Genomic DNA, 913433 nt, shown 5'->3' on the forward strand with positions numbered 1-913433 from the left:
CTGTCCGGCTGGCGTTCGACTCCTGAACAGGGCTCGCGCCACCCGTCCGTGCGGCGCCGCCGCCAACGCCCGCGGATGCGGTCCCGCTCAAGGAAGGCACAGTCAGTCCCGCGCCGCCCGCCGGCTGCGAGCCGTTCGCACCGGCCCGGGCTTGCGCGCCCTGTCCGCCGGCGCCCGCCTGGCCTTGCTTCTGGGCGCCGGCCAGCGCGGCGCTCAAATCCTTGACGTTGCGCTCGAGTTCGTCGACGCGCTTCTGCGCGTCTTCAGTGGCCTTGGCCATGGAGACCTGCGCATCGGCCTGCGCTTGCGCCTGGGCCTCGGCGTCGCCCTGGCCCGGCTGTCCGCTGGACAGCCGCAGGCGGTCCTGCGACGCGGGCGCTGGCGGGGGCGCGGCCGGCGCGGGCTCGAGCTGTCCGGCGTTGGAAGCCCCCGCGCCGGCCGCCGCCGCGCCGCGCGCAGCGGCGCCTGCGAGGCTCGCGCGGTAACGCGCATAGGCTTCGGCATGCTCCAGGAAAATACGGCGCGCTTCGGCCGGATCGATGGCGCGCACCGTGGCTGCGTCCGGCACGACCAGGGTCGTCCCGGCCTTCACCAGGTTCATATTGTTCTGGATGAAAGCGCGGGGATTCGCACGCCACAAGGCGACAAGCATCTGGTAGATGGTCGTACCCGGCACCGGGTGGCTCTGCGCGATGCCGTACAGGGTATCGCCGGGACGCACGCCCACGGCGCCGGCAGCCCCGCTGGAACGTCCCGCGCCACCGACTTGCGCCTGCGACGTCAGGCCCGGGAAGCCCCCTGCGCTTTGCATCACGCTGATCTGTACCTGCCGCTGCCCCGCGCTGGTGGCGACATTGAGCAACAGGTCTACGACGGGCCCTTTTGCCGGTTCCGTCGAAGACAGGCGCAGATTGCGTCGGGTGGGGCCCGTACCGGGCTCCAGGCGCAAGGTCAGGGTCGACAGCGGAACCGGGGGCGTGATGCCGGCGCGTTCCCACGCCGCCGGATCGGCGAGCGTAGCCATCAACGACCGCTGCTCGTCCGGAGACAGGTCGGTCAAACCGACCAGTACCTGCAAGGGCGCGTTGGGAGCGGAAACCACGCGGCTATGGGCCAGCCTCAAAGCATGAGCCGGCGCGACGACCGCGCAGCCTAACGCCAGGGCGACCGCCAGACGCGTTGCATACCGGCTCGAGGTGGACGAAGGGCGCAGCGGGCGTAGGGTCATAAGCCTGTTTTCCGCGAAGCGGACGATGCCGCGTATAAAAAGTGTAACGTACCTGTCGAGGTTGCCGAAACGACAGGGGCACCCTGGGTGCCCCTGTACCGATGGTTCGCGGACAAGGGCGAATCAGGCCTCGGCCAGCGCGATCCTGAGCATGCGGCGCAGCGGTTCGGCCGCGCCCCAGAGCAATTGGTCGCCCACGGTGAAAGCGCTAAGGTATTGCGGGCCCATCGAAAGCTTGCGCAAACGGCCCACCGGAATATCCAGCGTCCCGGTCACCGCGACCGGCGTCAGCGCCTTCATGGTGTCCTCCTTGGTGTTGGGAACCACCTTGGCCCACTGCGTACCGCTGGCGATCATGTCGGTGATTTCGTCAAGCGGCACGTCGCGCTTGAGCTTGATGGTCAGGGCCTGGCTGTGGCACCGCATGGCGCCGATCCGGACGCAAAGGCCATCGACCGGGATGGCGGGGGCGTCGAAGCCGGCGCCGCGGCCCAGGATCTTGTTGGTCTCGGCGCCGCCCTTCCATTCCTCGCGCGACACGCCGTCACCCAGGTCCTTGTCGATCCACGGGATCAGGTTGCCGGCGAGCGGCACGCCGAAATGCTCGCGCGGCAGGCTTTCGTCCTGCTGGCGGGCCAGCACGCCGCGGTCGATTTCCAAAATGGCGGAGGCAGGGTCGTCCAGCAGGGGCTTGACGGCTTGGTTGAGCAGCCCGAACTGCGTCAGCAGCTCGCGCATGTGCTGGGCGCCTCCCCCGGATGCCGCCTGGTACGTCATGGACGTCATCCATTCCACCAGGTCGTTGTTGAACAGGCCGGCCAAACCCATCAGCATGCAGCTGACGGTGCAATTGCCGCCGATGAAGTTCCGCACGCCCCGCTTCAGCGCCGCGTCGATGACCGGCCGGTTCACCGGGTCCAGCACGATGATGGCATCTTCGGCCATGCGGAGCGTGCTGGCCGCGTCGATCCACAGCCCCTGCCAGCCGGCGGCGCGCAGCTTCGGGTATACCGCGCTGGTGTAATCGCCTCCCTGCGCCGTCACGATGATGGGCAGTTTTTTAAGAGCGTCGATGTCGTAGGCGTCCTGCAGCGCGCCGGCGCCTTCGGCCCATTTGGGCGCCGCCGCGCCGGCGTTACTCGTGGAGAAGAAGACCGGTTCGATCAGCGCGAAGTCGTTCTCCTCGCGCATGCGTTGCATAAGAACCGATCCAACCATGCCGCGCCAACCGACGAGGCCCACCGCATTGCTCATTTCGTACGCTCTTGATCAGGGGGAGAAAACGGGATCTTTTTGCTGCGCCGGACCCGGCCGCAAAAAGTAAGGTTTTTCTGGACAAAGTCGGCGTTTTCCGCTCGACAAACCAACAATTTAGCAGAAACCGCCGCGCCGCCCTTTGCGGGAAAGGCGCGGCGCGGCGGCGAAGCCCGGAATGACGCGTCCCGGGACTGCGGCGTTACGACGCCAGCGCCTTCAGGACCGCATCACCCATCTGGGCTGTCCCGACTTTCGTGGTCCCCGGTTCGTAGATGTCCGCAGTGCGCAGCCCGCTGGCCAGCACTGCGCGCACGGCCGCCTCGATGCGGTCGGCCTGGGCCGGCAGGTCCAGCGAATACCGCAGCATCATCGCCGCCGACAAGATGGTCGCCAGCGGATTTGCCACGCCCTTGCCCGCGATATCGGGCGCCGAGCCGTGGCTGGGTTCGTACAGCCCCTGTCCGCTCGCATTCAGCGATGCCGAAGGCAGCATGCCGATGGAGCCGGTGAGCATCGCCGCTTCGTCCGAAAGGATGTCGCCGAACAGATTGCCGGTGACGATAACGTCGAATTCGCGCGGCGCGCGCACCAGTTGCATCGCGGCATTGTCCACGTACATGTGCGACAGCGTCACGTCCGGGAACTCGCGCGACACTTCGATCACGATTTCGCGCCAGAACTGGGAGGTTTCCAGGACGTTGGCCTTGTCCACGCTGCACAGCTTGCGGTTGCGCTTGCGCGCGGCCTCGAAACCGATGCGCGCGATGCGGCGCACCTCCGGTTCGGCGTAGCGCATCGTGTCGTAGCCCTCTCGCTCGCCCGCGAAACCGCCGTCCGGCGCGCTGCGCACGCCGCGCGGCGTACCGAAGTAGATGTCGCCGGTCAGTTCGCGCACGATCAGGATGTCCAGGCCGGACACTACCTCGGGCTTGAGCGAAGATGCGTTCGCGAGCTCGGGATACAGAATGGCCGGCCGTAGATTGGCGAACAGGCCCAGGGACTTGCGCAGGCCCAGAATCGCCTGTTCAGGACGGAACTCGCGCGGCAGGCTGTCGTACTTCCAGTCGCCCACCGCGCCGAACAGCACGGCGCGCGACTTCTGCGCCAATTCCAGCGTGGCCGGCGGCAAGGGATGTTCGAACTGGTCGAAGGCAGCGCCGCCCACCGCGGCTTGCCCGATCTCCAGATCCAGTTTCAGCGCGCCCAACACGCGCAGGGCCTGTTCGACGATTTCCGGGCCGATACCGTCGCCAGGAAGGACCGCAATCTTGTGTGTCATCAATGCATCCAATGAAAAGATTCCGCCGCGCCGGCTCAGCCGAGCGTGCGGGTTTGCAGCCAGGGGTGGCGGGCCAGGCGCTCGGCTTCGAAGGCGCGGATCTTGTCGGCCTGCCGCAGGGTCAGCGCGATATCGTCGTAGCCATTGAGCAGGCAATACTTGCGGAACGGCTCGATATCGAACGGAATGCCGCGCCCTTCCGGCGTCGTCACGACCTGCTGGTCCAGATCGATCTTCAGCTTGTAGCCGGGGAAGGCTTTGACCTCGTCGAAAAGCCGCGCCACGTCCAGCTCCGAAAGAACGATCGGCAGCAAGCCGTTCTTGAAGCTGTTGTTGAAGAAGATGTCCGCGTACGAGGGCGCGATGATGGCGCGGAAGCCATATTGCTGCAGAGCCCAGGGCGCATGCTCACGGCTCGAACCGCACCCGAAATTCTTGCGCGCCAGCAGGATCGAGGCGCCCTGGTAGCGCGGCTGATTCAGCACGAAGTCGGGATTGAGCGGCCGCTTGCTGTTGTCCATGCCGGGCTCGCCGTGATCCAGATAGCGGAGCTCGTCGAACAGGTTGGGACCGAAGCCGGTGCGCTTGATGGACTTCAGGAACTGCTTGGGGATGATGAGGTCCGTGTCGACGTTTTCGCGGTCGAGCGGGGCCACCAGGCCCTCGTGATGGGTGAATGCTTGCATGATCTTTAGCGGAAATTCCTGACGTCAACGAAATGGCCGGCGATGGCCGCGGCGGCCGCCATGGCGGGGCTGACCAGATGCGTGCGACCGCCCTGCCCCTGCCTGCCCTCGAAGTTGCGATTGGATGTGGAGGCGCAGCGCTCGCCCGGCTCGAGCCGGTCCGCGTTCATGGCCAGACACATCGAACAGCCCGGCTCCCGCCACTCGAACCCGGCTTCACGGAAGATTTTGTCCAGCCCCTCGCGTTCGGCCTGCTGCTTCACCAAGCCGGAACCCGGCACCACCATGGCCTGCTTGACGTTGGAAGCAACACGCTTGCCCCGGGCGACCGCGGCGGCCGCGCGCAGATCCTCGATGCGCGAGTTGGTGCACGAGCCGATGAACACGCGGTCGATACGGATGTCGGTGATCGGGGTGTTCGGCTTCAGCCCCATGTATTGCAGGGCCCGCTCCATGCCGCCGCGGCGGACATCGTCCTTCTCGCGGTCCGGATCCGGCACGCGGCTGTCCACGGACAGCACCATCTCGGGCGAGGTGCCCCACGTCACCTGCGGCTTGATTTCACGCGCATCGATTTCCACGATGCGGTCGAACCTGGCGTCCGGATCCGAATGCAGCGTGCGCCAGTACTGCACGGCCTGGTCCCACAACGCGCCGATCGGTGCGAACGGACGGCCGCGGAAATAGTCGATGGTCTTGTCGTCCACGGCCACCATGCCGGAACGCGCACCCGCCTCGATCGCCATATTGCACACCGTCATGCGGCCTTCGATGGACAGCGAGCGAATGGTGGAGCCGCCGAATTCGATCGCATGGCCGGTGCCCCCGGCGGTGCCGATCACGCCGATGACGTGCAGCACCAGGTCCTTGGCCGTACAGCCGAACGGCAGTTCGCCTTCGACCTTGATCAGCATGCTCTTGCTTTTTTTCATGAGCAGCGTCTGGGTGGCCAGTACGTGTTCGACTTCGGACGTGCCGATACCGAAAGCCAGCGCGCCCACGGCGCCGTGCGTGCTGGTGTGCGAATCGCCGCACACCACGGTCATCCCGGGCAGCGTCGCCCCTTGTTCCGGACCGATGACGTGAACGATGCCCTGGCGCAGATCGTTCATCTTGAATTCGGTGATGCCGTGCTTGTCGCAGTTCTGGTCCAGCGTATCGACCTGCAGGCGGGAAATCGGGTCGCTGATGCCCTGTTCGCGATTCAGGGTCGGAACGTTATGGTCGGCGACGGCCAGGTTGGCATCGACACGCCACGGCTTGCGGCCGGCCAGGGCCAAACCTTCGAACGCCTGCGGACTGGTGACTTCATGGAGCAGGTGCCGATCGATATACAGCAGACAGGTGCCGTCGGATTCTTGGTGGACGACGTGCGCGTCCCAGAGTTTGTCGTAGAGGGATTGGGCCATGAACATTCACCGAACAGGGTAACAGCCAGGAAAGGCCGGCCGGGACGCCGGCCGGAGCCGGAATTATGCGCCGCGTGCGAACCTAGTACAACGGCAGCAGGCATACTAGTACTTCCAGTACCATGCTGCCTGCCGCCGCAGGCGCTGCGGCGGGTTCCTGAACGGTTTGGCCGGAAGCGCTATTTGCCGGCCTGGGCCTGCTGATAGAGCGGCATTACCTGCTGAGCGGCCACCTGCAGGTCGGCGATGCGCGATTCCGCGGAAGGATGCGTAGACAGGATTTCCGGGGGCGCATTGCCCGCGGATGCGGCGCCCATCTTGCGCCAGAGCGAAACGGCGGCATTGGGGTCATACCCGGCGCGCGCGGCCAGCTCCACGCCCATGCGGTCGGCTTCCGCCTCATGCGTGCGGCTGTTCGGCAGGGTGAACATGACATCGGACAGCTTTCCGCCCAGGTCGGACACCGCCGTCGAACCTGTGACGACCGATAGCACGCTCAGGCCGACGCTGGTGGCCATCTGCTGGGAAACGCGCTCGCGCGCATGCTCGCGCAGTGCGTGTGAGATCTCATGCCCCAGCACCGCCGCAAGCTCCGCGTCGGTCGGCTTGATCTGATCCAGCAGGCCCGTGTAGACGGCGATTTTTCCGCCCGGCATGCACCACGCGTTGACTTCGCTGCTGGAGATCACGTGCACTTCCCAGTTCCACGACGCCGCGTCCGGCCTGAACGTGCCCACCTGAGCGATGAGCCGCTGCGCGACCGCGCGCACGCGCGCGACCTGCTGCGCATTGACATCGAGCAGGTTCTTTGCCTTGGCCTGCGAGATGATGGTGGCGTACTGCTGGTCGGCCTCTTTCTGCAGATCCTGCGACGACACGAGGCTGGACATATATTGCGTCCGGTCCACGCCGACTGCGCCGCTTTGTGTGGTGTGCACGCCCGCGCAGCCGCCCAGCGCGGCCAGCACGAACAAGGTCGAGGCGAGCGCGGATCTCGCTCCGCGCCGTTTGCCGCCATCAGTCATGATTTCCCTCCATGCTTGCATGTCTCGATTCAGCTGATTATTGGGAAGCGGGAAGCGGGGAACCGGCGCGCCGCCGTTATTGCCCGCACTGCCCTCGTTGCCGCAGCGCGTGATCCATCAGCACGATGGCGAGGAGCGCCTCGGCAATGGGCGTGGCGCGGATGCCGACGCACGGATCGTGGCGTCCCAGCGTCTGAACGGTCGTCGGGGTGCCGGCGCGGTCGATCGAACGACGCGGCACACGGATGCTGGAAGTCGGTTTGATGGCGAGCGAAACCGTGATGGCCTGGCCGGTGGAAATCCCGCCGAGGACGCCCCCGGCATGATTGCTGACGAAACCGTCCGGCGTAATTTCATCGCCATGTTCGGAGCCACGCTGGGCGATGCAGTCGAACCCGGCGCCAATCGACACTCCCTTGACCGCGTTCAGGCCCATCATGGCGTGCGCGATATCGGCATCCAGCCGGTCGTACAGCGGCTCGCCCCAACCCGCCGGGACATTGTCGGCGACGACCTCGATGCGGGCACCGATCGAGTCGCCATCGCGGCGCAGTTCATCCATGAAGGACTCCAGCGTCGGGACGATGGCCGCGTTGGGCGCGAAAAAAGGATTTGCTCCCACCGCGTCCCAGGAGTCGAACGGGATGGCGATCGGACCAAGCTGGCTCATATAACCCCGTACGCGCACGCCATGGGTGGCGGCCAGCCACTTCTTTGCAATGGCGCCAGCCGCCACCGTCGGAGCCGTCAGGCGAGCAGAGGAACGGCCGCCCCCCCGAGGATCCCGCACGCCGTATTTGCGGAAATAGGCATAATCGGCGTGCCCCGGCCGGAAGGTATCCGCCAGATTCGCGTAGTCCTTGCTGCGCGCATCCGTATTGCGTATGAGCAGGCCGATGGGCGTGCCTGTGGTCACGCCCTCGAACAGGCCGGAAAGGATTTCGACCTGGTCCGCTTCCTTGCGCTGGGTCACGTGGCGGGACGTACCCGGGCGCCGGCGGTCCAACTCCGCCTGGATGTCTTCGGCGGACAGCGACAGGCCGGGAGGGCAACCGTCAACGACACAGCCGATGGCGGGGCCGTGCGACTCGCCGAAATTCGTAACACAGAAGAGTTTGCCTAGAGTATTGCCCGACATGTCTGCTCGTGGATGCGCCTGGGGGTGAAAGCTGTAAGCGGATTATGACATTGGCGGCGCTGCGGACATCCTCGGTGCGGGATATGGTTAAACAGCGACAAAGATTGCATAGCAGGAGACACTGAGTAACAAAACCAAGATACTGCGCAATGCAGTGCGATTCTTCGTTGTTGATACCCCCGCCCGCTGGACCCAAAATTCTAACCCGCTGAAAATCCCCGATGCTTTTTGTATCAGACGGCCCCATGCGGCCTCGAGCCGTCCCGCATCCACGCCTTTTCGCACGTATTGCCCCTTTGCCGGGACCTTGCCCAGGCCCCTGGCCCAGCCGTTTCGTTGCGCCGCGCTCACCGTCCTGACAGGAGAGAGACTGCATGTACGATCGTTTGACCGAGCAGCCCGATGCAGCGCCTGGCGCCGGCCCCGGCTTGCGGCCGGAGAGGACGGCGCGCCGCGCCATCCATTACCGCGTCGTGCCGGCCTGAAGATTCGCACCGGCCGCGCGCAACCATGACGCTACCGCCGCCCGCGCATGCCAAAGAGTCAGATCTGCCGCAGGACGACAGCTGGCATCCCGCGCCTCCCGCCCCACGGCGGCGGGGGCTGGCGATCGCCCTCATCATCCTGCTGATCGCGATGGTCACGCTGGCGATCCTCGCCGGCGCGACCTTGTTCTCTCAATCGCGCATGGCTTCGCAGTTGGGCGTGACGGACGCCGGCGTCTACAGCTACCGTCTGGTTTCACAAATGGACCGCCTGATAGACGCCGCGCAGCGCGTGCTCAAGGGCGAGGATAGCCGGGAATTCGTGCAGCGTGTGCAGGCGCTGGCGACCTACGTCAATCCCGGCACCGCGGAAAGCGCCGGCGCCGTAGCCCTTGTGCGCGCCGCCCCGACGGCGCGCGTGGACGTGCAATTGCTGGACGACCGGCTGCGCAGCTGGCGGGAAGCGGTGGAGACCGGCGATGCGGACCGCTTGCGTGCGGCCGCGGCGGACCTTGCCGGGCACGCGGACGAGGCGCGCCTGTTGACCGAGCGCATCGCCGACGTCGCGCAGCAGGCGCAACGCGCGGCGGCCGGCCGCCAAAACGCCGCGCTGGCGGACGGCTTCCGCCGCTTGCAATGGACCTTCGCCGGCCTGCTCGCGTGCAGCGGCATCCTGGCCGTGTGGCTGCTGGTGCTGAATCGGCATGCCCGTCATTTCAACCAGCGCATGGCGCAAGCGAACGCGCGGCTGGAATCGGCCGTGGCGCACAGGACCCGGCAGCTGGTATGGCTGGCGAATACGGACCCCCTGACGGGTCTGAAGAACCGCCGCGCCTTCATGGAAACGGCCGAGGCCCAGATACTGCAATGCCGCCGCTATCCCCATCCCCTTGCCGCGTTGCTGATCGACATCGACCATTTCAAATCCATCAATGACCGCTACGGCCACCACGTCGGCGACCAGGCCATCCGGCGCGTAACGGACACCATCACCAACACGCTGCGCGACAGCGACATCATCGGCCGTTTCGGCGGCGAGGAGTTCGCCGTCCTCATGCCGCATACCGATCTGCCGGCCGCCCTGGTCGCGGCCGAGCGCCTGCGCCAGGCCGTTGCCGGGATGAAGATCGGTCTGCTGGAAGGCGGCCCGCTCAGTATGACCATCTCGCTGGGCCTGGCCATGCACGAGCCCGGCGTATCGCTCGATACGCTTCTGATGCGCGCCGATATGGCGCTGTACCGCGCCAAAAGCGGCAGCCGCAACCGCGTGGAAGTCTACGGGCGGGAACGCGAGGAAGTGGCGCAATAGCGCATCCCAAGGGGCTGGCCCGCGAAGGGACGGGACAGCCGGCGGCCCCGGCCCTAAACTATGCGCGGTTTCTCCCTGTCACGGGCCGCGGCCGGCAACCGGACGCGCCGCTTTCCACGGAACCTGGGGCCTATGTCCATACTGCGCCACCTGTTCATCTTCGCCGCCGCGGCCGCCACGCTGCTGTTGGCCGCCTCGCAGCCTTGGGGACTCAACACCGCGGTCTTGCTCTTTTTGCTCGCGGGAATGTGCGCGTTCTTTTATGCCGGCGAACGGCGCCGGCTGCGGCACAGCCGCTTGCTGCACAGCATCAGCGGCCACATCCGCGCGCTCGCGCACGGCGGTCCCGGGCCCACGCCCCTGCCCCCGGGCGCTGAAACCGCCGAAGTCGCCGATGCGCTGGAAGAAGCGCGCGAACGGTTTCGCATGGCGCAGCAGGAGACGAACGCCCGCCTGGAATCGATGCAGCTGGAACTGCACCTGGACCCGGTAACGCGGCTGCCGAACCGCAAGTATTTTTTCAATGAGCTCAGACGCGCGCTTACCACTGGTGCGCGCGACGGCGAGGAAGGCGGCCACGTGCTGATGTTCCGGCAGCGCGACCTGGCCGCCATCAACCGGCATATGCCACGCGACTTCACGGACCAGTGGCTGCGCTCGGTCGCCCTGCGGCTGGACCAGAAGCTGGGCCGGCGCCATGCGCCGCCTTTTCTGCTGGCCCGTTTGAACGGCTCCGATTTCGCGCTGCTGCTGCCCGGGGTGACGGCCGCCACGGCCGATCAGGTCGCGCACCAGTTGCGCCAGGAACTGCATGCCTTGCGCGTTTCCCTTGGGGAACGCAGCTGGTGCCGGTGGGCGCTTGCGATCGCTGCCTACACGCGCGGCGACCAGGCCAGCAGACTGCTTGCATCGCTGGACCATGGCTTGATGCGGGCGGAAAGCGCCGATACCGATGCCCCCGTCCATGCCGATGTACCGGCAAGAGCGGAGGCAGCCGGAGAGCTCCAGTGGCGCGATACCCTCGTGATGGCGCTGGAGCAGCACCGGTTTTCGCTTAGCACCCAAGCTCTGAACGGACCGGACGGCAAGCTTATCCGCAACGAAGGCAAACTGATGCTGCACGACGCCGAGGCCCGCGCGCCAATAGCGGCCGAGGACTTCATGCCGCCAGCGATACGACTGGGGCTGTCCACCGAATGCGATATCCAGGCCGTCCGCCTTGCGCTGGACTGGCTCGTCTCGCATGCCGGCATGCTGGCTGTCTCCATCGCCGTTCCGTCGCTTGCGCAATCCAATTTCCTTCCGCGCCTGGGCCAGATGCTTCGGGATCGCCCCGGACAGGCCGCTCGCCTGGTACTCGAGGTCGAAGCGCGGGGGCTGGTGCAGAACTTCGCCGATGTGCGCCATCTGTGCGAAGTCGCCAGCGAAGCGGGAGCGCGCGTCGGCATGCGGCGGCTGGCCGAGGACTTCAGCGCCATGACCCGGCTGCACGAACTGCCTATTGCCTATCTCAGGCTCGGCGCGGATTTTCTTGCCGGCATGGCGCGCAGCCCCGGGAGCCGGCAGCTGGCGACGTGTGTGCGCGACACCGCGAAGGCGCTGGGCATCGAGGTCTACGCCGATGGCGACGCGGATGCCCACGCGCAGGCGTTTCTCGACGGGCTGGGTATTGCGACGCTGCGACGTGCGCCCGAACCGCTTGCGGCTTGATCAACACCGTACCGCTATACTTGCGCGCAACGAAACGCCGGCAACCTTCCAAGGTCCCGTCCAATCTGCCGGCGACGGCGCATGCCGCGCCGGCCCTTCTGCTGTCTGAATGAACTCCGACATTTGGTATTCCGCCGCGAGTGGCGCACTTGTGACATCCCCGCGGGGCGCTGCCGCGACGCTGGTCATCGCAATCGCCGTCCCCCTTCTGCTTGCCGTGCGCCGCCGCAGCAGCGGTTTCCCGGCGCTCCCATCGCTGCTTCTGCCGCTTTCCCAGGCGCTGCGCCTGGCGCTGCTTGCGGGCGTGCTGATCGAAGGAATCACGCCTGCCGGAAAAGCGAATCTGTCGGCCGCCTGCCTCGGCGTGGGCGCCGCCGCCCTGCTGTGGATGGCCGGCAGCGTCATGCGCAAGCGCCGCATGCCGCTGGCCGGCGCGGCGATCCCCTGGATCACGGCGTGGCTGCTCGCAGCCGCTTCCGCCGATGTGGCGGCAGCGGGAGGCATCATCGCCTCCTGGCTCGGCCCCGGCGAGGCGGGACCGCCCGCCATCCTGGCCGGCATTGCCGCCATCATGGGTGTGCTGGCGGCAGCCGTCGTGCTGAGTCTGGCTTTCGCTCCCCGGCGCACCTCATATCCCGGCCGGCATTCCGGCGGCCGCCCTGCCGGCGCAGCCGTCCCCATGGAAGCGCCGGTCGATCCCGCGGCGGGCCGCCGGCAAATCGAAACGCGGCTTGCACTGCTGGACGAAGTACTGGAACGGCAGCGTCAAATGAACGCGTTGCTGGCGCATGAAATGCGCTCGCCCGTCTCCACCATCAGCGCGGCGGTGCAGTCGCTGCAGATGGTGCTGGCGGGCAGCGGCGAAGAAATCGATGCCCGGCTGCAACGGATCGATCGCGCCGTGGCACGCATCGGTGAACTGATGGACCAGCTGCTGGTCCAGGACAGCGCCTATGAGGAAGCCGTGGCGCCCCGCCACGAGATGGTCGACCTGGCGCGCCTGGCCACCGATGTGGCGGCCTCGGTCCAGGGCGACGTCGCCCACCGCCTGCGCGTCGAGGCGCCCGCCCCGGCCATGGCCTGGTGCGACGGCCCGCTCACCGGTGTGGTGCTGCGCAACCTGCTTCACAACGCGGTCAAGTACTCGCCCGCCGACCAGCCGATCGTGATCCAGGTGGGCACCTTGACGGCGCCGCGTGAGCGTACCGCGTGGATCGCCGTGGCCGACCGCGGGCCCGGCATCGACAAGGAAGACCAGGCGCGCATCTTCGATCCGCACTTCCGCCGCGCGGCGCATCGCGAGACGAAGGGCATGGGGTTGGGACTGTACCTGGTGCGCAAGATATGCGAACGCCAGGGCGGCACGTTGACCGTCGAAAGCGAACCGGGCAAGGGCGCCCGGTTCACGATCGCGCTGCCTGGCGACAGGGCGCGCTAGCGCGCCGCCCGCCGCAACCGCGTCCGCGCCGGCGTCACGCGGCGAAAACGTAGCCTTGTCCGCGAACCGACAGGACCGGGAGCTTCATGCCGCTGGACTGCGCCTTGGCCCGCAGACGGCTGACCAGCACATCGATGCGGCGCAATTCGAATTCGCTGGGATTGTTGGGACTGAAAAGTTCGGACAGCGCCTGGCGGCTGACGACGTTTCCGCTGGCTTCCATCAGTGCGTTCAGGAAAACCCGTTCCTGAGCGCTGAGATGAAGACTGCCGCCATCCGGCGACACCAGGATCCATCCGCCATCCTGAAGGCTCCAGGTCTGCGGCAGGCGGTCGCCCGGCACCGCCGCCGGCGGCGTGCGCGACAATCGCATGCGACGCGCCAGGCTGCGAATCACGGAACTCAATTCGAGCAGATCGACCGGCTTGGTCATATAGATGTCGGCGCCGCCTTCCAGGCCGCGGACCCGATCCTCCAAGGCGCCCCGGCCGGTCAGCATCACGATGCCCACGGGGTGCAGCGCGCGCAACCGGGTAGCCACGGAAAAGCCGTCTTCGCTGCCTTCGACGTTGGCGTCCAGGATGACGATGTCGCAGGGCTGGCTTTCGACGTGCCGATAGAACTCCGCGGCGCTACCGCAGGCGAAGTTGACGCGAAAACCGTAACCGCCGAGGCCCAATTTGAGCTCCTCGCGGAAGTCCGCATCATCCTCTAACAGACCGATACAGAGTACACCGTCTGCTGCTTGCGTTTGCACGATTTATCCTCGGAATTCGAATGCTCGTCGCCCTGTGCTCCCCGGCAAGCCGCCGGGAAACGCCGATCAGTGCATGAGCAGCGCCACAATTCTAACATCGGTAACAAAGCGAAAGCCGCGGGCAATAGCCGCGACGTACGCCCTTTCCGAGCAGTTCAAGCACGCATTCACAGGGGGTGCACGGTCCGGCCGCATCGTTTCCGCACATCTTGCAACGACGGTTGGACCGTCTTTTGTGTCCATGGAGCCCGGCGCATTGACCCCATTTTCGCACGGTTCCCCACTATATCTGTATAACGGCGGCAATTCGGCGTGCTTAAGATGAGCAGCTGACTTCCAGATCGCTGGCCCAGTCGGGCGGAAGCGCCGCGTACTTGGCATACCCGGGCCGCTCGGTGTAAGGATCGCGCAGCACTTGCAGCAGTTCATCGATCACGCTGGGATCGCCGTCCTTGGCGGCCCGGATGGCAAGCTCCGCAAGATGGTTGCGCAACACATACACGGGATTCACTGCGTCCATGCCGGCGGCGCGATCCTCCGGGTCGCGAGGATCGAGCGCCTGCCGGACTGACAGGCGCTCCAGCCAGGCGCCGGCGGCGTCCCGATCGATGAAAAGGTCCTTGAACGGCTGCGGGTTGCCCCTGACCGCATCGGAAAGACGGCGAAAGGCAAGCGTGAAGTCGGCCCGCTGCTCATGCATGAGCTTGAGCAAATCGTCCAGCAGGGACTCGTCGCCGGTACGCCAGACGCCGATGCCAAGCTTGGCCGCCATGCCGGCATGGAAGGCTTCCGTGAACGTGGCTTCGTAACCATCGAGGACCGCGGTCAAGGCGTCCGCGTTCTGCACAATGGTGTTCAGGCTGCTGCCGAGCCGGTACAGGTTCCACAGCGCGACCGAGGGCTGGCGATTCCAGGCATACCGCCCCTCGGTGTCGGAATGGTTGCACACATGGTCGAGCCGGAAGCCGTCCATGAAGCCATAGGGCCCGTAGTCGAGCGTCAGGCCGAGAATCGACATATTGTCGGTGTTCATGACGCCATGGCAAAAGCCCACGCATTGCCAGTGCGCCATGAGTTTCGCGGTGCGGGCGGTCACGGCCTGGAGCAGACGCACCAGCGGCGCGTGCACGTTGTCCGGCTCTCCCGGTCCGGAATCCCGGCATTCCGGGTAAAAGCGGTCGATGACGTAATCGGCCAGGGTTTGCAGCATGTCGGGTTGCCGGCGCGCCGCCCAGTGTTCGAATGAGCCGAAGCGGACAAAACTGGGCGACATGCGCGTGACGATTGCGGCCGTCTCTACCGTCTCGCGCATGACAGGATCGTCAGAGACCACCAGGGCCAACGCCCGGGTGGTGGGTATGCCCAGGCCGTGCATCGCTTCGCTGGCAAGGTATTCCCGCACCGATGAGCGCAGCACTGCGCGGCCGTCACCCATGCGCGAGTAAGGCGTCATCCCGGCGCCTTTCAATTGGAGCTCCCAGGCGCCGCTCGGGCCATCGACTTCGCCCAGCAGATGCGCGCGTCCGTCGCCGAGCTGGCCGGCCCAGATGCCGAATTGATGGCCGCTGTACACGGCGGCGAGCGTGTCGCCCCCCGGAAGCGGCGCCCGGCCCGAGAAGACCTCCAGGAAGGCAGGCGTGTATAGAACTTCCGGCGCCAGTCCGATCAGCGCGGCCGCGGCTTCATTGGCATGCAGCAGCCGCGGCGCGTTCAGTCCCTGGGGCTGCAAACGCGTATAGAAGGCCGGCGGCAGGCCGGCGAAGGAGTTCACCATTGGCAGCTCCTCGAGGGAGCCCGCCAGGGCGTCGGTCGTTGACGTACCGGAAACTGCTGACATAAGCGTCGCCCCAAACGGTTGGGTTGGATATCGGGGTATGGGGAAGGCGGGCTGGAGGCAGCGGGCCATCAGCCGGCCAGCGTTTTACGGCGCCGCGCCGCCTGCTTCGCTGGCCGCACATACAGGATTGCGCAGCAGAAGAACGCCAGCGAAAGCGCAAGTTCCACACCTGCCAAAACCGCGGACAGGGCGCCGGGGTCCGACATGGCGCGGACCGTCCCTTCCATCGCATAAAGGAGCACGAGCATCGCGGCCCACTGATAGGTGTAAAGATTGCGCCGCAATATGCCGCGCAAGGGAAACGCCAGCGGCAGCGCTTTCAGCAGAAGCCAGGAGCCACCCGGCCTGACGGGCGCCAGTACCGTTTCCCAAAGCACGCAAAGCAGCGTCAAAGCGAGAAGCGTGGTCACGCACGCCCAGCGCAACTTACTGTTGAGTTCAGTTTCCATACTGCTATTATCGTCCCATGAAACCGCCCGTCGATACGGACGCCGCCGAGACGGCGCCGGAATCCTCTTCTGCACGCGCCCCATGGGCCAACAGGGTGGCCAAGGTCTTGCGTTTTGCGGCGCACCGGGCCGGAGAAGAACAGCTTCTGCAAGTGGCCTCCAGCCTGACCTTCACCACCGTCCTGGCGCTGGTGCCCATGCTGGCCGTGGTGCTGTCCCTTTTCACCGCTTTTCCGGTTTTCCAGGAATTCCGGGTGGCGCTGGAAGACTTCCTCAGCCACAGTCTGATGCCGCCCGCGGTGTCGGACAACATCATGAATTACCTGAACCAGTTCGCCCGCCAGGCGAGCCGGCTCACGGCCATCGGCGGCGCCCTGCTGCTGATCACCTCGGTCCTGCTGATCATGACGATCGACAAGACCTTCAACGATATCTGGCACGTCCGGCGCCAGCGGGCGGCATCGCAACGCGCGCTGGTGTACTGGGCGGTCCTCACGCTAGGGCCCGTCGTGGCGGGCGGCAGCCTTTGGGCGACATCGTTCGTGGCGCGGGAGTCGCTTGGCCTGGTGCGCGACGTGCCGGACGTCGTGGGGCTGGCCGTCTCCTTCCTGCCGGTGCTGCTGACCGGACTGGGCTTCGCGGCGCTTTTCGTCGTGGTGCCGAACCGGCGGGTGTATTGGATGGACGCCTTGGCTGGCGGCTTCGGCACGGCGATCGTCCTGGAGATGATGAAGGCCGCTTTTGCCTACTACCTGACGCGCTTTCCCACCTACACCGTCATCTATGGCGCATTCGCCACGGTGCCGATTTTCCTGCTCTGGATCTACCTGTCCTGGCTGGCCGTCCTGTTCGGCGCCACGGTCGCCGCAAGCCTGCCAATGATCCGCGTGGGCCGCTGGGACATCAATCGGGAACCCGGCGCGGCCTTCATCGACGCCATTGCCGTTTTGCGCTGCCTGTACCGCAACATGGGCAGCAATCCGGCGGGCCGCGGCGCCAGCCAGCTCGCCGTCGATTTGCATCTGCATCATGACGAATTGAACGCGGTCCTGGAGACACTTGCCGAGCTCGGCATGGTCGTGCGCACCCAGGAGCAACGCTGGGTGCTCGCTTGCGATCCCCGCCGCGCGTCGCTGGCGCCGCTGTTCGACCGGTTCCTGCTGGATCGCGGTCAGCGACGGCTGCGCGAAGCGCCCGAGGTGCTGCGGGTGGCCCAAGCCGTACTGTCGGGGACCACGCCGCCCACGCTGGAAGATCTCATGCAGGAAGCGCACAATACCGGCAATGGATCGGCCGACATTCTGCAGATCGACGCCGTCAAAAAATAAGGATGGGCGCGCGCGCCCTGGGAGAACCATCATGTTGAAAGTCAGCGAAATCCTCCGGGTCAAGGGGGATACCCTCTATACCGCCTCACCCGATACGCCGGTCGTAAAGGCCGTGGAAACGATGAGCCTGCAGGACATCGGTTCGCTGGTCATCATGGAATCCGGCATGCTGGCCGGCATGCTGACGTTCCGCGAAATCATCCAGCATCTGAACCGCAATGGCGGGACGCTGGGCAATACGACGATCCGCGCCATCATGGATGACGCGCCGGTAAGCGTGACGCCGAACACCAGCGCCGAGGAGGTCCAGCGGCTGATGCTGGAAAAGCACGCGCGCTATATCCCCGTCATGGACGGCAATATGCTGATGGGGGTGATTTCTTTTTACGATATGGCCCAGGCGATCGTCGCGGCGCAGCGCTTCGAAAACAATATGCTCAAGGCCTATATCCGCGATTGGCCCATGGACGAGGAAGGCGCGGCTCCGAAAGCCTGAAGACCACGTTTTTCCCCGGTAGCGCGGCGGGCCCGCGCGCGTTGCCGGGGCGTTGCCGCTTCAATCGAGTTCAGCGGCCTCGGACTGGCGCATGGCGGGGTGGGTGACGTTGCGCCACGCTTCATAGATCAAGCCGGGATCCTCGGCTTTCAATGCAGCCGCATCGGACAACATCCGGCGCCAGCGCCGGGCGCCAGCCTGACCATTCACAAGACCGAGCAGCGGCCGCACAACGACGCGCAGCGGCACGCCGCGGGCCACCGCCTGCGCCGCGTAGCGCGTCATGGCATCGACGACGTGCGCATCGCCCGGCAGCCGGCTGTCCGGCCAGAGACGCATCGTGATTTCCGACAGGACGCGCGGCGTATGCCAGGCGGCGCGTCCCAGCATCACGCCATCGAAGGTCTGCGCCGCCTGCACGGCGGCGTCGGCATCCGCCAGACCGCCGTTGAGAACAATGACGCAATCGGGAAAGTCCCGTTTGAGCATCGCCGCGGCGTCGTAGCGCAGGGGCGGGATTTCGCGGTTGTCCTTGGGAGAAAGCCCCTTGAGCACCGCATTCCGGGCATGCACGATGAAGACCCGGCAGCCGGCGTCGTACAGCTTGCCGACGAAATCCCGCACGAACCCATACGACTCGTCGTAATCGAGACCCAGCCGGTGCTTCACCGTGACCGGCAGGTCCACCGCATCGCGCATCGCCTTGATGCAATCCGCGACCAGGTCGGGCTCTGCCATGAGGCAGGCGCCGAAGGCGCCGCGTTGCACGCGCTCGGAGGGGCAGCCGCAGTTCAGGTTGATCTCGTCGTAACCCCACTGTTGCCCCAGCCGCGCCGCATGCGCAAGCGCGTCAGGTTCGCTGCCACCCAATTGCAGGGCAACGGGATGCTCCGCGTCATCGAAGTCCAGGTGACGGGCGACGTCGCCATGGAGCAGGGCGCCCGTGGTGATCATTTCGGTGTACAGGCGCGCGCGCGGCGCGAGCAGCCGATGAAAGAACCGGCAATGTCGATCGGTGACGTCGATCATTGGCGCGACGCACAGCCGCCAGTCGGATGAAATCACGGGGTAAAAACCTGGGTTGGGAGCTGCCGCCATTTTAGCCGCAGGCGGGAGCGCGTCCCCCTGGTCTAAAATTGCGCCGCCGCGGCGAAGCGGCTCCACCACGCCGATTCGGCATCGTATCTTCAGCAGACCTCTTCCATGGCCGTATTCACTACCGTTACCGACGACGATGCCCGCGCGCTTCTCACCCAGTTCGAGCTGGGGGAACTGGTATCCCTGCGGGGCATAACGGCCGGGATCGAGAACACCAACTATTTCCTGACGACGACCGCCGGCGAATACGTTTTGACGGTCTTCGAGGTACTGACCCGCGAGCAGCTGCCCTTCTATATCGAGCTGATGCACGGTCTGGCGGTGCGCAAGGTTCCTGTCCCGCAGCCGCAGACACGCCGCGATGGCAGCCGTCTGGCGGAAATGCATGGCAAACCGTGCGCCATCGTTACGCGTCTGCCGGGCGGCTACGAGCCAGCGCCGGGCCCACGGCACTGCGAATTGACGGGGCGCACGCTGGCCCAGGCCCACCTGGCGGCCCGCGACCTGCCGCTGCGCCAGCCCAATCTGCGTGGCTTGCCCTGGTGGCGGGAGACGGCGCCCAAGGTCAAGCCCTTCCTGGATTCCGCACAGGCCGCACTGCTGGACAGGACCCTTGAAGAGCAGATCGACTGCGCGCAAAGCGGCGTTTGGGCGGCCCTGCCCAGCGGGCCCGCGCATTGCGACTTGTTCCGGGACAACGTGCTGTTCGCGGGAACGTTCGATGCCCCCCGCATGGGAGGCTTCATCGATTTCTACTTCGCCGGCTGCGATACATGGCTGTTCGACGTCGCGGTCAGCATCAATGATTGGTGCATCGTCCGCGAAACGGGCGACATTGTGCCGGAACTGGCGCAAGCCTGGCTGGCAGCCTATGGGTCGGAGCGTCCTTTTACGGACGAGGAAAGGCAAGCGTGGCCCGCCATGTTGCGCGGCGCTTCCCTGAGATTCTGGCTGTCGCGCCTTTATGACTTCCACCTTCCCCGCCCCGCGCAAACGCTCAAGCCCCACGATCCCCGCCATTTCGAGCGAGTGTTGCTGTCGCGCCACCGCAACGCGCCGCCGCCCTTGCCCTGACGCGCCCTGGCCCCATAATTTCACAATGACTTCACACTGGCAGCACGGATAGCCGACGATCATGCAAGCAGCATCCTTACCTGCAACGGCCGGTTGGCAATGGGCACGCGACGGGTTCCGGCTGTTCATGCGCCAACCGCTGGCCTTGTTCACGTGGGCGCTGGCGATCAGCCTGTTGGTTCTTTTCGCAACCTTCACGCCGCCTGTCGGCCCGCTGTTTTTCGTCGGCATGATGCCCGTCGTCACCCTCATGACGCTGTCCGCCTGCAAACACATCGATGCCGACCGCACCATGCTGCCGTCGATGTGGCTCAAGCCGCTGCAGAAACCCGGCATCCTGAAAAAGCTGCTTATCCTTGGGGCGCTGTACGCGGCGCTTTGCATGATCGCCGGCCTGATCGCCTTCATGCCCTTCTCCGAGGAATTGACCGAAGGCATCCGCGCAGCCTCCGTCACCAGCGACCTGACGCCTTTCCTGGAAGCGTTGCGCACGCCGCTGCTGGTGTTCGGTACGCTGTACGTCATTATCGCGGCGCTGTTCTGGCATGCGCCCGTGCTGATCGCCTGGCACAACGTGCGGCTGGTGCAGGCGCTGTTCTTCTCGGGCATCGCATGCTGGCGCAACAAGTGGGCATTCGCCGTTTACGGGCTGACCTGGGCGGCGGTATTCCTGGGCATCGATTTCTGCGCCAGCACCCTGGTATCGCTTGGTCTTCCGGCCGCCCTGGTCAACACCGTCCAGATCCCCGTGAACATCGCCGCGGGCGGCATTCTGTACAGCAGCTTCTATCCGGCCTACACCTCCGTTTTCGAAGGCAATAACGCCAGCCTCCAGCTCGACGACGGACGCGGCACGCAGGCATAGCGCGGCTCGCCGCGGCGCCAATCCGCGCACGACGGAAACGACGCGTCGCTTGCGGTCCAGGAAGACGATGTCCAACGGATAGCGCATCCCGAAGGTATGCACCGCGCGGCACGGCAGCAGCCACAGGCCCACGCCGGGCCGCGGGCGGCCGCGCCACAATAGCCCGCGCAATCGTCCCTTCCACGTCGCAACGCGCAACAGCCGTACGCGCACGCGCCATGCACCGGCGCTGTCGCCCGCTGCCGAAGCCGGAAGGGCGGCGCGCCCGCCCGTGTTCATTGCACCGCCCGCATGAACTGCGCCGCGATCGGGAAGCCGAGCACGATGAAGGCACAGGGGAAGATGCAGCAGATCAGCGGAAACAGCATTTTCACCGGCGCCTGCAACGCCAGCTTTTCCGCACGATTGAACCGTTCGGCGCGACGGCGATCCGATTGCGCGCGCAGGATGGGACCAAGGCTCATGCCCATGGCGTCAGCCTGGGCGAGGGCCATCGTCAGCGCCCGGACACCTTGCAGATCGACCCGGCTTGACCACGCGTTGAGGGCCTCCACCCGCGGAAGGCCGGCCCGCATATCGGACAGCGCTCGCAGCAACTCATCGCGCAGTGGTCCGGCCGGCCCGTGCCGCGCGGCCTGTTGCAGCGCGCCTTGCAGATTCAGTCCGGACTCGACGCAAAGCGTCGTCATATCGAGTAGAAACGGAAGTTCCCTGGCCATGCGCGCCGCACGCTCGCGTATGGCTGCGCGCAGCCACAACGCCGGCATGATGAAACCGGCGAACGCGCCGCCGGCCGGCGCCGCCAGCGCCATCGCGCCGCTCATGCCGCCGCCCGATGCCAGCAATGCGGCCGAGGCAGACAAGGCTCCCACCATCGCGCCAAAGCCGTGTGCAGCGGCCAGGTGGCCCGCGGAAAAACGCTCCGGCAGGCCGGCTCGCAGCATCTGGGCCGCCCAGCGCTTGCGCCGCTGCCACGAAAGCAATGCGCCTGCCGCCGGCGCGGCGGCATTCAGCCATGGCCACGCAGCCCGCCATAGGGCCGGCAGCTGGCCCGCGACAGGGTGATCCCGGCCCGCTGGACGGAAAAGTGGCCACAGCAGACCGGCCGCTCCGGCGACCGAGAGCGCCGCCATGAAAAGCGCAAGGTATTGCATCGGCAGATTCCTTTGTTCCATTGCATTGGGTTTGGAGCGGCTTCGCCATCGAGCCGCGGATCAGACGTCGATATCGACGATGCGGCGTATCCACACCATGCCGGCCGTTTTCAGCAGCAGGATGACCGCCAGCGCGCACCAGCCGGCGGAGGTGTGCCACAGGACGGACATGGAGGCAGGATCGATCCAGGTCAGCACGCCGGCCAGGACTGGCGTCAGGGCGCCCACCACCCATGCCTGCAGCCGTCCCTGCGCCGTCAGGCTGCGGATGCGCCCCTGCACTTGCAAGCGGGCCGCAAGCACGGCCGCGATGCGTTCGAGGGTCTCGGCCAGATTGCCGCCCGTGGCGGCCGCGATGCGAAGCGCCGCCACCAGCAGGCCTGCGGAGTCTGTCGGCATGCGGGCGTGCAGGTTGCGCAATGCGGACTCGAAGGGCAGGCCCAGGCGCTGCTCACGCAGCATCAAGCCGAACTCCTGCGCCACCGGCGCCTCGCAATGCTCGACCAGCTGGCGCAAAGCGCCCGGCAGGCTCGCGCCTGCCCGCAGCGTGGAAGCGAGAGCCAGCAGCATGTCAGGCAACTGCGCATCGAAGCGATGTTGGCGGCGCCGGCGCAACAAGGCGAGCAGCATATGCGGCGCACGCACCGGCGCCATGCCCGCCAGCACGGCCAGCGCCACGCTATTCGTGGCGCCATATGAGACAGACGCAAACACCGCGCAGCCGCAAAGGTTGACGGCCCACAGCTGCCGCGGGTCGACGAACAGGAAGATTTCGCTCAATTGCGCGCCTGCCTGATCGGCATAGACCTGACGGTAGCGCGACAGCGCGGCCGCAAACCAGCCGTAGGTGTTCCAGCACACGACCATCACGCAACAGGTCGCCCCCAGCGCCGCCAGCCAGATCATGCCGGCACGCCCGCGCAGGCGGGACCGTCGTCGCCCCGCGCATATGCGGCCGGCGCAGCATCGGGCTCCTCTTCGCAGAACCAACGGGGATCCAGCGGATTTCCCGCTTCACGCCACGCGTCGGCGAAGCTCGGCGGCGCTCCGCACCCCAGGAAGCGCCCGCCCGTGCCCGTCTCCTCGTAGCGATACAGCGGCTGGGTCAGGATGCGCCCTCCTTCCATTCCCGTCACCTCCACGATGCCTGTCACGACACGCCGTCCATCGCGCAAGCGCGCCTGTTGAACGAGCAAGTGGATACTCGAGGCGATGTGCTCGCGCACCGCCGTCAGCGGGAGTTCCATGCCGGCCATCAGTATCATTGTTTCGAGACGGGCAAGCGCATCCCGCGGGCTGTTGGCATGCAGCGTGGTGAGAGAGCCTTCGTGACCCGTGTTCATCGCCGCCAGCATATCGAACGCCTCCGCGCCGCGGCATTCCCCCACGACGATGCGATCGGGGCGCATGCGCAGCGCATTGCGAACCAGATCGCGTATGGCGATCCTGCCACGCCCTTCGATGTTCGCCGGCCGCGCTTCCAGTGACACCACGTGCGCATGCCGCAGCCGCAGCTCGGCGGCGTCTTCGATCGTCACGACACGCTCGCCTTGAGGAATCGCATTCGACAGGATGTTCAACAAGGTGGTCTTGCCCGAACCTGTTCCGCCAGACACGACGATATTCAGTTTCTCCGCAACACATCGCTGCAGAAAGGCCGCCATCGTGCGGCTCAGTGTGCCGCGCGCCACCAGGTCCGGCATGGACAAGGCATGCCTGGGGAACTTCCTTATCGTCAGGCTTGTGCCTTTCAGGGCCACCGGCGCCACCACCGCGTTGACGCGCGACCCATCCTGCAGCCTGGCGTCCACCATGGGAGAACTTTCATCGACGCGGCGGCCCACCGCCGCCACGATACGTTCGAGCACCCGCAGCACCGCCTGTTCGCTGCTGAACGCCGTCGCGTGACGCACCAGCCGGCCATCGCGCTCGACATAGACCTCGTCATGGCGATTGACCATGATCTCGGTCACCGACGCATCCTCCAGCAACGGCGACAACGGTCCCAGACCCAGCGCTTCGTCGAGCACCTCGCGCATCAAGGCTTCGCGGTCCAAAGACGAAGGCAAGGCCGGATCGGCCTCGATGATCGCCAGCAGCCGGTCCGCCGCCTCGCTGCGCAGCAGCTTGTCGCTCATCTTCGCGACGTCGCGACGGCGCAGGTCCAGCGCGTCCAGAAGCGCTGCCTGCAATCGCTGCCGATGCGGCAACAGGTCGATGGCCATCCGCAGCGCGGCCGCCTGCCCGTACGCATCCCCGGCCTGCGCGGCGTCGCGCAGCACGCTCGTTCCGCCGGCGGACGCACGTCCTCCAAACGAGCCCTCGACGGACGCTGCCGATGAGTGCGGCGACGGCAATGCCGATGCGCCTTCCGGGACACCGGAAGCCAGCGGCGCAACCTCTTCCCGCCGCACTTTGATCAGACATGGCCCGATCAACACCTCGTCATGAGATCCCAGCGGACCGTAGCGTGCGATGCGCTTGCCGTTGACCAAGGTGCCCGACAGCGTACCCAAGTCTTCGATCACCACGTCGTCGCCAGTCATCGACACCCTTGCATGCTCACGTCCCACCCGCCAATGACGGACCCGTATGGCGCATTGCGGGCCGCGGCCCAACACGATTGGGGGCTCGGCGCGCACGACGCGCTGGCCGCCATCCTCGAACAACAATTCGATCTCCAGCATGTTCAGTCCTTGAAGTCGTATTGATTCGCGCCTTCGCGCGCGACCGGCATCGCCCACTGCGATCCCGCGCCGTAGGGATTCCAGGCGTCCATTGCCGACGGCGCCCGCGCCGGCTCGGACAACAGCATGTCAGGCGCATCGGGAAAGGCCTCGCGCAGCCGGTCGTTGGCGCTCGTGTGCGGCTGCCGCATAGCTGCATGGCGTTCGGTGACGACCACCGGCGTGACGAAGATGGCAAGCTCGGTTTCCTTGACCTGCTCGCGGCGCGATCCGAACAACGCGCCAAGCAGCGGAATGTTCTTCAGCCCCGGCAGCCCGCTCGACGACCGATCGCGCTCGCGCGAGAGAAACCCGGCGATGACCAGCGTCTGCCCCGAATGGACATTGAATTCCGTGGACGCGCGGCGCGTCTTCAGCGCAGGCCCCCCGTTGCCGGAAACCGAGGAATCGACGGCGCTGGCCTCCACTTCGATGCGCGACCGCACCGCGCCGCTGGCCGCGATGGTCGGTGTGATGCGTAGCGACACGCCGTAGGGCTTGAAGAGCGTGGACGCATTGCCATCCTTGTCCACCGTGGCATAGGGCACCTCGCCCCCGGCAAGGAACTCGGCGGTAGACCCGCTGCGGGCGAGCAGTTGCGGCTGGGCTAGCACCACGGCGTCGCCCGATTGCGCGAGCAGGTCCAGTCGCGAGGAAAGCGACATATTCATGCCCGCATAGCCCACGCCGGGCGCCGCTCGGAGCGCAGTGGAAACGGCGGAGGTGCCGGGCCGCTCCGCCAGCCTGCCGGAAGCAGCGGCGTCCAGCGCCCATCCCGCCGTCAAACCGCCCTGGGTGGCACCGTCCCAACGGACGCCCAATTCGGTCAGATGGAAACGCGGCAACTCGACGACGCGCACGTCCAGCAAGACCATGCGGTCCCAGCCCACCTTGCCGGTAAAGTCCAGGACCTGCGGATAGCGCTGCGCCAATGCGGCGATGCGAGCATGGTCTGCGTCGGACAGGTCTCCACCTTCGATCACGATGTGATCCCCCACCGCTTCGGCGCGTGCGCCGGGAATGCGCGCCAGCATCGCATCGACCTCGGCCCGCATGCGGCGCGACCGGGCGGGGGCCACACGCACCGTATAGCCGCTGCGTTTCCTTCCGGCCCATACGTGGAGCGAGGACTCGCCTTCGCTGCGGGCAAAGACGATGACCTCTGCGCCGTCGGCGGGCACGGCCTGCACCACTTCGCCATTGCCCACTGCCACGCGGCTGACGCCCGGATGGGCGAGGACGCGAGTTTCCCCCACCTGCATGTCGAGAAACACGCTCCCTTTTCCCGATGCGTGGCACAGATGGCAATGCAGCATGAGAATGCATGCAAGCACGGGCTTGGGCACGCGCCGGGGCATGCACTGAGGAAGTGTCGAGCAGCCGCGGATCATGGCCGGCGCCGGGCGCCCCGGCTTGCTGTGCTGGTGTCTCGACCGCGAAGCCGCCCGGCGCTCACGACTTCCCCGGGCACTTCGGCAAGGAACAAACCGGCGTCGGGCGGGACGGCGTCCTCCGTGGCCGCGACGCCGGCGCCCGCGTCGGAGCGATCGCCGTAGAGCACCGGAACCGCAGGAGGCGGCGTGTCGGCGGCGCGTGCAATGCCGAGCAGATCCGCCAGATCGCCGCGCGCCGCCGCCGCACTGGTGCCCTGATCTCGATGATGACGCAGGATCGCGGTGATGCGTCCGGCCTGCCGCGCTGCCACGAGCTTCACTGCGTCTTCCGGACCCGCATCGAGCGTGATGGTGGAAAAACCGGTAGACGGGTTTTCGTCGTCCTCCCGGTCCTTTCCGGTCGCCAATACCAGCACGCCTTGCAGCAGGGGAGCGGTGATCTGCCGACGGCCATGTTCGAAGGAGACGTAAAGGTCCAGGTGGTCTCCCGCCTGCAACATGCCGGAAAGCGAATTGATTTCGTCCACCGGAATGGTGATCGCGCGACGGCCTTCCGGCACTCGCGCGGAAAGCGGGGGCGCTTTTTCCTGCGCGAGGTGAGCGGCCAGCACGAGGTCGCCCCGCTTCAGCGGATGCGCCAGCACGCTATAGGCGTGCGCGGCGAAATCCTCCGCGGCCAGGGCATCGCTGTGCGCCCATTCGGCTGGCACCTCTCTAACGGCGACCGACGCTTCGTCCAGCCGCGCACCGGCGGCCAGGTCATAAGCAGCGACCAGTCTCGGTACAGTCGGGACACGGGCTTCCGCTTCGATCTGCGCGATCCTGCCCTGTATGTGCTGTCGAGCCGCCCATGCCGCCAGAAGACCGGCGATCACGGTGACCAAAGCCATGATCCAGCGCTGCGGGACGTTATCAAGCATCGATGCCCCTTATTCGGCCAGCCGCAACACCACGGTCACACCGCTGCCGCCATCCAACGGCACGATATGGGCCGACAGGCGCGCCCGGCCGCGAACCCACTGCTGCACCACGGGCGCATGTGCGTGAACGCCGCGTTTCCACCCCTCGGCGTTCAGCTCTCGCTGCAGGGATTTGTGAAGATCCGGGGGCGCGGATGCGTGCGACCACACTTGTTCCAGCACAATTTCACCCGTATCCCGCGACTGCAGCTCGAACAGCAGCTTGCCGCCACGCAATCGCCACGCGGGTGTTGCGGCGCGATCGCGGGGACCATCGGCCATGGCGTTCGTCCGCAGCGACAGGGCCGACACCGTGCCGCGCGTGCGCCCATTGCCGGCCTCGAACAGCCGCGCCGCCCATTGCACGTCGGCATCCATTCCCGCCAGCACCACGCCGTAAGGGGTCACCCATAGATCGCGCAGCGCGGACTGGCGCCGGCTGAGCCAGTCCGCAAGCTCCGGTACGGAACCGGGCGCATCGAACGCCCATGCCGACACCTGCTGTCCCTGGATGCGCAATGCCTTGCCCAAGGGCTCGTAACGCCCGCCCTCGGGCAACACGGGGGGATCCATCCTGTCATGCAGCGACGCGGCCCCGTTCGATGGCGCGGCGGCGGCCGGCTGTAGCGCGACGCCAGCCATGACAATGACGAGCACGAGCTCGATGGGTCTCGGTCTCATGGCCGCCGTCCCCGGCCCATGCGCCCGTCATGGCGCACACGGTCGGCCGGCGCCAGATCCGTCCACCGCTTCAGCCAATCCGGATCGAGGGGCTCACGCCGCCATCCCGAATCCATATTCCTCAATTGGGAGCGGGCGCGGCGCGCCGCTTGCACACTGAGCCGCGCCGCATCGCCCCATGCCGCACGTGATGCCCCGATGCGCGATTGCGCGTGCACATCATCGCGGGCATGCCCCGCCCCAGTCAGGATGGACGTATGTCGAATCAGGACGTAGCCGCGATCGTGGTTCCGATGCAGGGCGACGGGAACGCGCGCATGCGCGGTCAGCGTGCCGCCGTCCGCTACGCCGAGCTGGCGCCGCAGCGATGCGCCGGCACGCCCGCCCGGCTCCTCGAACGAGGCCGTGGCGCCCATCCGCTCCACCCGGAACATCGAGCCGGCCGGGGCAAGGTCGCCCAAGGCATGCCGAAATGCGATCACGCGGGTCGCATGCCCCGCATGCAGGCCGTGCCATTGCAGGCGGCCGATGCTGGCGACTGCTGTCGCAATAAGCGCGACCAGTCCCAGCACGACGGTGGCTTCCGCCACCGCATGTCCCCTCTGCCGTTCAATCGCCATGATTGCCATCGCCGCCACGCGCGGCGGGCGCAAGCGCCCGATCCGCAAGCCGCCATCCGGTGATACGGGTCTGGCGGATGCGCTTGTCCTCCCGCATGGGCGCCAATCGGGCCTGCCAGTACGGCCTGAAGAGCGTTGCAAGCTCGTCTGCGCCGTCTCCCCGCGGTTCGGGGCGGGCGAAGTAGACTTCGGCGGCGCTGATCACTTCGATGGCATCGCCGTCGTCCAGGTCCGCCGGCGAGAGCCGCCCAGGGGCGGCCGGGATTCCGCTCCGGGCGCCGATGGTCTTGAGCAAAGGCGCGGGATGGCGCAGGCGTAGCGCGAACCGGGCTGGGACGGCGGCCCGGCGCAACGGCACCTCGGCATACGCTGGCAGCCCACCGCTGCTCCATCGAGCCGCGCCTTTCATCGCATAGGCGTAGGCGAGCGGATTGGCAATGCCATGGACGATGTCCCACGAGGTATTGGCCCGGACCCACTTCCAGAACGCTTCCCGCGAAAAGTCCTGCGGCGCGTCAACGCCCGATTCCGCCTTGCCTTGTCCCGTGCTGCGGGCGTCGGCCTTGCCCCAGCCCATTGCGTATTCGCGGTAGTAGCACCCGATATATTTGTTGGATCGCAGTTTGTGGAATGACTGCGTGTCGGTGGAATGCCAGGTCCCGCTGCCGTCCAGGCGGGTGGCGCCGCGACGGCGCAGCTCATGCCGCCATGTCGGGCATCGGAAACTGACCGGCCAGGCGTTGCGGGCGATTCCATTGCGCGGACCCAGGAAACCGTAGCGGTCGGTGGCGCTCAGAGTCATGGCCCGCAGCGCCCCCTGCCCCCTGGCGGGATGCCGTCTCACGAATCCATCCCATTCGTCCGCCAACACCGCCATGGACAGACGGTCGCGCGGCGGCAGGCCGCTTTCCGAGATTTCCGGGATGGGCAGCTCCGGGTAATTCGCCTGGACGACCGCGCGCATCGCTTCTCGGCGTCCGTCCCGCACCTGAGCGAGCGTCGCGCGAGCGGAGGCCGACAACACGCGATGGACCAAAGCGTCGTGCCGGGCATGGGCCCGCTCGAACTGCATCAACAAACCCTGTCCGTCCGCCGCGGCGACCGCGCTGGCGTAGGCGCGTCCATGCGCGGCGCCGAACAGCATGCCGATGAGCGGCCCGGGCGGATTGCCTTGCAGCAGCCGTTGGCGCTCGGCCTGGCCGAACTGCGCCCAGCTGGCGAGCGTGACCAGATGCGCCATGGCGACCTGATGTGCGACCTGCGCACGCTGGACATACGCCAGGAAGTTCATCGCCCTGGCCTGCACCAGCGCACCGCTGTAGGCGGCCGCATCCGCTGTATGCGTCAGCCTGGCGCGGCCGGCGATCACCTGCCCCAGGTTGTAGAACGCCAGAAGCGCCAACGCGCCCACACCCGCCAAACCGAGGGCAAGCGGCAACGCCTGACCGCTCGCATGCCGGTAAGACGTCATTGCGCGGCCCCGGCGTTTCCGGTGAAGGACTTCAGCGATTTGGCCTTGCTCTGCGCCGCTGCCTTGCTTGCCGCGGCCTGCGCGGCGCGCGACTGGTCCGCGCCGCTTTCACCGGCCAGTTCCTTCGCCATCGCGGCGGTCTGTGAACGGACAACCTGGCCGAACAACTGATAGACCGCAATGGCGGCGACGGCGACCAGGGCCACGACGATGATGTACTCGGTCATCCCCTGGCCGCGCTGACGATGGCGGTATTGCTGCATGGAAGCCTCCGTGTAACGTTAGGCCTCCAGTCTGCGCGGCACGGGGCGAGCCGACAATTCGTACATGCCGAGCTGGATCAATCCATCACATCGCGCGGCCAAAAATAAAACGCCGCCCTGTTCACAAAGGCGGCGTTTCCGGCACACGGCAAAAAAGACAGCGGCTATCTTTCCGCTGCGTTGCTGATCGCATTGCCTGCTCGCTGGAGGTCCTTGCCGGCGCCGGCGATGGTATTGCATCCCGCCAGCACCATCGCAAAGACCACCAGCGACGTCAGCATCATCTTCGAGCGCATGTATTGCTCTCCCTTGGACCGAAGGCGTGGCTTGCCTACACGACCTGGACGCGCAGTTCGCCCAGGCCCGCGACACCGCCGACCATCAGGTCGTTCTTCACCACCGGACCGACGCCTTCGGGCGTGCCGGTGAAAATGAGATCGCCGGGCTGCAGCTCGAACAGCCCGGACAGATAGGAGATGCTTTCCGGAATGTTCCAGATCAGTTCGCTGATGTTGCTGCCCTGCTTGCGCACGCCATTCACATCCAGCCAGATGTCGGCCTTTTCGAGGATGCCCGTCGCGCTCACCGGATGAATGGGTCCCAGGGGCGCGGACTTATCGAACGCCTTGCCGACTTCCCACGGACGGCCCAGCTTCTTCGCTTCTCCCTGAAGGTCGCGGCGCGTCATATCGAGACCGAGCGCATAGCCCCAGATGTGCTCGTTCGCCTTCTCCACGGGAATGTCCTTGCCGCCCTTGCCAATGGCGACCACCAGCTCCATTTCGTAATGCAGATTGGACGTTTTGGAGGGATACGGCATCCGGCCCGTCTCGCCCTCGCGCACGGGAATGATGGCGTCGGCAGGCTTGCAGAAGAAGAACGGATCCTCGCGGCCGGTGAAGCCCATTTCCTTGGCATGCTCGGCGTAATTGCGTCCCACGCAATACACGCGGCGAACCGGGAACAAGGCGGCGCTGCCCGCTACCGGCACGGCGGCGACGGGCTGAGGGGGCAAAACATAGTCCATGCTGTTGACCTCGTTGGCTAGGCGACCGGATAACCGGTGCGGATAATCATGCGCGAGTGTAATCGTTTCGCCGCACGCGGACAGCCCGGACTTACTCGCTCAAGCGGGCGCGCAGACGCTTTCAGCATAACGACAGCATGGACCCGCGAAGGACATTCGGCATGTGTCAGGACGATGCCAAAGCAAAAGGGCTGCCGCCCTCTGCGCCGCACTGAGCAGGACGATCCCTGCTTGGTGGCGTGCGCGCTGGCGGCAGCCCTTTGCGGCATGTCCGGAAGCGTCGAGCTTACTTATCGCCCTGCGCATAGCGCTCGGCGCTGCGCACGATTTCCTCGTGCGCGGCATCGATGCCCTTCCAGCCCTTGACCTTCACCCACTTGCCCTTTTCCAGGTCCTTGTAGTGCTCGAAGAAGTGCTGGATGCGGCCCAGGTCTTCTTCCGGCAGGTCCTGATAGGACTTGATGTGGCGGTACGGCGGATAGAGCTTGTCCACCGGCACCGCGAGCAACTTCGCGTCGCCGCCCGATTCGTCTTCCATCTCCAGCACGCCCAGCGCGCGGCAGCGGATGACCGCGCCCACCTGGATCGGAAAAGGCGTCACCACCAGCACATCCGCGGGATCGCCGTCCTCGGACAGCGTTTGCGGAATGTAGCCGTAATTGCACGGATAGTGCATGGCGGTGAGCATGAAGCGGTCCACGAAAACCGCACCGGAATCCTTATCGACCTCGTACTTCACGGGGTCCGCATTCATGGGAATTTCGATGATGACGTGGAACTCGTCCGGCAGCTTCGAGCCGGGGGAAACGCGATCGAGACTCATGGTTCAAACCTTCGTGGGAAAAGAATCAGGACTTGCCCTGATCGGGCGTATCGGGTTTGCCCGGCGCGGCGCCGGACGGGTTTTCCTGCCGGGCAGGCCCGGCCGATGAGGCAGGCGCGCGCGCGTCGTCCTCCATGCCGGCGACAGGAATCGGCGCGCTGTCGAAGTAATCCTCGATATCGACGGGCGCCTCTGCGGGCGCGGGCGCCGATGGCGTCTGGCCGAGCAGCGACTGTTCTGTCTGCCCGCGCGCATCGGGGTCGAGCACGTAATCCGCCGCCGGCGCATCCGTCGGCACAGCTTCATGCACGTGAACGGTTTCCGGCGCCGGCGCTTCGGTCGCATCTGACAGGAACCCGCTTTCGGGGTCTACCCGGGAAGGATCGGCGTGGGTATCGGCGGCTGGCAAGGCGTCGTCCGAGGCCAGAACGGGCAGTGCAACGCCGGTGGCGGTGGCAAGACGCCAGTGCCGCACGGCATCGCCCGGCCGATCCAGACGGTCGTACAGGCTGCCCAGCAACGCATGCGTGCGGGCATCCGCGCGACGTTCCACGGCACGCCGCAGATACCGTTCCGCCTGCCCCCAAAGCTGCCCCGTCAGGCACAGCATTCCCAGCGCGCAGAGCACATCCGGATCGGTGGGACGCTGTTGCAGCCACTTCTCCGCGCGCTCCAGTCGGCGCGGAACCTGCGCGGCATCTCCACGCGAATAGGCGGCGAGCAGACGCGTATCGAAGCGCTGTGCGATGGCGGCTTCCAGAACGCGCGCAGCTTCATCGGCCTCGCCGGCCGCCTCGAACGCCGCCGCGCCGGCCAGCGCAATCTCTGGCAGGAGACGCTCCTCGGCCTTCAGGTCTTTCCAGATCGCCCGCCAGCCGTCGGTTTCCATTCCGCCGCGCAAGCGGGCGGCGCCCGCCGCGTCGATCAGCCGCAGCGCCTCTTCGCGTTCCAGCGCACCGCGCCGCAGCAGCCCGCGCGCCAACGTGAAGACCCGTTCATGATGACCGAGAGCGCGTTCCGCGCGCAGCAGCAGGCGCATGGTGTGCAGATGGCGCACGCCGCCCTCCTGCAAGGGCGCAAGGACCTCCAGCGCGCGTTGCGGCTGCCCCTGTTCCAGCAACAGATCCGCCATGACCGTCGCGACGGCTTCATTCAGCCCCGGGTCCTTGCCGGCGGCCTCCCGCGCGCGGTCCAGCATCACGTCACGCCGCACGAACTCGCCCAGCCCTTGCGCGGCACGCGCGGCCGACAAGGCCGCGAGCACACGGCGATTGCGCGCCTTGGTCTGGTCCAGCAGCTTGGCCAGGTCCTTTTCCGCATGGGCGAAGCGGCCTTCCAAAAGGCCGATCCAGCCGCGCTCAAGCAGCTCGTGATCGCGGGCCTGCGCGCGGCGGCCGCGCCAAGCGCGCATGCGGTCCGGAATGGCGACCAGCCAGGCCAGCAGGCGCAATACGACATAGATGGAGACGAATAGCGCGATCAGCAGCGACACCGCCAGCGTCAGCGACATCTCGACGCGATACGGCCACACCAACAGCAGCACATTGCCGGGATGGGCACGGAGCACCACGGCGATAATGACCGCGATGACCGCCAGCAACAACGTCCAGAACCAGGCGCGCATGGCTCAATCCCGCCCTTGGGCCGGATTGGCCCCTTCGGAACGCAGCGCCGCCACGGCGCTCAGACTGTCCGATACGCTCGGCATGGCGACGGCGATCTGGGTTTCGGCGAGCTCGCGCGCCAGCCCCAGCGCAGCCAGGGTATCGGGCGAACGCCGGTCGTAATACGTATCCAGCGTGCGCACGACGGTGTCCAGCTCGTTTTTCCAGATGGCCGGCTGGCGCATCAGCAAGGCCGACTGCACCGTCAGCAAACGCTGGCGCAGGGCGGCACGCAGCTGTTCGGCCTGATCCGGGGACAGCAGCAGCGCCGCGGGGTCGTCCACGCGCTGCACGCGCACCAGATCGCCCAACTCACGCGTCAAGGCGCTGCCCGCCTTGGCGGGCCAGGAGGCGATCTCCGCACGCCAACGCTGCCACCAGGCCGCATCGGCGGGCAGTTGCGGTGCAGCCGGCTCCGGCGTCACCGCCGCTCGCGGCGCGTCGCCCCCGGTGTCGCGGTGCGCCATGGAAACCGCATCCGGCGTCAGCAGCGGGGCCCGTCCTACCAGACCGACCAGCCGCTCGATGCGGCTGGCCTGCACCGGCACGTCAACCGTCTTCACCGCGCGCAACCGATCCAGATCGCCGTTGATGGTCTGCTGCAGGCTGGCATAGCGCGGCCGCGCGGCGCGCGCCAGGCGCGATTGAGCGGTCTCCATGGCCACGATGGCATTGCTTACGCTGCCGCCCAGCCGCAACTGCTGGTCGGCGATGGTCAGCAGACGCTCGACATCATTCAGGAGGACATCGTCGCTGACGTTGTCGTTGAAGTCCTGCCACGCCTGTTGCAGCGCGGTGTACTGGCTCTGCGTCTCGCGCAGGGTCGACTCCAGGGCCGCAATCTTGTCGCTCTGTGCCTGGGCCAACCCAAGCGCCTGTCGGGTTTCCGCACGGGTCTGCGCCAACGCGCCGCTCAAGGCATCCAGGCGGCTGGCGATTTCGCGGCCCGCGGCGAGAAACTGCTGCCGTTGCAGCCACAAGGCGGCCACCAGCGCAAGCGCCAGCAGAATGACGACCACCAGCGTGGCCATCATCGGCGACGCCCCGGAACGCGCACGTACCGGCCGTGACGGGGATGCATGAGACGAGGCGCCGGAGGTCTGCGCCGCGGCGGAAGCCGGAGAACTGGAAGCGGCCGGCGACGGGGCCGGATCGTTGGCAGGAGTCTTGTCTGTCATGAGGGCGATTGTATTCGGTAGCGATGCGAATCGATGACTCAACCGGAAACAAAAGCATGGAGCAGCGCGTCGTCCGCCGGCGCGCAGACCGTCACATGAGCCGGCGTGCGGCCGATCGCCTGCGCCAGCCGCGGCGCCAGGCGTGGATGCGTGACAACAAAACGACAGTTGGCCCACCATTGCGCCGACGTCGCCGGCAGGACATTTGCCGCGACGGCGTCGATGCTTTCGCCGCTGGTGAGCAGCCAGGTGGGGCGCACGTCCGCGCGCGCCCATTGCCCCAGCCGCAGCCGCACGTCGGCGTCCCATGCGGCGGCCACGCGCCGGTAGACCTCGTGGTGCTGCACCTGGACACCTCGTTCAAGCAATCGCTGGGCGAGCCAGTCCCGTCCGCCCAGCCCACGCACCAGCAGGACGCGCCTGGGAAGCGGCCCGCGCGCAAGCAGGCATTCCCACAACGCCTCGGAATCCTGGCGCGGCGCTTCCCGAGGGGGATGGATCACGTCGCAGTCTTTGCCCAGCCAGCCCGATGCCCGCAGGCGGTCCGCGGTGGCCGGCCCGACCGCCGCGGCCGCGCAGGAAGAAGGCCAATGGTCCACGCCACAGCGCTCCAGCTGCTCCAGATAATGCAGGGCAGCGTTGCCGCTGACGAAAACGGCCAGATCGAATTCCGCAGGCAGGGGAACAGTCCCGGCCTGGGCGGCCGGTTCGATGCGAAGAGCGGGCCAGACGCAGACATCCCAGCCGGCCGCGCGCAAGGCGGCGCTTAGATCATCGTTGCGCCCGGCCGGCCGCGTCAGCACCGCTACGCCGGCGGCGCGCGCCGGCGCCAGGAGCGACGCATCGGGCTTCATACCGGGAATCAAGCGCGCTCCGCGGGTGGTCAGGACGACGCCAGGTCGGCCATGATTTCGGCCGCACCGCCGTCCAGCAATTCGCGCGCTGCGGTCGCGCCGATCTCGGCCGCCTGTGCAACCGGACCGCTGACATCGCTGCGGGCGAAGCGTTGGCCGTCGACAGAGGCGATCAGCGCGCGCAGACGCAAAGTTTCGCCTTCGACAGTGGCATAAGCGCCTATCGGGATCTGGCAGGACCCGCCCACGATCCGGGATACGGCGCGCTCGGCCACCGCGCAAGCCGTGGTCTCGGCGGACGCAAGAGGCGCCAGCCAAGCGCGCAGATCTGCGCGCGCCGCCAGAATCTCGATACCCAGCGCGCCCTGCCCGGCCGCCGGCAAACTGTCGGCGACGTCCAGCCGGGCACGGATGCGAGACGTCAGACCGAGCCGCTCCAAACCCGCCGCAGCCAGAACGATGGCGTCGTAATCACCGCGATCCAGCTTGGCCAGGCGCGTGTCCAGGTTGCCACGCAACGGCCGCACCTGGAGCCCCGGATAGCGCGCCCTGATCTGCGACTCTCGCCGCAGGCTGGACGTCCCGACCACCGCGCCGGCCGGAAGATCGGCGAGCCCGGCATAGCTGTTCGACACGAAGGCATCACGGGGATCGGCACGCGCCAGAATGGAGCATAGGTCGAAGGACGGGTCCAGTTCGATGGGCACGTCCTTCAGGGAATGCACGGCCAGATCGGCCCGTCCGTCAAGCAGGGCGGTTTCCAGTTCCTTGACGAACAGGCCCTTTCCGCCCACCTTGGACAGCGCCCGATCCAGGATCTGATCGCCCTTGGTGGTAAGGGTCAGGAGTTCGACCGAGCAGTCGGGATACAGGGCGAGCAGGCGGCCTCGCACATGCTCGGCCTGCCATAGCGCCAACCGGCTCGCGCGGGTGGCGATCGTCAAACGACGCGGATGCGACACGGCAATGCTCAGGCGAAATGCGCGGCCACGACGGTCACGATGACGCCCAGCACGGCGAGAACGAACAGGCCTTGCAGCAGGCTCAGGCCTGATTCGGATTGCTGGCTTTTGCCGGTTTTACGCAGACTCATTCAGTGATTCCTTGGAGACGACTTTGCGGCTTGCCAGCCACCGTCCCAAGAGAATGACCAGCAGCGCGCCTACGATTTCAGCGCCCAATTTAACCATACCGTGCTGCACGCCGAAGCGTCCCTCGATTACGACGTCGGTCACGATCATGCCGCCGGCAATCCAGCCCAACAGGCCCGCGCCGAACGTGACCACGAGCGGGTAGCGATCGATCAGCTTCAGGACCAGGGTCGAACCCCAAATGATGATGGGCACGCTGACGAGCAGGCCGAAGATGACGAGGCCGATCTGGTGGTCCGCATGGGCATTCTGCGCCGCGCCCGCAATGGCGATGACGTTGTCCAGGCTCATGACGAAGTCTGCCACGATGATCGTCTTGATGGCAGACATGATGGATGAGCCGCCCTGAATCTTGTCGTGGCCGTCGTCCTCCGGCAGCATCAGCTTGACGCCGATCCACAACAGCAGCAGCCCCCCGACGACTTTCAGGAACGGAATGGCGAGCAGGGTGAGCGCGAAAGCGATCAGGACGACGCGCAACAGGATGGCGCCGGCTGTCCCCCAGAGAATGCCCTGCATCCGCTGCTTCGGCGCCAGATTGCGGCAAGCCAAGGCAATGACCACCGCGTTGTCCCCGCCCAGCAGGATATCGATCAGGATGATTTGAAAAACGGCCGCCCAGCTGAGCGTCTGGAAGAATTCGAGCACGACACAACCCCCACAACGTGATTTTGATAAGCCCACGTCGCGCCGGCCGTCCGCGCGATACGGACGGCCGGCGCGACGTCGGCCCTGAAGGGGGATTGTAATTCAGCTTTGCGTCAGATTCCTTCAGGTCGATTAAGATTTTTGTCAGGCGCGCGCCGTGCCAGCAGGATCTTCCCGATGACGAGCACCAGGATTGCCCCGCAGGCCCCTGCCATCATGGCCAGGCTGTGCTGGGTGGTGCCCAGCGCCGTGTCGATGCGCTCAACGGGCTCTTGCAGGGCCGGGTCGCCGACCAGCAGCTCGCCGGCAATGAAGCCCAGCAAGGCGGCGCCGACCCAGACGATGATCGGGAAGCGCTCGATTACCTTGAGCAGCAGCGTGCTGCCGAAAATCACCAGCGGGATGCTGATCGCCAGGCCAACCACCAGCAAGGTCGTATCGCCCATCGCGGCGGCGGCCACCGCCACGACGTTGTCCAGGCTCATCACCAGGTCCGCGATCATGATGGTGCGGATGGCGGAGAGCAGGTTGCCGTGCGACTTGGAGCTGCCGTCGTCCTCGTCTTCCGGCATCAGCAGGGAAACCCCGATATAAACCAGCAGGATGGCGCCGATCAGTTTGAGCCAGGGCAGCAGCAGCAGCTTTGCGGCGACCAGGGTCAGCACGATACGCATGATGATGGCGGCGGCCGAACCGACAACGATCGCTTTTTTCTGCTGAGCGGGGGGCAGCGAACGCGCGGCGAGCGCAATAACCACGGCGTTATCGCCGGAAAGCAGGATATTGACCCAGATGATTTGCAGCAGCGCGAGCCAGAATGCGGCTTGTGTTAATTCCATACTCCTCTTACCTCTATCCCTCAGTGTTTGAAAAGCCGAACCCCGCCCTCACGCGCATTGCCCGCGCCGTTTTTTAGCGTTGGGGAATGTTGAACATTATATAGATGCAAACCCAAAACATTCAGGTTGCTGTCGGATTTCTGTCGGGAGTTTGCGGGTTTTTTGTCAGGTTGGATAGCGGCTGCATGCACCGGCGCTTAATACTTTCGTGACGATTTCAATATCCTGACTGATCGCTGAACATATATGCACATTGATCCAGCCTAAACGGCTCACACAACTGAATAAGCGCTGAATTACAACTGACTGTTATCTGAATATCCGGCGAATTCGATTCTGAATGAATACTGAATTTTTTCTGAATGGAAACTGACTGCTAGCTGGCGGAACGCTGATCGGGCATTCGAAAATACCGCCGGTGAACCTGAGCATTAATCCTGAATATTGACTTGAACCCATAACCGTTACGTCGCGTGAAGCGTCGGGCTTGGGACGGGCTGTGAGTATTCCCGCCACACGTTTCCAACACGGCGCCCCGTCACCGACCTGCCCCGCGCGCGGCCGCGAGCAGGACGCCCAAGCCAACCAGCAGCCCGCCGAACGCGCGGTCTATCAAGTGGCGAAAGGCCAGCAGCCGGTCCCGCAGCGCTCCGGTCGAAAAGCACAGCGCCACCAGACTGAACCAGGCCATATGCGCCATGGAGATGAAAACGCCATAGCCGATCTGCACCGCCAGTGGCGTCTGCGGCCGCACCACCTGCATGAAAAGGCTGACGATGAACACCGTTGTTTTCGGGTTCAGCACATTGGTAAGGAAACCCGTGCGCAGGGCTGCCGCATCGGACAGGGAGGCCGCGGCGCCGTCGGACGCTGAACCCGCGGGCCTGGCCCGCAGCATTTTCACGCCTAGGCAGACCAGGTAGATGGCGCCCGCCACCTTGATGGCGTTGAACAGCCAGAGCGACTGCTGGATCAGCACACCCAGGCCCACGAGGGTGTAGCAGACATGGACGATCACGCCCAGGCCGATACCTAGCGCCGTCAGCACGCCGGCCCTGCGTGACAACCTCAGACTGTTGCGCGTGACCATCGCGAAGTCAGGGCCAGGGCTGATGACAGCCAACAAGGAGATTGTGATGACAGCTATCAGTTCGGTCATGGCGTATCCTGTACAAAAACGGAAACGCCTCATGCTAACGACGCTGGGTCGCGGTGAATAACGATGTTTTCTGACAGGAATGGTGAGTCGGACTCACCGGTATCGGACGTTCGCCTGCCTTCGCTGCTGGCCTTGCGCTGTTTCGAGACCGCCGCCAGGCTGGAAAATTTCAGCCGCGCAGCGGCCGAGCTTCATCTGACCCACGGCGCGGTCAGCCGCGCCGTGCGCCTGCTCGAAGACGAACTTGGCGTGGCGCTGTTCGAGCGGCGCAGCCGGCGCGTGTTCCTCACCGACGCCGGCCGGACCCTGGCGCGGGCGGTCGGCAATGGCATGGACCTCATGCGCCGGGCAGTCGCGGACTTGCGCGCCAGCGCCCGCCAGGGGCGCCGCTGGGTGTTGTCGTGCGAACCGACCCTGCTGATGCGCTGGCTGATTCCGCGCTGGCCGGACTTCCAGGCACGGCATCCGGATATCGACGTGCATCTGGTCGCCGGCGGCGGGCCATTCTCCTTTTCCAGCGGCATCGACCTGGCCATCCGCCGGGACGATTTCGCCTGGCCCGAGCGCTATCACGTCGAACCGTTGTTTGCGGAGAAGGTCGGCCCTGTCTGCCGTCCCGACAAGGCGGCGGTCTGGTTCGCTACGGGGAAGACCGGAACCAAACTGAAAGCGGAGACGCCGCGCCTGCATACCCGTACCCGGCCTGGCGCGTGGCAGGATTGGGCCGCTGCCGCCGGCCAGCCCGCACCCGACACGGCCGGACAGACCTTCGAGCACTTCTATTTGAGCTTGCAAGCGGCAGTAGCCGGCCTGGGCGTGGCCATCGGCCCTTGGCAGCTGGTGCGAGACGATCTCGACAGCGGTGTGCTGACGGCGCCATTGGGCTTCATCGAGGACGGTTCGCGCTACTGCCTCCTGGCCCCGCGCCCCTTGCAGCGAGAGAGTCCGCAGGCGGACTTGCTGGCATGGCTGCGGCAAATGGCATAGCTGGAACCTGGAATACCGGGCGCAGCCATCACCAAAGAAAAACCCGCCACGAGGGCGGGTTCAGGAACCAGGCGGGAGCGGCGTCAGCCGACCCTTCCCGCGGGCACTGGGAAAACTACAGCACCGACTTCAGCAGCTTGCCCATTTCGGACGGGTTGCGGGTCGTCCGGATGCCGCAGGCTTCCATGACTTCCAGCTTGGCGTCCGCCGTGTCCGCGCCGCCCGAGATCAGGGCGCCGGCGTGACCCATGCGCTTCCCGGCAGGCGCCGTGACGCCGGCGATGAAGCCAACCACGGGCTTCTTCATATTGTCCTTGGCCCATTGCGCGGCGTTCACTTCGTCCGGACCGCCGATTTCGCCGATCATGATGACGGCATCGGTGTCGGGATCGTCGTTGAACAGCTTCAGCACGTCGATGTGCTTCAGGCCGTTGATGGGGTCGCCGCCGATACCCACGGCGCTGGACTGACCCAGGCCGAGTTCGGTCACCTGGGCGACCGCTTCATAGGTCAGCGTGCCGGAGCGGCTGACGATGCCGATGCGGCCCTTGCGGTGGATGTGGCCGGGCATGATGCCGATCTTGATTTCATCGGGCGTGATCAGACCGGGGCAGTTCGGGCCCAGCAGCAGCGTCTTGCTGTTCAGGGCCTTCATGCGGCTCTTCACTTCCAGCATGTCGCGCACGGGAATGCCTTCCGTGATGCAGATGGCCAAATCGAGTTCGGCCTCGACCGCTTCCAGGATGGCGGCCGCCGCGCCGGCGGGCGGCACGTAGATCACCGAAACGGTGGCGCCCGTCTGGGCCTTGGCTTCCTTGACGGAAGCGTAGATGGGAATGCCTTCAAAGTCCTCGCCCGCTTTCTTCGGGTTCACGCCCGCCACGAAAGCGGCTTTGCCGTTGGCATAGTCGCGGCACATACGGGTATGGAACTGGCCCGTTTTGCCGGTGATGCCCTGGGTGATGACCTTGGTGTCCTTGTTGATCAGAATCGACATTTATGAATCCTTGGCAAATGCTTACTTGGCGGCGGCAACGACCTGGGTGGCGGCTTCGGCCATCGTGTCGGCGCTGATAATGGGCAAACCGGAATCGGCCAGCATCTTCTTGCCGAGCTCTTCGTTCGTCCCCTTCATGCGGACGACCAGCGGCACGTTCAGGTTGACGGCCTTGCACGCGGTGATCACGCCTTCGGCGATGACGTCGCAGCGCATGATGCCGCCGAAGATGTTGACCAGGATCGCCTTCACGCCCTTGTTCTTGAGCATGATCTTGAAGGCTTCCGTCACTTTCTCGGCGGTGGCGCCGCCGCCGACGTCCAGGAAGTTGGCCGGCTCGCCGCCGAACAGCTTGATGGTGTCCATGGTGGCCATGGCCAGACCGGCGCCGTTCACCAGGCAGCCGATATTGCCGTCAAGCTGGATGTAGGCCAGGTCGAATTTGCTCGCTTCGATTTCCGCCGGATCTTCCTCGTCCAGGTCGCGGTAGGCGACGATTTCCGGATGGCGGAACAGCGCGTTCGAATCGAAGTTGAACTTGGCATCCAGGGCGACGATGTCGCCGGAGCCGGTCAGGATCAGCGGATTGATTTCGGCCAGCGAAGCGTCGGTTTCCCAATAGCACTTGTACAGCTTCTGGAATTCAGCGGCGGCCTTGCCGACGGAGGCTTCCGGAACGCCGATGCCGCGCGCCAGCTGGGCGGCTTCTTCATCGGTCAGGCCCTTGGCGGGATCGACGAAGACCTTCAGGATTTTTTCCGGGTTGTGAGCGGCGACTTCCTCGATCTCCATGCCGCCTTCGCTCGACGCCATGACGCAGACGCGTTGCGTTCCGCGATCGGTCACGATGCCGACATAGTATTCCTTCTTGATGTCGGCGCCTTCCTCGATCAGCAGGCGGCGCACTTTCTGGCCCTGGGGACCGGTCTGGTGCGTGACCAACTGCATGCCCAGGATTTCGCCGGCGAGCTGGCGAACCTCGTCGATGGAGCGGCCCAGCTTGACGCCGCCGCCCTTGCCGCGGCCGCCCGCGTGGATTTGCGCCTTCACGACCCAGACCGGCCCGCCCAGCTTTTCCGCCGCGCTCACGGCTTCGTCGACGGTGAAGGCGGGAATACCGCGGGGCACGGTCACGCCAAATTTCTTCAGCAGTTCCTTGCCTTGATACTCGTGGATTTTCATGTGTTACCTGTCAGGTCGTATGAGAAAAAAGAGAAGAATCGGATGCGGCATCGCCGGCGGAGGCATCGCCGGCATACCACTTGGGGTAGTACTTGAGGACCACGGGCCCCTCGGTACTGAGCGCATGGCAGCCGTCCAGCTGGAACGGCCGCTTGCCGGCATCGGGTGTTTCCCGGCGCCGGCTGGCCATGCTCTGGATGGCGGCCGTGGGCAGCACCTGCGACAGCTCCGTCATGTGGGTACAGCCCGCGACGCGGGCGAAACGGGCCTTGACCTGTTGACGAAAACCTTTCACCAGGTTCATGCCAACCAGGTCCTGGTAGGCGCTTTCGATGCTGGTGCAGTGCTCGCCATAGGGCGCCGCATCATAGACGGCCTGCGCGGCCACGATGGTGTAGTCGCCATCGATGGTGATGCGCAGGTGCATATGATGTATGGGGTCGCCGGCCCGCATGATTTCGCCCGCATGCTTGACGAAGTCATAGGGCTTGACATCGATGAGTTCGGCCTCGATGTCCCACAAACCGTCGTCGCGCGCATAGCCTTGCACGCGAATCGAGCGCGTGTGCAGCGGTTTGCGGGGAACTTGCGGCGGGGGCAAAGGCATTGCTATCCAAGGTTGCTGCAAGGCAACAAAACCTTCAAAGTATAGCGCACGGCGTCCGCCGAAAAAAACGGGGCCGGCCCCCCTCGTGGAGCCGGCCCCGGATTCATGGGCCGTTTCAGACGGCGGTGCGAAGCTGCCGTGCCGCATCCACCATGGCGACGAGCGCGGCCTCCGTCTCCGGCCAGGCCCGCGTCTTCAAGCCGCAGTCGGGATTCACCCACAGGCGCTCCCGCGGCAGCCGGCCTGCTGCCCTGCGCATCAGCTGAACCATCCAATCGACGTCCGGCACGTTTGGCGAATGGATGTCGTAGACCCCCGGCCCGATATCGTTGGGATAACGGAAGTCTTCGAAGGCCTTGAGCAATTCCATATTGGAACGAGATGTCTCGATGGTGATGACGTCCGCATCCATGGCCGCGATCGATTCGATGATGTCGTTGAACTCCGCATAGCACATATGGGTGTGGATCTGCGTGTCCTCGCCCACGCCGCTGGTGCACAACCGGAAGCAGTCGACCGCCCATTCCAGATAGGCGCCCCAATCGGCCCGCCGCAACGGCAGGCCTTCCCGGATGGCGGGCTCGTCGATCTGGATAACCCGGATACCGGCCTTTTCCAGGTCCACGACCTCGTCGCGCAGCGCCAGCGCCAGCTGCCGGCACGTTTGTTCGCGCGGCTGGTCATCGCGCACGAAGGACCATTGCAGAATCGTGACCGGTCCGGTCAGCATGCCTTTTACCGGCTTGTCCGTCAGCGACTGTGCGTAGGAAGACCACCCTACCGTCATGGGAGCGGGCCGGGCGACGTCGCCAAAAATAACGGGCGGCTTCACGCAGCGCGAGCCATAGCTTTGCACCCATCCGTTCCGGGTAAAGGCAAAACCGGCCAGCAGTTCACCGAAATACTCGACCATGTCGTTGCGTTCGGGCTCGCCATGCACCAGCACGTCCAGCCCGATCTTTTCCTGAAATCGGATGACGGCCTCGATTTCTTTCCGGATGGCAGCTTCATACGCGGCATCGCTGATGGCGCCGGCCTTCCAGTCGCGCCGGAGCGCGCGGATTTCCGCGGTTTGTGGGAAGGATCCGATGGTCGTGGTCGGGAAGTGGGGCAAGCGCAGGGCCTGCTGCTGACGTTCGATGCGCTGGGCAAACGGAGCGCGGGAACGCGAAATTTCGGCGCAGGCCGCCATCCGTTTCGCCACCATGGGATTGTGGATACGAGGCGACTGGGCGCGGCTGGCCAGCGCCGCGCGCTGCTCGCGCAAGGCCTCCTGATCCGCGGCGGACGCCGTGCCGTCCAGCGTCCGCGCGAGCACGCGGACTTCGTCCAGCTTCTGCACGGCGAAAGACAGCCAGCTCTTGAGCTCTGCATCCAGCTCGGTCTCGAAGGCCAGATCCACCGGGACATGCAGCAACGAGCACGAGGGCGCAATCCACAAGCGCTCGCCCAGCGCCTGCTTGGCCGGGGCCAGGGCCCGCAGGGCGGCGTCCAGGTCGCCGCGCCAGATATTGCGGCCGTTGACGATGCCGGCCGAAAGCACTTTGTCTGGACCGATCGCCTGCAGGACGGCAGGCAGCTGGTCGGGCGCGCGCACGAGGTCAACATGCAGCCCAGCCACGGGCAGCGAAGCCGCGGTGGACAAATTGTCCTGCAGGCCGTCGAAGTACGTGGCGACCATCACCTTGACGGCGCCGGCGCTCAGCCGATGGTAGGTCTTGGCATAGGCGTCACGCCAAGCCGCGGGCAAATCCAGGGCCAGGATGGGCTCATCGATCTGCACCCACTCGACGCCCAGCGCCGCAATCCGCCGCAGCACCTCCAGATACACGGGCAGCAAACCTTCCAACAGCGTCAGCTTGGCCGGGTCGCCCGCCCCCGTATAGGCGTCGCCCTTGCCAAGCCACAGCCAGGTCAGCGGGCCCGGTATGACCGGCTTGACGCGATGACCGAGTTTCGTCGCTTCCTCGATCTGGTCGAACAGCGCCTCGCGCGAGATACGAAAGCGCTGGGACGGCGTCAGCTCGGGGACGATGTAGTGATAGTTGGTATCGAACCACTTGGTCATCTCGCAAGCGGCAGCCGGGGTGCCGGTCGGGGCCCGGCCCCGCGCCATGCGAAACAGCGTATCCAACCCGACCGCCTGATCGGCCGGCTGGCCGAAGCGGGCGGGAACGGCGCCCAGCAAGGTCGTCCATTCCAGCACGTGGTCGTACCAGGCGAAGTCGCCGACGGGAAGCAGGTCCAACCCGGCGTCGGCCTGGATTTTCCAGTGCCGCGCGCGCAGCTCGCGTCCGACGGTTTCCAGCTCGCCCAGCGAGGACTTGCCGGCCCAATACGCTTCCAGCGCCCGTTTCAGTTCGCGCTGCGCCCCGATCCGCGGGAAACCGAGATTATGAATAGTCGTCATGGAATCCAGGAATTAAACGAAGATTTCTCAAGCTTGGCATTCTGCGCGCGTTTCTTGTTGAGTCAAAATCAATGTTTGCATCGATTTCATGAACAACGCTCATATAATGCGAGCGATATCCAGAGAACCGTGACGCCATGCTCGAAATCCGCCACCTTGAAACCCTCGCCGCCATCCGGGATGGCGGGAGCCTGCAGGAAGCGGCGGAGCGGCTGCATTTGACGCAGTCCGCGCTGTCGCACCAACTGCGCGAGCTGGAGGCCCGATTGGGGACACCGCTGCTCAACCGGCGCACCCGTCCCGCCCGGCTCACCACGGCTGGTTTGCGCGTGCTGGCGCTGGCCGATGAAGTACTGCCCCGGCTGCGGGCGACCGAACGGGAATTGCAGCGCCTGGCTGCGGGTCGAACCGGCCGGCTGCACCTGGCGATCGAATGCCACTCCTGCTTTCAATGGCTGATGCCCGCGTTGGACGCTTTCCGTGCGCAATGGCCGGAGGTGGCGCTGGACCTGTCCGCGGCCTTTTCCTTTGCGCCCTTCCCCGCGCTGCTGCGCGGCGATCTGGATCTGGTGATCACATCGGATCCGCAGAACCTGGAAGCAATAGAGTATGTGCCCCTGTTCGGGTATGAACTCGTGCTGGCCGTCGCGGAATCCCATCCCTTCGCGACGCAGCGCTACATTCGTGCGGAGCAGCTGGAAGACCAGACGCTTATTACCTATCCAGTGGACCGGCAGCGGCTGGATGTGTTCACGGCGTTTCTCGATCCCGCGGACGTCGAACCCGCCGCGGTGCGCAAGGCCGAATTGACGCCGATCATTGCCCAGCTGGTCGCCAGCAATCGTGGCGTGGCCGCTTTGCCCAACTGGGCGCTTACCGAGTATCTGGGACAAGGCTGGCTGAAGGTCTGCCGCCTGGGGCCGCAAGGCGTTTGGCGCACCCTATACGCCGCCATCCGCCAGGAGGATGCCGACGCACCCTTCATCAAGGATTTTTTGAGCATTGCCCGCGATGTGAGCTTCCGCACTTTGTCGGGGATCAAGTCCGCCGCTTCGCAGTCCGCTGCCACATCAAGGACCGAGGCCAGGCAAACCCACTGAGATCCAGCTTCGCGTTGGGTCAGTCTTCCCGTTCGTCGCCCAGGACGCGGCGTATGATGTCGTGGGCAAAGCCACGGCCCGCCAGAAACCGCGCTTGCTTGGCATATGCGGCACGATCGGCGGGGCGTTCCGCAAAGCGCTTCGCCCATACCGCCCAGGCGCGCTCGTATTCGGTCGCTCGCAAGCTTTCACGCAGCTCGCCGATCTGCGCTTCGTCCACGCCATGCTGACGCAACTCCTGAACGATGCGTGCCGCGCCTTGCTTTTCCGCGCGGCGATGGACCAGGCTTTCGGCAAAACGACGAGTGGAGAGCCACCCTTCCCGCTCCAGGTCGTCCAGCATGCGCTCAATAGCGGACGGGTCCTCGGTATAGCGAGCCAGCTTGCGCGCCAACTCGGACCGGGCGTATTCGCGGCGCGATAGAAAACCGACGGCGCGAGCCTTCAAGGAAGGCCCGCGCCGTTCATCGCGGTTCACCGCAGAATCCATGTCCGGATCCGTCGTGGCGCCCATGGCGGATCTGTCGTCCCTGCGGTCGGCCACGTCTTCGCCCCGGCTTGCCGCTTATCGTCAGTCTTCTTCCGCTTCGCTGGCGGCGAAGGTGATGGCGCGGCTGACGATGCCCTGGTTCTCGCGAATACGGTTTTCGATTTCCAGGGCGATTTCCTTGTGTTCCTTCAGGTATTCGCGGACGTTGTCCTTGCCCTGACCGATGCGCTCGCCGTTGTAGCTGTACCAGGCGCCGGCCTTGTCCACGATGCCGGCCTGCACCCCAAGGTCGATGATCTCGCCTTCCCGCGAAATGCCGCTGCCGTACATGATGTCGAACTCGGCCTGCTTGAAGGGCGGCGAAACCTTGTTCTTGACCACCTTGACGCGGGTTTCGTTGCCGATGACTTCCTCGCCCTTCTTGATCGAACCGATGCGGCGGATGTCCAGGCGCACCGACGAATAGAACTTGAGCGCGTTGCCGCCGGTGGTGGTTTCGGGGTTGCCGAACATGACACCGATCTTCATCCGGATCTGGTTGATGAAGATGACCATGCAATTGGTGCGCTTGATGGTGGCCGTGAGCTTGCGCAAGGCCTGGCTCATCAGACGGGCCTGCAGGCCAGGAAGCGAGTCGCCCATTTCGCCTTCGATTTCCGCCTTGGGCACCAGCGCCGCCACGGAGTCGATGACGATCAGGTCCACCGAGCCGGAACGAACCAGCGCGTCGGTGATCTCCAAGGCCTGCTCCCCCGTATCCGGCTGCGAAATGAGCAGGTCGGTCAGGTTCACGCCAAGCTTGGCCGCATACTGGACGTCCAGCGCGTGCTCCGCGTCGACGAAGGCGCAGGTGCCGCCCAGCTTTTGCATTTCGGCGATGACCTGCAGGGTGAGCGTGGTCTTGCCCGAAGATTCCGGCCCGTAGATTTCGATGACGCGGCCGCGCGGCAAGCCCCCTACGCCAAGGGCGATATCCAGCCCGAGCGACCCGGTGGAAACCACCTGGATGTCGTGCTCGACCTCGTTGTCGCCGTACCGCATGATCGAACCCTTGCCGAACTGCTTTTCGATCTGCGATAGCGCCGCGGCGAGCGCCTTGGCTTTTTCCGCGGCGGCTGCCTTGGTGGTTTTGTCGTCCATGAAATGTCCTGTCTAGCGTTTGTCTAGCGATGGGTTCGGCGGATTATGGCACCCAATCATACTGTACGTATAAACAGTATGACAATATCTTCCGCGTTATCCCGTGTGGGCAAGGGATGGCGCCAATGGCAGAATCGAACGGAGGAGGAGGAGACCGCCGGCCGACAAAAACCAGGACCGCCGGAGGGCGGCCGAAAAGGGGCCGCCCGCTGTGCTCCGTGCCATAACGATTCGAGGAGCCTGCCCAATGCGCATCCTGATTGCGGAAGACGACAGCATCCTGGTGGATGGATTGTCCCGGTCCCTGCGGCATAACGGCTATGCCGTCGATGCCGTCCGCGACGGCATGGCCGCGGACCTGGCCCTGACCGCGCAGGCTTTCGACCTGCTGATTCTGGACCTGGGCCTTCCCCAACTGACGGGCCTGGAAGTCCTGCGCCGCCTGCGCGCGCGCAACGCCCGCTTGCCTGTGCTCATTCTAACCGCCGCCGACAGCATCGAGCAGCGCGTCAAGGGACTGGATCTGGGAGCTGACGATTACATGGCCAAGCCTTTCGCGCTGTCCGAACTGGAAGCGCGCGTCCGGGCCTTGACGCGCAGGGGCGCGGCGGGCGGTGCCAGCCTGATCCGGCATGGACGCCTGGTCTTTGACCAGGCCGGGCGGGTGGCGTCGGTGGAGGAGCAGCCGCTGGACCTGTCGGCGCGCGAAATCAGCATCCTGGAGATCCTGCTGATGCGCACCGGGCGCATGGTCAGCAAGACGCAGCTGGTGGATCACCTGTGCGAGTGGGGCGAGGAAGTCAGCACCAACGCGATCGAAGTCTATGTCCACAGGCTGCGCAAGAAGCTGGAGCCGACGGGCGTCAGGATCATGACCGTGCGAGGCCTGGGGTACTGCCTGGAACGGGATCATGGCGCGGGCGAGCTGGCGAACTGAGCGCACGCGGACGTCGCCGCTGAACCAGGAAGCGCTCGAAATCCTCCGCACCGGCGCAACCGGCCCCACCTTCGCGCCGCCGCGGCGATCGCTGCTGGGCGAAATCCTGGACTGGATGCTGGCGCCCCTGTTCCTGCTGTGGCCGATGAGCGTTGCCATCACCTACGTGGTTGCGCAGAACATTGCGGATGTCCCTTACGACCGTGCGCTCGCTTCCCATTTGCGGATCCTTGCCAGCCAGATCCATGTCGTGGACGGCAGGGCCATGCTCGAAATGACCGAACCGGTGCGCCGGGTGCTTCGCACCGGCGAAACGGACAACGTCTTCTGGCTCGTTCTGGATGGTCACGGCAGATACCTGGGCGGAGACCGCGAACTGCCCGTGCCGAAAGGCGTCGACGTCACGGCGCCCGGCGCGACCCGCTACGAGGACGCGATGCTGCGCGGCTTTTCGATCCGGCTGGCCTATACGCGCGTGGCCGCCGGCCCCCCCGGCGCCGCGCCCGCCATCGCCATCGTGGCGGAAACCGCCGAGCGCCGGTCCCAGTTGGCCAACGACATCATCAAGGGCGTCATCATCCCGCAGTTCGTGGTGCTGCCCATCGCGGTTCTGCTGGTCTGGTTCGGCCTCTCGCGCGGCGTGGCGCCCTTGCGCGCCCTGCAGCAGCGTCTGCGCGCGCGGCGCCCCGACGACCTGTCGCCCATCGACGAGCGCGCCGCGCCTGCGGAGATCGCGCCGCTCGTCCTTGCCATCAACGAATTGCTGGAGCGGCTTTCGGCCACCGTGCACACGCAGCGGCGTTTCGTGGCCGACGCGGCGCACCAGTTGAAAACGCCCCTGGCGGGGCTGCGCACGCAAGCCGAGCTGGCGCTGCGCGATGCCAGCCCGGACGAAATGCAGGCCAGCCTGCGCCAACTCGTGGCGGGGTCGGAGCGCGCCACCCGGCTCGTCAATCAGTTGCTGCTTCTGGCGCGCGCGGAAAACCCCGCGACCGTGGGCATGACGCCGCTGGACCTGAACCAGCTCGCCCGGGAACAAACGACCCAATGGGCGCCCCAGGCGCTGTCCATGGGTACGGACCTGGGGTTCGAAGAGGCCCACCGGCCCGTCACCATCGCAGGCAACGCCATCCTTCTGGCGGAACTGCTCAACAACCTGATCGATAACGCCTTGCGCTATACGCCACGCGGGGGCCGTGTCACCGTGCGGGTATCGGGACAGCCCGACGCGGCGCTGCTCGAAGTCGAGGACTCGGGGCCGGGGATTCCCGCCCAGGAAAGGGAAAGGGTATTCGACCGGTTCTATCGGGTCTTGGGGGCCCAGGCCGAGGGCAGCGGCCTGGGCCTGGCCATCGTCCGCGAGATCGCGCAAAAGCACGGCGCCCTGGTCACCCTGGCGGACAACCCTTCGCCGGGCTGCCCGCTGCAAGGCCTGAAAATCACCGTGCGCTTTTCATCGAATTTACCAAAAGATACAAAAGCGTTGGAATAGTTCAGCGGAACGTCAGACCCTCGTCAGTCTTCTTGCCTACCGTTGCGCTCAGCTCGCCCGCATGCTGGGGAGTGGCATACCGAGCACGGCGGATCACCGCCGGCCAGATCGAGGAGACATCATGAGCACAGCATCCATGCCGCGCCCGGGCGCCGTCACGTCGCCCGCACCCATGACCCGCAATGAACGCAAGGTGATATTCGCGTCATCGCTGGGCACCGTTTTCGAATGGTATGACTTTTATCTCTACGGCTCCCTGGCGCCGATCATCGCCCTGCACTTCTTCTCCGGCGTGAATCCCACGGCGGGCTTCATTTTCGCGCTGCTCGCGTTCGCCGCCGGCTTCGCGGTACGGCCCTTCGGCGCGCTGGTCTTCGGCCGCCTCGGCGACCTGGTGGGACGCAAGTACACTTTCCTGGTCACCATCGTCATCATGGGCCTGTCGACCTTTCTGGTCGGTGTCCTTCCCACGTACAGCTCCATCGGCATTGCTGCGCCGGCATTGCTGATCATCCTGCGCCTGCTGCAGGGTCTGGCGCTGGGCGGGGAATATGGCGGCGCGGCCACCTATGTGGCGGAGCACGCCCCCATGGGCCGGCGCGGCTTCTACACGAGCTGGATCCAAACCACAGCCACACTGGGCCTTTTCCTGTCCCTGCTGGTGATCCTGGGCGTTCGCAGCTATTCCGGCGAGGCGGACTTCCGCGATGCCTGGGGCTGGTGGCGCGCGCCCTTCCTGCTTTCCTTCGTTCTGTTGGCCATCTCCGTCTGGATCCGGCTCCAGCTGAGCGAATCGCCGACCTTCCAGCGCATGAAGGAAGAAGGCAAGGGCTCCAAGGCGCCGATCAGCGAATCGTTCGGGCAATGGAAGAACCTGAAAATCGTCATCCTGGCGCTGCTGGGCCTGACGGCGGGACAGGCGGTGGTGTGGTACACCGGCCAGTTCTACGCGCTGTTCTTCCTGACCCAGACGCTGAAGGTCGATGCCAATACCGCCAACATCATGATCGCGTTGGCGCTGCTGATCGGCACACCCTTCTTCGTCATCTTCGGCGCACTGTCGGACCGCATCGGCCGCAAGCCCATCATCATGGCGGGTTGCTTGATTGCGGCGGTCACGTATTTCCCCATCTTTCAAGGCCTGACGCATTTCGCCAATCCGGCACTGGAGCGCGCGCAAGCGACGGCGCCCGTCACGGTCATCGCGGACCCGGCCACCTGCTCGTTCCAGTTCAATCCGGTGGGGACGTCCGCGTTCACCAGCAGTTGCGACGTCATCAAATCGTTCCTGGCGCGCAATTCGGTGAACTATCAGAACGAGGCGGCGCCGGCGGGTTCGGTGGCCAAAGTGCGCATCGGCACGGATGAATTCACGTCCTTCGAAGGCAAGGCCCTGCCGCCGGCGGAATTCAAGACGCGTTCGGCCGAGCTGGACAAGGCGCTGACCAGCGCCATCCGCACCCACGGCTATCCCGCCAAGGCGGATCCGGCGCAATCCAACAACGTTATGGTCGTCGTCCTGCTGACCATCCTGGTCATCTACGTGACCATGGTGTACGGCCCCATCGCCGCCATGCTCGTGGAGATGTTCCCCACCCGTATCCGCTACACCTCCATGAGCCTGCCTTATCACATCGGCAACGGCTGGTTCGGCGGGTTCCTGCCGCCGCTGGCCTTCGCGATCGTCGCGGCAACCGGAAACATCTATGACGGCCTGTGGTATCCCATCATCATCGCGGTCATGACGCTGGTCATCGGCACGCTTTTCATCCGGGAAACCAAGGATGTCGACCTGAACAAGGATTACTGACCGTCCCCTGCCGGCCGGGACGCTGCACCCGGCTGGCCTTTCATAAAGCTCCCTCGCGGGGGCTTTTTTTTCAGGACGCTGTCAGAGCGGGGGGAATAGACTGGGCGCTCAGATCACGACCTTGCGCACGATTGCCGGACGATCGATCCCCCTGTCCGGGAATTGCATGGCCGCATTCTGACACCGGTGCCGCGCTCCCCGCGAGCCTTAAACAGCGCGACATCGTGTGCTCCCGTACCGGCCCGACCTCCACAGTCGGGCCTTTTTTTTCGCCGCGAAGGGCGGGCGCAGTCGCGCGGCCCCGCGCCGGCGGACGGCAGCCGCCGAAGCCTGGAGGACCCGCGCGTCAATCCGCCGGGTACTTCGCGCGCATGGCGGCCGTCAGCGTGCTCCGCGCCGCTTCGTAATCGGCCCAGGGATCGGTACCCTGCTTGGCGCGCTTGGCGATTTCGTCCATCGCGTTGCAGACGTTGAAGGCATCGCCACGCGGGTCCGTCTCCTCATCGAGACACGCCCAGTCGACCGGCATGGACACCGGCGCGCCAGCCCTCGCCCGCGCGGAGAACGCCGCGATGGCGGTCGCCCCATCGCTGTTGCGCAGATAATCGACGAAGATGTGGCCGGCGCGTTTGGCCTTGGACATATTGGCCACGAAAAGATCTGGCTGCATCGCTTCCAGATGCTGGGCAACGCCCTTGCAGAACAGCCGGGCGCGATCCCAATCCACCGCGCCGCGCAGCGGCACGACCACGTGCAGCCCTTTGCCGCCGGTGGTCTTCAGAAAGGGCCGCAGTCCAACATCCATCAGCAGCTCGCGCACCAGGCGGGTGGCATCCGCCACCTGCCGCCACGGGATGTCGGGGTCCGGATCCAGATCCAGCGTGAGCCGGTCAGGCTTGTCCGACCGCGGCGACTTCGCGCCCCAGGTGTGGAACTCGATGACGCCGCGCTGGACCAGCGCGATCACGCCTTCCATGGCGCGGATGACCACCATGCCATCGTCGATATCGATGCCGGCAGGCACGTGTTCGCCCAGGTGCTTCTGAAAAAAACACTCGCCGGTCGCGCCATCCGGACAGCGCAACAGCGCGACGCGGCGATCTTTGAGATGTGGCAGGAGCCAATCGGATACCGACTCGTAATAGCGAGCCAGTTCCAGTTTGGTCAGCGCCGGCTTCTCATACAGCCGGCGGTCGGGGTGTGAAATTTCGATGCCGAGCACCTGCGCTGGCTCGGCTGCGGCGGACTTCGCGGCTGGGGTTGCAGAAGCCCCCGGCTTGCGCCCGGCTCGCGGCGCTGCGGCAGTCGTGGTCGATCCGGTTCGTGGCATCGGCGCCTCCTGTCTTGATTACGGCTGCGCCGCAAGAACCGATCCGCACCCGATCAACGGCGCATGCCGACGCCGATGGCGACAACGCCGACCACGATCGCTGCGATACCGGCCCACTGCGGAATCGGCACCGACTTCGTCGTTTCAGCCGTCGCCTTGACAGAGCCGATCTGAAACAGGGTGTCCTCCGATTTGTAGCTGAAGCCCTGGTAGACCAGCGCGACCACGCCCAGAACGATCAACAGCGCGCCGACGAAAGAGATGGGTTTCATTTCATACGTCTCCGTGGTTCCTACTGTTCATGTGCCAACCGCTTTCCTCTGATGCGGCGGACGATACCTTAGCCGAAGAAAGGCTGTCCGTGACAGAACGTGTCATCGTCGCAGGCCGGCGGGTGGCCGCGGGTCGTATAGAATCCCCGCTTTTGCCCGACGCTCATGTGGTTCAAGAATCTCAAGATTTACCGCCTTTCCCCGTCCTGGTCCATGCAGGCCGAGGCGCTGGAAGAAGCGCTGGCCAAGCATGCCTACCAAGGTGCCAACAACCTGGAAATGCAGACGCTGGGCTGGATCCCGACGCGCGAAAACGGCGGATTGGTCCACACCGTCAACGGCCAGATGCTGCTCACGTTGCGCGCAGAGAAGAAGCTGCTCCCCGCCACCGTCGTGAATCAGGTTGCCAAGGCGCGCGCGCAGGAAGTCGAGGAGCAGCAGGGATATAAGCCCGGCCGCAAGCAGATGAAGGAAATCAAGGAGCGCGTCACCGACGAACTGCTTCCCAAGGCTTTCAGCATCTACCGCGATACGCGGGTGTGGATCGATCCGGAAAACCGCTGGCTGGTGGTCGATGCCGCCGCAGCCGCCAAGGCCGACGAGGTCCTGGGACTGCTCGCAAAATCGGTGGATCCGTTCCCGCTGGAAAGCCTGTACGTCGCGCAGTCGCCGGCCGCCGCGATGACGGGCTGGCTTGCCGCGGACGAAGCGCCGGCGAATTTCAGCATCGACCAGGACACCGAGCTGCGCGCGTCCGGCGAAAGCCGCGCCGCGATCCGCTACGTCAAGCACGCCATCGACGCCGACGACGTGCGGCGCCACATTCAATCCGGCAAGCAGTGCACCCGCCTGGCAATGACCTGGGCCGACCGCATTTCTTTCGTGCTGACAGAATCTCTCGACATCAAGCGTATCGCGCCCCTGGACGTGCTGAAGGAAAACAGCGACAGCATGGCCCAAAACGACGACGAAAAGTTCGACGGCGATATGGCTTTGATGACCGGCGAGCTGGCCAAATTGATGGCCGACATGGTGGATGCGCTGGGCGGCGAAAAGCGGGACTAGCGTCCGCGCGATGTAGCTCCGGGCTCGTTCTGTTCATCGCGAGCATGGAAGGCCAATTCCTACGGCCCCATCATGGATAACTGAAGGCGTAAAGGGGCAGCGGGCGGGCAAGATCGGAACTCCCGCCATCCTGGCGATATGTATTCCCAGGAGCCCTTCGCGGGGGGCCAGGCACCAAATGCATAACGAATCGCTTCCACCGGCTGATTCGTTTTACGTTTGATGAAGGCTTCCCACTGTGACTGTAACTGCCACCAACCCCTCGCTCGTCGCGTCGCTTTACGCATCGGCTGCTTCGGCCGAGACAACAAAAACCTCCGAGCCGCCTGTGCCGTCCCCAGCCCTCCGGAAAACGCTGGAGATCGCAGCGGCGCATTCCTGCGTCTCGCTCCAGTTGCTCACCGAGCTGGCACCGGAGTTCGGCCCGGATGAATTGCGCGACGCCATTGCCGATGGCATTGGAGAAAAATGGCTCGAGGGTGACGCCGGGTCATTCGCCTGCACCGAAGACGGACGCCGGCTCCTGGGCGACGGAGCAATTGAGCAAAGTCGTCATGAGCTTGAGCCCCACGAGCTTGAGCCCCACGAGCCGGACGCCGGCCCCGACGGCGCCCCGCCCGATCCGCCATACCGTCAGCAAAACCACCAAGCGCGGCCCGCTACGGCATCGGCGATCGCGGGGGCGGAAACATTCGCCGGCCGGAACCATGGGACGAAAATCCGCGATTTCGTCCGTGCCGCGCTGTCCCATGACGTGGCTTCCGCGATGAGCTCGACATTCGTATGGAACGTTCGCCGCCTGGACGCCAATCTTGGCAACCTTATCGCAGGCCTCGTCAAGCTCGACCGCGCCCGTTCTCCGGCGGAGAAACGCGCCGGCCGGCCGGGCGCCAAGGTGAGCGGATCAACGAAAAAGCCCGCCTACCTTCTGCAGAAAGCGCTTGCGCGGTTCCGGCGTCATATGGGGTTCAAAGCCGAGGCGTTTGACCGGGCATCGATCGCCAGGTTTCCGATCAGCCAATCGGTCGCGAATGATCGGAAACTGGTGAGCGGCTGCTGGTCCCAATGCGCGCAGCTTGACGCCGGCCCCGACTCCTATTCCGGTTCCCCGCCTCACTTCGAAGTCCTGGGGCCCCCGCGTCCTCTTGCTTTGTACCAGCCTTTGCTCAGCGCCCGATTGGAAAACATGGATGACGCGAAGCTGCGGGCAGTGGTTGCGGGGGCAACGGCGGAACTGGACCGGCTTGCAAAGCACGCGGAAAAACGCGCAGACTTCTACCGCCTTGGCATGCCTCAACAACTGGATGACTACGCCCAATTGCTCAGGATCCTGCGCTACTCGGCAATCGAGCAGATTGGCGACAGGACCATGCTGTCGCGCCTGCAGAGTGATCCTGACAGCGGCAATGCGTCGCCTGAAACCGGCAGACGTGTGACGTTCCAGCCGCAGTAGTCCGCGGTTGTTCCGCGGCTGGCTGGCTCAAACCGGCTGGGTTGCAACCGAATGCGCGTCCGCCTGTTCGAACCAACCGCGCGGCACAAGGGGTACTGTGCGGGCTTCGCCCGCACCCGCCCAACCTCAATCCAGACCGTGGAAGGCCGAATCGTCCGGGCCGATGTGGGACGGATGCCGCCACGTCACATCGCGCATCGAATGCTGGACCAAGCCTTCGACGCCAAGCAGCACGGCAAAAATCGCCATGCGGATCGGAATACCGTTGTCCGTCTGGCGAAAAATCGCCAGCCGCGGGTCGTGGTTCAAATCCACGCTGAGGTCATTGGCGCCAGGGCGGCTGTCGCGAGGCAGCGGGTGCATCACGATGGTATCCGGGCCGCAATAGGTGTCGATAATGGCGCGGTTGATCTGGAAATCGGGCGTATAGCCTTCCTGCGCCTCGTCCGCGAAGCGCTCCTTCTGCACCCGGGTGGCATAAATCACGTCGGCGCCCGCCAGGCCTTCGGCCAGCGACTGCTTCTGCTCGATGACGTTATCGTGCCGCGCGGCCTGCTCGATGATGTAGGACGGCATCTCGAGGCCCGGCGGCGCGATCAGGGTGAACTTGACGCCCCGGTACAGCGACAGCAGTTTGATCAGTGAATGCACCGTTCGGCCGTACTTGAGATCGCCCACCATCGCGATATGCGCGCCATCCAACAGTTTCCCCAAACGCGAGAATTCCGTCAGGATGGTGTACAGGTCCAGCAAGGCCTGGCTCGGGTGCTCGCCCGGGCCGTCGCCGCCATTGACGACCGGGATATTGGTCGCCCGGGCAAATTCCGCCACCGAACCTTGTTCCGGATGCCGGATGACCATGGCGTCGACGTAGCCGCTCATGACGCGGCTCGTGTCGTAAATGGATTCGCCCTTTGCCATGGACGAGAAGGTAAAGCCGGTGGTGTCGCACACCGACCCGCCCAGACGGCAGAACGCGGCGCCGAAACTGACGCGCGTACGCGTGCTTGCCTCGAAAAACAGATTACCGAGCACGGCGCCTTCCAGAACGCGCGAAACCTTCTGCCGCCGGGCGATGGGCTGCATCATGTCGGCAATGCGAAACAGATCTTCCACCGACTCGCGCGAAAACTGGTCCACCGACAGCAGCTGATGCTTGCCCTCCACCGCGATGCGGTCGCGCAACGGCCCGTTCTGCGCGCTTTGCGTGTACTTTTCCCGCAGCACGCCGTTTTGGACGATCTCCGTGACGAACCGCTCCACCACTTCAGGCATGGCCCGGTATTCCTGGGAGCCTTCGGGCAGGAGCCAGGTATCGAGCGCGCGGCGCTTCACCCCGATACGGGCGGCGAAAACATCGCGCGTCAGGTTCAGACGACGCATGGCGTCGCGCAGGAAAGCTTGCTGGGAGATGGACATGGTGGCCTCGAAAATATACGCACTGCGTATATTACGACCACCCAACCCGATGGTCCAATAAAATTTGCGTATAGCGGCCTATCAAAGTACCGGCACTGCGCGCGCGGCTTTCGCCTGCCTGATCTGTAAAGCGATGACCGCGGCGATGATCCCCGTCGCGCCCGAGATGACGAAGGCCGTCAGATAGTTCCCCTGCGCCTGACGCAGCGCGCCCGCCATGAAAGCGGCGCTGGCTGCGCCCAATTGATGCCCGGCGACAATCCAGCCGAACACGATGGGCGCATCGCGCTCACCGAAGCTTTCCACCGCCAGACGCAGGGTGGGCGGCACGGTGGCGATCCAGTCGAGGCCGTAGAACACGGCAAACACACCGAGGCTGTATATCGAAAAATCGGAAAACGGCAGAAAGATCAGCGAGGCGCCGCGCAAGCCGTAGTACATGCACAACAACTTGCGCGGGTCATAGCGGTCCGTCAGCCAGCCCGAAGCCGTGGTGCCGAACAGGTCGAACAAACCCATCATCGCAAGCAGGCTGGCGGCTCGCACCTCCGGAATCCCCTGGTCGCTGCACAGCGCAATGAAATGTGTGCCGATCAGGCCATTGGTGGTGAAACCGCAGATGAAAAACGTCGCAAACAGGAACCAGAAATTCCGGCTGCGGACGGCCATTGCCAAGGCGGAAAAGGCCGCCTTCAAGGGATTGGCGTGCGATTGGGAAGGGGTCGCCTCATGACCCGGCGCGGCGCCGTAAGGAACCAGACCGATATCGGACGGCCTTTCCGGCATCAGCCACCAGGCCAGCGGGAGCAGCGCCAGGCAGACCGCCGACACCGTCAGCACCACAGGCCGCCAACCGCCGGCTTCGGCCAATGCCGCCATGCCCGGGAGAAAAATCAGGGTGCCAGTGGCCGTACTGGCCGTAAGGATTCCCATCATCAGGCCTCGGTGCTTGACGAACCAGCGGTTGATCACCGTCGCGCCAAACACCACTGCGACGCACCCCGTCGCAACGCCGGACAGCACCCCCCAGGACAGCACGAGCTGCCAGGGCTCCGTCATCCATGCGCTGGCGCCGCTGGCCGCCGCCATCAGCGCCAGCGCGCACAGCAGCGTGCGGCGCACGCCGAAGCTTTGCATCAGCGCCGCAGCAAAGGGCCCCACCAGGCCGTAAAGGAAAATTCCGATGGCTGCGGACAGCGACGTCACGTCGCGGCCCCAGCCGAATGCCTGTTCCAAAGGCACGATCAGCACGCCCGGCGCGGCGCGCTGCCCGGCGCCCACCAGCAACGCGACAAATGCAATCGCCACGACGACGAAGGCATACTTCTGTCCAAAGGGGCGGGAACGGGCTATAGTCATGTTACTAACCGGTACGTTGCAGGTCGCGGCATAATACGTACCGCTCGGTAACACTGTCAAGCACCACTGCCATGAATCGCTTTACGCCCTCCCCGGCCCCGGAACAGTCCGGCGAAACGCGCGAACCACGCGCGGCCGATCGCATCCGGCGCACCGCTGGCGAACTGTTCTACAAGGATGGCATCCGCGCCGTCGGCGTTGACGAAATCGTGACGCGCGCGGGCGCCACCAAACCGACGCTGTACCGCAGCTTCGGCTCCAAGGACGAGCTCGCCGCGTCATACCTGCGGGACTACCACGCCGCCTTCTTCCGACGCTTCGACGAGACGATTGCGCCGCATGCGGGCGATCCCCGCGCGCAATTGCTTGCCTACTTCCGCCACATCGCCAAGCGCACGCAAACGCCCGGCTTTCGCGGATGCGCTTTGACCAACGCGGCCGTCGAATACCCGGGTGAAACAGGTACCCATCCCGCGCGCGCCATCGCCGAAGCCAATAAACGCGAACTGCGGACCCGCCTGCGCGAGCTGGCGCGCCAGGCGGGCGCCCGGGAAGCGGACGCGCTGGGCGACGCGCTGATGTTGCTGCTTGAAGGCTGCTTCGTCTCGCCGCAACTGTTCCCGCACCAGGAAGGTCCGGCGCGGATCGTGGCCGACGCCGCGGAAAAACTGATCGATGCCTATCTGACGGCCTGAACCGGCCCCGCAAACACGCCCGACCGGGTGTAATCGGTCCCGGGCCACGGCGTCGGCCGGGTCGCCGCAACGGCGGCAGTCTTCGACCGGTAAGCCACGTCGTCCTGAGGGCTGCCGAGCCCCGCGGCGGCAACGCCCCAGCATCCGATGACGAACGCCGCCACGCTACCGCAGTATGCGATCGCGGCAAGCAGCATGGGAAGCCAGTGCCCTTTTCCCGCCCGACCCGCCGCGATCTGCCGGAATACGCTGAAGTGCGCAAAGTAGGAAAACAGCATCCCTATCGCGCAGGCCGCCAGCCCGATCGCATACGCCGCAATCGGCTGCCTAAGCTCCGGCGCGTCGACATCGCCGCCAACTACGCCGAGGGAAAAAGCCGCCAGCATCAACACGCCCAGGCCGTTGATCCAGCCGAGAAAACGAAAACCTGTCAGGGCGTGTGAAGCCAGAGCCTGATAGGCGTTGGAAGCGCGAGGATGGTCGGTATGGTCCATGGTCCCAGAGACAAACGACGGGAGACGCAAGCATAGCGAGGTTTGCGAAGGACGGGAACGCGCCTTGCACATCAGCAGTCTGGATGACAGGAGCCAAGCATGAACGAGCCAGATTCCCGCCCCGGTGGCGGCAACCGCGCGTCGCGTCCGCGGGAGAACGACGCAAAAGGCAAGGTGTTCCCACCCGATTCCCCGGTGGACGTCCCGAACCTGCCCCGTCCGCCCAAGAATGGTGCACCCGACGAAGCCCGCGACAGCGGCCAACCGCGCGAAGACGCGCAGACCGACTCCAGCTGGGCGGACAACACCAAGCCGGCGCCCAACAAAAAGAACGTCCGCGACCACAATATTTTCTAAGGACCGGCTGCAAATTTTGCCTGCTCTGCGGGGAAAACTTTGCATTGGCCGAACTGCACAGGAGATCATTCATGCCCGAAACCAACCGCCCGGCCTCCCCTGACGCCCCCGAACGCGATCCCAAGTCGCCCACCGAGTCCGCCGAAGAAAAGGCCCGCATGGGCACGCGCATTCTCCCCGAGCCCGATAAGGCCCCCATCGTGGCGGGCATGCCGCGAGAGGGCCGCGTTCTCTCCGATCCCGGACACCCGGGCATTCCGCGTCCCGAAGACGACGTTTATGCGAATGAGCCGTCGGACCTTTCAGAAAGGGACCCGGCCACAGGAAAAAACCGTCCCTGAGGTGTCAATCCGCGCCCGGCCGGCATACCGGCGTGGCGGTCTGAATGGATTGCCGGGCCGCGGCCAGTTCCTGGGCGTCCCAGGGCGCCGCGCCCACCACGGTTACGGTTACCGTGGACGTGACCTTGGTATTGGGCTTGGTTTCGATGATCTCCAGATGCCGCGTGGGCTCCGGAAGCTTGAACACTTCGATCCGGGTCGTGGCGAACTTCTCGTCCACCGAATGGTTGTCGCCATACCGGAGGCCATACCGATATTCGCGTTCGGTATGGCACACGCGGACGAATTCGCTGGCGCGCCGGTAGGCCGCGTCATAGGGCGCGGACACATCGAACGTTACGCTGGGATAATCGCCGCCAGGCTCGATGCCGGCGGCGCAGCCGGCAAGCATCAACAACGAGGCGGCCAACCACGTACGGCGTCGGGGCATATCCACTCCAAAGCTTGAATCCGAAGCGTGGATTATGCATCAGCGGACTGCCCGCCTTGGCCGGTCACCGCGCCGCCATCGGCCCCCGGTAGGAACCCAATGCCGCGGCGCCGGGTGGCGTCATGGTGGCCTTGCCATCGCGATCCTCGATGTAGTTCATCGCTTCCAGCTGGCCCCGGACGGGTTGCGGGATTTCGAAGCCAACCAGCGACGCATGGGACCGCAATTCCTTCAACCAGCGGAACTGGTCCGGGGTCAACGAGGGCTTGGTTCTGAACATTGTTATCGCCTCCTGGGTCTTGATCGGGACGTCGTGCGGACGCTGGCGTGCCGCAGCCCGCCAGCGCGTACCAGATGTCAATTGTGGCGGTCCGCCGCACCCTGGATCTTTTCTCCGCCGCGCTCGATATCCTGGCCGGCGCCATGAATGGTGTTGCAGCCGGACGCCAGAGCGGTAATGGCCAGGAGCACGGCGAGTATCGCTTTGTTTTTCATCGGTCTTTCCTTTTCAGAGAGGGATCGAAGATCGTTGCAAGGGAAAGGCGGGCCTTTCCCACGGCGTCCAGCAGAGCAAGCATCGTGCCCGCTCACCCGGGAACCCGACCTATTCCTTTGCCGAATCAGCGCAAGGGCGCAAAAAGGGCCTTACCCGCGCTTCTCGCACGCCGCGCGCCGGGCGGACCAGCCGTCGGGAATACCGCTTGCCTTATCGTGGTTTCCGTCACTTCGGGGATCACCATGCCGATCGCACCCAACACGCTGAACCCGCGTTCGCCCAGCTCCGCCACGGTGGGCGAAGAAATCCTGGAAAACGCCGAGACGAGCGCGCATCGCGAGCCGGCGCCGGGCGAGCCGCCCCTGCCGACGCCGGCGCCCACACCGGGCGATCCACCGGATACGCCCCCATCCCCGGAGGCGACCCCGTCGGCTCGCTGAACGTCGCCCCGCCGACGGTGGGGGCGCCCTCTAGTACACTGCGGCCTGCGGCGCAACGCCGCGCCGCATCCCACGCGATGCGTCGATTCCCAATGCGCCATAAGCGGCGCCGGACTTGCACCATGCTACGCGTTTCAGAAATCAAGCTTCCCCTGGACCACCCCGAGGAGGCCCTGCCTCGCGCCATTGCCGACCGGCTGGCGATTCCCGCGGACGATCTGCTGTCCTTTCACGTTCACAGGCGCGGCTACGACGCGCGCAAGCGCGACCATATCCAGCTGGTCTACACGATCGATGCCGAGCTACGCAATGAATGCACGGTACTGGCGCGGTTCCACGCCGACCCGCACGTCGTGCCCACGCCCGATATGCGGTACAAGTTCGTCGCCAACGCCGCCGCGGCGCCAGATGCTCCCCGTCCCGTGGTCGTCGGCATGGGACCATGCGGGCTCTTCGCCGGCCTGATCCTGGCCCAAATGGGCTTTCGTCCCATCATCCTGGAGCGCGGCAAAGCCGTGCGCGAGCGGACCAAGGACACGTTCGGGCTTTGGCGCAAGCAGGTGCTGAATCCGGAATCCAATGTGCAGTTCGGGGAAGGCGGCGCCGGCACGTTCTCGGACGGCAAGCTGTACAGTCAGATCAAGGACCCGCGCCATCTGGGACGCAAGGTACTGGAAGAATTCGTACGGGCGGGCGCGCCCGAAGAGATCCTGTACGTCAGCAAGCCCCATATCGGCACCTTCCGGCTGGTCAGCATGGTGGAGAAGATGCGCGCCTCGATGGAGGCTCTGGGCGCCGAGATTCGCTTCGAGCAGCGAGTGGCCGACCTGGACCTGGATCAGGGACGCATCCGAGGCGTCATGCTGGCCAGCGGAGAATACCTTCCCTGTTCGCATCTGGTGCTCGCCGTCGGCCACAGCGCGCGCGACACGTTCCAGATGCTGCATGATCGCGGGGTGTACCTTGAAGCAAAGCCCTTTTCCATCGGATTCCGGATAGAGCATCCCCAAAGCCTGATCGACCGGGACCGTTTCGGCAAGCACATCCGCCATCCGGTGCTGGGCGCGGCCGATTACAAGCTCGTGCACCACTGCCGCAACGGCCGCTCGGTGTACAGCTTTTGCATGTGCCCGGGCGGAACGGTGGTTGCCGCGACCTCCGAACCGAACCGGGTCGTGACCAACGGCATGAGCCAGTATTCGCGCGCCGAGCGCAATGCCAACGCGGGCATCGTCGTGGGCATTACACCCGAGGACTATCCCGGCGGCCCGCTGGCCGGCATCGCTTTCCAGCGCCATTGGGAATCGCGCGCTTTCGAACTGGGGGGCGGCGGGTATCTGGCGCCGGCGCAGCGTGTGGAGGACTTCCTCGCGGGCCGGCCGTCCACAGCGCTGGGGACCGTTCAGCCCTCATACACGCCCGGCGTGACACCCACCGATCTATCGACCGCCCTGCCCGACTACGCAGTACAGGCGATCCGGGAAGCACTGCCCGCGTTCGACCGGAAAATCAAAGGCTACGCGATGGCCGATGCGGTCTTGACCGCCGTTGAAACGCGCACATCGTCACCGCTGCGCATCCGCCGCAAGGACGACGACTACCAGAGCGTGAACGTTGCTGGCCTGTACCCTGCGGGAGAAGGGGCCGGTTATGCGGGCGGCATCTATTCCGCGGCCATCGATGGCATCGAGGTCGCCGAAGCCGTGGCGCGCGACATCGTCACGCGTTTCGCATCCAAGGTTGCCTGAACAACTCACCTTTAGCCCTGCCACTGGCCGGCGACACGGCGGCCGAGCGCGGCGACGGCGCGCTGCAGCGACCGCATCCCCGCACGGCAGCGCCGCCGCCAGGCGGCCAGGACAGGCGTCGGCGGGATCACGCGCACGCTGGCGCCCCGGCTTGCGCGCAGCGTCACCTGCCCGCCATAGGCCAGTTCATGGCTTTCGCCGCCCCGCACCGGTACGCACAGACTGAACCCGGCGTCGCCCAAACCGTCCACGCGCTCGATCACCGTGACCGAGCCCTTCAAACCCAGGATCACCGTGCGCCGGGGCAGATAGACGACTCGCATTTCTCCTTGGCAAAGCGCGAGGTCCTGCCTGGCCTTGTCCGTCTTCATGATTTCGCTCCATTCCGTGAACACAGCGAGCTTAGGCGTCGGCCTGCCTGCCTTTTAGACACACGGCCGATGTTTGTTCGGCGGAGCAGCTGTCACGCGCTATTTCTGTTACTGTCGGATTCATCCTCAACTGTGCCTATTCCCTCCCTTCAGGCATACGCAATGATTGCGGCATGGAACAGCCTCTGTATCAGCGTTTAGCCGATCATTATCGGCAGGCCATTTATTCCGGTGTTCTCGCCCCCACCTCCCGCATGCCGTCCGTCCGGACCATGGTGCGCCTGCACCAGGTCAGCATCAGCACAGCGCTTCAGGCTTGCCGCAGCCTGGAAGACGACGGATTGATCGAGGCCCGGCCACGTTCCGGTTATTTCGTCCTTAAAACGAAGCGGAGCAAGCTTCTTCCGGCTGATGAGCCCGACACCCGCCAGGTGCTGGACGCGGCTTCCTATGTCGGGATCCACGACCGCGTATCCGACTTTATTGCCAAAAGCGCGATACATCCGCCACGTGTGGATCTGGCGAGTTCGGTCGCGCCCGCCGACGCCTACCCCGTCGATGCACTGAAACAGGCGATGCTGCGCTCCGTACGGCGCTATCCCGATCTGCTGACGAGCCCGGCGCCGCATCAGGGGCATCCCGTGCTCCGGGCGACGCTGGCCCGCCGCGCATTGGACGCGGGCATCAATGCGACGCCGGACGACATCATCGTCACGCACGGCTGCATCGAGGCGCTGAACCTTGCATTGCGCGCGGTTGCCGGCCCGGGGGACACCATTGCAGTGGAGTCGCCGGCTTACTTTGGATTGCTGCAGGTTATCGGGAGCCTGGGCATGCGTGCGCTGGAGATTCCGACCAGCCCGCAACGGGGCCTTTCCATCGAGGCACTGGACCTGGCATTCCAGACCCATCCGGACATCAAGGCGGTCGTCGTCGTCCCCAACCTGCACAACCCCTTGGGCAGCATCATGCCGGACGAGGATAAGGCAAGGCTGGTCGCGTTGTGCGAGCGCCAGGCCATACCCTTGATCGAGGACGACACGTATGGGCCGCTGGCCGACGGCGACGAGCCGCTGCGCGCGGCAAAGGCTTGGGATCGCGATGGAAATGTCATTTATTGCGCATCGATGCAGAAGACACTGGCGCCGGGATCCCGCCTGGGATGGATGATCGGCGGGCGCTGGAAAGCGCGGCTGGCGATGCTGAAGTACGTACAGAGCCGGCCGAATGGCGCCACGCCGCAGGTCGCGGTAGCCGAGGTCCTGCAATCGAAGGGGTACGACCGGCACCTGATGCGCCTGCGGCGCCGCCTGCGCACGCAGCGCGAAGGCATGGCCCGCGCCATTGCCGAACACTTTCCACGCGGGACGCGGCTGAGCGTGCCAAGAGGCGGGATGCTTCTGTGGGTGGAGCTGCCCGATGGCCGCGCTTCCAAAGACGTATTCGAGACGGCGCTCGCCTCCGGCATCCGTGTGGCGCCAGGCCGGATGTTTTCAAACACGGATCGCTACGACCACTTCCTGCGCGTCAGCTGCGCGCATCCGATGTCGCCGGAGGTCCATGCCGCTGTGCGCACACTGGGGCGGATCGTGGCGGGAAAACACTAGGGCGGACAACGCCCGATTCAGCGGCTCGATCCCCACTGCCGGGGAAAATCCGCTTGTCCGAGCATCACCGGCAGCGGGTGGCTTTCCAGGAATTTGCGCTGCGCCAGCGCATGCAGCATGCGGCTGTTGCCCCGATAGGCGACAAGCAGGCTTTCCTCTTCCGCGCCCGCGCCGAAGCGCGCCCGCAAGACCTCCCAGGACACTCCGGCCTTGATTTTGCGCGCGCCGGCCGATGTCTCGAACCAGATCACATGCGCGGCTCGATCGTTGATAGCGTCGTTATCGTGAGTCATAGCGATCTCCGTGCAATGTCGGACCTATCGTAGCGAAGAGGCAAGTTGCCGTGTGTAACGCATTTGGCGTAAAGACGTATTAGGACAACATCCCACGAACGAATGATTGGCTTTTTCATCCGGAAGTGCTTGGCAGGCAGCAGCCTGACGTGATTGGGTCCGATTTTTGCTCTTGCCCTTCCGTGGCCTTATGCCCATCCTCAACGGACTCGGTGGGCGCGGCCATCCCAACGGAAAGAAGGAGAACGACATGACCCTTGGAACCATCCTGCTGATCATCCTGATTCTGCTACTGATTGGCGCCTTGCCCACGTGGCCGCACAGCCGCGGCTGGGGCTATTATCCGAGCGGCGGGCTCGGACTGGTGTTGATCATCGTCATCATTCTTTTGCTTACCGGAACGATATAGGGGTCCGGACGGCGGCGTCCGCCACGCGCCGGTCCCCCGCCTGGAGGCCGGCGCGTTATGCGTGCACCCGATGCAGACAACCCGGCTATGGCGCCTGGCCGACGCTGAGACCGCCGCACACGTATAGCACCTGACCGGTGATGAATCCGGCCCGGTCGTCGAGGAACATGGCGACCGCGTGCGCCACTTCTTCCGGCCGTCCCAGACGGCCGACGGGAATCCGATCGCGGACCTCCACCATTGCCTTGCCGTCAGTGGGGTTGGAGCGCTCGAACAGCGCCGTCGCGATGGGGCCGGGCGCCACGGCATTGACGGTAATGCCGGCCGGCGCCAGTTCCAAGGCCCAGGTCCGCGTCATCGCTGCCAGGCCGCCCTTGCTGGCGCCGTAGACGGTACGTCCGGGTTTCCCGAGCGCCGCGCGGCTGCCGATATTGACCACCCTGCCTTCGCCCGCCGCCCGCATGGCCGGCAGCAGGCCCTGCAACAGAACGATCGGCGCCGTCAAATTCAGAGCGACCGTGCGCTGTATCGCTTCGGCGTCGATCGCTTCGATTGCGGCCACTTCGACCATGCCGGCGTTGTTCACCAAGCGCGTGACCGGCCTTTGCGCCGCCAGCTCCGCGACGGCCGTGCGCGCCGCCTCCGTATCGGCGAGGTCGACAGGCACGAAGGTTTCGCGGGGCAACAGCGCGTCCGGCGGACGCCGGCTGAAGTTGAAAACGTCGTAGCCGTCTTCCGCCAAGCGGGCGACGATGGCGCGGCCGATGCCCCTGCTGCCGCCCGTGACAAGCACCGCGTCCACGGTCATTGCGCCGTAATCCCTTGTTGTTTCACCACGGCGCCCCACTTCTGCCGCTCCGTACGTTCGAACGCCGCGAGGTCGTCGCCGAACAACGTTCCGGGCTGGGCTCCCATGGTCGCGAAACTGGCTGCCACCTCCGGCGCCTTCAAGCCTTCGCGCGCCGCGGCGATAAGGCGGTCGACCACCGCAGCCGGCGTCCCGTGCGGCGCATACAAAGCAAACCATGCCGTCACGTCGAATCCGGGCAGACCCGATTCGGCGAAGGTGGGAAGGTCTGGAACCGACGGATTGCGCTGCAGGGACGTGACCGCGATGCCGCGCACGAGGGAGCCATCCTTGATCTGCGCAAGCGCGCCGGGAAGGTTATCGAACAGCAGGTCGACCTGTCCGCCGGCCACGGCCGGCAGCGATGCGGACGTTCCCTTGAAGGGCACGTGCAGCAGATCCAGATGCGCCACGGATGCGAAATACGCGCCCGTCAGATGCACGGATGATCCGATGCCGGGCGACGCGTACGACATTTTCTTCCCTCGCGTGTCGCGCGCCGCCGCAATGACGTCCTGCAAGGTTTTATAAGGAGATTTGGCGCTGACGGCCAGCACATTCGGCGTGACGGAAACCAGGGCGATCGGCACCAGGTCTCGCTCGGGATCGAAAGGCATGTTCGCATACAGGAACTGGTTGATGCTCTGCGTACCGATGGTGCCCAGGCCCAGGGTATAGCCGTCGGGCTTGCTGCGGGCGACGTAGGCCATGCCGATATTGCCCCCGGCGCCCGGCCGGTTCTCCACCACCGCAGTGGATTTCAGGCTGCCTTGGAGCGCATTCGCGATGGCGCGGCCGAAAAGATCGGCGGCGCCGCCCGGGGGATAGGGGACGACGACGGTAATGGGATGATCGGGGAATCCGGCAGCGCCAACGCTGCAACTGACGGCCATGGCCAGCGCGGCCAGCCCACGGCGCCACAGCGCCGCCCGGGAAAATCGGGGCATGCTTGTCTCCTGTCCGCCTGAGCGGGTGTTCTTATGAAACTGCAATCGCCGCGACCCCGACAGGCGCGAAACGTGGCGGGCCGCGGCCTTCGAAAAGTCGGTGAATCCGTACTATAGTTTTTGCGGAAATATAAACATAGAACCTTTCGAGGAGACAACCCGCATGCAACGATGGAAATGCAGGCCCGAAGGTTCAACCTGGGGCGACTACGGGCCGGATGACGAATTGGGCCGCCTCAATCTGCTGACTGAAGAAAAAGTGCTGCAAGGCGTGCGGGAAGTGCGGGCCGGCAAGGTTTTCTGCCTGTCGCTGCCGCTGGACCTGCCCGGCGGCAATGTGCTCAACCCGCGCCGGCGTCCGCCCCTGCTCGGACCCGTGTCCCGGGACGGACGACCGACGGTCAACTTCCCGCTGCGCCGGGAAGACGCCAGCGCCATCGACGTTCTGAACGACGATCAGGTGACCCTGACCTTGCAGTACTCCACGCAATGGGATGCGCTCAGCCATGTAGGCGCACTGTTCGATCTGCATGGCGACGGATCGCCTCGGCTGGCGTACTACAACGGCTTCGAAGGGGGCGTCGATATCCTGGGCGGCGAGGATGCTGCTCCTGGCGGCGGCGCACACGCCGACGCTGCTGCCGCATGTTGTCCGCCGGGCGGCTCGTACGCCCGCAGGCTCGGTATCGATACGTACGCGCGCAAGGGCATGCAAGGCCGCGGCGTTATGGTGGATCTGGCCCATGCACTGGGTACCCGCCGCACCCTGGTGGATGAAACCACGCTGGCGGAAGTCATGCGAGACCAGAACGTCACGGTGGAAGCGGGCGATATGCTGGTCCTGCGCACAGGTTTTGCGGAAGCAATCGTGCGCATGGATGGACGGCCGGATTTGAAAGAGCTCGATCAGACGGGCGCTGTGCTCGACGGCGCCGACACGGCGCTGCTCGATTGGATCACGCGCTCCGGCATCGCGGCCATCTGCACCGACAACTATGCCGTGGAAGCCTACCCGGCCATGACGTCAGGACCGGTGCGTTCGGTACTGCCATTGCATCACCATTGTCTTTTCAAGCTGGGGGTACCGTTGGCGGAGCTGTGGTATCTGAAGGACTTGGCGGAATGGCTGCGCGAACATGGGCGTACCCGATTCTTGTTGACCGCCCCGCCATTGCGCTTGCCCGGCGCAATGGGGTCTCCCGTGACGCCGGTGGCGACGGTGTGAGCCATGGATGAATCGGCGGAGATGAAAGCCCTGCGCGACGATACCTTCGCCGCGCGTATGGACGCATGGGCGGCACGCACGCCAGAGGCGATCGCGCTTATCGACGACGACGTGCCGGTGACGATATCGGCCCTGCGCGACTGCACACTGCGCCTGGCCGGCGCGCTGGCGGCAGCGGGCATGAAGCCTGACGACCGCGTCGCGATCTGGCTGCCCAACGGGATCGAGTGGATCGCCGGCTTCCTGGCTTGCGCGAGAATCGGCGCCCTGACGATTGCGGTCAATACCCGGTTCCGGTCTCGTGAACTGGCCGACATACTGGGGCGAGCCCGCGCCGAGTGGCTGCTGTACTGGCCGGGATTCAGGAACATCGACTTCGACGGCATCCTGGCCGATGTTCCGGACGATATGCTGCGCCGGCTTCGCGGCATCTTCCTGGCGGGGCCGCAGCCTTGCGCGCCGCCCGCGCTGGCCGGCTTACCGGCGCATGCGCTGCGCGCCATGATGCGCGACGGCGCGCCCGCCGATGTCGTCGCCGAGGATGGCCCGGCCATTTGCTTCACGACGTCTGGCACGACCTCGCTGCCAAAATTCGTGGTGCACGATCAGCGCACGCTGCTGCGCCACGGCGATGCGGTAGCCGCCGCGTACGGCCATGACCGCACGGCGCGCGTCCTGGCGGCGGCGCCGTTCTGCGGCGTATTCGGATTCGCTGCCCTGGCCGGGACCTTGGCGCCAGGCGTACCGATGGTATGCCAGCCCGTATTCGAGGCGCGGGACGCCGCGGCGGCGGTCTCGAAACACCGCGTCACGCACGCCTATATGAACAACGAAGCGCTGGCCCGCATGCTGGACGCCGCGCCGGAGAACGACTATTCATCCGTGCGCCTGTTCGGCCTGGCCCACTTTTCCCCTGGCCTTCCGTCCCTGCCGCAGCGCGCAGCGCGGCACGGCATTGCCGTCACCGGCCTGTACGGATCCAGCGAATTGATTGCGCTGGTCGCCGCCCAGCCGTTGGACGACGCGGCGCACCGCCATCTTCCCGGCGGACGCCTCATCTATCCGGAAGCCCGCGTGCGAGCCAGGGACCCGGCAAGCGGCCGGATCCTGGAGCCAGGCGAATCGGGCGAGATCGAAATCTCGAGTCCTAGCCTCATGCTGGGATACCTGGACGATGCGGCGGACACGGCCCGGGCGATGACCGGCGACGGTTATTTCCGCACCGGCGACCTCGGCTACACCGTCGATGCGCGCCAATTCGTGTTCCAGGCGCGCATGGGCGACGCCCTGCGCCTTTCCGGTTATCTGGTGAACCCGGCCGAGATCGAAAGCTTTGTCGCCGCCCTGCCCGGCGTGCGCGCCTGCCAGGTCGTGGGCGCAGAGGCCGACGGCAAAACGGTGGCGTTCGCCTTCGTCCTTTTGGAACCGGGCGCACAGCCGGACGCGGATGGATGGCGGGCGGCATGCCGCCGCGCCATGGCGGCATACAAGGTACCGGCCGGCTTCCACGCCCTGCCAGCTTTCCCGACGGTGGAAAGTGCGAATTCCGTCAAGATCCAGAAAAGCCGCCTGCGCGAACTGGCGGCCGAACTCCTGAAGCGCGGCGCTGCCCGCTGAACACGCCGGCAGGCAGCCGGCGCGTGCGCAGCGCTTCAACCCGCGAGTGCGCGCTGTTGCGCCGCCTTGAAGTTCTCTTCCAAAACGGCGAGGACGTGGTTGCACGTTTTGACCTGCTCGGCCGACAGGCCCTGCAGGGCCTGATCGAAAAAGGCGGCGCGCCTGGGCAAGGCCTCGGCCACGACGCGTTTGCCCTGCGCCGTCAACGTGGCGTTGATGATGCGGTTGTCCTGTTCATCGACCGACCGGCTGACCCACCCCAAGCCTTCCATCGCCTGCAGTTGGCGGGTCAGCGAAGCGGGATCGAGCCGGCACCGCTCGGCCAGGATTTTTTGCGACAACGGCCCGGCCTCGTGCAGTGCGAGCAGAATGCGCCACCGTGGCAGGGCATGGCCAACGTTGGCTTCGAACGCCGACATCATGGCCCGATAAGTCTGGCCTAGCATCTGTACGGTATGCAGCCCCTGTTGCTCCTTGGGCATCGTCTACTCCCCTGCCGGCGCGCTGGCGACCTTGGCGCGGCGCGTCAAGCGCACCGGCGGCACGCGGCGCACCAACCACAAGGACAGAATGCAGACCGCCAATACGATGATCTGCCCATGATGGATGGCGCCGACCAGCGACACCCGGGCCGCTTCCAGGTACGAGGCGCCGTCCGCGCCAGACGCCGCGGCCTGCTGGAGGAAATGCGCCTGGGCGTCGGGATTCACGAGAATCTGCGGGTCATCCAGATCGGCCAGCCAGCGCCCTGCCTGCGTGTTTTCCAGCGAGGCGCGCACGCCGCTCACATAGCTGTGACTGACCATGGTGCCGACCACGGCCGTGCCGATCATGCCGCCCACCATGCGCAGGGATTGCAGCAGCGCGGTGGCGATGCCCAGATGGGCTCGTCCCGCCGTTTCCTGCGCGAACACGGTCAGGTTCGGCATGATGAAGCCCAGCCCGAGGCCCGCCGCAAGCATGTAGGCGGCGATGAGCCACCGCGGCGTGTCGTGGTGCGTCGTAACGATGCCAGCCGTCGCCACACACATCAGAAAGAAGCCCACATAAAGCATATTGTTGGGATTGCGAATGCGCGTCACGATGCGGCCATTGGTAATGCTGCCCACGGTAATGAATACCACCATGGGGGTAATGAGCAGACCCGCATCCTTGGGAGACAGGCCGAATCCGCCCTGCAGCAACAGCGGGGCATAGAACAACAACGAGAACATCGACACCCCGACAAGCAGCGCCAGCTTGAACAGGGGCGCCAGGCTGGCGTGCCGGAACATTTCGAAGGGCAGTAGCGGATGCGGGCAGCGCCGCTCCCAGAAATACAGGACGGCAAAGGCGATCACGCTGCCAGCCGCCAGCATGCCCGTCAGGCTGCTATAACCTTCGCGCGGCAGCAGCTCCACAAGCAACTGCAGCGTACCCAGCGCAAGGGCGATCAGCAGCGCGCCCGGCCAGTCCAGACGCACCTTGCCGGGATCGCCGTGGCGCAGGTGAGGCAGATGGCGCGACACAAACCACAGCCCCAGCAGACCGACCGGCACGTTGACGTAGAAAACGGCGCGCCAGCCGTAGTATTCGGTCAGGAAGCCGCCTAATGATGGGCCGATGGCGTTGGCGATGCCGAACGCCGAGCTGAACATGACCTGCCAGCGTAAACGCACATAGGAATCCGGGAAGAGATCCGGGATGCAGGCGAAGGCGGTGCCTACCAGCATGCCGCCGCCGATGCCCTGCAAGGCCCGGGCGATGACCAGATAGAGCATGCTGTCGGCCGCGCCGCAGAGCGCCGACGCTGCCGTGAAGACGACGATGGCCAGCACCACGAAGGGCTTGCGGCCGTAGTAATCGCCCAGCCGGCCGAAGATCGGCACGGTGATGACGGAAGTGAGCAGATACGACGTGGCAACCCACGCGTACAGGTCGAAGCCCTTGAGCTCGGCAACCACGGTGGGCAATGCAGTACCCACGACAGTCTGATCGATTGCCACGAGCATGACAACGAAGCACATGCCCACCATCGCCATCAGGGATTGGCGGAAGGGCAAGACCTGTCCGGCGGAATGAGGAGCGGCGGGAGCTCGGGGCGCCATTTTATGGACTCATCAATAATTGACCTATCAATGATTCTAGCGCGATCGGGGTGACTGCGCGCACTCCCTATCGGGAAAAGGCCGGATGCCGCGGCGGCGGCCGCCAGCCGGCGGCCATCCAAACCGCGGCAAGGCGCCCGCCCTGATACTCAGGCCGGTGGCTTTTCGTTCATCAGCCCATATACCCACAGACGCATGCTGTCCCATCCCCGGGCAAAAACGCCTCCTGCTTCGACCGGCTGCAAGGTCACGACCGGATAACTTGCAATGGTGTGGCCCTCAACCTGCAAGTCGGCCGTTCCCACCTGCGTATTGAGCGCCAGCGGCGCCACCAGGGGTCCCTGGCGCGCAACCGCCTTCTGCAGCCGTGGGGCCCAGGCCCGCGGCACGGTGGCGTAGACGTCCCTGTCGAAGCCGACCAGCACCTGGGATTGCCGGCCCTTCCATACCGTCGAGGTTCCCACGGACTGGCCCTTGGCATACAGCTTGACCGTCTCGAAGTTCTGGAAACCCCAGTTCAAAAGCGTGCCGGTAGCCGCGGTGCGGACTTTGTCGGACGGCGTACCCATGACCACGGCGATCAGGCGCCGCGGGCCCGCCGCGCCGGTGCGCAGCGCCGACGCGATCATGCAGTAGCCAGCGGCCTCGGTATGGCCGGTCTTGCCGCCATCGACCGACGGGTCGATCCACAAAAGCCGGTTCCGGTTGGGCTGCGTAATGTTGTTGAAACGGAACTGCTTGACGCGGTCATAGCGGACATACATGTCGGGGAAGTCGCGTATGAGGCGCGCGGTCAGCGTCGCCAGGTCCCGGGCCGTGGAATAGGTCTGCGGATCGGGCAGCCCATGCGGACTCGCGAAGTGCGTCGATTTCAAACCCATGCTTGCGGCCATCTCGTTCATGCGCAGCACGAACGCGTTTTCGGAGCCCGCCGCGGCTTCCGCGAGCGCCACCGCCGCATCGTTGCCCGATTGAATCAACAGTCCGGACAACAGATCGTCGATGCTGACGTGCTGCCCAGGCTCGATGAACATTTTGGAGCTGCCCGGCGCAACCTTCCATGCATTGACGGACACCGTCACCTGCTGCTCCAGGCTCAAAGTCCTGTCTCGCAGCGCCTGGAAGATCAGGTACGCCGTCATGATCTTCGTCAGCGACGCGGGTTCCACCCGTTCGTCCGGGTTGCGCGAGGCGATAACCTGGCCGCTCGTGGCGTCGAGCAGCAGCCAGGCGCGGGCATCCAGCGCCGGCGCCTCCGGCGACGGCGGAAGCCCGGCGGCGGACGGGGCGCCGGCCGGCGCGGCCGAGATAGGGTGCGCGGCGGACTCCGTGCCCAGAGGCATGGCCGTGGGCGGAGCGGCGGCAAGAACGAGGCTGGCCGCAAAAGCGCCTGCCAGGGAGAACAACGCGGCAACGGTCTTTCTATGCATGTTTTCCAGGAATTCGATTCTGAGTCTTCACGTGAGTTTTAGGCCGTAGGTATCGGACAAGGTTCACCTCTGCATGATGTCTCGGGTCTCCGCTCAACCAGTTGGCGGATCGCGGCGCGGCCGTCCTGCCTGCGTCTTAGTACATCCATCGGATACCCGTAGGGGTTGAGGCTGCCTAGACTCTCGACGGATGGCGAAATGGCCGGTATGCCTGCCCCAAATGCATGCGGCCGGAATGTTAACCCCTGAACCGCGGGAGGATCCGATGGGGGCGATCTGGGAAATCTCGGTAGCGGAGGACGGCGCGGCCTTTTGGCTGGAAACAGGCTGCCGATATGTCGCATGCCGCTGCAATGCCGATGCCTTGCGGCGCGTGGAGCGCCACACCGGCCTGAAAGGGGCGGCCGCGCTGCGCGCGGCCGAACAGGAACTCGTGGAAGAAGCCCATCGTCGGCTCGCCGATCACGAGGACCTGCCGCTACGGCTGGCGTATCACGATTGAGGCGCGCGCCCGGGATACAGCGCCGCCGGACTGCGCGGCAAACACGTCAGCGTCATCGCGGCGGCGCCGCCGCCAGCACGCGCCGGCCGAACAGCCACGCCACCGCGGCGAACACCGCGAGTCCGAGCCATGATGCCGTCGTCGCAAACCCCGGCCCGGCGATCGCCAACGGCGCCTCTTGGCCGCTCAGGCCGATGATGCCGGCCATGACCACGCCGACCAGGCTTTCGCCGACGATCAGGCCCGAAGCGATCAACACGCCGCGACGGTCGGCTGCATCGATTGCGCCCCTATCGGTGGTCCGCCGCCGCAACATGCGGCCCACCAGCCAGGCCAGCGCCGCACCCACGACGAGCGGCGCGCACACCGTCGGCGGAAGATAGATGCCGATTCCCACCGCGAGCACAGGCATGCGCGCAACCTTGCAATAGCGCTTCAGGATCAGGTCCACCACGATCAACGCCACGCCAACGCCCATGCCTATCAGGATCATCTCCCAATTGAGCTGATGCGTGAATATGCCGCGCACGATTGCCAGCATCAGGGTCGCCTGCGGCGCCGACAAGGCTTGCGAGGGATCCATGCCCCCGCGTGGCATCGCATCGGCGAATCCGTAGGCGTTGTACAGCAGGTCCAGCACCGGCGAGATGACCGCCGCGCCGGCCACGCAACCAATCAACAGCGCGACCTGCTGGCGCCATGGCGTGGCGCCCACCAGCCAGCCGGTCTTCAGATCCTGCAGGTTGTCATTGGAAATCGAGGCGACCGCGATGACCGCCGACGTCGTGAAGATCGCCAAGGCGATCGCCATTTGCCGGCCCGCATCTGTGGCGAGCAAGCCACTGCCGTCGCCAACCGCGAGTATGAGCAGCGACACAAGAACGATGGCAACGATGCCCACGCCGGAGATGGGGCTTGTGGACGAGCCGACCAGTCCCGCCATATAGCCGCATGCCGCGGCGACGAGCAGGCCGAACACGAAGGCGAAAACCACCGCGTAGGCCACCAATTGCCAGATGGCGGCCCCATCTGCCGCATTGCCCGACAGAAAGGCATAGAACGCCAGTGCGAGGATGACGATCATGGCCAGACTGATCGCCGCGATGGCCAGGCCCGGCATGTCGCGCTCGGTGCGCGGCACGGCGCCATTGCCGCGCGGGCCCCGCGCGCCAATGGCGGAGAAAGTCGTCTTCAGACCGCGCGCCAGCGGCGCCGCCAGCGTGGCAAGCGTCCAGATCGCTCCGACGCCGATCACCCCGGCGCCGATGAACCGCACTTGAGACGACCAAAGCGCATTGGCGTAAGCGGAGACCGATGCCCCCTCCGGCATGGGGTGCATGGCGGTCAGAATGGGGACCGATACGCCCCACGCGATCACCAAACCGGTAAGCATGGCCAAGCCGGCGACGATGCCGATCAGATAGCCGGCGCCGAGCAACGCCATGGAAAATCCCATCGGCAGCCGGAAAATCGCTGCACCTAGGGTCGGCCACATGCTGACGCCGTCGCCCAGCACGCGCAAGCCGCTGCTCGCGAAACTCACTGCCGCGGCGACGATGCCGCCAGTGGCGATATCGGCGATGCCGGTGCCGCCGCCCCGGACGCGCCGGTCGGTGGAACGCGGTGAAGAGGCCGCAGTTTTTGTTGCATCCGTAGCCTCCGGCGGCTCCATGGCCTTCGTCCCCACGCGCAGGATCTCCGCCGCCGCAACGCCTTCCGGATAGGGCAGATCGCTCTGCACGACCATCACGCGCCGCAAAGGGATCGAGAACATGACGCCCAGCATCCCGCCGGCCGCGCATACCGCCAAGGTGATCCAGAATGGAAAACCGTGCCAATGCCCCATCATCACAAGTGCCGGCAGGATGAAGATTACCGATGACAGCGTCCCTGCCGCCGATGCCTGCGTCTGGACCATATTGTTTTCCAGGATGTTGGCATCGCGGAACAGACGCAGGACGGACATCGAGATGACGGCCGCCGGAATGGCCGACGAGAACGTCAGACCTACCTTCAAGCCCAGATAGACGTTGGAAGCCGTAAAAACCACCGTGATGAGGGCTCCCAGTATGACGCCTCGCAACGTCAGCTCAGGCAGCGAGGTCTGATCCGGAATACGTATGGTGTCGGCCATGGCGATGTCGGAATGGGATGAGAGAAGTGGGCGATTTTAGATCGCCCGCTTCCCTTTCCCGCCGGGCCGTCGATTATTCAAAAAACGGTCAATGCTCCACCGGGGCCGGCTGCGGCGCCAGGACCGTATGCGCGCCTGCCGTGCGCTGGGCCGCCTTGTGCACCATGGAGTAGGCGTAATCCACGCCCATGCCATACGCGCCCGAATGTTCCCTGACCACGTCCATGACCGCGTCGTAAGTGTCGCGGTGCGCCCAATCGCGTTGCCACTCCAGCATCACCTGCTGCCACGTCACTGGCACGACGCCTGCCTGGATCATGCGCTGCATCGCATAATCGTGCGCCTCTTTCGACGTGCCTCCCGACGCATCCGCCACCATGTAGATTTCGTAGCCGCCTTCCAGCATCGCGCACAGGGCGAACGCGTTATTGCAGACCTCGGTCCAGAGACCCGACACGATGACCTTGTTCCGCTTGTTCGCCGCCAGCGCGTCACGCACCTTCTGATCGTCCCAGGAATTCATCGAGGTTCGTTCCAGCAGTGGCTGGCCGGGGAATACGTCGAGCAGTTCGGGGAAGGTGTGGCCGGAAAAGCTATCCGTCTCGACGGTCGTAATGGTGGCGGGAATGGAGAAAATCTTCGCGGCCTTCGCCAGGCCAACCACATTGTTCTTCAGGAGCTGCCGGTCGATCGACTGAACGCCGAAAGCCATCTGGGGCTGTTGGTCGATGAAGATGATCTGGCTGTTGCGGGGCGTCAGGACTTCGAGTTTGGCGTTGTTCATGGCGTCTTCCATAGAAATTTTTGAATGGGTTCGTTCTTGCAGGGGCTTCGCTCGATTCCCCCGGTTCTCCGAAGCAGGCCGCGCGACCTGGAGAAAGTATAGGAATCTCCAGCCGCCGGGTGAGCGGCGGTTTTCGAACAGAACATTCAAATAAATAGAACGCCTAATGGCGTCGGCCGCGCACGCCTTGGACGCACGGCACATCGTTTGCTCTAGCGGGGTTTTCGGCATTCGAAGGAGAACAGAAATGGCAGACGACCTGAAAGACCGCGGGCCGCGCGACCGTTCGCGTATCAACCTGGAAGAAGATTGGGAAGTCCGGTATTGGAGCGAAACGCTGGGCTGCACCAGGGACGAACTGCGCAAGGCGGTTCAGGACGCCGGAACGAATTCAGTGGACAAGGTCCGCGAATTCCTGAAGAAGTAGCGCCGACCGCAGGCGGCCGCCCCGCAGTATGCTCGCCAATCGCCGCGAGCCCATGCGAGGCGGCCACAATACATTCAGCCCTCCATTCCCGATCAGCGCCCCTTCCCTGCCCGATCATCCCCGGCAGCCGCCGCGCTCCTCGCCATTCCCATCGCCGGGCACGTGAGACGTCATGCGCGCCACTGTTACCCTATAAGGCACTCCGGCGTGCCCGCATGCGCGGGCGCCGCGCCAGCACGGCCATCGGCCGATCCCCCGCTCACCCCGCCTGTCCGGCGCTCAATGAAAGAGGAGGACCTGCATGTCCGATAATGTCTTCGACGCTTTTTTCACTGATACGCAATTCCTTGGCGTACCGCTGTTGAACTGGCTGTTGGCGCTGATTGCCACCTGCGTGGTGTTCGTTGTCGTGCGCATGACGGTGGGCTTCATTCAGCGCAAACTGCAATCGCGCGCGCGGATGCCGGGGGCTCATTTCAGTGCAATCGCGGCCGACGTCATTGCGGGCACCAGCAACCTGCTGCTTGCGCTGGCCGCGGTTCTCGTGGGCATCGGGCTGCTCGATCTCCCGGACCGCTGGGCGAACCGGGTCGGCAGCCTCTGGTTCGTCGTCGCCATCCTGCAGATCGCGCTGTGGGCGCATCGCGGCATCGTGCTGGGCATGCAGCATTATTTCCGCCGGCACGCATCACAGGACGGCGCACAGATTACGGCGCTGGCCGCACTGTCGGTATGGGCCGCGAAGGTCCTGCTTTGGGCCATGGTGTTGCTCGCCATGCTGTCGAACATGGGGGTGAACATCACCGCCTTCATCGCCAGCCTGGGCGTCGGCGGCATTGCGGTCGCGCTGGCCGTCCAGAACATACTGGGCGATCTGTTTGCCTCTATGTCCATCGCCATCGACAAGCCATTCGAGGTGAACGACTTCATCGTCGTCGGTACGCTGGCGGGCACGGTGGAACACGTGGGCTTGAAAACGACGCGGATACGCAGTCTTGGCGGCGAACAGATCGTCATGTCGAACGCCAGCATGCTGACCGCCACCATTCAGAACTACAAGCGCCTGCGCGAGCGGCGCGTGGTGTTCCAATTCGGCCTTACCTACGATTGCACGCCCGACCAGGCGCGCCAGGTGCCCCGCATCGTCGAGGAGATCATTCGCGGCCTGGACAAGACGCGGTTCGATCGCTCCCATTTCAAAGGGTTCGGCGAAAGTTCGCTGGATTTCGAGACCGTCTACTACGTGCTGGATCCTGGGTACAACCAGTACATGGACATCCAGCAGGACATCAACCTCAAGATGATGGAGTCGTTCGACGAACTCGGCGTGCGGTTCGCACACCCCATGCGCACCTTGAACGTCGCCTCGCTGCCGGGAAACGTCCGCCTGCGCGACGCGGCGTCGAAGTTCGATGGCCCCGGCGCAGCCGCGCCCAAGGCACGGCTGGGGACGTGACGCCAAGTCCAGCGCCCGCGCGCATGCGGGGCGCTGGGCAGGTTCAGCAGTTGCCCTTCTTCGCTTGTCCGGGCGGGCAGAAACCGCCCCCGCCTCCCCCATGACCATGGGGGTCGACCACAACTGCGCCATCGGGCGTGTACACCGCACAGGCACTCAGCGTGAAGGCGAGAAACGCAAGGGCGGCAAACAACTTCATCTTCATCTCTCCAGAAATATCGGAGCTGGAGAGTTTAGCCGGCCACTCGCGATGTGATGTATGAGGTCGGAACGGCGAGGCAGGCCCCGCGAAACCGGACGACGAGCGGGCTGTGGGCGGATCGGCTCAGCGATCGCTGTCTTCCTGCCGCGCCTCGGCAAGGAGATCTTCGGTTTTCAGGCGTGCGGTGTTTTCCGCTTCCCACAAAACAATCCATACGGAATAAGCAGTGGGGTCCATGATGTCGTTCCGTTCGTAGAAGTCCATCACTTCCGAATGCGCCTGGTGCCATCGGCGCATCGCCATGCGAAGCTCATCTTCCTTGGACATAAGCGTGCCCGGATCCGACTCGCGGGCCCTCGCCATGGAATCCGTCCACAACCTCGCGGCCGAAAAGAATCGCCGTGTGCACGGCTTCGCCAGGGGTGGCCGCGAAATCGCCGCGCCGGAATTGCGGCACTTCATACAGGCTGCCGGTTTGCGGCGCGGTAGAAGCAAGCCCCACGACAATCGTGGCGGAGAACGTGCGGCCGCTGGCGCTGGCATGGGGCCGCGCAAGCTTGGCGCTGAGCCGATAGCCCTTATAGACAACGTTGTTCGAGTGCATGGGGCACCTCACTTGTCCGGCATGCGCGGCGCACTTCGTTGCCCCGGCGCCGCCAAAAGAAAAAGCCCTCTACTGGAGAGGGCTTGACATCACATCACGCGCACCTTCGTGGCCTGGGGGCCTTTTGCCCCCTGCGCCGACGTGTACGTAACCCGCTGGTTTTCGGCCAGCGAGCCCGCGCCATCGATTTCCGAGATGTGAACGAACAGGTCTTTCCCGCCGTCTTCCGGCATGATGAAACCGAAGCCCTTGTCGGGATTGAACCACTTGACGATGCCAGTTTGCATGTCGCTCTCCTTGAATGGAAGGGACGTCCCCTTCGGACAAGATGATCAAGGAAAGGACTATGAACTATGAACGCGCGTGCGCGAAAAAGGTCGCAAAATCGCGGTACTTGAAGATCTCGCCGACCACTATGGGCGGCATCGTTCCGAATGTCAACCAGGATATCGAAACAAAGTTCCGCGTCGCCATGCATGAGGTCGAAATGGACGGCTACACTGCGCCGTCGGATACTCGCCCTTGGCATCGTTTCCTAAGCGCCATGATCCACATTCGTCTCGCTACACCTCAGGACCTGGACAAGCTGGCCTGCATCGAACGATCCGCGGCATCGGTGTTCCGGGACGCCGGTCTCGCTTGGGTGGCCGACAGCGGCACCATGGACCGGGAGGCGTTGGCGGCCATGTGCGCCGGCAACACGCTCTGGGTGGCCGCTGTACAGGGCAACATCCCAGCGACGAACGGGGATGAACCGGTAGGCTTTCTCGGGGCCCATCCACTGGATGGGCAGTTCTACATCGCCGAAGTGTCGGTCGCGCGGGCGCATCAGCGCAAAGGAATCGGCGCGCGATTGATAAAGGCCGCGATCGATCATGCCGCCAGGGCTGGATTCCCCGCAGCGACGTTGACCACCTACCGGGATCTGCCTTGGAACGGCCCGTACTACGCGAGAATGGGCTTCGCAGAGGTGCCCCCCCTTGCAGTTGGACCGGACCACCGGCACAAGCTGCATGCCGAAGCCGAAGCCGGGCATGATCTGGCCCGGCGCTGCGTAATGACAAAAAGGCTGGCATAGCCTTGCGCCCCAGACGGCAAGGACGGCAACCCGCGGCGCCTCAATTCGGCCACGCCGATCCCAGGATGATGCTGCAGAAATTCACGCGCTGATAGTTACGGGCGTCCTTCAACGCCAGCACATCGGCCTTGACGTTGCCGAACGTGGTCAACGGCTTGTGGCGGATGCCTTCAGCGAAGTGGTCGATGATGCTTTCCTTGAAATTGTGCTCGCGCGGATGATGGCGGCACACATGGTCCCGCTGCGCTGGCGTGAAGTCGTGATAGCAGATGCCCAGCACATCCATTTCGACGCCAGCCGTAACCAGTGCGATGGTCGGGCGCATGTGTTCCGGCACGCCGGGCGTCGTATGCAGCGCGATCGCCGCCCACACGTCCTCGATGTCGCGCTCCGGGATGCCATAGCGTTTCAAAAAATCGCGCGCCGCATTGGCGCCATCGATCTCGAAGCGCAAGTCCTTGCTCGCGTAAGCCGGCGTCAGCCCCATGTCATGGAACATCGCGCCGATATACAAAAGCTCCGGGTCGTACTTCAGCTGGCGGCGCTCGCCCGTCATGGCGCCCCAGAAGAACACCCGGCGACTGTGGTTGTACAGCAGGTCGTCCTCGGTATCGCGGACGAGTTGGGTGGCGGCTTTCGCCATGGCGCTGTCGGGAACACGGATCCCCGCGATGATCTCGCTCATTTGTCTTGCTCCGGTGAATGGCCTGGAAGTCGCCCGGCACTGCCGGGCCCGTACAACCATTCTGCGCATCCCGAGGCTTGACTTCAATTTCGGCAATCCGTCAAATCAGGACATCATCACCTCACTTGAGGACAAGCGGATCGAGGCGACAAACATGGCCGATAAAACCGTTGCCATCTTCATGCCGGAGGGCGTGCAGGCGCTCGACGTGGCGGGTCCGCTGGACGTATTCGCCGAGACCAGCGGCCTCGTCGGCAAGGCGCGCGGCTATCGCACCGTGCTCGTCGCAAAGGGCTGCGAGCCGGTGCGTGCCTCCAATCGGATGCAGATCACGCCGGACCTGGCCCTCGGCGATGCCGCAGGGCCGTTCGATATCCTGCTGGTGGCGGGCGGGCCGGGGTTGCCCGAGGCGCCGGCCGATGCCGAGGTATCGGCGTGGCTGAATGCCGCATCTTTGCGTAGCGGGGTCTACGGTTCCGTCTGCACTGGAGCGTTCGTGCTGGGCCACGCCGGTCTGCTGGACGGCCGCACGGTGACCACGCATTGGCAAAATGCCGGGACATTGGCCAGGCGCTTTCCGCGCGCCAGGGTCGAGCACGACCGCATTCATTTGCGCGACGGCAAGCTGGTGACCTCTGCCGGCGTCACGGCCGGCATCGATCTGGCGCTGGCGATGGTGCGTGAGGATCATGGTGCGTCGGTGGCGCTGGCGGTGGCCAAGCGCCTGGTCGTGGTAGCGCAGCGCCAAGGCGGCCAGTCCCAATTCAGCCCCTATCTGAATGCCACGCCACGCGCCGCCGATTCGGCTGTGGCGCGGGCGCAAGCCTACGTCATGGATCATTTGGGCGACAAACTCACGCTGCAGGCGCTGGCGGCGGAGGTCGGGATGAGCGGCCGCAATCTGGCGCGGCTGTTCGTGGCGGACACCGGGATGACGCCGCACGAGTTCATCGAGCGCGCGCGCATCGACATGGCTCGCAACCTGCTGGAAGGCAACGACCTGCCGTTCAAATCCGTGGCATATCAATGCGGCTTCGTCACGGTGGACCGCATGCGCGCAGTATTCCAGCAACGCCTGGGCGTTTCGCCCGCGCAATATCGCGGCAGCTTCCGGCGCGAATGAAAGGGCGAAGGCACTACTGTTTCATCGCATCGACTCTGGCCGCGAGGTCCTTGCGCCCTTCCTCGCGGGCAAGCTCTTCCGTCGGCATGCCCTGGTCCATGCACTGATAGTGGCGTCCGTCCAGGTAATAGGACCAGAACCACCGGCCGTCCCGCTCGTTGGCCCAAACCTCGATTTCATCGCCGTTGATGTCCATCGCGATCTCCATGTGCTCGGTCGATCGTACCGCCGGCTTGCAAGCAGCGCCAATCAGCGCGCTCGGCTCGTATAGGAGAACGGGGGCCGGAAAAACAAAAACGCCGCTCGTTGGAGCGGCGCAAGTTCTTGCGAAAGGAATATGTGGTAGGCCCCCCGAGAGTCGAACTCGGCACCAACGGATTATGAGTCCGCTGCTCTAACCAGGCATGAGCTAGAGGCCCTTATTGGTCTTTTGATCTTTGGCGATGCCTTCCCTGCTTATTGCCCTTCCAGGAAGCTCTTCAGCTTATCGGCACGGCTGGGATGACGCAGCTTGCGCAGGGCCTTGGCTTCGATCTGGCGGATCCGTTCGCGGGTGACGTCGAACTGCTTGCCGACCTCTTCCAGCGTCTGGTCCGTGCTCATTTCGATGCCGAACCGCATGCGCAAAACCTTGGCCTCGCGCGGCGTCAGGGAGTCTAGCACTTCTTTCACCACATCGCGCATGGAGCCGTGCAGCGCGGCGTCCGAAGGCGCCAGCGTCGCGGTGTCCTCGATGAAATCGCCGAGATGCGAATCGTCGTCATCGCCGATCGGCGTTTCCATGGAGATCGGCTCCTTCGCGATCTTCAGGATCTTGCGGATCTTGTCTTCCGGCATGTCCATCTTCTGCGCCAGCGTCGCGGGATCGGGCTCGGCGCCGGTTTCCTGCAGGATCTGGCGGCTGATCCGGTTCATCTTGTTGATCGTTTCGATCATGTGAACCGGGATACGGATGGTGCGCGCCTGGTCCGCGATGGAACGCGTAATGGCCTGCCGGATCCACCACGTGGCGTACGTGGAGAACTTGTAGCCGCGACGGTATTCGAACTTATCGACCGCCTTCATCAAGCCGATGTTGCCTTCCTGAATCAGGTCCAGGAACTGCAGACCGCGGTTGGTGTATTTCTTCGCGATTGAAATCACCAGACGCAGGTTGGCCTCGGTCATCTCGCGCTTGGCCTTGCGGGCTTTCGCTTCGCCGGTGGCCATGCGCTTGTTGACTTCCTTCAGGTCCTTCAGCGGCAGGACGACGCGCGACTGCAGCTCGATCAGCTTCTGCTGGAGTTCCTGCACGGCGGGGACCTGCCGTTCCAGCGTCTCGGCATAGTCGTGACCCGCCTTGACTTCCTCGACCACCCAGTTCAGGTTGGTCTCGTTGCCCGGGAACACCTTGATGAAGTGCGAGCGCGGCATGCCGGCGCGGTCCACGCACGTGTGCAGGATGGCGCGCTCGAGCTGGCGCACTTCTTCGACCTGGTTGCGCAGCGTATCGGCCAGGCGCTCCACCATCTTGGCGGTGAAGCGGATGCCCATCAGCTCGTTCTGAATGGCCTCCTGCGCTTTCAGGTAGCCCTCGGAACGGTAGCCTTCCTGCTCGTAGGCCGCGCGCATCTTTTCGAACTGCTTGGCGACTTCGTCGAACTTCGCCAGCGCCTTCACGCGCAGATCTTCAAGCTGCTTGCTGCTCATGCCGCCGGCCGGACCGTCGTCGTTCTCGTCCTCTTCGGCCGACACGCCGGCGCCGGCGTATTCCTCGCCGTCTTCCGGATCCACCAGGCCGTCCACGACCTCGTCGATTTGCGCCTGGCCTTCGCGCACGCGGGTAACGTGGGCAAGGATTTCGTTGATGGTCGTCGGGCAGGCCGAGATGGCCATGACCATGTGCTTCAGGCCGTCCTCGATGCGCTTGGCGATTTCGATTTCGCCTTCGCGCGTGAGGAGTTCGACCGAGCCCATTTCACGCATGTACATCCGCACCGGGTCCGTCGTCCGGCCGAAATCCGAATCCACGGTGGTCAGGGCGGCCTCGGCCTCGTCCTCGACGTCGTCGTCGTTGGACGCAACCGGGGCGTTCTCGCTCATGAGCAGCGTTTCGGCATCCGGGGCCTGGTCATAGACCGCGATCCCCATGTCGCTGAAGGTGCTGATGATGCCGTCAATGGCTTCGGCGTCGACCAGATCGTCCGGCAGATGATCGTTGATTTCGCCGTACGTCAGATAGCCGCGGTCCTTGCCCAGCTTGATGAGCTGCTTCAGCCGGTTGCGGCGCGCTTCGTATTCCTCGGGGCTGACCGGCCCGCGGGCGATCAGATCCTTTGGATCGCCCTTGCCGCGCTTGCCGCCGCGCTTTACCGGCTTCAGATCGGGCAGGACTTCGCCGTCGCCGTCGCCGGCGTCATCGAAGTCCGCGCTGTCGTTGTTCTGGTTCTTCGCCGGCCGGCCAGGACGGCGGCCGCTGGGCGCGGGACGTCCGACCAGTTCGGCCAGCTTGTCTTCCGCTTTCTTCGCCTTTGCGGCGGCCTTCGCAGCCTTTTCCGGCGCATCCGCCTTGGCGGATTTCTTGGCGGCGGACTTCACGGCGGCGGACTTGGGCGCAACCTTGACGGCCGCTTTGGCCGATGTTTTTTCCGCCGCCTTGCTTGCGGCGCGCTTGGCCGTTTTGGCTTCTTCGGCCATATCAACTGCAGTGGAGGTTTTGCCGGTGGATTTCGTCATAGTCGCTTCCGTGGTCGTTGCAGGCGGGGAAGCCTGCCGCACCGCTATCGACGGCCCGGAATGCTGCGCGGGGCCGAGTCAAGACGCGTACTTTCAAAACTGATGGGCAGGACCACTGGCCGGTCGGCGCGCCGGGCACACGAGGGGAAAATGCGGAAAACCCTGAATGGGCAGAGCTGCGGGCCGGCATGGGGCGCTGTGCAGCAACGTTCATCTCGCAATCTCCGGCGCGTGCGCCGCGACTTCCTTCCAACCACCGGCGGCGGCATGGGGTCCCGCTTTCTACGCCCCGCGCCTGCCCGCCAATGGACCTGCCTTCACTTACTTCAAACCTGCCTAATGTGGTGACCTTTTCAGTAACCTTGGATAAACCTTGGACAAAACAGGCCGTCCTGGACACCGTTACAATGCGGGCATCCCGCCGCATTGGCAGGACCAAGCCGGAACGCCGGCAAACCAGGCAGCCACGCGGCTTTCGCCACCCAGCGTCCGATATTCGGCGCCCCTATCCCGTGTCCGACCCCCAGTGTCCGGCCCCCGGTGTTCAGCCCGCGGGCTCCAGATCTGCCCTTCCTGTCTTTTCCGTCCTTCCAGTCGTTCCAACATCGGGTTAGACAAGCCTGCGATTCAGGGGTTCTGCTCCAGGGGTTCTGCTTCCGCACGCCGTCCGTCAGGAAAACCCTTGATTTTACCTCATCGCGCTGATTCAGGCATGCTTTATTGCCGCCAGCCGGCGGGAAAGTTCCTGGTACCGGTCTCTTTCCTGCTGATCTCGCAACCCTGACTGGACCAATTCGGCCATCTCGGCCTTGATCGCCTCGAACTCGATCCGATGCAGGGCATCGTCCCATTCAGCCTGTGGGTCCGGCAGCTCTTCTTCGCTAAGCAGATCCGCGCTCATGCTGCGCAGCACCAGTTCGATGTCCGACTCCGGTTCCGCCGCCTCCAGCAGCGCGCCCAGATGGCGGGCTCCGCTGCGCTGAGCAAGTACGATCAGGTCTCTCACCATACCAAGGTGGGGCCCCCGGTCCAATACTTCAAGCTGTTGATCTCCCATGGAATCCACCAGCTCCGGATGCGATAGCAATAGGCGAAGCAGGCGCCGTGCCAATGTGGGAACCGGGCGGCGCGGCTCGACCACGCCGCCCACATTGTCACGGTCCCCGCGACGGGACCACTTCCCGCCCTGCCCTTGCCGGGGCTTGCCTTTGTTGCCGTATCCCTTGCTCCCCCATGCCGGCTGACGTCCGGAACCGGACATGGGCTCGTAGCCGAAATCCGGCGGGGGGACGCCATCATCGATGAAGATGGGCTCGCCACCATCCAGCTCCGCCGGAAAGCCCGGCGGCGGACCGTCGAAAGCCGGACGCGCCAGGGCCGGCCCGCCGGCCTGCTGGGGATCGGGCCCCGCCTGCTGCGCCAGCGCCAAGGCAATTTCCTCGGGTGTCAGCTGCACCAGCTTGGCCAATTCGCGTTCGATCTGGGTCTTCAGTCCGCAAGCCGGAATTGCGGCCAGCAGCGGCCGCGCCTCATGCAGGCAGGCCGCCCGGCCTTCGGCCTCGTCCAGGTTGTGGCGCGAAGCGAGCTCATCCAGCAGGAAGCGCGACAGGGCCGTCGCCTCCGCGAGGCTGGCACGGAACGCCTCGGCGCCGAACTCGCGCACATAGGAATCGGGATCGTGCTCCGGCGGCAGAAAGAGGAAACGCAGATTGATATCGTCGCGCAGCACCGGCAGACAGGCTTGCAGCGCGCGCCAGGCGGCCCGCCGCCCGGCCTTGTCGCCGTCGAAACTGAAGATCACCTTGTCGCTGGCGCGCAGCAGTTTCTTTACATGATCGGGCGTCGTCGACGTGCCGAGCGTGGCCACCGCGTTGCCGACGCCCAATTGCGCCAGCCCCACGACGTCCATATAGCCTTCCACCACGATGACCTGACCTTCGGTCCGGATGGCCTGCCGCGCTTCCCAAAGCCCGTAGAGTTCCTGCCCTTTGGAAAAGATGGGGGTTTCCGGGGAATTCAGGTACTTCGGTTCGCCCTTGCCGATAATGCGCCCGCCGAAACCGACCAGCACGCCACGCGCGTTGCGGATCGGAAACATGACGCGCTCGCGGAAGCGGTCGTATCGGCGGCCATCCTCGGCCTCGATGACCAGCCCCGCCTCGACGAGCGTGGGATCGTCATAACGGCTGAACACCTGCGCCAGGCCCTGGCGGTCCGTGCCGGACCAGCCCAGGCCGAACTCGCGGGCGATCTGCCCGGTGAGCCCGCGCTGCTTCAGATATCGAATGGCCGGCGCCGAGGTCCGCAGCTGTTTCAGGTAGAACGCCTGCGCGGCTTCCAAGACCTGCGTATGCCGCGAGACCTCTTCTTTGCGCCGCGCCGATTCCGCGCGCTGGCGGGGACTGCGGTCCTCTTCCGGCACGGCCATGCCGGCGGACCCGGCCAGCGTGCGGACGGCTTCTGGAAAGCTTGCGCCGGTGTGCTCCATCAGAAAAGTGATGGCGCTGCCATGCGCACCGCAACCGAAGCAGTGGTAGAACTGCTTGGTAGGGCTTACCGTGAAGGAGGGAGTTTTTTCGTTATGGAAGGGGCACAGGCCAAGCAGATTGGCCCCACCCTTGCGCAGCTGCACATAACGCCCGACCACATCGACCACGTCGACTCGGGCGAGGAGTTCCTGTATGAACGATTCCGGAATCAAGCGATTCTAGGATCGGCGCGAGGGATTTTCGAATCAGGCCCAAGGGCCTCGGCACCAGCCGAAGCCCGGCTCGAAAATCGACCCCGGATCAATACAGGCGAGGCGGCAGCTGCTGGCTACGAATCCGTTTGTAGTGGCGCTTCACCGCGGCGGCGTGCTTGCGCTTGCGCTCGGCCGTGGGCTTCTCGTAGAACTCGCGCGAACGCAGTTCGGTCAGAAGACCCGTTTTTTCGATGGTGCGCTTGAAGCGGCGCAGGGCGGCTTCAAACGGTTCGTTTTCCTTCAGGCGAACAATAGGCATAGGCTCTCGGCTTCGATATTCGAGGTGGTAACAGAAGATTCTACCACGCCGTCTTCACGACGTCGACCCCTTGCGCACCCAAGCCTCGAGTTGATGGGGACGCAGGCTGTCGTAGTCCTCGAAAGGCTGGTGAATCCATGGATTGGTCATCAGCTTGTCGACGTAGTAATCGGGGACGGCTTTGGAGTGCCCCTTCCACCACAGCACTGCGCTACGCAGTTCCGTGATGGCGGGAAATTGCTGGCGCAGATGCTCCAGGACGCGATTGAATGTCAGGCCCGTGTCGACCATGTCGTCCACCAGCAGCACGCGACCGGCGAGGCTCCCGCGCGTGATCGTGATGAACTGCGCGATGTCGAGCGAGCCCTGCTTGGTGCCGGCGGCCTCGCGATAGCTGCTGGTCGCGAGAATGCCCAGCGGCACATCGAAGATGCGCGACAGCACGTCGCCGACGCGCACGCCGCCGCGCGCCAGGCAGAGAATCTGATCGAACTGCCAGCCCGAACGATAGACGTTCAGCGCGAGCTGCTCGATCAAGCGGTGGTAATCGTCCCAGCTGACCCAGAGGTCCTTGTCGGTGCTCGGGGGAGAAGTCATGGACGGCCGCTCCTAACCTTTCAGCGGGTGGCGCAAGACGATGGTTTCGTTGCGGTCCGGACCCGTGGAGACGAGATCGATGGGCACCTCGCATACCTGCGCCACGCGTTCCAGGTAGGCACGGGCGGCGGCCGGCAGCTTGTCGTATTCCGTGATGCCGACGGTGGACTCCGACCAGCCCGGCAGTTCCTCGAAAACCGGCTCGGCCTTGGCGACGGCGCACGCGCCGTACGGCAGCACGTCCCGGAACTCGCCATTGACCCGGTAGCCCACGCCCAGCCGGATGGTTTCCAGACCGTCCAGCACGTCCAGCTTGGTGATGCACAGGCCGGTGATGCCGTTCAGGCGCACCGACCGCTTGAGGGCAGCGCCGTCGAACCAGCCGCAGCGGCGCGGACGACCCGTGACAGAACCGAATTCCTTGCCCACGTTCGCCAGGCGGGCGCCAATCTCGTCGACCAGTTCGGTCGGGAAAGGACCGGACCCGACGCGCGTCGTGTAAGCCTTGGTGATACCCAGCACGTAATCCAGCGATTGCGGTCCGACGCCCGCGCCGGCTGCAGCGGCGCCCGCCACGCAGTTGCTGCTGGTGACGAAGGGATAGGTACCGTGATCGACGTCCAGCAAAGCGCCCTGCGCGCCCTCGAACAGCAATCGATGGCCGGCCTTTTGCGCCGCGAAAAGGTTGCTCGACACATCGCGCACCATTGGCGCGATCGCCGGCGCCAGGGCCATGGCCTGATCCCGGACCTGGCTGGCCGACACAGCTTCGGCACCCAGGTATTTCGTAAGGACGAAGTTGTGATACTCGAGCAGCTCACCGAGCTTTTCGTCGAAAACCGCCGGGTCGAACAAGTCCTGCACGCGCAGCGCGCGGCGGGCGATCTTGTCCTCGTAGGCGGGCCCGATCCCACGGCCCGTGGTGCCGATCTTGCCCTCGCCCTTGCGGCTCTCGCGCGCCTGGTCAATGGCAATGTGATACGGCAGGATCAGGGGGCAGATCTCCGAGATCTGCAGCCGCGACCGCACGTCCAGCCCGGCGGCCTCGAGCTCCTCGATTTCCTTGAGCAGCGCTTCGGGCGACAGCACCACGCCGTTGCCGATGTAGCACGTCACGCCGGGGTGCATGATGCCGGAGGGAATCAGCCGCAGAATGGTCTTCTTGCCGTTGATCCACAGCGTATGCCCTGCGTTGTGACCGCCCTGGAAACGCACGACGCCCTGGACGGATTCCGCCAGCCAGTCGACGATCTTTCCCTTGCCTTCGTCACCCCACTGGGTTCCGATGATGACTACGTTCTTGCTCATGATCGAAATTGAATATCGAGTTTCGCGGGAACCAGCCGATTCCCTCGGGGCCCTCTCGCTAGAGGGGATGGATCAAAGGGGGCGCACCCGCCATGCGCCGTCCTGCAGCGCCAATTCACGGTCGCAAACGAATTCGTCCTGATCGTGCTCGTGGCCCGGCAGGACCTGTACGACCACTTCGCCAGCGCGGCGCAGGTCGCGCACCGCTGCCACCAGAGACGGATCCTGCCCCCACGGCGCCCGCACGGCCCGGGCCGGCTCCGCCGGCGGCAGGCCGGCAGCCAGCTTGCGCAGGTCCAGGCTGAAGCCCGTGGCCGGCCGGGCCCGGCCGAATACGCGGCTGACGTCATCGTAACGGCCGCCGCTGACGAGGGCATCGTGCCAGCCTTCGGCGTAGAGGGAGAACGTGACGCCGGAGTGATAACCATAGCCGCGCACGTCCGCCAGGTCGATGCTGGCGCGCAATTCGGGCAGCGCGTGCAGCAACGCCTCCAACGCGTCCAGCGCCTTGGCGATGCCGGGCAGGCGAGGCAGTTCCTGACGGGCGCGCGCCAGCGTGCCGGCGTCTCCGTAGAGTGCCGTCAGTGTGCGCAACGCATCGATCGTATCGGCGCGCGGGCCATCGGGGCGGCGGCCCAGCTCCACCAACCCCGGAACGTCCTTGTCGCGCAGCAAGGTGTGGATCGTGCCGGCGTGGGCCGGCGCGGCCGGGTCGGCATCGATGATCGCCCGCACCACGCCGGGATGACACAAATCCAGCCGCGGCTCGCGCACTCCGGCGACGGTGACCGTGTCGAGCACCAAACGCAGGATTTCGATGTCCGCTTCGACGCCGGCATGGCCGTAGATCTCCGCCCCGATCTGCAGCAGCTCCCGGCTGGACAGGAGGTCGGCCGGGCGGGCGTGCAGGACGGTGCCGCAATAACAGAGCCGGGTGACCCCCGCCCGGTTGAGCAGGTGCGCGTCAATACGGGTGACCTGGGGCGTCATGTCGGCGCGCACGCCAAGGGTGCGGCCGGAAAGTTGATCCACCAGCTTGCAGGTACGCAGGTCCAGGTCCGTGCCGGTGCCGGACAGCAGGGAATCGATGTACTCGACCAGGGGCGGCGCGACCAGTTCGAAACCGTACGTGCGGTACAGATCGAGCAGTTCGCGGCGCAGTTCCTCGATGCGCCGGGCCTCGGCGGGAAGGATGTCCGCCAGGCTCTCGGGCAGCAACCAGTTGCCCATGTTAGTTACCTGATAACGCCAATAAATGCGCGCGATGCGCCAGACGATGCCCAAACGAAAAGCGGCTGAGGGGCGTAAGCCCGCTCAGCCGCTGCGGAATGTTTTAAAGCTTACGGGGTATTGTACATGGTTCCGCTCCCCATGGGGCGCCGGCCCCGGATGGGGCCGGCCCGGCGAGCCACGGCCCGGCCCAGCCCGAGACACGGCTAGGGCCGCGCGTTGGCGGCGCCGCCGCTTCCGGGCGCAGGCGATGCGCCCGACGTGCTGCCGGGGAGACCGCCCAACGTGGCGCTGGGCGAACCGGGCGTGCCGACCGACGATTTGAAGAACTGGAAGAACTCCGAATTCGGGTCCACGACGAGCAGATCGCCCGGCTTGGAGAACGAGGTCCGGTAGGCTTCGAGACTCTTGTAGAAGGAGTAGAAAACCGGGTCCTTGCCGTAGGCCTGGGCGTAAAGACCGCTGGCAGTGGCGTCGCCCTCGCCCATGATGGCCTGCGCCTTGGCATAGGCTTCAGCCATGATTTCTTCGCGGCGGCGATCCGCCTCGGCGCGGATCTTCTCGCCTTCGGCGGCGCCGATGGAGCGAAGTTCGTTTGCCACGCGCTTGCGCTCGGCTTCCATGCGGCGGTAAACCGACTCCGAGATTTCCGGGGCGAACTCGATGCGGCGCAGGCGCACGTCCACGATCTGCACGCCCAGCGGCGTGGCCCGCTTCGCCACGTTCGAAAGAATCTCCGCCATGATCTTGTCGCGCTCGGTGGAGACCACATCCTTCACCGTGCGGATATTGACGGAGGCGTTCAGCGCGTCGCGGATCTGGGCCTGCAGCCGCTCCTGCGCCGCGCGTTCATTGCCGCCGAAGGTGACGTAGTAGAGCCGCGGATCGGCGATGCGCCACTTCACGTAGGAGTCGATCAGCAGGTTCTTTTTTTCCGCCGTCTGGATGCGTTCTGCATCGGTCGATTCGATGGTAAGGATGCGCTTGTCCAGCGTGACCACGTTCTGGAAGGGCGGCGGCGCCTTGAAGTACAGCCCCGGTTCGCTGATGACCTTGCGGACCTCACCCAGGGAGAATACCAGCGCGTAATCGCGCTCGCGGACAATGAAAACGCAGGACGACAGCGCGGCCAGGACAATGAGGAGGCCGACCAGGATGGGCAATAGACGTTGCATATTCATGGACTCCCCCGGTTAGCGCGACAGACGATCGCGGGACAGCGTGTTGCCGCTGCCGGCGCTGCCGGACGAGGACCCGGAGGGGCGTGGAGGCTGAGGAATCGTCGGCTGGCTTGCCCCCGGCAGACTGAGGCTGCCTGAAGGCGGCGGCTTGCCGGCGTCCTGCGCGGCCTGCTGGATAATCCTGTCGATGGGGAGATAGACGACGTTGTTGCCGCCGCGGCTGTCGATCATGACCTTGCTGGAGCGGGAGAACACTTCCTCCATCGTTTCCAGGTACATGCGCTCGCGCATGACCGCCGGCGCCTTGCGGTATTCGCTGACGATGCTGTTGAAGCGCGCTGTGTTGCCCTGCGCGTCCCCGACCACTTTGGCTTTGTAGCCTTCCGCATCCTGGATCATCCGCGATGCCTGGCCGGCAGCCAGCGGCACGACCTGGTTTGCATAGGCCTCGCCTTCATTGATCTGGCGCTCGCGGTCCTGACCAGCCTTGACGGCATCGTCGAAAGCGGCCTGCACCTGCTCGGGCGGCTGCACGTTCTGAATGGCCACCGTGCTGACCTGGATGCCGGTGTGATAGCGGTCCAGAATCTGCTGCATCAGGGACTGCACCTGCGTCGCCACATTGGTACGGCCTTCGTACAGCACGTAGTCCATGGGCTGCTTGCCCACGATCTCGCGCATGGACGTCTCGGCCGCCTGCCGCACCGCCTCGTCCGGATCGCGCGTACGGAAGAGGTAGTCGGGCGCGCCGTCGGCGCGCAGGCGATACTGCACCACGAACTGCATGTCGACGATGTTCTCGTCGGTCGTCAGCATCAATGCTTCGGGCAGCACCTTGTTGCGGGAACTGCCGCGAAAGCCGACTTCGAACGTGCGCAGCTGGGAGATGTTGACGATTTCCTGGTTCTGGAAGGGGTACGGCAGACGCCACTGGAAACCGGCCTGCGTGGTCTTGTGATACTTCCCGAATTGGGTGACGACCGCCACCTGGCCTTCCTGGACGATGTAGAAGCCGCTCGCCAGCCACAATCCGACCAGGATCAGAACGATCAGGCCGGCGCCGATACGCGCATGGCGCGGATTGGCCCCGCCTCCGCCACCGGTGTTGCCGCCATTGCGGCCGCCCTGATTGCCTTTGCGGCCCAGAAGCGCGGCGATGCGATTGTTGAAATCGCGCCAGACCTCGTCCAAGTCGGGCGGCCCGTCGCCGCCACCCTGGGGGCGCCGGGGAGGCTCCGACCCATTCTGGTTGCCGCGACCCCAGCCCGGGTCATTCAGATTGAACAGTTTGGATATTCGTCGCATTATTTCCCGCAATCTGACCAGCCTGTGCAATTGCCCCGCGCAACGCATCAAGACCGGCGCGCTCGGCGGCGCTTACAAACACCCGCGCAATCGTACCATGGGCGTTGTGCTCTACCCTGGGGGGTAGCCCGAGCAGGTCTATCTTGTTGTAGACCATGATTACAGGAATGTCCCCTGCCCCGATCTCGGCAAGGACTTTCTGGACTTCGAGGATCTGTTCATCGCGCTGCGGACTGGCGGCGTCCACGACGTGCAGCAGAAGATCGGCATGCACGGTTTCTTCCAGCGTCGCGCGGAAGGCGGCGATCAGCGTGGGCGGCAAATCGCGGATGAACCCCACCGTGTCGGACAAAACCACCGAACCCGCGCCTTCGATCCAGATGCGCCGCGTCGTCGTGTCGAGCGTGGCGAACAGCTGATTGGCGGCGTACGCGCCCGCGCGCGTCATGGCATTGAAGAGGCTGGACTTGCCGGCGTTGGTGTACCCGACCAGCGAGACGGACAGCGCGCCGCCGCGCGCACGCGAGCGGCGCTGCGTGACGCGTTGGCGTTCGACGCGATCCAGGCGCTCGCGCAACACTTTCACGCGCGAGCCGATCATGCGCCGGTCCATTTCCAACTGTGATTCGCCGGGACCGCGCATGCCGATACCGCCGCGCTGCCGCTCCAGGTGGGTCCACATGCGGGTCAGCCGCGTGGTCAGATGCTGAAGTTGCGCAAGCTCGACCTGCAGCTTGCCTTCATGGCTTTTGGCGCGCAGGGCGAAGATGTCGAGGATCAGGGCCACGCGGTCGACCACGCGCAGGTTGAATGCGCGTTCGAGGTTGCGTTGCTGGGCCGGCGAAAGCGGCTGGTCGAACAGGATGATGTCGGCGTCGTGCGCCTTGGCCACCGCGACGGCTTCTTCGACCTTGCCGGAGCCGATGAAGTATTTGGCGTCCGGCCGGTCGCGCCTGGCCAGCACGGTGTCCACGATTTCGGCGCCCGCGCCTTGCGCGAGCATGGCGAATTCCTGCGCATGCGCGTCGAAATCCGGGTTGCCCAGATCGACGCTAATGATCAGCGCCCGCATACGGCCTCCGGAAAGTGGCGGGAGCCGCAAGCGGCGTGCGCACAGTGAAAATGCCCGCCGACACGCTGGGTGCGACGGGCACAAGGATCGAAGTGGCCAACGAAGCGAGCAGGACCACGGGGATGACCGTTTGCGCCACCCCGCCACACGGGGTCGGAGTCGGCGCGACGGTCGAGCGGACAATTATTCAGAAGGGATTTCCACCTGGAAATTGACGGCGCGCGCGGGCACCACGGTTGAGATGGCATGCTTGTAGACCATTTGGGTCACGGTATTGCGCAGCAGCACGACGTACTGATCGAAAGACTCGATTTGCCCCTGAAGCTTGATCCCGTTGACGAGGTAGATGGACACCGGAACGTGGTCCTTACGCAGCGTATTCAAAAACGGATCTTGCAGAGTTTGCCCTTTATTGCTCATTGGCCAGGCTCCATTGTGTTGTTGTGATAGGTGGCAGACGCCGAAATCTGTACTCTACAGGGTTTTCCCGGGCGCTGCCACTGAATGATGTGACGCAACATGACACCAAAAGTTCACGCCAAAATCGTGCGCAGCGCGTGCACCAGCGTGTCGCATTCTGCGGCCGTGCCGATCGAAATCCGCAGGAATTGAGCGATGCGCGGATGGCTGAAATGACGAACGATGATGCCGCGCTCACGCAGCGCGGCGGCAAGTGCGGCGGCGTCCCGAGCAGGGTGCCGGACGAAGACGAAATTGGCAGCCGAAGGGAGTACTTCGAAGCGCATTTCGCGCAGCGCGGCAGTCAGCGCATCGCGCGTTTGCATGACAGCCGAACGGGTGAACTCGAAGTAAGCCGTATCCTCGATCGCCGCCGCGGCGCCGATGGCGGCAAGCCGGTCGACCGGATAGGAGTTGAAGCTGTTCTTTACGCGCTCCAGCCCTTCGATCAGCGCCGTGCTGCCGATGGCAAAACCCAGTCGCAGCCCCGCCAGCGAACGCGACTTGGACAAGGTCTGGATGACGAGCAGGTTGTCGTAGCGCGCAACCAGGGGAACCGCAGATTCCGCGCCGAAATCGACATAGGCTTCGTCGATGACCACGACCGCATCGGGGTTGCCCGCGACGATGCGTTCGATTTCTGCGCGCGATAGCGCCCGTCCGGTCGGCGCATTGGGATTGGGAAACAGGATCGGACCACCGGCAGTCCCTGCCGCAGGCAGATAGTCTTCGACATCGATACGGAAGTCGCTGGTCAGCGGCACCGTCTCGTAGCGCACGCCGTACAGCCCGCAATAGACGGGATAGAAGCTGTAGGTGATATCCGGGAAGCGCAAGGGGGCGTCGTGGTTCAGCAGGGCCTGGAAGGCAATCGCCAACACCTCGTCCGACCCATTGCCGACGAATACCTGAGGCAGCGATACGCCGAAGTGCCGCGCGATTGTCTGCCGCAATCGGTCGGAGCCCGGATCCGGGTATAGCCTGAGGGCATCGTCGCAGGCGTCGCGCAGGGCCGCGAGCACCTTTGGCGACGGGCCGAAGGGATTCTCGTTGGTATTGAGTTTGACCAGGTTCGCCATCTTGGGCTGCTCGCCCGGGACATAGGGGCTGAGCCCGGCGACGACGGGGCTCCAATAACGACTCATGCTCGTCCTTGCCTGCGGCGTCCGGCCGCGGTTGAGGGCTGTCAACGCTGCTATTTATCCTGCACGTACGGGTTGCGCGACGACTTGAACTCGATGCGCAGCGGCGTGCCCGCCAGATCGAACGCCGTCCGGAAACGCGTTTCCAGATAGCGGCGGTAGGCGTCGGGCACCGCGTCCAGCGCGTTGCCGTGGATGACGACCAGGGGCGGATTCTGGCCGCCCTGGTGCGCATAGCGCATCTTGGGCCGGAAGATGCCCTTGCGCGGTGGCGGCTGCTGTTCCACCGCTGCCTGCAGCTCGCGCGTCAGCTTGGGGGTGGACAGCTTGGCGAAGGCGGCGGCATGCGCGCTGTTGACCGATTTCAGCAGGTTCTTTACCCCACTGCCCTTCAGCGCGGAGATCGTATGCATGCGGGCAAACGACAGGAACCGCAGCTTGCGTTCGAATTCGCGCTGGATGCGCTCGCGCTGTTCGGCGTCCAGGCCGTCCCATTTGTTGATGGCGACCACCACCGCGCGCCCGGTCTCCAGCACGAAGCCGGCGATGTGGGCATCCTGCTCGGAGATCTCGGCCCGCGCGTCCAGCATCAGAAGCACGACGTTGCTGGCCTCGATGGCCTGCAAGGTCTTGATCACCGAAAACTTTTCGATTGCCTCGAACACCTTGCCGCGCTTGCGCAAGCCCGCGGTATCGATGAGCGTATAGCGCTTGCCGTCGCGCTCGAAATCGATCTCGATGGCGTCTCGCGTAGTGCCCGGCAGATCGAACGCGATGACGCGCTCCTCGCCGAGCAGGGTATTGATCAGGGTGGACTTGCCGACGTTGGGCCGCCCCACGATCGCCAATTTGATGCGGTGGTCCGGCGGCGGAGGCTGGAACTTGCCTTCGGAAGCCACGTCGGCGCCTTCCGCCGATTCGGCGTCTTCGTCATCCGCGGCTTGCGCGCCGTCCCCCGCCGCTTGGGGTTCCGGTTGCACCAGGCCTTCCAAGGCACGTTCGATCAGGTCCGCGATGCCATCGCCATGGGCGGCGGAAATCGGCCACGGCTGCCCCAATCCGAGTTCGTGGAAGTCCGTGGCGGCGGCCATGCCCATGCCTTCGGCCTTGTTGACCGCCAGCAGGACGCGTTGCTGGCCGGACCGGCGCAGCAGGTCGGCGATCTCGTGATCGTGGGCATTCACCCCCGCACGTCCGTCCACCAGGAAAATGACGACGTCCGACTCGGCGATGGCCTGCCGGGTCTGGCGCGCCATCTCGCGCAGGATGCCGTCCTTGGCCACCGGCTCGAAGCCGCCGGTGTCAATGACGATGAAGGGATAATCCCCCACCCTCCCCTCGCCGTAATGGCGATCGCGCGTCAGGCCGGAGTAATCGGCGACCAGCGCGGCGCGCGAACGCGTCAGGCGGTTGAAAAGGGTGGACTTCCCCACATTGGGACGTCCGACCAGGGCAACGACAGGCTTGAAAGACACAGGTAGAAGACGCGTAAGGTTCAGTTGGTTCCGATCATGACCAGATTGCCGTTTCCGGTCTGGACCAGCACGCCCTGGGAGGTAACTTGCAGCGGCGACACGATGGCGTCCCCACCCACGGACAGGCGCGCCAGCAGACGGCCGTCCTCGCGCGACAGGAAGTGCACATAGCCATCATAGTCGCCCACGGCCACGGCGGGTCCGATGGGAACGGGCGCGGTCAAATGCCGGTTGCGCAAGGCGTCCTGCTTCCACAGATTGGTGCCGTCGCGCAGACTGAAGGCAAACACGGTGCTGTGCTGGTCCGGGGCGTAGACGGCGGTTTCGTCCGCGCCCAGACCGACGGCGCTGGAGAAGTCCTTGGCCCAGACAGTACGCCCGCCCTGGGAGACGTCAAAGCATACGATGCGGCCCTGGTAGGCGACGGCGCACATCAGGGGGCCGATCAGGTGAGGCGCGCCCACCACGTCGTTCAGGCGCTCCAGGTCGCTCCCCCCTCTGGCGGTGGCGACGGTGCCTTCCCATTGGACATTGCCGCTATCGCCGTTGATCGCCATCATCTTGCCGCCCGGCAGGCCGGCGATGACGAGGCCTTCGGCCATGATCATCCGGGAACTCGTGCGCAGGGCGAGCGCGGGACCGGGGCGCTGCACGCTCCATACTCGGTCGCCGCTGCGCGCGTCGTAAGCGGTGATGCGGTAGTCGCCAGTACGGACGACGACCAGACCATGGCCGACCACGGGCGGCTGGTCGACCTCGCTGGTCGCGCGCACTTTCCAAATGAGCTTGCCGGTATCGTCGAACGCAATCACGTCGCCGCCTGCGCTGGCCACGACGGTGGTGACCCCATCGCTGCCGGCGCCCGCGCTGAGGTCGGTCTTGGCGTCGGTGCGCCAGAGCGCCCGGCCGCTCAGCAGATCGTATTTACCCACCGTGCCGTTGGGCGTGGCGGCGTAGACGGCTTCACCCACGACCGTGGGATAGAAGCCCAGACCGCTGCCGCTGCCGGCCGACACGGACCATACCTGACGCACCGACATGCCCGGTTTGTATTCGGTCAGCGGCGCCGGGTCGTAGCGCGTATCGTCTTTCGAGAAGATGGAGCAGGCGCCCAGAGCCAGCAACGTCGACATGCAGGCGGCCAGGACGACCGAACGGCGGAAAACAGACATGGACATCGGAATCAGGCTCCGCTCAAGGCATCGAGTTTCAAGCGAACAACGGGCGTCAGGGGATTGGCAGCGCCCAGACCATCGATCGCGCTCTGCCAGGCGGCGCGCGCTTCCTGGGTCTTGCCCTGGGCGGCCAGGATGTCGCCACGGCGGTCGGCGTACAGCGCGGCGAACGGCGGCGGCGGATCCTGCAGCTGCGCCAGCGCGGCGTCGTATTGCTTTTGATCCAGCAGCAGTCCGGCGAGCCTGAGTTTTGCGATGGGCTGCAAAGCCGTCTGCTTGCGCTGCCCCGCCAGCCATTCGAGCTGCTCGCGCGCACCTTGAAGGTCGTTCTGCGCTTGCAGCGCCTGCGCCGCGACCAGCACTCCGCGCGCGGCGTAGCCGGTATTGGGATAGTCCTCGCGCAGCGTGCCGGCGGCGGCCTTGATGCGCGCAACGGCGTCGGTCCCGCCGATGCGCGCCGCATCTTCCAGCGCTTCGAAATAGCCCATGGCCTGGCGGCTGACGTGCGACTGCCACGTCTGCCATCCGGCCCAGCCTCCCCAGCCGATGGCCGCCAGCGCGACCACGATGGTCACCAGCATGCCATAGCGCGCCCACCAGGCCTTCAATGCGTCGAGTTTTTCCTGTTCTTCGAGATCGTATGCCATGCTCACATGTCCTGCCGGACCCACAATTTCAAAACGGACGGCGGCCGCGGCATTCAGCCGCGCAGCGCCTCGGCGAGTTCGGCCAGCGGTACCTGCCGCTGGCCGCCATCGGCTTCGCCGCGCAGCGGCTTGACGCCCGCCGTACCGGCGGCCACTTCGTCGGCGCCAAGAATAACCGCAACTCGGGCGCCGCTGGCATCGGCACGCTTGAATTGCGACTTAAAGCTCGCCGCGCCGGCGTGGACGATAACGGAAAGTCCGGCATCGCGCAGTTGCTCGCCGACCCGGGCGGCCAGCCGCTGGGCTTCATCGCCCTGGTGGACGATGTAGACCTCGCATTCGGGCACGGGTTCGGCCGGGACAGTCTGTTCCCAGAGATCCAGCAGACGCTCCATGCCGATGGCGAACCCGACCGCGGGCGCCGGCTTTCCGCCGAGCAATTCGATCAGCCCGTCGTAGCGTCCGCCGCCGCATACCGTGCCCTGCGCGCCGAGACGGTCGGTTACCCACTCGAATACGGTCAGGTTGTAGTAGTCCAGGCCGCGGACCAGACGGGGATTGAGGCGGTAGGCAATGCCTGCGTCGTCCAGCCGGGCCCGCACGCCATCGAAGTGGGCGCGCGATTCCTCGCCCAGGAAATCGAACAGGCGCGGCGCGCTGTCCGCCATTGCCTGCATGGCAGGGTTCTTGGTGTCCAGCACGCGCAGCGGATTGCTGTACATGCGGCGCAGCCCGTCCTCGTCCAGCACGTCGCGATGGCGCTCGAGATGCTCGATCAGCGCGGCGCGGTGGGCGGCGCGTTCGGCAGGCTGTCCCAGCGAGTTCAGCTCCAGCCGCACGTCGGTCAGGCCGAGGCGCTTCCAGAGCCGCGCCAGCATGACGATGAGTTCGGCATCCACGTCCGGCCCGGCGAAACCGAGCGCTTCGACGTCGATCTGGTGAAACTGCCGATATCGGCCGCGCTGCGGCCTTTCATGGCGAAACACCGGCCCCATCGAATACACCCGATGTGGACGGTCGTAGAGCAGATTGTGCTCGATGCTGGCGCGCACGATGCCCGCGGTTATTTCCGGACGCATGGTGAGCGATTCGCCGTTCAGCGCGTCGGTGAAGGTGTACATCTCTTTTTCGACGATGTCCGTAACCTCGCCGATGCCGCGCGCGAACAGGCGCGTGTGTTCGAGCACGGGCGTGCGTACGTTGCGATAGCCGTATGCATGCAGCCAATCGCGCACGATTTCCTCGAATTGTTCCCAGCGGGCGCCGGCGCCGGGCAGGACATCGTTCATGCCGCGGATGGCGGCGACTTTCTGGAAAGCTTGCGTCATGTCGTGATGCGCGCCGCGATGCATGCGCGGCGTACGCCGTACCCTTCTTCTATTGTGAAACCGGCACGCCATAGCGGCGTGCGACGTAGTCTTCGACGATGGACTGGAACTCTTCGGCGATATGGTCGCCCTTGAGCGTCACGGTTCTTTCGCCGTCGATGAACACCGGCGCCGCGGGCACCTCGCCAGTTCCCGGCAGGCTGATGCCGATATCGGCATGCCGGCTTTCGCCGGGGCCGTTGACCACGCAACCCATGACGGCGACGTTCATCGTTTCGACGCCCGGATACCGCGTGCGCCAAACCGGCATCTGGCGGCGCAGATACCCCTGGATGCTATCGGCCAGTTCCTGGAAAACCGTGCTGCTGGTGCGCCCGCATCCCGGGCAGGCGACTACCATGGGCGTGAAGGCGCGCAGCCCCATGCTTTGCAGGATTTCCTGGGCCACGACGACTTCGCGCGTCCGATCGCCGCCGGGTTCCGGCGTGAGCGAGATGCGGATGGTGTCGCCGATGCCTTCCTGCAGCAGGACGGCCAGGGCCGCCGTCGATGCGACGATGCCCTTGCTTCCCATGCCGGCTTCGGTCAGCCCGAGATGCAGCGGATAGTCGCAGCGGGCTGCGAGGTCGCGATAGACGGCAATGAGGTCCTGCACATGGCTGACCTTGCAGGAAAGAATGATCTTGTCGCCTGCCAGACCAAGCTCTTCGGCCCGGCGCGCATTGCTGATGGCGGACACCACCAGGGCGTCGCGCATGACGGCCTGCGCTTCCCAGGGTTCGGCGCGACGGTTGTTTTCGTCCATCTTGCGCGCCATCAGCTCGTGGTCCAGGCTGCCCCAGTTCACGCCGATGCGTACGGGCTTGTCGTAGCGGCAGGCGACTTCGATCATCTGGGCGAAGTTGTCGTCACGCTTCTTGCCGCCGCCCATGTTGCCCGGGTTGATGCGGTACTTCGAAAGCGCCTGCGCGCATTCGGGGAATTGCGTCAACAGCTTGTGGCCGTTGTAGTGAAAGTCGCCCACCAGCGGGACGTCCACGCCCATGCGGTCGAGCTGCTCGCGGATGGCCGGCACTTCGCGCGCGGCCTCGGGCGTATTGACCGTGATGCGGACCATTTCCGAGCCCGCCTGCGCGAGCTCGCGGACCTGGATGGCGGTGGCGATGGCGTCGGCGGTGTCCGTATTGGTCATGGATTGCACGACCACGGGCGCGTCGCCGCCGATGGTGACGACCCGCCCGTTCCACTGCACCCGCACGGCGCGCGTAGGATGACGGGCCGCGGGGCCCACGGGGGGCGGCGCTTGATCCTGGCAGGGCGGTGTCGGTTCTTGCATGGCGAGAGGCGTCGAAGCGCGGTTGGACAAAACGGAAATTCGAGGCGGCGGGGCAGCCGTCAATGCCCGGAATGGGGCAGCAGGCCCGAGATCCAGTGACCGGGCAGCCAGCCTTGCCAGAAGCCGTAAACGGCGGCAGCCACGATGACCAGCAGGATCACGAGCCACCAGCCCCACGAGGAGGAACCGCGCTCTTCTTCCGCGGGCAGGGCGCCGCGCGGCGCGTGCAGGCCGCCCTGCGCCAGCCTTGCGGGCTGCGCCCCGCGCAAATGGGGGTCGAGCGACGCGACGATGGCTTCGGCGTCGGCGCCCAGCAGCCGCGCGTAGCTGCGCACCAGGCCGCGCAGGGAAATACCCGTGGGAAGGTCTTCCCAGCGTTCTTCTTCCAGCGCGGCGATCTGGCGCGGCGCAAACTTGATGCGGCCGGCCACTTCTTCCAGCGACCAGCCCTTGCTGATGCGCAGCGACCGCAGCGCGCCGCCCACCGCCTTTTCACCGGCGGTATCGGAGCCGGTTTGCGTGGCGGCGGGCGTGGCGGGAGTCTCTGTCATGCGTGCACCTGCTTGATCGGAATGGCCTTGCGCTGCTCGGCGATACGTTCGGTGATCCGGGTGCGGTCGCGCACCTCGCCGGCCAGCTGGCCGCAGGCGGCGTCGATATCGTCGCCGCGCGTCTTGCGCACGGTGGTGATGACGCCGGCATCCATCAGCCGCTGCGCGAAGATCCGGACACGGGCCGAGGGCGAGCGCTTCAGGCCGGATTGCGGGAAGGGATTGAACGGGATCAGGTTGATCTTGCACCGCACCTGGCGGGCGATGCCGACCAATTCCCGTGCATGTTCGTCGGAGTCGTTGACGCCGTCGAGCATGACGTATTCGAAAGTAATGAAGTCGCGGGGCGCGTACGCCAGGTAGCGATTGCAGGCCGCCAGCAGCTCGGCCAGCGGATACTTGCGGTTCAGCGGGACCAGGTGATCGCGTAAGGCGTCATTGGGCGCGTGCAGCGACACGGCCAGCGCCACGGGGCAATCCTGCGACAGGCGATCCATCATGGGCACGACGCCCGAGGTGGATACCGTGACGCGCCGGCGGGACAGCCCATAGGCATTGTCGTCCAGCATCAGCCGCAGCGACGTCAGCACCTGGTCGTAATTGAGCAGGGGCTCGCCCATGCCCATCATCACCACGTTGCTGACCACGCGGCTGTCCGGCTGCGCGCCGGCCTTTGCGGACGGCAGGCGGGCGCTGGCGAGATCGCCTTCGAGCACTTTGCGGGCCCACCACAGCTGCCCGATGATTTCGCTGGCGTGCAGATTGCGGTTGAAGCCTTGATGGCCGGTGGAGCAGAAACGGCAGGCCACGGTGCAGCCCGCCTGGCTGGAGATGCAAAGGGTGCCGCGGTCGTCTTCCGGGATGAAGACGGTTTCTATGGCGTTGCCCTGCCCCACGTCGAACAGCCACTTGCGCGTGCCGTCGGCGGATTTCTGCTCGGTGACCACGGGCAGCGCGCGGATTTCGCACTGGCCCGCCAATTGCGCGCGGAAATCCCGCGCGAGGTCCGTCATGGCGTCGAACGTGTCGGCGCCGCGCTGGTGGACCCAGCGCTGCAGTTGCCGGGCGCGGAAAGGCTTGCCGCCCCAGCGCTGCACCAGCGCGGTCAGCTCGGAACCGTCCAGGCCCAGCAGATTGACACGTTCGTCGGAATTCATGAGGCTCGCGCGGCGCTGCGATCAGCGGCTGTGGATGTTGATTTCGGGGAAGAAGAAGGCCACTTCCACCGCGGCGGTTTCAGGAGCGTCCGAACCGTGCACGGCATTGGCGTCGATGCTGTCGGCAAAGTCGGCGCGGATGGTGCCGGGAGCTGCCTTCTTCGGGTCGGTGGCGCCCATCAGGTCGCGGTTCTTCTGGATGGCGTTTTCGCCTTCCAGCACCTGCACGAACACCGGGCCGGAAACCATGAAATCGACCAGATCCTTGAAGAAGGGGCGATCCTTATGGACGGCGTAGAAACGCTCGGCGTCGGCGCGCGACAATTGCAGCATGCGCGCGGCAATCACCTTCAGGCCGGCCTGCTCGAAACGGGCCACGATCTGGCCGATAACATTCTTTGCCACGGCGTCGGGCTTGATGATCGAGAGGGTGCGTTCGATGGGCATGAAAACTCCAATAAAAACAGGGACTTCTACTAGGTTTACAGTAACCGGACATTCTAGCACGCCGCGATTGGCGTCTACATCTTAAAATTGCGGGTTTCCCCGGCGTAACCGCCCGGGGCCGCAGGGCCGCCTCCGGCGCCCGCAATCAGCTGGAATCGCGCAATGAACAAAGCCGCACCCCAAAACGAACCGCAGGAACTATCCAAGAGCTTCGAACCCGCCGAAATCGAGGCGCGCTGGTACGCCGAATGGGACCGGCGCGGCTATTTCAAGGCGGGCCGGCACGTGGAAGGCGGCGCGTCCTCGGGCAACTACACCATCCAGTTTCCCCCGCCCAATGTGACTGGGACATTGCACATGGGCCATGCGTTCAACCAGACCATCATGGATGGGCTGGCCCGCTACCACCGAATGTCGGGGGACGATACGGTGCTGATTCCGGGGACCGATCACGCCGGCATCGCCACGCAGATCGTCGTCCAGCGGCAGCTCGACGCCCAGCAGATTTCGCGCCACGACCTGGGGCGCGAAAAGTTCGTCGAAAAAGTCTGGGAATGGAAGCAGCAGTCGGGCAATACGATTACCGGCCAGGTCCGCCGGCTCGGCTCCTCGGCGGACTGGACGCGCGAGTACTTCACCATGGACGAGCGCATGTCGCGCGGCGTGGTGGAAACCTTCGTGCGGCTGTACCGCGAAGGCCTGATCTATCGCGGCAAGCGGCTGGTCAATTGGGACCCCAAGCTGCTCACCGCCGTGTCGGACCTGGAGGTCCAGTCCGAGGAAACGGACGGCTTCATGTGGCATATCGAGTACCCCTTCGTGGACGGACCGCAGACCATCGTGGACCGGGAAGGCAACACGGTGACGCTGCGCGGCATGACCATCGCCACAACCCGCCCGGAAACCATGCTGGCCGACGGCGCCCTGTGCGTGCACCCGGATGACGCGCGCTACAAGCATCTGGTGGGCAAGTACGTCGAGCTGCCGCTGTGCGACCGGAACATCCCGATCATCGCGGACGACTTCGTGGATCCGGACTTCGGCACGGGTTGCGTCAAGATCACCGGCGCGCACGATTTCAACGACTATGCCTGCGCGTTGCGGCACAACCTGCCGATGATCGTGATCTTCACGCCGGACGCGCACATCAACGAAAACGGCCCCGCCGCCTTCCGCGGCATGGAGCGCTACGAGGCGCGCAAGGCGGTGGTGCAGGCCCTGGAAGACCAGGGATACCTGGTGCGCGTGGAACCGCACAAGATGATGCAGCCCAAGGGCGACCGCACCGGTGTCGTGCTGGAACCCATGCTCACCGACCAGTGGTTCGTCGCGATGAGCAAGCCGGCGCCCGAAGGGACGCTGCATCCCGGCAAGAGCATCACCCAGGTGGCGCTCGAAGTCGTCGCCGACGGCCGCATCACTTTCCATCCCGAGAACTGGACCGCGGTCTACAACCAGTGGCTGGACAACATCCAGGACTGGTGCATTTCGCGCCAGCTGTGGTGGGGCCACCAGATTCCGGCATGGTATGCGCCGGACGGGCAGATCTTCGTGGCGCATGATGAAGCCGAAGCCATTGCACAGGCGCGTGCGGCAGGTGTGGAAGGTCCGCTGACCCGGGACCCGGACGTCCTGGACACCTGGTTCTCGTCGGCGCTCGTGCCGTTCACCACCCTTGGCTGGCCGGAAGAGACGCCGGATTTGTCGCGCTATCTGCCGTCCAGCGTGCTGGTCACCGGTTTCGACATCATTTTCTTCTGGGTCGCGCGCATGGTGATGATGACCACGCACTTGACCGGACAGATTCCGTTCCGGCACGTCTACGTGCACGGCCTGATCCGCGACGCCGACGGCCAGAAGATGAGCAAGTCCAAGGGCAACACCCTGGACCCGGTCGATCTGATCGACGGCGTCGACCTGGAAACGCTGGTGGCCAAGCGTACCTATGGCCTGATGAATCCGAAGCAGGCGGGGGCGATCGAGAAGGCCACGCGCAAACAGTATCCGGACGGCATTCCGGCCTTCGGCGCGGACGCGCTGCGCTTCACGATGGCGGCTTACGCCACGCTGGGGCGCAACATTAACTTCGACCTGAAGCGGTGCGAGGGCTATCGCAACTTCTGCAACAAGCTCTGGAACGCCACGCGTTTCGTGCTGATGAACACCGAGGGCCATGACGTCGGCACCGCGGCGAACCAGCAGCTGAGCTTCGTCGACCGCTGGATCATCAGCCAGCTGCAGGAGCTCGAAGCGGAAGTGGCGCGCGGTTTCGCGGACTACCGCTTCGACAATATCGCCAACGCGCTGTACCGCTTCATCTGGGACGAGTATTGCGACTGGTATGTCGAGCTGGCGAAGGTGCAGCTGCAGACTGGCACGCCCGCGCAGCAGGCCGGCACGCGAGCGACCCTGATCCGGGTGCTCGAAGCCGTGTTGCGCCTGGCGCATCCAATCATCCCGTTCATCACCGAAGAGCTGTGGCAGAAGGTGTCCGTGGTCGCCGGCAAGCGCGAGCCGGGCAAAGCGGACAGCGTCAGCGTGCAGCCCTACCCGCGGCCGAATCCTCAGGTCATCGACCGCGAAGCGGAGGCCGCCGTGGCCGAGCTGAAGGCGCAGGTGGAAGCAGTGCGCGCGCTGCGGGGCGAGATGAATCTATCGCCGGCCCAGAAGGTGCCGCTGATCGCCCAAGGGCCGGCGGCGCTGCTTGAGCGCAATGGCCCCTACCTGGCTGCGCTGGCCCGGCTGACGACCGTCGATGTGGTACAGACGCTGCCCGACATGGGCGCGCCCGTGCAGGTGGTCGGCGACGCGCGTCTGATGCTGCACGTCGAGATCGACGTCGAAGCCGAGCTTGCTCGACTGGACAAGGAGATCGCCCGCCTGGAAGGCGAAATCGCCAAGGCCAACGGCAAATTGTCTAACGCCAGCTTTGTGCAGCGCGCCCCTGCCGCGGTGGTCGAGCAGGAAAAAGCCCGTCTGGCGCAGTTCGGTGAGACGCTGGTCAAGGTTCGCGAGCAGCGGTCCAGATTGGCGGCCCGAGGCTGATCGCTTGGGATGGCCGGCGGCCGCCAGGCTGCCGGCGTCCGCTCAGTGGAGGTCTTGCAAGGACCGCAGGAAACGCTCGTCTTCGGCGGTCAGCCACCCTTGTTCCCGCGCGCGCTCGATAAGGTCCGGACGCCGGGCGGCCGTCAGCCGCAGGGATTGCTCCCGGCGCCAACGCGCAATGCGCGCATGATGGCCCGATAGCAGCGGCGCCGGCACGGCTTCGCCCGCGTAGACTTCCGGCCGGGTGTAGTGCGGGCTGTCCAGCAGGCCGGAAAGGGCGGGATTGAAGGAGTCCTGTATGGCGGACTCGTCATCGTTCAGCACGCCCGGCAACAGGCGGACGACCGCGTCGATGATCGCCATGGCGGCCAGCTCCCCGCCGGAGAGCACGAAGTCCCCCAATGAAATTTCGTCCGTGACATGGCGATCGATGAAGCGCTGGTCCACACCCTCGTAGCGCCCGCAAATCAGAATGGCGCCGGCCCCGCCGGCCATGGATTGGGCCAACGGTTGATCGAAGCGCCGGCCGGTGGGAGACAGCAGCACCACGGGCGCCGGCTCGGCCCGCGCCACCTGAGCCGCCTGCACGGCATCGGCCAATGGGGCAGCCATCATGACCATGCCCGGGCCGCCGCCATACGGGCGATCGTCCACGGTGCGATGCACGTCATGCGTAAAGTCGCGAGGATTCCAGGCATGGAGGGCCCAGCGGCCCTGGGTATGGGCGCGTCCGGTCACGCCAAGGTCCCTGACGATCCCGAACATCTCGGGGAACAGGGTCACGACGTCGAAACGCATCAGAAATCCAGCGGCCAGTCGCTGTCGATGCGGCGGCCGGCCAAATCAACCGCGCGGATGTGCGCCTGCACGAAGGGCACCAGGACCTCTACCGGGCGACCCTTGGCGTCCAGAACCGGCTCGGCTGGCGCGTCCGGGGCTGCCTGGCGTTGACGCAGGACTTTCAACACGGCATGTGCCCCGTTGTCGAGCACCTCGTCCACGACACCCAGCAAAGCCGGCTCGGCAACGTCCTGTCCATAAACGGCGCAGCCGATCAGGTCGACCCAGTAGTATTCGTCCTCTTCGGGCGCGGGGAATACGCTGCGGGACATGCTGACCCCCATGCCGCGCAGCGCGTCTGCCTGGTCGCGGTCGTCGATGCCGGCCAACTGGGCAACGATATGCGCGCCGTGCCGACGCGCGGCCTTGACGGCATAGGACTGCGGCGGATGCGGCTTGGCGATCGCCCCAGGCGCAGCGGCGCGCGTCAGCCACCACGTGCGCGCGGGCGCGGGCACGGAAGCGGAGACGACGGACAACAGCACGTCGGCGTCGGCCGAATGCGGCTGGATCTTGATCCAGCCTTTGACGCCATAGGCGGAGGCGACCCGACCCAGTTCGACCAGGTCATCGGGCGCCAGGGCTGGCGAGGCGGCGTGGCTCATGGCGCGGGACGGATCATGAAAACCCGGCATTAACAATGACGGCCCGCTCCAACTCGGGAACGGCCGCGGCGGGCGCCATCAACCAGTGCGAACACCGAGGCAACCGCCAACGAGACCGGGCGCAGTCTGCCGCGGATCGGCCTTGCGCCGACAGCGGCGGGCAGGATACCGGCTCGGTCAGGCCGAGGCGGACACTTTGGCCGAATAGTCCTTGACCAGGCGCGCCACGGCGGGCGACAGCTGAGCGCCGTTGCTCGTCCAGTACTGCACGCGGTCCAGGGCGATGCGCAGGTTTTCGGTACCTTCGCCGCCGACCGGGTTGTAGAAGCCGACGCGCTCGATGAAGCGGCCGTCACGACGATTGCGCGAATCCGTGGCAACCAGGTTGTAGAACGGACGCTTTTTCGAGCCGCCACGGGCCAGACGAATCACCACCATAGGTAATCCCTTGAATTAGTTGTGAAAAACAGTAGATTCTAGCATCGATACGGCCATAGCGGCAAATCGATGCGGCTTTGAATCCCGGATGTGGCGCGAGCGCCGCGCCGCGGGGTTTGGACCTCAGCGCCGGCGCAGGTAATGGATACCGCGCCCGCCTTCTTCCTTCTGAAGCACCAGGGCGTTGCCGGTCTGGCGGCAAAAGGCCTGGAAATCCCGAATGGCGTTGCGGTCCGTGGTGAGCACCTTCAGGACCTGCCCGCTTTCCAGCTGCGCCAATGCCTTCTTGGCGCGCAGGATCGGCAGTGGACATGCCAGGCCCGTCGCGTCGATTTCCATGTCGGCAGCCGGCGCCCCCTCGGCGCCGGACTGGTTTTCGGGCGTTTGCGTGCCGCCCCGGTCGGTGTCGCTCATCACAGCCGCTCGTCCACCCATTGGCGCACGCTGGCGATCGCCGCCGGCAGCGCGGTCACATTGTTTCCGCCGCCCATGGCCATATCGGGTCGGCCGCCGCCCTTGCCGCCGATCTGGCCCGACACGAAGCCCACCAGATCGCCCGCCTTGATGCGGTCGGTCAGCTCCGCGGTCACGCCCCCGACCACGCTGATCTTGCCATCGGCCGAACCGGCCAGAAGCACGACCGCGGGCTTGAGCTTGTCTTTGAGCTGGTCGACCATGCCGCGCAGCGCCTTGGGATCGGCTCCGTCGATGCCCGCCGCCAAGACCTTCACGCCCTTTACTTCCACCGTTTGGCGGGCCGCCAGGTCGTTGCCGGCGCTGGCCGCCAGCTTGCTGCGCGCCTGGTCCAGATCCTTCTCGAGCGCCTTCATCTGCTCCTGAATCTGGGCAATGCGGTCGGGCAGTTCCGGCGCCGGCGAACGCAAGGCGCTGGCGGCGCGGTTCAGCAGCGCAGTCTGCGCCTGCACCCATGCCAGCGTGTTGTCGCCCGTGATTGCCTCGACGCGACGCACGCCGGCAGCGACGCCGGACTCGGCAACGATTTTGAACATGCCGATGTCGCCGGTCCGCGTGACGTGCGTACCGCCGCAAAGCTCGCGGGAGAAACCGATATCGAGCACACGCACCGTATCGCCGTACTTTTCGCCGAACAGCGCCATCGCGCCGCCCTTGACGGCCTCGTCATACGGCAGCACGCGGGCCTGCGTCGGGTGGTTGGCCAGAATTTCGGCGTTGACAATGGCCTCGACCCGGGCGATCTGCTCCGGGGTCAATGGCGCATCGTGCGCAAAATCGAAGCGGGTCTTGTCGGGATCCACCAGGGAGCCGCGCTGCTGCACGTGCGAACCGAGCACTTCGCGCAGGGCCTTATGCATCAGGTGCGTTGCCGAATGATTGCGGACCGTCCGGGCGCGCCGCACCGCATCGACCCGCGCCAGTACCGTGTCTCCAACCGACAGCGTGCCGGATTCGAGCCGGCCGTGATGACCGAACACGCCGGCCTGGATTTTCTGGGTATCCGCCACGGCGAAACGCATACCGGCGGCCTCCAGCAGCCCGGTATCGCCGACCTGGCCGCCCGACTCCGCATAGAACGGGGTGGCATCCAGGACGACAACCGCGTCCTGCCCCGCCTGGATCCGATCCACCGCAGTGCCGTCCGCATACAGCGCCAGAACCCGGACGTCGTCCATTTCAATGCGCTCGTAGCCTTCGAAACGGGTTTCGGCGCCCTCGTATGAAAGCCCTTCGGCCATTTTGAACTTGCCCGCGGCGCGAGCCTGTTCGCGCTGGCGCGCCATGGCCGCGTCGAACCCGGCCAGGTCCACTTCCACGCCGCGCTCGCGGCAGATGTCCGCGGTCAGGTCAACCGGGAAACCATAGGTGTCGTAAAGCGTGAACAGGGTGGTGCCGTCGAGTTGCCCGCCCTTCGCCACGCCAGCCAGGGCGCCGTCCAGGATTTTCATCCCGTGCTCAAGGGTCTCGCCGAAGCGCTCTTCTTCCTGTTTGAGCACCTGGGCGACGCGGTCGGCGGCCTTGGCGAGTTCCGGATAGGCTTCGCCCATTTCGGCGACCAGATCCGGCACGAGCCGATGGAAGAACGGTTGGGTCTGACCCAACTTGTAGCCGTGACGCAGCGCGCGCCGCACGATGCGGCGCAGGACGTAGCCGCGGCCCTCGTTGCTGGGAATGACGCCGTCGACGATCAGGAATGAACAGGCCCGGATGTGGTCGGCGATGACCTTGAGCGAGTTGTCTCCCAGGTTCTGGCAACCCGTTTCGCGCGCCGCCGCCGCAATCAGCTTCTGGAAAAGGTCGATCTCGTAATTCGAGTGCACGCCCTGCAGGACGGCCGAGATGCGCTCCAGCCCCATGCCCGTATCGACGCAGGGCTTGGGCAGGCGCGACATATTGCCCGCGGCGTCCCGTTCAAACTGCATAAAGACCAGATTCCAGATCTCGATGTAGCGGTCGCCGTCCTCTTCCGGGGACCCCGGAGGGCCACCCCACACTTCGGGGCCATGGTCGTAGAAGATTTCCGAGCACGGGCCGCATGGGCCGGTTTCGGCCATCTGCCAGAAGTTGTCAGAGGCGTACCGGGCGCCCTTGTTATCGCCGATGCGCACGATGCGGTCTGCCGGAACGCCGACTTCCTTGGCCCAGATGTCATAGGCCTCATCATCCTCGTGATAGACCGTCACCCACAGTTTTTCCTGAGGCAGCTTGTACACCGTGGTCAGCAGCTCCCAGGCGTAATGGATGGCATCCCGCTTGAAGTAGTCGCCGAAGCTGAAATTGCCCAGCATCTCGAAGAAGGTGTGATGCCGGGCCGTGTAGCCCACGTTCTCCAGGTCGTTGTGCTTGCCCCCGGCCCGCACGCTGCGCTGGGCGGAAGTGGCGCGCGTATAGGCGCGCGTTTCCTTGCCGGTGAACACGTCCTTGAACTGGACCATTCCCGAGTTCGTGAAAAGCAGCGTCGGGTCGTTGCCTGGAACGAGCGACGACGAAGGGACGATGGTATGCCCCTTGGACTGGAAGAACTGCAGGAACTTCTGGCGGATCTCGGAGGATTTCATCGTGGATGAATCGGTCGGCATAAGGCGAATCTTCGATTATAGAGGGTTGCCGCTGTTTCAAGACGACAGCCGCCGGCCTGCCGGCAGGTCCCGCGCCCGTCAGGTCGGCGCGCTCTGGCGCCCTCAGGGCGGCGTGCTCCGGCGCCCTCAGGGTCCGGGACGTCCGATTCCTGGCGACTGCGTTCGGACGCAGACATAGCCTTCCGTCCAGCCGTGTGCCGTCCAATCGCCGACACCGCCCGACGATACGAGAACCGCGCGAAAGCCTGGCGGGCAATCGCACCGGCCGGTGAGCGGATTGGGCGCCCGGGAGCATCCCCCGCCACTGTTCCATGAGAAGGCGCCGCCGAATCCGCCGGCGCCCGACCATACGCCTGCGACGCAGTTCAGCAGCCGCCCTTCGCCATCGTGGGCCAGCAGGCCGTTTTCGGCACAGGCTTCGCCCGGTATCGCCGTGCCGCCAAGCTTGAGGTGGCCATCGGTTTCGAGCCGGCCCTTGGCCGATATCGCGCCCTGTGCCGACAGGTCGCCAAGAAAATCGGGATTGCGAGCGTCCCGCCGCTGGATGAAGCGGCTGCCGGCGGCGGCTTCCCGGCCCGCGCGCACGGCCACCGTGCCGACGGGGAGCGGCGCCATGCCGGGCGCCGGCGGATTGGGAAGATCGAAGCCGGCCCCGCGCAAACGGTGCGGCGCCAGCTGGGACACCGCCCCGCCGGCGCCGCCGCTGGCCAGCAGGATGCCGCCAATGCGCCCGAGATCCGGCTGTCCTGCCCGCAGCAGCGGCGCCGCGCTATAGGCAATGGCGTCCACGCGGCAGGCCTGCCCCGGACAGCCGCCTGCACGCCAAATGCGAACGATGGGGTGTATGGCCAAGGGGCCGCGCTCCGGAAATGCGCCATCCAGATGACCTTGCGCCTTGAGCTCCGCGACAGTCGGGGAGAAGGGATCCGCATACAGCGGACGTCCATGATCATCCGCCGGCGCGGCACCCTCGCCCAGGACAGCGCCGTGACGCGCCAGCAAGCCTTCCAGGCCCCGCTGCATGTCAATGAGCCATCGCCCGGCCGCCTGCTCGGACGCTTCATCGACCTGGTGGAGCAGCTTGTCCGCCGCCCAGACCACGAGCAGGCAGACCACCGCCATCGCGATCGCCAGCTCGATCAGGGCCACGCCAGCCTGGCGCCCGTTGCATGCGGACCATCCCGCCATTTGGCGCGGATGCGTGATGGCGCCGGAACGGCAATGGGACGCGATGGGCCTTTCACGGCAAGCCATGACAACCGACATGCGCCGCTGCCGTCAGCGTGTGGTGAAAACGAAGGTATTCACGTCTCCGCGCGCGCACTGGGCCTGCGCGAGCATGGCATCGTACGGCCGGGGCGGCGACGCAGTGCCATCCTTGACGAGGGTCGGCCCGCCCTCCCCTTCGACGGTGATGATTTCCGAAACACGCTGCATGACCGACGCCAGCCCGGGGCAGGCGGCATTATTGACATTGGTCAGCGTCAGCGAGAAACCAGACCCCGGGCCCGCCCCTCCGACGGAAGCCGCTGACAGTGAAATCGTGCCATGCCCGGCGGCGCCCTTGCCTCCCAGGCCGTGCGCCACGACGGCGGCCGCGTCGCTGCCGCGCACCGTGAAAACGCTGGAATCGCGCAAGGCGTTGGCCAGCATGCCGTCGTGCAGATGCAGGTACGGTGCGACGCCGCCTCCTTGCGCATTGGCTTTGGCGCGGGCGACGAAACGCTGCAGCTCCTCGCCGACCTTGGGGACCTTGTTTTCGATGACGTAGCTGCCGATCGCCGGAATGCCGATGATCGCGATCAGCAGGACGATGGCGGTGACGATCGAGACTTCGATGAGCGAGAAGCCTTGCTGGGAAAGACGGGTATCGGTCATGGCGGGTACGAATATGGGTAAGCGAGAGGAAGCGGCGAGTCCAGGATCCGCCGCGAAGGTGAGCAAGGATGGCGCAGCACGCATCGGCACGGCCTAGCCTGCGGCATAGATGTTGGTCAGGGCGCGCCGCAGGTCGTCGATGGCGGCGTAGTGCCACAAAGCGATCGCGATCACGGCGCTTACCGCGGCCAGCAGCATGGTCCAGCGCAGTGTGTGGGCGTCACGGCGGACATGGCCCAAGGCACGCTGGGCCACGCGCCCGGCAGCCCGCTCCAGACCGGCGGCCATGCCGTGGGCGGCGACCATGTCGCTCAGATACCACCACGTCCGCCTTTCGATCATGCCGGTATCGAAGCTGTCGGCCCCCACCATCCCGGCATCGATGCGGCGGATCATTTCCCGTATATGCCAGGACAGCCATGGGCCCGCCAGCGCCGCCTGCAAGGACAGCGCCTGCCGCAGCCGCATATCGACGCTGGCGCGCTGGCGCACCAGGACGGACAGCATGGCGAGGAAACGGATGGCGTTCACATCCCGGTATAGGCGCCAGATGAACCACCGGTCCAGACGTTGCCGCAAGGGGCCCGCAAGATTCGGCAGCGACCACAGCGCCAGCCACATCGTTCCGGCGGCAACGGCGGCCACCAGCGGCAAGACATGGTGCACCGCGGTCCCGAACGCGAACAGAGTGCGGGTAGATGACCCGTAATAGACGGGTGGAACGGCCTGAAACACCGTCTGTAAACGCGGAGCGGTGAAGTACGGCACCGCGCAGGCGACCCCGGCCGCGACAGCCAAGGCGATCATGCCCGCGGCCAAGGTTTCGCGGAAGATGCGCGTCGCATCGCCGGCCACCGTTGCGGCTCGGGCAAGGTCGCGCAAGGCCGCGGGCAGGGCCCCCACGCCCCCTGTCTGAGCAGCATGCAACAGCGCCAGCTCTTCGGCGGGCAGACAATCGGCCCATGCCATGGCGAGATCGCCGCCGCAGCCTTCCAGCGCGTCGGCCCACCGGCGGGCCAATCGTCCGCGCGGGGTTGCGCGCCCGAAACGGCGTGCGTCGTCCTCGAACAAATCCCGCAGGGTCTTGCGGCCCTGCAGCCCTTCCACCATGTCGGCCAGGTAGGCGTAGTAGTCGGCCCGGTCGCGGGAAAACACCATGGCGTCCCACCATCGCAGCAGCGCCCGGGTATCGGGAACGGCCGGCATGAAGCGGAGCAATCGGTGGAAGGACGTCCGGGCGCGCCGTTCACGCATGGACGCCCTCCTCCATCGCGCCGTGGCCCGCTCTGCGGGCGCGGGCATCCTCGCCGCGCACGGGATGCCGGCGCCCGCCCGCGTAAACCCGCATCCCGCTGCGCTGGCGCCCCCCTTCGCGCCGACGCTCCCGCTCCTGGTCAATGGCGGCGAACGATTGGAAGCGTGATTCGATTTCGCGGCGGTCGATGATGCCTGCCGCGGCCTTGTAAACCGCACATTCCAGTGCGCTTTTTCCTTCCATGTCCGGGCTATCGAAGGGCGCGCGCCGGCGTCCCCGCAGGTAGCGGCGCAGTCTTATCGTGTCGCGCGACCTGATGCAACGCAGGAGAATGTCGTCATTGCCGGGCTCGATCATCTCCGCGACGACCGTTCTGCCGCTGGTTCCGTTCAAATGGGGCAGGTCGTCATTGACGCAATGCGGGCACCCTGAGGCATTGCGCACGCGCAACACCTTGATCGGCAACGCGTACAAGGCGCTGAAGCGCTGCATCCAGGCGCTCCACCGCTCGCTGTTGTCGCCCTCCAGCAGGCTTTCGATGGGCAGGGCGCAGTGCGGGCACAGACGCGGCAGCAAGGCTTGGTAGACCAGCAGCTTCAGCACGCCGGGCGTGGCGAGAAAGTCGCGGGACACCCCGATGAAGTCCGAAGCGAGGCGTTCCGGAATCATCAAGGCGGATGCCGCGTGCGTGGTCGTATAAAGATTGACGCCGGAACTGGCGAGGTCCATGAAAGCCCTTCCCGTTTCGGCATCACGGATCTCTCCGATCAGCAGGTCGTTCATCGCCGAACGCTTCACCGTGCGGAGCTTGGCGTCGAACACGGTGGCCTGGCTGTCGTCGAGATTGCGCGCGATGGTGTTCTGCAGGGCGTTCCCGATGACGTACTCGACCGGATCTTCCAGCGTAATGACCTTGCGTCCTTCGGGCAGCGAGCGCATCAAGGTGGCGATCGTGGTCGATTTCCCCGAACCGACCACACCGGCGAGCACTATGGCCCCGCCGTCGCCGCAGCGCGCACGATTCAGCATATCGATCTGGTTGTCGAGATAGCCCAACTTTTCCAGCGACGCATCCTGAGGCAGTGCGTCCAAGCGCAATAGGCGCAGGCAGACCGAAGGCCCTTTGTCGGCAGCCAGGGACGCCCAGCGCAACATCACCGGCCGCCCATCGACGTCGATATGCAGTTGCCCCTGCTGCTCGAGCTGCGGATCGAAAACCGCGCCGTTGCCGCCGCGCACGTCCATCCATGCCACCGCAAGCATTTCCATCAAGGTGGCCGTGGGCATGTGGCGAAAACGGGCCGGTGCAACGTAGCGGCCGCAGATCGTATAGCGGATCTCGGACTCTGCCCGCTCGCGATGCACGTTCAAATGGACATCGCTGGCGCCGTTCCGGACGCCCCATGTGACGATCTCGCAGAAACCGGCCGCCAGGGCGGACTTGTGGCGGTCCGCCAGGACGCCGCGCCGGTCGCGCAGTCCTTCCAAGGTGAGTTGGCCGCGCGCCACGCTGAGCAGCAGCGGCGCGGGCAGCACGTAGCGGGATGGCTGGGCAAGACGCCGCCCCCGCCGCAACACCATGCGCTCGACTTCATCGACCGCATCGCCCGCCGCATAGTCGGCCAGGGCGAAGATGGCCACCGCGCCGTCCTGCAGCGCCACGGGACAGACGCGGCCCGCCAGCGCGGCAAGATCGAATTCCTGGCTGAGCGCACGGGCAAAAGCAGGCGCGATGCGCGCAATGTCGTCTTGCGTGGCCAGCACGGGCAGGCCCGCGGGCATCGTGGCCGCTTGCCCCGGTTCGTCCGGCAACGCGAACGGGACGGCCCGCGGTGACGGCGCCAGGCCGGTGGGATTGCGTCGCAACAACATGTCGTTTCCTTATTCCACGCGCGTCAGGCAAACGCGCCGTTGATCACCCGTCCTGTCCAAACGGACGCAAGACCCTTCTATGGCGCGCAAGGCATAGGCGCCCGCGCCATCCGGCGCCTCGTCGGGCCACTTCTTGCCATGCCGATATCGCAGCCGCCGGCCGTTGTGCAGGATCTCGACATGCAAGCGCTTGCCCACGCCGTAGATGGCCGCGAGGTCGATGCGGCTGGCCGGCCCGTCGCCATCCGCGTCGCCCGATGCCGCTTTTCGCTCGCCGGCCGGTTCAGCCACCCCTGCGGTGCGCGCCCCGTTCGGCGCCGAAGCATCCAGCCGGATCTCGTTCATACGCTCACGGCGACGCTGCATGGCCAAGGCCGCACGGGTTTCGCGCCGAAGGAGTTCCTCGACCGCGCCGGCGTCCGGCCAAGCCGGCGGCGCCTCGGCATCCATCGGCTGCGACGTTGCGATCGTTGCGGCGGCGTCCGCAGCAGCCGCCACGGGCCTCTCCGACCCCACGCAAGGCAAAGCGATGGAGAGGAGCCCGAGACCTGCCAGCGCCCGTGCCATGTCGTGTCGGGCAGGCCTATTCCCGTTCATAGAGGACTCCTTGGAGCTGCGCCATCAGTGGACTGTGAGTGACATCCACGGGTCGGTCGGGGTGCACATCCAGCGTGACCTCGGTCCACGATGCCGCGCCGGGAGGATCAGCGATCAGCGCGAAGGATCGCAGCGGCCCGTGAAGGACAATGTCGCGCCGGTTCACGCGGGGCAGATCGGCGGGCGGCGGCAGCATGGCTCCGTGTGGATCGCGGGGCGCAACCACCGGCAGCGGCGCGGGGGCGCCCAGTGCGACACGGGCGAAGGCCGCGCGCACTGTCTGCAACAGGCTCGCGACCACCAGCTCGGTATGCCCGGCCGCCGGCACCGAATCCGGATGAAGCGGCGCCCCGTGGCCGGGCACCCGCCACGTAATTTCAGCTTCGTCCAGGGAGACAAACGCCGCGCGCGCCGGACTCGGCACTTGGTTCGCCAACGTTCGGTTGGTGGCCAGGGGGCCCGTCCTGGCATAGCGGGCGACGCAAGACCAGTCCATGGACTGCGGCCGGCATCGCGCCGAACGCAACGACCAGCCCTGCAGCCGGGTGGGCAAACGCCGCAGGGCGGCGAAGATCCGCGCGAGCTCGCGCGGATCGTGGACGCGTACGGCGCTGGCTGCCCGATCCACGGCATCGCGCCATGCCTGGGCCGCATCCGGGAGCGCGGCAGCAGGCGCCACATCCGCAACGCCGTTCCATGCGCGCCATGCGGGGGGAAGGGCGAGGGCAAGGATAATAAGCAAGGCAGCGCCTTGTATCGGTACGGGAACGTGACGCAACGGAATACCGACCCGCCACAGGGCCGCGGCAGGATCAAGCGCGGCGATAAGGTCTTCCACCGTCAGCGTTATTGCCTGGCGCGCCAGCCCAGGATGTACCGCATCGAGTTCGCCCAGCGCTGCACGGGCGGCCGCTTCATCTGTATGGACGGCATCGCCGCGCGCCATGACGGCGCCGTTGCGGGCGGCGGCCAGCCACATACGGCCGTCCGGCATGGGAAGCAGGCCAGCCACGGCCCCGTGAGAATGCAGGCGCGCGAATACCTGCGCGGCGGCATAGCAGGCGCCTACGCGGCCGCGTAGGCGCGCGCATCCCACCGCCGCGGCGCCCGTGCCCCCGTGGACGTAGTGCGTGGCGCGCGCTTCGCGCGCTTTGCGGCGCGCCAGGCGATCGACACGGCTGCCGATGACTGGCGACCAGTTGAGCGCGAATACCAGCGTCGCACCATCCCGTGCCGGAATGAGGACGTGACCGTCCATGGCTTGCAGATCGGCCATTGCTCAGAACCCCTCTTCCAGCTGCGCGGTGACGACGAGAATGGTGGTGGCTCGGCGCGTCGACGCCACGTCGCTTCCACCCAGCGCCAACGGTGCGCCGGCCGTCAGACGCCGGCGGTCGATTTCGTCTTCGCGCCGGTCGAAGCCGGAAATGATCATCGGCTGCCCGGCCCGCAGTTCGACCTGCTGGACCATTCCGTTGCCGTCGATGGTGATCTGCTGGATTTCGATGCGGTTGTCCGCCCGGCCGAAGGTCATGCTTTTCAAGGGCTGCGCGACCGTGTTGTCGTAGGCGATGGAAAGCAGTATTTGCCCGTCTTCCTGGGCGTCGGGCACCAGCGTGAGGAAGGAGCCGACGGTCTCCTGCTTCTGGTTGACCGAGACCGACGGAAGTATGGTGTCCAGCCGCCCCGAAGAGGCGCCCGCAAGGCCCGATGCGCCTTGCACCTGATCGACGTAGGAAAAGGTGGTGCGTACGGCGTGCGTGACGGGCCGGCGGTTGAGCGTCAGCACCGGCACGCTGGTGTGGCGAACCACCGTGCCGATTTCGCTCAAGGCATCGACGATGGCCTTGGTGCTGCCGAAGGGACCGCCCGTGACGCCCGCGCTCAGCGTGTTGGCCGAGACGCCGCCGCCAGCCGTCAACGCCGCGGACGCCGAGGCCCGGGCGCTTTGATAAAGCAGATTCCAATCGATGCCGGCACGGCTGCGGTCCTTGTTGACGACCGTGATCTCCTCGAAGACCAGGCGCACGCGGCGGGTGAGCGCCTTGTTTTCGCGGTCGAGGAATCGCGCCACGCGGTCGAGCGCGTCCCGCGTATCTGTGACCACGACGGAGCTGCCTGCCCCCGGCGCGATGGTGACCGTGCCAGCCCGCGTCAGGAAGGGCTCGATGCGCGCACGTACGGAAGCCATGGCATCGTGCTCGCCTGTCGACAGGGCCGTGTTGGACGTGTTTTCGAACCCTTCGGTGCCGGACTTGCCGGCGCGCCCCAGGCGCGCGTCGGCCCGGGCGTTCATGGTCAGCGCCCGCACGTCGAACACGCGCGTCTCGGTTCGATAGAACTCGATGGCGCCATCGCTGTAGCGCCAATAGACGCCCAGCCGCCACGCGATCGCATCCAGCACGTTGGGAAGGGGCTGGGCGCCCTCTGGCAGCGATGCGCGTCCCGGCAGTGCGACGCCCGGGCCGGAGACCGCCCCAAGCCGTGGCAGAAAGAGATCCGCAGGAAGCAACGCGTCCGGCCGCACCTTCACGCCAATGCCGGTGGCGCGCGCGATGCGGTCGGCCAATTCGGGGAGATCGGCTTTTCCGCCGGCGAACATCAGCGTCGTGTCGACGTTCCTGCGCAAGGCGGCGGGCAGCACGACTTCCCGGGCCAGCGGCCGCGCGCGTCCGGCAAGCCATGGTCTGCCCACGGTCTGCGCGGCCTGGCGCGTTCCAGGGTCGGACAGCGCGCTTGCGAATCGCGCCTGGGCCGCATCGGTTCGCGCTCTCGTGTGCTCGGTGCGGTCCTGGATGGCGGATATACGTTCGGCACTGATACACGCCGTGCAGAGCACGGCGATGGAAGACATGGCGATAGGCCGGACCGGCCGGATCACACCCTGCAATCGCCCGGCGCGAACGGCGCGCCTTGGGGCGAGGACTGGGCCGCCGCCGTGGCCGCCGGCAAGCCACCGCCGCAACCACGGTGCCCTTCGCTTGCAAACGATGGCGGCAGACGCCGAGGTGCAACGGCTGGCCGGAAACCATCGGCGCCTCACGATGCCGCTCCGGCACGCAGTGCGGTACGGTCGCAGGCTTCCGACAGCGGGACGACGCGCAGCACCTGGTTGGCATAGAAGCACGGCTGCAGCGGACGCTCGCCCAGCTCTGTCGCGGCGAGGAGTTCACGGACGGAGTGCTTGAAATCGTCGGAAAAAGCCGCGCTGCCCGAAAGCGGGATATCTACATCTACGGCCCAATGTTCAGGTTCGAACGTCCAGCCCGCCAAGCCAGCCCAACGCGAAAGCGCGCGCCGCATGTTCTCGTCCCCCGGGCCCGCACGATACGATTGGGTCGTGGCGGCGGGCGCCTGCCCGCGGGGTGTGGCGTTCCCTGCGCGGGGGTTCCGTACCCCTTCGGGCGTGTGCGCTGGCGGGTATGCCGCTGCCGTCGAGGCCGGGCTTCCTGAGTGCGCGGAGGCGGAGGATGCCGGCATGAAGGCGCCTGCGCGATGCTGCGCAAGGGCGGCATCCGCCTGCGAGCCCGCCGCGGAAACAAACCCGCCGTCCCCCCCGGCATCATGCGGACCGCGCCCCACATAATCCGCGCGCGCATGCAAGGCGCCGCCCCGCAGCACCAGCGCGGGCCATTTCCCTTTCACGACGACATAGGGCTGTCGCGACACAGACTCGGCGGGGAATTCCCTGCCCCCGTACTGCACGAATATCGCCGGCACCGGTCGCCCTGGCGGAAATTGCAGCCAGGTCTGCTGACCGTCGTCGAAAACCTGCAAGGGCGCCACGCGCCGGTCGCCGGAAAGCCGCCAATTGAAGTCGTGGCGCGCGCCCGGGGGCGCGCCCGCATGCCAATCGTTGGATAGGCCGCCCGGCAAAAACGACGGCCCGCAAGCCGATAGCCATGGCAGTATCAGTAGCGTCTTGAACAATCGATGCATGCCGGTCCCTGCGATGCGCGCCGCCATTGGCGCGACGACCACATGGTGGCCCAGGCAAAACGTTGCGCCAAGGCGCAAATCTACGCATGGATGTCCGCATCACTCGGCTGCCAGCGCAATCTGCCGGCGGCGGGCGCGACGAGCCGGGCAGGAGCGGCGTGAGACGCCAACGTGCCAGCGCCCCATGCCGCATCCGCCGCGACAGGCATCGAGGGAATAGAGGGGGAGGAAACCGAAGCGATCGCGCGCCGAGGCCACCCCGGCGCGCGATGCAGGATCAGCGCTGCTGCGCGATCGCGCGGGCTTGCGATACGGCGCTGGTCAGCGCCGCGACAGGCGGGGTCTTGCCATCGAGGGCTTGATCGAGTTCGCGGTTGAGAACCGGTTCGATGCGATCATAGTTGGCGACCCGGAAGCCGCGCGCGGTGGCAGGCGGCTGCGCGCGCATATTGGCAACGACCTCCTGGGCGCCCGGAATGTTCTTGTAGAACGAAACCTGGGCCGCACGGAAGGCCGCTTCCGTCAGCGGCAGATAACCGGTGGACTGGTGCCATTCCGCCGCAGTCACAGGCTTGGACAGCCACGCCAGGAATTCGGCGGTGGCCTTGTCCTGGGCTGCGGGATGGCCTTCCATCACCCACAGCGCGCTACCGCTGACGAAGGGTTTGCCCGGTTGCTTGGTCGCCTGCTCGTAGTACGGCAGGGGTGCAATGCCGAAGGAAAGCGACTTGGTGTTCAGCAAGCGTCCCAACACGCCGGAACTGGCCGTCAATACGCCGCATTGGCCCTTGGCGAAGGACTCGACCGGTTTGTCATCATTGCTATGCTGGGTCAGCAGAAGCGAACGCTTCCAGCTCGTCATGAGCGAGATGTGACGCATGTACAGCGTGTCGAATTCCAGCGAAGCGGGCGCCGCTTTGCCGCGCTGCGCCTCGATGCCATTGCCGTTGCTGGTGTAAAGCTGGTTGTTGATCGGCGCCAGGTTTTCCAGGTGGACCTCCACCTGGTCCGCCGAAGCATAGGGACATTCGACGTCGGCGCCGTCGCGCAGCTTAAGCAGTTCGCCCTGCAGATCGGCCCAGGTACGGGCAGGCGCATTCGGATTCAGCCCAGCCTTCTTGTACAACGCGGTGTTGTAGAACATGACGGGGATTTCCGCCATGTACGGGAAGGCCAGCAGCCTGCCGCGGGAATCGCGGGTAAAGCTGGTGGTGGATGGCAGGAACCAGGTGGCATCCTTGATCGGATACTTCGCCAGAAGCTCGTACAGCGGCTTGATGGACTTGTATTCCGCCACGACTTCAGGGGAATGGTTGTCCTGCAACTGGATCAGGTTCGGCGTCTTCTTCGACGCGACAGCAGACCGCGCCGCCTGCTGCAAGGCGACCGGCGAATCGAAATCGCGTAACGAAACTTCGACGTCGTTCTGTTCTTTGTTGTACTGCTTGACCAGCTTCTCGAATTCCGCCTTGTTGACGTCGGTAAGCGCGTGCCATACCTGGATCTGAACAGGCGCCGCATGCGCGACTCCCGCCGCCAGCATGGCGGCGCCGAAGATCCAGACGCGCCCGGAAGCGCGGATTGCGCGGGACAAGCCCGTTTCGTGCAATTTCTTCATAGGTCTACATGCCGAGGAAAGGAAACTCCGGTTCCGGCACGCGTCCGCTGAGCAGATCGGCCAGAGCCCGGCCCGAACCTACCCCCATCGTCCATCCGAGGGTCCCATGGCCTGTATTCAAATACAGGTTGGGAATCCGGGTACGGCCGATCAGGGGCACGTTCGACGGAGTGGACGGGCGCAAGCCCGACCAGTAGGTGACGTGCTCGAAATCGAGCGCGCCGGGGAAAAGGTCGCGCGCCAGGCGGGTCATGGCCTCGCAGCGCTGGGGATTCAATGCGCGGGAATACCCCGCGAGTTCGGCGGTACCCGCCATGCGCAGACGGTTGCCGAGGCGGGAAAACACCACCTTATGACTGCTGTCGGTCAGGCTGACCGTGGGCGCGGCCGCAGGATCCAGCACGGGGAACGTGGCCGAATAGCCCTTGGCGGGATAGACGTTGCACGGCACGCCGAGCGGCCGCACCAGCAGCGGCGTATAGCTGCCCATGGCCACGACATAGGCGTCCGCGGTGACCTGACCGTAGGCGCCGTCGGGGGTCAGCACCTCGACCCCATCGACGCGCCCGCCTGCCGATATCAGGCGGGTGACCTGGGTCGAATATTGGAACTCGACGCCGGCGTCGACGCAGCGCTGGGCGAGCGCGACCGTGAACAGATGCACGTCGCCGCTTTCGTCTTCGGGCGTGAAATCGCCCCCGACGATGCGGTGACGCTGCGGCGCCAAGGCCGGTTCCACCGCCACCACTTCATCCGCAGTCAGAATGCGCCGTTCCACACCGAAATCACGCATGACGCCGGCCGCCTTCTGAGACAGCTCGAACTCGTGCGAATCGCGATAGAAATTCAGAATGCCGCGCTCCAGGTGGTCGTACTGGATGCCAAGCTCGGTCCGCATGCCGCGCAGCGTGGCGCGGCTGTATTCGGCCATGCGGACCATTGCGCGGATGTTGGGCGCCAGCCGGCCGGGCAGGCATTCGCGCAGGAAGGCCAGACCCCAGGCCCATTGCCGCAGGTCCAGCTGCGGCCGGAAAAGCAGGGGCGCGTCCTCCCGGAAGAGCCACTTCAGGAGTTTCAGCGGCGCCTGAGGGTTGGCCCAGGGTTCGGCATACGAGACGGATATCTGTGCGCCATTGGCGAGACTGGTCTCCTGCGCGGGCCCGTTGCGTCGGTCGATGACCACGACGTCATGCCCCGATTGGCGCAACCACCACGCCGTCGAAACACCAATGATTCCAGCTCCCAATACCGCAATTTTCATTCGCGCCAAGCTCCTGGGTGCGTCCGGGCTGCCGTCAGCCGCGACCGCTGTACCCTCCGAAATCCTGGGATCGGAGTTTACCTTGCCGCCCGCCCCGTCACGCGGGGACCGGGTGTTGAAACAGGATCGTTACACCGAGCGCTGTAACCGCCGATGGCACACACGCGGCCGTCATACGGTTCCCCGGCGCCCCCGGTCACGGGGCGGCGCGAAGCCGGCCCCGGAAGCGCTCACTCGTGCGCCTTGACCAGATCCGCTTCCGAAGTAAAGGCGTCGGCGAAGAACGCGTCGGCCGGCAAGCCGCACTGGGCCGTGAATTCCCGGCGCGCGGCCTCCACCATGACGGGCGCACCGCACGCATAGACTTCGTGCCCGGACAGATCCGGCAGATCACGCATCACGGCCTCGTGGACGAAGCCGGTACGGCCGGTCCAGCCGTCCTCGGGCAGCCCATCGGAAATCACGGGAATGTACTGGAAGTCGGGCAGGGACGACGCCCAGGAGGCCGCCAGATCGTGCATGTACAGATCGCGCGGACGGCGGCCGCCCCAATAGAGCGCCACAGGCCGGCGGATCTGCTGGTGCGCCATGTGCTCGACGATGGCCTTGATCGGGGCGAAGCCCGTGCCGCTGGCGAGCAGGACGATGGGCTTGCCGCTGTCCTCGCGCAGGAAGAAAGAGCCGAACGGGCCTTCGATGCGCAGGATCTCCCTTTCCTTCATCTGCGTGGCCCCCGCGCCGAAGACGTGGTCGGTGAAGTAGCCGCCCGGCATGTGCCGGATATGCAATTCGAGCGGACTTCCGGCGTGGGGCGGCGTGGCCATGGAATAGCTGCGCCGGCGGCCTTCCTTCAGAATCAGCTCGATGTATTGCCCGGCGTAGAAGCGGAAAGTCTCGGACGCGGGCAACTGCAGCTTGATCACCGCGACGTCCGGGGCCACGCGTTCGATCGTCTGCACGCGCGCCGGCAGCTTGCGGATCTGGATGTCGCTGGCCAGCCGGACTTCCGCCGACTCGACCACCATGTCAGTCGAGGGGCGGGCCTGGCACAACAGCGTATAACCGGCGGCCATTTCCTCCGGCGCGAGCACCTGCGCGGGATAGGGTCCGGCGTCGTATTCGCCGCTGACCACCTTGCCCTTGCAGGTGGAGCACGCACCGCTGCGACAGCTGTAAGGCAGGACGATGCCGGCGGCGAGCGCCGCATCCAGCACCGTCTGCCCGGCTTCGACATTGAACTGATGTTGACTCGGTGTGATGGTGACCTGAAAACTCATGGCGCGAGGCGAACCGGCGGTAAAGGGATGGAATCGGACATTCTATAATTTTTGCCGGTCCGGGACAGGCGCACCCGGCCGGCCCCATACCTTGCGCCGGAATTGTTTCCATGACGTGGGTCATCCTGTTGCTCGCCGGGCTGTGTGAAGTCGTCTGGGCCGTCGGCCTCAAATATACCGAAGGCTTTACCCGCATCATGCCGTCCGTCATTACCGTCGTCGGCATGATCGCCAGCGTATGGCTGCTCGCCATCGCGATGCGCACGCTCCCCTTGGGGACGGCCTACGCGGTGTGGGTTGGCATCGGGACCATCGGCGCGTTCGTGGCCGGCGTGGTGCTGTTTGGCGAAGGCCTGGGCTGGCTGCGGATAGCCAGCGTGGCCCTCATCGTCACGGGCCTGGTCGGCCTGAAGCTGTCCTCGGCCTAGCCCGCCTTCTTATTCCCGTCAGAACGCCCACTCCAGCGTGACCGGGTCGCCAACGCGCAGGCGCGCACCGGCGCCGGCATGAACGATTGCGTTCTGGCCGAACACGACGCCGATGTCCGCGCTGCGTGTCGCAGTCAGGGTCAGGCCCGGCTCGTCGCCGCGCTCGCCGCTTTCCTGGTCGACGTCCGGAATCCCGCAACGCGTGCATGGCTTGACCAGGGCCAGCCGAACGCCCTCGCCGCAGGTCAGCAGGGCCAGATGGTCTTCCTCGTAGGCGCCCAGGTCATCGCCATCCAGCACGATATTCGGCCGGAAGCGGTCCATCGACACGGGCGCCCGGCCCTTGGCCCCAAGGACGCGGTTCAATTCATTCAGGGATGCCTGGTTCGCGACCAGGATGGGGAAACCGTCCGCGAAACCGAACAGATGGTCGCCCTCGAAGCCCGCAGACAACGTGGGGTTGGCCTCGCGCCAGCGTCCTACCCAGTCGCGGCTCGTGGCGCGGTTCGCCGTCTGGACATCCACCCATAACAAGCGGCAGGGGATGCCCAGGTAGCGGCTGAACCATTGCGCAGCATCCTCGCTTTCGGCCTGCGCGGTGAAGGTATCGCGCCACACGGTGACGGACTCCGGACATTGCGACCGCTGCGAGCCGTCCAGAGGCACCTCGAGCAAGGGCATGCCGGGCGCCCGCAATTGCAGATGCGTGTCTGTCAGCGCGGTGCGGACGAGCGCCATGCGGGGGTGCTGCCGTTGTGTCAGGAACTGGCCGCCGGACACAACCAGCCACTGGCGATCGAAGGCCAGGCCGGCTGTCGTGATGGGCGCGGCGTCGAGCCCGATGCCCGCACAGGATTTGACCGGGTAAATATGCAGACTGCGAATCGAAAGGGGCATGGCGGACTTGGGCAGGATCTGAAACCTGCGCAAGCATAGCAACAATCCGCCATGCGGCGCGCCGGCTGCGCGGCCGCCGCCATGCGCGGCGAACAGACCGCGATCGCCGCCGCGATCAGCCGACCAGCCGCAACGCGTCCAGCGGGGTCAGGGCCTTGAAACTGGAGCGGGTGGCGATATGCTCCGGCCGCGGCGCCAACCCGTACTTCGGCGCGCCGAGCGCGTTCTCCACGCTGTTGTAGACCATGAACACATTGGCCCGCGGCCAGGGGGAGATATTGCTGTTCGAGCCGTGCATCGTGTTGCAGTCGAAGAACACCACCGAACCCGCCTTGGCCGTCATCGCGCGGATTCCGCCCTGCTCCACCAGCATCTGCAGGCTGACCGGATCCGGCACGCCATACTCCTGCTTTTTCAGCGACTGCTTGTAGTGTTCCTGCGGCGTCTGGCCGACGCACGAGACGAACTGGCGATGCGATCCCGGCACAAGCATGAGAGGCCCGTTGCACACATTGTTGTCGGTCAGCAGGACCGAGCAGCTCAAAGCGCGCATGGCGGGCATGCCGTCTTCGACGTGCCAGGTTTCAAAGTCGGAGTGCCAATAGAACTCCTTGCCTTTGAAGCCAGGCTTCATATTCGCGCGGGACTGGTGGATATAGACTTCGGAGCCCAGGATCTGCCGCGCCACATTGATCAGCCGCGGGTCCCGGGCCAGGCGCGACATCATCGGGCTAAACTGGTGCACCATGAAGATCGAGCGCACGGCATTGCTGCCCGGTTCCGTGATCGCTTCCTCGCGGCGGATGATGGCCGGGTCGCGCGCCATGCGCGAGACCTCGGCGATCAGCGCCTGCACCTCATTTTCCGGCAGCAGGTCTTCAAGCAATAGAAATCCGTCACGCTCGTAGGACTGCAACTGTTCGCCCGGCAGTGCCTGCGCATAGCGGCCTTCGCCGTACACGACGGGATCCTGGCGCGTGATGATGGCGGCGCTGCGGTCCGTACGCGAGGCGTACGGATCCTTGGCGGTTGAAATCATGTCGTTCCTCCTCGATCAGGCCGCGTCCTGTTCGGGCAGCGGGTACACGCCATTCTTGTCATGCACTTCCTGCCCCGTCAGCGGCGGATTGAAGACGCAGATGACGCGCAGCGGCTTTTCGCCCCCGCACAGCCAGTGCTCGTCGTGTTCGTTCAGCGCATACACCACGCCCGGGCCCAGCTCGTAGCGCTTGCCGTCGGCGATGGTTTCAAGCGAACCGTCGCCTTCGATGCACCACACGGCTTCCAAGTGATTCTTGTAGTGGATGTGCGTGCGGGTGTGCGGGAAGATCGTGGTTTCGTGAAAGGAAAAGCCCATCCCGTCCTGCTTCAGGAGCACCCGGCGGCTCATCCAGGTATCGGTGCGCACCTCGTCCTTGGTGCCGATTACGTCCTTGACATTGCGTACGATCATTAGCGTTTTCCTCCGAATTTCAGGATGCGGGCGGATTGCCCGGCTTCGGCGAGCACGTCTGCCACGCTCGCTTCGATGGCATCGAGTCCGCGCTTGAGCAGGTCGTCCTCGATGGTCAGGGCGGGCAGGACCTTCAGCACTTCGTCGTGCGCGCCCGACGTTTCGATGACCACGCCCCGTTCGAACGCCTTGCGGGCAATCCGGTTCGCCAGCTCAGGCTGGGCCGCGGTAACGAGGCCCTGAATCAAGCCGCGTCCACGCACTGCCAGGCCGCTGCCCGGATAGCTGTGCGCGAGGTTCTCCAGCCAATCGCGCACCAGCCGTTCCTTGCGCTGGATTTCACGGGAGAACGCGTCGTCCGCCCAATAGGTGTCGAGCGCCGCGGCCGCCGTGACGAACGCGAGGTTGTTGCCGCGGAAGGTGCCGCTGTGCGCGCCGGGCTTCCATACGTCCAGTTCCGGCTTCATGAGCACCAGCGACATCGGCAGGCCGAAGCCCGACAGCGATTTCGACAGCGTGATGATGTCCGGGTGGATGCCCGCGGTCTCGAAGCTGAAGAACGTTCCCGTGCGGCCGCATCCCACCTGGATGTCATCGACGATAAGCAGCATGTCGTGCCGGCGGCAGACCTTTTCCAGTTCCTGCAGCCAGCGCAGCGTCGCGACGTTCACGCCGCCCTCGCCCTGTACCGTCTCGACGATGACCGCGGCGGGCTTGTCCATGCCGCTGCTCGGATCATCCAGCATGCGCTCCAGGTAGGCCATGGTGTCGACGTCCGGGCCGAAGTACCCGTCGTACGGCACGAAGGTCGTATTGCCAAGCGCGTAGCCGGCCGCGTCGCGGAACTTGGCGTTGGCGGTGGCCTGCAGTGATCCGCCGCTGACACCGTGGAAGGCATGCGTAAACGAGATGATGTTGGAGCGTCCCTTGACCTGCCGGGCGATCTTCAGCGCCGCTTCAACCGCGTTGGTGCCGGTGGGTCCCGTGAACTGCAGGGTGTACCGCCACTTGCGCGGCGCCAGCAGCACCTTGTCCACCGTTTCCAGGAACTGCTTCTTCGCGCTGGTGGCCATATCGAGTCCGTGAACCACGCCGTCGGAATCCAGGTATTCCATCAGCCGCGCCTTGAACAGCGGGTTGTTGTGGCCATAGTTCAGCGTGCCGGCGCCGCTGAAGAAATCGATGTATTCCGTGCCTTCCTCATCGATCAGCATCGAGCCGCGGGCCTGATTGAAAATCACGGGAAAGGAGCGGATGTAGCCGCGGACTTCCGACTCCATGCGATCGAAGATTTTCAGGTCCATATCGTGGTCTCCTAAAGCTAGGTGGACACCGGGGCGCCGCGGCGATGAACCGCGCAATGTCCCGGCGCAAAGGGGAGGCTGACGAGGCGTCAGAACGGAATCGAGGCGAATGGCCCGATCCGCAGAAGCATCTCGTCGTCGTGGTCGGCATGCCCGAACAGCTGCTTGCCGAAGAAGGGTTGCTCGGCGATGTGAGCGCCGAGATCGGCGGCCAGGCCGATGAAGGTCTGGCGAGAGGCCCGGTTGTCGGGCCCAACCGTGGTTTCGAGGTTCCGTACGCCCGCCAGCACGGGCCGGCGAAGCAGTTCATGGAGCATGTGACGCGCCAGCCGCTGGCCGCGGGCCCTGCCATGCACAGCCACCTGCCACACGAACACGCAGTCCGGCCGGCCAGGGGGAACGTACGCGGATACGAAGCCGTCGATGCTGCCGCCGGCACTCTCGGCCACCACGCAGGTGTCGCGGAAGTGCTCGCACAGCAATAGATAGGCGTAGGTGGAATTCAGATCCAGCGGCGGGCATTCGCCGACCAGGCGATGGACCGCGGCGCCGTCGGCCAGGCGCGGCGCGCGCAACAGATGACGGGATGGAGAATCGTGCGACGTGGACGTTTGCGCGGCCGGCGCGATGCCGGCGCGGTTGATGGCCCCACCCGTCATACCACCAGGCCCGATTCCGGCGCGGGGCCGCCCGTCGGCACGTCGAGAATGGGGGAAGCCGCGTCATGCGCGTCCACCGGCGCGGCCTGGCCGCCCTGCTCCATCAGGGCCACGATGCGTTCGAGCGACAGCGTGATGGTCGCCTGCTCGAGTTCCGGCAAGGCGTTCAGCGCGTCGGCCAGGTGTTTCTGCAAAGGCGACGGCGCCTGCTGCGCCAGCTCGATGCCGGCTCCGGTGGCGGTGACGAAGACAGTGCGGCGGTCTTCGCGGCCGCGCTCGCGGCGGACCAGGCCTTTGTCTTCCAGGCGATCCAGGATACCCACCACGGTGCTCGGGCTGACATGAATTTCCCGGCTGATGGCGGTGGACGTGATGGGTCCGAGCGCGATCACGGTGCGCAAACACATGAGCTGCGGCGCGGTGATGTGGCTGACGGCCGCCAACTGCCGCGAATGCAGGGCGATCGAACGCGTGATGCGGCGCAGAGCGCGCAGGATCCGCAGGTCGTACTGCTGGGAAGCCGCCGCGGGCGCGCCGGCTTGCGCCTGGTCGCGTGCGTGTTCGGGGGCGGGTGGCATACGTTCCGGCATGGCTGTGGTAGACCGATTCGAGTGAAATGACTTCGAGCGAAGTAAATGCTGCTGAAGTAAAAGCAACACCAATAAATGCTGTTGAAGTCACTTCTAGTGAATTAATTTGAGTACGAATTATATCGGCAGAAGCGGAGCATGGGAACCCCGCAAAAGAAAAACGGCCCGGGAGTCACTCCCGGGCCGCGGCCAGAACGTGGGGTCGGCGCGTCAGGCCGGCGAGCGCTAAAGCACGGGCGACAACACAGGCTGCTTGGGCCGTACATCGAGCTGCCGCCCCTTGCGGGCGCGCTTTCCGACATAGGCGCCGAGGTCGGCGGGCTTGAGAATGTCTTCTACCGTCTTGTTCCGGTAGATACCTGTGGCGCGCAAACCGCCGGCGCCAATGGGCACCACCTGGGACAGGGCATCGTTGCCATCCAGCCCCATCAGGGTGGTGCCCCGGCCGCCGCCGGACAGCACCTTCACCTCGTCCAAGCCGAACACCAGGAATTTCCCTTTGGAAGACAGTAGGGCCAGCTGTTGCGCGCCTTCGAAAACCGGCACGGGCCGCAACAACGCGTCGCCCTCTTCCAGGGTCACGAACTGCTTGCCGCCGCGCTGGCGAGTGGCCATGTCGGCCAGCCGGGCGATGAAGCCGTACCCGCGCTGTGTCGCGAAGAGCCAGCGCGTATCCGCGGACGCCGCGATCATATGCACGATGCGCGTGCCGGACGCCAGGTCGATCATGGTGGTGATGGGCTGGCCATCGCCGCGCGCGGACGGCAGACTCGCCACCGCCACCGAGTAGGCGCGGCCGTTGTCGCCCAGCGCAATCAAGGTGTCCGTGGTGCGACATTCGAAGGCGCCGTACAGATCGTCGCCCTGCTTGAAGCCGAATTGCGTGGCGTCGTGGCCGTGCCCCTGGCGGGCGCGCAACCAGCCCTTTTGCGAAACGATGACCGTGACGGGCTCGTCCACCACCCGGGTTTCGAGCACTGCGCGTTCGGCCTCTTCGATCAGCGTGCGGCGCTCGTCGCCATACTGCTTGGCGTCCGCCTCGATTTCCCGCACGATGAGCCGCTTCAGCGACGAGGGATTGTCCAGCAGTTCCTGCAATTTGGCCTGCTCATCGCGCTTGCTGGAAAGCTCCTGTTCGACCTTGATGCCATCCAGGCGCGCCAGTTGTCGCAGGCGCATCTCCAGGATGTCCTCGGCCTGGCGCTCGGTGAGGTTGAAGCGCTCCATCAGCGCGGCGCGCGGCTCTTCGGACTCCCGTATGGTCTGGATAACCTCGTCGACATGCAGATAGACCACCATGCGCCCTTCCAGCACATGGATGCGGTCGATCACCTTGTCCAGGCGATGGCGGGTGCGCCGCGTGACCGTATCGGTGCGGAAGACCAGCCATTCCAGCAGGATTTCGCGCAGGGGTTTCTGGCGCGGACGGCCGTCCGTGCCGATGCATACCAGATTGACCGGCACGCTGTTTTCCATGCTGGTCTGGGCCAACAAGGTATTCACGAACTCGTTGCGATCCACGCGCGACGTTTTCGGTTCGAAGACCAGGCGTACCGCCGCGTCCTTGCCCGATTCGTCGCGCACCGCGTCCAGCAGCCCCAGCATCTGGGCCTTGGCCTGCTGCTGCTCCGCGGTCAGCGCCTTCTTGCCGGCCTTGACCTTGGGATTGGTGATCTCTTCGATTTCCTCCAGCACGCGTTGGCACGACGTGCCGGGCGGCAGTTCGGTGACGACCAGCTGCCATTGGCCGCGCGCCAGTTCCTCGAACTGCCAGCGCGCACGCGCCTTCAGCGAGCCCCGGCCCGAGTTGTAGATCTGCGCGATGTCCGCGGCCGGCGTGATGATTTGGCCGCCCCCGGCAAAGTCGGGGCCGGGCACGAGGGCATACAGCTCTTCGTCCGGCAGACCGGGACGCTTGAGCAAGGCCACGCAGGCCTGCGCAATTTCACGCAGATTGTGCGACGGGATCTCCGTCGCCATCCCCACGGCGATGCCGGACGCGCCGTTCAGCAGCATCATCGGCAATCGCGCCGGCAACATCTGCGGTTCCTGCTGGCTGCCGTCGTAGTTCGGGATGAAGTCGACCGTGCCTTCTTCCAGTTCGTCCAGCAGCAGCCGGGCGATGGGCGTCAGCCGCGCTTCGGTGTAGCGCATGGCCGCCGCGTTGTCGCCGTCGCGGGAGCCGAAGTTGCCCTGGCCGTCGATCAAGGGATAACGCAGGCTGAAGTCCTGAGCCATGCGGACCATGGCGTCGTAGGCGGCCTGGTCGCCATGCGGGTGGTACTTGCCCAGCACGTCGCCCACGACGCGGGCGGATTTGACGGGCTTGGCCGTCGGTCCCAGGCCCATGGCCTGCATGGCGTAGAGAATGCGGCGCTGGACGGGCTTCTGCCCGTCGCCCACGTCGGGCAGCGCGCGCCCGCGCACCACGGATACGGCGTAGTCCAGATAGGCCTGCTCGGCGTAGCGGCCGAGGGTGATGGCGGCATCGCCCGATTCGGTATCGAAGAGGCCGGGTTGATTGCTGTCGGTCATGTTGTCGGAAGATTGGGAACCGCCCGGTGCGTCTGGCGCCGGGCGGTGTCAGCATCAGATGTCGAGTTCGGCGAGATTGCCCTTTTCTTCGAGCCAGGATCGGCGCTGCGCCGATTCGCCCTTGCCCATCAGCATGTCGAACACGCGCGTCGTTTCCTCGGCGCTGAGATCGCCGTAGCTCACGGGCAGCAGCCGCCGCGTATCGGGATTCATGGTGGTTTCCCAGAGCTGCTCCGGACTCATTTCGCCCAGGCCCTTGAACCGGCTGATGGTCCAGCTGCCCTCACGCAGACCTTCCTTGCGCAGCTTGTCCTGCACCGCCTCGAGTTCGCCGGCATCCAGACAATAGATCTTGCGCGGCGGCCGCTTGCCTTGGGCCGGCACGTCGACACGGAACAAGGGTGGGCGCGCCACATAGACCTTGCCGGCTTCCACCAGCTTGGGGAAGTGCTTGTAGAAAAGCGTCAGCAGCAGCACCTGGATGTGCGAACCGTCCACGTCGGCATCCGACAGGATGCAGATCCGGCCATAGCGCAGACCGGAAAGGTCGGGCGTATCGGCGGGCCCGTGCGGATCCACCCCGATGGCCACGGCGATGTCGTGGATCTCGTTGTTCGCGAACAGGCGGTCGCGTTCCACTTCCCAGGAGTTGAGCACCTTGCCGCGCAAGGGCAGGATGGCCTGGAATTCCTTGTCGCGCCCCATCTTTGCAGAGCCGCCGGCCGAATCGCCTTCCACCAGAAAGACCTCGGTGCGCGATGCGTCGCTGGATTCGCAATCGGTAAGCTTGCCGGGCAGAACCGCGACGCCGGAGCTTTTGCGCTTTTCCACCCGCTGGGCGGAACGCGCTCGCGCCTGCGCCTGGCGGATTGCCAGCTCCGCCAGCTTGCGGCCATATTCGACGTTGCTGTGCAGCCAGAGATCCAGGGCGCCGCGCGTGAAGCCGCCCACCAGGCGCACCGCGTCACGGCTGTTCAGCCTTTCCTTGATCTGGCCCTGGAATTGGGGATCGAGCACCTTGGCCGACAGCACGAAGCTGGCGCGCGCGAAAACGTCTTCCGGCAGCAGCTTCACGCCCTTCGGCAACAAGCCGTGCAGCTCGGCGAACCCCTTTACGGCATTGAAAAGCCCTTCGCGCAAACCGGATTCGTGCGTGCCCCCAGCCGGCGTAGGGATCAGGTTGACGTAGGATTCGCGCACTGCGTTGCCGTCTTCCGTCCAGGCGACCACCCATTGCGCGCCTTCCCCTTCGGCGAAGGTGTCGTGGTCCGCGCCGGCATACTGGCTTCCCTCGAACATCGGAATCATCAGTTCCGCGCCGTCCAGCGCCTCCGTCAGATACCCGCGCAGGCCGTCTTCGTAGAGCCACGATTTGGTGTCGCCGCTCTTTTCCACCGTCAGCGTGACGCGGGTACCGGGCAGCAGGACCGCCTTGCTGCGCAGCAGATGCGTCAATTCGGCCAGCGGGATATTGGGACTGTCGAAGTACTTGGGATCGGGCCAGACGCGCACGCGCGTCCCGGATTTCTTCCTGGGCACGCCGGTATAGGGCGCCAGGGGCTCGGCAACGTCGCCATCGCGGAACACCATGCGATGGACGCCGCCGTCGCGCCACACGATGACCTCCAGCCGGGATGCAAGGGCATTGGTGACGGAAACGCCCACGCCATGCAGGCCGCCGGAAAACGCATAGGCGCCGCCGCCCTGCTTGTCGAATTTGCCGCCAGCGTGCAGGCGCGTGAACACCAGCTCGACCACCGGCGCGTTTTCCTCGGGATGCACCCCAACCGGAATTCCGCGGCCTTCGTCTTCGACCGACACGCTGCCATCGGCGTGCAGGGTGACCTGGATATGCTTGCCATTGCCGGCCAGCGCCTCGTCCGCGGCGTTATCGATGACTTCCTGCACGATATGCAGCGGATTTTCGGTGCGGGTGTACATGCCCGGGCGCTGCCGCACGGGTTCCAGACCTTTCAGGACCCGGATGGACGCCTCTGTATAGCGTGGAGTGGCCAAGTTATCCCCAACCTCTGTGGAAAAAAACCGACATTCTAAGGAAAGAGCCAGCACTGGCGCGGCTCGAAGTAGGATGCGCACGCGCTGAGCAGCGCGGGGCGGCGACAGGACACGCGCCCGGGGACGCGTGCGGCGGAGACAGGGCCGCCGGCGATGAAGCCCCTGCCGCGAGGCTGGTTATCCTACACAAAAACCGGTGACGCCTGTTCGGATGGACAGTGGTATGCTTTAATCCTGCCAAACTCTAAGAACGGCGGGTCGAAGGATGCCTCCCCGCCGCAAAGCAACGAGAAAAGTCATGAGTGACCAAATCAAGCATGTCAGTGACGCCAGCTTCGACGCCGACGTTTTGAAGTCCGATCGCCCCGTGCTCGTGGACTACTGGGCCGAATGGTGCGGTCCCTGTAAGATGATCGCTCCGATTCTTGAGGAAGTGGCCAAGGAATACGCTGGCCGCGTCACTGTCGCCAAGCTCAATGTGGACGACAATGGCGAAACCGCCGCCAAGTACGGCATCCGCGGCATTCCCACCCTGATGCTCTTCAAGAACGGCCAGGCCGCCGCCACGAAAGTGGGTGCGCTTTCGAAATCCCAGCTCACGGCTTTTTTGGACAGCGCTTTGTAAACAAGCGTTGTCCCCCGCCCGCGCGGGCCCGTCCGTGGCCCGCCGCCATCCCTCTTCTCTTTACCTTCCCCCAATAATTTCAACGCAATGCACCTGAATGAACTAAAGGCGCAACACGTCTCCAAGTTGCTGGAACTTGCCGCCTCCCTGGAAATCGAGAACGCCAACCGCCTGCGCAAGCAGGAACTGATGTTCGCGATCATGAAGAAGCGCGCCAAGCAGGGCGAGCAGATCTTCGGCGACGGCGTGCTCGAAGTTCTGCCGGACGGCTTCGGTTTCCTGCGTTCGCCGGAAACCTCGTACCTGGCCAGCACTGACGACATCTATATTTCCCCTTCGCAGATTCGCCGGTTCAATCTGCACACCGGCGACTCGATCGAAGGCGAGGTGCGCACTCCGAAGGATGGCGAGCGTTATTTCGCGCTGGTGAAGGTGGACAAGGTCAACGGACTGCCGCCGGAAGCGATCAAGCATCGCATCATGTTCGAGAACCTGACGCCGCTGCATCCCAATCAGGCGATGCGTCTGGAACGGGACATCAAGAGCGAGGAGAACCTGACCGGCCGCATCCTGGACATCTTCGCGCCTATCGGCAAGGGCCAGCGGGGCCTGATCGTGGCCAGCCCGAAGTCGGGCAAGACCGTGATGATGCAGCACATCGCGCACGCCATCACGACGAACTTCCCCGACGCGGTCATGATCGTGCTGCTCGTGGATGAGCGTCCCGAAGAAGTGACGGAAATGCAGCGCACTGTGCGCGGCGAGGTGGTGGCTTCCACCTTCGACGAGCCGGCCACGCGCCACGTCCAGGTCGCCGAAATGGTGATCGAAAAAGCCAAGCGTCTGGTCGAGCTGAAGAAGGACGTCGTGATCCTGCTGGATTCCATCACCCGCCTGGCGCGCGCCTACAACACCGTGGTGCCCGCATCGGGCAAGGTGCTGACCGGCGGCGTGGACGCCAACGCCCTGCAGCGTCCGAAGCGCTTCTTCGGCGCGGCTCGCAACGTCGAGGAAGGCGGTTCGCTGACCATCATCGGCACGGCGCTGATCGAAACCGGCAGCCGCATGGACGAAGTGATCTACGAAGAATTCAAGGGCACCGGCAACTCCGAAGTCCACCTGGAACGCCGCTTGGCGGAAAAGCGCGTCTACCCGTCCATCAATTTGAACAAATCGGGTACGCGCCGCGAGGAACTGCTGATCAAGCCCGAGCTGCTGCAAAAGGTCTGGGTGCTGCGCAAGTTCATCCACGACATGGACGAAATCCAGGCCATGGAATTCATCCTGGACAAGATGCGCGCCACGAAGACGAATGCCGAATTCTTCGACATGATGAAGAAGTAAAGCCCCCCCCGAAGCGCTTCGCGCTTCCCCCCAGGGGGGCGACGCTGGCGGACCGGCGGAGCCGGATCCGCTGCGTCCCCGGTCGGGCCCTGCTTCTTGCGGTGGGGAAGCTCCCGAAGCGCAAAGCGCTTCGCGCCTCCTTGTGGGCGCGGCGGAGGTCAGTGTTCGATGGGGTCCTTTGGGATTGCTGCCTCGGATTCGCCGCGCAGGGGGGCTTCGATGGGGGTGATTTTGGGGTCGCTCCAGGTTCCCGTCACGGCGTATTGCATTGTCATGGCTTTGGCCAGCGGTTGCTTCAGCAGCCATTGCGTGACAAAGGCGCCCAGGCCCAGCAGGGGGTTGACCGCCAGCGCGGTCAGGACGGCGGCGCCGCTGGCGTCCAGGTTTGGAATCACCACGGCTTTCAGATCCCAGGTTTCGTCGATGATGCTGGTGTTGCCCGACAGCACGATGGCCGCCACCGGGCCGTGGATTTTGTAGTCGTCGGTGCGGATCACGCCCTTCGATATGTCCAGGCGGGCACGCAGCGTATCGAAGGGGAAGCCGTCGCGGAACAGGTTGGCCGGATTTGTCTGCAGCTTGGCGAGCCTTTGCAGCGACTGCAGCGACAGCAGTTCCAGCAGGCGCGCGGTGCGTGAATTGACGTGGATCAGCCGGCCCTTGTCCATCTTGATCGACACGCGGCCGTCCAATCCCGCGACGCTGTGCGACCACGGCAGATCGTTCCACGTCAATTTGCCTTCGGCTGATCCTTCGCCGCCGGCCGCCGTATCCGGCCACCCCAGGCGGGTGAGCAGCTTGCCGAAGTCGTTCCACTGGGCCTTGGCGTCCACTGTCAGGCCGCGCTGCGGCCCGCTCAAGCGCCAGAATCCGGTCGCGTCCAGACTTTCGTCGCCGTTCGCGATGCGCAGCTTGTCCAGCCGCCAGCGCTGCCCGCGCTCCACGTTGGCGCCCAGGATTTGCAAGGATCCCAGCGTCTTGCCGTAGACCTTGAACACGTCGGCCTGAAGGTCGATGGCGGGGATGTCCTTCAGGTCGTCGCCCGAGGAATCATCTTCCGCGGCTTTCTCGCTGCCCTCCTCGCCCAGCGCCAGGTATTTGAAGCGCCCCGTCACCTGGCCCGCGATGGCGCCAGACGCTTCCTGCCACGTGACGGCGCCGGTGGCCTGCCGCGACGCGATATCGACCCGCCATTGCGCGGGCGCGGGGCGTACCGCGTAAAGCTTCAGATCGTTCAGCGTGATGCCCGCCACTCGCATGCGGGGCGTCTGCACGCTGACCTGGTCCGGAGGCGGCAACAGCGGCGTGGCGGCACGGGGAGCCCGCGCCTCGGGACGGCTTTCCGGCGGCGCCGAGGTCTCGAAACCGTCCGCCACATCCTGCCATGCATCCACGTCGATGTCCGGCAGGTTCAGCCTGATGCTCAAGCCCTGCTCCGGCAGGGTCGCCGGCGCATTGGCTCCCAGCGCGCCTCGTGCGAAGGTCCAGCGTTTTTCCGTTGGATCGCGCTCCAGCAACAGGTTGACGTTGTCCCCCAGGCTCGCTGTGAGCCAGCTTCGATCGCGGCTGCCGCGGTTCTGCGCGGGGCTCCACTGCACCTTCAGCGGCAGAACCGCGGCCGCGGGTTTGCCCACGGGCGCGGGCATATCGATGGCCATGCCGGCCAGGTCCGATTCCGCCGTTACGTCGATGCGGCCGCCGCGGAAGTAAAGCAGGCGCGCGCTCACGGCCGCACGGCCGGAGAACCGCGACATGGCCGGGGCTCGGACCAACTGCGCCAGGGCCGCGCCGCTCACCTGGCCTTCGAACCGCAGCCCGTTCCTGGCGTCCAGCAGGCTTCCGGAGATCTTCAGCGGACCGCCCAGAAATTGCGCCTGAACGTCGCGCGCTCGCATGTCCTGCTCCGTGAATTCCAGCATGCCGCGCAGCCGCGTCAGCGGAGGCAGCTGCGGCATCAGCGTGAATTCGTTGTCCTTGAAGGACAGCGATCCCTCCACGCGGGTGTCGTCCGTGTGCAGCAGCGGCACACGCAATGCCAGCGCCAGTTGCCATTCTCCGCTGCCACGCGCCTGGGCCAGGCGGTTTTCCAGCATCGCGCCCAGCGGGGACGTTTCGGCGACGGAAAGGAACGCCTGCACCGGCCCGGCCGTTTCGCCTTCCAGATAAAGCTCGGCGTTGTGCTCCATATCGGGAATCGAGGCTTTGATGGCGCCCAGCCGCAGCGGCGCGTCCTGTACCGATGCGGGGCGCAGTATGCCGCCGGGCTGGCCCTGCAGGCTCAATGCCGCGCCATCGATTGCGAAGCTGCCGTCCAGGCCGAGAATGGCAGGCCATCCCTTGCGGCTGCCGGTGGCAGGCGCGTAGTCGACGGTCGCCCCGACGAACCGCCCGCCAATATGAAAGCGCCCCTGCTGCCCCGGCTGTGAATAGGGAAAGTCGGCCAGGTCGCCCTGCAGGGCCACGGCGGCGTCCCGCACCACGCCGGCCCGCAGGCCGCGCGCCATCCATTCGCGCGCCGCATCGGAAACCTCCATGGGCAGATAGCGGTGTATGGCCTGCATGGTGGCGCGCCGCAGTGTGCCGCGCAGCTCGGCGGTGCCGGCTGCCGTTTTGCCGCGCGCCTGCCAACTGCCTTGCAGCCGGGCGTCCAGATCATCATTGGCAAGCTGCACGTCGCGCAGCTCCAAAGCCAGGGCGCCGTCCACGCCGCGCCGCACCGTGGCGTCCAGCTGGGCCGTATCCAGGCGCAGCCGGGGCTGCTCGAAAACCCCGGGAAGCATCGCGTGAACATCGCTGGCCTGCCCGCGCAGCGTCACCCCGGCATTGGCGCCGGGACTGCGCGCCAGCACCGGCGCGGCGCCGGCCTGCGCCAGGTCGCCGGGCAGCCCTTCCAGGCGCGCCCGCACCTGTCCCAACGATGCGGAAACACCGTCCTGCCAGCGCCAGCCCAGCTGGCGGCCCACAAGGTCTATCGTGACGGTGCCCAGATGGGCGCCGGGGATCTGCAACCAGGCCCTTGCCGCCATCCGCCCCTGCAGGGCGGGCACATCGGCCCACGGCCGCCACGCGGCCGGCTCGCCGTCCGCGAGCTCCGCGTAAAGTTGACCGTGCCAGCCGCTCATGGCCCAGCGATGGCCGCTGAACAGCGAACGGTCCAGTTCGCCGCGCAGCACCAGCCCGGCCGCCAACTCGGCGGGTGGCCGCGCCTGCAGGGAAAAGCGATGCGACAACGCGCCGTTGAGCATCACGAAGTTGGCGTCTTCCAGCTTCAATTCCGGCGCGCCCCGCGCTTCGTCCAGCCAGCGCAGGGTGACGTGGCGCAATACGATTTCGCGCTGACGTGCGAGCCAACGCAGGGCAAGATTTCCTTGCGCATCGTCGTGCTCCCGAGCCTGCAGATCGATGGATCGGCCCGCCACCCACAAGCGGTCTTCCTTGTCGCGGCGCAGGGTCAGGTCCAGGCCTTCCGACTGCAGCAAAACGAAGCGCGGTTCCAGGTTCAGGATGCTGCGCCAGGCCACCACTGCGTGGACGGCCGGCATGCTCAGCACCGGCGCGCCCTGCCCGTCCGCGATCTCCACGCCCTTCAGGGCCAGGCGCGGATTCAGGCCGCTCCAATCGGCCGCGATGTGGGCGATGCGGATGGGCGCGCCGAGCGCCTGGCTGGCATACTGCTCGATCTGGGGCCGCCACTGGTCGATGCGCGGCAGCACGAAATATCGCAGCCCCAGCAAACCGAGCGCCGCGGCAATGTATGCGATCCAGATTGTCCAGAGCAGGCCGCGCAGGAGTTTGAGGGGAAAACGCACGTTTGCTTAACGGGGAATGAGGTCTTGCAGTATCGTCCCCCTTATACCCCAAATGACTCATGGCGTCTGCGTAACTTTTATCCGTCTATGTCGACCCCTCCCGCTTCGCCGTCCACATTCCCGAACCCGTCGCGCCCGGCATCGCCCGCCGCCGCGCCATGCCGTCCCGCCGCATGCGATGCCGCGGCGGCGCCGCCGGCGTTCGACACCGCGCTCGCCTGGTCCGGCCACCTTCGGCGCACCCTGGACGCGCGTCCGGACCTGCACGATTGGCTGCGCCAGGAAGGGACCGCGCAACCGGTGACGGCGGCCGTACTGGCAGGCTGGCGCGATGCGCTGGCCGGCGCCGACGGCGCCACGGCGCTGCCGGTCGCGGACTGCCGCGCGGTGCTGCGACGCCTGCGCGAGCGCGTGTTCTGTGCGCTGATGGTGCGGGACCTTGCCGGCGTCGCCAGCCTCGAAGAAGTGGTAGGAGCCATGACCGCGCTGGCCGACCTGGCCGTGTGCGAAGCCTACCGCAGCGTGGCCACCGAGCTGGCGGCGGTGCATGGCACGCCGATCGATCCCGTGACCGGCGCCCCGCAGGAGATGCTGATCATGGGCATGGGCAAGCTGGGCGGACAGGAATTGAACGTGTCCTCGGACATCGACCTGGTCATGCTTTATGGCGAGGAAGGCGAAACGCCCGGGCCGCGGCGCCTGAGCAACCACGAGTTCTACGGGCGTCTGACGCAGCGCATGATGCCCGTGCTTTCCGAACGCGATGCCAACGGCCACGTATTCCGCACGGATCTGCGCCTGCGGCCCGATGGCGACGGCGGCCCGCTTGCATGGAGCCTGGACGCGTTCGAACACTATCTGGTGGGCCAGGGACGGGAATGGGAGCGCTATGCGTGGCTGAAGGCGCGCCCGCTGCCGGCACGGGCGTTCGCCGGCAGCGATCCCGAGACGCATCTGCGCCAGATGGAAAGCCTGCGCCAGCCATTCGTCTACCGGAAGTACTTCGACTTCGATGCGCTGGCGGCGCTGCGCGCGTTGCGCGAACGCATCCGTCTGGACTGGGAACGCCGCGCACTGGCGCGCAACGGGATGGACAGCACGCTGAACATCAAGCTGGGCGAAGGCGGCATCCGGGAAATCGAGTTCATCGTCCAGCTGTCGCAATTGATCCGGGGCGGCCGCATGCCGGCCCTGCAAGTGCGCGGCCTGCTTCCGGCCCTGCATGCCGAGCGCGACGCCGGGCTCATACCGGCCGGAGACGCCGCCCGCCTCGAAGCCGCCTATCGGTTCCTGCGCCGGGTGGAGCATGCGCTGCAGTACCGCGAAGACGAGCAGACGCATCTGCTGCCGGCCGACCCCGCGCAACGCGCCGCGCTGGCGGCCGCACTCGGCATGCCGCCGGAGGCTTTCGAACGTACGCTCTCGGAGCACCGCGAATTCGTCGAGGCCACCTTTCGCGACGCCTTCCGCCTCGCCGGCATGGGTGACGGCGAATCCGCGGCGCGCGAAGGCGATGCTGCGGCAGGCGGCGACGCCGCCGGTTCGCGCGCGGGACCAGGCGGCGCGCACCCCGCCGGCTCCGCCGGTCACATGACCGGCGCTGGTGGCGGGGCAACGTCCCATGGGGGCGGCGCGGGCGCAGCCAGCGCGGATACCGATCTGGAGACCCTGCTCACCGACGACATCCACGCGCTGTTCGGCGCAGATGCGCCCGAATTGGCGGGCCGCGCCCGTTCGCTTCTGTCGAGTCCGCGCCTGCGTACCCTGCCTCAGGCCAGCCGGCGGCGCGTCGATACGCTTCTGCCCATGGTGGTTCGTACCGCCGCCCGCACCCCGGCGCCAGCGGCGGCGGCCGTCCGCCTGTTCGACCTGATCGAGGCAATCGCGCAGCGCAGCGCCTATCTGGCGCTGCTGGCAGAGTACCCGGACACCCTGGCCCGCATCGCACGCATGATGGCCGCCAGCCCCTGGGCCGCGCAATACCTGACCCAGCACCCGCTGCTGCTGGACAGCCTGATCGACTGGCGCACGCTGTTCGAACCGCTGGACTTCGCCGCGATGGCGCGTCATCTGGCCGCGGACCTGGATGCCTGCAAACTGCCGGACGGCAGTCCCGACGTCGAGCGCCAGATGAACCTGATGCGCGATGTTCAGCGCCAGGCCAGTTTCCAGTTGCTGGCGCAGGACCTGGAAGGCGAGCTGACGGTGGAAAAGCTGGCCGACCAGCTTTCCGCCCTGGCCGACATGCTGCTGGCCGAGACGCTGCGCCGGGTCTGGCCGCTGGTGAACAAGGGCGACGGCACGGCGCCGCGCTTCGCCGTCATCGCGTACGGCAAGCTGGGCGGCAAGGAACTGGGCTACGCGTCGGATCTGGACCTGGTCTTCCTGTACGACGACCCGCGCGAGGATGCGCCGGAGCTTTACGCCAAACTGGGACGCCGCATGGCCTCGTGGCTTTCGACCATGACCTCGTCCGGCCGGCTGTACGAGATCGATCTGCGGCTGCGCCCGGATGGCGAAGCGGGTTTGCTGGCCGCGTCCGTGGACGGGTTCGCGGAATACCAGCGCAAGCACGCCTGGCCTTGGGAACACCAGGCCCTGACGCGGGCCCGCTTCGCCGCCGGCGACCCCGCGGTGGGCGAACGCTTCGAAGCCGTGCGGCGGGAAATACTGCTGCGTCCGCGCGATGCGGCGGAACTGCGCCGGGAAGTGCTGGCGATGCGCGACAAAATCAGCGCCGGCCATCCCAACCGCACCGGCAAGTTCGATTTGAAGCACGACCGCGGCGGCATGGTGGACGTGGAGTTCGTGACGCAATATCTGGTGCTGTCACAGGCGGCGGCGCATCCCGCCCTGCTGGACAACCTGGGCAACATCGCCCTGCTGGGCATCGCCGCGCGCGAGGGTCTGATCGATGCCGGCGCGGCAAGTCGCGCCGCGGATGCCTATCGCACCCTGCGCCGGACGCAGCACAAGCTGCGCCTGCAGGGCCAGGAAAAACCGCGCGTGGACCCGGATGCGCTGGCGCAGGAACGCGAAGCGGTGCGCGCGTTGTGGGACGCGGTGCTGGGCGGTTGACACGGGACCGCCGCCCGGCGGCCGGTTTCGGCGCGCCGCCCGGGAACGGCGCATGCCGACGCGGCAATATAATGTTCGCAACCGGCCGTCCGATCATCCTTATCGGTCAACCGCGCCGCCAGGCCGCGCAAGGCCGGCCGCCGATCCTTCATCCCCGCTTTTGCCGTACCGCCATGTCCGAATTCGTCCGCCCCAAGCTGGAACTGCCCGAAGGCCGCCGCAAAGTGCTGCTGCACTCGTGCTGCGCGCCGTGTTCGGGCGAGGTGATGGAAGCCATGCATGCTTCCGGCATCGATTACTCGATCTATTTCTACAACCCGAACATCCATCCGGTGAAGGAATACGAGATCCGCAAGCAGGAGAACATCCGCTTTGCGGAGAAGCACGGCATCGAATTCATCGATGCCGACTACGACATGGACAACTGGTTCGAGCGGGTCAAGGGCATGGAGAATGAGCCCGAACGCGGCATCCGTTGCACCGCCTGTTTCGACATGCGCTTCGAGCGTACGGCGCTGTACGCGCACGAACACGGTTTCGACACCATCACCAGCTCGCTCGGAATCTCGCGCTGGAAGGACATGAACCAGATCAACGGATGCGGCGTGCGGGCGGCCGCACGGTATCCCGATCTGATCTACTGGACATACAACTGGCGCAAGGGCGGCGGCTCCCAGCGCATGATCGAGATCAGCAAGCGCGAGAACTTCTACCAGCAGGAGTACTGCGGCTGCGTGTATTCCCTGCGCGATACCAATCGCCATCGCCGGGCCCAGGGGCGCGACCGCATCCATATCGGCGTGAAGTTCTACGGCAGGGAAGGCTTGATCAACGACGAATCGCTGAGCGACGCCGACGCCGCCGGCAATCGCTGATTCCCCATTCCGGCCTTGGGACGCCCCCGCCCATACAGCGGGGGCGTCTTTTTTCAAGCCGCGTTTTCCGCAGGACCGCCGCCGGACGCGCGAGCGTACACTTGCTGCTCATTGTTGCCACGCCACCCCGCATCACGAGGAAACCATGAACGGCGCCGAGAGTCTGGTCCATACGCTGTTGAAAAGCGGCATCGACACCTGCTTTGCCAACCCGGGCACGAGCGAAATGCATTTCGTCTCGGCGCTGGACCGGATTCCGGGCATGCGTTGCGTGCTCGCGCTGGCCGAAGGCGTGGTCACGGGCGCCGCCGACGGATACGCGCGCATGGCGGACAAGCCGGCCGCGACGCTGCTGCATTGCGGCCCCGGTCTGGCCAACGGGCTGGCGAACCTGCACAACGCGCGGCGCGCCAATTCTGCCATCGTCAATATCGTGGGCGACCAGGCCACCCATCATCGTCCGCTCGACGCGCCGCTGACGGCCGATACCGAAGGCTGGGCGCGGCCCGTCTCGGCATGGACCCGCACGGCCACCGATGCCGCCACCATCGGCCGCGATGCGGCCGTGGCCGTCCAGGCGGCGCGTACGGCGCCGGGCCAGATCGCCACGCTGATCGCCCCGTCCGATACGTGCTGGAATCCGGGCGGGATCGTGGCCGAACCGCTGGCACCGCCCGCGCCGGGACGGGTCGACGAAAGCGCAGTCGCCGCCATTGCACGCGTGCTGCGCGCCGGTGAACCGGCGGTACTGTTCGTCGGCAACGCGGCCTTGCGCGAAGCGCCGTTGGCGGCGGCCGGACGCATCGCCCACAAGACCGGCGCGCGCGTCTTCGCGCCGACTTCGAACCGGCGCGTGGAGCGCGGCGCCGGCCGTTATCCGGTCACGCGTCTGCCCTATGCGGTGGAGCCGGCGGTCGCCGCGCTGAAAGGCACGAAGCACCTGATTCTGGTCGGTGCGAAAGCGCCAGTCGCCTTTTTCGCCTACCCCGACAAGCCGTCCGTCATGTACCCATCGGACTGCCAGATCCATGTGCTGGCGCGCGAGGAACAGGACCCGCTGGACGCGCTGTCCCGCCTGGCGGAGGCGCTGGGGGCCACCGAGGACGCGCCGGTCGCGCAGCGCGTGGCCACCGAACCGGCCCGTGGCGCCGTTACGTCGGAGGCCGTCGCGCAGACCGTATCGGCGCTGCTGCCGGAGCATGCCGTGATCGTCGATGAAGGCGTGAGCTTCGGACGCGCCTTTTTTCCAGGCACGACCAACACCGTGCCGCACGACTGGCTGCAGATATCGGGCGGCGCCATCGGCAACGGCCTGCCGCTGGCCACCGGCGCGGCGATCGGCGCGCCGGGACGGCGCATCGTTTCCCTGCAGGCCGACGGCTCGGCCATGTACACCTTGCAAGCGCTATGGACGCAGGCCCGCGAAGGACTGGACGTGACCACGGTGATCCTGGCCAATCGCAAATACGCCATCCTGCTGGGCGAACTGCAGGGCGTGGGCGCAGCCGCCGGACAGACCGCCCTGGACATGCTGGACCTGACGCGCCCGACGCTGGACTGGGTGAAGATGGCCAACGGCATGGGCGTCGAGGCCGCACAGGCGGACACCATGGAGAAGTTCGCCGACCTGTTCGCCACCGCGAATCGCCGCAAGGGTCCTTTCCTGATCGAACTGGTCATCTGACCAGCCGCGCCCATTCCGGGACCGTGCGGAAGCATGCGTCCGGAACCATCCCCGCGAATGAAAAAGCGGGGGCTGCCGCCCCAAGACAGCAGCCCCCGCCGTCGCCTCCGCTTCCAACGAAGGCGTCCGCCTTACTGCAGCGTGCGCTCGAACACCAGCTTGCCGTCGCGCAGATCCACCGGCACCACATCGCGCGGCCCGAAGCGGCCTTCGAGTATCAGCTTGGCCACCGGGTTCTCGATCTGCTGCTGGATGGCCCGCTTCAGCGGACGCGCGCCGAACACCGGATCGAAGCCGACGCGCGCGATCTCCGCCAGCGCCGCATCCGAGACTTCCAGACGCATTTCCTGCTTCTCCAGCCGCTCGGCCAGCCGCTTGAGCTGGATGCGCGCGATCGATTCGATGTGCTGCGATTCCAGCCCGTGGAACACCACCACTTCGTCGATACGGTTCAAAAACTCCGGGCGGAAGGCCTGCTTCAACTCGTCCCACACGACTTCCTTCACCACCTCGTACGGCTTGCCCGCCATGGTCTGGATATGCTGGGAGCCCAGGTTGGACGTCATCACGATGACCGTGTTGCGGAAATCCACCGTGCGGCCCTGCCCGTCCGTCAGGCGTCCGTCGTCCAGCACCTGCAGCAGCACGTTGAACACGTCGGGGTGCGCCTTCTCGATTTCATCGAGCAGGACCACGCTGTAGGGCTTGCGCCGCACGGCTTCGGTCAGGTAACCGCCTTCCTCGTAACCCACGTATCCCGGCGGGGCGCCGATCAGGCGGGCCACGGAATGCTTCTCCATGAACTCGCTCATGTCGATGCGGATCATGTGTTCTTCCGAATCGAACAGGAAGTCCGCCAGTGCACGGGTCAGCTCCGTCTTGCCGACGCCCGTGGGCCCCAGGAACAGGAACGAGCCATAGGGCCGCGAGGGATCGGAAAGCCCCGCGCGCGACCGCCGGATGGCGTCGGAAACCAGGCGCACGGCCTCATCCTGCCCCACCACGCGGCGATGCAGGAATTCCTCCATGTGCAGCAGCTTCTCGCGCTCGCCCTGCATCATCTTGGACACGGGAATACCGGTGGCGCGGGAGACGACTTCGGCGATTTCCTCTGCGCCCACCTGGGTGCGCAGCAGCCGCGGACGGTCGCCGCTTTCGGCCTGTTCCGCGCCCTTTTCAGCGGTGCGCAGGCGCGCTTCCAGCTCCGGCAGGCGGCCGTACTGCAACTCGGCCAGCTTGTCGAACTGGCCCTTGCGCTGCAGCTCGGCCATCTCGGCGCGCACCTGGTCGATTTCTTCCTTGATGGCCTGGCTGCCCTGCACGGCGGCCTTTTCCGCCTTCCAGATTTCCTCGTAGTCGTTGTACTCGCGCTGCAGCTTTTCGAGTTCGTCCTCGATCACGCCGAGCCGGCGCTTGGACGCCTCGTCGGATTCCTTCTTCACCGCTTCGCGCTCGATCTTCAACTGGATGATGCGCCGGTCCAGGCGGTCCATCACCTCGGGCTTGGAATCGATTTCCATGCGGATGCGCGCGGCCGCCTCGTCGATGAGGTCGATCGCTTTGTCCGGCAGGAAGCGGTCGGTGATGTAGCGGTGCGACAGCTCGGCGGCGGCCACGATGGCCGGGTCGGTAATCTCCACGCCGTGGTGCAATTCATAGCGCTCCTGCAAGCCGCGCAGGATGGCAATGGTGGACTCCACATCGGGCTCGTCCACCAGCACCTTCTGGAAACGGCGCTCCAGGGCGGCATCCTTCTCGATGTACTTGCGGTACTCGTCCAGCGTGGTGGCGCCGATGCAGTGGAGCTCGCCGCGCGCCAGCGCGGGCTTGAGCATATTGCCCGCGTCGATCGCCCCTTCGGCCTTGCCCGCGCCCACCATGGTGTGCAATTCGTCGATGAAGACGATGTTGCTGCCATCGTCCTGGGCCAGCTCCTTCAGCACGGCTTTGAGCCGTTCCTCGAACTCACCGCGGAACTTGGCGCCAGCCAGCAGCGCGGCCATATCCAGCGACAGGACGCGCTTGCCGCGCAGCGACTCCGGCACTTCGTCGTTGACGATGCGCTGCGCCAGTCCTTCCACGATGGCGGTCTTGCCCACGCCCGGTTCCCCGATCAGGACGGGATTGTTCTTGGTGCGGCGCTGCAGGATCTGGATGGTCCGGCGGATTTCGTCGTCGCGCCCGATGACCGGGTCGAGCTTGCCCTGGCGGGCGCGCTCGGTCAGGTCCAGGGTGTACTTCGACAGCGCCTGGCGGTTCGATTCGTCTTCCGCGCCCTGCACCGCCTCGCCGCCGCGCACGGCGTCGATGGCGGCTTCCAGTGCCTTTTTCTGCAAGCCGGCATCGCGCAGGATGCGGCCGGCATCGCCCTTGTCGTCGGCCAGGGCCAGCAGGAAGAGTTCGCTGGCGATATAGGTGTCGCCCCGGCGCGACGCCTCCTTGTCGGTGCGCGTCAGGACGTTCTGCAGATCGCGGCTGATCTGCACGTTGCTTTCGCCCTGCACCTGCGGCAGGGACTTCAACGCCGTGTCGATGGCCGATGGCAGCCGGTTGACGGCGACGCCGGCGCGCGCCAGAAGGCTGGACGCGCCGCTGTCCGGATCGGAGATCAGCGCGGAAAGAACGTGCAGGGGCTCGATGTACGGATGGTCGTTTCGCGCGGCCAGGCTCTGCGCATCAGCCAAGGCCTGCTGGAACTTGGTGGTGAGCTTGTCGAATCGCATAATGGGTCGGTTTGTAGGGTTGGAGCCTTGGCCACCTGGCCGGCTCGATGTCCCTCAAATGCGGCCGCTCACCGGATTTTCAATACCCCTGCGCATGCAGGGGTATTGGGCATCGCTTCAGACTTCTTCGTACAGGGGCAGCGTCAGGAACTCGGCGAAGGCGTCCTGCGTGCTCATCGTTTCGAAGATTTCGGCGGCACGGTCGTACGCCTTGCTGGGCCCGGCCACCTCGTGCACCTTGGCCAGCTCTTCGGGAATCAGGGCGCGCACCAGGTCCGCCGTCACTTTGCGGCCGTCTTCCAGCACGCCCTTGGGCGAGCGGATCCACTGCCAGACCTGGGACCGGGAAATCTCCGCGGTGGCCGCGTCCTCCATCAGATTGTGAATGGGAACGCAGCCGTTGCCGTCCAGCCATGATCCCAGGTAGTGGATGCCCACGTTGATATTCATGCGCAGACCCGTTTCGGTGATCGGCGCCTCCGGCTGGAAGTTCAACAGGTCCGCCGCGGCGACCTGCACGTCCGGACGCTGCTTGCCGATCTGGTTGGGCGCGTCGCCGAGCACCTTGACGAACTCCTCCATGGCGACGGAAACCAGGCCAGGGTGGGCCACCCAGCCGCCGTCGTAGCCGTCCGTGGCGTCGCGCGCCTTGTCGGCGCGGATGCCCGCCATGGCCTGCTCGTTCTTAACCGGATCGCTCTTGATCGGGATCAGCGCGCTCATGCCGCCGATGGCCGGGGCGTTGCGGCGGTGGCAGGTCTTGAGCAGCAACAGCGCGTACGCCCGCATGAAAGGCGATGTCATCGTGACGCGGGCGCGATCGGCCAGGCAGAAGTCGCGCTCCACCTTGAACTTCTTGATGCAGCTGAAGATGTAGTCCCAGCGGCCGGCATTCAGGCCGGCGCTATGCTCGCGCAGCTCGTACAGGATTTCGTCCATCTCGAAGGCCGCCAGGATGGTTTCGACCAGCACGGTGGCCTTGATGGTGCCCTGCGGGATTCCCAGCGCCTTTTGCGTGTGGACGAAAATGTCGTTCCACAGACGCGCCTCCAGATGGCTTTCCATCTTGGGCAGGTAGAAGTAGGGGCCGCTGCCGCGCGCCAGCAGCTCCTTCGCGTTGTGGAAGAAGTACAGCGCGAAGTCGAAGATGCCGCCGGACACCCGCTTGCCGTCGACCGTGACGTGCTTTTCATCCAGGTGCCAGCCGCGCGGGCGCACCAGCAGCACGGCCGTTTTTTCGTTCAACTGGTAGGTCTTGCCGCCCTGCTCCAGCCGGATCGTTCGCCGCACCGCATCCATCAGGTTGATCTGGCCGGCGATCTGGTTGCGCCAGTTCGGGGTGTTCGAATCCTCGAAGTCCGTCATGTAGCTGTCGGCGCCCGAATTCAGGGCGTTGATGACCATCTTGCGGTCCACCGGGCCAGTGATCTCGACCCGGCGGCACTGCAGGTCCGCCGGCAGCGGTGCGATGGTCCAGTCACCCTCGCGGATATGGCGGGTTTCGGGCAGAAAATCCGGCTTCTCGCCGGTGTCCAGACGCTTGGCGCGCGCAGCCCGGGCCGCCAGCAGCTCTTGCCGACGCGCTTCGAAGGTGCGATGCAGGTCGGCCACCAGGGCCAGGGCGTCGTGCGTCAGCACGGTTTCGAACCCAGGCTCGATGGGTGCGTCGATGGCGACGCCGGCGGGCAGAGTGAGGCTCATGGATGTCTCCGGAAAAAAACCTGTGAGCGCCAGTGTACGGAGAGGAGTTTGAATAAAAAAGGATATAAAAGTAGATTCATCTTTTATTTTTTATAAAAGCTGCAGTCCGCCCCAGGGGTTGGCCAGTTCGCCGGCGGTTGCGCCGGCGCCTGACCGGCGCCGCGGCGGTGCGCCCTGACATGGACCGGTTCAAGCAACTTCAAACCTTCGTCGACGTCGCGAGCCTGGGCAGCCTGTCGGCGGCAGCCCGCGCCGAAGGCGTCGCGCCCGCCATGATCGGCCGGCGGATCGACGCCCTCGAGTCCCGGCTGGGCGTGAAGCTATTGGTGCGGTCGACCCGCCGCATTTCCCTGACGGCCGAGGGCAGCGCCCTGCTCGAGGACGCCCAGCGCATCCTGCGCGACCTGAACGAATCGGAAAGCCTGGTCGCCCAGGGCAGCGCGCGTCCCACCGGCCTGCTCCGCGTCACCGCCCCGGCCGGGTTCGGGCGCCGCCACGTCGCCCCCCTGCTGCCCGGCTACGCCGAGCGCTATCCGGACGTCGGCGTCACCCTGGACCTCAGCGACCGCCTGGCCGACCTGATAGAGGAGCGCTACGACTGCGCCGTGCGCATCGGCGACCTGGGCAATTCCGGCATGGTGGCCGTGCGCCTGGCCGACAATCAGCGCGTCGTGGTGGCCGCTCCTGCCTATTTGCGCCGTCACGGCACGCCGCGCGTACCGGCGGACCTGGCGAACCACCATTGCCTGTCTTTCGGAAGCCAGGGCAACCAGCCGCGCGGATGGCTGTTCCGGGTGAACGGCCAGGTCGCGGCCTATCGCGTGTCGGGCCGGCTGGAATGCAGCGACGGCAGCGTGCTGCATCAGTGGACGCTGGCCGGATGCGGGCTGGCCTGGCGGTCGATGTGGGAGGTCCGGCAGGATCTGGAAAGCGGGCGCCTGGAGACGGTGCTGGACGAGTACCGCGCCCCACCCAATGGCATATACGCGGTCCTGCCCGAACGCAAGCACATCCCGGCGCGCGTGCGGGCCTTCGTGGACATGCTGCGCGAAGCCTACGCCGACCCTGCGTACTGGGCCGCGCCCGCAATCGCGTGACCCTCGTTCAGCGGATTGCCACGCATGCCGCCCTACAATCCCCGGCATATCCGCCGACACTCCCCATCAACCACGCCGTCCGCAGTCATGCGCCTGTTCTTTTGCCTTCTGCTCGCGCTCTGCGCGGCCGCGCCGGTCCGGGCGCAGGACACGAACGGTCCCCCGCGCATCGGCGCGCCGCCGTGGCAAGCCCTGCAATTGGGCCCATCCGCGCGCCCATACCCCTTCCCGGTCTACGCCAGCCGCGCATTGACCGCCGGCAAACTGAAGGACATCCGGCATGTCGTCGTCATCGTGCATGGGACGCAGCGAGATGCCGACCGCTATTACGAAACGGCGGCAGGGCTGCTATGGCTGACCCCCGCTGCGCTGGGCGATACGCTGGTCATGGCGCCCAAGTTTCCCGGCACTCTGGATCGCGGCTTCGAACAGATGCCGGCGTGGTACCGCCAGCGCTGGATTTCCGGCGGCGAAAGCGTGAAGGCGCCGGGACGCGCGGCCCCCATCGGATCGTTCGATGTCCTTACCGACCTGCTGCACTGGCTGACGGACCGCCGCATGATGCCGGAGCTGCGCGATATCGTGCTGGCCGGGCACTCCGCGGGCGGGCAGATGATCCAGCGCTACGCCGTCCTGAACGACATCGACGAAAGCCTGGCCGGGCGGGGCGTGACCCTGCGCTACGTCATCGCCAACCCCTCTTCCTACCTTTACTTCACAAAGGACCGGCCGCGGGCGGGTGGCGGCTTCGGTCCCTACAATCCCGGCCTGTGTCCCGACTTCAATGATTACCGCTACGGGCTGGATCGCTTGCCGCAGGAATGGCGCATAAAGAATCCGGCCCGGCTCGCGTCCCGCTACGCCGGCCGAAACGTCACCTATCTGTTGGGCGATGCGGACACCGACCCCGAAACCCGCTCGCTGGACAAGCACTGCGCGGCGGAGGCGCAGGGCGCCACGCGGCTGGCCCGTGGACGCGCCTACCTGCGTTACGAAGCCTGGCTGCCGGACCTGGCTCACAACCGGCACGACGCGCACGAAGTCGTGGGCATCGGGCATAGCGAGGGCGGCATTTTCGGCTCGGTATGCGGCGCGCGCGCCCTGCTCGGCCCGCGGGCGGTGCCGCCGCCCGGCGCCGCGGCGTGCGTCGCGCCGCGGCTCGATACGGCGCGCTGAGCCGCCCGCCGCCCGCGCCGCCGGCAAGGCGGCCATGATGTTGCGGCCCTGCCGGCGCCAGGGGGAGTGACAGCGCCGGCGCCGCCGTGCAGATAGCCGGGGGCCTGCCGCCGCTGTTATCGTATCGGCTTCGTCAGACCGCCCGGGGCGCCAGCGCCGGACTCCTAAGCAGGTTCATCATCATGTCGCTCGAAGAACACTACACCGCCATCCTGAAACAACTGGGCGAGGACCCGACTCGGGAAGGCTTGCGCGACACGCCCTTGCGGGCCGCCAAGGCCATGCGGTATTTGTGCCGGGGCTACGAACAGAATCTGGAGGAGATCGTCAACGGCGCGCTGTTCACGTCCGACACCAAGGAAATCGTCCTGGTCAAGAATATCGAGCTGTATTCGCTCTGCGAGCACCACATCCTGCCCTTCATCGGCAAGGCGCACGTGGCCTACCTGCCCAATGGCAAAGTGCTCGGATTGTCCAAAGTGGCGCGCATCGTCGATATGTACGCCCGGCGCCTGCAGATCCAGGAGAATCTCAGCCGGCAGATCGCCGAAGCCATTCAGTCCGTCACGGGTGCGGCAGGCGTGGCGGTCGTCATCGAGGCGCAGCACATGTGCATGATGATGCGGGGCGTCGAAAAACAGAACTCGTCCATGGTGACGTCGGTCATGCTGGGCGAGTTCCACGAAAACGCCGCCACACGGGCGGAGTTCATGAACCTGATCCGCTAAGGCATGCCAGGGCGGCGCGGCGGGCGTTGCCGCCCGTCCTCCAGACCCGGCCCCGGGCCGGGCGCACCTGCTACCGCAACGTGAAGCTGGCCTGCTTGACGTCCTGCGAGTCCAGCCCGACGTACACGTTGAACAGGCCCGGCTCGGCGCCGTAGCGCAGTTGCGCATTGAAGAAGCTCAGGTCGTTTTCGTCGATATCGAATACCACCTTGCGCGACTCCCCCGCCTTCAGCGCAATCTTCTGGAAGTGCTTGAGCTCCTTTACGGGGCGGCTGATGGAAGCGACAGGGTCCTGGATGTAAAGCTGCACCACGGTGGCGCCATCGCGGTCCCCGGTGTTGCGCACGGTCACGCTGGCCTGCACCTTGCCGCCGCGCGGCATGGTGGGCGCGGACAGCGTCACGTCCGACACGCTGAAAGTCGTATAGCTGAGGCCGTAGCCGAATGGGAAGAGCGGTCCGTTCGGCGCGTCGAAATAGCGCGACGTGTATTTGTCGGGATGTTCCGGGTCGAAGGGCCGCCCGGTGTTCAGATGGTTGTAGTAAAGCGGGATCTGCCCCACGGAACGCGGAAAGGTCATGGGCAGCTTGCCGGACGGGTTGTAGTCGCCGAAAAGCACGTCGGCGATGGCGTTGCCGCCTTCCGTTCCGGCGAACCAGGTTTCCAGCATGGCGTCCGCATTTTCGTTTTCCCAGACCAGCGAAAGCGGCCGGCCGTTCATCAGCACCACGACCAGCGGTTTGCCCGCGGCCTTCAGGGCCTTCAACAAGCGCGCCTGGCTTTCGGGGATGACGATATCCGTCCGGCTGGACGCCTCGTGCGCCATGCCCTGCGATTCGCCCACCACGGCCACGACCACGTCGGCCTGGCGCGCCGCCTGCACCGCTTCCTCGATCAGCTGCTGCGGGGGCCGGGGATCGACCTCGACGTCCTGCTCGTACAGGTTCAGGTATTTGACGATTTCCGGATCGTCGGTGACGTTCGCCCCCTTGGCATAAAGCAGGCTGGCCTTGCCGGCGACCGCATCGGCGATGCCCTGGTAGACCGACACGGCCTGCTCCGGCCGTCCCGCCGCCGACCAGTTGCCCATGACGTCGCGCTGGCTCTTGGCGAGCGGCCCGACCACCGCGATGGCGCCCTGCTTCTTCAACGGCAGCACCTTCCCCTCGTTCTTCAGCAGGACCAGGCTTTCGCGCGCAACCTCGCGGGCATCGGCGCGATGCAGGCGGCTTTCGGCATTGACGTCCGGCGGATCGTTTTCCGGCGGACCGATATGGCGATACGCATCGCGGAACAGGCCCAGGTCGTACTTGACGCGCAGCACATCCCGCGCGGCGCGATCGATGTCCGCGACAGATATGCGCCCTTCGTCCAGCAGCGGACGCAGGTTTTCGCCGTAGATGCTGTCGCTCATGCTCATGTCGGCGCCCGCCGTGATCGCGAGCCTGGCCGCGTCGCGGCCGTCCGCCGCCACGCCGTGCCTGATCATTTCCAGGATGGCGCCGTGATCGCTGATGGTGATGCCCTTGAAGCCCCACTGCTTGCGCAACACGTCCTGCAGCAGCCACTTGTCCGCTGTCGCCGGCACGCCGTTCAACGCGTTCAGCGCGATCATGACGCCCGCCGCGCCCGCGTCCAGGGCGGCCTTGTAAGGCGGCAGATAATCCTGGTACAGGCGCTGCAGACTCATGTCCACACTGTTGTAGTCGCGGCCGCCTTCGATGGCGCCATAGGCGGCGAAGTGCTTGACCACCGCCAGGATGCTCCCCGGCGCGGTCGGATCATCGCCTTGATAGGCCTTGACCAGTTCGGCGCCCATGCGCGAGGTCAGGTAGGTGTCTTCGCCGAAGCCCTCCGAATTGCGGCCCCAGCGCGGATCGCGCGAGATATCGACCATGGGCGACCAGGTCACGTCCAGGCCGTCGGCGCTGGCTTCGATGGCGGAAATGCGCCCCACTTTGCGGATGGCGTCCAGGTTCCAGGTGGAGGCCAGGCCAAGGCCGATGGGGAAGATCGTACGCTGGCCATGGATCACGTCATAGGCGAAGAACAGGGGTATCTTCAGGCGGCTTTGCATGGCCGCGTCCTGCAGCACGCGGATGTCCTTGGGTGTGACCGTATTGAAGATGGCGCCCACCTTGCCGTCGCGGATCTCGGCGATGAGGCGCGGCTTGTCGGGGTTCGCGCCGGCGGGCACGCTCAGCAAGCGGAGCTGGCCGATTTTTTCGTCGACCGTCATGCGCTTCATCAGGTCGTCGATGAACGCTTCCCTTTCGGCATGTTCGCGCATCAACGTCGGCGGCGCCGCGGGAGCGCCCGTTTGGCCGAATGCCGGGGCGCCGGCCAGCGCGATCAGCAAGGGAAACGTCAAACGGAGCTTTTTCATGCGCATGCGTGGGGCCTCTCGTCGATTGGAGGCGCAAGTTTGCCATAGGGAGAAGCCAGCGCCGCCGCGCGAGGCCGCAATCACCCGGCGCCGGGCCGGCCATGGGCCGGGCCGCCGCTACAGCCGCGACAGCGTCAAAGGATCGGCCTGGCCCTGGAAAAACCGGTCCAGGCATTCGCGGAAAATGGTTTCTTCCGGGGCGGCCCAGGTGAACAGCGTCAGGCAGGATCGGAACTTGACCGCGTCGGTGGGACCGAAGATGTCCGCGGCAGTGCCGGCCGGCGCCCGCGCCACCAGCGAGCAGGCGTGACGCAGGCGCTCGCCCAGGACAGGATGCCTCAAATACGCCCGCGCCTCGTCCAGGCATGAGATCCCGTAGCGGCGCGCCATCTCGCTGCGGCCCAGCCCCTGGATCTGCGGAAAAACGAACCACATCCAGTGGCTGCGTTTCCGGCCCTCGGCGAGCTCGCGGCAGACGGCGTCGAACACGGGATCCTGCGCCTGCACGAAGCGCTGCAGGCCATAAGGGTCGTTCAGCTCGCCGGTTTCCATGTCAGCTCCCATGCGCCGCTCAGCACATTGCGCAACCACAGCGTGCAGGCGAGCGTCTTGGAATCGGTGACTTCTCCATCGCGGCAGGCGGCATACAGGTCTTCGACCGCCATGGGATGCAGGTCGACGAACTCGTCGGCATCCGTGCGCGCCTGCCCGGCAACCAAGCCGCGCGCGAAGAAGATATGAATGATTTCCGTGGAATACGCGATGGCCACGTGCATGGCGCCCGCGTGCGCCCACTCGCCACCGTTGTAGCCGGTTTCCTCCAGCAGTTCACGCTGTCCGCATTCCAGCGGGTCTTCGCCCGGGTCCAGCTTGCCGGCCGGAAATTCCAGCATGACGCGGCCGATTGGATAGCGGTACTGCCGCACCATCAGGACGCGGCCGTCGTCCAGCATCGGCACGACCACAACAGCGCCGGGATGAACGATGTATTCGCGGGTCGAAGTATGCCCGTTGGGCAACAGCACGGTGTCGCGGCGCGCGCGCAGAAAGCTGCCCTCGAACAGGGTTTCCTGCTTGAGCGGTTTTTCAACGAGATGAGCGTCGGGTTGTGTATCCACGGATTCCATCCGGAGCGTAAAGGGTCCTTTAACTGTACCAGTTGCGAAAGATCGCCGGAGCGTATGATCGGAAGGCCCGCCTGCGCGGCGGGCAACGCGTATTGCGTGCCGCCGCACCGGCCCGACGGCCTTGCGGCTTGCGTCAAGCGCAGACGCCATATGACACGACAAGGAGGAGACATGACCACGGCACTCACCACCGCTACGGCAGCGCATGGCAGGCCCGGAAAGCATGACGCCGCGCCCGGCACGCGCCTCGGCAGGGACGACGCAACCCGGCGACCCGGAAACGGCCTCAAACGCACGCTCGCGGCACTGGTGGCGCTTGTCGCCAGCGCCACGATGGCGTCCCCCGCCACCGCGGCGTATCCCGACAAACCTGTCAAGGTCGTGGTGGCATTCACCGCCGGCGGCACCACGGATATCCTGACGCGCGCCATCGCCAACAAGCTGGCGGAGTCGCTCAAGCAGTCCTTCATCGTGGAAAACCGCCCCGGCGCGGGCGGCAACATCGGCACGGAATACGTGGTGCGCGCGCCGGCGGACGGCTATACCCTGCTGGCGGATTCGGTCGGCCCCATCGCCGTGAACAGCAGCCTGAACAAGCTCGACTACGATCCGCTGGCCGATCTGGTGCCCGTGGTGCAATTCGCCGACGTGCCCAACGTGCTGGTGGTGCCGCCGGAAGCGCCCGTGCACAACGTCGCGGAGTTCGTGTCCTACGCGAAGGCGCACTCCGGGAAACTGAATTACAGCTCGACGGGCATCGGCACGTCGTCGCACCTGGCCAGCTACCTGCTGATGCAGAAGATCGGCGTGCAGGCCACGCACATCCCGTACAAGGGTGCCGACGCGCTGAACGACCTGCTCAGCGGCAGGGTGCAGTTCATGTTCGCGACCATTCCCTCGGTGATCGGCCAGATCAAGGCGGGCAAGCTGCGCGCCATCGCGGTCAGCAGCCGCAACCGCTCAGCGTCCATGCCGGAAATCCCGACCATCGCGGAAAGCGGCTTTCCCGGTTTCGAGGCCGGATCCTGGTTCGGCATGTTCGCACCCAAGGGAACCCCGGCCGACATCGTGGCGACGCTGAACCGTGCGGTGAACGAGGCGCTGCCCAGCCTGAAGGACAAGATGACGGCCGAAGGCGCCGACCCTGTCGGCGGCACGCCGCAGGCCTTCGGCGAATTCACGCGCAGGGAGCAGCAGAAGTGGAGCGCGCTGGTCAAGCAAATGGGCGCCAAGGCGGAATAGGCCTTGAGGTGCCGGCCTTGAGGTGCCGGCCGCCGCGATGCGCGCCGCGGCGCCTGCTACGCCGGCCGTACGGCGTTTCGGCCGCTGCGCAGCCGCAGGCGCCATTCCAGCGCTTCGAACAGCACTTCGCTGACCAGCGCCATCGCGGCGGCCGGCAGCGCCCCCGCAAGCAGCATTTGGCGGTCGTTCAGGGCCAGGCCAGTGACAATCCGTTCACCGAAGCCGCCGGCGCCGATGAACGCCGCAATGGTGGCCGTGCCGATGGAGATCGAGGTCGCGGTGCGCACGCCCGCCACGATGGTGGCGCGGGCCAGCGGCAGCTCGATCAGCGTCATGCGCTGGGCCGCCGTCATACCGAGCGCGGTGGCTGCCATGCGCATGCCCGGCGACACTTCGTCCAGGCCCGCGCAGGTATTGCGCATGACGGGCAGCAGCGCATATAGCGTCAGCGCCGCCAGGGCGGGCACGGCGCCGATGCGTCCGGTGAGTGAAATCAACACGGCCAGCATGGCGAGCGACGGCACCGTCTGCAACAGACCGGTCATGCCCAGGACCACGGCACGCAGCCGCCTGCGCCCATAGACGATGACACCCGCCGGCACCGCCACGACCACGGCAATTGCCACAGCGATGGAAACCAGCAGCAGATGCTGCAGCGCCAGCCGCCCCAGGTCCGGCCCTGTCAATTTGCGCCAGAAACCGTAGGTTTCCCCTGTCTGGGCCAAGCCGCCGTTTTCCGGCTTGGCGCCGGGCGGCGCCGCCGCCGCGGCCAAGCGGTCGCGGGCAATGATGTCGAACGGCACGCCCTCCAGTTCCGCCCTGGCGTTCATGGCGATCATGGCCTGCTCGTCGATCGTCCCGGCGAGCTCGCGCATCGCCGCCCAGGCCTGCGGAAAGCGCTGCGGCACATCGAGCCGGTACAGCACCACCGCGTCATACCGGGGAAAGTAAGTGCGGTCGTCGGCCAGGGTGCGCAGCTTCAGCGCGTCGATCTTGGCATCGGTGGTGTAGATATCGATGACATCCACCTGCCCCTTCTGGATGGCGTCGTAGGCCAGGCCGTGGTCCAGGCCGGTGGGCTTCTGGGTCAGCCCATAGCGCGCCGCCAGCCCGCGCCAGCCATCGGCGCGCCCGATGAACTCGCTCGTCAGGCCAAGCCGCAGCTCCGGGTGGCGGGCCAGGTCGCTCAGGTTGCGAATACCCAGCCGCTCCGCATCCGCGGCGCGCATGGCCAGCGCGTACCCGTCGTTGAAGCCGAACGGAATATCCACGCCCAGCCCCAGTTCGCGCAGCGCGGGCCGCATTTCTTCCAGCGGCAGCGAACGGTCGCGCTTCAGGATCTCCAGGGCAATCGTGCCGGCGTACTCGGGATACAGGTCGATGCTGCCGGCCTGCAGCGCCTGATAAACGATGGCGGTATTGCCGAGCCCCTGGGATACCGCGGGCATTCGCCCCGTGCGCCGCTGCACCTGCTGGGCGAGCAGCTGCGCCAGGATGTACGACTCCGTGAACCGCTTGGACCCGATGCGGGGCAACTGTGAGTCGTTGGACGACGGCAAGACCGGCTCGGCGGCAGCGGCCCGCCCTGCCATCAGGAACCAGAACCCGAGCGCGGCAATCAATACCAGCCTGGATAAGCGAACGGCGCCGCGGCGCGCGGGCATCGGCGTACGGGTGGAAATCATCCGGATCGTGTGTCGTATGGCTTGGCGGCGAAGGGAACCGAAAAACGGGCGGGACGACGGGCGAAGCGCAACGCGCAATGGCCAATTGTGCCATCATGCCGCATGGCCGCTTCGTGCACGATCCCCCTCTTCCCGCTCGGCAATGCCCTGTTCCCGGACGGCATCATGCATCTGCGCGTGTTCGAGGTCCGCTACCTGGACATGATCAGGAAATGCATTGCCAACGGCAGTTCCTTCGGCGTCGTCCCCCTGCTGGCGGGCCGGGAGGTCCGCACGCCGCAGGGCCATGAAGTTCTGGCCGATGCGGGCACGCTCGCCCGCATCGTGGAATCCTCCGCGCCAATGCCCGGCCTGCTGCAGGTTGTGTGCCTCGGCACCCGCCGCTTTCGGCTCCTGTCGGCCCGCGAAGGGAAGTACGGCCTGTGGCAGGGCGAAGCGGAAATCCTGGACGATGACGAACCCGTTCCCATCCCAGCCCCGCTGCAAGCCGGCGCTGACGCGCTGGGCGCCCTTATCGCGGATCTGCAGCAGCGCGGCACGCCGCCCGCGCTGATGCCCCTGTCGCCGCCCTTCCGCCTGGACGAATGCGGCTGGGTGGCGGACCGCTGGAGCGAGCTGCTGCCGCTGTCCATGGCGGAAAAGGCGGAACTGCTTCTGATGCCCGACCCCGGTCAACGGCTGGCCCGCATACACGAAGCGCTCGCGCAGCGCGGGCTGTTGCCGGACCCGCCCGACGACGCGCAGGACCCGTAAAGGCCGCACGCCGCCGGCTGCATACGACGGCCCTACTTGATCGCCTGCGCGCCGGCGCGGGCCAGCGCTGCGGCGGCCTCTTCCTGCGCCTGCCGCGATTCTGCGGACTCCAGGGCGGGCACAATGCCGCTGCTTCCCTGCTGGCGTGGCTGCATCAGCAGCGCAACCAGGGCCGTCCATCCTGTCTGGTGTGAAGCCCCCAGGCCGCGGCCCGTGTCGCCATGAAAAAACTCATGGAAGAGCACGTAATCGCGCGACGCCGGGTCCGCCTGCAATTGGGCGTAGCCGGCCATGGACGGTCGTTCGCCATCGGCGTTCCTGAGAAACAGCGTCGTCACGCGTCCCGCCAGCGCTTCGGCGATCTCGCGCAGCGAATAACGGCGCCCGGAGCCCGTGGGGTATTCCACCCGGAAGTCTTCGCCGTAATACCGGTGGAACTCGTAGAGCGATTCGATCAGAAGATAGTTGACCGGCAGCCATACCGGCCCGCGCCAGTTGGAGTTGCCGCCAAAGACCCGCGATTCCGATTCGCCCGGCACATAGCGGATGGAAAAACTGTCTCCGTTGTGCCGCAGCACATAGGGATGCTCCCGATGGTAGCGCGACAGTCCCCGCACCCCATACGGCGACAGGAATTCGCTTTCATCCAGCGCCCGGCGCAGCAGCGCTTTCATGCGATGGCCGCGCAGCAGAGACAGCAGCGCGGCATTGCCCTTGCCCGGTTCGTTCCAGCGCGACACCAGCTTGGCCAGGTCCGGGCGGTGATGCAGGAACCAGCGCAGTCTTTCCTTGAAACCCGGCAGGCGGCCATGGACATGCTCTTCCAGCACGTGCACGGCGAACAGCGGGATCAGGCCGACGATGGAGCGTATGCGCATCGGCACGGCCCGTTGCCCGGGCAGGTGCAGGGCGTCGTAGAAAAATTCGTCTTCTTCGTCCCACAGGCCGGTTTCGCATTCATCCCCGCTGTTGACGGCTTCGGCGATGTACAGGAAGTGTTCGAAGAACTTCACCGCCATATCGACGAAAGCCCCATCCACCGTCGCCAGCTCCAGGGCGATGCGCATCATGTCCAGGGCGTAGGCGGCCATCCATGCCGTGCCGTCGGCCTGATCGATGTGTCCGCCCGTGGGCAAGGGCGCGGAGCGGTCGAAGATGCCGACGTTGTCCAGGCCCAGGAAGCCGCCCTGGAAGATGTTGCGCCCGTCGGCATCGCGCCGGTTGACCCACCAGCCGAAATTCAGCAGCAGCTTGTGGAAAACCAGCTTGAGGAATTCGTGGTCCGGTTCGCCGGTCCAGGCCCGGTCGATTTCGTAGACCCGCCATGCCGCCCAGGCATGCACGGGCGGATTGCCGTCGCCGAAAGCCCATTCATAAGCGGGCAATTGGCCGTTGGGGTGCTGATAGCGGTCCTTGACCAGCAGCAGCAACTGATTCTTGGCGAATGCCGGATCGACCAGGGCCAGCGCGGCAGCCTGGAAGGCCAGATCCCATGAGGCGTACCAGGGATACTCCCATTTGTCGGGCATGGAAACCACGTCCCCATTGCACAGGTGCCGCCAGTCCGCATTGCGGCCGCGGCGCCGCCGCCCAGGCGGCGCGGGCTGGGCCGCATCGCCGTCCAGCCAGCGGGTCACATCGAACTCGTAATACTGTTTGGACCAGAGCAGGCCGGCCAGCGCCTGGCGCTGTACCAGACGGGCGTCCGGATCCTCGATTTCCTGCTGCAGGCAAGCGTAGAAATCATCGGCTTCGGCCCGGCGCCGGGCAATCAGCGCATCGATGTCCAACGCCGCCGGATCGCGGCGCGCCTCGGGCCGGAACCGGAAGCTCATGACCCCACGCCCGCCCGGGCCCAGGTGCATGACGCTGTGCGCCGCCACCCGGGTGCCGGCGTCGCGCCGGATGGCATCGTCCCGCCCGTGCACGAGGTAATCGTTGATGCCGTCCTTGAATGGCCCGGCCCCTGGGTTGCCGAACAGGCGCTCGATGTTCGTTTCGTTCTCGCAGAACAGCCATTGCACCGGCGCGGCGGCAACAGCGCTGGCCACCATGGGCTCGTAGGCGGGATGACGCGCCAGTATCGCCTCGCCTTGCGGCTCGGCGGCCAGCCGCAGCGACGGCTTGGGCGACACGCCGTCCCATGACCAGGTGTTGCGCGCCCACAGCTGCGGCATGACGTGCAGGCTGGCGGCCTCGGCCGCGCGGTTCTCCACGGTAACGCGCATGACGATATCGTCCGGCGCTTGCTTGGCATATTCCACCGTCACGTCGAAATAACGCTGATCGTCGAACACGCCGGTATCGAGGATTTCGTATTCGGGTTGGTCCGTCCCGCGGCGTGCGTTCTCCGCCACCAGATCGTCATAAGGGAAGGCTGCGATCGGATAGCGGTAAAGCATCCGCATATAGGAGTGCGTCGGCGTGGCGTCGAGGTAAAAGTACAGTTCCTTGACGTCTTCGCCATGGTTGCCCTGGGCATTGGTCAGGCCGAACAGGCGTTCCTTGATGATGGGGTCCCGTCCGTTCCAAAGGGCCAGCCCCAGGCACCAGCGCAGCCGGTCGTCCCCGAACCCGGCCAGGCCGTCCTCGCCCCAGCGGTAGGCGCGGCTGCGCGCGTGGTCGTGCGGGAAGTAGTCCCACGCCGTGCCGTATTCGCTGTAGTCTTCGCGCACCGTTCCCCATTGGCGTTCGCTCAGGTACGGGCCCCAGCGCCGCCACGGCACCGAACCGGCTTCAAGCAGGCGCCGGCCTTCGGCGGTGTCGAACAACGGGCGGCTGCGCAGAGGCGGCATGGCACATCCTGGCGATGAAGGAACTTCGAATTTACCCCTTCGGCGCGGCCATCGTCGTGCCGGACTCGAGCATATCGATCATCCGCAGGCATTCGCCCAAGGACCAGGCCTGGAAGGGCGCGCCGCCGCAGCGCTGGGGCAGATCGCCGTCTGCCACTTCGGAAATGTGACCCAGGCCCGCCTCGTCCAGATTCCGCAGCAAAGGATCCAGCCAACGCGCGCGCGCCTCGCGCCGCGCCGCGCCGTCCAGGGCGCCCGCTTGCTGGCGCACCCGCAGCCAGGCTTGCACGAAGGGGCCGAGCAGCCACGGCCACGCCGTGCCCTGATGGTAGGCGCCGTCGCGCTGCGCGGGCGTGCCGCCATAGCGGCCGGCATAACCGGGCTCGCCCGGTGCGAGCGTGCGCAGCCCCAGCGGAGTGGAGAGTTCACGCTCCACTTGATCGACGACCGCCCGCGCCAGCGCGCCGTCGATCACCGGATGGGGCAGCCCGCCCACCGCGAAAATCTGGTTCGGGCGGATACGCCCGTCCACGCGGCCCGGCACGTGATCGACATCCACCACGTCGTACAGGCCGCTGCCGTCCGGCTTCGGGAAGCGGCGTGCAAACGCCGCCTGCGCACGGCCGGCCCTGGCGAGGCAGGCGGCATTCCATTCGCCGGCGATGCGCAATGCATTGATCCATAGCGCCTGCACCTCCACGGGCTTGCCGATACGCGGCGTGACCACCCAGTCGCCCAATTTGGCGTCCATCCAGGTCAGCTGCATGCCCGGACTGCCGGCGCGCAGCAAGCCGTCGTCATCGGCGGCGATGCCGTGCCGCGTGCCGCCCGCATAGCCCGCAACGATCCGGTCGATGGTTTCGCGCAAGGCCGCCACGGTGGCAGGGTCGCCATGACCGGCCGCCAGATAGTCATGGGCCGCGATCACGAACCAGAGAGACGCGTCCACCGCGTTGTAGGCGGGCTCGCCGCCATCGTCGGGAAAGCGGTTCGGCAGCATCCCGTCAGACAGATGGCGCGTCCATTCAAGCAGGATGGCGCGCGCCTCGTCCAGGCGGCCTGTGGTCAACAGCAGGCCCCGCATGGCGATGAAGGTATCGCGGCCCCAATCGGTAAACCAGGGATACCCGGCCACCAGCGTCAGGCCGCGCGCACGCGCCACGACATAGGCGTCGGCCGATCGCCGCAACCGGTCGGGAAAGGCGGCGCGGCGCTGCCGCTCCACTTGCGCCGAGCGCGCCGCGTGTTGCAGCACCGTGTCGGGCGTGGTCATGGCGGGCGAAGCGGACGGCCCTGCGGCGAGCAGCATGATTGCCGGGCTTGCATGCAGCGGAAAGGAAAACACGCCCGGCGTGGCCAGATCCTCGACGGCGTCCAGCCCCCTCTCCCGCTCGCGTATATAGAGGAAATTGCGATACCAGTCGGGCTCGTGCGTATAGCGGCCATTGCTGTGCGCGACAATGGCCGGCACATCCGTGTAAGGCTGCCACCGCACGCATTGGCCTTCTACCCGCGCCGTGAAATCGAACGCGGGATTTTCGTGATGCAGCGCGTGGTAGTCCCGTCCCGACAATAAGGGACGAACGTGCAGGATCACCTGGTCCGCCATGGCAGCGTCGGCGGTGAGCGGCCAGTCTCGCGCCTGCGCTGCCTCCGGCGCCTGCCGACCGTCCGGCGCGCCGGCTTCGTCCAGCGTCCACCGCAGAATCGTCCAGCGATCCGCCTTGGACACAAGGCACTCCATGCGCACGATCCTGCCATCCTTCAACCGCAGCCGCCATGTCGGCCAGGGGTCCGGATTGAACGACAGGCAGGGCGCGGCATCCGCTGGCGCCGTTACGTCGGGCACGTAGCGGTGCCGCGTCAGCGCCTGCCGGAACCCGGCCGTTTCGACCCAGGCCTGCATGCCGTTGGCCAGCACCATGCGACCCGCCGGCGGCCGCACGGCGGCCAGCAGCAGCGCATGGTAGCGGCGCGTAAGCAGACCGCTCGCCGAGCCGCTGGCGAAACCGCCGCAGCCATCGGCTTCCAGCCACTCCCGCTCGTCGGCATCGATATCGCGCGCGTCGCTCATGGGGACGTATTTCCTGTCAGTGGGGCGATGCCGCCTGGCGCCGTGATGGCCGCCAAACGGTGAGCCGCCTTCCGAGGCGTTGCGCGCCAACGACATCACGGCGCACCATAACGGGGTTTTTCGTGGGGCGCTTGCACCACGGGCCAGCGCGACGCCGATCATTTTCCACGCAATGCGCCGCGTGACAAATTCTTTGTTGTATCGGACCGGACACGATGCCTATCATGACTTCGCGCTGTTCACGTTCGCTGGAGTCCATGATGGGTACCCGCCGCCTTCCCTCGCTCCCTTTCCTTTCGGAATCCGACGCCGCCGCGCTCAAGCGCCGCGCCCGTACGGTCGCCCGTTTCGCCCAGCGCCGCATCATTGCGCCGGCCGGCGCGTTTCTTCTCGATTCCGTGCTGGGCCTGTCCGATTTCATCGACGACTTCGTGGACTCGCTGGAGGAGGCGCGCAAGGCGATGGTGAGCGCGCGCGAGCAACGCTATACGATTTCGGCACACCGCCGCTGACGGCCCAGGGCCGTTCAGCGCGGCGGAGGGGTCAGGCCGCCGCGGCAGGCGCGGTGGCGGGCGCCTCGCTAAGATCGTCCAGGAAGCGGTCCCGCCAGCGCGACAGATTGTTCTCAGTCAAACGAGCCAGCATGCCGCGATAGCGGTCGAGCCGCTCGGGCAAAGGCATCGTCAAGGCCCGGTCCAGCGTTTCGGCCATGCCATCGGCGTCATACGGATTCACCAGCAGCGCGCCATCGCCCAGTTCTTCCGCCGCCCCGGCGAATTCCGACAGCACCAGCACGCCGGGGTCTTCGGGGGGCTGGGCCGCCACATATTCCTTGGCTACCAGATTCATGCCGTCGCGCAACGGTGTCACATAGCCGACCTGGGAAGCGCGAAAGAGCGACATCAGCATCGACCGGTCATAGGACTTGTTGATGTATCGCAGGGGCGTCCACGCCAGGTCCGACCATCGGCCATTGATGCGGCCGGCGGCGCTTTCGAGCTGGCGGCGGATCTGCCGGTATTGCTCGACGTCGGAGCGCGACGGCGGTGCGATCTGCACGAAAGTCACCTGGCCCCGATGCGCCGGGGTCATTTCCAGCAGCCGTTCGAACGCGGTGAAGCGTTCGATCATTCCCTTGCTGTAGTCCAGGCGGTCCACGCTGACCATCAGGCGCCGTTGCTGCAAGCCCTGCTTCAGATTCGTGATCTGGCGGGAGCGGCTGTGCTTGAGCGACAACTGCTGGATCTCGTCCGGATAGATCCCGATCGGATACACGCCCACGCGTATGCAATGGCCGCCCACCTCGATGTGGTGGTCGCCGCGGCGTACGCCGCCCAGGCGCCGGCACACGTAGTCCACGAATGCGCGCCGGTCCGCATCCGTCTGGAAACCCACGAGATCGTAGGCGCACATCGCCTCCATCAGTTCGCGATGCGGCGGCACGGTGGTCATGACGGGCTCCACCGGGAAGGGAATGTGCAGGAAAAAACCAATGCGATTGCGGATGCCCGCCTGCCTGCAGGCGCGCGCGAAAGGCAGCAGGTGGTAGTCGTGCACCCACAGGCGGTCGTCGGGCTGGACCATCGGTTTCAGCCGGTCGACCAGCCATTGGTTCACCCTGCAATAGCCGGCATACTCGCGGCGGTCATAGCGGCTCAGGTCTGGCCGGTAGTGAAAAACCGGCCACAGCATCCCGTTGGAAAAACCCCGGTAATACTGGTCGTAGTCGGAGCGCGACAAGGCCACAGTGGCGTAGGTAATGTTGTCGCGCAGTTCACGTTGGACGGTGTCCGGCGACGTCGCCCCTTCGACGATATCGCCGTTCCACCCGAACCATACGCCGCCCGTCTGCTTCAAGGCGTCGAATACGCCTACCGCCAGGCCGCCGGCGGTGGGCTTGCCCTCCACAATGGGGGCGACCCGGTTGGATACAACGATCAGTCTGCTCATGGCGGACCTCCTTGCTCTTCTGGTTTCTTGTATTGTCAACAGGCCCGATCGGGGCGGGCCTCGATTCCAGGCCCCGTTTGCACGGCGCGCGAAGCGCACCCCGTCACAACAGCGCCAGCCAGCCCGCCAGCGCCGCGGGAGTCGGCAGCCGCCAATCGGCGATGCTGTCGCCCTCCCCTATCTTGATGGCGACGCCGCCCATCGCCTTGACGGCTTCGAAGCCGGCCTCGTCGGTCAGGTCGTCGCCAGCAAAAACCGGAATGCGCCCCGCGAAGGGCGGCATCCCCATCAACCGGCCGATCGCCGCGGCCTTGCTCGCCTGGCGCGGCTTGATCTCGACGACCATCTTGCCGGGCTGCAGGACGAAGCGGTCCGCATGCGGCTGCAACGCCATTTGCGCGGCGATCTTCACGTCCTGCTCCCGGTCGGGAGAATTGCGGTAGTGGACGGCAAGCGACAGCCCCTTGTGTTCGAGCTGGATGCCGGCCCAGCGGGCCACCAGCGGCGCCAGCGTCTGCGCCATCGCCTCGACGCCGGCGGTATCCACAGGCAGCGTATGCACGCGGCCGTCGGGTTCGCGCCATTGGGCGCCATGCAGGCCGGCCCCGCACAGAACCAGAGGGTGGATCAGGGTATCTATCTGGGACAGAGGGCGCCCCGATACAATCGCGACGGCGCCCTGCGTCAGGCCGTGCAGCCGTTCCAGGGTTTCGATCGTCGCCGCCGGAACGTGCGCCTGCTCAGGCGTAGCCGCGATCGGCGCCAGCGTTCCGTCCAGGTCAAACAACAAGGCATGCTTGCCGACGTTTTCGCTCGTGACCGGTAGAGATGTCCTTTGCACGTGATAACTCTCGCCTGCTCGTGGCAGGTTATGACCGTAACGTTATACCGCGCGTATGTAACCAAAAGCCGCTTCGGGACGTTACAAATGGAGAACAGAGTGCATCCGAGCGGCGGGAGCGCCGACACTTGAAGCCCGGAACTTAAAGTTTGCCGTCAGGCTCCAAGCGGTGAAGGAGAGACGCATGCGCATTCTTTTGGTGGAAGACGACAGAATGATCGGCGAAAGCGTATTCGACGGCCTGCGCGCCGAAAACTACGCCGTCGATTGGGAAAAGAGCGCCAAGGGCGCCGATCTGGCGCTGCGCACCGGCCCCTATGACCTCGTCCTGCTCGATCTTGGCTTGCCCGATGGCGATGGGCTGGGTCTGCTGCGCGACCTGCGCGCACGCCGCAACCGCACGCCCGTGCTGATCGCCACCGCGCGCGACGCCGTGGCAGACCGCATCGCCGGACTCGACGCAGGCGCCGACGACTATGTCATCAAGCCGTACGACATGGATGAACTGTTGGCGCGCATGCGCGCCTTGATCCGGCGCAGCGCCGGCCGCGCGGAACCGGTTTTCGAGCATGGCGGCGTCAGCATCGACCCGCAAGACCGGTCCGTGCGGGTGAATGGCGAGCCCGTCACGCTGACGGCGCGCGAATGGGCGGTGCTGGAGCCGCTGATCGCGCGGCCCGGGATGATTCTTTCGCGGGCCCAGCTCGAGGAAAAGCTGTACAGCTGGCAGGAAGAGATCAGCAGCAACGCCGTGGAGGTCTATATTCACGGCTTGCGCAAAAAACTCGGCCAACGCTTCATCCAGAATGTGCGCGGCGTCGGCTACGTCATTCCCAAAACATGAGAATCCCGCTTGGATCGTCACTTCGTGCCCGCCTGATTTTCTTCCTTTTTGCCTCCATTCTTCTGGCCGCGCTGGTGCAGGGCATCGTGGCGTACCGCAGCACGCTGCAGCAGACCGACGAAATCTTCGACGCGCAGTTGCAGCGCACGGCGGCATCGCTGACCGCGGGCGACGGTTTGCTGAGCGCCGTGCCGTCGGCGGGCGCGAATACCGCCGCGGCGGACGACTTCATCATCCAGATCTGGACCGCCGACGGATCGCGTCTATTCAAATCCGCCTCCGGCAAGCTTCTGCCCCAGCCGGTCGTGCTGGGTTTTTCCACGGTGAAGGTGGATGCGTCGACGTATCGCGTCTATACGCTGGCCACGCCGTTCCAGGTGACCCAGGTGGCGCAAGACGTGGCCGTGCGCCAGAAAACGGCGCGCGCCCTTGCGCTGCGCAGCGTGGGGCCGATCGCGGCAGCGGCGCCCTTGCTGATGGTCGTCGTATGGTGGGTGGTCAGCGCCTCGCTTCGGCCCGTACGGCGCACCCGCGACGAACTGGCCAAGCGCGAGCCCGAAACGCTTGCGCCCGTGGCTGAAACCGGCCTGCCCGACGAAATCCGCCCCCTCGTGCATGAACTGAATTTGCTGCTCGAACGCACGCGCGACGCCTTCGCGGCGCAAAAGCGCTTCGTCGGCGATGCGGCGCACGAACTGCGCTCGCCCCTGGCGGCGCTGCGCCTGCAATTGCAGGCGCTGCAGCGGCCGGGCGATGAAGCCGCGCGACGCGTGGCGGTGCAACGTCTGGCGGCCGGCATCGACCGCGCCTCGCGCCTGATCGAACAATTGCTGTCCATGGCCCGGCACGACGCGGCCGCGGCGCGCACGGTGCAGGGCCGGGTCGAATTGGTGCAACTGATGCGTCAGTCCATTTCGGACGTACTGCCGGATGCGAACGCCAAAGCCATGGACATCGGCATGGAGGGCGTGTCGCAGGCATGGGTGCGCGGCGATCCCGACGCGTTGTCGCTGCTTGCCCGCAACCTGCTGGACAACGCCATCAAGTACACGCCAGCCGAGGGGCGCATCGACGTGCGCATCGAGACCTATGCCGACTCCGTGACGCTGATCGTCGATGACAGCGGACCAGGCATCCCGCCTTCCGAAAGGCAACGGGTGTTCGACCGCTTTTACCGCGCGCAAAACCATGAAGCCGTGGGCAGCGGCTTGGGCCTGTCCATCGTGGAATCGGTGGCGCGCCGCCACAATGCCGCGGTCTTCCTGGAAGACGCGCCGACGCTGGGCGGCCTGCGGGCGCGCGTGCGCTTCCCGGCCGATGCCTGAGCGCGGCTGCAATTTCGGGGCGTCCTTAAGTTTCGCCTAAGTCTGCAGTTCCAAGATGGCGCCGTGTTCCAACACGCCTATCGAGGACTCGCTATGAAAAACGCCAAATTCACGCCTTCCCGCCTGGCCATGGCGCTGGTCGCCAGTGGCCTGATCGGCGCCACCGCCGCTTCCGCGGTTATCGATACTTCCCACGCCCAAAGCGCGCCGCCGGCCGCCGCCGTCGCGCCCGAACAGCCGATCGTCAGCGCCGCCGGCGTCCCGAATTTTGCGCAGATCGCGCGTCAGTACGGCCCCGCTGTCGTCAACATAAGCGTGAGCGGCACCAAGAAGGTGTCGCTCACCGAGGCAGATCCCTTCAGCCAGTTCTTCGGCTTTCCCGGCTTTCCCGGCATGCCCGGCCCGATGGGTCCCGGCATGACCCGCGAGGTGCCGGTGCGCGGCGAAGGGTCAGGCTTCATCATCAGCCCCGACGGCCTGATTCTGACCAATGCGCATGTCGTACAGGGCGCGAGCGAGGTCACCGTCAAGCTGACCGACCGGCGTGAGTACCAGGCCAAAGTCCTGGGCAGCGATCCCATGACCGACGTCGCCGTGATCAAAATCAGCGCCAATCATCTTCCCGTAGTGCGCATGGGTGACGTGAACGCCTTGCAGGTTGGCGATTGGGTCCTGGCGATCGGTTCGCCATACGGATTGGAGAACACGGCGACGGCGGGCATCGTCAGCGCCAAGGGCCGCTCGCTGCCGGACGACACGTCCGTGCCGTTCATCCAGACCGACGTTGCGGTCAATCCCGGAAACTCCGGCGGCCCCCTGTTCAACGCGCGTGGCGAAGTGGTCGGCATCAACTCGCAGATCTACACCCGCACGGGAGGCTATCAGGGCCTGTCCTTCGCCATCCCCATCAACGTGGCCCTGAAGATCAAGGACCAGATCGTCGAACATGGAAAAGTGCGGCACGCGATGCTGGGCGTAACGGCGCAGGAAGTGAACCAGCAACTGGCGAATTCCTTCAAGCTCGATACGCCGACGGGCGCCTTGATCGCGAGTGTCCAGAAAGGCAGCGCGGCGGACAAGGCGGGCCTGAAGTCGGGCGACATCATCCGCGCGATCGACGGCCGGCCCATCATTTCGTCCGGCGATCTGGCCTCCGCGATCAGCCTGGACAGCCCCGGCCAACGCATCACGCTGGACATCTGGCGCGATGGCAAACCGCAGCAGATCACCGCCACCCTGGGCACTTACAGCAAGGACGAGGTGGCGTCGGCGGACGCTGCGCAGGGCGAGCAGCACGGCAAGCTCGGCCTGGCCGTGCGGCCGCTGACGCCGGAAGAAAGCCGCCAGGCGGGAACGCAAGGCTTGCTGGTGGAGCAGGCGCAGGGCGCCGCTGCCAAGGCGGGCATCCAGCCTGGCGACATCATCCTGTCGGTGAACGGCGTGCCGACCACCACGGTGGACCAGGTGCGCAGCGCGGTGTCGAAAGCCGGCAAGACGGCGGCCCTGCTGGTCCAGCGCGGAAACGACAAGATCTTCGTGCCGGTCCAGATCGGTTGAGGCAGCTGAGCGCGTTTCTTGGTACCCTTCGGCGGGGCGCCATCGTGGCGTCCCCGCACGAGGAAACAGAAACCCGCTTCGCCAGTGCCCTTGCCATCGATCGCCCAACCCCCAGCTTTTTCCCGTGATCCCGCCGCCGGCGCCTTGGCCGCCCCGGCGACGAGCCTGTCCACCGGCGCAACGCGTCTGCGCCGCCTGATATGCCATGCCCTTTTGGTATTGTTGCTGGCAGCTTGCGCATCGTCACGGGTGCAACCGGGCTACTACCGCGTCGAATCGGGCGATACGCTCACACGCATCGCACGCGCGCACAACGAAAGCGTCGCCAACCTGATGCGGTGGAACAAGCTGGACAGCGCCGACCATCTGGAAGTGGGGCAGGTCCTGCGCGTTGAGCCGCCCGGGGGATCCGCCTCCCGGCGCAAGGCGTCATCCAGCGCCGGCGCGCGCAGCGGGACAGGCGGCAGCGCCGCCGCCCGCACCGAAAAACCCGCCCCCGCCGACACCACGCCGCTGAAAGGCATCGACCTGGTGTGGCCGGCGCAAGGCACGGTCGCGCAGCGATTCAACGGCGCTTCTTCACAAGGACTGCGTATCGTCAACGCCGCCGGCACGCCGGTGGTCGCTGCGGCCGCCGGGACGGTGGCCTACGCCAGCAACGGTCTGCGCGGATACGGCAACCTCATCATCGTGCGCCATGCCGGCAACTTCCTGACGATCTACGCGCACAACCGCAAATTGCTGGTCAGCCAGGGGCAGCGCGTGACCCAGGGGCAGAAAATCGCCGAGATGGGCAACAGCGACAGCAAACAAGTGGCGCTGTATTTCGAACTGCGCCAGGGCGGCAAACCGGTGGACCCGGCGCGCGCCCTGCCCCCACGCTGAAGTCCGGCGCCCGCGAGGCGTTCGCTTGCGGCCCTGCCGGCATAGTCGGCTGAGAACCTGAGCGAGGACGCGCCGGCGGCGCTGCCCGGCGCATCGGGATGAAACCCGGCCCGGCCGGCGCGTACGCCGCCCGGGATGTGCTACCTTGCACGCCTTCGCATTACCCGATTGCTTCGCGCCCGCTCGTCTTCATGGCCCTTATCCTGGCTCGCTTCCTTTACGGATTCTCCCTTTCCTGGATCGTTGTCGCGGTACTCATTGCCGCCACCCTGGTGTGCATACGCCTGGTCGGTATTGCCGTCGCGGCCTTCGATGACGAACGGCGGGGCAATATCGCGGGCGCCGTATGCGTTCTGGTCGTCATCATCGCCGCGCTGGGGCTGATGGGCTGGCTCGGACATCGACTGTACGACGCGCTGGGGGCGTCGGCGCTGGTAGGCGGAACGGCGCACTGGCTGGCGGGCGGGAACACGCTGTCGCCCGCCGCGATCTTCGGCGCCCTGGCGGGATTCGGGGCGCTGGCCGGCTTATGGGGATGGATCAACCGGCCGCCTCGCGACCCCGGCCAGGCCAAGGACGGGCCGCAAGCCAAGGGCCGGAAGGCTGCGGCGAAGGCCGAAAAAACGCCCGCGGGCAAGGCCGGCAAAGCCGCCGAAAAAAGCAGCCGCGCTGCATCGGCCGCCGCACCTCGGGGGGCGCGTATTCCGCAATTGGGCTGGCTGGCCTTGTTTCTGCTTCTGCTGGGCGGCGCCGTACTCGCCTTTGCCTACAGCGTCGAACCGCTTTCGCTGCCGCCGGACGCCAGTGCCGCCGCGGCGCGCATGTACCAGGAAATGGCGGCGCGCGCCCGCCCGGTGTATCTGGCGGCGACCGTCCTGCTGGGCACAGGCGCATTCCTGGCGCTCATCTGGTTCTTCTGGCGGCGCAGGACTGAAGACTGAGACGGACGCCGCAGTTTTTGATAACGATTCTTATTATAATGGCGGGCACCAACAATAACGGGACCTCACTTCCATGCCCGGCTCGCAAAAGTTCTGGTTCGTGTGGCGCGCGCCACTGATTCTGCTGGTGTTGACCGTATTCGGCCTGCTTGCCGCCCTGCTCGGCACGGAGATCTGGCATTGGGCTTCCTGGGCGGCGCTGATCATTCCCATCGCCGTCATCGCCTACTACGTCATGCGCCGCCCCGCCGGGGATTGACCTGCTGCGTCATGCAGCGCCCGGCCGCGCACTGATCGTCCTGCCTCTCGGCCTGCCCGCACGGCCGCCCGGCCGCTGATCGGCTGCGCCGCTTCCAGTGGCGGATCGCACCGGTCCGCGTCCGACCGCCTGCCCCCTTCCCGGCTGCCAGCATCCCGCCTGTGCGCGCCGGTCTCGCCGGATTCCGCCCTCTGCCGATCGCCGTTCAGGCGGTACGGGAAATGCTGCGCCCGCCCCGCGCCGCTCGCCGTGCCCGCCCTTGAAACGCCCTCGGGCGCCGCCATCTAGCCGGCATACCTTAGGCAAGAACCATGAGATCACGCGATTTGACGCCCTGGATGTGGAATGACGCCCTGTCCATGCTGGAACAGGCGGAACGTTTGCACCGGCAATTTTTTCGCGCCTGTGCGGCCGATCCGAATTGCTGGGAGCCTCCCATCGATGTGGTGGAAACGGCCGATGCGGTGATCGTGCACGTCGCATTGCCCGGCGTGCCTGCTTCGGCCGTCGCCGTGCGCTACGACCACGACGGCGTCACGGTCTCCGGAATGCGCCGCCTGCCCGCCTCGCGCGCGGCGCGCATCCACCGCGTCGAGATTCCCTACGGGCGATTCGAGCGACGGATCGTTTTGCCCCTGGCCGCGCTCGAGCCCAGTACGCCCGAGATGTCGGATGGTTGCCTCGTTTTGACGCTCAGGAAGCGAAAGGAAACGCCATGAAGCTTTGGCCTACCATGCAAGTGCGGACCGATGACAATCAAGCCCGCGCGGGCGGCAGCGCCGCGTCCGCGGGCGACCAGACCCAACGCCCCGTGAAACCGCTGCCGCAGGACGCGATGATCCTGATCCCTCTGCGCGACGCGGTGCTGTTTCCGGGCGTCCTTTCCCCCGTGACCGTGCGCCGTCCGGGGTCCGTGGCGGCGGCCCAGGAAGCGGTCAAGAGCGAAATGCCGGTCGGCTTCCTGCTCCAACGCGACGCCGCCAAAACCGACGTCGGGCCGGCCGACTTGTACTGGGTCGGCACGCAGGGCCCCATCGTGCGCTACATCACCGGGCAGGACGATTCGCACCACATCGTCGTGCAAGGCCAGTCGCGCTTCCGCGTTTTGGAGTTTCTGGAAGGCTGGCCATATATGGTGGCGCGCGTCGCCAAGGTCGAATCCGTGGAAAGCGACGATCCGCAGATCGAGGCGCGCTTCCTGCAACTGAAGGAACAGGCGGTGACCGCGATCGGCCTGCTGCCGCACGTGCCCGACGAACTGGCCGGCGTGGTTCAGGGCATCTCGTCGCCCGCGATCCTGGCCGACATGGTGGCGAACCTGATCGACGTGAAGGTGGAAGAAAAACAGGACATCCTGGAGACCTTCGACCTGGCGCGGCGGCTGGACAAAGTCATCGAGCTGCTTTCTGCGCGCGTCAACGTGCTCAAACTCAGCCGCGAGATCGGCGAAAAAACGCGCGCCCAATTCGACGAACGGCAGCGCGAGCACGTACTGCGCGAACAGCTGCGCCAGATCCAGAAAGAACTGGGCGAAGGCGACGATACGGCGGCCGAGGTCGAAGAGCTGAAGAACGCCATCGACAACGCCGGCATGCCGGAAGACGTTCTGGCGCACGCGCGCAAGGAATTGAAGCGGCTGCAGCGCATGAGCGAAGGCGGCGGCGAATACGCCATGCTGCGCACCTACCTGGAGTGGCTGACCGAGCTGCCCTGGAAACAGGAGCCGCAACCGCCGATCGATATCGCGCAGGCGCGCCGTATCCTGGACGAAGATCATTTCGGGCTGGAAAAGATCAAGCGCCGCATCCTGGAGTACCTGGCGGTGCGCAAGCTGAATCCGCAGGGCAAGAGTCCCGTCCTGTGCTTCGCCGGCCCGCCGGGCGTGGGCAAGACGTCGCTGGGCCAGTCGATCGCGCGGGCTACCGGGCGCGCATTCCAGCGCGTCGCGCTGGGCGGCGTGCACGACGAAGCCGAGATCCGTGGCCACCGGCGCACCTATTTGGGCGCGCTGCCGGGCAACATCATCCAGGCCATGCGCCGTGCGGGCACGAACAACGTCGTGCTGATGCTCGATGAGATCGACAAGCTGGGCGCCGGCGGTTTCCACGGCGACCCGGGCAGCGCGCTGCTGGAAGTGCTGGATCCGGAGCAGAACCACAAATTCCGCGACAACTATCTGGGCGTGGACTTCGACCTGTCGCATGTGATGTTCATCTGCACCGCGAACGTGCTGGATACGATCCCAGGCCCGCTGCGCGACCGCATGGAGATCATCCAGCTTCCCGGCTACACCGAGGAAGAGAAGATCCAGATCGCGCGGCGCTATCTGCTGCGGCGCCAGCTGGACGCCAACGGCTTGAAGCCCGAGCAGGCGAGCATTACCGAAGCTGCCCTGACCACGATCGTGCGCGATTACACGCGCGAGGCAGGCGTGCGCAATCTGGAACGCGAAATCGGCTCGGTCCTGCGCCACGCTGCCATGCAGATCGCCGAAGGTGAACGGGAAACGGTCACGGTCGACACGGGCGATCTGCAGGAGTCCCTGGGACCGCGCCGGTTCGAAAACGAAGTGGCGCTGCGCACGAGCGTGCCAGGGGTGGCGACCGGGCTGGCCTGGACGCCGGTGGGCGGCGATATCCTTTTCATCGAAGCCACCAAAGTACCCGGGAACGGACGGTTGATCCTGACTGGGCAGCTTGGCGATGTGATGAAAGAGTCGGCGCAGGCTGCCCTGACGCTGGCAAAGACGTGGAGCGGCGATTCGCTGGACAAGCTGGACATCCACGTCCACGTGCCGGCGGGCGCAACGCCCAAGGACGGCCCGAGCGCCGGCGTCGCGATGTTCGTCGCGCTGGCCTCGCTGCTGAAAGGCACGCCGGTGCGGTCGGATGTGGCGATGACAGGCGAGGTAAGCCTGCGCGGCCTGGTGCTGCCCATCGGCGGCGTCAAGGAAAAGACACTGGCCGCGCTTCGCGCCGGCATCACCACCGTAATGGTGCCCCGACGCAACGAGAAGGACCTGGAAGACGTGCCGAAGGAAGCGCGGGACAAGCTCAAGTTCGTTCTGCTCGACCGGGTGGAAGATGCGTTGGAATGCGCGTTGGAGACTGAGGCGATTCCTGCTGCGGTTTGATGGGGCGCGGGGGTTTTTGTTGATGTGGTGGTGGTTGTTGGGCCGTCCGGCGGGGTTGGCGGGTGCCCGGTCCGGCCCGATCGGCCGGTCCGGCGCCCTGCGCGCCGGACACCGCTGCGCTGGCCTCGTCCGGCGGCCGCTTGATGGTGTTGTTCTTGTGAATAGCCGTGCGGCACGCCTTCCTCCGGCGTCCGCTTGCTCGGCCTCAACGTGCCGGACCGGGCACCCGCCAACCCCGCCGGACTCCGGGATGTATTAACGGCCGGCATCTGGGGCGAGTTGGGTTCTTGCGCTTCGTGGGGCCCCGCGTTGGGGGAAGGGAAGAGGTTGCGGTGCCCGCGCATTGCGCCCGCCCTGCGCGGGCGCAATGCGCATACGCGGTGTTGGCTTGCGACGGATGGGATGAGGGGTCGAGTTCGGATTCGTGCTCAGCCCCGCGCACTGCACGAGGCGTAAGACCGAAGCGGCCGCGCAGGGCGGCCGCTTCGGTCGGGCACCATAAACTCTTCCACCCCACCCAGCGCGCGCCCACGAAGCGCAAGAACGCAGCTCGTCCCAGACGCCCGTGGTCAAGACATCCCGGAGTCCGGCGGGGTTGGCGTTTGCCGCGGCCGGCACGTTGAGGCCGAGCAAGCGGACGCCGTAGGAAGGCGTGCCGAGAAGCCGGTCACAAGCAAACCACCACCAAGCGGCCGCCGGACGAGGCCAGCGCAGCGGTGTCCGGCGCGCTGGGCGCCGGACCGGCCGATCGGGCCGGACGCGGCAAATGCCAACCCCGCCGGACGGCCAAAGAAAAACACAAACGCCCCCGCAGCTCAGGTCTTCAACCGATACCCCGTCTTGAAGATCCAATGCACACCCGCCATACAGAGGGCAAGAAACACCACGGTCATCCCCAGGCTCACCCCCACGCTGACATCCGCCACGCCGTAAAAACTCCACCGGAACCCGCTGACCAGATACACCACCGGATTGAACAGCGTCACCGCCCGCCAGAACTCCGGCAGCATATTGATCGAATAAAAACTTCCGCCCAGGAACGTCAACGGCGTCACCACCATCAGCGGAATCACCTGCAGCTTCTCAAAGCCGTCCGCCCAGATACCGATGATGAATCCGAACAGACTGAACGTCACCGACGTCAGCACCAGGAACCCCACCATCCATAGCGGATGCGCAATACCGAAAGGCACGAACAGCCGCGCCGTGGCCAGCATGATGAGCCCAAGGATGATCGACTTCGACGCCGCCGCGCCGACATAGCCAATCACGATTTCGACATAGGAAATCGGCGCCGAATGAATCTCGTAGATAGTGCCCGTGAAGCGCGGCATATAGATACCGAACGACGCATTTGAGATGCTTTGGGTGAGCAGCGCCAGCATGATCATCCCCGGCACGATGAAAGCGCCGTAGCTCACCCCGTCGATGTTCACCATGTGCGACCCTATCGCCGAGCCGAATACAACGAAATACAGGGAAGTCGATATCACGGGCGAAGCCACGCTCTGCATGAGCGTGCGCCACATGCGATGCATCTCGAACAGATAAATGGCGCGGATGGCATAGATGTTCATGGGTTGCGCCTCCTTCAGGACCGTGTGCTGACCAGACTGACGAAGATATCCTCCAGTGAACTTTCGGAGGACCGCAAATCGATGAACTCGATTCCCGCTTCGTCCAGCTTGCGCAGCAGTGTCGCGATATCGAGCGCGCCGGCCTGGTTCTCGTAGGTATAGACCAGCTCGTGGCCCTCCCCGGTCAGCTCGAGCTGATAACCGCTCAGCGCCTGCGGCAACGCGGGCAGCGCGGTTTTCAGCGTCAACGTCAGCTGCCGCTTGCCCAGTTTTTTCATCAGAGCGTCCTTCTCGTCGACCAGAATGATCTCGCCTTTGCGGATCACCCCGACACGGTCGGCCATCTCCTGCGCTTCCTCGATGTAATGGGTCGTCAGGATAATCGTCACGCCCTGGTCGCGCAGGCGGCGCACCATTTCCCACATCCCGCGGCGCAGCTCCACGTCCACGCCCGCCGTCGGTTCGTCCAGGAAAAGGATCGCGGGCTCGTGCGACAACGCCTTCGCGATCATCACACGCCGTTTCATGCCGCCGGACAGCGCCATGATCCGCGTGTCCTTCTTGTCCCACAGGGAAAGATCGCGCAGTACGCGTTCGATATGCGCCGGGTTGGCCGGCTTGCCGAACAGGCCGCGGCTGAACGTCACCGTGCTCCAGACGCTCTCGAAGGCGTCCGTGTTCAGCTCCTGCGGCACCAAGCCGATCCGTGCCCGCGCGGCCCGGTACTCCTTGATGATGTCGTGACCGTCCGCCAGCACCATGCCTTCGGTGGGATTCACGATGCCGCAAATGATGCTGATCAGTGTCGTTTTGCCGGCCCCGTTCGGTCCCAGCAAGGCGAAGATTTCGCCGCGCCGGATGTCGAGATCGATGTTCCTCAAGGCCTGGAATCCGGACTTGTACGTCTTGGACAGGCCTTTGACTGAAATGATGGGATCCACGCCGTCCCTCGCCTTATTGAACTGCGGAGATTCTACCCGCGCCCCGGCGGGCGAATGGACTTGCGCGGTTCGACATATCCCTTCGGGCGCGCCGAACAATTCCCTAAAATACGGTTTTATGCCTTTGCGCTTCACGCCATGAGTCTCGCCGACGCGCCCCTGGGCCACGATGTGCCCTACCCCGATCAATACGACGCCTCGCTGCTGTTTCCCATCGAGCGCGCCGCCAACCGCGCGGCACTCGGCGTCTCGGCGCCCTTGCCCTTCGTGGGCGATGACATCTGGAACGCCTATGAGCTTTCCTGGCTGGACGCGCGCGGCAAACCGCAGGTCGCCATCGGCCGCTTTACCGTGCCCGCCGACACGCCGCGCATCGTGGAATCGAAGTCGTTCAAGCTGTACCTGAACTCGCTGAACCAGACTCGCCTGCCCGATGCCGCGGCCTACGCCGAAAGGGTCGAGCGGGACGTGAGCGCGGCCGCGGGCGGCCCAGTGCGGCTGACGCTGATTCCGCCGGACCGCTTCGGGCAAGCCCGCATCTCAGAGCTCGAAGGCGAATTGCTGGATGGCCAGGACATCGAAATCCGGCACTACACGCCCGCGCCCGAACTCCTGCGCTGCGAGACCGGCGCCCCCATCGTCGAGGAAACGCTGCGTTCGGATCTGCTGAAGTCGAACTGCCCGGTCACGAACCAGCCCGATTGGGGAAGCGTCCAGATACGTTATCGCGGACCCAAGCTGGATCGCGCCGCACTGCTGGCCTACATCGTTTCGTTCCGCCAGCATGCCGAATTCCACGAACACTGCGTGGAGCGGATTTTCATGGATGTGATGGCGGCCTGCCAGCCGCAGGCGCTGTCGGTCTATGCGCGGTACACGCGGCGCGGCGGGCTGGACATCAATCCGTGGCGGGCGACGCCCGGCATGCCGGCTCCCGACCTGACAATGCGCACGGCCCGCCAGTAAGGCCCGTACCACGCCACCAAGTGGGGCCTGATGGGGCTGTCGCATGCGCTGCACGCCGGGGCCCAGGCGCGGCCGGCGCTGCCGCTACAGGCTTTTTTCCCGGATGGCCGGCCAGGCGCGCTGCAGGTAATACAGCATGGACCAAACGGTAAGCACGGCGGCCACCAGGATCAGGATATCGCCCACCACGCGCGTGCTCACGCCGTAAACAGGCTGGTGATATAGCAGGCAGGGGATCGCCACCATCTGCGCAGCGGTCTTGAACTTGCCCAGGCGATGCACCGCCACGCTGGCGCTGGCGCCGATCTTGGCCATCCACTCGCGCAGGGCCGAGATCGTGATCTCGCGGCCAATGATGATCAGGGAAACGAAGGCATCCACCCGGCCCAGGTCCAGCAGCACGAGCAGCGCCGCGCTGACCATCAGTTTGTCCGCCACCGGGTCCAGAAACGCGCCGAACGCCGATGTCTGGTTCCACCTGCGAGCGAGCCAGCCGTCGAACCAGTCCGTCAGCGCGGCGACGATAAAAGCCACGGCAGCCAGCATGTCACGGCTCGATTCGTCCAGCCAGTCAGCCGGCAGATAGAACAGGCCGACCACCAGCGGAATCATGGCGATACGCAGCCACGTCAGGATGATGGGGATGTTTATGGGCATGATGAGCCGTATGCTACATCAAGAGTGTAGTGAACCCACCCCCGAAGCGCTGACGCGCTTCCCCCTTGAGGGGGCGACGCTGGCGGACCGGCGGAGCCGGATCCGCGGCGTCCCCGGTCCGATCGACTTCGAATAATGCGGCGTTGATTGAGGGCCGGTCAGGGACTTCTGTAGATGCGGCGTTGATCGACGGGACCCTTCAATGCAGGGCGTCGTAGATGCGTTCGGCGAGTTCCTGTGAGATGCCTTCCACCGAGGCCAGGTCTTCGATGCTGGCGCGGGAGACGCCGGAGAAGCCGCCGAAACGGGCCAGGAGCCTTTGCCGGCGGCGGGCTCCTACGCCTTCGATTTCTTCCAGGCGCGAGACGTTGCGGGCCTTGGCGCGGCGGGCGCGCATGCCGGTGATGGCGAAACGGTGCGCTTCGTCGCGGATCTGGGCGATCAGCATGAGCGCTGCGGACTCGGGGCCCAGCGCGATCGGCGGACGGCCGTCGGCGAAGATGAGCGTCTCCAGGCCCACCTTGCGGCCCTCGCCCTTCGCCACGCCAACCAGGACATGGACGTCCAGCCCCAGTTCCGCGAACACCTGGCGCGCGATTTCCACTTGGCCCTTGCCGCCGTCGATCAACACCAGTCCCGGCAGCGGTGCTTCCCCATCGGCCACCTTTGCGAAGCGGCGCGTCAGCACCTGCCGCATCGCCGCGTAGTCGTCGCCCGGCGTGATGCCGGCGATGTTGTAGCGCCGGTACAGCGAAGGCTGCATTTCGTGATGCTCGAAAACCACGCAGGATGCCTGCGTCGCCTCGCCAGCGGTATGGCTGATATCGAAGCATTCGATATGCAGGCTGTCCAGGGCTGCCTCGTCGGTTTCCATGTCCAGCGCTTCGGCCAGCGCCAGCGTGCGCGCGGCGCGCGCGCCCGACTCCGTGAGCGCGCGAGCCAGCGCCATCTCGGCGTTCCGAGCGGCCTGCTCGAGCCACGAGCGGCGCACGCCTTGCGGCCGGATCAGGACGCGCGCGCGGGTGCCGCTCTGTTCGGCGAGCAGGCTCATGAGTTCGGCGTCCGGCAAGGCATGCGAGCACACCAGGGTCGGCGGCAGCGGGTTGTCCGTGTAGTGCTGCCCGATGAAGGCTTCCAGTACGTCGGGGGCCGACTCGCCATCCGCATGGGTCGGGAAAAACGCCTTGTCGCCCAGGTGACGGCCGCCGCGCACCATCGCCAGGTTGACGCAAACACGGCCGCCGGCGATGGCTACCGCGATGATGTCGCAGTCCTCTCCGCCAATGTCCTCCATCGTCTGCTGGTGCAGCACGCGGGCGAGCGACCCCATCTGGTCGCGCAGTACCGCTGCCTGTTCGAACTGCAGCGCTTCGGAGGCCCGCAGCATCCGGGTCTCGATATCTTCCATCACTTCCTTGGCCTGGCCGTTCAGGAAGCGCCCGGCGCGCGCCACGTCGGCGGCGTACTCCTCCGCTGAAACCGCTCCCACGCAGGGCGCCGAACAGCGGCCGATCTGGTGCAGCAGACAGGGCCGCGAGCGGTTGGCGAAGACGGTGTCTTCGCAGGTGCGCAGACGGAATACCTTTTGCAGGATCTGGATAGTCTCGCGCACCGCCCAGGCATTGGGAAAGGGGCCGAAGAACTGCCCCGGCTTGTTCGTCGATCCCCGGTAATACGCGATACGCGGCCATTCATGCGCGGTGATCAGCAGATACGGATACGACTTGTCATCCCGGAACAGGATGTTGTAGCGCGGCCGCAGGCTCTTGATCAGGTTGTTTTCCAGGATCAGCGCCTCGGCCTCGGACCGCGTGACGGTGACCTCCACCTGCGCGACCTTGGCGACCATTTGCGCAATGCGCGGACTGGTCAGCGTTTTCTGGAAGTACGAGGAGACGCGCTTTTTCAGGTCGCGCGCCTTGCCCACATACATGACCTCGCCATTCGCATCGATATGCCGGTAGACGCCCGGCAGATGCGGCAGGTCAGCCAGAAACGATTTGAGATTGAAGTCGTCGGGCATGCTGATAACGGCTGTCGGCTTGCAAGGCGTCCCAGTCGGGCGCCGTAAAGCGCGGCATCAAGCGGCGGATACGTTCGATGGATTCCGGCTGCGGCGTGTGGTCGAGACGCGCCAGCAAGTCGTCGGCCAGGTCGGGCCGGTTGCAGACCAGGACCATATCGCACCCCGCCTGCAACGCGGCCTGGGCGCGGGCCAGGATATCGCCCGCCACCGAGGCGCCTTCCATGGTGAGGTCGTCGGAGAACACCACGCCATCGTAGCCCATGCGGCCGCGCAGGATGTCCTGGACCCAGCGGCGCGAAAATCCGGCGGGCCGGTCGTCCACCTTGGGATAGATGACGTGCGCCGGCATCACGGAAGCCAGCACATTATCGCCGAGCCAGCCGTACGGCGCCGCATCCTCGCGCAGGATGCGCTCCAGCGGGCGGGGGTCCACCGGGATCTCGTGGTGCGAGTCCGCTCCCACAAAGCCATGCCCGGGAAAATGCTTGCCGCAGGCCGCCATGCCGGCCAGGGCCAGGCCCTGGATGAGCGCGCGCGACAACATGGCGACGACGCGAGGATCGCGATGGAAGGCGCGATCGCCGATGACCTTGCTGACACCGTAATCCAGATCGAGCACAGGCGTGAAACTCATGTCCACGCCGCAGGCGCGCAGCTCTGCCGCCAGCACATAGCCGGTTTCCGTGGACAGCCGCATGGCGTGCAGCGGATCGCGGTCCCAAGCCTCGCCCAGCCGACGCATGGGCGGCAAGGCCGTGAAACCGTCGCTGCGGAAACGCTGGACGCGGCCTCCTTCGTGATCGACGGCGATCAGCAAGGGCTCTTCACGGACCTTGTGTATACGGGCGGTGAGCTCGCACAAGGCGTCGCGGTCCTGGAAATTGCGGGCAAACAGGATCACGCCGCCCACCAGGGGGTGGCGCAGGCGCTTTTTTTCTTCTTTCGTCAGCGTGGGACCGGCGACGTCGACCATGACGGGACCGGGCGGAAGCAGCTTCTTCTTTTTGCTGGGCATGGGGACCTTTCTTCTGGAAAACGGCGCCGCGCGGGCATGGCCGGGCGCCGGCGGGTTCAGGGCGACTTGCGCTCCACGATCACATAAGCGGCGGCCATATCGGTTTCATCGGTCAAGGATACGTGCGCCGCGCCGAAGCGGGACGCGTACCAGGCCTGCAGGGCCGGCGCGAGCACCAGCACCGGACGGCCGCCGGGTGCATTCAGCGTCTGCACCCGCCGCCACGCCATGGGCATGTGCATGCCCAGGCCGATGGCCTTCGAGAAGGCTTCCTTCGCGGCGAAGCGCGTTGCCAGGAAACGTACGCCGCGGCGGGGATCGCGCGCGCGGCGCGCGTGGAACTTGAGCAGTTCGTCGGCTCCCAGCACTTTTTCGGCGAAGCGATCGCCATGCCGCAACAGGGCTCGCTCGATCCGGTCGATACGGATGAGGTCGACGCCGATACCGGCAATGGCCGATGACGGCCCGGGAACGTTGAAGGCTGACGAGACCGACATGGAATCGATGCGCCGCTAGCCTTTGTTGCTGCCGGCGGGCGTGCGCGCGGCGACCATCAGCGCCTTCATGTCGCGGACCGCCTTTTCCCAGCCATCGAACACGGCGCGCGCCACGATAGCGTGGCCAATGTTCAACTCCGCGATGCCGTCCAGGGCGGCGATGGGTTGCACGTTTTCATAGTGCAGGCCGTGGCCCGCATTGACCTGCAGCCCCTGGCGCAGGCCCTCGGCAACCGCCAGCCGGATTCGCTCCAATTCAGCCTGCGCGGCCGCGCCTTCGGCTTCGGCATAGGCGCCGGTATGCAGCTCGATCACCCGTGCGCCCGTGCGCGCCGCCGCGGCGATCTGCACGGGATCGGGATCGATGAACAGCGACACGCGAATGCCGGCCTCGTGCAGCTGCTTGACCGCATCGGTGACCGCGGCAAGCGCGCCCGCGACTTCCAGCCCCCCTTCCGTGGTCAGCTCCTGGCGCTTCTCCGGGACCAGGCAGACATCGTGCGGGCGGACGTCGCAAGCAATGTCCAGCATTTCCTTGGTGACGGCGCACTCCAGGTTCATGCGGGTACGCAGCAACGGACGCAGGCGGCGCACGTCGGCATCCTGAATGTGCCGGCGATCCTCGCGCAAATGCAGGGTGATCAGATCGGCGCCCGCGTCTTCCGCGCGCAGCGCCGCCTCGATGGGGTCGGGATATTGGGTATGCCGTTGCTGACGCAGCGTGGCTACGTGATCGATGTTTACGCCTAGGTCTATCATGGGCTCGCGGTGTGGTCTGGCGAATCCGGCCCAGGGTCCGCAAGGGGCGGCCGGAAACGTACAGAACGATATTACCGCGCCTGTCTGCCCCCAGGCCGGCGAACCGGCCAGTCCCGTCCCGCATGAGGGCATGAACGGACTGCGTTCCCAGTCTTTGACCGGGCTGCCCTCCTAGTCTTCCGTGGTCAGCTCGCCGACGAACACATAGCCCATGCCATGCACCGTATGCAACGGCAGCCGTTCGCCACTGTCGTGGACCTTCTTGCGCAACCGGCTGATGGCCACGTTGACTGAGCGCAGGTTGGTGGCTGTCATGAATCCGCGCATCGCGGCGCGCGACAGTTCCCGCTTAGGGCTGTCCAGGAGGCAGGCAAAGCACGCGCGTTCGGTGCCCGTCAGGTGGATGCGGCGGCCGCCCGGCGTCACCAGCAGCCATCCCTGGTACATGATGCGCCAGGGCTCCCGTTGCGCCGGCGTCCGATTGATGGCGGCCGGCGCCGGCGTGACGCCGGGCGCCGAAAGGCTGCGCAACGCATAGGCCATGCCGCCCGCCGCCCCCGCGCCCAGTCCCGCACCGATATCGGTGGCGCCCACCAGGCCGACAGCGCCTGCGGCGGGCGGGCAGCCCAACGCGCCGGATGCGGCCGCCGGCGCCGCCACCCGGCCGCCCGGACGGCCGGATTGCGGCGCCGCGCCACGCGCCGCCACGGCGGCAGTGTCAAAACTTTCTTCGGCCCGTCCCGCCGCGCGGCGCCGCACGCGCGCGGCGCGCCGCGCCTGGGCACGCAGCAGCGCGGCCAGTTCGTGGGCTTCGTAGCGGCGGTCCAGACACATGTGCGCGCCAGCGTGCAAGGCGTTCAGCCGTGTCTGCGGCGGCGCCTCCGGAGCCTGGACCAGGATGCCGGCCGCATATTGCTCGCTCAGGCGCGGCAGGACCGCGTCCACCATCTGCGAAACGGGCGCGCTCTCGCCGACCAGGATCAGGTCGGGATCGCGCAGGTCCATCCACTGGAACAGACTGGCTGCGTCACGGCAGCCATGGACCTGGAATCCCAGGCGGACGAGCATGTGCACCGTCCGATTGCGGGTTTCATCGTCCGGTTCCCAAAGGGCCAGCGAGAGGGGGACAGGGTCGGAGGTAACGGAGGGGACGTTGCAATGTTCCATGACGTTCCACGAGGTTGCGAAGGATGATCGAGGTGCAGCGGAAGCTACCATCGTGATTCCGTACGCACGATGGGCGGCACATCAATTCGGACCTTTTCGCAGGTTCTTACTGCTTTCCGTGGTCGCGATGAACGTCGTGGGTGATGAAATGCTGCCCCTCGCCGGGCAGATCGAGCACGCCGGGACGCGCAAGCGTTGCCCGGATGTCCGCCAGGCCGGACGCCCAGTGGTCGCGCATGGCCTCCGTGCCGAACTCGTAGTCCTTGGAATGGCCCTCGTAGTGCTTCGAGGCGTAGATCAGGTTGACCACATTGATCGCCGGGATGACCGCGTGGCGGCGGATGGCTGCCAACTCGGGCGCATCGCGCTTGTCCTTGGGCAGCATGGCAAGCACCCGCTGCAGGTCTTCGCGCAAGGCCACGTTGCGCTTGAGGCTATCCAGCACATAGCGGGTGCGGCTGGAGTACTGGATGTCCTTCTGCCGGGCGACGACTTCTTCGATATTCGTCGGCAACGGCCCGCGCGCGGCCCAAAGGTCGACCTGGAACGCGAGTGTATCGCGCATGGGGCTGGCCGACAGTACCTGGTACAGCGGCGTATTCGAAACCACGCCGCCATCCCAGTAGTATTCGCCGTCGATCTCCACCGCGGGAAAGCCCGGCGGCAAGGCGCCGGACGCCATGATGTGCTGGGGGGTCAACTCGACCTGCGTGCTGTCGAAGTAGGCAAAGTTTCCCGTGCGGACATTGACCGCGCCGACGCTTGCGCGCACGGTCCCGCTATTGAGCAGCTTGAAATCGACGTAGGTGCGCAAGGTTTCCAGCAGTGGCGACGTATCGTAGAAGCTGGTGGCGGCGAGCCCCTGCTGCCAGAACGGGGGCGGCACGCGCGGCTTGAAGAAACCCGGCTGGCCATGCAACAGCGCGGTGGCGGCGGCGACCCTGCCGTTCGTGGCTGGCGTACCGAAACCGAAGGGGATGCCCTGGAACAGCTGCGCCCACCAGTCGCCCCACGGCAGCAGCTCGTATCCGTACGGCCTGCAGATGGCCTCCCAGAAGCCCCGCAGGCGTTCGACGCGCTCATCGGGCGGCGAGCCGGCGATGATGGCGGCATTGATGGCGCCGATCGAGATGCCGGCCACCCAATCCGGACGCAATCCGTGTTCGTGCAGGCCTTCATACACGCCAGCCTGATAGGAACCGAGGGCGCCGCCGCCCTGCAGCACCAGGGCGACGGTTTCATAGGCGCAGCGACGGCCGGCCGCCCGATGCACGGATCAGCCCAGGAGCAGGGCGTCGTCGGCCAGCTTCTCGCCGCGTACGCGTTCGAACATGGCCAGCAGGTCCGGCACCGTCATGCCCTTGCGCTCCTCGCCCGATACATCGAGCACGACCTGCCCCTGGTGCAGCATGACCGTGCGGTCGCCGACGTCCAGGGCCTGACGCATGCTGTGCGTGACCATCAGCGTAGTGAGCTTGCTTTCGGCGACGATGCGGGTCGTGAGCGCCAGCACGAAATCCGCGGTGCGCGGATCCAGCGCGGCGGTATGCTCGTCCAACAGCAGCAGACGGGACGGTTGCAAGGCCGCCATGAGCAGGCTTACGGCCTGACGCTGCCCGCCGGACAGCAGCCCGATCCGGTCGCCAAGCCGGTTTTCCAGACCGAGCCCCAGTGTGGCGAGACGCTCGCGGAAGGTTTCCCGCATCGCCGGTTTGACTGCCCGGCCGACGCCGCGGCGCGCGCCGCGCGCCTGCGCCAGCGCCATGTTTTCTTCGATGGTCAGGTCTTCGCAGGTGCCCGCCATCGGGTCCTGGAACACCCGCGCGACATACTCGGCGCGGCGCCAGGAAGCTTGCCGGGTCATATCCACGCCGTCGATTTCGATACGCCCGCTGTCCACCGGCTGATCGCCCGAGATCGCATTCAGGAATGTCGATTTGCCCGCGCCATTCGACCCGATGACCGTGACGAACTGGCCCGTGGGGATGTGCAGGGACAAGCCGCGCAAAGCCCGGGTTTCGATGGGCGTGCCGGGGTTGAAAGTAATGTGCAGGTCATGTGCGCTCAGCATGTCACCCTCCCTTCAGCACGCGGCGACGGCGCAGGCGCGGGATGACCAGCGCGATGGTCACCAGCACCGCCGTCACCAGGTTCAGATCCTGCGCCTGCAATCCGATGAAGTCGGAGTTCAAGGCGAGCGTGACGAAGAAGCGGTAAACAATGGCGCCGAGAATGACGGCCAGGGTGGCCCACGCCATGCGGCGCGCGGGCAACAGGCTCTCGCCGACGATCACGGCCGCCAGGCCGATGACGATCGTGCCCAGGCCCATGGAAATATCCGCCCCGCCTTGCGCCTGGGCGAACAGCGCCCCGGCCAGCGCCACGAGCGCATTCGACAACGCCATGCCGCCCAGGATCAGGCGGCCGGTGTTCACGCCTTGCGCACGCGCCATGCGGGGATTGGCCCCGGTCGCCCGCAGGGCCAGTCCCTGCTCGGTGGACAGGAACCAATCGAGCAGCAGCTTGCAGACGATCACGACCACCAGCAGGATCGCCGGGCGCGCGACGTAATCGCTCAGCCAGGCGGGCTGAAGCAGGGTGAATACGGTGGGTTCGGTGATCAGCGGCACGTTGGGCCTGCCCATGACGCGCAGGTTCACCGAATACAGCGCGATCATGACCAGGATGCTGGCCAGCAGATCCATGATGCGCAGCTTGACGTTGAGCCAGCCGGTCACCCAGCCCGCCGCCGCGCCGGCGGCGACGGCGCAGGCGGTGGCGGCGAACGGGTTCACGCCCAGGGAAATCATGGTGGCGGCCACCGCCGCCCCAAGGGGAAAACTGCCGTCGACGGTAAGGTCGGGAAAGCGCAGCAGCCGGAAAGAAATCAGGACGCCCAAGGCGACCAGGCTGAAGACCAGCCCGACCTCCAAGGCGCCCAGCAATGAGAAAAGGGACATCTTGGTGTTTTTTGTTTTTTACTTGATGACCTGGGCGGCCGACTTGATGATGTCTTCGGACAAGGTCACGCCCTGAGCCTGGGCCGCGCCGGGGTTCACGAAGAGCTGCACCTTGTTAACGGTGGCCGAGGCAATGGCGCCGGGCTTCTCGCCCTTGAGGATGCGGGCCACGACGTCGCCGACCTGCCGGCCGAGCTGGTAGTAGTCCACGCCCTGGGCGGCGATCGCGCCTCGCTTGACGCTGTCGTTGTCGGCCGCGATCAGCGGGATTTTGGCATCGTTGCCGACTTTCACCAGCGATTCGTAGGCGGCCACGACGTTGTTGTCCGTACTGGTGTAGATGACGTCGGCCTTGCCGATCAGGCTGCGCGCGGCGGCGGCCACGTCAACCGTGCGCGGCGCGGCCGCTTCGACCAGGCTCATGCCGGACTTCGGCAGCAGGTCCTGCATCTGCTTGACCACCACCACCGAATTTGCTTCGCCCGGGTTGTACACGATGCCGACGCGCTTGGCGTTGGGCACGATCTTGCGGATCAGGGCGACCTGGCGATCCAGTTCCAGGGCATCGGAGATACCGGTCACGTTGGAACCGGACGGCTCCATGGAAGGCACCAGCTGCGCGGCCACGGGGTCCGTGACCGCCGCATAGACAACGGGGATATCCTTGGTCGCCGAGACGACCGCCTGCGCCGCCGGCGTGGCGATGGCGACGATGGCGTCGGGCCGGTCGCCCACGAACTTGCGGGCGATCTGCGCCGCCGTGCCGGTGTTGCCCTGCGCGCTCTGGTACTGCCACTTCAGATTCTTCGCGGCATCGAACCCCTTGGCCTTGAGCTCTTCCTTGACCCCGTCACGGACCGCGTCCAGCGCCGGGTGTTCGACGATGGCGATGACGGCCACCGACTTCTGTCCCGCCGGCGCGGCATGCGCGTCGCCGCCCATGTGCAATGCGGCCGCCAGCGCCACGGCGGCGGCCGCGCCTGCGGCGAATATCTTTGTAGACATAAAAAGGCTCCTCGACCTTGGAAAGTGCCGGTACGAACGTGGCAAACGGACGGCGGCCCGCATGGCCGCCGCCGTCCGTCTCACAAAAGTGCATAGTCTAACTTGGCCGCATGGAAGGGCAGGCGCGGGAAATCCCTGAAGGCCGCCGGGCCGGCGAAGCGTGGTATCGCGCCGACTATTGGCCGATATACTTGGTTGAAACAGGCGCGACCGCAAGAAGAAAAATCCGAAAATGCCGTGGCGCCTCGTCAGACAGGGGCTTACAACCTTCCGATGGGAGCGACTGACCATGCAACAACGTCAACTTGGCCGTTCCGGCCTGACCGTGCCTCCCCTGGCCTTCGGCGGCAACGTCTTCGGCTGGACGGTGGGCGAAGCCGATGCCTTTTCCCTGCTCGATGCCATGGTCGATGCCGGCCTCAACTTCATCGATACGGCCGACGTGTATTCGCGCTGGGCGCCGGGCAACCGCGGCGGGGAATCGGAGGTCATCATCGGAAAATGGCTGGCCCGGTCCGGCAAGCGCGACAAGGTCATCATCGCGACCAAGGTCGGCATGGAAATGGGTCCGGGCGCACAGGGGCTGTCGCCAGCGTACATCGCGCGGGCGCTGGACGACTCGCTCACGCGGCTGCAGACAGACTATATCGACCTGTACCAATCGCATCGAGACGACCCGGATACGCCGCTGGCCGACACGCTGTCGGCGTATGGCAAGCTGCGCGACCAGGGGAAGATACGGGCCATTGGGGCGTCCAACTACACCGCCGCCCGGCTGTCCGAAGCGCTGATCGTCAGCGAGCGCAACGGCCTGCCGCGCTACGAGTCCATCCAGCCCGAGTACAACCTGTACGCGCGCGAGCCCTACGAAAGCGGCCTGCAGGGCGTGGTCACCGCCCAGGGCCTGGGCACCATCAATTACTACGCGTTGGCAAGCGGCTTTCTGACGGGCAAATACCGCACGCCGGCCGACGCGGGCAAGAGCGTGCGCGGCAAGAAGATCGTGGAGTCCTATCTGAACCCGCGCGGGCAGCGCATCCTGGCCGCGCTCGACGAGGCGGTGGAGGCCACCGGCGCGACGCACACGCAGGTGGCCCTGGCATGGACCATGGCGCAGCCGGGAATCACGGCGCCGATCGCCAGCGCCACCTCGCTGGCCCAGCTGGACGATCTGGTGAAGGCGGCATACCTGAGCCTGCCGCCCGAGGTCCTGCGCAAGCTGGATGAAGCCAGCGCCTGGCGCTGATGGCCCGGACGCGGGCCGGCATCAATCCAGGCTGACGCCGGAATCCTTCACCACCTTGCCCCAGCGGGCGATTTCGTCATCGACGAATTTGCCGAAGGCGGGGCCGCTCAGGTGGGGAATGGCCGAACCGTTGCTCGCCCACTGCTCCTTGAGCTTCGGCGTATTCAACGCGATTTCGACTTCCCGGATCATGCGGTCTACGGCCGCTTTCGGCGTGCCCGCCGGCGCCCACAGCGCATACCACGTCGACACTTCGTAGTTCATCACCCCGGCCTCCGCCGCCGTGGGGATATCCGGGAAGCTGGGCGAACGCTGGGGCGCCGCCACGGCGAGCGGCTTGATGCTTCCGGCGCGAATATGCCCCGACGACGATCCCAGCCCGTCGAATGCCAGGTCCACCTGCCCGCCGATCAGCGCCGACAACATCGGGCCCGCGCCCTGGTAAGGCACGTCCACCAGCTTGATGCCGGTCTGCATGGCGAACAGTTCGCCAGCCAGGTGGTGCGTGCTGCCCTTGCCCGCCGTGCCGTAGTTGATCTGCCCGGGCCGGGCCTTGGCGTAGGCAATGAACTCCTGCAGCGTCTTGACCGGAAGCTTGGACGCATTGATCACCACCACCTGGGGCGGCTGCGCCAGCAGGGCAACCGGAATGAAGTCCTTCTGGATGTCGTAGCTGAGCTGCTTGTACAAGGCCGGCGCCACGGCGTGATGGGCTCCCCCCATGAAGAAGGTATAGCCGTCGGGCCGCGCCTTGGCGGCCACGCCGGCGCCGACGGTGCCGCCGGCGCCCCCCTTGTTGTCGATGACGACAGTCTGGCCCAACTGCGTGCCAAGCTGCTGGGCCAACGGCCTGGCAAAGGTGTCCGTCCCGCCTCCCGCCGGGAAGGGCACGATGATGGTCACGGGCCGCTCGGGCCACTCGGCCCGGGCGGGCGCGGCCAGGGCAAACAGGAACGATGCGGCGGCCAGGGCCGCCGATATGCCTCGGTAAATCATGGTCTTCTCCTCCTTGGTGCTGCGTAGGATGGGTGATGCCCATCGGTCGGGGCGGCGCGCGGTGCGGCCGCTTTTTTGAATCCTTACGCACTGCGGTGTGGAATCGTGGCGGGTGGCAGACCTCCTTAAACAAGTGAAGCGGCGCGGCGTCAGATGGCCGCGTAGGTATCGCGCAATACGTTTTTCTGCACCTTGCCCATCGTGTTGCGCGGCAGCTGCTCGGCAACGTGGATGCGCTTGGGCACCTTGAAGTTGGCGATGCGCGTTTTCAGTTCGTTCTGCATGGCCGCCGTGTCGAGCACGGCGCCGCCGCGCGGCACGACGATGGCCACCACGGCCTCCCCGAAGTCGGGGTGCGGCACGCCGATCACCGCCGACTCTTCCACGCCGGGCATGTCGTCGATCACCGACTCGATTTCCTTGGGATAGACGTTGTAGCCGCCGGAGATGATCAGGTCCTTGCTGCGGCCGACGATGCTCAGGTAATCCACCGGCACGGGCTGCCCGTTGGCGTCCCCGCCCCAGCGCCCGACATCGCCGGTCTTGAACCAGCCGTCTTCCGTGAATTCTTCACGCGTTTTCTCCGGCATGCGCCAATAGCCCGGGAAAACATTGGGCCCGCGCACCTGGATGTTGCCGATCTCGCCTGGCGGCAAGCGCTTGCCCGTGTCGTCCACGACCCGCACGTCAACGCCGGGCAGCGGCTTGCCGACGGTGCCGCCGACGCGCGGTCCGTCCATGGGATCGTAGGGATTGGACGTCAGCATGACGGTTTCGCTCATCCCGTAGCGTTCCAGGATGGTGTGTCCGGTGCGCTCCTGGAAGGCGGTGAAGGTTTCGGTCAATAGCGGCGCGGAACCAGAAATGAACAGCCGCATGCGTGCGCAGACTTCGCGGCCGAAGCGCGGGTCCGCCAGCAGCCGGACGTAATAGGTGGGAACGCCCATCATCACCGTGCTTTGCGGCAGGTACCGCAATGCCAGCTCCACGTCCAGCTTGGGCAGCCAGATCATGCGTGCGCCCGCCAGCAATGCGCCGTGCGAGGCGACGAACAGCCCGTGCACGTGGAAGATCGGCAGCATGTGCAGCAACACGTCGTCATCGCGCCAGCCCCAGTACGCGTGCAGCACCTTGGCGTTGGAAGCGAGATTGCCATGCGTGAGCATCGCCCCTTTGCTGCGCCCGGTGGTGCCCGAGGTGTACAGGATCGCCGCCAGATCGTCGGCGCGGCGCGTCACCGTTCTGAACGTGCGCGGCAGCTTGCCGGCGGCATCGAGCAGCGAGCCGGTGCGGTCGTCGTCCAGCGTGTAGACGTGGGGCACGCCGGCCTTGTCGGCCAGGCGCTGGACCCACGGCAGGTTCGCGCTGGCGCACACCACCACGGACGGCTCGGCATTGCCCAGGAAGTAATCGATTTCCGCTTCCCGGTACGCCGTGTTCAGCGGCAGGTAGACGAGCCCGGCACGCAGCGTGGCGAGATAGAGAAGCAGCGCCTCCGGGGACTTCTCCACCTGCACCGCCACGCGCGCATCCTTGGGCAGGCGCAGCGATTTGAGCAGGTTCGCCAGGCAGGCGCTGGCCTGATCGATATCCTCCCACGTATAGCGCAGCGTCGGCGTCTCGATGGCGATGCGGCTGCGGTCGCGCGGGAAGCCGGCTTCCAGAACCGAGTACAGATTGGCATTGCTCACGCTGTTCAGTCTCCTGTGAATGTCGGCGCTTCGCCCGCCAGGAAGGCTCGCACGCCCTCCCGGTGGTCGCGGCTCTCGGCGTAAGAAAAGAAAGCTTGGTATTCGTCCTCGCGCAACGGTTCGCCGGTGGACAGGCGGGCTGCGATGCGCTTGTTCAAGCGCGCGGCCAGCGGCGCGCCGGCCATGATGCGCTGCGTGCAGCAACGGACTTCCTCGTCCAGGCCGGCATCATCGACCACCCGGTTCAGCAAACCCTTGTCGCGCGCCTGCGCCGCGTCCAGGATGCGGCCTTCCAGCAGCAACTCCATTGCGGTGGCCCGGCCCGCCAGCCGCAGCAGGCCCGCCATTTCGTCGGGCGCCATGGGAAAGCCCAGCCGATTGATCGGCACGCCCAGGCGCGCGGAACGGCCGGCAATGCGCAGGTCGCAGAGGCTGGCGATTTCGAGGCCGCCGCCCACGCAGACGCCATCGATGCGGGCCACGACGGGGTGCGGGCATCGTTCGATCGCGCGCAGGGCCGGCGCAAGGATCTGGCGGTGGTAATGCATCACCCCGGCCCCATCGGCGCGCCAATGCGGAAACTCCCGGATATCCGCGCCCGCGGCGAAATGGCCGCCCTCGCCGCCGATCACCACGCAACGCACGGTATCGTCGGCCGCCAGTTGCTCGAACACCGCTGTCAGCTCGCGCCACATGGCTACGGTGATGGCGTTCATGCGGCCGGGATGGGACAACACGACGCGCGCAAGCCCGCCGTCGCGGCGGCACCGCACGCGGCCGGCTTCGCTCCGGTCCTGGCCGCTGTCCGGGGAGCAGGTGTCGGCGGATTGCATGCGGCCCTACCCCATCCGCGCAATGGCGCGGCTCACCGCCGGCTTACCGGCATTCAGACGGCCCAGATTGTCGTCCAGGGCGTCCAGCTCGTACAGGTAATTCACCATCAGGCCTGCCGATTGGGCGAGGCCTTTGGCCGAGCGGTCCGCCGCCCAATTGATGCGTTCGATCCGCGCGCCGTTGCCCAGATGGAAGCGCGCCACAGGGTCCAGCGGCGCACCGGATTTCATGATTTGCAGATAAGCCGCCGCCAGCCGCATTCCAGCCCGCTGCACGACCTCGTTCTGCGCGGCGCCCGCCGCGGCGCGCCGCAGGCGCGCCAGCCAGCGCTGGCCGTCCGGCACCCCGCGGCGCGAACGCTCCCGCGTGCGTTCGCGCACGATCGCCTCGACTTCGTCGCTGCTCAACCTGCCCAGCCAGTCGGCCAGACCCGGGATGGGCGACAAGGTGGCGAACGATTTCAGCTTGGGCAATTCCTCCAGCAATTGATCGATGACGCGTTTGAGCAGGAAATTCCCGAAGCTGATGCCGCGCAGTCCCGGTTGCGTATTGGAGATGGAATAGAAAATCGCCCAACGCGCCTTGTCCAGGTTTTGCGGCGGCAGATGGGGGTCCAGCAGCGCCTGCACGTTGTCCGCCATCTGCGGCGCAAATGCAACCTCGACGAAGATCAGGGGAATGTCGGGCATCTGCGGATGGAAGAAGGCATAGCAGCGCCGGTCCTGGGCGACGCGATGCTTCAGATCGTCCCAGGACTGGATCTCGTGCACCGCTTCGTACACGATGAGCTTTTCCAGCAGGGACGCAGGCGAATCCCAGGTCAGCCTGCGCAGATCCAAAAGGCCGACGTCGAACCAGGCGGACAGCAGGCCTTCCAGCGCCCGGTCCAGCGGCTGCAGCCCGGCCACCTGCTTGCGCCAGCGCAGCATGTCGGCGCGCAGCGCCACCAGGAAACGCAGGCCGTCGGGCTGGTTGTTGAAGCGGCGGAACAAACGGCCGTTGGCCTCGTCCGGGGATTCCTGTGCGGCGCTTGCCGCGGCCAGCAGGCCCAGCATGGCGCGGCGCGCTTTGCCTTCCGCGGCGGCATATGCGCCGCACCACGCATGCGCCAGCCGGTTCGCCGCCACGTCGGTCAGGCGCGGCCCGAACAAGGGCCGCAGCGAGGCTTCGTCTGGAAAACGGTCCCTTTCCCACAGCCGGCCCAGCCGCGCCATCAGCCCGGCTTCGGTTTCGGGGCCATCGCCGTCGGCATCGATCGTCGCGGGGTTGGCGAGTTCGCGGCGGGCCATGGACTTCTCAGGCAAGCGCGCGGCGCGCGCGGGGACGAGCGTGTCGGGGACGGTCATGAGCGAGCTCCTTGGCGGTGGTCAAGGAAGGCGCGGACGCCGCGCCCACCATGGAATCTGCCGGCGCATGAAGCGGTGCGGGGACCGGCACGGACGGCGCCGGCGCAGCCACCGTTTCATGCCGCCCGGCTTCCGGGTCCTGCAGGGCGTGCAGCGCATCGAGCTGACGCAGCAGATGCGCGCGGGCCAGCCGATCGGCCGCCTCGGCGTCGCCTTCGCATATCGCGGCGAAGATGGCCATGTGTTCGGCGCAGGACGCCTGCATGCGGCCCGGCAGCGTGAGACTTTTGTGGCGGGACAGGCTCAGGACCTTCCGCAGATTGCCGATGGTTTCGGACAGCCAGCGGTTGTCGGCGAGCGCCTGGATGGCCTCATGGATGACATAGTTGGCCTCGTAGTAGGCATCCACGTCGCCCGCGGCGGCATGCGATTGCAGGGTATCGTGAAGCGCGCGCAAACGGCGGATGTCACTCGCCCCGGCCTTGCGCGCCGCCTCGTAGGCGCAGCGGCCTTCCAGCATGGCCATCAGCGGAAAGATGTCGTCCAGATCCCGCATGGACAGTTCGTTGACGAAGCATCCGCGCCTCGGCTCCAGGCGCACCAGTCCCTCGCTCGCCAGCAATTTCAATGCTTCGCGCAATGGCGTCCTGGATATGCCCAGTTCGGCGGCGATGCGAAGCTCGTCGATCCATTGCCCGCCGGCCAGCGTGCCGGAGCGGATCATCGCGCGCAGCCGTTCCGCGGCTTCCAGGTAGAGCGCCTGGCGGACGATGGGTTGCGGCTTATCGACGGCAGCCTTCATGCGGACGCTCGAGCAGTGGGAGACGCGGGCGGCTCGCCAAATGAGCCGGACGGAATTCAACGGGGTGCCGCTCAGGCCGTAATTCATAATTACGGTAAGACGAATCTTACTCTTCGAGGGACAACCGGCAAGCCCTGCCGGACTCAGGCAAACCCTATCCCGGAGCGCCGGCTTGTTGCGCTTGCAAGGCGCGGCGGGCTGCAAGCGACCGTTTCGCGATCGCCCTCCTTGACCGGCGAGCCGCGGTGCGGTCGGCCCGGCCCCGCCTTCACTTCAATACGTCAGCCGTCCCCCGCGAGCCTGTCCTGCCAGCGACCGCGCCCAGCGGCGCGCCGGCAGACGATACGTCGCCTCCACCACCGCTGCGCGCTCGAGCAGCGCTTCGACCGGGACGTCCATGGGCGGCCCGGAGAACGCGAGCACGATGCGGTTGCCCGCATCGATTTCGGGCAGCAGCGCGAGCCGGCCATCAAAGGCTTCGGCCAGGTTTTCGATGTTGCGGGGGAAGCTTGCGTGTTCGCCAAACAGGTTGACGGCCAGCACGCCGGTATCCCCCAGGACGCGCCGGCAGTCCCGGTAGAAACGCACGGAGTCGCGCACCGGGCCTCGCGCCTGCGCGTCGTACAGGTCCACCATCAGGATCGGACAGCGGCCGGCATTCGCGGGATCGGAGACCCACGCGCCAGCGTCGGCCTCTTCCACCGTCAGCCGGGACGGGCCGGGCAGCCGGAAGAAGGCATGGCATATCGCGGTCACCCGCGGGTTCCATTCCACGGCCACCACGCTGCTGCGCGTGTGCTTCACACAGAATCGCGCCAGTGAACCGGCGCCCAGGCCGAGGAGCCCGATGGCGCCCTCGCGCGGCGGCTCCATGAACAGCAGCCAGGCCATCATCTGGCCGGTGTATTCCAGCACCAGTTCGGCGGGATCCGCGATGCGCATGGCGCCCTGGATCCACGGGCTGTCGAAATGCAGGTAGCGAACGCCGTCCGACTCGGAAAGCGTGGGGATGTCCTGGACGGACGGCGTGGCGCGTGGCGGCATGCTGGCGGTCAGATCCTCTCGAAAATGGCGGCGATGCCCTGGCCGCCGCCGATGCACATCGTCACCAGGGCATAGCGGCCATTGATGCGTTGCAGTTCGTACAGCGCCTTGACCGTAATGATCGCGCCGGTCGCTCCAATCGGATGGCCCAGCGAAATGCCGCTGCCGTTCGGATTGACCTTGGCGGGATCCAGGCCCAATTGCCGGGTCACCGCGCAGGCCTGCGCCGCGAAGGCCTCGTTGGCTTCGACGACGTCGAGCTGATCCACCGTCAATCCGGCCCGCTCCAACGCGGCCTGCGTCGCGGGGACCGGCCCGATGCCCATGTAGGCGGGGTCGACCCCCGCGTGCCCGTACGCGACCAGCCGCGCCAACGGCTTGACGTTGCGCCTGGCGGCGGCATCGGCACTCATCAGCACGACCGCCGCCGCACCGTCGTTGATGCCGCTGGCGTTGCCGGCGGTGACGGTGCCGTTTTCCTTCTGGAACACGGGCTTCAGCTTGCCCAACGCTTCCGGATCGACGTCGCGCCGCACGTGTTCGTCGACCTCGAAGCGGACCTCTCCCTTGCGGGTCTTGATGACCACGGGCACGATCTGCTCCTTGAAGCGTCCCGCGTCGATGGCCGCGGCGGCGCGGCGATGCGATTCCAGCGCCAGCGCATCCTGGTCGGCGCGGCTGATCTCGTAGCGGGCCGCCACGTTTTCCGCCGTGATGCCCATGTGCACGCGGTCGAAGGGGTCCGTCAGCGCGCCCACCATCATGTCGGACATGGTGGTATCGCCCATGCGCGCGCCCCAGCGCTGCGCCGGGGAAATGTACGGGCCGCGGCTCATGTTCTCCGCGCCCGCGCCCACGGCGATTTCGGCGTCGCCCAGCATGACGCTCTGCGCGGCGGAAACGATGGCCTGCAGGCCGGATCCGCACAGGCGGTTGACGTTGAACGCCGGCGTTTCCTCGCCGATGCCGGCGTTCAGGGCGGCCACGCGCGACAGATACATGTCCCGCGTTTCGGTATTGATGACGTGGCCGACCGCGACGTGGCCCACCTCCGCGCCGTCCACCCCGGCGCGCGCCAGCGCCTCGCGAATCGCCGTGCTGCCCAGGTCGATGGGCGGCACGTCCTTGAGGGCGCCGCCAAAGGTGCCCACCGCGGTTCGAGCGCCGGACGCAATGATCACTTCTTTCATGATGGGTCTCCTGTAAAGGCCGGTGCGCTTGGCGGCGCGGGCGCCGCCCTGCAATGCGCGTTGTGGGATGGTCCCGTTGCGGGCGCGACGGCGCGCCGGCCTAACGGCCGGCCGCCTTCGCGCTCACTCCATTGGCCATCCCCATGTCGGTATTGGGTACATCATCCAGCAGTACGCGCACGTCCTCGCCCGACACGCCCAGGGACTCGCGGGCCGCGGCGTTCAGGGCCGCGTACAGCGCGTTCTTCTGGGATTCCGTACGGCCGGCGATCAAATGCACGTGGAACACGACGGAGTGCCGGCCCGCTTCGCCACCGACCATGATGTGCTCGGGCGCGATCTCGTGCAGCATGATCCGCACGCTGCGCAGCGGCGCGTCCAGGCTGCTCACGACGGCCTCGGTCGACGTGCGCAGCAGGGCGGTTTTTCTGTCGGCTGACCAGCCTGCCACGACATGGACGTGAAGTATGGGCATGGGATTTCCGGGAGGATCGGGGAAGAAAGAACGCCGCCCCGAAAGGCGGCGTTCCGCATGATGCCGGATACGCTTTCCGTATGGTAATACGGGTACGGGCGGCGAGTTCAGGCGGGGGTCGCGGCGTAGACGTAATCCCGGCGCCAGGGATAGGAAAGATCGGCCGGATGGTCCAGTTCGTCGGAACGGCCCGTGGCCAGCGTCTGGCCGAGCACCTGGTGCAGCGCGATCCAGCCATGCTCGAAGGCCATGGCGCAGCCCGCCAGGTACAGGCGATACGCGCGCAGCGATTTCGCGCCCTGCTCGCCCTGCAGGATTCTGGCGGCCTCGTCCAGGCGGCTTTCCAACGCATCGCTCCAGGCCCAGAGGGTGCGCGCATAGTGCGGGCGCAAATTTTCCACGTCCACGGCTTCCAGGCCGCCTTCGCCCATGGCTTCCATGACGCGGCTGATGTGGGTCAGCTCGCCGCCCGGGAAGATGTATTTCTCGATGAATTCGCCCATGCCGCTGCCCAGCTGGGCATTGTGCACGCCGCCTGCCGTGATGCCGTGGTTCATGACCAGGCCGCCCGGACGCAGCAGCCGCCGCAGCTTGGCGAAATAGGCCGGCAATTGCGCGCGCCCGACGTGCTCGAACATGCCGACCGAGGCGATCTTGTCATAGGGACGCAGCTCGTCCAGCCTGCGGTAATCCAGCAGCTCCATCCGCACGCGGCCGACCAGCCCTTTTTCCTCGATCAGGCGATTCACGTGTGCATGCTGGTTGCGCGACAGCGTGATGCCCGTCGCATCCACGCCATAGTTTTCGGCCGCCCACAGCAGCAGGCCGCCCCAGCCTGCGCCCACGTCCAGGAAGCGTTCGCCCGGCGCCAGGCGCAGCTTGCGGCAGATGTGGTCGAGCTTGGCTTCCTGCGCCTGGGCCAGCGTCATGTCGGGCGTGCGGTAGTAGGCGCAGGAATACACGCGGCGCGGGTCCAGCCACAGCGCGTAGAAATCGTCCGAAAGGTCGTAGTGGAATTCGATCTGTTTGGCGTCGCGCTCCACCGAATGCCGCTGCACCGACACCATGCGGCGCATCAGCCTGGTGAACCAGCCGTCGGGGGCGCCGTCCACGGGCGACTTGGGCAGCAGGTCCGCGGCGGCGCGCATGACGTCGTGCATGTTGCCTTCGATGTCGACCAGGCCTTCCACATAATCCTGCCCCAGCACGCCCACCTCGCCCGCGGCCAAGTGAGCCAGGGCAGCCTTGCTGCGCACGGTGAATTTCACCTTGGGGTTCGACGCGCCCAGCGTGGCGCCATCCGGCATTTCCAGTTGAACCGGGATCGAAACGGATTGCAGCTTACGTTCCACCGCAGACAACACAGGATTCACGACAGTCAACCTCGGAAGAAATAACCTGCGGACTTTATCGGAATTTGTTTCCGATTTGAACCTTGGCAGCGCATGTTACATTCGCCTTCGCGCATTAACCCTGCGCAACCTCCGCCATTCAGGCAAACGTCATCCAATGTCCCCTTCCCTACCGAAACGCGGTCTGCCAGGCTGGCTCATTCTCATGGGCGCTCTGACCGCGATAGGCCCGTTTTCGATCGATCTCTATCTGCCCGCCTTTCCCGCCATCGCAGCCGGCCTCAATGTCGGTCAGGGCGATGTGGAGCGCACCATGGCCGCGTATCTGATCGGCCTGTCGGCCGCGCAGATCTTCTACGGCCCGCTGGCCGATCGCTACGGACGCAAGCCGCCGCTGCTGGTGGGCCTGTCCCTCTACGTCGTCGCATCGCTGGGATGCGCCCTGGCGGTGGACATCCATAGCCTGACGGTATGGCGCGCGGTGCAGGCCCTGGGCGGCGCCGCCGGCGTCGTCATTCCGCGTGCCGTCATCCGGGACCACTACGAGACGCAGGACGCCGCGCGCGCAATGTCCCTGCTGCTGCTCATCATGGGGCTGGCGCCCATCCTCGCGCCGTTGATCGGCGGGCAGCTGCTCTTGATCACGGGCTGGCGCGGCATTTTCGGCCTGATGCTGGCCGCCGGCGTCGCGCTCATGGCGGCCATGCTTTTCATCATGAAGGAATCGCTGACGCCCGAACGGGTGGTGCGCCTGCACTGGCGCACGATCGCCGGCAATTACCGCGACCTGCTGCGCCACCGCGGCTTCATGGCGCACAGCCTGGCCGGCGGATTCGGGCAGGCGGGCATGTTCGCCTACATCGTCGGTTCGCCGCGCGTCTTCATCGACCTGTACGGCGTGGACCCGCAACACTACGGCCTGCTGTTCGGATTGAATGCCGCCGGGCTGATCGGCGGCTCGCAGGTCAGCGCGCGCCTGCTGCGCCGTCACACGCCCCGGACGCTGCAACGGCGCGCCTTGAATACGCTGGCCGCGGCGAGCCTGGTCGCGGTGCTGCTCACGCTGGCGGGCTGGATGACCCTGCCGCTGCTGATGGTGTGCCTGATCGGCTACATGACGAGCCAGGGCTTCGTGAACCCGAATTCCGCCGCCTTGGCGCTGTCCGAGCAAGGCCGCCGCCTGGGCGTGGCGTCGGCGCTGCTGGGAACCCTGCAGCTGTCGTGCGGCGCATTGGCGGGCTTCTGCGTCAGCCTGTGGCAAAGCGACAGCGCCCTGCCCCTGACCGCCGTGCTGGCGGCCTGTGCCTGTCTGTCCTGGCTATCCGGACGAGCCGCCCGCGCTGCCACTTGACCTGACAGTTGCATTCATAGTAGTATCGCAGGCTTACGTGTTTCCGGCGGAAGGCAATCGCGTCCACGGATCCACGTACACCAACGAAACCCAAACGATTACCCGTGCCAGCTACTATGCTTTGTAGCCGGGCACTTCCACCCCGCCGATGCGTAGTCGAAGGGGCGGCGGGCACAAGCACTGGTTTCCGGCGCAGGCATTGCCAGGCAATGCGTTACGCCCGGAACCACATCCGTGAAATACGGGATGGCCGGCAGGGCGCCGGCGGCTGAGCTCCCGTCTTTCGAACCATACGCGGCGAGCATTGAATCAAAGGTGCAATCATGGCACGCGTATGCCAAGTGACGGGCAAGCGCCCGATGGTGGGCAACAACGTTTCCCACGCCAACAACAAGACCAAGCGTCGTTTCCTGCCCAATCTGCAATCGCGCCGTTTCTGGGTCGAAAGCGAAAACCGCTGGATCACCCTGCGTGTCAGCACGAAGGCGCTGCGCACCATCGACAAGAAGGGCATTGAAGCCGTTCTGGCCGAATTGCGCGCCCGCGGCGAAGCCATCTAAGCCGCCCCCGCCCTCACACTATCCAGGAGTACGACATGGCAGCCAAAGGCAACCGCGAAAAGATCAAGCTGGAGTCCACCGCCGGCACGGGTCACTTCTACACCACGACCAAGAACAAGCGCACGATGCCGGAAAAGATGCTGATCAAGAAGTTTGATCCGGTCGCGCGCAAGCACGTCGAATACAAGGAAACCAAGCTCAAGTGATCGGTTCAGCCGCATCGCTGGCCGAGTGCGCCGACGCCACGCGAACCTGCACGCGAGCGCCCGCATGAATTCGAGCCTGCTTGAAGAAAAACCGACAGCGATGTCGGTTTTTTTTCGTCTCGCAGCCCGGCTGCCTTTCGGGCAGACGTCCATCCGTCGCGATGCCGCCGGCCCTCGTCCATCCGGTCCGCATGGGCTTGGCCTGTTTGCGCCGGCCATCCTGCTGGTTGCGATGCTCGCGTGCGTGGCGCTCCCGGCATATGCCCAAGCCGGGGCCGCCGCGGCGGCCGAGACCCGTCGCACGCAGAAAAGCCTGGACGAAAAACCGCTGACGGTCGGCGAAATCAATACCTACAGGGCGCTGCCGGGATTCGCCGAGCCCTATCGGCGCGGCTGGGCGCTGGCGCTGGCGCAAATCAATGCCGAAGGGGGCGTACTGGGCCGCAAGCTGGCCGTCGTTTCGCGCGACGACCGTGGACAGCCCGATGAGGCGGTGCGCGCCGCCCAGGCGCTGGTGGCACGGCATGGGGCCGTGGCATTGTTCGGCAGCTACTCGTCCGAAGTGGCCATGGCCCTTTCCCGTTATGCGTTGGATGCCAAGGTACTGTACCTGGCCGTCGCGCCGCTGACCCAGCGCCTGACATGGCAGGAGGGCAACCGCTACACGTTCCGCCTGCGTCCCGCTGCTTGGATGCAGGCCGCCGCCGTCGCGCCGAAGGCGCTGGGCCTGCGCAGGCTGCGCTGGGCCGTGATTCGCCAGGACACCGAGTCGGATCGGGCCACGGCGGAGGCCTTCAAAGGCTTGATGCGGACCTTCCAGTCGAAAACGGAATTCGTCGCCGAGCAGGCCGTGGCGCCGCAGACGGCCGATGCGCGCGCCGCGGTGCAGGCGCTGGCCGCCGCCAAGCCGGATGCCCTGTTCACCATGCTCGAAGGCAAGCAGCTGGCGGCATTTCTGCGCGCCGCACAAACGCAGAATCTGTTCGACGGGATGGCGGTCGTGTCGCTCTTCATGGGAGACCCGGAAAACCTGGCGGCCATCGACACGCCGGTGCCGGATGGCTGGATCATCACGGGTTATCCGCGCGACGCCATCGACACCCCCGAACATACCGCCTTCGTGCAGGCCTATCGCGATCGTTATGGCGAACCGCCCGGCGCCGCCTCGGTGCTGGGCTACGTGGCCCTGCGCTCCATCGCCGAGGGCCTCAGACAGGCTGGGACGGCCGACCGCGAGGCCCTGGTTTCGGCGTTCCCGCGCCTGAAAGTGCCCACGCCTTTCGGCGCCATCGAATACCGCAACCTGGATCATCAATCGACGCTGGGGACCTATCTGGGCTACACCGGCCACGGCGGCGGGCAGCTCGGGATGGAGCGTTTCGTCTACGCCAGCGGCACGCGTCTGCAGCCGCTGGACGAACAGATCCGCAGGCTGCGCGACACGGCAACGAAATCGCCGTCCGGAAATCGGGATGCGGCAGCGGAGACGCACGGCCCAAGGCGCAACGGGACGGTTGCAGAATCGAACGGCGCCGCTGGCCGCGCCAGTGAATCTTCTGCGGGCGCGAACGATGCGGGCGGACGTGCGAATGACGCGGCCGGCGGCGCGAATGAGGCGGCACACTCGGCGCCGGCATCTGCAACCGCGGGACACCGCGTTCCCGCCGCGCTGCCGGCGAAGCAGCCGGATACGGCGCTGACCGCACGGTTGCGCGCGGCGCGCCCCGCCGGCGAAGACCGCAAAGGCGATCGGGACGCCGCCCTCCCGGGACAGGGCGTTCCTGCCCGGCCTGCAGCCATCGAGGCCAAGGATGGGAGCCGCGGTCCGGTCGAGCCGCATGGCACAGCGGCCGGCCAGACGGCGGCGCCGGGGCCCCGCATCAATGCTGTCCGGCCGGACGTGGATACGCGGACCGATGCCGTGCCGGTCTGGCCCGACCCGGTCAACCCAGGGCATCCGCCGGCGCCGGATCTTGCCCGCTAAGCGCCGCCCGGCTCGGGCCCATGCGGTCAGATGGCGGCGCCGCGCACGCGCCCGGGGCGCAACGCCGGGCAACGCTCAGGGCAGCAGGCGCTTGCCGTCCTCCAGGCGCGGCAGCCGCGACAGGTTTTCAGCGCGCAGCGATTCCGGCAGCAACGCCGCCGGCAGACTCTGATAGCTGACGGGGCGCAGGAAGCGGCGGATCGCCAGCGTCCCCACCGACGTGAAGCGGCTATCCGACGTTGCGGGGAACGGGCCGCCGTGGACCATGGCGTGCGCGACTTCGACGCCGGTCGGCCAGCCGTTGGCCAGGATGCGCCCGGCCTTGCGCTCCAGCACCGGGACCAGCCCCCGCGCCAGCTCGTAATCCGACTCTTCCAGGTGCAGGGTGACGGTCAGCTGGCCTTCGACGCTTTCCGCGACCTGCCGCATTTCCTCGATGCTCTTGCAACGTACGACCAGGCTGGACGCGCCGAATATCTCATGCTGCAGGGCTTCCTGCGCCAGGAAGTTGCTGACCGAGGTGGAGAAGATCGCCGCCCGTCCCCGGTTCGGCCCCTCTCCCACCGTACCGCGGGCGCACACCTGCACGCCGTCGGCCTTCTCCAGGGCCTGAACCCCTTTTTCGTAGGCGCCGTATATGCCGGGCGTCAACATGGCGCCTGGCACGTAGGCGGACAACGCGCTATCCGCCGCCTTCAGGAAGCGGTCCAGGTCCGGGCTCTCCAGGGCCACGACGATGCCTGGGTTGGTGCAGAACTGGCCCGCGCCCATCGTCAGCGAACCGACAAAGGCCTTGCCCAGCTCTTCCGCGCGAGCGGCCAGGGCGGCCGGGAACAGAAAGACCGGATTGATGCTGCTCATTTCCGCGAAAACCGGAATCGGTTCGCGACGCTTGGACGCAATGTCCACCAGCGCCAGTCCGCCCACCCGCGAGCCGGTAAAACCGACGGCCTTGATGCGCGCGTCCTGCACGAGCGCGGCGCCGGTTTCGACGCCGCCCAGCAACAGGGAAAACACGCCGTCCGGCATGCCGCATTCACGCGCCGCGGACTGGATCGCCCGGCCCACCAGCTCGCCCGTGCCGGGGTGGGCGGGATGCCCCTTCACCACTACCGGGCAGCCTGCCGCCAGCGCGGACGCGGTATCGCCCCCTGCCACCGAGAACGCCAGCGGGAAATTGCTCGCGCCAAATACGGCGACCGGACCCAGCGCGACGTTGCGCAACCGCAGATCGGGCCGCGGCAGGGGCTGGCGATCCGGCATGGCGGGATCGATGCGCACGTCCAGGAATTCGCCGGCACGCACCACCTGCGCGAAGAGCCGCAGCTGGCCGACGGTGCGGGCGCGCTCGCCCTCGATGCGGCCCGCCGGCAACGCGGTTTCGGCGACGGCGCGATCGATCAGCGCCTGACCCAGGTCCATGATGCGATCGCCGATGGTCTCCAGGAATCTGGCCCGCGCTTCCAGCGACGTCTCTCGGTATGCGTCAAAGGCGGCCCAGGCCGCCACGCACGCCTGCTCCACTTCCGCCGGACCGGCGACCGCGAAGTCCGGCGACAGTGTTTCGCCCGTCGCCGGATTCACCGCCTTCAGACTGCGCTGGCCGTTATCGATGGCGCGTTGGCCGATCAGGATCTCTCCGGTAATCGCTGTACTCACACTCTCTCTCCTATGATCCCTGGGACGTTCGCCGCGCCGCTACGGCATGCCGGCGGCTCGCGGCGGCGATGCGTCGCTGAATCGTCGATGATAACGCTACCGTGCTTCGCGTTTGCCACGCTTCGGTCTTGTGGTCCGCTCCGCCACCTGCGATCGGCCAAAGCGCCCTCCATACGGATCGCAGTTTTGTATGCAAAAATATATATAAATTGGACGCCATAACGCTGGCAGGCGCCGCAGCGGGCGAAGATAACCGGACGCCATCGATCGGCGAGCCATCGCGCCGCCGAAGGAGACATACATGAAGCGATTTTCCCGGACTCGCCGCCACTGGCTGGCAGCGGCTTGCTGCGCCGCCGCCCTCGGCCTGCCCCTCGCGGCCGCCGCCTACCCCGATAAAACGGTCCGCATCATCGTGCCCTACGCGCCGGGCGGCTCCGGCGACGTATTCGCGAGACTGATCGCCGAGCGGCTGACCGCACGCCTAGGACAAACCTTCATCGTGGAAAACCGCCCCGGCGCCAGCGGCGCCATCGGCGCCCGCTACGTGGCCGACGCCCCCGCCGATGGCAGTGTGCTGCTGCTCGGGCAGACCGGCGAAATCGTGGTCACACCGCTCTTGTCGCGCACGCTCAACTACAAACCGGAAAACCTGGTCCCCATCGTCCTGGTGGGCGACTCGCCGCTGGTGTTGTCCGCCCATCCCTCGGCCCCCTTCAATACGGTGCAGGAAATGGTCGCCCAGAGCAAACAGCGCAGCCAAGGGTTCAACTACGCGTCTTCCGGCACGGGCACCCCGGGCCATCTCGCCGCCGCCGCGCTGGCCCTGAAGACCGGCGCCAAGCTGACCCACGTGCCTTACAAGGGCGGTGGCGCCGCCTTGAGCGATCTGCTCGGCAACCATGTGGACATGTTCTTTTCCGGCGCCCCGGGCGTGCTGCCGCACTTCAAGAGCGGCACGCTCAAGCCCATCGCCGTTTCCACGCTGGAGCGCTCGCCCGCGCTGCCCCAGGTCCCCACCGTGGCGGAGTCGGGGCTGCCCGGATTCTCTTTCAGCCTGTGGGGCGGCCTGTTCGCGCCGCGCGGCACCCCCGCGGAAGTGATCGACGCGCTGAATCGCGAAGTCAACGCCATCCTGGCGGACGGCGAAACGCGCGGCCGGCTGGAGGCCGAAGGCGCGGTCGTCAAACAGAACAGCGTGGAGCAGTTCACGCAATTCCTGGGCGCCGAGCGCGCCCGCTACCAGGAAATCATCAAGGAAACCGGCGTCCGGCTGGATTGAGCCTGCCAACCTGCCGCGGAGACGATGCGATGACCCCTTCCCGCCTTCCTGCCTGGGACTGCCATACCCACGTTTTCGACGACCCGGGCCGCCGGCCAACGGTCCCGGGCGCGGGGTACGTTCCGCCCGTCCGGACATTCGAAGACCTGGCCCGCACAGGCGCGCCGCACGGCATCGATCGCTTCGTGCTCGTGCAGCCCAGCGTATACGGGCACGACAACGGCCTGCTGCTGGAAGCCCTGCGGCACGCAGCGGGTCGCGCGCGCGGCGTGCTGGTCGTCCCGGACGATGCCACGGAAGCCCAGTTGGCCGCCTGGCGCGAACAAGGCGCGCGCGGCATGCGGTTCAACGCGGTGTCGGGGGGCGGCAATGGCATGAAAGGCTATCGCGCGATTGCGCCCAGGCTGCGCGCCGCGGGCTGGCATGCCCAATTCTTCGTCGCGCCGGAATCGTTGAAGGATCTGCTCGACATCGTCGCGCATGACGGTCCCGACATGGTGGTGGACCATCTTGGAGGCGCCGCCGATGGACCGGCCTTCGAAGCCGCGCGCGATACCCTGTTCCGCCTTCTTGACAGCGGCCGGGTCTGGGTCAAGGCCTCGGGCTTCTACCGCTACGGCTATCCCCAGGCCGATTGGCCCGAGCACTTCGGCGAACTGCTGCGCGAATTGACTCGGCGTTATCCCGACCGGATCGTATGGGCCTCGGATTGGCCGCACACATGGTTCTTCGAGCCCGCCCATGGGCAACCCATGGCTTACGGCGAACTGTTGAAACTGGTTCGCGACGCGGTCGGCGACACCGCTTGCGAACGGATCCTGCGCGAAAACCCGCGCCCCCTGTACGACTGAAGCGCGGCCTGCCGGTGCCAGCGCCTGTCGACGCTAGGCGTCGCGCGACTGCTTGGCGCGCAGGATCTTCAACCGCTCCAGCAAGGCGTTGCGGATGTGTTCGCGCGCCGCTTGTTCCGCGCGGGCGGGATCGCCGTCGCGAATGGCTTCGAAGATGGCCTGATGCTCGCCGTGAGCGGCTTCCGGACGGCCCGGCATTTCCAGCGTGCTGCGCCCGAGCAGATAGGTGGAATCGGTCAGCGACTGCAGGGCCCGGATCAGGAACTTGTTGTGCGCGGCGCCATAGATGGACTGATGGAACGCCAGGTTGGCGGCGACGGGATCGCCGCCCTGCCTCCCTTCCTGGAGGATGTGCGCCATATTGTCGATCTCGGCCTCGCTGGCGTGCTTGGCCGCGAACCGGGCGGCACCGCCCTCGAGCAGTTCGCGCATGGCATAGAGCTCGGTCACGGATTGCTGGTCCAACGACGTTACGACCAGGCCGCGCCGCGGCTCGTGAGTGACCAGCCCCTCGTCCTCCAGGCGCTTGAGGGCCTCGCGCACGGGCGTGCGCCCCAGGTTCAACAATTCGGCGACCTCGATTTCGCGCAGGCGGTCGCTCGCGCCGAAAAACCCCATCAGGATGCGCTTCTTCAACTCCTGATAGGCGAGATTGGCTTGTGTGTTCTGCTTGGCTATCGGCATGTCGGGGGCAGGTCGCCGTGCAAAGTCGGGAGATTTTCCATGGCGCGGATATTAAATCGCGCCAGGGCGGTATGCCAGCGGCCCGCCCTGAGCGCCGTCCCCCATGCCGGGACCCGGCTCCGCCCACGCTCTCCCGCAGGCATACGCGTGGCGCGGGCGCCCCGGGGCCGTGACCGCAACGGATTGCGTCGGCGTGCGTTGTCCGCGCCAGGACGAACGGTGTGCCCGGGTACACGGATTGCCGCCTTGCGGCAGTCATCAACTCGAGCGGGCATGCGCCCGGACAACCACCGTGGAAAACTGGAAGGTCACGCAAATCGAACTGGTCCAGCGCGAAATTGGACAACCGGACCGCCAGGCCGCTCTGGCCTGCGAAAGCGTATCCTGGCAGCCGCCCAGCGACATTCCGCCGTCGCGGGACGACGGCACGGAATCCGGCTACCTGATCGTGCGCGGCATCGACGTGCCGCGCCTGGCGGACATTTCATGGGTTCCGACCCACGTCCGCTTCAATGCCGAAGGCTATATGGAAGCACGCGAATTCGCGGTAACGGGATGGGAGGCCGATCCGGGATCGCGGACGCTGAAGCTTCCCATACCTTGATTGCGCACGGCGCCCTGCCAGCGCCGCGCCATGTGCTTGGGCCGCGCCCTCGGGCGCGCCCTGTTGGAGGTGTCAGCGGTCCTCGCCCTGTTCGGCCGTTGCCGCTGCGCTTTCGCCAGCACGTTGCGCATTGCGCGCCGCATGGCGTTTCGTCGCGGCGGCGCGCGCCTCTTGTGACGTGAAGCGGTGCGCCTTGCCTAGCCTATGTGCGGCCCGGCCTCCCTGCGCCGCGATCTCGCGCTGGAACTCCGGCCCCATCGCGGCGAAACCGCGCGGCTTACGCTTGTCCTTCTGGTCCTGGTTGTCGGTCATGTCGGCCCCCTGTCGGTAATGGGTAATCAATGGTTTGGATCGGGCGCGGCGTCGCAACGCACGTGCCCGTTGCGCGTCCCGCCATCGGCGGGGCATGGCAGCAGGCCTGCACAGCAATGATCAGCACTGCTTACCGCGCGTTGTAGAAGGTGCCGCCAGGGCCCGCGCGCATCCAAGGAAACGCACGGGGCGCCACGTTGGCACGGCGTCGTCGGGCCCGTTTCAGGCCAGGTTTTCGTCGCGCGTGCTGTTATGATCCCGCAGCCATGACACACCCTGCCTCGCATTCACCGCTGACGCCGCGCATCGTGCTTCTGATGTCGGTCGCCACCGGCCTGATCGTTGCCAGCAACTACTACGCCCAGCCGCTGCTTCACATCATCGGGCTCGAATTCGGTCTTTCCACCAGCGCCGCCGGCGCGATCAATACCACCGCGCAATTGAGCTACGCAGCAGGCCTGCTGTTCCTGGTGCCCCTCGGAGACCTGTTCGAGCGGCGCGCGCTGATCGTCGGCATGACGCTATGTTCCGCCGCGGGCGTCGCCCTGGTCGCGCTCGCACCCAATGTGGGCATCGTGCTGGCCGGTACCGCGCTGGCCGGCCTGACCGCGGTGTGCGCGCAGATCATGGTGCCGTTCGCGGCCACGCTGGCCGCGGCCCATGAGCGCGGCCGCGTGGTGGGCACCATCATGAGCGGCCTGCTGCTTGGCATTCTCCTGGCCCGCACCGCCGCGGGCGCGCTGGCCGGCATCGGCGACTGGCGCACTGTCTACTGGGTCGCCGCCGTGCTGCTGGTGGGGCTTGCCGCCGCGCTCTGGCGGGCGCTCCCGCGCCATCCGGGCCATACCGTCATGGGCTATGGCGCGCTGCTTCGTTCGATCGCCACGCTCATGGTCGAAGAACCTTTGTTTCGCGCGCGCAGCCTGATCGGCGCGCTCGTCTTCGCACAGTTCAGCGTACTGTGGACATCGCTGACCTTTCTGCTGGCCAATCCCCCGTACCGCTATTCCGAGGCTGCAATCGGCCTGTTCGGCCTGGCGGGCGCGGCCGGGGCCATCGCGGCCAAGCGTTTCGGCCGGCTGGCCGACCGCGGCTACATCAACCGCTGCACCCGGGCAGGGTTGTGGCTGCTGCTCGGGTCCTGGGCGGTCCTGGCGCTGGGCGGCATGTCGCTGACCGCCCTGCTGGCCGGCATCGTGGTGCTGGACCTGGCCGCGCAGGGCCTGCAGGTCACCAACCAGAGCTGCATCTACCGCCTGCGTCCGGACGCCCGCAGCCGGCTTACCGCCGGCTATATGACCGCCTATTTCCTGGGCGGGGCCTTCGGCTCGTCGGCATCCGCCTTCGCCTACGCCCACGCCGGCTGGCAGGGCGTGATCCTGCTTGGCGCGGGTCTGGGGGTGCTGTCGCTGTCGTACGGCACGCTGGCGCCGGCCGCCCGCGTGGCGGAAAACGGCGCCGCCCCGACGCACGCATAGCAAGAATCTATAATCCCGAGCTTCGACCGTCCGCCGCCAGCGCCGCGGACCGGCCCCCCATTTGTCATCGACCCCATCCAGCCCATGCAGGAACGCTACACCCCCAACGCCGTCGAAGCCGCCGCCCAACAGGCCTGGCGCGAGCGCGACGCCTACCGCGTCAGCGAGCACGCCCTCAACGCCAGCGGGGCCGAAAAGCCCAAGTTCTACGCGTGTTCCATGCTGCCCTACCCCAGCGGCAAGCTGCACATGGGCCATGTCCGCAACTACACCATCAACGACATGATGGCGCGGCAGCTGCGCATGCGCGGCTACAACGTGCTGATGCCCATGGGATGGGACGCCTTCGGCATGCCGGCCGAGAACGCCGCCATCAAGTCCAAGGTGCCGCCGGCCAAATGGACCTACGACAACATCGCCTACATGAAGAAGCAGATGCAGGCGATGGGTCTGGCGATCGACTGGTCCCGCGAAATGAGCGCCTGCGACCCGGCGTACTACAAATGGAACCAGTGGCTGTTCCTGAAGATGCTGGAAAAGGGCATCGCTTACCGTAAAACGCAGGTGGTGAACTGGGACCCGGTGGACCAGACCGTGCTCGCCAACGAACAGGTGATCGACGGCCGCGGCTGGCGGTCCGGCGCCCTGGTCGAAAAACGCGAGATCCCGGGCTACTACCTGCGCATCACCGACTATGCGGAGGAACTGCTGGAGCAGGTCAGGACCGGCCTGCCCGGCTGGCCCGAGCGCGTGCGGCTGATGCAGGAAAACTGGATCGGCAAGAGCGAAGGCGTGCGCTTTGCGTTCCCGCACGATATCCGGGACGAGACCGGCCAGCTGGTGCAGGACGGCAAGCTTTTCGTCTTTACGACGCGCGCCGACACTATCATGGGCGTCACTTTCTGCGCCGTCGCCCCGGAACATCCGCTGGCCACCCTGGCTGCCCGCGGCAACCCCGAGCTGGCCAGCTTCATCGAGCGCTGCAAGCTCGGCGGCACCACCGAGGCGGAACTGGCGACACGCGAAAAAGAAGGCTTGCGCACCGGGCTTAGCGTGACGCACCCGCTGACGGGGCAACCGGTGGAAGTCTGGGTCGGCAACTACGTCCTCATGAGCTACGGCGACGGCGCCGTCATGGGCGTGCCCGCCCATGACGAACGCGATTTCGCGTTCGCTCGCAAGTACGGCCTGGAAATCCGCCAAGTGGTCGATGTCGACGGCAAGACCTATTCCACCGACGCATGGCAGGAATGGTACGCCGACAAGCAGAACGGCCGGCTGATCCGCTCCGGCAAGTACGACGGCCTGTCCAGCAGGGATGCCGTGGACGCCATTGCCGCCGACCTGGCCGGCCTGGGCCTGGGCGAAAAGCAAACCACCTACCGGTTGCGCGACTGGGGCATCTCGCGCCAGCGCTACTGGGGCACGCCCATCCCCATCATCCATTGCGCGGACTGCGGCCCGGTCCCGGTGCCGGAAAAGGACCTGCCGGTGGTGCTGCCCGAGGACCTGATCCCCGATGGCTCCGGCAACCCGCTGGCCAAGCACGAGCCCTTCCTGTCCTGCTCGTGCCCGAAATGCGGCAAGCCCGCGCGGCGCGAGACGGACACCATGGACACGTTCGTGGACTCCGCCTGGTATTTCATGCGCTACACCTCGCCGGGCAACGACAATGCCATGGTGGACGCCCGCAACGATTACTGGATGCCGATGGACCAGTACATCGGCGGCATCGAGCACGCCGTGCTGCACCTGCTGTACGCGCGCTTCTGGACCAAAGTCATGCGCGACCTGGGCCTGGTGAAGTTCGACGAACCCTTCACCCGCCTGCTGTGCCAGGGCATGGTGCTGAACCACATCTACTCGCGCAAGACGGAACACGGCGGCATCGAATACTTCTGGCCCGACGAAGTCGAGAACGTCTACGACGCCAAGGGCGCGATCATCGGCGCACGCCGCAAGTCCGACGGCTCCGAGATCACCTACGGCGGCGTCGGCACCATGTCGAAATCGAAGAACAACGGCGTCGATCCGCAGTCGCTCATCGACACGCTGGGCGCCGACACGGCCCGCCTGTTCGTGATGTTCGCCAGCCCCCCGGAGCAGACCCTGGAGTGGTCCGACTCCGGCGTCGAGGGCGCCAACCGTTTCCTGCGCCGCCTGTGGTCCTATGCCTGGACCCATCGGGATGCCGTGCAGGCGGGGTTGGCCGCCAAGGACATCGACTGGCGCGCGGCGCCGGCGTCCGCCAAGGATTTGCGGCGTGAAATCCACACGCTGCTGAAGCAGGCCGACTACGATTACGAGCGCATCCAGTACAACACGGTGGTGTCGGCCTGCATGAAGATGCTCAATGCCATCGAAGGCGCGGCCCTGCCGGAAGGCGACCCGGCGGCCCTTGCGGCCCGCGCGGAAGCCGTCGGCGTGCTGCTGCGGGTGCTCTATCCGGTGGTGCCGCACATCACATGGCAGCTTTGGAGCGATCTGGGCTACGCCGGCCTTTATGGCGACCTGCTGGACGCGCCGTGGCCGCAGGTCGACGAGGCGGCGCTCATCGCCGACGAGATCGAGCTGATGCTGCAGGTCAACGGCAAGCTGCGCGGCGCGTTGCGCGTGCCGGCGCAGGCGCCGCGCGAAGCGATCGAAGCGCAGGCCGCGGCGCATGAGGCGGTCGCGCGCTTCCTGGAAGGCCGGCCCCCGAAACGCGTTATCGTGGTGCCCGGCAAACTGGTCAACGTCGTAGGCTAATGAGGTTCCGCATGCATTTCGCCAGGCAAGTCATCCGTACCCGGTCGGTGCAGCGACGTATCGGCGGCTGGCCGCTGCGCGCCGCCGGGTTGGCGCTGCTCATGATGCTGGCGGCCTGCGGCTTCCAGATGCGCGGCACCACGCCGCTGCCCTTCGACACGCTTTACGTCGGCATCCCGGAAAACAGCCGCTTCGGCGCCGAAGTGCGACGGGCCATCAAGGCCGCTTCGCCGGACACCAGAATCGTCGAGAACCCGAAGCAGGCTGAAGCGCTGTTGCAGCAGATCGCCAATTCGCGCTCCATGCGCGAGGTATCGCTCAACGCGCAGGGCCGTGTCGAAGAATACGAGCTTGCCCTGATCTTCGGTTTTCGCGTGATCGACGCAAAAGGCCGGCCGCTATTGCCCGACACCACGCTCGAGGCCTACCGCGAAATGCCGTACAACGATCAATTCGTGCAGGCCAACCAGGGCCAGGCGGAAACGCTGTTCCGCAGCATGGAGCAGAGCCTCGTCAGCCGCATCGTGCGCCGCCTGACGGCGCCCGAGGTGCGTGTAGCTGCGGAAAAAGCGGCGCAGCAGAAGCCGGGCGACGAAGAAGGTCCGGTGTACGACGTCAATGCGCCGAAGCCGGCGCAGGTGCCGGAACCCTGGCGCACGCCCAACATCACCAACGGGCCGCCCGGCCTGGAAAACTACTAGGCCGCGGGGGCATACCCGATGGCGCAGTCATTGGACGCCGACCGCTTCGCCGAACACCTGCGGCGCGCGGGCGGCCGTCTGGCGCCGCTGTACGCCATCAGCGGCGACGAACCCTTGCTGGTCACCGAAGCCATGGACGCCCTGCGAGCGGCCGCCCGCGCGGCCGGCTATACCGAGCGCACATCCATGGTGATGGACGCGCGCAGCGATTGGAGCGCCGTCTTCGCGGCCACGCAGACGGTGTCGCTGTTCGGCGACCGCCGGCTGCTGGAACTGAAGATCCCCACGGGCAAACCGGGCAAGACCGGCGCCGATACCCTGATCAAGCTTGCCGAGCAGGCCGATGGCGCCGGCGACCCGGACACCCTCATCGTGGTGGGGCTGCCCCGCCTGGACAAGGCCACCCGGGACAGCAAATGGGCGGCCGCGCTCGCCCGCGGCATCATGGTCGACATCCCGACGATCGAACGCGGGCGCCTGCCGGCATGGATCGGCGAACGTCTGGCGCGCCAGAACCAGCGCGCCGATGCCGCGACGCTGCAATGGATGGCGGACAAGGTCGAGGGCAATCTGCTGGCGGCGCACCAGGAAATCCAGAAGCTGGGCCTGCTTTACCCGGAAGGCCCGCTGGAAGCCGAAGCGGTGGAGCGCGCCGTATTGAACGTGGCCCGCTATGACGTCTTCGGATTGCGCGATGCCATGCTTGCGGGCGACGTCGCCCGCACGGTGCGGATGCTGGACGGCCTGCGGGCGGAAGGCGAAGCCCTGCCCCTGGTCCTGTGGGCGGTCGGCGAGGAAATCCGCATCCTGGCGCGCGTTGCGCAGGCGCGCGCCGGCGGCCAGGATGCCGGCGCGATGATGCGCCGCCTGCGCATCTTCGGCGCGCACGAAAGACTCGCGATGCAGGCCCTGTCGCGGGTACCTCCCCGCGCGTGGCCGGCGGCGGTGCAGCACGCGCATGACGTCGACCGCATCATCAAGGGCTTGCCGGTGCCCGGCCGTCTCGCCGACCCCTGGGAAGAGATGACGCGGCTGGCGCTGCGCGTGGCCGCCGCAGGCCGCCGCGAGGCATGAGCGCAGGGCAACAGATACACTAGCGCTTCGCGTCCCCGCCGGGACCAACCCATACGGGCAGACCGCCACATTGCTACGAAAACACGGATGACGCTTGCCAGGCCGGCGCCGTCCCCTCATCACTGATTGCCATGTCCACGCAGACCGTCGAACAAGCCATGCTCGCGCTGGGCGAGAACGCCCGCCGCGCCGCGCGCGAAATGATGCGCGCCACGGGCGCCGCGAAAGCCCGCGCCCTGACAGCGATGGCAGAAGCGATCGCGGAAAACCGCGACACGCTCAAAGCCGCCAATGAACAGGATCTGGAGGCCGCCCGCGCGAATGGACTGAGCCCGGCGCTGCTCGATCGGCTGACGCTGTCCGAGCGCACGCTGACGCTGATGGCCGAGGGTCTGCGACAGGTCGCCGCCCTGCCCGATCCGGTAGGCAGCATCGGTCCCACCACGGTGCGCCCGAACGGCATGCGCGTGGCGCAAATGCGGGTGCCGCTGGGCGTTATCGGCATCATCTACGAATCCCGTCCCAACGTAACCATCGACGCGGCGGCCCTGTGCCTGAAGTCCGGCAACGCCGCCATCCTGCGCGGCGGCAGCGAAGCGCTGCGCTCCAACCTGGCGCTGGCCCGCATCGTCCGGCAGGGGCTGGAAACGGCCGGCCTGCCGGAGCACGCCGTGCAGGTGGTCGACACCGCCGACCGTGCCGCCGTGGGCAAGCTCATCACCATGACCGAATACATCGACGTCATCGTGCCGCGCGGCGGAAAAAGCTTGATCCAGCGTATGAGCGCCGAGGCTCGCGTTCCGCTGATCAAGCACCTTGACGGCAACTGCCACGTCTACATCGACGCGGACGCGGACCCCGAAAAGGCCCATGCCATTGCATTCAACGCGAAGACGTATCGCTATGGCGTGTGCGGATCGATGGAAACGATGCTGGTGCACGAAGGCATCGCGAACGCCGTGCTGCCCCGCCTTGCAGAGGCGCTGATCGCGCATGGCGTCGAACTGCGCGGCTGCCCGCGCACGCAGGCGCTGGTGCCGGCCGCGCGCCCGGCCACGGACGCGGACTGGGCCGAGGAATACCTGGGGCCCATCCTGGCGGTGCGCATCGTCGATACCCTGGATGACGCCATCGCCCACATCGCGCGCTGGGGCTCGGGCCACACCGATGCCATCGTCACGGAAAACCTGGGTGCGGCCCAGCGATTCCAGCGCGAGGTCGACTCCAGCTCCGTCTATGTCAATCTGCCCACCGTGTTCGCCGACGGTTATGAATATGGACTGGGCTCGGAGATCGGCATCTCCACGAACCGCCTGCATGCCCGCGGCCCCGTGGGGCTCGAAGGCTTGACCACGTACAAGTGGGTACTGACCGGCGAAGGGCAATTGCGCGGTTGAGCGGCAGGGCCGGACGCGGACAAGCACGAGCCGGCGGCGGCCGGCGCGCTGGCGGACATGAAACCGTCCTGGCGCCGCGCGCGCCGGATGCCAGCGGGATGCGGCCGCTACAATGCCCCTTTTTCCGAAGGTGGCGGCCCATGCTCTGGATCAAGACCCTGCACATCGTTTTCATCGCATCCTGGTTCGCCGGACTGTTCTACCTGCCGCGCATCTACGTCAACCTTGCTCAGCACGACGAAGCCGCGGCGCGCACGGTCCTGCTCGGCATGGCGCGGCGGTTGTTCCGTTTCACCACCCTGCTCGCGGTGGTCGCGGTGATATTCGGTCTGTGGCTCTACATCGGTTATGGCATCGGCATGGGCCCGGGCAATGGGTGGATGCACGCCAAGCTGTTCTTCGTGCTCCTGATCATCGGCTACCATCACGCCTGCGGCGTCATGCTGCGCAAGTTCGAGCAGGGCCGCAATACCCGCTCCCATACTTTCTATCGTTGGTTCAACGAAATCCCGGTGCTGCTGCTCTTCATCGTCGTGGCGCTCGTGGTCGTCAAGCCTTTCTAGCCATCCCCCATCCGCCCCATGTCCGCTGACGATTCCGAACGCCCGCGTAAAACGCTCACCCTCGCCCGGCGACCCGACGATGCCGCCCGGCGCCAGGAAGCCGACAAGCGCAAGCGCGCCGGCGGCCGCGCCCGCCACGTTGCGCAGCAGGAAAAGCAGCGCGACAAAGCGGCCCGCCTGGACACGGCACCCGCCCCCCCGGCGGCTGGCCCGGGCGATCCACCAGCGCGCGACAAGCGCGATGAGCGTCGTTCATCCCGATCCGGCCCCGCACGTCCGCATCGAAGCGACACCGCATCTGCGCCGTCTCCTGCGAACAATGAGGACGCCAACGCCCGTTTCGCGCAGCGCCCGGAGCGCGCGCCTCGGCGTGCCCGGGGCAGCGCGTCTCGCGACGGAGAACGCTTCCAGGTGTTCGCGCCCTGCCCCCAGGGGCTGGAAGAAGCCCTGACCGTCGAACTGCGCGCCCTCGGTTATGACGACGCGCGCGCGGGCCGCGCAGGGGCGCACTTCAGCGCCGATTGGGCCGGCGTACAACGGGCCAACCTCTATTCGCGGCTGGCCACCCGTATCCTGGTTCAGGTTGCCCAGGCGCCGGTTCAAACGGAAGACGATCTGCTGGACCTCGCTTACGCTACCCCCTGGGAACGCTGGTTCGGCGCCGAGCGCACGCTGCGGGTGGATACCTCGGCGATCAAAAGCCCCATGCGCAGCCTGCAATACTGCAACCTGCGCGTGAAGGACGGCATCTGCGACCGGCTGATGGACCGCGAAGGCGCGCGCCCCGATATCGACACCGTCCGCCCGGACGCGCGCGTACACGCCTTCCTGACCGTCGACACGGCGACGCTATACCTGGATACCAGCGGGGAGTCGCTGTTCAAGCGCGGCTGGCGGCTGGACAAGGGTGAAGCGCCGCTGCGCGAGAACCTGGCAGCGGGCATGCTGGCCCTGGCCGATTGGGATCCCGGCGCGCCCTTGCTGGACCCCTTCTGCGGCAGCGGCACGATTTTGATCGAGGCCGCATGGATTGCGCTGGGCGTGCCGCCCGGGATCGCGCGTCCCTTTTCTTTCGAGCGCCTGCGCGACCACGACGCGCGCCGGTGGCAGGACATCAAGGAGGACGCGCGCGCACATATTGCGCCGCGCCTGGAAACGCCTTTGTTCGGCTATGACATCGATCCGCAGGCGATCGAGCACGCCCGGCGCAACGCCGAGCGCGCCTGGTTGACCGAAGACGCCATCCGTTTCGAAGTCGGCGATGCGCGCACGCTTGCCGCGCCGGCGGACACCGGATGGATCGTCACCAATCCCCCCTATGGCGAGCGACTGCAGTCCGGGCACGATGAAAGCTTGTGGCGCGACTGGGCCGCGTGCCTGAAACGCAATTTTGCCGGCTGGCAGGTGCACGCGATTTCCAGCGACATGACGCTGCCGCAGCAGATGCGCTTGAAGCCGCTGCGCAGGATCCCCCTGCACAACGGGCCGCTCGATTGCCGGCTGTTCGGATTCGAATTGGTGAGCGCCAGCTATCGGGACAAGCGCAGCCCGGCCTCCTGACCCAGGGCGCCCCCGGCCATGGCTGCCGCGACACGATCGCGCAATGCCGCGAACGCCGCTTCGCGCGCCAGGTACAGCGCCTGCGCCTGCGCCAGCGTGACCGGCGCGAAACGCACCGTGTCGCCCGGCATCGCTTGTGCAAGCAGCGGCAGATCGACGCTGGCCACATACGCGATCTTGGGATAGCCGCCGGCGCTCTGCCGGTCCGCCATCAGTACGATGGGATTGCCATCGGGCGGCACCTGCACCGTCCCGAACGATACCGCCTCCGATATCATCTCCAGCGGCTGGGCCAGCGCCAGGCGCGGCCCTTCCAGCCGATACCCCATCCGGTCCGACTGCGCCGCAATCCGGAAGTCCCCGCCGTAAAACGACGTGCGCGCCTCGGCGGTGAAAGCTTCCCATTGCGGGCCCGGCATCGCACGCAGAACGTCCAGCCCGCCCTCGCGCTCCGGCAGTTCGAGCTGCGCCGCGCTGACAAAAGGCAGCCCGCACTGCACCAGCAGCCGTCTGGCGTTCGGGTAGCCGAAGTCGGCATCCCGCAAAGGGAGGCGATCGCCGGCGGCCAGCGCGCGCCCCTGGAAGCCGCCGTATCCGCCCCGCACGAAGGTGCTGGCGCTGCCCATCACCGGCGGCGCATCGAATCCGCCGCGCACGGCGAGATAAGCGCGGGCGCCACGCCGCCGTTCGCCGAATTGCAGCGTGGCGCCCGCGCGCACCAGCAAGGGCTGATGCAAGGGCGCCGGCAAGCCATCCACCGTCGCCCCCATGTCGGCCCCCGCCAGGGCGATCAGGCGCTCGCCCGTGAATCGGAGCGCCGGTCCCGTCAGCGTGCATTCCAGGGTGGGGGCGCCTTCGGCATTGCCCACCAGGATGTTGGCCACGCGGTGCGCCCACTCGTCCATCACGCCGTTGACCGGGACGCCGTAGCGCTGATGTCCATAGCGGCCAAGATCCTGCAGCAGCGACCAGGCGCCGGGCTTCAGGACGACACAGGCGTGCCGGACGGGTTCGCGTTTTCGCTGCATGGTGCGCCTAGCCCGCCTGCTCAATGCGAGCGAATTCAGCCGGCGACACAGGGACGAAGCGCAGGCGATCGCCCAGCTGCAACCGCACCGGCGGGTCCTGCAGCAGATCGAACAGGCGCCACGGCGTGCGGGCGATCAGGTTCCAGCCACCCGGCATGGCAAGCGGATAGATCATCGACAATCCGTTGGCGATCGCCACCGATCCCGGCGGCACTTCCGTACGAGGGGTGGGCCGGCGCGGCACCGACAGGCCGGGGTCCAGGCCGCCCGCGAAGGGACATCCCGGCGCGAAGAAAAACGTGTACACCACGAGCGGCGACTCGACGTGGCGGCGAATGACCTCCTGCGGCGACAGGCCGCAACGGGCGGCGACCTGTTCCAGGTCCGGCCCGTACTCGCCGCCGTAGCAGGCCGGAACCTCGACCACCCGCCCGCCGATGTCGATGGCCGGGATACCTCGGCGCAAGCGCGCTTCAAGCTGGGCGGCAAGCCGCTCGTAGGGAGAGCTGCCGTCCGGCGCGGGCGTGGGGACATAGTGCAGCGCGACGGTCGTAAAAGCCGGCACGACGTCTATGACGCCTTCCAGCGGATCGCTCAGCAGATTTGCCGCCAGCGCCAGAACCCGCCGGTTCGCCTGCGCGTCCACCGTGTCCGCAAGACGGACCAGCAGGCACCGGTCACCCACCGGCGCAATGCGCCAGGGGGCGGGAAGCGAGGGAGCCGGGGTGTCCATGCGGAAATTGTAGCGGCGAGCGGCCCCATGCGGCCCCGTTTTATGCCCCGCTTGCCGGAGGGCTGCATGGGCCATCCGTAGGATGTGGTTTTTTCACGACTTGCTCACGCTAGGGTTAACCCCTATAATCCGGGTTATCCCCTAGAGCGTGCGCAGCAAGTAGTACCAGACGGATGGAACGCGCCGCTTGCTTTTGGCACTCAGGATATTATCGTGAACGAACGTGAACCGCTGCGCCTGACCGACGAACTGGAACGCGAATTGATGCGTCAGGCCATTGAAGAACAATTCCGCCCGCGCCCGTTCCGCGCGCTGGCAAAGATGATCACCAAACTCGCCCGCTCCCTGCGCGCGTCGGCATCGCGCCCCAACGGCGAAGCCGTCCGCGCCTGATAGAGCAGGCAAGCCGCGCCAGGCATCCTGACGCAAATTTGGTTTAGTTCCCCTTGGGGGCTGCACAAGCCCCTTTTAAAACCCGCCTTCGGGCGGGCTTTTTTTTGCCTGGATTTCCGGCGTCCGGTCCGGCGTCGGACCAGCCCGCCTGCATCGCGTCACGGTAGCGGATAATACGGCGCTATGACCGACCTGTCCGCCCCCCCCGCCCCGCCGCGCTTGCGCCGTTTCGCCTGCATGATGTACGAGGCCGTGCTGCTGTTCGGCGTGGTTTTTCTCGCGGGCTACCTGTTCGACACGCTGACGCAGAGCCGCAACGCGCTGATGCTCCGTCACGCCCGGCAGACATGGCTGTTCCTCGCCGTGGGCGCGTATTTCGTCCTGTGCTGGCGACGCTCGGGCCAGACGCTTCCCATGAAGACCTGGCATATCCGGCTGGTGGACCGCAATGGCGGCGCGCCCGGATTGCCGCGGCTGGTGCTGCGCTACGTGCTGTCCTGGATATTGCCCCTGGCCGCCGCCGGCCTGATCTGGGGGCTTGCGTTCTTGTCGCACTGGCCGGCCACGCTGATGTTCATCGTGGCGGCGCCCTTCGCGATCTTCGCCGGTTCATGGCTGGATCCCCAGGGCCAGTTCCTGCACGATCGCTGGGCCGGTACGCGCTTGATCAGTGTCGCCCGCACAGTGCCTCGCTAGGCGCTGCGTCCGATGTAGCGGCCGCCGCGGGCCCCGGTCGGCGTGCCGTGGGCGACGGTCATCCGCCCGCCCAGCAAGACGTACTCGATACCCAGGGGCGCGCCCTCCGGCGCATCGAAAGTCGCCGTGTCGGCGATGCGCGCGGCGTCGAAAACGACGATATCGGCGATGTTCCCCGCCCTGAGGACACCGCGCCCGCTCAAGCCGAACTTCGCGGCGGTCAGGCCGGTCATCTTGTACACCGCGGCCTCAAGGCTGAACAAGCCGACGTCCCGCGCATAATGGCCCAGCACGCGGGGAAAGGTGCCCCACAGCCGGGGATGCGGCCGGATATCCTTGGGCAGCCCATCCGAGCCCACCATTGTCTCTGGCCAGCTCAGGATGCGCCGGACATCGCCTTCGTCCATGATGAAGTACACCGCGCCTGCCGGCAGCAGACGCTCCGCGGCCTCGCGCGCGCTGCAGCCCCACTCGCGCGCCAGCTCGCGCAGGTCGCGCCCGCTGGCTTCGGGGTGCGGTGCCGACCACGCCACCATGATGCGGTCGCAGATCTCCACGCGTTCCGGCCGGAGCATGGTGCTCGAGGCGGCATAGGGGTAGCAGTCCGCACATAGCGGCTGACGCGCCGCCGCTTGGGCCAGCACCGCCAGCGTCTCTTCCGAACGGCCGTGGTTGCGCGTACCGACAAGCTTGTGGTGTGAAAAGATGATGGGAGCCTGCAGGGCCGCGCCGATGCGCAGCGACTCTTCGATGGCCTCGAGGATCTCGTCGCCTTCGTCGCGCAGATGCGTCGCGTACACCCCGCCCAGCTCGCGCAGCGGCGTGCCGATCTCGATGATTTCCTCGGCGGGCGCGTGGGCGGCCGGCGGATAGAAGGTGCCGGTAGACATCCCGATCGCCCCTGCCCGCAAGCCATCGGCCAGGTCGGCGCGCATGGCGGCGATCTCCGCCCGCGTCGCCGCGCGCTGAAGATCGGCCATGTGGCGCACGCGCAATGTGGAGTGGCCGATCATGGCGGCCACATTGACGGCAGGGTCGGCCGCGTCCACGGCGGCCCGATACGTTGCAAAGTCGCGGTAGTGGTATGCGTCTCCGAGCAGGTCGAGCGGCGCGGGTGGCCGTTCCCGCGTGACCAGGGGCGCCAGGCTCAGGCCGCAGTTGCCGTTGACCACCGTCGTCACGCCTTGCAGCACCTTGAACGCCATGTCCGGCGTTTCGATGACGGCGTAGTCGTCGTGCGCATGGCTGTCGATGAAGCCAGGGGCAACGATCAGGCCCTGCGCGTCGATGGTATGACGGGCGTCGGCGTCGCGCAGGTCTCCCATGGCGGCGATGCGGCCATCCCGCAACGCCAGGTCTTCCTGGCGGCGCGGCGCGCCGGTGCCGTCGACGACGGCGCCGCCGCGAATGAGAACGTCATAGCGATTGGAATCGGGCATGGCGGGAACGGGAAATTCGGATAACCGGGCAATGGAGCGGCCGGCCCCAGGCGCGGCAATCCATCAGTCGACGCGGGCATTGGCCTGGCGGACCAGCTTGCCCCATTTGCCGGTTTCCCGGTTCATCAAGTCGCGGAATGACTGCGGCGTGCCGCCGATGGGCTCGAACGCCAGCTCGGACAGTTTGCGCCGCACGTTCTCGTCGGACAGCATGGCGTTGAATTCGCGATTCAGGCGATCCACGATGGGTTGCGGCGTGCCCGCCGGCGCCACGAAACCGCCCCAGGCCTGCAGTTCATAATCCTTCACTCCTGCCTCCTGCATGGTGGGCACGTCCGGGGCCAGCGGGCTGCGGGCCGGGGCGGTGACGGCCAACGCCCGCACCAGGCCGGCATTCACGCTCGGCAGGATGGAAGGCAGGTTGTCGAACATGAATTGCACGTTTCCGCCAATCAGATCCTGGATCGCCTGGGGACTGCCGCGATACGGCACATGCACCACATTCAGCTGCTCGGTAACCTTGAACAGCTCGCCGCCAAGATGGCTGGTGCTCCCGTTGCCCGCGGACCCCATCGTTATGCTGCCGGGCCGGGATTTGGCGTAGGCCACCAGCTCGCTCACGCTCTTGACCGGCAGATCCTTGTTCACCACCAGAAGGTTCGCCGTCGTGACGGCGGCGACGATGGGGGCCAATTCCCGGTCCGGGTCGTAAGGCAGGCTGGAGAAAAGCGAGCGGTTGATCGCCAGCGTCGCGATGTTGCCGTACCCGATGGTGTACCCGTTCGGCTCGGCGCGCGCTACGGCCTGCATGCCGATGTTGCCGCCGGCGCCAGGCCGGTTTTCGACGACCACCGGCTGCCCGAGGCGCGCGGACAGCTCCGCGCCCAGATACCGGCACAGGATATCGGGCGAACCGCCCGCCGCGGAAGGCACGATCAAACGTATGGGCTGGTTGGGCCAGCTGTCTTTGGCATGCGAATTCGGACTGGCGAGCGCCGTCATCGCAATGACGGCGGAAACCAGGGTGCGCAGTGTGGCGCGCCGGCGCATAATCATGGATCTTCCCCTTTTTTTCGCGCGGTTTCGGTCAACACGGGCGGCCATTTCGTCGCCCTTCGCGCCATTATGGGCGCCCGGACAGGCGTAGCGGGAGCGAATTTTTAGACCGGAAAGTATTCCATTCCTTCATACCTGTACTTCGCATCGCACCGGCGCATGAAGCACCCCAACGGCAAGTCGATCCCATCGGTGACCAATCTGACGGCCTTCGAGGCGGTCGCGGCCGCCGGGACCATCACCGCGGCGGCAACGGCGCTATCGCTCACGCAAAGCGCCGTGAGCAAACAGATCGCCGAGCTGCAATCCTTTCTGGGGATACGGCTGTTCGAGCGCAGCGAAGGGCGTTTGCGCCCGACGCCGGCCGGCGCGCTTTACCTGCAGCGGGTCCGCCCGGCGCTGGCCGAACTGGAGGAAGCGACACTGGAGGCGCAGGCCTCCGCGGCGTCGCGGGGGGTAGGCGGGCACCTGAATCTTTCCGTACCCGCGACCTTCGGCGCCATGTGGCTGCTGCCCCGGCTTTCGAGTTTCGCGCTGGAGCACCCGCAGATCGTGGTCAATTTGTCCACCAAGATCGGCCCTGTGCCGCTCCCTTCCCCCACCTTGGACGCGGCCATCATGTATGTCGCGGGCGCACGCGACGAAGCCTTGTCGTACCAGGCGGCCTGGCCGTTGCGTGTGCACCCGGTCTGCAGTCCCCGGCTGGGCGGCGCGCGGGACGGCGCCGCCACCCTGCTCAAGCGCGAACCCCTGTTGCACCAGACCTCTACCCCGGACGCCTGGCTGCGTTACTGCCGGGAGCGCTGGGCGGGAAAGATCACCCCGCGGGCAGGCCCACGCTATGCGCTGCTCAGCATGGGCCTGCAGGCGGCGTCGGCGGGGTTGGGCATCGCCCTGCTGCCGGATTACGTGATCGCCGACGCCGTCTCGCGCAAGGACCTGCGCGTGCTGGACGACAGCCCCTTCCAACTGGGCGGCGCATACATGTTCGTATGTCCGAAGCAGAACCGCCAATCGCCAGCGATCGCCGCGTTCTCTGCGTGGCTGGCGCGCCAGGCATGATCCGGGCGGCCCGCCGCGCACTGACGAGGGCCGCAAGCCCGATGTCATGAAACCGCCATCCCTTCTTCATATTCGCGTCATCGGGCGGTGATTTCATGCCTGCATGAAAGCGCGAACCGAGGGATACGTGAACGAAATTCGCCCGACGCATTGGCGCACTGTGTGGATTTCCGACCTGCACCTCGGAACGACCGGATGCAAGGCCGAATTCCTGCTCGATTTCCTGGACCATAACGAAGCGGAAACGCTTTACCTCATCGGCGACATCGTGGACGGATGGCAATTGCGCAAGCATTGGCATTGGCCGCGCGCCCACAATGACGTCATCCAGCGCATCCTGCGCAAGGCCCGTGAAGGCACGCGTGTGGTGTTCGTGCCGGGCAACCATGATGAATTCGCGCGCGAGTTTGTGGGGTATGCCTTCGGCGATATCGAGATCGTGGACGAAGACGTCCACCACACCGCCGACGGCCGGCGCCTGCTGGTGCTGCATGGCGACCAGTTCGACGGGGTGATCCAGCACAGCAAATGGCTGGCGCACCTGGGCGACAGCCTGTACCAGTTCGCCCTGTGGCTGAACCACTATTTCAACCGGATGCGCCATCGCATGGGCCTGCACTACTGGTCCCTTTCCCAATACCTGAAGCACAAGGTCAAGAACGCGGTGGCTTTCATCACGGACTTCGAGCACGCCCTGGCCGGCGAAGCGCGCCGGCGCGGCCTGGATGGCGTGGTGTGCGGCCATATCCACAAGGCGGAGATGCGCGACATCGACGGCGTGCTGTACTGCAACGATGGCGATTGGGTCGAAAGCCTGTCCGCCCTGGCGGAAGATCATGCCGGTCGTCTCCAGCTGATCGACTGGGCGGCCGTCCTGGCGGAACGCGCAGCCGAGGCCCCGCCAGCACGGGCGCCCCGCCCCGTGTCGCTGCCCGCGCTGCCGTCGGCCTTGCGGCGCCAAGGAAAGCATTCCTAGGCGCACACGGGCGAAGATGCGGGGAACATCGGTAATAACCCTAGGCCTGGGGAACCGGGTCACGCCAATGTTGCAGTTCGTGGCCCTCTAGGTCATGCTTGCGTCTGGGGCAATCCGGCCCTAAAAGCAATGCCGACGAGTCCCATCGTTGTAACCGCTCACAACAGGGCCATGAACGATCAATACCAGGCGCTTTACGACTCCTTCCGCTGGCTCGTACCTACCCAATTCAATATTGCGGACGTCTGCTGTCACCGCTGGGCGGAAAGCACCGTGGACGCCCGGCGTATTGCTATTTATTACGAAGATGAGGCGGGCAACCGGGAAGTCTGGACCTATGGGCGCCTGGCGGAAGCCGCGAACCAGCTTGCCAACGGTCTGGTGCGGATGGGCGTGGGCAAGGGGGATCGGGTAGCTGTTGTTTTGGGACAACGCCCGGAGACCGTGGTGGTCCACATGGCCACCTATAGCGTTGGCGCCATCATCGTCCCGCTGTCCGGCCTGTTCGGGCCGGAAGCGCTGGAGCAGCGCCTGCGGGACTCCGAGGCCCGCGTGGCCGTCGTGGATGCCGCGTCCAGCGCCAACCTGCTGTCGATCAGCGAGCAATGCCCGGCGCTGCACCAGATCATCGGCATCGGGTTCGCCGACGAGCGCGTCCTGCCCTGGCGCAGCCTGCTGGCGCGCCAGCCCGGCGAGTTCAAACGGGTATCCACGCTTGCCACCGACCCCGCCATCCTGCTCTATACCTCGGGCACCACGGGCGCGCCCAAGGGGGCGCTGCTGCCGCATTCGGTGTTGATCGGCAACCTGCCCGGTTTCGTCGCCTCCCAGGACTGGTTCCCCAAGCCGGGCGATGTGTTCTGGTCGCCGGCCGATTGGGCCTGGACGGGCGGCATGATGGACGCCCTGCTGCCCACGCTGTATTTCGGCCATCCCATCGTCGGGACGCGCGGCAGGTTTTCGCCGGAGCGCGCCTTCGAACTGATGGAACGCTACCAGGTCACGAATACCTTCCTGTTCCCCACCGCGCTGAAGGCGATGATGAAGACCGTGCCGGCGCCGCGCGAACGCTACAAGCTGGCCTTGCGGGCGATCATGAGCGCCGGCGAGAGCGTGGGCGAGACGGTATTCGAATGGTGCAGGTCGGCGCTGGGCATTACGCCCAACGAGATGTTCGGCCAAACGGAAATGAACTACCTGGTCGGCAACAGCCAGGCGCGCTGGCCCGCCAAGCCTGGCAGCATGGGGCGTCCCTACCCGGGTCATCGGGTCGCCGTCATCGACGAAGAGGGCAACCCGGTGAAGCCGGGCGAAATCGGCGAAATCGCGCTGAACCGCTACGACATCCACGGCCACCCCGATCCGATCCTGTTCCTCCAGTACTGGCGCAACCCCATTGCCACGGAAGGGAAGTTCACTGGCGACTGGTGCCGGTCGGGGGACCTGGCCCGGGTCGATGAAGACGGATATCTCTGGTATGCCGGCCGCAGCGACGATGTTTTCAAATCGGCGGGCTACCGCATCGGCCCGGGAGAAATCGAAAGCTGCCTGCTGGCTCATCCCGCGGTCGCCAACGCCGCGGTGGTCCCCAAGCCCGATGCCGAGCGGGGCGCACTGGTCAAGGCCTACGTCGTGCTGACCGCGGAATTCGCGGACCAGCCGCGCGACGCACTGGTTCAGGCCCTGCAGGACCAGGTGCGCGAACGCCTGGCGCCGTACGAGTACCCCAAGGAGATCGAGTTCGTCGACGAGCTCCCCATGACGACGACGGGCAAGGTGCAACGGCGGATCCTGCGGCAACGGGAAGAAGAGAGGTGGGCCCACCCCCGAAGCGCTAGCGCGCTTCCCCCTCGAGGGGGCGACGCTGGCGGACCGGCGGAGCCGGATCCGCGGCGTCCTGGATAGCCCACCCCCGAAGCGCTGAGGCGCTTCCCCCTCGAGGGGGCGACGCTGGCGGACCGGCGGAGCCGGATCCGCGGCGTCCTGGATAACCCACCCCCGAAGCGCTAGCGCGCTTCCCCCTCGAGGGGGCGACGCTGGCGGACCGGCGGAGCCGGATCCGCGGCGTCCTGGATAGCCCACCCCCGAAGCGCTGACGCGCTTCCCCCTCGAGGGGGCGACGCTGGCGGACCGGCGGAGCCGGATCCGCGGCGTCCTGGATCAGGGGAGCCAGTTGTGGGGGTTGGTTTCGGGCGGCGCTGGGAGGGGTGTGGCGTCGTGGTTTGTGACACGGAGGGAGACGGACATGGCCATTTATGAACTGGACGGCGTTGCGCCGCGTATCGACGCCAGCGCCTATATCGCCGACAGCGCCGACATCATCGGCGATGTGACGCTGGAAGCGGAGGTCAGCATTTGGCCGCAGGTGACCATACGGGGCGACAACGCGCCTATCGTGATTCGCGCGGGCAGCAATATCCAGGAATCGTCCGTGCTGCATGTGGATCATGGGCACGGGCTGATCGTGGAGTCGGATGTGACGGTGGGGCACCAGGCCATGCTGCACGGCTGCACGATACGGGAAGGCGCGCTGGTCGGCATCCAGGCCATCGTGCTGAACGATGCCGTGGTGGGCCGCAACTGTCTGATCGGCGCGGGGGCCATCATCCCCGAGGGCCGGGTGATCCCCGACAACAGCCTCGTCATCGGCATTGGCAAGGTGGTGCGCGAGCTCAGCGCCGAAGAGATCGAGCAGATGCACAAGAATACCCATGGCTACGTCATGCGTGGCCAGCAGTACAAACGGGTGCTCAAGCGCATCGGCTGAAGCGGCGGCAGGCGGCGAATCGGCTAACATGGCCGCATGACCGATCTCCTTAAGAAATACCTGTTTGAAGACCGCACGGTGCGGGTGCAGGCGGTGCGTCTGCACGAAACCTGGCGCGAAGCGCAAGTCAACCACGACTACCCGCCCGCGGTGAAACGCCTGCTTGGCGAACTGATCGCAGCCGCCACGCTGCTGGCCGCAAACCTCAAATTCGAAGGTTCCCTCGTGATGCAGGTCCAGGGCGATGGCCCCATCGCCCTGCTCGTGGTCGAATGCCGCGCCGATCTGAGCCTGCGCGCGACGGTGAAGCTGCGGCAGGATCGTGTCGTGCCCGATACCGGCACGATGCAGACGCTTATGAACCCGGGCGGCAACGGCCGCTTCATCGTCGTGCTGGATCCGCAGCGCAAGGCGCCGGGGCAGCAGCCCTATCAAGGCATCGTGCCCATCGTCGGGGAAACGGTGGCGGACGCGCTAAGCCACTATATGCAGCAATCCGAACAGCTCGACACGCGGCTATGGCTGGCCGCGGACGACAGCCATGTGGCAGGCCTGCTGCTGCAGCGGTTGCCCGACCAGGGCGGCGCGGCGGTGCATCCCGGCGACCCGCAGGAAAGCTGGAATCGCGCGGTGCACCTGACCGAAACGCTGCAGGCCGACGAGCTGCGCGAAACGGACATCGACACGCTGATCCATCGGCTGTATTGGGAAGAAACTTTGATCGCTTTCGAGCCCGCGCAGGTGCGCTGGCACTGCCCGTGCAATCGCAACAAGGTGTCGGACATGCTGCGCATGCTGGGGCGGGAGGAAATCGAGGAAATCCTGGCCGAGCGGGGCAAGGTGGAGGTGGCCTGCGATTTCTGCGGCAAGCCTTATGCGTTCGATGCGGTGGACTGCGCCGGGCTTTTTTCCGGACCGCAGACCTTGCCGGAGCAGGATCCGCCAACCGTGCATTGATGGCCGACGGCGCGACGCGGTCTTGCACGGCGGCGCCGTCGGCTTGTTCCTGAACCGCCCGCCCCGCCTGGGATGACGGCTTCGTCACACGTAGTTGTCACAATCGACGGGTGAGCGGGCGGGGCGCACACTGCGGCATGTGCCCATCGTTTCACTGCGGCGCGGGGGGGTCGTCCCGCGCGCCCCAGGCGCCGGAAGCGCCCCCAGCAGGCCAAGCAGGCCAAGCGGCCCAGGCGCCCCAGGCGCCCGGCAAGCCACCGCGGGGGCAGGGCTGCGTGCGCTGTCGCCGCATTCCATGCCGCCAGCGGGGCGCGGCCCTGGCGGAATTCGCGCTGGCTGCCGTACCGCTGTTGTTCCTGGGCTTTCTTTCGGTGGAAGCGGCGCGCTGGCATGCGACGCGGCAGATGCTTTATGTGGCGCTGCTGGATGCGGCGCGAGCCGGCGCCACCTCGCATGCACGCCCCGACGTCATAGAGCGGCGTTTCGAGCACGCCTTGCTGCCGCTGTTCCATCCGGCAGGCGCGCATGGCGGCGCAGCCGCCAGGATGCGCGCCGCCTTCGCGGACATTACGCGGCAGGCCGGTGTGCTGCCTTGGCGCATCGACGTGCTTTCCCCCTCCCCCGCGGCGTTCGCCGATTTTGCCGATAGCGGGTTGCGCGTCCCGGGCGCGTCGGCCCTGCGCGCCATTCGCAATGACTACCAGGCGGAACAGCATGCGCGTCGCCGCGGCCAAGGCTGGACAGACGGGCGCGGGCCGAGATCGCGGCAAACCATCTTCGATGCGAATACGCTGCGGCTTCGGCTTCACTATGTGCATCCGCCCCTGATGCCCGGTATGCGCGCGTTGCTGCGCGCAATAGGAACGCAGCGCCAAACGTCCGGCCAGGGGCCCGAGGCGCATCGAAACGCGGCGGCGGCGCGCGCCGGCATGCTCGTGGTCGCCATGGAGCTTTCCCTCCCCATGCAATCCCATCCCGTGCAATGGCGCGCGACGGCGACGGCCCGCCATCAGCCTCCCCCAAAATCCGGAACCGCACAGCCGAACGGGCGCATCCGCGATGGCGCGCGCCTGCCGCATTGGGCCGACGAAGCGGGCGACGCTGCCGGACCCTTCTGGATCCCTGGGCACGCAGCGAATCGTCCTTTGCGCGAGACGGCGGCGCAAAGCGGACGCCCGAGTCTGGCAAAACGGAACGGCGCGATTGCGACGCTCGCGCCACGCGAGCCCGCGCTTGCCGATGCGCAAGCGGCGGACTCAAGTGGAATGACCGATCAGGACGCCGAAGCCTGTGGCGTCATCCTGTGCTGCCAGGACAAATCCACAGGTTGAATACCCGGATCCGGCGGCGGTTCTTCAGCGCCGCGGGGCGCCGGCCGGCCCAGGCGTGGAAACGGCCGTCGCATTCCTGACCGCCCCAGCGGATTGCGCGTTCGGCGGCGGGTTCTCGCCCTTGGGCACGATCTGCACGAATACCTCGCCGTCCTTCATCATGCCGAGTTCGCTGCGCGCCCGTTCCTCGATGGCGCCGGTGCCGGTCTGCAAATCGCGCACTTCGGCATCCAGCGCGGCATTGCGCGCGCGCATGCCTTCATTCACCGCGCGTTGGGCGGCTACTTGCTTCTGGAGATCCCAAACCTTGAACCACCCGCCCTTGCCGAACCACAAGGGATACTGGATCAGGCAGACCAGAGCGAGCAGAACGAGAAACAGCAGGCGCATGCGGCAGATGTCCCTGGGATAGGCGCGACGGCGCGGAGCGCCGTCGCATGCGCCAGCGCTAGCGCAGGTTGTAGAAGGCTTCCAGGCCGGGGTAGGAAGCCACTTCCGCCAGTTCTTCCTCGATGCGGAGCAACTGGTTGTACTTCGCCATGCGATCGGAACGCGACAGCGAGCCGGTCTTGATCTGCATGGCGTTGGTCGCGACAGCGATATCGGCGATCGTCGAGTCCTCGGTTTCGCCCGAACGGTGCGACACGACCGCGGTGTAGCCCGCGCGCTTGGCCATTTCGATGGCGGCGAAGGTTTCGGTCAGCGTGCCGATCTGGTTGATCTTGATCAGGATCGAGTTGGCGATGCCCTTGGAAATGCCTTCCTTGAGGATGCGCGTGTTGGTGACGAACAGGTCGTCGCCCACCAGCTGCACCTTCTTGCCGAGCTGGTCGGTCAGCAGCTTCCAGCCTTCCCAATCGTTTTCGGCCATGCCGTCTTCGATCGAGATGATGGGGTACTTGTCGCACCACGTGGCCAGCAGGTTCGCGAATTCCTGGGAGCTGAGCGAAATGCCGCCCTCGCCTTCCAGGGTGTACTTGCCGTCGCGGAAGAATTCGGAGCTGGCGCAGTCCAGGCCCAGGGCGATCTGGGTGCCCGGCTCGTAGCCGGCTTCGCCGATGGCCTTCAGGATCAGCTGGATCGCCGCTTCATGGTTTGCGACGTTGGGCGCGAAACCGCCCTCGTCGCCCACTGCCGTGGACATGCCTTGCGCGTTGATCAGTTTCTTCAGCGCATGGAAGACCTCCGCGCCCCAGCGCAGGGCTTCGCGGAAGCTCGATGCGCCCACCGGCAGGATCATGAACTCCTGCAGGTCCAGCGTGTTGTTCGCATGGGCGCCGCCGTTGATGACGTTCATCATCGGCACGGGCATGCTCATGGGACCGCTGCCGCCGAAATAGCGGTACAGCGACAGGCCGGACTCGTCGGCGGCCGCCCGGGCCACGGCCATGCTGGCCGCCAGGATGGCGTTGGCGCCCAGGCGCTCCTTGCTTTCGGTGCCGTCCAATTCGATCAGGGTGCGGTCGACGAAGGTCTGTTCCTGCGCGTCCAGCCCCATCAGGGCTTCGGAGATTTCGGTGTTCAGGTTTTCCACCGCGCGCAGCACGCCCTTGCCCAGGTAGCGGCCCTTGTCGCCGTCGCGCAGTTCGATGGCTTCCCGCGTACCCGTGGACGCGCCGGACGGAACCGCCGCGCGCCCCATGGCGCCGGATTCCAGCAGCACATCGCACTCAACGGTCGGGTTGCCGCGCGAATCGAGGATCTCGCGTCCGATGATGTCGACAATTGCACTCATGGTCGTTGTTTCCTTAGAGAGTTGGTCCACCCCCGAGGCGCTGCGCGCCTTCCCTCAAGGGGCGACGCCGGCGGACCGGCGGAGCCGGATCCGTGGCGTCCCGGATGGGGGAGAGGACAGCGCTGGCGCCTGCGGTCGGGTGCTGGGGGGCATGCTACTAGAGGGCCGTGCTCGGTGGGCGGATTACTGGAAATTTTCTTCGATGAAGCTGCCGGCCTTCACCACGCGGTCCAGGGCGAGCAGGGATTCGAGCAGTTCGGCCATGCGGTCCAGCGGAACGGCGTTGGGGCCGTCCGACATTGCGCAGGCCGGGTTGGGATGGGTTTCCATGAACAGGCCCGCCACGCCCACGGCAACGGCTGCGCGCGCGAGCACCGGTACGAATTCGCGCTGGCCGCCGGACGACGTGCCCTGCCCGCCGGGCAGCTGCACGGAGTGTGTGGCATCGAAGACGACCGGGCAATCGGTCTCACGCATGATCGCCAGCGAACGCATATCCGACACGAGATTGTTGTAGCCGAAGGACGCGCCGCGCTCGCAGACCATGATGGTGTTGCCGTCGCCGCCAGCTTCGATGGCGGCGTCGCGCGCCTTCAGCGCCACCTGCTTCATGTCGTGCGGCGCCAGGAACTGGCCTTTTTTGATATTCACCGGCTTGAGCGTGGCCGCACAGGCCCGGATGAAGTCCGTCTGGCGGCACAGAAAGGCCGGCGTCTGCAGGACGTCCACCACCGCCGCCACTTCATCGACCTGCGGCGTGTCGTGAACGTCGGTCAGCACCGGCACGCCCAGCTGGGCGCGCACGTCGGCAAGTATCTTCAGCCCCTCCTGCATGCCCGGGCCGCGATAGGACTTGCCGGAACTGCGGTTGGCCTTGTCGAAGGAGCTTTTGTAGATGAACGGGATGCCCAGTTTGCCGGTGATCTCTTTCAGCTTGCCGGCGGTTTCGAAGGCCAGCTCGCGGGACTCGATCACGCAGGGACCGGCGATCAGGAAAAAAGGTTGCCGCAATCCGGCTTCGAAACCGCAAAGCTTCATCATGACTCCTTGCCGCGCCGGGCCTGACGCTCGATGGCGGCCTGGATATAGCTGGAGAACAGCGGGTGCCCGTCGCGTGGCGTGGACGTGAATTCCGGGTGGAATTGCACGCCGACGAACCAGGGGTGCGACGGCAGCTCCATCATTTCCGGCAGGTTTTCGGTGGGGGTGCGCGCGCTGATCACCATGCCGGCGTCTTCCAGGCGCGGCACGTAGACGTTGTTCACCTCGTAACGGTGGCGATGGCGCTCGTTGACTTCAGGGCCGTAGATCTGCGCGGCGCGGGTGCCGGGCTTGACCGGGCAGCGCTGCGCGCCCTTGCGCATGGTGCCGCCCAGGTCGGAATTGGCGTCGCGCTTCTCGACGCGGCCTTCGCGGTCCATCCACTCGGTGATCAGGGCCACCACGGGATGCGGCGCGGCGGGATCGAATTCGGTGCTGTTGGCGCCGCCCAGGCCGGCCACATGCCGGGCGAATTCGATGACCGCCAGTTGCATGCCCAGGCAGATGCCCAGATACGGGATGCCGTTTTCGCGCGCATAGCGGATGGCGGCGATCTTGCCTTCGGTGCCGCGCTTGCCGAAGCCGCCGGGCACCAGAATGGCGTCCAGGTGCCTGAGGCCGTCGGTGCCGTTTGCTTCCAGGTCTTCCGAATCGATGTATTCGATGTTGACCCGGGAGCGGGTGTGAATGCCGGCATGCACCAGCGCTTCGGTCAGGGACTTATACGACTCGGTCAGGTCGACGTACTTGCCGACCATACCGATGGTGACCTCGTGTTGCGGATGCTCCAGGGCTTCCACCAGATCGTCCCACATGGACAGGTCGGCGGGCGGCGGCGTCAGGCCCAGGGCGTCGCATACCAGGTTGTCCAGCCCCTGCTTGTGCAGCATGGCCGGGATTTTGTAGATGGAATCGGCGTCCCAGACCGAAATGACCGCGTCCAGGGGAACGTTGGAAAACAGCGAAATCTTGGCGCGTTCGTCGTCCGGAATGGGGCGGTCGGCTCGGCACAGCAGCGCGTGCGGATAGATACCGATTTCGCGCAGCTTCTGCACCGAGTGCTGGGTCGGCTTGGTCTTCAGTTCCCCGGCCGAGGCGATGAAGGGCACCAGGGTCAGGTGGATGAAGACGGCGTTGTTGCGGCCCAGGCGCAAGCTCATCTGCCGCGCGGCCTCCAGGAAAGGCAGCGACTCGATGTCGCCCACCGTACCGCCGATCTCGACGATGGCCACATCCGTGTTGCCATCCCAGCCGGCTTCCGCGCCGCGCGCAATGAAGTCCTGGATTTCGTTGGTGATGTGCGGAATCACCTGCACCGTCTTGCCCAGATAGTCGCCGCGGCGTTCCTTGCGCAGAACCGACTCGTAGATCTGGCCGGTGGTGAAATTGTTCACCTTGCGCATCTTGGTGGAAATGAAACGCTCGTAGTGACCCAGGTCGAGGTCGGTCTCGGCGCCGTCTTCCGTGACGAAAACTTCGCCATGCTGGAAGGGGCTCATCGTGCCGGGGTCGACGTTGATGTAGGGATCGAGCTTGAGCAGGGTGACTTGCAGACCGCGCGATTCGAGGATCGCGCCGAGGGACGCGGCGGCGATGCCTTTCCCCAGGGAGGACACCACGCCACCGGTGACAAAAACGTATTTGGTCATCGTGTAGAGCGCCCGGGGCCGCCGGGCGCGTGCGGGAAATTTGGATTATAGCCAACCGTTCGGCGATTCCCGCCATTTCCCCCGGCGTCGCGAAGTAACAACGCCGCACAACAACGCCGCGCGCGCGCGCGGGCGGGTCCGATGGTTGCTTGCACGACCGGGCCGAGTGCGTGCACCGGCGGAACCGGCCGGCCACACGCGCGCCCTTCCCTCCCCGACCGAAATCTGGAGTTTCGCCATGACGGATTCGCAACGCCCGACCCCGCCCTTCACCGACCAGCAACAGGACCAGACGCCGGGGCAGACCGCGCCCATGTCGCCGCAGCCCGACCACGGCGAGCAGTCCTACCGCGGCTCCGGCCGCCTGTCCGGCAAGGCGGCCATCATTACCGGCGGCGATAGCGGCATCGGCCGCGCCGTGGCCATCGCCTACGCCCGCGAAGGCGCGGATGTGCTCATCGCTTATCTGAACGAACACGACGACGCCAGGGAAACCGCCCGCTGGGTGGAAGAAGCGGGCCGCAAGGCCGTGCTGCTGCCCGGCGACATCACCGACCCCGCGCACTGCGAGCAGATCGTCGAGCGGGCGGTGCAGGAGTTCGGGCGCCTGGACGTGCTGGTGAACAATGCCGCCTACCAGATGACCTATCCCTCACTGGAGGACATCAGCGACGAGGAATGGAACAAGACCTTCGATACGAATATCGGGGCGATGTTCCGGATCACTCGCGCGGCAGTCAGGCATATGAAGCCCGGCGCGTCCATCATCAACACGACGTCGATCAATGCGGACCATCCCAATCCCGGCCTGATCGCGTATGCCGCCACCAAGGGCGCGATCCAGAATTTCACGGGCGGCCTGGCGCAACTGCTCGCCGAAAAAGGCATCCGGGCCAACTGCGTGGCGCCCGGGCCGATCTGGACGCCGCTGATCCCGTCCACCATGCCCCCGGAAAAGGTGGAGCAGTTCGGCAAGCAGGTCCCCATGAAGCGCCCGGGCCAGCCGGCCGAACTGGCGGCTCCCTACGTGATGCTCGCCTCGGACGAGGCCAGCTATATCTCCGGCGCCACCATTGCCGTGACGGGCGGCTCGCCCATTATCTGATCCGGGCCGGCGCGGACCCCAGCGCGGCCGGGATCCGCCGTGCCGCCCGGCACGGCGCCCGCCCGGCAGCGTCAGTACCAGCCTGAGGCGCTATCGCGCGGCCAGCGGTTCCGTGCGAGCCAGGAGCCAGTTGCGCGCGTCGCCCTGGACGTGGGGGAGCAGCCGTTCGCGAACCTCGGCGTGATAGGCGTCCAGCCAAGCAATCTCGTCGGGCCGCAGCAGATCCGGCTGGACGCACGCCGTGTCGATGGGACACAGCGTCAGGGTTTCGAAGGCCAGGAATTCGCCCAGCTCCGTCGTCTGCCAGGGACGGTTGCAGACCAGGTTCTCGATGCGCACGCCCCAGCGCCCGGGCCTGTAGATGCCCGGCTCGTTCGAGGTGATCATGCAGGGCTCCATGGCGGTGTGCGGGGTGGCCTGCGCCCGATAGGCGATGACCTGCGGCCCTTCATGTACGTTCATGAAATACCCGACGCCATGGCCCGTTCCATGGCCGTATTCCGCGCCGCCCTCCCAGATCGGTGCGCGCGCGATGGCGTCCAGCATGGGCGCCGGGATGCCGCGCGGAAAGCGGGCGCGCGACAGCGCGATCATGCCCTTGAGCACCAGCGTGAAGTCGCGCTTCTGCTCGGCCGAAGGCGTACCCACCGCCACCACGCGCGTGATGTCCGTGGTGCCGCCTTCGTATTGGCCGCCGGAGTCGATCAACAGCAGCCCATCGCCTTCGATGACCGCATGCGAAGCGGCCGTGGCGCGATAGTGCGGCATGGCGCCGTTGGCGTTGAAGGCCGCGATGGTGCCGAAGCTCAGCGAGACGAAGCCCGGCCGCCGGGCGCGCGCGGCAGACAGTTTTTCGTCGATGGTCAGTTCGGTGATGCGTTCCCGTCCCAGCGCGGCTTCGAACCAGGCGAAGAACTCGCACAGCGCGGCGCCATCCTGCTCCATGACGGCGCGCACGTGCGCCAGCTCGTCGTCGCGTTTGCGGGATTTCGCCAGTGTGCTGGGATTGATGGCCTCCACCCGCCGAGCCTTTTCCGGCAGCGCGCCTTGCACGCCAACCGTGACGCGTTGCGGGTCCAGCAGGACGACGCTGTCAGCGGGCAGGGCCGACAGGACCGTCGCGCAGCGCGCATACGGCTGGACCACCACGCCGTCGGCCGCCAGCGTGTCGCGCAAGGCGGCGTCGATCTTGCCTTCGGCCACGAAAAGCTCGGCACGGTCCGCGAGCACCAGGGCGTGCGCAACGAAGACGGGGTTGTAGTCGACGTCGGCGCCCCGCAGGTTGAACAGCCAGGCGATATCGTCCAAGGTGCTGATCAGGTGCGCGGTAGCGCCCTTCTCCCGCATCGCCTCGCGCACGCCGGCCAGCTTGTCGGCGCGCGGCACGCAGGCGTAAGGCGCGCGATGCTCGCGCACCGGCGCGGCGGGCAGACCCGGCCGGTCCGGCCAGATGTCGGCGAGCAGATCGTGCGCGGTGTCCAGCGCCGCCTTGGCGGGCTCGAGCGCCGCGGACAGCGCACGATGTCCCGCCAGGGAAAGCACCTGCCCGTCCACGCCGACACGGCCGCCGGCCGGGACATTCGCGCCCAGCCAATCGACATGGGAAGGCACGCCCGGTTCGCCGAGCCTCATCAGGGCGATACAGGTGCCGGCCAGCTGCGCCTGGGCCTGCACCCAGTAGCGGCTGTCCACCCCCAGGCCCGCGAAATCGGCCGTGACCACCAGCGTGCCGACCGACCCCGTGAATCCCGACAGCCATTGGCGGCCCTGCCAGCGCCCCGGCAGGTACTCCGACAGATGAGGGTCGGCGGAAGGGACGATATAGGCGGACATTCCGCGCGCAGCCATGGCCTGGCGCAGCGCGGCGATACGGGCGTCGGTATTCGACATGGAGATCCTTGCGCGTGCAGTGTGATCGGGCGCCGGGACCGTCCGGGAAACAGGCCTAGCGCAGCATGAACGACATGGCGGCCAGGCTGTTCAGCACGCGGACGGCGTCGCGCATGCTGCCCGCCGTGAAGCGGACCGTGACGCCGTCCACGCGCTCCAGCGCGGGCCAGGTGCAGAACAATTCCGCCAGGGCGGGTCCTTGCGTCTGCAGGACGCATTCTATAGGCGGTTCGATGCGCCAGGGTTTGAGCTGTCCGATATGGGCAACCGCTTCGCGCGCGGCTTCCCGGATGGCGGCGCGCGAAGCTGCCGGCGACAGCGAGATGCCGCTGCTGCGCCCGGTTGCCACCTTGGTCTGAACCCAGCGCGCACCGGGAAACAGCTCGCGCGTTTCGCCGATGAAGACGTCGTCGCCGCTGGCCAGCGCCACCGGCACGCCTAGCTCGCCCGCCAGCGCGCCGTAGATTCCGGCTTCCCCCAATTCCATGCCGTTGATGCAAACCTTGGCGAAGGCAAAACTGTTGATTGTGTGGGCGAGCACGCCACGCCCCTGGGAGCGGGAGTGGTAGCCGATCAGGAACACGGCGTCGCAGGCTTCCTCCAGCCCGCCCATCATGCCCAGGTAGCGCGGCTTGCCCATGACCAGGCGCGCGCGCTCGTCGATGCCGTCGGGCAGGAGGTTGCGGTAGCCGCCGTGCGAGTCGTTGACCAGCACGTCGTCGGCGCCGCCATCGAAGGCCCCGGCGACGGCCGCATTCGCCTCGCCGGTCATCCACGCGCGGGCGCGCTCGTATTCCGGATTGCCGGCGGTGACTTGCTGGGAATGGAAGACGCCGGCGACGCCTTCGATATCGGTGGAGACGAGAATGCGCATGGGATCGTACCGTTGAAAAACAATGATCGCGCCGGGCGAACGGACGGCGCGGAAATCAGCGCGGCGCGCTGGCGAAAACCGGTGCCGCCGCCCTCAGGCCCCCTGCTCCAGCCAGCGCCGCCACTGGGGAATCGCTTCGCGGATCGACCGGCGCACGTGTCCGTCGCGCCCGGTCACCGTTTCCGCGCGCCAAAGCGCGTGCACGATGGCCTGCTCGATGGCGTCCGCGGCCGCTTCGAACAGCGGATCCAGTCGGGTTTCATGCAGCATGGGTTGGGTGGGCATCGGGCGGTCGGGCAGATGCGGCACGGTATAGGCGGTGGAGAACGCCAGGGCGATATCGCCGCTGCCGTGGCCGAACACCGAACCGGTACGCGCCAGTCCCGCACCCGCTCGCAAGGACAGGCGCCGCAGCTGGCGCGCGTCCAACGGCGCATCGGTGGCCAGGAGCAGGATGATCGAGCCCTTCTCGGGCGCGTCGTTGGATGCCTGCGCCTGCGCGGCCAGCCATCGGCCGAAGGGCCGGCCCGCGACCGTCAACAGCGGCTGGCGTCCGAAGTTGGCCAGCACCAGCGCGCCCACCGTCCAGCAGCGGCCGTCGAGCGGCCGGGACAGGCGCGAGGCCGAGCCGATACCGCCCTTGAAAGCGAAGCAGGACATGCCGCGCCCCGCCCCGACCGCGCCCTGCTCGAATCCGGCATCCGCGCACGCGCAGGCAGCCAGATAATCCGCGCCGCGCACCGACATCGCCTGGATGTCGTTCAGATAACCATCATTGCACTCGAAAACCAGCGGGTTCACCGTAGGCAGTTCGCGGCCGATCTCCGGATTGGCGGCGACCGCCTGCCGTATCTGGGCCTCGGCCACGGCGCCGACCGAAAAGGTATTGGTCAGCGCGATCGGCGTTTCGAGCACGCCCAGCTCTTCCACCTGCAACAGCCCCACGCTTTTGCCGAAACCGTTGAGCACGGAGACCGCGGCGGGGACCTTGTCGCGATAAACGTCGCCTGGATGCGGGCGCACGACGGTCACGCCGGTCTGGACCGGGCCGCGCGAGAGCGTGACGTGGCCGACCGTCACGCCCGCCACGTCGCTGATCGCGTCGCGCGGGCCGGCGGCCAGGGTCCCAATGCGGGGCGCGTCCGACGCGATTGCGTTCGAGCCGTCCATCATCACCGCCGATCGATCTTTGGATCGAGCGCGTCGCGCAAACCGTCGCCCAGCAGATTGAACGCCAGCACGGTCAGGAAAATCGCCAGCGCCGGGAAGATGGCGATGTGCGGCGACGTCACCATGTCGGCGCGCGCCTCGTTGAGCATCGCACCCCATTCCGGGGTGGGCGGCTGCGCGCCCATGCCCAGGAAGGACAGGCTGGCCGCGGTGATGATCGAAGTGCCGATGCGCATCGTGCCATACACCACGATGGGCGAGATCGTGCCGGGCAGGATATGGCGCATGATGATCGTCCAATCCGATGCGCCGATGCTGCGCACGGCCTCGACATACGTCATGTGCTTGATCGACAGGGTGTTGCCGCGCACCAGGCGCGCGAACGCGGGCACGCTGAACACGGCCACGGCGACGACCACATTGACCATGCTCGAGCCCAGGATGGCGACCACGCCGATGGCCAGCAGCATGCCAGGGAAGGCCAGCAGCACGTCGGAAATCCGCATGCTGATGCGTTCCCACCAGCCTTCGTAGTAGCCGGCCATCAGACCCAGGAAGGTGCCGACGATGGCGCCCAGGGCCACCGAGACGAAGCCGGTGACCAGCGAGATGCGCGCGCCCATGACGATGCGGCTGAAGATATCGCGGCCCAGCGCGTCCACGCCCAGCCAGTGCACCAGCGAGGGGCCGGCGTTCAGGTTGTCGTAGTCGAAATAGTTTTCCGGATCGAAGGGCACGATCCAGGGCGCGAAGACGGCGACCAGCACCAGCAGCAGGACGAAGACGCCGGCGGCGACGCCCAGGTGCTGCTTCTTGAACTTGCGCCAGAACTCGCTGAACGGCGTACGGACGTCGCCCGCGGCGGCGGGCGCGGCAGCCGTGGCGGCGGCCGCGGCGGTGGTGGCGGTGTTATCGAGTTGCGTCATGTCCGCCTCACTTGTACCGGATGCTGGGGTTGATCACGCCATACAGCACGTCCACCACCAGGTTAATCAGAATGAATTCCAGGGAAAACAGCAGCACCAGGCCTTGGATGACCGGGTAGTCGCGCTGCGTCACGGCGTCCACCAGCAGCGCGCCCAGGCCCGGCCAGCTGAACACGGTCTCCACGACGATGGAGCCGCCCAGGAGGAACCCGAACTGCAGGCCCATCATGGTGACCACGGGGATCAGCGCATTGCGCAGCGTGTGCTTGGCCACGACCACGGACTCGGCCAGGCCCTTGGCGCGCGCGGTGCGCACGAAATCTTCCTGGATCACTTCGACGAAAGAGGCGCGCGTGAAGCGGGCCATCACGGCGGCCACGGCGGCGCCCAGGGTGATCGAGGGCAGGATGTAGTGTTTCCAGCTGGACGCGCCGATGGTCGGCAGCCATCCCAGCTCCACCGAAAACACCTGCATCAGCATCATGCCCAGCGCGAAGGCCGGAAAAGAGATACCCGACACGGCCAGCGTCATGCCCAGGCGGTCCGGCCAGCGGTTGCGCCACACGGCCGAGGCGATGCCGATGACCATGCCGAACAGCACGGACCACACCATACTCGTCAGCGTCAGCAGCAATGTCGGCATAAAGCGGTCGGCGATCTCCGTGCTGACGGGACGCTTGCTGCGCAGGGACACGCCCAGGTCTCCGTGCAGCATATGCGTCGCGTACCGGACGAACTGCTGCGGCAGCGGCAGGTCCAGGCCCAGCTCCTGGCGCACCAGTTGGACCGTCTGTTCGTCGGCCTCCGGACCGGCCGCGAGCCGCGCGGGATCGCCCGGCAGCATGTGGACGAACATGAACACCACCGCGATGACCAGCAGCAGCGTGGGAATCATGCCCAGAAGGCGTTTGACGATATAGGTAAACATAAAAATTCCTGCGCGCGGATGCGCGGCGGCACCCGCGCGGACATGCGGTCAGGCCGGGCGGGTGCCGCCCGGCAGTCACGCTTACTGCTTCAGATCGATGTCGCCGAACCAGAAGCTGGTGTCGGGCATCACATACACGCCGCTCAGATTCTTCGACTTGACGTACACGTTGCCCTGGGTCACCAGGAACGCCCAGGGGGCATCGTTCCAGACGGTCAGCTGCGCGTCCTTGTACAGGGAGGCTTTTTCCTCCTTGTCGGTGGTGCTCAGCGCCTTCTTGATGTCCTCGTCAACCTTCGGGTTCGAGTAGTACGCCGTGTTGTTCAGCTGCGGCGGGAAGGCTTCGGTGGCCAGCAAGGGACGCAGGCCCCAGTCGGCTTCGCCGGTGGAAGACGACCAGCCCGTGTAGTACATGCGAACCTTGGCGTCCTCGGGCTTTTGCACCTGCTGCACGCGCTGCACGCGCTGGCCGGATTCCAGCACCTCGACCGACACCTTGATGCCGACCTGCGCCAGCTGCTGCTGCAGGAACTGGACGATCTTCTGCGACGTGCCGTCGTTATAGGCGGACCACAGCGTGCTTTCGAAACCGTTGGGATAGCCGGCTTCCTTCAGCAGTTCGCGCGCCTTCTTGGGATCGTAGGGCCAGCCCTTGTCGTCGATCTTGTAGGCATATTCCACGCCTTGCGGGATCACGCCGGTGGAAACGCTGGCATAGCCGGCGTACGCCACCTTGACCAGCGCCTGCTTGTTGATGGCGTAGTTGACGGCCTGACGCACCTTGGGATTGTCGAACGGCTTCTGCTTCACGTTCATGGACACGTAGCGCGCCATGATCGAGTTCTTGCGATCGACCACGTCGATCTTGTCGTTCTTCGAAAGCCCGGCGGCCTGCTCATACGGGACCGGGAAGGCGAACTGCGCTTCGCCGGTCTGCACCACGGCGGCACGGGTGTTGTTGTCCGTGACGGTGCGGAAGGTCAGCGTGTCGATCTTGGGGTAGCCCTTGCGCCAGTAGCCGTCGAACTTCTTCACCTTCAGGTACTCGGCCGGCTTCCACTCGACGAATTCGAAGGGACCCGTTCCAACGGGGTGGAAGCCGATGTCCTTGTTGCCCCACTTCTTGAGCGCGGCGGGCGAGATCATCATGGCGGCCGGGTGGGCCAGCGCATTGATGAAGGCGGAGAACGGGCGCTTCAGCGTGATGCGGACCGTGTAGGGGTCAACCACCTCGGTCTTCTCGACCTGGCTGAACTGGGTGTAGCGGGTCAGGCGGTTTTCCGGATTGGAAACGCGGTCGAAGTTGACCTTCACGGCCTCGGCGTTGAAGTCGGTGCCGTCCTGGAACTTGACGCCCTGGCGCAGCTTGATGGTGTAGACGAGGCCATCGTCGCTGACTTCGTAGCCGGTCGCCAGCACCGGCTGAATCTTCAGGTCCTTGTCGAACTCGAACAGGCCTTCGTAGTAGGCCTTGCCCGCCGCCTGGTTCAGCGTGCTGTTCGTGTTGTACGGATCGAGCGTTTCGAGCGCGATGGAAACGGCGAAGGTCACGTCCTTGCTGGCCTGGGCCAGCGGCGACGCGGCAATGCCGAACGCCAGCGCGGCGGCGGCCATGAGCCGGGTGGGGCGCAATGTTTTCATGTGATGCACTCCTGGTTCGAGTAGGAGGGTTGGCGGAAGAACAGCAGCAGCGATAAGCGGGTCGCCGGGACGCCTCAATAGGCGCCGCCGACGGGATGACGGGCCACGAAATGCCCGGGCCCCACCTCGACCAGCGGCGCGACGACGGGCTCGTCGCCAGGCTTGCGGATCGGGCTGGGAATTTCTTCGGTCAGCAGCGTGCGCTTCAGATGCCGGCGAGCCGGGTCGGCGATGGGCACCGCCGCCATCAGTTTCTTGGTGTACGGGTGCTGGGGATTCTCGAAAATCGCCCGGCGCGGACCGATCTCCACGATCTGGCCCAGGTACATGACGGCAACCCGGTGGCTGACGCGTTCGACCACGGCCATGTCGTGCGAAATGAACAGGAAGGCCACGCCCAGGTCGCGCTGCAGTTCGATCAGCAGATTCACGATCTGCGCCTGGATCGAGACGTCGAGCGCCGAGACGGATTCGTCGGCGATCACCACCTTGGGGTTCAGCGCCAGGGCGCGCGCGATGCAGATGCGCTGGCGCTGTCCGCCGGAGAACTCGTGCGGATAGCGCTGTGCCATCTCGGGCGGCAGGCCGACACGTTCGAGCAACTCCGCGACGCGGCGCTCGGCGGTCTTGCCCGACGCCACCCCGTGCACCAGCAGCGGCTCCATGATGGAAAAGCCGACGGTGACGCGCGGATCGAGCGAGGCGAACGGATCCTGGAACACGAATTGGATATCGCGCCGCAGCGCTTGCAGTTCGGCGCCTTTCAGCTTGCCGATGTCGCGGCCTTCGAGCAGGATTGTGCCGCCCTGGCTTTCGGTCAGGCGCAGCAGCGAGCGGCCGGTGGTCGATTTGCCGCAGCCCGATTCGCCGACCAGCGCCAGCGTTTCGCCCGGGTGCAGGTCGAAGCTGACCTTTTCCACGGCATGCACGCGGCCGCGCACGCGCCCGAGGATGCCGCCGCGCAGGTCGAAGCGGGTGACCAGGTCGCGCACGCGCAGGATCGGTTCGCTGTTGAGATACGGCGGCTGTTCGCCGTTGCCGGGCGCCGCGCCGTTGAACGCGGGCGAAGCCGCGCCCGCATCCTCGGCGGGCGCCGTGGCGATGGACCCCGGCGCGGCGTCCACGGCCGGCACGGCGGTCGCGGCGCCGGGACCGGCGGCCACGTTGGGAACGCCGCCGCTTGCGGGCGACGGCGCGTCTTCCATGCGGACGAGCTCGAAGCGCGCGGGCAGGTCCGTGCCCCGCATGGACCCCAGGCGCGGCACCGCCGACAGCAGCGCCTTGGTATAGCGGTGGCGCGGCGCCTCGAAGATCTGCGTCGATGCGCCCTCTTCCACCTTGTCGCCGCGATACATCACCAGCACGCGGTCGGCCACCTCGGCCACCACGCCCATGTCGTGCGTGATGAAGATCACGCCCATCTGCATCTCTTCCTGCAGGGCGCGGATCAGGCCCAGGATCTGGGCCTGGATGGTGACGTCCAGCGCGGTCGTCGGCTCATCGGCGATCAGCAGGGCCGGCTTGCAGGCCAGCGCCATCGCGATCATCACGCGCTGCCGCATCCCGCCCGACAACTGGTGGGGATAGCGGTCCATGATGGACCGCGCTTCCGGAATCCGCACCTGCTCCAGCATGCGCAGGGCTTCGGCCCGCGCGGCGGCGCCGTCCATGCCCTGGTGCAGCCGGATCGACTCGGCGATCTGGGCGCCGGCCGTGAAGACCGGATTGAGCGAGGTCATCGGCTCCTGGAAAATCATCGCCATGTCGGCGCCGCGCACGCCCCGCATATCGCGCTGGCTTGCGTTCGCAAGCTCGATGACCTGACCGTTGCGCCGGCGCAGCCGCAGGCTGCCGCTGGCGATGCGCCCGCCGCCATGCTCGACCAGGCGCATCAGCGCGAGCGAGGTCACGGATTTGCCCGAGCCCGACTCGCCTACGATGGCCAGGGTCTCGCCGCGGTCCACGTGAAAAGACAGATTGCGCACCGCTTCCACCGTACGTTCCGCGGTGGCGAAGCGCACGGTCAGGTCGTCGACCTGCGCCACGCGGTTTTCCGGCATCGCCACGCGCGTATCGCGCTGGCGCGTCGTCTGGTCGGCCATCGTGCTATCGGCCATCTCGATCCCCTTGCAAAACAATCACTACGCGCGTTGCCGTGCCGGCCATCATCGGTAGATGGCGGCCACCGGCGTTTCGCCGACGCGCGCATACCCACGGTACATACCTTCCGTGTTGAAGGTCAGGGAAACATTGCCCTTGGCGTCCACCGCGATCAGGCCGCCCTTGCCCCCGATGCGGGGCAGCTTGTCGTGCATAACGGAATGCGCGGCCTCTTCGAGCGACGCCCCCCGGTATTCCATTTGGGCCGCGACGTCGTACGCCGCGACCATGCGGATGAACATCTCGCCCGTGCCGGTGGTCGACACCGCGCACGTCGCATTCGACGCATAGCAGCCCGCGCCGATCAGCGGTGCGTCGCCCACCCGGCCGACCTGCTTGTTGGTGATGCCGCCGGTGGACGTCGCCGCGGCGACATTGCCCTGGGCATCCACCGCCACGGCGCCGACGGTGCCGAACTTGCGGTCGGCGTCGATTGGCTCCGCCGGCGGCTGGGCGCGCGCCACCATGGCCTGCCCGTCGTGATCCAGCACCGCCGCGCCCGGCTGCTCGCGCTGCACACGCAGCAGTTGCTCGTAGCGCGCCGGCGTCGAGAAGTACGACGGATCGACGATTTCCAGCCCTTCCTCGCGCGCAAAGGCCTCCGCGCCCGCGCCGACGAAGAACACGTGCTTGCTGTTTTCCATCACACGGCGCGCGGCCAGGATGGGATTGCGTACGCAATTGACGTTGGCGATGGCGCCCGAGCGCAGCGTGGCGCCGTCCATGATGGAGGCGTCCAGCTCGTGCGTGCCGGCGCTGGTGAACACCGCGCCGTGGCCCGCGTTGAACAAGGGGCAGTCTTCCAGGCGCCGCACCGCTTCGGTCACCGCATCGATCGCGCTGCCGCCGCCGGCCAGCACGGCTTGCGCGGCCGTCAGGATTTCGGTCAGGGCGTCCAGGTACTGGCGCTCCTGCTCCGGCGAAATCGCCGCGCGGGACATGGTCCCTGCGCCGCCATGAATGGCCACTACGGGTTGGATCATCGCTTGCGTTCTCCTGCTCCGTGGATCAGCCACGGCATAATGGATTGGGTCGCCCCCAGCGCGGCGGCGACCGAGTCTTTCGCCCGATACGCGACCGCCGCGGCCAGGCATTCGATCAGCCCCAGCGCGGCGGTTTCGGAATTCGCGAACAACTGCCGTTCTGCATGCGCGTACAGCACCACGGAGGCGGCCGGCGCCAGCGGCGAGGTCGGCTTGTCCGTCAGCACCAGCACGGGCACGCCCTTGTCGCGCGCGCCGTTGACCAGCGTCACGGTGTCGTTCAGGTAGCGCGGAAACCCGATGGCGATCAACAGATCGTCGGGCGTCATGCGCGAAATCTGCCGCGCCGCCTGCGAAACGCCGCCCAGCCCCGCCAGCGATTCGACGGACCGGCAATGCATGCACAGCGTGCGATGCAGCAGCCCCGCCAGGAAGCCGCTGGCCCCGAAACCGACGACGCATACCCGGTCCGCGCCCAGCACGGCGTCCACCGCGCGTTCGCACGCCGCGGCGTCCAGCGCCTGCAGCGTGCGTTCGGCGTTGCGGATGTCTTCCTGCAGGCAGGCGGTGAATATCTCAGCCGCGCTGGCCGGGTGCGCCAGCTGGGTGCGCAGCTTTTCCACGGGCGCCAGGGCGGATTCGAAGCCGCGCGCGAGTTCGGCCCGGAACTGCGCGTACCCGGGGAAACCCAGCGCACGGGCGAACCGGTTCGCCGTGGCCATGGAGACGCCGTTTGCCGAGGCAAACTCGTCGATCGTCATGGTCGCGGCGCGAAACTGGTGCGCCAGGACGTACTCCGCCAACCGATGCTGCGTCGGGCTGAGCGCGGGCTGCGCGCTCGCGATACGCTCGGCGATGGTTGGGCAAGGCTGGTTCATGGAGCGGGATACGGCGATCCGTTACGGCCGGACCACGCGAGGCCGGAAAACCGGCCGCGGCGCGCGGCGGCGGAACACGCGGAGAAGCTGAATGGACGTTGAAAGGCGTGAAATGTAAATTGATTTCCGCCGGTATTGTATAAGTGAAAGAAAATTTTCACACTCGGGATAACCCCGGGCGTGCGCAAGCCCCCTCTCTGGCGGTTCACCGGAGGGGCCGCGTTGGCTTTCCCCAGGGCTTTCCCCGGGGGCTTGCCCCCTCTTTCAGGTGGCGGATTTCGGGGCGGGAGGCAGATTGGCGCCTTTGCGGATGCGCGCCTCGAGGAAGAAATACAGCACCGCCGCGATGGCAAAAGGCCCAAGGTAATACACGGCGCGGTAGGTCAGCAGCGTGCCGAGGATCTCGTAGTGCTGCACCTGGCCGCTGAACATGGCGACGAAAACCGCTTCCACCACGCCCAGGCCTCCGGGAATGTGCGTCACCGCCCCCGCCACGCCGCTCAGCAGCAGCACGCCCAGCACGATGGGATAGGAAACATCGTGCCGCATCAGCACCCACACCACCGCGCCGATGGACATCCAGCAGGCGCTGCCCAGCACGCTTTGCGCGACGGCGACCTTGCCGGTGGGCAGGTAGATATCGTGCCCGCGCACCGTCCATGACCGGCGCCGCGAACACGCGCACAGCAGCACGTACGCCAGCGCCGCCGCCACCATGCCGATGCCGATGAGCCGCAACGCCCCCGCCCCGATGCGCCAGTCGTCAGGAATGGGCAGCACGCCCCAGGCGAACAAGGCCCCGGCCACCCAGAGATAGCCCAGCCAGTTCGTCGTCAGACTCAGGCCGACAATGCGCGTGATTTCCGCCGCGGCCAGGCCCAGCTTCAGGTACAGCCGGAACCGGAAGCCGACGCTGCCCACCAGCGATCCCATGTTCAGGTTGAACGCATAGGCGACGATGCCTACCGCCATCACGCGGAACGGCGGAATCTTGTGCCCCAGGTACGGGATGGCGAGCAGGTCGAAGCAGCTGTAGATCAGGTAGCTCAGGGCCGCCACGCCGCAGGCGCGCAGCAGCACGGGCCAGGTGTTGGCCCGGACCGCCTCGATGACCTTGTCCCATTCGACATTGCGCGCCTGGTCGACGAGCAGGCCGATGACCAGCAGCGCGAAGGCGGCAAAAAGGACCTTCCGCAACAGCGGCCATTTTTCCCGCAGCACGCGCCACGCGCCCCGGCGTCCCGCCGTCACGCCGCTAGGCTGTCCGCTGCTCATGCGTATCCTCCGGTGCGGATTCCAGCGGCGGGGGCGCGACCGTATAAAGCCGCGGTTTGTGTGCAGGCAACCAGCCGGTCCACGCCGGGAAACGGCGCAGGAAGTGGTACACCACCACGCCCCACAGCAGGCGCCGCAGCTTGCGGCTTCCCGGCGGCGCCGGCGCCGGCTCGTGGCAATGGTTGTCGATCAGCCATTGAAGGCGTTCTCGCAAGTTGGAGGCGAAGCCCGGGTCGCGGATCATCACGTTGGCTTCCAGGTTCAGCGCCAGGCTGAGCGGGTCCAGGTTGCTGGAGCCGACCGTGGCCCAGACATTGTCCACGCAGGCCACCTTGCCATGCAGCGGTCGCTCGCAATATTCGTAGATGCGCACGCCGGCCGCCGTCAAATGGTCATACAGCATGCCCGCCGCCACCTTGACGATGGGCATATCGGGCTCGCCCTGCAGGATCAGCCGCACCCGCACCCCGCGCCGCGCCGCGTTGCGCAGGTCGCGCAGCAGCCGGTAGCCCGGGAAGAAATACGCGTTGGCGATGGTGATTTCCTCGCGCGCCAGGCGGATGGCGGCGCGGTAATGCCGCTCGATGTCGGTGCGATGTTCCTGGTTGTCGCGCACCACGAGCATGGCTTCCGCTTCGCCGGCCTGCGGCAGCTCGTCCGGCCGCGCCGGACGCCGAGGCCACCAGCGGCGGCGGCGCCGCACCGGCTCGAGCGTGCGCCGAGCGAAGCGGTGGAGTTCCGCGACGATGGGCCCGCGCACCTCGACGGCGTAGTCCTGCTTGGCCTGCGGTCCGAAATCGCCCAGGTGATCGGCGGAGAAATTGATGCCGCCGATGAAGGCCAGTTGGCCGTCCACCACCACGATCTTGCGGTGCATGCGCCGGAATACGTTGGTGCGCATGCCAAAGACCCGCGCCCGCGGGTCGAACACGTGGATTTCCACGCCGGCCGAGGTCATGCCGCCCAGGAACTCGTCGGAAAGCCCTTCCGATCCGTAGCCGTCGATCAGCAGGCTGACCCGCGCGCCCCGGCGCGCGGCATCGATCAGTACCCGCCGCAGTTCCTGCCCGACCTTGTCGTCGAACAGGATGAAAGTTTCCACCAGCACTTCCGCCTTCGCCTTGGAGATCGCCTCGAATACGCGGGGGAAATAGGCTTCCCCGTTCTCCAGCAGCGTGAAGGCGTTGCCCGAGATCCAGCGGCCGCTCACCGCCCCGCTTTCGCGGCGCTGCAGGACGGCCTCGGGCTGCGACGAAACGGTTCCGTCCGCGGTCTGCGCGCGCGCGCTCATATCACCACCTCCGCGGCCAGCGGCGCGTGGTCCGACAGGTGGGCCCACGGCCGCGTCGCCAGCGCGAGGGGACGGAAGCGCATCATGTTGCGCACGTAGATGCGATCCAGCCGCAGCAAGGGCCAGCGCGCCGGAAAGGTGCGGGCCGCGACGCCCTGGGTCGCCACGAAGATTTCGCGCAGCCCCGCGCAGCGGCTCAGCTTGGCGTGTGCGCGCAGACGCCAATCGTTGAAATCGCCGGCGATCACCACCGGCTCGTCTTTGGGGATGTGGCGCTCGATGCGCTCGCACAGCAGATCCAGCTGCTTGGCGCGATGGCCCTCCTGCAGCCCCAGATGTACGCATATCGCATGCAGGGGCCCCTCGCGCTCCGGCGGCTGGATCACGCAATGGAGCAGGCCCCGCTTTTCATGATTGCCCACGGACACATCCATGTTTTCGTAGTGAACGATGGGAAATTTGGACAGCACCGCGTTGCCATGGTGGCCATGCGGATAGACCGCGTTGCGGCCATAGGCGAAATCGTTCCAGATGCTGTCGGCCAGGAATTCGTACTGGGAAGCTTCCGGCCAGCCTTTCAGCCGGGCGGCGTGCACCTTGTGCGCGCCCAACACTTCCTGCAGGAAGACCAGATCGGGCGCCACTGCCCGCACTGCATCGCGCAGCTCGGGCAGGATGAACTTGCGGTTGAAGAAGGTGAAGCCCTTGTGGGCGTTCACGGTCAGTACTTTCAGGGCAAGCGGCACGTTGGCGACAGGCATACCATCCCACATTCCAAATCAGTCCCCGCCGTAGGCAAAAACCGTGCCCAGCAGTTCCCGCGACCGCGCGGCCCTGCCGCGCCGATGCTGGGAAAAGCGCAAAAAAAAGCGGCCCTGCCGGGCCGCCTTCCGTACCGATGCCTGCCGGCCTCAGGCCGCCTGTTGCTTGACCGCGCTGACGTCCAGCGCGGCGCGCGTCTTGGCCTGGATTTCGTCCACCGTTACCCCCGGGGCCAGTTCGACCAGCTTCAGGCCATTGGGGCCGACTTCCATCACCCCGAGATCGGTGATGATCAGGTCCACCACGCCCACGCCCGTCAGGGGCAGCGTGCACTCGGGCAACAGCTTGATGTCCTCGGTGCCGTCCTTCTTGCGGGCCACGTGCTCCATCAGCACGACGACGCGGCCGACGCCGGCCACCAGGTCCATGGCGCCCCCCATGCCCTTGACCATTTTCCCCGGAATCATCCAGTTGGCCAGGTCGCCCTTTTCGGAGACCTGCATGGCGCCCAGGATGGCCAGGTTGATCTTGCCGCCCCGGATCATGCCGAAGGAATCGGCCGATGAAAAAATCGAGGAGCCGGGCAGCGTCGTCACGGTCTGCTTGCCCGCGTTGATGAGATCCGGATCCACCTCGTCGTCCGTCGGGAAAGGCCCGATACCGAGCAGCCCGTTCTCCGATTGCAGCCAGACCTCGACGCCCTTGGGCACATGGTTGGCGACCAGGGTCGGCAGGCCGATGCCCAGGTTGACGTAGAAGCCGTCCTTGAGTTCGCGCGCGGCGCGCGCGGCCATTTCATCACGAGTCCATGCCATGATCGTTTCTCCTCACGCGGGGCGGGTGGTGCGCTGCTCGATGCGCTTTTCGGGGTTGGCGTTGACGACGATCCGATGCACGAAGATGCCGGGCAGGTGCACCTGGTCCGGATCGATATCCCCGGTGTTCACCAGCTTCTCGACCTCCACGATCGTGACCTTGCCCGCCATGGCCACGTTGGGATTGAAGTTGCGCGCGGTCTTGCGAAAGATCAGGTTGCCCGTGCGGTCGGCGGCATAGGCCTTGACCAGCGAAACGTCCGGCACCAGGGAGCGTTCCATGATGTAGGTCTGACCGTCGAACTCGCGGGTTTCCTTGCCTTCCGCCACCAGCGTACCGACGCCGGTGCGCGTGAAGAAGGCGGGAATGCCGGCGCCGCCGGCGCGCAGCTTCTCGGCGAGCGTGCCCTGGGGCGTGAATTCCAGTTCGAGTTCGCCGGAAAGATATTGGCGCTCGAACTCCTTGTTCTCGCCGACGTACGAGGCGATCATCTTGCGGATCTGCCGGGTGGCGAGAAGCTGTCCCAGCCCGAATCCGTCCACGCCGGCGTTATTGCTGATGCAGGTCAGATTCTTGACGCCGGAATCGCGCAGCGCCGCGATCAACGCTTCCGGAATGCCGCAGAGGCCGAATCCTCCAACGGCGATCATTTGGCCGTCCTTGACGACACCGGCCAGCGCCTGCTCGGCGCTCGCGTAAACCTTGTCCATCGCTCCAGCTCCAGAATGTAGGGATTATTGTGTCCGCCCGCGCCCGGCAGGCGCGCGGGCGGCGCGCTTCGACGTTGTGCGTCGCTTCGACGCGATCGATTTTACGGGCAACGGCTGGATTGCGGCCATGCCTGCAATGGCCGCCCGCTCCCGCCACGCGCCCGCCGAAAATTCACGCTGGCGGCCGCATCACGCCCGCCAGCGCGGCCAGCACGCCGGACGGCCAGGGCGCGGACCGGTTGCCCAGGTAGTCCATCCAGACCAGGACGTTGCGCCCTTGCGCATAGGGTCCGCGCGCGTCGCCCGTTTTCTCCAGCGTCAATTCGAACTCCATGCTGGACCGGCCCACCCGCGTCAGGGTATGGGTCACCCGCACGGCCGCCGGATACGTGAGCGGCCGCAGGAAATCGCAGGAGGCATGGGCCAGGATGGGGCCGGCGTCCGCCGGCAGGCTCACGCCGGCCGCATACAGCAACTGCATGCGGGCTTCTTCCATGAGCCGGAAGTAAAGGGTGTTGTTCAGGTGGTTGAGGGCGTCGGAATCGCCCCAGCGCAGGGGCAGTTCGACAATGTGCGTGCTGCCCAGGGGCGGCGTGGCGGGGTCGGGAGCGGTCATGGAGAGCTGCAATACAATCCAGAGTTGATCCGAATGCTCGATCATACTTCCAGCCTATATCGCATCAGGGGACAAGGCGCATGTCAGAACGAGAATCGATGGAATACGACGTGGTGGTCGTCGGCGGCGGTCCCGCCGGCCTGGCCGCCGCCATCCGCCTGAAACAGCTGGCGGCCGACAAAAATCACGATCTGAGCGTCTGTGTGCTCGAGAAAGGCGCCGAACTGGGCGCCCACATTCTGTCGGGCGCCGTCATGGATCCACGCGCGCTGACCGAACTGATTCCGGACTGGAAGGAAAAGGGCGCCCCCTTGAACGTGCCGGTCACGCAGGACAAGTTTCTGTTTCTCAGCCGCACCGGGGCGCGGGCCACTCCGCATTTCCTGTTGCCGGACTGCTTCCGCAACGAGGGCAACTACATCGTGCGGCTGGGCGACGTGGTGCGCTGGCTAGGCGAACAGGCCGAAGCGATGGGCGTGGACATCTTCCCCGGCTTCGCCGCGGCGGGCATCCTTTACGACGAACAGGGCGCCGTCCGTGGCGTGGTCACCGGCGACATGGGCGTGGCGCGCGATGGCAGCCACACGGCCAATTACCAGCCCGGCATGGAGCTGCTGGCACGGTACACGTTGTTCGCCGAAGGTTCGCGCGGCCACCTGGGACGGCAGCTGATCGAACGCTTCCGCCTGGACGAAGGGCGCGACCCGCAAAGCTACGCCATCGGCATCAAGGAGATGTGGGAAGTCGATCCTTCCCAATCGCATCCGGGTTTGGTGGTCCACACGGCGGGCTGGCCGCTCGACGCCGACACCTATGGCGGCTCCTTCCTCTATCACCTGGACAACAACCTGGTTGCGGTCGGCCTGGTGGTGGGCCTGGACTACGCCAACCCCTGGCTGTCGCCTTTTGAAGAATTCCAGCGGTACAAGACCCACCCGGCCATCCGCGGCACCTTCGAAGGCGGCAAGCGTATCGCCTACGGCGCGCGGGCGCTGACCGCGGGCGGACTGCTGTCGCTGCCCAAACTGGTGTTTCCCGGCGGCGCCCTGATCGGCTGTGAAGCGGGTTTCCTCAACGCCTCGCGCATCAAGGGCAGCCATGCGGCCATCAAATCGGGCGCCATGGCGGCCGACGCGGCGTTCCAGGCGATCCTGGCAGGCCGGCGCCAGGATGCGCTCGACGCCTACCCGACCGCCTTCGAAGCCTCCTGGCTGCACGAGGAGCTGAAGAAGGCGCGCAACTTCAAACAGTGGTTCAAGAAGGGCCGCACGCTGGCCACCATCATGACCGGCATCGAACAGGGTCTGCTGAAGGGCAATGTCCCGTGGACGCTGCACCGGACCAAGCCGGACCATGCCTGTCTGCAGCCGGCCTCGCAATGCGCGCGCATCGACTATCCGAAACCGGACGGCAAGCTGACCTTCGATCGCCTGAGTTCGGTCTTCATCTCCAATACCAATCACGACGAAAACGAGCCGGTCCACCTGACGCTGAAAGACCCCACCGTGCCTGTCGCCGTGAACCTGTCCAGGTACGGCGGGCCCGAGGCGCGCTACTGTCCCGCGGCGGTGTACGAATTCGTCAAGGACGACCACGGCGCCGACAAACTGCAGATCAACGCGCAGAACTGCGTGCACTGCAAAACCTGCGACATCAAGGACCCCACGCAGAACATCGTTTGGGTGACGCCGCAGGGGGGCGAAGGCCCGGTTTACAACGGTATGTAGCATGGCCACCGGCGCGCTGCCCGCGGACGAAGAGCGCATCCTGCTGGTGGGCGGCGGCGACCTGAGCGGGCGCGTGGCGCAGCGGCTGGCCTTCCAGTGCCCGGCCGCGACGCTATGGGCGCTGCGCCGCAACCCGCCCTCCTCCGCCACGCCTGCCGCGCCTGCCACGCCTGCCGCGCCTGCCACGCCCGCCACGCCTGTTCGCTGGCTGGCCGCCGATGTCACAGAGCCCGCATCCCTGCGCGCCCTGCCTGACGGCATCACGCGCGTCGTTGTGGCGCTGACGCCCGGCCCCCGCGACGAAGCGGCCTACCGCGCCGTTTTCATCGATGGCCTGCGCAACGTGGTGCAAGCGCTGGATCGCGGCGCGCTGAGGCGCCTGGTGTTCGTATCGTCGTCCGCCGTCTACGGCGAACACGGCGGCGACTGGGTGGACGAGCGCACGCCGACTGCCCCGCTCGGCATGAACGGCGCAATCCTGCTGCAGGCGGAACAATGGCTGCTTGCACAGGACCTGCCCGGCACCTGTTTGCGGCTCTCTGGCCTGTACGGTCCCGGGCGGCTGCAACTGCTGGGCCGGCTGCGTACCGGCCGCGCGCGCGTGCCGCGCGATATTCCGCATTGGGCCAACCGCATGCATGCCGACGACGCCGCGTCGGCCATTGCCCACCTGCTGATGCTGCCGCACGCCGACCCCGTGTATATCGGCAGCGACGACACGCCCTTGCCCATCGATGTCCTGTATGACGACCTGGCGGCCCGCCTGGGTTGCGCGCCGCCCGCCCACGGACCCGCGCCCGAAGGCGTGGGCAGCAAACGGCTTTGCAACCGCCGGCTGCGCGCCACCGGCCTTGCGCTGGCATGGCCCGACGCCAGGCAGGGGTACGCCGCACTGATGTGAGCGGTGTTGCAAGAACCGCAACAACCTGCCGTCTTTTGTCCCCATCCCTGCGCCATCGGGCGTATCCTCCCAGGCCGGGGACGCGCGACCGCCCGAAGCACCGCAGTATGCCGCCGCACGCTGACATGACCGCTAACGGGGATCTCCATGCATAACCAGAATCAGGGCCCGCCGCCGACGGGGCTGCAAGTCGACCTGGCCCGGCGCATCGCCAACGACATCATCTGCCGCATTCACCAGGCCGGCACGCATCTGTCGGAAGTCTCGCTGGCCAGACGCTATCTGGTATCGCGCACGCCGGTGCGCGCGGCGCTCCGGTTGCTGGCCGCCGAGCGCTTCATCGAAGCGCGGCCCAATAGCGGCTACTTCGTTCCGGAGGTTCCCGGCTGTACCGAGCCGCCGAGTCTGCGCGCCCGCGGCATGACGGCCGACGAAATCTATCTGCGCATGATCGACGACCGTGCCGAGGGGCTGCTGCCGGACAGCTTCACGGACCGCGACCTGCAGCAGCGCTACGGCGTCACCCGCAGCGTATTGGCCAAGACGCTGGTGCGCATGAGCGCCGAAGCCATGATCGAAAAGCGCAAGGGTCACGGATGGCGCTTCACCCATGCCCTGGGCGAATGCGACGCCCGCCATGAAAGCTACCGCTTTCGGGCGACGGTGGAATGCGGCGCGCTCCTGGAGCCCGGATTCAAGGCGGTGAGCGCGGAATTGAAGCGCCTGCGGGCCGCACACGAAGAGCTGCTGCGCAACGGCGAAATCTCCGCGCAGGCGTTTTTCGCGCTGAACTCGGATTTCCACGAAACGCTGGCCCGCTTTTCAGGAAACCGGTTCTTCCTGCAAAGCATCCGTCAGCAGAACCATCTGCGCCGCATGGAGCAGCAAAGCGCCGCAATGCGGGCCGACACCCGGTTTCGCGAATCGGCCGCCGAACACCTGGCCATCATCCAGGCGTTGGAAGACGACGACCGCGAGTGGGCTGCGGCCCTCATGCGGCGGCATCTGCTGGAGGTATCCAAGCTGGGCTGAGCGCTGCGCTGTGCCTCTCAAGCCGCGCGGAAGTAGTCCTGTACGACGCGGATCACCTTGCCGATGTCCGCTTCCGAGACGTCAAGGTGGGTCACCAGGCGGGTCGGGCCGCCATAGACCGCGCTGAACAGGACGCCGTTGCTGGCGGCGTGGCGTGTCAAGGCCTCGCAATGACGCGGCGCGATTTCGACGAACACCATATTCGTGGACTGCCGCAGCACCGTCACGCCGTCGATGCCGCGCAGCCCCTGCGCCAGCCGTTCCGCATTGGCGTGGTCCTGTGCCAGGCGGTCCACATGATGCTCCAGCGCATAACGGCAGGCAGCCGCCAGAACGCCCGCCTGCCGCATGCCGCCGCCCAGCACCTTGCGCCACCTCGTGGCCGTGGCGATCAGCTCGCGGCTGCCGACCAGTACGGAGCCGACAGGCGCGCCCAGCCCCTTCGAAAAACAGATGGAAACCGAATCGAAGGGCGCGCACAGGGCCGCCACATCGCGCATCGAGGCGACGGCCGCGTTGAAAACGCGCGCGCCGTCCAGGTGCACGGACAGGCCGTGCTCGCGGGCGAGCGTCGCGGCCTGCTCGATGTAGTCCTGCGGAATGACCTGGCCATGAAAGGTGTTTTCCAGGGCAAGCAGCCGGGTGCGCGCGAAATGCGGATCCCCCTTCGGTTTGATCGCCGCGCGGATCTTTTCCAGCGGCAGGCTGCCGTCGGCGGCATGCTCGATGGGTTGCGGCTGGACGCTGCCCAATACCGCGGCGCCGCCGCCTTCGTACTTGTAGGTATGGGCGAGCTGGCCGGCCAGATACTCGTCGCCGCGGCCGCAATGCGCCATGATGGCCGCCAGATTGCTTTGGGTGCCGGACGGGAAGAACAGGCCCGCCTCCTTGCCCGCCCGCGCGGCGGCCTCGGCCTGCAGGGCCTGCACGCTGGGATCGTCCCCCATGACATCGTCGCCGACTTCCGCCTGGGCCATCGCGGCGCGCATGGCGGCCGTTGGCCGGGTGACGGTATCGCTGCGTAAATCGATCATGTCGTTTCCTTTTGCTTTCATGTGGTGGCGTGCCGCGGCCGCCCCGTCGCGCGCGCGACGATGGCCAGTCCGCACAGAATCAGGATCATGCCGAACGCCTCGACCGCGCCAGGGCGTTCGCCGAAAAGCAACCAGGCCAGCAATGCGGCAATGACCGGCGTGGCAAGGCTGGACAAGCCGGCGACGGACGCGGGCACCCGCCGCACGACGATGAGCCACAGCAGCCACCCCGCGGCCGACGCGGCCAGCACGATGTAAAGCATGCCCAGGGCGAGCTGCCAGTTCCACACCGTCGGGATTTGCGGCACCGCCAGCGCAACGGGGATCATGGCGGCGCCGCCCAGGAGCATCTGCCAGCCGGTAAAGGCGACGATGTCGGGCGTGTGGCGATTGAATCCCTTTTTCGCCAGGACGGTGCCCAGGCCCCAGCACAGCCCGCTGCCCAGCGCCAGCAACACGCTCCGGCTATCCCCGAGCCTGTGCCAAGGCTCGACCACGCATAGCAAGCCGAGCCCGGCCATTGCAATGCCGGCCCAATGGCGCGGCGACGGCTTTTCACCGAGCAACATCCAGCTGAACAGCACCACCCAGAACGGCATGGTGTAGGCCATGAGGGAAATCTTGGCGACGCCGCCATGCACCAGCGCGGTCTGCACCAGGCCCTGGAAGGCGGCGGTCTGCGTCAAACCCACAAGGATGGTCGTGCGCCAGGAAGGCATGGCCAGCGGCCGCCGCATCGCCAGCGCCACGGCCAGCAAAACGGCGCCTCCCGAGACGTAGCGCAACACGACAAAATCGAAGGGGCCGATGTACGGCACCACCATCTTCATCGCGATCCAGCTGCCCGCCCACATCATCACGGTGACGGCCATCAGGATCCATGCGCCGCCATCGACGGCGCCCCTTCGGCTTTCCATGTCTCCTCGCCAGGCCCTCGGGGCCGCGAAAAGGAGGCATTCTACTGCGCGGCCGGGCGCCGGCTGCGGCGCCGGCACCCGCTGCGCGCCGTGCCGTTCATCCGGCGTTCAACGCTGGACCGATGAACGGCGCAGGCTTGCGCCAGCCCCGCTTACACGGACTTGGCGAGCTGCTCCAGGATCTGCGGATTCTCCAAGGTGGAGACGTCCTGGGTGATTTCCTCGCCCTTGGCCACGACGCGCAGCAGGCGGCGCATGATCTTTCCGGAACGGGTCTTGGGCAGGTTGTCGCCGAACCGGATGTCCTTCGGCTTGGCGATCGGGCCGATTTCCTTGGCCACCCACTCCCGCAATTGCCGCGCGACTTCCGCCGCTTCGTCGCCTTCCGGACGCGTCCGTTTCAGCACGACGAAGGCCACCACCGCTTCGCCTGTCGTGTCGTCGGGACGGCCCACGACGGCGGCTTCCGCCACCATCGGATGCGCCACCAGCGCCGACTCCACTTCCATCGTGCCGAGCCGGTGGCCAGACACGTTCAGCACGTCGTCGATACGGCCCATGATCCAGAAATAGCCGTCCGCATCGCGCTGGGCGCCGTCGCCGGCCAGGTAGTAGCCGCGCAGCTCGGATGGGAAATAGCTTTTCTTGAAGCGTTCCGGATCGCCCCAGATATTGCGGATCATGGCTGGCCAGGGCTTCTTGATGACGAGGAATCCGCCGTTGCCCTGGTCGACATCGGCGCCGGTTTCATCGACGATGGCCGCGGCGATCCCAGGCAAGGGCAGCGTGCAGGAACCGGGCTTCGTCGGCGTGGCGCCAGGCAGCGGCGTAATCATGTGGCCGCCGGTCTCCGTCTGCCACCAGGTGTCCACGATGGGGCAGCGTTCCTGCCCGACATTCTTGTGGTACCACATCCAGGCCTCTGGATTGATCGGTTCGCCGACCGAGCCCAGGATGCGCAGGCTGCTCAGGTCGTAGCGCGTCGGATGGGTATCGGGATTGGCGTCCGCGGCCTTGATCAGCGAGCGGATCGCGGTGGGCGCCGTGTAGAAGGTCGTGACCTTGTGGCGCGCGATCATGTCCCAGAACCGGCCGGCATTGGGATACGTGGGCACGCCTTCGAAAACGATTTGCGTCAAGCCGGCCGACAGCGGCCCATAGACGATATAGGAATGCCCGGTGACCCAGCCCACGTCCGCCGTGCACCAATAGACGTCCTGCGGGCGCGCGTCGAAGGTCCACTTCACCGTCAGCAGCGACCACAGCAGATAACCCGCCGAAGCGTGCTGCACGCCTTTGGGTTTGCCGGTGGAGCCGGACGTGTACAGGATGAACAGCGGATGCTCGGCCTCGACCGGAACGGGCTCGCAGGTATCGGGCTGGTTGTCGGCGACCTCGTGCATCCACAGGTCGCGCTCGGCGTGCCAGTCGACCTTGCCGCCGGTACGTCGATAGACAATGACCTGGCGCACCGCGTCGCAGCCTCCCATGCCGAAGGCTTCCTCGACCGCCGGCTTGAGCGGGATCACCTTGCCGCCGCGCACCTGCTCGTCGGCCGTGATGACCAGCGACGCGCCGACATCGACAATGCGCTCCTGCAGGCTCTTGGCGGAGAACCCGCCGAACACCACCGAATGCGTGACGCCCAGCCGCGCGCAGGCCTGCATCGCCACGACGGCCTCGATGGACATCGGCATGTAGATGATCGCCCGATCGCCTTTCTTGTAGCCCAGCGATTTCAGGCCATTGGCGAACCGGCACACGCGCGTCAGCAATTGCGCATAGGTGATCTTGTCCACCTTGCCGTCGTCGCTTTCGAAAATGATGGCGACCTTCCCGCCATTGCCGTTCTCCACGTGCTTGTCCAGGCAGTTCGCCGACACATTGAGTTCGCCGTCCGCGAACCAGCGGTAGAACGGCGGGTTGCTGTCGTCAAGGACTTGCGTGAACGGCTTGGTCCACACCAGGTTTTCACGCGCATGGCGGCCCCAGAAGCCGTCGGCGTCCTGCTCGGCCTCCAGGCAAAGCTTTTTATAGGCGTCCATGCTCGGGATGGCCGCCCCTTCCGACGCGCTGGGCGGCGGCGGGAAAACGCGGTTTTCAACCAGCACGGATTCGATGGCGTTGGGCATGATGGTCTCCTGAAGACGGTGCTTGTGGCTGTTGTTCTGTGCTGCCTCGTCGGCGATGCCTGAGCGGCATCGGGGCCGCGCGGCTCGCACTTTTTGCATAGGTTCGGCGCGGACGCCGGCACAAGCAGAAAGAATAGCAGCAGCGCAGGCGATGCGCCCGCGGCACGCGGGGCGAGCCGCGTAGCGGCATCCCGGGCTCAGGGGAAACCCTGAAATACACCGCGTCCGCTGCGGCGCGGGCGCACGGCCAAGCGTCCGCTATACCGTGTCCTTCAGCTGGAATCCGTGCTTCAGGGGATCGCGATCATCGATGAAGATGGTGTTCAAGCCCGTCATGCGCGCCCATCCTTCGATCGAAGGGATGATGGCGTCCAGCTCGCCGACCCGGGTGCGGGCCTCGACGCGGCCGCGGAACAGCGTGCCGATAATGCTTTCATGCACGAAGGTATCGCCCACGTCCAGCTTGCCCTGCGCCGCCAATTGCGCCATGCGCGCGGACGTGCCGGTGCCGCAGGGCGATCGGTCGATTGCCTTGTCGCCATAGAACACGGCATTGCGCGCGTGCGCATCGGGATGCCGGGCCGAGCCGGTCCACAGCACGTGCGACAGGCCCTTGATGGCCGGGTTTTCGGGATGGACGAATTCGTACTTCGCGCCGAAGGCCTGCCGCAGCCGCGGGCTCCAGCGCAGCAGATCCGAAGGCTGCACGTGTTCCAGGCCGGCGAAGGCGCGCTGCGGCGACACGATGGCGTAGAAGTTGCCGCCGTAGGCCACGTCGGCCGTCACCAGTCCCAGCCCTTCCACCTCGGCTTCCAGGCCGGACGCGTACAAAAAGGACGGAACATTGGTGATGCGCACGCTGTTGACGTAGCCGCCCTCCTGCTCGTAGCGCGCCTCGACCACGCCCGCCGGCGTATCGATGCGCAGCACCCCGGGCTCGCGCGGCGTCACCAGGCCGCGTTCCAGGGCCATCGTCACCGTGCCGATGGTGCCGTGCCCGCACATCGGCAGGCAGCCCGACGTTTCGATGAAAAGAAACGCGATATCGCAATCGGGGCGCGTCGGCGGGTACAGGATCGCCCCGGACATCATGTCGTGGCCGCGGGGCTCGAACATCAGGCCGGTTCGGATCCAGTCGTACTCGCGCAGGAAGTGCGCCCGCTTTTCCACCATATTGGCGCCTTGGAGCGCGGGCGCGCCGCCAGCCACTACGCGCACGGGATTGCCGCAAGTGTGGCCGTCCACGCAAAAGAAAGTATGCGAAGTCATGGGATTGGGATGCCATGGAAGGAAGGTCGGCGGCGGTGCGGCACCATGCCGCGCCCGGCTTCCCGGGCGCCGTCGCGGCCCATGATAGCGTCAAACCGGCGCTGGCGGCGTCAGGTCCGGATGCCCGCTGGCGCGCCGCCGCCGGGCTCGGAAGCGCCTTCCCCCGCGATGCGCTCGTCCGCGCCGCGCGCCATGTCGACCCGCGTCAGCAGCGCCAGCCCGCCGATGAAGAACAGGCCGGTCACGAGAATGGCCAGGCGGTGGTTGCCATGCGTCAGCCAGGTCACCAGGCCGTATGTCAGCGGCCCCACCACGGCCGCCAGCTGCACGGCGAAGGTCCACAGCGCGAAAAATTCCGCCAGCCGCTTGCGCGGCGCCAGCGCCCCCACCATGGCCCGGCCCGCGCTCTGGCTGGTGCCCATGCACAGGCCCGCCAGTCCGGCAGCGATCCAGAACACGCCGACCGTCACCGCGGCATAGGCGATCAGCACCATGGCGATCCAGCCGCACAGGGTCATGGCCAGCGCCCGCTTGTGCCCGATACGGTCCTGCAGATACCCGAACAGGAAGGCGCCGGCCGCCGCCGCGATGTTCACCACGAACACCAGCAGCATGATCTGCGCCATCTGGAAACCCATGGCCTGCTCGGCGTACACGGCCGCCAGCGTAATCACGACAGCGATGCCGGCTTGATAGCATGCCACGCATATCAGCAAGCGCCGGAACTGGCGATGATGCCGGCCCGTATCGCGCCAGGCGCGCTTCAGCTGCCCCAGCATATCGGGCGTGACGCCGGCCCGCCCGCGGGGCGCCGCGCGTTCGCGCAGCCACAGGAAGGAAGGCAGCGCCGACAGTGCAAAGACGACGCAGGTGGCCACCACGACCCAGGGCACGAACTGCGCGGCCGTTTCGCCGCGCGACTGCGCCTGCGACACGATCAGCAGCGACAGTCCCAGGCTTAGCATGCCGCCGCAGTAACCGAAGCTCCAGCCCCAGCCCGATACGCGGCCCAGCGCCTGCGGGCGGGCGAGTTCCGGCAGGAAGGACGCCACGGACGACTCGCCGATGCAATAGAAGTAGTTGGACACCGCGATGCCGGCAAGCGCCAGCCACACATCGCCGGGCCCGGCCTGCGACAGCGTGAGCGTCGCCAGAATGCACCCGACCGTGCTGGCGAACAGCAGCTTGCGTTTGGCCGCCCGTGCGTCGGCGCGCGCGCCCAGCGCCGGCATGGTCAGCATGGTCGCCAGGTAGGAAACCGAAAGCGCACAGGTCCAGGCCAGTGTCGCCCAATGTGCGCCGCCGCCCACCACGCCCACGAAGTAGGCGCTGAACACCGTGGTCAGAATAACCGTGGTATAGCCCGAGTTGGCAAAGTCGTACATCGCCCAGGACCATACCTCCCGGCGCGTCACGCCGGGGTTCAGACTGCCGGCCAGCGAGGCCGCGGGCGTGGATGCCGCCTGCGCCGCCATGGATGGAGCGGCGCCCCGCGGATCACGCGGCGATGGCGGCCGCCCCGGCGTCATAGGCCCAGTGCCGCGATGCCCGCCCGCGCGGTTTCGGCGTCTTCGGTGGACTTCACGCCGGAAACGCCCACCGCGCCTATCACCTCGCCATCGACGACGATGGGCACGCCGCCTTCCAGCATGCCCGTCAGGGTCGGCGCTGACAGGAACGCATGGCGGCCGTTGTTGATGATTTCCTCGTACACGCGCGATTCGCGCCGGCCCAGAGCGGCGGTCTGCGCCTTGGCCGGGGCGATGTGCGCGCTGACCGGCGCCGCGCCGTCCAGGCGCAGCATGCCGAGCAGATGCCCGCCATCGTCGGCCACGGCGATCGTCACCGCCCACTTGTTTTTCACGGCATGGGCTTCGGCGGCCGCCAGGATCTTCTTGACGTCTTCGGCGGTAAGGACGGACTTCTGCTTCATGTCAGGGATTCCTTGATTTGTTCCAATGCGCTGGGATCTTCGATGGTCGGCAGGTCGCCCGGGTCCCGACCTTCGCATACCGCGACGATGGCCCGCCTGAGGACCTTGCCGGAACGCGTCTTGGGCAAGGCGGCAACGAAGCGGACACGCGCGGGCCGCGCGATCGCGCCCAGCCGGTCTTCGACCACGCGCATCATATCGCCTTCCAGCGCCGCGGCATCCCCGGGCGCGCAGGGCTCCTTCAATACCGCGAATGCCTGCGCCACCTGTCCCTTGACGGGATCGGCCACCCCCACCACCGCGCATTCGGCCACCTTGGGATGAGCGCTGAGCGATTCCTCGATCTCCCGTGTGCCGAGGCGATGCCCGGCCACGTTGATGACGTCGTCGGTGCGGCCCAGGATGGTCCAGTACCCGTCCTCGTCGACCATGCCCCAGTCGAAAGTCGAATACACCTGGCGGCCCGGTATGGATTCGAAATAGGTGCGGACGAAGCGCTCGTCATCGCCCCAGATCGTCGACATGGCGCCGGGCGGCAGCGGCGGGACGATCGCCACGACGCCCTTGTTGCCGGGCGGCAGGTCTTCGCCGGTTGCCTCGCTGACGACGCGCACGTCGAACCCATAGCAGGGAAACGAAGGGCTGCCGAACCGCGTCGGCACCCGTTCCACGCCGGGCTGCGCCGACAGGATGGGCCAGCCGCTTTCGGTCTGCCAGTAGTTGTCGATGATCGGCTTGCACAGGCCCTCGGAGATCCACGAGGCGGTGGGCTCGTCCAGCGGTTCGCCCGCCAGGTACACCGCCCGCAGCGACGACAGATCGTGCCGGCGCAGGAGTTCCGGCGCCTGACGCTTGAGGACGCGTACCGCGGTGGGCGCGGAAAACAGTGTGTTGACCCGGAAGCGCTCGATCAGCTTCCAGAGGATCGCGCCGTCGGGCCGGATCGGCGTGCCCTCGTACAGCACCGTGGTCTGCCCGCCGATGAGCGGCCCATAGACAATATAGGAATGTCCCACGACCCAGCCGATGTCGCTGGTGCAGAAAAAAGTCTCGCCGGGCTTGCCGTCGAAGATGTATTCCATCGACGCGGCCAGCGCCACGGCATAGCCGCCCGTGTCCCGCTGCACGCCCTTGGGTTTCCCCGTCGTCCCGGACGTATAGAGGATGTAGCTGGGATCGCCGGACTCCACCCATGCCACGGGCACCCGCGCACCGAAATGCCGTTGCCGCAGGGCCGCGTAGTCGTGGTCGCGCGGGCCGCGCTCCACGCCCGCAAGGCCGCGATCCAGCAGGATGACCGCGTCGGGCTGGGCCTGGCTCATGGCCAGCGCCTTGTCCAGCAGCGGCTTGTACGGCACCACGCGGCCTGCGCGCGAGCCCGCATCGGCGGAAACGATGACCTTGGGCCGCGCGTCATCGATGCGCTGCGCCAGGTTGTGCGAGGCAAATCCGCCGAATACCACCGAGTGGATCGCGCCCAGCCTCGCGCACGCCAGGATGGCGAAGACCGCCTCCGGAACCATTGGCATGTAGATGAGGACACGGTCGCCCTGGCCGACGCCATGCTCGCGCAGCATGGCGGCCGCCGCATTGACCTCATCGAAAAGCTCCGCGTGCGTATATATCCGCTCCTGATCGACCTCGGTGGATACCCAGATCAGCGCCTGTCTATCGGCCTGTTGGGGGAGCCAGCGGTCCACCGCGTTGAAACACAGGTTGGTTCGCCCGCCGACAAACCAGCGCGCGAAAGGCGGCCGGCTGTAATCGAGGATCTGCTCTGGCGGCGTCTCCCAATGGATCCGCCCGGATTCCCGGCGCCAAAATGTTTCAGGATGTTGAATGGACGAGTCATGGAAAACCCGGGTTTTGTGCATCGCTGTCTCCTGTTATCTTCGTAATGTTGCAGATTCTGACGAAGCTTACGACTTGTCCGAATCTGTCCGGCGGAATGTCGTCACGCAGCGTCCGTGCGGCGCGCGTGCCTCCGTCTCCAAGCTGCATGGCTTCTTTGCTCTTTTCGGCATTTTTTCCGGCCGATTCTATCCATCTTATGCAGTGTGCCGGCATTTGAGCCGGTTGAGATACGGCGTATACGCATGTCCTTGGACGCGTGTACGCAGCGTTGATAGAATCGCCCCCAAAATTTCCAAACGGCGGTCGTCCGTCGTCTTCCAGGCGCGTCCCCGCGCGCCTTCAAGCGAACAATGCACCGATACGACAACCGCGAACATCCCCTCCATCGATTCCTGACGCGCCAAGGGCGCCTTCTCCGTTTCGGCCTTGTCATGGCCGGCCTGGCCATACTCGCCGGCTGCGCCAATACCACCCCTCCCCGCGATACCGCCTACACCGGCTTCGACCAGGAAGGCTACGAATCGGCCTGGGCCATCAATAACGACGATCCCATCGGCATGCTGCTCGCGCAAAAGCTGCGGCGCGGCGGCCGTACGGCAAGCTATCCCAAAGCGCCGGCCGGGGACAATACCCTGCTGGCCGGCGAAGCATTGAACTATCTGGGCATCCGCTACCGTTATGGCGGCGACTCCCCCGATACCGGTTTCGATTGCAGCGGCCTGGTCGGCTATGTCGCGGAACAATCCCTGGGCCTGAAACTGCCCCGCAATGCCGCGGACATGTCGCGGCTGGGGACCCCCATCGCCCGTGACGACCTTCAGGTCGGAGACCTGGTGTTCTTCAACACGATGGGACGCCGCTTCTCGCATGTAGGCATCTACCTCGGCGAAGACCGCTTCGTCCATTCGCCCAGCGCGGGCGGCGTCGTGCGCATCGAACGCATGGACATGGCGTACTGGAGCAAGCGCTACAACGGCGCACGCCGCATCGACACCACGCTGGTGGCCTCGGCCCGGGTGCAGAATTAGGTCCGGAAGTTCCAACGGGCCTTGGCGCCCGCCTCCCAGAAAACAGCGCCGGCGGCGCTGTTTTTTTTCGTCTTGGGGCGGCGGCTCGCCCCTTCGGCTATACCCGCCTGAGCCTCGATAGTGAAATTAAATGAGAATTCATCTCATTTACTTGCCGCGCAAAACAAGAATCATTATCATCAACACCACGATCAACGACGCAATGAGGTATGTCATGGCGACGGCACTGAGCGCAGTGGTAGTTGGAGCGGACCGGCTGGGGAATATTCCGGATCTGCTCAAAGGACACAATATCGCGATCACGCATCACATCAGCGGCCGCGATCCCTCGCACCAGAAGCGGGGTCTGCAGTTGCCGACCGGCACGCAGCTGGTGATTCTTCTGACGGATTTCCTGGGCCACAACGTCATGAAGACGTTCCGCCAGTCGGCGCAGCGATCGGGCATACGCGTGGTCGCCTGCCGGCGTTCCGTTTGCAGCATGCAGCAGGCGCTGGCGCAATGCGGTCTGTGTGGACGCGGGACGGCGTGAAGCCGCCCCGCCTGGGGGCTCTACTCCTGCGTTCCCTGCACCGCTTCCGCCACGACCTGGCGGGTCAACGCCGGCGCCAGCATTTCAATGAAGGTGTAGACGTAGTCGCGCAGGAAGACGCCGGCCTTGATGCCGACGCGCGTCGTATGCGTACCGAACAAGTGCCCCACCGGCAGACCGACGAGACCGCTGTCGCGCCGCGGGTCGTATGCCACCCCGGCGATGATGCCGATGCCCAGCCCCACGTCGACATACGTCTTGATCACGTCCGCGTCGATGGCCTCCAGCACGATGTCCGGATGCACGTTTTGCGAGGCGAACACCTCGTCTATGGTGGTGCGGCCGGTGAACGCGCGGTCATAGGTCACGATGGGGTACGCCGCCAATTGGGCAAGTGTCAGGCGCTTCGCCTCGCTGGAGGTCAGTTCCGCCAGCGGATGGTCCGGCCGCACCACGACGGTGTGCTCCCAGGTGTAGCAAGGCAGCGTCGCCAACCCTGGCGTCAAGGCCAGGGACTCGGTGGCGATGGCCAGATCGGCCTGCTCGTGCAACACCATTTCCGCCAGCTGGGCGGGACTGCCTTCCGCCAGCGACAGGTGCACCTTGGGAAACTGGCGCCGGAATGCCGGGATGACCCTGGGCAACAGGTAACGCGCCTGCGTGTGCGTGCAGGCGATGATCAATCCCCCTTCGTCGCGGCGGGCGAACTCGTCGCTGACCTTCTTCAGGTTGTCGACCTCGCGCATGATGCGGTCGATCACCTGCGATACCGCCAGTCCCGGCTTGGTCAGCCCTTTGATGCGCTTGCCGTGCCGCTCGAAAATCTTCACCCCGAGCTCGTCCTCGAACTCGATGATGGCCTTGGACACCCCGGGCTGCGAGGTGTACAGCATCCGTGCAGCTTCCGTCAGGTTGAAATCCCGGCGTATGGTTTCGCGGACGAAGCGGAACTGTTGAAGATTCATGAAGTGGGTCCTTGGTGCGGGACCCAATTATAAGTAATAAAGAAACATACTTAAATTACTTTTTCGTCTATGCTTCTGCCCGGCCGTGGGGCGGCGTAGCGGAGTGCGGTCTGAAGTTAAGACGCACCTACGACAACCGATTTTTCCCTGACAAAGAATCTTCACCGGGGTTGCCAGTTCGCCAGGGCCGGCTGGCGCGGCAGCCGCATCCGGTCGCAAAGATCCAGCTCGCGGCCTACCGTGGCCGGAAAAACCGGAAGTTTCCCAACTTGGATACAAACGCTACTTCGGAAGATCCGCGCCGGCGTTATGCAGAAGGATCGGAGTTCATCTCCAGCGGAGTTGAACTGCATCATGACCAAATTGGGCTGGACTGGCGACCCCATAGATACGGTTTGGGAAGCGAACCATGTCTTCCAGGTTGCAGCGTCTGCCGCAAGCCTAGAGGAAGAGCGCCCTGGAGCCTAGTGACCGAGGCTGCTCCGCGTATTAAAACCAAAATGCAGGCCGCAGAAGAAGCCCAGGAACGTTTGGCCAAGATGAGGCAGGAGACCCGATATAAGAGTCTTGAATAGCTTGGCCTGCGAGATACGTCGGATAGAAGTCGCTCGCTAGGGGCGGCGCCCTGCCGAAACAAGGCAGGCCAATGGACACGCTAAGGCGGCCACGGGAGACAACGACCGGCAGATTTCGACCCGCAACAGTCATTGTTGGCCTTAGGAAATGGACGCTCAAGGACGTTTGAACTCAACCAAGTCCGGGGCTTTTCGGGCAGGTCCGTTGGGATGACGGGTTGGGCGTCGCCTCACCGGCTCCGTCTGACTCAGACTAGTAGAGAGACGTGCGTGAAGGGCCTCACACTTCTTCGTGTTCTTGAACAAAACAGCAAGATAGCAATCGCTTCCATGAATCTCTTCGACTAGTACTTTAAGGGTCGCATGGATCTTGGCGACACGTGCCGCAGTGAATGGGCCTTTTGTAGTGAGCAGCACATGTTCGATGAACCGATTGCCGTGCACTGCCAGTTGTGCATCGCGCCCTTCGAGGGTTGCTGCAAAGCTTGAAACAGCAGCAGAGGCGGCACGCCACTTCTGCACCAACTCCCAGGCCGCTCTGCCTTCTATGGGTTTGTCAAACAGCTTCTGGTAGTAGGCATTTGGATCAGTTAAGGAGCCTGCATTTCGCTTTGCGATGGTTACGCTCGCCATACTGCCGCTAGAGATGGCCAATGCCATTGCGAGCTCTTGGACTTCTAGGCCACGCGTCGGATCTGCGACTCGCTCACCTCTGCGATAGCAGTACTGGATTCCGAGCTTTTTCAACGACTCGGCTATACCGTCCTGTCTTGAATCGAGTGCCAAGAAGTCTTTGGCCTCGACGCGATTCTGAGTGTTTGTGGCTGTTGTTATGCGGTTCGCGATGTCAATCGGCGCATGTTCGAGCGAGATTACCTTGACTTGAACGTAGGCGTGTCTCACGGCTTTCGGATTTTTTGAGTAGGCCTTAGCGATTGAACCAGTGGTTTGCGCGCCATTCACAATCTTCAGGTTGCCCACTTTCCAGTACGCGCTTTCCTTCTGGTCCCCAAGACTGATTGGCTTGCGAATCACTTCATCTGCAATGGCTGTGATGCCGTTGTTCAAATACCAAAATTCTGCCGGGTTGGTAAGCAATGCCGATTCAATCTGGACATTGATGTCGCTCTCGGACAGGGTGTTACGGATATTCTCGGAGAACAGAAGATCCTCGTGACCCAAATACCACTCAGCAACATCAGCACATGAAACCTTGCCGTAGATGGCATAGTAAGGCTCCTTTTGCTCGCCCCATTGAAGGAGGTTTAGTTCTACATCCGATTTCGCGCCCGATTTGACGGTCTTTATTGTGCGCAAAAGCCGTTTCAAATCGAAAGGTCGAAATGTGACAACTTCCTGTGACTCGGAGTTGTTTTCGTCGAGAAATTCTTTGACGATTGCTTGGCACTCGGTGCTTATAGAGTTGTCGCTGTTATACGCAGCAACCATCACGATTTCTGGGTCGTTCCGAATGGCCTTTGAGATCTCGTCGGCGATGGCTTGGACCCGCTGATTGAATTTTTTCCAGTCCTCATTCAATAGGTCATAGACGCCTGCAATGAATTTGCGAAGGTCACCCGTGTCAATCGTACTGGTACCTTTGGTGGACCACTTGGCTTGAACGATGTAGAGCTTATTGCGAGGGCCGTCGTACAAAACACCATCGATTCCGTTGTCGCGCGTGCCATCTACGATGTACTTCGCTACCTGAGCATATGGAACTCCGGCAAGTCCTGCAAGGCAGATTGCAGCAATGCCTCTAGAGAGCAGCTTTGATTCGTCTGACTTTGCGTCAGCAAGATACAGATGCTCCCTGACAATCGATTCAATGTGGTTTTTTACGCGGTTCGAAAGGATGATGCTCATAGTTGGAAAGGGGTAGGCAAGGTGTGGTGATTGACGCCCAACAGCGTCTGAAATGAACAATCTCGCGCGGCTTTTCGCGGGAGGTCCCCTCGATTGATGCGTTGTACGTCGTGAAGCTAGAGAATGAAAGTTCTCACCAGAATCTCACCGTCTTTTGACTTCCGCTCACCATCCAAGTCGTTTTTCATGCCTGGCGAGTTCGTAATTAGATTGTCTGGGTCATAGACGACGCACCAGAGCGTCTTGCAGTGTGGGTGTATTCGGTAGTGTTCGATGTCGATGATCAACTCATCACCGATTCGTTTCGCGTGGGCGCGGTCGCGAACGATCTTGGTTTCGATCACCAACTCATGCGCTGGCAAGAGGAAGTCCATCCGAGTGCTCGACCCGGCATAACTTGGGGTGAACTCCTCGGGTCTAATGTCGTTGATCCAAGGACGAAGGAGAGCGTGCAAGAGGTCCTGCACGTCGTATTCGTTCCGGAAATACAACGACTGAGAACCTTTGCGACGGTGGGTTAATGGGTGCATTGCCCTACGTAGGCCGCGAACGACCACCTCGAGCAACTGTTCTACTTTTTCAGGCCTACTTGGCTGCGATATACACCTTGCTCGCTCGGGGCTTGGTTCTTCGTCTGGCCGCTCGCCTTGTGGAAGGACTCTTCCGAAGCGAAAGTATCGCAGCCCGTTTTGTTCAAGGATCGCTTCAACTCTTGCACGCTTTGCGCGCCACTCTGGCAATTTTTGGGGATCTGCTGGCGCCAAGTCCATAAACTCCTCCAGCAAATTTCCAAGTACAGCAATGCCGTCTACGTTGGGGTCTTCGCCGCATCTAAACAACCATGTCTTCCATTTCGACCCGTGTGACAGTCCTGGCGGCTCCCCCGGTGCGCCTGCCGAAATAAAAAGTTCGTCAAGCGTGGCGTGCGACCCTGTGCTCGCGAGTACGTCGCCAACTACGGCACACAGGGACTTAGATAGCCGCATCGCGCGATCCTCTCCATGAGGCCAAGCTGTTACTCACGAGCAAAAACGCCCGGGCCATTGCTAATGAAACGGACACCATTGGATCACCGGTAAGATTTTGAATGACATGGAGATTATCCGATACCAGCCTCCTTATCAATCATACGGAGCGACGCGACGCCTGCTCTATGGGGCCTTCTTTAGGCGACGGCTTTTGACCGACAGAAGACGCCGACGGATACGCTCGCAGCTCCAAATTGGTTGTCGCGCTTTTTCTACTTCGTGGATTCGTATGGCCGCGGAACCCCAAGTTAGGTGAACATCGACACCAGAATAGCGGTCCAACGACGTTCGTTGTCCCAAACCCCGACAATGCCTACATAACGGCTTCTCGCAGCGTCGAAGGCGCCACCTGGCAGCATCGCCCCACTGCCGCACCAACTAGCGGCCTGCGGCTCACATTGTGGGCCCTCACACTTGCACATCTCATTAGACCCCAGGGCTCGCTCCCCGTGCTGGAGTCCCGTTCCGGCCCAGTCAGGGCCGCCAAGCAGCAAGACAGGGCAATATCCCTTGCACGCTCTCTAGTGGGCAGCATGCATGCCGGGGCTACCGATCAGTTAGTTTTTTTGCAATACGCCAGGCAAATTCTTTCTGGCAACACAGGAGCCAGTGGGCCCTCTCTCAGTTAAAACTTCTTTGTCACCGTTTGCTGAGGCCCAATCTAGCGCCACTCGTGTCAGGTAACGTTTTGGTTGTCAGACCACAGAAGTGCCGCTTGCCTTCCGCCTGCTGTATGCAGTAACACACCCACATTAAACAGTGCCGGAGGCGCCCATGACTATCACGACCTTATCCAGCCGGGAGTTGAACCAGGACGTGACGCGAGCAAAGAAGGCCGCCAAGAGCGGTCCGGTTTTCATCACGGAGCGCGGCAAGCCTGCGCATGTGCTATTGAGCTTCGAAGACTATCAAAGGCTAACGAAACAGCGGCGCAACATTGCCGACGCGCTGGCGATGCCGGACGTTGCAGAAATCGAGTTCGAGCCGCCGCGCGTGACGGTTGGAACGCGGTCGGCTGATCTCTCATGATGTACGTGCTCGATACGAACGTACTGTCGGAACTGCGCAAGGTACGGTTTGGCAAGGCCGACGCGAATGTGGCGGCATGGACGGAAAGCGTCGATGCCGCCGACCTTTTCGTATCGCCCATCACCATCATGGAGCTGGAGCTTGGCGTTCTGTCGATTGAACGCAAGGATGCTGCCCAGGGGGCCTTGCTGCGCGCGTGGCTGGAGCAGCACGTACTGCCCGAGTTCTCCGGACGGACGTTGCCTATCGATACCGCTGTAGCGCAGCGGTGCGGCCCGCTCAGGCGGCGGCGCCGTGCTGCCCCACGCGGCGCTCGAGGAACTCGATCAGCGCCTGAACCCGGCCGGTGCGGCCATTGCGCGTGGGAACCAGCAGCGTGATGGGCGCGTTGTCGAACTGCCAATCTGCCATCACACGCACCAGCTTTCCTTGTGCGACGGCCTCCGCCGCGTCCCATTCGGAGCGCAGCACCAAGCCCAAGCCTTCCTCGGCCCATTGCCGCGCGACTGCGCCATCGTTCGTGGAGTAAGCGGGCGTGATGCGCACGGTTTCCGGCGGGCCGCTTGCCCTGCCGGACGAGCGGCTGCGCCGGCGGACGCGCCACAAGGTTACGTCTTCGTTGTTCTCGCGGATGCAGATGCAGCTGTGCTTCGCCACGTCGCGCGGCGTGCGGGGAACGCCATGCGCGTGCAGGTACATCGGGCTGGCGCATAGCCAGCGCTCGTTGGATGCCAGGGTGCGCGCGATCCACGAGGAATCGCGCACGGCGCCGATATGGATAATGGCATCCGCGTCATGCCTGTCCGGCCACGGCGTTTCGTAGAGATCCAACTGCACGCGCAGGCCGGGATGGGCGCGCGCGAATTCGGCCACCAGGGGTGAGACGTGGCGCCGGCCATAGCCGAAAGGCGCCGAAATGCGCAGCAGGCCGGTGAGCTGCCGCGCGTCGGCCTGCAGGGACTCGCACAGGCTATCGAGCTGGCCCAGCAGCGCTGTCGCGTCGCGCGCGAAGCGTTCGCCCTCCGCCGTCAGGCTCAGCCGCCGGGCCGTGCGGGTCGCCAGTGACAGGCCCAGGCGGGCTTCGAGTTTACGCAGCCGGATCGAGAGCGCGGACGGCGTCACATCGAGCGCACGCGCCGCCGCGCTGAGCGATTCCTCGCGCAGCAAGGTCGCGGCGAGCTGCAGGTCTTCGATCTGGACCATTAAATTGCGCTTAACGAATGTTGTCAGTCCATTAAAACACGGCATGGTCTTGGGCCGGTAGAGTGCAGGTCATGGAACCGACATCCACTTCTGCCTCCGTCTACCCGCGCGCGGTCTTGTTCGATCTGTTGACCGCATTGCTGGACTCCTGGACCGTGTGGAACGCCGCGGCCGCCTCGGAGGAAAAAGGCCGCGCCTGGCGCGCCCGCTATCTTCAATTGACGTACGGCTGCGGCGCTTACCAGCCTTATGAAGACCTCGTGCGCAAGGCCGCCCGGGATACCGGTCTCCCCGACTCCGCACCGATGGCGCTGGAGGACCACTGGGATCAGTTGCCGCCCTGGGACGGCGCCCGTGAACTGCTGGGGGCGCTGCGTTCGCATTGCAAGCTGGCCGTGGTGACCAACTGCTCCAGGCGGCTGGGGATGCGCGCTGCTGCGCTGATGGGCATACCCTGGGATGTCGTGGTCACGTCCGAGGAAGCCGGCTACTACAAGCCCGATCCTCGGCCCTACCGGATGGCGCTCGAACGCCTGGGGGTCGATGCGCGCGACGCGGCCTTCGTCGCGGGATCGGGCTACGACATGTTCGGCACGGCGGCGGTGGGCTTGCGCACCTTCTGGCACAACCGCGTCGGCTTGGCGCTGCCGGCCGGCGCCGCCGCGCCGGAAGTGCAGGCGGCGACCCTGCAACCCGCCCTGCCCTGGCTGCAATCCTTCAACGCCGGCGCGCCGGCGCCACGATAAACGGGGCTCCACGATGCCTGCCCGCTGTCGCGGCCTGCGCGACGATGTGCCCCGGCTGAAAACCAAGGTCGGAACGCTGGACTGACGCGGGTGGCTACGCAAAGGCAAACGCTGGACGCGCAACGACACTACTTATGCTGCACCAACACACCATGACAACCTCGCTGTACACCATCGATACGCCCGCCGCCGTGATCGACCTGCCCCGCATGATGAGGAACATCGCGCGCATGCAGGGCCGCATGAACGATCTGGGGGTCGCCTTTCGCCCTCATGTGAAAACCAGCAAGTGCGAGCAGGTCGTGCGGGCGCAACTGAACGCGGGCGCCCAGGGCATCACCGTGTCCACTCTGAAAGAAGCGGATCGCTTCTTCGCGAACGGAATCACCGACATCCTTTACGCGGTCGGGATGGCGGCCCATCGGCTGCCGCAAGCGCTGGCGCTGCGCCGTCGCGGATGCGCGCTGACCATCGTCACCGACAGCGTGGCATCGGCACTCGAAATCGCCGAATTCGGGCGCAATCACGACGAGCGCTTTCCGGTGCTTATCGAAGTCGACACCGACGGCCATCGCTCCGGCCTGGATCCGCACGGCGACGAGCTGCTCCAGGTGGCCACGGTGCTGCACGAAGGCGGCATGTCTCTGCGGGGCGTCATGACGCATGCCGGGTCCAGCTATGAATTGAACACGCCGGATGCGCTGCGGGCCCTGGCGGAACAGGAACGCGCGGAATGCGTGAAAGCTGCGGAGCGCCTGCGCGCCGCCGGGTTTCCCTGCCCGGTGGTCAGCGTGGGATCCACGCCGACGGCGCTCAGCGCGGCTGACCTGCGCGGCGTTACCGAAGTGCGCGCCGGCGTCTATGTGTTCTTCGACCTGGTCATGCACAACGTGGGCGTGTGCGGCCTGGACGACATTGCCTTGAGCGTCCTTACCACGGTGATCGGCCATCAGCGCGAGAAAGGCTGGGCCATCGTGGATGCCGGCTGGATGGCCATGAGCCGGGACGTCGGCACTTCCAAGCAGCAACGGGACTACAAGTACGGACAGGTCTGCACGATAGACGGCACGCCCATGGCCGGCTGCCTGCTGGGCAGCGCCAACCAGGAGCACGGCATCATCGTATGCGAAGCAGACATGGGCGGCGATATCGTGGCGCGCTTGCCCATCGGAACGCGCCTTCGCATCCTGCCCAACCACGCCTGCGCCACGGGCGCGCAGTTCGAGCATTACCTGGCGCTGCAGGCCGATGGAACCCTGCAGGAATGGGGCCGCTTCCATGGCTGGTGAACCTGCCGTGCTGCCGGTCCCCGTCGAAGGCCTTGCCGCGCCAGGCGGACACTACAGCCATGCCGTCGTGGCCGCTTCGGCCTGAAGGCAGAGGTTGAAGCGGTCGCGGCGCTTTGACGCCTCGGCGCCGCAGGCGATGGCCGCGCGGTTTATATAGCCGCGCGGCAGCGGGCCGGTGGCCCGCTCAAGCTCATGCGTTCAACGCATCGTGATGGTGGTATTCACCGTTCTGCCGTGCGCCGCCCAGCGCGCGGTAACCGTCTTGGTCTGCGTCCAGAACTGCACCGCCTGCTTGCCGTTCGGCCCCAGATCGCCCAGCTTGGACCCGCGCGAGCCGGTGAAGCTGAACCACGCCACCGGAACCGGGATGGGAATGTTGATGCCCACCTGGCCCACGTCGATGTTGTTCTGGAAATAGCGCGCCGCCCCGCCATCCTGGGTGAACAGCGCCACGCCGTTGCCGTTGGGATTGGCGTTGATGAACGCCACGGCGTCTTCCAGGGTATCCACGCCGACCACGCACAGCACCGGGCCGAAGATCTCTTCCGTGTAGATCTTCATATTGCCCCGCACACCGGCGAATACGGTGGGCCCGACGAAATTGCCGTTCTCGAAGCCGGCCACCCGAATACCCCGGCCGTCAAGCAGCAGTTCGGCGCCCTCTTCCACGCCGTGCTGGATCAAGCTCTCGACCCGCTCCTTCGCGGCGGTCGACACCAAGGGGCCCAGATCCGCTTCGCGATCGGTGCCGGCATTGACCTTGAGTTTCTTGGCACGGGCCACGAACTCAGGCAACCATTCCTGCGCCTTGCCGACCAGGACGGCCACGGACGTCGCCATGCAGCGCTGCCCGGCGGCCCCGAAAGCCGCCCCGAGCAGTTGGTTCAGGGCGACTTCGGGATCCGCGTCGGGCAGGATCACGCAATGGTTCTTCGCGCCCATCATCGCCTGGCAACGCTTGCCCGCTTGCGAGGCGCGGCGATAAATCTCGGTACCGACCCGCGTCGACCCGATGAACGACACCGCCTTGATATCGGGGTGTTCGCACAACGCGTTGGCGGTTTCCGCCCCGCCATGGACGACGTTAAGCACGCCGGGCGGCAAGCCGGCCTGCAGCGCGAGTTCCGCCAGGAAGAAGGCCGAGGACGGGTCCTGCTCGGACGGCTTCAGGATGAAGGTGTTGCCGCACGCCACCGCAATGGGGAACATGAAGCACGGCAGCATGACGGGGAAGTTGAACGCCGTGATGCCGGCGCATACGCCCAAGGGTTGGATCAACGTATAGACATCGATGCCCGAGGCCGCGTTTTCCGCGTATTCCCCCAGCTGCAGACTCGCGATGGCGCAGGCGTGCTCCACGACTTCCAGCCCCCGCCCGACTTCGCCTTCGGCGTCCGGAAGCGTCTTGCCGTGTTCGCGGGTGATCATTTCGGCAAGCTTGCCGGTGTTCTCGCGCATCAACTGCTGCAGCTTCAGCATGACGCGCATGCGAGTGGCCTGCCCGCTGTTGCGCCAGCTCTGAAACGCCTCCTTGGCGTTGGCCACCGCGCGGTCCAGTTCTTCCCGGGTGGCGTAAGGCACCTGGGCCACGACTTCCTGCGTCGCGGGGTTGACGACATCGCGCCATTGAGTCGTTTGCGACGACACGCGTTCGCCGCCGATCAGCAGCGGGATGCGCGGGATCTCTTTCATGGTCTCCTCCTTCCTTGTGGGAATCGCGGCGCGGAGGTCCGGCCGGGGTGCGGCTCGGCTCCGTGCGTCATCGAGCCAGTGTAGAGGTGAGCATGGCGCACGGCAATAGAGCCGGGGAGGGGTTGGTCCACCCCCGAGGCGCTTCGCGCCTCCCCCTCAAGGGGGCGACGCTGGCGGACCGGCGGAGCCGGATCCGCGGCGTCCCCGGTCGTCGGCACACGTTTTCATGGGTAAGCCGGGAGGATAGGCTCACCCCCGAAGCGCTAGCGCGCTTCCCCCTCGCGGGGTCAGGCCGAGGCCTTGGCGGGGGGGTTGCCGGGGTTGTTGCGCGGGGCTTTTACGCGCAGGCGGCGCATGAAGAGGTAGGCGGCGAACGCCAGCACGATGGCGTGGATCAGCCACCAGCCGATGCCGAAGGGCACGCGGCCGTCGCTGATCCAGGCCCTGAACAGGTTGATGAGGTTCATGTAAAGCATGGCGACCAGGCCGGCGATCAACAGGTCTCCCGAGCGCCCCAGGCGAGGATTCACCGCCCCCAACGGGATGGCCATGATGGCCAGGTTCAGCGCCGCCAGCGGCAGCGCGATCCGCCACATCACCTGCGACCAGGCGCTTTGGGTGTTGTCGGCCATCAGCTGAAAGGTGCTGCGCGCCTTGCTGGAACGCTCTGCCGCGGCGCGGGCCTCGGCGGCGGGATCGGCGGTGGACTTGCTTTCCAGGCGCACGCCGTAATGGCCGAAATTGACCATGCGGAATTCGGCAGTGCCGGGTTTCAAGTCGTAGCGGTGACCGGCGTTCAGGACCAGGAAGCGGTCGCCATTGGGCATGGTTTCGGTACGCGCGCTGGCGGCGGTCAGGACGCTCAGCCATTCCGGGTCGATGACGCGCACGAAAACGTGGCCCAGCTCGTCGCCCGGCGAGGTCGGCTCCTCGGCGAAGAAGACGCGTGCGCCATCCTGCGATTCGCCGAATTGGCCCGCGGTGACTTTGGACAGATCGGAGCGCTGCTCGAAGCGCTGGCGGTATTCGCCGATCTGCCGGTACGCCCACGGCGACGCGACCAGCGTCAGCACGGCCACCATAATGGCGACCGGCACGGCCACGCGCAACACCGGCCGGAGCCAATCGGCCAGCGACAGGCCGCTGGCAAACCACACCACCATTTCGGATTCGCGGTAATTGCGCGTGACCGTGGTCAGCACCGCGATGAACAACGCCACGGTGAGAATGGTGGGCAATGCCGTGATAGTGGAGAACGCGGCGAGACCCAGAACCACGTCGGGACCGATCGTGCCGCCGGCCGCTTCGCCAAGCAGCCGCACCAGCAGCACACTGAGCCAGACCACCACCAGCGTGGAAAAGACAACGCCGGCGTGACTCGTGATCTCGCTGACGACGGAGCGTTTGAATAGAGACATGTAAAAATATGCGGGATAATCGGCCACGTTCATCGACGGCAGCCATCGGCCGTGATCACTGTCCGGACGCCGGACATCCTGCCGACGACGGGCCGCGCATCGACAAAAACCCATCGACGCACTTACGACGCATACGGGAACGCCTTCAATGCCAATGGAATTTAGCACACACAGCACCGCCTCCCTGCACCAGGTCAAGACCGCCGCATTGGCGGTCGGCGTATTTTCCGAAGGCGTGCTGACGCCGGCCGCGGACATCATCGACCGGGCCAGCAATGGCGCATTGCGTACCGTCGTCAAAACCGAGTTCCGCGGCCGCCAGGGCGCCACGCTGGTGCTGCGTGCGCTGCCGGGCGTGACCGCGCAGCGTGTGGTGCTGGTCGGCCTTGGCAAACAAGAGGAATACTCGGCGCGCGCCTACGCCGCGGCGGAACAGGCTTTCGCCGCCTACTGCGCCGGCGCCCAATTGACGGAAGGCGCCTCCGCCCTGCTTGCGGTGCCCCTGGAGGGCACGGAAATCCGCACCCGTGCCCGCCTGGCTGCCATCGCCGCCGGCAACGCCGTGTATTACTACGACGAGAGCTTCGGCAAACCGGACCGCGACGCGCGTCCCAAGCTGCGCAAGATCGTGCATTGCATCGACCGCAGCGACGCCACTCAGGCCCAGGCCGGGCTGCGCGAAGGCAATGCCATCGCCAACGGCATGGAACTGGCCAAGACGCTCGGCAACATGCCCGGCAACCTTTGCACGCCCACCTATCTCGGCGAGACCGCGAAGAAACTGGCGCGCACCTTCAAGTCGCTGAAGGTCGAAGTCATGGACCGCAAGCAGATCGAAGCGCTGGGCATGGGCGCTTTCCTGTCCGTCGCCCGCGGCTCGGACGAGCCGCCCCGCTTCATCGTGCTGCGCCACGCCGGCAAGCCGGCGGGAACGCGCAAGTCCGTCAAGGACAGCAGCGGTCCGATCGTGCTGGTGGGCAAGGGCATCACCTTCGATTCGGGGGGCATCTCCATCAAGCCGGCCGCGACCATGGACGAGATGAAGTTCGACATGTGCGGCGCGGCCAGCGTGCTGGGCACCTTCCGGGCCCTGGCGGAACTGGAGCTTCCCATCGACGTGGTCGGCTTGATCCCTACCTGCGAGAACATGCCCAGCGGCAAGGCCAACAAGCCAGGCGACGTCGTGACCAGCATGTCCGGCCAGACCATCGAAATCCTGAACACCGATGCCGAAGGCCGGCTGATCCTGTGCGACGCCCTTACCTACGCGGAACGCTTCAAGCCGTCCGCCGTGGTCGATATCGCCACGCTGACCGGCGCGTGCGTGGTCGCGCTGGGCAACGTCAACACCGGCCTGTTCGCCAAGGACGACGCGCTCGCCGACGCCCTGCTGCGGGCGGGCCGCGAGTCGCTGGACACCGCGTGGCGCATGCCGCTGGACGACGCCTACCAGGAGCAGTTGAAATCCAATTTCGCAGACGTCGCCAACATTGGCGGCCCGCCGGCCGGCGCCGTCACGGCTGCATGCTTCCTGTCGCGCTTTGCCAAGGCGTACCGCTGGGCGCACCTGGACATCGCCGGCACGGCATGGCGCGGCGGCAAGGAAAAGGGGTCTACGGGACGCCCCGTACCGCTGTTGATGCAGTTCCTGCTCAATCAGCTCTGATCCGGCACAACGCAACGGCAGGCAAGATGGCTCGTATCGACTTCGCCTTCGGCGCGCCGGACCGCCTGCGCATGGCCTGCCAGGTGGCGCGCAAGCAATACCTGGCGGGCCAGCCCCTGGTGGTCTATTGCGCCGACGCCGTCCGGCTCAATGCCTTCGACCGGCTGTTGTGGGCCTTCGACGATATCTCCTTCGTGCCTCACGTCCTGGCCACCGATCCGCTGGCGGCCGACACCCCGGTGGTGCTGACGGCTGCCGATCCCGGCCCGCTGGCGACGGCGCCGTCCCCGGATCGGCCCGCGCCCTGGCTGCTGAACCTGGACGATGCCTGCCCGCCCAATTACCGGGCATTCGCGCGCATACTGGAAATCGTCTCCGCCGAGGGCGACGACCGGCCGGCCGCCCGCCAGCGCTGGCGGGCCTATCAGGCCGACGGGGAATCGCCCCACAGCCACGCTGTAGGCGCCAAGGCGGCGGACGCTTGAGCCGCGGCTCAGGAGCAACCATGGACTATCGCGATAACGATCCCGCCATTCCCACGTTGACGCACAAGCTGGATGCGATCAACGAACCGCCAGTCCTGACCGACGTGGTGTCGCGTCCGGCCGCGCCCTTGCCGCCCGATCCGGTGTTGCGGGCCGCGCTGCAGGCAGAACTGGAGCACACTGTCCAACAGGCGCTGGACCAGGCCATGACGCACGTCCGGGCATCGCTGGAAGCCGAGCTTCCAGCCTTGGTGGAACGTGTCGTCAACCGGCTCCGGCCGGGGTGACCCCCGACGTCAAAAACCTGCGAATCTGCTTTGTCCCCCTATGCGCGGCATGGCGTGTGCGTTAATCTTTGCGCACCTGCATTAATTTTCAGGGAACTGTCAGGCCAATGGCGCGTCAAAGCACCATAGCCATTCCCTCATGGCCCCTATCAGGAGCTCGAAACATGAACGACTATCGTCCTTCCCCCTTCAACCGCACGGGCGCGTACGCCGGCGTGCCGGGCGAAGTGGTCCGGAATCGCGTCCTGCGCAATACCTATTGGCTGCTCGCCCTGTCGCTGATCCCGACCGTACTGGGCGCGGCGGTGGGTCTTTATACCGGCTTGAACCGCGTCATGGGCGCGAGCCCCGGCATGTCGGCCATCATTTTCCTGCTGGGCGCCTTCGGCTTGATGTTCGCCATCGAGCGCAACAAGGACTCCAGCCTGGGGGTGGCGCTGCTGCTGGCCTTCACGTTCTTCATGGGCGTCATGCTGTCGCGTCTGCTGGGCTTCGTCATGGGCCTGGGCAACGGCGCGCAGCTGATCATGCTGGCCTTCGGCGGTACCGCGGTGGTGTTCGGCGCCATGGCGACCATGGCGACCACCATCAAGCGCGACCTGTCGAACATGCAGAAGTGGCTGTTCACCGGCGCCATCGTGATCCTGGTGGCGGCCTTGGCCAATATCTTCCTGCAGCTGCCCGCCCTGATGCTGACCATCTCGGTGCTGGCCATCGTCATTTTCTCCGCCTTCATGCTGGTTGACCTGCAGCGCGTGGTCAACGGCGGCGAAACGAACTATGTGTCCGCCACGCTGGCCATCTACCTGGATGTGTACAACGTGTTCTCGAACCTGCTGGTCTTGCTCAGCGCTTTCAGCGGCGGCAATCGCAATTGATCTGCGGCCGGCGCCACCCGCCGGCCATCCGCCACCATGCACTGGGCTCGCGATCGCGGGCCCTTTCTTTTCGCGCAGCACCGCCGGAAGCCGCCGGGCCGATGCTCATGCGGCGCCCGCAAGCGGCAACCGGCTTTTTCTCAAGGGTGACGCCTATGCCGACACGCCGACGCTTCCTGAAGCACACGCCCCTCGCCGCCCTCGCCTCTCTTGCCCCCGCGTGGGCGATCGATGCGGCGTTGTCCGCCCGGGCCGCGCAGCCCGCCTCATCGGCAAACGGCGGTGCGGCGGGCGCCGCCGCGCCGGCCGCAACTGCGGCGATGCACCGGCGCACCATCCCTTCCACCGGGGAAACCTTGCCGGTTATCGGCCTGGGGACGGCCAGCACCTTCGATGTATCGCCGCAGGACTCCCAGGCGCTGGCGCCGCTGGCGGAAGTCGTCCGCCAACTGCTGGCGTCGGCGGGCAAGAACGCCGTCATCGACACGGCGCCCAGCTATGGCGAGTCGGAGGCCGTCACCGGCGCGCTGCTGGCGCGCGAGGGCGCGCGCGATCGGGTCTTTCTCGCAACCAAGATAGGGGCGACCGGCCGCGACGAGGGCATCCGCCAGGTGCGCGAATCGCAGGCCGCGCTTCGCACGCCCAGGCTGGATCTGATACAGGTGCACAACCTTATCGATACCGCCACGCAACTGCAGCTGCTGCGCGAATTGAAGCAGCAGGGCGTGACGCGCTATATCGGCATCACGCACTACACCGCGTCCGCCCACGACGACCTGACCCGGCTGGTGGAACGGGAAAAGCCGGATTTCGTCCAAATCGACCTGTCCGTGACCGCGCGCGGCGCCGAAAAGCGCCTGTTGCCGGCGTGCCAGGCGCATGGCGTGGCGGTGCTGATCAACCGGCCTTTCCAGGACGGCTCCCTCTTCCGCCATGTGCGTGGCAAGCCGCTGCCGGCATGGGCCCAGGAGATCGACTGCACATCCTGGGCACAACTGTTCTTGAAGTTTGTCGCCGGCCATCCCGCAGTGACATCGGTCATTCCCGCCACGTCCAAGCCCGCCAACGCGCGCGACAACCTGCTGGCCGGGTTCGGCCGCCTGCCGGACGGCCCCATGCGCGAGCGCATCGCGGCCCTGTTCTCCTAACCGAACATGGCCGACATGCCGACCCGCAGCGAAGCGCAGGACGGGGCGACCGGGAGCGTGCGCCGCGTCTTCAATGTCCATCCCGGCGAAGGACAAGCGGCGGTCTGCGGCTTCGCTTTTTTCTTCTGCCTGTTCACGGGCTATTTCATGCTCCGCCCGATACGGGAAACCCTGGGCATCGCGGCCGGCGTGGACAAGCTGCAGTGGCTGTTCACGGCGACGTTCATCGTGATGCTGGCCGCGGTGCCCTGCTTCGGCTGGTTGGCGCGGCGGGTGCCGCGCGCGCATTTCGTCACGTGGAGCTATAGCTTTTTTGCCGCTACGCTGGCCGGTTTCTCCGCGTGGCTGTACTTGCAGCCCGGCAATCTGTGGGCCGCCCGCGCGTTCTACGTCTGGCTTTCCGTCTTCAACCTGTTCGTGGTCTCGGTCGCCTGGAGCTTGATGGCGGACGTTTTTCGCACGGACCAGGCGAAACGGCTGTTCGCGTTCATTGCCGCCGGCGCCAGCACGGGCGGCCTGGCGGGCCCGGTCCTGGGCGCCGCCTTGGCAGGCGTTCTGGGCCCGCCCGGCCTGATTCTCCTTTCGGCGGTATTTCTGGGGGTGACGCTGCCCATGAAGTCCTGGCTGATGCGATGGCGGGCCGCCGGCGGCGCCGGCATGCAAGACCCTGCATCCGTTCAGGCACAAGAGCCCCCCGCCGACCCCGCGCGTGCGGCCGATGCCGCCGCATCGCCTTCCCGGCCCATCGGCGGCGGCATTCTCGCCGGCGCCACGCGCACCTTCACGTCGCCTTTGCTGGCCGGCATGGCCGCTTTCGTCATTCTGCTCGCCACCGCCAGCACCTTCCTGTACATGGAGCAGGCCCGGCTGGTGGCTGACGCCTTTTCATCCGCGGCCGAGCGGATCCGCGTCTTCAGCGCATTGGATTTTGCGGTTCAAGCCCTTTCAATGGCGGCGCAGCTTTTTCTGACCGGCCGGCTGGCGCAGAAACTTGGCGTGACGTTTCTCCTGACGATCGTGCCGGTGCTCGTTTGCGCGGGTTTCCTGGTCCTGGCGGTTGCGCCGGTGTTCACGGTGCTCGCCGCGGTGATGGTGCTGCGACGCGTGGGCGAATACGCGCTGGTGCGGCCGGGGCGCGAAATGGTGTTCACCACCGTGGATGCGGAAGCCAAGTACAAGGCCAAGAATTTCATCGATACGGTGGTGTATCGGGCCGGCGATGCAGCCAGCGCATGGGTGAAGACCGCCGTAGACGCCATCGGCCAGGGCGCCACGCTGGTGGCCCTGGTGGGCGCCGGCTGCGCGGCCGTCTGGGCGGCCTGCGGCTACCTGCTCGGCAGGCGCGCGGACAAGCGCCGCGTCTGAAGGTCCAGCAGCACGCGCCGCGTCGCCAGCGGCCGGCCCGCCAGGTTTTCGTCCAGACGCTCGCGCAGATCCGCCCGCAGACGCGGTTCGATCGCAGGGTCGTCGAAGTCCGGCGTGGCCTCATCCACGCCGTAACCGGTCTCGCGCAGCAGCGTCCATTCGAAGCGCCGCAATGCGCCCGCCGCGCGCGTGCCGGCCGCCAGCTGCATCAACGCGGTATCGTACGCGTCGTACAGAACGGGGTGCGCGTCCTCGCGGGGCAGCAACCGCAGCAGCAGTTCGTTCATGTACCACGCGGACATCAGCGCCCCGCCGGCCAGCGGACGGATCCCCGCCACCTCGGCGCGCGTCAGCGTTTTCACTTCGCCCGCTCCGCTCCAGGACAGCGCCAGGGGCTGGAACGCCGAAAGTACGGGACGCAGTGCGGAATACGGCCGCTTGGCGCCCTTGGCCACCAGCGCCACGCAGCCGTGCTCCCGGGAAAAAGCCTGGACGATCAGCGATGTTTCCCGCCAGGGCGTCGCGTGCAGCATGTAGGCGGGGCTGTCCTGTACACGCGTGCCGCGCTTAGTCATAGCCCAGCGTGCCGCGCTTACTCATAGCCCAGATCGCGCAGCGCCTCTTCCCGATCGGACCAGCCCTTGCGGACCTTGATGTAGATCTCCAGGTGCACGGACTTTTCCAGCATCCTGGCGATCTCCAGCCGGGCCTCGGTGGCGATGCGCTTCATGTGCTGCCCGCCGGCGCCCAGAAGGATGGGCTTGTGGCTGTCGCGCTCGACGACGATGCACGCCGCCACCCGGGCGCCCTTTTCGTTTTCCTCCCACTGCTCGATGACGACGGTGCAGCCATACGGCAGCTCGTCGCCGACCAGCCGGAAGATTTTTTCGCGTATCAATTCGGCGGCGATGAAACGCATGGGCCGGTCGGTCAGGGTATCCGGCTCGAACATATGCTCGCCTTCCGGCAGCCGCCGGGCGATTTCGTCCAGCAGCTCGTCCAGCTGGCGGTTGCGGGCGGCGCTGATGGGCACGACCGCGCCATATTCATGCAGCGAGGTCAGCTTGGCGACGTAAGGAAAAAGCGAATTGCGGTCTTTCAGCGCGTCGACCTTGTTGACCGCGAGGATGGCCCGTTCGCCGGACGGCAACAGCGGCAGCAGCTTGGCGTCGCCTTCCGACCACTTTCCGGCTTCAACCACGTGCACGACGACGTCCACATCGGCCAGCGCCTGCGTGACCACCCGATTCATCATGCGGTTCATGGCCCCGCCGTGCCGCGTCTGGAAACCCGGCGTGTCGACGAAGACAAACTGGTCCGGGCCGCGGGTGAGCACGCCGTGGATGCGGTGCCGCGTCGTCTGCGCCTTGCGCGAGACGATGGATACCTTGCCGCCGACGAGCGCGTTGTTAAGCGTCGACTTGCCGACGTTGGGACGCCCCACGATGGCTACGAATCCGCAGCGGGTTTTGGCTTCAGTCATTTGATCTCTTGGGCAACGGCGACCGGCAGGGACAGCTGCGCCGTCTTGCGGGCGCGGGGCGCGCGGCGCGCCGTTTTGGCCGGACTGGCGGCCTGGGCCGCTTCGAGGGCGAGCTTGGCGGCCGATTGTTCCGCCGCCCGGCGGCTGGCGCCGGCAGCGGTCACTTTGATATCCAATGGCGCGATGGCGCACTCCACTTCGAATTGCTGGCTGTGCGCCGCGCCATGCGTCGCAATCACCGTATAGACGGGCAAGGCCATCTTGCGGCCCTGCAGGAACTCCTGGAGGAGCGTCTTCGCATCCTTGCCCAAGGTCTTGGGATCGACGGTGGCCAGCACTGGCTGGTATTGGCGCGCGATCACGCGCCGCGCCGCATCGAAGCCGCCGTCCAGGAACACCGCCCCGAATATGGCCTCCAGCGTATCCGCCAGGATGGAGGGCCGGCGAAAACCGCCGCTCTTGAGTTCGCCTTCGCCAAGGCGCAGGTCCTGCGCGAGGTCCAGCTTCTGTGCAATGTCGGCCAGCGACGCCTGCTTGACGAGGTTCGCCCGCAACCGGGACAAGTCGCCTTCGTCGATCTTGCTGAAACGGTCGAACAGCATGGAGGCCACCACGAAGTTCAAGACCGCATCGCCCAGGAACTCCAGCCGCTCGTTATGCCGCGCCCCATGGCTGCGATGCGTCAGCGCCTGCTCCAGAAGAGCGGCATCGCGGAAACGATGATCCAGGCGATTTTGTAGCGCGTCGAGCGACATGTCAGTTATCCGGGAAGCTGCACACTACCCACGTACGGAGCGCTTCAGGGGTGGGCATTACTCAAACCGTCCGATCCGGCTTAGATCAGAGAAATTCATCCAGATGAAGAACGCCTTGCCCACGATATTACCGTCCGGAACGAAACCCCAGTAGCGGCTGTCCGCGCTGTTGTCGCGGTTATCCCCCATCGCGAAGTACTCACCGGGCGGCACCTTGCAGCGCACCCCGTTGCGGCTGTACTGGCAGTTTTCGATGTGCGGGAACTGCCAGATCGGCCCGTATTCCTGGTATTTTCCTTCATCCAGCAGAATATCGTGGCTAACATCGCCCAATTTCTCTTTATAGCGCGCGATATACTGCACCCGGTCCGGCTCGAAGTAGTTGCCGTCCCGCGTATGAGGCACCTCCTTGCCGTTTACATATAGTTTCTTGTCCAGGTAGGCCACCTCGTCGCCGGGCAACCCGACCACGCGCTTGATGTAATCGACATCCGGGTCGACCGGGTAGCGGAAAACGATGACGTCGCCCCGTTCCAGCTTGCCGGTATCCAGGATCTTCTTGTCCAGGATCGGCAGCCGGATGCCGCGGCTGAACTTGTTCACCAGTATCAGGTCGCCCGATTCCAGCGTGGGAAGCATCGAACCCGACGGAATGCGGAAAGGCTCGACGACGAACGAGCGCAGCACGAACACGAACAGGATGACCGGGAAGAAACTGACCGCATACTCGACCCACCATGGCGCGCGCGAGGCCGACTCCGCCGCTTCGCGCCGCAGGCGCTCGGCCTCGGCCGGGTCGCCGACGACTGCCGGATCGAAGCGCGCAGCCGCCTCCTCGCCCTTGCGCCGCCGCGCCTTGCGAAGCACCGCGACGTCCAGCAACCAGACGACGCCGGTGACAACCAGCAGGATGAACAGAATCAGCGCAAAGTTCCAGCTCATTTGATCCTTCTCAGTTATTCACGGGTCGCGCCACCCGCGTCATTTATTTGTCTTCAACCTGCAGGATCGCCAGGAAGGCTTCCTGTGGAATTTCGACGCTGCCGACTTGCTTCATGCGTTTCTTGCCGGCCTTCTGCTTTTCCAGCAGCTTCTTTTTGCGCGTGATGTCGCCGCCATAGCACTTGGCAAGCACGTTCTTGCGCAAGGCCTTGACGTTTTCCCGGGCGATCACTTCCGCGCCGATCGCGGCCTGGATGGCAACATCGAACATCTGGCGCGGGATCAGCCCGCGCATGCGGCTCACGACCTCGCGCGCCCGATATCGTGCATTGCTGCGATGGACGATCATGGACAAGGCATCGACCTTGTCGCCGTTGATCAACAGATCGACCCGCACCACGTCGGCCGACCGGTATTCCAGGAACTCATAATCCATGGACGCATAACCGCGCGACACGGATTTCAGTTTGTCGAAGAAATCAAGGACGATTTCCGCCAGCGGAATTTCGTACACCAAATGCACCTGCCGGCCGTGATAGCTCATATTGACCTGCACGCCGCGTTTGTTGTTGCACAGCGTCATCACCGGGCCGACATATTCCTGCGGCATGAACAACGTCACTTTGACGATGGGCTCGCGGATATCCGCGATTTTGCCCACTTCCGGCATGCGTGACGGGCTTTCGATGCTAAGGACCTGGCCGTCGCGCTGTTCGACCTCATAAACCACCGAAGGGGCGGTGGTAATGATGTCCATGTCGAATTCGCGCTCCAGGCGTTCCTGCACGATCTCCATGTGCAGCAGCCCCAGGAAACCGCAACGGAATCCAAAACCCAGCGCCTGCGAGACCTCGGGTTCGAACATCAGCGCGGCGTCGTTCAGCTTGAGTTTTTCAAGCGAGTCGCGCAACTGGTCATACTCGCTGCTTTCCACCGGGTACAACCCGGCAAACACCTGCGGCTTGACTTCCTTGAACCCGGGCAGCGGCGCGGCCGCGGGCTGGCCCGCCAGCGTTACGGTATCGCCCACCTTGGCGTGCGCCAGCTCCTTGATGCCGGCGATCACGAAACCCACCTCGCCGGCGCTTAGCATGGTGCGCTGCACGGACTTGGGGGTAAAAACGCCGACCTGCTCGCACAAATGCGTGGCACCGGACGCCATCAGCAGGATCTTGTCCTTGGGCCGCAAGACGCCGTTGACGATGCGCACCAGCATCACCACGCCGACATAGTTATCGAACCACGAGTCGACGATCAGCGCCTGCAGCGGCTGGTCGGGGCTGCCCTTGGGGGGCGGCACCTTGCTGACGATCGATTCCAGGATGTCGTCGATCCCCATCCCGGTCTTGGCGCTGGCCGCGATGGCCTCGGACGCGTCGATGCCGATCACGTCCTCGATTTCCTGGCGCGCGCCCTCGGGATCGGCCTGCGGCAAATCCATCTTGTTCAAGACCGGCACCACTTCGACGCCAAGTTCTATGGCCGTATAGCAGTTCGCGACGGTCTGCGCCTCTACCCCTTGCGAGGCATCGACCACCAGCAGCGCGCCCTCGCAAGCCGACAGCGAGCGGCTGACCTCGTAGGAAAAGTCGACGTGCCCCGGGGTGTCGATGAGGTTCAGGTTGTACACCTGCCCGTCGCGCGCCTGGTATTGCAGCGCCGCCGTCTGCGCCTTGATGGTGATCCCGCGCTCGCGCTCGATGTCCATCGAATCGAGCACCTGCGCCGACATTTCCCGGTCCTGCAACCCTCCGCAGCGCTGGATCAGACGGTCGGCCAGCGTCGATTTGCCGTGATCGATGTGGGCGATGATCGAAAAATTGCGGATATGCTGCATGGATGTCGGGAAGGAAGGAGTCAGGTGCACCAATAAGGAGGGGGCGCCAAGCGCCCCCTCCTTGCGGCAACCAGCGATTTTAGCCGGTCTTGGACCTACTTGCCGGGCTGGATGACCACCCACTGCGTCTGGTCGCCCCGCCGCACCAGCAACGGGATGGGCTTGCTCTTGTCGGCCTTGCCGGCTGCCTGCACGTACTGGTCCGGACCGGTGATATCGGTATCGCCGAGCGCGAGCACGATGTCGCCTTCCTGGATGCCGGCCTGCGCTGCCTGGCCGTCGGCGGAACGGACCATGACGCCGCCCTTGATCTTCAGCTTGGATTGCGTGGCGGTGGGGACGGGGACCACGGTCAGACCCAGTGCGCTGGAGGACGCCGGCTCCTTCTGCGGCGGGGATTTTTCCGTCGCCGGGGCCTTGGGCTGGGGCAGCTCGGCCACCTTCACGCTGAGCGTGACGTTCCTGCCCTTGCGCCAGACCTGCAGCGGGGCCACGGTGCCGGGCTTGGTCTCGCCGACCATGCGGGGCAGGTCCGACCAGCGGGCAATCGGCTTGTTGTTGAAGCGCAGGATGACGTCGCCCGGCTGCACGCCCGCCGCGTCGGCGGGGCTGTCGGCCTCGACGCTGCTCACCAGGGCGCCTTCCGCCCGGCTCAGCCCCAGCGCCGTGGCGACCTCGTTGGTCACCTCGCCAATTTGCACGCCGATACGGCCGCGCGTCACCTTGCCCGTGGCGCGCAATTCCTCGACCACGCGCATCACTTCATCGATCGGGATGGCCAGGGAAATCCCCATGAACCCGCCGCTGCGGGACACGATCTGCGAGTTGATGCCGATGACCTCGCCGGACAGGTTGAGCAGCGGGCCGCCGGAGTTGCCCGGGTTCACCGCCACATCGGTCTGGATGAAGGGCAGGTAGTCGCCGGTGTCGCGATTGATGGCGCTGACGATACCGGCCGTGACGGTGGAATCCAGGCCGAATGGCGAACCGATGGCGAGCACCCACTGGCCTTTCTTGATCTTGCTGTCGTCGCCAATGGGCAGGAACGGCATGTCCTTGGCATCGATTTTCAGAAGCGCGATGTCGGTACGCTCGTCGGTGCCGATGACCTTGGCCTTGAATTCGCGGCCGTCGGTCAGCGTCACGAAGATATCGGTCGCATCGCTGACGACGTGGTTATTGGTCAGGATGTACCCGTCGGCCGAGATGAAGAAGCCGGATCCGACGCCGCGCGGAACGGTGCGTTCCTGCGGCTGCTGGGGCTGGGGCTGGCGGTCGCGCGGGCGGCCGGGCAGCTCGGGCATGCCCGGCGGCTGGAAGTCGGGCCCGAAGAAAAAGCGGAACAGGTCATAAGGATCCTGAGGTCCGCTGCGTACGGGCACGGTGGCCGTCGTGCGGATGTTGACCACGGCAGGATCGGCCTTTTCCACGATGGCGCTGAAATCCGGAACCATCATGGTGGGCGCGGCCGTCCCGGTCGGCGCGGCGTGGGCCGCGCCGCCGAGGGCGACGCCGACGGCCAGGAATACACCGGCGGCGAATTTCGACACGGTAGACAGATTCATTCGATACTCCGCGCAAGCCCCTATGGGGCGTCTGCTGTTTATTTGGGCGCCTGGACCGGCGGAACGTACTCGGTGGCCTTGGCCAGCCGTTCCAGGGTCGGAGCCGGCACCTCCCCGAGCACGGTCACCCAAAAGTCCGCAACCCGCATGCCGTAGACATTGACCGGGCCGCGCCGGTACGCGCCCTGCGCCTGGCGCCGATTGCGCTTTTTATCATACGGTTCGATGAAGACAGAGATCGCGGCCAAGCCGTCGGAGAGCACCAGCTGGCTGACGGGCTCGCCGTGCGTCATGGTGCGCGCCACTTGCGACACCGGCGCGAAACCCGGCGGGAACGGGATGCGCCATCCCTGCGCCGCCAGGTCCACCGGCTGCATGGCGCCCTGCTGCACCTTCCAGTCCTTGGTGCTCCAGCGCGACTCCAGCTGCTGCGGATCGACCGCAGGGCCCAGGCGCAGGGCCGTGAACGCCACCTGTTCCACCACCGTCGCGGCGTTGGACAGCGTCTGCGCCTTCAGCAGCAAGTCGTTTTCGGTGTCCGCGCACAGGCGGTAGCCGTAGCGGTCCTTGTCCAGGGGTTCGATGGTAATGATGCGGCATTCGCGCCCAGCAACCCGGTGCGGCGCCGCCTGCATCAGCACCCGGTAGTGCTTGGTCACCGCCGCCGGGGCGCCCACCAGAAGCCCCGGAAACTGATCGGAGCGCTTGTGCTGAATCAACACGGTCTTGCGCGCCGGCACCAGGCACTGGATGTCGTCGTTGTGGCGCAGATACTCACGGGGCTGGCCGTCCAGCACCTCGATGCGTTCGCGTTCCCCGCTGCCATCCACCACATGGACGATGCGCGAGGACTGGATGGTTTCACCTTGCTGGTAGGTAAAAATGCCCGCATAGTCCAGCTTGCCGGCCGCGTCCTGGATGCGGCCCAGGAGCGCCTGGGCTTCCGGCTCCGGGACGGGCACCGGCACGCTGGCATGAGCGGGACCGGGCTGGGCGTGCGCCAGGCCCGTGCCGACGGCGATCACGAGCGCGGCCGCGGCGGTCAGCGATGCCGCGCCGCGGCCTGCTCTTGCACACGCGGCCGCCACCGGACCGGCAAATGGCAACCACCGCAACGGCTGGACGACGGCCGGCGCAAACGTCATCAGCGGCCCGCTCCGATATCGAAAGACACCTGGCGGATGGCCGAAGGGCCGGCCAGCTGGCGATGGGCTTCCAGATAGTCGCTGAGACTGGGATCGTCGGCCGCCGACGTACTGGCATCGGCGATCACGCGCGTATCGGCCGTGGGTGCGTCGCTGGTGCCGGCCATGAAAGGCTGGGCTACCCAGGCGACCGAAGCCACGGCCGCGGCCACGGCAAAGCCGGACAGGCCGAAGCGCCACGCCGGACGCATCGCGCGGCGCCGGCGCGGAGCGACGATGGGCAACTCATTGGCCAACGCGGCGGACAACCGCGATTGAAAGGCCTGCGACGGCCGGATGGACAGCTCAGAATTGCGCAGCACGTCCCCGATCAGGTGATAGGTATCCCAGGTTTCCTTGCCCTCGGCCACTTCCAGGCCGTCCAGCCATTCCTCGGTTCCCTCGCCGTCCATCCACGCCGACACCGATTCTTCCCAGCTGGTGTCTTCGGCGCGCGCGGTAGCAGACGATGTTTGCATGACTCCAGCTCCTTACCAACGGCGATCGGCATCGTTGCCGAGCAGCGGCCGCAGGCGTGCGGCGACGGCCTCGCGGGCCCGGAAGATGCGCGACCGCACCGTACCGATGGGGCAACCCATGCTCTGCGCGATGTCTTCGTAACTCATACCTTCGATTTCCCGGAGGACGATAGCCGTACGTAATTCCTCGGGCAAGTCCTGAATGGCCGCATTGACGGTTTCCGCGATTTCGCGGCTGGCCACCATGGATTCCGGGGTACTGATATCGCTTAGGTTGTCCGTTTCGTTAAAAGTTTCACCGTCCTCATTTTCGACGGCGTTCGGCGCGCTGGGCCTGCGTCCCGACGACGCCAGCCAGTTGCGGGCCGTATTGATGGCGATACGGTACAGCCAGGTATAGAACGCGCTTTCGCCGCGGAATTGCGGCAGCGCACGATAGGCCTTGATGAAGGCCTCCTGCGCGACGTCTTCGATTTCGGCGGGATCCCGGATCATCCGGGAAAGCAGACGCATGATCTTGCGCTGGTACTTGAGCACCAGCAGATCGAACGCCTTTTTGTCGCCGCGCTGGACGCGCGCGACCAGTTCGGCATCGATGTCGCGCTCCGTCATGACGCCCTCGGAGAGGGCGCCGCCGGCGCGCGGCGCAGGCGGCGCGACGCAAGCAGGCAGACCCGGCGCCAGGCCGGCGCCGGAAGCGCGTCCCGCCAAACGGTCAACGTAACGAAATGGAAGCGTGGCGGCGTCGCCGCTTCGCCGGCCGCCGGGTCATGCTCCGCACCGGCGTGCAGGCGGGCGCGCAGGGTGAGCCAGCGGGGACCGCGCCACAACGCGACCCAGTCCGCCGGCTGCCAGCCTTGCCGCATGCGCAGGTGGACGGCGCCGTCGCGGTCGATGCGGATGGCGCGGACGGCGCGGCGCCGACGCAGCGGGCCGTGCAGACAGCCCGCCAGGGCCGCCAGCGCCAGGGCCACGCCGCAGGCAGCCAGCGGATGCAGACCCTGCCAGGACAGGGCGCCCAGTACGGCAAGCGTCGCGGCTGCCGTGACGGCGCCGTCCAGCCACGCGGCCCCGCGCGGCCGCACTACCGGTACGCGCAACGTCCAGTCAGGGTGCACGCACGCTCCCTTAGACTCGCCGTACCGCCATCGACCCGTTGGTGCCGCCGAATCCGAAGGAATTCGACAACCCGACGTTGATCGTCATCTCGCGAGCCTCGTTGGCGCAGTAATCCAGGTCGCACTCGGGGTCCTGATTGAACAGGTTGATCGTCGGCGGCGAAACCTGGTGATAAACGGCCAGGGTCGTGAAGACGGCCTCGATGCCGCCGGCGGCGCCGAGCAGATGGCCCGTCATGGACTTGGTGGAATTGACCACCAGCTTGCGGGCGTGGTCGCCGAACGCAAGCTTCAGCGCGTCCGACTCGTTCTTGTCGCCCAGCGGCGTGGAGGTGCCGTGCGCGTTCACGTATTGGACGTCTTCCGGGTTCAGGCCGCCGTTGCGCAGGGCGTTGACGATGCCCCGGCGCGGACCGTCCTTGTCCGGCGCGGTAATGTGGTACGCATCGGAACTCATGCCGTAGCCGACGAACTCGCCATAGATACGCGCGCCGCGCTTCTTGGCGTGTTCGTACTCCTCCAGCACGACGACCCCCGCGCCCTCGCCCAGCACGAAGCCGTCGCGGTCGCGGTCCCAGGGACGGGAAGCGGTGGTGGGGTCGTCGTTACGGGTGGACAGCGCGCGCATCGCGGCGAAGCCGCCGATACCCAGGGGCGAAACGGTCGATTCCGCGCCGCCGGCGATCATGACGTCGGCGTCGCCGTATTCGATCATGCGGGCCGAATCGCCGATGCTGTGCAGCCCGGTCGTGCACGCGGAAACCACCGCGTAGCTGGGTCCCTTGAACCCGTACTTGATGGACAGCTGGCCGGAGATCAGATTGATCAGCGCGCCGGGAACGAAGAACGGCGAAATGCGGCGGGGGCCGCGTTCCAACAGATCGGTCTGGGTCTCCTCGATACGGGGCAGGCCGCCGATGCCGGAGCCGATGATCACGCCGATGCGTTCCGCATTGGCCTCGGTCACTTCCAGCCCGCTGTCGCGCCAGGCCTGCACGCCCGCCGCCAGCCCGTAATGGATGAAGGTATCCATCTGGCGGGCTTCCTTGGCGGGCAGATACTGCGTGACGTCGAAGTCGCGCACCTCGCCCGCGATGTGGGTGGTCAGCGCCGAAGGATCGAAACGGGTAATGCGGCCAATGCCGGAACGTCCGTTGACGATATTGTCCCAGGCGGTAGGCACGTCATTGCCCACGGGGGACACGATGCCGAGTCCGGTGATGACGACGCGTCGTTTCACGGATGACTCCTAAACAGACAAAAGAAAGGCGGTTTGGAATATGCCGCATGCGCGGAGGACGGCGCCGCGGGGCTGGCGGTCGCCGCCCCGCGCGGTATCCGCGCGGCATAATCCGAAAACCGCCCTGGTTCCTCGCGGGACGCGGAGGCGCCACTGCGCAAGGAGAAGGCTGATCGCGTTATTGCTTGCCGTGCGAATTGATGTACTCGATCGCTTGTTGCACGGTCGTGATTTTCTCGGCCTCTTCGTCGGGGATCTCGGTCTCGAACTCGTCTTCGAGGGCCATCACCAGCTCAACCATGTCGAGCGAATCGGCACCGAGGTCGTCAAGAAAGGAAGACTCGTTTTTGATCTCGGCGTCGTTGACGCCAAGTTGTTCAGCGACAATCTTCTTGACGCGCTGTTCGATGCTATCCATGCAGATCTCCAATTGGGAAAAATCCCGCGAATTATAGCCAAGCGCAGCGTAATGCCAACGCCAGGCAAGTGACAAAAATGGATTCCCGACCGGAAGCCCGCTCGGGACACTAAGCGGCGCCGAAAGCGACGCCGGTACAGCGAACCGCGCGTGGGTTGCCGTGGCGGGTGCAAGAAGCAGGCCCGATCCCGGCGCGCCGGCGCGGCCGATCACATATACATGCCGCCGTTGACGTGCAGCGTCGTGCCGGTAATGTAACCGGCATGCGGACTCGCGAGGAACGCCACCGCATGAGCAATATCGGCCGGCGCACCCAGGCGGCCGGCCGGAATCTGCTGGAGCAGTGCCGCCGTCTGCGCCTCGCCCAGCACGCGGGTCATATCGGTATCGATGAAGCCGGGCGCCACGCAATTGACGGTAATGTTGCGGCTGCCCAGCTCACGGGCCAGGGCGCGGCTCATGCCTGCCACGCCAGCCTTGGCGGCGGCGTAGTTCGCCTGCCCGGCATTGCCCATGGACCCCACAACGGACGTCACGTTGATGATCCGGCCCCAGCGCGCCTTCATCATGCCGCGCATGACGCCGCGCGAGAGCCGGAACACTGCCGCGAGATTCGTGTCGATGACCGCGTCCCAGTCCTCGTCTTTCATGCGCATGGCCAGGGTGTCGCGTGTGATCCCGGCATTGTTCACCAGGATATGCGGACCGCCTTCCTTGGCAAGGGCCTCGACCAGGGCGTCGCACGCCTGTGCGTCGGTCACGTCCAGTACCACGCCCCGCCCACCGAAGGGGGCGAGCGCTTCACCGATGGCCTCGGCGCCGGCCGCGGAAGTCGCGGTGCCTACGACGGTGGCGCCCCGCGAGGCCAGCTCATGGGCGATGGCCTTGCCGATCCCGCGCGTCGCGCCGGTCACCAGCGCGATCTTTCCTTGCAGTTCCATGGAAACGCTTCCTTGTCAGTTTGCGGCCAGGGCCGTCAGCGCCGCGTCCAGCGACGCCGGGTCGTTGATTGCCAGCGCGGTAAGCTCGCCGTCGATGCGCTTGACCAGCCCCGTCAGCACCTTGCCCGGGCCGCATTCCACCACATGCGTCACGCCTTGCGCCTTCATCGCCTGGATGGTTTCCACCCAGCGCACGGGATGCCAGGCCTGGCGCACCAGCGCATCGCGCACCGCGGCCGGATCGGCCGGTGCGGCGACATCCACGTTGTTGATGACGGGAATGACCGGTGCAGAGAGCGGCGCCTCGGACAGAGCCTTGGCGAGGACCGCCGCAGCCGGTTCCAGCAGGCTGGAATGGAACGGCGCGGAAACCGGCAGCAGCAGCGCGCGCTTGGCGCCGGCCGCCTTGGCGGCCTCGCAGGCCCGCTCCACCGCCCCCTTGTGACCCGCGATGACGACTTGGGCCGGGGCATTGAAATTGACCGCTTCGACGACTTCACCCTGCGCGCCCTGCTTACAGGCGGCGCGCACGGCGTCATCGTCCAGGCCCAGAATCGCAGCCATGGCGCCGGCCCCGACCGGGACGGCGGCCTGCATCGCGTCCGCGCGGATGCGCACCAGCCGCACGGCGTCTTCGAGCCGCAGCGACTGTGCGGCGGTCAGCGCCGCGTACTCGCCCAGGCTGTGGCCCGCCACGACATCGGGCTGGCGGCCGCCCGCGGCACGCCAGGCCTCGAACATGGCGACGCCGGCCACCAGCATCGCGGGCTGCGTGTTGGTCGTGAGATTCAATTGTTCGGCGGGCCCCTGCGCGATAAGGGCCTCCAGATCCTGTTCCAGCGCGGCCGAGGCACGCTCCAGCGTATCGGCGACCGCGGCATTGCCCCTCCAGGCGTCGAGCATGCCGACGGATTGCGAACCCTGGCCGGGAAATACGAAAGCGATTTTCATCGTATGAGAGTGGAATTGTCGTTGGATTGCGAGGGCTGGCCGGCGGCCCCTATGCAGTCAGCCGCGCCAGCACCGAACCCCAGGTAAAGCCGCCGCCCACGCCTTGCATGAGAACGAGCTGGCCGGGGCGCGCGCGGCCTTCGCGGCGGGCGGCATCCAGCGCGAGCGGCACGCTGGCCGCCGACGTATTGGCGTGACGGTCCACCGTCACCATGAGTTTGTCCGCCGGCAGGTCGAGCTTGCGGGCAAGGAAATTCAAGATGCGGACATTGGCCTGGTGCGGAATCAGCAAGTCCACGGCGTCCAGGGGCACATCGGCTTCCGCGCACACCGCGCGGGCGGACCGCTCCAGCACCGTCACGGCCTGCTTGAAGACGGCTTGCCCGTCCATGCGCAGGAAGGGATCGCCGACCACCTCGCCATAGGCGACGTTGCCGGCCGCGCATAGAATCTTGGTCTGGCTGCCGTCGGCGTGCAGTTGCGCGGCAAGCACGCCCGGCGCGTCGGAGGCGGACAACACCACCGCGCCCGCGCCGTCGCCGAACAAAACGCAGGTCGACCGATCGTTCCAATCGAGAATGCGCGAGAAGACCTCGGCGCCGATGACCAGCGCGTGGCGCGAACGGCCCGCACGCACGAAGCTGTCGGCCGTGGTCAACGCGTAGACGAAACCGCTGCAGACCGCCTGTACGTCGAAGGCGGCGCCGCCCTTGATGCCGAGCTTGCTCTGCACCAGGCAGGCGGTGCTGGGAAACACGAAGTCGGGCGTGGACGTCGCGACGACGATGAGGTCGATGTCCTCCGGCCGCAGGCCGGCGTCTTGGATGGCCTGCCTGGCCGCTTCGACGGCGAGGTCGCTGGTGGTGACGCCGCGCTCGGCCAGATGGCGCTGGCGGATGCCCGTACGCTCGACGATCCAGGCGTCGGAGGTTTCGATATTGCGCGTGGCGAGTTCGGCGGCCAGGTCATCGTTGGACACGATGCGCGGAGGCAGGTAGCTGCCCGTGCCGGCGATCGCCGCATAGCGAGTGGTATTCATCAGGCGGAGTCCCCAGCCGCGTGCGGCATCGATACGGCCGCGTCGTTGTTGATTTGCGCACCCTGGCGTCCGGCGAGCTGCGCGCCCTGCTGGGTGATCTGCGCCATGCTTTGATTGGTGCGCTCCAGCAGCTTGCTGACCACGGCTTCCCGCGCGCGCCGCAACGCGAAACCGAAGGCGTAGGCGTCGGCCGACCCATGGCTTTTGATCACGACCCCGCGCAGGCCGAGCAGCGCGGCGCCGTTGTAGCGACGGTTGTCCACCCGCTTGCGCAGGCGGTTCAGAACAGGGGAAGCAATGGCGCCGGCCAGCAGCGTGATCGGATTGCGCTTGAATTCCTCGCGGATGATGCTGGAAAGCATGCGCGCCAGGCCTTCGATGGATTTCAGCACGGCATTGCCGACGAAGCCGTCGCATACGACGACATCGACGGTGCCCTTGAAGATATCGTTGCCTTCCACGTTGCCGTAGAAGTTCAACGGACTGGCCCGCAGCCGCTCGGCGGCCTCCTTGACCACTTCGTTGCCCTTGATGACTTCTTCGCCAATGTTCAGCAGGCCCACGCTGGGCCGCTCGCAGTGATCGAGCGCCTGCGCCAGCGCCGCGCCCATGATGGCGAATTGCAGCAAATGCTCGGCCGTGCAGTCCACGTTGGCGCCGAGATCCAGCACCGTGGTGGAACCGCCCTTCTGATTCGGAATGGAAGTGGCGATCGCCGGCCGGTCGATGCCGTCCAGCGTTTTCAGCACATAGCGCGAAATCGCCATCCAGGCGCCGGTGTTGCCAGCGGATACGCAGGCATCGGCGCGGCCGTCCTTGACCGCCTGCGCCGCCAGCCGCATGGAAGAATCCTTCTTGCGGCGCAAGGCCACCTCGACGGAGTCGTCCATGGTGACGACTTCGGAGGCAGGCACGATCTCTATCCGGTCACGCGGGACGTCCCGCATGCCTTCCAGCGCTTTTTCGATGGCATCCGGCAATCCGACCAGCAGAAGCCGGGCATCGGGAAACCGCCGGGCGAACTCGATGGACGCGGGGATGGTCACGGGCAGACCGACGTCGCCGCCCATGCAGTCAATAGCGATGCGTATCACGGGTGCCTGGTATCAGCGCCAGCGTAGCGATGCGAATCCGGGTCAGCGATCCGGAACTGCTTATTCGTCGCTCTTGGTCTTGATGACTTTGCGGCCGCGATAGAAGCCATTGGGGCTGATGTGGTGACGCAGATGCGTTTCGCCCGTGTTGGGTTCGATCGCCGTGGCGGGCGCGGTCAGGAAATCGTGCGAGCGATGCATGCCGCGCTTGGACGGGGACTTCTTGTTTTGTTGAACAGCCATGATGACTCCTAGAAACGGGGCGCATTGTACGCGATGCGGCCCGGTGTTGACCTCAATGTTTTTGCTTCAATTTTTCCAGCACCGCGAACGGCGATGGACGCTTGTCCGCGTCGGTTCCGTCCGCCGGATCGCCGGCGCTCGTCTTCAGCGGCCCGCCCGGACATACATCATGCCTGGGCACATACGGAATATTCAAAATCAGTTCGTCCTCGACCTGCTCGAGCAGATCGAAATGACGGGAACCGACGACTTTCTCAGGCGCATCGTCGATGACGTCTTCGCCATCATCGTCCCGCGCCGCCTCGCCGGCATCATCGAGATCGGCTTCACTCTGCACCAGCTGCAGACTGACCTGCGCATCGATGGGATGGGCGAACGGCTCCATGCATCGCTGGCAGATCAGCACAGGATTGGCCTGCACGCGCAGATGCAGCAGCGGCTCCCCCTGCCTTCCGGTTTCGCCGCGGACCGACCAGCGGACCTCGCCCGGCTCGCCGGCAGGCTGGGACGGCAGACCGTCCACCGCGCGGGCCAACCGCACCAGCGGCACACTGCCCGACGTTTCCTTGCCCAGCCGCGCGAATTCGAACGCGTCGATAATGCCTGCTCTGTTCGCCATACTGGTTCGCTGCCTCTGCTCGCCACCGTGATTTGCCGCCACGGCCTGCGACCACGAGTTTGCCGCGCCGGACTTTGGCCGCCCCCGGGTTTGCACCACGGGCCACGCACGCCGCACTGCTCATGCGCCAACATTCACACATCGCGAACGGGACAAACGGGCGAACGGGCAAATGGGGGCAGACAGGCAAAAGCGGCAAACACGCAAAAGGGCCGGACCACCGGGCGAACAAAAATCCCGCGAAAACGTTAGATAATACCGTGACTTACGTTTTAACGTCAAACCGCGATGCCTTCTTCGACACCACGCCTGATCCTTGCCTCGACCTCTCCCTACCGGCGCGAATTGCTCAACCGGCTTCGCCTGCCTTTCGAAACCGTCGCCCCCGGTGTGGACGAAACCCCGCGGCCCGGCGAGCGGCCCCAGGATCTGGCGGTACGGCTGGCGATAGCCAAGGCGGCTGCGGTTTCCGCGGCGCGGCCGGGGTCCGTGGTGATCGGCTCCGATCAGGTAGCCACGGTCGACGGCGAAGCGATCGGGAAGCCGGGCGATTTCGAGCGCGCCCGCGCCCAACTGCGCAAGTTGTCTGGCCGCGAAGTCGCCTTTCATAGCGCGCTGGCGGTGACGGACGGCGCCCGCACCTTGCATGGCGACGTCGTGACGCGCTGCCGCTTCCGGCGATTGACGGACGCGGCCATCGACGCCTATCTCCTGGCGGAGACGCCTTACGATACGGCCGGCAGCGCCAAAGCGGAAGGACTGGGCATTGCCCTGATGGAAAGCATCCAGAGCGACGATCCCACCGCGATCATCGGCCTGCCGCTTATCGCCCTGACGGGCATGCTGGCGGAGTTCGGCCTGGACCCGCTGGCGGCGGAGCGCGCGCAATGAGCGCCCCGTCCTCCGACGCGGGGCGCGGCGGCGCAGGCCAGCCCGGGCAATTGCACCTGATACCGGTGGGACTGGGCGAATCGCCGGTGGGCCGCTGGCTGCCTCCGGAGGTACAGGCCCTGGCTGCGCGCTTGAACACCTATATCGCGGAAAACGCCAAGACCGCGCGCGCTTTCCTGAAACAGGTAGGGGCAATCCGCCCCTTGCAGGACATCGTCATCCATACCCTGACGGACAGGACCGACGCCGGCCAAATCCAGGATTGGCTGCAGCCGCTGAAACACGGCGGAGAAATGGGGCTCGTGTCGGAAGCAGGCTGTCCGGCGGTAGCCGACCCCGGCGCCCGCGTCGCGGATATCGCGCACGGCATGGGGTTGACCGTGCGGCCGTGGGTGGGGCCTTCGTCCATCCTGCTCGCCCTGATGGCCAGTGGCCTGGACGGCCAGCGGTTCGCCTTCCACGGGTACGCGCCCGTGGAGCCGAATGAACGCATGCGCCAACTGAGGGCCTGGGAACAGAATTCGGCGCGCGGCAACCAGACCCAGATGCTGATCGAAACGCCCTACCGCAATGCCGCCATGTTCGCCGCCCTGCTCGGCGCGCTGCGCGGCGACACCCGGCTGTGCGTGGCCCGATCGCTGACCACGACCGAAGAATGGATACGCACCCGCACGATCGCCGATTGGAAAAGCCGGCCGGCTCCCGACCTGGACAAAAAGCCCACGCTCTTTCTGTATCTTGCCCGGTGACCGCCCCGGCCGGAGGGACCGCGGGCGGCACAAGCAGCGCAACCGCGCGCGTTCGCCCGTTCGCCATGGCGCGCGGCCTCATCGCCCGATGCGGGTGCGCCGCCCTGGCGCTGTGCGTGGCCGCGGCGCTGGCGGGCTGTGCCCCGACTTACCCGCAGGGGTTGAAGGTGGACCGCTCCGTTAGCGCGAGCGCCCAGGACAGCCGGATACGGTTCATCGTCCTCCACTACACCTCCATGGACGACCATGAGTCGCTGCTGCAACTGTCGCGGGGCGATGTCAGCGCCCACTATCTCGTGACGGAGGCGGATCGCGTCCAGGTTTATCAACTCGTGCCGGAGCGCCGCAACGCCTGGCATGCCGGCCCCAGCAGTTGGTTCGGCCATACGTCGGTCAACAACGCTTCCATAGGCATCGAGATCGTCAACCCGGGCTACGAGAGGGGGCCCGACGGCAGCCTGCGCTGGACGCCGTATACGGAAGCGCAGATCCGCACCGTGATCGCGCTGGTGGCCGATATCGCCCGCCGCCACGGCGTGCGCCCGGAGAACATTGTCGGCCACGCCGACGTCGCGCCGCAGCGCAAGGTGGATCCCGGACCGGCTTTCCCATGGAAACGACTGGCCATGGCGGGGCTGGGCCGCTGGTACGACGAGGCGGCGGCACAAACTCTGCAGGGATTTTTCGAGAAAAACGGCGTACCGGATGCCAGCTGGTTCCAATCGCAGCTGGCGCGCGTCGGTTACGACGCGCCGCGCACCGGTGTGTTCGACGAAGCCACCAGGCGTGTCATCGCGGCCTTCCAGATGCATTACCGCCCGCAAATATGCGATGGCTTGCCGGATGCCGGAACGGCGGCGGCGCTGCTGGCGCTTCCCGCGCATGGATCCGCAATGGGGGCTGGAGCGGCGGCAAGCTGAGACGGCGCCTGGAAGCGGCAAGCCAGCGGCGGATGTACCGCTGAAGGGCCGGGGAACCGGACCAGGTGCGCCAGCACTCACCGGCGTTTGCTTTCCCGGTACGACAGGCCGGCGCCCCATCGGCCCGCCCTCCGACACCCTGACCGAATGAAGCCCGCCGGACTGGCCTGAATCCCTGGTGGATTTCTCGCAACCCGAGCCCATAACGCTCCGGAGCATCCTGGGCAGCTTGGTGAGGGCCATGACCAAAGGCCCCATCGACCCGCTTCGGCCGGGAGGCGAGCGTTGGCCACACGCCATTCCCTACACCCAGTTGGAACCCAGAGCCAACTTCGGCTGGCGCTGAGCCGTGCATCCTATGCGCCTGGCAGGCGGACGGCCAAGACCTGCACACCGTCCGTGACGGCCCGAGCCGTGCCGGCAGCGCGCAATCAGGCAGGCACGACCCGCGCCGCCCGCCTGCGAGCCAGCACCCACGCTACCAGACGCCACAAAAGCAGCAAGCCCAGCACGCTGCCGTAGACGATGGGCTGCGTGAAGTCGTGCTTGCCGGCCTTGTGCCACAGCAGGTGCAGCAGGGCCAGGATGCCGATGGCGTAGATAGCGCGGTGCAGACGCTGCCAGCGTTTGCCCATGCGCCGCATGGCGGATTGCGTGGAAGTCGCGGCCAGGGCCGTCATCAGCACGAACGCCGCGAATCCCACGGTAATGAACGGCCGTTCGCCGATGTCCTGCAACATCGACGCCGGATCGAAGCCCCTGTCCCACGCAACCCAGGACAGGAAATGAAGGAAGCCGTAGAAGAAGGCAAAAAGGCCGCACATCCGGCGCAATCGCACCAGGGCCGGCTGGCCGGTCAGGCGCCGCAACGGCGTAATGGAAAGCGTCACCAGCAGACAGACGAAGGTCCAGGTACCGGCGGAACGCGTCAGGAATTCCACCGGGTTGGCCGTCAAGCCGTTGTGCAGGCCCAGCCATATCCACCGCCCCACGGGGAACAAGCCCAGGGCGAAAAGCAACGGCTTGAACCGGGCCACGGCAGCGGCGGAAAGCTGCCGCACCGGACGGGGCGCGGCCGCGGCGTCCGTCGTCTTTCTGTTTGCCATCGTTCAGTAATTCGCGCGCAGGTCCATCCCCGTATAGAGGGAAGCCACCTGCTCATAGCCGTTGAACATCAGTGTTTTGCGCTTGGGACTGAAAATGCCATCCTCGCCGATACGGCGCTCGGTGGCCTGGCTCCAGCGCGGATGCGGCACGTTGGGGTTCACGTTCGCGTAGAAGCCGTACTCGTTCGGCGCCGCCTTCATCCAGGCGCTGACCGGCATTTTCTCCGTCAAACGGATGGTTACCAACGACTTGGCGGACTTGAACCCGTACTTCCAAGGCACCACGATGCGCAGCGGCGCCCCGTTCTGGTTCGGCAGGACCTTGCCGTACAGCCCAAACGTCAGCAAGGTCAGCGGGTGCATGGCCTCGTCCAGGCGCAGGCCTTCGGTGTACGGCCACTCCACTACGGGATAGCGCAGTCCGGGCATGGTGTCGCGCTGCGCCACGCTGACGAATTCGACGAATCGGGCATTGCCGGTAGGCTCCACCTGCCTGAGCAGCGCCGAGAGCGGATAACCGACCCACGGGATAACCATCGACCAGCCTTCCACGCAGCGCATCCGATAGGTGCGGTCTTCCTGCGGCGCGAGTTTCAGCAGCGCGTCGATGTCGAACGTGCGCGGCTTTTGCACCTCGCCTTCGACGGTGACGGTCCATGGACGCGTCCGCAGCGCCTTGGCGTGGCGCGCGGGATCGTCCTTGTCGACCCCGAACTCATAGAAGTTGTTATAGGACGTGACGTCTTCGTAGGAGGTCGGCTTGTCCATGATGGCGAACTGCCGATCGGGCGTGCCGGGCAGAGGGGCCAGTTCCCCGCCCTGCGGACCGGTCGCCGCGCGGGTGGCCCAGACCGGCATGCTCAGGGCCGCCGCGCCGGCCGCCGCCCTGGCGATCCAATCGCGCCGGGCGCGCCATACCGGTTCTGGCGTGATCTCCGAGGGAAGCACATCGGATGGCTTACGTATCAGCATGGCGATCTCCGGGCACGCAACGGTCCGCACGGACACGATGCAGAATAAGACAGGATTCTGCCGTGGCCGTTCGGGCACGGGATTCAATTTTCCGTGATAGAACGTCCGCGCGCCATGGGCGGCGTGCCGCCCCGAAGATTTTGCAGCTGCGTCCCGGCGGCCACGCGATGCGCCCTGGAACGCCGCTCAGCGCAGCCGGTTCAGCCCACCCGCTCCATCAGCCATTCGTGCAGGCCGGGCACGGACTCGACGACAGCCTGTGGGCCGACCGCCTCCAGCTCCTGCCGCGTATGGGCGCCATAGGTGACCGCCACGCCATGCACACCGGCGTTGGCCGCCATCTGCAGATCGTGCGACGTATCGCCGATCATCACGACGCGGTCGGGCGCGACCTGCAGCTCGTCCATGAGCTCGTACAGCATGGTCGGATTCGGCTTGCTGAACGTTTCGTCCGCGCACCGGGTGGCCGCAAAAGCGTCCACCAGCCCGCTGGCCGCCAGCGCCCGGTTCAGGCCCACGCGGCTTTTGCCCGTGGCGACGGCCAGCCTGACGTCGCGCGCCGCCAGCGCGGCCAGCATTTCCCGGACGCCGTCGAACAGCTTCAGCTCGGGATCCCGCAGCAGGTAGTGCACGCGATAGCGCTCCAGGAAGCGGGGCAGCATGGCGTTGGTCAGGTCCGGAACCGCGCGGCGCAGCGCGCTTTCCAGGGAAAGGCCGATGACCCAGCTGGCCTGCGATGCAGAGGGGACGGGCAACTCGAGGTCGCGGCACGCCGCCTGTATGGCGGCCACAATGCTGTGCGTGGAGTCCATCAACGTGCCGTCCCAGTCGAATACCACCAAGGAATACGGCATGGTCAGGCAGGCTCCAGGGTTTTCAGAATGTCTTGACAGGCTTGCGGCAAAGGAGCCTCCAGAGATAGCGGTTCCCCGGTCAGGGGATGCGCCAGGTCCAGGCGATGGGCGTGCAGGAACATGCGGGCGAAGCCCTTGCGCGCAAAGGAAAGGCGGATGGCATCGTCCCCATATTTGTCGTCTCCCACGATGGGAAAGCCGACGGACGCCAGGTGCACCCGGATCTGGTGCGTGCGCCCCGTGCGCAGCTCGGCTTCGACCAGGCTGAACTTACCGTAGCGGTGTTTCAGCGTGACGATGGTGTGCGCGGCCTGGCCGTCCCGGTCCACGCGCACGCGCCGTTCGCCGGAGGCCGTGGTCCACTTGGTGAGGGGAAGCTTGATGTGCTGGCGGTCGTTGACCCAGTCGCCGCTGACCAGTGCGTAGTATCGCTTGCTCCCCTGCCCCTCGCGCAGCATGCGGTGCAGCGCCAGCAGCGCGCTGCGCTTCTTGGCGATCATCAGCAGCCCGGAGGTTTCGCGGTCCAGGCGATGCGCCAGCTCTAGCATGGGCGCCTGGGGGCGTGCGGCGCGCAGGCGCTCGATCACGCCGAAGGCGACGCCGCTGCCGCCATGCACCGCGATGCCGGCCGGCTTGTCCACGACCAGCAGGGCATCGTCCTCGTACACGATGGGAAACTCGGCCGGGGGGACCGCCCGGGCCTCGCCCGGGTCCGGCAGCCGCAACGGCGGCACGCGCACCACGTCGCCCGTGTGCAGGCGATGATCGACCGGCACGCGGCCCCGGTTGACGCGGACCTGGCCGCCGCGGATCGCTTTATATATATGGCTTTTGGGAACGCCCTTGCATTCGCGGAACAGGAAATTGTCCAGCCGCTGGCCGTCCTGGGCGTCGTTGACTTCGACGAGGCGCGCGACCGGATCCGGCGCGGGCCGGCCGGAACGCGCGCCGGTCGTCGTCAAAGCCTTGGGTTTGCCGCCCTTCGCGGGGACGCCGTTCGGCTGCAAGCGGCCCTTTTGCGTCAGGGATGTAACGTCTTTGCGCATTGCGAAAAGCGGCATATAATCGGGACAGCCTTAAGGGGCTGAATTGTGAGGCTGGATGGCCGCCGGGCGTAGAGATGCAAGTTCAGATGCAATTTCCTGAGCAACTCCGTCGGGGGGCGATTCCGTCCGGTGCGCAGGCCGCTATTGTACCGCCTGCCAAATTCAGCGCCGGGGTCGTCCGGTCGCCGGCGCAATCGCGTCCCGCCGGGTACGCGAGGGCGACATTCCTGACGCGTTCCCAGACGGTGCCATTGCCAGCCGCGCGCGGCTCTGAAGCAAACAAGCAAGACCGTCGTATTAAAGCACCAGGTGCGCGCCGTACCCCTTCGCCGCACCTGTCGTTCACAGCAATTATTCGTCAACCACAATACGTGAACCTGACTCCCCTGCTGACCGAACCGCGTGCCATTAGGCACGACGTGCCCGCCTGACCGGCGCGGACAGGCCCGGGCCGCGCCCAGCCTTTGTCCGCACGCTTGCTCTGCCGCAGTCCGCAGCCCGGGTGACCCGAGGTCACGCGCCGATATCGGCGTGTCATGACAACGGAGAACCCTCTCATGAAGCGAATGTTGTTCAATGCAACGCACCCAGAAGAGTTGCGCGTTGCCATTGTCGATGGGCAAAAGCTCATCGATCTGGACATCGAAACCGCCGGCCGCGAACAGCGCAAAGGCAACATCTACAAAGGCATCATCACCCGCATCGAACCCGGCCTCGAAGCCTGCTTCGTCAACTACGGCGAAGACCGCCATGGCTTCCTGCCGTTCAAGGAAATCGCCCGCAGCTACTTCAAGGAAGGTGTCGACGTCCGCACCGCGCGCATCCAGGACGCCCTGCGCGAAGGGCAGGAGCTGATCGTCCAGGTCGAAAAGGAAGAGCGGGGCAACAAGGGCGCAGCCCTGACGACCTTCATCTCCCTGGCTGGCCGCTATCTGGTCCTGATGCCGAACAATCCGCGCGGAGGCGGCGTGTCCCGCCGCGTGGAAGGCGAGGACCGCCAGGAACTGCGCGACACCATGGAGCAGCTGCAGGTCCCGCCCGGCATGAGCATCATCGCCCGCACCGCCGGCATCGGGCGCAGCGTCGAGGAATTGCAGTGGGACCTGTCGTACCTGCTGCAGCTGTGGTCCGCCATCGATGGCGCCGCCCGCGATAATTCGGCGCCCATCCTCATCTATCTGGAATCGAGCCTGGTCATCCGGGCGATACGCGACTATTTCTCGCCGGAAATCGGCGAGATCCTGATCGATACCGACGAGATCGCCGATCAGGCTACCGCTTTCATGAGCGTGGTGATGCCGGACAACGTGCAGCGCGTGAAGCGCTATCGCGACGATGTTCCGCTGTTTTCGCGCTTCCAGATCGAACACCAGATCGAAACCGCCTATTCCCGCACGGTGACCCTGCCTTCCGGCGGCGCCATCGTGATCGATCACACCGAGGCCCTGGTCGCCATCGACGTGAACTCCGCCCGCTCGACGCGCGGCGCCGACATCGAGGAAACCGCCCTGCGCACCAACCAGGAGGCGGCCGACGAGGTCGCGCGCCAACTGCGCCTGCGCGACCTGGGCGGCCTGATCGTGATCGACTTCATCGATATGGAGGACAGCAAGAACCAGCGCGCAGTCGAACAGCGCCTGCGCGATGCCCTGCATTTCGATCGCGCGCGCGTCCAGATGGGCAAGATCTCGCGCTTCGGCCTGATGGAGCTGTCCCGCCAGCGCCTGCGGCCCGCGCTGAACGAAGGCTCGCACATCACCTGCCCCCGCTGTAACGGCACCGGCGTGATCCGCGACGCCGAATCCAGCGCCCTGCACGTCCTGCGCCTGCTGCAGGAAGAGGCCATGAAGGAAAACACCGCGGCGGTACACGCCCAGGTGCCTGTCGATGTCGCCACCTTCCTGCTGAATGAAAAACGGGCGGATATCGCCAAGATGGAAGCGCGGCTGAAGGTCAACCTGGTGCTGATCCCCAACAAGCACCTGGAAACCCCGCACCACCATATCGAACGCCTGCGCCACGACGACCCGCGCCTGGAAGAGATGAAGACCAGCTTCGAGCTGGCCGACGCGCCTGCCACCGAAGTGGCCTGGTCGCCCCGCGAACAGGAAATCAAAACCCGTCCCGAGGCCCTGGTGAAGGGCATCACGCCCGCGCAGCCCGCGCCTGTGGCTCCGCCCCCCGCCCCCGTGGCGCCCGCCGCACCCGCGCCGGCCGCCAGCGCCGGACTGGGCGGTCTGTTCAAGCGTCTGGTGGGCTGGTTCACTGGCGACAGCGCGGCGCCCGCTGCGCCGGCGCCGGCGCAGCCCGCTGATGCGAAGCGCGCCACCTCGCGCCCGAAAACGCGCACGCATGACGGCCAGGACCGCCGCGGCGAACGCCACGGCTCCGAGCGCAACCGCAACCGGCGCCAGGAAGGCCGCGCCGAAACCACCGAAGCGGAAGGGCTGCGTCATCATGTGCGCGGCGGCCGCCGCAACGAGGCCGAACAGCGTGCCGAACGGCCGAATCGTGCGGAAACCCAGCAGCGCGCCGAACGCGACGCCACCATTCAGGCCCAGGCCCATCCCGAACGCGCGCTGGCGACGGAAGCCGCCGATGAAGCCGCACCCGCGCGAGGCGGACGTGGCCGCCGTGGGCGTGGCGGCCGCGGCCGCCGCGACGAACAGGCGGACGCGCCGATGAGCGAGCAGGAAAGCATGGTCGCGGCGCTGGCCGAAACGGTCGCCGCCGCCCTGCCGCCGGAAAACGAGGAAGTGCGCCCCGCCGCGAGCGAAGCCGCTCCCGTGGAACTGGATGAACTGGGTCAGCCCATCACCGCAGAGAACGGCGCGGAGGCCGGCGCGGATCCGGAGCGCAAGCGCCGGCGCCGGCGCAGCCGTCGCGGCCGCCGCGCGCAGGAAGATGGCGCGACGCTGACGGAAAACGGTCAGGAAACCCTGGCGGAGGGCGAAGACAGCCTTGCCGCCGAGGCGCAAGCCGCGCTGTCGGAAGTAGCGACACCTGTGGAGCAGATCCGTCCGCACGCCGCCGCGCACGCGCCGGCGGCCGAAGTGGCGCAGGCGCGGCCCGTGCAGGCCGAAACGCCGGACTCCAGCACCCCGCAACCCGTGGCGCCCGCGGCGCCTGCAGTGCCCGCGCCGGCTGCGATCGTGCCTCCCGCCGTCCCCGCCGGTCTGGACGAAGAGGATACGCCTGCGGCAGCGACCGTGGCGACGCCTTCCGCAGCGCCTGTGGAAAGTTTCAAGGCCCCGGAAACGCCGGCCCAGCCCGAAGCGCAGCGTGCGCCGGTCGCCGCCCAGCGCGAAGAATCGGCCGCCACGCAGGCAACGACCACGCCATGGCCCATGCCGGCCCAGCCGGCAGCGGCTTCGCAGCCCGCGGCGCCCGCGGCTCCGGCTGCGCCCGCGGCTCCGGCTCCCGCGGCTCCGGCCGCTCCCCTGGCTAATGTCGCAGCGGTCCCGGCGGCGGCGCCTGCCCCCGCGGCGCCGGTCGCCACGGCCGAGGCCGCGCCACCCGAAGCGCCGGTTCAAGCCGAGCCGTCGCGGGCCACGCCTTCCCGGCAAAGCCTGCAGGACGTCGTCAGCGCGGCCGGCCTGACCTGGGTCGAGACCGACCCGGCGCGCCACGCGCAGACGCAGGAGCGCATGGCGGCCAGCTACACCCCCGTGCGCCTGGGGCGCGAGCGCAAGCCCGTCCCGCCTGTGTCGTCCGGCCCGCTGGTGCAGGTGGAAACCCGCCATTGAGTCCGGAGAACGGCTGCCCTTCCAAAGGGCAGCCAGCTTGCTCGTGAAAACGCCGCCGCTTCACTGCGGCGGCGGGTATCAAAGACCGGCTGGCGTGCTTTGCACAAAAAAAGGACTGTTCCGATGGAACAGTCCTTTTTTATTGCCCGCAGCGCCAACCCTGCGGTTGCAACGGCCGGATGCCGGCCCCGGACGCCGCCAGGACGTCTTCCGGCGTACTCAGAACAAGTGGGTGTACGTCAGTTGCGTCACGTCCAACCCCGGGTTCGGGGTCTTGATGCTGGCGTTCGAGAAGTGCGAGTAGCGCAGGCTGAGCCGGCTGGAAGGCGTCAACTGGAAGCCTACCCCGATGTGGTCGCCGAACTGGAAGGCCGTGCTGATGGTCTTGTCCGCAAAGCGCGTCTTGTTGAACACCGTGGGGCCCACGCCGCCTTCGATGAAGAAGCGCTCGCCCAGCCACCAGCGGAACATCGGGATGGCGCTGAGCTGCCATGCGCTGGCGGGATGTCCGCCTTCGTGCGCCCACCAGTACGAAACGCCCACTTCGCCAGTCAGGTCCAGACGGCCCCAGTTGCCGCCGAAGGTGTAGTTCCAGAGGGGCGGAGTTTCGTAGTTCGCCGTGGCGCGATTGTATCGTTCGCCGATACCCATCTGCAGACTCACGCCGCCGTTGGATCCAGGCTGCTCCTGGGCGCTGGCGATAGGCATCGCACATGCCATCGCCAACGCGGTCAGGGCGCCGGCAACGATCTTTTTCTTCCGACCATTTGTCATTGGAGAAACTCCAGCCAATAAGAAACAAGAAACCAAAAGATCAGCTAACTTATCAGAAAATTCCCCGACGGACCACGAAAGCGGCATAAATGCCCCACTCCCGCTCGGGGATACAGAGTTCCGTCAGGCGCCGGGAGCCGCCCTGCCGCCGCAGGGCGGGGCCGGCCGGCGTCTCGATCGAACAAGGTATTACACGCAGGCCGCGGCGCGCGCCATGGAAGCGGGATGTGCCAGGGCCGGCGGGATCAGGCGGTGACGACGTCCGCCGATTGGCGCGTCAGCAGGGCCAGCAAGCGGGCGATTTCCTCGCGCAATTGGCGCCGGTCCACCACCATGTCAACCGCGCCCTTCTGCAGCAGAAACTCCGCCCGCTGGAAGCCTTCGGGCAGCTTCTCCCGCACCGTCTGTTCGATGACGCGGGGACCGGCGAACCCGATCAGCGCCTTGGGCTCGGCGATGACGACATCGCCCATGAACGCGAAGCTGGCCGACACGCCGCCCATGGTGGGATCGGTCAATACGCTGATGAAGGGCAGGCCCGCCTTGGACAACTGCGTCAGCATGGCGTTGGTCTTGGCCATCTGCATCAGCGACAGCAGGCTTTCCTGCATGCGGGCCCCGCCCGAAGCGGCCACGCAGATGAAACCGGTCTTCTGCTCCAGAGCGGCGCGGGCGCCACGCGCGAACCGCTCGCCCACGACCGATCCCATGGAACCACCCATGAATTCGAACTCGAAGCAGGCCAGCACGGCCGGCACGCCGCGAATCGAGCCGCTCATCACAACCAGGGCGTCGGTTTCGCCGGTCTGCTTCACGGCTTCCGCCAGGCGTTCGGGGTACTTGCGGCTGTCCTTGAACTTCAGCGTATCGACGGACCGGATGTTTTGCCCGATCTCCACGCGGCCTTCCATGTCCAGCAGCGAATCGATGCGCGCGCGCGCGCCGATGCGCATGTGGTGATCGCACTTGGGGCACACGTGCAGGTTGGCCGCCAGGTCTTCGTTGTAGAGCACCGATTCGCAGGCCGGGCATTTCACCCAGAGCCCCTCCGGCACGCGGCGGGCACTGGGTTCGGTGGTCTTGTTGATGCGAGGAGGCAGGAGTTTTTCGATCCAGCTCATTCTGAGTTTATTGTCCTAATCAGGGATACGGCGTCAGGCCGCAGCGGTATCGCGTTTGACCTGGTCCATGGCCGCGCGGATGCCGCGCAGCCATTCGCGCGCCGCGGCCACGGCCGCTTCGTTGCTGCGGTCGGGCGTGGAGGCCGCGACCGCTAGTTCCATTGTTTCGATAAGTTTGCTGCCAATGACGACCGCGTCGGCTACCTCGGCCACACGCTGCGCGCTGGCCGCGTCCCGGATGCCGAAGCCGACGCCGACAGGGATGGGGACATGCCGCCGGATTTCCGCCAGCCGCCGCGCCACGTCGTCCGTGTCCAAGTGGCCGGCGCCCGTCACGCCCTTGAGCGAAACGTAATAGGCATAGCCCCGCGCCACCTTGCCCACCGCCTGAATGCGCGCTTCGCTGCTGGTGGGCGCCAGCAGGAAAATCGGCGCAATGCCGCGCGAGCCCAGCAGGTCGGCGAACTCCTGGACTTCTTCTGGCGGGTAATCGACCACAAGTACGCCGTCCACGCCCGCCGCGCCCGCGGCGTCGGCGAAAGCCTGCTGACCCATACGCTCGATGGGGTTGGCATACCCCATCAGAACGACCGGCGTGATGTCGTCCTGGGTGCGGAATTGCCGCACGGCGTCCAACACCCCTTTGAGGCTCATGCCCTGCGCGATCGCGCGCTCGGTGGCGCGCTGGATCACGGGCCCGTCGGCCATCGGGTCGGAAAACGGCACGCCCAGTTCAATGACGTCGGCGCCCGCCTCGACCAGTCCGTGCATCAGCGGCACACAGGCCGCGGGTGTAGGATCGCCGGCGGCGATGTAGGGAATCAGGGCGGCGCGGCCCTGGGCGCGGGCGCGGCCGAAGGCCGCGGCAATACGATCTTGGGAAGTCATGCTGCGAGGGTCCACCGTCGTTAGAGCGCCAGGCCGGCGCGCTCGGCGACGGTGTGCATGTCCTTGTCGCCCCGTCCGGACAGGCTGACGAGGATATGGGTGTCGGCCGGCAGGGTGGGCGCGATACGCACCGCATGGGCGATGGCGTGCGAGGATTCCAGCGCCGGCATGATGCCTTCGATGCGGCAGCAATCGTGGAAGGCCTTGAGCGCCTCTTCGTCCGTCACGCCGACATAGGATGCGCGGCCGCTGTCCTTCAGCCAGGCGTGTTCCGGGCCCACGCCGGGATAGTCCAGGCCGGCGGATACCGAATGCGTTTCCTGGACCTGGCCGTTTTCGTCCTGGATGACATAAGTGCGGTTGCCGTGCAGCACGCCTATCTGCCCGGCGGCGATCGACGCGGCGTGCCGCCCCGTGTCCACCCCTTCGCCGGCGGCTTCGACGCCGACCAGCTGGACATTCTCATACGGAATGTACGGATGGAAGATGCCCATGGCATTGGATCCGCCTCCCACCGCCGCGATGACGATGTCGGGCTGCCGGCCGGCTTCTTCCGGCATCTGCCACAGACATTCCTTCCCGATCACGGTCTGGAAATCGCGCACCATGCGCGGATAGGGGTCCGGCCCCGCCACCGTGCCGATAATGTAGAAGGTGTTCGAGATGTTGGTGACCCAGTCCCGCATGGCTTCGTTCAGCGCGTCCTTGAGGGTGCGGGAACCCGACTCCACCGGCACGACGGAGGCGCCCAGCAGCTTCATGCGGTACACATTGGAGGCCTGGCGGCGGATGTCTTCGCTGCCCATATAGACCACGCACTCCATGCCGTAGCGGGCCGCGACCGTGGCGGTGGCCACGCCGTGCTGCCCGGCGCCCGTTTCGGCGATGACGCGGGGCTTGCACATGCGGCGGGCCAGCAGCGCCTGCCCGATGCAGTTGTTCACCTTGTGAGCGCCGGTGTGGTTCAGGTCTTCGCGCTTGAACCAGATCTGGGCGCCGCCCAGTTCCTGCGACCATCGGCGCGCGTGGTACACGGGGCTGGGCCGGCCGACGAAGTGCTTGAGCTCGTATTCGAACTCTTCGATGAATTGCGGGTCGACGCGATAACGGTCGTACGCCGCGCGCAATTCGTCGAGCGCGTGCATCAGCGTTTCCGCCACGAACACGCCGCCATAGGGGCCGAAATGCCCTTTGGCGTCTGGAAGGTCGTAAGGTTTCACCAGCTTCTCCTCCCGGCATAGCGGGAAAGCGGGTGGCACACCCGCGCCGGACCGGCCCGCCCGCCGATTAGCAACCCGTTATTTTACCTGAGCGCCGCCTCCCGCCCGTCCGGCCGGAAGCGCCGCGCCCGTGCGCGGCCCCCCGGGATCGCCGAGGGTCAGGCCTGGAGCGACTGGCCCACCCGCCGCAAAAAGCGCTCGCAGGCCGCGAGCTGATCCATCGCGACGAACTCGTCCGCCTTGTGCGCCTGGGCGATATGGCCTGGCCCGCACACCACCGTGGGGATGCCCAGCCCCTGGAACAGGCCGGCTTCGGTGGCGTAGGCGACCTTGCGGGTGGCGGTGTCGCGCGTCAGCGCCCGCACCAGCTGCGTGATGGCCGCCTGCTCGGACGCCTCCAGCCCGGGGGCGGCGGCGCCGGACTCGAGCTCGATCCGAGCCTCGGGAAACTCGGCGCGCATGCGCGGCAGCAGCACGTCGTCCACGTAGCGCTGCACTTCGCGCTGGATGCCGTCCGGCGCCAGGCCGGGCAGGTTACGGAACTCGTAGGTGAATTCGCAGGCCTCGGGAATGGTGTTCACCGCGATGCCGCCCCGTATCAAGTTGGTGGTCATCGTGCTGAAGGGCACGTCATAGTGGCCGTCGTAGGGCCCTTTGGCCTTGAAGGCGTCGGCGACGTCGCGGATATGGCAGATCAGGCGGGCGGCATGCTCGATCGCGTTGCAGCCCTGCGGCGTCAGGGATGAATGCGCCGCCTTGCCATGCACCCGGCAGCGGTACACGTTGATGCCCTTGTGCGCCACCACCACTTGCATGCCCGTCGGTTCGCCCACGATGCAGCCCTCCGGCCGGATGCCGCGCTCGCGCAGGTCCGCGAGCATGACCGGCGCGCCGGCGCAGCCGACTTCCTCATCATAGGAGAAAGCCAGGTGCAGCGGCTTGCGCCGCGGCATCGACAGGAATTCCGGCACCAGGGCCAGCGCGGCCGCGATGAAGCCTTTCATGTCGCACGAACCGCGGCCGTACAAAAGCCCCTCGCTTTCGCGCAGCGCGAAAGGGTCGCTCGTCCAGGCCTGGCCGTCCACCGGAACGACGTCGGTGTGTCCTGACAGCACGATGCCGCCCTGCTCGCCGCCGTCCTGTGCCGGCAGGGTGGCGAACAGGTTGGCCTTGCTGCGGTCGGGGTTATGGGCAAGCCAGGCCTGCACGCCCTGCCCTTTGAGCCAATCCCGCACCGTCTCGATGAGGGCCAGGTTCGAATTGCGGCTCGTCGTGTCGAAAGCGATCAGCGTTTCCAGCCAGCGACGGGTGTCCATGGATGTCCTTCGCGGAAAACCGCCAGTGTAGGGGCCGGGGCAGCCGCCGTCCACGCGCACGGCACCGGCGGCGCCGCTGCGCCGGCCTACTTGCGGGTGGCCATCGTCACGCCGGGGACTTCGGCCAAGGCTTGCAGCGCCCGGGACAGCGCGTCGCCGCCATGGACTTCGACGGTAAAGATCATGTGCGCCAGCGAGTTGCGGCTCTGGGTGTTGACGCCGATCACATTCAGCCGCAAGCGGGCGAAGACTTCGGAAAGGTCACGCAGCAAGCCGGACCGGTCGTGCGCCCGCACGCTGATGTCCACGGGATAGACGGTATTGCCCGTGTCGCCCCAGGTGACTTCGATCACGCGTTCCGGCTCGCGCTCGGCCAGCGCCGCATAGCTGCGGCAGTCCGCGCGATGGATGGACACGCCGCGGCCCCGCGTAACGAAGCCGGCGATCGCATCGGGAGGCGCCGGCCGGCAGCAACGCGCGAGCTGGGTCATGAGCGAGCCCACGCCGACCACCAGCACGCCGCTCTTGCCGCCCTTTTCCGTGCTCTCGGCGCGGCTGGCATGCGTGACCACGCCGGGGTCCTCGGCGGGCGCGGCGGGCTGATTGAATACGGCGTCGATCTGGCGCAGGCTGAATTCGTCCTTGGCCGCGGCCACGTACAAATCGTCGGCGCGCGCGAAACCGAGTTGCTGCGCCAGCTGCTCCAGGTTCACCGCGGTTTTGCCCAGGCGCTGCAGCTCCTTTTCGACCAGCGCCTGTCCCTGGGTGATGCGCTGCTGCAGCTCGATTGCATTGAACCAGTTGCGCACCTTCGCTCGCGCCCGCGGACTGGCCAGGAATCCCAGCTGCGGATTCAACCAGTCGCGCGAGGGCCCGCCCGCCTTGGCGGCCACGATTTCCACCGTCTGGCCGGTGGCCAGCCGGGTCTGCAGCGGCACCATTTGCCCATCCACCCGTGCGCCCCGGCAGCGGTGCCCCAGATCGGTATGCAGGTGGTAGGCGAAATCCACCGGCGTCGCGCCGGCGGGAAGCTCGATCACGCGCGCCTGCGGAGTCAGCACATAGATGTGCTCGGCCGCCGCGCGCGGCGGCGCCGACGCTCCGGCCGCGGCGGGAGCGGCGTCCAGATCGGCATTCCAGGCCAGCAACTGCCGCATCCAGGACAATTGCCGGTCGTATTCGCTGGAGGCGGCCACCTGCCCGCCCTTGGCGCCGGCTTCCTTGTAGCGCCAGTGCGCGGCCATCCCGTATTCGGCGAACTGGTGCATTTCGCGCGTGCGGATCTGCACCTCGAAGGGCCTGCCGTCCGCGTCCGCCACAACCGTATGCAGTGACCGGTAGCCGTTGGGCTTGGGCCGCGAAATATAGTCGTCGAACTCCTCGGGCAACGGCGTCCAGAGCTCGTGCACCAGCGCCAGTGCGGCATAGCAGTCGCGCACGTCGTCCACGATGATGCGCAGCGCCCGCAAGTCGAACATCTGGCTGAAGTCGAGCTTCTTGATCCGCATCTTGTTCCAGATGCTGTAGATATGCTTGGGGCGCCCGCTGACTTCGGCTTCGATCCCTGCCCTGCTCAGCGCTTCGCGCATGCGCGTCACCGCATCGGCGATGAAGGCCTCGCGCTCGACGCGCTTTTCTTCCAGCAGCCGGGCGATCTCTTTATAGCGTTCGCCGTCCAGGAAGCGGAAGGCCAGATCCTCCAGTTCCCACTTGAGCTGCCAGATCCCCAGGCGGTTGGCGAGCGGCGCATAAAGGTCCAGCGTTTCCTGTGCGATCACCGGCGGGCAGGCGAGCTTGGAGGCGGCATGCCAGCGCAGGCTTTGCAGGCGCGACGCCAGGCGCATGAGGACGATGCGCAGGTCGGCCGCCATGGCCAGCAGCATCTTGCGCTGCATTTCCTTTTGAGAGCCGGTATCCGCCGCGCTGTCGCTTGCGAGCCTGGCTACGGCGCCCAGGCGCAGCAAGGCCTGGGCGCCCTGGACCAGCCGGCCGATCTCCTGGCCGAATTCCGACACGATGGGATCGTGCTTGCCCGCAACCGGCGGCGCGCCGACATCCGTGGGGAGGGCCGCCAACACCGCCGCGGTGCGCGTGGCGCCGTCGGTGTGCAGGCCCGCCAGGATGCGGACCACGCCCGCGGCATGCCCGGCCAGCGGTTCGCCGGTAAGCGCCAGCGCGTCGCCGAACCGCGGCGCGGCCCAATCGACCGCCTTCTGAAGACGGTCCCGCCATTGCGGATCGAGACCGGCGGCCGCGTGCTCGAACCAGTCGGCATCGAAGGGCGTCGGGGTGTCGGAATCGGAAAGCGCTGGCATGGGCGCGGCAATAAAAACAGTTGGCGGCGGCGTATGCGCGTATGGGAATCCCGACACTCTACACTAGGCACTATGGACGCCAAAGGGTGTGGCGCATCCGCATGGGATCGGCGGCCAGGCGTTGCGGGCCGCGTGCAGCCGCTGTGAGCCGCCGGCACGATGCGGGCCGGGACCGACCCGCGCCCGCGCCATGGATTTTGGAGAATTCGACGATGTTACGGTGGCTGCTTGGCCGCGGCGCGCCTGAGGCGCAGGTGGAAGCGATGGCGGCGCGCATCGCCCCTGCGCTTTGGGCCGAGGTGCTGGGGGCATACCCCTTTTTGCAAGGCCTGGATACGCAGGAACGGGAAGCGCTGCGCGCACGGGCAGCGTGGCTGCTGGCCAGCAAGACGATGAACGGCGCACGCGGTCTCGCGCTCACGGATTTCATGCGGCTGTCCATTGCCGCGCAGGCTGCCCTGCCCATCCTGAACCTGCCCACGTCTTTGTATGAAGGCTGGGACGAAATCATCGTGTACCCCGACGCCTTCATGATCCCCCGGCAACGCGAGGATGACATCGGCGTCGTGCACGAATACGTGGAAGACGCGGCGGGGGAAGCCTGGCATGGCGGCCCGGTCGTACTCTCCTGGGAGGATGCGCGTATCGCCGAGGGGGCCTTCAACGTCGTCATCCACGAGTTCGCCCACAAGCTCGACCTGGCGGGCGGCGATGCCGACGGCATGCCGAACCTGGCCGGCCGGCCCGATCTGCAGGCCCGTCTCTGGCGACGCGTACTGGACGACAGCCTGGCGCGCTACACCGAGGCGCTGGACGCGGTAGAGGCATCCATTCCGGCCGACGTCGACCCCGAAGGACCGGAGGCCGACGCCTGGTACGGTCAGCTGCCCTTGGATCCGTACGCCGCCACGGACGAAAGCGAATTCTTTGCGGTCAGCAGCGAAACGTTTTTCGTGGACCCGGCGCCGCTGGCCGCGGCCCTGCCGGAATGGTACGGGCTGTTGCGCACGTACTACCGGCAGGATCCGCTGGCGCGGCTGTCCGGGGAACCGCCGGAAATCAGTTGACCGCGGCGGTCACGACGATCTCGACCTTGTAGTCGGGATTGGCCAGGCGGGCCTCCACGGTGGCGCGGGGAGGCGAATTGCCGGGCGCGACCCACGCGTCCCAAGCCTTGTTCATGTCGTCGAATTCCTTCATGTTGGCGACGAAAATCTGCGCCATCAGGATTTTGGATTTGTCCGTGCCGGCATCCGCGAGCAGCCTGTCGATGGTCGCCAGCACCTGCTTCGTTTGGGTGGTCATGTCGGCCTTGGGGTCGTCAGGCACCTGACCCGCCAGATAGGCTACGCCGTTGTAGACCGCGACGTCGGACAGCCGCTTCTCGACGTTGATGCGCTTGATGGAGCTCATACCAGTATCCTCGCGATGGAAGCCGGGCGGCGTACCGCCCGGCGGTGAAAATGACGGATTATCGCTGTCTTCTGCGCGTCAGGCCAGCGCCCTTGCCCGGCGTACGTGCGGCCCCGGAAGTCAACCGGCCGAGCGACCCTGGGCCGTGACGCGGCGCGGCACCCGGTGCAGATCGCGCAGGATATTCAGCATCAATTCGGCGCGATGGCTTAGCTGGCGCGAAGCCAGCGTGACGGCGCATCCGATGTGCGAATAGCGCACGCCACGCGCGGCCGGCTGCAGACCGAATCTGCCCTGAAGCAATTCGCCATAGTGGCTGGGCAACAGGCCCTGGTAGTAGCCCGTGGCGACCATCGCCCCAACCGCGTCCAGTCCGCCGACCTCCGGTCCCCGCTCATAGCGGCCCGTCGCGAGCGCCCGCTCCACGTGCGGGTGAGAGCGGTAGACCAGCGGCAGCCTGGCCTGCTCGCGCGCCGCGGATATCCGCCGCGACACGTATACGCGGTGCGTCTCGCGGTACAGCGGCAGGTAATTGAAATCCCTATCCTCGCTGTACTTGCCGCGGATCGCGATGTCGATGCGCTGCGTATGCAGCGCATGATCGAGCTCCTTGAAGGACATCACCAGGATCTCCGGCTGCACGTTCGGGGCCTGGCGGTGCAGTTCGCCCAAGGCTTCCGGAAGATGGCATTCAGGGTGCGTCAGCGTATGTTCGCCCAGCCCGATGGCGAGCGGACCGGACAACACGCCATGGGCCGCATCGACCTCCGGCCGGATCCGGGCCAGTGCGCGCAGCGCGGTGGTCGCCAGCCGAAGCGCGACCACGCCCTCGGCGGTCAGGCGAAAGCCGCCGGGTCCGCGCTCGCACAGCCGCACGCCCAGGTGCGCTTCGACATCCCGGATATGGCGGCTGATCGACGCCTTCGACATGAGAAGGCGCCGCTCCGCGGCCGCGAATCCGCCGGCCTCCGCCACATGACAGAACACGCGCAGCGAACGAAGGTTGCGTTCGTCGAAATCCAGTTTGAGCATGAAGACGCGAGCCCTGAAAGTGGGAGGACGACCCTCGGGTAAACCCGGTGGAAAGTTCCGTTATTCGATACCTACCGCACAAAAATATCATTTTTCAAGCCCATGGCGCGCCCTTAGAGTAGCCGCAACACACATCGGAACCCCACACGCCGGGCCCCCTCGCCCCACATCTCTCACATGGCCAAACTCCCTCTTACCGTTGCCCCGAAGACCGGACACAAGACATTGCTGTATTCGGAACTCGTCACCGAACTGCAAGGCTTGAAGGCGGACATTGCCGTGCTGGGCATGCCTTTCGGCTCGCCCTATACCCCCCAGGCCTTCGGCAACGACCAAACCCGCGCGCCGCAAGCCCTGCGCGAGGTCACCGACCGCATGGTGCGCGCGCCCGAACACTACGACTTCGATATCGACGGCCCCTTGCTGCAAGGCCGATCGGACATCCGTTTCGTGGACTGCGGCGACGTCATGCCCGATACGCAGATCCCGGGCGAGCACTACCGCCGCTGCGAACAAGCCGTGCGCCATATCCTGCGCGGGGGAGGACTGCCGATCGTGCTGGGCGGGGACCACGGCATCACCAATCCCGTGCTGCGCGCCTACGAGGAACTCGGCAAGGAGATCACGCTGGTGCACGTCGACGCCCACCTGGACTGGCGCGACGAGGTCAATGGCGTGCGCGACGGCCTGTCCAGCCCGATCCGCCGCGCATCGGAATTGCCGTATGTGGGCAAGATCATCCAGATCGGCCTGCGCGCCCAGGGCAGCGGCCGGCCCGCCGATTTCGAGGCCGCCAAGGCCTACGGCGCCGAACTGATTACGGCGTATGAGCTGCACGACATCGGCATGGACGCCGTCCTGGCGCGCATTCCGGACGGCGGCAATTACTACCTTTCGATCGACGCCGATGGCATGGATCCCACGGTGATGCCGGCGGTAGATGGCCCGGCGCCCGGCGGCGTGACCTTCCCGCAAGCGCGCAAGCTGATTCACGGACTGGTGCGCAAGGGCCGCGTGGTGGGCATGGACATCGTGGAAATCCAGCCTTCCAAGGACACGGCCACCCGCCTGACCTGCGTGACCGCGGGGCGCCTGATCGTCAACCTGATAGGCAGCACCATCCGCGCCGGCTACTTCGACCGGGCCTGACCGCCTTCCTCAACCCAACCAAAGCGATCCAGATGGCACACACCCGCATCCGCAAATTCAACACGCGCGATACCTACCCCGAACAGAAGATCGACAACGATCTATGCCAGGCGGTCGTGGCGCGCGGCACCACCGTCTTCCTGCGCGGCCAGATCGGCCAGGACCTGGACACGTCGGAATGCGTCTGCATCGGCGACGTCGCCGGCCAGGCCGAGCAGGCAATGAAGAACATCGATATGCTTTTGAAGGAAGCTGGCAGCCAGCTCGACCACATCTGCAAGCTCACCATCTACATCACCGATCCGCGTTACCGCGAAGCGGTCTACAACGTGGTGGGAAAATGGCTGAAGGGCGTCTATCCCGTCTCCACGGGCATCGTCATCAGCGCCTTCGCCCGCACCGAATACCTGGTCGAGATCGACGCGACAGCCGTCATTCCCGACTGATCCGCAAAGAGGAGGCCCCAGCCTCCCGCAGCATGACCCTCAAGGGGAAGCCGAGGAGTCACACAGCCGCGCCGCGACACCCGTATCCGGGGTCGCGGTGCATCGACTTTTGACGGCAGTTTTGAAAGGACTACGCCATGCATATCAAGAAATGGATACTCGGGGCTGTAACCGTATTTTCTTGTGCCATGAGCCTGTCGGCCCGCGCAGCCGACCTGCTCGACGAAATCATCCAGCGCGGCACGATCCGGGTGGCCGTGCCCACCGATTACCCGCCTTTCGGCTTCGTCGGACCGGACATGAAGGCCCAGGGCCTGGACGTCGACATGGCCAACCTGATCGGCCAGAAGCTGGGCGTGAAGGTCGAACTGGTTCCGGTCACCGCCCCCAACCGCGTGCCCTACCTGCAAACCGGCAAGACGGATCTCACCATCTCGTCCTTGGGCAAGACCGCCGAGCGCGCGCAGGTGATCGATTTCAGCATTGCCTACGCGCCCTTCTTCGATGCCATCTTCGGCGCCAAGGGCAACCCCGCGAAGACCCACGCCGATCTGGCCGGCAAGGTGATTGCCGTGACGCGCGGCTCCATGCAGGACCAGGAGCTGCAGGACCTGGCGCCCAAGGCCATCGTGCAGCGGTACGAAGACAACAACAGCACCATTGCGGCCTTCCTCTCCGGCCAGACGGAGTTCTTCGCCAGCGGTACGCCCGTGGCCGCGGCCCTGACGCAGCGCAATCCCAAGCTGGACATGGCCTTGAAAGTCGTGCTGGCCAACTCGCCCTGCTACATCGGCGTGCGCAAGGGGCAGCCGAAACTCCTGGCCAAGGTCAACGACATCATCCGCGATGCCAAGCGCAGCGGCAAGATCGACGAGTTGTCCGTGCGCTGGATGGGCGCGCCGGCCGGCGACCTGCCTGAATAAGAAAGCCCCGGCGCCCCTCCGGGCGCACGGATCGCGGAACACCGCACGGCGCGACCGCGCGCGCCGGCGGACAAGGGGATACGCGTGCACACCGATACCATGACAACGAGCATGGCGTTGGCGCAATGGGTGGACGGTCTGGCGTCCGCGCATATACCGCCCGCCGTGCGGCAGGTTGCCACGACCTGCATTCTGGACACCCTGGCGGTCGCCGTGGCGGGCGCCGCCACGCCGGCGGCGCGCGCGGCGCTGGCCCTCTGCCCCAACGCCGCAACGGGTCCCTGCACCATTCTGGGGCGGACCGACGTCGCGGCGGACGCGCCGCTGGCCGCCTTCGTCAACGCCACGGCCGCGCACGCCCTGGACTTCGATGACAACTGCTACGCCGGGTTCGTCCATGGATCAGCGGTCATCGTGCCCGCCCTCCTGGCCTGCGCCGAATCCATGGATGCCACCGGAGAACAGACGGTGACAGCCCTGGTGGCCGGCGCGGAATGCGAGTACGCGATTGGCGCTGCCACGCAGGGGCGGCTTTACGAACGCGGCTGGTGGACCACCGGCGTGCTGGGCCCTATCGGCGCGGCCATGGCGGCTGCCAAGCTCTTCCGGCTGGATCCCGCGCGGACACGGGAAGCGCTGGCGCTCGCGGTCAGCATGGCGTCGGGAACCAAGTCCTGCTTCGGGTCGGACGCCAAACCGCTGATGGCGGGCAAGGCCGCGCAGGCCGGCGTGCAAAGCGCCTGCCTGGCGCAGGCGGGCGCCACAGGACCGGCCGATCCCTTCGGCGCCCCGAGCGGCTTTGCCGCCCGCTTCAATGAGGGCGTCTTCGATGGGAGCGCGTTGGCTTCGCTGGGCCGGTCCTGGTACTTGCTAGAACCCGGGGTGGACGTCAAGCGCATCCCGGTATGCCTGTCGTCGCACGCAGCGGTCGACGCGCTGCGCGCGCTGATGGCGCGGCACCGCTTCCAGGCGTCCGACGTAAAGCGTGTGACTTGCGACGTCCCTCCCATCGTTGCCGCCAATCTGGTTCACGCCATGCCGGCCACGCCCGGGCAGGCGCGCTTCAGCATGCCGTTTGCCATCGCCATGACGCTGCTCGATCCCGACTGGGGCCTGGCCGCGCTGCATCCCGCGCAACTGGCGCGCGACGACCTGCGCTGCCTGATGCGGGTGGTCCACATGGAAACCGGCCCCGCGTGGAATGACGCGAAGCGCCGCAGCGCCGCGCCCGAAGGCGCGGTCGTGCGCGTAACGCTGACCAATGGCGCGGTCTTGGAGGCCAGCCGCGACAAGGCGGCGGGCAGCGCCGCCGCGCCCCTGCCGGAGGCCGCGGTGTCACGCAAATTCCACGACTGCACCGCCCCCGTTATCGGCGCGCGGCACGCGGCGACGCTGCTGGCGCGCCTGCGTTCGCTCGACGGCCCGGAACCTATCCGGGCGGTTTTCGACATCCTGCGCACCCGCAAGTTGGCCGCGGCGCCGGGAATCGGAGAAGGGGAATCCTGATGCTGCATTTTTCCAGCGTGCTCGCTTCCTGGCCCGTATTCCTGAGCGGGCTCGCGATCACGGTTCTCTTGACGCTTTTGTCCTGCTCCCTCGGTACGCTGCTGGGCATCGGCTGCGCCTGGTGCCGGGTGTACGGTTCGCGCCCCCTGCGCGTTGCCGTGGCGTGCTACGTGGAGTTCTTTCGCAACACGCCTTTCATCGTGCAGATCTTTTTCATTTACTTCGGCCTTCCGGCCATCGGCCTGCGCTTCGCCAGCCTGCCCGCGGCCATCCTGGCGCTCACCATCAATCTGGGCGCCTACGCCTGCGAGATCGTGCGCGCCGGCATCGAAGCCACGCCGCGCGGCCAGATCGAAGCGGCGCAGTGTCTCAGCCTGAACCGCTGGCAGGTCTTCACGCGCGTGGTGCTGCCGCCCGCCATGTCGCGTGTCTGGCCCGCGCTGACGAGCCAGCTGGTCATCATCATGCTCGCGACGGCCGTCTGCAGCCTTGTTTCGACGGCGGAGCTGTCGTACGTCACCAACCGCATCGCCGCGCAGACGTTCCGCCAGTTCGAGTCGTACATCGTGGTCACGGCGCTATACCCGGTGCTATCCATTTGCTTCCGGCGCCTGCTGCAATGGCTGGGCCCGCGATTCCTGTTCGGCTGCGCGCCCCTGGGAGCCAACCGATGATGACCGCTTTCACCACCTGGGACATTCTGCGCAATCTGCTGCTTGCGCTGCCTTGGACCCTGGCCTTGTCGGCCATCGCCTTCGCCGGCGGCGCCGTGGCGGGCCTGCTCCTGCTGGTGCTGCGGCTGGCCCGGCCGAAGATTTTCGAGCTTCCGGTGGCTGCCTATGTGCAGGTCTTCCAGGGGACGCCGCTGCTGATGCAGCTGTTCCTCGTGTATTTCGGCCTGGCCCTGGTCGGCGTCGAAACCTCCCCGATGACGGCGGCCACGCTCTGCTTCACGCTGTACGCCAGCGCCTATCTGACGGAGACGTGGCGGGGGTGCGTGGAGTCCATCCCCAAGGGTCAATGGGAAGCATCGTCCTGCCTGGCGCTGAGCTTCGGCCAGCAGCTGCGGCATGTAATCTTCCCGCAGGCGCTGCGGCTGTCGGTCCCGCCCACCGTGGGGCTGGTCGTGCAGATCGTCAAGAACACCTCGCTCGCCTCCGTGGTCGGATTCGTCGAGCTCACCCGCACCGGCCAGATGATCGCCAACGTCACTTTCGAGCCGTTCCTCGTCTACGGACTGGTCGCCTTGTTTTATTTCGCGCTCTGCTTTCCATGCTCGCTGTTCGGCGCATGGGTGGAGAAGCGCATGCGCGTCGAATACTGAGGACCCGCCATGCAAACACAAAGAGATTCCGCCCCTTTGGTCGATATCCGCGGCGTGCACAAGCGCTTCGGCGAGAACGAAGTTCTGAAAGGCATCGACCTGCAGGTGGCGCGCAGCGAAGTCATCTGCATCATCGGCAAAAGCGGTTCGGGCAAAAGCACCCTGCTACGTTGCATCAACGGCCTGGAATCCTTCGATCAGGGCCAGATCGTGGTCGGTGGACAGCGGGTCCTGAGCTCGGACGCCGGCGCCCTGCGCGAACTGCGTCAGAAGGTCGGCATGATCTTCCAGCAGTTCAATCTGTTCCCATCCATGACGGCGGGCGAAAACGTCATGCTGGCGCCGCGCCTGGTGCTCAAGCGGCCGCGCGACGAATGCCGGGACCGCGCGCGCAGGCTGCTTGCCCGCGTGGGACTGGAGGGCAAGTTCGATGCGTCGCCCCATCAGCTTTCGGGCGGGCAGCAGCAGCGGGTCGCCATTGCGCGCGCGCTGGCCATGGACCCCGAAGTGCTGCTGTGCGACGAAATGACTTCTGCTTTGGACCCGGAACTCGTGGGGGAAGTGTTGCAGGTTATCGAGCAGCTCGCGCGGGACGGCGCAACGCTGATCATCGTGACGCACGAAATGGGCTTCGCCCGCAAGGTCAGCGACCGGGTTATCTTCATGCACCATGGCCGGGTTCACGAAATGGGAACCCCGGAAGAAATTTTCGGATCGCCGCGCAGCCCCGAGCTGCGCAGCTTTCTGTCATTCCCCGCCCAACCTCCTCATAATGACGCACCCTCATCCCGCGAACAGTCTCGCACTGCTGCATGAACTCATCGCCTTCCCCTCTGTCACGCTGACGCCCAACGCCGGCCTGATGGACCGGGTGCAGGCGCTGCTGCGCGACGCCGGCATCAACGCCCTGCGCGTGCCCGATCCGGAAGACGCCACGCGGTGCAATCTGTTCGCCACGGTGGGGCCACGCGACGTTCCGGGGGTCATGCTGTCCGGCCACACCGACGTGGTGCCGGCACAGGGCCAGCCGTGGACCGTGCCTCCATTCGAGCCGACGGTGCGCGAGGGCCGCGTCTACGGGCGCGGCAGTTCGGACATGAAAGGCTTCGTCGCCTGCGCGGTGATGGCGATGATCCATGCCGCCGGCCGGCCGCTGAAGCGGCCGCTGCAGCTGGCCCTTTCCTTCGACGAAGAGATCGGTTGCGTCGGCGTCCGCCACCTGATCCGCGCCCTCGAAGGGCTGCGGCCGGCGCCGGCGCTATGCATCGTCGGCGAGCCCACGCTGATGAAAATCGGCACGGGGCATAAGGGCAAGGCGGCCTATCGCGCGCTGTGCTGCGGCCAGGCCGGCCATTCCGGACTGGCGCCGCGGTTCGTCAACGCCATCCACACCGCCGCCGACCTGGTCGCCGCCCTGCGCGACGTGCAGCAGGAGCTTGCGGACAACGGACGCCGCGAGGACGGCTATCCCATTCCCTACTCCACCATCCATGCCGGCACGATACGCGGCGGCACCGCGCTGAATATCGTTCCGGACCGATGCGAGGTGGATTTCGAGATACGGACGGTGGCGGAGGACGACCCTGCCGACATTTTGTCCCGGGTGCTCGAACTGACCCAGGCTCGCATGCGGCAGGCGGCGGCGCTTCCGGACGCCATGCCGCCGGACGTCAGCCTGGTAAACGCCTATCCCGGGTTGAGCACCGCGGAAGACTCGCCCGCCGTGCGCCTGCTTGCCTCGTGGCTGCCCCCGGGGACCCCGCGCACCAAAGTGGCATTCGGCACCGAAGGAGGCTTGTTCCGCCGGCAATGGCACGAGACCTCGGTGCTGGTCTGCGGTCCCGGCAATATCGAAGTGGCCCACAAAGCCGACGAATACGTCGAGATCTCGCAGATCGAAGCCTGCGATGCCATGCTCGCGCGGTTGACGGATTATCTCTGCGTTTGAGCGGCGCGGCAGAAGGCGGCGGCGCGCCCGGCGAGCCGGCCGTCTTTACTTCGCGCCGCTTTCCTCGGGGATCGGCGGCAGTTGGAAGACCTGGCGCAGATAAGCCAGGTAGGCGGGATCGTCGCACATCGTCTTTTCCGGCGAATCCGAGACCTTGGCGACCGGCTGGCCGTTGCACCGGACCATCTTCATGACGATCTGCAGCGGCTGGTGCCCAAGGTCGTTCGTCAGGTTGGTGCCGATGCCGAAGGACACCTTGCATCGCCCGGCGAAGCGCCGGGCCAGCTCGATGGCGCGGGGAAACGTAAGGGCATCCGAAAACACCAGCGTTTTGGTGCGCGGATCCACCCGGTTCGCCTTGTAGTGTTCGATCATGCGCTCGCCCCAGACGAAGGGATCGCCGGAATCGTGGCGCGCGCCGTCGAACAGTTTGCAGAAATACATATCGAAATCGCGCAGGAAGGCGTCGGTGCCGTAGACATCGGACAGCGCGATGCCCAGGTCTCCCCGGTATTCCTTGGCCCAGACTTCCAGCGCGTATACCTGGGAATCGCGCAGACGCGGGCCGAGCGCCTGGCAGGCCTGCAGATATTCATGCCCCATCGTTCCCAAGGGCAGGACGCCGTACTTGCGCGCCAGCCAGACGTTGCTGGTGCCGGCGAACATTTTGCCCATGGTGGCTTTCATGGTCCCCACGACTTCGTCGTGCCAGACCTTGGAAAAACGCCGCCGGGTGCCGTATTCCGCGACCCGGAAATCCACCATTTCGGGGTCGTCCAGCACCAGCTTCATTTTCGATTTCAGACGCGCCCGGCCCTCCTCCAGGTCGGGGTGCGCCCGGGTATTCCTGAAATAGACCTCGTTGACGATGGCCAGCACCGGAATCTCGAACAGGATCGTGTGGAGCCAGGGCCCCTTGACCTCGATGGAAATTTCGCCCGGATGCTCGCCTTCGCCGATGAAGATGCAGCGCTCGGGCAAATGGAACAGGCCCAGGAAATCGACGAAATCGCTTTTGATGAAACGCAGGCCGCGCAGATAATCCAGCTCGTCTTCCGTAAAGCGCAGCTGGCACAGGGCGTGGATCTCTTCGCGTATTTCATCCAGATAAGGGCGCAGATTCACGCCGGGCGTACGGCATTTGTAGCGGTATTCGACCTGGGCAGCCGGAAAGTGGTGCAGCACCACTTGCATCATGCTGAACTTGTACAGGTCGGTGTCTAGCAGCGAGGTGATTATCATGGTTCGCGTTGTCGCTTCCGTGCGCCGGGGCCGCTTCCGGCCGGCAATTGTCCGGCCCTTGCCGCCCATCCTTGCCGGGGGAAAAGCCGTATTCAACCATAGTACCGCCGGGGATGAGCGAAAAGCGCGCCTCGCGCGACACTACCCCGGCCAGGGTTATCGGGAAGGCTCGCGCGCGATTGGGTAAAATCCGTTTTTTAAGCGGAACAAAAGAGTGCACCCCGGAGCTGCCGCATGACCCACGTCGTCACCGAAAACTGTATCAAGTGCAAGTACACCGATTGCGTGGACGTGTGCCCCGTGGATTGTTTCCGCGAAGGCCCGAATTTCCTGGTCATCGACCCGGACGAATGCATCGACTGTGCTGTTTGCATCCCCGAATGTCCGGCCAATGCCATATATGCCGAGGAAGACGTCCCGCAGGATCAGCTGCAGTTCATCAAGCTGAACGCGGAGCTGGCGACCGAATTCACCAGTATCAGCCGGGCGAAAAAGCCGCTGGACGATGCCGATGAATGGAACGGCAAGCCGGACAAGCTGCAGTACCTGGAAAAATAATTCCGCGGCCGGCCGTTTTGCGTGCGGCGGCCCTCCCCGCCCATGACCGAAAGCAAGTACACCCGCCAGACCGTCACCGAGGTACGAAGCTGGGTGCCGGGCAAGCTGTTTTCCCTGCGAGTGACCCGCGACCCCGGCTTCATTTTCAAGGCCGGACAGTTCGCGCGCGTCGGCCTGCCTGAAAGCGGGCGCCCTGACGCGGAACCCACCCTGTGGCGCGCCTACTCGATGGTGTCCGGCCCCCTGGACAACGAGCTGGAGTTCTACTCCATCGTGGTCCCCGACGGCGCCTTCAGCCCGCGCCTGGCGGCGCTGAAGCCGGGCGACCCTGTCTACATCGAAAAAAATCCATACGGATTCCTGACGATAGACCGCTTCGGCGTGCCCGCCGGAGCCGCGGCCGGCGCGGCGCGCAGTGGCGGCCAGCACAGCGATCTATGGCTGCTCGCGACGGGAACGGGCCTCTCGGCCTATCTGTCGATCCTGCGCGACCCCGACACCTGGACCACCTTCCGCCGGATCATCCTGATCCATGGCGTGCGCCATGCCAGCGAACTGGCTTACCGGCAGGAGATCGAAGGCTGGTCCAGCCTGCCAGAATTCGCCGACATTCGTCGCGCAGATCCGCGCAAACTCATCTATGTGCCCATCGCGACCCGCGAGGCGCTGCCCGGCATGCCCCAGGCGCGGCTGACCACCCTGATCGAGGACGGACGGCTGGAATCGCTGGTGGGCGAGAAGCTGGATCCGGCCACCGCGAAGGTCATGCTTTGCGGCAACCCCGACATGCTGGCGGACGCGCGCAAACTGCTCGGCGCGCGCGGCTTCGCGCCCGGACGGCGCGGCGTGCCCGGCAATCTCGCCGTTGAAAACTATTGGTAATACCAGCGGCACGCCCATTGCGCTGTAACCGCACGGACCGCCAAACATCGGCCCGCCCGCGGAACCTTCCTTCCCTGACCGCCAGAAAACCGGATTTTCCCGTTTTGGCAACAGTACCGGTTTTGGGGACGCGTCGTTCCCCTGCTATCGCTGGCCCAAACTGTAGCAGTGCGTAAAATGGGGTGCATGATTGCCTTCGGTCTCCCGGGCCGACGGTGCGGGGCCGCAAGGCCTCGCGTCTGGAAAGGAACTCTTGATGCTGTATGAACTGCATGAGTTGCAGCGCGCCTTCTTGACGCCCTTGGCCGCCTTCACCGACGTCGGCTCACAACTCTTCTCAAATCCCTATAGCCCCTGGGCCTACACGCCCATGGCCCGCTCCCTTGCCGCCGGCTGCGAGCTGATGCACCGTATCGGCAAGGAATACGAAAAACCCGCCTGGGGCCTGCCGACCACCGAGGTCGATGGCCGCAAGGTTCAGGTGGTCGAAAAGATTGCCGTCGATAAGCCGTTTTGCCGGCTGATCCATTTCGAGCGGCAAGGGCTGAGCAAGCGGGGCGATCCCCAGGTGCTGCTGGTCGCGCCGCTGTCCGGCCATCACGCCACGCTGCTGCGCGACACCGTGCGCGCGCTGCTGCCCAACCACGACGTCTATGTGACGGACTGGATGGACGCACGCATGGTGCCGCTGTCCGAAGGGCCTTTCCACCTGAACGACTATGTCCGGTATGTGCAGGACTTCCTGCGTTTCCTAGGCGCCGACACACATGTGATTTCGGTTTGCCAGCCGACGGTGCCGGTCCTGGCGGCGATTTCGCTGATGGCGTCCAATGACGATCCCTGTCAGCCGCGCAGCATGGTCATGATGGGCGGGCCCATCGATCCCCGCGAAAGCCCCACCCAGGTGAACCGCCTGGCGACGACCAAGCCGTACTCCTGGTTCGAGAATCAATTGATCCATCGGGTGCCGGCACGCTACCCGGGTTCGGGGCGCCTGGTTTATCCGGGATTCCTGCAACACGCAGGCTTCGTCGCGATGAATCCGGACCGTCACCTGAAGTCCCACTACGACTTTTATCTGGATCTGGTGCGCGGCGACGATAGCGATGCCGAGGCGCACCGCCGCTTTTATGACGAGTACAACGCGGTGCTCGACATGGCGGCGGAGTTCTATCTGGACACGATCAAAATGGTGTTCCAGGAATACCGCCTGCCCATGGGAACGTGGGAGGTGGATGGGCAGCACGTGAAACCCGGGGATATCCGCAAGGTCGCCCTGATGACCATCGAAGGCGAACTTGATGATATTTCTGGCCAGGGCCAGACGCGCGCCGCGCTGGACCTGTGCAGCGGCATCCCGGCCAGCCGCAAGACCCACTATACGGCGCAGCGCTGCGGCCACTATGGGATCTTCTCCGGGCGCCGCTGGCGCGAACTGGTCTGTCCTAAAATCACGGCCTTCATCCGCCAGCACGCCTGAACCTGCCGTGGCGGCCCCGCCGCCGCCCGGCGCGATACGGGGCCGTCACGGCCCCGGCTTTTTTATGTCCGTCACGACCCTCGCAGATCGCATCGACGCCCTGCTCCCCCAGACCCAATGCACGAAATGCGGCTATCAGGGCTGCCGGCCCTATGCCGAAGCGATTGCGGCGGGGGAAGCCGATATCAACCGCTGCCCGCCCGGCGGCGAGGACGGCGTGCGCCAGCTCGCGAACCTGATGGGCAGATCCGCGCCGGCGCTGGACCGCTCCCGCGGTGAACCCGGCCCGCTCATGCTGGCGGTCGTGGACGAGACCCACTGCATCGGCTGCACCTTGTGCATCGACGCCTGCCCGGTGGATGCGATCGTGGGCGCACCCAAGCGCATGCATACCGTGCTGGACGCGCTGTGCACGGGCTGCGATCTGTGCGTGGCTCCCTGTCCCGTGGACTGCATCGCGATGGTGCCCGCCGGTCGTGCGTGGACGGCAGAGGACGCGCGGGCGGCCCGGGAACGCCATGATCGGCGTGCACGCCGTCTGCGCGACATCGCGGCCGCCGGCCCCGCCGCTCGGCGGGCGGGGGCGCGGCTGGCGCTGCCTTCGTCGCCCCAGGAAGGTCCGGCGCAGGCCGGCGCACCGGGGCCCGCCGCTGGCCCGGACGGGGATCTGCAGGCCGCCGAACGCCGCCGTGCCGCCATCGAGAACGCGCTGGCGCGCGCACGGGCGCGCCGCGCTTCCCAGAAGTGAGCAACAAAAGGAACGCATTCCGGTGAACGCCGCCAAACGCCGCGAGATTTTCGCCCGCCTGCAAGCCGCCAATCCCACGCCCACGACGGAACTCGAGTACACAACGCCTTTTCAGTTGCTGATCGCGGTGCTGTTGTCCGCCCAAGCCACGGACAAATCGGTAAACATCGCCACGCGCAAGTTCTTTCCGCACTACGGCACCCCGCAAGGACTGGTGGAACTGGGCGAAGCCGGGCTTGCGGAATACATCAAAACCATCGGCCTGTACCGCACCAAGGCGAAGAACGCCGTTGAAACGGCCCGGCTCATCCTGGAGCGGCACGGCGGCGAAGTGCCGCAGACGCGCGAAGCCCTGGAAGCGCTGCCGGGCGTCGGCCGCAAGACGGCCAATGTGGTTTTGAATACGGCGTTCGGGCAGCCCACCATGGCGGTCGATACGCACATCTTCCGCGTGGCCAACCGCACCGGACTGGCGCCCGGCAAGAACGTGCTGGAAGTGGAGCTCAAACTCACCCGTCTGGTGCCGCGCGAATATTTGCAGGACGCGCACCACTGGCTGATCCTGCACGGCCGCTACGTCTGCGTGGCGCGCACGCCGAAATGCCCCCAATGCGGCATCAGCGACTTATGCGAATACCGGCATAAGACCCCTGTGAAAGCGGCATAAGGGGCCGGCAAAGGCCGCCGTAAAGGCGGCATCGCCGCGTGCGTCACAAGCCAGCCACAAGACTGTCAAGACCCTGTCTTCCTTAGGCAAAACCTATGTAAAACCCGCATAGAATTTTGCCTAGGCCGTCCGCATACTCGCCGCAATAATTATGGACGGTGGTGGTACATGGAAGACACCATTCTGGAGACTCAGGGACTGACGAAGGAGTTTCGCGGCTTCGTCGCGGTGAAAGGCGTCGACCTGCGGGTGCGGCGCGGCCACATACACGCGTTGATCGGTCCCAACGGCGCGGGCAAGACCACCTGCTTCAACCTGCTCACCAAGTTCCTCGCGCCCAGCGCGGGCCGGATCGTTTTCAATGGCGTGGACATCACCGGGGAAAAGCCCGCGCAGATCGCGCGCCGCGGCATTATCCGCTCCTTCCAGATTTCCGCGGTTTTTCCGCATCTGACCGTACTGGAAAACGTACGTATCGGCCTGCAGCGCAAGACGGGGCTTTCCTACCGCTTCTGGCGCAGCGAAAGGCCGCTGGCCGCCCTGAACGACAGGGCCCGCGCGCTGCTCGATGAAGTGGACCTGGGCGCTCTCGCGGACGAAATGACGGTCAACCTTCCCTATGGGCGCAAGCGGGCCCTGGAAATCGCCACTACTCTCGCCATGGAACCCGAGCTGATGCTGCTGGACGAGCCGACGCAGGGCATGGGCCACGAAGACGTCGATCGAGTGACGAAACTCATCAAGCGTGTCAGCGCCGGCAGGACCATCCTGATGGTCGAACACAATATGAACGTGGTGTCCTCCATCGCCGACCGCATCACCGTACTGGCGCGCGGCGCCGTGCTGGCCGAAGGCAGCTACGACGAGGTGTCGCGCAATCCGGACGTGATGCAGGCCTATATGGGAACGACGACGGGCGAACTGCAAGGAGCGCATGCATGAACGGCGCACCGGCATTGGAAATCAGCGATCTGCACGCGTGGTACGGCGAATCGCATATTCTGCACGGCGTGAACATGCAGGTTTGCCAGGGTGAAGTCGTCACCCTGCTCGGCCGCAACGGCGCGGGCCGCACCACGACGCTGCGCGCCATCCTGGGCCTGACCGGCAGCCGCCGGGGCTCGGTTCGCATCAACGGCACGGAATCGATCAACCTGCCGACGTACCGCATTGCCCACCTTGGCGTCGGCTATTGCCCCGAGGAGCGCGGCATCTTCGCCAGCCTGTCGTGCGAGGAGAACCTGCTGCTGCCGCCGGTCATCGGCGGCGCGCTGGGCGGCGGCATGTCTCTGGCCGAAATCTATGAGATGTTCCCCAACCTGCACGAACGGCGCCATTCGCCCGGCACGCGGCTGTCCGGCGGCGAACAGCAGATGCTCGCCGTCGCGCGCATCCTGCGCACCGGGGCCAGCCTCCTGCTTCTGGACGAGATCTCCGAAGGGCTGGCGCCGGTTATCGTGCAGGCGCTGGGACGGATGATCACCACCCTGAAACAGCGCGGATACACCATCGTGATGGTGGAGCAGAACTTCCGCTTCGCCGCCCCGCTGGCCGACCGCTTTTACGTGATGGAGCACGGCCAGATCGTCGAGCACTTCGAGGCCTCACAGCTCAACGACAAACAGGAAACGCTCAACGACCTGTTGGGCGTTTGAACTGCCACCCGCCGTCGCATCGGCAACCCCCTACAAGAGGGAGAGGAGAGAAAATGAAGCTGCATACCCTTACCGCTGCCCTGGCGCTCGCCGGTCTCGGCGGCCTGGCCCTGCCTGCCGCCCAGGCGCAGGGCATTTCCGACGATGTGATCCGCATCGGCTTTATCACCGACATGTCCGGCGTGTACTCGGATATCGACGGCAAGGCCGGTGTGGAAGCCATCCGCATGGCGATCGAGGACGCGGGCGGCACGATCAACGGCAAGAAAATCGAGTTGCTGTCCGCCGACCACCAGAACAAGGCCGACGTCGCCTCGTCGCGGGCGCGCGAATGGTTCGACCAGCAGCGCGTCGACGTCCTGATCGGCGGCACCAATTCCGCCACCAGCCTCGCCATGGCCAACGTCGCCGCCGAGAAGAAAAAGCCCTTCATCGCGATCGGCGCCGGCGCATCGGACCTGACCAACTCGCAATGCTCGCCGTATACGGTGCACTATGCCTACGACACGGTTGCGCTGGCCCGCGGCACCGGTTCGGCGGTGGTGAAGGACGGCGGCAAGAGCTGGTTCTTCCTGACCGCGGACTATGCCTTCGGCCACGCGCTGGAGCGCGACACCGCCGCCGTCGTCAAGTCGGCCGGCGGAGAGGTGAAGGGCCAGGTGCGCGCGCCGCTGGGCGCCTCCGACTTCTCGTCCTTCCTGTTGCAGGCCCAGGCCTCCAAGGCGCAGATCCTGGGCCTCGCCAACGCGGGCGGCGATACGATCAACTCGATCAAGGCAGCCAACGAATTCGGCATCACCCAGAGCATGAAACTGGCCGGTCTGCTGGTCTTCATCAATGACGTCGATTCGCTGGGACTGCAGGCCACCCAGAACATGTACCTGACCGACGGCTGGTACTGGGATCAGAACGACGCCTCGCGCGCGTGGAGCAAGAAGTTCGAGGCCAAGGTCGGCCGCAAGCCCTCGATGCTGCAGGCGGGCGATTACTCGTCGGTGAGCTTCTACCTGAACGCGGTGAAGGCAACCGGCACCGATGACGCAGACGCGGTCATGAAGTGGATGAAGTCGAACAAGATCAACGACATGTTCACCCAGGGCGGCTACGTGCGCGAAGATGGCCGCATGGTGCACGACATGTACCTGATGCAGGTGAAAACGCCGAAGGAATCGAAGGGCCGCTGGGACTACTACAAGGTGGTTGCAACGCTGCCCGGAGACCAGGTCTATACCAAGCTGTCGGAATCGACCTGCAAGCTGGTCAAGAAATAAGCCGGCATCGCGCGTCGGCGTCCTGACGGGCGCCGACGCGCGCTTGCCCTCGCTCACGCCAACCGGCGCAGGATTTCCAAAAAGCTATGAATGTTTTCGGCATCCCCATGCAGGCCCTGTTCGGGCAATTGCTGCTGGGCCTGGTGAACGGTTCCTTCTACGCCATGCTCTCGCTGGGCCTGGCGGTCATTTTCGGCCTGCTCAACGTCATCAATTTCGCGCACGGCGCCCTGTACATGATGGGCGCCTTCGTGGCGTGGATGGGGCTGGCCTACGCGGGCCTGAACTACTGGCTCATGCTGATTCTGGCGCCGGTCGTCGTCGGCATTTTTGGCGTCGTGATCGAGCGGCTGCTGTTGCGGCACCTTTACCGGCTGGACCATCTGTACGGACTGCTTCTGACGTTCGGCCTGACCCTGCTGATCGAAGGCCTGTTCCGCAGTTTCTACGGCGTGTCCGGCCAGCCCTTCCCCACCCCGGACCTGCTGCGCGGCGCCACCAACCTGGGGTTCATGATCCTGCCCAACTATCGCGGCTGGGTGGTGGCGGCCTCCCTTGTGGTCTGCCTTGGCACCTGGTTCGTGATCGAACGCACGCGGCTCGGCGCCCTGCTGCGCGCGGCCACCGAAAACCCGAAGCTGGTCGAAGCGTTCGGCGTGAACGTGCCGCGCATGGTCATGCTGACCTACGGATTCGGCGTGGGCCTGGCGGCCTTTGCCGGCGTTCTGGCCGCGCCCGTCCTGCAAGTATCCCCCCTGATGGGATCGAACCTGATCATCGTCGTATTCGCCGTGGTGGTGATCGGCGGCATGGGCTCCATCATGGGCGCCATCCTGACCGGCCTGGGGCTGGGCGTGATCGAGGGCCTGACCAAGGTGTTCTGGCCTGAAGCGTCCAACACCGTGGTGTTCGTCATCATGGCCATCGTGCTGCTGCTGCGCCCCGCCGGCCTGTTCGGAAAGGAAAAATGAATCGACACATCGTTGGCTATGTCGTCCTGGCGATCGTGGCGGCGCTGCTGCCCTTTGCCGGCGTGTATCCCATCTTCGCCATGAAGGTGATGTGCTATGCGCTGTTCGCCTGCGCGTTCAACCTGCTGCTCGGATTCACCGGGCTCCTTTCGTTCGGCCACGCCGCCTTCCTGGGCAGCGCCGCCTATGCCACCGGACACGCGATGAAGGCGTGGGGATTCACGCCCGAAGCCGGGTTGCTCTTCGGCATGGCGGTTGCCGCCCTGCTCGGCCTGGTGATCGGCGGCCTGGCGATCCGCCGCAGCGGCATCTACTTCGCCATGATCACCCTGGCGATGGCGCAGATGGTGTACTTCTTCTTCCTCCAGGCGCCCTTCACCGGCGGCGAGGACGGCCTGCAGCGCGTGCCGCGCGGGCGCCTCTTCGGCCTGATCGACCTGACCAGCGACCTGACGCTGTATTACCTGGTGCTGGCGCTGTTCATCATCGGCTTCGTCATCATCTGGCGTGCCGTCAATTCGCCCTTTGGCCAGGTGCTGAAAGCGATACGCGAGAACGAGCCGCGAGCGATTTCGCTGGGCTACGACGTGGAACGCTTCAAGCTGCTCGCTTTCGTGCTGTCGGCCGCCATCGCGGGCCTGGCGGGATCGGCGAAGACGCTGGTGTTCGTCTCTGCGACGCTGTCGGACGCGACCTGGCAGATGTCGGGCCTGGTCATCCTGATGACGCTGATCGGCGGCATGGGCACCTTCCTGGGCCCCGTGCTGGGCGCCTTCATCGTCGTGCTGCTTGAAAACAAGGTCGGCGACTTCGGCCAGTTCATGGCCGCATCCACCGGCGTGGATTGGTTCCGGCAGCTCGGCGAGTCGGTGACCATCGTCATCGGGCTGATCTTCGTGATCTGCGTCATGGCCTTCCGCCGCGGCATCGTCGGCGAATTCCAGGCCCTGCTGCGGCGGCGCAAGCCGGCCTGAGGCTGGGCCGACCGGACGGCGGCAGGCTGGCCTGCCGCCGTCATGCGCATTATGCTGGAGTGGTTCCTGAGGACCGCTCCATGACCGCATCCCGCTCTCACGCGCCCCGGCGCGGCTTCGTCCCCCCCTATCTGCTGGACCGGCTCGCACGCCAGGGCAGCCCGGAAGTGCGGGCGCGCGCCAGCGCGACGCTGAGCCTGGACGGCAGCCCTGGGATGCTGCGCATGACGGCCCAGGCGCGCGCGTTCGCCGCGGAAGCGCCTGAGCGGGCGCAGGCCGGCGCGGGCCGCCGCATCTACACCGCCGCGGGCGGCACCAGCCTGCCGGGGACGCTGCTGCGGTCCGAGGGGGACGCGGCGACAGGCGACGTGGCGGCGGACGAAGCCTATAGCTACCTGGGCGCCACGTATGCGCTGTATGCCGAGGTGTATGACCGGGACTCCATCGATGGCCGCGGCATGGCACTGGCCGGCACGGTTCATTACGGCCGCGAGTACGACAACGCCTTCTGGAACGGCGCGCAAATGGTGTTCGGCGACGGGGATGGCGAGATATTCAACCGCTTCACGATCGCGCCCGACATCGTGGGGCACGAGCTCACGCACGGGGTGATCGACCACGAGGCTGCCCTCGTCTACCGCGGGCAGGCCGGCGCCCTGAACGAATCGATATCCGACATATTCGGCACGCTGGTCAAGCAGTACCAAGCCGGTCAGACCGCCGATCAGGCCGACTGGCTCATCGGCGCTGGCCTGTTCAGGCCCGGCGTCCAGGCGCAGGCGCTGCGCTCGATGCGCGAACCCGGCACAGCCTACGATGACCCCGTGCTGGGCCGCGACCCTCAGCCCGCGCATATGCGTGATTTCGTGCAGACCGGCGAAGACAACGGCGGCGTCCACCTGAATTCCGGCATTCCGAACCGCGCCTTCTATCTGGCCGCCAGCGCTTTGGGCGGCCACGCCTGGGAGAAAGCCGGACAAGTCTGGTACGACACCGTCTGCGATGCCGCCCTGCCCCGGGACGCGGATTTCCGCGCTTTCGCGATGCTGACGCTCAAGCACGCCCAGGCGGCCGGCGCCCGGCCGGCGGTGCACGACGCCTGGCGCGAAGTCGGGGTGCTTCCATGAAGCCGTTTCCGCCATGGGACGCCGTGATCGCGGTGCATTTGAAGCGCCAGGGCGGCGTGGCGGCAATCCCGGCGCTTTCGCGCCCGCGCACCATTTCGCTGCGCGACTGCTCCGACGACGTCCGCGGACGCCTGTGCACAGCGCTGGCCGACGCGGCGGCGCAGGCTGGGGGAGCTTGCGGAACGGGCGACCAGCGCTATTTCACCGTGGAAATCGACATCGACGGCGAAAGCGAAGCGCTGCGCTTCGACGTGCCCGAGTCGGCCGCGCCCGAACCGCTGGTCCGGTTGTGGCGGGAAGGCAAGACCTGACATCCGATTTGGCTATGCTATGTGCCCAACCGGAAAGCGGCGGCCCGGCACTTGCCGGCAGGCCGCGAACTTTTTCTGGTTGGCAAAGTCTTATATAAGACATAAGATATAAGACCTAGGCACACTCCGTGCTGTCGCGGCTGCATGACAAGCGCGGAGAAACCCATGAAAATGGCAGCTTTTTCGCGGTCCACTACCCTTGGAGTCCATCATGCCGCACAACACGTTCGATACCCTGAAGACATTCAAGATCGGCAACCAAACCTGTCAGTTCTACTCGCTGCCGGCGCTGGGCAAAGCCTTGGGCGTGGACGTGCAGCGGCTGCCCGTCTCGCTGCGCATCGTTCTGGAGTCCGTACTGCGCAACTGCGACGGCCAGAAGGTGACGGAATCGCACATCCGTCAACTGGCGAACTGGCAACCCAACGCCAAGCGGGAAGAAGAAATTCCCTTCGTCGTGGCGCGTGTCGTGCTGCAGGACTTTACCGGCGTCCCTCTGCTGGCCGACATCGGAGCCATGCGCTCCGTGGCCAAGGCCATGGGCGCGGACCCCAAGCGGATCGAGCCGCTGGTTCCCGTCGATCTGGTGGTCGACCACTCCGTGATGGTCGATTACTTCGGGTCGAACAAGGCGCTGGACCTGAACATGAAGCTGGAATTCCAACGCAATAAGGAGCGTTACCAGTTCATGAAGTGGGGCATGGAGGCCTTCGATACCTTCCGCGTCGTCCCGCCCGGCTTCGGCATCGTGCACCAGGTGAACCTGGAGTACCTGGCCCGTGGCGTACACCTCGACAAGGCGAACAACGTCTACTACCCCGACTCCCTGGTGGGGACCGACAGCCACACCACCATGATCAACGGCATCGGCGTGGTGGGCTGGGGCGTGGGCGGCATCGAAGCCGAGGCCGGCATGCTGGGGCAACCTGTCTATTTCCTGACGCCGGATGTCGTCGGTGTCGAACTCAAGGGTCAGTTGCGCGGCGGCGTTACCGCGACTGACCTGGTCCTCACGATCACCGAGATGCTCCGGCGCGAGAAGGTCGTGGGCAAGTTCGTCGAATTCTGCGGCGAAGGCACGGCCAGCCTGTCGGTGACCGACCGCGCCACCATCGGCAACATGGCGCCGGAGTACGGCGCCACCATGGGCTTTTTCCCGGTCGACGAACGGACCATCGAGTACTTCAGGGGCACGGGCCGCACCGAGCAGGAAGTCGCAGCCTTCGAGGCGTATTTCAAGGCGCAGAAGATGTTCGGCGTGCCCAAGGCCAAGGACATCACCTACAGCAAACTGCTGACCCTGGACCTGTCCACGGTCGCGCCCTCCCTGGCGGGTCCCAAGCGCCCGCAGGACCGCATCGAGATCGGCAACGTCAAGAACACCTTCATCGAGCTGTTCTCCAAGCCGGTCTCCGAAAACGGCTTCAATCAGCCGGCGGAAAAGCTGCAGCAGGTTTTCACCACCAGCGCGGGTACCAAGATCCGGAACGGCGATATCCTGATCGCCGCCATCACGTCGTGCACCAACACATCGAACCCCAGCGTCATGCTGGCCGCCGGACTGCTGGCGAAAAAGGCGGTCGAAGCCGGTTTGAAGGTGCCCGGGTACATCAAGACGTCCCTGGCGCCCGGATCGCGCGTGGTCACGGAATACCTGAGCAAGACCGGCCTGCTGCCCTACCTGGAAAAACTCGGCTTCAACGTGGCGGCCTATGGCTGCACCACCTGCATCGGCAACGCCGGCGACCTGGCCCAGGACCTGAACGAAGCCATCATTGACAATGACCTGGTGTGCGCGGCGGTGCTGTCGGGCAACCGCAATTTCGAAGCGCGCATCCATCCCAACATCAAGGCAAACTTCCTCGCGTCCCCGCCGCTGGTGGTCGCCTATGCGCTGGCCGGCACCATCACGCGCGACCTGATGACCGAGCCGGTCGGCAAGGGCCGCAACGGCGACGTCTGGCTCGGCGATATCTGGCCTTCGACCGAGGAAATCGAGGCGCTGCTGAAGTTCGCCCTGGATCCCCAGGCTTTTCAGGAGAACTACAGCGAAGTGCGGACCAACCCCGGCAAGCTGTGGGAAAACATCAAGGGGGTGACCGGCGACGTCTACAACTGGCCGGAATCCACCTACATCGCCGAACCGCCTTTCTTCAAGGACTTCGGCATGGAGCCCAAGCCGATGCCCACGATCACGGGCGCGCGCGCGCTCGGCATCTTCGGGGATTCCGTCACCACGGACCACATTTCGCCGGCCGGATCCATCAAGGAGACCTCGCCCGCGGGCAAATGGCTGAAGGAGCACGGCGTCATGAAAGCCGACTTCAACAGCTACGGCTCGCGCCGGGGCAACCATGAGATCATGATGCGCGGCACCTTCGCCAACGTGCGGATCAAGAACCTGATGATCCCCCCGCGCGAGGACGGCAGCCGCTTCGAAGGCGGCGAAACGCTGTTCCAGCCCACCGGCGAACAGATGCCGATCTACGATGCCGCGATGAAGTACATCGAGGCGGGCGTGCCTACCGTGGTGTTCGGCGGCGAAGAGTACGGTACGGGCTCATCGCGCGACTGGGCCGCCAAGGGCACGCAGCTGCTGGGCGTGAAAGCCGTGGTGGCGCGCAGCTTTGAACGCATCCACCGCAGCAACCTGGTGGGCATGGGCGTGCTGCCGCTGCAGTTCAAGGGCGACGACAGCGTGCAATCGCTGGGCATCACCGGCGAAGAGACCTTCGACGTCTCGGGGCTGGAGAACGGCATCCGGCCGCAGCAGGACGTCACGCTGACGATCCACCGCAAGGACGGTTCCACCCAGGACGTCACGGTGCTGTTGCGCATCGATACGCCCATCGAGGTCGACTACTACCAGCACGGCGGCATCCTGCCCTTCGTGCTGCGTCAGCTGCTCGCAGCCTGATCGCGCGGCGGCCGGCGGGCGCGATCCTGCGGGCCGCCCCGCGTCCAAAGGCGCGGGCGCCCCAATGGCCGGGCGCCGGCGCTCGGCGTCAATCCAGCCGGATATCCGCCTTCTGCACCACCGCCGCCCAGCGCTGGCGCTCGGCGGCAAGCCATTTGTCCATTTCGGCCGGCGTCATCGTCACCACTTCCGCACCCTGCTCGCCAAGCTTGGCCTTCAGGTCCGGAACGTTCATGATCCGCTCCAACGATTTCGCCAGACGGTCCAGGACGTCGGGCGGCATGGCCGCGGGCGCCATCAGGCCTTGCCATGTGCCGGATTCGAAGTTCGCTACGCCCTGCTCCGCGATGGTCGGAATATTGGGCACCTGCGGCATGCGGTTGCGGCTGGACACGGCGATGGCCTTGAGCTTGCCGCTCTGGATGTGCGGCAGGGTCGCCAGCATTCCGTTCATGATGATCTGCGTCTGTCCGCCGATGGTGTCCGTGATCGCCTGCGAGCCGCCCTTGTAGGGCACGTACTGCCACTGCGCGCCGGTGGCCTGCTCGACAGCGACCCCGGCCACATGCGGGGCGCTGCCCATGGCGGTGACCGCGAAGTTCAGCCGTTCCTTTTTGGAAAGGGCGACCAGTTCGGCAAGCGTGTTCACCGGCACGGACGGATGCACCGCCAGGATGTGCGGGGAATACGCCAGCATGGTGACGCCGCGCAGGTCCTTGTTCGGATCGAAGTTGAGCTTGGTGTACACGGACGGGCTGATCATCAGCGCACCGACATCGCACAGCAGCAGCGTATGGCGCTCTTCGCCGGACTGGGCCACGATGCCGGCGCCCAGGTTTCCATTCGCGCCCGGGCGGTTGTCCACAATGACGGTTTGCTTGAGCGCCTCCGACAGCGGCTGGCTGATGGCCCGCGCGATGATGTCCGAGGATCCGCCGGCAGGGTACGGCACCAGGAGCCGCACGTTGCGATCAGGCCAGTTCGCCTGCGCGCGCAGCGGCGTGGCGGCGGCCATGGCGGCCGCCCCCGCGGCGGCCATGAAGTTTCGGCGGGTCAATGGCATGTCTCTCTCCTTATAGGCCGATTTGTAAGATGTCGTATGACTTGCTGTGGATTCTGCCGGGACGCTGTGCCTCCGTCAATTGAGTTTTGCCTTAATGCAGGAAGAGATATGACGAGTTCCCCACGCCGGTGAATGCGCCTGCGGCGTGCGGGCGGCGGCGCGTGGGAATCCGGGCAAGGAAGGGCGTCCCCGCCGCGGCCGCGGCGGTAAACTATACGGTTCCCCATCCCGCCAACGCCTGGAAGTCATGCCTCGTTCCCGCAGCCGTACCTCTACCCGCCTGACACGCGATGCTTCGCGCCTGGTATCGCTGGCGCTCGCGCTGAATAGCTCCGGCAGCCGCGTGGAAGACCTGTTCTGGGAAGAGCAGTTGCGCGCCGTCATCCCGAAGCTGCTGCGCGCCGGCAACGACGCGCCCTTGGAATCGGCGCTGGACCATCTGTCGCAGACCCAGCCGGGCGCGTATGAAGTCCTGATCGAGCAAGCCGAAACGCTGACGGAGTCCACTGTCGTCGAAAAGAACGGCGTCGCCTACGACGTGCTGCTCATCGTCGCGCCAATGGTGGCATGGACTCGGTACACCATTCCGACCGGCCCGATTCCGCCTGGGACGCTGCAGGCGCTTGCCGCCCAGCTGCATGGCCACGTGCTGGCGCAGGACGCGCGCCTGGCGCTGATGCCGTATCTGGTCAGCATCGACCAGATGCCGCGCACCTTTTCCGAAACCTGGCACTGGCTGCAGCGGCTGGGTTCGCAAGCGCTGGGCGCCGAGACGATGAAGCCCTCCATCGCGGAAGACGCCGACACCGCCAACATGCTGGCCGACACGCGTTACCTGGTCGGCGCCGTCGCCGTCCCGCGCGGCGCGCCGATCTTCCGCTGGCAGGAAAGCCCCGGAGATGCCGGCGCGACGCGTGAAGCGTGCCTGGCGCAATGGGTGGCGCAGGCCCAGCCGACGCTTGCGACGCTGCTGCCCGGCTGCGGCTTCGATTGCCTGCTGCCCGATGCCTACTACGTGAGCAACCGCGAAGCCGACCGGCGCGTTCGTCCGCTGGCGTTGCGCGCCGCCGTCACCTGGCTGGAAGGCGCCGTCAACCTGGAACCGGCGCGGCTGCGCGCGGTGGTGGCAGGCTGCGGCGAGGGCCGCATCGACGAGTATCGCGTCGCCTTCACCGCCCGCAACAGCAACGACGTGATCTACGGCTGCGTGTGGCCCTTGTACGGCCGGGAAGACGACCTGAATCCTGACGAGGACCGCCCCGATCCCGTCGAAGAAATCGCGGCGCTGCTGAAGGAGCTCGGCGTGAACGAAGTGCGCCGCATCCCGGGCGTGTTGCCCCCCGAGTACTGCGAGGACTGCGGTACGCCGTACTTCCCGAATCCGCTGGGCGAGATGGTGCACGCGGAATTGCCGGAAGACGCGGAATCGGCGCCCGCCAAATTCCACTAGCGCCGTTGCGGCCGCGCGGTCAGCGCCATGCATGCCGACATTTTCTGCAAGCGCGTCGATAACTACGGCGATATCGGCGTTTGCTGGCGTCTGGCGCGCCGGCTGCGACAGGCCGCCGGCTGGCGGATCCGCCTCTGGATCGACGATCTGGGCGCCTTCGCCCGCATGGCGCCGGACTGCGATCCCGCCCGCGCGATGCAGGAAATCGGCGGTGTCCAGATCATCCACTGGACGCCGGAGCCCGCTCGACTGATGCCGGGGGACGTGGTGATCGAGGCCTTCGCCTGCGATCCCCCCGAGGATTTCCGCGCCGCCATGCGGGCCCGCCGGCCGGTCTGGATCAACCTGGAATATCTGAGCGCAGAGCCCTGGGTGGAGTCCTGCCACAAGCTGCCCTCGCCCCAGCCGGACGGGCTGATGAAATACTTTTTCTTTCCCGGGTTCACGCCCGCCACCGGCGGGCTGCTGCGGGAACCGGATATCGCCGCTCGCCGCGACGGCTTCCAACGCGATAGCGAGACGCGGCGCGCATTCCTGGCGGCGTGCGGCGTGCCGGAAATCGTCCTGGACCGCTGGCAGGCCCCGTCCATCAAGGACACCGACGGCGATGGCCGAGCCTGCCGGGGACGAGCCAGGCTGGCCACGTTGTTCTGCTACCCCACGGCGCCGCTGGACGCACTGCTTGCAGCCTTGCGGACGGACGTCACGCCCACCGTGCTCCTGGTTCCCGAAGGCGTCGCGCCCGGCCTCGCGTCCAGGAGAGCGGGCCTGGCGGGACACGGCGGCATGGCGTGCGAGAACCGCGACGGGGCATTCAGCCACGTGGAAATCATCCGGATTCCCTTCCTGTCCCAGGACGACTATGACCGGCTGCTGTGGTGCGCCGACATCAATTTCGTGCGGGGCGAAGACTCACTGGTGCGCGGGAGCTGGGCCGCGCGCCCGCTGGTCTGGCAGATTTACCCGCAGTCGGAGGACGTGCATCTGGACAAGCTCGACGCCTGGCTGGATCGCTATCTTGCGCCGCGCGAGGCGCAGGACCTGATCCGGCTGTGGAACACCGCAGCGGCCCCGGCCGCGATGGCGCAGGCGTGGCGGCAAGCTACGGCGCCGGGGCCCTTCCAGGCCTGGACCGGCCGCGCCAGGTGCTGGGATGCGGAGCTTGCGGCCATGCCCGAACTGGCGGACGAACTGGCCGAATTCTGCGCCGAAATACGGCGGAAATGCTAGAATAGATGGTTTTTCGAGCTTCCCCCCGGGCGCCTTTCCGGCTCGCCGCTGTATCGCCGTCAGCGCCGGCATTTCGGGCATTCGGATCGCGGGAAGCGCGCGGATGAGCCGCTCGCAGAGCAGGGGAATCCGCTGGACAGCGACTGAAATCGCCTACGAAGCGACCCGTTCCGACGCAGTGGCCGGACCGGGCAGAACCAGGAATATCCCGGAGTTTTAATCGATGAAAACCGCTCAGGAATTGCGAGTCGGCAACGTGGTCATGGTCGGAAAGGACCCGCTGGTGGTCCAGAAGGCCGAATACAACAAATCGGGCCGCAATGCGGCCGTGGTCAAGCTGAAGTTCAAGAACCTGCTGACCGCCGCCGGCAGCGAGTCGGTCTACAAGGCCGACGAAAAATTCGACGTCGTCGTGCTGGACCGCAAGGAATGCACGTACTCGTACTTCGCCGACCCCATGTACGTGTTCATGGACGAAGAGTACAACCAGTACGAGATCGAAGCCGAAAGCATGGGCGACGCCCTGAACTATCTGGAAGAAGGCATGCCCGTGGAAGTCGTTTTCTACGACGGCCGTGCCATCTCCGTCGAACTGCCGACCACGGTGGTGCGCGAGATCACCTATACCGAGCCCGCCGTGCGCGGCGATACCTCCGGCAAGGTGCTCAAGCCCGCCAAGATCAACACCGGCTTCGACATCAACGTGCCGCTGTTCTGCGAAATCGGCGACAAGATCGAAATCGACACGCGCACGGGCGAATACCGCAGCCGCGTGAACGGCTAAGGTTTTTGCGTCTGCGGTCGCCTGCCGCCGCGCCCCGTGCGCGGCCGGCCAACAAAGCCCCTGTACAGGGGCTTTTTCTTTGGAACCGCCCGGGGTGGGGGCGCACTCACGCCCGATGCGACTGTCCCTGAACGCGCCCCCAGCCCACGCCTGCCACACCAGCGGTCATCCGCACCACCCTGTCCCGCCCTTCCGTTCCGGACCCGGGCCGGAGCCCAGGGCGAGCCTGTTCTTCCGCAGAAGGCCGGCTTCAGTGCCGCTTCGTTTTTGCGTGACGTTGCCGAACCGCCCGGCCCCCTACCCGAACATGCGGTCCCGCCTGCCCCCAGCGCGCGCGGCCGCGCCATCCTCCTCGCCCCCGGCCCCTCCTGGCTCGGAAGGTAGCCCATCCGCGGCATCAACCTCTCCCTGCCCCGGGCCGTCGGCACAGGCTCGGCCCGCGGCAAGCGAACCGACGGCGCGGTCCACATCGGGCTCGCCGGTTTCCCTCCTGGATATCCCGCCGCTCCCCGGCTCGGTTCTGGCCTTTGCCGACGCACTTATCGAGCAGGGTCTCGACGAATTCGACTGGAGCGGCCCGGTCACACCGCCCGGCGCGACGTCCCCCTGGGAGCCAGCCCCCAGGGACCCGGTGCCTGCCGCACCATCCGTCCTCGCTACGGACGATATGACGGGCCAGGAAGCGCCGCCACCGTTGCGATTGAAGGATTTCGAGCTTGCGCAAAACACCATCGGCAAGCCGCCCGCGCACCTGAGCCGGGAAGAATTCAGCCGGCGGCATGGCTATCCGGAAGCGCTTATCCGCGACAACTTCACGGAAGCCGGCGACCTGACGGCGGCGGGCAAGGAAGCATTGAGGCGGGCCATCGACCGCGTCGCCTCCAGGGAAGCGGCGCCCATGTCGCCGCCGACCGACATCCACGACCCATCCATCATGGTGGTCAGCCCGCCGCCGGGAGATGCGCACGCGCAGGTGCACGCCCTGGCGCTGCAGCGCGGTGTCAGCGTGGAAGTGCAGACGTGGCGGGAAGCGCGGACACTCGGCACGCGGGGCGGCCCATACATCGGCGACATCGCGCTGTTCCGCAACCACTGGGCCGTCCGATCGACCCGCGGGGGGCGTTATCGCATCACGCCCGGACCCAATGCCGCGCTGCACGCCGTGAACGTCCTGATGTTGAAAAACATCGGGCAGACGATCCTGGCCGACCACTATGCGATGAGCGGGCCAAACCGCCGGGGCGAAATCACATTGACGCCGCAGCCCTGGGCGCTTTCTCCAATGGCGCTCGCCGCGCCTCGTTGATACGCGTCGCCGTGGGGGAACCCTATTGCAGCCGGTCGTCGTCGAAAATGTCCGGCAGCGCCATGAAGTCGATGCCTTCTTCGATCAGCGCCTGCCGCTCCTCGGGCGTGGATGTGCCGCGGATGGGACGCTCCTGAGCCTCGCCGTCATGGATGCGCCGCGCTTCCTCGGCAAAGCGGGGGCCGACATTTTCGGCCTTGCGCACCATATCGCGGACCTGCTTCAGGATCGCGGCCTGCAGCTTCGCCATTTGGGCGGATCCCGAACCGCCGGGCCCCGCCGGGGCGGCCGCCCCGGCCTCGGCCGCCTTCAGATGCGAGACGTTGAGATGCGGCGCCGACAGGCGCTTGGAAACCTTGGTCGAACCGCACATGGGGCAGGAGACCAGCCCACGCGCCTGTTGATCGTCGTAGTCTTCATGCGAGCCGAACCAGCCCTCGAAGAGGTGGCCCTGCTCGTCGCACTGTAGGTCGAATACTTTCATGTCCCCGATATGGCGGCGTCCCGGACAAATACAAGACCTGAGCGGTGTCCAGGCGGCCATGCTGCCGTCGCACTATAGCGGTTGTGCCGGATGACGGCGGCCCTATGGCCGTTGGCATGTCTGGGGCCGCCGGACCCGTTGCGGCGCAACAACAGTTTTGGCGGCCGATCGGGGCGCCGGCGATATGCCTTCCGCATGCCGGCCTCAACCCCGGGCGCCGAAATCCAGCCGCGGCACGGCCGCCAGCAGGCGCCGCGTCACCTCGTGAGACGGCGATTGCAGAACGCTTGCCGTGTCGCCCAGCTCCACGATCCGGCCGCCGCTCATGACGGCGATCCGGTCGGCCAGATACTCCACCACGCCGAAGTTGTGAGTGATGAACAGATAGGCAATGCCCAGTTCACGCTGCAGGTCGCGCAGCAAATCGAGTATCTGCGCCTGTATCGACACGTCCAGCGCGGAGGTCGGTTCATCGCAGATCAGGACCTTGGGCTCCACCGCCAGCGCGCGAGCGATGGCGATACGCTGGCGCTGGCCGCCGGAAAACTCGTGCGGGTAGCGCTCGGCCGTGTCCTCGGGCAGACCTACGCGCCGCAACAGGCTGCCGACCCGGGCCGCACAAGTGTCGCGCGACAGATCGCGCCGCAGGGCGGCAATGCCTTCCAGGAGGATGTCGCCTACCCGCATCCGGGGATTGAGCGAACCGAAAGGGTCCTGGAACACGATCTGGATGTCGCGCCGCAGGCGGGCCAGCGTGCGGCCGCGCGCCCGCATCAGATCCTCGCCCTGCAAGCGGGCGTGCCCGCGCACCCGGGCGCCTTCGATCAGGCGCAGCAGCGCCTTGCCGGTCGTCGTTTTGCCGCAGCCCGATTCGCCCAGCAAAGCCAGCGTCTCGCCGGCATGCAAGGTGAATTCCAGCCCGTCCACCGCCTTCACCCAGGACTTCACCCGGCGCAGCGGCCCTTTGCGCACCGGGTAATGCACGCAAAGGTCGCGAACTTCCAGTACCACCGGGGAAGTTCCCGGCTTGCCGGCGCCGCGGCGCAATGAATCCGTGGAACTCGCCCCAGGGGGCGGCAGGCCGGCGGCTTCGGGGGACAGGCGACGGCCGCGTTTCTCGAAAGCGGGAATGGCATCGAACAGCTGCCTGGCATAAGGATGCCGGGGCGCCGAAAAGAACCGGTCCGCCGGGGCGCATTCCACGACCTCGCCCTCGCGCATCAACGCCACGTGCTGCGCCACGTTGCGGACCACGGCCAGGTCGTGGGTGATCAGGAGCATCGCCATGCCCATATCGCGCTGGATGTCCGCCAGCAGGTCCAGCACCTGCGCCTGGACGGTGACGTCCAGCGCGGTGGTCGGTTCGTCGGCGATCAGCAGCAGCGGCTCGGCCGCCAGCGCGATGGCGATCATCACGCGCTGCTTCTGTCCGCCGGAGAACTGCATGGGGTAGTCATCGACGCGCCGCTCGGGATCCGGAATCCCGACGCGGCGCAGCCATTCGATGGCCCGTGCGCGGGCGGCCGCGCCCCGCAGCCCCGTATGCACGCGCAGCGTCTCGATGATCTGGTCGCCAACGCGCATCACCGGATTCAGGCTGGTGGCGGGCTCCTGGAAGATGATGCCGATACGTCCGCCCCGAACCCCGCGCATGGCGCTTTCGGGCAGGCGGTTCAGGTCTTCGCCCGCCAGGTCCACCTGACCGGCGACGAGGCGGGCCGCGTCCGGCAGCAGGCGCAGCAAGGCCAGCGCGGTCATGCTTTTGCCGCTGCCCGATTCCCCCACCAGCGCGAAGGTCTCGCCGCGCGCGATGGCCAGGCTCAGCCGCTTGACCGCGGCGGCAATGCCCCGCTCGCCCGCGATCTCGACGCGCAGGTCCTGCACGCGCAAGACGGTGTCGCCGCCGTCCGGCGGCATGGAAGGCATCGATGCGGGATCATGGGTCTCGCGGGCGGCGGTCATCGCCCCTCTCCCTGTCCGCGCGAAAGCTCGCGCGACTCCGCGGCAACCGGCGACGCCGCGAACAGCCCGCCGCTGCGAGCCGGCGCCAGCACGGGCGCGCGCCGCGGCCGGAACTTGCGCGAGCGCGGGTCGAAGGCGGCGCGCACGCCGTCGGCGAAGAGATTCGCCGCCAGCACCAGCGCCAACATGAATACGAAGGCGGTACCCAGGTTCCACCAGATCATGGGGTCCATCGACATCTCCAGCCGGGCGGCGTCGATCATCGACCCGAAGGAATTCATGGACGGGTCCACGCCGATGCCAAGGTAGGAAAGAACGGCCTCGTACAGCACCAGCGAAGAGAATTCCAGCACCACGGTGATCAATACGATGTGCATCACATTGGGCACCAGATGCCGCCGCATGATGCCCCACTGCGACACGCCGAAGGCGCGCGCTGCCTGCACGTACTCCAGTTCGCGCAGCTTGAGGACTTCGGCGCGCACCAGCCGGCACAGCCCCGCCCAGCCCGTCAGCCCCAGAATCAGGCACAGCAGGAACAGACGGAGATCGGCGCGTTCCGCCGACGTCGGGAAACGGGATGGATTGTTGTCGATATACACCTGCATCATCAGCACGCAGGCCGCGACCAGCAGCACGCCCGGGATGGATGTGAGCGTCGTGTACAGATAGGTGATGGCGTCGTCCACCTTGCCTTTGAAATAGCCGGCGGCGATACCGAAGCCCATGGCGGGCGGCAGCATGGCCAGCGTCGTCAGGCTGCCGATGACCAGCGCCGTGCGCACGCTCTTGATCGCCTGCCACAGCACATCGTTGCCCGTGCGGTCGGTGCCCAGGGGATGGTAGCCGGTGGCCAGGCCGGCCAGGACCCCGCCCACCGCGCACAGGACCGCCAGGGTGACCCACATGGCGCGCCATCGCACCTCCGTATCGCCGCGCAGCACGTCGCGCATGGCGGCCCGCCAGCCGCCGCGCCGGCGCGCCAGCGCCGCGCCCAGCAGGCACCCGGCGCCCAAGGCCATCGCCACGCCGCCAGCCAGGCCATAAACGGCACGACGGGCGGCATCCGCAGGGCGCTGCGCGTCCGGATCGGACAGATGCGCGGCGCCGGCCCGCAAGCGCGGGAAATCGCGCACGGGGTGACCGTCTACCAGCATGGTTTCCTTGGTGAACTGGCGCGCGGCCAGGGGCGCCGAGTAGGTCTTTTCCGGACGGGTCAGGACGGAGCCGCCCAGAACCGCGTCCAGGAGCGACCGCGCCGATGGCGCGTAGGCGACGGGCGCATCGGCCGGCGCGCCGGGCAGCGGCGGTAGACGGGGCCGGTAATGCACGGAATCGAGCAGGCCAACCGCGGCGAACGCCAGCAGCACCACGGCGGCGCACATCGCGGGCCCGTCCTGGGCCACGCGCAGCCAGTTCGCGCGCAGGGTCGGCGTGCGCCGGACGTGCCAGCCGTAGGCGAGCACGGCCAGCACGATCAGGTACAACGCGACGTCGGTCCACAAGAGAACGATCTTGGGCATGGCGGTCACTCGAAGCGCACGCGGGGATCGGCCAGCGTGTAGGAAATGTCGGCCAGGATCAGCCCGACGATGTACAGGGCGGAGCCCAGGAACACCATCGCGCGCACGATGGAGAAATCCTGGGCGTTGATGGCGTCGATCGTGTAGCTGCCCAGGCCCGGAATGCCGAAAAAGGACTCCGATATCAGGCTGCCCATGAACAGCAGCGGCAGCGTGGCGACGGTGCCGGTCAGGATGGGCAGCATGGCGTTGCGCAGCACGTGGCGGAACAGCACCGTGGCTTCGGTCAGGCCCTTCGCGCGCGCGGTGCGCACGTAATCCTTGCCGATCTCCTCCAGGAACAGGGTGCGGTAGAAGCGCGCCTCCGGCCCGAGGCGCGACACCACGGCAACCGCCACCGGAAGCGCAAGGAACTTGACCGCGTCCAGCCCTCCGGCGAATCCCGAGTACGGCACCAGCCGCAGCAGCTTGGAGAACATCCACTGGCCCGCGATGATGTAGAACAGCCCCGATATGGACAGCAGCACCACGCACAGCACGACGCCCCAGAAGTCCAGGCGCGTGGCGCGGAAAAACACCAGCGCCAGGGAAAACACGATGCTGGCCCACAAGCCGAGCAGGAAGGTGGGCACCGCCAGCGCCAGGCTGGGCCACATCCTTGTGCGGATTTCGCGCCCGATGTCCCGCCCCGCGTCCGACGCGCCGAACTCCAGCCGCAGCAGGGGCACGGAGCGCTGATAGAAGATCGTATCGGTGAAGCGTTGCGGGCCCGGCGCTGACGCATTGAAGAACAGCGGCTTGTCGTACCCGCGCTCGGCCTTCCACTTCTCGATGGCATCCTGGCTGACGCGCTGGCCGCCGATCGACAGGCGCGCCATGTCGTCCGGCGTGTTGACGGCGAAGAAAAGCAGGAAGGTGAACAGGTTCACGCCGATCAGGATCAGCACGCCATAGAGCAGGCGCCGGATGATGTAGGCAGTCATGGCGTCTCCCGCGCGGCCACGGCGCGATCGCCGAACGCCGTCTGTTTTTCGCGCCGGCGCAGCGCCCGGTATGAAGGCCAGACGGCCAGGACGATCAATACCGCCAGCAAAGCCAGCGGCCACCAGATCGGCCGGTTCCATTCGCGGATTTTCGCGGTTCGAAGCGCCGGATCGAGCTTCATGTACTGCAGTGTGTTGCGCACCATCTGCGTCGGCTTGGCATTGCCGACCCATTGCTGATATGCCCCGCCGGACATCGGGAAATAGCCGAACATCCACGGCGCGTCACGCTGGACGATGGCCACCATGCGGTCGATCAGCGCGGCCTTCTCCGGACCGTCGTCCAGGAACTTCATCTGGTCGAACAGCTTGTCGAATTCAGGATTGGCGTAGTTGGCCGCGTTCTCGCCGCCAGTGGCGGCCTTGGCGTTGGGTCCGTACAGCAGGAAAAGGAAATTCTCGGCATCCGGGTAATCGGCGTTCCAGCCCCAGAAGAACATCTGCGCGGTGCCGCGCCGCATCTTGTCCTGGAAGCGGCTGTAGTCGGTGGATCGCACGTCCAGCTGGATGCCCAGCTTGTCCAGTTGGCGCCGCATCCAGTCGAACATCGGGCTGGACCCCATGCCGGTCATGGCGTCGTAGTGCAGCACCAGGGGCTCGCCCGTGACCGCGTCGCGGCCGTTCGGGTACCCGGCCTCGGCCAGCAGCCTGCGGGCCACGTCGATGGACTTGCGCCGGGGCTTGCCGTCCACCAGGTCGTACACCACCGGATTGATGCCCTCCGGCGGCTCTTTGTATCCCAACACGCCCGGCGGCACGGGCCCATAAGCGACGGCCGCCTGGCTGTTTTCGAAAATGGCGATGTATTCCTCCCAGTCGAAGGCGATGCTGATGGCCTGGCGCAGCTTGCGATTGCGCTCCTGCCGTTCCGGGGTGTCGCCCTTGCCCACGACGGGATCATTCCAGTTGAAGCCCATGTACCAGTTCTGGGTCTCCACCGCGGTGGGCAGCTGGATGCCGTGTTCCCGGTAGCGCGCAGCCTTGTCGGGAGAGTCGCCCGCGGCGACCAGCATGGCCACGCCATATTCGCCGCGCTCGACCTGCGGGATGTCGTAATAGCCCTGCAGGAACTTGCCGGTGAGCGGCGTCGATTCCTTTTCGATGCTGAATACCACCTTGTCGATGAAAGGCGTGGGCTTGCCGCAATCCTGCAGCCGGCCCGCTGCACGGTCGGCGGGTTCTCCCTGACAGGGATAAGGCTCGCCGTGGTAGTTGGGATTGCGCGCCAGCACGTGGCGGCGGTTCTGCAGCGATTCCACCATCATGTACGGCCCGGTGCCGACCGGCCAGGTGTTCAACGACAGATTCCGCGTGGACATTCCGGGCTGGCTGTAGAAACGTTCCGCCTCCCAGGGGACCGGGGCGGTGAAGGTCATCGCCAGCCAGTACTTGAACTGCGGGTACTTGCCCTTGACCCGGATACGCAGCGTATGGGGGTCGGGCGCGGTGACCCCTTGGAAACCGGATTGCCGCAGGTCCAGCCACGGCAGGTCGCGCTGGCCCGGGGGCAGCTTGGCCCGCGCCGCCTGATCCAGTTCGCGCAGGCGGTCGCCGTAGGCCTTCATGCCCACGACATAGTCCGCCATCAGCGAATAGATCGGCGAGACCACCCGCGGGCTGGCCAGGCGCCGGAACGCGTAGACGTAATCGTCGGCGGTCAGCTCGCGCGTCCCCGTGCGGGGAAAATCCGGAATCGACGCCTTGTCGTCCAGCTCGCCGGGACGCAGCGGAAAGTAGACATAGCTGCCGTCGGGATTGCGCGCGAAGGCGGGATGGGGCTGGAAGCGGATGCCCGGACGGATGGGGATTTCGTAGACGCTTTCGGCGATCGATGCGCCGGGCGCGTCCTGCGGCAGCACATTGCCCTGGGCGTCCAGGTAGGTTGGCGGGGAGATCGCCGCCGCGGCGCGCGGGATCAGCTTGTACGGCCGCTGCAGGTAATCGTAGCCATACAGCGGCTCATAGATGTTGTACGTGAATGGCGTCTCGTCGACCGAATAGGAACTGGCGGGGTCCAGGTACTTCGGCGAATTGCGCGTAAACGCGGTGTACAGCGTGTTCTGTTTTTCCGCGCCGGCGGGATAAGGACTGTTGATCGGGCTGCCCTGTCCGCAGCCTGCCAGCACCCCGACGCAAAACGCCGCCAGAGCCCAAAGCCGCCTGATGCTCCCCATGTATCGTCCAGTCCTGCCCGCAAGTCGATTTGGGGCAAGAATAGCAAACTGGGCAGATTATCGGACGGATTTACCGGACGAGCGGCGCGGGCGGCGTCCGGTGGCGCGGCCAGCCCCCGGGCCAGAACATGCCAAGGCACTGGGAAGGCGGGAATCCGAAGAACCGCCACGGCGCTTGGGCCGCGGCCGAATCACCGCGCCTGCGCGGCGGCGGCGCACTTGCCTTCGTTCCAGCAATCGTGCCGCCATACCCACGGGGGCACCGCGTGAGGCTGTGCCCACAGGCCGCGACGCGCCTGCTCCGCCTCGCGCTGCAGGCCCGGCAGGGATGGATCTCGCAGATATTCGCCGCGGCGCACGGTATTGGCCCAGGCATATCCGTCCGCCACCTGCCTTCGGTTGGCGGTCTGTCCGTCCTGCAAGGGCAGGTCGCACACGTCGCGGCCGTAGCGGTCCTGCTCATAGCACCGCGCCGTGAGCGTGCGGCCGGCGACCAGGGACTCGAGATTGCGCCGCGCCGCCTGCGCGTAGGGCTGACCGGGTTTTTCGCGTCCATGCCCGGTTTCCGGCGCGTCGATACTGGCCAGGCGGATGCGGCGCTGCCCCTCGCGCGCCAGCAGGGTGACGGTATCGCCGTCCGCAACGTGCACGATGCGCCCTTCCAGGGTATAGCCCTGGCCGTGCGCCGGGGCGCGGCCGGACGGCGAGGCGCAATAGCCCAGCCCCGCCGCCGCCAGGGCGGCGACGAGCGCGATGACGGGACGCGAAACGCCGGCACGCCGAAGCACGGCGCGCAGCGGCGTCAATAGCAGGGAGGTGGAACGGGGCGCGATGACTGTCTCCGGTCGGAAGGGCCGGATGATAGCAAGTCGTGCAGGGCGGGCGCCGCGGGGACCTTGCGCGGATCGGCGCGGCTAGAGCCAGCCGGCGCGCCGAAACCGCCAGTACAAGAGACCACAGGCCGCCGCGATTCCGGCCAACGTGACCGGATACCCGTAGTGCCACTCCAGTTCCGGCATGAACTTGAAATTCATGCCGTAGATGCCTGCCACCGCCGTGGGCACGGCCAGGATGGCCGCCCAGGAAGCCAGCCGGCGCGTCGTGTCGTTCTGCTGCGACTGGCCGATCATCAGGCTGGCCTCGAACGCGAAGGCCAGCGCGTCGCGCAGGGCCGCAATCAGCTCGTCCACACGCACCACCCGATCGGCGACTTCGCCGAAATAGGGACGGGCGTTGGCGTCGATCGCGGTCATTTCCACGCGGGACAGCCGGCGGCAGATCTCCGCCATCGGCGCGATGGCGTTGTGAATGCGCAGCAGATCGCGGCGCTGGCGGTACAGCCGTCGGATATCGGCGTCCTTGGCTCCGCGTATCAGGAGTTTCTGCTCGGCGTTCTCGACGATGCCTTCCAGCCGCGTCGCGGCGTGCACGTAGCGGTCTACCAGGAAATCCAGCAGCTCGGAGGCGATATAGTCGCTGCCGCGGGCCAGCAGGTCCGGGGCCGCTTCCAGGCGCTCGCGCAAGGCGCTGTGCGGCGCGGTGGAACCCCGTCGTATGGTGACCAGGAAGCCGTCGCCGATGACGATCTGAGTTTCGCCGAACAGCGGCCGATCGCCCTCGACTTCCACGGTGATGGCCACCACCAGCACCACGTTGCCATAGTCGATGATCTTCGGCCGCCGGTGCGGTTCGCGCAGTTCTTCCAGCGCCTTGGCGCCAAGATTCAGCGCCTGGCCCACACGCGTGACCAGATCGGGATGCGGATTCTTCAGCCCCAGCCACAACAGGCGCTCGGTCTGGCCCACGTACTCGTGAATCCGATCGATGGCCACCTGCGCGCTGCGCCGACCCTTTTCGTAGGCAATGGAAGCGACGACCTCGCCCGCGTATTCGCCGCCATTGCCGTTCGCGGCCGGCGGCACGATGGCGCGGTTCGACTCGGAGTCCTGCATACCGGTTCCTTGAATGCCCGTATCGCGCAGCGGGCGGCGCGCCGCCCGCTGCGCAGCAAGCCGAGGATCATAGCACCGGGCGCGTCGCAAGACCGTACGCCCCAGGCGGCGCGATATGCCACGGCACAGCACTTGCAAACAGCGCGCAACCTCTTCCCCATGGATTCCTCGCATGGCCGAACGACGCAAGCCTGCCGCCATCCGCATCGGCATTTCGGGTTGGCGCTACGCGCCCTGGCGCGGCAACTTCTATCCCAAGGGCCTGCCGCAATCGCGTGAACTCGCCTATGCCGCCCACCAGGTATGCACGGTGGAAATCAACGGCACCTTCTACTCCCTGCAGCGCCCCGAAGCCTTCGCATCATGGCGGGACGAAACGCCCGGCGGCTTCGTGTTCGCGGTCAAGGGCCCGCGTTTCCTGACGCACACGTTGCGGCTGCGCAATGTGGAAGAAGCGATGGCGAACTTCTTTGCCTCCGGCATTCTTGCCTTGCGCGAAAAGCTCGGGCCCATCCTGTGGCAGTTGCCGCCGACCCTGCAATGGGATCCGGACCGGATCGAACCCTTCCTGGACCTTTTGCCTCGAGACACCGAGGCCGCCGCGCGCCTGGCCCACCGCCATGGCCCCCGCATGCGAGGGCGCAGCGTCGTCGATGCCGACGCCCGGCGGCCGCTGCGCCATGCCATGGAGGTGCGGCATCCGAGCTTCGCCTGCCCGGAGTTCGTTTTATCGCTGCGGCGGCGCGGCATCGCGCTGGTCACCGCGGATACGGCAGGCAAATGGCCCCTGCTGGAGGACGCAACGGCCGACTTCGCCTATGTCCGCCTGCACGGCGACAAGGTCCTGTACAGCAGCGGCTATACCGCGCAAGCCATCGAAGACTGGGCGCGCCGCATCGATGTATGGAGCCGGGGCGCCACGCCGCGGGGCGCCCGGTTGGCGGGGCCGCGGCCGCGCGCATCCGGCCCGCGCGACGTCTATTGTTATTTCGACAACGATATGAAAGTGATGGCTCCGCGCGATGCGCGCGCCTTGATGGCCGCCCTGAAGCTGCCGATGCAACCGGTCTGAACGCGTCCCTGCGCGCCCGCAAGGAAGGCACGCGTTTTGCTGATGGGCAGCCGATGGGCGCATGCAGCGCATCAGCCGACAAACCACCCAAAGCGCGGCGCAAGAAGCGGGAAAGGCGCCGCGCCACAGGAGAACGCCATGACCGAAGACAACCGCAAGCCGGCAACGGACAACCCTACCCAGCGCGGCAAGGAACCGGACGAGAAACGCAGGGACGCGGACCGGGAGTATCAGGAGAATCTGGACGAAGCCGTGGAGGAGACCTTCCCGGCCAGCGATCCGATCTCGCCCGCGGTGGCCGAGAAGGCCGACCGCCACACCCCGCCGCCGCGCGAAGATGCCGGCAGCTCGAGCAGCCAGAGCGATAAGAAGCCGTCGCGCTGAGTAAACAACAATGACCTGCGCGGGCGACCCTGGGCCAGGCCGCCTAGAAAAGCCTGCGCAGGCGCGCCGCCACATCGACCTGCGCGACGGGCGCGGGCGCGCCGCGCCGGGTGGCCGGCAGTTCCGGCGCCTTGGGCAGGAATTCAAACAGATTCGTCATTTCGTCCGGAATGAACCGGGTGCGCGATCCGTAGACATGCCGGTCGCCCAGCCCGGTCTGCTGGTGCACGTAAAAGCGTTGCGGCACGATCAGGTGCAGGTCTTCCTTGGCGCGCGTCATCGCGACGTAAAGCAGGCGCCTTTCCTCTTCGATCTCTTCCGATGCGCCCGTCGCCATATCTGACGGAATGCAGCCGTCCACCACGTTCAGCACGTACACCGACTTCCACTCCTGGCCCTTGGCGGAGTGGATCGTCGATAGGATCATGTAGTCCTCGTCGCGCAGCGGCGGCCCGGCCTCTGCGCTGGTGGCATCGGGCGGATCCAGCGTGAGTTCAGTCAAGAACCGCTCGCGGGACGGATAGCCGGTGGCGATGCGCGCAAGCTGGTCCAGGTCGGCCTTGCGCACGCGCGCATCCTCGTACAGGCGTTCGAGATGCGGCCCGTACCAGCGCAGCGCGATATCGAGGTCCGCCGGCCAGGCCAGGCCGGGCGCGCACAAGGACCTGTACGCCTGCGCAAACGCCTGCCAGCCTTCGCGCGCGGCGCTGCCGGGCTTGAATCCGTCCAGCGCGGCAAGCGGATCGGGGGCGGCGTCCATCGCGTCCATCAGGCGCGCCGCCGTCGCCGGGCCGATGCCGGGCACCAGTTGGGCGGCACGAAAACCGGACATGCGGCTGCGCGGATTCTGCGCCCAGCGCAACATCGCGAGCACATCCTTGATATGCGCGGCTTCCAGAAAACGCAGGCCGCCGAACTTGACGAAGGGAATATTGCGCCGGGTCAGCTCGAGCTCCACGGCAGCGCTGTGCCCGGATGCGCGAAACAGCACCGCCTGCGACTTGAGCGTGGCGCCTGCCTCGCGGCGCGCGAGCACCTGGTCCGCGACCCAGCGGGCCTGCGCCGCTTCGTCGCTCACCGTGACCAGCGCGGGCTTGTTCGACGACTTGCGATCGGTCCACAACGCCTTGGCGTGCCGCTCGCGCGCCAGCGCGATGACCGCGTTGGAAGCGTCCAGGATGGGCTGGGTCGATCGGTAGTTGCGCTCCAGCGTGACGACCTTGGCCGGCGCCGGAAACTGACCTGGGAAATCCAGAATATTGCGCACCGTCGCGGCGCGGAAGGAATAGATGGATTGAGCGTCGTCGCCGACCACCGTCAGGCCGCTCCCATCGGGCTTCATCGCCAGCAGGATCGCGGCCTGCAAACGGTTCGTGTCCTGGTACTCGTCCACCATGACGTGGTCGAAACGGCCGCCCACGTCCTGTGCGATAGCGGGGTGGCTCATCATCTCCGACCAATAGAGCAGCAGGTCGTCGTAGTCGAGCACCTGCTGCGCCTGCTTGGCTTCGACGTAGGCGCGGAACAGGCGCTTCAGCGCTTCTTCCCATTGGGCGCACCAGGGAAACTGCTCCCGCAGCGCCACGTCCAGCGGCGACTGGCTGTTCACGACGCGGGAATAGATGGCCAGGCAGCTGCCCTTCAAGGGGAAGCGCGCCTCGGTGGAAGACAGACCCAGTTCATGGCGCACCATGCCCATGAGGTCTTCCGAGTCGCCGCGGTCGTGAATGGTGAAGGATTCCGACAGCCCGATCTGCGGCGCATATTCGCGCAGCAGGCGGGCGCCGATGCTGTGAAAGGTGCCTGCCCATGGCAGCGCCGGCGGCGTCTGACCGGCACGCTGGCGCAGCACCTTCTGCAACACCGTGCCCGCCCGCCGCTCCATTTCGATGGCGGCCCGGCGCGAGAACGTCAGCAGCAGCATGCGCTGCGGGTCGGCGCCGCGCAGGATGAGATTCGCGACCCGGTGCGCAAGCGTATTGGTCTTGCCGGACCCCGCCCCCGCGATGACCAGCAACGGGCCGCCGGGAGCCGGCCCCACCCCGTACTCCGCGGCCTCGCGCTGCCGGGGATTGAGGTCGGCGAGCGGGTCGGGCGCGTCGGCGCCGGGGGAGAGTTCGGACATGGACAAGGACGGGACGGTATGGGTAACGAGCGAAACGGACGAGCTAAACGCGGCGCGGGGCCATCCGCAATGATACTGGATAAAACCTCAGTTCCGGGCTGCGCGCGGGTACGTGGATTGCTCTGCCTCGCCAGGGCGCGTTGCCGCGGGGGCAGCGTGCAGTTTTTCGTCTTCGAAGGAGAATCGCAATGGCCGACCGTATCGTCAAACTGCTGAACAATCTGATCGAGACCAGCAAGAACGGGGAAAAGGGTTTCCTCGCTGCCGCCGAGGACACCAAGGACCCCGAACTGCGCGGCCTGTTCCAGAACCGCGCCAACGACTGCGCCGCCGGCGCAGCGGAGCTGCAAGCCATCGTCACGCGGCTGGGCGGCAAGCCTGAAACCGGCGGGAGCGTGGCCGGCGCGGTGCACCGCGGCTGGGTACACCTGAAGTCCGCGGTGACCGGGCGCTCGGACGCCAGCATCCTTGAGGAATGCGAACGCGGCGAGGACGTCGCCAAGCACGACTACACCGACGCGCTGCGCGAACCGCTGCCCGAGGACATCCGCGCCGTCATCCAGAAACAGTACGAAGGGGTGCTGCGCAATCACGACCAGATCCGGGCCCTGCGCGACCGCTATCGCGCCAGCGCCTGAGCGCGCCCGCTCGCGCATGCGCGCATGAACCACGCGCGCACCTGATGCCGCCGCCTTATCGCGGCGGTTTTTTCATGCGCTCATATGGCGCGCGGCAACGGCGGCGAAAGTGGCGGCGAATTGGTCGACCAGCGGCGAGGCGGCACTTCCTGCCCTTGTGATGCAGTAGTAGTCCAGCGCCGTCATCGGTTCGACCCTGGCAAAGCGCACGCGCCAGCGCGAGCGGGCAATGGCCGCGAAGGACGGCACGACCGCCTGGCCCAAGCCCGCCTCAACCAGCGCCAAGGCCGTTTCCAAATGGGTCACCGTACGCCCGGACGACGCCAGCCCATCGCCGGGCGCGATGCGCAGACGGCGGTCCACAAGCTGTTGGATGGGATTGTCGCGCGGCAGGGATATCAAGCCGTCCGTGGCGATGTCGCGCCACCCCACGGCCTGTGGCGCGCGGCGGGCGCCCGGCGCCATGGCCAGTACCAGATGCCATTGGAACAGCGCACGGCGGCGCATGCCTGAAACGCGATGGAAGAAGGCGCCAAAGCCGGCGTCCAGTTCTCCACGTTCGACCTGCTGCTGGATCAATCGCCGATCCAGATCCGCGACTTCGATATCCGCCTGCGGCGCGATCTGGCCAAATCGCCGCAGCACCTCCGGTATGACGCTGCAGGCGATCAGGGGCGTCACGCCGATACGGGCCCGGTTGCGGCGCGGACGCTCCAACGATGCGGCATCGGCCACCGCCACGCCCAGTTCGCCGACCGTCCGCATCACGACAGGCAGAAGCTGCGCGCCCGCCGGCGTCAGGCGCACCACGCGGGTCGTGCGCTCGAACAGTTGGCAGTTCAACTGCGTTTCCAGGTCGCGCACCATCGCGCTCAACCCGGCCTGCGTGATGTGGAACTGCTCGGCCGCCTTGGTGAAGCTGGCATGGCGGGCGACGGCGATGAAGGCCTGCAGCTGGCGTAGGGAAAAGTTCATTCACAAATTCTAGTTGTTAACTGACTAGATAACGTGCTTTCACTTTTTCAATCGGCTTTGCTGAAATGTGCCCTGGCGGTCCGATCCGCGACGCCCGCCGCGACAACCACAACGACGACACCGGAGACACCTATGTTCGACTTTCTTTCGCCTCGTCCGCCCCGCGCGCGGATTGCCGCGCGCGCCCTGCGCCACGCGGCCGGCATGCTCCTGATCGGGCTGACCGCGCTATCGGGCACGATGGCGGCGGCTGCTTCCCCCTATCCGGCCAAGCCGATCACCCTTGTAGTCCCCTTCCCGCCCGGCGGGCCGACGGACAGCAGCGCGCGCCTGTTCAGCAAGGCGATGAGCGAAAAACTGGGACAGCCCGTTATCGTGGAAAACCGCGCGGGGGCGGGCGGCAGCGTCGGCACGGCCGCCGTCACGCGCGCGCAAGCCGACGGCTATACCCTGTTATGGGGCGGCACGAGCAGTCTGGTGGTGGCGCCTGCGCTTTATACGAACCTGCAGTACGACCCCATCAAGTCCTTCACGCCGATCGGCATGGCGGTGCGCGGGCCGCTCATCCTGGTTGGCCGCCCCGATTATCCGCCGCACACGCTGAGCGACCTGGTCGGGTATGCGAAGAACCACCGCGTCACGATCGCCTCGGCGGGCACGGGGTCGATCGGCCATCTTGCTGCGGAGCTGTTCAACAACACCGCCGGTATTCATCTGCTGCACGTGCCCTACCGCGGCGGCGCGCCGGCGATGACCGACGTCATCGGCGGCCAGGTCGACCTGCTGTTCGACACCGTGACGCTGCTGTATCCGCAGATTGCCGCCGGCAAGCTGCGCGCCTATGCCACCACCGGGGTGCAGCGCTACGCCAAGCTGCCGGACGTGCCGACGCTGTCGGAGGCGCTGGGCCAGCCTTATGAGGCGTACTCCTGGTTCGGTCTGCTCGCCCCCGCCGGCACGCCGCCTGCCGTGGTGGATACGCTCGCGCGCGCCTTGACCGCGGCCGCAAAGGATCCCGACGTGATCAGGCAGATGCAGGACCTGGGGCTGGAACCGGTGGGCGGTACGCCGCAGGACTACGCCAGGACCATCCAGACCGATCTGGCCAAGTGGACCGGGATCGTCAAGACCGCCAATGTGAAACCCGAATAGCATCGCCAAGGACCTTACATGTCTACCAATGCCTCGAGCCATCCCGACGTTCTCATCGCCGGCGCCGGCCTGGGCGGCCTGACCGCCGCCCTGGCCCTGTTGCGGCGCGGCCTGCGCGTGCGCGTGCTCGAACAGGCGCCGGCCCTGCGTGAGCTGGGCGCCGGCATTCAGCTCAGCGCCAACGCCAACCGGGCGCTGTTCAATCTGGGCCTGGAAGAAGCGCTGCTGCGGGTGGCCAGCCCGGCCGCAGGCAAGCGCATCCGCCTGTGGAATACCGGCCAGACCTGGCCGCTGTTCGATCTGGGCGCGCAATCGGTCGCGCGCTACGGCTATCCCTACCTGACCATCTATCGGGCCGACCTGCATGCGGCGCTGGTCGAGGCAGTGCGTGCGGCGGATCCTGACGCGATCGAACTGAATGCGCGCGTGGAGTCCGTCCGGCAGGAAGGCGGCCAGGCGGTGGCGCTCCTGGCCGACGGCACGACGCGCAAAGCCGCGGTGCTGGTTGGCGCGGACGGGGTCCATTCCCGCATACGCGCCAGCCTCTTCGGGACCGACGAAGCGACATTTTCCGGCGCGCTGGCGTGGCGCGGCGTCATCCCGGCCGACCGCCTGCCCGCTCACCTGCGCGAGCCGTATGCCGTGAACTGGGTGGGGCCGGGCGCGCACGTCATACACTACCCGCTGCGACGGGCGGAACTGGTCAACTTCGTTGGCATCCTGGAACGCGATGACTGGCAAGTGGAATCGTGGACGCAACAGGGTTCCACGGAAGAATGCCTGCGCGACTTCGCGAAGTGGCACGAGGACGTGCATACCCTCATCCGCGCGCTGGACCAGCCGTTCAAGTGGGCGCTGATGCTGCGCGAGCCTTTGCCGGTCTGGTCGCGGGGCCGCGTTACCCTGCTGGGCGACGCTTGCCATCCCACGCTGCCCATGCTGGCGTCGGGCGCCGCGATGGCCATCGAAGACGGCTACATTCTGGCGCGTTGCCTGACCGAGATGGCGGGCGGCGCCGAAAAGGCCCTGGCGCGCTATGAGGCACTGCGCAAGGATCGCACAGCCCGCGTAGTGCGCGGTTCGGCGGAGAACGCGCGCCGGTTTCATAACCCTGCCTTGGCGCACGCTGAAGGCGCCGCGGCCTATGTGGACCGCGAATGGAACGAAGCGCGCGTGCGCGAGCGTTATGAATGGCTGTTCACCTACGACGTGGACGCCGTGGAAATCTAGGGCCTGTCAACGCTAGGGAGATACCGCATGTCCATTCTGGTCGGCACCGCGTCCTGGACCGATCCGACCCTGCTGGCCTGCGGCCGCTTCTATCCGCCGCAGGCGTCCACGGCCGAAGCGCGGCTGCGCCACTACGCCACCCGTTTCCCGATCGCGGAAGTGGACTCCAGCTTCTATGCCTTGCCCTCGGCGCACAATGCCCAGGCATGGGCCGCCCGCACGCCGGCCGGCTTTGTGTTCAACGTAAAGGCCTTCCGGCTCTTCACGGGCCACCAGACGCCGCTGTCGGCGCTGGATGCCGATCTGCGCGCCGAGCTGCCCGCCTCCGGGAGCGATGTGGTCTTTGCCGGCCAGCTGCCCGATGACATCGTCGACGAAACCTGGCGGCGTTTCGTGTTCGCGCTGGAACCGTTGCGCATGTCGGACCGGCTCGGCGCCGTGCATTTCCAGTTTCCGCGCTGGATCCGCCCCGATGCGCGCGGCCGCGCGCGCGTGGCCGATTGCGTGACCCGGCTGGAAGATCATCGCGCCTCGGTGGAGTTCCGCCATCGCGACTGGTTTGCCAACCCGGCCGCCACCGCGTCTACGCTGGACTTCCTGCGCGACCTGAACGCCGTGCATACCGTGGTCGACGCGCCGCAGGGCTTCCAGGACACCGTCCCGGCGGTCTGGGAGACCACCTCCGCCGATCTGGCGGTGGTCAGGATGCACGGGCGCAATGCCGACACCTGGTCGGCGTCCGGCCCGCGTTCGTCCAGCCGCTTCACCTACGAATACAGCGAGGCCGAACTGGAAGAGATCGCGCGCCGCGTACGCGAGCTGGCGAACCGCGTGCGTCAGACCCACGTGATCCTGAATACGAACTTCGAAGACCAGGGCGTGCGCAACGCCCAGGGACTGATGCGAGCGCTCTGACGGCGCTTGCGCTGGGATGAAGCGCAAATGCATGCGCGCACACCGTGCGAGCGCGCCGCCAAAGTGGTGGACATCGGCTCCGGCCGAGCGCCATCTTATCCCCACAAAATGTGGAAAACCCATGGGATAGCACTTGAGCAGCTGGAAAAAGTCCTTGCGTGATAAAGACTTGTGACGCGCGCACAGCAATCGCGCAATGCGGTCTCCCGGCGCTTATCCCCACGTTTTGTGGAAAACCCTTGGGATAGTCTTTGGGCAGATGCAAAAAACCCTTGCGCGACAAGTGCTTGCAAGCGGCGCGCAGAATCCGCGCACGGCCCGCTTCGCCCGCCGCGCGCACCCACGTCCGTCGGACCGTGGTAGATTCGGCTCCCTTTCCTTCATAGTCCTTTCCGCTGCGCCCCGCCCCCCCTGGCCGGCGTGCGGGGCGTCCCGCCGCCTTCCGGCGCGGGGACGGCGGGACGCCAGCCACCATGCTCCGATCATTCAGCCGTGAAGAAATCCGCCGCATCGCCGCGATCCTGGCGGAAGCCGCCGCCACGGAAATCATGCCGCGCTTTCGCAATCTGGCCGCGGACGCCGTGCGCAACAAAACGTCCGCGCTGGACCTGGTGACGGACGCCGACGAATCGGCCGAGCGCTTCATCGGCGATCGCTTGTCGCGCATTTACCCGAACGCCGTCATGGTCGGCGAGGAAGCCTGTTCGCGCAATCCGGCGCTGCTGAATGTCTGGATCGACGCCGAACTGGCGTTTCTGATCGACCCCATCGACGGTACCCGCAATTACGTGGCGGGACTGCCCTTGTTCGGCGTGATGGTGGCGGCCGTCAGCCGCGGCGAAGTGATGGCCGGCATCATCTACGATCCGGTGTGCCGCGATGCGGCGGTCGCGTTGCGCGGAGAAGGCGCGTGGCTCGAGAACGAGCACGGGGCGCAGACCCCGCTGCAGGTGGCGGCGCCGGTCCCGGCGGAGCAAATGGTGGGGCTGATCGCCGCGCAGCAGCTCGACGAGCCGCTGCGGGCCGCGGTGAACGCCAACGCGCTGGGCCTTGCGTCGTCCACGATCCTGAACTGCTCCGCGCATGAGTACCGCATGCTGGCCGGCGGCCACGCGCACGTACTGCTGTACGGCCGGCTGATGCCCTGGGATCATGCCGCGGGCTGGCTGCTGCACCACGAGGCCGGCGGCTACAGCGCACACTTCGACGGCACGCCCTACAAGCCCACGCATCGCGGCGGCGGCCTGCTCTACGCGCCCGACGCCGGCAGCTGGAAGGCCGCCCACCGCCTGCTGATGGGCGAGAACAGTCCCGCATAAACCCTGCGCCGGGCAAGGTTTGCGGCGGCCGGACGGGGATGGCCGGAGTACATTAGTAAATTCGTTTCGCAGTCTGAACGCCATGAATGCACCCCTGAACCACAACGCCGCCTCCTGGAACCTGGATCGCATCGTTTCGGATCTGCGCCAGGTCCGCACGGAATGGCGGCTGCCCCTGGGCCGCCTGCGCGATGCCGGCGGCCGCGAATTCCCGTCCCAGGAAAGCATGCGGCAGATCATCAAGGCCTTGTGCGGGGCCTTGTTCCCGATGCGGCTGGGTCCGATCGACCTGCGCGAAGAAGTGGAAGACTTCTACGTCGGTCACACCATCGGCACGGCGCTGGACGCGCTGCTGCACCAGGTGCGCCTGGAGCTGAACACCATCGACCGCAATCACGGCCCCATCCGGCCCGAAACCGAGCAGCGCGCGGTGGAGATCGTGCGCGCCTTCGGCGCCGAGCTGCCGGCCATCCGCCGCAAGCTGGATGCGGACGTCATCGCCGCCTACCAGGGCGACCCGGCGGCGCGCAGCGTCGATGAAGTGCTGCTGTGCTATCCCGGCGTGCTGGCGATGATCCATCACCGGATGGCGCACGAGCTCTACCGCCTGGGCGTGCCGCTGCTTGCGCGCATCGTCGCCGAAATCGCGCATGCCGACACGGGCATCGACATCCACCCCGGCGCCACGATCGGCCGCAGCTTCTTCATCGATCACGGCACCGGCGTCGTCATCGGCGAAACCGCCGTCATCGGCGACCGCGTGCGCCTGTACCAGATGGTGACGCTGGGCGCAAAGCGCTTCCCGCCGGGAGAAAACGGCGAACTCAAAAAGGGGCTGCCGCGCCATCCCGTGCTGGAAGACGATGTCGTCGTCTATGCGGGCGCGACCATCCTGGGCCGGATCACCATCGGCCGCGGCTCGGTCATCGGCGGCAACGTGTGGTTGACGCACGATGTGCCCCCGGGCTCCAACGTCACGCAGGCGGGCACCCTGAACGCTTCGCCGGACGCCGGCCTTGGCGGCTGACTCCCCCGCGCCCGACGCGCCGCGCGGCGACCTTCACGCGCTGCGCGATTTCGTTCGGGCGCATCCGCGCCTGTTCGTGCTGACCGGCGCGGGCTGCAGCACCGGTTCCGGCATTCCGGACTACCGCGACAGCGAAGGCGCATGGAAGCGCCGTCCGCCCATGCAGTTTCAGGTGTTCATGGGGGACGCGCTGGCGCGGGCGCGCTACTGGGCGCGCGGCATGGTGGGCTGGCGCATGTTCGGCAACGTGGCGCCCAACGCGGCCCATCTTGCCCTGGCCGCCATGGAGCGCAAGGGCCTGTTCTCGCTGCTGGTGACGCAGAACGTCGATGGCTTGCATGAAAAGGCCGGCAGCCGCGATGTCGTGGACCTGCACGGCCGCATGGACCGCGTGCGTTGCATGCGATGCGGACACCTGCTGCCCCGGCAACAGATGCAGGCATGGCTGGAGGAAGCAAACCCCGATTGGCTGCATTTGAATGCCGAGGACGCGCCGGACGGCGATGCCGACCTGGAAGGCGTGGATTTTTCCGCCTTCCATGTTCCGCCCTGCCCCATATGCGGCGGCATATTGAAGCCCGACGTCGTATTCTTCGGCGAAACGGTGCCGCGCGACCGCGTCGAGCGGGCGAACGCCGCCCTGGAGCGATCCGACGCGGTGCTCGTGGTGGGGTCGTCGCTGATGGTGTATTCGGGCTATCGCTTCGTGGCCGCCGCCGCGCGCGGCGGATTGCCGATCGCCGCCGTGAACCTGGGCCGCACCCGGGCCGATGCCGACCTGAGCCTGAAGATCGAGCAGCCCTGCGCGGATGCGCTGGCCGCCCTCAATGCGATGCTTGCAGCGCCCGGGCCGCTCAGGAATTGACGAGCCCGCCCGCGACGAAGCCGCCGTCCACGGACACGACCTGCCCCGTCACATAGCTGGACGCCTGTTCGTTCAACAGCCAGGCGACCGCGCCATACAGCTCGTCGGGCCTGCCGTAGCGCTTCATTGGCACGGCATCGATCCAGCGGCGCCGTGCGGCCTGGGTATGCACCTGCGAAACCAGCGGCGTCTCCACCGGTCCAGGCGCCACCGCGTTCACGCGGATGCCATGCTCGGCCAGCTCCACCGCCATGACCTGTGTCAGCGTCACGATGGCGCCTTTCGACGCGCCGTAGGCGGCCCGCCCAAGATTGCCGCGCAGGCCCGACACCGACGAGATATGGACGATCGAGCCGGCGCGGCGTTCACGCATGCGCAAGGCGGCCTGGCGGGCCACGATGAACGATCCCACCACGTTCACGTCCAGAATCTGGCGCAGCAGGCGCGTCTCGGTTTCCAGAAACGGCACGTCGCGCGCGATTCCCGCGCTGTTCACCAAACCGCCGACCGGGCCGAAATCCCGCTCGCAGGCGTCCAGGGCCTGCGCCACCGCATCTTCATCGGTCACGTTCAGCGCCACGCAGCGCGCACGGTCGGGCCGCAGGCAGTCCGCCGCCGCGTCCAGGCTTTCCTGCGACAGGTCCGCGATCAGCACCTTGCGCCCGTCGCGCACCAGGCCCTGCGCAATGGCCAGCCCAATGCCGGAAGCGCCGCCGGTCACCATGACCACATCGTCCTTGGTTTCCATCTTGTCTCCTCTCTGTATTTTTCAAGCTTGGGACTCGGGCACCCACTCCTCGAGCACGGCCTCGAATGTCATGCAAACCGGATTGCGCCCGGATACGAAGCGCCCGGCATGCACGGCGCCGGCGGGATCCACCACGGTGCCGTTCAGGCGCGCGACCGCGGCGCCCGCGTCGTCCAGGGCCACCTCGCCCGCCAGGGTCAGGATTTCGACGGCCGGCCCCGGCAAGTCGGCGATGGCGGCGCCTGCACGTTCCAGGCTGGCCTGCGTCAGGCTGCCCAGGCTGCCGCGCACCATGGCGCGCGTGAAGCCATGCGCCAGGCATAGCTTCTCGATGCTTTGCACCAGATCTTCGTTCGGCCGCAGGCGCGCATAGACGATGCGGCCGGTGTGGCCCTGTTCAATGGCGGACATGGAAGTCTCCCTTGGGTTCGGGCTGGAACACCGCCAGCCGGATCTGCGGGTCGAAGCGGCGCGTCAGCCGCGTTTCACGCAAGGCATGGACGTAGGCGACGCAGCCGCCGGCCCCGATCACGCATCGTTCCGTGAGCAGGTGGCCGCCGATCAGGACGCCCTGGTCATCGACCAGCAGACCATGGCAGTGCAGCAGCGGCGCACCCCGTTCGTCCTCGCCGAGCGTCGCGCCGGCGCCAACCATGCGCAAGTGCCTGCGCACCATGATCGGCGCGGTGTACGCGATGACCTGTTCGATGTCCGGCATGGGCCGCGCCAGGCAGTACGCCGCGCGCTCGAAGTCACCGTCCATGATGTTGATCGCGCACGCCGCGATGCCGCGCGCCTGCAGGGGAGTGACCAGCGATTCGTACAGGTTGCCGCCCGCCGGCAGCTCCAGCCGCAGGGCCGGCGCGCCGGGGTTTTCCACGCTGGTCCAGCGTGTGGGCGCCACGGGCCCGGGATGCCGCAGCATGCGTATCGTGGGAGAAGCGGTCATGACGACACCTCCATGGCATTGCGCGGTTCCGTCTGCAGGCAGCCGCGCGCCTCCAGCGCCTCGCGCACCAGCTTCTTCGTGATCTTGCCGTAGCCGGACCGCGGAAGAGCCTCCCAGAAAAAGACGCGCCGCGGCATCTTGTACCGCGCCAGCCGGCTCTGCAGCCAGTCCATCATGGCCGGCTCGTCGATCTCGTGGCCGGGGCGCGGCACGCAGACCATGATGCCGACCTCGCCCCATGTCGGGTCCGGCACGCCGACCACGGCCGCCTCGGCGATGGCGGGATGCGTCAGCACCTTCTCCTCGATCTCACGCGGGTAGACGTTGGAGCCGCCCGAAATGTACATATCCGACGCACGTCCCGTGATGTACACGAAGCCCTCTGCGTCCATGTGGCCCAGGTCGCCGGTGCGGAACCATCCATTGCGGAACGCCTTGGCGTTGGCCTCCGGGTTGTTGTAGTAGCCCGCGAACACGGCGGGCCCGCACACGCAGATCTCTCCCTGGACGCCGGGCGGCACCTCATTGCCGTCGTCGTCCTGGATGCTGACCTGCATGCCGGTGCGCGCGAAGCCGCAAGTCCCGATGCGGGCGTCGGCGTCATCGTCGGCGCGATGCAACGCGGGCGGCAGCACCGTGATGTTCCCCGTGACCTCGCCCAGGCCGAAATACTGCACGAGCACGGGCCCCAGCCTGGCCAGCGCCCGCTTCTGGTCCTCGCGATACATGGGCGCGCCGGCGTAGATGACGTAGCGCAGGGACTGGTGATCGTAACGGTCCACGCTGGGATGCTCGACGAGCATCTTCACGATGGTGGGCACGGTAAACATATTGGTCACGCGATGCTCCTGCACCAGCCGCCAGATCTGTTCGGCATCGAAGCGTCCGTCAGGCGGCAGCACCGTGGCGGCCGCGCGCGCCACCTGGGTCAGCAGATGGATGCCTGCCCCGTGCGACAAGGGCGCGACAGCCAGGCTGACGTCCGCTTCCGTGGTGCCGGGCATCAGGTCGCACAGATGGTTGGTGACCACGAAGGTCATCTGGCCATGCGTCAACACCGCTGCCTTCGGCCGCCCGGTCGTGCCGGAGGTAAAGAAGAACCAGCAAGGGTCGTCGTATTCCACCGCCGCGTCCGGTACGGACGCTTCCGGCGCATCATCGAAGCCATGCTCGGTTTCCCCCAGGCCAAAATCCCCCGGCCCTACGCGCAACAGCGCAGCGAGGCCCGGGAGCGCGCCAGCCATGGCTTGGGCGTGGTCGGGAAAGTCGCCGTGGCACACCACGGCCCGCGCACCGGAGGCTTGCGCCAGCCAGGCGGCTTCGTCGGGCGTGATGCGGAAATTCGTCGGCACCCACACCGCGCCCAGGCGGAATGCCGCGAACATCGATTCGACCAGCGCCTCGCAGTTCTTCGCATGCACGAGCACGCGGTCACCCTTGGCGATGCCCTTGTCCGCCAGCCAGCGCGCCATCGCGCTGACGCGGCGGTCCAGCTCCGCCCACGTCACGGTGCGCGCCGGCCCGATCAGCGCCGGCCGCTGGGGAAAACGGCGCGCGGCCTGGGTCAGCCAATGCGCGAGGTTCATGGCCCGGCGCGATACGGGGGCCACGCCGCCGGCCGGCGCCGCGGCGGCTGCGTTCATCTGCGGGCCGCTCATCGCACGCGCTCCAGGATGCTGACGTAGTTGGCCACGGCCGCGCCGCCCATGTTGAAGACGCCGGCAAGCTGGGCATCCGGTATCTGCATGTCTCCTGCGCCATGCGCGAGCTGCATGCAGGCCATCACGTGCATGGAAACCCCCGTTGCGCCGACGGGATGGCCCTTCGCCTTCAGGCCTCCCGACGGATTCACGGGCAGCTTGCCGCCTTTTTCCGTCCAGCCCTCGCGCACCGCCTTGTAGCCTTCGCCCGGGGCGGTCAGGCCCATGGCCTCGTACTCGATCAGTTCGGCGATGGTGAAGCAGTCGTGGGTTTCGACCAGATCCAGGTCGCGCAGGGTCAGGCCGGCATCGGCCAGCGCGCCGCGCCATGCGCGGGCGGCGCCTTCGAACGCGATGGGATCGCGGCGGCTCAGCGGAAGGATATCGTTGACTTGTTTGCGCGCGCGGAAACCGATTGCGCGCGTCAGGCCCGCGGCGGCATCGCTGGACGCCAGCACGAGCGCCGCCGCTCCATCGGACACCAATGAACAATCCGTGCGGCGCAAAGGCGCCGCCACATAGGGGTTCTTTTCAGAGACGGTATTGCAGAACTCGTAGCCCAGGTCCTTGCGGATCTGCGCATACGGGTTTGCGACGCCGTTGCGGTGGTTCTTCGCCGCGATGCGGGCCAGGTCTTCGCTGTGGTCCCCGTAACGGTCGAAATAGCTGCGCGCGATGCCGGCGAACACGCCCGCAAAGCCTCCTTCGGTATCCGCCTCCTCGCGCCGGTAGCTGGCATTGAGCAGGATGTCGCCGATCTCCCGTCCGGGGCGCGAGGTCATTTTCTCCGCGCCCACCACCAGCGCGATGCGGCCGCGCCCCGACTCGATGAAGTCCATGGCGGCGTACAAGGCGGCCGAGCCGGTTGCGCAGGCGTTTTCCAGCCGGGTCGCCGGCACGTATGCCAGGGCGGGATCGGCCAGCGCCACCAGCGCGCCCTGGAAGTCCTGCTTCTGAAAGCCGCTGTTCATGACGCCGACATAAATTCCGTCGACGCCGTCGCTGGTGACGCCCGCATGTTCGAGCGCCTGCAGCGACACGCGGGCCATCAGGCTTTCGGTGTCGGGGTCGTCCAGTTTGCCGAAGGGTATGTGCGACCACCCTACGATCACGGCACGGTCAGGCATGGTTCTCTCCTCTCATGGTGATGTCGCCAGGGGTCCTGCCCTGGCTTTTTCTGCGATGTTCGTCCGGCGCGGCGCGCGCCGCCGCGCTATCCTTGCGAAGAACTCCCGCGCTTTCCGCAAGGGATTCGAGTTTTTTGGCTTCCTTGGAAAGCAGCTTCGCCAACTGAAACTGCCGCTCTTCGTCCAGGCGGCTTTCGATGGCGGCGATGCTCAGGGCGCCCGCGACCTGGCCGTCGGCCCCGCGCACCGGCACGCCGATGCCCCAGGAGCCGGGCACGATCAGGCCGCGATTGGCGGCGTAGCCTTGCGCGCGCGCCTCGCTTACCTGGGCGCGCAGCAAGGCGGGCGAATAGTTGGGATAACGCTGCTCGATCAAGGCGGCGTTGGCATGCAGGCAGGCGTCGACTTCGTCGTCCGGCAAGGCGGCGAGCATGGCCAGGCTGCCCGCGCCGACGCCGAGCGGATGGCGGTCGCCGGGCCGCAAGGCGTGCGTCTTGAGGGGATAATCACCGTCTTCGCGCAGCACGCATACGGCGAAAACATGCCGCCGGATCGAGAAGAACGCGGAGTCGCCGCAGGTGTGCGCCAGGTTGGCAACGGTGTCGGCGGCCAGCCGGGCCAGACCATGGCGCTGCGAGGCGATATGGCCAAGGACATGACATTCGGGTCCCAGGAAGTAGCGGCGGGTAACAGGGTCCTGTTCGACCATGCCTTCGGCCGCGAGCGCAGCCAGCAGGCGGTGCACGGTGGGCTTGTTCATGCCGGTTTCCCGGGTCAGGGCAAGCAGCCCCGCGCCTTCCTGTGCGGTGCGCGCCACGGTGCGCAGGACCCGCAGGGCGCGCGCGATGGATTGCGCGCCGTCTACCCGGGATGGGGAAGTCGCCACATTGTCTCCGTAATGGTCCATTATGTGGACCGTCTGTTTGGAGTTGGAATAATTCGGTGGAGGGATTCTACTACTTCACTCCTGAAATTCAACGTGATTTAATCACTCATCACGCTCATTAGTTGGTCCATAGTATGGACCTCTATAAAATTGGCCGCATTCGACCGAATGGCCGGCCTTCATACCGGCGGCCCAGCCAGCCGGATACCAACGAGGAGACAGCATGAACGTGAATCGACGCAAATTCATGGCGGCCGCCGGCGGCGGCGCCATGCTGGCCGTGGCGCCGCTGCATCGCGCCATCGCGGCGCCCGAGTTCCGCTACAAGTACGCCAACAACCTGCCGGCCACGCACCCAATGAACGTGCGCGCGCGCGAAGCTGCCGCGGCCATCGCCAAGGACACCGGCGGGCGCTTCCAGCTGGACGTGTTCCCGAGCAGCCAGCTGGGGTCGGACACCGACACGCTGAGCCAGCTGCGTTCGGGCGCGGTCGAATTCTTCACGCTGTCCGGGCTGATTCTGTCCACGCTGGTGCCGGCCGCCTCGATCAGCGGCGTGGGCTTCGCCTTTCCGGACTACGACACGGTGTGGAAGGCCATGGACGGCGACCTGGGCGCCCATATCCGCAAGGAGATCCAGGGCAAGGGCCTGCTGGTGATGGACAAGATCTGGGACAACGGTTTTCGCCAGGTCACCACCAGCACGCGGCCGATCCAGGGGCCGGGAGACTTCAAGGACATGAAGATCCGCGTGCCGGTCAGCCCGCTTTGGACGTCGATGTTCCAGGCGCTGGGCGCCTCGCCGGCCAGCATCAATTTCAACGAGACGTATTCGGCGCTGCAGACCAAGGTGGTCGATGGACAGGAGAATCCGCTGGCGATCATCCAGACGGCCAAGCTGTACGAAGTGCAGAAGTACTGCTCGATGACCAACCACATGTGGGACGGCTTCTGGTTCCTGATGAACCGGCGCGCCTGGGAGAAGCTGCCCAAGGACGTACAGGGCATCGTGTCCGCGCGCATCAATGAGGCGGGCATGAACATGCGCGCCGACACCTTCAAGCTGAACAACGAGCTGCAGACGCAGCTGGCCCAGCAGGGGCTGGCGTTCAACACGCCCGATCCGGCGCCCATACGCGAAGCGCTGCGCAAGGCCGGCTTCTACAAGGAGTGGCAGGGCAAGTACGGCGACAAGGCCTGGGCCCTGCTCGAACAGTCCGTCGGGAAGCTGTCATGATGGACGGCATGTCCTCCGAAGCGGCCGCCATGCGGCCGTCCGCCCCGGCCCAGGGCAGGCGGCCCTGGGTCGCGGCGGCCGATGTTTTCATCGGCCGCCTGGTGGAAATCCCCGCGGCCATACTGGTCCTGGCCGAAGTCGCCATCCTGTTTGCCGGCATCGCGGCGCGCTACGTGTTCCACACGCCCCTGGTCTGGTCGGACGAACTGGCTTCCATCCTGTTCCTGTGGCTGGCCATGCTGGGCGCGGTGGTGGCCTTTCGCAGGGGCGAACACATGCGCATGACGGCCTTCGTGAACCGCGCGTCGCCCGCGACCCGCGCGTTCCTGGACATGCTGGCCGTCTCCGCCGCGCTGGCGTTTCTGCTGATGATCCTGATGCCGGGCTGGGAATACGCGACCGAGGAACAATACGTTTCGACGCCCGCCCTGGAAATATCCAACGCATGGCGCGCGGCCGCCCTGCCGGTGGGCACGGCGCTGATGATCGCGCTGGCGCTGCTGCGGCTGATCGAGCGCGCCGGCTGGCGGACGACGCTCAAGGCCGTTGGCCTGGTGGCGGCCGGGGTGGCGATTCTGGCGGCTTTGCAGCCCGTGCTGGCTACGCTCGGCAACGCCAACCTGGCGATCTTCTTCGTCGGCATCGTGGCGCTGTGCGTCTTCGCCGGCGTGCCCATCGCCTTCTCCTTCGGGCTGGCGACCTACGGCTATCTGGCATTGACCACTTCCACGCCCATGATGGTGGTGGTGGGCCGCATGGACGAAGGCATGTCGCATCTGATCCTGCTCGCCGTCCCGCTTTTCGTCTTTTTGGGTCTGTTGATCGAAATGACCGGCATGGCCCAACGCATGGTGGCCTTCCTGGCAAGTCTGCTCGGTCACGTGCGGGGCGGCCTGTCGTATGTGCTGATCGGGGCCATGTACCTGGTTTCCGGCATCTCAGGCGCCAAGGCGGCGGACATGGCGGCGGTGGCGCCGGTCCTGTTTCCGGAGATGCGCAAGCGGGGCGCCGACGAAGGCGACCTGGTCGCCTTGCTGTCGGCCACCGGCGCGCAGACCGAAACGATTCCCCCCAGCCTGGTCCTGATCACCATCGGCTCGGTCACCGGCGTGTCGATCACCGCGCTGTTCACAGGCGGTCTGCTGCCCGGGCTGGTCCTGGCTCTGATGCTTTGCGTGGTCGTCTGGCGCCGCTATCGCGGTGAATCGCTCCACGGCGTGCAGCGCGCGCCCGGCAGGGAGATCCTGCGCACGCTGGTCATCGCACTGCCGGCGCTCGCCCTGCCCTTCGTGATCCGCGCGGCCGTGGTCGAAGGCATTGCCACCGCTACCGAAGTCTCGACCATCGGCATCGTTTATTCGGTCCTGGTGGGGCTGCTGATTTACCGCCGGTTCGACTGGCGCCGGCTGGGGCCGATGCTCGTCGACACCGCCTGCCTGTCCGGCTCGATCCTGCTGATCATCGGCGCTGCCACGGCCATGGCCTGGGCGCTGACGCAATCCGGTTTCTCCACGCAACTGGCCCATTTGATGGCCTCGGTGCCGGGCGGCGCGGTTACCTTCATGGCGGTCTCCATCGTCGTGTTCGTCGTGCTGGGCAGCGTACTGGAAGGTATTCCGGCCATCGTGCTGTTCGGCCCCCTGCTCTTTCCCATCGCGCGGGAAGTCGGCATCCACGAGGTCCACTACGCCATGGTGGTGATCCTGGCCATGGGCATCGGGCTGTTCGCGCCGCCTTTCGGCGTGGGGTACTACGCCGCCTGCGCCATCGGCCGGGTGGCGCCGGACAAGGGCATACGGCCGATCATGGGATATCTGGTATCCATCGCCGTGGGGCTGCTGGTGGTGGCCGCTATCCCGTGGCTATCCACGGGTTTCCTGCGGTAAACCGGGCAGGGAACAGGAGATCCCGCAGGCGGCGCGACGGTTACCGCCGCACGCCGCCGCGGGTTGGGGACCGCACCGCCGTGAACGCCCGCGTCCGTCCCCCGGCGGCGGACGCAATTTGATCTGTGGGCTTAAGTGCTTGTCCCGCCGCGTTTTTTCGCGGCTGTGCCCACCCTATCCATAGGGTTATCCACAAAACCTGGGGATAAAACCCCAGGCCGGTCCCGGAGCCCCTCCTCTCATTCCCCGAGGAATTCCGCGACGCCCTGGAAGCCTTCGACGTGGTCGGCCACCACTTTCACGATCACCGCGATCGGAATGGACAGCAGCGTTCCCCAGAGCCCCCAGGCCCACGTGAAAAGCAGCAGGATGACGAACACCGCCACGGGGTTCATCTTGGCGATGCGGCCCGTCATCCAGGTCTGCACCACGAAGCCGATGAGCGCCGCGATCGACAGCGACACGCCGGCCACCAGCAATGCCGGCGCCAGCTCGCCGAACTGCACGACGGCGGCGACGCCGGTGAACACCGCCACGAGCAGCGGCCCGAAATACGGAATGACGTGCAGGGCGCCCGCCACCACCGCCCAGGTGCCGGCGTTCTCCAGACCGATCAGGCGGAACGCCACCCAGGTCAGCAGGGCCAGCAGCACATTGGTCACCAGCAACATCATCATGTACAGGCGGATGGAGCGGTGGATCTCGTCCAGCATGTGCACGCTGATTTTCTTTTCGGTAAGACTGTGCCCGCAGATCTTGATGAACTTGCGCTTGAAGGTGTCGCCGGAAAGCAGCAGAAAGTACACCAGGAAGATCACCATCAAAGCCTGGCCGAGAAATTCGGCCACACCCATCGAGCCGGCCAGCAGCATCGCTTCGAGCTTGTCGGCGGGCCGCTCGACCACCACGCTGGCGCCGCTGCCGGGCCGCTTCTCCGGTGTACCGACCGCGTTGGCCGCCGAGCGCAGCTTATCGACCACCGACCCCTTTCCCGTCGTAAACCCTTCGATGGTGCGCGACACCTTTTGCGCGGTCTGCGGCAAGCCATCCACGATGGACAAGACCTGACCGCGCAGCGAAATGACACCGACGACCATCACGGCGATCAGCGCCGCCACCACCACACTGGCCGACACGACCAGCGGCAGCCGCAACCGCCGGTGCAAAAAACTTACCGGCGGATCCAGCGCGTACGACAGGATGATGGAGATGACCAGCGGAATGACGAAATCGCGGGCCCAGTGCAGTGCAAATACGACCGCCAGCACCGCGATGATGGACAAGGCCGCGTGCCGGCGATCGAAGGGGCGCGGCGCGGGCGTGGCGGCGGCCGCGCCATCGGCGGAAGCGTGCGCGCCCGTAACGGCGGCATGGCTGGCCGCGGCCCGCACCGCCTGCGCGTAACCGGGTTCATGATGGTCGGGACGGCCGTGCGCGCCGGCGCGCCCCTTTTCCGCACCTCCCTCGGCAGCGGCCGCATGGGCCGCGGACGGGCGCGCGGTGCGCCGCGAAGGCAAACGGGGCTGTGGGCTCATTGATTGTGATGAAGTAGCGGGCGTGAAACGCCCGGGCGCCAAGGCGGCGCGGTTTGACGACGGGCCTGATGAGCAACCGGCGTGCCCGCCGAACCGGCCGGCGCGTGGCCTACGACCGCACCGCCGTCTCGCCGCGGCGCAATCCCGCTTGCGCCGCCGGGGCCGATGCCGCCGGCGGAGCGGCATAACCGTGCGGGTTGCGCGACTGCCAGCGCCAACCGTCCCGGCACATGCTCTCCACGTCGTGGGTGCATTCCCAGCCCAGCAGCCGCCGCGCCAGGGCGGGGTCCGCCCACATGCGTTCCACGTCGCCCGGCCGACGGGGCTCGACCCGGCAGGGAATGCGCGTTCCGTTGACGCGTTCGAAGGTGCGCACCAGCTCCATCACGCTGGTGCCCCTGCCGGTGCCCAGATTGATGGCGATGAAACCCGTATGGTCGCGGGCATAGTCGACCGCGCGCACATGGCCCGCGGCCAGATCCATGACGTGCAGGTAATCGCGCACACCCGTGCCATCCTCGGTATCGTAGTCGTCGCCGAAGACCTTCAAGTAAGGTTGCCGCCCCACCGCCACCTGCGTGATGAACGGAAAGAGATTATTCGGGGTATCGCGCGGGTTCTCGCCGATCAGGCCGCTGGGATGCGCGCCGATGGGATTGAAATAGCGCAGCGTCACGGCGCTGAAAGCGGGATCGGCCGCGCACAGATCCTGCAGCAGCTGTTCGACCATAAGCTTGGTGCGCCCATAGGGATTGGTGGGCTGCAGCGGATGCGATTCGTCGAAGGGGAGAAAACGCGGCACGCCGTACACCGTGGCCGACGAGCTGAACACCAGCCTCCGCACGTCGTTGGCCCGCATGGCGGACAGCAACGCGACCGTGCCGGCGACGTTGTTGTCGTAGTACTTGAGCGGGTCGGCGACGGATTCGCCCACCGCCTTGGCGCCGGCCAGGTGCAGCACGCATTCGATCGGCTTGCCCTGGCGGCGGTGCACCGCGAAAAGCGCGTCCAGCAGCCCCGGCGCCCGGATATCGCCCTGCACCAGCGGGATGTCCGTACCGACGATTCTCTCCACGCGCCGCACCGCGTCGCGGCTGCCGTTGGACAGGTTGTCGACGACGACCGGCTGATAGCCGGCGTTCACCAGTTCCACCAAAGTATGGCTGCCGATATACCCGGCGCCGCCCGTCACCAATAAATATGCCATCGCTACTCCGTCGCAGCAGGAATGAAAGGCCGTGGGATACGACCGTCAGAAAGGCAACCGCAGTCCGGGTGCGACGCTGAGCAACTGGCGCCGGAAATCCTCCTGGATGCGGGACAAGGCAACGCCGGTATCGCCCTCGAAGCGCAACAGCACCGCGGGTTGCGCCCGGGACGGACGCGCCAGGCCGAAGCCGTCCTCGTACTCCACCCGCACGCCGTCAAGGTGGATGACCTGCCGCGCGCCCAGGAAACGGCCCCGGGCCCGCAGCGCTTCTACCAGCCTGAACTGCTCGCCCTCGGCGGTGTCCAGGCGCAGTTCCGGCGTCGCGCAGGACTGCGGCAGGGCGTCCAGCACGTCGGAGGCATCGCGATGACGGGAAAGCAGCTCCAGCAGGCGCGCGGCGGCGTACAAACCGTCGCTGTAGCCATACCAGCGGTCGCGGAAGCGGATGCGGCCGCCGGCCTCCCCAGCAAGAAGCGCGCCGGTCTCGCGCAGTTTCTCGCTCATATGGGCGTCGCCGGCGCGGCACACGATGGGGATGCCGCCCAGTTGGCCGATTTCCCGGGCCAGATTGCGGCTGCTGCGCACGTCGTGCAGCACCGCGCCGCCGCGGTGGCGGCTCAGTACATCGCGTGCGAAGAGAATCAGCAGCCGGTCGGCGCCGATGCACGCTCCCGACTTGCTCACGACGATCAGCCGATCGCCGTCTCCGGCGATCGCAAGCGCCAGCTCGCAGTTCGAATAGCGCAGCTCCGCCGCCAGTTCCGCCACATGGCGGGGCTCGCCGGCGCGCGGACCGCCGTCGCCATGCACGCCGGTAATCTCGCAGTTCAGTTCGGTCACTTCACAGCCGAGCTCGCGCAGCACCGCGGGGGCGATGCTGCCGGCCACGCCGTGACGGCAGTCCAGCGCGACTTTCATTACGCGATCCAGCCGCACGTCGCTGACCAGGCGCGAGGCGTAGCAGTGCCCGGCGTCGATGAGCGCGCGCGCGCCCGGCGAGCCCGAGGCGGCGGCCGGCGAACGCATGCGGCCGTGCAGCGCGCGCAACGCCGCGTCGCCCAGCGTCACGCCGTCCAGCATGATCTTGAATCCGTTGTAGCGGTCGTCGTCCTGGCCGCCGGTGACGGAAACCGCCGCGCCCGTATCGGTCAGACGCGCGGCGAACCAGGCAAGCGGCGTGGTGGCCATGCCGATATCGATGACCGCCATGCCGGACTCGCGCACGCCAGCCTGCAGGGCCGCGGCCAGCTCCACGCTGCTGAGCCGCCCATCCTTGCCGATCACCACGCCGCGGCGATCCAGCTCCATCGCCCAGCCGCCCACGGCGCGGCCCAGGGCATGCGCGAAACGGGCATCGATCTGTTGGCCGACACGGCCGCGGATTTCATCGGCGCGAAAGACTTCCGGCGGGTAAGCAGCCGCCTGCGGCGCACCTGGCGAATCCATGAAGCCTCCGATGCGCTATGGCTGGTTCTCGCCGTAATAGGAGGCGCGGGAATAGCGATAGGGTCCGTACTTGGGCCGGTAACCCAGACCCTCCGATTGCAGCTTCAGGCCGTTGAAGACCACCCCGGCCACCGGCGCGCCGGCCTGCGCCAGCCGCTTGGCGGTTTCGCGGATCTCGCCGACGGTATTCATGCCCGAACGCACCACCACCATGACGGCGGCCGCATGCGCACCCACCACCGCGGCATCGGACGACGACAGCACCGGCGCCGTATCGACAATGACGATGTCGTAGTCGGCCGCCAGCGCGTGCAGGCATTCGCCGAAGGCATCCGACGCCAGCAGCTCGGAGGGATCGAACGTGACCTTGCCTGTGGAAATGAAATCCACGCCGTTCATGATGTTGCGCTTGGTCACGGCCTCCAGCGGCACGGTCCCCGCCAGCACCTCGAACAGCCCGTTCTCGGCCGGCGTGGCGAAATAGCGGTTCAAGGTGCCGCGCCGGAAGTCGGCATCGATCAACAGCACCCGCTTGCCCACCGCCGCCTGGATGAAGGCGAAGTTGGCAGACAGGAAGGACTTGCCCACGCCGGCGACCGGACCCGTGAAGACGACGATGTTGTTTTCGGCGTCGCGCATCGCCACCTGCAGCACCGTGCGGAAGCTGCGCAGGCTTTCGATGGGCGGCGTACTGCCGTTGCTCTGCGCCAGCAATGCAGGGATGCGGGCGTTCTTGCGCCTCGCACGGCGCCACAGCCGGTCCTGCAGGTCGCTGTACGGTACGGTGGCGAGCACCGGCAGCCCGGTGAAGCGCTCGATTTCGTCGGGGTCCGTCAGGCCGCCGAACAAGGCGTTGCGCAAGAACGCGGCCAGCACGCTCAGCACCAGGCCGGCCACCGCCGCGACGCCGAGCACGATGGGCGCTTTCGGGCTCAGCGGTTTCTCGGCTGGCACTGCCGTATCGACCACTCGGACATTGCCGACCTTGCCGGCCCGGATCATCCGCAATTGCTGCGCGTTATTGAGCAGCCCCGTATAGAGATCGGTATTGACCTTCACGTCCCGGGTCAGGCGCACCACGTCCTGCTCCAGGTCGGGCAGTTCGCGGATCTTGGTATTCAGCTTGTTCATGTCGCCGCTCAACGAGGCGATCTGCCGGTCGATGGCCTCGATGCTCGGATGGGTCGGCGCGAAGCGGGTGATGAGCTCCTGCCGCTTGGCCTTCAACTGGAAGATCTGGTTCTGCGTTTCCACGGACTGTCCCAGCACCAGCTTGGCCTCTTCACCGAGGTCGATCGTGCCGCGCGAATTACGCAGGGCGTTGTAGCGGCTTTCCGATTCCTCCAGCTGCTTCTTCAGCACGGGCAGCTGCTGGTCCAGGAAGGCCAGGGACTTTTCCGCCTGCGCCGTCTTGCGGTTGGTGTTCTGGCGCACGTACTCCTGTCCGATCTCGTTGAGCACGGCGGCCGTCAGCACGGGATCCTGGCCCTGCAGCGTGACGCCGATCACACCCGACTGGCGGCCGCGCTCGAAGATGCCCATGCGGGCCTGCAAGGCCTCGATCGCTTCCAGGCGCGAACTGCGGATCAGAGTGAACGACGTTTCCGGACGGGCCTGAAGCGCATCGATCTGGACCTCGATCGCGCCGCCCGGCACCTCGAAACGTTCGAGCTGACCGACGCGGCCTTCGAAACGGCGGTCATGCACGGGATCGATCAGCTCGTAGGCGCCGGCGCCAAGCGCCACCAGGCGCAGCTTCTTGCCGATCAGGTCGTCCGGCACGTCGATGCGGTTGACCTGGATGCGTTCGCCGCCCCACGCCCAGCCGCCCGGAATGGCGTCCCTGACGGCCGGCGGCAGCGCGAAGCTGTCGTGATGCTTCGCGAGCCACCGTCCCACGATGGGGAAGTAGTCGGGCGTGGCATGGACGTAGAGCTGGTAATAGTCCACGGCATGCCCAACCACCAGGCGGGACCGCAGGATTTCCATTTCGCCCGAAGCCGCCTGCTTGACGTCGAAGATCGCCGATACGTCGCCGAGGAGGCTCCTGGCCGTCCCCGATGGCAACTCCTCTTCCACCTGGACCGCAATATCGGATTGATACACGGGCGGCGTGACAAGGTAGAACGCCAGGCCGATCAGTATCGCGATAGCGGTCACGACGATGATCATGAAACGGTTCGCCAGCAATACGTCCACGTACGACATCATCGGCGTATCCGGCGCGCGGGCGGAGGCATATTCCAGCTGGAGAGGGGGCTGCTTCATTGTCGACTCGCTAAGTGGTAGGAACTTCATGCCGGCAACAGCCGGCACACGGCGGCCCGCATCGCAACGCCACGCGGGCCGCGAACGGGATGAATCAATCTCTGCGTACCGCGTCCACCGTCTGGACCGTCTGCGCGCTGGGGAACAGCAACGAGATGAAGCGGTTCCACCGCACCAGATTGCCCGCATCGACAAAGACCACGTCCTTGGACTCGAGCGGGAATTTCTGTGCGACCGCCATGGCCTGCGGCGACGCGCTGTTCAAACGGAATACTTCCGGTGTCGCGTTGGGAAGAGACCTCACGACATAGATGTTCGTCGGATTACTGGTGAGCTGGCTCGGACCAGCCGTTTCGCCCAACGCGTCGCCGAGCGTCAACACGCCATCGCGCATCGTCAGCGCCTGCGGGACAGTCACTTCTCCCATCACAAAGACCTTGTTCTCGTCGCGCGGCACCACGCGGACGATGTCTCCGGACTGCAGCAGGATGGCGTTCGGGTCGATGCCCGCCTGCTGAAGCGCCGGCAGATCCACGCGCGTCGTCTGGCCGCCGCGGGTGACGTAGACGCGGCTGCGATCCGCCGTGGCGAGCACGCCGCCGGAACGGTTGAGCGCTTCGGGCAGCGTCATCGGCACATCGGTGATCGGCATCGCGCCGGGCGTCTTGACCTCGCCTTCCACGTATACGCGTTTGCTGCGATAACCTAGCACGCGCACCGTGATTTGAGGATCCTGAATATAGTTGGCCGATCCGCGCGTAAGCACGTTGCGGACTTGCGCCTCCGTCAGTCCGGCTACCTTCACAAGGCCTACATAGGGGAACTGAATGTAGCCATCCGAGGACACCGGATAGCCCGGAATACCGGCGGCCGTGTCTCCAAGGCTCAGCTCGGTGGGACCCGTTCCGATGCTGTAGGTCTGCGTCGGAAGAACTAGTTCGGGATGGTCCCAGACCACGATCGAAAGAATGTCGCCCGGTCCGATCACGTAGGGCCGCGGCGTGCCGATAAGTTTACGAACGTTATCGCTGAGCGGCTGCGCGCGCGCCTGCGCTTCCTGCATGGCGAGCTGCGGCGTGATTTCCTTGACCTCGACCTTTGAGTTCGGATCGTTGGGATCGACGAGGAAGTCGGATTGGTAGCGCATGCCGGGCGCGAATGCGCAAGCGCCCAACAACGAAACAAGCGCGACCAACAGGCCGCCTCGGCAAAGCGTGCGAAGGATCGTATTCATTGGCGTTCCACGGTTAATCGACCGACTGAGGGCCTACTGTTTCGCGGTACTACGGCCGCGTAACGGGTTGCGACATTCCACGCGATTTCCGGGGTGCCGCACATTGAGCTGATGGCCTAATACCTCGCATCAGTCCTTTGGACGTTTCGACCCGCATGGGCGCTCCCTATGATTTTTCGGTCCACATACCGCGCCGCCGCGATCCGCAGCGACGCCGATCGAATCACTCTGGAGCACGTCATGAATACGTCGTCGGTGAATGTCTCGGGCAGACTTGCCGATACGAGCGTCCTGTACAGGCTGACCGATGCCGCCATCGTCGCGGCGGTGGGGCTGGCAGCAACATCGTGGCTGGATGCGCGCCAGGGGCCGGACATCGCGCCCATCCACGCGATGCTGGTGTATCTGTGCAGCTTCGGCACCATGGCGGTCTTTCCGGCATTCAGGCTGTACACATCGTGGCGCGGCCGCAGCCTTTTCGATCTGTCCATCCGAAGTCTCGCGGCATGGACGGTCGTGTTCGCGATGGCGATTCTCATCAGCTTCCTGAATCACCAGGTGGGCGCGATCTCGCGCTTGTGGGCGCTGGTGTGGTACGGGGGAACGGCGGGCGGACTGATCGGCGTGCGCCTCGTCGTGCACGGCATCCTCCGCGAGGCGCGCGACCGGGGACTGGACCGCAAGCGCGTGGTGATGATCGGCTTCGGCACGCTTGGACACGACCTGTGGCGCCGCGCTGCCGCCGCACGCAGCTCCGGTTATGAGATCGCGGGCATCTACGTCAATACCAAAGAGCATCTTCCCGCCCAGGCCCATCACCTGAACTCGCTGAGCGAACTGTCTCCCTTCATCCGCAAGCATGAGATACGCGAAGTGTGGATCGCGCTTCCGGTCGAATCGAGCCAGCTGGTGCGCGAGGCCATCTATCACCTGCGGCACGATCCCATCGACGTGCGCTGGATTCCGGACGTGATGTCGGTGCGGCTACTCGGCCATCGGGTCGATGAATTCCTGGGCGTGCCGGCGATCGAACTGAACAGTCTGCCGGCCGCGGGCATCCGCGGCATGGCGAAGGAAGTGTTCGACCGGGTATTCGCGTTTTGCGTGCTGGTCGGCCTGTCGCCGCTGCTGCTCGCCATCGCGGCCGCCATCAAGCTGACGTCGCGCGGGCCTGTGCTCTTCAAGCAGGCGCGGCTCGGCGTCGACGGCAAGGTATTCCAGGTCTACAAGTTCCGCAGCATGACCGTCCACAAGGAACGGGACGGCGTGGTGACGCAGGCCACGCGCAACGACTCGCGCGTGACGCGCATCGGCGCTTTCCTGCGCCGCACCAGCCTGGACGAGCTGCCGCAGTTCATCAACGTGCTGCGCGGCGAAATGTCGGTGGTCGGCCCGCGGCCCCACGCGCTCGAACACAACGAGCAATACAAGGACGTGGTCGCGCGCTACATGATGCGCCACCGCGTCAAACCGGGGATCACCGGGTGGGCGCAGGTCAACGGCTTCCGCGGGCAGACCGACACGGTCCACAAGATGCGCGACCGCGTCGAGTTCGACCTGTACTACATCCAGAACTGGACCTTCCTGATGGACCTGCGCATCATCGCCAAGACCGCCCTGTCGGGCTGGACCGGAAAAAATGTCTTCTGACGCGCAGGCTGTTCCCAGCGCCGGCAGGCTGAGCCCCGAACGATTCCGGCAGGCCGTCGACATGCTGCCGCTGGTTTCCATCGACCTTCTGGTGCGCGACCCGCGCGGCCGCTATCTGCTCGGCCTGCGCGGCAACCCGCCCGCGCAACGGCACTGGTTCGTGCCGGGCGGCCGCATCCGCAAAGGCGAGGCGCTGGCCGACGCCCTGCGGCGGCTGTCGCGCGAAGAGCTGGGCGTGGCGCTGCCGCCGTCGCAATGGCGCTTCCAGGGCGTGTACGAACACTTCTACGACGTCAATTTCGCCGGCGAGCCCGGCATGGCCACGCACTACGTCGTTCTGGCCTATGAGACCCGGCTGGGGCAGGAATCGCTCCCCGCCTCGCTGCCCGCGACCCAGCACCTGGGCTATCGCTGGGACACCCCCGAGGAAGCCGCCGCCGCTGCGGACGTGCATCCCTACACCAAGGCATACTTCACGGAGCAACATCAATGACTCGACCCTACCCCGAGTTTCGCCCCGTCATCCTCTGCGGCGGATCCGGATCGCGCCTGTGGCCGCTGTCCCGCGAGCTGCTGCCCAAGCAGTTCATCCGGTTGACCGGCGAACGCAGCCTGCTGCAGAACACCGTGATGCGTCTGGTCAATACCGCCGGCGCCGACCGCCCGCTGCTGGTGTGCAACGACGCGCACCGCTTCATCGCCGCCGAACAAATGCAGGAGCTGGCCAAGGTGCAGGCGGAACTGCTGCTCGAACCCTGCGCGCGCAACACGGCGCCCGCCATCGCGGCCGCCGTATTGCGGGCCACACGGGACGGCGACGACCCGGTCATGCTGGTCGTGCCTTCCGACCACGTCATGGAAGAAGGCGAAGCGCTGCGCGAGGCCTTCCGCCTGGCCCATGAAGCCGCCAGCCAGGGCGCGCTGGTGACCTTCGGCGTGCGCCCGACGGCCCCGCTCACCGGCTACGGCTACCTGCGCACGTCGCCGTCCGACGCGCCCTGGCACCGCGTCGAAGCCTTCGTGGAGAAACCCAACGCCGAACGCGCCGCGGAGTTCCTGCGCGAAGGCGGCTATTACTGGAACAGCGGCATGTTCGCCTTCCGGGCGTCCGTATTCCTGCACGAACTGGAACGCCATGCGCCGGCCATGCTCGACGCCGTACGCACCGCCGTGCGCGACGGCACGGGCGACGACGTCGCCTTCAAGCTGGGCGCGGAGGCTTTCGCCGCCTGCCCCAGCGACTCCATCGACTACGCGGTCATGGAACGGACCGACAGCGCTGTGGCCGTTCCGTTGGACGCCGGCTGGAGCGACGTGGGCGCATGGGATGCCGTATGGGACATCGCCGCCAAATGCCCGGACGGCAACTCGGTTTCGGGCGACGTCCTCATCGAGGACTCGCGCAACTGCCTGGTCCATGCAACGAACCGGCTGGTGGCGACGATCGGGCTCGACAACATCGTCGTGATCGAAACCGCCGATGCCGTTCTGGTCGTGCACAAGGACCATACCCAGGACGTCAAGCGCGTGGTGGAGACCTTCCGCACCCAGCATCGCAGCGAAATGGCGCATCACCGCGAGGTCAAGCGCCCCTGGGGTTCCTATGACTCCATCGGGCAGGGACCGCGCTACCAGATCAAGCGCATCACCGTGAAGCCGGGCGCGCGCCTGTCGTCGCAGATGCATCACCATCGCGCGGAACACTGGGTCGTCGTGTCCGGCACCGCGCGTATCCACAATGGCGACCGCACTTTCCTTTTGACAGAGAACCAATCCACCTACATCCCGCTCGGCGAGGTTCACTGCCTGGAGAACCCCGGCAAGATCCCGCTGGAACTCATCGAGGTGCAATCCGGCGCCTATCTGGGCGAAGACGACATCGTCCGTTTCGAAGATATGTACGGGCGGGTCTGACCGCTGCCGCGCCGCGCCCGTGCGCGGGCGCGACATTCTTTTCCAGCCGGCGCGGAGCCGGCGCCCGCGCGGGCCGACGACGTCCTAGACCTTCCGGCGGATACACCGGCCAGCGCGACCTCAGTACTCTTCTCGAACACTCAGCCATAAGGACACAGCCATGCCAAAACGGGCATTGATTACGGGAATCACCGGCCAGGACGGCGCCTATCTCGCCGAGTTCCTCCTGGACAAAGGCTATGAGGTGCATGGCATCAAGCGCCGCGCCTCGCTGTTCAACACCGCCCGTATCGACCATCTGTATCAGGACCCGCACAAGACGCCGCGCAACTTCGTCCTGCACCACGGCGACATGACGGATTCCTGCAGCCTTATCCGCATCGTGCAGGCGGTGCAGCCGGACGAGATCTACAACCTGGCGGCGCAAAGCCACGTGGGCGTTTCCTTCGAGGAGCCGGAATACACGGCCAATGCCGACGCGCTGGGCACCCTGCGACTGCTGGAAGCCATGCGCATCCTCAAGCTGGAGGATCGTACCCGGCTGTACCAGGCCTCCACATCCGAACTCTACGGCCTGGTGCAGGAAGTGCCGCAGCGCGAGACCACGCCCTTCTACCCGCGCAGCCCCTACGCCGTCGCCAAGCTGTACGCATACTGGATCTGCGTGAACTATCGCGAAGCCTATGGCATGTACGCCTGCAACGGCATCCTGTTCAACCACGAGTCGCCGCGCCGCGGCGAGACCTTCGTCACGCGCAAGATCACCCGCGCGCTGGCGCGCATCGCGCTCGGCCTTGAAGACTGCCTGTACCTGGGGAATCTGTCGGCCAAGCGCGACTGGGGCCATGCGCGCGACTACGTCGAAATGCAGTGGATGATGCTGCAGCAGGAAAAGCCCGAGGACTTCGTCATCGCCACCGGCATGCAGTACAGCGTACGCGACTTCATCAACGTGGCCGCGCGCGAGCTGGGACTGCTGCTCGCATGGGAAGGCGAGGGAGTGAACGAGACGGCGACCGTGCTGCTCAGTCCCGCCTACGACGCCGTCAAACCCGGCCAGGTCATCGTCCGCGTGGACCCGCGCTACTTCCGCCCGACCGAAGTCGAAACCCTGCTCGGCGACCCGACCAAAGCCCGCGAAAAACTGGGCTGGACGCCGCGCACCACCTTCGAAGGGCTGGTCAAGGAAATGATCGCCGCCGACCTGAAGGAAGCGCAGCGCGATGCGCTGGTCGAGCAGAACGGCTACGAAGTCTACGCCTACAAGGAGTAGCGAGATGGCAGACCTCGACCAGCACGTATTCGTGGCCGGCCATCGCGGCATGGTGGGTTCCGCCATCGTGCGCGAATTGGGCCGGCGCGGCTATCGCAACATCGTCACGCGCGCGCATCACGAACTGGATCTAGAGAACCAGAACCAGGTCAACCGCTTCTTCTGCACGCAGCCCGTCGACACGGTGTACCTGGCGGCGGCGAAAGTGGGCGGCATCCTCGCCAACAACACATATCCGGTGGACTTCCTGTACCGCAACCTGATGATGGAATGCAATGTGATCCATGCGGCGTTCGCGGCAGGGGTCAAGCGCCTGATGTTCCTGGGCTCTTCCTGCATCTATCCCAAGATGGCGCCGCAGCCGATGCGCGAGGACGCCCTGTTGACCGGTCCTCTGGAGCCGACCAACGAGCCCTATGCCGTCGCCAAAATCGCAGGGCTGAAGCTGTGCGAGGCCTATAACCGGCAGTACGGCACGCGGTATCTGTGCGCCATGCCGACCAACCTGTACGGGCCCAACGACAACTACGACCTGAACAACAGCCACGTCCTGCCGGCGCTGATCCGCAAGTTCCACGAGGCGCGCGAACAGGGCGCGCCCACCGTGACGATCTGGGGCACCGGACGGCCGCGGCGCGAGTTCCTGCACGTCGATGACCTGGCCCGCGCCTGCGTCATGCTGATGGAATCGGACGCGGCCGAAGGGGTCTACAACATCGGCGTCGGCACGGACGTCTCCATCGCCGAACTGGCCGCGCTGGTGGCGCAGGTGGTGGGGTACCAGGGTGATCTGGTCTACGACACGAGCAAGCCGGATGGCACGCCACGCAAGCTGCTGGACGTCAGCCGCGTCCAGGCGCTGGGATGGCGCGCCGAAATGGGGCTGCGCCAGGGCATAGAGGCCACCTACCACGACTATCTGCGCCATGCCGCCGGGCAGGCGCTGCCGCTGGCCTAGGCAAGGCCGGCGGCGTTTCGAGAGGCGGGTCTTTCGACAGGGCCCAGCGCAAACCGACAGGGGGATTCGCGTTCATGCGTGCGCTCGTCAGGAAATACATCGCCGGCAACGCCTCGTTCTGGGGGTTGATGGAGTACGGGCTGGGTCCGCTCATCGCGCTGGCGGCCACGCCGGTGCTGCTGCGCCAGCTCGGCACCGTCGGCTTCGGACAGTTTGCGATGATCATGGCCCTGGCGGGCTTCGGCAATGTGGCCAATCTGGGCGCCGCGGTGACGGGAACCAAGCTGGTATCGGAACGGCTGCATGAACCGGGCGGCGCCATGCGCGGCGCCGGCGTCAGCTTCGCGCTGGTGGGTTGCGCGCTGATCTTCGTCGTGGCCGTCGCGCTCGCCGTATGGGGCGCGGTATCGTGGCTGTGGCCGGCCGCCACCTTCGGCGGCATCCCGGTGTCCACGCTGGCGCTGCCCGCGATCACCGTCTATCTGAGCCAGCAGTTCGACCAGCTTTTCACGGGCTGCCTGAAGGGGCGCGAAGCCTTCGCCACCACGGCGCTGTGCGAAGTTGGCGGGCGCTTCACCGCCTACACGGTCACGTGCACGGTCGCCATGCTGACGCAATCGCCCACACTGGCCAGCCTGACCCAGGCGGGCGGCCTGCTGGCCACCGGGCTGCTGAAGATGCACCTGTTCGCGCGCCGGGATGGCCATGCCGTCGTTCGGCCCCTGCCCGACCGCAAGGCCATGGGCGACGCGTTCCGGTTCTCGCGCTGGTCATGGCTGAACAGCCTGAGCGCCGTGGCGTTCGGCTCGGTCGACCGCATCCTGGTGGGCTCGCTGCTGGGGCCCGCCACGCTGGCGATCTACACCATCGGCGCTCAGGTGGGTCAGATGATCCATACCGCTTCGGTCGCCGTTTTCCAGAAGACCATGCCCAGGGTCAGCCATCTGGCGTCCCGTCCGGACGGCGATCGCGCCGTCGGACGCGAAGTGCGGCGCCTGATGGCCGTCAATCTGACCCTGTCGGTGCTGGGTTCGGCCGCGGCGCTCACATTGAGCGCGCCGCTGCTGTCGCTGATGCTCGGTCACGCCTACAGTCCCGCGCATCTCGACACGTTCCGGCTGCTGATCCTGGCGGCAGGGCTGCTGTCGCTGAACGTCGTCGCGCACTTTTCTCTGCTCGGCATGGGCAACAGCCGCGCCGTCGCGGTGCTCAACGGCCTGGCCGGCGTCAGCATGGTCTGCGTGCTTTTCATGCTGGTCGCCCCTGTCGGCGAAAGCGCGGCAGGGTGGGCGCGCATCGCGTATTCCGTCACCACGCTGTGGGGGATTTACCTGGCGCTGCGGCAGTCGCGCCCGCCAGCCTACGTACCCGCTCCAACCGCAACACGGTAGTTTCCAAGATGCTGAGGTCCCTGATGCGCAAGCGCCATCTGAAATCCACCCAAACCCTGGTCGACTTCGTCAGCCGCCTGCAAGTGCCGCCACCGCCACCGGACACGAACCTGCCGAAGATCACGGTGGTGACGCCCTCCTACAACCAGGCCCGCTTTCTGGAGCGGACCATCCTGTCGGTGTTGAACCAGGGATATCCCAACCTGGAATACATCATCATGGACGGCGGCTCCACCGACGGCAGCGTGGACATCATCCGCAAGTACGAGCCGTACCTGACCTACTGGGAGAGCAAGCCGGACCGCGGCCAGTCGCACGCGATCAACAAGGGGTTCGCCATGGCCACCGGCGACTATGTGGGCTGGCAGAACTCGGACGACCTTTACTTTCCGGGGGCCCTCATCAAGCTCGGGCGCGTCGCGGCCAAGCGGAGGCCGCCCATCGTGAACGGGCACCTTTATATCGCCGATGGCGACAATCGGATATTCCGGCACGTCTACTACATCCCCCTTACGCGGGCCAAGCTGACGGTGGTGCGGGCCTCCATCCCGAACCAGGTCGCGCTGTTCCGGCGGGATTGCCTGGAACGGCATGGCCTGCTGAAGGAGGAGATGCGCTATTGCATGGACCTGGAACTGTGGAGCCGGCTGCTGCGCGATGGCCCCAACGTCATCGTGCCGGGCGCCATGGGCGTGTATACGGCGCACGAGGAGACCAAGACGGCGCTGCTGCAGGACGTGCTTGAGCGCGAGCGCGAACAGATCATCAGCGACATCCGCGCCACCGAGCCCGGCATGGGGCGGTTCTTCGGACTGTCGTGCCGCGCGGCCAAAGTCGCCGCGCACGCGCGCCAGGGCGACCTGGACTATCTGCTGGACAAACTGGTGCACAAGGTCGCCGGCCGCGACGACTGGCATGCACACTAGGGGCGGGCCATGCAACGCTATCGGCACATATCCACCCTGCCCCTGCTTTGCGCCTTCGTGTTCAGCGCGCTCGCGCTGAGCAACGAATCGCTGGTCATCGCCGTGGGCGGGTTCAAGCTGTCCTCCTTCGACCTGATATTCGTGGCGATCGTATTCGTCAAATTCCTGCGGCTGGCAGACGGTCAGGCCTATACCCTGCCGCCGCCGCGCGTGGCGGTGCTGATGGGGCTGAACCTTCTGGTCACCGCCTACCTGCTGTTCAAGGCGCCGCCGCCGCCCGGTATCGAGACCGGCGACGTCGCGCGCGACCTGCGGATCGTCTTCTACTTCCTGGCCACGCCGTACCTTTGCTACAAGGACATCGACAGCTTGGAGGCCTACCGCAAGCTGCAATGGACCATCGTCTTTTCCGGGATGACGGTGTCTTCCCTGATGCTGATCAAGCAGCTGATCGGTTTCAGCACGGTCGACCCCGTCCGCGACGTGAATCTGGGCATCTGGATCCTGCCCATGTCCATCGTCTCCATCCTCTATTTCCGGGAAGAACTGGGCTTGAAGTCGCGCACAGCCTATCTGTTCATGATGTTCATGTTCCTGGCCCTGGTGTTCTCGCTCAATCGAAGCCAGTACCTGCAGCTGGCGCTGACGGTGACCATCGCCGTGCTGCTGGGTGCGCGCGTGGGCGCGTTGCGCAAGGCCACGCTGCTCTTCGCGCCGGCCATCATCGCCGGACTGCTCGTGTTCTATGCCATCGGCTACCTGGACGTCCTGGCGCAACGCGTGCTCACGGTGGAAACCCTGGACGAGGACTCCAGCTACGGCGCACGCGTGCAGGAATACGAAGGGCAGATGAAGCTGTGGCGGGAAAAGCCGATGTTCGGACACGGGGCCGGCTTCCGCAGCTGGGTGATGGGCGAGGAAGGGTTCGAACTGAGCACCTTCGCGCACAACTCCTGGGCTTTCTACCTGATGAAGTTCGGCATCGTCGGGACGGCGATCATCATGGGTCCGTGCCTGCTGCTGATGCTCATGGCCCTGGGGCGCCGCTACGGCGACCCGGCCCTGGAGATGCACCGCCGCTATCTGATTGCCGGCGCCCCGATCTACATCCTGATCGACTCGATGTCGGGCGGCCTGGCCTATGCGCCCAAGACGGCGCTGACCGGCTTTCTCCTGTGCTACTGCCTTTCCCTGCTACGCAACTATCGACCCATGCCTTCACCATATGCCACGCATGTGGGGCCGATCGCGCCGGTGCAACCTGTCGCACCCGCCTGGCCGCCCCGGCGCGACCCGCGCCCGACCGTTCCCGGGCCGACGCCCGGCAAACCCGCCTTTCCGAGGTTGCCGCACCATGGTTGATATTCTGTTCGTCGTCCCCGATCTCCACCGCGGCGGCGTAGGCCGGTGCGTGTACTTCATGCTCGAGGAGCTGCCGCGGCACGGCCTGACGACGTCGCTGTTCTGCATGCGCGAAATCGAGCACGAGTTCGCGCCCACCAAGGCCCGGGTGACGCGCGGCATTGCCCGCAAGATGGGCAACCGCGCCATGCAGCTCGCCGCGCCCTGGGGGCTGATCCGGCTGCTGGCGACCATCCGCCGCGAAAAACCGGCGGTGGTGTGCTCGCATGGCTTGTTCTGCAACATTCTGGTGGCCGGGGCGCGCCTGCTCAGCCCCGGCAGCTTCCGTTCCGTGGCGTTCGAACACAACAGCCCCTCGGCGCATTACCGCGCCACCAGCCTGGGCGGCCTGAAGCGGCTGATGCTGCGCCTGTGCTACGGCGCCCACGACGACGTCGTGGGCGTCTCGCGGGGCGTCGTCCGGGACCTGGTGGCGATGGTGCCGGCATTGCGCGACAAGTGCCGGCACATCTACAACGGCATCCCGCTGGACGACGTGCGGACGCAAGCCAGCGCAGCCACCCCCATCGTGGCGCGCCCGGGCAAGATCCACGTCGTCTCCGTCGGGCGGCTGGTGCCCAACAAGGGATTCAAAACGCTGATCGAGGCCGCGCACCTGCTGAACGACCCCGACATCGTGTTCACGATCATCGGCGAAGGACCTCAGCGCCAGGAACTGGAAGCCATGATCGCGCAGCGGCAGCCGGCCTCGACGGTGCGGCTGGCCGGCCACGTGGACAACCCGTTTCCGCTGCTGGCCGACGCGGACATCTTCGTATCGGTGTCCGAGCGCGAGAGCTTCGGCATCGTCCTGGTGGAGGCGCTCTGCCTGGGCGTGCCCGTCGTGGCGACCGACTGTCCCTCGGGTCCGGCCGAAATCCTGGAGGACGGCAAGTTCGGCGAGCTGGTGCCCGTGGGCGACGCGGCCGCGGTGGCCGAAGCCATCCGGTCCCTGGTCCGGGACGCCGCGCGGCGCGAGCACCTGTCCGACCTGGGCCCGCAACGCGCCGAGGACTTCTCCCTGGAACGCCACTGCCGCAACGTCGCCGATCTCTTCCAGCCGTTGCTGCGCAAGCATGCGCTGGACCGCGTAGGAGCACGCACATGAACCGCATCCCGGTTTCCGTCATCGTCATGACGAAGAACGAAGAGCGCAACATCGAAAAATGCCTGCGCGCCCTGGCCGACTTCGACGAGGTATTCGTGGTCGACTCCGCCAGCACGGACCGGACCGTCGAAATGGCCTCCCGGCTGGGGGCGCGTGTGGTGCCCTTCCAGTGGAACGGCAGGTACCCCAAGAAAAAACAATGGTGCCTGGAGAACCTGCCCTTCAGTCACGACGTGGTGCTGTACGTGGACGCCGACGAGGTGATGACGCCGGAGCTGGCGCGCGAGATCGGCGACTGCCTGCCGCGCTTCAGCCAGGGCGCCGGGGGGGCCTTCGTCGGCTTCGACTATGTGTTCTGCGGCCGGCGGTTGAATCACGGGCATCGCGTGTACAAGCTGGTGCTGCTGGCCCGCGACCGCGCCCGTTTTCTCGACTACAACGATCTGGACGTCGCCAACATGTGGGAGGTCGAAGGCCACTACCAGCCGCAGGTGGACGGGCAGCTCTTCCTGCTCAGGAACCGCATGGCGCACCACGACCACGACGGGCTTTACCACTATTTCGACAAGCACAACCGCTATTCCGACTGGGAAGCCAGCCTGCGGGTCAAGGGCCTGCTCAACGATCCGCGCGAGGCCAACATCGGCCTGCGCGGCGCCATGAAGCGCATGTTCAATGCCATGCCCTTCAAGGCGCCGGCGGCGTTCCTGCATTGCTACGTGCTGCGCCTGGGCTTCCTGGACGGCAAGGTGGGACTGGACTATGCCGTGGCGCGCGCGATGTACTACTGGCAGATCGGCTTGAAGTCGCGGGAACTGAAAGCCGCGATGGCCGCTGCCACCCCGGGCGGCGGCACTGAGCCCGTGCGCGACGGGACCCATTGAGGACGAGTGCCATGGACACTTTTCAGCGGCTCAACCAGTTCCAGATGCCGGCCGGTTTCCGAGGCCGCAATGCCCTTTACGTGCAGCTGTGGTGGATGGTGCAGAGCACGGCGTTCCGGTACTCGCCACAGTTCGCCTACGGCTTCAGGCGCTTCCTGCTGCGTCTGTTCGGGGCCAAGGTGGGGTGCAAGGTGCTGGTGCGCGCCAGTGCGCGCATCACGTACCCATGGAAGGTCAGCATCGGGGACTACTCCTGGGTGGGCGATGACGTGGTGCTCTACAGCCTTGCGGACATCCGTATCGGCCATCACGCGGTGGTCTCGCAGCGCAGCTACCTGTGCGCCGGCGATCACGACGCCGCCCTGCCGGAGTTCCCGATCCGCGGCCGCCCCATCGTGATCGAGGACGGCGCCTGGATCGCCACCGACGTCTTCATCGCGCCCGGCGTCACCATCCACCAGAACGCCGTCGTCGGCGCACGCAGCTCGGTGTTCAAGGACATGCCGCCGAACATGGTATGCCACGGCACGCCCTGCCGGCCGGTGCGGCCACGCGTGCGGACGGGCGTATGAAGATCGTCGTCTACGGCATCAACTTCGCCCCCGAGCTGACCGGCACCGGCAAGTACACCGGCGAAATGGCGGCCTGGCTGGCCGCGCGCGGACACCAGGTCACCGCCATCGCGGCGCCGCCCTATTACCCCCAATGGCGCGTCCACTCGGGCTATCGGGCCGGCCGTTACGCCAGGGAAACTTGGCAGGGCGTGACGGTGCGCCGGGCGCCGTTGTGGGTGCCGGAGCGGCCGGGCGGAGCCAAACGGCTGTTGCACCTCGCCACCTTCGCGCTATCGAGCTTGCCGCTGCTGATCGCCAGCGCGGCGCGCCGCCCGGACGTCATCATCGTGGTCGAGCCGCCGCTGTTCTGCGCGCCTGCGGCGGTCGCGCTGGCGCGGCTGTGCGGGGCGCGCGCATGGCTGCACATCCAGGACTACGAAGTCGATGCCGCCTTCGAGCTGGGCCTGCTCAAAGGGAAAGGCCTGCGCCGAGCGGTCGGCGCGATGGAGCGCTGGCTGATGCGCCGCTTCGACCGCGTCTCCACGATCTCATCGCGCATGCTGGCCCGCGCGCGGGACAAGGGGGTCGATGAAACGAGGCTCATCCTGCTGCCCAACTGGATCGACGTGGCGGGCGCCCGCGCCGGCCGCACCGCGGCCGACTATCGCGCGGAACTGGGCATACCGCCCGACGCCATCGTGGCCATGTACTCGGGCAATATGAACCGCAAGCAGGGGCTGGAGACGCTTGCGGAGGTGGCGCGGCTGCTTGCCCGCCGCCGGGACATCCATTTCGTGTACTGCGGCGACGGTCCGCAGCGCGCGGAACTCGTGAACCGCTGCGCGGACCTTCACAACGTCCATTTCCTGCCCCTGCAGCCCGCGGAACGGCTGCCGGCGTTGCTGGCCGCGGCCGATATCCATTTGCTTCCTCAGCGCGCGGGCGCGGCCGACCTGGTCATGCCTTCCAAGCTCACCGGGATGCTCGCCAGCGGCAAGCCGGTGATCTGCGGCGCTGCGCCGGGCACCGAGCTGGCCGCCGTGGTTTCCCAGTGCGGGCGCGTCGTTGCGCCGGAAAACGCCCGTGCAATGGCGCGGGCCCTGCTGCGCCTGGCCCAGTCTCCGGCGCTGCGCCGCACGCTGGGCGACGCCGCTTTGCGCTATGCGCAGACCCAGCTCGATACCGAAATGGTCCTGGACCGCTTCGAACGCCAGCTTATCGCGCTGTGCGCCCCCGGCGCCGCGCTGCACGGCACGCCCTGAAGGGCTGCGCCGAAGCGTGAGCTTACCCGCCCCGCGGGCATGATCACGCGCCGCCCCGCGGCGGTGGAAGACCCGCCAGCCCCACCACCGGCGGCCGCGCCATCAACCGGGGGGCTCTTCCCCGCGCTCATCCTTCAGCAAGCCTTCCTGCACGGCGATGTAGGCTGCCTCGGCCTGGTTGCGCGCGTTGAGCTTCCAGTACAGCGTGCGTGCATGGCTTTTCACCGTCGCCACGGATATACCGATCTCACGGCTGATTTCGCGCATGGTGCGGCCCTTGGCCAGCAGCCGCAGGATCTCTTCCTGGCGCGGCGTCAGCATGCGTATGGCCGCGTGGCCGCGTCCCGGCATATGCGGCGCCGACTGCGTCGCTTCCACGATCGTGCGTGGAAAACACTGCCCGCCTGCGAGCACCAGGTGCACGGCCGCGGTAATCGCTTCCGGCGTGGACGATTTCGGCAGCAGGCCGCAGACGCCGCCGCGCGCCGATTCCATCAGGAAGCGGGGATCCAGCGCGTCATGCAGCACCAGGGTATGGCGCGGCTGGAGCAGGGACATGGAAGTGGAGAGCATGTGCAGGTCGTTGTCCGTCATGCCGGTGATGCCGAGGACCAGCAGCTCTACCGGCCGCGCAAGAGACAACGACATCTCGTTCAACTTCTGCGGCGCCATCGCCATGACGCTTTCTGGACTGCGTGCCGTTTCCAGGATGTGCTGGATGGCGATGCGCAGAATGGCGTATTCCTCGATCAGGACGGTAGTCATTCGCCGGGAGCCTCTTCACGATGTGCGGAGCGTCCCGGCAACTCACACGGGATCGGATCGATCACGGCTCGCTCGGGAACGGCCTGTGGCATCGTAGCAGCGGCGCGTCCCTGTGACTCTCCGTCGTGCGGATGACGGCCGACGTATGGTGCCGCGAACGTCGAAAACCCAATGAAAAAAGCAAGCCGCGACGACGTCGACAGGCTTGCTTTTCCATGAACCCGCGTGGGTCCTCGCGTCGCTAGATCCGGTTGCGCTCGTAGTTGGATCCGTTCGCGCCTCCTGCATCCCAATCGAGCGTCGCGCCGCGCTGCAAGGCCGTATATACCGCTTCGCCCTTGTTCTTTACCTGCAGCCGCTGATACAGCGTGCAGGCATGCGTCTTGGCCGTCGCAACCGAGATATTGAGCATGCGGCTGACCCTCTTGATGGGATAGCCGCGCGACAACAGCACGAGCACCTCATACTGCCGCGGAGTGATCTTCAGAAGCTGCGCCCCTGCCGTAATGGGCATCGCAGATTTCGGTGCGGGGGCGGTGCGATGATCGGCATCGCTGGCCGGGGCCATGGCGCTGGCGGCGGGCATGTGGTGCACCGCCGGCGCAGGCGTCTCGGCGGTCGAGGCGGCCTGCGCCATCTGTCCGCTCGGGAAGCACTGGCCGCCGGCCATCACGAGCCTGATCGCGGCCTCCAGCACCTCGATCGAAGCCGTCTTCATGAGGCACCCGTGAATGCTCCCCTCCGGCAGACGGGACAACGCCTGCATCGGCATGTTGTCCACCAGCAGGAGGATGCGTTTGGGCGCGAGAACCCTGCGCACGTCGGCCAGAGCCTGCCAACCGGTTTCGGTTTCGATCGGCAGACCGAAAATCAGCAATTCGGCACCGCGGTTTTGTTCCGCCGCTTCATCCAGATTCGCCAGGTCCAGCCCGACGATTTCCCACACGCCTTCAACCTTGCCCAGAATTTGACGCAAGCCCAGCCTCAAGAGTGGATGAGCTTCGATCAAGACCATTTTCGACATAGCTTTCCCCATAGGACATCATCAGATGCAACGAGAGTGCAGCAGTGAATGGTACGTAGCGCAAACACACGGCGGTTTAGTTTTCTTGTTCGGTGTGCCTGCCGACCGCATGGACGAGATGTTGGCGAAACCGACCGAAACTTGAGTAGTCATCGTTTGGATGACGCACTCATGTTATGGGCAGGCTTTGGCAAAATCAAGCTTCTCCAATCGACATAAACCGACAGGAAGCGAAGTCATCCGTTAGTATCAATCAACGAACCGCCGCCAGGCTTCCTGATTTTTTCCACATCAATAAACAGCCGCGCCGCGCTGGTTTAAAACCGGAACTAAACAGGTTTTGAATGGAGTCTACCTGCAAGCGTTTGCAAGCGATGCAGCACGAGTTGAGACGTCATGTTGAGCTCCTGTGGCTTTATTCATGCGGGTTTACAAGGGGGAGCGGCGGTACGCGGCTACTGCATTGTGCGGACCGCCGCATTAATGCCGCTGGCGCGGAACGGCGTGCGCCAGAGCTACCTGCGGTAACGCTTGTCGGTATTTGTTATTCCATAAATGCAAAGTCGAAGACCGTATGGCCGCCGTGATGATGCCAATGGTGCATCGACGCGAAAGGTTTGCGCAGGAAATTCGGATAGTGCACCGGCCCGTCCGCTTCCCGGTACGTCTGCGGCGTCAATACCTCGATACGGTTGAGCGATACGCCCTTGCCGTAATGGAGAAACCCCTGCGTCTGGGCGCAGCGGATCACGGTGCCTTCGGGCGTCATGATCATGCCGGCGTTGCGCGCCTTCACAGGGCTGTTGACGATGGGATTCAGCGCATGGGGCGTCCAGACCGTGGCGTCGGGGCGGTCCGCATGAAAAGCGAACAGCTCGTCGCAATGGCTCACCCCATCCGTGCGGTCGATATTGGTAAAGAGCCACCAACGCCCGCCGTAAGGGAAAACGATGGTATCGACCGCCGAAATGTTATTCATCAGGGTCGCGTGCAGCTCCCACTTGAGCGGAAATTCGCGGCATTTCCACAATTCTATGGTTCGGTTACCGCAGGTTTCCGGGACCATATAGGTCCCGCCCTCGAACTCGAATATGAAGGGGAAACTGAGGTGGTATGGTAGATCCAGCACCACGCCCAGAAAGCGGAACGCCCCATCGATATAGGTGGCCACCGAAATCTTGCCCTTCCGCTCGCGGAAATAATAATCCTCGAAAAATATGTAGGGCTGGCCGTCGCGGGTGTAGACGAAGGGGTCCGCGAAGAAGCGCCCCTTGGGCGGCACCAGCACCGCGGCGTCGGAGGTGACCACCTCCTGCCGGCCGGTCGGGCACATGCCGATGCGCCAGCGGACATTGCGCTTCATGGCACGGCGCAGCACCATGCTGGAAGCCAGCCACGCCTGCCGGGCCAGGTAGGCGGCGCCGTCCCATTGCGCCGGGCGCGGCCTGGTCATCGCGGTATGAATCTGCAGCGACGATGCGGGCTGGCGACGCCGTTCCGGCTGGGCCAGGGCTGACAGCATGTCGAACATCATCAGGTTGCCAAGGCTCAGCGCCCGCGCCCGGTTCTTCAGCCAGAACACTTCGGTGTTGAAGCTGCGCGAATCGAGCAGCTCGTCGGCCTGCTCGGTTGCCCCAAGGCGCCACAGCTTCACGGTGGTATGGTCCGCGCGCTGGTAGACCTCCCAGAATCCCGCATGCTCGACATCGCGCTGGTCCTTGAGGTCCGAGTGCACCGGCATCCAGACGCCATGGGTGGGCAACGACGCGAACTGGCCGCGTACCGCGGGCGCGCCCAGAACCAGGACGACGTCCAGCCGCAACGCCATGAGCGCCTGCAATTGATCCGGATCGGACGCCACCCGCCCGCCCGGTCCCGCCTGCACGTCCAGCTCGAACAGCGGCGTCTGCTCGGGAAGCGACGCCCGCAGGTCTCGCGGCTCCAGCTGGGCGCGATGCCGCGTTTCGAGCATCCGGCTCTCGAGCCTGGCGACGGTACCCAGCGGATCACGCGTCCACGGGAGCGCGCGGGTGCTGTCTGGCTCGTCGTCCCGGGCGACGATCAGGGCCGCGACGTGAAAGTCATGCTCACGCGACAGCCACTTCGCAACTTCGTGAATCCACCCCGCCTGTTCCGTGGCATTCACGAGCAACGCAACGGTCTTCTTGTCCATGTCCTATCCGTATCGAGCGTTCACGTCATACCTACTGACGGGGAGATAGTGCGCGCAGTAATGCGTGAGCTCCAGAATGCGTTCACCCTAGGACGGACGAGCGATCACCTCGTTGCGGATTTCTAGGTCGAAAGCACGGCCCTACATCTATCGATGTACAGGTCCTGCCTCCAAGGTTGTCGACACGCAGGCCGCCGCCGGCAGGGAGAACTCGAAGACCGCGCCGCGTGCGCGGCCGGGCGCCAGCCGTATCGTGCAGCCATGCAGTGCGAGCATGCGGTGCACCGTCAGAAGGCCGAAGCCGCCAGCCTGCTCCCCACCGGCCCTCCACGGAGAAACGCGCTCGAACAGCCCGGCGCGCAGCGGTTCGGGAATGCCCGGACCGTCATCGCTCACGCTCACCTGAACGGCGCCATCGGCGGGCGTCATGCAAACGTCCACGCAACCGCCCGATGGACTATGCCGGATGGCGTTGTCGAGCAGGTTGGTCAGCACGCGTTCGGTCATGCCGACATCGGCTTCGACCGCTGGGAGGTTTCGTTCGAAACGGGCATTCAGCCGTATGCCGCGGGCTTGCGCCGCAAGCTCGAACTTCTGGAAGACGTCCTGCACGAGATCCGGCAGGACGAAGGTTTCCCTGTCCGGCTGGATCAGGCCCGACTCCAGCCGCGCCAGGTCGAACAGGGACTGCGCCAGCCCGCCAACCTTCCGGCTTTGCGCCAGCGCCACCTCAAGATAGCGGCGGCGCTCCGCGGCGGCCAGTTTATCGGCCTTCATCAGCAAGGTTTCCAGGTAACCGTGCAGGGACGTCAGCGGTGTTCGCAAGTCATGCGAGATATTGGCGAGCAGCTCGCGCCGCTGCTGATCCTGCCGGTTGAGCTCTCGCCATTGCTCGGCGATGCGCGCCGCCATCTGTCGGAAGGCCTGCTCCAGCACGACGATCTCGTCGCCGCCGGCGCCCGCCACGGCATGCGCGGGCGCGGCTTGCAAGGCGGCAGTGGCGGCCGCCTCGTTGCCATCGAAGCCGCGCACGGCGGCGGTCAGCCGGCGCAGGGGCCGCGTAATCAGGCCGAAGGCTACCAAGCCGGCGATCAGACAGCACAGCGCCACGAGCCCGAGCGACAGCAGCGTGGTGCGCATGACGCTGCTTGCCGCCAGCGGCGCGGCCACCGCATCCCGGCGTTCGCCTTGCAGGACGACGTACACATATCCCTGCTCGCGGCCCTCGACCACGAGCGGCGCCGCGCTGAAGACCTTGCGGCCCGTCTCGCTGCGCGGGTCGTCGCCGAAAATGGGCAGCGGCTGGCCGGCAAGCAGCCGGCGGACCGGATGCAGGTCGACGCGATCGCGTTTGACGTGTCCCGGCGGCGCCGCATCGGCCACGATGCGGCCATCGGCCGACAGCAGGTAGACCTCCACGCTGGGATTCACCGCCATCAGTTTGTCGAACAGCTGGCGCACCGCGTCGCGCCGCAGCCCCTCCGCATCCATGAGCGGCGCGCTATCGGCGATATGCTGCGCCAGGCCGCTGGAAAGCCGCTGCACGGCTTCTTCCTCGCGCAGGCGGCTGGCGCCGATCTGCAGCCACGCGGCGGCGGCCGTACACGCCGCCAGCAGCAGAGCGAAGACCAGCGACAGCCGCTGGGACAGGCTCAGGCGGCTCACGAGGGATTCCCTTCCGGTGAAGGCGCAAAGCGGTAGCCCTTGCCCCACACGGTGAGTATGCGGCGCGGGTCCGCCGGATCCGCCTCCACCTTCAGGCGCAAGCGGTTGATATGGGTGTTCACCGTATGTTCGTAGCCGTCGTGCCGGTAGCCCCACACATGATTGAGCAGGTCCATGCGTGAAAATATCCGGCCCGGATGACGCGCGAAGAAATACAGCAGGTCGAACTCGCGAGGCGTCAGGTCCACCGCCCTGCCATCGATCGAGGCCTGACGCGCGATGGGGTCGATGCGCAAGCCCGCCGCCTCCAGGACGCCGCCTTCCAGACGCGCATCGCGCGCCAGCGCCTCCACCCGGCGCAGCAGCGCCTTCACGCGCGCAACCAGTTCCAGCATGGAAAACGGTTTGGCCAGATAGTCGTCGGCGCCCAATTCCAGGCCGGTGATGCGGTGGACCTCGCTGGACCGGGCGCTGGTGACGATGATAGGCGTGTAGCGCGTCATGGCGCGCGCGCGCCGGCAAATCTCGAGGCCATCGACGCCCGGCAGCATCAGGTCGAGCACCAGCACGTCCCAGCCGCCGCCTTCGAGCAGACGCAGCCCTGCGCCGCCATCGGCGGCATGGACCACATCGTAGCCTTCGTCCTTCAGGTGCAGGCGAAGCAGCTCGGCGATATGCGCGTCGTCCTCGACGATGAGGATGCGTTTCGAAGCAGTCATGGCGGATGTCGCAGAAGGGGCGAAGACCGCCCCACGGCGGCTATTTTCGCCCACGCATCCGTCATGGCGGCCATCTGGCCGCCGATTATCACGATTTATTTAGATCCGCCGGTCCGCCGCGATCGCGGCCAGCACGGCCAGGCCGCCGAACAGGCCGATGCCCCACAAGGTCCCGGTCTGCAGGATGCCTGCGCCCGCGGCGCTGCCGGCGGAAAAGCCCAGGTACATCGTGGAGGTATTCAGCGACAGGGCCACGGGGGCCTGGGCCGGCGCGCCGGCGGCAATCAGGCGGGCCATCTGCGCGGGGAAAAACCCCCATACGCTGACGCCCCACACGACGATGGCAACCGGTACCAGCACCGAAGCGGCGGCCCTGGGCAGCCCGGCCCCCGCCAGGGCCAGTGCCCAGAAGGACAGCGCCAACAGAATGAGCGTGACGGCGACCACACGGCGCGCGCCGAAACGGTCGGCGAACGCGCCTCCGCTCATGACCCCTATCGCCGCCGATACGCCCCACAGCGATACCGTCGCGCCGATACCGGCTTCTCCATAGCCCAGCACGCCGGTCAGGTACGGCGCGATAAACGGGTAAACCGCGTAGGCGCCGATGGCCCAGAACAGCGTCACCGCCAGAAGCCGGCGCACGGCGGCCTGGCCGATGACGCCCACGCGCTGCGTCAGACTGGCCACGGGCAGCTCCTTGCCCGCCTGACGGCTCACGCCCAGGACGACGCCGGCACAGGCGACGATGCCCATCGCCGCCACCGCGAGGAAGGTCGACCGCCAGCCGAACGCGTGCCCCACCAGCGCGCCGAACGGCAGGCCCAGCGCGATGGCGATGGTCACGCCGCCGCTGACGATGGCGAGCGCGCGGCCGCGCCGCGCCGGGCCCGCAATCGCGCCCGCCAGCGCAGTGGCGTTGGGCACGTACAGCCCCGCGGCGACGGCCATCATCAGGCGCGCCGCGAGCAGCACGCCGAACCCGCTGGAAAACGCGGCGACGATATTCGCAAGGGTGAACGCCGCCATGGCGGCCGCCAGGGTGTCGCGCCGGTTGAAGCGCCCGCTGAGCAGCGTGGTCAGCGGCGAGCTGATCGCCAGCGCCAGCGTAAAGACGATCACCAGGCTGGCGGCCGCGGGCACGCCCATGCCGAGATCGGCTGCCATTTTCGGCAACAAGGGCGCGATCATGAATCCCTCGGTGCCGATGGCGAATGTGCCAAGCGCGAAGAAAAGCGCGGGAACCAGCGTGCCCGCGGGCGGGGCTGCTTCCACTGCGCCCGGCTCGGCGGCCGCAACGCTATCGCTCATGATGAATCTCCTGTACGTATCTGGGATCGGCTGTGTCCGGATTCGAAGACCGGCTGCGGTCAACGCCCGTCGAGATAGCGCGGCGCGGGCGTATTGCGGGACAGCAGCGGCAACAGCTTCTGCCGCGCGGCCTCGTAGGCATCCCACGCTTCGGCCGCATGGAGCGATGGGATGGTGATGAGCTCGCCGCGATCCAGACCGACCAGCGCCGCGTCCACCATCTGTTCGGCCGGCATAACGATGGAGGGATCCAGTTGCTCCACCGGCAGTCCGCCCGTCGCCCAGAAGTCCGTCGCCGTCGCGCCGGCAAGACGGCCTGGACGCGAACGCCCTTGCCGCCCAGCTCGTGATGCAGCGACAGGCTGAAGGCGTGGACATATGCCTTGCTGCCCCCGTACACCCCATTCAGCAGCTCCGGCGCAATGCTGACGATGGACGAAATATTGATGATCGCGCCCTTGCCGCGCGCCACGAAGCCGGGCGCGGCGGCGTAGGCGAGGCGTGTCGGCGCGGTCACGTTCAGGGCGATCATGCCCGTCATGGCGTCGATGCCGCTTTCAAGCAGCGGCGTGTGCGTTCCAATGCCGGCGTTGTTGACTAGCAGCGTAATGCTGGCATCTTCCCGCAGCTTCGTTTCCACCTGGGCCAGCGACGCCGGGTCGCCCAGATCGGCTTGCAGCACTTCCACCGTGCGGCGGGTTTGCGTGGTGATGCGCTCGGCCAGCCGGTTGAGCCGTTCGCGGCTGCGCGCCACCAGGATCAGGTTGTAGCCGCGCTGGGCGAGACGATCGGCGTAGATCGCGCCGATGCCGGAAGAAGCGCCCGTGATGAGCGCGGTGCCGGGTTGGGTTTGGGCCATGATGCGACTCCTGCGTGCGCGTGGTTGGTTGCGATGCAGGCATCTTAGGCAGGCTTGCCGATTTCTCAAATGACGTTTAGGGTCGTGTTTTCGGACATTCCGGACGGAACGCGAAATGCACAAGGTCGCCTACCTGGTCAAAGACGGTTTTCAGCTGATGTCGCTGGCCACCCAATCGGTATTCGAATTCGCGAACCTGGTGGCGCAAGACCGCTTCTACGAGATCGCGCATTACTCCCTGGGGGGAGGCAATGTGCGCGCGTCGTCCGGCGTGCTGGTCGCCACGCGCGGCGTGGGCCCGTCCACGCGGGCCGATACGTGGATTCTCGGCGGCGTGCTCAATCCGACGGAGCAGCCCTCGCCGCCGCGGGAACGCGCTTTCGTGCAGCGGGCCGCCCGCCATGCCCGGCGCGTCGCAGCCATCTGCACCGGCGCCTTCACGCTTGCCGAGGCGGGCCTGCTGTCCGGGCGGCGCGCCACCACGCACTGGGCGTCGGCCGATGCGTTGCAAAGGCGCTTTCCGGACGTCCAGGTGGAAAGCGACCGCATCTATATCGTCGATGGACCGCTGTGGACGTCAGCCGGCATGACGGCTGGCCTGGATCTGGCGCTGGCGATGGTGGAAAAAGACCTGGGCCCGGATATCGCGCGCAGTGTGGCGCACAAACTCGTCATGCACCAGCACCGGTCTGGCGGCCAGTCGCAGCATTCGGAAATGCTGGATCTGGCGCCCAGGTCCGACCGCATCCAGAACGCGCTCAACTACGCGCGCAAGAATCTCGACAAGCCGCTTACCGTGGAAGTTCTGGCCGCGCAGGCGAATTTGAGTCCACGCCAGTTCAGCCGGGTCTTCACCGCGGAAACGGGACAGTCACCGGCCAAGGCCATCGAGGGGCTGCGGCTGGAGGCGGCGCGCCTGATGATCGAGCGCAGCCGCCATCCGATGGAAGTCATCGCGCGCGAAACCGGGTTTCGCGACCGGCGCCATATGCGAGAAGTGTTTATGCGGGGGTTTGGGGTGCCGCCGCAATCGTTGCGGCGGGATGTGGCGCCGGCGGCCGGCGCCTGAAGAAACGTCCCGCAAAAGCGGCGCAGTTCCAACTAGGTGCGAGGACCCTGCTTGGTCGGCAGCACCGAAGGGGTGTCGTCACGCGGCTTCAGGCCGGATGAGTCGTCATCGCTGGGAACCGGGCTCGGATTGCCGTCCATGCGGGTGGCGCGATGACGCACGGGGCCTTCGTTGGAGGGCGTGGATGACGGCGGCATCGAGCGCTCGTGCCGTTCGCGTTCCGCCTGCGACATGCCGCCGCGCGCGGCGTTGGAATCCGGCTGTTGATCGGGCTTGTTCTGGTCCATGGCATTCTCCGATACGGCAATGGAAATGCGCCGCTGGGCGGCGCGATGCCCGGGTTCAGCAAGGGCCGTGCCCCCCGCCGCGCCCGCAGCGCCGCCTGGACCGGCCGCCACCCTGACCATGCTCGGCCGCCAGCGCTGGCGGCACGATTCCACGCTCTTTCCTTCCTGTATGCCTCGGAAAAAGCCGGCAGCCTGCTCCACCGTCCGAAACTGGTAAAGGCTGCCATCATGCGTCACCGTGCGCCCATCGCGACCTGTATCCATGATGCGTCTCCCGGAGAAAACCGGGAACCGCAGCAAAGCACATGCCTTGCGAACGGCAGATGGGGGAAGCCGGCGCTCGGATTCAGCGCAGAGGCGAGTACGACGTGGGCGCCAGGAACTGGTTCTCGATGCGCTCCACAATGATGCGTTCGGCCTCGGTCGCGTTGCGCTGACGGATCCACTCCGGGTCGGCCTGGAACGCGTTCCACTTCTGCTCGCGCTCGGCCAGACTCTCCCACTTCAGCAGATAGGTCAGGCTTTGATTGCTGGGCCCGGCGACCGTCGTCCAGAAGCCAATGGGCTCGATGCCGTACTTCCTGAAGAAATCCAGGGTGATCCCGGTGAAGCGATCGTGCAGGGCTGGCAGCCGGCCCGGCGCACAATGATAGACACGCATTTCAACGATCATTTCGTCATCTCCCAAGCGCGCAAACAAAAACGGCTTGAAGGATAACCTTCAAGCCGTTTGTTCCGCCTGGCACCCATTCGGATGCCCAGCGGCAAATATTGGCGCGCCCGGCAGGATTCGAACCCACGACCCCTTGGTTCGTAGCCAAGTACTCTATCCAACTGAGCTACGGGCGCATTTCCTAGCGTCTCTCTTGCGATCGACGTTCGGTAAAGAAGAAAGATTATAGCACGAAAATCTTTCCCTTCAAGTCCCCTGCCCTTCGCCGCGCTTCCGTACCGGTTTCCCGGCAACGGGCCGCCGCGTGGCGGGAAAGGCCGCAACTATAGCAGAAAGTTCGGCCGGCGCCACGGCATGGCGGGATCTGCGGCGCCCCGGTTTGCCCTGCCTGGATGCCTGGCTGAAGTATTCCTTGATGGCTTCCGTGAACAGCGTGCGGCTATGCCGCGCGCGTTCGAGCAGGCCCACACGCCGCTGGACGTCGATGGCAGGCAGCTGCACGACGCGCAGTGCGCGGTCCCGTTCCCAATCCACGTTCGCGAGCCGGGGAACGATCGACACGCCGAAGCCATGGCGCACCAGCTCGATGATGGCCTCGACCGAATTCAATTCCATGCTGTCGCGCACCTGCGCCGCCAGCGCGTCCAGCACGTCCTGCACCAGGATGCCTGTCCAGGTGTTGCGGTCGAAGCGCATGAAGGGCGCATCGGCCAGCATGGCGTCCACGTCGTCCGTCAGCGGGAAGTGCGGCTTGCGCGGAACGATCAGAATCATCGGTTCGGTGTAGAGCGGTGTCCACACCAGATTCGACGACAGCGGACGCGGCGACTGCGTCACGATGGCGGCGTCCAGCTCGCCGCGTTCCACCCGCATGGCAAAGTCGCTGGAAAGGCCGGCGAACAGCCGCACGTCCAGACGGGGGTAGCGCTGCCGCACCGTCCACAGCGCATCGGCGAAAGCGCCCATCAGCGCGGAAACCAGCGCGCCCACCACCACCGTGCCCGACATGCCGTCGGCCCCCGCCTGGGCGCCCAGGAGCTCGTAACGGCGGACGATGTCGGCGATCTCCGGCACCAGGGCGCGTCCGGCGGGATTGAGCACGGCAGCGCGCGCGCTGCGGTCGAACAGCTGGCAGTTCAGGCTTTCTTCGAGCGCCCTGATCTGCAATCCCACGGCGGCGGGGGTCAGCCCGATTTCCTTGCCCGCAGCGGCAAAGGTGCCGTGCCGGGCGACGGCGAGAAACGTCTTCAGGGTGCGTATGGAGGACATGGCCGGCCCGGCCCTCCCCGGGTTGCACATCAAGAAGGGCTTTTGCTCAACGGAAGAAGTCTTGGCTTTTACTTTATAGATGAAGCCGCGACAATGGGCGCCTGGCCGCCGGCGCAGCACGGCGGAAATAAAAGCCGCAGGCGGTGCGCCGCCATACGACTATCGGAGGAAGACAGCATCATGACCCGATCACGCAATGGGGCGGATGCGCTGGTGAGGACCCTGGCGAGCGCCGGGGTCAAGCGCATCTTCACGCTTTCGGGCAATCACATCATGCCGGTGTTCGACGCCTGCCTGGATGCCGATATCCAGCTGATTCACGTGCGCCACGAAGCGGCGGCGGTGCATATGGCGGATGCCTGGGCCCGGTTGACGGGTGAGATCGGCGTGGCGATGGTGACGGGAGGCCCCGGGCATGCCAATGCGGTCTCGGCGCTTTACACAGCCCAGATGGCGGAAGCCCCGGTCCTGCTGCTGTCCGGCCACGCGCCGAACAACCAGATCGGCATGGGCGCGTTCCAGGAAATGCAGCAGGCCGACGTCGCCGCGCCCCTGACGAAATGGTCGGCCACCGTCGCCAGCGCCGACGCGATCGCGACGGACGTCGGCAAGGCCATCCGCGTGGCGCGCTCGGGTCGGCCCGGACCGGCAAGCCTGGGCCTGCCGACCGACGTGCTGGAAGCGGCGTGCGAGCCGGTCGAACGGCCGCAATCGTTCGAACCGGTGCCGCAAGCCCTGGCGGACGACACCGCGGCCTCGCTGATCCGCCGCCTGCAACAGGCCAGACGGCCGCTGATTCTGACCGGCCCGGCAGCCATGCGCGGCGCCGCACTGGCGCGAGCGCGCGAATTGGAATCGGCCTGCGGGATCCCGGTCATCGGCATGGAAAGCCCGCGTGGCGTCGGCGACCCCAGCCTAGGCGCTTTCTCGCAAATGCTGGCCCAGGCGGACTGCATTCTCCTGCTTGGGAAGCGGCTGGACTTCACGCTGAAGTTCGGCAAGCCCCCGGCCATTGGAGCGGACTGCGATTTCCTGCAGGTGGACGCCGACCCCGACGAACTGGAACGCACGCGGCGCGCCGTCGGTTCGCGCCTGGTCGAATGGGCGCTGGCCGATGTGCAGTCGGGCCTGGACGCGCTGGTACGTGCCAGCGCCGCGGCAACGGGCTGGCACGATGCCTGGACGCGCGACGTGCGCGCCGCGATCGCCTATCGTCCGGCCGCATGGCGCAGCGCCGCGTCCACCCTGCCGGGGCGCATGCATCCGGTGCAGGCCCTGGCGCCCGTCCAGCAACTGCTGGACAGCCACCCGGACTCGGTGTTCATCTCCGATGGCGGCGAAATCGGCCAATGGGCCCAGGCCTGCCTGTCCGCGCCGGCGCGCATCATCAACGGCGTGGCGGGCGCGATCGGAGCCGCCCTGCCCTTTGCGCTGGCCGCCCGGCTGGCGCGTCCCGGGGCGCCGGTGGTCACGGTGATGGGCGACGGCACCTTCGGCTTTCACAGTGCGGAAATCGACACGGCCGTGCGCTACAAGCTGCCTTTCGTGGCGATTGTCGGCAACGATGCGCGCTGGAACGCGGAATACCAGATCCAATTGCGCGACTATGGTCCGGACCGGCTGATCGGCTGCGAATTGCTGCCGGCGCGCTACGACGCGGTCACGGCGGCCTTCGGCGGTTTCGGCAAGTTGGTGACGGATCCCCGCGAAGTGCCGGCCGCCCTGAACGAGGCGCATGAATCGGGACTGCCCGCCTGCCTGAACGTCATGATCGAAGGGATGCCGGCGCCCGCTATCTCGCGGCCGGACGCGGGGTAAGCGGCGCGAGGACGACATGACGATGTGGGAACTCCTGGGGGCCCATGTGGGACCGGCCGCGACCGGCCTCGACCTCTTTCACCTGCTCATCGCGGGCGCGGCGATCACCGGCGGCTACACGGTGTTCGGGATGACCGGCTTCGGCTCGGCCATCGTTTCCATGCCGCTGCTGACGCAAATCATGCCACTGCACCAGGCGGTGCCGGTCGCGCTCATCTGCGACATGGTCTCCGGCATGCTGCTGGGCGCGACCAGCCGCAGCGCCGTGTACCTGCCGGAACTGCGGCGCATCGTACCGTGGATGCTCGCCGGCATGGGCCTGGGGCTGGCCTTGCTGATGTATGTGCCGGAACGCCCCCTGCTCATCGTGCTGGGTTGCGGCGTACTGGGCTATTCCCTGTGGCGTTTGTGCGGCGGCGATACGTTTCGCCGGCTCAGCCCGCGCTGGGCCATTCCGCTGGGCCTGGGCGGCGGCGGCTTCACGGCGATGTTCGGGACGGGCGGGCCGCTCTATACGATCTATCTGGCCGGGCGTCTGGAGGACCGCAACGCCCTGCGCGCAACGGTCGGCACGCTGATCATGCTGACGGGATTCACGCGGCTGCTCATGTTCACCGTCACGGGTCTATTGCTGCAGCCCGCCGTGCTGGCCCTGGCCGTATGGCTGCTGCCCTGCAGCCTGGCCGGCGTGCGTCTCGGATCCTGGCTGCGCCATTACATCCCCGCGCCGATCATTGCGCGGCTGGTGTGGACGATCCTGATCCTGGGCAGCGTCAGCCTGCTGATACGCGCGATCGGCGGCTGAGCGCACCGGCAATCGGCGCCAGGCCGCGCCCGGGCCCGGCAGGCCGCCCGGGCGCCGGCATCATGCGGCGTCCTTCAGCAGAGTCTGGCCCGGCGCGACGCGGGTGAAACGCACCGGCTCCCGGTCGATGCGCAGCACGCCGTCTTCCTGCCGCACCACCGTATATGCCGAACCGGCCAGATCGCCGGTCTGCGGGAAGTCTTCGCGGAAGTGCGCGCCGCGCGAGTCCTCGCGCGCCAGAGCCGCTTCGGTGATGACCTTGCTGACCGCGATCAGGCTGCGCAGATTCAGCCAATCGTGCCACGTGGGATGGAAGGCGCGCTCGCCGCCCGGCACGCCGCTTCGCGCCAGACGTCCGCTCAGGTCCGCCAGGGTTTCCCGCGCCCGCAGCAAGCCGGCCCGGTCGCGCATGATGCCGACGTCGGTCCACATGCACTCGTACAGCTGTTCCCGGATGGGGTTCAGGCTGCCCGCCGGCAAGCCGAAGGGCGCCAGGGCGTCTCGCAGGGCGGCGCCGATGGCCGATTCATCCGGCGTCTGCCACTCGCCCCGCTCCCGCAACCATTGCGCCATGCTGTCGCCCGCGATGCCGCCGAAAACCGTGGAATTCGCCACACCGTTGCCGCCCAAACGGTTGGCGCCATGCACGCCGCCGGTGTCCTCGCCGGCGGCGAACAGGCCATGCAGAGCCGTGCGGCAATCCGGTTCGAACACCACGCCGCCCATCATGTAGTGCGCCGTGGGCACGACTTCCACCAGACCGCCGGCCAGATCGAATCCGCAGTTGGCACAGCGTTCGACCATGCCCTTGAACTGTTTGCGCACCTGGTCCACGCCCAGGTGGCTCATCTGGATATACACGCCGCCATTGGGTGTGGTGCGGCCGGCTCGCATTTCCGCATAGATGCCGCGCGAGACGATGTCCCGCGTGGCGCGCTCCCCGCGGGGGTCGTAGCGGTGCATGAAGCGGTCGCGGGCGCCATTGAGCAGATGCCCGCCCGCCCCGCGCAGCCCTTCCTCCAGCACCGTGCCCGTCATGCGCGTGGCGGCGCCGGCGAGCAAGCCGGTCGGATGAAACTGCACCATTTCCATGTCGCGCAGCGGCAGGCCCGCAGCCAGCGCCATCGCCAAACCGTCGCAGCTCTTATCCCCCGAAGGCGTGTGGTACTTGTACATGGTAGGACCGCCGCCGGTCGCCAGCAGGACGGCCCGGGCCTGCACGAAGACGAATTCGCCGCTGCGCACGTCGATCATCAGCACCCCGGACAGCGCCTTGCCGTCCGGCGTGCGGATCAGCGCCAGCGCGCGATGCTCCTCCAGCCGGCCAATCCCGCGGCGCCACACCTGCTCCGACAGCCGGTTGATGATTTCGATGCCGGTCAGGTCGCCCTTGTGCACCGTGCGGTCGAACGTCTGCCCGGCAAACGCCTTCTGGTGTACGGTGCCGTCGGGGTTGCGATCGAAAAAGCAGCCCAGCTCGTTTTCCAGTTCGTGGATGCGCTCGATGGCGGTGCTCACCAGGGTCCACGCCAGGTCCTGGTTGGCCAGCCATTTGCTGCCCTCGATGGTGTCCATGAAGTGGCGCTCCACCGAGTCTCCGGGCGCCAGCGCGACGTTGTAGCCGCCCTGGACCATGCGCGTACAGCCGCATTTGCCGAGCAGGCCTTTCACCGCCACGGTAATCGACAGCTCGGGGGCGCGCTGGTGCGCGTGCAAGGCGGCGAACAGACCGGCGCCGCCGGCCCCCAGTATCAGGATGTCGGTCTTCAGACGTTTGATCGACGCGGGCGTTGTCATGACGCGCGAACCCCCAGGCTGGACAGCACGGCGGCGCGCCGGCCGGCCGCATCCTGCCTGACGGCGTCGTAAAGACTGCCGCCATGGCTGTCCATCGCCACGAGCAGCGGCCCGAAGCCCCGTATGCTGAACCGCCATAACGATTCGGGATTCAAATCGTCCAGGTCGACGTCCTCGATGCGCGTGATCCACGTCGTTTCCAACGCGGCCGTGCCGCCGACGATGGCCAGATAGGCGCCCCCGAGCTCGCGGAACGCCTCCTGCGAACCCTGCCGCAACCCGCCCTTGCCGATGATGAGCCGTACGCCATACTGGGTCATCAGCGGCCGCGTGAAGCGCTCCATGCGGTCGGAAGTCGTCGTGCCGATGCATACCGGCTGATAGCCGGCCGGGAACGCGTCGCTGACCGGCACCTTGCGCACGTTGGGCGCGGTGTGGATCACGGCATGGCCATTCAGGTCCATCCGGGTACGCCGGCCCCGGTCGAACATATGGATTTGCGTGGCGTCGCGGATGCCGTAGAGCGTGCGATGCAGAGTCACGGTATCGTTCACGCGCAGTTGCCGCGCCTGCGCTTCCGTGATCGGCATGGTCAGTTCGTGGTGCGCCATGATCAAAATCCGTAGTCGATGCCCTGCGGCGTGAACACGGCGCGCGCGCGCCGGGCGGAATGGCACTGCATATTCACGGCGACAGGGTTCATGGTGATGTGGGTGGATGCCAGCTCGATGTGCACGGCGAAGGCGGTGCCGTCGCCCCCCAGGCCCTGCGGCCCCACCCCGAGCTGATTGACGGCGGCGGAAAGCTCGCGCTCCAGCGCCGCCCCGTCAGGGTCGGCGCAGGCGGTTCCCAGGGGCCGCGTGGCGGCGCGCTTGGCCAAGGCGACGCACAGATCGGAGGTGCCGCCCAGCCCGACGCCCACGATCGTGGGAGGACAGGTTTTCCCGCCAGCCGCGATCACGCAGTCCACCACGAAGGTCTTGATGGCATCCACCCCTTCCGCCGGCACCGCCATTTTCAAAAAGGAATTGTTTTCCGAACCGCTGCCCTTCGGGATCATTTCGATGGACATGCGTTCCGGCGCGTCGTCGAAATCGATGTGGATCACCGGCACCTCGATCCCGCAGGACGTGTGTTCGTTGCGGCGCGTCAGCGGGTGAACCACCGACGACCGCAGCGGGTGCTCCCGCGTCGCGCGGGCGCACCCGCGCCGGATGGCGTCCTTCAACGCGTGTCCGTCCACCGAAACGTTGCGGCCGATCGCCACGTTGTAGATCGGAATCCCCGTGTCCTGGCACAGCAGATTGCGGTTTTCCTCGGCCACGCGGATGTTGGTGCGCATGGTTTCGAGCACGCCGCGCGCGACGTCTGAGGTTTCCCGCGCCGCCAGCGTGTCGATGCCGGCCTTGATATCGGGCGGCAGCACTTTCAGCGCGCGGATATACAGGTCTTTGGCGGCTTCTTCCACCGCCGACAGATCAGGGTTCATGCCAGCTTCTCCCATGCGCCCGCGCCAGCCGCGCGCAACGTGTTCAATCGATGGCCAGATGGCGGTTCGCCACGATGGCTTCCCATTTTCCCGATTCCTCCTGGATGCTTTTGACAAGCTGCGCCGGCGTATTGCCCACGGGCGTCATGCCCTGCCCCGCCAGCTTTTCCCGGATGGCCGGCTGAGCGAGCACCTTGGCGGTATCGCGCTGGATCTTGTCGATAACGGCCTTCGGCGTGCCCGCCGCCGTGACCAGCGCAAACCATCCCGTCGTCTCGTATCCGGGCAGACCCGCCTCCTTCGCCGTCGGCACCTCGGGCATCATGGGCGACCTAGCGGGGCCGGTGACGGCCAGGGCGCGGGCCTTGCCGCTTTTCGCGAACACCGATGCCGCCGCGATATTGCCCACCACCAATTGCACCTGTCCCGCGATCAGGTCGTTGTACGCCAGCGCTTCCCCTTTGTAGGGCACGTGCGTGATGTCGATGCCCGCCGCGTCGGCCAGCGCCTCGCCCGCCATGTGCACCTGGCTGCCGTTGCCGGCCGAACCGAAATTCAGCTTCTTCGGCTGCGATTTCGCCAGCGCGATCAGCTCCTTCAGCGTATGCGCCGGCACCTCGTTGTTGACCAGCACCAGCATGGGGCCGCTGGCCACATTGGTGATGTAGTCGAAGTCCTTCAAGCTGTACGGCAGGTTGCGGTACAGGTACGGATTGACCGTGAACATGCTGCCCGACGCCATCAGCAGGGTGTAGCCGTCCGGCGGCGACTTCGCCGTCAGCGTTGCCCCGATGGCGCCGCCCGCGCCGGGACGGTTATCGATGATCACGGACTGATGCCACAACTGCCCCAATTCCGCGCCGATGACGCGGGCGACCACGTCGGTGGTCCCGCCCGCGGTAAAAGGCACGACGATCCGCACGGGCCGGTCCGGCCATGCGCTTTCGGCGTGGACCAGGCCGGAAATCGTCATCGCCGTGGTGGCGAAGGCCAGGATACAGGTGTGCAGCCAATGCCTGGGACGTCTGGACAGCGCGTACAGATACTCGTGCATGATGGTTGTCTCCGTATGGTTGTACGGCCCCGCATCGGCGGCGGAACTCGTGCCGCGTCGGACGCGGCTTGGCGCAGATTCGCACCCGCCTATCGGGGCGTCAATGCGTCTTGATGAAACCGCCGGGGCCGAGCAGCTAACCGAGCAGCGCCAGCAGGAAAGCCAGCCCGGTGCAGGCGCCGGCCCCGAGTCCGACCGCCAGCCAGTCCTTGCGCAGTCCGGTCCACGGGGCGAACTCGATGACCAGCAGCCGCAGTCCGCCCATCATGTGCAGCGACAGCAGCACGACCAGGCCCCACTCCGCGAACTTGAACAGAGGCCGGTCGGCGAACCGCAGAAAGCCGTCCAGGGCTTCCGCGCCATCCAGGGCCTGGCCCAGCGCCCAGAAGTGCAAGGGCAGGAACACGGCCAGCGCCAGCCCCGACAGCCGATGCACCAGGAACGCCCAGTACGCCGGATGATTGCGCGCGCGCGCGTCATTGCGCCGCATCACGACACCACTCCATAAACGGCCCGCAGGCCCATGACGGCCAGCAGGGCGGCAAAGGCCAGCGCCCCCGCCCACACGGGGCGGCCTCGCCAGCCCAGCCATTCCTCGGCGATGCGCGCCAGGCCGATGGGGACGTGCACGGCGCAAGCGAGCACGAACACGCCATAGAAAGCGGCGAACAGCATGCTGCCGCGCGTGCGCGACAGGATTTCCGGCGCGCTCAGGCCGCCTCGCACCGCATAAACGATGATGCCGATGTGCACGGCGACGCACAGCGCCAGCACCATCGCGCTCAGGCGCTGCAGGTACCAGAGCCGCGCCTGCGTACGGATCCGCAATGCCGCGGCCATCACAGGTCCCCCTTCATGGCTGCCTTGGCCGTCATGCGTTTCAGCCCGGCGATGCCGGCGGTGGGCGACAAAGCCTTGGGGCATCGCTCGGTACAGCTGCCCTGCGTATGGCACGAATGGCAACCCGCGTCCCCTGCCACCGCGCGCAGACGCTCGAGCCCATCGACGTCGCGTTCATCGTTCATCAGGGTCCAGGCGCGATTCAGCGCGGCCGGCCCCAGGTAATCGGGCCGCCACGTCACGACGTCGCAGGATGCGTAACATACGCCGCAGCCGATGCACTCGATGCCGGCATCGACGGCCTGCCGGCGAGGCGAGGCCGGCGGCACGCGCGCGAAGTCGTCATGACGCGTGAGCGCGCCTGAAAAGCTTCCCTTGGCCCGGCTCCACTTCTCGAAGAAAGCGCTCATGTCGGTCACCAGATCCTTGATGACCGGCAGATTCGGCAGGGGCGCCAGTTCCAGCCGGCCGTTTGCCGCCACCTTGGCGACGTGCGTCCGGCACGTCCAGCGGGCCTTGCCGTTCACACTCATTGCACACGATCCGCACATGCCGACCCGGCATGCGTAGCGATAGGCCAGGTCCGGCTGCAGTTCGCGCTGAATGTACGTGACCACGTCCAGCACGGTCTGGCTGGTCTGGCGCGGCACGCGGTAGGTCGCGAAAGCGCCGTCGCCGGCGCTGCGCCATACCCGGACTTCCAACTCCTCCATGGCGATCCCATCCACTGAAGAGGCGCACGGCCTCGAGGCAATGCGTCATTCTGGCCGCCCCGCCACGGAAAGAAAAAGCGAATATTTATCTTGCCCAGATAAAGAGAAACTTTGCGTGCTGCGCTTGGGCCTGGGAACGAAGCGTCGTCACTCCGCCAGCACAGCCAGGATCCTGCGCGTGATCTCGTCGATACCGAAGGGCTTGGTGACCAATTCCATGTCGGTATCGCGCAAACCGTCGCTTTGCGCCAGGCTTTGGGCGTAACCCGTCATCAGGATCACTTTCAGGTCGGGGTGCACCGTACGCGCCTCCTGCACCATGCGCCGCCCGTCCATTCCGGGCAGGCCGATATCGCTGATGACGAGCTGGATGCTGGGGGTGTCCTTGAGAATCCGCAATCCCGACAAACCGTCAGCGGCTTCCACGACGCGGCACTGCTGCTCCTGCAGCACCTCTACCAGAAGATCGCGTACGCGCGGGTCGTCCTCCACCACCAGGACGAGCGGGTGCCGGGCCGCCACGCCCACCGGCGCGGGCGCCTCTTCCTCGACATCCTCGTCCTCGCGCAGCGATCCGCTGTAGCGCGGCAGGTACAGACGCACGGCCGTGCCCTCGCCCGGCCGGCTATCCAGCTCGGTATAGCCGCCGGACTGCCTGACGAAGCCGTACACCATGGAAAGCCCCAGGCCCGTACCCTCCCCCTGCGGCTTCGTACTGAAAAACGGCTCGAAGGCTTTGGCCGCGACGTCCGGCGGCATGCCGACACCGGTGTCCGACACGCACAGGCAGACGTACTCGCCCGCCGTCAGGATGACGGCGTTGGCAACAGAGATATTGTCAAGGTCGGTATTGCGCGTGGTGATGGTCAGCCGGCCGCCGTCGGGCATGGCGTCGCGCGCGTTGATCACCAGGTTCAGGATGGCATTCTCGAGCTGATGCGGATCGCACAGGACGTTCCACAGTCCATCCTGGAGATCCACGGCCAATGCGATTTTCTCGCCCAGGGTCCTCTCGAACAGATCCGTCAGCGACTGGATCAGGACATTCGGCTGTGTCGGCTTGGGCGCCAGCGGCTGGCGCCGCGAAAAAGCCAGCAGGCGGTGAGTGAGCGCGGCGGCCCGCTTGGCGGACTCCATCGCCATGTCGCTATAGCGCGTGATATCGACCAGCATGCCGCGCTCGGCGCGCTTCTGCATCAATTGCAGCGAGCCGATGATGCCGGTCAGCAGGTTATTGAAGTCGTGCGCGATACCGCCGGTGAGCTGTCCCACGGCCTCCATTTTCTGCGCCTGCCGCAAGGCTTCCTGGGCCAATTCCAGTTCCGCCGTCGCTTCGTTCTCGGCGGTAACGTCCTGGGCCACCGCGTGGATCAGCCCATCGCCGGGCACCGCCGTCCAGGACAGAGTTCGGTAGGTGCCGTCGCGGTGACGGCATTCGCACACGAAACGCGAGGTGGCGTGCCCTCGGTGCAGACGGTTCAGCTGGCTTTGCGCAATGGCGAGATAGTCCGGGTGCACGAGCCCCAGGATGTTGTTGCCCAGCAGCTCCTCGTGCTTCCACCCCAGCCGCTCCGTCCAAGCGGGGTTGGCGTCCAGGACATAGCCGTCGAAATCGGTGACGACCATCAGGTCGTTCGCCAGCTGCCAGGTGCGGTCGCGCTCGGCCTTGCCCCGCGCCACCTCGTTCAGCAGCAGCTTCTGGCTGCGCCGCAGGTCGTTGCGCGCGGCCACCACCAGATCGATGTCGAAGGCAAGGATCAGCCAGCCCGTCCTTTGACCCTCTTCCTCGATGGGGGCGGCCCGCGCCATGAACCAGCGCCAGCTATTGTCGGCGGCGCACCGGAAGCGGATCTCCAGCTCGCACCCCACACCGGTGGCCAGGGCAACGCGCCAGGCTTCCTTGACCTGCTCGCGCTCCTCGGGATGGATCGTCTCAGTCCAGTCTCCCTGCGCCGGCCCCGTCCCGTCGCGTCCCGTGTAGCGCGCCCAATAGGGGCTCGCGTAGATGATGCGGCCGGCCGTGTCGGCGAAAAACGTCATCTGGGGAGAGCTTTCCACCAGCGCCCGGAATCGCGCATCGGTCGCGCGGGCCCGGGTCTCGGCAAGATGCTGTTCGGTGCGGTCGCGCACCACTTTCAGGTAGCCGATGTGCTGGCCGGTGCGATCGTCCTCGAAGCGCATGGTGAGACCGGAGCACCACAGCCTCGTACCATCCTTGCGCAGGTGCCAGCGCTCATCCTCGCACCGCCCTTCGCGTTGCGCCTGCTCCGCCTCTTGCACGTGGGCGCCCTGTTCGCGATCCTCTTCGACGAAGATGAGGCTGCTCAACATGCCGATGGCTTCATTCTCGCTCCAGCCGAACAGCGTCTGCGCGCCGGCATTCCAACTGGTGATCCGCAGGTCGAGATCCATGGTCAGAATGGCGAAATCCGTGGCGCTCTTGAGCAGGGCCCGGGCGACACGGTCGGTCGCTTCCACGCGCTTGCGTCGCTCGCTTCTGGCCTGGCTCATGAGTGCCTCCGACGGCGTTCGCTCTTGCGGAAGCAAATATTCTGCCGTCCTGTTGAAGAGAAAGGCAAGCCGGATCGCTCCCTATGGATGGCCCGGCAGTCCATCACGGCGATGAACCGCGCCGCGCTCACCGTTGGTAGCAAGTGCGAAGCGCAAACGGCGGTAACTTCAGCAAACACCGTAGCCCGTGGAGAGGACGACATGGAAGCCGATAAGGAAGTCGTGGTGGATGGGCACCGCGTGTTTTGCAGGATCACCAGGCAGGGCGAACGGAGCTATTCCGTGGTCATCGCGACGTCGCGGCAGGACAGCCTCGATCGGCCCGCACAACTGCTGTGGCGCGCGGCCGCCACGCAGAACTTCGACTCGCGCGAGGACGCCGAACGCCACGCCCGGTACGTGCTCCTTGGAATCTGCGCCGTCAAACAGGACGGCGAACCGGTTCTTTCCGTCACTTGAACATTGCGGGGAACGCATTTCGCGCTGAACCGCGAGCCGCAGCCCGGCCAGTCCCGATCGTCGCATCCCGGTATGCGGGTTGCTGCCGGCCTCGCCTGAATCCGCGTCCTGATTCAGGCGCGCGGCGCATGCAGGCGATCCAGGGAGACGGGAATGAGCAGCTACACACCGGGCCGCGAAGGGGTCTTGCCCGCCCCTGGTCACGAGGAAGAACACGGACACGCCATGCCGCACGGCTGGCGCCGATGGCTACTGGCGACGAACCACAAGGACATCGGCACGATGTACCTGATTTTCTCGTTCGTCATGCTGATCGAGGGCGGCGTGTTGGCCCTGCTGATCCGGACGGAATTGTTCGAGCCGGGCATCCAGTTTTTCCAACCCGAGTTGTTCAACCAGTTCACGACGATGCACGGGCTGGTGATGATCTTCGGCGCCATCATGCCGGCCTTTGTCGGTTTCGCGAACTGGATGGTGCCATTGCAGGTGGGCGCGGCCGACATGGCCTTCGCCCGCATGAACAACTTCAGCTTCTGGCTGCTGCCGGTCGGCGCCATACTGCTTACCGCATCGTTCTTCGTGCCGGGCGGCGCCACCGCCGCCGGATGGACCATATACGCGCCCCTGTCCGAACAGATGGGGCCCGGCATGGATATGGCCATCTTCGCGATCCACGTGATGGGCGCATCGTCCATCATGGGGGCGATCAACGTCATCGTCACCATTCTGAACCTGCGCGCGCCGGGCATGACGCTGATGAAGATGCCCCTTTTCTGCTGGTCCTGGATGATCACGGCCTTCCTGCTGCTGGGCATCATGCCGGTGCTGGCCGCCACCGTCACCATGGTGCTCACCGACAGGCACTTCGGCACCGACTTCTTCAATGCCGCCGCGGGCGGAGATCCCGTACTGTTCCAGCACCTGTTCTGGTTCTTCGGCCATCCCGAGGTGTACGTGATGATCCTGCCGGCATTCGGGATCATTTCTTCGGTGGTGCCGACGTTCTCGCGCAAGCAATTGTTCGGCTATGCCTCCATGGTGTACGCCATGGCGGCCATCGCCGTGCTGTCCTTCATCGTCTGGGCGCACCACATGTTCGCCACCGGCATGCCGGTGACCGGACAGTTGTACTTCATGTACGCCACCATGCTGATCTCCGTGCCGACCGGGGTGAAGGTGTTCAATTGGACCGCCACCATGTGGCGCGGATCGCTCAGTTTGGAAACGCCGATGCTCTTCGCGATCGGCTTCATCTGGGTCTTCACCATCGGGGGATTCACTGGACTGATCCTGTCCATGGCGCCGATCGACATACAGGTGCATGACACGTACTACGTCGTCGCGCACTTTCATTACGTGCTCGTGGCGGGGTCGCTGTTCGCGCTATTCGCGGGCGCCTATTACTGGGTTCCCAAGTGGACCGGCTACATGTACAACGAACGTTTGGGGCAGATTCATTTTTGGTTCACGCTGATTTCCTTCAACGTGGCCTTCTTCCCCATGCATTTCCTCGGTCTGGCCGGCATGCCGCGCCGCTATGTGGACTACGCCGCGCAGTTCACGACGTGGCACCAGGTCGCGACCATCGGCGCCTGGTGGTTCGGGCTGAGCCAGTTCATCTTCCTCGTCGCCATGCTGCGCTGCTACGCCGGCAAGGGCCGCCGGGTCGAGGCCCGTCCCTGGGAAGGCGCGGAAGGGCTCGAATGGACCGTGCCGTCGCCGGCGCCTTTCCATACCTTCGAGACGCCGCCGGAGGTGAAGTAAGGCGGGGCATCATGAGAGACCAGCGCCTGCGCCACGAAGACGGCATTTCGGCCTCGCCGCCGCGCACGGGCGGCTGGGACGGAGTCGGCCGCCCTTCGCGCCGGCCCCGCGTCTGGCGCCTGAAGCGCAACTGCGCCCTGCTGCCGTCGCAGTACCTGGCCAGCATCGCCCTGCTGATGGGCCTGTCCGCTGCGGTGGCGATCTCCTGCTGGATACGCGGGCTTTGGGTCGTACCCATCTTTTCCTGCGTCGAATTGACGGCGATCGGCATGGCCGCGTTCATCTATGCGCGCCACGCCGTCGACGGGGAGATCGTGACCTTGACGGAGGACGGGCGGCTGCGCGTCGAGGTTGACCGCGGCCTCCTGCATAGCGCCTACGTATTCGAACCCGGCCGCGTGCGCCTGATCCGCACGGCGGCGGAGCCGGGCCGCCTATGGCTGTGCCACGGCAGCACGCGCATTGAGCTATGCCGCTACGTGCAGGAATCCGTTGCCCAGGCCTTCGAGGCGGATCTGCGAAGGGCTTTGCTTTCGTAGGTGCATGCGCGGCGCGGCCGGGGTTCCTGGGACCTTTCATGTCGGACGCACGTACGTCCCGACGACCGCTGAAAAACTTGGGGCAACGACGAAATCGCCAGCCTATTCTCGGTTCGAGCGGCCGATGAACGTTCTTCTGGACACCCGCATCGCACTGTGGGCGATCACGGATAGCAAGGCGCTGCCCGCCGGTTCGCGGGAATTGATTTCCGACCGCGATGTCACGATTTGGGGCAACGCCGCCAACATCTGGGAGATCGCGATCAAGCATGCGCTACGCCCCAAAGACATGCCGGTCTCCGGACACGACGCCTGGCGGTTTTTCCACGAAGCCGGCTATCAGATGCTCGCGGTGAACGCGTCACATGCAGCACATGTGGAAAGACTCCCACAGCATCATCAGGATCCTTTCGATCGGATCCTCGTTGCGCAAGCATTGGTGGAGCCCCTGCGTTTGCTTACGCACGACAAAAAGGTGGCGCTCTACGGCGAGTCCATTATTCTCGTCTGACGCCGGCGGGTCCTTGCCACGGATTCATGCCGTGCGCGTAGACGCGAACGCGGCATCCCGCTCGAGGATTGAGACGATCGCGAGAAAACAAAAACCCGCATAGCGTTACGCTGTGCGGGTTTTCTGCGATGCGGACCAAGCCTGTGCGAGCTCTTGGCGGAGACGGTGGGATTCGAACCCACGATGCAGTTTTTGGCCACATACTCCCTTAGCAGGGGAGCCCCTTCAGCCTCTCGGGCACGTCTCCGAAGAATTGGCGATTCTAGCACAAAGATGAGCGGTCTTGCTGTCATCCGGGCCTCGCAGCGGCGGGGCGCCGGGCGGGAACACCGGATGAAAACGCCCGCGCAGCCGCCCTGCTGGCCGGACCGCCTTGTCCCAGGCGGGCCCGCAGCGCGACCGGCGGACCGCGGCGCAGTTACACCTTTTCGCCGGGCACCTGGTCCAGCTCGAAGGCCTTATGCAGCGCGCGCACGGCCAGTTCCATGTACTTGTCCTCGATGATCACCGAGGTCTTGATTTCGCTCGTGCTGATCATCTGGATGTTGATGCCTTCCTTGGACAGGGTCTGGAACATCAGGCTCGCCACGCCGACGTGCGACCGCATGCCGATGCCGACGATGGACACCTTGCATACCTTGTCGTCGGTCACGAGTTCACGCGCGTTCACGGCGGGGATGACGTCGCGCTTCAGGACCTCGATGGTGCGCAGGAATTCGTTGCGGTTGACGGTGAAGGAGAAATCCGTGGTGCCGGCAACCGACTGGTTCTGCACGATCATGTCGACGTCGATGTTGGCGGCGGCGACCGGGCCCAGGATGGAATAGGCGATGCCCGGCTTGTCGGGCACGGCCAGCAGGGTGATCTTGGCTTCGTCGCGGCTGAAGGCGATGCCGGAGACAACGGCGGCTTCCATTTTTTCGTCTTCCTCAAAGGTAATCAGCGTGCCCGAGCGCATTTCCTCGTCGAGCGGAATCAGGGGGTCGGTCAGCGAGGACAGCACGCGCGTCGGCACGCGGTACTTGCCGGCGAACTCGACGGAACGGATCTGCAGGACCTTGGAGCCCAGCGAAGCCATCTCCAGCATTTCTTCGAAGGACACGACCGGCATGCGGCGCGCTTCGGGAACCACCCGCGGGTCGGTGGTGTAGACGCCATCCACGTCGGTGTAGATCAGGCATTCGTCGGCCTTGATGGCCGCGGCCACGGCGACAGCGGAAGTGTCGGATCCGCCACGGCCGAGCGTGGTGATGTTGCCCTCGCCGTCCACGCCCTGGAAGCCGGTGACGATGACCACGCGGCCCGCGTCCAGGTCGGCCCGGATGCGCTTGTCGTCGATGGAGGTGATGCGGGCCTTGGTGTAGGAAGCGTCGGTGCGGACAGGCACCTGCCAGCCGGCGTAGCTGCGCGCGGGCACGCCTTCGGCCTGCAAGGCCACCGCCAGCAGACCGCTGGACGCCTGTTCCCCCGTGGCGGCGATCATGTCCAGTTCGCGGCCGTCCGGCTGCGGCGTGATTTCCCGCGCCAGACCGAGCAGACGGTTGGTCTCGCCCGCCATCGCGGAAGGCACGACCACGACTTTGTGGCCGGCGGCATGCCACTTCGCGACGCGGCGCGCCACGTTCTTGATGCGCTCGACCGAGCCCATCGAGGTACCGCCATACTTATGAACGATCAGGGACATCTCGTACTCTGGCTGGAAATCTGCCGTCACGGCCGGCAGGCAAAGCTGGGTATTTTAACGTGGCGTTGCAAAAACGCGCCCGCGGACCACGCGCACACAGTGCCCGCCGTGGTTCCAGGCCAACTGACGGTCGTGTCCCAGACTGTGCAGCTGCCGCAATTGGCGCAGCAGTTCGGCCAGCCGGGCTTCCGTCGGCATGCGAGCGCCCTGTTGCGCCAGCCAGCAGCGCAGCACCTGCGCCTGGCGCGGTGCCGACAGCTGGCGCCAACGGGCGAGCGAAAAGCTGCCGTCCTGGGCGGACGGGTCGAGCGATGCCAGGTCCTGGCGGGCAACCTCGTCCAGGATGCTGGCCGTTTCCTCGGCCAGGCGCGCGTGACGCGCGAGAATGCCCTGCCACCCGGGCCAGCGGGCGTCCAGGACGGGAACCAGACGTTTGCGGACGGCGGCGCGGGTGTAGCGGTCGTCCGCATTGGAAGGATCGTCCACGGGCGACCAGCCGTGGCGGGCTGCGTAGTCCGCCGCCGCGGCCCGCACGACGGCGCGAGGCACGTCCAGCCAGGGGCGCAGATAGACGAGCCCGTCGCGTTCGGTCCTGGCGGACATGGCCGCCAGGCCGGCCGGACCCGCGCCGCGCAGCAGGCGCAGCAGGACCGTTTCGGCCTGGTCGTCGCGGTGATGGGCCAGCAGGATGTGGCGCAGCGCCAGCGCCTGCGCGGCCTGCGCGAAGGCGGCATAGCGCGCCTGACGGGCGGCGGCTTCGATGCCGACGCCGCCGTCGGCCGGCACCGTGACGCGCAGGACGTGCACCGGCGCGCCCAGGGCGTCGCCCAGCTTTCGTACACGCTGCGCCCAGTCGTCGGCCTGCTCGAACAGGCCATGGTGCACGTGCAGGAGATGCAGCGCCACGCCGCGTTCGCGAGCCGCCGCCGCGGCATGGACGGCCAGCATCGCCGAGTCGGCGCCGCCGCTGACCGCCGCCGCCACGGCGCGCACATCGTCGGGAAGCGCGGCCAGCGCGCGGCGCAACGGTGACGTCAGCGCATCCCGACCCGGGGGCAGGAAAGCGTCCGGGTCGCTGGCGGCCGCCATGATGCGCTCCGGGAGACCCCGGTCAGGCGCGGACTTCCTGGACGCGGCCGTACGAAGCCACGCGCTGGAGCCGCTGTTCCACGAGCTGGTCGGCCGTCATGCCGGACAACTGGCGCAGCGTGTCGCCCAGGGCGCGGCGCAGCAGGCGCGCCATGACGCGCGGGTCGCGATGCGCGCCGCCGACCGGCTCGTTGACGACACGGTCGACCAGGCCCAGGTCTTTCAGCCGCGGGGCCGTGATGCCCAGGGCTTCCGCCGCTTCCGGCGCCTTGTCCGCGCTGCGCCACAGGATGGAGGCGCAGCCTTCGGGCGAGATTACGGAGTAGGTGGCGTACTGCAGCATGAGCACCGCATTGGCGACCGCGATGGCGAGCGCGCCGCCGGATCCGCCTTCGCCGATGACCGTGGCGATGATGGGTACGCGCAATTCGGCCATGGCGTAAAGGTTATGCCCGATTGCCTCGGATTGCCCGCGCTCTTCCGCGCCGATGCCGGGATAGGCGCCGGGAGTATCGACGAAGGTGAAGACCGGGATATCGAATTTTTCCGCCAGCCGCATCAACCGCAACGCCTTCCGATAGCCCTCCGGGCGCGGCATGCCGAAGTTGCGCATGGCGCGCTCCTTCGTATCGCGGCCCTTCTGGTGGCCGATGACCATGCAGGAGGCGCCGTTGAAGCGCGCGAGCCCGCCCACGATGGACTGGTCGTCGGCGTACATGCGGTCGCCGTGCAGCTCGTGGAAGTCCGTGAAAATCTCGCGGACGTAGTCCATGGTGTACGGACGCTGCGGGTGCCGCGCGACGAGCGCGGTCTGCCAGGGCGTCAGGTTGGCGTAGATCTCCTTGGCCAGGGCCTGGCTTTTCTGCTGCAGGCGCGCGATTTCATCGGAGATGTCGACCGCGGAGTCGGCTTGCACGAAGCGCAGCTGTTCGATCTTGTTGTCGAGCTCGGCCAGCGGTTGTTCGAAATCCAGGAAGGTGTTGCGCATGTAGATGTGGTTCCGTTGTTGGGCCATGCGGCATCGGACGCAGGCTAGACCGCGAGCGGTTCCAGACTGTGCCAGAGATACCAGGTTGCCACGGTACGCCAGGGTTGCCAGGCCAGCGAAACTTCGCGCGCTTCGAAGCGCGAGACGGGTTCGCCGCTGAAATAGTGTAGCGAGATCGCCTTGAGCAATCCCAGGTCGTCCAGCGGCAGGACATCGGGCCGCTGGAGGTTGAAAATCAAAAACATTTCCGCCGTCCAGCGGCCGATGCCGCGGATGGCGACCAGCTCTTCGATGACGGCTTCATCGTCCATCGAGGACCAGCGCTCGGGATGGACCTTGCGTTCGCTGAAATGCCGCGCCAGGTCCTGCACGTATTCGGCCTTGCGCTGGGACAGGCCGGCTTCGCGCAGCCCTTGCACGCCGACGCGCAGCACCGATGCGGGGCTGGGCCGGCTGCCGGCGGCCTGAAGAAAACGCTGCCATACGGCTTCGGCCGCGCGCGTGGAGATCTGCTGGCCGATGATGGACCGGGCCAGCGTGACGAAAGGCGTGCCGCGCGGCTTGAGCCAGACCTCGGGATGCTGCGGAATGAGCTTTTTCAGGATGCGGTCGCGGCGCACCAGGTGCGCCACGGCATCTTCCCAATAAGGCGGCTTGCTGACGGCGATATCGCTCGACATGACGGACGGCTCCTGAACGGGGATCAGAGGCGTCGCCAGTTGGTCGTGCCGCCCGGCTTGTCTTCGAGTTCGATACCCGCCTCGCGCAGCGCGGCGCGGATGCGGTCGGCCTCGGCGAAGTCGCGGGCCCGCTTGGCCGCCGCGCGCGATTCGATCATGGCCTCGATGGACGCATCGTCCAGGCTGGCCGACGGCGCGGCCCCGCCCGGCTTGTAGCGCGTCGGCGCGCGCAGATACGCCTGGGGATCCTGCTGCAGCAGGCCGAGAATGCCGGCCAGCGCCTTGAGCTGGCCCGCCGTGCGGGCGCTCCCCGTGCGGTTCGCTTCGGCGGCGAGCTGGAACAGCGCCGCCATGGCGCCGGACGTATTGAAGTCGTCGTCCATGGCGGCCTTGAAGGCCTGGGCCTGCGGCTCGTCCCAATCGAGGCCCTGCTCGTCGGGCGCCACATTGGCCAGTGCCTGGTACAGGCGATCCAGCGCATTCTGCGCATCGATGAGATTGTCGGGCGTGTAGTTCTGCGGACTGCGATAGTGATTGCGCGCGATGAAAAAGCGCAGCATTTCGGCTTCGCGGGGATTGCTGACGTAGTCGGCCTTCGCATCGTCCGGCTCGCCCTGCGCGATCGTCTGGCGGATGGTCCGGAAGTTGTTCAGCGACTTCGACATCTTGTCGGCGTCGACCATCAGCGGCCCGCAGTGCATCCACACGTTGGCCAGCACCCCGCCGTACGCGCCTTCGGTCTGCGCGATCTCGTTTTCGTGGTGCGGGAATTTCAGGTCGGGACCGCCGCCGTGGATGTCCAGCGGCAGGCCCAGCAGGCTTTTGCTCATGGCCGAGCATTCGATATGCCAGCCAGGGCGCCCGAACCCATACGGCGACGGCCACTTGGTGTCCTCGGGCTCCTCCGCCTTGGCTGCCTTCCAGAGCACGAAGTCCAGCGGATCGCGCTTGCCCGCCGCGACCGCAACGCGTTCGCCGGCGCGCAAGTCGTCCAGCGACCGGCCGGAAAGCTTGCCGTAGTCGGGGAAATTGCGCACCGAATAATTGACGTCGCCGTCTTCGGCGCGATAGGCCAGCCCTTTTTCTTCGAGCCGCCCGATGATGTCCAGCATGTCGCCGATATGGGCGGTGGCGCGGGGCTCGTGGTCGGGCGGCTGCACGCCGAGCGCGCGCTCATCCGCGTGCATGGCGTCGATGAAGAACGCGGTGACTTCGCCGATGCGGCGCCCGGTCTGCACCGCGCGGCGGATGATCTTGTCGTCGATGTCCGTGATGTTCCGGACGTAGTCCACTTCCAGGCCGCTGGCGCGCAGCCAGCGCTGCACGATATCGAAACCGACCAGCATCCGGGCGTGGCCCAGGTGGCAATAGTCGTAGACCGTCATCCCGCACACATACATGCGCACGCGGCCGGCTTCGACCGGCTTGAATGGGACCTTCGTGCGCGATAGCGTGTCGTAGATGTGCAGCATAGAAAAGAAAATGGATGGGCCGGTCGGGCGCCGCCCGCCATGCATGGGATGGGCGGCCGCGATTCCGCCGGCAGCCCTGCCGCCATCCAGGCGCCGTCGGCAGGCCGGCGAGCCGGACCCGGAAACTGAACCGAGGCTAAAATGGCGGTCGTCAAGTATAGCAAGCGACCTTTCCGCGCGCGCATGCCGCACGGCAGGACGTTCTTTCACCGGAAAACCCTGTGACCATCCACACAAGAATTCTGACGGGCGCGCTGGCCGCCGTCCTGCTGTGGCTCCCCGTGGGCGGCGCGCACGCCCAGGCCATGCCGGGCGGCGCGGCGGGCCCCGGCCGCAATGCCAATGCGACCAAGCTCGACGAGCCGCCGCCCGAAGGCGGATGGGACGCGCTGGCGCGGCTGCTGGAAGCCGTCAAGCCGGGCGTCGATACGCGTCTGGATCCCACGCCGGCGCAGATCTCAGCCCACATCGAGCGGCTGATATCCGAAGGACGCAACAAAGAGGCGCTGGAGATGATCGAAAAGCGCCTGGCCGACACCCGCAACCCGCCGCCGCCCGGAGGCACCGACGTCCAGCTGGAATTCCAGCACGCCCGCGCGCTGGCCGCGCTGGGCCGCGAGCAGGAAGCCCTGGATATCTACCAGGACATGACCACGCGGTTCCCGGAATTGCCGGAACCCTGGAACAACATGGCGGTCATTTTTGCGTCGCGCGGCGAGATCGACCGGGCCGAAACGGCCCTGCGCAACGCCTTGCGCGCGGACCCCAATTACGCGGTCGCCCGGGCCAACCTGGCCGACGTGCAATTGCTGCAGGCCAAGCGGTCCTATGGCGAAGCTGCGAAACTGGGCGTGACGGGCAGCGGCACCAAGGCCCGCGCCGTCGACAACCTGTTGAAGGAACCGACCCAACGATGATGTTTTCTGCTTCCGTACTGCGCGTGCTGCGTCATGCGGCATGCGGCGTGGCGTTCGCCGCGATCCTGCCGGCGGCCGCCGGCGCCGCGCCGGCCGGCGCGGCCTCCTCTCACACAACCGAGGGCAAACATTCCATGGCTTCGAATCCCCAAGTCAAGATGCACACCAACTACGGCGACTTCGTCATCACGCTGGATGACGACAAGGCGCCCAAGACGGTGGCCAACTTCCTGACGTACGTCAAGGAAGGCTTCTACAACAACACCGTCTTCCATCGCGTGATCGACGGCTTCATGATCCAGGGCGGCGGTTTCGAGCCCGGCATGAAGCAGAAGCAGACGCACGCGCCCATCGAAAACGAGGCCAACAACGGCCTGAAGAACGACAAGTACACGGTCGCCATGGCGCGCACCAGCGACCCGCAATCGGCCACCGCCCAGTTTTTCATCAACGTCGCCGACAACGACTTCCTGAACTTCACCGCCCCCACGGCCAACGGCTGGGGCTACGCGGTGTTCGGCAAGGTTACCGAAGGCACCGACGTGATCGACAAGATCAAGGGCGTGAAGACCGGCAACAGCGGCTTCCACCAGAACGTGCCGACCCAGGACGTCATCATCGAGAAGGCCGAAGTCGTTGAATAAGATCGCGCTGCCGGGAACGATCTGGGTTGCATCGGACGTGCATCTGGGGCCGGCGGTCCCAGCCACGTCCGAAGCGTTTCTGAGCTTCCTGGAAGCGGCGGCCGCCGAAGCATCCGCGCTGCTGCTGCCGGGCGACATTTTCGATGCATGGATCGGCGACGACGTGATCCGCCAGCCGCCGCCATGGTTGGCCACCGTGCTGGACGCATTGAAACGCACGGCGGCGGCGATTCCGGTCTGGCTGGGCCGCGGCAATCGCGACTTTCTGATGGGCGGGGAACTGGCCGAGGCCGTGGGCGCCCGCCTGCTGCCTGAGCCGGCCTTGCTGGAAACCGACTACGGGCAGGTCCTGCTGACGCACGGCGACGAACTGTGCATCGATGACGAGCCCTATCAGGCCTTCCGCGCCATGGTGCGGAATCCGGCATGGCAGCAGGAATTCCTGGGCAAGTCCATACCCGAACGCCTGGCGCTGGCGCAGCAGGCCCGTGGCGAAAGCCAGGCGGCCACCCAGGCCAAGGACGCCGAGATCATGGACGTGAACCCCGGCGCGGTCGAAACCCTGTTCCGCGAAACGGGCGTCGCGACCCTGGTGCACGGGCATACCCACCGTCCGGATAGGCATGTACTGGAGGTGGCGGGCAAGCGCCGCGAACGCTGGGTGCTGCCCGACTGGGATTGCGATCACGCCCGTCCGCCGCGCGGCGGCTGGCTCGCCATCGACCGCGACGGCCTGCAGTTCTACGATCTGGAACTGGCGTAGGCAGCTGGGAGTTCAACGCGTTGACAAAGGTCTGGCGGCGGCCGCCAGGCCGGAACGCGGCGCAGGCATCCGAAGGATCCCCCGCCCGCCGGGAATCAGCGCAGGAACAGCACCAGGCCGACCACGATGCCCAGCGCAATGCGATACCACGCGAACACGCGATAGGTGTGGTTCGCCACGAAGCGCAGAACCGCGCGCACCACCACCAAAGCGCTCAGAAAGGCGGCGACGAACCCCACTGCGATGCCCGCCATGTCGTGCTGGCTCAGCACCGACATGTTCCGGTAGGTGTCATACACCGCCGCGCCCAGCATGGTAGGCATGGCCAGGAAAAATGAGAATTCGGTGGCCGTCTTGCGCTGAATGCCGGCGATCATGCCCCCGATGATGGTGGACCCGGAGCGCGATACGCCGGGAATCATCGCCACGCATTGCGCGACGCCCACGCCCAGCGCCTGCTTCCAGGAAATCTGTTCCAACGTATGCGCGGTGGCATGGCTTTGCGCCGCGCTGTCATCGCCGCCGTGACGCGGGGCCGCGCCCGGCGAACGGTGCGTATGGCGCTCCACGTACAGCATGATCAGGCCGCCCAGCACCAGGGTTACCGCAACGACGCCGGGGTGGTAGAACAGGTTCTTGATCGCATGGATGAAGATCGCCCCGATGACCGCCGCGGGCAGAAAAGCCAGCAGCAGGTTGCGCGTGAAGGTCATTTCGATGCGGTCGCCGGTCAATGTGCCGCGGATCAGCTGCCATAGCCGCACCCGGAAAATCCACATCACCGCCAGAATCGACCCGAACTGGATGACCACCTCGAACACCTTGGCGGAGTTCGACTCGAAACTGATCCAGTCGCCGATCAGAATGAGGTGGCCGGTGCTCGATACGGGGATGAATTCCGTCAGTCCTTCGATGATGCCCAGGAAGCAGGCCTTGATGAGATAAAGCGCGTTGTCGGTCACGGTGCGTCCGCGTGTGGGGTCAGGAAGCCGCGCTTTCGTCGGCGGACGAAAGCTCCAGGGGAAGGCGCTGCACGCCGACGGACGCGATGCGCCGGCCGGCCAGCTGCAGCACCTCGAAACGGTAGCGGGCATGCGGAGAAACGAACTCGCAGCTATCACCCGGCGCCGGCAGGTGGCCGAAGCGCGAAAGCAGATAGCCCGCCAGGGTGGCGTAGTCCTGCGCCTCGTCGATCAGGCCTTCCGTTTCCAGCACCTGTTCGACATGCCGCAGGTCCGCCGCGCCGTCGATCTTCCATCTGCCGTCGCCTTCGTCGACGATGTCCGGCAGCTCGTCCTCGTCCGGGAACTCGCCGGCGATGGCCTCGAAAACGTCCATGGGCGTGACCAGCCCTTCGATCGCGCCGAATTCGTCGGCCACCAGCACCAGTTGTCCGCGCGCGCGCTTGAGCGTGTCCATCAACCGCAGGATGCCGATGGACTCGTGGACGATGATGGGTTCGCGCAGGCGGTTGCGGCGGATGCGCCCTTCCGTGATGAGGTCGGCCACCATTTCCTTGGCGCGGCCGATGCCCAGGACTTCATCGAGACTGCCGCGGCACACCGGGAAAAAACTGTGCGGCGCGGCAGTGAGCTGGCTGCGCATCGTCTCGGGGTCGTCGTCGATGTCGATCCAGGAGATGTCGGTGCGCGGGGTCATGATGGAATGGATGGAGCGTTCGGCCAGGGTCAGCACGCCGCTGACCATGTTGCGCTCTTCGACCCCGAAGGCCGGCGGAGGTTCCGCTTCCTGCTCCTCCGCCGTTTCCGGTTCGTCCATGACCGGCTGCGGCGGACGCTTGCCCAGCATCCGGAGCACGCCTTCCGCGGTGCGCTCGCGCATCGGACGGCGCGCATCCATCTTCAAGAGATTGCGGCGCGCCAGCTGGTTCAAGGCTTCGATCAGAACCGAGAATCCGATCGCGGCGTACAGATAGCCCTTCGGCACCTTGAAGCCGAAAGCCTCCGCAACGAGCGAGAAGCCGATCATCAACAGGAATCCCAAACACAAGACCACCACCGTGGGGTGCGCGTTGACGAAGCGCGTAAGCGGCTTGGAGGCAACCAGCATGACGCCGATGGCGATGACCACGGCGAGCATCATGATCGCCAGGTGGTCGACCATGCCGACGGCCGTGATGACGGAGTCCAGCGAGAACACGGCATCCAGCACGACGATCTGCGTCACGATCACCCAGAAGCTGGCATAGACGCGAGGACCGCCGCTTGCCTGCTGCCGCCCTTCCAGGCGCTCGTGCAGCTCCATGGTCCCCTTGAAGAGCAGGAAGAAACCGCCCGCAAGCAGGATGAGGTCGCGCGCCGAAGGATGCAGCGGCCCGACGAAGAACAGCGGCTGCGTCAGCGTGACCAGCCACGACATGACCGACAGGAGCACCAGGCGCATGAGCAGCGCCAGTGACAGGCCCAGTATGCGGGCCCGGTCCCTTTGAGCGGGAGGAAGCTTGTCCGCCAGAATGGCGATGAAGATCAGGTTGTCGATCCCGAGGACGATTTCGAGGATGACTAGGGTAAGCAGGCCGACCCAGGCAGCGGGGTCCAGCAGCCACTCCATTGGCAACTCCAGCAGTGAAGGACCGGTAATCGTACCCGGAAATGCCGGGATACGCCGGTCATGAAAAGATGGATTCGCCCGGGAGAAAGCCCTAGATCGCGGCGTTGCGGCGCGATCTTCCCTAATCCATGTGGGCGATGGCGCGAAGCGGGGGCCGGGATTGAAATAGGCGCACAGACCCGATCGGCCCCCTGGCCGAGCGCCCGCGGCCCCCTCTCCCCCGGCCTACCCACAGTATGGCCCCGCGCGCGCAAGACCAGGACCGACGGGTCTGACCATTTCCGCCGTCGCACGAAGCCCCAAAGCAAAACGCCCGCCGCATGGCGCCAACGCGTCCCAACTCAGGCACGCCGCGAATCCAGCTCCACCGGTCCGCCAGGAGAAACGCGCAGCGCTTCGGGGGTGAGCTCACCTACTGCAAGTAATTCAGCATCTGCGCGAAGATTTTCGGCGAGGCGGCGAGCACGTTGCCCGACTCCAGCCAGCCCTGCTCTCCGGTGAAGTCGCCAACCAGGCCGCCCGCCTCCAGCACGAGCAGGCTGCCCGCGGCCATGTCCCATGGCTTGAGCGCCACGCCGCAGAATCCGTCCAGGCGGCCGCATGCCACATAGGCCAGGTCCAGGACCGTGGCGCCCATGCGGCGCACGCCGGCGCTGTTCTGCGCCATCTGCCGGAATTTGCCGCCGCCCTGATCGGGGCTGGCCGATCCCGGCCAGTGCGCGCCGAGCAGGGCGTCGTGGTAGCGGGTCTGCCCGGAGACGCGCACGCGCCGGTCGTTCAGGAAGGCGCCGCTGCCACGCGTGGCGGTGAACATCTCGTTCCGCGAAGGGTCGTAGATGACGGCCTGCATGGCGACGCCACGCTGCAGCAGCGCGATCGACACCGCGTAGTTGGGCAGGCCGTGGATGAAGTTGGTGGTGCCGTCCAGCGGATCGATGATCCAGCGGAATTCCGCCTGTTCGCTGCCCTGCAGCCCGTATTCCTCGCCCAGCACCGCGTGGTCGGGATACGCCGCCTGCAGCGTTTCCACGATGGCCGATTCGGCGGCCTGGTCGACTTCCGTGACATAATCCCGCGGCCCCTTGCGAGCCACGTTCAGTCTTTCCAGGTCGAGGCTGGCACGATTGATGATGGTGCCGGCACGCCGGGCCGCCTTGATGGCGATGTTGAGCATCGGGTGCATAAAATTCCGTACTGATTCGGTAATGCGCGGCCTGGGGGTACGGCAAAGGGCCGGTCCCAGCGCGCCAAACATTGCATTTTAAATGACTCTCCCCAAGACGCCATTCCCGCGCGTGCGCTTCGTCATGGTCGAACCCAGCCACCCCGGCAACGTCGGTTCGGCGGCGCGGGCGATCAAGACCATGGGCTTTTCCAATCTGGCGCTGGTGGCGCCGCGCCTGCCCGATATGACGGCGCAGCCGGAAGCTATCGCCCTTGCCAGCGGGGCGGGCGACGTCCTGGCCGCCGCCAGCGTACACGAAACGCTGGAGGACGCCCTGGCGCCGGTGACCCTGGCGTTCGCCATGACGGCGCGGGTGCGCGACCTGGGTCCCCCGCCCTGCGACATCCGCCAGGCCGCCAACCTCGCTCGCGACCACCTGGCGACGCATGAGCAAGGCGTGGTGGCGATCGTCCTGGGCACCGAACGCGCGGGGCTGACCAATGCGCAGATCGCGGCCTGCCACCGCATCTGCCATATTCCCGCCAACCCCGAATACAGCTCGCTCAACGTCGCGCAGGCTTTGCAGTTGGCGGCCTGGGAAGTGCGCTATGCGTTCCTGGCCTCGCAAGGCAGCAGCCTGCTGCCGCCCGCGCCGGGGCACGCGGCCGATCCGGGCGCCGAACCGGCATCGGTGCAGGCCGTGCAGGCGCTGCTCGCGCATTGGGAAGAAGCGCTCGTCGCGGTGAAGTTTCTCGATCCCCAGCATCCGAAAAAGCTGATGCCCCGCATGCGGCATCTGTTCAGCCGCAGCGGGCTCACGCGTGACGAGGTCGACATGCTGCGCGGCGTGTGCACGGCCATGCTGGCGACGGCAAGGCGCGCGGAGGCGGCGACGCCGCGGGACTAGCGGCCGGGTTGTTGGAAAGTCAGAAAAAAAAAGCGCCCCGGCGCCACAGACGCCGGGGCGTTTTGCATTGGATCGTCCGTCAGTCCACGCGCGCGCCGGACGCCTTCACCACCGGCGCCCACTGGTTCACTTCGGCCTGGATGAACTGGCCGAATTGTTCCGGGGTGGTCTTGGACGGCACGGCGCCCAGTTTGTCGAAGGAGTCCTTCACTTCTGGCTTGTCCAGCGCCTTCACCATGGCGGCGTTCAGCGTCTTGATGACATCGGGCGGCGTATTGGCCGGCGCGATCAGGCCAAACCAGGACGAGACGTCAAACTTCGGAAAGCCGCTCTCGGCCATGGTGGGCAGATCGGGCGCACTGGGCGAACGCTCTTTCGTGGTCACCGCCAGGGCGCGCAGCTTGCCCGCCTGCACATGCGGCCACGAAGACGGCATATTGTCGAACATGAACTGCACCTGGCCGCCGATCAGATCGGTGAGCGCCGGCGCGCTGCCTTTGTACGGCACGTGCAGCACGTCCACACCGGCCTGCAGCTTGAAAAGCTCGCCCGCCATATGGATGGACGTACCGCTGCCCGACGAGGCGAAGGCCAGCTTGCCCGGATTGGCCTTGGCGTAATCCACCAGCTCCTTCACCGATTTCACCGGCAGTTGCGGGTTGACCACGAGCACGTTCGGCACTTTCGCCGCCAGGGCCACGGGCGAGAAGTCCTTGACCAAGTCGAAGTTCAGTTTCGGATACAGGGTCTGGTTGATGGCGCTGGTCACCGCCACGAAGTACAGCGTGTAGCCGTCCGGCGTGGCGCGGGCCACGTATTCCGCGCCGATATTGCTGCCGGCCCCCGGCTTGTTCTCCACGACGAAGGACTGGCCGAGGGATTCGGTCAGCTCCTTGGCCATGATGCGGGCGATTACGTCCGTCGTGCCGCCGGCGGAGAAGCCGACCACGATACGCACGGGCTTGTCGGGATACGCGGCCTGGGCGGGAACGCTGGCGGCGCAGAGGGCTACGGCACCGGCGGCCGTAACGGCCGCCTTGCGCAACAGGGCAAGTTTTTGACGCATTTGTCTCACTCCTGGTCTGTCCGGAGACCGGACGTTTTCAAGGAAGCGTCCACACTGCGGACATTCCAGATGGATTGTCCGAATGTTGGACGTTTAGAATAATTAGCCGCCGGATTCTGGGGAATGCGCCGCGCAACCGCAACCAATCGCAGCACATTCGTCCACACAGCGGACGCATCGCCCGTACCCCCGTACCCCAATACCGCCCTGTATCCCTACGCGGCTTTACGCCGCCGCCCCCATGGAAGAGTCCTCTGCCTCCGCCGCCGGCCCCCGCACCCTGCGCCGCGGTCTGCGCGTCCTGGCCGCTCTGCGCGACCACGGTCCGGAGGGTCTGTGCGTGACCGACCTGGCCCGCTATACCGGCATCCAGCGTCCCACCATCTACCGCCTCATGGCGGCGCTGATGGAAGCGGGCCTGGCGCAACCCGTTGCCGGCACCAAGCGCTACCGCGCGCAGCTGACGCAGGAATCGGGGACACCGGAATCGGATCCGCGTTTGCGCCTGACGCTTCCGGCGCTGCGGCGCCTGGCGGAACGCACGGGCGACGCGGTCTTCCTCGTGGTTCGCGACGGCGACGAGTCGGTCAGCCTGCACCGCGAAATCGGCGGCTATCCCGTTCAGATCCTCGCCACCTATGCCGGCAAGCGGCAGCCCTTGGGAGTCGGTTCCGGCGGCATGGCCCTGCTGGCCGCGCTGCCCGATGACGTCGCCCATGCCATCGTCGCGCGCAACGCCGCCTATTTGGACGAGTACGGGGGCATGACGACGCACGAGATGCTGCGCTTGATTGAAAACACGCGGTCGCGAGGCTATTCGGTGGTGGGCAACCATGCCGTGCGCGGCGCGCTCGGCGTGGGCTGCGCCCTGCTCGATGCGCAGGGCGAGCCGCTGTTGGCCATCAGCGTAACGGCGATCATCGACCGCATGCCGGCCCAGCGGCAGCGCGAGATCGCCGGCTGGATCCAGGCCGAACTCGCGCGGCTTCAGACCTAGGGGCGTCAACGCGCCGGCGATCGGCGCTCAGGCGGATTTGACGGTGGCGCCGTCGCCACCCACCGTGATCTCGCGAACGGGCACGGGCGGACGCAATCCCGCCGCATCCAGCGCCACACGCGTCTTGTGCAGCAGGTCCCAGCGGAACTCCCAATAGCGCGCGGATTCCGCCCACACGCGCACATTGACCAGCACCACGTTGTCGCGGTACTCGAATACGCGCACGTCCGGAGCGGGGGTTTGCAGGGCGAGCGGATGGTTATTGACGACCTCGCGCAAGGTCGCCATGGCGCGGTCCAGGTCATCGCCATAGCGGATGCCCACGGCCATATCGAAGCGGCGTGTTGCGTTGCGGCTGTAGTTGGTGATCGTGGCATTCCACACGGTGCTGTTGGGCAGCGTCACATGGATGCCGTCGCCTTGCACCAGCCGGGTCAGGAACAGACCGACCTCCTCCACCGTGCCTTCGGCGCCCGAGCTGAGCGCCACATACTCGCCGGCGCGGATGGGCCGCAGGATAAGCAGCATGATGCCAGCGGCAATGTTCTGCAGGGTGCCCTGCAACGCCAGACCGACGGCCAGCCCCGCCGCGCCGAGCACGGCGATGATGCTCGCCGTCTGCACGCCGAACTGCGCCAGGACCGCGATAAGCGTAAAAACGCGCACCGCCCATACGACGGTGGTGCAGAACATGGGAACGATGGTGCGATCGATGCGGTTGGACCGCTCCGCCACGCGCCGCACCCAGCGTCCGAGCAGGCCGGCGGCCCACCATCCGATGCCGAGTATCAGCACGCCCCACAGCAGATTGAGCGCGATGTCTATCGCGGCGGGAATCATCGCGGCGAAGCCGTTCAGCGTTGCGTCCATGCATACTCCTTGTGAATCATGGCGGACGCAGGCCGCCCGCCGAAATGTCGGCGGGAATGTAGCAGAAACCTAACGCTGAGCCCGCAGCAGCGTGCCCTTGCCGAGCGAGGCGATGCGCCGCGGCGCTCGGCCTTCCCGCCCGGATGTCGTGGGCGCATGCAGCCAGCGGCCCAGTACCCGGCTGATGAAGGGAATCAGCACGAAGGAAAGGATCGGGCTCATCGTCGTCGTGGTGGCTAGCACCCGCCAGAAGAGAGGCAGCGCCGCCAACTGCTCCTGGAACAGGACGTTGAACAGCAGCAGCGACGGACAGTAGACAAGCCAGATGCTGAACGCCTGCTTCCAGCGCGGCGGCGCGCTCTTCTGCGGGCCGAACCAGGCGTCCATGCCGGTGGCCCGGTGAACCTGGCTCGCACGCACCAGCTCGCGGCCGCGCTCCAGCCACATGCGGCGCGGCAAGGACTTCTCCCAGCGCAGCAGGCTGGCCTCGTCATGAAAGCGCAGCACGATCTGATACTGGTCGCCGCCCTCCGGCGGTTGCAGCACGCCCGACCCGAGGAAACCAGGAAACCCTGCGGCCAGGATTTCGCCTTGGCGCAGCCACGCCAGGAAGTCGCTGTAGCGCTCCGGCGCGATCTGGCGGGTGATCAGCATGGTGACGGGGGCCGGGGAGGCGGCGGCGGGGACGGGCATGACGGACTCCTGAAACTTGCCATGGCGTGGCGTCTTCTTCAAAGCAATAGCCATGCCATGTTTGCTGCACCGCAAGAAAAGCCAGTTCTCCCGCGTCTTCTCTCAAGAAGGCGTTTTTTCACTGCACCGCACAAATCACCGGCCTAGTGAAAACCCTCGGTACCCGCACCGTTATGGTGCGCGTTCAACCCGACATCCGACGACGGTAGGATTGAGCCTTTCCCCCACGGAGTGCAACCATGGACTATCAAATCGCGGTGCTGGTGGGCAGCCTGCGCAAGGCATCGTTCAACCTGCAGCTCGCCCGGGCCCTGGAAAAGCTGATGCCGGCCCACTTCAAGCTCACGTACGCCGATCTCGACCTGCCAATCTACAACCAGGACCTGGACGACGCCATGCCCCCGTCCGTGCTGGCCTTGAAGGATCTCGTCCGCAGCTCCCACGCGCTGCTTTTCGTGACCCCGGAACACAATCGCTCCATTCCGGCCGCACTGAAGAACGCCATCGACTGGGCGTCGCGCCCGTACGGGCAAGGGGTGTGGAAAGGCAAGCCGTGCGGCGTCGTGGGCATTACGCCGGGGACCATGGGAACGTCGATGGCACAGCAGCATCTGCGCAACATCCTCTCGGCGCAGGGAGTCGCCGCCATGCCGTTGCCCGAAGTGTTCCTGCAGATGAAGGACGGGCTGTTCCAGGCCGACCACACGATCGCCAATGAAAGCACCCGCACGTTCCTGCAAGGCTGGGTTGACCGCTATGTGGCGTGGGTGGAGAAACTCGCCGTTTGAAGATGGGATTCCAGGCGTCCCGCCGGCGCCTGGGAAGGAAACCGATCCGGAGCGGCTGCGAACGGCACGCCGGCTCCGGATATCGAACCGGGCTTCAGCCGGCTTCCTCGATGCGCATGCCGATTTTCAGGCACACCTGCCAATGCGCGACACGTCCTTGCTCGATATGACCGCGCACGCCGGTCACCTCAAACCATTCGATATTGCGCAGCGTGGTCGACGCGCGTTCGATCGCGCGCGAAATGGCATCGTCGCTGGACGTGGTCGATGAACCGACCAATTCAATCTGCTTGTACACGTGGTTCGCCATGTGGGTTCTCCTGATGAATGGGCCCGGCGGCCCGGGTTCACGATGCCGGGTAATGAACGCGCGGCAGGCGCGGCATACGGCAGCCAGGGCATATGGCGCGGCATGTCGCGCCCGCGCCGCGCGGCACGATGGCCGCAATTGCCGTGCACACGCACGCGGACAGCCATCGGAGACGCCCCGGGCACAAGTGCCGCATCGCCCGGACGGGATGGCGTCGCCGCGATCGCACGGCATGGGGTTTGCTGAGCCATCCCGCGATCAACCGGGCCATTCACGGTCCGTTCTTCGATGGAGGTGATCATGCCCGAACGCAAAACCGTCGCGCGAGCGGAGCGCGACAAGAAGCAAGGGAAATCCGCGTCCACGCAGGCCGGCGAATTCGTCCGCGAGCAGGTCGAACGCGTGCGCGAAGGCAAGCATGGCGTGCGCTCGGCCAAGCAGGCTGTCGCGATCGGCTTGTCCGAAGCGCGCCGCGCCGGCGTGAAGGTGCCGACCAAATCCAGCGCATCGTCCGCCACCAAGAAGAAAGCCAAGCAGGATGAGGCCAAGGCGAAAGAAGGCGGCGCCAGGAAATCGGCCAAGCGTTCCGCCGCCTCTACGCGCGCGCTGAAGCGGGAAAGCACGGCCGGCGCATCGCACCGCGCCATGGCGAGCCAGGGCCGCAGCGCCGCGCGCAAGCGCACCGCCGCCGACCGCTCGGCCGCCGCGAAGAAGGCTGCCCGCACCAAAGGCGCCGAAGGACGCTCGGCCGCCGCGAAAAAAGCCGCGCGCACCCGCGCCGCGAACCGCCAGGCCCACGCCCATCATTGAGACCGCCGGAGATCCCGATGACCACGAACAATGTGAGGCAACTCCTGGACTTTCTGGCGGCGAAGCCCGAACTGGGCCCCGCCAACCTGAATAGCAAGGAACGCTGGGCGTCAGGCGTCGGCGGCGGCGCGCTGGTTTTGCTCGGTCTTCGCCGCGGCGGGTGGATCGGCGCAGCCGCGGCCCTGGCCGGCGGCGCGCTGCTCAGTCGCGGCGTGTCGGGCCGCTGCGGCGTCAAGGCGCGACTGGCGAAGACGCCCCAGGAGCGCCACATTGCGGAAGAACAAGGTTGGCAGACGGCCGCCGCGGCGGCGCATCGCGTCGTCATCCAGCGCCCCATCGACCATGTCTATGCGTTCTGCAGGGACTTGCGCAACCTGCCGCAGTTCATGCAGCACCTGAAGCGCGTGGATATCGTGGACGACCGGCACAGCCACTGGACCATCGAAGCGCCTTTGGGCAGGACGCTGGAATGGGACACCGTGGTGACCGAAGAGATTCCCAATACCCGCATCGCCTGGGAATCTACGCCCGATTCGCCCGTGCGCCACAAGGGGTCGCTGTCCTTCAGCGATGTGGTAGGGCTGGGCACCGAGGTGCAGGCAGTCATTGCCTACGAGCCGCCGGCGGGCGAATTGGGCCGCATCGTCGCCCGGCTGTGGGGCGACAGTCCGGGCGCGCAGGCGCGCGACGACCTGCTGCGCTTGAAGCGCTTCCTGGAGGCGGGCCAGGACTACGCGACCGCCAGCGAAGACGGCGACTGAGCGCACGAAGAAGGCGGCGGCAGTGCGCGCCACGCCGCCGCCGGCGGTAGAGGCGCTACGCCGCCCGCCGGTGTCCGCTGATGGCGGCGCCCGCATCGGCCGGCAAGCGCACGCTGTCGATGATGGCCGCCGCGGCCAGCAAGGCCGTGAACAACAGCGCCAATTTGAATTGCAGCGGACCCGGCGCGGCATGCCCATGCCCGCTGATCCATTCCGCCGCGCGCAGCGCCACCGCGCCGAACGCAATGCCCAACCCTGCATTCATCTGCTGGCATGCGCTGAATAGTGTGGTGGCACCGGTCATGGCCGGTTTGGGGACGTCGGCGAAGCCCAGCGTGTTCAGGGCAGTGAACTGCATGGACCGGCACAGGCCGCAGAAAAACAGCAGCGCGGACGTCCACCAGAAAGGAGTGCCGGCGGTGAACGTGGCGCACAGCGCGAAGCCGGCCGCCACCAGCAGGCCATTGACCACGAGCACGCGGCGAAAGCCGTAGGTGCGCATGACCCAGCCGGTGGCGGGTTTCATGGCGAGATTGCCGGCGAACATCGCGAGCATGAATGAGCCTGCCTGCACCGGCGACATGCCGAAACCCACCTGGAACATGAGCGGCAGCAGGAACGGCGCGCTGCCGATGGCGATGCGAAACAGGGAACCGCCGTACATGGTGACCGCGAATGTGGGATAGCGCATCGGCGACAGATCGATCAGCGGATGCGCCGTCCGACGCAGATGGCGGACCGAAAGCGCCAGCGCCACCGCAGCCAGCGCCAGCAGTCCCAGCACCTCGGCGGCATCCGCATCGGGCTTGGCGCACAGATCGACGGCATACATCAGCACGCTGCACCCCGTGCCGGTCAGAACGAAACCGGCCACATCGAACGGCCGCGGGCCCCCGGGCGTGCCCCGCACCAGCCGCGCGGTGGCGACGATGGCGGCGATGCCAAGCGGAACGTTCAAGAAGAAGATCCAGTGCCAGCCGAGCGTGGACGTGATGATGCCGCCCACCAGCGGTCCGATCACCGGTGCGGCCAGGCCCGGCCACGTGATGATGGCGATGGCGCGCACCAGCTCGTGCTTCGGCGTGACGCGCAGCACGGCAAGACGCCCGACCGGCACCATCATCGCGCCGCCGAGTCCCTGCAACACGCGGGCCGCGGTGAATTGGGGCAGCGACTGCGACAGCCCGCACAGTATGGAAGCCACGGTGAACAGCGCCAATGCGCCGCCGAAGACACGCCTGGGTCCGTAGCGATCGGCCACCCAGCCGCTGACGGGGATGAACACCGCCAGCGCCAGCAGGTACGCGCTCATGCCGATCGACATATCAGCCGGGCGCACCCCGAAGCTGCGCGCCATTTCCGGCAGCGCGGTGGTGATGATGGTCGCATCCAGCATTTCCATGAAGAACGAGCCGGCGACCAGCCACGCAACGCCGCGGCCGCTGCCCGAATCCGGCGGATCGCTCGGGTCCTGAAGGGCCGGTCCTTCCGTGCCGCCCTGTCCTTCCCCGCCGCCCTGCGCCGGCCCCGAAGGCGCCGCTGCCGGGTCGCCGGCCTGACCCGCCGACCCGGCAGCGCGCGCCGCGCCCGGCGTCCCTTCGGATTCCAAATCCACTTCTTCTCCTGTCCCGGCGTTGGCCGCCATGTGCATCGATGCGCCGATACGGCCCTGCAGGGCCGCGCTTGCACGGCGGAAATTGTAAATTCTCCGCCGCGCCAGACGGCCGCGCGAGGGAAAAGCCGAAAATGGCCCCGAACTCGCCCGCTTATCCCCGTATCCCGCCTATATCGTTCGCGCGCGGGCAATGGCAACATGCCTGCGGCCCGTCCGCCCGGTCGCGGCCTTGCAGCTTTCTCCATTGCAGGAACCAATGAATCACCCCGCCGCCGGCCTGCCGGCGCCCGACGGCACGCTCGACCCCGACGACTGGACCGCATTGCGCGCGCAGGGTCATCGCATGCTCGATGACATGTTCGATTATCTGGCGTCGCTGCGCGAGCGCCCGGTCTGGCAGCCTGCGCCCGAAGCGGTCCGGCATGGGTTCCGGGAGCCGCTTCCGCACCAGCCGGCCGGGCTGGAGCAGGCGCACGCGCGTTTCATGCGGGAAATCCTGCCCTACGCCGTCGGCAACGCGCACCCCGGTTTCATGGGCTGGGTGCACGGCGGCGGCACGGCCGTCGGCATGCTGGCCGAAACCCTCGCCGCCGGCCTGAACGCCAATCTGGGCGGACGCAACCAGATTCCCTTGGAAGTGGAGCGGCAAATCGCGCGCTGGATGCGCGAGCTCTTCGGCTTCCCGGAAAGCGCCAGCGGGGTGTTCGTCACAGGCACGTCGATGGCAAACCTGATCGGCGTGCTGGTCGCGCGCACCGCCACGCTCGGGCCCACTGTCCGCCGCGAAGGGGTCGCATCGCGTCAGTCCAGGCTCACCGCGTATACCTCTTCCTGCGCGCATGGCTGCATCGCGCAGGCCATGGACATAGCGGGTCTGGGCGCCGACGCGCTGCGCCGCATACCGGTGGATCGCGATTTCCGCATGGATCCTCGCGCGCTGCGCGCCGCCATCGCGGCAGACCGCCGCGCCGGCTTCACGCCTTTCCTGATCGCCGGCACGGCGGGAACCGTGGACGTGGGCGCCGTCGATCCGCTCGATACGCTGGCCAGCATCGCGGCGGAGGAAGGGCTGTGGTTCCATGTGGACGGCGCCTTCGGCGCGCTGGCGATGCTGTCGCCCGAACTGGCGCCCCTTTTGCACGGCATCGAAAGGGCCGACTCCATCGCCTTCGACTTCCACAAGTGGGGCCAGGTGCCTTATGACGCCGGCTTCATTCTGGTCCGCGATGGCGAACTGCATCGGCAGACCTTCGCCGCCGACGTCGCCTACCTGAGCCGCGAAACGCGCGGCCTGGCCGCCGATTCCCCGTGGCCGTGCGACTTCGGGCCGGACCTGTCGCGCGGTTTCCGGGCGCTGAAGACCTGGTTCACGTTGAAGGTCTACGGCGCCGACCGGCTGGGGGCTGTGATCGCGCGCACCTGCGAGATCGCCCGCCATCTGGCGCGCCGCGTGCAGACGGAGCCGGCGCTGGAGCTGCTCGCGCCCGTGGCGCTGAACATCGTGTGTTTCCGTTTTCGCGCCGCCGACGCGCAGACCTCCGACCGCCTCAATGCCGCCATCGCCATCGCCTTGCAGGAGTCGGGCATCGCCGCGCCTTCGACGACGCGCGTCAATGGCGCGCTCGCCATCCGCGCCGCCATCGTGAACCATCGCAGCGGCGTCGCGGATGTGGATCGCTTATGCGACGCCGTCATCGAGACCGGCGCCCGGCTGGCCGCGACCGGACACGCGCAATGGGCGACGCGTTCGATCTCCGACAATCCGTTGCGCGACGCTCTCGATCCCGCCATCCGACAATCCTGCTTTCCATGACCGATACGACCCCGGCCTCCGCTCCTTCCCCATCCGCCGACGCGCCTGCCCCACCCGGCGGCGCGCGCACCCGGTACCCGGAATTGATCGGCAAGGCGCGTCTGATCACCCTGGCCTTCCAGCAAGGCGATCTGGAGGGGCTGCGCCAGCAGTTGCTGGCCCGCGCGCAACGGGATCCTGGCGACGCCAACGCCGCACTGGACCTGTCCATGACGTTGTTGCTACTGGGGCAGCGCGATACCGCCCTGGCCCTGCAACGGCATGCCGTCCAGGCGCAGCCCCTGTACCACATGCCGGCGATGGCGCAGCCCGCCGGGCTGCGCCTGCTCGCCCTGGTGTCCTGCGGCGACTTCCTGGCCAACACACCGCTGGAATTCCTGATCGCCGACTCGGACGTCGACCTGCATCTTCTTTACGTCGGCGATGGCATCCCCATGCCGGCGTCGCTGCCTGACCACGACGCCATGATTGTCGCCGTGGGGGAGTCGTCGGCGAACCGCCCGCTTCTGCAGGCCCTGGCCGCTCCGTTGGCGCAGTGGCACAGACCCGTGCTGAATCGCCCCGAAGCCGTGCTGAAGACGTCGCGCGATGGATTGCGCGCCGCGCTGGCCGGCGCCGAGGGAGTGGTGTCGCCCGACATCGCGCGCGTGGACCGCGCCACCCTGGAAACGATGGCATCGGGCGGCATCACGCCAGCCGACATCCTTCCCGGCGTGGATTTCCCCGTACTGGTGCGGCCCGTCGATTCGCACGCCGGCAACGGACTGGCCAGAATGGAACGTGCGCGGGACCTTGAAGACTATCTGGCCGCGGCCGAGGGGGACGATTTCTATCTGTCCCGCTTCGTCGAATACCGCGGCGCCGACGGCCGCTATCGGAAATACCGGGTGGTGTTGATCGACGGCAAACCTTTCCTGGGGCATCTCGGCATATCGCCGCGCTGGATGGTGCACTACCTGAACGCCGACATGGCCGCGAACGCCAACAACCGGGCGGAAGAAGCCGAACAAATGCGCACCTTCGATACCGGGTTCGCGGCGCGCCATGCCCAGGCCTTCGCCGAGATCCACCGCCGCGTGGGCCTGGACTACTTCGTCATGGACTGCGCCGAAACGCAGGATGGCCGCCTGCTGGTTTTCGAGGGCGACACCTGCGGCGTCATCCATGCCATGGACCCCGAAGACCTCTACCCCTATAAACCCGCTTACATGCGGCGCATCTTCGCCGCGTTCCAGGCCATGCTGAAACGCAGGGCTGGCCTGGCGCCCGCGCCCTAGGTCCGACCATGTCCGCCATGGGCCAGCTCGCGCCCCGGCCCTTGACAGCGCCATGACGGCCCGGGCCGCTGGCTCGCCCATTGTGTTGCGAATGCTCGAACCTGATTCAAAACGGTTGGACAACAACTAAAAGAGCGCACGCCGATCGAGCCATAGCATGCGTGCGGGGAGAGCGGCATCGGCCGACACGAATGACGTTCGAGCGGAGTGACACTCACTGACGCGCCGTTCGGTTCGCCTATATACCGTTCACCCAGACAGTGACCCGAAGGCTGCTCCGGTTACAGCCACCGCGTGCGATGGGGCAACCGTCAGGGCCGCCTTCCATGCCGGCGGCATGGAAGGCGGCCGCGTTCAACTAAACAGTCAGGACACGGAACATGGCGATCATCAAGTACGGCGATGTATTCCAGCTGCAGAACTGGGAGTCAAAGGGCTATCTGGCTCTGGATTCCTCAGGCGCGGTAGTAACAACCGAGTCTGGTGTCGGAACCTGGAAATTCCAATCCGCCAGCAACAAGACAGGCGAAGTGGACGCGGGTGATACCGTGTACCTCGTCTATGCGGGACCGTCCTCGGTTCATTCATCGCCCAGTTATCTGAAGGGCGGCGCAACGTCACCCTCTGCCCTGGTCGCCTCTATAAGCGCAGAGGCCAATCTCGATACGAATGACCCAGGCTTCAAGTGGGACATTTACGGCTGGAGCAGCGGGAAGCGCGACGAGCTCAATTCGTCTGGGCCCGTTACCGACGACGTTTACATCACGCTCTCATGCAGCGTCACACCGACGAACGGCACTGGAAAATCCTCGAACGGAGCGTTCTTGAACGTCAATACGGATAAGCCGGCCCAAGGCACCATTGACGGCGAGAAAGAGATCCATACCGTTGGCACACGGTACCCGCTGTCCTATGGCACCGGCCCGACCGTATGGTGGAAGCCTGTTCTGGTTACATCCTCGCCCGCTCCCTCGCCGTCACCGGACAACGGCTCCAACTCGCTGTGCGATGAACTCCCGAACATCATGAAGTCGATCTGCAGTCTGACGGTCCTCATGCACAAGGTGGTTGACGCATGCTATCCGCCTTCTTCCTGGCCCACGCAGCCGTATCCGGATGGATGCTCCGCGCACGGCCATAAGCACAAAGGCTGCGGCTGCAACGGCCAAAGCAAGGACTGAGGCCGCACGGCTGCACCCTTCGCAAACCGCCCTGCCACGCAAAGGGGCGGACGCTTCCGCCAACGGAAGCGCCAGACAAGGGAAAACGGGCTTTCCTGCTCGTTCCTCGGTGAGCGACTCTTTGCGGAGCCGCAAGTCGGGAACGTGGGGGAAAGCCCCTTTTTTTTGCGTCGCTTGTCACGGGCGCTCTGCGCGGGCGCCCCAGGACCATGGCGTCCGATATCCCGCTTGCCCATGCCCCGGCTCAGGCGACGGAACCGGCGCGCCCCCCGCCCGATACAATCCCTGCTTTGCGCCGGCAACGGCGCGCGCGAGTTTCGATCGGGTTTGATGGAAAAGAACGACTTGTCCGGGCACACGCCCATGATGCAGCAATACCTGCGGCTGAAAGCCGAAGCGGGCCCATTGCTGCTGTTCTATCGCATGGGCGACTTCTATGAAATGTTCTATGAAGACGCCGAGCGCGGTGCGCGCCTGCTGAATCTGACGCTGACCAAGCGCGGCGCGTCCAATGGCAGTCCCATCCCCATGGCGGGCGTGCCGGTCCATGCGATGGAGCAATACCTGGCCAAGCTGGTGGCGCTGGGCGAATCGGTCGCGATATGCGAACAGATTGGGGATCCGGCGGCGTCGAAGGGGCCGGTCGAGCGCCGCATCGTACGCATCGTCACGCCCGGCACGCTCACCGACGACGCCTTGCTGCCCGCCAAAGCCGACCGCTGCCTGGCCGCGGTGTTTCCTGGCGGCGGGCGTGCGCCGCGCGCCGGCCTGGCGTGGCTGAACCTGGCCAGCGGCGAATTCCATGTGGCCGAATGCGCGCCTGCGCAGATCGAATCCGAACTGCACCGCATCGCCCCCGCTGAAGTGGTGTGCCCCGAAGGCGCGGATCTGCATATCGGGTTCGATGGCGCCTATGCACGCGTTCCGGATTGGCATTTCGAAAGCGATGGCGCCCGCGCGCACCTGCTCGCGCATTTCCGCACCGATTCCCTGGCCGGCTTCGACGTCGAAGACATGCCCGCCGGCATCCGCGCGGCCGGCGCGCTGCTGCGCTATGCCGCGCGCACGCAGTCCCAGGCTTTGTCCCACGTCCAGGGCATCCAGGTGGAACGGCCCGGCCAGTACGTGCTGATGGATCCCGTCACGCGGCGCAACCTGGAGTTGACGCAGACGCTGAGCGGCGAAGAATCGCCCACGCTGTTTTCCGTCATGGACCACTGCCGCACGCCCATGGGCAGCCGGCTGCTGCGCCGCTGGCTGCATCATCCCCTGCGCGACAATGGCGTTGCCATGCAACGGCAGCAGGCCATTTCGGCCTTGCTCGCCGCGCGCCTGGACACGCCCGCCGGACTTGCCGCCGCCTTGCCGCTGGACCGGCTGCGCGAAACCCTGAACCGCTTCCCCGACATCGAACGCATCGCCGCCCGCGTGGCGCTGCGCTCGGCCCGGCCGCGGGAACTGGCCAGCCTGCGCGACGCGCTGGCTGACCTGCCGGCGTTGTGCGAGCAGGTGCGCGCCCTGTCTTCAGAGGGCCGTTTCGCGGCCCTGGCGCAAAGCCTGTCGCTGGACGGCGCGGTGCACGCACTTCTGGCGGGCGCCATCGCGCCGGAGCCGGCGGCGGCTATCCGCGACGGCGGCGTCATTGCAACCGGCTTCGATGCCGAACTTGACGAGCTCCGCGCACTGGCCACCGATGGCGGGGATTTCCTGATCCAACTGGAGGCGCGCGAGCGAGAACGCAGCGGCATTCCGAACCTGCGTGTCGAGTTCAATCGCGTGCACGGGTTCTATATCGAGGTCAGCAAGGGGCAGGCGGACAAGGTTCCCGAGGACTACCGCCGGCGCCAGACCCTGAAGAATGCCGAACGCTACATCACGCCCGAACTGAAAGCCTGGGAGGACCGCGTCCTGTCGGCCCAGGACCGGTCGCTGGCGCGCGAAAAATGGCTGTACGAACAGGTGCTGGAGCAACTTGGGGGCCACGTCCGCGCCTTGTCCGATTGCGCCGCGGCCCTGGCCGAACTCGATACGCTCGCCACGCTGGCCGAACACGCCCGCCGTCACGACTGGGTGGCGCCCGAACTGGCGGATGAGGCCGAAATCGATATCGAAGCCGGGCGCCATCCCGTCGTCGAACGCGCCATCGAACGCTTCACCCCGAATGGCTGCCGGCTCGACGCCACGCGCCGGATGCTGCTGATCACCGGCCCCAACATGGGCGGCAAATCGACCTACATGCGGCAGGTCGCCTTGATCGCGCTGCTGGCCCGCATGGGCAGCTTCGTGCCGGCCGCGAGTGCGCGCATCGGACGGCTGGACCGGATTTTCACGCGGATCGGCGCCGCCGATGATCTGGCGGGGGGCCGCTCCACCTTCATGATGGAAATGACCGAGGCCGCGGCCATCCTGGCCGCCAGCACGCCGTCCAGCCTGGTGCTGATGGATGAAATCGGGCGCGGCACATCGACCTACGACGGGCTTGCCCTGGCCTGGGCCATCGCACTGCGCCTGCTGACCCACAATCGCGCGCTGACGCTGTTCGCCACCCATTATTTCGAGATCACGCGCCTGCCGGCCGAACAGCCGACCGCGGCCAACGTACACCTGGCGGCGGCGGAATCCGCGGGCGGCATCGTTTTCCTCCACGAAGTCCGCGACGGCCCCGCCAGCCGCAGCTACGGTATCCAGGTGGCCCAGCGCGCCGGCATTCCCGCCGCCGTCATCCGCCAGGCATCGCGCGAGCTGGAACGGCTCGAGGCCCAGGGCGCCCCCACGCCGCAACTTGGGCTGTTCAGCGCCGCTGCGCAGGCCGACGCCCAATCCGCGGCACTGGCCGCGGCCGCCGAGGAAAGCGAATCGCTGCTGGCGGTGCGCGACGCGCTGGCCAACGTCGATCCCGACAGCCTTACGCCCCGCGAGGCGCTGGAAACGCTTTATCGCCTGAAGGCTCAGCTGCAATGACCGTCCCGCATCCCGACCAGCCGCTCGCCCTGCTTGGCGGCCTTACACCCGCGCAATTCATGAAGCGCTGGTGGCAACGCAAACCGCTGCTGATCCGGCAGGCCATTCCGGGTTTCAAACCCCCGATAGGGGTCACGGAACTGAAGCGGATGGCACGCCGGGACGACGTGGCATCCCGCCTGATCTGGCGCGAGAACGGTCAATGGCAAATGGAGCATGGGCCGTTCGCGCGCTTGCCCAAGGCGGCCGAACCGGACTGGACGCTGCTCGTGCAAAGCGTCGACCTGCACAGCGATGCGGCGACCGAACTGATGCATCGCTTCCGCTTCGTTCCCGACGCCCGGCTGGACGACGTGATGGTGAGCATCGCGACGGATGGCGGCGGCGTCGGACCGCACTTCGACAGCTACGACGTATTCCTTCTGCAGGCAGTGGGGCGGCGCGAATGGCGCATCGGCCGTCAGCGCGACCTGAGCCTGCAGCCGGACCTGCCGTTGAAAATTCTGCGCCGCTTCGAACCGGAGGAAACCTACATTCTCGAACCGGGCGACATGCTCTACCTGCCGCCCCAGGTCGCGCATGACGGGATCGCGCAGGGCGACTGCATGACGATCTCCATCGGCTTTCGCGCGCCGGACCAGGCCACGCTGGCGCGAGGCATGCTCGAAGCCGCGGCCGAACAGGTGCTTGCGCGCGCGGGCCTGCCCAGCGGCCCATACGGGGAGCCCGCACTGCCCGGCCCGCGCCTGGATGCGCGTTACCGCGACCCCGGTCAGGCGGCCACCACGCATCCCGCCGAACTTCCCGACGGTCTGATCGGCGCCGCGTTGCAGGCGGTCGGCCGCATCAGGTTCGACGAGACGCTGGCGCATCGTTTCCTGGGATGCTGGCTGACCGAACCGGGAGCGCAGGCCGTATTCGATCCCACACCGGCGGACGGCCCGGATCTACAGGCACGATGGCCCGATACCGGCTTGCTGAAGCTGGACCGCCGCACCCGCATGCTTTACCGCGGCCGGCAATTGTTCATCAACGGGGAAACGGCGCCAGTCCCTGCATCGGCCGTGCTCCGCCGGCTGGCCGACGACCGCTATCTGGCCTGCGATGCCAGAACGGGCCTCAGCCTGAACGACGCCGAGCGCGATTGCCTGACGCAATGGCTGGACGATGGGTGGCTGCACTACATCCCCTGAACCCCCCAGTCCGCGGTGGAGCAGGGAAAACCCGGCTTGAAAAGCCTATAAAGTTTCTAGACAGCACAATTCCGGCGGGTTTCTCCCTGATCGACACATTAGGACAAACCCTATACATCCCCGCAATGCATGTTTCGTTTACGACTCTGAAGCTTTAATTTCCATACTCCATCCTTCGGGTATCTCCTGTAGCCTGAATTCGTCATCCCGGCTAAAGCGCCTGCGCGGGCAGGCTTCCGGGCCGCTTCGATGCCATCACAAAGGAGATTTCGAATGATGAGCAAAACGCTGATTCTGGCTTCCGTGCTGGCCGTCGCCCTGACGGCTTGCAACAAGAACGACGACAACGCCGCGCCCGCCGGTTCGAGCGCGCCCTCCTCCACCGCTCCGTCCACCACGGCGCCCAGCACCACCACGCCTCCGGCCGGCGGCGGCACCACCGCCCCGGGCGGCGCGACCGGCGGCAGCACGTCGGGCGGTTCGCAGTAAACTTCGCAAAGCCGGCCCGACCTCAGTTGGCCGGCGCGGGAAACAAGAAGGGAACGCCATGGCGTTCCCTTCTTGTTTTGGCCTGCCGGGGGCATCTCCCCCCTCGGCGCTTACTGCGTTGCCGACATCTTGTCGGCCAGCACGCTCAGCAGACGCTGGGCGGTGGGGCTGTTGTCAGGCTTGCCGTTCGGATCCTGCACGGTGACCTGGGTCGCATCACCCTGGCCGACCACGTGGATCCGGTATTGCGGCGCCTGGCTGGGCCGGGCGGTGCCGAAGAGGCGGCTGAAGAACCCGGGCTCATCGCGCTGCAGGCCGGTGTCCGTATCCAGGTAGCGGACATAGAAGTCGCCGGCCGAGCGGTCGCGGTCGTCTACGGTGAAGCCGCCCGAATCCAGGGCCACGCTGACGCGGCGCCAGGCGCGGTCGAAGGGCTCTTGCACGCGCAGGCGCGCGCCATCGGTTTGAATATCGCGCGTGACGGCGGGGGCCGGCACGGCTTCCGCCTTCGCCACCATGGTCTTGGCCTGATCCACGCTGGTGCCCAGGAACACCATCAGACGCGCCAGCATGGCGGCGTTCAGACCGGGATCCTCGGGGCCAGGCTGCCACTGCAGGTTGCCGGAATCGCGGGGACCGACGTTCTTTTCCACCATGTGCTGGTGATTGATATAGATTTCGGTGTGCCCGTTGACGCGCTCGAGGCGGGTGCGGAATTTTTCGCGCTCGCCGCTATCGTAGGCCTGTTCCAGGATCATCCCGAGAGCCTGGCGCAGCCAGCTTTCGGGGATCTTGGCGCGGTTTTCCGCCCAATCGGTTTCGATCAGACCGGCCGTGGGATTGTTGGTCTGGATCGTGAAGCCGTTGCTGGTCCAGAAGTCCACCACCTTGCCGAAAATCTGCTCCGGCGGCATATCGACCACCAGCCAGCGGATGTTGCCGTCGCGCTCGACGCGCATGTCGGCACGCTGCGGCAGCACGCCACTGTTCGCGGGCTGCGCCGACGCCAGCGCCTGCTGCTGGCCAGCCGCCTGATACTGCGAGAACGTGGTAGTGCCGCCGGGAGGCGCCTTGTAGCGCGGATCGTTGGCGGCCTGGGTCAAATCCGGGGGAATACTGAGCGGCTGGGCCTGCTGGCTGACCGCGCTTTTGTAGTCGATCGGCTCTTCCTTGCCGAGCATTTGATTGATGTCGCTGCAACCGGCCAGCATGACCAGGGTAAGCAATGCCGTGAAAGCGGCATGGCGCTTGTTCATACGAATCCTCATTGAATGCTTTTAGAGCACGCCCGCGTCGCGCAATGCGGCTTCCACCGTGCCGTGGTACTGCGAGCCCAGTTCCACCAGCGGGAGCCGATAGCCGAGCGGCATGCGTCCCATCCGGGCCAGGGCCCACTTGACGGGAATCGGGTTGGCCTCGACGAAAAGGGCCTTGTTGAGACGCGCAACACGCGCGTTGAGTTCACGCACCTTGGCGACGTCCATGGCAAGCGCGGCCGCGCACAGTTCGTGCATGAGACGCGGCGCCACATTGGCCGTGACAGAGATATTGCCGCGGCCGCCCAACAGCATCAGCGCGGCTGCGGTGGGGTCGTCCCCGCTGAATATTTGGAAACCGGCTGGCGCCTCGCGCAGCAGAAGCGCTGCGCGGCCGATGTCGCCCGTCGCTTCCTTGATGCCGATGATCCCCGGCACCTCCGCCAGCCGCAGCACGGTCTCGTTTGACATGTCCGCCACCGTGCGCCCGGGCACGTTGTACAGGAGCGTGGGCAGGTCGACGGCTTCGGCGATGCGCCGGAAATGCCGGTACAGGCCCTCTTGCGACGGCTTGTTGTAGTAAGGGACCACGGACAGGCCGGCCTGGGCGCCCACCTCGCGGGCATGCCGCGCCAGATGAATGGCCTCTTCCGTCGAATTGGCGCCCACACCCGCGATGACCGGTATCCGCCCCGCCGCGTGCTCGACGGCGACCCGTATGAGCTCCGCATGCTCGTCCATGGAAACGGTGGGCGACTCGCCGGTGGTGCCGACCACGACGAGCGCGTCGGTGCCTTCGGCCACATGCCAGTCGATCAGGCTGCGGTAGGACGCGTAGTCCAGCGTCCCGTCCGGATGCATGGGGGTGACCAGGGCCACCATGCTGCCCTGAAAAGTAACGCCAGCGGCGGATGCCGAGGATGCCATATCGGTTGGGCTCCAGCGCCCGCCGGGATGCCGGCGGGAACGCGAATCTGTAAATCCCGCGAGTTTACCGGATAGCGCGGGAAAACCTATAGGAACCAGCCCACAATGGTGCTTCCGAGGGCAAAAATGGGCCGCAGGAAGACCCACAGCGCGCCGCTGAACAGGAGCAGCAGCACGATCAGCATGCCGTAGGGCTCGATGCGCGAGTATTGCGCGGCCATCCGGTAGGGCAGCAGGCTGTACAGCATGCGCCCCCCGTCCAGCGGCAGCAGAGGCAGGAGATTCAGGGCCATCAGCACCAGATTGATCTGCACGCCCGCCGCGGCCATGTCGAACCAGAAGCCGTCCGCCCCGCCGCTCTGGTAAATCAGCTTCAGCACGATGCCCCACAGGATCGCCATGACCAGGTTCGAGCCGGGGCCGGCCGCCGCCACCCACAACATATCCTGCTTGGGCCGCCGCAGCCTGCTGAAATCGACCGGAACCGGCTTGGCCCAGCCGAACAGGATGCCGGGGCTGCCGAGCAGCTTGGATGCCAGCAGAATGACCAGCGGCACCAGCAGCGTACCCACCGGGTCGATATGGCTGACCGGGTTCAGGCTGACCCGCCCCATCTGGTAGGCAGTGGGATCGCCGAACATGCGCGCGACGTAGCCATGCGCGGCCTCGTGCAGCGTGATGGCGAATATGACGGGGATCGCGTAGAGCGCGATCGACTGGATGATGTCGTCCATGAATCAGGCGATTCCAAGCTGGGAAGGATCGCCACGCCCGACCCGGATAACCTGCGCTTCGTCGCCGGTCAGGTCGATGACGGTGGTGGGCTCCTTGGGACAGGCGCCGCTATCGATCACCGCTGCCAGCTCGTGCTCGTAGCGTTCCCGGATTTCCTCGGCGTCGTTCAAGGCATCGCTTTCTCCGGCCGGAATCAGCGTGGTCGAAAGCAGCGGCTCACCGAACTGCTCGAGCAGCCCCAGCGTGACAGGATGGTCCGGCACGCGCAGCCCGATCGTCTTGCGGGAAGGATGGGACACGCGGCGCGGGACCTCTCGGGTCGCTTCCAGGATGAAGGTAAAGGGCCCCGGCGTCGCCGCTTTCAACATGCGGTATTGGCGATTGTCCACCCGCGCAAAGTGGCCGAGCTCGGCCAGATCGCGGCAGATCAGCGTCAGGTGATGCCGGTCGTTCAGCCCGCGCAGGCGGCGCAGCTTGTCGGACGCTGCCTTGTCGTCCAGACGCGCAATGACGGCGTAGCTGGAATCGGTGGGCACCGCAGCCAGACCGCCGTCGCGGAGCAACTGCGCGGCCTGCTTCAGAAGCCGGGGTTGCGGATTTGCGGGATGTACGGTGAAAAATTGCGCCATGCGGCTATCCTAACATCTTGCAAGAATGCATCAGCCGCCCCGCGGCGGGAAGGAGAATCTCATGCGCATGGACGATTCGCGTGAAAGCGAAAATGTGGAAGACCGCCGTGGCGGAGGTGGCTTGCGGGTAGGCGGCGGCGGCCTGAGCATCGGCGCCATCATCCTCGCCCTGGTCGCCATGTATTTCGGGGTCGACCCGCGCGTGGTGCTGCAGTTGATGCAGGAGCCGGCGCAGACCCAGCAGACCGCCGCGCCGCCCCCCGCCAACGATCCGGAGGCGCGGTTCGTCGCCAAGGTGCTGGGCGAGACCGAGGACACCTGGCGGACCATATTCCAGCAGCACGCCAACCGCGCCTACGTTCCGCCCAAACTGGTGCTGTACACCGGCGCGACGCCCACCGCCTGCGGCACCGGGCGCGCAGCGATGGGGCCCTTCTACTGCCCCGCGGACAGCAAGGTCTATCTGGATCTGGGCTTCTTCGAGGAAATGCGGCGCCGTTTCCAGGCCCCCGGAGATTTCGCACAAGCCTATGTCATCGCGCATGAAGTCGGCCACCACGTCCAGCACCTGCTCGGCGTGTCCGATCGCGTGTCCGCCTTGCAGCGCGAAGAACCGCGCCAGGCCAACGCGCTGTCCGTCCGCCTGGAATTGCAGGCGGACTGTTTTGCCGGGCTGTGGGCCAAGCACGCCGATAGCGCCCGCCACATTCTGGAAGCCGGCGACGTGGAAGAAGCGCTGAATGCCGCCAGCGCCATCGGCGACGACCGTTTGCAGAAGCAGAGCCAGGGCTATGTGGTGCCGGACGCCTTCACGCACGGCACGTCGGCGCAGCGCGTGCGGTGGTTCAAGCGCGGCCTTCAGGGCGGCGACCCGCGGCAGTGCGATACCTTCAGCGCGACGAATCTCTGACCCGCGCCGCACCTTCCACGACGGCCCTACAAAAGCTGGAACCCCGACCCGCCGCGATAGGCCAGGAAGGCGCGCACTGTGCCCAGCACGTGCGGCATCATGGGCGGCAGGTCGCCGGCGGGGTCGATCCAGCGCAGCGCCGGCGCCTCGCCCGGATTGCCTTGCGGATGGCCGTCGAAGTCGCGGGTGTGCAGCAGCAGCGCCTGGTAGTGGCAGATGTCGCCGTTGGGCAACGTCACGGTCTCGACGGCAGGGTCCGAGGCATGGCCGAACGGATGCAGCGTATGCACGATCAGCCCCGTCTCCTCCAGGACCTCGCGCCGGGCAGCTTGCAGCGCCGACTCGCCGACCTCGATATGGCCGCCGGGCAACCCCCACATCCCCGTGAAATCGGCCCGGGCATGCATAAGGATCGCGCCATCCGGCCGTTCCACCACCACGCGCACACAAGGACATAGCAAGGGACCTGGGCCGGCCAGCGCGCGCAGGCGTCCCAAAGAGGACCGCGCGAAATCCGTCATTGGGAAGCCGGCCGCGCCCCGCACATCGCGTCGACGATTTCCCGGCCGTGCGCAACGGCCGCGTGCACGGCCTCGGCGGGACTGTAGACAAAGCCGCCATCCATGAATCGGGGAATGGGATATTCATCGCCATCCTCCGGTTGCAGCGAAGCCGGAGCCACCCGAACCACCGCGCGGAAGATCGGCGTCCCCCCTTCCGGGGGCTGGGGCACGTCGCGCGCCACCATGGCAGTCAACCGGTAACCCTTGTAGATGTCGTTGTTTCGATGCACGCGTGCTTCCCCCTTTCCGAGAATGAGCGGTCGATGGCGAGCATAGCCGCCGGTCATGACAAGACGCGGAATATTTTGTAACCAGCGGATGGTGCAAAGTTAACCCGGGTTTTCCCGCTGGGACGCTAGCCAGGTACAGGGTTTGCTCGATCGTGGATCCCATACCACGCTGCCGTATCGCCAGCGGCCGCAGACGGAGACCGATCATGCTGACCCAGGAACAACTTCGATTGCTGAAACAGATTCACGCAGGGGACCAGGGCGTCGATGACACCCAGGCGCAAACCTTATTGGAGCGCGGCTTGATCGCGCGGCAGGGCCAGCGCTTCGGCGTCACGCCGCAGGGCGAGAAGGCGCTGGGGGTGCGCGAAGGCTTCGGCGACGCGATCGTGGACGCCGTGCTGCCCGGAGAAGGCGCCCACCAGGCGGAAGAGAAACATTGAAGGCGGACGCGGAAGGCCGCTGTTCCGGCGGCCTCAGGCAGCGCCAGGACGTTCAGGATTTCAGGGCGGCCGCGATCGCATCGCGCATGGCTTCGAAGCCGGCCACGTATTGCTGGCTTTCCGAACGGGCCAGCAGGCCCGCATAATTCTGCTCGAGACGGGTTTCCACGGCCTCGCGCAAGCCGGGCGTTCCCCGGGCGATGTGCAGCATGCAGGTCAACGCGGCGGTCAGGGCGCTGATCTGACCGCCCTGGTGTGCGATGGTCTGCGCCACCAGTGCGAGCTTTTCGTCGGTATCCATGGCATTTTCCTCCTTGCGGATGGGGTATCGCGTCAACAGGGCGGGGATGCTAGCACGGGCCGGGCGGCACGCCGGCCCACGTGTATGCAACGCGCAGCCGGCCACACCGGCCTGCCATCACACCGAAGTCTATGAGAAAGTCCGTCAAGTATGTCGTGATCCCGGTGGTCGTCGTCGCGATCCTCGCGGCGCTCGCCATGCACGTGGCGGCGCGCGTGGTCGTCGCGCGGATCCAGGATCTGCTCGGCGACCAGGGCCACGCCGCGCGCATCGACGTGGGGTGGTCGCAGATCGTGCTGGAGAACGTGGAGATCGGCGCGCCGCCGGACTGGCCGGCGCGGCAGACCTTGCGGGCCGCGCGCGCCACGCTGGAGCCGGACTGGCGCGCCTTGCTGTCCGACCGTATTTCGATACGCCGCGTCGTCATCAGCGATTACTACTTGTCGGTGCTGCGCGCGCCCGGCGGCCGCCTGGAGATACTGCCCACCCTGCGGGAACGCGCCCGCCAGCGCGCCGACGAGCAGGCGCAGAAGAATGGCGGACAGCGCGGCGAGGACAAACCCAAGCGCGAGACTGACGTCGGCCAGCTGGTGCTGGAAAGCGGACGGCTGGACTTTTTCGACGGCCAGGTCGCCAAGAAACCCTACCGCGTGCCCTTCGAGAACGTCCATGCGGAGATCGGCCCGCTGCACGCGCCGGCGAACAACGCGCAGACGAAGGTAAACATGAAGGGCGAGATCGTGGGCAAGAAGCGGCGCGGCACGGCGCAGGTCACGGGCTGGCTCGCCATGCCGAGCCGCGACGCCGACGTCCGTACGACCCTGGCGGGCGCCGATGTGTCACTGCTCGCCCCTTATCTGCAGCGGCATTCCCCTTCCGTCCTGACAGGCGGCCAGATGGACCTGGACATGACGACGCGCGTGCAGAACCAGCAGTTGGACGCCCACGGCAAGGTAAGGCTGCGCGATACGGAGTTCAGCAACAACCTGGGCTCCATTCCGCGCAAGGCCGTGATCGCCGCCCTGGAAAACCGCAAGGGCGAAGTCACGTTCGATTTCACCCTGCAGGGCAGCCTGAAGGATCCCAAGTTCTCGCTGACGGACGATATGTCGACGCGCATTGTCGGCGGCTTCGCGAAAGCCATTGGCGTCAGTGTCGAAGGCGTGGCCGAGGGCGTCGGTTCCGCCGTCAAAGGCCTGGGGGGCGCCCTCGGAGAACTGATCGGGAAGTGAAGCGGGGCAGCCGTCAACTGGGGCCGTCCATATCGCACGACGCGGCCGGCGCGACCGTCACCGCGCTACGGATGGGCACAGGGTTTGCGGGGGAAAGCGCATCATTGAAGGAATCCGCGCATGACTACCCTACGCAGACACGGCGGCACCTCGACCCGCCCTACTTCGTTCTTCTCCGGCAAACCAGGACGTTCCAAGCCTTCCGGCAAGCCGCCGCGAAACGGCGCCGGTTTCCGCAGCACTTTCGATCACTTCGCCAGCAAAGTGACACAGTGGACCGGCTCCCCGTTCGCGTTCGGCCTCGCGACGGGGGCCGTCCTCGTCTGGCTCATCTGCGGCCCGGTTTTTCATTATTCGGAGACCTGGCAACTGGTCATCAATACCGGCACGACCATCGTCACCTTTTTGATGGTGTTCCTGATCCAGCAGAGCCAGAACAAGGACAGCCACGCCCTGCATCTGAAGCTCGACGAATTGCTGTGCGCGCTGGAAGATGCGGACAGCAGTCTGGTGGATATCGAGGATATGGACGAGGAAGAGATCAAGCAGGTCGCCAAGCGCTACCAGGACCTGGCAGAGCGCGCGCGCTCTGCCAGCCAGGAAAAGGCGCGACGCCGCGGGCCGGAGCGGGCGGCGTCCGGCGAGGACGCGCGCTGATGCGCCGGCGCTGCTGCCCCGGCGCCCCCGCTGCGTTCATGCAACCCAGCCCGCATCCGGGGTGGACGGGCGGGGCGTCGGGATGACATTCTCGCCTTCGGCATCCGGCCGCCCGGGAGGGACCGGCGCGCTAGGCGGCGGCGGCTTGCCCGGACCGGGCGATGAAGGCGGCGGCGGAATATCGGGGTTCTCGGGCAAACCGGGCTGAGTGGGTTCGACAGGTGCCATGCGGGACATCCTCCTGTGCCTCACCATGAGGCATCGCCGCTCGTTCGCAAACGCTATGCCGTACGAGGGCATCCTTGCGCAAAGCCCGGTCTGGACGGATTGCGCGAATCACGCGCCATTTCGTTCGTCGATGTACTTCATGGCTTTCGCGCGTGCCGCCTCGCGCGCGGCCGCGCCATCCAGGTAGACATATTGGGAACGTTTGCAAACGAACGTCGCGGTACCGGGCCGTCCGTCCACGCCCAAGGGCGCCACGGCGATCGTCGTCAGATAAACGCCGGTATCCGACTCCGCCTGCACTTGTGCGATCTCGATGGAGACGGCGTGACCACGGTATTCAAAAGCATCGGTGTCTGGCATGGCCCGGCGATGGATACAAGGTGCGGACAAACGTGGACATGGCGCGGCCGGACAGGCCGGGCCCGAAGATCCGCGCCCCAGCTCGCAAGCCGGCGCCCATCATAAAAGCTGCCCGGATATAGGACAATCTGGTGTCCCATCCGTCCGGAACCGCCATGTCGCCGCGCGACCTTCTCCTTGCATTCGTCGTCATTCTCGTCTGGGGTGTGAATTTCGTCGTCATCAAGATCGGGTTGCATGGCATACCGCCCATGCTGCTCGGTGCGCTGCGCTTTATGCTTGCCGCCGTGCCGGCGGTGTTTTTCGTGAAGCGTCCGGCCATCGCGACGCGCTGGCTTATCGCCTACGGCGCCACCATCTCATTGGGCCAGTTCGCCTTCCTGTTCTACGCGATGGCCGTCGGCATGCCGGCCGGGCTGGCCTCCGTCGTGCTGCAAGCGCAAGCCTTTTTCACGGTGGGACTCAGCGCGCTGTTTTTGCACGAACGCTTTCGCGCTCACAACGCCGCGGGACTGATCGTGGCCGCTTGCGGACTCGCGCTGATCGGCGAACAAGGCGGCGACGCCATGACGCTGGCGGGTTTTTGCCTGACGCTGTGCGCTGCGCTGATGTGGGCCCTGGGCAATATCGTCACCAAAAAGGCGGGCAAGGCCGACATGCTCGGCCTGGTGGTCTGGGGCAGCCTGGTTCCGCCGCTCCCCTTTTTGGCCTTCTCCTGGTTTTTCGAGGGACCGGACCGCATTCATGCGGCCTTCACGTCCATCGGCGCCTCGTCCGTCTTCGCGGTGTTGTACCTGTCGTTCGGCGCAACACTGGTGGGCTATGGCCTGTGGGCCAGGCTGATGTCGCGTTATCCCGCCGCGCAGGTTGCGCCCTTCTCTTTATTGGTTCCCGTTCTTGGCCTGGCATCGGCGGCCCTGCTGCTCGATGAAGTGCTGACGCTGCCGCAGATTACGGGCGCCGCGCTGGTCATGGCGGGGCTGTTGATCAATGCCTTCGGCGCGCGATGGCGCACGAAGGCGGCCTGACTACGAAGCCGGGCGCCGCCCGTTCGCCGGGCGGCGCTTCCTGGCGCTCAGCCTTCTTCGGGGATCGGAGGCGTCGGGTTCGCCGCGAGCGGCGCCGGATTCACGCTGGACGGAGAACGCCGGTGACGACGCGGCTCCGGCGCGGGCCGCAAAAGCGGCGCCTCTTCGCTTTGCGCGGCATCCGGCAGCGCGGGGGCGACGGGTTTCGCATTCGCCCGGGACACGGTCCACGACCTGCCTCGGGGTGCCGGGACCGGCGCCGGCCCATTTTCCTCCTGCGCCTGCAGGGGCGCCGGCACCGCCGTTGGATCGTTGGCGCGATGGGTTGCTTCGCTGCCAGATGCCGGCGTGGCCGTGCTGCCGGGCGATGGTGTCGCCGGGCCGCTTGGCGACGCCACGGGTTTACGGTCGCTCGCGTGCGTGAGACGGCGTGCGGGGGAGAAAATCCGGCCCAATTGGGTCATTCGGCGCCCGATCCAGCGGATGCTGGCCCGCAGACGGTTCGGCCGGCGCGTGCCGGACTCCGCCCTCGGCTCCGTAGTGGCGCCGTACGGATGCTGGGGCGCGAACGCTTCCGGAATCGCGTCTGGCGGCGACCCTTGGTTGGAAAGCGTCCTGCTCAGGCTGCCCGGGATCGCGGCGAACGTGGCGGTCCGATCGCGTCCGGGATGAGACTGTTCGCCGGCAAGGTGTTCCTGCAGCTCGCTGGCGAAGGTGCGTGACAGTTCGGCGGCGTCCAGCGGAGCAAAGCCCCGCCCGTCCGGTCCACCCGCAATCGCGTCGGCGCTACGCGCCACCAGGCAATTGCGCACCGCAACCAGATCGCGAAAGAACGCCGGCGCGTGTTCGACATCCGAAGGTACACCGACCTGGGTGGCTTGCGGCCGCAGCATCTCGGCCTTCAAACGGACAACGGCGCTTTCCTGCATAGGCGGCGTCCCGGCGCCGCCCTGCATATCCGTTTCCAGCGCGACCGCTGGGACCGAGCCGCGCGCCGCAAGATCCCGAAGTTCGGCCAGCAACTGCCGGCCGATCGGCGTTCGTTCGATTCGCTGCAATAGGTGGCCGATTTGTTGGCGGTGCGCCTGCGCGCCCGTCGTGACGAGGGCGGACAGGCGTCCATCGAATTCGTCCAGACCGGGGCGCGGCGGGATCTCGGGCGGGACGGGGGAAAGCGGCGTCAGGGGCCGGGCTTCCTGACTGATGATTGGCATGATTTCTCCTCCTTGTCAGAGGGCAACGAGCCCTCGGACGGATTCGTGGAGCAATCAGGCGCTACGTTCCGATATTGCTGTAGGAGTTGGACGATCCGTTCCGTGTTGGCGTTCGCAATGGTCTCCAGAGGATGGGAACCGGTGCGAGACCGTGTCCCCGCAGGGACGTTGGGAAACGCTTCAATAGCGCCGTCACCGGCAACGCGGGAAATCGTCATGGATGCCTCCTTCAGGCCTGTAGGAAAAATCGCAAGGCTGAGTTCAAGGCGGCAAGCAAAGCGTTCCAGCGCGTGCGGTATCGCGCCCTGGAAATCGTCCTTATCCCGCGGCTCTCTCGTTACGGGATCATTTGGGTGGCGTCGGCCCACGCTATATGGCGATTCGAAATGGATTCCGGAAAGCGGGGCAGCGGGCGGTGAAAACAAAAAAGGCGCTTCGGATTTTCCGCAAGCGCCTGATTCGCAATGAGTTTAATGGGGTGGCTGATGGGACTCGAACCCACGACAACCGGAATCACAATCCGGGACTCTACCAACTGAGCTACAGCCACCGCAGCAAAGAAGCGAGATTCTAACAGGTTCGGCGCCGGAGTTTCAAGCCGGGCCGGCATGGCGGCCGGCTGCCTTGGTATTCTCCCGGCTTGGCGGATCCCGGACGGGGCCGGCCAAGCCTCTGCAACTCGCCCGGCTAATGCATACCTAAAACCATGCGCGAACTGCACCAGCTTTTGCAAGACTATTGGCCTCACATCATCTTCACGGTGAGCCTGGTGGCCGGGGCCGGCGCCGCCGTCCATGCCGCCATGACCAAGCAGGATGTGCGCGCCGCCATCGGCTGGGTCGGCGTGACGCTGTTCTCGCCGCTGTTCGGCGCGGCCGCCTATTTCGTGGCGGGCGTCAACCGCATCCGCATTACGCGGGTGTCGCAGTTGCGTGACGAGGCCATGGTGGCCTACGCGCGCGAGACCTGGGCCCCGCATCCGGACGTCGTCCCGCTGTCCGGGCCGCAGTTCGCGTCGATGAAGGTCCTTGCCGACAAGATCAGCCATTTCCAATTGCTGGGCGGCAACGCGGTGCACCCCCTGGATGGCGGCGACGAAGCCTATCCCGCCATGCTGCAGGCCATCCGGCAGGCGCGCTACACCGTGGCGCTGCAGACCTATATCTTCGACAACGACCCGATCGGGCGCGAGGTGGCGCAGGCGCTGATCGAGGCGCACCAGCGCGGCGTGCAGGTGCGCGTGCTGATCGACGCCGTGGGATCGCACTATTCACGGCCCCCGATCGTGCGGATGCTGAAGAAAGGCGGGGTGCCGACGGCGCGCTTCATGACCAACCCCCTGGGCGTTCTGCGCATGCCATACGCCAACCTGCGCAGCCACCGCAAGATCCTGGTGGTGGATGGCCGGATCGGGTTTTCCGGCGGCATGAACATCCGCGCCGCTTTCGTCAGCGCGCTGGCCCGCGAGGAGACCAATCGGGATACGCACTTCCGCTACGAGGGCCCCGTCGTGACGCAGCTGCTCTCGGTGTTCGCGCACGATTGGGACTTCACCACGGGCGAATCGCTGGCGGGCAGCCTGTGGTTCAACCATGCCAACGGCGTGCCGGCGGGCAATGCCGCGGTCCGCTGCGTACCTTCGGGGCCCGATCGATCCATCGGCAGCACGCACAACATGCTGCTCGGCGCCTTGGCGGTGGCGCAGCACCATGTGCGCATCCAGTCGCCCTACTTCCTGCCGGACCAGACTTTGATCGGCGCGCTGGCGACGGCGGCCCGGCGCGGGGTACGCGTGGACATCGTCATTCCCGGGCGCAACAACCTGCGCCTGGTCGACTACGCGATGACGGCGCAGCTGGACCAGGTGATCCGCTGCGGTTGCCGGGTCTGGCGCACCACAGGCATGTTCGACCATTCGAAACTGATGACGGTGGATGACGCGTGGTCGTACGCCGGCTCGTCCAACCTGGATCCGCGCAGCCTGCGCCTGAATTTCGAGCTGGACACCGAGATCTACGATCGGGCGACGGCCAGGTGGATCGGGGAACGCATCGACGCCGCCATAGCGTCGGCCACGCCGCAGACCCTGGAGACGCTGCACGCCATGCCTTTTCTGAAGCGGCTGCGCAACAAGATCATCTGGCTGGCCACGCCTTACCTGTAGCGCCGTCGGGACCCCGAAGACGACGCGCATTCAGTAAAGACCCGGCGCGCCCCGGTACCGCGATCCGATGCCTGCTCCTTGTTGCACCGCAATGGCGCAACATCGCGCCCGCCTGCACCATCACGCGGCAGCCCGGCAGCCCCCACCCTGCCGGCCGGCCCGGCGAAATGCGCCCCGGCGTCTTCGACCGGGCCTTGAAAACCCGGTAAAACCGCCGCTTCGCCCAAAGTACCGGTAGCGCCCGGGAAATTGGCATACCTATTGCTTTGATGAAAGTGCGGGCCATGGGCGGCTCGCGAGCCGCGCAGGCGGCGATTGGAACAACGACGTTCCGCACGCACGGGAAACCGCCGGGCGCGCGGGACGTTTTTTTTTGCCTGGAGCGACCGAATGAAGCGCAACGCACGTCCGCAGCATCCGATACCCCCCGCGACGGCGGAACCGGCCAACCGCGAGCGGCGCCGCCTGATCGGCATGGCTGCCCGCGGCGCGGCCGGGGCGGCCATGCTGGCCGCGCTGGATCCCGGCGTGCGCGCGGGCGCCTGGGCCGCAGGCTCCGACGCGCCGGAAAAGACCGAAGTGAAGATCGGCTTCATCCCGCTGACCGACTGTTCTTCCATCGTCATGGCGTCGGTACTGGGCCTGGACAAGAAGCACGGCGTGAAGATCGTTCCATCCAAGGAGGCATCCTGGGCCGGCGTGCGCGACAAGCTGGTGAACGGAGAACTGGACCTTGCGCACGTGCTGTACGGCCTGGTCTACGGCGTGCACCTGGGCATAGGCGGGCCGAAGAAGGACATGGCGGTGCTCATGGGCCTGAACCAGAACGGCCAGGCCATATCGCTTTCGCAGCAGTTGAAGGAAGCAGGCGTCACGGACGGCCCTTCGCTGGCGCGGATCATGCGGACGCAGAAGCGCGATTACACCTTTGCACAGACCTTTCCCACCGGCACGCACGCCATGTGGCTGTACTACTGGCTGGCGGCGCATGGCGTACATCCGCTGCGCGATGCGAAAGCGATAACGGTGCCGCCGCCGCAGATGGTCGCCAACATGCGCATCGGCAACATGGACGGCTTCTGCGTCGGCGAGCCCTGGAACGCCCGCACCATCATGGACAAGGTCGGCTTCACCGCGGCAACCACGCAGGATATCTGGGCCGACCATCCGGAGAAAGTGCTGGGCGCCACGGCCGACTTCGTAGCGCGGTATCCCAACACGGCGCGCGCGGTGACCGCGGCCGTGCTGGAAGCCGGCCGGTGGATCGACGCCTCGCCCGAAAACCGCCGCAAGACCGCCGAAACGGTGGCCGCCAAGTCCTACATCAACACCGACGTGAACGTCATCGCCGGCCGGATGCTCGGCACGTATGACAACGGCCTGGGCAAGACCTGGGATGATGCGCACGCCATGCGCTTCTTCAACGACGGGGCAGTGAATTTTCCCTATTTGAGCGACGGCATGTGGTTTCTGACCCAGCACAAGCGATGGGGACTGTTGCCCGATCATCCGGACTACCTGGCCGTGGCAAGACAGGTGAATCGCATCGACGTCTACAAGCAGGCAGCCGCGGCGCTGGGCGTATCGCTGCCGGCTGGCGAGATGCGTTCCGCGACGCTGATGGACGGCAAGGTCTGGGACGGCAGCCATCCCGCCGCCTACGCGGACGGCTTCGACGTGAAGGTTTGAGGAGGCCGCCATGCAAAGACCTATTTCCCCTGCCGCGCCGGCTATCCCTGCTGCGCGTCCAGGGCGCCTCGATGGCGCCGTGCAGTCCGTGTTGCGGCTGCTGGCCGGGCCCGCCGCCGGTCTCGCGGTTCTGGTGCTGGTCTGGCAGACCGTGTCCCTGCTCGCTCCCGCAATCCCGACGCCCGGGCGCACCTGGGAAGCAGCCGTCGCGCTGTTCGCGCACCCTTTCTACGACAACGGTCCCAACGACCAGGGCATAGGCTGGAATGTCCTGGCCTCGCTCGCTCGCGTGGCGTCCGGCTTCGGCCTGGCCGCGCTGGCGGGTATCCCGCTGGGCTTCGCCATTGGACGGTCGCGCGGCCTGAACGCCATGCTGTCGCCGTTGATCAGCCTGTTGCGCCCGGTGTCGCCGCTGGCCTGGCTGCCACTGGGCCTGCTGCTGTTCAAGGCCGCCAACCCGGCGGCGGTGTGGACGATCTTCATCTGCTCGATCTGGCCGATGATCCTGAACACGGCCGCCGGCGTGGCGCGCGTCCCGCAGGACTACCTGAATGTGGCCCGGGTATTGGATCTGTCCGGATGGAAGGTGCTGACCAAGGTCCTGCTGCCGGCGGCGCTTCCGCACGTCCTGACCGGCGTGCGTCTGTCCATCGGCACGGCATGGCTGGTCATCGTCGCTGCCGAAATGCTGACGGGCGGCACGGGTATCGGCTTCTGGCTGTGGGACGAATGGAACAACCTGAAGGTCGAGCACATCGTGATCGCGATCTTCGTCATCGGCGTGGTCGGCCTGCTGCTGGACGTGCTGCTGATGCAGCTGGCGCGGCGCTTTGCCTACGAGGAGTGAGCCATGGACAAATTCGTACGCATCGAAGGCGTGGGGCAGGTGTTCCAGACACGCAAGGGCCCGTACGTCGCGCTGCGCGACATCGACCTGACGGTGGCGCAGGGAGAATTCATCGCACTGATCGGCCATTCCGGCTGCGGCAAATCCACACTGCTCAACCTGGTCGCGGGGCTGACCAGGCCGACGTCCGGCGTGCTGCTTTGCGCGGAAAAGGAGATCGCGGGACCGGGGCCCGAACGGGCGGTCGTCTTCCAGAACCACTCGCTGCTGCCCTGGCTGACCTGCCTGCAGAACGTTCATCTGGCCGTCGAACGCGTCTTCGGCGGCCGCGAAACGCGCGCACAGCTTGCGCGGCGGGCCCACGCCGCGCTGGAGCTGGTCGGGCTGGCGCACGCCGGGTCCCGCCTGCCGCGCGAAATTTCCGGCGGCATGAAGCAGCGCGTCGGCATCGCGCGGGCCCTTGCCATGGAGCCCAAGGTGCTTCTGATGGACGAGCCGTTCGGCGCGCTCGATGCCCTGACGCGCGCCCACCTGCAGGACGAACTGCTGAAGATCGTCGCGCAGACGCGCACCACCGCCATGATGGTCACGCATGATGTCGATGAGGCCGTGCTGCTGTCCGATCGCATCGTCATGCTGACCAACGGGCCTGCCGCGACCATAGGGCAGGTGCTCGACGTGCCTTTGCCGAGGCCCCGCGACCGTCTGTCGCTGGCCAACGACGCCCGCTATCTGGCATGCCGGGCGGCGGTCATCGATTTCCTGCATCGCCGCTACGCCCAGCCGGCGCAGCAGGAATCGCATTCGCAAAAGGCCGCCGTGGCGCCATCTCCGGCGGCGGCAATGCCGCCGGACAAGCCGGCAATGCGAACGCCGCTGCGGCCGCAGACGCCTCACGCCGCCGATCGCGCCTCGGCGCGCGGCGCGGCCTGATTACCGCCGCCGGAGACCGATATGGATAAACCCAGACTGGTGATCGTGGGCAACGGCATGGCCGCCACGCGGACGCTCGAAGAACTGCTGACCCTCGATCCCGATCTGTACGACATCTCCGTGATCGGCGCGGAGCCCTGCCCTGCCTACAACCGCATCCTGCTGTCGCCGGTCCTGAGCGGCGAACAGAGCCTGCGCGACATCGTGCTTTGCGACGAGGACTGGTATGCGCGGCGCGGCATCAGGCTGTTGCTGGGCCGCACCGTCACGCGCATCGACCGCGCGCGCCGGCGTGTGCTTGCCGACGACGGTACGCAGCTGCCCTACGACCGGCTGCTGCTGGCCGTCGGCTCGCGTCCGGTCGTCCTTCCGGTTCCAGGCAAGGATCTCGATGGCGTGGTCACCTTCCGCGACATCCAGGACGTGAACCGCATGATCGCGGCGGCCGCGACGCATCGGCGCGCCGTTGTGATCGGCGGCGGCCTGCTGGGGCTGGAAGCCGCCAACGGCCTGGCGGCGCGGGGAATGGCGGTTTCCGTGGCCCACCTGGCCGAGACGCTGCTGGACCGCCAGCTCGATGCGGGCGCTGCCGGCCTGCTCCGGCGCAACCTTGAATCCCGCGGGCTGACATTCCTGATGGCCCGGCAGACCGCCGCCATCGTGGGCGACGATGCGGGCCGCGTGCGCGCGGTCCGCTTCGCCGACGGCAGCGAGGTCGCGGCCGATCTGGTAGTCATGGCGGTCGGCATCCGGCCCAACGCCGCGCTGGCCGAGGACGCCGGGCTGTACGTGGACCGCGGCATCGTCGTCAGCGACACCATGCAGACCTACGATCCGTGCATTTACGCGGTGGGCGAATGCGTCCGCCACCGGGGCGTGGCCTACGGCCTGGTGGCGCCGATTTTCGAGCAGGCGCGCGTCGCCGCCAATCATCTGGCACGGCACGGCATCGGCCGCTACGCGGGCAGCATCGCGGCGACCCGGCTGAAGGTCACCGGCATCGAACTGTTTTCGGCCGGCGACTTCGCCGGCGCGCCCGGCACGCAGAGCATCACCCTGAGCGACACGCCGGGAAATGTCTACCGGAAGCTGGTGGTCAAGGACGACAAGCTGGTCGGCGCCTGCCTGTACGGCGATACCGCGGACGGCGCCTGGTATCTGCGTCTGATCCAGGAAGCCAGGCCGGTGGCGGACATTCGCGACCGGCTCATCCTGGGCCAGGCCGGCAACGCGGAGGCCTGATCATGCATGCGCCAGACCAAGACGCATCCGCCAGGACAACCCGCGTGGTGGAATCGGTGTGCTGCTATTGCGGCACCGGCTGCGGTGTGCGGGTGCACGCCACAGGCGACCGCGTCATCGCGGTGGAGGGCGACGCCGCGCATCCCGCCAATCGCGGCCGGCTGTGCAGCAAGGGCATGGCCCTGGCCGATACCGTGCGGCGCGATGACGCCCGCGTACTGCACGCGCAATGGCGGCCGTCCCGAAGCGCGCCCAGGCGCGACATCCCGTTGGATCGCGCGCTGGACATCGCCGCCGACCGCCTGGCCGCCATCATTGCCGCCCATGGCCCGGATGCGGTGGGCTTCTATCTGTCCGGCCAGTTGCTGACCGAAGACTACAGCGTCTTCAACAAGCTGGCGCGCGCGCTGGTGGGCACGAACAACATCGACACGAATTCGCGCCTGTGCATGTCCAGCGCCGTGTCGGGCTACAAGCTGACCCTGGGCGCCGACGCGCCGCCTGCCTGCTACGACGATCTGGAGTCCGCCTCGACCGTCTTCATCGCCGGCGCGAACGTCGCCTACGCGCATCCGGTCCTGTTCCGCCGGCTGGAGGCCGCGCGGCAAGCCCGGCCCGATATGCGGATCATTGTGGTGGATCCGCGCCGCACCGACACCGCGGCGGCGGCGGACTTGCACCTGCCCATCCTGCCCGGCACCGACGTCGCGCTGTTTCACGCGATGCTGCACGCAATGATCGCCGAGTCGCTGATCGACCGCGATTACATTGCGCGCCACACCCGCGGCTTCGAGGCGCTGGAGGCGCGCGTCCGGACCTGGACGCCGGCGCGCGCGCAAGACGTATGCGGGGTGCCCGCGGCGGACATCATCCGCGCGGCGCGCTGGTTCGCGCGTTCGCCGGCCACCCTGTCGCTGTACACGATGGGATTGAACCAATCGCACAACGGCACGGCCAAGAACGCCGCGCTGATCCATTTGCACCTGGCGACCGGGCAGATCGGCAAACCCGGCGCGGGGCCGTTTTCGCTGACGGGCCAGCCCAATGCAATGGGCGGACGGGAGGCAGGCGGCCTTGCGACCCTGCTGCCAGGCCATCGCGATCCCGCCAGCGCCGCCGACCGGACGGACGTGGCGGACCTGTGGGGCGTGGCCGGCTTGCCATCGACCCCGGGATTGCCGGCCCTGCAACTGTTCGACGCGGCGCGCCAGGGGCGGGTCAAGGCCCTTTGGATCGTGGCGACGAACCCCGCGCAGTCCCTGCCCGACCAGGCGCGCGTACGGCAAGCGCTGGCAAAGGCCGAATTGGTCATTGTCCAGGAGGCCTATCGAGGCACCGAAACCGTCGGCTATGCCGACCTGGTGCTGCCCGCCGCGACGTGGCCCGAGAAGTCCGGGACGATGACGAACTCGGAACGCCGTGTCAGCCGCGTGCGCGCGGCCATCGCGCCGCCCGGCGACGCCATGGCCGACTGGCGCCTGGCCGCCGGCGTGGCGCAGCGGCTTGCGCGCCGCATTGCGCCGGAAAAGGCCGCGCTGTTCGATTATGCCGACGAAGCCGCGGTGTTCGCCGAGCACGTGCGCTTCACCGCCGGACGCGATCTGGATTACAGCGGTCTCAGCCACGAGGTGCTGGACCGGGAGGGACCGCGCCAATGGCCCTGTCCCGCCGGCGGCGGACCAGGCGCCGCGCGGCTGTACACCGACGGCCGTTACGCCACGCCGGACGGCCGCGCGCGCTTCATCGACGTCGATCACATACCGGTCGCCGAACCGGTATCCCCGACGTTTCCGCTTGCCCTGACCACCGGTCGCTTGCGCGATCACTGGCACACCATGGCGCGCACGTCGCTATCGCCCAGCCTGATCCGCCATGTCGAAGCGCCATGGGTTTCCCTGCATCCCGACGATCTGGCGAAACTGGGCATGCACGACGGCGAGCTGGCCCACGTGGCTTCATCGCGCGGCCAGGTCCACATCGCCGTGCGCGCGGACGACAGCCTCGCCCCGGGACAGGCGTTTCTTCCGATGCACTGGGGCAGCGCCTTCATCGCCGGCGATGGCATCAACGCGCTGACCCAGCCCGCGCGCGATCCCATATCGCACCAGCCCGAACTGAAACACTGCGCCATCGCGGTGCGGCCGGCGAAACTGCCCTGGCAGGCAGCGGGCTGGCGACGTGGCGATCCGGCGCTTTTGCGGCTGGCGCTGGCGCCCTGGCTGCGGCGTTTTCCCCATGCCGTGGTGACGCCGACAACGGCCGGCGGAGGCGGCGTGCGCGTCGCCTTGGCAGCGCCGCAGGCGCCGGACGCCGACACCATCCGGGCGCTGTGCGACGACCTGGGCGTGGCGCATCCGCAGGCGGCATTCGAAGACCCGCATCGCGGCATGCTGCGCCGTCTCGCCCTGGCCGATGGAAAGCCATCGGCTTTCCTCCTGGCGGGCGACGTGCGGCTGCTCGACGCCTTGCTCGCATGGGCGGATGGCGGCGCCAGCCAGATCAGCCTCGCGCGTTTGCTGCTGGGCCAGGGCGCCGTGCGCGCGCGGCCGCGCACCGTCTGCGTCTGCCACGGCGTCACGGAGCGCGCCATCCAGGACGGCATCGACGCCGGCCTCGACATGGACGGCCTGCGCGGCGCCCTGCGCTGCGCGACAGGATGCGGATCCTGCGGTCCGGAAATCGCCCGCATGGTCGCACGGGCCCGTGCCGGGAAGGCGGTGGATCATGCCGGCTGAACGGGGACATCGCACAATGCGCACGGAGCGGCGCGGGCCAATGGGCAGCGACAGCGCCAGCAGGGCCGGCAAGGTATGGCTGGTGGGCGCGGGCCCCGGCGACCCGGATCTGCTCACCGTCAAGGCCGCGCGCGTGCTCGCGCAGGCTGAAGTCTGGCTGGTCGACGATCTGGTCGGTGAAGCCATCCTGGGGCTGGCCGCGCCCGGCGCCCGCATCGTCAAGGTGGGGAAACGCGGCGGCTGCCGCTCCACGCCGCAGGACTTCATTCTGCGGCTGATGGCCCGCTACGCGCGGCAAGGCCGAGTCGTGGCGCGCGTCAAGGGCGGCGATCCCTTCATTTTCGGGCGCGGCGGCGAAGAGCTGGCCTGGCTGGCGGATCGCGGCATCGCCGCGCAGGCCGTCGGCGGCATCACCGCGGGGCTTGCGGTCGGCGCCGCGCTCGGCCTGCCGCTGACCCATCGCGGCGTGAGCCGCGGCGTCGCGCTCGTGACCGCACATACCATGGACGCGACGCGGCCGGATTGGCGCGCGCTGGCCGCCAGCGGCCTGACCGTGGTCTGCTATATGGGCATGCGCGACAGCGACGGCCTCATGCGCGAACTGCTGGACGCTGGCTTCGCCGCCGACACGCCCGTCGCCGTGGTCCATCGCGTTTCCTGCGCGGCGCAGCGGCACGTGGTATCGCGGCTCGACCGCATGGCCGCGGACATCGCCGCGGCGGGCCTGCGCAGCCCCTCGGTCATCGTCATCGGCGCCGCCGTATCGCACATGCGCGCCGCCGAACGGCGCCGCGCCATCACGCAGGCTGCCTGAAAACAAGGGGTTTCGCGATCGGCCGATTCGCAAAACCCCTGTTTTCAGGGGCTCCGAAGCTCAAATATGCGGCGAGACCGTTGTTAGGCAGCCTCTTTCGCCGTTTTTCACGCGCAATACGCGTCAAATCATGTACACGAACGCGCGCCTTAAGTATGATCGCGTTCAGCCGTCGCCAGGCGAACGGCCTTAGCCTTGTGCTATTTCAACCCTACTTTTCTTTCGACCATGGCCACTAAAGCTAAAGCTCCTGCAAAGAAAGCCTCCACGACTGCTGCCAAGAAAGCCCCGGCCAAGAAAGCCGTGGCCAAAAAGGCTGCCGTGACCAAGACCGCGTCGGCCAAGAAAGCCGCCGCTCCCCTGTCCGCCATCAAGAGCGCCCTGAACAAAAGCCAGCTCGTGGCCCACGTGGTCGAACAGAGCGGCGTCGAAGCCAAATCCGTCAAGGCCGTGCTGGCCAGCCTGGAAGGCGCCGTGCTCGCGTCCGTGAACAAGAAGGGCGCCGGCGAATTCACGCTGCCCGGCCTGTTCAAGGTTACCGTGCAGAAGGTTCCCGCCAAGCCCAAGCGCTTCGGCAAGGATCCGTTCTCGGGTGAAGAGCGCTGGTTCCCCGCCAAGCCGGCTTCGGTGAAGGTGAAGGTCCGTCCGCTGAAGAAGCTGAAGGACGCCGCGCAGTAATACCGGCAGCCAGAGGCAAGCTTGACAAGCCCGCTTTGCAAGCGTGCTTTCCAAGCCTGCGTCCACAGGACAGAACCCGCCGCAAGGCGGGTTTTTTCATGCGCCGCTTCCCGGGCTAATAAGCCGCCCGTCTAACTAAATAACCTCAGGTACATAGCGGGGACAGCCTGGGCGCATACACGCTACGATTGCGTTTTCCGCCGTTTTTCCAGCGGCCGTAGCCGTATCCGGCAGCGTAATCGAGGCGCATAGACATGTACGTGTATGACCCCATAGACCAGCAACTGGTCGAAGAACGGGTGGCGCAATTCCGCGATCAGACCCAGCGTTTCCTGGCCGGCGAATTGTCCGAGGATGACTTCCGGACACTGCGGCTGCAGAACGGCCTGTATATCCAACGCCATGCGCCGATGCTGCGCGTGGCCATCCCGTACGGCATGCTCACATCCCGCCAGTTGCGCATGCTGGGCCACATCGCCCGCAAATACGATCGCGGCTATGGGCACTTCAGCACCCGCCAGAACATGCAGTTCAATTGGCCCCGCCTCGAAGACGTGCCCGACATCCTGGCCGAACTGGCCACCGTGCAGATGCACGCCATCCAGACCAGCGGCAACTGCATCCGCAATACGACCACGGACCACTTCGCCGGCGTGGCGCCGGACGAGGTGACCAATCCCCTGGTCTGGTGCGAGATCATCCGCCAATGGTCCATGTTCCATCCGGAGTTCGCCTTTCTGCCGCGCAAGTTCAAGATCGCCGTCAGCGGCGCGCATGAGGACCGCGCCGCCGTGGGCGTGCACGACATCGGCCTGCAGGCGCTGGAGCAGGATGGCCAGGTCGGCTTCCGCGTATGGGTGGGCGGCGGTCTGGGCCGTACCCCCATCGTCGGCAAGCTGATCAAGCCATTCGTCGCCTGGCAGGACCTGCTGACCTATCTGCAGGCCATTCTGCGGGTGTACAACCTGCACGGCCGCCGCGACAACAAGTACAAGGCCCGCATCAAGATCCTGGTCAAGGACCTGACGCCGGAGGTCTTCGCACAACAGGTCGAACAGGAGTGGGGCTATCTGAAGGACGGCCCGAACAAGCTGACGCAGGCGGACCTGGACAAGATCGCCAGCCGCTTCACCTGGCCCGACTACGACCCGGCGGCCGGGCACGAACACGATCCCACCGATACGCTGGCGCAGGCCGACCCGGCCTTCGGCCGCTGGCTGCGCAAGAACGTGCATCCGCATCGCGTCGCGGGATACGCCGCGGTCACCCTGTCGCTGAAGCCCACCGGCACGCCGCCCGGGGACGTGACCGCCGACCAGATGGACGCGATCGCCGACTTGGCCGACGCCTATTCCTTCGGCGAGATGCGCGTCTCCCACGAGCAGAACCTGATCCTGCCCGACGTCCGCCGCAGCAAGCTGTATGAGCTGTGGAACGCGCTCAAGCCGCTGAAGCTCGCCACCCCGAATATCGGTCTGCTGACCAACATCATCTCCTGTCCGGGCGGCGATTTCTGCGCGCTGGCCAACGCCGTTTCGATTCCGGTCGCCGAGGCCATCCAGCGCCGCTTCGACGATCTGGACTATCTGTTCGAAGTCGGCGAACTGGATCTGAACATCTCGGGCTGCATCAACGCCTGCGGCCACCATCACGTCGGCCACATCGGCATCCTTGGCGTGGACAAGGCCGGCGAGGAGTGGTACCAGGTCACCATCGGCGGCCGCCAGAACGGCGCCGGCGACAACCTGGAAGACGTCGACCCCCAGCGCGCCGGCGGCGCGGCCATCGGCCGCATCATCGGCCCGTCGTTCGCGCGCGATGAAGTGCCCGGCGTGGTCGAGACCCTGATCCGCACCTACCTGCGCCTGCGCGACAGCGAGGCGGAACGTTTCGTAGACGTGGTCGCGCGCGTCGGTATCGATCCCTTCAAGATTGACGTGTACGGCGATGCCGAGCGTCAGAAAACCGGAGAGGCCGCCCATGCCTGATACGCAGCCCGTCCACAACCTGATCCGCTACGGCCGGCTCACGGCCGATACGTCGCGCCGCTTCGAACCCGCCCCGGACGGCGGCGCCCTCCTGCCGCCGGACGAACCAGACTGGATCGTCCCCCTGCAGACCTGGCTGGCGTCGCGCGACGACCTGCGCAGGCGGCAACATCCGGTGGCCATCCTGCTCGGTCCGGACGCCGATCCGGACACACTGCTGGAAAACGGCGCGCGCACGATCGACCCGGCGGGCATCGCCTTCATCGCCATCGAGTTTCCGGTCTATACCGACGGCCGGGGCTATTCCATCGCACAGATCCTGCGCACCCACCTTGGCTGGCAAGGCGAGCTGCGGGCGATCGGCGACGTCCTGATCGATACCGTGAACTACCAGGCGCGCTGCGGATTCGACAGCTTCCTGGTCAAGCCGGGACACGATCCGGTCAAGGCGCTGAAGGCGCTGAAAACCTTCAGCCATCCCCACCAGCGCGGCTACGCCACGCCGCCGGAGCCTCAGCTGCACGCAGCCTGACGGCGCGGGCCCGGGCGCAGCGCTTGCTTAACGCGCGTCATGGGCCCTTCTCCCTACTCCCTGATCGCACAAGAGAAATACCTGCTGCTCGCCATCGTCGTGGGCGCGCTGGCGTTCGCGCTGGAAGCCGTCTACATGGACGATACGGTGCGGGCCCTGGTGGTGTCGGCCGTCCTGGTCGTAACCATACTCGGGGCGTCGATGAGCGTGGCGCACCACGCCGAAGTTTTGGCCCGCAAGGTGGGCGACCCCTATGGCACGATGATCCTGACGCTGTCGGCCGTGCTGGTGGAAGTGATTGTGCTGGCGATGGTGATACTGCACACCCGCGCAGACACGCTGGCGCGCGACAGCATCTATTCGGCCGTCATGCTCGACATCAACGGCACGCTGGGGCTGGCCGCGCTGATCGGCGGCTTCAAGCACGGGGAACAGGCCTACAACGACGACTCCGCGCGCACCTACACCGTGATGATCCTGAGCGCCATGAGCATCGCCATGGCGGTGCCGGAATTCGTGCCCGCTCGCTGGTGGCCGGTATACGGCATCTTCACCGTCGTCGTGCTCGTCATGCTGTACGGCGTGTTCCTGCGCATGCAAACGGGCCCTCACAGTTATTTTTTCAGCTATGCCTATCCCGAGAAAAAACGCCGGCGCGAAATCGATCCCGCCACGCAGACCTCGCCGCTTTACTCGGTAGCGATCATGCTGATCGGCGTGGCGGTGGTGGGGGCGCTTGCCGAACCGTTGTCGGGCGCGCTGCGCCGCGGGCTGCGCGATACGCATGCGCCGCCGGCCTTGCTGGCGCTGGTCGTGGCCGTCATCTCGGCCGGACCGGAGATCCTGACCGCGCTGCGGGCGGCGCTGGCCAACCGCATGCAATCCACGGTGAACATCGCGATGGGCGCATCGCTGTCGACCGTGACGCTTACCGTACCGGTCATCACGGTGCTTGCGCTGATGTTCGACCTGCCGCTGCATATGGCGATGACGCCGGTGCAGGTAGTCATGACGGCCATTACGCTGATCGTGGCGGCCATCAATCTGAATGACGGCCAGACCAATGCCATCGAAGGGATGACGCACTTCGCGCTGTTCCTGACCTTTCTGATGTTGACCGGCCTGGGCCTGTAACCGCGGGCACGGCTCTTGCTCAAAGCGCCTCCATTGCTGCGACGCGAGAATCGCGCCTTTACCGCCGGCGCGAAAGGAGTGCAAGATGAATTGGACGGAAGGTGTATCGATCGACGGCTACCGCGTGCAATGCAAGGTCATCGCGCGCGGGGGCGATTACCGTGTTCGCGTCACGACGCGCAAGCGTGGCGCCGGTCTGGGAGAGCGCGTGGTCGTTGCGCCCTCGCCGCTGGTGTTCGAAACCCAGGAAGAGGCGGAGCGCCATGCGCGCTATCTGATGATGGCCGTCAAGGGCGTCGAGCCCTCGGGCAAGCCGCAATACACGGTGCTGTAGGCGTTCGGCCAGCAGCTCGGATAAGGCAGCGCACCGGCTGCCTTGCACAACCGCCCCTACTCTGAAAAATTGGCGTCGATCCATTTGTGCGCCCAGGCTTCCGTCTGTTCGCGCGCGTCGTCCGGCGTCATATAGCTGCCCACCGGCGGAAACTCGTAGCGCGTCTCCTGCCCGGCCTGTTGCCCCGATTCCCCGCCCTGCTGTTCCGGGTTGCCCTGTTTGCGGCGCAGGACGAACGCGGCTTCGTACTGTCCCGCGGCGTCCGGGACGATGGTGGTTTCGATTTCGAAATTGCGGTACTGCGACATGGCTTACCTCCTGGGTTCCGGGATGGCAAGGCACAGCAAACGTCATGCCCCGCCGCACGCATGTAATTCCTTCGAACGCTGCTGGCATCAGCCCTACGGGAAGCTGAACGCCCCGGGCGCATGCATACGGACGCCGGCCCGGGTCCCCTCCCGGACGGCAGGGCATGCGAATTGCACGACGGCGCGATTTCCCGGCCACCGTCCCGCCTGCCTCAAGGCCCCGCGCGCCCATGCCACAGATCTTCGATAAAGCCGCGACCCTGTGCGTCAAGCTGGTACTGCTGGGTATCGTCGTATTGATCGGAGGGACCATTGCGCTCATGGCCTGGCAAATGCAGGCGCCTGTGATGGCGGAGGTCGCCGTGGCGCAGCCTATTCCTTTCAGCCACCGCCATCACGTCGGCGACGACGGGATCGATTGCCGCTATTGCCATACGTCGGTGGAACGATCGGCCTCGGCGGGCATGCCCTCCACGCAGATCTGCCTGAGCTGCCATTCCGTCCTGTTCCGCGATTCGCCGGCCCTGGCGCCCCTGTTCGAAAGCGCGCGCACCGGCGAGCCGATCCACTGGAATCGCGTCTACGACCTGCCGGACTTCGTTTTCTTCAACCACAGCATTCACGTGGCGAAAGGCATGGCCTGCGTGACCTGCCACGGGCGCGTCGACCGCATGCCCGAGTTGGTGCGTCAGCAGCGCCTGGACATGCAGTGGTGCCTGGACTGCCACCGCGCGCCGGACAAGCACGCGGTGCCGCCGGACCAGGTCTTTCAGATGGGCGACCCGCCCAGACTGTCGCACGATGAGATCGAGCGCTTGCGCCAGGTCTTTCGTTTCGAGAGCGAGGCCCGCATGACCAGTTGCACGACCTGTCATCGGTGACGGCATGAACCGCCACGCACCCTTCATCCCCCTCCAGCGCGCCGATGCGCGGCAACCTGACGACAGTCCGGAAAGCCCCGCGCGCCGCGCCTTGCTGGGCCTGATGGCGGCATCGGCGGCGCTGGCAGGCGCGGGCTGCAGCGGGCCCCCGCAGGAGGCGATCGTCCCTTATGTCGACATGCCGGAAGGCGCGCCCCTGGGCAATCCGGTGTTCTATGCCACCGCGGTGGTCCGGGACGGCTACGCACATGGCGTATTGGTGCAGAGCCGCGAAGGCAGGCCCATCAAGGTGGAAGGCAATCCCGGCCATCCCGTCAGCCGCGGGGCCACCGACGCGTACGCCCAGGCCGTGATCCTGCAGCTTTGGGACCCCGACCGCTCCAATGCCATCGTCAACGGGGGAGACATCGCCGCCTGGCAGGCGTTTCGCGAGGCCCTGGCGCAGCGACGCGCCGCCTGGGACAGGAACGGTGGCGCCGGCCTGCGGGTACTGACGGGGACGGTGACGTCACCCACGCTGTTGCGGCAACTCGAAGCCTTGCGGCAACGCTATCCCGCCATGCGCTGGCACCGGCACGACCCGCTGCACGACGCCGCCGCGGACGCCGGCAATCGCCAGGCGTGGGGCGCGCCGATCGCCCCGCTATACCGGCTGGACCGCGCGCGCATCGTCGCCGCCTACGGCGCGGACCTCTTCGGCGCCGGCCCGGGCGCCATCCGCTGCGCCGGGGACTTCATGGCGACGCGCGGCGACAACCCGGCGCGGGGCCGGCTGTATGTGCTCGAGGCCGCCCCGACGCTGACGGGGGCCGTTGCGGACGAACGGCGAGCCCTGCGGCCGGACGAGATCGAAGCAGCGCTGCGCCGGCTCGCCATGGCGCTGCAGATGCCGGGCGCGTCTGCACAGCTCGGCGAGACGCCCACCGCCTGGGACCGCCAGTTGGCAAAGGCGCTGCGCGTACACGTCGGCGCCTCGCTGGTGGTCGCCGGTCCGGGACTCTCCGCGCCGGCGCATGCGCTGGCGTGGGCGATCAATGCGGCGCTGGGCAATATCGGGGAAACGGTGACTGCCCTGCCGACGCCGGACCCTGCACCCATCAACGCGCTGGCCGCCGAGATGCGCGACGGGCGTGTCGATACGCTACTGATCCTCGACGCGAATCCGGTCTACGACACCCCGGGGGCGATGCGTTTCGCAGACGCGATGCGGCACGTGCCCTGCAGCATCCATCTGGGGCTGTACCGCGATGAAACGGGACGCGCCGCCACATGGCATTTGCCGCGCGCGCATGACTTCGAGGACTGGAGCGACGCGCGCGCCGCCGACGGCACGGCCAGCATCGTGCAGCCGCTGATCGCTCCATTGCATGCCGGCCGCTCGCCACACACCCTGCTCGCCCTGCTGACGGACGACAGTGAAATCACGGCATACCAGGCGGTGCGCGACACTTGGCGGGCCGCGTGGACGGGAACCGATTTGGCCGGCGACGTCGAGGCGCGATGGACGGAAAGCCTGCGCACCGGTGTCGTGGCGGGCAGCGCGCTCGCGCCATTGACGCGCGACCGTTTGGCGCCGCCGGAGTCGCTATGGCGAGCTGCCATGGCTTCGCCGGGCGCGATGCAGCCGGACGACGCGCCCGCAGCCAGGCGCCCGGGCGAAACCCACGAAACCGGGATCCAGCCGGAAAGCGCCCCGGCGCTCCTCGCTTTGTTCGCGGCCGATGCCTCGGCCGGCACCGGCGCCTGGGCCAACAATGCCTGGCTGCAGGAGCTGCCTCGGCCGCTCACCCAGATCACTTGGGACAATGCCGCCGTCATGGCGCCGGAGACCGCGCGCGATCTGGGCGTGCAAGAGGGTGACGTGGTGCGGCTGCTCGCCGCGCCGAACGTCCACGGCCCGGAGCCGGCGTCCCTGTCAGCCCCGGCCGGGACGGCCTCGCCAGCCGGCGAACCGCCATCCATCGAGGTCCCCGTCTTCATCCTGCCCGGGCAAGCGCCGGGCGTGGTCAGCCTGGCGCTGGGCTATGGCAGGCGGGCCGCGGGCCGCGTGGGCGACGGCGTCGGCGTCGACGTGTATCCGCTGGCGCCGCTTGACGGCCAGGGCATGCCGCAAGCCGTCGCGCGCGTCCGCGTACGGGCAACCGGCCGCCGCCATGCCTTCGCGCGCGCACAGCGGGAAACCTCCATGCACGACAGAGAGATGGTGCGGGTGGTGCCGCCCGGCGAGCGCGCCGGGGAGGAAAAGACGCAGCCCTCGCTGTATCCGCCCGTGGACTACCCTGACTACGCGTGGGCCATGACCGTGGACCTGGACGCCTGTATCGGCTGCAAGGCCTGCACCGTTGCGTGCCAGGCTGAAAACAATATCCCGACGGTCGGGAAGGAAGAAGTGGCGCGCGGCCGCATCATGCACTGGCTGCGCGTGGACGTGTATCACGACGAGCGGCCCCCACAACAGGCACATCGGGCGCCGCAGGAAGTCCTGCCGCAAGCGCAATCCGAACAACGGCGGCAAGCGCCGCGCACGCTGTTCCAGCCGGTTCCCTGCATGCATTGCGAGAACGCGCCGTGCGAGGAAGTCTGCCCGGTGGGCGCCACTGTGCACGACAGCGAAGGGCTGAACGCCCAGGTCTACAACCGCTGCGTCGGCACGCGCTTCTGTTCCAACAACTGCCCGTACAAGGTGCGCCGCTTCAACTTCTATGCGTACAGCGACGAGTCCGAGTCCAGCGCCGCGCGCGCGAACCCGGAAGTCACCGTGCGGCGGCGCGGCGTCATGGAAAAGTGCACCTACTGCGTGCAGCGCATCAGCCGCGCGCGGATCGAGGCAGAGAAAGCCGGCCGTGCCATCCGCGACGGGGATGTCGTCACCGCTTGCGAAGCCGCCTGCCCGACGCGGGCCATCGTCTTCGGCGATCTCAACGACCCGTCCAGCCGGGTCAATGCCAGCCGGCGCTCGCCGCGCCGCTACGCCTTGCTCGAAGAACTGAACACGCGCCCGCGCACCACCTATCTGGCCCGCGTGGAGGACTTGTCCGCGCGTCTGGAGTCCGGCGATGGCTGAATCCTACGGCAGCATCTCCGACCGCATCGCGCAGATCGTGCTGGCGCCTTCGGGCGCCGGCCGCCCGCCGTGGACGCGAAGCTGGCGCTGGCGGGCGGCGTTCGGCGCCACCTTCGCCGGCACGCTGGTCTTCATGGGCGCCAGCGCGTGGCTGTTCGCCAAGGGCGTGGGGTTGTGGGGCGTCAATATTCCGGTGGCCTGGGGCTTCGCGCTGGCCAACTTCGTCTGGTGGATCGGCATCGGCCACGCGGGCACCTTCATTTCGGCCGTGCTGCTTCTGCTGCGCCAGCGCTGGCGCACGTCGATCAACCGCTTCGCCGAGGCGATGACGCTGTTCGCCGCGGGCATCGCGGGCCTCTTTCCGATCCTGCATCTGGGCCGGCCCTGGTTTTTCTATTGGCTGATCCCGTATCCGAACCGCATGGACCTGTGGCCGCAGTGGCGCAGCCCGCTGGTCTGGGACATCTTTGCCATCAGCACGTATTTGATCGTGTCGCTGCTGTTTTGGTATGTCGGCCTGATCCCCGATCTGGCCACCCTGCGCGATCGCGCCACCACACGGTTCAAGCGGCTCGCCTATGGCCTGTTCGCGCTGGGGTGGCGGGGAGAAGCGCGGCATTGGGCACGCTACGACACCGCCTATCTGCTGCTGGCCGGCCTGGCGACGCCGCTGGTGGTGTCCGTGCACACCGTGGTCTCGCTGGACTTTGCCATCGGCAATACGCCGGGCTACCACTCCACCATTTTTCCGCCCTATTTCGTCGCCGGCGCCTTGTATTCGGGCTTCGCGATGGTGCTGACCCTGGCCATCCCGCTGCGGCATGTGTTCCGGCTGCATGACTACATCACGGGCCGCCACCTGGCGCTGGCCGGCAAAGTGCTGCTGGCCACCGGCGCCCTGGTCGCCTACGGCTACCTGGCGGAGATCTTCACGGCCTTCTACAGCGGCGACGAATTCGAAATCGCCATGACGGTGGACCGCTGGACCGGCGCCTACGCCCCTGTCTATTGGGGTTTGATCCTGTGCAACGTCGTCCTGCCGCAGGCGTTGTGGTGGCAACGCGTCCGGCACAGCGCGGCGGCCCTGTTCGCGATCAGTCTGATCATCAATCTGGGCATGTGGATGGAGCGCTTCCTGATCGTGGTGCAAAGCACGCATCGCGACTTCATGCCTTCGGCATGGGGCCTGTTCGTGCCGACGGCCTGGGATTGGCTGTTCCTGGCCGGCTCCATCGCCACGTTCGCCTGGCTGTTCCTGATGTTCGTGCGCTTCCTGCCGCTTATCTCGATTACGGAGATGCGCGAACTCCAACACGAAACGGGGAGGACGAGCGCCACATGAGCAGCGCCCCGTATGGCCTGATGGCCGAATTCGATGCGCCGGGAAAGCTCCTGGACGCCGCGCGCGCCGCGCGCGCGGCCGGTTATGGCGCGCTGGAAGCCTACAGCCCTTTCAAAATCGAAGGGCTGGCCGAAACGCTGGGCTTTACGCGTAGCGCGGTGCCCCTGGCCACCCTGCTGGGCGGCCTGGCTGGCGGCACGGGCGGGTATGCGTTGCAGTGGTATGCGGCGGCGATCGACCTGCCGCTCAATGTAGGGGGCCGGCCGCTGCACAGCTGGCCTATGTTCATTCCCGCCACCTTCGAACTGACCATTCTGTGCGCCGCGCTGGCCGCCGTCGGCGCCATGCTGTGGGGCAACGGCCTGCCGCGGCTGAACCACCCCGTGTTCGACACGCCGGATTTCGATCTGGCCTCGCGCAACCGCTTTTTCCTCTGCGTGCGCTGCGCCGGCAGCGAAAGCTCGGACGAAACCCGGTCCATGCGGACGTTCCTGGCGACGCTGGACCCCATCGCGATTCGCGAGGTGCCGCGATGAGGACGGCCGTATCGCTGCTCGCGGCCGCATTGCTCGCCTTGGCCGGATGCGAACGCGCCAGGCAGGATATGTACGACCAGCCCCGGGGCAAGCCTGACCGGGAGAGCAGCCTGTTCCCGGATGGCAAGCTGTCGCGCATGCCCCCAGCCGGCGCGGTGCCGCACGCGCACGGCCCCGTGGCGCTGTCCTCCAGCGGCCGCCGGGGCGCCGATGAAACCCGCGAGCAGGCACTGGCCGACGCCGCGCCCGCCATGCCCTATCCCATCACGCCGGCGCTGCTGCGGCGGGGCCAGGACCGCTACGGCATCTATTGCATGCCTTGCCACAGCCCGGTCGGGGACGGCGACGGCCGCGTCGTGGAACGCGGGTTTCCGGCGCCGCCCACATACCACGAGGACCGCCTGCGCCACGCTCCGGACCGGCACATCTACGACGTCATCAGCCAGGGCTTCGGCGCGATGCGTCCGTATGGCGACCGTCTCGCACCGTCGGACCGCTGGGCGATCGTGGCGTTCGTGCGCGCCCTGCAACTGAGCCAGCATGCGCCGGTGGACGACTTGCCCGACGACGTGCGGCAACGCGCGCGCCGTCAACTGGACACAGGAGACCGGCATGGCCCATGACGCGCGCCTGTTTCTGTCGGCCGGCATCGCCCTGCTGCTCGGTTGCGCGCTGGCGGCCATCTGGCTGCCTGGAGCCTTTATGGCGGCCTGGCTTGGCGCCTGGTGGTTCTGGGCCGAACTGGCGCTGGGCGCGCAGATCGTCCTGTGGATGCAGCGTCTGACGGGCGGCGCCTGGATGGCGCCCATCGCCGCGGCGTTGGAGCGGCAGCGGGCCTTCATGCCGCTCCTTGCGCTGCTGGCGCTGCCGCTGCTGGCCTGGCCCGGCGCCCTTTATCCCTGGGCACGGGAAGGATGGATCGACACGGCCAGGGAAACCGGTTTCCGCCACGTGTGGCTGAGCCATGGCGCGCTGGCGGCCGTCATGATCGTGTGCGTCGTGCTGTGGACCCTGGCGATGCGTTGGCGCGGCCCCACCACGGCGGCACGCGCGGCCGCCGGGCTGCTGCTGTTCGGCTACAGCGTCAGCCTGGCGGCCATGCAGACGCTGGCGTCGTTGACGCCGCGCTGGTACTCGTCCGCCTTCGGGCTGGTGGTGCTGGTCGCGATGTGCAAGGCGGCCATGGCGCGCGCCGTGGCCGCCGGCGCCCATGCGGCCGACGCCGGTCAGCGCATCGATCTGGGCAACCTGTTGCTGATGTACGTGATGACGTGGGCCTACCTGTCTTTCACGCAGTTCCAGATCATCTGGGCCGAAAACCTGCCGGCGGAAATTTCCTGGTACGTGCCGCGGCTGCAAACCGGCTGGGTCTGGCTCGCCGTGGCGCTGGTACTGCTGGGCTTCGCCCTGCCTTTGCTCTTGTTGCTGTTCCGGCGCTTCAAACGAGACGCGCGCTGCTTGCAGGCGCTTTCCCTGTCGCTGGTCGGCGTGGCATGGCTGGAAGTCATGTGGTGGATCTATCCGTCTCTGACGCCGGCGCAGACCCATGGCATCTGGCTGCTGCCCCTGGCCACCGCCGGCATGGGGTGCGTGTCGCGGGCAGCCGCCATGCAAGGCGCGGCGCGGGGTGCGCGGGCAGCGGCGGGCACGGCGCCGAAAGGAGAACGGCATGCGTGAAGAACCCGAACGCCGCGCCGATAAGCATGCACCGGATGCCCAGCGAGACGGCGTCGCGGTCCGGCGCATCGCCCGCTTCGGAATCGGCATCCTGATCGCCGTGGCCGCCGTGGTGGCGTCGGTCATTGCCCTGACGCGCCGTCTGGATCCCGCGCCCGCCGGCGGCTTCATGGCGCCGCCGAAGGACTGGGTAAGCGGCCCCATGCTGGAAAGCGCCCCGCAATCGCAGCTATCGCGTTACCTCGCCGGCAAGCAGGCGCAATTGCAAGGCTATGCCTGGATCGACCGGCAAGCAGGGATCGCCCGTATCCCGCTGGACGACGCCATGCAGGCGTTGGCCGAACAGGACGCGGCCCGACGGAGCCGGACGCCATGAAAGCCAGGCGCGCCATGCACGCGATATCGCGGCGCCTGCGAGCATTGTGGGCGGCGTGCCTGCTGCTTTGCTTCGCGCCGTGGGCCCAGGCGGGCCCGCCCGCCCCGCCCCAGCTCGCGTTCACGCAACGCCTCGGACAAGCCCTGCCCCTGGACGCCGCGTTCACCGATAGCGCGGGACATGCCGTGGCGCTGCGCGAGTACTTCGGCACGCGCCCTGTCGTCCTGGTGCTGGGCTATTACCGCTGTCCCATGCTTTGCAGCACGGTGATGGACGGCATCCTGGAAAGCCTGCGCGGCGTCGGCGTGGACTATGAAGCCGTGGCGATCAGCATCGACGCCCGCGAAACGCCGGCCGACGCCGCGCCGAAGTACGCAGCCTATCGGGGCCTGCTGGAGCCGGAACGCGCGGACCGCCTGCATCTGCTGACGGGCGGCGCGCAAGCCATCCGCGACGTGGCCCGCGCCACGGGATTTCCCTATCGCCACGATCCGGAAAGCGGCCAGTTCGGACATCCCGCGGGCTTCATGGTCGTCACACCGGACGGCGTCATCTCGCGCTACTTCCCTGGGGTGCGGTTTCAGGCGCGCGACGTCAGGCTTGCCCTGGTGGAGGCCGCCGGCGGCCGCGTCGGATCCCTGGCCGACAGACTGGTGCTGCTGTGTTCGCATTACGACCCGCAGCTGGGCCGCTACGATGCCGCCGTCATGCAACTGGCCCGCGGCGTGGGCATCGTCACGGCCCTGGTTCTGGCGGCCGTGGTCATGACGGCGCGGCGGCGGAGGCGGCGATGAACGAGAACGTGCTGCTGCCGCCCGCGGCATCCGACATCGCGCGGCGCACCGACGCCCTGTTCTATACGCTGACCGGGGTGGCGGCCGGCATGGCGATCCTGCTGACCTGCATCGCCGTCGTCTTCTGCCTGCGCTACCGGCGCGGGTCGCGTGCCGACCGCAGCGGCGCGCCCACGCACGCCAACGGCCTGGAATGGACATGGACGCTGGCGCCCATGCTTGCGTTCATCGGCCTGTTCGTATGGGCCGCCGTCGACTACGGCAGGATGACCCAGCCGCCCGCCGACGCCGTGCCGGTGTTCGTCGTGGCCAAGCAATGGGTATGGACGCTGCAACACGCCAACGGACGGCGCGAGATCGACGAATTGCACGTGCCCCTGGGCAAGCCGGTTCGCCTGCTGATGACATCGCAGGATGTCATCCACAGCCTGTACGTGCCGGCCTTCCGCATCAAGCAGGACGTTCTGCCGGGGCGCTATACGGCCATGTGGTTCACGCCCACGCAATTGGGCACCTTCCATCTGCTTTGCGCCGAGTATTGCGGCACCGACCACGCCACCATGGGCGGCGGCATCGTCGTCATCCGTCCCGAGGAATACGCGCGCTGGCTGGATCAGGGCGGCACGACGGCCACCATGGCGCAGCGCGGGATGGCGCTGTTCCGCGAGCACGGCTGCGTGGGCTGCCACGATGCCCGTTCGTCGGTGCATGCCCCCGACCTGACGCATCTGTTCGGACGCCGCGTCTACCTGCAAGACGGCCGCATGGTCGTCGCCGACGAAAACTACATCCGCGACGCGATCCTGGAGCCGGCCAAGGACGTCGTGGCCGGGTATGCCCCCATCATGCCGTCTTTCGCGGGACAGCTGTCCGAGCAGGACGTCATGGATCTGGTGCAGTACCTGCGCGATGGCGCCCCGTCCGCGCAGCAGTCCGCGCCGCCGCCAAGGAGGACGCCATGAACCCATCGTCAGCGCGCGCCGAAGGGGCCCTGCCACCGGAGCACAACGCCATGACGGCGCCCGCCCTCAACTACCTGCAGAACGGCTACAGCCTGCGGTCCTGGTTGTGGACGCACGACCACAAGCGCATCGCGGTCCTGTACGCGGTCAGCATCACGTTTTTCTTTGCGCTCGGCGGCCTGGCTGCCGCCACCATGCGCCTGGAACTGGTGACGCCGCAGGGAGATGTGGTCAGCGCGGATACCTACAACAAGCTGTTCACCGCGCACGGGGTGATCATGGTGTGGCTGTTCCTGATTCCGTCGATTCCATCGGTGCTGGGCAATTTCCTGGTGCCCATGATGATCGGCGCCAAGGACATGGCCTTTCCGCGGCTGAACCTGTTGAGCTGGTATCTCTACATGCTGGGCGGGCTGTTCACGCTGGGCGCCCTGGTGCTGGGCGGCGTGGATACGGGCTGGACCTTCTACACGCCCTTCTCCACCATGTTCTCGCGCACGCATGTGATCCTGACACTGTTCGGCGTATTCATCGTCGGCTTCTCGTCGATCCTGACCGGACTGAACATCATCGTCACGGTCCACACGCTGCGCGCGCCGGGCATGGGGTGGTTCCGGCTGCCGCTGTTCATCTGGGCCAACTACGCCACCAGCATCATCCTCGTGCTGGCCACACCGGTGCTGGCAATCACGCTGCTGCTGCTCGCGGCGGAGCGGATCCTGCGCATCGGATTCTTCGACCCCGCCCTGGGCGGCGACCCGCTGCTGTTCCAGCATCTGTTCTGGTTCTACTCCCACCCCGCCGTGTACATCATGGTACTGCCAGCCATGGGCGTGACCAGCGAGATCATTCCTTGCTTTGCGCGCAAGCGCGTCTTCGGCTACCGCACCATGGCTTACGCGATTCTCGGCATCGCCGTGATCGGATTCCTGGTGTGGGGCCACCATATGTTCGTCAGCGGACAATCGGTGTATGCCAACATGGTGTTTTCCATGCTGAGCTTTCTGGTGGCCATTCCGTCGGCCATCAAGGTCTTCAACTGGATCGCCACACTGTACAAGGGCTCGATCACCTTTTCCGCGCCGATGCTGTACGCGCTGGGCTTCGTCGGGCTTTTCATGGTGGGCGGGTTGACGGGCCTGTTCCTGGCGTCGCTGGCGGTGGACGTGCACGTCACCGACACCTACTTCGTCGTGGCGCACTTCCACTACATCATGGTCGGCGGAGCCGTGATGGCGTACCTGGGCGGCCTGCACTTCTGGTGGCCGAAGATCAGCGGGCGCCGCTATCCGGAAACGCTGGGGCGCATCGCGGCCCTGACGATCTTCGGCGGCTTCAACCTGACCTTCTTCCCCCAATACGTGCTGGGATACGACGGCATGCCGCGCCGCTATCACGTGTATCCGCCGGAGTTCCAGCTGCTGAACGCCATGTCCTCGGCCGGCGCGGCCGTGCTCGCCATCGGTTATGTGCTGCCGCTGGCGTATCTGCTGTGGTCCTGGTTCCGCGGCGCGCCCGCCGGGGACAACCCCTGGCAGGCCAGCGGCCTGGAATGGCAAACCCGATCGCCGCCGCCCACGGAAAACTTCGACGCGCAGCCCGACGGCGCGCGCGAGGTCTACGATTACAAGCCGGAGCAGGCATGAAGGACGCGCTGGCCGCCCCGCCTTCCGACGCACTGGAACACCGCGCCCGCGTGGGCATGTGGGTGTTCCTGGCCACCGAGCTGATGTTCCTGGGCCCGGTCTTCTGGGCCTGCCTGGTACTGCGCCACCAGGCGCCGCTGGCGTTCGCGCAGGCGAACCGCCTGACCGACATCGTCATCGGCACCGCCAATACGCTGATCCTGCTGACCAGCAGCCTGACCATGGCGCTCGCCGTCACGCGCGCCCGCCACCGGGCGGCGGCGGGCGCGCGGCGCATGCTGGCCCTGACCATCCTGCTGGGCCTGGCTTTCCTGGTTCTCAAAGGGGTGGAGTACCACGACGACTGGCGCCGCGGCCTGGTCCCGGGGCCGGGCTTTCACGCCCCTGGCGTGGGCGACCAGGCTGCCGCCGAGCGATTCTTCTTCGCGTATTTCTTCGCGACCATGCTGCACGCCATCCACCTGGCGCTCGGCATCGTCCTGAACGGCGTGATGGCGGCGCGCTTGCGCATGCCGCACGACGACCCGGACCGGATGGCCAGGGCGGTGGAAATCAGCGGCCTGTACTGGCACTTCGTCGACATCGTGTGGATTTTTTTGTTTCCGCTGCTGTATCTGGGAGGACGCGCGCTGTGAGCGACGCCAGACCGCACTCGGACGCATGGGACGCCGTACGCCGCGCCACACGGCGCGATGTGCGCGTGTGGGCGTTGCTCATGATCCTGGCGCTGGCCACCGTCGGCAGCGCTTATGTTCCCATGGGGCCCTGGAATGCGGTAGCGAACTTCGCGATCGCCGCGATCAAAGCCGGACTGGTGGCAGCGTACTTCATGCAATTGCGCGCAGGCTCGCCCGTGCCGCGGCTGATTGCCGGCACGGCGATCGCCGTCGGTGCGCTGCTCTTCGCGCTGGGAGGCGTCGACTATGCGACCCGGCGCCCCCCCGCGCCGCCGCCGTCGGCGCCCGACGCGGTATGGGCGGCCCCCGGCGCCGCTATCCCGCCAGCGGCGGAAGACCGCCGTCCCGCCGCGCCATGATCATCGCGGCGTGGCGGAACGGCCTGCCTGCGGCATGCCGGCGCTGGCGGTCGCGCCCATGCTGTCGGGCTCACGGTCCGGCGGCTGGAGCGGATCGAAGTCCACCCAGCGGCCCTCCTGCCAACGCCCTTGTGCGCGTTCGACGTCAACGCCGCCGGCATCGCGCAATACCTTGCAAGCCTGCGCCTCGCGGCTGGGGTCGGTATGCAGCGCGAGCATCACGCCGGCGGACCGCACTTCCGGATGCTCGGGGTGCGCGGCCTTTGACGCGCGATTGACGCCGGGCTGGCGGCGGCCGGTCACCCATAGCGCGCCGATCAGGGACCCGATGTAGGCGCCAACGGCCGCGACGCCGACCAGGGCCAGCGCCGTCAGATGCATGGCGCCGCCGATCAGGCCGCCCACCACCGCGCCGATCAGGGCCAGCCCGGCGCCGCCCAGCAGCGCACCGTAGTGCGCGCCGCCCGCGTCAGGGTCGACCCCGCGGTCCCCGCCGATGGGATATTTGCCGTGGGCGCCCGCCGTGTTGACATAGAACACATGCACGTCGTCCTCCGCGAAGCCCTGCGCAAACAGCGCCCGCGCGGCGCCCTGGGCCTGCTCGAAGGTCTCGAATCGTGCGGCAACGATCAGTGCCATATCAGTCTCCCTGGATAGCCTGGATGCTTTTGGTTCGATACCGCCCCAACGGCGTACCGATGGGCAGCCTGGTTCCGGCACGCAAACGCCATGCCGTCAGCGCCCTTTCCGGCTGGTGTCATGTTCGGCCGCGTCGCGCCGCAGCAGGGCTTCGCGCAGTACGACGGCCTGGTTATGGTGTTCGTCGCGGGCGCCGAACAGCAGCGTGATGTCCCGCCCGCCGGCGGCTTCCAGCAGGCGCCGCATGGCGTCCTCCCGCTCGGGCTCGGAAAGCTGGTCGAGATAGCGCGAACGGAATTCGTCCCAGCGCTCCGGGACGTGGCCGAACCACTTGATGAGCTCTGGCGTGGGCGCGAGTTCGCGCGCCCACAGGTCCACGCCCAGCCCGGCCTTGGTGCGGCCGCGCGGCCAGAACCGGTCCACCAGCACACGATAGTTCCTGTCCGCCGGCTGCTCGCCATACACCCGCTGCAATCGGATGGCGCGACGCGGATGTCGTGTGGCCATACGAAGGTATCGTCCGCTCAACGATCCAGGGTTTCCGTTCCGCCCGGACCGCGCAGCTCGTCGGTGCCGTCGGCCAGCGTGATGAACAGCGGCGGCGATGACATCGAATGTACGTTCGCTTCAGCGGCGCTGTCGGGCAATTGCTGGAACAGTCCGTCCACGTAGATGAACGTGAGCTGGCTGGCCAGATGCCGCAGCGCGGCCCCCAGGTCCGGGAACCCCTGCCCCTGAATCGCGCCCTGGTCCAGGCGATAACCGTATTGGCCGCCTTCCTCGTAAAGGTCGCCTACCTCGATCGCCTTGCCGGCCGCGTTCTGGATGTACAGCCGCCCCGCCGCGGCGGACAACGCAAACTGGTGGGCCGCGGGCGATGAATCGCCCTGCATGTGTTTCGCATCGAGCGGCGACTCGACGCCCAGTTCCATGGCCAGGCCCTGCACGGTGTCTTTCAGCGTGTTCATCGCTTTCCTCTGAATCCGTGAACCGGGCTTGGCGCCGCAAAGCCCATACCCGCCCCGGCATGCCGTTTGCTATTCAGCAGCCCCCCAGCCGCGTGCTCATCCACACGCGGCGCATTCATTCTCCCCTGGAGTTCCGATCATGACCGACCAGCCACGTATCTCCGAGGGCTTGCCGTTTCCCCTGGGCGCCACCTGGGATGGCGACGGCGTCAACTTCGCGCTGTTTTCGGCCAACGCCACCAAAGTGGAGTTGTGCCTGTTCGACAAGACCGGCCGAAAGGAAACCGAGCGCATTGTGCTGCCCGAGTTCACCGACGAGGTATGGCACGTCCGCGTCAGCGGACTGGAGCCCGGCACCGTGTACGGCTACCGCGTGCACGGCCCTTACGACCCTGCCAACGGCCATCGCTTCAACCCCAACAAGCTGCTGCTCGACCCCTACGCCAAGGCCTACGTCGGAGAACTGCGCTGGGATCCCGCCGTGTTCGGCTACACCCTCGGCAGCGAGGAAGGCGACCTCAGCTTCGACGAACGCGACAGCGCCCCCTTTGTCCCCAAATGCCAGGTCGTGGACCAGCGCTTCACCTGGACCCACCCCACCCGCGTACGGGTCCCGTGGGAATCGACCATCTTCTACGAAACGCATGTGCGCGGCTACACCAAGCGGCATCCCGCCGTCCCCGAGCACCTGCGCGGCACCTTCGAAGGTTTGGGCCAACAGGCGGTGATCGACCACATCAAGAACCTGGGCGTCACGTCGGTGGAGCTGCTCCCCATCCACGCCTTTCTCAACGACAGCTATCTGCTGGACAAGGGACTGACCAATTATTGGGGCTACAACACCATCGGCTTCTTCGCCCCCGACCCGCGCTACTTCGCGCAAGGCCCGGGCGCGATCAACGAGCTGAAGCAAATGATCGACCGCTTCCACGAAGCGAACCTGGAGATCGTCCTGGACGTGGTCTACAACCATACGGCGGAAGGCAGCGAGCTGGGACCGACCCTGTCGTTTCGCGGCATCGACAACGCGTCGTACTACCGCCTGATGCCCGATGACAAGCGCTACTACATCAACGACACCGGCACGGGGAACACCCTGAACCTGTCGCATCCGCGCGTGCTGCAGATGGTGATGGACAGCCTGCGCTACTGGGTCATCGAGATGAACGTGGACGGCTTCCGCTTCGACCTGGCGACCATTCTGGGGCGCGAGCCGGGCGGCTTCGACTACGGAAGCGGGTTCCTGAAGGCGTGCCGGCAGGACCCCATCCTGTCCAGCGTAAAGCTGATCGCCGAGCCTTGGGATTGCGGCCCCGGCGGCTATCAAGTGGGCGGCTTCCCCCCAGGCTGGGCCGAATGGAACGACCGCTTCCGCGACACGGTGCGCGCGTACTGGAAAGGCGACGAAGGCATAGCGCCGGACCTGGCAACACGCATAACGGCATCCGGCGACAAATTCAATCACAGCGGGCGGCGGCCTTGGGCCAGCGTCAACTTCCTGACCGCGCACGACGGCTTCACGCTGCATGACCTGGTGTCGTACAACGACAAGCACAACGAAGCGAACGGCGAAGACAATCGCGACGGGCATTCCAACAACCACTCCTGGAATTGCGGCGTCGAGGGTCCCACGGACGACGCCGACATCCGCGCCCTGCGCGAGCGCCAGAAACGCAACATGCTGGCCACGCTGCTGTTCGCACAAGGCACGCCGATGATCCTGGCCGGCGATGAATTCGGCCGCAGCCAGCAGGGCAACAACAACGCCTATTGCCAGGACAACGAGATCAGCTGGGTGGACTGGAACATCGACGACGACGGTCAGGCCCTGATCGAATTCGTGCGCAAGCTGACGACATTGCGGCATACGCTGCCGGTGCTGCGCCGCGGCCGCTTCCTGACGGGGGACCGGGACGAGGATATCGGCGTATCCGACGTGCGCTGGCTCAGTCCGGCGGGAGTGGAACTGACGGACGAACAATGGTCCGATGCCGGCATGCGCTGTTTCGGGCTGGTGATCGACGGCCGCGCGCGAGCGACCGGTATCCGGCGGCCCGCGTCGGACGCCACGCTGCTGCTGGTCTTCAACTCCTACCACGACATGGTGGAGTTCAAGCTGCCCGATATCCCGGGCAGCGACCAATGGACCTGCCTGATCGATACCAATGCGCCGGTGCGCACAGAGCTGCCGAGTTTCGAGTCCGGCGATACCTACCAGGTGACCGGCCGCTCGCTCCTGCTGTTCTCGCTGCAGGCGAAAGGCGAAACGCGGGAGGTGCTGGAAGATCTGGAAGACACGCTGACCGACGAACAGAAGATGGAACAAGCGGCAGCCAAAGCGACGGAGGTCTATACCGCGAACGGCGCAGGCAACGGGACGGGAAACGGCGGGAAGGCGAAGGAAGAGTCCGTGCGCCCCGAAAAAAAGTGAACGCATGCAGCCGGGGGCGCTGCCCGCGACCCCCGGTTTGCCGGGTCACACGGATGGCTTGGAAACTTCTTCATCCATAAAGACCAGGGGCGGCCGATGCCGCACCGGATCTCCATATGCACAGGGGCGGTGAGAGCCGCCCCTGTTGCCTGCGCATGCGCCGCAGTTACGGGCGATTGTTGTTCTTGACGTCTTCCTTGACGTCGCCATGGGCCTTCTGCACCTTGCCGACGCCCTGCTGAACGTCGCCCTTCAGTTCCTGGCTCTTGTTGCCGGTGACCTTGCCCACCGTTTCATTGACCTTGCCCTTCACCTGTTCGCCTACGCCTTTCACCTGGTCTTTGTTCATGAGTGCGCTCCTTCATTGATACGCCACGATGGCGCGTATTCACGGTTCAGCAAAAGCCGTGCCCAGCCGTGCGAGCACGGCTGGGCACGGACCGGGGACCAAGGCGTCAGATCTTGGGCGTGGACCCGCCCGAAGCCATGCCGCCATCCGAACCCAGCTCGGCGCCGGTTTCCGGATTGGACTGCGGATCCGACGCCGTGCGAGCGACCAGGGCCTGCATGGCCTGGGTCTCTTCGGCGTTCAGATTCACCATGGCCATGCCGTCGCCCCCATCCACCGCGCATTGCTCCTCGCGGTCCGACACGTACTCGAAATTCTCGTCGCTGTTCCAGGGTCCGCGGGTATCCCCCTCGCCCTGCGACATATTGAAGTACGTGCGCGCGAAGCGCGGGTCGCCCGGCAGCTTGCCGGGAGGGAAGTTCGGCTGCATGGAATACAAGGCCTTTTCAAAGGACCGCTGGTGCGACACTTCGCGCGTCATCAGGAAGCCCAGGGTTTCCTTGACGCCTGGATCGTCCGTCACATTGATCAGGCGCTCGTAGATGATTTTGGCCCGTGCCTCGGCGGCGATGTTCGAGCGCAGGTCACACGAGGGATCGCCGATCGAGTCGATGTAGCCCGCGTTCCAGAGCTGTCCGCCCGAATTGATCAGCGCCGGGCCGCCTCCATACAGCACTTGCGTCACGTGCGAATCGTTGCCGGCGCCGTTGATCGCGCGATACAGCTCGGCCTCTTCATCGACCGCTTCAGCCAGCCTGCCCTTCGCCCCCTTGTTCAACATCGCCACCAGCGTCCCGATGATCTCGAGGTGGCTGAGCTCCTCGGTCGCGATGTCGATGAGCATGTCCTTGCGGCCCGGATCGTCCTCGGCGATCGCCTGCGTGAAATAACGCATCGCGGCCGCCAACTCGCCTTGCGGACCGCCGAATTGCTCCAGAAGCAGATTCGCCAGGCCGGGATTGGTTTCCTGGACGCGTACCGTGTACTGCAATCGTTTGTTGTGAGCAAACATGTTCCCTCCGTTAGGCGAGTATCCCGGGCCCCATGCCCGCGATCGGCCGTCGTTTTCGCAATCGCTATACCCGCGCGCCTGCCGGCGACCCGGATATGGCGTTTCCGCGCGGCATGCCCGCGCGGCGAACGTCAGATCTTCGACTTCGCGCCCGGCGTTTGCGCCAGTTCAAGAAAGCGCCGCGCCACGGCGCCCATGTTGTGTTCCAGCCAATCCGCCATCGCCTGCTCCTGCGGCAGAATGCGCTCGCACACGGCCAGCGTTTCACGGTCGCCCACCATCCGGGCGGCTTCGATCAGGTTGCGGTAGGACGCGATTTCGAAGTGCTCGAAGGCATAGCTCATCATGCCGCCCTTCACGATCTCGTCGCTGGAGAACATGCTCGACATGCCTTGCATTCCCGCCATCGCTTTGCCGGTCAGGTCCTTGATGGTGGAGGTGTCGCCGCCGCGGCGTTCGATACATTCCGCGATCAGACGCGCCTGCTCGCGCGTTTCCTCGATGTGCTGTTCCACCTTCACTTTCAGGTCCGGATAGCTTTCGATCCGCGAGGCCATGGTGGTCAGCATGGTTTCGGCCTGCTGTTCCATGGCGTGCGCATCGCGCAGCCAATCCATGAAGTGGGACTCCATGACGTCCCGGTCTATCGCCACATTGCTGGTTTCCATCGATATCTCCCACTGCGCTTGGATGGGCCCTGCGGGGTCTCCCGCCGACAGCGATGGGCGCCGTCCGGCCACGGGCGGGGTTTGCAGGTTCCGTGCCGGGTGGGCCGCAATGGACGGCGCGGGCGGCCTCGCGCCGCGCGTTGCCGGCAACCGGGCTTTCCGCCCTGACCTCTGACGCGGAGCCGAACATTAACCGCGCATTAATTGCACCGCTCGCCACTCTTGCTCATCGACGCCGGACGCGCCCATATCCTCGCTCCGGGCATGTGGCTTGCAAGATGGCGGCCGAACGCCGTGCCGGGCCGGATCGCGCGATGGCCCGGCCGTTCATGTCGAACTACGCAACGCAAACCCTTCAACACTCAGTACAGGAGCACGTTCATGGCCGCTAAAACCGTTGAGGACCTCTTCTTGCACGAGCTGTCCGATATCTACAGTGCGGAAAAACAGTTGACCAAGGCCCTGCCCCGCATGGCCCGCGCCGCCACCAGCCCTGAGCTGAAGGCCGCTTTCGAGCAGCACCTGCAGGAAACCCAGGGCCAGGTCGAACGCATCGATCAGGTCGTGGAGAAATGCGAGCTGCGCCTGAAGCGCGTCAAGTGCATGGCGATGGAAGGCCTGGTCGAGGAAGCCAAGGAGATCATGGAGGAAATCGAAAAGGGCCCGGTGCTGGATGCCGCGCTGATTGGCGCCGCCCAGAAGGTGGAACACTATGAAATCGCCAGCTACGGCACCCTGGCCGCCTTCGCCAAGCAAATGGGCGAACAGGAGGCCCTGCAGCTGCTGCTGGAAACGCTGCAGGAAGAAAAGGCGACCGACGAGAAGCTGACGCAGTTGGCCGAACAGGTCAACGCCGGCGCGTTGGAACAAGGCTAAGGCGCCGTTACGGCCGCCGCGGCATAGGCTGCATCAATCGGGCCGATCGGCCGCGGCTATCGCCCGCGCCGCGCCTTCGCAGCAAGCGGCGGCTCGGGCGGGCAGCGCCAGGAAACGCCGGGCTTTATGGTCCGGCGTTTTCTTATGGTCCGGCGTTTTCTTTTGCGGCGCCGGTCTGCGCGAAGCGGCCGATACGGAACGGTGCGATGGGCAGCTCGGTGCGCCCCGACGCGATCAGGTCGGCGGTGATTTTCCCGACGATCGGCCCGAGCTCGAAACCATGCGCGGAGAAGCCGAAGGCATGGTAGGCGTCTTCGCGCGTCGAACTGGGGCCGATGACGGGCAGTTCATCGGGCGTGCATGCCTCGATGCCTGCCCAGCCCCGGCTGACCACGGCGTCCCGCATATGGGGAAAAAGATCCAGCACCGTACGGCCGCCGGCGGCCAGCGAACGGAAATCGAGCTCCGTCCACTCCGCGTCGCGGTCCACCCACGCGCGCCGTCCGCCGCCGATCAAAACCGTGCCATTGGCGCGCTGCTTGAAGGACAGCGGCCGTCCCTGGCACAGGACGACTGGATCCAGGAAATGCGCCATCCGCGTCGTCACCAGCATCATGGGACCGATCGCCTGCAACGGCACCGCTTCGTCCCACTGCTGCGCAATGCGGTCGGCCCACGCGCCCGCGCAGTTGACCACCACGCGCGCGCTAAAGGCGCCGTCCGCCGTATCGACATGCCAGCGCCCTTCCCGCCGCGCCGTGCCCGTCACGCGCACGCCTTCCAGGAAACGGGCGCCCAGCGAGCCCGCCTTGCGCCTGAAGGCCAGCGTGGTGCGATACGGGTCGGCCGCGCCGTCTTCCCGCGCGATTACGCCGCCGCGCACCGTGGGCACGATGCGCGGAATCATGCCGCGCAGCGCGTCGCCGTCGATCCAGGTTTCGTGCGTGTAGCCCAGCTGCGCCATCAGGGCCAGGCGCTGCCGCGCGGCCGCGACATCGGCATCGTTCTCGGCCACCCGCACCTGCCCGTGCTGCTCGAAACCGCAATCGTCATCGACCAGTTCGGCGATCCGCAGCCACAGCGCGCGCGCGGCCAGGGCCAGCGGAATCTCTGCCGGATGGCGCGAGAGCGTGCGCACGCCCCCCGCGTTTACGCCCGAGGCATGCCGGCCGACGTAGTTCTTTTCCAGGACCAGGACGTCGATGCCCGCCCGCGCCAGGTGCAGCGCCGTCGAACTGCCATGCAGTCCGCCGCCGATGACCAGGACCTCGGCGCCGCGCGCGTTCATTTCTTGAACCGGACCACGGCCTGCCGGCCTTCGTCCGTCTGCGGCAGCGAGGCGAGTTCGCCGAGCGTCAGCGGCTTGGTGGGGAAGCGCAGCCGGTAGTAACCGACTTCAGCCGGCGCGACGCCGCGGGCATCGGCGATGAGCTCCGTCACGGTCAGGCCGCAGAAACGGCCCTGGCAGGGGCCCATGCCGCAGCGCAGAAAGGACTTCATCTGGTTTGGCCCCTGCACGCCCAGCTTCACCGTATCGCAGATCTGCGCGGCGGTGACTTCCTCGCAACGGCAAACAATGGTGTCGCCCGTGGGTCGCCGGAAATTGTCAGCCGGCCGGTACAAGGTGTCGAAAAAGGCCCGGCCGCGGGTGGCGCGCGTCAACGCGGCACGCGCATGGCCCGCGGCGCGGTCGCGCTGCGCCGGGTCGATACGGCCCAGCGCCACGGCGGCCTGCAACGCCGCCAGGCGCCCTCTTTCTTCCGCGGCGCGCGCGCCCGCGATGCCTGCGCCGTCGCCGGCGATGCTGATGCCCGGCACATCGGTCGCGCCCCATTCGTCGACCACCGGTTCCCAGCAGGCCAGCGCATCGTTCCAGCGATGCCCCACGCCGGCGGCGTTCGACAGATTGATGTTGGGAACGACGCCCTGGTGCAGCATCAGATGATCGGCGTCCATCGTGCTTTCCGGACCGTCGCCGGAACGGAAGCTCACGGCGGTCAGGTGGCCGTGTTCGCCCAAAGCGCGCAGCGCGCTGACGTGGCGGATCACGGGGACGCGCGCCTTGACCGCGCGCAGCAGCTTCAGCCCTTTGGAGAAGTACGGCGACCGCAGGAAATCGATGGCATGCGGCAATGCGGCCATGGCGCGTCCCGGCGGCGTCGTATCGAGCAGCGCCTGCAGCCGGACGCCCGCGTTCAGGTACTGCCATGCGATCAGGTACAGCAGCGGCCCGCAGCCGGCCAGGACCGCGCGCCGGTCGGGCGCCATGCCGGCCTGCTTCAGCAGTATCTGCGCGGCGCCCGCCGTGACGACGCCCGGCAGGGTCCATCCGGGGATCGGAAAGGGCCGCTCCTGCGCGCCGGTGGCGAGCACGATGTGGCGCGCATGGGCCAGCCTGGCCTCGCCGGCCACCGAATAGGCCACCTCGAAACCTTCGGCCTGGGCGGGCGCGGTGTGCCGCGCCACGGCCCATACGGTGGCGCCGGGCTCATATGCGGCGCCCGACTCATGGAAGGGGGCGATCAGGCTGGCGCCGTGCCAGTAGTCATCGCCCAGGACACGGCGGTCTTTCAGCGGCGTCGTCGTGATGGCGCGGTAGATCTGCCCGCCCGGCGCCGGCTGCTCGTCCACCAGCAGCGCCGACAGCCCCAGATTCGCGGCCTGCGTGGCGGCCGCCAGGCCGGCGGGGCCGGCGCCTATCACCAGCACATCGCATTTGCGCACCGTCGTCATTCGATCACCTTCCGCGCGCCCGACTGGCGCTCCACCGTCATGCCCGCGCGCACGGCCGTCATGCATGCCTGCTGATTGGGCCGGCCGTCTATCGTCACCAGGCAGTCGTAGCAGACGCCCATCATGCAAAAAGGGCCGCGCGGCACGTTGCCCACCACGGTATCGCGACAGGCGTCCCAGCCGTGCGCGAGCAGGGCCGCCGCCACCGTATCGCCGGCGCGGCAGGTTACCTCCGCGCCATCCATCCGGATCGTCACCGACCCCTGGCTCAAGGCCGTTTCGGCCTCATGCAGCCTTTTGAACATGGAACCTCCGAGTCGAAAAACCTGACATGTCGTCGTCCAGGACGCCCTGGGCCACCATCGGCGCATACCGGTAGGCATGCGCGGCGGCCAGCGTCACGCCGCTATGGCAGGTGGCGACGAACGCGCCGGGGTGCGTGGCCGATTGTTCATAGATCGGGAAGCCGTCGCGCGACATCACGCGCAGCGCCGCCCATGCGCGCACCGCGCGCACCTCGCGCAGCGCCGGCAGCGTGCGCACGGCGCGGTCGGCCAGGGTGGCGAGCACGGGCAGCCCCGTGGTGCGGTCCTCGAATCCCATTTCTTCCTGCGAATCGCCGATCAGCCAGCTTCCCTCGTCCATCTGGCGCAGCGTCACCAGCGGCGTCTCCAGGATGCGGCGCGTGCGTTCCAGCACGATGATCTGCCCGCGCTGCGGCCTAACCGGCACGTCCAGCCCCACTTGCGCGCCAAGATCCTTGTTGCCCAAACCGCTGGCAAGCAGCAGCTTGGCTCCCCGGATGACCCCATGCGGCGTGGCCACCTCGAATACGCCGTTGCTGAACGTGATGCGCTTGGCGGGATGATGCGGCAGGTAGTCCACGCCGCGGCGGTCGAAGGCGGTGTGCAGCGCGCGCAGCAATTTCAGCGGGTTGGCGATGCCGTCCACCGGCGTCCATGAGGCGCCGCGCACCTCGGGCCCCAGCCCCGGAACGAGATCCGCGGTTTCGGCGCGGTCCAGCATTTTCCACGGGTACTGCACCATGCCGGGCTGCGACTGCAGCCGCGTCATGAAGGCCTGGCGCGCCTCGAATTCCTCGTCGCTCAGCACGACGTTCAGCCCGCCGCGCTGTTCCAGGTGCACGTCGATGCCGGTTTCGTCCAGCAGCGCGCTTGCCAGCCGGGGCCACAGGCGCTGCGACGCCATGGTCCAGTGGCCGTAGGCCGGCATGCCCATGCCCTTGCTCTGGACCCACACCAGGCCGAAGTTGCCGCGCGACGCGCGATAGGCGATGTCGCCCTCGTCCAGCACGGCGATATGCGCCAGCTGCTGGCACAGCCCGTAGGCGATCGCGGATCCGACCAGGCCGCCGCCGACCACCACGGCGTCATAGACGCCCTGGTGCCGGCGCGCGCGCGATGCGCCCGGCGGAGAAGTTGCGGATGTCTGACTCATCAACGTCCTTTACCGACAAAAAGTTTTTCCAGCCCCACCAGCCTGTCCAGGATGACGACGGCGATAACGGTCATGTAGATAAGAACCGCCGATACCGCCGTGACGAGCGGATCGATGGTGTCCTCGATATGCAGGAAGATCCGGACCGGCAGCGTGGTGGTCGACGGCGAGGCGATGAAGATCGACATCGTCAGCTCGTCGAAGCTCGTGATGAAAGCGATCACCCAGCCGCTCACCACCCCGGGCAGGATCAGCGGCAGCACGATGCGCCGGAAGGTCTGCAACGGCGACGCGCCCAGCGACAGCGCGGCACGTTCCAGCGATGCGTCCATGCCGGTGGCCGAGGCCAGGACGAGGCGAAGCGCGTAGGGCATGACCAGGACGACGTGGGCGATCACCAGGCCGGCATAGGTGCCGACCAGGCCGATGGAGGTGTAGTACTTCAGGAACGCCAGGCCCAGCACCACGTGCGGAATCATCAGCGGAGACAGAAAAAACGCCATCAGCGCTTCGCGGCCGCGGAAGCGATGGCGGGCCAGCGCCAGGGCCCCCGGCACGGCCAGCGCGATGGCGATGGTTGCCGACAGCGCGCCCAGGCCCAGGCTGAAGAAGAAGGCGTCGATGAAGCGCGGATTGTCCAGGATGGCGCGGAACCAGCGCAGCGACAGCCCGGAAGTGGGCAGCGAGATAAAACCCTCCGACGTGAATGCCACGGCGCACACCATCAACAGCGGCGCCAGGATGAACAGCACGAAGATCGTGTGAAACACCAGGCCGACGATGCCGTTTCCCCGAATCATTTTGCGTATCCTCCTTCGTTGGCCGTGTTGCCGCTAGGCATCGAATACCGCGCCGTAACGCCGCTCGATGAGCCGGTTGGCGGCGACCAGCGCGACAACCGTGGCCAGCAGCAGCACCGCCGCCAGCGCCGCGCCCAGCGGCCAGTCCAGCGTATTGAGGAATTCGTCGTAGGCCGCCGTCGCCACCGTTTTCAGGCGGCGCCCGCCGACGATGGCCGGCGTGGCGAAAGCACTGACCGACAAGGCGAACACCATGATTGCGCCGGAAAGAATCCCGGGCATCGCCTGCGGCACGATCACGCGCCGCACCACGGTAAAGGGATGCGCTCCCAGCGAAAGCGCGGCGGTTTCCGTGGCGGGATTGATTCGCTGCAGGGACGCCCACACGGAAATCACCATGAAAGGCACCAGCACGTGGGTCAGGGCGATGCCCACGCCCAGATTGGTGTACATCAGGTTCACCGGCCCGTCGCTGAGCCCCAGCGCCTGCAGGGTCTGGCTGATCAGGCCGGTCGAGCCGAACAGCAGCGCCCATCCCAGCGTACGCACCACCACGGACACCAGCAGCGGCCCCAGCACCACCATCAGGAAAAGGCCCTTCCATGGGTTGCGCATGCGCGACAGCACGTAGGCTTCGGCCGAGCCAAGGATGACGCAGGCCAGGGTAACCAGCAGCGACACGCCGAAAGTGCGGGCGTAGATTTCGTAGTAGTAGCCGTCGGTCAGGATATCGACGTAGTTGCTGGCCGTGAAGGACGCCTGGATGCCGCCGTAGAAATCGAAGTTGTAGAAGCTGATCATGATGACCAGCACGATGGGCGTCACCAGGAACAGTCCGTACAGCGTCAGCGCGGGCGCGCTCAGCAGCCAGGGCGTGGATCGGGTCGTCATGGGCGCATCCTTACTGCACCGGCGGGGGCGCGTCCACGGGCCGCATGTCGGCGGCGCGCCACGTCAGGTGCACCGCCTCGCCCTCGCCCGGCACCGCCACGCCGTCGTTCTGCCGGATCACCAGCACTTCGCCGACCTCGGTCTGCACCTGGCAAAGCCAGTGGTTGCCCTGGAAGATCCGCGTTTTCATCTGGCCCGGCAGCGCGTCCGGACCCGGTTCGCAGAACCGCAGCTTCTCCGGACGCACGATGACCAGCGGCGCGGCGGCCTGGCCGTCCAGCGTGATACAGGCCGCGCCCACGCGGACGGCAGGCACGCCGTCGCGCGTCACCGGACGCGGCCGGAAGACGTTGGCCTTGCCCAGGAAACCGCCGACGAACGAGGTGGCGGGGCGCTCGTACGCCGCGAACGGCGCGGCAACCTGTTCCGCCTTGCCGTGATTCATGACCACGACGCGATCGGACAGGGCCAGGGCCTCCGATTGATCGTGCGTCACCATGATCGTCGTCGTACCGACCGTGCGCTGGATCGCGCGCAGCTCGATCTGCATCTCTTCGCGCAGCTTCGCGTCCAGGTTGGACAAGGGTTCGTCCAGCAACAGCAGATGCGGGCGGATGACCAGCGCGCGCGCCAGGGCGACACGCTGCTGCTGTCCGCCGGACATTCGCGCGGGGTAGCGGTCGGCCAGGTGCGCCAGGCCGACCAGTTCCAGCGCTTCGGCCACGCGGCTTTCGCGTTCGCGCTTGCCCACGCGCTGCATTTCCAGCCCGAAAGCGACGTTCTGCGCCGCGGTCATGTGGGGGAAGAGCGCGTAGTTCTGGAAAACGATGCCCATGCCGCGCTTCTGCGGCGGCGTGCGGCCCAGGTCACGCCCTTCCAGCACCACCCGGCCCGCGGTGGGCGGCACGAAGCCCGCGATCATGTGCAGCGTGGTGGTCTTGCCGCAGCCCGATGGACCGAGCAGCGATACGAATTCGCCGCGCTCGATCGTCAGGCTCAACCCCGCCACCGCCACGCTGTCCCCGTAGTGCCGGGTCAGTCCTTCCAGAACCAGAAAGCTCATCGACATCTCCTCGCGCAGCCGCCGGCCATCAGCGTTCGATCTCGCGCGTCCAACGCTTGTTCCAATCGTCGCGGTTCTGATTCACCGTATCCCAATCGATGACGATCAGATCCTGCGCGCGCTTGCCCACAGGCAGCGGCACGGCGGCATTCGGGTCGTCCGTGTACTTCGCTTTCTTGTTGACCGGCCCGTATCCGTAGGCGTCGCCAAGCCTGGTCTGGATGTCCGGCGAAATCAGGTAGTTGACGAAGGCCTGCGCCAGCGGCGAAGTCTTGGGCTTGGCGACCGGGCAAACCGATGCCAGCAGCGCGTATGCGCCTTCGCGCGGATAGACGAAACCCACCGGGAAACCGGTTTCGGCGAAGGACTTCGCGCGGCCGCTGCCCCACACCGCGATCAGCGCCTGGCCGCTGGAAAACAATTCGGTCATCTTGCCGGGCGACGGTTCGTAGACCAGCACGTTGGGGCCGACCTCGTTCCTGAATACCTTGAAACCCGGATCGATCTTCTTTTCCCCGCCGCCGTTGGCGCGCGCATACTGCACCAGCGCGTGCAGGCCGTACGTATTGTTCAAGGGCGGGATCACCAGCATGCCCTTGTACTTCTTGTCCTTCAGGTCGTCCCAGGACGCGGGCGGCGCCCACTTCTTTTCCTCGAAGGCTTTCTTGTTGTACATGATGCCGGTGGCGACCAGCCCCAAGCCCACCGCCTTGTCGTCCTTGTAGCGCGAGGCCGGATAGAGATCATCCGCCGCCAGTCCCTGGATCGGCGCACAGAAGCCCAGCGCGATGGCCTGGTACATCGGGCCATCGTCCACGATCGCGACGTCGATTTCCTGGTTGCTTCTCTGCGCCTGCAAGCGCGCCAGCGTATTCGTCGAATTGCCGGCGACGTAATCGATCTTGACGTTGTGCTGTTTCTCGAAGGCCGGGAACACGTCCTTGCGCAGGATGTCCTCGAACGAACCGCCGTAGCCGGCAACGACCAGTCGTTCCTCCGCCTGGACGGCGCCGGCGGTCATCGCCGCCGCGGCGGCGAGCGTGGCGAGGGCGAGCATATGCTTTTTCATGGATTACTCCGATTCAAGGTAATCACTGCGTGGACGGCGCCCGCCAGGGCCTGCCGGCACCGGCGCAACGCCACGGAAAAGCATGAAATCTGCGGAGGCCCGCCGCTATCCTGCTGGGCGTGCAAACGCCCGGATGTCCCTTCGGGTATGCGGCGCCGCGGCGCGGCGCGCGGGTAGGATGATGGACATTGCGGTTCCCCTTGCCTGTCATCTGCGCCAGACCGTTATCCGCGCCGCCTGCGGCGCCATCGCGAAAGACCGGCCTGTTGCGACGACCGCCTTGTGTCATGGCGGCCTTTTGCGGACGATTATGCGAACAGGGCTTGCCTACGGTCAAATACCAATATTCCGGCTCGCCATGCGAATTTGATATACCGTCAGACCTCGCGCACCGTCTCCTGCAGGCACTCGAAGAAGGTGCGCGCGTGCGCCGACTCGACATGCTGCTCGGCGAACAGGATGTAGCTCGGAAAGGGAATGGCCGGCTCGAACGGCAGGCTCACGATGCCCGGCGTGCGCAGGCTGCGCACCACCAGCGGGTTGACGACGCTTACGCCCAGGCCCATGCCGACCATGCTGCATATCGTCGCCGCATAAGGCGTTTCGATGGACAGGCGCCGCGCCCCCGGCTCGAAGGCGGCGTCGATGGCGGCCCGTGTTCCATCGCCCTGGGTCAGCGAGATGAAGTCCTCGCCATCCAAGTCCTTCGCCACGATGCGGCGCCGGCGCGCCAGCCGATGGCCGGCGGGGACGATGCAGACACCGTTTTCGTTGCGCCAGCGCGCGCTCCGGATTCCGGGCACGTCCACCAGATACGCAACCAGGCCGAAGTCGCAATAGCGGGTTGCGGTCCAGTTCGCCACGGTCCGCGAGTCGCTGGTGTAAACGGAAATCGGCACCTCCGCGTACACCCGCCGGAACCGCGAGATGGCGGCCGCCATGACGGTCATGGCGATCCCCGGCACGGCGCCGATGCGCATCGCCCCGGCGCCCAGCTGACGGATGGAGCGCGCCGACTCGCTCAGGTGTTCCAGACCGACGAAGGCGCGCGTCACTTCCTTGAACAGCGCCTCGCCCTCGATCGTGGGGATAAGGCGGCTGCCGGCGCGCTGGAACAGCATCAGCCCGGTTTCCCGCTCCAGTTGCGCAATGGCCCGGCTGACGTTGGGTTGAGAGGTATGCAGCTGCGCCGCCGCCAGCGTCATGGAGCGCGTCAGCATGACGGCCCGGAACGTTTCCACCTGCTTGAAGTTCACCGCCGTGTGTCCCCTGAGGGCGGCCGGCTGCGCCGGGCCATCGATTCGTTTCCGCACGGTGGACGCGGCGGAAAATCATGGCCCGCCCTACACGACTCGAACGTGTGACCGCTCGCTTAGAAGGCGAGTGCTCTATCCAGCTGAGCTAAGGGCGGGCGGGAAGAAGACGCGGGATTTTACCCTGTCCCCGGCGCGGGCGGTCCGGGACGCCCGCGGGTGCGCGGCCGTCGTCCGCCGCCGCAACGGCTCAGCCGGCCGGCCGCCAACGTCGAATTACCGTCAAAGCGACGCGACAAAGCTGTAATGCATTTTCTGCGCCGCGTAACCATACGTAGTAGCCTCTCGACCCCAAGCCGCTGCGCGAAGCGCATCCAGGACCGGGCCGTGCGCCCCCCGCGCGCCCGCGTCCACCGCCGCGCTCTGCCGTGACATTACAGACCGTTTCAATCCATCAAAGGGCGAATGCTAGAGTGCGTCGTCCCACCTTCTTCTGGTTACCACCCATGCCTCGCATCCGAAATGCGTACATTCCCTGCCGCCTGGGCGGGGCCGCCGCCCTTCTGGCCGCGGCGGCCGCCATGCCCGCGCAGGCGGGCATCAGCTACAAGCTGGATCGCGCCAGCGCCGCGCCCGGCGCCACCGTTCACATCCAGGCGGTGTATTTCAACGACGGCGAAACCGGCGCCCGCTGGCAACCGCCGCGCGAACTCGTTCTGCAGTGGCGGTCCCCGTCCGGCGCCATCGTGCGCAGCCTGGCCCGGGCGGAAGTGGACGATCCGGACATCAACGTGCCGGTAAACAATTTCGTGCGCATGTCGTGGCGTGCGGTGGTTCCCGCCCATGCCAGCGGCTTGCAGGCGGTGTCCATCGAAGGCGAGCCGGCGTTGATGGCGCTGGACGCGACCGGCACCGCGGCCATCGCGGGCAAGCCCGCCGAGGTGCCGGTCGTCGACCCGCGCACCGGCCAGCCGCTGCCCGCGGCGGAAGTCGCCGCCGCCGGCGCGTCGCCCGACGCGGGGCCGGCCCCGGCGTACGCGGCGGCGGCCGGGCAGGACGGCAGCAGCAACCCGGCATTCGAGCGCGTGCGCATCGGCCTATCCGAATACCAGCCGACGTATTTCGATATCCGCACTCGGGACCGCACGACCGCCAAGTTCCAATTCAGCATCAAGTACCGCTTGTTCAGCCCGGACCGGGGGCAGGAGCCGGGCTTTCTCGATCACCTGTACCTTGGCTACACGCAGGCTTCGGTGTGGGACCTGCAGGGCGACTCGCGGCCCTTCATCGACACCACGTTCAATCCCAGCCTGTTCTGGCAATCCGACAATATCTGGCAGTCGAAGAACCAGAACTGGCGCGTCGGCTTGACCAGCGGCGTGGAACACGCGTCCAACGGCAAGGCAGGCGAAGATTCGCGGTCGGTCAACGATGCGTTTGTGGAGCCCGCGCTGAACTATCGCTTCGACGGCGGCAGCACGCTCACCTTCGCGCCTCGGGTCAAGGGATATTTCGCGCTTGGCGACGAGAACCGCGACTACACGGACTACACGGGATGGGTGGACTGGCAGCTGCGCTGGGCGCAGGACAACGGCTTGGTCGCTTCGCTGCTGTACCGGCAAGGCGACGCGGGCCGCCGCACGGCCCAGCTGGACCTGGCCTGGCCGTTGAAACGCACCTTCCTGAACATGAACGGCTATCTGCACCTGCAGTACTTCAACGGCTATGGCGATACGCTGCTGGGCTACGACCAGCGCGGCCGGTCCCAGATCGGCATCGGTCTGTCGCTGGTGCCGTAATCGCGCTTGCCTTCAGTCGCCGATCGGCAGATCCGATGCGGCGACGTTGCGCAGCTCCAGGTCCGGCATGCGGCGCACAACCAGCAGCGACACCAGGGCGATCACCGCGCCGAAGGCGAAGATGGTGTGGAAGGTGTGCGCCACGCCGTCCATCAGCGCCTGACGCGCCGGTACGGGCAATTGCGACAGCACGTCCGAGCCGTGCCGCAAGGCGCCCAGGTCGATTTGCTGCGTGATTCCGGCCGCCGCCAGCGAACCGGCGAAGCCGAGGCCGAGCAGCGTGCCGGCCAGCGCGCTGCCGAAGGCGCTGCCGATCGAGCGCAGCACCAGCACGGATCCGGTGCCCGCGCCGATGTCCCGGGGATCGAGCGCGTTCTGCACGACCATGATGGTAGCCACCATGCACGACCCCAGGCCGACGCCGGCCAGCAGGGTCGCGGCCAGTACGAAGATCAGGGGCGTGCCGGGTCCCATCAGCGCCAGCAGGCACAATCCCAGGAAACCGCCGATGAAGCCCGCCGACAGAATGCCGCGCATGCGGCCGGTGCGCCGGGCGAGATTGCTGCTCAGCATATTGCCCAGCACGTTGGACAGCAGAAAGGGCGTGACGAAAAGCCCGGACTCGGACGCGCTGGTGCCGCGCACCAGCTGGAAGTACAGCGGCAGGGAGAAGATGCACAGGAAGATGCCCAGCGCACCCAGCGACGAAGCGGCGATCCCGCAGACGAAGGTGCGATTGCGGAACATGCGCGGGGGCAGCAAAGGGTCGGCGGCGCGCCGCTCCTGCCAGACCAGCGCGGCCAGCGCCGCGACGCTCAGCGCGATCAGGCCGAATATTTCGGGCGACAGCCAGCCGTAGCTCGCGCCGCCCCAGCCCAGCGCAAGCAGACAGGGCACGATGGCGGATGCCAGCAGCATCGATCCCAGAATGTCCAGACGCACCTTGCCGCCGCGAGGCTTGAGCATGCGCAGCCCTCGGTTGCATGAATACATGGCGAACAAGCCCAGCGGCAGGTTCATCCAGAACAGCCAGCGCCAGGAAAGGTGCTCGGAAACGTAGCCGCCCACCAGCGGGCCCGCGATGGAGGCGACGCCCCATACCGCGGCCAGATAGCCCTGGTAGCGCCCGCGCTGCCGCGGCGCGACCACGTCGGCGATCGCCGCCTGCGCCAGCGACATCAGGCCGCCCCCGGCCAGTCCCTGCAGCGTGCGGAACAGTATCAGCTGATTCAACGTCTGCGCCATCGCGCACAGGGCGGACGTCACGACGAACAGGCCGATCGACACGGTAAGCAGCTGCCGCCGCCCATAGATGTCCGACAGCTTGCCGTAGATCGGCGTGGTGACCGTGGCGGCGATCAGATACGCGGCGACGATCCAGGACAGATGCCCGAATCCGTTCAGGTCCGCGGCGATGGCGGGGACGGCCGGAATGACCACGGTCTGGTCCAGCGCCGCCAGCAGGATGCACAGGACGATGCCGCCGATCACGCGCATGATTTCGCGGTGGCTGAGACTGGTGGACGAGGGGGAAGAAGCGGAGGCTGCTGCGAGGGTGCCGGTGGGCGGAGGCATGGTGCTGCTGGAACGACGGTGATGCCCGGCAGTGCCGGTGCGAAGCGGTCATAAGTCTTATATAAGTTATATATATTAATATATATTCGACTTGGTTAACGCGCCCTCAACGTTCCGATAGCATCCCGCTTCACGCGCCGGGATGGGGCTGCCCGATACGGCGCCAGGCCAGCGCCGCGCAAATCAGCTGCGCGAGCCCGCCCGCCAGCAAGGCCGCATGCACGCCGGCCGCGCCGCCCCGCATGGCGGCGAACACGGTGCCCAGCACCGCGACGCCGGCCGTCGCGCCCACCATCCGGGCCGTGTTGACCAGCGCCGACGCGGTGCCGGATCGCGCCGCTGGCACGGCCCCCACGGCGATATCCATGAGGGGGCCGGTCGCCATTCCCATGCCCAGCCCGGTCAGGGCCAGCCCCAGTTCGGCCGGCAGCACCGAGGCATGCCCCGCCGTGAACGCGACCAGCAGCAGGCCGCACCCGATCACGGCCACGCCGCCGGACGCCATCGCCCGCCGCCCCAGCTTGCGCACGAGCATCCCGGACAATGGCGAGACCGCCACGAAAACCAGCGCCATGGGCATCAGCGCGATGCCGGCGCGCACGGTATCGAAGCGGCCGCTGCTTTGCCAGAACAGCGGCAGCAAAAAGATCAGGCCATACATGCCGAAGGTCATCCCCGCCGTCGCCGTGATGGCGGAGCGGAACGGACCGATGCGGAATATCTCCAGGGGCACCAGGGCGCGCGGCCCGCGCCGCCTCTCCACGCGCAGGAAAGCTGCGCAGGCGACAAGGGCGACGACCGCCGCCGCGACGGCCTGGCCCGCCGCCTCGTGGGCGCGGATCGCGGCGTACGCCAGACTGCCGAGCGTCAGCGCGCCCAGAATCTGGGCGCCCGCGTCGAAATCGCGCTCGTGCGGATCCGCCGACTCCGGAATCGCGGGCAAGGCCAGCAGCAGCGCCGCAAGCCCGAGGGGCACCACCACATAGAAAACGCTGGGCCAGTCGTAGCGGTGGATCAGCACCCCGCCGAGCGTTGGCCCCACGGCCAGGGCCAGGCCGTTGCACGCGGCCCATATTCCCAGCGCGCGCCCGCGTTCGCCGGGATCGCGCCAGACGACGCGCACGATGGCCAGCGACGCGGGAATGACCAGGGCGGCCCCCAGACCGGCCACGGCGCGTGCGCCCACCAGCACGCTCGCCGACGGCGCCACCGCGCATGCGACCGAGGCGGCGGTGAAGATCCCGGCGCCCCACATGAAAACCCGCCGCCGCCCCAGCAGGTCTGCCAGCAAGCCGCCCGTCAGCAGCAGCGACGCGTAAACGACGTTGTAGCTATCCACCACCCATTGCAGTTGCCCCACGCCGGCGTGGAAGTACTCCCCGATGCGGCGCACCGCCAGATTCACCACCGCGGTGTCCACCTGCGCGACGAGCACAGCGATGCAAAGCGTGGCCAGCGTCAACCACCGGCGCCCGGTGGAGGCGTTTTGTTGCGACGTCGAAGCAGCTTCAGCCATAAGATGCCCTCCCGGAAAAACATCAGGCGGTTCGCCGCACGCAGGCGTGGCAAGCCGCTGCGGAATTCGACGGAGGCGGGAACGCGCCCTTGGAGTTTAGGCACATCGCCGCCGCCATGCTTCGGCGTGCACCGAAGCGAATGGCGTGCCGCACACGGCCGCGCCCGACGCGCTGCGGTCAAAGCATCCGGAAGGCAGGCGCGCCATGAAGGCGGGATGCGGCGCGCCGCCGATAAGGGATCCGATGGCGCTGGCATGCAGCCGCAACGACTTCCAGAAAAAAGCGGGCCCGAAGGCCCGCAACGTCCGCAGGGGTTGTGCGCAAATCCGGCATCGATGCGCGGACTCAGGTTTTCAGCGCCGCCAGCGTTTCGCGAATGATCGCCAGCGTCGCTTCACGCTCCGCGCCGGTCAGCGGCAGCCGCGGCTCGCGCACCGTTTCGGCATAGCCTGCCGTAATGTTTTCCGCCAGCTTGATGTACTGCACCAGCTTCACGTGCGTATCCAGGTGGAACAGGCGGATCAGCTTGCGGTACAGGACACGCGCGTTCTCGAAATCGCCCTTCACCGCCAGATCCAGCAGCTGCACCGATTCCTTCGGCAAGGCGTTCGCCATGCCGGACACCCAGCCCTTCACGCCCAGCGCCACGCTTTCCAGCACCAGGTCGTCCACCCCGCAGAACACCGTATAGCGATCGCCCAGCCGGGCAAAGATGTCCGTGACGCGCGTGGTGTCGTAGGTCTCTTCCTTCACGCAGGCCAGTGTCGGCTCGTCGGCCAGCGCTTCCAGCAGCTGCGGCGTCATGTCCACGCCATAGCCGCGCGGATTGTTGTAGATCATGATGGGAAGACCGCTGGCGCGCGCCACCCCGCGGTAGAACGCCATGGTCTCGTCGGCATCCGACTTGTAGGTCAGCGCCGGAAAGACCATCAAACCATCCACGCCGATGCGCTCGGCTTCCCTGGCGTAGCGCGCGGCCGCAGCGGTGGTGGTCTCCGCCAATCCGGACACGACCGGAACGCGCCCGTTCACGGTCTCCTTTGCGATGCGCAGCACCGTCAGCTTTTCTTCCGGGGCGAGCGAGGCGTTTTCGCCCACCATGCCCATCATGACGACACCGCCCACGCCGCTGGCAATCAGCCTTTCCAGGCCGTTCGCGATGGCGTCGTGATCCAGGGATTGATCCGCCTTCATCTTGGTGGTGACGGCGGGGAATACGCCTGCCCAATCGACTTTCATAATTTCCGTCCGATAAAAGAATGGGTTGAAATGGCCCGCGCCCGTCAACGCAGATGCACCGGCTTGCCGGCCTTCATCACCATGGACAGGTGCTCGCCCTGCCCGCACAGCAGGGAAATGTCCGCGACCGGATCGCCATCGACGATCAGCAGGTCGGCATAAGCATCGGGCGCGACGACGCCCAGCCTGTCCTTCTGCCCGACGATTTCCGCGCCGATCTGGGTGGCTTGGCAGATCACTTCGAAGTTGCTCAGCACCTGGGCGCGGATGCGCAGCTCGTCGCTCTGGAAGGTGTGCATTTCCCCGAGCAGGTCCGTTCCCAGTCCCATGCGCACGCCGTGACGCTTGAAGATCGCCAGCGATTCCAGGCCCTGCAGCCGCACGTCGTCGATCTTCGCCACCGACTCCGGCGGCACGCCGTATTGCGCACCGACCTTGTACAGGGCCTCATAGGTGACCAGCGTGGGCACTGCGTAGGCCTGATGGCGGGCCATGGCCTGGGCGGCCGCATCGTCCACCAGGTTGCCGTGCTCGATCGTGCGCACGCCCAGCTCGACGGCCCGCGAAATGGCCTGCCCCGTATACGCATGCGCCATCACGTAGGTCTGGTGGGAGGCGGCCTCTTCGACGATGGCGCGAATCTCGTCGCGCGAATATTGCAGATTGCCGATGGGGTCGGTGGGCGACGCCACGCCGCCCGAGGCCATGATCTTGATATGCGTGGCGCCCGCGCGCATCTCTTCGCGCACGGCCTTGCGCACCTCGTCCACGCCGTCCACCACGCGGGCGATCGCGCCCATGTTCCGGTGGCACGGGCAGGGATCGGGATCGCTGTAATCGAAACGGTCGCGGAAATCGCCGTGGCCGCCCGTCTGGGACAGCGCCTTGCCGGCGATGAACAGCCGCGGACCGTCGATCAGACCGTCTTCGACGGCGCGGCGCAAGGCATAGTCGGCGCCGCCCGCGTCACGCACGGTGGTGAAGCCGCGCCGCAGCATGGCGGACAGAATGGGCACCGCGCGCAGGGTGGCGAAGGCCGCCGGCATGCGCGCGTTGGTGCCCAGGTTCGCCATCGAGGCCACGACGTGGACGTGGCAATCGATCATGCCCGGCATCAAGGTGCGTCCGGCCACGTCGATAACCTGATCCTCCGCGCGCGCGGCAACCGGCCGCGCCGACACTTCCCGGATGCGATCGCCTTCAACCACGACGTCGTACCGGCCCTCATCGTTTTCGTGGCGCGCGTCCAGGACGCGCGCGTTCTTCAGTATCAGCATAGCGGGTTGGCCTTGTTGAAACGGGTGATGGAGTAAGGGGCGAGGTCGATGCCGGGGTCCTCGCCGGCCAGCAGGCTGCCCAGGATGGCGCCGGTGGTCGCGGCCTGCGTCAGGCCCAGATGGCCGTGGCCGAAGGCGTACAGCAGCCGGCTCGAATGCGGCGACGGGCCGATGACGGGCAGCGAATCCGGCGTGGCGGGGCGGTTGCCCATCCAGCGGCGCGCGCCCCGTTCGTCCATGCCCGGCAGATAGCGCCGCGCCAGCGCGAGCAAGGCGTCGCTGCGCCGGTAGTTTGGCGGCGCGGCCAGACCGGCGAACTCGGCCGCGCCGCCGATGCGCAGTCCCACGGCCAGCGGCGTGGCGACGAACTTGCGCTCGGCGAAGATGACTTCCCGATCCAGCATGCCGGCCGCGGCGGGCAGCGTGGTGTTGTAGCCGCGCTCGCTTTCCAGCAGCACGCGGTCGCCCACGGATTGGGCCAGCGTCCCGGACCAGGCGCCGGCGGCCACGATGACTCGGTCGCCCGCATGGCGGCGGCCGGCGCGGTCCAGCGCGGCGGGCCGCGCCGCATCGTCGAGCGAGATCGCCGTAACGTCGGCGGTGATGAGCCGGCCGCCGTCGTTCTGCACCCGCTCCCGCAAGGCGCGAACGATGTTCATCGGGTCGTCCACGTGGGCCCAGTCTTCGAGCAGGACGGCGTGACGAAAGACCGGGGCGAGGGACGGCTCGAGCGCACGCAGATCGGCGGCCGGCAGATGCGACCAGCGCACGCCCAGTTCGCGCTTCCATTCCCATTCCGCGGCGTCGGCCGCATAGGCGGCATCGCTTTCGTACACCGTGAGCGCGCCGCGCCGGTGCAGCTGGCCGCCCAGTCCCAGGTCGGCCAGCATGGGCAGCAGGTCGTCGAACACGCGTTGGTTCAGGGCGGCCAGGGCGTGCGATATGCGGCGGAAATGCTCGGGCCGGCCGACCTGGTTGAACACGCGCAGCCACGGCAGCAGGCGCGGCGCATGGCGCAGGCGGATCGCCAGCGGGCCCAGCGGATCGAGCAGCCAGCGCGCCGCCTTCAGGCTGAAACCGGACACGGCAATGGGCGTGGACTCGCTCACGGCGATGCCCCCCGCGTTCCCATGCGACGCGCGATCCCCTTCGAAATCCCGGTCCAGCAGCGTGACGCGCCACCCCATGCGCTGGGCGCGGCGGGCGCACGCCAGCCCGATGACGCCCGCGCCGACGACGACCACGTCCGTCATCGCACGCCCTCCCTTGCGCGATCCCGTCCTGGCTGACGCCTCGCTGCGGCGGGCCCATGTACCAGCGATTCACCCATCATTGTTCATGCCTGCCCAGGAAAAGGTCGGCCGCGCGGCTGTCGTTCAGCAGATCGCCGGCAGCGCCCTCCATCGCCACCACGCCCTGGTCGATGATGTAGCCGCGCTGGCTCACCGCCAGGGACTGGCGCGCGCGCTGTTCCACCATCAGCACCGTCGTACCGGCCGCGGGCAGGCTCCGCACGTAGGCGAAGATTTCATCGACGCGCGCCGGCGACAGCGCGGCGGTGGGCTCGTCCAGCAGCAGCATGCCCGGCTCACGCATCAGCGCGCGGGCGAAAGCCAGCTGCTGGCGTTCGCCGCCGGACAGCGTGCCGGCCGCGCGGCGCCGGTGCCGCACCAGCGCGGGAAACATCTGGTACATCGCGTCCGCCCGCTCGCGGGGACGCTTCACGCCCTGCACCACCAGCAGGTTTTCGTGCACGCTCAGCGACGAGAATACGTTGGCCACCTGCGGCACGTAGCCGATGCCGCGGTCCAGGCGCGACTCGACGCTGAGCCCCGCCACATCCTGGCCGCGCAGTACGACGCGGCCCGACGTGCGCGGAAGCAGACCCATCACCGCCTTGATGATGGTCGATTTGCCGGCGCCATTCGTCCCCGCGATGGTCACGATCTCCCCTTGTCCCACCGTGAGCGAGATGCCCTTAAGGATGTCGGCGTCGCCGTAACCGCCACGCAGATCGAATAGTTGCAGAACCGGTTCGGTCATAGCGCCTCCGCATGCGCCGCCGCCGGCGCGCCCATGTAGGCTTCGCGTACGCGCGGTTCCGACAGCACCCGCTGCGGCGCGCCGTGCGCGATCAGACGCCCGCCGTCCAATACGTACAGGTCCCCCACCAGGCGGTTCAGGGCCATCAGGTTGTGCTCGATGATCAGGAACCCGATGCCGCGCCCGGCGTTGATCTCGCGGATGCGTTGGGAGATTTCTTCGATAAGCACGGGATTGACGCCCGCATAGGGCTCGTCCAGCAGGATGAACTTCGGGTCGGACATCAGCGCCCGCCCCAGTTCCAGCAGTTTCTTCTGCCCGCCCGACAGGCCGCCTGCCGGCTTGTCGGCCACCGGTCCCAGTCGCAGAAAGTCGATGATGCGCCCCGCCTTGTCCGCGATCTCCGCTTCGGCGCGGCGTACCCGCCCCGGCGCCAGGAACAGCGACAGCAAGGACTCGCCCGGCTGGTCGCGCGGGCCCACCATCAGGTTCTGCCGCACGGTCAGGTGCGCGAATTCGCGCGGAATCTGGAAAGTCCTGCCCAGCCCCAGCCGGGCCCGCGCAGACGGATTGGCCGTGCGCAGCTCCGCGCCCGCGAACGACACGTGTCCCGCGGACGGCGTAAGAAAACCGCTCAGCACGGCGAACAGGGTGCTCTTGCCCGCGCCGTTGGGCCCGATCATGCCGTGCAGGCCGTCCAGGCTCATCGACAGCGAGACGTCGTCCAGCACCCGGAAGTCGCCGTACGACAGGGAAATCCCGTGGGCTTGCAGCATCGTCATCGCGCGCCCCTGGCGCCGAACAGCCCTTGCGGGCGCCAGCGCATGAACAGGATCAGGACGAGCCCCACGACGCCCAGCTGCACGCTGCCCATGTCCGCATCCGAAATGCCGGGGATGTAGCCGCGCGTGAAGCGCACGCCTTCCAGGAACACGACCAGAAGCACCGCGCCGATGACGCTGCCCGACAGCCGCGCGACGCCGCCCATGATGATCGCCATCCAAACGTAGAACGTCACCAGCGGCACGAATTGCTCGGGCACGATATAGGTCATGTAATGCGCGAAGTACGCCCCGGCCAGACCCGATACCGCGGCGCCCAGCATCAGCACCTGCGTCTTGAAGCGGGCGGGCTCCTTGCCCAGCACGCGCACCGCCGTCTCGTCATCGCGGATCGCCTGGATGGTCCGGCCGTAAGGGCTGTGCGTGACCCGGCGCAGCAGCGCCACGGCCGCGGCGATGGACAGCGCCAGCAGCGCCAGCAGCAGCATGTCGCTGAATCGCGCATCGCCCCAGCCCGCGCCCAGGCGGGGAACGCCCGGGATGCCCTGCACGCCGTTGGTCAGCCACTGCTCCTGCACCAGGATCAGCCGGACGATCTCGGAGAACCCGAGCGTGACGATGGCCAGATAGTCGTCGCGCAGCCGCAGCGCCACGCGGCCGAGCGGCCATGCCAGCAGCGCGGCAAGCAGCATGGCGGCGGGAAAGGACAGCAGCGGCGACCAACCGGCCTTCATCGTCAGCAGCGCCGACGCGTAGGCGCCCACGCCGAAGAACCCCGCCAGGCCGAAATTGATGAGCCCGGTGAAGCCGTACTGAAGATCCAGCGCCAGCGCCAGGAGCATATAGATGCCCATGATCACCAGGATGGAGAGCAGATAGGTCAGCATCAGCGCACTCCCTGCGGCCGGTTGAAGAGCCCGCGCGGTCGCAACAGCAGGACGATCATCATGAACACATAGCCCAGCGCGATCTTGTAGACGAAGCCCACGAACGGCGTGGACAGTTCCTGCAGCAGGCCCAGCAGCAGCGCACCCATGACGGCGCCCAGCGGATTGCCCAGTCCGCCCACCACCGCGGCGGCGAAGGCCGGCAGCAGCATGTTCCAGCCCGCGTCGGGGTACACCACCGTGCGCATGCCCACCACCGTGCCCGCGATGCCGCACACCACGCCGGCGATCGTCCACATCGCGAGCATGCAGCGGCCGCGGCGGATGCCGCTGACACGCGCCAGGTCGGGATCGTCGGCGATGGCGCGCAGCGCCCGGCCCAGCGGCGTCGCATAAAGCATGGCGAACACCAGCAGCAGCGTGGACAGGGTCAGCGCCGCCAGGCTCAGGTCCGCCGGGGCGATGGAGATATCGCCGAAACGCCATGCGCGCTCCAGCGGCAGGTCGAAGGCCTTGGGGTCGTGCCCGAAAGCCACGCCCAGCGCCGCCCGGATCACGAAGCCCACGCCGATGGAGGTGAGCAGCAGCGTGATGACGGAGCGGCGGATGACCGGACGGAACGCCAGCACGAAGGCCAGCAGCGAGGCGGCCGCGCCGCCGGCGGCGCCGGCCACGCCCGCCGCCAGCACCGATCCGCTGAAGTGGTGCGCCGCCAGGCCGGCATAGCCGCCTGCCGCGACGATGTCGCCCGTCGCGGCGTTCGGAAATCGCGCCAGCCCGTAGACCAGGGTCAGCGCCAGCGCCGGCAGGGCGATGATCAGCCCTTCCACCAGCCCGTTGATGGCCAGATTGATGTAGTCGGCGTATGACACGCGGCCGCCCTGTCCTACAGCTTGACCACGTACTTGCGCACCAGCTTGCCGTTTTCCACGAAGGAAGCGGCGAAGTCCGGCGTCACGTCGTTGTATTCGTCGAAATTCAGTGCGCTGGATGCGCCGACGTAGGTGACGCGCTTGCCGGCCTCCAGCAGTTTCTTGCCTTCCGCGAAACTGTAGACCGGCTCGCCGCCGGCATTGCCCAGTTCGTGCATCTTCTTCGCCAGCTCGGGGCCGCTGGCCTTCGGTCCGAGCGCCTGCACCGCCAGGCCCAGCACGATGGCCTGGTCGTACGCCATGGGGGCGTACACGTTGCCCGCCACATCCACGCCTTGTTTGCCGAGCGCATCGCGCACGTGGGCATAGTTGGGCGCGTTCTCGTTGCTGACCGACTCCACCGAAATGACGCCTTCGGTCACCTTCGGCCCCAGCGCCTTGATCAGGTCGTTGTTCGCCGCCCATCCCGGAATGATCCAGTGCGTGTCGGCGCCGGTCTGGTACCACTCGCGCAGCAGAATGGTGGTGTCCGCCAGATACGAGCCAGTGACGATCACGTCGGGCTTGGCGCGCAGCACCGACTGCAGTTCGGACCGGTAGGAAGGCCGGTTCGGTTCGTACACCACGCTGGCCACGACCTTGCCGCCCGCCGTCTTCCACGCCTGCGTAAAGCCTTCGGTATTGCCGATGCCGGAAGCATTGTTGAACGCCATGGTGGCGGGCGCCTTGTAGCCCTGCCGCTCCGCGATCTTGGCGAACGCCTGGCCGAAACGGCCGTTGGTGGCCTGGAAGCGGAAGCCCAGCCGCTTGGTATTGGCGTCCGCGCTCAGGGCCGGCGCACCGGAGGCATGCATCAGCGGGATATTGGCCTCGTTGGTGAGCGGGATGACGGCGAGCGATTCGCCCGAGCTCCAGCAGCCCAGGATGGCGCGCACCTTGTCTACTTCAATCATTTTCTTGGCGCCGGTCACCGCCGACTGCGGCGCGGTCTGCGTGTCTTCGACCACGACGCGGAACCGCGCGCCCTGTGCGCCGCCGGCGGCATTGATTTCCTGCGCGGCCAGTTGGATGGCCTTGACCATGCCCGGGCCGTAAGGCGCCCCGGACCCCGTCAACGGGCTCAGCGCGCCGATGACGAAATCCGACGTCTGCGCCAGGACGGGCAGGCTGGCACTGGCCAGCGCGGCGGCCAGCGATACAGCAACGAAATGACGGCGGTTCATAAAACGTTTGCTCCGAAGCTGGGCGCGGCGACGTGCCACCATGATTGGATCCAATATCCTGGATACGGCAGCCATGCTAAAGTGCGCGCTGGCCCGGGTCAATACGCCGGGCACTAGGGTTTACGAGACACATCCCCATGACCGCTTCCGTTCTTCCGCCCGCCGCCGGCAATCCGAAACTCGTCCGCCGCACCACTGTTGACCTGGTCCTCGATGCGCTGCGCCAGCGGATTCTTTGCGGCCAGTTGCGGCCGGGCGAAGCGTTGCGCCAGGAAGCGCTGGCGGAAGAGCTGGGCGTCAGCCGCATCCCCGTGCGCGAAGCGATACGGCGCCTGGAAGCCGAGGGGCTGGTTTCCGTGCATGCGCACCGCGGCGCCTTCGTTTGCCCGGTGTCATCGACCGAGGTCATCGAGACGTTCGAGCTGCGTCTGCAGGTCGAACCCTGGCTGTTCGGCGAGGCGATCCGCGTTGCCAAGGGCACGACGCTGACGCAGGCGCGGGCCGCCCTGGAGGAAACGCGGCATGCGGACGCGGCGGGCTGGGGCCGCGCGAACTGGCGTTTGCACGAAGCGCTGTACCTGCCGGCGCGGCGCGACCTTGCCATGACCGTGCTGCGGCAGCTGCACGACCGGGGCGACCGCTATCTGCGCTTCCAGGTGGTCAACGTGCCGCTGCGCGAACAGGCATACGCCGAGCATCTGGCCTTGATCGAGTACGCCGAACGCGGGGACGTCCGCGCGGCCACGCGCGCGCTGCGAACCCACATCCAGGTGGCGCTGGAACAGGTGGTGAACGTGGTGGCGGAACTGAGCCAGCCGCCGGCGGATTGAACCGCGCGCGTTTGCAGCGATGCGCCGGCCTGCCGATTGCCGCGCCCTGCCGCGCGCGTGTACGATCAGCGCTTTCCGCGCCGCAGCCGCAGCCGCAGCCGCGTGCCGGCGGCCACACGTGCGACGCCTATCCGTGACCCTGACCATCCGCCCCATCGAACCGCAGGACGAAGCGCGCTGGCGTTGCCTGTGGGACGGCTATACCCGTTTCTACGAACGCGAGCCGGACGAAACGCTGACGCGCCACACATGGGCGCGCATCATGGATCCGCACGCGCCCGTCCATGCCATCGTCGCCGTGGAGGACGCAACGGTGATCGGCATCGCGAATTACATCCTGCATGAGAACACGTCGACGCTGACGCCCGTGTGCTATCTGCAGGACCTGTACGTCGATCCGGACGCGCGGGCGCAAGGGGTCGGCAAGCAGCTGATCGACTGGCTCATCGCCGAGATGAAGACCCGCGGATGGTCGCGGCTGTACTGGAACACCAAGGAAAACAACTATCGGGCGCGCGGACTGTACGACAAGTACACCCCGCACAGCGGCTTTGTCCGCTACGTCGTCCCGAACGAGGATCTTTGAAACATGGGAGAGGACATCGCGCGCCGCCGGGCCGGCACGCCTCGCATCGCCGTCGTGGGCGCCGGCATCGTGGGAGCCTGCATCGCCTACATGCTGCAGCGCGACGGCGCGCAGGTAACGCTGATCGACCGCGACGAACCCGGGCGCGGCTGCAGTTACGGGAATTCCGGCGCCATCAGCCCTGGCTCGGTCGCACCGCTTGCCATGCCGGGAATCCTCAAATCCGTGCCCGGCATGCTGCTGGACCCGGAAAGCCCGCTACGCCTGCCGCTGCCCTATCTGCCGCGCGCCCTGCCCTGGCTTGCGCGCTTCGTCGCGGCGTCGCGGCCCGATGCCGTCGCCGATGCCGCGCGGCGCCTGGCGTCCATCCATGCGGATGCCGTGACGCGCCACGTCGCGCTGGCTCGCGAGATCGGTGTGCCGGAATTGATCCTGCAGCGCGGTCATCTGCATCTGTACCCGGACGAGGCGGCGCTGGGCAAGGACGCCGGCGGCTGGCGGCTGCGGGAGCAGTACGGCTATCGCTTCGAACGATTGGACCGCGATGCCATCCATGATCTTGAGCCCGCCGTGGGTCCGCGCTACCGCATCGGCATGTTCCTGGCCGATCACGCCACGGTGCGCAACCCCTTCCGCTATGTCCAGGCGATGGTCCAGGCCTTTCTGGCCCGCGGCGGACGGCTGTTGCGCGGCCAGGCGGACGCGCCACGCCGATCTGCCGACGGCTGGCGCGTGCCGGTGGACGGCGCGTCGCAGGACGCGGACCACGTCGTCGTGGCCGCCGGCGCCTGGTCGCCCCGGCTGCTGCGGCCGCTCGGCGTGCCGCTGCACCTGGAAAGCCAGCGCGGCTACCACGTGCAGTTCCGCGGCATGTCCGACACCATCTCGCGCACCGTGGTCCTGGCCGACCGCAAAGTGTTCGTGACCCCCATGGAAGACGGGCTGCGCGTGGGCGGCACCGTAGAGATCGGCGGCCTTACGCGCGCGCCCGACATGCGGCGCGCCGACGTGCTGGAGCGCATCGCGCGCGAAACGTTCGACGGACTGGGCGCCGCACCGGCGGACAAGTGGATGGGTCACCGCCCCTGCATGCCGGATTCGGTGCCGGTGATCGGCCAGGCGCCGGGCCAGCCAGGCCTGTGGCTGGCGACCGGCCACGGCCATCTGGGGCTGACCGACTCCGTCAATACGGCGCTGCGCATTGCCGGCGAGATCCTGGACGCTCGCCCGCACGCCCGGACTGGCATCACGCAACCGGCGTAAGCGGCCGGCGCGTCTCGAACCACCCGTCCAGGTTGGCCATGAACAGATCCGCCATGGCCTGCCGGGTTTCCACCGTGCTGCTGCCCACATGCGGCAGCAGCACCACCTGATCCATCCCCTGCAGCGCGGCGGGCACCTCGGGTTCGTTCTCGAAGACATCCAGTCCCGCGCCCGCGAGCCGGCCTTCGCGCAGCGCGCAGACCAGGGCGTCCTCATCGACCACGCTGCCGCGCGACACGTTGATCAGTATCCCGTCGGGCCCGAGCGCCTCGATGACGCGCGCATCCACCAGGCGGCGGGTGCCGGCGCCGCCCGGCAGCGACAGCACGAGCACGTCGCTGGCGCGCGCCAGGGCCGTCACGTCCTCGCAATAGCGGTAGTGCAAGGGCAGATCCTGCCGCGGCCGCCGGTTGTGATAGGCGATGTCCATGCCGAACGCCTCCGCCCTGCGCGCGATCTGCCAGCCGATATTGCCCAGGCCCAGGATGCCGCAACGACGCCCGCCCAGCTTGCGCCCGAGCGCCGGCGACTCGCCGCGCCAGCGCCCGGCGCGCACGAAACGGTCCAGTTCGCAAACGCGCCGGGACACCGCCAGCATCAGCGCCAGGGCCGTGTCCGCCACGCACTCGTCCAGCACGCCCGGCGTATTGGTCACCACCACGCCATGCGCGCGCGCCGCCTCCATGTCGATGGGGTCATAGCCCACGCCAAAGCTGACGATGGCTTCCAGGGCAGGCAGCGACTCGATGACCTCGCGCGTGGCGCCGAAGCGCCCGCTGGTGACGATGCCGCGTATCGCCGCGCCACGATCGGCCAGAAAAGCGGCCTTGTCGGCGACCTCCCACCAATGATGCACCCGATAGCGAGCCTTCATCCGGGCGACCAGGGCCGGCAGCAGCGGCCCCATCATGAGGAGTTCGGCCATGGGCGCGCGGCCGGCAGCGGCCTCTTCAGCAATGTTCGGCATGCGTGCGTGGTCAATCGACCCGAAGGTTGCGTTGCTTGATGATCTGCCCGTACCGGGCGCGCTCCTGCGCGGCGAGCCGGGCCAGTTCGTCGGGCGTCGATCCGTGCGGCACGGCGCCCTGCGATTCCAGCTTTTCCTTCACGTCCGGCAGGTCCGCCACCTGGCGGATCGCCAGCGACAGCTTATCCACCACCGCCTTCGGGGTGCCGGCCGGCGCCATCACCGCCGTCCACGAGCCCGTCTGGGCATTATGGACGCCGGCCTCCTCCAGCGTGGGCACGTCCGGCATCACCGGCGATCGCGCCGGTCCGGTCACCGCGAGCGCGCGCAGCTTGCCGGCGCTGACGTAGGGAATGGTTTCGAGCACGGACGCGAAAAGCATATCCACCCGCCCCGCCATCAGATCCGTCATGGCGGGTCCGCCGCCCTTGTACGGCACGTGCGTCAATTCCACTCCGGTGGCCTGCTGGAAGATTTCCCCCGCAAGATGCGGCGCGCCGCCGGTGCCCGAACTGGCGAAGGTGCGCGTGCCCGGCTGGGATTTGGCCAGCGCCACCAGATCGGCGACCGACTTCGCGGGCAGCGAGGGCGGCACCACCAGTGCGAATGGCAGATCGGTAAACAGCGAAACGGGCGCGAAGGCGGTGGCGGGATCGCTGTGCAGCTTGTACAGCCAGGGGTTGATGGCAAGCATGCCGGAATTGGCGAACAGCAGGGTGTACCCGTCCGGGGTAGCGCGCGCGACGAGATCCGCGGCGATCTGGCCGCCGGCGCCGGGGCGGTTGTCCACCACGACGGATGCGTTCATCTGCTTGCTCAATGCCGCGGCGAGCAGCCGCGCCGAGATATCCGTGCCGCCCCCAGGCGAAAACGGCACGATCAGACTGATGGGCCGGGCCGGGTAATCGTCGGCGGCGCGCGCCGCCGGCAACATGGCGGCCATGGCGAAAACGGCCGCGATCATGCGTACGCGCAGGCGCGCGCCGGACTGTGTCTTCATTGTTCTGTCTCCTCACCGTTTGGCGCCCGGCGCGGCGTCGCCGCACGCACACCGGACGCGATGAGTATATGGACGATTTCCCACCATTGTCCGATCGAGCTATAAATAGCAACGATCCATACAAGGCTTGTATCGATGGAACTACGCCAGCTGGAGTGCTTCGTCGCCGTTGCGGAAGAGCTGCATTTCGGGCGCGCCGCGGCCCGCCTGTGCATGACGCAGCCGCCCCTGAGCCGCCAGATCCGCTTGCTCGAACAGGGCCTGGGCGTAACCTTGCTGGAGCGCAGCAGCCGGGTCGTCGCCCTGACGGCGGCGGGCCGCAGTTTCCTGCGCGATGCGCGCCATCTGCTGGCGTATTCGGCGCGCGCGGCGTCCAGCGCGCGCCGCGCGTCCGGGGGCGAGGCCGGCCACATCGTGCTGGGATTCACCGCCGTGGCGGCCTATCGCTTGATGCCCGATTGGGTGATGAAGGCGCGCCGCGTATTGCCGGACGTCGATATCGAACTGCGCGAACGCGTTTCGACGGATCTGGGGCGATTGCTGGTGGCCGGTGAACTGGATGCGATGCTCGCCCGCCAATTGCCGCGGCACGAAGGTCTGGCCTATCGGCTCATCGCGCGCGAGCCGCTGGTGCTGGCCGTGCCCAGGAAGTCGCCCTTGCTGGCCTATCCGGCCGTGCCGCTGCGGGCGCTGCACCGCGAACCCTTCGTGGCCTATGCGCCCAGCGAGGGCAAGTATTTCCACGAGCGCATCGCCGGCGCGCTGGGCCTGGCGGGCGTAACGCCGGACATCGTGCAGCACGCCAGCCAGACCCATACCTTGCTGGGGCTGGTGCGGGCGGGGCTGGGGGTGGGGATCGTGCCGGACTCGGCGCGCGAGCTGCGCATGGAGGGCGTGTCCTTTCTGCCCTTGGCGCAGAAGAACCTGACGGCCGAGATCTACCTGGCGTGGCGGTCGCGGCACGACAATCCCGCGCTCGATGCGTTCATCGAACGCGTCGTGGAGCCTTCTCTGAAACGCCGCCAGCGTTTGTGAGGCTGGCGGCGCCAACGCGGCGCGGACCGCGCCGCCGCCGGATGGCGTCAGCGGCGCTTGCCGAAGAAGGGAAACTCAGACGCCGTCGCCGTCGCGGAAGCGGCGGAACAGCGTGGCGGCCATGGGGCCCGAGATGTTGTGCCAGACGCTGAAGATGGCGCTGGGCACGGCGGCCAGGGGCGAGAAGTGCGCAGTGGCCAGCGCCACGCCCAGGCCCGAATTCTGCATGCCCACCTCGATCGAGATGGCCTTGCGCTTGGACACGCTCATGCCGCAGGCCTTGGCCAGCAGATAGCCGATCAGCAGTCCCAGCCCGTTGTGCAGCACCACGACGGCGAAGATCAGCAGGCCGCTGGTCGCGATGCGCGCCTGGTTACCGGCGACCACGGCGGCGACGATGGCGACGATGGCCGTCACCGACACCAGCGGCAGCACGGCCACGCCCACGCGCGCCTTGTCCTTCAGCAGATACTGGGCCGCCACGCCGAGCGCGATGGGCAGCACCACCACCTGAATGATGGACCAGAACATCGCCGATGCGCTGACGTCCAGCCATTGGCTGGCGAGCAGATAAATCAGCGCCGGCGTGATGATCGGGGCCAGCAGCGTCGTCACGGAAGTCACCGTGACCGACAGCGCGACGTCGCCGCGCGCCAGGAAGGTCATGACGTTGGACGCCGTGCCGCCGGGGCAGCATCCCACCAGGATCACGCCTACCGCCACTTCCGGCGGCAGGGACAAGCCTTTGGCGAGCACCCAGGCCAGACCCGGCATGATGATGAACTGCCCCAGCACGCCGATGACAACGTCGCGCGGACGGCGCGTCACTTCCTGGAAGTCCGCCTTGGACAAGGTCAGCCCCATGCCAAACATGACGATCCCCAGCAGCGGGACGATGTACGGGCCGATACCCTTGAAGGTATCCGGATAGAAGAACGCGAGCGCCGCGAAAAGCAGCACCCAGATGGCGAAGGTATTGCCGACGAATCGGCTGAAACGGGCAAGGGACTGCACGGCCGGGGCTCCAGGGGTGGGCGAAAAAAGCCGGTAGTTTACGGCACGCCCTGCGCGACGGGCGTCCGCCCGGTATGGCGTGGCCCGGCGCCGGCCCGTATGGCGCGACGGTCGCGTTGCCTTTCGCGGGTGCGCACGCTCAGGCGCCGCCCGCATTGCCGGGCGGATCGGTCAGCATGATGAAGACTTGTCCATACTGCGTAACCCGCAAATAGGGGTCCATTGACGCATATCGCGCAACGGACGGGTGGGTATCACGCGTCGAAACACAGCCGTTGACGGGGCGATGGCCCGGCACGGCGGCGTTAAGATTCCAGCTTTGCGGCTCGCCTGCGCTGCCGCTCCCGCCGAAGGATTTTCATGCCCTACGCAGACCTCGCGTCATCCCGCATCTATTACGTCATCGACGGCCCACGGGAAGCCCCGGTACTGATGCTGTCCAACTCCCTGGGCACCTGCGCCGACATGTGGGCGCCCCAGGTGCCGGTGTTCACCCGGCGTTTCCGGGTGCTGCGCTACGACACGCGCGGCCATGGCCGCTCCGCAACGCCGGCGGGCGAATATCCCTTCAGCGCCCTGATCGACGACGTCGTCGGGCTGCTTGACCATCTGGGCATCGAAAAGGTGCATTTCTGCGGTCTGTCCATGGGCGGTCCCACCGGCATGGGGCTGGCGCTGGCGCAGCCGCAACGGGTGGGCAAACTGGTGCTGTGCAATACCGCGGCGCGCATCGGCAGCGTCGAAAGCTGGCAGACCCGCATGGAGGCGGTGCGCCAGCACGGCATGCATGGCATGGCCGGCGCCATTTTCGAACGCTGGCTGACGCCGGACTTTCGCGCGTCGCAGCCGGCGCTGACGCAGGTGCTGCTGGACATGCTGCGCCGCGCGGATGATGAAGGCTACCGCCTGGCGTGCGCGGCCTTGCGCGACCTGGATCTGCGCAGCCGCGTCGCACGGATTGCCGCCCCTGCCCTCGTCATCGCGGGAACGCACGACGCGGCCGCCACGCCTGAGCAAGGCCGCGAACTGGCCGCCGCCATCCCGGGCGCGCAATACCGCGAGCTGAACGCTTCGCACATTTCCAATTGGGAATGCCCGGACGCATTCGCGGATCTCGTCATGGGGTTTCTTGCGTCATGACCCGCGCCCGTCCCGCTTCGCCAGCCTGCGAGATCCTGCCCATCACGCCCTCGCACATCGAGGGCTACCGCCGCGCGCTGGACGAAGTGGCGCGCGAACGGCGCCATTTGAGCTTCCTGAAGGCGCCGCCGCTGGAACAGACCCGCGCGTTCGTCATGCACAACATCGCCCGGCGCCACCCGCACTTCGTCGCCGTGGCCGATCGTGAAGTGGTCGGCTGGTGCGACATCGTCCCGCTGTCGCAACCGGGCTTCACCCATACGGGCGTGCTCGGCATGGGCGTGCGGCCGGACCAGCGCGGCCGCGGCGTGGGCAAGGCCCTGATGGCCGCCGCGCTTGACGCGGCCGACGCCATCGGGCTGCGCCGCATCGAACTCGAGGTCTACGCCAGCAACCGCCCCGCCCGCGCCCTGTACCGGTCGTTCGGATTCGTGGAAGAAGGCATCAAGCGCAAGGGGCGCTATCTGGACGGCGCATACGAAGACGTCGTCATGATGGCCCTGCTAAGGGATTGAACCAGCCGGCGGGTCGGTTCAGCCCGCGGCTGGGGCAGGCCCCGTCGATTCCCGCACCACCAGCGTGGCGTCCACCTCGTGGTGCAGGGGCGGGGATGCGCCGGCCAGGGTGCGGACCAGGTATTCGCCGGCGCGCGTCCACACTTCGTCGGTGGGCAGGTGCATCGTCGTCAGGCTGGGCCGCAAATGACGGCTCCACTCCAGGTCGTCGAAGCCCATCACCGACAGATCCCGCGGCAATTGCAGGCCCTGCCGCTCCGCCTCCAGCAGCACGCCATACGCCAGCACGTCGTTGCCGCAGATCACCGCGGTCGGATGGGGGCGCCGGCCGAACAGGGCGCGCGCCGCCTGGCGCGCATCGTCCAGCTTGTAGGGCACCTCTATATACCACTGCGGCGGCAATTCCAGCCCGCCCGCCTGCAGCGCCGCGCGTATGCCGCGCACGCGCGCCGATGCGCGGTCGTTGTGCCGTCCGATGGCGGCCACGACGCCGATATGGCGGTGGCCCAGACCAATCAGGAATTCGCAGGCGCGCCGCGCAGCCGTTTCGTTGTCGGCGCCCACAGACGCGTAGGGCTTGTCGGGGTGATACACCCCCACGTTGACGAAGGGAATGCGCTGCGCGGCGAGCAGGCGGCGCAGCCCGGGCGTATGCACGTCGCCGCGCAGGATCAATCCGTCGATGCCGCGGCTGATCATGTTCTGCGCCTGGGTGTATTCGACCTCGGGGTCGTAGCCGCTGGTGGCGAGCAGCAGCAAATATCCCTGCGCCGATAGATAGTGCTGCAGGGCCTCGATGCCCCGCGCGAACATGGCGTTATCGACGGTTGGAATGATGGCGCCGATCGTGCGGGTGCGGCGCGAAGAAAGCGCGCGCGCCGCGGCATCCGGGATATAGCCCAGTTCCTCGATGGCGGCGTCGATGCGAGCGCGCAATTCGGCACTGACGCTCGCCGGGTTGTTCAGCGCGCGGGAAATGGACGCCGTGGACACGCCCGCGAGGCGCGCCACCTCTCTGATCCCCACCGCTCGGCTGGTTCTCATGTAACGGTTTTCATAAAGCGGCACGGCTGGAATCCGCCGCGTTCGAACTTTACCAGAACCGCGCGCCGGTGGAGAGTCGTAAGAGTCAGTAAGAAGCGGCCGCGACAGGTCCAACCCGTATTGACATCTTGGCAGCGCGCCGCCCATACTCCTGAAAACGGTTACATTATAGAGGCGCCAACCGGACCGAGCCGCGCTCGGCCGCCATGGCCCCGAACAAGGAGACAGGCATGCACACCACGATCCGCGCCACGGCCGCCGGCATCGCGCTGGGTACCGCGCTCATTGCCGCCAACGCCGCTGCCCAGGGCTTCGACTGGCGCAAACATCAGGGCGAGCAAATCACCTTCCTGGCGAACAACAATCCCGTCGCCAATGCCCTGATCAAGCACAAGGACGACTTCGAAAAACTCACCGGCATCAAGCTGAAGGTGGACGCATACCAGGAGCAGCAGATGCGCCAGCGCCTGGTCACCAGCATGAACGCCCGCAGCGGCGAAGTGGACGTCTTCATGTCGCTGCCTTCGCGCGAGGGCCTGCAGTTCGCCCGCGCCGGCTGGTATGCGGACCTGACGCCTTACGTGCAGGGCGCCGCGGCGCCGGACTACAACTTCAAGGATTTCAGCCCCGGCCTGGTGAAGGACGCCACGGTGGACGGCAAGGTGCTCGGCGTGCCGCTGAATCTGGAGGGGCCGGTGCTGTACTACCGCACCGACGTGTTCAAGAGGTGCGGCGTGTCGCTGCCTGGCGATCTGAAAAACCTGCCGGACGTGGCGGCGCGCCTGAAGTCCTGCGAACCCGAGCTGACGCCTTTCGTCTCGCGCGGACAGAAGCCCGCCCTGCCCTTCACCTACAGCGTGTTCCTGCACAACATGGGCGCGCAGTACATGAAGGACGGCAAATCGACGCTGTGCTCGCCGCAGGGGCTGGCCGCGATGCGCCTTTACGCCGGACTGCTGAAGGATTACGGGCCGCCGGGCGTCGTGAACTACAGCTTCTACCAGATCTCATCGCTGTACAAGGCGGGGCGCGCCGTGATGGCCTTTGAATCGTCGAACGAGCTCAGCACGCTGATGCAAGGCGGCGCGCGCGAAAGCGACACCGGCGTCGCGGTGCTGCCCGGCGGGGCCGGCGGATCGCATCCGACCATGATCGGCTGGACGATGGCGATTTCCGCCTACAGCAAGAACAAGGACGCGGCCTGGTATTTCCTGCAGTGGGCCAGCAGCCCAGCCATGCAGAAACAACTGGCGCTGCAAGGCATCGCGCCGCCCCGGGTATCCGCCTTCCAGGATGCGGACTTCAAGGCCTGGGCCGCGCAGAAGCCCGTGCGCGAGCAATGGGTCGCCGCGCTGGACCAGATCAGCAGGACGGGAACGGCCGAGGTCGGCTATCCCATCGTCGCCAATCCCGCGTCGCGCGAGTTCGTCGGACAGGCGGTCAACGAGGTCATGCTGGGCAGCAAACCCGCAGAGCAGGCTTGCGCCGAAGCGGAAAAATCGCTCGATGCGCTGATCGCCAAGGAATAGCAATGTTCGAATTCGCAGCGGGGCACCGCGTCCTGATCGTCGGGGGCGCGGGCGATATCGGCTCGGCCATGGCGGCGGCTTTCCTGGCGCAGGGGTGCGAGGTCATCGCCACGGGCGTGGACGAAGCGGCCGTGGCGGCCTGCCGGCTGCCGGCGGCGCCGGCGCTGACCCTGGCGGCGCTGGACGTCACGGACGACGCCGCGGTGGCCGCCTTCGCCGGCGGGCTCGACCGGCTCGACACCCTGGTGAACTGCGCGGGCATTCTGGCGCGCGGCAGGGAGTTCGAACTGGCCACCTTCCAGCGCGTGATCGACGTCAACCTGACCGGCGCCTTCCGCATGTGCGCCGCCTGCCAGCCGCTGCTGGCCGCGAGCACCCGCTGCCCCAGCATCATCAATACCGCATCGATGAACGCCTACATGGCCCTGCCCTTCATCCCCGCCTATTGCGCCAGCAAGGGGGGCGTGGTGATGCTCACGAAGTCGCTGGCGCTGGCCTGGGCCGAGTCCGGCATACGCGTGAACGCCGTGGCGCCCGGCTATGTCGAGACGTCGCTGAACGCGGCCGGCCGCCGCGATCCCGCGCACTACGCGCGCATCCGCGACCGCATCCCGCAGGGCCGCTGGGCGCAGCCCGACGACATCGCCGGCGGCGCGCTGTTCCTGGCTTCGGCCGCGGCGCGGTACATCACCGGCACCGTGCGGCCCATCGACGGCGGCTTCCTGGCGGGCTAGGCCGCCGACGCTGCAAGGAGCTTCACATGAGCCGATCCCTCGGAACCGCCGGCAATGTACCGGGCAAGAAGCCGTGGCGCGCCCGCCATGCAAGCGCCGCGCCGGCTGCCGCGAACCGGTCCATCGGCATCGCCGGCAAGCTGGCGGCCCTGTCCGCGCCGGCGCTGTGCTTCACGATTCTGCTGATCGCATTTCCCTTCGCATACACGCTGTGGCTCAGCCTGAACGAATTCAGCCTGGGCGGGGACATGCGTTTCAACGAAGGGCTCAACTATGTGCACATGGTGCGGGATCCGGAGTTCTGGCACGGGTTGAAGATCACCATCGTCCTGTATCTGCTGTCGCTCGCGCTGCAGCTGGTGCTGGGCACGTATATGGCCATGCTGCTGCATGGGTCGCGCCGCCTCTCCGGCGTGATGCGCACGCTCTTGATCTCGCCGTTCGTCCTGCCGCCGGTCGTCGTGGGGATGATGTTCGTCGTGGTGCTCGATCCCGCCATCGGCGTGGCGAACTGGCTGCTGCGGCATGCCGGCCTGCCGCCATCGGAATGGCTGGCATCGCCGGGCTGGGTCATCCCCACCGTCGCCCTGCTCGATACCTGGCAATGGACGCCCTATGTGGCGCTGATCGTGCTCGGCGGCCTGCAGGCGCTGCCGCCCAACGTCTACGAGGCGGCGCAGATCGACGGCGCCTCGCGTCCGCGCATCTTCTTCCGCATCACGCTGCCGCTGCTGATGCCGACCCTGGTGACGGCGGCCATCCTGCGCAGCGTCGACCTGCTGCGCTTCTTCGACATCATCTACATCACCACGCAAGGCGGGCCGGGCAACGCGTCGAACACCCTGAACATCTACGGTTTCCGCAAGGGCTTCGAGTTCTTCGAGATGGGCTATGCCAGCGCGCTGATGGTCACGCTATCGACCATCGTGCTCATGGCCGTCATCGTCATGGTCCGCGCGCGGCAACGCGTGTCGTGGTAGCGCCCTCAACCGATTGGAGCAAAGGCATGGACAACCGCATGCTGCGCTGGCTGAACAACGCGCAATTGGCGCTGGTCGCGCTGATCATCCTGGCGCCCGTGGCGTGGATGGTCGCCGCGTCGTTCAAGGGGCCGGCCGACGTCATCGCCTACCCGCCGGCGTTCTGGTTCACGCCCACGCTGGACAACTATCGGCAGTTGTTCGAGACCACGCCGTTCGCCCACTACACCTGGAACAGCGTGGTGGTGACGACAGGATCCACGCTGATCGGGATCGTGCTCGGCGTGCCGGCGGCGTTCGCCTCGTCCTGGACCCGCATCACCTGGCCGGCCACCGTCACGCTGATGGCGCGCATGGCGCCCGGCACGCTGTTCCTGCTGCCTTGGTACGTGATGTTCCGCCATTTCGACCTGATCGGCTCCTATACCGCGCTGGTCCTGACCCACGCGGTAATCACCATGCCCATCGTCATCTGGGTGCTGCTGCCTTTCTTCGACGCCATCCCGCGCAGCGTCCTGGAAAGCGCACAGGTGGACGGCTGCGGGGTGCTTCGCATCCTGTGGCGCATCGCGCTGCCGCTGGTCATGCCGGGCCTGATCGTGGCGGCCATCCTGGCTTTCGTGTTTTCCTGGAACTACTTCCTGTTCGCGCTGGTGCTGTCGGATGGCGACACCAAGACGCTGATTGCCGCCTCGTTCAACTTCATCGGGGAAGGCTCGACCAACTGGGGCGGCTTGATGGCCGCCGCCACGCTGATCGCGCTGCCTCCGCTGCTGCTCGCCTTCGCCGTGCAGCGCCGCCTGGTGGGCGGCCTGGCGCTGGGCGCCGTCAAGGGATGACAAAGGAGCCGTTCATGAAAGCTGCCGTATTCCATGGGGACCGGCGGATCACCATCGCCGATGTCGCGCCGCCCGTTGCCAGGCCCGGCGAGGCGCTGCTGCGGGTCAGGCGCACCGCCCTGTGCGGGTCGGACACCAAGCTGTGGATCAAGGGCGCGTCCTTCACGCCGGGTCACGAAATCTTCGGCGTGGTCCAGCAGCCGGGCCACCCCTTGGACGGCCGCCGCTGCCTGGTCTACATCCCCGTGCACTGCGGCCATTGCGACAGCTGCCTGCGCGGCGACACGCAGATGTGCCTGAACGAATCCGTGCTGGTCGGCTGGAACCGGCCTGGCGGCTATGCGGAATACCTGGCCGTGCCGGACCGCTGCCTGCTGCCGGTACCCGACGACATCGAGGACGACCTGGCGCCGCTGCTGCTGGACACCATCGGCACGGCGGCGCACGGCATCCGTTTCGTGCAGCCGCTTGCGCCGCCGGCGGAAGCCGGGCCGGTGCTGGTGACAGGCGCGGGTCCGGTGGGCATGGGCGCGCTCATCGCCCTGCAGAACATGGGCTACCGCCAGGTGTACGTCTCCGACCCCAAGGAAGAACGCCTGCGCCTGGCGGAATCCTTCGGCGCGCTGCGCCGCCCCATGGGCGACGAAAGCATGCGCTTCAAGCTGATCGTTGAATGCAGCGGCGCGCATGCGGCGCGCAGCCGCGGCATGGAAATCGTCCTGCCGCGCGGCGTGCTGATCCTGATCGGCGAAAACGACAACCCCTGGCCGGTGCAGGAAAACAAGGCCATCCGCCGCAAGGACTTCTACATGGTCCGCACCTTCTATTTCCCGGTCTCGGACTTCCCGCTGAACGTCGAGCTGCTGCGCAAGGAAAAAGCGCGCTATCGGCAACTGGTCGATGCGCAATTCGGCATCGAGCGGCTGCCCGACATGTTCGGCCGCTTCGTGGCCGGGGAACTGGTCAAACCTTTGCTTTCCTTCGCGTGAGGCGTCATGGCATCCATCCGACTCCACCGCCTGATGAAAACCTACGGCGGCAACACGGTGATCCCGGCGCTGGACCTGGAAGTCCGCGACCGCGAGTTCATGGTCTTCGTCGGCCCGTCCGGCTGCGGCAAGTCCACGCTGCTGCGGATCATCGCCGGCCTGGAGACCGTCGATGACGGCGATATCTACATCGGCGAACGCCGCGTCAACGATGTGACGCCAGCCCAGCGGGACATCAGCATGGTGTTCCAGGACTATGCCCTTTACCCGCACATGACCGTGCGGCAGAACATGGCGTTCAGCCTGGAAATGCGCGGACTGGGACGCGAGGAAATCGCCCGCCGCGTGCAGCGCGCCGCGGCCATGCTGCGCATCGAGGAATACCTGGACCGCAAACCGCGCGCGCTGTCGGGCGGGCAGCGCCAGCGCGTGGCGATGGGACGCGCCATGGTGCGCGACCCGAAGGTGTTTCTGTTCGACGAGCCGCTGTCCAATCTGGACGCGAAACTGCGCGGCGAAGTCCGCACCGAGATCAAGGCCCTGGCGCAGACGCTGCAGACCACCATGATCTTCGTGACCCACGACCAGGTGGAGGCCATGACCATGGCCGACCGCATCGTGGTCCTGAAAGGCGGGGTCATCCAGCAGGTGGGCGCGCCCGAGCACGTCTACGCCAACCCGGTCAACCAGTTCGTGGCCAGCTTCATCGGCTCGCCCACGATGAACTTCTTCCAGGTGACGGTGGACGCGGACGGCATCGCCCTGCGCGACGGCTCGCGCATCCCCCTGCCCGCGGATCTGCTGGCTGCGCTGCACGCGCAGAACGTGCGGCAGGCGGTGCTAGGCCTGCGGCCGGAGCATCTGCGCATCGCGCCCGAAGGCGGCGGCGCCTTGCGTGCGCAGGCCTGCGTGGTCGAGCCGCTGGGCGCCGATACGCTGGTGCACTTCGACGGCTGCGACGGCCGCCACGTCGTGCGCGTCGATCCGCGCATGCGGGTTCGTCCCGGCGATACGCTGGAACTGGATTTTCCTGCGGACTGCGCGCACTTTTTCCATGGCGAGGACGGGCGCAACGTGCGCCGGGTCGAGGCGGTGCAATGACTGCCATTCCCATGCCTGCCGACTTCCCGGCCACCGAACCGCCGGCGCTCGTGTGCCTGGGCTTGTCCGCCTTCGACATGACCTGGGTGGTGGAAAAGCTGGCCCCCGGCGGGAAGGCCCGTGCCCATTCTCATCACGAGGGCGGCGGCGGCATGGCGGCCACCGCCGCGGTCGCGGCCGCCCGGCTGGGCGCCCGCACACAATTCTGGGGCCGCGCCGGCGACGACATGGCGGGCCGCGCGATGCGTGACGAACTGGCGTCGCAGGGCGTGGACGTCACGCATTTCCGTCTGTTCGGCCAGGCCCGGTCCTCGGTGTCCGGAATCGTGGTCGACGCGCAAGGCGAACGCACCATCGTCAATTTCCGAGGAGAAGGCCTCCCCGACGATCCCTCGTGGCTGCCGCTGGGCGGCGTCCCGGCTTGCGACGCCGTCCTGGCCGACCCGCGCTGGCCGGAAGGCGCCGCGGCCCTCTTCACGCAGGCCCGCGCGCACGGCGTGCCCACGGTGCTGGACGGTGACGTCGCCGATTCCTGGATCTTCGACGTGCTGCTGCCGCTCACCGATTTCGCGGTGTTTTCCGAGCCGGGATTGGCCGGCTATGCGCATAGCCCCGATCCGGCCGGCACCGCCCGCGGCGCCCCGGACGGCGACGCCGCCATCGCGGCCGCGCTCGCGCACGCCCGCGGGCGCGGCTGCCGCGTGGCGGCCGTGACGCTGGGCGATCGGGGCGTGGCCTGGGACGCGGGCGCCGGCATGCGGCGCCTGCCCGCCTTCTCCGTGCGCGCGGTCGACACGACGGGCGCCGGCGACGTATTCCATGGCGCGCTCGCCTTTGCGCTGGGCCTGCGATGGTCCATCGAAGACGCCTTCCGATTTTCCGCGGCGGTCGCCGCATGCAAATGCCTGCACCCCGGAGGCAGGGCCGGCACGCCGGACCTGGCGACGGCCTGGGCTTTCCTACATCGATCCAAGGAGTAACTCATGCCTGCCGAATTGCGCCTGGGCAAGACCTGGGGCCTGCGCCGCATGGCGACGCGCGAAGGCCACTTCGCCATGGTCGCGCTGGACCAGCGTCCGCCCATCATCAACCTGATCGCGGCCAAGCGCGGCATCGCTCCCGGCGACGTGGCCTACGCCGACGTGGTCGCCGTCAAGCGCATGCTCGTCGATGCCCTGGGCCCGCATGCCAGCGCCATGCTGTTCGACCCGAATTATGCGTTCCCGGCGGCGCTTGCCCGTCTGCCCGCGCGGACGGGCCTCGTCGTCACGCTGGAAGACCATCGGTTCGAGGAAACCCCCGGGGGGCGGCTGTCGCATTCGATCCGCGACTGGACGGTGGAAAAGATCAAGCGCGCAGGCGGCGACGGCGTCAAGGTGCTGGCGTGGTATCGCCCCGACGCCGCGCCCGATGTGCGGGCGCACCAGCAACGCTATGTCGAAGCCATCGGCAGGGAATGCAGGAAGTGGGATATCCCGCTGGTGCTGGAGCTGCTGGTCTACCCCTTCCCGAAGTCCGCGGCCCACACCGCCGATTACGTGGAGTCGCCGGAAAAGCTTCCAGAACTGGTGATCGAAAGCGTGCGCGAGTTCGCCGCCCCCCGCTATGGGGTCGATCTGTTCAAGCTGGAAAGCCCTCTGCCGGGGGCCACCCTGCCCGCGCGCGACGGCGGCAGCGCCCATCTGGCCGCGCAGGCATGGTTCGATCGCATGGGCCAGGTCTGCGCGCAGGCCGGCATCCCATGGGTCATGCTGTCCGCCGGCGTCACCGCCACGCAGTTCCTGCGCGTCATGGAATATGCCTATGCAGCGGGGGGCAACGGTTTCCTGGCGGGCCGCGCCATTTGGGGAGAAGCCCTGCAGGCGTTTCCGAACCTGGACCTGTGCGGGCGGCTGCTCAAGGACCAGGGGCAGGCGGTCCTGGCGGGGCTGGGGGCCTTGAGCGCCGAACGCGGACGGCCCTGGATGCCCGACTATGCCGCACTGGGGGAGTTCAACGCCGAAGGAGAATTCTGCGCCGCCTACGCATGACCCCGGACTGGGCCATGCCCACGGCGGCCCGGAAGGGCAACGCGCTGTGAACCGCGGCGCAGCCCGCATCGCCATCCCGCGCCCCAAACAAGTGCAGGCTGCACGCTGCCAGGCACCCGGATGGCGCACGGCCCCGCGCGCTAGCCGGCCCTCTCGGACGTTCAAACATGGCATGCATATTGCATAACCTGTGATGTCGGGCCGCCCCGACACCACCGTGTGCAATTCCGGCAAAGGCGCCCCGACCCCTGCGGTCGCGGGCGCCTTTGCGTTTTCGCAAACTGGAACCGCCAACGTGAGAACCATGAACGCAGCCCCCGCCGCCGGCACTCCGCGGACACTGATCGTGATCGGCAACGGCATGGTCGGCCATCATTTCGTCGAACGGCTCGTTGCCCTGGGCGCGCTCGACCGCTATCGCATCCATGTCTACGGCGACGAGCCCCGCCGCGCCTACGATCGCGTCCACCTGTCCGACTATCTGAACGGGCGTGACGCGGAATCCATGTCGCTTTGCGACGCGGAGTTCTACGATCGTCCCGGCCTGACGCTGCACCTTGGCGTGCGCGTGCAGGAGATCGACCGCCGCAGCCGCCAGATCGTCACCGGACATGGCCGCCTGGACTACGACACGCTGGTGCTGGCCACCGGCTCGTTTCCCTTCGTGCCCCCGGTGGCGGGCGCGGAGGGCGATGCCGGACTGGTCTACCGGACGCTGGAGGACCTGGACCGGATCCGCTCCGCCGCCGCGGGCGCGCGGCGCGGCGTGGTCGTGGGCGGCGGCCTGCTTGGGCTGGAAGCCGCCAACTCGCTGAAGTCGCTGGGACTGGAGGTCCATGTGGTGGAGTTCGCGCCGCGGCTGATGCCGGTGCAGCTGGACGACTTTGGGGGTGCGGCCCTGCGCGCGCGCATCGAGGCGCTGGGCGCCACCGTCCATCTGTCGCGCTCCACCCAGGCCATCAAACCGGGTCTGCGCCACCGCTACAGCATGCGATTCGCCGAAGGCGAGCCGCTGGAAACCGATCTGGTCGTGTTCTCCGCCGGCATCCGTCCACGCGACGGCCTGGCGCGCAGCGCCGGACTGGCGGTGGGCGAACGCGGCGGCGTCGTCATCGACGACCACTGCCGCACCAGCGACGCGCACATCTACGCCATCGGCGAATGCGCGCTGTGGAACGGCGCTGTCTTCGGCCTGGTCGCGCCCGGCTATCAGATGGCGCGCACGGCCGCGTCGGAGATAGCCGGCGCCGGCGATCTGCCTTTCACCGGCGCGGATATGTCGACCAAGCTCAAGCTGCTGGGCGTGGACGTGGGCTCCATCGGCGACGCGCACGGCAAGACGCCCGGCGCCGTGAGCTATCGCTACATCGACGAAGCCTCCGCCAGCTACCGGCGCCTGGTGGTGTCGGGCGACGGCAAGCGCGTGCTCGGCGCGGTCCTGGTGGGCGACAACGCCTATTACGACCCACTGCTGCAATACGTCCAGAACGGCATCGCGCCGCCCGCGGACCCTGCCAGCCTCATCCTGCCCGCCGGCCAGCCGGCGCCGGCGCTGGGGCCGGACGCCCTGCCGGCCGCCGCCACGCTGTGTTCCTGCCACAACGTCACCAAAGGCGCGGTATGCGAAGCCATCGACGGCGGCTGCACCGACCTGGCGGCCATCAAATCGCGCACCAAGGCCAGCACCGGCTGCGGCGGCTGCGCCGCGCTGCTGAAGCAGGTCTTCGAACATGAACTGGCCGCGCGTGGCGTGGCCGTGGACAAGCGCCTGTGCGAACACTTCGCCCACACGCGCCAGGAGCTGTACGGCATCGTGCGCGTGGAAGGCATCGAAACCTTCGAGGATTTGCTGGCGCGCCACGGCAGCGGGAAGGTCGGCTGCGATGTCTGCAAGCCCGTCGCCGCGTCCATCCTTGCCTCGTGCTGGAACCGGCCCATCCAGGACCCCAGCCTGGTCCCGCTGCAGGACACCAACGACACCTTCATGGCGAACATGCAGAAGAACGGCACGTACTCGGTCGTGCCGCGCATTCCAGGCGGCGAGATCACACCGGAAAAGCTCATCGCCATCGGCAACGTCGCGCGGAAATACCAGCTCTACACCAAGATCACCGGCGGTCAGCGCATCGATCTGTTCGGCGCGCAGCTGCACCAGTTGCCGGAGATCTGGGAAGCCCTGATAGCCGCCGGCTTCGAAACCGGCCATGCCTACGGCAAGGCCACGCGCACGGTGAAATCCTGCGTGGGCAGCACATGGTGCCGCTACGGCGTGCAGGACAGCGTCAAGATGGCCCTGGACATCGAGAACCGCTACAAGGGCCTGCGCGCGCCCCATAAGCTGAAGTTCGCCGTATCTGGCTGCACCCGCGAATGCGCCGAGGCGCAAAGCAAGGACGTGGGCGTCATCGCAACCGAGAAAGGCTGGAACCTGTACGTGTGCGGCAACGGCGGCATGCGGCCGCGCCACGCCGAGCTCTTCGCCACCGACCTGGACGACGAATCGCTGATCCGCATCATCGACCGCTTCCTGATGTTCTACATCCGTACGGCCGACAAACTGCAGCGCACCTCGGTCTGGCGCGACTCGCTGGAGGGCGGTTTGGACTACCTGAAGGCGGTCATCATCGACGATAGCCTGGGGCTGGCCGCGGAACTGGAGGCGCAGATGCAGGCCGTGGTCGATCGCTACGAATGCGAATGGGCCAACGCGCTCAAGGATCCCGAGAAGCTCAAGCGCTTCCGCACCTTCGTCAACGATCGCGCCGGCGACCCCGACATCCGCTTCGTCCAGGAACGCGGCCAGCCGCGCCCCGCCCGGCTCGAAGAGATTCCGGTCGTCGCGGCCATGGAGGACACCGTCTGATGGATGCGTCCTTGAACCTCGCCTTGAATGCGGCGGCCATGCCAATCATGGACGTCGATGCGCCTGCCGCCGCGGGCCTGTCGCGCGAAGCGAAGACGCGGGACGGCCGCCCCGGGGCCTGGCGCCATGTATGCCGACGCTGGGATCTGGTCGCCAATTCCGGCGTCGTCGCCCTGGTGGACGGCATGCAGATCGCGCTGTTCTATCTGCCTGACCCGGAGTGCACGGCGATTTACGCCATCGATAACCGCGACCCGCGATCCGGCGCCAATGTCGTCGGCCGCGGCATCGTCGGCCACCTGGGCGGCGAACTGGTCGTGGCCGCCCCGCTGTACAAGCAGCACTTCCGCCTGCGGGATGGCCAGTGCCTGGAAGATCCGGACCAGCGGCTGCGAACGTGGCCCGCCCGCCTGAACGGCGACTCGGTCGAAATTCAAGTCGATGGCGCCGTCGGCGCCGCCCGCCGCGTCGCGATATGACAGCCATCATGCCGCCGCCGCTGCGCTTTCTGCTGGCCGCGCGCCGCAGCGAACTGCACGGGCTGGAGGCCCTGGCCCGAACGTGCGACCTGGTGATCCGCATTGGCCGGCTCGTCCACGCCCTGCAGAAGGAACGCGGCGCCTCCAACCTTTATCTTTCCGGCGGCGACGCCGGTCTGCTCCCCATGCTGGCCGCGCTGCGCGCCGATGCGCAGGACATCGAACACGAAGCCCGCGAATTCCTGGGCCGGCTGGAGCCCGACGCCAGCCGCGCCACCGACAACGCGCGCCTGCTCAACGGCATCGCCTATGCGCTGTACCGCCTGGATGAACTGCCGGGCTTGCGCGCCCGCATCCGCCAGCGCCACATCGACGCCGAGGACGCGAGCCAGCGGTTCACGGCGCTGATCGCCAGCCTGCTCGCCATCGTGTTCGAAGCGGCGGACTCATCGCTCGACCCCGGCATTACCCGCACCCTGGTCGCGCTGCTGAACTTCATGCAGGGCAAGGAACTGAGCGGCCAGGAACGCGCCTACGGCGTCATGGGCTACACGGCCGGGTATTTCAGCGATGCGCGCAAATCCCGCATGCGCGAGTTCGCCGACAGCCAGGCGCGCTGCTTTGCCGTCTTCGAACAATACGCGCCGCCGGCCCTGATGGACGCCTGGCGGGAGCTGCGCCGGACCCATGACGATGAACTCGGCCGCATGCGCGGCATGGTCGCAAGGACCTCGGAAAGCCAGCCGCTGGACCCATCGCTCGCCACGCTCTGGTTCGACCTGTGCACCGCCCGCATCGACGCCATGCACGGCGTGGAGACGCGACTGGCCCAGGCCCTGGCAAGCCAATGCGGAGCCCGCATCGCCGAAATGCGCGATGAACTGCGGCACCACGGCCGGCTGCTGGACGTTTTCGCGGGCCGGGACGCGGATCGGCCCGATACGCCGCCGGCCATGCTGTTCAACGTGCAGGGACGGATTCTTGGCGCCCCGCCGCCGGACGGCGTCGGCAGCGATATGGAGCGTTCCCTGCTGGACATGCTGCAGGAACAGACACTGCGCATGCAGCGCGCCAACGACGCCTTGAGTGAAATGCGCGGCCTGCTCGACGAACGCCGCCGCATCGAGAAGGCCAAATGGGTCCTTGCAGGCCATTACCGCCTGAGCGAACAGGACGCCCATGAGCGCCTGCAGAAAATGGCCATGGACAATCGATTGCCGCTGACCGAGGTGGCGCGGCAGGTGCTGGCCGAGCTTGGCAAAGACGCCCAGGACGCGGCCGCCTGAACCGAGGGGGCGAATCGTACGGCGCGGCCCTCGCGACAGCGCAAGGACCCGAAGAATCCCGTTCCATACGCCGCGCATCCGCGCCAGCGGGTCTGCGAATCGCCGGCGGCGATTTGGCACAGCCGTGCCGGGAACGTCCTTCAACGCGCAGGCGGCGTCTCGTCGCCGACAACGAACAACCGATGCAGCCGGCTCTCATACACCGGCCGGGCGCCGGGCGGCAGCTTCGGCCGGATCTCGTCTTCCCGGCCCTTTGCCACCGCCAGAAAGACCCGGCGGCCATCGTGCGGAATCACCGTCTCGACGTCTTCCACTTCCACTTCGCCCGCAGTCCCGCGTGAATAGAACTGCGCCGAAAATGGCAGACGCCGGACGAAATACAGCCTTTCCCCCGGGCGCATCATGGAATGCGCCTGCGCCACCAGTTCTTTTTCCGTCTTGAAGCGCTGCGGACTCGTCATGCCCGCGATGCCGGCGGCCGCAAAGGCCAGCGGAACCACCGCCAGGCACACCGCCAGCGCCTTACGGATCCGCGGCCCCGGCGTTCCCGGCATTGCCGCGCCCAGCCACACAGCCAGCGGTGGCAGCGCGGGCAAAGGGTAGGTCCAGATGATGTTGCCGGAAAAGGTGAAGAACAGCGGCGTGACCAGCGTCCAGCTCAGCAGAAAACTCCAGCGTGCGTCGTTGCCAATACGGACCAGGTCCGCACGCCATGCGCCGCGCACGCGCCACCGCCATGCCAGAGCGGCCAACGCCGCCACACCCCAGGGCAGCGTCGCCAGCAGCCAGTCCAGCCAGATGCTGCCCCGCGCCCGGCGGTGGGCGTTGCCGTACAGGTCTCCCCCCCACCCGGCATCGATGAACCGGTAGAAATGTTCGCCCAGAATGAAATAACGCAGGAACCCCGGGGTCTTCATTTCCGCCGCGATGTACCAGGGCAGCACCAGCACCGCCACCAGGATCGAGCCCCATACCCATGGCAACCGCGGCATCCGTACGCCGCGCAGCCCAGGCGACACTCGCGCCCACAGCGCCCACGGCACGATCGACCCCGCCACCAGCACCACGGCCAGCGGCCCCTTGGCCAGCAGGCCCACCGCCAGCCCGAGGAAAAAACCGTACCGCCACTTCCATGAGGGCGCCGCCATCGACATGTAGAACGCGGTCATGCTCCAGGCCACGCCAAGCGCCAGATACGGATCGGTCAGCACCGCGCCGGCCGCCGCCGCGGGCAAAAGCATCGTGGCGAACACCAGCACCGCCCACCGGGCCGCCCCGGACGACGCCATCCGGCGCCCCAGGACGAAACACAGCCACAGCATGCCCGCCATGGCCGGCATGGAAGACAGGCGGATCGCCAACTCCGACAGGCCGAACGCCCGGATGAACAAGGCCTGTATCCAGAATGCCAAAGGCGGCTTGCCCCAGAAAGGCAGCTCCGGCGTGAACCAGGGCGTAATCCAGTCGCCGGAGGCCGCCATCATCCGCGCGATCTCGGCATAGCGGGGTTCCGAAGTATCCACGAACGGCATCGTCGCCATGGCGAACAGCCGGGCAGCCGCAATGGCGGCCAGTGCATAGACGAAAAAACGCCGGGCGGAAAGCATCGGAGCAGCGATCCTGCAGGGCCTGAGAGCGCCCTACTATCGCATGGAATCGGACCAATTTACCGGTCGGCGAATCGGACGGACGGCGGCGGAACGGGAAACTTCCCGCCCGCACATAGGGCGGCATCCGTTCTGTACGGATGGGTTTCAACCAGCCATTTATAGGAATTGACGCTATGCAACTGCCTTCATCCACCAATGCGCCGGCCGCAGCTGTATCCACCGCGCTTTACGATGGCGCGGGAGCGGCGGCCGATCCGGCCCGGGAGAGCCGGATCGACGCCAAGATCGCCCAGTACTACAGCGACCTGGTGAACAACGTACCGGCCTACCTGGATCTGCAGATGCGCGCCATCATGGGCACCCCGCTGGAACGGGACGTCCATGCCCAGGTCGAGACGCTCATCCATGCGATGAAGTTCATCCAGCAACGGGAAGAAGCGGAATCGGCGGCCGCGGATGAAGAACGGCTGAACCGATTCCTGGATCAGCTCTCGCGATACGGACAGCCGGGGGCGCTGTCGGAAGCCGAAGCCCACTTCGTCTACACGAAGCCCTTCAAACACTTCCTGGAACGCAGCGTGGCAGCGATCGACATGGCGCGTCCCGAGGACCGCGAGCAGGCTCAGTTGGCGCTGCACCGGATCTGCACCCTGCTCGGATCGCCCTCGGAATTCGTGAAACTGATGTACGCGAAAACGACAATCGACCGGTATTGCGAACTGTTTGAGGCCGCGCTTTCACGGGAGCCGAGCGTGGGGACGGGATACCGCGGTTGATAGTGAAGTGAAGTGAGCGGGGCGATGCGCCCCGCTTGGGGAGCGGCGGCGCGGTGTCCGGTATGTCCCGCGGCCGGCCGCCAGCACGGCAAGCCGGATACGCGGGCATACATCATCTAATCCCATTCCAGGTAATCGGCCTCTTCGGCATCGAGTACGTCGCGGGCCATCAGACGTTTCAAGGCCAGATTGGCTTCAGTCAGTTCCTGCCACGTTGGGCATTGCCGCAGCATGGACAGGAGCACGCCTTCCCTTATTTCGCCCAGGTGGCCGGAGGAAGCTTCCGGGATCGCCAACGCCTCGGCAGCGGCCTTGATCCCTTCGTCCAGCACGGCAACGTAGTGGTAAACGCGCTTGAGCTGACCGGCATCGGCGCGGGGGCGTGTTTCTTCGCCGTCTACGGGAGGAGGCAGCCATTCAGGCTCATGATCGATCATGCCGTCCCATCGTGCCGCGATGGCGCCATCCACGTCCGACATAGCCACCAGCATGGCGCGGCATGCATTGCCCAGCTCATGATCCGGTGTGACGCCGTCAGTGGCGGATCCCGCCTTCATGGCCCACGCTGCACGGGCGTTCGATAAGGACGATTCCAAAGGGCCGCCGTACAACCTCAGAAGCTGATTGATGCGGCTGGCGAACCGTACGACGATCTGGTCTTCCAACGCGGCGCGCCAGCCGCCCAGCGCCGATGGCATCGATTCAAGCTGCCTCATCGCCCGATACAGATTGCCTATCGTGTCGTCGGGGCAGTCCTGCAGCAGGAGGGATATCGCGTCCTGGCTGGGAAGGCCTGTTCCCACGGAGCTTGTGGCCGCATACAGACGGCTCCATTGGCTTTCAGCCAGCCTTATGCGCTGGATGTTCTCCTCGGGCGACACGTATGGGGCCGCGCGCACCTGCCGTCCCAGCGATTCGAGCCGGGCAACGGGCCCGTCTTTCGCGAAAGCCGACGAACTGACGTGTTTGTTGGCACGTCGCGACCGGCCGCTCAAATGCGCCACGACGATATGCGCCAGGTGCTTCAGCTTTTTGAATATCCGTTGCCCGACATGTACGGTGGCCCGCGGCTTGCCCGGGCTGGCGCTGAATACGAGCGTATTGCCTTTGACACATGGAAGCGTTGGGTCGCCAGCGTAGACCGGGCCACAACCGATGGGCGCGAGTGACATGTTTACCTCTGCAGGTCGTAGTTGGAATCAGAGGCGGCATGCTAGGCAACGAGGGCGGTACAGTCTGTCGGTAAAAATGAATCAGCGTAGGGGTGATTTCCGAGGACGAAAATTTCGCGGAAAAGCGGACGTTTCCTCGGCGTGCAGGCTTGTGGTGACAACCGGCAGCGGGACGTCCCCTGGAATCTCCCGCGTCCAGGCAGTCCACCTATCAATGCACCATGAGCAAAGGGCTTACAGATCATCATCTGTAAGCCCTTTATGTTATTGGTCGGGGCGGCGGGATTCGAACTCGCGACCCTCTGCTCCCAAAGCAGATGCGCTACCAGGCTGCGCTACGCCCCGATGGGACCTTCTCAGCCGGCGAGCCGCCGACTGGAAAACCCTACCGTCAAGCCGATGAACGCGGAAACGCCCATCTGAATGGGCCTCCGGAAAGACCCATCCTGACGAAGCCCACGATTGTACCCGATCCGTCCCGCGATACGGCCGGCGAACCGCTGGGCGCGGCCGCGGCGGCCATAACTGCGATATCAGCCAAACCGCCCGGTGATGTAGTCTTCCGTTTCCTTACGCTTCGGCTTCACGAAGATCTGGTCGGTCTCGCCGAATTCCATCAGTTCGCCCAGATACATGTACGCCGTGTAGTCCGAGCAACGCGCCGCCTGCTGCATGTTGTGGGTCACGATGACAACGGTGTACTCGTTCTTCAGCTCGGCGATCAGCTCCTCGATCTTCGCGGTGGAGATCGGATCCAGCGCCGAGCAGGGTTCGTCCAGCAGCAGCACTTCCGGCTTGATCGCCACGCCGCGGGCGATGCACAGGCGCTGCTGCTGACCGCCGGACAGGCTGTTGCCGCTTTGATGGATCTTGTCCTTGACCTCGTTCCACAGGGCGGCTTTGGTCAACGCCCATTCCACGCGCTCGTCCATCTCGCCCTTGCTCAGGCGCTCGAACAGACGCACGCCGAAGGCGATGTTGTCGTAGATGCTCATGGGAAACGGCGTGGGCTTCTGGAACACCATGCCGACCTTGGCGCGGATCAACGAAATATCGGTCTTGGTGGTCAGCAGATTCTCGCCGTCCAGCAGAATTTCGCCTTCGGCGCGCTGGCCGGGATACAGCTCGAACATGCGATTGAAGGTGCGCAGCAAGGTCGACTTGCCGCAACCCGACGGTCCGATGAAGGCGGTGACCTTCTTCTCGCGGATCGACATGTTGACGTTGCGGATCGCGTGGAACTTGCCGTAGTAGAAGTTCAGATTCTTGACCTCGATCTTCGAGGTCGGTGCGGGTTTTTCCATATCGTTTCCCTGGTGCCGCGCCCTCCGGCGCCGACAATCAAATCGTTTCGGTCCTGTCAATCACAAGCAATACCGCCCCCCACCGCAAGTAGCAGCACCAACCAGGGCGCCGCGGATCCGGCTCCGCCGGTCCGCAGGCGCGCCCCCTCGAGGGGGAAGCGCGCCAGCGCTTCGGGGGTGGACCTTTCCCTGGAAGCGCGCCAGCGCTCCGGGGGTGGGCCTTTCCCTGGAAGCGCGCCAGCGCTCCGGGGTGGGCACTACCTCTTGAACATGTTCCGCGCCAGAATATTGATCCCCAACACCACCAGTGTGATCAGCCCCGCCCCCGCCCAGGCCAGGTTGTTCCATTCCTTGAACGGGCTGGCGGCGTATTGATAAATCACCACGGGCAGGTTGGACATCGGCGCGTTCATATTCCACGACATGAACTGGTTGGACAGCGCGGTGAACAGCAGCGGCGCGGTCTCGCCGGAAATACGGGCGATGGCCAGCAGGATGCCCGTCATGATCCCGGAACGCGCCGCGCGGTAGCACACCATGGTGATCATGCGCCATTTGGGGCAACCCAGTGCGGCGGTTGCCTCGCGCAGCCCGTTGGGCACCAGCAGCAGCATGTTGTCGGTGGTGCGCACGACCACGGGAATGACCAGGATGGCAAGGGCGAGCGAGCCGGCCCAGCCGGAATAGTGCCCCACCTGCGCGACGTACACGGCATAGATGAACAGGCCGATGATGATCGACGGCGCGGACAGCAGCACGTCGTTCAGGAAGCGCGTCGCGGGCGCCAGCCATCCCGAGCGGCCGTATTCGGACAGGTACGTACCGGCCAGAATGCCGACCGGCGTGCCGATGAGCGTGCCCACCGCGACCATGAGCAGGCTGCCCATGATGGCGTTGATGAGCCCGCCTGCCTGCCCCGGCGGCGGCGTGATCTCCGTGAACAGTGAGAACGTCAGCGCGCCCCCGCTCTTTATCAGGAGCGTGATGATGATCCAAAACAGCCAGAAAAGTCCGAACACCAGTGCGGCCATGGACAAGGTCAGCATGATCTTGTTGACGGCCCGGCGGCGCCGGTAGATTCCGTTCTGCATATTGATGGCGGATACGGCCATGTCGATTTCCCCGCGTCTCAGCTCTTCGTGCCTTCATGCTGCGCCAGGCGTGCCAGCAGCAGCTTGGACAAGGCGAGTACGATGGTCGTGATGATGAACAGCACCAGGCCCAGTTCGAGCAGCGCCGATTTCTGCAGGCCCCCTGCTTCGTTGAACTCGTTGGCCAGCGCGGAAGCGATCGAGTTGCCCGGCGAGAACAGCGAGCCGCTGAGCGAAAACGAGTTGCCGATGACGAAGGTCACGGCCATGGTCTCGCCCAGCGCGCGGCCCAGGCCCAGCATGATGCCGCCGATCACGCCCGACTTGGTGAAGGGCAGGACGACGCGCCACATGACCTCCCACGTGGTGCTGCCCAGGCCGTAGGCGGACTCCTTCAGCATGGGCGGCACCAGCTCGAACACGTCGCGCATGACGGCCGTGATGAATGGAATGACCATGATCGACAGAATCAGGCCGGCAGTGAAGATGCCGATGCCGAAGGGCGGGCCGGAGAACCAGCCGCCGATCAGCGGAATGCCGCTCAGCACGTCGATCAGCGTGGGCTGGATGTACTGCTGGAAGACCGGCACGAAGACGAACAGCCCCCACATGCCGTAGATGATGGACGGAATCGCCGCCAGCATCTCGATGGCGGTGCCCAGGGGCCGGCGCAGCCAGGTGGGCGACAGCTCGGTCAGGAACATGGCGATACCGAAGGACACGGGCACCGCGATGATCAGGGCGATGATCGAAGTCGCCAGCGTACCGACGATGGGAACGACTGCGCCGAAATTGCGCTTGACCGGGTCCCAGTCGTTGGTCCACAGGAAGGAAAGACCGTACTGGGCCAGGGTTTCGCGGCTGCCGTAGATCAGCGAAACCAGTATGGCGGCCAGCAGGATGAATACCAGGAATGCGAACAGACGCGTCAGGTTCTTGAACAGCGCATCCATCAGCGCGTTGTGATTCTGCTTCATTGGGGAAGGTGTGCCGTAGGCTGCGGAATTCGTCGCTTTGGACGAAAGCGGCACATTATTATCCACTACCGCGCTCATGGATGGGCTTTCCTCGGGAGAAGGGAAAGGCCCGGGCGGACCATCGGCCCGGGCCTTGCAACGGTCGCTTTACTGCCAGACAGCCTTGCCGTCAGCGCCCTTGATGTCCTTCCAGGCGTCGCGGATTTCCTTCGTCACCGCATCGGGCAGCGGCACGTAGTCCAGCGCCTCGGCGGATTTCTGGCCGTTCTTGAACGCCCAGTCGAAGAAGGACAGCACGGCCTTGCCTTGCGCCGGCTTGTCCTGGGTCTTGTGCACCAGGATGAAGGTGGCGGCGGTCACGGGCCACGACTTGTCGCCCGGCTCGTTGGTCAGCACCACGCCCATGCCGGGCGCGCTCTTCCAGTCGGCGTTGGCGGCGGCAGCGGCGAAGGCGGACTGCTCGGGCTGCACGAACTTGCCGGCGGCGTTCTGCAGTTGCGTCCAGGCCAACTTGTTCTGCTTGGCGTAGGCGTATTCGACGTAGCCGATGGAGTTCTTCAGCTGGCCGACGTAGGCGGCGACGCCTTCGTTGCCCTTGCCGCCCTGGCCGGTGGGCCACTTCACGGCCTTGCCTTCACCCACTTGCGACTTCCAGTCGGCGGAGACCTTGGACAGATAGTTGGTCCAGCCGAAGGTCGTGCCCGAACCGTCGGAACGGTGCACCACGATGATGTCCGACGACGGCAGCTTCAGGCCGGCGTTCAGCGCGGCGATCTTGTCGTCGTTCCACTTCTTGATCTTGCCCAGGAAGATGTCGGCCAGGACGGGGCCGGACAGCTTCAGCTCGCCGGCCTTGATGCCGTCGATGTTCACCACGGCGACCGTGCCGCCGACCACCGCCGGGAATTGCAGCAGACCGTTCTTCTCCAGGTCTTCGCCCTTCATCGGATCGTCGGAAGCGCCGAAATCGACCGTCTTGGCGATGATCTGCTGCTGTCCGCCACCCGAGCCGATGGATTGGTAGTTCACGGTGTTGCCGGTGGCGGCCTTGTAGTCCGACGCCCACTTGGCATACACGGGATAGGGGAAGGAGGCGCCGGCGCCGGTAACATCCGCGGCATGGGCGGCAAAAACCGCAGCGCTCAGGGCGATGCCCAGGGAGATCTGCTTGAACACACGCATTGTGACTTCCTTCGTCGTTGGTGAATGGGGACGGGACACCCCGCCTTTCTCGTCATGACGCGCATGGTAAGAGCCCAAAATGACAAGATAGTGACAGTCATGATCCCCCCCGAAGCGCTGGCGCGCTTCCCCCCCAGGGGCGCGCCTGCGGACCGGCGGAGCCGGATCCGCGGCGCCCCGGTCGGGGGGCACCTATGGGTGCGGGGGAGCGGTGCTGTAGGCGGCGGCTGAGTCTAGAGCAACCCGCCGCCTGCCACGGGTGCCACCCTATCGGGGACGCAGCGGATCCGGCTCCGCCGGTCCGCCAGCATCGCCCCCCTGGGGGGAAGCGCGATAGCGCTTCGGGGGGGCCCGCTCTACCCGCCAAGTTTTTGCATCAGGTGCTCGTGCAGATTGAACGGGGCCGCGCGGGTGCGGACGCGGGTGTAGTCGCCGTCGGGTTGCTGCTGCCAGGCGAGTTCGTTGTCGCGCAGGGCGTAAGTGAACGCTTCCTCGATGACGCGTTTCTTCAAGGCCTTGTCCTGGACGGGAAAGGCGATTTCCACGCGGCGGAAGAAGTTGCGGTCCATCCAGTCCGCGGAGGACAGGTACACCGTTTCCCTGCCGTTGGCGTAGAAATAGAACACCCGCGAATGCTCGAGGAAGCGGCCGACGATGGAGCGCACGCGGATGTTGTCGGACAGGCCCTTGACGCCGCTGCGCAGGGCGCACACGCCGCGCACGATCAGGTCGATCTTGACGCCGGCCTGGCTCGCTTCGTACAGCTCCTCGATGACCGCCGTTTCCAGCAGGGAATTCATCTTCGCCATGATGCGGGCCTTCTTGCCCTCGCGGGCGGCCTGCGCCTCGGCGCGGATCAGGGCGACCATGCTCTCGTGCAGGGTGAACGGAGACTGCAGCAAAGCCTTGAGCGGCCGCCGCGCGCCCAGGCCCGTGAGCTGGGCGAAAACCTTGTCCATGTCCTCGCAGATGGCGGGATCGGCGGTAAGCAGGCCGAAATCGGTATAAAGACGCGCGGTGCGCGGGTGATAGTTGCCCGTGCCCAGGTGGGCGTAGCGGCGCAGCCGGCCCTGCTCGCGCCGCAGCACCACCGCCATCTTGGCGTGCGTCTTGTGACCCACCACGCCGTAGACGACGTGGGCGCCCACTTCTTCCAGGCGCGCGGCCCAATTGATGTTGGTCTGCTCGTCGAAACGCGCCATCAGCTCCACGACCACCGTCACTTCCTTGCCGGCGCGCGCCGCGGCCAGCAGAATCTGCATCAGCTCGGAATCCTCGCCGGTACGGTAGATGGTCTGCTTGATCGCCATCACGTCCGGGTCCAGCGCGGCGGCCGTCAGGAAGTCGATGACCGGCTGGAAGGACTGGTAGGGATGATGCAGCAGCCGGTCGCCCGCCGCGATCGCCGTGAACATGGCGGCCGGATTGACCGTCGATTGATTGAACGGCGCCGGCACGGGCGCGCGATATTCGGGAAACAGCAGGCCCGGACGGTCCGGCAGATTGCAGAGCTGCATCAGCCGCGACAGGTTCACCGGGCCGTGCACGCGATAGGTGTCGCTGGCCGTGAGCGAGAACTCGCGTTGCAGAAAGGCCTCCAGCTCCGGCGGCGTCAGCTTGTCGATCTCCAGGCGGACGGCAGACCCGAAGTTGCGCTGCGACAGCTCGCCTTGCAAGGCCTGCCGCAGGTTGGTCACTTCTTCCTCATCGACGAACAGGTCGCTGTTGCGCGTCACGCGCCACTGATAGCAGCCCTGCATCTCCAGCCCCGGAAACAGCTCGCCGACGAACGCGCGCATCAGCGAAGTGAGCAGCACATAGCCGTCGGGATGGCCCGACAGCTCCGTGGGCATGCGGATCAGGCGGGGCAAGGCGCGCGGCGCCTGAACGATGGCGATCGACGCCTTGCGGCCGAAGGCATCGACGCCGCGCAGGGACACGATGAAGTTCAGGCTTTTGTTATAGACGCGCGGAAAGGGATGCGCCGGATCCAGTCCGATCGGCGTGAGCAGCGGCATCACGTCGCGGTGGAAGGTCTCGCGCGCCCAGGCCTGCTGGGCTTCGTCCCATTCGGACGCGTGCAGCAGCACGATGCCGTGCTCCTGCAGGCGCGGGAAAATCTCGTCATTGAGCAGGTCGTATTGGCGGTCCACCAGCTCGTGCACGGCCTCCTGCACCTGCGCATAGGCCTCGCCCGGCGTGAGCCCGTCGCAGCCGACCAGGTTCGGCGTCTGGCGCTGCTGCTCTTTCAGCGTGGAGATGCGGATTTCAAAGAACTCGTCCAGATTGGAACTGACGATACAGACATAGCGCAGTCGTTCCAGCAAGGGGACCGCGGGGTTTTCGGCCATCGCCAGGACGCGCTCGTTGAACTTGAGCAGCGACAGTTCCCGGTTCAGGAATAAAGGCTGCGAAGCCACATTGGATGCCATGCGAGTTCCGTGAACGTTGAAAAGCAAAAACGGTTTTTACGTCAAATTCGTGACAGTTCCTTGACAAAGCCTTGTAAGCGTACGCTGAAATTCAAACGCTTGCGACATGGCGCGCGGCTGCGGCTATTTATAATGGCGGCACATCCGCTTTCTTTCTCGCGCCCCGCATGGATCATCTTCTGGCCGCCGTCGACCTCGGTTCCAACAGTTTCCGCCTCTCCATAGGGCGGGTCGTCCAGCAGGAAGGCGCGGCGCAGATATACCAGATCGATCGTTTGAAAGAGACGGTGCGGCTGGCCGCGGGCCTGGACGCGGACAAACGCCTGTCCGCCGACGCGGTCGGGCGCGCCATCGAGGTCCTGGAGCGCTTCGGCGAACGCCTGCGCAGCTTCCATCCCAGCCGCGTCCGCGCCGTGGCCACCAATACCTTCCGCGTTGCCCGCAACACGGCGGAGTTCCTGCCCCAGGCCGAAGCGGCGCTGGGGTTCCCGATCGAAGTCATCGCCGGCCGGGAAGAAGCCCGGCTGATTTTTTCCGGCGTGGTGCATACGCTGCCGCCCTCGCCCAACAAGCGGCTGGTCATCGACATCGGCGGCGGTTCGACGGAGGTGATCATCGGCAAGGGCTACGAGCCCGGCCTGATGTCATCGCTGTACATGGGCTGCGTGAGCTACAGCCGGCAGTTCTTCGGCGACGGCGTCGTCGACGCGCACCAGATGAAACTGGCCGAACTGGCGGCGCGTCGCGAGGCGGAAGTCATCGCGCGCCAATACCGCAAAATGGGCTGGAAGGAAGCCTACGGCTCGTCCGGCACGGCCAAGGCGCTGTACGCCATCTTGACCGAATGCGGCTTCTCCGATCGAGGCATCACCCGCGCCGGCTTGAACAAGCTGAAGGAGCGCATCATCCGCTCCGGCCGCGTCATCCCGTCGGAGCTGCCCGGTATCAAGCTGGAACGCGCCGACGTGCTGCCGGGCGGCCTGGCGATCATGAGCGCACTGTTCGACGAGCTGAACATCGACGTCATGCATACCGGCGACGGCGCGCTGCGGCTGGGCGTGCTGTACGACCTGCTGGGCCGCGACGATCAGCACGACAAGCGCGACGAGTCGGTGCGTCAGTTCATGAAGCGCTATCACATCGACGTCAACCAGGCGTCGCGCGTCCGGCGCACCGCGCTGGCGCTGTTCCAGGAACTGGACATCGACGAAGACAAGCGTGGCGAACTGGCGCACGCGCTGGGGTGGGCGGCGGACCTGCACGAGGTAGGCCTGTCGATCGCCCACAACGATTATCACAAGCACTCCGCCTATGTGCTGGGCAACGCCGACATGCCGGGGTTCTCGCGCGACGACCAGCAACTGCTCGCCCTGCTGGCGCTGGCGCACCAGGGCAAGCTGGGCAAGGTGGAACCGCTGGTGCGCAAACGCGAGCAATGGCTGGCCATTCTGTGCCTGCGGCTCGCCGTGCTGCTGTACCGCCGGCGTGAAGACCTGGAGACGCTGCCGCTGACCCTGTCGGTGCGCGGCGATTCCTTCGTGGTGCGTGTCCGGCAGGATTGGCTCGCATCCCACCCGCTCAGCGACTTCACGTTGCGCGCCGAGGAATCGGAATGGCGCAAGGTGGGCTTTTCCTTCCAGGTGCTGGAAGTCTGAGCCAGGGCGTTTTTGCCGCCGCCCGGCGCGCCCCGCGGGGCAGGCGCCGCGCCCGCGGCACCGACCGTCAGGCGGCCTTTCTGACCTGGCCCTGTTCGCTTTCCAGGTCCACGTCGGCGCCGTTCAGGGGCGGCAGGCCGAAGTGGCGGCGATAGCGTTCGTCCATCTCGCGCATGTCGAGCAGCACCGGAAAATCCGCGGCATTGAAATCAGGATCCCAAGCCGGCTCGCCGCAGATCTTGGCGCCCAGCTTCAGGTAACCTTTGATGAGGGGCGGCACCCGGGCCGGCAGCGTGGTGCTGTTCAGTTTTTCCAGCGGGTAGCGGTGCAGCGGCTGCACGCGAGGCACGGTCTCGTCGGCCAGATGGCCGCTCACCGCGCGCCACACCTCGGCGGCCGTCACGCCATCGTCGCGCAGGCTGACGCTGGCGCAACCGAGCAGGTAGTCGTAATTGCCACGGCGCATCACCTCGGCCACGCCCGACCACAACAACATGATGACGGCGCCGTTGCGAAAATCCGGATGCGTACAGGAACGTCCGGCTTCGACGATCCGGTCGCGCAGCGTACCGAGGCCGGACAGGTCGAATTCCGACTCGGAGTAATAACCGCCCGCCGCGCGCGCGCTTTCCGGGGTCAGCAAGCGGTAGGTTCCCACCACGCGGCCGGTATGCAGTTCGCGCACCATCACATGCTCGCACCAGGCATCGAAACGATCCTGGTCGATGCCGTCCGCGGCATCGGGAAACACGGCGCCCATGTCCTCCGTGAAGACGCGGTAGCGCAGTCGCTGGATCTCTTCGACTTCATCCGCCGTGCGAGCCAGACCGACAACGAGGCCCGCCGCAGCGGAATCGGCAAACGTGTCGGTCGCCGTCGTGCGGGCGGGATCGATGCGGACAAGTTCAAGCATTCGGCCAACTCCTAGGTGTCCGAGTAGTGTGGGCGAGGCGTGTGTCAGGTTTTTGACCGCCATGTTACGTGACTGTGACGCCACTCGCCTCACTTCCCGGCCACGAGGGCCGAACTTTTACAAGCAAAAACCTGGGACGGGTCAATCGGCGGCCAGACCGGCCGCCAGATTCTGCGCGCATGACATGGCGAGCGCGGATTCCTCGGCTTCGACCATCAGACGCAGCTTTGGTTCAGTGCCCGAGGCACGAATCAGCACGCGGCCACGGCCGGCAAGCTCGGCCTCGACGGCGCGGCGCGCGGCAAGCAGCCCGGGATGGGTCTTCCAATCCTGGCCCGGCTGCAACGGCACATTGATCATCTGCTGCGGGTACATACGCAGGTCCGCCACCCACTCCGATAGCGAGCGGCCGTTGCGGCGGAGGGCGGTCAAGACCTGCAGCGCGGCGATGATGCCGTCGCCCGTGGTGTGGCAATCCAGGCAGATCAGATGGCCGGAGCTTTCGCCGCCATACAGCCACCCGCGCGCCTGCATCTGTTCCATCACGTAGCGGTCGCCCACGTCGGCGCGGTGGAAACCGACGCCCAGCTCCTGCAAGCGGCGCTCGAATCCGTAATTGGTCATCAAGGTGCCGACCACGCCGGCGACCGGCCCGCGCTGCATGCGCTCCCGCAGGATTGCATACAGCAGCTCATCGCCGTTGTAGATGCGCCCGGTGGCGTCCACCATCTGGATGCGGTCGGCGTCGCCATCCAGGGCAATGCCGAGGTGCGCGCCGCGTGCCCGCACCTCGGCCGCCAGCGCCTCGGGATACAGCGCCCCGACGCCCTTGTTGATATTGAATCCGTCCGGCTGCACGCCCACCGCGTGCACGTCGGCGCCCAATTCGCGGAACACGTGCGGGGCGATGTGATACGCCGCGCCATGGGCCGCATCCACGACGAGGCTCAGCCCGTTCAGGTCCAGATCGTTGGGAAAGGTGCTCTTGCAGAACTCGATGTAGCGGCCGGCCGCGTCGTCGAGGCGCCGCGCGCGGCCCAGGGCCTCGGAACTGACGCACCCCAGCGGCTCGTCCAAGGCAGCCTCGATGGCGGCCTCGGTTTCGTCGGGAAGCTTCATGCCCCGGCCGGAGAAGAACTTGATGCCGTTGTCGTGATAGGGGTTGTGCGAGGCGCTGATCACGATGCCTGCCGTCTGGCGCAGTACGCGCGTCAGGTATGCGATGGCGGGGGTGGGCAGCGGCCCGGCCAGCAGTACGTCGATGCCAGCCGCCGAAAACCCGGCTTCCAGCGCCGACTCCAGCATATAGCCCGAAATTCGCGTGTCCTTGCCGATCAGCACCTTCGGCCGCGTACCGCCACGCATATCGCGGGCGAAGACCTTGCCCGCCGCGTAACCCAGACGCAGCGCGAATTCCGCATTGATGACGGGTCCGCCAACCTCACCGCGCACGCCATCCGTGCCGAAGTACTTGCGAGTGCTCATAGATGTCGATTCCCATGCGGCGCACGGCGGCGCCAAGCGTTCAAATCAGTTCGCCGTGGCGCCGGGCACGGCCTCCACCATTTGCCAAACTTTCAGAGCATCCACCGTTGCGGCCACATCATGCACGCGGACGATGGCCGCGCCGCGCGCCACGCAGGCAAGCGCCCCAGCCAGGCTGCCCGCCAGCCGTTGGCTGACGTCGCGGCCTGTCGCATGGCCGATCATCGACTTGCGCGACAGACCCGCCAGCAAGGGGTAGCCGGACGCTTGCAGGCTTTGCAGGCGCCGCAACAGCTCGTAGTTCTGTTCCTGCGTCTTGCCGAAGCCAAACCCCGGATCCAGCACGATACGCCGCGCGTCCACCCCGGCGCCACGCAGCGCCTGCGCGCGCTCATGCAGGAATCCCCCGATCTCGCCAAGCAAGTCGCTGTACTCGGGATTGTCCTGCATGGTGCCGGGTTCGCCTTTCATGTGCATGACGCACAGGCCGCAGCGGGATGCGGCAACCGCCTCGACGGCGCCGGGCTGTCGGAATCCATGGATGTCGTTGATCATATCGGCGCCGGCGTCCAGCACGGCGCGCATGACGCCCGGCTTGAAGGTGTCCACCGAGAGGGGGACGCCGCAATCGCGCAATCCCTCGACCAGCGGCAGTACGCGCGCCAGTTCGTCCTGCTCGGACACGGGCGCCGCGCCGGGCCGGGTGGATTCTCCGCCGATATCGAGGATGTGGGCGCCTTCTTCGACCAGCCGCCGCGCATGCGCGATCGCGGCGTCCGGATCGTTATGCCGCCCGCCGTCAGAAAACGAGTCCGGCGTGACGTTGACGATACCCATGACCAGCGGGCGCTCGAGGTCGAACTCGTAGCGCCCGCACAAAAAAGTATTGGCCATCGCAGGTTGCGGGTGCAGGGGTCCTTAGACCGCCGGGGCGGCGCTGCCGCCAGGCGCAAGCCCGCTGGGATTGTTGTCCGCGGTGTCGGAAGGCCCTTGCGGCGTCTTCGGGGGACGGGGCGGACGTCCTGACATGATGTCGTCGATCTGGTCGGCGTCGATGGTCTCCCATTCCAGCAGCGCGGCGGCCATGGCTTCGACCTTGTCGCGGTTGCCGTCCAGGATCTTGCGCGCGACCTCGTACTGCTCGTCGATGATGCGGCGGATGGAGGCGTCGACCTTCTGCATGGTGGCCTCGGACACGTGCGTCGTCTTGGTGACGCTGCGGCCCAGGAACACCTCGCCTTCGTTCTCGGCGTACACCATGGGACCAAGCTCCTGGTCCATGCCGTAGCGCGTGACGATGTCGCGTGCAATGGCGGTGGCCCGCTCGAAGTCGTTGGAAGCGCCCGTCGTCATCTGGTTCATGAACAGCTCTTCGGCGATACGCCCGCCGAACAGCACCGCGATGGTGCTGAGCAGGCGCTGCTTGTCCATGCTGTAGCGGTCGCTTTCCGGCAATTGCATGGTCACGCCCAGCGCGCGGCCGCGCGGGATGATGGTGACCTTGTGCACCGGGTCCGTCTTGGGCAGCATGCGGGCGACGATGGCGTGGCCGGACTCGTGGTAAGCGGTGTTCTTGCGCTCTTCTTCGGGCATCACGATGGAGCGGCGTTCCGCGCCCATGATGATCTTGTCCTTCGCCTTTTCGAAGTCCGACATGTCCACCGTGCGGCCGTTGCGGCGCGCCGCGAACAGCGCGGCCTCGTTCACCAGGTTGGCCAGGTCCGCGCCGGAGAAGCCCGGCGTGCCGCGCGCCAGCACCGACGCATCCACGTTGGGCGACAGGGGCACCTTGCGCATGTGAACCTTGAGGATCTGCTCGCGGCCGCGGATATCCGGCAGCGGCACCACGACCTGGCGGTCGAAACGTCCGGGACGCAGCAGGGCCGGGTCGAGCACGTCGGGACGGTTGGTCGCCGCGATGACGATAACGCCCTGCCCCGACTCGAAGCCGTCCATTTCCACCAGCATCTGGTTCAGGGTCTGTTCGCGTTCGTCGTTGCCGCCGCCCAGGCCGGCGCCGCGCTGACGGCCCACCGCATCGATTTCGTCGATGAAGATGATGCACGGCGCATGCTTCTTGGCGTTTTCGAACATGTCGCGCACGCGGGCCGCGCCCACGCCGACGAACATTTCGACGAAGTCGGAACCCGAGATGCTGAAGAACGGCACCTTGGCTTCGCCCGCGATGGCCTTGGCCAGCAGGGTCTTACCGGTACCGGGCGAGCCGACCATCAGCACGCCGCGCGGGATGCGCCCGCCCAGCTTCTGGAATTTGCTCGGGTCGCGCAGGAAGTCCACCAGTTCCTGCACGTCTTCCTTCGCTTCGTCGCAGCCCGCGACGTCGGCGAAGGTGACCTGGTTGGTGTTCTCGTCCAGCATGCGCGCGCGCGATTTGCCGAAGCTGAATGCGCCGCCGCGCCCGCCGCCCTGCATCTGTCTCATGAAGAATATCCACACGCCGATCAGGAGCAGCATGGGGAACCAGGAGACGAAGATATTCATCAGCAGCGATTGTTCTTCGCGCGCCTTGCCGGAGACCTGCACGCCGTACTTCAGCAGGTCAGAAACCATCCACAGGTCCCCCGGCGACGTCAGCGTGTAGGGACGTCCCGATTCGGGCGTCACATACAGCACGTCTCCCTGTACATCGACCTTGCGGATGCGCCCTGCCTTGGCGTCGTCCATGAATTGCGTGTAGCTGACGCCGTCCTGCGTTTGGGTGCGTCCGTCGAATTGCTTGAAGACGGTGAACAGCACCAGGGCGATCACCATCCACACCGCAACTTTAGAAAATGAATTGTTCAAGGTCGATCTCCTGCTTTCGATTCCGACCGGTAGTTAAAACGCCCCCGCGCCGCGCCGACACCCGTCGGCCCGCTGCCGCCAGCCCTGGGCGGCGGCACCCGAAGGGCGGCAGCCTCTGCCTTAGGACACAACCACAAGTATGTCAATAGCCATTCTACCCCGTGATGAGGGATTGCGTGGAAACGCGGAAAGCCGGCGGTCAGCCCACCTGTTTCCGGCCTCTGGCGACCAGAAAAGTTTCCGAGGAATTTGACCTGGACGCCTTGGGCTTGCGTTCGACCACCCTTTTGAAATGCTGTTTGAACGATTGGACGATCTGGGAAAACCCGCTTCCATGAAAGGCTTTCACGATCAGCGCCCCCTCGGGCTTGAGGTGCGCCAGGGCGAACTCCAGGGCCAGGTCGCAGACGTGCTGGATACGCGCCGCGTCGGCAACACTGACTCCAGACAGGTTGGGGGCCATGTCCGAAATTACAAGGTCCACGGGCTGGCCGTTGAGCGTTTCCTCCAGCTGGGCCAGGACGGATTCTTCGCGGAAGTCGCCTTGCAGGAATTCCACCCCGGCCACCGGCTCCATCGGCAGAATATCGAGCGCCAGGATGCGCCCGTCGATGGCGCCTCCCGGGCCGGCCAGGCGTTCCCGCGCGACCTGCGACCAGCTGCCCGGCGCGGAGCCAAGGTCGACCACCACGTCGCCGCGCCGCATGAGCTTTTCCGTGTCCAGGATTTCGATCAGCTTGAAGGCGGCCCGCGCGCGGTATCCCTTTTGCTGCGCCAGCTTCACATAGGGGTCGTTGATGTGCTGGTGCAACCAGTCCTTGGAGAATTTATTCTTGGCCATTCCCGTACAATTCCGCCATGCCTATATTAGAAATCACATCCCGAGAGCGTAGCGCGCTGCGGTCCGCCGCCCACGCCCTGCGCCCTGTCGTCCTGATCGGCGACAAAGGCCTGTCGGACGCGGTCCTCAAGGAAATCGACGCGAACCTCGCCTCGCACGGCCTGATCAAGGTGCGTGCGGGGGGAGAAGACCGCGAAACCCGCGAGGAAATGCTGGCAGCGATCTGCGACGCGCTTTCCTGCGCCCCGGTGCACCACCTGGGCAAGATGCTTATTTTGTATCGGCCGCGCCCCGGCATGCCGTCGCCCGCGCAGGCAGACGCTCCGGCAAAGTCCGCCAAGCGCAAGCCGTCCGAGCCGTACACGCCGAAGAAAATCGCCGCCGAGGGCAAGACCTTGGCCAAGCCGGCGCGCGCGCCTCGCAAATCGGCCGAACCGGCGGACGAAACACGCCGCCCCGCCGCGAGCCGCGTGACGCTGAACAAGGCCGGCAAACCGGCACGCCCCAGCACGCGCAAGACCGCGGCGCCCGCTCACGGCATTCCGCGCCGCACCGGCAGCGCGCTGAGCCTGCGGGCCGGCGCCCGAGGCGCGCGCCCCGCGGCCGGAGCGGCAAGGAAAACGGCAAAGCGATAAGCCGGTTTTCCTGGCGCACCGGGCAAGGCGGACAACCGGCAGCCCCGGTTTTCCCATGCCGCCCTGCCCTGCGGCGCCTACACCCTGCAGCGTCTACAGATAGCGAACGCTGATCACCTCGTATTCGCGCACGCCGGAAGGCGCCTGCACTTCCACCACGTCACCCTCTGTTTTCCCGATCAGGGCGCGTGCAACCGGGCTGGAGACGGATATCCGGTTGGCCCGGATATCGGCCTCGACATCGCCGACGATCTGGTACATCAGGCGCTCGCCGGAATCCAGGTCTTCGATTTCCACCGTTGCGCCGAAAACCGCGCGGCCGTCGGCATCCAATTCGACTGGATTGATGATATGGGCGTTCGATAGCGTGGCTTCGAGTTCGGCGATGCGCGCTTCGACGAAGCCCTGGCGCTCGCGCGCGGCGTCGTATTCGGCGTTCTCCGACAGATCGCCCTGGGCGCGCGCCTCGGCGATGGCGCTGATCACCGCGGGGCGTTCAACCGTCTTGAGCCGGTGCAATTCGCTACGCAGGCGTTCGGCGCCGTGAACCGTCAACGGAATGGCTGACATATCGCAATCTCAACTAAAAAAGTGGAAAACGCCCCGATAGGAGCGTTTCGGTAACGGTCGAAGCGCGGGCGGCGCAAAACGCCGCCGAAGGATGAATCGAAACGGGGACGGACAATCCGCATGCGGCGGAAGGCGGTACGCGGCCCGGGCATCACGCCCCATGACCCTCGTCGAGGGTGGCCCACCCGATCGCTCCTCGCCCACGCTTGCTCTTCCCTGCCGGCGTCCCGCCGGCCACGGCAAGCTTCGACCAAAACAAAACCCCGGCTCGGGTGAACCGGGGCGATCAAGTGACATTGTGGGGAAAGTCCGACGGAATTGCAAGCCGCCCGGATGGGCGCCACCTACCCGTCCCCGGATGAGTCCACCGGCTGGCTACCCCCGGGTTGGACGCCCCGATTCGTCGCGCTCAAGCAGGCCGATGCGGCCTCCGGCGCTCAGGCGGACCACGCTGCCCCCGGGCGCTCAGGCGGGCCGCCGCGGCCTTAGCAGGGCGTGCAGAATGATTGCGCCGAACGTCGCCGTGCCGATGCCGCCAAGGGCGAAGTTTCCCAGCTTCACGGTGAAGTCGCCCGCGCCCAGGATCAGGGTCACGGCCGCCACGATCAGGTTGCGGTTGTCGGTGAAGTCCACGGCATTAACGACCCAGATACGGGCGCCGGCCACCGCGATCAGGCCGAAGACCACCACCGACATCCCGCCCAGCACCGGCCCCGGTATGGTCTGGATCAGGGCGCCGAATTTCGGCGAGAAGCCCAACAGGATGGCGATCAGCGCCGCGACCGCGAAAACCACGGTCGAATAGATACGCGTCACCGCCATCACCCCGATGTTTTCGGCGTACGTCGTCACGCCGGTGCCGCCCACGGCGCCGGACACCATCGTCGCCACGCCGTCGCCGACGAAGGCGCGGCCGAGGTAGCGATCCAGATCGCGTCCCGTCATGGCGCTCACCGCCTTGATATGCCCCAGGTTTTCGGCGACCAGGATGATCGCGACGGGCACCAGCAATCCCATCGCGGAGGCCTGGAACACCGGCTTGGCGAACTGCGGCAGGCCGAACCAGGCCGCGGCCGCGACGCCCGAAAAGTCCATGGGCTTGCCCAATCCCAGCCCGTTGGCGCAGACGGCGTAAATCACGCACGCCAGCACCAGTCCGACCAGGATCAGCAACCGCTGCAACATGCCTCGCGTGCGCACGGCGATGGCGCCGACGCACAGCACCGTCACCAGCGCCATGGCGGCATCGAAGCCCGAGCCGCCCATCGCGCCCTTGGCGGCCACCGGCGCCAGGTTCAGGCCGATCACCGCCACCACGGCGCCCGTCACCACCGGCGGCATCAGCATTTCGATCCAGCGTGTGCCGCCGCCGCTGCGAGCGCCCGCTGCCCAGACGAGCAGGCCGATCACCGTGTAGGCGAGCCCGCACATCACGATGCCGCCCAGGGCGACGCCGATATTGGGGTTGGCGCCCGAGCCCGCGTATCCCGTCACGGCGATGACGCCGCCTATGAAGGCAAAGCTGGACCCAAGGTAACTCGGCACCCGGCCGCCGACGAACAGGAAAAAGATCAGGGAGCCGACGCCCGACATCAGGATGGCCACATTTGGGTCGAACCCCATGAGCAGCGGCGCCAGCACCGTGGACCCGAACATCGCCACGACGTGCTGCAGCCCCATGGCGACGGTTTTCATCCATGGCATGCGCTCGTCGGGCGCCATGACCGCGCCGGGCGCCATTTCGCGGACCAGGCGCCAACGCGGGAAATAAGTACCTGACATGCCTCCCCCTCGGCTTCGTATAAAAAGGCGGCGCAAGTTTATCTCGGGCCCGATGTATCAGGCCCGGTTTTTTTGTGGTTCGAGCGCCCCGAAGGGAGTCGGATCCGTCGGTCAAACACAAGTCGAGGGCGCCGCATTCGCACGCGAAAGGGTGCTCACCCGCGGGGTTTGGAACCGCGCGCGATGCTCCGCGGCAACGTCCGTTGTTGTTTTGTGGATACTATCGATGTTTTGCGCGGCGGCGGCGCAGCCCGTTCCGCCGGCCGCGCGCCTTTGCGATATGCCCCGTCATGACTGAAATCTGGCTGATCCGCCACGGCGAAACCGACTGGAACCGCGCCCGCCGCCTGCAGGGCTGGCAAGACACGCCGCTGAATGCGCACGGCGTCAACCAGGCCGAGCGTCTGGCCGAACGGCTGGCGCAGGATGCCGCCACCGGTCCGTTCGACGCGCTGTACAGCAGCGACCTGCAGCGCGCCCACGATACCGCCACTCCGGCGGCGGAGCGCCTGGGGCTGCGGGTGCGCCCCGAACCGGGCCTGCGCGAACGCTGCTATGGCGTGCTGGAAGGCGTCACCATGGACCGGCTGGACATCGAGCAACCGGAAGCCGCCGCGGCATGGAAGAGCCGCGAGCCGGACCGCCTGCTGGACGGCGGCGAAACGCTGCGCCAATTCCACAACCGCGTGGTGGCCACCATCGACGACATCGCGCAACGGCACGATGGCGGCCGCGTGCTGGTGTTCACCCACGGCGGCGTGCTGGACATCGTGTGGCGCCATGCGCAGGGCATCCCGCTGACGCACCCGCGCGACGCGGCGCTGCTGAACGCCGGCGTCAACCGGCTCTCGGTGGACAACCGGCGCTGGCACGTGATGGGATGGGCGGATATCACGCATATCTCCACGCTCGCCAAGGACGACGTCGTATAGGTCCGCCGCCATCCCTGGCGCACGACGCGCCGCGCGCGCCGCACGGGGTGCTCAGGAGACGTCTCGGCCGGCCCCGGTTTGCCGGGGCTTGCGCGGCGCATTGCGGGCCAGCCGGTCGTAGACCAGATCGGGAAGCGCCCGCATCAGCCTGGCGACCATGCCCATCTGCCATGGAATGACGGTATAGGAGCGCCCCCGATCGATGGCGATCGCCGCCCTGGCCGCAAACGCCTCGGCATCCATCAGGAACGGCATGCGGTAGGGATTGTGGGCGGTCATCGGCGTGCGGATATAGCCCGGCGCGATGGTGACCACGCGCACGCCGTCGGCGAAAAGCTCGTTGCGCAGGCTCTCGCAATAAGCCGTGACGGCGGCCTTGGACGCGCTATAGGCGCCGGCGCCCGGCAGTCCGCGCACGCCGGCGACGCTGGAGATTCCGACCAGCCTGCCCTGCCGGGCGGTTCGCATGCTTGCGATGAAAGGCTCGAACGTTGCCACCGTGGCGAGCAGATTGGTCTCGACGATGGCGCGGAAGACGTCGAAGTCTTCCGCCTGTTCGGTCAGCGTGCCGGCGCTGATGCCGGCGCTGGCGATAACGCAGTCCACCGTGCCGCCGCATCGCGCCAAAAAATCCGACGCGGCCTGATGCAAGGCAGGCCGATCGCGCACGTCCACCCCGTACCAGGCATGCGCGCCGGGAAGCGCCGCAGCCAGATCTCGCAGCGCGCCCTCGCGGCGTCCCACCAGCCCGAGCGTGGCGCCGCGCGCTGCATAAAAGCCGGCCAGTGCACGGCCCAGGCCGCTGCTGGCACCGGTGATGAAGACATGACGCATGATGCGGACCGAATGGAGAGCGTGGCCGCCGATTGTATGACGGTCACGCATCGAGCCAGCGCCAGGCGCGCCGGATTACGGCCAGAAAATCCAGGCCAGGATCCCCAGCACGACAGCCCACTTCAGCACGTAGTACAGCGTCTTGTTCTTCTTCTTGATCCGCTTGCCGAAGCGGCGCACGGCGTACACGGCGCCGAAGATCCGGTTGATGCCGCCGGTGCGGTCGCCTTCCTGATTGGGCGACGCCGCGGCACGCAACAGCACGTTGCCGATGAAGTGATTGACCGCCTGGGCCCAGCGATAGCGCATCGGACGCTCGACGTCGGCGAACAGGATGATGCGGTTCACGTCGGTCTTGTTCTCGGCGTAGTGGATGTAGGTCTCGTCGAAGACCACGGCTTCGCCGTCGCGCCAGTAGTACGGCTGACCGTCCACGTCGATATAGCAGTCGGGGTCGTTCGGCGTGATCAGCCCCATGTGGAAGCGCAGGGATCCGGCGTAGGGGTCGCGATGGCGCGGCAGCCGGCTGCCCGGCGGCAAGGCGGCGAACATGGCGCCCTTGATGGACGGAATATCGGCCAGCAGGCCGGTGGTCACCGGGCAGAGCGCCCGCGCGGACGGATGATCGGCGTCATACCACTTCAGGTAAAAGCGCTTCCAACCGCTCTTGAAGAAGGAATTGAAGCCGGCGTCGTTGTACTTGTCCGAAACCTTGATATGCCCGGCAGAGAAAAGCTTTTCCGCTTCGGCGCGGATGTCCTGCCAGCGCTGCTGCAGCACTTTCAGCTCTGGAAATTCCGACAGGGACAAATAGGGCTGGTTCGGCACGCGCGAGAACGCGTACATGAACACGTTGATCGGCGAGGTGAAGGTCGAATGGTCCAGGGCCTGCCGCGAAAAGCGGTGCCTGACCTTACCGCGAAAATGCACCACAACCGCGCAGATAATGAACAGCGCGAGTATCGCCCATTTCATTTCAGTCATCCATAACCGAGCGCCCGCCCGAAATCATAACAAACGGGCATAGCTCGTAGCAGGCACAACCCAACAAGCCAACGCCGACCCCGCCCTTCATAGGCGCCCCTCCCCGCACGAAGCACCCGATCGGGGCGCTGTGGATCCGGCTCCGCCAGTCCACAGAAGTGCCCCGTGCGAAAGCGGCCACGCTTCGGGGGTGAACCTCCCCACGCCTTCCTCCCTCCACAAGAAGCAAAGCCCATCGGGGCGCCGTGGATCCGGCTCCGCCGGTCCACAGGCGCGCCCCCTTTGAGGGGGAAGCGCGCCAGCGCTTCGGGGGTGGACTCTACCCCCCCCTACAGCTCGGCGTGCAGCCCTTGCAAAGGGTACACCTGCAGGCCGTGGCCCTGCCGCATGTACTGCATGCCTTCGACCGCCGCGCGGGCGCCCGCGATGGTCGTGTAGAAGGTGACGCGGGCTGCCAGCGCCTGCGTGCGGATCGCACGCGAGTCGGCGATGGCGTTGCGGCGCTCTTCCACGGTATTGATGACCAGCGACACTTCGCCGTTCTTCAGCATATCGACGATGTGCGGACGCCCTTCGGTGACCTTGTTCACCACCTGCACCGGGATGCCGGCGGCCTCGATCTCCGCCGCGGTGCCGCGCGTGGCGACCAGCTTGAAGCCCAAGGCGTGCAGTCCGCGCGCGACTTCGACCGCACGCGGCTTGTCCTGCGGCTTGACGCTGATGAAGGCCGTGCCGTTCTCGGGCAGGCGCACGCCTGCCGCCATCTGCGATTTCACGAAGGCTTCGCCGAAGCTGGCGCCCACGCCCATGACCTCGCCCGTGGACTTCATTTCCGGTCCCAGGATGGTATCCACCCCCGGGAACTTGACGAAGGGGAACACGGCTTCCTTCACGCAGAAGTAGCTCGGAACGATTTCGCGCGTGACGCCCTGCGACGCCAGGGTCTTGCCGGTCATGACGCGCGCGGCAATCTTGGCCAGCTGCAGACCGGTAGCCTTGGACACATAGGGCACCGTGCGCGAAGCGCGCGGGTTGACCTCGAGCACGTAGACATCGCCACCCTGGATGGCGAATTGCACGTTCATCAGGCCGCTGACGTTCAACGCCTTGGCCATCATGCCCGTCTGGCGCTTGATCTCGGCAATCACCTCGGCCGACAGCGAATAAGGCGGCAAGCTGCAGGCGGAGTCGCCCGAGTGCACGCCGGCCTGCTCGATGTGTTCCATAACGCCGCCAATGAAGACGGTTTCGCCATCGGCCAGGCAGTCCACGTCCACTTCGGTGGCGTTGTTGAGGAAGCGGTCCAGGAGCACCGGCGAGTCGTTGCTGACCTTGACCGCTTCGCGCATATAGCGCTCCAGGTCCTGCTGCTCATGGACGATTTCCATGGCGCGGCCGCCCAGCACATAGCTCGGGCGCACCACCAGCGGATAGCCGATCTCGGCGGCGTGCGCCAGCGCTTCGGCCTCGGTGCGCGCCGTCCGGTTGGGCGGCTGGCGCAGGCCCAGCTTGTTCAGCAGCTTCTGGAAGCGTTCGCGGTCTTCCGCCACGTCGATGGACTCCGGGCTGGTGCCGATGATCGGCACGCCGTTGGCCTCCAGCGCGCGCGCCAGTTTCAGCGGCGTCTGGCCGCCGTACTGCACGATCATGCCCACGGGGTTTTCCTTGTGGACGATCTCCAGCACGTCTTCCAGCGTCAGCGGCTCGAAGTACAGGCGGTCGGACGTGTCATAGTCGGTCGACACCGTTTCCGGGTTGCAGTTGACCATGATGGTCTCGTACCCGTCCTCGCGCAGCGCCAGCGCGGCGTGCACGCAGCAGTAGTCGAACTCGATGCCTTGCCCGATGCGGTTCGGTCCGCCACCCAGCACGATGATCTTCTTGCGGTCCGTCGGCGCCGACTCGCACTCTTCCTCGTACGTCGAATACATGTAGGCGGTGCGGGTGGCGAATTCGGCGGCGCAGGTGTCCACGCGCTTGTAGACCGGCCGCACGTTCAGCTGATGCCGCAGACGACGCACCTCGGATTCGGACGTGTCCAGCAGGAACGCCAGGCGCCGGTCCGAGAAGCCGCGGCGCTTGAGCTGCCACAGGGTGTCGTAATCCAGGTCGGCCAGGGTCTTCTGTTCCAGCGCCAGCTCGATATCGACGATTTCCTTGATCTGCGCCAGGAACCACGGGTCGATGTGGGTCAGCGCGTGGACCTCGTCCAGCGTGAAGCCCTGCGCAAAGGCGTCGCCGACGTACCAGATGCGTTCCGGACCCGGCTCGCCCAGCTCGACCTGCAGCTTCTCGCGATCGGTCGTTTTCTGGTTCAGACCGTCCACCCCCACTTCCAGGCCGCGCAGCGCTTTCTGGAAGGACTCCTGGAAGGTGCGGCCGATGGCCATGACCTCGCCCACCGATTTCATCTGCGTGGTCAGGCGCGCATCGGCGGTGGGGAATTTCTCGAAGGCGAAACGCGGCACCTTGGTGACCACGTAGTCGATGGTCGGCTCGAAGGACGCCGGCGTGGCGCCGCCCGTGATCTCGTTGCGCAATTCGTCGAGCGTATAGCCGACCGCCAGGCGCGCCGCGACCTTGGCGATCGGAAAGCCCGTGGCCTTGGAGGCCAACGCGGAGGAACGCGACACCCGGGGGTTCATCTCGATGACGATCATGCGCCCGTTGGCGGGATTCACCGCGAACTGCACGTTCGAACCGCCCGTGTCCACGCCGATCTCACGCAACACCGCGATGGAGGCGTCGCGCATGATCTGGTATTCCTTGTCCGTCAGCGTCTGCGCCGGCGCGACAGTGATGGAATCGCCCGTGTGCACGCCCATCGGGTCCAGGTTCTCGATGGAGCACACGATGATGCAGTTGTCGGCGCGGTCGCGCACGACTTCCATCTCGAATTCCTTCCAGCCCAGCAGGGATTCCTCGATCAGCAGTTCGCTGGTGGGCGAGGCTTCCAGGCCGCGGCGGCAGATGGTTTCGAATTCCTCGGCGTTGTACGCGATACCGCCGCCGGTCCCGCCCAGGGTGAAGCTGGGCCGGATCACCACCGGGAAACCGGAGTTGCCCAGTTCGGCCGCGATGCGCTTCTGCACTTCCCAGGCTTCGTCCATGGAATGCGCGACGCCTGACTTGGCCGATTCCAGGCCGATGTCGGTCATGGCCTGTTTGAACTTCTGGCGATCCTCGGCCTTTTCGATGGCGCGTTCGTTGGCGCCGATGAGCTCGACGTTATAGCGCTCGAGCACGCCGTTGTGCGCCAGATCGAGCGCGCAGTTCAGCGCGGTCTGGCCGCCCATGGTGGGCAGCAGCGCATCGGGACGCTCGCGTTCGATGATTTTCTCGACCGCCTGCCAGGTAATGGGTTCGATGTAGGTGACGTCCGCCGTTTCCGGGTCCGTCATGATCGTGGCGGGGTTGCTATTGACCAGGATGGTGCGGTAGCCCTCGGCCTTCAAGGCCTTGCAGGCTTGCGCGCCGGAATAGTCGAATTCGCAGGCTTGACCGATGATGATGGGGCCGGCCCCGATGATCAGAATGCTTTTTATGTCTGTACGCTTGGGCATGATGCAATCTTTACGCGATCTTGGACGCGCTCTTGGCGGTCTCGGCTTGGCCGGCCATCTGGCTGATGAACTTGTCGAACAGCACGAGGATGTCGTGCGGGCCCGGGCTGGCTTCAGGGTGGCCCTGGAAGCAGAAGGCGGGCCGGTCCGTCAGTTCGAAGCCCTGCAAAGTGCCGTCGAACAAGGAGATGTGGGTGACCCGCGCGTTTTCCGGCAGGGTCGCCGCGTCCACCTCGAAACCGTGGTTCTGGCTGGTGATGAATACGCGCTTGGTATCGACGTCCTGCACGGGGTGATTGGCCCCGTGGTGGCCGGTCTTCATCTTGCGCGTCTTGCCGCCCACGGCCAGCCCCATGATCTGGTGACCCAGGCAGATGCCGAACACCGGCAGCTTGCGCGCCAGGAAGGCCCGGGTGGCCTCGATCGCGTAATCGCAGGGCTCCGGATCGCCGGGGCCGTTGGCCAGGAACAGGCCGTCTGGATTGAGCTTCAGCGCTTCTTCCGCCGGGGTCTGCGCGGGCACCAGGGTGATGCGGCAGCCGCGATCGGCCATCAGGCGCAGGATGTTGTGCTTGACGCCGAAGTCGTAGGCCACGACGTGGAACTTGCCGGTTTCCGGACGGTTGAAGCCCTCGCCCAGGCGCCAGGTGCCCTCATTCCACTGGCTGTTCGCCTCGATGGAAACCGTCTTGGCCAGGTCCTGCCCGGACATGCCGGGGAACTCGCGCGCCAGCGCGATGGCGCGTTCGGCGTCATCGCCGGCCAGGATGCAGCCGCCCTGCGCACCCTTTTCGCGCAGGATGCGGGTGAGCTTGCGGGTATCGACGCCGGCAATGGCGACGATGCCTTGGGACTTCAGGTACTCGGGCAACGAGCTCGTGGCGCGGAAGTTCGACACGCGCGCCGGGCAGTCGCGCACGACCAGGCCCGATGCGAACACGCGGCGCGCCTCGACGTCTTCGGCGTTGACCCCGGTGTTGCCGATGTGCGGATAGGTCAACGTGACGATCTGGCCCGCGTAGCTGGGATCGGTGAGGATTTCCTGGTAGCCGGTCATCGCCGTGTTGAACACGACTTCCGCCACCGTATGCCCGGGTGCGCCGATGGAGATGCCTCGGAACACGGTACCGTCCGCCAAAGCCAGGATTGCGGGAGATGGCCGATTCGTTCCATCGGACCCCTCGGGAAAAAGTTGCGGCAGCACGATAAACCCCGGATTCAAAATCGATAATCAAACCTTGGGATTATACCTTGAACGGCCATTTCGACCTGGCACACCCCTGGTTCCGGGCCTGGCGTGGTGCAAATGCCCCGGGCTGCGCGGGCGCCGTGCGCGGCCGTAGCGCCCCGCCGGCGCGGCTTTACGGCGGGCTGCGTGCTCATCCGGACCGGGGCATGACACACGGGCTGCCTCCCCGCATCCCCACGGGACACGGGGAGACACACAGGCGGGAGACACACGGGCGGGAGACACACGGGCGGCCTCCCCGCATCCCCACGGGACACGGGGACGAAGGGTCGCCGTGCCGCGGCGGCTGTAGCGATCAGGCCCCGACGCGGGCGTCCGGGCCGCTGCCCTCGTCGTGCGTATGGACCTGCAGCGCTTCCAAAAAGCGCGACACCATGTTGTACGCCGCGATCGTGGCGGTCAGCTCGACCACCTGGCGTTCGCCCATGCGGGCGCGCACGGCGTCGAAGACCTCCTGCGGGACGCGGATGTGCCGCGTCATGGCGTCGGTATAGGCGAGCGCGGCGCGCTGGTCCTCGTCGAAAAGCGGCGACGTTTCCCAGCGGTCCAGCTCGTCCAGCTGCGCTTCGGTGATGCCCTCTTTGCGCGCGATGGGTGCATGCTGGTCCGCTTCATACGGTGCGCCGTTCAGAATGGCGACACGCATGATGACGAGCTCGCGCAAGGCGCCCGGCAGGGTGCTGAGCTGGCGGATCGCGGTCAGGTACGTCAGCCAGCCCGACGCCACTGGCGGACTGTGCAGCAGCATCTGGTAGAGCAGCAGCACGCTGCCGCGCTCGGCGACGATGCGGTCGACCAGCGGCCGCGCTTCATCCGACTCCAGGTTCGCGTAGGGCAGGCGCGCCATATCGTGGCCTTCAGAGCTTTTCGGTTTCGCCGGCCCGCGGCTGCCACTTCATCAAGCGCTTTTCGACGATGGTGACCACGCCGTCCAGCACCAGCGCGAACACGGTCAGCACGACGATGCCGGCGAATACGGTGTTCACGTCCAACGTGCCTTCCGCCTGCAGGATGAGATACCCCACCCCGCTGGCCGACCCCAGGTACTCCCCCACCACCGCGCCGACGAAGGCCAGGCCCACCGACGTGTGCAGACTGGAGAACACCCAGCTGGTGGCCGAGGGCAGATAGACATGGCGCAGCAGCTGGCGGCGGTCCGCCCCCAGCATGCGGGCGTTGTCGAGAATGGTCGTGCTGACTTCCCGCACGCCCTGGTAGACGTTGAAGAAAACGATGAAAAACACCAGCGTGACGGCCAGCGCCACCTTGGACCAGATTCCAAGGCCGAACCACATGCCGAAAATCGGCGCGAGGATGACGCGCGGCATCGAGTTGGCCGCCTTGATATAGGGATCCAGCAGCGCGCTGGCGCCGGGCGACAGACCCAGCCACAGACCCGCGGCCAGGCCGGTGATGGTGCCGATGGCGAAGGCCAGCACGGTTTCGCTCAGCGTGATCCACAGATGGCGATAGATATCGGCATCGGTCACGAACCACGCCCAGATGCGCTGGGCCACCTGCCAGGGCTCGCCGAAGAAAAAGGCGACATTCTGGCTGCGCGACGCGACATGCCAGATCAGGATCAGGATGACCAGCAGCAGCACTTGCCACAGCCGCAGGAAATTGGAACCGGTTTTCATCATGGACTGCACGGGCCTTGTACGTTAGGGCCAGTAAAACTAAACCCGCTTCTGCTGGGCATAGCCCTTGAGGACTTCCTCGCGCAGCACGCTCCAGATGGCGGCGTGCAGTTCGACGAAGCGCGGATGCGTGCGCACTTCCGCCACGTCGCGCGGACGGGGAAGATCGATGGCGAACTCGCCGATGGGATGCGTCGCCGGACCGGCGGACAGCACCACGACGCGGTCGCTCATCGCAATGGCCTCGTCCAGGTCGTGCGTGATGAACAGCACGGCCTTGCGCTTGGCCATCCACAGATCCAGGACCTCGTTTTCCATCAGCTGGCGCGTCTGGATATCCAGGGCCGAGAACGGCTCGTCCATCAGGATGATGTCGGGATCGCGGATCAGCGTCTGCGCGAGCATCACGCGCTTGCGCATGCCGCCTGACATCTGGTGCGGATAGCGGTGCTCGGATCCGCCCAGGCCCACGCGGCGCAGCCATTCGCGGCCCCGCTCGTCGGCTTCGCGCGCCGACACGCGGGCGAATTGCAGGCCCGCCGTGACGTTGTCCAGCGCGCTGCGCCAGGGCATCAGGGCCTCGCCCTGGAACATGTAGCCTGCGCGCCGGTTGATGCCGGAAAGCGGCTCGCCGAATACGCGCACCTGCCCGGACGAGGGCTTGAGCAGCCCCGCCCCGACATTCAGCAGCGTGGACTTGCCGCAGCCCGTCGGGCCCACGACCGATACGAATTCGCCGGGCGCGATGGCCAGGCTGGCCTTTTGCACGGCGGTGTAGCGCTGCCCGCCTTCCCGGGAGACGAAGGTGCAGGTGATGTCTTCGAGTGCAAGTGCCGCGTCAGCCATTCGGATACTTCTGGTTGGCGCGTTTGACGAACTCGTTGGTCCAGATCTTGGACGGGTCGACCTTCTTCGGGTCGAAGTCGGGCAGGAACGCGGCAAGCGCCTTCACCGCCGTTTCCGCGCCGTCTTCCGGAATCATGCCGTCCGGCGAGAAGCCTTCGAGGCTGGCCTTCAGCGACGCCTTGTATACCTCCGGCTCGCCGAGCAGATATTGCTTGGGCACCGCGTTGGCGATGGCGTCCAGGTTGTCGCGCTGCGCCTGGATCCACTTGTCGGCGCGCACGATGGCATTGGTCAGCGCCTGCACCGTGTTCGGATTGGCGTCGATATAGGCTTGCGAGCAGTACAGGCAACCGGCCGGCATATTGCCGCCGAAAATTTCCTTGGTGTCCTTGAGGGTGCGCGTGTCGGCGATGATTTTCAGATCGCCCGAGTGCTCCAGCGCCGTCACGACCGGGTCGGTATTCGAAATGGCGTCGATCTGGCCGCTGCGCAGCGCCGTAATGGCCCCGGCGCCCGCGCCCACCCCGATGATGGAGACGTCCGAAGGCTTCAGGCCATGCTTGGCAAGGAAAAAGTTCACCACCATGTTGGTGGACGATCCGGGCGCCGTGACGCCGATCTTCTTGCCCTTGAGATCCGCCGGCGACTTGTAGTTCGGCATGTTCTTGGCCGACACGCCGAAACCGATCATGGGCGCGCGGCCCTGCAGCACGAAGTCCCGGTAGAACTGGCCCTTGGTCTGCAGATTGAGCGCATGCTCGAACGCGCCGGACACCACATCGGCGCTGCCGCCCACCACGGCCTGCAGCGCCTTGGCGCCGCCGGCGAAGTCAGCGATGCTGACGTCCAGCCCTTCGTCCTTGAAGTAGCCGCGCACTTCCGCGATGGTCAAGGGCAGGTAGTAGACCAGCGCCTTGCCGCCGACGGCGATGGCCACTTCTTTCTTTTCGAGTTTCTGAGCCCGCACGATGGCGGGAGCCAGGCCCAGGGCGCCGGCCGCGCCGGCGAGCTTGAGCCATTCACGTCGAGTCACGGACATGGTTTGTCTCCGCAATGATGGTTTTATATTCCGATGGCGCCGCTGGCGGCCAGCTCGGCAATTGCCGCAGCATCATACCCCAGGGATTTCAACACTTCCTCGGTATGTTCCCCTAAGCGCGGGCCGAGCCATCGCGTGCCGCCCGGGGTTTCGGACAGCTTGGGCGTGACCGCCGGCAGCTTCACCGGGGTGCCGTCGGCGAAGCGGTGCTGCTCGATCATGCCCCGCGCGATGAATTGCGGATCGCGGAACATGTCGGCCACGCTGTAGATCTTGCCCACGGGCACGTCGGCGCGCTGCAGCGTTTCCAGCGCGCTGTCGATGGTCTGGCCATCGCACCATGCCTGGATGGCGCCGTCGATCTCCTCCACGCGTTTCGCGCGCCCGTCGTTGCGCGCCAGCGAGGGATCATGGGCCAGGTCCTCGCGGCCGATGGCGATCATCAGCCGGTGGAAGATCGCATCGCCATTGCCGGCAATGACGATGTTCTGCCCGTCGCCGGTGGTGTACGTGTTGGACGGCACGATGCCCGGCAAGGCGCCGCCCGTGCGCTCCCGCACCACGCCGGCCACGTCGTACTCCGGCACCAGACTTTCCATCATGTTGAAGACGGCTTCGTACAGCGCCACGTCCACCATCTGGCCCTGCCCGCCCGATACGCCGTTCCAGCGCCCGCCGGTGGCGTCGCGGTGCCGCAGCGCCATCATGGCGCCGATCACGCCATGCAGCGCGGCGATGGAATCGCCAATGGAGATGCCCACGCGCACGGGCGGCCGGTCGGGATGGCCCGACACATAGCGCAACCCGCCCATCGATTCCCCGATGGCGCCAAAGCCCGGCCGGTCGCGCAGCGGGCCGGTCTGCCCGTATCCCGACAGGCGCACCATGATGGTGGCGGGATTGCGGGCGCGCAGCTGTTCATAGCCCAGGCCCCACTTCTCCAGGACGCCGGGACGGTAGTTTTCGATGATGACGTCGGCGTCCAGCGCCAGCTGCAACGCGATCTCGCGGGCGCGCGGATCCTTCAGATTGAGCGCGACGGAGCGCTTGTTGCGGGCCTGTACCGTCCACCACAGCGAATTGCCCTCGTGCAGGTGACGCCAGGTGCGGATCGGATCGCCGCCGCCCTTGCCGTCCGGGCCGTTGGGCGTTTCGACCTTGATGACGTCGGCCCCGAATTCGCCGAACAGGCGGGCCGCGAATGGGCCCGCGATCAGCGTGCCGAGCTCAAGCACTTTCAATCCGGCCAAGGCCGACATGGCGATGTCTCCTTATCTGTTTATTCGGGCGAACGGCCATCGCCATGGCCGTTGCCATCGTGCCGCCGCGGCGCGTGGCGGCCGCGGTGCCGGCTTACGCGGACTTGCGCTCCATCAGCGCCCAGGCGATCGTGCCTGCATCCACGTATTCCAGCTCGCTGCCCGCCGGCACGCCGCGCGCCAGTCGGGTAACGGACAAGCCGCGCTCGCGCAGCGACTCGCTGAGGAAGTGCGCCGTGGTTTCGCCTTCGGCCGTGAAGTTCGTCGCCAGAATCACCTCGGTCACCACGCCATCCGTTGCGCGCGCCAGCAACCGCTCGAAATCCAGCTCGCGTGGTCCGATGCCTTCCAGCGGCGCAACCCGTCCCATCAACACGTAGTACAGGCCGCGATACCCGTGACTGGACTCGATCATGTTCTGGTCCGCGGGCGTTTCGACGATGCACAACAGCGTGGGGTCGCGCTTGGGGTTGGCACAAGTCGCGCAGATTTCGTTTTCGGTGAAGCTGTTGCAGCGACTGCAGTGACGCAGGTTGTGCACCGCCGAGGCCAACGCGTCGCCCAACTGCTCGGCGCCGCGCGGATCGTGCTGCAACAGGTGATAGGCCATGCGGCGCGCGGATCGCACGCCCACGCCGGGCAAGCGCCGCAGCGCCTCGATCAGGGCGCGCAGCGGTTCGGGTTCGGGAAGCGAAGGTTCCATGGAGCCAGCGGGAACGGGCGCACGGCGGGACGATGCCCGCGGCGCGCGCCCGCGCGCCGCATCATCAGAAGGGGAACTTCATCCCCGGGGGCAGCGGCATGCCGGCGGTCACGGACGCCATCTTCTCCTGCGTGGTGGCTTCCGCCTTGCGCAGGGCATCGTTGAAAGCGGCAGCGACCAGATCTTCGAGCATGTCCTTGTCGTCGCTCAGCAGCGATGGATCGATGGCGACGCGCTTGACGTCGTGGCGGCACGACATGGTGACCTTCACCAGGCCGCCGCCCGCGGCGCCTTCGACCAGGATGTCGGCCAGCGCCTCCTGCGCCTTCTTCATGTTTTCCTGCATCTGCTGGGCTTGACGCATCAGCCCGGCCAATTGTCCTTTCATCATGATGGGAACACCCTAGGTTCGGATTGGAGAAAAGTATCGGCGTGCCGCTCAGCGGGCCTGCGCCGACGGCGGATCGACGTGACGAATGGAGCCAGGAACCACCCTGCCGCCAAAATCCGTCAGGAGCGCCTGCACGAAAGGATCCGCCTCGACCGCGGCCTCGGCCGCGCGTTGCCGCTCGGCGCGTTCCTGCTGCGCCACGGCGTGGGCCGTGGCATCGCCCGTGGCGCCAACCATCACCTCCAGCCGCAGGCTCTGGCCGAAGTGCTCGCAGAGCACCGTCTGCAGACGCACCCGGCTGGCGCTGTCCGCCAGCGTCTTGACCGCCACGCGCAGCACAATGGTATCGCCCTGCACGCCCTGCCACTCGCTCTGGCGAGCCAGCTCCGCGGCCAGGCCCGTCACGGGCAGGCTCGCGGCCAGTTGCGGCCACGCCGCCGGGGACATATCGGACAGACGCGGCGCCCGCTTGGAACGCCGGGATGACGCGGCGGGGGCAGCGACGCGGCGCACCGCCATGGCCGGCGCCGCGGCAGCGTCCCCCGCCACCGTTTCGAAATCTTCATCGTCGGGGCTGGCGATGAAGCCATCCTCACTGGCCTCGGCAGGCGGCAGGTAACCGCCCTCGGCGTCGTCGGGAATGACTTCGTCGACCCAGGCCGGCGGCCCGTCCGGATCGGGCGATGCGGCGGCTGCAGCGGGCGGCGCCTGCGTGGGCGCCGGTGCGGAAGCGGCTGCGGGCGCGGCTGCAGACGCGGGCGCCGATGCGGGAGCGGCTGCAGACGCGGGCGTCGGTGCGGGTGCGGCTGCGGGTGCGGCTGCAGAAGCGGGCGCCGGTGATCGGTCCGCTGGCGATGCGGCCTGCGTTCCCGACCGGGCTGCGGGCTCGGTCGGGACGGGCGGATCCGGCTGAACCGGCGGGAACGCGTCCTGGACGAACGCATTGGGCTGCGCGTGGGCTTCGGCCCCGCCCGATGTGCCGGCGGCTGAAGGCGCTTCGTCCGTCTTCCGGTGCGCGGCGGCAGGGGCGTCTTCCCAGGGCGCCACACCGGCGCTTGCCGCACGGTTCGCAGCCTGGGTTGAGGCGGGCGCGGTTGGAGCGGACGCGGTTGGAGCGGATGGGCTTGACCCGGCCGCAGCCGGACCCGACGAGCTTGCACCGGACGTGCTCGAGGACGATGTGGCGGATGATTCAGTGCCGGGCCGCTGCGAAGCCGCGGAAATCTGCGCGGAAGCGGGAGAGGCGGCCGGCGAGCCGGAAGTTTCCGGAACATCACGAGCACCGGCCGGCTCGGACGACGCATCAGCCCGCACAGCGGACACCTGAGGCGCAGCGCCAACGGGCGCTGGCGACGAAGGCGCCGCCCCGAACGAAGGCACAGGAACGGCGGCACTCGCCGATTGCGTATCGGCTGGCGCGTCTGCGGCCGCTGCAGCGGCCGCGCCTGCAGCCCCCGCCACTTCGGCCGGCGCCTGAGCCGCGCTGGCCACACTCGTCGGAACAGGCCCCGCCGGCAGGCTTTGCGGTCCCGCATCGCCATGCAGGGACAGCATCCGCAGGCAGGCCATCACGAAACCTGCATATTCGTCGGGTGCCAGCGCCAGTTCGCCGCGGCTGTGCACGGCCACCGAATAGAAAAGCTGCACCGCATCGGGATGCAGCGATCGCGCCAGCCGCGCAATATCTGCCGCCAGCGGATCGTCAGACGGCGTCACGCCCGCCACGCGCTGCTCGATAGCCACGCGCGACAGCAGGCCGGCCAGGTCGGCCAGTGCGCCGCTGTACGACAAACCCCGCGTCGCGAGCTCGTCGGCCACTGCCAATACCGCGCGCGCCTCGCCCGCGGACAATGCGTCCAAAAGGCGCACCAGATGCCGCTGGTCGATGGTGCCCAGCATGCCGCGCACCGCTTCCTCGGTCAGATTCCCCGCGCTGTACGCAATCGCCTGATCCGTCAGAGAAAGCGCGTCGCGCATCGATCCCGCCGCGGCCTGAGCGATCAGGCGCAAAGCGGGCACCTCGAAGTCCAGCTGTTCCTCGCCCAGCACGTGCCGCAGATGCCCCACGATGGCGTCCGGCGGCATCTGCTTCAGGTTGAATTGCAGGCAGCGCGACAGCACGGTGACGGGAATCTTCTGCGGGTCGGTCGTCGCCAGGATGAACTTGACGTGCGGCGGCGGCTCTTCCAGCGTCTTCAACATGGCGTTGAAGGCGTGTCCGGTGAGCATGTGCACTTCGTCGATCATGTAGACCTTGAAGCGGCCCGCCCCCGGCGCGTACACCGCCTGCTCCAGCAGCTGCGTCATCTCGTCGACACCCCGATTCGACGCCGCGTCCAGCTCCAGGTAATCCACGAAGCGGCCGGCATCGATCTCCGTGCAGGCGCGGCACACGCCGCAGGGCCTGGAGGTGATGCCCGTCTCGCAATTGAGCGATTTGGCCAGGATGCGCGACAGCGTGGTCTTGCCCACGCCCCGCGTGCCGGTGAACAGCCACGCATGGTGCAGCCGCTGGGTGTCCAGCGCGTGCGTCAGGGCGCGCACCACGTGATCCTGTCCGACCAGGGTGTCGAACGAGCGGGGCCGCCACTTGCGGGCCAGTACGAGGTAAGTCATGGGCGGATTGTAGAGCCTGCCGGGGCGCAAAAAAGAAAGGACGGAAGGCGCTGGCGCCTGCTCCGTCCTTTCGCGTATCCGGGAGGCGAGCCTTACTCCGGCACTAATCCTAAACGGCTATGGCTGCTTCGTTCCCGACCTGACCAGGTTCACCGCCGGACCATGCGAAGGGGCCCGCCAAACAGCATTCTAGCAGGTCGGAGCGTTCGGCCCCCTGGATGTTGGGATCCCGCTTTTTCGCGGATCTCGGGACGAAGCGTGCTGGTTTGCGCAACATGCAGGCGGCGCGTCCGGCAACCTCGTCCGGACGAGGGCAAGACTGGCCTCGGATCCGCCGTCTCGCCGTAGTTAACGGCGAATGCTACAAGCCGGAAACCCGCATGAATGCTAGCTTTGGCGGGTTTGCTGTAGTAGTTCTGTAGTAGTTCCCTCCGCATCGTCCCCTCTGTTTCCCTTCACGGTCAGCATGGCCAGCCGCGTCGCGCGCGGGGTAAGCGCCAGGCGATCCGGCAGCCCGCTAGCCACCGGCCGCAACCAGTGGCGCCGCGGCATGCCGGCGCCCGCCGCATGTTCCCCTGGTCGCCGATCGGAACCGGCATCCCACCGCCGGTCCGCTGGGCTGGCCAGGTCGGCATACAGTCTGCCGGCACATCTGCGCAGCCAACGCGCGCATGGACGAACGACCACGACAAAAAGGCCTCGAAAACCGCCAAATCCCGCCGTTCAGAAATTTTGGGGAGGGGTCGGGAAAAACCTAACCTCCCTAACCGAGATCAGCGGATCGGCTGGAAAGCCTTTATTCATGCGGGCTTGCGCCTTTCCGCAAAACCTAACCTTGTTCTAACCAATACCTAACCAGGTTAGATTTATGTACCCTGACTTTAAGAAAAATACAATTCCTTAAAAATCAACGGCCTGGAGTCCGGTTAGGTTTTAGGTTAGGGCCGGTTAGGTTTTAACCCTAACCATCTTATTCTTTACACTTCAAGGGCTTACGGAGGTTTTCTGGGGCCGGTTAGGCTGGTTAGATTTTTCCCGACCCATCCCCCAATCTGCGCAAGAGTTGAGCACGAAGGAAGTAAGTTGAATGACAGAGGGTGCTCCGAACTTTCCGCTACACCCTTGGTTTTACTACCCTCACCCGGTTCGAACTCCAAATATAACAACAAATGTAACAGCATCTCTAGCTGTAATGCGCATCCAAGTGGCCCCGTCTCCCCCACGGCCTTGTGTCCGCACAAGTTCTATGTGTAAATTCTGGACACATCTAGCACTACTTTGCCATGGGGATCGAAACATGGTCGGACAAATGCAATTGAGAATTTGGGACGTCGAGCACGGTGCCTGCGCTATGGTGCAGCACCTTATAGGCGCAGATAGAGGCCGTTTGGCAATGATCGACTCGGGGTGCACTCCTGACTGGCGGCCTAGCGACCACATCCGGGACGTACTCCGACGCACTACAGTCGATTATCTGTTTATTACGAATGCGGACCAAGATCACATGAGTGATTTAGCTGGCTTGAGGCGCGCTGGCATATCGGTCGATACCTTGATTAGAAATCCGCATCCGCCCACAGATGCTCTTCGCGAGATCAAGCAAAACAACGGTACCCCGACTGACGACATCGAAGAATTCCTGTCCATGCATGGAAGATACACCGCCCCTCCGCCGCTGCGTTTCAATGAGGGGATGCGCGGCATCACAGCTGCGTGCTACTACAACAGCTATCCGGACTTCGAGAACACGAACGATCTAAGCTTGGCTGCATTTATCAAGTACGGCAATTTTTCTATCCTTTTTCCTGGCGACCTTGAAGTGCCCGGCTGGAAAGCGCTTTTGGAACGACCAGACTTCCGAGCCGAGCTGGCTGGCGTCACCATACTGGTCGCCTCCCACCACGGCCGCGAAAATGGCTACTGTGAAGAAGTCTTTGATTACTGCAAGCCCATGGCGATCGTTATGTCGGATAAAGCAATCCATCATGATACGCAGCGGATGACGCAGACATATCGGCAGCGTGTGATAGACAACTACCCAGACGGGGTCTACGTCGCCAACACTGAAAAGCGCCGCCATGTCCTTACAACGCGGCGGGATGGATGGATCCAGTTTGATGTTAGCGACAGTACTTTCGCGATCACGACCGAGCGCAACTGATGAAAGACAGTTTGAAAAGCGCCAACTTGAAGCTGCTGGTATCTCTGGCTGGCTTAGACACAGCGATAACGTTTTGCCTCGCTTACCCACACATCGTGGAGGCGATATCTCTCTCACGGCTTTTGCGAGCCAGCGTTGTCCCCTTTCTACCTATTGTGGTGCTGCTACTTGTGGAGCTCGCACCGCATAACGTGAAAGCTGTGCTGGTGTTCTGGAAATTTAAGGACCCATTGCCTGGACACGCCGCCTTCACGAAGCACGGACCGTCCGATCCACGCATAGACATGAATGCCCTACAACGACACGTCGGGACTCTGCCCGTCAACCCCAAAGAACAGAATGCCACCTGGTACAAACTTTATAAAAGAGTCGAAGCGGACACCCGAGTAGTCGGGGCACATAAAGCCTACTTACTATGGCGAGACGCCACCGCGTTATCGCTGCTGCTATCAATAGCGGTGCCCTTCGCTTTATGGTGCTTCGACGCCGCGTCGTCGCTAGTAAGAGCAAGTCTTCTGCTCTTTGGCCTGCAGTACATTCTGTCGGCGCTCGCCGCACGCAACAGCGGGAACCGCTTCGTTTGCAACGTACTGGCGCTTCATGCGGCCAAGCGGATAACCGCGGCCTCCAAGGCTTAATTCTCTCCTAGACGGTTGTCTGGGCACACGGGAGATATTCGATTCGGCGGCGCCGCGAGGAGCGCGAACTGCGCGCCACCATGACTGCCAGAATGGGGCCGCGTGCTGCGTCTTTTTGCGTCGGCATCCCCCGCCCCAGAATGGATCGCCTGCCGGCGCCGGCATGGGCTGGCAGGTGACGCCGGGATGAGTCGAAAGCGACCTTTTTAGCGGGCGGGCGAGGTGGAAGGATGACCTCGCGCCAGGGGGTCGAAATGGCCCCTCGGGCACCCTGGCCGCGTGCCGCGCGTCCGCCGGAGCGCCGACTGGTCGAGCACTGGGATTGATCGGTGGATGCAGGCGGAGGCACCACTCGCGCTGCATTCGTCAGGCCATCTTCTACGCTCTATTCGCCAGTGCGATCGGAGGCCACTACACTGCCGGAAGAAAGCCGAACACCCGGAGCGCAGATATGTGCGGCCGCATCGTCCAGAAGGGAAACCTCGATGACTACCTGGAACGCGTAATACGCGCGCCCAGGGCGGACGAGATTTTCCCGCCTGACCCGGTAGGCCCCAAGTACAACGTACCCCCGGGCGTGCGTATCCTCGCCATTCACCGGCTTGGCGGGGACGGTAGCAAACAGGTTGAGCGCATCTTCTGGGGCTACAAGCCGGCTGGTGCGAAAGTCCCTCTCATGAGCAACGCACGCCTGGAAACGATCACGGCCGGCAAGTGGCCGTGGGCAGCGCTGATGAAGGCGGGCGGTCGCGTGCTGGTGCCGGCTGACGGATGGTACGAATGGAAGCGCCTGACCCCCGATCCCAAAGGGCCGAAGCAGCCGCATTTCATCCGGGCGGTGAACGACGATCCGCTCTACTTCCCTGCCCTGACCGCCTGGCGCCCGGGCAAGGAACATGGGCCGGAGCACGGCATCGCCATAGTGACGAACGACGCCAAAGGCGGCTTGATCGACGTTCACGACCGTAGGCCGATTGTCTTGGCGCCCGAATTAGCGCAAGAGTGGATGGACCCGGCAACCACGCCGCTTTGCGCCAGAGATCTGTTGATGGGCGGGCTACCCGAGGCGGCCTTTCGCTGGTATCCGGTGAAGCAGGCGGTGGGTAACTCCCGGTACGAACGGCCAGACGCAACTGACCCAACGGGCGATAACGGACCGTCTCTATTCTGAGCCGGGATGCGTCGCATATTACTGTATATCCATACAGCCCTATATGCTCTGCCATGCTGCGCTGCCTCGTCGTTCGGACTCACCACCTCGGAGAATGTTTACGAGGCAAGGACTTCGGCGCGCCGGTTGAAGGCACCGTGCGCATGTACTCGATCTACCATCAGCCGTTGCGTCGATATGTACAAATCATGACGCTCGATTCATACGACAAATTCGGCGCCACGCAACGATCAGCTATCCCCGACCTACTGGAACCACAGTTGCTGACCTTCGGTTCAGACCCGGGGGATGATGGTCGCGGGTGTCGAAGAGATCGCGGGCCAGCGCTTTTATCAAGGCTGGTGGATTCAGTGGATGGCGGAGTGCTGAGGCCTGCGCTCGGCAACACCGGAAGAGTTTGCGTCCTCGGATTCCTGCCTCAACGCAGGCCCCAGCATCACTGCGTGCGACGCGTCGTCTCGCAGTCCCCTGTTACTTGGCAGCACTATCGCCAGTCTCGACCACGTATGGCTCGAATCGAAAGGCGTCGATGCCGAGCCACGCGTTGATCGTCGTAAACACGGCCTGTAGCGGCTCTATTTCATTGCGGGCGAAGACCTGCGCGGCCGGAAGCACGGCGCCAAAGCCACCCGTATTGCCGGGCACAATACCCATGAGCTGCGGCGGCACGCGGTGCGCGGCCAGAATGTCATCGCGCGTCACATTCTTGATGTTGAAGAAGTCGTCCCGCGCGGCCACCTCGCTGATCGGAATGACCTGCACGCCATCCTTCTTTCCGTTGGGCGAATAGAGAAATAGGTTCCGGAAATTCCCCGGCCCCTTGGCGTTGCGCATGGCCTCGCGCACCTTGTCGATGTCCTCGGCGCTGTTGGCTGCGTCCGACATATACAGGATGAAGCCGGCGTGGCTGCCGTTGTTGTAGTACCGCCGCCGAAAGAGCGTCGCCGATTCGTTCAGCCACGCCGACTGCAGCGTGCTGAGATATTCCGGCAGTCCGTACACCTCCTGATTGATGTCGGGCTCCTTCAGGTGGAACACCGTCCCACGCTCCAATTCATGATCGGCGGCAATGCCCGGCACAAAGAAGAACTGCCCATCTTCCTTGCCGCGGCGCGTGTACTTCGCCGGCGCATTTCGCAGGCCCAGCACCTTACCGGTGACGCTGATGCGCTTTTCCAGATAAGCATTACCGAAGGTCAGATAATTGACCGCCAGTTCCTTGACCAGCATCGGCGTGATCAGCGGATGCGGGATGAGCGTGGAGGCCAGCACGTTGGCCTTGAAGTAGATTGCCGAGCTGTGATGTGTACTCGCTCGAAACGACTTCGCCAGCCCGTGGAAACTGATGGGCGGCTCGTACCAGCGCCCGCTGTCCAGGCACTCCACGTAATCGAGGATGTCGCGCCGGTCCAGCACCGGAATGGGATCGCCGAAGCTGAAGGCTTCGACGCCCGGGTTGTCCGCCGGCGTGGCCGGGCTCGCCACCGGCGGCATCGGCTCGCCCCGTGCGTTCAGAATCAGCGTCATTCGTATAGCTCCACAAGGCCCCGGTTCTCGCTCGTGGCGCCTTCCAGGGGTTCATAGTCCAATGCGTGCATGCAGGCCCAGGCGAAGTCTGCGTGCCCGGTGTCTTGCGCCCGGCCGGCGTCGTACGTCACCTGTCGGCCGCTCGCGGTCAGCGTCTTGCGGATCGCCATGAAGGACTGCGCGAGGTCGGTCCAGCCGGCGTCCCATTCCAGGCGCCGGTTGCGCATCACGTCGCCGGCCTTCAGCACCAGCCGCGTCTTTACTTCCGGGGAGTAGTTGATCTGCCGTGCGGCCGGGAAAAATTGCCGGACGATCTGATAGACGCCCTGCCCCATGCCGGTGGCGTCAATGGCGATGTCCACTACGTTGTAGTGTTGGGTCAATTCCTTGATGCGCTCGGCCTGTTTCGCAAAATCCATCCCCCGCCACTGATGCCGCTCCAGCAGCCGGAACTTGCCGCCCGGCGTGCGCGGCAAGGCGAGCACAGGCGACGTGCTGGAAGCTCACCGCAAAGGTCGATGGCGTCGCGGCCGGAGTAGGTCACCGCCGACCAGTTCAAGGGCCCTGACACTGACAAGCTAGACCCCGCCCGGGCGGAACGTGTGTGACCATCCCGTTACCCACTGCGCCGCGGTTTGGCTTATCGCCTTCCCGCATCATGCCTGCAACGCCTTTCGAGGTGATGCTGGCGTGCCGCAAGAAACACTAAAACGGAAAACGGAGACGAGATGCACCATCTGAAGCGGAACCTCGCAATCCTTGCTTTGGCGAGCACCACCCTGCCATGGGGAGCCATGGCGTCCGACCAAGATGCTGTCTACCCGCAGCGCCCGATTACGCTGGTGATTGGCTTCCCTCCAGGCGGAAGCACCGATGCGCTGGCTCGACTGCTTGCGCGCTATTTGGGAGAAGCACTCGGGCAAAAAATGATCGTCCAGTACAAACCTGGTGCCGGCGGCAATATCGGCGCGCAATATGCCGCGCGTGCGGCGCCAGACGGCTATACATTGTTTCTTGGAGCAAGGCCAAACACGATTCACAAAACGATGTACGGCAGCATGAAGTATGACTTCTCACGCGACTTGGTCCCAGTGGGTTTGGTCGCCACGATGCAATATGTCATGGTGAGCAGTACACACGCCCCGATCGCCACCGTGGACGACGTGGTGCGGCTCGCCCGGGCGTATCCGGGAGCCATGACATGCGCGTCTGCCGGAATGGGGACAACGACTCATCTGCTCTGTGAACTTCTGCAACAGGAACTGGACATCGACATGCAGCATGTTCCGTACAACGGCGGCGCGCAGGCGCTGACGGATGTAATTGGCGGTCGGATAGACATCTACGCCGCCAGTGTCGCCGAAGCGCTGCCGCACGTCCGGGCCGGAGCACTCAAACCCATCGCCGCTATGTCGTCCGTGCGGATACAGACTATGCCCGATGTGCCGACGCTGGAGGAATCCGGCGCGCCACAACTGTCAGGACTCGAACTGGGCAACTGGACCGGCCTTCTGGTGCCGGCTGGCACGCCTTCTCATGTGACCGCGAAACTGAACCGAACAATCAACGCGGCACTGATCGACCCGGGACTGCACGATGCAATGGCGCGGCTATCCTTTGCCCCGCCGCAGCAACCGAACACGCCGACGGCATTCAAGGAGCTGATCGCCGAAGAAACCCATCGGTGGAACCAAATCCTGCGGATGCGGAATATCAAACCGCTTCACTGATGGACCATCGTCGGACTCCGCCGTTCGGTAAATCTCCTCGACGGCTAGGCGCCTTTCGCTGTGACGGGCTTGCGGCCGGCGCAGCTACAAGGCGCGCTCCGTGTGCGCGCGAGCGTGCCGAGTCACCATAGACGGTATGCCTGCGGCGTTTCCCGTCCCGTCCCTTAGTCTTCGGCTAGAGTTGGGGCAAAAGGCGGCGGCTCGAACGACGGAGGCGATTCAGTACTATTCCCGGCGAACCGCGCCTGCCGGCGTCGTGCTCGTTCTGGTGTACGTGATTCGACGCAACACGCTGCGCGCTATTTCGTTGCGGCGCGCATCGAAGGCCGAACGGAGCCTGTATGAAGATGCACAACAAGACTGATTGGGATCGTGTCAAGGCGGAAGCGGCCGCTGAGGCGCCCGTCGCTCACGACCAGGAAACCGACCTCTACGATCCGAACGACGGGGCCGCGGCGCGGGCGTATTGGAGCGCGGCGAAAGTGACCAGGCCGGGCCGGCCGCGTGCCGCCGTCAAGCGGCCCTCGCTGAACATGCGCATCGACGCGGACTTGATGGAACACCCACGCCAGTGCGGAAAAGGCTGGCAGACCCGCGTTAACAACGTGCTGCGCGAGGCGGTGGAAAAAGGCGTTCTTTGAGGACGATGGCCCGCCTGCATGCGCAGACCGGGCCGTCGCGATTGGAGATCAAGCTGTGTCGTTTCCGTGATGGCAGAAAATCCACAACTTCATCAAAGTCGATGCGGACTTCGCCGCACCGGCAACGCCCGCAGTCAGCGCGAGGTCACCTGAAGGTGGCCGCGGCGCTGCGCCGCAGGCAAGCCGCGCGCATCGCCGCTCAGCGTAACCCCGCGGCACTGATGGACCCGGGAGTGCGCGATGCAATGGCGCGGCTACCCTTTGCCCCGCCGCAGCAACCGACCACGCCGATGGGGTTTCAGCAACTGATCGCCGAAGAGACGGTCCTGTGGAACGGAATCCTGCGAATGCGCAATATCAAGCTCCACTCAACCGGCCATCGTCGCACGGTTTTTCGGTGAATGTTCTCAGCGTTCGAATAGAGCCATTTCGCTCTGACCGGACTGTCGCCGAGGCGTGCTGCAAAGCAGCGCTCCGTACACGCGAGGGCGTGGAGTCACCATAGGCGCGCATGATGACACCGGGCTTTTCCGCCTGCTGTCTTTGACCCGTAAACGCTGTTCGATGTAGCTCTGTCCGTCACGCCTCAGCCAGTGCGGCGCCCGAAGGACCGGCCGACGCCCGAAATCCGGACGTGCAGTGCAGCGTGCGCGAGCTGAGCTTCACCGACGACGATATCTACCCGACCAGCGATCGGCGGTCTGCTGGTGCGGTGTCTCGTCGGAATGCGCGTAGCCGTCAGCGGCCCGTCTGACCCGGAACGGCTGCAGATTTCAGGTTACGCACTTCCGCTCTTGCCCGGGGCGAACATCCTCACGAGCCATGGCGGCGACTCCTCCTGGCGCAATGCGGAACGTATCCCGGGCACTACTACAACGTTGGAACGGAGACGAGATGCACCATCTGAAGCGGAACCTCGCACTTCTTGCTTTGGCGAGCACCACCCTGTCATGGGGAGCCATGGCATCCGAGCAAGATGCCGTATACCCGCAGCGCCCGATCACGCTGGTGATTGGCTTCCCTCCAGGCGGAAGCGCCGACGCTCTGGCCCGTCTGCTCGCGGGGTCCATGAGCGAAGCGCTGGGGCAAAAAGTCATCGTTCAGTACAAGCCTGGCGCTGGCAGTAATCTCGGCGCGGAATATGTCGCGCACGCAGCGCCCGACGGCTACACGCTCTTTCTTGGGGGGCGACCGAACATCATTCACAGAACCATGTACGGCAGCATGAAGTATGACTTTTCGCGCGACCTGATTCCTGTGGGTCTGGCGGCAACACAACCATTTGTCATGGTAAGCGGCATCCATAGCCAAATTACTACCCTGGACGATGTGATGAGGATTGCCCGAACGTATCCAGGTGCTCTCACGTGCGCATCTCCTGGAACCGGGACAACCTCGCATCTGCTTTGTGAATTGCTGCAGCAGGAAATGGACATCGACATACAGCATGTACCGTACAGCGGCGGCTCGCCCGTGCTGACGGACGTGATAGGCGGCCGGATAGATTTCTACATCGCGCCACTTGCTGGAGCGCTGCCCCAGATTCAAGCGGGTCAGCTTCGGCCCGTAGTTACGATGTCTTCGCGACGGGTACCGGCACTGCCGGATGTGCCGACGTTGGAGGAAGCCGGCGTGCCACAACTTTCAGGGCTTGAGCTTGGAGGTTGGAGCGGCCTGGTGGCGCCGTCCGGTACGCCGCCCCATGTGGTGGCAAAACTGAACCGGTCGATAAATACAGCGTTACTCGACCCGGCGCTCCGCGATGCGTTGACACGGCACGCCTTTACTACACCGCAGCCGCCAAACACGCCGGCGGCGTTCAAGGAGCTGATCGCCGAAGAAACCGATCGGTGGAACCAGATCCTGCAAATGCGGAATATCAAACCGCTTCACTGACGGACCATCGCCGGGACCACCGTCGGACTGCGCCCTCGCCAAGTCTCCTCGACGGGCAAGCGCCTTTCGTTGTGCCGGGCATTGTTGCCGGCGCAGCCACAAGGCGCGCCCCGGGCAACCGCAGTTCCTAACCCCAGCGCTACACCCCGATTTTGGCGCCCCAACATCCTCCTGATAGACTTGCGTCCTTGCCTTGGGTACCCGCCGCGCCGCATGGCGCCGATCATCGCAACTGCGGCCATGCCCCATTCCCGCTGTAGTGACTCCCGTAGTACTAGGATTCACATCATCAGATGAGAGCGGGTGGTGAATCGTGATATAGTTTCGGGCTACCTTACTCTAAGAAATCAAGGGGTTAGCCGAAAAAAGCAGCGTACTAGCGGGGTGACGCCATCCCGCAAAAGGGGTGACACCATCCCTCAAAACCGCCCATCTCGCCGTAGTTAAATGGATATAACCGGCCCCTCCTAAGGGTCAATTGGTGGTTCGATTCCACCCGGCGAGGCCAGCCCTCCTTTGACGTGTTTCTCCCCGGACGGCGATGCCCATCCGGCGCCGCCCCGCTCTCCCGCGCCCCGGGTCCCTATCCCTGGCCGGAACCAAAAAGCGCCCCTCGGCTCCAATCCCCCTTGCTTTTGTATGCCGGTGCAGGCAAATCTGCGGCGCCTGGTTGGCGCTTTCCACCTGAAGGCCGCCAACCCGGTTATGCTTTTGGCGGCATGACGGCTTAAAACGATTGTTTAAATTCCCAAGCTAACCCTATAATTCGACTCAATTTTCCGGCACGCCGGGCCGTGTCGGACTCACTCGGACCACACAACACGCTTTCCCCTATGGCGCTATTCCTGAAACGTACGGTCGTGACGGCGGTCGCCCCGCTGATGGTCGCGGCATCGCTTCTGCTGTCGCCCGGCGCCCGGGCGGCGTCCGATCCTTGCAAGGTGAACGCCAAATCGGCCGCCTGCAAGGCCGCGCAGAGCAAGACCGCGACGAAGACAACGACCACGGTCAGCAAGACCACCACGGTCTCGCAAACCCGCACCAAGACGACGATTTCCAAAACGTCGGCCAAGACCACCACCGTCGCGAAAAAGACCAGCGACGGCAAGACGAGCGCCGCCACCCGCAAGCAAGTGGTAACCGACACCACGGTGAAGTCGGGCAACACCGCCAAAAAGGTCGTTCACCGCAGCAGCGTCGCGGCCGGCAAGGTGTCCGCCGGCGCGGCGGCCGGCCATCTGGTCACGCCGTCGGCCCAGGCCGCGGCGCTGCGCTCCAGCGTCGCCTATGTGCAGGACCTGGAAACCTCGACGGTGCTTTTCGCTAAGAACGAAGACACCATCCGTCCCATCGCGTCGATTTCCAAGCTGATGACCGCGCTTGTCGTGGTGGATGCCAACCAGCCCATGGATGAGATGCTGGAGATCACCGACGACGATATCGATCGCCTGCGCCACGCCGCCTCCCGCCTTCCCGTGGGCACGCGCCTGAGCCGCGCCGACATGCTGCATCTGGCGCTGATGTCGTCGGAGAACCGGGCGGCGCATGCCCTGGGCCGCTATTACCCCGGCGGCATGCCCGCGTTCGTCAAAGCCATGAACGAAAAGGCGCGCGAACTCGGCATGATGGACACCCACTTCGTCGAGCCCACCGGCCTGTCCAGCGAAAACGTCTCGTCGCCCCGCGACCTGGTGCGCCTGCTGCGCGCGGCCTCACAGCGTCCGCTGATCCACCGCTACACGACGGACACCGAATACGACGTCGACATGGGCAAGGGCCATACGCGCACGTTCCGCAACACCAACGCCCTGGTGCGCAACGCCGACTGGGACATCAAGGTGTCGAAGACCGGCTTCATCAATGAAGCGGGCGAATGCCTGGTCATGCTGGCCCACATCCAGGGACGCGACCTGGCCATCGTGCTGCTGGATTCGCAAGGCAAATATTCCCGCATCGCGGACGCCGTCCGCATCCGCAAGTTCGTGCAGAACGAAGTGGCGATGCTGTAAGGCATGCCGCGCCGGCCGGCGCGGATCCTCACCCCGCCGCGGGGACATCGAAGGGGCGCGAATCGCGCCCCTTCGTCTTTTCTGTCAATGGACGATCTTTGTCCCCAGCACCGCCAGGAACTGCGCCATCCAGGCCGGGTGTGCGGGCCAGGCGGGCGCGGTGACGAGATTGCCGTCGGTATGCGCGCCATCGATGGCGATATCCGCGTACTCGCCGCCGGCCAGCCGCACTTCCGCCGCGCAGGCGGGATAGGCCGAACACACGCGTCCCTTCAATACGCCGGCGGCCGCGAGCAATTGCGCGCCATGGCAGATGGCCGCGATGGGCTTGCGGGCCTCGTCGAAGTGCCGCACGATCTCCAGCACGCGCGGATTCATGCGCAGGTATTCCGGCGCGCGGCCGCCTGGGATCACCAGGCCATCGTACTGCGCGGGATCGACGGCATCGAAGTCCTGGTTCAGGGAAAAGCGATGCCCCGGCTTCTCGCTGTAGGTCTGCGCACCGTCGAAATCGTGAATGGCGGTGGCCACCGTATCACCCGCCTTTTTGTCGGGGCACACGGCATGCACCGTGTGGCCGACCGCCAGCAGCGTCTGGAAGGGCACCATCGTTTCGTAGTCCTCGGCATAATCGCCGACCAGCATGAGCAACTTCTTCGCCATGGTCGTCTCCTTGGATCGGGAACGGGCCGCGGTTGCGGCCGCTGCGGACGATTGTGCCAAAAGGCCCGCGCCGGCGCATCGCCCCGGCGAGGGGCAAAGATCCGGTCAACGCATCAGGCCAGCGCGACGGACACGGGGCGGGCACCGAGCAGGTCGACCAGCACGCCGGGCGCGATGCCCAGCAGATATCCCCGCCGGCCGCCGTTGATGTAGATCACGGGATAATCGAGCACGGTCTGCTCCACCCAAACTGGCATGCGCTTGCGCGTCCCGAAGGGCGACGTTCCCCCGACCTGATATCCCGAATGCCGCTGCGCGACGTCCGGCTGGCAAGGGGCGACCTTTTTCAGGCCAGCCTGGCGTGCGAGATTCTTCGTGGACACCTCGCAATCGCCGTGCATCAGGACGATCAGCGGACGCGCCGCTTCGTCTTCCATGATCAGGGTCTTGACCACGGCATGCGGGTCCAGCTGCAACTGCCGGGCCGCTTCACCGGCGCCGCCATGATCGATGTAGTCATAGGTGTGCTCGGTGTAGGCGACCTTGTGCTGCTTCAGGAACTGGGTCGCCGGTGTCTCGGAAACGTGTCGGGATTTGCTCATGATGTCGGGACATCGAACGGCGCCACGCCAGGCGTCAGCGGCGCCCAAAGGGAAAAACAGTCGTTCCGGACGTCGCGCAAGCGGAGCGGAAAAGCACAAGGGCCGAGGCGCATGAATGCGGCTCCCGGCCCTTCGGTGTCCGTCGGGACGTCGGCCACCGCGCCGAAAGCGCGGCGGGCTGCGGTGATACCGCCTCCCGCGCGCGCCCTTGCGAGGCCGTCGTCCGCGAAGCGCGAACGTCTTACTCCATCTTGATGTTCTGCTTCTTCACGACGTCCTTCGCCCAGTCGTACTGTTGCTGGATTTCCTTGGCGAATTCCTCGGGCGTGTTGCCGGACGGCTCGGATCCCTGTTCGGCCAGGGCCTTGATCACCTTGGGGTCCTTCAGCGCCACCACGGCGGCATCGCGCAGCTTGTTCACGATGTCCATCGGCGTGCCCTTGGGCGCCAGCAGGCCGTACCACACGGGCTGGTTCAGGACCGGGTAACCGACTTCGGCGAACGTCGGGACGTCCTTGATGTCCTCGATGCGCTTGGGCCAGGCGATGGCCATGGCCTTGATCGCGCCAGCCTTGATCTGCGGCATGGACGACGGCAGGTTGTCGAACAGGATTTCGATCTGTCCGCCGACGGCATCCGCCAGCGCGGGACCGGACCCCTTGTACGGCACGTGCACGATATCGGTGCCCGTGGCCATCCTGAACGACTCGCCCATCAGGTGCAGCACGCCGCAGGTGCCCGAGCTGCCGTAGGAATACTTGCCGGGGTTCTTTTTCAGGACTTCCAGGAATTCCTTGAAGTCCTTGACCGGCATCTTCTTGGGATTGACCGAGACCACGTTCGCGGTATTGGCAAAGTTGGTGACCGGCTGGAAATCCTTGATGGGATCGTAGGGCAGATCGTTGGGACGGCAGGCCGGGTTCACCGCCATCGTGGAGACGGTGGCGATGGACAGCGTGTAGCCGTCCGGCTTGGCCTTGGCCGCTTCAGCAGCGCCGATGGCGCCGCCCGCGCCGCCCTTGTTTTCGACGACCATGGGCTGGCCCAGTTCCTGGCTCATGCGCTGCGTCACCAGCCGCGCGATGATGTCGGTGGAACCGCCCGGCGCGAAGGGCACGATCACGCGGATGGGGTTGCTGGGATACTTGTCTGCGGCCTGCGCGGATGCGGCCAGCGTGGCGGCGCCCAACGCGATGGCGGCCGTCAACGTGCGGATTTTCATCATCGAAGTAGTTCCTCCTAGTTCTTCAACCCGCCCTTTGCGGGCTGATTTGACAGCGGATGCGCCCTTGCGTCGCCTTATGGGCAGATGCGCGATCCTGCACAATCGCGCAGAATAGCAGCATTTTTTTACACAGGGTACCGGGGCTAGCCCTCTTTCCATCGGCCGCCGGGCCAGTTTCCCTTTGTACGCCACATTCGCCATTCATGTCCGTCGCCCTGCTTGTTCTGCCCGATTTTTTCCTGGTCGCGTTGGGATGGATGCTTCGGCACAAGCTGCGCTTCGAACGCGAGTTTTTCGCCGGACTCGAGCGCCTGGTGTACTTCGTGCTGTTTCCCGCGCTGCTATTCCAGGCCATCCTGCGCACGCCATTGAGCGCCGGCAGCGCGGCGCTGCTGCTGCAGGCGGTGGCCTTGGTGCTGGCCGCCGGCTACGCCGCGGCGTGGCTGGCCAGGCCGGTGCTGCGTGCGGAACCGCTGGCGCACGCGTCCGTGGCGCAATGTGCGTATCGCTTCAACACGTACATCGGGCTTGCGCTCAGCGCCAGCCTGGACGGCGCGCGCGGCCAAACCGTCATGGCGGTGCTGGTGGGGCTGGCCGTGCCGGTCGCCAACGTCATGGCCGTGCACACGCTGGCCCGCCATAACGGCGGCAATCTGGTGCGCGAGCTGTTGCGCAATCCGCTGGTGCTGTCCACGATGGCGGGCCTGGCTTGCAACTTCGGCGGCGTGCAGCTGCCGGGGCCCGTCGATACCTTCCTGGCGCGCCTGGGCGCGGCCGCCATCGCGCTGGGGATTCTATGCGTGGGCGCCAATCTGTCGTGGCAGGGTGGCCGCCGGCAAGGGGCGCTGATCGCCTGGATGGTTGCGGTGAAGCTCGCCGTGCTGCCGCTGGTGGCGATCGGCGTGGCGCGGCTGCTAGGGCTGCCGCCATTGGACGCACGCATGCTGCTGGTTTTTGCGGCGCTGCCGACGGCCTCGGCCAGCTATGTCCTGGCGATGCGCATGGGGGGCGACGGCCGCCTCGTTGCGGTGGTGATTTCGCTTGGCACGTTGATTTCCGCCGCCAGCATTCCGCTGTGGCTGGCGGCGGCGGGATGAGTGCGGTCCCGCGTCAAGCGTTACGCTTGGCGTTGGTCATTTCCGCAGGCACGACCCATTGCCGGAACTGTTCTTCGGTCACATGGCCCAGCTGCAGCGCCGCTTCTTTCAGCGACAGGTTTTCCTTGTGGGCCTTCTTCGCGATCTGCGCCGCCTTGTCGTAGCCGATGTGCGGGTTCAGCGCGGTCACCAGCATCAGCGAACGGTCGACGAGTTCGGCGATACGCTCGCGGTTGGGCTCGATGCCCTTGGCGCAATGCGCGTTGAAGCTGTTCATGCCATCGGTGAGCAGGCGCACGGACTGCAGGAAATTGTGGATCAACAGCGGCTTGAACACATTGAGTTCGAAGTTGCCGCTGGCCCCGCCGATGTTGATCGCCACGTCGTTGCCCAACACCTGAGCGCCCAGCATGGTGATGGCCTCGCATTGGGTGGGATTCACCTTGCCCGGCATGATGGAGCTTCCCGGCTCATTTTCCGGGATCCGGATTTCACCCAGTCCGGAACGGGGGCCGCTCGCCAGCCATCGCACGTCATTCGCGAGCTTGATCAGCCCGGCCGCCAGCGTCTTGAGCGCGCCATGCATGAAAAGCAGCGCCTCGTGCGAAGCCAGGGCCTGGAATTTGTTGGGCGCGGATACGAAAGCCGCGCCGGTATCGTGGGCCAGCCGCGCCGAAACGCGCGCACTGAATTCCGGATGCGCGTTCAGGCCGGTGCCCACCGCCGTGCCGCCGATGGCCAATTGATGCAAGCCCGGCAGGGCCGCGCGGATCTGCTGTTCCGACAGGTCGAGCTGGGCGACGTGGCCGGACAATTCCTGCCCCAGCGTCAGCGGGGTGGCGTCCTGCAGGTGGGTGCGGCCGATCTTGACGATGTCGTAGAAGGCCGCGCTTTTTTCCGCCAGCGTGGCGCGCAGCGACTTCAGCGCCGGCAACAGATGCTGCTCGACCTGGATGGCGGCCGCCACGTGCATGGCGGTGGGGAAGGTGTCGTTGGAAGACTGGCCGCGATTGACGTGATCGTTGGGATGCACCTTGCGGCCCTCGCCGCGCTCGCCGCCCAGGATTTCCGAGGCGCGGTTGGCCAGCACCTCGTTCATGTTCATGTTGCTCTGCGTGCCGGAGCCCGTCTGCCACACCGATAGCGGAAACTCATTGGGCCACTTGCCGGCGATGACTTCGTCGGCCGCCTGGACGATGGCATCGGCAATGCCGGAATCGAGCTCGCCCAGCTCGGCGTTGACCTGCGCCGCGGCCTTCTTCAGCCGGGCCATCGCGTCGATCAGGGGCACGGGCATTTTTTCCGTGGAGATGGCGAAAAACTGGAGCGACCGCTGGGTTTGCGCCCCCCACAGGTGGTCCGCGGGAACATCGATGGGGCCGAAGGTATCTTTCTCGGTGCGGATATTCATGAGGCTACTGCTCCGTGGTTCGCCCGGCGCGCGGCGTACCGGCGCACCGGAGGGGTCGAGGAAGGACAGGCGGACAAGCGGAATCGCGCCGGGGCCGCGACGGCGGGCCGCGCTTCCGCTTCCTATAATGCCCTGTTTTTACCACTCGACCCGCGACATGTCCGCCCCGCGCAGCCTGACCCTGCACCTGCCCGACGAAGCCGCCACCGACGCGCTGGCGCACCGGCTCGCGCCGCTGCTGAACGGCGCGGCGGGCGCGCCGGCGGGGGGCCGCGTCCACCTGTCCGGCGACCTGGGCGCTGGGAAAACGGCCTTCGTCCGGGCCCTGTTGCGCCAAAGCGGCATCCAGGGGCGGATCAAGAGTCCCAGCTATGCCTTGCTTGAAACCTATAAAGTTTCTAACTTATACTTCTATCACTTTGATTTTTATAGGTTTAGCGATCCGCGCGAGTGGCTGGACGCGGGATTCCGCGATTTATTGCGGGACGATGCGGTCGTATTGATCGAATGGCCTGAGAAGGCGGAGGGCCTGCTGCCCCCGCCGGATCTGCACATTTCCCTGGCCTATGCCGGCCCAGGACGCGATGCCACGTTGACCGCGTACACCGCTCGAGGGCAACTATGGCTGAACGCGATTGTCCCCCCCCAGGCGTCCCCCGCTCCCGCGGCGCCATGTCCCGGCGCCGGCTGATCGGCGCCGCAGCCACGCTGCTCGTCCTCCCCGTCATTCCCCGCCTGGCGCAGGCCGCGACCATTCTGGCCGTGCGTACCTGGCCCGCCGATGAATACACCCGCGTCACGCTGGAACTCGATAGCGAGTTGAAGGCGGAGCAGTTCACCCTGGAGAACCCGGACCGTCTGGTGGTCGACATCGAAGGCCTTTCCATGAGCGCTTCGCTGAACGACCTGGCGGCAAAGATCCGCGACGGCGACCCGTATATCCGCTCGCTGCGCATCGCGCAGAACCGGCCGAACGTCGTCCGTCTGGTCTTCGACCTGAAGCAACCCGTGGCGCCGCAGATCTTCACGTTGAAGCCCGTCGCCGACTATCAATACCGGCTGGTGCTGGATCTGTATCCCAAGATCGCGCAGGACCCCTTGCTGGCGATCCTGAAGAAACCGCCGCCGCCCGATGTCGACGATCCCCTGGCGCGCATTCTCGAGGACATCTCGCGCAACCCGCCGGGGCCCAATACCGCGACGATTCCGTCCTCGCCCACGCCCCTGCCCTCGCCGCAGCCGCCGGCGGTCGCGTTGCCCCGCCCATCGGACACCCCCAAGCTGGGCCGCAAGCGCATGCTGACCATCGCGCTGGACCCGGGACACGGCGGCGAGGATCCCGGCGCGAGCGGGCGCACGGGATTGCGCGAGAAAGACGTGGTGCTGCGCATTGCCCATCGCCTGAAGGCCTTGATCGACGCGCAGCCCAACATGCGGGCCTATCTGACGCGCGACGACGACTATTTCGTCCCTCTGCACGTGCGCGTGCAGAAGGCCCGTCGCGTGCGCGCCGACCTGTTCGTGTCCATACACGCCGATGCCTGGATCAAGCCCACGGCCAGCGGCTCTTCCGTGTTCGCCCTGTCCCAGCGGGGCGCTTCCAGCGCGGCGGCGCGCTGGCTGGCGAACAAGGAGAACGCGGCCGACCTGATCGGCGGCGTCAACCTGGGCGCGCATGACGAACAAGTGGCGAAGGTGCTGCTGGATTTGTCCACGACCGCGCAGATTCACGACTCGCTGAAGCTCGGCACGGTGCTTCTGGAAGAGATCAAGAAGATCAACCGGCTGCACAAGGACAGCGTGGAACAGGCGGGCTTCGCGGTGCTGAAAGCGCCCGATATTCCGTCGATCCTGGTGGAGACGGCGTTCATCAGCAATCCGAACGAAGAGGCGCTGTTGAAATCGAGCTCGCACCAGGACAAGCTGGCGATGGCGATGTTCACGGGCATCCAGCGCTACCTGACGACCAATCCGCCGCTGGCGCGCGTCGGCGACGTCAGTTGATTCCCGTGCCGGGGCGGCGGCCGGCCGGTCCGCCGTTCCGCCGTTCCGCCGTTCGCGCGCCCGCGGGCGTGGCGCTGCCCGGCTCAAGCCCGGCGGCCCGCCGCTTCAGGACTTGCGGGCGCCCGCTACGCCGCCCTGGCGGCGGCGCAAGAACTTCCAGATACCCGCAAGCACCAGGGGCAGAATCGCCGCCGCCAGGCCGACCAGCACGATCAGGTTCAGGTGCTCCTTGATCAGCGGGATGTTGCCGAAGAAATACCCGGCCGTGACCAGGCTGCCGACCCACAGCACGGCGCCGGTGATATTGAACAGCTGGAACCGCGCCACGCTCATTTCCGCCACGCCGGCCACGAAGGGGGCGAAGGTGCGCACGAGCGGGATGAAGCGCGACAGGACGATGGTCTTGCCGCCATGCTTTTCGTAGAACGCGTGGGTGCGCATCAGGGCGGAGCGGTCCAGGAACCGCACATTCATGGAAAACACGCGCGGGCCGATATACCGCCCGACAGCGTAGTTCAGCGTGTTGCCCGTGATCGCCGCCACGATCAGCAGAATCGCGAGCAGCAGGGGGTCGATATGCCCGGACGCGCCGAAGGCGCCTGCGATGAACAACAGGGAATCGCCCGGCAGAAACGGCAGGACGACGAAGCCCGTCTCGCCGAAAACGATCAGAAACAGGACCAGATAGACCCAGGAGCCATACTTGGCGACCCAGAGGCCCAGCGTCTGGTCGATATGCAGCACCATGTTGAGTAAGTCGAGCATGCGGGCGAGGACCGAAGTTGCGAGAAGTTGCGCATCGCCCCGGACTATAGCCGACCCGGCACCCCGGCTAAAATCTTCCGCACATTCTCCGCCGCCCCGCCCATGTCCGAACGCCGACCCATTGCCGCCCTGCCCGACCTGTTGATCAGCCAGATCGCCGCGGGCGAGGTCATCGAACGCCCCGCCTCGGTGCTGAAGGAACTGCTGGAAAACGCCATCGATGCGGGCGCCCGCGCCATTGAAGTGCGGCTGGAGGGCGGCGGCATCCGCCGTATCGCCGTCACCGACGACGGGGGCGGCATTCCCCCGGAAGAGCTGCCCCTGGCGCTGCGCCGCCATGCCACCAGCAAGATCGCCACGCTGGGCGAGCTGGAAGCCGTGGCCTCCATGGGTTTCCGCGGCGAGGCGTTGGCTTCCATCGCCTCGGTCGCGCAGCTGACGCTGATTTCCCGCACGCGCGACGGCGATCATGCCTGGCAGATCGACGCGGGCAGCGGCGAGCTGGCGCCGGCCTCCGGGCCGCCGGGCACGACCGTCGATGTGCGACAGTTGTTCGACGCCGTGCCGGCCCGGCGCAAGTTCCTGCGATCCGAGGCCACCGAATTCGGGCATTGCCTGGACGCGCTGGAGCGCATCGCGCTGGCGCATCCCGGCATCGCGTTTCGCCTGTTTCATCATGATCGCGCGCATCGGCAGTGGCTGCCGGCCGCGCCGGCGCAGCGCATCCGGGACGTGCTGGGGGCTGAATTCGCCGATCACGGCCTTGCCGTCGGCCGTGCCCTGGGGCCGGTCGAACTTTCCGGCATGATCACCCGTCCCACCGCGGCCCGCGCGCGCGCAGACCGGCAATACCTGTACGTGAACGGCCGCTTCGTACGCGACCGCACCGTCAGCCATGCGTTGCGCAGCGCCTATGCGGACGTGCTGCACGGCGACCGCCAGCCGGCTTATGTGCTGTTTCTGAACATCGACCCCGCCGCGGTGGACGTCAACGTTCATCCGGCAAAGCACGAGGTCCGCTTCCGCGATAGCGGCGCGGTGCACCGCTTCGTGTCCCAGGCGGTATCGGACGCGCTCGCGCAGACAGGGGGCCAGCACCTTACAAGCGGGGCTGGCATTCCTCAGGCAGCGCCCGCCACGCCGGGCGTGGCCGCCGGCGGCGCGCCGACATCGGGGGCGCGGGACGCCGTAGAGGCCGGAATCGCAGCGCCGGCCGTCTTCACCGCGGAAAGCGCCGCCCATGCCGCCGCGCCGGGCCCAGGCATGGCGTCAAGCTATCGAGCCGGCGCTTCGTCTCCGTCCTCCCAACGGCCCCATACCCAAATGCCGTTCCGCCTGCACGGCGCCCATGGCGGCGGCGGTTCCGCGGATTGGCAAAGTCTGTACCGGCCGCTCGAGCACGATGGTGCGCATGCCGCGCCATCCGGCCACGGCGGTCCGGGCCTTGCCGACGGCGCGGCGGGTAGCGGTTCGGGCGGATCGATCCCCGACGGCTACGCCATGGCGCCCACCCCGGGCGACGCGCCGTCCTTGCGTGAGCCGGGGCCGGGCAACGCCGCCCTGCCCGCCGACGAAGAATTCCCGCTGGGAATGGCGCTGGGCCAGCTGCATGGCATCTACATCCTTGCGCAGAACGCTCGGGGCCTGGTGCTGGTCGATATGCACGCCGCTCACGAACGCGTGGTGTACGAGCAATTGAAGCGCGCGCTGGACGCGCGCAGCATGCCGCGTCAGGATCTCCTGGTGCCCGTGGTTTTCAATGCCCCGGAAAAGGACGTGGCGCTGGTCGAGGAATGCGAGACGCAGCTGGAGGAACTGGGTTTCCGCATGCGTCCCGCTGGGCCGGCCTCGATCGCGGTGCGCTCCGTGCCCGCGCTGTTGGCCCGCGGCGATGTGGAATCGCTGGCCCGCGCGGTGCTGCGCGACCTGGCGGCAGTGGGGGTGTCGCGCCTGCTGACCGAACAACGCAACGAACTGCTGGCCACGATGGCCTGCCATGGCTCGGTGCGCGCCAACCGCCGGCTCACCATAGAAGAAATGAACGCGCTGCTGCGCCGCATGGAAGCCACCGAACGCGCCGACCAGTGCAATCACGGCCGTCCCACCTGGGTGCAGTGGACGGTCGGCGAACTGGACCGGCTGTTCCTGCGCGGTCAATAGCAAACGCGCCCACGCACCGCATGACACCCCGTCCCATCCTTTGCCTGACCGGCCCCACCGCGGCCGGCAAAAGCGCCGCCACGCTGGCATTGGCGCGCCGCTGGCCGATCGAGATCATCAATGTCGACTCGGCCACCATCTACCGCGGCATGGACATCGGCACCGCCAAGCCCAGCGCCGAAGAGCGCGAGCGCGTGCCACAGCATCTGCTGGACATCCGGGACCCCGCGCAGAACTATTCCGCCGCGGACTTCCGGGCCGACGCGCTGCGCCTGATCGACGCGATTCATGAGCGGGGCCGCATGCCGGTGCTTGCCGGCGGCACCATGCTGTACTTCAAGGCCCTGCGCGAAGGCTTGGACGACCTGCCGTCGGCGGATCCCGCCCTGCGTACGGAACTGGAACGGCGCGCCGCCGACGCCGGATGGCCGGCCATGCACCAAGAGCTGGCCCGCCTGGACCCCGTCACTGCGGCGCGTCTGGCCCCCAACGACAGCCAGCGGATACAGCGGGCGCTGGAAGTCTGCCTGGTCAGCGGGCAACCCATGTCCGCCCTGCTCCAACGCGCGGCCAGGCAGCGGGCGCAATCCGGCGGCGCGCCGCAAACGCAGCGATACGTCACGATCAGCCTGGAGCCATCGGACCGATCGGCTTTGCACGCGCGCATCGCGCAGCGCTTCGACCTCATGCTGGCGCAAGGGTTGATCGATGAAGTGCGCGCCCTGCGGGCCCGTGGGGACTTGCATGCGGGTCTGCCATCCGTACGTTGCGTGGGGTACCGGCAGATGTGGAGCTATCTCGAGGGCGAGATGGATCTGGAGGAGGCGCGCGCCAGCGGCATCGCCGCTACCCGCCAGCTCGCCAAGCGCCAGCTCACGTGGCTGCGCGCACAGCCGGATCGCATGGTGGTGGACTGCCTGGCGCCCGACGCGGCCGACCAGGTGATACGCGCGTGGGCCGAAGTGCTCGGCTGACGCACGCGAAGCGTTCCAGAACGTGGAAAAACGCCGGGCCGCGCAGAGGCGGCCCGTATCGATGGAACGCAGGGCGCCGACTGCCGCCCGCGCTCCGGCCCGAATGCGCGGCTCAACGCACCACAGTCTGCGGCGCGTCGCCGTCGCGGGCGACGATTTCGCCGATGCGCGACACGGTTTCACCATGCTCGCGCAGCGTGCCGGCAACCGCATCGGCCTGGGCGGCGTCCACGACGATCGCCATGCCGATGCCGCAGTTGAACACCCTGTGCATCTCGGCATCGGCCACGCCGCCTTGCTGCTGCAGCCAGCTGAACAGGGGCGGCATGGCCCAGGCGTCGCGATGCAGGACGGCCGCGACGCCGCTCTGCAGGATGCGCGGCACGTTTTCCACCAGTCCGCCGCCGGTGATATGGGCCAGGCCCTTGATGGCGGCGCCGTGCTGCGCCAGCGCGGCCAGCACCGGCTTGACGTAGATGCGGGTGGGCGCCATGACGGCATCGACCAGCGGCTGGCCGTGGAAATCCTGGTCCGGCCGCGCGCCGGCGCGCTCCAGGATCTTGCGCACCAGCGAATAGCCGTTCGAGTGCGCGCCGCTGGACGCCAGGCCCAGAATGGCGTCGCCCGGACGGATCGACTTGCCGTCGATGATCGCGGACTTCTCCACGGCCCCCACGGCGAATCCCGCCAGATCGTATTCGCCGTCGGGATACATGCCGGGCATCTCGGCGGTCTCGCCGCCGATCAGCGCGCAGCCGGCCTGCTCGCAGCCGCGCGCAATGCCGCCGACCACGGCGGCCGCGGTGTCGACGGACAGCTTGCCGCAGGCGAAGTAGTCCAGGAAAAACAGCGGTTCCGCGCCCTGGACCAGGATGTCGTTCACGCTCATCGCCACCAGGTCGATGCCCACGGTGTCGTGCCGGTTCCACTGGAAGGCCAGCTTCAACTTGGTCCCCACGCCATCCGTGCCGGACACCAGCACCGGCTCGCGGTATTTCCCGGGGACTTGGAACAGCGCGCCGAAGCCGCCGATGCCTGCCAGCACGCCGGGCCGCATGGTGCGGGCGGCCAGCGGCTTGATGCGGTCGACCAGGGCATCGCCCGCGTCGATGTCGACGCCGGCATCGCGGTAGGTCAACGGGGCGGAAGGTTGATTTGTCATGAGAAAAACCGTGGGGTGTGTAAAAATTGCGGGATTTTTTCGAGTCAGCTTTCCGGATTTTACGATGAGCCCACCCATTCCACGCCGCACGGGCCGCGGACGGTCGATCCGTCGCGCGATCTCCGCTGCGGGCGGCCGCCACGGCGCCCTTTGCCGCGCCGGCCGGCCGGCGCCGAGGGGTGGAGCCATGCCCGCCCCATGAATCGCCAGCTGCTGCTAGATGTCCTTCCCGAGCCGGCGCCATCGCTGGGCAACTACATCGCGGGCCCCAACGGGCAGGCGCTGGAAGCGGCACGCCAGTTGGCGCCGGGACGGGCGCTGTACCTGTGGGGCCAGGCCGGCTGCGGCCGCACGCATCTGCTGCGCGCCATCGCCGCCACGCCGGAAGGACGCTACGTGAGCGCCGACGAGGCCGGCGCCGAACTGGCCATGCTCGCGCAGCGCGAACCGGACGACCGCATGCCGCCCATCGTGGCGGTGGATGACCTGCACCGGATGAGCGAGACCGGACAGGCGGCCCTGTTTGCCCTGTACAATCGCTGGCGCGAGTCGGCGGCCACGCAACATGCCTTCGCGCTGGCCGTCGCGGGCGACCGCGCGCCCCTGGCGATGCCGCTGCGCGAAGACCTTCGCACCCGGTTGGGCTGGGACCTGGTCTTCCGTCTGGATCCGCTTTCAGACGCCGACAAACTGGCCGCGCTGGCGGCGCAGGCCGCCGAACGCGGACTGCAACTGGCGCCGGAAGTCATCAACTGGATGCTGACGCATTACGAGCGCGACATGCGGCGCCTGGCCGCCCTGCTCGACGCGCTGGACCGCTATTCGCTGGCCACGCGCCGCCCCCTGACCATACCGCTGCTGCGCGCGATGCTGGCGGACCCCGATACCCCTACCTCATGACTGCTGCACGCCTGGCTCTCTTCGATCTCGATCACACGCTGCTGCCCCTGGACAGCGACTACCAATGGGCGGACTTCCTGGCCCGCACCGGCCGGGCGGGCGATCCCGAAGAAGCGCGGGCGCGCAACGAGGACCTGATGGAGCGCTACAACCGCGGCGAGCTGACGGCGCAGCAGTCCGCGGAATTCATGCTGGGGCTCCTGGCGGCGCACACGCCCTTCGACCTGGCCCGCTGGCACGAGGAATACATGGCCGAAGTCATCCGGCCGGCCATCGGGCTGGCCGCCGTGCGTTTGGTGCAGGACCATCTGGCCGCCGGCGACCTGTGCGCCATCGTCACGGCCACCAACCACTTCGTCACGGCGCCCATCGCCCGCGCCTTCGGCGTGCCGAACCTGATCGCGACCATTCCCGAGTATGTGGCGGGACGCTATACGGGCCGCATTGAAGGCACGCCCAGCTTCAAGGAAGGCAAGGTGACCCGCGTGCATGACTGGCTCGCCGCAATGGGGCTGACGCTTGCGGATTTTTCCGAAACGTTTTTTTATAGCGACTCCATCAACGACGTCCCGTTGCTGGAGGCGGTCAGCCAGCCGGTCGCGACCAATCCCAGCCCCGCACTGCGCGACATCGCGCACTCGCGCGGCTGGCGCGTGCTTGAGCTGTTTGCCCATATGGAAGATGAGAAGTCATAGCCCACTCCCGAAGCGCTTGCGCGCTTCCCCCTCGAGGGGGCGCGCCTGCGGACCGGCAAAGCCGGATCCGCGGCGCCCCGATCGGGCGGCACCTGTGCGTTCACGGGGGGACGCTGGCGGACCGGCAGAGCCGGATCCGCGGCGCCCCGATGGGGCGGCACCCGTGCGCTCAAGGGGGCGACGCTGGCGGACCGGCGAAGCCGGATCCGCGGCGTCCCCGGCCGGGTTGCGCCGGATTCGTGCGGCGGGCGGCGTCAGGATGCACAGAATGAGCTTTCACGCCAACAGCAGTGCAGGTTTCGCGTTCAAGCGGGTGACTCGGCAAAGAAGCGGAAAAAGCCGATTTGCTGTGTCGCCAATCGAGCTTTATCCATCTCAAGCGGTGCGGGTGGCGCGCAGCGCCATGGAGCACTGAAGTCCATGATTACGGAAACCATAAAAAAATTCGTCGCCCGGTTGTTCCCAACGCGCGGCCCGCAGCGTATTCCCAGAGAGCGCCACGGCATCGATCGCCGCAACGTTTCGCGGCACGCCATCAAGGTGTGCGAGGTCCTGCGCCAGGCCGGCTATGAAGCCTATATCGTCGGCGGCGCCGTACGCGACCTGATCGTCGGGATCGAACCCAAGGATTTCGACGTCGCCACCAATGCGACGCCGGAAGAAATCCGGCCGCTGTTCCGGCGCGCCCGCATCATCGGCCGGCGCTTCCAGCTCGTGCACGTGGTGTTCGGACAGGAAATCATCGAAACGTCGACCTTCCGCGCGCTGGCGACCGCGGACCAGGAAACCGACGAGCATGGACGCATCCTGCGCGACAACGTGTTCGGCAGCCAGGAAGAAGACGCGGCCCGCCGCGACTTCACCCTGAACGCGCTGTACTACGATCCGCTCACCGAGGAAGTCATCGACTATCACAACGGCGTGGCGGACCTGAAGAAGCGGGTCGTGCGCATGATCGGCGACCCCTTGCAGCGGTACCGCGAAGATCCGGTCCGCATGCTGCGCGCGGTGCGGTTCGCCGCCAAGCTGAACGGCACCATCGATCCCGCCACGCGCGAGCCCATTCGGGGCATGGCAAGCCTGATCGAAAACGTGCCGGCCTCGCGCCTGTTCGACGAAATGCTCAAGCTGCTCACCTGCGGCCATGCGATGGACTGTCTGCGGCAGCTGCGCGCGGAGGGCCTGCACCACGGCGTGCTCCCGCTGCTGGACGTGGTGCTGGAACAACCCCAGGGCGAGCAGTTCGTCGAACTGGCGCTGGAACGCACCGACGCCCGCGTGCGCGCGGGCAAGTCGATCAGCCCGAGCTTCCTGTTCGCCTCGCTGCTGTGGCAGCAGGTGGAGGTGCGCTGGCGCGAGCTGTGCAAACAGGGCGAGCACACCATTCCCGCGCTGATCCAGGCCGCCGATTCGGTGCTGGACGAGCAGACCGAAAAACTGGCCATCCAGCGGCGGTTCTCGGCCGACATGCGCGAGATCTGGTTCATGCAGCCGCGCTTCGAGCGCCGCGCCGGCAAGACGATCTACCGCATGCTGGAACAGCCGCGTTTCCGCGCGGCCTGCGACTTCCTGCAACTGCGCGCGGCCGCCGGCGAGTTCGACAGCGTGCTGGCGCAATGGTGGATGGACCTGGCCAACGCCGACGACATCACCCGCGCGCAGATGATCGACGAAGTCTCGCGCTCGCCGCGCGCCAAGGGCGAAGACGCCCCGGCGCGCCGCCGTCGCTCGCGCCGCCGTCCCAATCCGGCGGCCATGGCGCAAAGCCACACGGAATAGCCGTCAGGCCTGTCGAAACCGTGGCCGCCACCGCATACCTGGGCCTGGGCAGCAACCTGGGCGATAGCGCCGCCCAGCTGCGCGCGGCGGTGCAGGAACTGCGCGCCACCGCAGGCGTGCTCGCCTGCGAGACCTCGCCCTTCTACCGCTCGGATCCGGTGGATGCCGCCGGGCCGGATTTCGTCAATGCAGTCGCCCGCATTGAAACGACACTCGAGCCGCTCGCCCTGCTCGACGCGCTGCAAGCCATCGAGCTCGCGCATGGGCGTATGCGCCCGTACCGCAACGCGCCGCGCACGCTGGACATCGACCTGCTGCTCTACGACGCCCTGCGGCTGTCGTCTCCGCGCCTGACGCTGCCGCATCCGCGCATGCGCGAACGCGCCTTCGTGCTCATGCCGCTGCGCGATCTGGCGCCCGATCTGCGCCTGGACGGCAAGACGCTGGACGAACTGCTCGCGTGCTGCGCCGGGCAATCGATCGAACGCCTGCCGGAATAGCGGGCCCCGGCAAAACGGCATCCCGCAGATGCAAAAAAGCCCGCCGGGCGGACCTGGCGGGCTTTCGGGAAGCGTCCATCGCGGCATGCGCAACACCCGCGACAGGGACGACCGATCAGGCGACGGCGACGGGGATTTTGCCGATCCTGGCCTGCCATTCGCGCGGGCCGGTCATGTGCACGGACGTGCCTTCCGCATCGACCGCAACGGTCACCGGCATGTCCTTGACCTCGAACTCGTAGATGGCTTCCATGCCCAGGTCCTCGAATGCCAGCACCTTGGCGGCGCGGATGGCCTTGGACACCAGGTAGGCCGCGCCGCCCACCGCCATCAGGTACGCCGACTTGTGCTTGCGGATCGCCTCGATGGCGACGGGGCCGCGCTCGGACTTGCCGATCATGGCGATCAGGCCGGTCTTTTCGAGCATCATGTCGGTGAACTTGTCCATGCGGGTGGCCGTGGTGGGGCCGGCCGGGCCGACGACTTCATCGCGCACGGGGTCGACCGGACCCACGTAGTAGATGACGCGGTTGCGGAAGTCCACGGGCAGCGGCTCGCCCTTGGCAAGCATGTCCTGGATGCGCTTGTGCGCGGCGTCGCGGCCGGTCAGCATCTTGCCCGACAGCAGCAGCGTCTGGCCCGGCTTCCAGCTCGCGACTTCTTCCTTCGTCAGCGTATCCAGGTTGACCTGTTTGGACTTGTTGTAGTCCGGCGCCCAGCGCACTTCCGGCCACTCGGAAAGCGAAGGCGGCGTCAGGTGAGCCGGGCCGCTGCCGTCCAGCTCGAAGTGGGCATGGCGGGTGGCCGCGCAGTTCGGGATCATGGCCACCGGCAGCGATGCCGCGTGCGTGGGGTAGGTGGCGATCTTGATATCGAGCACCGTGGTCAGGCCGCCGAGGCCCTGCGCGCCGATGCCCAGCGCATTCACTTTTTCGTAGAGCTCGATGCGCAGTTCCTCGAGCTTGTTCTGCGGGCCACGCTGCAGCAGCTCGTACATGTCGATATCGTCCATCAGCGATTGCTTGGCCATCAGCATGGCCTTTTCCGCCGTGCCGCCCACGCCGATGCCCAGCATGCCGGGCGGGCACCAGCCGGCGCCCATGGTCGGCACGGTCTTCAGCACCCAATCGACCAGCGAGTCGCTGGGGTTGAGCATGGCGAACTTGGACTTGTTCTCCGAACCGCCGCCCTTGGATGCCAGTTGCACGTCGACCTTGTCGCCCGGGACCAGTTCGACGTTGACGATACAGGGCGTGTTGTCCTTGGTGTTGCGGCGGGCGAACAGCGGATCGGCCAGCACCGAGGCGCGCAGCGGGTTGTCGGGATGGGTATAGCCGCGGCGCACGCCTTCGTCACACAGTTCCTGCAGGCTGCGCGAGGTTTCGAACCGCACGTTCATGCCGATCTTCAGGAAGACGTTGACGATGCCGGTATCCTGGCACAGCGGCCGCTTGCCTTCGGCGCACATGCGCGAATTGGTCAGGATCTGCGCAATGGCGTCGCGGGCGGCCGGGCTTTCCTCGCGCTCGTAGGCGCGCGCCAGGTGGCGGATATAGTCCACCGGATGGTAGTAGCTGATGAACTGGATCCCATCCGCGATGGACTGGATGAAGTCTTCTTCCTTGATGATGGTCATGACGTACTTGCGGTAAGGGGCCGGAATCGGCCGAAGCCTGCGCAAAGCGCGGCCGGGATAAAAGGCGGCGGCATGCGGGTAGCGGGATACCCGGGCCGCCGGACGGCAATCATTTTCCTTGCCAGACGGGCTTGCGCTTCTCCGCGAAGGCGGTCGCGCCCTCCTTGGCGTCTGCGGACGTGAATATATGCGCAATCAAGGGGCGCTGGCGATCGAACATGCCCGCCTGCTCCCAATCGACGGCCTGCGAGACGATGCGCTTGGCGGTCTGCACGGCCAGCGGACCGTTCTCCACGATGGTGCGCGCCAGCGCCATGGCGCCTTCCAGCGCCTGGCCTGGCTCGGTCAGCCGGTTCACCAGGCCGTAAGCGTGGGCGCGCTCGGCGCTCAGCATGTCTCCGGTCAGGATCGCTTCCATGGCGATGTGGTAGGGCAGCCGGCGCGGCAGGCGCAGCATCCCGCCGGAACCGGCGACCAGCCCGCGCTTGACTTCGGGCAGGCCGAAATTGGCGTTGCGCGCCGCCACGATCAGGTCGCAGGCCAGCGCCATCTCGAAGCCGCCCGCCAGCGCGTAGCCCTCCACCGCCGCGATCAGCGGTTTTTGCGGGGGCGCCTCGTTCAGGCCGGCGAAGCCACGGCCCGGAATCAGGGGCCGCTCGCCGCTCTGGGCGAAGGCCTTCAGGTCCATGCCGGACGAAAAGGTCTGGTTGCCGCCCGTCAGGATGCCGATGCGCACGGCGGGATTGTTGTCCAGTTCGTCCAACGCGGCCGCCATGGCCTGCGCGGCAGCCAGGTTGATGGCGTTGCGGGCTTCCGGACGGTTGATGGTGATGATCTGGATACCGTCGGTCTGGGTCACCTCGATCAGGTCGGCCATGCCTTGTTCCTCCTTCCAATGGGGCGCGCGCGCCCGGCCGGGCCGCCGCGCGCGCGGAAATCGAATGATACGACCAACGCGCGGCCGCTCCGCGGCCGTCCATCCCCCGGCTCCAGTAAAATGCCGGGTTTCTCATCGCATGCCCAGCGGCGGTTCCCCAGCACTCATGCTTACCTTTCAGCAAATCATCCTAAAACTCCAGGAATACTGGGATAAGCAAGGCTGCACGCTTCTGCAGCCCTACGATATGGAAGTCGGCGCGGGCACCTCGCATACCGCCACCTTCCTGCGCGCCATCGGCCCCGAGCCCTGGCGCGCCGCCTATGTGCAGCCCTCGCGCCGGCCCAAGGACGGCCGCTACGGCGAAAACCCGAACCGTCTGCAGCACTACTACCAGTACCAGGTGGTGCTCAAGCCGGCGCCCCCGGAGATCCTGGACTTGTATATCGGCTCGCTCAAGGCGCTGGGCATCGACCCGGCGCAGCACGATATCCGCTTCGTCGAGGACGACTGGGAAAACCCCACGCTGGGCGCGTGGGGACTGGGCTGGGAAGTCTGGCTCAACGGCATGGAGGTGACGCAGTTCACGTATTTCCAGCAGGTGGGCGGGCTCAATTGCACGCCGACCACGGGGGAAATCACCTACGGGCTGGAACGGCTGGCGATGTACCTGCAGGATGTGCAGAGCGTCTACGACCTGGTCTGGACCGTTGGCCCGGACGGGCGCACCGTCAAGTACGGCGACGTTTTCCACCAGAACGAAGTCGAACAGTCCACCTACAACTTCGAATACTCCTCCGCGGAAATGCTGTTCGCGCACTTCAACGACTACGAATCCGAGGCTAAGCGGCTGATGGACGTCCCGCTGGCCCTGCCGGCGTATGAAGCGGTATTGAAGGCCGCGCATACCTTCAACCTCCTGGATGCGCGCGGCGCGATCAGCGTCACCGAACGGGCTGCCTATATCGGCCGCATCCGCAACCTGTCCCGCGCCATCGCGCAGGCGTATTACGAGTCGCGCGAACGGCTCGGTTTCCCCATGCTTGCCGGCCAGGCCGCCGTGGAGGCCGCGCAATGAGCGACATCCGCCCGCTGCTGGTCGAACTGCTGACCGAAGAACTTCCGCCCAAGGCGCTGCGCCGGCTGGGCGACGCCTTTGCCGAAGGCATCCGCCAGGGATTGGCGTCGCGCAACCTGCTGGCCCAGGATTGCCGCGTACAGCCGTACGCCACGCCGCGCCGGCTGGCCGTCCACCTGTCCGCCGTCCGCGCCCAGGCGCCCGACCAGGAATTCGCCGAGAAGCTGATGCCCGTCAAGGTCGGCCTGGACGCCGACGGCCGCGCCACGCCCGCCCTGCTGAAAAAGCTGGCGGCCAAGGGCCTGGACAACGTGGACGTTGCCGCGCTGGCGCGCGAATCGGACGGCAAGCAGGATTACCTGGTGGCGCGCGGAACCGCGCCGGGCGCCAGCCTGGCCGCCGGCCTCCAGGCAGCGCTGGACGCAGCGCTTGACGGACTGCCCATTCCGAAGGTCATGAGCTATCAGCTGGCCGATGGCGTGACCACCGTCAAGTTCGTGCGCCCCGCGCATGGACTGGTGGCCTTGTTCGGCGCCGATGTGGTCGATGTCTCGGCCCTCGGACTCACGGCGGGACGCCAGACCCTGGGGCACCGCTTCATGAGCAACGCCCCCATCGTGCTGCGCGACGCCGACGCCTATGCAAGCCAACTGGCAGAGGCCGGTCGTGTGATCGCCGGCTTCGACGCGCGCCGCGACGATATCGCCCGGCAGCTCGACACCCACGCGCGCCAGTTGGGCGCCACGCTGGGCGATGATCCCGAAGTGCCCGCGCTGCTGGAAGAAGTCACGGCCCTGGTCGAGCATCCCACCGTCTATGTCGGTGAGTTCGAGCCGCGTTTCCTGGAAGTTCCGCAGGAATGCCTGATCCTGACGATGCGGCTCAACCAGAAGTACTTTCCGCTGTTCAACCCGGAAACCGGCAAGTTGACGCATCGCTTCCTGATCGTCAGCAATATGCAGGTGGCCGATCCGGTCAACATCGTGGAAGGCAACCAGCGCGTGGTGCGGCCCCGTCTGGCCGACGCGCAGTTCTTCTTCGAAACCGACCGCAAGACGCCGCTGGCCGAGCGCGTGCCGCAGTTGGGCAGCATCGTCTATCACAACAAACTCGGCACCCAGCTGGAACGCGTGGAGCGCGTGCGCGCCGTGGCGCGCGGCGTGGCGCAGGCGCTCGGCGCGGACGCGCAGGCCGCGGACCGTGCAGCGCTTCTTGCCAAGGCCGACCTGGGCACGCAGATGGTGGGCGAATTCCCCGAACTGCAAGGGATCATGGGGGCTTACTATGCCCAGGCGGACGGCGAGCCCGCCGACGTGGTCCGCGCCCTGCGCGACCAATACCGAAACCGCCTGGACGCGCCGGTGGACCGCGACGGACTCACGGCGGCGGCGCTTTTCATCGCCGAACGGGCCGAGACCCTGGTGGGCATCTGGAGCATCGGGCTCGCGCCCACGGGTGAACGCGATCCCTTCGGGCTGCGCCGCGCCGCGCTGGGCCTGATCAGCGCCTTCGAGCAGCTCGCTGCGGGCGAATGGCTCAAGCCGAGCGAGAACGGTCCGCTCACGCAGGATGGCCTGCTGCGGCTGGCGGCGGACAGCTTCGGGCCGGGGCGCATCGGCGATGCGGCGCTGGACGAGGTTCGCGCCTTCATCTACGAGCGCTATCGCAATCAGTTGGCATCGGACTACGACCGTAATGCCGTGGACGCGGTCATCGCGCTGGCTCCCCCGCTGCACCAGGTTGCCGCGCGCGTGCGTGCGGTCACCGCTTTCGGCGGCCTGCCGGAAGCCGCCAGCCTTGCGGCTGCCAACAAGCGGGTGGGCAACCTGCTGAAGAAGGCCGAAGGCGACATCGGCACGGTCGACCCGGCCCGGTTGCAGGAGCCGGCCGAACGCGCGCTTGCGCAGGCCATCGAAGCACTGAGCCCGCGCGCCCAGGCGCAATTCGACGCCGGCGACTTCGCGGGCAGCCTGCGCACGCTGGCGCAGGCGCGCGAGCCGGTGGATGCGTTTTTCGCGGACGTCATGGTGATGGCCGACGATCCGGCCGTGCGGGCGAACCGCCTGGCCCTGCTGGGGCAGCTCCATGGCCTGATGAACAAGGTCGCCGACATCTCGCGGCTGGCGTAGCCGGCACCAAGGTCTGTCAACACCGATGAAACTGATCATCCTCGACCGCGACGGCGTCATCAATCACGACAGCGACGCCTTCGTGAAATCCCCCGACGAATGGGTCGCCCTGCCCGGCTCGATCCAGGCCATCGCGCGCCTGCATCAGGCCGGCTGGACGGTGGTCGTCGCGTCGAACCAATCCGGCCTGGGGCGCGGACTTTTCGACATGTCGACGCTCACGGCCATCCACGCCAAAATGCGGCGCGAGGTGGCCCAGGCGGGCGGCGCGATCGACGCCATTTTCATCTGCCCTCACCTGCCGGAAGAGCAGTGCCGCTGCCGCAAGCCGCTGCCGGGCATGTACGAACAGATCGCCGACCGCTACGACGTCGATCTGGCCGGCGTGCCGGCGGTGGGCGATTCGCTGCGCGACCTGCAGGCCTGCGCGGCGATGGGCTGCGCGCCCTGGCTCGTGAAAACCGGCAACGGGCAAAAGACCATGGCCAGCGGACAGCTGCCTGAAGGCACGCGCGTGGCGGACGACCTGGCAGCGGTCGTCGACATCCTGCTGGAAGACGGGCAGGCATGAAGGCGATCCTGTTTTTGCGGTCCCTGCTTTATGCGATTTTCCTGGCCGTCACGGTCATTCCTTACGCCATCGCGTGCCTGCTGTGGGCGCCGCTGCCGCTGCATTGGCGATATCGGCTCACGGTCGGCTGGCCGCGGCTGGCGATCTGGGGCGCCCGTGTCATATGCGGCATACGGTGGCAGGTGCGCGGCTGGGAGAACCTGCCCGATGGCCCGGCCATCCTGCTGTCCAAGCACCAGTCGGCGTGGGAAACGCTGTGCTTTCCGGCCCATATGCCGCGCGAAGTCTGCTTCGTGTACAAGCGCGAATTGCACTGGGTGCCGTTCTTCGGCTGGGGCCTGGCGTTGCTGCGCATGATTCCGATCGATCGCAGCAAGGGGCGGGACGCTTTCGAACAAGTCGTGCGCAATGGTCAGCGCCGGCTGAACGAGGGCCGTTGGCCGCTGCTGTTCCCCGAAGGCACCCGTATCGCGCCAGGCAAGACGGCACGGTTCAAGCTCGGGGGCGCGCTGCTGGCATCGCGTACCGGTGCGATCGTCATTCCCATCGCGCATAACGCTGGCGAATGCTGGCCGCGCAACGCCTTCGTGAAGCGGCCCGGCATGATCACTGTGTCCATCGGGCCCGCGATAGAATCGCAAGGCAAAACCCCTGAGGATCTGAACCGCGAGGTTCAGGACTGGATCGAAGGCGAGATGCGTCGCCTCAACCCGGAAAGGTATGGCTCGGAATCACCAGCTGGAACTGCTGTTCGACGCGCCGCCCGCTGACGCCGGCGGGGGCGCCCCCGGGTTTTCCCCTTCGCATACCCTTCCGTCTTCCGACGACCGCACCTTCGCTCCAGCGGGCGGCGCGCACGATGCCGCCAGCCCCGAACGCCCCGCGACAGATCGCGGACGCGACGCGCCGCAAGACGGCCCGTCACCGGCCAAGGAAAGCGGCCCCGAAACGGACCAAGGCCGGGACGCCGGCGATCGCTTCGACCTGCGTCCATCCGCATCGTCTCGCGCCATCCCCACACCCTGCCCCGCCAGCCTGCCGCCCAACGCCAGATGGCGCATCGTTCAAACGCCGCAGCAGTCCATCGGCTTCGTGCTGCTGCGTTCCCGCCGCCGCACCATCGGCTTCGTCGTCAGCGACGACGGCCTGCGCGTCACGGCGCCGAACTGGGTGACGCTGCGCCAGGTCGATGAAGCCGTCGTCGAAAAAGCGGGCTGGATCCTGGCCAAACTCCGCGACTGGCAACGGCGCCGTGAGCAGCTCGCGATGTCGCAGACGCAATGGCGCCATGGCGGCGAGCTGCCCTATCTGGGCAAGCGCATTGTCTTGGAGCTGGGTTCCGGCGAACGGCACGCGAGTCTGGCGGGCAACGCCGACGCGCCGCGCGACGGGGACATCCTCAGACTGGCCCTGCCGGCCAACGCGGAATCGTCGCGCATCCGGGACGCCGCGCAGGCGTGGCTGCAGCAGCGGGCGGGCGTGTGGTTCGGGGCGCGCCTGGCGCACTTTCTCCAGGCCAGCGGGCTGAAGATACGCCGCTGGCGTTTGTCCTCGGCTGCGACGCGCTGGGGCTCGTGCACCAGCGACGGCAACATCATGCTGAACTGGCGCTTGATCCATTTCGCGCCGTCGATCATCGATTACGTGATCGCCCATGAGCTGGCGCATCTGCGCGAGATGAACCACAGCCCGAATTTCTGGACCGAAGTTGGCCAGATCCTGCCCGATTACGAAAAGGCCCGCGAGGTCCTGCGGCGGCACGACCCGGCCATGCTGCCGCAGTTCTGACGACGGTCAATGCAGGGGCTTGATGTTGCGCTGCTCGAGCAGCGCGGTCCATCGCTTCGTTTCTTCAGCGATCACATTGGCAAACGCGCTGGGCTCGTTTGGCTGAGCTGGCATATAGGCACGCTGCGTAAGGGCCTCTCTTACGTCTGCATTCGCCAATAAGACGTTGACTGCACGGTTGAGGCGATTGACGGCATGTGCCGGCGTACCCGCGGGTGCCGTCAGCCCGTACCACGCGCCGAGCGCCAGATCGGGGAAGCCGACCTCGCCTATCGTCGGCACGTCCTTGAGCGACGGAGATCTCCGGTTCGCCATGACCGCAACGGGACGGACGTTCCCCGCCATGATGTGCGGCAGGGTAGACGCCAGCGAAGCGATATAGATATCGACCCGACCGCCAATCACGTCTGCAAACGCCCCGGGGCTGGCGCGATAGGGAACGTGCACCATATCGATTTCGGCCTCCTGCTGCAGCAGCTCGCACAACAGGTGCTCGGTGGTCCCCGTGCCTGTGGATGCGCATGTCAGCCCGCCTGGATAGGCCTTTGCGAGGGAAACGACATCTTCGACGCTCGTGATCGGCGCATGCTTGTCCACGACCATGACGTACGGCGTGGACGCGACCAGCCCGATCGGTACAAGATCGTGGGAGAAGTCATACTTGACCGCCGGATACATGACCTTATGGATCGTGTTGGGGCGTCCCGCCAGATACATCGTATAGCCGTCGGGCCTGGTTCTGGCCACCGCCTCTGCGCCAAGATTGCCGCCAGCCCCGGGCCGATATTCGATGATCATCTTCTGTCCGAGGTCGTTCTCCATATGTTGCGCGACCAGCCGCGCCAACACGTCGGCGCTGCCGCCCGGAGGATATCCAACCACCAGGGTGATTGGCCGTTGAGGGAACGACGCCTCGATATCGGCCCCGAGGGCGCCTATCGGAATCACGGCGCCCAGCAGGGCAATGGCCGCGAGCTCATGTTTGGAGATGTGCATGTTGCCTCCGTCCGGTCCGAAGTCGATAAAGTTTCGAACAACCTGTTGCGGGCGGATGGGTGTTCCATAGGCGCGTCTAGTTCCGCTTCTCGATCCTTACAGAAGCGAGCCGCACTTGTGGCCGTACTGCTGGATTCAAGCGCACCCCCTTGGCGACTTGCGTCTCCCGCGCGATCTTTGTCGGTCTTGTGCTGGCTTCTACAATAGCGGCTGATCCCCACCTTCTTGCACATCAAAGGAACCACCATGCGACTGCTCCACACTATGCTGCGCGTCGGCAACCTCGACCGTTCGATCGACTTCTATACCAACGTGCTCGGCATGCGCCTGCTGCGCCGCAAGGACTACCCAGAAGGGAAGTTCACGCTGGCATTCGTGGGCTATCAGGACGAGAAGGAAGGCGCCGTGCTGGAACTGACCCACAACTGGGACACGCCCAGCTACGACCTGGGCAACGGCTACGGGCATATCGCCGTCGAAGTGCCCGACGCCTACGAGGCCTGTAACCGCGTGCGCGAGCGCGGCGGCAAGGTGACGCGCGAAGCCGGTCCGATGAAGCACGGCACGACCGTTATCGCGTTCGTCGAGGATCCGGACGGCTACAAGATCGAGTTCATCCAGAAAGGCACCCAGCACGACTAGGCCGCCCCGGGGCCCGGTATAGAATGGCCGGGACCTTCGCACCGAGCTCTGTCATGATTCACGAGATTCTGAAAATGGGCGACCCGCGCCTGTTGCGCGTCGCCGCCCCCGTCCGCGAATTCGATACGCCGGAACTCCATGCCCTGATCCAGGACATGTTCGAAACCATGGCGCATGCCGGCGGCGTGGGCCTTGCCGCGCCGCAGATCGGCGTGGACCTGCAGCTGGTGATCTTCGGCTTCGAGCGCAGCGAACGCTATCCGGACGCCGAACCCGTCCCGCGGACGATTCTATGCAATCCCGTCATCACGCCGCTTTCGGACGAAAAGGAAGACGGGTGGGAAGGCTGCCTGTCCGTCCCGGGTCTGCGCGGCCTCGTGCCGCGCTACCGTCATATCCGGTACACCGGGTTGGATCCCGCCGGACAAGCCATCGACCGCGAAGCCAGCGGGTTTCACGCGCGTGTCGTGCAGCACGAATGCGACCACCTGATCGGGCGCCTGTACCCGACCCGCATGACGGACCTGACCAAGCTGGGCTTCACCGAGGTGCTGTTCCCCGGGCTCGATCCCAAGCGCGACGACTGAATCGTCGCGCCGCACCGGGTCCATGCTGAACCATCTGTGGCTGGGGTTCTTCCTGGCGAGCGGCCTGGCCGGCGCGCTGCGCTGGCTCGCGGGCGGGCACCCGGAAGTGTTTTCGGCGATGGTCGGCGCCCTCTTCGACATGGCGCGCCTGTCCGTATCGGTCATGGTGCTGCTGTTCGGCACCCTCACCCTGTGGCTGGGTTTTCTGCGCATCGCGGAACAGGCCGGCCTGGTCGGCGCGCTCGCACGCATCCTCGGTCCGCTATTCGCCCGTCTGATGCCCGGGGTTCCGCGCGGCCATCCCGCCATCGGCCTGATCACGCTGAATTTCGCCGCGAATGCGCTGGGCCTGGACAATGCCGCCACGCCGATCGGACTGCGTGCGATGCGAGAATTGCAGACACTGAATCCGCAGCCCGAAACGGCGACCAACGCACAGATCCTGTTCCTGGTGCTGAATGCATCGTCGCTGACGCTGCTGCCGGTGACCATCTTCATGTACCGCGCGCAGCAAGGCGCGGCCGATCCCACCCTGGTGTTCCTGCCGATCCTGCTGGCGACCAGCGCCTCGTCGCTGGCCGGCCTGCTCGCGGTCGCGGCATGCCAGCGTTTGAAGCTGTGGGATCCCGTGGTGCTGGCGTGGCTGGCCGGCGCCGCCCTGCTGCTGGGCGGCTTCATCGGCCTGCTGGCCACCCTGTCGGCAGCCGCCATTGCGGCGCTGTCCTCGCTGCTGGGCAACCTGACGCTGTTCGCCATCATCCTGGCCTTCCTGCTGGCGGGCGCATACCGCAAGGTCCCGCTGTACGAATGCTTCATCGACGGCGCCAAGCAGGGCTTCGATATTGCGCGCGACCTGCTGCCCTATCTGGTCGCCATGCTTTGCGCGGTGGGCGTGCTGCGCGCATCCGGCGCCCTGGACGCGGTGCTGGACGGCATACGCTGGCTCGCGCACGCCGCCGGTTGGGATACCCGCTTCGTCGATGCCTTGCCCACGGCATTGGTCAAGCCGTTTTCGGGCAGCGCGGCGCGCGCGATGCTGCTGGAAACCATGTCGCACTTCGGCGTGGACAGCTTCCCCGCGCTGCTCGCCGCCACGGTGCAAGGCAGCACCGAAACCACGTTCTACGTCCTGGCGGTCTACTTCGGCGCGGTCGGCGTGCGGCGCGCACGCCATGCGGTCGGCTGCGCGCTGCTGGCCGACTTGGCCGGCGTCCTGGCCTCCATCGGCGTCTGCTACTGGTTCTTCGGCTAGGCCGGCATCAGGTCCGGCCGACGGTCATTCCACCGGCAGCAGCTTCATTCCGTTGGTCCCGCCGCTGTCGCGGTAGAAGTCGCCCTTCGTCAAAATGACCCAGTCGCCCGGCTCGACGCGCCCGCGCTGCTTGAGCTCGGCGATCGCGGCGTTGCTCAGGTCCGCCGGGTCGTAGGCCGAAGGATCGAAAGGCACCGTATACACGCCGCGAAACAAGGCTGCCCGATTCTGGGTGACCGGGTGGGGGCTGTAGCAATAGATCGGCACGCCAGAACGGATGCGCGACATGATCAGTGGCGTGTGACCGCTTTCGGTCAGCGCGATGATGGCCTTGACGCGCGGGAAATGGTTGGCGGCGTACATCGCCGCGAGCGCGATGGTTTCGTCGCAGCGCGAGAACGTTTCGCCCAGGCGGTGGTGCGAATGCGTGGAGGTCGGATGTTTTTCCGCGCCCAGGCAGACACGGGCCATCGCCTCGACGGCTTCCACGGGGTACTGGCCGGACGCGCTCTCGGCGGACAACATGACTGCGTCGGTGTAATCCAGGACCGCGTTGGCGACATCGGACACCTCCGCTCGCGTCGGCAGGGGATTCGAAATCATCGACTCCATCATCTGCGTCGCGGTGATGACCACCTTGTTCAGCGTGCGCGCGTGCTGAATGATGCGCTTCTGGATCCCCGCCAGTTCCGCGTCGCCGACCTCCACGCCCAGGTCGCCGCGCGCCACCATGACGCCGTCGCTGGCGCGGATCAGCGCATCCAGCGCTTCATCATCCACCACTGCTTCCGCCCGCTCGATCTTGGCGATGATCCATGCCTGGCTGCCGGCCGCGCGCACCAGTTCCCGCGCTTCTTCGATGTCCGAACCGTGACGGGGAAACGATACCGCCACATAGTCGAGCTGCAGTTCCGCGGCAACCTTGATGTCGGCGCGGTCCTTGTCCGTGAGGCTGGGCGCGGACAGGCCGCCCCCGCGACGATTGATGCCCTTGTTGTTCGACAAGGGGCCGCCCACCATCACGGTCGTATGCACCGAATCCAGGTCCACGCTTTCCACGCGCAGCACCACACGGCCATCGTCCAGCAACAGTTCGTCTCCCGGCTTGCAGTCCTGCACGAGCTCCGGGTAATCGATGCCGACGATTTCCTCGGTGCCTTCCTCATAGGGATGGCTGTTCGACAAAGTAAAGGGCGAGCCGGTCTTCAACGTCACCTTGCCATCCACGAAACGGGCGATGCGGATCTTCGGTCCCTGCAGGTCTCCCATCAATGCCACGAAACGCCCCTGCCGGGCGGCGGCTTCGCGAACCAGCTTTGCGCGCTGCCTGTGGTCCTCGGTATCGCCATGCGAGAAATTCAGCCGCGCGACGTCCATGCCCGCGCGCACCAGCGCCTCGATGCGTTCGGGCGACGAGGTGGCGGGACCGAGGGTGGCGACGATTTTGGTGCGACGCAGCACTGCCATGACGAATTCCTCTGTAGTTGACCGAGCGCCTTATGGTACGCCTGCTTGCGGTCAAGGTGACGGCAGTCGCGCTTCCATGCGGTTATCATGGGCGCCTCGCCAGCCCCCCACGGGCGGCATGCCATGGGATCCATCGTGAAGATCGTCATCGCGCCCGACTCCTTCAAGGAAAGCCTGTCAGCGCCGGATGCGGCGTCCGCCATTGCGCGCGGCGTGCGCGCCGCCTGCCCTGGCGCCGAGATCGTCGCCATACCCATGGCCGATGGCGGTGAAGGGACTGTGGCAGCAGTACTTGCGGCCAGGGGCGGCCAGTGGCGCACCGCGCGCGTGACGGATGCGCTGGGCGAACCTATCGACGCTTCCTGGGGATGGCTGGCCGACGGCACGGCTGTCATCGAAATGGCGGCCGCAGCGGGGCTTGAACAGGTTCCCCCTGAACGCCGCGACCCATTGCGCGCCACCAGCCGGGGCGTCGGAGAACTGATCCTGGCGGCCTTGGATGCGGGGGCGCGCCGCATCATTCTGGGGCTGGGCGGCTCGGCGACCAACGACGCCGGCGCCGGCATGCTTTCCGCGCTGGGGCTGCGGATCCTGGACGCCCACGGCGATGAGGTCGCTCCCGGCGGCGCGGCGCTGCGCAATGCCGCTCGCGTCGATACGACCGGCCTCGATCGCCGCCTGGCTGCCGTACGCGTCGATGTTGCATCCGACGTGGACAATCCCCTGTGCGGTCCCCACGGCGCGTCGGCGGTTTTCGGCCCGCAAAAAGGCGCCTCGGCTTCCCAGGTGGCGCAGCTGGACGCCGCGCTGGCCCACTTCGCCGACATCTGCGCGCGTGCGCTAGGCCGCGACGAACGCGACCGGGCGGGCGCCGGCGCTGCCGGCGGACTCGGGTTCGCCGCGCATGCCTTCTTGAATGCCGCTTTCCGGCCGGGGGTAGAAGTCGTTGCGGAACTTGGCGGCCTGGCCCACGCCGTGCTTGGCGCGGATCTGGTTTTCACCGGCGAAGGCCGCATGGACCAACAGACTTTGCATGGGAAAACGCCAGCCGGCGTGGCTCGCATCGCGCATGCCGTCGGTGTGCCCGTGGTGGCGCTGGCCGGCTCGCTTGGCGACGGCTACGACAAGCTCTACCGCGCCGGCATCACGGCGGCCTATAGCCTGGCGGCCGGGCCGATGACACTGGAGCAAGCCTGCGCCCAGGCTGCGGACCTCCTTGCCGATCGCGCGCGCGACGCCACACGGTTGTTCATGGCCGGCCGCGGCCTGAACCATCGCGCAACGGAAACGGCGGATCTGAACCAGCTGGGGTAAGGGCGCGACCGCCGCGCGGGAAGGGACCGCCCCGCGACAATGCCGTTCGGCCGCAACGTCAGGGTCAGTCGGCGCGCGGCTTGTCCAGTTCCGCGCTGTGCGGCAGGGAGGGGCCGGCCAGGCCCGCCTCGAACAGGACGTCGGCCAGGCCGATGAATTTGTCCACCGATACTTCTTCTGCCCGCGACGTGGGCGGGATTTCCAACGCATCCCAAGGCACATGGGGCGTCCAGTCGCCCAGCGCCCGGCGCAGCATCTTGCGCCGCTGCGCGAACGCCCGCGCCACCACCTGTTCCAGCGCCGCTTCGCTGCAGGGCCGGCGTCGATCAGCCGGCAGCGGCACCATGCGAACCACGGCCGACACCACGCGCGGCGGCGGATCGAAGGCCTCGGGCGGCACGTCGAACAGCTTCTCGATGCGATAGCGCGACTGCAGCATGACCGAGAGCCGCCCATAGTCGGACGACGCCGGTTGCGCCACCATGCGGTCGATCACTTCGCGCTGGAGCATGAAATGCTGGTCGCGGACGGTATCGGCGGCCGTCATCAAGTGGAACAGAATGGGGCTGGAGATGTTGTACGGCAGATTGCCGACAACACGCAGGTCCGGACCAAACCCCGAGAAATCGACCGTCAATGCGTCGGCCTCGACGACATCCAGCCGTTCCGGCGGGAATTCCGCACGCAAACGCCCGGCCAGATCACGGTCGATCTCGACCACGGTCAGCCGCCGCAGGCGCTGCAGCAGCGGCCGCGTGAGCGCCGACAGGCCGGGGCCGATTTCGACCATCGCATCGTCCGCGCCGGGACCGATCGCACGCACGATGGCGTCGACCACGCTTTCGTCGACCAGAAAATGCTGTCCGAAGCGCTTACGCGCCTGATGTTGCGCCATGGATGCCGGTTCGCCGAGCCGAGGCGGCTGCGTCAAGGATTACTGTCCTGCCGAGCCTGCTTTTCCAGGCGATTGTCGATGTAGGCCTGGCCGCGCAATTGCTCGAGCCAATCGTCGAAGGCAAGCTGGGCGCGCCGTTCGAACAGCACGCGACGGGCCTGGAGTCGTTCGAGCTCGTCCTTGACGTCTTTCTCGCGGCGCTCAATCACCTGGATCAGGTGCCAGCCAAAGCGCGAATGAACGGGCTGGCTGACTTCCCCGGGTTGCAGCGCGTTCATGGCTTGTTCGAACTCAGGCACGGTCTCGCCCGGGTTGAGCCAGCCGAGATCGCCGCCTTGCGGCGCGCTGGCATCCTGTGAATTCTGGCGCGCCAGCGCGCCGAAGTCTTCCTTGCCTTCCACGATGCGCTGGCGGATCAGCTCCAGCCGCTGCCGGGCCTGATCGTCGCTCATCACCGCGGAGGTCTTGATCAGGATGTGACGCGCATGCGTCTGCGTGACCTGCACGGGGCCCTGAGGCAGGCGCACCGTGCCGTCGGAACCCGGGCCGGCCGCTTCCGCCGGCGGCGCAGGCGGCTGCGCCGGCGTCTGGGCGGGACTGCGCCCCGGGGCCGGCGCGCCCGCGCTGCGGCGATCGACGACCTTCAGGATATGGAAACCGTTGCCGCTCTGGATGACGCCGCTGACGCCGCCCTTGGGCACATTCGCGATGGCGTTGACGAACAGGTCGGGCCAACCTTCCAGCGGGCGCGCGCCCATGACGCCGCCCTGCAGCGCTTCGGGGCCATCGGACGCGGCCGCCGCGACGCTGGCGAAGTCGGCGCCGCCCTTGAGCCGCGCCAGGATGTCTTCGGCCTTCTTGCGCAGCGCCTCGACTTGATCTCGGGTGGCGCTTTCAGGCACGCGCACCAGGATCTGCGCCAGACTGACGATTTGCGGGCCGGACTGCGCGGGCTCAGCCGCGGGGGCGGAGGGCGCCGCGCGGGTCTGCGCCGGTGCGCCGGCCGGGCTGCCGCCCGCCTGGCGGCGCCGCTGCTCCTTCAGGAACGCATCGACTTCCGCGTCGGAGACGAGCAGAGTGGAATCCACCACGCGCTGACGCAGCCGGTCCGAGAGGATTTCGCTGCGGATACTGCGGCGATAGACGGACCACGGCAGCCCCTGCTTCTCGATCTCGCGCCGCATCTGCTCCACCGATATCCGGTTGCGCTCGGCGATGCTCGCGATGGCCTGGTCGACCTGCGCATCATCAACGCGGATATTCAGCCGGGCCGCTTCCTGCCGCTCAAGATTTTCCATGATCAGGCGCTGAAGCACCTGGCGTTGCAGCACCTTGGGGTCGGGCAGCTGGATGTTCTGCCGGGACAACTCCTGCGTCGCTTCCTTGACGCCTTCGTTGACCTCGCGCATGGTGATCACATCCTTGTTCACCACGGCGGCAATGCCGTCGGCGAACTGATCCGACTGAGCCGTTGGGGCCGCGGCGCCAGCAGCGGCAGCGGGCGCCGCCGCGGCTGCGGGTGGCGCGGACCGCGACGCCGCTCCGGGCGTCTTGGCCGGCGAGCTGGTCCGGCCCTGCGGCTGCGCGAGGGCGGCCAGGGGAAACGCGGCGCAGGCGGTCAACACCAGAATGCCGCGGCTGGCGCGAGCCCGCGAAAACACACTACCCATCATTCATACCTTTCGAAAGTCGTTCCAGGCACAGGCGGCGGATTCACCGACTGATATCCGGGGATGCTCCGCGACAGCAGCTTCATCGGGTCGGTACCGAGCGAACCCAGTCCGTTCAGCTCAAGCTGGAAGAACACGGCGGTATTCACTTCGTCCGCCGCGACGGCATAGCGCTGGAACACCACCCTGCCCGTCCAGCAGCAATCGCCTTTGTACTCCAGTCCGGCGATGGCCTGCGTGATACGGCGCGTATCCTGGATGGTTTCATTGTTCGTTCCGACCACCGGTCCGGTGTGCATCGAATAATCGATGCGGCCGACACCGTACCACCGCTCGCTGAACGGCCACTGGAAGGCCAGGCTGACCTGGTTCTGCCCCTGCGGCAGATAGGCCTGGCGTCCGCCAGTGCTGAGGACTGGCGGATCGCGTTGATAGCGGTAGGACAGCGACACGGTGGTCAGCCGCTGCGGCGACCAGCGCATCGAAACCAATCCCTGGTTCCAGTCGCTGTTGTAGGGGTCGTACTGCCCGCCCAGCGAAGCGGTCAACGTATCGGTCAGCGCCGCGCTGGTTTCCACCAGGAAGTTCGACCGGACGTTGGTGCGAGGCGTTTCGCTGGGCAGCGTGACGCGCTGATCGTCGAAATAGATCTGCTGCCCCACGGACAGGGACAGGCGCTCGAAGCCGCTGTTGGCGTCCAGGTAGCGTGTCGTCAGCGCGGCAGTCAGCTGATTGGCGTTGGCGATGCGGTCCCAACCGCCGGTGTAGATGTTTTCTTCGAATGCCTGCGCGAAGCTGAAGTTGGCCAGCGTCGTATCGTAGATCGGCATGCGGGACTGATCGCGATACGGCACGCGCAGGTAATACAGGCGCGGCTCCAGCGTCTGGATAGAGTCCTTGCCGAACAAAGTGGTATCGCGCTCGAACGTCATGCCGGCGTCCACGGACATGATCGGCACGCCGCGCGAAATGCTTGTGGGAAGCCCCGTTTCGGTTCCCATGATGCCCTTCGACCCGCCATACCAATCGGTGTTCTGGTACTGGGTGTAGTGATACCCGACCTTCGGCGTGACGTACCAGCCCGGGCGCACGATCGGGAACGACACGGTGGGATATATCTGCAGCCGGTCGCCGCTTTCGGGGCCGCTGTTGTTGTAGATGGTCGGGATGATGCTGGAGGGCACGCCGCTCAGGTTGCGGCGAAAGCGCGTCGCCGTGCTCGTCAACTCCGCATCGAAGCCATTCCAGTTGTAGCGCTGTCCTCGCAGGGACAACTGGGGTTCCATGTCGTACGGCGGCAGGATGGGAGCGTCCGGATCCTGCAGCGTCTGGTACTTGTACACCTGAACGTAGGTGGTCCAATACTGGTTGCTCCATCCCACCATGCCCTGCTTCGGCAGGTAGGTCGTGGACGCTTCGTTCAGCCCCAGCGTGGAGAAGTCGCGATAGTAATCGTCATCCGACACGCCCGTGATGTTCCAGCTGCCGAAGAAGCCGTTGCCCAGGGCCTGGTAGTGGCGCGTGGTGTACATCCAGCGGCTCTCGCCCGTCTGGTTGTCGCTCGGCAGATAAGTGCCGGCCAGCAAGCCGCTGTACGAGGATCCGAGGTAGCGGAATTCGCCGCCCAATTGCAACCCGCGCTTGGCCAGCAGCCGGGGGTAGATCGTGGCGTCGTAGTTCGGCGCCAGGTTGAAGTAGTACGGCGCCTGGAAATCGAAACCGCTGCGGCTTGTCGTGCCGTAGGTCGGGATAAGGAAACCGGACTTCCGCTCTTTTTTGATGGGGAACGTCAGATAAGGCGCGGCCAGGATGGGCACGTCCTTGAAATACAGCACGCCGTCATGGGCCACGCCTTCGTTTTCCTCGAAGTCCATGTCCACCGACTTGGACTTGATGTACCAGGACGGCTCCGAGCAACTGCACCCGGTGTAGGTGACGTTGGTCAGCCGCATCGCCGAGCGGCTGAAAATGTCGGCCTGATCCGCCTTCGCGAAGCCTCCGGTGGCGCCCAGCCAGAAATCCGGCGATTTCAGATTGCCGCTGCTGGTATCCACGTTGAACCGCATTTGCGGGGCGGTGGCCAGCGAGCCTTCGCGCATCAGCCGGGCGCCGCCCACGGCATCGACGTTCCCCGTGGCACGGTCATAGGTGATGCGGTCCCCCTTGAGCACCATATCGATGCGGCGCACCTCGGCGCTGCCGTCCAGCGTCACGGTAGAGTCCGGATCGCCGTCCATGGTGTTGCCTTCCAGGTACGCCGGAATCTGCTCGTCCGGCAAACGATGCACGCGCAACGACGGCGAAGACCGCAGGCCGAGCACTTCCACGTTATGCGAAGCGGCCGGGGAAGCGGACCGGGCGGCCGGCGCGCTCGAATTCGCTGACGTATCCGTTGCGACTTGGGCCTGGGCGGCCGAGGCGGCGCCAGCAAGGAATAGGATCAACGACCGGACGATGCGCACGTACGTGGGAACCTGGAAAAAATGGGCATGGGGCGCCGGGACGGCGCAACGCGCCGGCCCCGTCGAACCCGCGGGGACCCGGTATTATAGATAAGCTCGGCGTCAGCGCAGCCGCCGCGTTCCGAGCCCGCAAAAACGCATCAAAAACGTCCGCTACCCGTTTTCTCGCACAGGTCCTTTCTTGTCTTCCTCCGCCGATTCCCGCCTGGGCGCGCTGCGCGACTGGTTGCGCACCCTGCCCCACTCCCTGGCCCTGCAACCCGACACCCTGCGTCCGGCGTCCAGCGACGCCAGTTTCCGGCGCTATTTCCGCCTGGACGCCGCTGACGGCGCCGTCATCGTCATGGACGCGCCGCCGCCGCACGAGGACGTCCGCCCGTTCCTGCACGTGGGCGCCCTGCTGCGCGACGCCGGCCTGAACGTCCCCGCCGTGCTGGCGCAGGATCTGGAGCGCGGCTTCCTGCTGCTGTCCGACCTGGGCCCCTACACCTACTATCAGCGTATCCAGGACGGATGGGACGATACCCAGTTGCAAAAGCGCTATCGCGAGGCGCTGGCCGCGCTGGTGCGCATGCAACAGGCCTCGACACGGGGCCTGGCTTCCTATGATGCCGAGCGGTTGACAGCCGAACTGGAACTCTTCCCCGAGTGGTACGTTGCCCGGCACCACGGCGTCAGCCTGGCTCCGGACGAGCGCGAGCACTTGCGGGACGTGTTCGCATTGCTCTCGCGCGCCAATGCCGGCCAGCCCACGGTGCTGGTGCACCGGGACTTCCACTCCCCGAACCTGATGGCCTGCGAAGACCCCCGGCATGGGCCCAACCCCGGCATCATCGATTTCCAGGACGCGCTGGCCGGCCCCATCACCTATGACCTGGCCTCGCTGGTCACCGACGCCCGGACCACCTGGGAAGAGCCGCAGCAGCTGGATTGGGCGATACGCTATTGGGAAATGGCCCGCGCAGCGGGGCTGCCGGTGGATGCGGATTTCGCCGACTTCCACCGCGCCTACGAGTGGATGAGCCTGCAGCGCAATCTGCGCATACTGGGCGTGTTTGCGCGCCTGCATCATCGCGACGGCAAGCCGGGCTATCTGGGGCATATTCCGCGTGTCAACGCCTACGTGCGCCAGGTCGCCGGACGCTACGGCGTCTTCGCGCCGCTGATGCGCCTGCTGGACAAGCTGGACGAGCGCCAGCCCACGGTCGGGTACACCTTCTGATGCGCGCGATGATACTGGCGGCGGGCCGCGGGGAGCGCATGCGCCCCCTGACCGACACCGTGCCCAAGCCTTTGCTTCCCGCGGGCGGCAAGCCGTTGATCCTGTGGCATATCGAACGTCTCGTGGCCGCGGGCATGCGCGAAATCGTCATCAATCATGCCTGGCTGGGCGATCGGTTGGAAGCGGCGCTGGGCGACGGCAGCCGCGTCGGCGCACGGCTGCGCTACTCCCGCGAAGGCACCGCCCTGGAAACCGCGGGCGGTATCGCGCGCGCGCTGCCCATGCTGGGCGACGCCCCCTTCCTGGTGATCAACGGCGATGTGTGGTGCGACTGGAACCCGGCCCAGGCCCTCGAGCTCGCGCCGGATATCGACGCCACCGGCCGTCGAGCCTGGCTGCTGCTGGTGGACAATCCCGAGCACCACCCCGAAGGAGATTTCCACTTGCGGTCCGATGGCGCGATCCACCCGAATGAAGGCCAGCGGCTGACCTTCTCGGGCATTGGCGTCTATCACCCCGCGCTGTTCGCCGCAATCGCGCCGGGTACGGCTGCACGCCTGGGTCCGCTGCTGACGCAAGCGATCGCGGACGATGCCGTGAGAGGCGCGCGCCATACGGGCAAATGGGTCGACGTCGGCACGCCCGAGCGCCTCGCGGCGCTGGACGCCGAGCTGGGCGCGGCGGCAAGCACCTAGACGCCCTCCGCGCGCCGCCGCAAAAACCGGCGGCGCCCGCAGCGCGGATATTTCACAATATCAAGGTGCGCAACCAGGCTTGTCGAAATGGCGAAGCCTCGGCGGCTCGGGTTATTCTTTAACGCTTTGACTACGCTCACGGCGGCAGCGCACTGGATGCGCGGCGCCCAGGCAATCACTGCCCGGCCGCGGCGCCGCAAAGGTCCCGGCGCAAAAGGGCACGGCTTTGTTTTTTGGATGGATGGGATGTTCGGACGGTCGCAGCGCGCGGTTTTCAAACCTTCGGTTTATCAACCTGGAAAGCGCTCGCGCCGCATGCCGCGCTGGCTCGTGTTGCTGTTGGCCGGTGTGGTGATCGGCGCGGGAGGCGTGCTTTTCCTGCAGGCCAATTACGGCCCGCAGCGCCTCACCGTCGAACAATCCGAACAGTTGCACAGCGAGCTGAGCGCCGCCAACCTCGACCGCCAGCGCCTGCAGGGCCAGCTGGAAGAAGTCACGCAACAGCGCGACACCGCGCGCGCCACTCATGAAAAGCTGACCGCCGACCTGACCCAGGCGCGCCAGCAGATCGAAGCCTTGAATAAGGATCTGGCGCTGTTCGAGGCCGCCATTCCGCCCGACCCTCGCGGCGGCCCCATCGGTGTCCGCTCGGCGCAACTTGCGCGCCAGCCCGGCCAGTTGGACTACCAGGTCCTGGTCATGCGGGACAAGAACACCACTGGCGTGCCATTCAAGGGCACCTTGCAGTTCGTTGTGGAAGGCCGCTACCCGAACGGCCGCAGCGGAACCGTTACGCCCGACCCCCTGCCCATGGACCTGGACCGCTACGAGCACATGGACGGCACCCTGACCCTGCCGGACGGCTTCCTCGCCCGCGCCGTGACCATCAAGGTGCTCGATTCCGCGCAGAAACAGCAGGCCATGCGGATCTACTACGTGAAGGGCTGACGCAGGCGGGGCAAACGCCCCGCCCCTGCGTCCTTACAGCATCTTGCGCAGCGTGCCGTCCTTGAGCACAAACTGGTGCCAAAGGGCGGCCAATGCATGCAGGCCGATCAGGTAGTACAGGGCGTTGCCGATGAATTCGTGCACGTCATGCACGGTTTGGCGAGCGGCATCGTCCGCGCCGACAATGGCGAACGATAGCCCGGTGCCCATGAGCGAAACCGGCCGGCCCGCAAAGTTGATCATCAAAATTCCCAACAGCGGCTGGGCGATCAGCAGGACATAAAACAACAAGTGCAGCCCCCGCGCACAGGCGGCGAAAACGCCTTGGCCCGCTTCCGCAGCCGGCACCCCGTGCACCAGCCGCCAGAACAGACGCACCACCGTCAGGACCAGCACCGACAGCCCCGCCCACACGTGGATACCCGTCCACAACGCACGCGAATCGCTTCCACGCGGCCCGCGTACTTCGATGGCGAACAGGGCCAGCGCAACCAGTAGAAAAATCACCCAATGCAGGACGACGGCCGGACGGCTGTAACGGGCCAGGGGAACGGCGGCGGCCGATGACGGTGCGGACATCTTTCACTCCTGTGGCAACGAAAACGATGCGCCAGTTTATCCCGCGCCGTCACCACCTACCGCACAAACCACCAGACTCGAAAGCAAGCCGCACTTCAGGTGTGCCTCCAAAGCCACAGCCAAAGCCAAAGCCAAAGCCACGGCCAACAGCCACAGCACCACACCCCCAAAGCCCCCAGCCGCCACCCGATCCAGGACGCGCGGATCCGGCTCCGCCGGTCCGCTGCGTCGCCCCCCTAGAGGGGGGAAGCGCGTTAGCGCTTCGGGGGGTGGGTCTCTAACTAAAGAATTCCTTCACCCGGTCCGTCCAGGACTTGCTTTGCGGCGAGTGGCGGTCGCCGCCGTCGTTCAGCGAAGCCTCGAACTGGCGCAGGATGTTCTTTTGCTCTTCGCTCAAACGCACGGGCGTTTCCACCACGACGTGGCAATACAGATCGCCGGGATAGGTGCCCCGGACGCCGCGGATGCCCTTGCCGCGCAGACGGAAGGTCTTGCCCGACTGGGTGCCTTCCGGAATCGTGATCTCCGCCTTGCCGCCCAGCGTGGGGACCTGCAGTTCGCCGCCCAGCGCCGCCGTGGTGAAGGGAATCGTCAGCTCGCAATGCAGGTCATCGCCATCGCGCTGGAAGATCTTGTGCGGCTTGATATGGATTTCGACGTACAGGTCTCCCGGAGGCCCGCCGTTCAGGCCCGGCTCGCCATTGCCCGCGGAGCGGATGCGCATGCCGTCGTCGATACCCGCCGGAATCTTCACCTGCAGGGTCTTGTTGCGGCGGATGCGCCCCACCCCGTCGCAGTTCACGCAGGGATCAGTGATTTCCTTGCCGCTGCCGTGGCAGGTCGGGCAGGTCTGCTGCACGCTGAAAAAGCCCTGCTGCATACGCACCACCCCGGAACCGCCGCAGGTGCGGCAGGTCTTGGGCGAGGTGCCCGGCTTGGCGCCGGAACCGTGGCAGACTTCGCAATTTTCCCAGCTGGGCACGCGGATCTCGGTGTCGAAACCATGGGCCGCCTGCTCCAACGTGATTTCCAGGGCGTACTTCAGATCCGCGCCGCGGTAGACCTGCGGCCCGCCGCCGCGGCGCGCCGCGCCGCCGAAGATTTCGCCGAAGATGTCGCCGAAGGCGTCCGCAAATCCGCCGCCCATGCCCGCGCCCATGCCGCCCGCGGCATTGGGGTCGACGCCGGCATGGCCGTAGCGGTCGTAAGCGGCTCGCTTCTGGTCATCGGTCAGGACTTCGTAGGCCTCTTTGGCCTCCTTGAACTTTTCCTCGGCCTCTTTGTTGTCCGGATTGCGGTCCGGATGGTATTTCATGGCCAGCTTGCGATAGGCCTTCTTGATCTCGTCGTCCGAGGCGTTCTTGGCGACGCCCAGAATCTCGTAATAGTCACGTTTTGCCATGATCTTCCAGAGGCTTTTTTCTCTCGGGAGAGCCGCCGCGTTAGCCGGGACGACCCCGCGCCGACAAAAACCCGTCGCTCATACGACCGCGCCCGGGACCGGAAATACATCCGGTCCCGGGCGTTGCACCGTCATGCCGCGTTGCCGCTCATCACTGGTCGCGCTTGACTTCCTTGAAGTCGGCATCGACCACGTTGTCGTCGGCCGGCTTGGCGTTGTCGGCGGCCGTTTGCGACTGAGCCGCCTGTTGCGCCTGCATGTCGGCGTACATCTTCTCGCCCAGCTTCTGCGAGGCGGTGGACAGGGCCTGCACCTTCGCGTCGATGGCCGCCTTGTCGCCGTCCTTCAGCGTCGCTTCCAGGTCCTTGATGGCGTTCTCGATGTTTTCCTTTTCGGATGCATCGAGCTTGTCGCCATACTCGCTCAGCGACTTGCGAGTGGCGTGCACCAGCGCATCGCCCTGGTTGCGGGCCTGCGCCAGTTCGGCCAGACGATGGTCCTCGTCGGCGTTGGCCTCGGCGTCCTTCACCATGCGCTGGATCTCTTCTTCCGACAGACCCGAGTTCGCCTTGATGGTGATCTTGTTTTCCTTGCCCGTGCCCTTGTCCTTCGCGGACACGTGCAGGATGCCGTTGGCGTCGATGTCGAAGGTCACTTCGATCTGCGGCACGCCGCGCGGCGCCGGCGGAATGCCTTCCAGATTGAACTCGCCCAGCGCCTTGTTGCCCGCGGCAATTTCTCGCTCGCCCTGGAAGACCTTGATGGTCACCGCCGGCTGGTTATCGTCTGCCGTGGAGAACGTTTGCGAGAAACGGGTCGGGATGGTCGTGTTCTTCTGGATCATCTTGGTCATGACGCCGCCCAGGGTTTCGATACCCAGCGACAGCGGCGTCACGTCAAGCAGCAGCACGTCCTTGCGATCGCCCGACAGCACGGAACCCTGGATCGCGGCGCCCGCGGCCACGGCTTCGTCCGGGTTCACGTCCTTGCGCGGATCGCGGCCGAAGAATTCCTTGACCTTCTCCTGCACCTTGGGCATGCGGGTCATACCGCCGACCAGGATGACGTCGTCGATTTCCGACACCTTGACGCCCGCATCCTTGATGGCGATGCGGCACGGCTCGATGGTGCGTTCGATCAGGTCTTCCACCAGCGCTTCCAGCTTGGCCCGCGTGATCTTCAGGTTCAGGTGCTTGGGACCCGACGCGTCGGCCGTGATGTACGGCAGGTTGATCTCGGTCTGCTGGCTGGACGAAAGTTCGATCTTGGCCTTTTCGGCGGCTTCCTTCAGGCGCTGCAGGGCCAGCACGTCCTTCGACAGATCGACGCCCTGCTCTTTCTTGAACTCGCCGATGATGTAGTCGATGATGCGCTGGTCGAAGTCTTCGCCGCCCAGGAAGGTATCGCCGTTGGTCGACAGCACTTCGAACTGCTTCTCGCCGTCCACGTCGGCGATTTCGATGATCGAGATATCGAACGTACCGCCGCCCAGGTCGTACACCGCGATCTTGCGGTCACCCTTTTCGGACTTGTCCAGGCCGAACGCCAGCGCGGCCGCGGTCGGCTCGTTGATGATGCGCTTGACTTCCAGGCCGGCGATGCGGCCGGCGTCCTTGGTCGCCTGGCGCTGGCTGTCGTTGAAGTAGGCCGGCACCGTGATCACGGCTTCGGTGACTTCCTCGCCCAGGTAATCCTCGGCGGTCTTCTTCATCTTGCGCAGCACTTCGGCGGACACCTGCGGCGGCGCCAGCTTCTTGCCATGCGCTTCCACCCACGCATCGCCGTTGTCCGCCTTGACGATCTTGTAGGGCATCAGGTTGATGTCCTTCTGCACCTCTTTTTCTTCGTATTTCCGGCCGATCAGGCGCTTGACGGCATACAGGGTGTTCTTGGGGTTGGTCACGGCCTGGCGCTTCGCAGGCGCGCCGACCAGGATCTCGCCGTCATCCATGTAGGCGATGATGGAAGGCGTGGTGCGCGCGCCTTCGGCGTTTTCGATGATCCGGACCTGGCTGCCATCCATCACAGCCACGCAGCTGTTGGTGGTACCCAGGTCGATGCCGATGATCTTGCTCATGATGGATTACCTTGAATGGGTCGGTTTTCGTTGAATTGTGAAAAAAGCTCGGTTATCGAATAAGTGGGGCTGCCGTCAGGGTTTTCAAGCCTTGTCCTCGCGCAGGCGCCGCACCGCATCGGAAAACTGCGGCAGGCCCGGCCAGCCGGTGATCCGCCCCAGCCGCTTGCCATTGCGATACATGACGAAAGTGGGCACGCCGTGCAGCGAGAACCGGCGCCCCAGCGCCACGTCGGCGTAGACGTCGGCCTGGAACCACGTCAAGCCCAGGCCCAGCAGCTTGTCCTGGTGAAGGATTGCCGTCTGCTTGAACAGATTGCAGTTGTAGCAGTCCTTGCCCCACAGGAACACGCAACGCAGATCATCCCCGGGCGCCTGTACGACCTCGCGGTCGAAGCCGTCGCTGTCGACGGGCCGCATGCCGAACAGCTCGAAAACCTGGGAAGGATCAAACGCCTGCGCGCTGGACATGGAAGACTCCGTTCAGCTCTGCGGCCCCGCGGAAACCACCACCAGCGCGGGGCGCAGCACGCGGTCCGCAATGAGATAGCCTTTTTGCAGGGTCTGCACGATGGTATTGGCCGGCTGCTCGGAGGGCGCCGACGAAATCGCCTGGTGCTGGTGCGGATCGAACTTGGCGCCCACTTCGGGAGCGATCTCCATCAGCCGGTTGCGCTCGAACGCGGCGGTCAGCTGCTTGAGCGTGGCTTCCACCCCTTCGCGAAGGGTTTCCAGGCTCTGCTCCTGCTGCGCCAGCGCGGCTTCCAGGCTGTCCTTCACGGGGACCAGGCTCTCGGCGAAGGACTCGATGCCGAACTTGTGCGCCTTGGAAACGTCTTCCTGAGCCCGGCGGCGAATATTTTCCGCATCGGCGCGGGTACGCAGCAACAGATCGTAGTGCTCGTCCGCCTTGGCCTTGGCCGCTTCCAGCTGGGCGCGCAGATCGGCGACGAGATCCGGTTGCGTGTCCGCGCCTTCCGCGGCGGGCGCCGCCGCCGCGGTCTCGGCCTTGTCGGCCGGCTCGGCGGCTGCGTCGATATCGGGCCTATTCTCGGCAGGCTCGTTCTGTGCCGTCATGGATATTCCTCCGGTAAACGAATGACGTTCGCGACCTGTATGGGGTCCAATGCCCCCTTTTCAAGGCGGGTCAATGGAGACGGGCCGGTATTTCTTCAACCCCGGCGTCCGGACTTTTACCGATAGGCGCGGGTCACCGCACCAGCGTCGGGGCCCCTCCCCGGATTTCGCCGGGCCGCATTCTAGCCTGTCCCCGTTTGAAGGGTACGGGGAGGACCGGCGCCGGCCGAGCGGGCGCCCTGGCGCCCGGCGCCACGAATCAGCCCTGAACCGGCCAGCCTTGCAGATTGCGCTGGACCAGTTCGGCCAGCGCGGCGATCCAGGTCTCGTCGTCGTTGACCGCAGGGATATAGCGCAGGCGGCGGCCGCCGGCCGCGATGAAGGCGTCGCGGCACTCGACCTGGATCTCTTCCAGCGTTTCAAGGCAATCCGCGACAAAGCCCGGGCAGACCACGTCAATTTCCGTCACCCCTTCCTGGGCCAGCTGGATAAGCGTCGGCGCGGTATAGGGTTCCAGCCATCTTGCGGTGCCGAAGCGGCTCTGGAAGGTCACCGCCGCCTGCTCGGGCATCAGGCCCAAACGTTCGCGGAGCAGGCGCCCGGTGCGCAGGCAGTCCTGGTAATACGGGTCTCCCAGTTCCACCGAATATCTGGGCAGGCCGTGAAAACTCATGACCAATTTCTGGGGCCGCCCATGCTCCGCCCAATAGCGTTCGATCCGCCCCACCACGGCCGCCAGATAGCCGCCGTCGTCGTGGAAGCGCTTGACGAAGCGCAATTCCGGCTGGTCGCGCAGCCGGGCGGCGTAGGCCGCGACGGCGTCCACGGCGGTAGCTGTGGTGCTGGCCGCGTATTGCGGATACAGCGGCATCACCAGTATCCGTTCGCAGCCGCGCCGCCGCAGGGCGGTCACCGCCTCCGCCACCGAAGGCTGGCCGTAGCGCATGCCCAGCTCAACCTCGACATGGACACCCCGGGCGCTCAGCGCGCGGCTGACACCCTGCGCCTGGCGGCGGCTGTAGACCATCAGCGGCGAGCCCTCGTCCATCCAGATTCCCTGGTATCGCGGCACGAGCTTCTTGGGCCTGAGCGTCAGCACGAGCCCGTGCAGGATCGGCCACCACAGGTAGCGGGGAATCTCGATGACGCGCGGGTCGGACAGGAATTCGGCCAGGTAGCGGCGGATCTCGCGGGCGGTGGGCGCCTGCGGCGTGCCGAGGTTGACCAAGAGCACGCCGGTCTTGCCGGGACCGGTCGTCTGTTCCTCGAAAGGATCCGCCTGCTCGGGTTCGGGCAGGAAACGCTCGGGCCACAAGTACTTGAACGCACGCAGGAACACGCGGATTACCTCGTCAGCCGCCCCCGCGACAGGGCCGTGCCGCTTGATTAATGGTTATGACTCAAGGCGTTCGACAGCAGGCGGGCCGTAATGTCGACGATGGGAATGACGCGTTCGTAGGACATACGCGTCGGGCCGATCACGCCTAGCGTGCCGACCACTTTGCCGTCCACGCCGTAAGGCGCCGTGATGACGGAGACCTCTTCCAGCGGGACCAGCTGCGAATCGCCGCCGATATAGATTTGCACCCCCTGCGCGCGGCTGGAGACGTCAAGCAGCTGCAGCAGGTCGGTTTTCTTTTCGAACAGCGCGAACATCTTGCGCAGCCGGTCCATATCGGACGCGATATCGGTCACGTCCAGGAGCTTGCGCTCGCCGGAGATCACAACCGCGTCGCCGTCTTCCACAGCCTCGGTGCCGGCCTCGACAGCCGCCTGCATCAGGCGGGAAATGTCCTCCCGCAACTGGGCAAGTTCCGTCGCCAGGGTGCGGCGAACCGCGTCGAACGATTTGCCCGCGAAATGCACGTTGAAAAAGTTCGCGGCCTCGATCAGCTCATGCTCGGCATAGTCGCGCTGCACGAACAGGATACGGTTCTGCACGTCGCCGTCCGGCGTGACGATGATCAGCAGAACCCGCTTTTCGGAAAGACGGATGAACTCGATCTGGCGGAACACCTGCGCGCGTTTCGGCGTCAGCACCACGCCGGCGAACTGGGTGAGGTTGGACAGCAGGGCCGCCGCGGCATTGACCGCGCGCGCCGGCTCCGCGGCGGGCAGGCTTTCGCGAAGGTGCTCGGCCTGGATGTCGTAATTCTTGACCGCCAGCAGCGAATCGACGAACAGGCGGTAACCGCGCGGCGTGGGGATGCGGCCGGCCGACGTATGCGGGCTCTGGATGAGCCCCGACTCCTCCAGATCCGCCATCACATTGCGGATGGTGGCCGGCGACAGGTCGAAGACTTTGGAAAGCGTGCGCGAGCCGACCGGCTGGCCGTCGGCGATATAGCGTTCGATCAACGCCTTGAGCAATGCGCGTGCGCGGTCGTCCATGTCGCTATTTTATGGAATCTTTTTTGCAACGGTGGCAATTTTGTCCGGCAAAGCGAAATATGGCCCCATATAATCGTTTAATCCTAGCTCAAACTCTTACCGGACGCCTGTTGCAAGCATGCTTTTTCCCACCGTCGCCCTGATCGGTCGGCACCAGGATACTGGCCTGGACGCCCCGCTACGCGCCTTGGCCCAGATGCTGACCGGGGAAGGCCGCGGCGTGCTGATCGAGACGGACACCTCCCACAATACCGGCCTGACGGAATTCCCCGTCGCCTCGCTGAGCGAAATCGGCCAGCGCGCCAGCCTTGCGGTGGTGATGGGCGGAGACGGCACCATGCTGGGGGCCGCGCGCTACCTGGCGCCGCACGGCGTGCCGCTGATCGGGGTGAACCACGGCCGCCTGGGATTCATCACCGACATTCCGCTGCACGACGCCCAGAACGCCCTGGCCCGCGTGCTGGAAGGCAACTTCAAGGCTGAAGACCGCATGCTGCTGGAAGGCAGCATCTGGCGCGGGGACCAGCAGATGTTTTCCGCGTCCGCGCTGAACGACGTGGTGCTCAACCGCGCCGGACGCGGCGGCATGATCGAGGTTCGCGTCGAGCTGGACGGCAGCTTCATGTACACGCAGCGCGCGGACGGGCTCATCGTCGCCACGCCGACCGGCTCCACGGCCTACGCGCTGTCGGCCAACGGCCCCATCCTGCACCCGGGCCTGACGGCGATGGTGCTGGTGCCGGTGGCGCCGCAAACGCTTTCGAACCGGCCGATCGTCATTCCCGACACCGGCGAACTCACCATGACCTTGACGGGCATGGGCCGCGTCGAACACGGCGCGTCCTGCCACTTCGATATGCAAACGTGGTCCGACCTGCAACCCGGCGATCGCATCGTGGTGCGCCGCGCGCCCCACACCATCCGCTTCCTGCACCCCGAGGGCTACAGCTTCCTGACGACCCTGCGCCGCAAGCTTCATTGGAATCTGATGCCGCAGGCCTCCGACGCCGGAGAATGACGCCGCCATGCTGCGCACGCTTCATATCCGGGATTTCGTGATCGTGGAGAAGGCCGACATTCGCTTCGGCCCGGGATTCACGGTGTTTTCCGGCGAAACCGGCGCCGGCAAATCGATTCTGATCGACGCGCTTGCCCTGACGCTCGGCGAACGCGCCGACGCGGCCGTCCTGCGCGAAGGCGCGTCGCGCGCCGACATCAGCGCGGTATTCGATACTCCGGACGCCTTGCGCGACTGGCTCGCCGAACGCGAGATCGAGGCGGAGGACGAACTGGTGCTTCGCCGCGTGGTCGATCCGCAGGGCCGCAGCCGGGCGTTCATCAACGGCGTCCCCGCGACCGTGGCGCAACTTCGGGAACTGGGCGACAGCCTGGTGGACATCCACGGCCAACACGCGCACCAGAGCCTGATGCGGCCGGATGCCCAGCGGGAGCTGGTGGATGCGCATGGCGGGCACGGCGAACTGCGCCAAGCCGTGGCGCAGGCGTGGAAACGCTGGCGTCAACTGGCCCGCCAGCTTGAAAGCGCGGAGCGCGACAGCGCCTCGCTGGAAGCCGAACGCGAACGCCTGCAGTGGCAGGTCGATGAATTGGACAAGCTGGATCCGCGGCCCGGCGAATGGGAAACACTGCAAACCGAACACACCCGGCTGGCTCACGCGCAATCCCTGCTCGATGGCGCCTCCCGCACCATCCAGGCCCTGGACGGCGACGACGAATCCGCGCATAGCCGGGTGGTGGCGGCCGTCCACGTGCTGGAACAGCTCAAGCGCCACGATCCCAGCCTGCAAGGCGTTTGCGACGAACTGGAATCGGCTCGCATCGCGATCGCCGAAGCGGTGTCCGACCTGAACAACTACGTCAGCCGCGTCGAGCTCGATCCCGCCCGGCTGGCGCAGGCGGAAGAAAGACTGGGCGCCATGTTCGAGCTGGCGCGCAAGTTCAAGACGGAGCCCGAGACGCTGCCGGCAGTGCGCGAGTCTTTACAGGCCCAGCTGGCGGATATGAATGCGGCAGCGGATATCGGCGCCTTGCGTGCCCAGGCGGAAAGCGCCCAGGCCGACTACCAGAAGGCCGCCGCAAAGCTTTCCGCGGCGCGGCGCAAGACGGCCAAGGAACTGGGCAAGGTCGTGACCGAAGCGATGCAAACGCTCGCCATGCAGGGCGGCCGCTTCGAAGTCGCGGTGGAAAAAGCCGCGGCGTCGGCGCATGGCGACGACAGCATCGAGTTTCTGGTGGCTGGCCATGCGGGCACGACGCCCCGCCCCTTGGCCAAAGTGGCTTCCGGCGGCGAGCTGTCGCGTATTTCGCTGGCGCTTTCGGTGATCGCCAGCCGGGCCGCGCGCGTTCCGACCTTGATTTTCGACGAAGTCGATAGCGGTGTGGGCGGCGCCGTGGCCGAAGTCGTGGGACGGTTGCTGGGCGAACTCGGGCAGCGGCACCAGGTGCTGTGCGTTACCCATCTGCCGCAGGTCGCGGCACGGGCAGGCTCGCACTATCAGGTGAGCAAGGCGGAAAGATCCGGGACCACGCATTCGCGCATCGTCGAACTCGACGACGAGGCGCGGGTGGAGGAAATCGCCCGGATGCTGGGTGGAATCAAAATCACCGCCACCACGCGCGAACATGCCCGTGAAATGCTGGGCGCCTGACTGGGCGGCTCCGGCCGACAGGCCGTCCGCTCGGACGGGCGGCTGACGCGCCCGCCGCCGGCCCCGGATCGTTCAGCGCTTTTCGGCGCAATCGCCGCAGGTGCCGTACAGCACCATGGCGTGGCTTTCCAGCATGAAGCCGTTGTCCTTCGCGATCTTGTGCTGGCGCTTTTCGATTTCGTTGTCGTTGAATTCCACGACCTTTCCGCAGTTGGTGCAGATCAGGTGATCGTGGTGGTCGCCATCGTTCAGCTCGAAAACGGCCTTGCCGGTATCGAATTGACTGCGGGCCAGAATGCCCGCCTGTTCGAACTGGGTCAGAACGCGATAGACGGTGGCGAGCCCGATCTCGACGTTCTCGGCGATCAGGGCGCGATAAACGTCTTCGGCGCTAAGGTGGCGCTGCTCCGCTTTGCGGAAAATATCCAGGATCTTCAGGCGCGGAAAGGTGGCCTTCAAACCCATGGTCTTGAGGTCGCTTTGATCGCTCATGGTCTGGGTGGAGGTTCGCATGGCCGATGCAGCGGCCGCTCGTCCGGCATCGGGCGACTCGCGGGCCGTCCGTCAGGCGCCATGCGGAGTGACGGGATAAACCTTTATGATAACGGTTTTGCCAGAATCCATTCACGGGGGCCGCTCGGTGTCCACCATTGCACGTACCACTTCCCGCCGCCTGAAAGCGGTATTCGCCGTCGCGGCGATCGCGACCGCCCTGGCGGGATGCACCTCCGACAAATGGGGATTCCCCTATAAAGCGCCTATCCAGCAGGGCAATTGGATCACCAGCGAGCAGGTCGCGCTGCTTCGCCCCGGAATGACGCGCGAACAAGTGCGTTTCGCCCTGGGCAGCCCGACGCTGACCGACGTTCTCCATAGCAACCGCTGGGATTACCCCTACTACTACAAGCCGGGATACGGCCCCGCGCAGGAACGCAAATTCACGGTCTGGTTCGAGAACGACCAGCTCGTGCGCTGGGAAGGCGACAAGCAGCCCGACGTGCAGCCGTTCCAGATCGCCGATGAGCCGGGCAAGGCGGCGCCCGGTACGTCTACCGGCGGCGGCGCGGCGCGAGGCGCCGCGGCGGCGGGAACGGATGCGGCGAATCCTGGCGGCGCGGGGTTGCCGGCCGGCGTCGCGCCGTCGGACCGTGCCCCGGCCGATGCAGCGCCCGCCGGCGGCGCGCCCGCGCAAGGCGCATCGCCCGGGACGCCCTCAAGCGCCACGCCCACGGGCGCGCCCGGGGCCATCCCGGCCAGCCCCGCACAACCCATGCAGTAAACAAGGACTCGCCCGATGCGTATCGCGATCGCCGGCGCAGGCGGCCGAATGGGCCGCATGCTGATCGAAGCCACCCTGAATCATCCCGGTATGACCCTGGCCGTTGCGCTGAACCGCGCCGGCAGCGACCACATCGGCCAGGACGCCGGCGCGTTCCTGGGAAGGGACACTGGCGTGCTTATCACGGACGACCTCGACGCCCTTGCGAACGCCGACTGCCTGATCGACTTTACGCGCCCGGAAGGGACGCTGCGTCATTTGGACGCGTGCGTGAAACACAAGGTCAGGATGGTGATCGGCACCACAGGCTTCGACGACGCCGGACGCGCCGCCATTGCGCGTGCGGCGGAACAGGTTGCGGTGGTATTCGCGCCGAACATGAGCGTGGGCGTGAACGCCACGCTCAAGCTGCTTGACGTGGCGGCGCGTATTCTGAATTCCGGCTACGACGTGGAAGTATTCGAAGCGCATCACCGCAACAAGGTGGATGCGCCTTCCGGCACCGCCTTGAAAATGGGCGAGACCGTCGCCGAGGCCTGGGGCGTCAAGCTGCCCGATGTCGCCACGTGGACTCGCCACGGCGACACCGGGGTGCGGGAGCCGGGCACGATCGGGTTTTCCGTCGTGCGAGGGGGCGACATCGTCGGAGACCACACGGTCTTCTTCTGCGGCACCGGCGAGCGCATTGAAATCACGCATCGCAGCAGCAGCCGGGCCACCTATGCGCAGGGCAGCCTGCGCGCGGCCGCCTTTCTGCAGGATAAGGCCAACGGTCTTTTCGATATGCAGGACGTTCTGGGGCTGTAGGCCTATAAACCTACAAGCCTATAGGCCATAGGCGGGCATCCTGCCCCAAGGATGCGGACTCTCGAACCCGCCCGAATCCCGGCTCCCGGGCCGGTCCGCAGACCCGGGCCGGCAGCTCGTTTGGGGCTCAAGGCAACACCGGCTCGCGCTCCAGCTCCACGCCGAATCGCGTCCGCACGTCGGATTGGATGGCGTCCGCCAGCGCGAGGATGTCGGCGGCCGTGGCGCCCCCGCGGTTCACCAGCACCAGGGCCTGGCGGTCGTGAACGCCAGCCGGACCCCGGTTCCGTCCTTTCCACCCGCATTGATCGATCAGCCACCCTGCCGCCAGTTTGTAGCGGCCGTCCGGCTGCGCGTACGACACCAGCGCCGGATAGCGTTCTCGCAGCGCGGCGTGCGCCTCCGCCGTCACGATGGGATTCTTGAAGAAGCTGCCCGCGTTGCCGATCACTGCGGGATCGGGCAGCTTTTGCCGGCGGATCTCACATACGGCATCGAAGATCGCACGCGCGGAGGGCGGGGGTCCGCCCTCGCCGCCCAGAGCGGGATGCCGGCGCAGATCCGGATACGCCAGGACGGGGCGCCATGGCCGGGGCAAGGCGAAGCGCACTGACACGATCAGCCAGCGTCCGGGCTCGTCGTGCTTGAAGCGGCTGTCGCGATACGCGAATCGGCAATCGCCTGCGGTCATCTCGACCATCCGGCCGGCGGCCACGTCCCAGGCGCTCAGACCGATCAGCCGCTGGTCCAGTTCCACGCCATAGGCGCCGATGTTCTGAACGGGCGCGGCGCCCACGGTCCCCGGGATCAAAGCCAGGTTTTCCAGCCCGTCCCAGCCATTGGCCAGGCAGCGGCCCACGAAGCCATGCCAGTTCTCGCCGCCGCCCGCTTCGACGATCCACGCATCCGCGCGCGCTTCCACGAGGCGAATGCCGGGGATGGCCATGTGGACGACGAGACCTTCCACTTCGTGCGGCAGCACGACATTGCTGCCGCCGCCCAGGATGAACACACGCGAATGGCGCCTGGCGAGGGATGACAAGACCGGCAACTGCGCAAGGGACGTGATCCGCACATAGGCTCGGGCGGACGAGGCCAGCCCGAAGGTATTGAAAGGCGTAAGATCCGCCGCCATCGGCGTGAGCGAGTCCGTATCGGTCCGGGGCGCCGATGCATTTGACATTACGTTTGGCTACCTGATATAGTTTTGGTCTTCGCTGATTTTACGCGAACGCGGTGCTGCGGTAGTTTTGCAGCCCAGCACAATGCGGGAATAGCTCAGTTGGTAGAGCGCAACCTTGCCAAGGTTGAGGTCGCGAGTTCGAGACTCGTTTCCCGCTCCAATAATTCAAGATCTACAGACCTTCACTGACGTCTGTAAGTCGTCCGTTGAAAAAAGGAGCTTAGGCTCCTTTTTTCGTTCCAGCGATCGCCGAGACCAGCGCGACAATGTGCGCGAAATCGCTGCCCCGTGGCCCATCCCAGAAAAGGTGCGGCGCGTTCGCTGGTGGATGGACAACGCGGCAGTGCGCGAAGAGGCTTAATCGCACGTCCTGTGCAACAGTGACCGGGGTACGTCCTCATCGTACGTCGCTCACGAGTCGCCGCCTCCGCGCGTTCCCTTATCGAATTGATCTCCCTGAGCGCACCACCACTGCGTAAAGATCCGCGATCGTCGCCAATGCCCCTTCGTGCAGCGACGTGGCTTCGACATTGACGACGTCGGTTCGGATAGACCGCGTCGCGCAGGCATCGGCCACCACTGTCGGCTGATTGCCGCGCAGAAATGCGCCTTCGGCGGTGAAGGTCACACACATGTGTGTCATGAACCCGATGACGATGACCTGCTTGTTGCCAGCTGCGTCCACGCGATCGCCCAAATCAGTGCCGACGAACGCATTCGGTGCCGTCTTGACGATGACCGGCTCGTCGGCCAGCGGCGCGACGGCGGGATGAATCTGACCGATCTCGGCGGTGAGGTCGTAGGGCGAACCCTTTCCACCGTCGTGGACGACGTGGATGACCTTGGTCCCGGCGGCGCGCGCCCGGGTCAGCAGTTCAGATGCCGAAGTCAGGGCCGGCTGCCACCCGGCCAGTTCCATAACGCCGCGAGTGTAGGTGTTCTGGTAGTCCACGAGGATCAAGGTGGACTGGGCGAGCGCAGCGGGTGTGGCGTCCAGCCCATTGAGCTGGCGCAAGGTGGTCGAGGGATTCATGCTGAACTTCCTGAGTATGGGAAATGAAGGATTGCGGCCATCGGGAATGGCGGCATCGCCATGCTAGGAGTGCCGCGGAATGTCGGCAATGTCGTCTAACATGCAGATTCCGACATCGGGGCAGTGGACACCCCCAGGGGACCTTCCAGCATGACAAACGTCAAACGCCTCATCGTCATCGTGTTGTTCGACCACGTCGATCTGCTGGACGTGACAGGTCCGGCCGAGGTGTTCTCGCTGCTTCAGCGCGAGATGGATGAGCCGACGGGTTATGAGGTCGTTTTGGCGTCCCAGACGCTTGCACCGGTCACGACCTCGGCCGGTGTGCGCGTGCTGCCCGACGCGACGTTCGCCGATCTGGCCCGCCGCAGGATCGACACCCTGGTGGTGCCCGGCGCGGTCGAGGTCGATGCGCAGCGCCGCGTGCGCGCCGTCGCGGCGCCTTCGGTAGTGGCATCGGTGAAGACGCTCGCGGGCCGCACCCGGCGCATAGCCTCCGTCTGCGTGGGCGCGCACGTGCTGGCCGCTGCGGGCTTGCTGGACGGCCGGCGCGCCACCACGCACTGGTCCACCGCGCAGCAGCTTGCCCAGGAGCACCCGGCGGTCAAGGTGGATGCCGACCCGATCTTCATCCGCGACCGCAACGTCTGGACCGGCGCGGGCCTGACTGCCTGCCTGGACCTGGCGCTGGCCCTGGTCGCCGATGACTTCGGCGAGCGGCTGGCGCTGCGCGTGGCTCGGCAGCTCGTCATGTTCCTCAAGCGCCCGAGCGGACAAAGCCAGTTCAGCGCCTCGCTGGAGCCAGCCTCCAAAACGCGGCGCATCGACGCGCTACGCCACTACATCTTGCATCGCATCGGCGAGCCCATCAGCATTGCGGAGCTCGCCGAGCAGGTGCATGTCAGCGACCGGCAACTGACCCGCATCTTCAAGACCGAGCTCAACATGACGCCGGCCGCCTACATCGAATCGGTACGCGTGGAGATGGCGCGCAACCGGCTGGAGACCACCGATGATCCGCTCGACCGCATTGCCGCGGCCTCTGGCTTTCAGACCACCGACACGCTGAACCGGGCGTTCCGCCGCAGGCTGGACACCACGCCGGCCGAGTACCGCAGCCGGTTCAGGACAGTGTGCTGACCGGCCGGCGGCGCATTGCAATGGGCCGGGATGCTTCTGAGCCCGCACCGACGCCAAGGCCGCAGTGATTTGCTGCGGCCTTGCCGGACAGTCCCATCAGACCGGGTTTCAGCGCTCATCCAGCGCCGGCTCGCGCTCGCCCGATTCATCGGGTGAACCGAATGACTGGCGTGCAAGCAGGGCACGGTAGCGCCCTCCTTCGATCCGCACCAGTTCGTCGTGGCTGCCTTCTTCGACGACGCGGCCCCGGTCCATCACCAGCAGCCTGTCCAGCGCACGCACGGTCGATAGCCTGTGCGCAACGACCAGCGTGGTGCGGCCTTCCATGAGCCGGCCCATGGCTTCCTGGATCAACGCCTCGCTTTCGCTGTCCAGGCTGGACGTGGCTTCGTCCAGGATCAGGATCGGCGCATCGGCCAGGAAGGCGCGGGCGATCGCCACGCGCTGGCGCTCTCCCCCGCTCAGCTTGACGCCACGTTCGCCTACGGGCGTGTCGTACCCCTTCGGCAGCCGCATGATGAACTCGTGCGCGCTCGCCAGCCTGGCGGCGCGTTCGATGTCCGAGCGGCTGGCGCCCGGCCTGGCGTATGCGATGTTCTCCGCAAGCGTGCGGTGAAACAGCAAGGGTTCCTGCTGCACCAGCGCGATCTGCTGGCGCAGCGACGCCTGCGTGACCTTGGCGATGTCCTGCCCGTCGATCGTGATACGGCCCGCGTCCAAGTCGTACAGCCGCTGGATCAGCTTGATGAAGGTGGTCTTGCCGGAACCGGAATGCCCGACCAGGCCCACCCTCTCGCCGGCGGCGATGCGGACATCGAAATTGCGAAACAGCGGCGTCTCGTGCGAGCCATAGCGGAAAGTGACGCTGTCGAAGCGGATTGCCCCAGCGGTGACGCGCAGTGCGGCGGCCCCCGGGCGATCGCTGACACCCAGCGGCTGGCCGTTCAGCATCACCAGCTCCTCCATGTCGTTCACGGCGCGCTGCAAGTCGTGCAGCTCCATGCCAACATCGCGCAGATAGCCCTGCAGCACGAAGAACATCGTCATGGCAAAGGTGACGTCGCCCACAGTGGCTTGCTGGCGCAGCCACAGGTACAGGGAGGCGCCTATCATCGCCATCTGCAGGATCGTCAGCAACGTGCCCTGCGCGCCCAGGTTGACGGTGGACCGGACCCACGTGCGGCGCGTCCGGTGCTGCCATTTGTCAACGACTCGCCGCAGGTGCGTTTCCTCGCGCTCCTCGGCGCCAAAGGCCTTGACGACGGGATTGCAGCCGATCGCATCGGCCAGCACACCTCCCATGCGCGTATCCCAGGTGTTGCTCAAGGCCGCTGCGGGCGCCACGTAGCGCAGGGTGAGCCACACCGTGATGGTCAGGTACGCAACGGAACCCAGGCCGACGATCAAGCCCATGACGGGCCAATAAAGAGCAAGCAGGCCGGTGGCGCCCACGAGCACGGCAAAGGAAGGCAGCAGCGCCAGGAACAGCGTGTCGTTCAGCGCATCGGCGGCCCACATGCCGCGCGTGATCTTGCGTACGGTGGATCCCGCGAAGCTGCTGGCGTGCCATTCGGCTGACAGACGCTGCACGTGTTGGAAGGTCTGGGTGACCATGCCCCGCATCATGGTGAGCGTGAACGGAATGATCAGATGGTAGGCCGCCTGGCGCAACAACACCCCGCCGATGCCGAAGGCCAGCAGCAGGGCGAACGCAAAGAGCGCCGGCTCCCGGTTGTCCTGGGCGCCGGAGAAGTCCTCCGCGACGGCGTCCATCAGTCTGCCGGCGAACAGCGGCGTCAGGGCATCCGCCAGGGCGGAAAAGAGGATCAGGCAAATCAGCGCCAGGGTGCGTCCGGGCTGCTGCCCCCAATAGCGGGAGGCAAACTTCAGAACATCGATAAACGTGCGGCCGCGCCGTACGTCAGGGGATGGAGTCGTAGTCATGTTGTGCGTCGGCGCCATGGGAAAGCGCCGGTCCTTCAAATCCGGAGAAACCGCGAACAGCCGCGCCCGGCCTGCCCGGCGCGGACTGCGAACGGAGGTATGCGCGGCCGCTATGCGGCGGCCCGTCCGGCGTCATGCCGGAAGCCGGCCGCGGGTAACGTCTTGGCGTTACGCGGGGACGCGCGATCGTGTGCGGAAAACGCCGCGCCAGCCTCGCAGGAAAATGGAAGCGAAGACGGGCGATGAAGGGGCGTGGCGGCCCGGTCGCCGGGCAACAGACCGGCGACGGGACCGCGCGAGGGACGACTTAATGCCGTCGGGCAGACACGCGCGGGACGGCGATGTCGAACATGGTGGTCTTCATCATGCGCCTCCCTGAGGTGTGAAGGGGATGAGCGCCGCAGCCCGGATGCGGCCACGGCGGAACGGTCGGATTATGGGGGCCGTCGGCGATCGCGTCAATGGTGGCGCGGCCTTGCACCACGCCGGGCGCGGCCGCGCCCCGGCCGCTGGCCTGCTTCCCGCATTCGAGGATTGCGCGCACCAGCAACAGGCCTTTGCGCACCATCCAGGTGCGCCTGCCAACCCCCCTTGCCTTGCGATGGTGCCTCCGCTCCCGCGGCTTGCCCGCCGCCTGCGCCGGCCCCGTGGACCAAGCGCTCATGCCGCAGAGCCGTTCACGGCGACGGCCCCGGGGCCGCCAACCGGACGAGCGTATGCGCGCCCGGCCTCCATGTCCCGCAGCAATATGGCATAGGTTTTGCTTTTGACTTTGATGCGCGTGTGCCATCTCTCAAATGGACGAACGGTGCCCGCGCAACGCATCGCCGTGCACTCCTTGCCGGCCATCGCCGGCTCACCGTTAAGGATTCCGATAACCATGAACCGCAGACTCGTACTCAAACAACTGACCGCGGCCAGCGTTCTGGCGATGACGGGCGCGCTGCCCACCGCCTTTGCGGCCGAGGACACCATCAAGGTCGGCATCCTGCATTCCTTGTCCGGCACGATGGCGATTTCCGAAACGTCGCTGAAGGACGTTGCGCTGATGACGATCGACGAGATCAATGCGTCGGGCGGCGTCATGGGCAAGAAACTGGAACCGGTCGTCGTCGACCCGGCATCCAACTGGCCGCTGTTCGCGGAAAAGGCGCGCCAATTGCTGTCGCAGGACAAGGTGGCGGTGGTATTCGGATGCTGGACGTCGGTGTCGCGCAAGTCCGTCCTGCCGGTCTTCAAGGAACTGAACGGCCTGTTGTTTTATCCGGTGCAGTACGAAGGCGAAGAGCTGGAGCGCAATGTGTTCTACACCGGCGCGGCGCCCAACCAGCAGGCCATCCCGGCGGTGGAATACCTGATGAGCGAAGACGGCGGCGGCGCGAAGCGCTTCGTCCTGCTCGGCACCGACTACGTGTACCCGCGCACCACCAACAAGATCCTGCGTGCGTTCCTGCACTCCAAGGGCGTCAAGGACGACGACATCCAGGAGGTCTACACGCCTTTCGGACATTCGGACTACCAGACCATCGTCGCGAACATCAAAAAGTTCGCCACGGGCGGCAAGACCGCCGTGATTTCGACGATCAACGGCGATTCGAACGTGCCGTTCTACAAGGAACTCGGCAACGCCGGCCTGAAGGCCACGGACGTGCCGGTGGTGGCGTTCTCGGTGGGAGAAGAAGAACTGCGCGGCGTGGACACCAAGCCGCTGGTCGGGCATCTGGCCGCCTGGAACTACTTCGAGTCCATCAAGAATCCGGTCAACGCCGAGTTCATCAAGAAGTGGAAAGCCTACGCCAAGGCGAAGAACCTGCCCAACGCGGATACGGTCGTCACCAATGACCCGATGGAAGCCACCTATATCGGCATCCATATGTGGAAGCAGGCGGTGGAACAGGCCAAGTCGACGAACGTCGATAAGGTGATCACGGCCATGGGCGGACAGAAGTTCAATGCGCCGGATGGCTACACGGTCGAAATGGACAAGACCAATCACCATCTGCACAAGCCCGTCTACATCGGCGAAATCCGCGCCGACGGCCAGTTCAATGTGGTGTGGAAAAGCAAGGGACCCATCCGCGCGCAACCTTGGAGCCCGTACATCCCCGGCAACGAAGGCAAGCAGGACCTGTAAGGCCGGACGGAGCAGCCATGCGCATCGCGCCAATCGCAACATATTTGCGCCGACTTCTGATCGCGTGGCTGCTGGCCGCGCCCATGGCCGGGGCGCTCGCCGCCGGCCTGGACGCCACGCTGCTGAGGCCCCTGGGGGGCGACGACACCGGCGCCAGGCTGCAGGCGATCGGCGAACTGGGTCAGTCATCCGACCCGCTTGCCGCCGACGTTCTGGCGGCGCTGGCGGAAGAACGTCTCTATGCCACGTCCGACGGCCGCGTACTGGTGGACACCCGCGACGGGGCGCTGGACCCGGCGACCGGCGCAAGGCTGGCCATGCCGCCGGACGCGAGTCCTGTGACGATCAACAATCGCCTGCGCCGCGCCATCGACGCGGCGGTGGCGGAATCCCGCCTGCATGCCGCGGATCCCGCCCTTCGCCTGGCAGCGGCGCAGCGCCTGCAGCAGACCTCGCAGGAAAGCATGCTGCCCGCGATCACGCAGGCGCTCGCCAGGGAGAAAGACGCGAGGGTCCGCGCCGCGCTGGAGATTGCCCAGGCGAACCTGGAATTGAAAAGCCCGGACCCCGTCGTCCGGCGCCATGCGGTGGAAATCCTGGGCCGCAGCGAAAACAGCGCGTTCATCCCCGTGCTGACGGCAATGACCGCGCCCGATGCGCAAGGCCGGCAGGCGGAACCGGACGCGGGCGTACGGGAAGCCGCGCAAGCCGCGCTGCGCGCCATCGAACGGCATCAGACCGCCATCGAGTGGGCGGGCAATCTCTTCTACGGCATCAGCCTGGGCAGTGTCTTGCTGCTGGCGGCGCTGGGGCTGGCCATTACCTTCGGCCTGATGGGCGTGATCAACATGGCGCACGGCGAATTGCTGATGATCGGGGCGTACGCCACGTTCCTCGTGCAATCCGCATTCCGCGCCTGGGCGCCGGCCTGGCTGGACTGGTACGTGATTGCCGCCCTGCCCGTCGCATTCGTACTGGCGGCGCTGGTCGGCATGGCGCTGGAACGCACGGTCATCCGGTGGCTGTACGGACGGCCGCTCGAAACCCTGCTGGCGACCTGGGGCATCAGCCTGATCCTGATGCAACTGGTGCGCTCGCTGTTCGGCGCGCAGAACGTCGAGGTCAGCAACCCGGGCTGGATGACCGGCGGCATCACCGTCATGGGCGGCCTGGTGCTGACCTACAACCGGCTGGTCATCATCGCGTTTTCCCTGGCGGTGCTCTTTTTCGTGTGGCTGCTGCTGAATCACACGCGTTTGGGATTGTTCGTACGCGCCATCACGCAGAACCGGCGCATGGCCGACTGCGTCGGCGTCCCGACGGGCCGCATCGACATGCTGGCGTTCGGCCTGGGTTCCGGCATCGCCGGCCTGGCTGGCGTGGCGCTGTCGCAATTGGGCAATGTGGGTCCAGATCTGGGACGCGGCTACATCGTCGACTCCTTCATGGTCGTCGTGCTGGGCGGGGTGGGCCAACTGGCGGGCACGGTCATCGCCGCCCTCGGCCTGGGCGGTCTGAACAAACTTTTGGAACCCTATGCCGGCGCCGTGCTGGCGAAGATCGCCATCCTGGTGTTGATCGTGCTGTTCGTGCAAAAGCGCCCGCAGGGCCTGTTCGCCCCGCGCGGCCGGAGCGTCGAATGAAGATGTCTGCTTCCATGGACCCGGCCGCAATGGCGCGGCCGCGCCTGTACTCCGCCCGCGCCTGGGCCGGGCTGGCTGTAGCCGCGGCGGTGCTGGCGGTGCCGCCGCTGCTGAATCTGCTCTTTCCTCCGGAAAGCAGCCTGCACGTGTCCTCCTACGCCGTCGCATTGCTCGGCAAGTTCATGTGTTATGCCCTGGCGGCGCTGGCGCTGGACCTGGTCTGGGGCTATGCCGGGATACTGTCGCTGGGACACGGCCTGTTCTTCGCCCTGGGCGGCTACGCGCACGGCATGTACCTGATGCGCGCCATCGGCCACGACGGCGTGTACAAGAGCGACCTGCCGGACTTCATGGTGTTCCTGAACTGGAAGAGCTATCCCTGGTACTGGTCGTTCACCGAACACTTCTGGTTCGCCATGCTGCTGGTGGTGCTGGTGCCCGGGGCGCTGGCCTTCGTCTTCGGCTATTTCGCGTTCCGGTCGCGTATCAAGGGCGTGTACTTCTCCATCATCACGCAGGCCCTGACGTTCGCCGCCATGTTGCTGTTCTTCCGCAACGACACGGGCTTCGGCGGCAACAATGGCTTTACGGATTTCAAGCGCATCCTGGGGTTCGACATCACGGCGCCGGGCACGCGCGCGGCCTTGTACTGGGCGACGCTGGCCTTTCTCGCCGGATCGCTGGTGCTGGCGCGCATGGTGACGCGATCCAAGCTGGGCCGGGTACTGACGGCCGTCCGCGATTCCGAAAGCCGCTTGCGCTTCATCGGCTACGAGCCCCTGGGATTCAAGCTGTTCGTCTGGACCCTGTCGGCCGTCATGTGCGGGATCGCCGGTGCGCTGTACGTGCCGCAGGTTGGCATCATCAACCCCGGCGAAATGTCCACCGAAAACTCCATCGAAATGGTGATCTGGGTCGCTACGGGGGGACGCGGCACGCTGATCGGCCCCATCCTTGGCGCGGGCGTGGTGAACGGATTGAAAACGTGGTTCACCAGCGTATTTCCGGAGTTCTGGCTGTACGCCCTGGGCCTGATCTTCGTGCTCGTCACGCTGTTCCTTCCGCAGGGCATCGTCGGACTGGTGCGCCGCTTCACGGCGCGCGAGGAGAAGCAAGCATGATGGACACGGCGCACGCGCCCTCCGCCGGCGCAAACGGCCATCCCGGCGGCGACGGCGCCGGCAACGAGGGCTTCAATGGCGGCAGCCCGGCCTACGGACGCATCAAGCCGCGGGGTGTGGACACCACGCATGGCGCCATCCTGTACCTGGACGGCATCACCGTCAGCTTCGACGGCTTCAAGGCCTTGAACGATCTGACGCTGGACATCAGCGTGGGCGAGCTGCGGTGCATCATCGGGCCCAATGGCGCCGGCAAGACCACCATGATGGACGTGATCACCGGCAAGACCCGCCCTACTTCGGGAACGGCCTACTTCGGCCAGAACATCGACCTGACGACGCTGAACGAAGCGCAGATTGCCCATGCGGGCATCGGGCGCAAGTTCCAGCGGCCCACCGTGTTCGAAAACCACACGGTGTTCGAAAACCTGGAGTTGGCGATGAAAGCCGACAAGCGGGTGCGGCCCACGCTGTTTGCGCGGCTGGATAGCGCACAGGCCGACAAGATCGCCGAAACGCTGGCCCTGATCCGGCTTTCCGCCCAGGCCTGGCGGCCCGCAGGCCTGCTCTCGCACGGGCAGAAGCAATGGCTGGAGATCGGCATGCTGCTGATGCAGGAACCGCAGCTTCTGTTGCTGGACGAGCCCGTCGCCGGTATGACGGACGCCGAAACCGAGCGCACCGGCGAACTGCTGAACGAATTGCGCGGGCGGCATTCGCTGATGGTGGTGGAGCACGACATGGATTTCGTCACGCGCATCGCCGACGGCGGCAAGGTCACCGTGCTGCATGAAGGCTCGGTGCTGGCGGAAGGAACGATGGCCGAGGTGCAGGCGGACCCGAGGGTGGTGGAAGTTTATCTGGGGAGGTAGGGGTGGCTGTGGTCCCCCCCGAAGCGCTGGCGCGCTTCCCCCCCAGGGGGGCGACGCTGGAGGACCGGCGGAGCCCGATCCTCGGCGTCCCCGGTCGGGGGGCGGCGGCTTCGTATGGGGGGCGTCTTGCTTGGGTGCGGTGTCGGCCTGGGGCGGCCGCCTTATGGATGCGCTGTTTTGTATGCGGGTGGCGTTGGCGCCATGGAGAAGAGATATGTTGGACGTGCAGGCCATCAATCAATACTACGGCGGCAGTCATACCTTGCGCGGGGTTTCCCTGGATGTCGAGCGTGGGGAATGCCTGGCGCTGCTGGGGCGTAACGGGGTGGGCAAGACCACGCTGCTCAAGTGCCTGATGGGGGTGCTGCCGCTTGCCAGCGGCAGGGTGATGTTCGAAGGCCAGGACGTTTCGCGGCTGGCGCCGCACCGTCGGGCGGCCATGGGGATGGCTTATGTGCCGCAGGGACGCGACATCTTCGCGCGGCTGACGGTGGAAGAAAACATCGTCATGGGGATGGCGTCCTTTCCCGCTGCCAGGGCGCGGCGCATCAAGGAAGAAGTGTTCGAGCTCTTTCCTGTGCTCAAGACGATGCTATCGCGGCGCGGAGGGGATTTGTCCGGCGGACAGCAGCAGCAACTGGCGATCGCGCGCGCGCTGGTGGCCGAGCCCAGGCTGATCATCTTCGACGAGCCCACTGAAGGCATCCAGCCTTCGATCATCAAGGACATCGGGCGCGTCATCCGCATGTTGCGCGCGCGGGGCGATATGGCCATCCTGTTGTGCGAACAGTATTTCGATTTCGCTCATGAACTGGCCGACCGCTTTGTGGTGATGTCGCGTGGCGAGATCGTCGCGCGCGGCACGAAGGCGCAGATGGGCGGCGAGGACGTGCGCCGGCATCTTTCGGTATGAGCCGGCTCACCAGCTCAGACCCAGCCCGGTCTGGTAAGTCGATTCATTGGTGCTTGCCCGGCCGCCACTGATCTGGTCGCGGGCATACTTGATGTAGAACGATAGCCAGCTGTTGAGGTTGTAGCGCAAGCCGACCTGGCCGCTCACGCCCCAGCCCGCCCCACCGATCGCGCGAATGAGTTCCCCGTCGGTGTACAGCTGGATCTGCTTTCCGTGCAGGTAGCGCGTGTAGTTCCAGCGCACCGCGCCCGCGTAGGCGCCCTCGCTGTCGCCATCGTCATAACCGTATTCGACGCGGCCCAACAGGCCGGACAAGGCGAACGCGCCCAGCTCGTCGTCCCAGAACTGATAACCCGGCCCCGTCCCGTACGCCACCTGCCGGCTGACCTCCTCGACCAGGTCCCGCCTGTAGCGCGCCCGCGCCTGCCAGAAAGCCTTTTCCGTCATGAAGCGATCCAGCACGTACTGGCCGCCGAAATTATCGGTGCCCACGTCATCGCCATCCTTGCTGCGATGGTAGGCGGCGCTCAGACTGTTGCGCCACACGCCGCGCCGCGTATCCAGCTGGAAGTCCAGGCCCAGGTCCTGGCTGTCCACAGATGCGGTCTTTTGCATTGCCGACACGTCGAGCCGGCCATTGACGGCCGTCTCGCCCCATAGCCGCTTCGGCCGGGCCATGCTGTTCAGGCTGGACAGCGCCATTTGCGTCCGGACCTCTGCCTGACCGGCCGGACTGCGCTGGACCCCTTCCAGCACGACCTCGCCTTCGTCTCCGCGCACCAGCTTGGCGTAGTAATCATGCACCAGCGATTGGTCGCGGATGATAAGGTCGCCATCGCTTTGCAGGGTCTTGACGTGCTCGAACTGCAGGCGCATATCGCCGCCATATTCCGTTTTCAGCAGCAGGATGCCGTTATCCAACGAAAGAATGGAGCCGGTAATGCGGTCCCCGTTGTCCATCCATACTGTCCCGGCGCACACCGGCGCCGCCAGCACGGTCAGGCAGAAAACGGAAAACAGAAACGCAAGCGCGCCAAAAATGGGAGCGGCGCGCGACTGGCTCGGCATGGACATATTGGGCTCCACGGATTGGACAGCAGCGGATACATGGCTGAGCAAGCGCCGTGCTCACACGCCCGCGGATTTGTGTATAATGGCGAACTTCGCTGCGGGAATAGCTCAGTTGGTAGAGCGCAACCTTGCCAAGGTTGAGGTCGCGAGTTCGAGACTCGTTTCCCGCTCCAGTTTCTGAACAGGGCCCCACGGTTTTCCGTGGGGCCCTGTCGCATTTGGTTCCGGCATTTGGTTCCGGCATTTGGTTCCGGCATTTGGTCCCGGGTGATTCCGGCATTTGTCCCGCCGCCCGCTCGCGGCCTTGCGCGCCGCCGCAGGCGATAGCAGGATAGCGGCACAGCCCGATGCAACGCCGCTCGCATCCATCGGTCCGGCACACCGTGGCGCCCCCTCCCCCGCTGGCCCTTGCGGCCGCAAGGACCATCAAGGAAGGAATATGGATTCACACGCCCATGCCGTCGCCATGCCGAAATCGGCCTGGATTTTTCCAGCAGTGGCATTGCCGTTCTTCCTTGTTGCGTCGGCTGCCGGATTCGCAATGCCCTTTGTGCCCAGCCCGCTCAGTATCGCGGTTGCCTGCGTGCTGGTGATCGTGCTGTTCGGGGCCATCTTCGCGGCCGTGCACCATGCAGAGGTCATCGCCCATGCCACCGGAGAGCCCTTCGGCACGCTGGTCCTGACGGCGGCCGTCACGATCATCGAGGTCGCCCTTATCGCGTCCATCATGATTTCAGACCAAGGCGGAAGCCCCGAGCTGGCGCGCGATACGGTTTTCGCGGTCGTCATGATCGTGTGCACCGGCCTGGCGGGCGCCTGCATCCTGGCCGGCAGCCTTCGATATCACGAACAGCAGCACGGAAGCACGGGGGCGTCGGCCTATCTGGCCGTGCTTATCGTGCTTGCCACGCTCACCCTGGTGCTGCCCAACTACACTCAGGAGATCAAGGGCCCTTCGTACTCGGACACACAGCTGGCCTTCGTCGCCGTCATGACGATCCTGCTGTACGGCGCTTTCCTCTATATCCAGACAGTCCGGCACACGGAGTACTTCGTGACCGAATCCGGCAACGCAGCCGACGTGCCGCAGCGTCCCGCAGCAAGGACCGTCGCGCTAAGCATCGGCCTGCTGATGCTGGCGCTGGTCGGGGTTGTCCTGCTGTCCAAGAAGTTCGCCAACGTCGTCGAATATGTGCGTCTGGCCGCGGACGCGCCGCCAGCGACCACAGGCCTGGTGGTGGCGATCCTGGTGCTGTTGCCCGAAGCCATTTCGGCCTATCAGGCAGCCAGGCGCGATGAATTGCAGAAGGCGCTGAACCTGGCCCTGGGTTCGTCCCTGGCCACCATCGGGCTTACCTTTCCGGCGGTGACCGTGGTGAGCCTGGTGCTGCACAAACCCCTTGTGCTGGGGCTGGATGCCGGCGAAACCGTGTTGCTGGCGCTGACGCTGATCGTCAGCATCCTTACCCTTGGCAGCGGGCGGACAAATATCCTTTACGGCTTTGTCCACCTTGTGATCTTCGGGACCTTTCTGTTCATGACTTTTTTGCCGTAGCGATCATTGCGGCGCGCCGGCCCCGCGCGCTCTGTCGGCAGCCTGCCTGGGCTGCCCTGCAGGCATCAGGCAATGATGTTAGAATGCCGGGCTTCCCGGTAAGGACATCCGGGGAATCCAGGCTACTGGCGCAATGGCAGAGTGGTTATGCAGCGGATTGCAAATCCGTGTACGTCGGTTCGATTCCGGCTTGCGCCTCCATATCTTTGAAAGCGGCTCCCATAGGGAGCCGCTGGTTCTGAAAACGGCTCCCGCAGGGAGCCGTTGGGTTCTAAAAACGGCTCCCGCAGGGAGCCGCTGGTTCTGAAAACGGCTCCTGCAGGGAGCCGCTGGTTCTAAAAACGGCTTCCTGCAGGGAGCCGTTGGTTCTGAAAACGGCTCCCTGCGGGAGCCGTTTGTGCATCCAAAGACGGCTTCCTCCCGGAAACCGCCAGCGACGCGGCGTGCCCCGCGGCTTCCCGAGGGAAGCCATCGATGGCGCGTCTGACGCATGAGCCTCCCGTCAATGCCCGCGGCGAGTGTCCTTCTGGCCCCGGCTGCCCGCGGTGCCGCCCGCTGGATCGCCTTGCGAGGCCGGCGCGCCTTTGCTGCCCTGCACCGTTCCCTGCGCCGGCATGGACGACGGCCCGCTGGAGGGGGCCGCCGTGCCGGGCTGGTCCATCCCCGGCGAAGACTTGCCCGGTTGCTGTGGCTGTTGCCCCGGCGCGGAGCCGGGCGTCTGCTGAGTCAGGCCGGTCCCTGCGGGTTGATTGCCGGGCATGACCGGCCGCGAACCGCCCGACGATGACCGCTGATCCGCGGCCTGCACACCGGAGACCGCCCACGGGGCCAGGGTCAGGGCCGCAGCCAGCGCGATACCAAGCACGACCGAAAGCGGAATATGTCTTTTCGCTCTTCTCATTCGTTTCTCCCAGGATGACGTCGCCAACGCCCTTCGCACGACATCCCGGCGCGCGCTGGCACATCCCCGAACGCGCGCAAATCCCGTTCCTATAATGCGCGCATGGACCAATCGACCCCTTCGAAGCTGCTGCGCCTGGAGCACGCCGACCAGTGCGTGGAAATCAGTCCCGCCCTGGGTGGGACCATCCTGAACTATCGCTGGCGGGACGTTGCCATTCTGCGTCCCACCGACGGCGTACCCGAAACGGCGCGGCTGACAGCCTGCTACCCGCTCGTCCCGTTTTCCAACCGGATCGCCAACGGCCGCATGGCCTTCCATGGCAAGGTCTATCCAATTCCCCGCACCGTCGATTACGCGGCCCTGCCCATGCACGGACTGACGTGGCAGCGGCCCTGGCGCGTCGCATCGCACGACGACCGGCGCGCGGTCCTGTTCCAGGACTACACGCCGGAGGCGGAGACGCCTGCCTGGCCGTTTCCCTTCGCGGCCGAACAGACCTTCGAACTGACCGGCGCCGGCCTGCAAGTGACGCTGACGGTACGCAATACGGGCGCGGCCCCGCAGCCGATGGGCGTAGGCTGGCACCCCTATTTCCCGCGCACGCCGGAAACCCGCGTATGGGCCGATGTGGGCGACATGTGGGTGAATGACCCGGCCAATCTGCCGGTCCGCCGGGCTCCGCCGCCATCCGCACTGCATACGGGCATGGCGGTCCTCCATACCGATTACGACAACGTCTTCCGGGATTTCCGGGGACGCGCGCGCATCGCCTGGCCGGAACGGGACGCCGCCGTCACGATGACCGCCGACGCCACGCTGAGTCATCTGGTGATTTTCACGCCGCCGGGCAAACCGCACCTGGCCGTGGAGCCGGTGTCGCATATGACGGACGCCTTCAACCGTTATTCCGCCCAGGGCGGAAAGCCGGTCCCCGGCGTGGACCCTGAAACAGGCACTGCCGTACTGGCGCCGGACCGGACACTGCACGCTACGATGTTCCTGCAGCCCACTACGCTGGCGGACGCTGCACCCTGGTGAGACCGCGCCGGCGCCGCCGCTTGCGGCGCGCGGCGGCAAGGGTCCCGGCGCAACCCGCCTCGCACCGACGACCGCGCGCCCCGCTTCGATTCAAGGAGGTTCGACATGGACGCTTCCGTCCTGCAGGCCATCGCCCGCTGGCCCAACGTCCCCGCCGTGGCCGGATGGCTGTCGCTGGACCGTGCCGGCCGCTGGCGCCTGCATCCCAAAGGCGACGCACGCCAGGGCGGCGCGGGCGATCCCATCACCAACCCCGGCATTCTCGCTTTCATCGGCCGAAACTACGACCGGGATGAGCAGGGGCGCTGGTTCTTCCAAAACGGACCGCAACGGGTCTTTGTCCGCCTGGATGCGGCGCCGTTCATTCTGCGCACCGGGGCGGACGGGGTGAGCCTGCATACGCATACCGGCCTGTCCGTGAACGAGGTGTCCGCGTGGTGGCTCGACCAGGCGGATCAGCTGTACGCGAGCACCGACGCGGGCCCCGGAATGGTGGAAGGCAGGGACGTGGCGGCGTTGTTCGAGGCGATGCGCCTGGAAGATGGCGGCGATGCGCTGGCCGCCGCCGCGGCCCTGCAGCCGGGGGCGGCGCTGCGGGTCCGCCACCCGGCAGCGCACGACGTCGTGTTGCTGCGCCGGGTGCTGGCGGCCGAGCTGGAAACCGGACTTGGCTTCATCGCGAACCCCGCGGCCGACGTCCCGGAAGGCCCCTGACGCGCGGGGCGCGTCACCCTGCGGCCAGGGCAAGCCGGTAGAATCGGGATCATGACCGCCAAGCCTTCCTCCTATTTCCCCGCCCCGCGCCGGGCACGCTTCTGCAGCCAATGCGGGTCGCCCATCAGCCGGCGCGTCCCGGATGGCGACAACCGCGAGCGCGACATCTGCGATCACTGCGGCGCCATCCATTACCAGAACCCGCGCGTGGTGGTCGGCACCGTGCCGGTCTGGGAAGGACGCATCCTGCTGTGCCGCCGCGCCATCGAACCGCGCTACGACACGTGGACCTTGCCTGCCGGCTTCATGGAGCTGGGCGAGACCACCGCGCAGGGCGCGGCACGGGAAACCCTGGAGGAATCCGGCGCGCGCATTCAGCTGGGGGACCTTTTCACGGTCATCGATGTGCCGCAGGTGGATCAAGTCCACATCTACTACCTCGCCCAGGCGCTTGGTCCCGAACTCGATCCCGGCCCGGAAAGCCTGGACGCCCGCTATTACGACGAATCGGATATTCCCTGGGACGATCTATCCTTCCGCACGGTGGCCACCACGCTGCGCCACTTCGTTGAAGACCGCCGCCGGGGCGTTTTCGGCGCGCATCGCTATTCCCTCGAGTCACATTGAAACTCCCCTGGGTCGACCCCGATACGCCGCTCCCCCCCGTCGAGTGCGCCCTGAGCGACCCCGACGGCCTGCTGGCAGCCGGGGCGGACCTATCGGTGGCGCGCCTGACAGAGGCCTATAGCCGCGGCATATTCCCCTGGTATGCCGAAGGCGAGCCGGTGCTGTGGTGGTCGCCCGACCCCCGGATGGTGCTGGCCTGCGAGGACTTCGCCGTTTCCCATTCGCTTGCGAAGCGCCTGCGCCAGCTGGCCCGCCAGGAAGCGACGCCGCATCCGCGCGTCGAAGTCCGCGTGGACACGGCGTTCGAGCAGGTGTTGCGGGCGTGCGCCGCGCCGCGCGATGGGCGGCCGGGCACCTGGATCACGGACGAGATGCGCGACGTCTATGCCGCCTGGCATCGCGCGGGCGTCGCGCACAGTGTCGAGACATGGGTCGACGGCCGGCTGAGCGCGGGCCTGTACGGCGTCAGCCTGGGCGCCATGTTCTACGGCGAATCCATGTTCACGCGCGTGACGGACGGATCGAAGATCGCGCTCGCGCACCTGGTCCGCTTCCTGTCGAATCACGGCGTGCCATGGATCGATTGTCAGCAACAGACCCGGCACCTGGCCAGCCTGGGCGCGCGCCCGGTGCCGCGCGCCCAATTCGTTGCGCGCGTGGCCGAACTGGTGACGCGGCCAGGCCCGCCGTGGCGGCCCGGCCGGCTCGACACGCAGGGTGCCCTGCACGCCCTTGCCCCGGCTTAGGCGTTATCATGTCCTTACCGCTTTCGGGCTTCACCCCGCCAGCGGGCGCGCATGAGCCAGCTCAAAGAACTTCCCTTTTCCACCCTGCAGTTCTATGCCACGGCGCCCTATCCCTGTAGCTATCTTCCCGGGCGGCAGGCGCGTTCCCAGGTTGCGGCGCCAGGGCACCTGATCCATGCGGGCACCTATTCCCAGCTGGTGGAACAGGGCTTTCGCCGCAGCGGGCTGTTCACCTATCGGCCGCATTGCGACGGTTGCCAGGCCTGCATTCCGGTGCGCGTGGATACGGCGCGCTTCACGCCCAACCGCAGCCAACGGCGCGCATGGAAACGGCATGGCGATCTGCGCGCGCTGGTGGCGGAGCTGGCGTGGTCGCCCGAGCACTACGAGCTGTACACCCGCTATCAGCAAGGCCGCCACCCCGGCGGCGGCATGGACGACGACAGCCGTACCCAGTACGCGCAGTTCCTGCTGACCAGCCGCGTCAATACGCGCCTGGTCGAATTCCGTACGCCGGAAGACGTGCTGGCCATGGTGTCCATCATCGACGTGCTGGATGGCGGGCTGTCTTCGGTCTACACGTTCTACGATCCCGACATGGCGGGCAGCCTGGGCACCTACAGCATCCTGTGGCAGATCGAGCAATGCCGCTCCCTGGGCCTGCCGTGGCTGTACCTGGGGTACTGGATCGCCGCCAGCCGCAAGATGGCGTACAAGGCCGGCTTCCAGCCGGCGCAGCTGCTCATCGACGGCGTGTGGCAGAGCCCGCCGCCGGACCCGGCGCCGCGCTAATCCTCGACCGGCGCCATGCCGCGACTGCCGCGGGCCGCGACCCGATGCCGCGGCCCGCGGATGGCTCTACAATGCCGCCCCATGTCGATTCTCTTCCACGCCTATCCTCTTGCGCGCCAGGCGCTGTTCGCCATGGACGCCGAAACCGCGCACGAAGTCACGCTGAAGGCGCTGCAGCGGGCATACGAATGCAATGCCACCCGGACATTGCTGCGCGCCGCGCCTTTGGCCCCCGTCGATCTGATGGGCCTGCGCGTTCCCAACGCCGTGGGCCTTGCGGCCGGGTTGGACAAGAACGGCGCCTACATCGATGCGCTTGGCAATCTCGGATTCGGGTTCGTCGAGGTCGGCACGGTAACGCCGCGGCCGCAACCGGGCAATCCGAAGCCGCGGCTTTTCCGTCTGCCGCAAGCCCATGCGCTGATCAACCGGCTGGGATTCAACAACCTGGGACTGGACGCCTTCATCGCCAATGTGACGCGCAGCCAGTGGCGAGGGCGCGGCGGCATATTGGGGCTGAACATCGGCAAGAACGCCGATACGCCCATTGGCCAGGCGGCGGACGACTACCTGAAAGGCCTGCGCGGAGTCTTCCCGCACGCCGATTATGTGACCGTGAACATTTCCTCGCCCAACACGCAGAACCTGCGCAGCCTTCAGGGCGGCGATGAACTGAACGACCTGCTTGCGCAGTTGCGCGACGCCCGCAAGGCGCTGGCCGATACGCACGGAAGGGACGTGCCGCTGGCGGTGAAGATCGCGCCGGACCTGACGAGCGATCAGGTCGATGCCATCGCGGACATCCTGCCGCGCTACGGGGTCAACGGCGTCATCGCTACCAACACCACGCTATCGCGGGATGCCGTCAAGGGTCTGCGCCATGCCGAGCAGGCCGGCGGCCTGTCCGGCCCGCCGGTCCACGAGCTGTCCCTGGCCGTCATCGCCCGGCTGAAGCAGCGGCTGGGCAACGCGCTTTCCATCATCGGCGTGGGCGGCATTCATGGCGGACGCCAGGCGGCCGAAAAAATGGCTGCCGGCGCGGACGCGGTGCAGATCTATACGGGCCTGATCTACCGGGGGCCGGCGCTGGTGCGCGAATGCGTGGAAGCGACGGCCCTGCGCGGCGCGACGATCTGACCGGGGCGGCGGACCGCGATGTGCGGCCTGCACAGGCGTCGCAGCGGCATGACGGCCGCGACGGCGCCATCGTCGCTACTTCACCGCCTTTTCGATATCCTGCACGGCCTTTTCCTTGGGCTCGTCGGCGGTCTTGCTTTCTTTCCGGTGAATGTTCTGTTCCACCTCTGCCCTGCCCTCGCGCTCCAGGCGTTGGGCTTTTTCACCGGCTTCGTGTTCAAGCTTTTCGACGCGGTCAACGACCTTGGAAAACGGGGACTCGGCATAAGCCGGGCCGACGCCGGCGAAAAGAGTGATCGAAAGCGCCGTAGCGGCAAGACTCCTCATGGCAACGCTCCTCATGGATCCGGCGGGACACGCGCGGGCGGAAGCCCGAGCCGTATGCCTACGCCGTGCGCTGCATTGTGAGGCGCGGAATTTTCTCTGGCGTCACACATCGCTAAACGAAATGTGAATTCAACAATGCGACGCAGGCGCGTCGCCGCAGCCGGCAGCCTATGCCGGCGTCGGCGGCCGTACCACGCCGAAGCTCCCGGGGTGGCCGGTAGAAAAAAGGGCCGCCCAAAGGGCGGCCCAGGCTCCAGCTCTGCTCAAACTGGTTGACTTCGATACGGCTTTTCGCTGCGCGTTCAGGCGGCGGCGGTGGCGCGGCGGCTGCGCGGCGCGGCGGCCTTGTTAGCCACGTCCGCGGCATCCGAGGCGGCCTTGAACGTTGCGTTCGCGGCGGCGTTCAGGTTCGATTCGGCGACTTCGGCGGCCTGCTTGGCAGCCTTGGTCATCGAATCATACGCGCTGGTGGCGGTTGCAAGCGAGGACTTTATCAACGCCACGGCGCCTTCGGTGCCGGTGGGGGCGTTCTTGGCCAGCTGGTCGATCGCTTCGGACAGCTGGGCCTGGTTTTCGGCGATCTGCTCTTCGCCGAGCTTCACCAGTTCGCCCTGCACCCCGGCGACGATGTCATAGACGTGCTTGCCGTAGGCCAGCACTTTCTCGGCGCTGGGCTGCACCAGGCTGGTCGAAAACGCCAGCGCTTCCTGCGGGTCCTTCACTTCGGACGCCTGCTGGGCACGCAGCGCGGCTTCGTCCAGGGTCGCCTTGACGACTTTCATGTTCAGATCGACCAGCTTTTCGAAACCGGAAAACAGGGCGGTCTGGGTGGCGATCAGGGTGTTGATGCCGGCTTGCTGGCGAGCCAGCACTTGTTGCGGAATGGCGCTCATAGGGATCTCCTCGAGTTGCCCCTTCGCAGGGGGCGATAAAGATGGCGATTGGGTGCGGAAGACATATCGAGGGTCCATACTGCCTGGGGACTCCCCCGGCTCGCGGCCTACCACTGTCCCGAGCCGTTGTGCACTGCACAATTCCCATTTTAGGTGCGTCCGACCCAATGTCAAGCACTTTTGGTGCAACGCAACAAAGTCACACAACTCTCCGGTGCGTATTGGGAAACGGTGCGCGGGAATGCCGAGCGGTTCTTCGCCTTCGCAGCCGGTTGGGGGCATGCCACCTCTCCGAAGCTGGCAGCACGATAGAGCCGCCGTCCGGCCGAAGCAACATGGGGAAACATCTAAGGTGACGTGTCACCGGTTGTTGCCTAGACTGCGGTTCGAACAGGCCCGGCAGCCTGTGCGCAGAATTCTCATAACGCATTCGCATAACCAGGAGACACCATGCCTTTCCGATCCCCCAGGCTGGCCGCCGTATTGGCGGCCGTGACCCTGTCCGCGGCAGGCGCCGCACATGCCGAATATCCGGACCACGTCATCAACATGGTGGTACCGTTCGCCGCCGGGGGACCGACCGACAACGTTGCCCGCTCGCTGGCGGAAGCCATGCGACCGGCGCTCGGCCAGTCCGTCATCGTGGAGAACAAGGGTGGCGCCGGCGGCACGATCGGCACCACGTTCGCCGCCCGCGCGGCTCCCGATGGCTATACCGTGCTGCTGATGCACGTCGGCTTCTCCACCGCTCCATCCCTGTACAAAGACCCGGGCTATGACCCGTTCACCAGCTTCGAGCCGGTAGGCCTGGTGGTGGACGTCCCCATGACGGTCCTGGCGCGCGAAAACTTCCCGCCGAACAACATCAAGGAACTGGCCGACTACGTCAAAAAGAACAAGGACAAGATCACGCTGGCCAACGCCGGCATCGGCGCGGCGAGCCACCTGTGCGGCACCATGCTGAACGAAGCATTTGGCGTCGACCTGCTGACGGTGCCCTACAAGGGCACGGCGCCGGCCATGAATGACCTGCTCGGCAAGCAGGTTGACATGCTTTGCGACCAGACCACCAACACCACCCAGCAGATCAACGCCAAGAAAGTGAAGGCGTACGCGGTGACCAGCCTCAAGCGCGTGGACACACTGAAGGATCTGCCAACCATGGACGAATCCGGCTACAAGGGCTTCGAGGTCGGCATCTGGCACGGCATGTGGGTCCCGAAGGGCACGCCCAAGCCCGTCGTCGACAAACTGGTCGCGGCCCTGCAAGCCGGCGTGAAGGATCCCAAGTTCCAGGAACGCATGCAGGCGCTGGGCGCCACGGTGCTGGTCAATGAAGCCAACCCGCAGGCGCTGGAGGCCAAGGTCAAGCAGCAGGTGCCCCAGTGGGCGGCGCTGTTCAAGAAAGCGGGCGTCGAAAAACAATAACGCCTGTCACGTGCCGCGTTCGCGCGGCCGTGCCGATTCCGGCACGCCGGAATCCCGTCGAAGCCCGGCATGCCGGGCTTTTTTTTCAGGCCGCGGCCTGGGCGCCGTCCGGCCCGTGCGCGGGCCCGAACGACGGCTCGGGCGGCGCCTCGTAGCCGAGGGATGCCGATATGCGCGCCGCCGTTTCCTTCAGACGCGCGATCCATTCGTCCTGCATGCGCTCGGCGGGCGCCGAAATCGACAGGCCGGCCACGAGCTTCCCGCTATCGTCGCGGATCCCCGCGGCGATGCAGCGCACGCCGACTTCCAGTTCCTCGTTGTCGCGCGCATAACCGTGGGCGCGCACCATCGCCAGTTCACGTTCCAGCATGTCCAGCCGGGTCAGGCTGTTTCCGGTATGGCCCGCCAGGCCGGTGCGCAGCGCGTAGGCGCGCACTTCGCGGGGTTCCGCCATCGACAGAAACAGCTTGCCGGTGGACGTCAGGTGCAAGGGCGCGCGGCCGCCGATGGCGCGCACCACCTGCATGCCGGATCGTTCGCTCCAGGCCCGGTCGACGTATACGATCTCATCGCCCTGCTGCACCGATAGATTGACGGTCTGGCCGGTCAACTCGTGCAGCTCGTGCATGGGGCCGGCGGCCGCATCCCGTACGTTCAGGCGGCCCTTCACCAGGGAACCAAGCTCCAGCAGGCGCATCCCCAGCTGATAGACGCCATTGTCCACGCGCTCGACGTAGCGGCCGACCACCAGGTCGTTCAGGATGCGATGGGCAGTCGACGCATGCAGGCCCGTGGTCGCCGCCAGCTGTTTCAGCGTCACCGGTTCGGGCTGCGCCGCCAGCGCATCGAGCAACCGCATGGCGCGTTCGATCACTTGAATGGCGATCGTGGCATGCCCGTCGCCTGGCGCCTGGGCGCCATGCGTCGGTGTGGGAGAGAAGCGGGTCATAGGCGAAGCGGGTGTCTCGGACGCGCCGGTCGATGCGCGGATGCGGCGCTGCAATAAATCGTTATTTCCCGTATTGTGAAATACGCAGCCGCGTTTGGCAACCTGGGCGCCGCTCAGGCCGGCGGGGTCAGCCGACCGCCCAGCCGCACGACTTCGTCACGAAGATACGCCATGGCTTCGGCCGCAGCCGCCGGCTCGCCCTTGACGCCCAGATCGATATGCGGCGACTTGCCATCCTCTCCTACGCTGGGCAGGCTGAAGGCCTTCACCCCGGGCCATCGGGCCTGCAGCGCGTCCATCACGGGCGCGATGCGGGACTCTGGAAGGCCATAGACCAGGAAAGCATGTTCCGCGTGCGCGGTCCGGTGGTGCAGATCGCGGTAACGGGTATCCAGCGTCCATTCCAGCATCGGCCACGCCATGACCGGGAAACCCGGAACAAAAGTATGGTCGCGGATGAAAAAACCAGGGATGCGGTTGTAGGGGTTGGGCACGATCTCACACCCCTCGGGAAAGCGCCCCATTTCAAGCCTGCGCTGGTTTTCCGGCGTGCTCATGTCGGTCGTGCCCTGGCCCTTCGCCGCCATCTCGGCGCAGCGCAACGTGATCTCGCGTTCCGCTTCGGGATGCAGCGCCAGCGGCAAGTCCAGCGCGGCGGCGGCCGCCTGACGTGTATGGTCGTCAGGGGTTGCCCCGATGCCGCCACAGGAAAAGACGATGTCGCCGCTGGCGAAACTGCGCCGGAATGCCGCCGTCAGGGTATCGCGATCATCCGGCAGGATCTGCGTCCAGGCCAATCGCAGCCCGCGCGCGCCCAGGAGTTCGATGACCTTGGAGAAATGCTTGTCCTGCCGTCTGCCGGACAGGATTTCGTCGCCGACGATGATCAGGCCGATGCGCGGCGTCGCGGGATCCAGAGCCATGTGGCGTCCTCTGAGCAGTGGTGAGCGGAGTCCAAGGGTGGTCAACGAGGCGTCATCTCGATGACTTTTTCCTGCCGCAACCGCTGCAGGGCGTCCAGTCCGTAATGCGCGAAAAGCAGCGCCGAGAACACGGGCAGGAAGACCCAGGCTGGCGGCAACAGGTTGATCAGGGAGCACAGCAACCCCAATACCCAGAAACCCACGTTGTGCCGGCGCAGCAGGATGCGCCGCTCGGCGGGGCTGGCGTGCTCGACGATGGCGTCCACCCGCATCATTCGCGAGAAGGCGAAGGCCCACCAGAAAATCGACAGCAGCACCGCCATGGGGGGCACAAGCCACAACGGCAGCGTCAGCAGCCACCCGAGTGCGAATACCACGCTCACCCACCCGGCGTTCCAGATGCTGACCGCGGTGCCGAACTTGCCCTGCTTGCCGACGTCCGCGTACTCGCGCTGGCTGACATGGCGCAACACCAGGGGCATGACGAATACGGCGGCGATGGCCAGGCCCAGAATGCCGGACACCGGCAACAGGATGGCGGCCGCCGCCACGGGGACCAGATAAACCTTGAGGGAAAACAGCCCGACGGCGACCAGCCACTGATCGACATCGTTGACGACGCTCCAGGTGGAAGCCTCGTCGCGCAGCCAGTCGGTCAGCGGCGTCCAGCAAAACCACAGCAGCAGGATGGCGCCGACCAGCGCAATGAGAAACGGCAGCAGCACCGCGAAAAGCATCGCGGGGTGGCATTGCGATACGGCGGCGCGTTTGAAGGCCTGCCAGATGCCGGCCGTGCCGGCCGAGGCCGGCGCGAAGGGCGGCGTGGAATAGGAGGTTGGGGGCATGGAGGAAGTCCGATAGCGCATCGCAGGTATGATAGTTAAAACCTCTTGCCGCCGCTCATATGTCCGCTTTCGAACCTGGAACCGACGCCCACGCCTTGCGCAATTCGCTGGATCGTCCCGATATCGATCTGGTGGCGTGCTTCTGCGCCGCCTGGTGCGATACCTGTCGGGAATACCGGCCCAAATTCGATGCGCTGGCGGCGCAGACGCCCGCCACAGTGTTTGCCTGGATCGACATCGAGGACCACCCGGAGCTGCTGGGCGAGGAAGACGTCGAGAACTTTCCGACGATACTGGTGCAGCGCGGTGGACGCACGGTGTTCTACGGCCCCATGCTGCCGCACATCGGTCATCTCGAGCGGCTGCTTGCCACCCTGGATGCCGGCAGCCCGGCGGTCGCCACACGGCTGCCCGATGTGCGCGGGCTGCTGGCGGCGTGAGCCGCGCCGCCGCGGTCAGGGCTTGCGATTGCCGCCCAGAAGCACTGCCACCTTGCGTTTGGGAGCGCCGGCGCGTTCGGCCGCGGCCTGTTCTTCGGCAGGCGGCTGCGGTGCGGGGTTGCTGGGCACGTAGGGCTTGAAGAAGAAGTCGTCCACCGGGGCCTGCCGCGAGGCCGGCTCGCCGTAGCGCCGTTCGCTCGGCCCCCGGCCGCGCGCTTCACGACGGTCGCGCCCGCCACGGGCCTCGTCGCCATGGCCGCGACTGCGCGCAACCAGCTCGGGCGGTACGTCCAGGCGGCCGCGAGGCACGGGCCGCTTGATCAGCTTTTCGATGTCCAGGAGCAGGCGTTCCTCTGACGGCGTATACAGCGCAATGGCTTCGCCCGAGGCGCCCGCGCGGCCGGTCCGGCCAATGCGGTGCACGTAGTCTTCGGCGTTATAGGGCAGGTCGTAGTTGATCACGCAAGGCACGCCGGCAACATCGAGCCCGCGGGCCGCGACATCCGTGGCCACCAGCACTTCCAGCTGTCCAGCCTTGAAGGCCTCCAGCGCTTTCATGCGGTCGGCCTGGCTTTTGTCGCCGTGGATGGACTCCGCCTTGATGCCGTCGCGCTCGAGCTGGCGCGCCAGCCGCGCCGTGCCGATCTTCGTATTGGAAAACACGATGACCTGGTTCAGGTTGCGCGACTTCACCAGATGGACCACGGCGGCGCGCTTGCCTTCGCTGCTCATTTCGTAGGCGATCTGCGTGACCGTATCGGCCGTGGCGTTGCGCGCCGCGACCTCGATTTCGACGGGATGCTGCAGATAGGAACGGGCCAGCTTGCGGATTTCATTGCTGAACGTCGCCGAAAAAAGCAGGTTCTGGCGTTGCGTCGGCAGCAGCCGGATGATGCGTTCCAGGTCGGGCAGGAAGCCCATGTCCAGCATGCGGTCCGCTTCATCCAGAACCAGGATGCCGACCTGGCTCAAGTTGACGTTCTTCTGCTCGACGTGATCGAGCAGGCGGCCGGGCGTGGCGACCAGCACTTCGCAGCCGTTGCGCAGGCTTTCCTTCTGTGGTCCGATATCCACGCCGCCGAACACCACGGCCGAACGCAAGGGCGTGCGCTTGCTGTAGCGCTTGACGCTTTCGGCGACCTGATCGGCCAACTCGCGCGTGGGCGTCAGAATGAGCGCGCGCACCGGATGCCGCGCCGGCGACGCGCTGGTGTTGGCCAACGGCATCAGGCGATGCAGGATGGGGAGCGTGAAGGCGGCCGTCTTGCCGGTGCCGGTCTGTGCCGCGCCCATGACGTCTCGCCCCGCCACGACGACGGGAATCGCCTGGGCCTGGATGGGCGTTGGAGTCGTGTACCCCGTTTCGGCAATGGAAGCCAGTAGCAGAGGGTGCAGGCCGAAGTCGGAAAACGCGAGAGCGGGCGCATCCGTGGACGACGCTGCGGAAGAATTGGATTCAGTCATTGGTTAGGCAGATACCGGCCCCGTACAAGCACGGAAACAGTAAGAATTGGGCCCGGTTTGCTGTGGATAAGTCGATTTTAGCGCAGCCGGGCGCCGGCATCAGGGTACGAGCCGCTCGATAGGGGGACGGGTCAGGGGGCAAGCCAGCGCAAGCCCCACAGCACCAGCATCCCGCTGACAATGACGGCCACCGCGCTGCGCGTGCGCAGAAACACCAGCGTGGCCGCAACGCCGGCCAGCAGCTTCATGTCGAGCAGCGGCCCTTCCCCGGGACGCCAGGGCAGCATGTCGGGAACGATGATGGCCGTCAGCGCCGCCGCCGGCGCGTAACGCAGGGCGCGCCGAACGCCGTCCGAAAGCGGCAGGTAGTCGCCGAACAATTGATAGCCGGCGCGCGTGATGACGCTGCAAAGCGTCAGCAGCGCAATGGCGGAATAGACATACGCGTCTTCGGCCGCAATATCCAGACTCATGCCTTGCCCCGCCAACGGCGTTCCGCCAGCATGCCCGCCACCACGCCGGCGATGACGGCAGCGGCCAGGCCCAAGCGCAGCGGCAGCAACTGGCCTATCCAGGCTGTCAACCCTGCCGCGACGATGGCCGCCAGCATGGGCCGCGTCGTCGCCAGCGGTACGGTAATGGCGAGCAGCGCCAGGACGGCGGCAAAATCCAGCGACCAGGCCGTGGGCACCAGCGCGCCCAGATAAATTCCGGCGATGGAGGAGCCCTGCCAGACGAACCAGGCGGGGGTGATGGCGCCGATGAAGAACCAGATCTGTTCACGTGTGCCCTTGACCGGCGCGTCGCCGTATTTGGGGATGAACAGAACGAAGCCCATATCCGTGGTGAAGTAGCCCAGCGCAAGCCTGCGCGGCCACGGCAGATGGCGGAAATACGGATGCAGTGCGGCGCCGAAGATCAGGAACCGCAGATTGACGATGAAGCCGGCCGCGAAGATGAGCCAAAGCGGCGCCCCCGCGGCGATCAGGGGCAGCGAGGTCAGTTGCGCCGAACCGGCGTACAGGGCCAGGCTCATCGCGGTGGCCATCGATTCCGTCAGTCCGGACTTCACCATCGCCACGCCCGTCACCAGTCCCCACGTGCCGGTCGCGATGAAGGTTGGCGCGACCGCACGCACGCCGTCGCGCGCGGCCTTTCGCCGCTCTTGCCAAACCTGGAGATTATCGAGATCGGAGACTGCCGGTTCGGAGGACAAGTTGGGCCTGGCGCGGTAATGGGAAGCGGGCGCGGAAAACGGGCACGGGCCGCGGGCGCGCGGCGGCCGTCTTTGGCGGCGGCTCGTTGCCGCGCCCCATATTGGGGCATATTGTAGCCGCCCCCTTGATACAATAGCGCGCACTCATAGGAGAACGCACATGTCGATGGCCGACCGCGACGGATTCATCTGGTATGACGGCAAACTGGTCCCCTGGCGCGAGGCTACCACCCACGTCCTGACCCATTCGCTGCACTACGGATTGTCCGTATTCGAAGGAGTGCGGGCCTACAAAACCGACAGCGGCACAGCGATCTTCCGGCTGAAGGAACACACCAAGCGGCTGTTCAACTCCGCTCACATCTACCAGATCCCCATGCCGTTCGACGCGGAGACGCTGGAAGCGGCGCAATGCGAAGTGGTGCGGGCCAACGGCCTGGAGTCCTGCTATTTGCGTCCGCTGGTGTTCTACGGCTCCGAAAAGATGGGCGTGTCGCCCAAGGGCGCGAAGGTCCACGTCGCCATCGCGGCCTGGCCCTGGGGCGCCTACCTGGGCGAAGAAGCGCTGGCCGAAGGCATCCGCGTCAAGGTCTCCTCCTATGCGCGTCAGCACGTCAACGTCACCATGCCGCGCGCCAAGGTCGCCACCACGTACGCCAATTCGATCATCGCCAACGCCGAGGCCCTGCAGGACGGCTACGATGAAGCCCTGTTGCTGGACACGGAAGGCTTCGTCGCGGAAGGCGCCGGCGAGAACATCTTCCTGGTCAAGGACGGCGTGCTCGTCGAACCTGAAATCGCATCGGCCTTGACCGGCATCACCCGTTCAACCATCCATGCCCTGGCCGCCGATCTCGGCATCCCGGTATTGACGCGCCGCCTGACCCGCGACGACGTCTACATCGCGGACGAAGCCTTTTTTACAGGCACCGCCGCCGAAGTCACGCCCATCCGGGAAGTCGACAACCGGCGCATCGGCGCAGGCCGCCGCGGCCCCGTCACGGAGCGCCTGCAGCAGGCCTTCTTCGACGTCGTGCACGGCCGAAACGCGAAGTACCAGGGCTGGCTGACCAAGGTTTGACGCCGCGCGGCCCCCGCATCGCCATGCCGCAGGCATTCCCCGCTCACGTTACGCATCACCTGTTTCAGGAAACACCATGACCGCAGCAGCCACCGCCCCCGCCCATGAAGTCATCGAGGTCGGCGCCGAAGATCTGCCCGTGTACTGCCCCAACCCCAAAGCGCCCCTATGGAGCATGCATCCGCGTGTCTTTCTGGACGTCGCGCATACCGGCAGCACGCGCTGTCCGTATTGCGGAGCCGAATACCGCTTGAAGCCCGGTACCGTTCTCACCAGCCACGGTCACTGAACGCGGGGCCGCCAGTGCGGCCCCTTCCCTTCGATTTCCGCCCGTCCACGCCGCCATGTTCGCCACGCCGCAAGAAACCGAAGACGCCTTCTACGAGGCCCTCGAGCACGCCGATCTGGCGCGCCTGATGCAAGTCTGGGCAGACGACGAGGAAATCGTATGCATCCACCCGGGCGGCCTGCGCATCGTCGGCCACGAGGCAGTGGAACAGTCGTGGCGAGCCATCCTGGCTGCCGGACCGCTGCATATCCGCCCCATGAGGCCCATGGCCATTCACCATATGGGCACCGCCGTGCACGTGCTGGTGGAACAGGTTGGCCCCGCGCGAGGGGCGGGAGACGGCATCGTCAGCTGCTACGCTACCAACATCTATCACAAAGGGCCGTCGGGCTGGCGCATGGTCATGCATCATGCGTCCGCGGCGCCGGCGGAAGCCGGCCTGCTGGATCTGAACGACGTGCCGGACATGTTGCACTAGGTGCGCTTTGGCCTCCGCACGCCTGGATACCTCGCCCTGCCCCGTGCCACGCTGGCTACCCGACGGGCATAGCCAGACGATCTACGCCGCCACGCTGGCGCAGTACCACCGCATCGCCTTCGTTCGCGAGCGCGTGGACACGCCCGATGGCGACTTCATCGATATCGACTGGACCGGTCCGGGGCTATTCCCGCACAAGTCGCCCGACGGCAAGCCGGCCGTCCCGCCACCGGTCGCCACCGCCACGACGGCGGCCGCACGCTGGATCATCGACGCGGATTGGGCATCCTTGCCGCAACTGCCCGGCACGCCGGCCATGATTCTTTTCCATGGCTTGGAAGGCGGCAGCCTGAGCCGGTACGCGCAATCGATTTCGCACTACTTCCGCGCCCGCGGATGGATCGTGGCGATCGCGCATTTTCGCGGCTGCTCCGGCACGCCGAACCGGCTCGCGCGCGCGTACTATTCCGGCGACTCCGAAGAGGTCGGGTTCATGCTCGACACGGTGCGCAAGCGCGTTCCGCACGCGCGCTGGCATGCCGTCGGCGTATCGCTGGGGGGCAACGCCCTGCTGAAGTACGTCGGCGAACAAGGCCAGAACGTGGACTGGCTGGGCGGCTGCGCCGGCATTTCGGTTCCGCTGGACCTGGTCGCGGGCGGCAACAGCCTGTGCCGCGGCTTCATCAACCGGCGCATCTACAGCGCCTATTTCCTGCGCACGATGAAGCACAAGGTTCTGGAAAAGGCGCGGCGCTTTCCAGGGGCCATCGATGTCATGCGCATCGCCCACGCGCGCGACCTGCGGGATTTCGACGACGCCTATACCGCGCCGATGCACGGCTTTCGCAACGCGCTGGATTATTGGACGCGGGCGTCGAGCAAGCCATGGCTGGCGCACATCGCAGTGCCCACCCTCGTGCTGAACGCCCGCAACGATCCTTTCTTCCCGGAACCCGCCCTGCCCGGCCCGGCCGATTGTTCGCCGCACGTGGTGCTGCATCAGCCTGCCAACGGCGGTCACGCCGGCTTCCCGACAGGCCCCTTCCCCGCACACCTGGGCTGGCTACCGCAACGCCTGGGCCGCTTTTTCGAAACCGGAGGGTAGGTGAGCCCACCCCCGAAGCGCTGCGCGCTTCCCCCTCAAGGGGGCGACGCCAGCGGACCGGCGGAGCCGGATCCGCGGCGTCCCGGGTCTGGGGGCACCCGTGTTCATGGGTAAGGCCGGGGGAGTCCACCCCCGAAGCGCTGCGCGCTTCCCCCTCGAGGGGGCGACGCCAGCGGACCGGCGGAGCCGGATCCGCGGCGTCCCGGGTCTGGGGGCACCCGTTTTCATGGGTAAGGTCGGGGGAGTCCACCCCCGAAGCGCTACGCCCTTCCCCCTTGAGGGGCGACGCCAGCGGACCGGCGGAGCCGGATCCGCGGCGTCGCCGGGCGGGAGAGAGCTGTGCGGATTGTGGCTTCGGAGTGCTTCGCGGCTGCTCTGGTGCGTGCTCGCTGGTGCTCAGCCCTTGAACTTCTGCAGGAGTTGGCGTTGTGCCTCGAGCTGGTCGCGGACTTCCTTGATCTGGACGTCGATCTGCGATGACACGTAGAAGTCGCGGGACATATCGCGGGCCTGGCGCAGTTGCGCTTCGGCTGCGGGCAAGGCGCCGATTGCGGTGAAATAGCGGGCCATGTCGCGGCGGGCCTGGACCAGATTGCCGGTTTTCTCCTCGCTCTGCGCCAGCAGCTGATAGAAGACCGGTTCGTCCTCCCCCCATTGCTTGATCCGCTCGCGCAGGAAAGCCTGGGCGTCGGCATCGCGGCCGAGCTGCTGCAAGGCCTGGACATAGCCGATGGCGATGGCGTAGCGGCCGGGCCAGGTCTTCCAGGCGGATTCGGCGAGCGCCAATGCGCGCGCCGGATCCTTCTGGGCAGTGGCCAAATCAATGGCAAGCTTGGCGAGCTCCGGCGAGGACCGTCCGTTCGCCATCGCCAGCTTCAGATTGCGGTCGGCCTCGGCGTAGTCTTCGCGTTGCAGGGCGCCCAACGCCAGACCGTAATAAGCGGCCGACTGCTGCACACCCGTAAGCGTGCGCGACTCGTCCTGAAACTGCTGCGTGGCCGTGCGCAGGCCCACGGTGTCCCTGCCCTGAATCACACGCATCTTGGCCCGCACGTACCAGTAGTCGTCGCTGTCCGCGTGCCGCACGGCGGGCATGGTGCGCGCGCGGTTTTCGATATCCGACATACGATCGATGGACAGCGGGTGCGTCGATGCCCAGGCCCCGCCGCCCATGCCCTCGTTCAGCCGCGAAGCGTTCATCAGCCGCTCGAACATGCGCGCCATGCCGCTCGGGTCGTAGCCGGCGCGCGTCAGCATCTGGAAACCCGCGCGGTCCGCCTCGCGCTCGGCGTCACGTGAGAAACCCAACTGCCGGTCGATGGCGGCCGCCTGGCCGAACGCGGCCACGCCCATGGCGAGATCGCCGCCACCGCCGGCCAGGGCGGCCAGCAGCGCGCCGGCCACGGACGCCAGCATGATCGCGCCGCTCTGGTTGTGCTGCGTCATGCCGCGCGCGATGTGCCGCTGCACGACGTGGCCGATTTCGTGCGCCAGCACGGCGGCCAGTTCGGATTCGCTTTGTGTGGCGACCACCAAGCCGCTGTTGACGCCGATGTACCCGCCCGGCATGGCAAAGGCGTTGATCTCGGGATCGCGGACCCCGAAGAGGTCGACGGTGGGCACGGCGCCAGGGGAAAAATTCGCGAGCTTGCGGCCCATCGACGTCAGGTACTGATCGATTTCCGGGTCGCTGATATAGGTGGGATCGCGGCGGCCTTGCGCCATGATCAGGTCACCCAGTTCGCGTTCCGTATAAGGCGACAACTGATCCGCGGACGCCGCGCCCATGGAGGGTAAGCCGACCGGCTGAGCCCGTATGGAGGATGGCGGCCCGGCGAATAATGAAGCACAAAGCAACAGCATGAGCGGCTTGCTTACGGCAGCCACCGGGCGCGAGGTGCGTGGTTTCATGCGAGTATCATACCCAGGCCAGAAATCATTCCCTTGCTATTCGATATTCATCATACCGAGGTTCCAATGCGACCCATAAGAAAAGCTGTATTCCCCGTTGCGGGCATGGGCACCCGCTTTCTGCCGGCGACGAAAGCCATGCCCAAGGAAATGCTGCCCGTCGTTGACAAGCCGCTGATCCAATACGCGGTGGAAGAAGCGGTGGCGGCAGGCATCACGGACCTGGTTTTTGTCACGGGCCGCAACAAGCGGGCGATCGAAGACCACTTCGATTCGGCGCCCGAGCTGGAATCGGATCTGGAAAAGAAGGGGAAGGTCGAGCTCCTGAATATGGTCCGCGGCATCCTGCCCGCCGGCGTCAACTGCATCTACATCCGGCAATCCGCGCCGTTGGGCCTCGGCCACGCCGTCCTGACCGCCGCCCCCGCGGTGGGCAACGAGCCCTTTGCGGTCGTCCTGGCCGATGACCTGATCGATGCCGATACGCCGGTGCTCAAGCAATTGGTGAACACTGCGATCAAGTATGACGGCAGCGTGCTGGGCGTGCAGGACGTGCCCCGTGCCGAGACCAAGAAATACGGTATCGTCGCCAGCCGCCAGGTGGACGAACGCACCGAACGCGTCACGCACATCGTTGAAAAACCGGAGCCGGCCGATGCGCCATCCACGCTCGCAGTGGTGGGACGCTACATCCTCGAGCCGGAAATCTTCGAACACCTGCGCGCGACCAAGATGGGCGCCGGAAACGAAATCCAGCTGACCGATGGCATCGCCGCGTTGATGCGGGAACGCGCCGTTTTCGCACATCGCTATGAAGGCGTGCGATACGACTGCGGCAACAAGGCCGGCATGTTCCAGGCGACCGTCGCGCTGGGACGCAAGTACCATGGATTGGAACCGGATCAAGCGTAAGTCGTGCTTGATATGAACAAGGGCCGCCTACATGGCGGCCCTTGTCGTTTACAGCCCCGTCTAGCGTGTAGGCCCGGGCGCGGCCACACCCACGCGGCCGCGCGCCCTGCGCCGCTTGCGCTGCGGTAACCGTCCCTTCCCCGACAGGCGCATCAGCGTCCCCAGCGCCACCAGCAGGCCGGCCAGCTCGACCAGGGCCGCCGGTATCCACATCGTCAGGCCTCCGATGCTCTGGTCCATCAGCGCCGGCATCGGCAAGGCACGGCCGCACAGTTCGAACAAGGGATAAAGGTCGCGCTGGGTCAGCGCGATGTAGGCGCCGGCCACCATCTGAGGCGCCATGGTGAAGATGGGCGACAAGACGCGGCCGCCGGGCGACATCGCCGCTGGCGGACTGGGCCGCCGATCCAGAATCAGATTCCAGTAAAGGAACCCCGTGATCACGACGGACCAGTTCATCAGCCGGTACAGGCGCCAATCCAGCATGGAGTAGAACTGCACGGTAGGCAGCAGCCACACCACCACGAGGAAAACGAACAGCGCGGGCACCAGGATCTTGTGCGTCAACAGGCCCTCGAGACACCGGCCGGGCCGCGTAGCAAGAAAACGCCGCAGCCGCGCCCGCCAGGACAACGGCAGCCCTGCCCGCATGACCGAACCTGGATACGCGGCCATCACAACCAGCGGCCCGAGATGGTGCAGCACCAGATGCTGGATGCGGTGGATGAAGAACATGCGTTCGGCGTAGTAGTCCAGGCGCGTATGCAGGGACAGATACAGCAGCGCCATACCGCTCCAGAAGAGCGCCTGCCGAGGCCACGATACGTGGTGGACCCGGGCGCCGCGCCCGAACAACGCGCCGCCGGCGACGAACAGGGCCACCAGCGTCGGCGAGAACTCCCACGGGATAAGCCAGTCGAGCAAGTTCACGAGCGCAGTCCACAACGGCAGGCTGCCGTCCGGCGGACGGCGATCCAGCCATTGTAGTCAGTCGCCGTCCGGACGTGCGGCACGCGGTCAGAACTGGTGAGTGATGCCTAGGGCCATTCGCGTGGTGTGCGAATTATCCGGGTCGAACTGGTTGTCCAGCGTGTAGTTGCGGGCATAGCCCACAAAGCTGTAAAGGCTGGTGCGCGGCGACAAGGGATAGATGTAGCCAAGCGTGGCGACCTGCGCCCGGCGGGCGCGCTTGCCGTCTTCCCACGACCACGATGGCGTGGCTGGGGACCATTGCGCGACCAGGCTGCCGGGCCCCATTGGGACCGTGGCGCCGACAAACCACGCGTCGGCCCGACCACCCTGTACGAAGGGCGTCGGACCCAGGCCCAGGCCCACGTCATTGGCATCTCCGCCATCCAGGCCGACGAAGCCGTCGCGCTGACGCGTCCATGCGACCGCCAGTTTCACCACCTCGAAATCGTAGGCCGCTCCCACCTGGAAAGCGCGCGGACGCGCGCCGTCGCCATTGGCCAGACGCATCTCGTCCCAGGTGGCCACGGCCAGCAAGGGGCCCTGCTCGTAACGCAGGCCGACGCTGTAGGCGCGGTTGTTGTCCGCCGTACGGAAACCCGAGGCGCTGTTGTCGTCGGCATTGAAGGAATAGCCCAGGCCCAGCTGGAAGCCGCCGACCTGCGGCGAGAGGTAATTGACGGTGTTGTCGAACTGGAAGTTGTCCGACGCCTTGAACGTGGCGCCCAGCCCCATGTCCTTCCAACCTGCCTGCTCGAGTTCGCTGCCGAACTGGCGGCCGATGGTGGACTGGCGTCCCAACCGCAGCTCCCCCAGCGTCGATTTCCCGACGCCCACCCACGCGTTGTAGTTGAACAGTCTGTTGTCGTCTTCGACCTTACCGTTGGCGACGTCAAAGCCGCTTTCCACCTGGAACGATGCATACCAGCCGTCGTTCAGGTTTTCCTTGCCGCGCAGCCCCCATAGCGAATCGGTCTGTCCACCGGTCAGCATGCCGTTGCGCGTGCCCTTGCCCGACGTATGTTCGCTCGCCACGCCAACGTCCATGACGCCGTACAAAGTAACGCCCGGCCCGCTATCGTCCGGGGCATCCGCGGCCTGGCCGCACAGGGGGTAAAAAAAAGCCGCCGAACTGGTCAGCACGGCGGAGAGAAGATATTGCTTCATTGCACGCGACCCTTAACACATTTGGCGCCGCGTGCACCGGTTCAGGATGCCGCGCGGCGAAGGTCACCGAAGTGTACGTGACGGATTTCGGGATGTGCCTGCAATTGGCGCGCTTGCGACATAAGAACCGTTCGCATTTCGGCAGGGCATTTAACGGTTATGCAAGCGGATGCCATCCGCTGGTCGTCGCCATGCTCTACCTGCAGCTGCGACACGGTGAGGCCGGCGGCCTTGAAATCGGAAAAGATGCGCTTGCGGACCGAACCCAGCGCGTCGCGCGGGCAGACCACGGTCAATCGCGAGCTGGCGTGGCGACGATCGGGCAGCGCGGCGCGATCCACACCGGCTCGGCGCAGGAACAAGTCGAAAACACGCATATTGGCCTCCTTCTCGCGAAAGGGAATGCTGCGTGAATACGAGATGCGCAAGTGCAGGCTGCCATGCGGTTGCGGCGTCGCGGCGCACGACCATGAACGTTGGCCGATTGCCCTGGCGAAGCAACACACAAAGCCCCCCACAGGCGACGCTGACGGCGCCGGCCCGCTGAACCGGGACGTGCCCTGCCTTGCGGCAAGACCGGTCAGAAAAACGTGGGGGATGTACGGGCAAGCAAGAACAACGCGCCGCCTGAATGACGCCAGGCGGGAAAACATTGAAACTTGCTTGAATACCGCACCCTGCAGATAGGGTGCGGCAGAGACGATCTGCGTGGACCCTATCTAGGCAGCGACGTCGACGCAAGGTCGACTACTACTGTCGCCGGAATCTGTATTCACGCAGTCACTCCTGGGAAATTCGAAGCTGTTAGTTTAGCCGGGTTTACCCGTAGGTTCAATGGTTGGGTAGCGGTTCAGGCGTAGAAATGCCACCCCACGTAACCCGCGAACAGCGCGTACAGCCCTCCAACCGCAGAAAGCGTTCCCAAGCTCATGGTTTGACGGCGGAAACGCAGCCACAGGACCGCGATGGACAGCATGGTGAACAGGCCGGCTGCGATCAGCGTGCCATCCAGCAGCCACGGCGTCAGGAAAATGCCCAGCGCGCTCGGGATTGTGGCCTGGATCATCATGGCGCCGGAAATATTCGCCAGCGCCAGCCGTTCCTTGCCCTGCCGTACCCAGATGATGGCGTTCATGATTTCGGGCAGCTCCGTCGCCACGGGCGCCAGCAGCAGGGCAGCGACGTGCGGCGATGCGCCCATCCAGACCCCGAGCACCTCGATCTGGGCGACGAAGACGCGCGACGCGACGGCAATCACGACCAGCGCCAGCACGGTTTGCAGGGCCGCCCATGTCATGGTGGGCTGCGCGTCACCGGGCCTAAGCTTCAGCGGTTCCAGCACGTCGGCTTCGGTACAGGTGTCCTCGGCGCTCAGTTCGCGCTTGACGTAGAGCGCGTAGGCAGCCAGGAACAGAATGCCCAGCCACGGCTTCCAGGCGAAAGCGATCAGGCCCAGCGCGACCTTGAATACGAAAATGGCCATGAACCAGCCCTGGTCGCGCGCGAGGCGTTGCTGGTCGGCCTGGATACAGGAATCGTCCGCGCCATTCGGCCGCCGTTGGCGCAAACGCATCAGCGCCAGCCCCACCACGGCGTAAGCCAGCGTGGATAGCACCAGGGGGCCGCCCATGGCTGCGCCGACGCCGATGTCCTTCTGTTCCGGCGTGCCGCCGAAAACCACCGCCATGAATGTCACGGCGCTTTCCGGGAGCGCGGTGCCGAAAGCGGCGAGCACGGTGCCCACCGCGGTCGCCCCGAGTTCCAGTCGATGGCCTACCCATTCGACGCCATTGACGAAATACTCGCAGGCGAAATAAATGACCGCCGCCGAAGCGAGGAACAGAAGAAAGGTCGAAATCATGACGTGGCAGCCGGACGAGCAGATTCCCATGGCGCGACGACGCGGCTCGCCCGGCTGGGTTAGCACGTCGCGGCCAAAGGTCTCGCCTGGCTGTCCGCCGCATGAGCGTCGCGCGCAACTGAGCGCGGTCTTTGCGGCGAATACCGTTTGCGCCATGGGGTCCGTGGACCGCCAAGTCTGTTGACGCAAACTCCCTGGGGGGCAAGGATGGCTACTCCCCAATGACAACGGGGCGGATTGTAGCAGCGCGCCGTGCCATTCAAGGCAATAAATGCGACGCCGGCGCGGGTTCGTTGGAAAATGGGTACTTTCACACCCCTGCCCCGGTCCGCCATGAGCCTGCCCCCCGACGACGTCACGCCCCACATCGCCCGCCGCGCCCGCCTGCTCGACACCATGCGCGCCGCCGGCGGCGGTATCGCCATTCTGGCCGCCGCCCCCATCGCCGCGCGGGGCCGCAATGGCGAGTACCCGTACCGTCAGGACAGCGACTTCCTCTATCTGACGGGGTTCCCCGAGCCGGACGCGTGGCTTGTGCTGATCGCTGGCGAGCGGGACCGCACGGTGCTTTTCTGCCGGGAAAAGAACGAGGAGCGGGAGCTGTGGGAAGGCCTGACCATCGGCCCGGAAGCCGCCGTCGCCGATTTCGGGTTCGACGAGGCATACCCGGCGGACCGCCTGGACGAGCTGCTGCCCGGCATGCTGCTGGACCAGCCCACCCTGTATGCGCCGCTGCTGCGCGACGACCGCGCGGGAACCCGCATATGCCAGGCGATGGAAAAGGCGCAGCGACTGTCCCGAACGGGCCAGCGCCCGCCGGCCAGGCATCACGACATATTGCCGCTGATCGCGGAAATGCGGCTGATCAAAGACGCGGCGGAAATCGCGGCCATGCGCCGCGCGGCCAGGATTTCCGCGGGCGCGCACGCGCGCGCCATGCGCCTCGCGCGGCCCGGCATGCGGGAGTACGAAATCGAGGCCGAGCTGCTTTATGAATTCCGCCGTCACGGCGCGCAGTCCGTCGCGTACAGCAGCATCGTCGCCGCGGGCCCGAACGCCTGCATCCTGCATTACCCCGCGGGCGAGGCGGTGCTGGAAGACGGCCAGCTTGTGCTGGTGGACGCAGGCTGCGAAGTGGACGGCTATGCCGCCGACATCACCCGCACCTTTCCCGCGAACGGCCGGTATAGCGGCCCCCAGCGGCTGTTGTACGAGCTGACGGTGGAAGCCCAGAAGGCCGCGGCCGCCGCGACGCGTCCCGGCATGACCTGGAACGATGGGCACGAAGCCGCCGTACGCGTGCTGGCGCAGGGCATGATCGACGCGGGCCTGCTGAAGGGTTCGTTGGACGGCGTCCTGGAATCCAAGGCGTACACGCGGTTCTACATGCACCGTACCGGCCACTGGCTGGGCCTGGATGTGCATGACGTGGGCGACTACCGCGATCCGGCCGCGCCGGCAGGCCCGGAGCGTCCATGGCGCACCTTGCAGAAAGGCATGATCCTGACGATCGAGCCGGGAATCTACGTGCGCGCCGCGGACGATGTTCCACAGGCGTTCTGGAACATCGGGATCCGAACCGAGGACGACGCGCTGGTGACGGACGAGGGATGCGAGCTGATCACGCGTGGCGTGCCCGTGGATCCGCGCGAGATCGAAGCGCTGATGAGGGAGTAGCGCCGAAGGAAACGGCGACGCCCGACTGCCGGGCGCCGGCGCTCAGAGCACATAGCCGTCCAGCCAGCCCATGGCCTTCCAGACGTAGACCACGACCATGGCAATGCCGAAGATCGTGCACATGGAGCCGATGAGCAACGCGGCCAGCGCCACCAGTACCGGTCCCAACCCGGTGCGCGACGGCGTGCCGAGCCCCGGGTTGTAGGCACGGTCGAATTTTTCGTCCGCCCGCAGGCAGAGAACGGCGCTTTCGATGAACCCTGCCGTCATCGGAACGAACAGCAGGAAAAACGCCGGATTGTCATACCAGACGGGAAACCACTGGGTGGCCGCCAGGCATGCCAGCGCGAACAGCGTCACCGCCGCCGCGCCGCGGCGTCCCAGGTACCACCAATGCGCGCCCATCCATCCCAGGAATAGGGCGAGCAGCCCCGCCCGCACCTTGGTGCGCGGCGCACGGCGCGCGGGGCGCAGAACGGAAGAGGCATCGGCCATGAAGACTCCTGACGAACGGGCGGCGACCAGCGCGCCCGGAGCGGGAAGAAAGAATTTTAAGCGGGATAGAATGCCGCCATGACAGATTCCGCTTTTCCTATCGCGATCGTGGGCGCAGGGCCGGTGGGACAGGCGCTGGCGCTGATGCTCGCGCGGTCGGCGGACGACCCCTCTCGCATCGTCCTGATCCAGGGCGGCGCCGCGCCGGCCGCTTCAGCCGCGCCCGCGACAAGCGCCGACGCGGTCCGGAACGACCCCGGCGCCAGGGTGCTGGCCCTGAACCATGGCTCCCTGGTTCTGCTCGAGACGCTGGGCGCGCGTCCCCGCGACGCGGCGGCGATCCATACCATCCATGTCTCTCAGCGCGGCCGGCTGGGCCACACGCTGATCCGCGACGAAGATTTCGACGTGCCGGAACTGGGTGCGGTCGCGCCCTACCCCGTGGTGCGGGATGCGCTGGGGCAAGCGGTCGCACAGGCGGGCATTACGGTGCGCCATATGCAGGGCGCGCGCATCGCCGCGCAGGACGCAGACGGCGTCACCATCCGGGCGGACGACGGCTCCTCCTTGCGTACCGGCGTGGCGGTCGTATCCGATGGCGCTGCCGCGGGCAAGCTGCGCCGCGAATACGGGCAGGACGCGGTGCTGACGACGGTGCGGGCGGCGCAGCCCCGACCGGGATGGGCCTTCGAGCGCTTCACGCGGGAAGGCCCCCTTGCGCTCCTGCCGCACCCGTCCGGAGATGACTGCTATGCCGTGGTCTGGTGCTGCGCGCCGGGCCGCGCCGCACAGTTGGCCGCTCTGGATGACGCCGGTTTCTCCGGCGCGTTGAGCGAAACGTTCGGCGGCCGGATGGGGCCGTTGCGGTGCATTGCCAGCCGCCACGTCTCGTCGCTGTTCATGAGCGTGCGCCGCACCCAGGTGGAAGGACGCACGGTGGCCATCGGCAATGCCGCGCAGACCTTGCATCCGGTGGCGGGACAGGGACTGAACCTGGGTTTGCGCGATGCCGCCAATCTGGCGCAATCGCTCGCGCGCTGGCTGCAGGCGCCCGACGGGAATCCTGCTTCCGCCCTGCGCGCCTTCGCGAGCGCCCGACGCAGCGATCGCTGGATCACAGCGGGGCTGACCGATCTGCTGCCCCGCGTATTCACCACAGGCCTCGCGCCGGTGGAGCACGCCTGCGGGTTGGCATTGCTTGCGCTGGATGTGGCGCGTCCCCTGCGCACCCCGCTGGCGCGGCATCTGCTGCAGGGCTGGCGCGCCTGACGGCACGCCGCTGCGGAGCCGCGTCCGGCGGCCATCCCCCGCCACGATCGCGCCGTGTAATGGGGGCCGCATCGCGCCCGGGTAAAATCCCTCCATGCGCATCGGCCCCTGGACCCTTCCCAACAACGTATTCGTCGCTCCCATGGCGGGCGTGACGGACCGCCCGTTCCGCCAGCTGTGCAAGCGGCTCGGTGCGGGCTACGCGGTGTCGGAAATGGCGGCCAGCAATCCCCGTCTGTGGGATAGCGTCAAGACCTCCCGCCGCCTGAATCATGACGGCGAGATCGCGCCGGTGGCCGTGCAGATTGCAGGCGCGGATCCCGACATGCTTGCCGAGGCAGCCGTCTTCAACGCCGGCAAGGGCGCGCGCATCATCGACATCAACATGGGCTGCCCCGTCAAAAAGGTGTGCAACGTGGCCTCCGGTTCCGCGCTGCTTCGGCACGAGGATCTGGTTGCCCGCATCCTTGACGCGGTGGTGCGCGCGTGCACGCCGCTGGGCGTGCCCGTGACGCTGAAAACGCGCACCGGCTGGGACCGCGAAAACCGCAATGCGCTGCGCATTGCGCGGCTGGCAGAAGATACGGGTATCGCCGCGCTGACGCTGCATGGCCGCACCCGGGCGGACTTGTACACCGGCCAGGCCGAGTACGACACCATTCGCGCCGTGAAGGCCGCCGTCCGCATCCCTGTCGTGGCCAACGGCGACATCGACAGCCCTGAGAAAGCGCGTTTCGTGCTCGACTACACCGGCGCGGACGCCGTGATGATCGGCCGCGCCGCGCAAGGCAGGCCCTGGATATTCCGCGAGATCGACCACTATTTGCGAACCGGCGCCAGGCTGCCGCCGCCGACCTACGGCGAAATGCGCGACCTGTTGCTGGAACACCTGGACGACCACTACCGCTTCTACGGCGAGCACACGGGTGTGCGGACCGCGCGCAAACACATCGGCTGGTACGTGTCCGGCCTTCCCGGCGCGGACGCTTTCTGCGCCATCATGAACCGTATCGACGATACCGCCGCGCAGGCGCGGGCCGTCGACAGCTGGTTCGAGCGTTTTCCGCGCGATGGCCGCCCTGGGCAGCCCGATCGCGCGCAAGCCCTGCTGGCGGCCTGACCGCCAGTCATATAAACAAAAAATAGTTGTGCCTCAAAATGAGTAAGAAAGATGTCCTGGAAGAATGCGTGCGCGCCAGCCTGGAGCGCTATTTCGAAGACCTGGGTGACGCCGAGCCCCACGATATGTGGGAAATGGTAATGCGCTGCGTCGAACGGCCGGTCCTCGAAATGGCGATGGAACGGGCCGGCGGGAACCAGTCCCGCGCTTCCGAAATGCTGGGCATCACGCGCAACACGCTGCGCAAGAAGCTGCTCGCGCACAACATTCCGTTTTGACCACTCTGCCGCCCGCGATCCTCGCGCACCCGACCTCCATCATGAAAATCGAAACCGCCCTCCTCTCGGTCTCCGACAAGACCGGCATCGTTGAATTCGCTCGTGCGCTGGCGGCGCGCGGCGTGCGGCTGCTGTCCACGGGCGGCACCGCAAAGCTGCTGGCCGAATCCGGCCTGGCCGTGACCGAAGTCGCCGCGCACACCGGCTCGCCGGAAATCCTGGACGGCCGCGTCAAGACGCTGCACCCCAAGATCCACGGCGGCCTGCTGGCGCGCCGCGACAGCGAAGAACACATGGCCACGCTGCGCGATCAAGGCATCGACCGCATCGATATGCTGGTCGTGAACCTGTACCCCTTCCGCGAAACCGTTGCGCGCGATGGCTGCACGTTCGCCGATGCGGTGGAAAACATCGATATCGGCGGCCCTGCCATGCTGCGCGCGGCGGCCAAGAACCACGGGACCGAAGCCGGCGGCGTTACGGTCGTCATCGACCCGTCCGACTACAGCCGCGTGCTGGCGGAAATCGACGCCACTGGCGGCACCTCGTATGCGCTGCGGCTGGCGCTGGCAACGAAGGTCTACGCCCACACGGCTGCCTACGACGGCGCGATCGCGGCCTATCTGAGCAGCCTGGCCGACGCCGCGCCTGCGCAGGATGCCGCGCCGGCGCGGCATCCGTGGCCCGAAACCCTGACCATCCAGATCCGCCAGCAGCAGGCGCTGCGCTATGGCGAGAATCCGCATCAGTCGGCGGCGTTCTATGTCGATGCCCAGCGCCCCGCCGGCGTGCTGGGCAACTACCGGCAGTTGCAGGGCAAGGAGCTTTCGTACAACAACATCGCGGACGCGGATGCCGCATGGGAATGCGTGCGCAGCTTCGATAGCGCCGCGTGCGTCATCGTCAAGCACGCCAACCCCTGCGGCGTCGCCGTGGCCGAGCACGGGCTGGAAGCCTACCGCAAGGCGTTCAAGACCGATCCCACCTCGGCCTTCGGCGGCATCATCGCATTCAACCGCCCGGTTGACGCGGCCATGGCCGAGGCCGTGAGCGAACAATTCCTGGAGGTGCTGCTGGCGCCCGCCTACGACGGCGCTGCACTGGCGCTGCTGGCGCGCAAAAAGAACGTGCGGGTCCTGGAAGTGCCGACGGGCGCGGGCCAGAACGCCTTCGACGTCAAGCGGGTGGGCGGCGGCTGGCTGGTGCAGAGCCCGGACGCCGGCACCGTCGCGCCGGAAGACCTGAAGGTGGTGACCCGCACCCAGCCCACCGAACAGCAGATGCGGGACATGATGTTCGCCTGGAAGGTGGCCAAGTTCGTCAAATCCAACGCGATTGTCTTCTGCGCCGACGGCATGACGCTGGGCGTCGGCGCCGGCCAGATGAGCCGCGTGGACTCGGCGCGCATCGCCTCGATCAAGGCGGAGAACGCCGGCCTGACGCTGCGCGGCTCCGCCGTGGCGTCCGATGCCTTCTTTCCCTTCCGCGACGGCCTGGACGTCGTGGTGGCGGCAGGCGCGAATTGCGTCATCCAGCCGGGCGGCAGCGTGCGGGATGACGAGGTCATCGCGGCGGCTGACGAACACGGCATCGCCATGGTGCTGACCGGCACCCGTCATTTCCGCCACTGATGCGTATCCTCGGCGTCGACCCCGGCCTGCGGCGCACCGGCTTCGGCGTCATCGACGCCGAGGGGTCCCGCCTGCGCTACGTCGCGAGCGGGACCGTGGTGGTCCCGCCTGTCCAGGCGCTGGCCGACCGCCTGAAAGTCATCCTGGACAACCTGCGTGAGATCGTGCGCGAGACCCGGCCCGATGTGGCGGCGCTGGAAATCGTCTTCTTGAACACCAACCCCGCGTCCACCCTGCTCCTGGGGCAGGCCCGCGGCGCCGCGCTGTGCGCCATGGCCGATAGCGGCCTGGCCGTACACGAATACACCGCGCTGCAGATCAAGAAGTCCGTGGTCGGCACGGGGCGCGCGGCAAAGGAACAAGTGCAGGCCATGGTGCAGCATCTGCTGTCGCTCGACGGGCTTCCCGCGCCGGACTCGGCGGACGCCCTGGCCTGCGCCATCTGCCACGCCCACGTCGGGCCGCTGGCGGACCGCATTGCGCTGCTGGGCTCGCCCGGCAGGACATCGGCGCGCCCCAGACTGCGCGCGGGGCGGCTGTCGGGATAAGGCATGGAAAAGGCCGATAAGGAATACGCAACATGATTGGACGCATCACCGGCACGCTCATCGAAAAGTCCCCGCCCACCGTATGCGTGGACGTGAACGGCGTGGGCTACGACGTGGACGTGCCCATGAGCACGCTGTACGCGCTGCCCGAAACCGGTCAGCGGGTATCGCTGTACACCCATCTGACCGTACGGGAAGACGCGCACCTGCTCTACGGCTTCGCCACGGTGGCGGAAAGGGGCGCCTTCCGCGAACTCATCAAGGTCAGCGGCATCGGCGCGCGTACCGCGCTGTCGGTGCTGTCCGGACTGTCCGTGGCCGATCTGGCCCAGGCCATCACCTTGCAGGAATCCGGCCGGCTGACCCGCGTACCGGGCATCGGCAAGAAAACCGCCGAGCGGCTGCTTCTGGAGATGCGCGGCAAACTCGGCGCGGATATCGGCGCGAGCGCGCATGCCGTGCCCGATAACCAGTCGGATATCCTCAACGCCCTGCTGGCGCTCGGCTACTCCGAAAAGGAATCGCTGGCCGCGCTCAAGACGCTGCCCGAAGGCGTCGACGTGTCGGACGGCATTCGCCACGCCCTGAAGGCGCTGGTGCGCTAAAGCGAGAAAGACCCACCCGCATAGCGCTTCGCGCCGCCCCCTCAAGGAAGCGACGCAACAGACCTGCGGAGCCGGATCCCGCGCGTCTGAACCGGGCCGCGTACGGGCGGGGTCAGATGGCGCGCTGCCTGAGGTGCCCCAGATAACTGGGGACCACGGCCTCCATCGCGGACGGGACGATGCCGAGCTCGGACGCCATGGGTTCGTGCGCGACGCTATCGACCTTGAGACTGTCCAGGTTGTCCGGCGTCATCAAGGGCGTACCGGGCAGACAGGCCAGTACCGCTGCCTGGAGGCGGCCGAGACCCATCGGGACGCTCAGCACCGGGCGCGGATGGCCGCTCCAGCGGGCGCACATCGCCGCGATGTCGCCCAGGGTGTGCACCTGAGGGCCCGCCAGCTCGTAGACCCGGCCGCGCGCGTGCGGTTCGGTCAGCATGACTTCGATCGCGGCCGCGACGTCCTCGACGTACACGGGCTGCATGCGGGCACGCGCCCCGGCCAATGGCAGCGCCGGGAGCCAGCGCGCCAGACGGGCAAAGAGGTTGGTGAAGTGGTCGTCCGGCCCGAATACCACCGAAGGACGGACGATGGTCCAGCCGTCCGCATGCCACGCCGCGAAGATATCCCGCACCGCGGCTTCGCCGTCCGCCTTGGAACGCAGGTACATGCTCGGGCCGTTGTGATCGGCGCCCAACGCACTGACGTGAATCATGCGCCGAACACCGTGCCGCTGGCATGCCCTTGCAATTCGGCGCGGCAGTTCCACATGGGCGCGCGCGAACCCGGGACCATAGGGACGGCCGCGCCCGCCGTGGAGCACGCCCACCAGATTGATCACCGCGTCGCAATCGGCCATGAGCTCGTCGAGCGTCGCGTCGTCGTGAATGTCCGACTGCGATAGCGTCACGGTTGGCACGACCTGCAGGTCGCGTCCGCGGGCATACAGCCGCGTCGGCACATGGATTCGATGTTCCGCCACGCCCAGCCGCGCGACCAGATGGCGGCCGATGAAGCCGGTGCCGCCTATGACAAGGATACGCATCGCCACCCCAGCTCGATGTACGAAACAGGGTCGATTCTGCGCCCCCATGGAGGACGATGCAAGAACGGCGGCCGGACGCCGCGCCACTGGTTCAACTTGCGAACCGGCCGCTGGGCGTCAGGACGCCAGATAAGCGCCGTAGGCCTTCAGGTCGACGTTGCCGCCGCTGATGATGACGCCCACGCGCGCATCGCGCACCGGCACCACTTGCTGCAGAACCGCCGCGGCGGCCAGGCATCCTGTAGGTTCCACCACCATCTTCATGCGCTCGGCGAAAAATTTCATCGTCGCGATCAACTGCGCGTCCGTCACCGTGACGATGTCCGTGACGTGCTTTTGGATGATCGGAAAGGTCAATTCGCCCAGATGGGTGGTCAAAGCCCCGTCCGCGATGGACTTCGGCGTGGCGATGGGGATGACGCGGCCGGCGCGCAGCGATTGCTGCCCGTCGTTGCCCGCCTCCGGCTCCACGCCATAGACTTTGCACGAGGGGCTGAGGGCGGCGGCCGAGAGCAGCGAGCCCGACAGCAATCCGCCGCCACCCAGACAGACGAACAGGTAGTCCAGTTCTCCCACTTCGTCGAACAGCTCCTTGGCGGCGGTGCCCTGGCCCGCAATCACGTCGAAGTGGTCATAAGGCGGAATCAGCGTGGCGCCGGTTTCCGCCTGCAGGCGCGCAGCCACCGCCTCGCGGTCTTCCTTGTAGCGGTCGTAGGTGACGACCTTGCCGCCATAGCCTTCCGTGGCCGCGCGCTTCGCGGCCGGCGCGTCCTCCGGCATGATGATTGTGGCGGACACGCCTTGCAGTCTGGCTGCCAGCGCGATCGCTTGCGCGTGGTTGCCGGAAGAAAACGTCAGCACGCCAGCCTCGCGCTGCGCGGGCGTGAGCTTGGCAATCGCGTTGTAGCCGCCGCGAAACTTGAAAGCTCCCATGCGCTGGAAATTTTCGCACTTGAAGAACACGCGCGCGCCGCTTTTCGCATCGGCGGTCGAGGAAGTCAGGACGGGCGTGCGATGCGCCTGGCCCTGCAGTCTTTCGCTGGCGGCAACGACATCGGCGTAGGTGGGAAGTTCGCGCGGCATAAGGTTTCCTGGGGTCGAGAACGGAATCGGAGGATCATAGTCCAGCGGCGCGCCGATCGCCACGCCGGGGCACAGGCCAGGTTGCCCATGGATGGCGGCCCTCCGGCCGCCGCGCGCCGGCGCAAACCCGCGCCGATAGGCAGATGTAGGCTGGTGTACGATAGGCCTCGCAATTTACGCGCTTCCCTGCACGCGCTTCCGTCATGGCCATCCAGTCCGACTCGCTCTCGTCCCGCCCCGATGCCCGCCGCCTAGTGGCGCCGCAACCCGCATCGCCCAACGAAGAATCCATCGAACGCGCGTTGCGGCCAAAGGCCCTGCGCGAATACGTGGGGCAGGATCGCGCGCGCGAACAACTGGAGATTTTCATCGCCGCCGCTCGCCAGCGGGGTGAGGCCCTGGACCACGTGTTGCTGTTCGGCCCGCCGGGACTGGGCAAGACCACGCTGGCGCACATCATCGCGCACGAAATGGGCGTGCAGCTCAGGCAGACCTCCGGCCCCGTGCTGGAACGCCCGGGCGATCTTGCCGCCCTGTTGACCAACCTGGAGAAGAACGACGTCCTCTTCATCGACGAGATCCACCGCCTCTCGCCCGTCGTCGAGGAAATTCTTTACCCGGCGCTGGAAGATTTCCAGATCGACATTTTGATCGGCGAAGGTCCGGCGGCCCGCAGCGTCAAGCTGGATCTGCAGCCCTTCACCCTGGTGGGCGCAACGACGCGCGCCGGCATGCTGACCAATCCGCTGCGCGACCGCTTCGGCATCGTGTCGCGTTTGGAGTTCTACAACGCCACCGATCTGGCGCGCATCGTCACGCGCAGCGCGGCGCTGCTGAACGCCGGCATTACGCCCGAAGGGGCCGATGAAGTGGCGCGGCGCTCACGCGGCACGCCGCGCATCGCGAACCGCCTGCTGCGCCGGGTGCGCGACTACGCCGAAGTCAAGGCGCAGGGCCGCATCGATGCCGAGGTCGCCAATGCGGCGCTGTCCATGCTCGAAGTCGACCCGCAGGGCCTGGACCTGATGGACCGCAAACTGCTCGAAGCCATCGTGCATAAATTCGACGGCGGCCCCGTCGGCGTGGACAGCCTGGCGGCCGCCATCGGCGAAGAACGCGACACCATCGAAGACGTCATCGAGCCCTATCTGATCCAGCACGGCTACCTGCAGCGCACCCCACGCGGCCGCATGGCCACCCAGACCACCTGGCGCCATCTGGGCCTGACGCCCCCGGCGGGCGCAACAGCCGTTTCCGGCGATTTGTTTTAGGCCCACCCCCGAAGCGCTGGCGCGCTCCCCCCTCAAGGGGGCGACGCTGGCGGACCGGCGAAGCCGGATCCGCTGTGGGGGAAGGCCCACCCCCGAAGCGCTGCGCGCTTCCCCCTCGAGGGGGCGACGCTGGCGGACCGGCGAAGCCGGATCCGCTGTGGGGAAAGGCCCACCCCCGAAGCGCTGGCGCGCTTCCCCCTCGAGGGGGCGACGCTGGCGGACCGGCGAAGCCGGATCCGCTGCGTCTTCGATCGTGCGCAACGGTCTTCGTGGTTGCGGATCCGTTGCGGGCGGGCGCGCCTCGGTCTCAGATTCTTTCCAGGATTTCCTCGCCGTACGCTTCCAGCTTGCGGGCGCCCACGCCGCTGATGCTGCCCAGTTCGGCCAGCGACGCCGGCCGCGCGAGTGCGATTTCCCGCAGCGTCGCGTCGTGGAAAATCACATAGGCTGGCACGCCGTGATTGCGCGCGACTTCCGCGCGCCAGGCGCGCAGAGCCTCGAAGATCGGCTGTGCATGGGCCGGCAGTTCGACGGCAGCGGCGCGAGGGCGGCCGCTGGCGGACTTGGATGCGCGTGCCGCCTTGGGCGACTCGCGCCGCAGCATCAACTGCCTTTCGCCCTTGAGTACGGCGCGGCTTGCCTCTGTAAGCGTCAAGGTGCCGTAGCCTTCGTGGTCCACTGCCAGGAGCCCCTGCGCCAGCAGCTGCCGCAGCACGCCTCGCCACGCCGATTCCGACAAGTCGGCGCCGACGCCGAACACGGACAGCGTGTCGTGCCCATACTGGCTCACCCGGTCGGTATGCTTGCCCCGAAGAATGTCGATGATGTGTCCCGCGCCATAACGCTGGCCGCGCTCCTTCCACAAGCGGTAGACCGCTGACAGCACCTTCTGGGCGGCCACCGTGCCGTCCCATGCCTGCGGCGGATCCAGGCACACGTCGCAATTGCCGCAGGGCCCGATGTGCTGGCCGAAGTACGCCAGCAGGCGCACGCGGCGGCACTCCACCGTTTCGCAAAGCCCCAGCATGGCATCCAGCTGCTGGCCGAGCCGGCGGCGGAAGCTTTCGTCGCCGGGCGACTCGTCGATCATGCGGCGCTGCTGCACCACGTCCTGCAGCCCATAGGCCAGCCAGGCGGTCGCGGGCAGTCCGTCGCGGCCGGCGCGGCCGGTCTCCTGGTAATAACCTTCGACGGACTTGGGCAGGTCGATGTGGGCCACGAAGCGCACGTCCGGCTTATCGATACCCATGCCGAAGGCGATGGTGGCAACCATCACGATGCCGTCCTCACGCAGGAAACGCGACTGGTTGGCGGCGCGCACCGAGGCGCCGAGCCCCGCGTGATAGGGCAAGGCCTGGATGCCATGGCTGCAAAGAAAGTCGGCGGTTTCCTCCACACGGGCGCGCGACAGGCAATACACCACGCCTGAATCGCCCGCGTGTTCGTTCTGGATCAGATCCAGCAACTGCCGGCGCACGTCGTTCTTCTCGACGATGCGGTAGCGGATGTTGGGGCGGTCGAAGCTGGCGACGAAATGGCGGGCATCGTCCAGCGCCAGGCGCTGCGCAATTTCCGCACGCGTGGCGGCGGTGGCCGTCGCCGTCAGGGCGATGCGCGGCACCTGCGGCCAGCGTTCGTGCAGCAGCGACAGGCCCATGTATTCCGGCCGGAAATCGTGTCCCCATTGGGACACGCAATGCGCTTCGTCGATGGCGAACAGGGCAATGCGCCCGCGTTCGAGCAACTGCAGGCAGCGGTCGGTCAGCAAGCGCTCCGGGGCCACATAGAGCAGGTCCAGTTCCCCGTCCAGGAAGGCCTGTTCCACTTCGCGCGCGACGCGCCAGTCCTGGGTGGAATTCAGGTAGGCCGCACGCACGCCCAGTTCGGTCAGCGCATCCACCTGGTCCTGCATCAGTGCGATCAATGGCGAGACCACCACGCCGGTCCCTTCCCGGACCAGGGCGGGAACCTGGTAGCACAGCGATTTGCCGCCACCGGTTGGCATCAGGACCAGCGCATCGCCGCCCTGGATGACGTGATCGACGATGGCCTGTTGCTCGCCACGAAAGGATTCGTAGCCGAAAACGCGCCGCAGGACCTCCAGGGCGCGCGGTTCAGACATTGGGGAAAGCCGGTAGCATCATGCCGCGCATTTTATCGGACCGGCGGGCGCAGGAGGCCGCGGTGCGGCGCGGGCAGCACGGCGGACTGCCCTATTGCGCACCGATGGGCATGGTCAGCTGCATATTGACGGCATAGTCGCCGCTGACCACGTCATGGTCCGCCCCGACGGCAAGCCGCACAGTGGGCGACAGCAGCATGCTCTGCGATAGTCCGTACCGGCTTTCCAGCAATTCGCCGCGAGCATCGCGCAAGCCGGAATAGGTGCCGCTCACCGTGCCGAAGCCGCGGACGGGCACGCCGGCGGAAAAGGTGTTCCGCCACTGGCGGGTCGCGGCTGCGCCATCCTCGTAGGTGGACAGGTCGCCATAGCCGCTGGTGGTCAGCTCGTTGGCATAGCCCAGGGAAAACGCGTCGAAGAGATCGACGTTGTAGCCCAGCCGGTACCGCCATCCTTCGTTGGCGTCGAAACGGCTTTGAATCGCGCCGCCCTGCAGCGTGCCCCACTGGCCCAAGGAATAGGTGGTGCCCAGGCCCGTTGCAGTCAGGGAGCGCGCGCTTTGGACCTGTCCCTCCAGCGTCAACTCAGGCGTCAGCCCATAGCGCAGGGCGCTGGTGCCGGCCGCGGGACCGGTCTGGACGCCGCCAGCGGTAAGCGCCGGATCCGTGTTGTCGATGCGTCCCCATACGGACGAGTACCCCAGCTTGCCCTCGGGCACTGTCGCATCGCTGGGAGACGTCAGATTGGAAAGCGCCACGCCGCCGATCGGTGCCGCGCTGGCCCAGCCGGGCGAAAACGGCGTCAGGCTACCGACCGAGACCGAAGGCCCGTCCACATTCCGGTAGGTCAGGTTCCGATCGCCCAACACCATCCCTTCCTGCGTCGACACGCCGGCGAACCAGGGTTTGCGTTGACCGATGGGTCGCCCCCATTTCACCGGCGCCCCGCTTCCGGGGGGCGGGGGAACGTACGACAGTGAAGCCAGGGATGGCGCGATGGCGCCGGCGGTCGCGACATCGGCCGACGCGGGCACCGCCGCGCAATCGCCCTGGGCGGCCGGCATGGCTCCATCGCGGCCCTCGGGGACGGGATTCGTCCCATCCCCGGGCCCGGCTGCCTGAGCCGGCGCAGCGGCCGGGCTGGGTTCGGGCCCGGATACGGCGTCCGCTTCGCCGGTTTGCAATCCTTCCTGCGGCTGGCACGGCGGCAGCTCGGCGACGACGCCCACGGGTTCGTCGAGGCGGACCGGCATGGGAAGAGCCGGCGCCAGAACCCCCAAGCCGCGAGCGCCGCGCGCATACGAGGAAGGGCTGCCATAGGCAGCCGGGGCGAGATCGGTGGAGGGATAGGGCGCGGGCGGCGCGCCGAGCGCCATGGCGGGCGCCACGCAGGCGACCGCGGCGGCCAGCGCCGCGCGCATGCAGGCACGGAAAACGGGAACAGGCATAAGGCCAGAAAACATTGGGCCGAGTATAGGCACTACGGACCACATCATGTATGAAGCATTTCCTAGTAACGGACTCCGCCTCCCCTTCGGCCGCAGGACCGCAAAGCGCCGGTCTCCGCGAAATATCGCCGTGGAGCGGGCGCCTGTTCTGAAGATTCCGATTTTAATCGTCCCGATACGGCCGAGGTAAAGCGCGGGTGCCGTATAGTCCGGGACGATTTCCCGATTTCAGTCCATTTCCTCCCCTTGCCCGCGAGGCCCGTCCCTCGCATCATGCGGACATGGAAACGCCTCATACCAAATTGCTGGTCGTCGACGACGACCCCGCCCTGCGGCAATTGCTCGCGGATTATCTGAACCGGCATGGCTACGACACCTTGCTGGCCCCCGACGCGACGGACCTGCCCGCACGCATCGCGCGCTACGCGCCGGATCTGCTGGTCCTGGACCGCATGCTGCCGGGCGGCGACGGCGCGGATGCGTGCCGGCGCCTGCGCGAACAGGGCGAGGACATTCCGGTGATCCTGCTGACGGCCCGCGACGAGGCGGTGGACCGCATCATCGGCCTGGAAGCCGGCGCCGACGACTATCTGGGCAAGCCCTTCGATCCACGCGAACTGCTGGCGCGCATCGAGGCCGTCCTGCGCCGCAAGAAAGGCCCGTCGGCCCTGACCCGCGATGCGCCTGTCAGCTTCGGCCCCTTCGTCTTCGAACCGGCCACCCGGCAGCTGCTGCGCGATGGCGTCGTCGTGAAACTGACGGGCGGCGAAATCAATCTGCTCGAAGCGCTGGTCCGCAACGCCGGCAAGCCCCTGTCCCGTGAACGGCTGCTGGCGCTGGCGCGCGACGACGACGCGGGCGAGCGCAACGACCGCGCCATCGACATCGCGATCCTGCGGCTGCGGCGCGCCATCGAGGACGACCCCAAGCAACCGCGCTGGATCCAGACCGTGTGGGGCATCGGCTACCGCTTTTCGCCGTGATGACCTTTTCGCCGCGATCCCTGCTGCCACGCTCGCTGCGCGCCCGCCTGATCCTGCTCGTCCTGGGCTGCATGCTGCTGGGGCAGGCCGGCACCCTCGCCGTCGGTTCGTATTATCGCGACCGCTTCGTCGACGACGTGGCGATGGATTACATCGTCACCACGATCCGCACACTGCGCGCCGCCGTCTCCGAAGTGCCTGCCGAAGACCGCGCCGGCTTCGTCCGCGACGCTTCGGGCGGCCAATGGCATTTGTGGGCGCGCACCCTTCCCGCCGAGGCGCAGCTGCAGCGCTTCCATGGGGGCGGATTGCCGCCGCCCCCGCCTCCGCCGCGCGACGGCTTGTCCGATGCCGAGCGCGAGGCCCGGCTGAACGAGATACGCGAATTCCGGCGGCGCCATCCGGATGGCCCCTACGACGACATCCGCAAGGACCTGCGCGGGCTGGTCCGCAAGCTCAACCAGCGCCTGAACGATGGCACGCGTGTCGCGCTGTCCCGCGGTCCGCGTCCCGAAGTATTCATCTCCCTCGCGCCCAATCCCACCAGCGAAGACGCGCCGCAGTTGCGGGAATGGCTCGTCATCCCGCTGGACCGCCTGGACCCGCCGCTCGCCACGCCCATGGTGATCCTGTGGATGGCCGGCTTGGGGCTGGTGCTGTTGATCGCAGCCGGGTTCTCCTGGCACATCACGCGTCCCATCACGCGCCTGGCCGAAGCGGCCGACCAACTGGCCGCGGGCCAACCCAAGCGCGTGGTGCCGTCCGGGCCGCATGAAACCCGGGTGCTGGGCGAGCGCTTCAACGCCATGCTGGATGCGCTGCAGGAATCCGAATCCGTGCGGCGCACGTTGCTTGCGGGCCTGCCGCACGACCTGAAAGCCCCGCTCTCGCGCATGTGGCTGCGCGTCGAAATGGCGGACGACGCGGTCTTGAAGGAAGGCCTGCGCAAAGATCTGCACGATATGCAGCACATGGTCGATCAATTCATCGGCTTCGTGCGCGGCACCGATCCGGCGGGTTACCGCTACGCGCCGATCCCTTTGGCGGACTGGCTGACGGAACGCGTCCAGGGCTGGAAAGGCGCCGGCACAGCGGTGGACCTGACGATTTCAGGCGATCCCTCGGCGACCCTGCAGGGCGATGCCGTCGCGCTGGGCCGGCTGCTGGACAACCTGATCGCCAACGCCCTGCACCACGGCGCGCCGCCCATCGCGATCACACTGGAGATCGGCGACGGCCAGGCCCGGCTTTGCGTGGCGGACCACGGTCCGGGCATACCGGCGGACCGCCGCGTGGAAGCGCTACGCCCCTTCGCCCGCCTGGACGACGCGCGCACGCGGACGGGAAACGTGGGTCTGGGCCTGGCACTGGCCGACGCCATCGCGCGCGCCCATGGCGGCACGCTGACATTGGGCGAAGCGCCCTGGGGTGGCCTGCAAGTCGAAGTTTCGCTGCCGCTGCAGGTTTGACGCGACGGCCGCTTGGCCGCTTCACGGCGCGGCGAATACGACTATTCCGATTGACGCCGGTTGGTTCCGCGCTTCATCCTACATACCCCGGATGCGGCTCATGCACCGGCTCACGCACATTGCTACCCAAACAAGCCTCGTCATGCAGATTGCAAATCGAACTCACTCGCTGTCGTCCCTTCGCGAGCTTCCGGAACCTCCCCGCTTTCAAGCGGTCCAGCGCTTGGACGAATATCTGGAACGCCGGTCCAGCGAAACCCAAAAATTACTGAAGTGATCCTTTCGCCTTCCCGAATACCGAGCGATACGCAAGGATATTGAACACGACGATCAGCGGCACCGCGACCACCGCCCCGGACAGGACCAGGCGCATGGAACCGAGCGACGCGGCGCCGTCCCACAAGGTCATATCGTCCAGGACCAGGTAGGGAAACAGGCTGTAGGCCAGCCCGCACAACATCAGCAGGAACAGGCCCACGCAAGTGACGAACGGCACCCAGCTGAATCGCTCGGCCTGGCGCGGCAGCCGCGCCAGCACCATCTCGGTCAGGACGAACCCAAGCAGCATCGCAACCCACACGCCCACCGCCAGGCCCAGATGGGACAGGTTGCTCCACTTGTAGAAGATGCCGGCGTTGGCCAGACCCAGCGTCACCGCAATGGCCACCATGCCGGCGGCCGTCCAGCGGATGGCATGCCGCGCCCACTGCACCGCGCGGCGCTGCAGATCGCCATCCACCCGCATCGTCAGCCAGGTCGCGCCCAAAAGCACATAGGCCGCCACCGCGCACAGGCCCACGAAAAGCGAAAACCCGTGATAGCCGGCTGTATTCTGGTAGCCGGTCGCGATCCGGCCCAGCGCCATGCCCTGGCCGAACGCCGTCATGAGCGAGCCCATCCAAAAACCGAGAACCCAGCGCGGCTTGGCCTCGGTGCGGGCTCGCAGCCGGAACTCGAAGGACACGCTACGCAGCACGACGCCCAGAAGCATCAGCGTCAAAGGCGCATAGAGCTGGCCCAGCACCACGCCCCAGGCGAACGGAAATGCCGCGGCGAACAGCCCGACACCCAGCAACAGCCAGAACTCGTTGGCGTCGCGCCACGGACTGAGCAGGGCCATCATGCGGCCGCGATCGTCCGAGGGCGCCAGCTGCAACAGTATGCCGACGCCCAGATCGAATCCATCCAGGACCGTGCCGGCAACGATCAGGGCGAACAGCATCCCCATGAACAGGAGCGGCATCCAGAAAGAGGGATCGCCCGGGGCCAATCCCAGCGAAGCGGCCAGCGCGTCGATCATGCTGCGGCCCCCGCCGTTTTGCGCACCGGCACCACGCCGTAGCGAGCGGCATGAAACAGCATGCGCACGAATGCGGCCAACAGCGCCCCGTAGAGGACGGCATAGCCGACCGTGCCGTAAAGCAGGGAACGCGGCGACGCCGGCCCCAGGATCTCCGCCTGGGTCACCGCCCCGTTCACCGCGTACGGCTGCAGGCCGACGATGGTGAAGATCCAGCCGGCAATCACCAGCAACGCGCCCGCAAACGTCGTCGATGACAGCACCCGCAGCCAGCGTTGAGGCAACGCGGCCGGATCGAAGCCGCGCCCGCGCAGCTTGAACAGTGTGGCCCACGCCAGCAGGCCCATGACCAACACCAGCAGGATCGCCAGCCGCAATGACCAGAACGTAAGCGCGACCGGCGGCTGCATGTTCGCGTAGTTTTCCAGGGCAAGGAAATGGCCGTTGACGTTGCGTCCGAGCCAGGGCGCCGCGGCGCCGTGCCAGACCCAGGCGCCGCGGTTCACCGCCGCTTCCTGGTCGGGCCATGCCGCCAGAACGAGGTCGGGCGGATCGCCTTCATGCCAATACGCCGCCGCGGCGGCCGCCTTGGCCGGTTGATAGTGCGCGATGTTTTTGCCGGCGCCGACGCCCACGGGGCCGAACAGCAGAACCGTCACGCAGGCCAAACCAAGGGCGGCGCGGAAACTCAGGCGTTCGCCATCGTCCAGCGGGCGCCGCAGCGCCTGCCATGCCGTGACCCCCATGACCAGGAAAGCCGCCGCCAACATGGCTCCCAGGGCCATCAACCCGATATTCCACCCCAGCGAGGGATTGAAGACGACCTTGGCCCAATCGTAGACCTGGAAGCGGCCGTCCACCGCCACCGCCCCGTCCGGCGTCTGCATCCAGGAGACCAGCGCCAGCACCCAGAATGCCGTCGCCAGATGGCCCAGGGCGACCATGAAAACGGCAAGCGTATGCACGCCTTCCGACACCCGCCGCTGGCCGAACAGCATGACGCCAAGAAAGCAGGACTTGAGCGCAAACACGGAAAGGATCGCAAAGCCCAGCAAAGGCCCGGCCACGTTGCCGATCTTGTCCATCAGGCCGGACCATATGGTGCCGATCTGCAACAGCACTGGCACGGCCGAGGCCAGGGCCAGCACGAAGGCCAACGCGAAAATTCGCACCCAGAACCGGTAGGCCGCGGTCCAACCGGCATTGCCCGTGAAGCGCGCGCGCAGCTTGAAGTACAGCAGCAGCCACGACAGCGCCAGCGCGAGCGCCATGAAAAGCGCCAGGAAAGCCAGGCAGGCCGTGAACTGCAATCGTCCCAGGAATAAAGGGGGGATGCTCATGGTGGGCGCTAGTTTAGACGCAGATCGCGTGCCGCGCCCCTGCCCTGGAGGCAGAAGTTACATCGCGGCCGCAACCCGCGCCAGCCGGGCCGCGCCACGGGCTGCCGCCGGACCGACGGCGCCAGCGCGCACGCGAAAGGGCTCGGCGTGGCAAAATTGTCCCTTTGCCGCTGTCTTCGCAGACCCCCAGCATGACCACCGCCTCCCCGCCTACCGCCGCCCCCAACTTCCTGCGGCACATCATCGAAGCCGACCTCAAGGCCGAGCGCTTCAAGCACAAGCACTGGGCCGGCGTTCCGGGCCCCGCGGCGGTGCAGGCGCAGGGCGGGCTGGATCCGGCGCGCATCCGTCTGCGCTTTCCGCCCGAGCCGAACGGCTATCTCCACATCGGCCACGCGAAAAGCATTTGCCTGAACTTTGGCCTGGCCCGGGACTACGGGGGCACCTGCCATCTGCGGTTCGACGACACCAATCCCGAAAAGGAAGACCAGGAATACGTCGATGCCATCATCGAGGCGGTGCGCTGGCTGGGCTTCGACTGGACCGCCCCCGACGGACGCGAACAGCTGTACTTCGCGAGCGATTATTTCGACACGATGTACGCCTTCGCACAGGCGCTGATCCGCGCGGGCTATGCTTACGTCGACCAGCAATCACCCGAAGAGATCCGCGCCAACCGCGGCACGCTGACGGAGCCAGGCAGGAATTCCCCCTGGCGAGACCGTCCGGCGCAGGAGTCGCTGGATCTGCTGGCTGAAATGCGCGACGGCAAGCATCCGGACGGCAGCATGGTGTTGCGCGCCCGCATCGACATGGCCTCGCCCAACATCAATCTGCGCGATCCGGTGATCTACCGCGTGCGGCATGCCACGCATCATCGCACCGGCGACAAATGGTGCATCTATCCCATGTACAGCTGGGCGCATCCCATCGAGGACGCCCTGGAAGGCATCACGCACAGCATCTGCACGCTCGAGTTCGAGGACCAGCGCCCCTTCTACGATTGGACGCTGGCCCGGCTGGCGGAACTCGGCATGCTGGCGCAGCCGCTGCCCCATCAATATGAATTCGCGCGGCTGAATCTGACCTATGTGGTCACCAGCAAGCGCAAGCTGCTGCAACTGGTGCGTGACGGCCATGTGGACGGCTGGGACGATCCGCGCATGCCCACCCTTTTCGGCATGCGGCGCCGCGGCTATCCGCCTTCGGCCATCCGCCTGTTCTGCGACCGCACCGGGGTGTCGAAATCGGATTCGCGCATCGATTACAGCCTGCTGGAGGCGGCCGTGCGCGACGAACTGGACCCCGTTGCGCCACGTTCGGTGGCGGTTCTGCAGCCCCTGAAGCTGGTCATCACGAACTATCCGGAAGACCGGGTGGAAATGTGCAGCGCGCCGCGCAACCCGCACGACCCCGCCCAGGGCCAGCGCGAATTTCCCTTCTCCCGCACACTGTGGATCGAGCAGGACGACTTCCGCGAAGATCCTCCCAAGAAGTATTTCAGGCTTTTCCCCGGCAACCTGGTGCGCCTGAAATACGGCTATGTCGTTCGCTGCACGGGCTGCGTCAAGGACGAACAGGGCAACGTCGTGGAAGTCCACGCCGAATACCTGCCCGAAACCAAAAGCGGCACGCCCGGTGCGGACAGCGTGAAGGTCAAGGGCAACATCACCTGGGTCAGCGCGGCGCACGCCGTCGGCGCCACAATACACCTGTACGACCGCCTGTTCGCCGACCCGCATCCGGACGCCGGCGACAAGGACTTCATCGCTGCGCTCAATCCCGATTCGCGCCGCACCGTGCAGGCGTGGCTGGAACCGAATATCGAGCTGAAGACGGGCGTGACCTGGCAGTTCGAGCGGCTGGGCTATTTCACGTTGGACAGCGTCACCTCGACGCCCGACACGCCGATTCTGAACCGAGTGGTGACGTTGAAGGACTCCTGGACGCAGGGGTGATCTGCAAGGGGCGGCGAGCGCCAGGCAGGCGCCGCCGATGCGGCGCCGTGATGCGGCCCCGGGAAGCAATGGACCGGCCGATACCCGAGCCGGCCCATGTGCCGATATCAGGGCCGCCGGCGCGCCGGATCGGGGTCCAGGTCCACGGGCCCTTGTGCCGTATCGTCGGGCCGGTCCACCGGCGGCGTGGCCACGTGACTCGAAGGCAGCAAGCCGCGTTTCTCGGCATCATCCACCGGCTTGGGCTGATCGGGAGCCAGAACCCCCGTATCGGGACGGCGCCTCGCCGATGCGGCTGCGGACGCCACCGGCACGGCATCGTCGCCGGGCTTGCGATTGGGATCGTCGTGAAGATTTCCGTCAGGCAGTGCGCCGCCCTCCGGGTCATAGCCCTTTTCCAGCGCGCGCAGATCTTCCTCTTCCTGACCGCTCAATCCGGCGGGACGCTGCGGCGTATCGCGATTCGACATGAGATGGCTCCTTCTCGCTGAAACAGACAAAGCGTCGTGCAAGGGGTGTGCCCGTGGCCCCATGGCGCAACGCCGAATTTGCCGTGGACGATAATGCCGCCGGCGCACAGAGCGCCGATGCGAAACCGGTGCTTCCTGCAGCGAGCCGGGGCGTGTTGGCACTGAGATCGCCGTCCCCAGGCTTTGGGCCTGCGTCCGCACGCAGCGCCCGCCCCACAGGAGAAATATATGGCGTGGATGCCCGGCGATCCGTGGGTATGGCTAAGCTTGCTCCTGGCTGTACCCGCAACCCTGTCGCCCCTGACCCGCCGCCTCGGCATGGGTTTGCTGGCCACGGCCATGGCCGTGGCGGCGATCGGCGGCGCGCGCGCGCCCGGGACCGGACCAGAAACTTATGGCACGTTGACGCTACCGGCCGCCGCGACGCTGCTCCTTTTGATCCTGGCGGCGTGTGCCGTGTCCCGCCGTGGCGTCCTGGCGAAATTTGCCGGTCATGCAATCTTCGTTGCGCTGGCGATTGCGCTATGCCTGCATTTGGCGCCCGGATTCCATAACGCTCCGATGCCGGGTGGCCGCTTGACGTCCGATGCCGTCCCCTACGCGTGGTATTTGAACCTGGATAAACCCCTGGTCGGATTCTGGCTGGTGCTCGTCTTGCCCTGGATACATCCGCCGCGATCCGCTTCCACCGTTCTGGCATGGGGCGCCGCCGCCTGGATCGGAACGAGCGCCGTTTGCCTGGCCGTCGCCACGGCCTTCGGGATGGTTGCATGGGCGCCGAAGTGGCCCATGGGCAACGGCGCCTGGGTTGCGCTATGGCTGCTGAATAATCTGTTGCTCGTGACCTTTGCCGAAGAGGCCCTGTTTCGCGGCTACGTCCAGGGCGGTTTGTCACGGCTGCTTGCCGGACGCCGCCACGGCGACCGGCTGGCGCTTTGCCTCTCCGCAGCGCTCTTTGGGACGGCCCATATCGGCGGCGGCTGGCAATGGATGGTTTTGGCCGGGATCGCGGGCATCGGATACGGAGTGGCGTACCGCCGCGGCGGCTTGTACGCGGCCATGCTGGCGCATTTTGGACTGAACGCCGTGCATCTGCTCCTGTTCACTTACCCGATGCGCGACACCGTCCTGCCGGAAGCCCGCCTGGCGACGACATTCCTGGGCCTGATTCCGTAAGCGTCCGCGTCCGCATGGCCGGGCGCGGGCCGCCCCGAACCGGGGCGCTGCCGCGTCACCGCGGTCGGCCGCCGCCCGAACGGACGGAGGGCACCGGCGCGCCGGCGCCCTCGCTCGGTTATCATCCCCGACGTTCCCCCAACCGGGGCGCCGCCCCGGCCCATTGCTGTCAAGATGAACACCGATTCCCTCGCCCTGGACTTCAAGAGCGCCACGCTCTATGCCGTACGCGTCGTGCTCCATAGCGCCGATACCGGGCGCCTCGTCGCCGCCCTGAACAAACGGATGGCCGATGCGGGCAGCTTCTTCGAAAACGAGCCCGTCGTCATCGACGCCACGCGTGTGGAAGGCGTGGTGGACTGGGCTGCGCTGCTGGAAGCGCTGCGCGGGCACAACCTGCCGCCCATCGGCGTCGCGGCCGATGGCGAAAACCTGGCGGCGGCCCGCGCCGCGGGTTTGACGCCAGTCGAACTGTCCACGCCCGTGGCGCGGCCGGCCCCCGCGGCGGACGCTGGCGGCGCCCCGCCGCCAATGCCCACGCAACCGGCGGCGGGGCTCACGACCGCACCCGCCCCTGAGGGCGGCGCCGAAAACGCCGGCCCCGATGATGCCGGGCAGGCTCAGGCCACCGAAACTCCGGGGACTTCCGCATCCCCCACGACCGCCCGATCGCAAAGCGGCGCGCCGGCGGCATCCCGCGAACCCCTTCCAAACCGCGAGGCGCGGGAAACCACCTCGGCGCCCGCCCCGACCCCGGCCGATCCCAGGTCGTCGTCGGCGCTCGTCATCAGCCGGCCGCTGCGTTCCGGGCAGCGCGTCTACGCCCGCCATACCGACCTGGTCGTCATCGGCATGGTGAGCCCCGGCGCGGAAGTCATCGCCGACGGCAACGTCCACGTCTACGGCCCGCTGCGCGGCAAGGCCATGGCGGGTGCGCGCGGGGACACGTCGGCCCGCATCTTCACCACGCACCTGGATGCCGAACTCCTGGCGGTGGCCGGCGTATACCGGGTGGTGGAAGACAAGCTGGACGCCATGCTGCACGGGCAGCCCGCGCTTGTGCGCCTGGATGGCGACACATTGAGGATCGAAGCGTTGAAGGGGTGACCACCCCGCACGACTTCGTGACCAACGGTTGCCAACGCCGTTGAAGAAGCGCTAAGCGCGGCGTTTTGCTTTACGATACTGCGATTTATTCAGAACAAAAGGGTTCTACAGACATGACGCGTATTGTTGTGGTCACTTCCGGCAAGGGCGGAGTGGGCAAGACGACGACCAGCGCCAGTTTTTCTTCCGGCCTCGCGATGCGCGGGCACAAAACCGCTGTAATCGACTTCGACGTGGGCCTGCGCAACCTGGACTTGATCATGGGATGCGAACGCCGCGTGGTATATGACTTCGTCAATGTCATCCAGGGCGAAGCTTCGCTCAAGCAAGCGCTCATCAAGGACAAACAGCTGGAAAACCTGTTCGTTCTTCCCGCCTCGCAGACGCGCGACAAAGATGCGCTGACGCAGGAAGGCGTGGGCAAGGTCATGGAAGAACTCAAGGAAATGGGCTTCGAGTACATCGTCTGCGATTCGCCGGCGGGTATCGAAACGGGCGCGCTGATGGCGGCTTATTACGCCGATGACGCGCTGGTGGTCACCAACCCGGAAGTCTCGTCGGTGCGCGACTCCGATCGCATCCTGGGGATCCTGGCGGCGAAATCCAAGCGTGCGGTCCAGGGCGAAGAACCGGTCAAGGAATATCTGCTCCTGACCCGCTACAACCCCAAGCGCGTTTCGGAAGGCGAAATGCTTTCCCTCACGGATATCGAGGACATCCTGCGCATCAAGCTGATCGGCGTGATTCCCGAATCCGAAGCCGTGCTGCAGGCGTCGAACCAGGGCCTGCCGGCAATTCACCTGAAAGACAGCGATGTCTCGGAAGCCTACAAGGATGTGGTGGCCCGCTATCTGGGCGAGGAGCGTTCGCTGCGCTTCACCGACTATGCGAAGCCCAATTTCCTGAAACGCATATTCGGAGGCAAGTAACCGATGTCGCTTTTGTCTTTCCTGCTCGGTCAGAAGAAGTCCTCCGCCAGCGTGGCCAAGGAGCGCCTTCAGATCATCCTTGCGCATGAACGCTCGGGGCGCGGCGACTCGCCCGATTATCTGCCGCAACTGCAGCAGGAACTGATCGCCGTCATTTCCAAGTACGTGAACATCAATCCGGACGACATCAAGGTCAACCTGGAGCGGCAGGACACGCTGGAAATCCTCGAGGTCAAGATCGAGATGCCGCAAGCCTGACGGCTTGCGCGTTCGCGCAACCGATTATCCCCGGCCGCCGCACATGGGCCGCCGGCCACGATGGATGGCCGCGGTCATGCGGCGGCCGGAATACTTTTGATACCTTGCGCGCAGTAGCGTCCGTCGACAAAAAACCCGCCTCGCTGTGAACCGAACCGTCGAAGGCTGGATCTTTGTCCAACTTCGGGGCCGGTCCACTGCGCCAAGGCGGGTTTTTTTACCCCAAACGTCCGGTTCAGCACTGCGCGCCCAGCGGGCCGTTGCAGCGCCGAACCCGGCTTACCTGCCCACCTGGTTGCCGATGACGCCGCCGATGGCGGCGCCGCCGACCGTTCCCAGCACACCGCCGTTGGTGATCACGGCACCCGCAACGCCGCCAATACCGGCGCCCGTCACCGTGGCCTTCTGACGATGGCTCATGCTGTCCCAGGTGGAACAACCTGCCGCCGACAAGGCGAGCATGCAAACCGCGCAAAACTTGGACAAGGATTTGATTTTCATGATTGATTCCTCCAGACATCGAAGGCGCGGCGGTGCACCCTACTTGCGTTCGCAACCCGCCTTCGGCGATGCCGTCGTGGACGACATGCTCAGCATCGCAAATGCCGGGCCCAAGCACTGTGAACATTGCCCAACAGTTGTGTCCAGATATACCAACCTCGCCCAGCCCCAAGCTATCCATCCGCGACGCCGCCCACAACAGGCGCCCCCGACCGCAGACGCCGCGGATCCGGCTCCGCCAGTCCGCCAGCGTCGCCCCCTCGAGGGAGAAGCGCGAAGCGCTTCGGCGGTGAGCGCCCCCGACCTCACCCATGAAAACAGGTGCCCCACGACCAGGGACGCCGCGGATCCGGCTTCGCCGGTCCGCTGGCGTCGCCCCCTTGAGGGGGAGCGCGCAGCGCTTCGGGGGTGGGCTACTTCAACGGCTTATAGCGGAGCCGCTTCGGTTTTGCCCCTTCCTCGCCCAGGCGGCGGCGCTTGTCGGCTTCGTATTCCTGGTAGTTTCCATCGAAGAACACCACCTGCGAGTCACCCTCGAAAGCCAGGATGTGCGTGGCGATACGGTCGAGGAACCAGCGGTCGTGGCTGATCACCATCACGCTCCCCGGGAACTCCAGCAAGGCGTCTTCCAGCGCACGCAGCGTTTCCACGTCCAGGTCGTTCGACGGCTCGTCCAGCAGCAGCACGTTGCCGCCGGCGATCAGCGTCTTGGCCAGATGCAGGCGGCCGCGTTCGCCGCCCGACAACTGGCCGACGATCTTGTTCTGGTCTGCGCCCTTGAAGTTGAAGCGCCCCAGATAGGCGCGCGAAGGCATTTCGAATTTGCCGACGGTCAGCACGTCCGCGCCGTCCGCGATGGCGTCAAATACCGTCTTGTTGTCGGTGAGCGAATCGCGCGATTGGTCGACGTAGGCCAGCTTCACGGTCTGGCCCAGGGTGACCTTGCCGGCGTCCGGCTGTTCCCGGCCCGCGATCATGCGGAACAATGTCGATTTACCGGCGCCGTTCGGGCCGATGATGCCGACGATGGCGCCGGGCGGCACCTTGAAGCTGAGGTTGTCGATGAGCAGCCGGTCCCCGTAGGCCTTGCTGACGTTCTCGAACTCGATGACCTCATTGCCCAGGCGTTCGCCGACGGGAATGAAGATTTCCTGGGTCTCGTTGCGCTTCTGATATTCGTAGGAAGACAGTTCCTCGAAGCGCGCCAGACGGGCCTTGGCCTTGGCCTGGCGGCCCTTCGGATTCTGCCGCACCCACTCCAGCTCTTTCTTGATGGTCTTCTGGCGCGCGGATTCGGACGCCTCTTCCTGCTTGAGCCGCGCCTCCTTCTGCTCGAGCCAAGAGCTGTAGTTGCCCTTCCATGGGATGCCGTGCCCGCGGTCCAGTTCCAGTATCCATTCCGCGGCGTTGTCCAGGAAGTAGCGGTCGTGTGTCACGCCCACCACGGTGCCGGGGAATTTCTGCAGGAACTGCTCCAGCCATTCCACGCTTTCCGCATCCAGGTGGTTGGTCGGTTCGTCCAGCAGCAGCATGTCGGGCTTGGACAACAGCAGGCGGCACAACGCCACGCGGCGTTTTTCGCCGCCCGACAGATGTTCCACCTTGGCGTCCCACGGCGGCAGGCGCAGCGCGTCGGCGGCGATTTCCATCTGGTGTTCGATATCGTCCGCGCCCGTTGTGGCCGCCGCGGCGATGATGGCTTCCAGTTCCGCCTGCTCGGCTGCCAGCTTGTCGAAATCGGCATCCGGTTCCGCGTACGCGGCATAGACCTCATCCAGGCGCTTGCGCGCCGCGACGACGGCGCCCAGACCTTCCTCGACGGCCTCGCGCACGGTGTGCGCCGGATTCAGCTGGGGCTCCTGCGGCAGATAACCGATATTCAGGCCGGGCATCGGGATCGCTTCGCCTTCGATGTCCTTGTCCACGCCCGCCATGATCTTGAGCAGAGTGGATTTGCCCGAGCCGTTCAAGCCCAGCACGCCGATCTTGGCGCCGGGGAAAAAGGAAAGCGAAATGTCGCGCAGGATCTGCCGCTTGGGCGGCACGATCTTGCCGACGCGATTCATGGTGTAGACGTATTGAGCCATTGGAAATTGCGGTGATGTCGATCGAACGGCGATTGTAGGCCGGCGCGGCCGGCACGGTGGTTGCATTTCTGTATTGCCTTGCCGTCGTGCGAAAAGCAGGGACGCCACTATGAACGATTCTCCTTTTCGCTCTCTTTCGATATTCTTACAGCTTTCAAGGCCACGTCCGAGGACATGGCCTCCAGCAGCAGCAGGAACCCTTATGTCCGCCTCAGCCAATCCCCCCGAGTCCGTCGCACGCTTTCAAGCCGCAGAGCTTGACATGCTGGCCAAGACAGCGGACGCGCTCAGCGCCTATCTGGGCAAACCCGTCCTGGCCGAAGTCGGCACGGCGGATGACGGCCTGGAATGGGTCACCTTCGGCATCCCGTTGGAAGAAGACGTGCCCGAAGGCGGCGAGCACGAGGCCCTGCGCGTGCAAATGGGCGGGCCGAATGCGCGACTGCTCGGCAGCCGCGGCGGCTTGACGGGCACCGACGAAGAAGCCTACGACTGCCTGTATCTCTGGGCCATACAGATCACGCTGGCCGAAGGCGAGCGCTTCGTGAAACTGGACCAGGACGGCGAAGAATCGGCGTGGTCGGACAGCCTTGCCGACGTCCTGCCCTTCGCGCTTTCCGATGAAGACCTTGCCATCCTCGGCGCGGACGATGACGATGACGACGACGAGGATGACGACGACGAAGACGATGCGGCCTTCGGCGTCCGGCCCGACGATACGCCACACCGCCACTAGCAGGGCGTCATCGTTGGCGGGCGCAAAGGCGGCCGGCACGCATCGCCTTCGGTCGCGGGGTCTCCCGCATCCGCCCACGAGCCACGCAGCCATGGTTCAATAGCGCCGTTTTTCAGGGCCCGGGCGGTCGCCGGCGCCCATGTTCCGTTGGAGCCCTCATGCCGTTGAAACTTGCCCGCGCAGCGTCGTTGCTGCTGGCCGCCTGCCTCGCCGTGCCCGCTTTCGCGCAGATGAAGGTTGGCGTTATCACATCGTCCACCGGTCCCACCGCCCTGGTGGGCATCCCGCAGAAAAACACCGTGCCGCTGCTGCCGGCGCGTATCGGCGACATTTCGGTTGAATACGTGGTGCTGGATGACGGCAGCGACACGAGCCAAACGGTGACGGCGGTTCGCAAGCTGATCGGCGAAGCGCAGGTCGACGCCATCATCGGGCCGCCCGGATCGCCAAACACCCTGGCCATCCTGCCGTTCGTCGCGGAAGCGGGCGTGCCGCTGCTGGCGCCGGTGGGCACGGCGGCCGCCGTGCTGCCCATGGACCCGCAAAAGAAATGGGTGTTCAAAACGACGCAGAACGACGACATCATCGCGCGGGCGCTGGCCGACCACATGGCCCGCAGCGGCATCAAGACGGTGGGGTTCATCGGCCTGAACGACCCGTATGGAGAAAACTGGCACAAGGTCTTTTCCGCGCTGGCGGCCGAGCGCCATATCGCGATCGTGGCGGACGAACGCTATGTCCGCACGGACAGCTCTGTCACCGGCCAGGCGTTGCGGCTGCTGGGGGCGCGCCCGGACGCCGTGCTCGTCGCCGCGCCAGGCGGCGCCAGCGTGCTTCCCGAGACGACGCTGGCCGACCTGGGCTACACCGGCCGCTTCTACCAGACCCATGGCGCGGCCCTGCCCGATTTCCTCAAGCTGGGCGGCAAGAAAGTCGAAGGCACGATTCTGGCCGCGAGCCTGATGCTGGTGCTCGACGAGATCCCCGACAGCAATCCGTCCAAGCCGGTCGCCGCGCGCTACATCGACGCCTACCGCCAGCGCTACGGGTCGGCGCCGGCCACCTTCGGCGCGAACGTGTACGACGCCGGCCTGCTGCTGGAACGCGCGGTCCCCGTGGCGGAGAAGTCGGGCAAGCCCGGTACGCCAGCCTTCCGCGCGGCGCTGCGCGATGCGCTGGAAGGCACGCGCGAACTGGTCGGCACGCAAGGCGTTTACAACATGACGCCGCAGGATCACAGCGGGTTCGACGAGCGGGGACGCGAGCTGATCACGGTCAAGGACGGCAAATGGACGCTGCTCAAGACCGCGCGTCCGTGATGCACCGCCGCCGACGCAACGCCCGGGAGGCCGCCGCATGAATGCCCAGGTCGCATTGATCCTGGGCCAGGACGGCATCGCCAATGGCGCGGTCTATGCGCTGCTCGCGCTGTGCATCCTGCTGGTGTTTTCGGTCACCCGCATCCTGCTGATTCCGCAAGGCGAGTTCGTGGTCTTCGGCGCCCTTTGCATGGGCGCCATGCAGGCCGGCCAAATGCCGGCGCTGGTCTGGCTGCTGGCGGCGTTCACCGTGGCGGAAACGGTCTGCGACATCCTGTCCGGCCGTGGCGGCGCAGCGGGCGGCGTGGAGCCCGCGCGGCGGCATCGGATCGCCAGGCTGGCCTACCCTTTCGCGCTGGCGGCGCTGCTGCACGCCCTGCCGCTGGCTTCACTGCCCATATGGGCGCAGGCCGCGCTGACTTTGGCCATCGTCGCACCCATGGGACCCCAGCTGTACCGGCTTTTCTATCAGCCCATCGCCGATGCGTCCACGCTGACCCTGCTCATCGTGTCGATCGCCGTGCACCTGGCGCTGGTCGGTCTTGCGCTGCTCGTTTTCGGGCCGGAAGGCGCGCGCACCCTGCCGTTCAGCGACGCGCGTTTTGCGCTCGGACCCGCCAGCGTGGCCAGCCAGGTGCTGTGGATCGCGGCGGTGTCGCTGCTGTGGATGCTCTGCCTGTACCGGTTCTTCGGCCGCACCGTTTATGGCAAGGCGCTGCGCGCCGCGGCCGACAACCGCGCCGGCGCACGGCTGGTCGGCATTTCGCCGGCTTTCGCGGGACGCACGGTTTTCCTGTTGGCCGCCACGCTGGGCGCCTGCTCCGGCATTTTGATCGGACCGGCCACGACGCTGTACTACGACTCGGGTTTCCTGATCAGCCTCAAGGGCTTCGTCGCTGCCATCATCGGCGGACTCGCGAGTTATCCGCTGGCGGTCGCCGGTGCGTTGATGGTGGGTCTGGTCGAGTCCTTCTCGGCGTTCTGGGCCAGCGCGTACAAGGAAATCGTCGTTTTCACGCTGATCATTCCCTTCCTGCTGTGGCGGTCGCTGCGGCACGCCGGCATCGAGGAGGATGAAGAATGACACGCGGCCGCCTGCTGGCCCTGGTCCTGGCCGCCTGGCTGTGCGCGCCCTGGCTCCTGCCGCCGTTCTATTTGTCGCTGCTGCAGACGGTCGGGCTGTCCGCGCTCGTGGCGCTGGGGCTGGTGCTCCTGACGGGAATCGCGGGCCTGACGAGCTTCGGGCAGGCGGCGTTCGTCGGCGTGGGCGCGTATACCGCGGCGCTGCTGGGTGCGCGCGCCGACGCACTGCCAGGCTGGCTGGGCTGGCTCGGCGGTTCCCCGTGGCTGGCGCTGCTGGCGGGCCTGGCGTTGACGTGCATGCTGGCAGGCGTACTGGGCGCCATTACGCTGCGGCTTTCGGGCCATTTTCTGCCGCTGGGCACCATCGCCTGGGGACTTAGCCTTTATTTCGCCTTCGGCGCGATGAAAGCGCTGGGCGGCTACAGCGGCATCGGCGATATCCCGCCCATCCGCATCGCCGGCGCGGCACTGGGACCGCGCGGCATGTACTACCTGATCTGGCTGTTGTTGCTGCTGGCGCTCTGGAACACGCGCAATCTGCTCGATTCACGGCAAGGCCGCGCGATGCGCGCCTTGCGCGGCGGCCGCCTCGTGGCCGAGGCGATGGGCGTGAACACGACTGGCCTGCGCATGACCCTGTTCGTGCTGGCGGCCTTGCAGGCCAGCACTTCGGGATGGCTGTATGCGCACTGGCAGCGTTTCGTGAACCCCACGCCTTTCGGGCTGCAGATGGGTATCGAATACCTGTTCATGACCGTGATCGGCGGCGCCGGACATATCTGGGGCGCGCTCGTGGGCGCCGGCGTTTTCACGGTGGTCAAGCAGTGGCTGCAGGACTTCCAGCCCCGCTTGCTCGGACAGAACGGCAACTTCGAAATCATCGTTTTCGGATTCGGCATGGTGCTGCTGCTGCATCGCGCACGCGGCGGGATCTGGCCCGCGATCGCGCGCCATGCGCCGGCGCCCGCACCGCGCCGCATCAATATGTCGGCCGAACCCTTGCCGCGCCGGCCTCTGCCGCCGCGCGGCGACGTCGTTCTGGAGGCTTGCGGGCTGACGCGACGTTTCGGGGGGCTGGTGGCCAACCGCGATATCGCTCTATCGGTCGAGGCCGGCCAGATCGTTGCCGTGATCGGCCCCAACGGCGCGGGCAAGAGCACGCTATTCAACCTGCTGTCGGGCGTCGATACGCCCACGTCCGGGTCGGTGCTATTCCTTGGAGAGCCGATCGCGGGCAAGGGCGCGCGGCATATCGCCGCACTGGGCATGAGCCGCACCTTCCAGCACGTCCGTCTGCTGTCCGCGATGAGCGTCCTGGACAACGTGGCGCTGGGCGCGCATCTGCGCGGCGCTCATGGCGTGTGGGCGTCGGCGTGGCACGCCGACCGCCGCGAGGAGGCCCGGCTGCTGGCCGAAGCCGCTCGCGAACTGGAACGGGTGGGATTGGGCGCCGTGATGCACGAGCCCGCCGGCACGCTGCCGCTCGGACGCCAGCGCATCGTCGAAGTCGCGCGCGCACTGGCCTCGGATCCGTGCCTGCTGCTGCTGGACGAACCGGCGGCGGGACTGCGCCATCATGAAAAGCGCGAACTCGCGGCGCTGCTGCGCAAGCTGCGCGCGGGCGGCATGGCGATCCTGCTGGTGGAACACGATATGGAGCTGGTGATGGACGTCGCCGACCATGTGATCGTGATGGACTTCGGCGAAAAGATCGCGGAAGGCGCGCCCGCCGAAATCCAGCAACATCCCGCCGTGCTTGAAGCGTATCTGGGCATGGCGGATTGACCGCATTGCGCGTTGGCGGCATGGTGCGTTGAACGGCATTTGCCGTAAGCGGGCGCGCCAGCTCCGGCGTGGCGCGCTGTCCGGATGCGGGACGCGAAGGATTTTCCGGGGCGGCAGCCCCATGGACGCTAAAATCGCGCGGACTTTCCCGGAGCGCGCATGGACGCCGCCACGATCCAACTGAACGACATCGCGCTGTTCGTCGAGGTTGCCCGCCGCAAGAGCTTCAGCCTGGCCGCCCGCGCCTTGAACATGCCCACGTCCACGCTGTCCCGCCGCATCAGCGAGCTGGAACGCGCGATCGGCATGCGCCTGCTCAATCGGAATACCCGTCGCCTGGACCTGACGGAGGCGGGCGCGCAGTACTTCGAGCGCTGCCAGGGACTGGTGGACGAAGCCCGCTTTGCGCACGAACAGCTTTTTTCCCTGTCCTCGCGCCCCGAAGGCAAACTGACCGTCAGCCTGCCCAACAGCCTGGCCATACTGCTCTTGCCTGAAACCCTGCAGGCCTTTACCGACGAATATCCGGAAATCGAGCTGGAGCTGGACCTGAGCCTGCGCGCCGCGGACCCGCATGCGGCGCCCTTCGACGTCATGCTGCGCATGGGGGAACCGGCGGCTGCCGAAGGCATGGAGGTACGCGAACTGATCGCCTTGACGCGGCATCTGTATGCGTCGCGGGCGTATCTGGAAAAGCATGGGTGGCCCCAAACGCCCGCCGACCTTGCGCGGCATGAGTGCCTGCGCAGCTTCTCAAACGAAGCCGGGTCCACGTGGTTGCTATGCCGCGACGGACAGGAAGAGCGCGTGACCGTGCACGGCCGCATCACCGCAAACAATATGGGTCTGCTCAGCGATTTCGCCAGCATGGGGCTGGGCATCGCGCCCCTGCCGGTCTACGCGGCCACGCATGGCCGCATCGCGAGCGAATACGCCCTTTCCCGCGTGCTGCCGGAATGGACGGCCGCGCCGCTGCCCGTGTACGCCATCTTTCCGTCCCGCATTCTGCCGGCCAAGACACGCGCGTTCATGGATTTCATCGTGCCCAAGCTGGCGCCGGCCAACGGGGAAAAGGCCGGCCCAGCCGCCGGCGACGGCCATGGCCGAGCGAACGACGGGAATACGACCGAGCCTGGATCGCGCGCATGAAAAACGCCGGCAATCGTCGAATGCGACGATTGCCGGCGTTTGATTGCTGCCGCGGCGGGTCAACAGCACTCGGAAGCGGCGGCCGGGGCGATGCCCCGCTCGATCCAGGCGTGACGCCCGAACCAAGCCTGGACAAGGATCAAGCGCGCTTGATCTTTTCCAGCATCTTGAACACGCCCTTGGGCGAGTTCACGAACAGACGCTTGAAAGCCTTGCCCAGGCAACGGCGTTCCAGGGTATTGCGACGCACGCGTTTGCGTTCAGCCATGACGAAGTCTCCAGGGTTGCGGGCGGTTGATGCGGATCAACACCCCAAAATCAGAAAAACCCGGCATTGTATCACCCCGGGATGCTGACTGGCTCCACCCGTGTTTGCCGCAACAGTACGCGGTCAACGCGCCCGCAGGAACGCTTCCACCTGGCTTGCCGTGGGCAGCGGCTGGACGGCGCCGAACCCCTGGGTGGAAAGCGCGGCCGCGGCGTTGGCGTAGCGCACGGCGGCGGGCCAGTCGTCGCCGCGGGCGCGCCGCGCCAGCAGGTTCCCGGCGAAGCAGTCGCCCGCGCCGGTCGCATCCACCGCGTTGACCGTCAAACCGGCAACGCGAAGGCGCGCCGTCCCGTCATCCAGGATGGCGCCTTCCTTTCCGAGCTTCAGAACGATCACGCCGGCGGCGCCCGATGCCCGTATCCATTCCAGCGTGCCGTCGGGATCCGTGTGCCCCGTCAGGTGGCGCATATCGTCCATGCTGGGCAGGAAAATGTCCGCCAGCCGCATGGCTTCGCGCAGCGTCGCGCGCGCCCGGTCGACAGGCCACAGGCGCAGCCGCAGGTTGGAATCCAGGCAGACCTGCGTACCGGCGGCACGCGCCCGCTGCATGGCCGCGAAGACGGTATCGCAGGCGCTCGCGCTGATCGCCAGGCTGATGCCCGAGACGTGCAGGAAGGTTGCCCGCTCGATCACGCCATGCGACAGGTCCTCGGGCTGCATGCGGCTGGCCGCGGAGCCGCGCCGCATATAGCTGAAGACGTGACCGTCGGCCCCATGCTGGACGAAGTACAGGCCCGTATGCGCCTGCGCATCGACCACCACGCCAGCCGTATCGACGTTTTCCGCGCGCCAGAGCTGCATCAGTTGCTCGCCGAAGGCATCGGCCCCCACGCGCGTCAGATAGGCGCAGCGCGCACCCTGCCGCGCGGCCGCGATGATGGCGTTGGAGGTATCGCCCCCGAACCCCTGCAGGAACTCCGGCTGGCCCGGCCGGGTCTGGTTGAACTCCAACAGCGGTTCGCCCAGGCCGACGATGTCGAAATCACGCATGGGCGGCCTCGCGGGTCCGGGCGATCTGCGCGACCAGCGCCGCGGTGTCGCGCGCGGCGAAAGCGGCCTTGTCATAGAGGTTGCTGCCGATACCCACCAGCGAGGCGCCGGCCCGGAAATAATCGCCCATGTTCTTCTCCGTCACGCCGCCGGTAGGGCAGAACAGCGTGTCGGGGAAGACCGACTTGAGGGCGGCCAGATGGCTGGGACCGCCCGTTTCCGCGGGGAAAATCTTGACCATATCGGCGCCGGCCCGGCGCGCCTGGATCACTTCGGAAGGCGTGAAGGCGCCGGTCAGGCACAGCGCCGAGGCCGCGTGCGCCAACGCCGCCATTTCGGGGACCAGCCCGGGGGAAACCAGGAAATCGACGCCGGCGACCAGCGCCTCGCGCGCCTGGTCTTCACCGAGCACGGTCCCCAGCCCGAGCAGCAGGCCGTCGCCATGCTTGTCGCGCAGCGCCTTCACCAGGTCGATCACGCCAGGGATGGTCCAGGTCAGCTCCAGGGTCGTGCAGCCCGCGGCGATCGCCACTTCGGCGGCGTAGGCGGCGGTGGCGGCATCGCCATAACGCAGCACCGGCACGACGCGAGCGGCCAGCAGCGCCTGGCGCTTGGCGGCGCGTGGGTCTTGGGTGGAATCGTTCGTACTCATGCGTCCTCTCGGAAAAACGCGCCGCCGGCGGCCTGGATGTTCGAATACCGTGTAGCGCCGGCGCGAAGCGCATGGAAGCGCCCCCGCGCGCCGGCGGCTAGTCCACATTGTGGGCAACTTCCCACAATGTAGGCAGATTATCGCATGCGCCTCCCCTTGCCCCTATGCCCGACGCGGCTACCCCGGCCCCCATTGCGGCCCACGCTACGATTACGCCATGACATCCGAAATCCGCATTGTTGGCGCCCGCCAGAACAACCTCAAGAACCTTGACGTATCGTTCGCGACTGGCGAACTGGTCGTCATCACCGGCGTGTCGGGCTCGGGCAAAAGCTCGCTGGCCTTCGATACGCTGTACGCCGAAGGGCAACGCCGCTACGTCGAAACGTTTTCCCCCTACGCGCGGCAGTTTCTCGACCGCATGGACAAGCCTCAGGTCGACCGCATCGAAGGCATTCTGCCGGCCATCGCGATCGACCAGACCAATCCGGTGCGCAGTTCGCGCAGCACGGTCGGCACCATGACGGAGCTGAACGACCATTTGAAACTGCTGTTCGCACGCGGCGCGCGCCTGTATTGCCGCGGCTGCGGCCTGCCGGTGCGCCGCGATACCGCCGACTCGATCTATCGCGCGCTGGCCGAGCGCAGCGAGCAGGCTGGCGACCGCCGCCTGGTGGTGACCTTCCCCATCAAGGTCCCCGCGAATTTCACCGAGGACGAGGTGCGCGGCTTTCTGGAGCAACAGGGCTATACCCGCGTGCATGCGCAGGAAGACGCGCTGACGCAGGCCGACGGCGGCGCCGCCCCCGAACCGCTGAAGGCCAAGCGCGGCGGAAAATCCGCCAAATCCGGCACGGCGCCGGAGACTGCCGCGCAACGCGTGCTGCACGTCGTGCAGGACCGCTTCCGTTTTTCCTCGGTGGAGCGGGATCGCGCCATGGAAGCGCTGGACACCGCGCTGCGCATGGGCGCCGGACATTTGTCGGTGCACGTGCTCGACGACGAGGGCCGCGACGAGCGCGTCTGGAAATTCAGCGACCGCCTGCACTGTGCGGACTGCGACATCGAGTACACCGACCCGTTGCCCAGCTCGTTCTCCTTCAATTCGCCATTGGGCGCGTGCGAGACCTGCCGCGGCTTCGGCCGCGTCATCGGCATCGACTTCGGGCTGGTGGTGCCGGACGAAAACAAAACGCTGCTGGAAGGCGCCATCAAACCCTGGCAGACCGCCAGCTACAAGGAATGCCAGGACGACCTGGTGAAATACGCGCCCAAGGCCGGCGTGCCGCTGTCGGTGCCTTGGAAGAGCCTGACGCCCGCGCAACGCGACTGGGTGCTGCACGGCGACCCCGATTTCAAGGGCGGCAGCCAGGCATGGAAGACCCAGTGGTACGGCGTCCAGCGTTTCTTCGCATGGCTGGAGACCAAGGCGTACAAGATGCACGTGCGCGTGCTGCTGTCGAAGTACCGCAGCTACACGCCCTGCCCGGCGTGCCGCGGATCGCGCCTGAAGCCGGACGCGCTGCTGTGGCGCGTCGGCAGCAAGGACGAAGCCGATGCCGTGCTGCCCCCGCACGACGGCCGCTACGCGCGCTTCAAGCCCGTCCATGCGAACTGGTCGGACGATCTGCTGAACCTGCTCGACGGGCTGTCCATCCATGACCTGATGCTGCTCCCGATCGAGCGGGTGCGCGTGTTCTTCGACCGTATCACCTTCGCCGGCGTGCTGGATGCCGCCACGGATCTGCTGCTGACCGAAGTGCGCGCCAGGCTCAAGTTCCTGTGCGACGTGGGCCTGGGATACCTTACCCTCGATCGGCAGAGCCGCACGCTGTCCGGCGGCGAAGTGCAGCGGATCAACCTGACGACGGCGCTGGGGACCTCGCTGGTCAACACGCTGTTCGTGCTGGACGAGCCGTCCATCGGCCTGCATCCGCGCGACATGCATCGCGTGGTCGAAGTCATGCACCGGTTGCGCGATGCGGGCAATACCCTTGTGGTCGTTGAGCACGACCCCCAGGTCATGGTGGCGGCTGACCGCGTCCTGGACATCGGGCCGGGGCCTGGCGAACGCGGCGGCCGCATCGTCTTCGACGGCACGCCGGCGCAATTGCGCAAGGCGCCCACCCTGACCGGCGACTATCTGGGCGGCCGCGTGCGCGTGGAAGCACCGCGCCCCATGCCGGTGGCGGCCAATACGCCGCGCCTGCTGCTGGAAGGCGTGAATGCGCACAATCTGAAGAATGTGTCGGTGGAAATCCCGCTGGGACGCCTGGTTTGCGTCACCGGCGTATCGGGCTCGGGCAAATCGACGCTGGTGCAGGACGTGCTGTACCCGGCGTTGCTCAAATTGAAGGGCAAACCTTCCGAAGCCCCGGGCGCGCACGCGCGCCTGCTGGGCGCCGAACAGATCGCCGACGTCGTCATGGTGGACCAGGCGCCCATCGGCAAGACGGCCCGGTCCAATCCCGCCAGCTATGTCGGGGCGTTCGACGCCATCCGCAAACTGTTTGCCCAGGCGCCCCTATCCAAGGAGCGTGCATACACCGCGGGGATGTTCAGCTTCAACAGCGGCGAGGGGCGCTGCCCGACCTGTGGCGGCACCGGCTTCGAGCACGTGGAGATGCAGTTCCTGTCCGACGTCTACCTGCGTTGCCCCGATTGCGACGGCAAGCGGTTCCGCCCGGAAGTCCTGCAGGTACGCGTGGAGCACCTGGGCAAGAGCGCGTCCATCGACGAAGTGCTGGACATGACGGTCAGCGAAGCGCTGGAGTTCTTCAAGGGCCTGCGCGACGTGCAGACTGGCCTCGCGCCGCTTGCCGACGTGGGCCTGGAATATGTGCGGCTGGGCCAGCCCGTGCCAACCTTGTCGGGCGGCGAAGCGCAGCGCCTGAAGCTGGCCGGTCATCTGGCCGAAGCGGCGCGCAGCGGGATCTCGTCGGCCCGCGTGGCCAAGAAGGGCAGCCTGTTCCTGTTCGACGAGCCCACCACCGGCCTGCACTTCGACGACGTGGCGCGCCTGATGCGCGCATTCCGGCAGCTGCTTGCAGCCGGCCATACCTTGCTGATCATCGAACATAATCTGGACGTGATCCGCGCAGCCGACTGGCTGCTGGACCTGGGGCCGGAAGGCGGCGACGCTGGCGGCCTGCTGATCGGCACCGGCACGCCCGCCGACCTGATGAACAACCCGGCCTCTCACACCGGCGCGGCGCTGCGCGAATACGAAAGCGCCATCGTCCCGGCGGCCCGCGAGGAGGCGCTTGCGCTCGCGCATACCGCAGCGGGCGCCGCCCGCCGCGACACCGCCGCGGCGGCCGTCGCGGAACCCGCCCTGGCCTATGGCGATGGCAACGGCGCCGACGACGGCGGGCAGGACGAACCGGCAGACGCCGGCGTGCCGCTGCAAACGGCCGTGCGTCGCCGCGCCACGCAGGCGATCGAAATCCGCAACGCCCGCGAACACAATTTGAAGAACGTCAGCGTCGAGATCCCGCGTGACAAATTCACCGTGATCACAGGCGTCTCGGGGTCCGGCAAATCGACGCTGGCCTTCGACATCCTCTTCAACGAAGGACAGCGGCGCTACCTGGAATCGCTGAACGCCTACGCCCGCGCCATCGTGCAGCCCGCGGGCAAACCTGACGTCGACGCCATCTTTGGCATTCCGCCCACCGTGGCCATCGCCCAGCGCACCAGCCGCGGGGGCCTGAAGTCCACGGTCGCGACGATGACCGAAATCCACCACTTCCTGCGCCTGCTTTACGTCAAGCTGGGCGTCCAGTATTCGCCGGACTACAACGTGCCGGTGGAGCCGCAAAGCCCGGAGCAGATCATCGCCCGCATCATGCGCGAACGCGCCGGCGAGCACATCGGCATCCTGGCTCCGCTCGTCACGGCGCGCAAGGGTTACTACACCGATCTGGCGAAATGGGCGTCGGGCAAGGGTCACACGCATTTGCGCGTCGATGGCGCCTTCATTCCTGTCAGCCCCTGGCCGCGGCTGGACCGCTACAAAGAGCACACCATCGAACTTCCGGTGGCCGACGTCGTCGTCGATCCGGCAAACGAGGCCGCGCTGCGCGATGCCGTGCGCCGGGCCCTGGAGTACGGCCAGGGCGCCCTGAGCGTGCTGTGGCCGCTCGACAATCTGCGCGACAACCCGTCCACGCCGCTGGAACAGGCGCACTTCTCCACCAAACGGACCTGCCCGATCAGCGGCGTCAGCTTTCCGGAGCTGGACCCGCGCATGTTCTCGTACAACTCCAAGCACGGCTGGTGCCCGACCTGCTATGGCGCGGGCGTGGTCATCGCGGGCTTCGACGAGGAACAGACCGGCGAAGAAACCGCCTGGACCGACGATGCCGGCGAAGCCAGGATCTGCCCCGAATGTCACGGCCAGCGTTTGAACCGCGTGGCGCTGGCGGTGCGCTGGCGCGACCGTTCCATCGCCCAACTGGCAAGCATGTCGGTGGCCGAGGCCCATGCCTTCTTCGAAGGCCTGGTGGTGCGCGGGCGGGAGGCGGAGATCGCCCGCGACATCCTGCAGGAGATCCGCAGCCGATTGAACTTCATGAAGGAAGTCGGCCTGGACTATCTGGCGCTGGACCGCTCCGCGCCCACCCTATCGGGCGGCGAAGCCCAGCGCATCCGGCTGGCCGCGCAGCTGGGCTCGAACATGCAGGGTGTGTGCTACGTGCTGGACGAACCCACCATCGGATTGCACCCGCGCGACAACCGCATCCTGCTCGACGCGCTCGGCAAACTCGAAGGCAACGGCAACACGCTGGTGGTGGTGGAGCATGACGACGACACCATCCGGCGGGCCGCCCATATCATCGATATCGGACCGGGCGCTGGCGTGCGCGGCGGCCGCGTGGTGGCGCAGGGCACCGCCGACGACCTGATCGCGACGCCGGAATCCGTGACGGGCCGCTACCTGGCAAAGCCGCTGCAGCATCCCCTGCAGGGCCGGCGTCCGGTGGACAAGGACACGCGCTTCGTCGAGGTGCGCAACGCGCATCGCCATAATCTGCGCAATGTGACCGCGCGCGTGCCCATCGGCCGCCTGAGTGTGGTGACCGGCGTATCGGGTTCGGGCAAGTCCACATTCGCCCGCGACGTGCTGCTGGACAATCTGCTGCAAGCCGTGTCGCAAGGCAAGGCGCCGGCCTGGAAGGGCTGCACAGGAATCAACGGCTGGGAAGCGCTGGACCGCGTGCTGGAAGTCGACCAGACGCCCATCGGAAAGACGCCGCGCTCCTGCCCCAGCACCTATGTGGGGTTCTGGGACGAAGTGCGCAAACAGTTCGCCGATACGCGCGAGGCGCGCATGCGCGGCTGGACGGCGGCGCGTTTTTCCTTCAATACGGGCGATGGCCGCTGCCCCATTTGCGAGGGCCAGGGCATGCGCACCATCGAGATGAACTTCCTGCCCGACGTGAAGGTGCCCTGCGACGCCTGCAACGGCGCGCGCTTCAATGCCGACACCTTGTCGGTGAAGCTGCGCGGCAAGCACGCCGGCGAAGTGCTGGCCATGGAAGTGGATGACGCGCTGGCGTATTTCGAGGCCCATCCCAAGGTTCGCCGGCCGCTGCAATTGATGCAGGACGTGGGGCTTGGTTATCTGACGCTGGGCCAGCCCTCGCCGACGCTTTCCGGCGGCGAAGCGCAGCGCATCAAGCTGGTCACGGAACTGTCCAAGGCCCGTTTGACGGAAGGCGTGATCACCACCGGCCGCGCCTCGCGCATTCCGCATACGCTTTACGTGCTGGACGAACCGACGGTGGGTCTGTCGATGGCCGACGTGGAAAAGCTGATCCACGTGCTGCATCGCCTGGTGGAAGCGGGCAATACGGTTGTCGTGATCGAGCACAACCTGGACGTCATCGCCGAAGCCGACTGGCTGGTCGATCTGGGGCCCGAGGGCGGCACCGGAGGCGGCCAACTGGTGGTGCAGGGATCGCCGGAAGAAGTCATGGCTTTGCGCGAACGCTCGCACACGGGCCGCGTGCTGGCCGAATTCCTGCAACGGCAATAAGGGCGGCAGCGCATTCGTCGCAGCGAGAGGTCGAAGATGTTCTGCCGTTTCGAGGACCGCCTTGCGGGGCGGGCACTGCAGCTGGACGGCGCCCGCGGCCGCATCGCGGCATGGTCGGCGACCGAACTGGACGCCGCGTTGGCTGCCGTGGACAGCGCCCGGCGCCAGGGACGGTGGGTGGCGCTGCTGCTGGACTTCGAACTGGGCGAATGGCTGCTGCCTTTGCGGGCGGATACGCCGCAGCGGGCCGATACGCCGCAGCGGGCCGAAAACCGCGAGGGCAGCGCCGCACCGCATGCGCCCGGCATGCGCGATGGCGCGCCGGCGTCGCCCCCATCCGCCCGCCGCCCGCGCCTGCGGGCGCTGGTGTTCGATCGGGCGCGCTGGGAGCCTCCCTGGACGCTTGCGAGCAGCGATGACTTGGATGATGCGGCCGCCATCGCGCGGCCGGAACACACTACGGGCATCGGCGCAATCGCGCCGGGCCAATCGCGCCAGGACTACCTGGCGCAGATCGAAGCTATCCGCGAGGGTATCGAACGCGGGGATTTCTACCAGGTCAACTACACCTTTCCCCTGCAAATGGAGGTGCGCGGCGACCGCCGCGCGCTTTACCGGCGCATTGCGACGCGCAATCCGGTCGCCCACGCCGCCTACATCGAGGACGACGAAGAAACGATCCTGTCGTTTTCGCCGGAGCTTTTCGTGGCGCGTCACGGCGGCACGCTGGCCACCCGCCCCATGAAGGGGACGGCCCCGCGCGACGCCGATCCCGCCCGCGATCACGCCCTGGGGCAGGAGCTGCTGGCAAGCGTGAAGAACCGTGCCGAAAACCTGATGATCGTGGACCTGCTGCGCAACGATCTTGGCCGCATCGCGCGTCCCGGCGGGGTCCGGGTCGAATCCCTGTTCACGCTGGAACGCTATCCCACCGTGTGGACCATGACTTCTACCGTCGTCGCGGACGTACCGGACGCAACGCTTGCCGATGTCCTGCGCGCGCTATTCCCTTGCGGATCCGTGACGGGCGCGCCGAAAATCGCTGCCATCGAGTACATCCGCCGCAACGAAGCCGCGCCTCGCGGCCTGTATTGCGGCAGCATCGGATGGCTGGCGCCGGACGGCGATTTTTCCTTGAATGTGGCGATCCGCACGCTGGTGGTGGATGCCGCCGGGCGCGGCGTCTATGGCGTGGGAGGCGGTATCGTGCACGATTCGGATCCCGCGTCCGAATGGGAGGAATGTTTGTGGAAAGCAAGGGTGCTGAGCCGCACGTAGCGGCCGATATCGAGCTGATCGAAACCATGCGTGTGGAGCCGGACGGGCGAGTGCCGCTGCTGGCCGGGCATTTGGAGCGGCTGTGCCGGTCCTGCGCGGCGCTGGGGCATGTGTGGGATGAAGCGGACGTGCGCACGCGCATTCTGACCGCGGCGGGCGCGGCGCAGGGGCCGGGCCCTCACCGCCTGCGGCTCTTGCATCGCCGGGACGGCAGTGTCGCCATCCAGACCTCGCCGCTGCCGCCGCTGCCCGAGCCCCAGGGGGTGTGTCTGTGGACGACGCGCCTGCCGTCGGGCGAACCGCTGCTGCGCCACAAGACCACCCATCGCCCCTGGTTCGCAGGCATCGCGGAATGGCTGGCCGCACATCCGGATATCTTCGATGTGCTGTTCTGCAACGAGCGCGGCGAGCTGTGCGAAGGCAGCCGCAGCAACGTCTATCTGCTGATGGGCGGCACATGGTTCACGCCGCCGGTATCCTGCGGCTGCCTGCCGGGGGTACAGCGCGCTTCGCTGTTGCAGGCGGGAACGGTGCAGGAACGCATCCTGTACGAAGACGATGTGGCACGCGCCACCCGTATCCGCCTTTCCAACGGGCTGCGGGGATGGATGGACGTGGAACTGAAGCTCGGCGCGAAGGCCCGGCGTTAAGGACGCGCGTTAAGGACCCGCGTTAAGGACCCGCGTTAAGGCCGGGCGTTAAGGCGCTTCAGCGCCGGTCCATCGCCCACCGCAGCGCGATATCCGCCGCCGCCATGCCCATGGTCGCCGTGATGGTGACCGAAGACCCATAGCCGGCACAGGACAGGCCCTGCGGCGCCAGCGGCTGCGCCATCGCGCCCACATCGTCTTCCGCTTCACTGGCGGCCGTCCAGGCGGCGGGCAGGATGGCCGGCTGATCGAACCACAGCGCCGTCACGTGCATTTTCGGTGTGCGGGCCGGCGCCTTCCCGGCCTTGGCGGCAGCCTTGGGATAGCCATGCTCGCGCCGCAACTTGTTCCGCAGCTTAGCAAGCAAGGCGTCATTGCGGGCTTGCGACAGATCGCCCGCGCGCAGGGCAAGGGGATCCGTCTTGCCCCCGGCGCCGCCGCAGACCAGCAGTCGCAGGCCGCGCCGGCGCGCGTACAGGATCATGGCGATCTTGGCGGCCGCCTGATCGGTACAGTCGACCACGACGTCATGGCGGCCCGACAACACCTGCTCCACGTTGTCCGGCGTCACGAAGTCGTCGATGAGGGTAACGATGCATTCGGGGTTGATGCCCGCGATGCGAGCCGCCATTGCCGCGACCTTTGCCTGCCCCAGCGTTTCGGACAAGGCATGAATCTGGCGGTTCACGTTCGATTCGGCGATATGGTCCAGGTCGATCAGGGTCAGCGCGCCGACGCCGCTGCGCGCCAGGGCTTCCGCCGTCCACGACCCGACTCCGCCCAATCCCACCACCGCCACCCGCGCGGCGCGCAGGCGTTCCGGAGCCTGGGGGCCGTAAAGGCGCCCCAGGCCGCCGAACCGGCGTTCGGCGTCGATTTCACAGGCGATGGAGTCGGCGGACGGAATCATGACAGGCGGGATTTTCGCACGCCGGGCGCAAACAGGCCCTGGCGCTGGCCGTGTCCGCCCGGTGCGCGGGGTGACGTCAACCGGACGCCAGCCCGCCTTGCCTTGCCAACCGAAGATCGCAAGACCACCACGCGAGACGTGCGGACAGGCGCCGCAAGACGCGTCGCCGCTGCAAGTGGAAATTCCCGCGACGCGAGACGCCCTGCGCGGCGCAGACCGGAACATGCAGACCAACTGGCCTGCATCGACCCGCAATCGCGCGCGGCGCCTTGGCCGTGTAGAACCTTTCCTGCGCCGGGACAACGCCAGCGGATCCGGAATCAGTGCAACTCCAGCTTGTAGCCCACGCCGTAGATGGAACGGATCAGGTCGTGTCCCGGCAGCACCGCTTCAAACTTGCGGCGCAGGTTCTTGATGTGGCTATCGACGGTTCGGTCGGTAACGACCCGATGGTCCGCGTACAAATGGCTCAACAGGGCATCGCGTGAGAGGATCTTTCCTTCCGCCGCTGCCAGCGCCTGCAACAGGCGAAACTCCACTGGCGTCAGCGATAGCGGCTTACCGTTCAGGGTAGCCATGTGGTGCTCCGGCCGTATCTCCAGCAGCGATTGATGCGCCATGCCGGGCCCGGCGCCGCGCGCGCGCCGCAGGATCGCCTTGACGCGCGCCACGACTTCCCGGGGACTGAATGGCTTGCAGATGTAGTCGTCGGCGCCCATTTCCAGCCCGATGAGCCGGTCGATTTCCTCCACCCGTGCGGTGACCATGATGACCGGCACATCGCTGAAGGTGCGCAGCTCGCGGCAGACTTCAAGACCGTCGCGGCCGGGCAGCATCAGATCGAGCAGCACGAGTTCGGGCTTGAGCCGGCGGATCGTGGGGATCGCCTCGCGCCCGTCCGCCAGAGACTCGGTATCGTACCGGGCGGCGCGCAGATAGTCCGTCAAAAGCGAGGCCAGCTTTGGTTCGTCTTCTACGATCAGGATCATGATTTTTCTTCAGGATGCCGCGGTTTGCGCCGCGGGAAAGACAATGCGGATGCACAGGCCGCCCAGCGGCGAAGACATGGCCTGGATCGTGCCGCGATGCGATTCGACGATGCGCTGGCAGATCGCCAGCCCCAGCCCGGCGCCCCCGCTTTCGCGGGAACGGGACGGGTCCACGCGGAACAGGCGATCGAACAGCCGCGGAAGAAGCGCTTCCGGCACGCCCGGCGCGGAATCCTGGCACTCGACCGTCACGGTTTGGCCCTCGCCGCGCACGGACACTCGCACCAGCCCGTCGGGGTCGGTATAACGCAAGGTGTTTTCAAGCAGGTTGTTCATCAATTGCGTCAGCCGTTGCGCGTCGCCTTCGATGACGCATGGCGACTGCGCCATATCGGTTTCCACCCGCAGACGGCGCGATCCGAAGCGCTCGCGATACGCATCCACGCCCTGCTCCGCGATGCCGCACAAATCGACGTCCGCCATGCGATAGGACAATGCGCCCACATCGGCGAGCGACAGCTCGTACAGGTCGTCTATCAGTTTGCTCAGCAGCGAGACTTCGCTCTGCAGCGACGCCAGCGCGGCGGCGGAAAAAGGCCGCACGCCATCCTGCAGCGCCTCCATTTCACCGCGCAGGACCGCCAGGGGCGTGCGCAGCTCGTGTGAAATGTCCGCCACCAGTTCGCGGCGCAAGGCTTCGTTTCGCTCCAGCGTATGGGCCAGCCTGTTGAAGTCCTGCCCCAGCCTGCCCAGTTCGTCCTCGGAAGTGACGTTCACACGTGTGGCGTAGTCTCCAGCCGACAGGCGGTGCGTGGCGCTGGCCAGGCGCCTGACTGGCGCCAGGAAAATTCGCGCCAGGAAGATGCTGACGGCGGCCGCCAGCAGGGCTGCCAGCGCGCCGATGACCCACATGGCTTCCGACTGCTCGCGCTGGAATCGCTGATCGGCTTCGCTGGGCAAACGATCGGGCAAGGGCGCCACCAGCCAACCCACCGTCATCCCATCCACATCGATTGGACGACGCAAGGTGGCCGGCGCCGGGTAGGCGTACCCGGCCACGACCCGGTTCTGAGTGTCCAGCAGAGTGAAAGGCAGGGCGAGGAAATCCCGTCCGCGGGGCCAGCCCGGCTCGGGCGGTTCGAAGGGCGGCCCCGGGGGCGGCCCGCTGAGGCCCATGCCGGCATCGATCTCCGACAGCCAGTCCAGGGCGGCGCGATGCGCCGGCGGCCGATGCCGCGGCGGCTCGTCGGGAGGCACTGTCAGGATATGGTTCCAGAGCGACGTGTTGCCGCGCAGCGCATCCCAGTTGCCGTTTTCGCGGTAGATGTCCGCCAGTGATTGACGCATGCGCTCGATCCGCCGTGATTCGCGTTCCTTCACATACGAAAGGAAATGGCGCTCGAAGTTCCAGCGGACTGCCGTTCCCATGGCCAGCGTCACCGCCAGGCTGGTGGCGAGAATGGCCAGGAAAAGCTTGAACGTAATGCCTAGTCTCATGATGGGGCCGCGGCAACACGGTATTCAGGGAGCCGAGGCGGGAATGCCGACCGCATCTTAACTACTGAACTTGGCGGGTAACGGCAAGCAGCCCCTGGTTCCATAATCTTTTCGCATTGCCGGGGCGCTGTCTGCACCCTCTGCAAACTGTTGCATAAATGTTACTGCTTGCCGCCTTTAACCAAGGCGGCTCGACAGCACAAGGAGATAGGGACAGAATAGGACCAATTAACCGTGTCCCACACTGACCCCGCCCCTTCGATATCCCCCATTGCGGCCTCCGCCCCAGGCGCCGTGTCGCTGTGCCTGATCAACATGTTGAACCATGTGGCACTGACGGGCGGGCGCGTCACCGTCTCCCTCAGCGCGCTGCATATCGGCCTTTCGACCCTGACGGTCGGCATACTCATCGCCGTTTTCGCGGTCCTTCCCATGGTTTTGTCCGTCAAAGCCGGGAGATGGGTGGACCGGGTCGGCATACGGCGGCCCATGTACATCGGCACCGCCCTGATCGTTGCCGGCACCGTGGTTCCCGCTGTCGCGTCCACGCGCATTTCGCTGCTGCTGGCATCCTGCTGCATTGGCATCGGGTTCATGCTGCACCAGGTGGCGACGCAGAACGTGCTCGGCCAGACCCATGCGCCCGAGCGTCTCCGCAATTTTTCGTGGATGTCCCTGGCGCTTGCCGCGTCCGGGTTCAGCGGGCCGCTGGTCGGGGGATTGGCGATCGACCATCTGGGCAGCGACGCTGCGTTCGCACTGCTTGCGCTGGGCCCCATGGGCGCCGCCGCGGGCCTGTACCGGCTGCGCCGCCATCTTGCGGCAGGCGGCCGGCCGCGGGCCAACCTCGGCCAAACCCCCGCGAAAGTCACGGAACTTCTCGCAATCCCGTCACTGCGCCGCATTCTGCTCGTGAACACGATCCTGTCCGGCGCCTGGGACAGCCACCTTTTCATCGTTCCGCTGTTCGGCGTCGCAATCGGCATGTCGGCGACCGTGATCGGTGTTGTGCTCGCGTCGTTCTCCGCGGCGACTTTCGTCATCCGCCTCGGGTTGCCCTTCATTCAGCGCCGGGTGCGGTCCTGGACGCTGATCCGGGTGGCGATGGGGACGGCCGCGATCGACTTCATGGTCTACCCGCTGTTCACCGACGTTGCGGTCCTGATCGCGCTGTCCTTCGCGCTGGGGCTTGCGTTGGGGTCGAGCCAGCCAAGCATCCTGGCGCTGCTGCACGAGCATTCGCCGCCCGGCCGGGCAGCGGAGGCTGTCGGTTTGCGGCTGGCTCTGATCAACGGATCGCAGGTCTCGCTTCCCCTGACTTTCGGGGCGCTGGGTGCGGCCGTGGGCGTTGCGCCGCTCTTCTGGGCGTACGCCGTTACACTGGCCGCGGCCGGATGGTTCAATCGGAAGCCGCCCGGCGAAACCACGGGTCGATAACGCGGGAAGGAAGTTTTCATCGTGACGCAGTCATCCACCGGCCACGCCGCCGCGGAAGGTTCGCGCCTGCCCTTCAGACTATGGACGCCCGAAGAGCGGGAAGCCTCCATGCGCGAGGCGCTGGCCCACTGCCGCCCGGGCGAGGACGTCTGGATATTCGGTTACGGGTCGCTTATCTGGCGGCCGGAATTCGAGTACCGCGAGCGCCGCCTGGCCACGCTGCGCGGCCATCACCGCGCGCTATGCCTGTGGTCGCGCGTCAACCGCGGCACGCCCGAGTCCCCGGGCCTGGTGTTCGGGCTGGACCGCGGCGGCTCGTGCCGGGGCGTGGTCTACCGGCTCGCCGCGGCCGACGTACCGCGCTATTTCCCGGCGTTGTGGTCGCGCGAAATGTCGACTGGCGCATATCTGCCGCGCTGGCTTTCCTGCAGCACGGATGAAGGGCCGGTGCGCGCGCTGGTCTTCGTGATGAACCGCGCCAACCCGGCCTATATCCCCACGCTGCCGGAGCCGGAGCTGGTGGCCATCGTGCGGCGCGCCAGCGGCAAGTACGGTCCCTGCATCGATTATGTGCTTCAGACCGCCGAAGCCCTGGCGGCCGCCGGCATCCATGACCGCCGTCTGGCCCGGCTGTCGCGCGTTCTGGCGCACGAACGCCATACGCTGCCGGAGACCTGAGCGGCGGCGGCCCACCCGGGGCGGTAAACTGACGGCTTCGCCATCTTCCAGGCCGGCCGTGCTGCCAGCCTGCCGTGAGTTAGTCATGTCCCTCGCCGATCTGCGCCAAAGCTACGAGAAAAACGTCCTGCTGGAAAGCGACGCCGCCGCATCGCCGTTCGACCAGTTCGCCGTGTGGTTCGACGAGGCCCTGGCGGCGCAGGTTCCTGAACCGAACGCGATGACGCTGGCCACCGTCGACGCCCAGGGTCGTCCATCGGCCCGGATCGTGTTGGTAAAGGGCGCCGATGCGCGCGGGTTCGTGTTCTACACGAATTACGAATCGCGCAAGGGGCAGGACCTGGCCGCCAATCCGCGCGCCAGCCTTCTTTTCTTCTGGCAGCCGCTTGAGCGGCAGATCCGTATCGAGGGCACGGTGGAAAAAACCACGGCCGAGGAATCGGACGCCTATTTCCACAGCCGCCCGCTGGGATCCCGCCTGGGCGCGTGGGCGTCCCGGCAAAGCCGGCCGGTCAGCCGCGAGGCGCTGGAGGCGGCATTGCGGGAGTGCGAGCAGCGCTACGGCGACACGCCGCCGCGGCCGGCGCATTGGGGCGGCTATCGGCTGGTGCCCGACCGCTTCGAATTCTGGCAGGGCCGGCCTTCGCGCCTGCACGACCGGCTGGTCTACGAGCCGGATGCGGCCGCCGCCAGCGGCTGGCGCATCGTACGGCTGTCGCCCTGATCCGCACGCACTCCCCCGCTTCCGCCGGTTTCCGAACGCATCGCGCATGTCCGCATCTCCTCCCGATTTCGACGCCGCTCACTTTCGCACCGCCCTGGGTCGCTTCGCCACCGGCGTGACGGTGGTCACCGCCTCGGACCTGGACGGCACGCCGCTGGGCCTGACCGTCAGCTCCTTCAATTCGGTCTCGCTCTCGCCGCCGCTGGTGCTATGGAGCCTGTCCGCATCGTCCGGCTCCCGCGAAGCCTTCATGCGCTGCGAACGCTACGTCATCAACGTGCTCGCCGCTGACCAGTTGGCCCTGGCCGAGCGCTTCGCGCGCGGCAGCGTGCCGGAACGCTACGCCGGCATGCGCGACGTCCGCGCGCCGGGGGGCACCCGCATGCTGGATGAACATTGCGCAGCCTGGTTCGAGTGCTACAACCGCAGCCGCTATGAGGAAGGCGATCACATCATCATGATCGGAGAGGTGGAGCATTGCGGCCACAGCGGCGCCCTGCCTCTGGTCTATCACGCCGGCGGCTTCGACCTGACGCCGGCCGCCTCCGCAGTGGAACGGGAGTAATCGCAAGGATGAGTACCGATATCGATTGCGTGGTGGTGGGGGCCGGCGTCGTCGGCCTGGCCATCGCCCGCGCTTTGGCCCTTGCGGGCCGCGAGGTGCTGGTGGCGGAAGCCACGGAAGCCATCGGCACGGGCACCAGCTCGCGCAATTCCGAAGTGATACATGCCGGCATCTATTACCCGGCGGGCAGCCTGAAGGCAACGCTCTGCGTCCGCGGCAAGCACATGCTGTATGACTATTGCACGCAGCGCGGCATCCCGCACCGCCGGCTCGGCAAGCTCATCGTCGCCACCAACGCCGCGCAGAGCGCGATGCTGGACGACATTGCCCGGCGCGCCCGCGCCAATGGCGTCGACGACCTGGAGCGGATCTCCGGCCAGGAAGCCATGCGGCTGGAACCGGCGCTCCAATGCACGGCCGCGCTGGTGTCTCCTTCGACCGGTATCGTCGACAGTCACGCGCTGATGCTCGCGCTGCAGGGCGATGCGGAAAACGCGGGCGCCCAATGCGTGTTCCATACGCCGCTGCTGGGCGGCCGCGTGCGCGACGAAGGCGGATTCGAGTTGCAGTTCGGCGGCGACGAAGCCATGTCGCTGTCCTGCACGACGCTGGTCAATGCGTCGGGTCTGCATGCGCCGACGCTGGCGCGCACGATCGAAGGCGTGCCGGCGGCCAGCATTCCGCGCGAGTATCTTTGCAAGGGCAGCTACTTTACGTTGTCCGGGCGGGCGCCTTTTTCACGACTGATCTACCCGGTGCCCGAGCACGCGGGTTTGGGCGTGCACCTGACGCTGGACATGGGCGGACAGGCGAAGTTCGGTCCGGATACGGAATGGATCGAGAGCGAAGATTATTCGCTGGATCCGCGGCGGGCCGATGTGTTTTACGACGCGGTGCGCACGTACTGGCCGGCGCTGCCCGACGGCGCGCTGACGCCGGGCTACACGGGGATACGGCCGAAGATTTCCGGGCCGCGCGAGCCGGCAGCGGACTTCGTCATCTCGGGACCCAGGGATCATGGCGTGGCGGGACTGGTCAACCTGTTCGGCATCGAGTCGCCCGGGCTGACGTCATGCCTGGCAATCGCGGACGAGACTCTGGCCGCGCTGTCCAAGCCGCATACGGGCGCCGCGTCCCAGGCGTGAGTCCTTCGATTGCAATCATCCGGGCATGAACGCCATGCAGCACAACGACTACATCCTTACGCTTTCCTGCCCCGACCGCACGGGCATCGTTTATCGCGTCAGCGGCCTGCTGTTCGAGCTGGGCTGCAACATCCTGGATTCGCAGCAGTTCGGCGATGACGAGACCGGGCGTTTTTTCCTGCGGGTGCATTTCGATGTGCCCGCGGCGGTGACGGCCGAGGCGCTGCAAGCCCGTTTCGCCGTCCTGGCATCCGGCTATGCAATGGACTGGCAGATTCATGACGCGCGGCGCAAGGCACGCCTGCTGTTGATGGTAAGCAGGCAGGGCCATTGCCTGAACGATCTGCTGTTCCGGGTGCGCAGCGGCCAGCTGCGGGCCGAAGTGGCGGCGATCGTGTCGAACCATCAGGATTACGCCGGCCTGGCGGCTTCGTACGATATCCCGTTCCATTACCTGCCGGTGACGCCGGAGACCAAGGCCGCGCAGGAGCGCCAGGTTCTGGCGCTGGTGGAGCGCGAACGCATCGATCTGGTGGTGCTTGCGCGGTATATGCAGATATTGTCCGAAGACATGTGCCGGGCGCTGGCCGGGCGAGCGATCAATATCCATCACAGCTTCCTGCCCAGCTTCAAGGGCGCGCGGCCGTATCACCAGGCGCATCAGCGCGGCGTGAAGATCATCGGCGCGACGGCCCATTACGTGACGCCGGATCTCGATGAAGGGCCGATCATCGAGCAGGACATTGAGCGCGTGGACCACACGATGTCGGCGCAGGAGCTGACCCAGGTGGGGAGCGATGTGGAGTCTCTTGTGCTCGCGCGCGCGGTCCGGAGCCATGTGGAGCATCGGATATTGCTCAATGGGAATCGGACGGTGGTGTTTCGGTAGGGTTGTTTTTCGCTGCTTTTTCTGCGGGTGGTTGGTTGTTGGCTGGTGGTTGGTTGTTGGTTGTTGGTTGTTGGTTATTGCTGGCCTGGAGATGGGTTCTTTTGGCGTCCGGGGGGATTGGCGTGGGGCTTGGCCGGCCCGGTCGTCCGGTCCTGCGCGCGGGCGCAGGACACCGCATCGCTCGCTTCGTCCGGCGGCCGGTTGACGGTTTTTCGGTTTTGCGCACCTGTGCGGCTCGCCTCCCTTCAGCGTCCGCTCGCTCGGACTCCGACGGGCCGGCCAAGCCCCACGCCAACCCCCCGGACTCGTGCATCGCTTATTCGCGGGTGCTGGGGCGGGTGCGGTTCTTGGGCTTCGTGGCAGCGAAGGTGGCGGGGTGGAAGAGGTTGCGGGGCCCGGCCATTGCGTCCGCCCTGCGCGGACGCAATGGCCTTACGCGTTGTGGGTCGTGTGGCGGGGGTTGGGCCTTGGGCTTGGGGTTGGGCTTGGGGCTTGGGGCTTGGGGCTTGGGCGTTAGGCTTGGGGCTTGGGCTTGGGGCTTGGGGATGATCGATACGACAAGGGCGCCGTGAGGCGCCCTTGTCGTTTTGGTGGGTCCCGCCGGGGACGCCGGCGGGTTGAGCGGTCAGTGCGAGAGGATCTTCGACAGGAATTGCTGGGCGCGCGGGGAGCGCGCTTCCAGGTTGCCGAAGAATTCTTCCTTGTCGCAGTCCTCGACGATGTGGCCGCCGACGTCCATGAATACGACGCGGTTGGCCACTTTGCGGGCGAAGCCCATTTCGTGGGTGACGACCATCATTGTCATGCCTTCGCGCGCCAGGTCGACCATGACGTCCAGCACTTCGTTGACCATCTCGGGATCGAGGGCCGAGGTGGGTTCGTCGAAAAGCATGGCGATGGGATCCATGGACAGCGCGCGGGCAATGGCGACGCGCTGCTGCTGGCCGCCGGATAGCTGGCCCGGGAACTTGTCCTTGTGGGCGCTCAAGCCGACGCGGTCCAGCAGCTTCAGGCCGCGGGCGATAGCCTCGTCCTTGCTGCGGCCCAGGACTTTGACCTGGGCCAGCGCCAGGTTCTGCGTGACCGACAGGTGCGGGAAGAGCTCGAAGTGCTGGAAGACCATGCCGACCCTTGAGCGCAGCTTGGGCAGGTCGGTTTTGGGCGCGCCGACGGAGGTGCCGTCCACGGTGATTTCGCCCTTCTGGAACGGCTCCAGGCCGTTCACGGTTTTGATCAGCGTGGATTTGCCGGAACCCGAGGGGCCGCAGACCACCACCACTTCGCCCTTGGCGACGGAGGTGGTGCAGTCGGTCAAGACCTGGAAGTCGCCGTACCACTTGCTGACGTTCTTGATTTCAATCATTGCCATCGATAAACCCCTAATTGCGCGCGCTCAGCGAACGATCGCCATGCGCGTCTGCATGCGCTTGACCAGGCGCGAGAGCGTGAAGCAGATAACGAAGTACACGGCCGCGGCGAACAGATACATCTCCACCAGGCGTCCGTCGCGCTGGGCCACTTTCGACGCCGCGCCCATGAAGTCGGTGAGCGAGAGCACATAGACCAGCGACGTATCCTGGAACAACACGATGGTCTGCGTGAGCAGCACGGGCATCATGTTGCGGAAGGCCTGCGGCAGGATGATGCTGCCCATGATCTGGAAATAGCGCAGCCCCAACGCCTGGCCCGCCGAGACCTGGCCGCGGGAAATGGATTGGATGCCCGCCCGCATGATCTCGCAGTAATAGGCCGCCTCGAAAAGGGTGAAGGTGACCAGCGCGGACGTAAATCCGCCCACTGCCAGGGGCCGGTCGGCGCCGGTAATCCAGGCGCCGATGTACGGGACCAGAAAGTAGAACCAGAAGATGACCAGCAGCAGCGGCAGCGCGCGCAGGCCGTTGACGTAGACGGCCCCGATCGCGTTGAAAAGCCGGTTGTTCGACAGCCGCATCATGGCCAGGATGGTGCCCAGGACGAGGCCGCCGATGGCCGACAGAATGGTCAGCTTCAGCGTGAAGACCATGCCATCGCGGAACAGGTAGGGCAGCGAACGGACGATGACGTCCCAATCGAATGCGTAGTTCATCGCGTTCTCCTCAATGCCCGCCGCCGCCGTTGGCGCGCGATCCGACGAAGCCTGGCACCGAGACGCGGCGCTCCAGGGCGCGCGCGCCGAACTGCACCACGATATTCAGGGCGAAGTACAACAGGGTCGCGCCGGCAAAGGCCTCGAACACCTGGAAGCTGAATTCCTGCATGGAACGGGCGGCGCCGGTAAGTTCGAGCAAGCCGATGGTGAAGGCGATCGACGTGTTCTTGATCAGGTTCAGAAACTCCGACGTCAGCGGCGGCAGGATGATGCGAAACGCCATGGGCAACAGGACGTAGCGGTAGACCTGCACGGGCCGCAGTCCCATGGCGGTGCCGGCCATGCGCTGGCCGCGCGGCAGCGAGCCGATGCCCGAACGCACCTGCTCGGCGACGCGGGAAGAGGTGAAAAAGCCCAGACACAGTACGGCGGGCCAGAACATGCCCCAAGGGGGCGGCATCTGCTTGATGGTATCGCCGATCGACTGCGGCACCAGCTCCGGCATCACGAAGTACCAGAGGAACATCTGGACCAGCAGCGGCACGTTGCGGAAGATTTCGACGTAGACGGTACCGATGCGCTGCGCAATTTTGCTGTCGGTGGTGCGCATCACACCGATGACGGAACCCAGGGACAAGGCCAGCACCCACGCCAGCAGCGCGGTGGAGACCGTCCAGCCCAGGCCGCGCAGCAGCGCGTCCAGATAAGTGCCGGAGCCGTCGGGCGCCATCTCGAAGAAGATGGACCAGTTCCAGTTGTAATGCATGTGTGATCCTGCGGAAAAACCACGCCGGCGCGGTTGCGCCGGCGCAAAGAATCGGCATGGCGTCCGCCGCGGCGGACGCGGGACGAAAAAACGTCCCCTCATGCCCTTACATCATGTCGGTCAGCCCCAGCGCCCCACGAATCGCGCGGCGCCTGGGCAGCAAGCTTAACGCACCCCGCCAGCCCCGCAGAAAACCGCCCCATCGGGGCCGCCGCGGATCCGGCTGCATCGCCGCGCGAGAGCGAAGCGCGCAGCACTTCGGGGTGAGCTAAATCACAACAACCCGTAGCCACGAAGACCGCTGCCCCCCGACCGGGGACGCAGCGGATCCGGCTCCGCCGGTCCGCCAACGTCGCCCCCTCGAGGGCGAAGCGCGCCAGCGCTTCGGGGGTGGGCTGAACCACACCAACCCCTAGCCACGAAGACCGCTGCCCCCGACCGGGGACGCAGCGGATCCGGCTCCGCCGGTCCGCCAACGTCGCCCCCTCGAGGGCGAAGCGCGCCAGCGCTTCGGGGGTGGGCCTACTCCCAGCCACCGCTAGCCACGAAGACCGCTGCCCCCCGACCGGGGACGCAGCGGATCCGGCTCCGCCGGTCCGCCAGCGTCGCCCCCTTGAGGGGGAAGCGCGCAGCGCTTCGGGGGTGGGCCTACTTATACATTGCGGGATCGCCGGAGTCCGTGGGATTGGCGAGCACCTTCTTCAGCGCGGGGCTCATGGGCAGGTTCAGGTTGACGTTCTTGGGCGGGATCGGCGACATGAACCACTTGTTGTACAGCTTCTCGACCGTGCCGTTCTTGATCATCGCCACGACGGCATCGTCGACCACCTTCTTGAACGCCGGATCGTCCTTGGGTTCGATCATGGCATAGGGTTCGACCGAGTACGCCTGATCGCTGATCATCCATTCCTTGGGATTGCGCGAGGTGGCGACCAGGCCGGCCAGCAGCACGTCGTCCATGAAGAAGGCCGTCGCGCGGCCGTTTTCCACGGTCAGGAAGGCTTCGGCGTGGTCCTTGGCCGGGATGATGTTCATGCCCAGCTTGGGCACGGGCTTGTTGTCCAGGTACGAAGCCTGTCCGCCGTTGGCCTCGGTCACCCACTTGATGTTGCTGGTGCCGGCCGTCGAGATCACGGTCTTGCCCTTCAGGTCTTCCAGCCTCTTGACGTTGGAAGACTTCTTGGCGACGAAGCGGTTCGCGGTCACGAACGTCGTCGGTGCGAAGCTCACCTGCTTCTGGCGCTCCAGGTTGTTGGTTGTGGAGCCGCACTCCAGATCCACGGTGCCGTTGGCGACCAGCGGAATACGGGTGGAGGAAGTGACCGGTACGAGCTTGACGTTCAGCTTGTCCTTGCCGACAGCCTTGGCCACGGCGTCCACGATGCCGTAGCAGATGTCCATGGAATAGCCGATGGGCTTCTGGTTGTCATCCAGATAGGAAAACGGCAGCGAGGCATCGCGGTACCCCAGCGCGATCGTGCCCGACGATTTGATGTTGTCCAGACGACCCGCGTGCGCGCTCACGGAGGCAAGCGTCGTGGCAGCGGCGATAGCGGCGAAAAGCAGCGTTTTTTTCATGAAGTGAATTCCCATGGTCAGAGGACAACCCGGGCGGCATGGGTAATACCGTCCGAGACTAGCGCGCTATTGTTTCAGATTTGGCGGCAGATACAATCGGTATTACCCCTTTGAATCCACGGAAAACGGCCGCGCCCGAGCGAAGGTTTCAACGCCTCGGCGCGCCACGCTGGAAATCGCGCGCCCGATGCGGCCATGACTCAGCGGTCCACCGCCACGCCCTGCAGCCAGGTTTGGAATATCCGCAGCGCGTCGGCCCGCCCACCCCGGTCGGGGTAGCAGAAATAGTAGGCGTGCGGCACGGTAAGCACCGACTGTGTCGGCATCACCACCCTGCCTTCCTCCAGCGGCTCCTGCGCAAGGAAACGCGGAACGAGCCCAACGCCCAGGCCGGCCTGGGCGGCCGCCAACACCATGGAAAAGAGTTCGTAGCGCGGGCCGCCGGCCGCCCGGGGACCGAAAAGGTGGTTGTTTTCCGCGTACCAAAGCCGCCAGGCATCGGGGCGGGAGTTCAGATGCAGGTGCGGCATCCCGGCCAGCGGACCGCCGGGTTCTTCGCGGCTCCTTTCCGCCATGGCGGGCGCGCACACCGGCACCAGTTCCCGCTCGCGAAACAGCATGACGCCGCGGGTGCCCGGCCACAGATGATCGCCGTGATACAGCGCCCCGTCGAAAGGCTGGTCCTTGAACTGGAACGGCAGCGTGCGGATGGACAGACTGACGGTGATATCCGGATGCTGCCGGTTGAAGTCGGCCAGGCGGGGAATCAGCCACGTCGTCGCCAGGGTGGGGACCACGGCAATGTGCAGGCTGCGCCCCATGCCGGTACGGCTGACCAGGCCGAAGGTGTCCTTTTCGATCTGGTCCAGATGCTGCCGGATGCGGCCGGCGTATTCCGCCCCGTGATCGGTCAACGCGATGCGCCGCCGCACCCGCGTGAACAACTGCACGCCCAGACGGGCTTCCAGACTGGCCACCTGCCGGTACACCGCGCTGTGCGTAAGCGACAGCTCTTCGGCAGCGCGGGAAAACGTGCCCAGGCGCGCGGTGGCCTCGAAGGCCTGCAGCGCGCTCAGGTTGGGAATGCCTTTTCTCATGAGGCCCGCCGTAGCCGGGAATGTGCGTTTATGTCCGTGATGTTGTGCGTTTTTAGCACGATCCGCGGAACCGGCCCCTTCCCCCCAGGGCATCCTGGGCGGCAGGGTGCGCGCGCCGCCTTCTGCCGCAATGCAGCAAATCCGCATCGTGCGGACATCGCACTACGTTGTGCGTTTTTATCAATTGCCTTGTGCGCGTTTGGAACACTATCCTCACGGGTACCTTTGTCCGTACCGTGAAATAAAAGCCTCATGCCGACTTCGCACCCAGCCCGTCCTGGCGGGCACATTCTCGTCGACCAACTGGTCGCCCACGGCGTCAAACACGTGTTCTGCGTGCCGGGCGAAAGCTATCTGGCCGTCCTGGACGGCCTGCACGACGCCAACATCGACGTTACCGTCTGCCGCCAGGAAGGCGGCGCCGCCATGATGGCCGATGCGCACGGCAAACTGACGGGGGAGCCGGGCATCTGCATGGTGACCCGCGGCCCCGGCGCCTCCAACGCGATGGCGGGCGTCCATATCGCGATGCAGGACTCCACCCCGATGATCCTGTTCGTCGGCCAGATCGAACGCGGCATGCGCGAGCGCGAGGCTTTCCAGGAAATGGATTACCGCGCCGTCTTCGGAACGCAGGCCAAATGGGTTACCGAAATCGACCAGGTCGAGCGCATTCCCGAATTGGTGTCGCGCGCCTTCCACGTCGCCACGTCGGGCCGGCCCGGGCCCGTGGTCATCGCCCTGCCGGAGGACATGCTGGTGGAGACGGCGGCGGTCGCCGACGCGCCGCATTACGAGACGATAGAAACCGCACCGGCGGCGGGCCAGCTGGATGAACTGCAAAAACTGTTGTCGCAGGCGAAAGCCCCCATTGCCATTCTGGGCGGGTCGCGCTGGGACGCCGATGCGGTCGGCCGCTTCGCCGCTTTCGCCGAGCGGTTCCAGTTGCCGGTTGCGGTGTCCTTCCGGCGCCAGATGCTTTTTCCGGCGGAGCACCCCTGCTATGCGGGGGACGTGGGCATCGGCCTGAACCCCGCGCTGCTCAAGCGCGTACAGGAAGCCGATCTTGTGCTGCTCGTGGGCGGCCGCATGTCCGAGATCCCGAGCCAGGCGTATACCTTGTTCGATATCCCGGTACCGAAGCAGAAGCTGGTGCACGTGCATCCGGACAGCAGCGAACTGAACCGCGTCTACCGGGCCGCCCTGGCCATCAACGCATCTCCGATCGCCTTCTCGCAAGCCCTGGATGGACTGACGCCCGCCGCCAAGCCCGCATGGGCCGCCGGCACCGAATCCATGCACGGGTCATATCTGGCCTGGAGCGACCCCACGGCCGTGCGTACGCAAGGCGCGCTGCAGATGGGCGCCGTCATGCAGACGCTGCGCGAGACGTTACCGCCCGACGCCATCATGACCAACGGCGCCGGCAACTACGCGACATGGCTGCACCGCTTCCATCGCTTCCAGCGTTACGGCACGCAGCTGGCGCCGACCTCCGGCTCCATGGGCTATGGGCTGCCGGCCGCCGTCGGCGCCAAGCGGGTTTATCCGGACCGCACCGTTGTCTGCCTGGCAGGCGACGGCTGTTTCCTGATGCACGGCCAGGAATTCGCGACGGCGGTGCAGTACGACCTGCCGATTCTCGTGATCGTCATCGACAACGGCATGTACGGCACCATCCGCATGCACCAGGAACGGCACTATCCCGGCCGCATCTCCGCAACGGCATTGCGCAATCCCGATTTCGCCGCCTATGCGAAGGCCTTTGGCGGCCATGGCGAACGGGTGGAAACGACGGAAGCCTTCGCGCCTGCGCTGGAACGCGCGCTGGCCAGCGGCAAGCCGGCCATCCTGCACTGCCTGATCGATCCGGAAGTGATATCGCCCACCACCACGCTGGAAAAGATCCGCGAGACGGCGCTGAAAGCGCGCGCCTGACGCCGGGCCGCGCCGGCGGCGGACCGCGCGCGATGCGCCGCCGCAGCCGGCGTGCGCCACCCCTTGCCGGCCGGGATTGCGAAAGCTGTGCGGCGCGATCCCGCTCACGAACAATCACTCAACGAATACGGAGACCGCTCATGTCGTCCCATCCTTCTTTCAACTGGCAGGATCCCCTGCTGCTCGATACGCAATTGACCGAAGACGAGCGCATGGTGCGCGATGCGGCCGCCGCATACGCGCAGGACAAGCTTGCGCCGCGCGTGCTGGAAGCGTTCCGCCATGAGAAAACCGACCCGGCCATCTTCCGCGAAATGGGAGAACTGGGCCTCCTGGGCCCCACCATTCCGACCGAATACGGCGGCGCGGGCTTGAACTATGTCTGCTACGGTTTGATCGCGCGCGAAGTCGAACGCGTGGACTCGGGCTACCGGTCGATGATGAGCGTGCAATCGTCGTTGGTAATGGTGCCGATCAACGAATTCGGCAGCGAAGCGCAAAAGCAGAAATACCTGCCCAAGCTCGCAAGCGGCGAATGGATCGGCTGCTTCGGCCTGACGGAACCCAACCACGGCTCCGATCCCGGCAGCATGGAAACCCGCGCGGTGAAGACCAGCGATGGTTACCGGCTGACGGGCAACAAGATGTGGATTACGAACTCGCCCATTGCCGATGTATTCGTCGTTTGGGCGAAATGTGTCGGCGGCGAGCACGACGGCAAGATCCGTGGCTTCATCCTGGAAAAAGGCATGAAGGGATTGTCCGCGCCCGCCATCCACGGCAAGGTCGGCCTGCGCGCATCGATCACGGGCGAGATCGTCATGGACGAAGTGGACGTCGCCGAGTCGCAGATGATGCCCGGTGTCTCCGGCTTGAAAGGACCGTTCACGTGCCTGAACTCGGCCCGTTACGGCATTGCCTGGGGCGCGCTGGGGGCGGCGGAATTCTGCTGGCACACCGCCCGCCAGTACACCCTGGACCGCAAGCAGTTCGGCCGCCCCCTGGCGGCCAATCAGCTGATTCAAAAGAAGCTGGCCGACATGCAGACGGAAATTACGCTGGGCCTGCAGGGCTGCCTGCGCCTGGGCCGCATGAAGGACGAAGGCACCGCCGCGGTGGAAATTACGTCCATCATGAAGCGCAACTCCTGCGGCAAGGCGCTGGATATCGCTCGCATGGCGCGCGACATGCTGGGCGGCAACGGCATTTCCGACGAGTTCGGCGTGGCGCGCCACCTGGTGAATCTGGAAGTGGTCAACACCTACGAAGGCACGCACGACGTGCATGCCTTGATACTGGGACGGGCGCAGACCGGTATTCAGGCGTTCTGCTGATATGTGTTCCAGGGCGTGGCAACGCTCGGACTAGCGAGATGGACGCTCCGGCATGTGCGCCATGGGCGCCATGCCGACCGAGCGGTTCAAGAACTGCCAATAGCGCGCTCCGCGGCCATCATCGACCGCCAGCGTGCCGCCCACGTTCAAAAGCGGCGGCAAGGCGCAAGCGGCGCCGGCGGACAAGCGCACGGACAGCGCCATGCGCGGCGCGATCGTCTGCCATCGCGCGGGCAGATACCCTTCGGCAAGCGGGATACCCTCGGCCTGCACGCCGGTGCATGGTCCGATGTAGGTTTGCGTCCTCAATAAGGCCACCTGCACAGGCGCCGCGGCGTCGTTCTGGATGCGCACCATGACGCCGCGGCCGCCCTCGCCGTCCTTGACCTGGCCCAGGATCGTCATGCGCACAGGTCCTTCCAGCGCCGCGTCGCGCGGCCAGAAACGGTTGGCGCGCGCATCTCCAGCCAAGACCTGTTGCGATGTATCGGCCAGCCACGCGGCCCGGCCCCGCCATTGCGCCAGTTCGGGCGATTCGCATCCGCCGGCGTTGCGAACAACCCGGACGGCCTGTTCCGGGGTCATGAACACCGAAGGGCTTTGTTCATCCAATTGGGAGCGAAAGGCGTTGACGGACACTTTCAGGCGCGCACGGGCGATGCGCTCCAGATCCTTCGTGCGCGCCGTGTCGTCGCGTCCGCCGGGACAGATGGCGGTTACTTTCGCGAGCATGTCCAGGGCGATGACTGCCTGGCGCAAGGCGTATTGGCGCCCCTGCGCGACCGCGGTCGCCCTCGCCGAAGCGCCCGCGGACCCGGACGTATCCCGGATGGGAAAGGTGGCGTCCGCCAGATCGGGAGCGTCCGGCGCCTGCGGCTCGGCGGCGCCGCAGGCGGCCGCCCAGGCCAGGAAACCCGCCACGGCAAGCCCGGCCAGCGCGCTTGCACCGTGACGATGCCGGCGCAGGGTCAGCACGACGATGTCCGGCATGGATGCGACATCATCCCACGGACGGCGCCGGCGTCCCGTTTCCGCCCAAATCGAACAGGCTGGTGGCGTCCAGTTCCAGCACCGCCTCGTCGTGCTGATTCAATACGGTCCAGCTCCAGTTGATGATGCCCAGGTCATCCCGGCTGGAGGACACCCGGACGCCATTCACGCGGGCTTCCAGCCGCAGCCGGTCGCCGGGACGCACGGGCACACGCCATCGCACCTCGCCCAATCCCGGAGAACCGAAAGATTCGGAATCGTGCAGCGCGGCATCCACCACCATGCGCATCGCCATGGCGCAGGTGTGCCAGCCGCTTGCGATGAGCCCACCCCAACGGCCCTGTGCGGCTCGCTGGACGTCGGTGTGGAACCACTGCGGATCGTAGCGGCGGGCGAATTCCAGGATTTCGGCTTCGGTCACGTCGATAGGACCGGCGTGGATGACCATGCCCTGCTTGAAATCGGCGAACTTCATCGAAACGGTTTCCCCTCGGCGGCCGGAGCCATGGATAGAGCCAGGCCGGACCAACGGCCTGGCTTCAGAACGAACTTACCGGATGGGCCACGGATACATGACGCCGCCCTGATTCCACAGGGCATTCGCGCCGCGCGCCAATCCGAGCTTACTGCCCTTGCCGACATTGCGCTCGAAGATTTCGCCGTAGTTGCCCACCGCCTTGATGGCGTTGTAGGCCCATTTTTCATCCACGCCCATGTTCTTGCCGGCGCCCGGCGTGACGCCGAGGATGCGCGCCACATTGGGATTGCTGCTTCCGAGCATCTGGTCGACGTTGTCGCGGGTGATGCCGTATTCCTCGGCCTCCATCAGCGCGAACAGCGTCCAGCGCACGATACCTAGCCAGTTCTCGTCGCCCTGGCGCACCATCGGCCCCAGCGGCTCCTTGGACAGGCGCTCGGGCAGAATCTCATAATCGTTCGGATTGGCGACCTGGGAAGCCCGCACCGCCGCCAGCTGGGACGCATCGTCCGTGAAGGCGTCGCAGCGCCCCGACTCGAAAGCGCGCACCACCTCGGTGACCTTGTCGATCACCACCGGCGTGAACTTGATGTTGTTCGCCCGGAACCAGTCGGAAAGATTCAATTCGGTGGTGGTGCCTGGCTGCACGCAGATCGTGGCCCCATCCAGCTCCTTGGCGCTCTTGACGTTCAGCGCCTTGCGCACCAGGATCCCCTGACCGTCGTAGAAGCTTGCGGCCACGGCCGACAAACCCAGCGACGTATCGCGCGTCTCCGTCAGCGTAACGGTGCGCAGCAGGACATCCACCTCTCCGGATTGCAGAGCCGTGAAGCGCTGCTGGGTGGAAAGCGCCGTACCCTTGAATTTGCTCGCGTCGCCCAGCGCGGCGGCGGCGATGGCGCGGCAGATGTCGACGTCCATGCCTTCCCACTCGCCCTTGCTGTTGGTCGCGCTGAAACCCGTCACGCCGTCGCTCAGGCCGCATTGCACGAAGCCTTTCTTCTTGACGGCATCCAGGGTGGGGCCCGCCATCGCGGCCTGGCTTGCAGCCGCCAGCGCCAGGGCGCCGGCCAGCAGGGATAGCATCTTCTTCACAGGGTTCTCCTTGTGGCGGCTCCGCCAACCTTGTGGGCCGGGACGGAACCTGAGCGCCGGGTCAGGGCTTTGAGCACAGGGAGGCGAATGTATGGCGCGGGTTTGACGTGCGGGACACCGCAGCCTGCCCTGTGGACCGGTACCGCATACTGGTGGCGCAGCGTAAGGCGGGGGCAAGCGGAACAACAATTAGGTGGAACACTTAGCCGCGGCGCGCGTTCGAGACACGTGGCCGGGCCTCATGCGCCCTGCCGGCCTGTGCATGCACGGGTTTGCGAGGCGCAGGCCGATGCATGCCGCACCGGCGTTTGGCCGGCGCTTCAGCCGCGAGGTGTTTCCGGTTCGAAGGCCGCCGCCGCGCGTCCGATGCGGTCATTGACCGCTGCCCATTCCGGCGTGCGCGGCGGGGCTTCCACGAGAATGCGGCGATAACCCTTGCCGTCCAGTTCTCGCAGCAGGGCGTACAAGGCCTGCGCATAGGGTTCCGGCTCGGCCGCAACCGGTTGCCAGACCAGGCGGGCATCGACCTCCAGCGGACGGGGCGTATACGCGACCGCAACGTCGGCCCCGTGTTCGGGCAGTCCTATCCCGACCGCCGCCGCTTCCAATTGCTCGCGCGTCACGAGCAGCAGCGGCGTGCGCGGCGCGTAATGGGCGCGCAGCGTACCGGAGGCGCGCGGCGCCGCGGCATCCGGCAAGGCTGGCGGCCGGCCCAGCACGCGCGCGATATCATCGGCCGTAATATGGCCCGGACGCAGCAGCACCGGACCCACGCCTTGCGCCACGCGGGACAGATCGACAATGGTCGACTCGATGCCCACGGCCGACGCCCCGCCCTGCAGCACGGGCATGCCCTGGGCGACTTCGTCGGGAAACTCCGCGCGTACGTGTTCGGCGCGGGTGGGAGAGACATGGCCAAAGCGGTTCGCCGACGGGCCGGCCACGCCGCCCTGCCCGTTCGGGCGCAACGCGGCGAAAGCACGCAACAGACGTTGCGCGACAGGGTGCGACGGACAGCGCAGGCCGACGCTGTCCTGGCCGCCGCTTACCGCGGGATCGATATGGGCGGCGCGCTTGAGAATGATCGTGAGGGGTCCCGGCCAGAATGCATCGATCAGCGCGCGCGCCGGCGCCGGGATGTCGGCGGCCCAATAAGCCAGATCGGCGTCCGGGGCGACGTGCACGATCACCGGATGGTTGGAAGGCCGTCCCTTGGCGGCGTAGATGCGGCTCACCGCCAGCGGATTTTCCGCGTCGGCGCCGAGGCCGTAGACCGTTTCCGTGGGAAAAGCCACGAGTTGGCCCTGCGCCAGCACGCGGGCGGCGTGCGCGATCTGGGCATCGGTGGCTTCGGCTTCGATCTCGGGCGCCATGACGTATTCCTGGAAAAGACGGTGTGCGGGGCCGCGGCACGCGACACGCGCGCCGCGGCGGTGTCAACAGGGCGCGGGCAGCCCCAGCGCCTGCGCGACCCGGGCGGCATCGCGGCGCGCCTGGGAGAGCGTAGGCGCAACGATGGTCACATGCCCCATCTTGCGGCCGCGACGGGCCTCGCGCTTGCCGTACAGATGCAGCTTGGCGTTGGGCACCGCGAGCACCGCGGTCCAGTCCGGCTCGCGCCGGGTGTCGCCTTCCGGCGCATACCAGACATCGCCCAGGATGTTCAGCATGATGGCGGGCGCAAGCAGATCGGCGCTTCCCAGCGGCAGTCCCGCCATGACGCGCGCCTGTTGCTCGAACTGGCTGGTGACGCAGGCGTCGATCGTATAGTGGCCGCTGTTGTGCGGCCGCGGCGCGATTTCATTGACCAGAAGCGCACCGTCGCGCAGCACGAAAAATTCCACGCACAGTACGCCGTGATAGTCCAGGCCGGTGGCGATGCGCAGGGCGGCGTCGGCGGCCCGGCGCTCCAGATCGGCTTCGGGTCCGGACAGCGCGGCGCGATCGACCGTCGAAACGGCCAGGATACCGTCGCGGTGGACGTTGCGGGCCACCGGGAACATCACCGTCCCGCCATCGAAACCGCGGGCGATCACGACGGAAATCTCGTGGTCCAAAGGCAGCAGGGCTTCCAGCACGCAGGCCACGCCGCCAAAGGCGGCAAACGCGGCCAGCGCTTCGTCGCGCGATTGCACGCGCGCCTGGCCCTTCCCGTCATAGCCCAGGCGCGCCACCTTCAGAATCCCCGGGAAGAGGCTGTCGGGCGCCTTCCGCAGATCGTCCTCACCGCGCACAGGGACGTGGGGCGCGACCGGAATACTCTGCGCCGCCACGAACGCCTTTTCGGCGATGCGGTCCTGCACCACCGCGACGGCATCGGCGGCCGGGCTGACGCGACAGTTCGCCGCCAGCGCGCGCAGGCTGTTTGCGGGCACGTTTTCGAATTCGGTGGTCACGGCCCGGCAGGCGCGCGCCAGTTCGCGCAGCCCCGCTTCGTCGTCATAGGCGGACTGGATATGGCGATCCGCCACCATCGCGGCGGGACCGTCGGCGGCGGGATCCAGCACGGCCACCTTGTATCCCAGGCTTTGGGCGGCATGGCAAAACATGCGCCCGAGCTGCCCGCCCCCCACCAGGCCCAGCCAATCGCCGGGCGCGATGGCCAGGCCGGCCCCGGCAGCGTTTTTCGATTCCGTCGCGCTCATGCCTGGCCTCCCGGCGGGGGCACTTCCATGGCCCGCGCCGCGTCGGTCTGGCGGGCGCGGAAATCCTTCAGTTTCGCGTGCAGCCGGTCATCGGTGGCGGCGAGATTCGCGATGACGTGCAGCGCGGCGTTGGCCGCGCCGGCTTCGCCGATGGCGAAGGTGGCGACCGGGACACCCTTGGGCATCTGCACGATGGAAAGCAGCGAGTCTTCACCGCGCAGGTATTTCGAGGGCACCGGCACGCCGAAGACCGGAACCTCCGTCAACGCCGCCATCATGCCAGGCAGGTGCGCCGCGCCGCCGGCGCCGGCTATGATCGCCCGCAGCCCGCGCGCGCGCGCCGCCGCCCCATATTCGGCCATGTCCAGCGGCATCCGGTGCGCGGAGATGACGCGCGCTTCGTAAGGGACGCCGAAATCGTCCAGCATGGCGACCGCATGCTTCATGACTTCCCAGTCGCTGGAAGAGCCCATGATCACGCCGACCAAAGGCGTCGGCGCGGGCGAGGAATTGGAATTGGCTGTCATATCCGGGCTGAAGGTGGATCCGGCCGCGTCCGAGGAAATGCAATCGGGCCGGGAAAACCCACGATTTTACCCGGCATGGCGCGCAGCGCCTTATCCGCGCACGGGAACCGGCTGACCGGCCAACATGCCGGGCCGGTCAGCCGTCTCAGCCGCCGGGCGTCACCACCAGGACAGCAGGTCGTACCCGGTCGGATCGTCGGGACACGGTCCCAGGCCGCATTGGAGCGTCGTGCTGGCGGCGTTGGCCAGCACGACCAGGAAGAACACCCACATGATGACGCCCGCCAGGATGCCGGCCCGGCGCGGCTGCGCATTGTCGCCGGCCTTGCGATCGAGCGCGAGCATGACGGCGCAATAAGCGATCAGCGCAAGAAAGCCAGCCAGCGCCCAGGTATAGAAGTGCAGGCCCAGCAAAACCGAGCCGTAGCCCGGATCCCCCGGCGCCTGATGCAGCAGGATTTGCCGCGCCGAAACCGCAGCGCCGCCCAGCGAGGCGGCGATCACCATGGCATAGTGCGCCGGCGATGCGCCGAAACGCAGGTTCAGCAACAGCCCGGCGCCGGCCAGCACGAAGGCTGCCCGCTGCAGCAGGCACAGCGGGCAAGGCAGTTCATCGAAAAGAAATTGCCAGACGAAAGCCGCGATGAGCGCGGCCGTCACGGCCAGCAGGGCCACGGCATTGAGGAAGGCCGACGCCGGATGCGCGGCGCGCGAGGCGAATTGCATGACCGCCTCCCTCAGAGCGCCAGCGGCATCGCGTCGGTCATGTGATAACGGGCCCACGCCGCCAGCACGATAAGACTCAACACCCACAGCGCAAAGCATGCGCCGCGCTTGCCCCGTATCCCGAACCACACCGCCAGCATGCCGAGTACGAACGGCAGCATCATGATCATTTCCGTGCCCTTCCCTTTCCACGCCTGGCGCCCCAGGCGGAAATGCCCCGCGGGGCGGCCCATGTCACGCGGAGAACATTTCGATATGTTTCCGCGCGCGTTCGGGCGGCACTATAAATGATCCGGGCCGGAAAGACGACTTCACCGGGCGGCCGCGGGGCCGCCGTTCCGTCAGGCCGTCAGCCGGTCCAGCGCCTCGCGGTATTTTTCGGCGGTCTTCGAGATGACGTCGGCGGGCAGCCGCGGCGCCGGCGGCGTTTTGTCCCAGGGCTGGGTTTCCAGCCAATCGCGCACGAACTGCTTGTCGAAGGACGGCGGGCTGATGCCCACGCGATAGCTGTCGGCCGGCCAGAAGCGCGACGAATCGGGCGTCAGCACTTCGTCCATCAGGTACAGATTGCCGTCATTGTCCAGGCCGAACTCGAACTTGGTGTCGGCGATGATGATGCCCTTGGTCGCGGCGAACGCCGACGCTTCCGCATACAGCCGCAACGTGACGTCGCGAATGCGTTCGGCCATGTCCTGGCCGACCTCGCGCACGACGTGGGCGAAATCGACGTTTTCATCGTGGGTGCCGAACTCCGCTTTGGCGGCGGGCGTGAAAATGGGCTCGGGAAGCCGGGCCGCCTGCTGCAGACCGGGGGGCAGCGCGATGCCGCAGACCGCGCCGGTCGCCTGATAGTCCTTCCACCCGGACCCGATCAGGTAGCCGCGCGCGACCGCCTCGACCAGGATGGGCTTGAGCCGCTTGACGACCACGGCGCGTCCCTTTACCTGATCCACTTCGTCGGGCGCGACCACGTCTTCGGCCGCCACGCCGGTGGAATGGTTGGGAATGATGTGGGCTAGCCGGGACAGCCAGAACTCGGTCAGCGCCGTGAGCACCTGGCCCTTGCCCGGGATGGGATCGTCCAAGATGACGTCGAAGGCGGAAATGCGGTCCGAGGCGACGATGAGCAGCTTGTCGTCGCCGACGGCGTACATGTCGCGCACCTTGCCGCGCCCCAGCAGGGGCAGGGAGCGGATACTGGATTGATGCAGGGCAGATGTCACGGTAGACCTATCGCGCAAATAAACATTCCCGCGGGACATGACGTCCGGCGGGAATGTCCGGGGAAGAAAAGAGCCGGAAGATCCGCGCAGTTTACTGCACGACCTGCGCCAGCTGGCCGGCGGCGTAGCGCTGGGCCATTTCCTGCAGCGGAATCGCCTTGATCTTGCTGGCGTTGCCGGCCGTGCCGAACTCGGTGTAGCGCTTCACACAGATGGCCTTGGCGGCCGCGCGCGCCGGCTTGAGGTATTCGCGCGGGTCGAACTTGGACGGGTTTTCCGCGAAGAAGCGGCGAATGGCGCCGGTCATCGCCAGGCGGATGTCCGTATCGATGTTGACCTTGCGCACGCCGTACTTGATGGCTTCCTGGATTTCCTCGACGGGCACGCCGTAGGTTTCCTTCATGTCGCCGCCGAATTCGCGGATTTCCGCCAGCAACTCCTGCGGCACGCTGGAGCTGCCGTGCATCACCAGGTGGGTATTGGGCAGGCGGCGGTGGATTTCCTTGATGCGCTCGATCGACAGGATGTCGCCGGTGGGCTTGCGCGTGAACTTGTAGGCGCCGTGGCTGGTGCCGATGGCGATCGCCAGCGCGTCCAGCTGCGTCTTGCGGACGAAGTCGGCCGCCTGCTCCGGATCGGTCAGCAGCTGCTCGCGCGTCATGGTGCCTTCGGCGCCGTGACCGTCTTCCTTGTCGCCCTTCATGGTTTCCAGCGAGCCCAGGCAGCCCAGTTCGCCTTCCACGGTCACGCCGACCTGGTGCGCCATTTCCACGACCTTGCGCGTGACCTCGACGTTGTAGTCATAGTCGGCGATGGTCTTGCCGTCTTCCTTCAGCGAGCCGTCCATCATGACGCTGGAAAAACCCAGGTCGATGGCGCCCTGGCAGACCTTGGGCGATTGACCGTGATCCTGGTGCATCACGACGGGAATGTGGGGGTACGACTCCACCGCGGCCTGGATCAGGTACTTGAGGAAACCTTCGCCGGCATACTTCCGGGCGCCGGCCGACGCCTGCATGATCACCGGGCTGTTGGTTTCGTCGGCCGCCTCCATGATGGCCTGGACCTGCTCCAGGTTGTTGACGTTGAACGCCGGAATGCCGTAGCCGTTTTCGGCGGCATGATCGAGCAGTTGGCGCATGGAAACTAGGGCCATGATGGTCCTCCTGAAGGGGATGATTGAGTGATGTGCATGCCTGCGGAACGGGGCGATTTTAACGGGGTGCGAAGGAAAGGTCTTGCGGCGGACGGCCTAGGCCGCCGTAGCGATTGTTTCGGGGTATGACGCGTCACCCGCAGCCGGCAGGCGGCCCTGCGATGTGGTGGTACGCTGGAGCCCCGCCGCCGACGGCGGCGTTCGAGTTTGATTGAGGACAGCATGAAACGACGCGCACTATCCGCCCTCGCTCTCGCCATGTTGTGCGGGGCCGCCGCCACGGCGGCCGCCCAAGGCACGCAGGAGTTGCAGTTTCCGGGACACGACGGCAGCCTTTCGCCGCCGTCCACGCTGCGCATGACGGTGACGCCCGAGCCGGCGGCCGTGCAGCCGCCGCCGGTGCGCGACACGCCCGAAAGCGTGCGCATCTATCGCCAGTGCCGCGAAGACGCGGACCGCGAGGCGGTCAACTCGCAAAAGATGCGCGAAGCGGTCCAGCGCTGCCTGGACGAATTGAACCAGCGCAGGGCGCAAGGCCAGTAGACCGCTGCGGGTATACCGGCGGGGCGGCGCGCGGGCGACACAGGCCCCGCGCGCCGCCTTTTATACTTACGCCATGTCGCAGAATCACACGTCCGCCCCGCCCACCCTGTTCCTCTACACCGAGGAAAAGCGCGGCAACCAATGGGTCGAGTCCGTCATCGTGGGACAGATCACCGATTTCTCGGGCTCGGAGAAATTCATCGTCGTCCAGGATCCGCACACGGCCATCAACTTCGTCTACCGCATCGACGCCGCGACCAGCAACCTGGATGCCGTTTCCATCACGCCATTGACGGAAGCGGACTTCCGCACGCGCGCCACCACCACGATCAACGGGGCGACGTTCAAGCTCAAGCCGCCGGAAGAGGCCGTCAAGCTGTTGCGCGGCAAGCGGCAATGGATCCAGGACAAAGGCGCCATTCTTTCCGTGCTGCTGCAAGGCGCCGCCACCCGCAAGGTCGGCTTCGTCCAGCCCCGCATCCAGCGGGAACGCGTGACCGAAGTCATGCCCGGCGTGCCTGTGGAGTATTTGCGCGAACGCCGCGCCGAGCCGGACGGGGAGGCCACCGACGACAGCGGCGCCACGGCCGCAGCCGCCGGCCCGGCTTCCTGACCGCCGCTCAGTCGTTGACCGTGCACCCGACGGCTTCGCCGCCCTCGAACGCGACATCGTAGGTGTGGGCATCGTCCCAGGGGACGGTGAACCACAGTTCGAAATCCTCGCAGTCCTCGTCGAACAGCCAGAGGGCCCGCAGAACGGCCACTTCCGCCATGGCCGGGGCCGTTTCGGCGCGCGGCAGGCGGGCGGGGTCGATGCCGTGTTTCTCGCACGATTCGCGCGAATAGTGCTCCAGGAGGAAGTCGGCCGCGTCGAGCACCCGGTCGGGCATCGATGCGAGCAGCCGTTGCAGCCCCTTCTGGCAATCGCGCGAAGGGGATTCGCCATCGGTCTGGACCATGACGTGTATGGGCGGACGGTCCGCCGCGAAGCTGACGTTTTCGGCCGCCCAGAGTTCGGGCTCCTCGGGATCCTGCGTGAAATGGAAAGTCGCCATCGATCACCTCTGTGTCGGAACCATGCCAACCCCATGGTAGCGCGGCGGCGGAGAGTGATTCGCATTGACAAAAACTAACGAAACTAATCTAAACTTGCACGTCCTCCACCGGCTCCCGTATTCCGCGCTTCCATGATAGGTCGACACGCACGGCGGTTCTGGTTGCCTGCGCTGATCGTTCTGACCCATGCGACCGCCGCGGGTGCCGCGCCGCCCCCTCCGGCGAAAGCGGATGGCCGCGCGACGGCCGTCAGCCAGGTCGTCACGGGAATCCTCAGTTATTCGCGCTGGCCGGCGCCACCGCAGCCCGTCCGTTTGTGCGTCGTAGGCGACCCCGCCTACGCCGGCGAACTGCTGAAAGGCCGCGCGGGCACGCCGGCGCTCGCGGTGCAGGCCCGCCGCGCGGCGGACGACGGCACGCTGGCTGCCGAATGCGATGCGGTCTACCTGGGCGGCGTCAGCGAGGACGCCCGCCGGCATGTGCTGCAAGGCATCGTCGGCCGGCCCGTGGTGAGCATCGTGGAAGACGACCCCGAATGCGCCGTCGCCGCCATGTTCTGTCTCGACGTACAGCCCGACCGCGTGCACTTCCAGATCAATCTCGACTCCGTGGCGCGCAGCGGCGTTCGCATCCATCCCAACGTGCTGCAGCTTTCCCGTCGCAGGCCGTCTCAATGAAAATGAACATGCGCCCCGACTCCACCCGCCCAACGCTGCGTCAGGCACTGCGGCGGCTCCATCTGGCCGTCACGCTGGCCGCCGTGGGCCTGGTCGGCGTCGTCCTGACCGTGACGGGGCTGATCGCCCTGCGCGCCTACGCCGACCATCACCAGAAGCTGGTCGCCCGCTCCATCATGTACACGGTCGAAGCCGCCACGGTGTTCCGCGACCGCCAGGCCGCGCGCGAGGTGCTTGCGACGATCGGCGGCAAGGAAGATGTCACGTCGGCCGTGGTGTACGACGCGGACAATGCGGTCCTGGCCGAATGGCATCACCCGCCCTCCGAAAGCTTCGCATGGGTACGCCGCCAGCTGGAGCGGCTGCTCAATCCGCCGCCCGTCTACCGCGCCATCGAGCATCAGGGACAGACCGTGGGGTATCTGCTGCTGGTCGGCCGATCGGCGAGCCTGGTGGCGTTCCTGATCAAGGGCGCGGGCGGCGTGCTGGCTTGCATCGTGGTGGCGGCAGGGATCGCCGTCTGGCTTTCGCGGCGGCTTTCGCGGCAGATCGAGCGGCCGCTGCGCGATCTGGCCCGCGTGGCGCATGCGGTCCGCAACGACCGCGCCTTTTCCCAGCGCGTGCCGCCCGCGCGGATCGCCGACCTGCACGCCCTGGGCGAGGACTTCAATGCGCTGCTGGACGAGCTGGAATCGTGGCAGACCCAGTGGCAGCGGGAAAATGCGTCGCTGGCGCACAAGGCCGCCCACGACAGCCTGACCGGCCTGCCCAACCGGGCGCACTTCGAGGAACAGCTGGACCGCGCCATCCATGATGCGGCGGTGTTGAACCGCCGCGTGGCCGTCCTGTTCCTGGACAGCGACCGCTTCAAGGAAGTCAACGACGGCCTGGGCCACGCCGCGGGCGATGCCGTGCTGGTCAACATTGCCGCCCGCGTGCGCAGCCAGCTGCGCGAAGGCGACATGGTGGCCCGCCTCGGGGGCGACGAATTCGCGATCATGCTTTCGCCGCTGCGCGAAATCTCGGACGCGCAGCGGATCGCCGACGACATCCTGCTTGGCATGCGCGCGCCCATCCGGCTGCCCAATGGCGAAGACATCGTCTGCTCCCTGAGCATCGGCATCGCCGTGTTTCCGGATCACGCGGACAACGCCAACGATCTCTTCGATGCCGCCGACAGCGCCATGTACGCCGCCAAGCGGCGCGGCGGCGGCACGCAATCCACGGCGCAGCGGACCTATCGGGGCGCGCGCCGTGCCTAGAACGTCTACACACAGGAGATGACTTTCGTGCTTGCATTCCAGGCTCCCTCCCTTTCCCGCCCCGCCGCTCGCATGAGCCCGTTGAGCTGGACCGTTTGGCTGCTATGCGCAGCGCTGTTGCTGGCGGGTTGCCAGACGGTGCACAAGGGCCTGACGCCGGCGCAGATCGCCGTGCTGAAAGAGGAAGGCTTCAAGGAGACGGACGAAGGATGGGAGCTTGGCCTGTCCGACAAGGTGCTGTTCGACTTCGACGCCTCCACCGTGAAGCCCGAGGGCCGGGCGAACGTCGAACGGCTGACCCGCAATCTGCTGCGTGTCGGGATCGACCGCATGCGGCTGGACGGCCACACCGACAACGTCGGCCAGGCGCAGTACAACGACCAGCTCTCCCTGCGGCGCGCCCGTGCCGTGGCGGACGTGGTCACGGCCGCGGGCATGCCGGCGGCCAACGTTCAGGTGCGCGGCCTGGGGGCCGCGCGGCCCGTGGCGGACAACGGCACCGCGGAAGGCCGCGCGGAGAACCGCCGTGTCGCCATCGTGATCACGGCGGAATAAGCGCGTCAGTTGCGCATCCGGCGCAGCAGATTCAGCGGGTTGAAACGGCCCCGCGGCGGGGACTCGGATCGTGCGACGGGCTGCGCCGTCGCGGCGGCGGCCGGCGCGCCCGGCGCGGCCTGCACGGCGCGCGTGCGGCGAAGGGACGTCCCGCGGCGGGGCGCAGGAGGAGGCGGCGCCGGGTGGTCCGGTACCGCCAGATCGGCTGCCGGCCGGTCGGGGCGACGCGCCTCCAACACGTCGGTCAACGCCGGATGGCGCGCAGGCTCAGCTTCGGGCGGGGCTGGCAAAGGCACTAGTTGGCGCTTCTGATCGCCGCTGAGATGCCGGGCGATATTCGCATCGGCGAGCATGGCGTAATACGCGCTCAGTGCCGCGAAACGCAAGTCCTCCATTGCCGCCGCGAGCACCGTTTTGCCCTGATTGTTTTTTGCCGACAGCAGGTCCGGCAAGCGGTCCTTCACATGCGGCAGGATCACACTGTCCGCCAACAAGGCGTGATAGGCCTCGATGGCTTTGGCATGCCCGTGCAACGCCGCCAGGAAAAGCCCCGGTTCCCCGGTCGACCGCTTGGCGAGAAGGATGTCAGGCAATGCATCGACGATGTGCTGGGAAATCGACGCATCGGTGAGTAGTTCGCGATAGGCCTCGATCGCCTGCGTGCGGCCCCCTGCCATCGCCATCGCCAGGGCGGAAGACCCTTTGTTGGTCCTTCCCGCCACCAGTCCCGGCAATGCCGCCCTCAAGTGCGGCAGGACGGCCGGGTGTGTAAGCAAGGCCCGATACGACCGGACAGCGGCGGCGCGCCCGTTTTGCATCGCCAGCAGCAGCGCCGACGCCCCTGACGTAACGCTTCTCGATGCGACGAGGGTGACCAGCTCGCCTGCGATCGACGGTATGACGGAAGGATGGCTCAGGATGCCGCTGTACGCGTCGACTGCGTCGGCATGCCCTGCCGCCATCGCCTGCGCCAATGCCGGCAAGCCACTGTATTCGCTGCGAAGCACCAGCGGCAGCATCGGTTCGATATGATCGAAAACCATCGGGTCGGTCAGTAATTCGCCATATGCCTTCACGGCGTCCGCACAGCCCTCCTCCATGGCCAAGTGCAATAGTGGCTGGCCCGTTTCCTTGAGGCCCACCAGGGAAGCCATGTGCGCGCCAATGTGGGGCGCGATGCTGGCATCGGCCAATATGCGATGGAAGGCCCGTATCGCATCGCCGCGATTCTCGGACATCGCTACCCTGAGTGCTGTGCCCCCGCCGACGCGGGCAGTGAGCAACGCGTCCAGATTGCTTTTGACGCGACCCAAGGAAACCGCCGCCTTCAACAACCGCCCCCAGGCATCGATGCAGGCGATCTGGTCCTTACCGATGGCCATGTACAGTATCGGGTGCCCGTTCTCGTCGTACCCGCTCTCGTCGAACACACTCGCGCCGTGCAGCACCTGGTACACAACGTCCTGCTGCTCGGGGTCGAGCGCGCCGGTCTCCCCGCGCTCTTCAATCAAGCGGACGACCGCATCGAGGGCGGCCACGTTATCGTCCATGAACCACTGGCGAATGCGCGTGTGCAACGCGCCCTCCGGCTTTTCATTAAGGAAGGCCCATGGGTCCGGGCACAAATGCTTGATGAGCTCCAGCGGGGCATCGGCCCGCGCCATGATGCGATCCGCCAGCGCAGCCCGGACTTTTGGGGGACACTGGTGCTGGAAGAACGCCACATCGCTCTGCAGATAGCGTTGCAACTGGGTCGCGTCCATCCGGTCCGCCAACGCCAGCATGGATTCCTTATCGGCGAGCCAGCGGGGCGGAATCCGTGTCAGGTCATCCGCGCTTGCGCCTTTGATGGCCGGGGCCAGTGCGGCAGCCGGTGGAATGAAGGGCCGGCCAATCCCGCTCTGGACCTTGGACCACGCGAACAGCTCGGTAAGCCGCACCGGCTCCGGATCTCCGTTCCAACCGGGCTCGATCGCATCCTCGATCGTTTGCGGCAGCGACCATGCCAGGCTGTCGCCATAGGTGCATAAAACGTAGTGGCACCCATCTGCTGTCCAGCCTCCCCGGCTGACCGGCCGAGTCTCGAGCAGACCCTCGGCGTCCATGGCGGCGAGGATGTGCCACGCCAATACCGAAGGTTCGCTGCGGATTTCGTAGGCGTCGTATTTTTTGCCCGCATCTCCGTCATCGGGAAATTTGAGGAAGGCGGCTATCTTCAGCGGGGTTTGGCCGAGACCGATGTCGGCGCTCACCCGCTTGGCGATTTGTTCAAAATGCCCGTTCGCTTCGGAAGTCAAGGCTCCGGACAGGGACAGCCCACCTTCCGCGGCCAGTGACTGGAATGCACCCAGACAGTCTTCCGCCAACTTTGTCGCGATGAGGTCCGGCGCCAAGGCCTTCAGCGCTGCGAGTGCGGACGCGTCGAGCAGCTCCGGTTCCGGAGCTGCTTGCGCCAGCGGGTCGGGGTTGCGCGGCAATCCCAAGCCCAGGGCAAGATGATTCATCACCTGCTCCACCCGATGAATCTGCATGGCCTCGCTGTCAAGCCCTCTCCCATACTCTCGCTCCACCTCGTTCAGCACGGCGGCCCTGGCGACGCTCTCCTTGGCGCGCCATATGGCGGCCCGAAAGCCGCCGATGGACAACGACAGATCACGGTCGGCATCGACCAGGTTGGCGACCGCTCCCGCAGCGCACTTCGTCACGCCCTCGGACAGGTTGCGCACGGCGGCCTTGCGCGCATCCAGCGGATAGCGTTCGTCCGCGACCATCCGGCAGAAGCTGTCCAAGGACTGCTTGCCCGGGCCATCGACGTACTGGGCCTGCGTGCTGAAGAAGTGCCGCTGACCGAAGCGGTTGGCGAAGAACGTGTCGAACCGCTCCTTGATCGCGTCCGTGTCGGACATCCCCTCGCGGCGGCAGAAGGCGACCAGCGCATCGAAACGATTGCGCACCTCGTCGCGGTATCGCGCGAAGTCCGGACTGGACTCGAATTCGGCATGGGAACCGTAGCTCGCGGCGGTATAGCGGATGCCCGGTTGCGACGCGCCGGGCTCGCCGGGCGGCGCATGGTCCGGCTCCAACGGTTCGGGCTCGTGGCGCTCGAAAAAAGTCGCCGTGAAGTTGGGGGGCTGCGGCGTACGCAGGGTGGCGGCCAAGTTGGCGTATTGGACCAAGACAATGCTCCGTGGCAAGAAAAACGCCGCGATAAGTACCAGGGCATTGCACGGGTTCCGGGATTGCGGCGCGTCGCCGCACAATTCGGAGCGATCCGAGAGAAGGCGAGCCCACCCCCGAAGCGCTGACGCGCTTCCCCCTCAAGGGGGCGACGCCCGTGGACCGGAGGGGGAGGTCCACCCCCGAAGCGCTGACGCGCTTCCCCCTCGAGGGGGCGACGCCGGTGGACCGGCGGAGCCGGATCCACGGCGTCCCGGATCGGGGGGCACCTGTTTTTTGCGGTGGAGGTTGGGCTTGCGGCGAAGCGCTGACGCGCCCGCGCTTCGGGGGCGCTGTTGGTTGGGGTTATGCGGCGATGGCGGTTGGCGTGTCGATGGTTTGGGGCGCGACGGTGTTTGCTGATGGGTACTGCGCGGAGAATACGTGGCGGCCGGCGCTCCAGGTTTGGGTGACGAGGACCTGGGCTCCCACGTTGGCCACGGCGACCAGGTCTGCGCGCAGGCCGGCTTCAATCCGGCCGCGGTCGTGCAGGCCTGCCGCCTTGGCGGGGTTGGCCGTTACCAGCGCGACGGCCTGCGGCAGCGGAAGGGAGGCCTGCCTGGCCGCGACAAATGCCGCCGCGATCAGCGTGGACGGCTGGTAGTCGGAGCACAGGCAGCTGGCCACGCCGGCGCGAATCGCATCGATCGCCCGCATGGACCCGCTCTGGCTCTGTCCGCGCAGCACGTTGGGCGCGCCCAGTATGGTCGGCAGACCGCAGGACACCGCGGCCTTCGCGGTGTCGAGCGTAATGGGGAATTCGCTCATGGCCACACCCAGCGCCCGCATGGCGGCGATGCGATGCACGGAGTCGTCATCGTGGCTCGCCGTCGGAATGCCATGGCGGCGGGCGCGCTCCAGCAACTGCTCCACGCGGCCAACGGCGCCATCGCGCGCGTCGGCCTTGGCGCGGGCCGCCTCTTCGGCCTGCTCGCGGCTCATGCCGTGGTTGCCCATCATGTATTCCAGATACGCGTCCAGCGTCTTGAACTGACCCTGGCCGGGCGAGTGATCCATGACCGACAGCAGGTTCACCATGCCTTCGTCCATCAGGCCGGCCAGCACCGGCACGGCGTGCGGATCGGTGACCTCGTAGCGGCAGTGGACGCGGTTGTCCACCAGCCCGTGCGGACGGAAAGCGTGCAAGGCACGGATCACGGCGGCGGCCGTTTCGTTGTTGCGCACGCCCCATTCGCGATTGGCGAAGGAGACGGCATGATAAGGCGTGGTAATGCCGGCCGCGGCGTTGCGGCGGTCGACCTGCGCCACGGCGAACTCCAGCGGAAACAGCACCCGTGCCCGCGGCTCCGCTTCTTTTTCTATGGCGTCGCAATGCAGGTCGACCAATCCGGGCAGCAGGGTCTGGCCGCGCAGATCCACCACATGGTCGGCGCACGCGTTTTCGGGCTCGATGGCGGCGATGCGATCGTCCTCGATCAGCAGGGAAGCATTCTCCAGGACATCGTTGGCGAGCACGACACGGGCGCGGGTCAGCAAGGTGGTCGGCATGATTACTCCTGCACGGCGGCAACAGCGGGTTCGAGGGGGAGAATACGGGTGGCGACGGCGTCGCGGACGGCTTCGTCATGGAAGATGCCGACGACGCAGCGGCCGCCGGCCACGGCGTCGCGAATCAGATCCACCACCACCTGGCGGTTGCCGGCGTCCAGCGACGCCGTCGGTTCATCCAGCAGCAGGATCGGATGACCGCCGATCAGGCCGCGCGCAATGTTCACGCGCTGCTGTTCGCCGCCTGAGAACGTGGCGGGCGGCAGATCCCACAGGCGGCGCGGCAGGCGCAGGCGCTCCAGCAGTTCGGCCGCGCGTGCCCGGGCCGTCGCGGCGGCCACGCCTTGCTGGCGCAGCGGCTCGGCCACCACGTCCAGGGCCGCGACACGCGGCACGGCGCGCAGAAACTGGCTGACGTAGCCGATCACGTTGCGCCGCAGCCGCAGAATGCGCTGTTCCGGCGCGCCGGTCAGCGTCACCCATTCGTCGCCATCGCGCACGCGGATGCTGCCCGCCGTGGCCAGGTAGTTCCCGTACAGGCACCGCAGCAAGGTGCTCTTGCCGGTGCCGGACGGCCCGGCCAGCACCAGGCACTCGCCCCGCGCGGCGTCGAACGACACGTCGCGCAGCACGGGCAGCGTAATGCCGCCCTGGTTGTGCAGCGTAAAAAACTTGGAAAGCCCGCGGGCTTCGATCATGGTGGATGTTGGGATCATCTCGGTTCTACCCCTGGAGTATCGAGGACACGAGGAGCTGCGTGTAGGGGTGCTGCGGATCGTCCAGAATCTGGTCGGTCAGGCCGCTTTCCACCACGCGGCCGCCCCGCATGACCAGCGTCCGGTGCGCCAGCAGGCGCGCCACGGCAAGATCGTGGGTGACCACGATGGCGGCCAGGTTCAGGTCCGCCACCAGCTGGCGCAGCAGGTCAAGCAGCCGGGCCTGCACCGACACGTCGAGCGACGCGGTCGGTTCATCCATGAACACCATGCGCGGTTGCGTGACGAGGTTGCGCGCGATCTGCAGCCGCTGCTGCATGCCGCCGGAAAACGATGCGGGCGCATCGTCGAGCCGGCCCACGTCGATTTCCATCTTCTGCAGCCATCCGCCGGCGGCCTCGCGCAGGTCGCCGTAGTGACGCTTGCCCACGGCCATCAGGCGCTCCGCGATGTTGGCGCCGGCGCTCACCTGCATGCGCAGGCCGTCGCGCGGGTTCTGGCGCACGAATCCCCAGTCGGTGCGCGCCAGCAGGCGCAGTTGCGCCGTGGAAAGGGTGGACAGATCGGTGAGACCGGCGTCACGCAAGGCGTAGCGGACGGTGCCGGCACGCGGCGCTACCTGGCAGGACACCGCCTGCAGCAGCGTGCTCTTGCCGGAACCCGACTCGCCCACGACGCACAGGACTTCGCCCGGGTAAAGATCGAAAGCGATGTCGCGGCAACCGTGGACGCCGTCCCAGGTATGTGTCAGATCGCGTACGGAAAGCAAAGGGGTCGGAGGCGTCATGCCGGATTCTCCTCGGCGGGCGCGCCGTGGCCCGCGGCGCGGCGGTCCGCGCAGTACTCGGTATCGGAACAGACGAAGCGGCGGGCGCCTTCATCGTCGAGGATGATTTCATCCAGGTAACTTTCGCGCGATCCGCACAAAGCGCAGCATTCGTTCCACTTTTCCACCGTGAAGGGGTGATCCTCGAAATCCAGGCTCTTCACACGCGTATAGGGGGGAACCGCGTAGACGCGCTTTTCGCGGCCCGCGCCGAACAGCATCAAGGCGGGGCTGCCGTCCAGCTTGGGGTTGTCGAACTTCGGAATGGGCGATGGGCGCATCAGATAGCGGCCGTTCACCAGCACCGGATAGTCGTACGTGGTGGCGATGTGGCCGTGCCGCGCGATATCCTCGTAGAGCTTGACGTGCATACCGCCGTATTCGGCGAGGGCATGCATGGTGCGCGTTTCGGTTTCGCTGGGCTCCAGCCAGCGCAGCGGCTCGGGAATCGGCACCTGAAAGACCATGATCTGGCCTTCTTTCAGCGGCGTTTCCGGAATCCGGTGCCGCGTCTGGACGATGGTAGCCTCGTGCGTGGACTCCGTCGTCCGCACGCCCGTTACGCGCCCGAAGAAACGGCGGATATTGATGGCGTTGGTGGTGTCGTCCGAACCCTGGTCGATCACCTTCAACACGTCGCCGGCCCCGATGATGGCCGCCGTCACCTGGATGCCGCCCGTGCCCCAGCCATAGGGCAAGGGCATTTCGCGGCTGCCGAAGGGGACTTGATAGCCAGGGATCGCCACGGCCTTGAGCAGCGCGCGGCGCAGCATGCGCTTGGTGGACTCGTCCAGGTACCCGAAGTTGTAGTGCGGATCGCGCCTGGCTTGCGTGCGGGCCGCGGTGTCGGCGTGTTCGATGGTCGTCATGATGCAATGGCCTCATCCAGGGTGGAAGCAACGCCGGCGGACTGCGGGCGGTCCTGGGTGGCCGCCTTTCCGGCCGGAGCGGTGTCCGCGGCGCACCCGCCGCGATCTTGCCCGTGTTCGGCGCGCAAACGGCGCACGAGCTCTAGGTTGGCCTGGAAATCGACGTAGTGCGGCAGTTTCAGGTGCTGCACGAACCCGGACGCCTCGACGTTGTCGCTGTGATAGAGCACGAATTCGTGATCGTTGGCGGGCGCGTCCGCGGCTTCGCCCAGCTCGGCCGCGCGCAAGGCGCGGTCGACCAGGGCCATCGACATGGCCTTGCGCTCGCCATAGCCGAAGACCAGCCCATAGCCGCGGGTGAAGCGCGGCGCATCCTGTCCGCTGCCGGCGAACTGGCTGACCATCTGGCATTCCGTCACGTCGATTTCGCCAAGCGTCACGGCGAAACCCAGTTCTTCGACGAACATCTCGATTTCCACCGTACCGTAGCGAAGCTCCGCCGCGAACGGATGCGTATTGCCATAGCCGCGCTGGGTGGAATACCCCATGGAAAGCAGATAGCCTTCATCGGCGCGCGCCAGGTTCTGCAGCCGCGCCGCGCGCGATGCGGGAAACGTCAGGGGCTGCCGGGTCAGATCGAAGGGCGCCGGATCGCCCGGCGGCGCCGTCTCGTCTTCCACCAGCCCGTCCCGGGCCAGCAGATCCGTCACGCGCGGCATACGCGCGGCAATGGGTTCTTCGGCGGGCGGTAGCGGCGCGGGAGGCTGGGTGTCGTCTTCCAGGCTGAAGTCCAGCAGGCGTTGCGTGTAGTCGTACGTAGGACCCAGCACCTGCCCGCCGGGCACGTCCTTGAAGGTGGCGGAGATACGCCGCTGCAGCCCCATGCGCGCCGTATCCACGGGCTGCGTGTAGCCGAAGCGCGGCAAGGTGGTACGGTAGGCGCGCAGCAGGAAAACCGCTTCGATTAGATCGCCGGCGGCCTGCTTGATGGCCAAGGCCGCCAGATGCGGGTCGTACAACGAACCTTCCGCCATGACGCGCGACACCGCCAGCGGCATCTGCTCGCGAATCTGCGCCAGTGTCAGCGCCGGCACGGCGGTGTCGCCGCGCCGATAGCTGTCCAGCATCCGATAGGAATTCAGGATGGCGCGCTCGCCGCCTTTCACAGCTACATACATGTCAGTTCTCCAGCACGCAGCGGGCCGTGCGCGGCAGTCCGCATATCAGGTTGCCCTGCACCAGGAATACGTCGACGCCAAGCGGAAATCGCCCGTGATTGGCGGCCCACTGCCCGAGGAATCCCTCTGGCAAACCCGAGACCGCCAGCGAGCGGCTATCCGGGATGCCGGGCCCGGACAATCGCAACGGCGCACCGCCGCCCAGCGATTCGACCTCGATCAACATGGTCGCCGACCGGTCCGGATACGCGGGCTCCCCGGCATCGCAGTCCTCCAGCGCCGGACCGGCGCACCCAGCCGGCACCACAACGAACCGGGCCTGCGCCGGTTGGTCCACCAGCGGGCAGGCGCAGTGAAAACGCAGAAATGCGCGGGCGCCCTCACCCAGCGACGGCGGCAGCCACACCGCCGCATCGACGTCCGCCAGCGTCAGCAGCATCGCCGTCATTGCCGGCGACAGGCCGGCCGGCACACCTCGCGGCGGCTCGACCCGATGAACCGTGCCGGGATTCGCCAGCGCCTGCAGCGCCGCCCGGAACGTCGCCTGCGCGCCGCTCACCGGATCGTCGAACCCGGGCAACAGCGTCGGCGCACCCGACGTCCCATTCATCCATTCATGTACTGACATATCCATTCTCCATGGCGCCACGCGCCTACGCGTCCTCACCTCTCACCATCGTGAAGAAATCCACCCGGGTCTGCGCAGCCACGGCTGCTCGATTTGCCGCTTTCGCGGCATGGGCTTGCGCTAGGGGCTCGATCACGGCTTCGCGCACCCTCTCGTGCCAGGCGGGCATCTGCAGCAGGCCGTCGAGCACGGCCGCCTGTTCCGCGTGGCGCGGGGCGCGGCCGCGCACATAAGCGGTACCCATTACGCCGTCGTCGAAGGCCACCGTGCAACGCGTCACGGACACCTCGCCCACGTTGAACTGTGCGCCGGTTCCGCCAGCGCGGCCACGGACCATTGCCATGCCGGTTTCCGGCGCACGCAGCGTGCGGTAGGCGGGCAGTTCCCCCAGGGCGGCGCAGGCCTGCGCGAGGGCGGCCGGCTCGGCCAGCGCCATGACGCGCATCCATGCGGCGCGCGCCGCGTGCGGCGCCTGTGTGGCTTCGGGCGAAAGGTTCATCTTTACCTCTAAACGTCTATACGATCAGATGGGAGTATGATGCGCCGGCGGCGAAACTTCAATCGCAGTGAAGCACGCTTTCGATGAATTTTTTGTGACCACCCTCGCATAACGGAAGACGATCATGGTGGAACGAGGATCGGGCATTGCCGTGTGGCGCCAGATCGGCGAAGCGCTGGCGGCCGAGATACGCAGCAAGCGCTACGCGCCGGGCGAACAACTGCCGCCGGAACCGGAACTGGCGGCCCGCTTTTCGGTGAACCGGCACACCATACGCCGCGCCATGGGCGAGCTGGAGCAGCATGGCCTGGTGCGCATCGAGCAGGGGCGCGGCACCTTCGTCCAGGAACATGCCATTGACTACGCCATCGGCAAGCGCACGCGCTTTTCCGAAAACCTGGGCAGTCAGGGCATGTTGGGGCATGTCGAAGTGGTCGGCAGCGAAGTCCTGAAGGCGGCCGACATCGCGCATCATCTGGGCCTTGCACGCAACGCCGCCCTGCTTCGCGTGCAGTTGCTCGGCAAGGCGGAAAACCGCACGATCAATGTGTCGGAGCACTTCTTCGAGGAGAAGCGCTTTCCGGGCTTCGCCGACAAGCTGGCCGGCATCCGTTCGGTGTCGAAAACCTACCGGCACTTCGGCATCGCCGACTACACGCGCAAGTGGTCGCGCATCACCGCCACCTTGCCCAACGAAGAGACCGCGCGACTGCTCGGGCAGCCCAAGACACGGCCCATCCTGAAGGTGGAGGCCTTGAACATAGACCAGGACGGCGCGCCGCTGCAATACAGCATTACGCGCTTCTCCGGCGATTGGGTGCAGCTGATGGTCACCGACGATAACTAGGGCCGGCGCCGGCGCGCGCAAGCGCGGTCTCGCCTGCAGCGCACCCCGTGCCAGCGCGCCGGCGCGACGACGTGCGCGTCCAGGCTTCGATGCAAAAGCCGACCAGGCCAGACATCTAGACATCTGTTCGTCATGAAGGCCAGGTATCGTAGGCGGTCCTACAGGTTGAGTTCCTATGCACTTCGCCCCCTCCCCTTCCCGCGCGCTGCGCGGTATCAGCGGCCGCCGCGTCCTCACTCCCCACGGCTTGGGGCCCGCCTGCCTGGATTTCGATGAGGCCGGCCGGATCGCCCATATGGAGGCCGCCGGCGTCGCGCGCGATCAGGACTTCGACGCCGGCGACCTGCTGGTGGTGCCCGGCATCGTCGACCTGCATGGCGACGCCTTCGAACGCGCGATCATGCCAAGACCGCGCGTCATCTTTCCCTATGACGGCGCGCTGCTGGATGTGGACCGCCAACTGCTGGCGAACGGCATCACCACCGAATTCCACGGCGTGACCCTGTCCTGGGAAGGCGGCCTGCGCGGCGAGCCTTATGCGGTTCGCATGTTTGACGCGCTGGACCGCATGCGCGGCCTGCTGGGCGCCCATCACTACGTCCATCTGCGCTTTGAAACGCACCATATCGCGGGCGTCGACGTCGCGCAATCGTGGATACGCGAAGGCAAGGTGCGCTTCCTGGCCCTGAACGATCACCTGCCCAGCATGGCAAAGCGCCTGGGAGACGATCGCAAGCTGTTGCAATACGCCGAGCGCGCCGAATGCGATCTGGATACCTTCCAGGACCGCATCCGCGCCGCCATGGCCTCGGCCGACGACGTCGCCGGCGCGATGCGGGAACTCACGCGCAGCGCGCACGAAGCCGGATTGCAGGTCGCTTCGCATGACGACGGCGATGCGGCGACTCGCCGCTACTATCATCAGCTGGGATGCGAAGTGGCGGAGTTCCCCGTCGCGCTCGACGCGGCCCAGGTGGCCCGTTCGCTGGGAAATGCGATCGTTTTCGGGGCGCCCAACGTCGTTCGCGGCGGCAGCCACAACGGCTCGCTGAACGCCACGGAGATGATCGGCGCGGGCTTGTGCGATGTGCTGGCATCCGACTATTACTATCCGGCTCCGCTGGCCGCCGCGCTAAAGCTTGCGCATGCCGGCACCCTGCCGCTGGACCGGGCCTGGGACCTGGTGTCGCGCAATCCGGCGCGCGCCGCAGGGCTGCGCGACCGCGGTCAACTGGCGCCCGGCATGACCGCCGACGCGATCGTGGTGGACGACAGCGTCCCGGAAGTCCCCCACGTATGTGCGGCGATCGTCGGCGGACGGCTGCGCTACGCGACACGGCAGTTCGAGAGCCGGCTTGCGCGCGCCGCGGCCTAACCCCGCTGGCGACAAGACAACCATCATGCCGCAGGCTTATCGCTACGCAATCTATCTGGCGCCCGTGGGCCCCTGGCGCGAAATCGGCAGCGCCTGGCTGGGCCGCTGCGAAGAAACCGGCGAACGCATTGCAAGATCGCGGGCGGACGACCCGAGGCTGGACGCCTGGACGGAAGCGCCGCGCCACTACGGGCTGCACGCCACGCTCAAGCCGCCCTTCCGGTTGCGGCCCGGCACCACGGCTTGCGGCCTGGACGGCGCAGTCCGCACGCTGGCGCGTGCGCAGCGGCCCTTCGGGACCGCGCTCGAGCTGTGCGCGCTGCGCGGTTTCCTGGCCTGGTGCCTGCCGGACGAGGCGGGCGCGCACGCCAACATCCGCCGCGTCGCCGACCGCATGGTCCGAGACCTCGATGCCTTCCGGGCCGCGCCCACGCCCGACGAAATCGCGCGCCGCCATCCCGAAGGCTTGAATCCGGCGCAGCGGCGCATGCTGCAGGAGTGGGGTTACCCCTACCTCTTCGACACCTTCACGTTTCATATCACGTTGACGGGCATGCTCTCGGCGACGGATCTGGACCACGCCGGGGAGCTCCTGCGCGCGCGGGCCGGCAGCGCCCTGGATGGCGAAATGCCCGTGCAAGCGGTCAGCGTGTATGTGCAGCCCAGGCCGGGCGATCCCTTCGTCGTGGCGCGGCACTACGGTTTCGACGGGTCGACGCGGGATGCATCGGGTGCGCGCTTCCTGGACGACGATGCGCCATGAAAGACCGCGGCCGCAATCTCGTTTATGTGATGGGCGCGTCGGGCAGCGGCAAGGACACGTTGCTGCGGCACCTGCGCGCCATGACCGCCCCCGGCGATCGCTTGCTGATCGCACACCGCTACATCACCCGGCCCAGCGGCCCGGACGAAGCTTCCGTGGCGCTGGCGGAGGACGAATTCGAACGGCGCGCCAACCTGGGCTGCTTTGCGCTGCAATGGCGCAGCCATGGGCTGCGCTACGGCATCGGCGTTGAAATCGATGCATGGATGGCCGCCGGCATCACAGTCCTGGTGAACGGTTCCCGCGCCTACCTGCCCCAGGCGTGCGCCCGCTATCCCGCCTTGTGCGCGGTGGAAGTCACCGTGGACCCGGCGATGCTGCGCCAGCGCCTGCTGGGCCGGGGCCGGGAAAGCGGATCGGACATCGAGGCCCGGTTGACCCGGGCGACCGCGGCCTTCGACGTGCCCGCCGGCTGCGAATGCATTGCGCTGGACAATAATGGCGCGCCGCAGGACGCGGCATCCCGCCTGCTCGACATCGTGCGCAGCCGCCGGACGGCGTGACGCAAAAAAACCGCCGCGGCGGTTTGGATTGCAGGCGACCCCTGATCGGTATGGGGTTGCCGGCCCTGTGCCGAAAGCAGCCGCGCCGGTCAGGCGGCAACCGTCTCCAGCAGCTTCAGATAATGGGTCAAGGCAGGCGTTACCGCATCCGGCACCTTCGCCAGGTCGTCGTAGCGGCGCAGCCGCACGGCTTCGGCCGCATGCGGCAAGCGTTCGAAGGCTTGCGCCTCTTGCGCGGAGAACGGCCCACCCTGCAACACCAGAGAATCCTTGGACGCTTGGGACAAGGTATCCCAATACGCCGCATCGACGGCGCACAGATAACGCTTGGCCGGCACATGCAGACGCACCGGCGCGATCACCGCCTCGTCCACCAGGCCGGCCAGCGCACGGGCGCCTACATCCTGATGACGCTTGTCTTCGATCTGGCTCTCGGCCATCAGCAGATGGCCGACATCATGCAGCAACGCCGCGGCGATGACGGCAGCCGATTCGCCGGCCTGTTCCGCCAAGGCGGCGCACTGCAGCGCATGCTCCGTCTGCGTGATGGCTTCGCCGCCGTAGTAAGCGCTGCCATAGCCGGCGAACAATTGCTCGATGCGTTCAAGAGTCAATGTCTGTTGCGTGGTCATGGTGATGCGGCCAGCGTCTGCTGACACGAGATGAGAGCTGCCGGCTAGATGAAAACGCTGCGGATGCGCGAGGACAGGATGTCGATGGCGGTCACGAACGCGATGATGATCAGCATCACCGCGCAGGTTTGCGCGTACTGGAAGCTGCGGATGATTTCCCACAGCACCATGCCGATGCCGCCCGCGCCGACGATGCCGACCACCGAGGCGGACCGCACGTTGGATTCGAAGCGGTACAGCGAATAGGAAATCCACAGGGGCAGCACCTGCGGGATCACGCCGAACACGATCTCTTCGATGGCGCTGGCGCCGGTCGCCCGCACGCCCTCGACGGGACGCGGATCGATCGCTTCCACCGCTTCGGAAAACAGCTTGGCCAGCACGCCCAGCGTATGCACCCACAGGGCGAGCACGCCGGCGAAGGGGCCCAGGCCTACCGCCACGATGAACAACATGGCGAAGACCATTTCGTTGATGGCGCGGCATGCGTCCATCAGGCGGCGCACGGGCTGGTGGATCCAGGCAGGCACGATATTGGACGAGCACAGCAGCCCCATCGGCACCGCCATCACCACCGCCAGGAAGGTGCCCCAGATGGCGATCTGCACGGTCACCATCATTTCTTCCAGGTACATGCGCCAATCGCGGAAGTTGGGCGGAAAGAAGTCCGCCGCGAACTGCGACATATTCCCCGAATCGCGGAACAGGTCCATGGGGCGCATGTCGGCCCCCTTCCACGACGCGGCCAGGACGGCGATCAGGATCGCCCATACCAGCATGGTGGGCAGCGAGCCCTTGGGCGGTTGGGGCGCGGGCCGCGCCGGGGAGAGGGTTGCGCTCATGGTGTCGGACGGGTTCCTATGCTGAATGCCGCGCTTACTGGACCTTGGCGGCGGAGACCTGCTTCGCCAGCGATGCCAGCTGCGCATCCAGGTCAGCCAGCTTCTGCTGCTTGTCCTGGGCGCTCAGCGTGGTATCGCTTTCCACCTTGGCGCGTTCCCCGGCCAGTTTGATCTGGCGGATCGGCAGCAACTGCGCGTTGTCGGAAACCATGAAGCCCTTGTACGTCAGCGCTTGCAGGTTCTTGAGCGCCTGCGCGGCGTCGGGGCCGGACTTGCCGTAGTTCACGAAGAAGGCTTGGATTTTTTCCTTCATGCTGGCGGGCAGGTCGCTGCGCCATACCAGGGGATCGGCCGGAATCAGCGGCGATTTCCAGAGGATGTTGACCGAATCCGTGGCCACCTTGCCCGTGTTGACGCGGTAGCGTTCCAGGGCTTCCGTGTTGGTGATGGCGACGTCGACCTGGTTGTTGATGGCCGACAGCAGATTGGTTTCGTGATTGGCGATGCGGAAGTTCTTGAAGAAAGACTTCGGATCGATCTTGTTGGCGGCCCACAGGTAGTAGCCCGGAACGGCCGTGCCGGAAGTGGAGTTCGGATCGCCCGCGCCGTAGCTCATCGTCTTGCCGTTCTTGAGCACGTCGTCCAGCGTCTTCGCCTTGCCGTTCTTGTTGGCCACCAGCACGGACCAATAGCCCGGATTGCCGTCCTTGTCGATGACGTGGGCGAAGACCTCGCCCTGCGCACGATCCACCGCTTCGATGGCCGACGCATTGCCGAACCAGGCCACCTGCACTTTGTTGAAGCGCATGCCTTCGATGATGCCCGCGTAGTCGGAGGCGAAGAAAGGTTTGACCGGCACGCCGATGGCCTTGCTCAGGTCATCGATGACCGGCTGCCAGCCGCTGCGCAGGTTGGTGGAGGACTCGGTCGAGATGATGCCGAAATTCAGGCTCTTCACGTCCTGGGCAAATGCCGGCGCCGTCAAGGCCGCCGTGGCGATCAGGGCGCAAAAGGTTCTGCGGAACATAAGGGGTGACTCCGTGTCTTGCGGTAGTAGATGAAAGAAAGATCAGGCAACCGCCAACTGCGGCCGCCCCTGAGGGGACAACGGCGTCGCCGTATCGGCGGCCGGCGCGGGCATCAGTTCGTCCAGCTGCGCGCCATACAGGTCCTGCAGCATGCCGGCCGACAGCTCCGACGACGGGCCGTCGTAGACAACCTTGCCGTTGCGCAGCGCGACGACGCGGGGGCAATAGCGCATCGCCACATCGACCTGGTGCAGCGAGACCACGACGGCGACGCCGCGCGTGCGGTTGATATGCGCCAGCGTATCCATGACGCGGCGCGAAGACTCCGGATCCAGCGACGCGATCGGCTCATCGGCCAGAATCGTGCGCGCGTTCTGCACCAGCGTGCGTGCGATGGCGGCGCGCTGCTGTTGCCCGCCGGACAGATTGGCGGCGCGCTGGAAGGCGTGCGATTCGATTCCCACCTGCGCCAGCGCTTCCAGGCCCACGTCGATCTCGTCGCGGCGGAACCAGCGCAGCAGGCTGCGATACAGCGGCACGCGCGGAAGCATGCCGGCCAGCACATTGGTGATCACGGGCAGGCGGCCCACCAGGTTGAACTGCTGGAAAACGAAACCGATGCCGGCGCGCGCGCGCCGCACGTCGCGGCTGATGCGGCCGTTGCGCTGGATCAGCTCGCCATTGACGCGGATCTCGCCCGCGCCCGCGTCGGCCGCGACGAAACCGGCCAGGTGCCGCAGCAGCGTCGACTTGCCGGAGCCGGACGCGCCCAGCAACGCCACCATTTCCCCGTCCCGCACCCGCAGGCTCACGTCATCCAGGGCCTTCTGTCCCGCGCGAAAGGACTTGCTGACCCCGCGCACTTCGATTGCATACGTCATGACGACATTCCCGCTTTGTAGACCCGCGTAGTCTGGGCAGACGCCATGACAGCGTCATGACGATGTCATAAGCCGATCAGATGGTTTTTCGTGACCGTATGTGTGTTCGTCATCAAGATGAAATGACGCGCCGGGTGCGTTCCCCGCGTATTAGTTCGCCCGGCCGACACGCGGACCAGGGGCCGGCCGGAGCGCGCGCACGCCGCGCCAGGCCTGAAAGCGCCGCCATTGAAGCCGGTTTCGCCCGCAACACCGGCGAAAACCGTTGCGCTTCCATGGATGAGCATCCGACCTCGCCGGTGCATTCACGCTTCGCGCGGGCATGGCGGGCGTCGATCCAAAGTTCATCGAACGTATCCGGGCCGCATGGCCGACGCGAGGGTGCCTCCGCCAAGTGCAGAATCGAAACGACGGGGCAAGGTGGCAACCCCTCGTCCAGGAGGCGCACGAATGGGCTTGCTCAGAACGCTATTCGCTTTGTCGGTCGTGTTGGACCATTCCCCCTTCCATCAGGGCAATCTTCTGGTGGGCGGACGCCTGGCGGTGCAGCTGTTTTATGTCATCTCGGGCTTTCTGATCTCGTACATCCTGAACGTCAATGATGTCTACCGGAGCACCGGGCGCTTCTACGGCAACCGGCTGCTGCGCCTGTTTCCCTCCTATCTGGCCGTGGCGGCGGCCGCGCTGGTCCTCAATGCGGCCGCCAATCCGGAGTTCCTGGACGTGTATCGGCGCAGCCCGAACAGCGGCGACCTGGCGCTCGTGCTCGCGAACCTGTTCATCTTCGGGCAGGACTGGATCATGTTCGCCGGCATCAAAAGCGGCGTGCTGACATTCACGGGAAGCTTCGCCGATAGCGACGTGCCGCTGTACAAGGGCTTGCTGGTGCCGCAGGCCTGGACCCTGGGCGTGGAGCTGAGCTTCTATCTGATCGCGCCCTTCATCCTGCGGTCGATGCGCGCCGTCGCCGTTCTGTTCCTCGCCTCGCTGGCGCTGCGAGCGGTGCTGATGCATATGGGCCTTGCGCAGACGGACCCATGGACCTACCGGTTTTTCCCGCTGGAATTGGCGCTGTTCCTGGCCGGCGCGCTTTCGCATCGCCTGCTGCTGCCGTTATGGCAGCGCTGGAGCGCGCGCGTGCGCTATCTGCCCGAAGCGGCAACCGCGCTATTCGTCGTGTACGCGATCTTCCATTTCTCGGTCACCATCAACCACAACGTGCGAGACGCCTTGGCGCTGGCGGTGTTCGCCGCCATCCTGCCCCTGGCCTTCATCCACCAGGCGCGGCATCGCTTGGATAAAAAAATCGGGCAGCTGAGCTACCCGATCTATATCTCGCACTCCGTCGCCATTCTGCTGGTGCAGCAGGCGATGGAGAAGGTGGGCGTCACCGACGCCTTGACCATCTCGGCCCTGAATGTCCTGCTGTCGCTGATCCTGGCCGCGGCGCTCTGGTGGCTGATCGACAGCAGGATCGACCGCGTACGCGAACGGGTCAAGACGGCGGACGCCTCAGGCGCGCCGGCCGGCGCCCTGCGGGCTTGATCCAGGGCCCGGGCCGGGCTTGGTTTCTGTATCGCCATGCGATACAGTGCCGCATGATAATCGGCTTTCGTCACAACGGCCTCGAGATGTTCTATCGACCGGGCTCTACACGTGGAATCCAAGCGGCGCATGCAACCAAGCTGAGCCGAATCCTGGCGTTGCTCGACGTGGCGAAAGGGCCGCAGGACATGAGCCTGCCGTCGTTCAAGCTGCATTCACTGAAAGGCGAACTGGCCGGCCATTGGTCGGTTTGGGTCAATGGCAACTGGCGCGTGACTTTCCGTTTTACGCAGGCTGGTGCCGAGCTGGTCGATTACCAGGATTACCATTAGGAGTCGCACCATGATGCATAACCCTCCTCATCCGGGCGAGATTCTCCGGGAAGACGTCATTGTCCCCTTGGGCCTTTCTGTGACCGAAGCGGCTGAAAGGCTGGCGATATCCCGCGTGGCCCTCTCGCGCGTCCTCAATGGAAAGGCGGCCATCAGTCCGGATTTGGCTGTGCGTCTGGAGCAGGCCGGGGCAAGCACTGCCCAAGCCTGGGTGGCGATGCAGGCGAATTATGATTTGTGGCAGGCGTTGCAGCATAAGCAGCCGCCCGTGCAGCCGCTGGCCTCGCCGGCCGACGTTCACTGAATCGATAGCTCGGCTATCTTCCTGCGTACGTGGCAGCGTCCTTCGGAGCTGCCCGTCCGACCTCCGGACGGGCATCGAAACGGCCGATGACCGGCCGATGCCTCAGGCGCGCCGGCCGGCGCCCTGCGGGCTTGAGAACGCGCTGACAACCGCCTGGGCCGCCACCGCCACAATGACGTTGAGCACCAGCGCCGCCAGGCCCGTGTAGACCCCGTAGCTGTCGCCGCCGATGACGAACGCATGCACGGGCTTGATGCCGTCCATGTAGGCCAGGGCGGTGCCGGCCGCCAGGCCCGCGAGCCAGCCCAGCAGCAACGGACCGCCGCGGAACCAGCCGAAGAACAGGCCGAACACCACCGCCGGGAAGGTCTGCAGAATCCAGACACCGCCGAGCAGCTGCAGGTCCAGCGCGTACTGCGTCGGTACGAAAAGAATGAACACCAGGGCGCCGACCTTCACGACCAGCGAAACGATTTTCGCGACCTTGGCTTCGCCCTCCGAGCTCACGGACGGATTGACATAGGCCTTCCAGAAATTGCGCGTGAACAGGTTCGCCGCGCCGATCGACATCACGGCCGCCGGCACCAGCGCGCCGATCGCAATCGCCGCAAAGGCGAAGCCGGTGAACCAGCTGGGGAACAGCGCATTGAACAGCGCGGGCACCACGTCGTTCGCGGTCTGCGGATGCAGGTTGGCCGCGTAGGCCATGTACCCGAGCATCGCGATCAGGCCGAGCAGCAGCGTATACGCCGGCAGGAAGACCGCGTTCTTGCGGATGGTGTCCCCGCTCTTGGCGGCGAAGATCCCCGTAAGGGTGTGCGGGTACATGAATGCGGCCAGCGCCGACCCCAAGGCCAGTGTGGCATAGGGCAGGAACTGCGCGGGCTTCAGCGTCAGGCCGGTTGCGCCGCCCTTGGCGGCGAACCCCGCTCCGGCAGCGGAAAACACCGCGCCGTAGCCGCCCAGCTTCAGCGGTACGAGAACGATCGCGACCAGCACCACGATGTAGATCATCAGGTCCTTCACGAACGCGATAAGCGCGGGCGCGCGCAGGCCGGCGGAATACGTGTACAGGGCCAGGATGACGAAGGCCGCGGCCAGCGGCAGCTCGCCGGTCAGGCCCAATGCCTTGATGACGACTTCCATGCCGACCAGCTGCAGGGCGATGTACGGCATGGTGGCCAGCACGCCCGTGACCGCGATCGCCAGCTCCAGGGGACGCGATTGGAACCGCGCATACACCACGTCTGCCGAGGTGACATGACCGGCCTGGCGGGCAACCTTCCACAGCCGCGGCATGATGGCGAACACGATGGGATAGACCAGGATGGTGTAAGGCAAGGCGAAGAAGCCGTAGGCGCCCACCGCGTAGACCAGCGCGGGCACGGCGATCACCGTATAGGCGGTATAGAAATCGCCACCCACGAGGAACCAGGTGATCCAGGTTCCGAAGCGCCGGCCGCCCAGACCCCAATCGTCGAGATGCGAGGCCGATTCGCCGCGCTGCCAGCGCGACGCCGCGAAACCCATCACGGTGACCAGTACGAAGAAGAAAACGAACACGCCCAGGGCGGTCCAGTTGATCTGGTTGGCCATCATTCGTCTCCCCTGCCCCGGTGGCTGCGATACACGAGCCACGTCAGGAACGCGGTGATCGGCACCCAGAGAAGCTGATACCAGTAGAAGAAGGGAAAGCCGAACAACTCCGGCAGGGTGTCGTTATAGAAGGGCACCCACAGCAGGCCGATGAACGGCAGCAGTAGCAGGATCCACATGCCTAGTCTCGTTATAGGAAAGGTTGTCCGCGATTCTTGTCTCGCGGCTCGACATGACGCACGGGCGGCACATGGTGGCGCGCCGCTGGCGGGCGAAGAATACTGCGGGGAACCTGACGGCCCGCAAAACGCGCGCCAAGGAAGCCGGCTACGCCATGCGTTTGGACACCAAGGGTTTACCCCGGGTTAAAATAGAACTACAATCTATCAAGAGACAGTCATTGATAGCGGCATTGCGCGTCTGCGATGCCCGCATTCCGCGGCCTCGCCGCTCACCCGCTTCTTCCCGTCGCGCGCCCCCCGGCCGCGATGGCGACCAAGCACCCGCCTTTGCGGGTTAGCCGGCCTGGCGGCCAGCGTCCTCGCCTTCTTCTTCTCGCGTCCGCAGACGCGAACGGCCCGGTCGTTCGCCCCAGGTCTTTTGTTCCTGGACTGCCCGCCGGCATCGCGCCGGCGCGCCGCTGCGGCATGCGCGCACCGGGCCTTCCCCATTGGAGATTTTGATGGCGAAAGAAGAACTGATTGAATTGGATGGCATCGTTGACGAAGTCCTGCCCGACGCGCGCTACCGCGTCACGCTGGACAACGGCGTGGCAGTGGGCGCCTACGCCTCCGGCCGCCTGCGCAAGCACCGCATCCGCATCCTGGCGGGCGACCGCGTGACCCTGGAAATGTCGCCCTACGACCTGACCAAGGGACGTATCAACTACCGGCACAAGGACAGCGGACCTTCGCGTCCCGCCCCGACCGGCGCCCGGCGCTGACCGGCCCGCCGCGCCGGCGGCACGGCTCCCCGGGAAGCGGCGCCCGGGCGTGCCCATTGGGAAATGCCGGTTTCGGGCACCATTTCCGCGGAATGCGGGAGGCCTGGATCGGTTAAGGTGGCGCTGTTGGGTTTATTTGATATGCCGGCGCCGCACCATGGCACTCGAACAAGAATTGCGCGACGCATTGGCGCGCGTCACACAGGCCGAACAGCAACTGGCCGTCGCGGACAAGGGATGGGAACTGCTAAGCCGTTCCCGCGCCGCCTTCATCAGCAGCCTCCGCCACACCGGGCTTTCCTACGCCCACGCCCAGATGAAGTTCGACGACTTCGTCGAAGAACAGCGGCGTCTGTACGACCATCTGACCGAAGCGCTGGCGCAAGCCCAGCGCGACTACGCCGCCCTGCAATCCCGCGCGGACGCCCGGGCGGCAGGCCGCCCGGCCTAGCCTCACATGCACAGATTGGCGGCCTGTACCTGATCCTGCACGCCATAGGAAGCGCGCGCCGACATCCGGATCTCCACCTTGCCGCTGGCGTATTGCTGTACCCGCAGCACCGCCGCCATGCCAGTCGCCCCTGCATCGATCACGTCATAGCCGCTCTTGGTGGGCAGCATCTTGACCTCTTCGCCCTGACGGCGCCACGCGTCGGCCACGCATTGCGCGTAGGCCTGGGGCGGCTTGGACGTATGGCCGAAGAACACCGGATCCCGCTTCAACATATCGTCGGGGGTCGTACATCCGGCCAGCGCCAGCAAAGCGGCGGCCGTGAAGAGATGGCGCGTCATCGCAGCTCCCGTTCAACGTAAAGACCGCGACTATACCGTTTTTGCCCGGCCATACGGGCCTGGCGCGGCCCCCCGCCAGTCGCCCCTGCGGGGGCGCCGCTGCCTCAGAAAGACGCGCCAGCCGATCCAATGTCGCGTATGCTGATGCGGTCCCGCGCGGCCGCGGCGCGTGCGGCGCGGGGCGCGGCATTCCGATGCCGCGGTGTCGAACGTCCGCATCCTTATCGCACAAGGAAACTCCCATGAAACGTTCAAGACTCGCCCTCGCCCTTCTTTGCGGCGCGATGGCCGCTTCTTCCGTCCTGGCTCAGCCCGCCATGCAAGGCAAGACCGACAAGGGTCCCGCCCTGGTCGATCACAAGAACATGACGCTGTACGTCTACGACAAGGACGCGCAGGGCAAATCCAACTGCAATGGCCAATGCGCCGCCAATTGGCCGCCGCTCGCCGCAGGCAGCGACGCCAAGCCCACCGGCAAATGGAGCGTGGTGACGCGCGACGACGGCAGCAAGCAATGGGCGTATGACGGCAAGCCGCTCTACACCTTCAAGAAAGATACGAAGGCCGGCGACGCCACCGGCGAAGGCGTGGGCGGCGTCTGGCACATCGCCAAGCCCTGATACGGGGCCGCCCGGCGCGCGGCCAGGCTTCGCGCGGCCGTCACCGGGCGCCGGTTTCAGCCTTTGACGCGCGCGGTTCCCCTTCCCCTGGCGCAGGCCCGGCGCCTCACCCTTTGTTGCGCAACGCGGACTTCGGACGGAAGGCCTTGACGACTTCGGGCCGCGTTTCGATGTAGGGCCCGCCGATCAGGTCGATGCAATACGGCACCGCCGCGAAAATCCCCGGCGCCGCGACGTTTCCCTGCTCATCGCGCAAGCCCTCCAGCGTTTCCTTGATGGCCTTGGGCTGCCCCGGCAGATTGATGATCAGCGCCGCATGATCCGGCGTTTCGCGCAGCACCGCCACCTGGCGCGACAAGATGGCGGTGGGCACGAACCTGAGGCTGATCTGCCGCATCTGCTCGCCGAACCCCGGCATTTCGCGTGTCGCCACGGCCAGCGTGGCTTCCGGCGTCACGTCCCGGCGCGCCGGACCCGTACCGCCCGTGGTCAGGACCAGGTCGCACCCCACGCGGTCCACCAGCTCCGCCAGGGTCGCGACGATGACGTTCTTCTCGTCGGGAATCAGACGGGCGGCATCCTGCCACGGCGACGCCAGCGCCTGGCCCAGCCATTCTCGCAGCGCGGGAATGCCCTGGTCCTGATAGGTTCCCTGCGAGGCGCGGTCGGAAATGGAAACGAGGCCGACGATCAGTTCGTCGGCATGGCGGCGCGCAAGACGCCCATCGAAGTCGCTCATGAACAGCCTTTGGGAAAACGGAACACGACCGGGCACTATACCGCCGCTGGCGCAGGCGCGGCGCTGGCCTCAGCGTCCCGAGTTCGCGCGCGGGTCGAATGGCGCCTGGCGCTGCAGGTTTCTGTAGGCCTCGCGCGCAGCCGCCGTGTCGGCGGGCGGCAGCACCACCTCCAGCTCCAGGTACAGGTCGCCCGGCGGATTGCCGGGCATCCCTCGCCCTTTCAGCCGCAGCTTGCTGCCATTGCGCGATCCGGCGGGAATCGCGACCTCCACCGGCCCGCCGGGCGTCGGCGTCGTCACGGTGCCGCCCAACGCGGCCTCCCACGGCGCCACCGGCAGGGTCAGCGTGAGATCGCGGCCGTCCACCCGATACAGGCGATGAGGCCTGATCCGCACTTCCAGATACAAGTCTCCGGGAGCGCCGCCGGCGTAGCCGGCCATGCCCTGCCCCGCCAGGCGGATGCGCTGCCCTTCCCGGATGCCCTTGGGAATCCGCACGCTCAGCTTGCGTTCCTGCAGGCGCGGGCGTCCCTGCGGATCCATTTTCATGGACCGCAGACTGATTTCCCGCGTTGCGCCGTGCAGCGTGTCTTCCAGGTCCACCTCGATGGTGGCATGGTGATCCTCGCCGCGCGACCGGAAGCTGCGTCCGCCCCGGCGGCGGGCGGCGCCGCCGAAAAGCGAAGAGAAGAACTCGCTGAAGTCGGCGTCCTCGCCGCTGCCGGCGGTGTTGAACTCGAAACCCTGGTCCCAGCCTGGCGGCGGACGGAATCCCCCGCCCGCCGATACGCCCGCGGCCAGGTCGTCGTACGCCGCGCGCTTCTGAGGATCGCGCAACACCTCGTACGCCTCGTTGATGTCCCGCATGCGGGCTTCCGCATTGGGCTCCTTGCTGACGTCCGGATGGTACTGCCGGGCCAGCTTGCGGTAAGCGCGGCGGAGATCGTCATCCGACACTCCGCGCTCGACGCCGAGTATCTCGTAATAGTCCTTGAACTCCATATGGCCTGCTCACATGTTCTCGTCCGGCGCGCCCGGCTCGCCGCAGCGCGCCAATCGTTCGTCCGATAAGCCCAAGTTGGGGCCTATTCGCTTTTTCTCAACTTGTCAACTTGAAATCACCAAACACGTTCCTACATAGGTGTCAAGTCATACCAACACCGAACCCACATCGGACGATATGGAGAAAGCAGCCATGTACGAACCCCTGCTCCACTTCCCGACCGGCCTCTTTGCCGAGTTCGAGCGTCTGCAACGCGCGCTCAACCCGATCTGGGGCGCGCAGCCCAGCAGCATCCGGGCGGTGTCGCGCGCCTACCCGCCCATCAATGTGGCACGCGGCGGCGACGCCGTCCTGATCGACATCTTCGTGCCGGGGGCCGACCCCGCCAAGCTCGACGTGCAGGTGGACCGCGGCCTGCTGACCATCAGCGGCGAACGCGAAACCGCCCTGCCCGAAGACAACGGCAAAACCAGCACGTATGCCACCGAACGCTACACCGGCCGCTTCACGCGGGCGATCAGCCTTTCGGATGATGTCGACCCGGAAGCCATCACGGCACGGTACACGGACGGCGTGCTGCGCATCGCCGTGCGGCGGCGCGGCAACGGGCAGCCCCGCCGCATCGAAATCCAATGACGGCCCGAGGATCAAGGAGGCATCCATGAATTCGACCCTGACGAACAGCGCGGCCCCGGCTGTCTCGCCGCGCGTGGACGTATTCGAAGACGAGAACGGCCTGACCCTGCTGGCCGACATGCCGGGCGTTCCGCGCGACAAGCTGACCATCGACGTCGATGGCGACACGCTGCGTATCGAAGGCGAGCTTGGCGAGTCCGAGCCCGCCCAGCCTTTGCACACCGAGATGCCGGCGGCGCGCTACCGCCGCGCCTTCACGCTGAGCCGCGAGCTTGACAGCAGCCGTATCCAGGCGGAATCGCGCGACGGGGTGCTGAAACTGCGCATCCCCAAGCGGGAACAGGCCCAGCCGCGGCGGATCGAAATCGTCACGGCTTGAAGGGCGGCAGGCGGACCGGGCGATGTATCGCCGCCAGGCGGCGCGCTCTGCACGCATACAACAATGCCGAGCGCGCGGGCCCGCACCGGCGCACGATTGAGTGGCGCCTGGGAGGCCTTTGCGACAGAATGAGTGCCTTCCAATCAGCCAGGCACTGGTTTGCTTCGTCGCCAAGCCCTTACGATTCAGCAGCAGATCCTTCTGCTCGCCGGCACGCTGTGCCTGGCCCTGGTGGCCGCGGCGGCCGGCGGCGCCGCGTACATGGGCCAGCGCCAGACGCGCGACCTGATCGAGCAGCGCGTGGCCGACATCGCGGGCGCCATGGCCCACACGCTCGATCGCGATATGTTCGAGCGCTTTCGGGAAATCCGGAACCTGTCCGAAGCGCCGACGCTGCAGGCAATGGGGGCGGGCATCATCCGCCCGCTGCTCACCGGGCGGCAGCAGTCCATGACCGATTACGCCTGGATCGGCGTGGCCGACGCCTCGGGCACCATCATCGCGTCCACGCAGGGCCTGCTGGAAGGCAAAAGCGTGGCGGACCGGCAATGGTTCCAGCGCGGCCGGGCGGCGCCCAACATCGGCGACGTCATCGAGTCCAACATGCTGCCGGAACTGCTCGGCCGTCCACGGGGCAAGGGGTTTCGCTTCGTGGAAATATCGGCGCCCATCGTGCGTGACGGGCGGCTGGTGGGCGTGGTCGGCGCCCATTTGAGCTGGACCTGGGCGGCCGACGTGCGGCGCGCCATGCTGGAAACGGACAGCAGCCGCGGCATCCGCGATCTGTGGATCCTGTCGTCGGACGGCGCCATGCTGCTCGGCCCCCGTCTGGGCAGCCGGCCCTTCACCGATGAACAGGTGGCGCGCATGCGGGCCGCGCGCCAAGGCTGCTTTGAGATCGACGGCGACGAAGGCAGCATCCTGACGGGTTACGCGCTGGCGTCCGGCTATCGGGACTATCCCGGCCGCAATTGGATCGTCGTGGCGCGGCAGCCTGCGCGCGACGCTTACGCCGCGGTGCGGAATCTGGAATGGCGCGTCCTTATTCTGAGCGTGCTGATCAGCATCGCCGGGCTGGCATTGATGTGGACCATCTCCACGCGCATCGCCCGGCCGCTGCGCGCGCTGACGCAGGCGGCTTCGCACCTGGGCCGCGACGCCTCGGTCACGATGCTGCCGCGCCTGGCGGGCGCCCGCGAGATCGTCGATCTGTCGGCCGCCCTGCGCTCGCTGATCCGGCGCCTGGGAATCGAGCAGACGCGCGCGGATGACGTCCAACGGCGGGCGCAGATGGAAGAGCAGCGCTATGTCCGCGAGATCACCGAATTGCGCCGAGCGGCCGGCATCGACCCGCTTTCCGGCCTGCTGAACCGGCGCTCGTTCCTGTATGCGGCCACCTTGCTCATGACGGAGCAGGCCGCCCGCGGCGGCCAGGTCGCCATCATCATGGCGGACATCGATTTCTTCAAACTGGTCAACGACAACCACGGCCACGGCGCCGGCGACGCCACCATCCGCAAAGTGGGCGAGATCCTGACGGCCTCTGTACGCGAGCGCGACCTGGTCGCGCGCTTCGGCGGCGAGGAATTCGTCATCATGCTGGCCGGCGCCTCGCCCAACGCCGTGCTCGCCACCGCCGAACGCATGCGCCGCAACGTGCAGGAAACGCCAGTCCAATACCACCACGCCGTCATCCGCATCACCATCAGTCTGGGCGTGGCACTGGCCGACGCAATGGAAGGCGACATCCAGGCCATTATCGAAAGCGCCGACCATGCGCTGTATCGCGCCAAGCAGCGCGGCCGCAATCGCGCCGTGCTGTCCGCCTGAGCGCCGCCGCGCATTTGCACGCCCGGCGAAAAAACGCCACGATGCGGCTGTTGACCATCGAGGAGGAGACCGTGACAGTGCCGCTGACCTTATACGTCGATGCCCGCTTCCTGAGCCCCTACGCGCTGTCCGCCTACGTGGCGCTGACGCAGAAGGGATTGGACTTCGAGGTCAGGCTGGTGGACCTGGACCAGGGCGACCAGCGCACTGCGCCGTTTCTGCACCGCTCCCCCATCGGCAAGGTCCCCGTGTTGGCGCACGGCGATTTCTACGTGAGCGAATCCAGCGCCATCGCGGAGTATCTGGAAGAGGCCTTTGCCCCGCCGGCCTGCCCTGCGCTGTATCCGGAAGAACCGCGCCGCCGCGCACTGGCGCGCCAGGTGCAGTCCTGGCTGCGCACCGATCTGCAGGCCTTGCGCCGGGAACGGCCGACGGAAGTGATTTTCGAGGGCGCGCATGCCGCGCCCCTGTCCGACGCGGCCCAGTGCGAGGCGGCACGCCTGGTGCGGGCGGCAACGGCGCTGCTGCTGCATGGCAATGGGCATTTGTGCGGGGTGTGGACCCTGGCCGACATCGACCTGGCCCTGATGCTGAACCGCCTGATCCTGCCCGCGGACGAGGCCAGCGAGCTGGTCCCCCAACCGCTGCGCGACTATGCCACGGCGCAATGGTCGCATCCGGGCGTGAGCCGGTGGGTCGCCAGCCGGGGATGACGGCGGCCTCCCCCCGCAGACCGCCGGCGCCGCTGAATCGGGCCGGTCCTTTCGGCCTTGGCCGCTCCCCGCGCGGGGAGCGGCACGTCCGTGCGCCTCAGGCCTGGCTGGCGCGCTGCTGCAGGATTTCCACCGCCGGCAGCGTCTTGCCTTCCAGGAACTCCAGGAAAGCCCCGCCGCCCGTGGAGATGTAGCCCACCTTGTCAGTGATGCCGAACTTCGCTATCGCGGCCAGCGTATCGCCGCCCCCCGCAATGGAGAACGCCGGCGATTCCGCGATGGCGCGCGCAACCACTTCGGTGCCGTGCGAGAACTGTTCGAACTCGAACACGCCCACCGGGCCGTTCCAGACGATGGTGCCGGCCTTCTTCAGGATATCGGCCAGCGCCTGCGCGGTCTGCGGGCCGATGTCCAGCACCATGTCGTCCGCGCCGATGGCATCGGCCGGCTTGACGGTGGCGGGCGCGTCCGCGCCGAACGAAGGCGCGCACACCACATCGGTGGGGATCGGCACGTCCGCGCCGCGCTTGCGCATGATGTCGATGACCGCGGCAGCTTCTTCGCGCTGGTCGGGCTCGGCCAGCGATTTGCCGATGGATTTGCCGGCCGCCAGCATGAAGGTATTGGCGATGCCGCCGCCCACCACAAGCTGATCCACCTTGCCGGCGAGCGACTGCAGGATGCTCAGCTTCGTCGACACTTTGGAACCGCCCACGATCGCGACCAGCGGGCGCTTGGGTTCGTGCAGCGCACGTCCCAGCGCGTCCAGTTCGGCCTCCAGCAGCGGACCGGCGCAGGCCACGGGGGCAAAACGCGCCATGCCATGCGTCGTCGCTTCGGCGCGATGCGCGGTGCCGAAGGCGTCGTTCACGTACACGTCGCACAGCGCGGCCATCTTGCGCGACAGCGCTTCGTCGTTTTTCTTCTCGCCCGCGTTCACGCGGCAGTTTTCCAGCAGAACCACCTGGCCGGGTTCGACCTGCACACCATCCACCCAATCGCGGACCAGCGGCGCGGGCATGCCGAGCAGCTCGGACAGCCGGCGCCCCACCGGCGCCAGGCTGTCGGCGTCGGTCAGCACGCCTTCCTTGGGCCGTCCCAGGTGGGAAGTGACCATCACCGCGGCGCCGGCGTCCAGCGCCATCCGGATACCCGGCACGGAGGCACGGATGCGCGTGTCCTCGCTGATGTTGCCAGCGTCATCGAACGGAACGTTCAGGTCGGCGCGGATGAAGACGCGCTTGCCTTTCAAAGCGCCGGCCTTGGCCAGCGCGGACAGGGTATTCACCTTGGACATATCTTCTCCATGTAGTCTTGGGGCGGCGCCGCGACGGCGGGCCCGCGGCCGCGTCGCGACGCTGGCGGCGCGCCGGGCCTGCCCATCGTGCCCCGGCGTCAAAACAAAGGGGACGGCGCGCCGTCCCCTTCGTCACCGTGTCATGGCATCCGCCAGGCGCGGTTTTACTTGGCGGCCATCAGCGCAACGGTGGTGTCCAGCATACGGTTGCTGAAGCCCCACTCGTTGTCGTACCAGGAAGAAACCTTGACCAGCGTGCCCGAGACCTTGGTCAGCGTGGCATCCACGGTGCTGGAAGCCGGGTTGTGGTTGAAGTCCACCGACACCAAGGGCTCGGTGTTGTATTCCAGGATGCCCTTGAGCGCGCCCTGCGAAGCGGCCTTCAGGATGCCGTTCACTTCCTCGACGCTGGTTTCGCGCTTGGCGATGAACGACAGGTCGACGATGGAGACGTTGATGGTCGGCACGCGGATGGCGAAGCCGTCCAGCTTGCCGTTGAGCTCGGGCAGCACCAGGCCCACCGCCGCGGCGGCGCCGGTCTTGGTGGGGATCATGCTCATCGTGGCCGAACGGGCGCGGCGCAGGTCTTCGTGATAGACGTCGGTGAGCACCTGGTCGTTGGTGTAGGAATGCACGGTCGTCATCAGGCCGGAAACCACGCCCAGCTCTTCATGCAGCGGCTTGACCAGCGGCGCCAGGCAGTTGGTCGTGCACGAGGCGTTGGAGATGACCGTGTGCTCGGCCTTCAGGGTGTGGTGGTTCACGCCGTAGACGACAGTCGCGTCCACGTCCTTGCCGCCAGGGGCGGAAATCACAACCTTCTTGGCGCCGCCCTTCAGGTGGGCGCTGGCCTTTTCCTTGGAGGTGAAGAAGCCGGTGCATTCCAAAACCACATCGACCTTCAGCTCGCCCCAGGGCAGTTCGGCCGGGTTGCGGTTGGCCAGCACGCGGATGCGGTCGCCGTTGACGACCATGTAGTCGCCGTCGACTTCCACCGTGCCCGGGAAGCGGCCGTGCACCGTGTCGTAGCGGGTCAGGTGCGCATTGGTCTTGGGGTCGCCCAGGTCGTTGATGGCGACGATCTCGATGTCGTGCTTCTTGCCGCTTTCGTAGTGCGCACGCAGCACATTACGACCGATGCGGCCGTAGCCGTTGATGGCAACGCGTAGGGTCATGACTCAATCTCCTCGTTTACAAAACCTGTTTGACGGCCTCGGCGACTTTTTCCGCAGTCAGACCGAAGAAGGGGAACAGCGCGCCCGCTGGAGCCGATTCGCCATAGCGGTCGATGCCGACCACGGCGCCTTCCAGGCCCACGTACTTGTGCCACAGGCCGGTGGAGCCGGCTTCGACCGCGACGCGCGGCAGGCCCTTGGGCAGCACGCTGGTGCGCCACGCCGCATCCTGCCTGTCGAAGACATCGGTGGAAGGCATGGAGACCACACGCACGGGCACGCCGTCGTTGCTCAGCAATTCCTGCGCCGCCAGCGCCAGCGCGACTTCGGAGCCGGTGGCGATGATCACCGCGCGGGCGCCGTCGGCGTCGCGCAGCACGTAGCCGCCGCGGGCGATGGCCGCCAGGGTCGGTTCGTCACGAGGCACGAAGGGCAGGTTCTGGCGCGACAGCAGGAGCGCCGTGGGACCGCCATCGTGCACGGCCATGCCGACGCTGGCGGGACGCTTCACCGCCTCGATCCAGGCCACGGCCGTCTCCACGGTATCGCAGGGACGCCACACCGACAGATTCGGTATCAGGCGCAGGCTGTTGGTGTGCTCGATGGATTGGTGGGTGGGGCCGTCCTCGCCCAGGCCGATGGAGTCGTGGGTAAAGACATGCACGACGCGCTGCTTCATCAGCGCGGCCATGCGCAAGGCATTGCGCGAATAATCGGAGAAGGTCAGGAAGGTGCCGCCGAAGGGCAGATAACCCCCATGCAGCGCGATGCCGTTCATGACTGCCGCCATGCCGAACTCGCGCACGCCGTAATTGATGTGGCGGCCGAACTGGATGGCCTGCTCGCCGGCCCGCACCGGGGCAACGCCCTTCCAGTCGGTGTAGTTGGAGCCGGTCAGGTCGGCGGACCCGCCGAGCAGTTCCGGCAGGGCCTGCGCCAGCGCCGCGATGGCGTACTGCGATGCCTTGCGCGTGGCAACGGTTTCGGCCTTTTCCACGGTGGCGGCCAGGAAGGCGCCGGCCTTCTCGGCAAAATCGGCGGGCAGCTCGCCGCGCATGCGGCGCTGGAATTCGGCGGCTTCGGCCGGGAACTGCAAGGCATAGGCGTCGAAGCGCGCCTGCCATTCGTTCTGCGCGATGGCGCCCGCGCGGCGCGCATCCCAGCCCTCGTAGATATCGGCGGGGATGACGAAGGGTTCGTGCGGCCAGTTCAGCGCGGCGCGCGTCGCGGCGATTTCGTCCTTGCCCAGCGGCGCGCCGTGGACCTTGTCGGTGCCCGCCACATTGGGCGCGCCCTTGCCGATCACGGTGCGGCAGACGATGAGCGTTGGGCCCGAATGGCTGGCGGCATGCCCGCGCGCCTGCCGGATGGCGGCATCCACGGCTTCCACGTCGTGGCCGTCCACGCCGCGGATCACGTTCCAGCCGTAGGCCTCGAAACGCTTGGCGGTATCGTCGCCGAACCAGGCTTCGACCTTGCCGTCGATGGAAATGCCGTTGTCGTCGTACAGCACGATCAGCTTGGACAGCTTGAGCGTGCCGGCGAGCGAACAGACTTCGTGGGAAATGCCTTCCATCAGGCAGCCGTCGCCCACGAAGGCATAGGTGTGATGGTCGACCACGGCATGGCCGGGGCGGTTGAATTCGGCAGCCAGCAGCGCTTCGGCCAGCGCCATGCCGACGGCATTGCCCAGACCCTGGCCCAGCGGGCCGGTGGTGGTTTCGACGCCCGGCGTGATGCCGACCTCCGGGTGGCCCGGGGTACGCGAGTGCAACTGGCGGAACTGCTTGATTTCCTCGATGGGAAGGTCGTAGCCGGTCAGATGCAGCAGCGCGTACAACAGCATGGATCCGTGGCCGTTGGACAGCACGAAGCGGTCGCGGCCGGGCCACGCGGGATCGGCAGGGTTGTGGCGCAGATGGCGCGTCCACAAGGCCTGTGCGATTTCGGCCATGCCCATGGGAGCACCCGGGTGCCCGGAATTCGCCTGTTGCACGGCATCCATCGCCAAGGCGCGGATGGCATCCGCCAAAGAGGGTTGTCGGGCGGTCGGATTGCTCATTCTTGATGCACTCGTCTCCCGGCAGGCGTGGAAAAAAGGGCCGGGCATAGGGTTTGAAGAGCTCACGATTTTAGCATCCGGGCGTGACCGGCCCGCCGCGCGGCCGCTCGGCCAATCGGTGTAGGGCGGCCGCCCGGGCGCGCAGGCGCCGCGGCGCAAAGCCGGCGCCATGGGCATGCGAGCCGCGATGCAGCAGAATAGCGGCTCGCATTACCTTCAATATGCCGACATGCCGACTCCCCGCTTCCATTGCCCTTTCGCGCTTTCCGCGCACGCCCGCATCGAACTTCCCGACGCCATCGCGCACCATGCGGTGCGAGTGCTGCGGCTGCGTGACGGCGACGCGCTGGTGTTGTTCGACGGACAGGGAGGCGAGTATCCCGCCACCCTGCGTGTGGCCGGCAAAACCGCACATGCGGAACTCGGCGCGCGCGATGCGCGCGAAGCGGAGCTGGCCGGCAGTATCACGCTCGTACAGGGGCTGCCTTCGGGCGACAAGATGGATTGGATCGTGGAAAAGGCGGTGGAACTCGGGGTGCAGCGGCTGGTGCCCATCGCCGCGCAACGCAGCGTGCTGCAACTGAACGGCGACCGGCAGGACAAGCGCCTGGCGCACTGGCGCCGCATCGCGGCGGCCGCCAGCGAACAATGCGGCCGCAACCGGCTGATGTGCATCGAGCCCGTAACGACATTGACGAACTGGCTGACGGCCTCGTCGGCGGAACCCCGCCTGTTATGCCACCCGGAAGACGGCGCGTCGTTGAAGCCTTCGCTGGAACCCGCGCGCCGGGCCGGCGCCGTGGCGTTGCTGGTGGGGCCGGAGGGTGGCTGGACGGACGCCGAGCGGGACGCAAGCCGCGCCGCTGGCGCCACGCCGGTCAGCTTCGGCACGCGGGTGCTGCGCACCGAAACCGCAGGCCTTGCCCTGGTGGCGGCCGCCACGGCGCTTCTGGAATGGGATGGCCCCGCACCTGCCGGGCCGGCAGCGCAAAGCGAAACCGATTCGGGTCAGCCGGCCTCGCCGTAAGGTGCGGCCGCCACGCCGGGCTCGGCGGCGGGATGGGCGCCTGCATGCTCCACGATATAGGCGAAGGACCGGCCGTTTTCGCGCGCGTATTCCGCCACGTCCTGGCACACCGACACGATGCGCGCAGCGTCTTCTTCCAGCGCAGGATCGCCGGAATGCAGCTTCTGCAGCCACAACACGACGCCCACCTTTTGATCGAGCACCGTGTCGCAAAGGCAATCCGTCAGTTCGTCGTAACTGCGGAAATGCATGGGAAAGTCCACCGCCTTGGCGATGGCCCGGAAGACCGCCGATCGGCTGCGCGCCCGGTCGCAGTCGGCGACGAACAGCGCGGCGCGCAGGTCATTGGCCGCATCGATAACCGATTGTTTGTCCAGGGCAGCAGCATCGAGCTCGCCGCCGCGCTGCATCTGTCGCTGCAATGCGGGCTGACCGGTTCTGGCCATGCTCGGACCTCCTGCAAAAATACTCATGTCCACCGCGATCCGTCCGCGGGATACGCTGCATCGTATCGGCATAAACCGGAACGATCAATCGCCCCGCGAAAGGTTTTCGCGCACGTCCGTCACGCCACGTGAACGGCCGGCGCGCAGGATTCGGACGATACACCGGGCAGGAGAAAAACGGGAGACAAAAGCGACGCGCACATGCCCTGGCGCACGGCATGCGGCGCGCATGCAACGGATGCCGTGCGGCCGTCCGGGACCGGCGAGCTTCTGGCACGCAGGCCGGTGAGAACGGCCCGCGCAACCGCGCCCGCACGGCAGTCCGCGCGAGCGCGGCATGCAGGCGCCATCGTCGGCGCCCGCGTGCCGCGCAACATCGCCTAACGGCGATTGTTGGCGTCAACCACGGTCAGCGCCGTCATGTTGATGATGCGGCGTACCGTGGAACTGGAAGTAAGGATGTGCACCGGCGCGTTGGCGCCCAGCAGGAAGGGACCCACGGCAACGTTGCCGCCGGCGGCGGTCTTCAGCAGGTTGTACGCAATATTGCCGGCGTCGACATTGGGGCAGACCAGCAGGTTGGCGCTGCCCTTGAGCGTCGAGGACGGAAGAATGCGCAGGCGCAGCTCCTCGTCCAGCGCGCAGTCGCCGTGCATTTCGCCGTCGATCTCGATGTCCGGCGCGCGCTCGCGCACGATCTGCAGGGCCGCGCGCATCTTGGCGCCGGACGACGAACTGCCGGAACCGAAGTTGGAGCGCGACAGCAAGGCGACCTTGGGCGCGATGTTCAGGCGTTCCATTTCCTGGGCGGCGGCGATCGTGAATTCGGCGATCTGCTCGGCGCTGGGCTCTTCATTGATGTGCGTATCCACCAGCACCACGGTGCGCTCGGCCAGCAGCAGGATGCTCATGGCGGCGTACACGTTGCTGCCGGGCCGCTTGCCGATCACCTCGTCGATGAAACGCAGGTGATCGCCATACGCGCCCACGGTGCCGCAGATCATGCCGTCCGCGTCGCCCAGATACACCATCATCGCGCCGATCAGCGTCAGCCGGCGGCGCATTTCGACGCGCGCCATTTCCTTCGTGATCCCGCGCCGGCACATCAATTCCCAGTACGTGGTCCAGTAGCGATGGAACCGCTCGTCGTATTCGGGGTTGGTGACCTCCACGTCCTCGCCCAGGCGCAGGCGCAGGCCCAGGCGCTCGATGCGCTGGGCCAGCACCGCCGGGCGGCCGACCAGGATGGGCTTGGCCAGACCTTCGTCCACCACTGCCTGCACCGCGCGCAGCACGCGCTCGTCCTCGCCTTCGGTGAACACGACGCGCGATTTGCCCCCTTCGCGCACGAAACGCTTGGCCGCGGCGAACAGCGGCTTCATGAATGCGCCGGAGTGGTACACGAACTGCTGCAGCTGCTCGATATAGCTTTCCATATCGGCCAGCGGACGCGTCGCCACGCCCTCGTCCATCGCGGCCTTGGCCACGGCCGGCGCGATGCGGACGATCAGCCGCGGATCGAAGGGCTTCGGAATGAAATATTCGGGACCGAAGCACAGATCGAAGGTGCCATACGCGGCGGCCACCACTTCGCTCTGTTCTTCCTGCGCCAGCTTGGCGATGGCATAGACCGCCGCCTTTTCCATGCCGCGAGTGATGGTGGTCGCACCGACGTCCAGGGCGCCGCGGAAGATGTACGGGAAGCACAGGACGTTGTTGACCTGGTTCGGGTAGTCCGAGCGGCCGGTCGCCATCACGGCATCGTCGCGCACGCTCTTGACGACTTCGGGCAGCACTTCGGGCGTGGGGTTGGCAAGCGCCAGGATCAAGGGCCGGGGAGCCATGGCGGCGACCATTTCGGGCTTGAGCACGTTGCCGGCCGACAGGCCCAGGAACACGTCGGCGCCTTCGATCACTTCGGCGAGCTTGCGCTTGTCCGTCTTGCGCGCGAAGCGCGCCTTGTCGGGATCCATCAGCGTGGTCCGGCCTTCGTAGACCACGCCTTCGATGTCGGTGACCCACACGTTTTCTTCCGGCAGGCCCAGGTCCACCATCAGGTCCAGACAGGCCAGCGCCGCGGCGCCGGCGCCGGACGTCACGACCTTGACATTGCGGATGTCCTTGCCGACGACCTTCAGCCCATTGATGAACGCGGCGCACACGGTGATTGCGGTGCCGTGCTGGTCGTCATGGAAAACCGGAATCTTCATGCGCTCGCGCAGCTTGCGTTCGACGACGAAGCACTCGGGCGCCTTGATGTCTTCCAGGTTGATCCCGCCAAAGGTGGGCTCCAGGCCGGCGATGATTTCGACGAGCTTGTCCGGGTCGGTTTCACCGATTTCGATGTCGAACACGTCCAGGCCGGCGAACTTCTTGAAAAGCACCGCCTTGCCTTCCATCACGGGCTTGGACGCCAGCGCGCCGATGTTGCCCAGGCCGAGCACCGCCGTACCGTTGGAGATCACCCCCACGAGGTTGCCGCGGCTGGTGAAGCGGTAGGCGTTGACGGGATCGGCGACGATTTCTTCGCACGCCGCCGCAACACCGGGCGTATACGCAAGCGCCAGATCGCGTTGGTTGGTCAGTTGCTTGGTCGGCGTGACCGACACTTTGCCGGGGCGTCCCTGCTCGTGATACTCGAGCGCGGCCTTGCGCAGATTGGCGTCCATGATCGTGATACGTGTAAAGAAAGTTGAAAACCGAAACGCTGGATTCTAGTCCCTTAGCGCCGAAGCTGCCTGAGGCGCCCACAGCCGCCCGAGGGAGCGGCTATGTTACCCCGGTACACGCGTGTGCCCGTGATGCGGCGCGGAACGGACCGAATATTCCCGCGGGGTCGAAGGCTTCCTTCACGCGAGCATCGAGCGCACGCGCCTGCGGCGGCGGGGGCGGCGATGCCAGCGCAGGCCGTTCTTCGCCGGCCGGCACGGTAAGCGCCAGGCTCTCGAGCCATACGAGGGAGCCGCCGTGCCCGTGCAGGGCCTGCGCCAGATTGATGGAAGCCGGCGGACATGGAACGAGTGCGTCGATGCGATAACACGCGGGCCACGCGGGCTGCGTGCGGCACCATTCCGCCTGCGTGCTCGACGCCAGCCGGAACAATTCGGGCACCAGACGCTGCAGGGCAGCGGTGCGCAGCGGTTCCCCATCCTGCGCCCCAAAAGGTCCCAGGCGATCCACCGCCCCATCGGCCAGCATGACTTCCGCCGCGTGGATGCCGGAGAAATCCCCGCGCCCGGTCGGCCAGGCAGCGGCCGACCGGTCCGCAAACCAATCCGCCAGCATCCGGCCGGGCTCGGCATGGGTGAATTGCGGCAAGCCCGCCGCCGCCAGTTCGCCCAGCGTGACGCCAGGCTCGGCGCGCCAGAGCGGGCGCGGTCCGGGAACCCGCGCCAGGCGGTTCAGATGGCGTGGATCGATCCACAGGATGGGCCGGGCGTCGCCGGCTTCGGCCGGCACCCAGCGCCCGGCATCGCTGCGCTGCGCCGTCGCACAGGACGCCGACGGCATTGCACCGGCCGCCAGCGCCATCCGCACGCCGAACTCGGCGCAAAGCGAACGCGCAACGCGCACGTCGGCGCCATCCGCCGGCGCCCAGCGCAGGCCCGGCGGCTGCCCGCGCCCAGCTTCTTCGTCCCTGTTCCCGGCATCTGCTCCAACGCCGGCGACGCGCTCGAAATCGCCCGCGCACAGACGGCGCAGGCGATCGCCGAACGCCTGCCATGGCGTGCGCGGCGTTGGCCGCCCCAGCAGGAATGCGCGTCGCGATGGCTGCATGACTACAATCCCCTTTTTCGATGATCGGGCCCCGCCCGCCAGAGTCCAGTATGCCGCCCCTCGCCGACCGCACCGCCGAATTTCTCACCTTCCACGCGGTGGAGGTATTCAAGCAGGCGCAGGCGCTGCAGGCCGCCGGCCGCGACATCATCAGCCTGGGCATCGGCGAGCCGGACTTTACCGCGCCCCCACCCGTGGTGGAAGCGCTGGAGCGGGCCGCGCGCGCGGGACTGAGCGGCTATAGTCCTCCCGCCGGGTTATCCGCGCTCAGGGAGGCCATCGCCGGCTTTCATGCCAGGCTGGGGGCGGAGATCGACCCGTCGCGCGTCATCGTCACGGCCGGCGCGTCCGGCGCGCTGTCGCTGGCCTGCGCCGCACTGGTCAATCCCGGGGCCGAAGTGCTGATGCCCGACCCATCCTACCCGGCGAACAGCAATTTCGTGCTGGCGGCCGGCGGACAGCCGCGCCTGATCCCCAGTACGGCCGCCAAACGCTTCCAACTGTCGGCCGCCGACGTGCGGGCGCATTGGGGGGCGCGCACGGGCGGGGTGATGATCGCGTCGCCCAGCAATCCGACGGGCACCTCCATCGCCACGGATGAGCTGACCGCCTTGCTTGCCGAAGTCAAGGCGCGCGGCGGCTTCACGTTGATGGACGAGATCTATCTGGCGTTGTCGTATGCCGGCACGCCGCAAACCGCGCTCGCGCTGGACGACGACGTTGTCGTCATCAACAGCTTCTCGAAGTACTTCAATATGACGGGTTGGCGCCTGGGCTGGCTGATCGTGCCGCCGGCCATGGTGGCGCCCGTGGAGAAGATGGCGGCCAGCCTGGCCATCTGCGCCCCGACGCTGGCCCAGCACGCCGCGGTGGCGTGTTTCGCGGCGGAATCCCTGGAAATCTATGAAACGCGTCGCCTCGCCTTTCAGCAACGGCGCGACTTCCTGCTCGATGCCTTCGAACGGATGGGCATCGACGTGCCGGTCAAGCCGGATGGCGCGTTCTACATTTACGCGGACGTGTCCCGGTGGGGCATGGACAGCGCGGAATTCGCGACCCGTTTGCTGCATGAGGCCGGCGTCGCAGCCGTGCCCGGCCTGGATTTCGGTCCGGCGCACGCCAGCCGGACCTTGCGTTTTTCCTACACCACCGGCATGCCGCGCCTGGAAGAAGCGGCCGCCCGCATCGGGCGCTTCGTGGAGACGCTGCGCCGCTGAGCGCCCGCGCCGGGGGCGGCCGGGCGGTCACGGGTTGCGGGACCGGCAGGTCCAGGGTTGTGCCGGACGGGCGGGCCGGCAACGCGGACACATCAATCGCGGGCCAGCGGTATGCCGGACGCGACCGCCAGACGGCGGCGTTCGGCCAGCACCTTGTCGCCGTAGCCGCCGTCATTGGGACCGCTGGCGCCGACATAGCAGGCCAGGCCGCCGCTGATGGAGCCGCGGCGCTTGATGCAGTCCTTGAGGATACTGGCGCCAACGCGGATGTTCGCCACGGGGTCCAGGGCTCCTTTCTTGCCGTAGGCCTCGAACTTGGACTGATGCACGCTGGTCATCACCTGCATCAGACCCTGCGCCCCTACGCTGCTTTCCGCGAAGGGGTTGTAGCGCGACTCGATCGCGATCACCGCCAGCAGCAGCAAGGGATCGATCTTCAATTCGCGTCCGACCTTGTATGCCGTGTTGACCAATACCGCCGTGGCGTCGTACGCCACCTTGTACTTGCGCGAGATATAGTTGCGCAGCGCTTCCGTCTGCGCGTGACTGGCCGTATCCAAGCGCTGTGCGGGCTTGGGCTCCGGATGGGGCAGCGGCGTCAAAAAGGCCGTGGCATTGCTGGCCGCGTCCGGCACGGCCATGGCGACCGCCCCGGAGGCGCCGCCTGCCTTGTCCGTATCGTCGTCCAGGCTGGCGAGTGTATCGGCATCGGTATAGGCGAGTTCCGAACCGGTCGAGCCCACGGTAGCGGGCGCGAGCGCCGCCAGCAGGGCCTTATGTACCTGCAAGGCCTGGTCGCGCAACCCGGGCAGCGCGACGCCCATGCTGACGGTTACGATGACGGCGATGCCCAGATAGACCGAGCAGATCCGCAGCCATTCGCCCAGATAACGGTGAACGCCTTGCGCCAGCTGACGAAAGGCGAGACTGGCGACTGACGCATCGGGCATTTCCTACCTCCTGCGTTTTGAAAGGAAGGGGATGTTAACCTCATATGGCCGTTGCATATGTAACCAAACCCACAAACCCCGGCCAACTTTGCGTAATTTTGGCTAATTTCGGCGATTTACGGCCGCGCTAGTGTAGGACCCCTGTGAAATACCGAGATCTCAGAGACTTCATCGCCCAGCTGGAAGCGCGCGGCGACCTCAAACGCATCGCCGCGCCGGTCTCCACGCGGCTGGAAATGACCGAAATCGGCGATCGCGTCCTGCGGGCCGGCGGCCCGGCGCTCCTGTTCGAGCGTCCGGTCCACCATGACCGCGCGGCCGACATGCCGGTGCTGACCAACCTGTTCGGTACGCCGAGGCGGGTGGCCTGGGGAATGGGCGCCGAGCAGGTGGAAGCGCTGCGCGACACCGGTGAGCTGCTGGCTTCGCTGCGCGAGCCGGAGCCGCCCAAAGGCTTGCGGGATGCCTTCGCCAAAGTGTCCATGCTGAAAGCCGCGCTATGGGACATGAGCCCGAAAACCGTGCGCGGCCCCGCATGCCAGGAAATCGTGCTGGAAGGCGGCGATGTCGACCTGGCCCGCCTGCCCTTGCAGACCTGCTGGCCGGGCGACGTAGCGCCCCTGCTCACGTGGGGGCTGGTCATTACGAAAGGCCCCCGCGCCCGCCGGCAAAACCTGGGCATCTACCGGCAACAACCGATCGGCCGCAACAAGCTCATCATGCGCTGGCTTTCACACCGCGGCGGCGCCTTGGACTTCCGGGAGCATGCGCAAGCCCATCCGGGCCAGCCCTTCCCGATCGCCGTGGCGCTGGGCGCGGACCCCGCCACCATCCTGGGCGCGGTGACGCCAGTGCCCGACACGCTGTCCGAATATCAATTCGCCGGCTTGCTGCGCGGCTCGCGCACCGAAGTGGCCAAGGCGCTGGGCAGCGAGCTTTCCGTGCCGGCGTATGCGGAGATCGTGCTGGAGGGCCACCTGCTGCCAGCCTCCGATCCGCGCGCCGTCGCACCAACCGTACCGGACGGCGTACCGCCACCGCCGGACACCGGGTACGAGATGGCGCTGGAGGGCCCCTACGGCGACCACACCGGGTATTACAACGAACGCGACTGGTTCCCGGTGTTCACGGTGGATCGCATCACCATGCGCCGCGACCCGATCTATCACTCCACGTATACCGGCAAACCGCCCGACGAACCGGCGGTGCTGGGCGTCGCGCTGAATGAAGTGTTCGTTCCGCTGCTGCGCCGGCAGTTGCCCGAAATCGTCGACTTCTACCTGCCGCCGGAGGGCTGCAGTTATCGCCTGGCTGTGGTGTCGATCCGCAAACAGTACGCCGGCCACGCCAAACGCGTCATGTTCGGCCTGTGGAGCGTGCTGCGGCAGTTCATGTACACGAAGTTCATCGTGGTGGTCGACGAAGACGTGAATCCGCGCGATTGGAAGGAAGTCGTGTGGGCCATGACCACCCGCATGGACCCCGTGCGCGACACCACCCTGGTGGAGCGCACGCCCATCGACTATCTGGATTTCGCTTCGCCGGTATCGGGCCTGGGCGGCAAGATGGGCCTGGACGCCACCAACAAGTGGCCGGGCGAGACCGACCGCGAGTGGGGCCGGCCCATCGTCATGGACACGGCCGTCAAGCAGAAGGTGGACGCGATATGGGGGCAGTTGGGTCTGTGACGGCGGGGTTTTCCGCGCCGCCCGGCCCGCCCCATTCCGCGCCCCGGCTGCCGGCCGGCGGCGCGCCATCCTCCTGGCGCGCCCGCCAGCCGCGATAGACCTGGAAGCCGACCACCGCAGCGGTGGCCAGTTTCAGCAAGCGCGAGCGCTTTCCGCGCAGAAAGATCGCCGACACCGTGGACATGATGACGGGATAGCGGCGAGCCATGGAAAACGCCCGCCACGCCAGCATGGACGCGTTGCCCACGCCGACGCGCGGCATCATGCCTTTGATCAGGCGCGAGGGGGACAAGGACTGCGTGAGGTCCGACACGCAGTGCACGAGCGATTCGCGCTCGACCGCCGCCCGGGCGCGAAGCAGCTCGATGCGGACCTGGCGGTCGACCGCCGGAGATACTTTGTTCATGCGGAAGTCTCCCGTCGCCGCCCCGCGGGCGAGTGGCGCTCGGCTTCGGCCCGCCGTTCGGCTTCCTCTTCCTCTTGCGCCGCGGCGCGCAAATGCCCGAGCAATTGCACGTCCCGCTTCAATTCATCCAGGGTGGCAGCGAAAGGCTTGGGCCCCAGAACGAGCGTGCGGCGCACGAGATAGATGAGGATCAGCCCCAGCACGGCATAGGCGGCGGCAAGCACGCCCAGCGCGATGTAGCGCTGATCGGTCGGCCAGAAATAGACGGCGACCAGAATGGAAAACACCAGGACCGCCAGCGTCAGGAACAGCAGCGCCCCGAAAGCGCAGCCCAGCAGCCGAAGCAGCCGGGCCCACTCCGTGGACGCTTCCAGCGCCAGCAATTCGAATCGCGTCCGCCCCAAATCGACCAAACTGGAGGCGACGCCAAGCAAGGATCTGCGGATAGCCATCGTCGCGGAAGGCGGCCGGCCGGCGAGCCGATGGGCCCGCCGTCCCGTTCGCCCGCTCCGGTCAGCGACGCGCAATCAGCAGGCCGAGCAGCAGGCCGGTCACGCCTGCAATGCCGATGGCCTGCCAAGGATTGTCGTGCACGTAGTCGTCGGTGGCGCGAGCCGCCTTGCGGCCGCGTTCCATGACGGCGTCCTGCACTTCGTACAAGGCTTCGCGGGTGCGCTTGAGCGAGGTCATCGCCCGGTCGCGCAATTCCGCAGCCTTGTCCCCCGTGCTGGCGGCGGCTTCGCGCAACAGGTTTTCGGCGTCGTTCAGGCTGCTTTTTACGCTATCGATGAGGTTCTCTTTAGCGCCCTCGGCGGAAGATTTCATATTCATGATCGCTCCTTTCTTGTTGCATGACCTGGACGAAACAATGATACCAGCGGCGTTTGGTCTCAAGATGGGTATTGCTACCGTCTGCTACCGCACGCCGCGCGCCTGCCACGCTGTTTATTTGATCTTCGTGATTTCAACGGCGGACTTCGCGCCCTGCTGATCGATGTCCTGCCGCATGACCAGATTCACCGCCGGACAGTACCAGTCCGTGACGGTGGTGTTGAGCGCCGGAATGGGAATGGTCAGTCCCTGGAACGTCGCCATGGTCGGATCGGTGTCGCGGCGATAGGAAATGGGCCAGCACGACTGCTTGCCCAGCGCGGTATCCATGGAGCGCCGCGCGCCGACAGTTTTCTCGCCGATGCGTACTGTCGTGCTGGGGGCCCCGCCTACCGGGGCTTCCTTGCCGATTCGCAGGCGGAAGCTCGAGCCCGGCAGCTTCTGGCCGGCGCCGGAGATCTTGCCGTCGTATGCGAAAAGACCCAGCATGCGCAAATCGAACTGGCCATCCGAAGCGGGTTTCTCGCCGGCGTTTTCGTAGCGCACGAAAGTGGCCTTGCCGCTGCGCACGGTCATCAGGTAATCCAGTTTGGATTTACCCGGCGGCAGGCCCGCGTAGGAGAAAGTCGCCACGCCGGTCACCCGGGCCCGGCAATTCTCTCCATTGCTTTTGGTTACTTCGCTGAACGTCAGATCGGCGCCCAACTGCAGATTGCCTGAGCCGGTGAGCTGCACTTGCCCCCCATCGTGGATGAACTGCGCATCGCATACGCCCGCGCGGGCCGCGCCCGCCGTCAGCAGCGCCGCGCCCGCCACGGCGAGCCGCACAAAAATCTTCCTATGCACGGTAGAACCTCTCCTGAAAGCGCCCGCATCCCGGTGCGGCGCGCGGTCCGCCGATACTACACCCTGTGATGCCGGGGATCGTGACCGGAGTGCGCGGTCCGGACGCTGCCGACAGCCCCTTCTTCAGCGGTGCGAAACCGCCGTGGCCCGCCGCACGTGGGTGCCGCGCCGGCGAGCCATATATCGCGTATGCGCCCAAATCCAAGATATATATACAGATGAATAATATGGACATACCGAGTTATTCGTTCCAAGGCGGCTTGCACTCTCTCTAGAATGGCGGCTCGCCAGCTCCCGCGGCGCAGCCGCACTGCGGGCGATTTCCGCCTTTCCGGCTCCTCGCCCTCCGGGCCGCCCTTTCCCACGCCGACATGAAGCTCTTTCCCCTGTTCGCCGACCTGACCCAGCGGCTCGTCCTGGTGGTCGGCGGCGGCGCCGTCGCCGCTCGCAAGGTGCAAGCGCTCCGGGAAGCGGGCGCCAGCGTGCGCCTTGGCGCGCCGGAACTGCACGCCGAGCTTGCCGCGCTGGCCCGAGAAGGCGCCATCGCGCATGTGCCGGGCCGGTTCGAGGAAAGCTGGCTGGACGATGTCTGGCTGGTGGTCGCGGCGACCGACGACCGCGAGGTCAATGCTCAGGTCGCCGCCGCGGCAGGGCGGCGGCGCCTGCTCGTCAATGTGGTCGACGATCCGGGCCTGTCCTCCTTCCAGGTGCCATCCATCGTGGATCGATCGCCGCTGATCGTGGCGATTTCCTCGTCCGGCGTCGCGCCGGTCCTGGCGCGGCGGCTGCGCGAACGCATCGAATCCATGTTCGACCACGCTGTCGGTCCGCTGGCGGATCTGGCGGGACGTTATCGCGCGCGCATCCGCGAGCGCCGCCCCGAACTGGGCGGGCGACGCCGCTTCTACGATTGGCTGATGGACGGCCCTGTGGCGGCGCTGCTGCGGCAGGCCCGGCCCGAGGACGCGGCGCGGGCGCTGGAAGCCGCGCTGGATCGTCCGCAGGAGCCTGTGCGCGGAAGCGTGGTGCTGGTGGGGGCAGGCCCCGGAGACCCCGGCCTGTTGACGCTGAAGGCGTTGCGCGCGCTGAACGAGGCGGACGTGATCCTGTACGACCGGCTGGTCAGCGCCGACATTCTTTCGCTGGCGCGCCGCGATGCCGAGCGCGAGGACGTGGGCAAGCGCCCGGGCGAGGACCACGCGGCCACGCAGGCGCGCATCCATGCCCTGATGGTGGAACACGCCCGGCGAGGCCGCCGGGTGGTGCGGCTAAAGGGAGGCGATGCCTTCATCTTCGGGCGGGGCGGCGAGGAATTGCAGCATCTGCGCGCCCACGGCGTGCCGTATGAAGTCGTGCCTGGCGTCACGGCGGCGCTGGCCTGCGCGGCGCATGCCGGCATCCCATTGACCCATCGGGACCATGCGCAGTCCCTGCACCTGATTACCGCCCACTGCCGCGACGATGACGATGCGGTGGATTGGGGGGCGCTGGCCGGCAGCCGCCAGACGCTGGCGTTCTACATGGGCGTGAGCCAGCTGGACGCCCTGGCGCGCCGTCTGCAGGAACACGGACGGGCGGCGGACACGCCCTTCGCGCTGGTGGAAAACGGAAGCCGGCCGGAGCAGCGCGTCCTGACGGGCCGCTTGGCGGAATTGCCCGCGCTGGCCCGGGCGCACGACATCCGTGCGCCTGCCCTGCTGATCGTGGGACGCGTGGCGGCGCTGGCCAACGAACTGAACTGGTTCGGCCGCCATATCGATGGGACCGCCGCGGCCGGCGCGCCGGCCTGAGCCGCTACTCGGTCTTCTGCCGTGTGCCGAAAATCCGGTCGCCGGCATCGCCCAGGCCGGGAATGATGTAGCCGTCTTCGTTCAGGCCCTGGTCGATGGAGGCGGTATAGATCTGCACGTCCGGGTGATCCTTCTCCACGCGGGCGATGCCTTCGGGCGCCGCCACCAGGACCAGCGCGCGGATGTCCCGGCAGCCGGCCCGCTTGAGCATGTCGATCGTGGCGCACATGGAGCCGCCCGTGGCGAGCATGGGGTCGACGATCAAGGCCACCCGGCGATCGAGTTCGGCCACCAGGCGCTCCAGATAGGCCTGCGCCTGCAGGGTTTCCTCGTCGCGGGCAATTCCCACCACGCTGACCTTGGCGCCTGGAACCAGGGTGAGCACACCGTCCAGCATCCCGATGCCGGCGCGCAGGATGGGGACCACCGTGATTTTCTTGCCCGCCAGCTTTTCGACCTGCACCGGCCCGCTCCACCCTTCGATGGTGCAAGGCTCCAGCGGCAGATCCTTGCAGGCCTCGTAAGTCAGCAGCGCGCCCACTTCCTGGGACAACTCGCGGAAACTCTTGGTGCTCAGGTCGGCGCGCCGCATGATCCCCAGCTTGTGGCGGATCAAGGGGTGGCGGATTTCATGCACGGGCATGGCGATTCTCCAATTGCAATGGATCGAATCGTAGCGTGGCCGCGCGGCGCGGGCCAGTTGCCGGCCGCGATCAGCGATCCACCAGCCACTTGATCAGGGCGTCGTCGAAGGGCCGCACCGCGTCGGCCCGGTCGTCGTTGACGATGCTGACGACCGCGTAGCGCTTGCCGCTCGCGCTCAGCACGTAGCCCGCCAGGGCGCGCACATTGGCCAGCGTGCCGGTCTTCAGATGCGCCATGCCGCGCGTGTCCTTGTCGCGCAGGCGCCGGCGCACCGTGCCATCCACGCCGGCGATCGCCAGCGAGGACATGAATTCCGGCATGTACGGCGAATTCCACGCGACCGTCAGCAGCGACGCCAGACTGTCCGCGGAAATCCGGCCGATCCGCGACAGGCCCGAGCCGTTGTCGATGACCAGTTCCGGCATCGAAAGCCCCTGACCGGCCAGCACGCGGCGCACGACGTCGGCGCTGCTCGCCTCGTTCGCCGACCGCAGGCCCCCTTCGGCGCCCAAGGTCAGCAGAAGCTGGCGCGCCATGACGTTGTTGCTGCGCTTGTTGATGGTCCGGATGACGTCGCCCAGCGGCGGCGAATCGTGCGACGCCAGCGGCACGGCATCGGGCGGCACCAGGCCGGAGCGGACCTGCCCGGCGAACGTGCCGCCCAGCTCGCGCCACAGCAGGCGAAAGACCTCGGTGGCGAACTCCGGCTGGGACAAGGCCAAGCGGTACAGGCTGAATTCCCCGCATGAGCCGGCCACCTTGCCGGACAGGCGCAACGTGACGCCCTGCTGCGTAATGACCGGCTCCGTGGCGACCTCCGGCGAGCCGGGGCACGGCGCGTCGCTCCATTCGAGCTGGCCGCTGACCGACACGCCGGGCAAGGGCGGGTCGATGACCGGGCGCCAGCGCCGCGCGGCGGGATCCGGAATGAACAGCAGGCGCAGGGCGCCGAAGCCCACCATCAACGCGTCGGGACTGGCGTTATAAGGGCGATCCGGCGCGCCGTCGAAAGCGCCGGGGTCGCTGCCGACCGACCCGAAGATGCTGCGGTCGATCACCAGGTCTTGGATCTGCCGCACGCCGTGCAGCCGCAGGTCGCGCAGCAACGTCCAGAAGTCCTGCAACAGAAAGAAGGGATCGCCGCTGGCGCGCAAGTACAACGGGCCGGACAACACGCCATTGGCGAGCCGGGCGCCCGGGTCGGACAGGAGCTCCGTGCGCCATACATAGTTCGGTCCCAGGCTGGACAGCCCGGCCCAGGTCGTGACCAGCTTCATCACCGAAGCGGGATTGCGCGGCGCCTTGGCGTTGATCGAAAGCAGGCGTTGCCCGCCCAGTTCCTGTACGACGAGGGACAGCGACGACCCGGGCAGCTTGCTGGCGCGCCATGCCGCGGCCAGCTCGTGCGGCAGCGCGTTGGCCGAGGACGGCGCCAGACCCTGGGCCCGGACGGCTGCCGGCGCCAGCAGGCCGCCCAAGGCAGTCACGCCGGCCAATGGCGCCGCGGCGGCCATTGCCGACGCGGCTGCCGCGGCCGCCAGCCGCCGCCAAAAACGTTTTCCGACCAGGCCCAACCATCCGCTCATTCGCTGTCCGTACTCGTTGCCGGGACGCCAACACGTCGGCATGAAAAATCAACAAGGAATCGTGAAACGGCCCCGCGACGGGGGCCGTGATCGCGGCGCCGCGCCAGCGTCGCGATGTCGGACGGCCGGCCGCCAAAAGCGCCAAGCATACCGTGAAGCGCCGCCGGAACGGCTGCGCGGCCGCGCGGGGACTGCCCGCTCCGGCACGGGCGGTTCAACGGTCTACTACAATGGCGGGTTGGCTTTCCATCGTTTCCTGAAACGCGTGACCTCCCCGTCTCCCTCCTACACCCTGGCCGATTTCGATTACGATCTGCCGCCCGAACTGATCGCCCAGCATCCCAGCGCCGAGCGCGCGGGCAGCCGGCTGCTGCACCTGGATGCGCAGGGCAATCTGCACGACCGCCGCTTCGCCGATCTGGGCGAGCTGTTGCGTCCGGGCGATTTGCTCGTGTTCAACGATACGCGCGTCATCAAGGCGCGCCTGCTGGGGCAGAAGGCGACGGGCGGGCGGGTCGAAGTGCTGGTGGAACGCATCGTGGCGCCGCGCCGGGCGCTGGCGCACGTGCGCGCCAGCAAGTCCCCGGGACCGGGCACGGTGCTGCGGCTGGCCGACGCCTTCGAGGCGGTGGTCGAGGGCCGGGACGGCGATCTCTTCGAACTGGCCTTTCCCGACGATGTGCTGACGCTGCTGGACGCCCACGGCGCGACACCGCTGCCCCCCTACATTACCCATGCGCCCGACGCGGGGGACGACGCCCGCTACCAGACCGTCTACGCGCGCGAGCCGGGCGCGGTCGCCGCGCCGACCGCCGGCCTGCATTTCGACGAGCCGATGCTCGAGCGGCTGCAGGCCATGGGCATCGGCCGGGCCTTCGTCACCCTGCACGTCGGCGCGGGGACGTTCCAGCCCGTGCGCGTGGAAAAAATCGCGGACCATGTCATGCACGCGGAGTGGTACACCGTGCCGCAGGCCACCGCGGACGCCATCGGCCGCACCCGTGCGGCCGGCGGCCGCGTCGTGGCGGTGGGCACCACCAGCGCCCGCGCGCTCGAATCGGCCGCGGCGCTGCACATGCCGCTACGCGCCGCCCAGGGCGACACCCGGCTGTTCATCACGCCGGGCTACCGCTTCCAGGCGCTGGACGCGCTGATCACGAACTTCCACCTGCCTCAATCGACCCTGCTGATGATGGTCTCGGCGCTGGCCGGCATGGGACCCATCCGCCGCGCGTACGCACACGCGGTGGCGCAGCGCTACCGCTTTTTCAGCTACGGCGACGCGATGTTCATCGAGGCAGCGGCTTGACGACTATGACGACCGGACTCCAATTCGAACTGCTCGCCACCGACGGCGCCGCGCGCCGCGGCCGCGTCACCCTCAACCACGGCGTGGTGGAAACGCCCATTTTCATGCCGGTGGGCACGTACGGCAGCGTCAAGGCCATGCTGCCCCACGAGCTCGAGGAGGTCGGCGCCCAGATCGTCCTTGGCAACACATTCCATCTGTGGCTGCGCCCCGGCACGGAGATCATGCAGGCGCATGGCGGCCTGCACGGCTTCATGGGATGGAACAAACCCATCCTGACCGACTCGGGCGGCTTCCAGGTCTTCAGCCTGCAAGGCATGCGCAAGATCACCGAGGAAGGCGTGCGCTTCGCCTCGCCCATCGACGGCGCCCGCCTGTTTTTGACCCCCGAGGAATCCATGCGCATCCAGCGCGCGCTCAATTCCGACATCGTCATGGTGTTCGACGAGTGCACGCCCTATGAAATCGACGGCCGCGCCGCAACCCAGGAAGAGGCCGCACGCTCGATGCGCATGTCGCTGCGCTGGGCGCGGCGGTCGCGCCAGGCCTTCGATCAACTTGGCAATCCGAACGCGCTTTTCGGCATCGTGCAGGGCGGCATGTACGAAAACCTGCGCGACGAATCGCTCGCCGGTCTGCAGGAGATCGGTTTTCACGGCTATGCGATCGGCGGCCTGTCGGTGGGCGAGCCGAAGGAAGACATGATGCGCATCCTGGCGCACGTGGCGCCCCGGCTGCCGGCGCAGGCGCCGCGCTACCTGATGGGCGTGGGCACGCCTGAGGACCTTGTCGCCGGGGTGGCCGAGGGCGTGGACATGTTCGATTGCGTCATGCCCACCCGCAACGCCCGCAATGGATGGCTCTTCACCCGCTATGGCGACATCAAGATCCGCAACGCCCGCTATCGCGACGACACCCGGCCGCTGGATCCGAGCTGCGCCTGCCACACCTGCCGCCATTTCACCCGCGCCTATCTGCACCATTTGCAGCGGGCCAATGAAATCACCGGCGCACGGCTGAACACGCTGCACAACCTGCACTTCTACCTGACGATCATGCAAGAGATGCGGGAAGCGATTGCCGCCGGCCGTTTCGCCGCCTGGCGGGCGCAGTTCGCGGCCGACCGGGCGCGCGGCGTCGACTAGGTGCGGCGAGCCCTGGCGCACCGCCTTCCCCGGGCGGACAGCTTCGCTACAATAGCGGGCTGCTCAATACGCAGGCTCGCGCAAAAATAAGCGAAAACCATATCAAAAATCCTCAAAACCGGATTCCGGCAGCGGATCCAACCAGGAGAATTCGATGCAACTTACCGACACCCTAGGCGTTGTGGTCGCCCAGGCCGCCCCCGAAGGCAACGCGTTGATGGGCATGCTGCCCATCATCCTGATGTTCGTCATCCTGTATTTCCTGATGATCCGGCCGCAAATGAAGCGCCAGAAGGAACACCGGAACCTGCTGGCCGCGTTGGCGAAGGGTGACGAAGTGGTCACCGCGGGCGGCCTGCTTGGCAAGGTCACGCGCGTGACGGACACCTATATCACCGTCGAAATCGCCGAGGGCGCCGACAAGCCGGTCGAAGTCGTGGTCCAGAAGAGCGCCGTCTCCGCGGTTCTGCCCAAAGGAACCATCAAGGCGCTGTAACGTCAGAGAGGCTGGGCCGCGGGCGGGCGCCGCCACGACGGCCGCCCTTCCCGCATTCCGGCTTTTCGCCGCAACGTCATTCGTCAAAAGTAGCCGGCCATGAACCGCTATCCCCTCTGGAAGTATCTTACGGTCCTGATTGCGGTCGTCATCGGCCTGCTCTACACGCTGCCCAATTTCTACGGCGAATCCCCGGCGGTACAGATTTCGAGCGCCAAGGCCACGATCAAGGTGGACAACGCGCTGCTCGGTACGGTTGAACGGACCTTGTCCCAGGCAAGGATCCCGACCGAGGGCGTGTATTACGAACAGAACGGCCCGCTCGGCACCATCCGGGCGCGCTTCGCGTCCACCGACCAGCAGCTGCAGGCGCGCGATCTGCTCGACAAGACTTTGAATACGACACCCGGCGACCCGCATTACACGGTGGCGCTGAACCTGCTGCCCGCCTCGCCCGCCTGGATGCGAACCCTGGGCTGGTTCGAGCCCAAGCCCATGTACCTGGGCCTGGACCTGCGCGGCGGCGTGTACTTCCTGCTGCAGATCGACATGCAGGGCGCGCTGAACGCCCGCTACGACGCCCTGGCCGCCGATGTGCGCAGCGTGCTGCGCGACCAGGACATTCCCGGCGCCACGGTCGAGCGGACAGGCCAGTCGGTGACGGCCACGTTCCAGAACGCCGACAGCCGCGACAAGGCGGTGTCCGCGCTGCGCGCGCGGGTGCCGGACCTGCAATTCACCGACGAAAACGGCGGCGGCAAGCCGCAGCTGGTCGGCACCATGAACGCGGCGTCGGTCACCCGCGTGCAGGAAAACGCGCTGACCCAGAACATGAACACCCTGCACAACCGGATCAATGAGCTGGGGGTGGCCGAGCCGGTGATCCAGCAGCAGGGCACCGACCGCATCGTCGTCCAACTGCCCGGCGTGCAGGACGTGGCCAAGGCCAAGGAACTGCTGGGCCGCACCGCCACGCTGGAAATCCGCATGGTGGACGATTCGCCGGCGGCGCAGGCGGCCCTGGCCGCCAACACCGTGCCGTTCGGGCTGGAACGCTATACCGACCGGGACGGACGCCCCCTGCTGGTGCGCCGCCAGGTCATCCTGACGGGCGAAAACCTGCAGGACGCTCAGCCCGGCCGCGACCAGCAGACGCAACAGCCGGCCGTGCATCTGACGCTGGACGCCAAGGGCGCGCGCATCTTCCGCGACGTCACGCGCGACAACGTCGGCAAGCGCATGGCCATCCTGCTGTTCGAGAACGGCAAGGGCGAAGTGGTCACGGCGCCCGTCATCCGCGGCGAAATCCCGGGCGGGCAGGTGCAGATTTCCGGCAGCATGACCGCCGAGGAAGCCGCCGACACCGCCCTGCTGCTGCGCGCCGGCGCGCTGGCCGCGCCGATGGCGATCATCGAGGAACGGACCATCGGGCCCAGCCTGGGGGCGGACAACATCGCCAAGGGCTTCCATTCGACCCTGTGGGGCTTCGTGGCGATCGCCGTCTTCATCGTGCTGTACTACCGGCTGTTCGGCGTCTTCTCCACGATCGGCCTGGCGGTGAACGTGCTGCTCCTGCTCGCGCTGCTTTCGATGCTGCAGGCGACGCTGACGCTGCCCGGCATCGCGGCCATTGCGCTGACGCTGGGCATGGCGATCGACTCCAACGTGCTGATCAACGAGCGTATCCGCGAGGAATTGCGCAACGGCGCCACGCCGCAACAGGCGATCCATCATGGCTTCGAACGGGCGTGGGGCACCATCCTGGATTCGAACCTGACGACGCTGATCGTGGGCCTGGCGCTGCTGGCCTTCGGATCGGGCCCCATCCGCGGTTTCGCGGTGGTGCACTGCCTGGGCATTCTGACGTCGATGTTCTCCTCCGTGGTGGGCGTGCGCGCGCTGGCGAACCTTTGGTATGGCCGCCGGAAGAAGCTGACGAGCGTGTCGATCGGCCAGGTGTGGAAGCCGAGTGAGTAGGGACCACCCCCGAAGCGCTTCGCGCTTCCCCCTCAAGGGGGCGACGCTGGCGGACCGGAAGGGGAAGTCCACCCCCGAAGCGCTGACGCGCTTCCCCCTCGAGGGGGCGACGCTGGCGGACCGGCGGAGCCGGATCCGCGGCGTCCCCGATCGGGGAGCACCGTGGTTCATGGGGGGCGGCGTTGGCGTAGCGGCGGGGAAAGTCCACCCCCGAAGCGCTTCGCGCTTCCCCCTCGAGGGGGCGACGCTGGCGGACCGGCGGAGCCGGATCCGCGGCGTCCCTGATCGGGGGGCACCGTGGTTCATGGGGAGCGACGCTGGCGGACCGGCGGAGCCGGATCTGCGGCGTCCCTGATCGGGGGGCAGCGGTTTTCTCGGGGCTGCTGGTGGGCCTTTGGAAGTGCTGGCGAGCGAGATTCGCGAGTAGTGGTGATTGATTCATAAAAGGCCCCTAGGGCCCACGAGCAAGGCGAAACATGGAATTTTTCCGTATCCACCGCACCATCCCGTTCATGCGTCACGCGCTGGTGCTGAACATCATCAGCGCCGTGACCTTCCTGGCGGCTGTGTTCTTCATCGTCACGCGCGGCTTTCACCTGTCCATCGAGTTCACGGGCGGCACGGTGATGGAGGTCAGCTACGCGCAGACGGCGCAGCTGGATTCGGTGCGCGGCGCGGTCTCCAAGCTGGGCTACGCCGACTTCCAGGTGCAGAACTTCGGCACCTCGCGCGACGTGCTGATCCGGCTGCCGCTGGCCGAAGGCCAGACGTCTTCCGAACAGAGCGACGCGGTGCTGAAAGCCTTGAAGGCCGAAGACCCCTCGGTGGAGCTGCGCCGGGTGGAATACGTCGGTCCGCAGGTCGGGCAGGAACTGGTGCACAACGGCCTGATGGCGCTGCTCTTCGTGGTGCTGGGCATCGTCGTCTATCTGGGCATCCGCTTCGAGTGGAAGTTCGCCCTGGCCGGCGTGGTCGCCAACCTGCACGACGTGGTGATCATCCTGGGCTTCTTCGCCTTCTTCCAGTGGGAATTCTCGCTGTCGGTGCTGGCGGGGGTGCTGGCGGTGCTGGGCTACTCGGTGAACGAATCCGTGGTCATCATGGACCGGATCCGCGAGAACTTCCGCAAGCAGCGCAAGGCCCCGGTGCAGGAAGTGATCAACAGCGCGATCACGCAGACGATTTCCCGAACCATCATCACGCACGGCTCCACGCAGATGATGGTGCTGTCCATGCTGTTCTTCGGCGGCCCCACCCTGCACTATTTCGCGATGGCGCTGACCATCGGGATCTGGTTCGGTATTTATTCTTCGGTATTCGTGGCCGCCGCGCTGGCGATGTGGTTCGGCGTGAAGCGCGAGGACCTGGTGAAACCAGCGAAGAAGGACGGCCCGGAAGTAGCCTAGCGGCGGACGCAGCGGACGCCGCGGCCGGCGGCCGCGGCCTGAAAGGCGCTATCCCCGCCCGGCCACGGCTCGCGCCAGCAGGCACAAGCATTCGTACATCAGCGTAGCCCCCAGCAGCGCGGTATTGCCGCTGGGGTCATAGGGCGGCGCCACTTCCACCACGTCGGCGCCGCGCAGGTCCAGCCCGTCCAGTCCGCGCAGCAAGGCCAGCGTCTCGCGCGTCGATAGGCCGCCGATCTCCGGCGTCCCCGTCCCTGGGGCGTACACCGGATCCAATCCGTCCACGTCCACGGAAAGATACGCGGGCCCCTCCCCCACCACCCGGCGGGCCTCTGCGATGGCGGCGTCCACGCCCATCCGGTCGAACTCCTCGATGAATATCACCCGCATACCCGTGTCGAGCGAGTAGCGCCACCCTTCGTCCGAGTTCTGCGCGCCGCGAATGCCGATCTGCACGGTGCGGCGCGGATCGAGCAAGCCTGCTTCCACGGCGCGCCGGAAGGGCGAGCCGTGGCTGAACTTGGACCCGACGAAGTCGTCCCAGGTATCCGTATGGGCGTCGATATGCACCATGCCCAGCGGCGGCCGCGGCGCCATCGCCTGGAAGATGGGAAACGTAATCGAGTGATCGCCCCCCGCCACCAGCGTCCGCTTGCCGGCTGCGTACAGCGGCTCCAGGAAGCGCCGGATATCCGCGTGCGCATTCTCCAGGTGGAACACATCGGTGAAGGGCACGTCGCCCACATCGGCCACGCGGCAGGCGGTGAATGGATTGAAGCCGGTCACGTGATGGATCGCCCTGGTCATGGACGACATATTGCGCATTTCGCGCGGACCATAGCGCGCGCCCGGGCGCGCCGTCACGCCGCCGTCGAACGGCACGCCGACGATGGCGATATCGAAATCCTCCAGCCGCGTCGCATGGGGCACGCGCATGAAGGTCGGGATGCCGCTGTACCGGGGCAGTGCCTGGGCGCGGGTATCTGTGGCAGATAGGGACATGGGCTCAGAAAGTCGTGGGCGTGTTCACCCACAGCACACGCGTCACCGTCTTGCCCGGGTTGCGATAGCTGTGCGGAACGTCGCTGGAAAAATAGAACGAATCGCCGGCTTCCAGATGGTGGGTGTCCGCGCCCAGCCGCAGCTCGAAGCGGCCTTCGATGACATAGCCCATCTCCTCGCCGGCATGCGCGATCTGCTCCAGGCTTTCGGCCAGCGGCTCCAGCACGTGAATGTCGGCTTGCAGCAGCTGGCCGCGCATCGGGACGATGACCCGTTCCAGCTTGACGCCGCCCTTGCGGCCGCGCGCGGGGCTGAAGGCCAGCACCGGGCGGTCCGCCGCGCGCGTGACGGGCGAGGCCGGCGGCGCGTCGGCGGCGGTGAGCTCCGCCACGTTGGTTTCCAGCGCGCGCGCCAGCCGATGCAGCGTGGCCAGGGACGGCATGGCCTGGCCGCGTTCGATGCGGGAGAGCAGGCTTTCCGAGCACCCGGCGGCCTGCGCCAGCGCCTTCAGCGTCATGTTGCGCACCATGCGGGCGTGCTTGACGCGTGGACCCAGCGCGGCGAGCCCGCGCTCCGGCATCGACGGAACGGGTGTGGGGGTAGCCATGGCCGATGCTATGCCTGCGCCAGCACCTGGAAATGCACTTCAACCGGACGGTTGTCGTTGATCGGGATGATGTCCTGCGGGCAGGCCGACATAACGACCACGCAATCCATCTCCGCCCGCAGATCGACGTAGTCGCCAGCCTTGGACACCGGCGCCAGCCATTGCACGCCGCCGTCCTGGCCGACCGGGATGTTCATCCACAGGTTCAGGGGCTGCGGCACCTCGCGCGCCCGCAGCCCGATCGCCTTCAGGGCCATGCGCATGTTGTCGGCGCAGTTGTCGTGATAGTGCTCGACGCCCAGGTTGCGGTAGCGGTAGGCGTCGCAGGCCGCCATCAAGGTGTCGTGCACGCCGGGGGAGGTGTCTGCGATCAGCGTCATGATGGGGCGGCGCCGGTTGCTGCCCAGCGGGTCGCCGACCTTGGGAACGATGCGGTCGATCATCGCGCGCGCATGTTCCATCGACATGAATTCGCTCAGGTCGTCCGCCTTGAAGGCCCAGGTGTCGCACACCTGGCTGCCATGGGTGTTGATAATGCGGATGACCTGTCCCTTCGACAGCCGGACGGCGCGCCCATGCCGGGCCGGGACCTCGTAAACCTTGCCCGGCTCCGCCCGCCCGTCGGGCGAGATCGGCTCCAGATGGGTATTGTTCAGGCCGACCGGTTCGCCGTTGTCGGGGACCTGCGTGGTGCTGGATAGCGTTTGCATGGTGATGATTCCTAGCGGGTGGAGGTGAACGAAGCGTTTGCGGGCGGGGCATCGGTCTGCCCCGCGAGATCGGTCAGGCACCACGCCAGCGCGCGGGTGCACGCGGCGAGGTCCTCGATGGCGGTGTGTTCTTCGGGGTGATGGCTGATCCCCGCGATGCTCGGGGCGAACAGCATTGCCGTCGGACAGAAACCGGCCAGCGGCATCGCATCGTGAAAGGCGCCCGATAGCATGTCCTGGTGGGTCAGCCGGAGCGCGCGGCACGCTTGCCGCGCCAGCGCCGTCAGGCCCCCGTCGAACGTGACGGTGGGCTTGTTCTGCAAGGTATCCATCGTGGCGCCCGGGGGCAGCAAAGCCTGCAGCCGCGCCTGCAGCGCGTCCAGCACCCGCGCGTCCGGGTGCCGCGTATCGACGGTAAAGACCACCTGGTCGGCGATCGTGTTGATGGAGTCCGGCCTGCACTGCCAGCGGCCGATGGTCAGGCGCAGCGCTTCGTCGTCCTGGGCGCGGCCGTATTCGAGCAGGGCGTGGGCCAGCGCGATCGCCTTGGCCTGCGCGTCGTCGCGCGCCGATGCCGGCGTGGTGCCGGCGTGGGCGCTGCGGCCGGGCACCGTCACGCGGAACCAGCGCACTCCTTGTATGGCGGTGACGCAGCCCACCTGCAGCCCGCGCGCTTCCAGGATCGGCCCCTGTTCGATATGCGCCTCGATATAGGCGTGCAACGGCCGCGCCAGCGGCGTGTCGAACCACTGCCAGCCCGCTTCGCGCGCGGCGGCGGCGAAGTCCGCACGGGCCTCGGCGCAGGCCTGTCCGAACGGCACGCCTTGCGCATCGCGCGCGTCTTGGAATTCCGCCAGGCGATCGGGGCAGACATAGGACAGCGAGCCCATCAGCCCGGGCGCGAAGCGCGAGCCTTCCTCGTTGGTCCACATCACCGTTTCGATGGCGCGGCGCGTGTGCACGCCCGCCGCATCCAGTGCGGCGAATACTTCCAGGCCCGCGGCCACGCCATAGGCGCCGTCCAGCCATCCTCCCAGCGGCTGGGTATCGACGTGGCTGCCCGTCATGACGGGCGGCGCGCCGGCGTCGCTGCCCTGGCGCCGGACGTACACGTTGGCCGCGGCATCGATACCGACCGCATAGCCGGGGCGGCCGGCGAACTCGGCAGCCAGCCAGCGGCGCGCAAGCCGTTCCTGCTCAGTCAACGCCTGCCGCGCCACGCCGCCACGCGGCTGCCCCGGCTGGACCGCGCCGAATTGGGCCAGCCCCTCCAACCTTGCCTGCAGGCGGGCGTCATCGACGGCGCCGGCCACGCGGTCCCGCGCGTTATCAAGCGCTTGCATCGGCGCCTCCCTCGGGCAACGCCAGGCTGCGCCGTATCCAGGGTTGCAAAAAGGCCTTGATGCGCGGATGCGAGGGCCGGCGGATGATGTCCTGGGCAGAGCCGGTGGCCAGGATGCGCCCCTGTTCCATGAAGACGATGCGGTCGGACACTTCCGCGGCGAAGCTCATTTCGTGCGTGACCATTACCATCGTCATGCCGTCGCGCGACAGCGACTGGATGACCGCCAGCACCTCGTCCACCAGCTCCGGATCCAGGGCGGACGTCGGCTCATCGAGCAGCATCGCTTCCGGCGATACGGCCAGGGCGCGGGCAATGCCCACGCGCTGCTGCTGGCCGCCGCTCAGGCTCGCAGGCAGCACGCCGGCCTTGCCGGCCAGCCCGACGCGGTCCAGCGCCTCCATGGCGATCTGCCGCGCCTGGACGGCCGGTTTCGCGCGCGCCAGCGTCAGCGGCGCCATGACGTTGGCCAGCACAGTCATGTGCGGCCATAGGTTGAAATGCTGGAACACCATCGCCAGCGGCGCGCGCACTTCCGCAACCGCGCGGTCGCTGTCGCGCACCAGGCGGCCGCTGGCGTCGCGCCGATAGCCCAGCAACGCGCCGCGGATATGGACTTCGCCCTCGTCGTAGGCGTCCAGGAAATTCATGCAGCGCAGAAGCGTGGTTTTGCCGGAGCCGGAAGGTCCGATCAAGGTCACCACTTCGCCGCGCGCGATGTCCAGGTCGATGCCGGCCAGCACGCGATGGCTGCCGAAGGTCTTGCCGACGCCGCGCATCGAAATCATCGGCAGCGCGGCGCCGGTATGGATGGTGTCGGTCATGGAAGGATCCGGTTTGCGGGGTGGTCGGTCGGCGGGCTCACGCCAGGCGGCGCGCCAGCAAGCCCGCCAGGCGGCCGATCGCCAGCGCCAGCAGCCAATAGCAGGCGGCGAGCGCCACATAGGGTTCGATGTAGACGAACTGCGCCGAGACGATGCGGGACGCGGTCAGCGTGAGTTCGGGATAGGTGATCACCGAGGCCAGGGCGGATTCCTTTACCAGCAGGATCGTCTGGTGCGCGATCAGCGGAAGCGCCGCCCTCATGGCCTGAGGAAGCTGGATCCGGCGGAAGACCTGCCCGCGATCCAAGCCCATGACCAGCGCCGCCTCCACCTGTCCGCGCGGAATCGCTTCCCAGCAGGCGCGGAAGATTTCGGCGAAGTAGGCGCCGCTGTAGATCGACAAGGTAAGGGCTGCGGCGGCGTAGGGGTCCAGCGAGATCCCGGCGCTGGGCAGGCCGAAGTAGACGATGAACAGGTGGATCAGGAACGGGACGCCGCGCCACATCACCGTGTACGCCCAGTAGCACCAGATGAACGGCCGCAAGCCGGTCTCGCGCAGCACATGCGCGATGAAGCCGGTGAGCAGGCCGCCCGCCAAAGCGGCGGCAACCAGACCTACCGTGTGCAGCAGGCCGGGAGCGAATTCCGGCAGCAGCGATAGCAGCAAATGAAAATCCATCATGACTTCCGGATGGCGTTGCGCCGGACGACGACACGGCTGGCATGGCGGCTGCCGGCCATGCGACGCGCCAGCCAGGTTCCGAGCAGGAATACCGCCGCAGTCAGCGCCAGGTACATCAGTCCCGTGGCGGCATAGACCTCCAGCGGACGGTAGTTCGACGCCACGATCTGCCGCGCCGCGCGCGCCAGGTCCGCCACCGCGATCACCGATACGATGGCGGAGTTCTTGATGACGTCGATGGCTTCCGACACCACCGCGGGCCACACGGCGCGAGCCATTTGCGGCAACTGGATATGGCGGAACACCTGGCGCGGCGTCAGCCCGAACACCGCGCCGGCCTCGAGTTGGCCGCGTGCGACCGCCGCCAGACCGCCGCGCAGGATCTCGCACTGAAACGCCGCCGAGTTCAGCGACATCGCCAGCATGGCGGCGAACAGGGGCGGCAGGTCCACGCCGAGCGCGCTGGGCAGGTAGAACAGCATCAGCAACTGCACCAGCATGGGCGTGCCGCGAAAGAAGCTGACGTAGGCGACCACCGCGAGCCGCAGCGGGCTGCGCCGGCTGCCCGTCAGCGTCAGGCCCAACAGCGCGGCCCCCAGCAGGAAGCCGCCGGCAATGGCTACCGCCGCGACCAGCACGGTCATGACGGCGCCGTTGCCCAGGACGGGCGCGTAGGCGGCCAGGCGCTCGAACAAGGTGGCGTCGTTCATTGCAACGGGCTCACATCTCGGGCGTCGGAACCTTGTCGGTGGGCACGCTCATGGTGAACCCGAACCACTTCATCTGCAGCTTTTGCAGCTCGCCCGTCTGCTGGGCGCGGGCGATGCCGTCGCTGAAGAACTTCACCAGGCTTGCGCTATCGGCTTCCTTGCGGCCCACCCAGCCGAAGTAAGTCTTGGGCCCGATCGGCTGGTCGATCACGGCATAGACGTCGCCCCGGGTCTTCACCAGCGTGGCCAGGTTGGCCAGCGATTGCGCCACGGCGTCCAGGCGGCCGGCGGCAAGGTCGGCATAGGCCTCGTCGAAACTGACGTACTCGCGGATGTTCACCGCCGGCTTGCCGGCAGCCTTCAGCTTGTCCGAATACGCCTGCAGGGCCTTCAATTGCGCCGAGCCGGTCTGCGATCCCACCGTCTTGCCCGCGATGTTCTCGGCGCCGGCCAGCGCGGTGTCGGCTTTGCGCTTGACCAGGGCCGTCGTCGCGTCCGCGATCGGCACCGTGAAGGCGAACTTGGCGGCGCGCTCGCCCGTCATGGTGACGGAGGTCACGATGAAGTCGAACTTGCGCGTGGCCAGGCCCGGCAGGATGCCCTGGAACGGCACGTCGAGCTGTTTGACCTTGACGCCCGGCAGGCCGCTCATGATCAGGTTCATCAAGTCGGGCCCGTAACCGACGATCTTGCCGTCCTGCAGGTACTCGAAGGGTGCGAACTGCGCTTCGGTCCCGATGACGATTTCCTTCTTCTGCCGGATGTTGTCCAACAGATCCGCGTGCGCGGCACCGGCCGCGGCGAAAGCCAGTACGGCCATGATCAAACGACTGCGCAGCATGAATAACCCCTTGATAGCGATGCCCGCCAGCGGGCGGTAGACGTGGAACCGGTGCAAGTGAAGTGCTTTCCATGCAAGTCACTTGCATGGCTATCAAGCAACATGCATGCCAATTCCAGGCGCCAGGGGCTGCGGGATTACGAAGGGCGAGCAAGCGCCATTGGCGGGCGCGACGTGCGTCGCGATGGTGCGTACGCACCGAGATGGCTCATGAACCCAGGCGGCAAGCGCATGCGTGCCGCCTTGCGGGCGCGCATGCCTGCGCCGCGCCTCAGGCCGGGCAACCCAGCCGCGTGGCCAGGGTTTCCAGATCGTCCACCACCCAATCCCAGTCCTGCTCGGCGCGCAGATTGGTTTTTTGATTGGGGCCGTATTCCGTCGCCCGCAATACGAAAGCCGTCCTGAAGCCGCATTGACGCGCCGCGGCCAGGTCGCCGTTGTGGGCGGCCACCATGCAGATTTCCTGCGGCCGCATGCCGAGGACGTCCGCGGTGCGCTGGTAGACCTCGTGCGATGGCTTGTACGCCTGGACGACTTCGGCCCCCAGGATCGCGTCCCACGGCAGGCCGGCGCGCTTGGCGACATCGGTCATCAGGCGAATATTGCCGTTGGAAAGCGGCGCGATGATGAAGCGCTGCTTCAGCCGGCGCAGGCCCGGCACGGAATCGGGCCAGGGGTCCAGGCGGTGCCAGACCAGGTTCAATTCATCGAGTTCCCCGGCGGGAATCGATGCGGGGTCCACGCCGACGTCGGCCAGGGCGCTTTCCAGGTTTTCACGATGCAGCACGTCCAGGCGTACGAAGGGCCGGCGCCCGCCGCGGATCTCGTCGAGCGCCGGCTGATACTTCCTGCGCCAGGCATGGGCAAGGTCGTAAGGGTCCGCGCCGATGTTATGGCGCGCAAGAAAGGGCCGCAGCTGGGCGGCGACGCTGGTGCGCCAATCCACCACCGTGCCAAATACGTCGAACAAAAGCGCCTGGATTGCCGTGCTGTCGGACATGGTCGATACCTGTGGATGAGTGGGAAAAAACGCTGCCGTGCCAGCGTACCGCCCGCTCATCCGCCCGGCAACGACCGGTTCAGCGAACCTCCTGCCAGGCAGCCGACTGCCCCGGATACACCACGCCGTAGCGTTCGATTGCAGCGGGGTCGAACAGGAACCCCAAGCCTGCCTCGCGAGGCAGCAGCAGATCGCCCTTCTCCGCGACCAGTTGACGGTCGATCAGGCGGCGGAAGTTGACGATGTGGTCGTCGGGCATCCACTCCACGTAGGTGGCGTTGGGCGTGCAGGCCACCAAGTGGACATGGACGTCGTGCCATGCGTGCGGCGCCACGGTTATGCCATGACTCGCGGCCGTGGCCGCGATGCGCCGCCATTCCGTGATGCCGCCGCATACCGTCGCGTCGGTTTGCAGCAGCGTTGTAGCGCCGCTCACGATCAGGTCCTTGAAGCGCCAGCGGCCCGCCTCGACTTCGCCGGTGGCCACAGTCAACGGGGTGGCGCGCGCCAGGCGGGCGTGGTTGTCGATATCGTCAGGGGAAAAGGGTTCTTCGATCCAGAAGGGCTGATAGGGTTCGAAGGCGCGCACGTACTCCAATGCCGTGGGCAGGTCCCGCCAGGCGTTGTTGGCGTCCAGCATCAGGCGCACGTCTTCGCCAATGGCTTCGCGAACCGCGGCGATGCGGCGCCGCTCGCCGGCAACGCTTTCCAGACCTACCTTCATTTTCACCGCGCGAAAGCCTTCCTTGACATGCCCCGCCATCTCGGCGGCCAGCTTGTCGGGCGTCTTTCCGGGCAGGTAATAGCCGCCGCTGGCATAGGCCGACACGCGGTCGCGCACGGTGGCGCCCAGATATCGATACAGCGGCAGCCCGGCGCTGCGCGCGTTCAGGTCCCACAGCGCGATGTCGATGGCCGACAGCGCACGCATGACGCCGCCGGCCCGGCCCAGCAGCAACGCCTCCTGGTAAAGCTCCGACCACAGGCCCTCCACCCGCAGCGAATCCTCGCCCACCAGGCGCGGCGCCAGCAGGTCGGCGGCGGCCACCGCGAGCAGGCGGCCCGCGCTATTGACGGCGTAGCAATAGCCCAGACCCTCCTGTCCGTCCGTGGAGCGGATGCGGATCAGGCAGTACTCGCGCGCCGTAACCTGGCGGGTGGAAAAGGTGACCGGCTTGTCCAGCGGGACGCGGGCGATGCAGACGGAAACGGACTCGATGATAGGCATGAGGTGCGGACTCCTGATTGGCCCCGATCGGCGGGCCGGTCAATCGAACTTGATATTGCTCTGGCTGATGACGCGCGCCCATTTGGCTTTTTCGCTGTCGATCAGCTGCTGGAATTGGGCGGGCGGCTGGTCCAGCAGGTTCAGGCCGAGCTCGTTCAGCTTGGCCTTGATTTCGGGGCTCTGGATCACGCCGGAAATCTGCTTGTTCAGGTAATCCACCCGCTGCGGCGGCGTGCCGGCCGGCGCGATGATGCCGAACCACACATTGGCCTCATAGCCGGGCACGCCGGACTGGTCCAGGGTGGGTACGTCGGGCAGTTGCGGCAACCGTTCCTTCGACGTCACGCCCAGGGCCTTGAGTTTGTGCTGCTTGATGAAAGGCAAACTTTGCGTGGGCGTCGCGAAGATCAGGGGAATCTGGCCGGCGATGACGTCGGTCTGCGCCGGCGCGCCGCCCTTGTAGGGGATGTGGTTCATCCTGATGCCGGCCATCTGGTCGAACAGTTCCAGCGCGATATGCTGCGTCGAGCCCTGCCCCGGCGTGCCGAAATCGATACCGCCCTGGCGCGCCTTCGCCATCGAGATCAGGTCGCGCGCATTATTGGGCGCGAATTTCGGATTGGCGACGAGCACGAACGGCGTGTCGGCGATCAGGGACACGGGCGCGAAATCGGCCAGCGTGTAATTCAGATTCGGATAGAGCAGCGTGTTAGTGACGTGCGAGGAAATCACCAGCATCAGCGTGTAGCCGTCCGGGGTGGCCCGCTTCAGTTCACTGGTGGCGATGGTGCTGTTCGCGCCCGGCTTGTTCTCCACGATCATGGGCTGGGGCCAACGCTTGGACAGCTCGGCCGCCACCAGGCGCGCCACCGTGTCGTTCGATCCGCCCGGCGCCATGCCGACGATCAGGCGGACCGGTCTGGCGGGATAGTCGTCGGCCGTGGCGGGCCCCGCGAAAATGCCGAGCGCGGCCGTCAGGCAGGCGCCGGCCAACGCCGTTGCGATGCGTTTCATGGCGGTTGTCTCCTCGCATGATTGGCTGTTCTGCGTGCATCCTAGACCCGCCATCTCAGTCGATGAATGGATAATTTCTATAGACTGAGAAAGAAAATCGCTGAATCGGCGAGAAGCGCGATTCAGCGATCCATTGGCCGCTCGCGATCATTCCGCATCCACTGGCGCCCCCTTGCGCGGACTGACGCAAGCCAGCGCCGCGAGCGCCAGCAACGCCGCCGGGATGCCGTAGATCCAGATCGGCGAGGCCATTGGCAGCACCAGACCGGCCAGCAGCGGTCCCGTCCCGGCCCCGATGTCGCGCCACACCGACCGGGCCGCCAGCGCCTGGACGCGGCCAGGCCCCGGCGTGCGCATGGCCACGATCGGCGGCAAAAGCGGCAGCTGCAGCGCCCGCAGCACCACGATGGCGGCCGCGCAGCTCCATACCCAGCCCGCGCCGAACCCCACCAGCACAACGGCGGTCAGCAGCGACAGCCACACGAGCAGACGTTCGGCTCCCACGCGCTCGGCCATCCTGCCGCCCACCGGACTGAGCACGATCTCGCCCAGATAGCGCAGCGCAAGCACGGAACCCGCCACGATCACCGACCCGGCGGGCATCAGGTCCTTGCCCAGATAGGCCAGCCCGATGATGAACAGCCCGTCCAGCGTGAAGCCTTCCAGGAAAGACCAGGTATCCAGGCTGCCGGGCAGGCGCAGGCGCCGCCGCCCGGCGGGCGCGGGGTGCGGATGGGAGGGAAGCCCGCGCGCCACCGCCACGCCGGCCAATGCCGCCGCACCCAGCAGCAGGAAGATCGGACGCGGTCCGAAGGCGGATGCCGCCCAGGCGCCCACCGGCAGCGCCGCCACCGGTCCCATGGCGATGATGGCGCGCGAGCGGCCGTTGCGCCGCGCCGCGCCATTCGAATCCGCCGTGGCCATGGCCTGGGTCGACAGGTTCAAGGCGGCGAACGCCAGTCCCCACAGCAGACGCAACGGCAGCAAGGCCCAGAAACCCGACAAGGTGGCGTAGCCGACCGCGCTCAGGGTCGCCGCCGCCGCCGCCAGCATGCAGGTGGGCCGGTCCCCGTGCCGGGCGTAGAACCGCGCCACCGAGCCGTAGCCCGCGATGCGGACCAGCCGGTTCGCCGCGAGCAGGACGCCCGCCTCCGCCAGCGACACGCCGAACTGTGCGGCATACATCGGAAGCAGCAGATAGAGCACCGTGTCGCCGGGCAGCGTCAACGCCAGCGTGGCGGCCGCGCGCGCGGAATGCGCGTCGGTGGCAGCGTCCGGCGGCGGGGGATGGGGCGTGCGCGATTGCGGTTGTTCAGGGGCGTCGCGATGCGTCGCTTCGAGGGTGGGCCGATGCGACGCTTCTGGATGCCGGCGCGTCGCTTCGGAGGTATGCAGGGGCGTCATGGCGCTTATCGTCCGCAGGTTTCCATCCGATGACAATCGAAATTCCCGCGCCGCATGGGTGATAAAATCTCACGCATGCCCTCCCGCCTGCCACCTCTGAATGCCGTACGCGCGTTTGTGGCGGCGGCGCGCCGCCTCAGCTTCACGCTGGCCGCGGAAGACCTGCACGTGACCCACGGCGCCATCAGCCGACAGATCAAGACGCTGGAGGAATACCTTGGCGTCGCCCTGTTCGAAAGACGGGTTCGCCAAGTTCGGCTCACGCCAGCCGGCGCGCGCTTTCTTGCCGAAACCGCGCCCGCGCTGGACCAGATCGCCGCCGCTTCGCACGACGTGATGTCGCACGCGCCGGCACGGGCCGTACGGATCAACGTTCGCCCCTCCTTCGCGGTGCGCTGGCTCATCCCCCGGCTGTCCGATTTCGTGCGCCACTATCCGGGCATCGAGCCGCAGGTCATCACGAGCACACGGCCGCCGGACCTGGCCGGCGCGGCCTTCGACGTCGCTATCCGCCGGGGACTGGACGACTGGCCCGCGTCGCTGGAAATGCACCCCTTTCTGCAGGACGAAGCCCTGGTGGTGGGCGCGCCCGCGCTGATGCGCGGCATCGGCGAGCCGCGATCGCTCGGCTCGCTGACGCTGCTGCTGTCCAAGACACGCAGGAACGACTGGGACGACTGGAAAAAGCACGCCGGGATTCTGCAGCTGCAGCCGCGGCACCGGATTTTTTTCGATCACCTGCACTTCGTGCTGCAGGCCGCCGTGGATGGACTGGGCTTCACCATCGCGCCGATGTCCCTGTTGTCCAACGATCTGGCCACCGGCCGGCTGGCATGCGCGCTGCCCCATCTGCGCCTGCCCTTGATGCGCTACTACTACGGCCGCGCGCCGAAAGCCGCGCGCGAAACCCGGTTGTTCACCGAATGGCTGGAAGCGCAGGCGCCCGTTTCAGCCCCCGTACCGCCGCTTCGAAGTTTTCCCGCAGCAAGGCGATGAAGGACTGCGCGGCCAGCGAACTGGTGGCGTCGCGCCGCCAGGCCAGGCAGATATCGCGCTCGTTGATGGGCAGCGACAGCGGCACCGCGCGCAGGCCTGCCAGGCGGAACTGGAACAGCGCCAGCGTGGGCGCCACGGTCGCCCCCAGTCCCGCGGCGATGAAGCCCGCCGCTGTCGACAGGCTGTTGACCTGGTGCGACCGCAGCCACTGGCGCGGGTAGACCGCCGCGTCCAAGTGCTGCCGGATGCTGCTGTTGCCTTCGAAGCTGATGATCGGATAGGGCAATACGTCGCTGACCGCCAGTTGCCGGCGCTTCGCCAGCGGATGGTCCTGGCGGCAGATGAAATAGAAGCTGTCGCGCGCCAGCACGTCGATGTCGATGTCCACGCTGGGCGACACCGCGGCGCAGAGCGCGAAGTCCACCTGGCGGTTGCGCACCATGTCGATACAGACGGTGCTTGCGACATCGTGCACCTGCACGGCGATGCCGGGATACGCCGCGCCGAAACGGGCGATAAGGCCGGGCAGGATGCCGGAAGAGATCGATGGCAGCGCCGCCAGGGCCACCCTGCCTTTGCGCCGTTCGACGTGGTCGCGCACCTCGGCCAGCGCGCGTTCCGTCTCGGGCAGCAGATGGCTGACGATGTTCAGGAACACCTCGCCTTCCGCCGTGAGTTCGACATTGCGCGTATTCCGGGAAAAGAGCCTGACGCCGAGATCGCTTTCCAGGTTGGCGATGAGCGCGCTGAATGCGCTTTGCGTCAGGCAGCAATGCTCGGCGGCGCGCGTGAAGCTGCGCTGTTCGGACAAGGCCATGAAGGCCTTCATGTGGCGCAGGGAGAAATTCATGCGCCGCGCTTACTTGCCCCGCAGCAGATCGATCAGCCGGCGGTCGCGCTTGGTGGGCCGGCCCGCCGCAATGCCGTGGGCGGGCTCCGGCGCCAACCGCCGCATTTCCGCGGCACGCTCGCGGGCCGCGACGCTTTCCGGCGTCTCCTCGTAGAGCTGCCGCGCCACCGGTGCGGGACCGCGCACACTGCTGACGCCGCGCACCCGCACCTGGATGGGCGGTTCTTCCTTGCGGATGGTCACCAGGTCGCCCTCGCCCACTTCCCGGGCCGGCTTGGCCGGATGGTCATTGACCAGCACCCTTCCCTTGCCGATTTCTTCCACCGCGAGGCCGCGCGTTTTGTAGAAGCGCGCAGCCCACAGCCATTTGTCGAGTCGTATCTTGTCCGTCATGGCGCTCTCCGGCGATTTGCCGCATGGATGGAAATGATAACGGGCCGCGCCGCATCGCCGGGCGCTTGGCAAGCCGTGCAAACCCGCAATGAACAATGCGGCGGCTCCGTTTAAATTCCCCGCAACCCGCCCAATCGCAACAACGGACTCCATCCATGAAAATTCTCGCCGCCCTGATCCTGACGACCGCCCAGACCCTGGCCTTTGCCCAGGACGCCCGGACGGCGCCGGATTCCACGCTCGGCCGCGTCGAACAAAGCGGCGTGCTGCGCGTCTGCACGCCCGGCGACTACAAGCCTTTCAGCTTCCAGCGCGCGCCGGGCGAGTTCGAAGGGATCGATATCGACCTGATGCAGACCCTGGCCGCCGCGCTGAAAGCCAAGCCGCAATTCGTCAAGACCACTTGGGCCAATCTGCTGCCGGACTTCGTGGCCGGCAAGTGCGACATCGCCGCGGGCGGGATTTCGGTTTCCCTGGAGCGCCAGAAGCAGGCGTATTTCAGCAAGCCTTACATGGTCAACGGCAAAACGCCGCTGACGCGATGCGAGAACGCCGCCAGGTTCCAGACCATCGAAGCCATCGACCGGCCGGAAGTGCGCGTCATCGCCAATCCGGGCGGCAGCAACGAGCGCTTCGCCAAGACGAAACTGAGCCACGCCAGGCTGACCATGCATCCGGACAACCTGACCATCTTCGATGAGCTCATCAAGGGGCAGGCAGACGTTTTCGTGACCGAGGCCGCCGAAGCCATCGTGCAGAGCAAGGCGCACCCCGAACTGTGCGCGGTCAATCCCGACAAGCCGCTGCAGTACGCCGAAATGGCCTATCTGCTGCCGCGCGGCGATGAAGTCTTCAAGCGCTTCGTCGACCAGTGGCTGCACTTGAGCGAGGCCAGCGGCGAATACGCGCAGATCCGCGCGAAGTGGCTGGGACAGTAAGGCCGGCCAGGCAAAGGAAGGGCCTTGGAGCAGATCACCGAACACAAGCTGTGGACCTTCACCGGCGCGGGGCCGGCGGCCACCGTGGTCCAGGGCCAGAACTTCCGCAAGGCCGACGCGCATCCCGTCGCCTCGTACTTCGACCTGGCGACCAAGGTCGCGGAGTTGCAGTTCCGCAACCGCGACCACGTGCTGCTGTTCCGCGGCCAGGCCAGCGACCATCGCAACCAGCGCGGGTATACGTCGCTGAAGCCCAGTCTGCTGCGCGGCGCGGCGGGCAGAAACCCCGGTGTGGCGGAACTTCGCCAGCGCTTCGCCACGCTCGAGGCAGCCGAAGAAATTCTGGCGCAGGAGTATGCCGACGCGGGGCTGCTGGGGCGCGACCGCGTGCAGCGCCAGCGCATCGTGCGGTGGTCCATCCTGCAGCATTACGAGGTATGCGCCACGCCGCTGCTGGACGTCACCCATTCGCTGCGCATCGCGGCGTCCTTCGCCAGCCATGGCGCGAAGCAGGATGCCTATGTCTTCGTACTGGGCGTGCCCAACCTGAGCGGCGGCATTACCGCCAGCGCCGAAGCGGGCCTGCAGGCGGTGCGGCTGTCCAGCGTCTGCCCGCCGTCGGCCGTGCGGCCGCATCTGCAGGAAGGCTATCTGCTGGGCGAATATCCGGAGATGTCGGGCATCGGGCAAAAGGCACTGTACCTGCACCATGAAACCGACTTCGGGCGCCGGCTGATCGCCAAGTTCCGCTTCGACCCGACGCATTTCTGGGAAGGCCACAGCTTTCCCATCGTGGGCAAACAGGCGCTCTATCCCAGCGCCGATCCGATGCTGGAGCTGGCGCAGCGGGTCAAGGACCGCCTGGACGCGGCGCAAGCGCCGCCGGCGCGAGCGTCACGCCGGATCCCCTGAGGCCGCCACGCGGAATCCGCAATTGCCCGACGTGCTGTCCGGCGTATTGGAATTGCGCGCGGCCACGCGATAGCGGTTGCAGTACGACGCATGACACAGGAAAGAGCCGCCGCGCATGGCGCGCCGTCCGGTCGGGCGCAGATGAACCGGATCGTCGCTTGCCGTTTCGGCGTGATAGCCCGGCGTGAACCAGTCCTCGCACCATTCCCACACGTTGCCGGCCATGTTGTACAGGCCGTAGCCATTCGGGTCGAATGCCGTCGCCGGCGCCGTTCCGGGAAGCCATCCCGGTGCGGGCCGGGCGGGAAACTCGCCGCGCCAGATATTGCAGCGCGGCCGCCCGTCCGGTTCCAATTCGTCGCCCCAGGGGTATCGGGCGCCGGTCAGCCCGCCGCGCGCCGCGTATTCCCACTGCGCCTCGGTCGGCAGCCGCGTCCCCGACCACGCGCAATAGGCCTGGGCGTCGAACCAAGAGATATGCACGACGGGGTGATCGAGCCGGTCGTAGATATGCGAGCCCGGCCCTTCCGGCCGTTGCCAGCATGCGCCTTCGACCGCCAGCCACCAAGGCAGGCCGGCGGGCACGCGGCGGACGGCGCGGCGCAGGTCTTGCGCCGCCTGCAGGTAGAACACGAAGGACGCGCCCGCCCGTTCGGCATCGGTGACGTAGCGCGTGGCGCGCACGAAGTCGCCGAACTGGCGATTGGTCACTGCCGTGGCCGAGATCGAAAAGGCGCTTACGCGGACCCGCCGCGGCGGCCCCTCGCCATCGCCGGCGAAGCCGTCGCGATCGTCGCCCCCCATCAGGAATTCCGCGCCCGGCAAGGCGACCAGGCCGCGATGGGTATGGCCGTTTTCGCCTTCATGCCGCAGACATCGGGCCGTGCGCATGGCCCGTGTATCGCCATTCGACGGCCCGGCGTGCGGCCTTGCCCCTGCGCCGCCATGCGGCGCCGCGGGCGTGCAGCACGATTTGCCGGACGAATGTTCCATGGAAACTCCAGGGCGGCGCCCGGCCTCAGTGTTGCGCGTCTCTTTCCCAGAACGCAGGCGAGGTCTGCTGCTTCATCAATTCCAGAATCTTCTCGCGCGGGATCACGCCGCAGCGGCGCGCCCATTCGTCGTAGCGCGCTGCCATGTCGCGCACCCGTTCCGGATGGTCGCCCGCCAGGTCGTGCAATTCGGTGCGGTCCGCATCCATGTCGTACAGCTCCCACGGCCCGGGATACTTGCGCACCAGCTTCCATTTGCCGATGCGCACCGCCGCGTTGCCCTCGTGTTCCCAGAACATGGGAGGCCGGACGCCTGCGCCCTGGCCGTCGTCCGCGTCGCCCTCGAACGCCGGCCGCAGGCTCGTGCCCTCCAGCGGCGCGATGGGGTTGCCTTCCCATACGCTGGGATAAGCCGCGCCCGTGATGTCGAGGATCGTCGCCATGATGTCGGGCAGATAGCCCGGCGTGTGGCGGATGCCGCCCTTGTCGGCGATGCCTTGCGGCCAGTGCAGGATCAGCGGCGTTGAAATGCCGCCTTCGTGAATCCAGTGCTTGTACAGGCGGAACGGCGTGTTCGACAGGTTGGCCCACGCCGTGCCGTAGCTTTGGTAGGTGTCCTCCGGCCCCGGCATGATCGACGGATCGTTGCCGAAACGCACCGGCTTGCCGTCGCGCGTATGCGACTTGGCGATCATCAGCTTGTTGACCAGCTCGTCGACGGTGACGTCTTCCGGAATGTCTTCCGCGCACGCCCCGTTGTCCGCCAGGAAAATCACCAGGGTGTTGTCGAGCTGCCCGGTCTCCTCCAGGGCGGCCAGGATGCGCCCGATGCCTTGGTCCATGCGGTCGATCTGCGCCGCATACACCTCCATGCAGCGCAGCAGCCAGGCTTTCTCCTGCGCTTCGTCCCAGGGCGGCTGGGTCGGATCGCGGTCGCTCAGCTTCCAGATATCCCGGAGGATGCCGCTTTGCACCAGGCGCCGCAGCCGCTGCGCGCGCAAGTCGTCCCAGCCGGCGTCGAATCGGCCCTTGTACTTGGCGATGTCCTCGTCGTGCGCATGCAGCGGCCAGTGCGGCGCGGTGTAGGCGACATATTCGAAAAACGGCCGGTCGGGGTACTCGCGGCAATGCTCGCGGATATGGCTGGCCGCCTGGTCGCTGATGGCGTCGGTGTAGAAGAATTCGCTGTCCCGGGCCTCGTGCTCGATATTGTCGTTGCCGCGCGTAAGGGTGTTGGGATCGTAGAAGCTTCCGGCGCCGATGATGGTGCCGTAGAACGCATCGAAACCCCGCTGCATCGGCCAGGTATCGGTGGGCTTGACCAGGCTGCTCGCCACGTGCCACTTGCCGCTCATGTAGGACCGGTAGCCGCTGGCCTTGAGCGCCTGCGGAATGGTCACGCACTGCTTGTTCAGATTGCCGGCATAGCCTTCCGGGCCGAAATCGTAGGTCAGGATGCCGACGCCGGTCTGGTGCGGATGCAGGCCGGTCAGCAGGGACGCGCGCGAGGGACTGCAGCGGGCGGTGTTGTAGAACTGGGAAAAGCGCAGCCCGCCGGCCGCCAGGCGGTTCAGGTTGGGCGTGTCGATTTCGCCGCCGTAGCAGCCGATGTCCGAATAACCCATGTCGTCATTCAGGATCAGCACGATATTGGGTTTACGCTGCGTGTCGCTGTTCATCCCTGCCTCGCAATGTGAGCGTCAGATTCTGGTTCCCGATGCGCGGTCGAACAGATGCATCGCCGCCGGCGCGAAGGACAGGCTCACGGCCTGGCCTTCGGCCCACTGCGCGCCGCTGCCGCACCGCGCCTTCAGGCGCTGGTCCCCGGCCTTCAGGTTCACGATGGCGCTGTCGCCAAGGTCTTCCACGAACTCCACGGTTGCGGCGATGCCGGGCGGCCCTTCTCCGGCAGCCGCGATGCGCAGATCCCCCGGCCGTACTCCCACGGTGACGTCGGCATCCGGACGGCCCGGCGATGGCGACGGCGCCGCGAAACTGGCGCCGGCGGCCTGCACCTGGCCGGCATGCAGCCTTGCGGGGAGCAGGTTCATCGGCGGCGTGCCGATGAAGGCCGCGACCTTGACGTCGGCCGGGCGCGCGTAGATTTCCTTCGGGGTGCCGATCTGCACCACCCTGCCTTCCATGAATACCGCCATCCGGTCCGCCACGGTCATCGCTTCTTCCTGATCGTGCGTGACGTACACCGCGGTAACGCCCAGCGAACGCTGCAGGCGGCGCAGCTCCGCGCGCGTCTCCACCCGCAGTTTCGCGTCCAGGTTGGACAAGGGCTCGTCCAGCAGGAACAGCTTGGGCTTGCGCACGATGGCGCGCGCCAAGGCGCAGCGCTGCTGCTGGCCGCCGGACAATTGCCCGGGGCGGCGCGCGAGCAGATGCGCGATATCGACCTTTTCGGCGGCTTCGCGCACGGCGCGCGCGATATCGGCCGCAGGCGTTCGCACCATCTTCAGTGGAAAACCGATGTTTTCCGCCACCGTCATGTGCGGGTACAGGGCGTAGCTTTGGAACACCATGGCCACGTCGCGCTCGCCGGGCGGGGCGTGCGTCATGTCGGCCTCGTCCAGCAGCACGCGCCCCGCATTCACCGCTTCCAGCCCGGCCAGGATGCGCAGCGTCGTTGTCTTGCCCGAGCCGGACGGCCCCAGCAAGGCAAAGAATTCGCCAGGCGCGATTTCCAGATCGACGCCATGCAGGGCGGTAAAGGCGCCATGCCGTTTCACCACCCCCTGCATGCGCACGCGTCCCACCTGACTCATCGGCGTCCTCCTCCCTTGACCGCGCCTACGGTAAGCCCCTTGACGATATGGCGCTGCGCGGCCAGGCCGAGCAGAATGACCGGCGCCATCGCCAGCATCGCGCCGGCGGACAGCCGCGCCCACTGCGTCTGTTCCACCGAAATGAAGTTGAACATCGCCACGGTCACGGGCCGCACGTTGTTGCCCGCCAGCACCACCGCGAACAGGAACTCGTTCCAGGCGTTCAGGAAAACGAAGATGGTGGTCACCGCGATGCCGCCCCGGACCTGCGGCAGGATGACGTACCAGAAGGTGCGCAGGCGGCCGGCGCGATCGAGCAGCGCGGCTTCCTCCATCTCGAAAGGAATGTCCTCGAAGTACGACACCATCAGCCAGATGGCGAACGGCAGCGAAAACGTCAGGTACAGGGCGGTCAGGCCGCTATAGGTGTCCAGGCCGCCGATGCGCTGCAGGACCAGATAGAACGGAATGATCAGGCCCACCGGGGGCAGCATCTGCGTGGCCAGCACGTAGAAGCCCGACGCGCGCTTGCCGGGATAGCGCAGCCGGGCCAGCGCATACGCGGCCGGGACGGCGACCAGCATGGTCAGCACGGTGGTCCAGACGGACAGCACGATGCTCGACCAAAGATTGGGCACGATGGAAGACGGCCCCGAGATCACCGCGCGGTAGTTGTCCAGCGTGGGCGTGAAGAAGACCTTGGGCGGATAGGCCAGCACGTCGCGCTCGGTCTTGAACGAGGTCAGCAGACCCCACAGCACGGGAAGCGCCCATACGGCCAGCAGCAGCGCAGCGCCCGTCCAGGCGGCCGTCCGGCCGGCGCGGATGCGCAGCATGGCGGGATTCATCGCGGCCTCCGCAGGCGGAACATGAAGTAGGAAATGAGCAGCGTGATGATCATCAGCACCACCGCCAGCGCCGATCCGTAGCCGATGTTCAGCTCGGAAAACGATGTGCGGTAGGCGTACAGGTTCAGGATCTCGGTGGCCGAGCCGGGGCCGCCGCCCGTGGCCGCGAAGATGGCGGCGAAGGCCGACAGCGCGGTCATCATGCGCATGATCATCACAACGACGATCGCCGGACGGATCAGGGGCAGGGTGATGTAGACGAAGCGCTGCCAGGGTCCGGCGCGGTCCAGCCGTGCGGCTTCGTACACATCTTCGGGCAAGGTGCTCAGCGTGGCCAGCAGCACCAGGAAGGCGAACGGCGTCCATTGCCAGGTATGAATGGCGATGACGGAGATCAACGCCATGCGCGGATCCCCCAGCCAGTTGTAGCTGCCCAGCCCCAGGGCCTGCGTCACCAGGTCCACCAGGCCGACGTCCGGGGCGAGCACCAGGGTGCGCCAGAACAGGCCCACCACCACCGGCGCCAGCACGATGGGAAGGATCGCGGCTACCCGCAGCACGCCCTGCCCCTTCGGGATGCGCAGCACCAGCAGGGCCAGCGACAGGCCCACCACGATCTGCAGCACGACAGTGCTGCTCGTGTAGACGAAGGTGAGCCACAGCGAATTCCAGAAGCGCGGGTCGCTGCCCATCTTGGCGTAGTTGTCCAGGCCGGCGAAGCCCGACAGCCACGGCATGCTCATGTCGATGCGCTGCAGGCTGTTCCACAGCAGATAGACGAGTGGCGCCGTGGTGACCACGAACAGCAGCAACAGCGCGGGCGCCAGCAGCGCCAGGGCGAAGCGGTTTTCCTGGGCGGCCAGCGTACGCGGCGCGCGCTGCGCCGCCAGCGCGGCGGTCATGGCCACGGGCGCGGCCCGCTCTGCGTTCTTCATCCGGATCAGCTCTTGACGATTTGCGCGATGCGATTCTGCGCTTCGGCCAGGGCGTCCTTCGGCGACTTCTGGCCCACGAGCGCGGACTGGATGGCCGTGGCCATGGTTTCGCCGATGGCGGGCCATTGCGGCACGCGCGGACGCCAATCGACGTCCGTGTCGTGCTCCAGCGATTCCAGCGCCGCCGGAATGAAGTTGTCGCCCGCGCCCGACATGGCCGCGGCGAACTCGGCCGACTTCCATGAGGACAGGCGGTTCAGTCCGGAACGCTTGGCCGGCCCCGGAAACTTCCACGACGTGCGCGCCTGTGTCTCTGCCGACGCCGCCCAGGTGATGAATAGCCAGGTCGCCGTGCGGGCGCGCGGCTTGAGCGCCGCATTGATCGGGAAGCCCCAGTTCCAGATCGAGGTCACGCGCCGGCCGTCGGGCCCCTTGGGCCAGCGCGCGTAGGCCACCTTGCCCACCACCCGGGATTTTTCGGGATTGGTAATGACGGCGGCCGAGGAATGGGCGTCGATATAGCAGCCGAGCGTCCCCTGCGAGAATGCGTCCGCGATGTCGGGCCAGTTCCAGTTGCGCACGGCCGGCGGCGCGTACCTGGCCAGGGCGTCGACATACCAGGCCAGGGCCTCGATGGCCTGCGGGCTGTCGACCTTCAGGGTGTTGCCCTGGAACCAGCTGCCGCCAAAGCCCCGAAAGAGCGAGGGGTAGATGTACATGTTCTGGCCCGCGCCGGCGAAGCCGCGCAAGGCCAGGCCATACATGCGCGCCGAGGGATCGGTCAGCGCCTTGGCGTTGGCGAGCAGCTCGTCATAGGTCTGCGCCGCTTTCAGGCCCTTGGCGTCGTACAGGTCCTTGCGATAGACCTGCACCGTAACCTCGCCGTCGTAGGGAATGCCGTAGGGCTTGCCGTCGATGGAATCGGCGTCGCGCCAGGCCTTGAAGATGTCGTCGTAGTCGAACCACGCCTTGTCGGTCAGCGCCGGATCGTTCAGATAACGGTCCAGCGGCTCCACCCATTTGTTGGCGACGTAGAGGGGGTAGTACATCGGGTCCGCGGCATGGGTCGCGTAGGTGCCCGTGCGCGAGGACAGGTCCAGCATGGCCTTCTGGCGGATTTGCCCCGGCGGCACTTTCTCCACGCGAACCTTGACGCCGGTCAAAGCCTCGAACTGCGGCAGCAGCGTGACCAGATTGTCGAAGTAGCTGGCCGGAATGACGGCGACAGTGATGGACTCGCCTTCGGCCTGCCGCCAGTTGATCCTGGCCTGCTGGTAGGGGCCCAGGTCGCCGCCGGCCTGCTGGGCGCGGGCGGCTGCCAGGGGCCACATGGCCGTGCCGCCCAGCGCGAAGGCGCCCAGCGTGGCGGCCTGTTTGATGACCGTGCGCCGGCCGGGATCGCGTAGCACGTCCGGACGGGTGGAAGCGGGAGGTGTCTTCAAGAGCGTCTCCTCATGAATCCTCGCGCGGCGCCGTGGCCGCGGCGGCGCTGCTTCCAATCCGTGCGAGGCGCGCCGTTTTATGTAATCGATTACACCGAGCAGATTATCAGCGCCACTCCACAGAAACAACCTCAAAACATTGGTGCTTACCCTTGGTCCCGCTGTCTGCTTGTCGTTATGATGAAATCGATTGCACAGCCGAAGCGGTTATAATGCGGCCCCATGCGTGCGCCGCCTTCCGACTCCTTGCCCGAAGAAACCAAAGGCCGATCGGCGGCCCGCGACGTGGCGCGGCTGGCGGGCGTGTCCACCGCCACCGTGTCGCGGGCGCTGAACAATCCCGAGCAGGTCGATCCGGACACGCGCCGGCGCGTCCTGGAAGCCGCCGCGAAGCTGCGCTACGTCCCGCACGGCGCCGCCCGTTCGCTGCGCAGCCATCGCAGCAAGATGATCGGCGCCGTGGTCCCGTCCTTCGACTACGCGCTGTATGCGCGCACCACCAGCGCCATTCATCAATACCTGGACGAGCGCGGCTATTCCCTGGTGCTGGCGGAACAGCATTACGACCTGTCCGCGGAAGTGCGGGTGGCGAGCCAGCTCATTCAGCACGGCGTCGATGCCTTTGTTTTCGTCGGGCTGGATCATGACCCCGCCCTTTTCACCCTGCTGGACGACTATGGGCGGCCCTATGTCCTGACCTGGGGGGTGGATCCGCTGCGGCGGCATCCGAGCATCGGCTTCGACAATCAGGCGGCCACGTATGCCGTTACGCGGCATCTGCTGCAGCTGGGCCACCGGCGTTTCGGTTTGCTCAGCGCGCCGCTGCCCGGCAACGACCGCGCCCTGGCCCGCGGCGCCGGCATGCGGCAGGCGCTGGCCGAACACGGACTGGAACTCGATGAACGGTGCGTGCAGTACGCGCCCATTTCCCTGAAAGCCGCGGAAGACGCCATGGCGCGCCTGCTCGCCCTGCCCGATCCGCCCACCGCCGTGGTCGCCACCAACGACGTATTCGCGGTAGGCGGCATGATGGCCTGCCGCCATGCCGGCGTTCGCATCCCGGATGACATATCGATCACCGGCGTGGACAACACGGATCTGGGGGCGACGCAGACGCCCGGACTGACCAGCATCCGCACGCCCATCACAGAGATCGGCCACGCCGCCGCCGCCCAGCTCGTGGCGCGGCTGAACGGCCAGCCCTACGAGGCCTTCCAGTCCTTTCCGATCGAAGTCGTGCATCGCGGCAGCACCGCGCCGCCGCGGCGGGAATAGGGGGCTGTTTGGGCTCATGCGGGGCTCCTTCCAGCGTTGACAGGCCCTAGGCGGGCGCCCCGCCGCCGCGCACGGCCTGCGCAATGAGTTCGGCGATACGGCGCTGCCTGGCGGCCGGCATGCGATCGACCAGACTGGAGACGCTGATCGCCAGCGTCGGCCGGCCGTCGGCATCGCGAATGGCCACGCCCACGCCGATGACGCCCGGCACGGCGCTGTTGCCGACCACCGCCCAGCCGCGGTCCCGGGCGCTGTCGATCAGCTGGCGCAACCGGCCCGGCGTCATGCGGCCATACGCCCGCAACGCCGGCGCGTTCTCTTCGACGATGGCGGCGGCCTCCTGCATCGGCAACGCGGACAGGAAGGCCAGGCCCGCAGCGCCGACGCCCAGCGGCTGACGGTGGCCCACCGTGACGGCCAGCACCTGGACCGGATAGTTGCCCACTTCGCGGTGCAGGCACAGCGAATCGTTGCCCGCGCGGCAGATCAGAAAGGCCGAGTCGCCCGTTTCGTCGCTGATCCCGCGCAGCACCGGCGACCATCGCGCCACGGCCGCGGCGTGCACGTCGGGGGTTGCGCCCAGCTTGCCGGCGGCCAGCCGGTAGCGTCGCGTCGCCGGATCCCGCATGGCGTAGCCCGATTCGATCAGCACGTCCAGGAAGCGGTACACCGTGCTGCGCTGGATGCCCGACGCCTGCGCCACCTCGACCACGTGCAATCCCTCCGGTCCGGCGGCGCGCAGCGCGTCCAGCACACGGAGACCGCGGCGCAACGTATTGGGACCGCTTGCGCCCCGGTCGCCCGCGGCCGCGACGGCGGCTGGCGATTTGTTCATTTTCTGGACAACCAAGCTTGGATCTCCCTGACAACCGCGCCATGATACCGGGGACAGGCGATGCACCTGTCCAGAAAATAGACAACGGAGACAACATGAACCGCACAACCATGCGAGGCCTCGCAGCTTCGCTGCTGGCCCTCGCCGCGTCGCTGGCGCAGACCGGCCCGGCCGTCGCCGCTTCCGATTCCCGCTATCCCGCGCGCCCCGTGACGCTGGTCGTCGGCTACGCCGCCGGCGGCGCCACCGACATCGTGGCCCGCCTGGCCGCCAAGGCCCTCACAGAGACCCTCGGCCAGCCTTTCGTGGTCGAGAACCGGGCCGGGGCCAACAGCAACATCGGCGCCGAAGCGGTCTATCGGGCCGCGCCGGACGGCTATACGCTGTACGTAGGCTCCATCGCCAACACCATCAACCAGACGCTTTATCCGGATCTGCCTTACGCCTTCGACAAGGGATTCGCGCCCATCGGCATGCTGGCCACCGTGCCGAACATCCTGGTGGTCAATCCCAAGGTGCCGGCGAACAACGTGGCCGAATACATCGCGCTGGCGCGCAAGAACCCCGGCAAGGTGACGTGCGCTTCTTCCGGCGCCGGCTCGTCCATCCACATGTCGTGCGAAATGTTCAAGCTGGCCACCGGAACGGAGATCCTGCACGTTCCCTACCGTGGCAGCGGTCCCGCCGTCACGGACCTGATGGGCGGCCAGGTGGATTCCATGTTCGACAACATGCCTTCCGCGCTGCCTCATGTGCGCGCCGGCAAGCTGCGGGCGTTGGGCGTCACGTCGCCGCAGCGCGCGCCCTTCGCGCCCGACGTGCCGACCTTGTCGGAGTCGGGCGTCAAGGATTTTTCCGTGCAGTCCTGGTTCGGGCTGGTCGCGCCCAAGGGCACGCCGCAGCCGGTCATCGACCGCCTGAATGAAGCGCTGAACCAGATACTGCGCTCGGATGCGATCAAGACGGCCTACGAAAAAGGCGGCTTCGTGATGCCGCCGCAACCCAATACGCCGGCCGCATTCCAGTCCTGGATCGACGAAGAAACCGGCAAGTGGGCGAAGGTCGTCAAGAGCGCCGAGATCAAGGTGCAGTAGACGCCCGCAACAACCGGCGGCTTGGGCGGCGCATCGGTTTTCGCGCGCGTCGCACGCAAGCGGCCAGCACTATGGAGCAAGCGTGTTTCCCATCGACTTTTTCTTCCGGGCGGCGCGCCGCCATCCCGGCCGCATCGCGCTGGAAAGCCCATCGGCGTCCGTGACTTACGCGCAACTGGACGCGGACGTGCGCGCGCTGGCCGCGGCCTTGCAGGGTCTGGATCCCGCGCCGCAATCGCGCGTCGCCATCTGCGCCGGAAATTCGGCCGAACATATCCTGGCGCTGCTGGCGGTGCTGGCCGCGGGCAAGATCTGGGTGCCGCTGAACACGCGCAGCAGCGCGCTGGAAGTGCAGCGCATCATCGACGCCACGGAACCGGGCATCGTGTTCGCGGACGCCGGGGGCGCCGCGCTGGTGGGCGATTGCAAGGCCCGGCGCATCGCGCTGGGCGATGCCGATCTGGGCGACCTCGGCTTGCAGCCGTTGGTGGCGGCCCACCGGGGCCAAAGCCCGGTGGGTCACGCCTTGTCGCGCGACGATGTGCAGGCCATCAAGTTCACCGGCGGCACCACGGGGCTGCCCAAGGGCGTGATGCAGCCGTACCGAGCCTGGAACGCCGGCATCATCAACCAGATTGCCGCGTGGGGCCTGACGGAGCACGACCGCTATGTCATGGCCGCGCCCATCACCCACGGCACGTCCACCTACGTGCTGCCGGTGCTGGCGCAGGGCGGCACCCACGTGCTGCTGGACGCGGCATCGCCGGCCACGATCACGCAGGCCTTCCGGGAACGCGGCGGCACGTTGTGCTTCATGCCGCCCACGCTCATCTACATGATCATGGCGCAGCCCGGGGTCAGCCGCGCCGACTTCCCTGCCCTGCGCAACCTGATCTACGGCGGCGCGCCGATGCCCGCCGACAAGATCGAAGAGGTCCAGCGCTTTTTCGGCCCGGTGCTCGGCACCACCTACGGGCAGACCGAAGCGCCGCAGATCGTAACCGTGCTGCCTCCCGCCGAACTTGCCGACCCCGCCAATCGCGGCTCGGTGGGGCGCACGACCTGGCTGTCCGAAATGGCCATCATGGCGCCGGACGGCCGGCTGCTGCCCGAAGGGGAACTGGGCGAAGTGGTGGTGCGCGGCGACCTGGTCATGGCCGGCTACTGGCGCCTTCCCGAGAAGACCGCGGAGACCATCGTCGACGGCTGGCTGCATACCGGCGATGTGGGCATGGTGGACGCGCGCGGCTATCTGTACCTGAAGGATCGCATCCGGGACGTCGTCATCACGGGCGGCTTCAACGTCTACCCGGTGGACGTCGAAAACGCCTTGTCGCTGCATCCCGCCGTCTACGAATCGACGGTGTTCGGCGTGCCGGATCCGAAATGGGGCGAGGCAGTCCACGCCGCGGTGCAGTGCCACGCCGGGGTCAGCGTCACCGCGCAGGCGCTGATGGCGCACGTGCGCGAGCGCCTGGGCCCGGTGCAGACGCCGAAGCAGATCCATTTCTATGAATCGCTGCCGCGCTCGACGGTCGGCAAGGTGCTGAAGACGGCCGTGCGTCAGGACGCGTTGAAGGCATTGCAGGCCGCGCCCGATTCGCCGGCATCGTCCGCCGCCACAAGCCAGGCTTCGACCCCAGCCGCGTCCTGATGCGCGGCATCGCCTTGGCGCAACGACTACAGGAGATTCCATGGCCACACCCGTCACCCGCCTCTGCGCGCACGACCTGACCAGCATGCACTACCGCGACGCCAATCTGGTGGACGACCTGATCGGGCAGCGCAGCTTCACCGAAGTCATGTTCATGCAGATCATGAATCGGCCGGCGCGCCCGGTCGACATGCGCATCGTCGACGCCGTCCTGATCACGCTCATGGAGCACGGCCTGACACCCAGCGCCATCGCCACGCGGCTGATCTACATGAGCGCCCCCGAGAACCTGCAGGGGGCGGTCGCGTCAGGCCTGCTCGCCGTCGGCAGCCAGTTCGTCGGCACCATGGAGAATTGTTCCGAGCTGCTAGACCGCATCATCGCGGCCGGCGATCCGGCGCAAACGGCTCGCGGGATCGTCGAGGACGCGCGCCGCCGCCGCGCGCATCTGCCCGGCTTCGGCCACCATCTGCACAAGCCGGACGACCCGCGCGCCATCAAGCTGCTGGCCTTGACCGAAGCCGAGACCGAACTGAAAGGCGATCATGTGCGCGCCCTGCGCCTGCTCGCCGGCACGGTGGACGAGGTGTACGGCCGCCACATCACCATCAACGCAACCGGCGCCGTGGCCGCGATGCTGGGCGAGATCGGCGTGCCGACCCGCCTGATGCGCGGGTTCGCCGTGATCTCGCGGGCTGCCGGCCTGGTGGCGCACATCGCGGAGGAGCAGACGGACCCGTCCGGGCGTTTCATCTGGGAAACCATCGACCACGCCATACCCTACGTCGGCAAGGGCCGCAGCGCCCATGGCGCGGCGGACGCCGCCTCGCCGCAACCGGGATCAACAGACGCGCGCGACGGCAAGGAGCGGCCATGATCGCCGACCGTGTTCGACAGGATCCGCTTCACGCGTCCGCGGGCGGGCACCGCCATGTGCTCGTGACGGGCGGCAGCCGCGGCATCGGCCGGGCCGTCGTCGCGCGATTGCTCCAGGATGGGTACACCGTGGCGAACTTCGATCTGGCGGCGCCCGCGGGTCCGATGGGAGAGCGCGAACACTTCGTGCAATGCGACATCAGCGACGAGCGCCAGCTTGGCGCGGCGCTGCAGACGCTGCTGGACCGCCAGCCCGTGCTGAGGCTGGTCAACAACGCAGGCATTGTGCGCCCGGCCACAGTGGAAGCCGCCACGGCCGACGACATGGCGGCGGTCACGGCGCTGAACCTGGTGGCGCCCATGCGCATCGTGCAGGCGCTGCTGCCCGGCATGCGGGCGGCGGGTTTCGGCCGAATCGTCAATATCAGCAGCCGCGCGGCGCTGGGCAAGCAGGCGCGCACCGTCTACGCCGCCACCAAGGCCGGGCTGCACGGCATGACCCGCACCTGGGCCCTGGAACTCGGCGCGCACGGAATCACCGTGAATGCCGTCGGCCCCGGTCCCATCGCCACCGAACTCTTCGACCGCGTCAATCCGCCCGGGCATCCGGAGACCGAACGCATCCGGCAGGCCATCCCGGTGCGGCGCATGGGCACGCCGGACGACGTCGCCCACGGCGTGGCCAGCCTGATAGACGATCGCGCCGGCTTCATCACCGGCCAGGTGCTCTACGTCTGCGGCGGCATGACGGTGGGCCTGGGGAACGCGGCATGATGCCCGCGCCATCCAACCGCCTGGCCGGCAAGGTCGCGCTGGTGGCAGGCGCGGGCTCGAGCGCGCCGGGATGGAGCATCGGCAAAGCCTGCGCCGTCACCCTGGCCCGCCAGGGCGCCATCGTGGCGGCCCTGGACCACGACGCAGCGGCGGCCGAGGATGCGGTGGCGGCCGTGCAGGCAGCCGGCGGCTCGGCCTTCCCGCTGCACGCCGACGTCGCCGATGCGGCGTCCATGCGCGCCGCCGTCGCCGATACGCTCGCCCGGCACGGCCGCATCGACATCCTGCAGGCGAACGCGGGCATCGGCAAAGTCGGCGGCCCGGAAGATATCGATATGGAGGACTGGCACCGCATCCAGCGCGTGAATGTGGACAGCCTGCTCATCGCCGCTCAGCTGGTGCTGCCGCATATGGTGCGGCAGGGCGGCGGCGCCATCGTCACCGTATCGTCGGTGGCGGGCCTGCGCTATATCGGCTATCCGCATCTGGCCTATAGCGTGACCAAGGCCGCCGCCATTCATTTCACCCGCATGCTGGCGCAGCAGTACGCGGCGCAGGGAATCCGCGCCAACACGGTCGTGCCGGGCCTGATCGATACGCCGCGCATCCGCAGGAATGTGGCGCACATGTTCGACGCAGAAGATCTGCAGAAGGCGCGCGCGGCCCGCGACCGGCAAGTGCCGATGGGCCGCATGGGCACGCCCTGGGAAGTCGCGCAGGCCGTCGCCTTTCTTGCGTCGGACGACGCTTCCTACATCACCGGAACGGAACTCGTGGTCGATGGCGGCATCATCGGCAAGTACGTGTAGCCGTGACGCGTGCGTTGGTTCGCGCCGCTATCGCCGCCCGAACCACTGCCACGGCAGGCGCTCCGGCCAACGGTAGCGCTCGTCCAGGAAGCGCGCTTTGAGCAGGTGCACCGCCGTCACCGCGATCAGCGCCGACGTGGCCACGTCGGACGCGAAGTGATCCAGGTTGACTACGCGGCTGACCGCCGCCAGCACCGCCAGCGTATAGACGGCCCACCGCAGGCGCGGCGCCGTCGCCGCGATGGCGGCGGCCAGCACAAAGGCCGTCAGCGTATGACTGGAGGGAAAGGAGTTGAAGGGCTTCCCGGCGAAGGCCTCGCCCAGGCCATAGAACCCGTGCTCGAAGTACATCTCGGGCCGCGCCCGGGCCACCACTTTTTTCAGCACGCCCACCACGATCCCGCCCGCGATCCACGCAGCCATCAACAGCAGGGCGCCGCGCGCCACGCGCGCATAGCCGCCGATCCAGGCGCCGGACGCCCCGCGAGCCAGGCCGATCAGCGCGCCGATATAGACCAGCAGCACGATCCAGGAATAGTTGTCGCTGTCGCCGATCTCGCCGATCCACTCAAAGGCGAGGTCCACACCGGACGGAACATTGGCTTGGAGGTAACGGGTCAGCGGCAGGTCCACGAACATCGCCAGACACGCGATGCCCAGCACCGCGAGGGCCCACCCTGCCAGCCAGCGCGTACGCCTGTCGAGACGCCGCCGCGACGGTCCGGATGGCGATGCCGGATCCGCGTGGCCCGCGCCCGCGCGATTGGCGGTTTTGTCCAACCTATCCCCCTGCTTGCTCGTTCATGAAACGGTCGCGCATCCGCCCCGCGCGGGCCGCGCCGCCGGCCTCATGGTAGGGCCGGGCCAAGACAATACCAAGACAATGCGCCGTCCGGGGTAAAATTCTGTTTTTCCTTCGCCCCCGGGATCTACACCCGTCACGGCCCGCCATGCAAGAAATCCCCATCGCACGCGATTCCGCGGCGCCCGCTCCGGCTGCCGCACCCGCCGCCGCCGAACCGGCCGCCGGCGCTCCCCGCAAGCTCTTCATCCGCACCTTCGGCTGCCAGATGAACGAGTACGACTCCGACAAAATGGCCGATGTACTGCGCGAATCGCAAGGCGTGGAGCTGACCGATACGCCGGAAGAGGCCGACATCATCCTCTTCAATACCTGTTCGGTGCGCGAAAAGGCGCAGGAGAAAGTGTTCTCCGACCTGGGCCGCGTGCAGCATCTGAAGAAAACCAAGCCGGGGCTGGTCATTGGCGTGGGCGGCTGCGTCGCCAGCCAGGAAGGCGAGGCCATCGTCAAGCGCGCGCCCTATGTCGACGTGGTCTTCGGCCCGCAGACCCTGCATCGCCTGCCGGAGCTGATCCAGCAGCGGCGCGCGCAGGGCCGCGCCCAGGTGGACATCACCTTCCCCAGCATCGAAAAATTCGACGCGCTGCCGCCTCCGCGGGTGGAAGGCGCGACGGCGTTCGTGTCCATCATGGAAGGCTGCAGCAAGTACTGCAGTTTCTGCGTCGTGCCGTATACGCGGGGCGAGGAAGTATCGCGGCCGTTCGACGACGTGCTGGTGGAAATCGCCGACCTGGCCGACCAGGGCGTGAAGGAAGTGACGCTGCTGGGGCAGAACGTGAATGCCTACCGCGGGCGGCTGGGCGACGGCGAGGAAATCGCCGATTTCGCCATGCTGCTCGAATACGTGCACGAAATCCCGGGCATCGAGCGCATCCGGTACACCACCTCGCATCCGAAGGAAATGACCCCGCGCCTGATCCAGGCCTATGCGCGGCTGCCCAAGCTCGTCTCCTTCCTGCACCTTCCCGTACAGGCGGGCAGCGACCGCGTGCTGGCCGCGATGAAGCGCGGCTATACCACGCTGGAGTTCAAGTCCATCGTGCGCCGCCTGCGTGAAGCCCGGCCCGGCCTGACGCTGTCCTCCGATTTCATCGTTGGCTTTCCCGGCGAGACGGAAGAGGACTTCGAGAAAACCATGAAGCTGATCGACGACGTCGGCTTCGACACGTCGTTTTCCTTTGTCTATTCCCGCCGTCCCGGCACCCCGGCCGCCGATCTGGCCGACGACACGCCGCAGGCGGTCAAACTGCAGCGCCTGCAGCGGCTGCAGGCGCGCATCGCCGAGCAGGCCGCCGCCATCGGCCAGGCCATGGTGGGCACCACCCAGCGCGTGCTGGTCGAAGGTCCGTCGCGCCGCGATCCCGGTGAGTTGATGGCGCGCACGGAAAACAACCGCATCGTCAATTTCCCCGGACCCGCCCGGCTCATTGGACACATGATCGACGTAGTGATCACGCAGGCCTACCCCAACTCCCTGCGGGGCCGCGTGGCCATCATCGACGACCGCGCCGAGGCCGCGCAATCCGAGGCCGCGCAATGACGGGGCCGCGGCGTCATCCCGTGTCCACCGTCAACGTAGGCGGCGACAACGCCCATCTGGCGAATCTGTGCGGCCCGCTGGACGAGAACCTGCGCCAACTGGCCGACGGCCTGGGCGTGAAGCTGTCGCGGCGGGGCCATCGCATCGTGCTGGAAGGCGAGCAGGCCGAACTCGCCGCGCAGGTGCTGCGCCGCTTCGACGAGCAGGCGCAACGCAAGCCGCTATCGGTGGACGACATTCAGCTGGGACTGGTGGAAATCGGCGTCGGCCGCACGCAGGACGCGCCGGGCCGCCAGCCGGCGCTGGACCCGGGCGCCCTGCCGCCGCTGGACGACTACGCCGAAGGCCTGGCCCTGCGCACGCGCCGCACCGACCTGCGTCCGCGCACGCCGCGCCAGCGCGACTACCTGGACAACATTCTCAAGCACGACATCACCTTCGGCATCGGACCCGCCGGCACCGGCAAGACGTGGCTGGCCGTGGCCTGCGCCATCGATGCGATGGAGCGCGATACCGTGCAGCGCCTGGTGCTGACGCGCCCGGCGGTGGAAGCCGGGGAGCGGCTGGGTTTTCTCCCCGGCGATTTGGCGCAGAAGGTGGACCCGTACCTGCGGCCGCTGTACGACGCGCTGTACGACCTGATGGGTTTCGAGCGCGTGCAGCGCCTGTTCGAAAAGCAGACCATCGAGATCGCCCCGCTGGCCTACATGCGCGGCCGCACGCTCAACCACGCCTTCGTCATCCTGGACGAGGCGCAGAACACGACGCCCGAGCAGATGAAGATGTTCCTGACCCGCATCGGCTTCGGCAGCAAGGCCGTCATCACCGGCGACCCGTCCCAGGTGGACCTGCCGCGCGGCCAGCAGAGCGGCCTGGCGCACGCCGTCGGCGTGCTGCAGGACGTCCAGGGCATCGCGACCACGCGCTTCACCAGCCGGGACGTGGTGCGCCACCCACTGGTGGCCCGCATCGTGGACGCCTACGACAAAGCCGCAGAGGAATGAAGCCCACCCCTGGGCGGGCGCCCACCCCCGAAGCGCTGCGCGCTTCCCCCTCAAGGGGGCGCGCCGGCGGACCGGCGGAGCCGGATCCGCGGCGCCCCGGTCAGCGGAGCTTCTTGAGTGAGGATGGGGGCGCCGCCGATGCGCTGCGTGGTTCCCGCTCGCAAGGGCGCGTTGGCGGGTCGGTGGAGCCGGATCCGCGGCGCCCTGGTCAGCGGAGCTTCTTTAGTGAGGATGGGGGCGGCGCCGATGCGCTGCGTGGTTCCCGCTCGCGGGGGCGCGTTGGCGGGTCGGCGAAGCCGGATCCGCGGCGCCCCGGTCAGCGGAGCTTCTTGAGTGAGGATGGGGGCGCTGGCGGGTCGGCGAAGCCGGGTCGGGGGCGAGGCGGTGAGGCGGGGTCGCGGGAGATGTCGCCCACGTTGTCGCTGTCGGTGCAGTACGCGGTGCAGGCGCCGGAGTTGCCGCGCTGGCGGCTGCGGCGGTGGATCGAACGCGCCTTGCGGGCCGCGCGCGTGGATGGGCTGGCCGCCTTCCTGGGCGCCGAGATCAGCCTGCGCGTGGTGGGACTGGCCGAAGGCCGGCGGCTCAACCATGGGTTTCGCGAGCGCGATTACGCGACGAATGTGCTGACCTTCGAATACGGCGTGGGGCCGGACGGGCTGGCCAGGGGCGACATCGTCCTGTGCCTGCCGGTGCTGCGGCGGGAGGCGCGCGAACAGCGCAAGACCGTTCTGGACCACGCCGCGCACCTGACCGTCCACGGCGTCTTCCACGCGCTGGGCTATGACCATATCAAGGCGCGCGACGCGCGGCGCATGGAGGCCCTGGAAACCCGCGTGCTGGCCGACATGGGCATTGCCGATCCCTACGCCCCGCGTTGAAACGGCGCGGCGCGCGGCTTCGGGAAATCCCCGCCGCAGCGTTACAAAAGCGCCATGAAACTTCGGTTATGCTGATTTTTTTGTAACTTGTCCTCTGGACGATGCCTGACCCCTACCCTGCGAACGACGCGGACCACGCTCCGCGTCAAGCCAAACCCGCCAACAAATCCCTGCTCGACCGCCTGCTCTCCCTCGTACGACGGGAACCCGAGGATCGTGAGGGCATCAAGGCCATCCTCGAAGCCGCCCACGAGCGCGAACTGCTGGATGCCGAATCCTATGCCATGATCAAGGGCGCCCTGGCGGTGTCCGAACGCACGGTCGGCGACATCATGGTGCCGCGCTCCCGCATGGATCTGCTGGACATCGCCGACCCCCTGCCCCACCACCTTTCCATCATCATCGAGACCGCGCACTCGCGCTTTCCGGTATTCGAAGGCGACCGCGACAACATCATCGGCATCCTGCTCGCCAAGGACCTGCTGCGCTGCATGCTCGATACCCACATCGAAGTGCGCTCGCTGGTGCGTCCGGCGGTCTTCATCCCGGAATCCAAGCGGCTGAACGTGCTGCTGCATGACTTCCGCGAAAGCCGCAATCACCTGGCCATCGTCATCGACGAACACGGCGGCATCGCCGGCCTGGTGACGATGGAGGACGTGCTGGAGGAAATCGTCGGCGATATCGAAGACGAGTTCGACGAGGACGAAGAAACCACCATCTTTGCCGAAGGCGAAAACCAGTGGCGTGTCCTGGCCATGACGGACATCGACCGGTTCAACGAAACCTTCGGTGTGTCGCTGCCGGAAGACGAGTACGACACCGTGGGCGGCTGGCTGGGCGGCGAACTTGGCCGCATCCCCCGGCGCGGCGACTTCACCGAGCGCGACGGGCTGCGCATCGAAGTGGTCCGCGCGGATCCGCGCCGCGCGCTGTGGCTGCGCGTCAAACGCCTGCCTCCGGCGCCTGCCGCTCCCATGTCCACAGACGAATGACGAGCTTTACCCTGCGCCATCCCCGCGCCGCGGCCGCGGCGGGCGTCTTCGCGGCCGGCGCGGTCCAGGCCATGACCTTCGCGCCGGGGCCCTTGCCCGATGGCGCCCTGGCGATCGTCCAGGTTTTGACGCTGGCCGTCCTGGCGCGCCGCCAGCTGACGGCGCTTACGTGGCGCCGCGCGCTGTGGGAAGGCTGGCTCTACAACTTCGCCTGCTATGCGCTGGGCCTGTATTGGCTTTACGTCAGCATGCATTACTACGGCGGACTGACCCCGCCGCTGGCGGCTGCGGGCGTGCTGGCCTTGTCGGCCTTCCTGGCGCTGTTTCCGGCCTCGGCGGGCGTGCTGGGGCGCTGGCTTCAACCGTTGACGCCGGGCGCTACGCCGGGACGCCGCCTGCGATCGGCGCTGGCGTTCGCCTGCGCGTGGACCGCGCTGGAATGGGTGCGGGGCACCCTGTGGACCGGCTTTCCGTGGCTGAACATCGGCTACGCGCAGGTGGACAGCCCCTTCGCCGGCTGGGCGCCGATCGTGGGCGTCTACGGGGTGGCATGGCTGGCGGCGTTCGCGGCCGCGGCATTGGCGGCGCTCTGGCGCCCGGCCGATGCGCCGCGCGATCCGCGCCACGCCATGGCTGCAGCCCTGGCGGCGATCGCCGCACTGGCTGGATGGGGCGCGTCGCAAGTTCGGTGGTCGCACCCCGAAGGGGCCGCCCTGCAGGTGCGGCTGATCCAGGGCAACATCGAACAGTCGCAGAAGTTCGACCCCGGCCTGATGGAACGCGGCCTGCTGCAGCATATGAACCAGGCATCCATGCCGCCCCAACCTGGCATGCCGGCGCCGCGCGTGATCATCCTGCCCGAGACGGTGCTGCCCGTATTCCAGGATCAGCTTGCGCCAGGCGCGTGGGACGTGTGGCGGCGTATTGCCGCCGAACGCGATGCAACCATCGTCATGGGCGTGCCGCTGCACCGCCGGGTGGATGGCGTGGACCGCTATACCAACAGCGCCATCGCGTTCGACGGCAATACGCCGGTCGAGGCCCTGCGATCGGGCGAGGTGCCGCGCCGCTACGATAAGTACCACCTGGTGCCCTGGGGCGAGTTCGTGCCGCCCGGCTTTCACTGGTTCGTGCGCATGCTGGACATCCCGCTGGGCGATTTCGACCGAGGCGATCCGCGCCAGCCGCCCTTCGACATCGACGGCCAGCGCCTGGCCCTGAATATCTGCTACGAAGACCTTTTCGGCGAAGAGTTGCTGCCCGCCGTCCGGCCCGGCGCCAACGGCGAGCCCGGCGCGTCCATCCTGGTCAATATCAGCAACCTCGGATGGTTCGGCGATACCTGGGCGCTGCGCCAGCATCTGCAAATCGCCCGCATGCGCGCGCTCGAAACGGCGCGCCCGCTGCTGGCCGCCACCAACACCGGCATAACGGCTTCCATCGACCCGCAGGGCCGGGTGGTCGCGCAGCTTCCCACAATGCAGGCCACGTCGCTGCAGACAGCGGTGCAAGGCATGACGGGGCTGACGCCTTACACGCGCACCGGCAATGCCGCCGTCATGGGCCTGGTGGCGGCGGGCCTGCTGCTGCTTGCCGCGTCGCGCGCGGCTGCGGCCCGGCAGATGGCGCGCGCCGCGTCCTGACGCGGCGGCGTGCGGCGGTCACGCGCTGCGCAGCGGCAGATCGTCGCCCGCCTGGCGCGCCGGAGACGAGGGCCCGGTGCCCACGCCGGTCGTCTCGATAAAGGCGGCGATCCGCGCCATATCGTCATCGTCCAGTTCCAGAGTCGCGGCGCCCAGCCAGCCGTCCACTTGCGCCGGGTCCCGCGCGCCCACGATGGCGCCCGTGACGCCGGGCCAGGCCAGCGTCCACGCGATGGCTGTGGCGGCCACCGTGGCGCCGTGCCGCTGCGCCACTTCTTCGAGCGCCTGAGCCAGCGCCAGATTGCGCCGCAGGTTTTCACCGGTGAACTCGGCATTGCGCGACCGCCAATCGTCGGCAGGCAGCGAGGCGGCGCGCGCCTCGGTAAAGCGGCCGCTCAACAGGCCGGACTGCATGGGGCTGTAGACGATGACGCCGGTCTCGTGTTCGGCGCACCACGGAAGCAGATCGGCCGCCGCATCGCGGCGTATCGCGGAAAACGGCGGCTGCAGCGTATCCACGTGCCCCAGCTGTTCCGCAAGCTCCAGTTGGGCGACGTTGTGATTGGACAAGCCCACCGCGCGCACTTTGCCTTCCCGTTTCAGGTCCAGCAGCGTCTGCCAGTACTCGTCCAGCGCTGTGCCGTCGTTGGCCGGCCAATGCATTTGCAGCAGGTCGATGCGTTCCACGCCCAGGCGCTTGAGCGAGGCTTCGGCCTCGGCGCGCAGGCTGCGCGCGGCGCCCACCCGGCGCGGCGGCGCGGTGCGCTGTTTCTCGTCCCACACCAGCCCGCACTTGGTGAACACATAGGGCCGTTCGGCAGCCGGCATGCCTTTCAGCGCCTGTCCGACCAGCTCCTCGGAGTGGCCCAGCCCATAGACGGCGGCCGTGTCGATCCAGTTGATGCCGCGCGCCACGGCATGACGGATGGCGGCGATGGAATCGGCGTCGTCCTGCGCGCCCCATCCCGCCGCCCAGCCCGCGCCGCCGATGGCCCAGGCGCCGAACCCGATGCGGGTGATGTCCATGCCGGTGCGGCCCAACGACCGTAGCGGGAATGCGGTGGGACTCATGGGGAACCTCCTGGGATGAAAATTTTTTGGCGGCGAGTTGCACGCCAAAAAAAACTCGTGCATAATCTCGTTTCTTCGCCAACGGCACAAACGAAAAAGCCGGCAAGAACAGTGAGCGGTGTATGCACAGGTATTGCACTAAGCGCTGATTTTGCAGGAATTTCGCTTGGTGGATACGGGGGTATAGCTCAGCTGGGAGAGCGCTTGCATGGCATGCAAGAGGTCAGCGGTTCGATCCCGCTTACCTCCACCAGTCGAAAGCGAAGTAGCAAGTTCAGGTCCCCTTCGTCTAGAGGCCTAGGACATCACCCTTTCACGGTGAGTACAGGGGTTCGAATCCCCTAGGGGACGCCAGCTTCGATGCAAATCATGCTGGCAAGGTAGTAGGTTCAACATCGCGGGCAACCGCATGTTGGTCAAATACACCGCTGCGGAGCGGTAGTTCAGTTGGTTAGAATACCGGCCTGTCACGCCGGGGGTCGCGGGTTCGAGCCCCGTCCGCTCCGCCAGAATTCACAAGCGTTGCCCACGGCAGCGTTGCAGCGAAAGCCCCGAGAAATCGGGGCTTTTTGCTTTGGGTTTTCCTTTCCAGCAATTCCCTTATGTCTCGGCGCTCGCATCCGCGGGCTGCGTCGCCTTCGTCTTGAAGACGCCGCGGATATTCGTCAGCGCCAAACCCACCTGCAGTGCGATCAGGGCATAGGCATCGTCGTGCCAGCCCCAGGCAATCCACAGGACATTGCTCAGCAGAAAAACCCAGAAGCCCGCGTTGCGTTTGCCCTTCCTTGTCGATGCGACCAGCCAGGCGGCCGCAAGCGATGCCGCCATGGCGGGCCATTGCAGCAGTTCCAGTATGTCCAACTCCATGCTTGTCTACCCCTGCGTTCGCTACGCCGCGCCGCGCGGCGCGTGTCGGCGCGCCGGGACGCAAGCGGCGCTCCGGGTGCGTCCGCAACGGGCATGGCGGCCGCCGCACCAGCGGCGCCAGCGAGTCCGCCTGCATCGGCATGCCGCGTTTCGCCGCCACACACGTGAGAACGCCGCTTGCTGACAAGGTTCGCTCTGCCTTGCCCTCTGTGCGCGGGACCGCAGCGCCACGCATCACGGCGGGTATGATGAGGACCATGCCGTACGCCCGCGCCGCCGCCGACCATGCCTGACGCCGACCCGCCGCCAAAGAACAACCAAAACATCTCACCGAGCCACCTGTCTTTTCCCGTCGTGGGATTGGGCGCATCCGCAGGCGGCGTGGAGGCGTTGACCACGTTTTTCCAGCACACGCCCGAAAACCCCAGCATGGCCTTCGTGGTGGTGGTCCATCTTTCCCCGGAGCACGAAAGCGCCCTCGACCGCATTCTGCAGAACGCGACGCGCATGCCGGTCGTGCAGGTGAAAAGCGACAGGCCGATCGAGGCAAACCACGTCTACGTGATTCCGCCCGCCTCCAAGCTGGAGATGAACGACAGCTATCTGCGCATCAAGTCGGTGGCGCGCGGCCGTGGCCCGCTCATTGCCATCGACGGGTTCTTCCGCACGCTGGCCGATGCGCACAAGTCGCGCGCCGTGGGGGTCGTGCTGACGGGCGGCGGATCGGACGGCTCGGTGGGCTTGGCGCGCATCAAGGAGCAAGGCGGCATCACGCTGGCGCAGCAGCCCGAGGACGCCGAGCATGACACCATGCCGCGCAGCGCGATCGCGACGGGCATGGTGGACATCGTCCTGCCCGTTGCCGAGATCCCCGCGCGTTTGTTGTCCATCGCCGATAACCTTGCCCGCATGCAGGTGCCGGCGCCGACCGACGACCCCGTGGATCTGGACACGCGCCGCCCCGACGAAACAACGGAAGAACGCGCGGCCTTGCGCGATATCCTGACGCTGCTGCGCGCGCGCACCGGGCACGACTTCAAGCACTACAAGAAGGCCACCGTACTGCGGCGCATCGAGCGGCGCATGCAGGTAACCGGCGTGCCGGACATGCCGGCCTATGCCAGCATGCTGCATGACAACGCCGAGGAAACGCCCAAGCTCCTGAGCGACATGCTGATCGGCGTGACGCAGTTCTTTCGCGACCGCGAGTCCTTCGAAACGCTGGAGCAGCGATGCATCGCGCCGATGTTCCGGCACCGCGACGGCGACGGCCCGCCGCACATACGCGCATGGGTGGCCGGCTGCGCGACGGGCGAAGAAGCGTACAGCGTGGCCATGCTGCTGTGCGAATACGGCGAGTCCGCCGCCAATCCCGCGACGCCAAAGATACAGGTGTTCGCCACCGACATCGACGAACCGTCGCTGTCCGCCGCACGCGCGGGGCTGTACCCCAGCGCCATCGAAACCGATGTGTCGGCGACGCGGCTGCAGCGGTTTTTCACGCGCGAAGGTTCGAACTACCGCATCAAGAAGGAATTGCGCGAACGGGTCTTGTTCGCGCCCCACAACATCCTGCGCGATCCTCCCTTCTCCAGGCTGGACCTGGTGACATGCCGCAATCTGCTCATCTACCTGGACCGAGAGGTGCAGGTAGACGTGCTGCGCATGTTCCATTTCGCGCTCAAGCCGGGCGGCTACCTGTTCCTGGGCAGTTCGGAATCGGCGGATGCGTGCGAGAATCTGTTCTCGGTTGTCGACAAGCGCCACCGGATTTACCAGGCAAAGGACACGGCATCGCTGCATCGCCCTGTACCCGTATTGCCGCTTTCGGGTTTCGACCGGCCCCAACAAACCGCCGTTCAGGCCACCGCCGTGCGACGCAGCAAACTATCTTTCGCCGAGATCCATCAGCGCGCGCTGGAGTTGTATGCGCCGCCCAGCGTCATCGTGGACCACGAATCCAACATCGTCCACATGTCCGAGCGGGCCGGGCGCTTTCTGCGCTATGTCGGCGGCGAGCCGTCCCGCAACCTGCCGTCGCTGGTCTATCCCGACCTGCGCATGGAGTTGCGCACCGCCCTCTTCCAGGCGGTGCACTCGCGCAAGAGCGTGGAGGCGCGCCGCGTCGCCATGACGCTGGGCGACCGCCAGGTGTACGTCAATATGGTGGTGCGCCCCTTCCGCCATGAGGATTCGGGCAACGACTTCATGCTGGTGATCTTCGACGAAGTCGAGGCGGTGATGAGTCCCGCGGGCGAGCAGGCGCCCCACGTGCCAAACAGCGTGCTGGCGCAGCTCGAGGCCGAGCTGCAGCGCACCAAGGAGCAGCTGCAATTGACGATGGAGCAGTCCGAGACGTCTACGGAAGAGCTGAAGGCGTCCAACGAAGAGCTGCAGGCGATCAACGAGGAACTGCGCTCCACCACCGAAGAGCTGGAAACCGGCAAGGAAGAGCTGCAGTCCGTCAACGAAGAGCTGATCACGGTCAATTCGGAGCTGAAGAGCAAGGTCGAGGAAACGGCGAAGATCAACGACGACCTGCAAAACCTGATTGCTTCGACGGATATCGCAACGGTTTTCGTCGATCGCAGCATGCGGATCAAGTGGTTCACGCCGCGCGCCAAGGACATCTTCAGCGTCATCGCCAACGATGCGGGACGTTCCCTGCTCGATATCACGCATCGGCTCGACTATCCGGACCTGGCGCAGGACGCCGCCGCGGTATTCGAATCGCTGCGCACCATCGAACGCGAAGTGCGCAGCACGGACAACCGCTGGTATCTCGCGCGCCTGCTGCCCTATCGCAGCGCCGAACACCGCATCGAGGGCGCCGTGCTGACGTTCATCGACGTCACCGACCGGCGCTATGCCGAAGCGCGCATCAACGCCATTGCCCAGAGCACGCGCGACTTCGCGATCATCACCCTGTCCAATGGCGGCACCATCACCAGTTGGAACCTGGGCGCGCAGCTGCTGTTCGGCTATACCGAGACGGAAGCCGTGGGCCGCGACTTTTCGCTGATCTTCACGCCGGAGGACATCGAGGCCGGCGCGCCCGCGCTGGAGCTGCAGCGCGCGCGCGAGCAAGGCTATGCCTCGGACGAGCGCTGGCATCTGCGCAAGGACGGGTCGCGCGTGTTCTGCGCGGGCGGCATGAATCCCATCGACGATCCCGTGTCCATGGGCTTCGCCAAGATCGCCCGCGACATCACCGCGCAGAAGCAGCACGAACAGGAACAGGAAAACCGGCTGGAGACCACGCGTGCGAACAGTACCTTGAAGGACGAGTTCTTCGCGGTGATGTCGCACGAGCTGAAGCACCCGCTGAACCTGATCCAGCTGAACGCCGAACTGCTGGTGCGCACGCCTGAAGTGCGCGCCGTATCGGTGGCCGCGCGCGCCGCCGACGCGATCCAGCGAGCGGTGCGCAGCCAGGCCCGCATTATCGAAGACCTGCTGGACGTGGCGCGCGCCCAGACCGGCAAACTGAAACTCAACCGTTCGGTGGTGAGCCTGACCGCAACGGTGGACAGCATCGTGCGCGTGATGACGCCGACCGCCGCGGAAACCGGCGTGACGCTGACCACCGGCTACGACATGGCGGACACGCTGTACATCGACGCGGATCCCGTGCGCGTGGAACAGATCGTATGGAACCTGATGAACAATGGCATCAAGTTCACGCCCGCCGGCGGCATGGTTACCGTGGAACTGGGCCGCGACAACCAGATGGCGCGCGTGTGCGTGCGGGATACGGGCGAAGGCATCGACCCTGACTTCCTGCCGCGGCTCTTCGACATGTTCAGCCAGGCTGAGATGCGCAGCGGCACGCAGCCCCGCATGGGCCTTGGCATCGGCCTGGCCGTGGTCAGCCAGCTGGTGCACGCCCACGGCGGACGGGTCGAGGCCGCCTCGGAAGGCAAAGGCCGCGGATCCTGCTTCACGGTATGGCTGCCGCTGGCGTCGCATACCTTTACGGGGACGGCGGACATCCCGGAGCGCGAGAGCGGTCAATTGGCCGGCGTGAGGGTTCTGCTCGTGGACGACTCGCACGAAATCCTGGACACCTTCTCGGCGTTGCTGGAGCTGGAAGGCGCGCAGGTGGAAGCTGTGGACAGCGGCAAGCGCGGGCTGGACGCGCTGGACAGCATGGCTTTCGACGTGATCATTTCCGATATCGGCATGCCGGGGATGGACGGCTACGCCTTCCTGGGCGAAACGCGGGCACGCGGCTGCGACACGCCGGCCATCGCCTTGACCGGCTACGGCGCAAAACGCGATATCGACAAAGCCCTGAGCGCGGGATTCACCGCGCACCTGAGCAAGCCCATTTTGCTGGACGATCTCGTCGCGATCGTGCGGCGCACGCTGGGCCGCGCGGAGCCGCGCTGACTTACGCGGATTCGAAGCCCGCTGGCACGGCGCCGCGGGCCTGGGCGCGACTCACCGACCGGCTGCCGTCAGGGCGCCAGCACCAGCACCTTGGGCTGCGGCGAGAACACCTGCATGCCGACCGTATTGATGGTGTTCTGCACCGTCAGCGAAGTCATCCTGACGATGGGCGTGCCGCGCACCAGGACGGTGAAGGCGCCGGTCATGTAGCGCGAGCTGCCCATGAAGGTCTGCGAGATCAGGCCGCCGCCCACGCCCGCCGTGTCGCCCAGCGTAATCGGCACGACCGTGGCCATGTTGTGCACCGGGGCCGCCAGCAGCAGCACGTTCCAGGCGACGGGGATGCCCATGCTGGACGTGGCCACGTCCACGTGGGGCAAGGGCGGTATGGGCGTCTTGCAAACGTCGGGAAAGCCCAGCGCGATGCCGGGCAATTGGCAGACTGCGAGCATGTCGGGTCTCCTCCGGGGCGGAACGGTTCATCGCCCGCCGCATGGGTCCATCAGGTTTCCGCCTCGCCGCGGGCGCGGCGGGCGCGGCGGGCGCGGGGCGCGGCGCCTCGATAAGGCCTGACGCGCCGTCATGGCTTGCCTGCCGACCACAGCTCGGCCTCCAGCAGGGCGGGGTCGTTTTCGATGATGCCGTTGCGGTGCGACAGCCGTGCGCCATCCTGGATCGCTCGATGAAAGCGCGTGCGTTCGAAGCGGGCGTCGCGCAGGTCGGCATCGCGCAGGTCGGCGGTGGAGAAATCGGCGTCCGCCAGGCTGGCGCCGCGCAGGTCGGCACGCGCGCAGCGGGCCCGGTGAAAGACGCACAGATTCAGGCTGGCCGATGCAAAGACGGCCTCCTCCAGACTGGCGTCGGCCCAGATGGCGCCATCGAAATGCGCGCCCCGCAGCGTGGCCTTGGTCAGGTCCGCCTCCGGAAACAGGCACTGGGGGCCCGAAGCCGCGTCGAACGCCGCGCCGCGCAGGGACGCCCCCTTGAAATTGGCCTGCCGCAGGTTGGCGCGGCTGAAATCGGCGCCGTCCAGCTTGCTGTCGGTGAACTGGCACAGCACGAACGGCTGGCCGGCGAAGCGATGTCCGGTCATGTCGCACTCGATGAACATGACGCTTTCGCAGGCAGTGCCGGCGAAGCTTGCGGTTCGCAGGTCCAGGCGATGGAAGGTCACGAAGGACAGCGCCGTGCCGCCGAAGTCGGCCTGCTCCAGGACGGTCTGCGAGAACACGGCGCGGTCGATGCGTTGCGTGCGCAGCACGGCGCCGCGCAGCGTGACCGCATGGAAGCTGGCATGGTCGATGACCGCGTCCGCGAAACGCGCGCCCGACCAGTCCGACTCACCGCTCATGAGCGCGCGCGCCGAAACGCCGTTCAGATTGACGTTCTGCACGCTGCAGCGCACGATGCGCGCCTCTTCCAGCCTGGCCGCGTTCAGGTCCGCGCCGTCGAAGCGGCAATGGGTGAACTGGCTGTCGTCCAGACGGCAGCCAGCCAGGCGCGCGCCGCTGAAATCCACTTCGTCGAAGAAGCCGCCGGCCAGGTCCAGGCCGCTCAGGTCGGCGCCACGCAGGTCGGCGTTCTCCACGGGCTCGCCGTGACGCACTTTGTCCAACAGGGTGCCGATGTTCATGCCGTGGGTTCCGCGCGATACAGGGGATAGCGCTTGGCGCCTTTCGTATAGGCGCCGCGCAGGGATGTGGTGGCGTCCATGCGGGCCATGGCCACGTCGGCGCGAAACAGATTGGCTTCATCCAGGCAGGTCCCGAGCAGGATGGACTTGGGAAGCACGGTTTCGATCAGCCGCGCGCCCCGCAGGGAGGCGTCACGCAGGTCGGCGCGCACGAACAGGCTGCGCGGCGCCTCGGCATGGGACAGGTCCGCGCCGTGCAGGCGGCATTCGGAAAAGTCCGCCGCTTCCAGACGCGCGCCGGAGAGATCCGCCCGGTCCAGGACCGCGCCGCGCAGGCTGCTGTGACGGATGCGCGCCCCGGCAAAGCAGGCATCCGACAGATCCGCGCCGCCAGCGAAGGCGCAGCCTTCCAGGTCCGCGCCCGCGAACTGCTTGGCGCCGGCGAACGCGCATTGCGTGAAGCCGGCCCGCGTCATGCGCGCCCCCGCGAAATCGCAATCCTGCACGGCGGTTTCCATCATTACGCACTGGTCGAAGCGCGCACCCGCGAAGCGGCAGCGTTCCAGGATCGTTCGCATGGCGGTCCATTGCGTCAACGAGGCTTCGCCGAAATCGCAGCCGCGGAACAGCGCGCGCGACGCGGCGCCGCCGTCGATGCGCACGCCGCGCGCATCGCAGCCGTCGAACACCGCCTCATCGACGCGCGCCTGGCTCAGGTCCGCGCCGCGCAGATCGGTGGCGCCGCAGCGCACGCCGCCCAGATTCGCGCGCACGAAACTGGCCTCGCGCGCCGAGGCGCCATCCAGGCGCGCGGCGGCGAGCACGGCTTCGCCGAAGTCGCACTGGTCCAGGCAGGCGCCGGACAGATCGGCCCCCGCCAGGATCGCGCCGCGGAAATCCATGCCGCGCAGATCCATGCCGGAAAGATCCGCGCCGGCAAGATGCAAACCCCTGGCGTCGCGCGTGGCGCGGGCGCGCGCCTGCAGGCTGGCGCGCGTGCGCCGGGCGCGATGCGGCGGCATGGGCGGCGGCGCCAGGTACTGGCCGGCGTGCAGCATGCCCTGGCGTGCCATGGCGTCCCATTTCGCGCCGCCCGCCTCGGCCGCCCAGGGCTGCGCCTGCGCCTGGCGCAACTGCCGGCGCAGCGCGGCGAAATCGAAGGGGGGCGCCGGCGTGCCGGCGTCCTGGGCGCGCAACGCTTTCATGTCGACGCCCGCGACGGCTGCCAGATCGTCCAGGCCGGCCTGGGCATACGCGGCGGCCGTCACGCCTTCGCCGCGGCGCGCCTGCGCCATTTCCATTTCCATGCGTTCGATGCGGTCCGGCAGATCGGCCAGGGATGGCGGCGGTTCCTCCGGCGGCAAGGGCGCCAGGTAGCGGTCGGGATCCAGGCCCTGCGCCACCAGGTCCGCGCGGGCGGCGGCATGGCGCCGCTCGGCGCCCTTGCGCAGATTGCGGCGCGACGGCCGATCGGCCTCGCTGCGGCCCTCGCCGTCCAGCCATGGATCGCACAGGCCGGCGGGCACCAGATCGGCGTTCACCATGGCGTGCAGGGCGCCGCGCCCGGGATCCAGGCGGCGCGCGAGCACCGATTCGTAATGCGCCGTGGCCCGCGGCTGTCCCGCGCATTCGAGCGCGGGCATGATCAAACGGATATCGGCCGCATCGTCCTCCTGCAACGGCATACGGCCATGCCAGATCAGGACCACGCAATCGCGATGCGGAAAGAACCATGCGGTGGAAAGGCCCAGGCCAATCTCTTCCAGGCCGGCGCCATCGGCGGACCGGCTGGCGAAGCAGCGCGCGCGCCAATCGGGCAGCCGGCCGCGCAGGACCTGGCGCTCGGGGTGCATGTTCCAGACCTCGTAGGCCGCACCGGCCAGCACCGCCTCGGGGCGCGCCGCGCGCTGGTCTTCGGGCGCGGCGTTGAAATAGCGGGGGTCCATGTCCGGCGCAAATCCGGGGAAGTCGTTCTCCAGCCATTCCTGGTCGTAGCGGCTGCCCATGTGCCGCGCGCGTTGCGGCCAGTCCATGCCGTAGGGGCCATAGCCGGCCGGCGCGGGACGTTGCGACGCGCCGGACAACCGCGCATCGGGCGACTCGATATTCGGCACCCGGCGCACGCGCACGCCGTTGACCATTTCATCGGCCGCGCCGATACCCAAAGGGTTCTCCGGGACGCCGGGGCCGCCGTAGGCGCGGCTCCAGTCCAGCCGCATCGCATCGAAGGGGCGGGGCGCGTCCGGTCGCCCATCGAGCCAATAGCGGTCGCCGAAAACCAGCAGCGCCTTGTCGGCGATGCCTTCCACTTTCAAACGCACCGCGCACGATGTGCGGTCCTTCTGATGAGCGGTATACGCGTAGCCGGTGGCCAGTACTTCCGGATACGGTTTGGGCATGCCGATATCCAGCAGGCCGCCCGTCTCTTCGCCGGCGAGTTTCCACAGCGCCTGTTCGGGTAGCAGGCGCGGCGCATCGCCCAGCCGCGCCAGCGCCAGCACGGCCACGCCCAGATGGTCCTGGCGCTGCCAGCGGTAGGGCCGGGTCAGCACGCTGAGCCGCAGCGGCTTGATCGTCTTCATTCGGTGCGCTGCGCGATGGCGACGTCCCGCGTGGCCGGGTCCACGCGCACCTGGATGGTCCGGCCTTCGGTGAAGTCCGCCAGCCGCACGGGCGACAGCGGCACCCGCACCGTGGCATCGAAATCCGGCACTACCGTATCGCCCTGCACGTGCAGCGCCAGCTCGATGACGAAGGACTTGACCGCCCCCATGCGGATGCCGGTATCGGTGGTGCGCAGGACGATGGCGCTGTACGGACGCCCTGTCTGCCGCACCTCGTTCTGCCGCGCCGCGACGGCGTTGTCCTGCGCACGCCGCCGCAATTCCGCGCGCAGATGCCAGCCGGCCTGCAGCAGCGACAGCAGCACGATGGCGGCGATCACCCAGGTCCAGCCGGACCAGTTCCAATCGGGAAACGACGCCATCACAGTATGCTCCACAGCCCCTGCATGGACGTCCTCAGGCCGACCTGTTCCGCCTTGATGGCGTCAAAAGCAAAGCTCTGCCCCGACGTGCGATAGGACGTGAAGGCGCCGATGTTGCTGATGGCTGAATAATTCGTGAACGAGACGTTGATCATGACCGTGGTCCGGTACAAGGCCAGGCGCCAGCCGCCGAACTCCGCCTTCATCCCCGAAATGTTCAGGCCATAGGGGGTGGTGGTGAACCATTGGCCGTGCGCCAGGTTCTTTACCTGCGGTGCATCGAGCACGATGTTGGCGGGCGTCTTCAGCGTGATGTCGGATTGCGCCTGCAGGTCGATCGCGTCGCCGCTGGACTGGACCAGCACCTTGGCCTTGGCCTTCAGGTCCATGGCATCGCCCGTGGACTCCACCAGTACCTTTTGAGGCGCGGTGGCGTCCAGCGCGTCGCTGACCGACTGCACCGTCACCTTTCCCTTGGCCTTGGCCGTCCACGCGCCGGCCTGCACGTCGTGCAGGGAGTCGCCGCTTTCGACCTTGATCGTTTCGCCGGACTTCAGCGTCTCATCGAAGGCGCCCTGGATGCTGCGGGTTTCGCCGCCCGCCGCGACGGTGGTCTTCAGGCCGTTGTCGAACTTCTCGTCCATCAGGCCGCCTTCCACGTGCACCGTCCGTGAGGACTTGACGGTGTAGTCCTCGTGGCCCGTGATTTCAACCGTGCGCGTGTCGCCCACCGTCAGCTTGTCGGTGCCGGTAACTTGGATATCGCGGTTGCACAGCACGCGCTTCACGTCGTTGCCGCCGATCACGGTGGTGCGATGGCCGTCCGTGTTGTGAAACTCGTCGCACTCCACTTCGGTGTGCATATTGCGCTCGGCGTGCAGCCAGATGCGCTCGGCCCCGGGCCGGTCTTCGAACATGAGCGCATTGGCGGTGGCCGGCGTGCCGTTCTTGGAACGGCTGAGGAAGCCGCTTTGCGTGGCGTTGTCCGGCAGATCCCAGGGCGGCAGATTGTTGGCGTTGTAGACCCGGCCGATGATGATGGGCCGGTCCGGCTGGCCGCCGATGAAGTCGACCACCACCTCGTCATTGACGCGCGGCAGCTGGATGCCGCCGAAGCCGCCGCCCGCCCAGGGGCTGGACACGCGCACCCAGCAGGAGCTGTTCTCGTCCTTCTGCCCATAGCGGTCCCAATGGAACTGCACTTTCACGCGTCCCATTTTGTCCGTCCAGATCTCCTCGCCCTGCTTGCCGACCACGGTGGCGGTCTGCGGTCCGTGGGTGCGCGGAATCGGCGTGACGCGCGGGGCGCGGAACTGGACGCTGGACGGCAGGACGACGAAGTCGACGTCGAAGGTGGCCGGCTCGCCGGTGCCGCTGGTATAGCCGGATTCGCGCGCGCGGTAGTAGGTGCTGACGACCAGGTACTCTCGGTTCTCGGCCTGCCGCGGATGGTTGGCCAACGTGAAGAGATGGCCGGTGGCCACACCGCGCGCATTGCAGGATCCGCGGCCCTGTTCGCGCTGGCATTGCAACGCTTCCAGCCGCACGCGCGTGTAGCGCTCGGCGTCCTCGGGACTGGTATAGCCGCCCTGCCACTCGAACATCTCCAGGTCGCCGTTGTCGTGCGGGCCGGGATTGTCGCGCCGGGCTTCCAGACTGGCCGCGGGTGTCAGGGGATGGTAGTCGGTGGTGGCGAAGGCGCCGGGGGTGATCTGCTCGGCCACCTCCCATTCGTAGATGTAGTCCTCGCGCGGGACCGTATTGCGGTCCGGCCCGTAATACACGATGCGCGCGTAGCCCGGCACGGGTTCGTGCTGCGTGATGTCGTCCGTGAGCACCAGGATGTGCCTGCCCTTCTCGTGCCGGAACCAGTAATAGATGCCTTCGTGCTCCATCAGCCGGCTGATGAAGGCGAAGTCCGTTTCCTGGTACTGGACGCAGTATTCCCAATTGCGATAGCGATCGACCAGCTTGAACTCGACGGGATACCGGTAGTCCTTGAGCACTTCGCGGATCACGTCCGGCACGCTTTTGTTCTGGAAGATCTTGTTGTCGGAGGTCTGCGTCAGGTACCACAGCCAGGGCCGCAGCGTGGCGCGGTAGACGTAAAAGCGCGCGCTGGCCGGATCGCGCCCCACCAGCACGCAGCGCGTGATTTCGCCGCTGAGGAAACGCGGCTCGGCCGACGTCTGGATCTCCAGGGTCATTGTTTTGCCGAGCAGGGCCTTCATATCGATGGCGTACGACTCCGCCACCAGGTCCACTTCGAACTCGAACAGCTGGGATAGCGATTCCGCGCCATGCATGGCGCGGAACTGCAACTGGCCGGGCGGCAGGGGCGTGTGCGCCGTGATGATCCGATCGCTGCTCACCATGCGGTCCATCTCGTCTCCTTCCGGGAAGACTTCCGTCCGCGGATGCCGCATTCCTGCGATGCGCCGCGTGGACGTCTTGTGTTCAATGAATCGCCGCACCCATCGCTGCCCGATGCGCGAGATCGGCGATTCTAAACACCATGCCAGACAGCGAGAAGTCGGCTCACAAGCATTTGTCTTTCTTACTTATTTGAAATGGCTGGAAACTTCTAAATGTGAAGCGCCGTAAAAATCAAAATACAGGTTCGTTGCACGGCATTGTCCGCATCCCCATACCAAGCCGCTATCTACGTAAGTTCCATTACAAGACGTCAATTTTCGGGCGTGAAAATTGTTCTAAATCTTTCTGGACTGTTAGCCAAACGTAAGAAAAAACAAAGCCTGTGAGTTGCAATAGTCAGACTAATCCGAGTGCATAGAATGCGCATTCCGTGAACGAGCAGCACGGGCGGAAAAGATCCGAATGGACGTCCGTTCATAACGCGGCAACGCCAAGGCGAGGCAACGGCCCCGCGGGCAACGCCCGGAAGAACACCATGGAATTCGCCGAAATACTGAGTACGCTCGACCCTCGGCTGCCATGCGGAGAGGACCTGGAATACGACCCGGACTTTCTGCAGTTGCAGCAGGCGGCGGCGGAGCGCGGGGAGCAGCAGTTCGGGACAACCATCATCCCGGCACAACCGCCCGATTGGCGCGAGGTCGAAAAACAGGCGCTTGCGCTGCTGGAGCGCACGCGCGACATCCGCGTGATCAGCCACCTGACCCGCGCGTGGACGGAGATACGCGGCCTGCCCGGCTATGCGGACGGCCTGACCCTGTGCGCGGACGCTTTGGAGCGCTATTGGGATGCGGTGCACCCAAGGCTCGACAGCGTGGGCGAAGACGACCCCTTGCCGCGCATCAATGCGCTGGCCTCGCTGGGCGAAGTGCAGGGCTGCGCGCGCAGCGCGCGCTCGGCGCGCCTGATCGACGGCGTGCATGGACATCTGACGCTGCGCGAAGCCGAAGCCATCCTGGACGGCAGCCGCGCGCAGAACGACGCGTATCCGGGCGGACGCGCGCGCCTGGTGGAACACCTGCGCCAGGGATGGACCGCGCGCGACCCGCATCTGGGCGCGCTGCTGGCCGCGGCGGCCGCGCTGCGCCGCATACAGACGCTGGTCGCGGAACGGCTGGGGCGCGAATGGATGCCGGACTACACGGCGATCCTGCGCGCGCTGGATATCGTCGCGGCGTCCTTCCAGGACGCCGCCGGCGAAGGTGCGCCGGACAGGGACGCGCAGGGCGATACGGACGCCGCCCATGCCGCCGCGGGAACATCCCCTTCCCTGGCCCATGACGGCGGCGCCTTCGCGGCGAGCGCGCAGACCGCGCCCGCCATGCGCTGGCAGGACGCGCAGATTCAGTCGCGCGACGATGCGTCGGCCATGCTGACCAAGGTCTGCGCCTACTTCGAAGTCCATGAGCCCGGCCATCCCGCGCCCTATCTGATCCGGCGCGCGCAGCAGCTTATCCCGCTCAGTTTCCACGACATCATCCGCAACCTCGCGCCCCAGGGACTCGAACAGTTCGAGTCCTGGCTGCCCCGCGACGCGGATGGCCGTCCCGCGCCCTGAGGCCGGCAACCGCAAGACAGGAGACCCGCATGGCAACCACACTGAAAGGCAGCGGCCAGAAATTCATCGCGCGCAACCGCGCGCCGCGCGTGCAGATCGAGTACGACGTGGAAATCTACGGCGCCGAACGCAAGGTGCAGCTTCCCTTCGTCATGGGCGTGCTGGCCGACCTGGCCGGCCGATCGGATACGCCGCAGCCCGATATGGCGGAACGCAAGTTCCTGAACATCGACATCGACAACTTCGACGAGCGGATGAAATCCATCCGCCCGCGCGTGGCCTACCACGTTCCCAACACGCTCACCGGCGATGGCGAGCTGAACGTCGATATCACTTTCGAAAGCATCGACGACTTTTCTCCGGCCACGGTGGCGCGCAAGGTCGGGCCGCTGAACGAGCTGCTGAACGCCCGCACGCAACTGGCCAACCTGCTGACCTATATGGACGGCAAGACCGGCGCGGAGGAGCTCATCGGCAAGGTCCTGGCCGACCCCGCGCTGCTGAGCGCGCTGGCCGCCGCCCCCAAGCCGCAGGATGATGCGGCCGCGCCCGCCGTTGGCAGCCCGGACCCCGCCGCGAACTGATAGACGATGGAGAACGCGATGACCGCCATGGCCGAACGCGCGCCGAGCCGCGCCGACGCAGCGCTGGAAGCGGACGACCTGTCCGCCTTGCTGAAAAAGGAGTTCAAGCCCAAGACCGAGCAGGCGCGTGAAGCGGTGGAGCATGCCGTGCGCACGCTGGCGCACCAGGCGCTGGAGAACAGCGGCGTCGCCGTGTCCTCGGACGCCTATCGCACCATCCAGGCCATCATCGCGGAAATCGACCGCAAGATGTCCGAGCAGATCAACCTGATCATGCACCACGCCGAATTCCAGCAACTGGAAGGCGCATGGCGCGGCCTGCATTACCTGGTCTCCAACACCGAGACCGACGAGCTGCTCAAGATCAAGGTGATGTGCGTGTCCAAGCAGGAGCTCGGGCGCACGCTCAAACGTCACAAAGGCGTGGGCTGGGACCAGAGCCCCATCTTCAAGCGCGTCTACGAAGAGGAATACGGCCAGTTCGGCGGCGAGCCGATCGGCTGCCTGGTGGGCGACTACTATTTCGACCATAGCCCGCCGGACGTCGAGCTGCTGGGCGAGATGGCGCGCATCGCCGCCGCGGCGCACTGCCCGTTCATCGCGGGGGCCTCGCCCAGCGTCATGCAGATGGACTCCTGGCAGGAACTGGCCAATCCGCGCGACCTGACCAAGATCTTCACCAACACCGAATACGCCGCCTGGCGCAGCCTGCGCGAATCCGAGGACTCGCGCTACCTCGGGCTGGCAATGCCGCGCTTCCTGGCGCGCCTGCCCTATGGGGCGCGCACCAACCCGGTGGACGAATTCGACTTCGAGGAAGACACCGACGGCGCCAATCACGACCGCTACACCTGGGCGAACTCGGCGTACGCCATGGCCGCCAACATCAACCGGTCCTTCAAGCTGTACGGCTGGTGCACCTCCATCCGCGGCGTCGAATCGGGCGGCGCGGTGGAGAACCTGCCGTGCCACACCTTTCCGACCGACGACGGCGGGGTCGACATGAAGTGCCCGACCGAAATCGCCATCAGCGACCGGCGCGAGGCCGAGCTGGCCAAGAACGGGTTCATGCCGCTGGTGCATCGGAAGAACTCCGATTTCGCTGCCTTCATCGGCGCGCAGTCGCTGCAGAAGCCGCACGACTACTACGACGCGGACGCCGCCGCCAACGCCAAGCTGTCGGCCCGGCTGCCCTATCTGTTCGCGTGCTGCCGCTTCGCGCATTACCTGAAATGCATCGTGCGCGACAAGATCGGCTCCTTCCGCGAGCGCAACGATATGGAGCGCTGGCTGAACGACTGGATCATGAACTACGTGGACGGCGATCCCGTGAACTCGTCTCAGGAGACCAAGGCGCGCAAGCCGCTGGCCGCCGCCGAGGTCCAGGTGCAGGAGGTGGAGGACAACCCCGGCTATTACGCAGCGAAGTTCTTCCTGCGGCCGCACTACCAGCTGGAGGGGCTGACGGTTTCGCTGCGGCTCGTATCGAAACTGCCTTCGCTCAAGCAGAACGAAGGCTGACCGCGCCGCAGGGCCCTCCGGCATCGCCGGAGCGGCGGGCCGATCGCCTCGGCCGGGCTCCCAAGTGTTTTTTCATCGCCGATTCCGCCGGGTTCGTCTCGCGCAGAAGGCCCGCGGCTTGGCTTTTTTTCGAGAACGCAGCACTTTTTTGACTGGGATTCAGTTTAGGAGAGGGATTGTGGCTGTTGATATTTTCATGAAGATCGACGGAGCCAATGGCGAGTCGAAGGACGCCAATCACAAGGATTGGAGCGACGTGCTGTCGTTTTCGTGGGGCGCCACGCAACCGGGCAATCTTTCGAGCGGCGGCGGCCTGGGCGCGGGCAAGGCCAGCTTCAACGACCTGCACGTGGTCGCGCGCATCGACAAGGCAGCCCCGGCGGTGATGAAGCACTGCGCCAGCGGCAAGCACCTGAGCATGGTGCAGCTGTCCATGTGCAAGGCCGGCGGATCGCAGGTCGAGTATTCCAAGATCACCCTGGAGGACGTGCTGGTGTCTTCCGTGCAACTGACCGGCGACGGCGGCTCGGAGTCGGGCGTCATCGTCAACTACGCCTTCCAGGCGGCCAAGGTGAAGCAGCAGTACTGGGAGCAGACCGACCAGGGCGGCAAGGGCGCCGAAACCCTGGTGGCCTGGGACATCAAGCAGAACAAGGAAGTCGGCTGATCCCATGACGACCGGCGGCTTTGCCCTGCGCTCGGGCAGCCTGGCGCAGCACCTGGACGCGGTCTCCGCGCAGATCCGCCGCCATCCCGGCGACGCGGATCTGCGCGCGCGGCTGTTCCAGCTGCTGGCCGTGCAGGGCGAATGGGAGCGCGCGGCGGAACAGATCCGCCTGTGCGCCGAACTGAATCCGCAGTCGGCGCCCATGGCGCTGACGTACGACCGCGCCATCGCCGCCGAGCGGCGGCGCGAGACCGTGCTGGCCGGCCAGGCCGAGCCGCACGTTCCGGGACCGCGGCCGGCCTGGCTCGACATGCTGCTGGATGCGCTGCGGCATGACGCGGACGCGCCGACGGCGGCCAGCGAGTTACGGGGCCGCGCGTTCGACGCGGCCCAAACCGCCGCGGGGACGCTGTCCTGCGCGGGATACGAGACGCCAGCGGCGTTCAACTGGATCGCCGACGGCGATAGCCGTCTCGGTCCCGTCTTCGAATTCATCCAGGACGCGAACTATGCCTGGCTGCCCTTCTCGCACGTGCGGCAGGTGCGCCTGCTCCCGCCCGAAGGCCTGAGCGATGTGCTGTGGGCGCAGGCGGAAGCGACCCTGGCCGATGGGCGCGTCCTGCACGTGCTCGTGCCGGCCCGCTATCCGGCCCCGTCCGGCGTGCGTACGGCCGACCAGGAAGAGGCCGTGAAGCTCGGCCGCCTGACGCAGTGGACGCCGCTGCATGACGATACCTATGCCGGCGTGGGCCAGAAGATGTGGGTGACGGACCAGGGCGAGTACGGGCTGCTGGATATCCGCTTGCTGGAGCTTGCCTGATGGGCCACAGCGAGTCCGACGCCCTGCACGCGCGCGTCCCTGCCGGACCGGCTGCCCGCGCCAGCCGCGCGCCGGGCCAGCACGCGCTGAGCGCGGACGAGCGCGCCGCGCGGGACCGCCTGCAGCCTTCCCTGCTGGACCGGCTGATGGACGACGCGCCGCACCAGCGCGAGGAACCGCGCGAATCGGCGATGCTGACCCACGCCCAGTTGCGCCAGGTCGTGCTGCGCGACCTGCGCTGGCTTCTGAACACCGTCAGCCTGGAGAGCACGGACGATCTGTCCGCGCACCCGCACGCCGCCGCATCCGTGGTGAACTTCGGCGTGCGCGCGATGGCCGGCAAACGCATGTCGGAGATCGACTGGATCGACGTCGAGGATGCCCTGCGGCGCGCCATCGCCGCCTTCGAGCCGCGCATCCTGGACTCCTCGGTGGAGGTGCGCTGCGTCACCGACACGGGGACGCTGGAACATCACAACGTGCTCAGCCTGGAGATCAAGGGCATGCTGTGGTGCGTGCCGCATCCCCAGGAATTCCTGTTCCGCACCGATATCGACTTGGAAAGCGGCCACATGGACCTGCGCGACCTGGGAGGCGGCTGATGGACGCCCGGCTGCTCGACTACTACAACCGCGAACTCGTCTATCTGCGCGAACTCGGCGCGGAATTCGCGCAGCAATATCCCAAGGTGGCCGGCCGCCTGGCCATGCATGCCACCGAGGTCGCCGACCCCTATGTGGAACGGCTGCTCGAAGGCTTCAGCTTTCTGAGCGCCCGCATCCACATGAAGATGGATGCCGAATTCCCCCGCTTCACGCAGCGTCTGCTGGAGGTCGTCTATCCCAACTACCTGGCGCCCACGCCCGCCATGGCGGTGGTGCGCTTCGACCCCAGCATGAACGAAGGCACGCTGGCGGGCGGCTTCGACCTGCCCCGGGGCACGCTGCTGCGGGGCAAGGTGCCGCGCGGCGAACAGACGCCGGTGGAGTTCATGACCGGCCATGCGGTGCGGCTATGGCCGCTGCGGGTGGCCGAAGCGTCCTTCGGCGGACCGCCGCAAGACCTGCCGCTGGCCCGCCTGGGCTTGGGCGGCCGCGCCGCCCGCGTGCTGAGCGCGCTGCGCCTGCGCATCGAAGTGTGCGGCGGCGTGCGCCTGGAGGACCTGGATCTGGACCGCCTGGTGTTCTACCTGAACGGCCAGGACCTGCAGATGCAGCGGCTGCTTGAAATCGTCATGGGCCATACGGTGGCCGTGCTGGCCCACGACAGCGCGCGCCCCACGGCCTGGATACACCGCTTGCCGGCGGATGCCGTGCGCCACGAAGGTTTCGGCGACGACCAGGCGCTGCTGCCCGCCGACAGCCGCGTCTTCCAGGGATATCGCCTGCTGCAGGAATACTTCGCCTTCGCGCGGCGCTTTCTGTTCTTCAGCGTGAACGGCCTGAAACACGGATTGCGCACGGCGCCCCGCGACGGCAAGCCGCCGGAGACGCGCGCCTTCGATCTGACGCTGCTGTTTTCCGCGGCGGCGCCCGAACTGGAAGGCGCGATTTCCGCGGAGAACCTGCCGCTGCACTGCGTGCCGGTAATCAACCTGTTCCCCAAGCGCGCGGACCGCGTGGCCATCACGCCGCGCACCTCGGAATACCACGTGGTGGTGGACCGCACCCGGCCGCTGGACTTTGAAGTCTTCGCCGTCACCGGCGTCACCGGTCACGCTTCCGCAGAACGGCCGGAGCAGACCTTCCGTCCTTTCTACGGCTCGGTGTTTTCGGACCCTGACGACTATGGCGCCTACTACGCCGTGCGGCGCGAGCCGCGCCTGGTTTCCGATACGGCGCGGCGCAATGGCACGCGCACCGGCTACACGGGCAGCGAGGTCTATCTGTCGCTGGTCGACCGGCACGAGGCGCCGTTTTCCGGCGAGCTGCGGCACTTGACGCTGGAGACGCTATGCACCAATCGCGACCTGGCGGTGCTGATGCCGCTCGGTACGCAGACCGACCTGACACTGCGGATTTCCGCGCCGGTTGCGTCCATCAAGGTGCTGCACGGCCCGACCCGGCCGCATCCGGCGCTGGCCGAGGATGCCGCCGCCTGGCACTTGATCAGCCACCTCGGCCTGAACTACCTGAGCCTGACGGACCTGGACGAGGAAGCCGGCGCGCAGACGCTGCGCGAAATGCTGACGCTGTACGCCAACCTGGCCGATCCGGTGGTGCGCAGGCAGATCGCCGGCGTGCGCCACGTGCGGGCCACGCCCATGCATCACCGCCTGCCCGTGCCCGGGCCCATCGTGTACGGCCGGGGCGTGCGCATCGACCTGGCCGTGGACGAGGCGGCCTTTTCCGGCATCAGCCCCTATTTGTTCGGCGCCGTGCTCGAAAAATTCTTCGCGCGGCACGTCTCGATCAACGCGATGTCGGAGCTCGCGCTGTCCACGCTGCAGCGGGGCGAAATCGCCCGCTGGAAACCGCGCATGGGCGCCCGTCCGGCCGTATAGACATCGTGAACAGCATCAACATGAACCCGCAGCATTGCCGATAGGAAAAGCCGCCATGAACGCCGCCACCGCCGCCCGCCGCCTGCCCGCCTACGACCCGGTCCACCTGATCGGACGCGTGATCGCGCACGAAGAAGGCGACGGTTACTGCGTGGATTGCGACGGCTTCGCGTGGCGGGCGCGCCGCGCCGCCAGTTGCCTGCTGGTCCCGCAGCCGGGCGACGTGGTTCTGATCAGCGGCCCCGACGCCGGCCGCGTCTACCTGATCGCGGTGCTGGAACAGGCGGATGCCGGCCATACGCGGCTCGAAGTGGCCGGCGATGCCGTGCTTGCCGCCACCGCGGGCAGCCTGGCGCTGGAGAGCGCGAAGGAAGTCGCGTTGCAGGGACGCGAGGCCGTGCGCATCGAGACCGGGGAAATGTCGGTGCGTGCGCGCGAAACCCGCTGCGTCGCCGAGCGCATGCGCTACGTCGCCACGGAACTGCAGGCGACCGTGGGCGCCACGCGCCTCGTCGGCAAGTCCTACGAGGCGGTGCTGGACCGGCTGCAGCTCATGAGCCGGCTGAGCTTTCGCACGACGGAGGAAATCGAACAGGTGCGCGCCGGCACCCTGGATTACCAGGCCGAACAGGCTGCCCGCGTCCATGCCGAGTACACGCTGGTGACGGGCGGCGAATTGGTGAAAGTCGATGCCAGGCAAATCCACATGGGCTGATCCCGCGCGTCCTGCCGCGCCGCCCCTGCCGGACGCCTTCTGGCGCCGGCTGCAGGACGCGCCCTACGCGCACGATCTGTTCAATACCCTGCGCTGGATCGATGCGCGGGCCGGCGCGCGTGCGCCATTGGGCCGGGACGCGCTGCCCCGCAACGAGCCGGTGCGGTTGCGCCAGGAGCCGTCGATGGCCTTCGCGCCATCGACGCTCGCGGGCGCCCGCGCCCCGGAAGCGGGCCGGCCGCCGGAGCTGTCCATCTACAGCTTCGGGCTGTTCGGCCCCAACGGTCCGCTGCCCCTGCACCTGACCGAGCATGCGCGCGAACGCATCCACCATTTCCGTGATCGCACGCTGGCGGCGTTCGCCGACATCTTCCATCACCGGCTGATCCTGCTTTTCTACCGGGCCTGGGCCGACGCGCAGAGCACGGTCAGCCTGGACCGCGGCGAGGAACGTTTTACCCGCTACGTCGCGAGCCTGCTGCACATGGGGCAACCCTCCATGCGCCGGCGCGATGCGGTAAGCGACCACGCCAAGTACCACATGGCCGGCCATCTGCTGCGGCAAACGCGCAACCCCGAAGGCCTGAAGCACATCCTGCAGTCGTACTTTCGCGTGCCGGTGCGCATCCGCGAATTCGTCCCGCAGTGGATCCGGCTGGCGCCGGCGCAGCGGCTGGCCCTGGGCGGCGCCATGGGGCTGGGCCGCGACACCGTTCTGGGCGCGGCGGTGCGCGACGCGCAGCACAAGTTCCGCATCGAGCTGGGCCCGCTCGATCTCGAGACCTACCGCGGTTTCCTGCCCGGCGGACGGCGCGCCCGCCAGCTGACGCACTGGGTGCGGCACTACACCGGGCGCGAGTTCGCGTGGGACGTGCGGCCCGTGCTGCGCGCCAGCGAGGCGCGCGGCGTCAGGCTGGGCGATCCGCAACCGCTGGGGCTTGCCGCCTGGCTCGGCCAGCGGCGGCCGGCGCAGGGCGACGCCCGCGACCTGCTGCTCGATTACGAAAGCCGCGAGCGGACCGATCGCGTCCCCGCGCCCTTCCAACCTTCCACCCCGGAGATCATGCAGTGAGGCACGATATGTTCTACGACGGCCAGGTGCTGGACTGGCCGGGCCATGGGAAGTTCCGCGCCACCAGCGGGCTGCCCGGCCACCAGATGCCCGGCGACTATTGCGTGCCCGACAGCGGGCCGATACCGCCGGGCCTGTACAAGGTGCTGCTGACCGACCGCGGCCAGGCCGCGGACGACGGCCGCGACCTGTGCGCCCTGAAGCCCGCCTGGGGCGTGCAGGCGATTCCGCGCGGCGCGGCCGCGGGCGACTGCGAACCGTACTGGGCGAATTGGGGCTGGAACCGCGCCCGCATGGAGCCCGCGGACGCGGCCACGCGCAACCGCTGCGCACCGGTCCGCGGCGGCTTCTACCTGCACGATTCGGTCAAAGGCTTCAGCCATGGCTGCATCGAAGTGGAAGGCCGCATCTTTCCGCTGCTGCGCACCTACGCGCGCAGCAGCAACCGCAACGCGATGATCCTGAAGGTCGAGTACGTCCCGGGCCGCGCCACGTACGGAGGCACGCGTGTCTGAGTTCCGTCGCGCGATAACGGTCCTGACGCTGGCCGCCGTCTCGGCCCTGCCCTGCCTGCCCGCGCAGGCCGCGGGCAGCCTTACCGTGGAGAACGGCCTGGCCGCCTGCATGACGGTGCAAACCGGCGCCCGCACGACGGCGCATGGCACGACGCTGCTGGACGTAACCCTGGATATCCGCAAGCCCATCGGCGAATGCGGCTGCACGTCGGCCATCGTCGCCTATGCCGCCTACGCAAATGCCGAAGGCGGCGCGCGCAGCCTGCTGCTGCAAGGACGCATAGGCGCGCGCAAATCCGGGCCGATCAGCCTGCCGCTGGCCGCAGACGCCACGCTGATCGGCGACCGGCCGGCGACGCTGTCCCTCGGCTGCGCGGCGCCGGACTGATTCGCGCCGCAGGCGCCAGGCGATCCTTCCTCCACACCGACACGCACCCTTTTCAACGTTCCAGCCAACATGTCAGACATCGGCCGCCTCGATCTCTTCGGCAAGCTCGCGCCGCTGCCCTACCAATGCCTGGAGGGCGCCACGGCGTTCTGCAAGCTGCGGGGCAATCCCTATGTGGAGCTGGCGCACTGGCTGCATCAGATCCTGCAATGCCAGGACAGCGACGTGCACCGCATCGCCCGCCGTTTCGATCTGGACCTGCCGCGCCTGCAGGCCGACCTGACAGGGGCGCTGGACCAATTGCCGCGCGGCGCCACGTCGGTGTCCGACCTGTCGGAACATATCGACCACGCCGCCGAACGCGCGTGGATCCTGGCCTCGCTGCGCTACGGCCGCGCGCGCATACGCAGCGGCCATCTGCTGCTGGCGCTGGTCAAGACCTATGCGCTGCGCGGCGTGCTGCTCGGCATGTCGGCGCAGTTTTCACGCATCGTGCCGGACGTTCTGCTGGAAAGCTTCGCGGATGTGGTGCAGGGCTCGCCCGAGGAAGCGGGCGACCTGGCCGGCGCCGGCGCCGGCACGCCCGCGGGGCCGGCCCACGCGCCGCGCGGCCAGGCGCTGGCGCGCTACGCGGTTGACCTGACCGCGCGCGCGGCCGCCGGCGAGATCGACCCGGTGACGGGACGCGACGAGGAAATCCGGCAGATCGTCGATATCCTGATGCGGCGGCGGCAGAACAACCCGCTGCTGACGGGCGAGGCCGGGGTCGGCAAGACCGCCGTGGCCGAAGGACTGGCCTTGCGGCTGGCGTCCGGCGACGTGCCGCCGGCCTTGCGCCATGTGTCGCTCTATCAGCTGGATCTGGGCTTGCTGCAGGCCGGCGCGGGCGTAAAAGGCGAATTCGAGCAGCGCCTGCGCGCGGTGATCGACGAAGTGCAGGCAAGCGAAAAGCCCGTGGTGCTGTTCATCGACGAAATCCACACGCTGATCGGCGCGGGCGGCGCGGCGGGCACCGGCGATGCCGCCAATCTGCTCAAGCCGGCGCTCGCGCGCGGCCTGCTGCGCACGATCGGCGCCACGACCTGGTCGGAATACAAGAAGTACATCGAGAAAGACCCCGCCCTGACCCGCCGCTTCCAGGTCGTGCAGGTGAACGAGCCCGACGAAGGGCGCGCGCTCGATATGCTGCGCGGCCTGGCGGGCGTGCTGCAGCGGCATCATCGCGTGCTGCTGCTGGACGAAGCCATCGATGCCGCGGTGCGCCTGTCGCATCGCTACATTCCCGCGCGGCAGTTGCCGGACAAGGCCGTCGCCCTGCTGGACACCGCCTGCGCGCGCGTCGCCGTGAGCCAGCATGCCGTGCCGCCGGTGCTGGAAGACGCGCGGCGCCGCATCGGCATGCTGGAAACGGAACGCGAGATCGCGGAGCGCGAGGCGCGGCTGGGCGTGGGCGACGGCGCGCGCGTGAATGGCCTGGACGATAGCCTGCGCAAGGCGCGGGAAGAGGAAGCGGCGCTGGCCGCGCGGTGGGAATCGGAACGCTCGCTGAGCGCGCGTGTCGGCGAACTGCGCGAGCGCCTGGACGACCCGGCATTGCCGGACGGGCAGGCGGAGGGCCTGCGCGAAGACCTGGCGCAAGCCGCCGCAGCGCTGGCGCGGGCGCAGGGTGAAAGCCCCATGGTGCACCCTGCCGTCACCGCCGCCGCGGTGGCCGCGGTGGTCGCGGATTGGACCGGCATTCCGGTCGGCCGCATGGTGCGCGACGAAGCGCGCGCCGTGCTGGAGCTGGCCGATACGCTGGAGCGGCGCGTCATCGGCCAACGCCACGCCCTGGACGCTGTGGCAAGCCGCATCCAGACGGCGCGCGCCCGGCTGACGGCGCCCGACAAGCCGGTGGGCGTCTTCCTGTTGTGCGGTCCCAGCGGCGTGGGCAAGACCGAAACCGCCCTGGCGCTGGCGGAAACCCTGTACGGCGGCGAGCAGAACCTGATCGTCATCAACATGAGCGAGTTCCAGGAGCCGCACACCGTGTCGACGCTGAAGGGCGCGCCGCCCGGCTACGTGGGGTACGGCGAAGGCGGCGTGCTGACCGAAGCCGTGCGCCGGCGACCCTACAGCGTGGTGCTGCTCGACGAAATCGAAAAGGCCCACGCCGACGTGCACGAAATCTTCTTCCAGGTGTTCGACAAGGGCTGGATGGAAGACGGCGAAGGCCGCCACATCGATTTCCGCAACACGGTCATCCTGCTCACGTCCAATGTCGGCGCGGATCTGATCGCACGCCTGTGCCGCGATCCCGCGCTGGCGCCCGAGCCGGAAGCCCTGACCGCGGCCCTGCGCGAGCCGCTGCTCAGAACCTTCCCCGCGGCGCTGCTGGGACGGCTGACGGTGGTGCCCTATCTGCCGCTTTCCGACGCCATGCTGGCCGGCATCGTGGATCTGCAGTTCGCGCGCATCCGGCAGCGGCTGCACGACAACCACGGCATCGCGCTGGACGTGCGGCCGGCCGCCACGGCGCTGGTCGCCGCGCGCTGCACCGAAACGGAGTCGGGCGCGCGCATGGTCGACGCCATTCTCAATCACACCGTTCTGCCGCGCATCAGCCAGGCGCTGCTGACCGCGTCCACCGAGGACCGCGGCATCCGCAGCGTCGTGCTGGATGCGGCCGGCGGCGAGTTCCGCTACGAGTACGCATGATGAAAAGGTTCCGGACCTTACTGATTTTCCTGCCCGTAATCGCCGCGCTGGGCGGCTGCGCCGGTCCCACGCCGGCTGCCCGGCAGGCGCTGCAGCAAGTGCGCGACGACTACGCGGCCGGCGACTACGGCGGCGTGATCCGCGCCGTGGCCACCTCCGACGAACTGGCGCGGGCGCCGGACGCGCTGCGCGTCGAGGCGTTGAAGCTGCAGTCGTTCAGCTACTGCGCAAGCCGGTACACGCGCCTGTGCGAGGACGGCTTCGTGCGCATTCTGCGCATCGATCCCGATTTCCGGCTGGCGCCGAACGAGGCCGGCCACCCGATGTGGGGGCCGGCCTTCGAGCGGGCGCAGACGATGGCCAGGGCGAGCTGAACGCCGCGGCCTTCATGTATCACCGCTTCATGGTCCAGGACGTTATCGCATGACTTCGCAAACGCTTCACGCCGCCCGGCGCCCCTGCCCGCGCAAAGACATCGTCGCGCGCGCCGCCGCTTTGATGGGGGCGGCGGCCGTCGCCATGACGCTGGCGGCCTGCTCTTCCACGGCGCGGCAGGTGCCGGTTCCCTACGCCATCGCCATGACCGCCGATACGAAGGTCAATCCCGATGCCAACGGCCGGCCATCGCCCATCCAGGTGACGCTGTACGAGCTGAAATCGCCGGGCGCTTTCGAGTCGCGCGATTACTTCTCGCTGCAGGCCGACGCGCAGGCCGCGCTTGGCCAGGATCTTCTGGGCAGCGACCAGGTCATCCTGAAGCCCGGCCAGACCCACATCGTGCAGCGGCAGGGCAATGCCCAAGCCAGGGTCCTGGGCATCGTCGCGGGCTATCGCAATCTCGAAAACAGCCGATGGCGGCTGGTCATACCGCTGCCGGAGGCCCAGAACACCAACATCTACAAAGTCTGGCAGTTTTCCCCCAACGAAGAAAAGATCCAGATCGCCGTCGGCGCGCAGGGTCTGAGCGAGACGGACCGCGGCCGCTCGTGGTGGCCGTTCTGAAGCCGCACCGTCCGGACGCCGGCAGCCGCGCAATGCGATAGCGAAGCACACACATGGCACTGCACAACAAAGTCATCTGGTCGGAGGGGATGTTCCTGCGTCCCCAGCACTTTCAGCAATTCGAACGCTACCTGGAACATGCCGCGCGCCAACGCGCCAACGCCGGGCAGACGTTCTTCTGGGGGTTCCAGCATCTGGCCCTGGACCGCGATGCGCTGGCGCTCGGCAAGCTCGCGCTGACCGAGGCGCGCGGCGTGCTGCCCGACGGCACGCCCTTCGAGTTCTGGCAGGCGGCCGATGCCCCGCCCGCGCTCGACGTGCCGCCCGGCACGGCGGGTATGCGGGTCATGCTGGCCCTGCCGCGCGCGCGGGCAGGCGCGGGTGACATCACGTACGAAGACGACCGGGCATCGCTTGCCCGCTACGCGGTGCACGAAACGGAAGTCGAGGACAGCGGCGAAATGGGCCTGGAGCCCGCGCTGCTGCAGGTGGGCAAGCCGCGGCTGCGCCTGATGCTGGAAAGCGAGCTGGGCGACGAATGGCTGGGCCTGGGCGTGGCGCGCGTCGTCGAACGCCGCGCCGACAACCGCGTGGTGCTGGACGAACGTCATATCCCGCCCTGGCTGGCCGCGGGCGCGCATCCGGTGCTCCTGGGTTTCATTCAGGAGCTGTACGGCCTGCTCGACGCGCGCAGCGAAGCGTTGGCCCAGCGCCTGTCGCAGCCCGGCCGCGGCGGCGTGGCCGAGGTCTCGGACTTCATGCTGCTGGAAACGGTCAACCGTTACCTTGGCGCGCTATGGCACGCGCGCCAGACCCCCGCCCAACATCCCGAGCGGCTTTTTCACGACTGGATGATGCTGGCCTGCGATCTGGCGACGTACACGTCGCCGTCGCGCCGGCCGGATGTCTTTCCCGATTACGCGCACGACGACCTGCAATCGACGTTTCTTCCGCTCATGGAGGAACTGCGCCGCTCGCTGTCGGCGGTGCTCGAACAGCGGGCGCTGCAGATTCCGCTGCAGGACCGCGGGCAGGGGGTGCGCGTGGCGCAGGTGCCCGACCTGGAGCTGTTGCGCAGCGCCGGCTTCGTGCTGGCCGTGCGCGCCGACATGCCCTCGGACACGATCCGCAGCCGCTTCCCCGCGCAGGTCAAGATCGGCCCCGTCGAAAAGATCCGCGATCTCGTGCATTTGCAGCTGCCCGGCGTGACGGTGCGCGCGCTGCCGGTGGCGCCCCGCCAGATTCCCTACAGCGCGGGCCACGTGTATTTCGAGCTGGACAAGAACGGCGACTTCTGGAAGCAGCTGGAGCGCACGGGCGCGCTGGCGCTGCATCTGGCCGGCGAGTTCCCCGGACTGGCGCTGGAATTCTGGGCGCTGCGCGACTGACGCGCCGCGCGACAAGGAGAAACGCATGCATGCATCCGAAGGCGTCCTGCCCGCGGCGCCTGGCGACCCCGGCGATGGCGCCGCGGCGGGCGGCCGCCTGCGGCCGCAGGAATACGTCATCAGCGGATCGAATCCGCTGGTGGCGGCCGCCAATCCGCTTCTGGACCTGATCCCGCAAATCCGCGCCACCGCCAGCCACCCGGCGCCCGCCATGCTGCGCGAACATCTGCTGGACGAAATCCGGCAGTTCGAGCTGCGCGCCCAGCAGGCCGGCATTCCGAACGAAACGATACTGGGCGCGCGTTATTGCCTGTGCACCGCCCTGGACGAAGCGGCCGCCCTCACCCCTTGGGGCGGCAATGGCGTCTGGTCCGCGCACAGCCTGCTGGTGACCTTCCACAACGAGACCTGGGGGGGCGAGAAATTCTTCCAGTTGCTGAACCGGCTGTCGCAGAACCCCAGCCAGCATCTGGATTTGCTGGAACTGCTTTACTACTGCCTGCTGCTGGGTTTCGAGGGCCGCTATCGGGTCATCGACAACGGCCGCTCGCAACTCGAGACGCTGCGCCAGCGCCTGCTGCGGATTCTGCGTTCGGCGCGCGGCGAGTACGCCCGCGAGCTGTCGCCGCATTGGCGCGATGCGCCCGCGCAAACGCCGCTGCGCCGGCTGCCCGTGCCGTTGTGGGCCTACGGCGCGCTGGCGGCCGTGCTGGCCCTGGCCATTTTTTCCTTATTGAGCTGGCGCCTGGGCGGGCAGTCCGATGCCGCCTTTGCCGCGGTCAGCGCCATCAAGCCGCCCACTGTGCAGGTCGCCGCGCCGGCCGCGCATCGCCCCGCGCCGTCGCCGCGGCTGGCCCTGTTCCTGGCGCCCGAGATCCGCGACGGGCTGGTGACGGTGCGCGACGAAGTCGACCGCAGCGTGGTCGTCCTGCGCGGCGACGGCGCCTTCGAATCGGGCTCGGCCGATGTCCGCGGCTCGTACATGACCGTCCTGACCCGCGTGGCCGACGCCTTGCGCGAAACGCAGGGCGTGATTCTGGTGCGCGGCTATACCGACAACATCCCCATGCGCAGCGCCCGCTATCCCTCCAACTGGCACCTGTCCCAGGCGCGCGCGGATTCCGTGAAGACACTGCTGGAGCAGCGGCTGGACCGCCCCGGACGGGTACGCGCGGAAGGCCGCGGGGATGCCGACCCCATGGCGCCGAACGACACGCCGGCCGGCCGCGCGCTGAACCGGCGCGTGGAGATCACGCTGATGATTCCGCCCGTGCCGCGCGAAACCACGCTCGAGGGTGTGCAACCATGATCGGTTCGATCTTCTATCGCCTGTTCGGCTTTTTCTTCAGCCGCGGCCTGTGGAATTTCCTGGGTGTGGCGGCACTGGCCGTCCTCGTCTGGATCGCCGGCCCGCTGGTGGCCATCGGCGCCACGCGGCCGCTGCACAGCGAGACCGTGCGCATCGTCGTCATTGCCGCGCTGTTCGGCATCTGGCTGCTGCGGCTGCTGTGGCGCAAATGGCGGGAAGGCCGCTTGAACGCGCAGCTGCTCGGGCAGCTCCGGCGCCCCGCGCGGGAGCCGGCGGCCGCGCCCGCCGCGCCGGAGGACAACGGCACGCTGCGCCAATTGGAAGCGCGCTTCGACGAAGCCGTGTCGCTGCTGCGCAAGACGCGCTTTCGCGAAGGCGGCCGCTTCGGCCTGCACCGCTACGGCAAGCAGTATCTGTACCAGTTGCCTTGGTACGTCATCATCGGCGCGCCGGGCGCGGGCAAGACCACCGCGCTGGTGAATTCGGGCCTGAACTTTCCCCTGGCCGACCGCTTCGGCAAGGTCGCGCTGCGCGGGGTGGGCGGGACCCGGAATTGCGATTGGTGGTTCACCGACGACGCGGTGCTGCTGGACACCGCCGGCCGCTACACCACCCACGAAAGCGATCCCACCGGCGACGAGGAAGAATGGAAGGGCTTCCTGGGGCTGCTGTCGAAGTACCGCGGCCGCCAGCCGATAAACGGCGCCATGCTGACCGTCAGCGTCGAGGACCTGTTGGGCGCATCGGACGCCGAACGCGTGCAGCACGCCGCCGTATTGCGCCGCCGCCTGCAGGAGCTGCGCGAGCAGCTCGGCATCCAGTTCCCCGTCTACGTGCTGGTCACCAAGACGGACCTGCTGGCGGGCTTCGAGGAGTACTTCTCCAGCTTCAGCCGCGAAGACCTGGCGCAGGTCTGGGGCTTCACATTGCCCTATGCGCGCACACAGCAGCCGGACTTCGACCTGTATCAGGCCTTCCATGCGGAATACCGCCTGCTGCAGCGGCGGCTGGACGACGCCTTGCCGGAAGTGCTGGCGGCCGAGCCGGACGCGGCCCGCCGAGCCCTGGCCTACATGCTGCCGCAGCAGTTCGCCGGCCTGCAGTCGGTGCTGGGCCACTTCCTGAGCGACGTCTTCGCCTCCTCCAAGTTCGAAGCGCGGCTGTTGCCCCGCGGCGTCTATTTCACCAGCGGCACGCAGGGCGGCGAGACGTTCGACCAGGTCACCGGGCATTTGAAGCGCTATCTGCGCATCGACACCGGCACGCCGGCCGCGGACGCCGCCCCGGCGCCAGCGGAGGGCCGCAGTTATTTCCTGAAGAACCTGCTGCAACAGGTGATCTTTCCGGAAGCCGGCCTGGCAGGGCGCAACCTGCGATGGGAACGGCGCTACCGGCAGCTGCATTGGGCCGGCTACGGCATCATCACCGTACTGTTCGTTGCCCTGCTGGCCGGCTGGATCGTCAGCTACCGCAACAACAGCGCCTACATCGAGGAAGTCGCGCGCCGCGTGCCCACCGTCGAAAAACTGGGACGCGACATCAAAATCACGCAGGCGGGCGACGTGCTGGGCCTGATGCCGTTTCTGGACAGCCTCTGGTACCTGCCGCGCGACGCCAGCTTCGAGCTGGACAATCCGCCCCTGGGCTACACCTTCGGCCTGTACCAGGGCCGCAAGATGGAAGCGGCCGCGCAGGGCATCTATCGCGCCACGCTCGAGCAGACCCTGCTGCCCCAGGCCGCCCGCCGCGTCGAGGCCGCGTTGCGCAATGCGCCGGCGAACGATCTGGAGTTTTCCTACGAAGCGCTGCGCGCCTATCTGATGCTGTACGACGCCGATCGCTACGACGCCGACTTCATGCACGCCTGGCTGCTGTCCGACATGCGCAAGACCCTGCCGGAGGGCTATACCCGCAGGCAATACGAGCAGATGTCGCTGCACCTGCGCAACCTGGCCGGCGATCGCGTGCTGGCCTCGCCCTTCGCCCGCGACGACGATCTGGTCCGCAACGCGCGCGAACGCCTGGCGCGCTACACGCTGGCGCAGCGCGCCTACAGCCGCCTGCGCCGCATGCTGGCCAACGGCGAAGAAATCCCGGACCACACGGTCGTCACGCTGGCCGGCCCTCAGGCCACGTCCCTGTTCGTGCGCAAAAGCGGCAAGCCGCTGACCCAGGGCATCCCTGGCTTGTACAGCTATCACGGCTATTGGGACGTGTTCAACAAGCGGGCCGACCGGGTGGCCGAAGTGCTGCGCAGCGACGACGCGTGGGTGCTGGATATCCCGCCGCCCGGCATGCTGGACGACGCCGCGCGCCGCCAGCTGGTCGTGGACATCAAGCGCCTGTACCTGAACGACTTCGTTGCGCAGTGGGACGCCTATCTGAACGATCTGCGGCTGGCGCCCACGTCGTCCCTGCTGCAGAACATACAGATGGCGCGCACGCTGTCCGCGCCCGACTCGCCGCTGGCGCAGCTGGTGCGCGGCGTGGCCCGCGAAACGACCTTGCTGCGCGACAGCGGCACGGATGCGCGCTCGCTGATGGATCAGGCGCGTGAACGCGTCAGCAGCACCCGCGACGCGCTCGAGCAGATGTTCGGACCGGCCGGCCCGGGAGCTGCGACGCGGGCCGACGCCAGCGACGAAAAGCTGGAACGCATCGTCGACCAGCACTTCGAACCCTATCGGCGGCTGACGCAAGGCGGCGGCGCCGGCGCGCCCGCGCCCATCGCCGCCACCACGGGGCTAATCAATGAGCTGTACACCTATCTGACCGCGGCCGACGCCGCCTTGCGCAGCGCCAGCCCCGCCCCGGCTTCGGACGTGGTCACCAAGCTGCAGGCGGAAGCCGGACGCATGCCTGAACCGGTGCGGGATCTGCTCAACACGCTTTCGGTCAACGCCTCGGGCCAGGTATCCGGCGTGGCGCGCGAACGCATGGGCGAAACCGTATCGGCGACCATCGGGTTGTTCTGCCGCCAGTCGATCGCCGGCCGCTATCCCTTCGCGCCGCAATCGGCGCGCGACGTGGCGCCCAACGACATGGCGCGCCTGTTCGCGCCCAACGGCATGATGGACGATTTTTTCCAGAAGAACCTGGTCAGCCAGATCGACGTGTCGGGGCCACGCTGGCGCTTCAAGCCCGGCATCGACGGCAAGGCCGGACCCACGCCGTCCTATCTGGACGCCTTCCAGAAGGCCGGCGTCATTCGCGACGTCTATTTCACCGCGGGCAACCCCATGCCCTCGTTCCGGGTCTCCATCCGGCCGCTGGAGATGGATGCCGGCATCACGCAATTCCTGATGGACGTGGACGGCCAGACGGTGCGCTACGCGCACGGTCCGCAAATGGCGACGACGGTGCAATGGCCCGGGCCGCGCGGTTCCAACCAGGTTGCCATCGAATTGACGCCGCAGACGGGAACGGCCGGGATGACGACATCGGGGCCGTGGGCGCTGAACCGGATGCTGGACAAGGCGCAGCTCAGCCGGGGCAAGTCGCCGGAAACGACGATCGCCACCTTCGACTTCGGCGGCCGCAAGGTCGTGCTGGAGATCACCGCCAGCAGCGTGAAAAGCCCGTTTCATCTTCCCGAGATGCAAGGCTACGCATGCCCGGGGCGGACCTGATGCGTGGCGCGGGCCATGGCGGCACGGAACATCGGACAGGAACCAAGGGGATGACAACGGTGAGCGGCGCGGAGCTGAGAGGGCGGCTGGGCTGGTACGGCAAGATCCCCGCCGCGGGCGATTTCGTGCATCGGCGGCTGTCGCGCGAGCTCATCGGCTGGTGGGACCGCTGGCTGCAGCACGGCGTCGCGGCGATCAGGCAGACGGCCGGCGTCCATGCGGCGCGGGGCTTCGCCGCCGCGCCGATCTGGAACTTCGCCATCCCGGCCGGGCTGGGGGCCGGCGTGGCGCAGTTCGGCTGCATTGCTCCCAGCCGCGACCGCGTGGGACGCGGCTATCCGCTTTGCGTCGCCCTGCCGCTGCGCGAGGACGAATATCACCGCGCCCTGCTGGACGGCGCCGACCCCTACTACCGCGAAATCGGCGCCAACGTGCTGGCCGCCGTGCGCCACGGCTGCACGGCGGACGTATTCGACCGCTCCCTGATGGTCGTGACCCTGCCCAGCACGCCGCCCGCGCGCGCGCGCGCTTCGGCGGGCAGCGACATCATGGAGATCCTGAACGCCGGCCTGGAGCAGGCCCCCGCGCCCCTGACGCCGGTGTCGGCGCTTTCTGCCTGGCCCGATCTTTCCTTCTGCTTCAACCCCAGCTCGCACACCAGCTACTGGTGGACCAACCAGGCCGACGGCGCCGCGCTGCAGACCTATGTGCATGGCGGCGCGCTGAACGCCACGCTGTTCACCCGCCTGTTTTCCTCGCTGCCCACGTGGCGGCCCTGACGCGCAAGATCCGGAGTCCGAAGATGGCCTTGTTCCGCGACCCCTCGTCCTCGTCCTCGTCCTCGTCCGCCCCCCATCCGCTCGCGGCGGGATCCGAGCCGCCGCCGGGCGATGCCCCGCTCGTGCATGGCGCGCAGGAAAGGGCCCAGCCGTCGCCGGCGCCCGACGCAACGCGCCATACCCTGGAACGCCATGCGGCAACGGGGGGCATGACCCCGGACCGGGTCCGCGGCATCCTTGCCGACCTGACCGCCGGCCTGGCCGAGCTGCATCGCACCGGACGGGCCCACGGCGATATCGCGCCGGCGACGATCGCCCTGGACGAAACAGGCCAGGCGCGCCTGCTCACCCGGCCCCTGCAGCGCCCGCTCAATGCGGACGACGCGCCGCGCCGTGCGGGCTACGCGGCGTTTGAACAGTACACGGACGACCCCGATACGCCTTGCGGCCCATGGACGGATGTCTATGCGCTGTGCGCCACCGCCTGCGCGCTGATGACCGGGTCGCCCCCGCCTGCCGCGCTGGCGCGCTGCGTGATCGACGACTACGTGCCGCTGGCGCAACGGCACGGGCCGCAGGAACAGGCGTTCTGCGCCGTCATCGATCAGGGGCTGGCGCTGGATCCCCATGCGCGGCCGCGCACCGTCGAGGCGCTTGCAGAGGCTTTGCAGCTCGTCCCGCGGGGCGCGGCGGCCGTGCCGGCGGCGGCGGTGGTGCCAGCGGCGGCGGCGCCCGCGGCGGCGGTGGCGCCAACGGCGGCGGCGGTGCCCGCGGCGGCAGCGCCCTCCGCCGCCCATGCGCCAACGGCATCGCCCGCCGCGATGGCGCAATCCGCAACGGTCGCAGTTGCGCCGGACCGCCCGGTTTCCCCCGCCGCCCGCGCCATCCCCGTCGCGATGGCGCTTGCCGACCCCGCCGGCGCGCCAGGCAACGGCGATGGCGATGTCGGCGTGGCGCGCGCGCAGCGTTTCGGGACAGGGACAGGCGGCCCCGAAGGCGGCAAGCGGCCAGCGCTTCTGGCGGCGCTGGCGGTCGCCGCCGCGGCCGCGCTCGCCTTCTACGTCTGGCTGCGCCACACGCCCGATACGCCGGCGCCTATCGTGGCGGCCACGGAAACCCGCGCGGATGCGGGGCCGCGCGCGCCAGCACCGGACGCCATGCAAGCGCCGGCGGCGATGGCCGAGGGCCGGATCGGCGCAGATGCGACCGACTCGCCCGGCGCCGCCGGCCCCGCCGAGCGGGTGACCTCTGCGACGCAGGCGCCGCCGGTCTCGGCGCCGGGAACCGTGGAAGGCGCCTCCATCGCCGCCAATGCGCCTCCGTCGGCCTCGCCCGGTCCAATGGCCGCGACGCCGGCTTCCCAAGGGCCCGCGGCCGCAGACCTGAACCCCACGAATCCCGCCAATCCCCCCCATCTCGCCAATCCCGCGCCGCCCATGCAAACCGCTTCCGCCGGCGCCCCGGCCGAGTCGGGAATCCCCAGCCCGGCCCCGGCCCCGACCGCCACTTCGCCCGCGAAGCTTTCTCAAACGGCCGGCGCGCCGGCCGCCCGGCCCCCGTCCAAAACCCCGGTAGCCGTATCCGTCTCCATCCGGCCGTGGGGCGAGATCCTGGTCGATGGCCGCTCGCGCGGCGTCAGCCCGCCCTTGAACAGCCTATCGCTCCCCCCCGGCGAGCATCGCATCACGCTGCGCAACAACGCCAACCCGGACTTCCACATGACCCTGACCGTCAAGCCCGGACAGCCCGCGTCGATATCGCACACGTTCCAATAGCGCGATCGGCGGGCGCGATAGGCATGCGCCGCAGCGGCATCCGGATATCGCCCGCGCCTCGTTGACGATGATTGACCGGGCGCAAACAAAAAAAGCCCCGCAATGCGGGGCTCATCATCCTTCCGACAAAGCGCGGCGGCGTCTGCCGCTGGCGCGAGCGAACGCGATCGCCCGCCGGTGCTTACACACCTTGGAAAGGCTGGTTGTTCAGATCGCCGAACGCGATGCTGGTCGAGGTATTGCCGCGGTCGATGTCCGCCACGACTTGCGCGCGGGTGACGCCGCTGTCCGCCTGGGCGGTGAACGGCACGTTGTCGATGTCGCCGTTGTTGCCGGCGAGACCGGCGGCGCGCGCCTGTTGCAGCTCGGCGATCACCTGGTCGCGGCTGACGCCGCTATCGGCCTGGCCGTACACGCCCTGGAACGGAACATTGTTCGGCTCGCTGTTGGCGGCCTGGGCGGCGCCGATGGCGGCAAAGGAAAGGACGACGGCGGAAATGATGGTCTTGGCTTGCATGGCAGTACTCCTTAGTCCTGTTGATGGTCGGGACGGACACCGCGAAGGGGAGGGAGAGGGGTTTCGCGATGTCCGTTGCTGTTCCCGATGGACTGCATTCTGCGCCGCCAAGCCCTAGGGATAAACCCTAGGAATACGAAATGATATTTCCATTGAAATGAATAATCGGCCCGGCATAGGTCGCGTCTATCGGGCCGATAGATAGAATGCGGCTGGGTGCCCGGCGGGCCCGGCGCCCCGGGCGGGGACGCCTGCGGCAAGCCAGCGGCGGTACCGCCGTGTCAGGCGCCGCCCGCCCGGCGCGCCTCGCCCGTCCAGGCGCCCTCCTGCCCCATCGCGGCGTCCTCGCCGGCCTCGGCCTGCACCGCGAATCCGGGCGCGGCATCGCCTTCGTTCGCGGGGGCGGGGTCGGCCCCGGCCGCCGGCTCCGGCCCGGCGGGACGCGGAGGCTCCACCACGTCGGGCTGCGGCTCCACCATGCGCAGGGTCTGGTCGACGTCCGGATCCACCCGCGGGTCGAGCGTCGCGACAGCGGCGGGCGAGCTTTGCAGCGTGTCCGGCATGGCGACGAAATGCACTGGCGCCTCTTCCACCTGGTGTTCGTGCGTCACGCGCATCGGGCGCACCGTCAGGACCAGCACCAGCGCGCAGCCCGAGATGAATACGTAGTACATGTTCGGCCCGGCCAGCGACATCATGCCGCCGGCGATCAAGGGGCCGATGCAGGCGCCGATGCCGTAGGCCATCAACAGGATCGCGCTGAGCCCGACCCGGCGCTCGGGTTCCATGTGGTCGTTGGCGAACGCCGCGCCCAGCGGATACAGCGTGAACTGCAGCACGCCGAACACGCAGGACAGCAGCAGCATCAGCGCGAAGGGCAAGGCGATCCAGCCCCACATCAGGACGGGCAGCACCGTCAGCAGGGCCGCATTGAAACGGATCAGCCCGGCCCGGTTCACGCGATCGGACAGCCAGCCCATGGGGAACTGCGACAGCAGGCCCGCCGTGACGGTCGCGGCAACGAAAACGGCGACCTCGGCATTGGAAAACCCGTGCCGCGCGGCATACACCGGCGCGAGCCCATAGAATCCGCCCGACAACATGCCGGCCACGAACAGCACGGTGAGCGAGAGCGGCACGCGGCGGGCGAAGAACTTCAGGTCCAGCGGCGCGGGCACCGGCGTGGCGGGGTGCGATCGGGCCGTGAGCGCGATGGGAACCAGGCACAGAATCTGGAACACCGCCACCAGCGTCAGGGGCCGCAGATCCAGCGTCGGAAACAGCGTCAGGCACAGCTGCCCCAGCACCGTCCCCAGGCCGGACACCAGCATGTACACGGAAAAGACCCGCCCGCGCAGCCGGTTCTCCGTCTGCTCGTTCAGCCAGCTTTCGATCACCATGAACTGCGTCACCATCGCCACGCCGGCAATGATGCGGAACGCCAGCCACAAGGGCAGCAGTTCCAGCGACGCCTGGGCCAGCACCATCACGGCGGCGATGGCGGCGCAGGCAACGAAGGCGCGGATGTGGCCCACGCGGATCAGCAGCCGGTGCCCCAGCCGCGCGCCGCAGACCAGACCCAGGTAATAGCCGGCGATCAGCAGGCCCACCCAGAAGGCGCTGACGGACTGGGCGGTGAGCCGCAGCCCCATGAAGGTATTGAATAGGCCGGTACCGCACAACATCAGCAGCGCGGCGGCATACAGCGAGGAAAACGACGAGATGGTGGCGTACATGGTGCCAGGAGAAAGGCGAGAGCCGCGCGAGGCGGCTCTCCGATGGCGATACTCAATAAAGCGGGGAACGCGGCGTCAGCATTGCGCCAGCATGGTTTGGGCGTCGCTGACCTCGAATTTGCCCGGGGCCTCGATATTGAGTTTCTTGACGACGCCGTCTTCCAGCACCATGGCGTAGCGCTGCGAACGCACGCCCATGCCGCGCGCGTTCAGGTCCAGCTCCAGGCCCAGCGCCTTGGTCCAGGTGGCCGAGCCGTCGGCCAGCATGCGGACCTTGCCGGCGCTCTTCTGCTCGCGGCCCCACGCGCCCATGACGAAGGCGTCGTTCACCGCAACGCACCAGATTTCGTCCACGCCCTTGGCCTTGAAGGCGTCGGCGTTTTCGACGAAGCCGGGCAGGTGCTTGGCGGAGCACGTCGGCGTGAAGGCGCCCGGCACGGCGAACACCACGATTTTCTTGCCCTTGACCAGGTCGGCCACCTGGAAGCTGTTGGGGCCCAGGGTGCAGCCCTCGGCCTCGATTTCGATGAATTCGGTCAGGGTGCCGTCCGGAACCCGGTCGCCGACTTTGATGGACATGAACGATCTCCAGTTAAGGAAGGAAAGAACCAATTTACCGCTTCAGGGAGAACTCTACCCGGTTCGGGGCGCCGTCGTCCTTGATTCCTTCGGCGGAAAGGTTGGGCGCGACCATGAAAATACGGTCCATCGGCGCGCCGTCCTGCTGCAGCTGCTCGTAGGCCGCCTGCGCGCGCGCGTCGGCCAATTCGCGCAAGGCCTCCTCCCCGACCGGCGCGGCCGCGCGCATCAGCGCTTCCATCTGGTCGGGCGGCAGCGACTTTGCGATGCCGATGAAATTGCGGGGCTTGTTCTCCATCTTGGTGTTGTCGTAGGCGGCCTCCAGGTACTTGGCCCGGTCGGCCGCCGACAACGGCGCGTCCGGATCCAGCCGGCCGCTTTTACCGGTGGCGCGCGCGCGGGCGGCGCGGATCCGTGCATCGACCCACGCCTGGCGCAGCCCGGCTTCGTCGGTGGCAGGATCGGCGCGGCCGGCGATGTCCATCTTCAAGGACGGGCGGTCGTTCAGCGCGGTGGCCAGTTTCTTCAGCTTTTCCTTCGCGTCGTCGCTCAGCGTCGCGCGGCCCGGTTCGAACGCGACATAGGACAGCTCGTCGCCCCCGCCGAAGGCGGAGGTAAGCAGACTGAACGGTGACGTCACCGCCTTGACGATGAGGTTGCCGATCACCCGCACGATGATGCCGCCCACCGAGAAATTGGGATCGTCGAGCGAACCCGACACCGGCAGGTTGATGTCGATATTGCCGTTCCTGTCTTTCAGCAATGCGACGGCGAGCATCACGGGCAAGGTAGTGGCCTGCGGGCTGTTGCTCTTGGGACCGAAGGTCAGCTGATCCAGCTGCACGCGGTTGCTGGCCTGCAGCTCGCGGTCCTTGATGCGATATTCGACGTCCAGCGAGAGCTTGCCGCGCTCGATGGGGTAGCCGACATACTTGGACGAGTAGGTGGTGAAGCGCGGCAGATCAACCCCGCGGGCCGACGCCTTGATGTCCAGCGTCAGGTATTTGGCGAAGGGCTGGACGATACCGCTGATGGAAAGCGGCGCGGTGCGATACACCCGCCCCTTGACGCTCACCTTGGCGGGCCGCGGATTGGTGGAGGACACGGCCGACACCGACCCTTCGATGGCGGAAAGCTCCGCCGTGTAGTTGGGACGGACGAATCGGTCGTTGAACGTGGCGCGGCCGTTCTTCAAGGTGACGCTGCGCACCGCGATATCAGGCATCGCGCCCTGCCTGGCTGGCGAAGGCGGCGGCGCCGCGCGGCTCTGGGTGTCCTGGGTGATGGAACCGCCCGCCTTGCCGGGCTCGGCGATCAGGTCGAGCACATTCAGCCGGCCCTGCGCATTCAGCAGCACGTTGCCGTAGAAGTTGTCCAGCGTCACGTCTCCCAGATCGATGTCGGGCTTGCTGCCCGCCAGCGAGATCGCCATGTTGCGCAGGCTCAGCGTTTTCCAGGCCAGAAAATCGGCGCGGTTGACGCGATCCTGAAGATTCAGGTCCGACACGTCCACCCCGCCCTTCCACGACACCTTCATCGGGGAAGCGCCCTGGGCGGCGGCGAAATCCACGTCGCCCTTGGCGCCAACGCGGACGGACCGCACGGTGGCGTTCAGGCTCGACGCCGCGTACGGCGCCAACTGCGCGACATTCAGATTGGAAAGGTCGACGCGGGCCTTCACCCCGAGCGGCTGCAGGGTGAAGCTGCCTTGCGACGACAGGGCGCCTTCGCCCAGGATGCCCGTGCCGCGCAGATCGAACTTCGATGCGCCGGGACCCAGCGCGAAGCGATCGACGCTGGCCGACAAGGTCTTCAGCGCGACGGTCACGGACGGCTTCAGGGACTCGTCCCTGGCCGAGACATCGGCCAGGTCGAGCTTCACCCCCGTGGCCTGGAAGGCATAAACGCCATTGCGGTCGGTCACGTCGATCCTGGCCGACGCCCCTGCCCGCCCCGCCAGCAAGGTCACCGGCGCGGCCTGTCGCACGGCATTGGCAAATGGCGCAAGCGGCAGCTGCGCTGCCTTCACATCCAGGTTCAATGCCAGCGGCTGCAGGATGACGCCGCCGGACGCCTGCAGCGTCGCGCCGTCGGGATTCTCCATGCCCAGCTGCATGGCGATGGGCTGGTCCTTGGGCTGCGGCAGCTGGACGTGCGTGATCGCCACGGCGAGCTTTTCCAGCGTGTAATCGGTGCCCGTGGGCGCGTCTCGCAAGCGGACCTGCCCATTGACCACGGATACCTTGTCCACATTGACGCGCCACGGATCGGCCGCCACGGCGGCTGCCGTGGGAGGCGCCGCGGGTGCCCCGGGCGTTGCAGATGTTGCAGGCGCCGCAGTCGTTGCGGGCGTCGCAGTCGTTGCAGGCGTCGCGGTCGTTGCGGGCGTCGCAGTCGTTGCAGGCGTCGCGGTCGTTGCGGGCGTCGCGGGTGTTGCGGGGGCCGTCGACGTCGCGCGGGTTGTGGGTGTTGCAGGCGCCGGGGACGTCGCGGACGTCGCGGACGTCGCGGACGTCGCGGACGTCGCGGATGCAGGCGCGGCCGATTTCTCTGCCGCGGCGGGGGCTGCCGCAGGCGCCGCGCCACCCGAGCCGTCGGTGGCGATTCTGGGCGCCGCGGCGGTCTTGACCGTTGACACCGTGGCCGGCCCGTCGGTGCTCGCCCCGGCGCCCAGCCGCTGCAGCTTGTCGATGACGTCCAGCCAGTTGATGCGCTGGTCGGCATAGCGCTGCGTCTGGATGCGCGGGTCAACCCATTCGACTTCGCCGACCTGCACCTGGCGGTCCAGCGGCAGCGCATCGATGCCGCGCACGTTCAGCGCTTGCCACGCGGCCAGGTTTTCGCCGGAGGCCTCGCGCACGTCGATATCCCGCAGCGTCACGCCGCCCGTCACGCGCAGCTTCGGCGCCGCGTCCCTGGGCTGCTCGAACGCGATGCGCAGGTCGGAATCCAGCATGCCGTGCGCCAGCTTGACCGGCAGCGGCACGCCCCAGGCGTCGGCCCACTTTTCCAGGTCCAGGCCGGAAAAGACGACATCCAGCGTGGACGACGGCACCACGTCGAACGGCCGCGCCGTGCCGTTCAAGTCGAATGGGCTGCCATTGATGCGCGCATGGAACTTGGGCAGCACGTCGATATCCGTCGCGTAGCCGAAGTTCGAAATGAACGGCACGCCCAGGGCGATTTCGTCGATGACCTGCTTGCGGCCCGTGACCTGGTCGTCCAGGGTGATGGCGCCGTTCTCCAGCCGCATATTGTTGAGCGAGAACCGGGGCAGTCCCTTGTCCTCTTCCTTGGGCTCGGGCTGCGGCTCGGACGCCGCCATGGAGGCAAGCTTTTCCTGCACATCGGAGAAATTGAAATGCGCGCGGGCGTCGCGCACCAGGGCCAGCCGCGGCTCGCGCAGGATCAGGAAATCCACCACCGGCGCGAACCGGTACAAAGACTTCCACGATGCGCTGACATCGGCTTGAGCCAGGGAAAACAAGGGCTGCGCCCCGCCCGGCTGCGCAATGGACAAGTCATGCGCCCGCAACGTAAGCGTGAACGGATTGAAGGTGATCTTGCCGACCTGGACCTCTCGGCCCAGCATTCCCGCCACATCGCGCGTCAGGGCGCGCCGCGTGAATTCGGGAACCTGCCATGCCGCCAGCGCCATCAGCAGGACTATGCATCCCACTACATACCCCGTTATCCGCAAAAGACGCCGCGTGATTCGGATACGGGGCAAACGCAAGGGCATCGAGGGACCTCCTATCAAAGTTGGCGGCATTATCGCCCCCGCGCCTGGTGGCGTCCATTATCATAGGCGCGCCGCAAGGCCCTGATGGCGGCGGTTGGCGTCGCGGCGCATCATGAATTACGGGGTGGCCGCGATTTCGTTTCAAATCTTGAACAGGCCCGGCGCACGGGCGCATCAGCATGCCGAATCCGCTTCCCGCCTTGAGCCATCTCGATGAATCGGGCCAGGTCCGCATGGTCGACGTCGGCGGCAAGACCGTCACCGCCCGCGTCGCCATCGCCGCCGCCCGGGTACGCATGAACGCCACCGCCTACGGCCTGCTGACGCAGCCGGGGCAGGGCAAGGGCGAAGTGTTGAACACCGCGCGCGTGGCCGGCATGCTGGCCGCCAAGCGTTGCGCGGAATTGATCCCCCTGTGCCACAGCCTGCCGCTGTCTTTCGTGGGCGTGGACTTCGCCCTGGACGACGCCGCGCACAGCATCGATATCCGCGCGACCTGCCGCACCGATTTCCGCACCGGCGTGGAAATGGAAGCCATGACCGCCTGCAGCGTCGCTGCGCTGACCATCTACGACATGTGCAAGGCGGCCGACAAGGGCATCGTCATCGAGCAGGTGCGCCTGGAATACAAGGCCGGCGGAAAAAGCGGGGAATGGCACGCCCAGCCCTGAAGGGCCGGATGCCGGGATCCGCGAGCGCGGGGCGCACGGCGAACCCGCGCAATACCGTTTCGCGGCCCTGCGCTTCAGCATCGCGCACTGCCCGACGGAGTAGAATGCTTCAGTTCCGCCGGCGCCGCCCTCATGGCTGGCGCAGCGCTTGCACCGCCGGCGCGAGGCCCTGGCCGCGCGTGCGCCGACGGCGCCGAAGCGGCGTGCGGATTGAATTCTGGCCCACGTCCCAGGGGTGCGCGGTGAGCGGATCGAACATAGAACCCGGCCTGAATCCGGCCATCAACATTCTGTACTTTGCGCGCGTCGCCGAACTGACCGGCCGCCGTGCCGAGCCCTGGCCGCTGCAAGGCGCCACCATCACGGGCCACGCGCTGCTGGACAGCCTGGAGCGGCGCTACCCGCAGCTGGCGCCCGCCACGCGGCTGAAACTGGCGGTCAACCAGACGCACGCCAAGCCCGGCGTCACCATCCGCGCGGGGGACGAAGTGGCCGTTTTCGAACCCGTTACCGGAGGCTGAGGCCATGGTCGTCGTACAGGAAGCCGACTTCGACGCGGCGGCCCTGATGGCCGAATTGCGCCGGCGCGCCGGTCCCGCCGCGGGCGCGATCGTCACCTTCACCGGCTACGTTCGCGATTTCTCCCCAGAGGAAGCAACCGAAACGCTGTTCCTCGAGCACTATCCCGGCATGTGCGAACGCGAGCTCGAGGCCATCGGCGTGCAGGCCATGTCGCGCTGGCAGGTCATCGATTTCGTCATCGCGCACCGTGTCGGCGCGCTCTCGCGCAACGCGCAGATCGTCTTTGTCGGCGCGGCCAGCGCCCACCGCGGCGATGCCTTCCGGGCCTGTGAATACATCATCGACGCGCTGAAGACGCGCGCGCCATTCTGGAAGCGCGAAACGCTGGCCAGCGGACGCAGCTTCTGGGTCGAACAACGTCAATCCGACCAGGACAGGACCGATTCGTGGGACGCCGGCGCCGCCGGCTGATTCATGGAGACCCGGCACGGCCGGCAATTCGTGGGACGCCGGGGCGACCGGCTTAAAGGAAAGCAGATGAGCGAGCTGAAAGACGACAAGAAGGTATCACTGGCTTGCGCGGTTCTGACGGTCAGCGATACGCGCACGGCCGGCAACGACACCAGCGGCAACTGGCTGGCGGAAAACCTGGCGCGCGACGGGCACGATTGCGTGCGGCGCGACTTGGTCAAGGACAACGTTTATCTGATCCGCCGCGTGCTCAGCGACTGGATCGCCGACCCCGAAGTGCAGGTGATCCTGATTACCGGCGGCACCGGTTTTTCGCATCGCGATTGCACGCCGCAGGCCGTGACCGCCCTGCTGGACAAGGAAATCCCGGGCTTCGGCGAACTGTTCCGGCACATCTCGCACCAGGAAATCGGCAGCTCCACCATCCAGTCGCGCGCGCTGGCGGGCGTTGCCAACGACACCCTGATCTTCTGCCTGCCCGGCTCCACGAGCGCCTGCGAAACCGCCTGGAAGCACATCCTGCGCGAACAGCTGGACAGCCGCCACAAGCCGTGCAACTTCGCCTCGCATCTGAGCAAGGTGAAGGAAGCGCTGATGAAGGACCGTGGACATTGAGATGCTGGAATTCGACGACGCCCAGACGCGCCTGGCCAACGGCGCACCCCTGCCCACCGCGGCCGTGGACCTGCCGCTGCGCGACGCCATGGGGCTGGTGCTGGCCCGGGACCTGACCGCAACGCTGGATCTGCCCCCGGCCGACAACAGCGCGATGGATGGTTATGCCCTGCGCCATGCCGACTTCCGCGACGGCGCGCGGTTGCCGATCGGCCAGGTCGTCTATGCCGGACAGGCGCCCGCCCCCCTGAAGCCGGGCCATGCCGCCCGCCTGTTCACGGGCAGCCTGCTGCCGCCGGGTGCGGATACCGTAGTGATGCAGGAGGACACCCGCGAGGCGGATGGTCACGTGGAGATCCTGCAGCCGCCGCGTCCGGGTCAGCACGTGCGCCGCCGGGGCGAAGACACCGCCGCCGGCACGCCCCTGCTGCCGGCCGGCACACGGATCGGCCCCGCGCAGATCGCCCTGCTCGCCTCGCAAGGCGTCGCGCGCATCCCCGTGCACCCGGCCGTGCGGGTCGGTATCCTGACCACCGGCGATGAACTGGTCGAGCCGGGCGCGCCGCGCGCGAGCCACCAGATCTACAACTCCAATGGCGCGATGCTGGCCGCGCTGGTCGAGAACATGGGCGCACGTGCCGAACAGGTGCTGCACGCGGCGGACAATGAAGCCGCGCTGAAGTCGGCCTTCCAGACGCTGACGCGGGAGTGCGACCTGGTCGTCAGCATCGGCGGCGTATCGGTGGGCGACAAGGACCTGGTCAAGCCCGTCCTGGAGAGCCTGGGCGCGTCGCTGGACCTCTGGCGCGTGCGCATGAAGCCGGGCAAACCGGTTGCGATGGCGCACGTCGAGGGCAAGCCCATCGTCTGCCTGCCCGGCAATCCGGTATCGGCCTTCGCGGTCTTCGCCGTGCTGGTCTCGCCGCTGCTGCGGCGCATGCAGGGCCGGCGCGATCTTTTCCCGCAGGTCAGCCACCTGGCGCTGCGCACCGAGACGCCGCGTCAGGATAGCCGCGAGGAATTCCTGCGTGTGCGCCGTATCGTGAACGCGGGCGGCGTGGGTGAACTGCATGCCTTCGAAAAGCAGGGGTCCGGCGTCGTGAGCTCCCTGCCCTGGGCCACCGGGCTGGCCCGCATCCCCACCGGCCGCGCCGTCTACGATGGCGAAAAAGTCGCCTATTACGACTTCCAGCACTGGTTGTCCTGACCGCGAGCCGCGATCAGGTCGCCCGGCGTGTTCACGTTCATGAACGCGCCGGGCGCATCGTCGAAAGGCACTTCCACGCAGCCGGCACGCGTTTGCCATGCCTCGACCTTGCGTCCGCCCGAAGCCAGGAAATCAAGAAGATCGGGCAGCAGCGCGCGCGGCAGCAACATGCAGACTGCCTGCCTGCGTCCCCCCGCGCTTGCCACGGCGATGCGCGGCGCGGTATCGGGGTCGGCATCCGAATGGGTATCGCCACGCGCGTTTTCCCATGACCGCGCCAGGCCTTGGGCCAGCCGCGACACCAGATCCGGCGGCAGGAACGGCGTATCGCACGGCACGGTGGCGATCCATGGCAGCGTCGCGGCGGACAGGCCCGCCGCCACCCCGGCCAGCGGCCCCTGCCATCCGGCATGCGCCGGCATGTCGGCCACGACCCGCCCGTATTCGGCGTAGCGGTCGGCATTCCGATTGGCGCTGACCCAGATGGCGCCGACCTGCGGGGCCAGGCGGGCCCGGACGTGCGCCACCAGCGGACGGCCGTCCAGCGGCACCAGTCCCTTGTCGACGTCCCCCATGCGGGCGCCGCGGCCCCCGGCCAGGATCAGACCGCCGATTTCCGCTGCCTTCACAGTCTGCGCTCCCGGCCCTAGCCGCCGATGTAGCTCATTTCGATTTTTGGCTCGGCCTGCGCGTCGCGGGTCGCGAGCACCCGCCGCTCGGAATAGTTGTCGGCGCGGCCGGACCAGATGCCGGCGATCGCCGCGGCCAGGCCTTCGTCGTCCGCGCCGCCGCGGATCAGGGCGCGCAGATCGTAGCCGCGGCTGGCGAACAGGCAAAGGAACAGACGCCCCTCCGGCGACAGCCGCGCCCGCGTACAGCCTTCGCAGAAGGCGTGCGTGACGCTGGAGATGACGCCGATTTCGCCCGCGCCGTCCGCGTAGGCCCAGCGTTCGGCGACTCGCCCCATGGTTTCGGTTTCCAGCGGCGTCAGCGGATGCTCGGCGCCGATGCGGGCCAGCACTTCGGCGCTGGGCAGCACTTCCGCCATGTTCCAGCCGTTGGTGCTGCCCACGTCCATGTACTCGATGAAGCGCAGGATGTGGCCCGTTCCGCGGAAATGCCGCGCCATGGGCAGGATCTGGTCGTCGTTCATGCCGCGCCGCACGACCATGTTGACCTTGACCGGGGCCAGGCCGGCTTGCGCCGCCGCATCGATGCCGCGCAGGACTTCCGCCACGGGAAAGTCGGTATCGCTCATGCGCGCGAACAGGGCGGGATCCAGCGCGTCCATGCTGACGGTCACGCGCGTCAGGCCGGCGGCCTTCAGCGCGGCGGCCTTGCGCGCCAGCAGGCTGCCGTTGGTCGTCAAGGTCAATTCCAGCGGTTGGCCATCCGGCGTACGCAGCGCCGCCAGCATGCCGACCAGCGCTTCGATATTCTTGCGCAGCAGCGGCTCGCCGCCCGTCAGGCGGATCTTGCGCACTCCCAGCCGCGCGAACACGGCGGCGGTGCGCGCAATTTCCTCGAAGGAAAGCAGTTGCGCGTGCGGCAGGAACACATGGTTGCTGTCGAAGGTATCGCGCGGCATGCAATACGTGCAGCGGAAGTTGCAGCGGTCTGTGACCGAGATGCGCAAATCGCGCAGCGGACGGCCGCGCGCGTCGGTGGCCGCCTGACCGGGCGCCGGCAGGCTCGCCGCGCCGGCAATGCCGTCGGCCGTGCCGGGCGCGCGCTGATCGGTCAGGAAGATCACTTTCGACATGGTGTCTCCATCATAGCGCCATCCCCATCCCCGGCGATCAGCCGAACGCCTCGCTCACGGTCTGGATGCGGCCCGTCTCGGTGGCGTCGTATCCCACCAGCTGTCCCACATAACCCTTGTAGTCGGCGCCGCGCATGATGGCGAGCAAGGCCTGCATCGCGGGCTGCTCCAACGCGGTCTTGCGGATCGCGAAGAAATAGCGCTCGCGCGCCAGCAGGATGAAATCCAGGCCGAAACGGTGCGCCGCCGTTTCCACGCCGATGCCGGCATCGGCCATGCCGCTTGCGATATGGGCGGCCACGGCCATGTGCGTGAACTCGCTGTTCTCGTAGCCGTGCACGCGGGTCACCGGAATGCCGAGCTGCTTGAGCATCAGTTCGACCAGGTGCCGGGTGCTGGAGCCGATCTGGCGGTTTACGAAACGCACGTCTGCGCGAGCCAGGTCGGCCACCCCGTGGATCTTCTTGGGATTGCCGGCCGTCACGAACAGGCCGGTATTGCGCACCGCCAGATGAATCAGCAGATGTTCCGAAGGATTCAGCCATTGCGAGTAGTGCCGCAGCATGGCTGGCTCGAAGTCGCCTTGCGGCACCTGGAAACCCGCCAGGTCGCACTCGCCGGCATCGAGCGAGGCAAGCGCTTCGGTGCCGGTCCGATAGCGCAATTCCAGTCCGGGCCGGCGGTCGCTCATGTGCTGCATCAGCGCTTCCACGGCAAAGCCATGGCTGGCGTGCAGCCGCAGGTGGGGCCCGCTTTCGGGCAGCAGCCGCTCCAGGTCTTCCTGCAGCTCGGAGGCCAGGCTGTCCAGCATGGGCATCAGGCGCGCCTCGATGCGGCGGTTGGCCCACAGCAGCCGCTGTGCGAAGGGCGAAAGCTCGGTCCCCTGCCGCCGCCGCGTGACCAGCAGCGGCGTCCCGAACACCGTTTCGAAATGGCGCAATATGCCCCATGCATGCCGGTACGACACCCCGCACGCCCGGCACGCGCCCGCGATATGCCCTACGGCGTCGATGGCGGACAGCAGCGCCAGCACTTCCTGCAGCGGCACGCCGTCATGGCGCTCGTCGTGCATCAGCCACCACCCCGGCCGCAACGCAATGCGGAATCCGCCCGCGCTCATGCCTCACTTCTCCGATTGCGGCGCAGCCTGCACTTACCTGCAATTCTTTTCATATTGAACCCCTCTACTTTCAGTGTTAGCGTGCCGCCCAAGAGACGACGGCGCCAATAGGGCCATCCATATTATGTTCCAAAAAACATATTAAGGAGCTCGGCGCACAAAGGTAAGCAGTCGCCACCGAAGCGGCGCAGCGGATCCGGCCCCGCCGGCCCGCCAGCTTCGCCCCCTGGAGGGCAAAGCGCGCAGCGCTTCGGCGGCGATCCGGCTATCTACAGGAGTGACCATGCGAGAAGGCCAAGCCAGGGCGGACCTGGCATCGAATGCAGGCGCCCGCGGAGGAGAACTGGCGCACGAGATCGCGGCGCAGTCCGATCATCCCGCCATCGCGGCGGCCGCGCGCGCGGTCGCCGCGCACAAAAACATGCCGGGCGCGCTTCTGCCCATCCTGCACGCCGTGCAGCGCGAGCTGGGCTGTATCCCGCCCGAGGCCGTGGCGCCTATCGCGGAAGCCCTGAACCTATCGCGCGCCGAAGTGCATGGCGTGATCACGTTCTACCCGCTGTTCCGGCAAACGCCGCCGGGCCGGCATGTAGTGGAAGTGTGCCGCGCCGAATCCTGTCAGGCCATGGGCGGCGAACGCATTGCCGACCATGCGCGCCAGAAGCTCGGCTGCGATTTCCACGCGACCAGCAGCGATGGCGCGTTCACGCTCGAACCGGTCTATTGCCTGGGCCTGTGCGCGCAATCGCCGGCCATGCTTGTGGACGGCGTGCCCTACGCGCGCCTGACGCCGCAGCGCTTCGATACCATCCTTGGCTATGTGAAGGAGGCGTCATGACCGCCGCCTCGCCCGCCACGGCCCAGCCCGTCACCGTCTATGTCCCCCGGGACGCCGCCGCGCTCGCCGTAGGGGCGGAAGACGTCGTCCGCGCCATCGAAGCGGAATCGGCGCGCCGCGGCCAAGCCGTGCGCATCGTGCGCAACGGCTCGCGCGGACTGCTCTGGCTCGAACCCATGGTCGAAGTCCTCACGCCCGCGGGCCGCATGGCCTACGGCCCGGTGCAGGCCGACGACGTGCCCGCCCTGTTCGAGGCGGGCTGGCTCCAGGGCGGCAGCCACGCCTTGGGACAGGGTCTGACGGAAGACATCCCTTATCTGAAACGGCAGGAACGCCTGACCTTCGCGCGGGTGGGCATCACCGACCCGCTGAGTCTGGACGACTATCAGGCCCACGGCGGCCTGCAGGGCCTGCGGCGCGCGCTGGAAATGGCGCCGGCCGCCATCGTCGAGGAAGTGCAGACCTCGGGCCTGCGCGGGCGCGGCGGCGCGGCCTTTCCCACCGGCATCAAGTGGAAAACCGTGCTGACCACGCCGGCGGAGCAGAAGTACATCGTCTGCAATGCCGACGAAGGCGATTCGGGCACCTTTGCCGACCGCCTGCTGATGGAAGGCGATCCCTATGTGCTGATCGAAGGCATGGTCATCGCCGGGCTGGCCGTGAACGCCACGCAAGGCTACATCTACGTCCGCGCGGAGTATCCGCACGCCATCGCCGCGCTGCGCGAAGCGATCGCGCGCGCGCAGCGGGCCGGATGGCTCGGCGCCGACATCCTGGGCAGCGGACGCCGCTTCGACCTGGAGGTGCGCGAGGGCGCCGGCGCCTATATCTGCGGCGAGGAAACGTCGCTGCTCGAAAGCCTGGAAGGCAAGCGCGGGGTGGTGCGGGCCAAGCCGCCGCTGCCCGCCATTTCCGGCCTGTTCGGCAAGCCGACGGTCATCAACAACGTAATTTCGCTGGCTTCCGTGCCGGTCATCCTGGCGCGCGGCGGCGCCTGGTATCGCGATTTCGGCGTGGGGCGTTCGCACGGCACCCTGCCTTTCCAGCTCGCCGGCAACCTCAAGCACGGCGGCCTGGTGGAAAAGGCCTTCGGCCTGACGCTGCGCGAGCTGCTCTACGACTTCGGCGGCGGCAGCGCCTCGGGCCGCCCGCTGCGCGCGGTGCAGGTGGGCGGACCGCTGGGGGCCTACTTGCCCGAATCCCAATGGGATGTGCCGCTGGACTACGAAGCCTACGTCGGCATATCGGCAATGATCGGCCACGGCGGGCTGGTGGCTTTCGACGACACCGTGGACATGCAACGCATGGCGCGCTACGCCATGGAGTTCTGCGCCATCGAGTCCTGCGGCAAATGCACGCCGTGCCGCATCGGCTCCACGCGCGGGGTGGAGACCATCGACCGCATCGCCGCCCGCGGCGCCGACCACGAACGCCAGGTCCATCTGTTGCGCGACCTTTGCGACACCATGCTGGGCGGTTCGCTGTGCGCCCTGGGCGGCATGGCGCCCTACCCCGTTCTTTCGGCCTTGAATCATTTCCCCGGGGATTTCGGCATCGCGGCGCCCGAGACGGCGCAGCCGCAGCACCCCGAGCGTCCGGCGCGCCTGAGCTAAGGCAGGCGCGCGGGTAAAAACAGTTTTGGAGACGCCACCATGTTGGAAACGGTCATCAAGCGAGAGCGGGACTACGGCACGCCGGCGCGCGTGTCGGCGCAACTGGTCAGCCTGACCATCGACGGACAGACCATCCGCGTACCCGCCGGCACGTCGGTGATGCGGGCGGCGGCGGAAGCCGGCATCAATATCCCGAAGCTCTGCGCCACCGACAGCCTGGAAGCCTTCGGCTCCTGCCGCCTGTGCCTGGTGGAGATAGACGGCCGCCGCGGCTATCCGGCATCCTGCACCACGCCGGTGGAAGAAGGCATGGTGGTGCGGACGGAAACGCCCAAGCTGCACGACCTGCGCCGCGGCGTGATGGAACTCTACATCTCCGACCATCCGCTGGATTGCCTGACCTGCCCCGCCAACGGCGATTGCGAACTGCAGGACATGGCTGGCGTGGTGGGGCTGCGCGAGGTGCGCTACGGCTATGCCGGCGAAAACCACCTGAGCGACGCCAAGGACGAGTCCAACCCCTACTTTTCCTACGATCCGTCCAAGTGCATCGTCTGCAGCCGATGCGTGCGCGCCTGCGAGGAAACCCAGGGCACGTTCGCGCTCACCATCTCGGGCAAGGGCTTCGCTTCGCGCGTGTCCGCCGGCCAGGACCAGCCCTTCATGGACAGCGAATGCGTATCGTGCGGCGCCTGTGTGCAGGCGTGCCCCACCGCGACCCTGCAGGAAAAGACCGTCATCATGATGGGCCAGGCCGAGCATTCGGTCGTGACCACCTGCGCGTATTGCGGCGTGGGCTGCGGCTTCAAGGCCGAGATGAAGGGACAGGAAGTGGTGCGCATGGTCCCGTGGAAAGACGGCCAGGCCAACCGCGGCCACTCCTGCGTGAAAGGACGCTTCGCCTGGGGCTACGCGACGCACAAGGAACGCGTCACCAAGCCCATGATCCGCAAACGCATCACCGATCCGTGGCGCGAAGTATCGTGGGAAGAAGCCATCGCCTACGCCGCCTCCGAGTTCAAGCGCATCCAGGCCGAGCACGGCCGCGATTCGATCGGCGGCATCACGTCTTCGCGCTGCACGAACGAAGAAACGTGGCTCGTGCAGAAACTGGTGCGGGCCGGTTTCGGCACCAATAACGTCGATACCTGCGCCCGCGTTTGCCACTCGCCGACCGGCTACGGGCTGAAGCAGACGCTCGGCGAGTCGGCCGGCACGCAGACGTTCGACTCCATCATGCATACCGACGTGGTCATGGTGATGGGCGCGAACCCCAGCAGCGCCCACCCGGTGTTCGCGTCGCGCCTGAAGCGCCGCCTGCGGGAGGGCGCGCGCCTGATCGTCATCGACCCCCGCCGCATCGAACTCGTGAATGCGCCGCATGTCAAGGCCGATTACCACCTGCAAGTCCGTCCAGGCACCAACGTCGCCCTCTTGTCCTCGATGGCCCACGTCATCGCGACCGAAGGCCTGATCGACGAAGCGTTCGTCGCCGCGCGCTGCGAAGCCAAGTCGTTCCAGCAATGGCGCGACTTCGTGTCCCTGCCGGAAAACTCGCCCGAGGCCATGGAGGCCGTCACCGGCGTGCCGGCCGCGGCGGTGCGCGGCGCGGCGCGGCTCTACGCCACCGGCGGCAACGCGGCGATCTACTACGGCCTGGGCGTCACGGAACACAGCCAGGGCTCGACCACCGTAATGGGCATCGCCAACCTGGCCATGGCGACCGGCAACATCGGCCGCGAAGGCGTGGGCGTGAACCCGCTGCGCGGCCAGAACAACGTGCAGGGCTCGTGCGACATGGGGTCCTTCCCTCACGAGCTGCCGGGCTACCGCCATATCTCGGACGACACCGTGCGCGGTGAGTTCGAGCGCGACTGGGGTGTGACGCTGCAGCCCGAGCCGGGCCTGCGCATCCCGAATATGTTCGACGCGGCGCTGTCCGGCACGTTCAAGGGCCTGTACGTGCAGGGCGAGGACATCGTCCAGTCGGATCCGAACACCCAGCACGTGGCCGCCGCCCTGGCCGCCATGGAGTGCATCGTCATCCAGGACCTGTTCCTGAACGAAACGGCCAAGTACGCGCACGTCTTCCTGCCCGGCTCGTCCTTCCTGGAGAAGGACGGCACCTTCACCAACGCCGAACGGCGCATCTCGCGCGTGCGCAAGGTGATGGAGCCGCGCAACGGCAAGTCGGACTGGGAAATCACCATGGATCTTTCCAACGCCATGGGCTACCCGATGCACTACAGCCACCCGCGCGAAATCATGGAGGAAATCGCGCGGCTGACGCCCACCTTCGCCGGCGTCACGTACGAGAAACTGGATCGCCTGGGCAGCGTGCAGTGGCCCTGCAACGACCAGGCGCCGGAGGGCACCCCCATCATGCACGTGGACGAGTTCGTGCGCGGCAAGGGCCGTTTCATGATCACGAAGTACGTGCCCAGCGAGGAACGCAGCACGCGCAAGTATCCCCTGCTGCTCACCACCGGCCGCATCCTGTCGCAGTACAACGTCGGCGCGCAGACGCGCCGCACCCCCAACGTCATGTGGCACAGCGAGGACCTGCTGGAGATCCATCCGCAGGATGCCGAAGACCGCGGCATTGTCGATGGCGACTGGGTCGGCGTGCAAAGCCGGGCCGGCGAAACCGTGCTGCGCGCGGTGCTGACCGACCGCGTGCAGCCGGGCGTGGTCTACACCACCTTCCACTTCCCGGAATCGGGCGCCAACGTGGTGACCACGGACAATTCCGATTGGGCCACGAACTGCCCGGAATACAAGGTGACGGCGGTACAGGTGATGCGGGTGTCTCAGCCTTCGGAATGGCAACGGCAGTGGACCCGATTCAGTGAAATCCAGCAGAAGCTGCTTTTGGGATAGACCCACCCCCGAAGCGCTGTCGCGCTTCCCCCTCAAGGGGGCGACGCTGGCGGACCGGCGGAGCCGGATCCGCGGCGTCCCCGATCGGGGGCAGCGCTGGTGGACCGGCGGAGCCGGATCCGCGGCGTCCCCGATCGGGGGGCAGCGCTGGTGGACGGGCGGAGCCGGATCCGCGGCGTCCGGGATCGGGGCGGCGGCGTGCGCTGAGTGGGGTGGGCGGGTGATTTCGACTGGGCGTGGGCGGTGTCTGGGGCGATGGATGGATATGGATACAGAGGACACAGCGGCTCCTTCGACGGCCGTGCGCGCGCGGGTGCTGCGCATCCGCCGGGGCGTGCTGGACGCCGCGGCGCAGATCGATGCGCTGGCGCAGGAGACGCCGATTGCGCTCGAGTACAACGGAATCAGCCACGCGACGATGCTGGCGACGCCCGCCGACCTGGAGGACTTCGCCATCGGGTTTTCGATCACCGAGGGCATCGTGGACAGCGCGCGCGACGTGCGGGACATCGAGCTGCGCGCGGACGAAGACGGCGTCGTGGTGGCGCTGACGATCTCCAGCGCCTGCCAGGCGCGGCTGAAGGAACGCCGGCGGGCGCTGTCCGGCCGGACCGGCTGCGGACTGTGCGGAGTGGAAACGCTGCCCGAGGTGCTGCGCGACATCCCGCCAGTCGCGGCCGCTCCCCGCGTGGCGGCGGCCGCCGTCTTCAAGGCCATGCGCGCGATGCGCGATCGCCAGCCGCTGCACGGCCTGACCGGCGCGACGCATGCGGCGGCCTGGGCGGATGCCGGCGGGGAGGTCATCCTGGTGCGCGAAGACGTGGGCCGGCACAATGCTTTGGACAAGCTGATCGGTGCGCTGGCCCGGCGGCCCGGACAGGACCCGGCGCGTACGGGCGCCGGAATGATCGTGGTATCCAGCCGCGCCAGCTTCGAAATGGTGCAGAAAACCGCCGCTGCCGGCGTAGGGGTGCTGTCCGCGGTGTCGGCGCCCACGGCACTGGCGCAGCGGCTGGCCGAACGGCTCAATATCGCGCTGCTGGGTTTCATGCGCGACGACGACGCGACGTTGTACGCGCACCCGGAACGCATCGCGGCATAACGACGAGGACAGGAACAGGCATGGACATCGGCAATCTCATACGCATGGCCAACCGCATCGGCGACTTCTTCGACGCCATGCCGGACCGCGAGGAAGCCATCGACAACGTAGCGGGCCATATCCGCAAATTCTGGGAGCCGCGCATGCGCGCCGAATTGCTCGACTTCCTGTCGCGCCAGCCCGACGGCATGCTTGGCGAGACCCGGCTCAGCCCCATCGTGCTCGAAGCGGTCGCCCGCCATCGCGAGGCGCTGACCCCGAAGACGGCGGTCCACTGACGCGGCGGGGTCGGGAATACGATCCGCCGGCGGATTCGCATCGCGGCGGGGACATAAGAAAACGGAAAAGGCGCGCACTTTTCGCTATCGTTCGACGTCGTTCCGGTCCAACCAAAGACCAAGAGGAGAAGACATGAGCACAGCCACTACGCTGGACATACCGGCCCGCAAGCCGGGCTTTCTGGACAAGGAAAGAACCATCGCGGGACCCGGCTACAACCGCTGGCTGGTGCCGCCCGCCGCGCTGGCGATCCACCTGTGCATTGGCATGGCGTACGGCTTTTCGGTGTTCTGGCTGCCGCTGTCCAAGGCGCTGGGCGGCACGGCGCCGCTGGCCTGCCCGGCCGACATGAGCCTGGCCGCGGAGCTGTTCACCACCAGCTGCGACTGGCGCATCTCCAGCATGACGATCACCTACATCCTGTTCTTCGTGCTGCTCGGATGCTCAGCCGCCATATGGGGCGGCTGGCTGGAACATGCCGGCCCGCGCAAGGCGGGCATCGTCTCGGCCGTGTGCTGGTGCGGCGGACTGGTCATCTCGGCGATCGGCGTGTATCTGCACCAGTTGTGGATGCTATGGGTGGGCTCCGGCGTGATCGGCGGCGTGGGCCTGGGGCTGGGCTATATCTCGCCGGTGAGTACATTGATCAAATGGTTCCCGGACAGGCGCGGCATGGCCACCGGGATGGCGATCATGGGCTTCGGCGGGGGCGCGATGGTCGGCGCGCCGCTGGCCAATCTGCTGATGCGCCATTACGCCACCGCCAACTCTCCGGGAGTGTGGGAAACCTTCCTGACCATGGCCGTCATCTACGCCCTGTTCATGACGGGCGGCGCGCTGGCGTATCGCGTGCCGGCGTCGAACTGGAAGCCCGAGGGCTGGACCCCGCCGGCAACGCAAACCAAAAACGCCATGATCACGCACGGCCACGTCCACGTGAAAAAGATCTGGGGCGTGCCGCAGTTCTGGCTGGTGTGGCTGGTGCTGTGCCTGAACGTGACCGCCGGCATCGGTATCCTGGGCATGGCCTCGCCGCTGCTGCAGGAAGTCTTCGCCGGCAAGCTGATCGGGCAGGACAGCCTGACCTTCTCCCAATTGAACAAGGAGCAGCTCGCCGCCATCGCGACGATCGCCGCCGGCTTCACGGGCCTGCTCAGTCTGTTCAATATCGGCGGGCGCTTCGCATGGGCCAGCTTTTCGGACAAGCTCGGCCGCAAGATGACCTACTGCGTGTTCTTCGTGCTGGGCCTGATCCTGTACGCGTCGATTCCGTGGTCGGCGCACGCGGGACACCTGGCGCTGTTCGTGGGCGCCTTCTGCATCATCCTGTCCATGTACGGCGGCGGCTTCGCCACGGTGCCGGCCTATCTGGCGGACCTGTTCGGCACCCAGATGGTCGGCGCCATCCACGGCCGGCTGCTGACGGCCTGGTCCGCCGCCGGCATCTTCGGGCCCATCCTGATCAGCTACCTGCGCGAGTACCAGCTATCCATCGGCGTGCCGCGCGCCCAGGTGTACGACATCACCATGTACATCCTGGCCGGCATCCTGGTGGTAGGTCTGCTGTGCAACCTGGCCGTGCGTCCCGTCAATCCCAAGCACTTCATGAGCGAGGAGGAACTGGCCAAGGAAAAAGCCCTGGCGCACGAGCGCGCCATTGCGGCCGAGGCCGAAACGCAGGCCGGCGGGATCAATGGCGGGCGCACGCCCACCGTGGTTGTCGCCCTGGCATGGGCCTGCGTCGGCATTCCCCTGGCCTGGGGCATCTGGGTGACCCTGCAGCAGGCGGTGGTCCTGTTCCGCTGATGAAAAAGGCGCTGGCGCGGATTGCCCGCTCCAGCGCCCTGGACGCTGCGACACCGGATCGCGCGATCCGGCGCGTCCGCCGATTACTTCTCTTCTTTCACGCGGTAGACCAGTACCGCGACATGGGCCAGCGAAAGCACCTTGGCCGTGACGCTGCCCAGAAGCAGCCGCGACAGGCCGCTACGCCCGTGGCTGCCGATGAAGATCAGGTCGCAGCCGCAATCGGTGGCGGCCTGGACGATGCCTTCGGCCACATTGAAATTGGAAACGGCGCGCGAAATCGCCTTCACGTTGGCGGTCTCGGCCCGGTCCATGACGTGCTTCAGATAGCGCTTGGACTGTTCGGCCGACGCCTTTTCGTAGTCTTCGTCCGTGATGGCATAGGCCGCGGCCATGCCGTCGAAACCGATG

The 913433-nt window shown here is 66.5% G+C and carries 833 protein-coding genes, 13 tRNA genes, 1 other RNA gene, 7 pseudogenes and 1 riboswitch (2 of these 855 only partly in view); of the genes and pseudogenes, 382 read left to right on the plus strand and 472 right to left on the minus strand.

All coding sequences use genetic code 11. From position 1 onward, the window contains the following. The 7 genes from CAL13_RS13515 to aroC form a co-directional block, all read right to left on the minus strand. On the minus strand, positions 1-1228 hold the 5' portion of the coding sequence (locus CAL13_RS13515) for a FimV/HubP family polar landmark protein (RefSeq protein WP_086072666.1). Its footprint begins 1106 nt before the window's first position; only the first 1228 of its 2334 coding nucleotides appear in the window; the start codon lies at positions 1226-1228; its stop codon lies beyond the left edge, outside the window. Between the two features lie 123 nt (positions 1229-1351). Next, a complete protein-coding gene (asd, locus tag CAL13_RS13520; RefSeq protein ID WP_086057859.1) occupies positions 1352-2482 on the minus strand; it encodes an aspartate-semialdehyde dehydrogenase in 1131 nt (376 codons plus the stop codon). Between the two features lie 202 nt (positions 2483-2684). Further along, a complete protein-coding gene (gene leuB / locus CAL13_RS13525) occupies positions 2685-3764 on the minus strand; it encodes a 3-isopropylmalate dehydrogenase (protein ID WP_086057860.1) in 1080 nt (359 codons plus the stop codon). 35 nt (positions 3765-3799) lie between these two features. After that, positions 3800-4450: a 3-isopropylmalate dehydratase small subunit gene (leuD, locus tag CAL13_RS13530; protein WP_086072667.1), complete on the minus strand. Its 651-nt coding sequence runs from the start codon at positions 4448-4450 to the stop codon at positions 3800-3802. 5 nt (positions 4451-4455) lie between these two features. Further along, complete coding sequence (gene leuC, locus CAL13_RS13535; protein WP_086059458.1) at positions 4456-5859, minus strand: 3-isopropylmalate dehydratase large subunit; 1404 nt, start codon at positions 5857-5859, stop codon at positions 4456-4458. Positions 5860-6038: 179 nt separating this feature from the next. Next, positions 6039-6884: a M48 family metallopeptidase gene (locus tag CAL13_RS13540; RefSeq protein WP_086059459.1), complete on the minus strand. Its 846-nt coding sequence runs from the start codon at positions 6882-6884 to the stop codon at positions 6039-6041. 76 nt (positions 6885-6960) lie between these two features. After that, a complete protein-coding gene (gene aroC / locus CAL13_RS13545; RefSeq protein WP_086072668.1) occupies positions 6961-8022 on the minus strand; it encodes a chorismate synthase in 1062 nt (353 codons plus the stop codon). Positions 8023-8532: 510 nt separating this feature from the next. Here aroC and CAL13_RS13550 point away from each other — a divergent pair. The 3 genes from CAL13_RS13550 (at position 8533) to CAL13_RS13560 (ending at position 12964) form a co-directional block, all read left to right on the plus strand. Further along, positions 8533-9816 (plus strand): GGDEF domain-containing protein, encoded by a 1284-nt coding sequence (locus CAL13_RS13550; RefSeq protein ID WP_157664479.1) that lies wholly within the window; start codon positions 8533-8535, stop codon positions 9814-9816. A gap of 132 nt (positions 9817-9948) precedes the next feature. Further along, complete coding sequence (locus CAL13_RS13555) at positions 9949-11526, plus strand: EAL domain-containing protein (protein WP_198297849.1); 1578 nt, start codon at positions 9949-9951, stop codon at positions 11524-11526. A 151-nt stretch (positions 11527-11677) separates the two neighbouring features. Further along, on the plus strand, positions 11678-12964 hold the full coding sequence (locus tag CAL13_RS13560; RefSeq protein ID WP_198297850.1) for a sensor histidine kinase: 1287 nt from the start codon (positions 11678-11680) through the stop codon (positions 12962-12964). Between the two features lie 34 nt (positions 12965-12998). On the opposite strand, the gene CAL13_RS13565 is transcribed toward CAL13_RS13560, so the two are convergent. The 3 genes from CAL13_RS13565 to CAL13_RS13575 all read right to left on the minus strand — a co-directional run bounded on the left by CAL13_RS13565 (position 12999) and on the right by CAL13_RS13575 (position 16007). After that, positions 12999-13721: a response regulator transcription factor gene (locus CAL13_RS13565; protein WP_086072671.1), complete on the minus strand. Its 723-nt coding sequence runs from the start codon at positions 13719-13721 to the stop codon at positions 12999-13001. Between the two features lie 316 nt (positions 13722-14037). Next, positions 14038-15558: a protein adenylyltransferase SelO gene (locus CAL13_RS13570; RefSeq protein WP_086072672.1), complete on the minus strand. Its 1521-nt coding sequence runs from the start codon at positions 15556-15558 to the stop codon at positions 14038-14040. Positions 15559-15626: 68 nt separating this feature from the next. Next, positions 15627-16007 (minus strand): DUF2069 domain-containing protein, encoded by a 381-nt coding sequence (locus tag CAL13_RS13575; RefSeq protein WP_086072673.1) that lies wholly within the window; start codon positions 16005-16007, stop codon positions 15627-15629. Between the two features lie 17 nt (positions 16008-16024). Between CAL13_RS13575 and CAL13_RS13580 the strand changes: the two genes are divergently transcribed. After that, a complete protein-coding gene (locus tag CAL13_RS13580) occupies positions 16025-17335 on the plus strand; it encodes a YihY family inner membrane protein (RefSeq protein ID WP_086057869.1) in 1311 nt (436 codons plus the stop codon). 31 nt (positions 17336-17366) lie between these two features. Beyond that, entirely contained in the window at positions 17367-17831 is a 465-nt protein-coding gene (locus CAL13_RS13585) for a CBS domain-containing protein (RefSeq protein ID WP_086057870.1), read from the plus strand. A 60-nt stretch (positions 17832-17891) separates the two neighbouring features. Here CAL13_RS13585 and dusA read toward each other — a convergent pair whose 3' ends face one another. After that, on the minus strand, positions 17892-18860 hold the full coding sequence (dusA, locus tag CAL13_RS13590; RefSeq protein WP_232462623.1) for a tRNA dihydrouridine(20/20a) synthase DusA: 969 nt from the start codon (positions 18858-18860) through the stop codon (positions 17892-17894). Between the two features lie 174 nt (positions 18861-19034). On the opposite strand from dusA, the gene CAL13_RS13595 reads away from it, so the two are divergent. Together CAL13_RS13595 and CAL13_RS21525 are read left to right on the plus strand one after the other, a co-directional pair. Continuing rightward, positions 19035-20003, plus strand: coding sequence for a homoserine kinase (locus CAL13_RS13595; RefSeq protein WP_086072674.1), 969 nt, complete (start codon positions 19035-19037; stop codon positions 20001-20003). A 61-nt stretch (positions 20004-20064) separates the two neighbouring features. Then, positions 20065-20868 (plus strand): BPSS1780 family membrane protein, encoded by an 804-nt coding sequence (locus CAL13_RS21525; RefSeq protein WP_232462388.1) that lies wholly within the window; start codon positions 20065-20067, stop codon positions 20866-20868. Between the two features lie 9 nt (positions 20869-20877). Here CAL13_RS21525 and CAL13_RS21715 read toward each other — a convergent pair. The 21 genes and pseudogenes from CAL13_RS21715 to CAL13_RS13695 all read right to left on the minus strand — a co-directional run. Beyond that, positions 20878-21147, minus strand: a pseudogene (locus tag CAL13_RS21715) (DUF192 domain-containing protein); the annotation flags it as partial. Next, positions 21144-22022 carry a type II secretion system F family protein gene (locus CAL13_RS13605; RefSeq protein WP_086072675.1) on the minus strand — a complete coding sequence of 293 codons (879 nt, stop codon included), beginning with the start codon at positions 22020-22022 and terminating at the stop codon, positions 21144-21146. The pseudogene CAL13_RS21715 and the gene CAL13_RS13605, both read right to left, overlap by 4 nt. Before the next feature lie 60 nt (positions 22023-22082). Beyond that, on the minus strand, positions 22083-22928 hold the full coding sequence (locus CAL13_RS13610; protein ID WP_086072676.1) for a type II secretion system F family protein: 846 nt from the start codon (positions 22926-22928) through the stop codon (positions 22083-22085). Continuing rightward, a complete protein-coding gene (locus tag CAL13_RS13615; RefSeq protein WP_086057874.1) occupies positions 22925-24709 on the minus strand; it encodes an ATPase, T2SS/T4P/T4SS family in 1785 nt (594 codons plus the stop codon). Before CAL13_RS13615 ends, CAL13_RS13610 begins: the two co-directional genes overlap by 4 nt. Before the next feature lie 2 nt (positions 24710-24711). Further along, positions 24712-26064 carry a type II and III secretion system protein family protein gene (locus CAL13_RS13620; protein WP_086059462.1) on the minus strand — a complete coding sequence of 451 codons (1353 nt, stop codon included), beginning with the start codon at positions 26062-26064 and terminating at the stop codon, positions 24712-24714. A 71-nt stretch (positions 26065-26135) separates the two neighbouring features. Then, positions 26136-27062 carry a Flp pilus assembly protein CpaB gene (cpaB, locus tag CAL13_RS13625; RefSeq protein ID WP_086072677.1) on the minus strand — a complete coding sequence of 309 codons (927 nt, stop codon included), beginning with the start codon at positions 27060-27062 and terminating at the stop codon, positions 26136-26138. Positions 27063-27071: 9 nt separating this feature from the next. Beyond that, the gene (locus CAL13_RS13630) at positions 27072-27782 is read right to left on the minus strand and encodes a hypothetical protein (protein ID WP_157664876.1); all 711 of its coding nucleotides are present in this window, start codon (positions 27780-27782) and stop codon (positions 27072-27074) included. Continuing rightward, positions 27779-28402, minus strand: a complete 624-nt coding sequence (locus CAL13_RS13635) for a hypothetical protein (RefSeq protein ID WP_157664877.1) — start codon at positions 28400-28402, stop codon at positions 27779-27781. Before CAL13_RS13635 ends, CAL13_RS13630 begins: the two co-directional genes overlap by 4 nt. Then, positions 28392-29873, minus strand: coding sequence for a Tad domain-containing protein (locus CAL13_RS13640; RefSeq protein ID WP_086072680.1), 1482 nt, complete (start codon positions 29871-29873; stop codon positions 28392-28394). The genes CAL13_RS13635 and CAL13_RS13640 overlap by 11 nt, the downstream gene beginning before the upstream one ends. Beyond that, complete coding sequence (locus tag CAL13_RS13645; RefSeq protein WP_086057879.1) at positions 29870-30136, minus strand: hypothetical protein; 267 nt, start codon at positions 30134-30136, stop codon at positions 29870-29872. Before CAL13_RS13645 ends, CAL13_RS13640 begins: the two co-directional genes overlap by 4 nt. Positions 30137-30300: 164 nt before the next feature. Then, positions 30301-30432 (minus strand): entericidin A/B family lipoprotein, encoded by a 132-nt coding sequence (locus tag CAL13_RS13650; RefSeq protein WP_086057880.1) that lies wholly within the window; start codon positions 30430-30432, stop codon positions 30301-30303. A 35-nt stretch (positions 30433-30467) separates the two neighbouring features. After that, positions 30468-31163 (minus strand): fumarylacetoacetate hydrolase family protein, encoded by a 696-nt coding sequence (locus tag CAL13_RS13655; protein WP_086057881.1) that lies wholly within the window; start codon positions 31161-31163, stop codon positions 30468-30470. 286 nt (positions 31164-31449) lie between these two features. Further along, a complete protein-coding gene (gene ppa, locus CAL13_RS13660; RefSeq protein ID WP_086057882.1) occupies positions 31450-31986 on the minus strand; it encodes an inorganic diphosphatase in 537 nt (178 codons plus the stop codon). Positions 31987-32011: 25 nt separating this feature from the next. Further along, complete coding sequence (locus tag CAL13_RS13665; RefSeq protein WP_086072681.1) at positions 32012-33610, minus strand: heme biosynthesis HemY N-terminal domain-containing protein; 1599 nt, start codon at positions 33608-33610, stop codon at positions 32012-32014. 3 nt (positions 33611-33613) lie between these two features. Then, a complete protein-coding gene (locus CAL13_RS13670) occupies positions 33614-34828 on the minus strand; it encodes a uroporphyrinogen-III C-methyltransferase (protein WP_086072682.1) in 1215 nt (404 codons plus the stop codon). Positions 34829-34866: 38 nt separating this feature from the next. Continuing rightward, complete coding sequence (locus CAL13_RS13675; RefSeq protein WP_086072683.1) at positions 34867-35682, minus strand: uroporphyrinogen-III synthase; 816 nt, start codon at positions 35680-35682, stop codon at positions 34867-34869. Positions 35683-35711: 29 nt separating this feature from the next. Then, positions 35712-36644 carry a hydroxymethylbilane synthase gene (gene hemC, locus CAL13_RS13680; protein WP_086072684.1) on the minus strand — a complete coding sequence of 311 codons (933 nt, stop codon included), beginning with the start codon at positions 36642-36644 and terminating at the stop codon, positions 35712-35714. An 8-nt stretch (positions 36645-36652) separates the two neighbouring features. After that, positions 36653-36775: a hypothetical protein gene (locus CAL13_RS21610; protein ID WP_269768170.1), complete on the minus strand. Its 123-nt coding sequence runs from the start codon at positions 36773-36775 to the stop codon at positions 36653-36655. After that, positions 36762-37481, minus strand: a complete 720-nt coding sequence (locus CAL13_RS13685; protein WP_086057887.1) for a TerC family protein — start codon at positions 37479-37481, stop codon at positions 36762-36764. The genes CAL13_RS21610 and CAL13_RS13685 overlap by 14 nt, the downstream gene beginning before the upstream one ends. A gap of 113 nt (positions 37482-37594) precedes the next feature. Beyond that, a complete protein-coding gene (locus tag CAL13_RS13690) occupies positions 37595-38320 on the minus strand; it encodes a TerC family protein (RefSeq protein WP_086072685.1) in 726 nt (241 codons plus the stop codon). Positions 38321-38858: 538 nt separating this feature from the next. Beyond that, complete coding sequence (locus tag CAL13_RS13695; protein ID WP_086072686.1) at positions 38859-39479, minus strand: LysE family translocator; 621 nt, start codon at positions 39477-39479, stop codon at positions 38859-38861. A gap of 63 nt (positions 39480-39542) precedes the next feature. Here CAL13_RS13695 and CAL13_RS13700 point away from each other — a divergent pair, with 63 nt between their 5' ends. After that, positions 39543-40466: a LysR family transcriptional regulator gene (locus CAL13_RS13700; protein WP_086072687.1), complete on the plus strand. Its 924-nt coding sequence runs from the start codon at positions 39543-39545 to the stop codon at positions 40464-40466. A 115-nt stretch (positions 40467-40581) separates the two neighbouring features. Here CAL13_RS13700 and sucD read toward each other — a convergent pair whose 3' ends face one another. The 4 genes from sucD to metE all read right to left on the minus strand — a co-directional run bounded on the left by sucD (position 40582) and on the right by metE (position 45662). Beyond that, positions 40582-41463, minus strand: coding sequence for a succinate--CoA ligase subunit alpha (sucD, locus tag CAL13_RS13705; protein ID WP_086057891.1), 882 nt, complete (start codon positions 41461-41463; stop codon positions 40582-40584). Positions 41464-41484: 21 nt separating this feature from the next. Continuing rightward, positions 41485-42645, minus strand: coding sequence for an ADP-forming succinate--CoA ligase subunit beta (sucC, locus tag CAL13_RS13710; RefSeq protein ID WP_086072688.1), 1161 nt, complete (start codon positions 42643-42645; stop codon positions 41485-41487). Between the two features lie 10 nt (positions 42646-42655). Further along, entirely contained in the window at positions 42656-43252 is a 597-nt protein-coding gene (locus CAL13_RS13715; RefSeq protein WP_086072689.1) for a DUF2889 domain-containing protein, read from the minus strand. 115 nt (positions 43253-43367) lie between these two features. Then, positions 43368-45662: a 5-methyltetrahydropteroyltriglutamate--homocysteine S-methyltransferase gene (metE, locus tag CAL13_RS13720; RefSeq protein WP_086072690.1), complete on the minus strand. Its 2295-nt coding sequence runs from the start codon at positions 45660-45662 to the stop codon at positions 43368-43370. Positions 45663-45799: 137 nt separating this feature from the next. Between metE and CAL13_RS13725 the strand changes: the two genes are divergently transcribed. Continuing rightward, positions 45800-46762, plus strand: coding sequence for a LysR family transcriptional regulator (locus tag CAL13_RS13725; protein ID WP_086057895.1), 963 nt, complete (start codon positions 45800-45802; stop codon positions 46760-46762). A gap of 19 nt (positions 46763-46781) precedes the next feature. Here CAL13_RS13725 and recX read toward each other — a convergent pair whose 3' ends face one another. Both recX and recA read right to left on the minus strand, forming a co-directional pair. Then, positions 46782-47276: a recombination regulator RecX gene (recX, locus tag CAL13_RS13730; RefSeq protein WP_086072691.1), complete on the minus strand. Its 495-nt coding sequence runs from the start codon at positions 47274-47276 to the stop codon at positions 46782-46784. 57 nt (positions 47277-47333) lie between these two features. Then, positions 47334-48392 (minus strand): recombinase RecA, encoded by a 1059-nt coding sequence (recA, locus tag CAL13_RS13735; protein WP_086057897.1) that lies wholly within the window; start codon positions 48390-48392, stop codon positions 47334-47336. A 247-nt stretch (positions 48393-48639) separates the two neighbouring features. On the opposite strand from recA, the gene CAL13_RS13740 reads away from it, so the two are divergent. The 3 genes from CAL13_RS13740 (at position 48640) to CAL13_RS13750 (ending at position 52631) form a co-directional block, all read left to right on the plus strand. Next, a complete protein-coding gene (locus tag CAL13_RS13740; protein ID WP_086057898.1) occupies positions 48640-49329 on the plus strand; it encodes a response regulator in 690 nt (229 codons plus the stop codon). A 115-nt stretch (positions 49330-49444) separates the two neighbouring features. After that, on the plus strand, positions 49445-50821 hold the full coding sequence (locus CAL13_RS13745; protein WP_086059463.1) for a sensor histidine kinase: 1377 nt from the start codon (positions 49445-49447) through the stop codon (positions 50819-50821). 121 nt (positions 50822-50942) lie between these two features. Then, complete coding sequence (locus CAL13_RS13750; RefSeq protein ID WP_086057899.1) at positions 50943-52631, plus strand: MFS transporter; 1689 nt, start codon at positions 50943-50945, stop codon at positions 52629-52631. Positions 52632-52977: 346 nt separating this feature from the next. Here CAL13_RS13750 and ligD read toward each other — a convergent pair whose 3' ends face one another. Together ligD and CAL13_RS13760 are read right to left on the minus strand one after the other, a co-directional pair. Then, complete coding sequence (gene ligD / locus CAL13_RS13755; RefSeq protein WP_086072692.1) at positions 52978-53961, minus strand: non-homologous end-joining DNA ligase; 984 nt, start codon at positions 53959-53961, stop codon at positions 52978-52980. Between the two features lie 53 nt (positions 53962-54014). After that, complete coding sequence (locus CAL13_RS13760; RefSeq protein WP_198297647.1) at positions 54015-54233, minus strand: hypothetical protein; 219 nt, start codon at positions 54231-54233, stop codon at positions 54015-54017. A gap of 165 nt (positions 54234-54398) precedes the next feature. On the opposite strand from CAL13_RS13760, the gene CAL13_RS13765 reads away from it, so the two are divergent. Both CAL13_RS13765 and CAL13_RS13770 read left to right on the plus strand, forming a co-directional pair. Continuing rightward, positions 54399-55298 carry a recombination-associated protein RdgC gene (locus CAL13_RS13765; RefSeq protein ID WP_086057901.1) on the plus strand — a complete coding sequence of 300 codons (900 nt, stop codon included), beginning with the start codon at positions 54399-54401 and terminating at the stop codon, positions 55296-55298. A 238-nt stretch (positions 55299-55536) separates the two neighbouring features. Then, positions 55537-56751: a hypothetical protein gene (locus tag CAL13_RS13770; protein ID WP_157664878.1), complete on the plus strand. Its 1215-nt coding sequence runs from the start codon at positions 55537-55539 to the stop codon at positions 56749-56751. Positions 56752-56877: 126 nt separating this feature from the next. Here CAL13_RS13770 and CAL13_RS13775 read toward each other — a convergent pair whose 3' ends face one another. After that, positions 56878-58170 carry an aspartate carbamoyltransferase gene (locus tag CAL13_RS13775; protein ID WP_086057903.1) on the minus strand — a complete coding sequence of 431 codons (1293 nt, stop codon included), beginning with the start codon at positions 58168-58170 and terminating at the stop codon, positions 56878-56880. An 81-nt stretch (positions 58171-58251) separates the two neighbouring features. Beyond that, positions 58252-59529, minus strand: a complete 1278-nt coding sequence (locus CAL13_RS13780; protein ID WP_086072694.1) for an MFS transporter — start codon at positions 59527-59529, stop codon at positions 58252-58254. A 71-nt stretch (positions 59530-59600) separates the two neighbouring features. On the opposite strand from CAL13_RS13780, the gene CAL13_RS13785 reads away from it, so the two are divergent. Next, the gene (locus tag CAL13_RS13785) at positions 59601-60224 is read left to right on the plus strand and encodes a TetR/AcrR family transcriptional regulator (RefSeq protein ID WP_086057905.1); all 624 of its coding nucleotides are present in this window, start codon (positions 59601-59603) and stop codon (positions 60222-60224) included. Here CAL13_RS13785 and CAL13_RS13790 read toward each other — a convergent pair. Next, positions 60209-60718, minus strand: coding sequence for a hypothetical protein (locus tag CAL13_RS13790; RefSeq protein WP_086072695.1), 510 nt, complete (start codon positions 60716-60718; stop codon positions 60209-60211). The genes CAL13_RS13785 and CAL13_RS13790 overlap by 16 nt on opposite strands. Positions 60719-60817: 99 nt before the next feature. Between CAL13_RS13790 and CAL13_RS13795 the strand changes: the two genes are divergently transcribed. Continuing rightward, positions 60818-61075 carry a hypothetical protein gene (locus tag CAL13_RS13795; protein ID WP_086072696.1) on the plus strand — a complete coding sequence of 86 codons (258 nt, stop codon included), beginning with the start codon at positions 60818-60820 and terminating at the stop codon, positions 61073-61075. 71 nt (positions 61076-61146) lie between these two features. Continuing rightward, positions 61147-61416 carry a hypothetical protein gene (locus CAL13_RS13800; RefSeq protein WP_086072697.1) on the plus strand — a complete coding sequence of 90 codons (270 nt, stop codon included), beginning with the start codon at positions 61147-61149 and terminating at the stop codon, positions 61414-61416. A 4-nt stretch (positions 61417-61420) separates the two neighbouring features. Here the strand turns inward: CAL13_RS13800 and CAL13_RS13805 are convergent, their stop codons facing one another. The 3 genes from CAL13_RS13805 to CAL13_RS13815 form a co-directional block, all read right to left on the minus strand. Then, positions 61421-61846 carry a BPTD_2524 family lipoprotein gene (locus CAL13_RS13805; RefSeq protein ID WP_086057908.1) on the minus strand — a complete coding sequence of 142 codons (426 nt, stop codon included), beginning with the start codon at positions 61844-61846 and terminating at the stop codon, positions 61421-61423. Positions 61847-61910: 64 nt separating this feature from the next. Next, positions 61911-62126 (minus strand): hypothetical protein, encoded by a 216-nt coding sequence (locus CAL13_RS13810; RefSeq protein WP_086072698.1) that lies wholly within the window; start codon positions 62124-62126, stop codon positions 61911-61913. A gap of 77 nt (positions 62127-62203) precedes the next feature. Further along, positions 62204-62341, minus strand: coding sequence for an entericidin A/B family lipoprotein (locus CAL13_RS13815; protein WP_086057910.1), 138 nt, complete (start codon positions 62339-62341; stop codon positions 62204-62206). Between the two features lie 243 nt (positions 62342-62584). Between CAL13_RS13815 and CAL13_RS21255 the strand changes: the two genes are divergently transcribed. Further along, on the plus strand, positions 62585-62782 hold the full coding sequence (locus tag CAL13_RS21255) for a hypothetical protein (protein ID WP_157664484.1): 198 nt from the start codon (positions 62585-62587) through the stop codon (positions 62780-62782). Positions 62783-62904: 122 nt separating this feature from the next. After that, the gene (locus CAL13_RS13825; protein WP_086072700.1) at positions 62905-64530 is read left to right on the plus strand and encodes an NAD(P)/FAD-dependent oxidoreductase; all 1626 of its coding nucleotides are present in this window, start codon (positions 62905-62907) and stop codon (positions 64528-64530) included. A gap of 11 nt (positions 64531-64541) precedes the next feature. On the opposite strand, the gene CAL13_RS13830 is transcribed toward CAL13_RS13825, so the two are convergent. Beyond that, the gene (locus tag CAL13_RS13830) at positions 64542-64901 is read right to left on the minus strand and encodes a hypothetical protein (RefSeq protein ID WP_086072701.1); all 360 of its coding nucleotides are present in this window, start codon (positions 64899-64901) and stop codon (positions 64542-64544) included. Between the two features lie 173 nt (positions 64902-65074). Here CAL13_RS13830 and CAL13_RS13835 point away from each other — a divergent pair, with 173 nt between their 5' ends. Beyond that, positions 65075-66508: an aminotransferase-like domain-containing protein gene (locus CAL13_RS13835; protein ID WP_086072702.1), complete on the plus strand. Its 1434-nt coding sequence runs from the start codon at positions 65075-65077 to the stop codon at positions 66506-66508. 17 nt (positions 66509-66525) lie between these two features. Here CAL13_RS13835 and CAL13_RS13840 read toward each other — a convergent pair whose 3' ends face one another. Continuing rightward, complete coding sequence (locus CAL13_RS13840; protein ID WP_086057915.1) at positions 66526-66801, minus strand: DUF1488 family protein; 276 nt, start codon at positions 66799-66801, stop codon at positions 66526-66528. Between the two features lie 250 nt (positions 66802-67051). On the opposite strand from CAL13_RS13840, the gene CAL13_RS13845 reads away from it, so the two are divergent. Next, positions 67052-67210, plus strand: a complete 159-nt coding sequence (locus tag CAL13_RS13845; protein ID WP_086059465.1) for a DUF3309 family protein — start codon at positions 67052-67054, stop codon at positions 67208-67210. A gap of 85 nt (positions 67211-67295) precedes the next feature. Here the strand turns inward: CAL13_RS13845 and CAL13_RS13850 are convergent, their stop codons facing one another. Both CAL13_RS13850 and CAL13_RS13855 read right to left on the minus strand, forming a co-directional pair. Continuing rightward, the gene (locus tag CAL13_RS13850) at positions 67296-68018 is read right to left on the minus strand and encodes an SDR family NAD(P)-dependent oxidoreductase (protein ID WP_086072703.1); all 723 of its coding nucleotides are present in this window, start codon (positions 68016-68018) and stop codon (positions 67296-67298) included. Next, positions 68015-68950 (minus strand): Bug family tripartite tricarboxylate transporter substrate binding protein, encoded by a 936-nt coding sequence (locus CAL13_RS13855; RefSeq protein ID WP_420042454.1) that lies wholly within the window; start codon positions 68948-68950, stop codon positions 68015-68017. Before CAL13_RS13855 ends, CAL13_RS13850 begins: the two co-directional genes overlap by 4 nt. A 217-nt stretch (positions 68951-69167) precedes the next feature. Between CAL13_RS13855 and CAL13_RS13860 the strand changes: the two genes are divergently transcribed. Then, complete coding sequence (locus tag CAL13_RS13860) at positions 69168-70229, plus strand: cyclase family protein (RefSeq protein ID WP_086057918.1); 1062 nt, start codon at positions 69168-69170, stop codon at positions 70227-70229. A gap of 3 nt (positions 70230-70232) precedes the next feature. Continuing rightward, on the plus strand, positions 70233-71846 hold the full coding sequence (locus CAL13_RS13865; RefSeq protein ID WP_420042396.1) for an AMP-binding protein: 1614 nt from the start codon (positions 70233-70235) through the stop codon (positions 71844-71846). Positions 71847-71881: 35 nt separating this feature from the next. Here CAL13_RS13865 and CAL13_RS13870 read toward each other — a convergent pair whose 3' ends face one another. The 3 genes from CAL13_RS13870 to CAL13_RS13880 all read right to left on the minus strand — a co-directional run bounded on the left by CAL13_RS13870 (position 71882) and on the right by CAL13_RS13880 (position 75276). Beyond that, a complete protein-coding gene (locus CAL13_RS13870; RefSeq protein WP_086057920.1) occupies positions 71882-72328 on the minus strand; it encodes a MarR family winged helix-turn-helix transcriptional regulator in 447 nt (148 codons plus the stop codon). Positions 72329-72331: 3 nt separating this feature from the next. Beyond that, positions 72332-73933, minus strand: a complete 1602-nt coding sequence (locus CAL13_RS13875; protein WP_086072705.1) for an MDR family MFS transporter — start codon at positions 73931-73933, stop codon at positions 72332-72334. 149 nt (positions 73934-74082) lie between these two features. Then, positions 74083-75276 (minus strand): D-alanyl-D-alanine carboxypeptidase family protein, encoded by a 1194-nt coding sequence (locus CAL13_RS13880; protein WP_420042455.1) that lies wholly within the window; start codon positions 75274-75276, stop codon positions 74083-74085. A gap of 322 nt (positions 75277-75598) precedes the next feature. Between CAL13_RS13880 and CAL13_RS13885 the strand changes: the two genes are divergently transcribed. Beyond that, positions 75599-75865, plus strand: a complete 267-nt coding sequence (locus tag CAL13_RS13885) for a hypothetical protein (protein WP_157664879.1) — start codon at positions 75599-75601, stop codon at positions 75863-75865. A 52-nt stretch (positions 75866-75917) separates the two neighbouring features. On the opposite strand, the gene CAL13_RS13890 is transcribed toward CAL13_RS13885, so the two are convergent. Continuing rightward, positions 75918-77999 (minus strand): OPT family oligopeptide transporter, encoded by a 2082-nt coding sequence (locus CAL13_RS13890; RefSeq protein ID WP_086072708.1) that lies wholly within the window; start codon positions 77997-77999, stop codon positions 75918-75920. An 88-nt stretch (positions 78000-78087) separates the two neighbouring features. After that, a complete protein-coding gene (locus CAL13_RS13895; protein WP_086073649.1) occupies positions 78088-78783 on the minus strand; it encodes a hydrolase in 696 nt (231 codons plus the stop codon). A gap of 247 nt (positions 78784-79030) precedes the next feature. Between CAL13_RS13895 and CAL13_RS13900 the strand changes: the two genes are divergently transcribed. Continuing rightward, a complete protein-coding gene (locus CAL13_RS13900) occupies positions 79031-79210 on the plus strand; it encodes a DUF3606 domain-containing protein (protein WP_086057925.1) in 180 nt (59 codons plus the stop codon). 301 nt (positions 79211-79511) lie between these two features. Next, positions 79512-80666 (plus strand): mechanosensitive ion channel family protein, encoded by a 1155-nt coding sequence (locus CAL13_RS13905; RefSeq protein WP_086072709.1) that lies wholly within the window; start codon positions 79512-79514, stop codon positions 80664-80666. Positions 80667-80709: 43 nt separating this feature from the next. On the opposite strand, the gene CAL13_RS21365 is transcribed toward CAL13_RS13905, so the two are convergent. From CAL13_RS21365 to CAL13_RS13925, 4 genes are all read right to left on the minus strand, one after another. Next, the gene (locus tag CAL13_RS21365; protein WP_086057927.1) at positions 80710-80865 is read right to left on the minus strand and encodes a hypothetical protein; all 156 of its coding nucleotides are present in this window, start codon (positions 80863-80865) and stop codon (positions 80710-80712) included. Between the two features lie 126 nt (positions 80866-80991). After that, positions 80992-81171 carry a hypothetical protein gene (locus CAL13_RS13915; RefSeq protein WP_086057928.1) on the minus strand — a complete coding sequence of 60 codons (180 nt, stop codon included), beginning with the start codon at positions 81169-81171 and terminating at the stop codon, positions 80992-80994. A 7-nt stretch (positions 81172-81178) separates the two neighbouring features. Further along, positions 81179-81472, minus strand: coding sequence for a hypothetical protein (locus CAL13_RS13920; protein ID WP_086072711.1), 294 nt, complete (start codon positions 81470-81472; stop codon positions 81179-81181). Positions 81473-81561: 89 nt separating this feature from the next. Further along, complete coding sequence (locus CAL13_RS13925) at positions 81562-81759, minus strand: cold-shock protein (protein ID WP_086057930.1); 198 nt, start codon at positions 81757-81759, stop codon at positions 81562-81564. 59 nt (positions 81760-81818) lie between these two features. Between CAL13_RS13925 and CAL13_RS13930 the strand changes: the two genes are divergently transcribed. Beyond that, the gene (locus CAL13_RS13930; protein ID WP_232467662.1) at positions 81819-82550 is read left to right on the plus strand and encodes a GNAT family N-acetyltransferase; all 732 of its coding nucleotides are present in this window, start codon (positions 81819-81821) and stop codon (positions 82548-82550) included. A gap of 40 nt (positions 82551-82590) precedes the next feature. Here the strand turns inward: CAL13_RS13930 and CAL13_RS13935 are convergent, their stop codons facing one another. Beyond that, positions 82591-83235: an HD domain-containing protein gene (locus CAL13_RS13935; RefSeq protein WP_086072712.1), complete on the minus strand. Its 645-nt coding sequence runs from the start codon at positions 83233-83235 to the stop codon at positions 82591-82593. 154 nt (positions 83236-83389) lie between these two features. On the opposite strand from CAL13_RS13935, the gene CAL13_RS13940 reads away from it, so the two are divergent. Continuing rightward, a complete protein-coding gene (locus CAL13_RS13940) occupies positions 83390-84358 on the plus strand; it encodes a GlxA family transcriptional regulator (protein ID WP_086073651.1) in 969 nt (322 codons plus the stop codon). Between the two features lie 13 nt (positions 84359-84371). Here the strand turns inward: CAL13_RS13940 and CAL13_RS13945 are convergent, their stop codons facing one another. The 21 genes and pseudogenes from CAL13_RS13945 to ndk form a co-directional block, all read right to left on the minus strand. Continuing rightward, on the minus strand, positions 84372-84554 hold the full coding sequence (locus tag CAL13_RS13945; RefSeq protein WP_086072713.1) for a hypothetical protein: 183 nt from the start codon (positions 84552-84554) through the stop codon (positions 84372-84374). 144 nt (positions 84555-84698) lie between these two features. Further along, positions 84699-84777, minus strand: a tRNA-Ile gene (locus tag CAL13_RS13950). Between the two features lie 37 nt (positions 84778-84814). Beyond that, complete coding sequence (gene rpoD / locus CAL13_RS13955) at positions 84815-87073, minus strand: RNA polymerase sigma factor RpoD (RefSeq protein WP_086072714.1); 2259 nt, start codon at positions 87071-87073, stop codon at positions 84815-84817. 706 nt (positions 87074-87779) lie between these two features. After that, positions 87780-89774: a DNA primase gene (gene dnaG, locus CAL13_RS13960; protein ID WP_086072715.1), complete on the minus strand. Its 1995-nt coding sequence runs from the start codon at positions 89772-89774 to the stop codon at positions 87780-87782. A gap of 88 nt (positions 89775-89862) precedes the next feature. Continuing rightward, the gene (rpsU, locus tag CAL13_RS13965; RefSeq protein WP_006218592.1) at positions 89863-90075 is read right to left on the minus strand and encodes a 30S ribosomal protein S21; all 213 of its coding nucleotides are present in this window, start codon (positions 90073-90075) and stop codon (positions 89863-89865) included. 54 nt (positions 90076-90129) lie between these two features. Further along, positions 90130-90672 carry a phosphoribosyltransferase gene (locus CAL13_RS13970; protein ID WP_086057936.1) on the minus strand — a complete coding sequence of 181 codons (543 nt, stop codon included), beginning with the start codon at positions 90670-90672 and terminating at the stop codon, positions 90130-90132. A 12-nt stretch (positions 90673-90684) separates the two neighbouring features. Beyond that, on the minus strand, positions 90685-91980 hold the full coding sequence (locus tag CAL13_RS13975; protein ID WP_086057937.1) for an adenylosuccinate synthase: 1296 nt from the start codon (positions 91978-91980) through the stop codon (positions 90685-90687). Between the two features lie 72 nt (positions 91981-92052). Beyond that, complete coding sequence (locus tag CAL13_RS13980; RefSeq protein ID WP_086059468.1) at positions 92053-93210, minus strand: ATP phosphoribosyltransferase regulatory subunit; 1158 nt, start codon at positions 93208-93210, stop codon at positions 92053-92055. A 290-nt stretch (positions 93211-93500) separates the two neighbouring features. Beyond that, positions 93501-94385, minus strand: a pseudogene (gene hflC / locus CAL13_RS13985) (protease modulator HflC); the annotation flags it as partial. Between the two features lie 18 nt (positions 94386-94403). Next, positions 94404-95696: an FtsH protease activity modulator HflK gene (gene hflK, locus CAL13_RS13990; protein WP_086057938.1), complete on the minus strand. Its 1293-nt coding sequence runs from the start codon at positions 95694-95696 to the stop codon at positions 94404-94406. Next, positions 95662-96768 carry a GTPase HflX gene (gene hflX / locus CAL13_RS13995; RefSeq protein ID WP_086057939.1) on the minus strand — a complete coding sequence of 369 codons (1107 nt, stop codon included), beginning with the start codon at positions 96766-96768 and terminating at the stop codon, positions 95662-95664. Before hflX ends, hflK begins: the two co-directional genes overlap by 35 nt. Positions 96769-96951: 183 nt before the next feature. Beyond that, positions 96952-97188, minus strand: coding sequence for an RNA chaperone Hfq (gene hfq / locus CAL13_RS14000; protein ID WP_066347256.1), 237 nt, complete (start codon positions 97186-97188; stop codon positions 96952-96954). Between the two features lie 113 nt (positions 97189-97301). After that, on the minus strand, positions 97302-98372 hold the full coding sequence (gene hisC, locus CAL13_RS14005; protein ID WP_086072716.1) for a histidinol-phosphate transaminase: 1071 nt from the start codon (positions 98370-98372) through the stop codon (positions 97302-97304). 50 nt (positions 98373-98422) lie between these two features. Next, positions 98423-99844 (minus strand): ribosome biogenesis GTPase Der, encoded by a 1422-nt coding sequence (gene der, locus CAL13_RS14010; RefSeq protein WP_086072717.1) that lies wholly within the window; start codon positions 99842-99844, stop codon positions 98423-98425. 20 nt (positions 99845-99864) lie between these two features. Further along, positions 99865-101022, minus strand: a complete 1158-nt coding sequence (gene bamB, locus CAL13_RS14015; RefSeq protein ID WP_086072718.1) for an outer membrane protein assembly factor BamB — start codon at positions 101020-101022, stop codon at positions 99865-99867. Positions 101023-101027: 5 nt separating this feature from the next. After that, a complete protein-coding gene (locus tag CAL13_RS14020; RefSeq protein WP_086057943.1) occupies positions 101028-101666 on the minus strand; it encodes a YfgM family protein in 639 nt (212 codons plus the stop codon). Positions 101667-101719: 53 nt separating this feature from the next. Beyond that, complete coding sequence (hisS, locus tag CAL13_RS14025) at positions 101720-102994, minus strand: histidine--tRNA ligase (protein ID WP_086073653.1); 1275 nt, start codon at positions 102992-102994, stop codon at positions 101720-101722. A 49-nt stretch (positions 102995-103043) separates the two neighbouring features. Then, positions 103044-104330 (minus strand): flavodoxin-dependent (E)-4-hydroxy-3-methylbut-2-enyl-diphosphate synthase, encoded by a 1287-nt coding sequence (gene ispG / locus CAL13_RS14030; RefSeq protein WP_086057944.1) that lies wholly within the window; start codon positions 104328-104330, stop codon positions 103044-103046. Between the two features lie 59 nt (positions 104331-104389). Further along, complete coding sequence (locus CAL13_RS14035) at positions 104390-104881, minus strand: helix-turn-helix domain-containing protein (protein ID WP_086072719.1); 492 nt, start codon at positions 104879-104881, stop codon at positions 104390-104392. After that, complete coding sequence (rlmN, locus tag CAL13_RS14040; RefSeq protein WP_086057946.1) at positions 104878-106038, minus strand: 23S rRNA (adenine(2503)-C(2))-methyltransferase RlmN; 1161 nt, start codon at positions 106036-106038, stop codon at positions 104878-104880. Before rlmN ends, CAL13_RS14035 begins: the two co-directional genes overlap by 4 nt. A 21-nt stretch (positions 106039-106059) precedes the next feature. Continuing rightward, positions 106060-106485 carry a nucleoside-diphosphate kinase gene (gene ndk, locus CAL13_RS14045; protein WP_086057947.1) on the minus strand — a complete coding sequence of 142 codons (426 nt, stop codon included), beginning with the start codon at positions 106483-106485 and terminating at the stop codon, positions 106060-106062. A 162-nt stretch (positions 106486-106647) separates the two neighbouring features. Between ndk and CAL13_RS14050 the strand changes: the two genes are divergently transcribed. After that, a complete protein-coding gene (locus CAL13_RS14050) occupies positions 106648-109530 on the plus strand; it encodes a valine--tRNA ligase (RefSeq protein WP_086072720.1) in 2883 nt (960 codons plus the stop codon). A gap of 42 nt (positions 109531-109572) precedes the next feature. Here the strand turns inward: CAL13_RS14050 and trmD are convergent, their stop codons facing one another. The 17 genes and pseudogenes from trmD to CAL13_RS14130 form a co-directional block, all read right to left on the minus strand. Further along, complete coding sequence (trmD, locus tag CAL13_RS14055; RefSeq protein ID WP_086072721.1) at positions 109573-110328, minus strand: tRNA (guanosine(37)-N1)-methyltransferase TrmD; 756 nt, start codon at positions 110326-110328, stop codon at positions 109573-109575. Beyond that, positions 110328-110975, minus strand: coding sequence for a ribosome maturation factor RimM (gene rimM, locus CAL13_RS14060; RefSeq protein WP_086057950.1), 648 nt, complete (start codon positions 110973-110975; stop codon positions 110328-110330). The genes trmD and rimM overlap by 1 nt, the downstream gene beginning before the upstream one ends. A 177-nt stretch (positions 110976-111152) precedes the next feature. Next, positions 111153-111413: a 30S ribosomal protein S16 gene (gene rpsP, locus CAL13_RS14065; protein ID WP_086057951.1), complete on the minus strand. Its 261-nt coding sequence runs from the start codon at positions 111411-111413 to the stop codon at positions 111153-111155. Positions 111414-111536: 123 nt separating this feature from the next. Next, positions 111537-111752, minus strand: coding sequence for a sulfurtransferase TusA family protein (locus CAL13_RS14070; RefSeq protein ID WP_086073654.1), 216 nt, complete (start codon positions 111750-111752; stop codon positions 111537-111539). A gap of 74 nt (positions 111753-111826) precedes the next feature. Next, on the minus strand, positions 111827-114448 hold the full coding sequence (alaS, locus tag CAL13_RS14075; protein ID WP_086073655.1) for an alanine--tRNA ligase: 2622 nt from the start codon (positions 114446-114448) through the stop codon (positions 111827-111829). A gap of 147 nt (positions 114449-114595) precedes the next feature. Beyond that, positions 114596-115657, minus strand: a complete 1062-nt coding sequence (locus CAL13_RS14080; protein ID WP_157664880.1) for a prepilin — start codon at positions 115655-115657, stop codon at positions 114596-114598. A gap of 90 nt (positions 115658-115747) precedes the next feature. Further along, positions 115748-116347, minus strand: a complete 600-nt coding sequence (locus CAL13_RS14085) for a type 4 pilus major pilin (RefSeq protein WP_086057954.1) — start codon at positions 116345-116347, stop codon at positions 115748-115750. 93 nt (positions 116348-116440) lie between these two features. Further along, positions 116441-117601: a general secretion pathway protein gene (locus CAL13_RS14090; protein WP_232467663.1), complete on the minus strand. Its 1161-nt coding sequence runs from the start codon at positions 117599-117601 to the stop codon at positions 116441-116443. Continuing rightward, positions 117594-119384, minus strand: a complete 1791-nt coding sequence (locus tag CAL13_RS14095; protein ID WP_086073657.1) for an ATPase, T2SS/T4P/T4SS family — start codon at positions 119382-119384, stop codon at positions 117594-117596. The genes CAL13_RS14090 and CAL13_RS14095 overlap by 8 nt, the downstream gene beginning before the upstream one ends. 99 nt (positions 119385-119483) lie before the next feature. Continuing rightward, complete coding sequence (locus CAL13_RS14100; protein WP_086057956.1) at positions 119484-119972, minus strand: hypothetical protein; 489 nt, start codon at positions 119970-119972, stop codon at positions 119484-119486. An 85-nt stretch (positions 119973-120057) separates the two neighbouring features. Then, complete coding sequence (locus tag CAL13_RS14105) at positions 120058-121347, minus strand: type 4b pilus protein PilO2 (protein ID WP_086072723.1); 1290 nt, start codon at positions 121345-121347, stop codon at positions 120058-120060. Positions 121348-121350: 3 nt separating this feature from the next. Beyond that, on the minus strand, positions 121351-122925 hold the full coding sequence (locus tag CAL13_RS14110; RefSeq protein ID WP_086072724.1) for a hypothetical protein: 1575 nt from the start codon (positions 122923-122925) through the stop codon (positions 121351-121353). Positions 122926-123110: 185 nt separating this feature from the next. Next, positions 123111-123374 (minus strand): toxin co-regulated pilus biosynthesis Q family protein, encoded by a 264-nt coding sequence (locus CAL13_RS21530; protein WP_232462625.1) that lies wholly within the window; start codon positions 123372-123374, stop codon positions 123111-123113. Positions 123375-123734: 360 nt separating this feature from the next. After that, positions 123735-124037 (minus strand): annotated as a pseudogene (locus tag CAL13_RS21535) (TrbG/VirB9 family P-type conjugative transfer protein); the annotation flags it as partial. A 250-nt stretch (positions 124038-124287) separates the two neighbouring features. Further along, entirely contained in the window at positions 124288-125628 is a 1341-nt protein-coding gene (locus CAL13_RS14120; RefSeq protein ID WP_086072725.1) for an extracellular solute-binding protein, read from the minus strand. Between the two features lie 4 nt (positions 125629-125632). Then, entirely contained in the window at positions 125633-126889 is a 1257-nt protein-coding gene (locus CAL13_RS14125; protein ID WP_086057960.1) for a D-amino acid dehydrogenase, read from the minus strand. A gap of 230 nt (positions 126890-127119) precedes the next feature. Next, complete coding sequence (locus CAL13_RS14130; protein WP_086057961.1) at positions 127120-128166, minus strand: CDP-6-deoxy-delta-3,4-glucoseen reductase; 1047 nt, start codon at positions 128164-128166, stop codon at positions 127120-127122. A gap of 110 nt (positions 128167-128276) precedes the next feature. Between CAL13_RS14130 and sugE the strand changes: the two genes are divergently transcribed. Further along, positions 128277-128594: a quaternary ammonium compound efflux SMR transporter SugE gene (sugE, locus tag CAL13_RS14135; protein WP_086072726.1), complete on the plus strand. Its 318-nt coding sequence runs from the start codon at positions 128277-128279 to the stop codon at positions 128592-128594. 18 nt (positions 128595-128612) lie between these two features. On the opposite strand, the gene CAL13_RS14140 is transcribed toward sugE, so the two are convergent. The 8 genes from CAL13_RS14140 to CAL13_RS14175 all read right to left on the minus strand — a co-directional run bounded on the left by CAL13_RS14140 (position 128613) and on the right by CAL13_RS14175 (position 138048). Then, positions 128613-129491: an MOSC domain-containing protein gene (locus CAL13_RS14140; protein WP_086059474.1), complete on the minus strand. Its 879-nt coding sequence runs from the start codon at positions 129489-129491 to the stop codon at positions 128613-128615. A gap of 115 nt (positions 129492-129606) precedes the next feature. After that, positions 129607-130530 carry an ectoine hydroxylase gene (gene thpD, locus CAL13_RS14145; RefSeq protein ID WP_086072727.1) on the minus strand — a complete coding sequence of 308 codons (924 nt, stop codon included), beginning with the start codon at positions 130528-130530 and terminating at the stop codon, positions 129607-129609. Between the two features lie 15 nt (positions 130531-130545). Further along, positions 130546-130944 (minus strand): ectoine synthase, encoded by a 399-nt coding sequence (locus CAL13_RS14150; RefSeq protein ID WP_086057964.1) that lies wholly within the window; start codon positions 130942-130944, stop codon positions 130546-130548. Further along, a complete protein-coding gene (ectB, locus tag CAL13_RS14155; protein WP_086057965.1) occupies positions 130944-132248 on the minus strand; it encodes a diaminobutyrate--2-oxoglutarate transaminase in 1305 nt (434 codons plus the stop codon). The genes CAL13_RS14150 and ectB overlap by 1 nt, the downstream gene beginning before the upstream one ends. Positions 132249-132337: 89 nt before the next feature. Beyond that, complete coding sequence (ectA, locus tag CAL13_RS14160) at positions 132338-132907, minus strand: diaminobutyrate acetyltransferase (RefSeq protein ID WP_086057966.1); 570 nt, start codon at positions 132905-132907, stop codon at positions 132338-132340. Continuing rightward, entirely contained in the window at positions 132904-133485 is a 582-nt protein-coding gene (locus tag CAL13_RS14165; RefSeq protein ID WP_086059475.1) for a MarR family winged helix-turn-helix transcriptional regulator, read from the minus strand. Before CAL13_RS14165 ends, ectA begins: the two co-directional genes overlap by 4 nt. 237 nt (positions 133486-133722) lie before the next feature. After that, the gene (gene parC, locus CAL13_RS14170) at positions 133723-136032 is read right to left on the minus strand and encodes a DNA topoisomerase IV subunit A (protein ID WP_086072728.1); all 2310 of its coding nucleotides are present in this window, start codon (positions 136030-136032) and stop codon (positions 133723-133725) included. Between the two features lie 54 nt (positions 136033-136086). Then, positions 136087-138048: a DNA topoisomerase IV subunit B gene (locus CAL13_RS14175; protein ID WP_198297648.1), complete on the minus strand. Its 1962-nt coding sequence runs from the start codon at positions 138046-138048 to the stop codon at positions 136087-136089. Positions 138049-138346: 298 nt separating this feature from the next. On the opposite strand from CAL13_RS14175, the gene trxA reads away from it, so the two are divergent. After that, positions 138347-138673 (plus strand): thioredoxin TrxA, encoded by a 327-nt coding sequence (trxA, locus tag CAL13_RS14180; RefSeq protein ID WP_157664486.1) that lies wholly within the window; start codon positions 138347-138349, stop codon positions 138671-138673. Positions 138674-138760: 87 nt separating this feature from the next. Further along, the gene (gene rho, locus CAL13_RS14185) at positions 138761-140017 is read left to right on the plus strand and encodes a transcription termination factor Rho (RefSeq protein ID WP_086057969.1); all 1257 of its coding nucleotides are present in this window, start codon (positions 138761-138763) and stop codon (positions 140015-140017) included. A gap of 158 nt (positions 140018-140175) precedes the next feature. Here rho and CAL13_RS14190 read toward each other — a convergent pair whose 3' ends face one another. Next, positions 140176-143826, minus strand: a complete 3651-nt coding sequence (locus CAL13_RS14190) for a YhdP family protein (protein WP_086072729.1) — start codon at positions 143824-143826, stop codon at positions 140176-140178. 87 nt (positions 143827-143913) lie between these two features. Here CAL13_RS14190 and glnE point away from each other — a divergent pair, with 87 nt between their 5' ends. The 3 genes from glnE (at position 143914) to CAL13_RS14205 (ending at position 149463) form a co-directional block, all read left to right on the plus strand. Continuing rightward, complete coding sequence (gene glnE / locus CAL13_RS14195) at positions 143914-146904, plus strand: bifunctional [glutamate--ammonia ligase]-adenylyl-L-tyrosine phosphorylase/[glutamate--ammonia-ligase] adenylyltransferase (protein ID WP_086072730.1); 2991 nt, start codon at positions 143914-143916, stop codon at positions 146902-146904. A gap of 173 nt (positions 146905-147077) precedes the next feature. After that, on the plus strand, positions 147078-147779 hold the full coding sequence (locus CAL13_RS14200; protein ID WP_086073659.1) for an epoxyqueuosine reductase QueH: 702 nt from the start codon (positions 147078-147080) through the stop codon (positions 147777-147779). Positions 147780-147924: 145 nt separating this feature from the next. After that, complete coding sequence (locus tag CAL13_RS14205; protein ID WP_086057972.1) at positions 147925-149463, plus strand: acetolactate synthase large subunit; 1539 nt, start codon at positions 147925-147927, stop codon at positions 149461-149463. Between the two features lie 131 nt (positions 149464-149594). Here the strand turns inward: CAL13_RS14205 and clpB are convergent, their stop codons facing one another. Beyond that, the gene (gene clpB, locus CAL13_RS14210; protein WP_086057973.1) at positions 149595-152186 is read right to left on the minus strand and encodes an ATP-dependent chaperone ClpB; all 2592 of its coding nucleotides are present in this window, start codon (positions 152184-152186) and stop codon (positions 149595-149597) included. A 117-nt stretch (positions 152187-152303) separates the two neighbouring features. Next, positions 152304-153887, minus strand: a complete 1584-nt coding sequence (gene aceB, locus CAL13_RS14215) for a malate synthase A (RefSeq protein WP_086072731.1) — start codon at positions 153885-153887, stop codon at positions 152304-152306. A 179-nt stretch (positions 153888-154066) separates the two neighbouring features. Between aceB and CAL13_RS14220 the strand changes: the two genes are divergently transcribed. From CAL13_RS14220 to folE, 3 genes are all read left to right on the plus strand, one after another. Then, complete coding sequence (locus CAL13_RS14220) at positions 154067-154984, plus strand: LysR family transcriptional regulator (RefSeq protein WP_086059478.1); 918 nt, start codon at positions 154067-154069, stop codon at positions 154982-154984. Between the two features lie 87 nt (positions 154985-155071). Beyond that, the gene (locus CAL13_RS14225; RefSeq protein ID WP_086072732.1) at positions 155072-156160 is read left to right on the plus strand and encodes an alpha/beta fold hydrolase; all 1089 of its coding nucleotides are present in this window, start codon (positions 155072-155074) and stop codon (positions 156158-156160) included. 182 nt (positions 156161-156342) lie between these two features. Further along, the gene (folE, locus tag CAL13_RS14230) at positions 156343-156888 is read left to right on the plus strand and encodes a GTP cyclohydrolase I FolE (RefSeq protein ID WP_086057976.1); all 546 of its coding nucleotides are present in this window, start codon (positions 156343-156345) and stop codon (positions 156886-156888) included. Positions 156889-156958: 70 nt separating this feature from the next. Here the strand turns inward: folE and bglX are convergent, their stop codons facing one another. From bglX to CAL13_RS14245, 3 genes are all read right to left on the minus strand, one after another. Next, on the minus strand, positions 156959-159274 hold the full coding sequence (gene bglX, locus CAL13_RS14235; protein WP_086073660.1) for a beta-glucosidase BglX: 2316 nt from the start codon (positions 159272-159274) through the stop codon (positions 156959-156961). A 117-nt stretch (positions 159275-159391) separates the two neighbouring features. Further along, positions 159392-159826 (minus strand): DUF1810 domain-containing protein, encoded by a 435-nt coding sequence (locus tag CAL13_RS14240; protein ID WP_232462393.1) that lies wholly within the window; start codon positions 159824-159826, stop codon positions 159392-159394. Next, complete coding sequence (locus CAL13_RS14245; protein WP_086072733.1) at positions 159808-160401, minus strand: NUDIX domain-containing protein; 594 nt, start codon at positions 160399-160401, stop codon at positions 159808-159810. Before CAL13_RS14245 ends, CAL13_RS14240 begins: the two co-directional genes overlap by 19 nt. Positions 160402-160734: 333 nt before the next feature. Between CAL13_RS14245 and CAL13_RS14250 the strand changes: the two genes are divergently transcribed. Next, a complete protein-coding gene (locus CAL13_RS14250; protein WP_086059481.1) occupies positions 160735-161643 on the plus strand; it encodes a Bug family tripartite tricarboxylate transporter substrate binding protein in 909 nt (302 codons plus the stop codon). A 56-nt stretch (positions 161644-161699) separates the two neighbouring features. Here CAL13_RS14250 and CAL13_RS14255 read toward each other — a convergent pair whose 3' ends face one another. Next, the gene (locus CAL13_RS14255; RefSeq protein ID WP_198297976.1) at positions 161700-163235 is read right to left on the minus strand and encodes a glycine betaine ABC transporter substrate-binding protein; all 1536 of its coding nucleotides are present in this window, start codon (positions 163233-163235) and stop codon (positions 161700-161702) included. Between the two features lie 195 nt (positions 163236-163430). On the opposite strand from CAL13_RS14255, the gene CAL13_RS14260 reads away from it, so the two are divergent. After that, positions 163431-164081: an LON peptidase substrate-binding domain-containing protein gene (locus tag CAL13_RS14260; RefSeq protein WP_086072734.1), complete on the plus strand. Its 651-nt coding sequence runs from the start codon at positions 163431-163433 to the stop codon at positions 164079-164081. A 32-nt stretch (positions 164082-164113) separates the two neighbouring features. Here the strand turns inward: CAL13_RS14260 and CAL13_RS14265 are convergent, their stop codons facing one another. Both CAL13_RS14265 and CAL13_RS14270 read right to left on the minus strand, forming a co-directional pair. Next, a complete protein-coding gene (locus CAL13_RS14265) occupies positions 164114-166876 on the minus strand; it encodes an MGH1-like glycoside hydrolase domain-containing protein (protein WP_086072735.1) in 2763 nt (920 codons plus the stop codon). 31 nt (positions 166877-166907) lie between these two features. Then, complete coding sequence (locus CAL13_RS14270) at positions 166908-168950, minus strand: amylo-alpha-1,6-glucosidase (protein WP_086072736.1); 2043 nt, start codon at positions 168948-168950, stop codon at positions 166908-166910. Positions 168951-169174: 224 nt separating this feature from the next. Here CAL13_RS14270 and CAL13_RS14275 point away from each other — a divergent pair, with 224 nt between their 5' ends. Beyond that, positions 169175-169462 carry a hypothetical protein gene (locus CAL13_RS14275; RefSeq protein WP_157664881.1) on the plus strand — a complete coding sequence of 96 codons (288 nt, stop codon included), beginning with the start codon at positions 169175-169177 and terminating at the stop codon, positions 169460-169462. A gap of 31 nt (positions 169463-169493) precedes the next feature. Here CAL13_RS14275 and otsA read toward each other — a convergent pair whose 3' ends face one another. Next, entirely contained in the window at positions 169494-170900 is a 1407-nt protein-coding gene (otsA, locus tag CAL13_RS14280; protein ID WP_086072738.1) for an alpha,alpha-trehalose-phosphate synthase (UDP-forming), read from the minus strand. A 103-nt stretch (positions 170901-171003) separates the two neighbouring features. After that, entirely contained in the window at positions 171004-171741 is a 738-nt protein-coding gene (otsB, locus tag CAL13_RS14285; protein ID WP_157664488.1) for a trehalose-phosphatase, read from the minus strand. Positions 171742-171925: 184 nt separating this feature from the next. On the opposite strand from otsB, the gene CAL13_RS14290 reads away from it, so the two are divergent. The 8 genes from CAL13_RS14290 to lon all read left to right on the plus strand — a co-directional run bounded on the left by CAL13_RS14290 (position 171926) and on the right by lon (position 180685). Then, positions 171926-172585, plus strand: coding sequence for a response regulator (locus tag CAL13_RS14290; RefSeq protein ID WP_086057984.1), 660 nt, complete (start codon positions 171926-171928; stop codon positions 172583-172585). Continuing rightward, positions 172582-173910, plus strand: coding sequence for an ATP-binding protein (locus CAL13_RS14295; protein WP_086072739.1), 1329 nt, complete (start codon positions 172582-172584; stop codon positions 173908-173910). The genes CAL13_RS14290 and CAL13_RS14295 overlap by 4 nt, the downstream gene beginning before the upstream one ends. 93 nt (positions 173911-174003) lie before the next feature. Continuing rightward, positions 174004-175467: a Do family serine endopeptidase gene (locus CAL13_RS14300; protein WP_086072740.1), complete on the plus strand. Its 1464-nt coding sequence runs from the start codon at positions 174004-174006 to the stop codon at positions 175465-175467. A 144-nt stretch (positions 175468-175611) separates the two neighbouring features. Beyond that, entirely contained in the window at positions 175612-176352 is a 741-nt protein-coding gene (locus CAL13_RS14305; protein WP_232462394.1) for a M23 family metallopeptidase, read from the plus strand. Positions 176353-176543: 191 nt separating this feature from the next. Next, positions 176544-177293, plus strand: a complete 750-nt coding sequence (locus tag CAL13_RS14310) for a hypothetical protein (RefSeq protein ID WP_086059484.1) — start codon at positions 176544-176546, stop codon at positions 177291-177293. A gap of 73 nt (positions 177294-177366) precedes the next feature. Next, positions 177367-177552 carry a hypothetical protein gene (locus CAL13_RS14315; protein ID WP_086072741.1) on the plus strand — a complete coding sequence of 62 codons (186 nt, stop codon included), beginning with the start codon at positions 177367-177369 and terminating at the stop codon, positions 177550-177552. A 311-nt stretch (positions 177553-177863) separates the two neighbouring features. Continuing rightward, the gene (locus tag CAL13_RS14320; RefSeq protein WP_086057988.1) at positions 177864-178271 is read left to right on the plus strand and encodes an Hsp20/alpha crystallin family protein; all 408 of its coding nucleotides are present in this window, start codon (positions 177864-177866) and stop codon (positions 178269-178271) included. A gap of 116 nt (positions 178272-178387) precedes the next feature. Continuing rightward, positions 178388-180685: an endopeptidase La gene (gene lon, locus CAL13_RS14325; RefSeq protein ID WP_232467840.1), complete on the plus strand. Its 2298-nt coding sequence runs from the start codon at positions 178388-178390 to the stop codon at positions 180683-180685. Positions 180686-181500: 815 nt separating this feature from the next. On the opposite strand, the gene CAL13_RS14330 is transcribed toward lon, so the two are convergent. Both CAL13_RS14330 and CAL13_RS14335 read right to left on the minus strand, forming a co-directional pair. Beyond that, the gene (locus CAL13_RS14330; protein WP_086072743.1) at positions 181501-182262 is read right to left on the minus strand and encodes an ABC transporter permease; all 762 of its coding nucleotides are present in this window, start codon (positions 182260-182262) and stop codon (positions 181501-181503) included. Positions 182263-182276: 14 nt separating this feature from the next. Beyond that, entirely contained in the window at positions 182277-183203 is a 927-nt protein-coding gene (locus tag CAL13_RS14335) for an ABC transporter ATP-binding protein (protein ID WP_086072744.1), read from the minus strand. Positions 183204-183341: 138 nt separating this feature from the next. Between CAL13_RS14335 and queF the strand changes: the two genes are divergently transcribed. Further along, positions 183342-184169 (plus strand): NADPH-dependent 7-cyano-7-deazaguanine reductase QueF, encoded by an 828-nt coding sequence (queF, locus tag CAL13_RS14340; protein WP_086073662.1) that lies wholly within the window; start codon positions 183342-183344, stop codon positions 184167-184169. Positions 184170-184253: 84 nt separating this feature from the next. Here queF and pgsA read toward each other — a convergent pair whose 3' ends face one another. The 10 genes from pgsA to CAL13_RS14390 all read right to left on the minus strand — a co-directional run bounded on the left by pgsA (position 184254) and on the right by CAL13_RS14390 (position 194255). Continuing rightward, on the minus strand, positions 184254-184826 hold the full coding sequence (gene pgsA, locus CAL13_RS14345; RefSeq protein WP_086072745.1) for a CDP-diacylglycerol--glycerol-3-phosphate 3-phosphatidyltransferase: 573 nt from the start codon (positions 184824-184826) through the stop codon (positions 184254-184256). Positions 184827-185025: 199 nt separating this feature from the next. Next, positions 185026-186849, minus strand: a complete 1824-nt coding sequence (uvrC, locus tag CAL13_RS14350) for an excinuclease ABC subunit UvrC (protein ID WP_086057993.1) — start codon at positions 186847-186849, stop codon at positions 185026-185028. Further along, positions 186812-187867, minus strand: a complete 1056-nt coding sequence (gene nagZ, locus CAL13_RS14355; RefSeq protein WP_086072746.1) for a beta-N-acetylhexosaminidase — start codon at positions 187865-187867, stop codon at positions 186812-186814. The genes uvrC and nagZ overlap by 38 nt, the downstream gene beginning before the upstream one ends. Positions 187868-187923: 56 nt before the next feature. Further along, entirely contained in the window at positions 187924-188364 is a 441-nt protein-coding gene (gene acpS, locus CAL13_RS14360; RefSeq protein ID WP_086072747.1) for a holo-ACP synthase, read from the minus strand. Between the two features lie 15 nt (positions 188365-188379). After that, positions 188380-189123 carry a pyridoxine 5'-phosphate synthase gene (gene pdxJ, locus CAL13_RS14365; RefSeq protein WP_086072748.1) on the minus strand — a complete coding sequence of 248 codons (744 nt, stop codon included), beginning with the start codon at positions 189121-189123 and terminating at the stop codon, positions 188380-188382. A gap of 171 nt (positions 189124-189294) precedes the next feature. Beyond that, positions 189295-190290 (minus strand): response regulator transcription factor, encoded by a 996-nt coding sequence (locus tag CAL13_RS21540; protein WP_232467665.1) that lies wholly within the window; start codon positions 190288-190290, stop codon positions 189295-189297. A 106-nt stretch (positions 190291-190396) separates the two neighbouring features. Continuing rightward, positions 190397-191563: a patatin-like phospholipase family protein gene (locus CAL13_RS14375; protein ID WP_086072749.1), complete on the minus strand. Its 1167-nt coding sequence runs from the start codon at positions 191561-191563 to the stop codon at positions 190397-190399. 3 nt (positions 191564-191566) lie between these two features. After that, complete coding sequence (locus CAL13_RS14380; RefSeq protein ID WP_086057998.1) at positions 191567-192361, minus strand: ABC transporter ATP-binding protein; 795 nt, start codon at positions 192359-192361, stop codon at positions 191567-191569. A gap of 1 nt (position 192362) precedes the next feature. After that, positions 192363-193250 (minus strand): ABC transporter permease, encoded by an 888-nt coding sequence (locus CAL13_RS14385; protein ID WP_086057999.1) that lies wholly within the window; start codon positions 193248-193250, stop codon positions 192363-192365. An 18-nt stretch (positions 193251-193268) separates the two neighbouring features. Beyond that, positions 193269-194255 carry an ABC transporter substrate-binding protein gene (locus tag CAL13_RS14390; protein WP_420042397.1) on the minus strand — a complete coding sequence of 329 codons (987 nt, stop codon included), beginning with the start codon at positions 194253-194255 and terminating at the stop codon, positions 193269-193271. 289 nt (positions 194256-194544) lie between these two features. Between CAL13_RS14390 and CAL13_RS14395 the strand changes: the two genes are divergently transcribed. Further along, the gene (locus tag CAL13_RS14395) at positions 194545-195501 is read left to right on the plus strand and encodes an aldo/keto reductase (RefSeq protein WP_086072750.1); all 957 of its coding nucleotides are present in this window, start codon (positions 194545-194547) and stop codon (positions 195499-195501) included. A 21-nt stretch (positions 195502-195522) separates the two neighbouring features. Here CAL13_RS14395 and CAL13_RS14400 read toward each other — a convergent pair whose 3' ends face one another. The 9 genes from CAL13_RS14400 to CAL13_RS14440 all read right to left on the minus strand — a co-directional run bounded on the left by CAL13_RS14400 (position 195523) and on the right by CAL13_RS14440 (position 205252). Beyond that, positions 195523-196497, minus strand: a complete 975-nt coding sequence (locus tag CAL13_RS14400) for a Bug family tripartite tricarboxylate transporter substrate binding protein (protein WP_086072751.1) — start codon at positions 196495-196497, stop codon at positions 195523-195525. A gap of 149 nt (positions 196498-196646) precedes the next feature. Next, on the minus strand, positions 196647-198188 hold the full coding sequence (locus CAL13_RS14405) for a malonate--CoA ligase (RefSeq protein WP_086072752.1): 1542 nt from the start codon (positions 198186-198188) through the stop codon (positions 196647-196649). 5 nt (positions 198189-198193) lie between these two features. Further along, positions 198194-199021 (minus strand): enoyl-CoA hydratase/isomerase family protein, encoded by an 828-nt coding sequence (locus CAL13_RS14410; RefSeq protein WP_086072753.1) that lies wholly within the window; start codon positions 199019-199021, stop codon positions 198194-198196. Positions 199022-199027: 6 nt separating this feature from the next. Then, complete coding sequence (locus CAL13_RS14415; RefSeq protein ID WP_198297650.1) at positions 199028-200368, minus strand: malonyl-CoA decarboxylase domain-containing protein; 1341 nt, start codon at positions 200366-200368, stop codon at positions 199028-199030. Further along, positions 200319-201170 carry a GntR family transcriptional regulator gene (locus tag CAL13_RS14420; protein ID WP_086072754.1) on the minus strand — a complete coding sequence of 284 codons (852 nt, stop codon included), beginning with the start codon at positions 201168-201170 and terminating at the stop codon, positions 200319-200321. Before CAL13_RS14420 ends, CAL13_RS14415 begins: the two co-directional genes overlap by 50 nt. Positions 201171-201443: 273 nt before the next feature. Then, positions 201444-202214, minus strand: a complete 771-nt coding sequence (locus CAL13_RS14425; RefSeq protein ID WP_086072755.1) for a spermidine synthase — start codon at positions 202212-202214, stop codon at positions 201444-201446. An 8-nt stretch (positions 202215-202222) separates the two neighbouring features. Beyond that, complete coding sequence (locus CAL13_RS14430) at positions 202223-203404, minus strand: acetyl-CoA C-acyltransferase family protein (protein ID WP_086072756.1); 1182 nt, start codon at positions 203402-203404, stop codon at positions 202223-202225. A gap of 100 nt (positions 203405-203504) precedes the next feature. Beyond that, positions 203505-203879, minus strand: coding sequence for a tautomerase family protein (locus tag CAL13_RS14435; protein WP_086072757.1), 375 nt, complete (start codon positions 203877-203879; stop codon positions 203505-203507). A 107-nt stretch (positions 203880-203986) separates the two neighbouring features. After that, complete coding sequence (locus CAL13_RS14440; protein WP_086072758.1) at positions 203987-205252, minus strand: class I SAM-dependent methyltransferase; 1266 nt, start codon at positions 205250-205252, stop codon at positions 203987-203989. Positions 205253-205436: 184 nt separating this feature from the next. Here CAL13_RS14440 and CAL13_RS14445 point away from each other — a divergent pair, with 184 nt between their 5' ends. The 4 genes from CAL13_RS14445 to CAL13_RS14460 all read left to right on the plus strand — a co-directional run bounded on the left by CAL13_RS14445 (position 205437) and on the right by CAL13_RS14460 (position 209332). Further along, complete coding sequence (locus CAL13_RS14445; RefSeq protein ID WP_086072759.1) at positions 205437-206582, plus strand: multidrug effflux MFS transporter; 1146 nt, start codon at positions 205437-205439, stop codon at positions 206580-206582. Positions 206583-206905: 323 nt separating this feature from the next. Continuing rightward, positions 206906-207142 carry a 50S ribosomal protein L28 gene (gene rpmB, locus CAL13_RS14450; protein WP_086058008.1) on the plus strand — a complete coding sequence of 79 codons (237 nt, stop codon included), beginning with the start codon at positions 206906-206908 and terminating at the stop codon, positions 207140-207142. Positions 207143-207177: 35 nt separating this feature from the next. After that, positions 207178-207348, plus strand: coding sequence for a 50S ribosomal protein L33 (gene rpmG / locus CAL13_RS14455; protein WP_086058009.1), 171 nt, complete (start codon positions 207178-207180; stop codon positions 207346-207348). Between the two features lie 64 nt (positions 207349-207412). Next, complete coding sequence (locus CAL13_RS14460) at positions 207413-209332, plus strand: ABC transporter substrate-binding protein (protein ID WP_086072760.1); 1920 nt, start codon at positions 207413-207415, stop codon at positions 209330-209332. Positions 209333-209407: 75 nt separating this feature from the next. Here CAL13_RS14460 and CAL13_RS14465 read toward each other — a convergent pair whose 3' ends face one another. Further along, on the minus strand, positions 209408-210991 hold the full coding sequence (locus CAL13_RS14465) for an aldehyde dehydrogenase (NADP(+)) (RefSeq protein ID WP_086072761.1): 1584 nt from the start codon (positions 210989-210991) through the stop codon (positions 209408-209410). 301 nt (positions 210992-211292) lie between these two features. Between CAL13_RS14465 and CAL13_RS14470 the strand changes: the two genes are divergently transcribed. After that, complete coding sequence (locus CAL13_RS14470; RefSeq protein WP_086072762.1) at positions 211293-212273, plus strand: Bug family tripartite tricarboxylate transporter substrate binding protein; 981 nt, start codon at positions 211293-211295, stop codon at positions 212271-212273. A 29-nt stretch (positions 212274-212302) separates the two neighbouring features. After that, on the plus strand, positions 212303-213124 hold the full coding sequence (locus tag CAL13_RS14475) for an amidohydrolase family protein (RefSeq protein ID WP_086072763.1): 822 nt from the start codon (positions 212303-212305) through the stop codon (positions 213122-213124). A 33-nt stretch (positions 213125-213157) separates the two neighbouring features. On the opposite strand, the gene CAL13_RS14480 is transcribed toward CAL13_RS14475, so the two are convergent. Next, a complete protein-coding gene (locus tag CAL13_RS14480; protein ID WP_086058014.1) occupies positions 213158-213808 on the minus strand; it encodes a GntR family transcriptional regulator in 651 nt (216 codons plus the stop codon). 292 nt (positions 213809-214100) lie between these two features. On the opposite strand from CAL13_RS14480, the gene CAL13_RS14485 reads away from it, so the two are divergent. Continuing rightward, complete coding sequence (locus CAL13_RS14485) at positions 214101-214412, plus strand: hypothetical protein (RefSeq protein ID WP_086072764.1); 312 nt, start codon at positions 214101-214103, stop codon at positions 214410-214412. 72 nt (positions 214413-214484) lie between these two features. Here the strand turns inward: CAL13_RS14485 and CAL13_RS14490 are convergent, their stop codons facing one another. Further along, positions 214485-214724, minus strand: a complete 240-nt coding sequence (locus tag CAL13_RS14490; protein ID WP_086058016.1) for a KGG domain-containing protein — start codon at positions 214722-214724, stop codon at positions 214485-214487. A 266-nt stretch (positions 214725-214990) separates the two neighbouring features. On the opposite strand from CAL13_RS14490, the gene CAL13_RS14495 reads away from it, so the two are divergent. The 7 genes from CAL13_RS14495 (at position 214991) to CAL13_RS14525 (ending at position 224245) form a co-directional block, all read left to right on the plus strand. Next, complete coding sequence (locus CAL13_RS14495; protein ID WP_086072765.1) at positions 214991-216202, plus strand: MFS transporter; 1212 nt, start codon at positions 214991-214993, stop codon at positions 216200-216202. A gap of 84 nt (positions 216203-216286) precedes the next feature. Then, positions 216287-218950 carry a leucine--tRNA ligase gene (gene leuS, locus CAL13_RS14500; protein ID WP_086072766.1) on the plus strand — a complete coding sequence of 888 codons (2664 nt, stop codon included), beginning with the start codon at positions 216287-216289 and terminating at the stop codon, positions 218948-218950. A gap of 11 nt (positions 218951-218961) precedes the next feature. Then, positions 218962-219651 carry an LPS-assembly lipoprotein LptE gene (locus CAL13_RS14505; RefSeq protein ID WP_086058019.1) on the plus strand — a complete coding sequence of 230 codons (690 nt, stop codon included), beginning with the start codon at positions 218962-218964 and terminating at the stop codon, positions 219649-219651. 18 nt (positions 219652-219669) lie between these two features. Beyond that, positions 219670-220725: a DNA polymerase III subunit delta gene (holA, locus tag CAL13_RS14510; protein WP_086072767.1), complete on the plus strand. Its 1056-nt coding sequence runs from the start codon at positions 219670-219672 to the stop codon at positions 220723-220725. A gap of 131 nt (positions 220726-220856) precedes the next feature. Then, the gene (locus CAL13_RS14515) at positions 220857-222122 is read left to right on the plus strand and encodes a glutamate-5-semialdehyde dehydrogenase (RefSeq protein ID WP_086072768.1); all 1266 of its coding nucleotides are present in this window, start codon (positions 220857-220859) and stop codon (positions 222120-222122) included. Positions 222123-222262: 140 nt separating this feature from the next. Continuing rightward, on the plus strand, positions 222263-222685 hold the full coding sequence (locus CAL13_RS14520) for a CopD family protein (protein WP_086072769.1): 423 nt from the start codon (positions 222263-222265) through the stop codon (positions 222683-222685). A gap of 18 nt (positions 222686-222703) precedes the next feature. Next, the gene (locus CAL13_RS14525) at positions 222704-224245 is read left to right on the plus strand and encodes a THUMP domain-containing class I SAM-dependent RNA methyltransferase (protein WP_086072770.1); all 1542 of its coding nucleotides are present in this window, start codon (positions 222704-222706) and stop codon (positions 224243-224245) included. Here the strand turns inward: CAL13_RS14525 and CAL13_RS14530 are convergent. After that, positions 224215-225273, minus strand: coding sequence for a biotin-dependent carboxyltransferase family protein (locus CAL13_RS14530; RefSeq protein ID WP_086058023.1), 1059 nt, complete (start codon positions 225271-225273; stop codon positions 224215-224217). The two genes, CAL13_RS14525 and CAL13_RS14530, sit on opposite strands and share 31 nt — an antisense overlap. A gap of 7 nt (positions 225274-225280) precedes the next feature. Continuing rightward, positions 225281-226006: a 5-oxoprolinase subunit PxpB gene (gene pxpB, locus CAL13_RS14535; protein WP_086072771.1), complete on the minus strand. Its 726-nt coding sequence runs from the start codon at positions 226004-226006 to the stop codon at positions 225281-225283. A gap of 210 nt (positions 226007-226216) precedes the next feature. Between pxpB and CAL13_RS14540 the strand changes: the two genes are divergently transcribed. Both CAL13_RS14540 and CAL13_RS14545 read left to right on the plus strand, forming a co-directional pair. Next, positions 226217-226399 carry a hypothetical protein gene (locus CAL13_RS14540; protein ID WP_420042456.1) on the plus strand — a complete coding sequence of 61 codons (183 nt, stop codon included), beginning with the start codon at positions 226217-226219 and terminating at the stop codon, positions 226397-226399. A 183-nt stretch (positions 226400-226582) separates the two neighbouring features. Then, complete coding sequence (locus CAL13_RS14545; RefSeq protein ID WP_086072772.1) at positions 226583-227095, plus strand: RDD family protein; 513 nt, start codon at positions 226583-226585, stop codon at positions 227093-227095. On the opposite strand, the gene CAL13_RS14550 is transcribed toward CAL13_RS14545, so the two are convergent. Continuing rightward, positions 227092-228534 carry an N-acyl-D-amino-acid deacylase family protein gene (locus CAL13_RS14550; RefSeq protein ID WP_086072773.1) on the minus strand — a complete coding sequence of 481 codons (1443 nt, stop codon included), beginning with the start codon at positions 228532-228534 and terminating at the stop codon, positions 227092-227094. The genes CAL13_RS14545 and CAL13_RS14550 overlap by 4 nt on opposite strands. A 63-nt stretch (positions 228535-228597) precedes the next feature. Further along, the gene (locus CAL13_RS14555) at positions 228598-229590 is read right to left on the minus strand and encodes a Bug family tripartite tricarboxylate transporter substrate binding protein (RefSeq protein WP_232467666.1); all 993 of its coding nucleotides are present in this window, start codon (positions 229588-229590) and stop codon (positions 228598-228600) included. Positions 229591-229749: 159 nt separating this feature from the next. Between CAL13_RS14555 and CAL13_RS14560 the strand changes: the two genes are divergently transcribed. From CAL13_RS14560 to CAL13_RS14585, 6 genes are all read left to right on the plus strand, one after another. Continuing rightward, positions 229750-230652 (plus strand): LysR substrate-binding domain-containing protein, encoded by a 903-nt coding sequence (locus CAL13_RS14560; protein WP_086058028.1) that lies wholly within the window; start codon positions 229750-229752, stop codon positions 230650-230652. A gap of 103 nt (positions 230653-230755) precedes the next feature. After that, positions 230756-231628 carry a UDP-2,3-diacylglucosamine diphosphatase gene (locus tag CAL13_RS14565; RefSeq protein ID WP_086072774.1) on the plus strand — a complete coding sequence of 291 codons (873 nt, stop codon included), beginning with the start codon at positions 230756-230758 and terminating at the stop codon, positions 231626-231628. 171 nt (positions 231629-231799) lie between these two features. Further along, positions 231800-233533: an acyl-CoA synthetase gene (locus CAL13_RS14570; RefSeq protein WP_086072775.1), complete on the plus strand. Its 1734-nt coding sequence runs from the start codon at positions 231800-231802 to the stop codon at positions 233531-233533. Between the two features lie 340 nt (positions 233534-233873). After that, complete coding sequence (locus CAL13_RS14575; RefSeq protein ID WP_086072776.1) at positions 233874-234395, plus strand: gamma carbonic anhydrase family protein; 522 nt, start codon at positions 233874-233876, stop codon at positions 234393-234395. Between the two features lie 36 nt (positions 234396-234431). Continuing rightward, a complete protein-coding gene (gene hslO / locus CAL13_RS14580) occupies positions 234432-235352 on the plus strand; it encodes an Hsp33 family molecular chaperone HslO (protein ID WP_086072777.1) in 921 nt (306 codons plus the stop codon). A gap of 275 nt (positions 235353-235627) precedes the next feature. Then, the gene (locus CAL13_RS14585) at positions 235628-236683 is read left to right on the plus strand and encodes a TadE/TadG family type IV pilus assembly protein (RefSeq protein WP_086072778.1); all 1056 of its coding nucleotides are present in this window, start codon (positions 235628-235630) and stop codon (positions 236681-236683) included. A gap of 24 nt (positions 236684-236707) precedes the next feature. Here CAL13_RS14585 and ftsB read toward each other — a convergent pair whose 3' ends face one another. The 4 genes from ftsB to CAL13_RS14605 all read right to left on the minus strand — a co-directional run bounded on the left by ftsB (position 236708) and on the right by CAL13_RS14605 (position 241108). Further along, positions 236708-237073: a cell division protein FtsB gene (ftsB, locus tag CAL13_RS14590; RefSeq protein WP_086058034.1), complete on the minus strand. Its 366-nt coding sequence runs from the start codon at positions 237071-237073 to the stop codon at positions 236708-236710. Between the two features lie 58 nt (positions 237074-237131). After that, on the minus strand, positions 237132-238418 hold the full coding sequence (gene eno, locus CAL13_RS14595) for a phosphopyruvate hydratase (protein WP_086058035.1): 1287 nt from the start codon (positions 238416-238418) through the stop codon (positions 237132-237134). 183 nt (positions 238419-238601) lie between these two features. Next, on the minus strand, positions 238602-239456 hold the full coding sequence (gene kdsA, locus CAL13_RS14600; RefSeq protein WP_198297797.1) for a 3-deoxy-8-phosphooctulonate synthase: 855 nt from the start codon (positions 239454-239456) through the stop codon (positions 238602-238604). Next, positions 239456-241108: a CTP synthase gene (locus CAL13_RS14605; protein ID WP_086058037.1), complete on the minus strand. Its 1653-nt coding sequence runs from the start codon at positions 241106-241108 to the stop codon at positions 239456-239458. The genes kdsA and CAL13_RS14605 overlap by 1 nt, the downstream gene beginning before the upstream one ends. Before the next feature lie 238 nt (positions 241109-241346). Between CAL13_RS14605 and CAL13_RS14610 the strand changes: the two genes are divergently transcribed. After that, positions 241347-242213: an SDR family oxidoreductase gene (locus CAL13_RS14610; RefSeq protein ID WP_086058038.1), complete on the plus strand. Its 867-nt coding sequence runs from the start codon at positions 241347-241349 to the stop codon at positions 242211-242213. A 90-nt stretch (positions 242214-242303) separates the two neighbouring features. On the opposite strand, the gene CAL13_RS14615 is transcribed toward CAL13_RS14610, so the two are convergent. The 15 genes from CAL13_RS14615 to CAL13_RS14685 all read right to left on the minus strand — a co-directional run bounded on the left by CAL13_RS14615 (position 242304) and on the right by CAL13_RS14685 (position 259133). Further along, positions 242304-244103: an aminopeptidase P family protein gene (locus tag CAL13_RS14615; RefSeq protein ID WP_086072779.1), complete on the minus strand. Its 1800-nt coding sequence runs from the start codon at positions 244101-244103 to the stop codon at positions 242304-242306. Positions 244104-244158: 55 nt separating this feature from the next. Then, positions 244159-244977 (minus strand): M55 family metallopeptidase, encoded by an 819-nt coding sequence (locus CAL13_RS14620; protein WP_086072780.1) that lies wholly within the window; start codon positions 244975-244977, stop codon positions 244159-244161. A gap of 93 nt (positions 244978-245070) precedes the next feature. Then, positions 245071-246150: a DmpA family aminopeptidase gene (locus CAL13_RS14625; protein WP_086072781.1), complete on the minus strand. Its 1080-nt coding sequence runs from the start codon at positions 246148-246150 to the stop codon at positions 245071-245073. Continuing rightward, a complete protein-coding gene (gsiD, locus tag CAL13_RS14630; RefSeq protein ID WP_086058042.1) occupies positions 246150-247073 on the minus strand; it encodes a glutathione ABC transporter permease GsiD in 924 nt (307 codons plus the stop codon). Before gsiD ends, CAL13_RS14625 begins: the two co-directional genes overlap by 1 nt. Positions 247074-247080: 7 nt before the next feature. Further along, entirely contained in the window at positions 247081-248001 is a 921-nt protein-coding gene (gsiC, locus tag CAL13_RS14635) for a glutathione ABC transporter permease GsiC (protein ID WP_086058043.1), read from the minus strand. A gap of 81 nt (positions 248002-248082) precedes the next feature. Next, entirely contained in the window at positions 248083-249642 is a 1560-nt protein-coding gene (gsiB, locus tag CAL13_RS14640) for a glutathione ABC transporter substrate-binding protein GsiB (protein WP_086058044.1), read from the minus strand. A 74-nt stretch (positions 249643-249716) separates the two neighbouring features. Beyond that, the gene (locus CAL13_RS14645) at positions 249717-251759 is read right to left on the minus strand and encodes a dipeptide ABC transporter ATP-binding protein (RefSeq protein ID WP_232467667.1); all 2043 of its coding nucleotides are present in this window, start codon (positions 251757-251759) and stop codon (positions 249717-249719) included. A gap of 48 nt (positions 251760-251807) precedes the next feature. After that, complete coding sequence (locus CAL13_RS14650) at positions 251808-252785, minus strand: isoaspartyl peptidase/L-asparaginase family protein (RefSeq protein ID WP_086072782.1); 978 nt, start codon at positions 252783-252785, stop codon at positions 251808-251810. Further along, complete coding sequence (locus tag CAL13_RS14655) at positions 252782-253663, minus strand: MurR/RpiR family transcriptional regulator (protein WP_086058046.1); 882 nt, start codon at positions 253661-253663, stop codon at positions 252782-252784. Before CAL13_RS14655 ends, CAL13_RS14650 begins: the two co-directional genes overlap by 4 nt. Before the next feature lie 264 nt (positions 253664-253927). Continuing rightward, entirely contained in the window at positions 253928-254938 is a 1011-nt protein-coding gene (locus CAL13_RS14660; protein WP_086058047.1) for a lysylphosphatidylglycerol synthase domain-containing protein, read from the minus strand. Then, entirely contained in the window at positions 254919-256148 is a 1230-nt protein-coding gene (clsB, locus tag CAL13_RS14665; RefSeq protein ID WP_420042457.1) for a cardiolipin synthase ClsB, read from the minus strand. The genes CAL13_RS14660 and clsB overlap by 20 nt, the downstream gene beginning before the upstream one ends. A 77-nt stretch (positions 256149-256225) precedes the next feature. Continuing rightward, complete coding sequence (locus CAL13_RS14670; protein ID WP_086059494.1) at positions 256226-256990, minus strand: endonuclease/exonuclease/phosphatase family protein; 765 nt, start codon at positions 256988-256990, stop codon at positions 256226-256228. A 150-nt stretch (positions 256991-257140) separates the two neighbouring features. Then, positions 257141-257806 (minus strand): CoA transferase subunit B, encoded by a 666-nt coding sequence (locus CAL13_RS14675; RefSeq protein ID WP_086058049.1) that lies wholly within the window; start codon positions 257804-257806, stop codon positions 257141-257143. 12 nt (positions 257807-257818) lie between these two features. Next, a complete protein-coding gene (locus CAL13_RS14680; RefSeq protein ID WP_086058050.1) occupies positions 257819-258517 on the minus strand; it encodes a CoA transferase subunit A in 699 nt (232 codons plus the stop codon). Between the two features lie 172 nt (positions 258518-258689). Next, entirely contained in the window at positions 258690-259133 is a 444-nt protein-coding gene (locus tag CAL13_RS14685; protein ID WP_086073667.1) for an acyl-CoA thioesterase, read from the minus strand. 80 nt (positions 259134-259213) lie between these two features. Between CAL13_RS14685 and CAL13_RS14690 the strand changes: the two genes are divergently transcribed. From CAL13_RS14690 to CAL13_RS14700, 3 genes are all read left to right on the plus strand, one after another. After that, entirely contained in the window at positions 259214-260860 is a 1647-nt protein-coding gene (locus CAL13_RS14690; RefSeq protein ID WP_198297853.1) for an electron transfer flavoprotein-ubiquinone oxidoreductase, read from the plus strand. A gap of 1 nt (position 260861) precedes the next feature. After that, complete coding sequence (locus CAL13_RS14695) at positions 260862-261761, plus strand: NAD-dependent epimerase/dehydratase family protein (RefSeq protein WP_086072785.1); 900 nt, start codon at positions 260862-260864, stop codon at positions 261759-261761. Positions 261762-261908: 147 nt separating this feature from the next. Further along, on the plus strand, positions 261909-262793 hold the full coding sequence (locus CAL13_RS14700; RefSeq protein ID WP_086072786.1) for an FCD domain-containing protein: 885 nt from the start codon (positions 261909-261911) through the stop codon (positions 262791-262793). Between the two features lie 17 nt (positions 262794-262810). On the opposite strand, the gene ltaE is transcribed toward CAL13_RS14700, so the two are convergent. The 7 genes from ltaE to CAL13_RS14735 form a co-directional block, all read right to left on the minus strand. Then, a complete protein-coding gene (gene ltaE / locus CAL13_RS14705) occupies positions 262811-263827 on the minus strand; it encodes a low-specificity L-threonine aldolase (RefSeq protein WP_086058054.1) in 1017 nt (338 codons plus the stop codon). Positions 263828-263844: 17 nt separating this feature from the next. Then, positions 263845-264744 carry a DMT family transporter gene (locus CAL13_RS14710; protein ID WP_232467668.1) on the minus strand — a complete coding sequence of 300 codons (900 nt, stop codon included), beginning with the start codon at positions 264742-264744 and terminating at the stop codon, positions 263845-263847. Positions 264745-264896: 152 nt separating this feature from the next. Next, on the minus strand, positions 264897-266876 hold the full coding sequence (acs, locus tag CAL13_RS14715) for an acetate--CoA ligase (RefSeq protein ID WP_086059497.1): 1980 nt from the start codon (positions 266874-266876) through the stop codon (positions 264897-264899). Between the two features lie 258 nt (positions 266877-267134). Continuing rightward, positions 267135-268145 carry a 4-hydroxyproline epimerase gene (locus tag CAL13_RS14720; RefSeq protein WP_086072787.1) on the minus strand — a complete coding sequence of 337 codons (1011 nt, stop codon included), beginning with the start codon at positions 268143-268145 and terminating at the stop codon, positions 267135-267137. Positions 268146-268255: 110 nt separating this feature from the next. Continuing rightward, complete coding sequence (locus tag CAL13_RS14725) at positions 268256-269674, minus strand: MFS transporter (protein ID WP_198297854.1); 1419 nt, start codon at positions 269672-269674, stop codon at positions 268256-268258. Next, on the minus strand, positions 269671-270078 hold the full coding sequence (locus CAL13_RS14730) for a GlcG/HbpS family heme-binding protein (protein WP_086058056.1): 408 nt from the start codon (positions 270076-270078) through the stop codon (positions 269671-269673). Before CAL13_RS14730 ends, CAL13_RS14725 begins: the two co-directional genes overlap by 4 nt. After that, entirely contained in the window at positions 270075-271952 is a 1878-nt protein-coding gene (locus CAL13_RS14735) for a propionate--CoA ligase (RefSeq protein ID WP_086072789.1), read from the minus strand. The genes CAL13_RS14730 and CAL13_RS14735 overlap by 4 nt, the downstream gene beginning before the upstream one ends. A 330-nt stretch (positions 271953-272282) precedes the next feature. Between CAL13_RS14735 and CAL13_RS14740 the strand changes: the two genes are divergently transcribed. Together CAL13_RS14740 and CAL13_RS14745 are read left to right on the plus strand one after the other, a co-directional pair. Next, entirely contained in the window at positions 272283-272960 is a 678-nt protein-coding gene (locus CAL13_RS14740) for a C40 family peptidase (RefSeq protein ID WP_086072790.1), read from the plus strand. A gap of 214 nt (positions 272961-273174) precedes the next feature. Further along, positions 273175-273492, plus strand: a complete 318-nt coding sequence (locus tag CAL13_RS14745; RefSeq protein WP_086059499.1) for a DUF2325 domain-containing protein — start codon at positions 273175-273177, stop codon at positions 273490-273492. Positions 273493-273512: 20 nt separating this feature from the next. Here the strand turns inward: CAL13_RS14745 and CAL13_RS14750 are convergent, their stop codons facing one another. The 3 genes from CAL13_RS14750 to CAL13_RS21665 all read right to left on the minus strand — a co-directional run bounded on the left by CAL13_RS14750 (position 273513) and on the right by CAL13_RS21665 (position 277884). Continuing rightward, positions 273513-274457: a CysB family HTH-type transcriptional regulator gene (locus CAL13_RS14750; RefSeq protein WP_086072791.1), complete on the minus strand. Its 945-nt coding sequence runs from the start codon at positions 274455-274457 to the stop codon at positions 273513-273515. A gap of 731 nt (positions 274458-275188) precedes the next feature. Next, on the minus strand, positions 275189-276898 hold the full coding sequence (locus CAL13_RS14755; RefSeq protein WP_086072792.1) for an AIPR family protein: 1710 nt from the start codon (positions 276896-276898) through the stop codon (positions 275189-275191). A 116-nt stretch (positions 276899-277014) separates the two neighbouring features. Continuing rightward, positions 277015-277884 (minus strand): transposase, encoded by an 870-nt coding sequence (locus CAL13_RS21665; RefSeq protein WP_086072793.1) that lies wholly within the window; start codon positions 277882-277884, stop codon positions 277015-277017. Between the two features lie 816 nt (positions 277885-278700). On the opposite strand from CAL13_RS21665, the gene CAL13_RS14765 reads away from it, so the two are divergent. Together CAL13_RS14765 and CAL13_RS21550 are read left to right on the plus strand one after the other, a co-directional pair. After that, the gene (locus CAL13_RS14765) at positions 278701-278955 is read left to right on the plus strand and encodes a type II toxin-antitoxin system Phd/YefM family antitoxin (protein ID WP_086072794.1); all 255 of its coding nucleotides are present in this window, start codon (positions 278701-278703) and stop codon (positions 278953-278955) included. Next, positions 278952-279269, plus strand: a pseudogene (locus tag CAL13_RS21550) (PIN domain-containing protein); the annotation flags it as partial. The gene CAL13_RS14765 and the pseudogene CAL13_RS21550, both read left to right, overlap by 4 nt. On the opposite strand, the gene CAL13_RS14775 reads toward CAL13_RS21550, so the two are convergent. Continuing rightward, a complete protein-coding gene (locus CAL13_RS14775) occupies positions 279235-280158 on the minus strand; it encodes a LysR family transcriptional regulator (protein WP_086072795.1) in 924 nt (307 codons plus the stop codon). The pseudogene CAL13_RS21550 and the gene CAL13_RS14775 sit on opposite strands and share 35 nt — an antisense overlap. A gap of 71 nt (positions 280159-280229) precedes the next feature. Between CAL13_RS14775 and CAL13_RS14780 the strand changes: the two genes are divergently transcribed. Both CAL13_RS14780 and CAL13_RS14785 read left to right on the plus strand, forming a co-directional pair. Then, entirely contained in the window at positions 280230-280904 is a 675-nt protein-coding gene (locus tag CAL13_RS14780) for an HAD family hydrolase (RefSeq protein WP_086072796.1), read from the plus strand. Between the two features lie 152 nt (positions 280905-281056). Beyond that, on the plus strand, positions 281057-282193 hold the full coding sequence (locus tag CAL13_RS14785) for a DSD1 family PLP-dependent enzyme (protein ID WP_086073669.1): 1137 nt from the start codon (positions 281057-281059) through the stop codon (positions 282191-282193). 198 nt (positions 282194-282391) lie between these two features. Here the strand turns inward: CAL13_RS14785 and CAL13_RS14790 are convergent, their stop codons facing one another. Next, a complete protein-coding gene (locus CAL13_RS14790; protein WP_086072797.1) occupies positions 282392-283885 on the minus strand; it encodes a CoA-acylating methylmalonate-semialdehyde dehydrogenase in 1494 nt (497 codons plus the stop codon). Between the two features lie 287 nt (positions 283886-284172). Further along, positions 284173-285303 carry an LPS export ABC transporter permease LptF gene (lptF, locus tag CAL13_RS14795; protein WP_086073670.1) on the minus strand — a complete coding sequence of 377 codons (1131 nt, stop codon included), beginning with the start codon at positions 285301-285303 and terminating at the stop codon, positions 284173-284175. 154 nt (positions 285304-285457) lie between these two features. Between lptF and CAL13_RS14800 the strand changes: the two genes are divergently transcribed. The 6 genes from CAL13_RS14800 to CAL13_RS14825 all read left to right on the plus strand — a co-directional run bounded on the left by CAL13_RS14800 (position 285458) and on the right by CAL13_RS14825 (position 291132). Further along, entirely contained in the window at positions 285458-286969 is a 1512-nt protein-coding gene (locus CAL13_RS14800) for a leucyl aminopeptidase (protein WP_086072798.1), read from the plus strand. A 26-nt stretch (positions 286970-286995) separates the two neighbouring features. Then, the gene (locus CAL13_RS14805; protein WP_086072799.1) at positions 286996-287454 is read left to right on the plus strand and encodes a DNA polymerase III subunit chi; all 459 of its coding nucleotides are present in this window, start codon (positions 286996-286998) and stop codon (positions 287452-287454) included. Between the two features lie 20 nt (positions 287455-287474). Next, entirely contained in the window at positions 287475-287741 is a 267-nt protein-coding gene (locus tag CAL13_RS14810; RefSeq protein WP_086058068.1) for a hypothetical protein, read from the plus strand. A 164-nt stretch (positions 287742-287905) separates the two neighbouring features. Then, the gene (locus CAL13_RS14815; RefSeq protein WP_086058069.1) at positions 287906-288619 is read left to right on the plus strand and encodes a Bax inhibitor-1/YccA family protein; all 714 of its coding nucleotides are present in this window, start codon (positions 287906-287908) and stop codon (positions 288617-288619) included. A gap of 155 nt (positions 288620-288774) precedes the next feature. Beyond that, positions 288775-289767 (plus strand): aldo/keto reductase, encoded by a 993-nt coding sequence (locus tag CAL13_RS14820; protein WP_086072800.1) that lies wholly within the window; start codon positions 288775-288777, stop codon positions 289765-289767. Between the two features lie 15 nt (positions 289768-289782). Then, a complete protein-coding gene (locus CAL13_RS14825; protein WP_086073671.1) occupies positions 289783-291132 on the plus strand; it encodes an NTP/NDP exchange transporter in 1350 nt (449 codons plus the stop codon). Here the strand turns inward: CAL13_RS14825 and recO are convergent. The 18 genes from recO to CAL13_RS14915 form a co-directional block, all read right to left on the minus strand. Further along, the gene (recO, locus tag CAL13_RS14830) at positions 291093-291707 is read right to left on the minus strand and encodes a DNA repair protein RecO (protein WP_086058071.1); all 615 of its coding nucleotides are present in this window, start codon (positions 291705-291707) and stop codon (positions 291093-291095) included. The two genes, CAL13_RS14825 and recO, sit on opposite strands and share 40 nt — an antisense overlap. A 17-nt stretch (positions 291708-291724) precedes the next feature. Further along, on the minus strand, positions 291725-292615 hold the full coding sequence (gene era / locus CAL13_RS14835) for a GTPase Era (RefSeq protein WP_086058072.1): 891 nt from the start codon (positions 292613-292615) through the stop codon (positions 291725-291727). Beyond that, the gene (rnc, locus tag CAL13_RS14840; protein WP_198297654.1) at positions 292612-293370 is read right to left on the minus strand and encodes a ribonuclease III; all 759 of its coding nucleotides are present in this window, start codon (positions 293368-293370) and stop codon (positions 292612-292614) included. Before rnc ends, era begins: the two co-directional genes overlap by 4 nt. 57 nt (positions 293371-293427) lie before the next feature. After that, entirely contained in the window at positions 293428-294312 is an 885-nt protein-coding gene (gene lepB, locus CAL13_RS14845; RefSeq protein ID WP_086058074.1) for a signal peptidase I, read from the minus strand. A gap of 43 nt (positions 294313-294355) precedes the next feature. Further along, positions 294356-296149: a translation elongation factor 4 gene (gene lepA, locus CAL13_RS14850; protein WP_086058075.1), complete on the minus strand. Its 1794-nt coding sequence runs from the start codon at positions 296147-296149 to the stop codon at positions 294356-294358. 95 nt (positions 296150-296244) lie between these two features. Further along, positions 296245-297714 (minus strand): DegQ family serine endoprotease, encoded by a 1470-nt coding sequence (locus CAL13_RS14855; protein ID WP_086058076.1) that lies wholly within the window; start codon positions 297712-297714, stop codon positions 296245-296247. Between the two features lie 38 nt (positions 297715-297752). Next, entirely contained in the window at positions 297753-298859 is a 1107-nt protein-coding gene (locus CAL13_RS14860; protein WP_086072801.1) for a MucB/RseB C-terminal domain-containing protein, read from the minus strand. Then, on the minus strand, positions 298859-299377 hold the full coding sequence (locus CAL13_RS14865; protein ID WP_086072802.1) for a sigma-E factor negative regulatory protein: 519 nt from the start codon (positions 299375-299377) through the stop codon (positions 298859-298861). Before CAL13_RS14865 ends, CAL13_RS14860 begins: the two co-directional genes overlap by 1 nt. A gap of 12 nt (positions 299378-299389) precedes the next feature. After that, positions 299390-299989, minus strand: coding sequence for an RNA polymerase sigma factor RpoE (gene rpoE, locus CAL13_RS14870; RefSeq protein WP_086059502.1), 600 nt, complete (start codon positions 299987-299989; stop codon positions 299390-299392). Further along, complete coding sequence (locus CAL13_RS14875) at positions 299986-300495, minus strand: hypothetical protein (RefSeq protein ID WP_157664882.1); 510 nt, start codon at positions 300493-300495, stop codon at positions 299986-299988. Before CAL13_RS14875 ends, rpoE begins: the two co-directional genes overlap by 4 nt. 10 nt (positions 300496-300505) lie before the next feature. After that, positions 300506-301735, minus strand: a complete 1230-nt coding sequence (gene fabF / locus CAL13_RS14880; RefSeq protein WP_086072804.1) for a beta-ketoacyl-ACP synthase II — start codon at positions 301733-301735, stop codon at positions 300506-300508. 178 nt (positions 301736-301913) lie between these two features. Next, the gene (gene acpP / locus CAL13_RS14885) at positions 301914-302153 is read right to left on the minus strand and encodes an acyl carrier protein (protein WP_086058081.1); all 240 of its coding nucleotides are present in this window, start codon (positions 302151-302153) and stop codon (positions 301914-301916) included. A gap of 209 nt (positions 302154-302362) precedes the next feature. Continuing rightward, positions 302363-303094 (minus strand): 3-oxoacyl-ACP reductase FabG, encoded by a 732-nt coding sequence (gene fabG, locus CAL13_RS14890; protein ID WP_086058082.1) that lies wholly within the window; start codon positions 303092-303094, stop codon positions 302363-302365. Positions 303095-303109: 15 nt separating this feature from the next. Then, on the minus strand, positions 303110-304045 hold the full coding sequence (gene fabD / locus CAL13_RS14895) for an ACP S-malonyltransferase (RefSeq protein WP_086072805.1): 936 nt from the start codon (positions 304043-304045) through the stop codon (positions 303110-303112). Positions 304046-304094: 49 nt separating this feature from the next. Continuing rightward, positions 304095-305084, minus strand: a complete 990-nt coding sequence (locus CAL13_RS14900) for a beta-ketoacyl-ACP synthase III (protein ID WP_086058084.1) — start codon at positions 305082-305084, stop codon at positions 304095-304097. Then, the gene (gene plsX / locus CAL13_RS14905; RefSeq protein ID WP_086058085.1) at positions 305084-306178 is read right to left on the minus strand and encodes a phosphate acyltransferase PlsX; all 1095 of its coding nucleotides are present in this window, start codon (positions 306176-306178) and stop codon (positions 305084-305086) included. The genes CAL13_RS14900 and plsX overlap by 1 nt, the downstream gene beginning before the upstream one ends. 60 nt (positions 306179-306238) lie before the next feature. After that, entirely contained in the window at positions 306239-306421 is a 183-nt protein-coding gene (gene rpmF / locus CAL13_RS14910; RefSeq protein WP_086058086.1) for a 50S ribosomal protein L32, read from the minus strand. A 52-nt stretch (positions 306422-306473) separates the two neighbouring features. Further along, positions 306474-307040 carry a YceD family protein gene (locus tag CAL13_RS14915; protein WP_086072806.1) on the minus strand — a complete coding sequence of 189 codons (567 nt, stop codon included), beginning with the start codon at positions 307038-307040 and terminating at the stop codon, positions 306474-306476. A 288-nt stretch (positions 307041-307328) separates the two neighbouring features. On the opposite strand from CAL13_RS14915, the gene CAL13_RS14920 reads away from it, so the two are divergent. From CAL13_RS14920 to CAL13_RS14930, 3 genes are all read left to right on the plus strand, one after another. Further along, positions 307329-307931: a Maf family nucleotide pyrophosphatase gene (locus CAL13_RS14920; RefSeq protein ID WP_086072807.1), complete on the plus strand. Its 603-nt coding sequence runs from the start codon at positions 307329-307331 to the stop codon at positions 307929-307931. Then, positions 307928-308680, plus strand: coding sequence for an SAM-dependent methyltransferase (locus CAL13_RS14925; protein WP_086072808.1), 753 nt, complete (start codon positions 307928-307930; stop codon positions 308678-308680). Before CAL13_RS14920 ends, CAL13_RS14925 begins: the two co-directional genes overlap by 4 nt. A gap of 65 nt (positions 308681-308745) precedes the next feature. Continuing rightward, positions 308746-309600: an N-acetylmuramoyl-L-alanine amidase gene (locus tag CAL13_RS14930; RefSeq protein WP_086072809.1), complete on the plus strand. Its 855-nt coding sequence runs from the start codon at positions 308746-308748 to the stop codon at positions 309598-309600. A gap of 431 nt (positions 309601-310031) precedes the next feature. On the opposite strand, the gene msrQ is transcribed toward CAL13_RS14930, so the two are convergent. From msrQ to CAL13_RS14950, 4 genes are all read right to left on the minus strand, one after another. Beyond that, on the minus strand, positions 310032-310706 hold the full coding sequence (gene msrQ / locus CAL13_RS14935) for a protein-methionine-sulfoxide reductase heme-binding subunit MsrQ (RefSeq protein WP_086072810.1): 675 nt from the start codon (positions 310704-310706) through the stop codon (positions 310032-310034). 3 nt (positions 310707-310709) lie between these two features. Further along, the gene (gene msrP, locus CAL13_RS14940; RefSeq protein ID WP_086072811.1) at positions 310710-311678 is read right to left on the minus strand and encodes a protein-methionine-sulfoxide reductase catalytic subunit MsrP; all 969 of its coding nucleotides are present in this window, start codon (positions 311676-311678) and stop codon (positions 310710-310712) included. Between the two features lie 200 nt (positions 311679-311878). Then, the gene (locus CAL13_RS14945; RefSeq protein ID WP_086058093.1) at positions 311879-312532 is read right to left on the minus strand and encodes an HAD-IIIA family hydrolase; all 654 of its coding nucleotides are present in this window, start codon (positions 312530-312532) and stop codon (positions 311879-311881) included. Positions 312533-312534: 2 nt separating this feature from the next. Continuing rightward, positions 312535-313578: an RluA family pseudouridine synthase gene (locus CAL13_RS14950; RefSeq protein ID WP_086073672.1), complete on the minus strand. Its 1044-nt coding sequence runs from the start codon at positions 313576-313578 to the stop codon at positions 312535-312537. 557 nt (positions 313579-314135) lie between these two features. On the opposite strand from CAL13_RS14950, the gene CAL13_RS14955 reads away from it, so the two are divergent. Further along, on the plus strand, positions 314136-317324 hold the full coding sequence (locus CAL13_RS14955; RefSeq protein ID WP_086072812.1) for an Rne/Rng family ribonuclease: 3189 nt from the start codon (positions 314136-314138) through the stop codon (positions 317322-317324). Positions 317325-317543: 219 nt separating this feature from the next. Here the strand turns inward: CAL13_RS14955 and CAL13_RS14960 are convergent, their stop codons facing one another. The 6 genes from CAL13_RS14960 to CAL13_RS14985 form a co-directional block, all read right to left on the minus strand. Continuing rightward, the gene (locus tag CAL13_RS14960; RefSeq protein ID WP_086072813.1) at positions 317544-318098 is read right to left on the minus strand and encodes an acyloxyacyl hydrolase; all 555 of its coding nucleotides are present in this window, start codon (positions 318096-318098) and stop codon (positions 317544-317546) included. 245 nt (positions 318099-318343) lie between these two features. Continuing rightward, on the minus strand, positions 318344-319219 hold the full coding sequence (gene accD / locus CAL13_RS14965; RefSeq protein WP_086058096.1) for an acetyl-CoA carboxylase, carboxyltransferase subunit beta: 876 nt from the start codon (positions 319217-319219) through the stop codon (positions 318344-318346). Between the two features lie 33 nt (positions 319220-319252). Beyond that, positions 319253-320107, minus strand: coding sequence for a tryptophan synthase subunit alpha (gene trpA, locus CAL13_RS14970; RefSeq protein ID WP_086058097.1), 855 nt, complete (start codon positions 320105-320107; stop codon positions 319253-319255). Positions 320108-320127: 20 nt separating this feature from the next. Then, complete coding sequence (gene trpB, locus CAL13_RS14975; RefSeq protein WP_086072814.1) at positions 320128-321327, minus strand: tryptophan synthase subunit beta; 1200 nt, start codon at positions 321325-321327, stop codon at positions 320128-320130. 158 nt (positions 321328-321485) lie between these two features. Next, on the minus strand, positions 321486-322643 hold the full coding sequence (gene argE, locus CAL13_RS14980; protein WP_086072815.1) for an acetylornithine deacetylase: 1158 nt from the start codon (positions 322641-322643) through the stop codon (positions 321486-321488). Positions 322644-322729: 86 nt separating this feature from the next. Then, positions 322730-324958, minus strand: coding sequence for a RelA/SpoT family protein (locus tag CAL13_RS14985; protein WP_086058100.1), 2229 nt, complete (start codon positions 324956-324958; stop codon positions 322730-322732). 212 nt (positions 324959-325170) lie between these two features. On the opposite strand from CAL13_RS14985, the gene CAL13_RS14990 reads away from it, so the two are divergent. Then, positions 325171-326025, plus strand: coding sequence for a zinc-dependent peptidase (locus CAL13_RS14990; RefSeq protein ID WP_086072816.1), 855 nt, complete (start codon positions 325171-325173; stop codon positions 326023-326025). Here the strand turns inward: CAL13_RS14990 and CAL13_RS14995 are convergent. Both CAL13_RS14995 and CAL13_RS15000 read right to left on the minus strand, forming a co-directional pair. Then, on the minus strand, positions 326018-326371 hold the full coding sequence (locus tag CAL13_RS14995) for a RidA family protein (protein WP_086072817.1): 354 nt from the start codon (positions 326369-326371) through the stop codon (positions 326018-326020). The genes CAL13_RS14990 and CAL13_RS14995 overlap by 8 nt on opposite strands. Positions 326372-326491: 120 nt before the next feature. After that, a complete protein-coding gene (locus tag CAL13_RS15000) occupies positions 326492-327403 on the minus strand; it encodes a LysR family transcriptional regulator (RefSeq protein ID WP_086058103.1) in 912 nt (303 codons plus the stop codon). Between the two features lie 177 nt (positions 327404-327580). Here CAL13_RS15000 and CAL13_RS15005 point away from each other — a divergent pair, with 177 nt between their 5' ends. The 8 genes from CAL13_RS15005 (at position 327581) to argE (CAL13_RS15040) (ending at position 334699) form a co-directional block, all read left to right on the plus strand. Continuing rightward, complete coding sequence (locus CAL13_RS15005) at positions 327581-328552, plus strand: agmatinase (protein WP_086072818.1); 972 nt, start codon at positions 327581-327583, stop codon at positions 328550-328552. A 32-nt stretch (positions 328553-328584) separates the two neighbouring features. Continuing rightward, positions 328585-328998 (plus strand): RidA family protein, encoded by a 414-nt coding sequence (locus tag CAL13_RS15010; protein WP_086058105.1) that lies wholly within the window; start codon positions 328585-328587, stop codon positions 328996-328998. Positions 328999-329135: 137 nt separating this feature from the next. Then, a complete protein-coding gene (locus CAL13_RS15015; protein WP_086058106.1) occupies positions 329136-329921 on the plus strand; it encodes a transporter substrate-binding domain-containing protein in 786 nt (261 codons plus the stop codon). A gap of 84 nt (positions 329922-330005) precedes the next feature. Next, positions 330006-331427, plus strand: coding sequence for an MmgE/PrpD family protein (locus tag CAL13_RS15020; RefSeq protein WP_086072819.1), 1422 nt, complete (start codon positions 330006-330008; stop codon positions 331425-331427). After that, positions 331427-332101, plus strand: coding sequence for an amino acid ABC transporter permease (locus CAL13_RS15025; RefSeq protein ID WP_086072820.1), 675 nt, complete (start codon positions 331427-331429; stop codon positions 332099-332101). The genes CAL13_RS15020 and CAL13_RS15025 overlap by 1 nt, the downstream gene beginning before the upstream one ends. Next, positions 332101-332751, plus strand: a complete 651-nt coding sequence (locus tag CAL13_RS15030) for an amino acid ABC transporter permease (protein ID WP_198297798.1) — start codon at positions 332101-332103, stop codon at positions 332749-332751. The genes CAL13_RS15025 and CAL13_RS15030 overlap by 1 nt, the downstream gene beginning before the upstream one ends. A gap of 9 nt (positions 332752-332760) precedes the next feature. Next, the gene (locus CAL13_RS15035) at positions 332761-333567 is read left to right on the plus strand and encodes an amino acid ABC transporter ATP-binding protein (RefSeq protein ID WP_086072821.1); all 807 of its coding nucleotides are present in this window, start codon (positions 332761-332763) and stop codon (positions 333565-333567) included. Next, positions 333524-334699, plus strand: coding sequence for an acetylornithine deacetylase (gene argE, locus CAL13_RS15040; RefSeq protein ID WP_086072822.1), 1176 nt, complete (start codon positions 333524-333526; stop codon positions 334697-334699). The genes CAL13_RS15035 and argE (CAL13_RS15040) overlap by 44 nt, the downstream gene beginning before the upstream one ends. 45 nt (positions 334700-334744) lie before the next feature. Here the strand turns inward: argE (CAL13_RS15040) and pncB are convergent, their stop codons facing one another. Beyond that, entirely contained in the window at positions 334745-335941 is a 1197-nt protein-coding gene (gene pncB, locus CAL13_RS15045; RefSeq protein WP_086072823.1) for a nicotinate phosphoribosyltransferase, read from the minus strand. 234 nt (positions 335942-336175) lie between these two features. Here pncB and fdxA point away from each other — a divergent pair, with 234 nt between their 5' ends. The 13 genes from fdxA (at position 336176) to acnA (ending at position 349502) form a co-directional block, all read left to right on the plus strand. Next, entirely contained in the window at positions 336176-336499 is a 324-nt protein-coding gene (gene fdxA / locus CAL13_RS15050; RefSeq protein WP_086058112.1) for a ferredoxin FdxA, read from the plus strand. Positions 336500-336541: 42 nt separating this feature from the next. Then, the gene (locus tag CAL13_RS15055; RefSeq protein WP_086072824.1) at positions 336542-337381 is read left to right on the plus strand and encodes a ferredoxin--NADP reductase; all 840 of its coding nucleotides are present in this window, start codon (positions 336542-336544) and stop codon (positions 337379-337381) included. Between the two features lie 256 nt (positions 337382-337637). Continuing rightward, entirely contained in the window at positions 337638-338861 is a 1224-nt protein-coding gene (locus CAL13_RS15060) for a polyhydroxyalkanoate depolymerase (protein ID WP_086072825.1), read from the plus strand. A gap of 64 nt (positions 338862-338925) precedes the next feature. Beyond that, positions 338926-339609 carry an electron transport complex subunit RsxB gene (gene rsxB, locus CAL13_RS15065; protein ID WP_086072826.1) on the plus strand — a complete coding sequence of 228 codons (684 nt, stop codon included), beginning with the start codon at positions 338926-338928 and terminating at the stop codon, positions 339607-339609. 22 nt (positions 339610-339631) lie between these two features. After that, on the plus strand, positions 339632-340276 hold the full coding sequence (gene nth, locus CAL13_RS15070; RefSeq protein WP_086072827.1) for an endonuclease III: 645 nt from the start codon (positions 339632-339634) through the stop codon (positions 340274-340276). Between the two features lie 168 nt (positions 340277-340444). Then, complete coding sequence (locus CAL13_RS15075) at positions 340445-341218, plus strand: ABC transporter ATP-binding protein (RefSeq protein ID WP_086058117.1); 774 nt, start codon at positions 340445-340447, stop codon at positions 341216-341218. Then, entirely contained in the window at positions 341215-341931 is a 717-nt protein-coding gene (locus CAL13_RS15080) for an ABC transporter ATP-binding protein (protein ID WP_086072828.1), read from the plus strand. Before CAL13_RS15075 ends, CAL13_RS15080 begins: the two co-directional genes overlap by 4 nt. A gap of 53 nt (positions 341932-341984) precedes the next feature. Then, positions 341985-343202, plus strand: coding sequence for an ABC transporter substrate-binding protein (locus CAL13_RS15085; protein ID WP_086058119.1), 1218 nt, complete (start codon positions 341985-341987; stop codon positions 343200-343202). 86 nt (positions 343203-343288) lie between these two features. Beyond that, positions 343289-344173, plus strand: a complete 885-nt coding sequence (locus CAL13_RS15090) for a branched-chain amino acid ABC transporter permease (RefSeq protein ID WP_086058120.1) — start codon at positions 343289-343291, stop codon at positions 344171-344173. Beyond that, a complete protein-coding gene (locus CAL13_RS15095; protein ID WP_086058121.1) occupies positions 344170-345147 on the plus strand; it encodes a branched-chain amino acid ABC transporter permease in 978 nt (325 codons plus the stop codon). Before CAL13_RS15090 ends, CAL13_RS15095 begins: the two co-directional genes overlap by 4 nt. An 80-nt stretch (positions 345148-345227) precedes the next feature. Beyond that, complete coding sequence (locus CAL13_RS15100) at positions 345228-346274, plus strand: M4 family metallopeptidase (protein ID WP_086072829.1); 1047 nt, start codon at positions 345228-345230, stop codon at positions 346272-346274. Next, a complete protein-coding gene (locus CAL13_RS15105) occupies positions 346271-346585 on the plus strand; it encodes a protealysin inhibitor emfourin (RefSeq protein WP_086058123.1) in 315 nt (104 codons plus the stop codon). Before CAL13_RS15100 ends, CAL13_RS15105 begins: the two co-directional genes overlap by 4 nt. Before the next feature lie 211 nt (positions 346586-346796). Continuing rightward, positions 346797-349502: an aconitate hydratase AcnA gene (acnA, locus tag CAL13_RS15110; protein ID WP_086072830.1), complete on the plus strand. Its 2706-nt coding sequence runs from the start codon at positions 346797-346799 to the stop codon at positions 349500-349502. An 88-nt stretch (positions 349503-349590) separates the two neighbouring features. Here acnA and CAL13_RS15115 read toward each other — a convergent pair whose 3' ends face one another. Beyond that, positions 349591-350565, minus strand: a complete 975-nt coding sequence (locus CAL13_RS15115; RefSeq protein WP_086072831.1) for a Bug family tripartite tricarboxylate transporter substrate binding protein — start codon at positions 350563-350565, stop codon at positions 349591-349593. A gap of 247 nt (positions 350566-350812) precedes the next feature. Here CAL13_RS15115 and CAL13_RS15120 point away from each other — a divergent pair, with 247 nt between their 5' ends. From CAL13_RS15120 to CAL13_RS15135, 4 genes are all read left to right on the plus strand, one after another. Then, positions 350813-352015 carry a DUF2863 family protein gene (locus CAL13_RS15120; protein ID WP_086058125.1) on the plus strand — a complete coding sequence of 401 codons (1203 nt, stop codon included), beginning with the start codon at positions 350813-350815 and terminating at the stop codon, positions 352013-352015. 27 nt (positions 352016-352042) lie between these two features. Further along, entirely contained in the window at positions 352043-353245 is a 1203-nt protein-coding gene (gene earP, locus CAL13_RS15125; protein WP_086072832.1) for an elongation factor P maturation arginine rhamnosyltransferase EarP, read from the plus strand. 223 nt (positions 353246-353468) lie between these two features. Then, on the plus strand, positions 353469-354029 hold the full coding sequence (gene efp / locus CAL13_RS15130; RefSeq protein WP_086058127.1) for an elongation factor P: 561 nt from the start codon (positions 353469-353471) through the stop codon (positions 354027-354029). Positions 354030-354696: 667 nt separating this feature from the next. Continuing rightward, entirely contained in the window at positions 354697-355335 is a 639-nt protein-coding gene (locus CAL13_RS15135; RefSeq protein ID WP_157664883.1) for a hypothetical protein, read from the plus strand. A 22-nt stretch (positions 355336-355357) separates the two neighbouring features. On the opposite strand, the gene CAL13_RS15140 is transcribed toward CAL13_RS15135, so the two are convergent. The 7 genes from CAL13_RS15140 to CAL13_RS15170 all read right to left on the minus strand — a co-directional run bounded on the left by CAL13_RS15140 (position 355358) and on the right by CAL13_RS15170 (position 364473). Continuing rightward, the gene (locus tag CAL13_RS15140) at positions 355358-355879 is read right to left on the minus strand and encodes a DUF1178 family protein (protein WP_420042398.1); all 522 of its coding nucleotides are present in this window, start codon (positions 355877-355879) and stop codon (positions 355358-355360) included. Between the two features lie 144 nt (positions 355880-356023). Further along, positions 356024-357736, minus strand: coding sequence for an ABC transporter ATP-binding protein (locus tag CAL13_RS15145; protein WP_086073673.1), 1713 nt, complete (start codon positions 357734-357736; stop codon positions 356024-356026). Positions 357737-357777: 41 nt separating this feature from the next. Continuing rightward, positions 357778-359304, minus strand: a complete 1527-nt coding sequence (locus CAL13_RS15150; RefSeq protein ID WP_086072835.1) for an ABC transporter permease — start codon at positions 359302-359304, stop codon at positions 357778-357780. 5 nt (positions 359305-359309) lie between these two features. Beyond that, on the minus strand, positions 359310-360287 hold the full coding sequence (locus CAL13_RS15155) for an ABC transporter permease (RefSeq protein ID WP_086058130.1): 978 nt from the start codon (positions 360285-360287) through the stop codon (positions 359310-359312). Further along, the gene (locus CAL13_RS15160) at positions 360284-362521 is read right to left on the minus strand and encodes an ABC transporter substrate-binding protein (RefSeq protein ID WP_086072836.1); all 2238 of its coding nucleotides are present in this window, start codon (positions 362519-362521) and stop codon (positions 360284-360286) included. The genes CAL13_RS15155 and CAL13_RS15160 overlap by 4 nt, the downstream gene beginning before the upstream one ends. 191 nt (positions 362522-362712) lie before the next feature. Continuing rightward, positions 362713-363318, minus strand: a complete 606-nt coding sequence (locus CAL13_RS15165; protein ID WP_420042458.1) for a thermonuclease family protein — start codon at positions 363316-363318, stop codon at positions 362713-362715. A gap of 117 nt (positions 363319-363435) precedes the next feature. Beyond that, positions 363436-364473 (minus strand): magnesium and cobalt transport protein CorA, encoded by a 1038-nt coding sequence (locus CAL13_RS15170; protein WP_086058133.1) that lies wholly within the window; start codon positions 364471-364473, stop codon positions 363436-363438. A 172-nt stretch (positions 364474-364645) separates the two neighbouring features. Here CAL13_RS15170 and CAL13_RS15175 point away from each other — a divergent pair, with 172 nt between their 5' ends. Together CAL13_RS15175 and CAL13_RS15180 are read left to right on the plus strand one after the other, a co-directional pair. Further along, entirely contained in the window at positions 364646-365545 is a 900-nt protein-coding gene (locus CAL13_RS15175; RefSeq protein ID WP_086072837.1) for a DUF72 domain-containing protein, read from the plus strand. A 138-nt stretch (positions 365546-365683) separates the two neighbouring features. Next, complete coding sequence (locus CAL13_RS15180; protein WP_086072838.1) at positions 365684-365929, plus strand: hypothetical protein; 246 nt, start codon at positions 365684-365686, stop codon at positions 365927-365929. Between the two features lie 43 nt (positions 365930-365972). Here the strand turns inward: CAL13_RS15180 and CAL13_RS15185 are convergent, their stop codons facing one another. Next, on the minus strand, positions 365973-368054 hold the full coding sequence (locus tag CAL13_RS15185) for an ATP-dependent helicase (protein ID WP_086072839.1): 2082 nt from the start codon (positions 368052-368054) through the stop codon (positions 365973-365975). A gap of 188 nt (positions 368055-368242) precedes the next feature. On the opposite strand from CAL13_RS15185, the gene CAL13_RS15190 reads away from it, so the two are divergent. Next, entirely contained in the window at positions 368243-368692 is a 450-nt protein-coding gene (locus CAL13_RS15190; protein ID WP_086058137.1) for a PA2169 family four-helix-bundle protein, read from the plus strand. Positions 368693-368764: 72 nt separating this feature from the next. Here CAL13_RS15190 and CAL13_RS15195 read toward each other — a convergent pair whose 3' ends face one another. Continuing rightward, a complete protein-coding gene (locus tag CAL13_RS15195) occupies positions 368765-369667 on the minus strand; it encodes a LysR family transcriptional regulator (RefSeq protein ID WP_086058138.1) in 903 nt (300 codons plus the stop codon). A 132-nt stretch (positions 369668-369799) separates the two neighbouring features. Here CAL13_RS15195 and CAL13_RS15200 point away from each other — a divergent pair, with 132 nt between their 5' ends. The 6 genes from CAL13_RS15200 (at position 369800) to CAL13_RS15225 (ending at position 376175) form a co-directional block, all read left to right on the plus strand. Continuing rightward, complete coding sequence (locus CAL13_RS15200) at positions 369800-370819, plus strand: Bug family tripartite tricarboxylate transporter substrate binding protein (RefSeq protein WP_232467670.1); 1020 nt, start codon at positions 369800-369802, stop codon at positions 370817-370819. Between the two features lie 18 nt (positions 370820-370837). Further along, positions 370838-372049, plus strand: coding sequence for an FAD-dependent monooxygenase (locus CAL13_RS15205; RefSeq protein ID WP_086072840.1), 1212 nt, complete (start codon positions 370838-370840; stop codon positions 372047-372049). Between the two features lie 27 nt (positions 372050-372076). Then, complete coding sequence (locus CAL13_RS15210) at positions 372077-372964, plus strand: DUF72 domain-containing protein (protein ID WP_086072841.1); 888 nt, start codon at positions 372077-372079, stop codon at positions 372962-372964. A 473-nt stretch (positions 372965-373437) separates the two neighbouring features. Further along, entirely contained in the window at positions 373438-374283 is an 846-nt protein-coding gene (locus CAL13_RS15215; RefSeq protein WP_086058141.1) for an inositol monophosphatase family protein, read from the plus strand. An 82-nt stretch (positions 374284-374365) separates the two neighbouring features. Further along, complete coding sequence (epsC, locus tag CAL13_RS15220; protein WP_086058142.1) at positions 374366-375310, plus strand: serine O-acetyltransferase EpsC; 945 nt, start codon at positions 374366-374368, stop codon at positions 375308-375310. After that, positions 375300-376175, plus strand: a complete 876-nt coding sequence (locus CAL13_RS15225) for an NAD-dependent protein deacetylase (RefSeq protein WP_086072842.1) — start codon at positions 375300-375302, stop codon at positions 376173-376175. The genes epsC and CAL13_RS15225 overlap by 11 nt, the downstream gene beginning before the upstream one ends. On the opposite strand, the gene CAL13_RS15230 is transcribed toward CAL13_RS15225, so the two are convergent. The 6 genes from CAL13_RS15230 to CAL13_RS15255 are packed head-to-tail and all read right to left on the minus strand — an operon-like array spanning position 376165 to position 381585. Then, positions 376165-376923: an SDR family NAD(P)-dependent oxidoreductase gene (locus CAL13_RS15230; RefSeq protein ID WP_086072843.1), complete on the minus strand. Its 759-nt coding sequence runs from the start codon at positions 376921-376923 to the stop codon at positions 376165-376167. The two genes, CAL13_RS15225 and CAL13_RS15230, sit on opposite strands and share 11 nt — an antisense overlap. A gap of 21 nt (positions 376924-376944) precedes the next feature. Continuing rightward, positions 376945-377334 (minus strand): PCC domain-containing protein, encoded by a 390-nt coding sequence (locus CAL13_RS15235; protein WP_086058145.1) that lies wholly within the window; start codon positions 377332-377334, stop codon positions 376945-376947. Further along, positions 377321-377872: a PCC domain-containing protein gene (locus CAL13_RS15240; RefSeq protein WP_086072844.1), complete on the minus strand. Its 552-nt coding sequence runs from the start codon at positions 377870-377872 to the stop codon at positions 377321-377323. Before CAL13_RS15240 ends, CAL13_RS15235 begins: the two co-directional genes overlap by 14 nt. After that, positions 377869-379530, minus strand: coding sequence for an acyl-CoA synthetase (locus tag CAL13_RS15245; protein ID WP_420042399.1), 1662 nt, complete (start codon positions 379528-379530; stop codon positions 377869-377871). The genes CAL13_RS15240 and CAL13_RS15245 overlap by 4 nt, the downstream gene beginning before the upstream one ends. Continuing rightward, entirely contained in the window at positions 379527-380699 is a 1173-nt protein-coding gene (locus tag CAL13_RS15250; RefSeq protein ID WP_086072845.1) for an acetyl-CoA acetyltransferase, read from the minus strand. The genes CAL13_RS15245 and CAL13_RS15250 overlap by 4 nt, the downstream gene beginning before the upstream one ends. Continuing rightward, a complete protein-coding gene (locus CAL13_RS15255) occupies positions 380692-381585 on the minus strand; it encodes an IclR family transcriptional regulator (RefSeq protein WP_232462402.1) in 894 nt (297 codons plus the stop codon). Before CAL13_RS15255 ends, CAL13_RS15250 begins: the two co-directional genes overlap by 8 nt. A 223-nt stretch (positions 381586-381808) precedes the next feature. On the opposite strand from CAL13_RS15255, the gene CAL13_RS15260 reads away from it, so the two are divergent. Next, positions 381809-382822 (plus strand): TRAP transporter substrate-binding protein, encoded by a 1014-nt coding sequence (locus CAL13_RS15260; RefSeq protein WP_086058149.1) that lies wholly within the window; start codon positions 381809-381811, stop codon positions 382820-382822. Then, positions 382822-384708, plus strand: coding sequence for a TRAP transporter large permease (locus tag CAL13_RS15265; RefSeq protein WP_198297800.1), 1887 nt, complete (start codon positions 382822-382824; stop codon positions 384706-384708). The genes CAL13_RS15260 and CAL13_RS15265 overlap by 1 nt, the downstream gene beginning before the upstream one ends. A gap of 239 nt (positions 384709-384947) precedes the next feature. Here the strand turns inward: CAL13_RS15265 and CAL13_RS15270 are convergent, their stop codons facing one another. The 5 genes from CAL13_RS15270 to CAL13_RS15290 all read right to left on the minus strand — a co-directional run bounded on the left by CAL13_RS15270 (position 384948) and on the right by CAL13_RS15290 (position 392401). Then, positions 384948-386243: an AI-2E family transporter gene (locus CAL13_RS15270; RefSeq protein ID WP_086072846.1), complete on the minus strand. Its 1296-nt coding sequence runs from the start codon at positions 386241-386243 to the stop codon at positions 384948-384950. Between the two features lie 109 nt (positions 386244-386352). Then, positions 386353-387450, minus strand: a complete 1098-nt coding sequence (gene galE / locus CAL13_RS15275; RefSeq protein WP_086072847.1) for a UDP-glucose 4-epimerase GalE — start codon at positions 387448-387450, stop codon at positions 386353-386355. A gap of 45 nt (positions 387451-387495) precedes the next feature. Continuing rightward, complete coding sequence (locus CAL13_RS15280; protein ID WP_086072848.1) at positions 387496-388899, minus strand: phosphomannomutase/phosphoglucomutase; 1404 nt, start codon at positions 388897-388899, stop codon at positions 387496-387498. 15 nt (positions 388900-388914) lie between these two features. Further along, a complete protein-coding gene (locus tag CAL13_RS15285) occupies positions 388915-391167 on the minus strand; it encodes a polysaccharide biosynthesis tyrosine autokinase (protein WP_086058154.1) in 2253 nt (750 codons plus the stop codon). Positions 391168-391261: 94 nt separating this feature from the next. Further along, the gene (locus tag CAL13_RS15290; RefSeq protein WP_198297855.1) at positions 391262-392401 is read right to left on the minus strand and encodes a polysaccharide biosynthesis/export family protein; all 1140 of its coding nucleotides are present in this window, start codon (positions 392399-392401) and stop codon (positions 391262-391264) included. Positions 392402-392641: 240 nt separating this feature from the next. Between CAL13_RS15290 and CAL13_RS15295 the strand changes: the two genes are divergently transcribed. The 12 genes from CAL13_RS15295 (at position 392642) to CAL13_RS15350 (ending at position 405722) form a co-directional block, all read left to right on the plus strand. Further along, complete coding sequence (locus CAL13_RS15295) at positions 392642-394051, plus strand: undecaprenyl-phosphate glucose phosphotransferase (RefSeq protein WP_086059512.1); 1410 nt, start codon at positions 392642-392644, stop codon at positions 394049-394051. Further along, positions 394041-394544: a GDP-mannose mannosyl hydrolase gene (locus tag CAL13_RS15300; RefSeq protein WP_086072849.1), complete on the plus strand. Its 504-nt coding sequence runs from the start codon at positions 394041-394043 to the stop codon at positions 394542-394544. The genes CAL13_RS15295 and CAL13_RS15300 overlap by 11 nt, the downstream gene beginning before the upstream one ends. Next, entirely contained in the window at positions 394541-395965 is a 1425-nt protein-coding gene (locus CAL13_RS15305; protein WP_086058156.1) for a mannose-1-phosphate guanylyltransferase/mannose-6-phosphate isomerase, read from the plus strand. Before CAL13_RS15300 ends, CAL13_RS15305 begins: the two co-directional genes overlap by 4 nt. 160 nt (positions 395966-396125) lie before the next feature. After that, positions 396126-397238: a GDP-mannose 4,6-dehydratase gene (gene gmd / locus CAL13_RS15310; protein ID WP_086058157.1), complete on the plus strand. Its 1113-nt coding sequence runs from the start codon at positions 396126-396128 to the stop codon at positions 397236-397238. A gap of 4 nt (positions 397239-397242) precedes the next feature. Then, the gene (fcl, locus tag CAL13_RS15315) at positions 397243-398196 is read left to right on the plus strand and encodes a GDP-L-fucose synthase (RefSeq protein WP_086058158.1); all 954 of its coding nucleotides are present in this window, start codon (positions 397243-397245) and stop codon (positions 398194-398196) included. A gap of 74 nt (positions 398197-398270) precedes the next feature. Next, positions 398271-399587: a lipopolysaccharide biosynthesis protein gene (locus CAL13_RS15320; RefSeq protein WP_086072850.1), complete on the plus strand. Its 1317-nt coding sequence runs from the start codon at positions 398271-398273 to the stop codon at positions 399585-399587. Positions 399588-399595: 8 nt separating this feature from the next. After that, positions 399596-400513 carry a glycosyltransferase family 2 protein gene (locus CAL13_RS15325; protein WP_232467671.1) on the plus strand — a complete coding sequence of 306 codons (918 nt, stop codon included), beginning with the start codon at positions 399596-399598 and terminating at the stop codon, positions 400511-400513. 9 nt (positions 400514-400522) lie between these two features. Further along, positions 400523-401875 carry an O-antigen ligase family protein gene (locus CAL13_RS15330; protein WP_086058161.1) on the plus strand — a complete coding sequence of 451 codons (1353 nt, stop codon included), beginning with the start codon at positions 400523-400525 and terminating at the stop codon, positions 401873-401875. Then, the gene (locus CAL13_RS15335) at positions 401868-403022 is read left to right on the plus strand and encodes a glycosyltransferase (protein WP_086058162.1); all 1155 of its coding nucleotides are present in this window, start codon (positions 401868-401870) and stop codon (positions 403020-403022) included. The genes CAL13_RS15330 and CAL13_RS15335 overlap by 8 nt, the downstream gene beginning before the upstream one ends. Next, on the plus strand, positions 403019-403906 hold the full coding sequence (locus tag CAL13_RS15340; protein ID WP_086058163.1) for a glycosyltransferase family 2 protein: 888 nt from the start codon (positions 403019-403021) through the stop codon (positions 403904-403906). The genes CAL13_RS15335 and CAL13_RS15340 overlap by 4 nt, the downstream gene beginning before the upstream one ends. An 11-nt stretch (positions 403907-403917) precedes the next feature. Further along, positions 403918-404478, plus strand: coding sequence for a putative colanic acid biosynthesis acetyltransferase (locus CAL13_RS15345; protein ID WP_086058164.1), 561 nt, complete (start codon positions 403918-403920; stop codon positions 404476-404478). Further along, the gene (locus tag CAL13_RS15350) at positions 404475-405722 is read left to right on the plus strand and encodes a glycosyltransferase WbuB (RefSeq protein ID WP_086073677.1); all 1248 of its coding nucleotides are present in this window, start codon (positions 404475-404477) and stop codon (positions 405720-405722) included. The genes CAL13_RS15345 and CAL13_RS15350 overlap by 4 nt, the downstream gene beginning before the upstream one ends. Positions 405723-405824: 102 nt before the next feature. On the opposite strand, the gene CAL13_RS15355 is transcribed toward CAL13_RS15350, so the two are convergent. The 7 genes and pseudogenes from CAL13_RS15355 to CAL13_RS15385 form a co-directional block, all read right to left on the minus strand. Next, positions 405825-406487, minus strand: a complete 663-nt coding sequence (locus CAL13_RS15355) for a helix-turn-helix transcriptional regulator (RefSeq protein ID WP_086058165.1) — start codon at positions 406485-406487, stop codon at positions 405825-405827. A gap of 241 nt (positions 406488-406728) precedes the next feature. Beyond that, positions 406729-407511: a response regulator transcription factor gene (locus CAL13_RS15360; protein ID WP_086072852.1), complete on the minus strand. Its 783-nt coding sequence runs from the start codon at positions 407509-407511 to the stop codon at positions 406729-406731. A 544-nt stretch (positions 407512-408055) separates the two neighbouring features. After that, positions 408056-409684: a glucosamine inositolphosphorylceramide transferase family protein gene (locus CAL13_RS15365; RefSeq protein ID WP_086072853.1), complete on the minus strand. Its 1629-nt coding sequence runs from the start codon at positions 409682-409684 to the stop codon at positions 408056-408058. Between the two features lie 147 nt (positions 409685-409831). Further along, positions 409832-411349 (minus strand): sensor histidine kinase, encoded by a 1518-nt coding sequence (locus CAL13_RS15370; protein ID WP_086072854.1) that lies wholly within the window; start codon positions 411347-411349, stop codon positions 409832-409834. After that, a complete protein-coding gene (locus tag CAL13_RS15375; RefSeq protein WP_086072855.1) occupies positions 411346-412068 on the minus strand; it encodes a response regulator transcription factor in 723 nt (240 codons plus the stop codon). Before CAL13_RS15375 ends, CAL13_RS15370 begins: the two co-directional genes overlap by 4 nt. Positions 412069-412167: 99 nt before the next feature. Next, the gene (locus tag CAL13_RS15380; protein ID WP_086072856.1) at positions 412168-413379 is read right to left on the minus strand and encodes an MFS transporter; all 1212 of its coding nucleotides are present in this window, start codon (positions 413377-413379) and stop codon (positions 412168-412170) included. Between the two features lie 59 nt (positions 413380-413438). Continuing rightward, positions 413439-414238, minus strand: a pseudogene (locus tag CAL13_RS15385) (SDR family NAD(P)-dependent oxidoreductase). A gap of 115 nt (positions 414239-414353) precedes the next feature. On the opposite strand from CAL13_RS15385, the gene CAL13_RS15390 reads away from it, so the two are divergent. Further along, positions 414354-415307, plus strand: coding sequence for a GlxA family transcriptional regulator (locus tag CAL13_RS15390; RefSeq protein ID WP_086072857.1), 954 nt, complete (start codon positions 414354-414356; stop codon positions 415305-415307). Positions 415308-415339: 32 nt separating this feature from the next. Here the strand turns inward: CAL13_RS15390 and CAL13_RS15395 are convergent, their stop codons facing one another. The 4 genes from CAL13_RS15395 to CAL13_RS15410 all read right to left on the minus strand — a co-directional run bounded on the left by CAL13_RS15395 (position 415340) and on the right by CAL13_RS15410 (position 417536). Beyond that, on the minus strand, positions 415340-415858 hold the full coding sequence (locus CAL13_RS15395) for a hypothetical protein (protein ID WP_086072858.1): 519 nt from the start codon (positions 415856-415858) through the stop codon (positions 415340-415342). A gap of 82 nt (positions 415859-415940) precedes the next feature. Continuing rightward, complete coding sequence (locus CAL13_RS15400; protein ID WP_086058174.1) at positions 415941-416267, minus strand: NIPSNAP family protein; 327 nt, start codon at positions 416265-416267, stop codon at positions 415941-415943. A 99-nt stretch (positions 416268-416366) separates the two neighbouring features. After that, positions 416367-416443 (minus strand) — tRNA-Arg (locus CAL13_RS15405). A 70-nt stretch (positions 416444-416513) separates the two neighbouring features. Beyond that, entirely contained in the window at positions 416514-417536 is a 1023-nt protein-coding gene (locus CAL13_RS15410) for a LysR family transcriptional regulator (protein WP_086072859.1), read from the minus strand. A 180-nt stretch (positions 417537-417716) separates the two neighbouring features. On the opposite strand from CAL13_RS15410, the gene CAL13_RS15415 reads away from it, so the two are divergent. After that, complete coding sequence (locus tag CAL13_RS15415; RefSeq protein ID WP_086073678.1) at positions 417717-419354, plus strand: thiamine pyrophosphate-binding protein; 1638 nt, start codon at positions 417717-417719, stop codon at positions 419352-419354. Positions 419355-419370: 16 nt separating this feature from the next. Next, positions 419371-420159, plus strand: coding sequence for a sulfite exporter TauE/SafE family protein (locus tag CAL13_RS15420; protein WP_232467672.1), 789 nt, complete (start codon positions 419371-419373; stop codon positions 420157-420159). A gap of 60 nt (positions 420160-420219) precedes the next feature. Here the strand turns inward: CAL13_RS15420 and CAL13_RS15425 are convergent, their stop codons facing one another. From CAL13_RS15425 to CAL13_RS15460, 8 genes are all read right to left on the minus strand, one after another. Further along, positions 420220-421956, minus strand: coding sequence for an L-aspartate oxidase (locus CAL13_RS15425; RefSeq protein WP_086072860.1), 1737 nt, complete (start codon positions 421954-421956; stop codon positions 420220-420222). Further along, on the minus strand, positions 421953-422567 hold the full coding sequence (locus tag CAL13_RS15430) for a fumarate hydratase C-terminal domain-containing protein (RefSeq protein ID WP_086072861.1): 615 nt from the start codon (positions 422565-422567) through the stop codon (positions 421953-421955). Before CAL13_RS15430 ends, CAL13_RS15425 begins: the two co-directional genes overlap by 4 nt. A gap of 2 nt (positions 422568-422569) precedes the next feature. Next, positions 422570-423445, minus strand: a complete 876-nt coding sequence (locus CAL13_RS15435; protein ID WP_086059515.1) for a fumarate hydratase — start codon at positions 423443-423445, stop codon at positions 422570-422572. A 43-nt stretch (positions 423446-423488) separates the two neighbouring features. Further along, positions 423489-424499, minus strand: coding sequence for a Bug family tripartite tricarboxylate transporter substrate binding protein (locus CAL13_RS15440; protein WP_086058179.1), 1011 nt, complete (start codon positions 424497-424499; stop codon positions 423489-423491). A 136-nt stretch (positions 424500-424635) separates the two neighbouring features. Next, complete coding sequence (gene sdhC, locus CAL13_RS15445; RefSeq protein ID WP_086072862.1) at positions 424636-424989, minus strand: succinate dehydrogenase, cytochrome b556 subunit; 354 nt, start codon at positions 424987-424989, stop codon at positions 424636-424638. After that, positions 424989-425339, minus strand: coding sequence for a succinate dehydrogenase (locus tag CAL13_RS15450; RefSeq protein WP_086072863.1), 351 nt, complete (start codon positions 425337-425339; stop codon positions 424989-424991). The genes sdhC and CAL13_RS15450 overlap by 1 nt, the downstream gene beginning before the upstream one ends. Then, positions 425339-426052 carry a succinate dehydrogenase/fumarate reductase iron-sulfur subunit gene (locus tag CAL13_RS15455; RefSeq protein WP_086072864.1) on the minus strand — a complete coding sequence of 238 codons (714 nt, stop codon included), beginning with the start codon at positions 426050-426052 and terminating at the stop codon, positions 425339-425341. Before CAL13_RS15455 ends, CAL13_RS15450 begins: the two co-directional genes overlap by 1 nt. 147 nt (positions 426053-426199) lie before the next feature. Further along, the gene (locus CAL13_RS15460) at positions 426200-428563 is read right to left on the minus strand and encodes a hybrid sensor histidine kinase/response regulator (RefSeq protein WP_086058183.1); all 2364 of its coding nucleotides are present in this window, start codon (positions 428561-428563) and stop codon (positions 426200-426202) included. A gap of 201 nt (positions 428564-428764) precedes the next feature. On the opposite strand from CAL13_RS15460, the gene CAL13_RS15465 reads away from it, so the two are divergent. The 4 genes from CAL13_RS15465 to CAL13_RS15480 all read left to right on the plus strand — a co-directional run bounded on the left by CAL13_RS15465 (position 428765) and on the right by CAL13_RS15480 (position 431836). Continuing rightward, the gene (locus CAL13_RS15465; RefSeq protein ID WP_086058184.1) at positions 428765-429022 is read left to right on the plus strand and encodes a hypothetical protein; all 258 of its coding nucleotides are present in this window, start codon (positions 428765-428767) and stop codon (positions 429020-429022) included. A gap of 153 nt (positions 429023-429175) precedes the next feature. Beyond that, positions 429176-430786, plus strand: a complete 1611-nt coding sequence (ctaD, locus tag CAL13_RS15470; protein ID WP_086072865.1) for a cytochrome c oxidase subunit I — start codon at positions 429176-429178, stop codon at positions 430784-430786. An 11-nt stretch (positions 430787-430797) separates the two neighbouring features. Then, complete coding sequence (locus CAL13_RS15475; RefSeq protein WP_157664884.1) at positions 430798-431325, plus strand: DUF2244 domain-containing protein; 528 nt, start codon at positions 430798-430800, stop codon at positions 431323-431325. 124 nt (positions 431326-431449) lie between these two features. After that, positions 431450-431836 carry a type II toxin-antitoxin system VapC family toxin gene (locus CAL13_RS15480; RefSeq protein ID WP_086072867.1) on the plus strand — a complete coding sequence of 129 codons (387 nt, stop codon included), beginning with the start codon at positions 431450-431452 and terminating at the stop codon, positions 431834-431836. Between the two features lie 154 nt (positions 431837-431990). Here CAL13_RS15480 and CAL13_RS15485 read toward each other — a convergent pair. From CAL13_RS15485 to cysS, 6 genes are all read right to left on the minus strand, one after another. Then, positions 431991-432083: transfer RNA gene (locus CAL13_RS15485), tRNA-Ser, on the minus strand. 171 nt (positions 432084-432254) lie between these two features. Next, positions 432255-433520 carry an aspartate kinase gene (locus CAL13_RS15490; protein WP_086072868.1) on the minus strand — a complete coding sequence of 422 codons (1266 nt, stop codon included), beginning with the start codon at positions 433518-433520 and terminating at the stop codon, positions 432255-432257. Between the two features lie 54 nt (positions 433521-433574). Then, entirely contained in the window at positions 433575-434546 is a 972-nt protein-coding gene (gene tilS / locus CAL13_RS15495; protein ID WP_420042459.1) for a tRNA lysidine(34) synthetase TilS, read from the minus strand. Positions 434547-434631: 85 nt separating this feature from the next. Continuing rightward, positions 434632-435597 carry an acetyl-CoA carboxylase carboxyltransferase subunit alpha gene (locus tag CAL13_RS15500; protein WP_086058191.1) on the minus strand — a complete coding sequence of 322 codons (966 nt, stop codon included), beginning with the start codon at positions 435595-435597 and terminating at the stop codon, positions 434632-434634. A 44-nt stretch (positions 435598-435641) separates the two neighbouring features. Further along, entirely contained in the window at positions 435642-436277 is a 636-nt protein-coding gene (locus CAL13_RS15505; RefSeq protein WP_086058192.1) for a DNA-3-methyladenine glycosylase family protein, read from the minus strand. A gap of 23 nt (positions 436278-436300) precedes the next feature. Then, positions 436301-437749, minus strand: coding sequence for a cysteine--tRNA ligase (gene cysS / locus CAL13_RS15510; protein WP_086058193.1), 1449 nt, complete (start codon positions 437747-437749; stop codon positions 436301-436303). Between the two features lie 221 nt (positions 437750-437970). Between cysS and CAL13_RS15515 the strand changes: the two genes are divergently transcribed. The 3 genes from CAL13_RS15515 to CAL13_RS15525 all read left to right on the plus strand — a co-directional run bounded on the left by CAL13_RS15515 (position 437971) and on the right by CAL13_RS15525 (position 440073). After that, positions 437971-438666 carry a tetratricopeptide repeat protein gene (locus tag CAL13_RS15515; protein WP_086058194.1) on the plus strand — a complete coding sequence of 232 codons (696 nt, stop codon included), beginning with the start codon at positions 437971-437973 and terminating at the stop codon, positions 438664-438666. 134 nt (positions 438667-438800) lie between these two features. Next, positions 438801-439310 (plus strand): peptidylprolyl isomerase, encoded by a 510-nt coding sequence (locus CAL13_RS15520; RefSeq protein ID WP_086059516.1) that lies wholly within the window; start codon positions 438801-438803, stop codon positions 439308-439310. After that, positions 439303-440073, plus strand: a complete 771-nt coding sequence (locus CAL13_RS15525; protein ID WP_086058195.1) for a UDP-2,3-diacylglucosamine diphosphatase — start codon at positions 439303-439305, stop codon at positions 440071-440073. The genes CAL13_RS15520 and CAL13_RS15525 overlap by 8 nt, the downstream gene beginning before the upstream one ends. Positions 440074-440168: 95 nt before the next feature. Here CAL13_RS15525 and CAL13_RS15530 read toward each other — a convergent pair whose 3' ends face one another. From CAL13_RS15530 to CAL13_RS15540, 3 genes are all read right to left on the minus strand, one after another. After that, complete coding sequence (locus tag CAL13_RS15530; RefSeq protein ID WP_086072870.1) at positions 440169-441035, minus strand: undecaprenyl-diphosphate phosphatase; 867 nt, start codon at positions 441033-441035, stop codon at positions 440169-440171. Positions 441036-441054: 19 nt separating this feature from the next. After that, on the minus strand, positions 441055-442644 hold the full coding sequence (locus tag CAL13_RS15535; protein WP_086072871.1) for a TerC family protein: 1590 nt from the start codon (positions 442642-442644) through the stop codon (positions 441055-441057). Positions 442645-443056: 412 nt separating this feature from the next. Then, on the minus strand, positions 443057-443827 hold the full coding sequence (locus CAL13_RS15540) for an inositol monophosphatase family protein (protein WP_086058198.1): 771 nt from the start codon (positions 443825-443827) through the stop codon (positions 443057-443059). Between the two features lie 82 nt (positions 443828-443909). Here CAL13_RS15540 and CAL13_RS15545 point away from each other — a divergent pair, with 82 nt between their 5' ends. Beyond that, positions 443910-444716, plus strand: a complete 807-nt coding sequence (locus CAL13_RS15545) for an RNA methyltransferase (protein WP_232467673.1) — start codon at positions 443910-443912, stop codon at positions 444714-444716. Between the two features lie 79 nt (positions 444717-444795). Here CAL13_RS15545 and CAL13_RS15550 read toward each other — a convergent pair whose 3' ends face one another. Beyond that, positions 444796-445782, minus strand: a complete 987-nt coding sequence (locus CAL13_RS15550) for a Bug family tripartite tricarboxylate transporter substrate binding protein (protein WP_086072872.1) — start codon at positions 445780-445782, stop codon at positions 444796-444798. A gap of 241 nt (positions 445783-446023) precedes the next feature. Here CAL13_RS15550 and CAL13_RS15555 point away from each other — a divergent pair, with 241 nt between their 5' ends. Continuing rightward, on the plus strand, positions 446024-446779 hold the full coding sequence (locus CAL13_RS15555) for an IclR family transcriptional regulator (RefSeq protein ID WP_086058201.1): 756 nt from the start codon (positions 446024-446026) through the stop codon (positions 446777-446779). Positions 446780-446806: 27 nt separating this feature from the next. Here the strand turns inward: CAL13_RS15555 and CAL13_RS15560 are convergent, their stop codons facing one another. Next, entirely contained in the window at positions 446807-447649 is an 843-nt protein-coding gene (locus tag CAL13_RS15560) for a mechanosensitive ion channel family protein (protein WP_086072873.1), read from the minus strand. Positions 447650-447718: 69 nt separating this feature from the next. After that, positions 447719-448342 carry an antibiotic biosynthesis monooxygenase gene (locus CAL13_RS15565; RefSeq protein WP_086073681.1) on the minus strand — a complete coding sequence of 208 codons (624 nt, stop codon included), beginning with the start codon at positions 448340-448342 and terminating at the stop codon, positions 447719-447721. A 239-nt stretch (positions 448343-448581) separates the two neighbouring features. Here CAL13_RS15565 and CAL13_RS15570 point away from each other — a divergent pair, with 239 nt between their 5' ends. Then, positions 448582-449130 carry an NADPH-dependent FMN reductase gene (locus CAL13_RS15570; protein ID WP_086058203.1) on the plus strand — a complete coding sequence of 183 codons (549 nt, stop codon included), beginning with the start codon at positions 448582-448584 and terminating at the stop codon, positions 449128-449130. A gap of 94 nt (positions 449131-449224) precedes the next feature. Here CAL13_RS15570 and CAL13_RS15575 read toward each other — a convergent pair whose 3' ends face one another. Then, positions 449225-449440, minus strand: a complete 216-nt coding sequence (locus tag CAL13_RS15575) for a dodecin (protein ID WP_086072874.1) — start codon at positions 449438-449440, stop codon at positions 449225-449227. 300 nt (positions 449441-449740) lie between these two features. On the opposite strand from CAL13_RS15575, the gene CAL13_RS15580 reads away from it, so the two are divergent. Continuing rightward, positions 449741-450250 carry a DUF6496 domain-containing protein gene (locus CAL13_RS15580; RefSeq protein ID WP_086073682.1) on the plus strand — a complete coding sequence of 170 codons (510 nt, stop codon included), beginning with the start codon at positions 449741-449743 and terminating at the stop codon, positions 450248-450250. A gap of 17 nt (positions 450251-450267) precedes the next feature. After that, positions 450268-451011, plus strand: a complete 744-nt coding sequence (locus CAL13_RS15585; RefSeq protein ID WP_086058205.1) for an SRPBCC family protein — start codon at positions 450268-450270, stop codon at positions 451009-451011. Between the two features lie 55 nt (positions 451012-451066). On the opposite strand, the gene CAL13_RS15590 is transcribed toward CAL13_RS15585, so the two are convergent. Next, positions 451067-452626, minus strand: a complete 1560-nt coding sequence (locus CAL13_RS15590; protein ID WP_332459880.1) for an MFS transporter — start codon at positions 452624-452626, stop codon at positions 451067-451069. A gap of 256 nt (positions 452627-452882) precedes the next feature. On the opposite strand from CAL13_RS15590, the gene CAL13_RS15595 reads away from it, so the two are divergent. From CAL13_RS15595 to CAL13_RS15620, 6 genes are all read left to right on the plus strand, one after another. Beyond that, positions 452883-454439: a pyridoxal phosphate-dependent decarboxylase family protein gene (locus CAL13_RS15595; RefSeq protein WP_086072875.1), complete on the plus strand. Its 1557-nt coding sequence runs from the start codon at positions 452883-452885 to the stop codon at positions 454437-454439. Next, positions 454436-455716 carry an ATP-grasp domain-containing protein gene (locus CAL13_RS15600; RefSeq protein ID WP_198297856.1) on the plus strand — a complete coding sequence of 427 codons (1281 nt, stop codon included), beginning with the start codon at positions 454436-454438 and terminating at the stop codon, positions 455714-455716. The genes CAL13_RS15595 and CAL13_RS15600 overlap by 4 nt, the downstream gene beginning before the upstream one ends. Positions 455717-456096: 380 nt before the next feature. Next, a complete protein-coding gene (locus CAL13_RS21260) occupies positions 456097-456897 on the plus strand; it encodes a hypothetical protein (RefSeq protein ID WP_157664885.1) in 801 nt (266 codons plus the stop codon). Positions 456898-457227: 330 nt separating this feature from the next. Further along, complete coding sequence (gene mutS, locus CAL13_RS15610) at positions 457228-459858, plus strand: DNA mismatch repair protein MutS (RefSeq protein WP_420042400.1); 2631 nt, start codon at positions 457228-457230, stop codon at positions 459856-459858. Next, entirely contained in the window at positions 459855-461051 is a 1197-nt protein-coding gene (locus CAL13_RS15615; RefSeq protein ID WP_086072877.1) for a ribosomal protein uL16 3-hydroxylase, read from the plus strand. Before mutS ends, CAL13_RS15615 begins: the two co-directional genes overlap by 4 nt. A 273-nt stretch (positions 461052-461324) precedes the next feature. Next, the gene (locus tag CAL13_RS15620; protein ID WP_086058208.1) at positions 461325-461540 is read left to right on the plus strand and encodes a hypothetical protein; all 216 of its coding nucleotides are present in this window, start codon (positions 461325-461327) and stop codon (positions 461538-461540) included. A 110-nt stretch (positions 461541-461650) separates the two neighbouring features. On the opposite strand, the gene bamC is transcribed toward CAL13_RS15620, so the two are convergent. The 4 genes from bamC to CAL13_RS15640 all read right to left on the minus strand — a co-directional run bounded on the left by bamC (position 461651) and on the right by CAL13_RS15640 (position 465087). Then, entirely contained in the window at positions 461651-462796 is a 1146-nt protein-coding gene (gene bamC, locus CAL13_RS15625) for an outer membrane protein assembly factor BamC (protein ID WP_086058210.1), read from the minus strand. Between the two features lie 21 nt (positions 462797-462817). Then, the gene (dapA, locus tag CAL13_RS15630; protein WP_086058211.1) at positions 462818-463723 is read right to left on the minus strand and encodes a 4-hydroxy-tetrahydrodipicolinate synthase; all 906 of its coding nucleotides are present in this window, start codon (positions 463721-463723) and stop codon (positions 462818-462820) included. Between the two features lie 86 nt (positions 463724-463809). Then, on the minus strand, positions 463810-464457 hold the full coding sequence (locus CAL13_RS15635) for a site-2 protease family protein (protein WP_086072878.1): 648 nt from the start codon (positions 464455-464457) through the stop codon (positions 463810-463812). A gap of 3 nt (positions 464458-464460) precedes the next feature. Next, a complete protein-coding gene (locus CAL13_RS15640; RefSeq protein ID WP_086072879.1) occupies positions 464461-465087 on the minus strand; it encodes an L-threonylcarbamoyladenylate synthase in 627 nt (208 codons plus the stop codon). Between the two features lie 61 nt (positions 465088-465148). Between CAL13_RS15640 and ypfJ the strand changes: the two genes are divergently transcribed. Then, positions 465149-465997 carry a KPN_02809 family neutral zinc metallopeptidase gene (gene ypfJ, locus CAL13_RS15645; protein WP_198297657.1) on the plus strand — a complete coding sequence of 283 codons (849 nt, stop codon included), beginning with the start codon at positions 465149-465151 and terminating at the stop codon, positions 465995-465997. 26 nt (positions 465998-466023) lie between these two features. Here ypfJ and CAL13_RS15650 read toward each other — a convergent pair whose 3' ends face one another. Together CAL13_RS15650 and CAL13_RS15655 are read right to left on the minus strand one after the other, a co-directional pair. Next, entirely contained in the window at positions 466024-466518 is a 495-nt protein-coding gene (locus CAL13_RS15650) for an NUDIX domain-containing protein (protein WP_086059523.1), read from the minus strand. Beyond that, a complete protein-coding gene (locus tag CAL13_RS15655; RefSeq protein WP_086072880.1) occupies positions 466515-466790 on the minus strand; it encodes a hypothetical protein in 276 nt (91 codons plus the stop codon). Before CAL13_RS15655 ends, CAL13_RS15650 begins: the two co-directional genes overlap by 4 nt. Positions 466791-466996: 206 nt before the next feature. Here CAL13_RS15655 and CAL13_RS15660 point away from each other — a divergent pair, with 206 nt between their 5' ends. Next, complete coding sequence (locus CAL13_RS15660) at positions 466997-467233, plus strand: hypothetical protein (RefSeq protein ID WP_086058214.1); 237 nt, start codon at positions 466997-466999, stop codon at positions 467231-467233. Between the two features lie 52 nt (positions 467234-467285). On the opposite strand, the gene CAL13_RS15665 is transcribed toward CAL13_RS15660, so the two are convergent. Continuing rightward, a complete protein-coding gene (locus CAL13_RS15665) occupies positions 467286-467534 on the minus strand; it encodes a hypothetical protein (protein ID WP_086059525.1) in 249 nt (82 codons plus the stop codon). 131 nt (positions 467535-467665) lie between these two features. Between CAL13_RS15665 and CAL13_RS15670 the strand changes: the two genes are divergently transcribed. Then, positions 467666-468766: a DUF748 domain-containing protein gene (locus tag CAL13_RS15670; RefSeq protein ID WP_086072881.1), complete on the plus strand. Its 1101-nt coding sequence runs from the start codon at positions 467666-467668 to the stop codon at positions 468764-468766. A gap of 120 nt (positions 468767-468886) precedes the next feature. Then, positions 468887-469423, plus strand: coding sequence for a low affinity iron permease family protein (locus CAL13_RS15675; RefSeq protein WP_086072882.1), 537 nt, complete (start codon positions 468887-468889; stop codon positions 469421-469423). Positions 469424-469759: 336 nt separating this feature from the next. Here CAL13_RS15675 and CAL13_RS15680 read toward each other — a convergent pair whose 3' ends face one another. Next, on the minus strand, positions 469760-470011 hold the full coding sequence (locus CAL13_RS15680) for a hypothetical protein (protein ID WP_086072883.1): 252 nt from the start codon (positions 470009-470011) through the stop codon (positions 469760-469762). A 155-nt stretch (positions 470012-470166) separates the two neighbouring features. On the opposite strand from CAL13_RS15680, the gene CAL13_RS15685 reads away from it, so the two are divergent. Then, positions 470167-471039 (plus strand): EamA family transporter, encoded by an 873-nt coding sequence (locus CAL13_RS15685; protein WP_086072884.1) that lies wholly within the window; start codon positions 470167-470169, stop codon positions 471037-471039. A gap of 47 nt (positions 471040-471086) precedes the next feature. Here the strand turns inward: CAL13_RS15685 and CAL13_RS15690 are convergent, their stop codons facing one another. Together CAL13_RS15690 and CAL13_RS15695 are read right to left on the minus strand one after the other, a co-directional pair. Next, complete coding sequence (locus tag CAL13_RS15690; RefSeq protein ID WP_086072885.1) at positions 471087-472253, minus strand: hypothetical protein; 1167 nt, start codon at positions 472251-472253, stop codon at positions 471087-471089. Positions 472254-472727: 474 nt separating this feature from the next. Continuing rightward, positions 472728-472803 (minus strand) — tRNA-His (locus CAL13_RS15695). Positions 472804-472959: 156 nt separating this feature from the next. On the opposite strand from CAL13_RS15695, the gene CAL13_RS15700 reads away from it, so the two are divergent. The 12 genes and pseudogenes from CAL13_RS15700 (at position 472960) to CAL13_RS15755 (ending at position 487343) form a co-directional block, all read left to right on the plus strand. Then, positions 472960-474417 (plus strand): phospholipase D-like domain-containing protein, encoded by a 1458-nt coding sequence (locus CAL13_RS15700; protein ID WP_086058222.1) that lies wholly within the window; start codon positions 472960-472962, stop codon positions 474415-474417. A 390-nt stretch (positions 474418-474807) separates the two neighbouring features. After that, positions 474808-476106 (plus strand): CmpA/NrtA family ABC transporter substrate-binding protein, encoded by a 1299-nt coding sequence (locus CAL13_RS15705; protein ID WP_086072886.1) that lies wholly within the window; start codon positions 474808-474810, stop codon positions 476104-476106. 10 nt (positions 476107-476116) lie between these two features. After that, the gene (ntrB, locus tag CAL13_RS15710) at positions 476117-476953 is read left to right on the plus strand and encodes a nitrate ABC transporter permease (protein WP_086058224.1); all 837 of its coding nucleotides are present in this window, start codon (positions 476117-476119) and stop codon (positions 476951-476953) included. A gap of 3 nt (positions 476954-476956) precedes the next feature. Then, entirely contained in the window at positions 476957-477886 is a 930-nt protein-coding gene (locus tag CAL13_RS15715; protein ID WP_086072887.1) for an ABC transporter ATP-binding protein, read from the plus strand. Between the two features lie 21 nt (positions 477887-477907). Then, positions 477908-479107, plus strand: a pseudogene (locus tag CAL13_RS15720) (NAD(P)/FAD-dependent oxidoreductase); the annotation flags it as partial. 23 nt (positions 479108-479130) lie between these two features. Beyond that, entirely contained in the window at positions 479131-481863 is a 2733-nt protein-coding gene (locus tag CAL13_RS15725) for a nitrate reductase (RefSeq protein ID WP_086072889.1), read from the plus strand. Between the two features lie 40 nt (positions 481864-481903). Further along, the gene (cobA, locus tag CAL13_RS15730; protein WP_086072890.1) at positions 481904-482677 is read left to right on the plus strand and encodes a uroporphyrinogen-III C-methyltransferase; all 774 of its coding nucleotides are present in this window, start codon (positions 481904-481906) and stop codon (positions 482675-482677) included. Between the two features lie 228 nt (positions 482678-482905). Beyond that, positions 482906-483355: an HU family DNA-binding protein gene (locus tag CAL13_RS15735; protein WP_086058229.1), complete on the plus strand. Its 450-nt coding sequence runs from the start codon at positions 482906-482908 to the stop codon at positions 483353-483355. Positions 483356-483609: 254 nt separating this feature from the next. After that, complete coding sequence (locus CAL13_RS15740; RefSeq protein WP_086072891.1) at positions 483610-485343, plus strand: nitrite/sulfite reductase; 1734 nt, start codon at positions 483610-483612, stop codon at positions 485341-485343. After that, positions 485336-485875: a DUF934 domain-containing protein gene (locus tag CAL13_RS15745; RefSeq protein WP_086072892.1), complete on the plus strand. Its 540-nt coding sequence runs from the start codon at positions 485336-485338 to the stop codon at positions 485873-485875. Before CAL13_RS15740 ends, CAL13_RS15745 begins: the two co-directional genes overlap by 8 nt. A 39-nt stretch (positions 485876-485914) precedes the next feature. Beyond that, positions 485915-487009 (plus strand): calcium:proton antiporter, encoded by a 1095-nt coding sequence (locus CAL13_RS15750; protein ID WP_086072893.1) that lies wholly within the window; start codon positions 485915-485917, stop codon positions 487007-487009. An 85-nt stretch (positions 487010-487094) separates the two neighbouring features. Further along, positions 487095-487343 carry a hypothetical protein gene (locus CAL13_RS15755; RefSeq protein ID WP_086072894.1) on the plus strand — a complete coding sequence of 83 codons (249 nt, stop codon included), beginning with the start codon at positions 487095-487097 and terminating at the stop codon, positions 487341-487343. Between the two features lie 56 nt (positions 487344-487399). Here the strand turns inward: CAL13_RS15755 and CAL13_RS15760 are convergent, their stop codons facing one another. Further along, on the minus strand, positions 487400-487651 hold the full coding sequence (locus CAL13_RS15760) for a hypothetical protein (RefSeq protein WP_086072895.1): 252 nt from the start codon (positions 487649-487651) through the stop codon (positions 487400-487402). A 230-nt stretch (positions 487652-487881) separates the two neighbouring features. Here CAL13_RS15760 and CAL13_RS15765 point away from each other — a divergent pair, with 230 nt between their 5' ends. The 12 genes from CAL13_RS15765 to CAL13_RS15820 are packed head-to-tail and all read left to right on the plus strand — an operon-like array spanning position 487882 to position 499965. Next, the gene (locus CAL13_RS15765) at positions 487882-488532 is read left to right on the plus strand and encodes a cytochrome c3 family protein (RefSeq protein WP_086072896.1); all 651 of its coding nucleotides are present in this window, start codon (positions 487882-487884) and stop codon (positions 488530-488532) included. A 4-nt stretch (positions 488533-488536) separates the two neighbouring features. Beyond that, a complete protein-coding gene (locus tag CAL13_RS15770) occupies positions 488537-491596 on the plus strand; it encodes a 4Fe-4S dicluster domain-containing protein (RefSeq protein ID WP_086072897.1) in 3060 nt (1019 codons plus the stop codon). Then, a complete protein-coding gene (gene nrfD, locus CAL13_RS15775) occupies positions 491589-492938 on the plus strand; it encodes an NrfD/PsrC family molybdoenzyme membrane anchor subunit (protein ID WP_086072898.1) in 1350 nt (449 codons plus the stop codon). Before CAL13_RS15770 ends, nrfD begins: the two co-directional genes overlap by 8 nt. After that, positions 492935-493474 carry a DUF3341 domain-containing protein gene (locus tag CAL13_RS15780; protein WP_086072899.1) on the plus strand — a complete coding sequence of 180 codons (540 nt, stop codon included), beginning with the start codon at positions 492935-492937 and terminating at the stop codon, positions 493472-493474. Before nrfD ends, CAL13_RS15780 begins: the two co-directional genes overlap by 4 nt. Continuing rightward, positions 493471-494097: a c-type cytochrome gene (locus CAL13_RS15785; RefSeq protein ID WP_086072900.1), complete on the plus strand. Its 627-nt coding sequence runs from the start codon at positions 493471-493473 to the stop codon at positions 494095-494097. Before CAL13_RS15780 ends, CAL13_RS15785 begins: the two co-directional genes overlap by 4 nt. After that, positions 494087-495151 carry a hypothetical protein gene (locus CAL13_RS15790; RefSeq protein ID WP_086072901.1) on the plus strand — a complete coding sequence of 355 codons (1065 nt, stop codon included), beginning with the start codon at positions 494087-494089 and terminating at the stop codon, positions 495149-495151. Before CAL13_RS15785 ends, CAL13_RS15790 begins: the two co-directional genes overlap by 11 nt. Continuing rightward, positions 495144-495527 (plus strand): hypothetical protein, encoded by a 384-nt coding sequence (locus CAL13_RS15795; protein WP_086072902.1) that lies wholly within the window; start codon positions 495144-495146, stop codon positions 495525-495527. The genes CAL13_RS15790 and CAL13_RS15795 overlap by 8 nt, the downstream gene beginning before the upstream one ends. Continuing rightward, positions 495524-496321 (plus strand): SCO family protein, encoded by a 798-nt coding sequence (locus tag CAL13_RS15800; protein WP_086072903.1) that lies wholly within the window; start codon positions 495524-495526, stop codon positions 496319-496321. The genes CAL13_RS15795 and CAL13_RS15800 overlap by 4 nt, the downstream gene beginning before the upstream one ends. Beyond that, on the plus strand, positions 496318-497283 hold the full coding sequence (gene coxB / locus CAL13_RS15805) for a cytochrome c oxidase subunit II (RefSeq protein WP_086072904.1): 966 nt from the start codon (positions 496318-496320) through the stop codon (positions 497281-497283). The genes CAL13_RS15800 and coxB overlap by 4 nt, the downstream gene beginning before the upstream one ends. Next, complete coding sequence (ctaD, locus tag CAL13_RS15810; RefSeq protein WP_232467674.1) at positions 497280-498929, plus strand: cytochrome c oxidase subunit I; 1650 nt, start codon at positions 497280-497282, stop codon at positions 498927-498929. The genes coxB and ctaD (CAL13_RS15810) overlap by 4 nt, the downstream gene beginning before the upstream one ends. After that, positions 498926-499564: a cytochrome c oxidase subunit 3 gene (locus CAL13_RS15815; protein WP_086072905.1), complete on the plus strand. Its 639-nt coding sequence runs from the start codon at positions 498926-498928 to the stop codon at positions 499562-499564. Before ctaD (CAL13_RS15810) ends, CAL13_RS15815 begins: the two co-directional genes overlap by 4 nt. After that, positions 499561-499965, plus strand: coding sequence for a cytochrome C oxidase subunit IV family protein (locus CAL13_RS15820; protein WP_157664886.1), 405 nt, complete (start codon positions 499561-499563; stop codon positions 499963-499965). Before CAL13_RS15815 ends, CAL13_RS15820 begins: the two co-directional genes overlap by 4 nt. On the opposite strand, the gene CAL13_RS15825 is transcribed toward CAL13_RS15820, so the two are convergent. From CAL13_RS15825 to CAL13_RS15835, 3 genes are all read right to left on the minus strand, one after another. Then, positions 499966-500604, minus strand: coding sequence for a hypothetical protein (locus CAL13_RS15825; protein ID WP_232467675.1), 639 nt, complete (start codon positions 500602-500604; stop codon positions 499966-499968). 96 nt (positions 500605-500700) lie between these two features. Then, complete coding sequence (locus tag CAL13_RS15830) at positions 500701-501111, minus strand: DUF488 domain-containing protein (protein ID WP_086072907.1); 411 nt, start codon at positions 501109-501111, stop codon at positions 500701-500703. Between the two features lie 17 nt (positions 501112-501128). After that, a complete protein-coding gene (locus tag CAL13_RS15835) occupies positions 501129-501572 on the minus strand; it encodes a hypothetical protein (protein WP_086058237.1) in 444 nt (147 codons plus the stop codon). Positions 501573-501711: 139 nt separating this feature from the next. Here CAL13_RS15835 and glgX point away from each other — a divergent pair, with 139 nt between their 5' ends. Then, a complete protein-coding gene (glgX, locus tag CAL13_RS15840; RefSeq protein WP_086072908.1) occupies positions 501712-504003 on the plus strand; it encodes a glycogen debranching protein GlgX in 2292 nt (763 codons plus the stop codon). 166 nt (positions 504004-504169) lie between these two features. Here the strand turns inward: glgX and CAL13_RS15845 are convergent, their stop codons facing one another. The 3 genes from CAL13_RS15845 to CAL13_RS15855 all read right to left on the minus strand — a co-directional run bounded on the left by CAL13_RS15845 (position 504170) and on the right by CAL13_RS15855 (position 506032). Next, the gene (locus tag CAL13_RS15845; RefSeq protein WP_086058239.1) at positions 504170-504352 is read right to left on the minus strand and encodes a CsbD family protein; all 183 of its coding nucleotides are present in this window, start codon (positions 504350-504352) and stop codon (positions 504170-504172) included. A gap of 106 nt (positions 504353-504458) precedes the next feature. Beyond that, a complete protein-coding gene (locus CAL13_RS15850; protein WP_086058240.1) occupies positions 504459-505364 on the minus strand; it encodes a manganese catalase family protein in 906 nt (301 codons plus the stop codon). 131 nt (positions 505365-505495) lie between these two features. Further along, the gene (locus tag CAL13_RS15855; protein ID WP_086058241.1) at positions 505496-506032 is read right to left on the minus strand and encodes a ferritin-like domain-containing protein; all 537 of its coding nucleotides are present in this window, start codon (positions 506030-506032) and stop codon (positions 505496-505498) included. A gap of 381 nt (positions 506033-506413) precedes the next feature. Between CAL13_RS15855 and CAL13_RS15860 the strand changes: the two genes are divergently transcribed. Next, on the plus strand, positions 506414-506908 hold the full coding sequence (locus CAL13_RS15860) for a YciE/YciF ferroxidase family protein (protein ID WP_086058242.1): 495 nt from the start codon (positions 506414-506416) through the stop codon (positions 506906-506908). 142 nt (positions 506909-507050) lie between these two features. Here CAL13_RS15860 and CAL13_RS15865 read toward each other — a convergent pair whose 3' ends face one another. From CAL13_RS15865 to CAL13_RS15910, 10 genes are all read right to left on the minus strand, one after another. Further along, positions 507051-508196 carry an NAD(P)/FAD-dependent oxidoreductase gene (locus tag CAL13_RS15865; protein WP_086072909.1) on the minus strand — a complete coding sequence of 382 codons (1146 nt, stop codon included), beginning with the start codon at positions 508194-508196 and terminating at the stop codon, positions 507051-507053. Next, entirely contained in the window at positions 508193-509641 is a 1449-nt protein-coding gene (locus CAL13_RS15870; RefSeq protein WP_086072910.1) for an FAD/NAD(P)-dependent oxidoreductase, read from the minus strand. The genes CAL13_RS15865 and CAL13_RS15870 overlap by 4 nt, the downstream gene beginning before the upstream one ends. Then, complete coding sequence (locus CAL13_RS15875; RefSeq protein WP_086058245.1) at positions 509638-509946, minus strand: (2Fe-2S)-binding protein; 309 nt, start codon at positions 509944-509946, stop codon at positions 509638-509640. Before CAL13_RS15875 ends, CAL13_RS15870 begins: the two co-directional genes overlap by 4 nt. Next, complete coding sequence (locus CAL13_RS15880; RefSeq protein ID WP_086058246.1) at positions 509927-511099, minus strand: NAD(P)/FAD-dependent oxidoreductase; 1173 nt, start codon at positions 511097-511099, stop codon at positions 509927-509929. Before CAL13_RS15880 ends, CAL13_RS15875 begins: the two co-directional genes overlap by 20 nt. Further along, positions 511099-511899, minus strand: coding sequence for an ABC transporter permease (locus tag CAL13_RS15885; protein WP_086058247.1), 801 nt, complete (start codon positions 511897-511899; stop codon positions 511099-511101). Before CAL13_RS15885 ends, CAL13_RS15880 begins: the two co-directional genes overlap by 1 nt. Before the next feature lie 33 nt (positions 511900-511932). After that, positions 511933-512790: an ABC transporter permease gene (locus tag CAL13_RS15890; RefSeq protein WP_086058248.1), complete on the minus strand. Its 858-nt coding sequence runs from the start codon at positions 512788-512790 to the stop codon at positions 511933-511935. Positions 512791-512800: 10 nt separating this feature from the next. Continuing rightward, entirely contained in the window at positions 512801-513853 is a 1053-nt protein-coding gene (locus CAL13_RS15895; protein ID WP_086059526.1) for an ABC transporter ATP-binding protein, read from the minus strand. A 28-nt stretch (positions 513854-513881) separates the two neighbouring features. Next, complete coding sequence (locus tag CAL13_RS15900; protein WP_086072911.1) at positions 513882-514922, minus strand: ABC transporter substrate-binding protein; 1041 nt, start codon at positions 514920-514922, stop codon at positions 513882-513884. A gap of 377 nt (positions 514923-515299) precedes the next feature. Beyond that, positions 515300-516178 (minus strand): LysR family transcriptional regulator, encoded by an 879-nt coding sequence (locus CAL13_RS15905; protein WP_086059527.1) that lies wholly within the window; start codon positions 516176-516178, stop codon positions 515300-515302. A gap of 78 nt (positions 516179-516256) precedes the next feature. Beyond that, a tRNA-Arg gene (locus tag CAL13_RS15910) sits at positions 516257-516333 on the minus strand. A 348-nt stretch (positions 516334-516681) separates the two neighbouring features. On the opposite strand from CAL13_RS15910, the gene CAL13_RS15915 reads away from it, so the two are divergent. Further along, positions 516682-517974: a phospholipase A gene (locus CAL13_RS15915; RefSeq protein ID WP_086072912.1), complete on the plus strand. Its 1293-nt coding sequence runs from the start codon at positions 516682-516684 to the stop codon at positions 517972-517974. A 12-nt stretch (positions 517975-517986) separates the two neighbouring features. On the opposite strand, the gene CAL13_RS15920 is transcribed toward CAL13_RS15915, so the two are convergent. From CAL13_RS15920 to CAL13_RS15970, 10 genes are all read right to left on the minus strand, one after another. After that, positions 517987-519471 carry an MDR family MFS transporter gene (locus CAL13_RS15920; RefSeq protein WP_086072913.1) on the minus strand — a complete coding sequence of 495 codons (1485 nt, stop codon included), beginning with the start codon at positions 519469-519471 and terminating at the stop codon, positions 517987-517989. Between the two features lie 208 nt (positions 519472-519679). Further along, positions 519680-521065 carry an MFS transporter gene (locus CAL13_RS15925; protein WP_086072914.1) on the minus strand — a complete coding sequence of 462 codons (1386 nt, stop codon included), beginning with the start codon at positions 521063-521065 and terminating at the stop codon, positions 519680-519682. Positions 521066-521411: 346 nt separating this feature from the next. Continuing rightward, positions 521412-522305 carry a dihydrodipicolinate synthase family protein gene (locus CAL13_RS15935; RefSeq protein WP_086072916.1) on the minus strand — a complete coding sequence of 298 codons (894 nt, stop codon included), beginning with the start codon at positions 522303-522305 and terminating at the stop codon, positions 521412-521414. A gap of 44 nt (positions 522306-522349) precedes the next feature. Continuing rightward, positions 522350-523582, minus strand: coding sequence for a metal-dependent hydrolase family protein (locus CAL13_RS15940; RefSeq protein WP_086058255.1), 1233 nt, complete (start codon positions 523580-523582; stop codon positions 522350-522352). Continuing rightward, positions 523576-524835 (minus strand): NAD(P)/FAD-dependent oxidoreductase, encoded by a 1260-nt coding sequence (locus CAL13_RS15945; RefSeq protein ID WP_086072917.1) that lies wholly within the window; start codon positions 524833-524835, stop codon positions 523576-523578. Before CAL13_RS15945 ends, CAL13_RS15940 begins: the two co-directional genes overlap by 7 nt. A 76-nt stretch (positions 524836-524911) precedes the next feature. Continuing rightward, complete coding sequence (locus CAL13_RS15950) at positions 524912-525625, minus strand: ABC transporter ATP-binding protein (protein WP_086072918.1); 714 nt, start codon at positions 525623-525625, stop codon at positions 524912-524914. Further along, entirely contained in the window at positions 525622-526407 is a 786-nt protein-coding gene (locus CAL13_RS15955) for an ABC transporter ATP-binding protein (RefSeq protein WP_086072919.1), read from the minus strand. The genes CAL13_RS15950 and CAL13_RS15955 overlap by 4 nt, the downstream gene beginning before the upstream one ends. Next, entirely contained in the window at positions 526404-527294 is an 891-nt protein-coding gene (locus CAL13_RS15960; RefSeq protein WP_086058259.1) for a branched-chain amino acid ABC transporter permease, read from the minus strand. The genes CAL13_RS15955 and CAL13_RS15960 overlap by 4 nt, the downstream gene beginning before the upstream one ends. Continuing rightward, on the minus strand, positions 527294-528166 hold the full coding sequence (locus tag CAL13_RS15965; RefSeq protein ID WP_086072920.1) for a branched-chain amino acid ABC transporter permease: 873 nt from the start codon (positions 528164-528166) through the stop codon (positions 527294-527296). Before CAL13_RS15965 ends, CAL13_RS15960 begins: the two co-directional genes overlap by 1 nt. A 14-nt stretch (positions 528167-528180) precedes the next feature. Next, positions 528181-529389: an ABC transporter substrate-binding protein gene (locus CAL13_RS15970; protein WP_086072921.1), complete on the minus strand. Its 1209-nt coding sequence runs from the start codon at positions 529387-529389 to the stop codon at positions 528181-528183. 137 nt (positions 529390-529526) lie between these two features. On the opposite strand from CAL13_RS15970, the gene CAL13_RS15975 reads away from it, so the two are divergent. The 3 genes from CAL13_RS15975 to CAL13_RS15985 all read left to right on the plus strand — a co-directional run bounded on the left by CAL13_RS15975 (position 529527) and on the right by CAL13_RS15985 (position 532068). Then, on the plus strand, positions 529527-530219 hold the full coding sequence (locus CAL13_RS15975; protein ID WP_086072922.1) for a GntR family transcriptional regulator: 693 nt from the start codon (positions 529527-529529) through the stop codon (positions 530217-530219). A gap of 118 nt (positions 530220-530337) precedes the next feature. Then, positions 530338-530805, plus strand: a complete 468-nt coding sequence (locus CAL13_RS15980) for a GNAT family N-acetyltransferase (RefSeq protein WP_232467676.1) — start codon at positions 530338-530340, stop codon at positions 530803-530805. A gap of 3 nt (positions 530806-530808) precedes the next feature. Then, a complete protein-coding gene (locus tag CAL13_RS15985) occupies positions 530809-532068 on the plus strand; it encodes an NAD(P)/FAD-dependent oxidoreductase (protein WP_086072924.1) in 1260 nt (419 codons plus the stop codon). Here CAL13_RS15985 and CAL13_RS15990 read toward each other — a convergent pair. After that, the gene (locus tag CAL13_RS15990) at positions 532052-533035 is read right to left on the minus strand and encodes a 2-hydroxyacid dehydrogenase (protein ID WP_086072925.1); all 984 of its coding nucleotides are present in this window, start codon (positions 533033-533035) and stop codon (positions 532052-532054) included. The two genes, CAL13_RS15985 and CAL13_RS15990, sit on opposite strands and share 17 nt — an antisense overlap. A 10-nt stretch (positions 533036-533045) precedes the next feature. Then, complete coding sequence (locus CAL13_RS15995; RefSeq protein ID WP_086072926.1) at positions 533046-534035, minus strand: Bug family tripartite tricarboxylate transporter substrate binding protein; 990 nt, start codon at positions 534033-534035, stop codon at positions 533046-533048. A gap of 135 nt (positions 534036-534170) precedes the next feature. On the opposite strand from CAL13_RS15995, the gene CAL13_RS16000 reads away from it, so the two are divergent. After that, positions 534171-535070, plus strand: coding sequence for a LysR family transcriptional regulator (locus CAL13_RS16000; RefSeq protein WP_086072927.1), 900 nt, complete (start codon positions 534171-534173; stop codon positions 535068-535070). Between the two features lie 75 nt (positions 535071-535145). On the opposite strand, the gene CAL13_RS16005 is transcribed toward CAL13_RS16000, so the two are convergent. Beyond that, a complete protein-coding gene (locus tag CAL13_RS16005; RefSeq protein WP_198297857.1) occupies positions 535146-536084 on the minus strand; it encodes a bile acid:sodium symporter family protein in 939 nt (312 codons plus the stop codon). 360 nt (positions 536085-536444) lie between these two features. On the opposite strand from CAL13_RS16005, the gene pcaD reads away from it, so the two are divergent. Then, the gene (gene pcaD / locus CAL13_RS16010) at positions 536445-537224 is read left to right on the plus strand and encodes a 3-oxoadipate enol-lactonase (RefSeq protein ID WP_086072929.1); all 780 of its coding nucleotides are present in this window, start codon (positions 536445-536447) and stop codon (positions 537222-537224) included. Next, positions 537221-537739: a GNAT family N-acetyltransferase gene (locus CAL13_RS16015; RefSeq protein ID WP_086072930.1), complete on the plus strand. Its 519-nt coding sequence runs from the start codon at positions 537221-537223 to the stop codon at positions 537737-537739. The genes pcaD and CAL13_RS16015 overlap by 4 nt, the downstream gene beginning before the upstream one ends. Before the next feature lie 18 nt (positions 537740-537757). Here CAL13_RS16015 and CAL13_RS16020 read toward each other — a convergent pair whose 3' ends face one another. Further along, positions 537758-538783, minus strand: a complete 1026-nt coding sequence (locus CAL13_RS16020; RefSeq protein ID WP_086058270.1) for a LacI family DNA-binding transcriptional regulator — start codon at positions 538781-538783, stop codon at positions 537758-537760. 230 nt (positions 538784-539013) lie between these two features. Between CAL13_RS16020 and CAL13_RS16025 the strand changes: the two genes are divergently transcribed. The 11 genes from CAL13_RS16025 (at position 539014) to CAL13_RS16075 (ending at position 551613) form a co-directional block, all read left to right on the plus strand. Continuing rightward, the gene (locus CAL13_RS16025) at positions 539014-540312 is read left to right on the plus strand and encodes an ABC transporter substrate-binding protein (protein ID WP_086072931.1); all 1299 of its coding nucleotides are present in this window, start codon (positions 539014-539016) and stop codon (positions 540310-540312) included. Positions 540313-540314: 2 nt separating this feature from the next. Continuing rightward, on the plus strand, positions 540315-541046 hold the full coding sequence (locus CAL13_RS16030) for an SDR family NAD(P)-dependent oxidoreductase (RefSeq protein ID WP_086072932.1): 732 nt from the start codon (positions 540315-540317) through the stop codon (positions 541044-541046). 26 nt (positions 541047-541072) lie between these two features. Next, positions 541073-542026: a carbohydrate ABC transporter permease gene (locus tag CAL13_RS16035; RefSeq protein WP_086072933.1), complete on the plus strand. Its 954-nt coding sequence runs from the start codon at positions 541073-541075 to the stop codon at positions 542024-542026. A 26-nt stretch (positions 542027-542052) separates the two neighbouring features. Continuing rightward, positions 542053-542865, plus strand: coding sequence for a carbohydrate ABC transporter permease (locus CAL13_RS16040; RefSeq protein ID WP_086058274.1), 813 nt, complete (start codon positions 542053-542055; stop codon positions 542863-542865). 14 nt (positions 542866-542879) lie between these two features. Then, entirely contained in the window at positions 542880-543854 is a 975-nt protein-coding gene (locus CAL13_RS16045) for an alcohol dehydrogenase catalytic domain-containing protein (RefSeq protein ID WP_086072934.1), read from the plus strand. Between the two features lie 6 nt (positions 543855-543860). After that, complete coding sequence (locus tag CAL13_RS16050; protein ID WP_086058276.1) at positions 543861-544955, plus strand: ABC transporter ATP-binding protein; 1095 nt, start codon at positions 543861-543863, stop codon at positions 544953-544955. Next, positions 544952-545935, plus strand: a complete 984-nt coding sequence (locus tag CAL13_RS16055) for a PfkB family carbohydrate kinase (RefSeq protein WP_086072935.1) — start codon at positions 544952-544954, stop codon at positions 545933-545935. Before CAL13_RS16050 ends, CAL13_RS16055 begins: the two co-directional genes overlap by 4 nt. A 3-nt stretch (positions 545936-545938) precedes the next feature. After that, positions 545939-546985: a tagatose 1,6-diphosphate aldolase gene (locus tag CAL13_RS16060; RefSeq protein ID WP_198297858.1), complete on the plus strand. Its 1047-nt coding sequence runs from the start codon at positions 545939-545941 to the stop codon at positions 546983-546985. A gap of 304 nt (positions 546986-547289) precedes the next feature. Continuing rightward, positions 547290-549848 carry a nitrite reductase large subunit NirB gene (gene nirB / locus CAL13_RS16065; RefSeq protein WP_086073688.1) on the plus strand — a complete coding sequence of 853 codons (2559 nt, stop codon included), beginning with the start codon at positions 547290-547292 and terminating at the stop codon, positions 549846-549848. Next, positions 549848-550327 carry a nitrite reductase small subunit NirD gene (nirD, locus tag CAL13_RS16070; RefSeq protein WP_420042401.1) on the plus strand — a complete coding sequence of 160 codons (480 nt, stop codon included), beginning with the start codon at positions 549848-549850 and terminating at the stop codon, positions 550325-550327. The genes nirB and nirD overlap by 1 nt, the downstream gene beginning before the upstream one ends. Beyond that, positions 550324-551613 (plus strand): nitrate- and nitrite sensing domain-containing protein, encoded by a 1290-nt coding sequence (locus CAL13_RS16075; RefSeq protein ID WP_232467677.1) that lies wholly within the window; start codon positions 550324-550326, stop codon positions 551611-551613. Before nirD ends, CAL13_RS16075 begins: the two co-directional genes overlap by 4 nt. 140 nt (positions 551614-551753) lie before the next feature. Here the strand turns inward: CAL13_RS16075 and CAL13_RS16080 are convergent, their stop codons facing one another. Beyond that, positions 551754-553220 (minus strand): ArnT family glycosyltransferase, encoded by a 1467-nt coding sequence (locus CAL13_RS16080; protein ID WP_086072936.1) that lies wholly within the window; start codon positions 553218-553220, stop codon positions 551754-551756. Between the two features lie 176 nt (positions 553221-553396). Between CAL13_RS16080 and CAL13_RS16085 the strand changes: the two genes are divergently transcribed. Beyond that, on the plus strand, positions 553397-553999 hold the full coding sequence (locus tag CAL13_RS16085; RefSeq protein ID WP_086072937.1) for a hypothetical protein: 603 nt from the start codon (positions 553397-553399) through the stop codon (positions 553997-553999). A 116-nt stretch (positions 554000-554115) separates the two neighbouring features. Here the strand turns inward: CAL13_RS16085 and CAL13_RS16090 are convergent, their stop codons facing one another. The 7 genes from CAL13_RS16090 to ppk1 all read right to left on the minus strand — a co-directional run bounded on the left by CAL13_RS16090 (position 554116) and on the right by ppk1 (position 562157). After that, entirely contained in the window at positions 554116-555171 is a 1056-nt protein-coding gene (locus CAL13_RS16090; protein WP_086072938.1) for a hypothetical protein, read from the minus strand. Positions 555172-555439: 268 nt separating this feature from the next. Further along, positions 555440-555516 (minus strand) — tRNA-Pro (locus CAL13_RS16095). A gap of 188 nt (positions 555517-555704) precedes the next feature. Beyond that, complete coding sequence (gene pstB / locus CAL13_RS16100; RefSeq protein ID WP_086072939.1) at positions 555705-556475, minus strand: phosphate ABC transporter ATP-binding protein PstB; 771 nt, start codon at positions 556473-556475, stop codon at positions 555705-555707. Positions 556476-556732: 257 nt separating this feature from the next. Continuing rightward, a complete protein-coding gene (gene pstA / locus CAL13_RS16105; protein WP_086058285.1) occupies positions 556733-557587 on the minus strand; it encodes a phosphate ABC transporter permease PstA in 855 nt (284 codons plus the stop codon). Positions 557588-557604: 17 nt separating this feature from the next. After that, a complete protein-coding gene (gene pstC / locus CAL13_RS16110) occupies positions 557605-558621 on the minus strand; it encodes a phosphate ABC transporter permease subunit PstC (protein WP_086058286.1) in 1017 nt (338 codons plus the stop codon). A gap of 69 nt (positions 558622-558690) precedes the next feature. Beyond that, on the minus strand, positions 558691-559725 hold the full coding sequence (gene pstS, locus CAL13_RS16115) for a phosphate ABC transporter substrate-binding protein PstS (protein ID WP_086058287.1): 1035 nt from the start codon (positions 559723-559725) through the stop codon (positions 558691-558693). Between the two features lie 356 nt (positions 559726-560081). Beyond that, a complete protein-coding gene (gene ppk1, locus CAL13_RS16120) occupies positions 560082-562157 on the minus strand; it encodes a polyphosphate kinase 1 (protein ID WP_086058289.1) in 2076 nt (691 codons plus the stop codon). 167 nt (positions 562158-562324) lie between these two features. Between ppk1 and ppx the strand changes: the two genes are divergently transcribed. Then, on the plus strand, positions 562325-563812 hold the full coding sequence (gene ppx / locus CAL13_RS16125) for an exopolyphosphatase (protein WP_086058290.1): 1488 nt from the start codon (positions 562325-562327) through the stop codon (positions 563810-563812). A gap of 67 nt (positions 563813-563879) precedes the next feature. Here the strand turns inward: ppx and CAL13_RS16130 are convergent, their stop codons facing one another. From CAL13_RS16130 to CAL13_RS16150, 5 genes are all read right to left on the minus strand, one after another. Further along, positions 563880-564725: a GNAT family N-acetyltransferase gene (locus CAL13_RS16130; RefSeq protein WP_086072940.1), complete on the minus strand. Its 846-nt coding sequence runs from the start codon at positions 564723-564725 to the stop codon at positions 563880-563882. Between the two features lie 141 nt (positions 564726-564866). Beyond that, positions 564867-566210, minus strand: coding sequence for a phosphoglucosamine mutase (glmM, locus tag CAL13_RS16135; protein WP_086072941.1), 1344 nt, complete (start codon positions 566208-566210; stop codon positions 564867-564869). Between the two features lie 45 nt (positions 566211-566255). Continuing rightward, a complete protein-coding gene (folP, locus tag CAL13_RS16140; RefSeq protein WP_086072942.1) occupies positions 566256-567104 on the minus strand; it encodes a dihydropteroate synthase in 849 nt (282 codons plus the stop codon). Between the two features lie 24 nt (positions 567105-567128). Further along, positions 567129-569015, minus strand: a complete 1887-nt coding sequence (ftsH, locus tag CAL13_RS16145; RefSeq protein ID WP_086058294.1) for an ATP-dependent zinc metalloprotease FtsH — start codon at positions 569013-569015, stop codon at positions 567129-567131. Between the two features lie 199 nt (positions 569016-569214). After that, a complete protein-coding gene (locus tag CAL13_RS16150) occupies positions 569215-569856 on the minus strand; it encodes an RlmE family RNA methyltransferase (RefSeq protein ID WP_086058295.1) in 642 nt (213 codons plus the stop codon). 17 nt (positions 569857-569873) lie between these two features. On the opposite strand from CAL13_RS16150, the gene CAL13_RS16155 reads away from it, so the two are divergent. Beyond that, the gene (locus CAL13_RS16155) at positions 569874-570491 is read left to right on the plus strand and encodes a YhbY family RNA-binding protein (protein ID WP_086072943.1); all 618 of its coding nucleotides are present in this window, start codon (positions 569874-569876) and stop codon (positions 570489-570491) included. Positions 570492-570584: 93 nt separating this feature from the next. Here the strand turns inward: CAL13_RS16155 and greA are convergent, their stop codons facing one another. Together greA and CAL13_RS16165 are read right to left on the minus strand one after the other, a co-directional pair. Then, a complete protein-coding gene (gene greA / locus CAL13_RS16160; protein WP_086058297.1) occupies positions 570585-571061 on the minus strand; it encodes a transcription elongation factor GreA in 477 nt (158 codons plus the stop codon). Positions 571062-571526: 465 nt separating this feature from the next. Further along, positions 571527-572843 carry a solute carrier family 23 protein gene (locus tag CAL13_RS16165; protein WP_086072944.1) on the minus strand — a complete coding sequence of 439 codons (1317 nt, stop codon included), beginning with the start codon at positions 572841-572843 and terminating at the stop codon, positions 571527-571529. Between the two features lie 290 nt (positions 572844-573133). Here CAL13_RS16165 and CAL13_RS16170 point away from each other — a divergent pair, with 290 nt between their 5' ends. Continuing rightward, complete coding sequence (locus CAL13_RS16170) at positions 573134-573775, plus strand: histidine phosphatase family protein (RefSeq protein ID WP_086072945.1); 642 nt, start codon at positions 573134-573136, stop codon at positions 573773-573775. Positions 573776-573826: 51 nt separating this feature from the next. Here the strand turns inward: CAL13_RS16170 and CAL13_RS16175 are convergent, their stop codons facing one another. From CAL13_RS16175 to ffs, 13 genes are all read right to left on the minus strand, one after another. Next, entirely contained in the window at positions 573827-574609 is a 783-nt protein-coding gene (locus CAL13_RS16175) for an SDR family oxidoreductase (protein ID WP_086073691.1), read from the minus strand. 75 nt (positions 574610-574684) lie between these two features. After that, positions 574685-575584 carry a lipid A hydroxylase LpxO gene (gene lpxO, locus CAL13_RS16180; protein ID WP_086072946.1) on the minus strand — a complete coding sequence of 300 codons (900 nt, stop codon included), beginning with the start codon at positions 575582-575584 and terminating at the stop codon, positions 574685-574687. A gap of 338 nt (positions 575585-575922) precedes the next feature. Further along, entirely contained in the window at positions 575923-579156 is a 3234-nt protein-coding gene (gene carB, locus CAL13_RS16185) for a carbamoyl-phosphate synthase large subunit (RefSeq protein ID WP_086058301.1), read from the minus strand. A gap of 10 nt (positions 579157-579166) precedes the next feature. Further along, positions 579167-580360: a glutamine-hydrolyzing carbamoyl-phosphate synthase small subunit gene (carA, locus tag CAL13_RS16190; protein ID WP_198297659.1), complete on the minus strand. Its 1194-nt coding sequence runs from the start codon at positions 580358-580360 to the stop codon at positions 579167-579169. 340 nt (positions 580361-580700) lie between these two features. Continuing rightward, the gene (locus CAL13_RS16195) at positions 580701-581252 is read right to left on the minus strand and encodes a carboxymuconolactone decarboxylase family protein (protein ID WP_086072947.1); all 552 of its coding nucleotides are present in this window, start codon (positions 581250-581252) and stop codon (positions 580701-580703) included. Positions 581253-581262: 10 nt separating this feature from the next. Beyond that, positions 581263-582048 carry an ABC transporter permease gene (locus CAL13_RS16200; protein WP_198297660.1) on the minus strand — a complete coding sequence of 262 codons (786 nt, stop codon included), beginning with the start codon at positions 582046-582048 and terminating at the stop codon, positions 581263-581265. Between the two features lie 36 nt (positions 582049-582084). After that, positions 582085-582891 (minus strand): ABC transporter ATP-binding protein, encoded by an 807-nt coding sequence (locus tag CAL13_RS16205; protein ID WP_086058305.1) that lies wholly within the window; start codon positions 582889-582891, stop codon positions 582085-582087. After that, positions 582884-583930, minus strand: a complete 1047-nt coding sequence (locus tag CAL13_RS16210; RefSeq protein ID WP_086058306.1) for an ABC transporter substrate-binding protein — start codon at positions 583928-583930, stop codon at positions 582884-582886. The genes CAL13_RS16205 and CAL13_RS16210 overlap by 8 nt, the downstream gene beginning before the upstream one ends. A 23-nt stretch (positions 583931-583953) precedes the next feature. Next, complete coding sequence (locus CAL13_RS16215; protein ID WP_086072948.1) at positions 583954-585189, minus strand: CaiB/BaiF CoA transferase family protein; 1236 nt, start codon at positions 585187-585189, stop codon at positions 583954-583956. 94 nt (positions 585190-585283) lie between these two features. After that, positions 585284-585892: a recombination mediator RecR gene (recR, locus tag CAL13_RS16220; RefSeq protein ID WP_086058308.1), complete on the minus strand. Its 609-nt coding sequence runs from the start codon at positions 585890-585892 to the stop codon at positions 585284-585286. A 64-nt stretch (positions 585893-585956) separates the two neighbouring features. Next, positions 585957-586283, minus strand: a complete 327-nt coding sequence (locus tag CAL13_RS16225) for a YbaB/EbfC family nucleoid-associated protein (protein WP_086072949.1) — start codon at positions 586281-586283, stop codon at positions 585957-585959. A 48-nt stretch (positions 586284-586331) separates the two neighbouring features. Beyond that, positions 586332-588899: a DNA polymerase III subunit gamma/tau gene (gene dnaX / locus CAL13_RS16230; RefSeq protein WP_086072950.1), complete on the minus strand. Its 2568-nt coding sequence runs from the start codon at positions 588897-588899 to the stop codon at positions 586332-586334. An 81-nt stretch (positions 588900-588980) separates the two neighbouring features. Next, positions 588981-589078: signal recognition particle sRNA small type (gene ffs, locus CAL13_RS16235), an RNA gene on the minus strand. A gap of 1325 nt (positions 589079-590403) precedes the next feature. Between ffs and CAL13_RS16240 the strand changes: the two genes are divergently transcribed. The 3 genes from CAL13_RS16240 (at position 590404) to CAL13_RS16250 (ending at position 592869) form a co-directional block, all read left to right on the plus strand. Continuing rightward, positions 590404-591060, plus strand: a complete 657-nt coding sequence (locus tag CAL13_RS16240; RefSeq protein ID WP_232467678.1) for a hypothetical protein — start codon at positions 590404-590406, stop codon at positions 591058-591060. Further along, positions 591060-591698, plus strand: a complete 639-nt coding sequence (locus tag CAL13_RS16245) for a hypothetical protein (protein WP_086072952.1) — start codon at positions 591060-591062, stop codon at positions 591696-591698. Before CAL13_RS16240 ends, CAL13_RS16245 begins: the two co-directional genes overlap by 1 nt. A gap of 451 nt (positions 591699-592149) precedes the next feature. Further along, the gene (locus CAL13_RS16250; protein WP_086072953.1) at positions 592150-592869 is read left to right on the plus strand and encodes an SOS response-associated peptidase; all 720 of its coding nucleotides are present in this window, start codon (positions 592150-592152) and stop codon (positions 592867-592869) included. Between the two features lie 471 nt (positions 592870-593340). Here CAL13_RS16250 and CAL13_RS16260 read toward each other — a convergent pair whose 3' ends face one another. After that, entirely contained in the window at positions 593341-594396 is a 1056-nt protein-coding gene (locus CAL13_RS16260) for a phage portal protein (protein WP_086072954.1), read from the minus strand. Continuing rightward, positions 594393-594881 (minus strand): annotated as a pseudogene (locus CAL13_RS16265) (phage terminase large subunit family protein); the annotation flags it as partial. The gene CAL13_RS16260 and the pseudogene CAL13_RS16265, both read right to left, overlap by 4 nt. A gap of 243 nt (positions 594882-595124) precedes the next feature. On the opposite strand from CAL13_RS16265, the gene CAL13_RS16270 reads away from it, so the two are divergent. From CAL13_RS16270 to pbpG, 6 genes are all read left to right on the plus strand, one after another. Next, positions 595125-596126: a Bug family tripartite tricarboxylate transporter substrate binding protein gene (locus CAL13_RS16270; RefSeq protein WP_086072956.1), complete on the plus strand. Its 1002-nt coding sequence runs from the start codon at positions 595125-595127 to the stop codon at positions 596124-596126. A gap of 341 nt (positions 596127-596467) precedes the next feature. Next, positions 596468-596767, plus strand: a complete 300-nt coding sequence (locus CAL13_RS16275; RefSeq protein ID WP_086072957.1) for a BrnA antitoxin family protein — start codon at positions 596468-596470, stop codon at positions 596765-596767. Positions 596768-596772: 5 nt separating this feature from the next. Continuing rightward, positions 596773-597168 carry a hypothetical protein gene (locus CAL13_RS21270; protein ID WP_157664887.1) on the plus strand — a complete coding sequence of 132 codons (396 nt, stop codon included), beginning with the start codon at positions 596773-596775 and terminating at the stop codon, positions 597166-597168. A 493-nt stretch (positions 597169-597661) separates the two neighbouring features. After that, a complete protein-coding gene (locus CAL13_RS16280) occupies positions 597662-598663 on the plus strand; it encodes a Bug family tripartite tricarboxylate transporter substrate binding protein (RefSeq protein ID WP_157664888.1) in 1002 nt (333 codons plus the stop codon). A 433-nt stretch (positions 598664-599096) separates the two neighbouring features. Next, positions 599097-599171: transfer RNA gene (locus tag CAL13_RS16285), tRNA-Arg, on the plus strand. A 325-nt stretch (positions 599172-599496) separates the two neighbouring features. Continuing rightward, positions 599497-600672 (plus strand): D-alanyl-D-alanine endopeptidase, encoded by a 1176-nt coding sequence (gene pbpG, locus CAL13_RS16290; protein ID WP_232467679.1) that lies wholly within the window; start codon positions 599497-599499, stop codon positions 600670-600672. 84 nt (positions 600673-600756) lie between these two features. On the opposite strand, the gene CAL13_RS16295 is transcribed toward pbpG, so the two are convergent. From CAL13_RS16295 to CAL13_RS16305, 3 genes are all read right to left on the minus strand, one after another. Continuing rightward, a complete protein-coding gene (locus CAL13_RS16295; RefSeq protein ID WP_086058314.1) occupies positions 600757-601335 on the minus strand; it encodes a DJ-1/PfpI family protein in 579 nt (192 codons plus the stop codon). Positions 601336-601448: 113 nt separating this feature from the next. Beyond that, positions 601449-601937 (minus strand): aminoacyl-tRNA deacylase, encoded by a 489-nt coding sequence (locus CAL13_RS16300; RefSeq protein WP_086072959.1) that lies wholly within the window; start codon positions 601935-601937, stop codon positions 601449-601451. 241 nt (positions 601938-602178) lie between these two features. Continuing rightward, a complete protein-coding gene (locus CAL13_RS16305) occupies positions 602179-603162 on the minus strand; it encodes a tripartite tricarboxylate transporter substrate binding protein BugE (RefSeq protein ID WP_086058316.1) in 984 nt (327 codons plus the stop codon). A 203-nt stretch (positions 603163-603365) separates the two neighbouring features. On the opposite strand from CAL13_RS16305, the gene CAL13_RS16310 reads away from it, so the two are divergent. Further along, positions 603366-604259, plus strand: coding sequence for an AEC family transporter (locus CAL13_RS16310; RefSeq protein ID WP_086072960.1), 894 nt, complete (start codon positions 603366-603368; stop codon positions 604257-604259). A gap of 13 nt (positions 604260-604272) precedes the next feature. On the opposite strand, the gene fumC is transcribed toward CAL13_RS16310, so the two are convergent. Beyond that, positions 604273-605670, minus strand: coding sequence for a class II fumarate hydratase (fumC, locus tag CAL13_RS16315; RefSeq protein ID WP_086058318.1), 1398 nt, complete (start codon positions 605668-605670; stop codon positions 604273-604275). 157 nt (positions 605671-605827) lie between these two features. Here fumC and tsaE point away from each other — a divergent pair, with 157 nt between their 5' ends. Both tsaE and CAL13_RS16325 read left to right on the plus strand, forming a co-directional pair. Beyond that, positions 605828-606361, plus strand: a complete 534-nt coding sequence (gene tsaE / locus CAL13_RS16320; RefSeq protein WP_086073692.1) for a tRNA (adenosine(37)-N6)-threonylcarbamoyltransferase complex ATPase subunit type 1 TsaE — start codon at positions 605828-605830, stop codon at positions 606359-606361. Then, positions 606292-607674 (plus strand): N-acetylmuramoyl-L-alanine amidase, encoded by a 1383-nt coding sequence (locus CAL13_RS16325; protein ID WP_157664889.1) that lies wholly within the window; start codon positions 606292-606294, stop codon positions 607672-607674. Before tsaE ends, CAL13_RS16325 begins: the two co-directional genes overlap by 70 nt. A gap of 105 nt (positions 607675-607779) precedes the next feature. Here CAL13_RS16325 and CAL13_RS16330 read toward each other — a convergent pair whose 3' ends face one another. Further along, positions 607780-608439 carry a VTT domain-containing protein gene (locus CAL13_RS16330; RefSeq protein WP_086058320.1) on the minus strand — a complete coding sequence of 220 codons (660 nt, stop codon included), beginning with the start codon at positions 608437-608439 and terminating at the stop codon, positions 607780-607782. Between the two features lie 102 nt (positions 608440-608541). Here CAL13_RS16330 and mutL point away from each other — a divergent pair, with 102 nt between their 5' ends. After that, the gene (gene mutL / locus CAL13_RS16335) at positions 608542-610599 is read left to right on the plus strand and encodes a DNA mismatch repair endonuclease MutL (protein ID WP_086072961.1); all 2058 of its coding nucleotides are present in this window, start codon (positions 608542-608544) and stop codon (positions 610597-610599) included. A 20-nt stretch (positions 610600-610619) separates the two neighbouring features. Then, positions 610620-611573 (plus strand): tRNA (adenosine(37)-N6)-dimethylallyltransferase MiaA, encoded by a 954-nt coding sequence (gene miaA / locus CAL13_RS16340; protein WP_086072962.1) that lies wholly within the window; start codon positions 610620-610622, stop codon positions 611571-611573. A gap of 112 nt (positions 611574-611685) precedes the next feature. On the opposite strand, the gene purM is transcribed toward miaA, so the two are convergent. Further along, positions 611686-612735, minus strand: a complete 1050-nt coding sequence (purM, locus tag CAL13_RS16345; protein WP_086072963.1) for a phosphoribosylformylglycinamidine cyclo-ligase — start codon at positions 612733-612735, stop codon at positions 611686-611688. 198 nt (positions 612736-612933) lie between these two features. On the opposite strand from purM, the gene hda reads away from it, so the two are divergent. The 5 genes from hda (at position 612934) to folK (ending at position 616609) form a co-directional block, all read left to right on the plus strand. Further along, positions 612934-613635, plus strand: a complete 702-nt coding sequence (hda, locus tag CAL13_RS16350) for a DnaA regulatory inactivator Hda (protein WP_086058324.1) — start codon at positions 612934-612936, stop codon at positions 613633-613635. Then, entirely contained in the window at positions 613632-614330 is a 699-nt protein-coding gene (locus CAL13_RS16355) for an HAD family hydrolase (protein WP_086072964.1), read from the plus strand. The genes hda and CAL13_RS16355 overlap by 4 nt, the downstream gene beginning before the upstream one ends. Positions 614331-614598: 268 nt before the next feature. Beyond that, a complete protein-coding gene (locus CAL13_RS21275) occupies positions 614599-614745 on the plus strand; it encodes a hypothetical protein (protein ID WP_157664500.1) in 147 nt (48 codons plus the stop codon). A 5-nt stretch (positions 614746-614750) separates the two neighbouring features. After that, a complete protein-coding gene (gene pcnB / locus CAL13_RS16360; protein WP_086058326.1) occupies positions 614751-616109 on the plus strand; it encodes a polynucleotide adenylyltransferase PcnB in 1359 nt (452 codons plus the stop codon). A 20-nt stretch (positions 616110-616129) separates the two neighbouring features. Continuing rightward, positions 616130-616609, plus strand: coding sequence for a 2-amino-4-hydroxy-6-hydroxymethyldihydropteridine diphosphokinase (gene folK, locus CAL13_RS16365; RefSeq protein ID WP_086072965.1), 480 nt, complete (start codon positions 616130-616132; stop codon positions 616607-616609). Between the two features lie 115 nt (positions 616610-616724). On the opposite strand, the gene CAL13_RS16370 is transcribed toward folK, so the two are convergent. Then, on the minus strand, positions 616725-618245 hold the full coding sequence (locus tag CAL13_RS16370; protein ID WP_086058328.1) for a fumarate hydratase: 1521 nt from the start codon (positions 618243-618245) through the stop codon (positions 616725-616727). A gap of 109 nt (positions 618246-618354) precedes the next feature. Next, positions 618355-619122, minus strand: a complete 768-nt coding sequence (locus CAL13_RS16375) for a crotonase/enoyl-CoA hydratase family protein (protein ID WP_086058329.1) — start codon at positions 619120-619122, stop codon at positions 618355-618357. A gap of 166 nt (positions 619123-619288) precedes the next feature. Here CAL13_RS16375 and glyQ point away from each other — a divergent pair, with 166 nt between their 5' ends. From glyQ to CAL13_RS16400, 5 genes are read left to right on the plus strand one after another with little or no spacing between them, the layout of a single operon-like run. Further along, positions 619289-620200 (plus strand): glycine--tRNA ligase subunit alpha, encoded by a 912-nt coding sequence (gene glyQ / locus CAL13_RS16380; RefSeq protein ID WP_157664501.1) that lies wholly within the window; start codon positions 619289-619291, stop codon positions 620198-620200. Further along, entirely contained in the window at positions 620197-622329 is a 2133-nt protein-coding gene (glyS, locus tag CAL13_RS16385) for a glycine--tRNA ligase subunit beta (RefSeq protein WP_086072966.1), read from the plus strand. The genes glyQ and glyS overlap by 4 nt, the downstream gene beginning before the upstream one ends. A gap of 25 nt (positions 622330-622354) precedes the next feature. After that, positions 622355-622900: a D-glycero-beta-D-manno-heptose 1,7-bisphosphate 7-phosphatase gene (gene gmhB / locus CAL13_RS16390; protein WP_086058332.1), complete on the plus strand. Its 546-nt coding sequence runs from the start codon at positions 622355-622357 to the stop codon at positions 622898-622900. A gap of 5 nt (positions 622901-622905) precedes the next feature. Further along, a complete protein-coding gene (locus CAL13_RS16395) occupies positions 622906-623670 on the plus strand; it encodes a lysophospholipid acyltransferase family protein (RefSeq protein WP_086059533.1) in 765 nt (254 codons plus the stop codon). Further along, positions 623621-624688, plus strand: coding sequence for a YgjP-like metallopeptidase domain-containing protein (locus CAL13_RS16400; protein ID WP_232467680.1), 1068 nt, complete (start codon positions 623621-623623; stop codon positions 624686-624688). The genes CAL13_RS16395 and CAL13_RS16400 overlap by 50 nt, the downstream gene beginning before the upstream one ends. Positions 624689-624694: 6 nt before the next feature. Here the strand turns inward: CAL13_RS16400 and CAL13_RS16405 are convergent, their stop codons facing one another. Next, positions 624695-625684, minus strand: coding sequence for a Bug family tripartite tricarboxylate transporter substrate binding protein (locus CAL13_RS16405; RefSeq protein WP_086072967.1), 990 nt, complete (start codon positions 625682-625684; stop codon positions 624695-624697). 246 nt (positions 625685-625930) lie between these two features. On the opposite strand from CAL13_RS16405, the gene gloA reads away from it, so the two are divergent. The 3 genes from gloA to CAL13_RS16420 are packed head-to-tail and all read left to right on the plus strand — an operon-like array spanning position 625931 to position 628165. Continuing rightward, on the plus strand, positions 625931-626326 hold the full coding sequence (gene gloA, locus CAL13_RS16410; RefSeq protein ID WP_086072968.1) for a lactoylglutathione lyase: 396 nt from the start codon (positions 625931-625933) through the stop codon (positions 626324-626326). 53 nt (positions 626327-626379) lie between these two features. Then, on the plus strand, positions 626380-626913 hold the full coding sequence (def, locus tag CAL13_RS16415) for a peptide deformylase (RefSeq protein WP_086058334.1): 534 nt from the start codon (positions 626380-626382) through the stop codon (positions 626911-626913). A 22-nt stretch (positions 626914-626935) separates the two neighbouring features. After that, positions 626936-628165 carry a nucleoside recognition domain-containing protein gene (locus CAL13_RS16420; protein ID WP_086058335.1) on the plus strand — a complete coding sequence of 410 codons (1230 nt, stop codon included), beginning with the start codon at positions 626936-626938 and terminating at the stop codon, positions 628163-628165. 24 nt (positions 628166-628189) lie between these two features. Here CAL13_RS16420 and pyk read toward each other — a convergent pair whose 3' ends face one another. After that, positions 628190-629632: a pyruvate kinase gene (gene pyk / locus CAL13_RS16425; RefSeq protein ID WP_086058336.1), complete on the minus strand. Its 1443-nt coding sequence runs from the start codon at positions 629630-629632 to the stop codon at positions 628190-628192. Positions 629633-629767: 135 nt separating this feature from the next. On the opposite strand from pyk, the gene CAL13_RS16430 reads away from it, so the two are divergent. Further along, positions 629768-630946 carry a glycerate kinase gene (locus tag CAL13_RS16430; protein WP_086073694.1) on the plus strand — a complete coding sequence of 393 codons (1179 nt, stop codon included), beginning with the start codon at positions 629768-629770 and terminating at the stop codon, positions 630944-630946. Between the two features lie 64 nt (positions 630947-631010). Here the strand turns inward: CAL13_RS16430 and rsmA are convergent, their stop codons facing one another. The 3 genes from rsmA to CAL13_RS16445 are packed head-to-tail and all read right to left on the minus strand — an operon-like array spanning position 631011 to position 635973. Beyond that, a complete protein-coding gene (rsmA, locus tag CAL13_RS16435; protein ID WP_086072969.1) occupies positions 631011-631841 on the minus strand; it encodes a 16S rRNA (adenine(1518)-N(6)/adenine(1519)-N(6))-dimethyltransferase RsmA in 831 nt (276 codons plus the stop codon). 32 nt (positions 631842-631873) lie between these two features. Continuing rightward, on the minus strand, positions 631874-633514 hold the full coding sequence (locus CAL13_RS16440) for a peptidylprolyl isomerase (RefSeq protein ID WP_232467681.1): 1641 nt from the start codon (positions 633512-633514) through the stop codon (positions 631874-631876). Further along, positions 633511-635973 (minus strand): LPS-assembly protein LptD, encoded by a 2463-nt coding sequence (locus CAL13_RS16445; protein ID WP_086072970.1) that lies wholly within the window; start codon positions 635971-635973, stop codon positions 633511-633513. The genes CAL13_RS16440 and CAL13_RS16445 overlap by 4 nt, the downstream gene beginning before the upstream one ends. A gap of 181 nt (positions 635974-636154) precedes the next feature. On the opposite strand from CAL13_RS16445, the gene CAL13_RS16450 reads away from it, so the two are divergent. From CAL13_RS16450 to CAL13_RS16460, 3 genes are all read left to right on the plus strand, one after another. Then, positions 636155-637195: an aminoglycoside phosphotransferase family protein gene (locus tag CAL13_RS16450; protein WP_086072971.1), complete on the plus strand. Its 1041-nt coding sequence runs from the start codon at positions 636155-636157 to the stop codon at positions 637193-637195. Continuing rightward, positions 637195-637890 carry an N-acetylmuramate alpha-1-phosphate uridylyltransferase MurU gene (gene murU, locus CAL13_RS16455; RefSeq protein WP_086072972.1) on the plus strand — a complete coding sequence of 232 codons (696 nt, stop codon included), beginning with the start codon at positions 637195-637197 and terminating at the stop codon, positions 637888-637890. The genes CAL13_RS16450 and murU overlap by 1 nt, the downstream gene beginning before the upstream one ends. Before the next feature lie 246 nt (positions 637891-638136). Continuing rightward, a complete protein-coding gene (locus tag CAL13_RS16460; RefSeq protein ID WP_086059537.1) occupies positions 638137-638838 on the plus strand; it encodes a DUF6776 family protein in 702 nt (233 codons plus the stop codon). Between the two features lie 33 nt (positions 638839-638871). Here CAL13_RS16460 and CAL13_RS16465 read toward each other — a convergent pair whose 3' ends face one another. The 7 genes from CAL13_RS16465 to hrcA form a co-directional block, all read right to left on the minus strand. Continuing rightward, positions 638872-639417, minus strand: a complete 546-nt coding sequence (locus CAL13_RS16465; RefSeq protein WP_086072973.1) for a cytochrome b — start codon at positions 639415-639417, stop codon at positions 638872-638874. Between the two features lie 277 nt (positions 639418-639694). Continuing rightward, a complete protein-coding gene (gene dnaJ / locus CAL13_RS16470; protein WP_086058343.1) occupies positions 639695-640819 on the minus strand; it encodes a molecular chaperone DnaJ in 1125 nt (374 codons plus the stop codon). A 151-nt stretch (positions 640820-640970) separates the two neighbouring features. Continuing rightward, a complete protein-coding gene (gene dnaK / locus CAL13_RS16475; RefSeq protein ID WP_086058344.1) occupies positions 640971-642896 on the minus strand; it encodes a molecular chaperone DnaK in 1926 nt (641 codons plus the stop codon). 84 nt (positions 642897-642980) lie between these two features. Beyond that, positions 642981-643367: a thioredoxin family protein gene (locus tag CAL13_RS16480; protein WP_086058345.1), complete on the minus strand. Its 387-nt coding sequence runs from the start codon at positions 643365-643367 to the stop codon at positions 642981-642983. 12 nt (positions 643368-643379) lie between these two features. Further along, the gene (grpE, locus tag CAL13_RS16485) at positions 643380-643973 is read right to left on the minus strand and encodes a nucleotide exchange factor GrpE (protein ID WP_086072974.1); all 594 of its coding nucleotides are present in this window, start codon (positions 643971-643973) and stop codon (positions 643380-643382) included. Positions 643974-644232: 259 nt separating this feature from the next. Further along, positions 644233-645312, minus strand: coding sequence for a ferrochelatase (gene hemH, locus CAL13_RS16490; RefSeq protein ID WP_086058347.1), 1080 nt, complete (start codon positions 645310-645312; stop codon positions 644233-644235). A gap of 47 nt (positions 645313-645359) precedes the next feature. Next, positions 645360-646364 carry a heat-inducible transcriptional repressor HrcA gene (gene hrcA / locus CAL13_RS16495; RefSeq protein WP_086058348.1) on the minus strand — a complete coding sequence of 335 codons (1005 nt, stop codon included), beginning with the start codon at positions 646362-646364 and terminating at the stop codon, positions 645360-645362. A 118-nt stretch (positions 646365-646482) separates the two neighbouring features. On the opposite strand from hrcA, the gene CAL13_RS16500 reads away from it, so the two are divergent. Then, positions 646483-647382 (plus strand): NAD kinase, encoded by a 900-nt coding sequence (locus tag CAL13_RS16500; protein ID WP_086058349.1) that lies wholly within the window; start codon positions 646483-646485, stop codon positions 647380-647382. A 7-nt stretch (positions 647383-647389) separates the two neighbouring features. Beyond that, positions 647390-649033, plus strand: coding sequence for a DNA repair protein RecN (gene recN, locus CAL13_RS16505; protein ID WP_086072975.1), 1644 nt, complete (start codon positions 647390-647392; stop codon positions 649031-649033). Positions 649034-649105: 72 nt separating this feature from the next. Here the strand turns inward: recN and fur are convergent, their stop codons facing one another. After that, on the minus strand, positions 649106-649525 hold the full coding sequence (fur, locus tag CAL13_RS16510; RefSeq protein WP_086058351.1) for a ferric iron uptake transcriptional regulator: 420 nt from the start codon (positions 649523-649525) through the stop codon (positions 649106-649108). Between the two features lie 157 nt (positions 649526-649682). Between fur and CAL13_RS16515 the strand changes: the two genes are divergently transcribed. Continuing rightward, on the plus strand, positions 649683-650312 hold the full coding sequence (locus CAL13_RS16515; RefSeq protein ID WP_232467846.1) for an outer membrane protein assembly factor BamE: 630 nt from the start codon (positions 649683-649685) through the stop codon (positions 650310-650312). Positions 650313-650327: 15 nt separating this feature from the next. Then, positions 650328-651119, plus strand: coding sequence for a 4-hydroxy-tetrahydrodipicolinate reductase (gene dapB, locus CAL13_RS16520; protein ID WP_086072977.1), 792 nt, complete (start codon positions 650328-650330; stop codon positions 651117-651119). 127 nt (positions 651120-651246) lie between these two features. Here the strand turns inward: dapB and murB are convergent, their stop codons facing one another. Continuing rightward, positions 651247-652302 (minus strand): UDP-N-acetylmuramate dehydrogenase, encoded by a 1056-nt coding sequence (gene murB, locus CAL13_RS16525; RefSeq protein ID WP_086072978.1) that lies wholly within the window; start codon positions 652300-652302, stop codon positions 651247-651249. An 84-nt stretch (positions 652303-652386) separates the two neighbouring features. Between murB and CAL13_RS16530 the strand changes: the two genes are divergently transcribed. Further along, positions 652387-652462, plus strand: a tRNA-Gly gene (locus CAL13_RS16530). A gap of 279 nt (positions 652463-652741) precedes the next feature. Here the strand turns inward: CAL13_RS16530 and CAL13_RS16535 are convergent. Further along, complete coding sequence (locus CAL13_RS16535) at positions 652742-653335, minus strand: cysteine hydrolase family protein (protein WP_086072979.1); 594 nt, start codon at positions 653333-653335, stop codon at positions 652742-652744. A gap of 150 nt (positions 653336-653485) precedes the next feature. Between CAL13_RS16535 and CAL13_RS16540 the strand changes: the two genes are divergently transcribed. Next, positions 653486-654475, plus strand: coding sequence for a GlxA family transcriptional regulator (locus tag CAL13_RS16540; RefSeq protein ID WP_086072980.1), 990 nt, complete (start codon positions 653486-653488; stop codon positions 654473-654475). A gap of 108 nt (positions 654476-654583) precedes the next feature. Here the strand turns inward: CAL13_RS16540 and CAL13_RS16545 are convergent, their stop codons facing one another. Together CAL13_RS16545 and CAL13_RS16550 are read right to left on the minus strand one after the other, a co-directional pair. After that, a complete protein-coding gene (locus tag CAL13_RS16545; protein ID WP_086073696.1) occupies positions 654584-656419 on the minus strand; it encodes an ABC transporter ATP-binding protein in 1836 nt (611 codons plus the stop codon). Positions 656420-656726: 307 nt separating this feature from the next. Next, entirely contained in the window at positions 656727-656987 is a 261-nt protein-coding gene (locus CAL13_RS16550; RefSeq protein ID WP_086058357.1) for a hypothetical protein, read from the minus strand. A gap of 312 nt (positions 656988-657299) precedes the next feature. On the opposite strand from CAL13_RS16550, the gene urtA reads away from it, so the two are divergent. The 5 genes from urtA to urtE all read left to right on the plus strand — a co-directional run bounded on the left by urtA (position 657300) and on the right by urtE (position 663102). Further along, a complete protein-coding gene (gene urtA, locus CAL13_RS16560) occupies positions 657300-658553 on the plus strand; it encodes an urea ABC transporter substrate-binding protein (protein WP_157664503.1) in 1254 nt (417 codons plus the stop codon). A 17-nt stretch (positions 658554-658570) separates the two neighbouring features. Then, entirely contained in the window at positions 658571-660196 is a 1626-nt protein-coding gene (gene urtB, locus CAL13_RS16565) for an urea ABC transporter permease subunit UrtB (RefSeq protein ID WP_086058358.1), read from the plus strand. 29 nt (positions 660197-660225) lie between these two features. Beyond that, a complete protein-coding gene (gene urtC / locus CAL13_RS16570) occupies positions 660226-661317 on the plus strand; it encodes an urea ABC transporter permease subunit UrtC (protein WP_420042460.1) in 1092 nt (363 codons plus the stop codon). After that, positions 661317-662189 (plus strand): urea ABC transporter ATP-binding protein UrtD, encoded by an 873-nt coding sequence (gene urtD, locus CAL13_RS16575; RefSeq protein ID WP_086058360.1) that lies wholly within the window; start codon positions 661317-661319, stop codon positions 662187-662189. The genes urtC and urtD overlap by 1 nt, the downstream gene beginning before the upstream one ends. 214 nt (positions 662190-662403) lie before the next feature. Further along, entirely contained in the window at positions 662404-663102 is a 699-nt protein-coding gene (urtE, locus tag CAL13_RS16580; RefSeq protein ID WP_086058361.1) for an urea ABC transporter ATP-binding subunit UrtE, read from the plus strand. Positions 663103-663108: 6 nt separating this feature from the next. Here the strand turns inward: urtE and CAL13_RS16585 are convergent, their stop codons facing one another. After that, positions 663109-664176: a DUF481 domain-containing protein gene (locus CAL13_RS16585; RefSeq protein ID WP_086072983.1), complete on the minus strand. Its 1068-nt coding sequence runs from the start codon at positions 664174-664176 to the stop codon at positions 663109-663111. A gap of 94 nt (positions 664177-664270) precedes the next feature. On the opposite strand from CAL13_RS16585, the gene CAL13_RS16590 reads away from it, so the two are divergent. From CAL13_RS16590 to CAL13_RS16600, 3 genes are all read left to right on the plus strand, one after another. Next, a tRNA-Gly gene (locus CAL13_RS16590) sits at positions 664271-664346 on the plus strand. A gap of 293 nt (positions 664347-664639) precedes the next feature. Further along, positions 664640-665728 carry a calcium:proton antiporter gene (locus CAL13_RS16595; RefSeq protein ID WP_198297807.1) on the plus strand — a complete coding sequence of 363 codons (1089 nt, stop codon included), beginning with the start codon at positions 664640-664642 and terminating at the stop codon, positions 665726-665728. A gap of 127 nt (positions 665729-665855) precedes the next feature. Beyond that, positions 665856-665929 (plus strand) — tRNA-Cys (locus CAL13_RS16600). Positions 665930-666230: 301 nt separating this feature from the next. Here the strand turns inward: CAL13_RS16600 and CAL13_RS16605 are convergent. Next, positions 666231-666629 carry a hypothetical protein gene (locus CAL13_RS16605; RefSeq protein WP_157664504.1) on the minus strand — a complete coding sequence of 133 codons (399 nt, stop codon included), beginning with the start codon at positions 666627-666629 and terminating at the stop codon, positions 666231-666233. Between the two features lie 102 nt (positions 666630-666731). Between CAL13_RS16605 and CAL13_RS16610 the strand changes: the two genes are divergently transcribed. From CAL13_RS16610 to CAL13_RS16635, 6 genes are all read left to right on the plus strand, one after another. Next, positions 666732-667670, plus strand: coding sequence for an aldose 1-epimerase (locus CAL13_RS16610; protein WP_086072984.1), 939 nt, complete (start codon positions 666732-666734; stop codon positions 667668-667670). Between the two features lie 105 nt (positions 667671-667775). Beyond that, positions 667776-668384: a DUF2946 family protein gene (locus CAL13_RS16615; protein ID WP_086072985.1), complete on the plus strand. Its 609-nt coding sequence runs from the start codon at positions 667776-667778 to the stop codon at positions 668382-668384. Between the two features lie 51 nt (positions 668385-668435). Continuing rightward, complete coding sequence (locus CAL13_RS16620) at positions 668436-669011, plus strand: NUDIX hydrolase (protein WP_086058367.1); 576 nt, start codon at positions 668436-668438, stop codon at positions 669009-669011. Then, on the plus strand, positions 669008-669757 hold the full coding sequence (aat, locus tag CAL13_RS16625; protein ID WP_086058368.1) for a leucyl/phenylalanyl-tRNA--protein transferase: 750 nt from the start codon (positions 669008-669010) through the stop codon (positions 669755-669757). Before CAL13_RS16620 ends, aat begins: the two co-directional genes overlap by 4 nt. A gap of 51 nt (positions 669758-669808) precedes the next feature. Continuing rightward, a complete protein-coding gene (locus CAL13_RS16630; RefSeq protein WP_086058369.1) occupies positions 669809-670549 on the plus strand; it encodes an arginyltransferase in 741 nt (246 codons plus the stop codon). Positions 670550-670630: 81 nt separating this feature from the next. Continuing rightward, entirely contained in the window at positions 670631-671686 is a 1056-nt protein-coding gene (locus CAL13_RS16635) for a quinone-dependent dihydroorotate dehydrogenase (protein WP_086072986.1), read from the plus strand. Positions 671687-671761: 75 nt separating this feature from the next. On the opposite strand, the gene CAL13_RS16640 is transcribed toward CAL13_RS16635, so the two are convergent. Both CAL13_RS16640 and CAL13_RS16645 read right to left on the minus strand, forming a co-directional pair. Further along, the gene (locus tag CAL13_RS16640) at positions 671762-672013 is read right to left on the minus strand and encodes a hypothetical protein (protein WP_086072987.1); all 252 of its coding nucleotides are present in this window, start codon (positions 672011-672013) and stop codon (positions 671762-671764) included. A 302-nt stretch (positions 672014-672315) separates the two neighbouring features. Further along, positions 672316-672906: a phasin family protein gene (locus CAL13_RS16645; protein ID WP_086058372.1), complete on the minus strand. Its 591-nt coding sequence runs from the start codon at positions 672904-672906 to the stop codon at positions 672316-672318. 450 nt (positions 672907-673356) lie between these two features. Here CAL13_RS16645 and CAL13_RS16650 point away from each other — a divergent pair, with 450 nt between their 5' ends. Continuing rightward, positions 673357-674334: a tripartite tricarboxylate transporter substrate-binding protein gene (locus tag CAL13_RS16650; protein WP_086072988.1), complete on the plus strand. Its 978-nt coding sequence runs from the start codon at positions 673357-673359 to the stop codon at positions 674332-674334. Between the two features lie 85 nt (positions 674335-674419). On the opposite strand, the gene CAL13_RS16655 is transcribed toward CAL13_RS16650, so the two are convergent. The 3 genes from CAL13_RS16655 to CAL13_RS16665 form a co-directional block, all read right to left on the minus strand. Continuing rightward, positions 674420-675283, minus strand: a complete 864-nt coding sequence (locus CAL13_RS16655) for an IclR family transcriptional regulator (RefSeq protein ID WP_086058374.1) — start codon at positions 675281-675283, stop codon at positions 674420-674422. A gap of 113 nt (positions 675284-675396) precedes the next feature. Next, positions 675397-676206 (minus strand): competence/damage-inducible protein A, encoded by an 810-nt coding sequence (locus CAL13_RS16660; protein WP_086072989.1) that lies wholly within the window; start codon positions 676204-676206, stop codon positions 675397-675399. A gap of 41 nt (positions 676207-676247) precedes the next feature. Then, positions 676248-677051, minus strand: coding sequence for an EI24 domain-containing protein (locus CAL13_RS16665; RefSeq protein ID WP_086073697.1), 804 nt, complete (start codon positions 677049-677051; stop codon positions 676248-676250). 59 nt (positions 677052-677110) lie between these two features. Here CAL13_RS16665 and CAL13_RS16670 point away from each other — a divergent pair, with 59 nt between their 5' ends. After that, positions 677111-677491: a thioredoxin family protein gene (locus CAL13_RS16670; protein ID WP_086072990.1), complete on the plus strand. Its 381-nt coding sequence runs from the start codon at positions 677111-677113 to the stop codon at positions 677489-677491. Positions 677492-677506: 15 nt separating this feature from the next. Here the strand turns inward: CAL13_RS16670 and CAL13_RS16675 are convergent, their stop codons facing one another. From CAL13_RS16675 to CAL13_RS16685, 3 genes are all read right to left on the minus strand, one after another. Further along, entirely contained in the window at positions 677507-678955 is a 1449-nt protein-coding gene (locus CAL13_RS16675) for a DEAD/DEAH box helicase (RefSeq protein ID WP_086058377.1), read from the minus strand. A 131-nt stretch (positions 678956-679086) separates the two neighbouring features. Next, a complete protein-coding gene (locus tag CAL13_RS16680) occupies positions 679087-679428 on the minus strand; it encodes an AzlD domain-containing protein (protein ID WP_086058378.1) in 342 nt (113 codons plus the stop codon). Then, on the minus strand, positions 679425-680171 hold the full coding sequence (locus CAL13_RS16685) for an AzlC family ABC transporter permease (RefSeq protein WP_198297661.1): 747 nt from the start codon (positions 680169-680171) through the stop codon (positions 679425-679427). The genes CAL13_RS16680 and CAL13_RS16685 overlap by 4 nt, the downstream gene beginning before the upstream one ends. Before the next feature lie 160 nt (positions 680172-680331). Between CAL13_RS16685 and CAL13_RS16690 the strand changes: the two genes are divergently transcribed. The 4 genes from CAL13_RS16690 (at position 680332) to CAL13_RS16705 (ending at position 683124) form a co-directional block, all read left to right on the plus strand. Beyond that, positions 680332-681252, plus strand: coding sequence for a branched-chain amino acid transaminase (locus tag CAL13_RS16690; RefSeq protein WP_086058379.1), 921 nt, complete (start codon positions 680332-680334; stop codon positions 681250-681252). 76 nt (positions 681253-681328) lie between these two features. Beyond that, entirely contained in the window at positions 681329-681541 is a 213-nt protein-coding gene (locus CAL13_RS16695) for a zinc-finger domain-containing protein (RefSeq protein ID WP_086058380.1), read from the plus strand. 55 nt (positions 681542-681596) lie between these two features. Further along, the gene (locus tag CAL13_RS16700; RefSeq protein ID WP_086072991.1) at positions 681597-682019 is read left to right on the plus strand and encodes a YybH family protein; all 423 of its coding nucleotides are present in this window, start codon (positions 681597-681599) and stop codon (positions 682017-682019) included. Between the two features lie 7 nt (positions 682020-682026). Next, positions 682027-683124, plus strand: a complete 1098-nt coding sequence (locus CAL13_RS16705) for a YheT family hydrolase (protein WP_086072992.1) — start codon at positions 682027-682029, stop codon at positions 683122-683124. 396 nt (positions 683125-683520) lie between these two features. On the opposite strand, the gene CAL13_RS16710 is transcribed toward CAL13_RS16705, so the two are convergent. Beyond that, positions 683521-684987 (minus strand): M48 family metalloprotease, encoded by a 1467-nt coding sequence (locus CAL13_RS16710; protein WP_232462633.1) that lies wholly within the window; start codon positions 684985-684987, stop codon positions 683521-683523. A gap of 114 nt (positions 684988-685101) precedes the next feature. Between CAL13_RS16710 and galU the strand changes: the two genes are divergently transcribed. Further along, the gene (gene galU / locus CAL13_RS16715) at positions 685102-685947 is read left to right on the plus strand and encodes a UTP--glucose-1-phosphate uridylyltransferase GalU (protein WP_086058384.1); all 846 of its coding nucleotides are present in this window, start codon (positions 685102-685104) and stop codon (positions 685945-685947) included. Positions 685948-686007: 60 nt separating this feature from the next. On the opposite strand, the gene CAL13_RS16720 is transcribed toward galU, so the two are convergent. The 4 genes from CAL13_RS16720 to CAL13_RS16735 all read right to left on the minus strand — a co-directional run bounded on the left by CAL13_RS16720 (position 686008) and on the right by CAL13_RS16735 (position 689944). Further along, positions 686008-686877 (minus strand): cytochrome c oxidase assembly protein, encoded by an 870-nt coding sequence (locus CAL13_RS16720; protein ID WP_086072993.1) that lies wholly within the window; start codon positions 686875-686877, stop codon positions 686008-686010. Between the two features lie 87 nt (positions 686878-686964). Beyond that, positions 686965-688083, minus strand: a complete 1119-nt coding sequence (locus CAL13_RS16725) for a porin (RefSeq protein ID WP_086072994.1) — start codon at positions 688081-688083, stop codon at positions 686965-686967. A gap of 41 nt (positions 688084-688124) precedes the next feature. Then, the gene (locus tag CAL13_RS21555; RefSeq protein ID WP_086059543.1) at positions 688125-688460 is read right to left on the minus strand and encodes a hypothetical protein; all 336 of its coding nucleotides are present in this window, start codon (positions 688458-688460) and stop codon (positions 688125-688127) included. Positions 688461-688933: 473 nt separating this feature from the next. After that, entirely contained in the window at positions 688934-689944 is a 1011-nt protein-coding gene (locus CAL13_RS16735; RefSeq protein WP_086058386.1) for a sodium:calcium antiporter, read from the minus strand. A 126-nt stretch (positions 689945-690070) separates the two neighbouring features. Then, a riboswitch (yybP-ykoY riboswitch) is annotated at positions 690071-690176 on the minus strand. Between the two features lie 101 nt (positions 690177-690277). On the opposite strand from CAL13_RS16735, the gene CAL13_RS16740 reads away from it, so the two are divergent. Then, positions 690278-691621 carry an aminopeptidase P N-terminal domain-containing protein gene (locus CAL13_RS16740; RefSeq protein WP_086072995.1) on the plus strand — a complete coding sequence of 448 codons (1344 nt, stop codon included), beginning with the start codon at positions 690278-690280 and terminating at the stop codon, positions 691619-691621. Positions 691622-691663: 42 nt separating this feature from the next. Here CAL13_RS16740 and CAL13_RS16745 read toward each other — a convergent pair whose 3' ends face one another. Further along, positions 691664-692116, minus strand: coding sequence for a TM2 domain-containing protein (locus tag CAL13_RS16745; RefSeq protein ID WP_086058388.1), 453 nt, complete (start codon positions 692114-692116; stop codon positions 691664-691666). Positions 692117-692194: 78 nt separating this feature from the next. Here CAL13_RS16745 and CAL13_RS16750 point away from each other — a divergent pair, with 78 nt between their 5' ends. From CAL13_RS16750 to ruvA, 6 genes are all read left to right on the plus strand, one after another. Next, a complete protein-coding gene (locus tag CAL13_RS16750) occupies positions 692195-693385 on the plus strand; it encodes an FAD-dependent monooxygenase (RefSeq protein ID WP_086072996.1) in 1191 nt (396 codons plus the stop codon). Positions 693386-693479: 94 nt separating this feature from the next. Beyond that, on the plus strand, positions 693480-694505 hold the full coding sequence (dusB, locus tag CAL13_RS16755) for a tRNA dihydrouridine synthase DusB (RefSeq protein ID WP_086072997.1): 1026 nt from the start codon (positions 693480-693482) through the stop codon (positions 694503-694505). Between the two features lie 38 nt (positions 694506-694543). Next, a complete protein-coding gene (locus CAL13_RS16760; protein ID WP_086058391.1) occupies positions 694544-694783 on the plus strand; it encodes a helix-turn-helix domain-containing protein in 240 nt (79 codons plus the stop codon). 41 nt (positions 694784-694824) lie between these two features. Further along, positions 694825-696414: a bifunctional phosphoribosylaminoimidazolecarboxamide formyltransferase/IMP cyclohydrolase gene (purH, locus tag CAL13_RS16765; RefSeq protein WP_086073698.1), complete on the plus strand. Its 1590-nt coding sequence runs from the start codon at positions 694825-694827 to the stop codon at positions 696412-696414. Then, on the plus strand, positions 696414-696962 hold the full coding sequence (gene ruvC, locus CAL13_RS16770) for a crossover junction endodeoxyribonuclease RuvC (RefSeq protein ID WP_086058392.1): 549 nt from the start codon (positions 696414-696416) through the stop codon (positions 696960-696962). Before purH ends, ruvC begins: the two co-directional genes overlap by 1 nt. A gap of 32 nt (positions 696963-696994) precedes the next feature. Then, positions 696995-697567, plus strand: coding sequence for a Holliday junction branch migration protein RuvA (gene ruvA, locus CAL13_RS16775; protein ID WP_086058393.1), 573 nt, complete (start codon positions 696995-696997; stop codon positions 697565-697567). A 112-nt stretch (positions 697568-697679) separates the two neighbouring features. Here ruvA and CAL13_RS16780 read toward each other — a convergent pair whose 3' ends face one another. Together CAL13_RS16780 and CAL13_RS16785 are read right to left on the minus strand one after the other, a co-directional pair. After that, positions 697680-698612, minus strand: coding sequence for a complex I NDUFA9 subunit family protein (locus CAL13_RS16780; protein ID WP_086072998.1), 933 nt, complete (start codon positions 698610-698612; stop codon positions 697680-697682). Between the two features lie 117 nt (positions 698613-698729). Then, the gene (locus CAL13_RS16785) at positions 698730-699695 is read right to left on the minus strand and encodes a threo-3-hydroxy-L-aspartate ammonia-lyase (RefSeq protein ID WP_086072999.1); all 966 of its coding nucleotides are present in this window, start codon (positions 699693-699695) and stop codon (positions 698730-698732) included. A gap of 203 nt (positions 699696-699898) precedes the next feature. Between CAL13_RS16785 and ruvB the strand changes: the two genes are divergently transcribed. Further along, positions 699899-700966 (plus strand): Holliday junction branch migration DNA helicase RuvB, encoded by a 1068-nt coding sequence (gene ruvB / locus CAL13_RS16790; RefSeq protein WP_086073000.1) that lies wholly within the window; start codon positions 699899-699901, stop codon positions 700964-700966. A gap of 307 nt (positions 700967-701273) precedes the next feature. Here the strand turns inward: ruvB and recQ are convergent, their stop codons facing one another. Both recQ and CAL13_RS16800 read right to left on the minus strand, forming a co-directional pair. Beyond that, positions 701274-703088: a DNA helicase RecQ gene (recQ, locus tag CAL13_RS16795; protein WP_086073001.1), complete on the minus strand. Its 1815-nt coding sequence runs from the start codon at positions 703086-703088 to the stop codon at positions 701274-701276. A 91-nt stretch (positions 703089-703179) separates the two neighbouring features. Continuing rightward, positions 703180-704535 carry a fimbrial protein gene (locus CAL13_RS16800; protein WP_232467682.1) on the minus strand — a complete coding sequence of 452 codons (1356 nt, stop codon included), beginning with the start codon at positions 704533-704535 and terminating at the stop codon, positions 703180-703182. A 281-nt stretch (positions 704536-704816) separates the two neighbouring features. Here CAL13_RS16800 and CAL13_RS16805 point away from each other — a divergent pair, with 281 nt between their 5' ends. Then, positions 704817-705518: a response regulator gene (locus tag CAL13_RS16805; RefSeq protein WP_086058399.1), complete on the plus strand. Its 702-nt coding sequence runs from the start codon at positions 704817-704819 to the stop codon at positions 705516-705518. Further along, complete coding sequence (locus CAL13_RS16810) at positions 705518-706987, plus strand: ATP-binding protein (RefSeq protein WP_086073003.1); 1470 nt, start codon at positions 705518-705520, stop codon at positions 706985-706987. Before CAL13_RS16805 ends, CAL13_RS16810 begins: the two co-directional genes overlap by 1 nt. Before the next feature lie 265 nt (positions 706988-707252). Here CAL13_RS16810 and CAL13_RS16815 read toward each other — a convergent pair whose 3' ends face one another. Beyond that, positions 707253-708287, minus strand: coding sequence for a cytochrome d ubiquinol oxidase subunit II (locus CAL13_RS16815; RefSeq protein ID WP_086073004.1), 1035 nt, complete (start codon positions 708285-708287; stop codon positions 707253-707255). Next, entirely contained in the window at positions 708284-709627 is a 1344-nt protein-coding gene (locus tag CAL13_RS16820) for a cytochrome ubiquinol oxidase subunit I (protein ID WP_086058403.1), read from the minus strand. Before CAL13_RS16820 ends, CAL13_RS16815 begins: the two co-directional genes overlap by 4 nt. A 191-nt stretch (positions 709628-709818) precedes the next feature. On the opposite strand from CAL13_RS16820, the gene CAL13_RS16825 reads away from it, so the two are divergent. Then, positions 709819-711585, plus strand: a complete 1767-nt coding sequence (locus tag CAL13_RS16825) for a glutamine--tRNA ligase/YqeY domain fusion protein (protein WP_086073005.1) — start codon at positions 709819-709821, stop codon at positions 711583-711585. Positions 711586-711692: 107 nt separating this feature from the next. On the opposite strand, the gene CAL13_RS16830 is transcribed toward CAL13_RS16825, so the two are convergent. Beyond that, positions 711693-712055, minus strand: a complete 363-nt coding sequence (locus CAL13_RS16830) for a hypothetical protein (RefSeq protein WP_086058405.1) — start codon at positions 712053-712055, stop codon at positions 711693-711695. 228 nt (positions 712056-712283) lie between these two features. Here CAL13_RS16830 and CAL13_RS16835 point away from each other — a divergent pair, with 228 nt between their 5' ends. The 4 genes from CAL13_RS16835 (at position 712284) to minE (ending at position 715525) form a co-directional block, all read left to right on the plus strand. Then, entirely contained in the window at positions 712284-713231 is a 948-nt protein-coding gene (locus tag CAL13_RS16835; RefSeq protein WP_332459884.1) for a CPBP family intramembrane glutamic endopeptidase, read from the plus strand. A 174-nt stretch (positions 713232-713405) separates the two neighbouring features. Further along, positions 713406-714338, plus strand: a complete 933-nt coding sequence (gene minC, locus CAL13_RS16840) for a septum site-determining protein MinC (RefSeq protein ID WP_086073006.1) — start codon at positions 713406-713408, stop codon at positions 714336-714338. Between the two features lie 113 nt (positions 714339-714451). Beyond that, on the plus strand, positions 714452-715267 hold the full coding sequence (gene minD / locus CAL13_RS16845; RefSeq protein WP_086058408.1) for a septum site-determining protein MinD: 816 nt from the start codon (positions 714452-714454) through the stop codon (positions 715265-715267). 3 nt (positions 715268-715270) lie between these two features. Continuing rightward, entirely contained in the window at positions 715271-715525 is a 255-nt protein-coding gene (gene minE / locus CAL13_RS16850) for a cell division topological specificity factor MinE (RefSeq protein WP_086058409.1), read from the plus strand. Positions 715526-715804: 279 nt separating this feature from the next. On the opposite strand, the gene CAL13_RS16855 is transcribed toward minE, so the two are convergent. Together CAL13_RS16855 and ettA are read right to left on the minus strand one after the other, a co-directional pair. Then, positions 715805-716026 (minus strand): glycine zipper 2TM domain-containing protein, encoded by a 222-nt coding sequence (locus tag CAL13_RS16855; RefSeq protein WP_086058410.1) that lies wholly within the window; start codon positions 716024-716026, stop codon positions 715805-715807. A 413-nt stretch (positions 716027-716439) separates the two neighbouring features. After that, a complete protein-coding gene (ettA, locus tag CAL13_RS16860) occupies positions 716440-718113 on the minus strand; it encodes an energy-dependent translational throttle protein EttA (protein ID WP_086058411.1) in 1674 nt (557 codons plus the stop codon). Between the two features lie 202 nt (positions 718114-718315). On the opposite strand from ettA, the gene CAL13_RS16865 reads away from it, so the two are divergent. The 5 genes from CAL13_RS16865 (at position 718316) to CAL13_RS16885 (ending at position 724185) form a co-directional block, all read left to right on the plus strand. Next, positions 718316-718849, plus strand: coding sequence for a hypothetical protein (locus tag CAL13_RS16865; RefSeq protein ID WP_086073007.1), 534 nt, complete (start codon positions 718316-718318; stop codon positions 718847-718849). Positions 718850-719007: 158 nt separating this feature from the next. After that, positions 719008-720168 carry an ABC transporter substrate-binding protein gene (locus CAL13_RS16870; protein WP_086073008.1) on the plus strand — a complete coding sequence of 387 codons (1161 nt, stop codon included), beginning with the start codon at positions 719008-719010 and terminating at the stop codon, positions 720166-720168. A gap of 37 nt (positions 720169-720205) precedes the next feature. Continuing rightward, a complete protein-coding gene (locus CAL13_RS16875) occupies positions 720206-721252 on the plus strand; it encodes a branched-chain amino acid ABC transporter permease (RefSeq protein ID WP_086073009.1) in 1047 nt (348 codons plus the stop codon). Next, complete coding sequence (locus tag CAL13_RS16880; RefSeq protein WP_086073010.1) at positions 721249-723036, plus strand: branched-chain amino acid ABC transporter ATP-binding protein/permease; 1788 nt, start codon at positions 721249-721251, stop codon at positions 723034-723036. The genes CAL13_RS16875 and CAL13_RS16880 overlap by 4 nt, the downstream gene beginning before the upstream one ends. Before the next feature lie 159 nt (positions 723037-723195). Next, positions 723196-724185, plus strand: coding sequence for a LysR family transcriptional regulator (locus tag CAL13_RS16885; protein WP_086058416.1), 990 nt, complete (start codon positions 723196-723198; stop codon positions 724183-724185). A gap of 139 nt (positions 724186-724324) precedes the next feature. Here CAL13_RS16885 and CAL13_RS21615 read toward each other — a convergent pair whose 3' ends face one another. The 3 genes from CAL13_RS21615 to CAL13_RS16895 form a co-directional block, all read right to left on the minus strand. Next, on the minus strand, positions 724325-724453 hold the full coding sequence (locus CAL13_RS21615) for a hypothetical protein (RefSeq protein ID WP_254925996.1): 129 nt from the start codon (positions 724451-724453) through the stop codon (positions 724325-724327). Between the two features lie 123 nt (positions 724454-724576). Then, a complete protein-coding gene (locus tag CAL13_RS16890; RefSeq protein WP_086073011.1) occupies positions 724577-725503 on the minus strand; it encodes a sugar kinase in 927 nt (308 codons plus the stop codon). After that, positions 725496-726155, minus strand: coding sequence for a bifunctional 4-hydroxy-2-oxoglutarate aldolase/2-dehydro-3-deoxy-phosphogluconate aldolase (locus tag CAL13_RS16895; protein WP_086058418.1), 660 nt, complete (start codon positions 726153-726155; stop codon positions 725496-725498). Before CAL13_RS16895 ends, CAL13_RS16890 begins: the two co-directional genes overlap by 8 nt. A gap of 217 nt (positions 726156-726372) precedes the next feature. Here CAL13_RS16895 and uvrA point away from each other — a divergent pair, with 217 nt between their 5' ends. The 3 genes from uvrA to CAL13_RS16910 are packed head-to-tail and all read left to right on the plus strand — an operon-like array spanning position 726373 to position 734123. After that, positions 726373-732195 carry an excinuclease ABC subunit UvrA gene (gene uvrA / locus CAL13_RS16900; RefSeq protein ID WP_086073012.1) on the plus strand — a complete coding sequence of 1941 codons (5823 nt, stop codon included), beginning with the start codon at positions 726373-726375 and terminating at the stop codon, positions 732193-732195. A 36-nt stretch (positions 732196-732231) separates the two neighbouring features. Further along, a complete protein-coding gene (locus CAL13_RS16905; protein WP_086073013.1) occupies positions 732232-733473 on the plus strand; it encodes an aminodeoxychorismate synthase component I in 1242 nt (413 codons plus the stop codon). 26 nt (positions 733474-733499) lie between these two features. Continuing rightward, on the plus strand, positions 733500-734123 hold the full coding sequence (locus tag CAL13_RS16910; protein ID WP_232467847.1) for an aminotransferase class IV family protein: 624 nt from the start codon (positions 733500-733502) through the stop codon (positions 734121-734123). A 58-nt stretch (positions 734124-734181) separates the two neighbouring features. Here the strand turns inward: CAL13_RS16910 and CAL13_RS16915 are convergent, their stop codons facing one another. From CAL13_RS16915 to CAL13_RS16925, 3 genes are all read right to left on the minus strand, one after another. Continuing rightward, positions 734182-735033, minus strand: coding sequence for a tRNA threonylcarbamoyladenosine dehydratase (locus CAL13_RS16915; RefSeq protein ID WP_086073014.1), 852 nt, complete (start codon positions 735031-735033; stop codon positions 734182-734184). Positions 735034-735353: 320 nt separating this feature from the next. Beyond that, the gene (locus tag CAL13_RS16920) at positions 735354-736022 is read right to left on the minus strand and encodes a response regulator (RefSeq protein WP_086058423.1); all 669 of its coding nucleotides are present in this window, start codon (positions 736020-736022) and stop codon (positions 735354-735356) included. Positions 736023-736031: 9 nt separating this feature from the next. After that, a complete protein-coding gene (locus tag CAL13_RS16925; RefSeq protein WP_086073015.1) occupies positions 736032-737519 on the minus strand; it encodes an ATP-binding protein in 1488 nt (495 codons plus the stop codon). Between the two features lie 234 nt (positions 737520-737753). Here CAL13_RS16925 and CAL13_RS16930 point away from each other — a divergent pair, with 234 nt between their 5' ends. The 6 genes from CAL13_RS16930 (at position 737754) to purU (ending at position 742957) form a co-directional block, all read left to right on the plus strand. Further along, a complete protein-coding gene (locus CAL13_RS16930) occupies positions 737754-738956 on the plus strand; it encodes an MFS transporter (RefSeq protein WP_420042402.1) in 1203 nt (400 codons plus the stop codon). A gap of 108 nt (positions 738957-739064) precedes the next feature. After that, entirely contained in the window at positions 739065-739634 is a 570-nt protein-coding gene (locus CAL13_RS16935) for a gamma-glutamylcyclotransferase (RefSeq protein WP_086059547.1), read from the plus strand. 85 nt (positions 739635-739719) lie between these two features. After that, the gene (gene pdxH, locus CAL13_RS16940) at positions 739720-740358 is read left to right on the plus strand and encodes a pyridoxamine 5'-phosphate oxidase (RefSeq protein ID WP_086073016.1); all 639 of its coding nucleotides are present in this window, start codon (positions 739720-739722) and stop codon (positions 740356-740358) included. 46 nt (positions 740359-740404) lie between these two features. Then, a complete protein-coding gene (locus CAL13_RS16945) occupies positions 740405-740923 on the plus strand; it encodes a flavin reductase family protein (RefSeq protein ID WP_086058426.1) in 519 nt (172 codons plus the stop codon). 8 nt (positions 740924-740931) lie between these two features. After that, on the plus strand, positions 740932-742068 hold the full coding sequence (locus tag CAL13_RS16950) for an NAD(P)/FAD-dependent oxidoreductase (protein WP_086073017.1): 1137 nt from the start codon (positions 740932-740934) through the stop codon (positions 742066-742068). A gap of 34 nt (positions 742069-742102) precedes the next feature. Next, positions 742103-742957: a formyltetrahydrofolate deformylase gene (gene purU, locus CAL13_RS16955; protein ID WP_086059548.1), complete on the plus strand. Its 855-nt coding sequence runs from the start codon at positions 742103-742105 to the stop codon at positions 742955-742957. Positions 742958-743582: 625 nt separating this feature from the next. Here the strand turns inward: purU and CAL13_RS16960 are convergent. The 5 genes from CAL13_RS16960 to CAL13_RS16980 form a co-directional block, all read right to left on the minus strand. Beyond that, entirely contained in the window at positions 743583-744320 is a 738-nt protein-coding gene (locus CAL13_RS16960) for an amino acid ABC transporter ATP-binding protein (protein ID WP_086058428.1), read from the minus strand. Positions 744321-744350: 30 nt separating this feature from the next. Beyond that, positions 744351-745043, minus strand: a complete 693-nt coding sequence (locus CAL13_RS16965; RefSeq protein WP_086058429.1) for an amino acid ABC transporter permease — start codon at positions 745041-745043, stop codon at positions 744351-744353. A 10-nt stretch (positions 745044-745053) separates the two neighbouring features. Further along, positions 745054-745812, minus strand: coding sequence for an amino acid ABC transporter permease (locus CAL13_RS16970; RefSeq protein WP_086058430.1), 759 nt, complete (start codon positions 745810-745812; stop codon positions 745054-745056). 648 nt (positions 745813-746460) lie between these two features. Next, positions 746461-747390, minus strand: a complete 930-nt coding sequence (locus tag CAL13_RS16975) for an amino acid ABC transporter substrate-binding protein (RefSeq protein ID WP_086073018.1) — start codon at positions 747388-747390, stop codon at positions 746461-746463. A gap of 200 nt (positions 747391-747590) precedes the next feature. Next, positions 747591-748487 (minus strand): LysR substrate-binding domain-containing protein, encoded by an 897-nt coding sequence (locus tag CAL13_RS16980; protein WP_086073019.1) that lies wholly within the window; start codon positions 748485-748487, stop codon positions 747591-747593. A gap of 252 nt (positions 748488-748739) precedes the next feature. On the opposite strand from CAL13_RS16980, the gene CAL13_RS16985 reads away from it, so the two are divergent. After that, positions 748740-750425 (plus strand): thiamine pyrophosphate-binding protein, encoded by a 1686-nt coding sequence (locus tag CAL13_RS16985; protein ID WP_086073020.1) that lies wholly within the window; start codon positions 748740-748742, stop codon positions 750423-750425. 140 nt (positions 750426-750565) lie between these two features. Continuing rightward, positions 750566-751759: an acyl-CoA dehydrogenase gene (locus tag CAL13_RS16990; RefSeq protein WP_086058433.1), complete on the plus strand. Its 1194-nt coding sequence runs from the start codon at positions 750566-750568 to the stop codon at positions 751757-751759. A gap of 30 nt (positions 751760-751789) precedes the next feature. Here CAL13_RS16990 and CAL13_RS16995 read toward each other — a convergent pair whose 3' ends face one another. The 6 genes from CAL13_RS16995 to purE form a co-directional block, all read right to left on the minus strand. Beyond that, positions 751790-752749 (minus strand): hypothetical protein, encoded by a 960-nt coding sequence (locus CAL13_RS16995; RefSeq protein ID WP_086073021.1) that lies wholly within the window; start codon positions 752747-752749, stop codon positions 751790-751792. A gap of 10 nt (positions 752750-752759) precedes the next feature. Next, complete coding sequence (locus CAL13_RS17000) at positions 752760-753224, minus strand: MaoC family dehydratase (protein WP_086073022.1); 465 nt, start codon at positions 753222-753224, stop codon at positions 752760-752762. Between the two features lie 75 nt (positions 753225-753299). Next, a complete protein-coding gene (locus tag CAL13_RS17005; RefSeq protein WP_420042461.1) occupies positions 753300-754313 on the minus strand; it encodes an amino acid ABC transporter substrate-binding protein in 1014 nt (337 codons plus the stop codon). Positions 754314-754642: 329 nt separating this feature from the next. Then, positions 754643-755695, minus strand: a complete 1053-nt coding sequence (locus CAL13_RS17010; RefSeq protein ID WP_086073024.1) for an L-threonylcarbamoyladenylate synthase — start codon at positions 755693-755695, stop codon at positions 754643-754645. Positions 755696-755758: 63 nt separating this feature from the next. Further along, positions 755759-756967: a 5-(carboxyamino)imidazole ribonucleotide synthase gene (locus CAL13_RS17015; RefSeq protein WP_086073025.1), complete on the minus strand. Its 1209-nt coding sequence runs from the start codon at positions 756965-756967 to the stop codon at positions 755759-755761. Next, on the minus strand, positions 756964-757494 hold the full coding sequence (purE, locus tag CAL13_RS17020; RefSeq protein ID WP_086058439.1) for a 5-(carboxyamino)imidazole ribonucleotide mutase: 531 nt from the start codon (positions 757492-757494) through the stop codon (positions 756964-756966). The genes CAL13_RS17015 and purE overlap by 4 nt, the downstream gene beginning before the upstream one ends. Here purE and CAL13_RS21370 point away from each other — a divergent pair. Further along, the gene (locus CAL13_RS21370) at positions 757439-757609 is read left to right on the plus strand and encodes a hypothetical protein (RefSeq protein WP_198297823.1); all 171 of its coding nucleotides are present in this window, start codon (positions 757439-757441) and stop codon (positions 757607-757609) included. The genes purE and CAL13_RS21370 overlap by 56 nt on opposite strands. 44 nt (positions 757610-757653) lie before the next feature. On the opposite strand, the gene CAL13_RS17025 is transcribed toward CAL13_RS21370, so the two are convergent. The 4 genes from CAL13_RS17025 to fba form a co-directional block, all read right to left on the minus strand. Beyond that, a complete protein-coding gene (locus tag CAL13_RS17025; RefSeq protein ID WP_086073026.1) occupies positions 757654-758220 on the minus strand; it encodes a disulfide bond formation protein B in 567 nt (188 codons plus the stop codon). 11 nt (positions 758221-758231) lie between these two features. After that, positions 758232-758384, minus strand: a complete 153-nt coding sequence (locus CAL13_RS21375; RefSeq protein WP_198297824.1) for a DUF5993 family protein — start codon at positions 758382-758384, stop codon at positions 758232-758234. Positions 758385-758561: 177 nt separating this feature from the next. Beyond that, positions 758562-759443 carry a phosphoribosylaminoimidazolesuccinocarboxamide synthase gene (locus CAL13_RS17035; RefSeq protein WP_086073028.1) on the minus strand — a complete coding sequence of 294 codons (882 nt, stop codon included), beginning with the start codon at positions 759441-759443 and terminating at the stop codon, positions 758562-758564. A gap of 91 nt (positions 759444-759534) precedes the next feature. After that, positions 759535-760599, minus strand: a complete 1065-nt coding sequence (fba, locus tag CAL13_RS17040) for a class II fructose-bisphosphate aldolase (RefSeq protein WP_086058441.1) — start codon at positions 760597-760599, stop codon at positions 759535-759537. Between the two features lie 222 nt (positions 760600-760821). Here fba and CAL13_RS17045 point away from each other — a divergent pair, with 222 nt between their 5' ends. Continuing rightward, entirely contained in the window at positions 760822-761142 is a 321-nt protein-coding gene (locus CAL13_RS17045; protein WP_086058442.1) for a hypothetical protein, read from the plus strand. A gap of 73 nt (positions 761143-761215) precedes the next feature. Further along, positions 761216-761755 carry a hypothetical protein gene (locus CAL13_RS17050; protein WP_086073029.1) on the plus strand — a complete coding sequence of 180 codons (540 nt, stop codon included), beginning with the start codon at positions 761216-761218 and terminating at the stop codon, positions 761753-761755. A 7-nt stretch (positions 761756-761762) separates the two neighbouring features. On the opposite strand, the gene CAL13_RS17055 is transcribed toward CAL13_RS17050, so the two are convergent. Beyond that, on the minus strand, positions 761763-762197 hold the full coding sequence (locus tag CAL13_RS17055) for a hypothetical protein (protein ID WP_086058444.1): 435 nt from the start codon (positions 762195-762197) through the stop codon (positions 761763-761765). A 132-nt stretch (positions 762198-762329) separates the two neighbouring features. Between CAL13_RS17055 and CAL13_RS17060 the strand changes: the two genes are divergently transcribed. From CAL13_RS17060 to CAL13_RS17070, 3 genes are all read left to right on the plus strand, one after another. Beyond that, complete coding sequence (locus tag CAL13_RS17060) at positions 762330-762875, plus strand: YfiR family protein (protein ID WP_086058445.1); 546 nt, start codon at positions 762330-762332, stop codon at positions 762873-762875. A gap of 8 nt (positions 762876-762883) precedes the next feature. Then, on the plus strand, positions 762884-764137 hold the full coding sequence (locus CAL13_RS17065) for a diguanylate cyclase domain-containing protein (RefSeq protein ID WP_232467683.1): 1254 nt from the start codon (positions 762884-762886) through the stop codon (positions 764135-764137). Positions 764138-764209: 72 nt separating this feature from the next. Then, complete coding sequence (locus tag CAL13_RS17070; protein ID WP_086073031.1) at positions 764210-764692, plus strand: OmpA family protein; 483 nt, start codon at positions 764210-764212, stop codon at positions 764690-764692. 5 nt (positions 764693-764697) lie between these two features. Here CAL13_RS17070 and CAL13_RS17075 read toward each other — a convergent pair whose 3' ends face one another. From CAL13_RS17075 to phnG, 8 genes are all read right to left on the minus strand, one after another. Beyond that, positions 764698-767850: a hypothetical protein gene (locus CAL13_RS17075; protein ID WP_157664891.1), complete on the minus strand. Its 3153-nt coding sequence runs from the start codon at positions 767848-767850 to the stop codon at positions 764698-764700. 364 nt (positions 767851-768214) lie between these two features. Beyond that, positions 768215-769417, minus strand: coding sequence for an alpha-D-ribose 1-methylphosphonate 5-triphosphate diphosphatase (locus CAL13_RS17080; protein ID WP_086058449.1), 1203 nt, complete (start codon positions 769415-769417; stop codon positions 768215-768217). Positions 769418-769419: 2 nt separating this feature from the next. Further along, a complete protein-coding gene (gene phnL / locus CAL13_RS17085; RefSeq protein ID WP_420042403.1) occupies positions 769420-770115 on the minus strand; it encodes a phosphonate C-P lyase system protein PhnL in 696 nt (231 codons plus the stop codon). Positions 770116-770140: 25 nt separating this feature from the next. Further along, the gene (gene phnK, locus CAL13_RS17090; RefSeq protein ID WP_086058451.1) at positions 770141-770920 is read right to left on the minus strand and encodes a phosphonate C-P lyase system protein PhnK; all 780 of its coding nucleotides are present in this window, start codon (positions 770918-770920) and stop codon (positions 770141-770143) included. Continuing rightward, positions 770917-771828: an alpha-D-ribose 1-methylphosphonate 5-phosphate C-P-lyase PhnJ gene (locus CAL13_RS17095; RefSeq protein WP_086073033.1), complete on the minus strand. Its 912-nt coding sequence runs from the start codon at positions 771826-771828 to the stop codon at positions 770917-770919. The genes phnK and CAL13_RS17095 overlap by 4 nt, the downstream gene beginning before the upstream one ends. Next, positions 771825-773006 carry a carbon-phosphorus lyase complex subunit PhnI gene (locus CAL13_RS17100; RefSeq protein WP_086073034.1) on the minus strand — a complete coding sequence of 394 codons (1182 nt, stop codon included), beginning with the start codon at positions 773004-773006 and terminating at the stop codon, positions 771825-771827. The genes CAL13_RS17095 and CAL13_RS17100 overlap by 4 nt, the downstream gene beginning before the upstream one ends. Before the next feature lies 1 nt (position 773007). Next, a complete protein-coding gene (gene phnH / locus CAL13_RS17105) occupies positions 773008-773634 on the minus strand; it encodes a phosphonate C-P lyase system protein PhnH (RefSeq protein ID WP_086073035.1) in 627 nt (208 codons plus the stop codon). 25 nt (positions 773635-773659) lie between these two features. Beyond that, a complete protein-coding gene (phnG, locus tag CAL13_RS17110) occupies positions 773660-774133 on the minus strand; it encodes a phosphonate C-P lyase system protein PhnG (protein ID WP_086073036.1) in 474 nt (157 codons plus the stop codon). Positions 774134-774257: 124 nt separating this feature from the next. On the opposite strand from phnG, the gene phnF reads away from it, so the two are divergent. The 4 genes from phnF (at position 774258) to phnN (ending at position 777681) form a co-directional block, all read left to right on the plus strand. Then, entirely contained in the window at positions 774258-774980 is a 723-nt protein-coding gene (phnF, locus tag CAL13_RS17115) for a phosphonate metabolism transcriptional regulator PhnF (protein WP_086058456.1), read from the plus strand. 175 nt (positions 774981-775155) lie between these two features. Further along, positions 775156-776355, plus strand: a complete 1200-nt coding sequence (locus CAL13_RS17120; protein ID WP_086073037.1) for an alpha-D-ribose 1-methylphosphonate 5-triphosphate diphosphatase — start codon at positions 775156-775158, stop codon at positions 776353-776355. A 25-nt stretch (positions 776356-776380) separates the two neighbouring features. Next, a complete protein-coding gene (locus tag CAL13_RS17125) occupies positions 776381-777118 on the plus strand; it encodes a DUF1045 domain-containing protein (protein ID WP_086073038.1) in 738 nt (245 codons plus the stop codon). After that, positions 777115-777681, plus strand: a complete 567-nt coding sequence (gene phnN, locus CAL13_RS17130; protein ID WP_086073039.1) for a phosphonate metabolism protein/1,5-bisphosphokinase (PRPP-forming) PhnN — start codon at positions 777115-777117, stop codon at positions 777679-777681. The genes CAL13_RS17125 and phnN overlap by 4 nt, the downstream gene beginning before the upstream one ends. Before the next feature lie 89 nt (positions 777682-777770). On the opposite strand, the gene CAL13_RS17135 is transcribed toward phnN, so the two are convergent. From CAL13_RS17135 to phnC, 4 genes are read right to left on the minus strand one after another with little or no spacing between them, the layout of a single operon-like run. Continuing rightward, complete coding sequence (locus CAL13_RS17135; protein ID WP_086073040.1) at positions 777771-778313, minus strand: phosphonate degradation HD-domain oxygenase; 543 nt, start codon at positions 778311-778313, stop codon at positions 777771-777773. Between the two features lie 44 nt (positions 778314-778357). Further along, entirely contained in the window at positions 778358-779155 is a 798-nt protein-coding gene (phnE, locus tag CAL13_RS17140; protein ID WP_086073041.1) for a phosphonate ABC transporter, permease protein PhnE, read from the minus strand. A gap of 34 nt (positions 779156-779189) precedes the next feature. Beyond that, positions 779190-780182: a phosphonate ABC transporter substrate-binding protein gene (gene phnD / locus CAL13_RS17145; protein ID WP_086073042.1), complete on the minus strand. Its 993-nt coding sequence runs from the start codon at positions 780180-780182 to the stop codon at positions 779190-779192. A 42-nt stretch (positions 780183-780224) separates the two neighbouring features. Then, positions 780225-781064 (minus strand): phosphonate ABC transporter ATP-binding protein, encoded by an 840-nt coding sequence (gene phnC, locus CAL13_RS17150; RefSeq protein ID WP_086073043.1) that lies wholly within the window; start codon positions 781062-781064, stop codon positions 780225-780227. A 450-nt stretch (positions 781065-781514) separates the two neighbouring features. On the opposite strand from phnC, the gene CAL13_RS17155 reads away from it, so the two are divergent. The 3 genes from CAL13_RS17155 to CAL13_RS17165 are packed head-to-tail and all read left to right on the plus strand — an operon-like array spanning position 781515 to position 783245. After that, the gene (locus tag CAL13_RS17155; protein ID WP_086058464.1) at positions 781515-782609 is read left to right on the plus strand and encodes an acyltransferase family protein; all 1095 of its coding nucleotides are present in this window, start codon (positions 781515-781517) and stop codon (positions 782607-782609) included. Between the two features lie 53 nt (positions 782610-782662). Beyond that, entirely contained in the window at positions 782663-782941 is a 279-nt protein-coding gene (locus tag CAL13_RS17160; RefSeq protein WP_086073044.1) for a type II toxin-antitoxin system RelE/ParE family toxin, read from the plus strand. 13 nt (positions 782942-782954) lie between these two features. Next, entirely contained in the window at positions 782955-783245 is a 291-nt protein-coding gene (locus tag CAL13_RS17165; RefSeq protein WP_198297982.1) for a HigA family addiction module antitoxin, read from the plus strand. Between the two features lie 102 nt (positions 783246-783347). Here the strand turns inward: CAL13_RS17165 and mctP are convergent, their stop codons facing one another. Continuing rightward, positions 783348-784841: a monocarboxylate uptake permease MctP gene (gene mctP, locus CAL13_RS17170; protein WP_086059550.1), complete on the minus strand. Its 1494-nt coding sequence runs from the start codon at positions 784839-784841 to the stop codon at positions 783348-783350. Further along, the gene (locus CAL13_RS17175; RefSeq protein ID WP_086058465.1) at positions 784841-785020 is read right to left on the minus strand and encodes a DUF3311 domain-containing protein; all 180 of its coding nucleotides are present in this window, start codon (positions 785018-785020) and stop codon (positions 784841-784843) included. Before CAL13_RS17175 ends, mctP begins: the two co-directional genes overlap by 1 nt. A 503-nt stretch (positions 785021-785523) precedes the next feature. Here CAL13_RS17175 and infA point away from each other — a divergent pair. Continuing rightward, positions 785524-785784, plus strand: coding sequence for a translation initiation factor IF-1 (infA, locus tag CAL13_RS17180; protein WP_086059551.1), 261 nt, complete (start codon positions 785524-785526; stop codon positions 785782-785784). Positions 785785-785941: 157 nt separating this feature from the next. Then, entirely contained in the window at positions 785942-786235 is a 294-nt protein-coding gene (locus tag CAL13_RS17185; RefSeq protein WP_086058466.1) for a hypothetical protein, read from the plus strand. 2 nt (positions 786236-786237) lie between these two features. Here CAL13_RS17185 and CAL13_RS17190 read toward each other — a convergent pair whose 3' ends face one another. Continuing rightward, positions 786238-786576 (minus strand): hypothetical protein, encoded by a 339-nt coding sequence (locus CAL13_RS17190; protein ID WP_086073046.1) that lies wholly within the window; start codon positions 786574-786576, stop codon positions 786238-786240. Between the two features lie 242 nt (positions 786577-786818). Here CAL13_RS17190 and CAL13_RS17195 point away from each other — a divergent pair, with 242 nt between their 5' ends. Continuing rightward, the gene (locus tag CAL13_RS17195) at positions 786819-787196 is read left to right on the plus strand and encodes a COG4315 family predicted lipoprotein (RefSeq protein WP_086058468.1); all 378 of its coding nucleotides are present in this window, start codon (positions 786819-786821) and stop codon (positions 787194-787196) included. 106 nt (positions 787197-787302) lie between these two features. On the opposite strand, the gene mog is transcribed toward CAL13_RS17195, so the two are convergent. Together mog and CAL13_RS17205 are read right to left on the minus strand one after the other, a co-directional pair. Next, the gene (mog, locus tag CAL13_RS17200; RefSeq protein WP_086073047.1) at positions 787303-787935 is read right to left on the minus strand and encodes a molybdopterin adenylyltransferase; all 633 of its coding nucleotides are present in this window, start codon (positions 787933-787935) and stop codon (positions 787303-787305) included. Between the two features lie 69 nt (positions 787936-788004). Next, positions 788005-788937 (minus strand): DnaJ C-terminal domain-containing protein, encoded by a 933-nt coding sequence (locus CAL13_RS17205; RefSeq protein WP_086073048.1) that lies wholly within the window; start codon positions 788935-788937, stop codon positions 788005-788007. 193 nt (positions 788938-789130) lie between these two features. Here CAL13_RS17205 and CAL13_RS17210 point away from each other — a divergent pair, with 193 nt between their 5' ends. The 4 genes from CAL13_RS17210 (at position 789131) to yfcF (ending at position 792496) form a co-directional block, all read left to right on the plus strand. After that, positions 789131-789574 carry an Hsp20/alpha crystallin family protein gene (locus CAL13_RS17210; protein WP_086058471.1) on the plus strand — a complete coding sequence of 148 codons (444 nt, stop codon included), beginning with the start codon at positions 789131-789133 and terminating at the stop codon, positions 789572-789574. A 25-nt stretch (positions 789575-789599) separates the two neighbouring features. Further along, positions 789600-789953: an Hsp20/alpha crystallin family protein gene (locus CAL13_RS17215; RefSeq protein ID WP_086058472.1), complete on the plus strand. Its 354-nt coding sequence runs from the start codon at positions 789600-789602 to the stop codon at positions 789951-789953. Positions 789954-790112: 159 nt separating this feature from the next. Beyond that, positions 790113-791783 (plus strand): sensor domain-containing diguanylate cyclase, encoded by a 1671-nt coding sequence (locus tag CAL13_RS17220; protein WP_086058473.1) that lies wholly within the window; start codon positions 790113-790115, stop codon positions 791781-791783. A gap of 71 nt (positions 791784-791854) precedes the next feature. After that, entirely contained in the window at positions 791855-792496 is a 642-nt protein-coding gene (gene yfcF, locus CAL13_RS17225; protein WP_086073702.1) for a glutathione transferase, read from the plus strand. A gap of 97 nt (positions 792497-792593) precedes the next feature. On the opposite strand, the gene CAL13_RS17230 is transcribed toward yfcF, so the two are convergent. From CAL13_RS17230 to tkt, 3 genes are all read right to left on the minus strand, one after another. Beyond that, positions 792594-793793: a phosphoglycerate kinase gene (locus CAL13_RS17230; RefSeq protein ID WP_086073049.1), complete on the minus strand. Its 1200-nt coding sequence runs from the start codon at positions 793791-793793 to the stop codon at positions 792594-792596. Positions 793794-793957: 164 nt separating this feature from the next. Continuing rightward, positions 793958-794968, minus strand: coding sequence for a type I glyceraldehyde-3-phosphate dehydrogenase (gap, locus tag CAL13_RS17235; RefSeq protein WP_086073050.1), 1011 nt, complete (start codon positions 794966-794968; stop codon positions 793958-793960). Between the two features lie 16 nt (positions 794969-794984). Next, positions 794985-797030: a transketolase gene (tkt, locus tag CAL13_RS17240; protein WP_086073051.1), complete on the minus strand. Its 2046-nt coding sequence runs from the start codon at positions 797028-797030 to the stop codon at positions 794985-794987. A 229-nt stretch (positions 797031-797259) separates the two neighbouring features. On the opposite strand from tkt, the gene CAL13_RS17245 reads away from it, so the two are divergent. Continuing rightward, positions 797260-798057: a 16S rRNA (uracil(1498)-N(3))-methyltransferase gene (locus tag CAL13_RS17245; RefSeq protein ID WP_086073703.1), complete on the plus strand. Its 798-nt coding sequence runs from the start codon at positions 797260-797262 to the stop codon at positions 798055-798057. Here CAL13_RS17245 and CAL13_RS17250 read toward each other — a convergent pair. From CAL13_RS17250 to CAL13_RS17265, 3 genes are all read right to left on the minus strand, one after another. Continuing rightward, entirely contained in the window at positions 798039-798503 is a 465-nt protein-coding gene (locus CAL13_RS17250) for a barstar family protein (protein WP_086058477.1), read from the minus strand. The genes CAL13_RS17245 and CAL13_RS17250 overlap by 19 nt on opposite strands. A gap of 380 nt (positions 798504-798883) precedes the next feature. Beyond that, entirely contained in the window at positions 798884-801172 is a 2289-nt protein-coding gene (locus tag CAL13_RS17260; RefSeq protein ID WP_086058478.1) for an NADP-dependent malic enzyme, read from the minus strand. A 100-nt stretch (positions 801173-801272) separates the two neighbouring features. Continuing rightward, positions 801273-802280 (minus strand): hypothetical protein, encoded by a 1008-nt coding sequence (locus CAL13_RS17265; protein ID WP_086073053.1) that lies wholly within the window; start codon positions 802278-802280, stop codon positions 801273-801275. Between the two features lie 50 nt (positions 802281-802330). Here CAL13_RS17265 and CAL13_RS17270 point away from each other — a divergent pair, with 50 nt between their 5' ends. After that, positions 802331-803497 (plus strand): pyridoxal phosphate-dependent aminotransferase, encoded by a 1167-nt coding sequence (locus tag CAL13_RS17270; protein WP_086073054.1) that lies wholly within the window; start codon positions 802331-802333, stop codon positions 803495-803497. A 92-nt stretch (positions 803498-803589) separates the two neighbouring features. Here the strand turns inward: CAL13_RS17270 and CAL13_RS17275 are convergent, their stop codons facing one another. Then, on the minus strand, positions 803590-804447 hold the full coding sequence (locus tag CAL13_RS17275) for a lytic transglycosylase domain-containing protein (RefSeq protein WP_086058481.1): 858 nt from the start codon (positions 804445-804447) through the stop codon (positions 803590-803592). A gap of 143 nt (positions 804448-804590) precedes the next feature. Between CAL13_RS17275 and CAL13_RS17280 the strand changes: the two genes are divergently transcribed. Further along, positions 804591-806135, plus strand: coding sequence for a UbiD family decarboxylase (locus tag CAL13_RS17280; protein WP_086058482.1), 1545 nt, complete (start codon positions 804591-804593; stop codon positions 806133-806135). Here the strand turns inward: CAL13_RS17280 and CAL13_RS17285 are convergent. The 4 genes from CAL13_RS17285 to CAL13_RS17300 all read right to left on the minus strand — a co-directional run bounded on the left by CAL13_RS17285 (position 806092) and on the right by CAL13_RS17300 (position 808200). Next, on the minus strand, positions 806092-806541 hold the full coding sequence (locus tag CAL13_RS17285; RefSeq protein WP_332457748.1) for a hypothetical protein: 450 nt from the start codon (positions 806539-806541) through the stop codon (positions 806092-806094). The two genes, CAL13_RS17280 and CAL13_RS17285, sit on opposite strands and share 44 nt — an antisense overlap. Continuing rightward, positions 806538-806993: a phage holin family protein gene (locus tag CAL13_RS17290; RefSeq protein WP_086073055.1), complete on the minus strand. Its 456-nt coding sequence runs from the start codon at positions 806991-806993 to the stop codon at positions 806538-806540. The genes CAL13_RS17285 and CAL13_RS17290 overlap by 4 nt, the downstream gene beginning before the upstream one ends. A gap of 61 nt (positions 806994-807054) precedes the next feature. After that, complete coding sequence (locus CAL13_RS17295; RefSeq protein ID WP_086058484.1) at positions 807055-807372, minus strand: DUF883 family protein; 318 nt, start codon at positions 807370-807372, stop codon at positions 807055-807057. A gap of 114 nt (positions 807373-807486) precedes the next feature. After that, positions 807487-808200 (minus strand): hypothetical protein, encoded by a 714-nt coding sequence (locus tag CAL13_RS17300; protein WP_198297983.1) that lies wholly within the window; start codon positions 808198-808200, stop codon positions 807487-807489. Positions 808201-808589: 389 nt separating this feature from the next. On the opposite strand from CAL13_RS17300, the gene cysG reads away from it, so the two are divergent. After that, entirely contained in the window at positions 808590-810008 is a 1419-nt protein-coding gene (gene cysG, locus CAL13_RS17305) for a siroheme synthase CysG (RefSeq protein ID WP_086058485.1), read from the plus strand. A gap of 4 nt (positions 810009-810012) precedes the next feature. Here the strand turns inward: cysG and upp are convergent, their stop codons facing one another. Together upp and dacB are read right to left on the minus strand one after the other, a co-directional pair. After that, positions 810013-810651, minus strand: coding sequence for a uracil phosphoribosyltransferase (gene upp, locus CAL13_RS17310; RefSeq protein WP_086058486.1), 639 nt, complete (start codon positions 810649-810651; stop codon positions 810013-810015). A 70-nt stretch (positions 810652-810721) separates the two neighbouring features. Continuing rightward, the gene (gene dacB, locus CAL13_RS17315; RefSeq protein WP_086073705.1) at positions 810722-812167 is read right to left on the minus strand and encodes a D-alanyl-D-alanine carboxypeptidase/D-alanyl-D-alanine endopeptidase; all 1446 of its coding nucleotides are present in this window, start codon (positions 812165-812167) and stop codon (positions 810722-810724) included. A 337-nt stretch (positions 812168-812504) separates the two neighbouring features. Between dacB and queA the strand changes: the two genes are divergently transcribed. The 5 genes from queA to secF all read left to right on the plus strand — a co-directional run bounded on the left by queA (position 812505) and on the right by secF (position 818572). Then, the gene (gene queA, locus CAL13_RS17320) at positions 812505-813548 is read left to right on the plus strand and encodes a tRNA preQ1(34) S-adenosylmethionine ribosyltransferase-isomerase QueA (protein WP_232467685.1); all 1044 of its coding nucleotides are present in this window, start codon (positions 812505-812507) and stop codon (positions 813546-813548) included. A 5-nt stretch (positions 813549-813553) separates the two neighbouring features. Next, entirely contained in the window at positions 813554-814693 is a 1140-nt protein-coding gene (gene tgt, locus CAL13_RS17325) for a tRNA guanosine(34) transglycosylase Tgt (protein ID WP_086058488.1), read from the plus strand. 154 nt (positions 814694-814847) lie between these two features. Further along, complete coding sequence (gene yajC / locus CAL13_RS17330; RefSeq protein WP_086058489.1) at positions 814848-815189, plus strand: preprotein translocase subunit YajC; 342 nt, start codon at positions 814848-814850, stop codon at positions 815187-815189. A 99-nt stretch (positions 815190-815288) separates the two neighbouring features. Then, positions 815289-817166, plus strand: coding sequence for a protein translocase subunit SecD (gene secD / locus CAL13_RS17335; protein ID WP_086073056.1), 1878 nt, complete (start codon positions 815289-815291; stop codon positions 817164-817166). A 476-nt stretch (positions 817167-817642) separates the two neighbouring features. Beyond that, positions 817643-818572, plus strand: a complete 930-nt coding sequence (secF, locus tag CAL13_RS17345; RefSeq protein WP_086073058.1) for a protein translocase subunit SecF — start codon at positions 817643-817645, stop codon at positions 818570-818572. Between the two features lie 48 nt (positions 818573-818620). On the opposite strand, the gene speB is transcribed toward secF, so the two are convergent. The 12 genes from speB to CAL13_RS17405 form a co-directional block, all read right to left on the minus strand. Next, the gene (gene speB, locus CAL13_RS17350) at positions 818621-819574 is read right to left on the minus strand and encodes an agmatinase (RefSeq protein WP_086073059.1); all 954 of its coding nucleotides are present in this window, start codon (positions 819572-819574) and stop codon (positions 818621-818623) included. Between the two features lie 4 nt (positions 819575-819578). Beyond that, positions 819579-820181: a cupin domain-containing protein gene (locus tag CAL13_RS17355; RefSeq protein ID WP_086059556.1), complete on the minus strand. Its 603-nt coding sequence runs from the start codon at positions 820179-820181 to the stop codon at positions 819579-819581. Between the two features lie 8 nt (positions 820182-820189). Next, entirely contained in the window at positions 820190-820891 is a 702-nt protein-coding gene (locus CAL13_RS17360; RefSeq protein ID WP_086058493.1) for a DUF1989 domain-containing protein, read from the minus strand. Positions 820892-820902: 11 nt separating this feature from the next. After that, positions 820903-822234, minus strand: a complete 1332-nt coding sequence (locus CAL13_RS17365; RefSeq protein WP_086073060.1) for a M20 family metallo-hydrolase — start codon at positions 822232-822234, stop codon at positions 820903-820905. Further along, on the minus strand, positions 822221-823057 hold the full coding sequence (locus CAL13_RS17370; RefSeq protein ID WP_086073061.1) for an amino acid ABC transporter ATP-binding protein: 837 nt from the start codon (positions 823055-823057) through the stop codon (positions 822221-822223). The genes CAL13_RS17365 and CAL13_RS17370 overlap by 14 nt, the downstream gene beginning before the upstream one ends. 37 nt (positions 823058-823094) lie before the next feature. Beyond that, complete coding sequence (locus CAL13_RS17375; protein ID WP_232467686.1) at positions 823095-823739, minus strand: amino acid ABC transporter permease; 645 nt, start codon at positions 823737-823739, stop codon at positions 823095-823097. After that, on the minus strand, positions 823736-824449 hold the full coding sequence (locus CAL13_RS17380; RefSeq protein WP_086058497.1) for an amino acid ABC transporter permease: 714 nt from the start codon (positions 824447-824449) through the stop codon (positions 823736-823738). Before CAL13_RS17380 ends, CAL13_RS17375 begins: the two co-directional genes overlap by 4 nt. 10 nt (positions 824450-824459) lie before the next feature. After that, positions 824460-825290, minus strand: a complete 831-nt coding sequence (locus CAL13_RS17385) for a transporter substrate-binding domain-containing protein (RefSeq protein ID WP_086073707.1) — start codon at positions 825288-825290, stop codon at positions 824460-824462. A gap of 271 nt (positions 825291-825561) precedes the next feature. Further along, positions 825562-826290 carry a haloacid dehalogenase type II gene (locus CAL13_RS17390; protein ID WP_086073063.1) on the minus strand — a complete coding sequence of 243 codons (729 nt, stop codon included), beginning with the start codon at positions 826288-826290 and terminating at the stop codon, positions 825562-825564. Positions 826291-826369: 79 nt separating this feature from the next. Continuing rightward, positions 826370-827518: a mandelate racemase/muconate lactonizing enzyme family protein gene (locus CAL13_RS17395; RefSeq protein WP_086073064.1), complete on the minus strand. Its 1149-nt coding sequence runs from the start codon at positions 827516-827518 to the stop codon at positions 826370-826372. A gap of 39 nt (positions 827519-827557) precedes the next feature. After that, positions 827558-828532, minus strand: coding sequence for a Bug family tripartite tricarboxylate transporter substrate binding protein (locus CAL13_RS17400; RefSeq protein WP_157664892.1), 975 nt, complete (start codon positions 828530-828532; stop codon positions 827558-827560). Positions 828533-828679: 147 nt separating this feature from the next. After that, a complete protein-coding gene (locus CAL13_RS17405; RefSeq protein ID WP_086073066.1) occupies positions 828680-829936 on the minus strand; it encodes an MFS transporter in 1257 nt (418 codons plus the stop codon). A 54-nt stretch (positions 829937-829990) separates the two neighbouring features. Here CAL13_RS17405 and CAL13_RS17410 point away from each other — a divergent pair, with 54 nt between their 5' ends. Continuing rightward, complete coding sequence (locus tag CAL13_RS17410; RefSeq protein ID WP_232467687.1) at positions 829991-830932, plus strand: LysR substrate-binding domain-containing protein; 942 nt, start codon at positions 829991-829993, stop codon at positions 830930-830932. On the opposite strand, the gene CAL13_RS17415 is transcribed toward CAL13_RS17410, so the two are convergent. Together CAL13_RS17415 and CAL13_RS17420 are read right to left on the minus strand one after the other, a co-directional pair. Next, entirely contained in the window at positions 830853-831782 is a 930-nt protein-coding gene (locus CAL13_RS17415; protein ID WP_086073068.1) for a LysR family transcriptional regulator, read from the minus strand. The two genes, CAL13_RS17410 and CAL13_RS17415, sit on opposite strands and share 80 nt — an antisense overlap. A 9-nt stretch (positions 831783-831791) precedes the next feature. Beyond that, entirely contained in the window at positions 831792-832175 is a 384-nt protein-coding gene (locus tag CAL13_RS17420) for an RNA-binding S4 domain-containing protein (protein ID WP_086059558.1), read from the minus strand. Between the two features lie 155 nt (positions 832176-832330). Between CAL13_RS17420 and CAL13_RS17425 the strand changes: the two genes are divergently transcribed. Beyond that, the gene (locus tag CAL13_RS17425) at positions 832331-833113 is read left to right on the plus strand and encodes a transporter substrate-binding domain-containing protein (protein ID WP_086058504.1); all 783 of its coding nucleotides are present in this window, start codon (positions 832331-832333) and stop codon (positions 833111-833113) included. A gap of 24 nt (positions 833114-833137) precedes the next feature. Continuing rightward, positions 833138-834025 (plus strand): FRG domain-containing protein, encoded by an 888-nt coding sequence (locus CAL13_RS17430; protein WP_086073069.1) that lies wholly within the window; start codon positions 833138-833140, stop codon positions 834023-834025. Here the strand turns inward: CAL13_RS17430 and CAL13_RS17435 are convergent. The 6 genes from CAL13_RS17435 to CAL13_RS17460 are packed head-to-tail and all read right to left on the minus strand — an operon-like array spanning position 834008 to position 841016. Further along, positions 834008-835018, minus strand: coding sequence for a formylglycine-generating enzyme family protein (locus CAL13_RS17435; RefSeq protein WP_086073070.1), 1011 nt, complete (start codon positions 835016-835018; stop codon positions 834008-834010). The genes CAL13_RS17430 and CAL13_RS17435 overlap by 18 nt on opposite strands. Before the next feature lie 25 nt (positions 835019-835043). Further along, positions 835044-836696, minus strand: coding sequence for an arylsulfatase (locus CAL13_RS17440; RefSeq protein WP_086073071.1), 1653 nt, complete (start codon positions 836694-836696; stop codon positions 835044-835046). A 21-nt stretch (positions 836697-836717) separates the two neighbouring features. Further along, positions 836718-837791, minus strand: a complete 1074-nt coding sequence (locus CAL13_RS17445) for an ABC transporter ATP-binding protein (RefSeq protein ID WP_232467688.1) — start codon at positions 837789-837791, stop codon at positions 836718-836720. Beyond that, positions 837788-838639, minus strand: coding sequence for a carbohydrate ABC transporter permease (locus tag CAL13_RS17450; RefSeq protein WP_086058507.1), 852 nt, complete (start codon positions 838637-838639; stop codon positions 837788-837790). Before CAL13_RS17450 ends, CAL13_RS17445 begins: the two co-directional genes overlap by 4 nt. Further along, complete coding sequence (locus CAL13_RS17455; protein WP_157664893.1) at positions 838636-839574, minus strand: carbohydrate ABC transporter permease; 939 nt, start codon at positions 839572-839574, stop codon at positions 838636-838638. The genes CAL13_RS17450 and CAL13_RS17455 overlap by 4 nt, the downstream gene beginning before the upstream one ends. Before the next feature lie 5 nt (positions 839575-839579). Beyond that, complete coding sequence (locus tag CAL13_RS17460; RefSeq protein WP_086073073.1) at positions 839580-841016, minus strand: ABC transporter substrate-binding protein; 1437 nt, start codon at positions 841014-841016, stop codon at positions 839580-839582. 222 nt (positions 841017-841238) lie between these two features. Here CAL13_RS17460 and CAL13_RS17465 point away from each other — a divergent pair, with 222 nt between their 5' ends. Beyond that, the gene (locus CAL13_RS17465) at positions 841239-842291 is read left to right on the plus strand and encodes a LacI family DNA-binding transcriptional regulator (protein ID WP_086073074.1); all 1053 of its coding nucleotides are present in this window, start codon (positions 841239-841241) and stop codon (positions 842289-842291) included. 46 nt (positions 842292-842337) lie between these two features. On the opposite strand, the gene CAL13_RS17470 is transcribed toward CAL13_RS17465, so the two are convergent. Further along, positions 842338-843126, minus strand: coding sequence for an IclR family transcriptional regulator (locus CAL13_RS17470; RefSeq protein WP_086073075.1), 789 nt, complete (start codon positions 843124-843126; stop codon positions 842338-842340). 95 nt (positions 843127-843221) lie between these two features. Here CAL13_RS17470 and CAL13_RS17475 point away from each other — a divergent pair, with 95 nt between their 5' ends. The 5 genes from CAL13_RS17475 (at position 843222) to CAL13_RS17495 (ending at position 848333) form a co-directional block, all read left to right on the plus strand. After that, positions 843222-844220, plus strand: a complete 999-nt coding sequence (locus CAL13_RS17475; protein ID WP_232467689.1) for a Bug family tripartite tricarboxylate transporter substrate binding protein — start codon at positions 843222-843224, stop codon at positions 844218-844220. Positions 844221-844302: 82 nt separating this feature from the next. After that, on the plus strand, positions 844303-845874 hold the full coding sequence (locus CAL13_RS17480) for a class I adenylate-forming enzyme family protein (RefSeq protein WP_086073076.1): 1572 nt from the start codon (positions 844303-844305) through the stop codon (positions 845872-845874). Between the two features lie 40 nt (positions 845875-845914). Beyond that, a complete protein-coding gene (locus CAL13_RS17485; protein ID WP_086073077.1) occupies positions 845915-846751 on the plus strand; it encodes a citryl-CoA lyase in 837 nt (278 codons plus the stop codon). Continuing rightward, entirely contained in the window at positions 846748-847524 is a 777-nt protein-coding gene (locus tag CAL13_RS17490; RefSeq protein WP_086073078.1) for an SDR family NAD(P)-dependent oxidoreductase, read from the plus strand. The genes CAL13_RS17485 and CAL13_RS17490 overlap by 4 nt, the downstream gene beginning before the upstream one ends. Further along, positions 847521-848333, plus strand: a complete 813-nt coding sequence (locus CAL13_RS17495; RefSeq protein WP_086058515.1) for an SDR family NAD(P)-dependent oxidoreductase — start codon at positions 847521-847523, stop codon at positions 848331-848333. Before CAL13_RS17490 ends, CAL13_RS17495 begins: the two co-directional genes overlap by 4 nt. Before the next feature lie 27 nt (positions 848334-848360). On the opposite strand, the gene CAL13_RS17500 is transcribed toward CAL13_RS17495, so the two are convergent. Beyond that, entirely contained in the window at positions 848361-849113 is a 753-nt protein-coding gene (locus CAL13_RS17500) for a phosphatase PAP2 family protein (RefSeq protein ID WP_086073079.1), read from the minus strand. Positions 849114-849283: 170 nt separating this feature from the next. Here CAL13_RS17500 and miaB point away from each other — a divergent pair, with 170 nt between their 5' ends. The 5 genes from miaB to lnt all read left to right on the plus strand — a co-directional run bounded on the left by miaB (position 849284) and on the right by lnt (position 855255). After that, positions 849284-850735, plus strand: a complete 1452-nt coding sequence (gene miaB / locus CAL13_RS17505) for a tRNA (N6-isopentenyl adenosine(37)-C2)-methylthiotransferase MiaB (RefSeq protein WP_086073080.1) — start codon at positions 849284-849286, stop codon at positions 850733-850735. Then, entirely contained in the window at positions 850732-851739 is a 1008-nt protein-coding gene (locus CAL13_RS17510; protein WP_086058518.1) for a PhoH family protein, read from the plus strand. The genes miaB and CAL13_RS17510 overlap by 4 nt, the downstream gene beginning before the upstream one ends. Positions 851740-852143: 404 nt before the next feature. Further along, positions 852144-852617 carry an rRNA maturation RNase YbeY gene (ybeY, locus tag CAL13_RS17515; protein ID WP_086073081.1) on the plus strand — a complete coding sequence of 158 codons (474 nt, stop codon included), beginning with the start codon at positions 852144-852146 and terminating at the stop codon, positions 852615-852617. Positions 852618-852718: 101 nt separating this feature from the next. Continuing rightward, the gene (locus CAL13_RS17520) at positions 852719-853612 is read left to right on the plus strand and encodes an HlyC/CorC family transporter (protein WP_086073082.1); all 894 of its coding nucleotides are present in this window, start codon (positions 852719-852721) and stop codon (positions 853610-853612) included. Then, positions 853609-855255, plus strand: a complete 1647-nt coding sequence (gene lnt, locus CAL13_RS17525) for an apolipoprotein N-acyltransferase (RefSeq protein WP_086073083.1) — start codon at positions 853609-853611, stop codon at positions 855253-855255. The genes CAL13_RS17520 and lnt overlap by 4 nt, the downstream gene beginning before the upstream one ends. An 18-nt stretch (positions 855256-855273) precedes the next feature. Here the strand turns inward: lnt and CAL13_RS17530 are convergent, their stop codons facing one another. Continuing rightward, on the minus strand, positions 855274-856281 hold the full coding sequence (locus tag CAL13_RS17530) for an aldo/keto reductase (RefSeq protein ID WP_198297984.1): 1008 nt from the start codon (positions 856279-856281) through the stop codon (positions 855274-855276). Between the two features lie 222 nt (positions 856282-856503). Here CAL13_RS17530 and CAL13_RS17535 point away from each other — a divergent pair. From CAL13_RS17535 to CAL13_RS17545, 3 genes are all read left to right on the plus strand, one after another. Next, positions 856504-856579, plus strand: a tRNA-Ala gene (locus tag CAL13_RS17535). Positions 856580-856604: 25 nt separating this feature from the next. Beyond that, a tRNA-Glu gene (locus tag CAL13_RS17540) sits at positions 856605-856680 on the plus strand. Between the two features lie 78 nt (positions 856681-856758). Continuing rightward, positions 856759-856835 (plus strand) — tRNA-Asp (locus tag CAL13_RS17545). A gap of 91 nt (positions 856836-856926) precedes the next feature. Here CAL13_RS17545 and CAL13_RS17550 read toward each other — a convergent pair. Continuing rightward, positions 856927-857193 (minus strand): hypothetical protein, encoded by a 267-nt coding sequence (locus CAL13_RS17550; RefSeq protein ID WP_198297861.1) that lies wholly within the window; start codon positions 857191-857193, stop codon positions 856927-856929. Between the two features lie 285 nt (positions 857194-857478). Between CAL13_RS17550 and CAL13_RS17555 the strand changes: the two genes are divergently transcribed. Beyond that, positions 857479-861585 carry a CheR family methyltransferase gene (locus CAL13_RS17555; protein WP_086073085.1) on the plus strand — a complete coding sequence of 1369 codons (4107 nt, stop codon included), beginning with the start codon at positions 857479-857481 and terminating at the stop codon, positions 861583-861585. A 68-nt stretch (positions 861586-861653) separates the two neighbouring features. On the opposite strand, the gene CAL13_RS17560 is transcribed toward CAL13_RS17555, so the two are convergent. The 5 genes from CAL13_RS17560 to CAL13_RS17580 form a co-directional block, all read right to left on the minus strand. Further along, the gene (locus CAL13_RS17560) at positions 861654-862037 is read right to left on the minus strand and encodes a DUF4150 domain-containing protein (protein ID WP_086058524.1); all 384 of its coding nucleotides are present in this window, start codon (positions 862035-862037) and stop codon (positions 861654-861656) included. 128 nt (positions 862038-862165) lie between these two features. Next, positions 862166-863218 carry a pentapeptide repeat-containing protein gene (locus tag CAL13_RS17565; RefSeq protein WP_086073086.1) on the minus strand — a complete coding sequence of 351 codons (1053 nt, stop codon included), beginning with the start codon at positions 863216-863218 and terminating at the stop codon, positions 862166-862168. Further along, a complete protein-coding gene (locus CAL13_RS17570) occupies positions 863215-865800 on the minus strand; it encodes a DUF2169 family type VI secretion system accessory protein (protein WP_086073087.1) in 2586 nt (861 codons plus the stop codon). Before CAL13_RS17570 ends, CAL13_RS17565 begins: the two co-directional genes overlap by 4 nt. Further along, on the minus strand, positions 865797-866204 hold the full coding sequence (locus CAL13_RS17575) for a hypothetical protein (protein WP_086073088.1): 408 nt from the start codon (positions 866202-866204) through the stop codon (positions 865797-865799). The genes CAL13_RS17570 and CAL13_RS17575 overlap by 4 nt, the downstream gene beginning before the upstream one ends. After that, positions 866204-868588: a type VI secretion system Vgr family protein gene (locus tag CAL13_RS17580; protein ID WP_086073089.1), complete on the minus strand. Its 2385-nt coding sequence runs from the start codon at positions 868586-868588 to the stop codon at positions 866204-866206. The genes CAL13_RS17575 and CAL13_RS17580 overlap by 1 nt, the downstream gene beginning before the upstream one ends. A 527-nt stretch (positions 868589-869115) precedes the next feature. On the opposite strand from CAL13_RS17580, the gene tssA reads away from it, so the two are divergent. From tssA to CAL13_RS21285, 19 genes are all read left to right on the plus strand, one after another. Beyond that, complete coding sequence (gene tssA / locus CAL13_RS17585) at positions 869116-870198, plus strand: type VI secretion system protein TssA (RefSeq protein ID WP_086073090.1); 1083 nt, start codon at positions 869116-869118, stop codon at positions 870196-870198. Between the two features lie 29 nt (positions 870199-870227). Further along, positions 870228-870782 carry a type VI secretion system contractile sheath small subunit gene (gene tssB / locus CAL13_RS17590; protein ID WP_086058528.1) on the plus strand — a complete coding sequence of 185 codons (555 nt, stop codon included), beginning with the start codon at positions 870228-870230 and terminating at the stop codon, positions 870780-870782. 18 nt (positions 870783-870800) lie between these two features. Next, positions 870801-872303 (plus strand): type VI secretion system contractile sheath large subunit, encoded by a 1503-nt coding sequence (tssC, locus tag CAL13_RS17595; protein WP_086059565.1) that lies wholly within the window; start codon positions 870801-870803, stop codon positions 872301-872303. Positions 872304-872499: 196 nt separating this feature from the next. Then, a complete protein-coding gene (locus CAL13_RS17600) occupies positions 872500-872970 on the plus strand; it encodes an Hcp family type VI secretion system effector (RefSeq protein WP_086058529.1) in 471 nt (156 codons plus the stop codon). A 4-nt stretch (positions 872971-872974) separates the two neighbouring features. Beyond that, complete coding sequence (locus CAL13_RS17605; RefSeq protein ID WP_086073091.1) at positions 872975-873790, plus strand: type VI secretion system accessory protein TagJ; 816 nt, start codon at positions 872975-872977, stop codon at positions 873788-873790. After that, the gene (tssE, locus tag CAL13_RS17610) at positions 873790-874392 is read left to right on the plus strand and encodes a type VI secretion system baseplate subunit TssE (RefSeq protein ID WP_086073092.1); all 603 of its coding nucleotides are present in this window, start codon (positions 873790-873792) and stop codon (positions 874390-874392) included. The genes CAL13_RS17605 and tssE overlap by 1 nt, the downstream gene beginning before the upstream one ends. After that, positions 874392-876293, plus strand: a complete 1902-nt coding sequence (gene tssF, locus CAL13_RS17615; protein WP_086073093.1) for a type VI secretion system baseplate subunit TssF — start codon at positions 874392-874394, stop codon at positions 876291-876293. The genes tssE and tssF overlap by 1 nt, the downstream gene beginning before the upstream one ends. Positions 876294-876348: 55 nt before the next feature. Next, a complete protein-coding gene (locus tag CAL13_RS17620; RefSeq protein ID WP_086073094.1) occupies positions 876349-877008 on the plus strand; it encodes a DUF3540 domain-containing protein in 660 nt (219 codons plus the stop codon). Continuing rightward, positions 876983-878080 carry a type VI secretion system baseplate subunit TssG gene (gene tssG, locus CAL13_RS17625; protein WP_086073095.1) on the plus strand — a complete coding sequence of 366 codons (1098 nt, stop codon included), beginning with the start codon at positions 876983-876985 and terminating at the stop codon, positions 878078-878080. Before CAL13_RS17620 ends, tssG begins: the two co-directional genes overlap by 26 nt. Further along, positions 878077-878595 carry a tlde1 domain-containing protein gene (locus CAL13_RS17630; RefSeq protein WP_086058535.1) on the plus strand — a complete coding sequence of 173 codons (519 nt, stop codon included), beginning with the start codon at positions 878077-878079 and terminating at the stop codon, positions 878593-878595. The genes tssG and CAL13_RS17630 overlap by 4 nt, the downstream gene beginning before the upstream one ends. Continuing rightward, a complete protein-coding gene (locus CAL13_RS17635) occupies positions 878588-878983 on the plus strand; it encodes a DUF2195 family protein (protein ID WP_232467690.1) in 396 nt (131 codons plus the stop codon). The genes CAL13_RS17630 and CAL13_RS17635 overlap by 8 nt, the downstream gene beginning before the upstream one ends. A 69-nt stretch (positions 878984-879052) precedes the next feature. Beyond that, positions 879053-881680, plus strand: coding sequence for a type VI secretion system ATPase TssH (gene tssH / locus CAL13_RS17640; protein ID WP_086073096.1), 2628 nt, complete (start codon positions 879053-879055; stop codon positions 881678-881680). Then, on the plus strand, positions 881677-882054 hold the full coding sequence (locus tag CAL13_RS17645; protein ID WP_157664513.1) for a TssQ family T6SS-associated lipoprotein: 378 nt from the start codon (positions 881677-881679) through the stop codon (positions 882052-882054). Before tssH ends, CAL13_RS17645 begins: the two co-directional genes overlap by 4 nt. A gap of 49 nt (positions 882055-882103) precedes the next feature. Beyond that, positions 882104-882682: a type VI secretion system lipoprotein TssJ gene (tssJ, locus tag CAL13_RS17650; RefSeq protein ID WP_086058537.1), complete on the plus strand. Its 579-nt coding sequence runs from the start codon at positions 882104-882106 to the stop codon at positions 882680-882682. Positions 882683-882735: 53 nt separating this feature from the next. Next, positions 882736-884070: a type VI secretion system baseplate subunit TssK gene (tssK, locus tag CAL13_RS17655; protein ID WP_086073097.1), complete on the plus strand. Its 1335-nt coding sequence runs from the start codon at positions 882736-882738 to the stop codon at positions 884068-884070. 25 nt (positions 884071-884095) lie between these two features. Continuing rightward, a complete protein-coding gene (locus tag CAL13_RS17660; protein WP_086058539.1) occupies positions 884096-885379 on the plus strand; it encodes a DotU family type VI secretion system protein in 1284 nt (427 codons plus the stop codon). Between the two features lie 8 nt (positions 885380-885387). Next, entirely contained in the window at positions 885388-889008 is a 3621-nt protein-coding gene (gene tssM / locus CAL13_RS17665; RefSeq protein WP_086073712.1) for a type VI secretion system membrane subunit TssM, read from the plus strand. A gap of 50 nt (positions 889009-889058) precedes the next feature. Next, positions 889059-889787, plus strand: coding sequence for a type VI secretion system-associated protein TagF (gene tagF / locus CAL13_RS17670; RefSeq protein ID WP_086073713.1), 729 nt, complete (start codon positions 889059-889061; stop codon positions 889785-889787). Positions 889788-889810: 23 nt separating this feature from the next. Then, positions 889811-891562, plus strand: a complete 1752-nt coding sequence (locus CAL13_RS21285) for a hypothetical protein (RefSeq protein WP_157664894.1) — start codon at positions 889811-889813, stop codon at positions 891560-891562. A gap of 181 nt (positions 891563-891743) precedes the next feature. Here CAL13_RS21285 and CAL13_RS17685 read toward each other — a convergent pair whose 3' ends face one another. The 4 genes from CAL13_RS17685 to CAL13_RS17700 all read right to left on the minus strand — a co-directional run bounded on the left by CAL13_RS17685 (position 891744) and on the right by CAL13_RS17700 (position 898136). After that, positions 891744-892079: a DUF4148 domain-containing protein gene (locus tag CAL13_RS17685; RefSeq protein WP_086058541.1), complete on the minus strand. Its 336-nt coding sequence runs from the start codon at positions 892077-892079 to the stop codon at positions 891744-891746. A 281-nt stretch (positions 892080-892360) separates the two neighbouring features. Next, positions 892361-893815 carry an MFS transporter gene (locus CAL13_RS17690; protein ID WP_086073100.1) on the minus strand — a complete coding sequence of 485 codons (1455 nt, stop codon included), beginning with the start codon at positions 893813-893815 and terminating at the stop codon, positions 892361-892363. A 75-nt stretch (positions 893816-893890) separates the two neighbouring features. Continuing rightward, entirely contained in the window at positions 893891-894394 is a 504-nt protein-coding gene (locus CAL13_RS17695; RefSeq protein ID WP_086058543.1) for a peroxiredoxin, read from the minus strand. 34 nt (positions 894395-894428) lie between these two features. Next, entirely contained in the window at positions 894429-898136 is a 3708-nt protein-coding gene (locus CAL13_RS17700; protein WP_086073101.1) for a DUF748 domain-containing protein, read from the minus strand. A 179-nt stretch (positions 898137-898315) separates the two neighbouring features. On the opposite strand from CAL13_RS17700, the gene moaC reads away from it, so the two are divergent. From moaC to CAL13_RS17725, 5 genes are all read left to right on the plus strand, one after another. Beyond that, a complete protein-coding gene (gene moaC / locus CAL13_RS17705; protein WP_086058545.1) occupies positions 898316-898807 on the plus strand; it encodes a cyclic pyranopterin monophosphate synthase MoaC in 492 nt (163 codons plus the stop codon). Positions 898808-899076: 269 nt separating this feature from the next. Then, entirely contained in the window at positions 899077-899328 is a 252-nt protein-coding gene (locus CAL13_RS21560) for a MoaD/ThiS family protein (RefSeq protein WP_232462636.1), read from the plus strand. Between the two features lie 4 nt (positions 899329-899332). After that, positions 899333-899800 carry a molybdenum cofactor biosynthesis protein MoaE gene (locus CAL13_RS17715; RefSeq protein ID WP_086058547.1) on the plus strand — a complete coding sequence of 156 codons (468 nt, stop codon included), beginning with the start codon at positions 899333-899335 and terminating at the stop codon, positions 899798-899800. 75 nt (positions 899801-899875) lie between these two features. Continuing rightward, positions 899876-900415, plus strand: coding sequence for a molybdenum cofactor biosynthesis protein B (gene moaB, locus CAL13_RS17720; RefSeq protein WP_198297985.1), 540 nt, complete (start codon positions 899876-899878; stop codon positions 900413-900415). Between the two features lies 1 nt (position 900416). Beyond that, positions 900417-901622, plus strand: coding sequence for a molybdopterin molybdotransferase MoeA (locus tag CAL13_RS17725; protein WP_086073103.1), 1206 nt, complete (start codon positions 900417-900419; stop codon positions 901620-901622). Here the strand turns inward: CAL13_RS17725 and mobA are convergent. The 3 genes from mobA to CAL13_RS17740 are packed head-to-tail and all read right to left on the minus strand — an operon-like array spanning position 901595 to position 904504. After that, a complete protein-coding gene (gene mobA / locus CAL13_RS17730; protein ID WP_332459886.1) occupies positions 901595-902251 on the minus strand; it encodes a molybdenum cofactor guanylyltransferase MobA in 657 nt (218 codons plus the stop codon). The genes CAL13_RS17725 and mobA overlap by 28 nt on opposite strands. A gap of 17 nt (positions 902252-902268) precedes the next feature. Beyond that, the gene (gene moaA, locus CAL13_RS17735) at positions 902269-903384 is read right to left on the minus strand and encodes a GTP 3',8-cyclase MoaA (protein WP_086073104.1); all 1116 of its coding nucleotides are present in this window, start codon (positions 903382-903384) and stop codon (positions 902269-902271) included. A 37-nt stretch (positions 903385-903421) separates the two neighbouring features. Then, on the minus strand, positions 903422-904504 hold the full coding sequence (locus CAL13_RS17740; RefSeq protein ID WP_086073105.1) for a substrate-binding domain-containing protein: 1083 nt from the start codon (positions 904502-904504) through the stop codon (positions 903422-903424). Between the two features lie 283 nt (positions 904505-904787). Here CAL13_RS17740 and CAL13_RS17745 point away from each other — a divergent pair, with 283 nt between their 5' ends. From CAL13_RS17745 to CAL13_RS17770, 6 genes are all read left to right on the plus strand, one after another. Beyond that, complete coding sequence (locus CAL13_RS17745) at positions 904788-905342, plus strand: formate dehydrogenase subunit gamma (protein WP_086058551.1); 555 nt, start codon at positions 904788-904790, stop codon at positions 905340-905342. After that, entirely contained in the window at positions 905339-906955 is a 1617-nt protein-coding gene (locus CAL13_RS17750) for a formate dehydrogenase beta subunit (RefSeq protein WP_086073106.1), read from the plus strand. Before CAL13_RS17745 ends, CAL13_RS17750 begins: the two co-directional genes overlap by 4 nt. A 39-nt stretch (positions 906956-906994) precedes the next feature. Beyond that, positions 906995-909835 carry a formate dehydrogenase subunit alpha gene (fdhF, locus tag CAL13_RS17755; protein WP_086073107.1) on the plus strand — a complete coding sequence of 947 codons (2841 nt, stop codon included), beginning with the start codon at positions 906995-906997 and terminating at the stop codon, positions 909833-909835. Between the two features lie 265 nt (positions 909836-910100). After that, positions 910101-910937, plus strand: a complete 837-nt coding sequence (gene fdhD, locus CAL13_RS17760) for a formate dehydrogenase accessory sulfurtransferase FdhD (protein ID WP_086073715.1) — start codon at positions 910101-910103, stop codon at positions 910935-910937. 20 nt (positions 910938-910957) lie between these two features. Beyond that, complete coding sequence (locus CAL13_RS17765; RefSeq protein ID WP_086073108.1) at positions 910958-911215, plus strand: formate dehydrogenase subunit delta; 258 nt, start codon at positions 910958-910960, stop codon at positions 911213-911215. A gap of 133 nt (positions 911216-911348) precedes the next feature. Then, the gene (locus CAL13_RS17770; protein WP_086058555.1) at positions 911349-913022 is read left to right on the plus strand and encodes an OFA family MFS transporter; all 1674 of its coding nucleotides are present in this window, start codon (positions 911349-911351) and stop codon (positions 913020-913022) included. Positions 913023-913105: 83 nt separating this feature from the next. On the opposite strand, the gene CAL13_RS17775 is transcribed toward CAL13_RS17770, so the two are convergent. Then, positions 913106-913433: the 3' portion of a universal stress protein gene (locus CAL13_RS17775; protein ID WP_086058556.1), read on the minus strand. The gene runs 134 nt beyond the window's last position; 328 of the gene's 462 nt are visible here — the last part of the coding sequence; the start codon falls outside the window, past its right edge; it ends in the stop codon at positions 913106-913108.

Source organism: Bordetella genomosp. 9 (assembly GCF_002119725.1).
Classification (GTDB): Bacteria; Pseudomonadota; Gammaproteobacteria; order Burkholderiales; family Burkholderiaceae_B; genus Bordetella_C.

Bases quoted from the DNA above. Each gene is read 5' to 3' on its own strand.
- CAL13_RS15490 (WP_086072868.1), bottom strand. From the start codon at position 433,520: ATGTCCCTGATCGTTCATAAGTATGGCGGTACCTCGATGGGCTCGGTC.
- CAL13_RS14490 (WP_086058016.1), bottom strand. From the start codon at position 214,724: ATGACCGACAACCAGGACCAGAAGGACAAGCGTAAGCCGCGCGGTTTC.
- CAL13_RS16800 (WP_232467682.1), bottom strand. From the start codon at position 704,535: ATGCCTGTTCCCGTTTTCCGTGCCTGCATGCGCGCGGCGCTGGCCGCC.
- CAL13_RS13875 (WP_086072705.1), bottom strand. From the start codon at position 73,933: ATGGCGCCCCGAGCTCCCGCCGCTCCTCATTCCGCCGGACAGGTCTTG.
- CAL13_RS15705 (WP_086072886.1), top strand. From the start codon at position 474,808: ATGAAGCGCAACGCACGTCCGCAGCATCCGATACCCCCCGCGACGGCG.
- CAL13_RS15770 (WP_086072897.1), top strand. From the start codon at position 488,537: ATGAACCGCCACGCACCCTTCATCCCCCTCCAGCGCGCCGATGCGCGG.
- CAL13_RS13640 (WP_086072680.1), bottom strand. From the start codon at position 29,873: ATGACGTCTTACCGGCATGCGAGCGGTCAGGCGTTGCCGCTTGCCCTC.
- CAL13_RS15855 (WP_086058241.1), bottom strand. From the start codon at position 506,032: ATGGAAACCAGCAATGTGGCGATAGACCGGGACGTCATGGAGTCCCAC.
- CAL13_RS15115 (WP_086072831.1), bottom strand. From the start codon at position 350,565: ATGCCATTGACCCGCCGAAACTTCATGGCCGCCGCGGGGGCGGCCGCC.
- CAL13_RS13760 (WP_198297647.1), bottom strand. From the start codon at position 54,233: ATGAAACCCATCTCTTTCGTCGGCGCGCTGTTGATCGTTCTGGGCGTG.
- CAL13_RS14315 (WP_086072741.1), top strand. From the start codon at position 177,367: ATGCCCGGCTCGCAAAAGTTCTGGTTCGTGTGGCGCGCGCCACTGATT.
- pgsA (WP_086072745.1), bottom strand. From the start codon at position 184,826: ATGCCCATAAACATCCCCATCATCCTGACGTGGCTGCGTATCGCCATG.
- CAL13_RS17190 (WP_086073046.1), bottom strand. From the start codon at position 786,576: ATGACGCGCCATCTCTTCACGGCCGCCGCTTTGCTGGCGCTGGCCGGA.
- CAL13_RS17125 (WP_086073038.1), top strand. From the start codon at position 776,381: ATGCCGCAGGCTTATCGCTACGCAATCTATCTGGCGCCCGTGGGCCCC.
- urtA (WP_157664503.1), top strand. From the start codon at position 657,300: ATGAACCGCAGACTCGTACTCAAACAACTGACCGCGGCCAGCGTTCTG.
- CAL13_RS15900 (WP_086072911.1), bottom strand. From the start codon at position 514,922: ATGAAAAAGCATATGCTCGCCCTCGCCACGCTCGCCGCCGCGGCGGCG.
- ruvC (WP_086058392.1), top strand. From the start codon at position 696,414: ATGCGTATCCTCGGCGTCGACCCCGGCCTGCGGCGCACCGGCTTCGGC.
- CAL13_RS14095 (WP_086073657.1), bottom strand. From the start codon at position 119,384: ATGCCCGCGGGCCTGCCCGTGCTGGCCACGCAAGACGACATTGCGCGC.
- tagF (WP_086073713.1), top strand. From the start codon at position 889,059: ATGACAACGGTGAGCGGCGCGGAGCTGAGAGGGCGGCTGGGCTGGTAC.
- CAL13_RS14805 (WP_086072799.1), top strand. From the start codon at position 286,996: ATGGCTCGTATCGACTTCGCCTTCGGCGCGCCGGACCGCCTGCGCATG.
- CAL13_RS16830 (WP_086058405.1), bottom strand. From the start codon at position 712,055: ATGTCGAATCGCGATACGCCGCAGCGTCCCGCCGGATTGAGCGGTCAG.
- CAL13_RS17660 (WP_086058539.1), top strand. From the start codon at position 884,096: ATGCATGCATCCGAAGGCGTCCTGCCCGCGGCGCCTGGCGACCCCGGC.
- holA (WP_086072767.1), top strand. From the start codon at position 219,670: ATGGCGCAGTCATTGGACGCCGACCGCTTCGCCGAACACCTGCGGCGC.
- glyQ (WP_157664501.1), top strand. From the start codon at position 619,289: ATGCTTACCTTTCAGCAAATCATCCTAAAACTCCAGGAATACTGGGAT.
- CAL13_RS17205 (WP_086073048.1), bottom strand. From the start codon at position 788,937: ATGGAGTTCAAGGACTATTACGAGATACTCGGCGTCGAGCGCGGAGTG.
- CAL13_RS13880 (WP_420042455.1), bottom strand. From the start codon at position 75,276: ATGCCTCTGGGCACGGAGTCCGCCGCGCACCCTATCTCGGCCGCGCCG.
- CAL13_RS16810 (WP_086073003.1), top strand. From the start codon at position 705,518: ATGACCTTTTCGCCGCGATCCCTGCTGCCACGCTCGCTGCGCGCCCGC.
- CAL13_RS16165 (WP_086072944.1), bottom strand. From the start codon at position 572,843: ATGTCAGGTACTTATTTCCCGCGTTGGCGCCTGGTCCGCGAAATGGCG.
- CAL13_RS14480 (WP_086058014.1), bottom strand. From the start codon at position 213,808: ATGCCGATAGCCAAGCAGAACACACAAGCCAATCTCGCCTATCAGGAG.
- CAL13_RS15550 (WP_086072872.1), bottom strand. From the start codon at position 445,782: ATGCGTCAAAAACTTGCCCTGTTGCGCAAGGCGGCCGTTACGGCCGCC.
- CAL13_RS15235 (WP_086058145.1), bottom strand. From the start codon at position 377,334: ATGTCCGCCATTGAACAGGGCCACACCGGCCGCATCGTCTATGCGCGC.
- CAL13_RS14725 (WP_198297854.1), bottom strand. From the start codon at position 269,674: ATGACGCCGGGGCGGCCGCCATCGCCGCGTGATCCGCGGGGCGCCGCT.
- CAL13_RS14220 (WP_086059478.1), top strand. From the start codon at position 154,067: ATGGACCGGTTCAAGCAACTTCAAACCTTCGTCGACGTCGCGAGCCTG.
- fdhF (WP_086073107.1), top strand. From the start codon at position 906,995: ATGTTGGAAACGGTCATCAAGCGAGAGCGGGACTACGGCACGCCGGCG.
- CAL13_RS17185 (WP_086058466.1), top strand. From the start codon at position 785,942: ATGGCACTCGAACAAGAATTGCGCGACGCATTGGCGCGCGTCACACAG.
- CAL13_RS15100 (WP_086072829.1), top strand. From the start codon at position 345,228: ATGACCGCATCCCGCTCTCACGCGCCCCGGCGCGGCTTCGTCCCCCCC.
- CAL13_RS15170 (WP_086058133.1), bottom strand. From the start codon at position 364,473: ATGCAGGACTCCGAGTCGAACCGCGCCATCGTGCCGCCGGCCGCGAAC.
- CAL13_RS16875 (WP_086073009.1), top strand. From the start codon at position 720,206: ATGAATGCCCAGGTCGCATTGATCCTGGGCCAGGACGGCATCGCCAAT.
- CAL13_RS15700 (WP_086058222.1), top strand. From the start codon at position 472,960: ATGCGCGAACTGCACCAGCTTTTGCAAGACTATTGGCCTCACATCATC.
- CAL13_RS15155 (WP_086058130.1), bottom strand. From the start codon at position 360,287: ATGACTGCCTACATCATCCGGCGCCTGCTCTATGGCGTGCTGATCCTG.
- sucD (WP_086057891.1), bottom strand. From the start codon at position 41,463: ATGTCGATTCTGATCAACAAGGACACCAAGGTCATCACCCAGGGCATC.
- CAL13_RS13595 (WP_086072674.1), top strand. From the start codon at position 19,035: ATGGCCGTATTCACTACCGTTACCGACGACGATGCCCGCGCGCTTCTC.
- CAL13_RS15480 (WP_086072867.1), top strand. From the start codon at position 431,450: ATGAACGTTCTTCTGGACACCCGCATCGCACTGTGGGCGATCACGGAT.
- lpxO (WP_086072946.1), bottom strand. From the start codon at position 575,584: ATGAAATGGGCGATACTCGCGCTGTTCATTATCTGCGCGGTTGTGGTG.
- ntrB (WP_086058224.1), top strand. From the start codon at position 476,117: ATGCAAAGACCTATTTCCCCTGCCGCGCCGGCTATCCCTGCTGCGCGT.
- rpmG (WP_086058009.1), top strand. From the start codon at position 207,178: ATGGCAGCCAAAGGCAACCGCGAAAAGATCAAGCTGGAGTCCACCGCC.
- CAL13_RS16630 (WP_086058369.1), top strand. From the start codon at position 669,809: ATGAGCCAGCTCAAAGAACTTCCCTTTTCCACCCTGCAGTTCTATGCC.
- CAL13_RS17745 (WP_086058551.1), top strand. From the start codon at position 904,788: ATGCGAGAAGGCCAAGCCAGGGCGGACCTGGCATCGAATGCAGGCGCC.
- CAL13_RS16060 (WP_198297858.1), top strand. From the start codon at position 545,939: ATGCCTGCCGAATTGCGCCTGGGCAAGACCTGGGGCCTGCGCCGCATG.
- ruvB (WP_086073000.1), top strand. From the start codon at position 699,899: ATGGCCATCCAGTCCGACTCGCTCTCGTCCCGCCCCGATGCCCGCCGC.
- CAL13_RS14310 (WP_086059484.1), top strand. From the start codon at position 176,544: ATGGCCCTTATCCTGGCTCGCTTCCTTTACGGATTCTCCCTTTCCTGG.
- CAL13_RS14825 (WP_086073671.1), top strand. From the start codon at position 289,783: ATGCCGACCCGCAGCGAAGCGCAGGACGGGGCGACCGGGAGCGTGCGC.
- ybeY (WP_086073081.1), top strand. From the start codon at position 852,144: ATGTCGCCCACGTTGTCGCTGTCGGTGCAGTACGCGGTGCAGGCGCCG.
- CAL13_RS15390 (WP_086072857.1), top strand. From the start codon at position 414,354: ATGCACAAGGTCGCCTACCTGGTCAAAGACGGTTTTCAGCTGATGTCG.
- CAL13_RS13845 (WP_086059465.1), top strand. From the start codon at position 67,052: ATGACCCTTGGAACCATCCTGCTGATCATCCTGATTCTGCTACTGATT.
- CAL13_RS15860 (WP_086058242.1), top strand. From the start codon at position 506,414: ATGGCCGCTAAAACCGTTGAGGACCTCTTCTTGCACGAGCTGTCCGAT.
- recQ (WP_086073001.1), bottom strand. From the start codon at position 703,088: ATGTCTGAACCGCGCGCCCTGGAGGTCCTGCGGCGCGTTTTCGGCTAC.
- dacB (WP_086073705.1), bottom strand. From the start codon at position 812,167: ATGGCCGCCGCGGCGCCATTGGCCGGCGTGACTGCCTTGGGCGGCCTG.
- gap (WP_086073050.1), bottom strand. From the start codon at position 794,968: ATGACCCTACGCGTTGCCATCAACGGCTACGGCCGCATCGGTCGTAAT.
- CAL13_RS13580 (WP_086057869.1), top strand. From the start codon at position 16,025: ATGAAACCGCCCGTCGATACGGACGCCGCCGAGACGGCGCCGGAATCC.
- CAL13_RS14655 (WP_086058046.1), bottom strand. From the start codon at position 253,663: ATGAACCAGCCTTGCCCAACCATCGCCGAGCGTATCGCGAGCGCGCAG.
- urtB (WP_086058358.1), top strand. From the start codon at position 658,571: ATGCGCATCGCGCCAATCGCAACATATTTGCGCCGACTTCTGATCGCG.
- CAL13_RS15030 (WP_198297798.1), top strand. From the start codon at position 332,101: ATGACCGCTTTCACCACCTGGGACATTCTGCGCAATCTGCTGCTTGCG.
- CAL13_RS16780 (WP_086072998.1), bottom strand. From the start codon at position 698,612: ATGCGTATCCTTGTCATAGGCGGCACCGGCTTCATCGGCCGCCATCTG.
- galE (WP_086072847.1), bottom strand. From the start codon at position 387,450: ATGGCATATTTATTGGTGACGGGCGGCGCCGGGTATATCGGCAGCCAT.
- CAL13_RS14920 (WP_086072807.1), top strand. From the start codon at position 307,329: ATGCCTTCTTCGACACCACGCCTGATCCTTGCCTCGACCTCTCCCTAC.
- CAL13_RS14790 (WP_086072797.1), bottom strand. From the start codon at position 283,885: ATGAAAGAGATCCCGCGCATCCCGCTGCTGATCGGCGGCGAACGCGTG.
- CAL13_RS15955 (WP_086072919.1), bottom strand. From the start codon at position 526,407: ATGACGATGCTGCAAGCCCACGGGATTTCCCTGTCGTACGGCGACTTC.
- CAL13_RS14505 (WP_086058019.1), top strand. From the start codon at position 218,962: ATGCATTTCGCCAGGCAAGTCATCCGTACCCGGTCGGTGCAGCGACGT.
- pstS (WP_086058287.1), bottom strand. From the start codon at position 559,725: ATGCGTGTGTTCAAGCAGATCTCCCTGGGCATCGCCCTGAGCGCTGCG.
- CAL13_RS14425 (WP_086072755.1), bottom strand. From the start codon at position 202,214: ATGCCGCCACGCGCCACGCCGTCCGTCCAGGACATCCCCACGCTTTCC.
- CAL13_RS15520 (WP_086059516.1), top strand. From the start codon at position 438,801: ATGGCTTCGAATCCCCAAGTCAAGATGCACACCAACTACGGCGACTTC.
- fcl (WP_086058158.1), top strand. From the start codon at position 397,243: ATGGCAGACCTCGACCAGCACGTATTCGTGGCCGGCCATCGCGGCATG.
- CAL13_RS13970 (WP_086057936.1), bottom strand. From the start codon at position 90,672: ATGACTTCTCCCCCGAGCACCGACAAGGACCTCTGGGTCAGCTGGGAC.
- CAL13_RS15565 (WP_086073681.1), bottom strand. From the start codon at position 448,342: ATGCCCGTCCCCGCCGCCGCCTCCCCGGCCCCCGTCACCATGCTGATC.
- CAL13_RS17045 (WP_086058442.1), top strand. From the start codon at position 760,822: ATGAAACGACGCGCACTATCCGCCCTCGCTCTCGCCATGTTGTGCGGG.
- trpA (WP_086058097.1), bottom strand. From the start codon at position 320,107: ATGACTTCCCAAGATCGTATTGCCGCGGCCTTCGGCCGCGCCCGCGCC.
- CAL13_RS16260 (WP_086072954.1), bottom strand. From the start codon at position 594,396: ATGACGCTGATTCTGAACGCACGGGGCGAGCCGATGCCGCCGGTGGCG.
- nirD (WP_420042401.1), top strand. From the start codon at position 549,848: ATGGATGCGTCCTTGAACCTCGCCTTGAATGCGGCGGCCATGCCAATC.
- rpmF (WP_086058086.1), bottom strand. From the start codon at position 306,421: ATGGCTGTTCAACAAAACAAGAAGTCCCCGTCCAAGCGCGGCATGCAT.
- CAL13_RS15360 (WP_086072852.1), bottom strand. From the start codon at position 407,511: ATGTCGAAAATGGTCTTGATCGAAGCTCATCCACTCTTGAGGCTGGGC.
- CAL13_RS14260 (WP_086072734.1), top strand. From the start codon at position 163,431: ATGGCCGCTTCGTGCACGATCCCCCTCTTCCCGCTCGGCAATGCCCTG.
- CAL13_RS14745 (WP_086059499.1), top strand. From the start codon at position 273,175: ATGGCGACGGCACTGAGCGCAGTGGTAGTTGGAGCGGACCGGCTGGGG.
- tssC (WP_086059565.1), top strand. From the start codon at position 870,801: ATGACCGCCATGGCCGAACGCGCGCCGAGCCGCGCCGACGCAGCGCTG.
- CAL13_RS16225 (WP_086072949.1), bottom strand. From the start codon at position 586,283: ATGATGAAAGGACAATTGGCCGGGCTGATGCGTCAAGCCCAGCAGATG.
- CAL13_RS16210 (WP_086058306.1), bottom strand. From the start codon at position 583,930: ATGTCCGTGACTCGACGTGAATGGCTCAAGCTCGCCGGCGCGGCCGGC.
- CAL13_RS16915 (WP_086073014.1), bottom strand. From the start codon at position 735,033: ATGATTCCGTCCGCCGACTCCATCGCCTGTGAAATCGACGCCGAACGC.
- folP (WP_086072942.1), bottom strand. From the start codon at position 567,104: ATGGCCAATACTTTTTTGTGCGGGCGCTACGAGTTCGACCTCGAGCGC.
- CAL13_RS15075 (WP_086058117.1), top strand. From the start codon at position 340,445: ATGGAAGACACCATTCTGGAGACTCAGGGACTGACGAAGGAGTTTCGC.
- CAL13_RS15715 (WP_086072887.1), top strand. From the start codon at position 476,957: ATGGACAAATTCGTACGCATCGAAGGCGTGGGGCAGGTGTTCCAGACA.
- moaC (WP_086058545.1), top strand. From the start codon at position 898,316: ATGCCGAATCCGCTTCCCGCCTTGAGCCATCTCGATGAATCGGGCCAG.
- CAL13_RS17475 (WP_232467689.1), top strand. From the start codon at position 843,222: ATGAACCGCACAACCATGCGAGGCCTCGCAGCTTCGCTGCTGGCCCTC.
- CAL13_RS16745 (WP_086058388.1), bottom strand. From the start codon at position 692,116: ATGGCCGATGCCTCTTCCGTTCTGCGCCCCGCGCGCCGTGCGCCGCGC.
- CAL13_RS14780 (WP_086072796.1), top strand. From the start codon at position 280,230: ATGGAACCGACATCCACTTCTGCCTCCGTCTACCCGCGCGCGGTCTTG.
- CAL13_RS16645 (WP_086058372.1), bottom strand. From the start codon at position 672,906: ATGAGCGCCATTCCGCAACAAGTGCTGGCTCGCCAGCAAGCCGGCATC.
- mog (WP_086073047.1), bottom strand. From the start codon at position 787,935: ATGAGCGACTTCGATGGGCGTCTTGCGCGCCGCCATGCCGACGAACTG.
- CAL13_RS17245 (WP_086073703.1), top strand. From the start codon at position 797,260: ATGCCGACTCCCCGCTTCCATTGCCCTTTCGCGCTTTCCGCGCACGCC.
- CAL13_RS15570 (WP_086058203.1), top strand. From the start codon at position 448,582: ATGGACTATCAAATCGCGGTGCTGGTGGGCAGCCTGCGCAAGGCATCG.
- CAL13_RS13575 (WP_086072673.1), bottom strand. From the start codon at position 16,007: ATGGAAACTGAACTCAACAGTAAGTTGCGCTGGGCGTGCGTGACCACG.
- trxA (WP_157664486.1), top strand. From the start codon at position 138,347: ATGAGTGACCAAATCAAGCATGTCAGTGACGCCAGCTTCGACGCCGAC.
- tkt (WP_086073051.1), bottom strand. From the start codon at position 797,030: ATGAGCAATCCGACCGCCCGACAACCCTCTTTGGCGGATGCCATCCGC.
- hisS (WP_086073653.1), bottom strand. From the start codon at position 102,994: ATGACGCAAGCTTTCCAGAAAGTCGCCGCCATCCGCGGCATGAACGAT.
- CAL13_RS16640 (WP_086072987.1), bottom strand. From the start codon at position 672,013: ATGAGGAGTCTTGCCGCTACGGCGCTTTCGATCACTCTTTTCGCCGGC.
- CAL13_RS21540 (WP_232467665.1), bottom strand. From the start codon at position 190,290: ATGGAACATTGCAACGTCCCCTCCGTTACCTCCGACCCTGTCCCCCTC.
- CAL13_RS17420 (WP_086059558.1), bottom strand. From the start codon at position 832,175: ATGACGGACAAGATACGACTCGACAAATGGCTGTGGGCTGCGCGCTTC.
- CAL13_RS15560 (WP_086072873.1), bottom strand. From the start codon at position 447,649: ATGGACGCAACGCTGAACGGCTTCGCCGCGATGATTCCCGCCGCGATA.
- nrfD (WP_086072898.1), top strand. From the start codon at position 491,589: ATGGCTGAATCCTACGGCAGCATCTCCGACCGCATCGCGCAGATCGTG.
- CAL13_RS14330 (WP_086072743.1), bottom strand. From the start codon at position 182,262: ATGAACATCTATGCCATCCGCGCCATTTATCTGTTCGAGATGCATCGC.
- CAL13_RS14130 (WP_086057961.1), bottom strand. From the start codon at position 128,166: ATGAGTTTTCAGGTCACCATCACACCGAGTCAACATCAGTTCAATGTC.
- CAL13_RS15535 (WP_086072871.1), bottom strand. From the start codon at position 442,644: ATGGAGTGGCTGCTGGACCCCGCTGCCTGGGTCGGCCTGCTTACCCTA.
- CAL13_RS16460 (WP_086059537.1), top strand. From the start codon at position 638,137: ATGTTCGGACGGTCGCAGCGCGCGGTTTTCAAACCTTCGGTTTATCAA.
- leuC (WP_086059458.1), bottom strand. From the start codon at position 5,859: ATGGCCCAATCCCTCTACGACAAACTCTGGGACGCGCACGTCGTCCAC.
- CAL13_RS14995 (WP_086072817.1), bottom strand. From the start codon at position 326,371: ATGAGCTCCATCAAGCGCATCAACGTCGAGAAGCGGCTGTCCGACGTC.
- CAL13_RS13900 (WP_086057925.1), top strand. From the start codon at position 79,031: ATGGCAGACGACCTGAAAGACCGCGGGCCGCGCGACCGTTCGCGTATC.
- CAL13_RS14800 (WP_086072798.1), top strand. From the start codon at position 285,458: ATGGAATTTAGCACACACAGCACCGCCTCCCTGCACCAGGTCAAGACC.
- CAL13_RS16870 (WP_086073008.1), top strand. From the start codon at position 719,008: ATGCCGTTGAAACTTGCCCGCGCAGCGTCGTTGCTGCTGGCCGCCTGC.
- acs (WP_086059497.1), bottom strand. From the start codon at position 266,876: ATGCCCAACGCCATCGAATCCGTGCTGGTTGAAAACCGCGTTTTCCCG.
- CAL13_RS16205 (WP_086058305.1), bottom strand. From the start codon at position 582,891: ATGGCTGACGCGGCACTTGCACTCGAAGACATCACCTGCACCTTCGTC.
- sdhC (WP_086072862.1), bottom strand. From the start codon at position 424,989: ATGCGGCGCAATGACGCGCGCGCGCGCAATCATCCGGCGTACTGGGCG.
- CAL13_RS16270 (WP_086072956.1), top strand. From the start codon at position 595,125: ATGCACCATCTGAAGCGGAACCTCGCAATCCTTGCTTTGGCGAGCACC.
- CAL13_RS16670 (WP_086072990.1), top strand. From the start codon at position 677,111: ATGTCCGCTTTCGAACCTGGAACCGACGCCCACGCCTTGCGCAATTCG.
- fur (WP_086058351.1), bottom strand. From the start codon at position 649,525: ATGAGCGATCAAAGCGACCTCAAGACCATGGGTTTGAAGGCCACCTTT.
- CAL13_RS21285 (WP_157664894.1), top strand. From the start codon at position 889,811: ATGGCCTTGTTCCGCGACCCCTCGTCCTCGTCCTCGTCCTCGTCCGCC.
- CAL13_RS17095 (WP_086073033.1), bottom strand. From the start codon at position 771,828: ATGACGACCATCGAACACGCCGACACCGCGGCCCGCACGCAAGCCAGG.
- CAL13_RS16815 (WP_086073004.1), bottom strand. From the start codon at position 708,287: ATGATCGACGCGCTGGCCGCTTCGCTGGGATTGGCCCCGGGCGATCCC.
- speB (WP_086073059.1), bottom strand. From the start codon at position 819,574: ATGTCCCTATCTGCCACAGATACCCGCGCCCAGGCACTGCCCCGGTAC.
- CAL13_RS15180 (WP_086072838.1), top strand. From the start codon at position 365,684: ATGACCGAAGACAACCGCAAGCCGGCAACGGACAACCCTACCCAGCGC.
- CAL13_RS15345 (WP_086058164.1), top strand. From the start codon at position 403,918: ATGGACACTTTTCAGCGGCTCAACCAGTTCCAGATGCCGGCCGGTTTC.
- pstA (WP_086058285.1), bottom strand. From the start codon at position 557,587: ATGGCCGTATCCGCCATCAATATGCAGAACGGAATCTACCGGCGCCGC.
- pbpG (WP_232467679.1), top strand. From the start codon at position 599,497: ATGGCGCTATTCCTGAAACGTACGGTCGTGACGGCGGTCGCCCCGCTG.
- CAL13_RS21525 (WP_232462388.1), top strand. From the start codon at position 20,065: ATGCAAGCAGCATCCTTACCTGCAACGGCCGGTTGGCAATGGGCACGC.
- CAL13_RS13745 (WP_086059463.1), top strand. From the start codon at position 49,445: ATGCTGGCGCCCCTGTTCCTGCTGTGGCCGATGAGCGTTGCCATCACC.
- CAL13_RS14865 (WP_086072802.1), bottom strand. From the start codon at position 299,377: ATGCAAACATCGTCTGCTACCGCGCGCGCCGAAGACACCAGCTGGGAA.
- sucC (WP_086072688.1), bottom strand. From the start codon at position 42,645: ATGAAAATCCACGAGTATCAAGGCAAGGAACTGCTGAAGAAATTTGGC.
- CAL13_RS15845 (WP_086058239.1), bottom strand. From the start codon at position 504,352: ATGAACAAAGACCAGGTGAAAGGCGTAGGCGAACAGGTGAAGGGCAAG.
- CAL13_RS13725 (WP_086057895.1), top strand. From the start codon at position 45,800: ATGCTCGAAATCCGCCACCTTGAAACCCTCGCCGCCATCCGGGATGGC.
- CAL13_RS15025 (WP_086072820.1), top strand. From the start codon at position 331,427: ATGCTGCATTTTTCCAGCGTGCTCGCTTCCTGGCCCGTATTCCTGAGC.
- CAL13_RS16000 (WP_086072927.1), top strand. From the start codon at position 534,171: ATGGAACTACGCCAGCTGGAGTGCTTCGTCGCCGTTGCGGAAGAGCTG.
- CAL13_RS13840 (WP_086057915.1), bottom strand. From the start codon at position 66,801: ATGACTCACGATAACGACGCTATCAACGATCGAGCCGCGCATGTGATC.
- CAL13_RS21610 (WP_269768170.1), bottom strand. From the start codon at position 36,775: ATGAGTCTGCGTAAAACCGGCAAAAGCCAGCAATCCGAATCAGGCCTG.
- CAL13_RS17550 (WP_198297861.1), bottom strand. From the start codon at position 857,193: ATGGAGTTGGACATACTGGAACTGCTGCAATGGCCCGCCATGGCGGCA.
- CAL13_RS13540 (WP_086059459.1), bottom strand. From the start codon at position 6,884: ATGACTGATGGCGGCAAACGGCGCGGAGCGAGATCCGCGCTCGCCTCG.
- era (WP_086058072.1), bottom strand. From the start codon at position 292,615: ATGACTGAAGCCAAAACCCGCTGCGGATTCGTAGCCATCGTGGGGCGT.
- CAL13_RS17165 (WP_198297982.1), top strand. From the start codon at position 782,955: ATGCATAACCCTCCTCATCCGGGCGAGATTCTCCGGGAAGACGTCATT.
- CAL13_RS15095 (WP_086058121.1), top strand. From the start codon at position 344,170: ATGAATCGACACATCGTTGGCTATGTCGTCCTGGCGATCGTGGCGGCG.
- CAL13_RS14645 (WP_232467667.1), bottom strand. From the start codon at position 251,759: ATGGCCGATAGCACGATGGCCGACCAGACGACGCGCCAGCGCGATACG.
- recO (WP_086058071.1), bottom strand. From the start codon at position 291,707: ATGACTAAGCGCGGCACGCGTGTACAGGACAGCCCCGCCTACATGCTG.
- CAL13_RS15920 (WP_086072913.1), bottom strand. From the start codon at position 519,471: ATGCGCGTGATCGGCGGCATCGTCCTGTGCATCCTGCTGGCGGCGCTG.
- CAL13_RS15835 (WP_086058237.1), bottom strand. From the start codon at position 501,572: ATGAACACGCTGAAAGACACCGTGCAGGGCCTGGCCATGGAACTGGGC.
- CAL13_RS14550 (WP_086072773.1), bottom strand. From the start codon at position 228,534: ATGCCCGATTCCAATCGCTATGACGTTCTCATTCGCGGCGGCGCCGTC.
- CAL13_RS15725 (WP_086072889.1), top strand. From the start codon at position 479,131: ATGCATGCGCCAGACCAAGACGCATCCGCCAGGACAACCCGCGTGGTG.
- CAL13_RS13925 (WP_086057930.1), bottom strand. From the start codon at position 81,759: ATGCAAACTGGCATCGTCAAGTGGTTCAATCCCGACAAGGGCTTCGGT.
- CAL13_RS15410 (WP_086072859.1), bottom strand. From the start codon at position 417,536: ATGTCCTCCATACGCACCCTGAAGACGTTTCTCGCCGTCGCCCGGCAC.
- CAL13_RS14670 (WP_086059494.1), bottom strand. From the start codon at position 256,990: ATGCCTGTCGCCAACGTGCCGCTTGCCCTGAAAGTACTGACCGTGAAC.
- CAL13_RS15435 (WP_086059515.1), bottom strand. From the start codon at position 423,445: ATGAACCCTGATCTGTCGGCGGTGGAAGAAGCCGCCAAAGACCTGTAT.
- ftsB (WP_086058034.1), bottom strand. From the start codon at position 237,073: ATGCGCCTGCTGTTTCTCGTTCTGCTCGCTCTGGTCTGCCTGATCCAG.
- CAL13_RS15585 (WP_086058205.1), top strand. From the start codon at position 450,268: ATGACCACGAACAATGTGAGGCAACTCCTGGACTTTCTGGCGGCGAAG.
- CAL13_RS15145 (WP_086073673.1), bottom strand. From the start codon at position 357,736: ATGCCGCCGGACGGCGGCGACACCGTCTTGCGCGTGCAGGACCTGCGC.
- cobA (WP_086072890.1), top strand. From the start codon at position 481,904: ATGGGCAGCGACAGCGCCAGCAGGGCCGGCAAGGTATGGCTGGTGGGC.
- CAL13_RS13835 (WP_086072702.1), top strand. From the start codon at position 65,075: ATGGAACAGCCTCTGTATCAGCGTTTAGCCGATCATTATCGGCAGGCC.
- CAL13_RS15880 (WP_086058246.1), bottom strand. From the start codon at position 511,099: ATGAGTCAGACATCCGCAACTTCTCCGCCGGGCGCATCGCGCGCGCGC.
- CAL13_RS21365 (WP_086057927.1), bottom strand. From the start codon at position 80,865: ATGAAGTTGTTTGCCGCCCTTGCGTTTCTCGCCTTCACGCTGAGTGCC.
- CAL13_RS15055 (WP_086072824.1), top strand. From the start codon at position 336,542: ATGACCGAAAGCAAGTACACCCGCCAGACCGTCACCGAGGTACGAAGC.
- argE (WP_086072822.1), top strand. From the start codon at position 333,524: ATGACGCACCCTCATCCCGCGAACAGTCTCGCACTGCTGCATGAACTC.
- metE (WP_086072690.1), bottom strand. From the start codon at position 45,662: ATGACGACTATTCATAATCTCGGTTTCCCGCGGATCGGGGCGCAGCGC.
- CAL13_RS17410 (WP_232467687.1), top strand. From the start codon at position 829,991: ATGGGTGATAAAATCTCACGCATGCCCTCCCGCCTGCCACCTCTGAAT.
- CAL13_RS15675 (WP_086072882.1), top strand. From the start codon at position 468,887: ATGACTACCCTACGCAGACACGGCGGCACCTCGACCCGCCCTACTTCG.
- CAL13_RS14475 (WP_086072763.1), top strand. From the start codon at position 212,303: ATGACCCCTTCCCGCCTTCCTGCCTGGGACTGCCATACCCACGTTTTC.
- CAL13_RS14530 (WP_086058023.1), bottom strand. From the start codon at position 225,273: ATGCAGCGAAAACGCGAACCCGTCCGGCACGCCTGTGTCGTCCTGAAG.
- tgt (WP_086058488.1), top strand. From the start codon at position 813,554: ATGACGACCGGACTCCAATTCGAACTGCTCGCCACCGACGGCGCCGCG.
- CAL13_RS15650 (WP_086059523.1), bottom strand. From the start codon at position 466,518: ATGACGGATTTCGCGCGGTCCTCTTTGGGACGCCTGCGCGCGCTGGCC.
- CAL13_RS15690 (WP_086072885.1), bottom strand. From the start codon at position 472,253: ATGCCAATCATCAGTCAGGAAGCCCGGCCCCTGACGCCGCTTTCCCCC.
- CAL13_RS15750 (WP_086072893.1), top strand. From the start codon at position 485,915: ATGGGCCCTTCTCCCTACTCCCTGATCGCACAAGAGAAATACCTGCTG.
- CAL13_RS17370 (WP_086073061.1), bottom strand. From the start codon at position 823,057: ATGACCGACACCATCCATACCGGCGCCGCGCTGCCGATGATTTCGATG.
- CAL13_RS17695 (WP_086058543.1), bottom strand. From the start codon at position 894,394: ATGTCCATCAAAGTCGGCGACCGGGTTCCGGACGGCACCCTGACCGAA.
- CAL13_RS13780 (WP_086072694.1), bottom strand. From the start codon at position 59,529: ATGACTATAGCCCGTTCCCGCCCCTTTGGACAGAAGTATGCCTTCGTC.
- CAL13_RS15105 (WP_086058123.1), top strand. From the start codon at position 346,271: ATGAAGCCGTTTCCGCCATGGGACGCCGTGATCGCGGTGCATTTGAAG.
- ppx (WP_086058290.1), top strand. From the start codon at position 562,325: ATGGATCATCTTCTGGCCGCCGTCGACCTCGGTTCCAACAGTTTCCGC.
- CAL13_RS14740 (WP_086072790.1), top strand. From the start codon at position 272,283: ATGCACCGATACGACAACCGCGAACATCCCCTCCATCGATTCCTGACG.
- CAL13_RS17600 (WP_086058529.1), top strand. From the start codon at position 872,500: ATGAAGATCGACGGAGCCAATGGCGAGTCGAAGGACGCCAATCACAAG.
- cysG (WP_086058485.1), top strand. From the start codon at position 808,590: ATGAAGCTCTTTCCCCTGTTCGCCGACCTGACCCAGCGGCTCGTCCTG.
- CAL13_RS16465 (WP_086072973.1), bottom strand. From the start codon at position 639,417: ATGTCCGCACCGTCATCGGCCGCCGCCGTTCCCCTGGCCCGTTACAGC.
- upp (WP_086058486.1), bottom strand. From the start codon at position 810,651: ATGCCCGTGCATGAAATCCGCCACCCCTTGATCCGCCACAAGCTGGGG.
- CAL13_RS16420 (WP_086058335.1), top strand. From the start codon at position 626,936: ATGCTGAACCATCTGTGGCTGGGGTTCTTCCTGGCGAGCGGCCTGGCC.
- glmM (WP_086072941.1), bottom strand. From the start codon at position 566,210: ATGAGCACTCGCAAGTACTTCGGCACGGATGGCGTGCGCGGTGAGGTT.
- ctaD (WP_086072865.1), top strand. From the start codon at position 429,176: ATGAGCAGCTACACACCGGGCCGCGAAGGGGTCTTGCCCGCCCCTGGT.
- CAL13_RS16025 (WP_086072931.1), top strand. From the start codon at position 539,014: ATGCACACCACGATCCGCGCCACGGCCGCCGGCATCGCGCTGGGTACC.
- CAL13_RS14090 (WP_232467663.1), bottom strand. From the start codon at position 117,601: ATGCGTGAACGGCGCGCCCGGACGTCCTTCCACCGATTGCTCCGCTTC.
- CAL13_RS15365 (WP_086072853.1), bottom strand. From the start codon at position 409,684: ATGGACAAGAAGACCGTTGCGTTGCTCGTGAATGCCACGGAACAGGCG.
- CAL13_RS16760 (WP_086058391.1), top strand. From the start codon at position 694,544: ATGAGTAAGAAAGATGTCCTGGAAGAATGCGTGCGCGCCAGCCTGGAG.
- CAL13_RS15940 (WP_086058255.1), bottom strand. From the start codon at position 523,582: ATGCTGATACTGAAGAACGCGCGCGTCCTGGACGCGCGCCACGAAAAC.
- ectA (WP_086057966.1), bottom strand. From the start codon at position 132,907: ATGACGGGTGGGGCCATCAACCGCGCCGGCATCGCGCCGGCCGCGCAA.
- urtE (WP_086058361.1), top strand. From the start codon at position 662,404: ATGTTGGACGTGCAGGCCATCAATCAATACTACGGCGGCAGTCATACC.
- ettA (WP_086058411.1), bottom strand. From the start codon at position 718,113: ATGGCTCAATACGTCTACACCATGAATCGCGTCGGCAAGATCGTGCCG.
- CAL13_RS16610 (WP_086072984.1), top strand. From the start codon at position 666,732: ATGGACCAATCGACCCCTTCGAAGCTGCTGCGCCTGGAGCACGCCGAC.
- CAL13_RS15925 (WP_086072914.1), bottom strand. From the start codon at position 521,065: ATGGCTGAAGCTGCTTCGACGTCGCAACAAAACGCCTCCACCGGGCGC.
- CAL13_RS16480 (WP_086058345.1), bottom strand. From the start codon at position 643,367: ATGTCCAGCGCGCAGGCGTTTGATCCTTCCCAGGTTTTCGAGCTGTTC.
- CAL13_RS17060 (WP_086058445.1), top strand. From the start codon at position 762,330: ATGATAGGTCGACACGCACGGCGGTTCTGGTTGCCTGCGCTGATCGTT.
- CAL13_RS17070 (WP_086073031.1), top strand. From the start codon at position 764,210: ATGAGCCCGTTGAGCTGGACCGTTTGGCTGCTATGCGCAGCGCTGTTG.
- CAL13_RS14400 (WP_086072751.1), bottom strand. From the start codon at position 196,497: ATGATTTACCGAGGCATATCGGCGGCCCTGGCCGCCGCATCGTTCCTG.
- CAL13_RS15885 (WP_086058247.1), bottom strand. From the start codon at position 511,899: ATGATTCGGGGAAACGGCATCGTCGGCCTGGTGTTTCACACGATCTTC.
- glyS (WP_086072966.1), top strand. From the start codon at position 620,197: ATGAGCGACATCCGCCCGCTGCTGGTCGAACTGCTGACCGAAGAACTT.
- CAL13_RS16155 (WP_086072943.1), top strand. From the start codon at position 569,874: ATGCCTATATTAGAAATCACATCCCGAGAGCGTAGCGCGCTGCGGTCC.
- CAL13_RS13865 (WP_420042396.1), top strand. From the start codon at position 70,233: ATGGATGAATCGGCGGAGATGAAAGCCCTGCGCGACGATACCTTCGCC.
- CAL13_RS14140 (WP_086059474.1), bottom strand. From the start codon at position 129,491: ATGCCCCTTTCGATTCGCAGTCTGCATATTTACCCGGTCAAATCCTGT.
- CAL13_RS14205 (WP_086057972.1), top strand. From the start codon at position 147,925: ATGAACGGCGCCGAGAGTCTGGTCCATACGCTGTTGAAAAGCGGCATC.
- CAL13_RS15335 (WP_086058162.1), top strand. From the start codon at position 401,868: ATGGTTGATATTCTGTTCGTCGTCCCCGATCTCCACCGCGGCGGCGTA.
- CAL13_RS16805 (WP_086058399.1), top strand. From the start codon at position 704,817: ATGGAAACGCCTCATACCAAATTGCTGGTCGTCGACGACGACCCCGCC.
- mutL (WP_086072961.1), top strand. From the start codon at position 608,542: ATGTCCGAACGCCGACCCATTGCCGCCCTGCCCGACCTGTTGATCAGC.
- rlmN (WP_086057946.1), bottom strand. From the start codon at position 106,038: ATGAATTCCGACGAACGTGTCAATCTGCTGGGCCTGGACGGTTCCGAG.
- pdxH (WP_086073016.1), top strand. From the start codon at position 739,720: ATGTCCCTCGCCGATCTGCGCCAAAGCTACGAGAAAAACGTCCTGCTG.
- CAL13_RS16310 (WP_086072960.1), top strand. From the start codon at position 603,366: ATGTCCGTCGCCCTGCTTGTTCTGCCCGATTTTTTCCTGGTCGCGTTG.
- CAL13_RS14610 (WP_086058038.1), top strand. From the start codon at position 241,347: ATGACGGATTCGCAACGCCCGACCCCGCCCTTCACCGACCAGCAACAG.
- CAL13_RS17055 (WP_086058444.1), bottom strand. From the start codon at position 762,197: ATGGCGACTTTCCATTTCACGCAGGATCCCGAGGAGCCCGAACTCTGG.
- CAL13_RS17645 (WP_157664513.1), top strand. From the start codon at position 881,677: ATGATGAAAAGGTTCCGGACCTTACTGATTTTCCTGCCCGTAATCGCC.
- CAL13_RS15215 (WP_086058141.1), top strand. From the start codon at position 373,438: ATGCTCCGATCATTCAGCCGTGAAGAAATCCGCCGCATCGCCGCGATC.
- CAL13_RS16130 (WP_086072940.1), bottom strand. From the start codon at position 564,725: ATGCTTGAACTTGTCCGCATCGATCCCGCCCGCACGACGGCGACCGAC.
- CAL13_RS14120 (WP_086072725.1), bottom strand. From the start codon at position 125,628: ATGAAGAAATTGCACGAAACGGGCTTGTCCCGCGCAATCCGCGCTTCC.
- CAL13_RS14985 (WP_086058100.1), bottom strand. From the start codon at position 324,958: ATGCCAGCGCTTTCCGATTCCGACACCCCGACGCCCTTCGATGCCGAC.
- CAL13_RS15540 (WP_086058198.1), bottom strand. From the start codon at position 443,827: ATGCACCCGATGCTCAACATCGCCATCAAGGCGGCCCGGCGTGCCGGC.
- CAL13_RS16835 (WP_332459884.1), top strand. From the start codon at position 712,284: ATGGCGTGGATGCCCGGCGATCCGTGGGTATGGCTAAGCTTGCTCCTG.
- CAL13_RS14690 (WP_198297853.1), top strand. From the start codon at position 259,214: ATGTCAGAACGAGAATCGATGGAATACGACGTGGTGGTCGTCGGCGGC.
- CAL13_RS14290 (WP_086057984.1), top strand. From the start codon at position 171,926: ATGCGCATTCTTTTGGTGGAAGACGACAGAATGATCGGCGAAAGCGTA.
- ispG (WP_086057944.1), bottom strand. From the start codon at position 104,330: ATGCAAGAACCGACACCGCCCTGCCAGGATCAAGCGCCGCCCCCCGTG.
- CAL13_RS15195 (WP_086058138.1), bottom strand. From the start codon at position 369,667: ATGAACTTTTCCCTACGCCAGCTGCAGGCCTTCATCGCCGTCGCCCGC.
- CAL13_RS16150 (WP_086058295.1), bottom strand. From the start codon at position 569,856: ATGGCCAAGAATAAATTCTCCAAGGACTGGTTGCACCAGCACATCAAC.
- CAL13_RS13830 (WP_086072701.1), bottom strand. From the start codon at position 64,901: ATGAAGACGGACAAGGCCAGGCAGGACCTCGCGCTTTGCCAAGGAGAA.
- CAL13_RS15085 (WP_086058119.1), top strand. From the start codon at position 341,985: ATGAAGCTGCATACCCTTACCGCTGCCCTGGCGCTCGCCGGTCTCGGC.
- CAL13_RS16275 (WP_086072957.1), top strand. From the start codon at position 596,468: ATGAAGATGCACAACAAGACTGATTGGGATCGTGTCAAGGCGGAAGCG.
- CAL13_RS14545 (WP_086072772.1), top strand. From the start codon at position 226,583: ATGACCGACCTGTCCGCCCCCCCCGCCCCGCCGCGCTTGCGCCGTTTC.
- hflK (WP_086057938.1), bottom strand. From the start codon at position 95,696: ATGCGACGAATATCCAAACTGTTCAATCTGAATGACCCGGGCTGGGGT.
- CAL13_RS15230 (WP_086072843.1), bottom strand. From the start codon at position 376,923: ATGGAAACCAAGGACGATGTGGTCATGGTGACCGGCGGCGCTTCCGGC.
- CAL13_RS21260 (WP_157664885.1), top strand. From the start codon at position 456,097: ATGGCGATCATCAAGTACGGCGATGTATTCCAGCTGCAGAACTGGGAG.
- CAL13_RS17770 (WP_086058555.1), top strand. From the start codon at position 911,349: ATGAGCACAGCCACTACGCTGGACATACCGGCCCGCAAGCCGGGCTTT.
- CAL13_RS15160 (WP_086072836.1), bottom strand. From the start codon at position 362,521: ATGGGGAGCATCAGGCGGCTTTGGGCTCTGGCGGCGTTTTGCGTCGGG.
- CAL13_RS13975 (WP_086057937.1), bottom strand. From the start codon at position 91,980: ATGAGCAAGAACGTAGTCATCATCGGAACCCAGTGGGGTGACGAAGGC.
- CAL13_RS15620 (WP_086058208.1), top strand. From the start codon at position 461,325: ATGATGAGCAAAACGCTGATTCTGGCTTCCGTGCTGGCCGTCGCCCTG.
- nagZ (WP_086072746.1), bottom strand. From the start codon at position 187,867: ATGCCCAGCAAAAAGAAGAAGCTGCTTCCGCCCGGTCCCGTCATGGTC.
- tssK (WP_086073097.1), top strand. From the start codon at position 882,736: ATGGCACTGCACAACAAAGTCATCTGGTCGGAGGGGATGTTCCTGCGT.
- CAL13_RS16300 (WP_086072959.1), bottom strand. From the start codon at position 601,937: ATGAGCAAATCCCGACACGTTTCCGAGACACCGGCGACCCAGTTCCTG.
- CAL13_RS15240 (WP_086072844.1), bottom strand. From the start codon at position 377,872: ATGACCGCTTCTCCCACGATACGCATGCTGCGGCATCCCGGGCCCGTG.
- otsA (WP_086072738.1), bottom strand. From the start codon at position 170,900: ATGAGCAGACTGATCGTTGTATCCAACCGGGTCGCCCCCATTGTGGAG.
- CAL13_RS14150 (WP_086057964.1), bottom strand. From the start codon at position 130,944: ATGATCGTACGCAATGTCAAGGACGTAATCGGCACCAAGGACGAGGTG.
- CAL13_RS21375 (WP_198297824.1), bottom strand. From the start codon at position 758,384: ATGATGCTGCCGTTCGTACTCGGCATGCTGGCGGTGTGGTTCGGGATA.
- CAL13_RS16075 (WP_232467677.1), top strand. From the start codon at position 550,324: ATGACAGCCATCATGCCGCCGCCGCTGCGCTTTCTGCTGGCCGCGCGC.
- glnE (WP_086072730.1), top strand. From the start codon at position 143,914: ATGTCGACCCCTCCCGCTTCGCCGTCCACATTCCCGAACCCGTCGCGC.
- CAL13_RS14815 (WP_086058069.1), top strand. From the start codon at position 287,906: ATGAACGACTATCGTCCTTCCCCCTTCAACCGCACGGGCGCGTACGCC.
- CAL13_RS15380 (WP_086072856.1), bottom strand. From the start codon at position 413,379: ATGAGCGATAGCGTTGCGGCCGCCGAGCCGGGCGCAGTGGAAGCAGCC.
- yajC (WP_086058489.1), top strand. From the start codon at position 814,848: ATGCAACTTACCGACACCCTAGGCGTTGTGGTCGCCCAGGCCGCCCCC.
- CAL13_RS16995 (WP_086073021.1), bottom strand. From the start codon at position 752,749: ATGCCGGACATCGTCGTGCTGACCCTGCGCCGGCATCGTCACGGTGCA.
- CAL13_RS16960 (WP_086058428.1), bottom strand. From the start codon at position 744,320: ATGATTGAAATCAAGAACGTCAGCAAGTGGTACGGCGACTTCCAGGTC.
- acpP (WP_086058081.1), bottom strand. From the start codon at position 302,153: ATGGATAGCATCGAACAGCGCGTCAAGAAGATTGTCGCTGAACAACTT.
- bamC (WP_086058210.1), bottom strand. From the start codon at position 462,796: ATGAACAAGCGCCATGCCGCTTTCACGGCATTGCTTACCCTGGTCATG.
- CAL13_RS13935 (WP_086072712.1), bottom strand. From the start codon at position 83,235: ATGAGCGAGATCATCGCGGGGATCCGTGTTCCCGACAGCGCCATGGCG.
- CAL13_RS17100 (WP_086073034.1), bottom strand. From the start codon at position 773,006: ATGTATGTAGCTGTGAAAGGCGGCGAGCGCGCCATCCTGAATTCCTAT.
- CAL13_RS13785 (WP_086057905.1), top strand. From the start codon at position 59,601: ATGAATCGCTTTACGCCCTCCCCGGCCCCGGAACAGTCCGGCGAAACG.
- CAL13_RS14250 (WP_086059481.1), top strand. From the start codon at position 160,735: ATGGCGTCCCCCGCCACCGCGGCGTATCCCGACAAACCTGTCAAGGTC.
- CAL13_RS14105 (WP_086072723.1), bottom strand. From the start codon at position 121,347: ATGGCCGATCTGCAAGCCATGGACGGTCACGTCCTCATTCCGGCACGG.
- kdsA (WP_198297797.1), bottom strand. From the start codon at position 239,456: ATGAAGCTTTGCGGTTTCGAAGCCGGATTGCGGCAACCTTTTTTCCTG.
- rpsU (WP_006218592.1), bottom strand. From the start codon at position 90,075: ATGCCTATTGTTCGCCTGAAGGAAAACGAACCGTTTGAAGCCGCCCTG.
- CAL13_RS13550 (WP_157664479.1), top strand. From the start codon at position 8,533: ATGACGCTACCGCCGCCCGCGCATGCCAAAGAGTCAGATCTGCCGCAG.
- CAL13_RS15265 (WP_198297800.1), top strand. From the start codon at position 382,822: ATGGACGGCATGTCCTCCGAAGCGGCCGCCATGCGGCCGTCCGCCCCG.
- CAL13_RS13585 (WP_086057870.1), top strand. From the start codon at position 17,367: ATGTTGAAAGTCAGCGAAATCCTCCGGGTCAAGGGGGATACCCTCTAT.
- CAL13_RS14255 (WP_198297976.1), bottom strand. From the start codon at position 163,235: ATGGCAGGGCGGGCCGCTGCCGCCGAGCCGGTCTTGCCGTCGTCCAAC.
- CAL13_RS14295 (WP_086072739.1), top strand. From the start codon at position 172,582: ATGAGAATCCCGCTTGGATCGTCACTTCGTGCCCGCCTGATTTTCTTC.
- CAL13_RS14820 (WP_086072800.1), top strand. From the start codon at position 288,775: ATGCCGACACGCCGACGCTTCCTGAAGCACACGCCCCTCGCCGCCCTC.
- CAL13_RS14575 (WP_086072776.1), top strand. From the start codon at position 233,874: ATGGCCATTTATGAACTGGACGGCGTTGCGCCGCGTATCGACGCCAGC.
- phnK (WP_086058451.1), bottom strand. From the start codon at position 770,920: ATGACGCCTCCGACCCCTTTGCTTTCCGTACGCGATCTGACACATACC.
- CAL13_RS17400 (WP_157664892.1), bottom strand. From the start codon at position 828,532: ATGAAACGCATCGCAACGGCGTTGGCCGGCGCCTGCCTGACGGCCGCG.
- CAL13_RS14470 (WP_086072762.1), top strand. From the start codon at position 211,293: ATGAAGCGATTTTCCCGGACTCGCCGCCACTGGCTGGCAGCGGCTTGC.
- CAL13_RS17485 (WP_086073077.1), top strand. From the start codon at position 845,915: ATGGCCACACCCGTCACCCGCCTCTGCGCGCACGACCTGACCAGCATG.
- CAL13_RS15440 (WP_086058179.1), bottom strand. From the start codon at position 424,499: ATGCACGAGTATCTGTACGCGCTGTCCAGACGTCCCAGGCATTGGCTG.
- CAL13_RS13715 (WP_086072689.1), bottom strand. From the start codon at position 43,252: ATGCCTTTGCCCCCGCCGCAAGTTCCCCGCAAACCGCTGCACACGCGC.
- dapB (WP_086072977.1), top strand. From the start codon at position 650,328: ATGCGTATCGCGATCGCCGGCGCAGGCGGCCGAATGGGCCGCATGCTG.
- CAL13_RS13665 (WP_086072681.1), bottom strand. From the start codon at position 33,610: ATGCGCGCCTGGTTCTGGACGTTGTTGCTGGCGGTCATCGCGGTCATT.
- CAL13_RS17385 (WP_086073707.1), bottom strand. From the start codon at position 825,290: ATGCTGCGCAGTCGTTTGATCATGGCCGTACTGGCTTTCGCCGCGGCC.
- CAL13_RS15640 (WP_086072879.1), bottom strand. From the start codon at position 465,087: ATGGCGCAATTTTTCACCGTACATCCCGCAAATCCGCAACCCCGGCTT.
- CAL13_RS16545 (WP_086073696.1), bottom strand. From the start codon at position 656,419: ATGACTACGACTCCATCCCCTGACGTACGGCGCGGCCGCACGTTTATC.
- CAL13_RS16680 (WP_086058378.1), bottom strand. From the start codon at position 679,428: ATGAGTCTGGATATTGCGGCCGAAGACGCGTATGTCTATTCCGCCATT.
- CAL13_RS14080 (WP_157664880.1), bottom strand. From the start codon at position 115,657: ATGGCGGGATGGTCCGCATGCAACGGGCGCCAGGCTGGCGTGGCCCTG.
- CAL13_RS17690 (WP_086073100.1), bottom strand. From the start codon at position 893,815: ATGTACGCCACCATCTCGTCGTTTTCCTCGCTGTATGCCGCCGCGCTG.
- tssH (WP_086073096.1), top strand. From the start codon at position 879,053: ATGTCAGACATCGGCCGCCTCGATCTCTTCGGCAAGCTCGCGCCGCTG.
- CAL13_RS16635 (WP_086072986.1), top strand. From the start codon at position 670,631: ATGTCGATTCTCTTCCACGCCTATCCTCTTGCGCGCCAGGCGCTGTTC.
- CAL13_RS16020 (WP_086058270.1), bottom strand. From the start codon at position 538,783: ATGAGAACCAGCCGAGCGGTGGGGATCAGAGAGGTGGCGCGCCTCGCG.
- CAL13_RS14515 (WP_086072768.1), top strand. From the start codon at position 220,857: ATGTCCACGCAGACCGTCGAACAAGCCATGCTCGCGCTGGGCGAGAAC.
- CAL13_RS13815 (WP_086057910.1), bottom strand. From the start codon at position 62,341: ATGAAAAACAAAGCGATACTCGCCGTGCTCCTGGCCATTACCGCTCTG.
- CAL13_RS17520 (WP_086073082.1), top strand. From the start codon at position 852,719: ATGCCTGACCCCTACCCTGCGAACGACGCGGACCACGCTCCGCGTCAA.
- CAL13_RS14625 (WP_086072781.1), bottom strand. From the start codon at position 246,150: ATGATGGACGGCTCGAACGCAATCGCGTCGGACGCGCCCCGCATTGGG.
- tssJ (WP_086058537.1), top strand. From the start codon at position 882,104: ATGACTTCGCAAACGCTTCACGCCGCCCGGCGCCCCTGCCCGCGCAAA.
- tssB (WP_086058528.1), top strand. From the start codon at position 870,228: ATGGCAACCACACTGAAAGGCAGCGGCCAGAAATTCATCGCGCGCAAC.
- CAL13_RS13805 (WP_086057908.1), bottom strand. From the start codon at position 61,846: ATGCCCCGACGCCGTACGTGGTTGGCCGCCTCGTTGTTGATGCTTGCC.
- CAL13_RS15325 (WP_232467671.1), top strand. From the start codon at position 399,596: ATGCTGAGGTCCCTGATGCGCAAGCGCCATCTGAAATCCACCCAAACC.
- CAL13_RS17490 (WP_086073078.1), top strand. From the start codon at position 846,748: ATGATCGCCGACCGTGTTCGACAGGATCCGCTTCACGCGTCCGCGGGC.
- CAL13_RS14650 (WP_086072782.1), bottom strand. From the start codon at position 252,785: ATGATCCAACCCGTAGTGGCCATTCATGGCGGCGCAGGGACCATGTCC.
- CAL13_RS15250 (WP_086072845.1), bottom strand. From the start codon at position 380,699: ATGCCTGACCGTGCCGTGATCGTAGGGTGGTCGCACATACCCTTCGGC.
- CAL13_RS15430 (WP_086072861.1), bottom strand. From the start codon at position 422,567: ATGGCGCACCACGAACTGACCATGCCGATCACGGAAGCGCAGGCGCGG.
- CAL13_RS17290 (WP_086073055.1), bottom strand. From the start codon at position 806,993: ATGGCTATCCGCAGATCCTTGCTTGGCGTCGCCTCCAGTTTGGTCGAT.
- CAL13_RS17560 (WP_086058524.1), bottom strand. From the start codon at position 862,037: ATGCTCGCAGTCTGCCAATTGCCCGGCATCGCGCTGGGCTTTCCCGAC.
- pncB (WP_086072823.1), bottom strand. From the start codon at position 335,941: ATGATAATCACCTCGCTGCTAGACACCGACCTGTACAAGTTCAGCATG.
- CAL13_RS14700 (WP_086072786.1), top strand. From the start codon at position 261,909: ATGCATAACCAGAATCAGGGCCCGCCGCCGACGGGGCTGCAAGTCGAC.
- ectB (WP_086057965.1), bottom strand. From the start codon at position 132,248: ATGGACCTGAAAATCTTCGATCGCATGGAGTCGGAAGTCCGCGGCTAC.
- phnG (WP_086073036.1), bottom strand. From the start codon at position 774,133: ATGAACCTTTCGCCCGAAGCCACACAGGCGCCGCACGCGGCGCGCGCC.
- CAL13_RS15970 (WP_086072921.1), bottom strand. From the start codon at position 529,389: ATGAACCGCCGTCATTTCGTTGCTGTATCGCTGGCCGCCGCGCTGGCC.
- CAL13_RS17740 (WP_086073105.1), bottom strand. From the start codon at position 904,504: ATGAGCGCGGGCGGATTCCGCATTGCGTTGCGGCCGGGGTGGTGGCTG.
- CAL13_RS14755 (WP_086072792.1), bottom strand. From the start codon at position 276,898: ATGAGCATCATCCTTTCGAACCGCGTAAAAAACCACATTGAATCGATT.
- CAL13_RS15205 (WP_086072840.1), top strand. From the start codon at position 370,838: ATGTCTACCAATGCCTCGAGCCATCCCGACGTTCTCATCGCCGGCGCC.
- CAL13_RS16250 (WP_086072953.1), top strand. From the start codon at position 592,150: ATGTGCGGCCGCATCGTCCAGAAGGGAAACCTCGATGACTACCTGGAA.
- CAL13_RS17765 (WP_086073108.1), top strand. From the start codon at position 910,958: ATGGACATCGGCAATCTCATACGCATGGCCAACCGCATCGGCGACTTC.
- CAL13_RS16500 (WP_086058349.1), top strand. From the start codon at position 646,483: ATGCTTTTTCCCACCGTCGCCCTGATCGGTCGGCACCAGGATACTGGC.
- CAL13_RS15285 (WP_086058154.1), bottom strand. From the start codon at position 391,167: ATGAAGCAGCCCCCTCTCCAGCTGGAATATGCCTCCGCCCGCGCGCCG.
- CAL13_RS17715 (WP_086058547.1), top strand. From the start codon at position 899,333: ATGGTCGTCGTACAGGAAGCCGACTTCGACGCGGCGGCCCTGATGGCC.
- CAL13_RS15185 (WP_086072839.1), bottom strand. From the start codon at position 368,054: ATGTCCGAACTCTCCCCCGGCGCCGACGCGCCCGACCCGCTCGCCGAC.
- hfq (WP_066347256.1), bottom strand. From the start codon at position 97,188: ATGAGCAATAAAGGGCAAACTCTGCAAGATCCGTTTTTGAATACGCTG.
- gmhB (WP_086058332.1), top strand. From the start codon at position 622,355: ATGAAACTGATCATCCTCGACCGCGACGGCGTCATCAATCACGACAGC.
- CAL13_RS15685 (WP_086072884.1), top strand. From the start codon at position 470,167: ATGTCGCCGCGCGACCTTCTCCTTGCATTCGTCGTCATTCTCGTCTGG.
- uvrA (WP_086073012.1), top strand. From the start codon at position 726,373: ATGACATCCGAAATCCGCATTGTTGGCGCCCGCCAGAACAACCTCAAG.
- folE (WP_086057976.1), top strand. From the start codon at position 156,343: ATGTCGCTCGAAGAACACTACACCGCCATCCTGAAACAACTGGGCGAG.
- cpaB (WP_086072677.1), bottom strand. From the start codon at position 27,062: ATGCTTGATAACGTCCCGCAGCGCTGGATCATGGCTTTGGTCACCGTG.
- CAL13_RS15915 (WP_086072912.1), top strand. From the start codon at position 516,682: ATGCCTCGCATCCGAAATGCGTACATTCCCTGCCGCCTGGGCGGGGCC.
- phnH (WP_086073035.1), bottom strand. From the start codon at position 773,634: ATGTCAGTACATGAATGGATGAATGGGACGTCGGGTGCGCCGACGCTG.
- CAL13_RS14960 (WP_086072813.1), bottom strand. From the start codon at position 318,098: ATGACAAATGGTCGGAAGAAAAAGATCGTTGCCGGCGCCCTGACCGCG.
- CAL13_RS13825 (WP_086072700.1), top strand. From the start codon at position 62,905: ATGCTACGCGTTTCAGAAATCAAGCTTCCCCTGGACCACCCCGAGGAG.
- CAL13_RS15635 (WP_086072878.1), bottom strand. From the start codon at position 464,457: ATGGACGACATCATCCAGTCGATCGCGCTCTACGCGATCCCCGTCATA.
- CAL13_RS17380 (WP_086058497.1), bottom strand. From the start codon at position 824,449: ATGAACGACGCCACCTTGTTCGAGCGCCTGGCCGCCTACGCGCCCGTC.
- purM (WP_086072963.1), bottom strand. From the start codon at position 612,735: ATGACAAATCAACCTTCCGCCCCGTTGACCTACCGCGATGCCGGCGTC.
- CAL13_RS17570 (WP_086073087.1), bottom strand. From the start codon at position 865,800: ATGAAGACGATCAAGCCGCTGCGGCTCAGCGTGCTGACCCGGCCCTAC.
- CAL13_RS15575 (WP_086072874.1), bottom strand. From the start codon at position 449,440: ATGGCGAACCACGTGTACAAGCAGATTGAATTGGTCGGTTCATCGACC.
- CAL13_RS16890 (WP_086073011.1), bottom strand. From the start codon at position 725,503: ATGCGTGATTTCGACATCGTCGGCCTGGGCGAACCGCTGTTGGAGTTC.
- CAL13_RS17365 (WP_086073060.1), bottom strand. From the start codon at position 822,234: ATGCAAGCGCTTGATAACGCGCGGGACCGCGTGGCCGGCGCCGTCGAT.
- CAL13_RS15120 (WP_086058125.1), top strand. From the start codon at position 350,813: ATGCCTCGTTCCCGCAGCCGTACCTCTACCCGCCTGACACGCGATGCT.
- CAL13_RS16200 (WP_198297660.1), bottom strand. From the start codon at position 582,048: ATGATGAAAACCGGTTCCAATTTCCTGCGGCTGTGGCAAGTGCTGCTG.
- CAL13_RS17405 (WP_086073066.1), bottom strand. From the start codon at position 829,936: ATGACGCCCCTGCATACCTCCGAAGCGACGCGCCGGCATCCAGAAGCG.
- gloA (WP_086072968.1), top strand. From the start codon at position 625,931: ATGCGACTGCTCCACACTATGCTGCGCGTCGGCAACCTCGACCGTTCG.
- grpE (WP_086072974.1), bottom strand. From the start codon at position 643,973: ATGACGGCACAGAACGAGCCTGCCGAGAATAGGCCCGATATCGACGCA.
- CAL13_RS15800 (WP_086072903.1), top strand. From the start codon at position 495,524: ATGAAAGCCAGGCGCGCCATGCACGCGATATCGCGGCGCCTGCGAGCA.
- CAL13_RS17415 (WP_086073068.1), bottom strand. From the start codon at position 831,782: ATGAATTTCTCCCTGCGCCACATGAAGGCCTTCATGGCCTTGTCCGAA.
- CAL13_RS17135 (WP_086073040.1), bottom strand. From the start codon at position 778,313: ATGACCACGCAACAGACATTGACTCTTGAACGCATCGAGCAATTGTTC.
- ligD (WP_086072692.1), bottom strand. From the start codon at position 53,961: ATGCCACGAACCGGATCGACCACGACTGCCGCAGCGCCGCGAGCCGGG.
- CAL13_RS21555 (WP_086059543.1), bottom strand. From the start codon at position 688,460: ATGCGTGTTTTCGACTTGTTCCTGCGCCGAGCCGGTGTGGATCGCGCC.
- minC (WP_086073006.1), top strand. From the start codon at position 713,406: ATGAACACCGATTCCCTCGCCCTGGACTTCAAGAGCGCCACGCTCTAT.
- bamB (WP_086072718.1), bottom strand. From the start codon at position 101,022: ATGTCCATGTCTGTTTTCCGCCGTTCGGTCGTCCTGGCCGCCTGCATG.
- CAL13_RS15190 (WP_086058137.1), top strand. From the start codon at position 368,243: ATGGCCGACCGTATCGTCAAACTGCTGAACAATCTGATCGAGACCAGC.
- CAL13_RS17000 (WP_086073022.1), bottom strand. From the start codon at position 753,224: ATGAAGTTCGCCGATTTCAAGCAGGGCATGGTCATCCACGCCGGTCCT.
- tssG (WP_086073095.1), top strand. From the start codon at position 876,983: ATGCCAGGCAAATCCACATGGGCTGATCCCGCGCGTCCTGCCGCGCCG.
- murU (WP_086072972.1), top strand. From the start codon at position 637,195: ATGCGCGCGATGATACTGGCGGCGGGCCGCGGGGAGCGCATGCGCCCC.
- rsmA (WP_086072969.1), bottom strand. From the start codon at position 631,841: ATGGCGCAACATCAGGCGCGTAAGCGCTTCGGACAGCATTTTCTGGTC.
- CAL13_RS16740 (WP_086072995.1), top strand. From the start codon at position 690,278: ATGAGCCTGCCCCCCGACGACGTCACGCCCCACATCGCCCGCCGCGCC.
- CAL13_RS16240 (WP_232467678.1), top strand. From the start codon at position 590,404: ATGAGTGATTTAGCTGGCTTGAGGCGCGCTGGCATATCGGTCGATACC.
- CAL13_RS15505 (WP_086058192.1), bottom strand. From the start codon at position 436,277: ATGTCGAGCGATATCGCCGTCAGCAAGCCGCCTTATTGGGAAGATGCC.
- CAL13_RS15995 (WP_086072926.1), bottom strand. From the start codon at position 534,035: ATGAAGACACAGTCCGGCGCGCGCCTGCGCGTACGCATGATCGCGGCC.
- CAL13_RS14560 (WP_086058028.1), top strand. From the start codon at position 229,750: ATGAAGCACCCCAACGGCAAGTCGATCCCATCGGTGACCAATCTGACG.
- CAL13_RS16540 (WP_086072980.1), top strand. From the start codon at position 653,486: ATGACAAACGTCAAACGCCTCATCGTCATCGTGTTGTTCGACCACGTC.
- pdxJ (WP_086072748.1), bottom strand. From the start codon at position 189,123: ATGATAGACCTAGGCGTAAACATCGATCACGTAGCCACGCTGCGTCAG.
- CAL13_RS16595 (WP_198297807.1), top strand. From the start codon at position 664,640: ATGCCGAAATCGGCCTGGATTTTTCCAGCAGTGGCATTGCCGTTCTTC.
- CAL13_RS17565 (WP_086073086.1), bottom strand. From the start codon at position 863,218: ATGAACATCGGCACCCTGTTGGACAAAGTGCGTCACGGCGAGCCCGTG.
- CAL13_RS16535 (WP_086072979.1), bottom strand. From the start codon at position 653,335: ATGAATCCCTCGACCACCTTGCGCCAGCTCAATGGGCTGGACGCCACA.
- CAL13_RS15865 (WP_086072909.1), bottom strand. From the start codon at position 508,196: ATGAACGCGCGCGGCGCCGAGGTCCTGGTCATCGGCGGCGGACTGCAT.
- CAL13_RS14570 (WP_086072775.1), top strand. From the start codon at position 231,800: ATGAACGATCAATACCAGGCGCTTTACGACTCCTTCCGCTGGCTCGTA.
- CAL13_RS14860 (WP_086072801.1), bottom strand. From the start codon at position 298,859: ATGACGTTTGCGCCGGCCGTCGTCCAGCCGTTGCGGTGGTTGCCATTT.
- rpmB (WP_086058008.1), top strand. From the start codon at position 206,906: ATGGCACGCGTATGCCAAGTGACGGGCAAGCGCCCGATGGTGGGCAAC.
- CAL13_RS21255 (WP_157664484.1), top strand. From the start codon at position 62,585: ATGCCGATCGCACCCAACACGCTGAACCCGCGTTCGCCCAGCTCCGCC.
- nirB (WP_086073688.1), top strand. From the start codon at position 547,290: ATGAACGCAGCCCCCGCCGCCGGCACTCCGCGGACACTGATCGTGATC.
- CAL13_RS17080 (WP_086058449.1), bottom strand. From the start codon at position 769,417: ATGCCGACCACCTTGCTGACCCGCGCCCGTGTCGTGCTCGCCAACGAT.
- CAL13_RS15870 (WP_086072910.1), bottom strand. From the start codon at position 509,641: ATGACGACGGTGCGCAAATGCGATGTGCTGGTGATAGGCGCCGGCCCC.
- CAL13_RS14620 (WP_086072780.1), bottom strand. From the start codon at position 244,977: ATGCGCATTCTCGTCTCCACCGATATCGAAGGCGTCGCCGGCGTCTTC.
- CAL13_RS15080 (WP_086072828.1), top strand. From the start codon at position 341,215: ATGAACGGCGCACCGGCATTGGAAATCAGCGATCTGCACGCGTGGTAC.
- CAL13_RS17580 (WP_086073089.1), bottom strand. From the start codon at position 868,588: ATGGACCGCATGGTGAGCAGCGATCGGATCATCACGGCGCACACGCCC.
- urtC (WP_420042460.1), top strand. From the start codon at position 660,226: ATGGCGCGGCCGCGCCTGTACTCCGCCCGCGCCTGGGCCGGGCTGGCT.
- CAL13_RS17270 (WP_086073054.1), top strand. From the start codon at position 802,331: ATGCCGCCCCTCGCCGACCGCACCGCCGAATTTCTCACCTTCCACGCG.
- CAL13_RS14955 (WP_086072812.1), top strand. From the start codon at position 314,136: ATGAAGCGAATGTTGTTCAATGCAACGCACCCAGAAGAGTTGCGCGTT.
- CAL13_RS17435 (WP_086073070.1), bottom strand. From the start codon at position 835,018: ATGGAACATTCGTCCGGCAAATCGTGCTGCACGCCCGCGGCGCCGCAT.
- earP (WP_086072832.1), top strand. From the start codon at position 352,043: ATGCATGCCGACATTTTCTGCAAGCGCGTCGATAACTACGGCGATATC.
- CAL13_RS13915 (WP_086057928.1), bottom strand. From the start codon at position 81,171: ATGGCGATGCGCCGATGGCACCAGGCGCATTCGGAAGTGATGGACTTC.
- CAL13_RS15150 (WP_086072835.1), bottom strand. From the start codon at position 359,304: ATGCCCAAGATCGTTCTCTTGTGGACCGACGTCGCGTTGTACCTGATC.
- CAL13_RS15790 (WP_086072901.1), top strand. From the start codon at position 494,087: ATGGCCCATGACGCGCGCCTGTTTCTGTCGGCCGGCATCGCCCTGCTG.
- rpoE (WP_086059502.1), bottom strand. From the start codon at position 299,989: ATGACGGAGCGCGACATCGATGCCGAACTGGTCGCGCGCGTCCAGCGC.
- mctP (WP_086059550.1), bottom strand. From the start codon at position 784,841: ATGGCCAACCAGATCAACTGGACCGCCCTGGGCGTGTTCGTTTTCTTC.
- tssE (WP_086073092.1), top strand. From the start codon at position 873,790: ATGGGCCACAGCGAGTCCGACGCCCTGCACGCGCGCGTCCCTGCCGGA.
- CAL13_RS16655 (WP_086058374.1), bottom strand. From the start codon at position 675,283: ATGACCCGCTTCTCTCCCACACCGACGCATGGCGCCCAGGCGCCAGGC.
- CAL13_RS16710 (WP_232462633.1), bottom strand. From the start codon at position 684,987: ATGCTGTTGCTTTGTGCTTCATTATTCGCCGGGCCGCCATCCTCCATA.
- urtD (WP_086058360.1), top strand. From the start codon at position 661,317: ATGGACACGGCGCACGCGCCCTCCGCCGGCGCAAACGGCCATCCCGGC.
- leuB (WP_086057860.1), bottom strand. From the start codon at position 3,764: ATGACACACAAGATTGCGGTCCTTCCTGGCGACGGTATCGGCCCGGAA.
- CAL13_RS13765 (WP_086057901.1), top strand. From the start codon at position 54,399: ATGTGGTTCAAGAATCTCAAGATTTACCGCCTTTCCCCGTCCTGGTCC.
- aceB (WP_086072731.1), bottom strand. From the start codon at position 153,887: ATGAGCCTCACTCTGCCCGCCGGCGTCGCCATCGACGCACCCATCGAG.
- dusB (WP_086072997.1), top strand. From the start codon at position 693,480: ATGCGCATCGGCCCCTGGACCCTTCCCAACAACGTATTCGTCGCTCCC.
- CAL13_RS17445 (WP_232467688.1), bottom strand. From the start codon at position 837,791: ATGAGTCAGGTGGGACGCGTGCGCATGCAGGGGGTGGTGAAACGGCAT.
- CAL13_RS15755 (WP_086072894.1), top strand. From the start codon at position 487,095: ATGAATTGGACGGAAGGTGTATCGATCGACGGCTACCGCGTGCAATGC.
- CAL13_RS15960 (WP_086058259.1), bottom strand. From the start codon at position 527,294: ATGCTGACCTATCTGCTCTCCATCCTGGTGATCATGGGCATCTATATG.
- mutS (WP_420042400.1), top strand. From the start codon at position 457,228: ATGGAAAAGAACGACTTGTCCGGGCACACGCCCATGATGCAGCAATAC.
- CAL13_RS16620 (WP_086058367.1), top strand. From the start codon at position 668,436: ATGACCGCCAAGCCTTCCTCCTATTTCCCCGCCCCGCGCCGGGCACGC.
- CAL13_RS15005 (WP_086072818.1), top strand. From the start codon at position 327,581: ATGGCCAAACTCCCTCTTACCGTTGCCCCGAAGACCGGACACAAGACA.
- fdxA (WP_086058112.1), top strand. From the start codon at position 336,176: ATGACCCACGTCGTCACCGAAAACTGTATCAAGTGCAAGTACACCGAT.
- CAL13_RS13570 (WP_086072672.1), bottom strand. From the start codon at position 15,558: ATGTCAGCAGTTTCCGGTACGTCAACGACCGACGCCCTGGCGGGCTCC.
- pstB (WP_086072939.1), bottom strand. From the start codon at position 556,475: ATGGAAAAACCCGCACCGACCTCGAAGATCGAGGTCAAGAATCTGAAC.
- CAL13_RS17360 (WP_086058493.1), bottom strand. From the start codon at position 820,891: ATGCAAACGCTATCCAGCACCACGCAGGTCCCCGACAACGGCGAACCG.
- tssA (WP_086073090.1), top strand. From the start codon at position 869,116: ATGGAATTCGCCGAAATACTGAGTACGCTCGACCCTCGGCTGCCATGC.
- CAL13_RS17015 (WP_086073025.1), bottom strand. From the start codon at position 756,967: ATGAGCGCGACGGAATCGAAAAACGCTGCCGGGGCCGGCCTGGCCATC.
- CAL13_RS16785 (WP_086072999.1), bottom strand. From the start codon at position 699,695: ATGCCGCGCGAACTTCCCACCTACGCCGATGTCGTTGCCGCCAGCGAA.
- CAL13_RS13920 (WP_086072711.1), bottom strand. From the start codon at position 81,472: ATGCACTCGAACAACGTTGTCTATAAGGGCTATCGGCTCAGCGCCAAG.
- CAL13_RS15425 (WP_086072860.1), bottom strand. From the start codon at position 421,956: ATGACAACGCCCGCGTCGATCAAACGTCTGAAGACCGACATCCTGATA.
- CAL13_RS13670 (WP_086072682.1), bottom strand. From the start codon at position 34,828: ATGACAGACAAGACTCCTGCCAACGATCCGGCCCCGTCGCCGGCCGCT.
- CAL13_RS15465 (WP_086058184.1), top strand. From the start codon at position 428,765: ATGGAAGCCGATAAGGAAGTCGTGGTGGATGGGCACCGCGTGTTTTGC.
- CAL13_RS16040 (WP_086058274.1), top strand. From the start codon at position 542,053: ATGGACAACCGCATGCTGCGCTGGCTGAACAACGCGCAATTGGCGCTG.
- trmD (WP_086072721.1), bottom strand. From the start codon at position 110,328: ATGCGTTTCGACGTCGTGACCCTGTTCCCCGAGATGTTCGGGATCGTC.
- CAL13_RS14685 (WP_086073667.1), bottom strand. From the start codon at position 259,133: ATGACCGCTCCCGACCCCGCCACGCCGCCCCTGGGCAGCACGCACATT.
- CAL13_RS14020 (WP_086057943.1), bottom strand. From the start codon at position 101,666: ATGGCATACGATCTCGAAGAACAGGAAAAACTCGACGCATTGAAGGCC.
- CAL13_RS16215 (WP_086072948.1), bottom strand. From the start codon at position 585,189: ATGTCGGCCTTGGCCGGATTGAAAGTGCTTGAGCTCGGCACGCTGATC.
- CAL13_RS13800 (WP_086072697.1), top strand. From the start codon at position 61,147: ATGCCCGAAACCAACCGCCCGGCCTCCCCTGACGCCCCCGAACGCGAT.
- CAL13_RS16355 (WP_086072964.1), top strand. From the start codon at position 613,632: ATGACTGCTGCACGCCTGGCTCTCTTCGATCTCGATCACACGCTGCTG.
- CAL13_RS16700 (WP_086072991.1), top strand. From the start codon at position 681,597: ATGTTCGCCACGCCGCAAGAAACCGAAGACGCCTTCTACGAGGCCCTC.
- CAL13_RS17175 (WP_086058465.1), bottom strand. From the start codon at position 785,020: ATGTGGATCCTGCTACTGCTGCCGTTCATCGGCCTGCTGTGGGTGCCC.
- pyk (WP_086058336.1), bottom strand. From the start codon at position 629,632: ATGGCAGTGCTGCGTCGCACCAAAATCGTCGCCACCCTCGGTCCCGCC.
- CAL13_RS17470 (WP_086073075.1), bottom strand. From the start codon at position 843,126: ATGAACAAATCGCCAGCCGCCGTCGCGGCCGCGGGCGACCGGGGCGCA.
- CAL13_RS15760 (WP_086072895.1), bottom strand. From the start codon at position 487,651: ATGTCGCAGTACCGCAATTTCGAAATCGAAACCACCATCGTCCCGGAC.
- CAL13_RS14735 (WP_086072789.1), bottom strand. From the start codon at position 271,952: ATGCACAAAACCCGGGTTTTCCATGACTCGTCCATTCAACATCCTGAA.
- CAL13_RS17465 (WP_086073074.1), top strand. From the start codon at position 841,239: ATGCGTGCGCCGCCTTCCGACTCCTTGCCCGAAGAAACCAAAGGCCGA.
- CAL13_RS15875 (WP_086058245.1), bottom strand. From the start codon at position 509,946: ATGTTCAAAAGGCTGCATGAGGCCGAAACGGCCTTGAGCCAGGGGTCG.
- msrQ (WP_086072810.1), bottom strand. From the start codon at position 310,706: ATGGCAAACAGAAAGACGACGGACGCCGCGGCCGCGCCCCGTCCGGTG.
- CAL13_RS15400 (WP_086058174.1), bottom strand. From the start codon at position 416,267: ATGATCGTTGAAATGCGTGTCTATCATTGTGCGCCGGGCCGGCTGCCA.
- CAL13_RS14950 (WP_086073672.1), bottom strand. From the start codon at position 313,578: ATGCGCAAAGACGTTACATCCCTGACGCAAAAGGGCCGCTTGCAGCCG.
- moaA (WP_086073104.1), bottom strand. From the start codon at position 903,384: ATGTCGAAAGTGATCTTCCTGACCGATCAGCGCGCGCCCGGCACGGCC.
- CAL13_RS16965 (WP_086058429.1), bottom strand. From the start codon at position 745,043: ATGAACTACGCATTCGATTGGGACGTCATCGTCCGTTCGCTGCCCTAC.
- dnaK (WP_086058344.1), bottom strand. From the start codon at position 642,896: ATGAGCAAGATCATCGGCATCGACCTGGGTACCACCAACAGCTGCGTG.
- CAL13_RS16440 (WP_232467681.1), bottom strand. From the start codon at position 633,514: ATGATGGGTAGTGTGTTTTCGCGGGCTCGCGCCAGCCGCGGCATTCTG.
- CAL13_RS13740 (WP_086057898.1), top strand. From the start codon at position 48,640: ATGCGCATCCTGATTGCGGAAGACGACAGCATCCTGGTGGATGGATTG.
- CAL13_RS15450 (WP_086072863.1), bottom strand. From the start codon at position 425,339: ATGGCCGCGGCATTGCGGATCCGTACGCAGGCGCGGCTCTGGTACCTG.
- eno (WP_086058035.1), bottom strand. From the start codon at position 238,418: ATGAGTGCAATTGTCGACATCATCGGACGCGAGATCCTCGATTCGCGC.
- CAL13_RS14680 (WP_086058050.1), bottom strand. From the start codon at position 258,517: ATGGACAAGGTTTACGCGAGCGCCGAGCAGGCGCTGGCCGGTGTCGTC.
- fdhD (WP_086073715.1), top strand. From the start codon at position 910,101: ATGGATACAGAGGACACAGCGGCTCCTTCGACGGCCGTGCGCGCGCGG.
- phnL (WP_420042403.1), bottom strand. From the start codon at position 770,115: ATGATCGAAGCCCGCGGGCTTTCCAAGTTTTTTACGCTGCACAACCAG.
- CAL13_RS16935 (WP_086059547.1), top strand. From the start codon at position 739,065: ATGCGCGAGGCGCTGGCCCACTGCCGCCCGGGCGAGGACGTCTGGATA.
- CAL13_RS16035 (WP_086072933.1), top strand. From the start codon at position 541,073: ATGAGCCGATCCCTCGGAACCGCCGGCAATGTACCGGGCAAGAAGCCG.
- CAL13_RS17285 (WP_332457748.1), bottom strand. From the start codon at position 806,541: ATGAACAAAGTATCTCCGGCGGTCGACCGCCAGGTCCGCATCGAGCTG.
- secF (WP_086073058.1), top strand. From the start codon at position 817,643: ATGGAATTTTTCCGTATCCACCGCACCATCCCGTTCATGCGTCACGCG.
- leuD (WP_086072667.1), bottom strand. From the start codon at position 4,450: ATGCAAGCATTCACCCATCACGAGGGCCTGGTGGCCCCGCTCGACCGC.
- CAL13_RS15580 (WP_086073682.1), top strand. From the start codon at position 449,741: ATGCCCGAACGCAAAACCGTCGCGCGAGCGGAGCGCGACAAGAAGCAA.
- lon (WP_232467840.1), top strand. From the start codon at position 178,388: ATGATCCTGATCCCTCTGCGCGACGCGGTGCTGTTTCCGGGCGTCCTT.
- CAL13_RS14730 (WP_086058056.1), bottom strand. From the start codon at position 270,078: ATGAAGCAGAAGTCCGTCCTTACCGCCGAAGACGTCAAGAAGATCCTG.
- CAL13_RS15785 (WP_086072900.1), top strand. From the start codon at position 493,471: ATGAGGACGGCCGTATCGCTGCTCGCGGCCGCATTGCTCGCCTTGGCC.
- CAL13_RS16945 (WP_086058426.1), top strand. From the start codon at position 740,405: ATGTCCGCATCTCCTCCCGATTTCGACGCCGCTCACTTTCGCACCGCC.
- CAL13_RS16970 (WP_086058430.1), bottom strand. From the start codon at position 745,812: ATGCATTACAACTGGAACTGGTCCATCTTCTTCGAGATGGCGCCCGAC.
- CAL13_RS15475 (WP_157664884.1), top strand. From the start codon at position 430,798: ATGAGAGACCAGCGCCTGCGCCACGAAGACGGCATTTCGGCCTCGCCG.
- CAL13_RS13655 (WP_086057881.1), bottom strand. From the start codon at position 31,163: ATGGACTATGTTTTGCCCCCTCAGCCCGTCGCCGCCGTGCCGGTAGCG.
- lepA (WP_086058075.1), bottom strand. From the start codon at position 296,149: ATGCAGCATATCCGCAATTTTTCGATCATCGCCCACATCGATCACGGC.
- CAL13_RS16615 (WP_086072985.1), top strand. From the start codon at position 667,776: ATGGACGCTTCCGTCCTGCAGGCCATCGCCCGCTGGCCCAACGTCCCC.
- CAL13_RS13605 (WP_086072675.1), bottom strand. From the start codon at position 22,022: ATGCAATACCTTGCGCTTTTCATGGCGGCGCTCTCGGTCGCCGGAGCG.
- CAL13_RS15060 (WP_086072825.1), top strand. From the start codon at position 337,638: ATGCTGTATGAACTGCATGAGTTGCAGCGCGCCTTCTTGACGCCCTTG.
- CAL13_RS16975 (WP_086073018.1), bottom strand. From the start codon at position 747,390: ATGAAAAAAACGCTGCTTTTCGCCGCTATCGCCGCTGCCACGACGCTT.
- phnE (WP_086073041.1), bottom strand. From the start codon at position 779,155: ATGAGCGCAACCCTCTCCCCGGCGCGGCCCGCGCCCCAACCGCCCAAG.
- CAL13_RS14775 (WP_086072795.1), bottom strand. From the start codon at position 280,158: ATGGTCCAGATCGAAGACCTGCAGCTCGCCGCGACCTTGCTGCGCGAG.
- asd (WP_086057859.1), bottom strand. From the start codon at position 2,482: ATGAGCAATGCGGTGGGCCTCGTCGGTTGGCGCGGCATGGTTGGATCG.
- CAL13_RS15745 (WP_086072892.1), top strand. From the start codon at position 485,336: ATGCCTGATACGCAGCCCGTCCACAACCTGATCCGCTACGGCCGGCTC.
- aroC (WP_086072668.1), bottom strand. From the start codon at position 8,022: ATGTCGGGCAATACTCTAGGCAAACTCTTCTGTGTTACGAATTTCGGC.
- CAL13_RS14660 (WP_086058047.1), bottom strand. From the start codon at position 254,938: ATGAGCAGCGGACAGCCTAGCGGCGTGACGGCGGGACGCCGGGGCGCG.
- CAL13_RS13905 (WP_086072709.1), top strand. From the start codon at position 79,512: ATGTCCGATAATGTCTTCGACGCTTTTTTCACTGATACGCAATTCCTT.
- CAL13_RS14385 (WP_086057999.1), bottom strand. From the start codon at position 193,250: ATGTCCCTTTTCTCATTGCTGGGCGCCTTGGAGGTCGGGCTGGTCTTC.
- CAL13_RS16885 (WP_086058416.1), top strand. From the start codon at position 723,196: ATGGACGCCGCCACGATCCAACTGAACGACATCGCGCTGTTCGTCGAG.
- CAL13_RS15090 (WP_086058120.1), top strand. From the start codon at position 343,289: ATGAATGTTTTCGGCATCCCCATGCAGGCCCTGTTCGGGCAATTGCTG.
- CAL13_RS16085 (WP_086072937.1), top strand. From the start codon at position 553,397: ATGCAACTGCCTTCATCCACCAATGCGCCGGCCGCAGCTGTATCCACC.
- CAL13_RS16015 (WP_086072930.1), top strand. From the start codon at position 537,221: ATGACCCGCGCCCGTCCCGCTTCGCCAGCCTGCGAGATCCTGCCCATC.
- CAL13_RS15890 (WP_086058248.1), bottom strand. From the start codon at position 512,790: ATGACGACCCGATCCACGCCCTGGCTGCTGAGCGCGCCCGCGCTGACG.
- hisC (WP_086072716.1), bottom strand. From the start codon at position 98,372: ATGAGTCGTTATTGGAGCCCCGTCGTCGCCGGGCTCAGCCCCTATGTC.
- pcaD (WP_086072929.1), top strand. From the start codon at position 536,445: ATGCCCTACGCAGACCTCGCGTCATCCCGCATCTATTACGTCATCGAC.
- CAL13_RS17025 (WP_086073026.1), bottom strand. From the start codon at position 758,220: ATGCAATTCGCCTCGCGCGCCGCGCATCCGGCGTCGGCCTTCCTCAAT.
- acpS (WP_086072747.1), bottom strand. From the start codon at position 188,364: ATGTCGGTCTCGTCAGCCTTCAACGTTCCCGGGCCGTCATCGGCCATT.
- CAL13_RS16050 (WP_086058276.1), top strand. From the start codon at position 543,861: ATGGCATCCATCCGACTCCACCGCCTGATGAAAACCTACGGCGGCAAC.
- CAL13_RS15175 (WP_086072837.1), top strand. From the start codon at position 364,646: ATGGCCGAACGACGCAAGCCTGCCGCCATCCGCATCGGCATTTCGGGT.
- miaA (WP_086072962.1), top strand. From the start codon at position 610,620: ATGACACCCCGTCCCATCCTTTGCCTGACCGGCCCCACCGCGGCCGGC.
- CAL13_RS15210 (WP_086072841.1), top strand. From the start codon at position 372,077: ATGTCCATTCTGGTCGGCACCGCGTCCTGGACCGATCCGACCCTGCTG.
- greA (WP_086058297.1), bottom strand. From the start codon at position 571,061: ATGTCAGCCATTCCGTTGACGGTTCACGGCGCCGAACGCCTGCGTAGC.
- CAL13_RS14565 (WP_086072774.1), top strand. From the start codon at position 230,756: ATGAAAGCGCGAACCGAGGGATACGTGAACGAAATTCGCCCGACGCAT.
- CAL13_RS15825 (WP_232467675.1), bottom strand. From the start codon at position 500,604: ATGGCACTGATCGTTGCCGCACGATTCGAGACCTTCGAGCAGGCCCAG.
- galU (WP_086058384.1), top strand. From the start codon at position 685,102: ATGCGACCCATAAGAAAAGCTGTATTCCCCGTTGCGGGCATGGGCACC.
- ppk1 (WP_086058289.1), bottom strand. From the start codon at position 562,157: ATGGCATCCAATGTGGCTTCGCAGCCTTTATTCCTGAACCGGGAACTG.
- ctaD (WP_232467674.1), top strand. From the start codon at position 497,280: ATGAACCCATCGTCAGCGCGCGCCGAAGGGGCCCTGCCACCGGAGCAC.
- CAL13_RS15600 (WP_198297856.1), top strand. From the start codon at position 454,436: ATGACCGATACGACCCCGGCCTCCGCTCCTTCCCCATCCGCCGACGCG.
- CAL13_RS15815 (WP_086072905.1), top strand. From the start codon at position 498,926: ATGAAGGACGCGCTGGCCGCCCCGCCTTCCGACGCACTGGAACACCGC.
- uvrC (WP_086057993.1), bottom strand. From the start codon at position 186,849: ATGCCCGACGACTTCAATCTCAAATCGTTTCTGGCTGACCTGCCGCAT.
- CAL13_RS16880 (WP_086073010.1), top strand. From the start codon at position 721,249: ATGACACGCGGCCGCCTGCTGGCCCTGGTCCTGGCCGCCTGGCTGTGC.
- recX (WP_086072691.1), bottom strand. From the start codon at position 47,276: ATGGGCGCCACGACGGATCCGGACATGGATTCTGCGGTGAACCGCGAT.
- lnt (WP_086073083.1), top strand. From the start codon at position 853,609: ATGACGAGCTTTACCCTGCGCCATCCCCGCGCCGCGGCCGCGGCGGGC.
- CAL13_RS16925 (WP_086073015.1), bottom strand. From the start codon at position 737,519: ATGAGACTAGGCATTACGTTCAAGCTTTTCCTGGCCATTCTCGCCACC.
- CAL13_RS13555 (WP_198297849.1), top strand. From the start codon at position 9,949: ATGTCCATACTGCGCCACCTGTTCATCTTCGCCGCCGCGGCCGCCACG.
- CAL13_RS17265 (WP_086073053.1), bottom strand. From the start codon at position 802,280: ATGCAGCCATCGCGACGCGCATTCCTGCTGGGGCGGCCAACGCCGCGC.
- CAL13_RS13795 (WP_086072696.1), top strand. From the start codon at position 60,818: ATGAACGAGCCAGATTCCCGCCCCGGTGGCGGCAACCGCGCGTCGCGT.
- CAL13_RS15350 (WP_086073677.1), top strand. From the start codon at position 404,475: ATGAAGATCGTCGTCTACGGCATCAACTTCGCCCCCGAGCTGACCGGC.
- CAL13_RS17750 (WP_086073106.1), top strand. From the start codon at position 905,339: ATGACCGCCGCCTCGCCCGCCACGGCCCAGCCCGTCACCGTCTATGTC.
- CAL13_RS15945 (WP_086072917.1), bottom strand. From the start codon at position 524,835: ATGACGGACGTGGTCGTCGTCGGCGCGGGCGTCATCGGGCTGGCGTGC.
- CAL13_RS16865 (WP_086073007.1), top strand. From the start codon at position 718,316: ATGTCCGCCTCAGCCAATCCCCCCGAGTCCGTCGCACGCTTTCAAGCC.
- purE (WP_086058439.1), bottom strand. From the start codon at position 757,494: ATGACAGCCAATTCCAATTCCTCGCCCGCGCCGACGCCTTTGGTCGGC.
- CAL13_RS13690 (WP_086072685.1), bottom strand. From the start codon at position 38,320: ATGGAATTAACACAAGCCGCATTCTGGCTCGCGCTGCTGCAAATCATC.
- leuS (WP_086072766.1), top strand. From the start codon at position 216,287: ATGCAGGAACGCTACACCCCCAACGCCGTCGAAGCCGCCGCCCAACAG.
- cysS (WP_086058193.1), bottom strand. From the start codon at position 437,749: ATGCTGCACATCTACGACACGCTATCGCGCACGAAGGTCCCATTCAAG.
- CAL13_RS13650 (WP_086057880.1), bottom strand. From the start codon at position 30,432: ATGCGCTCGAAGATGATGCTGACGTCGCTGGTGGTCTTTGCGATGGTG.
- CAL13_RS13870 (WP_086057920.1), bottom strand. From the start codon at position 72,328: ATGCCCAAGGAGCAACAGGGGCTGCATACCGTACAGATGCTAGGCCAG.
- CAL13_RS17605 (WP_086073091.1), top strand. From the start codon at position 872,975: ATGACGACCGGCGGCTTTGCCCTGCGCTCGGGCAGCCTGGCGCAGCAC.
- CAL13_RS15305 (WP_086058156.1), top strand. From the start codon at position 394,541: ATGACTCGACCCTACCCCGAGTTTCGCCCCGTCATCCTCTGCGGCGGA.
- CAL13_RS14520 (WP_086072769.1), top strand. From the start codon at position 222,263: ATGCTCTGGATCAAGACCCTGCACATCGTTTTCATCGCATCCTGGTTC.
- rho (WP_086057969.1), top strand. From the start codon at position 138,761: ATGCACCTGAATGAACTAAAGGCGCAACACGTCTCCAAGTTGCTGGAA.
- CAL13_RS16650 (WP_086072988.1), top strand. From the start codon at position 673,357: ATGCCTTTCCGATCCCCCAGGCTGGCCGCCGTATTGGCGGCCGTGACC.
- CAL13_RS13885 (WP_157664879.1), top strand. From the start codon at position 75,599: ATGTTAACCCCTGAACCGCGGGAGGATCCGATGGGGGCGATCTGGGAA.
- efp (WP_086058127.1), top strand. From the start codon at position 353,469: ATGAAAACCGCTCAGGAATTGCGAGTCGGCAACGTGGTCATGGTCGGA.
- carB (WP_086058301.1), bottom strand. From the start codon at position 579,156: ATGCCCAAGCGTACAGACATAAAAAGCATTCTGATCATCGGGGCCGGC.
- minE (WP_086058409.1), top strand. From the start codon at position 715,271: ATGTCGCTTTTGTCTTTCCTGCTCGGTCAGAAGAAGTCCTCCGCCAGC.
- CAL13_RS13615 (WP_086057874.1), bottom strand. From the start codon at position 24,709: ATGCTGGAGATCGAATTGTTGTTCGAGGATGGCGGCCAGCGCGTCGTG.
- CAL13_RS14245 (WP_086072733.1), bottom strand. From the start codon at position 160,401: ATGGAATCCGTGGATACACAACCCGACGCTCATCTCGTTGAAAAACCG.
- CAL13_RS15850 (WP_086058240.1), bottom strand. From the start codon at position 505,364: ATGTTTGCTCACAACAAACGATTGCAGTACACGGTACGCGTCCAGGAA.
- CAL13_RS14275 (WP_157664881.1), top strand. From the start codon at position 169,175: ATGACTTCGCGCTGTTCACGTTCGCTGGAGTCCATGATGGGTACCCGC.
- hda (WP_086058324.1), top strand. From the start codon at position 612,934: ATGAATCGCCAGCTGCTGCTAGATGTCCTTCCCGAGCCGGCGCCATCG.
- CAL13_RS17120 (WP_086073037.1), top strand. From the start codon at position 775,156: ATGCACTTCGCCCCCTCCCCTTCCCGCGCGCTGCGCGGTATCAGCGGC.
- CAL13_RS14200 (WP_086073659.1), top strand. From the start codon at position 147,078: ATGTCCGAATTCGTCCGCCCCAAGCTGGAACTGCCCGAAGGCCGCCGC.
- CAL13_RS14435 (WP_086072757.1), bottom strand. From the start codon at position 203,879: ATGCCCATACTTCACGTCCATGTCGTGGCAGGCTGGTCAGCCGACAGA.
- hflX (WP_086057939.1), bottom strand. From the start codon at position 96,768: ATGCGGGCGCTGATCATTAGCGTCGATCTGGGCAACCCGGATTTCGAC.
- CAL13_RS15290 (WP_198297855.1), bottom strand. From the start codon at position 392,401: ATGAATACGATCCTTCGCACGCTTTGCCGAGGCGGCCTGTTGGTCGCG.
- CAL13_RS17455 (WP_157664893.1), bottom strand. From the start codon at position 839,574: ATGAAGAACGCAGAGCGGGCCGCGCCCGTGGCCATGACCGCCGCGCTG.
- clpB (WP_086057973.1), bottom strand. From the start codon at position 152,186: ATGCGATTCGACAAGCTCACCACCAAGTTCCAGCAGGCCTTGGCTGAT.
- CAL13_RS16325 (WP_157664889.1), top strand. From the start codon at position 606,292: ATGGCTGAACGCGATTGTCCCCCCCCAGGCGTCCCCCGCTCCCGCGGC.
- CAL13_RS17425 (WP_086058504.1), top strand. From the start codon at position 832,331: ATGAAAATTCTCGCCGCCCTGATCCTGACGACCGCCCAGACCCTGGCC.
- CAL13_RS15300 (WP_086072849.1), top strand. From the start codon at position 394,041: ATGTCTTCTGACGCGCAGGCTGTTCCCAGCGCCGGCAGGCTGAGCCCC.
- CAL13_RS14855 (WP_086058076.1), bottom strand. From the start codon at position 297,714: ATGAATCTGTCTACCGTGTCGAAATTCGCCGCCGGTGTATTCCTGGCC.
- CAL13_RS17495 (WP_086058515.1), top strand. From the start codon at position 847,521: ATGATGCCCGCGCCATCCAACCGCCTGGCCGGCAAGGTCGCGCTGGTG.
- glgX (WP_086072908.1), top strand. From the start codon at position 501,712: ATGACCGACCAGCCACGTATCTCCGAGGGCTTGCCGTTTCCCCTGGGC.
- CAL13_RS15500 (WP_086058191.1), bottom strand. From the start codon at position 435,597: ATGCGCAACACCTTCCTGGATTTCGAACAACCGCTGGCCGAGCTCGAC.
- CAL13_RS17215 (WP_086058472.1), top strand. From the start codon at position 789,600: ATGAATTCGACCCTGACGAACAGCGCGGCCCCGGCTGTCTCGCCGCGC.
- CAL13_RS17555 (WP_086073085.1), top strand. From the start codon at position 857,479: ATGCCTGACGCCGACCCGCCGCCAAAGAACAACCAAAACATCTCACCG.
- CAL13_RS17700 (WP_086073101.1), bottom strand. From the start codon at position 898,136: ATGCCCTTGCGTTTGCCCCGTATCCGAATCACGCGGCGTCTTTTGCGG.
- CAL13_RS14110 (WP_086072724.1), bottom strand. From the start codon at position 122,925: ATGTCTTCCATCGCCGTGCTCTGCACGGCGTGTATCAGTGCCGAACGT.
- fabD (WP_086072805.1), bottom strand. From the start codon at position 304,045: ATGAAAATCGCTTTCGTATTTCCCGGCCAGGGTTCGCAATCCGTCGGC.
- CAL13_RS16660 (WP_086072989.1), bottom strand. From the start codon at position 676,206: ATGGCTCTGGATCCCGCGACGCCGCGCATCGGCCTGATCATCGTCGGC.
- CAL13_RS14165 (WP_086059475.1), bottom strand. From the start codon at position 133,485: ATGCCACCCGCCCCCGAACACGCACGCGACCAGGCGCAAGCCGGCGCG.
- CAL13_RS21370 (WP_198297823.1), top strand. From the start codon at position 757,439: ATGATCACGCCGACCAAAGGCGTCGGCGCGGGCGAGGAATTGGAATTG.
- CAL13_RS17685 (WP_086058541.1), bottom strand. From the start codon at position 892,079: ATGCAAGCCAAGACCATCATTTCCGCCGTCGTCCTTTCCTTTGCCGCC.
- CAL13_RS17050 (WP_086073029.1), top strand. From the start codon at position 761,216: ATGTCGCAGAATCACACGTCCGCCCCGCCCACCCTGTTCCTCTACACC.
- CAL13_RS17295 (WP_086058484.1), bottom strand. From the start codon at position 807,372: ATGAATATGAAATCTTCCGCCGAGGGCGCTAAAGAGAACCTCATCGAT.
- fba (WP_086058441.1), bottom strand. From the start codon at position 760,599: ATGGCCCTAGTTTCCATGCGCCAACTGCTCGATCATGCCGCCGAAAAC.
- dusA (WP_232462623.1), bottom strand. From the start codon at position 18,860: ATGATCGACGTCACCGATCGACATTGCCGGTTCTTTCATCGGCTGCTC.
- CAL13_RS14750 (WP_086072791.1), bottom strand. From the start codon at position 274,457: ATGAATCTTCAACAGTTCCGCTTCGTCCGCGAAACCATACGCCGGGAT.
- CAL13_RS17375 (WP_232467686.1), bottom strand. From the start codon at position 823,739: ATGATGGATTTTCATTTGCTGCTATCGCTGCTGCCGGAATTCGCTCCC.
- CAL13_RS17450 (WP_086058507.1), bottom strand. From the start codon at position 838,639: ATGAATCCCGCCATGCTGCGCATCCGCGCCGGCCGGACGGCCGCCTGG.
- CAL13_RS21530 (WP_232462625.1), bottom strand. From the start codon at position 123,374: ATGCGGCGCGCGCTTTCGCGTTGGGCTGGCTTGGCGGGCTGGACGTTC.
- CAL13_RS16295 (WP_086058314.1), bottom strand. From the start codon at position 601,335: ATGGCGAAGAAGTTGCTCATGCTGGTCGGCGATTATGCCGAGGACTAC.
- CAL13_RS17395 (WP_086073064.1), bottom strand. From the start codon at position 827,518: ATGCCTATCATCGAGTCCGTTTCCGTCTGCATCGCCCGCGTCCCGCTG.
- CAL13_RS13635 (WP_157664877.1), bottom strand. From the start codon at position 28,402: ATGGCGATTGAACGGCAGAGGGGACATGCGGTGGCGGAAGCCACCGTC.
- gsiB (WP_086058044.1), bottom strand. From the start codon at position 249,642: ATGAAAACATTGCGCCCCACCCGGCTCATGGCCGCCGCCGCGCTGGCG.
- coxB (WP_086072904.1), top strand. From the start codon at position 496,318: ATGAACGAGAACGTGCTGCTGCCGCCCGCGGCATCCGACATCGCGCGG.
- CAL13_RS15035 (WP_086072821.1), top strand. From the start codon at position 332,761: ATGCAAACACAAAGAGATTCCGCCCCTTTGGTCGATATCCGCGGCGTG.
- CAL13_RS15935 (WP_086072916.1), bottom strand. From the start codon at position 522,305: ATGAAAGTCGATTGGGCAGGCGTATTCCCCGCCGTCACCACCAAGATG.
- gsiC (WP_086058043.1), bottom strand. From the start codon at position 248,001: ATGTTTACCTATATCGTCAAACGCCTTCTGGGCATGATTCCCACGCTG.
- CAL13_RS15000 (WP_086058103.1), bottom strand. From the start codon at position 327,403: ATGCTCAAACTGGATTTCGACGAACGCAACCTTCGTTCGCTGCGCGTG.
- CAL13_RS16695 (WP_086058380.1), top strand. From the start codon at position 681,329: ATGACCGCAGCAGCCACCGCCCCCGCCCATGAAGTCATCGAGGTCGGC.
- CAL13_RS14445 (WP_086072759.1), top strand. From the start codon at position 205,437: ATGGGCGCTCTGACCGCGATAGGCCCGTTTTCGATCGATCTCTATCTG.
- CAL13_RS14810 (WP_086058068.1), top strand. From the start codon at position 287,475: ATGGACTATCGCGATAACGATCCCGCCATTCCCACGTTGACGCACAAG.
- rpoD (WP_086072714.1), bottom strand. From the start codon at position 87,073: ATGACGAAATCCACCGGCAAAACCTCCACTGCAGTTGATATGGCCGAA.
- dnaX (WP_086072950.1), bottom strand. From the start codon at position 588,899: ATGACTTACCTCGTACTGGCCCGCAAGTGGCGGCCCCGCTCGTTCGAC.
- rnc (WP_198297654.1), bottom strand. From the start codon at position 293,370: ATGTCGCTCGACGCGCTACAAAATCGCCTGGATCATCGTTTCCGCGAT.
- CAL13_RS17230 (WP_086073049.1), bottom strand. From the start codon at position 793,793: ATGTCCAAGGTGAATACCCTGTCCGCGCTGGCCAAGGCCGGCGCTTTG.
- CAL13_RS15830 (WP_086072907.1), bottom strand. From the start codon at position 501,111: ATGGCCACACGACATCCGCGTCGCGCCATCCGATTGCAGCGGGTGTAT.
- pcnB (WP_086058326.1), top strand. From the start codon at position 614,751: ATGATTACGGAAACCATAAAAAAATTCGTCGCCCGGTTGTTCCCAACG.
- CAL13_RS21270 (WP_157664887.1), top strand. From the start codon at position 596,773: ATGGCCCGCCTGCATGCGCAGACCGGGCCGTCGCGATTGGAGATCAAG.
- CAL13_RS16030 (WP_086072932.1), top strand. From the start codon at position 540,315: ATGTTCGAATTCGCAGCGGGGCACCGCGTCCTGATCGTCGGGGGCGCG.
- CAL13_RS15010 (WP_086058105.1), top strand. From the start codon at position 328,585: ATGGCACACACCCGCATCCGCAAATTCAACACGCGCGATACCTACCCC.
- CAL13_RS16170 (WP_086072945.1), top strand. From the start codon at position 573,134: ATGACTGAAATCTGGCTGATCCGCCACGGCGAAACCGACTGGAACCGC.
- CAL13_RS13895 (WP_086073649.1), bottom strand. From the start codon at position 78,783: ATGAACAACGCCAAACTCGAAGTCCTGACGCCCCGCAACAGCCAGATC.
- CAL13_RS14495 (WP_086072765.1), top strand. From the start codon at position 214,991: ATGACACACCCTGCCTCGCATTCACCGCTGACGCCGCGCATCGTGCTT.
- CAL13_RS15765 (WP_086072896.1), top strand. From the start codon at position 487,882: ATGCCACAGATCTTCGATAAAGCCGCGACCCTGTGCGTCAAGCTGGTA.
- CAL13_RS16305 (WP_086058316.1), bottom strand. From the start codon at position 603,162: ATGATGAAAATCCGCACGTTGACGGCCGCCATCGCGTTGGGCGCCGCC.
- CAL13_RS13790 (WP_086072695.1), bottom strand. From the start codon at position 60,718: ATGGACCATACCGACCATCCTCGCGCTTCCAACGCCTATCAGGCTCTG.
- CAL13_RS13810 (WP_086072698.1), bottom strand. From the start codon at position 62,126: ATGTTCAGAACCAAGCCCTCGTTGACCCCGGACCAGTTCCGCTGGTTG.
- ruvA (WP_086058393.1), top strand. From the start codon at position 696,995: ATGATTGGACGCATCACCGGCACGCTCATCGAAAAGTCCCCGCCCACC.
- CAL13_RS16675 (WP_086058377.1), bottom strand. From the start codon at position 678,955: ATGACTGAATCCAATTCTTCCGCAGCGTCGTCCACGGATGCGCCCGCT.
- purU (WP_086059548.1), top strand. From the start codon at position 742,103: ATGCAGCACAACGACTACATCCTTACGCTTTCCTGCCCCGACCGCACG.
- CAL13_RS16330 (WP_086058320.1), bottom strand. From the start codon at position 608,439: ATGCTCGACTTACTCAACATGGTGCTGCATATCGACCAGACGCTGGGC.
- def (WP_086058334.1), top strand. From the start codon at position 626,380: ATGATTCACGAGATTCTGAAAATGGGCGACCCGCGCCTGTTGCGCGTC.
- CAL13_RS16980 (WP_086073019.1), bottom strand. From the start codon at position 748,487: ATGAGAAAAGGCATTCCCAACCTGAGCGCGCTGCAGGCCTTCGAGGCC.
- gmd (WP_086058157.1), top strand. From the start codon at position 396,126: ATGCCAAAACGGGCATTGATTACGGGAATCACCGGCCAGGACGGCGCC.
- CAL13_RS15135 (WP_157664883.1), top strand. From the start codon at position 354,697: ATGACGGGCCAGGAAGCGCCGCCACCGTTGCGATTGAAGGATTTCGAG.
- CAL13_RS15660 (WP_086058214.1), top strand. From the start codon at position 466,997: ATGCTGACCCAGGAACAACTTCGATTGCTGAAACAGATTCACGCAGGG.
- CAL13_RS15950 (WP_086072918.1), bottom strand. From the start codon at position 525,625: ATGACCGAACCGGTTCTGCAACTATTCGATCTGCGTGGCGGTTACGGC.
- fabG (WP_086058082.1), bottom strand. From the start codon at position 303,094: ATGGAACTGCAAGGAAAGATCGCGCTGGTGACCGGCGCGACGCGCGGG.
- purH (WP_086073698.1), top strand. From the start codon at position 694,825: ATGAAAATCGAAACCGCCCTCCTCTCGGTCTCCGACAAGACCGGCATC.
- recN (WP_086072975.1), top strand. From the start codon at position 647,390: ATGCTGCGCACGCTTCATATCCGGGATTTCGTGATCGTGGAGAAGGCC.
- CAL13_RS15270 (WP_086072846.1), bottom strand. From the start codon at position 386,243: ATGAGCCCACAGCCCCGTTTGCCTTCGCGGCGCACCGCGCGCCCGTCC.
- CAL13_RS13945 (WP_086072713.1), bottom strand. From the start codon at position 84,554: ATGGACATCAACGGCGATGAAATCGAGGTTTGGGCCAACGAGCGGGAC.
- CAL13_RS13890 (WP_086072708.1), bottom strand. From the start codon at position 77,999: ATGGCCGACACCATACGTATTCCGGATCAGACCTCGCTGCCTGAGCTG.
- tsaE (WP_086073692.1), top strand. From the start codon at position 605,828: ATGTCCGCCCCGCGCAGCCTGACCCTGCACCTGCCCGACGAAGCCGCC.
- CAL13_RS17160 (WP_086073044.1), top strand. From the start codon at position 782,663: ATGATAATCGGCTTTCGTCACAACGGCCTCGAGATGTTCTATCGACCG.
- CAL13_RS15460 (WP_086058183.1), bottom strand. From the start codon at position 428,563: ATGAGCCAGGCCAGAAGCGAGCGACGCAAGCGCGTGGAAGCGACCGAC.
- CAL13_RS13855 (WP_420042454.1), bottom strand. From the start codon at position 68,950: ATGGCCGTCAGTTGCAGCGTTGGCGCTGCCGGATTCCCCGATCATCCC.
- CAL13_RS16550 (WP_086058357.1), bottom strand. From the start codon at position 656,987: ATGGTGCGCAAAGGCCTGTTGCTGGTGCGCGCAATCCTCGAATGCGGG.
- CAL13_RS13630 (WP_157664876.1), bottom strand. From the start codon at position 27,782: ATGAGACCGAGACCCATCGAGCTCGTGCTCGTCATTGTCATGGCTGGC.
- CAL13_RS14555 (WP_232467666.1), bottom strand. From the start codon at position 229,590: ATGATTATGCGCCGGCGCGCCACACTGCGCACCCTGGTTTCCGCCGTC.
- CAL13_RS14125 (WP_086057960.1), bottom strand. From the start codon at position 126,889: ATGAAAATTGCGGTATTGGGAGCTGGAATCATTGGTGTTTCGACGGCG.
- CAL13_RS15245 (WP_420042399.1), bottom strand. From the start codon at position 379,530: ATGAGCGGCCCGCAGATGAACGCAGCCGCCGCGGCGCCGGCCGGCGGC.
- CAL13_RS14945 (WP_086058093.1), bottom strand. From the start codon at position 312,532: ATGCCGTATTCCTTGGTGGTATTCGACTGGGACGGCACGTTGATGGAC.
- CAL13_RS14415 (WP_198297650.1), bottom strand. From the start codon at position 200,368: ATGACCGTCCCCGACACGCTCGTCCCCGCGCGCGCCGCGCGCTTGCCT.
- CAL13_RS16950 (WP_086073017.1), top strand. From the start codon at position 740,932: ATGAGTACCGATATCGATTGCGTGGTGGTGGGGGCCGGCGTCGTCGGC.
- CAL13_RS13775 (WP_086057903.1), bottom strand. From the start codon at position 58,170: ATGTCCATCTCCCAGCAAGCTTTCCTGCGCGACGCCATGCGTCGTCTG.
- CAL13_RS15670 (WP_086072881.1), top strand. From the start codon at position 467,666: ATGAGAAAGTCCGTCAAGTATGTCGTGATCCCGGTGGTCGTCGTCGCG.
- CAL13_RS13850 (WP_086072703.1), bottom strand. From the start codon at position 68,018: ATGACCGTGGACGCGGTGCTTGTCACGGGCGGCAGCAGGGGCATCGGC.
- CAL13_RS15780 (WP_086072899.1), top strand. From the start codon at position 492,935: ATGAGCAGCGCCCCGTATGGCCTGATGGCCGAATTCGATGCGCCGGGA.
- CAL13_RS16175 (WP_086073691.1), bottom strand. From the start codon at position 574,609: ATGCGTCATGTCTTCATCACCGGTGCCAGCAGCGGCCTGGGCCGTGCA.
- CAL13_RS16055 (WP_086072935.1), top strand. From the start codon at position 544,952: ATGACTGCCATTCCCATGCCTGCCGACTTCCCGGCCACCGAACCGCCG.
- CAL13_RS13695 (WP_086072686.1), bottom strand. From the start codon at position 39,479: ATGACCGAACTGATAGCTGTCATCACAATCTCCTTGTTGGCTGTCATC.
- CAL13_RS15680 (WP_086072883.1), bottom strand. From the start codon at position 470,011: ATGCCAGACACCGATGCTTTTGAATACCGTGGTCACGCCGTCTCCATC.
- CAL13_RS14420 (WP_086072754.1), bottom strand. From the start codon at position 201,170: ATGAAGGCTGCCGTCGATAAGCCGCAACCCATCGTCCGCCAGGCGCTC.
- CAL13_RS17010 (WP_086073024.1), bottom strand. From the start codon at position 755,695: ATGGCGCCCGAGATCGAAGCCGAAGCCACCGATGCCCAGATCGCGCAC.
- ppa (WP_086057882.1), bottom strand. From the start codon at position 31,986: ATGAGTCTCGATCGCGTTTCCCCCGGCTCGAAGCTGCCGGACGAGTTC.
- bglX (WP_086073660.1), bottom strand. From the start codon at position 159,274: ATGAAAAAGCTCCGTTTGACGTTTCCCTTGCTGATCGCGCTGGCCGGC.
- CAL13_RS13675 (WP_086072683.1), bottom strand. From the start codon at position 35,682: ATGAAGCCCGATGCGTCGCTCCTGGCGCCGGCGCGCGCCGCCGGCGTA.
- CAL13_RS16895 (WP_086058418.1), bottom strand. From the start codon at position 726,155: ATGAGTACGAACGATTCCACCCAAGACCCACGCGCCGCCAAGCGCCAG.
- CAL13_RS17440 (WP_086073071.1), bottom strand. From the start codon at position 836,696: ATGAACAGCGACACGCAGCGTAAACCCAATATCGTGCTGATCCTGAAT.
- CAL13_RS14675 (WP_086058049.1), bottom strand. From the start codon at position 257,806: ATGGCATGGACTCGTGATGAAATGGCCGCGCGCGCCGCGCGCGAACTC.
- CAL13_RS17355 (WP_086059556.1), bottom strand. From the start codon at position 820,181: ATGGCTACCCCCACACCCGTTCCGTCGATGCCGGAGCGCGGGCTCGCC.
- secD (WP_086073056.1), top strand. From the start codon at position 815,289: ATGAACCGCTATCCCCTCTGGAAGTATCTTACGGTCCTGATTGCGGTC.
- CAL13_RS16280 (WP_157664888.1), top strand. From the start codon at position 597,662: ATGCACCATCTGAAGCGGAACCTCGCACTTCTTGCTTTGGCGAGCACC.
- CAL13_RS14070 (WP_086073654.1), bottom strand. From the start codon at position 111,752: ATGGAAATCGACGCGACGGGCCTGGCATGTCCACTGCCGATCCTGCGC.
- rpsP (WP_086057951.1), bottom strand. From the start codon at position 111,413: ATGGTGGTGATTCGTCTGGCCCGTGGCGGCTCGAAAAAGCGTCCGTTC.
- CAL13_RS16245 (WP_086072952.1), top strand. From the start codon at position 591,060: ATGAAAGACAGTTTGAAAAGCGCCAACTTGAAGCTGCTGGTATCTCTG.
- pxpB (WP_086072771.1), bottom strand. From the start codon at position 226,006: ATGGACACCCCGGCTCCCTCGCTTCCCGCCCCCTGGCGCATTGCGCCG.
- ypfJ (WP_198297657.1), top strand. From the start codon at position 465,149: ATGCGCATGGACGATTCGCGTGAAAGCGAAAATGTGGAAGACCGCCGT.
- phnD (WP_086073042.1), bottom strand. From the start codon at position 780,182: ATGTTCCGCAGAACCTTTTGCGCCCTGATCGCCACGGCGGCCTTGACG.
- CAL13_RS14390 (WP_420042397.1), bottom strand. From the start codon at position 194,255: ATGTCTACAAAGATATTCGCCGCAGGCGCGGCCGCCGCCGTGGCGCTG.
- CAL13_RS16370 (WP_086058328.1), bottom strand. From the start codon at position 618,245: ATGACCATCATCAAGGAAGAAGACTTCATCCAGTCCATCGCGGATGGG.
- CAL13_RS14930 (WP_086072809.1), top strand. From the start codon at position 308,746: ATGGCGCGCGGCCTCATCGCCCGATGCGGGTGCGCCGCCCTGGCGCTG.
- CAL13_RS16905 (WP_086073013.1), top strand. From the start codon at position 732,232: ATGTTCTGCCGTTTCGAGGACCGCCTTGCGGGGCGGGCACTGCAGCTG.
- CAL13_RS21665 (WP_086072793.1), bottom strand. From the start codon at position 277,884: ATGCGGCTATCTAAGTCCCTGTGTGCCGTAGTTGGCGACGTACTCGCG.
- CAL13_RS17195 (WP_086058468.1), top strand. From the start codon at position 786,819: ATGAAACGTTCAAGACTCGCCCTCGCCCTTCTTTGCGGCGCGATGGCC.
- CAL13_RS15280 (WP_086072848.1), bottom strand. From the start codon at position 388,899: ATGGATTCGCCAGGTGCGCCGCAGGCGGCTGCTTACCCGCCGGAAGTC.
- CAL13_RS14085 (WP_086057954.1), bottom strand. From the start codon at position 116,347: ATGACCGATACCCGTCTTTCCCAGCAAGGCTTCTCGCTCATCGAAGTC.
- CAL13_RS16855 (WP_086058410.1), bottom strand. From the start codon at position 716,026: ATGAAAATCAAATCCTTGTCCAAGTTTTGCGCGGTTTGCATGCTCGCC.
- CAL13_RS15735 (WP_086058229.1), top strand. From the start codon at position 482,906: ATGGCCACTAAAGCTAAAGCTCCTGCAAAGAAAGCCTCCACGACTGCT.
- epsC (WP_086058142.1), top strand. From the start codon at position 374,366: ATGAATGCACCCCTGAACCACAACGCCGCCTCCTGGAACCTGGATCGC.
- lepB (WP_086058074.1), bottom strand. From the start codon at position 294,312: ATGAGCTGGAACTTTGCGCTGATTCTGTTCATCCTGCTGGTTGTCACC.
- CAL13_RS15320 (WP_086072850.1), top strand. From the start codon at position 398,271: ATGCGTGCGCTCGTCAGGAAATACATCGCCGGCAACGCCTCGTTCTGG.
- CAL13_RS16605 (WP_157664504.1), bottom strand. From the start codon at position 666,629: ATGAGAAGAGCGAAAAGACATATTCCGCTTTCGGTCGTGCTTGGTATC.
- CAL13_RS16400 (WP_232467680.1), top strand. From the start codon at position 623,621: ATGGCTCGGAATCACCAGCTGGAACTGCTGTTCGACGCGCCGCCCGCT.
- CAL13_RS13610 (WP_086072676.1), bottom strand. From the start codon at position 22,928: ATGATCTGGCTGGCGGCGCTGGGGGCGACCTGTTGCGTGATGGTCGTG.
- CAL13_RS16735 (WP_086058386.1), bottom strand. From the start codon at position 689,944: ATGATTTCGACCTTTCTTCTGTTCCTCGCTTCGGCGGCGGTCATTTAT.
- CAL13_RS17275 (WP_086058481.1), bottom strand. From the start codon at position 804,447: ATGCCCGATGCGTCAGTCGCCAGTCTCGCCTTTCGTCAGCTGGCGCAA.
- CAL13_RS21615 (WP_254925996.1), bottom strand. From the start codon at position 724,453: ATGGCTGAACGCAAACGCGTGCGTCGCAATACCCTGGAACGCCGTTGC.
- CAL13_RS16195 (WP_086072947.1), bottom strand. From the start codon at position 581,252: ATGGCGCGCCTGCCCTACGCGAACCTGGAGTCGGATGAAGCGCGGCCG.
- CAL13_RS15415 (WP_086073678.1), top strand. From the start codon at position 417,717: ATGACCCGATCACGCAATGGGGCGGATGCGCTGGTGAGGACCCTGGCG.
- CAL13_RS14990 (WP_086072816.1), top strand. From the start codon at position 325,171: ATGTTACGGTGGCTGCTTGGCCGCGGCGCGCCTGAGGCGCAGGTGGAA.
- fumC (WP_086058318.1), bottom strand. From the start codon at position 605,670: ATGAATATCCGCACCGAGAAAGATACCTTCGGCCCCATCGATGTTCCC.
- CAL13_RS16090 (WP_086072938.1), bottom strand. From the start codon at position 555,171: ATGTCACTCGCGCCCATCGGTTGTGGCCCGGTCTACGCTGGCGACCCA.
- parC (WP_086072728.1), bottom strand. From the start codon at position 136,032: ATGACCGACAGCAATCAACCCGGCCTCTTCGATACCGAATCGGGCGAT.
- CAL13_RS14240 (WP_232462393.1), bottom strand. From the start codon at position 159,826: ATGGAAACCGGCGAGCTGAACGACCCTTATGGCCTGCAGCGCTTCGTG.
- CAL13_RS16375 (WP_086058329.1), bottom strand. From the start codon at position 619,122: ATGGCCGACCTGATCGAGGTGACCCAGACCGACGGTATCCAGATCATC.
- CAL13_RS16990 (WP_086058433.1), top strand. From the start codon at position 750,566: ATGTCGTCCCATCCTTCTTTCAACTGGCAGGATCCCCTGCTGCTCGAT.
- alaS (WP_086073655.1), bottom strand. From the start codon at position 114,448: ATGAAATCCTCCGAGATCCGCCAGAAGTTCCTGCAGTTCTTCCAGTCC.
- CAL13_RS13860 (WP_086057918.1), top strand. From the start codon at position 69,168: ATGCAACGATGGAAATGCAGGCCCGAAGGTTCAACCTGGGGCGACTAC.
- CAL13_RS15330 (WP_086058161.1), top strand. From the start codon at position 400,523: ATGCAACGCTATCGGCACATATCCACCCTGCCCCTGCTTTGCGCCTTC.
- CAL13_RS16080 (WP_086072936.1), bottom strand. From the start codon at position 553,220: ATGCTTTCCGCCCGGCGTTTTTTCGTCTATGCACTGGCCGCCATTGCG.
- CAL13_RS15990 (WP_086072925.1), bottom strand. From the start codon at position 533,035: ATGCCGAACATTGCTGAAGAGGCCGCTGCCGGCCGCGCGCCCATGGCC.
- CAL13_RS14460 (WP_086072760.1), top strand. From the start codon at position 207,413: ATGAATTCGAGCCTGCTTGAAGAAAAACCGACAGCGATGTCGGTTTTT.
- CAL13_RS14900 (WP_086058084.1), bottom strand. From the start codon at position 305,084: ATGAATACCACTCGCTATGCGGCGATCGCCGGCACGGGCAGCTACCTG.
- CAL13_RS15015 (WP_086058106.1), top strand. From the start codon at position 329,136: ATGCATATCAAGAAATGGATACTCGGGGCTGTAACCGTATTTTCTTGT.
- CAL13_RS15295 (WP_086059512.1), top strand. From the start codon at position 392,642: ATGAATACGTCGTCGGTGAATGTCTCGGGCAGACTTGCCGATACGAGC.
- CAL13_RS15375 (WP_086072855.1), bottom strand. From the start codon at position 412,068: ATGACTGCTTCGAAACGCATCCTCATCGTCGAGGACGACGCGCATATC.
- CAL13_RS13700 (WP_086072687.1), top strand. From the start codon at position 39,543: ATGTTTTCTGACAGGAATGGTGAGTCGGACTCACCGGTATCGGACGTT.
- CAL13_RS16825 (WP_086073005.1), top strand. From the start codon at position 709,819: ATGACCACCGCCTCCCCGCCTACCGCCGCCCCCAACTTCCTGCGGCAC.
- argE (WP_086072815.1), bottom strand. From the start codon at position 322,643: ATGGACACCCGTCGCTGGCTGGAAACGCTGATCGCTTTCGACACGACG.
- CAL13_RS15340 (WP_086058163.1), top strand. From the start codon at position 403,019: ATGAACCGCATCCCGGTTTCCGTCATCGTCATGACGAAGAACGAAGAG.
- CAL13_RS14380 (WP_086057998.1), bottom strand. From the start codon at position 192,361: ATGCTGAGCGCACATGACCTGCACATTACTTTCAACCCCGGCACGCCC.
- CAL13_RS14265 (WP_086072735.1), bottom strand. From the start codon at position 166,876: ATGCCGCCTCTGCGCAGCCGCCCGTTGTTCGACACCGCCGAAGGCCGG.
- CAL13_RS13940 (WP_086073651.1), top strand. From the start codon at position 83,390: ATGGCCGATAAAACCGTTGCCATCTTCATGCCGGAGGGCGTGCAGGCG.
- rimM (WP_086057950.1), bottom strand. From the start codon at position 110,975: ATGAGCCACGCCGCCTCGCCAGCCCTGGCGCCCGATGACCTGGTCGAA.
- CAL13_RS17210 (WP_086058471.1), top strand. From the start codon at position 789,131: ATGTACGAACCCCTGCTCCACTTCCCGACCGGCCTCTTTGCCGAGTTC.
- CAL13_RS14395 (WP_086072750.1), top strand. From the start codon at position 194,545: ATGCAACAACGTCAACTTGGCCGTTCCGGCCTGACCGTGCCTCCCCTG.
- CAL13_RS14915 (WP_086072806.1), bottom strand. From the start codon at position 307,040: ATGGCGAACAGAGCAGGCATTATCGACGCGTTCGAATTCGCGCGGCTG.
- hrcA (WP_086058348.1), bottom strand. From the start codon at position 646,364: ATGGACGACCGCGCACGCGCATTGCTCAAGGCGTTGATCGAACGCTAT.
- CAL13_RS14925 (WP_086072808.1), top strand. From the start codon at position 307,928: ATGAGCGCCCCGTCCTCCGACGCGGGGCGCGGCGGCGCAGGCCAGCCC.
- minD (WP_086058408.1), top strand. From the start codon at position 714,452: ATGACGCGTATTGTTGTGGTCACTTCCGGCAAGGGCGGAGTGGGCAAG.
- accD (WP_086058096.1), bottom strand. From the start codon at position 319,219: ATGAGCTGGATCGAAAAACTCCTGCCTCCTCGCATCAACAAGACCACC.
- CAL13_RS15200 (WP_232467670.1), top strand. From the start codon at position 369,800: ATGTTCGACTTTCTTTCGCCTCGTCCGCCCCGCGCGCGGATTGCCGCG.
- CAL13_RS13620 (WP_086059462.1), bottom strand. From the start codon at position 26,064: ATGCTGCATTGCCATCTGTGCCACGCATCGGGAAAAGGGAGCGTGTTT.
- hslO (WP_086072777.1), top strand. From the start codon at position 234,432: ATGACCGATCTCCTTAAGAAATACCTGTTTGAAGACCGCACGGTGCGG.
- CAL13_RS14720 (WP_086072787.1), bottom strand. From the start codon at position 268,145: ATGACTTCGCATACTTTCTTTTGCGTGGACGGCCACACTTGCGGCAAT.
- murB (WP_086072978.1), bottom strand. From the start codon at position 652,302: ATGTCAAATGCATCGGCGCCCCGGACCGATACGGACTCGCTCACGCCG.
- CAL13_RS17725 (WP_086073103.1), top strand. From the start codon at position 900,417: ATGCTGGAATTCGACGACGCCCAGACGCGCCTGGCCAACGGCGCACCC.
- CAL13_RS13750 (WP_086057899.1), top strand. From the start codon at position 50,943: ATGAGCACAGCATCCATGCCGCGCCCGGGCGCCGTCACGTCGCCCGCA.
- CAL13_RS17155 (WP_086058464.1), top strand. From the start codon at position 781,515: ATGGGCTTGCTCAGAACGCTATTCGCTTTGTCGGTCGTGTTGGACCAT.
- recR (WP_086058308.1), bottom strand. From the start codon at position 585,892: ATGGAACCTTCGCTTCCCGAACCCGAACCGCTGCGCGCCCTGATCGAG.
- CAL13_RS14605 (WP_086058037.1), bottom strand. From the start codon at position 241,108: ATGACCAAATACGTTTTTGTCACCGGTGGCGTGGTGTCCTCCCTGGGG.
- sugE (WP_086072726.1), top strand. From the start codon at position 128,277: ATGACGTGGGTCATCCTGTTGCTCGCCGGGCTGTGTGAAGTCGTCTGG.
- CAL13_RS14785 (WP_086073669.1), top strand. From the start codon at position 281,057: ATGACAACCTCGCTGTACACCATCGATACGCCCGCCGCCGTGATCGAC.
- CAL13_RS15595 (WP_086072875.1), top strand. From the start codon at position 452,883: ATGAATCACCCCGCCGCCGGCCTGCCGGCGCCCGACGGCACGCTCGAC.
- CAL13_RS15985 (WP_086072924.1), top strand. From the start codon at position 530,809: ATGGGAGAGGACATCGCGCGCCGCCGGGCCGGCACGCCTCGCATCGCC.
- CAL13_RS14225 (WP_086072732.1), top strand. From the start codon at position 155,072: ATGCGCCTGTTCTTTTGCCTTCTGCTCGCGCTCTGCGCGGCCGCGCCG.
- CAL13_RS16585 (WP_086072983.1), bottom strand. From the start codon at position 664,176: ATGTCCATGCCGAGCCAGTCGCGCGCCGCTCCCATTTTTGGCGCGCTT.
- CAL13_RS17510 (WP_086058518.1), top strand. From the start codon at position 850,732: ATGACGGGGCCGCGGCGTCATCCCGTGTCCACCGTCAACGTAGGCGGC.
- CAL13_RS17530 (WP_198297984.1), bottom strand. From the start codon at position 856,281: ATGGACATCACCCGCATCGGGTTCGGCGCCTGGGCCATCGGCGGCGCG.
- CAL13_RS15895 (WP_086059526.1), bottom strand. From the start codon at position 513,853: ATGAGCTTTCTGGTTCTGGAAGGACTGACCCGGCACTACGGGGACAGC.
- gsiD (WP_086058042.1), bottom strand. From the start codon at position 247,073: ATGACGCAACTCGATAACACCGCCACCACCGCCGCGGCCGCCGCCACG.
- CAL13_RS15260 (WP_086058149.1), top strand. From the start codon at position 381,809: ATGAACGTGAATCGACGCAAATTCATGGCGGCCGCCGGCGGCGGCGCC.
- CAL13_RS16725 (WP_086072994.1), bottom strand. From the start codon at position 688,083: ATGAAGCAATATCTTCTCTCCGCCGTGCTGACCAGTTCGGCGGCTTTT.
- CAL13_RS16820 (WP_086058403.1), bottom strand. From the start codon at position 709,627: ATGAGCATCCCCCCTTTATTCCTGGGACGATTGCAGTTCACGGCCTGC.
- CAL13_RS14695 (WP_086072785.1), top strand. From the start codon at position 260,862: ATGGCCACCGGCGCGCTGCCCGCGGACGAAGAGCGCATCCTGCTGGTG.
- CAL13_RS15795 (WP_086072902.1), top strand. From the start codon at position 495,144: ATGCGTGAAGAACCCGAACGCCGCGCCGATAAGCATGCACCGGATGCC.
- CAL13_RS17250 (WP_086058477.1), bottom strand. From the start codon at position 798,503: ATGGCCAGAACCGGTCAGCCCGCATTGCAGCGACAGATGCAGCGCGGC.
- CAL13_RS13980 (WP_086059468.1), bottom strand. From the start codon at position 93,210: ATGGGCAACTGGTTGCTGCCCGAGAGCCTGGCGGACATCCTTCCCGCC.
- CAL13_RS14430 (WP_086072756.1), bottom strand. From the start codon at position 203,404: ATGAAAGAAGTGATCATTGCGTCCGGCGCTCGAACCGCGGTGGGCACC.
- tssF (WP_086073093.1), top strand. From the start codon at position 874,392: ATGGACGCCCGGCTGCTCGACTACTACAACCGCGAACTCGTCTATCTG.
- CAL13_RS14035 (WP_086072719.1), bottom strand. From the start codon at position 104,881: ATGACAGAGACTCCCGCCACGCCCGCCGCCACGCAAACCGGCTCCGAT.
- CAL13_RS14270 (WP_086072736.1), bottom strand. From the start codon at position 168,950: ATGAGCGACGCGCGCGATATCGATGCCGACGAGCGGGAGTGGCTGGAA.
- CAL13_RS17005 (WP_420042461.1), bottom strand. From the start codon at position 754,313: ATGCTATCCCTGCTGGCCGGCGCCCTGGCGCTGGCGGCTGCAAGCCAG.
- phnC (WP_086073043.1), bottom strand. From the start codon at position 781,064: ATGACGTATGCAATCGAAGTGCGCGGGGTCAGCAAGTCCTTTCGCGCG.
- miaB (WP_086073080.1), top strand. From the start codon at position 849,284: ATGCAAGAAATCCCCATCGCACGCGATTCCGCGGCGCCCGCTCCGGCT.
- CAL13_RS16045 (WP_086072934.1), top strand. From the start codon at position 542,880: ATGAAAGCTGCCGTATTCCATGGGGACCGGCGGATCACCATCGCCGAT.
- CAL13_RS15455 (WP_086072864.1), bottom strand. From the start codon at position 426,052: ATGGAGGAGTTGGAAGTCCGGGTATGGCGCAGCGCCGGCGACGGCGCT.
- queF (WP_086073662.1), top strand. From the start codon at position 183,342: ATGAGTCTCGCCGACGCGCCCCTGGGCCACGATGTGCCCTACCCCGAT.
- CAL13_RS15545 (WP_232467673.1), top strand. From the start codon at position 443,910: ATGACTCTCCCCAAGACGCCATTCCCGCGCGTGCGCTTCGTCATGGTC.
- CAL13_RS15615 (WP_086072877.1), top strand. From the start codon at position 459,855: ATGACCGTCCCGCATCCCGACCAGCCGCTCGCCCTGCTTGGCGGCCTT.
- thpD (WP_086072727.1), bottom strand. From the start codon at position 130,530: ATGATTTCAACCGCCAAGGATCCGTACGCCTCGCGTACGGACCGCAGC.
- CAL13_RS15395 (WP_086072858.1), bottom strand. From the start codon at position 415,858: ATGGATACAGGTCGCGATGGGCGCACGGTGACGCATGATGGCAGCCTT.
- CAL13_RS17390 (WP_086073063.1), bottom strand. From the start codon at position 826,290: ATGTCCGACAGCACGGCAATCCAGGCGCTTTTGTTCGACGTATTTGGC.
- CAL13_RS14320 (WP_086057988.1), top strand. From the start codon at position 177,864: ATGAGATCACGCGATTTGACGCCCTGGATGTGGAATGACGCCCTGTCC.
- CAL13_RS14410 (WP_086072753.1), bottom strand. From the start codon at position 199,021: ATGCAATCCGCCGACACCTGCTCCCCGGACAGCGGCCAGGACCGGAGC.
- msrP (WP_086072811.1), bottom strand. From the start codon at position 311,678: ATGCTGATACGTAAGCCATCCGATGTGCTTCCCTCGGAGATCACGCCA.
- acnA (WP_086072830.1), top strand. From the start codon at position 346,797: ATGCCGCACAACACGTTCGATACCCTGAAGACATTCAAGATCGGCAAC.
- CAL13_RS17065 (WP_232467683.1), top strand. From the start codon at position 762,884: ATGCGCCCCGACTCCACCCGCCCAACGCTGCGTCAGGCACTGCGGCGG.
- CAL13_RS14710 (WP_232467668.1), bottom strand. From the start codon at position 264,744: ATGGAAAGCCGAAGGGGCGCCGTCGATGGCGGCGCATGGATCCTGATG.
- CAL13_RS14765 (WP_086072794.1), top strand. From the start codon at position 278,701: ATGACTATCACGACCTTATCCAGCCGGGAGTTGAACCAGGACGTGACG.
- CAL13_RS14300 (WP_086072740.1), top strand. From the start codon at position 174,004: ATGAAAAACGCCAAATTCACGCCTTCCCGCCTGGCCATGGCGCTGGTC.
- CAL13_RS13645 (WP_086057879.1), bottom strand. From the start codon at position 30,136: ATGCAGCAATACCGCCATCGTCAGCGCGGCCAGGGGATGACCGAGTAC.
- CAL13_RS15740 (WP_086072891.1), top strand. From the start codon at position 483,610: ATGTACGTGTATGACCCCATAGACCAGCAACTGGTCGAAGAACGGGTG.
- CAL13_RS14615 (WP_086072779.1), bottom strand. From the start codon at position 244,103: ATGTCGAATACCGACGCCCGTATCGCCGCGCTGCGCCAGGCCATGGCT.
- CAL13_RS15555 (WP_086058201.1), top strand. From the start codon at position 446,024: ATGGAAGAGTCCTCTGCCTCCGCCGCCGGCCCCCGCACCCTGCGCCGC.
- CAL13_RS16750 (WP_086072996.1), top strand. From the start codon at position 692,195: ATGACAGATTCCGCTTTTCCTATCGCGATCGTGGGCGCAGGGCCGGTG.
- CAL13_RS21275 (WP_157664500.1), top strand. From the start codon at position 614,599: ATGAGCTTTCACGCCAACAGCAGTGCAGGTTTCGCGTTCAAGCGGGTG.
- CAL13_RS16665 (WP_086073697.1), bottom strand. From the start codon at position 677,051: ATGCCCCCAACCTCCTATTCCACGCCGCCCTTCGCGCCGGCCTCGGCC.
- CAL13_RS16985 (WP_086073020.1), top strand. From the start codon at position 748,740: ATGCCGACTTCGCACCCAGCCCGTCCTGGCGGGCACATTCTCGTCGAC.
- CAL13_RS15975 (WP_086072922.1), top strand. From the start codon at position 529,527: ATGACCGCTTCCGTTCTTCCGCCCGCCGCCGGCAATCCGAAACTCGTC.
- dnaJ (WP_086058343.1), bottom strand. From the start codon at position 640,819: ATGGCAAAACGTGACTATTACGAGATTCTGGGCGTCGCCAAGAACGCC.
- CAL13_RS16920 (WP_086058423.1), bottom strand. From the start codon at position 736,022: ATGATCCTGATCGTAGAAGACGAACCAAAGCTGGCCTCGCTTTTGACG.
- recA (WP_086057897.1), bottom strand. From the start codon at position 48,392: ATGGACGACAAAACCACCAAGGCAGCCGCCGCGGAAAAAGCCAAGGCG.
- CAL13_RS15420 (WP_232467672.1), top strand. From the start codon at position 419,371: ATGACGATGTGGGAACTCCTGGGGGCCCATGTGGGACCGGCCGCGACC.
- CAL13_RS16910 (WP_232467847.1), top strand. From the start codon at position 733,500: ATGCGTGTGGAGCCGGACGGGCGAGTGCCGCTGCTGGCCGGGCATTTG.
- CAL13_RS15665 (WP_086059525.1), bottom strand. From the start codon at position 467,534: ATGGATACCGACGAAAAGCTCGCACTGGTGGCGCAGACCATCGCACAC.
- CAL13_RS17575 (WP_086073088.1), bottom strand. From the start codon at position 866,204: ATGGCGTCGTTTCCCGATTGGAACTGGTCCGGCTGGACCTGGGTGATC.
- rsxB (WP_086072826.1), top strand. From the start codon at position 338,926: ATGTCCGTCACGACCCTCGCAGATCGCATCGACGCCCTGCTCCCCCAG.
- CAL13_RS15355 (WP_086058165.1), bottom strand. From the start codon at position 406,487: ATGACTACCGTCCTGATCGAGGAATACGCCATTCTGCGCATCGCCATC.
- phnF (WP_086058456.1), top strand. From the start codon at position 774,258: ATGGTGGAACGAGGATCGGGCATTGCCGTGTGGCGCCAGATCGGCGAA.
- ndk (WP_086057947.1), bottom strand. From the start codon at position 106,485: ATGCCCATCGAACGCACCCTCTCGATCATCAAGCCCGACGCCGTGGCA.
- CAL13_RS17620 (WP_086073094.1), top strand. From the start codon at position 876,349: ATGAACGCCGCCACCGCCGCCCGCCGCCTGCCCGCCTACGACCCGGTC.
- CAL13_RS14525 (WP_086072770.1), top strand. From the start codon at position 222,704: ATGTCCGCTGACGATTCCGAACGCCCGCGTAAAACGCTCACCCTCGCC.
- CAL13_RS16405 (WP_086072967.1), bottom strand. From the start codon at position 625,684: ATGCACATCTCCAAACATGAGCTCGCGGCCATTGCCCTGCTGGGCGCC.
- CAL13_RS17260 (WP_086058478.1), bottom strand. From the start codon at position 801,172: ATGGACGCCAATCTGCGCAAGGCCGCGCTCGAGTATCACGAGCAGGGA.
- CAL13_RS13930 (WP_232467662.1), top strand. From the start codon at position 81,819: ATGAACTATGAACGCGCGTGCGCGAAAAAGGTCGCAAAATCGCGGTAC.
- ltaE (WP_086058054.1), bottom strand. From the start codon at position 263,827: ATGATCGATTTACGCAGCGATACCGTCACCCGGCCAACGGCCGCCATG.
- phnN (WP_086073039.1), top strand. From the start codon at position 777,115: ATGAAAGACCGCGGCCGCAATCTCGTTTATGTGATGGGCGCGTCGGGC.
- CAL13_RS16690 (WP_086058379.1), top strand. From the start codon at position 680,332: ATGTCGATGGCCGACCGCGACGGATTCATCTGGTATGACGGCAAACTG.
- pstC (WP_086058286.1), bottom strand. From the start codon at position 558,621: ATGAGCGCGGTAGTGGATAATAATGTGCCGCTTTCGTCCAAAGCGACG.
- lptF (WP_086073670.1), bottom strand. From the start codon at position 285,303: ATGTCTCTATTCAAACGCTCCGTCGTCAGCGAGATCACGAGTCACGCC.
- dapA (WP_086058211.1), bottom strand. From the start codon at position 463,723: ATGGCATCCTCGGCATCCGCCGCTGGCGTTACTTTTCAGGGCAGCATG.
- infA (WP_086059551.1), top strand. From the start codon at position 785,524: ATGGCGAAAGAAGAACTGATTGAATTGGATGGCATCGTTGACGAAGTC.
- CAL13_RS15140 (WP_420042398.1), bottom strand. From the start codon at position 355,879: ATGGCCGCCTGGACACCGCTCAGGTCTTGTATTTGTCCGGGACGCCGC.
- CAL13_RS14050 (WP_086072720.1), top strand. From the start codon at position 106,648: ATGAACAAAGCCGCACCCCAAAACGAACCGCAGGAACTATCCAAGAGC.